This window comes from Sorangium sp. So ce367 (assembly GCF_051520455.1).
Classification (GTDB): Bacteria; Myxococcota_A; Polyangia; order Polyangiales; family Polyangiaceae; genus Sorangium; species Sorangium cellulosum_B.
Genome location: NZ_CP150334.1, coordinates 6,173,872 through 7,096,617 on the forward strand (window position 1 = coordinate 6,173,872; position 922,746 = coordinate 7,096,617).

The following is a 922,746-nucleotide window of genomic DNA, read 5'->3' on the forward strand; positions in this document are numbered from 1 at the left end:
GGGCTTGGCGGCCAGCCTCGCCAGCGCCGCGCAGCCGGCCCCGCTCGCGATCTCGAGCTTCACCGTGAGCGCGCACAGGCGCGACGCCCGCCCGAGCGCCGCCGGATCGCCCGATACGATGGCCCGCTTGGACTCGTATCCAGTCCGGACCCCCAGCATCGTCTGCGCGCGGGGGGGCAGCTCCGCGCGCCGCGCCACGAGCAAATCACCGAGCTTCGGGCCGGGATCGGCGGCCGGCGCCCACGTCCAGACCGACGCGACCAGGGCGTCCGCGAAGGCCGCGCGCAGCTCGTCGCCGCCGCGCGCGCCCTCGCACGGCAGCGCCGGACCGGCCGGCCCGACGTCGGTGGCGAGGAGCCTCCGCCCCGCGATCCGCCGGAGCAGATCCTTCTCCACGCCGGCGATCTTGCCGTCGTCGTCCGAGAACGCCCCCGCCTTGAACCGCACGGCGAGCGCGGCGCACTTCTCGTCGCGCTCCGCGCGCAGCCGCTGCTCCTCGCGGGCCCTCTCCTCGGCACGCAGCCGCTCCTCGCGCTCGTGCGCCTCGCGGGCCTCCACCGCGGCGCACTGCTCGAGCCGCGCGGCCACGCGCCGCTGCTGCTCGCTCGCCGCGCGGCCGAGATCGTCCTCCGCGATGTCGCGGACCGCGCACACCTCCGGGCGCTCCAGGACCGCATCGACGCGCGCGCGGGCGGCGCGGAGCCGCACGATCACCGAGAGCGCCGCGACGATGACGAGCGCCGACACAACGATCGACGCGATCCTGCGGAGCCTCCGCCGGCGATACGCCTTGGCCAGCGCGCCGCCGCCGCTCTCGTCGAGCAGCTTGCGGCAGCGGCCGATCATCGCCTGCCATTGCGCGATGTCCTCGGCGAGCACCTGGAGCGGCTCCGCGAACGGGCGATCGCGCCGGACCTTGTTCGCCAGCCGCTCGAGCCACATGCCGGCGTCGGGGGCGCGACCGTGGTCGGTCACCTCGGCGACGCCCTCGAGCAGCCCGCCGATGCGCCCGGCGTAGACATCCCAGGCGACGAGCGCCTCGGACTGGCTGTCGCCGAGCCGCTCGATGGCCTCGCGCACGTCGGCCATCGGGAGGAGGCGCTCGACGTCCTCCCGGCGCACGCCCGCGAGCTTCGCGGCCTGATCGACGCCGCGCTGGAAGCCTCCGAGGAGCCCCTCCGGCGCCAGCTCGCGGAGCCCCTCCGGCACCCGCCTCGCCTGCATGCACGCGCCGGCGTGGTGCAGCGGCCCCATCGCGCAGGTCAGGAAGGTGCCGCCGAGCTTCACGTCCATCGAACCGTGGCTCTCCTCTCCACGACTCTCCACGAGATACCCTGGACAGCCCGGCGCGGAAAGGCTCGCCGCGCTGCCCAGGGTGATCACCGGCCGCCGCGTGAGACCTCGAGGTCCCAGAGCGCGTAGAGCACGTCGACGTCGTACTCGGTGTGTCGCCAGCCGGGGTGGAGCCGGTAGCTGCGCGGGAGGAGGCCAGAACCCAGGATGGCGTCCGTCTGCTCGGCGAAGGTGTAAAGATACATCTTCACGCCGGTCAGCTCGGCGTCGGAGAGCGGGCGCGCGTGGCGCTCGTGGAGCCGGACGTTCGGCCTGCGCTCGACGATGCTCACCAGCAGGCGGCCGCCGGGGCGCATCGCGCCGGCGAGGTTCTTGAGCACGAGCGAGAGATCGTCGCAGAACTCGAGGGTGCCGAGCGCGAGGGCGACGTCGAACCGCCCCCAGGAGCGGGGGATCGGGAGGTGGTAGTCGTGCCGGTGATAGGCGCCTTGGGGCCGCTTCTTGCGCGCGATCTCGAGCATCCCCTCGGCGATGTCGAAGCCCACGACCTCGACGGACGGCGGGAGATCGCGCGTGAGGTGGCCCGGGCCGCAGCCCGCGTCGAGCACGCGTGCGCCGTCGGCGACCACCTCGCGCAGGAACGCGCGCACGGGCTTCTCGTAGTGCTGGATGTCTTTCCAGGTGGAGACGTAGTCGGGCGCGAAGTCCTCGTAGTAGTCGACGAGCCGCTCGATCCGGGTCGCTCGCTTCATGACGCCTTTCAGGTGATGTCGTCGACCGCCTGGACGGTCTCCTGGATGTCGTGCTCGTGCGTGTAGCCGAGGATGTCGCGCGCCCGCCGGTCGTCGACCATGCACACGTAGCGGATGTGATCGAGCTCGGGGGCCGGGAACGAGGTCGCCCTGAACCGCCAGAGCCGCGGGATGATCGTTTGCATGACGAAGTGGGGGATCGCCGCGCGCGCCCGGCCGGTCATCTCGATGACGCGCGAGAGCGGCAGCGGCGCGGGCCCGGCGAGGTTGAAGATCCCGCGCACGCCGGGGCGGAGCGCCGCGAGGATCGCGGAGACCACGTCGTCCTGGTGAATGACCTGCACCATCGGGTCGAAGCCGAGGAGGGTCGGGATCACGTTGAGCCGGAGGTAGTTCGACGGCGCGTTCCGCACGGAGCCGAGGATGTGGACCGGCCTGAGGATGACCGTCTCGGTCTGGGGGTGCTTCCAGAAGAACGACTGCGCCAGCATGTCGACCTCGATGAGGTCGCGGATCTCGCTGAACGACGCGCCGCCGAGCAGCGGGGCGTCCTCGGTGATGAACTGCGGGTTGTCGGGGCGCGGCCCGTAGGCGTTCGCGCTCGACAGCACGATGAGCTTGGGCACGTCGTACTGCGCGACGAACTCGAGCAGCCGCTGGAACCCGGCGAGGTTCCAGCTGTGGTGCTCCATCTGGCTGACCCGCGGATCGTGCATGACCCCGAGGTGGACCACCGCGGCGAGCTGCTCCTGGCGGAAGATGTCCTGGGTCTTCTTGCGGCGGATGTCGATCTGGTGATGCTCGATGTCCTTGGGGCGCCCCTCGAAGCTGCGGCGGTCGACGCCGATCACGCGCCGCTCGCGGTGGAGGCGCCGCGCCAGGCGCCGCCCGAGGCGACCACAGATGCCGGTGATGAGGATGGACCGGAGGGACGGATCGGTGTCCGCGGCGGGACGGCGGCCTCGACCGAGCATTCGTTCGCTCATCGGAGCGACGGTCGCTTCGAGGAGGCCGATGGTCAAGCCCTTCGTGCCGGTGCAGGCCCACGCGAGTTTTGCTATCGTCCGCCGCTCATGGCCAGCAGAACGACGCTCGCCAGGCTGAGCCACTTCGTCACCCACAGCGCGCTGCCGCTGGCGCGCGTCGGAGTCGACAGCCTGCGCGGCACGATCGACGACGCGACCATCCGGCTGCTCGGTCAGGACTTCGAGGACCGTCTGCGCCGGGTCGCGCTGCCTCACGCGGCGGACGGGGTCGACCCGTTCGGGCTCGACCGGGAGTGGGCGAAGTACGCGGTCGGGGTCGCCGCGTTCTTTCATCGCTTCTATTTCCGGACCGAGGTGTTCGGCATCGAGCGTGTCCCGCCCGGCCGTGTGCTCCTCATCGCGAACCACTCGGGCCAGCTCCCGTTCGACGGCATGCTCATCGCGGCCTCGCTGTTCCTGGACGCGGAGCCGCCGCGCGTGATGCGGAGCATGGTCGAGAAGTGGACGCAGACGCTGCCGTTCGTGGCGACCTTCTTCTCGCGCGTGGGCCAGGTGGTCGGCGTCCCCGAGAACGCGCGCCGGCTGCTCGACATGGGCGCGGCGATCCTGGTGTTCCCGGAGGGGACGAAGGGGATCTCGAAGGGGTTCTCCAGCCGCTATCAGCTGCTCGACTTCGGGCTCGGGTTCATGCGGCTCGCGCTCGAGACCGACACGCCGATCGTGCCCATCGCGGTCATCGGGGGCGAGGAACAGTACATCTCGCTCGGCAACCTCGAGTCGGTCTCGAAGGCGCTCGGCATGCCGACGTTCCCGATCATCCCACAGCTCCTGCTCCCCGGCGGCCAGATGCCGCTGCCGACCCGATACCGGATCTACTTCGGCGAGCCGATGACGTTCCACGGCGACCCCGACGACGACGACGCGGTGATCCAGGAGAAGGTGGCGCTCGTGAAGGGTCGGATCCAGTCGATGCTGAACCGCGGCCTGAAGGAGCGGAAGAGCGTCTTCTGGTGATCGCGTGATCGCGTGATCGCGTGACCGCGCGGGCGCTCAGGCGCCCGCCAGCGTGACCGCGGCGTCGGGGCCGTGCGCGAGGACGCGCGCGAGGCCGCCGAGGATGGCGGGCTCGTTGCGATGGCCGTGGCCGATCGGCAGCCCGGCGACGACGGGGATGCCCAGCGGGAGCAGCCTGTCGCGGAGGACCTCGTCCACCGTGATGCCGTCGGGGCCTGGTGCGCATTGATCGAAGTCGCCGAGGACCACCGCCGCGGCCGGGGCGAGGTGGCCGCCGACCTCGAGCGTCGCGAGCATGCGATCGATGCGGTAGGGCCGCTCGGTGACGTCCTCGAGCAGGAGGACGCACCCCTCCGGGACCCGGAGCCGCCCCGCGGCGGCGCAGGCGTGGAGCAGGGCCAGGTTGCCGCCGAAGAGCGGCCCCTCGGCCACCCCGGCGCGCAGCGTGGTGAGGCCGTCGAAGCGGCGCTCACCCAGCGGATCTTCGAGGGCGCGGATCAGCGCGGCGCGGGCGCGGGCGTCGCCGCGCCCGAGCGCGGTGACATGGATGCCATGGAGCGACGCCACGCCCGCGCGCGCTGCCTCGACGTGGAGGGCCGTGACGTCGGAGAAGCCGACGATCCAGCGGGGGTGCGCAGCGAGGGCGCTCCAGTCGAGCCGGTGGACGAACCGGTTGGCGCCGTAGCCGCCGCGGGCCGCGAAGATGGCCCTGACGTCGGGGTGCGAGAGCGCGCGGGCGAGCTCGTCGCTGCGCCGGGCGTCGCTGCCGGCCAGGTACCCGGCCCGCGCGAACAGCCCGTGATGGGAGGGCGCCGACAGCGATGGCGGGGCGCCGCGCCGGCCATCGCCGTCGCCGTCGCCGTCGAACGGAGGCGGAGGCCCCTCGCCCGCGTCGAAGAGGACGCGGTAGCGCTGGGCGAGCCAGCCGATGCCGACCCGCGCGAGGACGTGCTCGAACGGGCTGGAAGGGGCGATCACCGCGACGGTATCGCCCGGCCGGAGCGCCGGGGGCAGGATCGGCGGGGGAGAGCTAGCGAGCACCAGGGTCGTCGTCGATCAACTCCACGTCTTCCGCATCCGTGTCGACGTCGATCGCGTCGGAGCCAGGCAAGGGCGGCACGACTGGCGCCATGGGGGCAGCGGGCGCGACGGGCAGCGCAGGGGCCGAGAGGGGCGCCTCATCGTGCGCTCGATGGGCCTCGCCGTTGTCGATGTCGCCGAGCGTCGGGGGCCCTGCGTGCGCGTCGAGCTCCGACCACTGCGCGGGAGCGGCTGGCGCATCGGAATACGCAGCCGGAGCAACGTGGAGGACCTGGGTGGCGCTATCCAGAGGGAGCCTCTGCCCCTCGCGCAGAACCACATCGCCATGGGCAGCGCCGCTGCCCGCGTCGGCGTGCGCAGCGACGCCGTAGGCCCAGACCTGCTGCTCCGGCTCGACCGGCAGCGCTTGCGAGGCGGCGGCGTCCGCCGGCTGCGCCTGGGGAGCCGACAGCGCCTCCGCCGCGGGGTACGCCTCCGCCGCGGGGTACGCCTCCGCCGCCGGGTACGCCTCCGCCGCCGGGTACGCCTCCGCCGCGGGGTACGCCTCCGCCGCCGGGTACGCCTCCGCCGCGGGGTACGCCTCCGCCGCCGGATACGCCTCCACGGCCGGGTACGCCTCAACCGGCTGCGCCTCCGCCGCCGGCTGCGCCTCCGCAACCGGCTGCGCCTCCGCAACCGGCTGCGCCTCCGCAACCGGCTGCGCCTCGGAGCCCTCGTGCGCCTCGGAGGCCGCGTAGCCGTTGCTCGCCGCCGCCACCGCGCCGGCCTCGAGGCCGAGCGTCTCGAGCGCCGGCGCCCGGGGCGCGAGCGGCGGCTCGGTCAGCGGCGGGCCCGGCGCGCGCATCGGCAGCGAAGGAGGCGGCGGGGTGCGCTTGAGCTTGCCGGTCTTGGCCCGCTCGAGGCCCGCGGTCGCGTCCGGATCGCCCGCCTTCATGCGGAGGACGCGGCGCCACGCGTCCGCCGCCTCGCGCGCCTCGCCGAGCTCCTCCTCCCAGAGGCGCGCCACCTTGCGCGCGAGCTCCGCCCGCTGCGCCGGATCGCGGCCGCGGAGGATCTGGTCCTCGTAGAGCTGGATCATGCCGCGGTGATCGCCGAGCTCCAGCAGGAGACCCGACAGGTCGTTCATCACGTCCTGATCCGAGGGCGACAGATCGTGAAGCTTCTTCAGATCCGCCGCGGCGCCCTGCCGGTCGCCGAGCACGTCGCGCCGCAGCCTGGCGCGACGCTGCAGGAGCTTGCGCACGAGCGGGCCGTCAAAGACCTCGTCCAGCGCGCGGTCCAGCGTCGCGCCGACGCGGGGCAGGTCGCCCACATCACGCCCGAGGGCCTCGAGCGCGTCGAGCGAAGCGTCGTCGACCTGCGTGAGCACCGCGCCGCCCAGCCAGCCGAAGGCGCGGTCGACGTCGCCGAGATCCTTGTAGGCGATCGTGGCCGCGCGCCGCAGGAGCGCCGCCCGGGTGCGACCGCCGTCACGCGAGCCCTGGCCGCCGGCCGCGAGCGCCTCGGCGAGGATCGCGCGCAGCGCCGTCGACCGCGACCGCTCGTCGTCGTCCCGCGCCACCTGCTCGAGCGTGGCGATCGTCTCTTCCTGGACGCCGCCGCCGAGGGCCAGCTCGAAGAAGCTCCTCGCCCGGTCGGTGGCGCCGCGCTCGCAGGCGATCTGGGCGGCGCGGACGAGCGCCGCGAGGCGATCGGCCGGCGTGCGGCACCGGCTCACCTGGCGCTCGAAGAGGTCGATGATGAGGCCCGGGGCCTCGGCCAGCGCCGCGAGCCGCTGGAGCAGCGGCTCGACCTCGGCGGTCGGCACGCTCGCGAGCGCGCCCTCGCCGTGGTGGATCGACTCCAGCGGATCGGCGCCGACGGAGACCCGGACCTCGGCCTGCCGCACGAGCTCGGCCGCCCGGGCCGCGCCGGAGAGATCTCTGGCGAGGAGCTCGTGCGCGACGGTGAGGGCCTCGCGATCCTGGAGCTCCACCGCGATCGCCTCGAGCTTCTCCGCGAGACCGGCGTCGGCGGTGCGGGAGCGCGCGAGCTCCATCGCCACGCGCGCGGCGTCCTTCTGGCGACCGACCTCCACGAAGCGCTCGAAGGCGCCGCGCAGGGCGACCTCGCGCCCCGCGCGCGCGACCGACTCGTTCCAGGCGACCAGCTTGGTCGCGACGATCCCCTTCCACCCGTGCCGATCGCCGAGCGCGACGTACGCCTCTCGGCACGGCTCGTCGCCCTGATCGGCGAGCCGCTCCAGGAGCGCCAGCGCCTCGTCGCTCTTGCCCAGCTGCTGGTCGAGGATCTCGGCGAGGCGCCGGGTCATCTGCGACGCCTCGTCGTCGTCGCCCTCCATCTCGATCAGGATCGCCATCAGGCGCGCGACCTTCGGCCAGTCGTTCAGCCGCTCGGCGAGCCGCAGGAGCCGGGCGACCGCGTCGAGGTCGTCCGGCTCGACGGCGTGGACGATCTCGAGCGCCCGGACGGCGCCGCGCGGATCGTCGAGCGGGCCCTCGTACAGCGCCGCGAGCCGCTGCGCGATGTCGACCTGGTCGTGGCCGTACACGAGCACGAGCTCACGCTCGAGCGCGCCCGCGACCCCCCTCGGGTTGCCGCGCCGCTCCTCCAGGTCGGCGATCCCCTGCAGCGCGATCCGGTTCTGCGGATCGAGCGTCGCCACGACCGCCTCGTAGCGCGCGATCGCGGCCTCGAGGTCGCCGGGGCCCTCCGCGAGCATGCGCGCCTCGCGCAGGGCGAGCGAGATCTTGCCGGGCTCGCTGTCCGTCAGATCGCCGAGCTTGCGGAGGAGCTCCGCGCCCTGCTGGTGATCGCCACGCTCGCCTGCGTCCTGCGCCAGCCGCTCGATGGCCTCGGCGTCATCGCCGTCGGCGAGCAGGAGCGTGAGCGTCGCGCGCTCCCCGTCGCGATCGCCGAGCTCGCGCTGCAGGGCCGCCGCGGCTCGCCGCGCCGCGACGCGCTCCGCCCTGTCGCCGAGCACCTCGGCCCGGCTCAGGAGGAACCGCACGAGCTCGGGCCACCGATGGGCGCGCCGGTAGAGATCCTCGATCGCGGGGGCGGCGTCGGTCGCCGGATCGATCTCGACGGCGCGCTCGACGCGGTCGAGCGCGCCGTCGACGTCCCCGGCGCTGAGGAGCAGCTCGGCGGCCTGGACGAGGAGCGCCGGGCGCGCCTTGCGGTCCGCGAGCAGCGCGCGCTCGCAGAGCGCCCTCGCCGCCTCGGCGAGCCGCCCCGCCGCGACGTAGGCCTTCTGCGCTAGCTCCCACAGCCTCGGTTGGCGCAGCAGCTCGGCGGCCTGGCCGTAGGCGTCGCCCGCGGCGCCCGGCTCATCGAGCCGCATCCGGAGCTCGCCGAGCTTCTGAAGGAGCGGCCCGTGGTTCAGCTTCCCCTTGAACCAGGACGTCGCGTCGGCGAGGACCCGCGCCGCGAGATCGAAGCGCTCGCCGCGCTCGAAGAGCTTGACGGCGGACAGGAGCGCCGCGCCGTCGTCGGGCGTGAGGCCCGCGATCCGCACCCACGCCTCCGCGGCCGCGATGGGGTCGCGGCGCTTCTGCTCGTGGAGCACGACGAGCGCCTTCTCGATCTCGACCCTCTGCGCGACGTCGGGCGTCGCGGCGGCGTCGTGCTCGAGCAGCGCGGCGAGGTCATCCCACCGCGCGCTCTGCTCGAGCAGCCGCCTCAGCTCGGCCTGGGCCTGCGCGTCCCCGGGATCGAGCTCGGAGAGCAGCTTCCAGGCCTGGACCGCCGAGTCGACGTCGCGCAGCTGCGCCTCGCACAGCCCGGCGACGTCGCGCAGCTGCGCCTTCCTGCGCTCGATGGGCGCCTCGGGGACGCGCGCCGCCGCGAGCAGGACGTCCCGCAGCTCGACGAACATCCGCTTCTGGCGCAGCTGCTCCTCGACCTGCGCGAGCACGTCCGGGTTGGCCGGCTCGCCCTTGAGCACCTCGCGGAGCTTGGCGAGCGTCAGCGGCTTGCGGAGCTCGGCCGGCTCCTCCCTCGGCGGCAGCTGCGCCTCCGAGGGGGCCGAGCCGCCGAAGGCATCGGGCGCCGGCGCGGCGCCGGCCAGGCCGTACGCCCCCCCGGAGGCCGGCGCCGCGGCATCCACGGGCGAAGCCAGCGTGTCCGGCGCCGTCGACCCCGGCGCGGGAGCGAACGAAGACGCCGGCGCGAACGCGGCCACCCCCGGCTCGACCAGCCCGGCGGCAGCCGGCAACGAGAGGACGCCCAAGGGTGGCACGGACGCGTGCGCATGGGCGGCTCCCGCGCTGGGCGGCACCGACGACCGGTGCGCAGGCGCGGCAGCCACGCCCAGGGGCGGCGGCGGCGCCGACGGCAGCCGCGGGGGGGGCGGCACGGACGCCCGCTTGCGCGCCTCGGGGGCCATGAACCCGTTCGGGTTGACCTGGAGGTAGGCGAGGTAGCGCGGGCGGAGCTCCGCGATGCGGCCCAGCTGCTTCCCGTAGTGGTCGGCGAGCTGCATCGCGCGATCGTGCCCCGGCGCCGCGCGGAGGGCGTACACCGAGTACGAGTAGCCGTACTCCCCGTCGTACGTCTCCGCGAGCGCCACGAAGAGCTCCGCGGCCTCGTCGCGCTCTGGCTGCGGCACCGGCTCGCCCGCCTCGATGCGGTCGACGATGGCGACGCCGAGCGCCTGGATGAGCCCCATGTCGTGCGGCACGAACGCGCGCGCGTTCCGCAGCGCCACGGTGGAGCCCGCGAGATCGCCGGCGCGGCGCCGGATGTCGGCCTCGTCGCGCAGCAGGGCGAGCCGCCGATCCGGATCGTCGACGAGCGCCTGCTCCATCGCGAAGTACGGGATCGCCTCGGCGTACTGCTGCTGGGCCTTCAGCATCTCGCGGGCCGCGTAGATGGCGTAGACGTTGTGCGGATCGAGCTCCGCCAGGCGGCGCCAGTTCTCGAGGGCGCGCTCCGGCCGCGAGAGCGGCGGCTCGCTCCACAGCCGGCCGAGCTCCTCGTGCAGGGTCGAGACCTGCGCGCGCACCTCGGGCCGCTCGAAGAGCAGCGGCGTGAGCGCCTTGACGAGCCGCTCCAGGAGCGCGACGAGCGCCTTCTGATCGCCCTTGTCGCGGTAGAGCTGCGCCAGCCGCTCCGCCGCGGTCCGCTGCGTCGGATCCTTGTCGATGGCGATCATGAGCGTCCGCGCGGCGTGGTGCGCGTCGCCGATGGTGGTCGACCACACGTTCGCGGCCTCGCTCAGCCAGTGCGCCGCGTACGATGGATCTGCGGTGGAGCTGCCGACGCGCTCGAGCAGCATGGCGTACGAGCGTGGGTCCTGCTCCCCGGCTCGGTGAGCATACGCCAGGGCTTCCCCGTCATGCGGATTCGTGACGAGCCGCTGGACGAGCGTTTCCATCTCACGGGGATCCATCGGTGCGCGGCGAAGTTACACGTTAGCCTCCGGCTCGTACAGCGACTCTCGGCGTCCTTCGCGATCGGACGCCGCTGTCTCTCGCGCGACGGGACTCCATGGAAGAGCGGGCCTTCGGGGGCCCACGTCGGCATTGCGCAGCGGTGCCGCGCGCGTGCCGTCATCAGTCGAATTTCACATACGGCTTGCGCTGCTGCGCTGGCTTTCGCCTCGGTGTCGACGCCGATGGTACGCCCGTGGGCGCGGGCGCCGCGCTGGTAACACCCGCGGGCGGCGCGGCGGGCGGCAGCGCCGGCGGCGCGGCGGGCGGCGGCGCCATCGGCGCGTCGGCGGGCGGCGGCGCCGTCGGCTCGGCGGGCGGCGGCGGCGCCGTCGGCTCGGCGGGCGGCGGCGGCGCCGTCGGCTCGGCGGGCGGCGGGTCGGCGCGCGAGACCGCGCTCGCGAGTGCCCTCGCTTCCAGCGCTACCCCTTTCTGAAGGCTGCGCGCGCTGCCGTCCGCAGCAGGCCGGCGGAGCTCGCGCACGGCGAGCGCCATCACGATCAGGGACAGGGCGCCGGCGCCGACGGCCACGCGCGACGTGCGCCTCCGCGGCGCGCGACGCAGCGTGCTCGGCGCCTGCGCGGCGCCTTCGCCGTCGCCCACGACCGCGAGCAGCTCGCTCGTGGCGCCGACCTCGGCGGGCTGAGCCGGGCCGAGGCGCTCGCGGTCGAGGCTCGGCCTGGCCTCGTCCATCGCGCGATCGAGCTCGGCGATGAACGCCTGGGCGCTCCGCGGTCGCTCCTCGGGCCGTTTGGCCAGGGCGCGCTGCAGGAGCTGCGAGAGCGACGGCGGGATCCTGGCGTCCGGCGCGGCCTCGCTCGCCGGCACGGGCGACGACGTGATGTGCCTCGCCATCACGACGACCGCATCGTCGTCGATGAACGGCGGCCTCCCGACCAGCATCTGATAGAGCAGGACGCCGAGCGAGTAGAGGTCGCTCCGCGCGTCGAGCGGCCTGCCCTGCGCCTGTTCCGGCGACATGTACCGCGGCGTCCCGAAGACGGTGCCTGCCTGGGTCTCGAGGGCGTCGACCGGCCGCTCTGTCCCGGTCATCACCTTCGCGATGCCGAAATCGAGCACCTTGCAGATCTCCTCGTGCTCGCCCGCGGGGGGCCTCGCCAGGAACAGGTTGTCCGGCTTGAGGTCCCTGTGGATGATCCCCTTGTCGTGCGCCTCGGCCAGCGACAGGAGCGCGTGCCGCGCGAAGCGGGCGGCGTCGCCCACGCGCAGCCGCCGCAGGCGCTTGAGCCGCTGACCGAGCGACTCGCCCTCGAGCAGCTCCATCGCGAGGTAGAGGGAGCCGCTGCTCGACGTCGTCCCCTCCCCGGGCGAGCTCTGCTCCGCGGAGCGACCGCGGCCGAAGGCCGCGTCCGTCGCGTCGTCCACGACCTCGCCGAAATCGAACACGGTGACCGTGTACGGCGACCTGAGGAGGCTCATCGCGCGCGCTTCGCGGGTGAAGCGCGCCTTCGCCTGCGCGTCGAAGGCCCTGTCCGACCGCAGTATCTTGATGGCCACGTCGCGGCCCATCGCCTCCTGGCGCGCGCGGTACACCGTGCCCATCGAGCCGGCGCCGAGCTTGCCCACGATCACGAACCGATCCGCGATCGTGATCCCCAGGAACGGATCTCCGTCGGCCTCGCCGAGCACCTCGCGGCTCACGAGGGCCAGCCCGTCGTGGGGGCAACGAGGTAGCCTCGCGCTCTGGCCGTCCTGGGAGCCGCGCTCGCCAGTGGGAGACGGAAGCTGGCTGGACGAGCTCCTCCCCTCCAGCGCGACGGCCCCGAGGTGGTGGCAGCGCGGGCAAATCAGCGCCATGGCCCTGCTGGGCTCGCCGGGCGACCCGGGGGCGCTGGCTGGGAACTGGCCGTCAGCTGCACGAACTACCACCGCGATGGGGGGGATCGTCCGTTACTTGGGCTCGCATCGCAAGGCCCACGACTCGCCTGTCGCTCGCGGGTGGCAGCCGAAGAACGCGGCGTCGCCGCAGGACGCATCGCTGCAGCAGACGTCGCTACAGAATCGCTGCGTTTGTTCAGGATCCTTGATGCACATACCACTCCGACAGTCCTCGGGCGTGGTGCACGGAACGCCGACGGCCGCGAGGCTGTCCCCGGACAGCAGCGTGATGCACGCGCGGACGGTCGAGCGTCCGTCGATCGCGAGCTCGGCGCAGCCGACGCGCTGCCTCACCTCGCCGGGCGTGTCCGGGCACATCTCCGAGCCACAGCACGGGATGGTGCAGCGGCCCCTCCCTTCAACCTCGGCGCAGAGCCCGGACGCGCAGTCCTCGTCCCCAGCACACGGCTCGAAGTAGCCTCCATCCCCCAAGGCGGCGGCCTGGCACGCCCAGGCCGGACCGGACGAGACGAGGCCTGTCGTGAGCCGGCACGCCGCCCCGTTCGTCGCGCAGCCGGTGTCGGAGCAGCAGGCGTCGACGCAGGCGCCGTCGTCGCAGATGCCCGAGCGGCAGTCGCCGGGCGCGGCGCAAGGCGCGCCGGAGAGCCCCGCGCCCACGTCGGGCCGGCCGACCTCCCGGCCGACGCGACAGAGGCCGCTCCCCCCGCCGTCGGGGATCCAGCAGACCGCATCCCGGCCAGGACCGCAGTCGCTCGAGCTGCAGCAGGCGCGCGAGCAGACGCGCGGCCCCTCGACGTCGAACAGCGCGGGATCGAGGCAGAAATCGAGCGTGCCGCAGTCCTCGTCCCGCGCGCAGCGCGCGCCCAGCGCGCGCTCCAGCTGCTGCTCGGCGCAGGCGCCGTCCCTGCAAACGACGCCCTCGGGGCACGCCGGCGGCCCGAGCGCGCCCTCGTCCGTGCAGTGCACCGGGCCCAGCGTGCCGTCGACGAGGACCTCGCACCCGGCGCCGAGCGACACGAGCGCGGCGAGCCCGCGGAGCAGCCTGCGCCGCGCGGCGCTGGGGCGCATCAGAACTGCACCCGGAGCCGGGCCCCCTCGGCGCCCAGCGACAGGCGGATCCCCTGCGCCCCTGCACCGGCGCCGCGCGGGAGACGGCGATCCTGCCCCGGCGTTAGCGCGCGCGAACCGACGGCCGAGGCCCCGCGAGCGGCCGGGCTCGCCGCGGGAGCCCCCGGAGCCAGGTACAGGTAGAGCGCCGCTGCACCGGAGAGCCCGGCGACCAGCAAGGCGACGTCCGCGGCGACGGCGCACCGGTGGGCGGCGCTCGCGTCGGCCTGCAGGTCGGCGATGGAGACGCCGGCCCCGGTGCGCTCGCCGGCGCCGGGATCCCGCGCCACGGCGAGCGCGGCGAAGACGCCGCCGACCACGAGCGACCCCGCGGCGATGCCCCCGCTGACGCCGAGCCAGGTCGCGCGCGGCGTCGCGATGCCGACCGCGACGGGATGGCGCGGCAAGCGCGGCAAATACGGCAGCGCCGTGGAGACCGAGGCGGCCTTCGCGGGCGCGGACGGCGGCGGCTTCGCGCTGGCGAGCTCTCGCTTCGCGCCCTTGAGCCGCTTGAGGACCGCATGCACCTCCTCACGCGCCTTCGGGAGCGCCTCCATGTCGAGGTAGCGGCGGTAGTAGCGCTCGGCCTCGTCGATCTCGCCAAGCCGCTCGTGGATCATCGCCAGGTTGTAGATGAGCTCTTTGCCCTCGGGATCGAGCGCCACGGCGGCCTCCAGCTTCGCGATGGCCGCGCGGTACTCGCCGCGCTGGTAGCGCCGCTGCGCCTCGTCGTGCAGCGCCGTCGCTCGCTCGATGCGGAGCCGCTTCTCCTCCTCGTCTCGCGAGAGCGGCGGCGGGGCCGGAGGGCTCGGCCCGACGCCCTGCGGCGGCGGGGCAAGAGAGCTCGGCCCGACGTCCTGCGGCGGCTGCGCGGGCGGGGCGGCGGGCGCGACCGCAGGCGCGCTGAGCGGCTCCGGCGCGGGCACCTGCGCCGCCAGCGCCGGCGGCGCGCCGTGGGAGACCGCCGCGGCGGCTGCGACCGCGGAGGCGAAGCACACGACGATGCGCCCGGCCTCGGGGCGGATCGAGCGAGGCAAGCGCGCTGTGGGGCTCGTCACGGCCGCCCACCATAGCGTAACTTCCACGCGGATAACGGCGTCTTGCGGCGGGCGGGGTGAAGGCCGCCGCCCCGGCGATCACCTGAGCTTGCAGCTGTACTCGCCGACGAACACGAGCGCCCGCTCGCACCTGACGCCCACGGCGCGCTTCGCCGTGGTGAACTCGAAGGTCTGGCCGAACGGCGTCCGCTCCAGCCGCGTCATCTGCGCTCTGCAGCCCTCGCTCGCGCGGCGCCGCTCCGGCGCGCTCGCGGCGCCGTCCTCGCCGCACGCGACGAGCGCCGCCCTCCGTTCGACGTCGGCGTTGTCGGAGACGACGTTGTAGACCGCCGAGACGCTGAACGCCACGCAGAGGGCGAAGAGGGCGAGCTGGCCAAAGCGCTTCACAGCCGGAGCTTACCCTGTCCGGCGCGCGAGGGGCTCGTCGCCGCGCGACCCGGCTCAGAGCCGCATGCCCGAGCCGGGCAGCGGGTTCCACGGCTGCCGGCGGGTCGTGTACTGGCCCCGCACGAACGCCCCCAGCACGGGCGCGATATTGCGCGCGATGTCGTCGTCCCACTCGCCGCCGTTGATCCCGTCCTGCGGGGAAAGATCCGGCGAGAGCAGGAAGAAGCCCGGATAGAGCCGCCGCGGCACCTTGATCTGATCGAGATCTTCCTTGAAGAGATCGATGTCCACGCGCACGAGCCGCACGCTCCGGAGGGCCGTTTGCATCAGCGGATCGCCGAGCGAGCGGTCGACCCCGCGGCACGGCTCGCAGGGATCGCTCGTCGTCATCACGAGGACCTTCTCGCCCTGGGCGTATGCCTCCGCGCGCTGCTTGGCGAGCTCCTCGCTGAGCACGGACACGTCGACGCCGATATCGACGATGGAGACCCCGCCGATGCGCCGGTGGGTCGTGTGCTGAGGGACGCTGCCGCTCGGCTGCACCGCCGGAGGAGGCGCCTCCGGCAGCGGCATCGACGGCGACGCCGTGCTCGCCGGCTCCGGCGAGGCCTCCCCCTCCGGGAGGGCGGAGGCCGTCTCTCCGCTGTGATGGGTGCTCCACATCCACACGCCGAAGCCGATCGCGGAGCTCCAGCAAAGGGTGAGCAGGACGCCGAGCGCGAGCCCGACGCTGGCGAGCGCGTACCCCCTGCGCACGGCCGGGGCCTGCTCGATCTCGCGGCGAGCCGCCCATCCGAAGGCGATCGCGGCGATCGCCCCGAGCGGCCCGAACAGCGCCGCGACGAGCGAGCTCACGGCCAGCGTGGAGAGCTGCCGTCGCTCCGGCGGAGGCGGCGGCGTGAGGTAGGGATCCTGGATGATCAGCCGCGCCGCCCGCGCGCGGCTCGGCTGCGCTGCATCCGGCGCGAGCGCGACGCGCCCGCGGGCCGCGACCGTGTCGCAGGGCGGCACTCTGGCAGGCGGCTCGCTCTCGCACGGCAGGGCGCCCGCCTGCGCGTCCCTGAGCGCTGCAGGCGGCTCGTTCGCATCGCGGTTCGGCGGTGGCTGAGTCGGGCCGAATGCGTGGCTCACGCTCTTCATCCTAGCGCCGGAGGCCGCGCTACGCCCGCCGCACGGGCCCTCTCGTCGCGTGAGCGCTCAGGGGATGCAGGTGCGATCGAGCACACGCAAGACTGCGCGCTTCGTGCTCACACCGGTGCTCATGGGCTCCGTCCATGCGACGCCCACCCGCTCACCGGCGAGCGCCACGCTGGGAGAATCCTTTACGGGAAACACCCCATCCGACACCCGGATCCCTCGAGCAGAGGGCGCTCCGTCGGCGGCCAGCTTCGCGAGGAGGGCTTGCCCCTCCACCTTGCCGTCGTGGCCGACCCACGCCACGAGGGCCCCGTCGCCGCTCGGCGCGAGCGCGCGCCACTTGCCCTTGCCAACGACCCAGGGCGCCCCGCGCGGCCGCGCCTCGGCGTCCAGCGCGCGGGCGATCAAGGTGGCTCCCTCGCTCCAGACCAGCAGCGCGCCTGCGCTGCCCGTGGCCACAAGGCCGAGCCGCTGATCCCTGTCCGGTGTCTCCTGAGCAGCGCCAGCCGGTCGGTCGCCGCCCTGTCGCTGCGCAACGACGTGAGCATTCCCTTCCCTGCCCGCGGCGTCGAACCGCGAGGCCCGGATGCTCCCGTCCTCCTCGTCCTGCCAGGCGACGAGATAGCCACCGGACGCGTCGGCAGCGACCGTCGGCCAGCGCGGCTTCTTGGCGCTTCGCGTGACCCCGACCGCCTTGAGCTGCGGCTGCGCAGGATCCACCGGCGCGAACTGGAACACCCCGAGGCGCTGGCGGTCCGGTCCGAAGGGCGCCGCTGCGACCAGGGCGCCACCTGGAGCGGGCGCGAGGGCCACATGGTCGCTGACCTCCCTCCCGATCGCGCCGACGCGCTGGATCTCGACCGGCGGGTTCGTCTCCCAGCGGGGCCGCGCGTACGCCAGCCCCTCCGCGTCGAACCAGGTGACCACCCATTGGTCTCCCGAGGAGAAGATCCGGAGCCCTGCGTCTCGCGTGCTCGAGATCGCCCTCGCGCGAGCGACCTGCCGGGCCTCGCTATCGAAGCCGGCGAACGCGATCTGCGCGTCCCCTCCCTTGAGGTCCACGAGCCACACGGCCCCGAACGAGCCGTCGGCGCGCCCGGCGATCCCCATCCCCTCGCGCAGGATGTAGGTCGCGATATCACCCGACTTCGCCTTGCACCCTTCGAGGGAGCCGACGGGCACGAACTCCTGAACGCCGGTCCCGCGCGGCAGCTCGGGCTCGGCCGGCGCAGTGGCCACGGCGGGCTCGGTCGGTGCGCTCGACGCAGCGGCGGCAGCGAGGACCGCCCCCGAGGCGCTCGGACCAGGGGCTGCAGTCGCGGCTCCTCCCGCCGATGGGGAGGAGCGGCGATCACAGGAACTGCTGGAGACGGCGAGCAGGGACAGAGCCACGACCTTGGCAAGAGTCGTGGCTAGGGAAGCAGGATAAGAAGAGCGCTTGGTGCGAAGCAGAGGACTTGAACCTCCACGGGAGTTACCCCACTGGAACCTGAATCCAGCGCGTCTGCCAATTCCGCCAGCTTCGCGAGCGGGGACGGCATCACTACCTCACCCCCTCGCGTTCCGTCAAGCGCTGTATCACGCCCCGAGCGTTTTTCTTCCGTCGATGGTTCCGTCCGTTCCGTCCGTTACCTCCGTCGCGCCCGTTGCACCCGTCGCGTTCCCGTCGTTCGCCTTGCCCTGGCCTCCTGGGTTCCTCCAGCTCGCCCGGGCGTCCTGGGTTCCACCAACTGCCAGCTGACCCTGGCCGCGCGGTCTCCTTGCCGGGTTGGTTGCCCCGCTGACGCCGCACCGGTGCACGGCGAGGAGCGCCTGTGCTAGGGGAGCGCGCTCCCATGGCGGCCATCGGCTCACCTCCTCCCCTCCTTCTCTTCGTCGGCGTGCGCGCCGTCGACCCGGCACAACAGCTCGACGACGTGATCGACGTCGTCGTGGAAGACGGCGTCATCACCCGGGCCGGACGCGGCGCAGCGACCGACGAGCTGCGCCGCGCCGACCGGGCCGAGATCATCCAGGGCGATGGGCTCCTGCTCCTCCCCGCGTTCGTCGACCTCCACGCCCACCTCCGCGAGCCCGGGCAGGAGTACAAGGAAGACATCGCCTCCGGGCTGGCCGCCGCGGCGGCCGGCGGCTTCGCCCACGTGTGCGCGATGCCGAACACGCGGCCGGTCAACGACACCCGCTCCATCACCGAGGCCATGATCGCGCGAGCCCGCGCGATCGGGGGGCCCGCGCTCCACCCCATCGGCGCGATCACGATGGGCCAGAAGGGCACGGAGCTCACGGAGATGGCCGATCTCAAGGACGCCGGCGCCGTGGCGGTCTCCGACGACGGCCGCTGCGTGACGTCGAGCTCCGTCATGCGCCGCGCGCTCGAGTACGCGAAGACCTTCGATCTCACGATCATCCAGCACGCCGAGGACCACGCGCTCACCGACGGGGCGCAGATGCACGAGGGGGCGATCTCGACGCGGCTCGGCCTCCGGGGCTGGCCGCGCGTGGCCGAGGACATCATCGTCGCGCGGGACGTGCTGCTCGCCGAGGCCACCGGCGCGCGCTACCACGTCGCGCACATCTCGTCGCTCGGGGCGGTCCGCATCCTCCGCGAGGCGAAGGCCCGCGGCATCGCCGTGACCGCCGAGGTGACGCCGCACCACCTGACGCTCACCGACGCCGCCGTGCTCGGCTACGACACGGCGTGCAAGGTCAACCCGCCCCTGCGCGAGCAGGCGGACGTCGACGCGCTCCGCGAGGCGCTCGCGGACGGCACCATCGACGCGGTCGCGACCGACCACGCGCCCCACTCGACGCTCGAGAAGGACTGCGAGTTCGCCGAGGCGTCGCCCGGCCTCATCGGCCTCGAGCTCGTCGTCCCGGTCCTGCTCGACCTCGTCCGGCAGGGCGCCCTCCCCCTCGGGCGGCTCGTCGACGCCCTCACCCGCGCCCCCGCCCGCATCGCGCGGCTCGAGGCGCCCACGATCAAGGCCGGCGCCCGCGCCGAGCTCTGCCTCGTGGATCCGAACCTGAGCTTCGTGCTCGACCCGGCGCGCCTCCGCTCGAAGAGCAAGAACACGCCGTTCCTCGGCCGGCAGCTCACGGGCCGCGTCAAGATGACGCTCGCCTCGGGGCGGGTCGTCTTCGTCGACGGCGAGGGAGCGGCGACATGAGCTCGCGCAAGGTCCATTTCGTCAGCCTCGGCTGCCCCAAGAACCGCGTCGACTCCGAGGTGATGCTCGGCGTCGCCCGCGCGGCCGGCTACGCGCACGTCGACGACGCCTCCGAGGCCGAGGTGATCGTCGTCAACACCTGCGGCTTCATCGGCGAGGCGAAGAAGGAGTCGATCGACGCCATCTTCGAGATGGCGCAGCACAAGGAGCACGGCAGCTGCAAGCGCCTGGTCGTGGCCGGCTGCCTGTCGCAGCGCCACCCCGAGGAGCTCGCCAGCGAGATGCCCGAGGTCGATCACTTCCTCGGGTCGAGCGACATGCTCAAGCTCGGCCGGGTGCTCGCGGGCGACGCGGAGCGGATGCTCGTCGGCAACCCGGCGGAGTGGCTGATCCAGGCCGGTGATCCGCGCACCCTCTCGACCCCCGGCGGCAGCGCTTACGTCAAGATCGCCGAGGGCTGCAACCGCACCTGCTCGTTCTGCGTGATCCCGGACCTGCGCGGCGCGCAGCGCTCCCGGCCCATCCCGGACGTGGTGCGCGAGGTGGAGCAGCTCGCTGCGGCGGGCGTCCGCGAGATCAACCTCATCTCGCAGGACACGATCGCCTACGGCCGCGACGCGGCGGGCCGCGCCGAGGACGGCGCGCGCGCGACGCTCGCGCAGCTCGTCGAGCGGGTCGCCGACGTGCCCGGCGTGCGCTGGGTGCGGCTGTTCTACCTGTACCCCGAGACGATGACCGACGACCTCGTCGAGCTGCTCGCCGGCCACCCGCGGGTCGTGCCCTACGTCGACATGCCGCTCCAGCACGCCGCCGACGCGATGCTGCGGCGGATGCGGCGCGGCCACGGCGGCGATCGCCTCCGCCGGGTCGTCTCCACGCTGCGCGAGCGCGTCCCCGACCTCACGTTCCGCACCGCGTTCATCGTCGGCCACCCCGGCGAGACCGACGCCGAGTTCGAGGAGCTCTGCGACTTCGTGCGCTGGGCCGAGTTCGAGCGCGTCGGCGTGTTCCGCTACTCCGACGAGGAGGCGAGCCGCAGCTACGAGCTCGAGGGCAAGGTCCCCGCGCGCACGGCCGCGAGCCGCTACCGCCGCCTCATGACGCTGCAGCGCCGCATCGCGCACAAGAAGAGCGCCGCCATGATCGGCCGCGAGCTCGAGGTGCTCGTCGAGGGGACGAGCGACGAGCACGAGTACGTGCTCATGGGCCGCCACGCCGGTCAGGCGCCCGAGATCGACGGACAGGTCTACCTCTCCGGCGGCGAGGTCCGCCCCGGCGAGATGTGCCGCGTCCGGATCACGCAGGCGAGCGACTACGATCTCGTCGGCGAGCTGCTCGACGACGAGGAGAGCGGGCGCGGCGCCGGGCTCCCCCCGGGCGCGGATCTCGGCGCCGTCACGGCGAAGCGGCGCGTCGCCCTGCGCGTGCTGCAAACCGATGGACGCGAGCGCCAACAGAATTGACGGTCCGGCGATCGGGGCGCGGCGCGATCGCTGAAAATCCCGCTGCATCAGGGCGCTCCGCGGCGGAGGGGGCGCGGCACACGGTGTGCTATGACGCCGAGCCGTGCCGATGCTCCGCCGCGCTGCGCTTCACCTCGCCGTAGCCCTCGCGATCTCGCTGCTCGCCGGTGCGGCGTGCCTGAGCCCGACGCTGCCGCTCCCCCCGCCCGAGCCAGCCGACACGATGCGGCCCGCCGCAGATCGCGAGGGGGTATGGCAGATCTCGGGCAACTGCAGCCCTGGCGCGCGCGTCAGCCTCTTCAACGAGCGGACGCAGCGGGGCGTGATCGAGGACGACACCGACGGGAACGGCCGTTACTTCCTCGAGATCGACGCCCAGGTCTGCGACACCTTGCTCGTATGGCAGGAGCTGGAGGGCAACGGAGGTGAGGAGAGCGAGGCGCAATCGTTTGTCGTCGAGGAGCGCACACCGCTCGGCGTCGTGAACGACGTCTGCCCCTGAGCGCGCGACGAAGCTTCATGCGCCGAAGTGGGATAGGGACGACGCGACAACGTGACGACGCGGTGACGTGACGACGCGGCGCGCCGCGCCCGCTGGCCGCTCTCGACGCGTGAGCGGAGCATCGTGATAGGGTGTTGGCGTGATGGCGTCGATCCCGCCGAGCATCCCGCAGAACGCCACCCGGGTGCTGGTCGTCGATGACGAGCCGGGCCTCCGCCAGGTGCTCCACATTGCCTTCCACCGCCAGGGCTACGAGGTCGTTGTCGCGCCCGGAGCGCGCGCCGCCATCGAGGCCATCCGCCAGAACCCGCAGCCGTTCCCGCTCGTCCTCACCGACCTCGTGATGCCCGACGGCTCGGGGATCGAGGTGCTCACGGCCGCGAAGGCGCGGAGCAATGCGACCGAGGTGATCGTGATGACCGCGCACTCCACGGTGGAGAGCGCGCTCGACGCGATGCGCCACGGCGCGTACGACTTCGTGACCAAGCCGTTCTCGCCGGCGGAGCTCACCGCGCTCGCCGCGAAGGCGCTCGAGAAGAGCTCGATCGTCGCGGAGAACCAGCGCCTGCGCGCGCAGCTCGAGCGGCTCGATCTCCCGTCGCGCGAGCCGCTCGGCACGAGCGCCGCGATGCAGCGGATCTCCGAGCTGATCGCCAAGATCGCGCCGACGCGCACCACCGTGCTGCTCACGGGCGAGAGCGGGACCGGCAAGGAGCGGGTCGCCCGCGCGATCCACGATCAGAGCGATCGCGCCGCGAGGCCGTTCATGGTCGTCAACTGCGGGGCGCTCCCGGAGGCGCTCATGGAGAGCGAGCTGTTCGGCCACGAGAAGGGCTCGTTCACGGGCGCAGGCGCGCGCTCGATGGGCCTGTTCCGGGAGGCGGACGGCGGGACGCTGCTCCTCGACGAGATCGGGGAGCTGCCGGCCGCGCTTCAGGTGAAGCTCCTCCGCGTGCTCCAGGAGCGGAAGGTCCGCCCGGTCGGCGCCGCCGCGGAGATCTCGGTGGACGTCCGGGTCCTGGCCGCGACCAACCGCGACGTGGAGGCCGAGGTCCGCCAGGGCCGGTTCCGGCAGGATCTCTATTATCGGCTGAACGTCATCCGCATCGAGCTGCCGCCGCTGCGCGAGCGCCCCGGGGACATCTCGCGGCTCGCCGAGCGCTTCCTCCGCCGCTTCGCCGCCGAGCTCGGCAAGGACGTGCGCGGCCTGACGACGGACGCGGTGCGCGCGCTCGACGCCTACAGCTTCCCCGGCAACGTGCGCGAGCTCGAGAACATGATGGAGCGCGCGGTGGCGCTCGCCGGGGGGCCCACGATCGGCCTCGGCGACCTCCCGAGCGCCGTCGCCGGCCTCAGCGCGAGCCCGGCGCCGCTGCTCGCGCAGCTCCCGCCCGAGGGGTGCGCGCTCGACGAGGTGATCGGCGAGGTCGAGCGCCGGCTCATCCTGCAGGCGCTCGAGCGCACCGGCGGCGTCCGCAAGGCGGCCGCGAAGCTGCTCGGCGTCTCGTTCCGGTCGCTGCGCTACCGCCTCGCCAAGCACGCCCTTGCCGCCGATGGGGAGGGCGATGACGACCCGGAGGGAGGATCCCGACGAGAATCGTCACCGCCGGGCGCCCTGCAGTGACGGTTTTCGTCACCGCCGCAAAAGAACACAACCCCACACCTCCGGCACCCTGCCCTCCTCACCTCAAGGAAAACCGAGGCAACTCATGAGCTTCTCGCGCAACTCGAAGACGACGCCGCGCCGCGCGCTCCTTGGCACGTCACCTGCTGGAGCGTCAGGGCGCATGCGGAGCAGGCGGCGACAGCGAAGCGCAGCGAGCCGAGCGTTCACGCTCGTCGAGCTCCTCGTCGTCGTCGCGATGGTGGGTGTCCTCGCGGCGCTCGCCATGGTCGGATACCGCAGGTACATGAACGCGGCGGGCATCGCCGAGCCGAAGGCGGTCATTCAAGGCATCCGCGGTGCGCAGGAGTCCTACAAGGCCGAGATGCTCGTGTACCTCGACGTCTCGACCACGCTCGAATCATGGTATCCTGCGGGGACTCTCGGCGATCGGAAGCGCGCGTGGGGCGGCGCGGGTGACGGCCAGGCCAACTGGCGTCTGCTCAACGTCTCGACGGACGGCGCGGTCCGCTTCGGGTATGCGACGAAGGCCGGCGTCGGCAACGCCTTCACGGTGACGCCGAACGGCGGCTTCAGCTGGGCGGGAATCCCCGGGAACCCGCTGGTGAATCCGAGTTATCTGCCCAACGGGCCCTGGTATGTCGTCCAGGCGGCTGGCGACAGGGACGCGGATGGAACGCTGGCATTGCTCCTGACGGCATCCACGATGGCCGAAATCTACTGGGAGAACGACGCGGAGTAGAGGAGTGTTCGCCCCGGCGCGGCGCCGAGAGCGCCTGTCCGTGGGAGAGATTTTCGCGCTGCGGGCCCGCCGAGCTCGCATCAGGCGACATCATGGTCAGTCTCGGCAAAGCATCCAATTAAAGAAAGCATCACGGAGGATCGACACTCATGCGTGCAATCAAGCGATACGACAGGAGAGGCTTCACGCTCGTCGAGCTGATGATCGTCGTCGCCATCATCGGCGTCCTCGCCGCGCTGGCGATCTACGGCGTGCGCCGGTACCTCGCGAGCGCGAAGACCTCCGAGGCCAAGAACACCGTGGGCGCGATCTCCCGCGCGGCCGCCGCCGCGTACGAGCGGGAGAACGCCGCCTCGCAGATCCTGCTCTCCGGTACGTCGGCGGCCGCGAGCCACGACCTCTGCGATGACGCGGTACAGATTCCGGCGACGGTTCCTCCGGGCAGGAAGTACCAGCCGAATCCGACGGCTGACTTCGCCGCCGGCGCCGACAGCGGCACGCCGACCGCGGGTTGGCAGTGCCTCAAGTTCACGATGTCGCAGCCGATCTACTATCAGTACGACTATCACCGCGGCGAGAACGATGCCGACGTCCCGGGCTCACCCGGAGTCGGTGCCACCGGCTTCGATGCGAGCGCCGTGGGCGATATCGACGGCGACGGCACGTTTAGCGGCTTCTCGCGCGGCGGCACCATCAACAGCGGAGAGCTGGCGCTGGCCACGCAGGTCTACATCACTCAAGAGTTCGAGTGAGCCCCTCGCTGCCCGGCTCGCGTGAGCCGGGCAGCCCTGGTTCACCGGCGTCGTCTGCGAGCGGAAGGGGCGTGTTATGTCGAGCACGACATCGGTCCGTGGACGAGGCTTCACCCTCATCGAGGTCATGATCGTTGTCGCGATCGCCGGCGTGCTCGCCGTGCTGGCGATCGTCGGCGTCCGCAACTACCTCGTCACGGCGAAGACGGCTGAAGCGAAGCAGACCGTCGGCGCCATCACCCGCACCGCGATCACCCAGTACGAGCGCGAGCGCGACATCTCGGAGATCCTGTCCGGCGCGGGCCTCCTCGCGGCGAACACCCACCTCCTCTGCACCTCGGCGACGCCGGTCCCGCTCGCCTTCTCCTCCGTCGAGGGGAAGAAGTACCAGCCCAGCAACGCGCCCGGCCTCGACTTCAACTCGGGCTCGACGCTCGAGGGCTGGCAGTGCCTCGGCTTCTCGATCAGCCAGCCCATCTACTTCCAGTACTCGTACCAGGTCGGCGGGAGCTACGTCAGCCAGGGCCTGCCTGGCGCCCCCCTCCCCAGCGGGGAGGGGTTCGAGGTGGGCGCGGTCGGCGACCTGAGGGGCGACGGGCAGACGTACACGATCGCCCGCACCGGCGAGGTGCACGACGGCGAGATCGTGACCAGCACCGCGATCTACACGAACATCGACTCCGACTGACGCGAACCGTGCCTCCCTCGCGCTTGTTCGATCGTGGAGGGGTGAGGTAGAGAGAGCCCATGACCTGGCGCTCCTGGAGCGCGCTGGAGCTCAGCGCGGCCTTCGCGGTCGGCGGCAGCGTCCTCGCCGTCGCCGTCCCCGCGTTCTTCCGAAACCTCAGCGCGTCCAAGCTGAGCGAGCCCATCGAGGGGCTCGACCGGCTGGTGACGAGCGCGGTCGCCTACGCCGAGTCGCGGCCGCAGGAGATCAGCTTCCCCCCGTCCGCCCCGCTGACCCCGGCCCAGGTGCCGCGCGGCGTGCGCGCGGTCGATCCGCCGGAGTCGTGGGAGCACCTCACGTGGCGCTCGCTCGACTTCCGCTTCGAGGGGCCCCACGCGTTCTCCTTCCAGTTCACGAGCGAGCTCGACGCGTCGAAGGCCATGCGCTTCACGGCAACCGCGCACGGCGACCTCGACGGCGACGGTGTGCTGTCCACGTTCGAGGTGCGCGGCGAGCGGATCCCCGGGGAGCCGGCCCGCGTGCTGCCGGGCATGTTCGTGGACCGCGAGGTGGAATGATGGGCGACCCCCCGGTGCCCGGGCCAGGGGCCCCTCCGGCGGCCCCCTCGCTCCTTGCCCGCCTCGCTGGCGCGCGCGACGCGCTCGTCACGGTCGCGCTTTCGGCCGCCGCCGCCGTCGCCATCGGGAGCGTGCGCGCGCCGGCCGCGGACCTGGAGCGGCGGGTCGCCGAGACCTCCGACGTGTACGTCCTGCCGCCTCCGGACGAGGTGGTCACCCTGTCGCTCGGCTACCGCGCTGCGCTGGCCGATCTGCTCTGGTCGCACGTGCTCGTCTCGCAGGGCATGCACACCATGGAGCGGCGCCGGTTCGAGAACCTCACCCTGCTGCTCGACGCCATCAACGCGCTCGACCCGACCTTCCGCGAGCCCTACCTGTTCGCGGACGCGCTCATCACGTTCCAGATGAGCACGACGCCGCGCCACGAGATCATCAAGGCGCGTGAGATCATGGAGCGCGGGGTCCAGAACCGCCCCCTCGACGGCGAGATCTGGCTCGCGCTCGGCCAGTTCGTCGGCTTCATCGCGCCGGCCACGTACCTGACCGATCCCGAGGAGAAGGCGCAGTGGCGCCTCGATGGGGCCAGGATGCTCGCGCGCGCCGCGGAGCTCGGCGGCGGCGACGCGAACATCAGCTGGCAGGCGCTCGGCGGCGCGGGCATCCTGGGCCGCGCCGGCGAGCGGGAGGCGCAGATCCGGTTCCTCCAGCGCACGCTCGCCGTCACCGACGACGAGGAGCTCAAGCAGAAGATCCGGGCGCAGCTCGACAAGCTCCTCGACGCGCGCGACGCAGAGAAGTACCGCCGGCGCCTCGACGGGTTCCGCGAGCTCTGGCGGCGCGATCTGCCGTTCGTCAGCAACACCGCGATCCTCGTGCTGGGCCCCCCGCGCGACCCGGCGTACTGCGCCGGCGGTGCGCACGCGGACGAGCCGCGCTGCGCGACCACCTGGCGGGCCTGGGCGGAGCGGGTCGAGGGCGAGCGGTGAGCTGCCTCGGGCCCTGAAGCGGCGCGCGCCGGACGCCGGTACGACGCCAGGGCGTCCCCGGAGCGAGCCGAACGAACCGCCAGAGCAGCAGGGCCAGCGTCCGGCAGCGCCTGGACTCGCTGGCAGCTCGTCCAGGCGTCCCTGGCGGCTCTCCAGGCGTCCCTGGCGGCTCTCCAGGCGTCCCTGGCGGGTCCTCAGGCGTTCCTGGCGGCTCGGTTGTTCATTCGAACTTGACGGCCGCGGTCTTGGTCTCGCCTGCCTTCACCGTGACGGTGACCGACTTCTTCCCGAGATCCGGATGGATGAACATCACCGTGTGCGACCCCGCAGGGACGCTGACGCCCACCTTGGGCGTGCTCCCCAGCGGCCGCCCGTCGAGGACCACCTTCGAGACCGGGATCGAGTTGATGTTCAGCGTCGCACCGCCAGCGGCGGCCGCGGGCTCCGGCGCTTCCGCCGGCGCTTCCGCCTTCGGCGCGGCGGCCACGGGCTCCGACCTCGGTGCGGCCGGCTCCGGAGCAGGCGCGGGCGCTGGCGCTGGCGCGGCGGCGGCCGGCTCGGACTTGCGCGCCTCCTCGAGCGCGATCCGGATCGTCTTCTCGGCCTGCCCGTCCTCGAACGAGATCGCCTGAGAGAAGTCCTGGTGCCCCCTCTTCGTCGCCACGATCTTCCAGCGCTCGGACGCGGTGACATCCACCTTGACCGGCGGCTTCTTCCAGGCCGAATCGGGGAGCTTCTTCTCCGTGCCCTTGGCGCTCACCAGCTTGACCGAGGCGCCCGACGTGGCGAGCTCCAGCGTCACCTGCCCCTTCAGCACCTTGAGCGCGACCGCGCCGAGGTCCTTCATCTGGCCCTGACCGACCTCCACCGTCTGCTCCAGGGGCTCGAAGCGCTCGCCGCCGTCGAAGCGGAGCTTGTGCTCCCCCGGCGGCACGCTGACCTCGACGGGGAGCACGCCCTTCTCCTCGCCGTCGATGAAGACCTTCACGCCGGGCGCGCCCGACGCCTTCACGCCGGTCGTGGTCGACGCGCTGGTGGAAGACCGCTCGGCGCCGGCCGCGTCGAGCGTGATCACGACGACCTTGTCCTTGCCGCCCTCGACGATCTCGACGCCGTCGCGCGGCGGGAAGTCGGGGGCGAGGATCTTGACCACCTTCGAGCCGGGCTCGAGATCGCGCACGACGCAAGGCACGGTGTCGCAGCGCTTCTGGCCGTCGAGGAAGATCTCGGCCCGGTCGACGGCGCCGCCGCTCGGGGTCTTCAGGTCGATCGTCAGCGCGCCCTTCTTCGGGACCAGCATGACCACCGCCAGGATGAGCACGGCGACCAGCGCGAGCCCGCCGAGGAGCACGCCCGCCTTGCCGGCGCCCTGCTGCACCACGTGGCGCGGGCGGATCTCCGTCGGCTCGTCCTTGCGCGACAGCGCGCGGAGCCCGAGGTCCGGCGGCATCGCCGGCGCGGGCGGGGCGCTCGGGATCGGCGGCGGCGCCGGGACGGGGGTGCGCACCCGCGAGGCCGACGCCGCGCCGCCAGAGCTCGCGACCAGCGCCGCGGCCGCCTTCGGGATCGACGGCGAGCCCGCCGCCGGCAGCGCGCTCGAGCGCCCAGGATTGTAGTCGTTCCCCTGCTTGTCGTAGACGTGGGTCGACTCCTCGTCGTCGTCCCAGTTCATGTCGACCGCGGTGCCCTTGGCCGAGCGAGGCTTCGCGTCGTCGCCCGCCTTCGGCGGCGGCTTCACCGACGGCAGGCGCACCGGCGGAGGGACCACCGGAGGCAGCGAGCCCGAGGCCCCGCTGACCGGCGCCGGCGGCAGCGGGCTCTTCGACGGCAGGGCCGGGGCGCTGATCGCGGGCAGGGACGGCTGGCGCGACCGAGGCGGCACCACGGGCGGCAGGGAGCCCGTCTTGACCGAAGGAGGCATCGGCGGCGGAAGCGACCCCGGGCTCGTCCCCTTCGCCAACAGGGGCGGCGGAAGCGACGCCGGACCGGTCCCCTTCTGCGTCACGGCCGGCGGCGGGAGCGACGGCGGCGGGAGCGACGGCGGCGGGAGCGACGGCGGTGGGAGCGACACCGGACCGGTCCCCTTCGGCGGCACCGGCGGCGGAAGCGACCCCGGGCTCGTCCCCTTCGACGGCACGGGCGGCGGGAGCGACGACGGGCCGGCCCCCTTCTGCGTCACGGGCGGCGGAAGCGGAGACGGCACGCCGCTGGGGAGCGTCGCCGCGTGGTTCGGCGGCGGCGGCACCGCCGCGCCGACGAGGGTGCGCGACCGCGCAGGCGGCGAGGGAGGTACGAGGGCGGTGCTCGTGGCGGGCGACTTCTTCTTCGCGAGCCCCTCGAATACGTCCAGATCGCTGCCGCCCTTGTTGTCCGCCATGGTCGAGAACTCCTCAGGATATGCGGCGCCGTTCGCCGCGGCGTCCCGGAAACGGAAACGATCGCGCAGGGTCCGCGCGACGAGCGTGAGCTCGATGTACAAGCGCTCGTCGCGGGCGAGCTCGGAGCGCGCTAGAATCCCCTGATCCGCTGCAGCGTACCGCTGGTCCGGTGACTTCGCGAGCGCCATCGGGAGGATCTCGGCGGCAGCGAGGCGCCGCGCGCGCCGCGATCTCGCGCGGATCCAGCGCTCCACCGCCGGCGATGCGACGCGCGACGCGCGCGACGGCCGCTGCGCGCGCGACGTCCGCCGCGCTCCGCAATGCGACGCTGCGCGCGTTCCACCACCCGCACATCGCGCGCGCGCCCCCGCCCGGCGAGCCCACGCAGATCCGCGCCGAGATGTCGCAAGCTCCGAAGGATCGCAATCGATGCACCGGCCGACGTGTATTAGTCCGTCGGGCCGCCAGCGCACAAGCGCCTACTGCACGTCAGGGAAGGGCCAAGGCGCCGTGACGCTCAGTGATCGCCGCCTGCCGTTTCCTCTTTCTTCGGCTTTTTGAAGTACCGAACGCGCTTCTGCTGCAGCGGGTACCAGACGCTGTGCGGAACGATCGGTGTGGATTCGAACATCCGGCCAGCGCCAGGCGCCTCGGCGCGCGTGAGCCGGACGGCGCGCGGGCCTGACGGCGGATGGACGGCGGCGCCGGAGAGATCGGTATCGCCGCCGAGGGCCACCGAGAGCGGCCGAGAGAGGTAGATCCGCGAGGAGCAGCCGAGCCCCGCCAGGAAATCCTGGAGCAGCTTGGCGTCGCGCGGGTGCGGGTCGACGAGCGCCGGAGGCGGCGCCGATGCGTCCGGCGCCAGCGCGGCGTCCGGGGCGCTGGACGGCCCGGCCGCGGCCCGTTCGACGTAGATCAGCATCCCATCCTCGTCGTTGACGCCCAGCGCGGCCACGGCCCTCGCGCTGCCGAGCGCCCCCGTCGCGATCCGGACCGCGCCGCGCACCGGGGAGGCCGGCGAGGCGGAGAAGGACCCGGCCGAGTGCCAGATGCTCGACCCCTCGCCCTGCCCCGCGCCGGGCGTCGCGGCGCCGTCGCTGAAGACCGCCACGGTTGCTCCCGCCCCGGCCGGCGGGGACGCCCCGGGCTCCCCGAGCGGCGCGGCCGTGACGGTCCGCGGGTCCACCTTGAGCACCCGCAGCCGGACATCGGGCCGCGCGGGATCGGGGCGGATCTCGGTGATCGCGAGCGCGTAGGGGAAGCCGTGCTGCGGGAGCCCCTGGGTGCGCCAGGCGCCCTCCCCCGCCTCGGCCGGCGCCGCGCGGGGCGCCAAGGCCGGCCCCGGCAACAGGTGCCGCAGCGTCATGTAGAAAAAGTCGCGCGCCTCCCGCCGGATATAGCGGGGGAAGTTCATCAGGCCCATGCCGCGGATGAGCCGGCGGCCGCGGAACCGGTAGCCCGAGAGCCCCGAGACGTCGCCCTCGGTCTCCCATTCCCCCTGGAGCGGGCGCCCGAGCGGCGGCAGCTCGCCGCTCGGCGCCACACGATAGAACTCGAGCCCGCTGTGGCCCGCGTTCATGTCGAGCGCGATCCCGTAGGAGCAGCGGGCCTGGATCATCGCCTGGGCCAGGGCCTCGGGGCTCACGTCGGCGCCATAGAAATAAGCGACGAAGCGCTCCCGGGTCAGGCAGATGCCGGTCCTGACCGTGTGCGTCTTGTCGGCCCACCCGGGCGGCGTGCCTCCCCACCACGTCCGGCCGAAGGGATTCCATTTCTCGTCCTCGACCATGACCGTCATGTTCTGGCGGAACGACAGCATCCATTCGGGGACGGTCTCGTCCTCCGACCAGCTCCCGAAGACGGTGCTGCCGTCGCGCCGGACGGCCACCGTCGCGGCGTAGGGCTTCGGCGGCAGGTACATCACCCCGTCGGCCATCATGCCGAACTCGCCGTGCATCGCCTGGAAGCCGGCGTTCGACGCGGCGACCACGCGCTTCATGACCTCGGGCGTGCGCGGGATGAGCCCCGGCCCGGCCTCGCCCGTCGCGCCCTTGGGCTCCACCGTGCCCGCCATCATGTGGAGCTCCACCTGGCGCGGGTCCCAGAGCGCAATGTAGACGCGCGTCGCCTTGCGCGAGCGATCCGTCCGGAGGAACGTGGTCATGAACGCCGGCGGGAGCCCGTCGAGCTGGCGCACGAAGGCGTCGCCCCCCTGAGGGTTCCACTGCCCCTCGCCCGGCAGCGGCGGCGTCACCCAGGGATCGAGCGGCGCCGGCGGCCAGCCGATCTCGGGATCGATCGGGGTCTGGCGGACGGGCGGATCGAGCGCGCTCTTGCCGAGGTCCGAGGCGATGTCCTCCGCGCCGGTGTCGCCCGTCACCGCCTCCTTGTTACGGAGCACGAAATCCAGCGCCGTGAACGCCACGGCCTTGACCGTCTGCATCGCGGCGTCGCCGATCACGAGGCGCACGCGGTCGACCGCCCAGGTGACGAGGTTCCCTGGCCGCGCGACCTCGGACGCCTCGGCGCGGATCCACGCGGGCAGCGCCGCGTCGTCCACGCCGCGCACCGGCAGGCGGGCCTCGCGGCCGCCTGCGCGGACGACGACCGCGCTGTCGTCCTCCAGCGCGACGGCGACGTCGCCCGCGTCCGGGCCGCGGCGGCTCCGCGGCTCCTCGGCGCGCGGCTCTTCGGCGCCCTGCTCCTCGGGGTGCGGCTCCTCGGCGCCGTTCTCCTCGCTTTGGGCGAGGTCGATCGCGAAGGTGCGCCGGCCGATCCCGCGCAGCCGGCCTGTCGCCTGCCAGCTCGTGACGGCCTGCTGGAGCCGCTCGACGAGGGACCAGTCCGCTCCGCCCGAGAGCGCTTGCCCGTCCAGATCGAGCACGTGCACCGTGGGCGACGCGGCCTCGATCAGCGGGCGCGAGACGTAGGCGAGGGCCTCGCCGCGGAGCACGGGCCTCGACTCGTCCGCGCCGCTCGTCTCGGTGAGGTTGTGGATCGCCGAGACGTCGAGCAGGACGCCCTCCGGCGAGAGCCTCGCGTCGACGAGGTACAGGTCGGTGGGCTCCCCGCGCTCGCCGCCGGCGCGCATGCCGCGCGCGACCGCGCGCGAGTCGACGCCGAACGGGCGGAGGCCCCCGCGCGGCGGATCCACCCACACCACGTCGCCGGCCGCCGCGGCGACGCCCCGCTCCGCGAGCTCCGCGGCGAGCGCGGTCGAGCGGTCGCGAGCGCCTCCGCCGACGGCGGGCGACATCGCCACGGCCGCGGACGCGCAGAGGACGAGGAGGCCGATGCGCTCGCGGCGCAGGGAGGGCGTTTTCGGGGACTGCATTCGCGGACAACGCGCGGAGGGGCGGGGCTCCTGCCCGGGCGGTCGAGGACGACCGGACGCGCGCGCGGCAGCCGTTATCACCGTTTTTGTACCGCGGCCAGGTTCGGGGGCGCGCGGCGCTAGCGTCCGCCGAACCGGCGGTGCTACATCGGGCGCGCCCATGTCGAACGCTGACTCGCCCCCTCTCCGCCGCGACGAGGCGCTGACGATAGCGCGCCTCGCTCACCTCGACCTCTCCGCCGAGGAAATCGAGCGCCTCACCGGTGATCTCGGCAACATCCTCAGCTACGTCCGGCAGCTCGAGGAGCTCGACGTCTCGGCGGTGCCGCCGACCGCGCACGTGCAGATCGAGCGGCTGCCGCTCCGCGCCGACGAGGAGGCGCCGAGCCTGCCGCGCGAGGTGGCCCTGCGGGAGGCGCCGCGGGTCGAGGACGACGGGTTCGCCGTTCCGGCGTTCGTGGACGAGGGGTGACGCCGATGGACACAGCGATCCTCGATCGATCCATCCCGGAGCTCGCGGCGCTCGTGCAGCGCGGCGAGGTGAGCGCAGAGGAGGTGGCCAGGGCCGCGCTCTCGCGCATCGAGCAGCGCGACGGCGCGCTCGGCGCCTTCCTCACCGTGCAGGGGGAGCAGGCCGTCGCGGCGGCGCGCGCGCTCGACGCGCGGCGCGCGCGGGGCGAGGCGCTCGGCCCGCTCGCCGGCGTGCCGATCGGCCTCAAGGACGCGCTCTGCACCGAGGGCGCCCCGACGACCGCCGGCTCGAAGATCCTCACGCGGGCGGCGGCGGGCGGGGACGGCGCGTCCAGGGCGCCCGACCCGGCGCGCGGCTTCCGCCCGCAGTTCGACGCGACGGTCGTCGCCCGCCTGCGCGAGGCCGGCGCGATCCTGCCGGGCAAGTGCAACATGGACGAGTTCGCGATGGGCTCGTCGAACGAGAACAGCGCATTCGGCCCGGTGAAGAACCCGTGGGACCCGTCGCGCATCCCCGGCGGCTCGTCCGGCGGAAGCGCGGTCGCCGTGGCGGCGGGGATGACGCCCGGCTCGCTCGGGTCGGACACGGGGGGCTCCATCCGCCAGCCGGCGAGCCTCACCGGCGTCGTCGGCATCAAGCCGACGTACGGCCGCGTCTCTCGCTATGGCCTCATCGCGTTCGCCTCGAGCCTCGACCAGATCGGGCCGTTCGCGCAGGACGTGAAGGGCGCGGCGCGCCTGCTCGAGGTGATCTCGGGCCGCGATCCGCGCGACGCGACGAGCCTCGACGCCCCGGTGGGCGCCTGCGAGGCCGCGTGCGGCCGCGACGTCGCGGGGCTGCGCATCGGGGTGCCCGAGGAGTACTTCGCGAAGGGCATCGACGCGCGGGTCGAGGCGAAGGTGCGGGAGGCCATCGAGGGCCTGCGCGGGCTCGGCTGCGAGATCAAGCCCGTGCGCCTGCCGCACACGCGGTACGCCGTGGCGGCCTACTACATCGTCGCGACGGCCGAGGCGTCGTCCAACCTGGCGCGCTTCGACGGGGTGCGCTTCGGGCTGCGCGTGGAGGGCGACCGCGGCGGGAAGGCGGACCTCCAGGCCCTCTACGGCCGGACGCGCGGCGAGGGGTTCGGCCGGGAGGTGAAGCGCCGGATCCTGCTCGGCACGTACGTGCTGTCCGCGGGCTACTACGACGCGTATTACCTGCGCGCGCAGAAGGTCAGGACGCTGATCCGGCGCGATTTCGACGAGGCCTTCCGCGAGGTGGACCTCATCGCGGCGCCGGTCTCGCCGACGGTCGCGTTCCGGCTGGGGGAGCGGGTGGACGATCCGCTGTCGATGTACCTGGCCGACGTCTACACGCTGCCCGCCAGCATGGCGGGGCTGCCCGCGATCAGCGTCCCGTGCGCGACCGCGCAGGCGCCGGACGGCGGGCCTCCGCTGCCGGTCGGCCTGCAGCTCATCGGCCCTGCGCTGGAGGAGGCGCGGCTCTGCCAGGCGGCCTACGCGTGGGAGCAGATCTCCCCGGTGCGCGGGCTGCGCGCGTCGATCGCATGACGAGCGGAGCGCGCCGATGAGCTCCGCGATCACCGTGGCGGCGGCCGGCCCCGAGCACCTCCCGGGGCTCGAGGCGCTCTTCGAGGCCGCCGGCACGCCCTGCTACTGCCGGTACTACCACTTCGGCGGCACCAACAACGAGTGGCTCGCGCGGTGCTCGGACGGCCAGGGCGAGAACCGCCGGGAGTTCGCCGAGGCGCTCGCCTCGGGCAGCGACGAGGCGCGCGGCGTCGTGGCGCTCGCGCCGGAGGCGCCGCACGTCGTCGGGTGGCTCAAGGTCGCGCCCGCGGCGGCCGTGGCGAAGGCGTACGAGCGCCGCCTGTACCGCGGGCTGCCGTGCTTCGCGGGCGATCGCGCCGGCGTCTTCCTGATCGGCTGCGCCGTCGTGCACCCGGGCCACCGGCGGCGAGGCGTCGCGACAGCGCTCGTCGCGGGCGCGGTGGAGCTCGCGCCCTCCTGGGGCGCGCGCGCCCTCGAGGCCCTGCCGCGCCGCCCGAAGGAGCCGGTGAGCGACGAGGAGCTGTGGACCGGCCCGGTCTCCGCGTTCACGAGGAACGGATTCGCCGAGGTGCACACGTTCGAGCCGTATCCGGTCCTGCGCCGGGTGTTGTGACAGCGCCGCGGCGAGCCCCGGCTGGGTCGCGCTTCGCTTGCGCGCGCCGGCCGACCAGGTAGTGTCGCGCCCGGCGCATGGCTCCCACCTCCGAGCACCCTGAAGCCGCGGCCCACGACGTCGCCGAGCGGAGCTCCGCCGCCGGCGCAGATCACGCCGCGCCAGCGTCCTCCGCGGGCGCGGCCACGGCCGGCGCGAGCGAGCCCCCGGCGTCCGCAGAGGCGGAGGCCTCGCCGACCAGCCGGCGCGCGTCGTCCAGCCCGAGGGGCCGGGTCATCGCGCTCACCGGCGCAGCGTCCTTCCTCGGGCGCAACCTGATCGGGATCCTCGAGGAAGACCCGCGCATCGCGCGCGTTGTGGCCATCGACATCAAGCGGCCGGACACGGGCGGCTCCAAGCTGCGCATGCACACGGTCGACCTGACGGAGCCCGCGTCCGAGGAGCGCGTCGCCGAGGTGCTCGCGGCGGAGCAGGTGGACACGCTCGTCCACCTCTGCTTCCTGTCGTCGCCCACCCCGGCGACCGCCTGGGCCCACGAGCTCGAGTCGGTCGGCACGATGCACCTGCTCCACGGGGCGCGCCAGGCGAGCCTGCGCAAGCTGATCCTCTGGAGCCAGACGATCCTCTACGGCGCGCACCCCACCAACCCCAATTTCCTCACGGAGAAGCACCCGCTCCGGGCGGACCCGGACGAGCGCTTCTTCGCGGACAAGATGGCCGCCGAGCGGGAGCTCAACGCCTTCGGCGCGAAGGCCAAGGGCACGACCGTCACCATCCTGCGGACCGCGCCGATCCTCGGCCCGACCGTCCAGAACTACGTCACCCGGTTCCTGGCGCGGCGCCTGGTCATGACGATGCTCGGCTTCGATCCGCTGTGGCAGTTCATCCACGAGGTCGACGCCATCGCCGCCTTCAAGCTGGCCATCGACAGCGATTTCCCCGGGACCTTCAACATCGTGGGCGACGGCGTGCTGCCGCTCTCCACGATCGTGCGCCTCGCGGGCCGGACGGCGGTCCCGGTGCTGCACAGCGCCGCCGGGCCGCTCGCCTCTGCGCTCTGGGCTGCGCATGCGGCGATCGCCCCGCCCAGCTTCCTGCGGTACCTGCGCTATCTCTGCGTGGCGGACGGCGAGAAGGCGGCGCAGGTGATGGGGTTCCGGCCGGTCTACACGACGCGCGAGGCGTTGCTCGATTACACGAGCGCGCAGCGGCTGCGGGACGTGCGCCTGCTGCAAGAGACGCCTGCGTGATGCGGTTCGGGGGGTGAGCGATGGGCACGGAGCACGATCGAGAGCTCGAGGAAGCAGGGGCAGGGAATGGATCGCCGCCGTCGACGCGCGGGCGCCCCGATCGGACGGGGCCCAGGCAGGTCGTGCCGAGCGCCGACATCGAGGACGAGGAGGCCCGGTACCTGGCGCCGATCGGCCCGACGGAGCCCTCGGACGGGCGGAAGACGCAGTCGTCCGAGGTGCACGCCCCGGTCGTGCCTGTGACGGCCGAGGAGCTCCAGCGCCAGATCAGGGAGCTCGAGGCGCGGCTCAAGCGGATGCTCGCCGGGGGGCCATCGCCCGACGCGAGCGGCGCGGCGGGAGGCATGCCCGAGACCGAGCGGAGCCCGCGCCTGGGCGGAGCGCCCGCCGCGTCGGCCGGCTTCGCCAGCGAGCCGCCGCTGTCCGAGCCCGGGACGGCGCGCGACGTCCTGTCGACCGACTTCTACCTGCGGCAGTGGGGCCGCGCCGGCCTGCGCCGCCGCTCGGAGGAGGTCGACGAGTTCGGCTTCGATCCCAAGTACGAGGCCCGGTACAGGTCGCTCTTCGACTTCCTGCACAGGGTTTATTTCAGGATAGATATCGAGGGCATCGAGCGCATTCCCGCCGAGGGGCGGTGCCTCGTGGTGTCCAACCATTCGGGCGGGCCCATCCCCTACGACGGGCTCATGCTGCGGGCCGCGGTGCGGCGGGAGCACCCGGCGCGGCGGGAGCTCCGCTGGCTGGCCGACGATTTCGTGTACTACCTGCCGTTCGCCGGCACGATCCTGAACCGGCTCGGGGCCGTGCGGGCCTGCCAGGAGAACGCCGAGCGGCTGCTCGCGGGCGAGCGGCTCATCGCGGTCTTCCCGGAGGGCGTCAAGGGCAGCGGGAAGCTCTACAAGGACCGCTACCAGCTCCAGCGGTTCGGTCGCGGCGGCTTCATCCGGCTCTGCCTGCGCACGCGCACGCCGCTCGTCCCGTGTGCCATCGTGGGGGCCGAGGAGACGAACCCGCTGTTCTATCGGGTCGAGCACCTCACGCGCGCGCTCGGCATCCCGTACCTGCCCATCACGCCGACCTTCCCCGCGCTCGGGCCGCTGGGCCTCGTTCCGGCGCCCACCAAGTGGAAGATCCGCCTGGCCGATCCGGTGCGGTTCGACGCGTACGGCCCGGAGGCGGCGGACGATCAGATCCTGGTGCGGCGCCTTGCGGAGCGCGTGCGCGCGACGATCCAGGGCCTCATCGACGAGACCCTGGCCACCCGGAAGTCGATCTGGTTCGGATGAAGCGATCTGCCGAGGCGAATCCTCACTCCATGTCTGAAATTAGAAACGAAGGGGATCCGCCCGCCGAGCCCGGGCGAGCGACGAGCAGGGGCGCGCGGCCGGAGGGCGTGCTGGTGATCGACAAGCCGCGCGGGCCGACGAGCCACGACGTCGTGGCCCGCCTGCGCCGCGCCCTGGGCGTGAAGCGCATCGGGCACGCGGGGACGCTCGACCCGATGGCGTCCGGCGTCCTCGTGGTGCTCGTCGGCGAGGCCACCAAGCTCGCCCCGTACCTGACCGCGCAGGACAAGCGCTACACGGCGCGCGTCGTCCTCGGTGCGGGGACGGACACCCTCGACGCGGACGGGGAGGTCACCGCGACGCAGCCCCTGCCGCCGTGGCTCGACGCGGAGCTCGGCGCGCTCGCCGGGCCCGGCGGGCCTCCCGGCGCCGAGGCGCTCGCGTGCGCGGCGCCGCGCATCGCCGCCGCGATCGACGCGGAGCGGGCGCGGCGGGAGCAGGCGCCGCCGGCCTACTCGGCCATCAAGGTCGCCGGGCAGCGCAGCTACGCCCTGGCGCGCGCCGGCCAGGCGGTGGAGCTGTCGGCGCGGGCCGTCGAGGTCCGGTCGCTCGAGGTGACCGGCGCCTCGCGCGGCGAGCCTGGTGCACCTGCCGCGGGCGCTGCGCCGGCCACGGGCGCCGCGCCGGCCACCCTCGATCTCGAGCTCGGGGTGAGCAAGGGCTATTACGTGCGCTCGCTGGCGCGCGACCTGGGCGCGCACCTCGACGTCCCCGCGCACCTGTCCGCGCTCCGCCGCACGGCGAGCGGCAGCTTCACCGTGGAGCAGGCCGTGTCCCTCGACGCCGGCGCCGAGGCGCTGCGCGCATCGCTGCGCCCGCTCGCCGACGCAGCCGCCGCGAGCCTCCCGGTCGCCCGCCTGACCGAGCACGGCGCCCGGCGCGCGCGCATGGGACAAGCGCTCACCGAGTCCGACTTCTCCATGGCTCCTGCGCACCCTGGCGCCGCTGTATGGCTCGATCCGGACGGGGTTGTCGTGGCGCTCGGCGCCTCGGAGGTCGCCGATGTGGACGCCGGTGAGGGCCATCCAGCACCGTCGCCGATGCGGTTTTCCGTCCTACGCGGTTTTTCCGAAGCGCCAGACACGCGTGGGAATGCTGCTAGATAAGAGAAACCCACAGCACACGGCAATTCCCTGGACTTCGGCAGATCTACGGCGCATGTCCTTGGCAACGCTCGGCAGGATCGGTCGAGCTGGGGAGTCCGCCTTCGGGCGAGAGCGGCAAGAACGCGTGGTTCCGTCATCTCCTGAGATTTCGCGTCCCGGTCCGGTTGCGCTCCCCTCGCCTGTTCCGTTACGATTCGTCCGTTAGGAGCCTCTGTTTGAGTCCCGATTTCGTTCCATTGCCAGCGCTCGGCGCTGCAGTTCTCTCCGCTGTACTTGGCTCGCTGTTCGTCGGCGCCGACACCGCACTGACGACGTTGAGCGCGACGAGGCTCGGCGCGCTGATAGAGCAGGCGACGGGCCCCACGAAGGCCGCCTACGAGCGGATTCGTCAGGAAGACGCCAAGCTCCGTTCCCGCTACCTGCTCGGCTGGGTCGTATCGACCAGCCTGACGGCCGCCTGCTTCGACCTCTTCTTCCGGCGGATTGCCCCAGGCGCTGCGCTCTATCTCGGGCTGGCGACCACCATCGTCCTCAGCGGAGCCCTTTACGAGGTCAGCTCCACGCTGGGCCGCAAGCACGCCGATCGGGCCGCATCGTTGGCGGTCCGCTTCTTGCGCCCTCTCGAAATCGCGATGCTGCCGCTCGCCGTACCGCTCGGCTGGATCGGCTCCAAGCTGGGGCCGCGGGATGGTGAGCAGCCGTCGGACCCGAGGGTTGCCGAGGCGGAGGTCGAGATCCTGGTCGATGAGGTCGAGCGTTCTGGTCTCTTCGGGCGAGAGCCGGCGGAGATGATCCGCAATGTGCTCGAGTTCGCCGATCTCACGGCGCGGGACGTGATGGTGCCGCGATCCAAGGTCGAGGCCATCGAGATCTCCACTCCGCTCGAGAAGGTGCTGGAGATCGTCACCGAGAGCGGGCACTCGCGTTATCCGGTCTACAAGGATCAGACCGACAACATCGCTGGTCTCCTCTACGCGAAGGACCTGTTCAAGGTCCTCGAGGAGCGTCGGCTCAAGAACACGACGCTCCGGGAGATCACGCGGAGCCCTGCCAATTTCGTCGCCGAGTCGCAGCCTCTCTCTTCGCTGCTCCGGGAGATGAAGAGCCGGAGACAGCACCTCGCCATCGTGGTCGACGAGTTTGGCGGGATGTCGGGGATTGTCACCTTGGAGGACGTGCTCGAGGAGATCGTCGGAGACATCCGGGACGAGCACGACGAGACGGACGACGGTGCCGCCATCCAGGATCTGGGCGACGGCCGTCTGGTCGCCGACGCGGCCGTATCGATGAGTGATCTCTCGGCCTATCTTGGCGCCGAGCTCGACCGTGAGGGGAAGTACGAATCTCTCGGCGGGATGCTCACGCAGCACGTGGGCAAGGTGCCCGAGGTCGGCACGGCCGTGAGCAAGTTCGGCCTCCGCTTCATCGTGCGCGACAGCGACGAGCGCCACATCGGCAAGGTCGAGATCGTCCGCCCCCGCGCCATGGGCGCCGGCGGCGCCGCCTAAATCGCCCCGCGCCAACCCAGCCCGCCGGAGGGCGGCCATCGCCGCCCCCTCCCCCTCGGCTCCCCCAATAGACAGTGAACCCAGGCACGCCTCCCGCAGCGCCGGCGATGCCTCAGATCTGCGCCGGCCGAGCGGCGCGCGCCCGCACAGGAGACGGGCCCAGATCGGCGTTTTCGGCGCGCAAGCGCACTCCGGTGCGCTGAGCACCGAAAACGCCGAGGTGGGCCCGTATCCGAAGCGGGCGCGTGCCGCTCAGCGGGCGAGGGAGAGTTTGCGGAGCTCGTTCGCGAGATCGTCGCCCTCTTTGATGAGGCCGGGCGTCTCTTCGACGGGGTTGTCCTTGTTGCCCTCGAGCAGCTTGCGGATGTCCGCCATCGCGCTGGCGAGCCTGAAGACCATCTGCTCGCTCGTGAGGCCAGCGACGGACTGAGGATCGACCGGGAGGGCCTGCAGATCGCCGCCGGCGATGTCGCCCTTCGTCCAGCGGGTGGCCTCCTTCTCGGCAGCCTTCATGCCCTGCTGCGTGCGCTCGAGGCGGTTCACCGTGTACTTCGCCGGCCAGTCCTTGCCGAACGGGAACGGCGCCTTGTTGGGAACGAGCTCGGCCAGCGTCTTGTCGCCGTCCCGGCGGAAGACCACCGAGAAGTTCACGACCGGCTCCTCCTGCTCCTTCCACGATTTCTCGACGGGCGCCTGCGCGGCCGAGAGGACGTTCTTGAGGCTGTCCTTGGTCTTGTTGAGATCCTGGACCGCCGTGGTGTAGGCGAGGACCTGGCGCATCACCCGCCCCGGGAGGCCGCCGATCTGCTTGCCCTCCAGGTTGGTGGCATCGAACGGGACGTTGATGCCGCCCAGCTCGGCCACGAGCTGCGCGGGGAACTTCTTCCCCTCGAGCGCCGTCCGGCCCGCATCGAGCTTCTCCTTCAGCTCGACCATCTTCTCGTTCGCGGCCTTCACGTCCTTCGCGAGCGCCGCGGCGCCTTCGACCGCGAGCTTGCCGCGATCGCCGCGCTCCTTCGCGCCGCCGATGGCGAAGCCCACGCCGATGCCGACGATCGCCGCGAGGCCGGCGTAGAGCGCCGTCTTCTTCGAGGCCTTCCGCCGCTCCTGCTCGACCTCCTCGCCGACCTCGACCTTGATGGTCTGCGCGGCGGCCGTCGGCTTGGGCGGAGGCGTCTGGATCACAGGACGCGGCGCCGGCGCGAACGGAGGCAGCGGGATGCCTGGCGAGATCCCGGGCGGGGGCGCGATGCCCCCCACGGAGGGCATCGGCGGCCGCGCGCTCGGATGCGGCGAGGGCATGCCGATCGGGCCCGCGTTCATGTCGGGAGGCGGCCCCGATCCGGGCTGCGAACCAGGCACGGGAAGGGGGACGGCCGCTCCTGGCGCCCCGCCTATCGCCGTTTTGCCAAGCCGAGCCTTCAGATCGATTTTGCTCTTCTTCTTTTCTTCAGCCATCGGCTCCTCGAGGACGGGATCGCTGCACCACTTCGCGCTGAAAACTCCAGCTCGCCCGAGGGAATCGACCCACCACGGCCCGAACCGGAGCTGCCCCTGCGCGAGCGGCAACAGAAGACGACACGGGCCGGCCTCCAACAGACCGACATGGGAGCGGGGAGGGAAAGATCAGCAACACGACGGGAGCGCCGGGCGAGCGGACAACCCGCCGGGCACGTTAGCGGCGCGCCGCCTGGAATGTCAACGCGATGGCGATCGCAGCGCAGGATGTGTTTCGACAGGCGATCGCCAGGCCACACGGGCCACCCGGCCCCACGGCAGCCCCCGCCGGCCCGCAGCTGAGCCCTCGCCGGGTCTGCGCCGGCGTCCCGCGCCCATCCCGCGGGCGACCGCCGGCAGCCTGGCCCTCGGCGAAGGGACCGGGTAGGAAGCAGGGGGTTCATGGTCTCGTTCAAGTTCGGCGGGGGTCGGCCGCCGCGGCTCCGCTCTCCTTCCGGCAAAGGACCTTCCGGCAAAGGACCGCAGGCGCCGCCAGCTTCATCCACCGGCAACAGACCGCAGGCGCCGCCCGCGGCTTCCTCTGGCGACGGGCGGCAGGCGTCCCCCCCGCCTTCCAGCGGCGGGCGGCATGCGCCGCCCCCTCCTGCCTCCAGCGGGGGCCGGCGCGGGTCGCCCCCGCGGCGGCCATCGCTCCGGATGGAGGCCCGGCGGGTCACGAGCTTCGATGGAACCGACATCACTTACCGCGTGACGCCGCCCCCGTTCGAGGGGGCGAAGACGGTTGTCCTGGTCAACGGGCTGGGCGGGCCGTACCTCGCCTGGCGGGCGCAGGTCGAGTACCTCTCCGACCAGTACCGGTTCATCACGTGGGATTACCGCGGGATGTACGCGTCGAAGCGCCCGTCACCGGACGTTCCGGGCGCCTATGCGGTCGCGAACCATGTCCGCGACCTGGAGGCGATCCTCGCCGTCGAAGGGATCCGGCACGGCGCGCTGATGGGATGGAGCATGGGCGTCCAGGTGGCGCTGGAGGCGTTCCGCAGGCTCCCGGGGTTCGCCGCGAACCTGGTCCTGCTGAACGGCACCTACCGCCGGCCGCTGGCGACGATGGGGCCGCTGCCGGGGCTCGGGCGGCTGTTTCCGCCGTTCGTGGCGTTCGCGGCGCGCGCTCACACGCTGGCGGCCCGGATGACGGGCAGCACCATCGGCCCGCCGGACGCGGTGCTCTGGCTGAAGCGAATGGGGCTGCTCGGCAAGACGCTCGACAGCGAGGCGTTCGCCGAGCTCGTGCAGCCGTTCGGCCAGCTCGACATGCACGCGCTCTTCAGCAACCTTTGCGCGCTGAACGCCCACGACGCCGAGCACGTGCTCGAGCAGATCGACGTCCCGACGCTGCTCATCACCGGCGACCGCGATGCGTTCACCCCGCGGGCGCTGGCGCAGTCGATGGCGCGCCGCATCCCGATGGCGGAGATCCTCGTGGTCCGCGGCGGGACCCACACCACCGCGGTCGAGTTCCCCGAGCTCGTGTCGCTCCGGATCGAGCGCTTCTTCGCCGACCACGGGTTCTAGCGCGGCCCGCCTGGCCCGGGGCCAGGCGGGCACCCACCGCTCACTTCCTCAGGAGGTCCGCGAACGGGTTGTTGCGGAAGCCGCCCGACGAGCTCCCCTGCCCCTTCCCTTGCTGCCCCTGGGCCGGCCGGCGGCCGTCGCCGCGATCGTTGCGGTCGCGCGCGGCGTGCGCGCCGGCGGACGGGCCGCCCGCCTGGGGACGCGCGCCGGCGGGAGCGCCGCCCTTCTTCGCGGTGAGCGAGATGCGCTTGCGCACGAGGTCGACCTCGAGGACACGCACCTTGATCTTCTCGCCCACCTTCGCGACCTCGTTCGGGTCCTTCACGAACCTGTCCGCCAGCTGCGAGACGTGCACGAGGCCGTCCTGGTGGACGCCGATGTCGACGAAGGCGCCGAACGCCGTGACGTTGGTCACCACGCCCTCGAGCTCCATGCCCTCCTTGAGATCCTCCATGGTCCGCACGTCGTCGCGGAACTTCGGCGGCTCGAACGTGGCGCGCGGGTCGCGGCCCGGCTTCTTCAGCTCGCTCAGGATGTCGTTCAGCGTGAACGAGCCGACGTCGCCGGCCTCGTACTTCTTCGCATTGATCCGCGCGATCGCCGCCGTGTCGCCGATGAGCGACCCGACCGGCACGCCGAGATCCGCCGCGATGCGCTCGACGAGGCCGTAGCGCTCCGGGTGCACGGCGCTCGCGTCGAGCGGGTGCTCCCCGCCCCGGACCCGCACGAAGCCCGCCGCCTGCTCGAACGTCCGCGGGCCGACGCCGGGCACGTCGAGCAGCGCCTTGCGGCTCTTGAACGCGCCGTTCAGGTCGCGGTGGGCGACGATCTTCTTCGCGAGGCTCGGGCCGATGCCGGCGACGCGGGCGAGCAGCGGGGCGCTCGCGGTGTTGAGCTCGACGCCGACCAGGTTGACGCAGCTCTCGATCACCTCGTCGAGCTTCCTCGCGAGCAGGCCCTGGTAGACGTCGTGCTGGTACTGGCCGACGCCGATGCTCTTCGGGTCGACCTTCACGAGCTCCGCGAGCGGGTCCTGCAGCCTGCGGGCGATGCTGATCGCGCCGCGCACCGTGAGGTCGAGGTCCGGGAACTCCTCGCGCGCGACCTCGCTCGCCGAGTACACGCTCGCGCCCGCCTCGCTCACCGGAACGCAGAACAGCTCCTTCAGGCCCTCCGACGCGAGCACGTCCTTCACGAACGCCTCGGTCTCGCGGCCGTGCGTGCCGTTGCCCACGGCGACGGCGCGGAGCGGGTACTTGCGGCAGATGCGGCGCAGGTCCTGGCGCGCGCGCTCGAGCGAGTCGCTGCTCCCGACCAGGTAGATCGTCGTGTGCTCGAGGAGCTTGCCCGTCTCGTCGACGACGGCGCACTTGCAGCCGGTGCGCTGGCCCGGGTCGATGCCGAGCACCGCCTGCGTGCCGAAGGGCGCCGCGAGGAGGAGCTCGCGGAGGTTCTGGGCGAAGACCTCGACCGCGGCGCGATCGGCCTGCATCTTGAGGTCGACGCGCACGTCGCTCTGGACCGCGGGGAGCAGGAGCCGCTTCACGGCGTCGTCCGCGGCCTTCGTGAGCTCGCCGGCCCACGGCGATTTCGGCTTCAGCCCCACCGCGGCGTGGATCGGCGGGACGAGCGGCTCGGGCGCGAGCTCGATCGAGGCGCGGAGCACGCCCTCGGCCTCGCCGCGGCGGATCGCGAGGTAGCGGTGCGACGGGATGTTCGCGACGGGCTCCTCGAAGCTCCCGTACATGTCGAACTTCGTCTGCTTGGCCGCGTGCTCCTCGTTCTTCTGGACCTTGATGACGCCTTCCTTGGCGTAGGCCTCGCGGACGAGCTTGCGCACGTCGGCGTGCTCGGCGATGCGCTCGGCGCAGATGTCGCGCGCGCCGGCGAGGGCGGCCGCCGCGTCGGGGACCTCCTTCTCGGCGCTGACGAACGCGCGGGCCTCCTCCTCGGGGCTGCCGTCGCCCGGCTGCGACCACATGCGATCCGCGAGCGGCTCGAGGCCCCGCTCCTTCGCGATGATGGCGCGCGTGCGGCGCTTCGGCTTGAAGGGGAGGTAGAGGTCCTCGAGCTCGGCCTTGGTGCTGCAGGCGCGGATCTTCGAGGCGAGCGCGTCGGTGAGCTTGCCCTGCTTCTGGATCTCCGTGAGCACCGTGGCGCGGCGCTCCTCGAGCTCGATGAGGTAGGCGCGGCGCTCCTCGATGGCGCGGATCTGCACCTCGTCGAGCCCGCCGGTCGCTTCCTTGCGGTAACGGGCGATGAACGGCACCGTCGCCCCCTCGGCGAGCAGCTTGGCCACCGCCGAGACCCCCTGGCGCGGGAGGCTCAGCTCCTCGGCCAGGAGCGGGACCGGATCGAACGAGCTGTCCGCGCGGCTCGGGACAGCGACAGGGCTCTGCGTCTCAGTCATGGGCGCGGCATACGCGCAGGGTGCACGCGCGTCCAGGCTTGACTTGCTGTCTGCCTCAGCCCGCCGCCGCGATGACCTCGCCGTCGCGCAGCACGGCCCGCGCGCGCGGCGCGCCCCAGGGCTGCACGATCGCGTTCTCGTGGGGCAGGTCCCACACGGCGAGATCGGCGCGCAGCCCCGGACGGACGGCGCCGCACACGCCGCCGAGGCCGAGCGCGGCCGCCGCCTCGCGCGTCGCGCCCAGGATGGCCTCGGCGACCGTGAGCCCGTAGAGCCGCACCGCGAGCGCGAGCGCGAGCGGAAGGCTCTCGGTCGGCGCCGTTCCGGGGTTCGCGTCGCTGCCCACGATCAGCGGGACGCCTGCGGCCCGGAGCGCGGCGACGGGCGGCGGCTCCTGCCGCAGCGTGAAGCTCGCCACGGGCAGCAGCGCGGCGGCCACGCCCGCCTGGGCGAGCGCCGCGATGCCCCCCGGCGCGACGTGCTCGAGGTGGTCGGCCGACGCGGCGCCGAGCGCGGCCGCGAGCTCGGCGCCGCCAACGTCCGCGAACTGCCCGACGTGCACGCGCACGCCGAGCCCCAGCGCGCGCGCCCGCTCGAGCACCGGCCGCGCCTCGTCCACCGAGAACGCGCTCCGGTCGATGTACGCGTCGACGTAGCGCGCGAGGCCGGCCGCGGCGATCGCGGGCAGCCAGGAGCGCGCGACGGTCCCTGCGTAGGCCGCGCGGTCGCCCCCGGCCTCCGGGGGCAACGCGTGCAGCGCGAGGTACGTCGGAACGACGCGGGGCAGGCGCGCGTCCCTCCCCGCCTCGGCGACCGCCTCGAGCTGCTTGCGCTCCGTCGCCTCGTCGAGGCCGTAGCCGCTCTTGGCCTCGACGGCGGTCACGCCGAGCGCGGCCATCCGGCGGAGGCGGGCGCGGAGCGTGTCCGCGAGGTCGCCGGCGGTCGCGGCGCGCGTCGCGCGCATGCTCGCGACGATGCCGCCGCCGGCCGCGGCGATCGCCTCGTAGTCGCCGCCGGCCATGCGGATCGCGTACTCGGCGTCCCGCGAGCCGATCCAGGGCGCGTGCGTGTGGCAGTCGACGAGCCCCGGCGTGACGACCCCCGCGGCCTCGAGCGCGATCGGCACGCCGGCCTCGGGCCGCAGGACCTCGCGCCGCGGGCCGACCGCGTCGATCGCGCCGCCTCGCACAACGATCGCGGCGTCCTCGATGACGCCGAGGGGATCGCCGGCCGAGGCGCGCGACGCGTCGCAGGTGACCAGCCGGCGCGCGGTGATAGCGAACGGGCGCTCAGGGTGCTGCGCGGCCTCCGCTCGCGCGGCCCCCGGCGGCGCCGTCACGTCGCCGCCCCCGCGGCGCGCGCCCGCTCGATGTCCTCGATCACCGCCCGGGACGCGGGCCCGCCGACGATCTCGGCGAACGCCGCGGGCGAGGAGACCGGCCGCGGCGGGCACCGGCGGCGCAGGCCCAGGCACCGCGCGGCCGCCTCGACGCAGCGCTCGCGGAAGCGGGGCTCGCGCTCGGCCTTGCGCACGAGCGCCTCGTGCACGCGGTCCTGCAGGTCCTCGCTGTGGCAGACGAGCAGCGCGTCGCAGCCCGCCCAGACGGCCGCGGCGGCGGCCTCCTCGACGGCGTGGTGCGCCGCGATCGCGGCCATCTCGAGATCGTCCGAGAAGAGCACGCCCTCGAAGCCGATCTCGCCGCGCAGGAGGTCGGTGCAGATGGCGCGCGACAGCGTCGCCGGGACGCCGGGATCCAGCGCCTCGACGACGATGTGCGCCGTCATGAGCGACGCGACCCCGGCCCGGCAGGCGGCGCGGAACGGCGGCAGCTCGATCTCGTCGAGGCGGCCGCGCGCGTGCGAGAGGGTCGGGAGCGCGAGGTGGCTGTCGAGCGCCGTGTCGCCGTGCCCCGGGAAGTGCTTGCCGCAGGCGAGCACGCCCTCCTCCTGGAGCCCCTCCAGGAACGCGACTGCGCCCCGCGCGACCGCGCCGGGGTCGCGGCCGAACGCGCGATCGCCGATGATCGGGTTCGCCGGGTTCGAGTCGACGTCGAGCACCGGGGCGAAGTTCAGGTTGATGCCGACGGCCCGGAGCTCGGACGCGACGGCGCGCGCCGCGCGGCGCAACAGCGGGAGGTCTGCGAGCTCGCCGAGCGAGCGCATCGACGGCAGCGTCAGGAACGGCGCGGGCAAGCGGGTGACGCGGCCCCCCTCCTGATCGATGCCGATGAAGGGAGGCCGATCGGGGCCGCCCGCCGCGGCGAGCGCCTGGCAGAGCCGCGCCGTGGCGGCCACATCAGGGACGTTGCGCCGGAACAGGATCGCGCCGCCCCGCCGCCCCTCGGCGAGGGCCTTCAGGTACCGGGCCGGCGGCTCCGCGCCGTCGAAGCCGCCCACGATGAGCTGACCACACAGGACCTCGAGCTCCAGATCGAGCCGCATCGTCCACCACCTCTCGCGCGGCGCAGGCGGGTGGCCGGCCGCGGAATCCGTTCGTAGACGACTCGTAAACGACTTGGGCCGACGAGGCCACTTCCGAGGGATGCCGGTGCGCCGGAGGGGAGGCCGCGGCGCCGGAGGGACGCGACGCGCCGCGGCCGGCTCCCTCAGAACCGGATCGCGATCTTCCCGAAGTGTGCGCCGCTCGCCATGGACTCGATCGCCTGGCGCACCTCGGCGAAGGGGACCACGCGGTCGACGACAGGCCGGAGCCCGCTCGCCGCGATCGCGCGGTTCATGTCCTCGAACATCGCCCGCGACCCGACGAAGATGCCCTGCGCGGTGATCTGCTTCATCAGGATGGGGAACAGGCCGACATCCCCCAGCGCGCCGCCTGTGAGCACGCCGATGAGGCTCACGCGGCCGCCGAACCGGACCGCGCGGAGCGAACGGGCGAGCGTGCCCGCGCCGCCCACCTCGATCACGTGATCCACCCCCGCGCCGCGGGTGAACGAGCGCGCGGGCGCGTCCCAGTCGGGGTTCGCGCGGTAGTTGATGGTCTCCGACGCCCCGAGCGACCTCGCGCGCTCGAGCTTCTCGTCGCTGCTCGAGGTGACGATGACGCGGGCGCCCGCGAGCCGGGCGAACTGCAGCGCGAAGATCGAGACGCCGCCCGTGCCCTGCACGAGGACCGTGTCGCCCGCCTTGAGGTGGCTCGCCACGAAGAGCGCGTTCCAGGCGGTCACGGCGGCGCACGGCAGCGACGCGGCCTCTTCGTCCGTGAGGTGCTGCGGGACCGCGACGACCCCCTCCTCATCGAGCAGCACCCGCTCCGCGGCCACGCCCGGCAGCTCCCCGCCGAGCGCCCCCCGCGCCTTGTCCGCGGAGAGCTCCCCGTCGATCCATCGCTGGTGGAAGATCGGGCTCACGCGATCGCCGACCTTCACCCGCGTCACCCCGTCCCCCACGGCAACGACCTCCCCTACCCCGTCGGAGAGCGGGATGAGAGGCAGCGAGAACTTCGGGTTGTAGAGCCCCTTCGCCACGAGCAGGTCGCGGAAGTTGAGCGACGCCGCCTTCATCTGGAGGACGATCTGCCCAGGCCCCGGCTCAGGATCCGGAAGATCGATCGGGCGGAGCGCGTCGAGACCGAACGAACCCTGGATGGCGAACGCTTTCATGCAGATCCTCCTTCAGCGGAGACCCGCTATCCCACGCGGGGTGGAGGCCGGTCAACGCGCTGGCCGCCGCGCGTCGCGCAGCGCCTGGGCAGCGAGCCACAGGCCGGCCGCCGTCACGAGCGCCGCCCCGAGCAGCTGGTCCGCCGACGGGCTCTCGCCGAGCCAGGCGGCAGCGAGCACGTGCGACAGGACGACCCCGACGTAACCGATCGCGCCGATGCGCGCCGCGCTGTCGAGCGCGTAGGCGCGCGTCATCGCGAGCTGCGCGAGGCCGCCGGCGAGCCCCGTCCCGATCAGGAGGAGAGCGCCGAAGGCGTCGGGCGTCCGCCAGACCGGGATGGAGAGCGCGACCATCGCGGCGCTCGCCACGAGCGAGAAGTGCAGCGCGACCGCCTCGGGGCTCGCGCGCTCGCCGCCTGCGCCGATCCTGCGCAGCCAGATCATCGCGAACGCCGAGAAGACGGCGCCGAGCGTGGCGATGAGCGCGATCTCGCCCGCGATCGCGAGCCTCGGCGCGGCGACCAGCCCGACGCCCGCGAAGGCGAGCAGGGTCGCGAGCCAGAGGCGCGGGCTCGTGCGCTCGCCGAGCAGCCGCGGCGCGAGGAGCGCGACGAAGATCGGGCTCGTCGCGCCGAGCGTGACCGCGTCGCCGAGCGCGATCTGCGGCGTGCCGAGCGTGTAGAAGCCGCAGAGCATCGCCCCGGTGCCACAGAGCGAGCGCGCCCACGCGAGCCGCCGGTCGCCCCGACCCACGGAGAGCGGCGCACGGCGGACGAGCGCGACGCCGAGCGCGGTGGCCGCGCCCACCAGCGTGCGCGACGCCGCCACCTCGGGCCACGGGGCGTGCTCCGAAGAGAGCCGCGCGAGGACGTTCATCACGGCGAAGAGCGATTGGGCCAGGAGCATCCACAGGACACCCGCTGTCGGGTGCGCCGCGCGCCCCTCGCGCTCCGCGGCGAGGACGATCGCGGAGGCCCCGGGCGGGTGCGCGGCGACCGCGCCCTGCGACGATGACGACGTGCTCACGTAGCGCATCGATTACCACCTCGACCTCGCCGCCGTACACGCCGCCGTGCGCCCGGAGGCGTCGGCGCTCCCGGGTGCGCGCGCGACATCGAAGCGCTACGGTCGCAACGATGCGCGCGATCATCGGAGCCACGAGGAGAAGCAGGACAGGAGCGATGGATGGTCAGCGGGAGCGCCGGTCCGGGGCGCTCTGGCTCGGGCTCGTCGCCGCGGGCGCCCACGCGCTCGGGTGCGGCGCGAGCGCCGCGAACGAGCCGGCGGAGGGGCCGTCCGGGGGCACGGCCAGAGAGGGAGCGGCGGAGGAGAGCGCGCGCCCCTCGGAGGGCAAGGCCGCCGGCGTGGAGGCCGGCGGCGAGGCCCAGGGCACCCAGGCCCCGCCCGCGCCGGGCCAGCAGATGACCCGCGCTGAGGCAGCGCGGTACGTGCTCGGCCTCGTGAACCGCGATCGCGCGGCGCACAAGCTGCCTCCCGTCCGGTGGGACGAGACCGCGGCGCGCGCAGGGCGGCGGCACGCCGAGGACATGGTCCGGATCGGCTTCACCGGCCACTGGGGCAGCGACGGCTCGGTCCCGGAGGAGCGCTACACGGCCGCGGGCGGCGACGGGTTCCCGATGGAGAACGCCGGCTGCTTCGCCGACGCGACCCCCCGCGAGCTCGATCCGGCTCCACGCTTCTCCGCGGAGAGCCTCGAGCGCGTGCACCAGGCCTTCATGAACGAGAAGCCCCCGGCCGACGGGCACCGGCGCAACGTGCTCACAGCGTCGCACACGTCGCTCGGGGTCGGGCTGGCCAAGGCGAAGGGGTTCGATATCGCCTGCATGGCGCAGGAGTTCGTCGACGACTACGGGACGTACCAGCCGCTGCCCAGGCGGGCGAAGATCGGCGAGCGGATCCGGGTGAGCGGCGAGCTCGCCGCGCCGGCGAAGATCGCGGGCGTCGGGATCTCGCGGGTCGAGCCGGGGAAGCCGATCAAGCCGGAGAAGCTGCTCAAGATGGGCGGATACCCGATCCCGCCCCCCTACGCGACGTTCTTCCCGAAGGGCTTCAAGACGCCTATTCCTCTCCAGGTGACCGGCAATCGATTCGACATCCAGGTCCCGCTGGACGACCGCGGGCGGCCCGGGCTCTACGGCGTCAGCGTCTGGGCGACGTTCCCCCCCTCGGACGAGCTGAAGATGGTCTCGCTCCGCACGATCGACGTCGTCGGCAAGGGAGGCGCGCGATGAGCCAGAGCCGCCCCCCCACGGCGTCCGAGGACCTCGACGCGGTCAAGGTGCTCGATCACCTGGTCCGCCGCGCGGTCTCGATGGGCGCGAGCGACATCCACGTCGAGCCGAAGCGCGACGGCATCCGCGTGCGCTACCGCGTCGACGGCGTGATGGTGGCGCAAGGGCAGATCCCGATCGAGATCGCGCCGTCGCTCACCTCGCGCGTGAAGGTGCTCGCGCGGATGGACATGACCGAGCGGCGCCTGCCGCAGGACGGCCAGTTCAGCCTGGAGCTCCACGGCCACCCGCTCATCCACCTGCGCGCCTCGACGTTCCCCGCGATCCACGGCGAGACGCTCGTGCTGCGCGTGCTGCTGAGCCACCAGCTGATCCCGCTCGACAAGCTCGGGCTCGCCGAGGGGGACCTGCCGCGGCTCGAGCGGCTCGCCGACCGGCCCTCGGGGCTGATCGTCGTGTGCGGGCCGACCGGATCCGGCAAGACCTCGACGCTCTACTCGCTGATCAAGGTCATGAAGACGAGCGAGCTGAGCATCGTCACGCTGGAAGATCCGATCGAGGTCGAGTTCGCCGACATCACGCAGGGGCAGACCAACCCGAGGCAGGGCTTCACGTTCGCGACGGGCCTGCGCGCGATCCTGCGGCAGGACCCGGACGTGATCATGGTGGGCGAGATGCGCGATCCCGAGACGGCGCAGATCGCGCTGCAGGCGAGCCTCACGGGGCACCTCGTGCTGTCGACGCTGCACACCTCCGACGCGGTGGACACGGTCGCGCGCCTCGTGGACCTCGGCGCGGAGTCGTGGATCGTCGCGAACGCCCTGCTCGCCGTGGTCGCGCAGCGGCTCGTCCGCAAGCTCTGCGAGGAGTGCGCGGAGACGTACGAGCTCGAGACCGCCGTGACGGGCGAGGAGGACAAGGTCCTCATCGAGAAGGGCGCCGAGCTGAAGCGCAGCGTCGGGTGCCAGACATGCCACTTGACGGGCTACCGGGGTCGCATGGGCCTGTTCGAGATGCTGGAGCTCGACGACGACCTGCGGGATCTCGTGAAGGCCCGGGCGGGAAAGCGCGCGTACCGGGACGCCGCACGCAAGGTAGGGCTCGTACCGCTCCGCGAGGCCGGGCTCGCCAAGGTGAAGGAGGGGCTCACCTCCCTGGACGAGGTGCTCCGCGTGACGTGACGCTCCCCGCTCTGGAGGAGGTCTTGCCGAGCGTCTCTGCCAGACGCGCCGCGGTTCGCCCTGCGATCCGCGGCGCGCCGCCGGTCAGGTCGCCGGCGAGGAGCCGTCGTCGACCGCGTTGGCGGCGATGACGCCCTTGTACCAGAGCGCGCTGTCCTTCGGGATGCGCCGCTGCGTCTCGTAGTCCACCCAGACGATGCCGAACCGCTGCGAATAGCCGCGATCCCACTCGTAGTTGTCCATCAGCGACCACACGAAGTACCCCGCGAGCGGCGCCCCCGCGTCCATCGCGCGCCGCGCGGCGACGAAGTGATCGCGCAGGAACTCGAGCCGCCGCGTGTCCGGGATGCGGCCGTCCTTGTCGGGCTCGGTCGAGTAGGCCGCGCCGTTCTCCGTCACGTAGAGCTTCGGCACGCCGTACTCCACGTGCAGCCGGAGGAGCAGCCGCCGCAGCCCTTCCGGGTAGACCTCCCAGTTCATCTCCGTCTGCTCGGAGAGGGGGGCGACGTGCACCGTCCTCGGCAGGTTCTGCTCCTCGGGCACCTTGCTGCTCCGCAGGACCGCCCGCGAGTAGTAGTTGAGGCCGAGGAAGTCGCACTGCGTGGCGATGATCTCGAGATCGCCCGGCTTGCACACGGTCAGCCCCTCCGGCGGGAGGTAGCCCAGCGCGATGTAGTCCTCGATCATGTCCGCCGGATAACGCCGGCCGTACAGCGGATCGAGGAACCAGCGGTTGAAATACCCGTCGTAGTGGCGGCACGCGTCGTAGTCGGCGGCGCTGGGGGACGCGGGCATCGCGTAGTTCATGTTCAGCGTGATGCCCACCTCGGCGCCGGGGCAGTTCTGGCGCACCACGGGCACCGCGAGGCCGTGCGAGAGCAAGAGGTGGTGGCTCACTGCCAGCGCCTTCTTGAAATCGCGCCCGCCCGGCGCGTGGATTCCCTTCTCGTAGCTGAGGAACGCCGTGCACCACGGCTCGTTGTGCGTGATCCACTTCTTCACGCGATCGCCGAGCTTCCGCGAGATGGCGTCGGTGAACTCCACGAACGCGTCCGCCGTCGAGCGGTGCTGCCAGCCCCCGACCTGGTCCTGGAGCACCTGCGGCAGGTCCCAGTGGAAGAGGGTCGCGTACGGCTCGATCCCGGCCGCGAGGAGGCCGTCCACGAGCCGGCTGTAGAAGTCGAGCCCCTTCTGGTTCACCGCGCCCCGGCCGTTCGGGAGGATGCGCGGCCACGCGATCGAGAACCTGTAGGCCATCATGCCCAGGCTCTTCATCAGCGCGATGTCCTCGGGCCACCGGTGGTAGTGGTCACACGCGACGTCGCCGTTGGTCCCGTCGACGATCTGACCGGGCGTCTTCGCGAAGCGATCCCAGATGGACTCGCTGCGGCCGTCCTCGTTCGTAGCCCCCTCGATCTGATAGGAGGACGTCGCGGTCCCCCAGACGAAATTGTCGGGAAATCTCAGAGACGGCATGTCGACTTGTGGTTCTCCTCAGAGCGGTTTTCAGCTGAGCCTGGTACGAACGTCACAGAGCGGAGGTCACCTGCACAGGAGACGGGTCCAGATCGGCGTTTTCGGCGCGGAAGCGCACTCCGGAGCGCTGAGCACCGAAAACGTCGAGATGGGCCCGTATCCGAAGCGGGTGACCTCCGCTCTAGAGAGGTCCGGCCTCGACGGAGGCGGGCACCTTGCGATCGTAGAGCGCGGAGGGCGCGATGACGGAGCCGGGCGCGTAGAGGTGGCAGCGGACCCAGTGCCCCGACCCGACGTCGACAGGCCCCGGCGTCTGCTCCCGGCACGTGTTCATCACGCTCGGGCAGCGGTCCGCGAAGGGGCAGCCCGGCGGCGGGTCGATGAGCTTCGGCGCCCCGGAGCGGGCGGGGAGATCGCCGCGGATCGAGCCGTTCGGATCCGGGACCGCCGAGAGCAGGAGCTTCGTGTACGGGTGCGCCGGCTGCTGCATCAGCTCCTCGCTCGGCGCGCCCTCCACGATGTGGCCTGCGTACATCACCATCGTGCGATCCGCGACGTAGCGCGCGCTCGCGATGTCGTGCGTGATGTAGAGGTAGGAGATGCCGCGCTCCTCCTTGAGCTTCTCCATCAGGTTCAGGACGCCCATGCGGATCGAGACGTCGAGCATCGAGATCGGCTCGTCCGCGAGGATCACGCTGGGATCGACCGCGAGGGCGCGGGCGATCGCCACGCGCTGCCGCTGACCGCCCGACAGCTGGTACGGGTACTTGAGCGCGACCTCCGCGGGCGGGTTCAGATCGACCGTCTTGAGGAGCGCGTGCACCTTCTCCCGGAGGATCGCCGCGGTGGGCGCCTTGTTGTGGAGCAGGAGCGGCCGCTCGAGGTGGTAGCCGATGGTGTGCACCGGGTTGAGCGAGCCGAACGGATCCTGGAAGATCATCTGCACCTGCCCGCGGTAAGCGAGCGAGGCGCGGGTCGGCTCCTCCTTCAGCACGTCGCGACCCTTGAACACGATCTGCCCGCTGCTCGGCGGCATCAGCCGCGCGAGGAGCCGTGCGATCGTGCTCTTGCCGCTGCCCGACTCGCCGACCAGCGCGATGACCTCACGCTCTGCCAGCGAGAACGATGCGTCGTGCAGCGCCCGGAGCTGCTGCGATCGCAGCCCGCCGCCGACGGGGAAGTACTTCCCCAGGCGCACCACGTCGAGGACAGGCGAGACAGAAGGTTGCGTCATCGTCATCGTCAGTAGAGGTGGCAAGCGCCGCGGTGCTCGGGCGCGATTTCACGAAGGACGGGCAGCTCGTTCTGGCAGGTCGCGAAGGCCTGCGGACACCGGGGGTGGAAGCGGCAGCCGGACGGCGGGTTGCGCATGTCGGGCGGCGAGCCCGGGATGCCCTGCAGCTTGCGGCGCGGCCCACGGACCGAGGGGAACGACCCGAGGAGCCCCTGCGTGTACGGGTGCTTCGGATCGCTGAAGAGGTCCTTGGCGCGGGCGGTCTCCGCGAGCTTGCCCGCGTAGAGGATGGCGATGCGCGTCGAGAACTCGGCGATGAGCGAGAGGTCGTGCGTGATGAAGAGGATCGAGAAGCCGAGGCGCTCCTTGAGCTCGGCGATCTGCTGCAGGATCTCCCGCTGCACGACCACGTCGAGCGCCGTCGTCGGCTCATCCATGATGAGGAACGGCGGCTTGAGCGCCATCGCGATCGCGATCACCACGCGCTGCCGCATGCCGCCCGACAGCTGGTGCGGGTAGCTGTTCAGGCGCGACGAGTCGATGTTCACGAGCTTGAGCAGCGCGGACGCGCGCTCCATCGCCTGAGCGGGCGTCACGCCGTCGTGCGCGATGATCGGATCCGCGATCTGCTCGCCGATCGTCAGCACCGGGTTGAGCGCGGTCATCGCGCTCTGGAACACCAGCGCCATCTTCCGCCAGCGGAAGGCGCGGAGCTGCTCGTCGTTCATCGCCAGCACGTCCTGCCCGGCGAAGTACACGTGCCCGCCCGTGATGACCGCCGGCGGGCGGAGAAGCCGCATGATGGCCATCGCCACCGTCGACTTGCCGCTCCCCGACTCGCCCGCGAGGCCGAGCACCTCGCCCGGGGCGATGTCGAAGGAGACGTTGTCGACCGCACACACCGGACCCGTCGGGGTGATGAACTCGACCCGGAGATCCTGAACCGAGAGAAGCGGACTAGGCGCCATGAGTCCTCACCACCGGCGTTGACGAACCCGCCGTGACCTTGCGGCTCCTGAGGAGACGCGACCAGGCTCCCTCCGAGCGGAGCCGCGGATTCGAGATCTCGTCGATCGCGTAATTGATGAGCGTGAGCGCGAACCCGACCAGCGCGACGCACACGCCGGTGGGGACAATGGTCCACCAGGCGCCCGTGAGGAGCGCGGCGTTGTTGCTCGCCCAGTAGAGGTTCGTGCCCCAGGTGATGGCGCTCAGGTCGCCGAGCCCGAGGAACTCGAGGCCGACCTGGGCGCCGATGGCGTAAACCGTCGCGCCGATGAAGCCGGACATGAGGAGCGACGTCATGTTCGGCAGGATCTCCACGAAGATGATGCGCGCGCTGCTCTCGCCGCTCACGAGGGCCGCGGACACGAAGTCCTTGTCGCGCAGCGCGAGCACCTGCGAGCGGAGCACACGCGCGTTCCACGCCCAGCCCGTGAGGACGAGGACGAACAGGATCGTCATCGGCCCGGCCGGCAGGTAGGCCGCGATGACGACGGCCATCGGCAGGCCAGGGATGATCAGGAACACGTTCGTGAGCAGCGAGAGGACGCTGTCGATCCAGCCGCCGAAGTAGCCCCCGGCCATGCCGATCGCCGCGCCGATCGCGATCACCGCGAAGCCCGTGGCGAAGCCGACGGCCAGCGAGGTCCGCGCGCCGACGATCGTCTGCGCGAGCACGTCCTGCCCCTGGCCGTTCGTGCCGAACAGGTGCTCGGCGGAGGGAGCCTCGTGCGGCATGCCCACGAACGCGTGCGGATCTTGCCCCACGATCGAGGGGCCCAGCAGCGAGAGGAGCAGGAAGAAGAGCACGATGAGCGTGCCCACCATCGCCTTGCGATTCGAGAGGAGCAGGCGGAGCCACCCCGCCGCACGGGAGCCGCCGCCCCCGCTGTTGCCTTGTTGCGCAGCCATCGCTTCTCCTGGACCCAGCCGTCAGCGCCCGCGGGCGCGGGGATCAAGAAACACGTAGATCACGTCGACCAGGAAGTTCGCCCCCAGCACGGCGAACGTGATGGTAAGGAAGATCCCCTGCATGAGCGGGTAATCCTGGTTTCGAACCGCCTGGATGAGCAGATAGCCTTGCCCCGGATACGAGAAGACAATCTCGGTGAGCAGCGAGCCGGCGAGGACGAAGCCGAGCGCCATGCCGAAGCCGGTGACATTGGGCAGGAGCGCGTTCCTCGCGGCGTAGGTGAACATGACCCGCCACTGCGAGAGCCCCTTGGCCTGGGCCATCGTGATGTACTCCTCGGACAGCACGGTGACCATCGCGCTGCGCATGCCGAGCATCCAGCCGCCGATGGTGGCGATGACGATCGACAGGGCGGGCAGGATCATGTGCGAGAGCACGCTCCCGATGAACTCCAGGCTCCAATCGGGCGAGAGCGTGTCGCTGTAGGCGTGCCGCAGCGGGAAGGCCCCGAGCACGAACCCGAGGAGGTAGAGCGACACCATCGCGAGCCAGAAGTAAGGGAACGCGCCGAGGAACATCAGGACCGGCGGCATGATCGAGTCGAGCCAGCCGCCCCGCTTCCACGTCGCGACGATCCCGAGCAGCGTCCCCAGGCCGAAGCTGACGATCACGGCGGCGCCCGACAGGAGCAACGTCCAGCCGAGCCCCGTCGCGATGACCTCCGTCACCTTCGCCGGGAAGTGCGCGATCGATGTGCCGAAATCGCCGACCAGGATGTGGCTCAGGTAGGTGAAGTACTGCTTGTAGAGCGGCTCATCCGTGAACCCGAACGCCTTCCGCAGCGCCTCGATCGCCTCCGGCTGCAGCTGCCCCCGGAAGCGCACGAACATGGCCGAGGCTGGATCGCCCGGCATGGCGCGCGGAATGAGGAAGTTGAGGGTGAGCGAGGCCCACGCCGCGATGAAGTACAAGCCCAGCTGTCGCAGAAGGTAACGCACAGAAGCTCTCTCTTTTAACCTGCGCTCCGGATCAGGTCACGCCCAACTTCACTTCGGCTTGAGCTCGGTGAGGACCAGGAGGTACTCGGGCGGGTTGTTGGGCGACAGCTTCGCGTACGGGTTCTCCTTGCTGGGGAACCCGGTGAAGCGGCGTGTGTTGTACTCGCCCCAGGACGGCCCGGGGAACAGCGGGATCGAGGGGGCCGCCTCGGAGAAGATCTCCTGGAGCTGCTCGATGATCTTCTTCTGCTCCGCCGGCTCGGTCGCGGCCTCGAACGCCTCGAAGAGGCTGTCGGCCTGCTTGGCGCCGAAGCGGTGCCAGTTGCGCGCCGACGTCTCGCCGACCGGCTTCGCGGTCGCGGTGCCGAGGAGGTCTCGGTAGAAATTGTAGGGGGTCGGCTCCTCGTTCGACCAGCCCATCGACAGGTCGAACGTACCCTTCTGGAGCGCCTCGAAGAACGCGCTGAAGTCGTACGTCTTCAGCGTGGCCTCGACGCCGATCTGCTTCACCTGCTGCGTGACGATCTGCGCCGCGCGCACCCAGTCGGACCAGCCCGTGACGACGTTGAGATCGAAGCGCAGCGGCTTCCCGTCCTTCACGCGGATGCCGTCGGCCCCCTTGGCATAACCCGCCTCGTCGAGGATCTGGTTCGCCTTGGCCACGTTGAACTTGACCCAGTCGCCCGCCTCGACCGTCTTCTGGCTGCGCCAGCGCTCGTGCGCGTCGCTCAGCGCCGTCGCGTCCGCCGGCCGCGTGTAGTTGTTCATGGCGACCTTGACGATCTGCTCGCGGTCGAGCGACATGCTGATCGCCTTGCGCACCCGCGCGTCGTCGAGGGGCTTCTTCGTCGTGTTCGTGTAGACGAACACCGTGCTGCCGACGAGCGGGAACCAGTAGTGGTGATTCGCCGGGTCCTTGCCGACGTAGACCTTCTCGATCTCCGGGACGAAGTTGCCGGCCCAGTCGACCTCGCCGTTCAGGAGCGCCAGGTTCGCCTGGTCGTTGCCCGGGTACGCCGGGAAGCGGAGCCCCTTGATCGCCGGCTTGCCCGGCTGCCAGTAGTTCGGGTTCCGGCCGAGCTCGTAGATCTGGTTCTGGAAGGTCTTCACCTCGGTGAAGGGCCCCGTTGCGACCGGGTTCTCGTTCGTGTACGTGACCGGATCCGCCACGTCCTTCCACTTGTGCTCCGGCACGATCGGCTGGTGGCCGAGGAAGACGAGCCCGGGGACGTACGGCCGCGTGAGCGTGAACTCGACCGTGGAGTCGCTCTTGGCCTCGACCGAGGTCAGCCACTTCCAGACGCCTTGCAGGTCGAGGGCGACGTGCTTCTTCAGGAGCCCGAAGGTGAAGGCCACGTCCTTCGCCGTGAACGGCTGGCCATCGGACCACTTGACGCCGGACCGCGTCGTGACGGTGAGCGTCTTGTTCCCGTTACCCCACTCGTACTTGGATGCGAGCCAGGGGGTGAACTCGCCCTTCATCGTGTTGTAGACGAGGAGCGGCTCGTAGATGCCAGCGACGGTTGGCCAGCGAACGTTGCCTGATGCGAGCAGAGGATTGAAGTTCCGCACCCATGACGCTTGCTGCTCGATCGAGACGGTCAGAAAGGTGTCGGCGGCCGGAGAGGGCTTGCCCGCACCCGGCGCGGTGCTCGCGCCGCCCGCGGACTCCTTGGTCGGTTCGGTCTTCCCGCACCCCGCTGTGACACCGACCGAAAGCAGCAACGTCGACAACACGAACGTCCGACGCGGCAACAACCAGTTCCTCATGAGAATGCTCCTCGCGGGGCCCTCGTGGATACGCCCGAGCGCCCACCGTCCCTCTCCCACTCCTCAATCTCCCTGGAAGCCACCACGCAGCAGAGCGGCTCGCCGGAATTCGACACCGCGACGCAGTGCGCCATACCAGCATCCAGGCGTCGGCACTGTAGCCGTTTTCGCACAGCAGTGTCAACGGGGATTCGAGGTCGCTGTCAAGTTCTCGCGCCGCTTACTCAGGCGCGTTTTCAAGGGAGATGTCGTGGTGCGTCATGTCTCGCAGCAGCAACTCCGTCTCATGTGGTGCTCATGGTGTCATCACGCGTCATGAGGAATGATGGCTTAAGCACTTGCACTGTTATTTTCTTTGGCCGCAGGAAGAAAGTAAGCAGTCACAGACTGCGTCGGTTCGGGCACCTGAGGTGCGCCGCCGTCCACGCGCGTCCGGGGCAGGTCTATACAGACGTCCGCGGGCGATTACAAGACCAGAAATTTCCAACTTCGCGCCGGTGGACAGGGGGGTGCGATCCCAGGGCGAGCGCGGACACCCCCCCTGGGCGGGCAGAGTAAGGAAGGCCGCATCAGGGGCGGACGCGGGCGGAGCGCCGGGTGCGCTCAGCGTTGGTGTGCGGGCCGCTATTCGACGCCTGATGGGCTGGTCCTCTCCGCCGTGGCCGTGAGTACCACGTATCAGGAAAGGCTCCCTTCGATGTCATCAATGTTTCGCGCACAGGCGCGGGCGCGGTCCAGACGAGCGGCCGCGAGCGCGTTTCATGGAAGCGGGGGAGCGGACGCTGGCACGCGGAGCTCGCTGCCGAAGAGCTCGTCGGCGGTGCAGCTGTCGAGGAACGCGCTCTCCTTACCCAGCTTCAGCTGAGGCTCGGGCGAGCCCTGCACGACCAGCCCGAAGCGGTTGTCCAGGGCACGAACGCGGGAGAGGCGACCCGTGCTCCGGTCGTACAGGATGCCGGCGCGCGCACAGCCTTCCACCCGCACGTCATCGAGCGCGACGGTGGAGCCGGCGAGCGCGAGGACGCCGTCGGCGACGAGCTCGTCGCGCCGCCTGCCCTGTGCGGCGCGGGGATCACCCGTCACCCCGTCGACGACCGTCTGCGAGATCTCCGCCTCCGAGCCGAACAGCACAACGCCGGCCGTGCGGCTCCCGCGAACGATGGACGAAGCGAGCCGGATCTCGTACCCCGCCGCAGCGACGCCGATGCCCGTGCTGTCGTCGTCGCCGTCGTCGTCGTCATCGTCGTCATCGTCGTCTGATTCGCCGCCCGAGGTGCCGTCGATCAGGTTCCCGATGATCTCGACCTTGCTGCCGAGGACCTCGGTGCCGGCGAAGACGCCGACGGAGCGGTTGCCGCTCACGACATTGCCCGCGAGCACGGCGGTGGCGCCTCTGTGGATGACGATCCCCTGCCCCACCGGCGCGCGGCGGTCCGGCGCGACGTGCCCCTCGACGAGGTTGCCTGTCACGGTCGCCTCGGACCCGTCATATCCCACGAGCAGGCCGGTGCCCTCGTTGTTGCGAATGGCGTTCGACACGAGCGTCACCCGGCCCTCCGCCACGGTCAGCCCGGCGCCGTCCCCCCAGCCGCCTTCGGCGATGGTGCCTTCGATGAGGTTGCCGCCGGCGATCAGCTCGGCGGAAGAGTCGCCGACGTGAACCCCGGTGCCGCGGTTCCGGACGACCGCGCTGTCGTGGAGGCGCATCGCCGCGCCGCGGGCGACGGCGACCCCGAATCCGCCGAGCAACGACCCGGTCGGGGCCGCCACCGTGCCCTGCACCAGGCTCCGCGTCATCGTCGCCGCGCTGCCCTCGCCGATGACGGCGACGCCGATCTCCGTGTTGCCGAGGACCACGCTCGAGTCGATGGCGACGCGCGCTTGCCTCGCCGCATACACGCCGACGCCGTAAGGCGGGTCGGAGGTCCCGGGGCCCGTCCCCTCGACGAGCACGCCGGACAGGGTCGCGGACGCGCTGGCCGCCACGAGGATCCCGGACAGCTGGTTTCCAACGACAGCCGTGCTCTCGATCGACGCCTCGGCGCCGTCCTGCACGACGATCCCCTGGCCGTCCGCCGGGTAGCGCCCAGAAGACACGGTTCCCTCGACGAGGCTGCCCACCACAGACGCCGTGGCGCCCGCCTGGAGCGCCGCCACGCCCGCCGCGCGGTTGCCCGTCACGGCGCTCTCCTTCACGAGGAGCGCGCCGCCGGCATCCGCAAAGGCGCCGATGCCGGTTCCTGCGCTGCCGTCGCGCGTCCCCTCGATCCAGCTCTGCGCGACCGAGAGGCGGGCGCCATCGCCCGACAGGACGCCGGCATGCATGGCGTCCTTGATGTGAACGCGCTCGAGCGTCACGGCGCTCGCGCCGTTCGCCACGACGCCGGCGCCGTCTCCGCCGATCTCGATCCCCCGGAGCGTCACCTCCCCTGCGTCGAGCACGGCCACGATCGCGGGAGGACGCACGGCCGAGCTGACCCCGCGGATCCGCACGCGCGAGGCGCACGGGCCGGCGATCTCGAGCGGCTTCGTGATGACGACCGGCTCGTCGTAGGTCCCCGCCGCGAGCGCGATCGTCCCGCCGTCGTCGACGAGCCCCAGCGCCGCCTCGATCGTCGTGACCGGCCTCGCCTCGGATCCGTCGCCGTCCGCGCCGGAGTAGCTCGGATCCACATAGACGTTCCCGGACACGCGCGGGACGCTCCCCCACGGCCCGCGCCCGCAGCCGACGGGGCCGTCGACCGGCACACACCCCGCTTCCGGCGTCGCGAACGTGCCTGTCGGGCACCTCGCCATGGCCGGCCTGCAGAGCCCGTCGTCGCCCGCGAGCTCCGGAGCGCAGCGGGGGATGCCAGCGGGAATACAGCCCTCATCGAACTTCGGGATCGTCCCCGCAGGGCACTTCTCCATCGATGGATGGCAGAGCCCGTCGTCCTCCACGAAGAGCTCGGCGCACCCCTGGATGCCCACCGGCATGCACGCGTCCGCGGGGCCGAGGACGTGCCCAGGCGCGCAGCTCGGCGCGCGCGGCGCGACGCCCTCGCATACGAGCGGGGCGCCGGAGCTCCCCGAGGCGTCGCTGCACGCCGCGACGAGCGGCAAGAGGGCCGCGATGCAGGCGGCCAGGCAAGATGAACCCGCGCGCGTCGCGCAGAAGCGCATGCAATCCCCTCCTTGGAAAGCGCTGCCTCGCGCGCCGCGGGCTCCCGCTCCTCGGGCGAACAGCTCTCCAGAGCTCCCGCAGCAGCGCGGAGACCGCGCGTAGCCTCCATGAACAGGCGCTCCGAGCGCCCGAGATCGTCGAGGAGCCCGCGCCAGGGTGACGAGGACGCCGCCTGTGCGCCTGTGCGCCTGTGCGGCGCTGCGCGAGCTCCTTTAGCGTAATGAATCCTACAACGGGAGATGCGCTCCTGCCAGGCAAAGGAGCCGTGATCGCGCCGACTTTCCCTTCGCTGCAGCGCCACGGACGGCTGCGCCGCGCCGGGTCTCCCGGGCGTGGGCGCGCGAACCTCGCTGACACCGAGGCTCGCGCGCGGCCGAGCGTGTGGGTCAGACGTCTTCTGTCAACCACGTTGAACCGGGCGAACGCGGCGCGGGGACGCCCCGCGCAGGCGGCCGCTCCCGCTGCATCGCGGGCCCGCCGTCCGCGGCTGAAGCCGGCGGCCGCGCCGTCGTTCCGGACGACGGGGTGACGCGCGGCGCGGCGCAGAGCGCGGCACACTCACGCGACGACGGCGAGGTTGCCGCAGGAGGAGCGCCGCACAGGGCCCTTGTCGGCCCTAGTGGGCTGCGCACGGCGTGACCAGATGGCCGCAAGCGATGAGAACATCGCCGCCGACGAGCGCAGATGTCGAGTCGCTGCAGCCCCTGATTGCAGGGATCCACCAGGTCTTCGGAAATGCGGCTTGCCGAGCGCGATAAAGCCGCAAGTCGGGTCGTCCTCCCCCGTCTCATGCCGTCCCGCCGCGCGCGACGCGCGGGGGGCGCCCTGCGATGGACGTCGACATTTGCCTTTCTCCAGCGCTCGAAAGGCTCCCACATCGGCGCTGCGAGGCGGCGCCGGCGCGCGCCGGCGCGGCGGCTCCCCGGCGCGATGAAACGGGGCAGAACGCTCACCCGGCGCGGATTCAGACAATGCACTTTCGCCGTCGCCGACGCGGCAGGCTCTGCACACGAGGAGTCAGGCACGCAGCCTGCTCTCCACGCCGTTCAACATGCCGGCGCGGGCCCGAGGGCCGTAGCAGGGCATGGAAGGAGGACGGATGGTTCGCTCAATCGATATGAAGATGGCGCACGCGGCGATGCTCTTTTCTGTGTTGATGACCGGGTGCGCAGTCGACGCGGCGGCTCCGCAAGAGGCCGAGTTGGACCAGGCTGACGTCGACGTGGCGTCGAGTGAGCAGGCGTTGGAGGACGAGGAAGCGACGGACGAGGAGACGCGGGGCGGCGGCCTGATCGGCGCGCCCGGGGCGCCGGGCAAGACCGATATCGGCCAGGGCCCCATCAAGGGCGGCCTCGGCGGCCCCGGTGGCCCGCTCCAGGGCCCCGGCGGCGTCGGACAGGGCCCCATCAAGGGCGGCCTCGGCGGCCCCGGTGGCCCGCTCCAGGGCCCCGGCGACATCGGACAGGGCCCCTTCAAGGGCGGCCTCGGCGGCCCCGGTGGCCCGCTCCAGGGCCCCGGCGACATCGGACAGGGCCCCATCAAGGGCGGCCTCGGCGGCCCCGGTGGCCCGCTCCAGGGCCCCGGCGGCGTCGGACAGGGCCCCATCAAGGGCGGCCTCGGCGGCCCCGGTGGCCCGCTCCAGGGCCCCGGCGACATCGGACAGGGCCCCATCAAGGGCGGCGGCCCGCTCCAGGGCCCCGGCGGCGTCGGACAGGGTCCCATCAAGGGCGGCATCGGCGGCCCCGGTGGCCCGCTCCAGGGCCCCGGTGGCCCGCTCCAGGGCCCCGGCGACATCGGACAGGGCCCCATCAAGGGCGGCGGCCCGCTCCAGGGCCCCGGCGGCCCCGTCGGCCAGGTCGGGCAGATGCCCGGCGGCCCGGTCGGGCAGATGGGCGGGATCCCCGGCCTCGGCGGCTTGCCGGGCATGGGCGGCTTCGGGTGGCCGCTCGGCATGGGCGGCTATCCGTACGGCGGCTTCGGCTTCCCCGGCGGGTTCGGCGTGCCGCTCGGCGGCTTCGGCGGCGCGGGGTGCTGCGGCGGCGGTCTCCCTGGATCGCTCTTTCCCTGACGTCGTTCCCCGGGCGCGACGGCCACGCTGCCGCCGCGCGCCGTGGTGAATCGGTACGAGGGTCCGCCCGAACCTGCAGGGAGAGTCACCCGAGCTCTCCGCGAGGCGGGCGGCCCGTCCGTCGACCGGCCTCTGGAAAGCGGCCGCCCTCGTCGAGCGCGGGGCCCGCGAAACGTTGGACCCCCGCCGCGCGGTCGAGGCAGCATACGGCGATGGAAGACGCCCCCCTCCTAGAGCGCGAGCCGGAGACCAACATCTTCGGCGAATCCATGGTGGTGTTTCACACCGCCGCGGACCTCATCGGCCTGGCTCCCCGCATCCGGCTGGAGCTCGAGCAGCCCGACTACGAGCACATCTTCTACATCACCACGCAGCTCCAGGACCGCCTCGTCCCCTTCCGCGGAGAGGCGGCCGCGGCCTACGAGCGGCTCCCTGCGTCGGTGATCCCGAACCGGGCCGCGATCACCCCGCTCTTCAACGGCAAGCTCATCCTCCGCCCCGAGGCGCTCCGGAGCGGCTCGATCCACGTGCAGGACGGGACGATCCGCCTCGCCGATCAGGGCCTTTACCGCATCCAGCCCGGCGCGTTCGTGCGCTTCAAGGCCTATCGGGTCCAGCACAACCAGGCGCGAGGGCCTTACAAGGGCGGGCTGCGCTTCCACAAGGCCGTGTCGCTCGACCTGTTCAACGCGCTCGCCGCCGAGATGACCTGGAAGACGGCCATCGCCGATGTCCCGTTCGGCGGCGGCAAGGGGGGTATTCGCATGGACCCGCGCGAGCACAGCAAGGAGGAGCTCGAGGCGATCTCGCTCCGGTACATGTACCGGCTGAAGCAGCTCATCGGGCCCAACGTGGACATCCCCGCGCCGGACGTGGGCACGAACGCCGAGGTGATGGCGTGGCTCCTGCGCCAGTACAGCGACGGCGAGCGCGAGCGGGTGAACCACCGCGGCGTCGTCACGGGCAAGGACGTGCGCATCGGCGGCTCCGAGGGGCGCGTCAAGGCGACCGGGCAGGGGCTCGCGTACTGCATCGAGGAGTGGTACGCGCAGCGCGGCGCCGCCCTCGCGGGGGCGCGCTTCATCGTGCAGGGCTTCGGCAACGTCGGCTCCGCCGCCGCCGAGATCCTGTGCCGGATGGGCGCGCGGTGCGTGGCCGTGCAGGACGCCGACGGCGCGATCTACGACCCGAACGGCGTGGACGTGCGCGCGCTGATGGCGCACGTCAACGAGAACCCGCAGAACCTCCGGCGGTCGGTCGCCGGCTACAGCGGCGCCCAGGCGATCGCGCGGGACGATTTCTGGAGCGTGGACGCGGACATCTGCATCCCGGCCGCGCTCGGCGACGCCATCACCGGCGAGGTGGCCGAGCGGCTGAAGGCGAAGCTCGTGGCCGAGGGCGCCAACCGCCCGACCACGACCGAGGGCGACAAGGTGCTCGCGGAGCGCGGCATCAGCGTCATCCCCGACATCATCGGCAACGCGGGCGGCGTGACCGTCTCCTATTACGAGTGGATCCAGAACAAGCGCATGGAGCACTGGACCGAGGGCGAGGTGAACGCGCGGCTGGAGCGCGCCATCAAGAGCAACTACCGCCTGATCTGCGACATCGCGGAGGACCGACCGCGCCGCTCGGAAGATCACGACTCGACCGGGCTCGCCGTGGGCAAGCGCCTGCCGATGCGGCTCGCCGCGATGGTGCTCGCGCTCAAGCGGATCGAGGCGCACTACATGCTGGAAGGGTTCTCTCAGTGATCTCGGCAAAACGACGAGCGCGGCGCCGGAGTCCGGCCGTCCCTCTGGCCGGGTTCCGGCCGGGCGGCGGCGGACCTAGCGAGCGACGCCGTACCCGAGCTTCTTGATGCCGTAGACCTTGATCTTGTGCTGGAGCGTTCGCAGCGGCAGCTCGAGGCGACGCGCCGCCTCCGTCTGGTTCCAGTCGGACGCGCGCAGCGCCTCGAGCAGGAGCTCGGCCTCGATCTGCTCCAGGCGCGTCTTGAGGCCGACCGCGGGGGCCGCCCCCTGCCCCGGATCGGACGCGCGCGGGGGGAGCGGCTCGGACGGGCGCGAGGGCAGCGGCTCGGACGCGCGCAGGGAGAGGGCCGGCGCGACGCCGGGCTCGGACGAGCGCGAGACGTCGACGGCGCGAGAGGGCGTGGGCGGCGAGCTGGGAGAGGTCACCGCCAGGCGGATGCGCTCCGGGAGATCGCGCGCCATGATCGCGTCGCCCTCCGCGATCACCACGGCCCGCTCGATCGCGTTCCGGAGCTCACGCACGTTGCCGGGCCACGAGTAGCACTTCAGGAGGGCCAGCGCCTCGGGCGCGAGCGACTGGACCCTGCTGAGGTTCGCCGAGTTCGCCTGCGCCAGGAAGCCCGCCGCGAGCGTCGCGATGTCGTCGCGGCGCGCGCGGAGCGGCGGGATGTTCAGCGTCATCGCGTTCAGCCGGTAGAGCAGATCGAGCCGGAACGTGCCCGCGTCGCACATGGCGTCGAGGTCGCGGTGCGTCGCCGCGATCACGCGGACGTCGACCTCCAGCTCCTTGGTCGCACCGACGCGCGTCACCCGCTTGGTCTCGAGCACGCGCAGGAGCGCGGCCTGCGCTGCCGCGGGCAGCTCGCCGATCTCGTCGAGCAGGACCGTGCCGCCGGCGGCCGCCTCGAACACGCCCTTGTGCTGCTGGCTCGCCCCGGTGAAGGCGCCGCGCTCGTGGCCGAAGAGGGTGCTCTCGACCAGCAGCGCCGGGATCGCCCCGCAATTCACGCAGATGAGCGGCTCGCCGCGGCGCGGGCTGCCGTCGTGGATGAACCTCGCGAGCACCTCTTTGCCCGTCCCGGTCTCGCCGCGCAGGAGCACGGGGATGGACGAGCGCGCGGCCCGCAGCGCCACCTCGACGAGCGATCGCATGAGCGGGCTCTTGGTCGCGAGGAGATGGCCGTCGGCCTCCCACTGGCTCTCTGGCGGCGCGCCCGGCGGGCCCGCCTCGTCGGGCGGCCGGGTGCTGTCGACCTTCGGCGTGACGTAGACCAGCGCGCCCTCCGGGGACGCGAGGCGCACGGGCTCGGCGGGGGTGGCGCTCCGCGACGCCTCGTGGCTGACCTCGATGAGCTTGTCGATGGACGTCGCGGCGTCGGGGGACACGGCGACCCCCGCGACCAGCAAGGGCTCGCCCTCGCGGCGCGCGACGATCGCCTTCGCGAGCTCCTCGGCGAGCTCGGGGGTGACCTCGGGGAGCAGGATCTCGAGGGTGTCGGCGCTGTAGAAGGCGACGCGATCGACGGGCCTCAGCGCCTCGCGCACGCGGAGCCCCCAGTGGCGGAGGTGGCTCGCCTGCGCGCCGAGCGAGCGGACCACGACGAGCGCGAACTTGCGGCCGAAGAACCTGGACCGCACGATCTCGGCCTGGAGCGCGAAGCGGAGCGCGTCGGAGCCCTCCAGGCCGAACGGGGGCATCTCGCCCCCGGAGAGCACATGGACCGACGCGACGATGCCGCCGAGCAGCACCTCGTCCCCGGCCTTGACCACGCCGCTCTCGACCCGCTGCCCTGAAATGCGGGTCCCGTTGCGCGAGCCGAGGTCCTCCACCACGACCTCGCCGCCCACGAGCGTGAAGCGCGCGTGCCGCCGCGAGATGCTCCTGTCCCGGATCACCACGTCGGCCGGGGCCTCCCTGCCGACGACGACGCCGACGCCGGGGCTCATCGGGGCCATCTCGACGCCGTCATGATGATAGACGAGCAGGAGCACACGCCGCTTCTCCGAGCCCGCACCCTGGAGGAGCTCCCCTGTCTTGATGGACAGCGGCGCGGTCGTCGCCATGGGGCCGGTCCTGTAACCGCTCACACTGCCCAACTACGCCTCATTCCTCCCAACGGCAACCGGGAAGCGGCGGCGCCCCCGGTCTTCGACGAAAGCGCGCGCGGGGCGTCCGCATGGTAAGGAGGTCGGATGCTGCGTCTCAACGCCGAATGGACACAGGTGCTCCGCCGGTACAAGGAAGACCACCAGGATCCACGCAACCAGGCGTGTCACCAGGTCGGCATACCGCTCATCGTCGCGAGCTTCCCCGTGGGCGCGACGCTCATCGGCCTCCCGCTCGCGGCCGCGATGTTCGCGACCGGCTGGGGCTTCCAGTTCGCGGGCCACTGCTTCGAGGGGAAGAAGCCGTCGTTCGTGGACGACAAGCGGAGCCTGATCATCGGCGTGCTCTGGTGTCTCGAGAAGTACGGCCTGCGCGTCTTCGAGGAGACGCCCGCCCCCTGACGCTCCTCGCCAGGCGCTTCCCGGGCGCCGTCCACGGGCACGGCTGTGACGCGGACAGATCGGCTTCGTGCATCAGAAAACCTGGAACATGGTTTTCTTTGCCACTGTGCTGCATTGCGCAAAGCTTTCTTGACGTGATGCACGCACGGTCGTACCTGTGTCGCGGGCGGGGGCGATGACTCTTCCTATTCCGGGTCCTCGGCAGGCACCGCGCCCGCCGGCGCATCGACGTCCGTCCGCCGTGCCTCTGTCCCGACGAGCTCCCGGAGCTTCGGGACCGGCCCGCCGCAGGCGATGAGATGGACGAGGACGAGGAGACGGGGGATGGGGAGTGCGGGGAGCATGAGGGGGAAAGTCGCCGTGATCACGGGGGGCACCTCGGGGATCGGGCTCGCGACGGCATCCGCGCTGGCGCGGCAGGGCGCCCGGGTGACCGTGCTCTGTCGCCGGACCGGCTCCGACGGCGCGAGGAAGCTCGCCGCGCTGAAGGTGCTCGGCGAGGTCAACCTCGTCGAGTGTGACCTCGGCCGGCTCGCGTCCGTGCGCGCGGCGGCCCGCCAGGTGGCCGACCGGTGCGGGGTCGTTCACCTGCTCGTGAACAACGCGGGCGTGTTCCTGCGCGAACGCGCGGAGTCGGCCGACGGCCTCGAGATGACGTTCCAGGTGAACTACCTGTCGCATTTCCTGCTGTCGAACCTGCTGCTCGACCGGCTCAAGGCCGCGCGCGACGCGCGCGTGGTCAACATGGTCGCGCCGGTGGACAGCATCCGGCTCGACTTCGATGATCTCATGTCGAAGCGCTCGTATTCGTTCCTCTCCGCCTCCGCGCGGTCGAAGCTCGCGCTCGTGCTCGCGGCGCGCCGCCTCGCGGAGAGGCTCTCGGGCACAGGAGCCCAGGTGCTCTGCTACTACCCTGGCCTCGTGCGCTCAGGGCTGTTCGAGGGGACCTCGCGCGTCCTCAAGGCGCTGATCGACGTCGTGGGCGCGACACCGGCGCAGGCGGCCGCGAACCTCCTCGCGATCCTTGCCGAGACGGCGCCCGCCGGGAGCCCCGCCTTCTTCGAGCGGACCAGGGCGAGGCCTCTCAAGGGAATGGCGACCGACGCAGAGGCGGCCTCGCGGCTCTGGGAGATGAGCTCGAGGCTCGTCGGCTTCACCTGAACGGAAGGGCCCCCCGGCTCACCGGAACCCCCGCTTCTTGAGCTCCGCGGCGAGCGACGACTGCACGCGCTCGACCTCCCTGCCGATGGCTCGCACCGCCTCCGTCGCGCTCTCGAGCGTCCCCGCGCGCGCCTCGCGATCGAGCCGGGCGCAGAGCTCCTTCAAGCTGGAGGCCGCGAGCGCGTCGGCGCTCTCGTAGAGCGCCCAGGCGAGCCGCTCGAGCTCGCCGAGCGCGCCCTGCGCCGCGGCCTCGCGCATCGAGGCCACCCGGGTCGGGGCCTCCGTGAGGAAGAGCTCGATCACCTCGGTGACGACGTCGGGCTCGACGGCGCGCAGCCCGCCCCGAGGCCGCGAGGAGGCGGGCTGGCCGCGCCTCGACGTCGACGGGGGCGAGGGCGTGACCAGGGTCGGCGGAGCGAGCTCCACGCTCGGCGGCGCGCCGTCGGGGTTGGCGGCCTCGTACGCGCCGGACCGCGACGCCGCGCCGGGAGGCCGCCGCCCGCGGTCCGCCTCGTCCTGCCTCGGCGGCTTCGATGAGGCCGTCGCTCGCGCCGACTTCGGCGGGTGCGCGCGCGCCCCGGCGGACATGTGCTCCGGCGGCAGCCCTGCGAGCAGCCGCAGGCTCGAGTGCAGCTGCGCGCGCCGGATCGGCTTGATGAGCACGGAGTCGACCTCGGCGCGGCTGGGCGCCTCCCGGCCGGCGTAGGTCATGAGGCCGACGCGAACGGGCGCGATCGCCGGGTCCGCCTTGATGCGCTGGAGCAGCATCAGGCCGTCGAGATCGGCCAGCTCGAGGTCGATCAGCACCATGTCGTAGGCGGCGCCGGCGTCCGCCGCCTCGCGCAGCGCGGCCAGGGCGGCGGCGCCGCTGCCCGAGGTGCGGCACGCGAGCCCGAGCTCCTCGCTCAGCTTTCGCACCACCTGACGCACCGAGCCGCTGTCGTCGACAACGAGCACCCGCTTCCCGGGCAGGTCGATGCGCGGGATGAGCGCGCGCTCCGCGCCGCGCGCGCGCCGCTCGAACGGCAGCGCGAACGAGATCCCATGCCGGCGCGCGTCGATGTCCGCGGGCTCGCAGAGCTCGCCGCCCATCGCGACGACCAGGCGCTTCGCGACGGCCATGCCGGACGCCACGCCGAGGTCTCGCCCGGACGCGAGCCGCGCTCCCCCGCCCGGCGCGCCCGCTGCCCCCGGCGCCGCCGCGCCGTCCGCCCGCCCTGCGCCCGCCAGGCGCACATCGAAGCGCACCCGCGCGCGCGCTCGCTCGGGCGCACCGTCGAGCCTGCCTTTCGCCTCGTCGTTGCGGGCCGCGTCCAGCGCGGCGCGCACCAGCACCTCGCCTCGGGGCGCCGCGCCGATCGCGGTCGCCACGACGTTCATCAGGATCTGCCGCAGCCGCGCGGCGTCGCCGCGCACCGCCGCCGGCACGTCCGGCTCGACGTCGAGCACGAGCTCGGTCCCCTCGTCATGAGCGCGATCGCCGAGCAGCTCCGCGGCGTCCTCGATCGCCCGGCGCAGATCGAAGTCGGCGTGATCGACGGGCAGCCCGCGGCCGTCCGGCTGGCCGAGCGAGATGAGATCGTCGACCATCGAGAGCACCGCGTCGCCGCTGCTCCGGATGCGCCGCGCCCAGGCGCGCTGCTCGGGGTCGAGCTCGCTGTCGAGCAAGAGGCTGCTGAACCCGACGATCCCGCCGAGCAACGTCCGGATCTCGTGCCGCATCTGCGCGACCGCGCTCGCCTCCCCCTCCTCATGGGCGAGCGCCCATGGCCGCGCGGCCGGCTCCTGCGGCGCGAGCGCGCGCTCCGCGGACTCGCTGCTCCTCGTGCCGGGGCTGCTCTCTGGACCGCTCCGGCGCTGCTCTTTGCCTGCCATCGACGCCCCGCCACGCCTCGGTCGCCCGCCCCACGCGGGCCCCACGACGCCGGAGCTTCAAGTGTACTGCTTACAATGCCCCGGAGAGAAGCTCGCCGTGCGCGCCGCGACGACCGCGCCGCGCCGTGCGCGCGCCATTTTGCGCGTGCTTTACACGCCTTTTAGGCGGCTTCTACATGCCTTTTACGCGATATCAGCGTCCGTCAGCTCCCGCGCCCCGCGCCGCGGCAAGGGCGCTCGGCGGCGTCTCCCACGGTTCGCGAGGCCCATGGGGGCGACGCGCGTCCCCGAGCGCCGTCACGACGACGCGCTCGCGATCGACCGCCGCTTCTGCCGAGAGCACGCTGACGGCCGACGGGTCCTCGGACGACGCGAGCGCGCGCCGGCTGTGCCCGAACAGGCGCAGGAGCAGCTCCGGCGGGGCGAAGTCGAGATCGCTCTCGTGGACGAAGAGCCGCCCGAGGTGCTCGGCGTAGGCGCTGGCGAGCACCTGGAAAGGGATCCTGTCGAAGGCGAGCGCGCGCCGGCGGCTCGCGGCCGCCGACCCGAGCAGCGCCGCGAAGAGGGTCGTATAGATGGCGCGGAGCCTGATCCGCATCGAGGCCGGGCTGCGCTTCAGGGCCTCGCGCAGGAAGTGGACGTTGAGCGGGACGTGGAACGACTCGTCGCGCGTCAGGATCGTCAGCATCTGGCGCACCGCCGGGTACCGGGCTTCCCGCAGCGCGAGGCGGTAGGTCGTCGAGCCGATGGTCTCGAACATGAGGTTCGTGAGCACGATCGTCTCCACCCGCTTCGCGCGGCCGTACAGGCGATAAAAGGTGCCGGTGACGCGGCCCATGGGCCGGACCTCGCCGCCGATGTACGCGAGGAACTTCGTGAGCAGCTCGCGGTGCCACCCCTCCTCGTCGCCGTAGAGCCGCAGGCACTCGCCGAGCTCGGGGTCCCAGACGCTCACCTCGTCGGCCAGCGCATGCGCCTGCATGAGGCCGGACTCCTCGGCGCGGAACGCGGCGTTGAAGAAGGCGATCGCTGCCTGGCGCTCTCCCTCGCTCTCCCACGGGATCGGCCGGGAGAGGTCGAGCTCTTCCTCGTACATCCGCTCCGCGCGGCGGCGCAGCATGCTGAGCCACCACGAGGTGGCGCGCTGGACGGGGGGCTTGCGGGAGATCGGCTGGGACGCTGCAAGAAGCATCGGGCAAGGACCCCGTCGATGACGGATGAGGAGCCGTCTCCTCGATCGCGCACGACGGGACGGGCGGCACCATAGCGCAGTTGTTCGGCGCGGCGCAGCCGGGAGCGCGCCGCGCCCGGGCGCGCGCCGCGGGCGGAAGGCTGCTCGGGCGCGACGGATCCCTGCGCGGTCGATCGACGGGCCGATGGATGGCGCCGGGCGGCGCCGGGCGGACGACCCGGGGGGCAGGGGCATGGCGCTCGGGGGTCACACGCACGCCGTGCGACCGTACGCGACGCTACGCAGCGCCGCGCGAGACCCCCGCGCAGGCCGAGGCGCGCGTTCGTCGCCGTGGCGCGCTTTGTACGCCCCTCCGGGTGGGATACCATAGTCGACCCACTGTGTTCTTCGAGCAGCTCGAGCTCCCCCTCGGAGGGCTCTATCCCCAGACCGAGCCCACGCGCATCCCACGGACCCGGCGCGTCTTCGTCAACCGCAACCTCAAGCTGGCGGGGATCGACTGGGTCGGCTTCGACATGGACTACACCCTGGCGATCTACAACCAGACCGAGATGGACAACCTCTCGATCCAGGGGACCGTCACGAAGCTCGCCGCGCGAGGCTACCCCGAGGAGCTCCTGCGGCGCCTCCGCTATCCGATCCACTTCCCGATCCGCGGCTTGCTGATCGACAAGCGCTTCGGCCACGTGCTCAAGATGGACCGGTTCAAGGTGGTCCAGCGCGGGTACCACGGCCTCCGGGAGCTCACGAAGGACGAGCTCCGGTCGCTCTACCAGCACCGCAAGATCCGGCCGAACACCGCCCGCTACCACTGGATCGACACGCTCTACGCGCTGAGCGAGGCCACGCTCTACGCCGGCATCGTCGACGCCCTCGAGGAGCGCGGCGTCGCGCTCGACTACGCGCGGCTGTTCACCGACATCCGCGAGTGCATCGACGAGGCGCACCGGGACGGCACCATCCTCGACGTCGTCCTGTCCGACCTGCCGCGCTTCGTCGAGCGCGACCCGAACCTGGCGCAGACGCTCCACAAGTTCCGCTCGGCGGGCAAGAAGCTCTTCTTGCTCACGAACTCGCGCTGGCCGTTCACCGAGAAGATGATGACGTACCTGCTCGGGGACGCGATGCCGGAGTACCCGAGCTTCCGGCACTACTTCGACGTCATCGTCGTCGCCGCGCAGAAGCCGGCGTTCTTCCAGGAGCGCCGCCCGCTCCTCATCCGCGACGGCGCCGAGCCCCGCCCCGCCACGGCCCCGCTCGAGCGCGGCGCCATCTACGAGGGCGGCAACCTCAACGACTTCGAGAAGTTCCTGAACATCTCCGGCGACCGGGTCCTCTATGTCGGCGATCACATCTACGGCGACATCCTCCGCTCCAAGAAGGAGAGCGCGTGGCGCACGGCGATGATCATCCAGGAGATGGAGGCGGAGGTCGCCGCCCACGAGTCGTGCCGCCGCGAGCACATGGAGAGCGCCCTGCTCGAGGGGCGCCGCGAGGAGCTCGAGGACCAGCTGCGCTTCTACCAGCAGCGCTACAAGGACCTCACCCGCAAGATCGAAGAGGAGCAGCAGAAGAAGAACGGCGCGACCAACGGGGGCGGAGCGACGCTGCTCGCGGAGGCGAACGGCGAGCACGTCCAGATCGACTACGCGACGTCGTTCTACGAGGCGGAGCGGGGCCGCACCAAGCGCGCGGTCGAGCGCATCCGCGGCCAGCTCCGGGCCGTCGACGCGGAGGTCGGCAAGCTGGAGCGCGAGATCGCCCGCCGCTTCCACCCCTACTGGGGCTCGCTGCTCAAGGAGGCGAACGAGACGTCCAGCTTCGGCGATCAGGTCGAGGAGTACGCCTGCATCTACACGTCGCGCGTCTCGAACCTGCTCGCCTACTCGCCGCTGCAGTACTACCGGAGCCCGCGCGACCTGATGCCGCACGAGCTCTGATCGCCGAGGCCTCCGCGCCGGTGCGCGGGCGCCGCATGAGGAGATCGCCATGAGCATCGCCCGCCCCCGCCCGCTGTTCGTCGCGCTCGTCGCCCCCGCCCTCTTCGTCGCCGGCTCCGCCGGCTGCGGCAAGCGGGCCTGCTTTCACTGGACCGAGCTCGAAGGGGCGTGCCCGTCGAGCGGCGAGGCGCGCGTGTTCTTCGAGAACCCAGGCTGCGTGAGCTCCATCGAGTCCATCGACAGCGAGGGGGATTTCGACGGCGAGCTCTGCTGTTACGACGTCACCACGGTCGACACCGGCGACGAGGAGTGCACGACGGTGCAGGGGCCCATGTCCGGCAGCGCCGGCGGCGGACGCCCCCCCATCCCCAAGTAGCCTCGGGGCGCGGCGCGCGGCCTGCGCCGCGTCACTTGCAGCAGCGGAAGCCGGTCGAGTAGTCGTGGTACCCGCGCGAGTGCGCGGTGGTCTTGTACTCGCAGCCGTCGCCGTGCTTGGCGCTGTCGAGGTAGTAGCCGCCGCGGAAGGTGCCGCGCGGCGCGCTCGTCCACTCGTGCAGGTTGCCCACCATGTCGTGGACGCCGAAGCTGCTCTTGCAGCGGCGGAACGCGCCCGAGGACGCCAGCGTGCCCGGGAGCTGGTTCAGGCGGGCGTCGTTCATGTTGGCCCACGTGAACGCCGATTGCGGGGCCTCGCCCCCCTGGCCGAAGTAGCGGTTGAACGACGAGACGCCGCTGTCGTTGCAGGCGCCGCGCTCCCGCTCGCGCCCGTAAGGGAACACCGTGGCGCGCTTGCCCCTGCACGCGGTGACCCACTCGTCGTCCGTGCAGAGCCGCTTGCCGGCGCTCTGGCAGGCCGCCTCGGCCTGATCCCGGCTGATGTACGCCTGCGGCTTCACGCCGCGCCGGCTCACCGCCTTCACCTTCAGCTTGCCGACCGGCTCGAACGGCGAGTGCCGGCGCTTCCCTCCGCCGGAGAGCAGCTCGACGGTGCTCGCCTCGAAGCGATCGATGCAGAACGTCCCACGCACCGAGGCCATCCCCGCGGGGCACGCGGCGCGCGCGGCGGCGGCCGTCCGGGGGCTCGGTAGCCCGAGGGCCGCGAGGCCGAGCGCCGCGACGCCCGCGGCGAAGACCGGCGAGCGCGCGAGGGACAGGGCGGGCCGGCGCGCGAGGGGGTGAGACGGGAAAGGGGGTCGCATCTCGGAGAGGCCCATGCCCGGGGCGAGCTCCTGGCCATAGCCGATCCCCGGCGCGGCGGGCAAATCGCCGCAGCTGGCGGAGACGGGCCCGGACGCGCGCGCTGCTGGCGCTGGACGAGCGGGCGATTTCGGTCACGCTGGCGCTCCCATGACAGCCACCGTCCCGCCCGCCGCCGGCGCCACGGCCGCGGGCTCGCGCGGCGACCTCCCCGCGCCCGCGGGCTCGCCCGGCGATCTTCCCGCGGCCCTGCTCCGGAGCTCCCCCGCCGACTTCATCGTCGAGGAGCTCCCCGCCTACGCGCCGAGCGGCCGCGGTGAGCACGTGTTCGTGACCTTCCGCAAGACGGGGCGCACCACGCTCGACGCGGTCCGGACCATCGCGCTCGCGCTCGGGGCCGACCCGGGCGGCGCCGGCTTCGCCGGCATGAAGGACCGGCACGCGATCACCACGCAGACCGCATCGTTCCAGCTCCCCCTCGCGCAGGATCCGGCGCCCCTGCTCGAGAAGGCCGAGCTGCCCGGGATCGAGGTCCTCACGGTCGCCCGGCACGACAACAAGCTCAAGCCGGGGCACCTCCTCGGCAACCGGTTCCGGATCGCGCTCCGGGGCATCGCTCCCGCGGCGCTCCCGCTCGCCGAGCGCCGCCTCGCCGAGATCGGCCGCGCCGGCGTGCCGAACGCGTTCGGGCCCCAGCGGTTCGGAAGGAACGGCGACAACCCCGAGCGCGCGCTCGCGTGGATCGCCGGCCGGGAGCGCGGGCCCCGCGACAAGCGCGAGCAGCGGCTGCTCTTCTCGGCGCTCCAGTCGCTCTGGTTCAACGAGGTGCTCGCGCGCCGCGAGGCGGACGGCACCTGGAGCGCCGTGCTCCCCGGCGATCTCGCCAAGAAGCGCGACAGCGGCGGGCTGTTCCTCGTGCCGCTCGAGGGCCCGGAGCTCGCGGACGCCGAGGCGCGCGCCGCCGCGCTCGCGATCTCGGCGACGGGCCCGATGTTCGGCCGGAAGATGCGCTGGCCCGAGGGCGCCCCGGGCGCGCTGGAGCGCGAGGTGCTCACCGCGGCGATCGGCGACCCTCGCAGGCTCGACGCGTTCGCCCACGCCGGAGAAGGCACGCGGCGCCCGCTGCGCCTGGAGGTGGACGGCCTCGAGGTATCCACCTTGGAGGCGGCCGCCGGGGAGGCGGCGGTGAGCGCCGCCACGCCAGGAGCCGCGGACGATCCGGATGTACGGCACGGAATCGTCGTCTCGTTTGTGCTACCGAAGGGCGGCTACGCGACGACCGTCCTTGGGCGAGTCTTCCAGCTCGTCGACGCCTCCGCCCCCCGGCCCTCCATCGGCAGGCCGGGGGCGGGCAGCGCCCCTCCTCCGGAGGGGGACGAAGTCGAGGAAGGGCAGCCCGCCGTCGACCCGTAGAGGCTCTTCGAAGCGCGGCTCCCCCCCCACCCCCATCGGAAAGGCACCAAGGAACAAGATGAACCTCGTCGAGTGGCTGCAGCGCATCATGGTCGGATTCGGGGCCGCCTGGGTCATGTGGTTGATGATCGCCCTCAGCGTCGTCTCGGTCGCCATCATCCTGGAGCGCGCCTGGTTCTTCTGGTCGCTCCGCGACGATCTCACCGTCCTCGCGCGGGACCTCAAGACGTCCCTCGACGACTCGATCGAGGCGGCGCGGCGGCGGATGGACGCCTCGCCCTCGGCCGAGGCGGCGGTCGTCGCGGCCGGCCTCGCGGTGGCGCACCAGGGGCCCGAGGCGGCCGAGGAGGCCATGGCCGGCGCCGCGGCGCTCCAGCGCATGAAGCTCGAGCGGCGCCTCGCCTACCTGGGCACGCTCGGCAACAACGCGCCGTTCATCGGGCTGTTCGGCACCGTCATCGGCGTCGTCGGCGCCTTCGACGCGCTCGGCCAGGCGGCGAAGACGCCGGTGGCGCAGGCCACGTCGCAGGCCATGGCGCCGCAGGCGGTCATGTCGAGCATCGCCGAGGCGCTCGTCGCGACCGCGGTCGGCCTCGCGGTCGCCATCCCGGCGGTCGCCGCGAACAACTTCTTCCAGCGCATGATCAAGTCGACGCTCGCCAACACCGAGGCGCTGACGCGCGTCCTGCTCGCGCACCTCAAGATCGATCCGGCGTTCGCCGGGGCCGCGCCCGCCGCCGCCGTCGAGCAGCCGCGCGGCAAGGCCGCGAGGGCGTCGCGGCAGGACGAGCACAAGAAGGGCGGCGCGGGCGAGGAGGAGCGCTGATGGCCGCCACGAGCCGCAACGACGATGACGAGATGATCAGCGGCATCAACGTCACGCCGCTCGTCGACATCACCCTCGTCCTCCTCATCATCTTCATGGTGACGGCGAAGATCATCGTCTCGCAGTCGCTCCCCCTCGACCTGCCGAAGGCCGCGCAGGGGCAGGAGGTGCAGCTCATCTTCGGGCTCGAGCTGCACGCGAACGGCGACACGCTCGCCGACGGCAAGAAGCTCGCGGGCGAGGACGCCATCCTGCCGATCGCGCGCGAGGCCCAGGCGAAGAACCCGGAGCTCCGCGCCGTGATCCGCGCCGACACGACGGTCCCGCACGGCCGGGTGATCCGCGCGCTCGATCTGCTGAAGCAGGCCGGCGTCTCCAAGATCGCGTTCGGCGTGACGCCGATCGCGCCCGAGGCCGGCGCGGTCCCGGGCGCGGCGCCGGGTTCCCCCGCCGCGCCTCCCCCGGCAGCCCCCGCGCCCGCAACCCCGAGCCCCGCGCCGTGAGCGCGCCGAGCGAGACCTTATGAGCCAGGTCACGAGCGATCGCGCCGCGGGGGCGGTCCACGACGGGCGCCGCCGAGGCAAGCGCAGCGGCGCCGAGCCCGGGGGCGCCCTCGAGCCCTCGGCCCCCCTCGCCTCGCCGGCGCCTGCCCGCGCCGGCGATCGCCGGCGCGGCGCGGATCCGCTCGCCGCGGTGCTCGCCCTCGGCGACCGCGCGTCGCGCGTGGGCGCCGTTCTCGGGGTCACGCTGGCGGTCACGAGCCACGGCGCGGCCTCGGCCCGGGCCATCGTCTCGGGGTCGCTGCGCGACATGCGGCACGTGGTCGAGGAGATGCGCACAGGCATCCACGACTACCTCTGGGCGATCTACGAGGTCGACATCCCGCCGCCGAAGGTCGAGGCGCCCAAGCCCCCGGAGCCCGAGCCGCCGCCGCCGGCGCCTGAGCCCGAGCCCGTCCCCAAGGTCGCGCCGCCTCCGCAGGCGAACACCCCGCCGCCCAAGGACGACCCGTACGATCCACCCCCGGCCGCCGCCGAGGCCTCGAAGGTCCTGACGAAAGAGCCGGATCCGGACGAGGTCCTCGACATGACCGATCAGGGGATCGCGAGCGGCGAGGGGCAGGGCGTCGGCTACGGCCAGGTGGCCGGCGCGGGCACGGCGAAGACCCCCACGTTCAACCCGAACGCGAAGGTCGGAGGCGTCGTCGGCGGCAAGGGCACGGGCGACCCCGTCCCGCCCCCGCCCCCCGCAGGGCCGGACCGCTCCGCGCCGCCCGGGCTGATCGGCAGCAGCAACTGGAACTGTCCTTTCCCTCCGGAGGCCGACGTCGACCAGATCGACCAGGCGAAGGTCGTCCTCATGGTCACGGTGCGCCCCGACGGCAGCCCGCTCTCGGTCAAGGTCGTCAGTGATCCTGGACACGGCTTCGGTCGCTCCGCGCGCATGTGCGCGCTCGGCCGTCGCTACAACCCCGGCAAAGATCGCTCGGGCGCTTCGATCGCCGCCACGACGCCGCCCATCACGGTGACGTTCACGCGCTAGCTCCTCGCCGCGAGCTCCCTTTAAATTCGCTCCGCGCCCTTCGCCTCGGTTATCCTCGTCGGCGGCTTGTGATCGTCCCCGAACGGATCGAGCAGCTCTCGAAGGTCCCTCTCTTCAAGGGCCTCACCCCGGCCGCGCTGGAGCTCATCTCGCGCGTCGCGAGCGAAGAGACGCACGCCCTCGGCACCAAGATCTTTCAGCACGGGGATCCGGGCGACAAGCTCTACATCCTGCTCGAAGGCAAGGTGCGGATCAGCCGAGAGATCGCCGGGATCGGCGAGGAGGCGCTCGCGGTGCTCGGCCCGGGCGCCGTGTTCGGCGAGATGGCGCTGCTCGACGAGGCCCCCCGCTCCGCCGACGCGCGCGTCCACGAGCGCTGCCGGTTGCTCACCGTGTCGAAGGACGCGTTCGAGGACCTGCTCTTCCTGCACAAGGAGCTCGCGTACGAGGTCCTCTGGAACGTCGTCCGGATGCTCGTCCAGCGGCTCCGCGAGACGAACAACAAGCTCACGTTCCTCTCCGTCTCAGGCAAATTCGAGTAGAGTGCCGGCCAGATCGCCCGGTGACCGTGGGCGCGCGCCAGCGCGGCGCTGCCTGCCGCACGGGGGGCGGCGTTCGGCTCGAACTCAACGTTCCTTGGAGGACTATGGCAGCCAGAATGAAGCACGCAGCGCTCGCCCTCGCGCTCTGGATGGGCGCCTTCGCAGGAGCCTGCGGCTCCAGCACGCCGCCGCCCGAGACGGCGGCCGACAAGAACGACTTCGACGGCGAGTCGAGCCCGGACGAGGGCAAGGCGACCGCCGACGCCGAGGGGGCGAAGCCGGCGAAGCCCGAGAAGGCCGCGGAGGCGCACGAGGAGGAGCACGAGGCTCCCGCCAAGTCGACGCCGCTCCAGGCGACCAAGTTCGAGGCGGATCTGAAGAAGATCGGGATCAACCTCAAGAAGATCCCGGAGCTCGAGAAGCTCCCGGCGGGGCAGAAGAAGAAGGTGATGCCGCTGCTCCAGAAGGCGCTCGGCTACGACACCTGCGAGGGCTGCCACGTCGAGGGCGACTTCAAGAAAGAGACGCGGGACATGAAGATCGCCCGCGAGATGTGGCGCAACTTCGTGGTTCCGCTCCGCAGCGAGAGCGGCGGAACCCTCTTCTGCGACAGCTGCCACGCCGGGAACGAGCACGTCCTGAACCGCAAGGACAAGAAGGCCCTGCAGGCGTTCATGGAGGAGGAGTACCAAAACAAGGTCGCCCGGGCGAACAAGGAGGACATGGAGTGCGGCACATGTCACGGCGACGCCATGGAGACCAAGATCATCGAGAAACTCTGGAACATCCCGAAATGACGGGAGCCCCCTGGACGACGCGCGAGGCGCTCGTCCAGCAGCGGGGCACGACGGAATCCGGCGAAGCCTCCTCGCCGTCCCCGTCGGACGTTCGTTAGAGGCCTTACCTTTCAGCAGAAGCGGCCTCGAGGCCTGCCTTCGCTCCGATCTCGCACCAGCGTCCACTTCCAGCCTGCGCCGGCGCTCGGCCGCCTCATCATCGACGACAGATCGCCATGACGGTGGGTCATGCACCGTTTTCGTACTAGATAGGCGGCATGTGCGGTGTGTTCGGAATCTTTGGCCACCCCGAGGCGGCCAACATGGCCTACCTCGGATTGCACGCGCTCCAGCATCGAGGGCAGGAATCCGCGGGGATCGTCAGCAGCGACGGGGAGCGCCTCTTCGGTCACCGCGCCATGGGGCGGGTGCAGTCCGGCTTCTCTCCGACCGATCTCGCGACGCTGCCCGGCGATCGCGCCATCGGCCACGTCCGCTACTCCACCGCGGGCGGCTCGCACCTGAAGAACGCGCAGCCGCTCGGGGTCGACTACGCGCGCGGCTCGCTGGCGGTCGCGCACAACGGCAACCTCACGAACCATGAGGCACTGCGCGATCGCCTCGAGGCGCGCGGCTCGATCTACCAGACCGCGAGCGACACCGAGTCGATCGTCCACCTCATCGCGATGAGCAGGAAGGAAGAGCTGCGCGACCGCATCGCGGAGGCGCTCACGCAGGTGGAGGGCGCGTACTCCCTGCTCTTCCTGACCGAGCGCGAGCTCATCGCCGTGCGCGATCCGCGCGCGATCCGGCCGCTCTGCCTGGGCGAGATGGCGAGCGGCAGCGGCGTCACCCACGTGGTCGCGAGCGAGTCGACGGCGTTCGACCTCATCGGCGCGCGCAAGGTGCGCGACATCGCGCCGGGCGAGATGCTGATCATCAGCGCCGACGGCGTGCGCTCCGAGTTCCCCTTCGCGCAGGAGCAGCGCAAGCTCTGCATCTTCGAGCACGTCTACTTCGCCCGGCCCGACTCGACCATCCAGGGCGTGAGCGTCTACGAGGTCCGCAAGGCGTTCGGCCGGCGCCTCGCCGCCGAGCAGCCCGTCGAGCCCGGCGACGATCTCGTCGTGATCCCCGTGCCCGACTCGGGCGTGCCGGCGGCGATCGGCTTCGCCGACCGCGCGCGCGCCCCCTTCGAGATGGGGCTCATCCGCAGCCACTACGTCGGCCGCACGTTCATCGAGCCGCAGCAGTCGATCCGGCACTTCGGCGTCCGGCTCAAGCTCAACCCGAACCGGGCGGTGATCGAGGGCAAGCGGGTCGTCGTCATCGACGACTCGATCGTCCGCGGGACGACGAGCCGGAAGATCGTCAAGATGATCCGCGACGCCGGCGCGCGCGAGGTGCACGTCCGCATCTCGAGCCCGCCCACGCGATGGCCCTGCTACTACGGGATCGACACGCCCACGCGGTCGGAGCTCATCGCCTCGAGCCACTCGGTGGACGAGATCTCCAGCTACCTGACGGCCGACAGCGTCGGGTACCTCTCGCTGGAGGGCCTGGTCGAGAGCGTGCGGTCCCTCGAGGCGCGCGCCGGGGACGCCTCGGGCGCGCGGCCGTCGGCGGAGAGCTACTGCCACGCGTGCTTCTCCGGGACCTACCCGATCGCCTTCACGCCGGCCGCGCCGAACCGGCAGCTACGGATGGTGAGCGGTTGACGCTGCCCCGCTCCGGCGCCGAGGGTCCTCCGATGGCCGAGGGGACCGCCGATCACGAGAGCGCGGATCGCGCCGCCGCCTCGGCGCCGCTCTTCGCCCGCGTCGCCGACGAGGTCTCGATCTACGAGGTGAGCCCGCGGGACGGGCTCCAGAACGAGGCGGCGATGATCCCGATCGAGGGCAAGCGGCGGCTCATCGCGGCGCTCGTCGGCGCCGGTCTGCGCAGGATCGAGATCACGAGCTTCGTCTCGCCGAAGTGGGTGCCGCAGCTCGCCGACGCCGAGGAGCTCGCGCGGACGCTCCCGGCGGAGCGGGGCGTGACCTTCAGCGCGCTGTGCCCGAACGCGCGCGGCCTCGAGCGCGCGCTGGCGGTGGGCCTGCGCGAGATCGCCGTCTTCCTGAGCGCGAGCGAGGCGCACAACCGCGCCAACATCAACAAGTCGATCGACGACACGCTCTCGGTGTTCTCGGAGATCGTCCCTCCGGCGCGCGAGGCGGGCCTCGCCGTGCGCGCCTACGTCTCGACCGTGTGGGGCTGCCCGTACGAGGGCGACGTCGACCCTGCCCGGGTCGTGCGCATCGCGGAGCGGCTCATCGACCTCGGCTGCTACCAGGTCTCCCTCGGCGACACGATCGGCGTGGGCACCCCGCGGCAGACGCACGACATCGTCCGCCGCTTCCTCGACGCCATGCCGCCCGAGCGGTTCGCGCTGCACCTGCACGACACGCGCGGCACGGCGCTCGCGAACATCCTGGTCGGCCTGGAGCTCGGGGTGCGCGACTTCGACGCGTCGGTGGCGGGCGTCGGCGGCTGCCCCTACGCGCCGGGCGCGGCAGGCAACATGGCGACGGAGGACCTCGTGTTCATGCTCCACGGGATGGGCGTCCGGACCGGCGTCGATCTCGACAAGGTGATCGAGGCGGGGAACGTCGCCGAGCAGGTCATCGGCCGCCCGCTCCCGGGCAAGGTCCACCGCGCCGGCCCGTTCCGGCTGCGCCGCCAGCCGACCCGGGACTGAGCGCGGCCCAGCGCCGCGCCCGGACCGCGAGGCCGCCGTCAGTCGCCCGCGATGCACCCGAGGCGCGTGAAGAAGACGTGGTGCTCGCCGCCCTCGCGATCGTCGCGGAAGAGGATGCCCACGTCGCCCTCCGGCCCGAACGTCGCGACCGGGCTGATGCTGTCCCGGGGCGCGAAGGTGAGCCGCTGCTCCGCGCTGATCGGCGCGAGATCCGCGTTGACCGTGACCGCGTAGAGCTCGTAGCCGTCGTTCTGATCGCGGTCGTCCGAGTAGATCGCGAGCAGCCGATCGCCGAGCGGGCGCAGGAACGGGTACCTGGAGCGGAAGGGCCCAGGGTCCGAGATGGGCGTGGGCGGCGTGAGGATCTCGCCGTCCTCCGAGACCGCCGCCGCGTAGATGGCCTTGAGGCTCGCCGACTTGTCGAACCACGCGATGACGTAGCGATCGCGGTTCCAGACCACCGTCGGATAGACCGCGTCGGTCTCGCCGGTCGTCAGCGTGACGACCTCCGAGCGCGGATCGAGCTCGGCGGTGAACGTCCGGAACTGGATGAAGTGCGTGGCCGCGTCGCCCGTGGACCACGCGACCCCGATGCCGCCCTGGCCGGCCGCCGCGGAGGGCGCCTCGTTGCCGAAGCCGTTCGACGCCTCCGTGAGCTGGACGTTGTCGCCGATCAGGTTGCCGTCGATGTCGATGCGCTGCGCGAACAGATCGAAGAGGCCGTTGCGCTCGTCCTGCCAGACGGGGATGAACTCCGTGTCGTTCCAGGTGAGCGTCACGTTGACGGAGAAGCCGGGCGCCTTCGAGAGCCGCCGATCGCCGCCCTCCACCTTCTGGCCGTCCTCGTCGAGGAGGGAGAAGTACACCTCGTAGTCGCCGTCGCGCCGGTCCTGCCAGGCGGCGCCGTACCGATCGCCGACCCACACGATCGGCCCGCCGGAGGCGTCGCCGTTCTTCGGCGTGATGATCTCCTCGCCCGGCGCGAGCGGCTGCCCGTCGACGCTGATCATCGAGCGGTACAGGTTGAAGCCCTGCGTGGTCCCGGTGTAGAGCGACGCGTACGACGCCCCGCTCCAGGCGAGCCCGCCAGAGCCGGCCGGCGCGATGTCGCCCGAGATGCGGGTCGCGTCGGTGTCGAGCGGCACGAAGCGCGCCCCGTTGTCGACCGTGCCGTCGCAGTCGTTGTCGACGCCGTCGCAGATCTCGATCCCCCCAGGGAAGGCCGCGGCGCTCGCGTCGTCGCAGTCGTCGCCGCACGCGAGCGGCTCGCCAGGGATCGTGCCGGGCAGCGCCGCGCGGAAGCCGTCGCCGTCGATGTCGAGCGTCGACGGCCCGTAGACGCACGCTCCCGTCGCGCTCTCGCACGTGTCCTTGGTGCAGGGATCGCTGTCGTCACACTCCACCGGCTCCAGCGCGACGCACTCCCCGCCGCGCCGCGGGGCCGCGCCCTCGGGCGAGGGCGCCGCGCCGCCGTCGGGCTGCCCCGCCTCGAAGAGCTGGCAGAACACAGGCTTGCAGAGATCCTCGATGCCGGGACAGTCGGCGTCCACCTCGCACTCCGGCGCGGGCGGCGGAATGTTCAGCCCCGTCCGCGCCCCGCACCCTCCCGAGAGCGACCCGCCGCCAAGAACCGTCCCGAGGAGGGCCGCCGCCAGCGCCGCCTTCCGGCGCGCGCGCCGACCCAGGGCGTACGTCGTCACAGACATCCGCCCATCCCCGCGACGTCGATCGGCTCGCACACGAACCCCGGATCGCAGTTGTCGTCGCCGCTGAGCGCGCAGAGCTCGACGCACTGGGTGCCCGAGCCGGTCACCACGCAGGCGAACCCGGCGCCGCACTGGCTGCCGCCGCTGCACGGATCGCCCTGTCGGCCTGGACCGGCCGGCGCGCAGTACGCGCCGTAGATCTCCTGCCCGCACGGCTCGTCCGGATACTGCACATAGATGAAGCACCCCTCTCCCGGGGCGCAAAAGTCGCTCGACTGATCGTACGGATCGCACGCGAAATCGGTGATCGGCGGCCCGGTGTCGGGACAGCCGGGGTCTTCGTACTCTTCGAGCGGATCCCTCCCCGGGTCCGAGCCGCCTCCCCCCCCGGTCGGGACGGGCGGAGCGCCGGCTTCGCCGCCGCCTCCGCCGTCTGCGGACGGATCGTCCACGATGACTGTCTGGCCGCAACCGACAGCGAGAGCGAGCCCAGGGAGCGGTACGCAGAGGAGTGTCAGGAGGAGCGAGGAGCACCGTCGCATGTCGCCATGCTATCGATTCCTCGCGCGCCCGCCATGCATTTGGCAGCGATGGCAGTGTCCTGACGCCACGACGAGCGGTGGATCGTTTCCCCCAGGCTGCAATCCCACTTGCCTGTTGGCCGGCGCTCTGATGTATCTCTCAACAATGCACACGCGCACCCTGCTCACCATCGCACTCCTCGCAGCTCCCCCTCTGGCGCTCGCCCCCCTCATGGCGTGCGGCGGCGATGACGAGACGGGAGGAGGTGGAGCGAGCTCCTCCAGCACCACCTCGAGCAGCTCCGGCGAAGGCGGCGGCGGCGGTGAGGCCGGCGGCGGCGGTGAAGGCGGCGCTGGCGGCGCGGGCGGCGCTGGCGGTGGAGACGGCGGCGGCGGCGGCGTGGTCCCCGGTGAGCCCGCCGGCCACCTGCTGATCTCGGAGGTGGCCGTCAAACCTGGAGCGGGCGAGTTCATCGAGATCTGGAACCCGACCGAGGCCGAGATCGACCTCACCAACTACTACCTTTCGGACAACAGCGTTTATTATGCCATCACCACGGGTACCGCCTTCGCGCCGACAGGCAGCGCAGGGACGGACTTCCTCGTCCAGTTCCCCCCCGGGACCATGATCGCGGCCGGCGCGCGCCTCGTGCTGGCGAGCGATGACGGCTTCGAGCTCCAGTACCAGCGGTGCGCCGACTTCGCCCTGGACGAGACGCCCATCCCCTGCGAGGGGGCGGACGTGCCGCCCATGATCGCGCCCACGAACGGCGCCCTCGGGGCGCAATCCGGCGCGCTGCTCACCGACGGCGCAGAGATGGTGATCCTCTTCGAGTGGGACGGCACGGAGCGCAGCCCGCTCAAGGACGTCGATTACGTCATCTGGGGCGAGGAGCTGGGGAACTCGGCGATGGTGTACAAGACAGGCAAGACCGGTTATGCCGATGACACCGCGCGCGGCAGCCAGCGGCCAGCCGCGGCCGCCGCCAGCGGGTCGAGCATGGTCCGCTGTAGCGATCTCGAGGTCGGCGAGCTCTTGACCGAAGGCAACGGCATCAGCGGGCACGACGAGACGAGCGAGTGGCTCGACATCAGCTTCACCGTGGCGTCCACGCCGACGCCCGGCGAAGAGAACGACTGCCCGTGAGCGCGCCCGCTGCGAGCTCGGCTCCTCGCCGCGGGGCGGCGGGAGCCCGGGCTCGGCGCGGGGCGCCTCGGACCGATCACTGCCGGGTGATCGTGACCTTCTTGATGACCGGCGGGGTGACCGGGCGCTCGCCCTTCACCTCGACGCCGGCCAGCTTGTGGACGAGCTCCTCGGGCCCGCACTCACCGAAGATGGTGTAGCCGTTGTCGAGGTGGAACGCCGCCGCGTCGGTGATGAAGAACTGCGCGGAGTTCGTGTTCTTGCCGCGGTTCGCCATGCACAGGAGCCCTGCGCGATCGTGGCTGCCGTCCTCCCAGACCTCGTCGGGGATGACGTAACCGGCCTCGCCGGTGCCGTTCTTCTTCGCGTCCCCGCCCTGGATCATGAATCCCTTGATGATGCGGTGGAAGATGGTCCCGTCGTAAGCGGGCTTCTTCTCCCACGTCCCCTCTGGCGTCTTCCAGGGCCTGATCCCTCGCGCCAGGCCGACGAAATTGGCGACGGTGATGGGCGCCTTGTCGTCCAGCAGCTTGCAGGACAGCGTGCCGAGATCGGTCTCGATCGACGCCGTCAACGTCTTGCCCGGCGGGAGCCCCTTGGTGGCGTCGTCGAGCGTCCACTTGCCCTTGACCGGGTCGTCCTCGCTGGGCTTGACCTCGGCGACCGGCTTCGCTGTGACCTTGCGCTTCTGCGGCTGAGGGCGATCCTTCTCTGCCGTCTCCGCCTTGCCTCCGACCAGCCCCGTCGACGCGGGCGTGGTCTTCGGCTTCGGCGCTTCTTCGGCCGTGGGCTCCGGGGTCTTCGAACATCCCGCGAGGGCCGAGAGCGTGGCGAGGGTGGCGAGGGACTGAATGGCGAGGGTTCGAGCGTTCATCGTGCGACGATTTCCCGCGTCGCGGTCCAGCGGTCAAGGACGAGCGTCGCCGTGGTAGGAAGCGGCATGAGCTCGCGCTGCGCCCTCGCGACCCGTCCGTTCACGTCCGCCACGTCCGCCACGTCCGCCTCGCTGGCCATTCCCGCCGCGCTCGCCTCGCTCGTTCCCGCCCTGGGCGCGCTGCTGCTCGCGATCGCCCTTGGCGCGTGCGAGCGCCGCGTCGACGAGCCGCTCCCGCTCACGCCCAGCAGCAACGTGGGCGACGTTGCGCCGCCCGCCTCGACCGGGACGCCGCCCGCCTCGACCGTGGAGCGGGACGCCGGCCGCTGCATCCAGCCGACGCCGTCGACGCCCGAGCGGCCGTCTCCGAAGCTCACCGGCCCGGATCCGGCGTGCCCCGAGGACCCGACCGGCCCGTTCCAGCTCGCGACCGGCAAGGTGACCTTCCTCGAGGCCAAGGCCCCAGATGTCACCGTCGAGATCGCCAGGAGAGAGCAGGAGCGCGCCCGCGGCCTCATGTACAGGACGAGCATGGCGGAGAACCGCGGGATGATCTTCGTCTTCCAGCAGCGGAACAATCACTCGTTCTGGATGCACAACACGTGCATCCCGCTCGACATGCTGTTCATCGACAGCGACGGTACGATCGTCGGTATCGAGGAGAACACCCCGACGCTCACCGACTCGACCTTCGACGTCGGATGTCCGTCGACGTACGTCCTCGAGCTGAACGCCGGCTGGGCGCGGCGCCACGGCGTCGTCGCGGGCCAGAAGGTGCGGCTCGAGGGGATCTGACGCGCGCCCGAGCGGCGGCTCCTCGGCCGGAGCGTCGTTTCATATCCCCGTGAACAGACCGAGCTGGCGCGGGGGAGCCGGCGGCCCGAGCGACGAGCGCGCCGCGCCGGGCGGAGGGGCCGGCGGCGCCGCCGCGTCGAGGACGAGCGGCCCCCGAGGCGGCGCGGCGACGAGGCGCGTGCGCCGGCCGACGAGCGCCTCACGGGCGGCGTCGAGCGCGAGCTCCGGGCGGTTGTTGACCTCGGAGAGGTGCATCAGCGCGACCGTGTGTGTGCCGCCGGGCAGCGCCGCGAGCAGCTCGCACGCCTGCGCGTTCGACAGGTGGCCCCGCGCCGAGCGGATCCTGCGCTTGAGGTGCTGCGGGTACGGGCCGGCCTCGAGCAACCCCGCGTCGTAGTTCGACTCGAGCATCACCACATCGCAGCCGGCGACGTGCTCCAGGAGCCCCGGAGGGACCTCGCCGAGATCCGTCACGAGCGCGGCCCGCCGCGCGCCGTCGTCGACGACGAGCGCGACCTGCGCCGCGTCGTGCGGCAGCGGCCTCGGCGAGAAGGTGAGCGCGCCCACCGCGAACGGCTCGCGCGACGAGAAGCCCCGGACGCGCTCTGGATCGCCGAGCTCCGCCGCGCGCACGGTCGCCTCCGAGGCGTAGATCGGGATCTTGTGCTTCTTGTTGTACCTGGCGGCCACGCCGACGTGGTCGGCGTGCGCGTGCGTGATGACGATCGCGTCGGGCAGGAGCCTGCCGTCCGCGCCGCCCGCGGCCGCCGCCGAGAGGCACTGCTCGAGCACCCGCGGCCCGACGCCCGCGTCCACGAGGACCCGCGTGCCGCGGGAAGCGAACAGCGTGGCGTTGCCTCCGCTCCCGCTCGCGATGATGGTGATCTTCATACCGGGCTCCGGGACCGGACTACAGGCGGCTCTGTGACCCGTAGCGCAGGCGAGGGCTCGGCTGCAAGCGCGCCGAGCCGCGCGAAGCGCTCGCGACGGCGCTCGAACGACGCTACAGGGATCTCACTTCGTGGCGCCCTCCCCTCGCCCCGCTTCCGCCTCTTCCCCCGACACCGACGCCGAGGTGCCGCTCGCCGCGCCGCGCGCCACCGGCGAGAGCGGCGGCGCGCCGCTCGCCCCTGGCGAGGACGGCGCGCCGCGCGCCCCTGGCGAGAGCGGCGGAGCGCCGCGAGGCGCGCGCGGCAAGCGGCGCCGCCGCGCCCTGATCGCGGCGCTCGTGGTCGTCACCGTCGTCGCGGCCGCCATAGCCGCGCTCGTCGTGCTCGGTCCTCCCGCGCTCCGCCGGCGCATCATCGCCGAGGCCCGCGCGCGCGGCGTCGCGCTCGATCCCGGGAAGATCGACGTCGATCTCCGCTCGATCCGCCTGCGCGACGGCCGCTTCTCCCTCCTCGGGGTGCGCGGGATCTCGGGCACGGTCGCGCGCGCCACCATCGAGCTGCGCGGCCTCTCGCCCGCGCGGATCGCGACGGAAGGCGTCGAGCTCACCCTCGTGGGGACCGACGCCCTGGAGGATCTGCCGGTGTGGGTCGCGCAGTACGGCCCGCGCGCGGCGGCGCTGCCGCTCACCACGGGCCGCGTCCGCCTGGGTCTCCGGGATCACGAAGGCGGACCGGAGGTGCTCGCGCTGGCCGACGGCGCCCTCGAGCGGCGCGCGGCCGCTCCGGTCGAGGGCGCCGCCGCGCCGCCCGGCGCGCCGCGGCCGGAGCTCGGCGTCCTGAAGCAGGCTCGCGTGCTCGTCGCCGGCAAGGAGATCGCGCGGACCGACATCGCCTGGTCCATCGGCGCAGCGTCGATCTCCCTGGGCCTCGGCGGCGAGGACGTCGTCTCCGCGCCGCTCAGGGCCGAGCTCCGGCCGCGCCCCTCGCCGAGCGCCTCGATCGAGCTCGCGCCGACGCCGCTCTCCGCCGTGGGCGCGCTCCTCGGCGTCGACGTCGGCGCCTCGACGATGGTCGTCGCCGGAACGCTCGAGCTGCGGCTCGCGGATGGGGCGGACCGGACCGCCCTGTCCAAGGCGCCGCTCGAAGGGCCGATCGCGCTCACGGTGAAGGGCTTCACCCTGCCCCACCCCAGGGAGCTCGACGGGCTCCTCTTCGGCAACACCACGACCGTCAAGGCGGACGCGCGCCTCTCCGCGGACCGCCAGCGCGTCGCGCTGAGCGGCGTGGAGGTCGCCGCCGGCGCGCTGAAGCTCAAAGGAACGGGCACCGTCGAGCGCAACGGCGCGGACGCCGCGATCGCGATGGATCTATCTGGATCCATCCCATGCTCGCTCCTGGCTGGCTCTGCCGCGATGTCGCACCTGACCGGCACCGTAGGGCTGCTCGCGCGTGACCTGGTGAGCCGCACGCTCGCGGGCTCGGTGGCGGTCCAGGTCCGCGTCGACGCGCGCGCGAGCCGGCTGACCGCCGCGCGTGTCGCGCCGAGCGCGATCCTCCGCTGTAAGCTCCGCTTCTAGCGGATCGCTCTGCCGCGCCGGGTCACGCAACCCGGAACCGAGAACCCGAATCCCGGGAGGAGAGATCGGTACGGCACCAACGAAGCGAATACTACGTGGAAGTTTCTCTTCCTGGCATTCAAGGTACCCCGGTCGCGGTTCAACGGTTGAGCTGCTTTTTCTCGGCGCTGTCGCGTCCGAGCGCCGCTGTCGCGCGCTGCCGCCCTTTGCGGGTGGACTCCGTCCGAGCGCCACGAGGATCGATGAGAGAGGAAGGCGGAGGACGAAGGTCGATGTCGAGGACGCTCTGACGCGATGAACCACGGCGCGGAGCACGGGAAGCGCGGCGCGCCCTCGACGCGCGACGGTCGCTCTGACACGTTGTTCGATGAGGAGCTTGCAATGCGCTCTGGAGCTCTCCCCCTCGCCGCTCGGCTCACCTCGCTGCTAGGGCTCGTGGCGATCTTCAGCGCTGCCTGCGACGGCGGTCTCGGCACCGGCATGGACGACACCCCGGGCGGCGGGGGCGCGGCATCGTCCTCGTCGGCCTCGTCGGCCTCCGTGACATCGGGCGGAGGCAGCGGCGCGGGAGACGGCGGGGGCCCTGGAGAAGGCGGCGTCGGGGGAGGCAGCGGCGGTACCGACGAGCAGGACTTCCCCCTCGACACGACGCCCCCGGCGCCCTGCCCGCCCGACATGGTGGAGGTCCAGGGATACTGCATCGATCGCTTCGAGGCGCCGAACGTGGAAGGCGCCCTGCCGCTCGTCATGGAGAGCGCCGTCTCGGCGCGCGCCTGGTGCGAGGAGCGCGGAAAGCGCCTCTGCACCGAGGACGAGTGGGACGCGGCGTGCCAGGGCCCCGAGGCGTCCGTCTATCCGTACGGGAACACCCACGAAGCGGAGCGCTGCAACGACAACAAGACGTGGAGAGCGCCCGACGAGGGCGCGCTCGGCTCCTGGCCTTCCGACGAGGCGCTGGCCGAGGTCCAGTCGCTGTACCAGGCCGAGCCGAGCGGCGCGCGGCCCGGGTGCGCGAGCGCGTTCGGCGTCCACGACATGACGGGGAACGTCGAGGAGTGGGTGGTGCGCACCCGATACCACGTCAACGAGTATCCTCACGTCCTCAAGGGCTGTTACTGGTCCGGCTGCTTCGGCGGCGCGAAGCCGCGGTGCAGCTCCACGAACCCGGCGCACGGGGACGGGTTCCGCTACTACGAGACCGGCTTCCGGTGCTGCCGGGACGTCGAGTGAACGAGCCGGCGGCGACGCTCCGGCCTCCACCGGAGCGGATCGAGGGCGCGGCGCGCAGCGGGTGACGGACGCGATCCCGCGCCGAGGCCGCGCGACAGGCGTCCTGAACGAACCGCTTCCCCTCGGTTCGGCCGCACGCTAGGGCACCGTGAACGGTGCTGACCTTACCGAGAGAGCCTCGCCCCAGCCTTGACCTCGTGAAGGACGCGATCGCGGCGTTCGCGCTCAAGGGCCGCGGGCGCGCCCGCCCGGACGATCTCGACGCGCGCGACCCGGCGTTCATCGCCCGGGTGCTCCCGCTGCTCGGCCTCCTCTACGACGACTACTTCCGCTGCGAGACAGAGCTCGAAGAGCAGCTGCCCGACGGCCCCTTCCTCGCCGTGAGCAACCACAACGCGATGACGGGAATGCCCGATATGTACTGCCACATGACGGCGTTCTGGCGCCTTTATGGGCCCTCGCGGCTGTCCTACGGGCTGATGCACGATCTCCCGTTCAACGTCCCGAAGGCCGGCGCCTGGCTCAACGCCTGCGGCGCCATCGCCGCGAGCCCGGAGAACGGGCGGCGAGCGCTCGCCCGCGGCGCGGCGGTCCTGGTCTTCCCCGGCGGCGATCTCGACGCGTGCAAGCCCACCTCGGCGCAGTACACGATCCGCTTCGGCCGGCGCCGCGGCTTCGTCCGGCTCGCCATCCGCGAGGGCGTGCCGATCGTGCCGATCGTGAGCGTGGGGGCGCACCAATCGCTCTACATCGCCACGGACGGGAGCAGGCTGGCCAGGTGGCTCCGCCTCCCCGAGCTCGCGCGCTCGAACGTCGCGCCGCTCGGCCTCGCCTTGCCGTGGGGGCTCATCGTCGGCATCCCGATCCCCCATGTGCCCCTGCCGGTGAAGATCCACACGAGGGTGCTCCGCCCGCTGCACCTCGGGCTCCCGAGAGAGGCCGCGAGCGACCCGGACGAGGTCGAGCGCGCATTCGCGCGGATCGTCGCGCGCATGGAGGCCGGGCTGGACGAGCTCCGCGCGGCGGGCAGGCACGGTCTCTTCCCCCGGGGTTGATGGGCCGCGTGGTTGATGGATCGCGCGGTTGACGAGAGAACCGCAGGAGAATGGCGGCGCCGTGGCGTGCGGTGACGTCCGGCGCGCGCCCATGGCCCGAGCGGGCGGCGCGCGGCGCTCCAAAACCAGCGGGCGCGCGACAAAGGGCGCTGGGCCTCGCGCGGCGCTCGGAAAACCGAGTCCGTTCATGTAGGCTTGAACGCCAGCCGTGACCCCCGACCGCACCGCGCAGCTCCTCGCACCGCTGGCCCAGCCGGGAGAGCTCATCGCAGCCAAGTACCGCATCGAGCGGGTCGTGGCCATCGGCGGAATGGGCGTCGTGCTGGCGGCGCGCAACGAGGATCTCGACCAGAAGGTCGCCATCAAGATCCTGCGCCAGGACGCCCTCGCGAACCAGGAGGCCGTCACCCGCTTCCTGCGGGAGGCGCGGACGGCGGCGCGCCTGTCGGGCGAGCACGTCGCGCGGGTGTTCGACGTCGGCACCACCGAGACCGGCGTGCCCTTCATGGTGATGGAGTTCTTGACCGGGCTCGATCTCCAGCAGGTCATCGATACCCACGGTCCGCTGTCCATCCAGGACGCTGTCGACTACGTACTGCAGGCGCTCGAGGCCGTGGCCGAGGCCCACGCGGCGGGCGTCGTCCACCGGGACATCAAGCCTTCGAATCTGTTCCTCGCCGAGCACGCGGACGGCACACGGCACATCAAGGTCCTCGATTTCGGCATCTCGAAGGGGCAAGGCCTCGACTCGCCCGCGGAGCCGGGGCTCACGTCGACGAAGCAGGTGATGGGCTCGCCCGGGTACATGTCGCCCGAGCAGATGATGGCGCCGAGGACCGTCGACGGGCGCGCCGACGTCTGGTCGTTCGGTGTGCTGCTCTACACGCTGGTGACGGGCGAGCCGCCCTTCCAGGGCGAGACGGTCGCCGCGGTGATGGCGAACATCCTGCACCAGCCGGTGCCGCGGCTCCGCGACAAGCGCAGCGACGCGCCGGCCACGCTGGAGCGGATCGTCTCGCGCTGCCTGGAGCGCGACGTGAGCGAGCGGTACGCCAACGTCGGCAAGCTCGCGCAGGCCCTCGAGCCGCTCGGGTCGAGCTTCGCGAAGCTCTCGACCTCGCGCATCCAGAGCGCGATCGGCGCGGCGTCGCCGGCCGGACAGACGCTCCTCAACTCGAGGGCGGCCGAGGACAGCGACAGGCTGTCCGGCGCGTCATGGTCGCACACGAGCAACCGGCGCCGCTCGCGGCGCAGGCTGCTGGTCGCCGCCGGCGTGGCCGCGTTGCTGACCGGCGCGGCCGGGGCGGGCGTGTGGCTGGTCGCGAGCGTGCGCGTGGCGTCGCAGGCGCCGGGCGCCGCCGTGTCCCACCAGCCCGAGCGCGCCGCGGTCGACGCGCCCGGGCCCGAGTCCCCCGCTGCAGCGCCGGGCGCTCCGGCCGCGACTGCCAGCGCCACGACCGAGGCGTCGAGCCCGGCGGCGCCGCCGGTCCCTGCGCCGAGCGCGGCTCCCACGGGCAGCGCGGCGGCCGACGCGCGCCCGAAGGCGGCCGCCTCCGGAGCGCCGCTCAAGCCGGGCCACCCGCCGAGACCGCCGAGGTCGACAAGCGAGGACGAGATGCTGAGGAGCCGCCATTGAGATCGTTACGAGCGCGACACGCGGGCGCATGGCTCGCGCTGCTCTGCGGGACCAGCCTGACCTCACCGCTCCTGGCGCAGCCGACCGCGGCGGACAAGGCGCTCGCCGAGGGGCTGTTCCAGGACGGCAAGAAGCTCATGGACGAGGGCAAGCTCCAGGAGGCCTGCCCGAAGCTCGCAGAGAGCCAGCGCGTGGACCCCACGGTCGGGACGCTGCTGAACCTGGCGGTCTGCCACGAGAAGGAGGGCAAGACGGCCAGCGCATGGGCCGAGTTCACGGAGGCGTCCTCGCTCGCGGCGAGCGCCGGGCAGCAGGATCGCGCCCAGTTCGCGGCCAAGCGCGCGTCCGAGCTGGAGGCCAAGCTGACGCGTCTCGTCCTGGACGCGGCGCAGGCGACGCAGGCGGCTCCTGCGATGACGATCACGCTGAACGGCAAGGAGCTGAGCGCCGCCGCGGCCACGGGCTCGGGCATCCCCGTGGATCCGGGCACGGCGACGATCGAGGCCAAGGCGCCGGGCAAGCAGCCCTGGTCGCAGCGGGTGACGCTCGACCCCGGGCCCAGCACGACGCGGGTGACCATCCCGCCGCTCGCGGACGTCGCCGTTCAGGAGGCGAAGGCGGCTCCCCCTGCCCCGCCGCGCCCGCCGCCTGCCCGCCCGGAGGCCGCGAAGCCCGAGGCGACCGGCAACCCGATGCGCGCGCTCGGCTTCGTCGCCGGCGGCGTCGGGATCGCCGGGATCGGCGTGGGGGCGGTGTTCGGGGTGCTGACGATACAGAAAGCGGGGGATGTCGAGGAGGGGTGCAGCGGCAGCTTCCGCTGCAGCCGCGCGGACGTCGAGGCGAACGAGAGCGCCCGGACGACCGCGATGGTCTCCAACATCGCGCTCGGCGCCGGGCTGGTGTGCCTCGGGGCCGGCGTCGCGATGGTCCTGATGTCGCCTCGCTCGCCGGAGCAGGCTGCCACGGGCGAGCGCGTGTGGGTCGCGCCCAGCGTCGCCTCGGACGGGGGGCGCGTGGTGCTCGGAGGCCACTGGTGATGCGAAGCTCGAAGTGCTCTGCCGTGACGCTGGCGCTCGCCGCGCTCGCGCCGGGCCTCAACGGCTGCGCGGAGATCGCGGGGCTCGAGGATCGCCAGGTGATCCCGCTGCTCGTGATCGCCGAGAACCAGGCAGAACCTCGCGCCATCGCGCTCGACGGCGAGGCGATCTACTGGACCAACGGGCGGAGTGACGGGGCGCAGGACAGCTCCACGGGCGGCGCGCTCCGGAGGCAGATCAAGGATGACTGGGAGGTCGTCAATCTGCTCGAGCCTTCCAGCGAGGCGCCCGAGGCCATCGCGGTGGACGCGACGCACATCTATTGGTCGAGCACCGACACCACGTATCCCGCCAACCAGAGCTGCATGGGTACGGAGAGCACGCGCGACAAGCTGCTGAGGCTGCCGAAGGACGCGAAGTTCCCCGCAGCTCCGGTGACCGCCGAGACAACGCTCTGGGAAGGCTGCGGCAAGATAAGCACCCTCGCGATCGGGAACTCCCGGGTCTATGGGGTGCGGACCTCGGGCCATCGCGTCACGTGGGCCGAGAAGAATGAGAGCGACGACGGCAGCTACCCGACGGGGGTCTCCGAGCCGAACGGGGCCCCCATCGGCGTCGCAGCGGACGGGAACATCGTCTATTTCACAGACAAGGCATCGGGGACGATCTTCGTCGACGACGTGGGCAACGACGAAAAGGAGAAGGCCGTCCTCGAAGGTCTCGTGGATCTGGGTCTGCTCGTCATCGACGACACCAACCTCTACTGGGTGGCCGGGAACAGCGTATGGCGGTATCCGCGGAGCCAGACGCCTGGCGAGCAGCCGGTGCCCCTCCTGGAGGGGCTGTCGAGCCCGCCCATGGGGCTCGCCGCCTACGGGGACTACCTCTATGTCACCGTCGAGGCGACGGGGACAGTCTACCGGTTCCGCAAGGACACGGCCGGCGCTCAGGAAGAGATCGCGACGGGTCAGGAGGGGCCGAAGGGCATCGCCGCGGACGGGACGGGCGTCTACTGGACGAACTCCGGTTCGGGACAGATCGTCCGCTTCAACGACGAGTGACGCGCAGCCGCCAGCCTGGCGGCCGCCTCGCGCGGACCGCCGGGCCCTCCTGGGCTCAATCGATCTGCAGGTGATAGTGGGGCGGCCGCGACTCCTCGAGCGCGAACACGCCCCCGACCTCGTCGACGCCCTCGAGGAAGGCGCGCTTCTCGGCGGGTGTCATGTCCCGGTTCCGGATGTCGACGGCGCCCTCCCGGAGGTGCGCCGAGATGAACACGCCGCGATCGATCTGGGCGCGGATCACCCGCTCGAGGGCGGCGATCATGGCCTCCGGCGGGTGCTCGGCCGAGCGCCCCTCCTCGTAGGCGCTCTTGATCTCGCGCGCCGCCGTCTTGTCCTTGTAGAGGCCGAGGACATCGGCGCCGTGCCGGAAGAGCTCGTGCATCGCCTCGGCCTGTCGCGCGGGATCCCGCGTGCCGCTCGTGACCACGAGCTCCTTTCCGGTTCGCCGGAAGTAGGCGGACGCGATCTCCGCGACCTTCTGCTCCACGGCGGGCGCGAGCTCGACGCCAGGCAGGACCACGTAGCGGCGCTCCTCGTCGGACTCCGCCGGCGTCGCGCCGGGCGCCGGAGCGCGCGCGGGCGGCTCGGCGTCGGGCGGCTCGACCTCGTCGCTCTCCTGGACGTGCAGCGAGAGCACCCGGGCCGCGGGACCGTCGGGGACCCAGAAGCCGAACCACCCTACCTGCGCGCCGAGGGCGGGGGCGGTCGCAGGCGGGCGTGGCGTCCCGACAGGCTCGGGCGCCGGCGCGGCCCGGGAGACGCAGCCTCCCGCGGCGAGCGCGAGGGCCATGAGGGCGGCGCGGCGAGCGCCCAGGAGAGCGGAGGAGCGCGAGCACAACATGCGAGCCACGAGCGCCTCCTACTTCGTGATCGTGAACGAGGCGCGCGCGAGCTCCTTGCCCGCCGCGTCGCTGACCGTCACCGACCAGAGCCCCGCCGCGCGCGCCTTCCGCGTGGCAGCCCACGTACGGAAGCGCCGCTGCGCGCCGACCGCGAGGGGGATGCGCAGCGGCGGGCCGCCATCGGGGGGCGTGAAGGCGACGCTGATCTCCGAGGTGGCCTGGTCCTTGTTCGAGAGCTCGACGAAGGCGTAGAGGCGGTCGATCTCCGCGCTCGCGAACGAGGTCGCCGGCTCGATCGGCTCGCGGCCGGCGATGCCCTTCGAGACGACGAGCCGTATCACCTGGAGCTCGGGCGCCCGAGCGGCGCCCTCTCCCACGCCGCCCTGCGACGCGCCCGCGGCGGTGCGCGCCTCCTGAGCCGACCCCGACCTGCGGCGACGCTCCCGACCCGGGCCGCGGGCGGGCGACGCGTCCGCCGCGTCGAGGCGGTCTGCGTCGCTGCGGCCCTCGCCCGCGGCAGCGCCGCCCGCGGCGGCCCGGACCGGCGCCGCCGCGTCCGGTCGCGCCTCGCTCGCCTGCCCCTCGGACCCGCCGCCTGGCCTCCCCTCCGCCGCGCGGCTCAGCGCGGGGAGCTCCTCCCGGGAGATCCGCGCGATCGCCTCGCTCGGATCGCTGCAACCGAGCCCCGCCCCGCCGAGAACGGCGGCGGCGAGCGCCAGGACCATGGTTTTCCGTGTCGTTCCCCGGGTGTCCACACCGACGAGGTGCCACGATTCAGCGGAGGGGGCGAAAAAACGGCAACCCGACGGCCAGCGACCCAGCGGCTCGCGCCCGGCTCACGAGGGCTCGTCGCCGCGCGCTGGACGTGGGGTCCGGGGCGCAGCCATCCCGAGGTCCCGAGATCTCATCAGGGATCCCTGAGGTGCGGCAGCACCGCGTCGCGATGTGCCGGCGCTCCGGCAGGAGCGCACGTCCGCAAGGCGCCCCGCGGCGCTCCGGGTCAGTGCTTCGGGCGGGACCGGCGCGGACCGCTGGTCGACTCGCCCTCTGGCGTCGTGGCGAAGCTGGTGATCGCGCTGTCTTCGATCATCAGGATGAGCAGGCCCCCGCTCGCGCCTCGTGCCGTCTTCGCCCGGGATCCCTGGCTTGTCTCCCGCGACGGATGGTCCGAGCTCTCCGCTGAGATCCGCTTCATCTCCAACTCCTTCAAGACTTCAGTCCTGCTGTTCACGCCCCGACCGGCTGACCTGCGTGGACTTCCGTGCACCGCGTCTGGGGCGAAAACTGAACCGGGCGCGAGAACGCCAATGTTCGCAGAATAGTCACGAATCCTACTGAAAATCACCTGGAAAGCGCCACGCCCGGTGGGTTCTTTCCGGCAGAGGCTCAAGCGTCGGTTTTCGTTTCAACGCGGATCTACTGGGATTTCATCGGGATTTCCGCGGGAGGTCGCGCGGCGGCGCGACAGGGATTCAGCGGCGGCCGAAGCCGGACAGCTGGCGGGTTGCGGCCACCACCTCGTCGCAATCGATACAGCGCATGAGCCCGTCGACGAGCTCCATGCTACCGAGGCTGCCGCACTCCGGGCAGCGGTTGGCGAGCTGGTGCTTGCTCTCCTCGCAGAGCCGGCTCTGCTCCGCCTCGGCCTCCGCCTCGACACGGAAGATCTCGGCCGGCGTGCGCGCCTCTCGCTTTCGGTCGTCCATGGCGCGCAACGTATCATGTGCTCGGCGCGCGCTGCGAGCGCCGCGCTCGCGGCCGCTCGGCCTCTCGCTCGCTCACCGCGCGGACTCGATCATGCTCCGGAACGCCGACCGCGCCGACCGCACGGTCTCGTCAGGCCCGACGATCCTGAAGAACCAGTTTCCGCGATCCGGCGTCCTCACCGCCGCGCCGACGAGCCGGTAGTCGTCCTTCACCATCTCCACGGGCGATCGCTTGCGGGCGCCGGACTGCGGCGCGAGCGCGATCTTGTAGGTGCCGGCCACCTCGACCAGCTCGACCGGCATGCCGCGCACCTCGAACGACGCGCGCCTGGCCTTCGCCCCGACGTCGCCATCGAACTGCGCGAACCACTCGTCGAAGCGCGCGTCGACGTCTCCCTTGCTCCCCAGGCCGAACGAGAGGACCTGCACCTCGGCGTCCTCCTTGTCGTTCGCCGCCCTCGGCACCTTGTAGAGGGCCTTGCTCGGGCCAGCGCGCGGCACGTCGAGCGCAGCCCAGCTCCCCGGAACGTCCCACGCGAGCCGCGCGGCGGACGGCGCGCTGGAGACGGCCGGCGGCGGCTCCGGTTCCGCCGGGGTCCTCGAGCAGGCCGAGAGCGCGAGCGCCATCATCGCCGCTCGAGCGATCGACACCCGGCGTGGGAGCATGGGGGCGGTTCTACCACCGCACCCTCCATCGAGGCGCAGGATTTCGATACCCCGCGCGGCAGAGAACCGCGATCCTCTCCTCGGGCGACGAGCCGCCCGAGCGGGGGACGTCGCGCTCGCTGGAGGGGCCCGGCCGCGATCCGCGCGCGGGCTCGGGTGTAAGCCATCGGCCCTGCTCGCACGTAGAAGAGACGCCCCGGCGAGGGAGAGGGAGAGGAGACGGCGCGCATGGATCAGATCGGCGAGTACCTCGTTCGACGCCTCGTCGGCGAGGGCGGGATGGGCAAGGTCTACGAGGGCGAGGAGCGCCTGTCGCGCCGGCGCGTCGCGCTGAAGGTGCTCCGCCCCGAGCTCGCCCGGAGCGAGCAGGGACGCCGGCTCTTCCTGAACGAGATGCAGATCCTCGCGCACCTCGAGCACCCGAACATCGTCCGGAGCCTCGCCAGCGTCGAGGCCTCCGGCGAGCTCGTGATGGTGCTCGAGTACCTGGACGGCCAGACGCTGCGCTCGGTCCTTGGCGCCGCCGGCCGCCTTCCCTGGCCGGAAGCGGTGCGGATCGCGGCCAGCGTGGCGAGCGCCCTCGCGGCGGCCCACGGGCAGCAGCCGCCCGTGATCCACCGCGATCTCAAGCCCGAGAACATCATGGTGCAGCGGGATGGCGGCGTGAAGGTGATGGACTTCGGCATCGCCAAGGTCGTGGAGGCGATGAACCAGACCAACACGCAGAGCGTCGGCACCCTGCAGTACATGAGCCCGGAGCAGATCGACGCGCGATCCATCGATCACCGCTCGGATCTCTACTGCCTGGGGCTCATCCTGTACGAGGCGCTGTCCGGCAGCCCGCCGTTCCAGTCGGCGTCGCCGCGGGAGCTGCTCAACCTGCAATGCACGGCAGAGCCGCCGCCGCTCGGCGACGACGTGCGGAGCGGGTTGCCCCGCGGCGTCGAGCAGCTGCTCTTCCAGCTGCTCGAGAAGGCGCCCGAGGATCGGCCGTACCTCGCTCAGGACATCGTGGATCGGCTGGAGCCGTTCCAGACCGCGGTGAGCGCGCCGCTCCGCGCCGGTGACCGCGTCCGCGCGAGCGCGCCGCAGCGCGCCAGCGATCACGACCGCGAGAGCGCGCCGCTCCGCGCTGGCGAACGAGACCGCGAGAGCGCGCCGCTCCGCACCAGTGACCGAGGCCGAGCGAGCTCGCCGCAGCGCACCGGCGATCGCGACCGCGCGAGCGTGCCGCACCGCGCCGACGACCACGACCGCGCGAGCTCGCCGGGCGCCGCGCGCGTCACCGGCGGAGCGGATGCGCCTCGCGCCGACACGATCGCGCTCGTCGAGCAGATCGACCGGCCGCGCGACATCCCGCCCAGGCTCGCGATCGCGATCATCGCGACGCTGTCGGCGCTCGCGGGCCTCGGGACCTGCGCGCTGCGCTCGACGAGCGGCGCGCCGGAGCCGCCCGCCAGCACCGCGGCGCCGGCCGCCCCGGAGGGGGCGCGGTGAGGCGAGCGCCGCCGGAGCAGGCAGGCTACACGGAAGGCGCGCCCCTCCCGGCCGTGGGCTGCGCCGCGCGATGGCGCTGCGGCGCGGGCTCCGGAGAAGAGCTGTGGCGGCTCGGCGCGGCGGACCAGGACGCTCCGGCAGGGCCCGAGCACCAGGCCGTGGCGACGCGCCTCCTGTCGCTCGGGAGCGCCGGCGTCGGCGGCTTCATCGACGGCGGCGTCGCCTCGCCGGCCGAGGGCGAGCGCGCCGCCGCGGCGAGCCCGGACGGCGCGCGCGTCTGGCTCGTGCGGCGGCTCGCGGGCGCGCCCCTCTCGGACTGGATGCGCGCGCGGCGCGGGCCCGTCCCCTTCCAGGAGGCGCTCGGGCTCGCCATCCAGGTCGCCCGCGCGCTCGCCGCGTGCGAGCGCGCCAGCCTGTTCCCCGGTCCGCTCTCGCCCGACGCGGTCCTCGTGGACGACGCGGGCCGCGTGACGCTGCCCGCGAGCGCGCTCGTCGCCGCCCTCGTCGGCGCGTCGGCGAGCCGCGGCGCCGCCACGGCGCCCCGCGGCGAGGGCGCGCGGGTGTCCTCGGAGATCCCGCCGCTCTGGACGCCGCCCGCGCAGGCCGACGGCGCGATCTGGGACAGCGCCGCGAACCGGTACGCGCTCGGGCTCGTGCTCTACCGCCTGCTCGCGGGAGAGCACCCGTTCGCGGGCGCTGGCCTGCGGCACGCGCTCGGCGAGGCCGCCCGCGCGGAGCCGCCGCCGTTCATCGAGGGCATCGCGACCTCGCTCCCCGCGGGCCTGCAGGGCTACGTGCTGCGGCTGCTCCATCCGGACCCGTCGGAGCGGCCGCCGCGCGCCGAGCAGATCGCCGATGCGCTGAGCGGGTACCTCGACGAGCGCCCGCCGGCGCCTCCGGTGCCCGCCGCCCGGACCTCCCGTCGCGCTGGCGCGGCCACCTCGGCGAGGACCGGCCCCGCGCCGCGCGCGAGCGCGCGCCCGGGCGACGCGGGCGACGCGAGCGACGACCGCCCGCCGCGCGGCCCAGCCGGCGCCGCGGCGCGGCTATGGCGGATCGCGCCGCTCGGCGCCGGGGCGCTGATCGCTTCGGCCGCGCTCGCGCTCTCGCGGGGCGAGCCCGATCCGGCGGCGCCGCGCGCGGTCGCCGTCGCGCCGGTCGCGCCGCTCGCGCAGGCGCGGACGGCCGCGGAGGACTGCGCGGCGTGCCACGGCCGCCAGGCCGCGGAGTGGCGCCGCTCGGTGATGGCGCACTCGGTGAAGAGCCCGCTCTTCAACGCGCTGGAGAGCCTCATCGAGGAGCAGGTCGGGCGCACCGCCGACTGCCCGAACGGCGCGGGCATCCTGCGCAAGGCCGATCCCGCGCGCGCCTGCCGCGACGGGCGGAGCGGCGTCGCCGTCACCGGCTCGGGCGGCGAGCACTGGTGCGTGAACTGCCACAGCCCGGCGGAGAACCTCGACGCCGCGATGCCCGCGTGGGACGGCCGCGCCGGCGGCGATCCCCGCGCGCGCCTCCCCGTGCGCGACCTGCTCACCCGGCGCGGCCTGGAGGGGATCTCCTGCAGCTTCTGCCATCAGGTGCACGGCCCGGTCGGCCCGCGCGGGCGCGCCGGGTACCAGGGCAACCCGACATGGACATCCTTCGTGACGGGCGCCGTCTTCGCTGCGCGTCCCGAGGACGGCCGCGGCCTGTTCGGGATCGCGAACAGCGGCTACGACCTCCGCCCCGAGGAGCTGCTGCTCCCCTCGGGTCAGGGCGCGGCCGCGCGCGCCGGGCTCCAGCCGGCGGGAGCGGCGGGCGCTGTCGAGCCCGTGGTGCACGGTCGCCCGTCGGCGAGCGCGAGGGCGTACCTGCGCTCCAGCGAGTTCTGCGGGGCTTGCCACGACGTGCGCCTCTTCGGCAGCGACAGCCTCGCCGCGGCGCGGGGCGAGCACTTCAAGCGGCTGCGCAACGCCTACACCGAGTGGTCGGACTGGGCGAGGTCCGAGGAGCGCGCGGGCCGCCCGGCGGCGACCTGCCAGGACTGCCACATGAGCACCTATCCGGGCGTCTGCGAGGCGGCCCCGGCGGCGGGCGCCGCGCAGGCGTCGCCGGGAGATCCCGAGTGCCCGCCCGGCACGCGCTTCGCCCCGCGGAGGCCCGGCGCGCGCCCGCGGGGCCGGATCGCGGATCACTCCGCCGCTCCGGCGGACGTCGCGACCCATTACTTCTCCGGCGTGGATGTGCCGCTGTCGGACGAGTTCCCCGACGCGCTCATCGATGAGCCGTCGCTCGACGTGCACGGCATTCCGGCGGGCGCGCGCCGCCGCCGCGATCTCTTGCTCCGCCACACGTTCCGCTTCGAGCTCGGCGCCGCGCGCCGCGCAGGCGCGGCAGGGGATCGCGTCGAGATCCCGGTCGAGATCGAGAACACCGGCGCCGGGCACAAGGTGCCAGCCGGCTTCAGCCAGGAGCGCGAGTTCTGGGTTCACCTCGTGGTGAGGGATGGAGAGGGGCGGGTGATCTACGAGGTCGGCCGGATCGACCGCGCCGACGAGGATCTGAGAGACAAGGTGTTCACCCGGGTGACCACCGATCCAGACGCGAACAGCCCCTTCGCGCCCGCGGGCGCTCAAGGCGGGCTGTTCGGCGCGGACGTGCGCGACGGGCCTGATGTCCCCCTCTGGACCCCACCCCCACGGCTCGGCGGCACCTCGTTCCGGGGCCGCGGGCTCATCAACTTTCAGAACGGCTTTCTGCGCTGTGTCCGATGCATCGGCGTCGTGGCCGCAGACGGCACCTGCGAGGCCGGGCCCGGCCAGGGGCTGCACCACGCCGATCGGTTCACGGACGGCGATTACGACCTGGACACCGGCGCTTGCGGCTCGAACCTGTCGGGGCAGAACGCCTTTCTCGAGATCTACTTTCCGGTCGGCGCGCTGGACGCGAGCCGGGGCGTCGTCAAAGGGCCGGACGCGATCATCGATACGCGCTCCGTGCCGCCCGGCGTGCCGATCCGGTACGTCTACGATCTTCGCACCGGCCAGCGGCGCGGCCCGCTCCGGGCCGAGGCGAGGCTGCTCTTCCGGGCGTTTCCCCCGTTCCTGATCCGCGCCTTCGCCGCGTACGAGCGGGAGCAGGCGCGGCGCGGCCTGCGGCCGACCGGCCCGCTGGTCACCGACGCGATGCTCGAACGCCTCGAGATCGTCGAGCTCGCGCGGGTCGATGTCGAGATCCCCTGAACCGAGGTCGCCGCGATGGAGCAACGGAAGCAACAGACGCAACTGACGCAACTGACGCAACTGACGCCAACCACGCGACGGACGAGGCAGGCCCCTCGACGCGCCGGCCGACAAAAAGGGGCGAGCCCCTACCCCGGCCTGCGGGGTAAGGGCTTCGCTGGTCAGGCGCTGACGAGCTCAGCGCGCCGTGGTCATGAAGAGCGTCGCCGTCGATCAGGGAGGGGGCGGGGGCGGCTCGGTCGGGAGCGGATCGGGCAGCTTGAACAGCCTGCCGATCCGGTAGGGGCGCGTGGAGGGCGAGTAGTAGCTCGTCTGCGACGACGTGACGCTCCACGTGAAGCCGAGCAGGATGCCCGTGAGCGAGTCGGTGTACACACGCACGTAGCCCGTCCCGGCGCCCGGCGTCATGTAGCCGCCGGTGCACTGCCCGCTCCACCGGCTGTCCTTGTACTTGCCCTCGGCGCACCCGTGCGACGAGCTTGTCGAGTCCGCGATCGGGACCGCGAACTGCTCCGTCCCCGAGTAGCGGGGGTTGATCTGCGGGAGGATCCTCTCCGGCGCGCCGGTGATGATCATCGTGTGGCCGGCGAAGGTGGCCGTGGCGCCGATGGTGAAGACATCACCCTTCTGGATGTCGACCGCCCGTTCGACACGGCGGAAGTACGTCTCGAACCCGGGAGGGGTCGCGCCGACCTTCGGGCTCGCGTTGACGATATCGAAATAATAATCGGACGTCGGGCTGTTCTTGCCCCACATCGCATAGATGTCCTGCTGCGCGTACCCCATCGACTTCTGCAGCGCCAGCGTGAAGAAGCACGCGGCCTTGGTCATCCCGGTCCACGCCTTCGACTGGTCAGCGTCGTCCCAGTTCATGAAGCACTCGGGTTCAGTGCCCCACTCGTTGCTGACGGAGTTGTCGATGAACTCGAGCGCCCAATCCTCGGGGCCCTTCGCGCTCGCGGAAGCCGAAGCGAGCGTGATGAAAGACGCGGCAGCCAGGGAAGCAACAGCCAAACTCGTCGTGCGCCTACTCATACTTCTACCTCGTTGATTTGGAATGACATTGCATGTGCACTCAAGAACAGATGCTAGTCATTTCATGCCGAACCCTCAAACGAACCCTGGCGCCGAAGATGCCGAGTCTAGCAGGATGGATATTCACTGTAATCGGCTTGGGTGTCAAGGTATTTTCGGGGCGCTCGTCCTTTTTCTGCACCTTCGTGAACGTGAAGTAAGACCATGTCGTCCCTTAAGACAGCGGATGCGCGACGGTGTGGAGCGACGGTATCCGACGCCATGACACGCCGGCCTCGTCTGCTCAGCGTCCACGTCTGCGTCCACGTCCGCGTTCTTCGCGCCGACTGTGCGCCTTGCGCGTCTTGCGCCGCGCTTTCCCCAGCTTGCCCCGCTCCTGTCGACCTCGCTCCGGGGGGCGGCTCGGGCCGTGTTCGCGCGGCGAGGGCGGGTCGGGAGGAGCGGCGGCCTGCGTCCTTCGACCAGGAGACCTGCTGATGCGCTCATCGGACCACACCCACGGCGGCGCGCGCGACGCAGGGTCTGACCGCCCCAAGGCGTGGCCGCCGGCGGTGTTCGACGCCCCCTTGCTGCGAGGGCTCGACGAGCGCGCCCGGCGCGAGATCGCCGGGGCGGGGCGGCTCCGCTCCCTGTCGCCGGACGAGGTCGCCTATCGCGCGGGCGACGCCGGCGATGCCTTCTTCGTGGTCGCGTCCGGCCGCATCGCCCTCCGCGCGACGCGCCGTGGAGACGATCGCGATACCGAGGTGCGCACAGCCGCCGCGGGCGACGTCATCGGCGAGGAGGCGGTCGTGGGGATGTCGCGCAGGACCACCGCAGTCGCGCTCGCCCCCAGCGTGCTCGCCGAGATCCCGGTCCACCTGTTCCGGCGCGCCGCCGGTCGCTCCGGCAAGGCCGAGATCGCCGAGAAGCTCGAGCGCGCGCTGCGGAGGAGCGCGACACGCGACCTCCTCAGCACGCTCGCCTTCACGCGTGACCTGGACTCGGACGACGTCGAAATTCTACTTGACGCAGTGAGTCATCGGCGCTTCGAGCGCGGTCAGGCCATCTATCGCACAGGCGATCCGGCCGCCGAGCTCTGGCTCATCGCTGAAGGGATGGTGCAAATTCAGACCGAGGACGGAGATCGGATTCATGTGCGCGCGTACCTCACCCGGGGTGATTTCTTTGGAGACGTCGAGCTCGACGAAAGCCGCTGCCGGGCGGCGAGCGCCGTGGCCAGCGGCGCCACGGCGCTCCTGGCCGTACCGTCGAAGACCTTCGCCGCGCTCGCGCGGAAGCACCCTGATCTGATCCCCCGACTCCGGCGCATCACCGGCGAGCACCACGAAAGGCAGGAGGCGGTCATCGCCGGCCATGCGCGCAATCACACAGCGCACATCTTCAGGGACCTCTATCGCCTTCAGGTCGCGCGGTCGCTCCTGGTCATCGATCTCGAGACGTGCGCCCGCTGCGGACACTGCGCGTGGTCGTGCGCCGACGTGCACGGGGTCTCACGGCTCGTGCGCCGCGGAGACAAGGTGCGCGCGCGGGTCGACGACGCGGAGCAGGGCGCGCAGAAGGAGGCGCCGCGCAGCCTGCTCTTGCCGAACTCCTGCCAGCACTGCGAGAGCCCCGCCTGCATGATCGAGTGCCCCACCGGCGCCATCGGCAAGGACACCGGGGGAGAGGTGTTCATCCGGGACGCGCTCTGCACCGGCTGCGGCGCCTGCGCGAAGGCGTGCCCGTGGGAGAACATCGCGATGGCGCCGCGCCCCGCGGCCGCGCCGCGCCCGGGAGGCGCGGGCTTCGCGGACATCGCCGTGAAGTGCGATCTCTGCCGCGATCACGACGGCCCCGCGTGCGTGAAGGCCTGCCCCACGGGCTCGATCTTCCGCGTCAACCCGGCGGAGGAGATCGCCGACGTGCGCGACCTGCTCGGCGGGGCGCGGCGCGAGCAGGAGCGCGCCGCCGCGCCACGGAGCGGCGCTGCGGTCGTCGCAGGCAGCGCGCTCGCGGCGGCCGGGCTCGGCGCGGCGGGGCTGTCGGCGCACGCGCGCGGCGGCGCGCGCCCGGGCGAGGGCGCCGCCTTCTCGGCGGGCGTCGCCGCCGCGGTCGGCATGGCGCTGCTCCTGCTCTACGCGGTCCCCAAGCGCGCCGGGCGATGGGCGTGGATGCGGCCCAGGCGGCGCGGCGACACGGCCGTGGAGGGCGGCGATGCCGCGCCCGTGAAGAGCCGGCTCCGCCCGCACCTGACCGGGCACCTCGCGATCGGCCTCGTCACGGCCGGCCTCGCGCTCGCGCACGCGCCGTGGCCGCGGTCCGGCCGCCCGACGCTGGGCGCGGCGCTTCACCTCGTGTTCTGGGCCACCGCGGCGGCCGGCGCCTTCACCGCGATCGCGTACCGGCTCGCGCCCCGGCGCCTCGCCCGGATCGAGCGCACCGCCGCGCTGCCTGAGGATTTCAGCGCCGCCCGGCGCGAGCTGCTCGACCGCTTCTACCGCGAGGTGAGCGGGCGCAGCGACCTGGTCAAGAAGATCGTCGAGAAGATCCTCGTGCCCTACCTGCAGAGCCCCCTCGGCCCGCTCGCGCTGCTCGCCTCGGGGCGCGGCCTGCGCGAGGAGGAGCGCGCGCTGCGCGCCCGCATCGACGCGGTCCTCGAAGGGCGCGGGGCCGAGCGGCTCGCCGGCCTGGCGGAGCTCATCCGCCTCGCCGTGGAGCTGCGCGCGCTCCCGGCCCAGCGCGCGCTCCTCGCCGCGCTCCGCGGAGGGCTGCCGGCGCACATCATCACCTTCGGCGTCGCCGCGGCGCTGCTCGTGCTCCACGCGATGACGGCGGCGAGCGTGCCTCGATGAGCGCGCGCCGGACCGGGAGCGCGCGCACGCCGCCCCACACGGCCGCTGCCGCGGCGCGGGACAGCGCACCGGGACGCCCCGGACTCGCTATGAAATGGTTGCGAGGCACGGCATTTCTTTGTGCGCCGCGCGCGCCTCCGCCGGCGCGGCGACGCGGGCATCGACGCGCGCACGTGAGCGCCGCGTCGGCGAAGACGCGCGGCAGGCGGCGCGCAGGCGAGAGGCCTGGACTTTGCCTTCTGCGCCCAGGTACAATTTTCCCGACAGCACCCTAGTGGAAGGTAGAGAAGCCGATGGCTGGTCCTTCGACCAAGTGGATGGGAGCGCTCTCCCGATCAGGCTCCCCCAGCGCGTGGGCGCCGAGAGCGCTGCTGCTCGTGACGCTGCTCACCGCGTCGGCCCTCATCGCCGGATCGTGCCGTGGAGGCAACAACGCCGGTGAGCCGCCGAAGCCGGGGACGGACTGGCCTGACGCTGGGCCGGGAACGGGCGACCCGTGCGTCGACGGCGAAGAGGTGGAGTGTCACGTCACCGTCGGCGAGCACGAAGGTGTGCTGACCTGCCTCGACGGGATCCGGCGCTGCGAGGACGGGCGTTACGGCAGCTGCGACGGGACGATGACGATGCGGAGGTCGCCGTTCGGCTCGGCGCCGCCGGGGAGCGGTGAGGGCGGGTATCCGCGCCCGCTCGCCAACTCCGATGCCTCCGACGGCGGCCTGTGCGCGACCAACCCGTGCGACCCGACGTGCCAGTCGTTCGAGGAGACGCCGGACGGGGGGCCCATCAGCCTCGCGGGGACCGGCCCGACGTACACGTGGTCGGTCGGCGACATCAACGAGCTGCCCGAGGCCGTCGCGCGGGAGGGCACGCACCAGCCGTGCACGACCAGCGAGGACTGCCAGTTCGACCAGTACTGCGACGACCCCGCGAGGGGCGCGTGCGATCACGACCCGTGCGCGACAGGCGTGTCGCTGCTGGCGAACTGCAGCGGCTGCGCCACGAAGGTCTGCAACGCGAACCCGAGCTGCTGCACCTTCACGACCATACCGGCCGACTGCGGTCACGACGCCTGCGTGGCGGCTCCCGGCGCCGCGACCAACATGACCACGACGTGCGGCGACGCGTGCATCCATACCATCTGCGCGAACCATCCGCGCTGCTGTGATATCACGTGCAGCACGACGGCGCAGTGCACTGCGATCATCGGCACGGGCAGCACCTGCGTCTTCCCAGGCCGCTGCACCACGCCCAGCAGCAGCATATGTCCCCCGGGAACCGTGCTGTCGGGCGGCCGCTGCACCGGGACCTGGAGCTCGACCTGCGCGGGTTATGTCGCCACGGAATGCGCCCCCAAGACGTGCAGCTCGGTCACCCCACGATGGGACGCGAGCTGCGTCACCCTGGCCGAGTCGCTGTGCGGCTCCACCTGCGACACCGATCCCGGCTGCGCGCACGACAAGTGTTACACCGGCGAACGGCTCAATGCATCGTGCAACTCCTGCGTGTCGCAGATCTGCGATGTGTCGCCGAACTGCTGCGCGCCGGGAGGCGAGTGGTCACAGAGCTGCGTCGACCTCGTGGAGAGCGTCTGCGGCGAGACCTGCCCGCAAAAAGGCCTCTGCAAGTCGTACCAGCCGAACCAGACAGACGCCACGTGCACCCAGCCGGACCTCACGATCGGCGTGCCCTGCGGCGGGACGATCCCGGTCTGCAACCGCGGCACCACCCCGGCCCCGGCGGGAATCGCCATCCACCGGTATGCTTCCACCGCCAACCAGCTGCCGTCCTCCGCCCCGAGCAAGGTCCTCAACTCCTCCTGCAGCAGCCCGAAAAGCGGCGGCACTCTCGCGTGCATGACGGCGCAGCCCATCGCCCCGGGCGAGTGCATCAGCGTGGCCGGCTGCACCGGCGTCACCGACGGGATGGAGCTCATCGTCAATCCCCCTGGCGCCATGCAGATCCCCGAGTGCCGGTGCGGCAACAACGGGAGCATCTATCAATCGGCCATGTGCGAGTCGCCCGCCTGCATCGCCACGGCGAGCGTGTCGCTGGTCAGGCCGGTCACCCTGTTCGTGGCGCTCGATCGATCCACCTCGATGCGGCGAACACTGAGCTCATCGTTTGACGACACGATCAACGATCGATGGATTCCGGCGACGAACGCGCTCAAGTCCTTCTTCCAGGATCCCGCGTCTGCGGGGCTCGGCGTCGCGTTCCGGTTCTGGCCGCTCGACAACCCGGGCCCGTGCAACGAGACCCCTTCCTGTCCGCCTGCCGGCGGCGGCGGCTGCGCGCTGCCGCTCGTCCCGTTCAACGGCGCCGCGGCCGACAGGTTGACCGAGGAGTCTGCGGCGATGGGAGACCAGCAAGAGATCAAGCTCATGCAGGCCTTCATCAACTTCCCGACGCCCAACGGCGAAACGCCCATGCACCCGGCGCTGGACGGCGCCGCGACCTGGGCGATCGACTACAAGACCGCCCATCCCGAGGAGGAGGTCGCGGTCGTGTTCGTCACCGACGGCATCCCGTCGAGCTGCGGCACCGTCCCCAACGCGATCGGAAACCTGGCACGAAACGCCTTCGTGAACCACGGCGTCCGCGTGCACGCGGTGGGCTTCGGCAACTCGAACGCGGAGGTCATCAACCTCATCGCGGACCAGGGCGGAGGACAGGCGTTCAACCTCAGCGCTGGCTCGACGCTGGAAGGGAACCTCCTCAATGCGCTCGTCTCGATCCGCGGAGAGGCGCTGCCCTGCGACGTCACCGTCCCCATCGCGGGCGTCTCGGATCCCGCGTCGGTGTCCGTCGTCTACGAGAACGCCGCCGGCGTGGAGACGACGCTCACGCCGCGGGCCGGGGTCGGCAGCTGCGGCGCGGGAGGGTGGTACTTCGATTCCGGGAACACGAACGTGAAGCTCTGCCCGGCGACCTGCTCCACCATCCGCGAGAACCCGGGCGGGAAGGTCCGGGCCGTCGTGCCCTGCACGACGACGAGCGTCACGCCGATGACCACGGCGTGGGAGCAGTACCACGGCGTCTGCCCGCCGGGGACCAAGACCCAGTGGGGATACCTCAGGTACAGGACGACGACCCCTGGCGACTCGAGCGTCGAGTTCTTCGTGAGAGCGGCGGATGATCCCGCCGACCTCGCCTCGGCGACGGTCAGGCTCGCCGCGACCGCCCACGCCACGCCGACCGACACCCGGATCTGCGATGAGGGCTCGATGCCGCCGTGCGCGATCGATCTCTTCGACGTGCTGCAAGAGCTGCCGGACGCTCGAACAGAGTACCTGGAGGTCCGGATGAGGCTCAATCCGACGAGCAGCGGAGGGGGCGGCGTTCAGGTGCAGGACTGGGAGATCACGTATTCATGTCCAGATACCGAGTGAGCCGAAGCACCATGGTGACCGCGCTCCTCTGCGCTGCAGGGGTGGTCGCGGCGTGCAGCGGAGATGACGACGCGTCGCGGCCCAGGGCCCCGTCGGCCTCGAGCGGCGCCGGCGCGGCCGGAGGCGGCGACGGGGGCGCGGGCAGCGGGGGCGGCCCCCCGGGCGACTGCGGGAACGACGTCGCCGAGCAGGACGAGGCGTGCGACGGACCCGATCTCAGGGGCGCGACCTGCCAGAGCGTCGGGTTCGATAGCGGCGAGGTCCGGTGCAGCCCCGAGTGCACCCTCGACGCGTCGAGCTGCTCGGGCGTCGAGGCGTGCCAGGACGGGCGGGACAACGACGGAGACGACAGCATCGACTGCGGCGATCCGGAGTGTGAGGCGGCCTGCGCGGACATGTGCGCCGCGCCCGTGGCGCTCCCGGATCCCGGGACCGCGACCGGCGATACCTTCGGGCACGCGGCTGTCGAGGGCGAATGCTGGCCGGGGAGCCCTGGCGTCGCCTACACGTTCACGGCGACGATCACCGGGTTCCTCGACGTGGTGGTGACCCCACGCACGGACGCGCAGCTCGTCGCCGAGCTGCGCAGCGCCTGCGGCGACCCCTCGACGATCGTGGGCGACTGCGGCAGGCCCAGCTTCGGCGCGGGGATCGAGAACCGGCTGACCGTGCCCGTCCGCGAGGGCGATGCGTTTTACGTGATCATCACGGGAGCCGACGCGAGCCAGGCAGGGGCGTTCGACCTCCGCGTGGGAAGCCGACAGACCGTCTGCGGGGACAACATCCAGGATCCGACGGAGCAGTGCGACAACGCCCTCGATCAGCCGGGCGACGGCTGCAGCGATAGCTGCGAGCTCGAGCCGACCGAGGTGGAGCCCAACGAGGACATCGCCTCCGCCAACACCTATGAGATTCCGTTCTTCGCCGCGATCGGCGCCCCGATCGATGATGTCCCGGACGTCGATGTCGTGCGCGTCACCGTGCCGAGCGGGCCGACGGTCCTCACCGCAGAGACCGCGGCTGTCACGAGCTCCGACTGCCTGACCGGCCGGCTCGACAGCGTCATCGAGATCCTCGATGGAAGCGGGAACTTGATCGTGCGACGCGACCGTGGGGACAACGGCCTTTGCGCCCGCGCCGTCGCGCCGGGGCTCGCCGCGGGCGACTACTATGTTCGCGTCACGTCCGTGCTCGGCTCCGTGGCGGAGACGTTCCCGTACCGCCTCGACGTGACGCTCGTCCCCGAGGTCTGCGGGGACGGCACGATGAGCGCCGGCGAGCAGTGCGACGACGGAAACACGGATCCCCTCGATGGATGCAGCGCCACCTGCCGCTTCGAGCTCGACGAGGCGGAGCCCAACGGCACCCCAGCGCAGGCCAATGCATATGCGAACCCGTGGCTCGCGGAGATCGCGCCGGCAGGCGACGTCGACGTGATCGCCGTGACCGTGCCAGGGCCGCGCTCGACGCTGTACGCGAACGTCGTCGACAACGGCACCAACGCTTGCCAGCAGGGGCAGATCGACAGCTACATCGAGATCCTCGGGGAGGACGGGACCACCGTGCTCGCATCCGACGACGATTCAGGGGTCGGCAATTGCTCCTACGCCTCGCTGACCGACCTCGCCGCGGGCACGTACTATGTGAGGGTCCGCGCCGCGTCGCTCGTCCCCGACGCGACCTTCTTCTATCGATTGAATGTCACGCTCCTCTAGCCCGAGCGGCGGAGGCCGCCGTCCGTCCGCGCCGACGGACGGCGGCGCCGACGACGCGGCGGGCCTGCCCGATCCCACGAGGACCCTCTACCGCGCCGATCTCTCCGATCCGCGCCAGCGCGCCGCCCAGCCGCGGGAAGTCGTGCGGGGGCGCGGCGCGCGCCGCGCCGAGGCGACCTCCGACGTCACGCGCTTCCGGGGCGTGCTGCCGGCCACACTCGCGGGCGCCGTCGCGACGGGCGCGGCGGCGCTGCTCTTCCCGCCGCCGGGGGGGCACGCGGCGCCGGGGCCGCTCTCGCTGCCCCACGCGCGCGCGCAGCTCGCATGCGCGTCGTGCCACGCCGAGCAGGCGCCCGCCGCGCCGCGGGAGGCCGCCGCGGCCCGGGAAGCCGCGCCCTCGCGCGGAGCCGCAGCAGGCGCGCGCATCGATCAGGCCTGCGTGGGGTGCCACGGCGCCCACGGCTCCACCCGCAGGAGCCACGGGCAGCTGCTCGCGAGCGGCGCGCTGAGCTGCGCCACCTGCCACCCCATCCACCGCGGCGATCAGGGCGTCGTGTTCGATCCAGCGAGGCCGCCTGTGCGCTTCGCGCCGGGCGCCGAGGTCGAGCTCCCGAGGTCGGCCTTCCGCCCGGGCCAGCCGGCCACCGTGGCGATCGTCACGGCCGGGAGCTGCGCGCCGTGCCACGATCTCGCCGCGCCGCGAGATCCCATCGCGCGCTGCCTCGTCGCGGCGCAGGCGCCGCTCGGCGAGGCCCGTCCGATCACCTGCTTCGACGAGCACCGCCCTGCCCTCCCCGAGGACGCCGCGACCGGCCGCGCAGGCGGCGACCCACGCCCCGCAGGCCGCAACGCCGGTCGCGCAGGCGGCGATACGAGCCCCGCCGGCGTCTGCAGCGGGCAGCACACCGAGGACCGCGCCCTCGCCTGGGACGCGGCGCGCGACGCCGCGGCGGCCTTGCCCGTCGTGAAGGCCGGCGCCACGCCCGGCGCGCCCGCCCTGCTCTGGATGGGCGCAGGCCTCGCCGCCGCCGCCCTCGCGTTCGCGGGCGCCCGCGGCGGCCAGGCGCTGCGCGCGCGCCGCGCGCGGCGAGCGGCGAGCGACGCCGGGGGCGAGGACGCGATGCTCCGCCCCGCGGCGCGCGTGCGCCTGCCCCGGATCGACACGACCACCTGCCTCGGCTGCTACGCGTGCGTCGACGCGTGCCCGTACGACGTGCTCGCCATCGAGAAGTACGTCGCGGTCGTGGCCCGCCCCGAGGCGTGCTGCGGCCTCACCCTGTGCGAGCAGCGCTGCCCCAACGGGTCGCTCACCATCGAGGGCGGCGCGCCGATCGCCGATCGCCCGCGCCTCGGCGACGACCTCGGCAGCCTCGACGTGCCGGGCCTGCACCTCGCCGGCGACGTCACAGGGCTCCCGCTCATCAAGAACGCCATCCACCAGGGCGCGCACGCCGCGACGCGCATCGCGGAGGACCTGCGGCAGGCCGGCCCGCGCGGCGCGGGCGGTCAGGAGCTCGATCTGATCATCGTGGGCGCGGGGCCCGCCGGGATCAGCGCCGCGCTGCGCGCCAAGGAGCTCGGCCTCTCGTTCGAGGTGATCGAGCAGGGCAGCGTGGCGCAGAGCATCCAGAGCTTCCCGCGCGGCAAGCTGGTCTTCGATCAGCCGCTCGACCTGCCGATGACCGGGAAGCTGTGGCTGAAGGAGTCGACCAAGGAGGAGCTGCTCTCCCACTGGCTCCGCATCGTGCGCAAGGAGCGGCTGCCGATCCTGCAGGACACCCGCATGGTGTCGGTCGCCCGCGCGGCTTCTTCCGGCGCGCCCGCCGTCGGCGCGGCGGCCGGCAGAGGCGCGCGCGCTGTCGACGCGGTCGACGCGACGGCCGGCTTCGTCGTCGTCACCGAGCCGCGCGAGGGCGGACAGCGCACCGAGCGCCGGGCGCGGCGCGTGCTGCTCGCCATCGGCCAGCGCGGCTCGCCGCGCCGGCTTCCGTTCGAGCTATCCGCCGAGGTGGAAGGTCGGGTGTACTACCACCTCGCCGACGCCCGGAGCCTCGCCGGCAGCCGCGTGCTGATCGTCGGCCTCGGCGATGTCGCCATGGAAGCCGCGATCGCGCTGTCCCGCCAGCCGGCCACCGACGTCACCGTCGTCTACCGGGGCGCCGGGTTCCGCCGCGGGAAGACCCGAAACATCGAGGAGTTGCGCAGGCTTGCGGCGGCGTCTCGCCTCTCGCTCCTGTTCGAGACCGACGTCTCCGCCCTCGCCGCAGATCCGCGCGGCGCGCTCGTGGCGACCCTCGCGTCGCCTTCGGGGGCCCGGGCGCACCCCTGCGACGCCGTGCTCGTCCTGATCGGGAGCATCCCGCCGTGGAGCGCCCTCCGCGCCGCCGGTGTCCGGCCGACCGCGGAGCCGTCAGATCGTTCCGAGCTCGGCGACGTACAAGGGACCACGCCCGCGGTCCCCACGCCGTGAGTCCATCGTAAGCTCGGGGGGCCCAGGCCGTTCTCTGGAGGAGCCATGAAGCCGACCCACGTCGCCCTGTTCTCCGCCCTCGGCATGATGTTCACGAGCCTCTCCGTCTACTCCCTGGCCCCGTCCGGGGGCGGGAGCTCCGTCACGGCGGTCCCGGAGGTGATCACCGAGCCGCCCCGCCAGGTCCCCGAGGTGACGGGCGGCGCCGTGGCGGCGCTCGATCCGAGCCGCTTCACCACCGGATCGAGGCTGATGCTGGAGGGGCGCGTCGGTCACGCGCGCCTGCCTCGCTCGGCGCAGGAGACGTTCCTGATGTTCGAGGTCCGCGGCGACGGGGCGCCCGCGAGGTCGCAGGCGCAGGCGAACCTCTCGCTGGTCATCGATCGCTCCGGCTCGATGAAGGGCACCCGCCTCACGAACGCCGTGCAGGCGGCGACGACGGCCGTGAGCCGCCTGAACGACGGCGACGTCGTGTCGGTGGTCACCTTCGACACGAGGACCAGCGTGGTCGTGCCGCCCACCACCGTCGGGCCGGAGACGCGCGGCCGCATCCTCGCGAGCGTCCGCGGCATCTCGCTCGGCGGCGACACGTGCATCTCGTGCGGCATCGAGGAGGGCCTCTCGCTGCTCGGTCAGACGAGCGCCGGCGTGAGCCGGATGCTCGTCCTCAGCGACGGCGACGCCAACCACGGGGTCCGCGACGTCCCCGGCTTCCGCGCGATGGCGCAGCGGGCGCGCGATCGCGGCGTCGCCATCACGACCATCGGGGTCGACGTCGACTACAACGAGAAGATCCTGTCGGCGATCGCGCTCGACTCGAACGGCCGGCACTACTTCGTCGAGAACGACGCCGCGCTCGCGCGCATCTTCGAGGCGGAGGCCGAGCAGCTCACGGCGTCGGTCGCGAGCGGCGCGGAGCTCGCGATCGACCTGGCGCCCGGCGTGGAGCTCGACCGGGTCTTCGATCGCTCGTTCCGGCGGGCCGGCGATCAGGTCATCGTGCCGCTCGGCGCGTTCGCGGCGGGGGAGGTGAAGACGGTCCTGCTCAAGGTGCGCCTCGGCGGCCTCGGCGGCCCCGGCGGCGACGCGCGCGGCGAGTCCCCCGTCGCCGACGTGGGCCTCACCTACCGGGACCTCGTCGCCAGGACCGACGCCCGGTGCGTGGGCAAGCTCGGCGTCGCAATCGCGGACAGCGACGCCGACGCGAGCGAGCTCGACGCGCTCGTCGCGGGGCGCGTGCAGCGCAGCGAGACGGCGGCGACGCTGAAGCAGGCCAACTTCCTGTTCGAGCAGGGGCGGCTCGACGAGGCGCGCAGCAAGCTCGACGCGCAGCAGGCGTCGCTCAAGAAGGCGGCCGACAAGGCGAAGGCCAGCGCCCCGGCGAACCGCGCGAAGGACGTGGCGTCCGATTTCGAGGGCCAGCTCGCCGCGCTGGAGCGCGCGGGCACGGACTTCGCCACACCGCCGGCGTTCGCCACGCCGCCGCCGGCCGCCGCCGCGGGGCCGGGCGGCTTCGCGCAGGCCCCGGCGGCGGCGCCGCCGCGGCCCGCCCCGGCGCAGTCCCGCCAGGGCAAGAGCGCCGTCCGCCGCAACGAGGCGGAGGCCTTCGATCTGGCGCGCTGACGCGCGGCGCCCGGCGCTGGCGGCGCGGACGGCGCGCTCCGGCCCCTGCCCCGCGGCCACGCGGGGCGTTGACACGCGTCGGGCTTTCGGGTTTTGACTCCCGGCGGTGGGCGTTCGACCTAGGGCGAGCCGGCCGGGAAACCGCCGGACGGGTGGCGACGGCGCGCAGGGCTCGCCGCCGCGCGAGCCGCCGTCGACCCGGAAGGCGACCCCCGCGCGGCGCTCGCGCGGCGCGGGGCAGCGCTCGCCGGCGTCGCGGCGCCCTGCCCAGCCCCGGGCCGGGCGCGGGCGCGCGCTGCTCCTCGGGCTCGCGGGCGTGGTCATGGCGGCGTGCGCCGCGCTCCTCGCGCTGGTGTTCGGCTTCGGGCGCGCGAGGGCGCCGGACCGGGGGCGCGTCGTGGAGATCAACTGGCCGGGCGGGCTCGACGCGGGCGAGGCGGCCGCGCTGCTCGCGGCCGAGGGGCTCGTCGAGAGCGAGCGCGCCATGGCGCTCTACCTCGGCGCGACGGGCGGCACCGAGGCGTTCGTGCCGGGCCCTCACCTGCTCTTCGAGGGCGCGACGCCGCGGGAGCTGCGGCAGCTGCTCACGCGCGCGGAGGGGCGCCCCACGGCGAAGCTCACGATCCCCGAGGGCTTCAGCCGCTTCGACATCGCCGCCCGGCTGGAGAAGCTGCGCATCGCCGGCCGGAAGACGTTCCTCGCGGCCACCGCCGACGGCGCGTTCCTCGACGCGCTCGGCATCGAGCGCGGCGGCGCCGTGGGCGCGGAGAGCGCGGAGGGGTACCTCTTCCCGGCGACGTACGAGCTCGCGCTGGACTCCGACGCGCGCGACGTGGCGCGGCGCCTCGTCGCCGAGTCCGACCGGCGGTGGAGCGCGCTCGCGGCGCAGGGCAAGGATGGGCTCGCGGCGCTCCAGGCGACGCTCGGCTGGGGTCGCCGCGAGGTGCTCACGCTGGCCTCCATCATCGAGAAGGAGGCGGTCGTCGAGGAGGAGCGGCCGCTCATCGCGAGCGTGTTCCTGAACCGGCTCCTCGATCCGAGCTTCCGCTCTCGCAAGCTGCAGTCCGACGCGACGGCGCTCTACGGCTGCGTCGCCTCGCCCGAGGAGGCGCCGTCATGCGCCGAGTGGGGCGGCAAGGCCACGCCCGCCGTGGTGCGGGATCCGAAGAACCGCTACAGCACCTACGCGCACCCGGGGCTGCCGCCCGGGCCGATCGCCAACCCTGGGGCGCCGTCGATCGCGGCCGTGCTGGCGCCCGCGGCGACGAAGTACCTCTATTTCGTGGCCGCGGGCGGCGGCCGCCACCGGTTCAGCGAGAGCCTGGACGACCACAACGACGCCGTGCAGAAGCGCCGGGACGCGACGGCGCCCTAGGCGCGGGACACGAACGCAATCCAGCACACAAACTGCGCCTTCGGGCGCGCGACGGACCCCTTCCCTCCGTCACGGCGTCCCTCACGCGCATCACGGCGGCTCTCCGCGCGCAGCGATCGGATCGTCATTCCTCGCGTTGCCTCGGCCGCGCTCGCGCCGCCCCCGCTTCCTGGATCTGCGCGCGCCGCGGTGTAGATTCGCGCGCCATCATGCGCCGTCCCGCTCCGTTCCTCCTCGCGCTCTCCGCTCCCCTCGCCTTCGCTGCCGCTGTCGCCAGCTGCTCGCCGCGCACCGCGCCCCCGGCCGAAGTGACGCAGGCCGCTTCCGCGACCGCCGCTCCGTCCGCTCCCCCCGACTCGGCCTCGAGCGCTGCTCCCATCGCCAGCGCTGCGCCAGCCACCAGCGCGGCCCCCGCCGCCAGCGCTGCGCCCGCCGCCGAGACGACGGTCGCCGCCGCTAGCGCCGCGCCCGCCGCCAGCGCCGCGCCCGATGCGGCGGCGCCAGCCGACGCCGGGCCGCTCCCGAAGGTCAAGGTCGCCAACATCGGCATGCACATCGGCGGCGGCCCGCACGACGACTTCACCAAGGAGCCGATCAAGCGCTCGGTCGCGCCCCACTTCGACGAGTTCCGCCGCTGCTTCGCGCTCGCCGAGGACCCGACCAAGGGCGGCGACTTCGGCATCGATCTCCGCATCGAGAAGGACGGCGGCAAGGCCGAGGTGCGCAAGCCGCGGACGGCGCTCAAGGGCCAGGCGTTCACGAAGTGCGTGGTCGGCGTCTTCGAGAAGATCGACTTCCTCAAGCCTAGGAAAGGCCCCACCGTGGTGAGCTACTCGCTCCGGTTCACCCCGTGACAGGGCCCCGGCTCACCCGTGGCGCCCGAGGTTCGGCAGCGAGCCGCGCGAGGCCTCGACCGCCGTCTCGCCGGCGCGGTCGAGCGCGTACTTGAAGAGGATCGGGCCGAACACCTCGTTCAGCGCCACGCAGCCGACGACGAGCGCGCGGAAGCCGGCGCCGAGGCTCGGGAACGCGCGCTCGATGGTCAGGCTGATCCCGAGCGTCAGCCCGGCCTGCGAGACCAGCCCGCACCACGACCACCGCCGCAAGAGCGGCGGATCGTCCGCCAGCCGGTTGCCGATGCGGTTCGCGACCCACGTCACCAGGGCGCGCGAGACGCCGAAGAGCAGCGCGACAGGCCACATCTGCCGCAAGAGGGGCAGGTCGAGGTGCGCGCCGGCCGTCGCGAAGAACAGCACGAACACCACGCTCGCGGCGTCCTCGACCGCGTGCACCAGCTTCTCGCCCTGCTTCGACAGGTTCGCGACGACGAAGCCGGCCACCACGAACACGAGCAGCGCGTCGAAGCGGAGGTACCGCAGCACCTCCGTCGCGCCGAAGCCGAGCGCCACGAACACGAGGATGAGCTGGCGGCCGATCAGCCGCATGTAGGCCGCGAGCGCGAGGCCGAGCGTCGTGCCGATCGAGATGCTCCCCAGGATCTCGCGGCCGAGCAGCTCGATCTCGTGCATCGACATCGTCGCGCCCGGCTCGAGGAGCGGCCGCACCGTGGAGAGCGCGACCGCCGTCACGATGATGACGATGATGTCCGACGTCATCACGAACGCGAGCGTGTGCATCGCGACGGGGCCGGTCGCGCGCGTCTGGGAGAGGATCCCGAGCACGGCCGAGGGGCTGCGGGTGACCGCGATGACGCCCCACAGGACGGCCACGCCGAGCGCCGCCGTGGTCGAGAGCTCGGCCGCGAACGGCACCAGCGAGCGCGCCGCGTAGAAGACGCCCGTCATCGCCACGAAGACGAGCACCGTCTGGACGAGGTTGTGCAGGAGGATGCTCTTCAGGCTCTTCTTGACGACGTCGATCCGCAGCTCGGCGCCGCCCGCGAGCGCGATGAGCGCCAGCGCCAGCGCGTTGACCCGCGAGATCTCCTCCACGGCGTGGTGGTCGACGAGCTTCAAGACGTGCGGGCCGGCGACGATGCCCGCGAAGATGTAGCCCGAGATGTGCGGCAGGCGGAGCGGCTCGACGAGCTCGCTCGCGAGCGTGCCCGCGAGCAGGAGGAAGCCGATCGAAGCGACCGCCCCCGCGGGCCCGTGCTCGTGAGGGACCGCGCGCGTCGTGGCGTAGAGCAGCCCGAACAGGATCACGAGCGCGACGGCGTGCGTGAGGTGGTTCAGCGGCCCCTTCGGGGCCGACCCGTGGTGGCGCGCGGAGGGCGCGCCCTGCTGCTCGGCCGGCGCGCCCGGATCGGCCGGCGCGGCCGAGCCGGCGGGCGAGGCAGGCGAGGCGGCCTCGACGTCGGGGAGTGCTGCGGCGCTCACGGTGACACCTCTTCGTTCCTCATCCCTCCCCCGCGCTGCGCCGCGGGCGACGGCGGGCCGCCCCTCTCGCCTCCGTCGCCGGGCGCGGCGCCGCGCCCGCCGCGGGCCAGGCCGCGGCCGAAGTAGAGCGACTCCCGCTCGGGCGCGGCGAGCTCGCCGGCCTTGCGGAGCGTGGCGCGAAGCGCCTGCGGCCCGACGAGCTCGCCGAACACGGCCGCGGCCGTCGCGGCGAAGAGGACGGTGTGCCCGACCGGGCCCGGAAAGCGCAGCGCGAAGGCGAGGCCGACGCTCATCGCCACCGCGCCGGACGAGAGCAGCCCGAGGCCGAGCCACGGCGACGTCTCGCGCGCGTCGGGCGACACGACGCGGAAGACGAGCCCGGTCGCGAGCTTGCCCACGAGCCTCGCCCCGAGCGCGATCGCCACGATCCAGGGCAGGAACGGCGCCGCCTTCGGGTTCACGTGCGCGCCCGCGAGCAGGAGCGCCGGCAGGATGACCGGCCGCTCGGTCGGCGCGACCATGGCGACGATCTCGTCGCGGTGCCGCGACAAGGCTGCGATCGTCACGCCCATCGCGAACGCCGCGAACAGCGGCGACAGGCCGACCCGGGCGCTCGTGCCCATCGTCAGCAGCGAGGCCCCGAGCAGCACGCCCCAGCTCTGGATCAGGCGGAAATCGCTCCCGAGGAGCACGACCGCGATGAGCCCGAGCACCACGCCGATGAGCGCCGTCACGACCGTCCACCCCCAGAACGGGATCGGCCACTGGGCCGTCGCCTGCGGGACGAGCGCGAACGCGCCGCCCATCATGAGCAGCGGGCCGAGATCGTCGCAGTCGGCGATGTCGGCGATGAGATCCGAGAGCTTGCCGCTCGCGCTGTAGCGCTGCGTGACCCACAGCACGGCGTGCCGCGTCGTCTCGGCGGAGACGGCGCCCACGCCCGCAGCGAGCAGCGCGCGGTCGCCGCGATCGAGCGAGGGAGCGCCGTGGGCCGCCGCGAACCAGACGGCGGCAGCCACCGCGCCGCCGGTCAGGAGGCTCATGAGCACGCAGAGCGCCATCCGGGACGGGCGCACGCGGCGGCTGCCGACGAAGCCGAAGTCGAGGCCGACGACCAGCGCGAGCCAGCCGAGCGCGACGCCCGCCACGGGCTCGAACGCGGCGAGCGACGAGGGCTCGAGCAGCCCGAGCGCCGAGGGCCCGAGCACGAAGCCGAGCACGACGTACTCGGCGCCGGAAGGGAGGCCGATGCCCCGGAGCACGCGGCCGCTGACGAGCGAGCTGCCCAGGTACGACAGCACGAGGAGCCCCATCAGGAGCCAGACGGCGTTCACGAGGCGGCGCTCCGGTCGGCCGGCGCGGGCGCGGGCGCGGCGCGCCGCGCGCCGCCGGAGGACGCCGGCGCGCGCCCGAGCGGGATGTCCGCGGCGACGAGGGCCTGCGCGACCGCGGTGAGCCAGCGGCTGCGCACGTCGTCGCCGTCGCAGGCCATCGTGGCCCGGAAATGAGCGCCCCCCTCGTCGATCGCGACGAGCGCGGCGCGGGCGCGGCTGCCGAGGCCCGAGCCCGTCTTCAGGAGCAGCTCGCGCACCCGATCGAGATCGGCGGCGGGGTCGACGCTGATCTCGACGGACACGACCGGAGGGCGGCCGCGGATGCGCGTCGGGTGGAACAGGCTGAGCAGGTGCGGCACGCGCACGACGCAGCCGTCCTCGTCCTCGAGGCGCGCCTCGAACAGCGTCAGCTCGCGGACCCGCCCGGCGCGGCCGCCCACGTCGGCGATGTCGCCGACGCGCAGGCGCCGCCCGTAGATGACCGAGAGGCCGACGGCCGCCGACGCGATGAGCGGCGTGCTGGCGAGCCCGGCCGCCGCGAGCACGACGAAGCCGATCCGCGTGAACGCCCCCTCGTCGGTGCCGGTGATGAGCGGGGCTGCGAGGAGCAGCGCGGCCACGAGGATGCCGAAGCGGACAAGGACGCCGGTGGCGACCGCGAGATCGGACGGGAGCCACCCCAGCGACGTCTCACCCCGGCTCACGCTCCCGAAGAACAGCCCCACGAAGCGGATGAGGACGATGACCGCGAGCGTCGCGAGGATCGCGAGCACGAGCACCGGGACGCTCCGCGCGATGCGCCCCATGAGCTCCGACATGGGCGCGAGCACGAAGCCGGTGAGCTTCTCGCTGGTGCCGCGCGTGGAGGCGAACAGGGAGAGGGCGAAGAGGATCCAGATGTAGGCGATGCCCAGCCGGACGAGGACGCCGGCGGCGCCGAGCGCGACCGAGAGCGCGCCCTGCGACGCGGCGGGCCGGAGCATCTCGATGCCGCGGACGTGCAGCGCCGGGAGCCGCTCCGGGTGCTCGGCGACCCAGGCGCGCCCTCGCTCGACGAGCTCGCCGACCTTGCGGAGCAGGAGCAGCGCGATCAGCCCGGAGAAGACGAGCAGCGAGAACGAGAAGACGCTCGTCGCGAGGCGGCTCCGGCTCTGCTCCTTGGCGAGGACGTCGCGCACCGTGCCGGCGACCGCGGCGGCGTGGCCCGCGACCGTTGTGTGGCCCGCCGCCGCCGCGTCCTCGGGGCCGAGGTGGACGAGCGGGCGGTCGCCGACGTAGACGACCGCCACGCCGTCCTGCTCGTCGACGCGGACCTCGGGGACCGCCTTCTCCTGAGCGGCGCGCTCCAGCACGCGCGCCGCCTCACGGGCGCGCTCCGGGGGAGAGAGGCTGCCCCGGTGCACGCGGAGGGCGAAGACCGTCCTGCCGAGCAGCTCGACGCGCGCCTCGGGCTGCTCGACCACGGGAGGTGAAGGCTGGGGGTCGGGAGCCACCGGCTCGCCCTGGTCAACGGCCGGGGTCGGCGGCGCCACCGGCGCGGACGCCGGCGCGACCGGCGCAGGCGGCGGCGCCGGAGGCCGCGCGACCGGGGCGGGCGCCAGCACGACCTGCGCGGACGCCGACGGGGCCTCCGCGGGCGGTGGCAAGACCTGCACGAGCGGCGGCTGGACCGAAGAATCCGGCGGGGGCGCGAGCTGCGTGGGCTCGAACGAGGCCAACGGGGGCGCGAGCTGCGAGGGAGAGGGCGCAGCCTGCGAGGGGGCACGCGCAGCCTGCGAGGGGGCGGGCGCGGCCTGCGAGGGCGCGGGCACAGCCTGCAAGGGCGCAGATGCGGCCTGCAAGGGCGCGGACGCGGTCTGCGAGGGGGCGGGCGCGACCTGCGAGGGGGCACGCGCAGACTGCGAGGGGGCGGGCGCGGCCTGCGACGGCGCAGACGCGGCCTGCGCCGGCCCGGCGAACGCAGCGCCGGCGGGAGCAAGGAGGCCGGCAAGCGCGACCAGGAGCGCGGGGAACAGCCGCTGCACGCAGGCACTCTCGGCCGGAGGCAGGCCGCCGGTCAAGCGGCGCAGGACATGAAACGGCCTCGGCAGGCAGCCCGCGAGCCAGGCGCCGTCGCCTCCCGGCGATCAGGCGCGCTCGAGTTCGCCCGGAATCCTCGATCCCCGGGCTCGCTCGATGATCGATCGCCTTGCCGCCGAGGCACGGCGCTGGCAGGGCGCCCGCGTGGCAAGGACCAACAGATCGGTCGCCCCGTCGCTGCTCGTCGGCGACATCGGAGGCACCAACACCCGGCTCGCGCTCTACGGTGGCTCCGGCGGCCGCCCCCTCTCCGAGGCCGTCTTCCGCAGCCGCGACCACGCGAGCTTCGAGGAGATCGCCCTCCCGTTCCTCGTGCGCAGCGACGCCCCTCACCCGGCCGTCGCCGTGCTCGGCGTCGCGGGCCCCATCAAGGACCAGGTCGCCACCGTCACGAACCTGCCCTGGCGCCTCGCGGAGCGCGAGCTGTCGCGCCGGCTCAAGATCGCGCGCGTGCTCCTGGTGAACGACCTCGTCGTCGGCGCCACGGGCTGCCTGCACGTCGCCCGCGCGTCCATCGAGCCGCTCACGGAGCGCAGGCCGCGGCCGAAGGGGAACAACGTGGCCGTCATCGCCGCCGGCACGGGGCTCGGCGAGGCCCGGCTCCTCTGGAATGGCGCCCGCCACGTCACGCTCCCGACCGAGGGAGGGCACGCCGACTTTGCCCCGCGCTCCGCGGTCGAGGTCGAGCTGTGGCAGTTCCTCGCCGAGCGCCACCCGGACCACGTGAGCTACGAGCGGGTCCTCTCGGGCGACGGGCTCGGCGCCCTCTTCGACTTCTTCGCCCGCGCCGCCCGCGTGCCGCGCGCGATCGAGCGCCGCCTCGCCGAGGGCGACCGCAACGCGGCGATCGCCGAGCTCGGGCTCGCCCGCGCGTTCCGGCCCGCCGCGCGCGCGGTCGACCTGTTCGTCGAGATCTACGGCGCCGAGGCCGGCAACCTCGCCCTGCGCGAGCTCGCGCTCGGCGGGGTCTTCGTCCTCGGGAACATCGCGAGGAACCTCGTCCCCCAGCGGCGCGAGCTGTTCATGAAGTCCTTCGTGAAGAAGGGGCGCCTCAGGCCGCTCCTCGAAGAGGTGCCCGTCGCGGTGGTCACCGATCCCCTGGTCGGCGTGCGGGGCGCGCTCGCCGTCGCCAGAGAGCTCGCCGCCGCGGAGCCGCCCCGGGCCCGCGCGGCCGCCCGGAGGCCCTGACGCCCCGTGTCCTCGTGCCCACGACGGAGGCATGGAGTCGCGCGCGCAACTCCATGCCTCCGAATCGAGCAGCGCTGTCGGTCCGAGGCGGATGAGCGCGAGTTCGCCCCGGGGTGCCGAGAGGCCATATCGCGCGGCGCCGCCTCGCGCCGGGCACGATCCGAGCAGGAGCGGACGAGCTCCTCGCGCGCGGCCGCACGCTCCCCCTCACGTTCAAATCGAGCGGCCGCGCGCGGCCTCGCGGCGTTGACACGCTGGTGGCACGGTGCTTTAAGACCGACACACCTGACGCTCGTACAGTCGGGGGAAAGAGAAAAGAAGGTCACGTCATGGCAACTTCGGTCGTTCTACCTGATGGGAAGGTCCTCGCGCTCGAGGATGGCGGCACGGCGTTCGACGCCGCCCGGGCCATCTCGCCGAGGCTCGCCGAGGCCGTCGTCGTCGCGCGCGTCGACGGGGTGGTCCAGGACCTCCGCGTGCCCCTCCGGGACGGCGCGAAGCTGGAGTTGCTGAAGGCGGACACGGCCGAGGGCAGGGACACGATCAACCACTCCGCCGAGCACCTCATGGCGACGGCCGTGCTCCGGTTGTTCCCGGGCGCCAAGGTCACGATGGGCCCGAAGAGCCATGGTGACGAGTTCTATTACGACTTCGACGTTGCCGGTCGGACCTTCACCCCTTCCGACCTCGAGATGATCGAGGCCGAGGTGAAGAAGCTCATCGAGCAGAAGATCAAGTTCGAGCTGCATTCCGTCCACAAGAAGAACGCGCTGACCTACTTCGAGAGTTTCGGGCAGAAGAACGAATACAAGGAGGAGATCCTCTCCTGGATCCCCGAGGACAGCATATCGATCTATCGCTGCGGCGAGTTCATGGATATCTGCCGCGGCCCGCACCTGCCCCACGCGGGGTTCATCAAGGGGTTCAAGATCACCTCGTCCTCGGCGGCCTACTGGCGCGCCGACGCCACGAAGCAGTCGCTCCAGCGCGTGCGCGGCGTGGCGTTCCCCAACAAGGACGACCTCGACAAGTACGTGCGCCGCCTGGAGGAGGCGAAGAAGCGCGACCACAGGACGCTCGGGCGGGATCTCGAGCTCTACCTCGTCTCCGAGCGCTACGACTCCCACGCTTACTCCGAGAAGGACGAGATCGACCTCTACGTCGGCGTGGACGCGGAGGCGCCCCTCGACCGCGCGCTCGTGGAGCACGCCCTCGGCGCCGCGGCCTCGGCGTTCCCCGGGCGGCCCCTCCGGCGAACGGTGAAGTTCGGCGAGGCGCCGAAGGCGCCTCCGGGCGGCGGCGACGAGGCGCGCCCGCGCCTGCACGTCCGGCTCCGCGGCGCGGCGGCGCAGGAGTCGAAGAGCGCCTTCAGGGCCGCGGTGAGCGCCCGGAAGGACGCCGACGTCGAGGTGCACTTCGAGCCGCACTTCGTCGAGGAGATCGGGGCCGGCCTCGTCATGTGGCTCCCGAAGGGCGGGCTCCTGCGCACCATCATCGAGGACCAGTGGCGCAAGATGCACCTCGAGGAGGGCTACGACATCGTCTACTCGCCGCACATCGCCAAGGCGGACCTGTGGAAGACCTCGGGTCACTGGGACTTCTACCGGGAGGGGATGTTCTCCCCCATGTCGGTGGACGGCCACGACTACTGCTGCAAGCCGATGAATTGCCCGTTTCACATCCTCATGGTCAAGAGCCGGACGCGGAGCTACCGCGAGTTCCCGATGCGCCTCGCGGAGCTCGGGACCGTGTACCGGTACGAGGCCGCGGGCGTCATGCACGGCCTGATGCGCGTGCGCGGGTTCACCCAGGACGACGCGCACCTGTTCTGCCGCGCTGACCAGGTCGAGCAGGAGATCCACCGCGTGCTTCGCTTCATCCTCAAGATGCTCCGCACGTTCGGGTTCGAGCAGTTCGACATCAACCTCTCGACGCGGCCGGAGAAGTACGTCGGCGGCCTTGATGACTGGGCCAAGGCCGAAAGCACCCTCGCGGGGGCCCTCAAGGCCCTCGACCTCGAGTACACGGTGGACCCGGGCGGCGGAGCGTTCTACGGGCCGAAGATCGATATCAAGCTGGTCGATGCGCTCGAGCGTAGGTGGCAGTGCTCGACGCTCCAGTACGACTTCAACAACCCCGAGCGCTTCACGCTCGGGTTCGTGAACGCCAAGGGAGAGCTCGAGCAGCCGATCATGCTCCACCGGGCGCTCCTCGGCTCGATCGAGCGGTTCATCGGCGTGCTCCTGGAGCACCACGCGGGCGCCCTGCCGGCGTGGCTCTCACCGGAGCAGGCGCGCGTCGTCACGGTGTCGGACAAACACAACGACCACGCCGAGCAGGTCACCCAGGCGCTGCGCGCTCACGGCATCCGGGCGAGCTTCGTCCGGAGCTCGGAGAAGCTCGGCGCGAAGATCCGCGAAGCGCAGGTCGAGAAGATCCCGCATATGCTCGTCATCGGCGACAAGGAGGTGGAGGCGAAGGGCGCCACCGTCCGGCTGCGTGACGGGAGCGACCGCGGCTTCATGAAGACCGAGGCGCTCGCCGAGTTCTTGCGCGAGCAGTGCGCGATCCCCGTCGTGACGTGACGTTACCCGGCCTGCGCGGCGGCGGCGTCGAGCAGCCAGACGAGCCGCCCGGGCCCGCCGCGCACGACCCGCGCCGGCACCTCGTCGGCCGGGCCGGGCCGCTTCGCCTGCGCCACGACCCCGCGCTTGCCCGCCCCGCGGGCCAGGAGCAGCTTCAGCCGCGCCTCCTGGATCACCGGCGCCGTCAGCGTGAGCCGCGGCTCCAGCCCCTTGTCCGGCTGCGCCGGGATCGCGGCGACCAGGCGGTCCTCGATGCCCGCCGCCCCCGTCCCGGGGAACAGCGAGGCCGTGTGCGCGTCGTCGCCGATCCCGAGCGTCATCACGTCGAAGGAGACCGCCGATGCGACCCCGAACCGCGCCCGCAGGAGCCGCTCGTACCGCGCCGCCGCCCCGGGGAGGTCCGGCGACTCGCCCTCCATGCGGAAGAAGCGCTCCTCCGGGATGGGGGCCGCCGCCAGATCCCGGCGCGCGGCGCCGTAGTTCGAGCGGGGGTGATCGGGCGCGACCGCGCGCTCGTCCACCCAGAACCACTCGGTCTGCGCCCACGGGAGCGAGAGCGCCGCGAGCCGCTGGTACGCATCCGACGGCGTGCTCCCGCCCGACAGCGCGACGCGCGCGACGCCGCGCGCGTCGACCGCCGCCACGATGGCGCGCGCGATGAGCTCCGCCCCGAGCCGCGAGAGCTCCGCCGCGTCCGCCGCGACGAGGGTCTCCTCACCACCGTTCATCTCGGTCCTCCTGTCGGCCCTCGTCAAAGGGCGCTCCACTTCGCCGCGGCGAGCACCGCCTCGCGCAGCAGCCGATCGCCCTCCAGCGAGTCGATCGTCTTCGCCAGCACCCACGTCTCGTCCCGGTAGCCGAGCGGGTGCAGGTGCTCTGCCGACCGCGCCCCCTCCATCGTCCACCGCACCGTGCCGGGCGCCTTGTCGAGCCGCACGCAGCCGAGCGCCAGCGGCTCGCCGCGCAGCGACGTCCACAGGCGCACGCCGTCGAGCCGCCGCCACGCCTGCGCGTCCGCCGGCGCCGGCGGCCCGTCGATCAGCGCGATCTCGATCGGCGCCCCGTCCGCGCCGCGGGCCTGGCCGACCACGCCGCCGGACGGCGCGGGCCCCCGCGACTCGAACGTCCAGCCGAGCCGCGAGCCCATCCAGCCGAGGAACAGCGCCGCCGGATCCGGCTTCGCCCCCGCGCTGCGCGCGATCTCCACCCGCCGGATCGCCCGGCACGCCTCCGGCATGTCGTCGAAGAACCGGGCCACGAGCTCGCGGAACGAGAACGTCCGCACGAACGCCCGGTCCGCGAGCGGCGCCCTCGTCCCGCGCGCGACCTCCGCGATGCGCTCGATGCACGTCTCGGCCGAGTCGAACACCAGCCGATCGCAGATCGGCGCGAGCGCGTCGCCGAGCACGTTCGGCGCGCCAGGCGCGAGCTCGACGATCACGGCCACGTCGGAGATCGTGAGCGCGCTCACGACCGAAGCCACGCGCTCGGCCGCGGCCACCCCGAACGTGAGCTCCACGCGGTCGTAGCAGATCGGCACCTCGCCGGCGCGGCGGCACGTGGCCGACCAGTCGGCCTGGACGCTCAGCGGGTCGAGCCCGTCGTCGAGCGTGATGAGCAGGGTGCGGCCCGCGTGCGTCTCGGCGAGGTCCTCGGCCTGCTCCTTCAGGCGCTCCACCTCGGCGCGGCTCCCCACCGCCACGAAATTGAGGGTCGACGCGCGGGTCTTCGGGGCCGGCTCCGCCCGCGACTCGTCGGGCGCCGACCAGAACTCGGCGAGCTCCGACTCGACCCGCTTGATGACGTCGGCGACGCGGCTCACGGCCGCCTCCACGCCCGCTCCGGGGCCTTCCCCCCGTCGCCGGCCCCGCACACGGCGCGTACGTCGTCCGACGAGGGCTCGACGAGGGCGTCGGCCTCCGGCGGGCCCCAGCTGCCCGCGGCGTAGCGCGCGATCGGCGCGCTCTGCGTCCGCCACCCCTCGAAGATCGGATCGACGAAGCCCCACTGCGCCTCGACCTCGTCGGCGCGCGTGAACAGCGTGGCGTCGCCGCGCAACGCGTCGAGCAGGAGCCGCTCGTACGCCTCGGGCGTGCTGGAGCCGAACGCGGCGCCGTACCGGAAATCCATCGTGACGCCGCGGATCGCGATGCCGCCGCCCGGGATCTTCGCCGCGAAGCGGAGCGAGATGCCCTCGTCGGGCTGGAGGCGCATCACGAGCGCGTTCGGCTCCTCGGTGGCGCCGGGGGCGCCCTTGAACAGGCCGTGCGGGAGCGGCTTGAAGTGCAGCACCACCTCGGCCACCCGCTTCGCCAGCCGCTTGCCGGCCCGCAGGTAGAACGGCACGCCGCCCCAGCGCCAGCTGTCCAGGTGGAGCTTCATCGCGACGTAGGTCTCCGTCGTCGAGTCCTTCGCGACGTCCGGCTCCTCCGTGTAGCCGGGCACCTTCTCGCCGCGCACCATGCCGGGCGCATACTGCCCGCGCACCGTCGACGACAGCGCGTCCGGGCCCGCGATCGGCCGGAGCGTGCGGAGCACCTTCACCTTCTCGTCGCGCACCGCGTCCGCGTCCCACGACGACGGCGGCTCCATCGCGACCAGCGTGAGCAGCTGGAGCGCGTGGTTCTGCACGATGTCCCGCGTGATGCCGACCTTCTCGTAGAACTTGCCGCGCCCCTCGACGCCGATCTCCTCGGCCACGGTGATCTGCACGTGATCGACGTGCTGGCGCGACCAGAGCGGCTCGAAGATCGTGTTGCCGAACCGCAGGACGAGGAGGTTCTGGACGGTCTCCTTCCCGAGGTAGTGGTCGATCCGGTAGATCTGCGACTCCGCGAGGTGGGCGAGCAGGTCGCGGTTGAGGGCGCGGGCGCTCTCCAGATCCTCGCCGAACGGCTTCTCGACGACGACGTGCTGGAACGGCGCGTCCTTCTCGTGCGACGGCGGCGCGACGAGGTTCGCCGCGCGCAGGCCGCGCACGATGGGCGCGAACTGATCGGGGGCGACGGCCAGGTAGAAGACCCGGTTCTTGCGGGTGCCGCGCTCGGCGTCGAGCCGCTCGAGCTCCGCGGCGAGCCGGGTGTACGTCTCGGCCTCGTCGAACGCCCCCTGGACGTAGCTGATGCCCTTCTCGAGCTCGCTCCAGGTCGCCTCCTCGAGCGGGCGGCGCGAGTACTTCCCGACGGCCTCGCGCATCTCCTTCGCGAAGTCCGGCTTCGGGCGCCGCGCCACGCCGACGACGGCGAAGCCGCCGGTGAGGAGCCGGCTGAGCGTCAGGTTGTAGACCGCGGGCAGCAGCTTGCGCCGCGTCAGGTCGCCCGAGGCGCCAAAGATGACGAGCGCGGCCGGCGAGGCGGTGCGCTCCTCGGGCATCCCTTCGCGAAGCGGGTTCTTCTCGGCTTGGGTCATGGTGGATGAGCTCCGGTCGGTGACGACGACGGGCACGATGCTCGCGCGCCTCCGCGGCGTAGGGTAGTCCGGATCGCACGCGCGGGCGCGGAACGAAGCGAGAACGATGCCGGAGGTCGCGCGACGAGCGCGACGACGACCTCGCGCGGGCGTGCCGGCGGAGCGCGCCCGCCGAGCGTGCCCGCGCAGCCCGGCGCCCGCGCAGCCCGGCGCCCGCGCCGAGCGTGCCCGCCGGCTCGCGGCGCCCTTCCATCCGATCGCGACCGGTACTAGGCTGCTCCGAGCGATGGCCGCGCCGGTGCTCCCGCGAATCCGCGTCCCCCACCCCCACGTGCGAAGCGATAGCCAGGTGCTCGCCGGGAGCCCCCACGTCCTCGGGTCGCGCGTCCCGGTCCGGCGGCTCTGGGCGTGGCACCGCGGCGGCGCGTCGGTGGAGACGCTGCTCAAGCGGTACCCGAACCTCGGGCCCGCGCGCGTGCTCGACGCGCTCGCGTTCGCGTACGACAACCAGGACCTCATCGAGGCCGACATCGCGCGCGAGCAGCTGCTCTTCAAGAAGCAGGGCGGGCCCACGGTCGGCGCGCGCCCGCTTTCTCAGCTGAACCTCCCCTTCGACGAGGACGACGAGTGAGCGGCGCCCGAGAGGGCGCGGCGGGCAAGGGACGGGGCGCGCCCCGCGCGTGAGGCGCCGCGGGCCAGACGCCGTGCGCGCCGCGCGAGCTCCCTCGGGCCATATATATATGTGAAACGCCTCGCGCCACCTGCGATGCAGACCGCCGTCCCCGCGGGATGAGCTCAGCTTGATTCTTTACAGCCATCCTGACTTGGGGCAATGAGGGCCGTCCGTCGCTGGAGCCCGCGGTGCGGGGCTGCTCGGCATGACGAGTGACCGTCGCGCAGGATCGCGGCTGTCCCAGCTTTCAAGTTCGCGGCTGCTGGTATAGGGTCCGCGCTCCATGGGGTACCGATCGAGGTGCCGGAGGGATTCTGAGATGAGCGTCAATCGATGGAAGTTGTTTGCGATGCCCGTGGCCCTTCTCGGCCTGGCTTCGCCTCTCCTCGTGAACTGCGGCGGCAAGGGGATCCCGGGTGCGGACAGCCTTCCTGGCCCCGCCGGTGACCTGGCGTCGGCCGCGAGCGGCTGCGACGAGATGAAGAACGGCGGCATCGCGAACCTGAAGTTCGACGGCGGCGCCGAGGTCGAGGGCAAGATCAAGGGCTTCCTCGAGGCGGCCGCGTCGCTCGACAAGCTCACCGTCGCCATGGAGGCGGACCTCATCGCCTCGTGCGCCAAGCTCGGCAAGGACCTCGGCATGAGCGAGGCGGAGCTGAAGGCCGATCCGAGCGGCGGCAAGGGCGCCGAGAAGGTCTGCGGCGCGGTCTCGGCCAAGGTGAACGCCGCCGTCAAGGCGAACGCCGAGGCGAAGATCACCGTCCAGATCGATCCGCCGAAGTGCTACGCCGACATCACCGCCATGCAGAAGTGCCTCGGCGACTGCGGCTCGCCGGTGCAGCCCGGCAAGCTCGAGGCGAGCTGTGAGGGCGGCGAGATCAGCGGCAAGTGCGACGCCGAGTGCAAGGGCAAGTGCAGCGTCGAGGCCGGCGCGGCGTGCACCGGCACCTGCAACGCGAGCTGCTCGGGCAAGTGCGACGTCGGCTTCAAGGGCACCTGCGGCGGCAAGTGCGACGGCAAGTGCGACGGCAAGGACTCGAAGGGCGCGGCGTGCGCCGGCACCTGCGAGGGCAAGTGCGACGCCAAGGCCGAGGGGTCCTGCTCGGGCACCTGCGAGGGCAGCTGCTCCGGCTCCTGCGAGGTCAAGGCCGCGGCGAAGTGCTCCGGCTCGTGCTCCGGCGGCTGCAGCGCCGAGATCAAGGAGCCGAAGTGCTCGGGCGAGTTCAAGCCCCCGAGCGTCGACCCGAGCTGCCAGATGCAGTGCACGGCGAAGACCGCCGGCGAGGCGAAGTGCGATGCGCCGAACGTCCGCATCGTGGCGACCGGCAAGGTGAACGCCGACGCGCAGAAGCTCGTCGCCGCGCTCCGCACGTCGCTCCCGGCGATCGCGAAGGTGCAGCTCGGCTCCGGCAAGAAGCTGGCGGCGGCGGTGTCCGGCGTCGGCAAGGCGGGCGTCGAGGTGAAGGACGTGGCGCTCAAGGCCGGCGGCAAGGCGGTCGCCTGCGTCGCGGCCGCGGTCGACGCGTCGGCCAGCGCGACGGCCTCGATCGACGTCAACATCAAGGCGAGCGCGAGCGTCAGCGGCTCGGCGAGCGGTTCGGCCAGCGGCGGGACCTGATCCCCGGCGCGGCCTGAGCGCGGACGCGGCGGCGGTCCCCTCCCGGGGGCTGCCGCCGTCGTCATTTCAGGCGCCGAATCCGGGCTCGCGGCCCAGATCTGGATGCGAGCTCACTTTTCCGGTGCGCGGTGCGCGGTGCGCGGTGCGCGGCGCGCGATGGCCGAGATCGGCGCCGGATGCGCCGCCCAACGTTGCACGCAGGTTTCTTGGCCAGACAGCCGCGATGCGGCAAGCCGTCGAGGCGGCGTGCCTCCGGCAGGCTGCCAGGCCATTGCGCGCTGTCGCGGCGCTCGTCCGGGGTATCATGGTGCGTCGGCGAACGATGACGGGGTACTCGGAAGGGCAGGAGCGATGGTCGGCGATCCCTTGATCGAGCGCGGCGCCAGGATCGGCGAGTACACGATCGCCGATCGCCTCGGCGAGGGCGGCTTCGGCGCCGTGTTCAGCGGCCGTGACGGGGCCGGAAACGACGCCGCGATCAAGATCTTCAAGGACGTGAGCGCCCAGAACGCCGGGCAGCTCTTCGCCCAGCAGAACGAGATCGAGGCGCTGCTCCGCCTGCGCCACCCCTCGCTCGTCAAGCTCTCCTCGTACGGCGTCCTGGACGGCGTGGGCCTCTACCTGGCGATGGAGCTCGTGCAGGGCGAGACGCTCGACCGGTACCTCGCACGGATGGGCTCGCTCGACACGATCGAGGCCCTGCGCATCGCGCGCCGCGTGGCCGAGGCGCTCGCGCACTGCCACGCGCTCAACGTCCTCCACCTCGACCTCAAGCCGAGCAACATCGTCCTCACCGATCCGTACGAGCCCCGGCTCAAGATCCTCGATTTCGGCCTGGCGACGCTCACCGTGAGCTTCCAGCCCGAGCACACGCGCGTCAACGCGGGCACCATCGCGTACCTGGCACCCGAGTGCCTGAAGCGGGGCGCGCTCGGGCGCCCGAGCCCCCGGATGGACCTCTACGCGGTCGGCGTCATGCTCTACGAGCTGCTCGCCGGCCGGCTCCCGTTCTCGGACGGCACCGTCAACAGCGTCATCAACCAGAAGGTCTACGGCACGCTCGTGCCGCTCGCCCACGCGGCGCCCGAGACGCCGGCGCCCGTCGTCGCGCTCGTCGAGGAGCTCCTGGAGCGCGACCCGGCGCGGCGCTTCTCCAGCGCGGCCCGGCTCTGCGCGCGGCTCAAGGAGCTCTATTACGTCACGCTCCACGGCACCTCGCAGCCCCCGGCCGGGGCCGAGGCGCAAGCGCACGAGCGCGACGCCGCCGGGCCGGAGACCTTCGACGACGCGCACGACGCGCCCTTCGTCGGCCGCGAGCAGGAGCTCGGGCGGCTCATCGAGCTCGTCCAGGGCGCTGTGCGCGGCGAGCCGCGGCCGGCCGTGGTGGTCGGCGACACGGGCGTCGGTAAGAGCCGCCTCGTCGCCGAGCTGCTCCGGAGCGCCGAGCAGGCGGGCACGGCGATCGTCGCGTACGGCCGCTGCAGGGAGCTCTCCGGGCTCGTGCCCTACTCCGCGATCCGCGAGGCGCTGACGCAGATCGCGCTCTGGCTGGAGCGGCACGGCGACAGCCGGGCGGCGCGCATCCGCCGGCTGGTGAGCCTCGTGATCGCCGACGACGCCGCCCTCCTCCGGGGGCTCGTGCCGGAGCTGACGCGCGCGGTCGGGCTCGCCGATGAGGGCGGCGCCATCGGCCCGGGCGGAACGCGCTGGGTCGCCGAGCTGATCCTGCGGCTGCTCGGCGCGATCTCCGAGGAGATCCCGGTCGTGCTCGCGATCGAGGACGTGCACTGGGCCGACGAGGCGACGCAGGAGGTGCTGCTGCGCCTCTCGGATCAGCTCGGCGAGATGCCGGTGCTGCTGCTCGGCACGGCGCGGCCGCCCTTCGCTCGCGGCTCGTCGCTGCCTCCGCCCGGGTCATCGCTGCCCCCGCCCGGCTCGTCGGCGCTGCGCGGCCCGCCGGGCTCGTCGCCGATGACGCCGCGCTCGGCGGGGTGGCTCGCGTGGAAGGACGTCGAGCGCCTCGACCTCGGCCCGCTCCGGCCCGAGGAGAACCGGGCGCTCCTCTCCGCGCTCGGCCGCGGCGCGGGGGACGACCTCGTCCAGGAGCTCGTGCGCCGCGTCCCGCTGCTCGCCGCGGGCAACCCGCTCTTCAACATCCAGGTCGTCCGCAACATGGAGACCGAGGGCTTCCTGCAGCGCAGCCGGAGCGGCGCGCTCGAGATCTCCCGCGCCGACGCGCATTACCTCGCGCCCGCGTCGGTCTCGGACGTCCTCTCGCGCAGCATCGACGCGCTCGATCCCACGACGGTCCAGGTCCTCGGCGTCGCCGCGCTCATCGGCCGCCAGTTCCTGCGCGACGATCTGGTCGAGCTCGGGCTCTTCGACCCGGCGGAGGTCGACAGCGCCCTGCGCGACGCCGCGGCGCACTACGTCTGCCTCGGCGAGGACGGAGGCCTCGCGTCGTTCTCGCACGACGCGGCGCGCGAGCAGCTCGCCGCCCGCGTGCCGCCCGAGGAGCGCCCCGACTACCACGGGCGCATCGCGCGGCGCATCGAGCTGCGCGGCGGCGATCCGGGGACGCTCGCGCACCACGTCGAGCGCGCCGGCGAGCTCGACCGCGCCGCGTCGACGTACCTGCTCGCGGCGGGCGAGGCCGATCGGCTCCAGGATCCGCACGGCGCCAGCCGCCGGCTGAAGCAGGCGCTCGCGCTGCTCGAGCGGCTGCCGCTCGACCCGGGGCGGATCGAGCTGAGGGCCCGCTGCGCGCACGAGCTCGCGCGCGTGGCGTGCCTGCTCGGCAGCACGGCGGAGCCGCTCGATCTGCTCCGCCGCACGCAGGGGGCGCTGCCGGAGACGCCGCTCGTCACGGCGGCCCTCTCCAGCGCGCTGTCGCGCGTGCACTACGTGCGGGGCGAGTTTGCCGACGCGGTGGCCCACAGCCGCAAGGCGCTCGAGGCGATCGGATCGAGCCCGGAGCTGCGCCCGTACCAGTGCCTGCCGGCGAACATCCTCGGGCGCGCGCTGTGCGCGGCCGGCAAGGTGGGCCCGGCGACCGAGCCGCTCCGCCGCGGCTGCGAGCTCGCGGAGGCGGCGGGCGAGTACGTCGAGCTCTGCCACTCGCGCGGCATCCTGTGCGTCGCGCTGAGCCAGTCCGGCTTCTACGCCGAGGCCGAGCAGAACGCCGCGGACGCCGCGCGCCTCGCCGAGCGCCTGCGCGACCCGGTGCGGCTGCTCGGCACGTGGTTCTACCACGCGGTGCTCGCGGAGGGCCGGTTCGACTGGGATCTCGGGGTCCGGTCGACAGCGCAGCTGCTCTCGTACGCCGAGGAGCACGGCCTGAGCGGGCTCTATCTGTACATGGGGACGATGTACGCGGGCCGGCACCAGTTCCACATGGGCCAGCTCACGCGGGCCCGCGTGCTGATCGCGAACGCCGTCAACCTGAGCGGCGTGCTGGGCATCGGCATGGGGCGCGGCTGGGCGGAGGGGTACCTGGGCGACGTGTACTTCGTGCAGGGCCTGCATCGCGAGGCGCTCGCCGCCTACGAGCGGGCGATCGAGATCGGCTCGGCGGGGACGGGCGACGCGTACGCCGTGAGCCTCGGCCGGGTCGGCCGGATGCACGCGCGGGCGCTGCTCGCCGACGACGCCGGCGACGCCGGCCAGGCCGGCGATCTCGCCGCGTACGGCCGGGAGACGCTCGATCTCATCCGCGCGTCGGGCAACCGGACGCTGCTGGTGACGGCGCTCGAGCGTCACGCCGAGGCGCTCGACACGCTGGGCGACGGGGGGGCTGCGCGCGGCGTCCGCGCCGAGCGCGCGGCGCTCGTCGAGGAGCTCGGCCTGACGGATCCGACGTTCTGGCCCCGCGTCCCGGCCGAGGCGGCGTTCCAGGGCCCCCCGCGGGCGTACTGGGCCGATCTGCCGCGCGAGGTCCGGAGCGCGGGCCCGAGCAACGTCGGCACGACGCAGATCGTGGGCGCGACGGTGGCGGAGCTCGCGGCGGCGGCGACGATCGCGGTCCCGGAAGAGGAGCTCGGCGGGCCGACGATCGTGGCGATCCCGCGCCTCCGCCACGTCACGCTGCTGGAGACGCTGGCCTCGGTGGAGGGCTTCGTCCCCCGCTTCGACGGGCCGGAGGCCCCGCCGGTCGCCAAGTGACGGCGGAGGACGGCGGCGCCACGCGGGCGGGGCTGCGCGAGCAGGGATCCGCGGCCGCTGCGAAGGTCGCCTCGACGGCGGGCGGTGAGCGTGATGCGCGCTGCGCGGGCGCTGCCACGGCGCCGGCCGGCGCGGTCGAGGTCGTGCGCACGGCGCTCGCCCACGCCTGGGCGATGCTGTTCCTCGTCGTGCTGCTCCCCGTCGGGCTGCTCTGTTTTCCCTTCGATCCCCGGCAGAAGATGCACGACCGGCTCTCGGTCGTCTGGGCGCGCGGGGCGCTCTGGCTGGTCGGCGTGCGCGTCGAGGCCGAGGGCGTCCAGCACGCGCGGCCTGGGGAGCGGTACGTGATCGCGGCGAACCACCAGAGCACGCTCGACATCCTCGCGTTGCTCGTGGTGCTCCAGGGCCGCACGCCGCTCCGGTTCCTGGCGAAGCGCGCGCTGTTCCGCGTGCCGGTGCTCGGCTGGGGCATGCGCCTCTACGGCCACACGCCTGTCGACCGGCGGCGCGCCCGCGGCGCGCTTGCGGATCTCGGCGAGGCGCAGCGCAACCTGATGCAGCGGTGGTCGACGATGTTCTTCCCCGAGGGCACGCGGAGCGCGACGGGCCGACTCCTGCCCTTCCGGCTGGGCGCGTTCCGGACCGCCTCGGCCGCGGGCGCGCGCGTCCTGCCGGTGACCATCGACGGCGCGGGCGCGCTGCAGCCAAAGGGACGTTATGCCGCCGCGCCGGGCGTCGTGCGGGTCGTTGTGCACCCGCCGCTCGACCCGCCGGGGGCGTCGATCGAGGCGCTGCACGCCTCGATGGAGGCGTGCAGGTCCGCCGTGGCGTCGGCGTTGCCGGAGGCGCTCCGGGAGGGGGGCGAGGCGGCCGCTCGCCCGGAGCGCTCCGAACCGCGTCGCTGAGACGGGCACCACGGCAGTCCGAAGCCGCCGGGTCGAGCTTCAGCTCTCCCGGGCGGCTCCCGGCAGCCTCGGACCAGAGCTAGCCGCCGCCGGGCAGCTTGCCGAACCGCTGTTCGTACTCGGCCAGCCGCGCAGCGAGGAGCGTCGCCTCGTGCTGCGCCGCGCGGGCCCGCTCTTCGGCGGCCCGCGCCTGCTCCTCGCCCGTGGGCACCACGCGCCCTTCGGGGCCGAGCCAGCGCAGCCAGTCGGCCTCGAGGCCGTGGTAGGTGCCGCGGCGGACGCCGAGCCCGAGGTGCAGCCGCGGACTCGCCACGTCGCCACCGGGGCCAGGCGCCACGGGCGCGTAGGTCATCGTGGCGAGATCGAGCGCGTAGGCCTCGAGGACGCCGGCGAACGGATCGAACAGGTAGTACTCGGGCACGCGCAGGAGCTTCGCGTAGATCCGCATCTTGTCGGTGCGATCGACGTTCTCGGTGCTCCCCGAGAGCAGCTCGATCACCACGTCGGGCGTCCTTCCGTCCTCTTGCCAGACGACCCAGGACTTGCGCTCGCGCCTCACCGTGTCGAGCACAACGAAGACGTCCGGCCCGCGGAAATCGTTCTTCTTTGCCTGGAGCTCGCTGAAGTAGACGGCCATGTTGCCGCCGACGTACACGTCGTCGCGCTCCTTCCACAGCAGATCCAGCGCCTCGATGAGGAGGTCCATCTGCTTGCGATGCCGCTCGGACTCCATCGGCTCCCCGTCGTCGTACGGCAGCTCGTCCTCGCCGGGCGGCGGGATCGGGACGAACGAGGTGTCGCTCTGAAAGGCCATGCGTCGCTCCTCCAGGGAGAGTACCGCTCGTCGCCCTCGCCGTCGAACGCGTCGCGGAGGCCCCCCGTACCACGGCCCCCCACCGGCCGCGACGGAGCTCCGTGACGATGCCAGGGCACCGACGGCGCGCCGCTCCCGGCTCGGCCTGCCGCCCTGCGCCGCATCGACAAGCGCACTTCAGAAGAACTCTGCATGACAAACTTCGAGACGAGCGCGCAATGACGCACAAGCGCGGCCCGAGTCCGCGAGCTCTTGGAGCGAATCACGCGCTCTTCGCGCGAATCGCGAGCTCTTCACTCCATCCTCTCGCGGCTGTCAGTGAATTTTCCTACTTCGTCGAGCCCCTCCGGAGGCGCGACGCCGCCGCGCCCGCCGGACACACGCCTGACCAAGCGCTGCACCAGGCTCAGGAGCGCCCTTATTTTTCGACCCTATTTTGACCATAACCGCCCCGTCGCACCTCATCCGTCCTGAGGTTCTCGTATATAAGAGCTCATTACAGGCTCATGGTAGACCCCCGCATCAAACCTCAGCTCGTGGTGATCGGCTGCTCGGCGGGTGGGATCCAGGCCCTCAGCGCGCTCGTCTCCACGTTCAGGCCTCCATTCCCGGCGCCGATCGTGATCGCGCAGCACCTCGACCCCCGGCGGCCCAGCCACCTCGTCGACGTGCTGGCCCGCCGCAGCGCGCTGCCCGTCCGCACTGTCGCCACGGTCTCCCCGCTCGAGGACGGCGTCGTTTATGTCGTGCCCTCGGGGCGCGACGTGGAGATCACGGACCACGAGCTCCGGCTCCGGCCCGACAGCACCGAGCGACCCAAGCCGTCCGTCGACATGCTGTTCCGCACCGCGGCGGAGGTCTTCGGCGAGGGCCTCATCGCCGTCGTCCTGACCGGCAACGGCTCCGACGGCAGCGCCGGCGCCCTCCACGTCAAGAAGAGCGGTGGCACCGTCATCATCGAGAACCCCCAGACGGCGAGCTTCCCGGGCATGCCCGAGTCGCTGGCCCCGAGCACCGTCGACATCGTGGCCGATCTCGATCGGATCGGGCCCATCCTCAACGATCTGCTCACGGGCTCGTACGTCGAGCCCCCTGCGGACGACGACAAGCGGCTCCAGGAGCTCCTCGATCTCGTGCGCGAGCGGGGTGGGATCGATTTCAGGAAGTACAAGCAGGCGACCATCCTGCGCCGGCTCCGGCGCAGGATGGCGGCCACCAACACGGAGTCCATCGAGGCCTACCGGCAGCACCTCGCCGAGCACCCCGACGAGCTCCAGCGGCTCATCAACAGCTTCCTTATCAAGGTCACCGAGTTCATGCGCGACCCCGATCTCTTCGCGCACCTCCGGGACGTGGTCCTGCCCGGGCTCATCGCGCACGCCCGGAGCGACAACAAGGCGCTGCGGATCTGGTCGGCCGGGTGCGCCACGGGCGAGGAGGCGTACTCGCTCGCGATCCTGGTCAGCGAGCTGCTCCGGGACGATCTCGACGCCTTCAGCGTCCGCATTTTCTCGACCGACGTCGACAGCGAGGCGATCGCGTTCGCCCGCCGCGGCATCTATGCGGCGAGCGCCGTCGAGGACCTGCCCCCTGACCTCGTCGAGCGCTACTTCGTCGCGGTCGACGGCCAGTACCAGGTCAAGAAGCGCATCCGCAGCCTCACCGTCTTCGGCGAGCACGACCTCGGCCAGCGCGCGCCCTTCCCGCACCTCGATCTGGTGGTGTGCCGCAACGTGCTCATCTACTTCACGAGCGACCTCCAGCGCCGCACGCTGCACCTCTTCGCCTTCTCCCTGCGAGAAGGCGGCTACCTCGTGCTCGGCAAGGCCGAGACGACGAGCCCGCTCAGCGAGTACTTCGTCCCCAACGACATCCACTACAAGATCTACGTCCGCCGCGGTGAGCGCATCCTCATCCCCCCCGGGCCGTCCGTCCCTCCCCTGCCGCCCAAGCGAGCGCCCCGCGGCAAGAGCCAGCCCATGACCATGCGGCCCCTCAGGGAGCAGCCGCGCGCCCGCTTTTCCATCGACCTCCTGCTCTCGGGCCTCCGCCAGGGCATCGTGGTCATCGACAGCCGCTATGACATCCTGGAGATCAACTTCGCGGCGCGGCGCCTGCTCGGCATCCACGGCACGGCGCTCGGGCAGGACTTCGTGCACCTGGCGCAGGTCATCCCCCACCGGCCGCTGCTCGAGGCCATCGACGCCGCCTTCCGGGGCGAGGCGCGGGATCCGATCGAGATCGCCCTCGACCCGACGCCGCAAGGCGAGCGGACCACCATCCAGCTCTCCTGCGTCGCGCCCCGCATCGAGCTCGACCCGAGCAAGCCCGGCGTCGCGCTGCTGGTGATCGAGGACGTCACCGCGGCCGTGCGGCGCCGGGAGGCCAGCGACGACGCGATCGCCCAGGGGGCGCAGCTCCGGGCGGAGCTCGAGCGGGCGGTGGCCGAGCGCGATCGCCTGCGGTCCGAGCTCGACGCGCAGACCGCCGCGCGCTCGCAGGTGGAGCGCGCCGGCGAGGCGGACAGGCTGATGATCCGCCGCCTCTCGGAGCAGAACCGTCAGCTGCTCCGGGCCAACGAGGAGCTCACCTCGGCGCACGAGCAGCTCCGCGCCCTCAACGAGGAGCTGATGGTCTCCACCGAGGAGGCGCAGGCCGCCATGGAGGAGGTCGAGACGCTGAACGAGGAGTTCCAGGCGACCAACGAGGAGCTGGAGACCGTCAACGAGGAGCTCCAGGCGACGATCGAGGAGCTGAACACCACGAACGCCGATCTCGAGGCGAGGAGCCGCGAGATTCAGGAGCTCTCCGCGCCGATCGAGAACGAGCGGGCGCGGCTCTCCGCGATCCTGCACAGCATGGGCGACGCGCTCCTCGTGGTCGACGGCGCCGGGCGTCCGGTGCTCACGAACGACGCGTATTTCACGATGTTCGGTGAGGGCCGGGCCGCCGCGATGGACGAGAAGGGCCGGCTGCTGTCCGCCTACGACGCGCCGGAGCAGCGGGCCGCGCGAGGCGAGAAGTTCCAGATCGAGTTCTCCATCCCCGGCCCGGGCGGCGCGAGCCGGCACTTCGAGGCCACCGGCCAGCCCATCGCCACCGCCAGCCCGCGCCCCGCAGAGACCGCGGAGCGCGGCGTGATCGTCATCCGCGACATCACGGACCGGAGCCTCCGCAAGCTGCAGGATCGCTTCATCGCGATCGCGAGCCACGAGCTCCGCACGCCGCTCGTGCCCCTCCACGGCTACCTCGACATGCTGCTCAGCCTGCTCCCCACGGACGGCGACCCACGCCTCCACCGCTTCGCCTCGCTCGCCCGCACCCAGAGCGACCGCCTCGCGCGCCTGGTCGACGATCTCGTGAGCGCTAGCCGCATCCAGACCGGGAAGTTCGAGCTCCACCTCGAGGACGTGGACCTCGTCCCTCTGGTCGCGAGCGCCGCCGAGAACGCCCAGTCGCTCGCTGCGACGCCGAAGATCCACGTCGCGCTGCCCCCCGGCACGGCGGAGCCGCTCGTGGTGAAGGGCGACGCCGCGCGCCTGGAGCAGGTCCTCATGAACCTGATCATCAACGCCTTCAAGCACGCGAGCGGCACCCCCCAGATCGAGGTGCGATTGCGGCGCGCTGGCGGGGGCGCCGAGCTCGACGTGGAGGACTACGGCCCAGGGATCCCCGCGGCCAGCCTGCCTCACCTGTTCTCGAGCTTTTACCAGGTGGAGAGAGGTGGCCCCCCCTCCGGCGGAGGCATGGGCCTCGGGCTCTTCATTTGCAGGGAGATCATCAGGGCGCACGGCGGCCAGATCTTTGTGCGCAGCACGGAAGGCAAGGGGGCGACCTTCACGGTCAGGCTGCCCCTGATCGAGGATCGACAAGCACACGACTGATGCGCTGAATCGACGCCGTTCTCCTGCGCTCGCACGCGGCCGGCCGGGCGGCGCTGCGGGGAGGGACCAGGCTCATGAAGGGCACGATCTTGGTGGTGGAAGACGACCTGGACTCGAGCAACATGCTCCGGGAGCTGCTGGGGATGGCCGACTATGCTGTCGAGTCGGCCGAGACCGCCGACCAGGCGATCGCGGCGATGACGGAGCGGCGCTACGACGCCGCGCTGCTCGATCTGACCGTGTCCGGCGCGACGACAGAGGAGCTGATCCAGCGGCTCCGGGGCGTGTCGGATCGGCCGCCCATCGTGCTCTTCTCGGCGCGGACGCCCGATGATCTCCGGGCAGCGGCCGAGCAGCTCTCGGCGGCGGCGGTGATCCAGAAGCCGGCGAGCATGGGCGTGCTCCTCTCCACCATGGCGCGGGTGGTCCGCCCGCCTTCGTAGGCGGCGCCTGCGCGCGGGGCCGCGTCTCTCCTCTTCTCGTCTTCTCGTCTTCTCGTCTTCTCGCCTGCTTCGCTTCTCCCCCTCTCCTCAGCGAGGCGCACTGTGCCGGAACCGGACATCATCACGATCGGGGCGTCGGCAGGAGGCGTGGAGGCGCTGATCGTGCTCCTCGGGGGGTTGCCTGCCGATCTGCCAGCGTCTCTGTTCGTGGTCCTCCACCTTCCGCCGATGGCGCGGAGCATGCTCCCCGAGATCCTCGGGCGGTCGACCCGGCTGCGGGTGGGGGCGGCGGTCGACGGCGAGCCGATCGAGCGAGGGCGGGTCTACGTCGCGCCGGTGGACAACCATCTCCTGCTCGGAGATGGCGTGGTGCGCGTGGTGCACAGCGCGCGCGAGAACGGGCACAGGCCAGCCGTGGACCCGCTGTTCAGGACCGCGGCGGCGGCGTACGGCGACCGCGTGATCGGCGTGGTCCTCTCAGGCATGCGCGACTGCGGCACCGCCGGGCTCTTGGACGTGAAGCGCGGCGGCGGCATCGCGGTCGTCCAGGATCCGAAGGACGCCCTGTTCTCGGAGATGCCGCAGAGCGCGCTCGACAACGTCCCGGTGGACCACTGTGTCCCCATGGCACGACTGGCGCCGCTCCTCATGGATCTGGTGCGGCAGGAGGTCGGTTATGCCCCGGCAAAGGGGCGAGCGGCGACGGGGGGAGCGACGGTGGATGCGGTCGAGAGCGATTTCACCTGTCCGGGGTGCGGAGGGAACCTGATCCGGAGCGACGACGGCGCGATGCTCCATTTCAGGTGCAAGGTCGGCCATCGCTACTCTCCGGAGGGCCTGGAGGATGAGCAGGCTTCGGCGCTCGACGCGGCGCTGTGGATCGCGCTCCGCACGATCGAGGACAGCGCGGCGCTGGCGCGGCGGATGGCGGCGCGCGCGGCGGAGCGGAACCAGCCGCTGTTGCTGGCCCTTTACGAGGAGCGAGTCCGGGTGGCCGAGGAGCGGGGCACCCTGGTGCGCCGGGCGCTGCTGGGCACCGGCGGGGGCAACGGATCGACGGGGAGCGCCCACCCGACGCGGGGGCGGCTGCCGCCGACGGGGTGAGCGGCCGCGCGAGCGCGCCATGGCGCACGATGGCCAGAAGGGCTAGGTGTGGCCCATGGATTTCGCCAAGGTGATGGGCGAGCTGGAGCGGCTCGGCACCGAGCAGAACCGCAAGGTGTACCGGCGCCACGGGATGACCGATCCGCTCTTCGGCGTGAGCTTCGCCCACATGAACGCGCTGGAGAAGCGGATCAAGCGCGACCACGAGCTCGCCGAGGCGCTCTGGGCGACGGGCAACGGCGACGCGAGGACTCTGGCGGTGGCGATCGCCGATCCGGGGCGCTTCACCTGGGACAAGCTCGAGGCGTGGCTCGACGGCCTGCGCTCTCCGCTGCTCATCGACCTGCTCATGAAGCGCGTGGCGCTGAAGACGCCGTTCGCCCGGGACGCGATGGCGCGCTGGACCGCGTCGAACGACGAGTGGATTGGCCGCGCGGGCTGGACGCTCCTCGGCCTGCTCGCGACCGAGGACCCGTCGCTTCCCGACAGCGTGTTCGAGGAGCGGCTCTCGGTGCTCGAGGCGTCCATCCACCGGGCAAAGAACCGCGCCCGCGAGGGGATGAACAATGCGCTCATCAGCATCGGCGGGCGGAACGAGCCGCTCCGCGGCATGGCGCTCACGGCCGCGCGGCGCATCGGCAAGGTCGAGATCGACCACGGCGAGACGAGCTGCAAGACGCCCGACGCGACCGCCTACATCGAGAGCATCTGGGCCAGGAAGCCGGCGAAGCCGGCCGCCGCTGCGAAGCCCGCCAAGGCTGCTGCGAAGCCCGCCAAGGCTGCTGCGAAGCCCGCCAAAGCCGCTGCGAAGCCCGCCAAGGCCGCTGCGAAGCCCGCCAAGGCCGCTGCCGCGAAGCGGGCCCGCTAGTTCCACCCGCCACGGGATCGGGGGAGAGATTTCAACGCAAAGACGCAAAGACGCAAAGGCGCAAAAAAGAGAACAGATTCTCATGCATTTTTGCGTCTTTGCGACTTTGCGTCTTTGCGTTAAAAATTCTCTTCACTCGTGAGACAGGTCCCTGGCGGCCTGTATGACACGCGGAACCAGGGCGCGCGCCCGCAGCGCGAGGCCGCCCCCGCCACGCGACGCCCCGCGACGCCGCCGCTCAAGGACACGCGCCGTCCGGCGCTGGATCACGGGTGCGCCGTCGTGAACAGCTCGCCTGGCAACCCGAGCAGCTCCTTGCGCGTGAGCCGCTCGACGACCCTGCGCGTGAAGATCAGGTGATCTTCCTCCTCGTGCAGGCGGCGCCGGAACGCCTGCCTCGCCTCGCTGTCGTCCGCCTCGTCGGCGAGCTCGAGCAGCAGCTGCCAGCCGGCGTTGTCGACGAGCTCCGCGGTGAGCAGCGCGTGGAAGAGGTGGGTCGGGTTCATGTCTCCGTCGAGCACGATCTGCTCGATGCCCCGCGACTCGACCGTGACGAGCCGCGACATGTCCGTCTCGGCGTGCGCGTCCCCGCCCAGCGCGCGGATCTGGGCCTCGAGCCACTCCTCGTGCTCCTTCTCCTGGTCCCGGTGCTCCTTGAGCTCGCCGAGCCGGGCCATCAGGAGGGGATCGGCCGCGCGACCGATCTTCTCCACGATGGAGTCGTACAGCTTGACGCCTGCGCGCTCGAAGGTCAGCCGCTCGCTGAGCAGGTCGATGGCCTTGTCCCTGTTCGTCTGTGCAAGCTTCTTCATGGATGCCTCCGACCGGGGCGCATGCGATTCACAGGCCGCCGCACCTGCGAGGCGGCGAGGCGGGCAGAGCGCCGGCCGGGCGCGGCGCGCGGCGATCAGAGGTGCTCTGTCATGTACTCGACGATGGCGCGGTTCGCGTAATGGCTCGCGGCCGGCGACCGGTAGCCGTGCCGCTCGCCCGGGAACACGAGGGTGTCGAACCGCTTGTCCGCGGCCATGAGCGCCTCGATCATCTTCGCCGTGTGCGCAAAGTGCACGTTCTCATCCATGAGCCCATGCATGAGGAGCAGCTTGCCGCGCAGGTTGCCCGCGCGCTTCGTGAGATCGGTCGCCTCGTACCGCGCGGCCTCCTTGTCGAGGAGACCCATGTACCGCTCCGTGTAGCCCGTGTCGTACAGCCGATCGTCGCTCACCGGTGATCCCGCGACGCCCACGTGGAAGCGGTCCGGCGCCGTGAGGAGCGCCTCCAGCGCCATCCTGCCGCCGTAGCTGTGGCCGTAGATCCCGACGCGGCCCGCGTCGACGTAAGGCAGCGTCTTCAGGAAATCGAGGCCCGCGATCTGGTCGGCGAGCTCGACCTCGCCGAGGCGCCCGTAAATGGCGGACTCGAACGCGCGCCCGCGGTTCGCCGAGCCGCGGTTGTCGAGCTGAAAGACCACCACCCCGCGGTCCGCGAGGTGATTCCAGAGGAGCCACGGAGACCACGAGTTGAAGACCGTCTGGACGCCGGGCCCGCCGTACACGCTCACCACGACCGGATAGCGGCGGCCGGGCTCGATCCTCCGCGGCGCGAGCAGCGCGCCGTAGAGCGTGTCGCCGCTCGCGGCGCGCACCTCGACGATCTCGGGGGCGCGCAGCTCGAGCTCCGCGAGCTCGCGGTCGACGGGCGCCGGCAGCGCGCCGATCTCGGCGTTGTCCGCGCCCCTCACCGCCCCTCTCCACGGGCGATCCAGGGCCGCGTGGAGCTCGACGTACCCCGGCCCCCTCGGATCCACGGTGATCTGGTGCATCCCCGGGTCGGACGTGAGCCGCTTCACCTCGCCGCCCGCGAGCGGCACGGTGTAGAGGTGGCGCTCGGTCGGGCCGTCCTTCGTCGCCACGAAGCGCGCGAGGCCGCGCTCCTCGTCCGGCGGAAGGAGCGAGGTGATATCCCAGTCGCCCGCGGTGAGCCTCGCGAGCTCGGCGCCCGAGCCGGCGTCCCGCAGCGCGAGGTGGCGGTGGCCGCCCTCGGCGGTCGACCAGAGGAACCTCGGCGAGCGCTCGAGGAGCCACATGTCGGCGAAGTCCACCCACGTCGGCGAGGTCTCGACGACGACCTCGGCGGCCTCGCCCGAGCGCGGCCTCGCGCGGAGGAGCGAGAGGCGCTTCTGGTCGCGCGAGAGGGTCTGGAACCAGAGCGCCTTGCCGTCTTCCGCCCAGGCGAACCGGCCGAGGTAGCGCTCGCCTTCGCCATCGCCGCCCTTCCACGCGAGCCATGTCGTCTTCCTGGTGGCGAGATCGAGGATGCCCGCCCTGACGCGGGGGTTCTTGCCGCCGACGCGCGGGTAACGCGCCATCATGAGATCTTCCTTGCCGTCGCGGAAGCCGAGGACTGGCACCTTCTCGACCTCTCGCTCGTCGACCTCCAGGTAAGCCACCCGGTCGCAGCCGGGGGAGATCCAGAAGCCGCTCGGCTCATCGAACTCCTCCTGACCGTTGAAGTCGCTCAGGCCGCGCGAGACCCCCTCGGGCGCCCCCCGGGTCAGCGCCGTCTCGCGGCGCGAGGCGACGTCGATCATGAAGAGCTCGCGCCCGCGGACGAACACCACCCGCTCGCCGCCGTCGCACACCTTCGGATCGATCTCCGGCTCGGGCGTGTCGGTGAGCCGCGCGATCGCCCCTCTCGGGTCGCGCGCGTCGCGCAAGTCGCGCAAGAAGAGGTCGCCGCCGAAGGGGATGAGCAGGACCTCTGCCCGCTTCGCCCACGAATAGGCCGTGATCCCCCTGGAGAACATGCGCTGTCGCTCGCGGCGGAGCTCCTCCTCGCGGGACAGCGGCTTCGCGTCCTTCAGCAGGTCGCCCGAGGCGACGAGCTGTCGTGTCTCGCGCGATGTGGTGTCGAAGGCGAAGAGAGACTGCTCCGGCCGGTCCGCCTGCCGCTGGAGGTAGGTGATCAGCTTGCCGCCGGGCGCGTACTGGATCGCCCTGGGCAACCGCGCTCCGAGCGGCGGTTGCCGGCCGAGGTGGGCGTACGTGATCCGGCTCGCCTCCGGCCCGGCGATGCGCGTCTTCTCCGGCGAGGCGGCCGGCTTCACCGCCGACGCGGCGCCGGCCGGGGCGGCCTTGGCGGGCGTGGCGGCCCTCGGCGGGGACGAGCCGGTGGGCGGGGCGCAGGCGGCCAGGAGGAGGGGGAGCAACCCCCAGAGTGCGGGGCGCGGCGGAGTTCGCATGGCCGCGATTTCGCTCGACGCGGCGGGGAATGTCAAACGCCGGCCACCCTCTCGCGCGCTCAGCGCCTCAGCACGCGATCTCCATCGCACGCCATGGAGGCCGGTCAGCTCGCGATGCGCCGGAGCACGATGACCGGCCGCCCCGCCTCGCGCGAACGATCGATGTCCACCTTGCAGTCGAGCATCCAGTCGTTGTGGTCCTCCGGATCGGCGATGATCTGCTGGACAACCCAGGAGCCGCCGTCCTCTGCGGGATGGATGATCGTGTTGCTCGGGCTCCGGGCCGCCGGATCGGTGCGAATCGCCGCGTGCTCCGCGTAATAGCCTCGGAGCGCCTCGTCCAGCCGATCCGCCGTCCAGGGCGCCTCCTCCCCCTCCACCATCTCGGCGGCGACCTCGTAGTCGCGGCGGGCCAGCGCGCGCAGGAAGAAGAAGAGCTCGTTCCTCACGAGCACCGTGAACTCCTTGACGTTCCGCGTGACGTCGAACACGGCCGGCTCCACGGCGCCGCCCGGGGCCGCCGCGCGCGGCTGGAACGACGGGTCGCGCAGCCGCTCCCACTCGTCGAGCAGGCTCGAGTCCACACCGCGGATGAGCGCCCGGAAATAGGCGATCATCTCGCCGGTGTCGCTGTCCTTCGCGTACTCGGGCACCGTCTGGACGAGCGCCTTGTACACCTCGGAGACGTACCTGAGGAGCAGCCCCTCCGCCCGCTCCAGGTTGTACTCCCGGATGTACTCGCTGAACGACAGGTATTGCTCGTACATCTCGCGCGCGACGCCCTTCGGGCGGATGTTCTCCTGCCCCACCCAGGGGTGCCGCCGCGCGAAGTCGTTGAAGGTCCCGTAGATGAACTCGCGGTTCGGCCTCGGATAATCGAGCTTCTCGAGCTCCTCCATCCGCTGCTCGTACTCCACGCCCGCCGCCTTCAGCTCGGCGAGCTTCTCGGTCTTCAGCCGATCGAGCTGCTTCTGCAGGATGAGGTCGGGGTTCTCGAGGATCGACTCGACGAGCGTCAAGAGATCGAGCGGATAGGTGCCGCTGTCGGGATCCAGCTTGCCCACCGTCTCGAGGACGTAGAGCGAGAGGGCGTGGTTCAGCGAGAAGTCTTCCTGGAGATCCGCGTTGATGCGGAGGCGCTTGCCCGGCCCGTCTTCCCTGGGGACGAACTCGATGATGCGCGCCTCCACGAGCGAGCGGAAGAGGAGCATCGCCGTCCTGCCGTGCTGGCGCCGGACCGCCGGCCGATCGTGGGTGCCGCGGATGAGCCGCTTCAGCGCCAGACAGCCGCCCTCCTCGCGCCCGAGCACGTTGACGAGCATGCCGTGCGTGACCTGGAACCGGGACACGAGCGGCTCGGGCGGCGACTGGATGAGCTTCTCGAACGTCTGCCGGTCCCAGTGCACATAGCCCTTCTCCGGCGGCTTCTTCCTGACGATCTTCCGCCGCTTGGCCGGGTCGTTCCCCGCCTTCGCGTCGAGCCTCATGTTCTCGATGACGTGCTCCGGCGCCTGGGCGACGACGCTCCCCTGGTTGTCGAACCCCTTCCGGCCGGCCCGGCCGCTGATCTGCTGGAAGTCACGCACGCTCAGGATGGCCGTCTTCTCGCCGTCGAACTTGCAGAGCTTCGTGAACAGCACCGTGCGGATCGGGATGTTGACGCCGACACCGAGCGTGTCCGTGCCGCAGATGATCTTGAGGTGCCCCTGCTGGGCCAGCTTCTCGACGAGCAGCCGGTATTTCGGCAGGAGCCCCGCGTGGTGGAGCCCGATCCCGTGCCTGACGAAGCGCTGCACCTCGCGGCCGTAGGGGCTCGAGAACTTGAAGGGGCCCCCGAACGCGGACCCCGGCCCCGCGCCCGCGAGGGCGGCGGTGATCGCCCGCTTCTCCTCCTTGGTGCAGTAGTCCTGGCTCATCAGGTTCTGCGCCTCCTCGGCGCAGCCCCGCTGCGTGAAGCTCACGATGTAGATCGGCGCCTTGCCGCCCTTCACGAGCGTCGCGACGGTCTCGTGGAGCGGCGTCTCGCGGTACTCGAAGTCGAGCGGCACCGGGCGCACGGTCGACTTGATCACGGCGGTCTGCTCGCCCGTCAGACGCGTGAGCTCCTCCTGGAAGAACTCGGTGCCTCCGAGCGTGGCGCTCATGAGCAAGAACCTCGCCTGCGGCAGCGTGAGCAGCGGGATCTGCCAGGCCGCGCCGCGATCGCGATCCGAGTAGTAGTGGAACTCGTCCATGATCACGTAGTCGCAGAGCGCCTTCTCGCCCTCGCGGAGCGCGATGTTCGCGAGGATCTCCGCGGTGCAGCAGATGATGGGCGCGTCGCGGTTCACGGCCGCGTCGCCCGTCAACATGCCCACGTTCTCGGGGCCGAAGTCGTTGCAGAGCGAGAAGAACTTCTCGCTGACGAGCGCCTTGATCGGGCACGTGTAGTACGACTTCATCCCCTCGGCGAGCGCCTTGAAGTGCATGGCGGCCGCGACGAGCGACTTGCCCGAGCCGGTCGGCGTGTTGAGGATCACGTTCTTGCCGCCGAAGATCTCGAGGATGGCCTCCTCCTGCGCCGGGTAGAGCTCGAGCCCCCGCTCGGCGACGTAGTCGAGGAAGCCGTTGAGGAGGTCGTCGGCCGTGAAGTCGTGAGGCGACGGCGGGAGGCGAGCGAGGAGCGGAGCGGCGGCTTGATCCATGGCGGCTGTCGGGCGCGCGCCCATGGGCGCGGGCCCACCATGCAGAAGCCTGGTTTCAGCGAGAATGCAAGCAAACTCCTCCATGTCCAGGTCGGATCGCCTGCGACGCGCGATCGGAGCGGGACCGGCGCAGCAGACGCAACCGACACCGCTGTCGCGCTGGCGCGACCGACACAGCAGACAGCAGACGGAAGAGGAGGAGCGGACGCGGCAAGCTCCGCCCAGGCAAGCCGGACGAGCAGAGGACGGTGGCGATCGGAGCACCATGCCGCCCGCAGCGTCACGCGATCGTGATAGCGTGGCCGGACGAAACAGTAGGGGGAGCGCCATGCACACACGGCCGAGCGGGCGGGTGCATGGAGGATCAGGGCGAGCGGCGGATGGGGGAAACGGCCGGACAGCCAGCCTGGGCGATGCGAGCGCCAAGCAGGGGGACCGCGCGGATCGACGCGTCGAGCGGGAGGATCCTGCGCGTCAGCAGCTCGCTTTGCCTGCTGCTGGGCTACTCGGAGGGCGAGCTGCTCCAGAAGAAGCTGTCGGATCTCGCGCTGCCGGAAGACCGCGCGGGCTCGCTGGCCGCGTGGCGCTCGCTCCTCGAAGCCGACGAGGAGGAGCTCACCTTCGAGATGAGCTGCCGCTGCAAGGACGGCGGCGTCCGCTCGCTCCACGTGACCGGCGTCTTCGTCCGTGACGTCCGGCAGAGGCCGTATCGCGCGGTGGTGTTCGTCGAGGACATCACCGAGCCGAGGAACGCGGAGGAGCGGGCGCTCGCCGCGGAGCAGGCGCTGGCGGAGAGCGATGCCCAGCTGCGGAGCATCTTCCACAGCAACATGGCCCCGATGGCCTTCTGGACGCATGACGGGCGCATCATCGAGGCGAACGACGCCTATCTGAAGCTCGTGGGCCACACGCGGGAAGAGGTCACGGCCGGCCTGGTCCGCTGGGATGCCGACATGTCGCCGGAGGATCGCGCCGCCGGCGACCGCGCCCTGGCGGAGCTGCGGGCGAGCCGGTGGACGTTCACGCCCTTCGAGAGGACCTATGTGCTGCGCGACGGCACGCGCCTCAAGATGCTGGTGAGCGGCTGTCTGCTGCCCGGTGAGCGGTACGAGGAGGCCGGCTTCGCGATCGTGCTCGACATGACGGCGCTCCGGCAGACGGAGGCGGCGGTCCAGCGGTGCGAGCAGGTCTTCCGCGCCATCGGGGAGTCCATCGACTATGGCCTCTGGGTCAGCGACGCGGCAGGACAGAACATCTACAGCAGCCACGCGTTCCTCCAGATGGCCGGGATAAGGCAGGAGGAGTGCTCGGGCCACGGGTGGATCGAGACGCTGCACCCGGACGACCGGCAGAAGGTCGCGATCTTCGAGGAGTGCGTGCGGCGGGGTGAGCCGTTCGAGGAGGAGCTCCGTTACGTCAGCCCTGACGGCGCCGTCCACCCCGTCCTCAACCGGGGCGTCCCGGTCCGCGACGAGCGAGGCGAGATCACCGCCTGGGTCGGCATCTGTCTCGACGTCAGCCGGCTCAAGCGCACGGAGGAGGCGCTGCGCGAGAGCGAGGGCCGGCTCCGCGCGGCGCTCGACGAGGCGCAGCGGGTCATCGCCGAGCGCGGGCGCCTGGAGGACGAGCTCCGCGCGCGCGAGCGGGAGCTCGCGTCGCTGATGGCGAACTCGCCCGACGTGATCTACCGCCTGGACCTCGGCCTGCGCTGCACCTTCATGTCGCCCACATCGGGGACGGTGATGGGGTTCCCGCCGGAGCATTACATCGGCAGGACGCCCCGCGAGAACGGGCTCCCGGCCGAGGTGATCGAGGTGAGCGAGGCCGCGTGCCGCGAGGCGCTCGCGACGGCCAGACCGCAGCGGATGGAGTTCAGCCTCGGCGGGCGGCGGTTCCGCGCCCGGATCATCCCCGAGCTCGGGCCCGAGGGCACCGTGGACTCGTTCATGGGGATCACCGAGGACGTCACCGCGGAGCGGCTGGCCGAGGAAGAGCGCCAGAAGCTGCTCGAGAGCGAGCGCGCCGCGCGCGACGAGGCGGAGCGGGTGAGCCGGGTCAAGGACGACTTCGTCGCGACGCTCTCGCACGAGCTGCGCTCGCCCATCAACGCCATCCTCGGCTGGGCGCGCATCCTGCGGGGCCGGGCGCCCGAGGCGCAGACGCTCGCGCGGGGGCTCGAGGTCATCGAGCGCAACGCGCGGCTCCAGGCCGACATGGTGTCCGAGCTGCTCGACATGAGCCGGATCGTCTCGGGGAAGCTGCGGCTCGACGTGCAGCCGGTCGACCTGCCGACGGTCATCCGCAGCGCGCTCGAGGCGATCCAGCTCGCGGCCGAGACCAAGGGGATCGCGGTCGCCTCGAGCATCGACCCCGAGGCGAGCTCCCTGAGGGGGGATCCCGCGCGGATCCACCAGGTCGTCTGGAACCTCCTGTCGAACGCCGTGAAGTTCACGCCCCCGGGCGGGCGGATCGACGTCGCGCTGCGGCGCGCGGGCGCGCACGCCGCGCTGTCGGTGACCGACACCGGGATGGGCATCGCCCCGCAGTTCCTCCCCCACCTGTTCGAGCGCTTCCGGCAGGCGGACGCCTCCTCGACGAGGAAGCACGGCGGGCTCGGCATCGGGCTGTCGATCGTCAAGCACCTGGTCGAGCTGCACGGCGGCACCGTGGAGGTCGCGAGCCAGGGCGAGCATCTGGGCGCGACCTTCACCGTGACGCTTCCGCTCGCCGGCGTCTCGCAGCAGGCGCCCGACGCGGCGGAGCGCCCCAGCGAGGCGTGCGCCGAGGCCCCGGCCGACTACCCGGGCGCGTCGCTCGCCGGCATGCGGGTGCTGGTGGTCGACGATCAGCCCGACGCGCGCGAGGTCGCCCAGCGCGTGCTGGAGGAGTGCGAGGCGACGGTCACGACCGCGGGTTCCGCCGCCGAGGCGCTGGCCATCCTTTCGCAGGATCGGCCCGACGTCATCGTCAGCGACCTCGGGATGCCGGGCGAGGACGGCTTCCAGCTCATCCGCAGGGTGCGGGGCCTCGGCGAGGCGCGCGGCGGGGCGACGCCGGCCGTCGCGCTCAGCGCGCTGGCGCGGGCCGAGGACAAGGCGCGGGCGCTCGGCGCCGGGTACCAGGCGCACGTCGCCAAGCCCCTGGATCCGGCGGAGCTCGTCGGGGTGATCGCGGCGCTGGCCAAGGATCGGGCGAACCAGCCGAATCTGACGAATCTGACGAACGAGACGGCTCCGACGGATCGGACGAGCCGATGAGCGGCGGTTGCTCCGGGGGAGCTCCTTGGATTAGGTAGAAGCCTTTACGGCGCCGTCCGCGGCGGGATGGCGAGCACGGTCATGGTCCAACAGATTTCCGTGAAAGAGCTCTTTCTGAAGCTGAAGGCGGGCGAGCCCGTGTACCTCCTCGACGTGCGCACGCCCGGCGAGCACGAGATCGCCGCGCTGCCGGGCAGCACGCTGATCCCGCTGAACGAGCTCGTCGAGCGGGCCGACGAGGTCGCGCCCGGCGAGGGCGCGCTGGTCGTCGCCTACTGCCACCATGGCGTCCGGAGCCTCTCGGCCGCCGCCCTCCTCGAGAAGCTCGGCCACGAGCGCGTCGCCTCGCTCCAGGGCGGCATCGACGCGTGGTCGATCCACATCGACGAGAGCGTCCCGAGGTACTGATCCCCCTCGACGAGCTCAGTTGAGCGAGGCGGCGCCGAGCCGGAAGTAGAGCGATCGGCCTGCGCCGCACGCGCTGCAGGCGACCTTCGCGACGCGGAGGCGGACGCCGTCGAGCGTCTCGGCCGTGTGGTCTTCCACGCGGAAGGCGCCGCGGCAGCGCGGGCACGGGATCGACCGGGCGGCCACCTCGACCTGCGAGGCCGCGTCCAGGGGGATGGCGCGCCCGGGGGTGTGGCCCGGCTCGAGCAGCGCGAGCCGCTCGATATCGCGGGTGAGCTTCGCCGACGTGCGATCGCTTTCGCGTCGGGCGGCGCGGGCCGAGAGCTTCTTCTTCGCCATGATGCCTGTCCCTGCGGCCCGCCGGTGTGGAGACGCCGCCCGCGCGGCGAGCGCGAAGCCGGGTCTACCGCCTGTCGCGGATTATCTCCAGGCCCTCGTACACGTCCTCGGCGCCTCCGCCGTGCACGTCGCGCTCTGGCGAGACGTTGTCCGAGCGCGAGGGCGCGAGGGTGCGGGGCCGCCGTACCCTGGGAGGCCGGGCCACCGGCCGGTGGTGCTCGGGGACCACTTCGGGGTCGGGCGTCGCGGTGGCGGCGTCGACCGCGGAGGGCGAGTCGGCCATGGCCGGATCCGCGGGGTGCGAGGGCGCTTCCAGGGCCGGCGTGACGCCGGAGGGCGCGGGCGTGCCGAACGGAGCCGGGACGGCCGTGCTCGGGAGGGTCATCGGCGCGTCCTGGTCCGCCGGCGACCTGGCGGCCACCGGCGCGTTCGAGTTCGCCGTCCAGCGCGCCGCGCCGAACGCTACCGCGGCGAGGAGGGTCGCGGTCGCCGCGATCCACGCGCCCGCGTTGCGGCGCCAGAGGAACGCGCGGGAGCGCCACCGATCGCGGCGCCGTTCGGTCCCTTCACGCGGGCTCCAGGCGATCACCTTCCCGTCCGGCTGGGTCAGCGGTACCGCCCGCTGGCCCGCGCCGAGCTGCCGCGGCGGCGCCCCGCGCTTGCGCGCCATCGTCAGCGTGGGGCCTTCTTCGCGCGCCATCGTCAGCGTGGGGCCTTCTTCGCGCGCCATCGTCAGCGTGGGGCCTTCTTCGCGCGCCATCGTCAGCGTGGGGCCTTCTTCGCGCGCCATCGTCAGCGTGGGGCCTTCCTCGCGCGCCATCGTCAGCGTGGGGCCTTCCTCGCGCGCCATCGTCAGCGTGGGGCCTTCCTCGCGCGCCGTCGTCGGCGCCGGCGTTGGCTCCTCCTCGCGCGCCATCGTCAGCGTGGGGCCTTCTTCGGGAGCCGACTTCAGCGCGATGCCGCTGTCCTGCGCCGTCTTCAGCGCGGCACCGCTGTCCTGCGCCGTCGCCGGCGCGATGCCGCAGTCCTCCGCCATCTTCAGCGCGGCGCCGCTGCCCTGCGCCGTCGCCAGCACGGAACCGCTGCCTTGCGCCATCTTCAGCGCGAGGCCGTCGCTCCGGGGCATCGTCAGCGTGGGGCCGTCCTCGGAGCTCCCCCCGTGCGAGGACCGGTCGTTCCGCACCATCTTCAGCGTGGGCCTGCTGTCCTGCGCCGGGGTCGTGGGGCCGCTGCTCCGCGCCAGCGCCAGCGTGGGCCGCTCCGCGACGGCCACGAGAGGGAGCGTGCGGCGCTCGCTGGACGGGGCGTCGGCGCTGGACGCGGTCGCCGCCGCAGCGCCCTCGCTTGGCAGGGTGGTCACGTGGTCGCCGCCGGGCGCGAGCGCCGTCGAGCAGGGACCTGCCCCGGCTCCCACCCCCTTGCCCGCGTCAGGCAGGGTCGACGACGCGCCCGGGCCGTCGTTGGCCGCGGCGCGGAGCGTGCTCGCGACGCCGTCGCCCGAGAGCCCGAGGGGCCGAGACGAGGGGAAGGCCTTGCCCCGGGCGATCGCCTCGATCTGCGCCAGGGCGCGGGCGGAGTGCTCCGTGCCGAACGGCGCGAGCTCGCGCGCCAGGTCCGCCACGGTCTGGACGCGCACCTCCGGCTCTTTCTCGAGGCAGCGCAGGATGATGTCCTCGAGCCGGGCCGGCAGATCCATCCGGTGCACCCGCGGCGGCGTGGGCGCCTGCATGGCGATGGCGACGAAGAGCGCAGAGATCCTGGACACCTCGAAGGGGAACCGCGCCGTCAGGAGCTGGTAGAGGATGACGCCGAGCGACCAGATGTCGGTGCGCGCGTCGACGTCTTTCGAGCACCGCACCTGCTCGGGCGACATGTAGCAGGGGGAGCCGAGCATCATCTCCGACGCCGTGAGCTTGCCGTCGTCCTCGGCGGCGGCCGATTTGGACAGGCCGAAATCGAGCACCTTGACGATGGGCGCGCCGGTCCCGCCGGTCGTGAGGAAGAGATTCCCCGGCTTGAGGTCCCGGTGGACGATGCCGCGCGCGTGCGCCTCCGCGATGGCCTCGCAGCCCTGGATCACGTAATCGACCGCCTCGGACACGGGCAAGGGGCCGCGCGCCTCGATCTCCCGCTGGAGATCGCGGCCGCGCAGGTACTCCATGACGAGGTAGGGGATGCCGAGATCGGCCGTGCCGACGTCGATGACGCGGGCGACGTGCTCGCTGCGGATCGCCGCCGCGGCGCGCGCCTCGCGCAGGAAGCGGGCGCTCGCGCCGGGCAGCGTCATCGCCCGGGGGAGGAGGAACTTGACGGCGACGCGCTGGCGCAGCGAGACATGCTCGGCGGCGAAGATGACGCCCATGGCGCCCCGGCCGAGGCTGCGCTCGAGGCGGTATTTCTGCGCGAAGACCTCGCCTATCGCTGGGATGCCCGCCGTTGACGCGGGGGCCTCCGGTTCCGATGGCCCGACCTCCATGGGCACACTATAGCCGCGCTCGCCCATTTTTTGACGCGAAGATGCGGGGCGCCGGGGGTGGGGGCGGCCGGATGCGGGGGCAGCGGAACGCGGTCGCGAGGGTCGCCGTAGGCGGGCCGCGCACCTTCCATCACTCCCATGGTGGGCGCCGTCGGCCACGCGCGGCTCGCGAGGCCCAGACGTCCTCACGCGCCCCCGCCTCGCCCCTGGCAGCTACCGCGGCCCTGGGAGCAGCCCTGTCGCGACCAACAACCGTCGCTCCGCGCGCCGGCGCGGGTGGTTGAGCTGGAGCAGCCGCACCGTCACCCGTACCACGGCGGACTTCGGGACGAGCTCCTCCCCATGCACCTCGAAATGATCACTCCAGGCGTCCCGCCGCGGGTTGAACAAGGCTGTGAGCTCCCCGGTCTCCACATCGATGGAAGCGAGATCAGTCCCTTTGTGCTTGTTGCACAGGACGCAAGAGAGGGCGAGATTCTCCGGCGCGCTCGCGCCACCATGCTTCAGCGCAACGATGCGATCGACCTCGTGCGCCGCCAGCGTCATCTGCTCCGGGATGAGGCAGTACTCGCAGCGACCCCCGGCTCGCTCGCCGACAAGCCGCCGCAACGCGGCCGGGATTTGCGTGGGGCTCATCTGTCCTTGAGCTTCATCGCCGCCTTCGCCTTGGCGATCCGGACCAGATGCTCGATGTAGTCGATCCGTTCCCACTCGAGCTGCTCTTCGGAGCTGAGCCCTGAGCGGCGGCTCTTCTCCAGGAGCTCCTGGATCCGATGCTGCAGCGTCGGGGCTGCCCGGAGGCCCAGCACTTCTTCGGCCGTCGGCAAGGTCGCCAGGAGCTCCAGGATATCCGCGACCCCCTCGTATTCCGAGGAGGCTTCGGCGCTCAGCGCACGCAGCCCGAGGTCGAGAATCCGAGGCAATCGATCCGCCAGAGCGTGCAGCTTCTCGGCAACCTCGTCAGGGACGTCCAGGGTGATCGACGACATGGCATCTCGCGCAGCGTTGGCTCGGGTGAGCCTAGCGCGTCCGGCGTCATCGCCGTCGCGCGAACTTCATGGTGACTCCCTCACGAGGCGTGGCAAACGGAAGAACGGCGTACCGCACGAGGCGCCCTGCTCGAGGGGGTCCCGCCGCGCGTCACGGTTCGCCGCGCATCACGAGAACGCGCGACGCGACGACGCCGCCCTCGCCAGGCTTGCCCGCACCCCCTCGCCCGCGACGCCTCCCCCGCCCCCACCAGCATTGCGACAGCCCTCTCGCCATGGCACGAGCCCGCCCTCATGCCGACCCGCCCCTTCACCCTGGGCCGCTCCCGCCCGCTCTCGGGCGATCCCGGCGCCGCCGGCGCGCGCCCGTTCGAGCTCCCGGCGCACCACCTCGTGACCCACGGCGTGGTCGTCGGCATGACCGGCAGCGGCAAGACCGGGCTCGTCATGGTCCTCGTCGAGGAGGCGCTGCGCTCGGGCGTCCCGGTGCTCATGGTCGACGTGAAGGGCGACCTGCCCAACCTGCTCTTCACGTTCCCGGAGCTCTCCGCGGCCGAGTTCGAGCCGTGGATCGACCCCTCCGCCGCCGCGCGCGACGGCCGCTCGACGACCGACGTCGCCGAGGGGCTCGCGGCGCGCTGGCGCGACGGCCTCGCCTCCTCGGGGCTCGAGCCAGCCGACGTCGCCGCGCTCCGCGCCCGCATGGCCCCGCGCCTGCTGACGCCGGGCACCACGGCGGGCGAGCCGGTCCACGTGCTGTCGGCGCTCGAGACCCCTTCCCCGCTCTGGGACGAGGACGAGGAGGCCGCCCGCGAGGCGCTCTCGGCCTCGCTGTCGCTCCTGCTCCGGCTCGTCGGCCGCGACCCGGATCCGGCCCGGAGCCGCGAGCACGTGCTGCTCGCGCACCTCGCCGAGCGGCGGCTGCGCGCGCGGCGGGCCGCGGGGCTCGAGGAGCTGCTCGCGGACCTGGCCGATCCGCCGATCGCCGCCGTCGGCGCCCTCGGCGTCGACGAGTTCTTCGCCCCCAAGGAGCGCCAGGCGCTCGCCCGCGAGCTCAACACCCTGCTCGCCTCGCCCACGTTCGCCACGTGGCGCAAGGGCGCGCCGCTCGACGTCGCGGCGTGGCTCGCGCCGCAGGCCGGCGGCAGCGGCGGCGGCGGCAAGACCCCGGCGGTGATCGTCAGCGTCGCGCACCTCGACGACGACGAGCGGCTCCTCGTCCTCGGGCTGCTGTTCGATCAGCTGCTCTCGTGGGTGCGCGGCCTCTCGGGCACGAGCGACCTGCGCGCCCTCGTGGTCTTCGACGAGGTGTTCGGCTTCTTGCCCCCGCACCCGGCGAACCCGCCCACGAAGCGGCCGCTGCTCGCGCTGCTGAAGCAGGCGCGCGCCTTCGGGGTCGGCGTCGTCCTCGCCACGCAGAACCCGATGGACCTCGACTACAAGGCGCTCTCGAACGCCGGCGCGTGGTTCGTGGGCCGGCTCCAGACCGACGCCGATCGCGAGCGCGTCGTCGAGGGGCTCTCGGGCGCGGACGGCGGCGCCGGCGGCGTCGAGGCCGCGGCCCTCTCGGCCACGCTGAAGGCGCTCCCCCCGCGCACGTTCTTCGTGCGCGACGTCCACATGCAGCCGCCGTCGTTCCTCGCCGAGACGCGCTTCAGCCTGTCGTGGCTGCGTGGCCCGGTCACCCGGCGCGAGATCGGCCGCCTCGTCCGGAGCATCTCCCCTCCCCCGCCCGCGCCGGCGCGCGCTTCTCTCGATTCCAGGCCTGTACAGCCAGATTCCAGAGTCGATTCTCTCGATTCCAGGCCTGCATCTCCCGATGCGAGGCGCGCTTCGCCCGCTCCGTCGAGCCCCGACCAGCGCGCGCCCGTGGGCCCGGGCGGGACGGTCGTGCTCGACCCGCGCCACACGCCCGCCGCCCCGCAGCCCGCGCGGCGCAGCGCGGCGGCTCGTGCGGACGCCGGGGCGCCGGCGCCGCCGCCCCCGGCAGCGACAGCGCCCCCGCCAGCGCCCGAGGGATGGCGGAGCCTCTACGCGCACGCCCCTGCCGCCGCGCCGGAGGGCTTCCGTTACGTCCCCTGGGTTGCTGTCTCCGTGATTGCCCACCTGCGCGACACGAAGCTCGGCGTCGCCCTCAACCGGAGCCAGCTCCTCGCCGCCCCGCTCCTGCCCGACGGCAAGCCGGATCTCTCGCGCGTCGCCCGGCTCGACGCCTCGCTGCTCGCCACATCGCCCGCCGCGGGCGCCCGCTTCGCCGAGCTGCCTGCCCCGCTCGCGAAGCGCGCCACCGCGCAGGCCGCGGCGCGCGCGCTCCGGGAGCACGCCTACCGCACGACCGAGGCCGCCGTGGCCGTCCACAAGGAGCTCGGGCTCGCGCAGGACGACGGCGAGCCCCTCGAGGCGTTCGCCGCCCGCTGCCGCGCCGCCGCGGCCCGGCTCGCCGCCGCCGAGCAGCAGCAGATCGTCGGCCGGTTCGCGCCCAAGATCGCGCGCCTCGGCGAGCGCATCGCCGCCGCGAAGGCGCGGTACGGCCAGGCCGAGGCCGAGGTGGCGGCGCTCCCCGGCGCGGTGGGCGCCGCGCTCCTCGGGCTCGTCGCCGGCCGGGACACCGCCCGGCGCGCCGGGACCCAGCGCGACAAGGCCGCCGCGAAGCTCGAGCGCGCGCGGCAGGAGTGGACCGAGGCGGACGCCGCGCTCCGCGACCTCCACGCCGCGCAGGCCGCCGAGCTCGCGGCGCTGGAGCAGCTCCCCCTCCGCGCCGGCGAGGGCATCGAGACGAAGCGCCTCGTCCCCAAGAAGAACGACGTCGAGGTCGCGTTCGTGGCGCTCGCCTGGGCCGCGACGCTCGCCGGCCCCGCGTGAGCCCGCGGCGCTTGAACCGCGACGCGACGCCCGCACCTCCTCCGCCCGCGACGTCGCGGTATCCCTCCCTCCATCGAGGCGCTAGGCTCCCCTGCATGCAGCCGATCGGCGCCCCTGAGCGACGCCTCGACGGGGAGCCCGCGCGGCTCTGCCCCAGGTAACGCCATGCCGTCCTCCCGCTTCCGCGCCGGGCTCGGCCGTCCGAGCTCGGCGCCCGCCGAGATCGCGTGGTTCGCGTTCCACGGCGACGATCTCCTCGTCCGCGCGCCGAGCGACGGCGGCGATCGCTTCGACATCCCGATCGCGGCCGATCTCGCCGACCTCGGCGTCTCCGTCACGCGCGCGCAGCCGCTCGGCGAGCTGGACGGGCGCGCCTGCCGCTCGGCCGAGCTCGCGCAGGGCGCGCCGGCGCCGGCGGGGTACGCCTACGTCTCGCTGCGGCGCCTCCACGGGCGCATCGATCCGGAGCTGTTCGAGATCGCGGGCACGGCGTACCAGGTGCAGCACTGGGACAGGGCGCACCAGTACTGCGCTGCGTGCGGCACCGCGCTCGAGGCCGGGCAGGACGAGCGCGTGAAGCGCTGCGTCCGCTGCGCGAGCAACTACTTCCCCCGGATCACGCCGGCGACGATCGTGCTCGTCGAGGACGGCCCGCGCGTCCTGATGACGCGCCAGGCGCGGTTCCCTGCGGGCATGTACGGCCTCGTCGCCGGGTTCGTCGAGCCGGGCGAGACGCTGGAGACCTGCGTCGCGCGCGAGGTCCACGAGGAGACGGGCGTCGACGTCGCCGACATTGTCTATTTCGGCAGCCAGCCGTGGCCCTTCCCCCACCAGATCATGGTCGGCTTCACCGCGCGCTACGCCGGCGGCGAGCTGCGCGTCGACACGCGCGAGCTCGAGGACGCGCGCTGGTTCCACCGCGACGCGCTGCCGCTCCTCCCGCCGCCGCTCAGCATCGCCCGGAAGCTCATCGAGGCCTGGCTCGCGCGGCCGGCGCGGTAGCGGCGCCTCAGACGCGCCGCAGCTTCCACGCGCCGCGGCGGAACACGAGCCCGCCCGCGAATGCGAGCGTCGAGAACGCCACCGCGATCGCGACGAACACGCCCGCCGGGCCGAGCCCCGCGGCGCGCGCGAGGCCCCAGGCGAGCGGGATCTCCCAGAGCCAGAAGCAGGCGAAGTTCAGCAGCGTGGGCGTCCAGGTGTCGCCGGCGCCGTTGAACGCCTGCGTGAACACCAGGCCGAAGCCGTAGAACAGGAACCCGCACGAGAGGATCCGCAGCGTCTGCGTGCCGAACCGGAGCACCTCGGCGTCGTCCGAGAACGCGCCGACGATGGCGCGCGCGCCCACCGCGAAGACGACGCCCACCGCGCCGAGCATGACGGTGGTCCAGATGCCCGCGCGGTACACGGCGGCCTCGGCCCGGTCGGGGCGCCCCGCGCCAAGGTTCTGCCCGACCAGGGTCGCGGCGGCGTTCGAGAGCCCGAGCGCCGGCAGGATCGCGAACACGATGACGCGCATCCCGATCGTGTAACCGGCGAGCGCCGCGCTCCCGAAGGGCGCGATGATGCGCACCACGCCGCTCCAGCTCGCCATGCCGATGACGTTTTGCAGCGCGCCGTTCGCGAAGAGCCGGAGCAGCGCCGCGAGCGCCCCCGGGTCGGGGACGAGGTGCCGCGCTCGCACCTTCACCCGGCCGCTGCCGCGCGCGAGGAAGAAGACCTGCAGCGCGACGCCGGTCCCGCGGCCAAGGGTCGTCCCGACCGCCGCGCCGGCCACCCCGAGCTCCGGGAACGGGCCGAGGCCGAAGATGAGGCACGGGCCGAGCGCCATGTTCAGCGCGTTCGAGAGCCAGAGCACCCGCATCGACAGCGCCGCGTCGCCCGCCCCGCGGAAGATCGCGTTGATGACGAACAGCATCAGGATCGTCGCGTTGCCGAGCAGCATGATCGAGGCGAACGGCGCGCCGATCGCGATCACCCCGGGCGTCGCCCCCATCGCCGCGAGCAGCCGCGATCCGAGCAGCGCGCCGACCGCCGAGATCGGCAGCGAGATGAGCAGACCGAGCACGATCGCCTGCCCCGCCATGGCGGCCGCCTCCTCGTGGCGCCCCTCGCCGACCCGCCGCGCGACCGTCGCGGACGCGGCGACCGCGAGGCCCATCGCGATGGCGTAGACGAGCGCGAGGAGCGACTCCGTGAGCCCGACGGCGGCGACGGCGTCGGCGCCGAGCCGCGAGACCCAGAAGACGTCGACCACGACGAAGAGCGACTCCATGAGCATCTCCATGACCATCGGGATCGCGAGCAACGCGATGGCCCGGTCGATGGAGCCGGTGGTGAAGTCGTGCTCGCCGCCGCGGACCGCGTCGCGGAGCGTCGACCAGACGCCCGCGCCGGGCGAGGGCGGCGAGGGAGCAAGAGCGTCCGCGCGCAGGTCGGGGGCGGGTGGCGTGCCGTGGTCGCGCATGAGGGCCGGCAAGCTGATCGCCGCAAGCCGCTTCGTCCAGCGGCTTCGCTGGCCGCGCGCGGTTCACCTCACGGCCCGACGGGGTTCACCGGCCCATAGAGCTCGATTTCCGAGACGGAGTACGACGCGTCTCCGGAGGTCGCCCGGATCCTCGCGTAGCGAGCCTCGACCCTCTCCGGGAGAGCATGGGCCGGCCGCGTGCGCGTCCCGCCCCCCCCGAACGTGGGCACGGCCGCCAGCGGGACCCATGTCGCCCCATCCGTCGACGACTCGACGAGGTACTCGTCGTTGTTGTCGGCCTGCACGACGACGCGAGCGAGGGAGTAGATCGCTCCCAGGTCCACCGTGAGCGACGTGCCCTCGGGGGTGACCACGGAATACATCGGATCATCCCAGGGCTGACCTTCCGGCGCAAACATCGTATCGGTGACGAACTGCAGATCTCCTCGAGGCGCTCCGTCCCCCGTGACGGGCCTCGCGGCTGCGAGGTTGACGAGCACCTCGAAGGTCGAGCTCGGAGGCTGGGCCGCCGCGACGCTGGCGGCATAGCTTGGATCACCGCTCAGCGCGACGTCGAGGGTGCACCACTCCAGGAGCGTGGGGTCCGTGACGCCCCGGTCGCTGCAGACCTGCCTCGCCGACGCGCGCTGGTCGTCCGGCACATCGCGGAGCAAGGCGGGCCGCTCGGGGAGCGTCCGATCCGTGAAGGTGTCGGTGCTCTCTCCCTCGGCATAATCGAACAGAGACTCCTCCCGGGCGACCCTCCAGCTCTCGGCGAAGGAGGCATAGAGCTCCTGGAACGTCGGCGAGATCAGGACCGCGCCGGTGCGCGTGGCGACGTCGTCGGAGCCATCGTCGTTGAAGTTGCCGAACACCCCGCGAACCTGCCCTCTCCGTGATGGCGGAAGCAGGACCCGAAGATCGAGGTGATCCTCGGCCACCGTGATCTCGGCTCGCTCGCCGTCGGCCGAAGGCCAGAGGAGCGTGTACTTGGTGCTCTCGAGGACCACCTGGCCTCCACCGGCCAGGGTGATGGCGGCGCCGTCCGCGAGGGCCGTCGCGGTTCCATTCACATAGAGCGGAGGCGATCTCCCCGCATAGAGCGCGACGCGGTCGGCGCCCAGCGTGGTTGCCACGGCCGTGTTGACGGAGACGCGACGCGATGCGCCCAGAGATCCCTGGCGGGCTTGAACGACGAGCGGTGCTCCCCAGGTGGATTCGAGGACGACGAACTCGCCGACCGCCTGGAAATCGTAGGCCAATCCATCGAACGTGACGATGTGGGGGTCACCCACGGCGGACGCGCCCGGCATCCCTCCGCTCGATCCTCCTGCCCCGCTGCCCGAGCCCGATCCGCTGCCGGCGCCACCTGCCCCGCTGCTGGCGCCTGCACCGCTGCCGCCTCCACCGTCGCCGCCGGCACCCCCTGCTCCACCGGCGGCACCTGCTCCGCCGCTGCCGCCTGCCCCGTCGCCGCCGGCGCCCCCTGCCCCGCCGCTGCCGCCTGCACCGTTGCCGCCATCTCCCCCTGCCCCGCCGCTGCCGCCTGCACCGTTGCCGCCGGCGCCCCCTGCCCCGTCGCCCCCACCTCCATCTCCCCCAGGGCACCAGCCCGCCTTGCGCTTCAGCTCGTCGAGCGCGACCGACTCCGTCCCATCCGGCTTGTAGAGATAGAACCCCCGGCCTTCGTTGTCGTAGAGCTGCCAGTAGAACGCTGCAGCCAGCCGCCCACCCCGGGCGACGTTCAGCACATTGTTGATGCGACGTCGCACCTCGGCCTCTGGATATTCCAGCTCCGGCAGGCCGAACTCGGAGAGGATGATCCGCCCGTTGCCGAGGGCCATCGGATCCGTCGGAAAGGTCGGCAAATCGGCCAGCTCCGGCACGAGTCGAATGAACGCGTTACGTTGCGCCACGTCGGCATAGAGAAAGTCGAGCGCCTGGGTCAAGGCCATCTGCGTCTGGGCGTCGTTCACCCCCTGCAGCATGGAGTCGTACGACGAGTAACTCACCATGTCCGGCCCGATGAACGGCAGGAGATGCGACAGGCGCAGCTGCTCGCCATTGCACTCGAGTCCCAGCGCCTCGCGCACGCGGTTGACCTCCACCGCGAAGTAGACCTTGACGTCCGAAGCCACCGCGGCACGAGCCTGCGCGACCCCCTCCTGCTTCGCGCGAAACCACTCAATCGCCTTCTTCACGTCTGCCGGTGGCGGCTGGGGCAAGCAGCTCGCCTGAGCGCGGAGGAACAGCCAGTCGCCCTCCCAGTTCTTGATGATGAACGTCTTTTTCGTTCCGTTGTACTCTTCGAGGAGGTAGCGAGCGAGCTCGTAATGCTGTCGCTTCTCGAGCTGCAGCACCGTCTCCGGCGTACCGGTGCTGCCTCCGTGGTACATGTTCTCGATATACCTCCCCGGCCCGGTCATGGCGGAGACGCTCATCGCAACCAGACTGAGGTTGGGGTCGCCGAGCGCGCGGGTGACGAAGGGCCGCTGCGCCGCCTCCAAGGGACTGCTGACCGAGAGCCACCTTTCGGAGTCGCCGGTCCCTTCGTGGGTCGACTTGTCGGGACGGAGCGAGACGTGAATTGCCCGCGCGCCGAGCTGGCGAGCACGGTCCACCCCCTCGGTGAAGACGTTGACAGACTCATCGTGTCGGTACAGTGCTCCCTGGTTGGCGAACCCGATGAGAGGCGCATCCGTGCATGAGCCGGGCTCGGGGCGAGACGACCCAGAACAAGCAGCGGGAGCGATCCCGGCGACAGCAAGCAGGAGTTTAAACACCGTACGCATATGCAGAGTCCGCCTTCTTCACTCTGTCGGGTAACGATCCGACCAAAATCAAGGTAGCCGCGCCTCAGCGGATCGAGAACGGATCCCGGTCGCGCGCGCTGAGGGCGACGCGCAGCGACGGCACCGCGGCGCGCAGGCGCTCTGCGAGGCGCTTCAGCGCGGCGCGCTCGCTGTTCGAGTGCAGCGCGCACACCACGGTGACACCCGCGCTCGCCGCGCGGAGGGCGTCGTGGTGGCGCAGCTCGCCGGTCAGGTACAGCTCGGCGCCCTGTGCGATGGCGTCTTCGAGGAGCGCGCCGCCCGCGCCGGCGCACGTGGCCGCACGGGAGACGGCGCGCTGCTCGGGGCCGGCCACGAGCAAGGCGTCGACCCCGAGGCCCTCCTTGATGCGGCCGAGCAGCTCGGAGACCGGCGTCGCGCCGGCGAGCGGCCCGATCCGACCGATGCCGGCCCTGAGCGGCTCGGCGGCGAGTTCGACGAGGTCGAACGCCACCTCCTCGTAGGGGTGCGCTGCGCGCATCGCCTGCACGACCGCGGCGGTCCGGTCGCGGGGGAAGACCATCTCCAGCCGCACCTCGGGGACGCGCTCGAGCCGGCCCTTCTCGCCGACCGTGGGGTTCGCGCCCTCCTCCCCGAAGAACGTGCCCGTCCCCAGCGTGCGGAAGCTGCAGCGCGAATACCGGCCGATCTGGCCCGCGCCCGCCTCGGCGAGGGCGTCGGCCACCGCGTCGGCGTGATCCTCCGGGACGAAGACGACGAGCTTGTGCTGCCACGCCTTGGAGGGCGCCCTCCTGAGCGGCGCGCGGTCCGGCGAGATCCCGAGCGCGTCGGCGAGGACATCGTTGGTGCCCCCCTCGGCGACGTCGAGCGCGGTGTGGGGCGAGTACAGCGCGATGCCGTCGCGGATGGCCGCGAAGATGGGGCTCGGCGCGACCACGCGCTTCACGGCCTCGAAGAGGGGTGGATGGTAGGCGACGACGAGATCGCAGCCGAGATCGCGCGCCTCCCGGGCGACCTCGGGGGTGTAATCGATGGCGAGGAGCGCCGACGACGAGGGCCGCGCCGGGTCGCCCGCAAGCAGGCCGACGTTGTCCCAGGGCTCCGCGAACCGGAGCGGCGCGATCGACTCGAGCGCTGAGAGGACGTCTCGGAGGAGGGTCATGAGCGCCTCTATACCAGCGGCGACCGCGGTTGGCGCAGCGGCGACGCGGCGACGCGGCGACGCGGCAACCGCGGAGCCGAGCTCCGCGCGACGGCGGCGCCGAGCGCAGCCGGAGACGCCGCGTCGCGCCGGGACCCGGGCGGCCGGCTCGACGCCGGGCGGACGCAGCGCAGCGCGACGTCGACGCGCGCGGGTCACGCCGCTCGCGAGGGCTCGCCGCGGCAGCGGCGCAATCGATGCAGACCAGGCCTGTGCCATGCTGTGCCGGGCCTCCCCGCGCTGAAAGGCTGCGCCCGAGGATCCTGCGCTGGTATGGATGCTGCTGTTCTCTGGCACCATGGCCAGTGCACCCTCTTCTCCGGCTCAATTCCGGATCGCGCTCGCTCACCAGCTGACACGCGCGATCCTCGCCACCGCGGCGCTCAACGTGGCAGCTGGAGGCGCCGCCTGCGGCGGCGACGTCACCCTGGAGCGCGCGTCGGGCGGAGGTGGTGGCCCCACGTCGGGCGACGAGAGCTCGGGGGCGCGCGGAGGGATGGGCGGGAATGGCGGGCCAGGCGGCGATGCCGTCACGTCAATCCAGGCAGGCGGCGTCCAGTGGACCGAGGAAGGAACGGTCTGTGTCGCCCTGGGGCCCTCGGGACAGGGAGGACAGGGCGGTGTCGGGGGAGCTGCAGGCGAAGGAGGGACTGCCGGCGAGGGCGGCATCGGCGGCTCACCCGCGGTCACGTGCCCGACCTTCGACCCCTACGGCTCCTCCGTCCCGGGGTCGCCGCCCGGTGCGCCCGCGGGGTGCTGGTACACAAGCCTCGGTGAAGGCGTCCTCCAAGGTAGCGAGTGCTGCTACGAGTTCGTCGCGACCTGCGGCGGCACAGGCCGCCCGTTCCTCGTGGGGGAGCGCGCGCGCACGGCGCGGGCAGAGCGGCGAGCGGCGAGCGGGTGGTGCGCCGCGGCGCCCCCGGACGTGGCGGCGCTGACGCAGTCGACCCGCGCCGCGCTGGCCGAGGCATGGCTCCGCGACGCCTTGCTCGAGCACGCGTCGGTCGCCTCCTTCGCTCGGTTCTCGCTGGAGCTGATGGCGGTCGGGGCCCCCCCGGACATGCTCGCGGCCGCGCACGAGGCCGCGGGCGACGAGGTGCGCCACGCGGCGCTCTGCTTCGGCCTGGCGAGCGCGTACGCCGGCGCGGCGCTCGCGCCGGCGCCGTTCGCGTTCGGCGGGCGGGTCGAGGTCGCCTCGGGCCTGCCCGAGCTCGCGGCGCGCGCCGTCCGCGAGGGCTGCGTCGGCGAGACGCTCGCCGCCGTGCAAGCCAGCGAGCAGCGCTCGCGCGCCGCCGACGCCGCGGTCCGGAGCGCCCTTGCCACGATCGCCGAGGACGAGGCCCGGCACGCCGAGCTCGCGTGGCGCTTCGTGGCCTGGGCGCTCCAGACGGGCGGCGAGCCGGTGCGCCGGGCGGTCTCCGAGGCCTTCGAGGCGGCCCTCGCCTCGCCTCCTCCGGCCGCCACGGCGCCGGACGCCGAGGCCGAGGCCCTCGCCGCGCATGGGCGCCCTGACGGCGCGGCGCTGGCCGCCTCCCACCGCCGCGCGGTCGCGGAGGTCATCGCGCCTGCGATGCGCGCGCTGCTGGGCGCGTGGTCCTAGCGAGGACGCGATCCGACGTGTACCGGAAGGTGGAACGTGGAAGATGGACGACGCGCAGGCGCAGCTCGCTCCACACACGCCGCACGCAGATCGAGTGGAAAAACATCCAGAAGACGGTCAGTAGATCGAGACGATGCGCCGAACGATCACAGGCTACCATCAGGACGATGTGAACGATTGGGTGGCCGAGCTGAGCTGTGGACATGGCCAGCACGTCCGGCACAAGCCGCCGCTCTTCTTGCGCCCCTGGGTCGTCACGTCCGAGGGCCGCGCATCGATGCTCGGCACCGAGCTCGACTGCGTGCGCTGCGATCGGCTCGAGATGCCCGACGGGCTGGTCGCGTACAAGCGCACGGCCGAGTTCGATGAGGTCACGATCCCTTCCGGCCTGCGAAAGAACCATTCCACCAAGCCCGGCGTATGGGGGGTGATCCACGTGATCTCGGGGCGGCTGCGCTACCGGATCGATGGGCTCGGCGGTCGAGAGCTCTCTCTCGATCCAGAGAGCCCAGGGATCGTCGTCCCCGAGGTGCTGCACCACGTCGATCCCGACGGCCCGGTGCGGTTCTTCGTGGAGTTTCGACGCAAGGGCGGGTAACCCGGCCCGCTGAATGGGACGGTCACACCGAGCGTTCTGGGTCCTCATGAGCCGATCCTCCATCGCCCTGCTGGTCGCCGCCGTCGTCGGGTGTAGCCCGCCTTCTCCCACCCCGTCGGCGAGCGTCTCCGCGGCTCCTGCAGAGCCAGGCCGAGCTCCGGCGCCCGGCGCGACCACGCCCCCGGCCGGCACCTCCGCCGTGGAAAGCCCGGCGCCCGCGGCAGCACCCCAGGCCGCCACCGACACCGCCGACGGCTCCAAGGCGAGCCTCGACGATCCGCGGATCCAGAAGATCAGGGCCCGGTATCAGGACATCCAGGCCCGCAAGGACCTCACGCGAAGCGAGCTCCGCTTCGAGTGCGCCGGCGCCGAGGGACGCGGCGAGCTCCGGCTGTACCAGGCGGACGGCGCGATCCAGAAGGCGGAGATCGCGTCCGCCGACGCGGGGCACGGCGAGTCGACGTACCAGTTCTACTACGACCAGGGCCAGCTGGTCTTCGCGCTGCACGACGACGGATCCTGGGCCTTTGACGGGACGAGGGGTACGCCGGACAAGCCGGCGACGACGAGCAGCGTCACGCAGCGCCGGTACTATGTGCACGAAGGCGAGCCCGTGCTCTGCATCAAGAAGCACGCGAAAGGTCCCACGGAGAAGCTCGGCCCCTTGCTGGAGCAGGCGCCCAACCAGCCTGACGATTGCTCCAGGGCCAAGAAGACGCAGCAGATCGCCTCCGCCGCCCTGGCGGGCGCGAAGCCCACGACCATGGATGCGCTCAAGAAGCTGCTCTGCAACTGAGCCCAGCGGCGCGACCGGGCGGTCGATCTTCTCGAGATATCTCGGACATCGGACCGGAAGACATGCGGCGCGCAGGCTCTTCCTCCAGGTCTTGCCGCCGCTGGCCGAGCTGCTCGTGGAGCCGGCATGCTCGGGCGAGACGGTCTCACCAGGCGAAGCTCAGGACACCTCGCGTGGCTCCTGGCGCGCGCGCCGGAACATCGCGATCCCGAGCAGGATCCCGCCCGCCACGATGGCGATGTCAGCGACGTTGAACACCGGCCAGCGGTGAAGGTGGATGAAGTCGATGACGTAGCCGCGGACGCCGCGGTCAATCGCGTTCCCGACCGCGCCGGCGACGATGAGCGCGTACCCGGCCTGCTCGGTGACCGACGCGCGGCGGCTGCTCCACCAGCCCAGGAGCACCACGCCGAGGACGACCATCGAGCACACCAGGAGGACCGCCACCTTCGCCGGCGACTGGATGCCCCGGAGCAGGCTGAAGGCCATGTCGTGGTTCTCGGCGTAACGGAGATCGAGCACCCCCGGCACGATCGACAGGGGACCTCGCCGCTCGAGCGCGGCCTGCGCGACCGCCTTGGTCGCATGATCGCACCCCACCAGGGCCAGCGTGAACAGAATCAGGACCCAGCCCATCACACGTCGCGCCATGGCCGACGGAACACGGCGCCCTGGCGGTTTGTTCCCGGTCTCTCGCTCGAGAGAGGACGGTGTGGAGCCAGCGCCGCCCCCGAGCGGGCTTCAGGCGAGAAAGCCCGGCAGCGGCCCGCAGTTCGGCTCGATGCCGATGCCCGTCGCGGCGTGGCCGAGCGCGTTCATCACCGACGTGAGCAGCTTGTTCGAGCTCTGCGCGGTGGTGTTGTTGATGTACTGGCCCACGTTCACGCCCAGGTTCTTCCCGCCGATGACCAGGTACTGCATGTCCCGCGGGTTGTGGCTGTGGTTCGTGCCGCTCTCCACGCCCCAGAGCAGGATCGTGTTGTCGAGCATCGTGCCGCTGCCCTCGCGGATGCCCGCGAGCCGCTTCGCCAGGTAGGCGATATGGCTCGCCCAGAAACGATCGAACAGCATGAAGGCCTGGCGCGTGGTCATCGACTCACCACCGACGCTGACGCTGTCGTTCGTGCGGCTGACGTGCGCCACCACGTCGTGCCAGCTCTGGCCGAAGCCGAGGAGGCCCTCGTGGTGGCCGCCGGAGAAGCTGAAGTGGTAGTCCGCGACCCGCGTGCGATCGCACGTGAACGCGCTCACGATGATGTCGGCCTGGATCTGCGCCCAGCGCGTGATCGTCGTCGCGTTGTTGGTGCTGCCGTTGTAGCCGGAGGTGTCCGCGCGCTCGCACGCCGCGCCGGCCGGTACCGACGTGCCGCCGCCCATGCCCGCGATGCGCTTCTCGAGCTCGAACAGCGCTTCCACATGGAGCTCGAGCTTCTGGCGCTCGGCCTGGCCGAGGAAGCCCTGGATGGTCTTGAGCTCACGCGTGTTGATCTGGAGGATCCGCTGGTCGGCCTTGCGCTTCGCGGCCGCGACGGCATCCGGCATGCCGCCGGGCGTGGGCGTCGGCGTGGCGCCGTCGAAGGTGACGCCGCTGAAGATCGTGCTGAACGCGCGCGCGGGGTCGGCCGTGTGGGTCATGGGCTGGCCGGGGCCGCTGTACGAGATGATATGGCGCTTGTCGGCGCCGCCGCGATCGGCGACGCACAGGTGGATGCTCGCGATCGGCGTGCCGCCGCGCAGGTCGGAGCTCTTGAGCAGGATCTGATCGAGCGAGGGGCCGTTCGCGTGGTGTGAGCTCTCGTCGATGAAGCGCGCGCCCGTGAACAGCTGCGCCATGCCCGCCTCGTGGTGATTCCCGACCGTCCAGGCATGGTCGAGCCGTCGCAAGAACAACATGTTGCTCTCGAGGCCGCGGAAATCGGCGAGCGGCTCCTGGAGCTGGAACGTCGACCCGCTGCCGGTCGGCCACCACTCGGGCGGGTGCGAGTCGGGCGTGAAGATCAGCACCAGCCGCTTGGGCACGAGGGTCTGCGCCTCGACCTCGCGGTGGCGCAGCAGCGGCGCCAGGAAGATCGCGCCGGCCGCGGTCTTCAGGATGTCTCGTCTGGATACGTCGAAGGGCCTGGGCATGTTCGATCCTCGATGGCGGTAGCTATTCGCGCACGCGCTCCACCGTGCTCGGCGAAGACAGGAGCGCCACGAGCAGGTCGCGCAGGAGACCGGTGCGATCCAGCGCCGCCGTGCCCTGCACGACGGGCGGAATACCGCGCGCAGACTCGACCTGACCGAAATAGAAGCGGAAGGCCTGCCGCGCCACGCACTCGCGGACCCAGGTGCTGCGCGACAGCGCTTCTCCCAGCCCCGCGGCGCTGTCGTACTCGCCGTCGACGTCGGTGTTGAGCAGCCGGCCCGCCGCGTCGATCGGCTGCGGCGCGGCCATGGGCGCGGTGAGCGACGGGCTCCTGTACTGCTCGAGCGTCCGATAGCGGCCCGCGCCGTCGAAATTCTCGAGCATGAAGCCGACGTTGTCGATCAGCGCGTGGCAGCTCTTGCAGACCGCCTGCGCGTTGTGCGTCTCGTACAGCTCGCGCGTGGTCTTCGGGGTCATGCGCAGCTCGCTCTCTTCGATCGGCGGCGGGGTGAAGTTCTCGGGCAACGTGATGTGCTGGCACAGCAGCTGATCGCGGATGAACAGGCCGCGGAGCGTCGGAGACGTGAGGTACTGCTTGGCTGTCTTGGAGAGCACGGAGCCGAGGGAGAGCAGGCCGCTCCGCGCGGTGTCCGTCGCGCCCGAGGCGTCGCTGCGGTAAAACGCGGAGAGCGCTGGATCGGCCTCGGGTACAGGCGCCGTGAACAGGCTCGCGATCGAGCCCTCCATGCCTCCGTTCGCGCGGAGAAAGCGCTGCGTCTCGGCGGACATCGCCCCCTTCACATCGGCGAAGCCGGGGAACACGTCCTCGAATTTCTCCACCTCGGCCTCGAACGTGTGCAACCGCAACCACTGGACGAGGAAATGACCGAGCTGGTCGGCGGCGCCCGGCGTCGAGAGCAGCTGGTCGATGTGCCCGGAAAGCAGCGCGGGATCGGCCAGCTCGCCGCGATCGGCGGCGGCGGCCAGCGTCGCAGAGGGCGGCTCGCCGAGCACGCTGTACGAAAGGAAGGTCGCGATCTCGTGGTCAGTCAGCCGAAAGGCCGCTTTCGCCTCGTCGCTCGGCGCGCCGATCTCGGTCCGGTACAAGAAATAGGGCGAGTTCAGCACGCCCTTCAACACCCAGCGGAACGGCAGCGCCGGATCCCCGGACTCGGCGGCGAGATCGAACACTTCGCCATAATGGGTCAGGTCCTCCGCCGTCGCGGGCCGCCGGAACGCCTTGCTGACCGCCGCGCGCACGAAGTCCGCCTTGCACGTCGCGTCGACCTTGCCGCACGGAATCAATGTGCTGAGCTGCCGGTCGCCGAGCGCGAGCACCGCGGCCTCGGCCTTCGCCGCGTACTGCTCGGCCAGGGTCACGCGGACGAGCCCGCTGGTGGACATGTTCGGATAGATGCCGTTGTCCGGCACGGGCTCCATGTCCGAAATGTCGATCGACACGCCGAGCAAGCCCTGGACGGAGCGACCGTACTCCTCCGGGGTGAGCAGCCATGTGCGGGCGCGCAGCGCCGCGGAGGCGGGCTTGGGCGCCGCGTACGGCAAGCTCCCGTCGGCCTGCGGCGGGGGAACGTCGCTGCCAATCTCGCCGCCAGCCGCGCCCGAGGACGGATCGCCGAGCTGCCCGGTGCAGGCGGGCGCCAGAGAACCCAGAACGAAGATCCAGCCAAACGATCGAAGATGCATATCGGATCTCCACATGGGTACGCGGCGCCGATCGAAACCGCTCCCGTCGAGGAGGCTGGAAGTCCAAACGCTGTCCGTGAGTCAAACCGCCCGAAGCCGCCCATACAGCGTTATTGTTGCGCTGCAGTGGATGGCGAAGGTCCCGCTGCGGCCCCGCTCCCCTCGCCCGCGGCACCTTCTTTGACTTTGCTCTCGGCGGGGCCGCCGTGCCCCGGGCGGGCGACTCGCGGCGCCCGGTGTCGTCGCATTCTCGAACCGCCTCTCCTGGGGGCATCGTATCGACGCAGAAATCTGCGCGCACCTTGCGCGCCTTCACATTCCCGAAGGTTTCGGTTTTGATCATCGCCGCGCGCAGCGGCCCAGTGGTTTCCGGTCGGCGCGGTGCCACTCACGCTGTAAGTTTGTCTCGAACCCCCTGGCCCGCTGCAGCCGGCAGGTCGAACCCAGGGTGAATCAGACCGCCTTTCGCGGCTTCTTCACCGCGCGGAGCCTGCCTGTCGCCGGGTCGCCGCACCACAGGCGGCCGCTCGCGTCCGCCTCGACGCCGGAGAGGCGCACGCTCTCCGGCAGCGCGAGCCGGTCCAGGACCTCGCCGCTCCGGGGATCGACGCGGCGGAGCTCCGACGGCGCGCCCTCCTCCTCGCACATCACGCCGTGCCAGAGATCGCCGTCGGTCCACGTGACGCCAGTGACGAGCCGATCGGAGACGAGCGTGCGGAGGACGGCCCCGCGCTCGGGATCGATCTTGAGGATCTTCCGCTCGCGGTAGATGCCCGCATAAAGCGCGCCGTCGGCCCACGCGAGCCCGCTCACGGGCGTCGCGTCGAAGCCCGGCACCTCGCCGACCGCGGCCCCGCTCGCGGGATCGATCTTCCGGATCCTGCCGCCCCCGACGACCCACAGGTGGCGCCCGTCGAACGCCACCCCGGCGCTCGCGGGCGCCTTCAGGCGACGCAGCACGCGGCCGCTCTCGGGCTCGGTGGACACGAGGTCTCCGCGATCGCCGTGCGCGAACCACACCGCCTGTCCGTCGAACGCGACCCCGTGGATCGACTCCACCCCTTCGAACGTGCGCTCCGCGATGATCTCGGCCTGTCGGGCTTTCACGGTCCACTCCTTCCTCGCCCCGCGCACTCAACCAGGGAGCGCGAGCCCGAGGAGCAACATTTGTGACGCGATCGACAGCGCCGCTCTGGGCCTCGCGTAGCGCCGCGAGGGGCCGCTGCCGGTGACCTCGACCGCGCGCGCGAGCGAGAGCTCCGCGAGCGCGCGCTGCACCGTGCGCGCGCTCTTGCCGAGCGCGGCGCCGATGGCCGAGGCGCTCCACGCGGCGCCGTCCGAGAGGAGCGCGCGGATGGCGCCCGCGTCGCCCGGATCGAGCGGCGCGAGGACGACCACCTCCACGCCCGCGCCGAGCTCCCAGCGGTACGCGTTCCCGAGCGCGCGCACGACCCCGACGCCGCCGAGCTCGGCGCGCAGGCGCCCCACCTCGACGCGCAGCCGCCGCCGGTGGGACTCGTTGACCGCGCGGACGCCGAACGCGGCGCGCGCGAGGTCGTCGCTCGCGATCGCCGCAGGGTGAGCCCGGGCGAGCGCCTCGAGCAGGGCGAACAGGACCGGTCGACGCGCGAGGTCGGCCCGCACCTCGCCGCCGTCGAGGACGCGGCGGCGGAGCGCGTCCACGACGACCCGCCCCGCGGGCGCGGCGACAAGGGCCTCGACGTCGGCGAGGCGCACGGGCTCGTCGCGGCCGCCCTGGACGAGGCGCGCCACGGGCTCGTCGTGCGCGCGGAGGAAGCGCTCGGCCTCGGCGATGAGCAGCGGATGTCCGCTCGCCCGCGCCCACGCCGCGGCCTGCTCGGCCGCGAGCCGCGCCGAGGACGCGCGCACGAGCCGCGCGTGCACCTCGGCGCGCACGAGGGCCAGCGCGGCCCTGGTGAACACGGGCGCGTCGCTCGTGACCGTGGCCTCGGCGGCCGCGAGCGCCCGCTCCGCCTCCGCGACGCGGCCTTCGAGGAGCGCGGCCCGCGCCGCGCCCAGGCGAGCCCACGCCGCGTTCGTGGGATCGCCGGCGCGCTCGAGCGCGTCACCCGCCTCGACGAGCCCCTGCCATGCCTCGCCGATCTCCCGCTGCGCGAGCGCGATCTCCGCGAGGGCCGCGCTCGCGCGCGCCCGGGCGCGCTCGGCGCCCGCAGCAGCGAACGCCCGCGCGGCGCGGCCGAGCGCGGCCTTCGCCTCCGGATAGGCGCCCATCTGCGCGAGCGCGATCCCGCGGAGCGCGAGCGCGTGTGGACCTCCGAAGGGGCCGACCACCTTCAGCGCGTCGAGCGCGTCGCCCGCGGCGAGCGAGCGGGCCGCCAGCGCGCCGAGCTCGGCGGGGACCTCGGCCGTCGCATCCATCGCGGCAGCGTCGCACGCCCGGCGGCGCGCGCCAACGGATCGCGACATCGATGTTGCTGTCGCGGCCAGAGGCGCCGTGGTCATTTCCACGGGTCAGCGGCCGGCGCGGCGAGGCGCCGCGCGCGCCGCCCACAGGAGGAGATCCCCATGTGCCCTGCGTGCCTCGCGTCCATCGGATGGGTCCTCGCCCAGGCGGCCTCCGCCGGCGCCGTGACCGCCATCGCCGTCAAGAAGCTCCGGAACCGGAACCAGAGCAGGAGCGCCGCCGGCGCCCCCGCGTCGAAGGGAGAGCGCCGATGAGCCGCGCCCAGATCGCTTCGAGGGAAGAGTGGCTGGCGGCCCGCCTGGCGCTGCTGGAGAGAGAGAAAGAGCACGATCGGCGGCGCGACGCGCTGAGCGCCGCGCGCCGAGAGCTGCCGTGGGTGAGGGTCGACAAGGCCTATGTGTTCGACGCCCCTTCAGGCAAGCTGACGCTGCGCGAGCTCTTCGGCGAGCGCCGGCAGCTCCTCGTCTACCATTTCATGTTCGCGCCGAGCTGGGATGAAGGCTGCAAGAGCTGCTCGTACGTGGCCGACAACATCCAGGGTGGCCACGTCCACCTGGCCGCCCGCGACACGGCGTATTGCGCCGTCTCCCGCGCGCCGCTCGCCAGGATCGAGGCGTTCAAGACGCGAATGGGCTGGACGTTCCCGTGGGTCTCCTCGGGTGAGACGGACTTCAACTATGACTATCACGTCTCGTTCCGTGAGGAGGAGCGCGCTCGAGGAGATATGGAGTACAACTTCAAGAAGGCGAGCTCCCCCTTCCCCGAGGCCCCTGGGCTGAGCGTCTTCGCCCGCGACGGTGACGAGGTCTTCCACACCTACTCGACCTATGCGCGCGGGCTCGACGTCCTGATCGGCACCTACAACTACCTGGATCTCACGCCCCTCGGCCGGGACGAGGCCGCGCTCCCTTACACGATGGCGTGGGTCCGCCATCACGACAGGTACCCCACGACGTCAGGCACCTCGCGAAGCGAAGCCGCTGGGGAAAGCGGCTCGTGTGGGTGCGCCGCCTCGGCGCGCGGGCCCGGGTGACCCGGACTCCTCGCGGATTCCGCGCGGCTCACGCCCACGGGCCGCGGGCCGCGCTGCGCGGGGCCGCCCCCCGGTTTCTTGGCCGGTCCGGCCGCCTCGACGGACACTGGCGAGACGGTCGCGATGAAGAAGTGGAGCTTCCTGGCCCTGGGGCGCAGCTACGAGATCACGGATTATGGCCCCAGGTTCGGGATCGAGGTCACACGGGACGGCTACACCGTGTGGACCGGCTACCGTGACGGAGCGCGGCTCGTGACGGACACGAGCACCCTGCCGTCGCGCGAGCTCGTGGCGCTCCGCGAGGAGCTCGTCCTGCGGGCGAGCTCCTGGAGCGCCGCCCCGGGGACGGGCGCGGGTCTGCGTGCGCGCCGGCCGCAGCGCGCGGTCGAGCAGCTCGATCTGCTCGGGGCGCCGCTGCTCGGCGGCTGCCCGCGCTGAGACGACGCGAGCGCGCCCGACTCCACCGCCGGACCGGGTCGACGCACCTGGCCGCCGCCCGCGTCAGCGATCGTGAGCCCGCCGCTGCTCACGCCGCCGCGCCCCGCCAGCCGTCGGCCATCCCACCGCTCTCCCGCGGCACCGGTTGACCGCGCTCGCCCCCACCAGGTCGCCGGGCTGGATTCCGCTCTCACCGCACTTTGGCCCGGGGACCATCGGCAACCCCCGCCCACACGGAACCTCATCCGAGCACGTCGCGCAGCCAACCAGCGCGGGCCAGATCCGTCTAAAGTGCGCCGCCATGGCCAACCCGATCGACGCCGACCCCAACCGTCAGAGAGAAACCCCCGCCCAGCGAGACAACACCACCCAGCAGCGCGACACCCCCGCCGCATTTTTCCGCGGCAACTCGGCGCCGGACGCCCGCACCGGCATGCACCCGGCCGCGCTGCGCCGCGCCTTCGCCGATCACCTGCACTACTCGCGCGCCCGGGAATCGCTGTCCGCCACGCCGTTCGACCGGTACGTCGCCATCGCCCTCTCGGCGCGCGACCGCCTCGTCGACCGGTGGACGAAGACGCAGCACACCTACTACGAGCAGGACGTCAAGCGCGGCTACTACCTCTCCGCAGAGTTCCTCCTCGGCCGGGCGCTCGTCGCCAACCTGCAGGCGCTCGACATCTACGACAGCTTCAAGACCGTGCTCGGCGAGCTCGGCCTCGACCTCGATGAGCTCGTCGAGCAGGAGCCCGACGCCGGGCTCGGCAACGGCGGCCTCGGGCGGCTCGCCGCCTGCTTCCTCGACTCCATGGCCACGATCGGCCTGCCCACCTACGGGTACGGCATCCGGTACGAGTTCGGCATCTTCGAGCAGGTCATCCGCGACGGCTACCAGGTCGAGCGCGCCGACGAGTGGCTCCGCTTCGGCAACCCCTGGGAGGTCGAGCGCCCCGAGCACGCCGTCCCGGTCTCGTTCGGCGGCTACACCGAGCGCGTCCCCGACAAGCGCGGCGGCTTCCGCGTGGTCTGGCGCCCGTCCGAGCAGGTCATCGGCGTCCCGTTCGACACGCCCATCGCGGGCTACCAGTCGAACACCGTCAACACCCTCCGCCTCTGGTCGGCCCGCGCGGGCGAGGAGTTCGACTTCGAGCTCTTCAACGCCGGCGACTACGTGCACGCCGTCCACGAGAAGAACCAGTCGGAGGTCATCTCCAAGGTCCTCTACCCGAACGACAACTTCGACAAGGGCAAGGAGCTGCGCCTCCGGCAGGAGTACTTCTTCGTCGCCTGCTCCATCGCCGACATCGTGAACCGCTACAACCGCGTCCACCCGGACTTCTCGCGCTTCGCCGAGAAGAACGCGATCCAGCTGAACGACACGCACCCCGCCATCGCGATCGCCGAGCTGATGCGCGTCCTCATCGACGACCACCTGCTCACCTGGGAGGACGCGTGGAAGCAGACGGTCGGGGCCTTCGGGTACACGAACCACACCCTGCTGCCCGAGGCGCTCGAGCGCTGGCCCGTCGCGCTCTTCGAGCGGCTCCTGCCGCGGCACCTCGAGATCATCTACGAGATCAACCGGCGGTTCTTGCGCGAGGTCATGGACGCCCACCCGCAGGACCAGGACCGCGTGGCGAGGATGTCCCTCATCGAGGAAGGCCACGAGCGCCACGTGCGCATGGCCCACCTCGCGGTCGTCGGCTCGCACTCGGTGAACGGCGTGGCCAAGCTCCACTCCGAGCTCGTCAAGCGCGACCTGCTCCGCGACTTCTACGACCTCTGGCCCGAGCGGTTCAACAACAAGACGAACGGCGTCACGTTCAGGCGGTGGCTGCTCGCCTGCAACCCCGCGCTCGCCGCGCTCGTCACCGAGAAGGTCGGCCCGAAGTGGGTGACGGAGTTCGAGCGGCTGCGCGAGCTCGAGCGCCACCTCGACGACCCGGAGTTCATCGAGCGGATCGCCGCGGTGAAGCGCGCGAACAAGGTGGCGCTCGCGAAGGTCATCGCGCAGGAGCTCGACATCCACGTCGACCCCTCCTCGATCTTCGACGTCCAGATCAAGCGCCTCCACGAGTACAAGCGCCAGCTGCTCAACGCGCTCCACATCGTCGCGCTCTACCTGCGCCAGAAGCGCGGCGAGCCGGTGGTGCCGCGGACCTTCATCTTCGGCGCCAAGGCGGCGCCCGGCTACCGGCAGGCGAAGCTCATCATCAAGTTCATCCACGCCGTCGCCTACGTCGTGAACGGCGACCGGCGCCACACCGGGCTCCGGGTCGCGTTCATGCCGAACTACCGCGTCTCGCTGGCCGAGCGCATCATCCCCGCCGCCGACGTCTCCGAGCAGATCTCGACCGCGGGCATGGAGGCGTCGGGCACCGGGAACATGAAGCTCGCGCTGAACGGCGCGCTCACCGTCGGCACGCTCGACGGCGCGAACATCGAGATCCGCGACGCGGTGGGCCCGGAGAACTTCTTCCTGTTCGGGCTGACCGCCGACGAGGTGATCGCCCGCCGCGGCGAGCACTTCGAGGGGCGCACCGCGGTGGCCGCCGACCCGGAGCTCCGCGAGGTGATCGAGCTCATCTCGTCGGGCTTCTTCTCCCCGGAGTACCGCGAGCTCTTCCAGCCCCTGCTCGACCGGCTCCTCGGCCGGGACGAGTACATGATGCTCGCCGACTTCAAGGCCTACTCCGCCTGTCAGCGCGAGGTGGAGGCGGCCTACGCCGACCGGCAGAGCTGGCTGCGCAAGTCCGCGCTCAACATCGCGCGCGTGGGCGAGTTCTCCTCGGACCGCACGGTGCGCGAGTACGCGCGCGACATCTGGGGCCTCACGCCCGTCGAGATCGACCTCGGCGCGGCCATGTCGCTCGTGTGACGGCGCCGGCGCGCCCTCCGCCGCGGGCCGCTCGCGCGCCTGTGGCGGGGCGGCCGCGCCCCGCCGGACGGAGCCAGCCGGACAAGGCCGGCGCCCGCGAACGAACCCAGCAGCACCCTCGGCCCGGTTCCATGAGCCGGGCGCCACGGCGGACGGAAAATCCAGGCCCGCGCGTGGCGAAGGGCGCCGCGGCGGAGCATGCTTCCGGGGCGTGAGCCCTCTTCGTCGGCCGCTCGCCGGGGCGGGGCTCTTGCTATCCTTCCCGACGGATTTATGCCGAACGATCCTGAGGAAAGAGAAGACAAACAGGGCGACCTCGCGACCGAGCGGGAACGGAAGGTCGAGAAGGCCCGCCGCTACAAGGTCGTGTTCCACAACGACGACTACACGACGATGGAGTTCGTCGTGCTCGTCCTCATGAAGTTCTTCCACCGCACCGAGACGGAGGCCACGCACATCATGCTGAGCGTGCACCATCGCGGCCACGGGGTCGCCGGCGTGTACACGAAGGATGTCGCCGAGACCAAGGTCGCCCAAGTCCAGGACTTCGCCAAGGAGCACGCGATGCCCCTTCGGTTGACCGCCGAGCCGGAATGACCATGCGCATCAGCCCCGAAGTTGAGATCGCCTTTTCGCTCGCCACCCGGGAGGCCTCGCGCCGCCGGCACGAGTTCGTGACCATCGAGCACCTGCTCTACGCGTTGCTCTTCGACGAGGAGACGGCCGAGGTCCTCCGGCACGCGGGGGGCGACACCCCGCTGCTCAAGAAGAAGCTCGAGCGCTTCCTCGACGAGGAGATCGAGGTGTTGCCGGAGGACGCGGACACGAGCCCGACGCTCTCGCTCGGGTTCCAGCGCGTGGTCGGCCGCGCCGCGATGCACGTGCAGTCCTCGGGCAAGAAGGAGCTCAAGGGGGCGAACGTGCTGGTGGCGATGTTCGCCGAGCGCGACTGCCCGGCCGTGACGCTCCTCGGCGAGCAGGGCATCAGCCGCTTCGACGTCGTGAACTACATCTCGCACGGCATCTCGAAGACGGGCCAGGACGACGGCCTCCGGGAGGAGCCGCCGGAGGAGGGCGGCGAGCCCGGCGCCGCGCAGCCGATCAAGGATCCGCTCGCGGCGTTCACGATGAACCTCAACAAGGAGGCGGCCGAGGGCCGCATCGACCCGCTGGTCGGCCGCGAGAACGAGGTCGCCCGCACGATCCAGGTGCTCGCGCGGCGGCGCAAGAACAACCCCCTGCTCATCGGCGACGCCGGGGTCGGCAAGACGGCGATCGTGGAGGGGCTCGCGCAGCGGATCGAGAAGAAGGACGTGCCCGCGCCGCTCAAGGACGCGACCGTCTACGCGCTCGACATGGGCGCGCTCCTCGCCGGCACGAAGTACCGAGGCGACTTCGAGAACCGCCTCAAGGCGGTGCTGCGCGCGCTCGAGAAGCAGCCGGGATCCGTCCTCTTCATCGACGAGATCCACACGATCATCGGCGCCGGCGCCGCGAGCGGCGGGACGATGGACGCGTCGAACCTGCTCAAGCCCGCGCTGGCCTCGGGCCGCCTGCGCTGCATCGGCGCGACGACGTTCCAGGAGTACCGCGGCCACCTCGAGCGCGACAGCGCGCTCGCGCGGCGCTTCCAGCGCATCGAGGTGTCGGAGCCCTCGGTCGACGAGACGGCGCAGATCCTGAAGGGCCTGCAGAAGCGCTACGAGGAGTTCCACAAGATCACGTACACGGCCGAGGCGATCGACGCCGCAGCCAAGCTGTCGGCGCGGTACCTGCAAGATCGCCGGCTGCCCGACAAGGCGATCGATCTGCTCGACGAGGCGGGCGCGGCGGCGCGCCTTCGCCACGGCGACGGGTACACTGTCGACGCGGCGGACATCGAGCTCGTCGTCGCGAAGATGGCGCAGATCCCGCCGCGCCAGGTGTCGACGTCGGATAAGGCGCAGCTCAAGGATCTCGAGCAGTCGCTGCGCTCGGTGATCTTCGGGCAGGACGAGGCGGTGAAGCAGCTCGCGTCGGCGATCAAGCTGTCGCGCGCGGGGCTGCGCGCGCCGGAGAAGCCGATCGGCTCGTTCCTCTTCTCGGGGCCGACCGGCGTCGGCAAGACCGAGCTCGCGAAGCAGCTCGCCAAGGCGCTCGGCATCGGGTTCCTGCGGTTCGACATGAGCGAGTACCAGGAGCGCCACACCGTCTCGCGGCTCATCGGCGCGCCGCCCGGCTACGTCGGCTTCGACCGCGGCGGCCTGCTCACGGAGGCGGCGGCGAAGACGCCGCACGCGGTGCTGCTGCTCGACGAGATCGAGAAGGCCCACCCGGACGTGTTCCAGGTCCTGCTCCAGGTGATGGACCACGGCACGCTGACCGACAACAACGGCAAGAAGAGCGACTTCCGCCACATGGTGCTGATCATGACGAGCAACGTGGGCGCGCGGGAGCTCGCGCAGGCGCGCGTCGGCTTCGGCGAGCGAGGGACGGCGGGCGACGACGACAAGGCCTACAAGAACACGTTCAGCCCGGAGTTCAGGAACCGGCTGGACGCGCGCATCATGTTCCGGGCGCTGGATCCGTCGGTCATGGGCAGCATCGTGGACAAGTTCGTCGGCGAGCTCGCGGCGATGCTGGCGGATCGATCGGTGACGGTCGAGGTGACGGACCGGGCGCGGGCGGAGCTCGCGACGCGAGGGTACGATCCGGCGAACGGGGCGCGGCCGCTCGGGCGCGTCATCGAGAACGACATCAAGCGGCGGCTCGGGGACGAGCTGCTCTTCGGGGCCCTCGAGAACGGGGGGAACGTCGCGGTCGACTTCGAAGGCGGGGAGTTCACGTTCAAGTTCTCGGCGGCGAACGGGGGGGGCGCGGAGAAGGCGAAGGCGAACGGGGCGGCGGTCGAGCCGGAGGCCGTCGGCTAGGACGGAAGCGACGGAGCCAGCAGGGAGGGGGTGCCCGTGCGCGCGGGCGGCGGGGGCCCCTCCCACGAACTCGCGCCTTTTGGGGGGCGATTGCCGTGGGTACGGGAGAGGTGGGTCGAGAGCGATAGGCTGCGATGCGGGCCGGCGCTCGGGTTCGTGGGGCCCTACCCCGCCGCCCGCACGCACGGGCACCCCCTCCCTGCTGGCTCTTCCAAGGGGGGTTGGGGGGTAACGGGGGTGGGGTCAGTTCAGGGAGTGCGGCATCGCCAGGGTGAACGACGCGATCTCGGCGTCGAAGACGCGGCCGTCAGGGCGGTGCATCTGGTAGGTGCCGCGCATCGTGCCGCGCGGGGTCTCGAGCACACAGCCGCTCGTGTACTCGAAATGCTCGCCTGGCTTGAGCGAGGGCTGCTGGCCGACGACGCCAGGGCCGCGCACCTCCTCCACCTTCCCGCTGCCGTGCGTGATGATCCAGTGCCGCGTCCTCAGCTGGGCAGGCTCGGTGCCTTCGTTCGCGATCCGCACGGTGTAAGCAAAGACGTAGCGGTGCTCCGTCGGGGATGACTGCGTGGGGACGTAGACCGTCGAGACGGTGACCCGGATGCCCTGCGTGATGGCCGTCGACACAACCACGCACTGCCACCGCTGCGGCGCGCGCACAAGGGCCCGGCCGCGCAGCGCGCACAAGGGCCCGGCCGCGCAGCGCGCGCACATGAGGCGGCAACCGGCTCGGAGCGCCGCGGCTCGGTGTGACGACGAGACGGCCGGGCTCCCGGCGACCCGGCGTTGACAGCTTCCGGCCTCATCCGCACGTTTCGGTGAACCTTGGGTCGACGAACCGTGGAGGACCCGCCGTGGGCGAACAGAACCGTATCTGTGTTCGAGATGCAGTTGGCGAGCCGTTCGTCCCGATCGCGATCCTGCCGCCGAGGCGCGGCGAGAGGGCGGCGATGATCCAGAACGGCGATCCCACCTCCGGAGAGGCGGAAAATCACGGCCTCGGGCTCACGGCCATCGGCCCCGTCATGCCGGAGCGCAAGATCCGCGAGTGGGCCCTCGTCCTCCAGTCGAGCGAGCTTTGGCACGCCGTGCGGTACACGCCGGCAGGCTGGGTGCTCCTCGTGCGCGACGAGGACTACGCCCTCGCCGCAGGCTCGATCGATCGGTACGAAGCGGAGAACCGCAACTGGCCCCCGCTCCGCCCGCGCGAGCGGCTGCGCCACCCTCCGTCCATGGTCGCCGGCGTCGCGTTCGCCGCGCTCGCCCTCTTCTTCTTCCTCGTCACCGGGCCCGCGAGCGGCGGCGGACGCTGGTTCCAGCGCGGCGCCTCCGTCGCCGACCTTGTCGTGGGACCAGAGCCGTGGCGCGCCATCACCGCGCTCACGCTGCATGCCGACTCGGCCCACGTGCTCGGCAACGTCATCTCCGGGACGGTCTTCGCGTCCGCCGTGCAGCGCCGCCTCGGGCCGGGCGGCGCAGCGCTCGCCGTGGTCGCGTCGGGCGCGATCGGGAACTTCGCGAACGCGCTCTGGCACCAGAGCATGGGCCAGTACCACGCCTCGATCGGCGCCTCCACGGCGGTGTTCGGCGCGATCGGGCTGCTCGCCGCCACGCAGCTGATGCTCGACCGCGCGCACGACAAGGAGAGCGGCGAGAAGCGCCACCTCCTCCACCTCGTCGCGCCGCTCGTGGGAGGCCTCGCCCTCCTCGGCGCCCTCGGCGCGAGCCCACGCTCCGACCTCGGCGCGCACGCCTTCGGGTTGCTCAGCGGCGCCGCGATCGGGGTCGTCGCCGGCCTGTCGCTGCGCAACCGGCCCGCGCCGCGGCGCCCCGTCGTCCAGGTCGCGCTGGGCGCGACCGCGGCGGCGCTCGTCCTCGGCGCGTGGCAGATCGCACTCATCACCTGAGCGCACGACCGCGGCGGCGCTCGTCCTCGGCGCGTCGCGCGCGCTCATCGCCTGAGCGCGACCTCAGTCGACAGGCCAGATCCCCACGGTGCCGCCGACCCAGGTCAGGTCGCGGTTATGATCGACGCCGAGCATCCTCCCGCGCGAGAGCCGCACCAGGTTGAGGACGAGCGAGAGCTCGGGCTCGTCCGGCGCGCGCAGGAACATCATCCGCACCTCGGCCTTCACCCCGTTCCCGTCGGGCATCGCGAGCGCCGGCTCGTACGCGACCTTCTCCTGGAGCAGCCAGCCCGAGCGCTCCCCCTCCGGGATCGCGGCGATGTCCTCGGGCGTGACATCCACCTTCACCCCGGAGCCCGCGAAGGAGAACAGCGGCTTGAGCACGTAACGCTCGAGATCCAGCGGCGCGCCCTCCAGCGCGCTCAGCGTCCGCGCCCGCGGGAGCGCGGGGTGATCGATGTAGGGCAGCGTGTACTTCGACCAGGTCCAGTACCAGTTCGGGTGCGAGCACCACGTGACGTCGAGCGGATCGCCGTACCGGAACGGGAGCTCGACCCGCTTCGACTGGAGCTCGTCGAACACGACGCGGTTGTACAGCCGGCGGACCTGGACGAGCCGCCCGCCCACGCGGCGGAACAGCCGGTCCCCCTCCCGGACGAGCGCCGTCGGACAGACGGCGTCGACGCCGACGAGGAGCTTCGTGGCCACGAAGTCGGGGTAGGTCTTCTGCTTCTCCGGCGCGAGGTCGAGCAGGACCACCGACTCTTCGGGCTCTCCCGCGAGGATCGCGCGGCGGAGCTGCGCGAGGACGTCGGCGGTGCTCCGGCCCCCGAAGCAGCACGACCAGCGCCGGTCGAGGCCCGGCATCCCGGCGAGCACCTCGGCCATGATCTCGACCTGGACGAGCATGAGCGCGTAGAGCGACGGGAACGCCTGCAGCTCGACCACCTTGCCCGTGAGCTCGCCGTCTGGGCCGCGCACGATCGCGAAGTCGACCTGCACGCAGTTGGGGAGCGGATCCATGCCCGGGACGTCGAGGTGCGCAGGGATGGCGCGCTTCATCTGCGCGATGAGCGCGGGGCTCGAGATCTGTCGCACGATCTCCGTCGCGGAGCGCTCGAGGTCGTCGCGCAGCCCGTGGGGCAGGAACAGCGGCGTCTCGGCGACGCGGAACGGGATCGCGCACCCGAGCCGCCGCTCGAGCCGGCCGAGGTAGTCCGCGTAGGTCGACGGCCCGAAGGCAGCGTTGAACGCGCGCCGGAAGGTGGGGTCCATGTATTTGTATTTTGGTGGTATCACGGCAACGGGCGCGGCTGAACGACCCGCCGGACGCCTCCAGCAAGAGCGCGCCGGGGGCTCCCCGCGGTCCGATCCGGCTTGAGGCCGCGAACACGGCGACTACAGTCGCCGCGAACCCCGCCGAGGCCTCCACGATGATCAAGCTCCGCTCCGCCATGGTTTTGCCGCTCGTCGCCGCGCTCGCCGCGGCGTGCTCGAAGACGCCCGAGCCGACAGCCACATCCGCGCCCGAGGCGCCGGCGACCAGCAAGCCCGCCGCGCCCGCCGAGGCGGCGCCCGCTCCGAAGCCGGCGCCGGCCAGCGGCCAGCAGGCGGGCGGCGCGCTCGCGTGGGACGCCCCGGCGAGCTTCGAGAGCGCGCCGAACCCCAACTCGATGCGCAAGGCCACGTACAAGATCAAGCGCGCCGCCGGTGACGCCGAGGACGCCGAGCTCAGCGTCAGCCAGGCGGGCGGCAGCGTGGACGCGAACATCACGCGCTGGGCCGGCCAGTTCTCCCAGAAGAGCGACGATTCGCCCAAGCGCACCGACCTCAAGGCCGGCGATCTCAAGGTCACCATCGTCGAGGTGAAGGGGACGTTCGCCGGCTCCGGGATGCCCGGCATGCCCGCCTCGGATCCGAAGCCGAACTACGCCCTCCTCGGCGCGATCGTCGAGACGCCCTCCGGCGATCCCTGGTTCTTCAAGATGACCGGCCCCGAGAAGACGGTCACCGGGGCGCGCGCCGACTTCGACAAGCTCGTGAACAGCCTGCGCGTGAAGTGACGCCGCAGCGCGGCGCGTCGACCGCGCGCCGCGCCCTCAGTACGCGATCTCCCCGTCGAAGAACCGCGCGAACGCCGGCGGGAGCGCCGCCGCGCCGCCCTCCGCGAGCGGCGGTCGCGCGCTCGAGAGCGTCTGCCAGAGCAGGATCGTCTCCCGCGGGCGCTCCTGCGCGATCCCGCGCAGCGCGGCGAGCGCCTTGGCGCTGTACGTCACCTCCCCCGGGACGCCGATCAGCCGCTCGACCTCGGGGATCGCGGCGATGGACGCGGGGGTCGGCATGCCGTAGCCGGGGCCGATCGCGCGGTGATCGATCTCGAAGCGGACCGGCGGGAGCCGACGCCGGGTGAAGCGCGGCGCGCGCCGGGCGAGCAGGCGCTTCATGCTGCCGATCTCGTACCGGACGACGGCGCGGTTCGACGCGATGCGCTCGGTGATGCGAACGCCGACGATCGTGGTCGGCCAGCCGAGCACCGCGGCCCCCAGCGTGAGCCCCGCCAGCGTGCCGCCGGTCCCCGAGGGGACGACGATGCGATCGGGTCGGGGGGCCTCGCCGCGCTGGACCTGCTCCGCAAGCTCGAGCATCGCGTCGACGTAGCCGAGGCACGGGAGCGCGGACGAGGCGCCTGGCAGGATGAAATACGGCCGGTCGGCCCGCCGCAGCGCCCGGATCGCCCGGACCGCGGTGGTCGCGTACCCGCCGCCATGGACGAGCTCGGCGCCGCTGGCCGCGTCGGCGAGGAGCGCGCCGCGGCCGAACCGGGTGATCGGCTGATCGAACAGAACCGTGGTGACGGCGAAGCCGAGCGCGCGGCCGAAGAGGGCCGTGGCGGTGACCTGCGTCGACGCCAGCCCGCCGACGGTGACGAGCGTCCTCGCCCCGCGCCGCTCCGCGTCGGCGAGCAGGAACTCGAAGCGACGCACCTTGTTGCCGCCGTAGAGCGGCGAGATCAGATCGTCGCGCTTCACCCACACGCCGCCGCGCCCGAGGTACCCCTCGATCGCGGCGCACGGGACGACCGGCGTCGGCGCGTGCGCGAGGGGGCGCCACGGGATCCGCCCCGAGAGCTCGGGCAGCTCGGCGAAGAGCGGAAGCTCCCGCGACGCGGGCAACGCGGGCAACGCGGGCGAGGCGGCAGGGCGCCCCCCGGGAGGCCCCGCCGCGCCCGCCGCCCCGGCGCGGGAGGCTCGCTCCTCGTCCTCGCCGTCAGCCACGCTCCACCTCACGTTCAGGCGCGCGCCGCCGCGCCGTGCCCCGCCTGCCTGCCGCCCGGGCCCGCCTGCTCACCGGCGTCGCCGGGGTCGTCTTCCGTGCCGGCTTCCGCGCCAGCGCCGAGGCGGCCGCCGCGCGCGACCAGGGGATCGCTCAGGTAGGTGTCCGTCAGCCGCTTCGGCCCCGCGAGGCCGAGCAGCCGGAGCGGGAAGAGCAGCACCGAGAGCACCCACGACGCGAGGCCGAGCGCGAGCTTGCCCCCGTACGCCTCCGCCACCAGCGCGAGCTTGCGGCCGGCCGACATCGACGAGATCGGCGCCTCGGTCAGGCCGATCCGCATGAGCCGGAGCTCCGCGATCCGCACCGTGTGGCGCACCAGATCGGGCAGGCGCTTGAGCGCCGGGTGATCCATCGGCAGGCGCTTCTTCATGAATGCCTCGAGCCGCGACACGCCCCAGAGCGACACCAGCGCGAGGCCGAGGAGCCGCCTCCGGAGCGCCGGCCTGCCCGCGATGGCCTTCCTCGTCTGCTGCTCGCCGAAGTCGACGTGCCGCTCTTCCTGCCGCACGCCGCGCTTCAGGATGGCGACGATCTCCGGCTCATCCACGGTCTCGATCATCGCGTAGAAGGCCTGGAGGACGAGGCCCTCGCCCAGGGCCATCTCGAGGGCGACGTGCTCGGCCCAGTCCCCGCCCATCAGCCCGGTCGCGAGGAAGCGCACGCTCCAGGCGGCCTTGTCCGGCGGCGCGCCCAGGATCTCGAGGATGCGGAGGAAGTTGCCGACGTGCTGGAACTCCTCGACGGCCTGGCGCGCGAGGAAGCGCGCGGACTCCAGGTCGGGGGCGTTGTACAGCCAGTGCCCTATCTGGACGCCGGTGATCTCCCCGTAGAGGAACTGCTGCACGGCCCAGACGATCACGTCCTTGTCCTTGACGGGATCGAGCTTGGCGCCCTGGAAATCGAACGCCATCTCTTCGCGGGTCACCAGCATCACTCGCCCTCCGGAGCGGTGAATTTAGCCCAGATCGCGGCCGCCGGCAGGTCCGAGGCGAAGGGCCCGGCGCGGCGCGATCCGCCGCGGCGGCGCTCCTGCTCGGCCCGTCCGGCGGAGGCGGCGCCCCCCGTGGTATACGGCCGACACGGCGGCATCAGGAACCGCCGACTTGAACCTCAGGAGAAGCACCATGGCGCGTGTCCACAACTTCAACGCCGGCCCTGCCGGGCTCCCCCTCCCCGCCCTCGAGCGCGCGCAGCGCGAGCTCCTCGATTTCGAGGGGACGGGCATGTCGATCATGGAGCACAGCCACCGCGGCAAGGCGTTCGAGGCGGTGCACAACGAGGCGATCTCGCTGCTCCGGCAGCTGCTCGGCCTGTCGGACGACTACCACGTGCTGTTCATGCAGGGCGGCGCGGCCATGCAGTTCGCGGTCGTGCCGATGAACCTCCTGCCGCCCGGCAGGAGCGCCGACTACATCCTGACCGGCGGCTGGTCGGAGAAGGCCCTGGAGGAGGCGAAGCGCGTGGGGACGGTGCGCGTGGCCGGGAGCACCGCCGTCGACAAGCGGTACACCCGCATCCCCCACCAGGGAGAGCTCTCGCTCGATCCGAACGCCGCCTACGTCCACATGACGACGAACAACACGCTGTTCGGCACGCAGTGGCACTGGCTGCCCGATACGGGCGATGTGCCGCTCGTCGCGGATATGTCGTCCGACATCCTGTGGCGGAAGATGGATATCTCCAGGTTTGCCCTGGTTTACGCCGGTGCCCAGAAGAACATCGGTCCGAGCGGGATCACGGTCGTGCTCGTTCGCAAGGATCTCGTTGACAGCGCGCGAAAAGACATTCCCGTCATTTTCCGTTATGCCACTTACGCTGCCAACAACTCGCTCTACAACACACCTCCGACATTCGCAATCTACCTCATGCGCAACGTGCTCGCGTATACGCTTGAGATCGGTGGGCTCGAGGAGGTCGAGCGACGGAATCGCAAGAAGGGTGAGCTGCTGTACGAAACCATCGACGCGCACCCGGACGTGTTCCGGGCGCCTGTCGAGAAGGAGAGCCGCTCGTTCATGAACGTGGTGTTCCGGCTGGCCAGCGAGGAGATGGAAAAACGCTTCGTCGCCGAGGCCGCAAAGGAGGGTATGGTGGGGCTCGCCGGACACAGGTCGACCGGGGGTATCCGGGTTTCGATCTACAACGCAGTACCCGTTGCATCGGTAGAGCGCCTCACGGCGTTCATGCGGGATTTCGCCAAGAGGGGTTGACTCGCGGCGGGAGCACGACGTTCTCGGTATTTCCAGGTTCGCCGCTGTTTCCAAAACACGCTCGGTGAACCTCCCCCTAATTCGTCGCGTCCCAACCTTCAGCCCGCTTGACGTTGTTCCGCCCGGCACAACAGGCCTTCGCGGAAAGGGTCTGTCGGCCTTTCCGCAGCTGGGAGGGAGGCGGTGAACGCCGCTCCCCGACCAGCACCGGGAGGGGACGGCGAACGCCGTTCCCCGACCAGCGCTGGAAGAGGACGGCGAACGCCGCTCCCCGACCAACGCCGGAAGGGGACGGCGAACGCCGCTCCCTGACCAGCACCGGGAGAGAGCGGCCATCGCCGGTCTCGACCGGCCCGGGAGGGGACGGGGGGAACGCCGTCCTTTACCGGCTCGCAGGCCCCGTTCGGAGACCTGAATCGAGCGAGCCAACCGTAAGGAGAGGATGATGGCGAGCATGGATGATCGTATGATTTCCAGGAGTGAGGAGGGCCAGGAGGAGAGAGGGGCCTCGCCGAGCGAACCCCCGCCTTCGTCAGCGTCGCAGCGGGCTGCCAACGAGCGGCAGCAGCGTGGCTTCGCCGCCATGGACGAGGACCGTCAGCGCAAGATCGCCAGCAAGGGCGGGAAGGCAGCCCACGAGAAGGGCACGGCGCACGAGTTCACGCGCGACGAGGCGCGCGCCGCCGGCAAGAAGGGCGGCGAGGTCGTCAGTCAGAACCGCAAGCACATGGCCGAGATCGGGCGCCGTGGCGGCGAGCGCGTGAGCCAGGACCGGGCCCACATGGCCGAGATCGGCCGCAAAGGCGGCGAGGCCGTGAGCGGCGATCGCCAGCACATGGCCGAGATTGGCCGTCGTGGCGGCGAGTCGCGGGGAGACCAGCCGCGGGAGAATCAGCCGCGCTGACCGGGGGACGCGCAGGGCCCGGCGCCCCCGGCGCCGGGCCAGCCCCCTACCCCACGCGACGGCGACGACCCTGGCCTCCCGGTCGTCGCCGCGAGGTGCCTCTCGGGAGGTCTCCAGGCGCCACAGGACCGCGCGCGCCACGCCGGCGTGGCCGCCCCCGCACATCTCGGTCAGACGCTCGGCGCGCCGCCCCAGGAGGGCGGCGCCGAGCCTCCAGCGCGGGGCAGGAGCTGGCGGGTCAGCCGGGCGCGATCGCGCCCAGGGAGACGTCGCTGGGCGTCTCCTTCGGGCCAGGGATCCATTCCTCGTCGGGCTGCTCCGGCGGGAGCACGACCGGGGCGCCGTCGTAGCGCAGGCGCTTGCCAGGCCAGACGAAGCTGCGGAAGAGGTAGGCGAGGAGCGAAGGCTGGTCGAGGCCCGGGTGGATGAAGGGCGCCACGCGCCTCGCGTGCGCGGCCGGCAGGAGGCTCCAGTGGAGGCCGGGCTCCATGTGATGGATGGAGTGGAAGCCGTTGTTGTACGTCCACCAGTTGACCAGCCGGCCGACGAAGTTGCGCGAGTGGTTGTACTCGCTGTCCTCGTCGCAGCCGTCGTGCTGGAGGTAGTTCATGGTCACGATCCCCCACGCGGCGTACTGGTGCGGGATCAGGACGTAGAGGAGGAACTTCTGCCAGTCGAGCGCGAGCAGGGCCCCCATCGCGCCGAGGAACACCGCCGACTCGAGGAGCATCTGACGGAACCACGGCGGGTTCCGCCGGTACATCGCCTTGAAGTAGCGCATGTCGGCGGGCAGGATGTCCCGGACCACGCGGCTCATGAAGAAGAGGCCGTTCAGCAGGTTCCACCGATAGCGCACCTTCGTCGTCCGCATCACGTCACGCCGGGACTGCGTGTACTTGTGATGGCTGAGGTTGTGGCCCGGGACGTAGGCGCTGACGGGGTGCCCGTAGGTGAGCGTCAGCACGACCTGGAACGCGCGGTTCATCCATCGCCGCCGGAACACGGGGCAATGGACCGCGTTGTGGGTCGCGACCGCTCCGAGGAACGAGAACACGCACGTCGTGGCGAGGAGCGGAATCGCGAGCCATAGCGCGCGCGGCGCGTAGACCCATTGCACCGCCACGAGCACGAAGTACGTCGCGACGAAGAGGAGTGTCTTGATATCGGCGCGGTACCGGAGCATGGCTGTTCTTCGCTGCTACTACCAGGACCACGCGCCGAACCGACCGGCAGCGCCGAGCAGCGCTGGCCGGCCCGGACGGGCGCAGCGGCCCATCTTCTCGGCGCTCTTCCTAGCGCATTTCGTCGCAGCTGGAAGCTCGAAGTTGCATTCCGACGAGCGCTCCGCGCCATCCCCACCCGACATCCGTGTTTCACGCCGATGTCTCGCGCTCGGTGCGATCGTCTCTACGCACCTCGCGCCGGTATTCAGGCGTGGGAGCCGCTGCGCCGGTGTGCCGGCGAGGAAGCCGCTCCGCCGGTGTGCCGGTGAGGGAGCCGCTGCGCCGGTGTGCCGGTGAGGAAGCCGCTCCGCCGGTGCTCGGCGGCGCGTGCGGCGGAGCACTCCGGCGCGCTCCGGCGTGCGCTGGCGCGCTCCGGCGTGCGCTGGGCCGGAGGCGGCTCGCGCTTGACGACCTGGTCGCGAACCGCCAACGTGGCCGCGTGAGCTCATCCCCTCTCGGCTTCGATCCGAACGGTCCCGCCATCGGAAACGGGATTTACGGGCTGCCACACACTGCTGAGGACGCCCGGGTGGTCCTCATCCCGGTGCCGTGGGAGCCGACGGTGTCCTACCGCCGCGGCGCCGCCAAGGGCCCGGGGGCGATCCTGCGGGCCAGCCGGCAGGTCGACCTCTTCGACCTGCACACGGGCAGACCGTACGAGCAGGGCATCGCGATGCTCGACGTCGATCCGGACATCGTGCGCTGGAACGCGGAGGCGTGCGCCGCGGCTGAGCCGGTGATCGCGGCGCACGGGGAGGTCGCTGGCGACCGGGACCTGGAGGCGCGCCTCGCGGCGGTCAACGCGCTCTCCCGGCGGCTGAACGAGCGCGTCACGGAGATCGCCATGCGATGGATGGAGCGGGGCAAGCTCGTCGGCGTCATCGGCGGAGATCACTCCGCCCCCTACGGCGCGATCGCGGCGCACGCCGCGCGTTACCCGGGAATGGGGATCCTGCACATCGACGCGCACGCCGATCTCCGCAACGCGTACGAGGGATTCACCGACTCCCACGCTTCGATCATGCACAACGTCGCGACGAACCACCCGAAGATCCCGCGGATCGTCCAGGTCGGGCTGCGCGACATGAGCGAAGACGAGCTCCGGTTCATCCGGGAGTCGAACGGGCGCATCGTCGCCCACATCGACGCGTCGATCGCCGATCGGCTCTTCGAGGGGGAGCCGTTCCACCTGATCGCCGACTCGATCGTGGAGGATCTCCCCGACGACGTCTATGTGAGCTTCGATATTGACGGCCTCGATCCGACGCTGTGTCCGAGCACCGGCACGCCTGTCCCCGGCGGGCTGACGTTCCAGCAAGCCGTCGCCCTGATCGGCCGCATCCAGAAGAGCGGCCGGCGCATCGTCGGCTTCGACCTGAACGAGGTCGCGCCCAAGGACGACGCCGACGACTGGGACGGCAACGTCGGCGCCCGCCTCCTGTACAAGCTCATCGGCTTCACCCTCCTCTCCCACGACACCCGCAGTCGCTAGCGCAGCGAGCGCGTCGCGCGCACTCTCCCCCAACGAGGCGATCGCGGCGGGCACCCGCACAGGAGACGGGCCCAGATCGGCGTTTTCGGCGCGGAAGCGTACTCTCGTACGCTGAGCACCGAAAACGCCGAGGTGGGCCCGTATCCGCCGCGGGTGCCCGCCTCAAGAAAGCGCGCGGCGGTAGGTCTCGATCGAGAGGTGGACGTCGAGCGTGCCGGCCATCTCGCGGCAGGAGTGCATGCTGAGCATCGGCGCGCCGACGTCGACCGTGGCGATGCCGAGCGAGGCCGCCGTGATCGGGCCGATCGTGCTGCCGCAGGGGAGATCGCTGCGCACGACGAAGCGCTGGGGGGCGTAGCCCACGTCGTGACAGAGCGCCTCGAGCGCGGCGGCCGTCGCGCCGTCGGTCGCATAGGACTGGTTCACGTTCGACTTGATCACGAGCCCGCGGTTGATCTGCGGGGCGTGGCGCGGCTCGTGCTGATCGGCATAGTTCGGGTGCACCGCGTGGGCCATGTCCGCCGAGACGAGCAGCGACCCGGCCATCGCGCGGGCGAACGCCTGCGGCTCGCGCCCCGGGAAGACGTCGACGATCCGCGCGAGCACGTCGCGGAGCACGCTCCCCGCCGCCCCCACGGCGCTCCGGCTGCCGCACTCCTCGTGGTCGTAGAGCGCGATGACCCGCGTCGCCGCGGAGGGAGCGGCGCCGATCAGCGCGGCCGTCGCGGCGTGACAGCTCGCGAGGTTGTCCAGGCGGGACGCGAAGATGAACTCGTCGGAGAGGCCGCCGAGCGACGCCTTGAGCGTGTCGTACAGGCAGAGATCGAAGCCGAGGATGGCGTCGCGCGGCGCGTCGACCGCGCGCGCGAGCAGGGCGTTGAGATCGGCCTCCTTGCCGAGGCCAATCACGGGGACGAGGTGCTTCTGCGCGTTCAGCACGAGCCCCTCCGAGTTGACCCCGCGGCTCAGATGGATCGCGAGGTTCGGGACGCGGGCGACCGGGCGGCCCAGGTCGACGAGGAGGCGCTCGATCCGCCCGTCCCTGCGCACGTGGACGCGGCCAGCCACGCTGAGATCGCGGTCGAGCCAGGTCGAGTACAGGACGCCGCCGTAGACCTCGACCCCGAGCTGCTGGTAGCCGCTCCGCGAGAGCTCGGCGCTCGGCTTCACCCGGAGGTTCGGCGAGTCGGTGTGCGCGCCGAGGACGCGAAAGCCGCCGAGCGCCGGGTGCTCGGCCCCGGCCACGAACGCGACGATCGTCGACCCGCCCCGGATGACGAAGCGGCGATCGCCCGGCGCGACAGCCCACGCGTCGCGCTCCCCGAGCTCCGAGAAGCCGGCCGCCACGAGCCGCGAGGCGACCTCGCGCACGGCGTGGTACGGCGTCGGCGAGCGATCGATGAAGGCGCAGAGGTCGCGGGCGGCCGCGACGCCGCGCTCGCGCAGCGCCGCCATCTCGTCCGCGCTCCTCGCGAAGCGCTCGCCAAGGTCGGTCAGTGGCCTGAGATCGCCTGCGCGATCGAGGATCTCGGGGGGCGTCATGGAGGGCGCGGAGTCTAGCAGAGCCGCCGAGCCTCGCCCGGCGCGCCGGCGCGCGCCTCCATGCGCGCGGAGGCGCGCGCTCGCCAACGCCGAGATGGCGGCCCACGCGGCCGGTGCGCCATGGTATCCGCCACCACCGCGCCGCTCGCAGGACCTCCTCCGACGCCGCGCGCCGCAACCCGCAACGGAGACGCGCCCCGATGTACCGCCTCGTCCGACCGCTCCTCTTCGCGCTGCCGCCCAGCCTTGCGCACGAGCTCGGCATGCTCGCGCTCGCCCCGCTCGAGCACGCAGCGCCGCTCCGCGCCCTCGTGCACGCCCGCCTCGCGCCCCGGGATGGGCGCATCGCGGTGCGCACCATGGGGCTCGACTTCCCTTCCCCGCTCGGCGTGGCGGGCGGCTTCGACAAGGACGCCCGCCGGGCCCGCGCGCTCGCCGCCCTCGGGTTCGGCTTCGTCGAGCTCGGCACCGTCACAGCGCAGCCCCAGGCCGCGAACCCGTCGCCGAACCTCTTCCGGCTGCCGGCCGACCGGGCGCTCATCAACCGGCTCGGGTTCCCGAACCAGGGCGCGGCCCGCGTCACGGAGCGCCTGCTCGGCCGCGGCGGCGCGGCGGCCGTGGGCGTGCCGGTGGGCATCTCGATCGGCAAGTCCAGGGTCGCGCCGCTCGATCCCATCGAGCCCGCGATCGACGACTACCTCGCGAGCTTCCGGGAGGCGCGGCGCGCGGCCGACTTCGTCGTGATCAACGTGTCGTCGCCGAACACGAAGGACCTCCGCGCGATGCAGGGCCCGGCGATCGCGCGGGCGCTGCTCTCCGCGATCGCGCGGGAGAACCGCGCCGCCGGGGCGCCGCTGCCGCTGCTCATCAAGGTCGCCCCGGACCTCGGCGACGAGGAGCTCGAGGCGCTGCTCGCCGTGGTCGAGGAGGTCGGCCTCGCCGGCGTCATCGCGACCAACACGACCGTGCGGCGCGACGGGCTCGCGACGAGCCCGGAGGCCGTCGAGGCGATGGGCGCGGGCGGGCTGAGCGGGCCGCCCCTCCGGCAGCGCTCGCTCGCGATGGTGCGGCGCATCCGCGCGCGCCTCGGGAGCAACGTCACGGTGATCGGCGCCGGGGGCATCGAGTCGGCGGAGCACGCGATGGACCAGCTCCAGGCGGGCGCCGACCTCGTGCAGATCTATACCGGCTTCATCTACGGCGGCCCGCTGCTCCCCGCCGCGATCGCGCGCGGGCTCTCGGACCTCGTGGCCCGCTCCGGCGCGCGGTCGATCCAGGACCTCGTGAGCCGACCAGGCGGCGCGACGCGCGCTGCTATGATCGGCCATGGAGCTTGAAGCGCACGTCCACGACACGATCCGCGACATCCCGGAGAGCGAGTGGAACGCGCTCGACGGGGTGAGTGAGGCGCCGTTCCTCACCTGGGCGTGGTTCGACGCGCTCGAGCGGACGGGGTGCGTGGGCGAGGCGGCGGGCTGGCTGCCCCACCACATCACGCTCCGGGCCGAGGGGGCGCTGCTCGCCGCGGCGCCCGCCTACCTCAAGGACAACAGCGAGGGAGAGTTCGTCTTCGACCACGGCTGGGCCTCTGCGTCCCACCAGATCGGCGCGCCGTACTACCCGAAGCTCGTCGTCGCGGTGCCGTTCACGCCCGCGACGACGCCGCGGCTGCTCGTGCGGCGGCCGGAGGACCGCCCGGCGCTGCTGCCCGTCCTCGCCGAGACGCTCCGCAAGCTGGTGGCGCGGAGCCGCATCTCGAGCGCCCACGTCCTGTTCCCGACCGAGGACGAGGCCGCCGCCCTCTCCGACGCCGCCATGGCGCACCGCTGCGGCGTCCAGTTCCAGTTCGAGAACGAGGGGTATCAAACGCTCGACGACTTCCTCGCGCGCTTCAACGCGAAGCGGCGGCACCAGATCCGGCGCGAAATGCGCGAGTCCACGAGGCAGGGGCTGTCGATCGACACGCTGCGCGGCGCGGAGATCACGCCGGAGATCGTCGATGCCATGTTCGGCTTCTACGTCTCCACCGTGGAGAAGTTCGCCTGGGGCCGGCAGTACCTGAACCGCGCCTTCTTCGAGGAGATCGCGGCCCGGCTGCGCGGCGGCGGGGCGCAGGGAGGCGTCGAGATCGTCCTGGCGCGGGAAGGCAAACGCCCCATCGCGGGCGCGCTCAATCTGGCCGGGCCCACGACGCTCTACGGCCGTTACTGGGGCGCGTCGGAGGAGCGCCCGTTCCTGCATTTCAACGTCTGCTATTATCACCCGGTCGAGGACTGCATCGCCCGGGGACTGCGCCGCTTCGAGCCGGGCGCAGGAGGGTCGCACAAGCTCGTTCGCGGCTTCGCACCGAGCGTCACCCACAGCGCGCACCACATCGCGCATCCACGCCTGGACGCCGCGGTGCGCGAGTTCCTCGCGCGCGAGCGCGCGGCCGTCCGCGCGAAGACGGCGGACAGGAGCGTGGCATTCCGCTGAGCGCCTTCCTGGCGCAGCGCGACGTGCGGTGTTGACGTGACGCGCGCTGGAGAGGGATGCTGCCAGACATGCGCGCCTTTCTTGCACTCCTCGCCTCCTCCATCGTCTTCGGGCTCGCCGCGAGCGGCGGCTGCTCGAGCAATGAAGCGACCGACACGACCTCGACCACGGCGGCAGCCACGGTCGCCGGCGCCGGCGGCTCGCTCGGCTTCGGCTGCTTCGGCGGCAGCCCGGATGGGCGGTGTACGATCCTCGCCCAGGTCCCCGAGAGCTGCAGCTGCCCCGACTGCTCCGACACGGCGAGCTGCCTCGGCCGCTGCAACGACGACGGCGCCTGCGACATGCGGCCAGACGCCCCCGACGGCGAGGATTGCACCTGCCAGGACTGCGCGGGCACCGTCGCGGAGTGCAGCCCGAGGCGCGGGTGCAACGACAACGAGGGGTGCAACGCCAACGAGGATTGCACCTGCCCCGACTGCACGAGCACCCCGCGGTGCACGGATCACTGCACGGACAACGGCTCGTGCGCGGAGTACTTCGAGGGGTGCTCCTGCGCGGATTGCAGCGGCGTGGAGCGCTGCGGCGGGAACCCGGCCACGACCACGGCAGCGGCCACGACGAGCAGCGGCGCGGGCGGCGACCCGACCGGCGGCGGCGGCGCGGGCGGCGACCCGAGCGGCAACGGCGGCGCGGGCGGCGACCCGACCGGCAGCGGCGGCGCGGGCGGCGGCGGCGGCGCAGGCGGCGCCTAGGACACGCTCGGCGCCCTCGCCGATCCGCGCCCTCGCCGCTCGGGGCCCTCACTGCTTCGCGGTGAGCCCGTGCTTCCTCAAGAACATCCGCACGTGGTGGCGCTCCATGCCCGCGCGGCGCGCCATCTCGCTGACGTTGCCGCCCGTCGCCCGGATCAGCTCGCTGAAGTAACGCTGCTCGAACGCCGCGACGGCGCTCCGCTTCGCCTCGCCGAACGCCGACGTCGGGACGACCACGTCGCCGCCGCCCTCCAGCGGCAGGATCGAGGCGATCGCCTCGGCCCCGGGCGGCAGGCTCGCGGCCACGCTGGTGACGTTCATGAGCTCCCGGACGTTGCCAGGGAAATCGTGCTGGCCGAGCGTCGTGGTGATGAGATTGACCATCTCCACGGCGCGCTCGGGGCACCCCAGGCGCTCGCAGACGCGCTCGACGAGCAGCGGGATGTCCTCCCGCCGCTCGCGGAGCGGCGGCAGCTCGATGCGCATCTGGGCGATCCGGAAGAAGAGATCGCTCCGGAAGCGCCCGGTGTTCATGCTGCGGCCGAGGTCGCGGCGCGTCGCCGCGATGATCCGCACGTCGACGGGCTCGTAGATCCGTGACCCGACGCGCTTCACCTTCTGCTCGGTGAGCGCGCGCAGCAGCTTCGGCTGGAGATCGGGCGGCAGCTCGCCCAGCTCGTCGAGGAAGATCGTCCCGCCGTTCGCCTCGTGGAAGGCGCCGCTCCTCCGCTCGTTCGCCCCGGGGAAGGCGCCGCGCTCGTGCCCGAAGAGGAAGCTCTCGGCGAGCGCGCCCGGCAGCGAGGCGCAGTCGACGACGACGAACGGGCCGCCGCGCCGGCTCGAGACGTCATGGATGGCCTGCGCCGCGAGCTCCTTGCCCGTGCCCGTCTCCCCGGTGATCAGCAGCGAGAGCTCCGTCGAGGCCACCTCGCGCAGCAGGCGGAACAGGTGGCGCATCCGCGGCGAGGCGCCGATCAGCGGGCCGAAGCTCTCGTCGAAGCCGACGTCGACGCGCTCCTTGTCGAGCGGCTCGAAGCTCAGCACCGAGCCGCCGACCTGGATGGCGCACGCGGCCGTCAAGATCGCCTCGCGGATGCGGACCGTCGACACGAACGTCCCATTCTTGCTGCCGAGATCGCGGACGAGCACGCCCGGCCCCTCCGCGCGAAGATCGCAATGCGTCGAGCTGACCTCCGGATCGTCGACCACCACACCGCAGCTCGGATCGCGCCCCACCACGATCGGCGCGATGCCGATCTTGACGGGATCCCGGCCCGCCGAGCGCAGCGTGCCGCCGCGAACAAACCACTGAACCGCGCGAGCGCGGGTCGCATCCCTCGTCGAGCTCATATCCAACGGTTATTCGATTTCCCTGGTCTTGACCACATCCACGCACGCCCCGCGCGCCCACGGGCGGGAGCGCCCACCTGGGCGCACCGGGTACGTGGCTTCCGGAGGAGCCACAGCCTCCCGTCGAAAAACTTCACGACCACTAGAGGAACTGACGTGATCGAAGAGAAATTCTGATCAAGCAATGTGCTGAGCGCATAGCGGGCGAGGCCCTCGAGAGGGTAGAGTACGTGGTCTACGCAAGCGATGAAGCGGGCGTTCGTCCAGCTCGCCTCATCGGGTGTCGATGGTCGATGAACGAGGACCCGGCCATCGCGGGGTGGATGCGCCCTGCGATAGGGGCTGTCGGTGTGTGTTCTTTCAACGCGATTCGGGGCTCCGCTCTCCCGGTCCCCTCAACGTGGGAGTCGCGCGAGCGCTCCCGGCGAGGATGCTTATGCCGAGAATAGGATGGTTACTCCGGAAGCGCGCCGCGACGGCCCTGGGGCTCCTGGGGCTCTCCGCGGGCGCGAGCGCGCTCGCGTCCGTGTCCGCCGGTTGCAGCAGCGAGGCCGACGGCCCGTGCATCTCCGACGAGCAATTCTTCGCCGAGAAGGTGTGGGTCCCCATCCTCTCGACGAAGTGCATCGGCTGCCATAACCCGCAGGGGCAGGCGGCGGAGTCCAAGCTGATCCTCGCCGGGAGCAGCGAGGCGGGGTTCCTCGACAAGAACCTCGCGACGTTCAAGTCGCTCGCCGGGCTCGAGCTCGGCGGCGAGTCGTACGTCCTCCTCAAGCCGACGAAGGCCATCGAGCACGGCGGCGGCCAGGTCCTCGCCTCGGACAGCGCCGAGGTCGAGGCGCTCCGGGCGATGGTGGAGCGGACGAAGGAGCCGTCGTCCTGCGAGACGGACGTCAACGCCTCCTTCGCCGGCGTGGTGATGAGCGGGCCCGAGGAGACGCTCCGCACGGCGAGCCTCGAGCTCGCCGGGCGCCTGCCGACCGAGGCCGAGGAGGAGGCCGTCGCAGAGAGCGGCATGGCCGCGCTGGATCCGATCCTGGACCAGTTGCTCACGGAGGAGACGTTCTATGTGCGGCTGAAGGAGATCTACAACGATCTCTTCCTCACCGACCGTTACCTGAACGGCGAGGAGGCCGTCGATCTGCTGCGGAGCGACGCGTACGATCCGAAGTGGTACAACAGCCTCCCGCAGGATCCGGCGCTGGTCGCGAGGTACGGCGCGCGGGACCTGGAGGACGTCGCCAACAAGCTGAAGAGCTGGACGAACCGGGCCGTCGGGAGGGAGCCGCTCGAGCTCATCGCTTACATCGTGCGGAACGACAGGTCCTTCAAGGAGGTCCTCACCGCCGACTACACGGTCGTGAACCCCTTCTCCGCCAAGGCGTACGGCGTGACGGCCGAGTTCAAGAACGACGCGGATCCGGACGAGTTCGTCCCGGCGAAGCGCGATCCGATCCCGCTCGCCGGCGTGCTCACCTCCCCCGTCTTCCTGTCCAGGCACCCGACGACGAACACCAACAGGAACCGCCACCGCGCGAGGATGGTCTATCAGTTCTTTCTCGGCACCGACATCCTGAAGACGGCCGAGCAGCCGCTCGATCAGACGAAGATCACCGACTTCAACCCGACGATGAACAACGCGGCGTGCACCGTCTGCCACGCCGCCCTGGACCCGCTGTCAGGCGGGTTCCACAGCTTCGACTCCGCGGGCCGGTACAGGGAGGACGACACCTGGTACGAGGACATGCGGCCGCCGGGCTTCGGCGCCGAGTCGGTGCCTTTCAGCGAGTTCCCGACCGCGCTCTCGTGGGTGGCGAAGCGCGTCGCCGACGACCCCCGCTTCGCGCTCTCGGCCGTCTATACGATGTACACCGGCCTCACCGGGCAACAGCCGCTCGCCGCCCCGAGCAACGACGATCCGGAGTTCAACGCCAAGTTCCGGGCGTACCTCGCCCAGTACCACGCGTTCAACACGATGGCGCACGACTTCGCCGACGGCGGCTACAACCTGAAGACGGTCGTCAAGGCCATCGTCAAGAGCCCCTATTTCCGGGCGCGCAACGTGGCGCAGGCGTCTCGGGGCGAGGCGCTCACGCAGCTCGGCGGCACGCGGTTCCTCGGGCCCGAGCAGCTGCACCGGAAGATCTGGGCGGTGACGGGGTATCCGTGGCGCCCGCGGGCGTTCGAGGACGACGGCAGTCGCTACGACTTCCTGCTCCGGCGCGACGCCTACCGCATGCTGTACGGCGGCATCGACTCGCAGGACGTGATCCAGCGGATCACGGAGCCGAACGGGATCATGGCCAACATCGCCGACCGGATGGCGAACGAGATGGCGTGCGTCGCGGTGCCGCGCGACCTCTACCTCCCGCAGGAGGAGCGGCTCCTCTTCCCGTACGTCGAGACGACGTTCGAGCCGCGCGACACGAACGATTTCGACGTGCTGCCGGCCGTCGAGGGGATCAAGCAGAACATCCAGTACCTGCACAAGCGGGTGCTCGGCGAGTCGCTCGAGCTCGGCGATCCCGAGATCGAGCGGACATACAAGGTCTTCCTCGAGACGTGGGAGGAGGGCAAGGCGGGCATGGCGAAGCCGGAGGGCGAGGAGGGCAGGCTCTCGAGGTCGCTGCCCGGCCCCTGCCAGGTGCACAACGACTACTGGACTCGAGAGGGGCTCCCCGACGAAGAGAAGCTCACGCGCGACGAGAACTACACGGTCCGCGCCTGGATGAGCGTCATGACCTATCTCCTTTCGGACTTCAGGTTTCTTTACCAGTAGGAGCAGCCATGGAACGTCGAGATTTCCTCAAACTGGCATCTATGGCGGGCCTCGGCGTCGTCGCAGCGGGCGTGCTGTCGAGGGACGCCGCCGCGGCCGGCCCCTACGCGGGCCCGCTCTGGGTCCACATCCACGCGAGCGGCGGCTGGGACCCGACGAGCCTCTGCGATCCCAAGGGCGCGCGGGACGAAGAGGAGCAGAAGACGCGGGAAGCGATGAACCGCAGCTACCTGAGCGCGGCGATCGGGACCGCCGGCAATCTCAAGTACGCGCCGGTCGGCGGCAACGACGCGTTCTTCAAGAAGCATTACAGCAAGCTGCTCGTCATCAACGGCATCGACACAGGGACGAACAGCCACGACGCCGGCGTCCGCAACACGTGGTGCGGCACGCTCCGCGAGGGCAAACCCGCCTTCGCGGCGCTCGTGGCCGGCGTCCACGGCGGCGCGCTGCCGATGGGGTTCATCAGCAACGGCGGCTACGACACGACGGCGAACGTCGTGGCCGTCACCCGCATACCCGACACCGGCCTCCTGCAGCGGCTCGCCTATCCGAACAGGATCGATCCGGGGAACGAAGAGAACCGCGAGCAGTACCACACCGACGCCACGATGACGCGGCTCCTGGAGGCGCGGCAGGCGCGGCACGCGGCGAAGCTCGATCAGCAGCGGTTGCCCCACGTCAAGCAGGCGATGAGCACGCTCTTCACGTCGCGCGTCGGGCAGAACGAGCTCAAGCAGCTCATCCAGTACCTGCCCGCGGAGTTCGAGAGCGCCTCGCTGCGGCGGCAGGCGCAGGTCGCGCTCGCGGCCTACCGCGCCGGCATCTGCGTGAGCGCCAACCTGTCGGTGGGCGGGTTCGACACGCACGGGAACCACGACGACAACCACATCCCGCGGCTCGACCAGATCTGCGACGGGATCGACTTCCTCCTGACCGCCGCGGAGGAGCAGGGCATCGCGGACCGGATCGTCCTCGTCGTGGGCTCGGACTTCGGGCGGACTCCGGGCTACAACGAGGGCAACGGCAAGGACCACTGGAACATCACCAGCATGATCCTGGCCGGCGCGGGCATCGCGGGGAACCGGGTGATCGGCGCGACGGACGACCGGCACAACCCGCTCGACGTCGATCCGGTCACGCTCGCGCCCAAGGAGGGCGGCGTCCGGCTCAAGCCGGGGCACATCCACAAGGCGCTGCGCAAGCTGGCGGGGATCGCGGACGATCCGCTCGTGGAGCGATTCCCGCTCTCCGAGGAAGAAGACCTGCCCATCTTGGGGTGATGTGGCCTGCGGGCGGCGCGCCGCCCCGCCATCGACTGCAGCGCGGGTGACGTCATCGGAGCCGGCGGGCGAGGAGACGGGATGTCGCCTCGCCCGCCGCTCACTCCACCGAGAACGCGATCTCCTCGCTGGCGGTCGCTCCGTCCGCGTCGATGCGGAGCCGGTGCGCGCCGGCGACGAGCGGCCAGTCGAGCGCGAACGGAGGGCCGACCTCGATGGGGCGCCCGTCGAGCACGAAGCGCACGCGGGGCACGCCCGGAGGGACGTCGGCGCGCAGCCGGATCGCCTGCAGCGAGTTGATCGACGGGTCGAGGACGAACCGGGCGCCGTCGGGCGGGTACGCGACGCGGACGCGCGCGCCGGCGCCGGCGCCGGCAGGAGGAGCGCCGGGTGCCCCGGGGAGCGCGCCGCAGAGGGGCGACGCCGCATCGGGCGCGAGGGGGCGGCCGGCGGCGCGCGCCCATGCGGTGAGCTCCGCGTCGTAGCGCTCGAAGACGCGCTCCTCGACCGCCGCGTCGGGGCAGGCGCCGGCGCGCAGGCCGTTGCGGCGATCGATGCGCACGGTCTCGTGCATGTCGCACGGCGAGAGCGCCGCGGCGTCGCCGCGCGGGAGGAGCTCGCGGCGGTGGTGCGGGCACGCGGCGGTCGGCCTCATGCCGGACAGGGCGCAGACCTCGACCTCGGCGAGCTGCTCGGGATCGGGCGGATCGAAGGGGCGCGGCGGCCGGACGCGCGCAGCGGCGAGCATGGCGTCGCGGAACAGCGGGCCCGCGCCGGTGATGCCGCTGACGCCGCCCATGGGCGAGCCGTCGAAGTTGCCGACCCAGACGGCGACGGTGACGTCGGGCGTGAAGCCGACCGCGATGTTGTCGCGGAAGCCCTTGGACGTGCCCGTCTTCGCGGCCACAGGGAACGGGAGATCGAGCGCGTTGCCCTCGCCGAACGACGCGAGCCGCGCCCGGTCGTCGGCGAGGATGTCGACGACCACCCGGGCGCGCGCGGCGTCGAGGACGCGCGCGCCGCGCTCGGGAAGCACCGCGGGCGGCTCGGCGGGCGTGCCGCTACCGCTGGACGCGGGCGACACGGAAGAGGCCGCTTGTGATGAGGGGCGCGGAGGCGACGAGGGGGCGAACGAGCGCACCGCGCGCACCGGCAGGTACGAGCCTCCCCGCGCGAGCGTGGCGTAAGCGTTCGCGAGGTCGACAAGGCGGACCTCGCCGTCGCCGAGCGCGATGGCGACGCCGTAGCGCGACGGCTCGCGATCGAGCGAGCGGAGGCCGAGCTCCCGGAGCCGCGCGAGGACGCGCTCGGGGCCGAGCGCGGCCGCCGCCCAGACCGCAGGGACGTTGTACGAGTTGGCGAGCGCGTCCCGCAGGCGGACGGGGCCGTGGAAGCGGCCGTCGTAGTTCCGCGGCGCGTAGTTGCCGTCCGCCGTCGGGAACGAGAGCTCGACGTCGGGAAGGACGGTCGCGGCGGTGAACCCGAGCTTCTCCATGGCGAGCTCGTAGACGAACGGCTTCAGCGCAGAGCCGGGCTGGCGCAGCGCGAGGACGCCGTCGTTGTGGCCGAGCCCGGCGGCGTCGTCGATGTCGTGCGAGCCGACGTACGCGAGGATCTCGCCGGTCGCGTTCTCGATCACCACCACCGCCGCCGCGCCGACGTCGCGATCCGAGAGGCCGCGGACGGTCTGCTGCGCGAGGACCTCGATCTCGCGCTGGAGGCCGCGGTCGATCGTCAGCGTGATCGAGGTCGCCCGGCCGCGGGGCGACGCGGCGCCGGCGCCCTCGGCGGGGAGGCCCGCGCCCGGGCCGAGCGCGCCGCCGAGCACGGCGCGGACGAGGTGCGGCGCGCCGAGGCCGCCCCCCTTGGGGGCGAGCGCGATGGGCTCCGCGCGGGCGCGGGCCACCTCGGCCTCGCCGGCGAGGCCGGCCGCGAGCATGCGATCGAGGACGCGGTTCCTGCGGCGCTCGAGCGGCCCGGTGCCGCGACGCGGATCGTACAGCGCCGGGCCGCGCGGCATGCTGGCGAGCGCGGCGGCCTCGGCGAGCGACAGGTCGCGCGTGGGCTTGTCGAAGTAGAAGCGGCTCGCCGCCTCGACCCCGCGCAGGCCCGGGCCGAACGCGACGCGGTTCAGGTACTGCTCGAGGATCTCGCGCTTCGAGAGCGACGCCTCGATGCGCAGCGCGAGCGCCGCCTCGCCGAGCTTGCCGCGCGCGGTGCGCGGGCGCGGGACGAGCGTGCGCGCGAGCTGCTGCGTGATCGTGGACCCGCCCGAGACGACGCGCCGCTCCGCCGCGAGCTGGCCGAGGGCGCGCGCGATGGCGATCGGATCGACGCCGGGGTGGCGCGCGAACCGCCTGTCCTCCGCGGCGAGGAGCGCGCGCTGGATGCGATCGCCGGCCTCGGAGAGCGGCAGCCAGCGCGCGCGCGCGCCGTCTCCAGCGCGGAGCTCGCGGAGCACCGTGCCGTGACGGTCGAGCAGGACCGTGGACACGGCGTGATCCTCCGGCGCTCCGAGCTCCGGCGGGAGCGGCGTGAGCGCCGCGAGGGCGGCCAGCAGGAGCCACGGCGCGACGGCGAGGGCGACCGCGATCTGCGCCGCGCGGCGCAGGATCCGCCGCGCGCGCGGGCCGAGGCGCGCGAGCCACCGCCCTGCGCGGCCGGGTCCTTCCGGGGAGGGCGCGCGCACGGCTCAGCGCGGACGCGGCGCCGCGTCCGGCCCTCGGCTCCCGACCTGGACCGTGACGGCGCCCGTCCGGCCGAAGACCTCGGGGCTGTACATCTCCTCCGCGCGCGCGGGCGGGACCACGAACGAGCCGAGCGTCGTGGCGCGCGCGAGGTACCGGTACCGGTACATCCCGGCGGCCATGTGGTCGACGAAGAAGAGGACGCGATCGTCGCGGATCTCTCGGACGAAGCGGCTCGGGTCGTAGACGCGGCCGGTCGCGCGCAGGTCGTCCTGATCGGCGTCGGCGTCGTCCGCCTCGGCCTGGGCCTCCGCCGCGTCGACGTCGAGCGAGCGCGCGGACGTCGCGAGCCGCGCGTCGACCGCCTCGAGGCCCGCCGGCAGCGGATCGTCGATGACCACGAAGTCGCGCGGAGACGGCGTCACCACGACGATCTCGCCGAGCACGAGGTCGCCACCGGCGAACGCGACCGACGGCGGGGCCGCGCCGGCCGCGCCGCCGACGACGGCGGAGAGGTCCTCGGGCGCGAGCGCGCGGAGCGACTTCTCGATGAAGAAGCCGCGGTCGAGCGCCTCCGTCGGGAGCTGCTTGCGCGCGTAGCGGAGCCGCGCCTCGTAGAACAGGCGGCCGCGCCCGTCGACCGCGAACGCGAGCGGCGCGCCGGCGGCGCTCGCGAGCCTCGCCGCGGGGATCGACGTCTTGACCTGCTCCGTCGTGGGGCCGTGGAACGGCGCGGAGAACAGCTCCGCCTGCCCCAGGAACACCCGCGCGTCGAAGTCCGGCGCCGTCTTCTCCTGCGCCTTCCGGTACTGATCGAGCGCGAGCAACGCCCAGGCCGTCTCCTGCGTGCTGCGCCACGTACCGCCGCGGCGATCCGCGAGCAGCCCCGCCGCGAGCCGCGGCGCGAGCGGGTGCGCCGGCCGCGCCGCGAGCAGCGCGCGCAGCACGAGCGCCGAGGTGCGGGCCTCGGAGTCCATGAGGACCGCGTAGGCGTCGCCGTGGTTGTGGACGGCCCGCGCGACCGGCCCGTCGAGGCGCAGCGCGCCCTCGAGCTCGCGGACGAGCTGATCCACGGACGCCCTGTCGCTCTTGCCGATCACCATCGCGTGCGCGAGGAGCGCCTTCGAGAAGAGCGGCAGCTTGTCGCGCTCGTCGAACAGCTGGCTCGCGCGCCCGGGGTCGGGGGCGCCGCTCGCCGCGAGGACGTCGACGAGGAACGGCGCCGTCGCCCGGAGGAGCGGGTCGGCGCCGATCCGGTTGAGCTCCTGGCGCAGGTACGACGTCGCGCGCTCCGCCGCGTCGGGCGGCACCGCGACCCCGTAGCGCCTGGCCTCGGTGAGGCCCCACAGCGCGTACGCCGTGGTCCACAGGTCCGCGCGGTCCGACTCGGCGAAGAAGCCGAAGCCCCCGTCCCCGCGCTGGTGCGAGAGGATCTCCCGGACCGTCTTGCCGATGACGGCCGTGAGGTCCTTCGGCAGCGCGATCCCGTACGCCTTCGCGAGGTCGCGCAGCGACAGGAGCGGGACCATCCGGCTCGTCAGCTGCTCGGTGCAGCCGTACGGGTACTCGAGGAGCTGCTCCACGCCGCCGCCGAGGCCCACGAGCGCTGTCGGCGCGAGGCTCACCGTGAGCCCGCCTGTGTCGTCGCGGATCGCCGACAGGTCCCCGAGCCGCTCCGCGCTCGCCGTGGTGGTGTCGCCGTAGAGCGCGACGGCCTCCGGCGCCATGGGCGCCTTGATCTCGCGGTTCACCTCGACAACGTCCGACGCGCCGCCGCCGGTGGCGCGGAAGCGCAGCGTCGCGGGGCCGGCCCGCGGCGCCGAGAGCGCGAAGCGGACCTCGGCCGACCCGCCCGGCGCGAGCTCGACCGAGCGCTTGGCGCCGCCCGCGAGCGTCAGCCCCGAGGCGGTGACCTCCACCTCGACCGTCGCCGGCTTCGCGAGCCCCTTCGAGGTCACGACCACCCCCGCGTCGATCGCGTCGCCCGCGCGGAGGAAGCGCGGCAGCGCGGGCCGGGCCATGAGCGGGCGGCTCGTCGTCACCCGGGACTCGCCGTAGCCGAAGCGATCGTCCTCGGCGGCCACGACCGCCATGACCCGGTACGTCGTGAGCGAGTCCGGCAGCTTGAAGCTCGCGTGCACCTGCCCGGAGGCGTCGGTCACGAGCGCGGGGTTGTAGTAGGCGCTCTGGCGAAAATCGCGGCGCACGCCCGTGCCGCCCTCGGCGCCGCCGCCGCCCGCGCGCCCCTTGTCGGCGCCGAGGTCGGCGAACGGGTTGCGCACGCGGGCGAGCGCCTCGCGCGTCTCGATCGTCGCCACCTTCAACGGGCGCGGCGCGCCGAACACGGGGATCGGATCCGGCGTCGTGTACCCCGTCAGCGACAGCACGCCCTCGTCCACGGCGTAGAGCGTGACCTCCGCGCGGGCGGGCTGGCCGGCGCGGTCGCGGACGTCGACGTCCACGCGGATCGGATCGCCGGGGCGCGCGTCCGCCTTGTCGGCGCGGACGCGCACCGCGAGCCGCTGCGCCTCCGGGTTCACGCGGAGCGGCGCGTAGCCGAGGCGGAACGCCGGCGCCCCGACGTCGGGCCCAGGCGCCCCGCCCTTCCCCGGCGCGGGCTGCGGCTTCGTCCGCCCGCGCAGGAGCAGCACCGAGACGAAGGCGTTCGGCCGGAGGTCCTCCGTGATCGGGACGTCGATCACGGGCATGGCGCCCGACAGCGTCACCTTCCGGTGCGTCGAGATCCCGGCGCGCTCGACCGTGACCAGCGCGTCGGCGGAGGCGAACGGCGACTTCACGATGATGCGCGCCGTCTGGCCGATCTCGTAGCTGTCGCGGTCGGGAACGAGGTCGACCTTGAGCTCGTCGCTGTCGCCGAAGCCCCCGCCGCCCTCGCCGAGCGCGTAGACGCCGGCGGCGGCGCCGACGGGGTTGCCGCGGCGGTCCCTGGCCGTCGCGTGCAGGAGGTAATAGCCCCCCGACGGGACCGTGAGCTCGCAGCTCCGCGGCGCCGCCGCCGTCGTGACGCCGCACCGCGCGACGACCTTGTCGACCGGCGCGCTCACGCTGCGGTACGCGCTGCCGCTCTCCTCCCGCGCGAGCGTCCACGTCCGGTGCACGAGCTCGACCCGGACCGCGACCTGCGCGACGCGCGCCCCCTTCGGATCGACCGCGAGGATCTCCGGCCGCAGCACGTCGCCCGCCTTCGCGAAGAGCTCGGGCTCCTTGAGGGCGACGTAGAACTCGGCCGGGTGCACGAGCGCCGTCGAGCTCCCGGCGATCGTCTGCCGCGACACGTCGGTCACCGACGCCTCGCACGTGACGAGCTCCGTGCCGCGCTGCCCCGGCATCGAGAGCGCCGCGCCGATCGCCGCCTGCCCGGCCGCGTCGAGCTTCTCGCGCGCGCTCTGCACCTCGAACCCGCGCGGCGCCTGGTCCCGCAGCGCGTCGGTGAGCTCGTCCTCGCGGACCGTGAACCCCTCGATCCCCGGCGGCGAGAACGACGCCGACGCGCGCGTCACGGAGAGCGTTGCCTCCGCGTTCGTCATCGGCGCCCCGAACAGGTAATCGCCGCGCGCGGTCCAGCGCGCCTTGTCGCCGCGGACGTAGCTCGGCCTGTCGCTCTCGACGCCGACCTTGAACTCGGCGGGTCGGTACTCGGCGACCTCGACGCTGCCCATCACGTCCGGCCACCCCGCCTCGCCGCCCTGGACCGTGGCGGCGAGGCTGTACGTGCCGAGCCGCGCGCTCTCGGGGATCTTCACGTCGGCCGAGAACGTGCCGAAGGCGCCGAGCGTCGGGGAGAGCGAGACGAGCGCCTCGCCGTCCGGCCCCTCGACCTTGAGCGCGACGCTCTTGCCGGCCGGCGTCTTCGCCCCGCGCGCGCCCTCCTCGCGGAAGATCCCCTTCACGCGCACCGTGTCGCCCGGCCGGTAGATGCCGCGATCGGAGAACATCATCCCGAACGGGCGCGCCTCGCTGAAGTCCGACGCCGCGCCGAAGCGCCACCCGTTGAGCGAGTCGGCGACCGTGCGGTACGTCCAGTCGTCGCCCGCGCGCGCGAAGACCACGCTGCGCCCGAGCGTCGTCGTGGCCTCCGGACCGTGCGCCGTCGCGGGGACCACCGCGAACCCCTCGGCGTCGGTCGACACCGCCGCGGGCGCGGGCGCGCCCGGTGCCCGGATCCACACGCGCGCCCCGGGCACCGGCGCCCCCGTCGATAGGCGCGTCACCCACACGAGCGAGCCGCTCGGCGAGACCTTCGCGCTGATCCCGAGGTCGGTCACCTGCGCGATCACCGCCTCGGAGGTGGTGCGCGCGTGCCGCGTCCCGGGCCGGGCGGTGTAGCTGATCCCGATCGCGAGCGGCCCGCGCTTGCCCTCGCCCCCCAGCACCTCGGCGGCGCGCACGAGGTGCGTCGCCGGCGTGTTGGTCGCGGCGGCCGGGCGCAGGACCGTCTGCTTGCCGGAGGGCAGCGCCGCGATCTCGCCCATCTTCGGGCTGCGCCCCGGGCTGTGCGGATCACCCTGGAGCGCGAGGATCATCTCCTCGGTCATCGCGCCGACCGCGAGCGAGAGCTCGCGCACGTTCACGGACACGACCGGGATCTCGCGCCGCTGGGCCGGCTCGAACACGCTCCCGACGAGGCCGATCTGCGCCTCGGGCCAGCGATCGTCGAACGCGATCTCCTCGGTGACGACGCCGGCGAGCGCCTGCCCGTGCACGTCGCGCAGCCCGGCGGCCACGCGCACCCGGTAGCTGCGGCCCGGGGCGAAGGCGCCGCCGAGGGGGATGTGGCTCGTGGGCTCGTCGTCCTCGATCCACGACGGCCACAGCAGCTTGACGGCGGGCTCCACCGAGATCGCCCGCTTCGCGTCCGCGAACTTGATGGGGTTCGAGAAGGCGAGCGTGAACCCGCCGTCGGCCGCGCAGCGCCCCTGCGGCGAGTCGCGATCGCACTGGGGGCGCAGCGCCCGGAGCGGCCCGTAGGTGCGGTACGTGAACCGCTGCTCCTCGCCGGCCGGCAGCGGCCCTTCGCGGCCGCGGAGGCCCTCGGCCACGGCGATCTCGATCTCGCTGTCGCGCGGCAGCGGCGCGCGGGGGACGAGCTCGGCGAGCATCTCGTTCTTCGCGTCGGGGCGCCGCACCTCGAACGCCACCTTGTCTTTTCGATCGCCCACCGTGAGGGACGCGCGTCGCGCGATCTCGGCGGTGTCGACCGGCTGGTTGAACCGCAGCTCGAACCTCGCCTCCGGCTTGAGGTCGTCCTTGCCCGACCAGGGCTCGACGCGCGCGACCGCGGGCAGCTCGGTTCGGAAGGTGAAGGAGTACGGCTCGGCGAGCGCGCTGCCGTCGAGCGCGCGGGTGCCCGCCGGGACCTCGACGGTGAACTCCGTGCCGCGCGGCAGGCGGCCTTCGGGGACGAACGTGAGGCCGCTCGTGCCGACCCAGCGCCAGCGTCCAGGCGCGGACGGCTTCAGGACCGCGGGCGCCGCGGCCTCGCTGCCCGCGAGATCGAGCGATCGCATCGGCCGGTTGAAGACGAGGCTGATCTCGGCGGGGCTCGTGGTCTGCCCGCGGGGCGCGCCGAAGACCACCGCGAACGGCCCTGCCGCGGCCTTTCCGCCCGGTTCGAGCGCGCCGGGCGCGAGCGTCCCTCGAGGCGGGACGTTGGGGGCGCGCGCGCCCTGAACGCACGCCAGGCTGAGGGCGATGACCGCGAGAACGGCGGGCGCAGATCGGAGGCGCGGAGCGACGGACATGGCCGCGACTCAGCAATGGGGATGCCGCGGGCGCAAGAGGCGAGTCCACGGCGGAATCCGGGCGGGTGATGTGGCAGGCGAGACACACCCGACGAGCGCCGGTGACGCGCGGCGCCCGGGGTCTGGCCGCGCCCGCCGCGGCTGTGTGGGCGGCGGCGAGTCGGGGGGCAACGCCCGGTTCGCGAGGGCGATATCGCGGGTCTACGGCGCGATATCGTACGCGTGCTTCGCCGCCCACAGCGTGGTGGCGCGCATGTAGTAGGGCGCGCGGATGCTGCCGTTGCCCTCCCAGGCCTCCGGCGTGCGGAACCACAGGCCGTCGGTCTTCCAGATCGTGTCGACAAGGCTCACGCCGATCTCGCCTGCCTGCGCGGCGAGCCCCTCCTGGATCATGCCGGCCACCACGCCCCAGGACGTGCCCACCCAGCACTCGCGCGTCTGGTTGCTCGTCCCGTCGACCGAGCCATTGGCGGTCATGACGTTGACGACGCCGCGGGTCCCGCCGTCGAACCGCTTGAAGTTGTTCTCGTAGATCTTCGTGAACGCCGACACGGCGTGGCTCGGGTCGACGATCGGCGGCAGCCCGAGGGCGCGCGCGTACCACTGGCCAGCGAGCTGGTCCGACATGATCCGGTTCGTGTCCCGGCTCCCCGTGTCGATCTTGTAATACGCCCCCGTCCAGAGCTTCGACTCGAAGCCGCCCTTGGCCTGATCGAACCACGTCTGGTAGGTGCCCGCGAGCGAGGCGTCACCGACCGCGGTCGCCAGCTCCTTCGCGGCCTCGCTTGCGGCGAGGAAGAGGCTTCCGCAGTACGCGGTGTTGCCGTGCAGATCCATGTCGTCGTAGGTCTGATCGATGCCGTTGCTCTCCGGCAGCCCGTCCCCGTCGCCGTCCTGGCCCTTCACCTTCTGCATCGCCATCTTCACGGCGGGCCAGCAGTAATCGAGGAACTCCTTGTCGGTCTTCCCGGTGAGCGCCCAGTCGCGATAGACCATCAGGACCAGCTTGGAGTTGAGATCCTTCCAGTTGGTCGAGTCGCGGTACGTGTACGCGTTCCACTTTCGGAAGACGCTCTCGTTATCCCCGAAATCGTGCGCGGTCGTCCCGAGCGCGCGCGGCCTGTCGGAGCGGGTGGTCGTCACGCTGTCGCAGAACTGCCGTATCTCCTGCTTGTCGATGTCCGGCCAGAGCGAGAACAGGGCCCATGAGCCGTAAAAGCGCACGTCCGACGTCCCGTAGAACGGGTAGATGTACGACTCCAGGCTGGTGAACATGTCCTCGTCCGGGTCGTCCGGCTGGCCGGACGCAGCGCCGGCCTCCCAGTACGTGCCCGCGATGGCGTAGTAATAGAGCTCGTTGAACAGAGCGCCCTTGAGCCACTCCGGGTACTTCGGATCGTCGAGCACGCTCGCCTGCCAGTCCTGGATCGCCCAGAGCCACGGCTCGTGCTCGGCGAGCGCCTCCGCCGCGATCGTCCATGAGGCGTTCCCCGTCCGTCCGAAGTGGCGCGTGTACGCGCGGTACCACCTGTCGCCCGAGCCCGCCTGCGTGACCGGGATATCCCACGCGAGCACGATCGGCACAATGACGCTCTTCCCCGGCTCCACCGTCGCCTTGAACGCGATCGCCCCGAGCGAGTGCCCGCCCGTCGTGTTGGCGAGCGCGCCGTCGTTGGCGAGCTCGCTCTGCAGGGCGGCGACGCTGTCGGCCGACTGGTACGAGACGACCACGCCCGGCGCGTTCCGGCTGGCGAGCGTGAACTCCCCCTGTCCCTCGGAGTTCGGCGCCCCTCCGCCGCGCGTGAGGACCAGGCCGACGTCGTCCCCGGAGGTCTGCACCGTGGCGCCATTGCCGCCGTGATCGTTCTTCCAGGTCAGCATCACGGCGACGTCGCAAGGCGCTCCGGTCGGATTCGTGATCTCCCACCGATAGACGCCGACCGGATAGCTGGATTTCTTGTAGTCGCCCGGGATGATGGGGCTGTATTGTTCGACCTTCGCTTTGCAGGGGAATGCCGCGCCGTGGTAATCGACCCACGAGCGCGGAAAGAGCGAGGAGTACGTCGCCTGCCCCTGGCCCAGGCCGTCCTTGTCGAGGCGCTTCGTCTGCGCGTCGCCCCCTTCGGCCTTCTGGTACATGAAGAAGCCCGCGTTGTTGTCGACGTTCTGGTCATTGCTCCCGATATCGAGGCGACCCTTGTAGAACCTGCCGTCGAACCGCCAGGTGATCGTCCCGGCCCCGAAGCCGCCGATGGGCGCGCCGTCCTCGTAGACGCCGTCCGTGATACCCCTGCTCCACGCCTGAGCCGGGATGGAGATCGGCTCGCCCGGCACGTGCGCCGGCGGGCCGCCGCCTTCGCTGCCGCCGGAGCCGACCGCGGGTGGAGCGCCGCCGGTGCCCGCCCCTGACGACGAGCTGCTCGCAGGGCCCTGGCTTGTTCCGGCGCCGACTCCTGTTCCTGCTCCGGCACCGGCGCCGCCAGGCCCCGATCCGCCATCCGACGAGGACGAGCTCGAGCCACCTCCACCGCACGACGAGGCTGTCGCCACGACGAGGACGGCACCGGCGGCGACGACACCCAGAGAGCGTAGTGGGACAAGGGGCAATGTCATGACGGCGAGCATATGCAGATCGTACGCACACGTCACCGTACCAATGGCAATGCATTCACTTCGTTACCGCTGAAACATTCCGTCGTTTCCGAGGCAAACCTGAATTCGCGCGTCGCTGTTCACCCGGGCGGCCTTTAGCGCGACGCGAAATCTCCAGGGCGCCTTCCACGACGCGCACGACTCGAGCGCGCGAGCGAGACCCCTACGATCCTTCTTTTCATCGCCAGGCTTGCTCCGCAGCGCGCGGCCGAGGAGCGGCCCTCATGGCCAGGTGGCCTTGACCGCATTGGTCCAGTAGTCCGCGAGGCGAAAGGCCGGATCTTGCTCGATGTGAACGAAGCGCCCGCTGTAGCTCGTGGCGGAGCGACCACAGACCTGGCTCGCCGAAACGAAGTTGAGGAGCCTGCCTTGAACGTTGGTCGTCGCGTTCAGCGAACAATCGCTGCTGCCGGGAACGCCGACCCGCCAGGTGGGCTTCTCGGCCAGCAAGTTGCGCTTGAGCTCCAGTATCTTGTCACCCGAGACAGGGGCGACATCCATGCCGTGCGAGGCGAACACGTCCTCCGCGCAGGTATCTCGCGCCATGCCATGCCACTGAATGCCCCACCAGGGCCTCGATCCATAAAAGGCCGCGAGCTCCAGGTAGGTCGCGTGAAACGCGTTCGTCACGTTGTGGGCCACGTCCGAGACCATGGTCGAGCTCTGGCAAACGCTGTCGGTGAAGCTCGCATCGCGGTGAGCGCCCGCCATCAGGAAGCTTCGGGATCTCGTCGCCTTGAAGACGCTGACGGCCTGGATCTCCGTCTCCAGGTCCGCGGTCGCATGCGGCGCCGAATGAGCGAGCTCTCGCTCCGCGGCCGCGTCCACGATGAACGTGCCCAGCCCGAGATCGACGGTCCCGTCGCTGTTCCGATCACCGACCTCCATGAGCACACAGTACCTTCGTCCATTGTTGACGTCGCGGAGGAGCCGGATCCGCGCGGACGACGACAGGCTGGACGGCAGCACGGTATTGCAGCTGCCGCCCATCATGGTGCGAACGACGCTCCGCCACGCGGTCAGCTGCGTCGCGCTCGGGGTGACGAAGATGCCTGAGTCCCTGCCGGGCATCTGATCGCGAATGCACGTCACGAGCGCCTCCAGGGTTGCGCTCGACGAGCAGGTCAGGTCCGCCGACACCGCCGGGCGAGACGCCATGAGGACACCGGCGCCTAGCAGGAACAGAATCGTTCGTTCGAACCGCATGACAACGTTACCTCCAGTCAGGGGTTTGCGGGTGGGATCGATCGGCGGTCCTCTACGCGGCGCGCGGCGCGCGGCGCACGTGGGCACAGGAACGAGGCTCGCCGGGGCCGCACGGCGCGGACCTCGGCATTCCCAGATCTTTCAGGCGCGCGAGCGCTCGCCGCTCTCTTCGCCGTCCACGCAATGAACGCCAAGCAAACTCACCGGCACGCGACGGCGGGTGCAAGGCGGAGACCGCCGCGCTGTGCGAACCGTTCGCGGTCGCCGCGGCGACCACATCGCAGCGTTACCGCCACATCGCAGCGCGGCCACCCCACCACAGCGTCGCTCGACCCGGTGAGCCCCCGGGGTGTCGCACGTCATGACAACGGCGCGTCGCTCGCCGGCCGGAGCGGGTTGTCCCGGCGCGAGGCGCCCGTCCTGTCCGTCCTGTCACGACAAGCAAGCTCCCCGAAAACGTGTGGAAATAATGGAGGCCTTATCCTCGGCAGCGTGAAAGTCATCTCGCACGGGCTGCTCGGGCGTGAGACGACCGAAGCGATCGCCATCCCCCTCGGGGCCCTCGCGGCCTCGCTCCTCGTGTTCGGCGCGTTCGTGGCCGCCCAGGGGGTGAACCCCTTGGGCGTCTATCACGACATGGTCCGCGGCGCCTTCGGCACGTGGTTCTCGCTCCAGAACACCCTCCTTCGGGCCGCGCCGCTCATGCTGACCGCGCTCTGCACGGCGCTGCCGGCGCGCCTCGGCCTGATCGTCATCGGCGGCGAGGGCGCGCTCGCCATGGGCGGGCTCTCGGCCGCGTCGGCGGCGCTGGCGGCACGGGCGTGGGGCGCGCCGCCCGCCGCCGTGCTCGCCGCGATGCTCGTCTCCGGGCTCGCCGCCGGGGCGCTCTGGATCGGCCTCGCCGGCGCGCTGCGCGTCTACCGCGGCGTGAGCGAGACGATCAGCAGCCTCCTCCTCAACTACATCGGGATCGCGATCCTGAACCACCTCGTCGAGGGCGCGCTGCGCGACCCGGCGAGCCTCAACAAGCCCTCGACCGCCTCCATCGGCGCCGAGAACGCCCTGGGGAGCCTGCCGGGCCTCGAGGTCCACTGGGGCCTCGCCTACGGGGTGCTCGCGTGCGCGCTCTGTTATGTGCTGATGCACCGGACGACGTTCGGCTTCGGCGCGGCGATGAGCGGCGGCAACGTCCGCGCGGCGCTCCTCGCCGGACTGCCGGTCAAGCGCCTCGTCGTGCTCACCTGCACGCTCGCCGGAGCGTGCGCCGGGCTCGCCGGCATGGTGGAGGTCGCGGCGGTCCACGGCCGGGCCAACGGGTCGCTGGTCAGCGGCTATGGCTACACCGGCATCCTCGTCGCGTTCATCGCGCGCCACAACCCGCTCGCGATCATGCCGGTCGCCCTCCTGCTCGGCGGCATCGGCGCGAGCGGCGGCCTGCTGCAGCGGACGGCGCGGCTCCCCGACGCGACGGTGAGCGTGCTCCAGGGGATCCTGTTCATCGCGATCCTCGCCAGCGAGACGCTTTATGGCCGTTCCCTCTCTGCCCGCGAGCCCAAGGTCCGTCAGCCGGCTCCGGCGCCTTCGGTGGCATGATGAGCGACGCAGCTGCGCTCGGTCTCTGGGGCATCCCCCTCGCGGTCGCCGCCGGGGCCATCCGCATCAGCACGCCATTCCTCTTCGTGAGCCTCGGCGAGTGCCTCACCGAGAAGAGCGGCCGCGTGAACCTCGGCCTGGAGGGCACGCTCGTCATGGGCGCGATGGGAGGTTATGGCGTCTCTTACCTCACCGGCTCTGCCTGGCTCGGCGTGCTCGCCGCCGGCGCCATCGGCGCCGCGCTCGGGGCGCTGCACGCGTGGCTGTGCTCGAAGCCGCGTGTCAACGACATCGCCGTCGGCATCGCGCTCATGCTTTTCGGCGTCGGCCTCGCCTTCTTCCTCGGCAAACCGCTCATCCAGCCGACGGCGCCCCGCCTGCCCGCGATATCGCTCGGCTTCTTCAGCGATCTCCCCCAGGTCCGCTCCGCGCTCCAGGTGAACGCGCTCTTCCTCATCGGGGCCGCGCTCGCCCCGCTCCTGCTCTGGGCGCTGAACCGCACCCGCTTCGGGCTCGTGCTCCGGACGGTGGGCGAGAGCGCCGACAGCGCCCGCGCGATGGGGGTCGACGTGAACCTGGTCCGGCGGCGCGCGACCATGGCCGGCGGCTTCCTCGCCGGCGTCGGCGGCTCGTTCCTCTCGCTCTTCTACCCTGGCAGCTGGAACGAGGGGCTCTCGAGCGGACAGGGGCTCATGGCCGTCGCCCTCGTCATCTTCGCGCGCTGGAACCCGGTGCGCTGCCTCTTCGCTTCGCTGCTCTTCGGCGGCGCGAGCGCCCTCGGGCCGGCGCTCCAGTCCGTGGGGATCACCTGGGGATACCACCTCTTCAACGCCGCGCCGTACATCGTGACGCTGGCCATCATGGTCGCCTCGAGCTCCGCGACCCAGACCCTGCGCGATCAGCCCGCCGAGCTGACGCTCGCGCGTTGATCGCGCGACGCGACGCGCGCCGGACGAACCGAGTGAACCGTACGAAACGAACGAGACGAACGAAAGGAGCGAGCCCCGCGAGACGAGCGAACCGTACGAGACGAGCGAAACGCTGAATGACAGGAGGACTCGACCGATGCCCTACGTGGCCGCTGATCCCTACGCCTGGCCTTACAACGGCGCGCTCCGCCCCGAGACGACGGCCCTGATCGTCATCGACATGCAGACCGACTTCTGCGGGAAGGGAGGGTACATCGACCTGCTCGGCTATGACATCTCCCTGACGCGGGCCTGCATCGCGCCGATCCAGCGCGCGCTCGCGGAGCTGCGCCGCCGCGGCTATCACGTCCTGCACACGCGCGAGGGGCACCGGCCGGACCTCTCCGATCTCCCGGCGAACAAGCGGTGGCGCTCCCGCCGGACGGACGGCGGTCGCGGCACGGGCGTGGGCATCGGCGATCCCGGGCCGTGCGGGCGCGTGCTCGTCCGCGGAGAGCCCGGGTGGGAGATCATCCCGGAGCTCGCGCCCCTGCCCGGCGAGCCGATCATCGACAAGCCGGGCAAGGGCTCGTTCTGCGCGACGGATCTCGATCTCATCCTCCGCCAGCGCCGCATCGAGAACCTGATCCTCACGGGGATCACGACGGACGTCTGCGTGCACACCACCATGCGCGAGGCGAACGACCGCGGGTACGAGTGCCTGCTGCTCTCCGACTGCTGCGCGGCCACGGATCCTGGCAACCACGCCGCCGCGCTGAAGATGATCAAGATGCAGAACGGCGTGTTCGGCGCGGTCTCGACCTCCGCCGCGCTGCTGGAGGCGCTCCCGTGACCATGGACCCGCGCGTCTCCTCGAGCCCCGCGGCGAGGCCGCCCCGCGCCGCCGCCCGGGAGCCCGGCCCCCCCGCGCCGCCGCCGGCGCTCTCCGCCGCGGGGATCACGAAGCGGTTCGGGCCGCTGCTCGCGCTCGACGACGTCTCGCTGCGCCTCGCGCCCGGGAGCTTCCACGCGCTCCTCGGCGAGAACGGCGCCGGCAAGAGCACGCTGGTCAAGTGCATCATGGGCTATCACCAGGCCGACGCCGGCGAGGTGAGGGTCGGCGACGCGGCCCTGTCCATCAGGAGCCCGCGTGACGCGCAGGCGCTGGGGATCGGCATGGTCTACCAGCACTTCACCCTCGTGATGAACATGACGGTCGCCGAGAACCTCGTGCTCGCGCGCGCGTCGCTCCCCCTCGTGATCGACTGGCGCAAGGAGCGCGAGGCGATCCGCGCGTTCATGGAGCGCATGCCCTTCCGGCTCGATCCGGAGCGGACCGTCCGCGCGCTCGCCGCGGGTGAGAAGCAGAAGCTCGAGATCCTGAAGCAGCTCTACCTCGGCAGCAGGATCGTCATCCTCGACGAGCCGACCTCGGTCCTCACGCCCGGTGAGGCCGACGAAGTGCTCGGGATGCTCCGGTGCATGGCCGATGAGCACCGGATCAGCGTGCTCATGATCTCGCACAAGTTCCGCGAGGTGACGGCGTTCGCCGACGAGGTCACGGTGCTGCGGCGCGGCCGGGTCGCCGGCCGGGGCAAGGTCAAGGACCTCACGCCGGCGGCCATGGCCGAGATGATGGTCGGCGCGCAGCCGGCGCAGGTCTCCGCGGCGCGCGGCGACGCGCCCGCCGGGGAGCCGATCCTGCGCATCGAGGGGCTCGCCGCGAGCGACGATCGCGGGCGGCCGGCGCTCGACGGCGTGACGCTCACGGTCCATCGCGGCGAGATCGTCGGGATTGCCGGTGTCTCCGGCAACGGGCAGGAGGAGCTCGTCGAGGTCCTCGCCGGGCAGCGCGCCGCGCGGCGTGGCAGCGTGCTCGTCCATGGCGAGCCGTACGGCGCCGCGCGCGCGCAGATCCATCAGCACCGGGTGCGTTGCCTGCCCGAGGAGCCGCTGCGCAACGCCTGCGTCCCCGCGATGTCGGTCGCCGAGAACATCGGGTTCCGCGTCTTCGACAGGCCGCCCTTCACGAGGCTCCGCTGGGGCGTGAGCCGGGCGGCGCTCAGGCGGTCGGCCGAGCGCCTCGCCGCGGAGTACGCCATCAAGGCGCCCTCGGTCGACGCCCCGATAGGCAAGCTCTCCGGCGGCAACGTGCAGCGCGCCGTCCTCGCGCGCGAGCTCGGCATGGACGAGGACATCGAGCTCCTCGTCGCCGCAAACCCCTGCTTCGGGCTCGATTTCGCGGCCGTGGCCGAGATCCGCTCCCGCATCCTGAAGGCGCGCAACCGCGGGACCGCCGTCCTCCTCGTGAGCGCGGATCTCGACGAGATCTTCGCCATGGCCGACCGTGTCCTCGTGATGAGCGAAGGCCGCATCGTCCACGAGTCGCCGATCGCTTCGGCCGACGTCGCGGAGATCGGCCGCGCGATGGCGGGGCACCGATGACGGTGCGGCCCCTCGAGATCGCGGCGAGGCCGTACCCCTTCCGCGTCGCCGATCGGGACGCCGTGGCGCTGCTCGTCATCGACATGCAGCGCGACTTCCTCGAGCCCGGCGGCTTCGGCGCGGCGCTCGGCAACGACGTCAAGCGGCTCCAGCGCATCGTGCCGACGGTCCGGCGCGTCCTCGACGCGTTTCGCGACCACGGCCTGCCCATCATCCACACGAAGGAGGGTCACAGGCTGGATCTCTCGGACTGCCCCCCTGCGAAGCGGAGCCGGGGTGCTCCTGGGATGCGGATCGGCGATGTCGGGCCGATGGGGCGCATCCTGGTCCTCGGCGAGCCGGGCAACGACTTCGTGCCCGAGCTCGCGCCGGCGCCCGGGGAGCTCGTCGTACCGAAGCCCGGAAAAGGCGCATTCTACCGGACGGGCCTCGACGCCAGGCTGGCGGCGCTCGGCGTCTCCCACCTGCTCATCGCCGGCGTGACGACCGAGGTCTGCGTCCAGACCACGATGCGTGAGGCGAACGATCGCGGCTATGAATGCCTGTTGATCGAGGACGCCACCGAGAGTTATTTCCCCGAGTTCAAGGCGGCGACCCTGGAGATGGTCCGTGCCCAGGGCGCGATCATCGGCTGGACCGCCCCCGCCGCCGCCGTCCTAGAAGCGCTCTGATCGACGCCCCTTCCAGAGCGGCTGCTCGATACCGCTTCCAGAGCGGCTGCTCGATACCGCTTCCAGAGCGGTGGTCACCCGCACAGGAGACGGGCCCAGATCGGCGTTTTCGGCGCGGAAGCGCACTCCCGTGCGCTGAGCACCGAAAACGTCGAGATGGGCCCGTATCCGAAGCGGGTGGCCACCGCTCTAGTGGGTGGAGCCGAGAGCGCCGGCTACGAGGTAGTCCATGCTCTCGAGCGCGATGTCGGTCTGCTGCTGCGCGACGGAATCGGCGATCACCACCTTGCCCTCATTGTTCATGATGGGCCCCTGGAAGATGGTGAGCGTGCCCTCCGTGAGCTTCGCCTTCGCCTCATCGGCCTTCTTCTTCGCCTCATCGGAGACGGCGGGGCCATACGGTGACATCTTGATGTACCCCTCCTTGAAGCCGCCGCGCAGGAGGTGCGGATAGGGCTTCCCCTCACGGATGAACGTCATGTAGTCGGTGTAGACCTTGGACCAGTTCCACTCGGCGCCGGTCAGGTACCCCTTCGGGGCGAGCGTCGCCTGGTTCGTGTGGTAGCCGGTGCTGAACGCGCCGCGCCGCTCCGCGAGCTCGATGATCACCTTGGGCGAGTCCACGTGGGCGGTCAGGACGTCGACGCCTTGATCGATGAGGCTGTTGGCCGCCTCCGCCTCCTTGACGGGCATCGACCAGTCGCCGGTGAAGATCACGGCCGTCGTCACGCTCGGGTTCACGCTCCGGGCGCCCAGCGTGAAGGCGTTGATGTTGCGGAGCACCTGTGGAATCGGCTTCGCCGCGATGAACCCGAGCTTGCCGCTCTTCGTCGTCATCCCCGCGACGACGCCGGACACGTACTCGGCTTCGTCGATGTAACCGAAATAGCTGCCGACATTGCTCGGGTGCTTCGACCCGTCGTAGAGGCCGCCACAATGGAGGAAGGTCTTGTCCGGAAACTTCTCCGCCACCTTGAGGATGTGCGGCTCGAAGTAGCCGAAGGACGTCGGGAAGATCACCGTCGCGCCATCGAGGTTGATCATGCTCTCGAGCGTCTTCTGCACGGCGACCGTCTCGGGGACGTTCTCCTCCTCACGGGTCTTCACGCCGGCCAGCTTGGCGAGCGCGGCCGCCCCCTCGGCGTGCGCCTGGTTGTAACCGTAGTCGTCCCTGGGGCCGACGTAGATGAAGCCCACCGTGAGCGGCTGATCGCTCGACCCCTCCTTGCTGCAGCCGGCCGACGGCAGGAGCGAGAGCGAGAGGAGCAGTGGACGGAGGATGGCGAGGAAGCGCTGTCCCCGCGCCACGCCGGCCGCGGGGAACACGGCGAACAGAGGAGTTCTCGGTGTGCTCTTCACGCCATGGATGTGTAACCGACTCCTCATTTCTGGAACTTTTCCCACGCATGAATTTTGCGCGTTTCGCGTGATTGCCGTTGAGCGCGCACCGCGCGCTGTGGCATGGTTCCATCAAGACTGGAGATTCGCGATGACAGCTACACTTCCAGCAGCGACGCGGGATTTCGTGCCTGTGCAGTTGCCATTCATCATTGCGAATGTGGCAACGATGGCCGCTCATCCGGAGTCGGTCCCCTGGCGGCGCCTCCGGGAAGGCGTCGAGATTCACCGCCTTTACGGCAGCAGCGACGCAGGCGCCTCCGCCGCGCTCCTGCGCTACGCGCCGGGGGCATCCGTGCCGCAGCACGTCCATCGCGGCCATGAACACATCTTCGTGCTCACAGGCTCGCAGTCGGACGAGCGCGGGCACCACCGCGCCGGCACGCTCGTGATGAACGCCCCGGGCAGCCGCCACAGCGTCTCGAGCGCCGAGGGCTGCATCGTCCTCGCGATCTGGGAGCAGCCCGTCGTCTTCATCTGATTCCTCTTCCTATCTGATGTAAGCGCGCCGCCCGAGACCACGCCGGCCTGACCTGGGTCCGGGGTACGATATCGCCGCAGGCACGTCCTCACCCGACCGTGAGCGTGCCCCCGGCGCTCGCTTTCTCGGGGCACAGAGGTTCAGGTACGCTGCGCTTTGCCGTAGGCTGGACGCTCATGGATTCACGCGGGAAATCGCTCCCTCCGGGGCCGCTCGTCACGGACGAGGACATCCGGGAAGAGCTCCGGCGGCTGTTCGACGCCGGTCCCGACTCGGGGCTCGTCATCCGGGTCTACGGCGAGCCGGGCGAGGGGGCGGCCGCGGCGGACGCGTTCCGCGAGATGTTCGCGTCGCTGCGGATGTACGAGGGGAAGCCGCAGGACCAGCCGCTGGAGATCCTCGTCGACGCGCCGAGCAAGGCGCACATCGCGCGCGCGCTGTCCGTGCTGGGCCACAAGCAGCACCAGAAGCGGATCCTCGATCACATCCTCACCACCTTCGGGCGCCGGCTGATCGACCCGCTCGCCGAGATCCTCGACACGACCCCGACCGGCTCGGTGACGGCGCGGCTGACCATGCTGCGGGACATCTTCCTCGCGCACGTCGCGGATCTGCGGATGACGCCGGAGTCGCAGCAGATCCTCTCGAGCGACCTGCGCAAGCTCCTGAGCGACGACTACCTGGTGATGGTGGCGGAGAACGAGGAGCGCGTGCAGCGCCCGCGCGTGGCGATGCTCGCGCAGCAGATCCTCCGGCTCGTCGGCTCCACGTTCCACAACGCGCTCAAGCGGTGGCCGGCGCACGCCGAGCAGATCGCCTCGTCGATCGCGCGGCGGAGCCCGAAGAAGGTCCGGCTGAGCGAGGTGCCGAAGCTCATCCGCGGCCAGATCACCGACGGCATCGAAGAGTTCCTGTGGATCGAGACGAGCGCGGACATCGAGGGCGCGCTGCGCCCGATGCTCGCCGAGCACCAGGACGTGATGCCCGTGACGCAGGCGACGCTCGACCGATCGACGTACCGCGAGTTCGCGGACGCCTGCTGGGCGATCATCGCCGAGCACTGCTGACGGCGGGGCGAGCGCTGCCGGATCACCGACCCCGCCGCGCTGCAGGCTGAGATCCATCACGTCCTGGTCGCTTCGCTCACCGCTTTACCGCGTGTCCCGCTCGATTCGTCTGGAGGGAGAGAGACCCCCGCCGGAGCAGGCCCCCGAGCGCGCCGCGTCGGGAATGATTTCCGCCTCCCGCTGTTGTAAGGGGCCGCTGGCGCCTGGGCCGCCGCGCTCTGCGGCGTCCGAATCGCCGGCGCGGAGAGCTTCTTCCCTTCGCGGAGGGGTGCACGGCCGTGATCGAAATCAGCGACCTATACAAATACTACGGCGACCGGAAGGCCATCGGGCCCCTGTCGTTCTCGATCGAGGCGGGAGAGATCGTCGGTCTGCTCGGCCTGAACGGCGCGGGCAAGACGACGACGCTCAGGATCCTCGCCTGCGATCTGCTCCCGTCCGCGGGCCGTGTGCTCGTGGACGGACTGGATGTCGTCGACCACCCCCACGAGGTGCGGTCCCGCATCGGATACCTCCCCGACAGGCCGCCGCTCTACGACGAGATGAGCGTGCGCGCCTTCCTCCACTTCGCCGCGCGCCTGCGCGGCGTCGACGCCGGCGCGGCTGACGCGCGGGTGGCCGAGGCGCTCGCGGTGACGCAGCTCGACGACGTGGCCGCGGATCCCATCAGCTCGCTGTCCCACGGCTTCAAGCAGCGCGTCGGCATCGCGCAGGCGATCGTGCACAAGCCGCGGCTGCTCGTCCTGGACGAGCCGATCAGCGGGCTGGATCCCGTGCAGATCGTCGAGATGCGCGCCCTGCTCCGGAGCCTGCGCGGCAAGCACACCATCGTGCTCTCCAGCCACATCCTCTCCGAGATCAGCGAGACGTGCGATCGCATCCTCGTGATCCGGGACGGCGAGATCGGCGCGCAGGGGACCGAGCAGGAGCTCTCGGCCAAGCTGCTCCACGGCGTCCGGGTCGAGCTCACGGTGCGCGGCCCCGAGGGCGCGGACCGCGGCGAGGCGGCGCGCGCGCTCGAACTCGCGCGCGCGGTGGAGGGCGTCACGTCCGTCGAGCAGCTCACCACGACCGAGCCGGGGGGCGACGTCGTGAGCTTCGCGGTCGAGGCCAACCGCGACGTGCGCGCGGCGCTGTGCGCCGAGCTCGTGCAGGCGGGCATCGGCATCCTCGAGGTGAAGCGGAGCGAGCGCGAGCTCGAGTCGGTGTTCCTGCGGCTCGCCTCGCGTGGGGCGCCCGGGGCGAAGGACAGGTCCGCCGCGGCCGGCAGGGCGAGGGCCGGCGGCGACGCAAGGAAGGCCCCTGCGGAGGAGCAGGCGGAGGAAGGCGAGGGCGAGACATGAGAGGGACATTGCTCGTCGCGCGGCGGGAGCTGTCCGCGTACCTGAGATCACCGCTCGGGTACGTCGTCGCTGCCGCTGCGCTGCTCATCGACGGCATCTACTTCCATGTCGCGGCGCTCGGCTCGGGCGCGCGGCTGTCGGCGGAGGTGCTGCTCAAGTTCTTCGACGGCACGGCGTTCATCACGATGGTCGCGGCGCTCATCCTCTCGATGCGGCTCATCGCCGGCGAGCGCGAGAGCGGGACGCTCATCCTGCTCAAGACCGCGCCCGTGCGCGACGGCGAGATCATCGTCGGCAAGTTCCTCGCCGCGCTCGCGCTGGTCTCGTTGATGACGGCGATCACGATCTACATGCCGCTGCTCATCTTCGTGAACGGCAAGGTGTCCGTCGGGCACATCCTTGTCGGCTACTCCGGGGTGCTGCTGCTCGGCGCCGCGTCGCTCGCGATCGGGCTCTTCGCCTCGACGCTCGCGGCGAGCCAGGTCATCGCGGTCATCCTCGGGGCGGCGATCATCGGGACGCTCGGCTTCCTGTTCCTCGTCGCCCGCGTGACGGAGCCGCCGCTCAACGACTTCGTGAGCGCGCTGAACCTCTACCCGCTCAACCAGAAGCCGTTCCTGAACGGCGTGCTCCGGCTGGAGAACGTCGTGTACTACGTCGCGGTCGCGTACTTCTTCCTGCTCGCCGCGACCCACACCCTGAAGGCGCGGAGGTGGCGGTGAAGGACAAGCAAGCTCAGGCCGACGAGGCCGAGATCCGCGGCGAGGGAGCGGGCTCCGCGCCCCTGCCGGACGCAGGGCGAGAGGCCCCGCCGGCCGGCGAGCCGGCGCCCGCCGCGCCGCGCGAGGCGCCCGCGCTCCGCGCCGGGGGCTGGATGGTCCCGGCGTACGCGGGCGCGCTCCTCGCCCTCTTCCTCGGCGAGCGCGTGGTGCCCACGATCGAGTGGCTCCGCTATGCCCTGTCGGGGCTCGGGTTCTTGACCCTGGTCCTCGTCACCGCGCTGCGCTTCGCGACCGCGGTGCGCGAGTCGGGCGAGCGCCGCGCGGTCGAGCGCGCGCTCGCGATCCTGTCGGCGCTCGGCGTCGTCGCGGTGGCGGCCTACTTCACCACGACCGACGCGGGGCAGGCCATGGTCGGCGTCTCGCGCGCCGCGCCCGAGCTGCGCGGGCGCATCGACGCGGCCACGACGGTCGCCTGGGTCGCGCTGCTCGTCATGGCGACGGTGCCGCTGTTCTTCGGCGAGGCGGCGCTCGCGCCGATGCGGCGCGCCGAGCGCATCGAGGGCCGGCGGGTGCGCGCCGCGACGCTCTCGGGCCTGACGCTCGGGTTCGCCGCGGTCTACTCCGCGCTCTTCGTGTTCGCCGCGAGCAAGCTCGATCTCAAGGCGGACTTCTCGTACTACCGCACCGCCCGCCCGGGCGAGTCCACGAAGCGCGTCGCCGAGAGCCTGACCGCGCCGCTCAAGATCACGGCCTTCTACCCGCAGCAGAACGAGGTCGGCGCCGAGGTGGAGGGCTACCTGCGCGAGGTGAAGGCGGCGTCGCCGCAGATCACCGTGGAGGTGCAGGATCGCCTGCTCGTCCCCGCGCTCGCCAAGGAGGCGAAGGTCACGCAAGACGGTGTCATCGTGCTCTCGCGCGACGGCTCGCGCGAGACGCTCACCGTCGGCTCCGACATCAAGAGCGCGGGCGCCAAGCTGAAGAGCCTCGACGCCGACTTCCAGAAGGTGCTGCTCAAGGTGATCCGGCCGCAGCGCACCGCCTACCTGACGGTCGGCCACGGCGAGCTGAACGAGTCGGCCAGCGCCCCCGAGGGGCGGACGACCAAGAACCTCCGCAAGCTGCTCGAGTCCCAGAACTACGTCATCAAGGACCTCGGGCTCGCCCAGGGGCTCGGCAGCGAGATCCCGAAGGACGCGAGCGTCGTCATCGTGCTCGGCCCGCAGAAGGCGTTCCTCCCGGAGGAGGTCGCGGCGCTCAAGCGGCACGCCGATGAGGGCGGGCACCTCCTGCTCGCGCTCGATCCGGACGCCAAGGTCGATCTGGATCCGCTCGCCGGCGCCGTGGGGCTCACGTGGAAGCCCGAGGTCCTGGCGAACGATCGGGTCTACGTGCGGCGGCGCTACAACGACTCGGACCAGGCGATGCTGGTCACGACGCGGTACTCCTCGCACGCCTCGGTGTCGACGCTGAGCCGCCACTCGCAGCAGGCGCCGACGATCTTCCCGGGAGCGTCGTCGCTCGACAAGCGCGAGGACGGCGGCCTCAAGATCGACTTCGTCGTCCGCTCGCTGGGCGAGACGTTCGCCGACGCGAACGGCAACTTCAAGTTCGACGAAGGCGGCGAGAAGCGCAGCGTCTACAACCTCGCGGCGGCGGTCTCGAAGGAGCTCGCGCCTGGCGGGGACGACAAGGAGAAGAAGGAGCTGCGCGCGTTCGTGGTCGCCGACGCCGACGTGTTCAGCGACGCGGCGTTCAGGAACGAGCCCAACATCGTGCTCGCGCTGGACGCGCTCCGGTGGCTCGGCGGCGAGGAGAGCTACGCCGGGGAGATCACGACGAGCGAGGACGTCCGGATCGAGCACACGAAGGAGAAGGACCAGGTGTGGTTCTGGGCCACGATCCTCGTGGCGCCGGCCATGGTGCTGGGTCTCGGGCTCTTCATCACGCGCCGCGGGCGGCGCGCGAGCGGGAGGCGCGCATGAGGTTGGAACGCAGCTTTTTCGTGCACCTCGGCCTTCTTGTGGTCGCGGCCTTGTCCGCGGTCCTCGTCTGGACGCGCGACGAGAAGGCGGCCGCCCTCTCGGTCGCGGACGTGACCGTCTGGACCGGCCGGGCCGACGACGTCGAGCGCATCGCCTTCGAGGGGAAATCGAAGACGGTCGTCCTCGAGGCGAAGAAGGACAAGGAGGGCCGCTACTTCGTCGGCACGGCGGAGCGCAAGACGACGCCCCCGGCCGAGAAGCCGAAGGACCCGCACAACCCCGACGACGGGGCGCAGGACGACGAGCCGCCCGCGGAGGCTGAGCCGACGGTCAAGACGACGACGTTCGTCTCGGTGGCCGCCGGCAACAAGCTCGCCGAGGCGATCGCGCCGCTGAAGGCGCTGCGCTCGATCGGCCGCATCGCGGACGACCGCGCGGCCGAGTTCGGGCTGGCCGAGCCCGAGGGCACGCTCACCGTCAAGCTGCGCGGCGCCGAGCGAAAGCTGGTCCTCGGCGGCGCGACGCCCGGCGGCGCGGACCGGTACGCGCGCGACGAGGCCACGGGCGAGGTGTACGCCATCAAGGGCGACATCTACCGCGATCTCGACACCGCGGAGTCACGCCTCCTGGAGCGGGATCTGCACGAGTGGAAGGACGTCGATCTCGCCAGGGCGCGCGTCATCGCCGGGGACAAGCGCCGCGAGGTCGTGCGCAGCGGCGACGAGGGCAAGAAGTTCTGGGCCGATCCGGCGAGCCCCGAGCAGAACGACGAGACGGTAGGCAACTGGATGAGCAAGCTCGACCGTCTCCGTCCGACCGAGTACGTGGCCGTTGCCCCGGAGCAGAAGGAGGTCGTGGTGCGGATCGAGTACACAGGCCGCTCTGGCGACATCGGCTTCGCCGAGCTCGTGAAGGGCCCCCCCGGGGCGAGCGGCAAGCCCGACTATTTCCTGGTCACGGAGCGCACCCGCCTCTACGGCAAGGTGCCGGTAGGCGTCGCTGAGCAGGTCGAACAGGACGTCGGCGCCGTCGTCAAGTAGCCCTTGCGCCTCGCGACCGCGCCGGAGCAGCCGCCCGGCGCGGTCGGCGCGGTCAGCCTTCCGCGAGGCGCCGGCCGCGTCCTGCGGCGCAAGCTGTCTCCCCCCGGTCGCTCTTTACTTGCCGTACCGGGTCCGGTCCTGCAACGCTCGGGCGCAATGTTCTTCCGACGATTGCCTACCCTAGCGCTGAGCGCTGCGGCGGCGCTCGCGACGGCGTGCGGTTCGCCGCCTCCACCGCAACCCGTAGCGCCGCCGCCGGCCGTGATCGAGGCGCCTCCGCCTCCGCCTCCCCCTGCTCCGAAGCCCTGCAAGGCGCTCGACGAGCAGTGCCAGGCAGAGGCATCGACCCGGGCGAAGATCGCCCAGAGCTCACTCGTGTTCACGCCCGCGAAGGGCTGGACCTATGCCCAGGCGGAGAGCGCCACGATCGCGCAGGCCGCGGACGAGGGCCCGGCTTTCGCGACGGCGCAGATCGACGCGGGCGAAGGCAAGCAGGCCATCGAGAAGCGCGACGCCGCGCTCGAGGCGCTGGCGCGCGAGATCAACGTGACCTTGCCGAAGAAGAAGGTGAACTGGAAGAAGCCCGACGACATCAAGGACGTCGCCGGGCGGAAGATCGGCCTGTGGCAGAAAGAGGGCGCGACCCGCGGGGCCAGGAAGGGCCCGCTGCTGATCTTCGGCGACGCCGGGAAGGACGGGGAGATCGTGCTGGGGCTCGGCTTCGTCCCCGAAGACGACAACTCCGGCGCCGACGAGACCATCCTGCAATCGATCGAGTCGATCTCGGTCGCGGCGGAGTGATCGCGTGACGGCACCGAACGTCGCGCCGGGCAGCGTCATCGCGGGGAGGTTCTCGGTCCGCTCGCTCCTCGGCTACGGGGGCGCGACGGCCACCTTCCGCGCGGTGACGGCGCAAGCGCGCGACGTCGCCATCAAGCTGTACTCGCCCGTCGTCGGTCAGCGCGCGGACGCGATGCAGCACCTCCAGCGGTACGTGGCCGAGACGAACAGGCTGCCGCCAGAGCTCGCCGCGCACATCCTCGAGGCCGGCTACGACCCGGCGACGGCCGCGCCCTTCACGGTGACGGACATGATCCCGTTTCCGTCGCTCGCCGAGCTCGCGCGTCGCCGGCCGATGGGCTTCGAGGAAGTCGGCTCGATGCTCCGCTCTCTCGCGGCGGTGCTCGACGCTGCCCACGCCCGCGAGGTCCCCCACCACGGCCTCAAGCCGACGAACCTCTTCATCGACCCGAGCGCTCCGGGCAGCGTGAAGCTCACCGACTTCGGGCCGTCCCTCGCGCGGAGCATGGTGCCGACGCAGGAGGGGTACCTCCTCTCCGCGCCGTGGCTGGCGCCCGAGCAGCTTCAGCCGGGCGGCCAGGCGGGACCAGCCGCCGACATCTTCTCCGCGGCGCTGGTCTCTTTCTTCGCGCTCACGGGCCGCTCGTACTGGCGTTCCTGCCAGGGTCAGGTCGACGTCCAGGGCTGGCAGCGCGAGCTCATGGCGCCGCGCCTCGCCGCGTCCGTGCGGGCCGCGGAGCTCGGCGTCCCGCTGAGCCCTGTGCTCGACGGCGCCTTCGCGCGCGCGCTGGCGCACGATCCGCGCGAGCGCTTCCGCTCGGCGAGCGAGCTCGCGGCCATGCTCAGCGGCTTCTCGGCGGCCGCGATCGAGGTGGGCTCGACGCTCGCTCTGTCTCCTTCGGTGAACGAGGCGGTCGCGCCCGCGCCGCCGGCCGTCGCGGTCACCGCGGCGAGCGCGCCCGCGCCCTTGCCGCCCGCCGACGCCACGCAGCTGGTGCCCTCGCCGTTTTCACCCTCGCCGCAGCCGTCGCACGCGCCGTTTTCGCCCTCGCCGCCGCTGGCGCCCTCGCCGCAGCCTTCTGCCGACGCGCCCGCCGGACAGGCGCCGTCGCCTTCGGCCCAGAGCCAGACCGCATCCCGTCGAAGCGGCGTTCCCGCGCTGACGGCGGTCAGCACCGCGCCCCGGTCGCCGTGGGGCAAGGCGGCCTCCCTGATGGTGGGCATCGTTGGTGTGCTGCTCGTCGGGGGCACGGCCGCCGCGTGGTACGTCCTGGACCGCAAGGACAAGGCGCAGCCGAGCCCCAGCGCCTCGACCAGCGCTTCCGCGGCGGCTCCCCCCGCGCCATCGGCCGAGCCCGCTCCGCCGGAGCCAGCCCACAGCGCGCCGGCCGCTGACGCCGGGACCCCGACCGCCGAGCCCCCGATCGACGCCGGCGCCTCGACCGACGCCGGCGTGGCGACCGACGCGACGGTGAAGATCTCCTGCAAGCCCGTCGCCTGCGAGGAGATCACCATCGACGGCAAGGTGACGCAGGCCCCGGAGGTCGAGCTCGGGCTCACCCCTGGGGTTCACAAGGTGAGCGTCAAGCGAACCGGCTACTTCCCGCGGAGCCTGAGCGTGGTCGTCAAGGCCGGGACGCCGCTCGTGCAAGAGTTCCAGCTCACCGAGATCCCCCCGGCTCAGCCAGCGGGGCAGCCGGCGAGCAAGCCTTGCGGCAAATTCCTCAAGCGCTGCAAATAGCCGTCTTGCGCGCGCTCACGCGCGAGGGTGCGCCCGACGGTACGCGGCGCGCACGTGGTCGTCGGCGAGGTGCGTGTAGATCTCGGTCGTCACGACGTTCGCATGACCGAGGAGCGCCTGGACGCTCCGGAGATCCGCGCCCCCCTCGAGCAGGTGCGTCGCGAACGAGTGGCGGAGCTTGTGCGGCGAGCTCGGCTTGGCGATGCCCACGGCGCGCGCGTATCCGCCGAGGAGCTTCCACACCGCCTGCCTGGTGAGCGGCCCGCCGCGCGGCGAGAGGAACAGCACCTGGCTCGCCGCGCTGCGCGGGTGCGTCGCGCGCAGCTCCAGGTAGGCGTCGATGGCCGCGAGCGCCGGCTCGCCGAGCGGCACGAGCCGCCGCTTCCCCCCCTTGCCGAGCGCCATCACGATCCCTTTGCGCCGGTCGATGTCCGCGAGCTTGAGGCGCACCACCTCGCTGACGCGCAAGCCAGCCGCGTACATCACGTGGAGCATCGCGCGATCGCGCAGCCCCTTGAACGTCCCTTGCTCGGGCGCCTCGATGAGGAGCGCGATCTCGTCGAACGAGAGCACCTTGGGCAGCCGCCGCCCGACCCTGGGTCGCTCGACCAGCGCGCACGGATCCCGCTCGATGCGGCGCTCGCGGAGCAGGAAGCGGATGAACCCGCGGACCGCGGAGAGGTGGCGCGCCGCCGAGCTGGCGCTGATGCCCGCCTGGCCGAGCGCGACCAGGTAGGTGCCGATCAGCGCCTGGTCGAGCCCGTCGACGGTCGTGACGCCGCTCGCCTCGGCATGGGCGACGAGCTTGGCGAGATCATGGCCGTAGGCCTCGAGCGTCAGGGACGCCAGAGCCCGCTCGACGCGAAGGTGATCCAGGTAGGCGTCCACCCAGGTCGCAAGGTCCACGGCCAACGGTACGTCGAAAGCGGCGAAGCGCGCCAGAAAGCCGGGCCGGAGCGGATCGACCCAGAACGCCCCGAACGGCAATACGTCTTCCTCCCTTCCGGCGTTTCACCTCCCCGTCCTGGTTCCAGCCGGACGCGGAATGCGTCACAGTGGGCCCCGTGGTGTCAGCCTTCGAGGTCATCGAGCCCCGCGGAGCGGAAAGCCCGGTCCTCGTCGAGGTACCGCACGCGGGCGTCCACGTGGACCCAGAGTCGCTGTCCTGGACCATCGCGCCGGCGCGCAGCATCGGGCGCGACGCGGACCTGTACGTCGACGCGCTCTTCCAGGACGCTCCGGCCGAGGGGGCGACGCTCCTCTTCTCCAGGATGAGCCGGCTGGTCGTCGATCTCAACCGGAGCGAGACCGACTGCGACGGCGACGCGGTCGAGGGCGGCGGCCGGGCGCCCTACCCGCGGGGGCTCATCTGGCGCATGACCACGGACGGCGAGCCCATCCTTGCCGCTCGGCTGCCCCGGAAGGAGGTAGAGCGCCGGCTCGACCGCTTTTATCGCCCCTACCACGGCGCCCTCAGCGCGCTCCTCGCCCGCAAGCGCGAGCGCTTCGGCTTCGCGATCCTCCTCTGCGCGCACTCGATGCCGAGCCAGGGCCGCCGCGGCCACGCGGAGGGCGCGATCGCTCGGGCCGACATCGTCCCCGGCACGCGCGGGCGGACGACCGCCGCGAGCGCGGTGATCGACGTGGTCGATCAGCACGCGCGCGCCTGCGGCTTCTCCGTGCGCCATGATGACCCCTATAAAGGGGGCTTCAGCACCGCGCACTACGGCCAACCGCACCGTGCCGTCCACGCCGTGCAAATCGAGATTGCACGCCGGCTGTACATGGACGAGCAATCCCTTGCCATGGATGGGCAAGGATTCCCTGCCGTGCGAGACTTCGGGCGCACCCTGGTCGCGCGGCTCACCTCAGCCGAGCTGCTCGGTCAGCTCCGCAGCAGCCCTCCCTTCGACGCCCGTGAGATCTGATCCAGCTCCATCAATGGAAAAGCCTTTCGGAGAGGCGAGCCGCGACCGCCCGCCAGCGAGCCGTCGCGCGATCGCCGACCGGGAAAAGGCCGCGCCAGCCCAGCCGGAGGGCGCCCCAGCCGGCGACAGCCCGGCCGACCCCGCCCAGGAGGGACCGGCTGCGGCGTCGATCAGCGTCGCGCCGGTCGATCGGCGCCCAGAGTCGAACCCGGCCATCCCGATCGAGGTGGCGCCCCCGAGCACGCGCGAGCACGTCACCAAGCCGCTCCTCGCGTCCGAAGCGCTCATGGAGGACCTGGCGCCGATGCGTCCAGCGCAGGACGCGGCGCGGATCTGGTGTGCTGCGGTGGGCGCCGGCTTCCTTCTGCTCGGCGGCCTGTCGATCGCTGGGCTCCGCCCGGACGGCGTTGTCGCGGGGCCACCGGCGTTCGTCCTGGGCATCGTCGCGCTGTTCACCGCGCTCACGTCGGTGAGCTACCGGCAGCGCGCCGTCGCCATGGTGGTGCTCGGGGCGATCGCGACCGTCCTCGGCCTCCAGAGCTCGGGGACCGCGGTTGGCTGGGGAACCGCCCGGGCCATCGCGGCGATAGCGCTCCCGGCGGCGCTCGTCTTCCGGTCTCGCTACAGGGCCTACAGCGGCGCGCGGTGGCTGCTCGTCGCCGCCTTCCTCGTCACGCTCCCATCCTTCGGGCATGCGATCGGACAGCTGGCTCTGCACGACCCGCACCTGGGCCATCTCGGCGCCTTGCTGGTGATCCTGGCGGTCCTGTCCAGCCTTACCGGGTTCATGGGTGCGGAGACGACGGGCGCCGGGTCGATCCTTGCCGTCGCTGTGGTGCTTGCCTTCACGGCCGACCTGGTCGTTGGCAGGCTCGCGCATCTCGACACCTTCTCGCCCCGGGACATCGTCATCGTGCTCTCCGCGGGCCTTGCGTTCGCGGCGACGTCCGCCATCACGAGCCTCGGCCTCTTCCAGATCCTGGCCTGGCGCCTGGCAGCCGACGCCCGGCGTATCGATCTGCACTCCCGCCGCCCCGAGAACGAGAAGGACGGGCGGGATCGGCGTCCGCCCTCGGGCGGCGAGTGGCTGACCTAGGCCGCGCGTCAGCAGGCGCGTAAGGCGTCGGGGACACCGAGGGGAGGGGCTCGTCCGGGCCGGCTTGCGACCCGCGCTTCCCCATCCCGTTCTGCGTCCGGCCGGCGTCAGCGCGCGCTCAACCCCTCCGACAGAGATTTCCAGCCAGCGGCCGCGATGAACCCCCCGGAGGACGCTTGACATGTCCCCCGGCTTCCTTCACTTTCCCGCGCTCCCGAGCCCCCCTGCTCCCCCGCGCAGGGCGTGCGCCCGGCCAGCTGGTTCGATTTACGGTCGGGGCACCGACGCAGGGCCCCTTCCAACCGAGGACGTCATGGCGAAGAGCGACATCACTGGGAAGCGGAAGCTTCTGGCGCAGAATGTCTCCCACTCCAACATCAAGACGAAGCGCTGGCAGCTCGTGAACATCCAGACCCGGCGCGTCTGGGTCCCCGAGCTCAACCGCTTCGTGAAGCTCAACCTCACGACGCGCGACATCCGCACGATCGACAAGATCGGCGTTGTCGCCTACGCGAAGCGCTACGGCGTCGCGCTCTAGGCCCAGCGTCAGCGCGCCGGCCGGCCTGAATGTCGGCCGCCGCTTCGCGGCTGGATGCGCGCCGCGCTCTGTTCTCCCCCTCTCGGGGTTCACCTCCATCCATCTCCGGCCCTGGAAGTGCCGCGTGCGTGACGGCACGCGGCGCATGCAGCCAGTGCGAGCTGGCAGGCGTCGGCCGCGGCCGTAGCACACGTTGCGCAGCGGCTCGCTGTACCTCGCTGCCGCCTCGGCGCGCCTCCACGGCGCCCTCGATGGCCCGCGTCGCGTCGGCTGACGGAAGCCGCATGGCCGGCCGATCTCCGCTTCGGCCGACCGACGTCCGTTGCGCTCACCCCTCCGCTGGCTGCGTCCCTGCCCCCGCCATGAAGCCGGCTGCGAGGTTGGCCGTGCGCGCGTCGCGCTCGTCGCGCAGGACGGCGATGGCGGCGCTGGCGCCCTGCTGCGTGCGGACATCATGAAGGGCAGCTTCGAGCGCGTTGCCGCCGAGGAGCGCGGTGAGGACGCTCACCTCGATCGTGGGCTTGCCTGCGAGCGCGATCGCAGCCCCGAAGGCGCCGCGCTGGAGGATCCCGATCGGAGCGGCCGCGGGCAGTGGCGTGCCGGGGGCGAGGCGCGTGATCCCGCGGCGCACCGGGACGGCGTCGCGGCCGAGCACGATCTCGAGCTCGGGGACGGTGATGCCATCGTCGGTGCGCGTGTAGGCGAGCGCTGCGACCGTGCCCCAGCCGTCGCAGGCGACGATGGCGTCCGTGGGTCGCGCCACATCCCCTACCGGCCACGGCGCCTGGAGCGCGGTCGCCCCCTCCGCGATCGTGGTCGACGCGGCTTCCACCTCGGCGGGCACCGCTTCGGCGATGTCTTCGGCGGTCAGCGTCCCCCCTGCGACCGCCCCGCCGACGGCCAGCAGCGCCCGCTCCACGTCGCGCGCCCGGAGCGCCACCGCGCCGAGCGAGCCGACCTCGCGGAGCAGCGCGGCGCGCCCGGTCGCGCCGGCGCGCTCCGCCGCGACCACACCGGAGCGAACCAGCTCACGGAGCCGCGCCCGTCCGAGATAGCCATGCAGCAGGACCAGCATGCCGAGCGAGCGCGGAACAGCGACGTGCGCGGCCTCCGGGACGCTCTGCCCATCGACGAACCCGCGCGGCCGCGGCGCGCCGCGCCCAGGCTGGATCGCCCGTCCATCGAACGCCCTCGCGCCGACGCCGACGCCGGCCGCCAGCGCGACGGCGGGCGCGAGCAGCACGTCGGGCTGCGCGCCAGCTGCAGCGAAGAAGCCGGCGACGATCGCGTCGATCGCGCTGCCGGAGGACTCGAGCGCGGCCCGCGCGGCCGAAGCCGCAAAAGCGTCGCTCGCGGTGGCTGCCGCGCCGCGGATCACTGCTCCTCGTCCTCGGCGACGAGGGTGCTGGGCATGGGCATGGTCGGCCTTACCACAGCCGACGCCGTCGAGCGATCGGGCGTGCGCGCGAGCGCCGCCGCGAGCAGCGACTTGATCTGCGGCGCGCGGTCTCCCTCGACGACCAGGAACACCTCACGCCGTCCGCGCAGGCGCTCGGCGACCCGCTCGAGCGCGGCCGCTCCCATCGACGAGGACCGCCCGAGCGCGCGCAGCCGTGTATAGACGATCGGCCCGGGCGGCGGCGCGTCGCGCGCCACGTCGAGCACCGGGATGACCTTCGCGGCGCGCGCGGTCGCGACGATGTCGTCGCGCTCCCAGATGCCGGAGGGCTCCCAGCAGCGCACGACCCCTTCGGCGGGCAGGCGCTCGAAGAGCGCCGCGAGCTTCTTGCGGTTGCTCGCCGTCGGCCGGAGCGACGCCGGCGTCTGGAGCAGGACGCACCGCGCCTCCAGCACGGCCGCCACCTCGAGCGAGGCCGAGAGCGCCTCGTCGAGGTCGCGCCCGCCGGCGAGCTCGCCGACAACGCGCGGCAGCACCACGCTGAAGACGAAGCCCGGCGGCACCGCCTTGCGCCATTTGCGCAGCGTCGTCGCGCGAGGCAGCGACGTATCGAGCGGGCGGAGCTCGACCAGATCGAAGCGATCTTTGTACTTCTGGATATCGCCCTTGAGCGAGGGCAGTCCGACGAGGAGGCGGGCCATCAGCGCGGACTCTTAACCCACCTTGCGCGCCGATGCAGCGCGTGCCCGACGGCGGCGCGATTTCTCATTTGAGGAGCAAAATCCTTGATTTATTCGAAGTGGAACCACTGCGTCGGGTTGTCCCGGAGGAAACGCTCCATCTCCGCCGTGATCTGCCGCGCTGCCACGTCGAGCTCGGACGATCCTGGCTTGCGGGGGAGCGAGATGGGCGGCGCGATGCAGATCTCGTACTCCATGAAGCCGGTCCGCCGCGTGAACACAGGGACGATCGGCGCGCCGCTGACCGCCGCCAGCTGAAGCGGGCCCTCCGGGACGCGCCAGGGTCGCCCGAAGAGCTCGACGTCGCGCCCGCGCATCCCGGACGGAAGGCGATCGATCTGGATGGCCACGACGCCCTGCCGCCTGAGGTGCGCGAGCAGCGGGAGCACCGCGAGCGGATCGTCGGCAACGTGCTGCATCCGTACGCCGACCCGATCTCGCGTGCCGTCCTGGATGGCCTGCGCTCGCTCGTCGCGCTCGCGCTGCATCACGATGAGCACGTCGGCCGCGTGCACCGATCGCAGCAGCGGCGCGGCGGCCTGCCAGCCGCCGGTATGCGCCGTGACGACGATCACGCCGAGGCCCCGCCGGAACGCGTTCGTGAAGTGCTCGTCGTTCACGCACAGGCCGGTGAGCCGATCGGGCCGGCTGCTGCCCGCGATGAACGCGTCCGTGAGACAGCTGGCGAAGTTGATGAACACCCGGGCGACGTCGCGGTACTCGTCGAGCGTCCCCCGCTCGCCCAGCGCCAGCTGCAGGTTCCTGCGCACGGCCCTCCGCTGCTCCGGCAACACCGCCCCGACGACGAGCCCGAACAACGCAGGGCTGTGCCGGACGAGGAGGTCCGGGCCGTAGGTCACCCCAGCGTCGACCGCCCGCCGCCAGAGGACGGAATCGTGCCGGCGTAGATCGTCGAGGAGCGCTCGGAGCCTGGAGGGGAGATCCACGTTGGTGCTCGTGCGCGCGGCGCCTTGCCGGCGCACACCGTAGCGGATCATCGGGCCCCCGCGAAGAGCGCCCGAGCACCGCAGCGCTCCCGCGCCGCGTTCGATCGCGGCGGGCGGCGCGCCTCAACCTGCACCGGGATCCTCGTTCGGCCCGTCGGGCCTCGGCGCGCCCGGGCTCGCCGGCTCGCCGCCCGCTGCGTGGCTCATCCCCCACGCCGCGACGGCGCGCACCGAGGCGTCGTCATGGGCGAGCGCCGCGACGAGCGCGCGCTTCGCGCTCGCTGCCGCCGCGCCCTCTGCGCCGCTCGCCAGCCGGTTCGCAGCGACGATCGTCGCGTTTCGGGCGAGCCCGCCGCGTCGCGCGCGCCGGACCGGCGTCCCGACGGTCAGCGCGTCGAACGCTTGCTCGTCGAGCGCCACGAGGTCGTCGACGTCCCGCGCTTCCCATCGGGCCAGAGGATGGAACGGCGCGGTGCGCTCGAGGGCCGGGGGCGCGGTCCTGTTGAAGGGGCAGACCTCCTGGCAGACGTCGCAGCCGAAGAGGTGCTCACCCATGCCGGACCGCAGCGCCTCGGCCGGCGCGTTCCTCTGTTCGATCGTCAGGTACGCGATGCAGCGCCGCGGATCGAGCACGAACGGCGCGTCGAACGCCTGCGTCGGGCACGCGTCGAGGCAGCGCGTGCACGATCCGCAGCGCTCCGCGATGGGCACGTCGGCGACGAGATCCAGCGTGGTGACCACCTCGCCGAGCAGCTGGTAGCTCCCCTGCCCCGGCGTGATGATCAGCCCGTTCTTGCCGACGAAACCGATGCCAGAGCGCGCCGCCCAGACGCGCTCCATGATCGGCTCGACATCGCAGAGCGGCCGCGCGAGCACGGATGGCGCGAGCGAGCGGATGAACGCCGCGAGCCGCCGGAGCCGCCGCTTCAGGTGGTTGTGATAGTCCTGCCCGCGCGCGTACCGCGCGACGCTCTGCGCGAGCGGCGGGTCGCGCCGCTCGCTCTCCGTGGGCCGCGCATACCTGCGGCCCACGCACACGACCGAGCGTGCTCCTTCGAGGATCGCGCTGGTGTCCAGCCGGCGCCGCTGCTCCGCGTATTCCGCGAGGTAGCCCATCTCCCCGTGCATGCCGCGCGCGACGAACTCCAGGTACCGTGCGTGCTCGACCCCGAGCGGCTCGTCGGCGCGCGCGACGCCCACGACGTCGAAGCCGAGCGCGAACGCCTGCTCGCGCACCAGCCGGTCGGGCGTCGTTCGCGCCGCGCTCGCCTCCCCGGCGGTACGATCGGCATCGCGCTCGCTCATCGCAGGAGGATGGACCGGAAAGCCTCGCGGCGGTGCTGGCGCCACGCTCGACGACCGCGCGCCACGCGAGATCACCCGACGTTCCGGTCGCCGAGCAGCCGATCGAGCGTGATCGCGCACGCCGCGCGCACGCTCAGGTGGTTGTAGCCGGTGCTCGCCTCCGCCCTGATCGGCTCGATCCGCACGTCGGCATCGGCGATGACCTCTGGCGCGAGGCCCCAGCCTGTGCCGAACAGGATCACCACCGGGTCGCTCGCTTGCGCGAGGCGCGCGCGGGTCGCGGCGTAGCTCGTCACGGGGAGCCCTCGCGAGGCCGCCGCGGTCGTCCAGACCTCGACGCCGCGCCGACCTGCGCCGCTCAGCGCGGAGTACACGTCGTCCAGGCTGGGGACCACGCTCAGCACATCGAGCGCGACCGCGCGATCCGGGATCCGGCGCTTGCCGGAGCCGAGCACCCAGTGTTCCTTGATCCGCTCTGCCAACGCGCGCTGAGCGGCGACCGGATGAACGACGAAGAGCCGCTCGGCGCCGTACGTGCGCGCGCTCCGCGCCATGTCGTGCAGATCGAGGTTCGTGATCGCTGTGGTCACCGTCTCCCCGGACCGGTCGAGCACGGGGTAGTGAACGAGCGCGAGCGCGAGCCTCATCGCCGCGCCTCGCCGCTCTCGTCCGCGGGCGGCTCTCCCCCCCGCGCCTTGCGCCAGAGGTCGGGCCTGCGCTGGGCCGTCCGCAGCTCGGCCTCCGCTCGTCGCCAGCGCGCGATGGCCGCGTGGTTTCCTTGCTGCAGCACGTCGGGCACCTTGTGCCCACGGAACTCCACGGGACGGGTGTACTGCGGGTACTCCAGGAGCCCTGCCAGCGCGGGGCTGTGCGACTCGTGCTCCGCCGACACAGCGTTCCCGAGCACCCCTGGGAGCAGGCGCACGCACGCATCGATCACCGCCATCGCCGCAACCTCGCCGCCGGTCATCACGAAGTCGCCGAGCGAGATCTCCTCGTCGACGAAAGCGCGCACCCGCTCGTCGAACCCCTCGTAGCGACCGCAAACGAGCGCAACGGCAGGGCGCGCCGCCAGCTCGATGGCCTTCTCCTGACGGAAAGGCTGCCCCTGCGGCGTGAGCAGCACCCGGTGCGCGCGCGGCAGAGGCCCCGAGGACGCCGTCGCCTCGGCCCCGGGAGGCGCGCTCGACGCGTCGCCTTCGGCGGCGGCTTCGTCGAGCGCCTCCAGGCAGCGGACGATGCAGTCGACGCGCATCACCATGCCGGAGCCGCCGCCGTAAGGCGTGTCATCCACGCTCCGGTGTCGGCCGAGGCCAAACTCACGCGGGCTGCGCGTCCGCACGGCGAGCGCACCCGACGCGAGCGCGCGCCCGACCATGCCGATCGCCAGGAACCCCTCGAACAGCTCCGGAAACAGGGTGACTACGTCGATGCGCATCGAACTTGCCGAGGAGGGCTCCCTTGCGTGGAACGGCGGCTCAGACGAGGCCTTCCAGCGTCGCCAGCTGGACGACCTGCCGCTCCGCGTCCACGCTGCTGACGAAGCTCTCGGTCAGCGGGATCTCGATGGAATCTGCGCCCTGCCTCTCCACGACGAGCACATCGCAGGTCGGGTACGACTGGAGCGACCTCACGTGCCCGAGCAGATCGCCATCGGGCGTCATCACGCGCGCCCCCTCCACGTCGCAGGCGTAGAACTCGCCCTCGGAGAGCGGCGCGAACACGTCCCGAGGGACGCACACCGTCGCTCCGCGCAGGGCCTCGGCCGCGTCCCGATCGTCGATCCCGGCGATCCGCACGAGCAGCGCCTTGTCGACGGGCCGCGTCGCGACGATCTTCGCGTCCCGCGCAGAGCCGTCGGGAAGGCGCAGCCTGATCGGAGGGCGCGTGAGGAGCAGGTCGGACGCCTCGTTGTAGAGGCGCAACCGCAGCTCCCCCTGAACGCCGTGCGGACGGGCGACATCCGCGACGGGAACGTAGCGTCGCTCCACGTCGGGCTCTTCTCAGTCGAGGATGTCGAGGTGCGCGCGGCGCCCCGACTTGCTCGCGGCGGCGCTCAGCAACGTCCTGATCGACTGCGCTGTGCGCCCGTCCTTGCCGATCACCTTGCCGATATCCTCGCGCGCGACCGTCAGCTCGATCCGGGGGAAGCGGTCTCCCGCGACCTCGCGCACGACGACCCGGTCCGGCTGATCGACGAGCGCGCGGGCAACGAGCGCGACGAGATCGACCAGCGGAGACGTCGACGAGGCCATGCTACTTCGCGGCGTCCGCGGGAGCGGCCGCCTGGGCCAGGCCAGGGTGCTTCAGGAGCAGCGCCACCGTGTGCGTCGGCTGGGCGCCGTTCGAGATCCAGTGCCTCACGCGGGGAACATCGAGGCGGATCTCGGTCCTGCGCGGGTCGTACGTGCCCAGCCGCTCGATGAACCTGCCGCCGCGCGGGCTGCGCTGGTCGGCGACGACGATGCGGTAGAAGGGCGTCTTCTTGGTGCCCGCGCGGGCGAGGCGAATATGAACGGCCATCTGTAGAACCTCGATCGATATGGAAGAGCCCGTGCCCACGTTGTGCACGGCCTGCTCTGGAGGCGCCGGAGCGTAGCTCGTTCAGTGCTCGGCGCCAGAAGTGGGGGCGCAACCTAGGCGAAGATCCTGCCGAGGGTCAACCCCGCACGAGCAGGGCACGTCTGCGGAGGACAACTTTCGGGCCCCCGCGGCCTGCTCGAAGCCCCTTGCGCTCAGTCGCCAACCGTCCTCGCCGGACGAGCCCGGTGCGAGCGCGGAGCCGAGGTCCGCGTGCATGCACGGTCGCCAACTTCGTGGAATTTGCGAGGAAAACGGGGAATGTCTCGGAGGTACGTCGTCCAGGACACGTTGCTGGAGCAGCGCTTCCAGGGGGTTCACGGGGGAGCGCGTGCTACACGTGGCGTCAGCCCAGATCGAGGATGATGACGCCCCGGTTGGGATCGTCCTCTTCCGAGTCCGGAAGACGACGAGGTGCGGGGTAGCGTTCGATCGGCAGCTCGAGGCGCGGTCGAATTTCTTCTCTTCTGGACCGATCCTTCTCTTCTTCGCGCTGCCGTATTTGCTCGATGATGAACGGAGGAAGCATCGACTAACCCCTCCACCTCGTAGAGTGCTCGGCTGAATTGGTGGAACGAGGTCTGCGAGAAAGCACCCCGCTCTTAGAAGCGAATCTAGCAATGTGGGATGGCGGGTCAAGGTTATCGGTCGGGCCGACAGTGGTATGTTCGCAGCGCTCATGACGCGGCACGGCGCGTGGTTTGCGCACGCATGCTCCTCAGGATCCGGTCCCGGGTCGGGTTCTGGTTCCAGTTCCAGTTCTGGTTCCGGTTCCCGCTCCGCTTCCGAACTTGTTCGGGAAGATCGGCGTTGGCCGGTGCGCTCGCAGGTCACGTCCTGCTCCTTCCTGGCGGCGCTCGTCGCACTGATGGCGCTGCTCGCGCCCGCCCGAGCAGCAGGCGCCGCCTTCGACGTGAACGACCCGAGCTGGGAGGGTTGCTCGGAGCTTCTCGAGATCGCGCGCGCGGAGCTGGGGGCCGCGAGGGTCCACCCCGTCGCCGTGCTCGACTGGAGCCAGGTCGGCCCCGAGGACGGCATCCTGGTCCTCCACCCGCTGCAAACTCTCGACGCCGACGAGACGACCTCCTTCATGAAGGCCGGCGGGCGGCTCGCCATCATCGACGACTTCGGCCGCGGCGACGACACGCTCCGACGATTCCAGATCGAGCGCATCCCGACGCCAGCCCGGCCGCTCGCCGCGCTCCGGAACCGACCCTCCCTCGCGATCGCGGAGCCGGTCGCCGACACCGTCGGGGGCCACTCCGTCGGCCGGCACCCCGTCGTCAGCCACGTCGAGCGGCTCGTCACGAACCACGCGACCGGCCTCCGGCATCCGAACCTCTCGCCCGTGCTGCGGATCCGCGCTGTCAGCGAGCCGGACGTGATCCTCGCCGTCGCCGGGCAGGTCGGCAAGGGCCGGCTCTTCGCGATGGGCGACCCGTCCGCGCTGATGAACATGATGCTCAGGTACCCGGGCAACCGCGCCTTCGCCTCGGGCCTGACGCGCTACCTGGTCGACGAGGATGGGGCTCAGCCGCGCCGAGGGCGGCTCCACATTGTCGCGAACCGGTTCGACGAAGAGAGCTCGTTCGGCGGCGAGACGTCGCTCCGAAAGGACTTCGACGCGCAGCTCAAGGCGCTCGCGAGCGCCGTCGAGGACGCCCGCCGCGACGGGCTTCCGGGCGGCGCCCTCCTCGCGCTCGCGGCGCTCGCCGGCCTCGGCCTCGCGATCTGGACCGCGCGCGCCTCCGCACGGCCGTACCGGAGCCCGCTCCCCCGGTACGCCCGTCCGACGCCGCTCGTCGCGCAGGGAGGCGCAGCTGGGCGCTTCGCCGTCCTCGCCGCCCCCTCTTCCCCGCGGGGCCTCGCGTTCCTCGAGCTGAAGAGCGCCCTGTTCGAGGCGCTGTCCTTGCGGTTCGGCCTGGAGGCGAATCCGGCGCAAGAGACGGTCGCGCGGCTCGTCGCGCGAGAGGGATCTCTTGACGAGCGAGCTCTCTCGGCCTTCAAGGATGTTCTGGGCACCATGTACCGAGTCGAAGCGTCCGTCGTCGCCGGCAAACCGGCGAACGTGTCCAGGCCCGCGCTCTCGCACGCCGCCGACGTCGTGCGGCATGTCCTCGCCGCCTGCGGCGCCGACGGCCGGACGCCACCGCGCGGACGTCACCCCGGCGCCCCCCCCGATCCCGCGACGGCGTCCCCGTCGCCAACAGACGCGAAGCTCGCACCACCCTACTCAGACAAAGGCGCTCGATGAACCAGGTTCAGGCCGTCGCCGTCGACGAAATCTCCGCGGCCAAGGAGCGGATCGAGGCGGTCCGGCGAGAGATCACGCGCGTTTACATCGGTTCTTCACGCGCCCTCGATCTGATGCTCACCGCCCTGCTCGCGCAGGGGCACGTGCTGCTGGAGGGCGTCCCCGGCGTCGCGAAGACCACGCTGGTCAAGGCGTTCGCGGCCGCGCTGGGCGCGACGGTCCGGCGGATCCAGTTCACGCCCGACCTCCTGCCCGCCGACATCACGGGGACCTATGTCCTGTCGCCCAAGGAGGGGACCTTCACGCTGCGCCCCGGTCCGATCTTCGCGAACCTCGTGCTCGCCGACGAGATCAACCGCGCCCCGGCGAAGACCCAGTCGGCCCTCCTCGAGGCCATGCAGGAGCGACAGGTGACGATCGAGGGCGATCGCTTCGAGCTGCCGTCGCCCTTCATGGTGCTCGCGACGCAGAACCCGATCGATCTCGAGGGGACCTACCCGCTGCCCGAGGCGCAGATCGACAGGTTCCTCATCCGCGTGAGCCTCGGCTACCCGCAGCACAAGGACGAGGTGGCGATGCTCCGCGCGCACAACGTCGAGGCGCCGCGGGCGCGGGCGACGCTCTCCGTCCAGGACCTCCTCATGCTGCAGGGCGTCGCGCGAAGGATCCACGTCGAGGACGATCTGTACGAGTACGCGGTGAACCTCACCGGGTTCACGCGCACGCACCCTCGCGTGCTGCTCGGCGCATCGCCCCGGGCCACGCTCGCGCTGGTCCAGGCGGCCAAGGCGGCGGCGGTGATCGGCGGGCGCCCGTTCGTCACGCCGGACGACGTGCGCGGCATGGCACAAGCGACGCTGGCCCATCGCCTGGTGCTGGTGCCCGAGGCCGACGTAGATCCCAAGGCGCGCGACACCATCATCGACGAGGCGGTTCAGCGCGTAGGGTACCGGCGCGCGGCGCGGCCGGCGTAAACCCGCATGCAGCTCTACCCCACGCGCACCGCCGCCCACCTGGCCATCGCCGGCGTCGCGGTCATGGGCGCCGGGCTCATCGCGCGCGAGCCGGCGATCGTCGGCTGGGGCGGGGCGATCCTGGTCGCGATCGCGCTCGCCCGCGGCGTGACGCTGGTGTCGGTGGCGCGCATCCGCGCGGCTGGGTTCGAGATGCTCTGGGGCGGCTCGCGGCGGATCCTCCGTTCCGCGCGCGGAGGCACCGTGGAGATCGAGGCCGAGGTCCGGAACCGCGACACCCTCGCGGCTCGCTACGTCAAGCTGCGCACCATCGCCTCGTCGCAGCTCGACGTGCGCATCGAGCCGAACCGCGGCGAAGTCTCCGCCTCGGGTCGGCTCAAGGTGAAGGTCATCGTGCGAACGCCGCGCGTCGGCCAGCACGGGCTCCACGGGCTCGCGCTCGAGGTGCACGGCGCCCCGGGCCTCTTCGAGGTACCCCTGACCTTCGCGAACCCGTACGGCATCGAAGTGCTCCCGCGGCCCTTCATGCCGTACCTGACGCAGCCGCGCGGAGGACGCAGTCACCTCCTCGCTGCCTCTGGCAAGCCCGGGCGCATACGCGGCGAAGGAGACGATCTGCGCGAGCTGCGAGAGCACCAGCCGGGGGACCCGTTCCGGAAGATCGCGTGGAAGGCGAGCGCGCGCCGGGGCACACTGCTCGTGCGGGAGTTCGAGCGCGAGGAGCGGGATGTGGTCTGGGTCCTCGTCGATGCGGCCGTGGAGCTCTGGGCGGGCCCGCTCGGCCGCGCTCCGCTCGATCTCATGATCGACGAGGCCGCGGCCATCGCGACGAGGCACCTCGGGCGCGGCGATCGCGTCGGGCTCATCGTGCTGGCCCCCGGCCCGCGCGTGACGATCGCGCCCGATCACGGCCCAGGACATGGTCACAAGATCGCGCAGGCGCTCACCGTCGGGTGTGGCACGTACGACGCGGATCGGAGCGAGCTCGACGAGTCGGACGTCGCGGCGCGCGTCATCGAGCACCTCAGGCCGCTCGACGCGCGCGGGCTCGACGATCTGCGCCGCGGCGACCTCGACCGGCTGGCGGCCCGCGCGGAGTCGATGCGCGCGCGTGCGCCGTTCTCGGCGCCGGCGCCGCTCGGGCGCTCGCAGCGCGAACGGACGCTGCGCCGTTACCTCGCGAGCTACGGCATCGAGTCGCCCGCGCGCGCCGAGCCGGATCGGCGCGATCCCGCCGTGGCGGTCGCCGAGTCGCTCACGCACATCGCGCGCGTCAAGCCGCGCGCGAGCATGGTCTATGTCCTCGCGTCGCCTCCGGCCGACGCACAGCTGGGCCAGCTCTCGGAGGCCGTGCGTCGGCTCTCGCGAAAGGCTGTTCACGTGGTGTGGACGCTCCCGGATCTCGAGCCAGGGCTCGGGCCTCCCTGGGAGGCGCCGCGACCGCAGGAGAGCGACGGAGACGAGGGGCAGAGCGGCCCCACGCCGTCCAACAAGGCGTTCCAGGAGCTCGCGCCGATCGCGGCCGAGGCGGTGCTCATCCGCGCGCGGGTGGCTCAGACCCGCCGCGAAGCCGTGCTCCGCAAGGTCGGCGTGCGCGTGGTGCGGCTGCGCGCGGCGGCCGCGCCGAGCAGAGCCGCAGACGTAGCCCACGACGGGGCGCACCCACCGCAGATCTGAGGACGGGCGATGGCCATCGCAGAGCTCTTGCGCACACGCGGTCTCTCCCCGAAGAAGGGGTTCGGGCAGAATTTCCTCGTCGACGTCGATGCGGCGCGCCGGATCGCCGAGGCGGCCACGACGACGGAGGGCGGCGCGGTGATCGAGATCGGAGCAGGGCTCGGCGCGCTCACGCGGCCGCTCCTCGATCGCGCCACGCACGTCGTCGCGATCGAGCGCGATCGCGACCTCGTCCCGATCTTGCGCGAGCAGCTCGCTGGACCGATCGAGGAAGGCCGCTTGACGCTGCTCGAGGCCGACGCAGCGCAGGTCGACTGGGTCGGCGCGCTCTCCGGCCACGCGCGGCCGCACGCGGTGGCGGGCAACCTCCCGTACCACATCACGGGCCGGCTCCTCGAGCAGGCGACCACCGTCGCGCATCAGATCGATCGCGCGGTCTTCATGGTGCAGCTCGAGGTCGCGGATCGCCTGGTGGCCGCCCCGGGAAGCGCCGACTACGGCGCGCTCTCGGTTTTCGTGCAGGCCGCGTTCGACGTGCGCCGCCTCCTGATCGCGCGCGCCGGCGCGTTCTACCCGAGGCCCGAGGTCGACTCGGCGGTCGTCGTGCTGACGCCGTGGCGCCCGCGGCGCGCCGAGGAGACGGACGCCTTCCGAGCGGCCGTGCGCGCCGCGTTCTCGGCGCGCCGCAAGACGCTCCGGAACGCCTGGAAGAACCTCTATGGCTGGTCCTCCCAGGAGCTCGATCGGCACGCGAAGGACGCCGGCATCTCGCTCGACGCTCGCGGCGAGACGCTCAGCGTGGAGGCGTTTGCGCGGATCGCCGCCTCCAGAGGACGCTGAGCGCCCGCCGCGCGCGGGCGCCCCCTCGCCAGGGCCGGTGAGCGAGCGCGGATGAACGTTGCGCCCCGACGTCGCGTACGGAGCCTGGCGACCGAAAAACACGCCCAATGCCGCGCGTCCGCAGCGACGCGGCTGTCAAAAATCCCGCAGAATTTCTGGCAGACGGCACTAGTCGGACGCGCAGGTCCGTGCTAGTGGGCCCCGCGACTCGTCAAAGCACGTACGAGGAGGGCTCCCGCTCCATGGTTGTTGGAAAGATCACCCAGGTCATCGGACCGGTCGTCGATGTCGATTTCCCGGCTGGCCAGCTGCCCAAGATTTTGAACGCGCTCAAGCTGAGCAACCCGAGCATCTCGGCTGAGCCAGACAACCTCGTGCTCGAGGTCGCCCAGCACCTCGGCGAGTCGTCGGTGCGCACGATCGCGATGGACTCCACCGACGGCCTCGTGCGCGGGATGGAAGTCCGCGACACGGGCAAGCCCATCATGGTGCCGGTCGGCAACGAGTGCCTCGGCCGGATCCTGAACGTCGTCGGTGTGCCGATCGATGAAGCCGGGCCCGTTCACGCCAAGAAGGTGGCGCCGATCCACCGGGAGCCGCCCCCGTTCATCGAGCAGTCGACCAAGGTCGAGGTCTTCGAGACGGGCATCAAGGTCATCGACCTGATCGCCCCCTACCGCAAGGGCGGCAAGATCGGCCTCTTCGGCGGCGCCGGCGTCGGCAAGACGGTGCTCATCCTGGAGCTCATCAACAACGTCGCGAAGGCGCACGGCGGCGTGTCGGTCTTCGCCGGCGTCGGCGAGCGGACGCGCGAGGGCAACGACCTCTTCCTCGAGATGAGCGAGTCGAAGCTCGCCGACGGCAGCCCCGTCATCTCGAAGGCCGCGCTGATCTACGGCCAGATGAACGAGCCCCCGGGCGCTCGCTCCCGCGTCGCGCTCTCGGCGCTCGCCGTGGCCGAGCACTTCCGCGACGAGGAGGGGCAGGACGTCCTCCTGTTCGTGGACAACATCTTCCGGTTCACCCAGGCCGGCTCCGAGGTGAGCGCGCTCCTCGGACGCATCCCGAGCGCCGTCGGTTACCAGCCGACCCTCTCGACGGAGATGGGCGCCTTCCAGGAGCGCATCACGTCGACGACCAAGGGCTCCGTCACCAGCGTCCAGGCGATCTACGTCCCCGCGGACGACCTGACCGACCCCGCGCCGGCCACGGCCTTCGCCCACCTCGATGCGACCACCGTGCTGTCGCGCGCGATCTCGGAGCTCGGCATCTACCCCGCCGTCGATCCGCTCGACTCGAACTCGACGATGCTCGACCCCCAGATCGTCGGTGAGAAGCACTACTCCGTCGCGCGGCGCGTCCAGCAGACGCTGCAGCGCTACAAGGACCTCCAGGACATCATCGCCATCCTCGGCATGGACGAGCTCAGCGAGGACGACAAGCTCGTCGTGGCGCGCGCCCGCAAGATCCAGAAGTTCCTGTCGCAGCCGTTCTTCGTGGCCGCCCAGTTCACCGGGCTCGAGGGCAAGCTCGTGCCGCTCAAGGACACGATCGCGGGCTTCGAGGAGATCCTCGACGGCAAGCTCGACCATGTCGCGGAGCAGGACTTCTACCTGGTGGGCGGCATCGAGGACGTGAAGGCCAAGGCGTCGCAGAGGGCGTCCTGACGCAGCCATGGCCGACACAATCCTCCTCGAGATCGTGACGCCGACCGGCGTCGCGCTGCGCGAGCAGGTCACGGACGTGACCGCGCCGAGCGTCGCCGGCGAGTTCGGTGTGCTCCCGGGTCACCTCCCGCTGCTCGCCGCGCTCCGGACCGGCCTCGTGACCTACCACCAGAACGGTCAGGAGCACCGCCTGGCCGTCCATCACGGCTTCGTCGAGGTCGCCGGCGACACCGCGCTGCTCCTCACCGAGCGCTTCGCGGTGAAGGACGACGTCGACGTCGTGAGGGTACGCCGCCGGCTCAAGGAGGTCGATACCGAGCTCGACCACTGGCAAGGCGACCTGACTGATCCGCGCCGTCGGGCGCTCATCGAAGAGGAGCAGTGGCTCGCCACCGAGCTCGAGCTCATCGGCGATCCGCCCCCTCCGATGGTCCGCGAAGACACGCGCTTCCTGGCCGAGCACGCCGAGGCGCCGCCGGTCGACGAGATGGTCGAGGCTTCCCAGCCCGACGAGAGCCTGACGGACCACAAGAAGCCCGGCTCTCCGTTCCCCGATCCTAAGTGACGTCTCTGGCGGCTACCGCCTTGCACGTGCGGCCGCCGCACAGGACACTTGTCTCCACACAGGCCGCGAGGGACTGGGGGGTCTCCCGCTTCGCGAGCCGCCCGTACCGCCGAGGCGCTGGCGCGGACGCCGCCACGCCGTCTGAGTCCACCCGTGATGATCTGCGGGCCCCGCACGCACGGAGCCCCCAAGGCAGCCCATGATCTCTCCGGAGACGATCGCGCTCGTGAAAGAGCGCACGGATCTCGTAGCGCTCATCGGCGAAAGCGTGCGCCTCGCCCGCCGAGGGCACTCCTTCACCGGGCTCTGCCCCTTTCACAAGGAGAAGACGCCCAGCTTCCACGTGAGCCCGAACCGCGGGTTCTACCACTGCTTCGGCTGCAAGGAGACCGGCAGCGCCATCGACTTCGTGATGAAGCTCGAAGGCCGGACGTTCGCCGAGGCGGTCCGCGCGCTCGCCGAGCGCGCCGGCATCGAGGTGGCGGAGTCGCTGACCGAGGCCGAGCGGCGCGAGGCCCAGGCGGCGCGCAGGTCGAAGGACGACCTCTACGCCGTCAACCACCTCGCCGCGACGTTCTTCGAGCACAGCCTCCGCGGGGGGCCGGGCGGCGCTCCTCACCCGCTCGCGCGCCACGCTCACGAGGAGCTCGAGCGGCGCGGCCTCCCCCTCCGCGACGGCGATGGAGCCACCGATCCGATCGCCGACGCGCTCCAGGCGTTCCGGATCGGCTACGCCCCGTTCGGCTGGGACGGGCTCTCCACGTACCTGCGACAGCAGGGCGTCTCCCCGGTACTCGCGGAGCGCGTCGGGCTCCTCGTGCCGCGCTCGTCGGGGAGCGGACACTACGACCGCTTCCGGCACCGGCTCATGTTCGCCGTCACCGACGTGATGGGCCGGGTGATCGCGTTCAGCGGACGCGCGTTGCCCGATCCCAGCCCTTCCGAGCTCTCGTCGCTCGGCCTCACCGGCCCTGCGCCGCAGGCCGACGGCGCGCCGGCGAAGTACATCAACAGCCCCGAGTCGCCGATCTACACGAAGGGCGAGCACCTCTTCGGGCTGCACCAGGCGCGCCAGGCGATCCGTCAGCGCGGCGAGGCGATCCTGGTAGAAGGCAACTTCGACGTCGTCGCGCTCCACGCGCGCGGCATCGGCCAGGCGATCGCTCCGCTCGGGACCGCCTTCACGCCCGGACAGGCGAAGCTCATCAAGCGCTTCGCGCCCGCGGTCATCCTGCTGTTCGACGGCGACGCGGCCGGCAAGAAGGCCACGCGCGCGGCGCGCGCCCCGTGCCGTGAGGCGGGGCTCAGCGCGCGCGTCGCCGTGCTGCCTTCGGGCGTCGATCCGGACGACCTCGCGCGCAAGCACGGCCCGGAGGCGATCGCGCGCATCGTCAAGGCGGCGCGCGGCCTGCTCGAGCACCTGATCGACGAGGCGCTCGACGGCGACAGCTTCGGAGGCTCGTCGCTGCCCGAGCAGCTCGCCCGCGTGCGCGCCGTGACGACGCTGCTCGCCGAAGAGGACGACCCGAACCTCAGGATGATGGCGAAGCTCTACGCCGATCGCCTCTCCTCGAAGCTCGTGATCGGCGGCCGCTCACCGGACGACCTCCGGCAGCTGGAGCGCGTCGTCGAGGAGTCCCTCTCCCGCCCGCGGAGCCAGCCCACCCGCGAGGTGATCCCCTCCGGACAGACGACCGAGACGTGGGAGCGCGCTCGCTCACGCGCGCAAATCCAGGAAGTAAGCCTGGAGATCCTGGGCGCGATCCTCGATTTTCCCGAGCTGCTGGCCGACGACGATCTCCAGACGGCGCTGGAGTGCCTCGAAGGCGACGTCGCCCTGGCGATTGTTGCGGCGCGTCACAATTTCACTTTTGAAATGGGTCTTGCCGCCAGCGAATTTCTTGCGCAAGTCCCGGCTCCGATCCATTCATTCGCGGCTGGACGGCTGGTCTCGCCTGTCTTCGAAGCGGCCTCAACGGCCAAGGCGACGCTCTTGGAGAATTCACAAAAGTTGAGCAGACAAGCCCTGGCGCGACAAAAAGCAGCCGTCGTGAGCCAGCTCCAGAAGAGCGCCGTCGACGCTGATGCTGAAAACGCTTTGCTGCGTGAGCTATTCCAGCGAAGAGCGGGGGGTCTCGGTCTTCCTTGATGCGTTCCGGGTCGCCTCGCCGTGGCGACCCGACGTGCGTGATCCCTAGAGTTTATCGGAGTCATTGGGTGTCTTGTCGGTCGCGGCGAGCTGATCGCCGTAAGTGGAGCATGAGGTAATGGCGAGCAAGGCCAAGCAATCTTCCGGTCGGGCAGGCGGGGTCGCGAGGGCGGCGGGGGGCGGCGCGCTGAACGGCGCGCGGCACGCATCGACACGCGGGCACGCCGAGGGGGGGGCGCGCCCTAGCAACAAAGGAGACGCGGGCATCCGGGCCGAGCGGTCAGAGAAGGACCGGAAGACGCTCGAAAAGCTCGTTGAAACCGGCAAGAGCAAAGGCTTTCTCACCTATGACGAGGTGAACGACGCGCTCCCCGCGGACGTCGCGCCCGATCAGCTCGACGACGTGGTGGGCGCCCTCGGCGACGAGGACATCGAGATCGTCGACGGCGCGACCCAGGTGAAGATCGCGCCGAAGCGCATCGCGGACGAGGAGGCGGGCGAGAAGAAGCTCGTCGTCACGCCCGACCGCGAGGAAGAGGACGTCGACTACTACTCGAAGTCGAACGACCCCGTCCGGATGTATCTCCGGAAGATGGGCAGCGTCTCGCTGCTCACCCGCGAGGGCGAGGTCGAGATCGCGAAGCGGATCGAGATCGGCGAGCAGAAGGTCAACGCCGCCATCCTCGACTCCCCCATCGCCGTCCGCGAGATCATCGATCTCGGCGAGAAGCTCCGGAAGCACAAGATCCGGGTGAAGGAGCTCATCAAGGACGCCGAGAACGACGACCAGGAGTTCGACGAGGAGGAGGCCGACCGGCGCATCATCCGCCTCATCGACAAGGTGAAGCGCGTCGACAAGAAGAAGGCGGAGCTCCTGGAGGAGCGCAAAGAGGTGAAGACGGAGGTCCGCCGCAAGCAGATCGACGTCGAGGTGACGCAGGCGACAGCCGAGCTCGTGACGACGCTCGAGGAGATGCGCCTCAACAAGCGGACGATCGACAAGATCGTCCAGAAGCTGAAGAGCCTCATCTCGAAGGTCGAGAAGGCCGAGGCGGGCGCGACGGAGCTGGAGCGGCGCACAGGGCTCTCGAAGGGCGAGCTCAAGCGCGAGCTCATCAAGGTGAAGGGCAACCGCGCCCTCGAGGGGCGGCTCGCCAAGAAGCTCAACGTCAACCGCGAGGAGCTCAACGACTTCGAATCGACCATCAAGAACGCCCAGAAGGGCCTGAAGAAGGTCGAGGAAGAGCTCAACATCGACGTCGCCGCGATCCGCGATACCTACGAGAACATCCGCGAGGGCGAGCGGATGGCGGAGCGCGCCAAGGCGGAGCTGGTCGAGGCGAACCTCCGCCTCGTGGTCTCCATCGCGAAGAAGTACACGAACCGCGGCCTCCAGTTCCTGGACCTCATCCAGGAAGGGAACATCGGCCTCATGAAGGCCGTCGACAAGTTCGAGTACAAGCGCGGCTACAAGTTCTCGACGTACGCGACGTGGTGGATCCGGCAGGCGATCACCCGCGCGATCGCGGACCAGGCGCGGACGATCCGCATCCCGGTCCACATGATCGAGACGATCAACAAGCTGATCCGCACCTCGCGCTACCTCGTGCAGGAGTACGGCCGCGAGCCGACCCCCGAGGAGATCGCCGAGAAGATGGAGCTCCCGCTCGACAAGGTGCGCAAGGTCCTGAAGATCGCGAAGGAGCCGATCTCGCTCGAGACCCCCATCGGCGAGGAAGAGGACTCGCACCTTGGCGACTTCATCGAGGACAAGAGCGTGATCTCGCCCGCGGAGGCCGTGATCAACATGAACCTCGCGGAGCAGACCCGTAAGGTCCTGAAGACGCTGACGCCGCGCGAGGAGAAGGTGCTCCGGATGCGCTTCGGCATCGGCGAGAAGAGCGACCATACGCTCGAAGAGGTCGGTCAGGACTTCGAGGTCACGCGCGAGCGCATCCGGCAGATCGAGGCGAAGGCGCTCCGCAAGCTCCGGCACCCCAGCCGCTCGAAGCAGCTCAAGAGCTTCATCGACAGCTAGTCCGTGGGCTGGCCTGCTCGCCCAATGAAGGCAGCTCTCCCGCGCAGGCCGCGCTGCTGGCCTCTCGCCGGCCAAGCACGCGCTCGCGTGGGCAGCCGTTCGCTCGGCGAGCAGCGCGCCGCCGTGGCCCTCCTCGTGCTCGCGAGCGCGGTCCTCGGCGGCTGCACCAAGACGATGTCCGAAGAAGACTGCCGCACGATCGGCGAGGGCATGCGCGCCGCGTGGGCAGCGGAGGCAAAGCGGGTGGGGTCCACCGCGAAAGGGGGCCCGGGGAAAGCCTCCGTGGTGATCGACAGCGAGGGCGAGAGGCTCTCGTCGGAGTGGACATCCGACTGCAAGCGGGAGCTCGCCGGGAGCAAGGTGGACCCCGGCGAGCTCGGCTGCCTGACGCGCGCGAAGACGCTCGAGGAGCTCCGTCGGTGCGCCGCGCCGTGAACGCGTGCGCCCGCGCCTGAGGGGCATGACGGGCGCGCCGCAGCGATGTCAGTTCAGGAAGCGCTTGTCCTTCGGCGGGTCTTTCTGGCCGCCGGGGATGACCCGGAGCGGGACGCCACCGGAGCGGCCGCGCGCCGCGGGGACGCGACGGAGCGCCGCGGATTGCGCCTGCAGCTGGCGGAAGCGCATCCGTAGATAGAAGCGACGCAGCGGAGAGAAGTCACCGAAGAGGTAGCCCGCGAGCATTGCGCCGAACGGCGTGATCTGCCCCTCCGGGGGCGGCGCAGTCTTGGAGATCACGTAGAACACCGATATCGCGAAGATGAAGACGAGCAGCATCGTGCCCGTCACCGGGATGACGAAGAAGAGGCGGACCGTGGCGTGACGGTGCGCGAGCGCCCACGCAACGGAGACCGCCCCGACCATCCCGAACCCGCCGTAGAACACGGGCTGCTCCACCTGCGGCAAGATGGCGCCGACGGCCACCTGAAGCGCGAACGCGAAGGCCGCGGAGCCGAAGAGGAACGCAACCATGCGACCGGCGCCCCAGCGCTCCTCGAGCGAGGTGCCGAAGAAGTACAGGCCGAGCAGCGTCCAGATGAAGTGCCAGGGATTGCTCGGGCTGTGGACGAGCGGCGCCGTAAGCAGCCGCCACACCTGACCGTGGAGCACCTTCTCGCTGATCCCGAGGAACGGACGGAGCACGTCTTCGCCGGCGCCCCCCCAGTTCAGGCCCAGGGTGAACATCACCCAGATACAGCCGATCGCTATCATCATCCCCAGCAGGGCCTTGCCTGGCTTGGGGAACCCCATCGAGCTGTGCTCCGGGCGCATGGATCTCCACCTAACAGCGGCGCCCCCGACGAGCAACCGCTGCCCCCGGACTCCACGGCGATCCGCCCGGCGCCGCCCCCCATCCAGCGGCCGCGACGCCCGCTGCGCGCCATCCAGGACGCTCCGGGGCAGGGCCCGCCCGGCCGCGCACAGTCACCCCGGCAGCCCCCCGGGAGCGCGCACGTCCCTGCTGCGTCCGCTGGCTAGCGGCTCAGAAGAAGTTGCCGATGTTGAACTCGAACTTGTACGTCTCTTCGTAGGGCAGCCGCTTGAACGGGAAGCCCCACTCGAAGCGCAGCGGTCCGAGCGGGGAGAACCACCGGAGCCCGAATCCCCACGAGGTGCGGACGTCGAGGAGGCGCTCGGCCGAGAAGCACGGGTTCGTGACGTCGTGCGGCGATGCGGGGGCGGCGTTGCAGTAGAGCTTCTCGAGGTTCCAGGCGTTGCCCAGATCCGTGAAGACGACGCCCTTGATCTGCACGGCCTCGAGGATCGGGAACTCCAGCTCGAGGTTCTGGTAGTACATCAGGTTGCCGCCGATGTTCGCGCCGTTCGCGATGGGCAGCGAGTTCGGATCGAGCGACTCGCGGAGCGGGAGGCGCGGGCCGATGTCCCGGATCTCGAAGCCGCGCACGTCGAGGATCCCGCCCAGGAAGAAGCGGGCGAAGATCGGCACGCCCTGCGGGTTGGGGCTCGTCACCATGCCGGCCTCGGTGTTCAGCTTGAGGACCAGGCTGTCCGTGATCGGGTAGTAGAACCTCCCCGTGGCGCGGTACCGCAGGAACTCGTTCTCGCTGCCGAACGCGCTGTGGGCGAGCTCCACCGAGCCCTGCAGGTAAATGCCCGAGGTCGGGAAGAGCTGGTTGTTGCGCGTGTCGAAGGTGAGCGCAGGGCGGATGCTCGACGTGAGCCCGGCGTTGAAGAGGTTGTAGAGCGGGAGCCGCTGGAACGAGGCGCGCTCCTCTGCCGTGCCGAGGCCGGTGTTCGTGGCCGACGAGATCTCGTCGTTCTCCAGCGTGTAGGTCAGCTGCGCGCGCAGCTCCGGCTCGATGAGCGGGTAGCCGAGCGTGAGCGAGCCGCCGGTGGAGGTCTGCGAGAACTCCGTGTAGGTCCGCAGCTGGTTGTAGACGCTCACCGCCGCGGAGAACGGGCTGTCGAACAGGTACGGCTCGAAGAAGCGGACGTCGATGAGGCGCCGCGATCCGGAGATCTGCGCCTGGAGCGACAGCGACTGGCCGCTCCCGAGCAGGTTCGCCTGCTGGACCTGCGCCGTCGCGATGAAGTTCTCGACGCTCGAGAAGCCCGCGCCGATCTGGAAGGTGCCCGTCGGCTTCTCGCCGATGTCGACGTTGACGTTGATGTGCTGAGGGTCGTCGCCCTGCTCGGTGGAGATGTCGACCCGCTCGAAGTAGCCGAGCGCCGTGATCCGCTGCTTCGATCGCTCCAGCTTCGTCTCGCTGAACAGCCGCCGCTCCTCCACCTCCATCTCGCGGCGGATCACCTTGTCCCGCGTCTTCGTGTTGCCGCGGATCTCGATGCGCCCGAAGTAGACGAGCTGGTTTCTGCGGATGCCGACGGTGATGTCGACCTCGCGCCTGTCCGGGTCGAGCTGGGTGTCAGGCGACGCCTCGACGTTGGCGTACCCGGCGTCCCGGTAGAGCGTCTGGATCGCGCCGAGATCCTTCGCGAGCTCGGCGCGGTTGAACCAGTCGCCCGGCTTGGCCCGCACCATCTCGCGCAGCGCGCGGCGCCCGCCGAGCGGCTCGATCTCGCGGCCGTCGGCGTCGCGCTCGTAGACGCGGAGCGAGCGGATGCGGAAGCGCGGCCCCTCGTTGATCGTGATCGTGACCTCGATGCCCGTACGGTCGGGCGTGAGCATCACCCTGGGCGTCGCGACCTGCGCCGCGAGGAAGCCACGATCGTAGTAGAGCGCGTTGATCACGAGGACGTCGCGCTCGAACGCGTCCTGGCGGAACGGACCGCCGGTGCCGAAGGCGAAGAAGCCCCCCTGCCCCGTGATCATGACCTCCCGGAGCTCCTCGTCCGAGATGTTCTGGTTGCCGATGAACGTGATGCGCCGGACGGTGACCGGCGAGTGCTCCTTGATCGTGAACTTGACGGTGACCTGGTTCTCCCGCTCCGGCTTGACCTCGTAGCTGACCTCGGCGAGGAAGAAGCCCTCCTCGGCGTACTTGTCGCGGAGCTTCTGCACGCCACGCCGGATCGCCGCGTAGCTCAGGATCGTGCCGGTCTTGATCTCGACCGAGAGCGCCTCGGTGAGGTCCTCGCCGTCGATCTCCTTGTTGCCGGAGAACTCGATGGCCTTGATGCTCGGGCGCTCGCGGACCAGCACCCTCAGGCTCACGCCATCGTCGCGGCGCGTGAGGTCGACCTCGACGTCGTCGAACAGGCCGGAGTCCCAGAGCTCGCGCACGTCGCGCGCCAGCCCCTCGGGGGTGAACGGCCTGCCGACCCGCGTCTGCCCGAGGTAGACGAGCACGTCCTCGGTCGAGACCCGCCGGTTGCCGGCGATGGCGACCTGAACGACCGGCTGCCCCCGAGCGAGCTCGGCCTCCGTGGGCGCCAGATGGATCGTCGGCTCGACGGCGTCGGCGGCGACCTGCGCAGGTGTACCGGCGCCAGGCTGGGCTCCTGCGGTCGCGTCGGCCGGCGCGGGCGGCTGCGCAGCGCTGGCCGGGGCGGGAGGCGGCGCGGCGCCGCCCCGGGGGGGCTGCGCGCCCGGAGCACCTCCGGGCACCTGAGCTGCCGCGAGCCGGGGCCGTATCGCCGCTACTGCAACGAACACCAGGAAGAGGCCGAGCCAGACGAGCCGCAGCCAGCGGCCGAGAAGGCGAAGCATGGGTCGGGTGCCTGTCGCGTACAAGGCGCCACCCCGTAGCCCAGCGCGCCGTGAGTCTCAAGGGCGGACGCCGAAATCAAGGCGTCGCCGTCAGGTCGCGCTGCGCTGCCCGCGTTCGGGTCGATCTCGCGGCCATCTGACGCTATGCCAGGGTCCGCACGAGCGCAGGCGAGCACGCGCTGCGAGAAATTCCCGCGAGGCAGCCTTGACCGAGCGCGAGCCCCTGGGTAATTGCCGAGGCTCGCCAGCGTTCACCTGAACATCGGAGCACCTGTTCGTCCGGTGCCCGCGCACTCCCTGGAGCATCGCGTGTCTCGAACCCCCTCCCTTCCGTCCGACGGTGACGCGTCCCGCAAGGGCCGCCGTGGCGGCCGGCCCGGTGACAGCGAGCCGCCGCCGCCCCCGGCGCCCGACACCTCGCTCGCCGACGAGGCGCAGCGCCGGTACCTGAACTATGCGCTCAGCGTCATCACGTCGCGCGCGCTGCCCGACGTCCGCGACGGGTTGAAGCCGGTGCAGCGCCGCATCCTCTACGCGATGCTGCACGACCTGCACCTCGGGCCGGACGCGAAGTACCGGAAGAGCGCCGCGGTCGTCGGTGACGTGATGGGCAAGTACCACCCGCACGGCGACGTCGCGATCTACGACGCGATGGTCCGGCTCGCGCAGGACTTCGTGATGCGGGCGCCGCTCATCGCCGGCCACGGGAACTTCGGCTCCGTGGACGGCGATGCGCCCGCCGCGATGCGTTACACCGAGGCGAAGCTCCGGCCCCTGGCGCTGGAGCTGCTCAGCGAGCTCGGCCAGCGCACCGTGGACTTTCGTCCCAACTACGACGGGACCCGCTTCGAGCCGATCGTCCTTCCGTCGCGCTTCCCCAACCTCCTCGTGAATGGCTCGCAGGGGATCGCGGTCGGGATGGCGACGAGCATCCCGCCGCACAACCTGGGCGAGGTGATCGACGCGTGCGTCGCGCTGATCGAGAGCCGCGAGCTCACCACGCACCGGCTGCTCTCGTACGTGAAGGGGCCGGATTTCCCGACCGGAGGTCAGCTGCACGCGACGAAGAAGGAGCTCGAGGCCGTCTACACGGCAGGCCAGGGCTCGCTGAAGCTCCGCGGCGAGTGGCAGCTGGAAGAGGGCGACGGCAAGCGCGGCGCCGCTCCGCAGATCGTGATCACCTCGATCCCGTACGGCGTCGAGCGGAAGGCGATCGTCGAGAAGATCGCCGAGGTGATCCTCTCCAAGAAGCTGCCGACGCTCGTGGACGTACGCGACGAGTCGACCGGCGAGGTGCGCATCGTGATGGAGCTCAAGCGCGGCGCCGACGCGCAGCTCGTGATGGCGTACCTCTACAAACAGACGCCGCTCGCGATCAACGTGCAGGTGAACCTCACCTGCCTCGTGCCCACCGACAACGCGGAGATCGCCGCGCCGCGGCGGCTCGGCCTGCACGAGATCCTGACGAAGTTCCTCGACTTCCGCTACGCGACGGTGACGCGGCGGCTCGAGTTCGAGCTCGGCGAGCTGAGGCGGCGGATCACGATCCTCGAGGGGTTCGAGAAGATCTTCGACGCGCTCGACGAGGTGATCCGGATCATCCGCAAGAGCGAGGGCAAGGCCGACGCTGCCGAGAAGCTGATGAAGCGCTTCACCCTCAACGAGGAGCAGACGGACGCGATCCTCGAGCTCAAGCTCTACAGGCTGGCGCGGCTCGAGATCCTGCTCGTGCAGAAGGATCTCGGCGAGAAGCGCGCGGAGGCCAAGCGGATCGAAGGGCTGCTCCGGAGCGACGCGAAGCGCTGGGGGATCGTCCGCGACGAGCTCGTCGAGATCAAGGGATCCTACGGCGAGAAGCGCCGCACGAAGGTGGTCGGCTCGATCGACGAGCCCGAGTACCAGGCGGAGGACTTCATCGTGGCCGAGGACGCGAACGTGATCCTCTCGGCGCAGGGCTGGGTGAAGCGGGTCCGCGAGGTGAAGGATCTCGCCTCGACGCGCATCCGCGAGGGAGACAGCGTCCTCGCGGCCGTCGCCGGCTCGACGCGGTCGACGGTCGCGTTCTTCTCGAACCTCGGCGCGTGCTACGTGTGCCGCATCCACGACGTGCCGCAGTCGACCGGCTACGGCGATCCCGTGCAGAAGCTGTTCAAGCTGGCCGACGGCGAGCGGCTGATCGCGCTGATGTCCTTCGATCCGAGGGCGCTCGACGTCCCGGCGCAGACCCCGGACTCCGCCGAGCCGGAGCCGCCCTTCGCGCTGGCGATCACCCGAGGAGGCCTCGGCTTCAGGTTCTCGCTGCGGCCGCACCGCGATCCATCGACGCGCTCCGGGCGCCGCTTCGCCAAGCTGAACGAGGGCGACGAGGTGCTCTTCGTCCACGCGGTGGACGGCGCCGACCGGGTGCTCTGCGCCTCGAGCGACGCCTGGGCGCTCAGCGTGGCCGTGGAGGAGCTCGCCCTGCTCTCCGGCCCGGGCAAGGGCTCCGTCGTCATGCGGGTCGCCGAAGGTGAGCGCCTGATCGGCGCCGCGCTCGCCCTCAGGCCGAGCGACGCGATCACGGTCGAGACGGAGAAGGGCAAGACGCTCGAGATCGCCGCGAGCAAAATCGCCGGCCAGCGCGGCACCCAGGGCGAGCCTGTCGCACGACGCGACCGCTTCGCCCGCGTGGTGCCGCCGGCCGTCGTCGTACCGACGCTGGAGGTGAGCTGAACATGGCCGCCACGAATCCCCCGGTCCGCGCCGCTTCCGGCGCACGTTACACGGCCGCTGACATCGAGGTGCTCGAGGGGCTCGAGCCCGTCCGCAAGCGCCCCGCCATGTACATCGGCGGCACCGACGCCAGGGGCTACCACCACCTGCTCTGGGAGATCGTCGACAACGCCGTCGACGAGGCCATCAACGGGCACGCGAAGCGGATCGAGGTGACGCTCGACGCCGATCTCCAGGGCGCCACCGTGATCGACGACGGGCGCGGGATCCCGGTGGACGTCCATCCCAGGTACAAGCGCCCCGCGCTCGAGCTCATCTTCTGCACGCTGCACGCAGGCGGGAAGTTCGCGAGCGACAACTACAAGGTCTCAGGCGGGCTCCACGGCGTCGGATCGAGCGTCGTCAACGCGCTCTCCGAGCTCGTGGAGGTCCGGGTGCTGCGCGACGGGTTCGAGCACCAGCAGACGTTCTCGCGCGGCGCGCCGACCAGCAAGCTCAAGAAGGGCGCGCCCACCCGCAAGCACGGCACGAGCATCCATTTCCGGCCCGATCCGGAGATCTTCGGGCAGGGCCGGCGCTTCGATTCCGAGACCATCCGCGAGCGCCTCGAGGCCAAGGCGTACCTCCACGGAGGGCTCGAGATCGCGTTCCGCGATCTCTCGTCCGGAGAGTCGATCGAGCTCCTCCACCCGAACGGCATCGCGGACTTCTTGCCGAAGCTGGTCGCCCAGCGCGGCAAGGCGGTCACGCATCCGACCATCTTCTACGTCGCGCGGGAGGGCGAGATCCGCCTGGAGGCCGCGCTCCAGTGGACCGAGTCGACCGACGAGTACGTGAAGTCGTACGTCAACGGCATCCCCACGCACGCGGGCGGCGCGCACGAGTCCGGCTTCAGCGCCGCGATCGTGAAGGCGGTCCGCGCGTTCATGGACGCGAAGAAGGTCCAGCCGAAAGGGGTGACGCTGACGGCCGACGACATCCGCGAAGGGATCGTGGGTGTCCTGTCCATCTACATCCAGGACCCGCAGTTCCAGGGGCAGACGAAGGATCGACTCAACAACGCGGAGGCAGGGCCGGCGGTCGAGGGCCTGGTCCGGCCGGCGCTCGAGCAGTGGATGCTCCACAACGGCACGGCCGGCGAGTCGATCGTGGCCCGCGCGATCCTGGCGGCGCGCGCCAGGGAGGCGCGGCGTGAGGCGACCCAGCAGGTCCTGCGCAAGACGCCGGTGTCGCACCGGCTCAACCTGCCGGGGAAGCTCGCCGATTGCGCCTCGACCGATCCGAGCGAGAGCGAGCTCTTCATCGTCGAGGGCGACAGCGCAGGTGGCTCGGCCAAGCAGGGCCGGGACCGCCGGACCCAGGCGATCCTCCCGCTCCGCGGCAAGGTGCTCAACGCGGAGCAGGCCTCGACCTCGAAGGTGCTCGGCAACAAGGAGCTCCAGGACATCGTGAGCGCGCTGGGCTGCGGCTTTGGAAAGGACTTCGATGCCTCCAAGTTGCGCTACGGAAGGATTTTTCTGCTCATGGACGCCGACAGCGACGGCCAGCACATCGCGACGCTGCTGCTGACGTTCTTCTACCGGCACCTGCCCGGCCTGCTCCGCGGCGGGCACGTGTTCCTCGCGCAGCCGCCCCTCTACAGGATCGACGTCGGCAAGGAGACGCACTGGGCGCTCGACGACGCGGAGCGCGACCGGGTCCTCGCGAAGCTCCCCAAGACGGCCAAGGCGGATATCTCGCGGTTCAAGGGGCTCGGCGAGATGCCCGCGGAGGACCTCAAGGCGACCACGCTCGACATCCGACGCCGGCGCGCGCTGCGCATCGTGATCGAGGGAGAGATCGAGACCGATCGCATCCTCAACGAGCTGATGGGCAAGGACGCCCAGGCGCGCTTCCGCTTCATCATGGAGCGCGCGCCGAACGCCGAGATCGACGTCTGACATCGATCCCTCGTTCGAGAGGTCGCGGCGACTTCGCGCCTCGCGCGGACCTCGTTGGATGCGGCGCCGCGCTCCCGCATTCATCCTCCCTGACCCCCATGAGCTCGCCGCGAGGATGTCGCGATGCAGGCGACCGCCATGGCGTGCACGTCGCGAAGACACAATGTGCCAACCGCGGGTGATCTCTGGCGCCTGTGCCACGTGAACGGCAGGCCACACCCCGTCGGACGTCGCGAGCAGGTGGCCGGGCAATCGCGGGATTTTGTGCTGCTGAACGCCGAACCGCGTGAGCCGAGAGCGCTGCATCAGCTTGCGGCCTGCTGGTTGCAATACGTCGCGCCGGTGGCCGCGATGACCGCGAGACACCGCCCTTTCACCGCTGGAGAGGTACTCGTGACGACTGCGCTTCCTATCTCGACTCCGATCGCACCCTCCTCGTCCCACAGCATGCCGGCCGCATGTTCCCTGTCGGTTCCGAGCGGCGCGCCTGCCGCACGGCCGGCGTCGCTCCCCACGCCTGGCGTCGCTGCGCCGAGCCACAGCGCGCAGCCGCCGCGCGAGCGCTCTGCAGCGACCGGCGCCTCCCGATCCACGCCACCACCGCGCTCGGCAGCCCCGCTCCCGCGCAGTACCTCGGAGCGGATCCTGCTCGGCCGCGACCGCATCCGCAGCGCCGCGGAAGCAGGCCAGAGGATCCGTTCTTACGAGGTCGCGCTGGACCTCGATCTGTCCGAGTTTCATTTCGCGCGGCTCTTCCGCGCCGCCTTCGGGTCATCGCCCCACGTCTATTACGATGAGGTGCGTGCGGAGCGCGCGCGAACGCTCCTTCATGAGGGGCTAACCGAGGGAGAGGTCGCCCGCCGCATCGGCTTCCGCAGGCCTGCGGAGCTCCGAGCCCTCCTGTCCAAGCGCGGCAGCACGCCGCCCCCGGCCGGAGAGACGGAGCCGAGCGACGCCTCTGCCGAGTGAGCTGACGGCAGAGATCGGCCATATGAAGCGCCGGCACCGCCGCCTCCGGTGCGAGGACAAAGTGCTTACCCCCATGACACGACGATCAGAGCCTCCGGTGCGTGAGCGACGGTAGGTTCGCCCTGACCCGATCGAGGTAGGAGGGGTCGAGCATCGCCATCGCGATCCCCTCCCCTTCCGAGGCCTGCGCGATCACCTCACCCCACGGATCGATGACGCACGATTTCCCGAACGTCGCCCGCCCGCCAGGATGCTTGCCCCACTGCGCCGCGGCCACGACGTACGCCTGGGCCTCGATGGCCCGGGCGCGGAGCAGGACCAGCCAGTGGTCCTTGCCGGTGAGCAGGGTGAACGCCGCAGGGACGACGATGACCTCTGCACCCGCGGACGACAGCGCACGGTAGAGCTCCGGAAACCGGACGTCGTAGCAGATCGAGAGTCCGAGCTTCACGCCGTCGATCTCGGTGACGACGGGGCGCTCCCCGGCGGTCGTCGACGCCGACTCGCGGTACTTCGTTCCGTCGGCGATCTCGACGTCGAAGAGGTGAATCTTCCGGTAGCGCGCGGTGAGCCGGCCGTCGGCCCCGAAGACCGCGCAGGTGTTGTACGGCCGCGCCGGATCGTGCGCGCGTTCAACGAAGCCGCCGGCCACGATCGTCACCCGGGCGGAGCGCGCCGCGTCGGCGAGACGACGCGCGATCGGACCGCCGCCAGCGTCGAGGTCCTCCGCGATGTTGCGCTTCCCCTCCTCGTTACCCATGTACGCGAAGTTCTCGGGCAGCACGACCGTCGTCGCCCCACGGCGCGCCGCCTCCACGACGAGCACCTCGACCCGCGCCAGGTTCTCGCCCACGTTCTCCTGGCTGGAGAGCTGAAGGGCCGCCCAGATCACCGGTTTCTCCATGCGGCAAGCCTACCGCACGGGGACCCGGCGTGGACCACGCGCCGACGGGAGCGCAGGGCTCGTCAGATTCCTCGATCTCCGGACGCTCCCGCAGCGCCACTGGCACCAGCGCCACCTGCCCCGCCGGCGCCCACAGCGCCACTGGCACCAGCGCCACCTGCCCCGGCAGCGCCACCTGCCCCACCGGCACCAGCGCCACCTGCCCCACCGGCACCAGCGCCACCTGCCCCGCTGGCGCCCGCGGCTCCACCGCTTCCGTCCACCTCGGTGGGCGCGGCGCACTCGAGCGGCGCGCCGGAGTAGGTGCACCTGGCGCTGCACGCGGCGCATACACAGGCGAGCACCCGCTGGAAGATCCGGTGAGCAGCGCCCGCATCGTCCGGGAACACGCACGCCGTCTGGCAGGCTTTGTTGTGGCCGCACCCCTTGAGGCACAGGCTGATCGGCCTGCACTCAGGCTCCCCGTCGCACGCCGCGAGCTCCGCCTCGCAGCGCCCACCGCGGGACGCATGCTCGTTGAAGCAATCGCCGCAGCGCCCGGCTTCGCCGCCATAGGCCGCGAGGCACTCGCAAAGGTTCGCCGGCCCCTCGTCGGCGCCTGCATCGGGCAGCGCCCCCCCCGAGGCGCCCGCGCTGGCGGAGACGCCTGCCTGAGGGCGAGGCGACGCGAGCCGCTCGTCGGTGCAGCTTGGGAGCGACGCAAGCGCAAGCGCCGCGCCCCAGGCCATCACGCCGCTGAGGACAGCCCAGCCGTACAACCCGACAGGAGCGCGCATCGCCCTCCGCACGATCGCCATGATGAGGACGAGCGTAGCCTGCCTCTCTCCCGCGACCGAGCCTGAGCCGCACGGCTCATGGATGTCCGCAGGATCCGCCGAGGCCGCACGGAACCCTCTCCCGGCGGCGCCCGATCGCTCCTATGCTTTGCCCGCACGCCACAAAAATTCTCATGGAAATCGCTCCCCTGTCACTGTTGCCGCGCTCCGTGCTCGCCCTCGCCAAGGAGGTCGCCCGCGCGCTGCTCCGGCGACCTGTCGTCGGGATCGCCGCCGCCGCTCAGACCGCCGACGGCCGGTGGCTGCTCATTCGCCGCAGCGACACCGGAACATGGGCGCTCCCGGGAGGCACCCTGGAATGGGGAGAGACGCTCCGCGACAGCATCGTGCGGGAGCTCGCCGAGGAGGCCGGCGTCACCGAGGTCGAGCTCGGGCGGGTCGTGGGCGTGTACTCGCGGCCTGATCGCGACATCCGCTTCCACGCCGTGACGGTCGTCGTCACCGCCCGGATCGCCGCGCCGACGCGCCCTCCGCAAAATCCGCTCGAGATCCGCGAGGTCAGGCTGTTCCGGGAAGACGAGCTCCCGTCCGAGCTCGCGATGGGCATGGGGGATCTCTTCGCCGCCGCCCGGCGCGCCGGCGACACGGAGCTCGAGTGAGCCGAGGCAAGCGATGACGCAGGCACACCACGACGACGCCGAAGCGCGCAACCCGCTGCAGGGCGGGCTCGCGACGGATCCGAAGCACAAGGCGAGGATCGAGGAGCTCGCCGAGCGCATCGAGAAATACAGGGCGAGCTACTACGCAGGGCACCCCGAGATCTCGGACGCGGCGTTCGATGCCCTCGAGGACGAGCTCCGCGCCCTCGATCCGGCGCATCCGGTGCTCGCCCGGGTCGGCTCGGCCTCCCTGATCACCGAGTGGGAGAAGGCGCGGCACGAGATCCCGATGGGCTCGCTCAACAAGGTCGTCTCCGAGGACGAGCTCCTGGGCTGGGTCGCCCGGTGCGACGAGATCCTCGTGAAGGACGGGCACGGCGACGGCGGCACGGGCGCCGCGCCGCCGGCACCGGGCTCCACCTCGAGCGTCGCGGGTGACCTCTTCGTGGCGGAGAAGCTCGACGGCATCTCCATCGAGGTCATCTACAAGGGCGGCAAGCTCGTCGACGCCATCACGCGCGGCGACGGCGAGTGGGGCGAGCGGATCACCGCGAACGTCGCGCGGATGAAGGGGATCCCCTCGCGGATCCGGGAGAAGGGCCGGCTGTCCGTGCGCGGAGAGATCATCCTTCGCCTCTCGGACATGAAGCGCCACTTCCCCGGCGTCACCAGCCCGCGCAACATGGCCGCAGGCGCGGCCAAGCGGTTCGACGGCCAGGGGGCAGAGCACTGCACCGTGCTCTTCTACGACGTCGCCGAGCACCTCGAGATCCCGACGTGCCGGGCGCGCTTCGCCTGGCTGCGCGAGCTCGGCTTCGCGACGCCGCAGACCGCGCACGGCAGCGTCGAGGACGTCGTGAAGCTCTACCGGCGCTACTCGAGCGAGCTCCGCGCGAGCCTCGACTACGAGATCGACGGGCTCGTCGTCTACGTGGACTCGCTCCACCTCCAGGGCCTGCTCGGCGACGTCAACCGCCGGCCGCGCGGCGCGGTCGCCTTCAAGTTCGCGTCGCCCGCCAAGGTGACGACGGTCGTGGCGATCCAGTGGGACACCGGGCCGAGCGGCCGCGTCACCCCGGTGGCGATCGTCGAGCCGGTCGAGCTCGCCGGCGCCAACGTCCGGCGCGCTTCCCTGCACAACTCGGCCAACGTGCGGAGCCTCGGCATCGGCGTGGGCGACGAGGTGCTGGTCTCGCGCCGCAACGACGTGATCCCGTACGTCGAGGAGGTCGTCGAGAAGCGCGGCCCCGCCGCCGTCCCTCCATCGGTCTGTCCGGTCTGCAGCGCGCCGCTCGTCGTCGAGGGAGAGTACCTCCTCTGCCGGAACGCCGCGTGCCGCGCGCTCATCGAGGGGCGCATCCACAACTGGATCGACGCCATCGGCGCGCTGGAGTGGGGCGACAAGCTGATCGAGCAGGTGGTGGCCGCAAGCCTCGTGCGAGAGCCGCTCGACCTCTACAAGCTCACGATCAAGAGCATCGCCGACCTCGATCGGCGCGGCGAGAAGAGCGCGACGAAGTGCCTGGAGCAGCTGAAGAGCCGCCTCCCGCTCGCGCTGCCGGTGTTCCTCGCGGCGCTCGGCATCGAGGGGTTCGCGATCCAGACCGCGCGGCTGCTCGTGTCGGCGGGGTACACGACGATCGAGAAGCTGCTCGCCGCCGGCGAGGACGAGCTCGCTGGCATCCCGGGCCTCGGCGCGATCAAGGCCGCGAGCATCGTTCGAGGGCTGCGCGCCCGCAGCGACGAGATCGGGCGGCTGCTCGCTGCCGGCATCGTCCCGGTCGCGCCCGAGGCCGAAGGCCCGCTCGCCGGTCTGACGTTCTGCTTCACCGGCGCGGGCGCGCGTCCCCGCGGCGAGCTCACCCACCTCGTCGAGTCGAACGGCGGCCGGGTGCTGAACAGCGTCACGAAGGAGCTCAACTACCTCGTCATCGCCGACGTGGCCTCCACGTCGAGCAAGGCGGTGAAGGCGCGCAAGTACGGAACGAAGCTCATCACCGAGGACGATCTGGACAAGCTCATCGCCGAGCGCCGCGGCGGCTGACCGAGGCGAGCCGCGGCCTCGACCCGTCGACCCCTACCAGGTGATGTCCTGGTCCTCCGTGACGCCGAGGACGTCCCGCAGCTCGAGGAGCCGCCCGTCCGGGAGGCGGATCGTGCCGGAGTAGAGGCCGATCGGCTGCATGAACTCCGACGCGAGCAAGCCGAGGTTCGTGTGGTTCGAGTGCGCCGCGCCGGGGACGAAGCGTAGATCCACGGCGCCGTCCGCGGTCCGGACGCGCCATGGGTCGAGCGGACGGGCCGCGTCGAAGGTGAACCGGCCTTCGGCGAGCGGGATGAGCTCGCCGTCGATCCAGATCGCGCACTCGGCGTCGCCGACGAAGCCTTCGCCGAGGTTCAGGCCGACGCGCTCGCCGCTCTGCGCGCGCCCCAGCGCGAGGGCCCAGCGCCAGGTCGTGCGGCGCCGCAGGAGGCCGCTCGTGTAGTCGTAGCTGGCGATCGCTCCGTCGAGGGAGATGCGGCGACCGAGCACCGACGCCTCGCCTTCGACGCCGAGGAGCAGGCGCTTCTCGGTGGTGATCAGGAAGCCGTCCGAGGCCTGCGCGATCGCCGAGAGCGCCGGCGGGGCCGCGCGGCTGTCGAGCCGCGCCTCGAGCTCGACGCCACGGAGCGCGGCGGTCACCGCGGTCGTCGCGTCCGTGCGCGGCCGCTCGATCCGGACGCGCGCGCGGGGGAGCCACGCCCGCGCGGAGCGGTCTTCGCCGCTCGCGTCGCCCACGCTCACCGCGAAGGGCGGCCCGAACGTCGCGCGGTCCACGAGCAATCGACGGCCTGCCTTGTCGAAGACGACGCTGAACGCGATCGACAGGTAGCCGAGGTGCACGACCGAGACAGCGACGAAGACCTCGTCGGACGCGATCGCCACGTAGACCCATCGCTTGTGCTTGAGCAGCCGATCGAGCCTGCGCGGCGCGAGGAGCGCCGGGTCGACGCGCGGCAGATCGCCCCGGTAGGACCCGACGCGCGCCGCTCCCGTGCTCGGGTCGAGGATCGTATCGGGCGGCGTGATGAGCTCGCGCATCGGACGAGAGTAGCGGCGACGTGGTCGCCGCCCAAGGCGAGCGACGCCGGAAACCTGACATCGTTAGAATCGTACGAATCGCGTGATTGCGCCGAGCGCTCTCCTCCGCGGCCATCTGGCTCACGCTGCGGCGGAGAGCAGCGGCGCCGGAGCCTGCGCGCCCTCGGCTCCGCCGCTAGACTCGCGTGATGATCGACGCCATCGCCACGCCCCCGAGCCCCTTGAACGAGCCCGTCCTCACGTACGCGCCTGGCAGCCCGGAGCGCGCGGCCCTCAAGGCGGAGCTCGACCGCCGGGCGCGGGAGACGATCGAGATCCCGATGGTCATCGACGGGGAGGCGCTCCGGACCGGCGCGCTCGACGAGGTCCGCGCGCCGCACCGGCGCGACCTCCTCCTCGCCCGCGCCCATCAAGGTGGCGCCGAGCACGTCGCGCGCGCGATCGAGGCCGCCCGGCGGGCGCACCCGGCCTGGTCGAGGACGCCGTGGACCGAGCGCGCCGCCGTGTTCCTCAAGGCGGCCGAGCTGCTCGCGACCCGGTACCGCCCCGCGCTGAACGCGGCGACGATGCTCGGGCAGAGCAAGACGGCGTACCAGGCGGAGATCGACTCGGCGTGCGAGCTCATCGACTTCTTCCGCTACAACGTCCACTTCGCGCACCGGATCGCCGCGGAGCAGCCGGCGAGCGCGCCCGGCATCTGGAACCTCGCGGAGCCTCGCCCGCTGGAGGGCTTCGTGTTCGCGGCGACGCCGTTCAACTTCACCGCGATCGCGGGCAACCTGTGCGCGGCCCCGGCGCTGATGGGCAACACGGTGGTCTGGAAGCCGTCCGCGAACGCGCTGTACTCGGCGCACTTCGTGATGGAGCTGTTGATCGAGGCGGGCCTCCCGCGCGGCGTCATCAACCTCGTCATGGGCCCGCCCGAGCTCGTCTCGAACGCGTGCCTCGATCATCCGGACTTCGCCGGCATCCACTTCACCGGCTCGACCGCGGTCTTCCAGTCGATCTGGCGCCGCATCGGGGAGAACATCGGGCGCTACCGCAGCTACCCGAGGATCGTGGGCGAGACCGGCGGGAAGGACTTCGTCTTCGCGCACGCGAGCGCCGACGTCGACGCGCTCGCCGTGGCGCTCGTCCGGGGCGCCTACGAGTTCCAGGGGCAGAAGTGCTCGGCCGCGTCGCGCGCGTACATCCCCCGCTCGCTCTGGCCGGCCCTCAAGGACCGGCTCGTGGGCCACATCCGGGCGATCCGCGTGGGGGACGTCGCCGACTTCCGCAACTTCATGGGCGCGGTGATCGACGAGCGCGCGCACGCCCGGCTCACGGGGCGGATCGCCGCGGCGAAGTCGGACGCGGCGTGCTCGATCGTGTGCGGCGGCGGCGCGCGCGCGCACGACGGGAGCGACGGCTGGTTCGTCGAGCCGACGCTGATCGAGACCACGGATCCGCGCCACCCGCTGATGGCGGAGGAGCTGTTCGGGCCGGTGCTCACGGTCTGGGTCTACCCCGACGGCGAGGAGCACAGGGCGCTCGCGCTCTGCGACGAGACGTCGCCGTACGGCCTGACCGGCGCCGTGTTCGCGCGGGATCGGGCGTTCATCGAGGCGGCGAGCGACGCGCTCCGCTTCGCCGCGGGCAATTTCTACATCAACGACAAGCCGACCGGCGCCGTCGTCGGGCAGCAGCCGTTCGGCGGCGCGCGCGCCTCCGGCACGAACGACAAGGCGGGCAGCCTGTTCAACCTGCTCCGCTGGGTCTCCCCGCGGGTCGTGAAGGAGACGTTCGCCCCGCCGCGCGCGGTCGCCTATCCGTTCATGGCGGCCGAGTAGGAAGCGCGCCCCGCGCCGGAGAGGCGGCGGGCCTCGTCGCTCAATCCTCCGGCGAGTAGTCGCAGACGCCACCCGCGAGATCCGCGCAGGACCGGTCCTCTTCCTCGTAACACTCGGCCGTGCGCTCGATGGCCGTGGCATAGGACGCGCGGTCGGACAGCTCGAGGCACAGCGCGACGCACGTGTCCTTTCCAGGGCTGTCGGTCTGGCACTCGGCGTTCTTGGTGCAGACCACCTCGCACGCGTCGATGTCCGACGAGCATCCAGGGGTGGGAGCGAAGAGCAGCAGGGCCAGGACGAGCGCGGGACGGGGCATGGCGAAAGTTCCAGCGGCCATCGGAGCACGCGGCCGAGCCGGCGGCGAGAGGCGAGCAGGGGGCGGCCGCGCGGCGCCGGCTCGCCCCTGCCCCGGATCCCTGCTGGAAGCGCACGCCGCCGGAGGCGCATCGAGCCGGTGAGCCCACCGGCGAACTCCGTGTTCCGCCCGAGTCGTCAATCGCACCAACGAAGACGGAGGCTCTTCTCAGGGAGTCATGCCCGGAGCCATTGCCATCCGACGCGCCAACCACCGAGCTCTACAGGGCGATCCGAACTCGGCCATTCGGCTGTGGAGCAGCACCCGGCCATTACGTATGCTCCAGATCTCCGCCCGTCGAAAGCGTGCGCTCCCATGGCGCGCAGGACGAGCAGAAGCGTAGGTGTATATTTCCCACGCCGCTACACCTGGAGTCGCTGTGGGATAGAAAACGTTGGAGGTGCCATGAAGTCGATGCATTTTCTGGGTTTCTTCGTGCTCAGCACGATCGCGGCGACCGCCGCTGGCTGCGGCGGAGACGACGAGGGCAACGGAGGCGGCGGCGGCGAGGGAGGAGCCGGGGGCACCACGACGTCCTCCGCGACCACCGGCCCCACCGCCGGCAGCACCTCCACGGGCTCAGGCGAGGTGGACGACGGGAACGACAGCCCCGAAGAAGCGGAGCCGATCCAACCGGAGGACGGTTGGCTCGAGGGGACGCTCGAGCCGCTGGACGAGGACGCTGACTACTACAGCTTCACCGGAGCCAAGGGGCAGCCGGTGTACATCCTGAGCGACGCGAGGCCTTCGGATGACGAGCGGGATCCGACATACCCGGATACCGTCATCACGCTGCTCGACGCCGACGGGAACCAGCTCGCGCAGAACGACGACCCGGCCCAGGGCTTCACCAATGACAGCGAGCTGCTCACCGTCCTGCCAGCAGACGGCGAGTACGTCATCGTCGTCCAGGATTGCAACGCCGCCTTCCCGCAGTCCGCCTTCCCGAACGGCTGCTTCGACCCCGCCGAGGTCGTGAGCTTCGACTACGGGGTGGCGATCCTCCCGCTCGATGTGGCGGAGAGCGATACCGACAGCCTCATCGGCGACACCGAGCCCAACAATGACGCCGAGCAGGCCGTGCAGCTGCACTATGAGCTGAACAACGACGAGTCGGGCTACTTCACCACCTTCGCGTTCGGCAATTTCGAGAGCGCGACCGACGTCGACGTGTATTCGTTCACCCCGCCGGAGACCCCTGCGGTCGACAATGCCATCCTCGCCCAGCTGATCGCCGACCAGCCGACAGGGATCGAGGGCAACGGCTCGACGGTGAATGTCAGCGAGATCGCCGTGTTCGCTTCGACCGATCTGACCAACGCGTACGCGAAGGTGGACCCGTCGACGGGCGGCGATATCGCCCTCCCGGTGGAAGCCGGGCAAGAGTACTTCGTCTTCGTCAAGCGCCCTGCGGGAGAGGTAGGAAAGAACGACTTCTACATCGTGCTGCACAACCGCACGAGCTCCGATCCCCTCGAGGCGGAGGAGGAGACCAACGGTGTCGTGGAGACGCCGGAAGGCGGCCTTGTCTCCTTCGCCAACGGGGGAGGCGGCGTCAGCTACGCGATCGAGGGCCAGCTCGCCGACGGAGAGACCGCCGACGTCGACATCTATGCCGTCCCCCTCGACGACGTGGAAGAGGGCTGGACGTTCTCGGTCGTGTGCGAAGCGCAGCGCAACGGGTCCGGGGTCCGCGAGCTCAGCGCCGAGGTGCTGAACGGAGACGGCACATCGATCGACGCCGCCACCTACTCGGCCAAAGAGACCGAGGACGAAAACCTCTACGTCGAGCGGGTCGCGATCCCGGAGGCCCCAGCGGACAACCGGCTGCTCGTCAGGGTATCGGCCGGGACGCCCGCCGCCGACGTGACGAGCCGAGGATACAATTGCCTCTTCGCCTACCTGCCGCCGGAGACCGAGTGACGGTCTGAAGCACCTCGCTCCCCGTGGTATAGCCCGACCGACATGAAGGTCGGCACCACCCCCGCGCGCTCCGGGCTCCTCTCACTTCTCCTGCTCGTCGCCTGCAACGCTGGCACCCAGACCGGCGGGGTCTCCTCGCCGGCCACGGCCGGCAGCGCCGCGCCGCAGGCGGCGACGTCGACCCCGGCGACGACCGCGCCGTCCGAGACGCCGACGCGCGCCGAGTTCGATCCCGTGGCGCAGGGGCTCACCGTGGAGGGCGTGAAGCAGCTCTGCGACGAGCACCTGCGCGCCGCGGAGGGGCACCTCGCCGCGATCAGAACGCTCCGAGGCGCGCCGCCGGAGAAGCTCACCTACGCCGCGACGCTCGGGCGGTTCGACGACGCCGCGCTCGAGGTGAACAGCGCGGGCGAGTTCCCGTACCTGATGGGGGTCGCGCACCCGGACGCGGCGGTGCGAGAGGCCGCGAGGCTCTGCGAGCCGAAGGTCGACAGGTTCACGACCGCGATGTGGCTGGACGCCGATCTCGCCGCCGTCATCTCGGCGTACGCCGAGAAAGGCGACGCGCGCGAGACGTTGAGCGGTGAGCGCGCCCGGCTGCTCTCCGATGTCCTGCGCGACTTCCGCCGCAACGGCCTGTCGCTGCCGGTCGACCGACAGCAGCGCCTCCGCGACGTGAACGAGCAGATCACCCGCATCGGGCAGGAGTTCATGTCGAACCTGTCCGCGTCGACCGCATCGATCGAGATCGCGCCCGCGTCCCTCCAGGGGCTGCCCAAGGAGTACGTGGCGAAGCACGCGCCCAAGGCGAACGGCAAGGTCGAGATCACCACCGATTACCCCGACTTCTTCCCGTTCGTCACCTACGCCAAGGACCGCAAGGCAGCGCTCGCTCTCTACGTCCTGTTCACCAACCGCGGCGGCGAGAAGAACGTGAAGCTCGTCGATCGCCTCCTCGCGCTCCGCTCCGAGAAGGCCAAGATGCTCGGCTACAAGAGCTGGGCGGACTACGCCATCGAGCCGCGGATGGCCAAGACGAGCGGCGCCGTGCGCGGCTTCCTCGACCAGGTCAGGACCGCGCTGAAAGAGCCCGCCAAGGCCGAGTTCGCCGCGCTGATGAAGGAGCACGTGCGGCTCGGAGGCAAGCCGACCGACAAGCTCCCCCCCTCCGATCGCTACTTCCTCGAGGATCGGGTCCGCGCGTCCACGTACCAGTTCGACTCGCAGGCGCTCTCGGATTACCTCGAGCTCGGCGCGGTGAAGCAGGGGCTCATGGACATCACCGCGAAGATGTACGCCCTCGAGTACAAGGAGGTCCCCGCGAAGGCGTGGCACCCCGACGTGACCGCGTACGAGGTGCGCTCCGAGGGCAAGCTGATCGGCAAGTTCTACCTCGACCTCTACAGCAGGCCCGACAAGTACAAACACGCGGCGATGTTCACCGTGCGGACCGCGAAGCTGCTCGACGACGGGTCGTGGCAGAGCCCCGTCGCGGCGCTCGAGTGCAACTTCCCGAAGCCGGGGGCGCAGCCGGCGCTGATGTCCCACGAGGACGTGGTGACGTTCTTCCACGAGTTCGGGCACGTGCTGCACCACCTCCTGACGCGCTCGGAGCTGGCCTCCTATTCAGGGACCGCGACGGTGCGCGACTTCGTCGAGGCGCCGAGCCAGATGTTCGAGGAGTGGGCGTGGTCGCGCGAGGTGCTCGATCTGTTCGCGAAGCACCACGCGACCGGCGAGAAGATCCCGGACGCCCTCTTCCAGGCGATGACCCGCGCGCGAGGCTTCGGTCGAGCGCTCGCGACGCAGCGGCAGCTCACCCTCGCGTCGATCGATCTGGAGCTCCACACCCGCGATCCGGGCTTCGACGCGACCGTGGTCGTGGAGCAGGCGCAGCGCGCGAACGAGTCCTTCGCCTTCGTGAAGGGGACGCACCTGCAGTCGAGCTTCGGGCACCTCATCACCTACGACGCGGGCTACTACGGCTACCAGTGGGCGCTGTCGCTCTCGCGCGACGTGCTCACCCGCTTCAAGCAGGAAGGCCTGCTGAACCCCGCCGTCGCGCGCGCGTTCCGCGACGAGGTGCTCGCGAAGGGCGGCGGCGTCGAGGCAGGAGCGCTCGTCACCCGCTTCCTCGGCCGCCCGCCGAGCCACGACGCGTACCTCGCTTACCTCCGGGGCAAGGAGTGAACGGGCAGCTTCAGGGCTCGATCGCGACGCCGAGCTCCTCGCGCAAGGCGTGGTAGGCGTCCGAGACCGTGAACGAGAGGAGATCGCCGATCTTCTCCTCGGCCGTCAGCACGCCCGGCGCGTCCCCCCGCGAGAGCGACGACGCCGCCACCGAGAGATCGCTGGTCAGCAGATAGCCGACCCGGGCAGCGCACCGCTCGACCGATCCCACCCAGTGCGCGAGATCGAGCGGCGCGCGGATCTCGTAGAGCTCGAACACCGCGGCCTCCAGGGCGTCACGCTCGCTCTCCGTCAGGTGCTCGTCGAGGAGGGGCACCAGCCCGAGCACCGCGCCCTCGAGGTCGGCGGGGACGAGCTCCGACGGCCGCGCCACCTTGACGGCCGCCGCGAGGCAGACGCCGAGCTCCTCGAGCGACGGGAAATGGAGCAGCAGCCGGTGCGGGCCGACGTGGTACGCGACGTGGCTGCCCACCAGGAAGGCGAGCTCGGCCGCCGTCCTCCCGCGGAGCGCCTCGCCGCCGACGAGGATGCTCGGCTCCTCGACCGGCACCGCGGCGACCGCGATCGGCGCGTCCTTGCGGAGGTAGACCGCCGGCGCGGCGATCCCGAGACACCGGCTCGCCCACGAGAACAGGCGAACCACGCCCGCCGCGTTCCGCTCCGCGTCGGAGCGCGCTGCCGGATCGAGCTGGGGAACCCGCTTCTCCCGGACGCGCTGGGCGAAGCGCGCGCGGATCGCCGCGCCGGCGACCGACGCGAGGACCTCCTCGAGCGCGCGATCGCGATCGCCCGCGCGCAGGAGGTCCCACGTCGCGACGCTCAGCCCGCGCGCAGGCTGGACGAGGCCCGCCGGGCGGTGCTCCTCGAAGATGAAGCGCTCCCGCGCCTCGGCCGCGCCGAGGTAGACAGCCACGCTCGCGGCGGACCACGCCTGGTCGACCCGCCTCAGCTTCTGGAACGTGTCGAACAGGTCGTGAAACACCTGGACGTTGCCGGGATCGAGCACCGCGGCGGCCTGGAGGTGCGCGGCGGCGCGCTCGATCCGGCCGGCGGTCCGCGCGAGCGACGCCGCGCTGAGCCGCCCCGGGACGTCGTCCGGTCGCTCGTCCACCGCGCCCTCGAACGCCTCCAGCGCGGAGCTGGGATCCTCTAGGTGATCGCGGAAGAGCATGCCGAGGCGGCGGCAGAGCTCCCAGGTGACGTCGCTCCGGACGCGCAGGTCGGCGATGCGCTGCGCCCGCTCGAGCATCCGCCGGTACGCGAGCTCGAGCTCGCCCCATTCCTGCCGCGCCGAGAGGAGGATCGCGATGAGGGAGAGCGGATCGAGGAACGTGGGATCTGCGTCCAGCGCGCGCTCGAGCAGCTCGATCCCGTCCCGCTCCCGCGTGACCTCGGTCAAGGTCGCGCGGGCCTCGCCCTGCATCGCGGTGCGCGCGAGCTCCAGGAGCGCGACCGCCCGCTCCCTGGGCTCCTCCATCAGGTCGATGAGGCAGCGGCGCGCCACGATCGACGCATCGACGTCGCCCGCTGCCTGGTAGAGCCGGCCCAGGCCGCGCAAGACCGCGGGGTCGTCGGGGCGGAGCTCCCGCGCCCGCTCGAGGAGCTCCAGCGCGCGCGCCGGCTCCCCGGCGATGCTCTCCCAGCGCTCTGCGAACTGGACGAGGAGCCCGAAGCGATCGCCGTCCCCCTCGACGCGCGTGAGCAGCCGCTCCTCCGCGATGCGCAGCCGGACGAAATCGCGCCCGGTGAGGTGGAGCTCGACCAGCGCCTCGAGCGCGGGCCGGTGCTCCGGCGCGAGCGCGAGCGCCTTGTCGAAGCTCTCGATCGCCTCGCGGTGCCGCTCCTGGCGCCACCTGGTCTGGGCGATGCGCAGATGCACCTCCGCGCGGGCGTCCCGGTGCGCGACGCCGACGAGCGCGAGCGCCTTCTTGTACGCGGTGAGCGCGCCCTCCAGGTCCGCGGCGGTGGCGAGCATGTCGCCAGCCGCGAGGTACTGCGCGACCGGATCGTCCGGCGCCGGCGCCGGCGTGGTGGCGGCGTCCCGCTCGTCCGCGACGACCAGCTGCGCTGCCTCGGGCCTCTCCGCCGGGGGCGCGCCCGGGGCGCCGCCGCGCGGGACGAGCACCGAGAAGGAGCCCCGCCCGCCCGTCCGCGCGAAGCACGGGATGGCGCTGGCGAGCTCGGCGTTCCCCTCCACGCGGCGGAAGATCGCCTCCGCGGTGAGGCCGCGCTCCGGCTCGGCCTCGTCGAGGTGCTCGACGAAGGCGCGGGTGAGCACCGACGGCAGATCCGCGTCGAGCGAGCCGATCGGGTGGGCCGCGACGAGGAGCTCGACCCCCGTCACGGAAGACGCCACCGCCTGCTCCGCGGCGGCGACGACGGCGCGCGAGGTCGCCCCGGGGCCGTGATGGCACTCGAGGACGAAGAGCACCTCGCCGCGCGCGCGATCGCGGAACACCGACGCGATGTCGCCCAGCGCGTCGCCCACGCCGGGGTTCTCGGGGTCGAGGCAGAGGAAGAGCTCCCCGTCCGGCGACAGCGCGACCGCGCTGGAGGCGTAGAAGAGGAACAGGGTGGATGCGTCGTCGCGCGCGGCGTCCTCCGCGTCGACCAGGGTCCTCCGCGTCGCAACGACCTCGTCGAACAGCGCATCGAGCTGCTCCGCGAGATCCCGGGCGGGATCGACGTCGATCACCCGGAAGCCCGCGTCGTCCAGCGAGAGGCGGGCCCGGATGAGATCTCCGTCGAGCGAGCCGGGCGCCGGCCGCTGATCGCGGTGCAGGCTGGGCGTGGCGACGACGGCCAAGCGCATCAGGGCGCCCTCTTCTCGTTGCGTACGCGCATGCAGGCGAGCAATCTACCCAGGGCCGCGCCCGAAGCGAAGCGGGTTGCCACGCTGCGCCGCACCACGCCGCAGCGTGAGGTCCCCCGCACGAGAGATCAGCCGGCAGAGAACAGGCATGAGCGAAGGCAGGCGTCGTTGGTGGACGGAAGTACCCCGCAGCGCACGAGCAGCTCGCGCCGCGTCAGCCGCGTCAGCCGCGTCAATTGCGCTCGCGGTCGCCCTCGTGTCCAGCTGCGGGAGCGTGTGCGACGAGGCGACAGAGCACACCGAGGAGTGCGGCTTCCACGGCAGCGGCATTTCCGCCGAGGCGTCGTGCGACGGCCGCGTCCGGTGCGCGTCGGCGTGCGCGGCGGAGGCTCCCTGCGGCGCGTTCGATGGCACCGACGCGGCCGCGTTCGATCGGTACCAGCGCTGCCTCGAAGCTTGCTGAGCCCGCCGCGTCGCTCAGCGGGCGGCCCGGACGAGCGCGGCGCCGTCCGGCGGCCTGTCGTCGTCCGGGCCGAGGCACAGCAGCGACAGGTCCTTCCAGGGAGCGAGGCCCTCGCCGCCGAGCGGCTCGAGGTGGACGAGGACATCCTCGAGCACGCGGCCAAAGCCGTAGATGTCATCGCGCGGATCGCTCGCCCGCCCGGCGAGCCGCTCCGGTGAGACGTACCCTGGGCTGCCGCCGGCGGACGGCGCGCCACGCGGCCTGGCCAGCCCGAAGTCGGTGAGCACGGGCTCGCCGAGGTTGCGCAGGAGCACGTTGGCCGGCTTCACGTCCGCGTGGACGTAGCCGCGCTCATGGATTCGGGCGAGCGCGCGCGCGAGCGGACGCGCCCACCGCGCGATCGGCGCGAGCGCCGCCGCGTCGCCGGCGCGGAGCACGTCCCTCACCGACCCCCGCGCGATCCACTCGAGCGCGATCCACCCCTCCTCGGGGTCCGCGTCGAAGACCCGCACGACGCCGGGGCCCCCGAGCGCCACGGCGAGCCGCACCTCGCGGGTGAGGTGCGCCCTGTCGCCGCCCCGCCCGTGGTAGACCTTGAACCCGATGCGCCGGCCGAGCACCTCGTCCTCGGCCTCGTAAACCGCGCCGGCGCCGCCGCGCGCCACCTCCCGGAGCAGGCGGAACGGGCTCTTGCCCGCCGAGGGCGCGACCACGGTCACATCCTCCAGCCGGGCGACCGCGGCGGGCCGATCCGCGCCGAGCGCCGCCCGCCAGCGCTGGTGGCGCTCGCGCGCGCCTGGCGCGCCGATCTCCCGGACGAGCACCCGCTCGATCGCGCCGACCGCGCGCGGGAGCTGCCCCAGCGAGGCGTAGAGATCGGCCGCGAGGACGAGGCCTTCGGTCGAGGACACCGGCTGGGCGCGCGACGCGCCCCCGCGCTCGCGCGACGCGGCGCCCTCCAGCACGGCGAGCGCGCCCTGCTCGTCGCCGCGGGCCGCGAGCAGATCCGCGCAGGCCACGCGGATCGGATCGGGCAGCACCCGCTCCTCCATCGCCGCGACGAGGTGCGCCACGGCCTCGGCTTCCTGGAGCGTCCCGCGCGCCCGCCGGAGCACGGCGATGACCTCGTCCGTCGAGGGCCCCTCCCGCGTGCCGGAGCTCCGCAGGCGCGCGATGTCGTCGCCTCCGCCTTCACGCGACGCGCGCGCGTGCGCCTGCGGCCGCTCCGCTCGCGCAGGATGCGCGCTGCCCCCGACGTCCGCCCCGCCCGGCCCGGCGCTGCCGCGCGCGTCCGCCGGCGCACCGCCGTCCGCCGCGGCGCCGCCGAGGCGCTCCTTGAGCCGCCGCCACAGGCTCACGCCGCGCCGCCCTCGGCGCCGCCACGCCGGATCGACGGAGCCTCGCCCGCGGGGGGTAGCCGGAAGACCGCCGTCCCCCCGCGCGCCGAGGCGATCGCGTCGCCCGCGCACAGCTCGACCGACGGCGCGAGCTGGTAGTCGCCGAGGAACGGCGGCGGCGCCCCCGGCGGCGTCTTCAGCGCGACGAACGCCGAGGCCCCAGCCCGATCGACGCGGATCCGCCAGGGGCCGACCGGCAGATCGCCGAGCGGCGCCGTGAAGCGATCGCCCGCGATCTCCACCACGCACCCCTCCCCCGTCCCCGGCGTGATCGCGCACGGCACCTCCCCGCCCAGCAGGAGCTGCACGCCGCGGCCGACGGGCAGCGGCCCCGTGAGCCGCGCGCCCGCGAGCGTCGTGCCGTTGCGCGTCCCGAGGTCCTCGACCTCGACGCCGGACGGGCCGCGCCGGATCCGCACGTGCGTCCTGCTGACGGCGCGGGACGCGACGACGATGGTCGCCTCGCCGCGGCCGATCGTGACCTCGTCGCCGAGCGCGCACCGCAGGAGCGCGCCGCCGAGCTCGAGCGAGAGGATCGGCCCCGAGAGGAGCCGCGCGCGGATCGCGCGCAGGGCGTCGGCCACCTGCTCGCCGCCGCGGTTCCCCGCGATCCAGGCCTCGGCCACCGCGATCGCCTCGCGGCGCTCCGCCATCCGGTCGAGATCCGCGATCGACCGCAGGACGGCGGCGAGCTCTCGCTGGTCCCTCTCGACGGTCATCGAGGAGCGGAGCCGCTCCTCGAGCCGCTCGATCGCGCCCGCCGCGGCCAGCACCCGCGTCTCCGACTCGGTGTCGCCCACCAGGGCGTACGCGTCGGCCGCGCGCTCGAGCTCGCCCGCCTCCTCGAGCTCGCGCGCGACGGCCAGCGCCTCGCTCCGCATCACGCTCGCGCCCCGCGCGCGCACCAGATCGAACGCGAGCAGCGCCTTGCGCCCGAGGGCCGAGCGCTTGAGCTCCGGGCTCTCCGCCATGCGGGACGCCGACGCGCAGAAGGCGATCCGCTTCTCGACGCTCCGCTCGGCGTCCGCCCGGAGGAGGAGGACCCGGGCCGCGTCGTCCGGCATCCCGGCGTCGAGGTACAGCTCGACCGCCCCCGCGAGATCGCCGGCGAGCTCCTTGGCCTCGGCCGCCCTGCGTCGGCTGTCCCCCCGCCTGAGCCCGAACCACTCAAAGAGACTCACGCAGCGCCATCCTCGCCCCCATCCGACATCCTACCCTTGATGCGCGCCGGCCCCAACCGCCAGCGTTGACTCCCTCCCTCGTCACCCGCAGGATTTGCGGCCTCGATGTCGACAACGAACCGCCTCGGCGAACTGCTCGTCCGCGAAAAGCTCATCAGCCTCCAGCAGCTCAGGCAAGCCCAAGAGGAGCAGCGCAAGACAGGTCAGAACCTCGGGTACGCGCTCGCCAAGCTCGGGTACATCTCCGACGGAGAGATCACGAGCTTCCTCTCGACGCAGTACCGCGTCCCGGCCGTCGCCCTCGACGAGTACGAGATCGACGCGGAGGTCTCGCGCCTCGTCTCGCGGGACGTCTGCGAGAAGCACAAGATCATCCCCATCTCCAGGTCGGGGACGGCGCTCGTCGTGGCGATGGCCGATCCGACGAACCTCCACGCGATCGACGACATCAAGTTCCTCACGGGCTTCAACGTGGAGCCCGTCGTCGCGTCCGAGACCGGCATCACGGAGGCGATCGAGCGCGCCTACAACGTCGGGCCCTCCTACGACGAGGTGCTGAGCGAGTTCGGGGAAGAGGAGGTCGGCTTCCAGGTCGAGGCCGACGACGTGAACGTCCTCGAGCTGGAGAAGGCCGCCGAGGGCGCGCCCGTGGTCCGGCTCGTCAACGCCATCCTCCTGAACGCCATCAAGAAGGGCGCGAGCGACATCCACGTCGAGCCGTACGAGAAGAAGCTCCGCGTGCGCTACCGCATCGACGGCGTGCTGATGGAGGAGATGCAGCCGCCGATCAAGCTGAAGAACGCGATCTCGAGCCGCCTCAAGATCATGAGCTCGCTCGACATCGCCGAGCGGCGGCTCCCGCAGGACGGCCGCATCAAGCTGAAGATGGGCAGGGGCCGGGAGATGGACTTCCGCGTCTCGGTGCTGCCGACGATCTGGGGCGAGAAGATCGTCCTCCGCCTCCTCGACAAGTCGAACCTGCAGCTCGACATGGCGAAGCTCGGCTTCGATCCGAAGCCGCTCGCCGACTTCAAGTGGGCGATCGGCCAGCCGTGGGGCATGGTCCTCGTCACCGGCCCGACCGGCTCCGGCAAGACGACGACGCTCTACTCGGCGCTGTCGGAGCTCAACCAGATCGGCTCGAACATCAGCACCGCCGAGGACCCTGTCGAGTACAACCTGCACGGCATCAACCAGGTGCAGATGCACGACGACATCGGGCTGAACTTCGCGATGTCGCTGCGGTCGTTCCTCCGGCAGGACCCGGACATCATCATGGTCGGCGAGATCCGCGACTTCGAGACGGCCGAGATCGCCGTCAAGGCCGCGCTCACCGGCCACCTCGTGCTCTCGACGCTGCACACGAACGACGCGCCGTCGACGATCTCGCGCCTCCTCAACATGGGCGTGGAGCCGTTCCTCATCACCGCCAGCGTGAACCTCGTGCTGGCCCAGCGCCTCGCGCGCAAGATCTGCCCGGACTGCCGCGTCCCGCTGAAGGTCGACGCGAGGGTGCTCCTCGACTTCGGCTTCACCGAGCAGCAGGTGGCGCGCGCGGAGCTCATCCGCGGCGCGGGCTGCAAGACCTGCAACGGCTCCGGCTACAAGGGCCGCGTCGCGCTCTACGAGGTCATGCGCTTCACCGACGCGCTGAAGGAGATGGTCCTCCAGGGCGCGTCCACGGCCGAGCTCAAGGCCGCCGCGATCAAGGGCGGGATGCTGACCCTCCGGATGAGCGGGATCGAGAAGGTGCTCGCGGGCGTCACCACGACCGAGGAGGTCGGCCGCGTGACGATGGGGGACTGAGCGCATGACCACCGAGCTCGTCGGACAGCAGGAAGGCCTCCGGTACACGCTCCAGCAGCTCCTCCGCGCGATGGTGGAGAAGGGCGCGAGCGACATGCACATCACGAGCGGCACGCCGCCGCTCCTGCGCATCGACGGCACGGTGGTGCCGCTGAAGCTCCCGCCGCTCATGCCGAGCGACACGAAGCAGCTCTGCTACTCGGTGCTGAGCGAGGAGCAGGTGGCGGCGTTCGAGCAGCGCAACGAGCTCGATCTCTCGTTCGGCATGAAGGGGCTCGCCCGCTTCCGCGCCAACATCTACATGCAGCGCGGCGCCGTCGCCGCCGCGTTCCGGCAGATCCCCTTCCGGATCATGAACTTCGACGAGCTGGGCCTGCCGCCGGTGGTGCTCGACATCACCGCCAAGCCCCGCGGCCTCGTGCTCGTGACGGGCCCGACGGGCTCGGGCAAGACGACCACGCTCGCGAGCATCATCGACAAGATCAACTCGGAGCAGCGGCTGCACATCCTCACGATCGAGGATCCGATCGAGTACCTGCACCCGCACAAGCTGTCGCTCGTGAACCAGCGCGAGATCGGCTCCGACACCGCGTCGTTCAAGGACGCCCTGCGGTACGCCCTGCGCCAGGATCCGGACGTCGTGCTCGTCGGTGAGATGCGCGACCTCGAGACCGTCGAGTCGGCGCTGACGATCGCCGAGACCGGCCACCTCGTGTTCGCCACGCTCCACACGAACTCGGCGATCTCGACGATCAACCGCATCATCGACGTCTTCCCGCCGCACCAGCAGTCACAGGTGCGCCAGCAGCTCTCGTTCACGCTCGTCGCCGTGATGACGCAGCTCCTCCTGCCGCGCGCGAACGGCCCGGGGCGCGTCATGGCGATGGAGGTCATGATCCCGAACGCGGCGATCAGGAACCTCATCCGCGAGGACAAGCTCCACCAGATCTACTCGCAGATGCAGGTGGGCCAGTCCGGCAGCGGCATGCAGACGATGGCCCAGTCGCTCGTGTCCCTCTACCAGCGCCGGATGATCACGCTGGAGGAGGCGTTCGCGGCGGCCGCCGACGGCGAAGAGATCCGGGCGATGCTGGAGCCCCGTCAGGCGGTGAGCTCGCGGAACAACGGCCCGAAGCAGCCCTGACCACAGCGGCGCCCTGCCCTTCGGTTCACCCTGCACGCTCGACCCGCCTTACGGCTCACGGCGCGGCGCGGCGGGAGGCGGGGCGGACGGTCGGACGAGCGCCGCTGGCATCCAGAAAATCGCAGTAAAATCGAGGCCTTGGAGAGGGGGCTCCACACTTTTTTGACATCTACCCAACCGTTCAGTAGGTTCCGCCCGATGCAGGGGCTCACCGAGCGACAACAGCAGGTGCTTCACTATATCCGGCAGTCGATCAGCGAGCGCGGCTACCCGCCGACGCTGCGCGAGATCGGCGCGCATATGGGGATTCGCTCGACGAACGGGGTGAACGATCACCTCCGGGCGCTCGAACGCAAGGGCTACCTCACGCGCGAGGACATGAAGTCGCGCGCGCTCCGCCCGCGCGATCTGGACGGCGCGGGCGCCGGCGGCGGCGCCGATCTCCGCGGCGCGCTCGTGAACGGTGGGAACGACGCCCCTGCGAACGACCAGGAGGACGACCTCGTCGAGATCGCGGTCGTCGGCCGGATCGCCGCGGGCCTGCCGATCCTCGCCGAGGAGCACGTCCTCGATACGGTCCGGATCGAGCGCACGCTCGTGCGCGGCGGGCGCGAGGTGTTCGGCCTGCGCGTCACCGGCGACTCGATGATCGAGGCGGGCATCTTCAGCGGCGACTACATCTTCGTGCGCCGGCAGCTCACCGCGCAGCGCGGCGACATCGTGGTGGCGCTGATCGGCGACGAGGCGACGGTAAAATACTTCTTCCCCGAGAAGGACTACGTGCGCTTCCAGCCGGCGAACGCGGCGATGGCGCCGATCCTGGTCCGGGCGAGCGACTTCAAGCCCGCGATGCTCCTCGGCGTGGTCGTCGGCGTCTACCGGAAGCTCTGACCTCACCCTTCCCTTCCCCGAGCCGGTTGACGCGCGCCGAGCGGCCTTGATAGCGTCGCGACGGCCGGGCAGACGGTCTTAGGTGCCCGCTCCAGAAAGAACGCGATCGTGACGACGCACGGGCGGCGATTCGGGACTTTGATTTCAGGCGCGGGCATGGTGCTCGCGGCGGCTCTCACGGGCGGCTGCGGCGGTACCCTCTACGCGTTCACCGCGAACTCGGCCTCGAGCAAGCTCGAGACGGCCGAGGCGCTCGGCGCAGAGAAGTATGCGCCGTACGAGTACTACACCGCGCGCGAGCACCTCTGGAAGGCTCGGGAGGAGGCCGCGGCCGCCGACTACGGCGACGCGATCGACTTCGCCGACGTCGCAGAGGAGTACGCGGACAAGGCGATCACCCTAGCGAAACAGGCGCACGAGGGCGCGGGTCGATGAGCATTGGAATGACGCGCCGCAGTTCCCGCCGCGCCCGTCGCGCAGGCGCCGTCGCTGTCGTGGCGATCGCCGGGGCCGCCTTCTCGTGCACGCAGGTGCCGGTCATGCGCGGCGACATCGAGGCGCTGACCACCATCGCGAAGCAGGCGGAGCGCAACGGCGCGCTCCGCTGCGCGCCGCGCGAGCTGGCGATGGCGAAGTCGCACCTGTCGTTCGCCTCGGTCGAGCTCGATCAGGGCTTCTTCGTCCGGGCCAAGGAGCACCTCGACATCGCGAAGGCGAACACGCACGCCGCGTACGACCTCTCGCCGCCGCAGAAGTGCGCCGAGCGCGGGTTCGTCGAGGAGGCGCCGCCGCCCAAGCCCGGAGACTGCGACGGCGACGGGCTGCTCGATCCGCAGGACAAGAAGTGCCCGTGCGACGCCGAGACCTGGAACGGCTTCCAGGACGATGACGGCTGCCCGGACGATCCCGACACGGACGGCGACGGCCTGACGGACGGCAAGGACAGCTGCGTGCTCCTGCCCGAGGACAAGGACGGCTACCTCGACGAGGACGGCTGCCCCGAGCTCGACAACGACCTCGATACGGTCCTCGACGCGAACGACAAGGACAGCACGGGCAAGAACTGCGCGAACGACCCGGAGGATCCGGACGGCTACGAGGACGCCGACGGCTGCCCCGAGCCGGACAACGACCAGGACACCGTGGTCGATCTCGAGGACCAGTGCCCGAACGAGCCGGGCGTGGTCGGCGGCGACAAGCCGGGCTGCCCGAAGAAGCCCAGCCTGGTCATCGTCACCGAGAAGGAGATCAAGATCACGCAGCAGATCCACTTCGAGTTCGACAAGGACAAGATCCGGCCCGAGAGCTTCCCGATCCTCGACGCCGTGGTGGAGGTCCTCCAGCAGAACCCGAAGATCAAGATCGAGATCCAGGGGCACACGGACAACAAGGGCGCCGCGGCCTACAACAAGAAGCTGTCGGATCGGCGCGCGGCCTCGGTGAAGAAGTACCTGGTCGCCAAGGGCATCGACGAGGCCCGGCTGACATCGAAGGGGTACGGCATGGAGCAGCCGATCGTGCCGAACACGTCCGACCAGAACCGTGCCCTGAACCGACGCGTGCAGTTCGTCCGCACGGAGGGCGCGCAGTAGTCCAGCCGTCGCGGGAGCACCGCCTGGCGTGTCGGGGTACGGTCGCTCTCGACCGCGCAGTCCAGGGGGCCGGACCCGGCCCCCTCCTCCTGAAAGCAAGAGCCCCTCCCCAGCACACCCTGGAGGTCTGAACCCGTGTTTTTCCGTCGTTCACGCCGCGCTCGTCTCGCGTCTGCACTGACTTCGCTGTGGGTCCTCGGCGCGCCGGCGGTCGCCGGCGCCGCCGGCGAAAAGGACGCGGAGGCGATGAAGCTGCACAACCAGGCGATGGACGATGACTACCTCTCTGTCGAGTTCGACAAGGCGGAGAAGAAGCTCAAAGACGCCCTGAAGAAGTGCGACAAGAACGCCTGCTCGAAGCCGGTGGTCGGCAAGCTGCACATCGCGCTCGGCACGGTGTATGGCGGCGGCAACAAGCTCCAGCAGGCCAAGGCCGAGTTCGTGCTGGCGCTCCAGGCCGATCCGAAGGCGGCGCTCATCGACGCGCTGACGACGACCGAGCTGGCCCAGGCGTTCAAGGAGGCCCAGAAGGAGGCGCAGGCCGCCGGGAAGGCGCCTCGCGACGGCGGCAAGGCCACGAAGGCCGCGGCGGGCGACGTTCCCCACACGCCGGTGGCGGAGCAGGCGGTGAACACGCCGGTGCCCGTGTACGTCGAGATCCCGGAGGAGATCGACGCGTCCAAGGCGACGGTCCGCTACAAGCCGTTCGGCTCGCCCAAGTGGAAGTCGCTCGAGATGAGGCGTATCGAGAGCGGCTTCGGGGTGGAGATCCCCTGCGAGGATGTCACGACGACCGGCGATATCCGGTATTTCGTCATCCTGAGGGACGAGGCGGGCGATCCGGTGGGCACCGCCGGTTCGATGCAGGCGCCTCACCGGGTGCCGATCAAGAACGAGATCGAGCAGGAGCCGTCGCTGCCTGGCCAGGAGCCGCCGAAGCGCTGCGCCGCGAAGGAGGATTGCCCGCCGGGCCTGCCTGGCTGCCCCGAGGCCGACGGCAAGCGCGGGGACAAGACCTGGGGTTCGGCCTGCGAGGCGACCGAGGAGTGCCAGTCGGGGCTCGCCTGCGTGAAGGGGACCTGCGAGCAGGGGAGCGACGAGGGCGGCGGGGCGTCGAAGGGCAAAAGCAAGGGCAACCGCAACGTGCTCGGCGTCTCCGGCCAGCTCGACCTGCTCCTGGTGCGCGGTACGGATTACGTCTGCTCGGGCAGCGACGCCGCCTACGCCTGCTTCTATTCGGGCGGCGAGGGCCGGCAGTTCTACGGCGAGCCCGCGGATCTGGAGGGAACGAACGGGGTCAAGGGCGGCCTGAGCCTCGCTGGGTGGCGGGTGATGCTGTCGTACGATCGGCAGCTGTTCTCGGACCTGTCGCTGCTCCTCGGCGTACGGGTCGGATTCGCGTTCGGCGGCTCGCCGTCTTCCAAGAACGGGCCGAACCCGTGGACGGACGAGGCGGGCAATGACCTGCAGAACCCGCACCTCCAGGCGCTCAGCTTCCTGCCGCTCGATGCGGAGCTCCGCGCCACCTACTTCCTCCTGGGGGATCGGATCGTCGAGAAGGGCGGGTTCCGCCCCTATGCCTTCGCCTCGCCCATCGGGCTGGCCCAGGTGAACGCCTCGGTGCCTGTGGATGTGTGCGATCGCCGCACCGAGGAAGGGGATCTGGTGCGCACCAGCAGCAGCAACAGGTGTCCGGCGAACACCCGCTACGTCGAGAATCTCGATGCCTTCCAGATCACCGGGCGGAACTTCTCGGCGCTAGGCGCCGGTGTGGTCTATGGCATCACCCAGAACTTCGGAGTGTCTGCCGAGATGAAGGTGATGCTGATGTGGCCAACGCTCGGCCTCGTCCTGGCCCCCACCGTCAGCCCCGTGTTCGCCTTCTAGCCCCGTCTCCCGCACCCAGAGCGACGTTCCCGACGCGCAGACGTGCTCCAGCGCAGCGCGTCGGGGCAGCCGAGCCCCTCTTCCCTCCCCCGTCCCAGCCGCAGCGCGGGGGGTGCCCGCACAGGAGACGGGCCCAGATCGGCGTGCTCGGCGCGCAGGCGTACTCACGTACGCCGAGCACCGAAAGCGCCGAGATGGGCCCGTCTCCGAAGCGGGCGCCCCCCGCGCTAAAGGTCGAAGTGTTCGGTGCCGAGCAGCTGGTAGAGGCCGTAGAGCGACCCGGCGTCGTGGTGCTCGAAGCGAACGCCCGCGCGCGCCGGCCGCCCCGCCGCACCGCGGCGGATCCAGGCGATACGACCGCGGAGGCTCAGCGGATCCCACAGGTTCGGGGCGGTGACCTCGAGCGTCACCGACGCCTCGGGATCCAGGAGCTCCGACGCGAGCTGGGCCTCGGACAGCTCGATGCCGGCGCCGCCCAGCCCCAGATCGCGGATGCGAACGCCGTGCTCCTCGATCGACTGGCGATCGCGCAGCGTCGCCCCAAGATCGACGCGTCGCCTCGCGTGAACGCGAAAGTGGTCCCGGACAGCCATCCTGGCGCATTCTCCAGTCGACGCGAACATATCACGAGAGACGCGCGCACACGCTCGGTTCGCCAAGCCGTGCGGCGCAGGGGCGCAGGCGCGACCACGCGCGCCGCGCGAACAGCATGCTCGCCCGGTCGCCCATGGCTGCGTTCGGTAAAGCGACCGTCACGTGTTAGCCTTTGGGCTTCGCGGCGAACCTTGGGTAACATGCGGACCACATCCGCTGGAGCGAGTCGCGAGCGAGTCGCGAAGTAGACGGGAGTTCTACCCTGATGGCCCAGGACACACGCAAAGATCCGCGAGCGAGAGTGCTGCAGATGACCGTCCGCTACAAGAGCGCCACGGTCGACGAGTTCATCGAGCACCACTCGCATGACGTGAGCCGTGGCGGCATCTTCATCAAGACGCCGTCGCCCTTCCCCGCCGGCACGCTGCTCAAGTTCGAGATCCGTCTGCAGGACGAGCAAGCCGTGATCGCCGGCGTCGGCCGCGTCGTGTGGAAGCGCGAGCCCGCGCAGGGGAGCGACGCGCACCCGGCGGGCATGGGCGTGAAGTTCATCAAGATCGATGAGAAATCCAAGGCCGTGATCACCCGGCTCGTCGACGCGCAAGCGGGCGCCGGGTCGGCGTTCGAGGCCGGCATCACCGACCGCGCGGATCTGGGCGACGACGTGCAGGAGATCACGGCCCCGTCGGCGACCGCGAGCGCGCCGCAGGCCGAGCCCGCGGCCGCGGCCTCCAAGGCAGCGCAGGCGCAGGTGAAGCGGGCGTCGACGATGCTGGGGCTCGGCTCGATCGGGGCGAAGGGCGACGCGGGCAAGGGCGAGGCGAAGAAGGCCGGCGTCGCGGAGGGCGGCGGCTTCTTCCCTCAGACGAACCCCGAGAAGGAGATGCCGCCGCCCGACGAGCGGACGATGATGAAGCAGGCGGCCGAGCTGCTGAAGCAAGCGCTCGCCGACGCCGGCGGCTCGCTGGACGAGATCGGCCCGTCCAAGGAGCCGCTCATGGCCGCCCCGCCGAAGAAGGCCGAGCCCGCTCCGGCGCCGAAAGAGGAGCACGTCAGGCCGCTGGCCGAGCCGGCGGCGATCCCGGTCCCGGCGGTCGCCCAGCTGGCGAACGAGCGGGAAGCGCGGGACGAGGCGCCCGCGGCCGAGGCGAGACCAGCGAAGGCGGCCGCGGCGAGGAGACCGGCCGAGGTCGCGGACCGGGCGCCGGCGGACGATCTGCACGGCAAGCCTGCGCGCCAGGACGTGAAGGCGTCCGACGATCAGGCGAAGGCGAAGCCAGCGGCCGCCAAGCTGAAGGAAGACAAGGCGGCCACGGCCAAGGCCGCACCCGCGGCCCAGGCTCCGCTCGCGCAGGAAGAGGAGAGCAGCGGCACCGGGCGGCTGCTCACGATCCTGCTGGTCGCGGCAGCGCTCTGCGGCGCGCTCTGGCTCGTCTTCGGGCAGAGCGACAAGCCCTCGGCGACCCCGCCGGCCGCACCCGAGCAGCCCGCGGCGAAGCCTGCGGCTCCGGCCGACAAGCCTGCGGCTCCGGCGGAGAAGCCTCAGCCGACGGAGGTCGTGCCCGCGGCGACGGACAAGGCTGCGCCCGCCGCGACGGCGGCGCCCACGACGACCGCCGAAGCGCCCGCGGCGCCGACGGCGAGCGCCACCGCGCCTCTCGGGGCGACCGGAGCGACCGCGGAGCCTGCGGCGCCCAAGGCGACGGCCGAGCCGGCGGCCCCGGCGACGGCGGAGCCCGCGGCCCCCAAGCCGACGGCGGAGCCTGCAGCGACCACCCCAGCGCCAGAGCCCGCGGCCCCCACGGCGACGGCGGCGCCCGCGGCGCCCAAGCCGGCGGCCCCTAGGCCCAGGCCGGCCGCGCCGAAGCCGCCGAAGAACGACGATCCCTACGGTTGATGACCAGGCCGCGGGTCCTCCGCGGGAGAGGCAGCTGCGATGAGCGGCTCGGTGAGTCACGTCGGTGAATCAGGGCTGGGCCGCTCGAAGGCGGCCGCCACGCTGGCCGCGCTGGGCCTGCTGGCCGCGACCGGGCTCGTCTGCGGCGCGGTCGCGCTGCGCGATCCGACGGCCGTGACGGCGCTCGAGGGGGGCGCCAGCGCCTTGCCGAGCCCTTCGCCGGCCGCCGCGCCCAGCAGCAGCGGCCGCGAGAGCAGCAGCGCGCCGGCCCCCGAGCCGGCGCCGGCGCTCGCGCCCGCGGAGCCCGAGGCCCCGGCGAAGGCGCCGCCTGCCCGCGCTCAGCCCGCGGAGCTCGAGAGCGCCCAGGCCGCGGGGAGCGCGGCGCTCGGCTCGCTCGCGCAGCGGTATCCGGAAGACCCCGCGGTCCTCCGGGCCCTCGCGGTCGCGCAGGGGCGCGAGAAGGCGATGGCGGCCGCGCTGCTCACGGCGCAGCGGCTGTTCGAGGTCGCTCCCGAGGAGGCCGGGAACGACGAGCTCAAGCAGATCATCCTGAGGGCAGCGAACGGCACCCCGGACCTCGCCCTCACGGCGTTCGATCTGATGGCCAAGCACATGGGAAGCCGCGGTCCCGACCTGCTCTACGAGGTGGTGACCGCGCCGAAGTTCGGCGATTGGCCCAGGGATCACGCGAGCACACGGCTGATGGAGAGCAGCGTGCGGCAGCTCGCGTCGCCGGCGCTGCTCGTCGCCGACGATCTGCGCCGCCTCACGGAGTGCCCCACCAAGGCGATGCTCGCCAGGGTGCGCGAGGAGGGCGATGTCCGCGCGCTCCATTACATCAAGGCGCTGGGCACCCCCCAGCCATGCCGGGGCCATCGGACGCGCAGGTGCCTCAGGTGCGGCCCCCTCCAGAAGGAGCTCCGCGCGACGGCCAGCGTCATCGAGAAGCGCAAGAACGACAAGGCGGCGGCAGCGCCGCCCGCCGCGAGCGCTGCTCGCTGAACGCCTTCGTCTCGCCAACCCCGAAGCGGCCTGCGCCCCCTCGCTTCGCCGCTTTCACGCCCCGACGTGACGGCGCCGAGCGGCTTCTCTCCCCGCCACCCCCGCAAAGCTGCAGGCACGGAGGGAGCGCATCGGCACGCGCCGCGCGGGCGATTCGATGCTCCGAAGTAACCGCTCAACACCTGCTGGGAGCGGCACGGCCACGCAGACAGCTCGACGCGTGGAACCAGCTCACCAGGGGAGCGAATCGGGGTGGGCGCAGCAGGACTTGAACCTGCGACTTCGTCCGTGTGAAGGACGCACTCTACCGCTGAGTTATGCGCCCGATGCCAGCCGGTTGTCACCCGGCCGTTTCGGAAAGACGTGGCGCTTTTAACCCAAACATCGGCGTTCGACAAGAAGAACTCGCTGGCGATGTCGAACTTCTTCGCGGAGCTCCTTCAGGCCCGAGCCAGGCCCGAACCGGCGGGTCGCCGGCGAAGGCGCGCCTGCGGCCGCGGCCAGCGCGCCGGCCGCGGGGCTCGCGCGCGCCGGCTGCGCGCCGCCCGTGAGCGACCGGGGCACGGGAGCCAGACGGGCCGCCGCGTCCGCGCCACGTCGCGGTCGGGCGAGCGGGGACAGGCGCCGCTGCTCTTCGAGCGCGCGCGTGGGCACCGGCGCAGAGCGACGCGCGCGGTCAATCGAGCGTCGCGACGGCGCGCCGGAGCGCGGCGAGGCCTGCTTCGATGTGGTCCTCATCGCAGGCATACGAGAAGCGAAGGTACCCAGGCGCGCCGAAGGGGGTGCCGGCGACCGCGGCGACGTGCGCCTGCTCGAGCATCCACGTCGCCACGTCCTCGTCGCTCGCGAGCGTCGTCCCCTGGAAAGCGCGCCCGCAGAGCCCGCGCACGTCGGCGAACGCGTAGAACGCGCCTTCCGGCGTCCTGCAGCGCACCCCCGGTACCGCGTTGAGCCCCTCGACCATCAGCGCGCGCCGCCGGGCGAACGCCGCGCGCATCGCGAACACCGCGTCGCGGGGCCCGTTCAGGGCGGCGACAGCGGCCGCCTGGGAGACGGCCGCCGCGTTCGTGGTGCTCTGACCCTGGACCACGTCGAGCGCCCTCGCGACCTCGGCCGGCGCGATGCTCCAGCCGATCCGCCAGCCCGTCATGGCGAACGTCTTGCTGACCCCATCGACGACGATCACCCGCGGCGCGAGGTCCTCCGCGAGCGCGGGGAGCGACACGTGCCGGAACCCGTCGTAGGTGAGATCGGCATAGATCTCGTCGACGACGATCCAGCAGTCATGCCGCCGCAGCACGCCCAAGAGCGGGAGCAGGTGCTCTTCCGCATACGCCGAGCCGGTCGGATTGGAGGGCGTGCACAGGATGATCGCCTTCACCCGCGGAGAAAGCGCGCCCTGGAGCGCGTCCGCCGAGAGGCGGAACCCCATCTCCTCGGTCGTGTTGACGACGACCGGCGTGGCGCCGACGAGGCGCACCTGCTCCGGGTAGCTCACCCAGTAGGGCGCGGGGATGACGACCTCGTCTCCCGGCTCGAAGAGCGCGGTCGCGAGGTTGAACAACGCGTGCTTCGCGCCGCAGCTCACGGTGACCTGGCTCGGCAGCGGCCGCCAGCCGCGGTGCTGCTCGGTCGCCGCGCAGATCGCCGACTTCAGCTCGGAGATGCCGGACACGGCCGTGTAGTGGGTGGCGCCGGCGTCCAGCGCCGCCTTCGCCGCGGTACGAATGTGCTCCGGCGTGTCGAAGTCAGGCTCGCCCACGCCGAAGGAGAAGACCTTGTGCCCGTCGGCGCGGAGGCGCGCGGCCCTCGCCGCCATGGCGAGCGTTGCACTGGGCGCGACGGCCGACAGACGGTCAGCGAGCTTCCTGGGCATCGAGACACTGAGGAATAAAGGGCGGCCTGAGATAACGCAAGGCGCTACCGCTCCGGCGCTTGCGCGGGCGGCTCGGATGTGCCGCTAGGGCGACGGCGTGGCGCCGCCGACCTGGACCGCGGGCTTCTGCTCGTCCTGCTTGATCGAGTAGCGCACGAGCGCGCGGAGCACGTCGTTGCGCTGCACGTTGCCGAGGAGGCTCTTCATGTCCTCGTAGATCGACGGATCGACAAGCAGGGCGCCGAGGGTCCCCTTGCCCGCCCTCATGTCGTGCACGATCGCCCGCAGATCGCCGGTCATCGCCGTCACGTTGGCGAGCGCCTCGGCGCCGTCGCCCTTGCCGCCATAGAGCGCGTCGTGCGCGAGGCTGTCGCTCTCGCGGATGCCCCGCAGCGTCATGGCGACCTCGTCCGCCGCGCTCCCGAACTGCTGAATCTGCTTCTGCGGGCCGTCGCCGTAGATGACGTCGTGCGCGAACCCCGGCCCCTCCTTGACCCGCGAGACGACCCCCCGCACCTCGCGCACCGCGCTCGCGAGCTCCGTGCTGAGGCGGTCGAGGCTCTGCACGGTGCGCGAGATGCGCTCGGCCTCCTGGGGATCGGTCAGGAAGCGGTGCGGGTAGCCTTCCCCCTCGGTCACCTGCTTCATCAGCGTGTTCGCCGACGCGACCGTCTCGCGGAGATCCCTGTGCAGCTTCTCGTCGGCGATGCTCTCCGAGACCTTCTGGATGTTGTCGAGCGTCGCCTCGGCCTTCTCGGCCATGCCGGTCACCTTCCCCATCACGTCGGTCGGCACCTCGCCGGGGATGTGGCCGCCGGGCGGCACCGAGTCCGGGCTCTGCCCCTTCGTGAGCTCCAGCATCTTGTCGCCGAGCAGGCCCTTGTTCGCGATCTGGGCGACGCTGTCCGTCTTGATCCGGCTCGCCTCGCTCTCGACGATCTCGAGCTTCACATAGATCTTGGTGTCCTTCGGATCAGGGCCGTAACCGACCTCGGCGACGTGACCGATGTCGATGCCTCCCATGCGGATGGGCGCGCCCGGCTTCAGCCCCTGGACGTCGCCGAAGTTCGTCGTGAAGCTGACGGAAGAGTCGAAGAGCCGCCGCTCGTCGCCTATCAGGAAAATGACTACGGCGGAGAGCACAAGGCCCGCCAGCACAAAGAGTCCGACCTTCAGATCGCGCGCTCTGCCCATGCAGAAGGGCATCTTGCGCGATCTCGGGGGGATCGTCACGCGCCGAGAAGCGTCTGGACGTCCTCATTCACCGGAGCGGTCCCGGTAATGAAATCGGCGACATGCGGATCGGTCGACTTGCGGAACTCGTCCGGGGTGCCGGTCGCGATGACCTCGCCGCGGAAGATCATCGCCATCCGATCCGAGATCGAGAACGCGCTCTTCATGTCGTGCGTCACCACGATACTCGTCACGTTGAGCGCCTGTTTCAGCCCCTTGATGAGGTGGTTGATGCGCTCGGTGTTGATCGGATCGAGGCCGGTCGTCGGCTCGTCGTAGAGCAGCACCTCGGGCTGCACCGCGATGGCGCGCGCGAGGCCGACGCGCTTCTTCATGCCGCCGGACAGGTCCCCCGGGCGCATCTGCTCGATGCCCGGCAGGCCGACCAGCGACAGCGCCCAGTTGACCCGATCCGCGATCTGCGCCTCGGTCATCTCCTTGCGGTAGTGCTCGTGCAGGCCGTAAGCGACGTTCTCACCAACCGAGATCGAGTCGAACAGGGCGCCGCCCTGGAAGAGCATCGCGATGCGCTGGCGTACCCCGGCGATGCGCGACTCGCTCAGGCGCGTGATCTCCTCACCGTGAAACTGGATAGATCCACCATCAGCGTCGAGCAGACGGATGAGCAGCTTGAGCATGACGCTCTTGCCGACGCCCGAGCCGCCCATGATGGTGATCGTCTCGCCCGGGTACACTTCGAGGTTCAGGTCGCGGTAGATGACCTTCGGACCGAAGGCCTTGCGCACACGCGAGAACCGGATCAGCGGCTCAGCCACGCGTTCACGCTAGCACGCCGCGGAGGCCCGCCGCGAACGCTCAGTCGGACGCGGCGACGTGCTCGATCCTGATCTCGACGGCGTCCCCGCCGCGCCAGGCGTCGCGCCGGAGGCGGCCCACCACGTCGACGCGCTTGCCGGTGAACCGCGGCGCGAGCTCGCCCAGCTCGAACCCGAAGCACGAGATCTCGCGGCGGGCGAACGTGAGCTCCAGCTTGAGGTGGCCCTTCAGGTTCCTCGCGGAGCGCACGGCCGCGCCCGCCACGAGGACGTACGACGGGCGGTTGCCCTCGCCGCACGGCTCGAGCCGCTCGAGATCGCGCGCCACGGCCGCCGGATCGTCGCGATCGTCGAGCCGGACGTGGGCGGCCGCGAACGCCGCGGCGGCCGGGAGGTCCTGCTCGCGGAAGGCGTCGCACCACGCCGCCCGGAGCGCCTCGACGCGATCGGCGCGCACCTCGACGCCGGCCGCCGCCTGGTGGCCGCCGAAGCCGACGAGCTCGGCCCGGCACCGGGTGAGCGCGTCGTGGAGCCGCGCGCCCGCTGGACCGCGCACCGAGCCGCGCCCCTTCGCGCCCTCAAGCGCGATCACGATCGCCGGCTTGCCGTAGCGACCCGTGATCCTGCCAGCGACGATGCCGACCACGCCGGGGTGGAAGCCCTGCCGCGCGATGACGATCGCAGGATCCCGATCGAACCCGGCGCGCTCGATCTCGGCGAGCGCGGAGGTCAGCATCTCGTCCTGGATCGCGCGCCGCTTCATCTGCGCCTGCTCGACCGTGGCGGCGAGCGCGGAGGCGGTCACGCCGTCGTGCGCGAGCAGGAGCTCCAGGGAGATGTCTGGATCGCCGAGCCGACCGGGCGCGTTGAGGCGGGGCGCGATCCGGAAGGCGACGTCCTCGGCGGACGCGCCGCGCCCGAGATCGAGGTTGGCGAGCGCCGCGAGCGCGCGGAGCCCAGGACGGGGCCCGGTCTGGAGCACGCCAAGGCCGGCCCGCACGAGCGCGCGGTTGTCGCCGGTCAGCGGAGCGACGTCGGCGACCGTGCCGATCGCCACGAGGTCGAGGTAGGGGCGGAGATCGAGCGACGAGCCGAGCTTCTTGCGCACGGCGGCCAGGAGCGAGAGCGCGAGCCCGCAGGAGGCGAGCCCCTTGTACGGAAAGCCGCAATCGGCGCGGTGCGGGTTCAGGAACGCGATCGCGGGGAGCGGCTCGGCCGGCACGAGGTGGTGATCGATGACGACGCAGTCGATGCCGGCCGCGCGGGCCGCGGCCAGCCGCTCGTGATCGCTGGATCCGCAGTCGCACGTGATGAGCAGCGCGGGACCGGCGCGCATCACGCGCTCCAGCGCGGGCGCCGAGAGGCCGTAGCTGCCTTCGGCGCGCGTCGCGAGGAGCGGCACCACCTGTCCCGTGAGGGCGCGCAGCCCGCCGGTCATGATGGCGGTCGCGGTGATCCCGTCGCAGTCGTAGTCGCCGAAGACGGCGATCCGCTCGCCGGCGCGCACGGCGCGCGCGATCCGCTCCGCGCTCGCCTCGCGATCGGCCATCGCGTCGGGCGACGTGAGGTGCGAGAGCCGCGGGTCGAGGAAGCGCCGGGTCGCCTCGTCAGGCGCCCAGCCGGCCCGGTGCAGGATGTCCGCGACCGTGATCGACAGCCCCAGCTGGCGCGCCATCACGAGCGCCTCGGCGGACGCCTCGCCCGGATCCGCGACGGGCGAGGCGCCCCCCGCGCCGTGCGAAGCCGAGGCGGGCGCCTCGCGCTCGGGGAGCTCCCTCCAGGCCTCCGTGGCGGTGCTCATCACAGAAGCGGGTACACCGACGAGAGGGGTGCGTCCATGGCCTGGGGCGGTTCAGGCCGCGCGGCCCCGCGCGGCCACGGCGAGGCGCTCAGACGACCGCGTCGGCGCGCTTCTGCGTGCGGACGCGGCTGACCTTCTTGCGCTTGCTCCCGTTCGCGCCGAAGAACCGGCGGTCGATCCACTCGGTGAGCGGCGCCGCGACGTAGATCGACGAGTACGTGCCGACGACGATCCCGACGACGAGCGTGAACGCGAAGTCCCGGATGACCCCCGTGCCGTAGAAGAGGAACATGACGAGCGACAGCAGCGTCGTCATGGACACGAGGATCGTGCGCCCGAGCATCTCGGAGAGCGAGAAGTTGATGACGGCCGCGAAGCTCATGTCCCGGTGCTTCCCCAGGTTCTCGCGGATCCGGTCGTAGACGACGACCGTGTCCGTGATCGAGTAGCCGACGATCGTGAGGAGCGCGGCGACCGTGGACAGGGTGATCTCCCGCTGCGTGATCACCATCGCGCCGAGCGCGATGCCGACGTCGTGCACGAGCGCGACGATGCCGCCGGGCGCGAACCGGATGTCGAACCGGAACGCGATGTACGCCATGATGAAGAAGATCGTGATGGCGATGCTCTTGATGGCCGCGTCGCGCAGCTGCGCGCCGGCCTTCGGGCCGATCCACTCGACCCGGAGCGCCTGCTCGGGCACCTTGTCCGCGCCGAGGTGCTGCCGGAGGCCGTCCATCAGCTGGTCGCCCTTCGACTTGAGGTGGAGCTCGACCTTGTGGTCGCGCTCGCTCACGACGAGCGGGTTGTTGGCGCCGGCCCTGAGCTCGACCCCCTCGATGCCCTCGAGCTGCTTCTTGATCCCCTCCAGGTCGGGCGCTGTGTCGTAGCGCGTGGAGATCTTGTCGCCGCCGGGGCTGAACTTCACCTCGGTGGCGCGCAGCGCAGGCGGGCAGCGGTCCTCGGGGACGGAGCCGTTCTCCGGCGGCAGGCACAGCCGATCGCGCACCGCGCCCTTCTGCTGCTCCGACAGGGCCGAGACCTCGTGGACCCGGATGAGGTAGCGGTTCGGGTTGGCCTGATCCGCGACGGACACGATGTCCGGGGAGTCGAAGCCCGCCTTGGTGACGGCCTCGCGGACCTCGGCGCTCGAGACCGGAGCCCGGAAGGCGACCTCAACCTCGGTGCCTCCCTTGAAATCGGTCCCGAGCTTCGGCCCCGGCACGATGAACGAGATGATCGACAGGATGAGCAGCACCCCGCTGAGCCCGATGAAGAGCCAGCGCTTGCTCATGAAGTCGAACTGACGGCCAGGTTTGATGAGTTCCATCGTCGTGTCTCAATCGGAGATCCGCTCGCGCGTTCTCCCTCAAAGGTCGGAGATCCGCTCGCGCGCCCCCGTACTCAGCCGAGCGAGAGCGTCTTGATCTTTCGGCCGCGGACCGCCCAGTCGAACATCAGGCGGGTGCAGACGACCCCGGTGAACAGGCTGATCGCGATGCCGACGATCAGCGTGATCGCGAAGCCCTTGATGGGGCCGGTTCCGTACTGCGCCAGGATGAGGCCCGAGATCAGCGTCGTCACGTGGCCGTCGAGGATCGCGCTGAACGCCTTATCATAGCCGACGTCGACCGCGGCGCGCGGGCTCTTGCCGTTCCTGAGCTCCTCCCGGATGCGCTCGTTGATCAGCACGTTGGCGTCGACCGCGATGCCCATGGTGAGCACCAGGCCGGCGATGCCGGGAAGCGTCATCGACGCCCCGAACATCGCGAGGACGGCGATCTGCAGGATGAGGTTGAAGATGACGGCGATGTCCGCGATCAGCCCGGCGCGGCTGTAGATCACCACCATGAACACGACGACGAGCACGCCGCTCGCGATGGCCCCCTTCATGCTCTGCTGGATCGCGTCCTTGCCTAGCGACGGGCCGATGCGCTGCTCGTTCGAGGGGGAGATCGGGGCAGGCAGCGCGCCCGATCGGAGCACCAGCTCGAGCTTGCGCGCGTCCTGGAGCTGCTGATCGGGGTTCTGCGAGCCCATCGTGATCTGCGCGCGGCCGCCGCCGATCTTCGTCTGGATGACCGGCGCGCTCTCGACCTTCTCGTCGAGGATGATGGCGAACCGCCGCTTGACGTTCCTGCCGGTGATGTCCTCGAACCGATCGGCGCCGGTCGGGGTGAAATCCATCGACACGTACCAGCCGCCGAGGCCGCCCTCGCTCTGATCCGGGAGCGCCTGCGCGTCGCGCACCATGTCGCCCGTGATCTCGGCCTTGCTGAAGAGGAAGTACGTCCGCCAGCCGATCTCCTCGATGGCGTCCTTCTCCTCGTCGAACTCGTACAGCTTGCCGAAGCCGATCTCGTTGTCCGCCGGGACCTGGAGCGTCCCGACCCACTCGCGCAGCCGCTTCAGCGTGTCGCGCATCTCCTCGTGCTCCGCGCGCACCATCCGGGCGAAGTGGACCGGCTTCGTCTTCCCGGGGCCCACCGGCGCGTTCTCGATCGAGAACGTCAGCCCCTTCGGGAGGTCCTCCTCCTTGGCGCTCCTCGCGATCGGCTCGAAGAAGTCCTGGTCGTCGTCGACCATCTTGAACTCGAGTCGCGCGGTCTGGCTGATGATCTCGCGGATCGTGGTGAACGCGGCCTCGTCGTCGCCGGGGACCTCGATGATGACGTCCTCGTCGCGCGTGGAGACGCTCGCCTCCTTGAGGCCGAGCCCGTCGACGCGGCGGAGCACCGTCTCCTTGGCCTGCGACACCGCCCGCTCACGGATGCTGCTCGAGACCTCGTCGCGGATCCGGAACTTCGCGACGCGGCGATCCGCCGAGCGCTGGAGCTGCAGCTCGTGCAGGAACTTCGCCAGGAACTCGTCGTTGATCTTCTCGGAGTCCGCCGGGTCGTTGAACGTGATCGCGATCGTGTCCGCCTGCTCGCGCGACTTCTCGATGCGGAGCTTCGTCTGGAGCTTCTGCATCTCCTCGATCGTCGGCGGCTTGTCGCCCTCGTGGAACCCGAACGACTTGGCGAGCGCCGCGCGAAGATCGTCGTAGTACCGATCGCGCTTGTCGCTGATCGCCTCGTCGACGTCGACCGTGTAGACGAGGCGGAGGCCGCCCTTCAGATCGAGCCCGCGCACCAGGCGGAACGGGATGTTCGACGTCAGGAAGCGGCTGAACCCGAGCTCGCCGGCCCTCGCCCGCGTCTCCTGCTCCGCGACCTCCTCCGACGAGAGGCCGGTGTGGACGGGGCGGCCGTACCGCTCGTCGTGGTAGGTCGGGTAGATGGCGAGCGCCGAGCCGAGCGCCAGGAACAGGACGAAGCCCGTCTTTGCCCGCCACGCGAAATCGATCCACGGCCCGACGCAGAGCAGCGCCCACGGCACCATCAGGCCGAACGTCGCGAGGGCCCAGAACACGTGGTAGTGGGCCGCGATCGCGGCGGCGCCGGCGGAGAGCGCCGCCCAGGCGAAGACGCCGCGCTTCGCTCGGCTGAGCCACGCGCCGAGGAGGCACAGGCCGGCGACGCCGGCGAACCCGTACTGGAAGATGTTTAGGAGCATGGAGTGTCGCGCCGCGGGGGCGGTAAAAAAGCTTCCTGTTGGGCCGAGCGCCGGCCTACGACTTCTTTTCCTTCGCCGCGTCGGCGACCTTGGCGTCCGCCGCGGCGACCTCGCCCGGATCGGGGCCCTGGATCGCGCTCTTCAGGACCTGCACGTTCACGCCGGGGGCGATCTCCAGCTTGACCCTGGGGGAGTTCGGGCTGATGTCGATGATCTTGCCGAGGAGCCCGGACTGCGTGACGACCCGGTCGCCCGCCTTGAGGCTCGACTCGAGCTGCTTCTGCTTCTTGCTCTGGCTCCGCGTCATCACGAAGATGAGCAGCAGCGGCAGCGCCAGGATGAGGAACTGGAAGGCCCCTCCGCCGAACGGCGAAGAAGGCGGCGCCTCCTGCCCTCCGGACGGCGGCGATTGACCTTCGACCGGCGTCGCGGGCGCGTTGCCCGCTCGCCCGGGGGCGGCGTTCGGCTGGAACCAGTTTGAGCTTGCCAAGGTGACGCGTGTCTCCGGGCCCCGACGGGCTCGCCCGCAAATTGCGGGCCTCTCCCAACCCCCCGGGGCCCGCCTCCATACCCAGGATCCAAGGGTCGCGCAAGGAGCTAGGCGGGCAGGCTCACCCGGGCGTCCGGGGAATGCGTCCTGGCGGCCCTTTCCGCGCTTCCGTCCCCTGCCGCGCTTCCGCTGCCGCGCGGCGTCAGCCGTCGCTGCCGAACACGATGTGCCGGCGAGCGCGCTCCCCGCTCGCGATCTCGGCGAGCGAGAGGCGCACGTCGCGTTCGGTGATGGTGCCGTCGATCGTCGCGAACGTCGCGGAGAGGATCGGCGGGATGCGCCCGACGCTGGGGAAGCCCGGGGCCCAGGTGAGCGCGTCCGCGAACGCCGCCTTCACCGCGGCGGCGACGGGCCCGTACGGCGCGAGCGGCACGTCGAGCGGCTCCAGGACCACGATGGCCTTGGCCCGCGCGAGCGTCTTCACCACGTCGGCGCCGAAGAACGGGCGGAGCGCGCGCACGCCCACGAGGCCGACGCGGCGGCCCTGCGCGCGCAGGCTGCGCACGACCTCGCGGGCCGCGGGGAACGCGCAGCCCACGACCACCAAGATCTCCTCCGCGTCCGCGGTGTCGACGCGCTCGATCGCGCCGAGCGGCCTGCCGGTCAGCTCGCAGAGCTCCCGCATCGCGCTGGCGAGCGCGAACGGAACGCGCGCGCAGAAGCCTCGCTCGGCCCGCTTCCGGACGACGCCGCGGCCCTGCGGGCGGGGCCCCCCGTCGCCGTCGCTCTCGCCCGGCGCCGCGTCGGTGAAGGTCGGCGCGCTCCGCTCGGAGCCGAGGAAGCGCGCCGCGAGCTCGCGCGCCCCGCCGAGGGCCGACACGTCCGACGGCAGCGCGTCGACGAGGTGCAGGAACGGCGTCTCGCTGTCCTCGGCGGCGCGCCGCGCCACCAGCGTCATGTCGGCCGCCTCCTGGCTGCTCCAGGTCACGAGCACCCCCGCGCCGACGTCGAGCGCAGGCGCGAGCTCGTCCCGCCCGACGGCGAGCCCGCCGCGGCGCTCGATGACGTGCACGGTGACCGGCGTCCGCACCGCCGCCGCCTCGCCGAGCGCGGCGAGCGCCCCGACGAGCTCGTGGGCGCCCAGCACGACGCTCGCACGCTGCCCGGCGCGCGTGCGCGCAGCGGCGCCGCGGATCGCCTCGGTGGCGCACGCGGCGCGCTCGATCGGCAGATTGCCGGGCACGGCCGCGTGCGCGGCGAACAGCGCGCTCCCCGCGGCCACCTCGACATGTGCGATCACCGCCGCCGGATCCGGCGGCGAGCCTAGACCGTCAGGCCCTGCCATCCCATCGTTCGTCGCCCGAGCCGCACGCGAGGTCAAGCGCGAGCGCGATCGGCCTCCGCGCAGCGGCCGGCCTCGAGTAGCGCGGCGATCGCGATCGTCAGTGTTCGTCCGTGTCCGGACGTAACTCCGAGAATTCACGCTCCCACCGCGCAATGAGCGTCCGCCGCGCACGGCTCCCGGCCGGTTGCTCCCCCGGCGCGTCGAGCGCGCCATGGCGGCCTGCCGCGCCTGGCCTGTGGCTGCCGCCGGGCCTCGTCGACCGATCGACGGCATCGACGGTTCGGCGAACCGTCTGCTCGACCAAGGCGGCGGGGCGAGGACAGCCGCCGCCCGAGCCTTCACCAGGAACACCAGAAACCGATCACCAGGCACCGGGCCGCCACGACAAAAGCGACCCCAGGAAACATATCGCTTGACGGACTCCCCCCCCCTTGATAGGAGGCGCTCTCCGTTTCGTCGGCCTCGGGCCGAGCGGGCGGGACATAGGCGCGTAGCTCAGTGGTAGAGCACTACCTTGACACGGTAGGGGTCGCCGGTTCGAAACCGGCCGCGCCTACAAATCAGCAGGAGACCTAGCCTGCGAGGTTTCATGGCCCTCGATCAGACAGCCCTGGCCGCCCCGGCGGCCCGCACCACGGTGCGCAAGGCTCTCGCGGACGACATCGCCAAGAACCGCCCCATCCTCGGCGCCCACGTCAACGGGCGCCTCATCGAGCTTCACACCCCCTTCCACTTCGACGACTCGGCCCGGATCGGGCTGGTCCGGACGAGCGCTCCGGATGGCCCTTCGGCGAACGCCGTGGCCGCCCCCCGGTCGCGCGACCTCGACGAGGCCCTCGGGGCGATTCCGCTCGCGGAGCTCGCCGACCGGCGAGCCGCAGAGCGGAAGCTCCCCCGGCTCGCCGTGAGCGCATCGGGTTCGTGACCTGCCGCTCCGGCCGGCCTCTCTCGCCCGGCAGTCCCTTCCCCACCCCCGTCGAGCCCGGCGCGCCATGGCCCGGAGCGCCGATGCGCCGCGGCGCTCGTCCTGCTTGCTGCCGTTGCCTGCGGCGCAGAGTCAGGCGACATTGTCGTGGTGATGGACGCCACGACCGGGCTCGGTCGCGGAGCGGCGGACCGTCGCTTTCAAGAGCACAGCACACAAGGAGGCAGCGAAATATCACATGGCGATGAGACGCTTCGACCCTCGGCAGGCCCAGCGGGGGCCGCAGATCCGCATCAACCAGCGCATCCGCGTCCCGGAGATCCGCGTCATCGGTGATGATGGCGAGATGCTCGGCATCATGCAGACCCACGAGGCGCTGCGCCGAGCACAGGAGAAGGGGCTCGACCTCGTCGAGGTCAACCCGAAGGCGGATCCCCCGGTTTGCAAGATCCTCGACTTCGGCAAGTACAAGTACGACGAGAAGAAGAAGGCCCGCGAGGCGAAGCGCAAGCAGAGTGTGGTGGAGATCAAGGAGATCAAGCTCCGTCCCAAGACGGACGACCACGATCTCGAGTTCAAGACCAGGGCTGCTCACCGGTTCCTCGGCGCAGGCCACAAGGTGAAGTTCACGGTGCGCTTCCGCGGCCGAGAGATCACCCACCCGGAGAAGGCGCAGGAGCAGCTCGACTGGATCGTCCAGCACTGCGAGGAGATCGCGAACGTCGAGGTGCGCCCCATGATGGAGCAGCGCACGATGACGCTGATGATGGCGCCCAAGCCGGCGATCCTGCAGAAGGTGGCCCAGGCCCGCGCCGCCGCGGAGAAGGCGCGTCAGAAGGCGATCCAGGAAGGACGCGCCGCTCCTGCCCTGGACGACACGGAGGAAGAGGAGATCGAGAAGCTCGAGAGGGAGCTCGAGGAGCAGGACGACGAGGAGGACGACGAGGCGGAGGGGACCGAGTAACGCATCCGGCGAGAGAGCGCGCCACGACACCGATCACGGTGCGGCGCGCCTCGCAAGGGCGGCGTGTTGACGCGTGCTGACATGCGCTGAGCGCTCGTGGCGCTGGCCACCTCGCCGCCGCGCAGCACGCAGCGCCCATGGCTCGGCCATGGGCGCCGCAAGGAGCACGCTCCCTTCGCCGTGTCAGTGCGGGATCAGGCCGCCGAACCACGCGCCTGCGGCGAGCGCGGCGAGCGCGGCGACGAGCAGCACGGCCTTCACCGCGCCGCCCCCGGTCCTGGCTGGAGGGGCCAGATCCGGCTCCAGGTCGAGCGGCGCGGCCGGGACGAGCGGCGCGATAGGCGCCGGCGTGGGCGGCGCAGGGCGCTGCATCTCGGGTACGGGCCGCGGGGAGGCCAGGGTCGGTACGGCTCGCCTCTCGAACGGCGGATGCGCCGGCACAGGCGGCGCGAGCAGCGGACCCGCCGGCCTGGACGAGGGGATGCCGGAGGAGGGGGCGAGCGGAAGGCCGAACCCCGTCTCCTCCAGCGCGGCGAGGTTGCCCTCCTCGACCGACACGGTGGCGAGGGACCGCCGCATGACGTCCTCGCCCGGCGCCGAGAGCTTGTCCCCCGGCGCCGAGAGCTTGATCTCGTCGGCCCACTTGCCGATGTCCTCGAAGGCCGAGATCTTGAGCGGCTCGTTCAAGCGCGTGGTGCTCGGCGCCGCCTTGTCGTCCGGCAGCGACGTGAACTCGAGCAGCGTCTCCTCGATGAGCCGGTCGATGAACGACGCCTTGTCCGACGTGGGAGCCCGCTTCCGGAGCGCCATGGCGCTGCGGACGTGCTCGGCGATGTCGTAGGCGCTGACGGGCCTGCCGAACCTGTACAGGAAGGTCGTGAGATCCCGGCCGAGCTCGCGCGCCGAGCCATAACGCTCCGCGGGATCGCGGGCCAGCGAGCGGGCGATGATGCGATCGAGCTCGGGGGGGACCGCCTTGTTGCTCTCGGAGAGCGGCGGGATCTGCGCCTGCTGCACGAGCTTGACCGTCTGGTAGTCGGTGTCGCCGAGGAAGAGCCGCTTCCCGGAGAGCATCTCCCAGAGGATCGCGCCGAGCGCGAAGATGTCGGTGCGGTGATCGACCTCCTGGCCCTGCGCGGCCTCGGGCGAGAGGTAGCTGAACTTGCCCTTGATGATCCCGGCCTCGCTCTTCTCGAGCTGGCTCGTCGCCTTGGCGAGGCCGAAGTCGACGATCTTCACCTCGCCGTACTTCGTGATGAGCACGTTCGGAGGCGACATGTCCCGGTGGACGATCTGGAGCGGATGCCCGTCGGCCGACTTGAGCTCGTGGGCGTACGTGAGCCCCTCGCAGAGCTTCGCCGTGATGAACACGGCGGACTCGACCGGGAGGGTGCGGCCGGCCTTGCGCATCGACTCGAGGACGGCCTTCAGGTCGGCGCCGTCCACGTACTCCATCACGATGAAGTACGCGTTGTCGCCGACGCCGATGTCGAACACCTGCGCGACGTTGGAGTGGGAGAGGTGCGCAGACAGCCGCGCTTCGTCGAGGAACATCGCGATGAAGCGCTTCTTCTCGCTGAGGTGCGGGAGCACGCGCTTGATCGCGACCTGCTTCTTGAACCCCTCGATCCCGGCGCTCTCCGCCAGGAAGACCTCGGCCATGCCGCCCGAAGCTAGCCGCTCGATGACCCGGTAGCGCTGCTGCTGGTGGGCATCCGTCATGGTCCACCTAGTACACCACGTCCCACGCTGCGCGCGGAAACAACCGGCTCGTCTTCATCGGAGCCCGCGAGCGAGACGCGCAAAGAATGCGGTCTGTAACGATCGCGCACGCTCGCGCACGAGCGCGCGCCCTGTCCCCTGGACGCAGCCTTACGCGGGCATCGCAGCGGCCAGGCTCGGGAGGCGAGGCTCGCTCAGCCCGTGAGCGCGCTCCGCATGAACGGGCGAGGTGCAGGTGTGAGCGGCACCGCCACCGCGCGCACGCGGCTCCTCGACGCGACCGCGCCGCGCGCGAGCGCCGCGGGCTCGATCTGCGCGACCTGCGCGGCGGCGCGCTTCCGGCGATCGTCGAGCTCCGCGGCGAGCATGTCCTTCACCATGTCGAGGAGCTCCGGGAAGCCCGACAGGCGCAGCCCGACGTCGTTCGTCCAGAGGATGATCTCAAGCTCTCCGTCAGGCGCCCTCGCCTCGGGATCCCACGCGAAGACCGTCTCGGCGGCCGCGTCGATGCCAAACGGGACGAGCGCGCTCCGCGCACCATAGCGGCCGCGCACGGTCGCGGGCGCGCCGTCGCGGTCGCCCGCGCCACGCGCCTCCTCGCCCTCGCAGTGCTCGAGCACCATCCGCCCGACGTCCATGTACGAGCCGCGCGCGAGCGCGCGCACCCCGAGCAGGCTGGCGCCGGCGAACAGCTGCGGCCAGCCGTCGTGCCGCGAGAGCAGCTCCCGATAGCTCGTCGGCAACGCCATTCCGAGGCGCCGCTCGACGCCGGCGATCGCCTCCTCGGGAGCCCCGGCCGGCGGCGCGATCGGCATTCCCTGCCGCGGATCCATCCGCGCGAGCTCCAGCTTGAGCGCGCGGATGCGGTGCATCGACTCGACCCACTCCATGCGCGCGACCCTACGCGCGCGGCGCCGGAAGGAGCAAAAAACGAGCGACGCTCCGCCCCGCCGCGCAGGCGCAACCCGGGGGACACACGCGCTTGACAGTCATTTGGGTCAGCGGCACGGTGCTTGCGTGACTGGCTTGGGCTCCTGGGCATCGCTTCGCACCGCGTTCGTCGTGGCGGGCGCCACGTTCGTCGTCGCGTCGCTCGCGACCGCGTGCCTCGACTACGCGGGCGAGGAGCTGTTCGACCAGTGCGACACGCCGGCGGCGCCGCTCCCGGGCTCGGGGTCGGGCTCGGGCGCCACCACGAGCGCCGGGGCGGCCAGCGTGGATCAGCCGGACTGCGGCGCGCCGACGCACGCGCCCGGCTCGGGATCCGGCTCGGGCTCGTGAGGGAAGAGCGGCGCGATCTCCTCGCGCTCGCCGCGCTCGCCGCCGCCGCGCTCGCCTCGCGCCTGCTCTTCCGCATCGATCACGACGAGGACATCGACGCGCTCCGGTTCGCGCTCGGCGTGGAGCGGTTCGACGTGGCCGCGCTCCGCCCGCACGCGCCGTACTACCCCGTGTTCGTCGCGGCGGCGAAGGGGCTCGCGCTGCTCGGCGCGACGCCGCGCGCGGCGCTCGCCCTCGTCAGCGCCGCGTCGGGCGCGGCCGCCGTCGCCTTCACCGCCCTGCTCGCGCGCGACGTCGCCGGGCGGCGCGCCGCGGTGTTCGCCGGGGTCCTCGCGCTCGCCTCGCCGTTCCTGTGGCTGTCGTCCGAGAAGCTCCTCAGCGACATGGCCGGCACCGCGGCGGTGACCGCGGCGCTCTGGCTGTGCGCCCGCGCGCGGCGCCTCCGCGGCGCGCGGGCGGCCGCTCCGGGCGCGCCGCCGGATACCGCCGCCGCGGCGGCGCGCGCGCGCACCTGGGCGCTCGTGCTGCTCGGCGTCGGGCTCGGCGTGCGGCTCTCGTACTTCCCGTTCGCGCTCGCCTGCCTCGCGGTCATCGCCCGCGACGAGGGCGGCCGCCTCGCGTGGCTCGCGCGCGGCCGTGACCTCGCGGCCGGCGCGCTCGCGTGGCTCGTGCCGCTCTTGCTGATCGCGACGCCGCGCGACCTCGTCGCGACGACGTGGGTCCAGGGGCTCGGGCACTTCACCCGCTGGGGAGGGACGGCGCTCACCGTGTCGTCGCCGCTCGATCGCCTCCGCGGCGTGATCTGGGGGATCTGGGCCAACGGGCTCGGCGGAGCGTGGCCCGACGCGCCGGCGGCGCGCTGGCTCGGCGCGCCGCTCCTGATCGCGCTCCTCGCCGCGGGCGCGCTCCGGGTCGCGTCGCGGGAGCGGGCCGCGCGCGCGCTGCGCGAGCAACCCGAGCTCTGGGTCTCCGCGTTCGCTTACTTCCTCTGGGCGCTCCTCGGGCAAAACATCGCCTTCAAGCCGCGGCACTGGCTCCCTCTCGTCCCGCTCCTCCTCGTCGCCATGGCCGCCGGCGCAGCGGCCCTCTCGGCCGCGCGCCCCGCGGCGGAGGGCGCTCCGCGCCGCCGCGCGCTCCGCGCCACCGCGCCCTTCGCCCTCGTCGCGGCCCTCGCGGCGCAATGGCTCGCCGACGCGATCTCGCTCGCTCGCCAGCACGAGGCGCCCTCGCCGGCGGCCGCGATCGTGCGCTTCCTCCGCGACGCTGGCGCTGAGCAGCGCCCGGTGCTCACGCGCGACCTCGACCGGATGATCCAGGAGGGCGCGCCGGGCCGGCTGCCCGTGCGCGTCCGCGACGACGCCGCGCTCGTCCGCTACGTCGAGCAGGCCGGGCCGAGCGGCGCGCTCATCACCAGCGAGGCGCTGTCGCAAGAGGCGCGCGACGCGCTCGCAGGCCGCGGCTACACGATCGCGATCCGCTTCTCGCGCCCGCGCTCGCGTTACATCGACGCGCTCTGGAGCGATCTCGCGCTGCTCGAGGCGCTGCCCGCCGGACCTCCAGCAGGCGGCGCGCTCTCGCGCGCGCCGCGCGGCGCGCCCCCTCGCTGAAAACGAGGTTGACCTCCGTTTTCAAGGGCGCGAAGACTCCCGCCCCTCCGGGCTCCCGGTCCTCGTCATGAAAGCGATCACGTCCTTGTGGCCTCGCTCCGCGGGCGTCGTCCTCGGCGCGCTGCTGCCCTTCTCCGCTGCCGCGCAGCCGGCGCCTGCCACGCAACCCGCGCCCGCCACGCAGCCCGCGCTTACCGCCCAGCCAGCGCCTGCCGCCCAGCCATCGCCTGGCGCCCAGGCAACGCCGGACGGCCCGGTCCTCGACCTGCCGCCCGAGGACGCCGCGCCGCCGCCAGAGCCCCGGAAGCCCGCCGTCGGTCTCGGCGCCGGAGAGGCGCCCGAGCACGAGCTCGTCCGCGGCCTGACCGAGCAGCGGTTCCGCAGCGCCGGGGCGAGCGCCAGCAGCACGTCCGTCGGCGGCTACGGCGAGGTGCATGTCCGCGGCACGACGACCGGCCGCGAGGGCGAGCGCGCGTGGGTCGCCGACATCCCCCGGCTCGTGCTCTTCGTGGCGCACGAGTTCACGGCCGACATCCGGTCCTACGTCGAGCTCGAGGTGGAACACTCGATCTCCTGCGCGAGCTGCCCGGGCGCCGCGGAGCTGGAGCAGGCCTACATCGAGTGGAACGCGGCAGGCCGCGCCCTCGGGCTGCGCGCGGGCCTCGTGCTCGTCCCGATGGGGATCATCAACCAGTGGCACGAGCCGCCGGTGTTCCACGGCGTGGTCAGGCCCAAGGTCGACACCCTCGTCATCCCCTCGACGTGGCGCGAGATCGGGATCGGCGCGTTCGGGCAGCCGCTCGACTGGCTGCGCTTCGAAGCCTACGCCATGACCGGCCTCGATCCGCTCGGCTTCCGCGCGGGCGGCCTCGCCGGCGGGCGGCAGAGCGGCGGGCTCGCCCGCGCCAACGCATGGGCGGCCGTCGCGCGCGTCGAGGCCGAGCCGCTGCTCGGGGTCGTCGCGGGCGCGTCGGTGTACGCGAGCGACGCTGGCCCGAACGGCGAGGGCAAATTCTTCCTTCGCGATGGCACCCCGGTGGATCTGTCGGTCCCGGTCCTCGGCTGGTCGCTCGACGCGCGCTGGCGCAGGAGCGGCCTGGAGACGCGGGTCCTGTTCGCCGAGTGGCACCTCCCCGAGGCGCGCGCGCTGATGGTCTCGTTCAACGAGAGCGGCGCGCCGAACTTCATCGATCCCACGAGCCCCGTGGCCTCCCGGATCCGCGGCGGCTATGTCGAGGCCGCGTTCGACGTGCTCCGCCCGCTCGGCGTGGGCCACGAGCTCCTGCCGTTCGCGCGCGTCGAGGCGTACGACACGCAGTCCGCGGTGCCCGAGGGCTACAAGGCCAACGCCTCGTACGGCGTCCGCGAGCTCACGCTCGGCGCCTCGTACCGGCCGACCCAGGGGGTCGTCGTGAAGGCCGACTACCAGCTGCGCGACCGCACCCTCGGGTTCGACCAGACGCAGCTCAATCTCGGCCTCGGGTTCATGTACTGAGCGCGCCGGACGCGGGCACACCATGTCACTCCGCCCAGACGACGCCGGGCCCGAGCACCTCGTGGTCGGCGCCGGCATCTCCGGCCTCTACGCCGCGCTGCTGCTCGCGCGGGCCGGCCGGCGCGTGCGCCTCCTCGAGCGCGCGGCGCGGGCCGGCGGGCTCGCGGGCGCCGAGACGTTCCGCGGCCTGCCGTGCGATCTCGGCTCGCACCGGCTCCACCCGGCCGCCCTCGATCAGCCGCTCTTCCGCGAGGTGCACGCGCGCTCCCCGTTCCTCTCGCGCCCGCGCCGCGGGGTGCTCGTGCTCGGCGAGCGCCACGTCCCCTACCCGCCGAGCGCGCCCTCGATGCTCCGCGCGCTCGGCCTGCGCGCCGGCGCCGCCATGGGCCTCGGGTTCGTCGCGCAGCGCGGCCGCCGCGCGGCCTTCGCCCGCTGGGAGCACGACCGCGCCCTCGCCGACGAGGACGTCGGCTTCGAGCGGTTCGTGCGCGACCGCGTCGGCGCGGCGGCCTACGTGTCGTTCTACCGGCCCTACGCCGAGAAGGTCTGGGGCCTCCCGCCGTCCGAGCTCTCCCAGACCGTCGCGAAGAAGCGGATCAGCACGACGAGCCCGCTCGCGCTGTTCAAGGGGCTCGCCCGCGGCCGCGGCGGCGCCTCGGCGGATCTCGCGCGGTTCATCTACCCGCCGGCGGGCATCTCGTCGCTCGTCACGTACCTCGAGGCGCGCCTCGCGGAGGCCGGCGTCAAGGCCGAGTGCGGCTCCGCCCTCGGTCTGGCCGGGGCGGGCGCGCGCGCCGGCGCGGCGCCGATCCTGTTCGCCGGCGATCTCGCGGATCTCGTGCCCGACGCGCCGCTCGAGCACCGCGGGCTCTACCTGGTCTACCTGGCGTACCCGCGCGCGCGGCTCGGCGCCCCGGAGACGTACTACTGCCCCGACCCGCGCTTCTGGTTCGGCCGCGTCTCCGAGCTGCAGAACTACGCGCCCGATCTCCGCCGCCCGGGCGAGACGGTGCTGTGCGTCGAGATCCCCGAGGGGGCCTGGGGGAACGGGCGCGACTTCGCCTCGGGCCCGCCGCTCGAGGCGCTGCTCGACCAGCTCGTGCGCGCGGGCATCGCCCCGCGCGGTGTGGCGCCGCTCGAGGCCCGGCAGCGCTTCGTGCCCCGCGTGTACCCGCTCTACCGGCGCGGCTGGCTGCGGGACTGGCGGGCCGCGATGCGCCGCGCCGCCGCGCTCGGCGTGATCCCCTTCGGGCGGCAGGCGCTCTTCCTGCACTGCAACCTCGATCACTGCGCCGCGATCGCGGCCGACGCGGTGGCGCACGTCGAGGCCGGCCGCAGCCCGGAAGCGTGGGCGCTGAACGCCGAGCGCTACCTGGATGTGCAGGTGCGCGACTGACGCAACTCACGCCCGCGCCGCAAATCCGCGGCCCAAACACCGTTGACTTTGACTTTCACGAATGACAGCTTCGTCGGAGCTTTGATGCGTCCTTCTCGTGACCTCCGCACCGCCCACTTGGCTGCAGCAGCGGCGCTCACGTTCATCCTGGCGGCGCTGCCCGCCCACGGCGCGACGTACTGGACGGTCCCTGCTGTCCTGAAGAGCTTCTTCGCGAGCTCGAAGAAGGTCGGTTATCGCAAAGTCGTCCTCGGCGACGCGGAGGCGCAGGAGCTCGGCAAGAAGCTGGGGGCGCCGGTCAAGCGCGAGTGGGTGGTGTACGTCGCGGAGTCCGACGGCAAGATCGACGGCTACGCGATCAAGGACGAAGAGAAGGGGATGCACGAGCCGATCGACTTCGCCGTGCAGTTCTCGACGGCCGGCGCGGTGGAGCGCATCGAGATCCTCGAGTACCGCGAGGCGTACGGCGACGAGGTCCGCGGCGATCGCTTCCGCGCCCAGTTCCGCGGCAAGACGGCGGGCGACCCGATCACCGCGGGCAAGGACATCGACATCGTGTCGGGCGCATCCATCTCGTCCCGCTCCGTGGCGCTCGGCGTCAAGCGCGACGCGCTCGTCCTCCAGCTCGCGCTGAAGCGCGGCGCTCTGTGAGGGATTTCACAGCTTCAGCCGGTCGGCTGAGGTCGCTCTCGCTCGGCGCGAAGCTCCTCTACTCGGCGTTCGCGCTCGCGTCGGTCATCGGGCTGCTCGTGTCGTGGCGCCTCTACGGCGCGATGGTCCAGGACGCGGGGGCCGCCGCGTACTACGCGGGCGCGCCGGTCGCCGCGCCGCCGCCTGCCCCGACCCAGGCGCCCGCGGCGGCCGAGGGGCCCGCGCTCGATCTGGGCCCGGAGATCGAGCTCCCCGGAACGCCGGAGGCGCCGCGCGTCCTCGTCGAGCAGATCTCCGAGCGGAAGCTGCTCGAGGTGACGCATTTCCACCTCTTCTCGGTGCCGGTCTACGTGCTGATCCTCGCGCACCTCTGGCTGCTCGCGCGCCTGCCGTCGTGGCTCCACACCGCGGGCGTCGCGGCGGCCGTCGTCACGAGCGGGCTGCACATCGCGGCGCCATGGCTCATCCGGAGCGCGCCCGGCGCCGCTGCGCTGATGCCCATCTCCGGCGTGGCGATGCTGCTGTCGCTCGGCGCCATGGCGGTCGTCTCGACGGTGGACATGTGGCTGCCGAGGCGCTCGCGGCGAGGCGAGGCAGCGCCGGCCGACGAGGCCCAGGCCCAGTAAACCGCCGCGCGCGCCCCGCGCGGAGCGCGCTCGCCCCGACGAGCGAAGGCGCCCTGGGGACCTGGTCACCAGCGCGCCCGACGAGGCCTCAGCCCGGCGCGTCCTGCTCGGGGACGAGCCAGAGCACCCCCAGCGGCGGGAGCGAGAGCACGATGGATTGCGGGAACCCGTGGCTCGGGACGTCCTCGACCTCGACGCGACCCAGGTTGCCCACACCGCTGCCGCCGTACTGGACCGCGTCGGTGTTGAGCACCTCCAGGTAGGCGCCGCGCCGCGGGACGCCGATCCGGTAGTGATGGCGCGGGACCGGCGTGAAATTGCCGATGAACACGACGTGCGTGCCCGAGGGCGACATCTGATCTCCCGCGCCGTCGCCGTAGCGGATGAACGAGATCACGGTCTGCATGTGGTCCGTGCAGTCGATCCACCGGAAGCCGTGGTGCTCGTCGTCGAGCTCGTACATCGCCGGATACTTCTTGTAGAGCGCGTTGAGCTCCGTCACGAGCCGCTTGAGCCCCGCGTGCTCGGGCACCGAGAGCAGGCCCCAGTCGAGCTCCGTCTTCTCGCTCCACTCGGCGAACTGGCCGATCTCACCGCCCATGAAGAGCAGCTTCTTGCCCGGGTGCGCCCACATGTAGCCGTAGAGCGCGCGCAGGTTCGCCAGCATCTGCCAGTAGTCGCCGGGCATCTTCGAGAGCAGCGCCCGCTTGAGGTGCACGACCTCGTCGTGGCTCAGCGGCAGGAGGAACTTCTCGGAGAAGGCATAGATCAGCCCGAACGTGAGCTGGTGGTAGTGGAAGGCACGGTGGATGGGCTCGTGCTTGAAGAAGTCGAGCGTGTCGTGCATCCACCCCATGTTCCACTTGAAGTCGAAGCCGAGCCCGCCGACGTACGTCGCGTGGGTCACCGACGGCCAGGCGGTGGACTCCTCCGCGCAGAGGATCGCGCCCGGACAGCGCTCGTGCACCCGGTTCGACAGCTCGCGGATGAAGTCGATGGCCTCGATGTTCTCGCGGCCGCCATACCGGTTCGGCACCCAGTCGCCGCCCTGCGCGGCGTAGTCGAGGTAGAGCATCGAGGCGACCGCGTCGACCCGCAGCCCGTCGATGTGGAACTCGTCGAGCCAGTAGAGCGCGTTGGCCACAAGGAAGTTCCGCACCTCGTGGCGGCCGTAGTTGAAGATGTACGTGTTCCACTCGCGGTGCTCGCCGAGGCGCGGGTCGAGGTGCTCGTAGAGCGCCGTGCCGTCGAACCGCCCGAGCGCCCACGCGTCCTTGGGGAAGTGCGCGGGGGTCCAGTCGAGGATCACGCCGATCCCCCGCTGGTGGCAGCGGTCGATGAAGTAGCGGAGGTCGTCGGGATCGCCGAAGCGGCTGGTCGGGGCGAAGTAGCCCGCCACCTGGTAACCCCATGACCCGTCGAAGGGGTGCTCCATGACCGGCATGAGCTCGATGTGCGTGAAGCCGAGCTCGGCCACGTACTCGACGAGGTGGTCGGCGAGCTCGCGGTACGTCATCCAGCGCATCCCGCCCTCGTACGGCGGGCCCTCGCCCTGCACGCGCCGCCAGGAGCCGGCGTGGACCTCGTAGATCGTGAGCGGCTTCTTGCGGGCGTCGATCCTGCCGCGCTCCTGCATCCAGTCGCCGTCCTGGAACGCGTAGCGGCTCGTGTAGACGCGCGAGGCGGTGGCCGGCCGGAGCTCCATCGCCTGGGCTACGGGATCGGTCTTCACCGTGAGGTGCCCCTCCGGCGTCTTGATCTCGTACTTGTAGAGCGCGCCCTCGCCGAGGCCCGGGATGAAGAGCTCCCAGAAGCCCTCGCCCATCCGGCGCATCGCGTGGCGGCGGCCGTCCCAGTGGTTGAAGTCGCCGAGGACGCTCACCCGCCGCGCGTTTGGGGCCCAGACCGCGAACGACGTCCCGGAGACCCCGTCCACCTCGCGCACGTGCGCGCCCAGGACGCGGTAGAGCTCCCAGTGCCGCCCCTCGGCCAGGAGGTGGCGATCGATGTCCCCGAGCGTCGGCGGCATCGCGTACGGGTCGAGCTCCACCGAGGAGTTGCCGTCCGCGAAGCGCAGCTCGAGCTGGTACGGGAAGCGTCCGTCCGCGGGGTATGAGACGCCGGGGAAGCGCGCCTCGAAGAGGCCCGCGGGGTGGACGCGCTCCATCGGCTGCCTCCGGAGCCTGGGGTCGCCCGGGACCACCGAGATCTCGGTGGCGTCCGGCCGAAAGACGCGGACAACCAGGTCGTCCTCGTCTTCGTGCGCGCCGAGCACGTGGTGCGGATCCGGATGCTCGACTGCCGCGATGAGATCGAGTTCTCGTTGTTCCAACATGTCGGGGTCCGCCTATAGCGGCTCCACTCGCCGACGTCATGCCGAGAGTCCGCCCGAGACGCCGACCAGGCTCACCCGGGCGCACCGGCGCGGCCTGCGGCGCCGGTCCCCCCTGGCGCAACCACGGTGTGCTCACCATTTGTCCGCAGCGCAACAGCGGATGTCGGGGGGCCGGATCGACCGCGAGCACGCCGAGAATCGTCGGGATTCATCGGGAAACAGCGCAAATGCTCATTTGCTGTACCTTCTCGGGAAGGGTAGGGTCCCGGCGTCGAGCAGCGAGCCACGGAGGCCATCCGGCAAGCGATGCGGGCTCGACAGGCGGAGGGATCGAACATGGGTCAGGTGGTGAGCGAACGCCCGATCGGGGGCAACGGCAGCGGTCCTGGCATGAACGGGCACGGAGGCGCGGCGATCCGCAGCTACGCGCCCGCGACCGGGGAGCTCCTTGGAGAGGCCCCGAACACCAGCGCCGAGGAGGTGCGTGCCGCGGTCGCCCGGGCGCGGCGCGCGCAGGAGGCGTGGGGCGCGCTGCCCGTCGAGGAGCGCTGCCAGCGCGTCCTGCGCTTCCGCGACGCCATCGTCGATCGCACGGACGAGATCGTCGATCTGCTCTCGCGCGAGTGCGGCAAGCCGCGCCACGAGGCGCTGCTGCACGAGGTCCTGGTCGCGGCCGACATGGCGACGTACTTCGCGCAGGTCGCCCCGAAGGCGCTCGAGCCGCACGAGATCAAGCTCCACCTGTTCAAGCACCGGCGCAGCTGGGTCCACTACGTCCCTCGCGGCGTGGTCGGCGTGATCTCGCCGTGGAACTTCCCGTTCCAGCTCGCGCTGCGCGACGTGCTCGCGGCGATCGTCGCCGGCAACGCCGCCGTGCTCAAGCCGAGCGAGGTGACGCCGCTCATCGCGCTCAAGCAGAAGGAGATCTGGGACGGCGCGGGCATGCCCGAGGATCTGTTCCAGGTCGTCACCGGCTACGGGCCGACCGGCGCGGCGCTCATCGACAGCGGCATCCAGATGCTCCTGTTCACCGGCAGCGTCGGCACCGGGAGGAAGGTCGCCGCCGCCTGCGGCGAGCGCCTCATCCCGTGCGTGATGGAGCTCGGCGGCAAGGCGCCGCTCATCGCCTGCGCGGACGCGGACATCGAGCGCACGGCGCAGGCGATCGTCTTCGGCGGCTTCGCGAACGCGGGGCAGGTGTGCGTCGCGGTGGAGCGGGTCTATGCGCACCGCGAGATCCACGATCGCCTGCTCGAGCGCACCGTCGAGATCACGAAGGGGCTGAACCAGGGTGATCCGGGCAAGGAGTTCGTCGACGTGGGGGCGATCATCTTCCCGCCGCAGATCGACGTCGCCGAGCGGCACATCAAGGACGCTGTCGACAAGGGGGCGACCGTGAAGGCCGGCGGCAAGCGCGCGCCGGGGCAGGGCCAGTTCTTCGAGCCGACGATCATCGCCGGCTGCGATCATGCGATGACGGTGATGACCGAGGAGATCTTCGGGCCGGTCGTGCCGTTCATGCAGGTCGCGACCGAGGAGGAGGCGATCCGCCTCTCGAACGAGTCGCACCTCGGCCTCAACGCGTATGTCTTCTCGGAGGACACCGATCACGCCCGCCGGCTCGCCGAGCGCCTGCAGGCCGGCAGCGTGCTGGTGAACGACGTGCTCATGAACGGCGCCCTCCCCGACGCGCCGTTCGGCGGCGTCAAGCAGAGCGGCTTCGGCCGGGTGATGGGCGAGGACGGGCTCCGGCAGATGTGCGACGTCAAGCACATCAACGCGGACCGCATCGCGCTGGGGTCGAAGGACCCGACCTGGTTCCCCTACACCGCGTCGTCGTACAGCTGGTTCAAGCGAGGCATGCGCGCGCTCTTCTCGAGCGGCGGCTTCCTGCGGCGCATCGGCGAGCTCTTCTAGGGCGGCGCGCTGTCGACGGCGCGGCGGGAAGCCTCGAGAACGTCGGCTGGCCAGACGCCGGATGGACGGCCGCCGGGCGGGCACAGATCCTGCGCTTCGTGCCAGAGGCGCGCGCTCTTGCATCCCTGCCCCCTTCTGATCGACGCTGAACCCATGTCTACCCGGCCCGGTTCCTTGCCGAGCGACCCCATCGTCGCGGCCATCGATCGCGCGGCGCGTGTGCAGAGGCTCACGCCGGAGCAGCGCGCCGAGCTCGATCGGGACCTCACCGACATCGCGGCAGGCCGTGCGCGCCTCGTCGCTCACGAGGATCTGCCGCGGGCCCTGGAGGAGCTGGCCCGCGAGCAAGGCGGATGAGCTTCCGCGTCGTCTGGAACTTCCCTGCTCTGGTCACGTTCTACAGGCACTCGGCCTTCACGATCGACCGGGCGGTCGTTCGCTTCGCGGAGACATCAAGGATCCGCCCGCGTCACGGCCCGTCCGCAAGGACAGCAGACTGGCGGACCGCCGCCGGCTCCCGCGCGTATTCCTTGAGAGCAATCGAGTCGTGCAGCCGGACCCCGTGGCTGCTCAGCTTGGCCAGCGCGCGCGACACCCCGCGCGGCACAACGCTGACCAGGCGGCCTATCTGCGCCAGCGCCCACAGCTCGAACTGGCTGCCCGGGACCAGGCGCCTGGCGGCGTTCAGCGCGAACACCCGGCTGCGGCGCACGTAGTCGGCCAGCTTGCGCTCGCAGGCCTGGAACGCGCGCGCGTGGTCGCCGCCGGCCGCGGCCAGCTCGCCGGCGAGGATATAGGCGCCGACCACGGCGAGGCTGGTGCTGCCGCCGACCGCCGGCCCGGGCGAATAGCCGGCGTCCCCGGTCAGGGTGACGCGCCCGCGTGACCACGAGTCCATGCGCAGCTGCGTGATCGAGTCGAAGTAGAACGCCGGGGTCCGATCGAGCTCGGCCATCAGCCGCGGCACCTCCCAGCCGGCCCCGGCAAACGCCTCGCGCAGCAATTGCTTCTGCCGCGCGACGTCTCGGTGGTGGATATCGAGCTCGCGCGGGCTGCTGAACAGGAACACCGCACGCGCGTCGTCGATCGTGTGCGAGCCGTAGATCGCCGCCATCCGCCCTTCTCATCGGCCCGCGCCCCTCCCTCGCCGCCCGCGCCCGCGCCGTGGTCGCCATCGGCGGCCTCTCCGACTGCGTCATCGAGTTCACCGACGTACCGATGGAGAAGGTCAAGTCGCTCGCCGTCGAGGCCGCCCTCGCCGCGCTCGCGCCGACGTCATGAATCGCGTACGCGTGCCTTACTGCCCTGCAGCGCCCTTCGACCGGCGCCCCCGAGACAACGGGAGCGCCGGCGGGGGGCTGTGCGCGGCGGCGCGCGGGTGGGCGCGGCGAGCACCGAACGAGGTGCCATAAGCTCTCAGGAGGCTCCACGTCCCAGGCGCGCCTTGTGTGGCGCGCGACGAGACGTCTCAGAAGGCATGGCCCGAAGTGAGACATGCCGGGCGGTGGCTCATGCGCAAGCTCTCCCGCCCCGGTCTTGGCGGATGGCCGAGCGCCCACCCGCGCGCCGCCGCGCACAGCCCCCCGCCGGCGCGGCGGCTCGACTCAGCCCCTCTCTCCCTCTCCGCTACGCAGCGGCAGCCGGCTCCCCCGCCGCCGCCCCGGTCACGCCGCCCGTGCCCGCCGCCTCGATGGGCGCCTCCTCCAGCGCCGCCGCGATCACCTGGCTCATGTCCTCGACGAAGATGAGCTCCAGCTCGGCCCGCACCTCCTTCGGGATCTCCTCGGCGTCACGCGCGTTCTTCTGCGGCAGGACGACCCGCTTGATCCCCGCGCGGTGCGCCGCGAGCACCTTGGACTTGATCCCGCCGACCGGCAGCACCCGCCCACGCAGCGTGCACTCGCCCGTCATCGCCGTATCCGAGCGCACCCGCCGCGCGGAGAGGAGCGACGTCAGCGCCGTGAACATCGTCACGCCCGCGGACGGCCCGTCCTTGGGCACGCCGCCCGCAGGGACGTGGATGTGCAGGTCCTCCGCCTCGAGCTTCGCCGTGTCGACGCCGAGCTCGATGGCGTGGCTGCGCACGTAGGTGAGCGCCGCCTTCGCCGACTCCTTCATCACGTCGCCGAGCTGACCCGTGATCTCGACCCTCCCCTTCCCCGGCATCCGCGACGTCTCGATGAACAGGATGTCCCCACCCACCGGCGTCCAGGCGAGCCCGGTCGCGACGCCGGCGACGCTCGTCCGCTCCGCCACGTCGCTGAAGAACCGGACCTTGCCAAGGTACGTCCCGAGATCGCTCGCCTCGACCACCACGCGCGGCGCCTTGCCGTCCGCCGCGCGCGCGATCTCCAGCGCGACCGCCCGGCAGAGCTTCTTGATCTCGCGGCCGAGCTGCCGCACCCCGGCCTCGCGCGTGTAGTCGCGCACGATCGCCGCGAGCGCCTCGTCCGTGATCGACAGCGACCCCGGGTCGATCGCGTGCTCCTTGAGCTGCTTCGGGACGAGGTGCGACCGCGCGATCGCGATCTTCTCGTCCGGCGTGTAGCCGGCCAGCTCGATGACCTCGAGCCGGTCCCGGAGCGGCGCCGAGAGCGCGCCGAGATCGTTCACCGTGCAGAGGAAGACGACCTCCGACAGATCGAACGGGAGCTCCAGGTAGTGGTCGACGAACGTCCGGTTCTGCTCCGGATCGAGCACCTCCAGCAGCGCCGCCTCGGGCGAGCCCCGCCACCCGGCGCCGAGCTTGTCGACCTCGTCGAGGAGCACGATCGGGTTCTTCACCTTGGCCTTCTTCAGCGCGTGCACGATCCGGCCGGGCAGCGCGCCGACGTACGTCCTCCGGTGGCCGCGCAGCTCCGCCTCGTCGTGCACGCCGCCGAGCGAGATGCGCACGAACGGGCGGCCCGTGGCGTCGGCGATCGACTGGCCGAGCGAGGTCTTGCCCACGCCGGGCGGGCCCGCGAAGCACAGGATCGTCGCGCGCGCCTTCCCGGTCAGCTTGAGCACCGCCATGTGCTCCAGGATGCGGCGCTTCACGTCGTCGAGGCCGCGGTGATCCTCGTCGAGCTTCGCCTTCACCGCGTCGAGGTCGTCCTTCACCTCCGCCCTCGCGCTCCACGGCAGGTCCGCGATCCACTCCAGATAGGTGCGGATCACGTTGTGCTCCGCGCTCTGCGGGCCGACCGACTCGAGCCGGCGGAGCTCCCGATCGGCGACGGCGCGCGCCTCCTCGGGGAGCCCGGCCTCGTCGAGGCGCCGCCGGAGGGCCGACAGCTCGTCCTCGCCCTCCTCGCCGCCCGCGAGCTCCTTCTGGATGGCCCGGAGCTGCTCGCGGAGGATCACCTCGCGCTGGCCCTTGCCGAGCTCGCGGCGCACGTCGCCGTCGATCTTCTTCTTGAGGTCCGCCAGCGCGGACGCCTCGGCGAGCAGGCCGGCGACCCGCTGGAGCCGCGGCACCACGCGGAGCTCGGAGAGCACCTCCATCTCCTTCTCGGTGGGCAGGCCGAGCGCGCCGGCGACCTGATCCGCGAAGACGCCCGGCTCCGCCCGGCTCGTGGCGGCGATCTCGGCGAGGTTGGTCCCCGTCTTCGGGCCGACCTCGCGGGCGCGCTCGCGCAGCGACGCCGCGAGCAGGCGCGCCTCCTCGGCCTCGCCGAGGAACTCGGGCGCGAGGGTGCCCTCGGCCCGCCACGTCGGCTCGGTCTCGACCAGGGCCGAGAGCGCGAAGCGATCGAGCCCCTCGATCACCAGCCGGTAGCCGTTCGAGACGCGCGAGATGTCGACGACCCGCGCGAACGTGCCGATGTCGTGGAGGTCCTCGCGCCGCGGATCCTCGCGCTTCGGATCGCGCTGCGCGATGACGCCGATCACGTCGCCGGCGTGGACGGCGTTGAGCAGCGCCACCGAGCGGGGGCGCCCCACCGGGAGCGTCAGCACGGTGCCGGGAAAGAGGACGCCGGTGCGGAGCGGGAGCAGGGGAAAGGGAGAACGAGGCGCGCTGGCGCCGCTGCGAAGCTGGCTCATGCGAACTCCTGTGGCAGCGGTCGGCTCGCGCCATCCCTGCCGGATCGGTCGAAGGTCAGGTGGACTGCGTGGACAGCGCGCTGCGCCTCCGCCCGTCAGGGCAGCGCAGCGCGCGGATGGGCTCACGTAGACCGCCGCGAGCAACCGCTCGGGCGAGCTCCATGAATCGATGAACGAAAAGTAAATTCGTTCACGCATCCGTCAACCCGCCCCGCTGGCGAGCGCGACGGCCGGATCAGAACGCCTGTACGCCGAGCACGAGGCCGGGCCAGGCGCGCTTGGTGCTGGTGGCGTCGGAGCCGAGGGGGGTGCTGCCGTAGGGGCTCAGGCGGGCGTCCGCCGGGGTGTCGCCGAACGAGACGTTGAAGCTGGGGCCCCCGAAGATCGCGAGCTCCGGGAAGAGGCGGAAGCCGAGGAGCGCGCGCGCCTGCGCGATCGTGGCCGCGGACTCGAGCGTCGAGGGCTCGTGGAGCGTGTACCCGAGCACGTCGACGTCGACGTAGGCGCGCTGGTGGATGGAGAAGCGGCCGCCCAGGCCGAGCGCGGAGACCAGGAGAGGGCGATTGCCGATCGTGCGAAGGCCGATCCCGTAGATGTTGTGGAAGTGGTCGCTCCCGTGCTTGACGCCGGCCACCACGATGCCTGACTCGAGCCCCCAGACGTCCACGTGGAGGCGGCCCTTGCGGATGAAGTTGAACAACCCGAGCGAGAACGGCGAGTCGTCGGCGTAGTTCACGAGGCCGATCTGCGCGCCCCCCACCTTGCCGGTGGCGATGTTGAGGAGCCCGATCTGCACGTCCGCCGACTCGCCCGCGGCCACGTTGGTCAGGCCGGCCTGCAGGTCGGCCGACCCACCGGCGGCGACGTTGACCAGGCTGAGCTGCACGTCCGTCGCCTCGCCCACGGCGACGTTGGCCAGGCCGATCTGGACGTCGGTCGCCTTGCTCACCGCGACGTTGGCCACGCCGATCTGAAGATCCATCGACGCTCCCACGGCGAGGTTGGCCATGCCCACCTGGGCTCCGTCGACCTGGCCGGCGGCGTTGAGCACGCCGACCTGCGCGCCCGCGACCTGGCCGGCGGCGGCGTTGATCGCGCCGATCTGCGCGCCCCGGAGCGAGCCGACGACGTTGACGCCGCTCGTGACCTGCACGCCGCGCGCCGGACCGAACACGAGGTTGGCCACGGTCGAGAGCTGCGCCCCGCACAGGAACGACGAGGAGATGCTGGCGCCCGCGCTGAGCTCGATGCCCGTGGTGCCCGCCGTGTACCCGGCGACGAGGTTCAGCGAGTAGCGGCGGACCACGTTCGTGCCGGTGGAGGTCGAGGAGCCGACGAGGGGGAGGACGTCGGCGCCGAAGAGGACGCTCGTCGCGCCGGGGGACGCGCACGGAGGCGGCTCCGGTGGCGCGGGGGCGGGGCGCGCGGCCTTCGCGGAGCGCGCGGCGCGGGGAGGTGGCCTGCCGGCGGCGGGCGGCGCGGGGGGCGCCGCGGGCGCTGGCTGCGCCGCGGCCGGGCGCTTGCCGAGCGCCGCGGCGAGCTCCGCGGCCTCGTCCCGGACGAGGTTGCCCGCGAGCAAGGCGATCGCCTCGGCGGCGCGATCGGGATCCTCGGGGACGTCGATGGTGCGCTCGATGCGGCGGCCGTCCGAGGCGCGGTACGTCAGCGTGACGCGGCCGTCGGGCTCGCCGCGCAGGACCAGCGTGGAGCGCCCGGCGATCGCCGCGGGGGCCAGCGTCACGCCGCCGCCGAGCTCGCGGCCGATGGCCGCGCTCACCGCATCGGGATCGAGCGTCCACGGCGCGCCGTCGATGACGAGATCGACGCCGGCGGCGCTCGGCTCCTCGGCGAAGACACCCGCGGGAGGCGCGGAGATCGCGGCGAACGCGACCGCCGCCGCGAGGGCGCGCAGCAGGACGCCCGCGCGGAGGCGCGCGCCGAGCCCCGGGGAACGGCGCGGCGAGCCCCTCGGAGCCGCGGGGAGAGGAGCGGTGTCGGGTGTGTTCATCGACCGTGCTGTGCCCGCTCGCCGCGCGTTCGTTCACGCGCCGCCACGCTCACTCGTCCGCGCCGCTGAGCGCCTCGAGCAGCGAGCGCGACTCGTCCTTCCGGTAGCCGCCGAAGGCGCCCTGCGCGAACGGATCGAGCGCCCGCCGCGCCTCGTCCTTGCGGCCGAGGCGAACGAGGCAGAGAGCGCGGTTGTACTGGGCCTCCACCGCGAAGCGGCCGCGCGGAGCGGCGGTCAGGTACGCGTTCCACGCGTCGAGCGCGGCCGCCGGGTTGCGCTCGGCGAAGTGCGCGCGGTGCGCCGCCTGATAGAGCGCGTCCGCGTCGGGGCCGGCCGGCGGACGCTCGATGGCCTGCGGATCGCCCGCAGCCGGCCGCGGCGCGGTCGGCAGGCGCGCGGCGCGCGGCGCGACGGCCGCGATCGGGCGTGAGGCCGACCGGACCGGCGCGACCGCAAGCACCGGCGCGCGCGGCGGCGCAGGGGCGATCGGGGGCTCCGCGATCGGCGCAGGCAGCGGCGGCGGCTCCGGCGCGACCGCCTCCGCGCTCGCCTCGGCCTCGGGCGGCGCGGGCGCCTCGGCCGCAGGCGGCGCGGGCGCCTCGGCTGCGTGCCGCGGCCCGGACAGCGCGCGCTGCGGCGGCGGCGCGGGCGGCATGGTGGGCGCCTCGGAGACGCGCAGCCCGAGCCGCGACGCGAGGTCGTCCCAGCCGCCGGGGAACCAGCGCGCGGCCGAGGCCCACGCGACCGATCCGACGAGCACGGCGGCCAGCGGGACCACCACGCGGACCATCGCGAGGCGGCGGGCGCGCTGGGCCTTCAGGCTCCTCATCACGCGGGCGCGCGTCTCGTCGCGGCGGTTGCGCGACGCGTCTGCCTCCGAGCGCAGCGCGCGCGCGGCCTCGCGGAGCACGTCGTCCTTCTCCTTCACGGCGCCCTCTCTTCCAGCAGCGTCCGGAGCTTCTGCTTGGCGTGGAACAGCCGCGTGCGCACTGTGGCCTCGGGCACGCCCATGATCTCGGACGCCTCGCGCGCGCTGCGCTCCTCGACCTCGCAGAGCACGAACGCCACGCGCTGGGCCGTCGGCAGCGCGTCGAGGGCGCGGTTCAGGGCCTGGGCGAGCGCGGCGCGGCCGGCTTCCCGCTCGGGGCTCGACGCGTGCTCCTCGTCCGGCTCCAGGGCGAGCCGCTCCATGGCCGCGCGGCGCCGCGCCGCCGCGCGGAGGTGGTGGCGGGCGTGGTTGACCGCGATCGCGATGAGGAACGTCTTGAGCGACGAGCCGCCGCGGAACCGCTGTGCGGCCTGCGGCAGGCTGATGAAGACGTCGTGGGCCAGGTCCTCGGCGGACGCGTCGTCGCCGGTGAGGCGGCGGGCGAACCCGCGCACCGCGCCGTAGTGCCTGTCGTACGCCTCGCCGACCGCCGCGGCGTCCCCGCGCCGCAGCCGCTCGACGAGCTCCTCCTCCGCGTCCTGCGCGCGCTCGGCGCCGCGGGAGAAGAAGAACGGCATGAGGAGCGCCATGGTCTTCATTGGGCGCCACCTCTCCCCGGCGCGCGGGGGCTCGACGTCGCCGGACGGCTGTGCCCCCGGAAAACCCGCTGCTCGATCCGTCCCATCTCCGTCCATCCCTGCGCCATCATCGTTACACCCGAACGCGCTCGGCGGCGTTGCCCGTTTGCCATCAACAAGCGTCGGCGAGCCCGGGTCGACATGAGGCACACCCCGTCGTGCCCGGCGTGGAGAAGAGCGTTCATGGTCGGCGCGTCGGTTTCGTGCCCGGAGGGGTCGGGAACGTTCAACCCCGGTGGTCGAAATCGATCGCCAGGGGTCCGGACGGCTCAAATCGACGGCCAGGGCGCGTGATCGACCGCCGCGGTCCACCCCGCCGCCCGGGAGCTCCGGACCGGCGCCGTCGAGATCGTGCGCAGGCGCACGACCCGTTGAACGGAGCGCGTGGCAGCGGGCACGCAGCTCCGAGTGGGCAGAGGGCGCCGCGCCGACGAGCCGCGCCGCTGCCCTGGATCCATCGCTGATCAGGAGTGAGGATATATGAACATGCGCACGGCCTTCGAGTGGGGTCTCGGTCTCTCTTTGTCCGTCTTCTCGATGACGACGGTCGGTTGTTACATCGAGACCGGCGAGGACTGCGACTGGGACGATGACTGTATCGACGCGCCCGACGCTCCCGACTTCGAGCGCCCGGATCCGGACGAGGACACCGACGAAGCCGACGGTGAGGACGGTGCGAGCAGCAGCGGTGGCGAGAGCAGCGCGAGCAGCGGCGGCGAGAGCAGCGCGAGCGGCGGCGGCGAGAGCTCACCAGGAACCCCCGGCGCCTGCGAGGCGTCTTGCGACTGCCCGAGCGGCGACGTATGCGTCGAGGGGACCTGCAAGACGCCGTGCGCGGCCTCGTGCGAGTGCGCCGAGGGCGAGTCGTGCGAGGGTGGCTATTGCGCGCCCCCGCCGGAGCCGGCCATCTCCTGCGAGGTGGACTGCGATTGCCCGAGCGGCAGCGAGTGCGTCGAGGGCGCCTGCACCTGAGTCGCGGGGCGCTCCCCGGGCGCGCGGAGCCCTGATCTCGAAGCGCGCCCCATCGTGCGTCTCGTGGAGTTCCGCGCTCTCATCCCCACAGCCCGACTCCTGACCGCCGAACTGGTGAATTCCGCGAAGCGGGGCAATCAGCGCGGCGGGGAGCCCAGGCTCACCGCGACGGGATGAGCCGCTCGAGCCGGGACATGTACCCCGGCAGCTCCGCCGCCAGCGCTCCGGGCAGCGCCCGGTCCGCTTCGAACAACATCGCCAGGTTGCCGTAAAGCGCCGCGTCCGCGAGGCTCGGGGCCTCGCCGAACACGAACGGCGATCGCTTCAGCGTCCGGACGGTCGGCGCGAGCAGGGTCTTCGCGCGCTCGAGCAGCGCCGGGGTGTCGCGCTCCCACTGCTCGATACAGCCAGCGCCGAACTTGCGCTCCTTGATCAGCGTGTACAGGGCGCGCTGACCCGGCCGCTCCCAGGCGTCGCGGATGCGCGGCGACGCGATTCGAAAGAGCACGTCCTCCAGCGGTCCGTCGCAGAAGTCCGCGTACGCCCAGACCGGGCCCTCGAGGACGTCCAGCGTCAAGCGCCGGGCGGCAGGGTCCTCGAGCAGGAGCTCGCAGATCCGCCGCGACTCGACCGTCACCCGGCCGTCGTCGCCGACCAGCACCGGAACGTAGATGTAGCCGCCGGTCACGCGGGCCAGCTCGTCGCGATCATCGTACGGCACCTCGACCAGCTCGTACGGGCGGCCCAGGAGGTCGAGCAGCATCTGAACTTTGCGGGCGAAGGGGCTATATCGGAGTCGGTAGAGCTTCATGGCTCCCGGGATACCCCGGCGCGCCTGGACGAGCGAACGAATGTTTTCCATGGTACATGAGAAATTCTCATGACCAGCCCCGCCCCGGGGGATCCCCCTCCGCCGCTGCCATCGCTCACCGCCCTTCAGGCGTTCGAGGCCGCGGCGCGCCATTCGAGCGTCACCCGCGCGGCGCGCGAGCTGGGCGTGACCCAGGCCGCCGTCAGCCACCAGATCCGCGCCCTCGAGGACACCCTGGAGACGGCGCTGTTTCGGCGCTCGCCGCACGGCATCAGCCTGACGGAGGACGGCGAGCGCTGGGCCGCGGAGCTGGGCGTCGTGTTCGCCAGGCTGCGCGAGGCGAACGCCCGCCTGCGGCGGCCCGCCGCGGACGCGCGGCCCGCCGTGTCGGTCAGCGTCACGCCGTCGTTCGGGGCGCGCTGGCTCGTGCCGCGGCTCGGGCAGTTCCTTGTGAGCCACCCGGAGGTCGACGTGCGCATCTCCGCCACCGAGCGCCTCATCGATCTCGCGAGAGAGCCGGTGGACATCGGCATCCGTTATGGACTCGGCAGCTACCCGGGCCTCTTGACCGTCAAGCTGGCGGACGACGCCCTGATCGTGGCCGCCGCGCCGAGCGTCGCGAGCAAGCGCGCGCGCTGGCGCGTCGAGGACCTGAGCCACGAGGTGTTGCTCGGGGACGACCACCCCGACGCCTGGGGCCGCTGGTTTCGCGAGCGCTCGCGCCGCCTGCCGGCCCGGGTGCGCCAGAGCCAGCTCACCGACTCGTCGATGCTGGTGGACGCGGCGGTGCGCGGTCAGGGGGTGGCGCTCGCGCGCTGGTCGCTCGCGGCCGCAGAGCTCGAGCTCGGCCGCCTGGTGCTGCTCTTTCCCAGGCTCCCGGCGCTGCCGACGGGCCTCGCTTACTACCTCGTGAGCACGCGCGCGAGCCTGCGGCGCAAGCCGGTGGCCGCCTTCAGGGACTGGGTCGTCTCCGAGGCCGCGAGCCTGCGCAGGCCCGGCGGCTGACGGCGCGCGGCGTCAGCCCCCCGGCTCGCCGGCGGGCCCGCGGCCGACCAGGCCGTAAAGGACGATCCGGTGGACCGCGGACAGCATCGCCTCGACCTCTTCGCGGGAGCCCTGGAACAGCCACGGAGGAGCGAAGCTCGCATAGGCGCGCAGGAGGGCGCGCGCGGTGAGCTCGGGGTCGGCGGCGTCGAGCTCGCCAGCGCCGGCGCCGCGCGCGACGAGATCGCGGAGGAGCGCGCGCTCCTCGTCGAGGAAGCGGGCGTGGGCGGCCTTCACGGCGCGGCTCTGGCAATGCACGAGATCGCATGCGTGCGCGCCCGAGCCGGCGAGCTCCAGGAAGGCGCGCGCTCGGGCGTCGAACACCGCCCGGAGCCGGTCGCAAAAGGGCACGTCGTCCCCGGCCGCGGCGGCGCGCATCGCGGCCATGACGGCGCGGTGCTCGCCCTGGGAGAGCTCCTCGACGATGGCGTCCTTCGAGGCGAACTCGAGGTACACGGCTCCGACCGCGATCTCGGCCTCGCGCGCGATATCGGCGACGGTTGTCTTGGCAGGCCCGTACCGGCGGAGGAGCCGCTCTGTCGCCTCGAGGATCCGCTGGCGCCGCTCAGTGGCGCCGCCGGGGTAACCGTGCTCCATGAGGTGAGCGATGTTCTCCCGGATTCACGGCCGGGGGAAGCGTCCTGGCGGGCGGCCGGCAGGGACCACGGGGACGCCACGGCGCGCGGGCACGGGCGCGGCGCGCTGGCGCGGGTGTGGCGGCGCGCTGGCACGGGCGTAGCGGCGCGCTGGCATGGGCGCGGCGGCGCGCTGGCGATGGCACGAACCCGACGGCGCGCGGGCCGCGCCGGCGCGACGGGGCCCAGCCCCGAGATTGATCGCCGTACGCCCGGCGGCTATCGTGGGCTGGCTTTGCACCGGATTTTCCGCGAAGATCGCGCTGTTCACGGGATCCGCGGTCCGGCGTGCGAGGGGACCGAGCCATGACGAGCACCGCGCCGACACACGACGAAGCCGAAGGGCTGGTGCGACCGGGGCAGGTCATCGCCGAGAAGTACCGCGTCGAGCGGGTGATCGGCGCCGGCGGGATGGGCGTCGTCGTCGCCGCGACCCACCTCCAGCTGGAGGAGCGGGTCGCGATCAAGCTGCTCCTGCCCGAGGCGGCGAAGTCGCGCACGCTCGCCGAGCGCTTCGTGCGCGAGGCGCGCGCCGCGGTGAAGGTCAAGAGCGAGCACGTGGCGCGCGTGACCGACGTCGGGACGCTCGACTCCGGCACGCCGTACATGGTGATGGAGTACCTGTCGGGCAGCGACCTCGCCGACGCGCTCCGCGCGGGCGGGCCGATGACCCCGCAGGCCGCCGTCGAGTACGTCCTCCAGGCCTGCGAGGCGCTCGCCGAGGCGCACGCCGCGGGCATCATCCACCGCGACCTCAAGCCGGCGAACCTGTTCCTCACGCGGCGCGCGGACAGCTCCCCGTGCGTGAAGGTGCTCGACTTCGGGATCTCGAAGGTGGCGACCGGCGGCTCCGACCCGCGGATCACCGACACGAAGGCCATCATGGGGTCGCCGCTCTACATGTCGCCCGAGCAGCTCAAGTCCTCGCGCGACGTCGACGCGCGCACCGACATCTGGTCGCTCGGCGTCATCCTGTTCGAGCTGCTCACCGGCGCGCCGCCGTTCGACGGCGCGACGATGCCGCAGCTCTGCGTGGCGATCATGCAGGGGATCCCGAGCCCCCTCGCCGCGTTCCGCTCCGACGTGCCCCCGGCGCTCGAGGCGGTGATCCGCAGGTGCCTGGAGAAGCTGCCGGAGCAGCGGTTCCGCCACGTCGGGGAGCTGGCCGAGGCGCTCGCGCCGTTCGCGACCGGGCGGGCCCGGCTCTCGGTCGACCGGATCAGCGGGATCTCGCGGAGCTCGGGGCCCCCGCGGCCGGAGCTCCCTTCGGCGAACGGGGTGACCACCTCGCCGACCGTGGTGAACACGTCGCTGAACACCTCGCCGACGTGGAGCGGGACGGTCGTGCCGCGGAAGCGGCCGGTGGGGCTCGCCGTCGCGGCCGGCGCCTTCGTGTCGCTGATCGCCGCGCTCGCGGTCTTCGCGTTCCTGACGTCCCGCTCGCGCGGCGACGGCGCGGCGACCGAGCCGGCCGCCAGCGCCTCGGCCGCGCGGTCGCCAGCGGACGCCGCGGCACAGCCGCCGACCGCGCCCGCGTCGCTCTCGCCGACCGTCACGCCCGGCGGCGCCGAAGCCCCCGCGCCGGTGGACGACCGCACGGCGGCGCCGGGCCCGGCCGAGATCCCCCCTGCGCCCCCCGCGGCGCCGGCCAGCGGCAAGCCCGCGGCGCCGCGCCGGCCGAGCGCCGCACCGCGACCCCCGGCCGCCACGCAGCCCACGCAGGCTCCGGCCACCCGGCCGCCCGCCGCCCCGGCCGCCGCGCCGCCCGGCGGCAACCTGTTCGACGATCGCAAGTGAGGACACCACCATGACGAGCCTGCCCGTGAAGCACCTCGGGCGCCTGCTGGCGCTCGCGATGTTCCTTGCCGCCCTCCTCTCGGGCGGCCGCGACGCGAGGGCCGACACGGCGGCCGCGCAGGCCCTGTTCGACGCGGCCAAGCAGCTGATGGCCCAGGGCAAATACGCCGACGCGTGCCCCAAGCTCGAGGAGAGCCAGCGGCTCGACCCGGGGATCGGCACGCAGTTCAACCTCGCGGCCTGCTACGAGCAGCTCGGCCGGACGGCGAGCGCCTGGTCGATGTTCCTCGAGGTGGCCGGCGCGTCGAGGGCCGCCGGCCAGCTGGAGCGCGAGAAGGTCGCGCGGCAGCGCGCCGCCGCGCTCGAGCCGCGGCTCATCCGGCTGACGATCACGGCGCCGGCCGACTCCCCGGCCGACCTCCAGGTGAAGCGCGACGGCGCCCTCGTGGGGCGCGCGCAGTGGGGCACGCCGGTGCCCGTGGATCCCGGGAAGCACACGGTCGAGGCCTCCGCCGCCGGCCGAGCGCCGTTCGCGAGATCCATGGAGCTCACCCGGGCGGGCGCCTCGGAGACGCTGGCCATCCCGCCGCTGCCCGCGGGCGCGCCGGCGCGCGACGCCGCGCTCCCGCCGAGCGGCCCCGCCGCGCCTGCGGGCGCCGCCGCGCCCCCGCCGAGCGGCCCCGCCGCGCCGCGAGCGAGCGGCGCCCCGTTCGCGCCGGTCGCCGCGCACGCGCCGGCGCCCCCGGCTGCGCCGCTGACCAAGCGCCGCAGCAAGGGGATGATGGTCACCGGCATCGTCCTGACGAGCCTCGGCACCATCGCCCTCCTCGGAGGGGGCCTGGTGATCGCCTCCACCCCCTCGTGCTCCGGCGACGGCTGCGAGTACGACTCCAGCGACCCGTTCGCCGACGACGCGGGCTACGAGGAGGACGGCTCGGAAGGTGCCGGGGTCGGGCTCGTCGTCGGCGGGCTCGTCCTTGCCGGCGTCGGCATCCCGCTCGCCATCATCGGCGGCCGCAAGGTGCCGGTGCAGCCCGAGAAGCAGGCTGCCTCCACGCCGGCGCCGCCGCCCGAGCTCGTCATCGGCCCGCGCTACGCCGGGCTCCGCTGGTCCATGTGAGCGCCGGCGCGGCGCTGCGCCGGCCCGGCGCGCGCGGCGGTGCGCCGCCGCGGCGCGCGGCGAGCGGCGCCGTGAGCGCTCATTCCGGATCGATCCGGTACACGGTGCCGCCGAGATCGACGACGTAGACCCTGCCGGCGCCGTCCTGCCCGAAGCTGGCGATGCTGAAGCCGAACGATCCGAGGTCGTCCGTTCGGTCGACGGGCGCGGAGGCCACCCCGGCCTCGTAGGTGAGCGTCCAGACCCTGCCGCTGCAGTAATCGCCGTAGAAGTAGCTCCCCCGGAGCCACGGGATCTCGCTGCCCCGGTAGACGTAGCCGCCGGTGACCGAGCAATCCTCGATGACCCGCCCGGCGTGGCCGTACTCGACGGCAGGGAGCGTGATGGTCCCCTCGAGATCGCAGCTCTCCGCGGGGATGAAGCAGTGCGCGCCCTCCATCCGGCGCCAGCCGTAGTTCTTCCGTCCCTGCCCGGCCGGCTCGATGTTGATCTCTTCCCAGAGGCGGTTACCGACGTCCGCGATGTAGAGATCGCCCGTGCACGCGTCGAAGCTGAAGCGGTACGGGTTCCGCAAGCCATAGTCCCAGATCTCGGGCAGGACGCCTTCGCCCGTCATGTTCCCTTCCGGGATGCTGTACGGGTGTGTCGAGACGTCGAGGCGAAGGATCTTCCCGAGCAGGGTCGTGAGCGCCTGGCCGTTGCCGATGTCCGCATGGTTGGGGCCCGCGTCGTTGTTGTCCCCGCCATCGCCGAGCCCGAGATAGAGGAAGCCGTCGATCGGGCTGAACTCGAGCGAACCGCCGTTGTGGTTTCGATGCAGATCCACGACCTCGAGGTACATGGCCACCGGGTCTGGACTGGCCACGTCCGGTCGCTCTCCCCGCGCGAACTCGACCACACGCGCGTTGCCGCCCGTCGCCTCGTCCGTGTGGTGGACGAAGAAGCGACCGGTGTCCTCGTAATCGGGGTGGAAGGCGAGCCCGAGGAGGCCGCGCTCGTTGTTGTCATTGAACAGGACGCGATCCCGGATATCGAGAAACACCTTGGGCTCCGCCGCTCCATCGTCGAGGACGAGGATCTGGCCAGGCTGCGTCAGGATGAAGAGCCGCGTGGGGTCGCCCGGCGCGGATTTCACGAGGAGCGGGTGATCGAGGCCGGAGACGAGCGTTGTGAGCTTCAGCGCGCCCTCGTCCTCGCTCGGCGGCGCGCAGCTGAATCCCGCCGCGGGCTCACCACCGCCGCTCCCGCCAGCCCCGCCGCCGCCAGCGGCGCTGCCGCCCACCCCGCTGCCGCCAGCGCCGCTCGCGCCAGCCCCGCCGCCGCCAGCGGCGCTGCCGCCCACCCCGCTGCCGCCAGCCCCGCTCGCGCCAGCCCCGCTGCCGCCACCCCCACTCGCGCCCGCTCCGCCGGCTGTGGCCGACGAGGCCCCGCCGGTCGTGCCGGGCGGCAGCGGAGAGATCGACGCCTCGCGCGAGCAGGCAATGAACGCGAGCTCGGCCGCCAGAGAAAGCGCGATGAGCGGAAGGGGCGACAGGGCTGAGCTCGACGGCCTCATGGCTTGACGGTATCGTAGATCGAAGCTCAGGGCGGCGAAGATCCGGTGTTGGAGGCGCCCGCACGCCCCGCGCGCGATCGAGGGCGCCCGCCGCGCGCGCACGCCGGACGGCGCCGCTGCGGGCCCCCCTGACGCGCCTGCGCCGGCGTTCGGGGCGTGGCGAGATCGCGAAACGAGCCCCGCGATCCACGCATCGATATCGATGGAGCTGGCCCCATCGCCGCACTTCGAGCGAGGCCGAGCACACGAGAGCATGGCATCCGTTTTTCCGCGCTGGAGCAACACCGCTTTCCGACTCGCCATCGCCGCCGTCTTCCTCGGCGGCGCGGCGGCCGTGTCAGCGCCGATGATCTACGTGCGCTCGGACTGGAACACCGGGCGGCACCTGCCCGTGCAGCAGCCGGTGCAGTTCGACCACAGGCACCATGTGCAGGACGACGCCATCGATTGCCGGTTCTGCCATCACACGGTCGAGCGGACGGCCACGGCGGGCATGCCGTCGACGGCGCTGTGCATGGGCTGTCACAGCCAGGTCTGGAATCAGAGCCCCAAGCTCGAGCTCGTCCGGAACAGCTATTTCTCGGGCACGCCGATCGTCTGGAACCGCGTCACCGACGTGCCCGACTTCGTCTATTTCAACCACGCGATCCACGTGAACAAGGGCGTCGGCTGCGTGACGTGCCACGGCCGCGTGGACCAGATGCCCGACGTCCGCCAGGCGACGCCGATGACGATGGGCTGGTGCCTCGACTGCCACAGGGCGCCGGAGCGGCACCTCCGCCCGCTCTCCACGATCGTGGACATGGACTGGGACCCCGGCCCCGACGCGGAGCGGATCGGCCGGCAGATCGCGCAGGAGGTCGGCGCGCGGAGCCTCGTCCACTGCTCGACCTGCCACAGGTGAGCGCGCAGGCGCAACGCGAGAGGCCAACGAGGGATCCACGCGAGACACAAAGGGAGCCTGCGAGAGCACGCGAGACAGAAGGCCAACAGGCGGCGAGCAGCGGAGCGCCGCCACGGCGGCGGCGCCGATCCACCGATGACCTGAAGAGGGACGATGGCTGATCAGAGACAGACCCCGTGGAGCCCCGCGCTCGACGGCAAGACCGGTAAGGCGTACTGGCGCAGCCTGGCGGAGCTCCTCGAGTCACCGGAGCTCCGCGAGGCCGCGGCGCGGGAGCTCCCGGGCGGAGGCGGCGAGCCCGTCGCGGTGAGCCGGCGGAGCTGGCTCAAGCTCCTCGGCGCGAGCATGGCGCTCGCCGGCGTGTCCGGGTGCAGATCGAGGGCAGCGGACAAGATCGTCCCTTACGTGACGACGCCGCCCGAGGTGACGCCGGGCGTCCTCCGGTATTACGCCACCAGCCTCGATCTCGACGGGTTCGCCACGGGCGTCCTCGTCGAGAGCCACGAAGGGCGGCCGACGAAGATCGAGGGCAACCCGGAGCACCCGGCGAGCCTCGGCTCCACCGGCGCCTATGAGCAGGCGTCGGTGCTCGGCCTGTACGATCAGCACCGCGCGCGCGCGGCGCGGCGCGGCCACGACCCGGCGACATGGCAGGCGTTCGTCCAGCAGTTCGGGGGCGCGCGGAGCGACGGTGGCGCCGGGCTCCGGTTCGTCCTTCGTCCCACCGGCTCTCCGCTCGTCCTCGACCTCATCGGCCGCGTCCAGGCGCGCTATCCGGCCGCCCGGTTCACGTTCCACGCGCCCGCGAGGTCGGCGCACCCGGCGCGCGGGGCCGAGCTCGCCTTCGGCGCCCCGCTCCAGGCGCAGTACGACTTCCGGACGGCGGACGTGATCCTCGCGCTCGACGCCGACTTCCTCGCGTCGATGCCTTTCCACGCGCGGTATGCGCGCCAGTTCGCCGAGCGAAGGCGCCTCGGCTCGCCGACGGGCACAATGAACCGTCTCTATGTGATCGAGCCCGGGCTGACCCCGACGGGGAGCATCGCCGATCACCGCCTGCGCAAGCGGCCGAGCGACGTGCCGGCGATCGCCGCGGCGATCGCCGCCGAGCTGCTCCTCACCGAGGGCGCGCGGCCGGGGTTCATCCCTCCCCAGGCGCTCGGCGCGCTCGAGCCGCTCCGGGCGCGGGTCAGCGAGGCGGAGAGGCGCTTCGTCCGGGCGCTCGCGCGCGACCTCGCGCGCGGCGGCCTGGCGAGCGTCGTCGTCGCGGGGGAGCGGCAGCCTCCCGGGGTGCACGCGCTCGCGCACCTCATGAACACGGCGCTCCGCAACGACCGCGCGGCGTGGACCACCGCGGGGACCTTGATCACGGCCGGCGCCGCCGAGCAGGACCTCACGGCGCTCGCCGAGGAGATCCGCCGCGGCGCCGTCGATACGCTCGTGCTCCTCGAGAACAACGTGGTGTACACGGCGCCCGCGGATCTCGAGCTCGCGGGGCTGCTCCGCTCCGTCCCGAGCCGCGTCTACCTCGGCCTCTACGAGGACGAGACCGCCGCCGGCTGCGACTGGTTCGTGCCCGCCGCGCACGATCTCGAGGCCTGGGGGGACGCGCGCGCGTACGACGGCACGACCTCGCTGGTCCAGCCGCTCATCGAGCCGCTCTTCCAGGGCAAGACGGCCTCCGAGGTGCTCGCGGTGTTCGCGGGCGAGCCGCCGAGGAGCGCGCGAGAGCTCCTGCGCGACGCGTGGGCCGCGCGCCGCGGCGGCGCCGATTTCGACGCGTTCTGGGAGGACGCGCTCCGGCGCGGGCTCGTCGAGGGCACCGCGGCCCCGCGCGAGAGCGCCTCGCTGCGGCTCGACGGCGTGATCGCGGCGCTCGCGCAGCTCGCGGCGGCGGCCCCGCCGCCGGAGGCCATCGAGGTCGCCTTCTCGGTCGACGCGAGCGTCTATGACGGCCGGTTCGCCAACAACCCGTGGTTGCTCGAGCTGCCGGATCCCGTCACCAAGCTCACCTGGGACAACGCCGCGCTGATCAGCCCGGAGACGGCGAAGGCGCTCGGCGTCGAGAGCGAGGATGTCGTCGATCTCGAGCTCGGGGGGCGGAAGATATCGATACCTGTCCTCGTCGCGCCGGGGCACGCCGACAGGACGGTATCGCTCACGCTCGGTTACGGGCGGAGCGGCGCCGAGTCGATCGCCGCCGGGGTCGGGTCCGACGCATACCGGCTCCGCGCCGCGGCCACGCCGTTCTTCGCGGCGGGCGTCTCGGTGACGAAGCGGCCCGACCAGAAGCACAAGCTCGCAAGGACACAGACGCACTTTCGCCTCGAGGGGCGCCCTGTCGCGCTCTCGGTCCCCCTTACCGTCTACCGCGAGCACCCCGGCTTCACGGAAGCGCTGAAGGGGCCGCAGCCGTCCCTCATGCCCGCGGTGGCCCCCGGGCCGCTGAAGGAGCAATGGGCCATGACGATCGATCTCACGATCTGCACCGGCTGCAGCGCGTGCGTCGTCGCGTGCCAGGCCGAGAACAACGTCCCCGTGGTGGGCAAGGAGGAGGTCCTGAACAGCCGTGAGATGCACTGGCTCCGCATCGACTCGTACGTATCGAGCGACCCGCGCGACACGGCCGTCGTCCATCAGCCCATGATGTGCCAGCACTGCGAGAAGGCGCCGTGCGAGTACGTGTGCCCCGTGAACGCGACGACGCACAGCCCCGACGGGCTCAACGAGATGACCTACAACCGCTGCGTCGGGACGCGGTTCTGCTCGAACAACTGCCCGTACAAGGTCCGCCGCTTCAACTGGTTCGATTACGGCGAGCTCCGCGCGTTCAACACCGGGCTCTCGAGGCTCCAGCGCAACCCCGACGTGACCGTGCGGGAGCGCGGCGTCATGGAGAAGTGCACGTACTGCGTCCAGCGGATCCGCCGCGCGGAGATCGCCTCGCGGGTCGAAGACCGCCCGATCCGCCCGGGAGAGGTCGTCACCGCCTGCCAGCAGGCCTGTCCGACGCAGGCGATCCAGTTCGGCTCCCTCACGCACGAAGAGACGGCGATGGTGGCGTGGCGGGGCGAGCCGCGGAGCTACGCGGTGCTGCACGACCAGGGCACCCGGCCGAGGACCATGTACCTCGCGCGCGTCAACAACAAGAACCCGGAGATCGAAGAGCCGTGACGGAGCCTCTCCTCCTCGGGCGACCCACCGACGAGGCGCTCTCCGAAGAGCTCCTGTCGGTCGTCTGGAAGCCGCGATCCAGGCTGTGGTGGGCGGCGTTCACCCTCACCGGCGCCGGGACGGTCCTGCTCGCGATCTCCGTCCTCTACACCATCACCACCGGCATCGGGGTCTGGGGCAACAACATCCCGGTGGGCTGGGCGTTCGGGATCATCAACTTCGTGTTCTGGGTCGGCATCGGCCACGCGGGGACGTTCATCTCCGCGATCCTGCTCCTCCTGGAGCAGCGCTGGCGCACGAGCATCAACCGGTTCGCCGAGGCGATGACGCTCTTCGCGGTCATGCAGGCGGGCCTCTACCCGCTCCTGCACCTCGGACGGCCATGGTTCGCCTACTGGCTCGTCCCCTACCCCTCCACGCTGGGGACCTGGCCCCAGTTCAAGAGCGCGCTGCCGTGGGACGCGGCGGCCATCTTCACGTACTTCACGGTCTCTCTCGTGTTCTGGTACGTCGGGCTCGTCCCCGACTTCGCGTCGCTCCGCGACCGGGCCCCCGACCGCCGCCGCCGGATCATCTACGGTGTCCTGTCGCTCGGCTGGCGCGGCTCCGCGTCCGCGCACCGCCACTACCGGCTCCTCTACGGGCTGCTCGCCGGGCTCGCGACGCCGCTCGTGCTCTCGGTGCACTCGATCGTGAGCAGCGATTTCGCCATGGCGCTCGTCCCGGGCTGGCACGCGACGATCTTCCCCCCGTTCTTCGTCGCCGGGGCCATCTTCTCCGGCTTCGCGATGGTGCTGACGCTGCTCATCCCGGCGCGTCGGATCTTCCACCTCGGGAACGTCGTCACCCAGAGGCACATCGACAACCTGAGCAAGATGACGCTCGTCACCGCCTGGATCGTCATCTACTCGTACATCATCGAGTTCTTCGCCGCCTGGTACAGCGCGTCGGAGGTCGAGATCTACCAGTTCTTCGTCGCGCGCCCCACGGGGCCGAACGCCGCGGTCTTCTGGGCGCAGATGATCTGCAACGTGCTCGTGCCCCAGCTCCTGTGGTTCCCGAAGGTCCGGAGGAACATGATCCTTCTCTGGATCATCTCGATCCTCGTGAACGTCGGGATGTGGTCCGAGCGGTTCGTGATCATCGTCCTGTCGCTGCAGCGCGAGTTCCTCCCGTCGGCGTGGCACGCCTACCACCCGACGTGGGTCGATATCTCGATGTTCGCCGGGACGATCAGCTTCTTCCTGCTGCTCTTCCTGATCTTCCTCCGCCTCTTCCCCTTCGTGCCGGTGGCCGAGGTCAAGGAGCTGAACCACGAGCTCCGCCACAAGGAGAAGCACTGAGATGAGGAGAGGTCTGCTCGCCGAGTTCGAGACGCCCGAGGCGCTGCTCCAGGCGATCGCGGAGCTCAGGAGCCGCGGGTACCGGCGCCTCGACGCGTTCACGCCGTACCCGATCCACGGCCTCGAGCAGGCGCTCGGGTTCCGCCGCTCGCCGCTCACCTGGCTCGTCCTGCCCTTCGCGCTCGCGGGCACAGCGGGAGGCTACCTCGTCCAGTGGTATTGCAACGCGTTCGACTACCCGCTCAACGTGGGCGGGCGGCCGGCGCACGCGGCCCCTGCGTTCATCCCGATCACCTTCGAGATGATGGTGCTCTCGGCCGCCCTCTCGGGGTTCGTCATCCTGCTCGTCCTCTCGCGGCTGCCCGAGCTCTCGCACCCGGTGTTCGACGTGCCCGGGTTCGAGCGCGCCTCCATCGATCGGTTCTGGATCGGCATCGACGCCCGCGACCCGGCGCTCATCAGCCCCATCACCGAGCGCGATCTCACCGATCTCGGCGCCCTCACCGTGGCCTGGGCCGGGAAGGAGCGATCATGACGCGCGGACTGCCCCTCTCGCTCTCCTGCCTGGCCGCGGCGCTGTGCCTCTCCTGCACGCCGGTGACCTCGGCCGACGCCGAGCCCGGCGAGGCGGACCTGCTGGATCTCGAGCGCATGCTCCGCCAGCGGCGGTACACGGCCTACCAGGAGACAGAGCTCTTCGACGACGGCTCGGCCATGCGCCGCCCGCCCGAGGGCACCGTACCGACCGATCGCGTGCTCGGCGATCCCGGGCTCACCCGCGGGATCGCGGACGGAGCGTACGTGGCGCGCGTCCCGGTCACGGTGACGATCGAGCTGCTCCGGCGCGGGAAGGATCGCTACGAGATCTTCTGCGCCGCCTGCCACGGGGTCGCCGGAGATGGCGAGTCGGAGGTCGCGCGCAACATGACGCTGCGGCGCCCGCCGTCGCTCGTCGACCCGCGCGTCCAGGCGTTCCCGCCCGGGCGCATCTACCAGGTCATCGTCGAGGGCTACGGGCTCATGCGCTCGTACGAGCCGCACGTCCCGCTCAGGGAGCGCTGGGCGATCGTGGCCTATGTGAAGGCACTCGGGAAGAGCCGCGCCACCGCGCTCGACGCGCTCCCCCCACCCCTCCGCGAGCGCGCCCGGAAGGAGCTCCCGTGAACCGGCGATTCCCCGTCTTCCGAGGCGGCCGCGCGATCGTGACGCGGTCCCTCGGCCTCGCGCTCCTCGGCGCCCTCCTCCTCGTCGTCGGGGCGTTCGTGGACCGGGAGCGGCTCTTCTACGCGTACCTCGCGGCCTACGCCTTCGCCGTGACCACGGCGGTCGGCGCGCTCCTCTTTCTCATGATCTGCCACGCCATGGCCGCGACATGGCCAGTGGCCGTCCGCCGCCTCGCGGAGGCGATCGTCGGGGCGCTGCCGCTGCTCTGCGCGCTGTTCGTCCCGCTCCTGTTCGGCCTCGGCGCGCTCTACGGGGAGTGGCTCCACCCCGAGTCGATCGGCGACGAGCACGTTCGAGCCATCGTGCTCCACAAGACGCCTTACCTGAACCTCCCCTTCTTCCTCGTGAGGACGGGGATCTACTTCACGGTGTGGATCGTCTTCGGCGCCCTGCTCCGGCGCGGCTCGATCCTGGGCGACGCGACCCCGGCGCTCGCGGACAGCCGGCGCCTCCGCGTGATCAGCGTCGCCGGCCTCCCGCTCGTCGGGCTCACGCTCTCGTTCGCGGCCTTCGACTGGCTCATGTCCCTCGCGCCGACGTGGGTGTCGACGATGTTCCCCGTCTATGTGTTCGCCGGCGGCTTCGTCGCCGCGATAGCGCTGCTCACGGTGCTGGCGTTCGCCGCCGAGCGCGCCGGGCTCCTGCCCGGGCTGAGCGCGTCGCACTACTACGCGCTCGGCCGGCTGCTCCTCGCGTTCACCATCTTCTGGGCCTACGCCGCGTTCTTCCAGTTCATGCTGATCTGGATCGCGGACAAGCCCGAAGAGGCGGAGTTCTACGTGCTCCGCGCCCACGGCCCGTGGGCGATCGCGTCCCTCGTGCTCGTGCTCGCGCGGTTCGTGATCCCCTTCGCGATCCTGCTCAACTACGGGATCAAGCGGCGCCCAGCCTGGCTGTCGGCCGTCGCCGCCTGGATCTTCGTCGCGCATTACATCGACATGCACTGGCTCGTCGCGCCCGAGGTCCCGGGCGCTCGCGCGCCGTTCCACTGGCTCGACGTGGCGGCGCTGCTCGCCGTGATCGGCCCGTGCGTCGCGTTCGCCGCGCTGCGGGTGCGCGGCAGGCCGCTCGTCCCCGTCAACGACCCGGCGCTGCCGGCCGCCCTCCGCTACGAGAGCATATGACGTCCCACTACCGCCGTCCCGACGTGCGCCAGGAAGAGGATGTCGTCCCCTGGAAGACGATCCTCGCCGTCGCGTTCGCCGTCGTCGTGATCTTCGTCGTCCTGGGCCTCTGGTCCTGGATGCTCCTGCACGGGCGCGAGGCGGAGCTCCGCCCCTCGGGGAGGAGCGCCGAGCGCTCCCAGGAGCTCTCCCTGCCGCGCGGCGAGGTGGCCGGGGTGGATCAGCGGATCTTCCGGCGCGAGGCCACGGGCGAGGAGGGCTTTGGCGCGGCGCTGAACCACCGGAAGCGCGAGGAGCTCGGGCGCTTCGGCTGGGCAGACCGCGGCCGCGGGCTCGTGCAGATCCCGATCGAGGACGCGATGAATCTCGTCGTGGAGGAGAGCCGCTGATGAGGATGCAACACCTGTCCACCACGGCGCTCCTCGCGCTCGTGTTCACGGGCGCGCCGCTCACGGCCGCCGCGGATCGGCCATTGCTCCCGCCCGCTGCGCGCGAGGCCGACATCGACGAGCGCCTCGGGAACGCCATCGACACGACGCTCCCCTTCACCGACATGGACGGGCGGCGCGCGCCGCTCGCCGAGCACTTCGACGGGCGCCGGCCGGTCGTCCTCGTCCTCGCCTATTACCGCTGCCCGACGCTCTGCGGCCTCGTGCTGCGCGGCCTGGTCGCCGGCATGGCGAAGCTCGATTACCGGCTGGGAGAGCACTACCGCGCGCTCACGGTGAGCTTCGATCCGCGGGACACCCCGGCGTCCGCGGCGCGGAAGAGGACCTCCGCGCTGTCGGCCCTGGGCATGGCCGGCGCGCCGACGCGGGAGACCTGGCCCTTCCTGACCGGCGCGCTGCCCGACATCCGCGCGCTCGCGGGCGATCTCGGCTTCCGGTTCGGGTACGACCCGCAGACGGAGCAATACGCGCACCCCGCCGCCATCTTCGTCCTCACGCCGGACGGCCGCATCTCACGGGTCCTCTATGGCATCGAGTTCTCCTCCCTCGATCTCCGCCTCGCGCTCCTCGAGGCGAGCCGCGGGCAGATCGGCACCCCCCTCGAGCGCGTCCTCATGACGTGTTATCGCTACGACCCCGCGAGCCGCCGCTACGGCCCGTATGTGGCCGGCTTCCTGCGGCTCGGCGGGGCCGCCATCCTGGCGTGGGCCGCCGCGGTGATCGCCTTCTTCGGCTGGCAAGGGCGGCGGCGCAGGGGAGAGGGGCGCGCGCGATGAACGAGCTCCTGCGCCAGCTGCTCTTCCTGCCCGAGCAGCGCTCCTCGCTCGCCCGCGAGATCGACGGGCTGCACTACTTCGTCATCTCCGTGACGATGGGCGGCGCCGCCCTCATCACGCTCATCGGCGGGTATTTCCTGATTCGCTATCGCCGCCGGCTGGAGGACACGCCTCGGCCGCACCCCGGGGTCTTCGCGCGGCCCGCGCTCTTCCTGGAGACGGTGTCGCTCTTCGGCCTGGGCTTCGTGTTCCTCACGTTCTGGACCATCGGCACGCGCCAGTTCGTCGACCTGCGCACGCCGCCGGAGGACGCGCTCGACGTCTATGTCACGGCCAAGCAGTGGATGTGGAAGTTCGCCTATCCGGGGGGAGACAGCGAGATCTCGGTGCTCTATGTCCCCGCGCGGAGGCCGGTCCGGCTCATCATGACGTCGCGCGACGTCATCCACAGCTTCTACGTGCCCGCGTTCCGCATCAAGCAGGACGTCCTCCCGGGCCGGTACACGACGGCCTGGTTCGAGGCGACCGAGCCCGGCGCGTACCCCATCCTCTGCACGGAGTTCTGCGGCACGAGCCACTCGGAGATGCGCGGCCAGGTGATCGCGCTCGACCCGGCCGACTACGAGCGCTGGCTCGCCGGCGGGGTGGCGAGCGCCCCGGCGTTCGCGCAGGAGGCCGCCGCCGAGGCGGAGAACGAGCTCGCCGAGACCGAGCCGACGATGCCGAGCCGCGGCGAGCACGCCGCCGCGAAGCACGGCTGCCTCCGCTGCCACACCCTCGATGGAACACAGCACGTCGGCCCGACCTGGGCCGGGCTCTACCGCTCGGTCGTGCCGCTCGACGGCGGCGGCGAGCGCGTCGCCGACGAGGCCTACATCACGGAGTCCATCATGGATCCGCTCGCCGCGGTGCACCGCGGCTTCACGCCGGTCATGCCGTCTTTCCGGGGACAGATCACGCCGCCCGACGTCGCGGCGATCATCGAGCTCATGAAATCGATCCGCGACGTGCCGCGCGGCGCTGTCGTGCCGTGGGACGGCGGGGTCAGCGACACGGGCGCCGCGGCGCCGGAGGGGGTGACGCCATGACAGCCCACGAGATCGAGGGGACCGCGCCCATCCACGGCGCGCACGACGCCGATTATCTGCGCGCCCGCGCGGGCGTGCGCTCGTGGCTGCTCACGACCGATCACAAGCGCATCGGGCTCATGTTCTACGCGCTGATCGTGCCGATGCTCATGCTCGGCGGCGCCTTCGCGCTGGTCCTCCGGACCGAGCTCCTGACCCCCGGGCCCACCGTGATCAGCGCGGCGACCTACAACCGCATGTTCACGCTCCACGGCGTGGTCATGGTGTGGCTCTTCATGATCCCGTCGATCCCGAACATCTTCGGGAACTTCGCCCTCCCGCTCATGATCGGCGCCAAGGATCTCGCCTTCCCGCGCCTCAACCTGGCGAGCCTCTACGTCTACGCGATCGGCGCCGTCATCACGCTGGGGGCGACGATCGCCGGGGGCGCCGACACCGGCTGGACGTTCTACCCGCCGTACAGCACGACGACGCCCGCGGGCGTCCTGCCGGTCGTGATCGGCATCTTCATCCTCGGCGCCTCGTCGATCATGACGGCGGTGAACTTCATCGCCACGACGCACACGATGCGCGCCCGCGGGATCGGCTGGGGGCGCGTGCCGCTGTTCGTGTGGGCCATCTACAGCACGAGCATCATCATGCTGCTCGCGACGCCCGTCCTCGGCCTGACGATCCTGCTCGTCGGGATAGACCACATCTACCATTTCGGCATCTTCGACCCGACGCTGGGCGGAGACCCCGTGCTGTTCCAGCACCTGTTCTGGTTCTACTCCCACCCGGCGGTTTACATCATGGTGCTCCCGGCGCTCGGGGTCATCAGCGAGGTGGTCTGCACCTTCGCGCAGCGCCAGCCGGCGTCCTACTGGGCGATCGCCCTCTCGTCGCTCGGCATCGCGTTCATCGGGTTCACGGGGTGGGGGCACCACATGTTCGTGGCCGGGATCAGCGAGCTCGACGCCGGGATCTTCGGCGCGCTCTCGATGTTCGTCGCGATCTTCTCCGCCATCAAGGTGTTCACGTGGGTGGCGACGCTGCACAAGGGGGCCATCCAGTTCAACACCCCGATGCTCTATTTCTTCTGGTTTCTGTTCCTCTTCGTCTTCGGCGGCATGACGGGCGTCGCCGTGGCCACGCAGTCGCTCGACGTCCACTGGCACGACACGTACTTCGTCGTCGCCCACTTCCATTTCATCATGGTGGGCGGCACGCTCACCGCGTTCCTCGCGGCGGCGCACTACTGGTTCCCCAAGATGTTCGGCCGGACCTACTCCGAGTCGATGGGGTTGCTCACGTCGTTCGGGGTGTTCCTTGGGTTCATCCTGACGTTCCTCCCCCAGTTCCTGGCGGGCAACGCCGGGATGCCGCGCCGCTATTACAGCTACCCGGAGCAGTACCAGTGGCTCAACGTGCTCTCGACCGGCGGGGCCTTCCTGCTCTCGGGCGCGCTCCTGCTCGCGCTGGTGAACCTCCTTGTCGCCCTGCGCTGGGGGGCGCGCGCCACCGCCAATCCATGGAGGTCCCGGAGCTACGAGTGGATGACGCCGCCCATCCCGCCGGAGCACAACTTCCCCGTGACGCCGGTCGTCGATCGCGGCCCGTACGATTACCACCTGACCGACGAGGAGGCCCATGCCCGAGTCTCACCCGCCCGCTGAGCCGCTCGCCCCGGCGCGGCTGGCCATGCAGTTCGAGGACCTCGAGAAGCAGACCCACGCCGCGCACTTCGGCATGTGGATCTTCCTCGCCAGCGAGGTCCTGCTCTTCGGCGGGCTCTTCGGCCTGTACGCCGCCTACCGCGCGGTCTTCGGCCCCGAGTTCACCGCCGGGATCGCGCACAACAACGCCGTCATCGGGACGGCCAACACAGGGATCCTCCTGACGAGCAGCCTGCTCGTCGCGCTGAGCGTCTACGCCGTGCGCCTCGACCGGCCGGCGAGGGCCGGCCGCCTCCTGCTGGGCGCGATCGCGCTCGGCCTCGCCTTCCTCGTGCTGAAGGGCGTCGAGTACGCGGCGCACTTCCACGAGGGGATCTTCCCCGGCGCCGGCTACCGCTTCGAGGAGCTGCCGTATGCCGGCGCGAAGATGTTCTTCACGCTCTATTACCTGACGACCGGGCTCCACGCGATCCACGTGACCGCGGGGCTCGTGGTCCTCGGCTGGCTCGCGTGGGGGTGCTTCCGGCGCCGGTACGGCGCGGGCAACGAGACGCACGTCGAGCTCGGCGGGCTCTACTGGCACCTCGTCGACGTGATCTGGATATTCCTCTGGCCGATGCTCTACCTGATGCACCGCTAACGGGACGTTGCGCCCATGACCGTCAAGCACCTCTCCTCGCGGACCTACGTGATCGTCTGGCTCCTCCTGATGGGGCTCACGCTGGCCTCGTACCTCCTCTCGCTGGCCCACCTCGGCCAGGCCGATGTCGTCGCGGCGCTGCTCATCGCCACGGTGAAGACGGTGCTCGTGCTGCTCTTCTTCATGCACCTCATCGAGCAGCGCTTCGCGAACGCGCTCCCGATGATCGTGGCGGCGCTCCTGCTCGGCCTGCTGCTCACGCTGATGCTCAGCGACGTGACGAGCCGCGAGACGATCACGCGCAGGCCGGCCCCGCCTGCCCCGCCGCCCGGGGCCACGGCCGCGCCCCGATGACGGCTGCATCCCGATGATCCGTCCATCGCGCGAGCGCGCCCGCCGGCGCGGGCCGTAGGCGCGGGAGCCGCGCTGTCGTCGGAGGGCGCGACGCCGATCTCACCGCATCTGCCGCCGCTCACGCGGGCTATCCGCCGCCCCGGTTCGGGCCTACAAATACGTGCTCTCGATGCCGCGCGACGGCCCTGCGGAAGGGTGTCTGCGCCTCCGGCATTGAACGTTCGTAGGAGCGACCATGAAGAGGTGGATCGGGCGGACCGCTGTCCTGTGCGGCCTCGCCGCGGGGGCGTGCACGCCGGGCCCGGCGGACGCGCCATGGCTCGCGGAGGGGGACGGGTCTCTGGCGCTGGACTGGGCGGCGGCCTCTCCGACGGCGTTCCGCGGCGCCCCCGGGAACGTCGACCCGAGCGCGCCGTGCTCCGCGCGGGTCCTCTTCACGGAGGCCTTCGCGGACAAGGCGACCCGGTGGAGCCTCGCGGCGGGGTGGGAGATCGGGCCTGCGAGGGCGTCGAGCGACCAGCGCGCGGGGTTCCCCGATCCGGCCAGCGATCACACCGAGGCCGGCGACGACGGCGTGGCGGGCGTGGTCCTCGGCGGCAGCCCGAGCGTCACCGCGCCGCACCCGCAGCGCTATCTGACCAGCCCCGCCGTCGACGCGCTCGTGAGCGGGCGAGTCACGCTGTCGTTCTGGCGATGGCTGAACACGACCTACCGCAACAAGGCCCGCGTCGAGGTCTTCGACGGATCGCGCTGGCGGATCGTCTACGAGTCTCCGCACGACGATGTCACCGAGTCCGGATGGAAGCGCGTCACCTACGATCTGACGCCCTACAAGAGCTCGAACCTGCGGGTGCGGTTCGGCTACAGCGCCGTCATCGCCTTCGGCGGCGCGCCCATGTCGGGCTGGAACATCGACGACGTGCAGATCAGCGCCTGCCGCTGAATCGGCTCATGGCCCGAGCGGGAGAGCGCTCGCGGGCTCCCGCGAGCGCTGTAGAAAGACACACCCAGGGCGTTATTTTCCTATAATGCCGACAAATTTCGCTCCCGGGTCCGCCATGGCTCGCCCTGGCACCTCGCTTGCTCAACCCAGCCCTGGAGCGCGCGAGGACGTAACCCTGCGCCAACCTGTGCCAAAGAAAGGACCCGTCGAACCATGTCCACGCAGAAGAAGCGAAAGGTGCTGAAGGCGCCGTTCATCGTGACCGTCGCCGCGGCGGCCTCGCTCGCGGGCGCGGTGGCCCTGCCGGGGTGCGATCCCACGGTGACGAGCGGCAGCTGCCCCGAGTCGGCGCCGGAGGTCGGATCGAGCTGTGAGGAGGACGGTCTTACATGCAACTACGGTAAGGAGTCGTGCGGCCTCCCGATCGACAGCACGTGTGTGAGCGGGGAGTGGCTTGAGGGGCCCACGGTGGCCTGCAACCCGCCGCCGCCGGAGTGCCCCGCGGAGGTGCCGAAGGCTGGCAGCGCCTGCGAGGAGCGCGGGAAGACCTGCAACTATGACACGACCGGTTGCCCCTCGGTGGTGACGTGCGGTGACGACGGCACGTGGTCCGAGCCGATCTCGCCGGCCTGCAACCCGCCGCCGCCGGAGTGCCCCGTGGAGATGCCGAAGGCCGGCAGCGCCTGCGCGGAGCCCGGGAAGACCTGTAACTATGACGCCACCAGTTGCCCTGCGCTGGTGAGCTGCGGTGACGACGGCACGTGGTCCGAGCCGATCTCACCGGCCTGCAACCCGCCGGCGCCGGTGTGTCCCGAGGTGATGCCGACCGACGGGGATCCCTGCGTGGCGGCGAGCGGGCCCTGCCCCTACGAGATGATGACCGGCTGCGGCCCGATGCCGACCGAGGCCGCGTGCGTTCAGCAAAAGGACACCTGGAGCTGGCAGGTAGCCGAGATCTTCTGCAACCCGCCGCCCCCCGACGTCTGTCTCAACGCCGCCACCGAGGACGCGTGCGAAAACCTCGGGCCAGCGTGTCGCTGGCTCACGCCAGGCTGCGGCGACGCCTCGACGACCCCCGTGCTGGCCAAGGCGGGCTGCTTCCCGAGCCAGGGTTGCGAGGTCAACGAGGCGTGTCCGGGCGGGACGCTCTGCCAGGAGCTCGTCATCAACCCCTGTTACAAGCAGGCCTGTGACGCCTGCGGCTCGACAGTGAAGGTGTGCGCGCCGCCAGGCGGGCGCCCGAGCACGTCGCCGTGAGCTCCTCCGGGGGCGGCGAGCGCCCGTCTCCCGTCTTGCCGCCCCCGGACTCCCCGCCTAGCGTGATCCCATGACGGACGCCCCCGACGCAGAGCAGGACAGCGACGCTGACGCGGAGGCGCCGCGCGGGCAGCGCGCCCCCCTCCCTCCCGCGAGCGACGCGGTGCGCGCCGAGTGGGGGCGGCGCGTCGAGGCCGAGTACCGCTCGGCGGCGATCACGCAGCACCTCACGCTCTGGCTGATCCAGATGGGCGCGTCGCCGGATCTCATCGACGACGGCCTCCGCATCGTCAAGGACGAGCTCGCGCACGCTCGCCTCAGCCATCGCGTCCACGCCCGCGCGGGCGGCGGCGCCTTGCCGGCGCTCCGCCGCGAGACGCTCGGGCTCAGGAGCACCGGAGACGAGCCGCTCGAGATGGCCGTCGCCCGGGCAGGCGTGGAGGTGTTCTGCCTGGGGGAGACGGTCGCGGTCCCGCTCTTCAAGGTGCTCCGCGAGGGGTGCACCGTGCCGGTTGCGCGCCGGGCGCTCGACCGCATCCTGCGCGACGAGGTGCGGCACCGCGACTTCGGCTGGACGCTGCTCCGTTACCTGCTCGAGCAGCCGTGCGCGCCGGCCGTGCGGCAGCTGGTCGAGCGCGAGTTCCACGCCATGTTCACGCGGCTTCGCAGGAGCTACATGCCCCCTGGCGGCGCGAGGCGCGCGGCGATCTCCGACGACGACCGCGCCTGGGGCCTGATGCCGCCCGCGCGGTACGGCGAGATCCTCGAGCGCGCCGTGGAGCGGGACTACGCGCCTCGCTTCGGCGAGCACGGCCTCGACGCGACCGCCGCGTGGCGCGCGGCGACAGCGCCCGACAGGTCCGCCGCGCCCCCCTGAGCCGGACCTCCAGCCGCCGCGCGGCGCCGCGAGGCGGCCGCGCCCCCTGAGCCGGACCCCGCCAGCCCTCGCGCACAGCGCCGCCGGCCTGGAGCCTGCGCGGACGCGCCGTCACGCCATCACGCGGATCACCCGCCGTTCCGGCAGGCTCTCCCGCCGCTGCGCCCATTCGCCGCGCGCCGCCGACTCGAGGATGCGGCGCAGGAGCAGCGCTGGCGCGTCCGCCTCGACGTGGTGCTCGCGGAGGGCCCCCTGCTCCGCGCAGGCGAGCTCCGCGCTCTCCAGGAGGAGCCGGTCCTGCCGGAGGATCGCCGGCTCTTCCTGGCGAAAGCGCACGCGCGCCCCGAAGGGCAGCGCCCTCGCGCTCATCCACTCCAGGCGGCACCGATCGGGCGCGGTCGGGACGAAGTGCAGGACGATCCTGCGCGAGGGCCCTCCCAGCGAGCGCACCTCGACGCGGTCGGGGAGCTTGAACGAGAGCAGCGTCTGCACCGACCGCTGCCCTGGCGCGCCGCCGTCCTCGCGGACCGGCCCGCGCAGCGTCATCCCGTCGAGCGTCGGCCGCAGCTCGAGGAGCTCCTCGCGCAGGCCGCGGAAGAGCGCCGTGTAGAACTGCCAGTGGGTCCACGGGTGCGCAAACGCTGGATGACACCAGTCGAGGTTGTTCTCCAGGCCTTTGATGGACGAGCACCCGAGCTCCACCGAGCCCTGATCCCAGCGGTGCGCCGCAAAGCCGTCGATGCTCGGCGCGGGCGGCGGCGCTCCGCCGTGGCCCTCGCCGAGCCAGACCCACACATACCCGTCCTGCTCCGCGCACGGGAACGCGGGGACACCGCACCTCTCGGGGATGCGCCTGTCCCCCGCGAGCGACGGGATGTGCACGCACTCGCCGCCGCCGCCGTACCTCCAGCCGTGGTATCCGCACGCCAGCTCTCCCCGGGTCACGCGCCCGAGAGACAGCTTGACGCCGCGGTGACAGCAGCGATCCGCGAGCGCGCGGGGACGGCGGCCGTCTCCGCGAAATACAACGATGTCCCGATCGAGGACCCGGATCGCGCGGGGGGCATCCCCGAGCTGCGAGGACGCACAGGCAACATACCAGTACTCCCTGAGGAACATGACCTCACCTCCAGCAAACATTCATGAATGTATGTAAATTGACCTAAAAAAACGCCCTCAGCGCCGGAGCCCGCGCAGGAACGTCGCGACCATGCGGCGCACGACGGCCCTGGACTCCAGCGCCGTCGGGTCCATGAGGTGCAGCGCGGTCGCTCCATGCACGAGGCTGACGGCCGCGAGGGCCGCGGCCCTCGGATCGGTGGCGCGGTCGATCTGGCCGGCCGCGATGCCCTTTCGCACGAGGTCGGCGACCATGTCGACGAGGCGGCGCGCGTTCGCGATCTTCTGCTGGAATCCCGGCTCCAGCTCGGGCGTGAGCTCGGTCTTGAACAGCGTGATGGAGAGGACCGCGCGGTACTCTGGATCTTCCTCGAGGTACTCGAGCGATCGCGTGAGCAGGCGCTCGATCGATTCAAGCGGCGCGTACCGGGGCGAGAGCGCCTCCGCGAAGACCTCGTTCGCCTTGGCGAAGCGCTCGCCGATCAGCGCCGAGTAGAGCTCGACCTTGCCCTTGAAGTGCCAGTAGACCGCGCCCCGCGTCAGCCCGGCTTCCGCCGCGACGTCCTGCAGCGTCGCCGCCGAGTATCCCTTGCGGCTGAAGACGCGCAGCGCCGCGTCCAGGATCTGCTCGCGGGTCGCCGCTGCTTCCTCCTTCGTCCGTCGCACCCACCCCATATACATTCTCGAATGTATGTTAGCAAGCCCGATCGTCACCTGGCCGGCGCCGAGCGCGCGGGGTGGGGCCGCCGTTGGGACGGGCAGGGCGATATGGCGGAGAGGACGCGAGACCAGGTCGTGAAGACGCCGGGCTCGGGCTCAGGTCGTGAAGACGCCGAACTCGGGGCTGTAGATGACCACGCCTCGGGCGCGCTCCAGCGCCCCCTGCGCGAGCTCGATCGCCATGAACGCCTCGTCCGCCGCGTACTCGTTGCCGAGTCCGTACAGGCTGGCCTTCTTGAACCCGAACCGAGCGTAGTACTCCGGCGATCCGAGGACGACAGCGAACGCGAATCCGGCGTCCGTGCACGCCGCGATCCCCTGTCGCGCCAGCGCAGAGCCGATGCCGCGGCCCTCAAGCCCAGGCGAGACCGCGAGCGGCGCGAGGCCGACGCCTTTGCCGGGGACGCCGTCGCCGGCGATCGTCACGGGGCTGAACAGGACATGTCCGACGATGCCCGTGTCCGTCACCGCGACCAGCGAGACGGCCGCGCGCCCCGCGTCCCGCAGCCTGTCCACGAGATCCGCCTCGAGCGCCGAGGGAAACGCCGCGAGGTGAACGGCGCGGATCCCCGCTTCATCGCCCGCGCGCTCCGGCCTGACGTCCATCATCGACGCACCCCGCCGGGCCGACGCCCCTCCGCCGATCGGCCTGCGCGAGGGGCAGCGTCCGGCGCTATCCCCCGCCCGCGAGCCGCGTCAAGCGCCAGAGAGGACGCGGCTATGACAGACCATGTCCCACCGGGTCGACGCCTCGATAACGCCCCTTCCTCTCCGGTTCTCCACAGGTCTTCTCCACAGGACATCCCCTGGACAACAGCTGGATTCTGTCGATTACCTTCGCCGCGCGCGCCTCTTCTCGTCATGGCCATTCGCACAGCCTAGCGGAACGCCGCGCGCGGCAGGGTGAACCGAGTGAACCGGCGCCCGATGACACACGCAACCATTCGTAATCACAACGATTTCTACGGCAACAGGCACCGCCGTCCGCCCCTGACGGGTTGGGACAATGTCCGTCCGATCGATCCCTTTCCCGACGGGTCGAAGATGACTATCCATGGTAGACATCAAGAACGCGGCGCGACGGCGTGTCTCTCGCACGAGCGTGTAAATGGCGCGCCGGAATGCTTCGTTTTGGAGGAGACTTCATGGAAAAGATCTCGCTCACGTACTTTGTCGACTTCGTTCTCAAGGCCGGGACGCCCAAGCTGACGGGCGTCAGGGAGTTCAAGGAGCGGAAGGACGAGCTCTACACGGACTTTTACAGGCAGGTGCGAGAGGCGATCGTCGACATGCACAGGAGCGGAAAGCCCACCAGCGTGCTCGACGGCTTCCTCGCCGCGCAGCACGACGAGCGGCGCCGCCGCATTTACCCGTCGGTGGTGAACGGATATCGCAAGTTCCTCGCCTCGACGAGGATGACGTGGTTCGAGCCGCCGGCGTCCACGTACCGCCTCGGCGATCTCGAGATCAACGTCAACCCGGAGCTCGGGCTCGTCATCGATGGGACGCCGCATGTCATCAAGATGTATTTCCGCGGGGAGCCCCTGTCGTCCAAGCGCGTCTCGGTCGTGCTGAACCTGCTCATGAACGGGCTCGCGGAGAGCACGCCGGGCGGCGCCTTCGCGGTGCTCGACGTGCGGAACGCCAAGATTCACACCTTCAAGGTGCCGAACCCGCGGCTCAGCCTGCTTCTCCGCGGCGAGGCGGCCTCCTTCGCCACCATCTATACCGGGCTGTGATCGCGGCGCCGCGGGGCGAGGCGGCGCCGCGCAGACGTCACACCACGTCGTCTCCCGGCCTCCACCGAGCCCGCGACGCCCACCGCGACACCGGCGTTGCCACGCCGCGCGCCCTCCGCCGCTCATCCCGGCGGGGGGCGCGCGGCGCGCACGCCCAGCCCGGAGCAGGACGCGCGCCGGGTGGACGCGGGAGCCGAAAGGTCGATGTCACGACGACGCCGTGACGCCATGACGCGACGTCGCGACGACGTGATGACGCGACGCCGCAATGACTGGCGCACACGCAATCGAGCTGTAGGAGATCGACGCCACTGGCCTCATCGCAGAACGCACAAGCAGAGTAAAAATGACCGATTCAGAGAAAGAGAACTACGAACGCTCGGGCAGTTTCGTTTATCCTCGGGCTGCCATGGACCGCCGCGCGCAGATCACCGCAACCCCGCTTCATGTGCCCAGCATTCTTGTGGTCCTTGATCCCGCGTGGCCGGCGCTCTTCAGCCTGTGCCTCGCGGTGGCGCCGGGCTGCGGGGTGCTCCTGCACCGCTGCGACGCGGCCACCGCCGCGACGATCGCCGCCGAGCGGCGGCCGCTCGCGATCCTCCTGTCCAACAGCATCTACGCGAGGGATCCCGCCGATTTCGAGGCGCTCGCCCGGGACGTCCACTCGACGCTGCTGCGGCTCGATGAGGAGGTCAGCGAGCGAGAGCTCGAGGCGATGCTGAACGGCGCGCTGCGCGAGACGCGCGAGACGAACGCGCAGCGCGACGCGGGTCGGCGCGACGAGGGCGGCGGGCGCTACACGATGATCGGGGCGCAGCGCAGCGAGACCTTCGGCCACAAGGCGGCCTCGAGCGCGGACTCCCGCGCACCGCAGCGGGCGGGCGCGAGCGCGGATTCCCGCCTCGCGCCGCAGGTCCGCGAGAGGTCGACGAGCCAGAGCACGCTGCCGCCGCCATCGGCGCGCTCCGCCGCCCCGCCGTCGGCCCGGGCGCCCCTCGCGAGCCACGCGCTCACGCCGGTGCCTCCGTCGAGCGCGCCGCCTTCGTTCCGCTCGCCCCCCTCGATGCCCTCCGCGCCGCCGCTGGCGCGCACGCAGCCGAGCGCGTACGTGCCGGGCGGATCGCCATCGGCACCGCCGCCCTCCGCCCGCTCGCTCTCGGGCCCCGCGCATGCGTATGCGGAGACCGCCGGGAGCGGCCGCCTGTCGAGCCTGCCTCCGTCGTCGCGCCCCGAGCCCCTGTCGAGCCCGCCTCCGTCGATGCGCTCACAGCTCCTGTCGGGTCCACCTCCGTCGACGCGCGCGCAGCCGAGCGTGCCGCCGGTCCCCTCGTCGCGCCCTCTGCCAGGGGGCCCTGCGGCGCGTCGACCCACACCGACGCCGTCGAGCGCGCAAGCAGGGCCGCCCTCCTCCAGGCGCAGCCTGCCGAGCCCGCCGTCCTTGCGCACGATGGCGAGCTCGCCCCCCTCCGTGCGCTCCGTCCCGCCCGGCACGCCCTCGAGCGCCGAGCCCCCGCCGTCGATCAAGACGATGGGGCCCCTGTCGGCGCGGATGGCTCCGGCGTCCTCGGTGCGCCCCGAGCTGTCGCCGCGCTCCGGCGTGCGAGAGCGGGGCAGCGAGGAGCTAGACGCCGTGTTCGAGGATCAGAAGCTGCCGCTCGACGCGCTCGCGCGGGGCAACCGCGGCACCACGACCACGCGCTGAAGCGCAGGCCAGAGCGGTTCCTGCCCCCCTCTGCACCATCCAGAGCAGAGCGGCCCATCCAGAGCGGAGCGGCACCAGAGCGGCACCAGAGCGGCGGTCTCCCGCACAGGAGACGGGCCCATCTCGGCGTTTTCGGCGCGCAAGCGCACTCCGGTGCGCTGAGCACCGAAAACGTCGAGATGGGCCCGTATCCGAAGCGGGTGACCGTCGCTCTAGCGGCGCGTGAGCCACGAGGCGGTGGAGCCGGCGGCGCGGCCGAGCAGATCGCCGGCGATGTCGATCAGCGCGGGCGGGGCGGGCGCGCCGAGATCGCGGCCGAGATCGAGGAGGATGCGGTCGACGCACTCCATCGCGCTCGAGGCGGCGAGATCCATCCCCGCGCCGCGCCCGCCGGCCGCGCGCCCTGCGAGGTACAGCCCCCGCACGGGCGTGTACACCGCCGGCCGCGCGCGGCCGACCTGGCCAGGCGTCTGCGCCGTCCCCGACGCGAGCTCGCCGCCAGGAGCGCCCGCCTCTCCGTCCGCGGATGATCCGTCGACGAAGATCGCCTGGGAGAGCACGCCGGGCACCGCCGCCGACAGCGCGCGCAAGAGCTCGTCGACCGTCGCGCCGGGTCCGCCGCGCGAGGCGCCGCCGCTCCCACCCGGTACGGCGCACGCGCAGAGGAGCTCATGTCCAGGCGGCGCGAGCGACGGGTCGAAGCGCGTCGGCGCGAGGCAGTAGAACGGAAACGCCGGCGCGCCGGCGCCGCCCGCGAGACCGGCGAGCGCGCCCGCCGGGACGAGCCGCTTGCGCAGCCCGATCTTGACCTCGACAAGCCTCGGCTGGGGCGCGATCGCACGGACGCGCGCCACGTAGGCGTCGGGGAAGTGCGGCTCGCCAACGAGGCCCGACACCGTGCGCAGGAGCCCGGCCGCGCTCACCACGATGCGCGCAGGGAGCGCCGTTCCGTCCTCGAGCTCGACGCCCTGCACGCGACGATCGCGCACCAGCACGCGGCGCACGGTCGCGCCCGTCCACACGGCAGCGCCGAGCTCCCGGGCCAGGCGGCAGAAGACCTCGGGGATCCGCGACGCGCCGCCCTCGGGATAACGCTGCCGGCCGGCGCGGGCGAGCCGGCGCAAGGAGAACAGCGCCTCGCCCGCGGACGCCTCGGCTCCTGGCAGCAGCAGCGGCAGGCCAAGCAGGCCGCCGAGCCGAGCAGCGGCGGCGGCGCGCGGGATGAAGCGGGCCACGTACGCCTCGGCCGTCACGTCGTCGCACGCGGCCAGATCGACGTCGCGCATCGCCGCCGCGTGCGCGAAGAGACGCGCGGCGCCCGCGGCCTCCAGCGGCGTGAGATCGAGGCCGCGCGCGAGATCCAGGGCGGTCCCGGCGAGCCGGAGGAGATCTGCCTGCAGGACGACGCGGCGAGCGCGCGCGGCCCCGGCGCGGGCGCCCGTGAAGCAGAGCGCCGCCGGCTCGTCGCTCTGCTGGAACGTGATGGCGTCGCCCTGGCCCACGCGGCGGAGCACGTCGCCGAGCGGGCCTTGCTCGCCACAGCCGAGCATGTGCGTGACTGTGTCGACACGGAAGCCGTCCCTCTCGTAAGCGGCAGAGGAGCCGCCCAGGCGGCGCTCCTTCTCGACGAGCAGGGTCGGGATGCCGGCGTGCGCAAGGAGGAGCGCCGCGGCAGCGCCGCCGACGCCAGAGCCGATCACCACCGCGCGCAAGGGAGCCTCGTCCATGACGTCACGAGAACATATCGCGGAGAGCCCGCGCGGCGCGCGCCGTGCCGCCGGCAATCTCGCGGAAACCGCGCTGGAATCACGCTAGCAGGCGCTAACAGACGCGAGACCACGCGAGACCACGCGAGGGGTGGCCGCGGGATGCGAGGAGGCGCGTGGACCACGTGGGAGGACGCGGGGCCGCGCGAGGAGACATCGGGCTACGCGGAATCACGCAGGGCAAGGCAGCGCAGCACACCACGATTCGACAAAGCGCCGAGGCGCGCGCCGAGCGTTGACCCTCGAGAGCGGCCCCCCGTAGAGTGTAGCCTTGCAGCCGACGTGCCCGCTATGAAGACCTGCCCGCAGTGCCATCAGCGTTACCCGGCCGACAGCGCCTTCTGCTTCATCGACGGCTCATCGCTCGTCTCCGAGAAGGATCCCCGCATCGGGACGTCGATCGCGGGTCGCTACGTCATCGAGCTCGGCCTCGGGATCGGCGGGATGGCCACGGTCTACAGGGCATACAACAAGCTGATCGGCACCCCGTGCGCCATCAAGATCCTGAACCGCGAGTTCGCGCAGGACACGACGACGCGGGAGCGCTTCCGGCGCGAGGCACGGCACGCGCAGCGGCTCGCGCACCCGAACATCATCGAGATCTTCGATCAGGGCGACACCGACGACGGGCTGCCGTTCCTCGTGATGGAGCTGCTCCAGGGGACGAGCCTCGCCGACGTCGTGGAGCGCAGCCGGGTGCCGCTCGCGCGGGCCCTGCCCATCTGGGTGCAGATGGCGCGCGCCCTCGGCCGAGCGCACGACTTCGACGTCGTGCACCGCGATCTCAAGCCGGAGAACGTGTTCCTGATGAAGGGCGACTGGGTGAAGCTCCTCGACTTCGGCATCGCCCGCTGCGCGCAGGACGCGCGCCTCACGAACCTCGGCGAGATCTTCGGCACACCGCAGTACATGGCGCCGGAGCGCAGCACGACGATCGACGCTGGCCCCCCGGCGGACCTCTACTCGCTCGGGGTCATCATGTTCGAGATGATCACGCAGCGGCTGCCGTTCGACGCCCCGGATCCGGCGAGCTGGATCCTGAAGCACATGAACGAGCAGCCGCCGCACCTCAAGGAGCTCGCTCCGGAGATGCCGGACGCGCTCGACCGCCTCGTCAGCGCCCTGATGGCGAAGGAGCCCTCCGAGCGCCCCGTCGACGCGTACCGCGTGCTCGCGGAGCTCGAGGAGATCGCGACCGCGAGCCGGATCGCGCTCCCCCCGCCGCCGGAGGCGATGCCGCGCGACTCGGCGGTGCGCTCGAGGGGCGCCGGGCGCGATCCCTGGGTCAGCCGGCTCGAGCTGTTCGAGCGGATGACGGCCCGCGCGTTCGGCGCGTCGGCGCCGGGGGAGATCCAGCGGCAGCTCGAGGCGCTGCGCGGCGTCGTGCGGGAGCACGCCGACCTCCGCTCGAGGGCCCTCGACGAGCAGCGGCGCCTCGAGGGCGTCGCCGAGGAGTGGCGCGACGGCCGGATGCAGATCGGGCGGGCGATGGACGCGCTCACGGTCGACGCCTCGCTCACGCGCGAGGAGGCCCGGTCGTTCCGCGCCAGGGTGGCGCCGCTCAGCGCGGCGACGCAGGCGTTCGTCCCCGAGGTGCTGATCGCGCACAAGGAGGCCGTGCGCTGGGAGGGCCGGTGCGGGTTCGCCGAGCCCTACCTCGAGCTCGCCGCCAGCTACCGCAGGCTGGCCGAGCTCGTCGAGGGCTGGTATGCGTCGCGCAAGGCGGACTACGAGGCGGAGAGCGAGGCGATCGCCCGCGAGCACGAGGTGGCCGAGGTGGACGCGCAGATCAAGAAGCTGCGCGAGCGCCTCGAAGAGCTCGACCGGCAGCTCGAGGCGCGGCGACGGGAGTCCCAGGAGCGCATCGCCGAGATCGGGCGGAGGGTCGATCAGCTCGACGCCGAGCTGCTCCACCTGGCCAGCCGCTTCTGCGCGCCGCTCCGGTCGAAGCCGGAGCTCGGCACGCTCTTCGTGGAGCTCGAGCGGCTCGCCGGCTGACCGCTCCGCTCCGGCGCGCCTCGGGCGCACATCGTGGCCGCGTGTCGCAGGTCGTGGCGCTCCGGCGAGGACTTCCCTTCGGCGCGCGTGGATCGGGCTCGGATGCGCCCCCGCGGAGCTCGACCCGGCGGCGCGGCGTTCCTCCGCCGCCCGCCGTCGCGCCGCGCGCCAGCACGGTCGCCGCGCCCCGTGCGTACTAAGCTACCCGCCGTGACGCCCGATCCCGCACCCGAGGCGCGGCGCTCCTCGGCACCGCGCCCGCCGCGCGCGCCGGGACGCGCGCGCCGCGCTGCGTCCGCCGTCGCGGCGGTGCTCGGGCTCACGCTGACGTTCGCGGGCGCCGCGGCCGTGGGCGTCGCGCTCCACCTCGACACGCCCGCCGCGCGCCGCGTGGCCCGCGACGCCACGAACCGGCTCCTCGGCTCGCTGTTCCAGGGGCGGATCGTGGCTGACGAGATCGACGCGCTCGGCCTGGGCGGCGTGCGGATCCGATCGGCGGTCGCGCTCGATCCACGGGGGAACAAGGTGATCCGCGCGAGCGGCCTCGAGGCGCGCGCCGACGTGCTCGCGATGCTCCGCGGCGCGCTCTTCGGCGCGGGCGCGCTCCACATCGAGGTCCCGTACATCCGGGTCGAGCAGGCCGACGTGCTGGTCCAGGACAACGGCGCGGGGGGCGTCACCCTCGGCGACACGTTCACGCCGCTGCCGCCGCGAAGCCCGCCCTCGTCCAAGCCCGAGGGGCCTCCGCGCGACGTCGTCGTCGCCCTCTCGCACGTCGAGATCGGGCGCGGGTGGGTCCACGGGCAGGTCGCTCCGCCGCGCGCGCTGGACGCCGATGTCAGCCGGCTCTTCGGGTCGGTGCACATCGGCCCGGAGGGCGTCGCGGTCGACGTCGATCAGACGGGCCTCGTGGATCGCGCGTTCCTGCCGGCCAGGACGGCGGGCACGGCGAACTACCACCTCCGCGCCGGGGACAAGGTCCGGATGTGGAGCAGCTTCGCCGGTCGGCTCGCCGACGTCGAGATCACCGCGCGGGCCGTGCTCGACGAGGAGCACCTCGAGGCGCAGGCGAGCGTCCCGCGCGCCACGCCGGAGCAGCTGCGGAGCCTCCTCCCGGATCACCCCCTCACCGAGCCGATCTCCGCGCGCGTGGCCGTGGACGGGCACCTCCCTCAGCTCGACGTGGTGGCCTCGGCCTCGGCGGATCCTGCGGGCCCGGCGGGCGGCGGCCTCGCCCTGACCGGGCGGCTCGACGTGGCGGGGCCCGTGCGGCTCGACGCGGAGGTGCAGGCGCGCGACGTCGATCTGCGGCTCTTCGGCGTGCGCCTCTCGCCCGATATGGCGAGCGGCGCGGCGCCCGTACCGGCCGGAACGGCGCCCGCCCCGGCCGGCGCGGCGCCCACCCCGGCCGGTACGGGCGCCGCGCCCGCCCGGCCCCGCGCCGTACCCACCCTGACCCACGCCGCGCCCGCCCTACCCCGCGTTGCGCCCGCCCGGCTCCGCGCCGAGGCGACGAAGCCCGCACCGGATCGCGGCTCCGAGCCGGCGCCCTTGATCACCGCGGACGGCCGGGTGCACGTCGAGCTCGGCGACCTGCTCCGGCTCTCCGTCGAGGCGCGGACCGAGCCCACCGCGCTGCTCGGGCAGCGCGTGCCGGCGGCGGACGTCCACCTCGTGCTCGACCGCGGAGAGCTCCACGCGCGCGTGCACCTCCACGAGCCGGGCGCGCCGATCGACGCCGCCGTCTCCCTCCTGCCGGGCGGGCAGGGCCTCCACTTCGCGGCGACGGCCGACATCCCGGCGTTCGCCGCGGCGCCGCGCCTCGCCGGGCCCGTCGACGGCGCCGGCCGCGTGCGCGTCGAGGGGAGCCTGCGCAAGGGAGCGCTCGACGCGCGCGTCGAAGGCGCGTTCGCCGGGCTCCGGGTCGGCCAGGACGTCGCGCTCGCCAGCGCGCGCGTCGCGGGGCGGGTCTCCGGGCCGATCGACGCGCTCGCGATCGACGCCTCGCTCTCCGGGAAGGAGGCGCTCGCCGGCGGCCACACGGTCGACGAGGTCACCGCGCAGATCTCCGGCCCGCTCGCCTCGCCGAAGCTCCGCGCGACGCTCACCGACGGCGACGACTCCCTGAGCGCCTCCGCGCGGCTGGCCACCACTCCCCTCGCCCTCCGCGACCTCGAGCTCCAGCTGAAGCGCGACGGCGCCGCGGTCGCGGGGAAGATCACGGCGATCACCTCCTCGGCCGGCGGGCTCGCCGTCGAGGGGCTCGATCTCTCCTCGGCCGAGCTCGGCTCGCTGAAGGGCCGGCTCGCGGTGCGGGGCGATGACGTGACCGGACGCCTCCGAGGCGACGGCATCGACGTCGGCCGCGTGGCCCGGCTCCTCGGGCTCCCGATCCGCGTGCGCGGGCGCGCGGAGGTCGACGTCGCGCTCGATCGGGACCGCGAGGCCGGTCGCTCGGGCCACGTACGGCTCGGCCTAACGGGGGGCGAGATCGCGTTCCTGTCCGGCATCTCGGCGCAGCTCACGGCGACCTTCGAGCGCGACCAGATCAAGGCCGACGGGTCCGTGCGCATCGACGCGAAATCGCCGCAACCGAACGGGAACGGCGGGCAGCCGCCGAACCGCGCGTGGAACGACGCCCTGCCGCGGTGCGCCGGCACCCTCGCGAGCGTGCGTGTGTCCGGCGCCGAGGGCACGCTGGAAGGGCCCCTCCTGCGCGCGAAGACCTGGACGACCCTGGTCGGGAAGGCCGAGGTCGCCGCGAACGACTGGGACCTCGGCTGCCTCGCGCAGCTCACGCCGATCGGGCACATCGTGAGCGAGGTGCGCGGCAAGCTCACGACCAGCTTCGGGGTGTCGCGCGCGGCCGGCGAGCCGTTGCCTTCGCTGCACGACGTGCTCGTGCGGACGCACGGCCTCGCGCTCGCCGGTCCTCATCGGCTGGGCGCCGAGCGCCCGGCCTGGGAGTCGCGCTTCGTCGACGCGCAGCTCAAGGGCTCGTTCAGCGGCGCGACCGGCAAGGCGGACGCCGCGCTGACCCTGTACGACGGCGGGCTGCTCGCCGACGTCTCCGGCGCGATCGAGCTCGACCTCGAGGCGCTCACGGGGCCGCCCGCGGACCGGTGGTCGTCGCTCCTGCGCTCGCCCATCGCCGCGCACGCCTCCATCCCGCGGCGCGGGATGGACCAGCTCACCACGCTGCCCTCGTTCGTGCGCGAGGCGCTCCCGCCGCTCGCCGGCGAGGTGCGGATCGACGCGTACGCAAGCGGCACGATCGAGCGTCCGTTCCTGACGGCGCGCACCCTCTGGTGGGGCTTGACCTATGCGCCGCCGGGCGCCTCGAGCGCGACGGATCTCCTGTTCCCCACCGATCTCGACGCGTGGCTCACGTACGACAGCGAGAAGGCCACGCTGGACGCGCACGTCACGCGCGGCGCGGCCGAGATCGCGACCGTGAGCGCCCAGGTGCTCGCGCCGCTCGAGCGCCTGCTCGCGGACGTCCCGGCGCGCGCGCTCAAAGGCGCGCCTCCGCCCCCGGCGTGGACGGGCTCCTTCCGCGCGACGCTGCGCGAGGTCCCGCTCGGCGAGATCCCCCTGCTCGCCGACAGCGGCATCGCCGGGCGCGTGAGCGGCGAGATCGAGATGCGCGGCCTCAACATCGCGCCGTCGCTCAAGGCGCGCCTCACGGTGCCGGGCGTCACGCTCGGGAGCGACCTCGCCTTCGAGCGCGGCGTGCTCGCGCTGCGGATCGACCAGATGCGCGAGGCCGGGCGCGGGAACCTCCGCGTCACCGAGCTCGCCCTCGAGGGCCAGCGCGGCGGCAAGCTCCGCGCGAACGCCTTCGCGAGCGTGCGCTTCCGCGGCGGGTTCATCCCGGTCCTCGACGGCGAGCGCACGGACCTCGCCATCTCCGCGGAGCGCTTCCGGCTCGCGGCGCTCCAGCCGCTGGTCGGCGGCCTGCTGAGCAAGGTCGACGGGACGCTGGACGGCAACCTCCGCATCGAGCTCGGCGGCCCGTCCGACGCCGATGGCAACCTCCGCGCCCAGCTGGAGGTCAGGGACGGCGTCGTGCACATCCCGGAGCTCGGGCAGGAGCTGCGCGACGTGGCCGCCCGCGTCACGGCCGAGGGCGGCGTCGTCCGGATCGAGGGCTTCCGCGCGGCGGGCACGACCGGGATGGCGCAGGGCTGGGCCCTGTTCCGCCTCGCCGGGCTTTCGCTGCGCGACGGCGCCGGGGCGCTGACCATCGCCGAGGACCAGGCCCTCCCGCTCACGCTCGAGGGGGTGCCGCTCGGGACCGCCTCCGGGGCGCTGTCGTTCATCGCGGAGAAGAAGCCGGGCGAGCTCGCCCTGTACGCGACGGTCCCCACGCTCCGCGTCTCGCTGCCGGCGACGAGCAGCCGCGACGTCCAGCCGCTCGGCGACAACCCCGACATCTCCGTCTCGCAGCCGCTCGGGCCGGCGAAGCAGCGGCGCGCGGCGGACGCGCTGCGCTACTCCGTGGCGTTCGACGTGCGCGACGCCTTCGTCAGCGGCGCGGGGCTAAGGCTGCGCCTGCAGAGCGCCGAGGACGCGCCGCCGCGCGTCGTGATCGGAGAGGACACGCGGGTGTCGGGCGGCATCGTGGTCACGCGGGGCGAGCTCGAGATCTACGGCAAGGCGTTCGAGATCGAGGGCGGGCGCGTGCGCCTGCGCGAGGAGGAGGCGTCGAACCCGCACCTGAACGTCACGGCGCACTGGGACGCCCCCGACGGCACGCGCATCCACGTCGCCTTCAACGGCAACCTCCGGCCCATCACCGACAGGTCGCTGCGCTTCACCTCGAGCCCGCCGAGCTCGCAGCAGGACATCCTCGCGCGGCTCCTGTTCGGCGCCGATTTCTCGGAGGGCGCGCAGGCCGCGGGCTCCCAGACGCCCGCGGGCCTCGCGGCCGGCGGCGTCGCGGCGTCGGTCGGCAGCGAGATCGCGTCGGCGCAGTTCAACGCGCTGCTGAGCGGCATCGCGCCGCTGCGCGGGCTGACGACGCGGTTCGGGACTACGTCCGAGGGCGCGCTGCGGACGAGCCTGGTCTACCGGCTGAGCGACAACCTGACGGCGCAGGCGACCTTCCAGGAAGGCGCGCAGCAGAGCGCCGCGACGGTCTCGAGCGGGCCGACCCCTGGCGGGACGGCGAGCGAGCGCGGCACGCAGACCGAGGTCACCATCGACTGGCGCTTCAGCGAGCACTGGACGCTCCGCGGCACGGTGGGCGTCGACGCGCGCCAGGCGACCTCGGGCATGCTCGACCTGCTCTGGCAGTACCGGTACTGAGCCGAGCGCGGCCGCATCGGCCCCGCGCGACAGCGACCCCCTCGGGAGCTCCGGCGCGCGGGGCTAGCGCGCGGCCCGCGGGGGCAGCGTGACCTCGCGCCCGCCGACGCAGAGCGTGGGCGGCTCGGCCTCGACGAGCAACGGGGCGAGCTGCGTCTGCGCGTGGCGCGAGAAGCGCGCCTCGAGCGCGCCGCTCCGGGCGCGCGCGTACACGACGCCGTCCTCGCCGAGGGAGAGCGTCGCCGGATCGAGCGGCTCCTCCGTGCCGTCGAACAGGAGCAGCGAGACCGCGCCGCCCTCGCCGATCCGGAGCGCGTCGACGAAGAGCGGCGCGTCGTCGACCTGGAAGTAACACCAGTCGTAGCCGTTCGTGAGGATCGGCCGGCCGTCGTCCGGGTGCCGCCCGATCCAGGACCGGAGCCCGCGCTCGATCGCCGGATGGTCAACCCGGGCGCCGTCGTGCCAGAAACGGCCCTCGCGATCGAGCCGGATCGAGCTCTCGCGGGAGGTCCCTGGGGGCGGCGCGAAGCGGAAGAAATCGGGATGGTCGCCGGGTTTCATGGGTCACCTCGCAGGAGAGATGCGGCCCGGCGCGGTGAATCGCAAGGAGCGCAAGGAGCGCGGGCAGCCCGCGGCGCGGAGTACTATAGCGGGCCCATGGGAGCCCAGACGGTAGAGGTCGGCACGGACGAGCACCTGCGCGAGACGCGGGCGTACTACGACGAGTTCTCGGCGCGCTACGAGGCCCGGCGCGGAGGGCGCGATCCCGGGGGCTACCACGACCTCGTCGACGCGCTCGAGGTCGACTTCGTGCGCCGCTTCGGCGAGGGCCGCGACGTGCTCGAGGTGGGGTGCGGGACCGGGCTCCTGCTCGCGCGGATCGGCGCGTTCGCGCGCGCCGCGCGCGGGGTCGATCTCTCGCCCGGCATGCTCGAGCGCGCCAGGGAGCGCGGGCTCGACGTCGTGGAGGGGAGCGCGACCGACCTGCCGTTCGCCGACGAGAGCTTCGACGTCGCGTGCTCGTTCAAGGTGCTCGCCCACGTGGAGGACGTCCGTCGCGCGCTGTCGGAGATGGCGCGCGTGGTGCGGCCCGGCGGGCACGTGATCGCCGAGTTCTACAACCCCTACAGCCTGCGCGGGCTCGTGAAGCGGCTCGGCCCGGCGGGCGCCATCAGCGACAGGACCCGGGAGAGCGCCGTCTTCACGCGCTTCGACGCGCCGAGCGCCGCCGCCGCCCTGATGCCGGACGGCGTGCGCGTCGTCGCCTCGCGCGGGGTGCGCATCGTGACGCCGTTCGCGGCCGCGATGCGCGTGCCGGGCCTCGGGCGCCTCCTGCACAGGGCGGAGTGGGCGCTGTGCGACACGCCGCTCGCGCAGCTCGGCGGGTTCTGGATCGCCGCCGCGCGGAAGGCGTGAGCCGCGCGGCGCCCCCGGTCAGAACCGTCCGGTGAGCCCCGCGACGATGCCGCCGGGGACCACGGAGATCGTCGGCGCGGCGGTGAAGCTCGGCGGCGGCGGCACGGGGCGCGTCCGGAAGGAGACCCGCTCCGGGACGAACGTGATCTGCGCGTGGGCGATCCCGGCCGCGACGAGCGTCGCGAACGCCCCGAAGGCCACGCGGTTGACGGCGGCAGCGGTCCCGATACGGCTGTTCAGCGCGTCGATGTCGACGCTCTGCCCCGAGGGCCTCTGCGAGACGTCGACGTTCTCGTAGCTGGCCAGCGCGAACGCCGAGACGATCGAGGTCCCGCCGGCGACGGCCTGGCTCACCAGGAAGAACCACCCGAGCCCATCGTCGCCGTTCTGGAACTGCCCCACCCCGAAGGGCAGCATCGCGGTCCAGCGGGAGTTCTGCGCCACGACCCGCTCGCGCCCGGCGAGGCGATGGATCTCGGCGACCCAGCGGCGCTCGTCCTCGCGGCCCCGCTCGACCCGCAGCCGCGCCGCGCGCTGCGCCTCGGCCTTCTGCCGCGTCACCTCCTCGATGCGCGCCCGGATGCGCGCCCGGACCGCGGTGAACCGATCGATGACCTCGGGCTGGAACACCGCCGGGTTCGGCGAGTACACCGGGTTGTCGAGGAGGATCTTCTCGATGTACGCCTCGGCCTCGCTCGTGCGCCGCAGCGCCACGAGCGCCGCGGCGGCGAGGCCGCGCGCCCGCTCGACCAGGCCGGGCTCGGAGATCCTGCACGGCTTGCCCTCCGCCTCGATCGGGCCGCGCTCGCAGGGCGCGTTCGCGGGATCGAGCATCGCCGCGAAGCGGCTCACGGCCTCCTCGTAGTGCCCGGCGTCGAAGCGCGTCTTGGCGAGCTCGAACTGCTGCACGTCGTCGGCGCGCGCCGGCGCCGCGAAGCAGAGCGCGAGGGCGGCGGCGGCCACCGCCGCGAGGCGCCGCGGCGCGCGCAGGGCGCGGCAGCCCCCGACCGATGGGAAGCGAGCGCCGGGAGATCTCCTGCCTGGAGTTCGCGCAGCCATGCGGAAGGGGTGCGCCGTGATGTAGCGGAGTTTGGACGGGGATGCTGAGAATTCCGGAGCGGACGCCACAATGACGGCAATGCCGTCAGCCGGACGGCCAGGAAACCGTGTTCGGCTCGCCGGCCACCAGCGTCACGTTGCCGACGCGCGGCGCGGCCTCCGGCGTCGCGGGCGTGAAGAGGCAGCTCCCGCTCCAGGAGACGTCGTTCAAGGTCACGGCCTGCGGGGTGCCGGCGTAGCCGATCAGGCCGATCTGCGGGCACGCGACCTGCGCGCTCGGCGGCGCGCCGCTCAGGACGACGGTGCTGGGCAGGATCTCCAGCTTGTGGATGATCCGCTGCGGCGCGGAGACGCCGGGCTTCGGCGCCACGACCGAGATGACGCCCGCGTACGGCTTGCAGCACCGCGAGGTCGGCACGCTGATGTGAACGGTGTGTGTGCCGATCTTGAGGGGCGTGACCTTGTTCGCGCCGAACCAGCTGATCTCGACGCCGTCGAGCACCAGCCTGGCGCCGCTCGGGACGATCTGGAAGACGACGTCGCGCACCGCCGGAACGTCCCCCGTCGGCGCGGCCGAGGGCGGGATGTGCGGCGACGGTGGCCGCGCGCGGGGCCGCGGCGCGCTCGCGACCTCCCTGGCGCTCGGCGCGACCGCGCGCACGTTCGGCGACGGGATGAGGGCGTCGATGGGCGTCGCCGACGTCGGCGGCGTCGGCGGCTCGGCCGCCGCGAGCGCGTCCCCGTCCACCGGCGGCGGGTCGCGGAGCGCGCGGGCGATCGTGAACGCAGCGAGGCCGAGCGCCACCGACCCCAGCGCGACGAGCAGCGCGCGCAGCGCGAGCTTCTGCCGGTTGCGGCTCGCGTTCAGCTTCGTGAGCCGCTTGAGGATGGTGAGGTCGTTCGGCGCGAGGGCCAGCGCCCGGTTGTAGTCGGCGGCCGCGCCGGGCACGTCGCCGCGCTTGCGGCCGGCCTCGGCGCGCGCCACGAGGCGCGGGACGAGCCGCGCGACGTGCCGCTCGGCGTAGCCTGCCGGGTCGGCGAAGTAGGCGGCGAGCTCGGCGCGCGGCTCCGCGATCTCGAGCGCCGTGAGCTCGGCCCTGATCTGATCCGCGAGCGCGCGAGGGGTCGCCGGGCGGGCGGCGATGTCGTGCGCGAGGGCGCCCGCGACGATCCGGCTCCAGCGCGCGCCCACGGTGGCTCGCTCGCGCTCGGCCTCCGGGTACATCCCCTCGAGCACCTTGCGGAGCACCTGCGCCGGGTTCTTGCCTTCGAACGGCAGGTGCCCGACGAGACACTCGTAGAAGAGCACCCCGAGCGCGAACACGTCGGTGCGCGCGTCGACCTCGCCGCCCTCGATCTGCTCCGGCGCCATGTGCGCCGGAGAGCCGAGCACCTGCCCCGTCGACGTGACGCCCTGAGCGTCGAGGATCTTGGCGATGCCGAAGTCGGTGAGCTTGATCACCACGCTCGCGCCGTCCCGGCTCTCGCCGGCACGGTCGGAGGGCAGCTCGACGAGCACGTTCTCCGGCTTCACGTCGCGGTGGATGATCCCCGACGCGTGCGCGTGCTCCAGCGCGTCGCAGAGCTCGAGCACCACCGCGGCGCCGATCTCGGCCGGCATCTCGCGGTGGGCGCCCAGGATCTTGCGCAGCGTGGCGCCGCGGAGCAGCTCGACGACGAGGTAGCGCTCGCGGTCCTGCTCGCTGGAGACGTCGTACACCTCGACGATGCCGGGGTGGCGCAGCTTCGCCGCCGCGCGCGCCTCGGCGACGAAGCGGGTGCCGACCTCCGCGTTCTCCCGGAGGTGCTTGTGGATGATCTTGACGGCGACCTCGCGGCGGAGCCGCGGGTCGCGGGCGCGGTAGACCGTGGCCATCCCGCCGTGGCCTAGCTCCTCGATCAGCTCGTATTTCTCGAGCTTCGGGAGGACTTCTGCGCCCGCGTTTCTGGAGAGGGATTCCTGCTCGCCCGACGAGCCCCTATCGCGGGCGGGCAGGCTCATTCAACGACCTTCACCCGAATCGTGTTGGTCGACCCCGAGACGCCGACGGGAGCGCCGAAGATGGTGACGAGCTTGTCGCCCGGCGAGACGAGGCCGTTCGCAAGCAGGTACCCGGTGGCGCGCTCGATCATCTCGTCCGAGTTCCGGAGCGCGTCGACGGGGAACGGCACCACGCCCCAGAGCAACGCGAGCCGCCGGCGCGTCGTGTCGTTCGGCGAGAAGGCGACGATCGGCACCACGGGGCGCGCCTTCGACGCGTACCGCGCGGTGAGGCCGCTCTCGGTGAACGCGATGATGAGCTTCGCGCCGATGTCCTTCGCGATGTCGCACGCGGCGCGCGCGGTCGCCTCCGGGACGTTGGCGCGCTGGCCGGGCTGCTCGCTCGAGAGATACCGGTAGAACGAGCTCTGCTCGGCCTCGGTGACGATGCGGGCCATCATCCGCACGACGAGCGGCGGGTGCGCGCCGGTCGCGGTCTCCTGCGAGAGCATGACCGCGTCGGTGCCGTCGAAGACGGCCGTCGCCACGTCGCTCGCCTCGGCGCGCGTCGGGCGCGTCGCGGTGACCATCGACTGGAGCATCTCGGTCGCGACGATGACCGGCTTCTGGTGCACGCGCGCGAGGCCGAGGATCTCGCGCTGGATGATCGGCACTCGCTCCGGGTTGAACTCCACGCCGAGGTCGCCGCGCGCCACCATGACCCCGTCCGAGGCGAGGATGATCGACTCGAGGTTGTCGATGGCGCCTGGCGTCTCGATCTTCGAGACGATCGGCGTCGGGCGACCCCAGGCCTCGCAGATGTCGCGCACGTGCCGGACCTCGTCCGCGTTGCGCACGAACGAGAGGGCGACGTAATCGACCCCCTGCGCGAGACCGAAGCTCAGGTCGGCCTTGTCCTTCTCGGTGAGGGCCGAGATGCGCACGCGCCTCGCGGGCAGGTGCACGCCGACGCGATCGCGCAGGCGTCCGCCCTGCGTCACGCCGGCGTGGACGCGCTCCCCTTCGACCTTGGTCACGGTGACGACGACGCGGCCGTCGTCGAGCAGGATGACGTCGCCGGCCTGCAGATCGGACGCGAGCCCCTCGTAGAGGATCGGGATCTCGCCGGGCGTCGCGACAGGGCTGTCCCTGTTCGCCTCGATCAGGGTGACCGAAGCCCCGTCAGCCACCTCGAAGGTGTTGCCGGGGAAGCGACCGGCTCGGATCTTCGGGCCGCAGAGGTCCTGCAGGATAGCCACAGGCTTCCCGCATGCCTCCGCAGCCGCACGGACCGTGGCGATTGCTTTGCCATGATCCTCATGCGAGCCGTGAGAGAAGTTGAGTCGAGCGACATCCATACCGGCGCGGATAAGCTGCTCCAGCGTCGTTTGAGAGTCACACGAAGGGCCAATGGTACAGACGATTTTCGCTCTGCGTACGAGCACGGGCGGAGCATGCCACGAGCAGGGGTCGCGACACTACCCTGATTGTGAACGGGCCATGCGGACTTCACCGGATTCCAACAAAGCAGCTGGGAAATGAGCCGCTGCGCGGCGCGGCGCCCGCGCGCGTCAACGCAGCAGCGGAGCGCGGCGTCCGGCCGTGCGCAGCAGCGATCGGCGCGCAGGGCCGCGGATCGCTGCGAATCGGAGATCTCTCGGAGGGGGAGTGAGCGGCGGGATGGATCGGGCGCGCGCCGCAGCGCGGCATGAGGTCCCGCCTTGAGGTCTTGTGACTAGGAGCGGCGCTCTCGGCGCTCGCGCGGCGGCCCGCCACGATCGCGCTCCATGCCGGGCCGCGATCCGCGATCGCCGCCGCGATCGCCGCCTCGCCCGCCCGGCCCATCGCGCCGCGGCGGCGGGCCGGCGTCGCGCGCCTGCGCCATGCGCTCGCGCGCCCGATCGCCCTCTTCGCCTTCCGGGAGCGGGAGGAGCTCGCGCCGGCTCAGCCGGATCTTCCCCTCACGATCGACGCTCAACACCTTCACGTCGAGCGAATCTCCCTCCTTGAGGACGTCCTCGACGCGCTCGACGCGCGTGTGCGCCATCTCCGAGATGTGCAGCAGGCCGTCGGTGTTCGGGAGGATCTCGACGAAGGCGCCGAAGTCGGTGATGCGCTTGACCGTCCCCTTGTAGGTCGCGCCGACCTCGGGCTCGGCCGTCAGGCCCTTGATGATGTCGAGCGCCCTCTTCACCGCGTCGGAGTCGGCCGACGCGACGTTCACCGTGCCGTCGTCCTCGACGTCGATCGCGACGCCGGTCTGGTCGACGATGCCCTTGATGGTCTTGCCGCCGGGGCCGATGATCAGCCGGATCTGGTCGGGCTTGACGCGCACCGTGGTGATCCGCGGCGCGTACTGGCTGAGCTCGGGCCGCGTGGTCGGCAGCGTCTCGAGCATCTTGCCCAGGATGTGGAGCCGCCCCTCGCGCGCCTGATCCAGCGCCTGCGCCAGGATCTGCCGGCTCAGGCCCGCGATCTTGATGTCCATCTGGATCGCGGTCACGCCGCGCGCGGTGCCGCAGACCTTGAAGTCCATGTCACCGAGGTGATCCTCGTCGCCGAGGATGTCCGAGAGCACCGCGTAGCGCTGGCCCTCCATGATGAGGCCCATCGCGATGCCCGCGACGGGCGACTTGATCGGCACGCCCGCGTCCATGAGCGAGAGGCACCCGCCGCAGACGGCCGCCATCGACGACGAGCCGTTCGACTCGAGCGTCTCCGACACGATGCGGATCGTGTACGGGAACTGATCCGGCGCCGGGATCATCCGGGAGAGCGCGCGCTCGGCGAGCGCGCCATGGCCGATCTCGCGCCGGCCGGGGCCGCGGAGCGGCTTCGTCTCGCCCGTCGAGAAGGGGGGGAAGTTGTAGTGGAGGTAGAAGCGCTTCCACGTCTCCCCCATCAGGCCGTCAATCTTCTGCTCGTCGGTCGAGGTGCCGAGCGTCGTCGTGACGATCGCCTGCGTCTCGCCGCGCTGGAACAGGGCGCTGCCGTGCACGCGCGGGAGCAGGCCGACCTCGCACATGATCGGCCGGATGCTCCTGCCGTCGCGGCCGTCGATGCGCCTGCCCTCCTCGGTCACGTAGGTGCGGACGACGTGCGCCTTGCGCTCCTCGAACTCCGCCTTCACGAGCCCCTGGAGGGGCAGGAGCTTCTCGGCGCCGAGCTCGGCGCTCAGCGTCTCGGTCAGCTTCTTCTTGAGCGAGCTGTAGCCGTCGTAGCGCGCCTTCTTGTCGGTCACCTTCGTCGCGGCCTTCAGGTCCTCGTCGACGATCTGGGCGACGCGCCGCTTGATCTCGTCCGGCAGCGCCGGCGCGACGAACTCGCGCTTCGGCTTGCCCACCGCGGCGCGCATCTTCTCGATCAGATCGATGACCGGCTGCGCGGTCTCGTGCGCGAACATCAGCGCGTCGATGATCTCCGCCTCGGTCGCCTCCGCGGCGCCGCCCTCGACCATCACGATCGCGTCGCGCGAGCAGGCGACGACGAGATCGATGTCGCAGCGCTCGATGTCGGCGACCGTGGGGTACGCCACGAACTCGCCGTCGAGCCGGCCGACGCGCACGCCCACGACCGGCCCGTGCCAGGGGATGTCCGAGATGTGCAGCGCGGCGCTCGCCCCCGTCAGGGCGAGGACGTCCGCCTTGTTCTGCTTGTCGCTGGAGAGGACGGTCGCGATGATCTGCGTGTCCCGCTTGAAGCCCTCCGGGAAGAGGGGGCGGAGCGGGCGATCCATGAGGCGGCTCGAGAGGATCTCCTCCTCGCGCTGGCGCGCCTCGCGTTTGAAGAAGCCGCCGGGGATCTTGCCGGCGGCGTACGTCTTCTCGACGAACTCACAGGTGAGGGGGAAGAAGTCGAGGCCCGGCCGCTCGTCTTGCGAGACGGCGGTCACGAGCACCATCGTATCGCCGTAGGTGACGAGCACGGCCCCGTGAGCCTGCTTGGCCAGGCGGCCGGTCTCGAGGGTGAGGGCACGGCCGCCCACCATGACGGATTCACGAACGAACATTGGGATTTCAGCTCTCTCTCGCGCGATCGCGAGGGCCGCTGCGTGCGGCGCTACGCCGAGCGCGAGGGGCTGCTCTTCTTCCTCGGTTCCTGCGCAGGAGCCGACCTGCTGCGCACGAAGCGAAGACGAAGACGCGCGGAGCCCGCGCTCGGGAACGGCGAGGCCCGATCGCCCCGCCGGTCCGTGGTCAATGAGTGACCTCCTTAGAGCGTCCGCTCCACTCTCGCCAGCGCAAAACGCAGGCGTTCAGGGGTGCGTCCCGCAAAACCTCCCGAACGGAAGGGACCGGAACGGCCGCGCGCGCAGGGGTGCTTGTGCAGAAAGGCGCGCGCGGAGCCGCGGATGAGGCGGACCGCGCGCGTGCGGGCTGCGAGCAGGACCGATCACACGCGGACGAGCCGCTGGGGGAAACCGCCGGTTGTGGGGTGAAGCAGCAGGTGGGACAGACAGGCCCAGCGGGCCGACGGCAGGCGAGGTCGCCTGCTCTCGCGCGGCGCGGGCGTGCGGCGCACGCCTCGCGCCGGGACCTCGGGCCTGATCGGCCCGAGGATCGCGCTACTTGCGGAGGTTGAGGCGGCTGATGAGGCCGCGGTAGCGCTCGATGTCGACGCGCTTCAGGTAGTCGAGCTGCCGGCGGCGCTGGCTCACCAGCTTCAGCAGGCCGCGGCGGGAGTGGTGGTCCTTCTGGTGCGTGCGGAAGTGCTCCTGCAGCTGGTTGATCCGCTCGCTGAGGAGGGCGATCTGGACCTCCGGCGACCCGGTGTCGCCGTCGTGGATCGCGTACTTCTGGATGATGTCCGTCTTCTGAACCGAGTGCAGCATGGCTGGCTCTCCATGGCCCTGCCGGTGCGCTACCGAGCGTCCGGGCCGGCTCGTCCTCTCCGGAGAAAACGGAAGAACGGGACCGGCGGCTGGCCAAGTGACGCCTGAATGTGAGCCCCACGCCCGTAGCGGCGGGAGCCCGCGAAGTTCAGGCCAGTGAGCTGAGGAGCGCGCGAGTATACGCAGGTGCCTCGGTCCGTCAACGCGGTCGACACGGCCGCGCGATTTGTCACCCCCAGAACGGCCGATTGGTTACCCTCGGTCGGCGATGCCCGGCACCATCCGGCCCCCCGACGAAGCCTCCCGAGCGCAGTCGGACGCGCGCGGCTCGCAGTCGGACCTTCATATCGCGAACGCGATGACGAGCCTCTCCTCTTCCGCTTCCGCCACGGCGCTCCCGACCACCGGGAGCGACAACTCGACCCCCAAGGTCTGCCCCACCTGCGGGGTCCGGTACCCGGCCGAGTTCAGGGTTTGCCCGCGCGACGCCGCGACGCTCGACGAGTCGGAGGACGACGCGGTCCGCGACGACCTCGTCGGCAAGACGCTCAACGAGACGTACACGGTCGTGCGCGTCGTCGGCGAGGGCGGCATGGGGCGCGTCTACGAGGCGCGCCACACGCGGATCTCCAGCAAGCGGTTCGCCATCAAGATGCTGCACCCGGAGTTCGCGCGGCAGCCCCAGGTGATCTCGCGCTTCCAGCGCGAGGCCGAGGCCGCGGCCGCGGTGCAGAGCCCGTACGTCGTCACCGTCTTCGACGTCCACCGCACCGCGGAGGGCCGTCCGTTCCTCGTGAACGAGTTCCTCGAAGGCAAGGAGCTCGCCGACTACCTCAACGAGGCCGGCAAGATGAAGACCGGCCCCGCCGTGCGGATCGTCCGGCAGATCTGCAAGGCGCTCGCCGCGGCCCACGCGAAGGGCGTGGTGCACCGCGACATGAAGCCGGAGAACGTGTTCCTCACCGGCGACCTCGCGATGCCGACGGCCAAGGTGATCGACTTCGGCATCTCCAAGGTCGACGACGCGCCGGGCGCCGCGCTCACGCAGACCGGCATGATCATGGGCACGCCCTCGTACATGGCGCCGGAGCAGGCCCGCGGCGAGCGCGTCGATCACCGGGCGGACATCTACGCCGTCGGCGCGATCCTCTACTGCGCCCTCACCGGCAGCCGCCCGTTCGACCGCAACGATCCGACCGCGACGCTCACCGCGGTCCTCACCGAGGACCCGCCCCGCCCGCGCTCGCTCGAGCCGAGCATCCCCGAGCCGCTCGAGATGATCATCCAGCGGGCCATGGCGAAGGAGCCCAGCCATCGGTACCAGACGATGGAGGAGCTCGACGCGGAGCTCGCGCTCTACGACACAAGCGAGGCCGAGCCCAAGGAGCTCGACGCCCCCGGGTCGCCCGGGCCGCGCGTGTCGATGCCGTCGGCGCCGCGCGTGGCGCCGACGATGCAGCTCCGCCAGGCGCAGCAGGTGAGCATGGCGAGGCCGCTCATCCTGCTGCTCTTCGCGCTCGGCCTCTTCTGGGTCGCCGGCAGCCTGGTCACGCTGGTCACCGCGATCATCCGCCTGTCACGCGGCGGCCAGGTGACCGACAACCTGACGGGCCTCGAGGCCGTCCTGCTCGCGTCCGGGATCGGCTTCGCGCTGATCACCCCCGCGCTGATCAGCGCGAGCCACGTGCGCAAGACCGTCTGGAACAACAGCATGAAGGCGGTCGATCTGGCCGACAACCTGCGCCGTCCGATCGTGGTCGGCCTGTGCGCGTACGGCTTCGCGTCGCTGCTCGTGCGGGTGGTGGAGGCCGTCGTCCTCCGGCGCGCGGCCGGCGTCGCGTGGCCCATGTGGGACGTCGTGCTGTTCGCGGTCGGCGCGGTCGGCGCGGCCGGCGCGTACCTCTTGCTCCGCAGCGAGAGCCGGTAGCTCCGCCCTAGCGCCGGTCCAGCCACGCCTGGAGCAGCAGCGCGGCCGCCGCCCCGTCGACGCGCTCCTTGCTCTTCCGCCCCGAGACGCCCCCGTCGCGCAGCCGCCGTGCCGCCTCGACCGTCGTCAGCCGCTCGTCGACGAGCTCCACCTCGACGCCGGCCGCGTCCGCCAGCGCCTGCGCGAAGGCCACCGCCCGCCGCGCGGCAGGCCCCTCGTCCCCGTTCATCTCGAGCGGCAGCCCCACGACGAACCGGGTGATGCCTTCGTCCCGAGCGAGCGCCGCAAGGGCCTCCAGGAGCGCCTTCCGGTTTCGCCCGTCGAGCAGCGGCCGCGGGTGCGCGTAGAGCCCGAGCTCGTCGGTCACCGCCACGCCCACGCGGGCCTTCCCAAGATCGATCGCCGCAGCGCGTGCCTTCGCCTTCGCCATGCCTCTGGAAAGACCCCATAGTCCTCGGGCGACGCGCCGGCGAGACCCGAGCGTAACCGGGAAGCATCCGACCGGCTTGACCCGCTCGCCAGCACCGACCATAAGCGCCGCGCGATGGAACTGCGCGCGGTACGGGGGATGAACGACATCCTCCCCGAAGAGGTGGAGCGCTGGCACAAGCTCGAGGGGGCCTTCCGCCTCCACGCGGAGCTCCACGGCTATGCCGAGGTGCGCACGCCGCTGCTCGAGCCGACGGAGCTCTTCCGGCACCAGATGGGCGAGACGACGGACGTGGTCGAGAAGGAGATGTACTCCTTCGAACGCCACGGCGATCACCTCACCGTCCGCCCCGAGGGCACCGCGGGCGCCGCGCGCGCCTACGTCGAGCACGCGGTCCACGCGAAGGAGCCGGTCACCCGCTGGTACTACCTCGGCCCGATGTTCCGCGGCGAGCGGCCGGCGAAGGGGCGCTACCGCCAGTTCTACCAGGCCGGCTGCGAGCTCTTCGGCGATCCCGGGCCGCTCTGCGACGCCGAGACGATCGACCTCGTCGCCGGCTTCCTGCAGCACATCGGGGTCGGCGAGTTCGTGGTCCACGTGAACTCGCTCGGCAGCGCGGGCACGCGCGAGCGCTACCGCGAGGCGCTGCTCGCCCACTACACGCCGCGCAAGGCCGAGCTCAGCGAGGACTCGCAGCGCCGCCTGGAGAAGAACCCCCTGCGCATCCTCGACTCGAAGGACCAGCGCGATCACGAGGTGTCGCGCAACGCGCCGTCGATCCTCGACCTGCTCGACGACGCGGACCGGGCGCACTGGGAAGGCGTGCGCCGCTGCCTCGACGTGCTCGGCGTGAACTACGTCGTCGATCGGTCGCTCGTGCGGGGGCTCGACTACTACACGCGCACGCTCTTCGAGGTGAAGGCGACCGCGGGCGATCTCGGCGCCCAGAGCACGCTCGCGGGCGGCGGCCGCTACGACGCCATGGTCGCGGGGCTCGGCGGGCCGAGCGTGCCCGCGATCGGCTTCGCGATGGGGATGGAGCGGCTGCTCACGATGATGCCCGGCGCCTCGCCCCGCCGGAGGCCTGGCTGCTTCCTCGCCCCGCTCGGCCAGAGCGGCGCGGATCAGGCGCTCGTGCTGGCGAAGCAGCTGCGCGCGCTCGGCGTCCCGGTCGAGCTCGACGGGCGCGGCGGGCGGCTCAAGGCGATGCTCCGGCGCGCCGACTCCCTCGGCGCGCGGCTCTGCGTGATCCTGGGTGACGCGGAGATCGAGCGCGGCGTGCTCCAGATCAAGGATCTGGTGGCGCACGTGCAGGAGGAGATCCCGCTGGAGGGTGCGGCGCGCGTGCTCGCGGATCGGGCCCTCGAGGCGTCGCCCGGCGGCCAGCGGGGAGCGCGTTGACCTCCGAGGCGATGGGAGCGCAGGGCTGCTCGGGAGGCGCGCGCGGCGCGCCGGCGGGCGAGGGGCGGGGCCGCGCTCGGCGCGCGGGATCGGCGCTGTCGCTCGCCGCGGCGCTGGCCGCGCTCGCCGCGCCGTCCGTGGCGGCGGCGCAGCTCGGCTTCGGCCAGCCCGGCATGACGCAGCCGCCGCCCGCGAGCGCGCCGCCGAAGCCGCCGCCCGGCACGCCGGAGACGCACGCGGCGCCGACGTCCGAGGAGAGCCCGATCCAGACCCAGGAGCCGACCCTGCCAGAGGACCCGCTGGCGGTGCCGCCCGCGGTCAAGAAGCAGATCGGCACGAACGACGTCGGCGAGTGGGAGCGCGGGCGCGCCGAGGAGATCCAGCGCGACTGGTACGGCCCCTATTACAGCGAGCGGAGCGGCAGCTACCAGTTCAGGACGGTCTTCCCCCTGTGGGCGGAGCGCCGGATGCCCGGCGACCGCGCCACGATGGTGACGCCGCTCTACTACAACCGCCGGAGCAAGGACGTCGACGCCGACGTGCTCTTCCCCTTCTTCTGGAAGCTCCGCGACGAGAACACGTACACGACGATCGTCGGCCCGTTCATGCACCGCGAGTCCGAGGGTCGCCCCGCGAGCCCGGGGCGGAAGGCAGAGCCGGGCCGGCACGACAACTGGCTCGCGCCGCTCTTCTTCGAGGGCAAGCGCGACGACGGGAGCGGCTACTTCCACATCCCTCCCCTGCTGACCTTCACGCACCACACGGCGCGGAGCGGCTTCAACCTGATCGGCCCCCTCTTCTGCAGCTGGAAGGGCGGCCCCGCGTGCGACACGCGCTCTGCCGACAAGATCGATCTCGGCCTGGCCCCCCTCTACTTCTACGGCCACGACGAGAGCAGCGAGTACGAGGTCATCCCGCCGCTCCTGCACTACTACCACTACAGCGACGTCGGAGACCGCTCCACGAACGTGTGGGGCCCGCTGATGTGGCAGCACTCCCGCAAGGGCGACGTGTTCAACATCATGCCCTTCTACTGGCACAGCTGGGGCAAGAACCACGATCGCACGACGCTGTTCCCGTTCTTCCACTACGGGTACGAGGGCAACAAGAGCCTGCTCATCACGCCGCTCTTCCTGAAGGCGCGCGGCGAGGAGGGCGAGAGCACCTTCGCGACCTGGGGCTACGCTCGCTACCGAGGGCGGACGGAGCTCGACATGATCACGCCGCTCTTCTGGCAATACCGTGATCCGTCCATCGATCTCGAGCGGACGTTCCTGCTCCCGTTCTATTACCGGAACACCTCGCCGCGCAGCGATGATCTCGTGCTCTTCCCGTTCTATGGCCGCTTCAAGCGCCACGGGTTGAGCGACACCACCTGGCTCACGCCGCTCGTGCGGCACACGCGGGATCTCACAGGCTGGGAGACGGACATCTATCCGTTCTTCTACTCGGGGAGGAACCGCGACTCGACGCACCTCGTCGTCGCGCCGTTCCTCTGGGACTTCGCGTCGCCGACGTCGCGCACCACGGTGGCCCTGCCGTTCTTCTTCCGGTTCGCGGATCCAAACTCGGTGACGCAGGTCGCGCTCAACACCGTGTACCGGGAGCACCGGGTGCGGAACGGCAAGGAGTGGGAGTTCCACCTCGTCCCCCTGTTCTCGTACGGCGAGACCCCGGAAGGTCACTGGTGGAACGTCCTGTTCGGCCTCGCCGGGTACACGCGCGCGGGCACGGCGGCGACGATGCGGGCGCTCTACGTCCCGATCCAGCTGAGCAAGTGAGCCCGCGCGGTGCCGAGCTCCGCTGCCTCGGCGGTGCGCCGCCGCCCCCGGAGCTCGCCGCCGACCTGCGCCGGCTCCTGGAGCTGCCCGAGGGCGCGCGGCAGCGCCTCTGGGAGGCGCTCGGGCCCAGCCTTGGCGAGCCGGTGCCCGCCGCCGTGGAGCGGCTCCTCGACGCGTTCTGCCGCCGCCACGAGGTCGGCTCCGAGGCGCTCGCGCGCGTGCTCAAGGCGTGCCGATTCCTCGTCCGCGAGGCGAGCAAGCGTGACCTCGACCGCGCCGCGCTCGCGGCCGACCTCGCGGCGCTCGCGCCGGGCGAGGGCGCCGAGGAGCTCCAGGCGATCCTGCTCGCCGGCTACGACCAGGCCCGAGCGGTCGTGCGGCGGGAGATCGTGCGCGGCGCGCTGCTCGACCACGGCAAGCTGCTCACCGGCGTCGACTGGCGCGTCGACACGATCGCGGCCGCGAGCCGCGGGGCGAAGATCGCGGCGCCCGTCGTCGTGCTCACGCTGAGCTACCAGGAGGGCGAGCACCGCTCCCGGATCACCTTGCAAGCCACCCCGGACGTGCTGCGGGAGCTCCAGCAGATCTGCGCGCAGCTCCTCGGCTGATCGCGCGCCGCGTGGACGGCGACAGCGCGGGCGCCTCTTACCTGCTGCTGTCGCGCGACTCCGGGCGGGGCGCGGAGTTCGCGGAGACGACCTCGGCGATCGCGGAGAGCGCGTCCTCGGCGGAGAACGGCTTCTCCAGGAGCGGGCGGCCCGACGAGGCGAGGAACCGCTCGACATCGGCGCCGAAGCCCACGCCGGTCATGAAGATGAACCCCTGGGCCAGCACGGGATCGCTCTCGCGGATCCGGGTGTAGAAGACGTCGCCCGACATGCCGGGCATGCGCAGATCGCAGAGCACCACGTCGAAGCGCTGCCCGCCCGCGAGCATCCCCATCGCGGCGTCGGCGCTCGGCGCGAGCGCCACCTCGTGCACGCGGCCCAGCTGCTCGGACAGCGCGCGGGCGAGCGACGCCTCGTCCTCCACCACGAGCACGCGCACCCGCTTCGAGACGAGCCGCGGCACAGGGGAGACGCTCGGCGTCGCCTCGTCCGTCCGCCCCGCCGCGGGCAGCGAGATGATGAAGCGCGCGCCGCCCGGCGGGACGCTCCCCGGGACGGGGCTCTCCGCCGTGATCTGCCCGCCCGCGCGCTCGATGATCTCGCGGCTGATCGACAGCCCGAGCCCCGTGCCGACCTCCGGGCCTTTCGTCGTGAAGAAGGGCGCCCAGATGCGCGGCAGGTTCTCCTCCGCGATGCCGGCGCCGGTGTCGCTCACCACGATCTCGACCGTCTCCCCGTCGCTCCGCGTCTCGACCGTCACCGTCTGATCGCGGGCCTCGTGCTTCGAGCCCGGCTTCGGGATCGCCTGGGCCGCGTTGACGAGGAGGTTCACGATGACCTGGCCGAGCCGGCCGTCATCCATGAGGATCGGCGGCACTTCGGACAGGTTCTTCACGATCTGCGCCCGCTCGATGATCTGGCCGCGCGTGAGGCTCAGCGCGGAATCGACCGTGCGGTTCGCGTCCGTCAGCGTGCGGCGCGAGCCCTCGGGCTGCGGCGGGCTCGCGAACAGCTTGAGATCGCGGACGATGTCGACGATGCGCTTGATCGAGTCGCGCAGCTCCTTCACGAGCTCCGACGCGCTGGAGGCGGCGCTGCCCTCCATGCGCACGTTCGGGCCGCGCAGGAGGCGATCGAGCATGTCCAGGCCGAGCAGGATGAACGCCGCGGGGTTGTTGATCTCGTGCGCCACGCCGGCCGCGAGCGTGCCGAGCGTCGAGAGGCGATCGACCTGGATGAGCCGCGTGCGCGCCGCGTGCTCGGTGCTCACGTCCGCGAGGACGCCCTCGATCGCCACCACGCGGCCGCGATCCGAGACGAGCGGGTACACCGTGCCGCGCGCGGTGATCGCGTCGCCGCCCCGCCGCCGCAGGCGCGCCTCGTAGGAGGCCGACGGGGCCCCGAGCTTGGCCCGCGCGACCGCGTCCTCGAAGCACATCACGCCCTCCGGGTCGGCGTGGGCCTCCCCGAGGAAGCCCGGCGTCCTGAGCGCCTCGGCCACCGGCACGCCCAGGAGCCGCTCGGCGTGCCGGTTCAGGAACGAGAGCTCGCCGGACTCGGGATCGAGCCGGAAGATGATGAGCGGCGCGTTGTCGAGGAGGTTCCGGTGCTGCTCCTCGAGCTCGCGGATCCTGAGCAGCCGCTCGGCGGCCTCACGCTCCCCGGCGACGACGCGCAGCGAGCGATCCAGGCCGGCGCCGAGCGCGTCGGCGATCTCCTCGAGGAGCGGGATCGGCGCCGAGGCCGCCGCGCCGGCGTCCCCGTAGCCGACGACGAGCGCCGCGATGATCGGGCAGCCGAAGCCGCCGGCGCCGGCGCCGGCCGGCGCGGAGCGCGCGGCGGGGTGGCCGGGCTCGGCGCCTGGAGGCGCGGCCCGCACCGGGAGCGCGACGTACGAGAGGCACCCCTCGCTGGCGCCCATCTGGGCGAGGGCGTTCCCCGCACGGGCGTCGTCGCAGGAGAACGGCTCGCCCTCGGCGAACACCCGCCGGAAGAGCGCCGCGGGCGCCGGCAGGCGCGCGCCGAACGGCGCGGCGGCGAGCGCGTCGCCGCGGAAGACCGAGTACGCGCGGAGCCCGCCCTCCGGCTCCGGGAACACCACCGCGAAGAGCTGGAACGCGGCGAACCGGCCGACGGCCCCGGCGAGCTCCTCGAACGGCCTCGGCAGGAGCAGGTTCGAGTGGCGGGCCACGACGGTGAGGACGGCGTTCAACGCGACGAGGCGGCCAACCCTCTCGCTCGCAGGCTCTGCGTGCATTTCCACGACATCTCACCACGTCGGCGCGCAGGGACGAGAGGCATTCTTCACTTTTCTCCGGCCGGCGGGTCGCCTGCGGTCGCCGGGGACGTAGGCCGGGCCGCCGCGCCGGCGCAGCGCTCGAGCAGGCGGAGGGCGGCGTCCCGGCGCTCCTCGCTCACGGCCGGCCCCGTGCCGGCGGCCCCGTCGTGCGCTGCGTACTGGGCGAACATCCTGCGGGCGGTCTCGACGTCCTCGACGCCGCACGCGACAACGAGCCGCAGCCGCTCGGCCTCGATCCAGACCCGCTGGACGGGCAGGTGGGCCGCGAGCGCCCGATCCAGGCGATCGGCGGCCTCATCGAAGCGGCCGTCGCTCAGGTAATGGCGGCCTAGCAGGTAGCTCGGCAGGCCGTCGCCGGGGGATTGCGCGGCCCATGCGCCGAGGAGCTCCGCCGCACGGATCCTGTCGGGCGCGCCGCCGCGCGTGCCGATCAGCAGCTCGACGATGGCCGCGCGGGCGCGTTCGTCGTTCGCGGCGGCGATCTTCACGTCGAGCGTCCTGAGCCGGTCCTCGTCGACGAGCCGGCCGGCGACCTCGCCGTACCACGACGCGGCGCGCTCCCGGTCGCCCGCGGCGAGCGCGACGTCGCCGAGCCGCTCCGCCGCGCGGTCGCGCAGGTGGCGCGGGATCGACCCGTCCCCGGCGATGCGCTCGAGCTCGCGGATCCCCTCGCTCCGCTCGCCGGGCGCGTCGCTGGCGAGCCGCGTCTCGGCGATGGCGATGCGCGGCGCGGGGCTCCGGTCGAGCGACAGCACGCGCCGGTACGCGGCGATCGCGCCCTCGTGGTCGCCGCGCGCGCGCAGCGCCTCCGCCTCGTGGGTGCACGCGTCGACCACGTGCGGGCAGCGCCGCTCGAAGAGCGCCGGCCGATCGAAGCGGGCCTTCGCCTGCGCCTTCGCCGCGTCGGGGAGCGTGAGCGCGTCGAGATCGGCGTGCCACGCGCGCTCCATCACCTCCCACGAGGCGCCGGTGATCTCCGGCAGCGCCTTGCCGCCGTACCAGGCGCGCACCGCGTCCGCGCCGTACGTCGCGCGCACGTGGCCGACGAACGCGCCGCTCACGGTGTAGGCGGTCGACGAGTTCTCGGCGAGGAAGCCCAGCGCGAACAGGCGCGCGAGCGGCGGCAAGATCCCGAGATCTTTCATCGCCTTGGCCCACGCGCGCGGGCTCAGGTCCTCGCCCTCCCTTGGCGAGCCGGCGACGGCGATCCCCTCGATGAGCCCCGGGTCGGGGAGCCACCCGCCGAGCCGCCCGGCGACCTTGAACGGGCCGCGGGCGAAGGCGCCGGCGAGCACGTGCATGATCTCGTGCCCGAGCGTCGGGTGCGGGTAGCCGGCGGCCTGCAGGTACACCTCGCGGCGCCACGGCTTCGCGACGTACGTGCGCGACGCGCCCATGAGCGCGCCCTTCTGCGCCGCGCTCTCGAACAGGTAGGCGCGGACCCGGAGCGGCGCGCCGTCGACCACCGCGGGCGCCCCGAGCCAGCGCTCGCCGGCCTCGATGTGGGCGTCGCACTCGCGCACGAAGCGCTGGACGTCGGCCTCGCGCAGGCCGCGCGGGTGGACGACCTCGCAGCGCTGGCCCTTCGAGAGCGCGCCGAGCTCGGCCGCGATGCTCTCGGAGGTCTGGAAGTGGCCGAGGCGCGCGCCCTCCAGGACGGTCGCGGCGCTCAGCGCGGCGCTCGCGACGCCGAGCAGGAGCAGCCCGGGCCGGCCCTGCGGCTGGAACGACACCCGCCCGCCCGCGTCGTGCACGAGGTGCTGCGCGAGCGCCGACGCGGCGAACAGGGTGGCCAGCGTCCCCGCGCGGTACGTCAGCAGCCCGGACGCGTCGACGACCGTGTCGTAGAGGGTGCCGCTGAAGAAGCCGGCGAAGGGGTCGTAGGCGAAGACGATCGGGCTCGTGTAGAAGCGGACGGCGCTCACGCCGATCGCGCCGAGGGGGGCGGCGAGCGCCGCGAGGACGGCGATGAGCCGGCGCCGCCACGCCGGGCGGGGAGGCGCGGCGTCGTCGCGGCGGATGCCGGCGGCGAGCTCGCCCGCGACGGCGCCCCAGGCGCCGCCGAGCGCCGCGCCGAGCCCGGGTCCGAGGGCGAAGTGCGCCGAGCCGCCGAGCACATCGCAGAAGCCGGCGCGCAGGCCGTGCGCCAGCGTGGTGGCGTACGCGACGACCGCGAGCAGGGCGCCGCTCGCGACGCCGCGGCGGAACGCCTCGACAGGCGGCGGCCGATGCGCGGCGACGTCGAGGGCGGTCACGATCGCCGCGGCGCCCGGGACGATCAGGCCGGCGGCGAGCGCGCTCTCGTAGCCGGGGCCGTCGAAGAGGGGCAGGAAGCCGACGAGCGCCATCGCGATCGCGACGAGCGCGGCGCCGAGCCTGGTGGCCGGTGAACGCAGCAGCGTGGGCATGGTCGCGTGGGACTCCAGGGCTGCCTTCGTAGCCGCGCCTGCCCGGAGAGGCGAGCGGGATGCGGGCGCCCCGGCGCAATCCAGCGAGCAGCGTTCTCGATGGACGGTCCGGGGAGGACGGCGGTGTCTTCCGAGGACCCGACGACACCGTGAGCGGTGATCGCATGGCCGCCGATCAGCCGCGTTCGATAGTGCGCGCTTCTCGTTCCCTCCTCTTTTCTGCTCTGCTCACGCCCCAGACGATGTCCCCTCCGTCCCCTCCCCCCGCCGGCCTCTCACATCATCCCGATTTCCTGCGCCTCTGGGCGGCGCAGGCGGTGAGCGCGGTCGGCAGTCGCGTCAGCCGCACGGCGCTGCCCGTGATCGCCATCGTGAGCCTCGGGGCCGACGCGTCGGGCGTGGCGGTCCTCTCCGCCGTGTCCACCGCGCCGGCCGTCCTCGTGGGGCTCTTCGCGGGCGGGCTCGTCGATCGCTCGCGCAAGCGGCCGCTCCTCGTCGGCGCGGATCTCGCGCGCGCGGCGCTGATCCTCTCGGTCCCGATCGCGGCCTGGACCGGCACGCTCACCCTGCTCCAGCTCTCCGTGGTGGCCGCGCTGGTGGGCATGGCCACTTCCCTGTTCCAGATCGCCGACAACGCCTACGTGCCGGCGCTGGTGGGGCAGGACCACCTGGTCAAGGCAAACGCCAGGCTGGAGGGGACCGAGGCCGCCGCGGAGATCGCCGGCCCCGGCGCCGCGGGCATCCTGATCCAGGCGCTGACGGCGCCGGTGACGATGGTGGTGGACGCGCTGTCGTATCTCGTGTCGGCGGCGCTCCTCGGGCGCATCCGGGCGGCGGAGGCGCCGGCCGTCCCCGCGGGCGGCGGAGGCGATGGGGGCGCCTCGCTGGTCGAGGATCTCCGGGTCGGGCTGCGCCACGGCCTGGGCCACCCCGTGGTCGGGGCGACGTTCCTGGCGATGGCCGCCCACGCCCTCCTGCTCGGCGGGGTCTTCTCCGCGCTGTACATGCTCTATCTCCTGGAGCACCTGCGGCTGGACACGACAACGGTCGGGCTGATCATCAGCGTGGGCGGCATCGGCGCGCTGGGCGGCAGCTTCCTCGCGGGCTGGCTGGGCCGACGCCTCGGCGCCGGGCCGGCGATGATCCTCAGCCTGTTCATGAGTCAAGCCAGCTGCGCGCTCATCCCGCTGGCCACGCAGCTCGGGCGGCTCGCGGTGCCTGCCCTCGTGGTGCACCAGCTCATCGGGGACGCGTTCCTCATGGCGTTCATGATCCACGCGGTGAGCGCCCGGCAATCCATCCTGCCATTGCACGTGCTCGGCCGGGTCGATGCAACGCTCCATGTGCTCACCGGGGCGCTCCTGCCGGCGGGCACCCTGGCGGCGGGCTGGCTCGCGGGGCGGCTCGGCGTGGAGGCGACGGTCTGGGCGTTCGTCATCGCGGGCTTCGCAGCGCCGCTCCTGCTGCTGCGGCCCGCGGTGTGGCGGCTGCGGGCGGCTTGAGGGCGCGCTGATCCGCGGGCATGAGCATGCGCTCGATGGAGGGGTGCTCGTCATTGGCCGGCGGCGCCGCTCGGTAGTTCAGCCGCGTCCGGCGGTGATCCCGAGCCGGCGGCACGAGCCGCCTCGACGCGGCGCAGGCAGGCCTGCTGGTGAGCTAGAGCCGTGGCTTCGGGCACGCGGAGAAGCTCTATCCGCCGCTCGATGGGCATGCAGTAGGTCGTCGCGGTCCACAGCTTCGGGTCATCGACGCCGTGGAGCGGCTCGAGATCGGTCCACAGCCGCACGGCCTTGTCGTCGGACCCGGTGACGATGCGCTGGCCATCGGGGCTGAATGCCACGGTATTGACCGGGGAATCGGAGCAGTGCAGGACCAGCGGCTCGCCGGTGCCATCGGAATTCCATACCCGCACCGTCTCATCCTGGGACGCGGTGGCAATGCGCTTGCCATCGGGGCTCCACGCCGCTCCCAGGACCCAGTGCTCGTGCCCCCGGAGGATCAGCGGCTCGCCTGTGCCGTCGGCATTCCATACCCGCACCGTCTTGTCACGCGACACCGTGACGATGCGCTTGCCGTCGGGGCTGAACGCCGCGGAACAGATCAGAGCCTCGTGCCCCCGGAGGACCAGGGACTCGCCCGCGCCGTCGGCATTCCATACCCGCACCGTCTTGTCGCGCGACACAGTAACGATGCGCTTGCCGTCGGGGCTGAACGCCGCCGAATAGACCCGATCCTCATGACCACGGAGCACAATGGGTTCTCCTGAACCGTCGGCGTTCCACACCCGCGCCGTCTTGTCCCATGACGCAGTGACAATGCGCTTGCCGTCGGGGCTGAATGCCGCAGAGTGGACCTGCGCCTCGTGACCCCGAAGGACCAGGGGCTCGCCCGTGCCATCGGCGTTCCACACCCGCGCTGTCTTGTCATACGACGCGGTGGCGATGCGCTTGCCGTTGGGGCTGAACGCCGCAGTGACGACCTCGTGCTCGTGACCCCGAAGGACCAGGGGCTCGCCCGTGCCGTCGGCGTTCCATACCCGCGCTGTCTTGTCCAAGGACGCGGCGACGATGCGCTTGCCATCGGGGCTGAATGCCGCCGAAACGACCATATTCTCATGCCCACGAAAGACCAGGGGTTCGCCCGCACTATCAGCATTCCACACCCGCGCGGTCATATCATACGACGCGGTGACAATGCGCTTGCCGTCAGGGCTGAATGCCGCCGAACAGAGCACATCCTGGTGACCGCGGCGGACCAGAGGCTCGCCCGTGCCATCGGCGTTCCACACCCGCGCCGTCTTGTCCCACGACGCAGTGACGATGCGCTTGCCGTCGGGGCTGAACACCGCAGAGTAGACCACGTCCTCATGACCCAGAAGGATCAGCGGCTCGCCCGTGCCATCAGCGTTCCACACCCGCGCTGTCTTGTCATACGACGCGGTGGCGATGCGCTTGCCGTCGGGGCTGAACGCCGCGGAGGAAACCACGTCCTCATGACCCCGAAGGACCAGGGGCTCGCCCGTGCCATCGATATTCCACACCCGCGCTGTCTTGTCAGAGGACGCGGTGACGATGCGCTTGCCGTCGGGGCTGAACGCCGCGGAGTAAACCACGTCCTCATGACCCCGAAGGACCAGAGGCTCACCCGAGCCATCGATATTCCACACCCGCGCTGTCTTGTCATCCGACGCGGTGGCGATGCGCTTGCCGTCGGGGCTGAACGCCGCGGAGTAAACCACGTCCTCATGACCCCGAAGGACCAGAGGCTCACCCGAGCCATCGATATTCCACACCCGCGCTGTCTTGTCAGAGGACGCGGTGACGATGCGCTTGCCGTCGGGGCTGAACGCCGCGGAGTAAACCACGTCCTCATGACCCCGAAGGACCAGAGGCTCACCCGAGCCATCGATATTCCACACCCGCACAGTCTTGTCAGAGGACGCGGTGACGATGCGCCTGCCGTCGGGGCTGAACGCTGCACACTTGACAACGTCCGGATGAGTGAACACCGCACGAGCGACCCAGCTGTGCAGCGCCCAGCGCGCGAGCATGGCCCACCCGCGCGGAACATCCGGCGGCTCGACCTCGCGCAAGATCGCGAGCACCATCGTGGGATCGGATTGCAGCTCGCGCGCTGCGGCCATGCGGGTGGCGTTGCGCGCTCGCAGGGCGTCTGCATACGCACGAGCCGCCTCCTGGGTGGCACGCGTAGCTTGCTCAGCGCGAATCGCCAGATACGACACGACGAGCACAATCACGCCGAGCGTAGCGATCGCGCCCATGGCCAGCCGCCAGCGCAGGCGCCGCGCGCGCTCGGCGAGGGTCATGACGGCCAGGAGATAGCGCTCTTCGCGCCTGCCGAGCCCGACGCGCCACTCGGCGCCCAGCTCGGCGCGGCGGCGCTCGTGCCACGCTCGGGCGCCCTCCGCCGCGCGATCGCGCCAGAGCAGCCCCTCGGCGTGTCCGCTCGCCTCCCACTGCTGGGCCGAGGCGCGGAGCCGGCCCAGGAACTGCGCGTCTTGCTCGCTCTCGGCGAGCCACTGCCCGAGCTTGGGCCACCTTTCGATCAAGGACTCGTGGACCAGCTCCACGCTCGTCCCCTCGCGCGCGCCGCCGGTCTCGATGAGCAGGAGCCGCGCGCCGGCCAGGTGCTGGACCACCTGCGCGATCGCCTCGCCAGTGCCCCCGTCGCCGTCGGTCTCTAGCTCGCAGAGCTCGTCCAGGCTCACCACCGCGCGCGTGCGCTCGGGTGTGACCAGGCGCAAAAGCACCGCCCGGGCCAGCCGCTGCTCGCGCATCGGCAGCGCCGAGAGCACCGCATCCGCGTGGGCGGACAGGGCACCGGCCACGCCGCCGAGCTGCTCATAGCTGTCCCGGGTCAAGAGCCGGCGCTCCCGATCCCGCCCCTCCCACAGCTTCGCGGCCGTGAATTGCAGGAGCGGCAAGGGGCTTCGTGTGCTCTCGAGCGTGTCCAGCATGTGCTCGACCATCTCCGCGGTCTCAAAGCGATGACCGGCCACATCGAGCGGCCTCGTCAAGGCATCGCGCAGCCCCTCGCGCCCCATGGGCGGCAGGAACGAGAGCCCGCAGGCCAGGTCGGTCATGAGCGGGTGGTCCTCGGCCATGCGATCGAGGAAATCCGAGCGAATGGCGAGCAGGACGCGCAGGGGCGACGACGCGTCGTCGGCCACGCCTTCCAGGCAGGCGACGAACGCCGCCCGCTCCTCGGGCGCGGCGCCGAGCGTGTAGAGCTCTTCGAACTGATCGACGAAGAGCAGGATATGGTGCCCTGTCCTCTCACGGCGACAGCGCGCTCGCAGCCGAGCACCCAGATAGCCAGGCTGGGCGCGCAAGGTCGCCACGAGCCCGTCGTGCTCGCAGAGCTCGGACTCGGCCACCTGCGCGAGCACATCGACGAACGCCCACACCGGCCGGCGCCCCGGGCGCAGGATGAACGTCTCCCACACGTCGCTCGAGCGCTTCAAGGTCGGGATCACCCCCGCCCGCACGAACGACGACTTGCCCGCTCCGGAGGGGCCGGCGACCGTGACGAGCGGCTGATGGCGCAGCCGAGCCACCATGGCGGCGACGTCGCGATCGCGGCCGAAGAAGCGCGCGACGTCCGACTCCTGGAACGCCGACAGCCCCGCGAACGGGCTCTCTCCTTCGCCCAGCTCGGGCGCCTTTCGACCGGGCAGCAGCGCCTCCAGTTCGGCGAGCAGCTCCTTGGCCGAGCCGATGCGCTCTTCCTTCCGCTTCTTCAAGCACCGGTCGACGAGGGCGCCGAGCGCCCCCACGTTCGGGCGCCGCGCGCTGACGCGGGGCATGGGGACGTCGAGCTTCACGATGTCCGCGAGCCGCCCGCTCGAGAACGGGTCGAGCGGATGCGCCCCCGTGAGCAACGTATACAAGAGGATGCCCACGGCCCAGAGGTCGCTGCGACGATCGATGTACCCGCCCAGCAATTGCTCGGGCGACATGTAGGCCGGCGTGCCGATGATCGCGCTCCGATGGCTCTGGCCATCGCCTCCGGCGAGCGCCGCCCGCGCGCCCGTGATCGTCGACATCATCTGGACATCGAGCTGCTTGGCAATCCCGAAGTCGAGCACCTTGATACATCCTGCCTCATCGATGAGGACGTTCTCCGGCTTGAGATCGCGGTGAACAATCCCGAGCTCGTGCGCGCAGACCAGCGCACGAACCACCGGAATCATCAGCTCCACCACCAGGCCGGCCGCCATCGGGTTGCCCGGCCTGACGGCGGCGAGCGGCCCGGGTGCGCTGGGGTGCTCGCGCTCAGCCAGCCATTGGCTTAGCGTGCGACCCTTGACGTACTCGAGCACGAGGTAGGGGTGTCCAAGGATCTCGTCCACCTCGTGGATGACGACGATGTTATCGTGCCTGCAGCGCGCTGTGGCCCGCGCCTCGGCCAGAAAGCGTTCGATCCCGGGCCCGCTGTACTCGAGCAGGAGCTTGATCGCCACGAGGCGCCCGAGCTTCGTGTCGCGGGCCAGGTACACGATACCCATGCCCCCCTGCCCCAGCTTGCGGATGATCTCGTAGTGCTTGATCGTGCCACCGATGTCCGCGAGCGTGGATCCCGGCGCGCGCTCCGCCAGCGTCGCTCCCGCCCGCGTATTCGAATCCTGCGCCGGCAGGAGCGCGTTCTCCCGCGCTTGCGCCTCAGGCATCCGGTAGGTCGGGGCCTCCGCGGGCGCGACGCCGGCGAGCGCGAGTGTGCGCGCGATCCCTCCGCCAGGAGCGCTGCTCGAGATCGGGCAGTCCGGCTGTCGCCGCGCCGGAGCCCCGGCGTCGCCGCTCGCCTGCTCTCTCGGCTCCCGGCTCTCCTGCCCGCTCCCCTCCACGCCGATCGGTGCGTCCAGATCGACGAAGACGGCATAGATCTGCCCCTCGCCGGCGCGCCCCCAGTCGATGGGCCGGACGATGCGGGGGTGATGGGGCTGCACGCAACAACGCATCTCTCGCAGGAATCGCGCCGCGCAACGCCGCGCGAGGAGCGCGCCCTCTCCTTCGCGAGCCAGGCGGATGATCTGAAGGACGACCGGCTGACCGCTCTCGCTCAGCCGCCCTTTGTAGACGACCGCTCGGCTGCTCGCCCGGAAGCACGACAAGATCTCGTAGCGGCCCTGGAACACCGTCCCTGGCGCGAGGATCCCCCGGTTCATCATGTCCCCCCGATCGCTGCCGCCTCGTGCGCCGGCTGTGGCATCTTGTTACCACAGTTGCACTCATCGCAACCGAGCGCCGTTGGGTTGGACAGTCGAGTCCGGCGGAGCTCCCGGGGCGACCGCCCGGGCCTCCTCGACGCTACGCAGACAGGCCTGCTGGTGGGCTCGCGCCGTAGTTTCCGGCACGCGGAGGAGCTCGATCCTCCGCTCGATGGGCATGCAGTAGGTCGTCGCAGTCCATAGCTTCGGGTCATCGACGCCGTGGAGCGGCTCGAGGTCGGTCCACAGCCGCACGGTCTTCTCGTCGGCCGCAGCGACGATGCGCTTGCCATCGGGGCTGAATGCCGCGACATTGACCGGCGAATCGGAGCCGCGAAGAACCAAGGGCTCGCCCGTACCATCGGCAGTCCATACCCGCACGGTCCCGTCCTGAGACGCGGTGACAACGCGCCTGCCGTCGGGGCTGAATGCCGCAGAATTGACCCAGTGCGTATGACCCCGGAGGACCACGGGCTCACCCGTGCCGTCGGAATTCCACACACGAGCCGTCTTGTCCCACGACGCCGTGACGATGCGCTTGCCGTCGGGGCTGAACGCCGCCGTAGCAATCGAGTGCTCGTGACCCCGGAGGACCACGGGCTCACCCGTACCGTCGGCATTCCACACTCGCGCCGTCCTGTCATAGGACGCGGTGACGATGCGCTTGCCATCGGGGCCGAACGCCGCCGAACGGAGCCTGTTCTCGTGACCGCGGAGCACCAGGGGCTCTCCTGAGCCGTCGGCGCTCCACACCCGCGCCGTCCTGTCCCAGGATGCCGTGACGATGCGCTTGCCGTCGGGGCTGAACGCCGCCGCACGGATCCTGTTCTCGTGACCACGGAGCACCAGGGGCTCTCCTGAGCCGTCGGCGTTCCACACCCGCGCGGTCTTATCATCAGATGCAGTGACGATACGCCTGCCATCAGGACTGAACGCCGCCCAGTAGACGACCCCCTCGTGACCACGCAGGGCCAGCGATTCGCCCGTACCATCGGCGTTCCACACCCGCGCGGTGCCATCGAAGGACGCGGGGACGATGCGTCGACCATCGGGGCTGAACGCCGCAGAGTTGACCCAATGCCGGTGACCATGAAGGGGCAGCGGCTCATTCGCCCCCTCGGCGTCCCACACCCGCGCGGTCCTGTCATAGGATGCAGTGACGATGCGGCTGGCGTCAGGGTTGAACGCCGCCGAGAGGACCCCATCCTCGTGACCGCGCAGGACCAGGGGCTCGCCGGGACCATCCGCGTTCCACACCCGCGCAGTCTTGTCATAGGATGTAGTAACGATGCGCTTGCCGTCAGGGCTGAACGTCGCCGAGAGGACCCCGTGCTCGTGCCCTCGGAGGACCACGGGCGCACCCGTGCCGTCGGCGTTCCACACCCGCGCAGTCTTGTCCCACGACGCGGTGACGATGCGCCTGCAGTCGGGGCTGAACTCCGCCGAATCGACGACATCCTCATGACCACGCAGGACCAAGGGCCCGCCCGTGCCATCCGCGTTCCATACCCGTGCGGTCCTGTCGAAGGACGCGGTGACGATGCGCTCGCCGCCACGGCTGAACGCCGCTGAATAGACCCGATCCTCATGGCCACGCAGGACCAGGGGTTCACCCGTGCCATCCGCGTTCCACACCCGCACGGTGCTGTCCAGAGATGCAGTGACGATTCGCTTCCCATCGGCGCTGAACGCCGCCCAGAGCACCCCATCCTCGTGTCCCCGAAGGACAACGGGCTCGCCCGTGCCATCCGCGTTCCACACCCGCGTGGTCCTGTCATCCGACGCGGTGACAATGCGCCTGCCCTCGGCGCTGAACGCCACCGAGTTGACCGGCGCCTCATGGCCACGAAAGACCAGGGGCTCGCCCGTGCCATCCGCGTTCCACACCCGTACGATCTTGTCCGCGCAGGCCGTGGCGATGTGCTTGCCGTCGGGGCTATAGGCCGCGCGCAGGACGAAATCCGGATGGGTGAACACCACGCGAGCGACCCAGCTGTGCAGCGCCCAGCGCGCGAGAAAATCCCATCCTCGCGGCACATTGGGCGGCTCGACCTCCCGCAAGATCGCGAGCACCGTCGTGGGATCCAATTGCAGCTCGCGCGCCGCGGCCATGCGGGTGGCGTTGCGCGCTTCACGGGCTTCGGCTTGCGCCCGGGCCGTTTGCTGGTCGGCGCGCGCGGCTTGCTGCTCGGCGCGCGTCGCATGCCGGTCGGCGCGAACCGCGAGGAACGACACCATCAGAGCAATCGCGCCGAGCGTCGCGATCACCCCCATGGCGAGCCGCCGCCGCAGACGCCGCGCGCGCTCGGACAGGGCCACGACGGCCAACAGATAGCGCTCTTCGCGCTTGCCGAGCCCAACGCGCCAGTCGTCGCCCTGCGCAGCGCGACGGCGCTCGCGCCACGCTCGAGCCTCCTTCGCCGCACGATCACGCCAGAGCAGCCCCTCCGCGTGGCCGCTCGCCTCCCATTGCTGGGCCGCGGCGCGCAGCCGGGCCAGGAACTGCGCGTCTTGCTCGCTCTCAGCCAGCCACTGCCCCAGCCTTGCCCACCTTTCGATCAACGACTCGTGGACCAGCTCCACCGTCGTCCCCTCGCGCTCGCCGCCGGTCTCGATGAGCAGCAGCCGCGCGCCAGCCAGGTGCTGGACCACCTGCGCGATCGCGCCTCCAGCGCGGCCCCCGTCGGCGTCCTGAGCGAGCTCGCTGAGCTCATCCACGCTCACCACGGCGCGCGTGCGCTCGGGCGTGACCAGGCGCACGAGCACCGCCCGGGCCAGCCGCTGCTCGCGCACCGGCAGCGCCGAGAGTACCGCATCCGCGTGCGCAGACAGGGCGCCGGCCACGCCGCCCAGCTTCTCGTAGCTGTCTCGCGTCAGAGTCCGACGCTCGCGATCCCGCGCCTCCCACAGCTTCGCGGCCGTGAACTGCAGCAGCGGCAAGGGGCTGCGCGTGCTCTCCAGCGTGTCCAGCATGTCGTCGACCATCTCCGCGGTCTCGAAGCGATGACCGGCCGCGTCGATCGGCCTCGTCAAGGCGTCGCGCAGCCCCTCGCGCCCTATAGGCGGCAGGACCGAGAGCCCGCGGGCCACGTGGGTCAGCTGGGGGTGGTCCCCGGCCATGCGATCGAGGAAATCCGAGCGGATGGCGAGCAGCACGCGCAGGGGTGAAGAGGCGTCGTCGGCCACGCCTTCCAGACAGGCCACGAACGCGGCCCGCTCCTCGCGGCTCGCGCCGAGCGTGTACAGCTCCTCGAACTGATCGACGAAGAGCAGGACATGGTGCCTTGGCCCCTCACGGCGGCAACACGCGCGCAGCCGAGCGCCCAGATAACCCGGCTGCGCGCGCAGCGTGGCGACGAGCCCGTCGTGGTCCGCAAGCTCGGCCGGGCCCGCCGGCGCGCCCGCGTCCTCGCACTCGGCCACTTGCACGAGCACATCGACCAGGGCCGACAGCGGGTGGCGCCCTGGCCGCACGATGAACATCTCCCACCGCGCGGTCGAGCGCTTCAAGGCCGGGATCACCCCCGCGCGCACGAACGACGACTTGCCCGCCCCGGAGGGGCCGGCGACCGTGATCAGCGGCTGGTAGCGGAGCCGCGCCGTCATGGCGACGACGTCGCGCTCGCGGCCGAAGAACCGCGCGGAATCCGACTCCTGGAACGCAGACAACCCCGCGAACGGGCTCTCTCGTTCGCCCAGCTCGGGCGCCTCGCGACCGGGCAGCAGCGCCTCCAGCTCGGCAAGCAGCTCCTTGGCCGAGCCGATCCGCTCGTCCTTCCGCTTCTTCAGACACCGGTCGACGAGGTCGCCGAGCGTGCCCGCGTCCGGGCGTCTCGCGCTGACGCGGGGCATGGGGACGTCGACGTTCACGATGTCCGCGAGCCGCGCGACCGAGAATGGGTCGAGCGGGTGCACCCCGATGAGCAGCCTGTACAGCAGAATGCCCATGGCCCAGAGATCGCTGCGAGGATCGATGTCCTCGCCCAGCAATTGCTCGGGCGACATGTAGCGCGGCGTTCCAGCGAGCCCACTCTGATGCCCCTGACCATCGCCTCCGGCGAGCGCCGCCCGCGCCCCCGAGATCGTCGATAGCGCCTGGACATCGAGCTGCTTGGCAATCCCGAAGTCGAGCACCTTGATACATCCTGCGTCATCGATGAGGATGTTCTCCGGCTTCAGATCGCGGTGGACGATCCCCAGACCGTGCGCGCAAACCAGCGCGCGAACCACCGGGATCATCAGCTCCACCACCTGGCCGGGCGACATCGGGCTGGACGGCCCTGGCGCGCCGGGGAGCTCGCGCTGCTCTAGCCGCTGGGCCAGCGTGCAGCCCTTGATGTACTCGAGCACCATGTACGGGGATCCGTGAAGCTCGTCCACCTCGTGAATGACAACGATGTTCTCGTGACGGCAGCGCGCCGTGGCCCGCGCCTCGGCCAGAAAGCGCTCGATCCCCTGCCCGCTGTACGCGAGCATGAGCTTGATCGCCACGAGCCGCCCTAGCTTCGTGTCCCGAGCCAGGTACACGATCCCCATCCCCCCCTGCCCCAGCTTGCGGATGATCTCGTAGTGCTTGATCGTGCCGCCAACATCCGCGAGCGCGGAGCCCGGCGCGCGCTCGGTCGGCAGCGCTCCCGCCTGCGTCTCCCTACCCTGCCCCGGCAGCAGAGCGTGCTCCGGCGCTTGCGCCACGGACATCGGGCGGGTCGGGGCGTCCGCGGACGCGAGAGGCGCGACGCCGGCAAGCACGAGCGTGCTCGCGACCGCTTCGCCAGGAGCGCCGCTCGCGATCGGGCAGTCCGGCGGCCGCCGCGCCAGGGCCACGGCGTCGCCGCTCGCCTGCTGCTGCCCCTCCTGGCCGCTCCCCGCCAGGCCGATCGGCGCCTCCGAATCGACGAACACGGCGCAGATCTGCCCCTCGCCAGCGCGCCCCCAGTCGGTGGGCCGGACGATACGGGAGGGATGGAGCGGCACGCGACAACGCATCTCCCGCAGGAACCGCGCCGCGCCACGCGGCACGAGGTGCGCCCTGTCTCCGTCCCGAACCACGCGGGTGCTCTGAAGGACGACCGGCTGACCGCCCTCGATCAGCCGCCCCTTGTAGACGACCGATCGGCAGCTCGCCCGGAAGCACGACAAGATCTCGTAGCGGCCCTGAAATACGCTCCCTGGCGCGAGGATCCCCCGGTTCATCACAGCCTCCGCTCTCTTTCCTACGATTTCAGGCCACTCGACGCTCCAGTGGTCTCCATGCAGAGACCTTGTTCATCGTGGCATCTTGTTACCAGATCTGTACTCATGGTGACCAAGCGCCGCTCGGGTGGCCAGCCGAGCCTGGCTGGGACCCAGGGCCGACCACGCGGGCCGCCTCAACGCGGCGCAGGCAGTCTTCCTGATGAGCCCTGGCCATGGCCTCGGGAACGCGGAGGAGCTCAATTCGCCGCTCGATCGGCATGCAGTAGGTGGTCGCGGTCCACAGCTTCGGGTCATCGACGCCGTGCAGCGGTTCGAGATCGGTCCACAGCCGCACGACCTTGTCGTCCGACCCGCTCACGATGCGCTTGCCGTCGGGGCTGAACGCTACGCTGTTGACCGGAGACTCCGAATCGCGGAGGACCAGCGCCTCGCCCGTACCATCGGCATTCCATACCCGTAGCGTCCCGTCTTCGGACGACGTGACGACGCGCTTGCCATCGGGGCTGAACGCCGCAGCGCTGACCCAGTGCTCGTGGCCCCGGAGGACCAGGGGCTTGCCGCCGCCGTCGGCGTTCCACACCCGCGCTGTCTTGTCCCATGACGCCGAGACGATGCGCTTGCCGTCTGGGCTGAACGACGCCTTGCTGACATGAGCCTCGTGACCACGAAGGACCAGCGGCTCGCCCGTGCCATCGGCATTCCATACCCGCACCGTCTCGTCGCGGGACGCCGTGACGATGCGCCTGCCGTCAGGGCTGAACGCCGCAGATTGGACCCAATCCTCGTGACCACGGAGCACCGTCGGTTCTCCGGAGCCGTCGGCGTTCCACACCCGCGCTGTCTTGTCATACGAGCCGGTGACGATGTGCTCGCCGTCGGGGCTGAACGCCACAGCGCAGACCCGGTCCTCATGACCACGAAACACGATGGGCTCACCGGAGCCGTCGGCGTTCCACACCCGCGCTGTCTTGTCATACGAGCCGGTGACGATGCGCTTGCCATCAGGGCTGAACGCCGCCGAATAGATCGGAGCCTCACCACGGAGAATCAAAGGCTGACCCGACCCGTCGGCGTTCCACACCCGCGCTGTCTTGTCATACGACGTCGTGACGATGCGCTTGCCATCAGGGCTGAACGCCGCCGAATAGACCGCATTCTCATGTCCCCGAAAGACGAATGGCTCCGCCGTACCGGCGACATTCCACACTCGCACCGTCCTGTCATTGGAGGCGGTGACGATGCGCTTGCCGTCGGGGTTGAAAGCCGCCGAATACACCCCATCCTCGTGACCGCGAAGGATCATGGGTTCGCCCGTGCCCTCGGCGTTCCACACGCGCACTCTCTTGTCCCAGCGGGACACGGTGACGATGCGCTTGCCGTCGGGGCTGAAGGCCACATGGGATACCTCCTGCTCGTGCCCCCGGAGGACCAAGGGCTTGCCGGTGCCGTCGGCGCTCCACATCCGCACCGTCTTGTCCGACGACGCGGTGGCGATGCGCCTGCCGTCAGGGCTGAACTCCGCAGCGTTGAGCACGTCCTCGTGACCAAGAAGGACCAGCGGCTCGCCCGTGCCATCGGCGTTCCACACACGCGCCGTCTTGTCCCACGACGCCGTGACGATGCGCTTGCCATCGGGGCTGAACGCCACGGAACGAACCAGATTCTCATGGCCCCGAAGGATCAGGGGACTTCCGGTGCCGTCGGCGTTCCATATCCGCACCGTCTTGTCCTGGGACACCGTGACGATGCGCCTGCCATCGGGGCTGAACGCCGCGCCCGCGACACGCTCCTCGTGGCCACGAAGGACCAGCGGCTCGCCCGTGCCGTCGGCGTTCCACACACGCGCCGTCTTGTCCCACGACGCCGTGACGATGCGCTTGCCGTCAGGGCTGAACGCCGCGGACCAGATCGCCTTGCTGTGCCCCCGCAGGATCACGGGCTCGCCCGCGCCATCGGCGTTCCACACCCGCGCCGTCTTGTCCCACGACGCCGTGACGATGCGCTTGCCGTCTGGGCTGAACGCCGCAGAATTGAGCCCATCCGGATGGGTGAACACCGCACGAGCGAGCCAGCTGTGCAGCGCCCAGCGCGCGAGAAAGTCCCACCCTCGCGGCACATCGGACGGCTCGACCTCTCGCAATATCGCGAGCACTGTCGTGGGGTCGGCCTGCAGCTCGCGCGCCGCGGCCATGCGGGTGGCGTTGCGCGCTTGCAGGGCTTCGGCCTGGGCACGGGCCGTTTCCTGGTCGGCGCGCGCGGCCTGCTGCTCGGCGCGCCTGGCTTGCCGATCGGCGCTGATCGCGAGATAGGACACCATGAGCGCGATCGCGGTGAGCGTCGCGATCACGCCCATGGCGATCTGCCGCCGCAGCCGCCGCGCGCGATCCATGAGGGCCACGACGGCAAGGAGATAGCGCTCCTCGCGCTGGCCGAGCCCGACGCGCCACTCGGCGCCCTGCTCGGCGCGGCGGCGCTCACGCCACGCTCGGGCCTCATGCGCCGCGCGATCGCGCCAGAGCAGCCCCTCGGCGTGACCGCTCGCCTCCCACTGCTGGGCCGCGGCGCGCAGCCGGGCAAGGAACTGCGCGTCTTGCTCGCTCTCGGCCAGCCACTGCCCGAGCTTTGCCCACCTCTCGATCAACGACTCGTGGACCAGCTCCACGGTCGTGCCCTCGCGCTCTCCACCGGCCTCGGTGAGCAGCAGCCGCGCCCCGGCCAGGTGCTGGACCACCTGCGCGATCGCCTCACCGGCGTGGCCTTCGCTGTCCTGTGCGAGCTCACACAGCTCGTCCAGGCTGACCACCGCGCGCGTGCGCTCGGGCGTGACAAGGCGCACCAGCACCGCCCGAGCCAGCCGCTGCTCGCGCACCGGCAGCGCCGAGAGCACCGCGTCCGCATGCGCGGAGAGCGCCCCGGCGACGCCGCCGAGCTGCTCATAGCTGTCCCGCGTCAGCAGCCGGCGCGCGCGGTCCCGCGCCTCCCACAGCTTCGCGGCCGTGAATTGCAGCAGCGGCAAGGGGCTGCGCGTGCTCTCCAGCGTGTCCAGCATGTGCTCGACCATCTCGGCGGTCTCGAAGCGAAGACCGGCGGCGTCCAGCGGCCTCGTCAAGGCGTCATGCAAGCCCTCCCGCCCCATGGGCGGCAGCAAGGAGAGACCGCGTGTCACGTGGGTCATGAACTCGTAGTCATCGGCGACGCGATCGAGGAAGTCCGAGCGGATGGCGAGCAGGACCCGCAGAGGCGACGAGGCGTCGTCGGCCGCGCCCTCCAGACAGGCCACGAACGCCGCACGTTCCTCGCGGCTCGCGCCGAGCGTGTACAGCTCCTCGAACTGATCGACGAAGAGCAGGACGTGGTGCCTTGTCCCCTGACGGCGGCAGCGCGCTCGCAGCCGGGCGCCCAGGTAGCCCGGCTGCGCGCCCAAGGTGGCGATGATCCCGCCGTTCCCGGTGAGCTCGACCGGGCCCGCCGGCGCGCCCGCGCGCTCGGACTCGGCCACCTGCGCGAGCACATCGACGAGCGCCGCCATCGGGTGGCGCCCAGGGCGCAGGGTGAACGTCTCCCAGCGGTCGCTGGAGCGCTTCAACGCCGGGATCACCCCCGCGCGCACGAACGACGACTTGCCCGCCCCGGAGGGGCCGGCGACCGTGACGAGCGGCTGGTAGCGCAGCCGCGCCGTCATGGCGGTCACGTCCCGATCGCGGCCGAAGAAGCGCGCGGCGTCGGACTCCTGGAACGCGGAGAGCCCCGCGAACGGGCAGTCGTCCTCGCCGAGCCCGGGCGCCTTGTGACCGGGCAGCAGCGCCTCCAGCTCGGCGAGCAGCTCCCTGGCCGAGCCGATGCGCTCGTCCTTCCGCTTCTTCAGGCACCGGTCGACGAGGGCGCCCAGCGCGCCCGCATCAGGGCGCCGCGCGCTGACGCGCGGCATGGGAACATCGAAGTTCACGATGTCCGCGAGCCGCTCGATCGGCGATGGGTCGAGCGGGTGCGCCCCCGCGAGCAGCGTGTACAGGAGGATGCCCACGGCCCAGAGGTCGCTGCGCGCGTCCACGTCCTCACCCAGCAATTGCTCGGGCGACATGTAGGACGGCGTTCCGACTAGCGCGCTCCGAAAGCTCTGTTCATCATCTCCCGGGAGCTCCCCCCGCGCCTCCGTGAGCGTCGATAGCAGCTTGGCATCGAGTTGCTTGGCGATCCCGAAGTCGACCACCTTGATGCACCCTGCGTCGTCGATGAGGATGTTCTCCGGCTTGAGATCGCGGTGGACGATCCCGAGCTCATGCGCGCAGACCAGCGCGCGGACCACCGGGATCATCAGCTCGACCACCAGCTCGACCGCCATCGGGCCCGGCGCGCCGGAGCGCTCGCGCTCGGCTCGCCACTGGCTCAGCGTCCGACCTTTGATGTACTCGAGCACGAGGTACGGGTGTCCACGGAGCTCGTCCACCTCGTGGATCACCACGATGTTCTCGTGCCGGCAGCTCGCCGTGGCACGCGCCTCGGCCAGGAAGCGCTCGATCCCCTGCCCGCTGTACTCGATCAGCAGCTTGATCGCGACGAGGCGCCCGAGCTTCGTGTCCCGGGCCAGGTACACGATGCTCATGCCGCCTTGCCCGAGCTCGCGGATGATCTCGTAGTGCTTGATCGTCCCGCCGACCTCCACGAGCGATGAGCCCTGAGCGCGGTACGCCATCGTCGCGCCCGCCAGCGTCGTCGACGCCGGTGACGGGCGGACCGCGGTCTCTTGCGCTCGCCCCTCGGGCACTCGGCCGACCACGTCCTCCGCGCGCGCGAGCTCGGGAAGCACGAGCGTGCGCACCGCCTCTTCACCAGGAGCGCGGCGCGAGACGAGAGAGCTCAACGGCGCATCCGGCTCGACGCTCAGGCAGCCTTGCTGCCTCTCCTTGCTCGATGGCATCGTCCCCCTGCCCGTCCGGTATCGCCGCTCTGGATGCCCGGACGGCTCCCTTCCCCACAATCTCAGTTCACTCGACGTTCCAGCGATTTCCGCGCAATGGTCTTGTTGTTCGTGGCACCCTGTTATTGCAGTCGCACCTCGGGTGAGCAACCTGGCCGACGGGCAGACCGCGGCCCCGCGCAGCGCGCCGGCCCGCACTGGCAGCATGTAAAACGCGGGGCAGCGACGCTCGTCATCGGTCGGCCGTGCCGCGTGGTCCAACGGCCGAGTTCAAGGAGCAGCCGCGCGGGCCGCGTTGACGCGGCGCAGGCAGGTCTGCTGGTGGGCCCGAGCGGTGGCCTCGGGCACGCGGAAGAGCTCAATCCTCCGCTCGATGGGCATGCAGTAGGTCGTCGCAGTCCACAGCTTCGGGTCATCGACGCCGTGGAGAGGATCGAGGTCGGTCCACACCCGCGCGATCTTGTCGTCAGACGCCGTGACGATGCGCTTGCCATCGGGGCTGAACGCCACGCTGTTGACCGGGGAATCGGAGCTGCGAAGGACCAAGGGCTCGCCCGTGCCATCCGCATTCCATATCCGCACCGTGTGGTCCCGGGACGTGGTGACGATGCGCTCGCCGTCGGGGCTGAACGCCGCCGAACTGACCCAGTGCTCGTGACCACGCAGGACCAGGGGCTCGCCCGTACCGTCGGCGTTCCACACGCGAGCGGTCTTGTCCCATGCCCCAGTCACGATGCGCTTGCCATCGGGGCTGAACGCCGCCGAAAAGACCGGACCCTCGTGACCGCGCAGGACCAGGAGTTCGCCTGTGCCATCCGCGCTCCACACACGTACGCTCTTGTCCCATGAGGCCGTGACGATGCGCTCGCCGTCGGGGCTGAACGCCGCCGAAACGACCGGATCCTCGTGACCGCGAAGCACCAAGGGATCGCCCACGCCATCCGCGCTCCACACACGTACGGTCTTGTCCCATGAGGCCGTGACGATGCGCTCGCCGTCGGGGCTGAACGCCGCCGAAAAGACCGGATCCCCGTGACCGTGAAGCACCAAGGGATCACCCACGCCATCCGCGCTCCACACACGTACGGTCTTGTCCCCTGACGCCGTGACGATGCGCTTGCCGTCGGGGCTGAACGCCGTCGAAAAGACCGGGGCCTTGTGACCGCGCAGCGCCAAAGGATCGCCCACGCCATCCGCGCGCCACACGCGTACGGTCCTGTCCAACGACGCGGTGACGATGCGCTTGCCGTCGGGGCTGAATTCCGCCGAAACGACCGGATCCTTGTGACCGCGAAGCTCGACGGGATCGCCCACGCCACCGGCGCTCCACACGCGCGCGGTCCTGTCCAAGGACGCGGTGACGATGCTCTTGCCGTCAGGGCTAAACACCGCCGAGTAGACGACATCGTCGTGGCCACGAAGGACCAAGGGCTCGCCGATTCCATCCGCGTTCCACACGCGCGCGGTCCTGTCCAGGGACGCGGTGACGATGCGCTTGCCGTCGGGGCTGAACGCCGCCCAAGAGACCTGCTCCTCATTGCCGTGGAGGACAAGGGGCTCGCCGATTCCATCCGCGTTCCACACGCGCGCGGTCCTGTCCAGGGACGCGGTGACGATGCGCTTGCCGTCGGGGCTGAACGCCGCCGAATAGAGCCCCTCCTCATGACCACGGAGGACCAAGGGCTCGCCCGTGCCATCCGCATTCCACACCCGAGCGGTCCCGTCCATGGACGCGGTGACGATGCGCTTGCCGTCGGGGCTGAACGCCGCCGAATGGACCGGGCCTTCATGACCCCGGAAGACCTGGGGTTCGCCCGTACCATCCGCGTTCCATACACGCACGGTTTTATCCCAGGACGCGGTGACGATGCGCTTGCTGTCGGGGCTGAACGCCACCGAATGGACCGGGGCTTCATGACCCCGGAAGACCTGGGGTTCGCCCGTACCATCCGCGTTCCACACACGCGCCGTCTTGTCGTGCGACGCCGTCGCGATGCGCTGGCCGTCAGGGCTGAACACCGCCGAACGAACGACGCTGTCGTGACCTCGAAAGACCAGGGGCTCGCCCGCACCATCCGCGTTCCACACACGCACGGTCTTATCCCAGGATGCGGTGACGATGCGCTCGCCGTCAGGACTGTAGCTCGCACACACGACGCCGTCCGGATGGGTGAGCATCGCGCGAGCGACCCAGCTGTGCAGCGCCCAGCCCGCGAGAGCGGCCCAGCCTCGCGGCACATCAGGCGCCTCGACCTCGCGCAAGATCGCGAGCACCGTCGTGGGATCGGCCTGTAGCTCGCGCGCAGCGGCCATTCGGGTGGCATTGCGCGCCTGAAGGGCTTCGGTCTGCGCATGCTCCGCTTCCTTGTCGGCGCGGAGCGCCAGGTAAGACACGAGGAGCGCGATCACCACGAGCGCGGCGATCACGCCCATCGCGAGCCGCCGCCGCAAGCGCTGCGCGCGCTCGGCGAGGGTCACGACGGCCAGCAGATAGCGCTCCTCCCCCTTGCCTAGCCCTACGCGCCACTCGGCGCCCTGCGCAGCGCTGCGACGCTCGTACCATGCTCGGGCCTCCTGGGCCGCGCGGTCGCGCCAGAGCAGCCCCTCGGCGCGCCCGCCCGCCTCCCACTGCTGGGCCGCGGCCCTTAGCCGGGCCAGGAGCTGCGCGTCTTGCTCGCTCTCCGCAAGCCACTGCCTGAGCCGCGCCCACGTTTCGATCAAGGACTCATGGACCAGCTCCACGGTCGTGCCCTGGCGCTCGCCGCTGGTCTCGATGAGCAGCAGCCGCGCACCGGCCAGGTGCTGGACCACCTGGGGGATCGCCAGAAGCGCCCCCTCCTCGCCGCCCGCCGCGCTGCCGTAAAGCTCGTCCAGGCTCACCACCGCGCGCGTGCGCTCGGGGGTGACCAGGCGCACGAGCACCGCACGGGCCAGCCGCTGCTCGCGTGCCGGCAGCGCCGAGAGCACCGCGTCCGCGTGCGCGGACAGGGCGCCAGCCACGCCGCCCAGCCTCTCGTAGCTGTCTCGGGTCAAGAGCCGGCGCTCGCGATCCCGCGCCTCCCACAGCTTCGCGGCCGTGAACTGAAGGAGTGGCAACGGGCTGCGCGTGCTCTCGAGCGTGCCCAGCATGTCCTCGACCATCTCCGCGGTCTCGAAGCGATGACCAGCCGCCTCCAGCGGCCTCGTCAACGCGTTTCGCAGGCCCTCGCGCCCGATCGGCGGCAACAGGCTGAGGCCGCGTGTCACATCGCCCATGAAATCGTGTTCATCGGCGATTCGATCGAGAAAATCTGAGCGAATGGCGAGCAGGACGCGCAGGGGCGACGACGCGTCGTCAGCCACGCCTTCCAGACAGGCGACGAACGCAGCCCTCTCCTCGGGCGCGACGCCAAGAGTATAGAGCTCTTCGAATTGATCGACGAAGAGCAGGAGTTGATGCCTCGCCCCCTCACGGCGGCAGCGCGCTCGCAACCGAACGCCCAGGTGCCCCGGCTGCGCGCGCAAGGTGGCGACGATCCCGTCGTGCTCGGCGACCTCGAGCTCGGCCACCTGCACGAGCACATCGACGAGCGCCGACAGCGGCCGGCGCCCTGGTCGCACGATGAACGTCTCCCACCGCTCGCTGGAGCGCTTCAACGCAGGGATCACCCCCGCGCGCACGAGCGACGATTTGCCCGCCCCGGAGGGACCGGCGACGGTGACCAGCGGCTGGTAGCGCAGCCGCGCTGTCATGGCGGCGACATCGCGATCGCGACCGAAGAAGCGCGCGGTATCCGACTCCTGGAACGCCGATAGCCCTGCGAACGGGCTCTCTCCTTCACCGAGCTCGGGCCCCTTTCGGCCGGGCAGCAGCGCCTCCAGCTCGACGAGCAGCTCCTTGGCAGAGCCGATCCGCTCTTGCTTCCGCTTCTTGAGGCACCGGACGACCAGGTCGCCGAGCGCGCCCACGTCCGGACGCCGAGCGCTGACGCCAGGCATTGGAACATCCAAATTCACGATATCCGCGAGCCGCGCGACCGAGAACGGGTCGAGCGGGTGCGCCCCCACGAGCAGCGTGTACAGGAGGATGCCCACGGCCCAGAGGTCGCTGCGAGGATCGATGTTCCCGCCCAGCAGTTGCTCGGGCGACATGTAGGCCGGCGTGCCCATGATCGCGCTCCGATGGCCCAGGTCACCGCCTCCCGCGAGCGCCGCCCGCGCCCCCGTGTTCGTCGACATCCTCTGGACATCGAGCTGCTTGGCAATGCCGAAGTCGAGCACCTTGATACATCCTGCGTCATCGATCAGGATGTTGTCCGGCTTCAGATCGCGATGCACGATCCCGAGCTCGTGCGCGCAGACCAGCGCGCGGACGACCGGGATCATCAGCTCGACCACCTGGCCGGGCGGCATCGGGCCGGACGGCCCTATCGCAGCGAGCAGCCCTGGCGCGCTCGGGTGCTCGCGCTGGGTCAGCCATTCGCTCAGCGTGCGGCCCTTGATGTACTCGAGCACCAGGTACGGGTGTCCGCGGATCTCGTCCACCTCGTGAATCACCACGATGTTCTCGTGACGGCAGCGCGCCGTGGCCCGCGCCTCAGCCAGAAGGCGCTCGCTCCCTTGCCCGCTGTGCTCGCTCAGGAGCTTGATCGCGACGAGGCGCCCGAGCTTGGTGTCCCGCGCCAGGTACACGCTCCCCATGCCGCCCCGGCCCAGCTTGCGGATGATCTCGTAATGCTTGATCGTGCCGCCTGCGTCCGGTAGCACGGAATCCAGAGCGCGCTCGCCTAGCGTCGCTCCCACCAGCGTCTTCCCATCCTGCGTCGGCGGGAGCGCTGCCTTCTGCGCCTGCTCCTCGGGCACCAGGTCGGCCGCGGCCTCCGTGGGCGCCATCCCGGCGAGCGCGAGCGTGCGCACCGCCTCTTCGCCAGGAGCTCCGCTCGCGATCGGGTGGTCCGGCCGTCGCCGCACAAGAATCTCGGAATCTCCGCTCGCCCCTTCTCCTCTCGGCTCCAGCCCCTCCCGCCCGCTGCCCTCCACGCCGGCCGCACGTCCGGGCACGAGCTCGAAGACCGCATAGAGCCGCCCCTCGCCAGCGTGCCCCCAGTCGATGGGCCAGCCGATGCGGGGGTGGTGGAGCCGCGTGCAACATCGCATCTCCCGCAGGAATCGCGCCAGGCCACGCCGCACCAGATGCGCGCCAGCTCCGTTCCGCGCCAGGCGTAGGATCTGAAGGAGGATCGGCTGACCGCTCTCGATCAGCCGCCCCTTGTAGACGGCCGCTCGGCTGCTCGCCCGAAAACATGACAAGATCTCGTAGCGGCCCTGGAACACCATCCCGGGCGCCAGGATCCGCCGGTTCATCCCGGCTCCTCGACTCGCCGCCGCCTCGTGCGCCAGCTTCAGGCGAAACATCCTCACCCCGCATCGATAAGGCCCGTCATCGGCCGGCCGTGCCGCGCAGCCGGCCCCCCGAGTCCGCCTGCCCCCCCGGCGCGGCCGCGCGGACCGCGGCGACCTGCCGCAGACAGGCCTCCTGGCTCGCCCGGGCGGCCGACTCGGGCACACGAAGGAGCTCGATCCTGCGCTCGACGGGCATGCAGTAGGTCGTCGCCGTCCACAGCTTCGGGTCATCGACGCCGCGGAGCGGATCGAGATCGGTCCACACCCGCGCAACCTTGTCGTCGGACCCGGTGACGATGCGCTTGCCATCGGGGCTGTACGCCACCGCGTTGACGGACGCATCGGACCCGCGCAGCACCAGGGGCTCGCCCGTGCCGTCGGCATTCCATATCCGCGTCGTCTTGTCGTCGGACGCGGTCACGACATACTTGCCATCAGGGCTGAACACCGCAGCATTGACCAGGTGCTCATGACCACGCAGGACCACGGGCTTGCCTGTGCCGTCGGCGTTCCACACCCGCACCGTCTTGTCCCACGACGCCGTGACGACGCGCTTGCCGTCAGGGCTGAACGCCGCCGATACGACCCAACGATCGTGCCCTCGCAGGACCACGGGCTCGCCCGTGCCATCGGCGTTCCACACACGCGCCGTGTTGTCATAGGCGGCGGTGACGATGCGCTCGCCGTCGGGGCTGAACGCCGCCGAACGCACCCTGTCCGCGTGACCATGGAGCACCACGAGCTCTCCAGACCCGTCGGCGCTCCACACGCGCGCCGTCTTGTCGAAGGACGCCGTGACGATGCGCTTGCCGTCGGGGCTGAACGCCGCAGAGCGAACCCTGTCCGCATGACCACGGATCACCAGCGGTTCCCCCGAGCCGTCGGCGTTCCACACACGCGCCGTCTTGTCGTCGGACGCGGTGACGATGCGCTTGCCGTCAGGGCTGAACGCAGCCGAGAACACCTCCCCGTCGTGGCCACGGAAGATCACGGGCGCCCCCGCGACCTCGGCGTTCCACACACGCGCTGTCCTGTCCCATGACGCCGTGACGATGCGCTTGCCATCCGGGCTGAACGCAGCCGAGTAGACGGCATCCTCGTGACCACGGAGGCTGAGGGGCTCACCCGTGCTCTCGGCGTTCCACACCCGCGCCGTCTTGTCATACGACGCCGTGACGATGCGCCCGCCGTCGGCGCTGAACACCGCGGAGTAGACCCGATCCTGGTGGCCGCGCAGGATCCGAGGCTCCCCCGACCCATCGGCGTTCCACACACGCGCCGTCTTGTCCCACGACGCCGTGACGATGCGCTCGCCATCCGGGCTGAACGCCGCCGAGTAGACGACATCCTCGTGGCCGCGCAGGATCCGAGGCTCGCCCGACCCATCGGCGTTCCACACACGCGCCGTCTTGTCCCACGACGCCGTGACGACGCGCTTGCCATCCGGGCTGAACGCAGCCGAGTAGACGGCATCCTCGTGACCGGGCAGGATAACCGGCTCGCCCGTGCCGTCCGCCTTCCACACCCGCGCGGTCCGGTCGAACGACGCCGTCACGATGCGCCCGCCGTCGAGGCTGAACGCCGCGAAATAGACCGGCTCCGCGTGACCCCGGAGGACGAGGAGCTCGCCCGTGCCATCCGCCTTCCACACCCGCGCGGTCCGGTCGAACGACGCCGTCACGATGCGCCCGCCATCGGGGCTGAACGCCGCCGAGTAGACCCCGTCCTCGTGACCGCGGAGGACGAGCGGCTCGCCCGCACCCTCCGTGCGCCACACCCGCGCCGTCCTGTCGTCCGACGCCGTCACGATGCGCTCGCCGCCGGGGCTGAACGCCACCGAGTTGATCGGCGCGTCGTGGCCACGAAGGACCAGCGGCTCGCCCGTGCCATCCGCGTTCCACACCCGCACGGCCCTGTCCGCGCAGATCGTCGCGATGTGCTTGCCGTCGGGGCTGAACGCCGCGCGGATGACGAAATCCGGATGGGTGAGCACCACGCGCGCGACCCAGCTGTGCAGCGCCCAGCGCGCGAGGGTGGCCCACCCGCGCGGCACCTCGGGCGGCTCGACCTCCCGCAAGAGCGCCAGCACCGTCGTGGGATCGGATTGCAGCTCGCGCGCCGCGGCCATGCGGGTGGCGTTGCGCGCCAGGAGCGCGTCCGCCTGCGCGCGGATCGCCAGGTACGACACCATGACCGCGAACGCGCTGAGCGTCGCGATCAGGCCGACAGCAAACTGCCGTCGCAAGCGCCGCGCGCGCTCGGCGAGCTCCACGACGGCCAGGAGATAGCGCTCCTCGCGCTTGCTCAGCCCCGCTCGCCCATCGGCGCCCTGCGCGGCGCGCCGGCGCTCGTACCATGCCCTCGCGTCCTGGGCCGCGCGGTCGCGCCAGAGCAGCCCCTCGGCCCAGCCGCTCGCCTCCCACTGCTGCGCCGAGGCGCGCAGCCGGGCCAGGAACTGCGCGTCTTGCTCGCCCTCGGCGAGCCACTGCCGGAGCTTGGGCCACCGCTCGATCAGCGACTCATGCACCAGCTCCACCGTCGTGCCCTCGCGCTCGCCCCCGGTCTCGATCAGCAGCAGCCGCGCAGCGGCCAGGTGCTGGACCACCTGATCGATCGCCTCGCCCGCAGGAGCCCCGCCGTTCTGCGCCACCCCATGGAGCTCCTCCAGGCTGACCACCGCGCGCGTGCGCTCCGGCGTGACAAGGCGCACGAGCACCGCGCGGGCCAGCCGCTGCTCGCGCACCGGCAGCGCCGAGAGCACCGCGTCCGCGTGCGCGGACAGGGCCCCGGCCACGCCGCCCAGCCGCTCGTAGCTGTCTCGCGTCAGCAGCCGGTGCTCGCGATCCCGCGCCTCCCACAGCTTCGCAGCCGTGAACTGCAAGAGCGGCAGCGGGCTCCGCGTGCTCTCCAGCGTGCCCAGCATGTCCTCGATCATCTCGGGCGTCTCGAAGCGATGACCGGCCGCCTCCAGCGGCCTCGTCAGCGCGTCGCGCAGGCCGTCGCGCCCCATCGGCGGCAGCAGCGACAGGCCGCGCGTCACGTCGATCACGAAATCGTGATCATCGGCCATGTGATCGAGGAAATCCGAGCGGACGGCGAGCAGCACGCGCAGGGGCGATGACGCGTCGTCGGCCACGCCTTCCAGGCAGGCCACGAACGCGGCCCGCTCCTCGCGGCTGGCGCCGAGCGTGTACAGCTCCTCGAACTGATCGACGAAGAGCAGGACATGGTGCCTCGTCCCCTCGCGGCGGCAGCGCGCGCGCAGCCGAGCGCCCAGGTGCCCCGGCTGCGCGCGCAGCGTGGCGACGATCCCGTCGTGGTCGGGGAGCTCGGCCGACCCGGACCCCGTGCTGGCCACCTCGGACTCGGCCACCTGCGCGAGCACATCGACGAGCGCCGACAGCGGCCGGCGCCCCGGCCGCACGATGAACGTCTCCCACCGCTCGCTACCGCGCTTCAACGCGGGGATCACCCCCGCGCGCACGAACGACGATTTGCCCGCCCCCGACGGCCCGACGACCGTGAGGAGCGGCTGGTAGCGCAGCCGCGTCGTCGTGGCGGCGATCTGGCGATCGCGGCCGAAGAAGCGCGCCGCGTCCGACTCCTGGAACGCGGACAGCCCGGCGAACGGGCTCTCGTCGTCGCCCAGCTCGAGCGCCTTTCGACCGGGCAGCAGCGCCTCCAGCTCCGCGAGCAGCTCCTTGGCCGAGCCGATGCGCTCGTGCTGGCGCTTCTTCAGGCACCGGTCGACAAGGTCGCCGAGCGCGCCCACGTCCGGGCGCCGCGCGCTCACGCGCGGCATGGGGAGATCGAGCTTCACGATGTCCGCGAGCCGCGCGACCGAGAACGGGTCGAGCGGGTGCGCCCCCACGAGCAGCGTGTACAGGAGGATGCCCACGGCCCAGAGGTCGCTGCGAGGATCGACGTCCCCGCCCAGCAATTGCTCGGGCGACATGTAGGCCGGCGTGCCGATGAGCCCGCTCCGGTGGCCATCGCCGTGGCCTCGCGCGAGCGTCGCCTGCGTGCCCGTGAGCGTCGACATCACCCTGGCGTCGAGCTGCTTCGCGATCCCGAAGTCGAGCACCTTGATGCTCCCTGCGTCGTCGATGAGGATGTTCTCCGGCTTCAGATCGCGGTGCACGATCCCGAGCTCGTGCGCGCAGACCAGCGCGCGGACGACCGGGATCATCACCTCCACCACCTGGCCGGGCGACATCGGGCCCGACGGCCCTATCGCGGCGAGCGGCCCCGGCGCGCTCGGGTGCTCGCGCTGGGTCAGCCATTCGCTCAGCGTGCGGCCCTTGATGTACTCCAGCACCAGGTACGGGTGTCCGCGGATCTCGTCGACCTCGTGGATCACCACGATGTTCTCGTGACGGCAGCGCGCCGTGGCCCGCGCCTCGTCCAGGAAGCGCTCGTTTCCTTGTCCGCTGAACTCGAGCAGCAGCTTGATCGCCACGAGGCGCCCGAGCTTCGTGTCGCGGGCCAGGTACACGATCCCCATGCCGCCCCGGCCCAGCTTGCGGATGATCTCGTAATGCTTGATCGTGCCGCCGACGTCGGGCAGCGCGGAGCCCGGACCGCGCCCCGTCGGCGTCGCTCCCCCCACCGTGGTTGCGCCGTGCGCGTCGTGCGCGTCGTGTACGGACGGCGCTGCGGCCTCGCGCGCGCGCTCCTCGGGCGTCACGCCGGCCGACGCCTCCGTGGGTGCCAGGCCGGCGAGCGCGAGCGTGGTCTCGACCGGTTCGCCGCGCTCGCCGCGCATTCCGCTCGATCCCGGCCGGTCCGGCTGTCTCTGCTCCTGGGCCTCGGCGTCGCGGCGCGGGGTCTCCTTGAGCTCGAGCGTCGCCTGCGGAAGGGTCGCGCCGAGCGCGTGCTGCTGCAGGTCGTCCTCCGAAGGCATCACCTCCCGCAGGGTGTGTCCCGGCATGAGCTCGAAGACGGTATAGAGCCGCCCCTCGCCGGCGTGCCCCCAGTCGACGGGCCGGACGATCGGAGCGTGGTGGAGCCGCGTCCCAGAGCGCATCTCCCGCAGGAACCGCGAGACGGAGCGCCGCGCAGGGTGCCTGCCCTCTCCATCGCGAGGCAGACGGAGAATCTGGAGCACGATCGGCCCACCGCCCCTGATGCGCCGGCCCCTGTAGACGACCGTTCGGCCGCTCGCTCGGCAGCAGGACAGGATCTCATAGCGACCCTGGAACACCGTCCCTGGCGCGAGGGTCTCGCGGCTCATCCTGGCCCCTCCGATCGCTGCCACGCCCGCGCGGCGGCCCTGGGCGAAACGTCCCCACCCCCTGTCGACACGCAACGCTCCCGAATCTCGAGCTCGTCGCGCCGCTCTGGCGAGAGAACCCGACGGCGTACCCGGACCGATGCTCAAGCAGCCAACCGTCGCTGCCTGTTGGGAGGTTCTATAGCATACGCCCCCACATCGTCCGGTGTCGGCGCCTCGGATGCGTCAGCCCCTCTCCTTCACACCAGGGCTTCCGTCGTTCTCCTCCTATTCTTCTGTCATTTCAGGGCGCTCGGCATTGCGGCAATTCCCAGGCGCCGAGCCGTGGCACACGCGAGGAGCCGGGCTGTGGCTCAGGCGACGAGTCCAGTCATCGCGCAGGTGAAGAGCCCAGTCATCGCTCAGACTCAGGCGAGGAGCCGGGCTGTGGCTCAGGCGAGGAGCCGGGCTGTGGCTCAGGCGAGGAGCCGGGCTGTGGCTCAGGCGACGGGCACAGGGATGGCCCAGGCGACGAGCCCGAATCGTCGTTCAGGCGAAGAACCGAGTCGTGGCTCGGACGACGAGCCCAGTCGACGGGGCGAGTCTCCCTTGCAGCGCGGCCGCCCGCACGCAGCCGTGCTCGTGCCGTGCGGGACGTTCTGCCGGGGCCCTCGGAGCGCAACCTTTTGCTGGATGCCGCAAACCATTGCGGAAGAGAGCAAGCGGTTGCGTAGCCGCCTCCGCGGCCTGGCGCCGCGCGGGCTCCCATTCCCCGCCACCTGTGCGGCCTGCGCGCGGGATCTGCGCTGGCAGCGCGGGCGCCGCGGGTGCCGGTCCGGCACCGCGGCGGCCGAAGAGCGTCAGCCGACCCGCGGCTCCGCGCCGGTGACCTCGCCGTCGGCGCCCTCGTCCTCGTCGAGCGACACGTCCTCCTCGATCACCACTCCGGCGGCCGCCGTGCGCCTCACGGCCGTGAGGCCGAGCTGGATCTGCGCATTCACCGGGAAGACCTGCCGCAGCGTCGTCGCCCAGTCGTTGAACCAGTCCCGCAGGCCCTCGATCCCCTCCCGTTGCTCCCGCCAGGCCCTCGTCAGCTCGGCCGCCGGCACCCGGGGCGGCTGCGCCTGAGCCCCGGCGCCGGCCTCGAGCTTCGCCAGCAGATCGCGCACCTGCTGCACCTTCGCCTCGGTCAGCCCGCGCGCCGCGAGCGTCTTGTGGACCTTCTTCGCGTCGCCATCGCTGTTCCTGGCGAGCCCCTCGAGGCGGCGGAGGTACGTCCCGACCGACATGACCACCGTCGACCCGAGCGGCTGCGGCTCCAGGTGCTTGAAGAACGCGGCCTCGAAGCCGTCGCGCCGTTCGCGCTGCACCACGCGGCGGATGATCGCGCGCGTTCGCGGGAACCACGTGTTCTCGAAGACCTCGACCTCCCGGAGCAGCTGCATCCGCTCGGCGCCCTCGACGCCTCCGCCGCTCGCGGCCTCCACCGCGGCCTCCGCGAAGAGGTGCTCGAGCGGGCGCTGCTCGCCCGCGGCGAGCTTGAATAGCCGCCACCCCTCGCGGTGCTCGTTCGCCGCGTAGCCCTCGCGACGCGCCCGCGCGATGAACGGCGCGGCCTGGACGTTGACGAGGAACCGGAGAGCGCGACCCAGGAGATCCTGCTCGGCGGCGGTGAGCGCCAGCGGCACGGACGCCTCGGAAGGCTCGGACGGCCCGGGCCGCGCTCCCGGGGTCCGGGATGCGCTCGCGGACTTCGCTTTCGGCATGTCGTTTCTCCTCGCTGACGCTCGTCGACAGGCCTGGAGCGTTCAGCGGCGTCGGCCGATTGCAAGCTGCGCGCCAGCGGGGTGGGTGGTGGACGGTCGCCGCGCGTTCCCTACGTTACGCCGCGATTGAACAGCCCACCACGAGGCCGCTCTCCACCCGCTCCCAGGCGAGGAACCTGATGCAATCGAAGTTTGGAACCGATCTGACGACAGGCAGCATCCCGAGACATATCGTGACGTTCTCGCTCCCGATGCTGATCGGGGGCTTCCTTCAGACGACCTACAGCTTCATCAACGCCATCTGGGTCGGTCAGTACCTGGGCACGGCGGCGCTGGCGGCCGTCACCGTGAGCTTCCCGATCGTCTTCACCATCTTCGGCGTCGGGATGGGGATGACCCTCGCGACGAACATCCTCGTCTCGCAGAGCTTCGGCGCCAGGCGGTTCGATGAGCTGCGGCGCGTGGTCGACGGCTCCACCGTGCTGATCTACGGCCTGGGCCTCCTGCTGACCGCCCTCGGGGAGCTCTTTACGCCCCAGATCCTCCGCGCGATGGACACGCCGGCCGACGTCTTCGCGCCGTCGGTCAGCTATCTCCGCATCTACCTGCTCTCGCTGCCGTTCAGCTTCGGCATGCTCGCGCTCCGGAGCATGCTGCAAGGCACCGGTGACTCCAGGACGCCGCTCTATTTCCTGCTCGGCTCCGTCGTGCTGACGACCGTCCTCGACCCGCTCCTCATCTTCGGGCGGCTGGGGCTGCCGGAGCTCGGCCTGAACGGGACGGCGTGGGCCACGCTCGTCTCTCAGGCCATCGCGCTCGTGGCGCTCAACCTGTACCTCCACGCCCGCAGGTCGCCGATCGCGCCGAGCTGGCCGCGCTTCGGCCAGCTCGGGCCGACGATGCGAAAGACGCTCCGAATCGGCGTGCCGGCGGCCGTCCAGCAGTCGGTGGTGGCGCTGGGCATGGTCGTCGTGACGGGGATCGTGAACGGGTTCGGGGAGATCGCGACCGCCGCGTTCGGCGCGGCCTCGCGCATCGACCAGATCGCCTTCCTGCCGGCGATCAACATGGGGATGGCGATATCGACGCTCGCCGGGCAGAACCTGGGGGCGGGGCACCACGGCCGCGTGCGCGAGATCTTCGCGTGGGGGTGCGTGTTCAGCGGCGGCATGACGCTCCTCATCTCGGCGGTGGCGGTCGCGTTCCCCGAGGCGCTCCTCAGGGTGTTCATCACCGATCCGGCCGTCATCGAGCTCGGCGTGTCGTACCTGCACACGGTCGGCGCGTGCTACGTGTTCTTCGGCCTCACCTTCGTGAGCAACGGCATCATCAACGGCGCCGGCGCGACCATGATCACGACCGCGACGACGCTGCTCAGCCTCTGGGTCGTCCGCGCCCCGCTCGCGTACTGGCTCTCGCGCGAGATGCGCAGCGTGAAGGGCGTCTGGTACGCCATCGCGGCGAGCTTCGTCGTGTCGATGATCGCCGGCACGGCCTACTACGCCTCGGGGCGATGGAAGCGGCCCCTCGTCCAGAAGGCGCCTCCGGGCGACGCGGCGAGGCAGGCCGACCCCGCGCAGGCGTTTGCGAGCGAGGTCGGAGAGGCGTGAGGGCGGCGAAGCGCCTGCAGACCGGCCGCCCTGCGCGGAGGCCTGGGGCTTGCACCTTGCTTCGCCGCCCCCCTCAGGGCACGCTGGACCCATGGGCCATCCCGCCGAGAAGCGTCGACGCGCGACGTACGCCGACCTCGAGGCGGCGCCGCCGAACAAGGTGGCAGAGCTCATCGGCGGCGAGCTTCACCTCTTCCCCCGGCCAGCGCCGCGGCACGCGCGCGCCGCGTCGAGCCTGGGCATCGAGCTCGGCGGTCCCTTCGATCACGGCAAGAACGGCCCGGGTGGCTGGTGGATCCTGGACGAGCCCGAGATCCACTTCCCCGATCCGGCCTCGCCAGGCGACGTGGATGTCGTCGTGCCGGACCTCGCCGGGTGGCGTCGGGAGCGCATGGCCGAGCTCCCCGACACGCCCTACTTCTCGCTCGCTCCGGACTGGATCTGCGAGGTCCTGAGCCCCTCGACCGAGCAGCACGATCGCAAGGAGAAGATGCCCATCTATGCGCGCGAGGGCGTGCGGCACGTCTGGCTGATCGCGCCCCTCCAGCGGACCCTTGAGATCTTCACGCTCGCCGCGGACCGCAGCTGGGCGCCGATCGCCACTCACCGTGACACCGCGAGCGTCCGCGCTACGCCCTTCCAGGCCATCGAGCTCGATCTCGCCGTGCTCTGGGCGACCGGATAAACTCCCTCATTTTGCAGCCCTTTTCAGCGGAGAAATTGAACAGGGAGGCGGGGAGACGGGGAGTATTTTGAAGATTTCCCTCCCCGTCTCCTCGCCTCCCTGTTCAATTTTCTCGGAGGTACGGCACGAGTCAGAGATCCCGAGTCAGAGTTCCCGACTCGGAGGGCCTGAGTCCGAGAGCTCGCCGTCCCCGCCCTCGCCGCCGTCCGGCCCCCGGAGCTGCGCCGAGAGCAAGCCGACGAGCTCCTGCGTCGAGAGCTTGCCGGCGGTGTCCTTGCCGCCGAGCACCTGCGCCACGAGCGAGCGCTTCTCCGCGTGCAGCGACAGCATCTTCTCCTCGATCGTGCCGAGCGCCACCAGGCGATAGATGGTGACCGGCCGCCGCTGGCCCAGGCGGTGCGCCCGGTCCGAGGCCTGATCCTCGACCGCGGGGTTCCACCAGGGGTCGAGGTGGATCACGTTGGTGGCCGCCGTGAGGTTGATGCCGAACCCCCCCGCCTTCAGCGAGATCAGAAAGAGCGGCGACGACCCTTCCTGGAACTCGCGCACCCGCTCGGCCCGGGCCTTCCGGGGCGTCGCGCCGTCGAGGTAGACGTACGCGACGCCGCGCGCCTCGAGCGCCTCGCGCACCAGCGCGAGGTGCGACGTGAACTGGCTGAACACGAGCGCGCGCTGCCCCTCCGCGCACAGCTCCTCGACGAGCCCGAGGAAGCGCGCGAGCTTGGACGAGTCGAGCGTCGAGCGCGCGTCGTAGAGGCGCGGGTGCGACGCGAGCAGCCTGAGGCGCGTGAGCGCCGCCAGCACCTCGACGCGCCGCTCCTGCTCGCGCCGGACCGCCCGGGGCGTCTCGAGGTCGGACAGCGCCGCGAGGCGCGCGTCTTCGTAGAGCTGCCACTCGGCGCCCGAGAGCACGACCGGCACGCGCACCTCGGTGCGCGCCGGCAGCTCGGCCTCCACCTGCGCCTTGGTCCGCCGGAGGAGGAACGGGGCGAGCACGCGCGCGAGCGCGGGCCCCGCGGCAGGGTCGATGTGCCGCTCGATCGGCATGGCGTAGCGGTCGCGGAACGCGTCCCAGCCGCCCAGGAGGCCGGGGAAGACGAGCGCGAAGAGGCTCCAGAGCTCGCCGAGGTGGTTCTCGATCGGCGTGCCCGAGAGCGCGAACCTGAAGTCCGCCTGGAGCGCCCTCGCGGCGCGGAAGCGCTGGGTGGTCGCGTTCTTCAGGCTCTGCGCCTCGTCGAAGACGACGGTGGCGAAGCGCCGCGCCGCGAGGCGCGCGGCGTCGCGCACGAGCAGGCCGTAGCTGAGCACCAGCACGTCGCCCGGGCCGAGCCGCGCGAGCGCGCCGTCGCGATCGGCCTCGTCCGCGTAGAGCGTGAGGCGGAGGGAGGGCGCGAAGCGCCGCGCCTCGTCCTGCCAGTTGAAGGCCACCGAGGTGGGCGCGACGACGAGCGCCGGCCCGCGCTCGCCGCGCTCGATCAGGACGGCGAGCGCCTGCACCGTCTTGCCGAGGCCCATGTCGTCGGCGAGCACGCCCCCCGCGCCCCAGGCCGCGAGGCGCACGAGCCAGCGGTACCCGTCGAGCTGGTAAGGGCGGAGCTCGCCGGCGAGCGACGCCGGCACGGCGGGGCAGAGCTCGCCGGCGGCCACGACCCGCTCGACGAGCCCCCGGAACGCGCCGTCCGCCTCGATCGCGGCGCCGGCCCGCTCGAGCTCCCACAGCACCGCGGCGGCCGAGGGGCCCACCGAGAGGCCGTGCGGGGAGTCGTGGACATGATCGGCCAGGCGCTCGAGGTGGGCGCGCAGGGCCTCGCCCAGCTCCACGTAGGTGGTGGCCTCGACCTGCACGTAGCGCTCGTGGCGGCGCGCCGAGTCGAGCAGCCGGGCCAGCTCCACGCGCTCTCCCGCGACGCTCAGGCCGCCGAGGGCGCCGAACCACTCGCGCCGCTTCTCGAGGACGACCTTGAGCGCGCGGGGGCCCCCGTCGCCCACGACGCGCAGGGGCTCGCTGACCCACTCGAGCTCCGGGGGCGGCTCGCGCCGCGCGCAGGCCGCGAGCAGATCGAGCGCGCCCTGCGCGCTGGCGAAGCGGTAGTGGAACGGGCGATCCTCGAACGGCTCGGCCCCGGCGAGCGGGAGCGCAGCGGCGAGCGCGGCGGCGAAGTCCTGTTCCCGGCGCAGGTCGCGCACCGCGTGCAGGGCCCGGTCGCCGCGCCGCACGTGGACGTCGCGCGCGCCCGCGCCCGGCACGAGCGGCGGGGCGTCCGCGAGCGGCCGCACGCGCAGCTCGACCTCCACGGCGCCGCGGGGCTGGGCCGTGAGCCGCAGCACCGGGAGCAGCTCCGGCGGGACCGACTCGCCCATCACGCTGCGCGGCATGGCCACGGGCACGCGCAGCGCCCACCGCGAGAGCGCGGCGAGCAGCGCGCCGTGGCTCTCGGGCGGGAAGACGTCGCCCTCGCGCGCGAGCACGTCGAGCAGCGCCCGGATCTCGGCCTTGACGTCGAGCAGCGTGAGCCGCCGCGCGCCCTTGTCCCAGTCCCAGAGGAACAGCACCTCCTCGGGCCGGGCCCGGCGCGCGCGATCGAGCAGCGCAGGGGGCAGCGCCGTACCCTCGACGCCGGCGCTCACCCGCACGGCGCCGTGGCGCTCCTCGGCCACGACGCCCACCGGCGCGCGCTCGATGCGGACGGCGACGTCGGGCGCCTCGTCGAGGAAGAGGCGCGAGTGGCCGATGAGCGCTTCGAGCAGCGCCCGCGAGGCGAAGGCGTTGCCCTCGGGCAGGAGGGACGCGATGCGGGCGTCCTCGGGGGAGAGCTTTCCGCCGTGCTCCAGCAGGAGGCGCTTCTTGCCGAGCCGCGCCCCGGCGCCGCGCTGCGCCTTCTTGCCCAGCCGGTGGATCCAGGGCGCGACAACGACGCCGGCCGCCTCGACGACGTCCAGCCGGAAGGAGAGCTCGACGCCGCCGCGCGCCCCCGGGCCCTCGTCGAGGGCCCTGTCGAGCGCCAGCAAGGCGCGCTCCCAGGCGGGGCGGCCCAGCTCGTCGAGCGCCTGGAAGAACGCCTCGCTCGGGGGCTGGCGAAGCCAGAGCAGCGCGGCGTCGATGGCCGCGAGCACGTGGACGCAGCCGGCCGCGCCGCAGTCGCACTCGGCGCGGAGGGCCCCGGGCGCGAGGGTCAGCCGCGCCTCCGGCCTGACGAAGCCGGCGCCCGCGCGGTGCGCCTCGAACGGCCGCGGGTCGTCGAGGCGAAAGCCGGGGAGCGCGGCGTCGAACCGCAGCGCGGCGGCCCGGAGCGCCCGCTCGGGGCGCGGGGCCGCCGCCTCCGGCACGCGCGCGCGCAGCTCGCAGAGCCGCTCGTGCGCCGAGAGGGCCCGCGGCTCCTCGGGCGCCCGCAGGAGCGACGCGACGGCGGAGCGCGCGAGCGCGGCGTCGTCGCGCTCGTCCTCCAGGAAGCGAGCCACGAGGGGCGGCAGGACGTCGCGGAGGCGCGAGGGCGCGAGCCACGCGAGCGCGCCCGCGAGCGAGTCGGCGCTCGCGAGGTCGATGAGGCGCCGCCGCGCGCCGAGGAGCTGCAGCTCGGGCCAGAGCGTGGGGTCGACGCGCGGCGCCACCGCCTCGAGGCTCAGCCGGGCCAGGTGCGCGACGCCGTGCTGCGCGAGCCAGGCGAGGAGGGCCGCGCGGGTCTCGAAGGGCGCCGCAGGGGCTACGGGGGGGACGGCCTGGGTGTCGCCGGGCATGACGGGCGGCGTAACGTCGTCGGTGCGAGGGCCCGGTTCAAGGGGTTCCGGCGCGCTGCCCCCTGGGAGCGAGCGCGCTGTACGGTGCGGCGCCGCGCGGCTCGGGTTCGCGTCGCTCGACGAAGGCGAGCTGCGCGAGGCGACGCGCCGGCTCTGCGCCGCGCTGCGCGCCCGGCCCGACATCCAGCGTGGCCGTACGACGTTGTGAGCGCGTATCGGTGATTGGCGCTCTGCTGGAGGAGCGCAGTCCGCGATTCCCAGGGTCGCATGTTCGCGATACGCTCTGCGCATGCCCCGGTCCCTGGCCCCAGCGCGTCGCCCGAGAGGCACACCGGCGCGTCTGGGACACAGAGGCGGCACGGAGGTGCTCGATCGTGTTCCATCCTTCCTCGTTCGACTCACAACCTGACTCCCAGAGGAGAGACAGCGCGCGCAGCGTGGTCGCGCTCGCTGATCGACCGGCAGACTCCCGCCCAGCCTCTTCGCGCCGCTCTGTGCGGCTGCGAGGCCGCCTCATCGACGGGCGTTACCAGGTCGATCAGCTGCTCGGGCGCGGCGCGATGGGCGAGGTCTGGCGCGCGCACGACGGCGTCCGGCGCGCCGACGTCGCGCTGAAGTTCCTCACGGTGGCGCGGGGCGGGCGGAACGTCGATGCGATCGAGCGGTTCCGCCTGGAGGCGCGGGTCGCCGCGCAGCTCGGACAGAAGACCCGCGGCGTCGTCGCCGTGCTCGACGCCGGCGAGGACCTGGCGGCGGGCCCGTACATCGTGATGGAGCATGTGCGCGGCAGGTCGCTGCGTCAGCTGCTGGAGGAGCGAGGGACGATCCCTGCCGTCGAGCTCGCGTCGCTGCTCCGCCAGCTGGGAGAGGCGCTGTCGGTGGCGCACGGCCTTGGCGTCGTGCACCGGGACATCAAGCCGTCCAACATCCTTCTTGTCGAGGGGAGCGACGGCCATCTATGCGCCAAGATCACCGACTTCGGGATCGCCAAGTGGGTCGGCCAGGATCGGCCGGCCGATTTCCGCCGCCGCACCGCGGACGGCGTGGTGCTGGGCACGCCGGCGTACCTGAGCCCGGAGCACACGTGTGACGGCCTGGGCGGCCCGCAGCTCGACATGTGGTCGCTCGCGGTCGTCGCGCACGAGGCGCTGACCGGGCGGCAGCCGTTCCCGGGCCGCAACCTGGCCGCGGTGCTCGCGGCCATCCTGGTCAGCGGGCGCCCCCCGCTGGCCACGTTGTGCCCGGGAGCGCCGCCCGCCCTGGAGGCGTGGTTCGCGCGCGCCTTCGCCATCAGCCCGTCGGAGCGGTTCCCCGGCGTCCAGGCGATGATCTCTGCCTTCGAGGCCGCGGCAGGGGTGCCGGTGGCGCCGCCGGCGGCGCCGAGGAGGCGGCGCTGGCGCGTCGCTGCGGCCGGGGCGGCGCTGGCGCTCGGGATCGCGCTGCCCGCGGCGCTGCTCTGGGGGCCGGCGGGGAGCGACGGCGCGCACCGCGTGGACGGGGTGGTCCGCGACGCGGCGCGCGCCGCCGCCCGGGTCGCCGACGCTGCACAGGCGATGACCGCACGCCTCCTGGAACGCCAGGGCACAGCGCCCCGATAGCGGATCTCGCGCCGCGTCCGCCTCGTCGGGACGCGGGCGGGGCCAACCAGGAATTCGGGCGCGCCGTCCAGGAACCCAGGCGCGCGGTCTGCTGCATCCGCCCAGGGGACACGTCTTCAAGACACCATCTGCGCTCGTCGTGCCACAGCGCTGCGTTGTCGATCCATCGTGTCGCTCGAAGCCGCGGCGAGCGACACGCGCGTCAGGGCGAGGCGCCCTCCTGACAGCGGCCCTCGGCGCACTCGAGCGGGCCCGGCACGGCGCAGTCGTACGCGCAGTACTTCCCCCAGCGCTCGTTGTCCTCGATGAGCGCGCGCGCCTCCTCTTCCACATACGCTTTCTTGGCGCTGTTCACGGGCACGAAACACCCGAGCGGGCAGCCGGGCGATGCATAGACGCACTCCGAGGGGTCATTGCACGCGTTCGACTCGGCGACGATCACCTCGAACTCTTGCTGCATCTCCTCCTCGCTCTTGGCGCAGCTCGCGCAACCGAGGGCGATGATGAAAAGCACCATTCCTTTTGCGCGCATCGAAATGTTTCACCCCCGGCAGAAGGCCGCGAGTCCCGCGCCTTCAGGGGGCGTTCGCCGCAGCGCCTCGTTCCGGTATACATCACCCCTCCCAGCCCGGGCCTCGCCAGCACGAAAGCGGCACAGGACAGCCCGCGCCCCGAACGGCCCCTGTCGCCAGCGCCGCGACAGCTGGCCTGGCCGGCCCTGCAGCGCGCGCCTGTGGCACGGGCGGAGGAGGCCAGTCCGGCTGGGCAGGACCCATGGGGAAACCCTCGATGTCTTACGCTATCTGCGCCAGCCGACGCCGCGCATCGCGCTCGTCAAGGCAGGAGCACACTCCTCGCGCTTTCATCAAAACCGCCGCCTTCACTCCACAACCTTCGGGGCCATGCTAGGCTGCGTCTCTCACGGATGCTTATCTACGTCGGCCGCATGAGCTGACAAGAAGGTTACGATGCTAGCATATCAGACGAAACACGGGTCGCAACAGGGCAAATTCTGGCACTCCCGGAGGTGGACGGGCGCGGCGGTCGGCGCTGCTGTGTTGTTGATGCCAGCGCTGGCAACCGCCACGGAGGGCTACTGGAGCTCCGACACAGACGTCTCTCTTCACGAAGACCATTATGGTCAAATTCAGCTCAACGAGCGGGCAAATCTACACTGCAACGGTCATTCCATCTACCCGCCGACAACAGCCCCGACATTCACCAACTGCAAGGACGAGACGGGAGCCGACCGAACCTGCGCAGTCGTGGCGAACGCCAACCCGATAAACAAGGAGCTCGACCGACAAGTTCAGATTCACAACTGCACCATTCACAGCCAAGGGAACTTTGACTATGGCCTCTCAATCGCGGACTCTTGGCAGTTCCAGCTCTTTGGCGTCGCAGCATTCGGTGCCAACCGCGCGAACGTACACCTACGGGACAGCGACACATTTTCGATTGAATACGGGGCCTACTCGGACGGCTACCGCGGGGTGGAGATGATCCGCGCGAGCGGGAGCGTCATGGGCACCTATGTCTCCGGAAACACAGACGCTGGCATCTATCAGCATGACAGCAATGGCAATCAGTACGAACAAAACTCGTTCATAGACAACGGCGGCCCCGGTCTATACATCAGCCACAGCACAAACATCTCGATCGTAGACGCGTGGGCAGACTTCAACTGGGGTGGCATTCAAGTTTCAAACTCAGATCATTTTAGCATTGAGTGGAGCAGCTTCGCCAGAAATGATCTGGGCATTCGGGTCGTAGCCAGCGGCCACGGGACCATCGCTCACAACTCCTCATCCACCAGCAGCGTCTACGATGCGTGGCAGAGCGTGAACAAGATCTCCGCCACCAACCATTGGTCGACCACCAACAGGCTCGAGACGCTCCGCAACATAACTCTCCGTTGAAGCGTAATACCGCAGCGCAATTCGCAAGCGGCACGAAGTGGCCAAGCGGGAGCTGGACGATTCGTTCCGGCGGCGGAGCCGATCAGGAGTGATGGATATCAAACATCGCGACCGCCGGTCTCGATCCGGGTGGCGCATCCGGCGTCGAGATCGAGGACGCCGGGCACCTGCAGCGCAGGGAGAGGACGAGCCCCGCGATCCCCGTCGAGGTGAAGGCGCCTTGACCGCTCTCGCAGACACAGGCCGCGACGCGCCCTGAACGGCTGAAGAGTCATGGAGTCGTGGCGTCAGGAGGGCTGGGGAGAGCGTAGGGGTCGCGGCCGGCGTCCTTGAGGCGCTGAGCGGCTGCAGCGATGGCCGCCCGGCGGAGGGCTTCGGCGTGTTGCTGGAGGTCTGCCCACGCCTCGGCGGGCAGCGTGCGCGCGGCCTGTTCTAGGAGGGCAGCGTAGCGCTGGGCGCGATCGACCTCGCGGAGGGAGGTGCAGAGATCGCGGAGTAGAAGGGCGGTGGCGAGGAACGCCCGGTCGTCCTGCAGGCTGGAGAAGATCAGGAGCTGGAGCTCCAGTGTGATGCTCTGACCAATGCGATCCTGTATCCGCCCGCCGATGTCCAGGGAGAGCTCTGCGAGGATCAATGCCTGGTCCGGAGCGCCGACAGCCGCGGCTGTGCGTGCGAGGTAGCCGTGAACAGCCTGCTCGCCAACTTGATTCCGGATCTCGCGATGGCGGGCGAGCACATCCAGGAAGCGCTGAAAGGCTTCCTTGGGCTCGCCGGCTGTTAGCGCCAGCAAACCAAGGCTCTGAAGGCAGTTGGCCTCGCCGAGGCGCTCGTGAATCTCGCGAAAGATGCCCAGAGCGAGGGTGTAGGAGGTCCGAGCGGCATCGAGGTCGTCGACACGCATGTCGAGGTCGCCCAGGCTCTGAAGACAGTTGGCCTCACCGGAGCGATTGCGAATCTCGCGAAAGATGCCCAGAGCGAGGGTGTAGGAGGCGCGAGCGGCATCGAGGTCGTCGACACGCATGTCGAGGTCGCCGAGGCTCTGAAGGCAGTTGGCCTCACCGGAGCGATCGCGAATCTTGCGAAAGATGCCCAGAGCGAGCGTGTAGGAGGCGCGAGCGGCATCGAGGTCGTCGACGCGCCTGTCGAGGTCGCCGAGGCTCCAAAGACAGTTGGCCTCGCCGAGGGGATTATGAATCTCGCGAAAGATGCCCAGAGCGAGCGTGTAGGAGGCGCGAGCGGCATCGAGGTCGTCAACGCGTCTGTCGAGATCGCCGAGGCTCTTCAGGCAGTTGGCCTCGCCGAGGCGATCGCGAATCTCGCGAAAGGCAGGCAAAGCGAGCGTGTAGGAGGCGCGAGCGGCATCGAGGTTGAAAACGCGCAGGTCGAGGTCGCCGAGGCTCTTCAGGCAGTTGGCCTCGCCGACGCGATCGCGAATCTCGCGAAAGATGCCCAGAGCGAGCGTGTAGGAGGCGCGAGCGGCATCGAGGTCGTCGACGCGCCTGTCGAGGTCGCCGAGGCTCCAAAGACCGTTCGCCTCGCCGAGGCGATCGCGAATCTCGCGAAAGATGCCCAGAGCGAGCGTGTAGGAGGCGCGAGCGGCATCGAGGTCGTCGACGCGCCTGTCGAGGTCGCCGAGGCTCTTCAGGCAGTTGGCTTCGCCGAGGCGAGCGCGAATCTCGCGAAAGATGCTCAGAGCGAGCGTGTAGGAAGCGCGAGCGGCATCGAGGTTGGAAACGCGCCTGTCGAGGTCGCCGAGGCTCTGAAGGCAGTTGGCCTCGCCGAGGCGATCGCGAATCTCGCGAAAGACGGGCAAAGCGAGGGTGTAGGAGGCGCGAGCGGCATCGAGGTTGGAAACGCGCATATCGAGGTCGCCGAGGCTTTTCAGGCAGTTGGCCTCGCCGAGGCGATCCTGGGCCGTTTGAGAGATCTCCAGGCCATGCTCGAGTGCCTTCCTAGAGCGTTCGAGATCGCCACGGTACATCGCCACGTTGCCTTCAAGGACCAAGGCAGCCGAAACTGCGCCATGATAGCCGATCCCCTCCGCCAGGCGCCTCGCCTCTCTTGAGCTAGCCAGCGCCTCGTCGAGGGCATAGTGACGAACTAATAGCTTCTGCCCGAGATTCAGCCATGCATCGGCCAGCGCGGCCGGCGGCGGTGCCTCCGACGAAGGCATCGTTTCGCGAAGTCGGGCTGCTGTCGCCCTCAACTCGTTCAGTTCATCAATGAATCTTGCCGGGCGTCGCGCTTCTTCGGGCGGCGATGCGAGCCTCGCTGCGTCGCCCAGCGTGGCACCTGGGAGCGCCTCCACCTCGCATGTCCCAGATCGTACGTCGAACAGGTCAGGGGCCACACGAGGCAGATCGGCGGCACGGTCCGGCGAAAGCACCAGCACGAGCGGTCCCACGATCACGCGCGCCAAAGTATCGCGCGCGATGTTGAGCGCCTGGATTGCGCGGCCTTCCGCAGTGTCAAGCAACGACGCTGTATCAGAAACGACGATGCCCCGGCGAGGCTGGGCAGGACCCGCGGTCTCCAGGAGTTCTTCGACGGCGCGCACACCCTGCGCTCCATCCGGCAGGAACTGGAACGTAGGGAGCCCCTCCTGTCCGCTCCAGCCTCGCATTCGCCGCAACACCTCAGTCCGCGCTGCGCCAGACGCCAGCACCACGAACAACGCGAACCGGTCCGCGCGCCGCAGTCCCCGCCGGAGCGCCCTGAGCCGCTCCTCGGACTCGTCAGTCAGGTTGGCAATGGACTCGGCAGCCGACCCCGGCAGGTACGAACTCCCACCGGCAGGCTCACCCGTGCTCACGGTACTTCCGGCACCGCTCCACGAGCGGGTGAACCGCGTGCCACGGGTCCGGACCGCCGTTCTGATATTCGAGGACGAACAGGTTGAGCAGCAGGTCGCGCTTCACCCCTACGTCGCACTGGTCCGGAAATCGATTCGTCTCTGCGATCTGGCGCAGAATCGGCACATATCCCTCAGGCAGCGCCCGCTCGAAATCGGCCTGCAAGATGGAGGCGGCCCGCTCGACCGAGGCCGCGGTCACCGGAGGGTCATCGTGCTCATTGCTGGCTGCCCGCACCATGTGGAGCGCGTGCCGGATGCAGCCGCCGCTGAGGCGCGCGATTCGCTCCGCCGCCCTGTCGCCTTCCTCGAACAGACGATCGAACTGCACTCGCTTCTTGAGCAAGTCCACCAGCGCGGTCACGCCGCCCTGGTTGTCCCCACCGCCCTCCGCGGCGCGCCGGCGGACCTCGATCATCGGCACGACGACGATCTCGCCGCCGTAGAGCCCGCTCAGCCCCGCGCCGGCCGGCGCGTAACAGAGATACAGCGGAACCGTGATGACGAGGTGCGCGTCGAGGCTCTTCAGGGCGCCCATCCGCTCCCGGTAGAGCCGCTCCACCCCCTCGTGGTGTGCCTGGCTCAGCTTCTCCATGTTGTCGATGAGCACCACCAGCGGACCCGCGCCGTCGTCCGGCGCCTCCCTGGTCGCGGCGAAGGCCTTGTTCAGCCCCTCGATCAGCACGGCCGTCGTGGAGCGCAGGGCGGTGCGGATGTCCTTCCGGCGCTCCGCGCTGGGTAGGCGGACCTCGCCGAGGATGCGGGTGAGCGCCTCCGAGATGTCGCCGGGAAGGTTGGTGATCGTCTTGCTCAGCGCCTCCTTGATCTGGTCCTTCCACAGCGGCATGAGCACCTTCACGGCCGCCGCCTTCCGCTGCTCATAAACGAGCTTCCACAGCGCGAGGAGGATATCCTCGAGGTCGATGTCGGTCCGGTTCAGCATCACGTCAGCGTCGAGGAACAGGACCGTCGCGAGCGGCGCGCCGTGAGCGGCCGTCTCCAGCTGGACCTTCATCCGGAGGAGCTCGGTGGTCTTCCCGCTCCCGAGGTGACCGCTGACGAAGTGGAGGGTGGGGATCCCACCGGACCGACGGATGTTGCGGACGATCCGGCCGAGGCGATCGCTGCCGCGGATGGCCGTCAGGTTGGCGAACAGGCTGGAATCTTCCCTGGGGTCCAGCGGCGAGTAGGGGTCGCAGAGGCGGACGGCATCGTCCAGGTTCTGCGCGGGCGGCGGGGTCAGCACGCGGCTGGAGACCGCATGGCCGCGGAGGGTGGCGATCGGGGCGTTGCTCATGGCGGAGGAGCTCCGGGGCGGACGCTACCACAAGCCTGGCCGCACGGCAGCGTCACCACCGCCCGCGTCCCCCCGCCGGGCCGGCGCGATGGCGACGGCTTCCTCCCTTCGCCGCGGCGAGCACCCGAGCCGCACGAACCACCCTCCATGCATCGCTGCCTCGGCCCAAGCATCCTTCAACGGAATCACGAGTCCGTTCATCCCGCAAACCGACGTCCCGCCGATCTGGAATCCCGCGTTCTTCGGCAACACGAGGTGACGCGCATCCGGGCGCGGTTCCTCACCGCCGGCCAGCACGTGTGGCACTGCCACATCCTCGAGCACGAAGACAACGAGATGATGCGGCCGTACCGCATCGGGCCCGTCCAGCCGGGACAACCGACCTAAGGGGTGCGACGAGGGGCGATGCCTTCCGCGCGCTGCCGCGGCATCGCAGAACGAAGAGCGCCGCGGCTCATCGCGAGGACCATCGTTCGCTCAATTTTTTTCCTTCGTCCGGGAACAAGGTGAGCACGTTCCTCAGGGCGGGCTCTTCTCCTTGACCCGCCTGGCGGCCAGGAGGTTCGCACGGGGCCGTCTCCGGGCACGGGGGCGCTCAGCGCGGCAGGCTCCGCTCGTCCGGCGGCGCGGGGCCGCTCCTGGCTCCACGGGCCTCCGGCTTGACGTGCCAGGGGCCGGGCCGCAGAGCCAGCAGACCGAAGGTCATGGGGAGCCGGCTTTTCGTCCGTAAACCGCTGTCGGTCATGAGAGAAGAGCTGCAGGGGGAGCACCGCCTCCGGCGGGTCCTCGGGCCGCTGCAGCTCACGAGCCTCGGGATCGGCGCCATCATCGGGACAGGCATCTTCGTGCTCACCGGCCAGGCCGCGCACGACAAGGCAGGTCCTTCCCTGATGCTCTCCTTCGTGGTGGCGGGCATGGCCTGCGTGTTCGCGGCCCTCTGTTATGCGGAGTTCGCGGCGATGGTGCCGGTCGCGGGCTCGGCCTACGCGTACTCGTACGCGACGCTCGGCGAGCTGCCGGCGTGGATCATCGGGTGGGATCTCGTCCTCGAGTACGCCGTCGGCGCCGCCACCGTGGCGCACGGGTGGTCCCATTATTTCCAGGACTTCATCGGCATCTTCGGGATAGAGCTGCCGAGAGAGCTCAGGAGCGCGCCGTTCGACTACCAACCGGCGCTCGGCGAGCTCGTGTCCACGGGGGCGATCATCGATCTCCCCGCCGCTCTCGTGACGATCGCGGTCACGGTGTTCCTGCTCAAGGGCATCCGCGAGAGCGCGACGCTCAACGCCGTGATGGTCGCGCTCAAGCTCGCGGTCGTGCTCTTCGTGATCGCGGTGGGCGCGTTTTACGTCGACCCGGACAACTGGCGGCCGTTCGCGCCGTTCGGGTTCGCGGGGCTCAGCTTCTTCGGTCACACGGTCTTCGGCGAGACCGGTAAAGGGGGAGAGCCGCTCGGGATGCTCGCCGGCGCCGCGACCATCTTCTTCGCCTACATCGGGTTCGATTCGGTGTCGACCCACGCCGAGGAGGCGAAGAACCCGCAGCGCGATCTGCCCACGGGTATCGTGGCCTCGCTCGTGATCTGCACCCTCCTCTACGTCTCCGTCGCGGCGGTCCTGACGGGCATGGTGCCCTACACCGAGCTGAGCATCGACGCGCCTGTCTCCGACGCCTTTGCGCGCGTCGGCCTCCCGTGGGCGCAGTTCATCATCTCCCTCGGGGCGGTCGCCGGGATCACCTCCGTGTTGCTCGTGCTCATGCTCAGCCAGCCGCGCGTGCTGCTCGCCATGGCGCGTGACGGGCTCCTGCCCAGGCGCTTCTTCGGATCGGTGCACCCGGTCTTCAGGACACCGTGGAAGTCGACCTTGCTCACCGGGTTCGTGGTCGCCACCCTCTCGGCGCTCCTCCCGCTGCGCATCCTTGCGGAGCTCGTCAATATCGGGACGCTCCTTGCGTTCCTGTTCGTCTGCGCGGCGGTCCTGATCATGCGCCGGACGGCGCCGGACGCGCCGCGCCCGTTCCGGGTGCCGCTCTACCCGCTCACCCCGATCTTCGGGATCGTGATCTGTCTCCTCCTCATGTTCTCGCTGCCCACCGAGAACTGGCTGCGCCTCGCCGCCTGGCTCCTGCTCGGGTTCGCGATCTACTTCGGCTACAGCCGCAAGCACAGCGCGTTGACGGCGAGCCCGCAACGCTGATCGCTGAGTCCCCGCGCTGCCGCGTGGCAAGGGGGCTCGGGCCAGAGCGCTCGAGGTGAACTTGGTGGATCCGCGGGAGCCTTGCCGCTCACCGGTGCTCGCAGGCTCTGCCGAGATCGCCCACGCTCGGCAGGTGCGTGCCGAAGCGCCCCTGAGGCCTCTGGAAAGCGGGGACATCGCTGATCGGGCCCAACTGGACTTCTCGTCCTCCGTGCGGTAAGGCTGTGTGAAGGACGCTGGAGTGTAACCGGATGCTTGAAATGAAAAGGCCCCCCCACACGCGACCGAACTTCTGCTCCTTTCTCGTCATCGCCGCCACCCTCGCTGCGGGGGCGGGATGCACCGCTCCCGAGCGGCGCTTCTCGGACAGCGGCGCGGGTGGCGGAACGGGCGGCGGTCCGATCGATGGGCAGGGCGGCGGGGGGGGGCGAAGGCGGCGGGGGCGCGTCCGGCGGTGGGGGCGAAGGCGGCGGGGGCGCGTCCGGCGGCGGGGCTTCCGGCGGTGGGGGCGAGGGCGGCGGGGGTGATCCTGGATGCCAGATCCCGCCGGACAGCCCCACGCTCGCCGACGCCATCATGGTGGCCGCCGGCGGCAGCCATACCTGCGCGATCCGGCATGACGGCTCTCTCGCCTGCTGGGGGGACAACTCGTTCGGCCAGCTGGGTGTTCCGCAGGCGATGGCGGTCTCCTCGAGCACGCCGGTGAGAGTGCGTTTTCCCGCGTCGCTCGGCGCGGCGACGATCACGCAGATCGCGCTGACCGAGCAGGCGACCTTCGCCATCGACAGCCAGCTCAGACTCTGGGCCTGGGGAAACAACGAGACCGGCATCCTCGGGAATGGCTCCAAGGACGCGATGGCCCACGACGTGCCGGCGATCGTCAATGACGGCGGGGCCCCGCTGCTCGTGCGCAAGATCGCGCCGGAGTGGTACTCGGCGTGCGCGCTCACCTCGACCAGCAGCATCTACTGCTGGGGGTCCAACCTGTTCTCGAGCCTCGGGCCGGAGGCGACCGGCGAGGAGAGCCTCGTCCCGGTGAAAGCGTTCAACTTCACCCCGACGGCCGGTCCGAGGGCCATCCTCGCGGGCGGCATCGGCTCGATAGGCACGTGCTTCTCGACCGGGGCCGCGGAAGACGGGCTGCGTTGCTGGGGCGCGATGGGCGGCGGATATATCCTCACGAACACCGCCGCCAGCTCCGAGGGCGGCGCGAACTACAGCGCGCACATGCCGCTCATCGCGGCGGGAGCGAAGCTCCCCTTCTCCGAGATCTCCTATGGCACGAACTTCGGCTGTGCGCGCGATGACGTGGGAGGCCTCTTCTGCTGGGGGACGAACAACAGCTCAGGTCAGCACGGCACCGAGGCTCCCCCGGCCGGGACGGCGGCCGCGATCCCGGGTGTCTGGGGGCCGATGTCCACCGGCTACGTCTTCGTCTGCGCGATCGACGACCAGAGGCAGCTCCGCTGCCGTGGCAGCAACGAGCAAGGGCAGCTCGGTCGCAGCACGCCGACCAGGGCCGATCCCATGCGAATGGAGCCCGTCGTCCTCGGCGACGGCACCGCGCTCGCCAAGGTCGTCGCGGTGAGCGCCGGCTTCTTCCACACGTGCGCGATCGTCGAGGGGGCGTGCGGCCCCACGGGCCCTGGCCAGGTCCTGTGCTGGGGCAGAGGCACCCTGGGTCAGCTCGGCGACGGCGCCGGGGCGAGCTCCACGGTCCCCGTCGAGGTGAAGGCGCCCTGACGCCCCCTGTCCGTGCCGCTACCCAAGGAGCGGCCGGAACACGTCGGGCAGGACACCTCGATCCGCGGCGCGCCGGAGCGCGTCGCGGCACGCGGCGCACGCCGGCGCGTGCTCGCGGTAGCTCGGCGTGAGGCCGTCCGTGCGGAAGACGCCGGCAGCCGCGGCCTCCGTGTCCGGGTGCACGTGGAGCTGGACCGGCACGCCGAGCGCAACCAGCGGCGCGCCGTCGCTCCGCAGCACGTAAAGCGAGTAGGGCGTGTCATCGCCCGTGCGCCACCCGTCGATGGAGAAGAGATACGGCGCCTCGCCCGCGGCGTCGGCGTGCCGGCGAAGAAAGCACACGTCGCCCGCATACGAGGCGAGCTCGTCGAGGTCCGTCGCCACCGAGACGGGGATAGGGTGCTCCAGCCATCGCTCGAGCGCGAGCCACACGGCCCCGAGGACCGCCGGATCGGCCGCGGCGTGCTCGTCCACCACGAACGCGCGGTCCACGGCGCTCGCCTCCGAGGGACCGCGCACGCCGTAGACCGAGGCCAGCGCCGAGAGCGCGATCTCGGCGTCGAGCGGCGCGCCGCCTCGCTCCTTGTCGCACGCCGCCGCGAAGGCCGCGGCGTCGATCTGGGTCGCGAGGCCCGCGCGGCGCAGGCTCGCGAGCGCTTCCTCGGGGCGGAGGGGAATCGTCATGCGCTCATGTCCTCCGTCCAACGACGCCGCGAGACCGCGGCGCATCCGCAGGGCACCATCGTCCGATGATGCACGATCCCGCCGTGGAAAGATAGGCCCGGGAGCGCACGCGATGAGCACGTCCTTCTCATCACCTTACCCTGGCTCGCCCTGCGAGCGTGTCGACCGAGCGCCGGATCCCCGTCACGACATCGGTCCAATCCTCATGTCGATCGTCTCATGGGGTAACCGGGCTTCCGTCCCCCGGGGGCGCCTGAAGCTCGGCGAGCGGCGTCGCCGTCCAGTCGAACGGCGTGAGGCGGATTGTATGGATATCGCGAAGCTCGCGGGTGACACCGCAGCCAGGTTCGGACGGATGGCGCGCCGTGAATCGACGGATCGTCCACGTCACCATGCCCCCTGGCTGGGCCCGTGTTCAGACCGCGAGGAGCGATTCGAAGGATATCTAGATCGGCGATCGCGTGATGCTATCCTTCTTGATGCGCTCGATCCGCCCGCTTCTCCTGCCCGTTTTGCTCCTGCTCGGCGGGGTTCTCCTCGCCTTGCTTCTGCTCGGCAGCTATCCACGGAGCGCGATCACCGGTGCCAGCGAGGATGTCGCGCCCACGCGCGGGCTCGAGGAGATCCGCTATCTGGCGCTCGGCGACTCGTTCACGGCGGGGACCGGGAACCCGCCGTCCGACGCGTTCCCCTCGCGCCTCGCTGACCTTTGGCGCGCGCAGGGCCGCCGGGTGACCCTCAAGAACGTGGCGGTCAACGGCTACACAACCGAAGACGTGCAAGAGCGGGAGATCCCGGAGGTGGCGCCATTTCGCCCCACGTTGGTGACGCTCGCGGTGGGCGCCAACGACTACGTGCGTCGCTGGAGCGCGGACGTCTACCGTTCGCGCGTGCGCGCGCTCCTCAGAGCGATCATCGACGCTGGCGTCGGGCCGGATCGGATCGTGGCGCTCCCGCAGCCCGATTGGTCGCTCTCTCCGGCCGCCGCTTCGTTCGGAGATCCGCGGCAGATCGGCGCGGACATCGTCGCCTTCAACACCATTCTGCGCGACGAGGCAGGAGCCGCCGGCGTGCGCTACGTGGACCTCTATCCGCTCATGCACAAGCAGGCGGAGGCGAAGATGCTCGCCAGCGACGGCCTGCACCCCTCGGCGCGGGCGCACGCCGAGTGGGCGGCGGCGCTCTACGAGCAAGTAGAACCTTGAGGTTTCCGGCCGCTACTTCTCCTCGTTCTTCTCGTGGTTCACCATGTCGAGGAGCTGCCCGGCGACGGTCTCCTCCACCCGGATCGGCATGACCCCGAAGCCCTCTGCCACCGCGTCCTGCTCGAACAAGAAGCGCCGCAGCACCTCGGTCGGATACTCCTCGAGCGGCAGCGCGTACGCCCCGTACGGCGTGCCGTCGAGCGCCAGCGCGTGGTGCGCCCGTGCGTTGACGCCGCGGAAGCTGTGGCACTTGACGCACCCTTGTTCGCCGATCAGCGCCTCGCGCAGCCCGCCGGAGAGCGAGCGGAGCGGCGCGAGCGGATCGCTCTCTACCCAGTGAAAGCTCGCCGCATCGAGCCCGAATGCCGCGTAGGTCTTGTTCCCCAGGTCCGCGGGCAGCGGCGTCCGGAAGTGCAGGAACGCGCCGAGCGGCCGGATCATCATCGGCATCGGCTCCTCGCCCTTGATCCACGAGTAGGCGCGCTTCAGCCGGTAGAAGTCGACGATGCGGTAGAGATTGTCCTCGTCGTCGAGCCCGACCACGATGACCGCCTGCGCCTTCTTCAGCACCTCGCGAGAGAAGTACTGTTGCTCGCCCCGAAGGTTCGAGACCACCAGCCAGTCCCCCTCGCCCACCTCGGACTTCGGCCGCTCGGCCAGGTAGGCGAGCAGATCGATGGCCTGATACGTCTTGCCGGGCAGGGGGTAGCGCTCGAGCCCCCCCTTGCCGAGGAGGCCGCTGATCGTCTCCCGCAGCGCGGCGTCGACCGGGTAGGTGGCGATGGCCCGGGGATCCTTGCGGAGCTCCGCCATGTCGCGCGGCGGCCGTGAACCCCAGCGGCGGAGCACGCCGAAGGGGTTGTCGATGGGGAGGTCCTTGAGGCCCGAGGCGACGAAGGGGAACACAAGATCGCCGACCATGTCTCCCCTTCCGCCCCAGTGCACGATGCTGTGCGCATCGCGCCTGGGGACGACAAAGTAGTCGATGTCGGGCGCGCCCGCGTTCTGGAGCGCGCGCGCGAAGGGGCGAGCGAGGCGCGCCCAGCCGATGTCGTCCTCCGCGCCGAACAGCATCAGGAACGGCGGCGCATCGGACCGCGCGTACGTGATGGGCGAGGACTCCCCGCGATCTTCGACCGAGGCCGCGAAGAACGCCGCGTCGGGGTGCCCCTCGAGCGCCGCCTCGCCGAGGTCGTAGGTGCCACGCAACAGGATGACCCCATCGACGCGCCCGGGATCCATGCCGGCCCCCTCGAGGAGCCGCCGATCGAGCGCAAGGAGCGACGCCATCCACGCGCCGAGGCCGCGGCCGGCGAGGACCACGCGCGTCGGGTTGCGCGCGTTCGTGATCTCTTGCAAGACCCGGGCGACGTCCGCCGCGCACGCGCGCAGCGTGTAGCCGGCGTGGATGTTGAACGAGAGGGCGGCGGCAGCGACCCCGTTTCGCTGCAGGGAGTCGCCTACGTTCGCGGCGAACGCGAGTCGCTCGTCGGGCTGCGAGGGCTCGTTCCCCTGCAAGAGGACGACCAGCGGGCCGCGCTTGCTCGCGCGCGGCGGCGCGTAGAGATCGACGCTGACGTTCAACCCATCAGGCCCCTTCCGCTGCATCCAGGCGTATGTCACCGTCGCTGCGGAGCGAGCTCCAGCGCCTGCGCGCCGCTTGAGGAGCTGTGTGCCGAGGACGATGAGCGCCGCGAGGAGGCCGACGCCCACCCATTGCCGCGTTCGACCTAGCCATTGCCACGTTCGACCCAGCCATTGTCGCGCTCGAATACCCAACATCGGTCCGCTCTGGTGCCCGACGTCGAGCGCGTCAAGCGGCAGCGTCGCCGGTCGCCTCCCAGCGACACAGAGATGATATCCAAGCACCTCGATGGCACGCGGCGCGCGCAATCCTCATGAATGCGGCCGACGGAAGTGCGGTATCGTGGATTACGACGACACGTCGGTCAAGGTGTCGATCGTGAATGTCGCCGGCTGCGCCGCCTTCGACGGAACCCCGGGGCCCTCGTGGAATACCTTGGTGATGAAGGCTGCGTCGATCGCGCCACGTCGTCGTCAGCGTGTGTTCGCTCGGCCTCGTGGAACGCCGCGGGCGGAAGAACGGGCAGCTGCCATGTGCGGCAAGCTCTCTTTTTCTTTTTTTCAGAACGAAAGCGCGCTGCCCCTCGCTGGCCCCCTCAGGGCTGCAGCGCTCTGCAGTGGATCTCCAGGACCCGGATCTTCCCCTCGACGGTATCGTACCTGAGGTCCAGCCCCGTCAGCACCTGCTGGGCCGGGCAGTTCAGGGTCACGTTGTTCCCGGCGTAGCCGATCGCATAGCTCGTGTGGGAAGACGAGGCGAGGTTGAGGGCCGTATTGGCCGCGTTCCTGGGAGCGTAGTTGATGCGCACGTCCTTCACATAGGTGTTGGCGCCGTCTACCTTGAGCCGCAGACCCGTGGGGTAGTTGGCGCCCGTGACGGCGGCGCTGAGCGCGCCGGAGCGGAAGCCGCCCGGCGACGAGAAGATGGTCTTCGCGTCGATCGCGCCGGTCCGCGGGAGATCGGGCAGCAGGAGGTCGAACTCCCGGCACACGCCGGACAGCCTGGCGATGAACTCGTCAGGTTCGGTGAGGGGCTCCTGGAACGCGTTGAGGTCGGTCAACATGAATCCAGCGCCATTATCGATGTGGCAGTGGATATACTCCCAGGCCGAGAGGTTGGCGTTCAGGCCCGAGTCCCAGCGCTCGTTGTCCGCGGCGTTGCTGACGGTCCAGGTCTCCGAGAGGGACGGGGCGTCCTCCATGAGCTCGGGGTCGGCCGCCTCGACGGCGCAGCCGGCGGCGAACAGGGCGGCGAGGGGGAACGCAGAGCGAATGATGCGCATGACGAGATCTCCTCAGCTCTCTCGAGCTTTCTGGTTGTCGAAGCGGAGGCAGCCCGCCGCGCAGCGCGCCGGGAGCGGCGCGGCCGCGGCGGCGCCTCGCGGCGGAGCCTCATCGCAAGCGCCTTGCCAGCGCGCGGCGCTGGCGACCTCGCGTTGCCCCCGAGGGCGATTCCCACCGATCACCCGAAAGCGACGCGCCGCCGACGCGCCCCTCGCGGCCGTCGCCGTGCTCGCAGCAGGACGGCTCCGCGCCGCAGAGGCGCCCCGCCTGCCACATCCCGGCTGTCCCCTGTCACACCGCCCCTGTGACACCCTGTGGCAGCGGCCGTGTCAGCGCGCCGCCCGCGTCAGGCCGCGACGCTCACGACACCACCCGGCGCAGCGCGCCGCCCTCTCCCCGGAGCGGCGCGCGGTCGATCTCCCCCGCCTCCCCGTCCCCGGCGAGCCCCTCCGCGAACGCGTCGGTCACGAACACGCCCGCCCCGGTCGCGGCGGGCGCCCAGCCGCGCAGCGCCTCGGGCTCGGCCGCGTGCAGCGCGAGGCGCGGGAGGACCTCGGGGCTCGCGCCGGCCCGCGCGCCGAGCTCCGCCCAGAGCTCCAGGGCCCAGCCGAGCGCCCGCTCCGGCGCGCGATCGTACGGCGCGGGCAGCGCCGCCAGCAGCGCGTCGGCGCTCTCGACGACGAGCGTCGCCCCGAGCCCGACGAGCGCCGCGCGCGCCGCCTGGACCAGGCGCTCCACGTCGGCGAGCGCCTCGTCGCCGGCGTCGTCCGGCGCCGAGAGCCGGGCCTCGACGAGCAGCGCGGCGCGCGGCTCCCCCGGCGCGCACCGCCCCTGCGCGCAGGCGCCCGCGAGGCGAGCGTCGGCCGGCGAGCGCGCCGCGGGCGCCACGGTCTGGCGGCCCGGCGCGGCGACCGCCTGGCGGAGCGCGGCGAGCAGCTCGGGCACGCCCGCGTACCGGTCCGCCGGCTCCTTGGCGAGGCAGCGGCGCACCACCGCGCCGAACGCGGCCGACACGGGCGCGCGGTCGCTCGGGCAGGGCGGCGGCGCGCGCAGGTGCATCTCCTCGGTCTCGACCGCATCGGCGCCCTGGAACGGCAGCTCGCCCGTCACGAGCTGGTAGGCGAGCAGGCCCACCGCGTAGATGTCCGTGCGCGCGTCCACCGCGCCGCCGAGGATCTGCTCCGGGGCCATCGTGAGCGGCGTGCCGAGGATCAGGCTGCTGCTCTTGGCGCCGCGCGCGGCGCCAAGAGGGCGGAGGAGCTTGGCGATGCCGAAGTCGACGAGCTTCACGCCCGGCGCCCCGATCCCGCCCGCGCCAGGGCAGACCATGACGTTCTGGGCCTTCACGTCGCGGTGCACGACGCCGATCGCGTGCGCGGCGGCGAGCGCGCCGCCGACCTCCTCGAGCAGGGCGACCGCCTCGGGCGGCGAGAAGGCGCCCCGCGCGCTCAGCTCCGCCGCGAGGCTCCGGCCCTCGATCCACTCCATCGCGATGTACGGCCGGCCGTCGTCCAGGGCGCCCACGCCGCGGACCTCGACGATCGCCGGGTGCTTCAGCCGCGCGAGCACCTCCGCCTCCCGCTGGAAGCGCCGGAGGATCGCCGGCAGGAGCGACAGGCCGCGGCGGAGGACCTTCAGGGCGACCGGCGCGCCTCCCCCGACCGGGACGGCCCGGTGAACGACGCCGAAGCCGCCTCCGAGCCGCACGTCGTCGAGCACGTAACCCCCGACCACCGCCCCTGCAGGGAGCGCGTCGCCGGCGGCGCTCGCCTCGAGCTCCAGCGGTCGGCCCGAGATGACGGCTGTCTCGTCCTGGTTGGGCTCGGCAGGCGTCCGCATGGCACCTACCCCAGTATACTCGCGCCCAATGCGCTGCTCCGAGTGCCATCGCCGCCTCCCAGCGCGGGCTGGCGCCGCGTGCCCGGCGCACCCTCTGGCTCCATCGCCGGTGACGAGCGCCGAAGAGCGCGAGCACGAGGCGCTCGAGCAGGATCCGTCGCCGCTGGTCCCCGGGCTCCGCGTCGAAGGGTTCCGTATCGAGCGGCTGCTCGGGCAAGGGGGGTTCGCGCGTGTCTACGCGGCGACGCGCGAGGGCGACGGCCACGCCGTGGCGCTCAAGGTGGCGCGCCGGCGAGACGACGGCCGGATCGAGCGGGAGGCTGCGGCGCTCGCCCGCCTCGCGCCGCCGCTGGTCCCCGCGCTGCTCGGCCGCGGGCGCTCGGGAGAGCTCGGCCCGTTCCTCGTGCTGGAGCGGCTCGAGGGCAGCTCGCTCGCGCGCTGCCTCGCGGACCTGCCGGGCACCGGCGCGATGCCGATCGAGCAGGCGTCGGCGATCGCGCGCGCGCTCTCGGTCGCGCTGGACGCGGCGCACGACGCCGGGCTGGTGCACCGCGATCTCAAGCCCGAGAACGTGTGGCTGCGGCCGGGCGGGGAGGTCGCGCTGATCGACTTCGGCCTGGCCGCGCAGGCGCGCGCCGGCGGCGATGCGCGCGCGGCGCTCGGCCCCGACCTGACGCAGACCGGGGCGATCCTTGGGACGGCGGTGTACATGGCGCCGGAGCAGTGCCTCGGCGCGCGCGCCGTCGACGCGCGCGCCGACATCTACGCGCTCGGCGCGATGATCTTCGAGCTGCTCACCGGCCGGCCGCCGTTCGTCGGCGAGGCGGCCGAGGTGCGGCAGGCCCACGTGGCGCGCCGCCCCGACCCGCCCTCCTCGCTCGCGCCGCTGCCGGAGGGCGCCGACGAGGCGGTCCTCCGCTGCCTCGCGAAGGATCCCGAGGCCCGCCCGCCCCGCGCCAGCGATGTGGCGCGCGCGCTCGCGGCGTCGCTGGAAGCGCGCATCGCCCCGCCCCGGGGGCGCGCGGCTTCCTCCGGCGCGCCCGCCCCCGCCCCCGGCCCACGCCGCGCGGTGGCGCTGCTTGCCGTGCGCACGCGCGAGCGCGCGGACGCGCTCGTCGACATCGCCCGCGCCGGAGGCGGCATCCTGGCGCGCTTTCGCGGGGAGCGCATGGTGCTCGCCTTCCCCGCCGCCGACGCGCCGGGCGACGGCGTGCGCGCGGCGGTGCGGGTGGCCCAGCGCGTCGCCGCGGCCGGCGCAGCGGAGCCGCCCCTCGTGGTCCACCTGGCTCCGCTCCGGGTGCGCGAGGGCGCGCACGGCGTCACGCTCGCGGGCGCTGCGCTCGAGGACGCGGAGACCTGGGGGGCCGGCCCGGGCGACGCGGACGCCATGCCGCCGGCGATCCTCACGGCCGAAGCGCGGCGCGCGCTCGCGGACGGCCCGCACGATACCCCGCCCTCTCCGCGCGGTGTGGCCCCCGATCCGCGCAACGCGCCCCCCGACGAGCCCGGCGAGACCGCCCTGCGCGGCCGCGACGCGGCGCTCTGCGCGGCCCTCGCCGCGGCTCAGGAGGCGCTCGCCGGCGGCGGGCCGGCGCTCGTCACCGCGCTCGGCGCGGAAGGGCACGGAAAGAGCCGGTTCCTCGGGGCGCTCGCGGCGGCGCTCCGCGCCGGCGGCGCGGCCGTGCACGCCGCGGCGGCCCTCCGGCCGGAGGCGGCCGAGCACGGCGCGACGCTCGTCGCGCTCCTGCGCGCGGCCCTGGATCTCCCGGCCAGCGGCGAGCGCGACAAGAGCGCCCGGGAGGTGCTCGTCCAGCGGCTCGGCGCGGCGGAGGCCGCGCGCGCCTGGCCGGCCGTCGGGCTCGCCCTTGGGCGGCTCGCCCCGGAAGACCCGGCCGCTGCGCCGCTGCTCGGGGCGCCGGGCGCGCGCCGCCACGCCGAGGCCCGCGCGCTCGCGGCCGCCCTCGCGGCCGCCGCGCCGCTCGCGCTGCTGCTCGACGACGCCGACCTCGCCGACGCGTCCGCGCTCGACGCCATCGAGCTCGCCACGGCCGAGGGCAGCGCGGCGCGCCTCGCGATCGTGCTCGCCGCGCGGCCCTCGATCGCGTCGCTCCGTCCGGGGCTCGGGGAGCGCGCCGCCCGCCGCGTGGCGCTCGACCTCGGCCCGCTCGACGCCGAGGCCGCGGGCGCGCTGCTCCAGGACCGCCTCCGCCCCGTCGAGTTCGTCCCCCGCGCCGTGCTCGATCGCCTCCACGCGCTGGCGCGCGGCGTCCCGCGCGACCTCGTCGAGGTGGCGTACGCGCTGCGCGTCGGCGGCGCGATCCAGCGCGCCCGGGGCGGCGAGGGCTGGACGCTCGCGCCGGACGAGCTGCTCTCCCTGTCGGCCGCGCCGCTCGGCGAGCGCCTCGCCGAGCGCGCGCTCGCGGCCCTGCCGCCGCCGCTCGTCGACCTGCTCGAGCGCGCGGCGATCCTCGGCGACGACCTCTCCCCGGCCGAGCTCGAGGCCGCCCTGCGCGCGCTGGATCGCGCCGCCGACGCGCCGCCGACGGCCGGCGCGCTGGACCCGGGCGTCGGCCTCGCGCGCCTCGCCCGGGCCGGCGTGCTCGTCGCGCGCTCGGCCTCGCCGCCGCGCTACGCCTTCCGGCACCCGCTCCTGCGCGAGGCCATCGAGGCGCGCATCCCGCCCGCCCGCCGCCGCGCGCTGCACGCCGCCGTCCTCCAGGGCCTCCTTGGCGCGCCGCGCGCCGCGGGGGCGCGCGCCCGGATCGCCCGGCACGCGGCCGCCGCGGGAGACCTGGCCGCCGCGGCGGCGGCGCACGCCGAGCTCGCGGACGAGGCGCTCGCCCGGCACGACGTCGTCGAGGCCGAGCAGCGCTTCACCGCGGCCCTGCGCCTCGCCGATCTCCTCGAGCGCGACGACGCCTCGACCCGCGCCCGCGCCCGCGCGCTCGCCGGCCGAGGCAGCGCGCGTTACCGCCTGCAGCGCTTCGAGGAGTCGCTCGCCGATCTGCGCGCCGCCCGGGCGCTGGCCGAGGCCGCGGGCGACCGGGCCCGCGCGGCCGAGCTCCTGCTCGAGGAGGCGACCGCGCTCGACTGGCTCGAGGACTTCCCCGCCTCCGCGGCGATCGCGGCGCGCGCCGCCGAGCTCTGCGCCGGCCTCGGCGACACCCGCCTCGACGCGCGCTGCCTGCTCGCGGGCGGCCGCTCGGACTGCCGCGACCAGCGGGTCGACGAGGGGATCCCCAAGCTGGAGCGGGCCGCCCGCGGCGCGCTCGCCGTCGGCGACCACGAGGCGCACGTCATCGCCCGGCTGGTGCTCGTCGCGTCGCTCTCGATGGCCCGCCGGCTCGACGAGGCCGAGCGCCACGCCGAGGCCGTCGTCGAGGCCTGCCTGCGCGCCGGCGACGTCTTCCACCTGTGCACCGCGTACATCAACCGCGTCTTCATGTGGGTGAAGCGACGGGAGGAAGGGCGCGCGGTCGCGGACCAGCGGGAGGCCGTCCGCCTCGCCCGCGAGCTCGGGCATGCCCAGCTCGAGCGCTGGGCCACGCTGAACCTGGCGGAGCTGCGGTACTGGCTGGGCGCGCCGGACGAGGCTCTCCCGCTCGCGCGCCGCAGCCTCGACCTCCAGCGGCGTTATTTCAACAAGCGCCCTTCGCCGGACGACGTCCTCCTCCTCGCCCGCATCCACCTCGCCCGGGGCGAGCACGACGACGCGGCCCGCCACCTGGCCGAGGCCCGCGCGAGCCTCCCCGAACCCGACCTCACCCCTTGCGCCCGGACGCTGGCACGCCTGGTGCAACAGGCTCTAGACGACCGGGCAGCCGGTCGGTTCGACGCTGCGGCATGGCGCGCGCTCGTGGACGAGGCGCGGCATACCGCGATCCTTCACGAGCACGCCGAGGCGCTCCACAGCGCGGCCCTCTCGGCGCTCCGCGCGGGCGACGGCGGCGAAGCGCGCCTGTTCCTCGCCGAAGCGAGGGCGATGTCGGCGGGCTTCTGGCAGCAGCGGTTCGACGAGATCGAGCGCGCCCTGCTCACGCCCGGAGCGACCGGCGCCGCGTGAACCGACCGGTCGGATCGCCCGGACCAGAGACAAGAAAGGAATCTGACCGCGTGAAGATCTACCGGACACGAGGGTTGATTGCGCTGTGTTTCGGGCTCTCGCTCGTGGGCGCGGGCTGCGCCGTAGCCGGCGGCGACGCCTCCCCGCTCGAGGGGCCGCCGCGGGCGGCGCCGGCGGGGAGCGGCTCGTCGACCGGGTCGGTCGTCGGGCCGGCCAGCGGCTGGTCGGCCAGCGGCGGGTCGGCCAGCGGGCTGGTGGCGGACATCGCGGACGCGGTGCAGGGCGTCTGGGGCAACGGACTCTCCGCCGAGGCGCTCACCCGCAACGCGCTGATCACGAACCCGCGTGCCAACCCCGTCATGGTGTCCGTCCCGCTCGCGACCGAGAGCTACGCCGACGACAGCAAGTACCCGGAGCTCCGCTATCAGCTCCGCCACGAGCCCACGCGCGAGGTGATGGACTACCTCGTCGCCTGCGCCCTCGAGCAGGACCAGAGCGTCTCGTACACCGACACGTCGACAGGCGAGAAATTCACATTCGACGGCAAGATCGGGGTCTGCCCTATCTGGGCCGTCGACAAGGCGGGGCCGAAGTGCCAGCAGCTCGTCTCGGCGTGCATGCTCTCGCTCGTGAACGCCATGGGCCGCTCGATCACCGTCTCGCTGCGAGGCCAGGCGTTCCCGGAGCACCGGCCGGGGCTCCTCACGCCGGCGCCCTCCGTCCGCGTGGTGAGGAACACGGAGGACGGCGACACCATTCCGAGCTTCAGGCGGTGCGCGATCGAGTCCCAGGGAGCGTCGCGCAACTGTGGATGGACGGCCCAGGACGTCGGCTCGTGCACCCCGGGCTCGACCGTGTTCATCGCGACCGGCGACGCGCCCCTGACCGACTGCTCCGACGACCCGGCGAGCGCCGCCGGGCTGCCCGTCAGCGATACGGTGCTTCGCGTCTGCAGCGGTATCCGGGGCTGCGACGCCGACTCACCCGATCACATCGATCCGAGCGAGGTGCGCTGCGACAGCCGCGCCGAGCCCGCGCTCCGCTTCGTCTGCCCTCAAAGCGCCTACTTCAGCCTCATGAGCGGCCCGCGGACGAGCGGCCGCGCCGGCCTCCTGACGCCGGGCGGAGGAGGCCTCACCGCGGTGGTGGAGAGGAACCGCCGCTTCAGCGTCGCGAGCCACCCGCGGCCGGGCCCCACGCCGCCGCCCGGCGTCATCTCCATCAACGAGGCGACGTTCCGCCCTGCGGTGTATCCGGCGGCGGAGGTCGATGTCTTCGGCTGGCGCGAGGGCGCGTTCTTCGGGAACCTGTGGGGCAATGAGCCCCTCCACCCCCGGCTCCAGGTGGGGATGAATGAAATGGACGAGAATGGCAAATTCCACCCTGCTCCGACCCCCGGGGAGGACTCCGGGCAGGCCATCTATCAGCACGCCTTCGCCTGCACGGGTGAATACTGGACCGATCACGCCGCGTACGTGGGGGAACGCCTCTGCGCCGGCGCCGAGGGCGAGGTCGACTGCGTCGCGACCCCGGTCGGCGCCTGCGACGAATCGCTCCTCGTCGCGGAGTGTCCGACGCTCCACCAGTGCGCCGTCGACGACGGGGTGCTCGTGGAGGGCGACAGGGACTTCCAGCAGTGCAAGGGCGGCGAGCGCACATGGCGCCATCCGATCACCGTGTTTCTCAACCACCCGTCGGATGTCGTCCGGGACTTCCCGTTCTCCCCGTTCGCGCCGATGTTGCCCGGCAGCGTGCTGCCCGTCGGCGCGCTGTACTGTCCCTGACCGGCGGCCGCGCGGTCACCCAATCGCGCGCTCACCCGTCCCTGTAGTCGCCTGGCTCGATGCCATAACGCGCGATCCACCGGTGGATCTGCGTTCTCCCCTTCCCCATCGCCCGCGCCACCGCGCTGACGTTCCCGCGGTGCTCGCGGAAGAGGCGGATGAGCGCCTCGCGCCGCTGCTGGTCCTCCTCGGCGGGCCGCTGGCGCTCGGCGGGCTGGGCGTCGGGCTTCGAGGCCTCGGGCGGGTGGCTGCTCCGCGGCACGACGACGGGCGGCGGCAGGTGTTCGAGCTCCACCCGGCCGCCGCCGGCGAGCACGATCGCGGTCGCAAGGCACTTCTCCAGCTCGCGGACGTTGAGCCGCCACTCGCGCAGGAGGAGCGCGCGCGCCGCCTCGCAGCCGAGCGCGATCGACGCGGCCCGGTCCGGGGCGGCGCGGCGGAGCAGCGCGGCGATGACCAGCCCGAGATCCTCCCGGCGCCTGCGCAGGGGCGGCAGCTCGAGCACGAAGCCCGAGAGGCGCGCGAAGAGATCGCCCCGGAAGTCGCCGCGCTCGACCATCGCGGGGAGGTCGCGGTGCGTGGCCACGACCACGCGGAGGTCGACCTTCACGGGGCGCGTCGCGCCCACCGCGACGACCTCCGACTCCTGCAGCACGCGCAGGAACGCGGTCTGCGACGCCGCGGGCAGATCGCCGATCTCGTCGAGGAAGAGCGTGCCGCGGTCGGCCGCGCGGATGAGACCGGGCCGGTCCTCGGCGGCGCCGGAGAAGGCGCCCTTCTTGTGGCCGAACAGCTCGGACTCGATGAGGCTCTCGGGCAGCGCGCCGCAGTTGATGGCGACGAACGGGCCGGGCCGCCCCGACAGCGCGTGGACGGCGCGCGCGACGACCTCCTTGCCGGTGCCGCTCTCGCCCTGGAGGACGACGGGGATGGGCGCGGGCGCGACGGCCCGGAGGGAGGCGAAGCGCTCGGCCAGCTCGGGCGAGAAGGTGGCGAGGCCGAACGGCGGATCCGCCGCCTGGGCCGCGTCGCTCGCCGCCTCGTCGGGCACCGCGACCTGGCGGAACAGGAAGAACGTGTGCCCGAGCTCGATCAGGTCCCCCTCGGCGAGCGTCGCGCTCCGCCGTGGCACGCCGTTCACGAAGGTGCCGTTCGTCGAGCCGAGGTCCTCCAGGCAGAGCTGGCCGCCGTCGCGCGTGATCCGCGCGTGGCGGGACGACACCCAGCCGTCCTCGAGGCGCACGTCGAGCAGCGCCCGGTCCGCCTCGGTCCGCCGGTCGATCGAGCGCACCGGGCCTCGCCCGAACCGCACCTCGTCGACCCCGTCGAGCGCCAGCCGCGCGGGCGGATCCATCGGCCGCTGGCACTGCAAGACGAGGAAGAGGAACGGCCGCGGCTCGGCGGCGGAGCCGGCGCGCCGCCGGGTGCGGACCAGCGTCGACGGCTCGTCCCGACCCGCGCTCATCCTGCCCCTCTCCGCCCCTGGCAGGCCGCGCACGGAGGAGGCGCCAGGGAATCGACCCGAGGCTGCATGCCGCAGGCCACGATCTATCACGCCCCGCCAGCCAGTGGAGCAAGCTCAGGCGCGCGAAGCTCACGCGCTGGTCGTCCTGTCGCGGCGCCCCGAGCCGGCGGGGCGGCTCGCCGCGCCGTCAGCGGTAGGGCCCCTGCGGCGCGGGCGCCGCGAGGGACGAGACGATCGCGATCGCGCGCTCGATCCGGTCGCGCCCCGTCTCGATGCGGCCGAACACAAGCTTGACCGCGGCCTCATCGCCCACGACGGCCGCCGGGCGGAGCGCGGCGATCTCGCGCCCCACCTCGTCGGTGAGGCGCCACGCCACCCGGTCCGGCGCTTCGGCCTGCACCTCGTACGCCCGCGACAGGCCGCCGTCGTCGGGCTGCCCCGAGCTCGCCCGGTCCGGCCCGCGCCTCTGCCGGCGCCTCACGATGAACCGCTCCGACGGGGACGCGGCGCGGGCGACGCGCACCTGCGTGCCGAACGCCCCCCGCCTTCCATCCCGGCCGAACGTCACGGCGAGGCGCCGGCCGCGGTGCTCGAGCTCGATGGTCATGCCTCCGGGCGAGGTGGTCCCGGCGCCGGACAGGAGGCGCCCGCCGAGCTGTTGCGAGAGCGCGCGCAGCTCCTTCGCGAGCCCCCGGCCGCGGCCGGCGACGAGCGCCGCAGCGCGGATGGCGCTCGCGAGCTTCTCGGCGTCGTCCTCCAGCCCGGCGCGGATCGCGGTCAGCCGGTGCGCCTCGAGCGTGAGCTGGTATTCGGCCGCCGCGCGGAGCGCCTCGCGCAGCTCCCGCGTGAGCCACCAGCGCGCGAGCGCCGGGCTGCTCGCCTGCACGACGAAGGCGCCGTCGTCCGCCGGGTCGCCGGCGTCCACCCGCCGCGCCCGGAAGCCCCCGCCGCTCGGCCGGCCGAGCTGCTGCTCGTTGACCCGGAGCCTGAGGCCCGACGGGTTGCTCACCGTGCCCGTGATGCGGGTGCTGTAGCGCACGACGGCCGCGCCGCCGCGATCGACGTCGTGGTCGACGAGGAGCGCGACGCCGTCGAGCACCACGGAGATCTGCATCCGCGGGTCTCCCGATGGGCCCGGACCCGACCGGAACTCCCCCCCGACGAGGGCCGCCGCGCGCTGCCACAGGGGCCGTGCGAGCCGCCAGCGGGCCTCGGCCGCCCGCCGCGCGTCGTTGCGCGCGTACGCGAAAAAGCGCGCGAGCCCCGCGATCCCCGAGATGATCATCAGGACGAAGATGGGCTCCATCCTCGCCCAGGGTATCGTCCCCGCGAGGGTGCGCCCAGGCGAGACCGGCCCGAGGGCGGCCGAGCTCGCCTGGGCGGCTCGCCGCGGACGAGGAGAAGAGCGCGGCAGGCCGCCGCCTACCGATCGCCGTGGATCGCACCTGGTGCCGTTGACCGTGACCGCGCGGCGGACGGTGCTGTTGGTCCAGCAAAGATCGGAATCAACGCTGCTCGGGCTGCAATAACTCGCCACGATTCGCTGCAGGACATGGCGAGAGCGGGGCCAGCACCGATGACGAGCCGAGATATCGCGGGACACGCGGCCGTGTCAGGTGAATCTCGCGCTCTGTCCCCTACCGCCCAGAGGACACCCTCGGGACGAGCGGCGTCTGCGCGCGGCGCAGCTCGCGCTTGCTGGGGGGGAGAAGGAACCCCAATGTAGGAAACGAGGGAGACCCGATGTGGGAGAAGGGAGCCCAATGTGGAGAGGCGGAGAGGGAAGTCCAAACCCTCCGGAGACGTCAAGTCCCAACTGCGGAAGCTGCCCTGGACCGACAGAACATTCTTCCACGCAATCCAGCCTCCCTGAAAAAGAGACAGCATATCAACAACTTACCCATGAATCGAAGGAGCCGCCTTCCCTCAACAGCCTTCCGCGATTGACATCGGAGATGTGAGCGCTCACATTGGCACTCGTCGGTATTCTTTTGCTTCGCATCGGAAGGGTGGCCATGCGCACTGAGATCTCTACGAGAACGGGCCACGCGGGCCAGTGGGCTGATCCATGAGACGTCGATCTCCACCGAGCTCTTCGGCACGCTGAGCCCCGGCGCCGGCGACGACGCCGCCCCGAGGGGGGTCGGCACGTCCGACGACGACCCGCGCGCGGAGCTCGACTCGGCCGACACCGGCTCGACCAGGCCCACCTGGACCGGCGCGTCGGGGGAGAAGGAGATCCAAACGCTTCGGAGACGTCAAGCCCCACCTTTGGGAGCTGCCCTGCGTTGACAGAACATATTTCCATGTGATCCGGCTCCACGGGAGAGCGACGCCAACTCAACAACTTATCTACGCGTCGCAGGGGCCGGTTTCACGCCACTACGAAATTCCCGCTTAAGCACAGGAGAACCTTATGAGAATGCGATTTGAACGCTGGACCCTGCTGACGACGATCGCGCTCAGCGCGTGCATCTCCGCCGAGCAGCTCGATGAAGACGGCTACGAGTTCGAAGAGCTCGCCGAGAGCGTCACCATCGACACCGCGGCGACCTACACGATCACCGGCGTCCAGAGTGGAAAATGCGTCGAGGTGGCTGGAGGCAGCACCGCGGACGCAGCGGCCTTGCAGATCGCCGGCTGCAATGGCTCGACGCGGCAACAGTTCCGCATGGAATCGGCCGGCGGCGGCTACTATCGCATCCGCAACGTCAACAGCAACCGTTGCATGGACGTCGCCGGCGCCTCCACCAGCGACGGCGCCCGCATCCAGCAATACTCCTGCTGGACCGGGGAGAACCAGCAGTGGTCCTTCACGGACGTCGCCAACGGCGTCGTGCGCCTCACCGCACGCAACAGCGGCAAGTCCCTGGACGTCTACGCCCGCGGCACCGCGGACGGCACCGCCCTGGTTCAATGGGCATCGAACGGCGGCACCAACCAGCAGTTCCGGATCACCCCCGTGAGCTCGGGCACCGGCACCGGCGGCACCGGCACCGGCGGCACCGGAGGCACCGGCGGCACCGGAGGAACAGGCGGCAGCGGCGGTGCCGGCGGCAGCGGCGGCGGCAGCAGCAGCGGCGGCAAGTTCGTCGGCAACATCACGACCGGCGGGCAGGTGCGAGCGGATCTGTCCCGGTACTGGAACCAGCTCAGCCCGGAGAACGAGGGCAAGTGGGGCTCCGTCGAGCCCACGCGGGACGTCATGAACTGGGCCGGCATGGACCGAGTCCGGGATTACGCTCGCCAGAAGGGCATTCCCTACAAGGGCCACACCCTGATCTGGGGTGCCCAGCAGCCGGGCTGGATCGCCAATCTGTCGCAGAGCGAGCAGCGCGCAGAGGTAGAAGAGTGGATCCAGGCGTTCTGCCAGCGCTACCCGGACGTCGCCGTCATCGACGTCGTGAACGAGCCGCCCCCGCACACCACCCCGTCGTACATGAACGCCCTCGGCGGCGCGGGATCGAGCGGCTACGACTGGATCGTGCAAGCGTTCAAGTGGGCGCGGCAGTACTGCCCGAACGCCAAGCTGCTGCTCAACGATTACAACAACATCGAGTACAACAGCGACAATCAGAACACGCTCAACATCGTCAATCGGATCCGGGCGGCGGGGGCTCCCATCGACGGCATCGGCGCTCAGGCTCACGACGCGTACAAGCTCAACACCAGCACCGTCAAGGGCTTCCTCGATAAACTCGCCGGCACCGGCCTGCCGGTCTACATCACCGAGTACGACATCAACCTGGCGAACGACACGCAGCAGCTCAACGTGATGCAGAGCCAGTTCCCCATGTTCTACGAGCATCCGAGCGTGAAGGGCATCACGCTGTGGGGGTACATCAGCGGCCAGACGTGGGTGACCAACTCAGGGCTCATGAGCAGCAGCGGCCAGATGCGGCCCGCCATGTCCTGGTTGATGAGCTACCTGGGGCGCTGACGCCGGACGCGCTGACGCGCGGTTCACGGAGAACCACGCGCCCGGAGATCGCTGCGCAGGCTCGTCGGCTCGATCGCAGGTCGACGGAGTCGGCCCGCCAGGCCAGCGCTTGCGCAGCCGATCCCGGGCGCGTTTCCGTGTGTCTTACTTCCCGCTTCCTATGCCTTTGAACAGAGGGGATCATGATGAGAATCCGATTCAGACGATGGGCGCTGCTCGCGACGCTGGCCGCCACGGCCGCGTGCGTCTCCGCCGAGCAGCTCGATGAAGACGGCCCCGAGCTCGACGAGCTCGCCGAGAGCGTCACCATCGACACCGCGGCGACCTACACGATCACCGGTGTCCAGAGCGGAAAGTGCGTCGAGGTGGCTGGAGGCAGCACCGCTGACGCGGCGGCCATGCAGATCGCCAGCTGCAATGGCTCGACGCGGCAACAGTTCCGCATGGAATCGGCGGGCGGCGGCTACTATCGCATCCGCAACGTCAACAGCAACCGTTGCATGGACGTCGCCGGCGCCTCCACCAGCGACGGCGCCCGCATCCAGCAATACTCCTGCTGGACCGGGGAGAACCAGCAGTGGTCCTTCACGGACGTCGCCAACGGCGTCGTGCGCCTCACCGCACGCAACAGCGGCAAGTCCCTGGACGTCTACGGCCGCGGCACCGCGGACGGCACCGCCGTGATTCAATGGGCATCGAACGGCGGCACCAACCAGCAGTTCCGGATCACCCCCGTGAGCTCGGGCACCGGCACCGGCACCGGCGGCACCGGCGGCAGCGGGGGCACCGGCGGCACCGGCGGCAGCGGGGGCGCCGGCGGCAGCGGGGGCGGCGAAGGTTGCGGCTTGCCCACCACCTTCCGCTGGCAGTCGAGCAGCGCGCTGGTGAGCCCGAAGTCCGACGCGACTCACAACATCGTGTCCATCAAGGATCCGACGGTCTCCTTCTTCAACGATCGCTGGCACATCTACGCCACCACGGCGAACACCGCCGGGAACTGGCAGATGACGTACCTGAACTTCACCGACTGGTCCCAGGCCGCGTCCGCATCGCATTACTACATGGATCGCACGCCTGGCTTCAGCGGCTATCGGTGCGCGCCGCAGATGTTCTTCTTCAGGCCTCAGAACAAGTGGTACCTCATCTATCAATCGCAGCCGCCGCAGTTCTCCACGACCAGCGACCCGAGCCGCCCGGACACCTGGACCAGGCCCCAGAACTTCTTCGCGTCCACGCCCGCCGGCATGCCCAGCCTGCCCATCGATTACTGGGTGATCTGCGACAGCGCCAACTGTTACCTCTTCTTCACCGGCGACGACGGCCGGATGTACCGCAGCCAGACCACTGTGCAGAACTTCCCGAACGGGTTCGGCCCGGTCTCGATCGCCCTTCAGGACTCGAATCGTAACAATCTGTTCGAGGGGAGCTCCACGTACAAGATCAAGGGCATGAACAAGTATCTGACGCTGATCGAAGCCATCGGCCCGACGGGCGCCAGGTTCTATCGCTCGTTCACCGCGGATCGCCTCGACGGCGCGTGGACCCCGCTCGCGCATACCTGGAACGCGCCCTTCGCAGGTCAAAACAACGTCACTTACGCGTCAGGCGTGGCTGACTGGAGCGACGACGTGAGCCATGGCGAGCTGGTGCGCGATGGCAACGACGAGACCGCGACGATCGACACCTGCAATCTGCAGTTCCTGTATCAAGGACGCAACCCGAGCTCGGGCGGCGAATACTCGCAGCTCCCGTACCGCCTCGGCCTGTTGAAGGCGGTCCGCTAGAGCGGCGGGCACCCGCTTCGGATACGGGCCCATCTCGACGTTTTCGGTGCTCAGCGCACCGGAGTGCGCTTCCGCGCCGAAAACGCCGATCTGGACCCGTCTCCTGTGCGGGTGACCGCCGCTCTGCGACCCTTCACTCCGCAGCCACAGCTGCGAGGCGACCCTCGCTGGGATCCTTCGCGCGTGTTAAGATGGCCCGCATGATGCGAGTGGTCCTCCTGGGTGCGCTCCTCTTCGCAAGCGCCTGTGACAGCACCGTCGTCGTTCGCGAGGACGGCCATGGCACGAGCGGCGGCGGCGGCGGCGGCGACGCCGGCGGCGGCGGCGACGGCGACGGCGACGGCGGAACGTCTGCTCCAGGGGCCGGAGGCAGCGACACAAGCAGTTCGTCCTCCTCACCCGGTTGGACGGTGCCGCCCGATCGGGTCTACAGCCACATCGATTGCGAGCCCGCCGGCTCGACGCTCCTCGTGGAGCTCTCGCCGAGGAGTTCCGGCTGTGTGCCCGCGGCGGACGTCTTGGACGATGTGCTCGTGTTCGGGATCGTGAGGTGGGACGGGCAGCCGGGAACGTTCACGCTCGGTGTCGAGACGCCGCACGGCGTGGCGCTGGCCGCCAGGGGCTTGCAGCCCGATCTCGTCACCGGCACGCTCACGATCGAGCCCTACGTCGGGACGCCTTCGGCGATCGCGTGGGATCTATCCGTGGGCGCTGGCCGCACCGACCTGTCCGTTTGCGGCCGCTTCGACGACTTCCCGTGCCGGTGAGCCTCACTCGCCTTTGACGAACGGCACGTCCAGCGAGCCCTCCGGCACGCTCGCGAGGTGGGTTGTCTTGGAGCCGGGGACGATGGGGCGGCGCCGGCAGGCGGCGAGCGCCTGCCGAGCGCCTCTTCCAGACGCGGCGGCGCCGCGCTCAGACCTGGATGCCCGCGAGCGGCGACGTGACCCGCCCCGCGTCGATACCGAACTCCGTCACGTTCACGCCCATGACCTGGGCGACCGTCAGGAGCGCCTTGCTCAGGTTGTCGCCGGGGAAGTTGCGGTGCTCGTCGCCGCGCAGCCGCCCTCCGGCTTTCCCGGCGAAGAGCACCGGCCATTCCGTCCTCGTGTGCACCTTGCCCCACGCGGTGTCGGACGTGACGTACACGAGCGAGCTGTCGAGCAGGTTCGAGCTGCCGTGCGGCGTGTTCTTGAGCTTCGTCAAGAACTCGTTCAGGCAGCGCATCGTGTAGATCACGCCCTTGTCGACGCGAGGCTGGCTCGATTGATCCCCGGCATCTCCGTGGCAGATGGTGTCGTGGAAGTCGTCGTTCATGTCCTGCGCGAGGTGCCGATAGTAGACGTGCGCGGCGGGCAGCGAGAACATGAACGAGAGCACGCGGGTCCTCTCGCAGGCGAGCGCGAGCGCCGAGAGCTCGACCATGGCGGAGTTCACCGCAGGGGGCGCCTCGCTCTGCGAGTCCTTGCCAACGGCGGGCGCCGTCGGGCTCTTGCACGCTGCTGTCGCACCGCCGCCGGACGACATGGTATCGAGGCGCTGCTCGATGGCCCGGATCGACTCGAGGTGCTCCTCGATACGATGCCTGTCGGCCGCCCCGAGCCGCTGCTTCAGGCTCGCGCCGTCCTGCTGGACGGAATCGAGCACGCTCTTCCGCACGTTCGCGAGCTTCCTGGCCTGCTCCGCGCCGTCGTCGCTGGGCTCGGGCAAGCCGCTCATGAACAATCGATTGAACACGGCCTTCGGATCGAACTCCGGGTTGTTGCGCGCGTTCGGCCCCCTGTGCGAGACCGTGTGCAGCGAGTCCTGAGGGCCGCCCGGCGTCGCCGGCGTCAATCCCACCTCGAGAGAGCGGTAAGGCGCCCCCTCCGAGATGGCGTTCGCGACGACCTGATCGATGGACGGGGCCCGCACGGCGTTCCCGCTGAGCGGCGCGCCCGTCGTGGCCCCCGCCGACCCGGTGGGGTGCTCGACGCCGGAGACCACGAGCTTGTTCTCGAGGCCGCTGATCACCGTGAGGTACGACTTGAGGTCCGCGAGCGGCTGGAGCTCCGGGCTGAGCTCCCAGGCCTGACCGGAGCCCGTGCGCGTCGGCTTCCAGCGACCGGGCAGCGTGCCGTTCCCGAAGAACCACGTGACGTAGAGCGGCGACACCGGCGTCTTCGTCTGAGCGTGCGCCGTGCCGCTCTCGTTCAGCATGATCTCCAGCAAGGGGAGCGGGATGGTGACGGCGGCGCCCGTCGCCAGCATGCCCCGGAGAACGGTTCGTCGGCTCAAAGCTTTGTTCGTCATTGGGGGTACCTGCGATCAGGGTTGGGGGGCGACGGACGAGAAAGCATCGTTGGTCACGACGTCGAGGACCAGCTCGCGCAGCCTGTACCCCGACCCTTCGAACGAGGCGGTCAGCGCGTTCAGCACGCGCTTGTCCACCTTTCTCTCCTCGTGACCCGCTGCATACGTGTAGTACTTGCGGACGAGGCACTCCGCGACCGAGGCGTCCGAGCTGAGGGTCATGCCGAGCGCGCGCGCGTCGGCGACCGGCACCCCGTCGAACTCGCCGCTCGGGTCGATCGGCAGGCCGTGGTCGGTCGTGCGGAAGCGGCCGATCGCGTCGAACGTCTCGAGCGGCAGGCCCAGCGGGTCCATGTACGAGTGGCAGCCGGCGCAGGCGGGCTCGGTCCGGTGGATCTCGAGCCGCTGACGCTTCGTCAGGGGCTTGTCTGCGGGCGGCTCCGGGAGCTCGAGGGCGACGTCGCCGGGGGGCGGCGGGATGGGCGTGCACATGAGGGCGTCACGCATGAACTTGCCGCGCAACGTGGGAGAGCCCTCCTTCTGGTTCGCGAACTGCGAGAGGAAGCCCGCCTTGCTGAGGATCCCGACGCGCGGGCCGTCCGCGGGCAGCGAGCGGACCTCGAAGGCGCCCGAGCCGAGGCCGGCCGAGTCGATACCGTAGAGCTGGGCGAGCTCGGTGTTGACGACGACCTTCGTTGTCGAGAACAGGTCGAGCGCGCTCGTTCGATCGTCGAACGCGAGGACCTCCCAGGTGCCTCGCATGTCGCGGACCATCGCCTCCTGCAGCGCGGGGCTATACTCCGGAAAGAGCCCCGTGTCTTTTGCCTGCGTGCTGAGCCGATCGAGCCGCATGTACTCCTCGGCGAAGGCGCCGACCGCCTCGCGCCCGGCAGGCGCCTCGAGCAGCCGCGTCGCCGCAGCGCGGATCCCCTCCACCGTTCCGAGCGCCCCGCTCGCGGCCTGGTCGAGCAGTTCCTCGTCTGGCAGGCTGTTCCACACAAGGAACGCGAGCCGGGACGCCATCTCGTAGCCCGTCAAGCGAAGCGAGCCGTCGGCGCTCGGAGCGCCGAGCTCCGGGCGATACAGGAAGTTCGGAGACGTGAAGAGGGCCACTGTCGCCCAGCGGGCCCCCTCGACGGCGCTCTCGAGCTCGGTCGCGGCCTTCGTCGCGACGGCCGCGAGCCGGTCGACCTCGGCGGCCTCGAGCGGGCGGCGCCACGCACGACGCCCCAGCGCCTCGATGAAGCCGCGCACGCAAGCGTCGTTCTCCGCGCCGCTGGGCGTGCAGCCGATGAACTCGCCTCGCCTCGCGGGATCCGCGAACACCGCGTCGACGGCGCCCTCGATGGCCGCGTGGTACTGCTCGACGCCTCGCTCCGAGGTCACGACGGTCGCGGCGCCGATGACCGCAAAGTTCCCGTTCCAGCTGTCGGCGTCGAGCTGATGGATATCGACCTCGACGCCCAGCATGTCGCGCACGGCGTTGCGGAACTGCGTCCTCGTCAGACGGCGCAGCATCCCGGCCGCGGGTTGGAACTGCGGCGGGTCCGAGCCCGTCGGCGGCTCATCTCCCCCGGAAGAGGATGCCCCAGGGCCCTCGGTCGGGTCACCCAGCGCGCCCGTGCACGCGGCCGCGAACGCGAGCGCGCAAAGGGCGGCGACTTCTCTCGAGAAACGGAGCTCGTGCCATGACGGCTTCTTCATCTTGCTCTCCGATAATGCAAGGGGGGTGACGACGCGCGGGAACCCACATCTCGCGACCATGCCTCAGAGCAGGCGCTCGCATCACGGAGCCCATTTCGCCCGGCGTGATGGAGCCTGGAGCACCAGATACCGGACCGGGCCGGTGTGATGACACTGCTGCGTCCGAGGAGGGGCTGAGCAGAGCCCGCCGCAACATAGGTCACGCCGCACCCGAAGCCGCCATCCGGCCGCTTCGCCGGACACCCAAGAAAATTCCAGTGAACAGCACCTAGGGGTTCACGACAGCCGTCGAATCAGCAACGCTTGTCGTGGCCTCTGGTGAATCACCTCTGGCGAGACACCAAGCACCGTCAAACGGCAATCGCTTCAGCGACGGCCGAGCGAACCGAATCAGCACCGGGACCGATCAAGAAGACGAGATCTCGGCGCGCAGGATACGCCGCCGAGGGCAAAGCAAAAGGAGGCCCCTGAGCGCAATGTGAACGATCACATCCCAGGAGTCAACGCCAATCGACCGGCACGCGGGCCCCCCCCCTCGAGCCCGGGGGAGGACGACGCTGGTGGGGTCCTCCAGAGCCGCGCGCGTCCTGGTCGAGGGCAAGCCGGAACAGCGCAAGAGCACCGTCCGGGCTCCCCGGAACCTACGATCTCGCACAAGCCAAGCTCGTGTGACAGCTCACGCGGGCGCCGCGGCCGGCCGCCGCCACGCGTCGCCGGCCGCCGCCACGCATCGATTGCGGCCGGAGGATGGCCGCGCACCGGTCATTTTTGATTGACCCTCATCATGTGAACGATCACAATTCGTCTCGGAGCTGCGATCATGCGGCTGAGCTTGCCCCTTCCCTGATCAGGAGACATCGGATGTGGATGAGCGTGAAGCTGATGGGTGCCGTGATGATGAGCGTCGGCACTGGCTTTGCCTTCGGGTTTGCGGGCGGCTTTGCGGGCGCAGCATGGGCCGCTGGCGGGACGGCGGACGTCCCCGCATCGGTCGCCGAAGGGAAGGATTTCAGCTGCGGCGACAAAGGACAGAGAGCCTGTCCGATACAGGGGCTGGATCAAGACGGTTCTGTACAAGGCGGAGCACGAGGCGAAGCGCCGTGACGACGCCTTCTGAGGCACCGCGCCCGGCTCTCGCCCTCTCCGCTCCTCGCGCAGGGCGGGCGCTCTCGCTCCAGCGCCTGGCCTGACCCGTCGGGTCGATTCACGTCGAGCGTTCTCAGGCGCGCCGTCGGCCACCAGCGTCGCGCGTTGCAAGGTGTCCATGTCCACATCCGCGCAAGATCCGAAGGCGAGCGAATCCATCACCCCTGTGCGCTGGGGCGTCCTCGGGGCGAGCAACTTCGCGCTGAAGGTCAGCCTGCCCAGCATGAGGCGGGGGCCCCTGACCCAGGTCGCCGCGCTGGCGTCGCGCGACATCGACAAGGCGCGCGCCGCCGCGGAGTCGCTCGGGATCCCGAAGGCGTACGGAAGCTACGATGAGCTGCTCGACGATCCGGAGATCGAGGCCGTCTACATCCCGCTGCCCAACCACCTGCACGTGAAGTGGTCGGCGCGCGCGGCCCGCGCCGGCAAGCACGTCCTGTGCGAGAAGCCGATCGCGCTCAGCGCCAAGGACGCCGCGGCGCTTGCCGACGTCCAGCACGAGACGGGCAAGCTGATCGCCGAAGCGTTCATGGTCCGCTATCACCCGCAGTGGCAGCAGGCCAGGGACTGGGTGCGAAGCGGCCGGATCGGCGAGCTGGTCAGCGTCCAGGCCGCGTTCTCGTATTTCAACCGCGACGCGACCAACATCCGCAACAGGGAACAGGTCGGGGGCGGCGCGCTCTACGACATCGGCTGTTACGCCGTGAACACGTCGCGCTTGCTGTTCGGACGCGAGCCCGTGCGGGCGATGGTGCTCGTCGAGCGCGATCCCGAGTTCGGCACCGATCGATTGACCTCGGGCTTGCTCGATTACGGCGGCGCGCACCTGACGTTCACGTGCAGCACGCAGGCGGTGGCCTACCAGCGCGTGAACGCGCTCGGCACCAAGGGCCGCATCGAGATCGAGATCCCGTTCAACGCCCCCGCCGACCAGCCGTGCAAGATCTTCCTCGATGACGGCTCGACGCTGAACTGCAGCTCGGCCAAGGTCACCTCGTTCCCCGTCGTCGACCAGTACCACCTGCAGAGCGAGGCGTTCTCGCGCGCCATCCGCACGGGCAGCCCGGTCGAGAACTCGATCGAGGTCGCGGTCGGCAACATGCGGGTCATCGACGCGCTGTTCCGTTCCGCCGAGAGCAGGCGCTGGGAGAAGGTCTAGCGGCGCCCGCCCTCGTCACGGCCGCGGCGGCGGGGGCATCCTCCCCCGCCCCGCGGCGCCTTCGAGCATCCTGATCAGGTCAGCCGCGGGGCCGGCGCCGCCGCATCGCCAGGGCGGAGAGCCCCAGGGCGAGCGCCGCGGCCCACGAGCTCGCCGTGGAGCTGGCTCCGGCGGCGGCGCACCCGCCACCTGCGTCGGAGGACTCGCCGTCCGGCGTGGTTCCGCCGACCCCACCTCCCTCGCCCGATGCGTCGCCGCTGCCGGACGAGCTGGCCGCCGTCCCTGCCGCGCCCACGCCGTTGCCGGACGAGCTGGCCACCGTCGCCGCCCCGCCCTCGCCGCTGCCGGAGGAGCTGGCCGCCGTCGCCGCCCCGCCCGCGCCGCTGCCAGACGAGCTGGCCGCCGTCTCCGCCCCGCCCGCGCCGGTGGCGGAGGTGCTGGCCGCGGTCGTCGCCCCGCCCGCGCCCGACCCGGTGTCCTCATCGCGGGGCACATTCCCGTTGAACCCGGTCTGGCCCTCCCGGGTCAGCGACAGCACAAGCGTGCCGTCCTTCACCGTCACGTTCTGCGGGTCGAAGTCCACGCGGTTCCCGTCGAACGTCCAGTCCGCTTTGCTCCATCGCGCGCTGTCCAGGGAGTTGAAGTCGTCCTGCCACGCGAGCTCGAAGTTCCCGTTGTTGTAGCGATAATACTTGATCCAGTTGACGAACTGGTGCGCCGGGAGGACGGAATCGTCGAACGGTCCGACCCATTCCGTGGCCTCCGAGGACCACGTGTTGAAGCGGAAAGACTGGGCATTCTTCAGGGCGGTCACCTGCGCCCCCGTCGACCTCTTGATCTCTCGCCCGTCGATGCTCCAGGACACGTAGTCCGGCGTCCACTCCAGCGTGTAGGTGTGATAGCCGTCCGCGAGGGAGACGCCCGCGTCGTGCACCCCCTCCGACGTCACCCTCGTGCCCATCCCGGTGATGATGTTGGACTGCCAGCTACGGGCGTTGTTCTTCCCGAAGACCTCGATGTCGATCTCCTCCCAGAACGCGCCGGACATCTCTGAGCCGTTCTTGTAGGTGAAGAAGGTCGACAGGATGCCGCTCCCGCGCACCATGCGCATGCGCATCTCCATGCGGCCATGAAGATAGCTCTGGGCCGAGTAAAGCTCTGCGCCCTTGTAAGGCTTCGCTGCCGCGGTCGAGCTGACCGCGAGCGCCAGCGAGGCAGCGGCGAGCATCAGACCTGCGCGGACTCTCGTGAACATGATCAAACCTCCAATGATTGCATCAGACCGTCAATTCGCGGCGGATCCGCTCCGCCCGGCTCCTCGGGCGCGCCGCCGCCGAGCGGCGACCGCGCCCAGCGCGATCATGGCGGCGAGCGGGCCGGCGGGGGAGCTGGGCCCCGGTTGGACCCGGAAGGCGCACCCGCCCTCGTCGCCGCTTTCGCCGTCAGCGGGGGCACCGCCAGCGCCGCCCGTGCCGCTCCCCGCGGTCGCTCCGCTGCCCACCGTGGCTCCGCTGCCGGTCGTCGCTGCGCTGCTGCTGCTCGCCCCCTCGCCCGACCCGCCGCTGCCCGCCGCTCCCCCTTCACCCACGTCCGGAGCGCCCCCCGCGCCAGCGCCCCCCGCGCCGGTCGGATCCGGGGCGTCGAGCGGAGTGAACTTCCACCAGTTGACATTGAAGAGGAAACCGCTCCCACCGGTGAACTTCAGGTACAGATCGTGGCTCCCTGTCGCACCGTCGACCGCACAGGACGTGGTGGCCCAGGTCTGCCAGCCGCCGGTCCCCTGAACCATGCAGGTCCCCACCAGCGTGCCCGTCGCGCTGTCGAGGCGCAGCTCGATGCTGCCGCCGCTGGTCGCCGAGGCCACCCTCGCGTCGAAGGACACCGCGCCGGTGCCAAAATCGACGCCCTTCACCTTGATGTAGTCCCCGTTCTCGATCGACCCGACATTCATTCCCCCCTCGCCGCATACCTCGGTCTCGACCCCGGATCCCCAGGCGATGGTCTCAGCCTCCGTCATGACATACGGATTCAGGCTGCCGACGCCGGGCGGGCCCTCCTTGGTCATCTTGATCGTCGGGAATGTGCCGTCGGCGTTGAACGTGAACCGCTCGACGGCCGCCGAACGGTGATAACCTCCACCGCCCGGCAAGGCGCCGTTATGATAGAAGAAGTAGGAGCTCCCCTTGAAGTCGATGACTCCTGCGTGGTTGGTGAAGCTGCTGCCCTCCGTGGGCATGATGACCCCCCGGTACGTCCATGGGCCGGTGGGTTTGGTGCTCGTCGAGTAGGCGATGTATTCGGAGATAGGGCCCGCCGCGTACACCAGGTAGTACAGCCCATCGCGCTTGTAGAGCCACGGGCCTTCTTCGTACTTGGTCTTGTGGCGACCATCGTCCTTCCCGGTGCGCTGTCCGAAGCTCTCCGCCGTCATGGGCACGCGCACGACGTCTCCCTGGTAGGAGATCATGTCCTGGTTCAGCTTCACGTAGCACACGCTCGGGTTTCCCCAGTACAGATACGCCTGGCCGTCGTCGTCGATGAACGGCGTCGGATCGATGTCTCCGCAATCGGCCGTGATCAACGGCTTTCCCAGGGCGTCTTTGAACGGACCGGTGGGGCTGTCCGACACGGCCACGCCGATGGTCATCCTGTTCAGCGAGCGGCTCGTGACAGGAACGTAATAGTAGAACTTCCCGTTCCTGTGGATGGCCTGGCCTGCCCACGCGTCTCCCTTTGCCCAGCTGAAATCGCTGAATTTCAGCGGCGACCCGTGATCCGTCCAGTTCACCATGTCCTTGGAGGAGTACACCCTCCATTCGTTCATCGTGAACCAGTCCGTGGCGCTGTCCTCGTCATGCCCGGTATAGAGGTATACCGTGTCATCGTGGACCATGGGAGCAGGATCGGGTGTATAGATGGTCTGTACGACGGGATTGTCTGCCAGGGAGACCGACGGAAACGCGGTCACGCCACAGAGCAACAACGCCGCCCCGAGGAGCTCACGTTGGAGGGAGTTCGTGCTCGTCGCCATTCTTGCTTCCTTATTGCTCTACTGAAACTCGGTCAGGCATTGTCCATGTCGTGGGTCGCTCGGCTCGCCGCGCTCCGGCGCATCCCGCCGGGGTGGTTCGCCGTGAAGACAGCCCGCTGGGCGCGCTGGGGGTGATCGTCCTCCGCGGAACGTGAACATCGGCGGCAGACGACGCTCGAGCTCCCCGGCCCTGCGACTCTCCGACGAAGCGCGCCGAGCGCCGCCGCGCAACCCTCAGCTCAGAGCTGCGTAAGGAAATCCCAGACCTCGCGAGGATCCTAGATCGACGGCTGGCCGTTGTCCTTCGGCGAGGGGGTGTGATCCCCGTCGAACGCACACCAGCGCGTGGGGTGCCCGATAGAACAGCCCGCATACGAAGCGCAGCTGTGCGCGCCGCTGCCCTTGGCCGGCTCGGGCGGCACTCGCGCCGCCCGACGGTTGTTCTTCAGCGCGACATCGATCACTGGCGAGCCAGGAAGTCCATCAGCCACTGCATGGCCGGCCGCATCCTGTTGTCATCATACTGGATGCCGGTGTTCTCCCGCCAGGTGGTGCCGACGATGTAGCCCCACAGGGTGATGCCCTGGACCGAGGGGTGGTTCCAGTACATCGTGAACTGCTCCTCCATGATCTGCTTCTGCCTGTTGTCGTTCGCCTCGCCGATGTCGTACTCGGTGATGTACACAGGCTTGCCCAGCGAGGCGAGCTGGTCGACGAAGCCCTTGACCGTGTTGGTGTTGATCTTGTACGCGTCGTGCGCCTGCGCGCCGATGGCGTCGACCGGGGCGCCCGCTGCGATCACCGCCCGCGCGATCTTCATGAAGTTGTTGTGGTCGTTCTGATACTCGATGTTGTTGTAGTCATTGAGGATCAGGACCGCGTTCGGGCAGAACTCGCGGGCCCATTTGAAGGAGTTGACGATCCAGTCCCAGCCGCTGGCGCCGTCACCGCCGATGCCGTTCTTGTACGAGGGCGTGGTGTGGGGCGGCGGCTCGTTGACCACGTCGATGTACTTCGTCTTGGGGTAGCGCTCGCAGAACGACTTCATCCAGTCCCGCACGGCCGCCTGCTGCTCGTTGCCGGGGAGGTTCCGTATCCATTCGGGTTGCTGGGAGCCCCACACGAAGACGTGGTGCTTGAAGATGATGTTGTTGTCCTGCGCGTACTTGTAGATCCTGTCGAGCTTGCTCCAGTCCTTGTTCCCGCGGCTCTTCTCGACCTCGCCCCACTTCCCCTCGTTCTCGGGCGTGATCTGGTTCCAGTAATTCGCGAAGCCGTCGCGCACGGCGCCGCGCGTCGTGATGTTGCCGACGAACTTCCCCGTGGGCTCGGAGCCGCCGGCTCCGGCGGACGTGCTCGTGCTGCTCGAGGCGTCCGAACCGCCGCCGCCCTCGTTCGAGCCGCCGCTGCTGGAGCTGGTCGCGCCGGGGCCCGTCGTGCCGGCGCTGGTCGAGCCGGGGCCCGTCGTGCCGGCGCTGGTCGAGCCGGGGCCCGTCGTGCCGGCGCTGGTCGAGCCGGGGCCCGTCGTGCCGGCGCTCGTGGTGGTGCTGTCGGCTCCCCCCGAGCCGCCCGAGCCACCGCCGTCGCCCCCATCGCCGCACGCAGAGAGAGTCGCGAGCCCGAGCGCGATCAACGTCGTACCGCGCAGCCATCGAGTAGAACGGTTCTTGTTCATGTTGAATTTCCGCAAAGTGAGCGATTGAAGATGGCGATGCTTTGAGCGGCGAGCCTATAGCCAGCGGCTCGATCTCCGAAACGTCCGGATTCTTTGATTCTTCAGGCGATGTCTTCAGGCGATGATCGAGTCGACGAGCCCGCCTTCGAGGCTCTCGTCGCCGAAGTCGTCGAGCGGCCCTCCCTGGCTGTTGGTGCATCCGACGGCCGCGCCGATCGTGTTGAGCAGCTTGTTGTTGGTGATCTTGACGTCGACGAACTGGCCGGTCTTCAGGTAGTCCGCGGCGCCGCCGGCGAGGATGTAGGGGACCTTCCGGAACCCGTGGTACTTGTCGGCGTTGTCGTTGAGCCACACCGCCACGCCGTGATCGAGGAGCGTCCCCGAGCCGAGCTCGTACGACGAGAGCCTGTCGAGCAGGTGCTTGAAGAGCCGCGCGTGGATGCGGTCGATCTGGTGGTGCAGCTCCTGAGCGCCCTCGATCGGCGGGCCCGAGGTGCCGTCGCTGTCGATGCGGTGGGAGATCTTGTGATAGCTCTTCTGCCGGACGCCGTTGAGCGTGTACTCGGTCCCGTCGTTGCCGTCGCCCACCTGGAGCGTCGCCGCGCGCGTGACGCCGCACGCCATCGCGAGCGCGATGATATCCATCTGCATTCGCGTGACGGCCTCGATGTTCTCGGATTTGCCGACGTTCGGCGAGATCGCCTCCATCTCGGCGACCTGCATCTCCGGGAGCTTGCACGCGAGCGCGACCTCGAGATCGCGGATGCTGTCGAAGTGGAGCTGCAGCCGCTCGCGATCGCTCTTGCTGATGTCCTTCCGGCTCATGAGCGCCTTCATCTCCCCGCGCACCAGGTCGTTGACGCTGGTGCGGCGCTCGACGAGCGACTGCTGGACCTCGGTGTCCACGTCGGCGAGCCCGAAGAGCTTCTTGTACGCGTTGGCCGGGTTGCGCTCGGCTGCGCGCAGCTGCTTCGGCCCGCGGTACGAGAGCACCTCGTTGATGTAGCCGGACATCCTGCCCGCGTAGAGCGTCAGGGGCTCGACGCCCGCCGGGTTGAGCTCGGTCGCGATGCGGTTGTCGATCGACTCGCCCATCGCGAGCGACTCGTTGCCCGCCGGCTGGTCGGACACGCGCGCGGCCGTGAGGCACTGGTTGCCGCCGCCGGAGTGGCCGCATCCGTTGGCCTTGAACGCGAAATCCACGCCGCGCAGCATGATGAGCTTGCTCGCGTAGTCCTTGAGCTCGCTGACCGCGCGGTCGCTGTCCCGCTCCATCGACGCGGCGGTCAGCGCGCCTGTCTCGCTGGGCCAGAACATGTCGGGCTCGTCGCCGGCCGCCTGCGCCACGCCGTTCGCCTGGCGCATGAAGATCGCGAAGGGCGGCACGTCGCCCGTGCCGGCCGAGGCGCGCCGCGGGGCGAATGTCTCCAGGAACGGGAGCGCGACCGTGACGCCAAACAGGCCTCGAAGCACACGTCGTCGGGTGATCATGGCGCCTCCGCGGGGACTCGAGCGAGGAACGGAGTGGACGAGACGATCTCGAGGAGGAGCTCCTTGGTCGAGGAGCCGCCGCGCGACGCCTCGCCGAGCTGCTTGACGAACGCCCTGTCCTTCACGTCCGCGTCGCGGCCGTGGGCGAACTCGATCCACCGCTCCGCGTAGCACGCGTGCGCCTCGCTGCTCTCGGCGAGCAGCCGGCTGAACTCGATGGCATCCGCGTACTCCCGCGACTGGCCGCCGAGCGTGTAGGCGTCGGCGGAGTTGACCGGCATCCCGTTGTCGGTCGTGCGGTACTTGCCGATCGCGTCGTAATGCTCGAAGGCGAACCCGGCGGGGTTGATGAGCGCCCCGTGGCACGACGCGCCGCACGTCCCCTTGCCCGTGTGCGCCTCGACGCGCTCGCGGTTGGTCGCCTGCTCGCCCGGCGGCAGCGAGGTCGCGTCGTCGGGCGGCGGCGGCAGCGCGGCGCAGAGGATCCTGAGGTTCACGAAGACGCCGCGGTGGATCGAGTCGGGCTGCCGCGCCGTCGCCTTCGCCGCGAGGAAGCCGAGGCGCGTGAGCAGCCCCGAGCGCTCGGCCTCGTCGAGCTCCACCTGCGCGAACTCGTCCGAGAAGTCGCCCTCGACGCCGTAGACCGCCGCGAGGTGGTCGTTCACGAACGCGGTGCGCGAGGTGAGCAGCTCGGTGAGGCCCCCCTCCCTTTCGAAGACGACATGATCCACGAAGAGCTCGGCCTCGCGCTGCATGTCGTCGCCCATCTCGGGGACGAACTCGGGGTAGAGCGCCTGGTCCTTGTTGAGGTCGTGGTACTGCTCGTAATCGTAGAGCTGCCGGTGGAACGCGCGGACGATCTCGCGGGCGCGCGGATCCTCGAGCATCCCCTCCGTGTAGGCCCGGACGGCCTCGGGGGTCGAGAGCTCGCCCGCCTTCGCCGCCTCGAGGAGCGCGTCGGAGGGCATCGAGTTCCAGAAGAGGTACGAGAGCTTGGCCGCGATCTCGTGGCCGCTCAGCGGGATGAGCCCGCCCTTCGCCGGACCGGCGCCGCGCTCGACCCGGTAGACGAAATGGGGCGACTGCAGAAATGCCTCGAGCGCCGCGCGCACGCCGGCCGCGAACGGCTCCTCGCCCTCGAAGAGCGCCTCGCCGCGACGGAACAGCGCGACATACGTGTCCCGCTCCTCGACCGTGAGCGGGCGCCGGAACGCCCGCTCGCCGAACCGCTCGATGAACGCCTGCGCACGTGCCTCCGGCTCGACCGGCAGGTCGGCGGGCACGAGCCGGCCGAGCTTGTCCTCGTCGGCGGTCACCATCGCCGCGAGCTCCTCGGCGGCGCGCTGGTAATCGCTCCAGAGGCCCGGCGTCACCAGGAGCGCGGCTTCGTTGTTGTCGAACACCCCGCCGAGCGGATCGCTCGTGAAGGACGCCGAGAGGCCGGGCCTGTCGTCGAGGCGCAGGAGATCGCGCACCGTGTTCTCCCACTGCGCGTGGCTCAGCCGCGGGAACATGCTGCGCTCGGCGACCTGCGGCGCCGCCGCGCCGCCCGGCAAGGGGCCGTCGCCCTCGTCGTGGTCGTGGGCGCCCAGAGAGCCCGTGCACCCCGCGAGCAGGAGCGCCGCAGCGCAGAGCGGCGCGCCCAGCGCGCGCCTCCAGCGTGGCAGGAGGATCATCGAAATAGACGGTGGGGTCATCGTCTCTCTCTCCTGGTGAAGCGCTGGCGACCGGGCGGCCAGTTCAGCGTGGCTCTCAACGCGACGACCATCCAACAGAGGCCGTTGTGTTCACTCCGTCATCGAGCTCGGCGTCGATCTTGCCTGTTGCATGGGACCCGCAGCCGTTCAACACTGGACGATTCAAACACGATCGGAACTCGTGAGCTCGCAAACGAACACGATCACGAGAGAGCGCGCGGTCTCGAGAGGTCGGCCCGACGGCCTGCGGGGGGCCGACCCGCCGCCCGCGGCGCGCACCGCCGAGCGAGCGGTGCCGGCGCCGACATCCATCGAAGGACGAAGGTCTCGGTCCGCGTGACGACCCACCCAAGACGAAGCAAGAGGATACCGCTCCGAAGCAATGTGAACGATCACAAGATCGATGTCAAACCCAATCGACCCACCCACATGGTCCCTCCGGCCCGAGCTGAGGACGCTGGCATGGCCGTGGGACCGTGAGGACTGGAACTTTCCGCCGGCAACACGCATGCTGAGAGCGCCGTTGCGTACGCTGAGCGACGTGAAGGCGCGCGACGCGCGCGGAGGCAGCTAGCGGTCGAAGAAGTCGAAGACGTCGGGCAGCACGAGCGGAACCATGCCTGCATGGTCCGCATTGACTTCCTTGTATGTGATCGTGTAGCCGCCAGCCATCATCCAGTCGCGCAGCGCCCGGCTGCCCGTCAGGGAAGGCGTGGCGCCGGTCCCTTCCGTCACGAAGATGGGCACGTCGAGCAGCCGGTCCCATGGATAGCCCGACTCCTGGACGAAGGGGCCGGACATGGGCGCAAGAGCCGTCCAGTAGTCGGCGTACTTCGCGCCGATGTACCAGGTGCCGCCGCTCCCCATCGAGTGTCCGGTGAGGAACATCGCGCTGCGATCGATCGGGTACTCGTGCAGCACCAGCTCCAGGACGTTGATGACGTCCTTCTCGCTGAGCTCCTGGGCGCGTTCTCGCTCGGGCGTACGCATGGCCAGGAGCTTCTCGGCCTCCTCGGGTTGCCCGAACACGGCCGGCAGCCGCAGGAAGGTGCCGTAGGCGCCCTGGTAGCCGAGCGGCGAGACCAGGAGAACGCCATGCTGGTCGGCCAGATTCACCATCTGCTTGTTGTTCTGATCCAGGTACGAGCTCTCGTCGTTCCCTGCGCCGTGCAAGAACATCACGAGGGGCAGCTTCGACGAGCCGTCCCAGCCATTCGGGACGCAGACGCGGTAAGGAACGTCGGCGCCCGCTTCTGGAAAGCGATACGTCCTGCGCTGGTCCCCTTTGGTCCGCCACTGCGGAGAGCCGGGATCGGCGACGGACTCGGCGAGCGCCCGCGCCTCGAGCACCTGGGTGCGCGGATCGAGCGTTGTCCCGAACGAGATGGTCACCGGCTCGAATTCGTCTGAACCGCCCGCCCCGCCTGCCCCGCCCACCCCTGAGGCGCCGCCTTCGCCGCCGGCCGCCGTCGTTCCACCGCTGGGCGCTTCGCCGCCCGTGCCGGCGCCCGCTTGACCTCCCGCGCTCGCCGAGGCGCTTCCAGGAGAGCCCCCGCCGGGGCCACTGGAGGCGGCGTCCGGCGCGCCGGCGCCGCCCCCACCTTGGCCGGTGGAGGCCGCGCCGCTGCCGGCATCATCGCTCCCGCAAGCGGCGAGCGACAGCGCGCAGCCGATGCAGGCCAGTGACGAAAGGAATCGACGTGTCGTCATGCTCACTCCGGGGACGAGATCAGCCCGTTCTGGACGCGCTGCCGAGCGATCGTGGCTTTCCGAGGCCTCGTGGCGCGACTCGATGGCTTGTTCACGTATCGCAGAAAAATGCACTGACACCAATCAGGCTCGCGTCAATAGCAAGCTGCTGGCGCCCGCAGAGTCCGGCGGCCCCCGGCGCGAGGCCTTGAGCCGTTCCACTGGACCACCGATTCGCGCATCGCGGCTCGTGTGCCTGCGCAAATACGATGTCAGCAGCAGGACCCCCGAGGGCGCACCGTGAACGATCACATTCAGGGCGTCAAACAAAATTGACCGGCCCGCGGGTCTCCTTGATCCCGAGTGTGCTGGTCGGCTTCGAGCCAGTTGCGCGACGTGGTGAGGTGCCCCACCGTCCGATGGCCCCGATCGGGGAGATGGCGGCTCACGGCCGCCTCACCGCCGTGCGGGTCGACGGCGACCACCGCGCTCGAATCGACCGGCCTTCTCTCGACACAGCGCCCACAGGCCGGTCGGAGATGAGGTGGCGGAGCACGTCCGCCGCCGACGCCTCTGTTGCGCTGCGGGGCGACTGTTACGATGCCATTGGCACCCTCGTCGTACAGGCCATCTAGTGACGCGCGGCCCGGTGCCCCGCTTGACGCGCCGCTTCGTCGGAGGAGCCACGCCGGCCCGGTCCTCCCTCAGGCTCGAGGAACTCCGCGGTCCCGTCGACAGGAGTTGACATCGATCTTGTGAACGATCACAATGAACACCTTGCCGCAAGCGCGGCGAGCGAAAATCCAGCGAGACGGCTTGTTTACATCAAAGTCGCGAACTCTCGCTGAATCCCAGCTCGGCCGTCGGACTCGGATCCTTCAATCAACTGAAAACGGCCTCACGCTGCGGACGCGCCTCCTCGTGGAACGCCGCTGGTGAGGGAAAAATCGCGCCTGGGTATTCGGATGACGAACCAATCTACACTCGTTCGAGCCACATTGTTCGCGGCGCTGGCCGGCTCTTGCGCTCTCTCGGCTTGCGCAGGTGGCGCCGATGACGGCGCGAGCTCGTCAGGCGACGACCCTCACGCCGGGACGGGCGGGGCCGCCGTCTCAGGCAGCACCAGCAGCAGCACCACCACCACGACGGGCGGCGCCACGACCAGCGGCGGCACCACGACCGGCAACGGCGGCGCGACCGCCGGTGGAACGGGCGGTGAGGGAGGCACGAGCGGAAGCGGCGGTTCGCCGGGAGCGGGCGGTGAGGGCGGATCGATGGGAGGCAAGGCCCCCCCGGAGCCGAGCACGGGTTGCGGCAAGGCCAACCCGCAGACGGGCAGCGCGCAGAGCCCGCTCACCGTATCGGGTCACCAGTACTACGTGAAGCTGCCGACCAACTACGACGCCAGCAAGCCGTATCCGGTGATGATCATGTTCAACCCGACCGGCAACCCGATCAGCTGGGCAGAGCAGAACGCGGGCTTCGAGGTGACCGGCCCCAAGGAAGCCTGGATCCGCGTCTACCCGCACCCGGCCAACTCCAGCTCGGGCTGGGGGGCGAACGACGTCTCCTTCTTTCAGCCGTTCTACGATCAGATCACCAGCAACTTGTGCATCGACAAGGCTCGCGTGTTCGCGGCGGGCGAGAGCTCGGGCGGCGACTTCTCAAGCATCCTCGGCTGCGAGCACGCGGACAAGCTGCGCGCCGTGGGCCCGTGCGCCACCAAGAACGTACAGCAGTACCCGCTCAACGCCGACACCCGGAAGTGTACCGGGCAGGTCACGGCGGTCGTCATCCACGGAAAGCGCGACTCTGTGGTCGGGACGGACAACGGCCCGAAGACGCGCGACTTCTATACCAAGCTGAACCACTGCGAGGCGAGCACGACGCCGGTCGATGGGTACACGGACGATCGCTCGAACTGCGTCCTGGCTCAGGGCTGTGACGAGGACTATCCGGTCTACTGGTGCCAGCACGGAGACCCGAACTACAACAACACCAATCATGGCTGGCCCGCGTTCGCGCCCAAGTTCCTCTACAGCCTGTTCTCGACCTACTGAGAATCATGATTGGCCCGGCGGCGCCCGGTGCATGACGCGTGCATCAACCAGCCGGGGGGCGCGGCGGACGACCCGCCATCGCCCGAGCCCCCGGCGAGCAGAAGCCAGCGAGATGGTGTCCTTATGAGTCGATCTGTGTTCGGACTGAACGTTCTTTTCACCGTGGGCCTGGCGGCGGGGCTGGCCGCATGCGGCTCGGAGGCGGATCCCGTCGACCCCGGCGCTAGCGGCTCCTCTGGCGCATCCACGAGCGGCGGTTCCACCTCGGGAGCGACGTCGGGCGCAACGTCCAGCGGCGGCGCGGGCACGGCCGCGAGCACGGTCGCGAGCACGAGCAGCTCGGCCGGCACGGGCGGCGACTCGGCCGGCGCCGGCGGTTCGACGGGCGCCGGCGACGGCGGCTCGACGGGCGCTGGCGACGGCGGTTCGACGGGCTCCGGCGACGGCGGCTCGACGGGCTCCGGCGACGGCGGAACGATGGACCCTGGCAATGGCGGCTCGATGGGCTGCGGCAAGGCCGTGACGCGCCCCAACCCTCGCACGCAGCAGACGCTGATGATCGGTGGGGTGACGCGCTACTACCTGATTCACGTGCCGGAGAACTACGACCCGAGCAAGCCGCTGCCGCTGGTCTTCGGTATCCACGGCCTGAACATGAACAACGTGTGGGCCGCGCACGACAACAGCGGATTCCAGCTCATCCAGGAGACCAACAACCAGGCGCTGCTCATCTACCCGCAGGGCTTGCCGGCGAACGGGCAATCCAGGCCTCCGAGCACCGAGTCGCAGTGGGGCACTGCAGACTCCAACTGGGGCGGTCCGCCGCCGAACGCCAATCAGGCGCGCATGACGGCCGACCTGGCGTTCTTCGATGCCATGGTGGAGCATGCCAAGACGAACTACTGCGTGGATACGAAGCGCGTCTTCGCGGTCGGGTTCAGCCAAGGTGGTTTCATGACGAACACGCTCGGCTGCGAGCGCGCCTCCGTGTTCCGCGGCCTCGCCCCGGTCGCTGGATGGGGCCCCAACGGCTCCCAGCCCACGTGCAGCGACGCCAGCGCCGCGCACGCGCTGATTCAAACGCAAGGCGACACCGACACGACCGTGACCCCCCAGCTGGGACAGGCGACCCGAGACTTCTGGCGCGGCCGGAACGGCTGCCAGGCGACCACGATGCGGTCGAGCTTCGGCGACGCGTGCGTCGAGTACCAGGGCTGCAAGGAGGGCCAGCCGGTCGTGTACTGCACGCACTCCGGCGGTCACAACGTACCGTCCGGCGCGGGCGGGCGAGCCTGGCGCTTCTTCCAGTCGCTCAAGTGAGCCGCGCGGGCCGTGAGTGAACGCGGCCTCCGCAGGCGGTGGACTGAACGAGATCTCTTCGATGCATGGATTCTCGATTTTCAGATGAACAAGACAGTCACTGGTTGATGTTTGCATTGTAACTGCGCTGGAATAGCTGATTCGTCACCCGAGCTTGGTCAGGAGGCTATGATGACCCCACCGTCTTTTTTAATGACCGGCTTGCCACGCGGCATGCGGGCGCTGGGCGCGGGGCTCTGCGTCACCGCGCTCCTGCTGGCGGGATGCACGGGCGCCTTGGGCGATCCGGATCCGGAGGGGGGCGGCGGCCCTCCTCCGGACGTCGGCGGCGACCCACCCACCGGCGGGGTGGCGCGCGGCATCGACATGCCGGGTGGGCCGAAGTACCACCGGTTCGTGCGCCTAACGAACTCGCAGTGGGCGCGCAGCGTGCAGGTGGTCCTGAACCTCGCCGCGCCGCCGTCGCTGTCCGACGGGTTCGAGAAGCCCGTCGCCGGCACGACGGACTTCACGAACAACGAGCACCTGCTGAGCGTGAACCAGCGCTCGTGGAGCGACTACCAATCGGCGGCGGAGGCGCTCGCCGACGAGGTGACGGATTCGGAGGAGGCGCTCGCCGATGTTTACCCGGGCACGGACGCGGCCGGCTTCATCGAAGCCGTGGGGCGCCGCGCGTATCGCCGTCCGTTGACGGACGACGAGACCGCCAGGTACACGGATCTCTTCGAGGCCGGATCGGCGATGTCCGGCGCGAAGAGCACGTTCGCCAAGGGCGCGCAGCTCGTGATCCGGACGATGCTCCAGTCGCCGCACTTCCTCTACCGGACGGAGCTCGGCGAGGATCGCAAGCCGCTCGATGGTTACGAGATCGCGGCCAAGCTCTCGCTCTGGCTGCGCGACGCCGCGCCGAGCGACGAGCTGCTCGACAAGGCGCCCACGCTCACGACACCGGAGGCGATCGCCGCGGTCGCGAAGACCATGCTGGAGGAGCCCACCGCGGCCGAGGGCATGCGGTACTTCCATCGCGAGCTGCTCCACTTCGATCGCTACGCCACGATCAGCAAGCTCGGCGTGCCGAGCTACAAAGAATCGTTGAACGCGGAGTACGAGGAGAGCGCGTACCTGTTCTTCGACAAGATCTTCGCCGAGGGTCTCGGCGTCAAGGAGATCCTCACGTCCACCAAGGGCTTCGTGGGGCCGGGGATGGCGAGCCTCTACGGCCTTTCGCCGAGCGGGAGCGGCGTCGTGGAGCGAGACCTCGGTCCCGATCGCGTCGGCTTCTTCTCGCAGCTCCCTTACCTGACGCTGAACGCCCTGAACGATGAGTCGGACTCGATCCACCGCGGCGTCAGCATCAACCTCGACGTGCTGTGCGCGCCGCTCGGCGCGCCAGCCCCTGACATACCGCCGGTCCCGCCCCTCGAGCCCGGGCAGACGAACCGTCAACGCATCACGCGGCTCACCTCCGGCTGCGGCGGCGCGTGCCACAACCAGCTCATCAATCCCGTCGGCTTCGCCTTCGAGCACTTCGACGGCATGGGGCAGTATCGGGACGAGGAGAACGGAGGCTTGCCGATCGACAGCAGCGGTGTCTACACGTTCTCCGAAGGGGACAAGTCGTTCGCGGACGCCGGCGAGCTGATGCACCACATGGCGGAGGGCGAGCAGGCTCACCTCTGCTACGCCAAGAAGCTCGCGAGCTTCGCGCTCCAGCGCGACGTCGTCCCGTCGGATTTGCCGCTCGTCCAGACGCTCGCCGAGGTGAGCCGCGGCGCCAGCGGCTCGGTGAAAGAGATGATGCTCGAGCTCGTGAAGAAGGAAGCATTCCGGACTCGCATGGGAGGTACGCTGTGAACCCCAAGATCGCAATGAACCTCGCTCCTCCGAACGCAGCGCACCGGCGCGGCATGAATCGGCGCGCGTTCCTGCGCGCGGGCGGCGTCGCCATCGCCCTTCCCTTCCTCGAGGGTCTGCCGTCGCGCTCCGCCTGGGCCGCAGACAGCACGCCCGTGTTCAGCCTCTACATCGTGGCGGCGTGCGGCGTGGTGGGCAAGAAGTTCTTCCCGGACAAGACTGGCCAGCTCACGACCGACGGGCTCGCCGCCATGACGGACAAGGCGACGCACGTGCTCGCGCCCCACGCCCCGAACCTGCTGTTCATCCGCGGGATCAACTTCCCGATGAATGGGCCCAGCAACTGCGGCCATGCGCAGGGTCTGTGTCAGTCGCTCACCGCGCGCCCGGCGCAGGGCGGCGGCAAGACAGCATCCTCGGGCGGCGTGTCCGCGGACGTCGTCGTCGCCAAGCTGGTGAACGAGGGCGGCGCCGAGCCGCTCACGCTCTACGCCGGCAACCGCAAGAACGGTTACATCGCCGAGCGCATCTCTTTCAAGGGCGCCGGCTCCGGGCAGGTGCGTTCTGCGGACGACAACCCGTACACGCTCTACTCCAAGCTCGTCGGCCTGGCGGAAAGCGGCGGCGGCAGCAGCGGTGGCAGCGGCGGGCAGGTCGCCGATGAGCTCATCCTCAGCCGCAAGAGCGCGAACGACTTCGTGCGCGAGGAGCTGAACAGCCTGATGCGCATGTCGGCGCTGAGCTCCGCCGACAAGCAGCGCCTCCAGCAGCATTTCGAGGCCATCCGCGACGCCGAGGTCACGATGGGCGAGATGGCCAGCACCTGCAGCCAGGCGGGCCTCTCGACGTCGGAGCTCGATGCGCTCAAGAGCGGCTTCGCGTTCAAGACGAACGGCATGATCGAGGACGTCGCGAAGCTCCACCTCGAGCTCGTGGCGCTGGCGTTCGCCTGCAACTTCAACCGCGTGGCGACGCTGCAGCACGGCGACGGCACGGATGGGACGAAGTATGCGGTACCGGCGAACGAGAAGCTCGGGTGGCCCTTCCACCACATCAGCCATCGTGTGCAATCGGACGCCGCTACGGGCAGCAACCCGACGGCCGAGCAAGCGCACGCCGAGATCGACGTGCTCCGCATGAAGACGCTGCTCCACGGCCTCGATCAGTTCAAGGCGCGCGGCCTGTTCGACAAGTCCATCCTCATGTGGACGAACCACGTGTCGGACGGCCCGTCGCACAGCTTCCAGAACGTTCCGACGATCATCGCCGGGGACGGCGGCGGCTACCTGAAGCAGGGTGCTTACATCGACGCCGGAGGCGTCACGAACAACCGGCTCTTCAACGGCCTCATCGCCGCCGCCGTTCGGGACAAGACCCAGTGGACGGAGAACTTCGGCGAGGGCAAGGGCTCCGGGCCCATCGACGACATGCTCGCCTGAACGGCACCGCCCGCGGCGTGCCTCCTCAAGTTGTCACACAGAATTGTGCACGCCCCCATGGGCTCCGGGAGACACCCGTGAGCAGACGACGACGCACGTCGTGAGCGTGGCGATCGCACGAGAGGAGATCTTGATGCAAGCAATGACGCGAGGAATGGCAGCGGCCATCGCCGTCATCCTGTTCGGCTGCGGTGCTGACGACGCGCTGCCCTCGGGGACCAGCGGCACCCCGGCGGGATCGAGCGGAGCTGCCGGCTCCACCGGCTCCGCCAGCGCTGCGACCACAGGCGCCGCGGGCAGCGGCGGCGGCGATGTGAGCGCGACCAGTGGCACGGCGGGTGGGGGCGCCTCCGACGGAGCGACGGGCGGCTCCAGCGGAGCGGCGGGCCTCGGTGGCGCGGGGGGCGCCGGTGGCGCGGGCGGCGCGGGGGCGGGCGCGGGTGGCGCGGCGACGTGTGACCCCGCGGACGTGACCCCCGCTCCGACGCCGGTCAACGTGAGAGCCATGGGAGCCGCGTTCACCGGCTCACACGAGGTCGTGGTCGAGAAGGACCCTGGTCTGTCTGGCCGCACGATTTACAGGCCAAAGGACCTGGGCGGCGCCGAGAGGTACCCGATCGTTGCCTGGGGAGAGGGCGCCTGTTCCTTGAACGGCACCACCAACCCAGATTTTCTGGGCGAGCTCGCGTCGCACGGGTACCTGGTGATCTCCGACGGCGAACCGAACGGCTCCGGATCGAGGCCCATGGTCGAGGACTACAAGGCCATGGGAAAGCCCCTGATCGAGTCCCTGGATTGGGCCATCAAGGAGAACGGGCGAGCGTGCAGCCAGTACTACCGGAGCCTGGCTGCCGACAAGACCGCGGTCATGGGTTGGTCCTGCGGCGGACTGATGGCCGAGGGTGCCGCCGGCGACCCGCGCGTGACGACCGCGGTGATCTGGAGCAGCGGGATGATCAACCCCGATCAGAAGATCCTCGACGCGCTCCACGCGCCGATCGCGTTCATCCTCGGCGGCCCCGATGACGTCGCTTACCCGAACGGGACCCGAGACTACCGGAACACCCGCGACGTGCCCGCCGTCCTTGCGAGCACCAACGTGGGCCACGGCGGCACCTACGGCCAGGACAACGGCGGAGTCTTCGGCAAGGTCGGCGTCGCCTGGCTGGGCTGGCAGCTGAAGGGTGACATGGGCGCGACCGGCAAGGGCATGTTCGTCGGCGCGAATTGCGGCCTGTGCACCGACCGGGCATGGACCATCGAGTCGAAGAACATGGACTGACGTGCGGCGCGCGACCGGCGCTCCCAGACTCGGGCGGCGGGCTCGTGGATCAGCGCGCGGAGGAGCGAACATGGGTCGCGACAGGGGCGAGCGGACCTCCGGACCGTTCGGACGCGCGGACGGGGATGGGATGTCGGGAGGGGACCACGACTCGGACGCAGGGAGCACGGCGGGCGGGCCCTGCCAGCTCGACGGGGGCCCCGCTCCCGGCGGGGTGTCCGCGCGCATCGATGGCGAGATTGACTACAAGGCAGCGTGCTGGGCGCTGCGCGCGCGCGTCGAGGAGCTGGAGAATGAGCTGGCCAGTCGGCGCGGCGAGCTCGGGCGCGAGAGAGGGTTGGCCAGCGCGGCGGCGGCGTACCTCGACGCTCCGTTCGCTCTGGGCGCCACGCAGGTGCCGGCGCTGATCCACTGGCGCCAGGATGGCACCGTGACGCGCTGGAACGACGCCGCGGCGTACCTCTTCGGCTGGAGCGAGGGCGAGGCCGTGGGCCGCCGGCTCTCCGAGCTCGTGGCCGAGGATCCGGTGTCGCCAGAGGAGGTGGAGGCGTTCAACCACGATCCCGGCGAGAGCCTCTTCGCGACGACCACGAGCGCGGGCAGGACGAGAGAGGGAAACGAGATCACCTGCCGGTGGACCTACGCCGTGCTGCGCGACGAGCGAGGCGACGTCCGAGAGATCGCGGCCATCGTGGATGAAGGCGACGATCCGCGGCAGAGGGAGCGCCTGCTGCACGAACGCTATCAGATGCTCCTTCAGCTCGTGGACAACTCGCCGAACGTCATGTTCATCAAGGACGCGGAGGGGCGCTACGTGTTCGTCAACCGCCATTATGCGCGGGCCATCGGGCGGCACGCCATCGAGTTCCTCGGCAAGGACGAGCATGAGTTCGGCGCCACGCCGCCCGGCGTGGCCGACCGGATCGTGGCGAAGGAACGGGAGGTGTTCGAGAGCGGCCAGGCCATGCGGTACCAGGAGGTCCTGGACTACGGCAGCGAGAATTTCTATTTCTCCACGGTCAAGTTCCCGGTTCGCAACGAGCGCGGCGAGCTGGTCGGCGTCGGCGGCGTCGTGAGAGAGGACACCGACCTGAGGCGCGCGGAGGCGGAGCGGGCCGCGCTGCAGGAGCAGATCATCGCCGCGCAGCAGGACGCGCTGCGGGAGCTGTCGACGCCGCTCATCCCGCTCGCCGACGGCGTCCTGGCCATGCCGCTCATCGGGACGGTGGACGGCGCGCGCGCGGGGCAGATCATGGAGACGCTGCTCACCGGCATCAGCAGCCAGCGCGCCCACACCGCGATCCTGGACATCACCGGCGTTCGCGCCGTCGACACGCTCGTCGCCGATGCGCTGACGCGGACCGCGCGCGCCGCCCAGATGCTCGGCGCGCGCGTGGTGCTCACGGGCATCCGCCCCGAGGTGGCGCGCGCCCTGATCGAGCTCGGCGCGGACCTCACTGGCATCGTCACGACGGGCACCTTGCAGAGCGGCATCGCCTACGCGCTCCGGCCCACGGAGCGCCCGCGCGTCGCCCGGTGAAGCGCGCCATGGCTGCATCCTAAAGAGACCGAGACCCCTCCCCCGCGCGGGGACTAAAGCGCGCGACCCGGCTACGAGCTCGCCCCGACGCTCGCGAACGCGCCGGGCGTGACCGCCGTGCTCGAAGGCCGCGCGCCGGTCCATTTTCTTTGACACCAGCAGTGTGAACGCTCACTGTGCGCCTCGGGGTTTCCTTTCGCGTTGCCCTGAACAGGCCGTCGTTCGCGCCGGCCCTTCGTCCCTGGGCCCGGGCTCGCCCTCTGCGCCGATTCCATTCGCCTGGTCGTCGCGGACGCGAGCAACGGCGAGGTCGCGAGGGCGTCGCGTGTCGTTTCGGCGGCTCTCGGTCGATCATCCCGACGGCGCAGCGGAGCTCGCATCCTGCGGCTCTCCGCTTCGGCGTGCGTGGGACGGAGGAATGCGATGCGTATGGTTCAAGAGAATGGTTCGCTGTGTGGGTCGCGCGAGCGGAACGATGCGGAGATCCGGAGACCGCGCCGCTCGACGTGGGCCACGCTGGTGGGGACTGCCGCGCTGGTGGCGATGTTCAGCGGGTGTTCCGATGATACGGAAGGAGCGACGTCGACCAGCTCCGGAGCCGGCGCAAGCACTACGACGGGCGCGACCAGCGGGGGGGCGACGAGCGGCGGCGTGACCAGCGGGAGCGCTGGAGGGGGAGACGCCACGAGCGGCTCGGCAGGCTCGGGCGGCGCCGGGGGCGCCGGCGGAGCGGGCTCGGGTGGCATGGGCGGCGCATCCGACGGTGTCGGAGGTACCGCGGGCGACGGAGGTGCAGGGGGCAGCGATGGCGCGGGCGGCGGCCCGGCATTCCAGCCCTGCCCGGCGAGCGGCCCCTGCAAGATCATGCCCTTCGGCGATTCAATCACGCAGGGTTTCAACGTCGCCGGCGGCTACCGCGCCCCGCTGTTCCACCTCGCGCTCGAAGCGAGCCGCGACATCACCTTCGTCGGTTCCGCCAATGATTACAGCGTGCCCACGGTGGACGGAGTGACGTTCCCGAGGAACCACGAGGGTCACGGCGGCTGGACGATCGAGGGCAACAACGGCATCGCGAAGCTCGTAGACACCAGCATTCCGAATTACAAGCCCAACATCATTACGTTGATGATCGGAACGAACGACATCAACGGTAACATCAACGTTGCGGACGCACCGAATCGCCTGGGCAAGCTGCTCGACTCGATTTTCACGCGTGATCCGAACATCCTCGTGGTGCTCGCGCAGATCGTGCCGTCGAGAACGGACGGCACGAACAACGCCATCAGGGCCTACAACGCGGCCATGCCCGACCTGGTTTCGACGCGCGTCAGCAAGGGGCAGCACATCGTGCTGGTGGACATGTACACAGCGTTCACCAACGACACGAACTACAAGCAGTCCCTCTTCGCCGACAATCTCCACCCGAACCAGGCAGGGTATAACCGCATGGCCGATGTTTGGTTCCAGGCGTTGAGTCCGTACCTCCGCTGAAATCGAAAGGGGAACGCACACCGGATTTCCGACAGCGGAGCTCCCGGACAGGATACGCCCGAACGAGGCCGGCTGCGTGCGTATGGCGAACGTCTGGTACGGGGCGATCGGCGACCTCTTGCGGTGAGACGACGTCGCGGTCGCGCCTTCCCCCCGCGACCCTGTTGCTCGCGCCGCGTCGCGTGACGGCGCCGGCCAGTACCTCGAGGAGCGCCGGCCGGCGTCGTTGAGCTCGCGCCGGCCGGCGTTCCGCCCTTATGACGGCTACGTCAGGTTCGTGAGCGGCCCGGTGCAGAATTTCGGGTCGCCGAACGTGTTCCGGTTGTCGCCGAACAGGTTCAAGATCGAGACGAGCAGATCGTTGTGCGGGCGATTGTTGTACCGGAGCCAGCGTCCAGCGCGCAGGCCTCCGCCGCCGCCGGCCAGCAAGAACGGCATGTTCGACTTGTTGTGGCTCGGCGGATCCTGGAGCTCGGACCCGAAGAAGACGACGCTCTCGTCGAGCAGCGAGTGTCCCCCCATGTCGATCTTCGCCATCTCCTGAAGGAGGTAGAGGTGCTGCTGCGAATACCAGTTGCAGATGCGCTCGCACTCGGCCGCCCTGAAGCCGCCGTCGTGCTGGTAGAAATGGTGGTGCTCGCTCAGGTTGAGCCAGGGGAAGGTGTGCTTCGCCTCGGTGTCGCTCCACTGCAGCGTGCCGACCGCGGTGATGTCGCAGGCGAGCGACATCACCATCATGTCCATCATCAGCTTGCCGACCTTCGGGATCGCCGCGTCGGTCGAGGTGTCCTTGACCTTGCCGTCGTTGTCCGCGTTGAGCCCCGTGCGCGGGTTGTAGTCGGACGTGTCGACCCTCGTCGGCGCCTTGCACGCGCTCGTCTCGACCGGCACGCTGTCGAGGCTCTTCTCGATCTCGCGGATCTTCGTCAGGTGCTGGTCGATCTTCTGCGCGTCGGCGGCGCCGAGCCGCGAGGACAGGGCGGAGTAGCGCCCGTCGAGGAAATCGAGGATCGATTTCTTTCGCGCGAGCCGGCGGGCGGCGTCGTTGCCGGCGCTGGGATCCAGCGTCCCGAAGAGCTCGGTGAAGATCTCCGTCGGATCGAGGCGCGGCGGGATCGGCCTGAACGGCGCGGCGCTCTCGAAATTCGCGGAGTTCATCGGTGACAGCAGGCCGTGGGACTTGCCCGTCGCCCAGCGCACCGCGATCTCGATGCTCGCCTTCGCCTTCTTACCGGCGGAGATCCGGGAGGCGATCACCTGATCGACGGACGGTCCGCCCCCGTAGCCGCCGTTCGGGGCCTGGGTCGTGCCCGAGAGCCAGGCGATGATCCCGGCCTGGTGCTGCTCACCGATCGCGCTCTTCATGTCGAGGCCGTCGACGACGATCAGCTTGTCCTGCACCGGCGCGAGCGGCGACAGGATGGGCCCCAGGGTGAAGTTCGTCTCGTTGCCGGTCGGCCGCCAGCGGTTGAGCACGGTCCCGCCCGGCGTGTAGACGCTGAGGAAACGCTTGGCGGGGGTGGCTTGCGCGCTCGCCGTGCGTTCGGGGCCCATGATCTCCAGCCAGGGGAGCGCGATGGCGATGGCGCCAGCGCCGCGCAGCACGGCACGTCGGCTCATACGAAAGTTCGACATAACCATCACTCCTCCTGGGCAGCCATGTAGTGGAAGGCATCCGTCTGCGTGAGCTCGATCAGGAGCTGCTTTACATTGTATCCGGACGCCTTGAAGGCGTCCGTGACAGCCTTCTTGGTGCAAGCGTCCCCGGCGCGAAGCGTGAGACCATAGCCGTACTCGGCCCAGTGCGTCGCGAAGCAGTTCTGCACCGCCTCGGTCTGGGCGAGCCCCTGCACCAGCTCGACCGGCCCGTTCACCTTGATGTCCGTGCCCGGGACCGCGCCGCTCGCGTCGATCGGGACGTCGTTCTCCGTCGTGCGGAACAGCCCGACCGCGTCGTAGTTCTCGAGCGGGAACCCGACCGGATCCAAGAACTGGTGGCACGTCGCGCAGACCGGATCCTTGCTGTGCTGGCTGAAGCGATCCCGCGCCGTCGCGCCGGTGTACGGATCCGGCGGCTTCACCCTCTCCAGGATGTCGCCGGTGGGGAGCGGGATCTTCTGGCACATCAGCTTGTCGAGCACGAACCCGCCGCGGACCACGGGGTTCGTGTTGTTCGAGTGCGTCGTCCCGGCCATCACGCCCGCCTGGGTGAGGAGCCCGAGGCGCTGGGTCGTGTCGAGCTGCACCCGCTGGAACTCGTCGCCCGTCACGCCGGAGACGCCGTAGAACGCCGCGAGAGGTCCGTTCATGAACGAGTACGGGGCCGTCAAGACGGACGCCCAGGTGCCGTTCTCCTCGAAGATCTCGTGCTCGATCAATCGCTGCGTCTCTTCGTGCAGGAGCGAGCCGATCGTCCGCGAGAAGGTCGGGAACAACTCCGCCTTTCGCTCGAGATCCGCGAGGCTGCTGATGGGGAGCAGGTTGTCGAAGAAGTACCGGACGGTGGCCCGCGACCGGGGATCCTCGAGCATGCGCTCGGCATGAGCGCGCACGCCCTCCTTGGTCGAGAGCTCACCCGCCTGCGCCGCCGTGCGCAGCTTCTCGTCGGGCATCGTGCCCCAGAGCAGGTACGATAGGCGCGTCGCCATCTCGTCGCCGGTGGGCCGGCGGAGGTCGGGGCGCTCCGCGTCGGGCGCGCCAAACTCGATGCGGTAGAGGAAATCCGGCGATTGAAGCAGCCCCTCGATCACCGTCGCGATGCCGACGTCGAACGTGGCGTCCGTCCGGCCGGCGCTGTACAGCCCGAGGAGCTCGTTCGCCTCGCCGTCGGCGAGCGGCCTTCGGTACGCGAGCGGCGCGAGTCGCTCGATGATCGTGCGCGCGCACGCTTCCTCGCCCTCCGCCGTCACGCCGCGCGCGCAAGGGTCGAGCTTCGCGAGCGCCTCCGGGGTGGCGGTCGCGCGCTTGGCGACGCCCTCCGCGACGGTGCCCAGCTGCTCGGCGAGCAGGCCCGAGACCGACAGCGTGTCCGCGTCATTGCCGAAGCCGTTCCCGACCTCCTCGCTCGGAAGCGAAATGGCTGGATCGGTCGTGTCGCCCAGGAGGTCGCGGACGGTCTTGTTGTATTCGTAGCGCGTCAGCCGCCGCAGCGGCGCTCGCCCGGGGTACACCGTGCCGTCCTCGCAAGCGGCCGGGTCCGTCGGGCCCGTGCCCGTCCCCGTCCCCGTCGAGGTACTCGGCGGGTCGTTCGGGTCGTTCGGTGTGGAATCCTTGGAGCCAAACCCGCCCAGGTCTCCCGTGCAGCCGCTGGCCACGATCAACGCGATCGAGACAGCTAACCGAGAGCCCAGGAGAGGAAGCGCCTTCTCATGATCTGAGGGCCTAACCATGTTCTCTCTCCTCGCCCGCTGTGGGCACGCTAAAGTGGAGCGCAGGCGGGATCTGGTGTTTACCCTCGCCCGTATCGCGACAGCTCGTGGCCAGTTCGGCCTGAAGAAATTTCTACTACCTGCCGAGAAAATCCATCGACCACTGCATGGCGGGGCGCGGCTGGCCGCCCCTGATGAGGCCCGACTCCCTCACCCATGTCGTGCCATGGATGTGGCCCCAGAGCGTGATGCCCTTGGCGTTCTCGTGGTCCCAGAACATCGTGAACTGCTCCTCCATCACCCGCCTCTGCCTCTCGTCATCAAAGCCATGTGGGCTCCTGTCGGGACGGTAAGGAAACGACTCACAATGCAGGCATCAGCGACGACGATGACGAGATGTATGTGGATTGCGGTGACACGACCATCGAGGTAGCCGCGCTCGCGCGGACCACCCCCTGCGCACCGACGCTACCGGTGAGCAGCGTCCATGATTTTTCACGACAATCGTGGAACAACCGAGGTCTGTCGCGTTCTCCGGTGGCTCACTCCTGGCGAAGCGCCGACCGCCGTCGTTCGGCAATCCTCTGCGCAACGATCGAACGTAACCGGCACCAGGATCGACCCGATACTCGACCACGAAACTCGCGATACGCATGGCGACCCACCCAGAGCAAAGCGAAAGGATACCTCTGCAATGTGAACGCTCACATCCCGGATGTCAACGCCTATCGACCGTTCCGCGCGAGTCCGCCAACCCGAGGAAGGACAAGGCCGGCAGCGGTCCTCCGGAGCGCCGCGTCAACAGCAGACGCCGAACCGTGGTCGTCAATGTCAGCGTCAACGTAAACGTAAACGAGGTCGTGGTCGTGGTCGTGGTCGTCGACGGCTCGGTCGTGAACGTCTCGCTCCGTCGTTCCGCTACCCTCCGTCGACCAAGCATTGCGACGGAACGTTCACGTTTACGACCGTGTCGTAAACGACCACGACCACGACCACGACCACGACCACGTTCACGACCAACGACCACGTTGCACGGAGGGTGTGATCCTCCGGGTCGTGGTATTGAGCGTATACCCAGGTTCCGGGCTCCCCCGCGGACGCCGGAACCGCAGCAGCGGGCTCAGCCGCGCGAGGGCTGCCGCTGTTCCAGGAGCCCGCCCGATTCCCCCTCGCCCACCGGTCCCGCCGCGCGCATCGACTGCAAGGCAGCGATGATCTCCTCCGTGACGCACAACCCGCCCGAGACGTAAGACGGCGCGAGCGGCTTCAGCGGCGGCGGGAGCACCTCGGCGACGCGCGCGCCGATGGCGTCGCGCGACGCCGCGTGCCCCTCCTCCTCGGCCGCGGCCCGGAGCGCCTGCGCGAAATCGGCCGCCGTGGGCCAGCGCGCGTCGCGATCGCGCTCGATCGCCCGCGCGACGGCGGCCGTGACGGGCTGGCCCACGCCCTCGCGCTCGGTCGAGAGCGGCGGCACCTCGCGCTCCAGGACGGCGTGGAGGGTCGAGACCATGTTGCCGCCGGCGAACAGCCGCCTGCCCGCCAGCACCTCCCACGCCACGACCCCGAGCGAGAACACGTCCGAGCGCCGATCCAGCGGCCTCGCGTTCGCCTGCTCCGGCGAGAAATAGCTCAGCTTCCCCTTCACCATCCCGGTCTTCGTCCGCGTCGTGCGGCGCAGGGCATAGGCGAGCCCGAGATCGCAGATGGACGCCCGGCCGTCGACGCCGACAAGGATGTTGGATGGCGAGATGTCCCGGTGGATCACCTGGAGCAGCTCCCCCGAGCTGTCGCGCGCCTCGTGCGCCGCGTGCAGCCCCTCGGCGGCCTGCGCGATGAGCTCGATCGCGTCGCCGACCCCGAGCGCCCCGGGCGCCCGGGTGAGGTGCTTGAGGGTGACCCCCACGACGAGCTCCATGACGATGTACGGCGCGCCCTCGTCGAGACCGTAACCGAGGACAGGAACGAAATGGGGGCTCTCGACGCGCGACGCGATGCCCGCCTCGTCGAAGAGCATGCACGCATAGCTCGACTCGAACCGCAGATCGGCCCGGATCCGCTTCACCGCCACGAGCGACCCGCGCTCCGGACCCGCGTCCCCTCCGCCTGCAGCGCAGGCGCGACGCGCGATGAAGACCTCGGCCGAGCCGCCCCTGGCCAGCTGCAACAGCAGCTCGTAAGGACCGACGGCGCCCAGGTCAGAAGAATCCATGCTCACTGCTCCGGGCGGCGGGTTATCACGTCAATGGTTGTTCATCAACCTTGGCCCCCTCGCGCTTCGTTCCGTTCACGCTCTGATTTGCGCTCCGGGGGGCGCCCCTGTGCTCCCCCTCCTCCGCCGCCGCGATCCTGCGCGGGGCCGCGGGCGACGAGGCCCTCGGCGTCCGTGGGGGCGTCGCCGCCGCGCTCGGCGTGCTCGGCCAGCACCCGCTCGTCGGTCTCGCCCACCGAGCGCAGCCAGCGCGCCGCAGCCCGGTGGCCGGCGGTGCGATCGCCGTCCGTGAGCATCCCGTAGGCGGCGTCGCGCACGAGGGCGTGACGGAACGTGAGCTCGTCGTGCCCGGGGTAGCGCGACACGCCGCGCCGGGCGACGAGCTCCTCCGAGAGCAGGCTCTTGAGCCAGCGGTCGAGCGACTCGGCCGAGGTGCCGGCGCCGAGCAGCTGCCGCACGCCGTCCGGCCAGAAGCTGCCGCCGAACAGGCTCGCCGCCCGCAGCGTGCGCCGCGCCTCGGCCGGCAGCGCCTCGATGCGCGCGTGCATCAGCGCCACGACCGTGGGCGGCATGTCGCTCCGGCCCTCCGCGCGCGCGCGCATCAGCTCCTCGAGGAAGAAGGGGTGGCCGTCGGCGTGCTCGACGAGCCGCGCCACCTCGGGCAGCGAGAGCTCCTCGCCGAACACGCTGCGGACGAGCCGCTCGGCCGCGCGCTGGCTGAGCGCGCCGAGCTTGATGTGCTGCACGCCGCGCGAGCCCCAGAGGCCGGGGAACGTCTCCATCACGCTGTGGCGCGCGAAGCCGAGCACGAGGAGCGGGCGATCCGAGAGCGCCTGGAGCGCCTCGTCCAGCACCGCGACCGAGGCGTGATCGCTCCAGTGCATGTCCTCGAGCACCACCACGACCGGCCCCTCGCCGCAGCGCGCGGCGAGCCACTCGAGCACGGCGCGGCGGGCCTGATCGCCCATGGCGACCGCGTCCCCGCGGGCGGCGCGCGGCTCGGCGTCGGGGTCGTCGAACGGCGTGCCCGCGATCTCGCCGAGGTACCAGGCGACGCGCGGGGCGTCGTCGGCCGGCGCGGGAAGGGCCCGCGCGACGTGCTCGCGGATCTTGGCGCGGCGCGCCTCGAGCGCCTCGCCGGGCAGGCAGCCGGCGGCCGCGAGGACGATCTCGCCCAGCATGCCGAACGGCGCGCCCGCGCCGAGGGGGTCGCCCCGCGCCACGTAGACCGAAGCGCGCGCGTCGCGCTCGCGCACGGCCCGGATGAGCTCGCAGCGGAGGCGCGTCTTGCCGATGCCGGCCTCGCCGAGGACGAGCGCGGCGCGCGCCACGGGCTCGTCGGCGCTCTGCTCGAAGAGGCCGCGCAGCGTCGCGAGCTCGCGGTCGCGCCCGACGAACGAGGTGACGCGGCCGAAGAGCGTGCGCTCGGGCTCGGTGCCGTCGCGCTCGCCCATCAGCAGGAACGAGGGACCGTCGCCGATCACCTCGAAGCGCGGCGCCGCGAGCCCCGCGGTGACCTCGTCGATGCGCACGTCGCCCTCGGCCTCGCGGAGGCGGGCGACCGCGCGGTCGATCACGTCGCCCGCGGGCAGGCGCTCGCCCACCTGCGCGCGGCCCGTGGCGAGCGCGACCGGGCGCCCGGGCAGGCGCGCCTTCAGCGCGAGCGCGCACTGCGCGGCGCGCGCCGCGAGGTCGAAGGCGGCCATCGTGCCGGCGCCGCCGCGGCCGGAGAACACCTCGTCGGTCTGCGAGGACAGGAGCACCATGCGCGTGCCGCCCGGGAGCCGCACGCGCTCGCCGCCGAACGCCTCGGCGAGGTCCCCGACGATGCGCTCGACGCCGCGATCGCTCGCCGGCTCCGGGTCGGCGGCGCCCAGATCGACGAGGACGACGCTGACGAGCCGCCGCTCGTCGTCCGTGACCGACGCCGGCGCGCCGTCCGCGCCCGCGCTGGACGCGCGCGCGAGCAGGGCGCGCGCCTCCGCGAGCGCGGACGCCGCCGCGCGGCCGTCCGCGGGGCGCGCCGCCGGGTCCTTCGCCAGGAGGCGCGCGGCGAGCTCGTCGAGGAAGGGCGGCACGTCCGGGCGCCGCTCGACGAGGCGCGGCGCCTCCTCGAGGAGGATGCGGCACACCTCGGCGAGCGGGTCGTCGGCCGCGAAGGGGCGCTGCCCGGCGAGGCACTCGAAGAGCAGGACGCCGAGCCCGAAGACGTCGGCGCGCGCGTCGACCTCGACGTCGCCGCGCGCCTGCTCGGGCGCGACGTAGCCGAGCGAGCCGACGAGCGAGCTGGCCTCCGTGACGAGCGAGGTCGACGCCGCCGCCCGGGCGACGCCGAAGTCGAGCAGGACGACGCCGTCGACCCTGCCGTCGCGCAGGAGCACGTTGCTCGGCTTGAGATCGCGGTGCGTGATCCCGATCGCGTGGATGGCGGCGAGCGCCTCCGCGATCTGGTGCGCGACGAGCAGCGCGTCGGCCACGGGGAGCGCCCCGTCCTGGAGGCGCGCGTCGAGCGTGACGCCCTCGAGCCACTCCATCGCGAGCCACAGGGCGCCGTCGTCGCCCGTGCCGTGCGCGATGTGCTGCACGATGAGCGGGTGCTGCACGGCCTCGAGCATGCGCGCCTCGCGCCGGAAGCGGGCGGCGAGCTCCGGGGGCGCGACCTTGAGCGCGACGGGGCGCCCGGTCAGCTGATCGATCGCCCGGTAGACCGTGCCCATCCCGCCGGCGCCGGCAAGGCGGTGCACCTCGAACCGGCCGGAAACCAGCGTGCCCTCGCGCATGGTGCCAGCTTATCCGAGAGCTCCCGTCAGGTGCGCGGCGCGAGCGCTCGGTGGTGACGGTCCAGGGTGTTTGTTGTACGCTGTGCGCGCCGACACGCACCGACACGCGCCAACACGCGCCAACACCGAGAGCGCCGCGCCGCCCGCACAGGACGCCCCCCCAGGGTCGCCGGCTCGGCCGATCGAAGAGGGACCCCCGATGAACCCCGGACAGCAGGTGACGAGCACGCTCAGGCTGGCGCGCGAGCTCGGGAAGGGGGCGATGGGGAGCGTGTGGGTGGCCGATCACCTCGCGCTCGGGACGCAGGTGGCGGTGAAGTTCATGGCGCCGGCCTACGCGGACCAGACCGGCTTCGTGGAGCGCTTCCGGCGGGAGGCGATGGCGGCCGCGCAGATCAAGAGCCCGCACGTCGCGCAGGTCTTCGACCACGGCGTCACGCCGGACGGGGTGCCGTTCATCGTGATGGAGCTGCTCGAGGGCGAGGACCTCAAGAGCCGCATGCAGCGGCTGGGCGCGCTGCCGCCCGTCGAGGTCACCACGATCGTGTCGCAGACGGCCAAGGCGCTCGGCCGGGCCCACCAGGTCGGGATCGTCCACCGCGACATCAAGCCGGACAACATCTTCCTGCTCGACGTCGAGGGCGAGCTGTTCGTGAAGGTGCTCGATTTCGGGGTGGCCAAGCGGGTCCAGGGCGAGCTCGGCATGACGTCGACCGGGAGCGTGCTGGGCACGCCGCTCTACATGAGCCCCGAGCAGCTGCTCAGCGCGAAGCACGTCGACTTCCGCGCGGATCTCTGGGGGCTCGCGGTGGTCGCCTACCACGCGCTCACCGAGCACGTCCCGTTCCGGGGCGAGACGCTCGGCGCGCTGTCGGTGGTGCTCCACACCGGGATCTTCACGCCGCCGAGCGAGGTGAGGCCGGAGCTCTCTCCGGCGATCGACGCCTGGATGAAGAAGGCGCTGGCGCACGATCCGGCGGCGCGCTTCTCGTCGGCGCGGCAGATGGCGGAGGCGCTGGAGCGCGCGGTCCTCGGGATCGCGCGCACGGCGTTCACGACCGAGCCCTCGTCCGCGGGGGAGCGACCCCTCCACGGGAGCGCGTCGCAGCCGGTGCTGTTCGGGGAGCCGACGCCGCTGCCGCCGGCGCCGGGCGCGCGGCTCTCGACGACCGGCACGCCGCCGTCGTCGGCGCCGGGCGCGCGGCTCTCGACGGATGGCGCGCCGGGGCGGACGCTCGCCGGCATGGCGACCTCGGGGACGGACGGGGCCCGGCGGTGGGCGCCGGCCATCCTGGCGGCCGCGCTCGCGTTCGGGGCGCTGGTGGCGGCGGTCGTCTTCCTGGCAACGAAGCAATCGCCCACGGCCGAGGTGACCCCCTCGTCGGAGGCGCCGGCCCGGCAGGCCGCGCCCGTCCCGGCGCAGCCGGTGGTGCCGGCGCCGGCGAGCGCCGCCGCGCCGGTGCCGGCCGAGCCGGCGAGCGCGACGCCCGCGGCCGAGACCGCGCAGCCAGCGGCCACGGCGGCGACCGCGCAGCCGGTGGCCACGGCGGCGACCGCGCAGCCGGCGGGCGCTGCCCGCACCGGCGCGGCAGTAAGGCCGGGTGCGACGGCGGCGCCGCGCGGCACCTCGGAGGGGCGCGGCCGCCCCACGCCGCGGGAGGCGTCGACGGGCCGCCCGACGGGGACGAAGCCGCCCGCGCCGGTCGAGGACACGATCGGCTTCTGACGCGGCTCCGGCCTCATCGCGCACCGGCCGCCCCGGGCGCCCATGTGCGCGGCCTTCGGACGACCTGGTCAGACGGAGCCCGTTGAAATGGGGCGCTCGCGCCGCTCGACGGCAAAAGATGGAATCAACCGCGCTGGCACGGGCGATGTCGACATCGGAAGGTGAGGCCCACGGGGCGCACTGCGACATCCCGCCTCGCTCCTCCAGCGGAAGGGGCACAGAAATCGGCGCGAACGCATCGAGGCGTGAGAATTCCGGATTGGCACAGAGCGTGCGGTATCCGTCGCCGGGGCCCAGAGCGGGACGCGCTCAACGCGAAGGAGGTCTCTTCCATGGAGAAGCTCGTAATTGGCCTGGTGCAGACGCACGACGAGGCGGAAGCCGCGGCGGAACGCATCATCGACTGCGGCTACACACGACAGGAGGTCAGCCTGCTGATGACCGAGGCGACACGCGACAGGTGCTTTCCGAGCCCGGACGTGGCGCCGCCGTCGAACACGTTCGGCGCCGCGGTCGCGATGAGCGTCGTGGTCCCCGACCTCGGGTTCGTGGTCGCCGGGCCGCTGGCCGCGGTCGTGGCCAGCGCGGTCGGCGCCGGGATCACGGGCGGCCTGCGCGAGATCCTCATCACCGCGGGCGTCCCGAGGCACTGGGCGGAACGCTACCAGGCCGGCGTCCGGCAGGGCGGGATCCTGGTGAGCGTCTTCGCGCGCAGCGAGCGAGACGTCGGCCTGCTCCATCTGGTCCTGGACGACCCGCACATGACGTCGTTCCACACGGAAGCCCACCGGCACCACGTGTACGACACGTCGTTTTGAGCCGAGGCGCGCGTCGCGAGGCAAAGCGCCTCACCCCGGCACGCGGATCCCACGCCGGAGCGCGGGCTCAACCCCCGAGCGACCTGAGCCGCGCGCGCAGCATGAGCGCCCCGATGAGGTCTTCCTCCGCGTCGCTCCGGCGCGACCAGCCCAGCGAGAGGTAGCGCAGCAGCTCGCCGAACGTCGGTCCGGCCGGCGCCGCGCTCGTGCCGCCGCGGACGACCCAGAGCTGCTCGCCGTCGGCCCCGAGCGCGACGACCGACCGATGGGCCGCGCCGCCGCCGAGCGCCGAGCCCGAGATCCGCGCGATCGGGTAGAGCTGCCGCGCCGCCGCCGCCTCCCAGCCGGGCTCGCGGTCGTGGCCGAGGAGCTCGCCCTCGCGGAGGAAGCGCAGCGTGCCCTCGATGGAGCCGATCGCGAGCTCGCGGTAGAGGTCCTCCGGATCCGCAGGATCGGCCCAGTCGTACGCGCGCACGAACGCCGCATACGTCGCCGGCGGGGCGACGCCGCGGACGGGCGGCGGGGACGCGGGCGCGCCGCGGCCGTCTTCGCGGCGGAGCACCCGGTTGAGCCGCGCGACCTCGTCGGCGATCGACCCCGGCCCCGGCGCGACGAGGTGCACCTGGAGGCGGCGCTCGGGCGCGAAGAAGCCGCCCATGAGCGCGCCCAGCACCGGGGCGCCCAGCTCGGCCGCGAGGAACGTCGAGCCGCGGTGCGGTCGGATCGCCCGGTCCATGGCTTCGCGCTCCTCCGCCGCGGTCGCGCCCTCCGGCAGGTCGACGTCGACCTCGACGATGTCGCTCCGGTCGGGCGCCTCCACGCCGGCCTCGACGCCCTCGTCCCCTTCCCTCACGAAATGGCGGACGAACCCGCTCGCCTCGAAGCGCCAGCCGTCGTCGTGGACGACGTCCTCCGAGAACACGAGCGCGAAGACCGTGGCGCCGGGGTGGCCGAGCTCGGCGGCCGCGTCGAGCACGGCGACGGGCGGAGAGAGCTCGTCCTCGAAGAGCTCGGCGAGGTGGTCGAGCTCGTCGTCCCCGCCGCCGGCGGGCTCGCCGCTCGAGTAAAATGCGGCGGCGTGCCCGGGCACGCCGGGGAGCGGCGCGATGAACAGGCGCGGCGAGGCGACGTCCCAGCCACCGAGCGCCACGGCAAAGCCCTGGGACAGCGCGCGGTCCGGGATGTCGGCGGGTCGAAAGATCAACGCAGCGAACGTGGTGGCCATGGGGCGCACAGGGTAACCCGATCTCCCGCCCGCGGCCGGCGTCCGTCGCGCCCAGCGGGCGTTCATGACCGCTTCCTCAAGTTCTTCGTGATCCGGGGCGCAGGAGGCCGTCACGGCAGGCGGCCCGCGGCGGCTCGCCGGCGAGCCGCCGCGCTCCGCGGGGGCCTTGGACGCGGCGCGGCGCATCGGGTAGAGGAGACACCATGCTCGGAAAATCCACCCTGTCCGTCGGTGAGACAGCCCCTGATTTCAGCCTGCAATCGCAGAAGCGGGAGACGGTCAAGCTCTCCGACTTCCGGGGCAAGAAGACCGTTGTCCTGTTCTTCTATCCCAAGGACGACACCCCTGGATGCACGGCGGAGTCGTGCGCGTTCCGCGACCATTACGATGCGTTCGCGGAGGCGGGCGCCGAGGTCCTCGGGGTGAGCGCCGACTCGGCGGGGTCTCACCAGCAATTCGCCGACAAATACCGCCTGCCCATGACGCTGCTCAGCGACCCTGGCGGGGAGACCGCCGCGCGCTACGGCGTCAAGTCGCTCTTTGGCCTCCTCCCGGGCCGCGTGACGTTCGTCATCGATCGCGACGGCATCGTTCGACATGCCTTCTCCTCCCAGCTCCGCGCGACCCGCCACGTCGACGAGGCGCTCGCGGTCGTGAAGCAGCTCGAGGCCTCGCGCGGCTGACGCGCGGCGCCGCGCCCGATCTCCCGGCCAGCCACCGTCGTTGACGCCCCCCGGAGGGGCATTATGGACACCCCCAGGGCGGGGCCATCGCACGCCTCCGCCGGGGGAGGCGACGATGAACCATGGATTGAGGACCACAGCGACGCTGCGGACCGCCGCGATGGATCCGGCCCGAGCGGGGGCCGCGTCGGACACGCTGCTGCTAAGGCGGGTGGTGCTCTCGACGGGCGGAGTCGGATATTTCGAGCACGAGGCGCGCGTGCGCGGCGACGCCGAGCTCCGGCTCGAGGTGCGGCTCGATCAGGTCGACGATGTGTTGAAGAGCATCGTTGTCTATGACGATCGCGGCGTGACGGGGAATATCACGCTTCCCGGGAGGGAGCCGCTGCGCGATCTGTTCCGCGAGCTCCCGTTCGACGAGGGCGCGCTCGAGTCCGAGGCCGCCCTGCTGAACGCGCTCCGCGGCGCCGAGGTGCGGACGCGAGGGGCGCAAGGGGCCATCGCCGGGCGGATCGTCGCGGTCACCACGGCGCAGGCGGCGCTGCCGCACGGCGGCTCGGAGGACCGACACCGGCTCTCGCTGATGTCGGAGGGCGCGCTGAGGCAGGTCGTCCTGGAGGAGCTCGAGAGCGTGGAGCTCGTCGAGGAGCGGCTGCGGCAGCAGGTCGGCGCGGCGCTGGTCGGGCTCTCGAGCCGGCGGGAGCGCAACCGCCGCGAGCTCGTCGTGCGCACGGCCGGCGAGGGCGAGCGGGTGGTCCGCGTGGCCTACGTCATCGAGGTGCCGCTCTGGAAGACGACGTATCGGCTCACGGTGCCGGAAGACGCGCAGACGAAGACCGGGGCGCTCGCCGGGTGGGCCGTCGTCGAGAACCAGAGCGGCAGCGACTGGCAGAACGTGGACTTCACCCTGGTGTCGGGAGACCCGGTGACGTTCCGCCAGGCGCTCTACGAGATCTATTACGTGGCCCGGCCGGAGGTGCCCGTCGACGTCGCCGAGCGCGTGCTGCCGCGGCTCGACGAGGGCGCCGCGGGGCTCGCGGCCAGGGCGGCGCGGCGCATGGGCTACCGCGCCGGCGGGGGCGCCGACGAGGCCCGCGCGCCCGCCCCGGCGGTCACCGTGCCCTCCGAGAAGGTCGAGCCGGAGCCCGCGGAGGCGGCGACGCAGGTCGTGTTCCACTTCCCGGCGCCGCTCACGATCGCGAGCGGGCAGACGGCGCTCCTCCCGATCGTCCAGCGCGAGATCCCGGCAGAGCGGCTGTGGCTCTATCAGCCGGAGGCGAGCGCGCGCAGCCCGCTCGCCTCGGTGCGCCTGAGGAACGACGGCGACACGACCCTCCCGGCCGGCGCGATCACGGTCTACGAGCGCTCGAGCCGGGGAATCGTCACCTACGTCGGCGACGCGCGCCTCTCGCCGCTGCCCCCGGGCGAATCGCGGATCGTGAGCTTCGCCGTGGACCGGAAGGTGAGAATCGACCGCGAGGAGCGGGGCGAGGAGGTGTTCTCGCGCGCCACGATCCAGGGCGGCATGCTCGAGATCGTCAGGACCGCCCGCAAGGTGACGGTCTACACGATCGTGGGCGCGGCGCGCGAGCCGCGCGCCCTGCTCATCGAGCACCCGCGCATCGCCGGCTGGGACCTCGCCGAGCCCAGGGAAGGCGTCGAGGCGACGCGCGACCGCTACCGCGTCCGGCGCGAGGTCGCCGCGGGCGAGACGGCGCGCGTGACCGTGGCGCTGGAGCAGCCCATCTCGCACACGGTGGCGCTCACGGGCCTCTCCGGCGAGCAGCTCGAGGTGGTCCTGTCGTCGCGCGAGATCCCCGAGGCGCTGCGCGCGGCGCTCGCGCGGCTCGCGGAGCTCAGGGCCGCGCTCGCCGAGAGGCAGCGCGCGCTCTCGGCCCTCAAGTCCGAGATCGAGGCGCTGCGCGCCGAGCAGGCGCGCGTGCGCGACAACCTCAAGGTCGTGCCTCCGGGGAGCGCGCTCCACGAGCGCTACCTCAAGACGCTGGGCGAGCAGGAAGACCGGATCGCGGCGGTGTCGGCGAAGCTCCCGGGCGCGCGGGAGGCGGTGGCCAGCGCCGAGCGGGCGCTCGCCGAGTACGTGCGCGGCCTGTCGCTCACGACGTAGCGAAAAGCGGAGGCGGCGCTCTCCCGCGCGGCCTCCGCCCCCCTCCTGCGCGGTTGAATGCCACCCACCTCGAGCAGGCGCGACAAGTCGAAGGTTCCGGCGAACGCCGCAACATTCCGTCGCGAACCTCTGAATTTTTGCGATGCGAGCTGCACCCCACGGAGCGCCGGGCGCGCTGCGCGACAGGCCGATGGGTTCGCAGGAGGCTCGCTCGCGAGAATCGAGGAGGGTATGGGCTCAAGCAAGGTTCCCTGGGCTGGGTGGCGCTCCGCGCGATGCGTGGCGCTGCTCTGGATCGTCTATCTGATATGCGCGCTCGGCTGCGCGGCGCCCCCGAGCGAGGCGCTCGACGTCGAGGCGCTGGAGGCGCAGTTCGCGGAGCGCGCCCGCGCCGCGCTCCGCGGCGACGACGCGCTCGTGCCCACCCCAGCGGGCTTCGAGCTCGCGGCGAGCCCGTCGCGCGGCGGCCTGACGCTCGCGTTCCCCGCGGACGGGAGCGGCGCCATGCGGTTCGACCTGCCGGGTGGCCTCGGCATCGAGGTGCGCGAGCGCGGCGCGCTCGGTGAGGTCCAGAAGATCGGCGCTGCCCTCGCGTACCCGCGCGCGGGCGGCTTCGCGCTCTGGACGGCGCAGCGGCACGGCGCGGAAGAGTGGCTCTGGTTCCCCGACGGTGCGCCCGCCGCGGGACCTGTTGCGTCATGGCAAGTCGAGGGGGCGCGCCTCCGCCGCCGCGGCGCGAACGTGGAGGTCCTCGACGCGGCAGGAGAGCCGCGGATCATCGTGGCGGCTCCCGAGGCCTATGCGTCGCCGCTCCAGCGCATCCCGACGCGCCTGGAGGTAGAAGGCGATGAGATCTCGCTCTGGGTCGAGGAGACGGGCTCGCCGCTCCTCGTGGACCCGTCATGGACCGTCACGGCCGCCTCCGAGGCGACGCTCCGCCACGAGCACACCGCGACCTCGCTGCCCGACGGCAGGGTGCTCATCACGGGCGGGCGGCGATGGCTCAGCTCGTCAGACCAGTACCACCTCGCCAGCGCGGCCATCTACGATCCCGCGCTCGATGCGTGGTTGCCCGCTGCTCCGATGAGCCAGCCGCGGTCGGCTCACACGGCGACCCTGCTCGCCGACGGCAGGGTGCTGGTCACGGGCGGCGCCATGACCGGCGCCGCGTGGGTCGCCACCGCGGAGCTCTACGATCCGACGACCGACTCGTGGACCCCCGCCGCGACCATGACCTCGGAGCGCTCCGGACACACAGCGACCGAGCTCGCGGACGGGCGGGTGCTCGTCGCCGGGGGCGCTCCGGCTGGCGCCGCACCAGCTGCCGCCGCCGAGCTCTACGATCCCGTGTCGGACGCCTGGACGCCGACGCCCGCGGCGCTGGTCGTGCGCAGGGAGCACGCGGCGAGGCGCTTGCAAGACGGCCGCGTGCTGGTCGCCGGAGGCAGGATCATAGGAGCCAGCGTGGTGTCGAGCGTCGAGATCTACGATCCCGCGACGGGCGCGTGGACCCCGGGGCCCAACATGCTCCGCGCCAGGTGGATGCTCACGGCGACCTTGCTGGAGGACGGTCACGTGCTGGTGACCGGCTATGACTGGGATTCCGAGGCCGAGACCTACGATCCGGAAGCCAACACATGGACGCTCGCGAAGAACAAGATGAGCTTTCGGCGCGGCTGGCACACGGCGACGCGGCTGTGCGACGGGCGGGTCTTCGTCTCTGGCAATCAGCCGCCCGATCTTTACGATCCGAGCACGCGGACCTTCTCGACAGCGCCCAGGAGCGAAGTGAGCCGCGGCAGCGCCACGGCGACGCTGCTCTCGGATGGACGGGTCCTCCTGGTCGGCGGGACTTCGACCGCGCCGGGCGCCGAGATCTATGACCCGTCGGTCGCGCCCTCGGGGACGCAGCTCGGCCCCCTGAACGCCTTGCGGAATTACGCGAAGACCGTGGAGCTGGAGGACGGGAAGATCCTTGTCGCGGGCGGCAACGCCGGTACGAAGACAACCGAGCTCTACGATCCGTCGAGCATGACGTTTTCCCTGGCGGCGCCTCTGAGCTTCGAGCGGGCTCTCCCCGACCTGACACGCCTCGCCGACGGCAGGGTGTTGATCAGCGGGGGCCGCTTCGATGATTCCGAGACGGATCTGTACAACGAAATCTACGACCCGGCGGCGGATGCCTGGACGCTGGCCGCGCCCGACGAGGAGCGTCGATCCAACCACACGGCGACGTTGCTCGGAAGCGGCGACGTGCTCATCGCGGGAGGCGCGGTGATGGATTACCCGATGGAGCCGTTCCGCGTCCGCAGGACCGGATCGGCCGCGCTGTATCGTCCAGCCGACGACACCTGGGTCACCGTCGAGCCGATGAAAGCAAGCCGGGCGGAGCACGCGGCGACGCTGCTGAACGACGGCAGGGTGCTGGTCGTCGGCGGGATACAGGGATTCGACGATTTCGACATCTCGACCGCGGAGCCGATCGCCAGCGCCGAGATCTACGATCCCGCGACCCGGCGCTGGTCTCTCGTGGCGCCCATGACGGTGCCTCGGGGCAAGCCCACGGCGACGCGGCTCCTGGACGGTCGCGTGCTCGTCGTCGGGGGAGCCGCAGAGACCTACGACCCGGTGACGAACGTCTGGACTCCCACAGGGTCCATGAGCCAGCTGTCGGGTGTCAGTCATGTTGCCACGCTGCTGACGACAGGCGAGGTGCTCGTCATCTCAGGGACGACGGCGCAGATTTACAGCCCCGCGACGAACTCCTGGACAGCTGCGCCGTCGACCTTGCTCTCGCACGGCTTTTCCACGTCCGCGCTCCTGCCGAGCGGCCATGTCCTCATCGTCGGCCCCAACAGGGACGCGGAGCTGTACGATCCTCGATGGCACGGCCCCGGGGACAACGGCTGCAGCACGGGCGCTGGCGGAGAGGGCGGCGCTGGCGGCGGTGTTCCCGGTGCTGGCGGCGCTGGCGGCGCTGGCGGCGCTGGCGGGAGTGAGCCTGGAACTGGCAGCGCTGGCGGCGGTGATTCCGGTGCTGGCGGCGCGGGCGGCGCCGGCGGCGGTGAGCCAGGAACTGGCGGCGCTGGCGGCGGTGATTCCGGTGCTGGCGGCGCGGGCGGCGCTGGCGGGGGCGAGCCGGCAACTGGCGGCGTCGGCGGCGGTGATTCCGGCGCTGGCGGGGGTGAGCCAGGAACTGGCGGCGTCGGCGGCGGTGATTCCGGTGCTGGCGGCGCTGGCAACGCTGGCGGGGGTGAGCCGGGAACTGGCGGCGTTGGCGGCGCTGGCAGCGGAACGTCCACGACTGGCGGCGCTGGCAGCGGTGGATCCGGGACCAGCGGCTCCGGCGGCGCCGGCGGCGGTGAGTCCGGTTCTGGCGGCATGGGCGGCGCTGGCGGCGATGTCGCTGGTGCAGGCGGCAGGGGCGGCGATGCTGGCGCCGGAGGCGAGGGCGGCGGCTCGGCGAGCGGAAGCTCGACGAGCACCACCGCCGGCGCTGGCGGCGATGGCGGCTCGGGGACGGCGACCGCATCCAGCAGCGCTGCCGGCGCCGGCGGCGATGAAACCCCGGGTCCGACGAGCACTTCGAGCGGCCCCGGAGTGGACGAGCCGGCAGACACTGGCTGCACCATGGGGCAAGGGGCGTCCGGCAACGGCGCGAGCGCCTTCTACCTCGCTGTGATGGGGGCCGCTCTCCGGCGGAGGCTCCGCCGCTCCAGGGCGGCAATCCCGCGGTGAACTCCGATCGCCGGCTGCTCCCGCTGAACTGAACAGCGCGGCCCGCGCCCCGCGCGTTCCCTGCCGCGACCGCGGCGCCCGTGGAGCTGAAGCTCCGCGTCCACCTCGGCTTTGGGTCGATCCCGGCGGTGCAGGCGCTGCGGGATGTGGAGCGGCTGATCTGCGAGTCGCGCCAGGAGATCGCGGCGCGCGAGCCGTAGCGCCGAGGCCCGAACGGGCCAGGGAGATCCCATGGCCCTCGCTCCGCCGAGCAGGCCTATCGGTGGCCCTCGCGGGCATCCTCGGCGCAGCGGGCGCCGCGCCGGTAGTCGGCCAGGGCCTCCAGGTACAGCGCGCTGAACCGATCGGTGGAGAAGGGATTCTGGCTGGTCACGAGGTTGCAATCCCGCTGCGCGTAGGCGCTCCCGGGGAATGCGGCCTCGTGCTCGTAACCGTGATCCTCGAGCTGCTCGCCGATGCCCCGGACCTGGGCGTCGGCCCCCATCACGAAGGTCTCGATATAAAACTCTTCTAGCGACGAGACCGACGTCACCGTCCGACCGCTGAGCGGATGCGGCTCCCGCATGCGCGTGAGCACCGCCGGCGCGTGGCAGATGAGCCCCACGGGCTGGTGTTTCGCGCCAAAGTGAGCGAGCAGCGCGTGCAGATCCGCGTTGTCGAGCAGGTCGACCATCACGCCCTGTCCGCCGGGAACGACGATGCCGTCGAACGAGTCGGCCGCGGCGCGCGCCGCCTTCAGGCTGAGCGGCGCGCGGACCTCCGGGGCGCGCTCGACGAAGCGCTGCGCTCGCGCGCGCCGCGCTCCGTCTCCCCAGTACCGCTCGTCGAGGCTCTCCGGGTCGATCGCCGGGGCGGCGCCGCCGTCGGTCGCGAACACGACCTCGTGCCCCGCGCCGGTGACGGCCAGGTACGGCTCGTAGAACTCGCCGAGGAAGGTGCCGGTCGCGCGCTTCGAGCTGTCGGCGAGCGTCTGCTCTCGCGCGGCGCTGAGGACGAACAGGATCTTCCCTCTGGGTCTCTCGGCCGCCGGGCGCTCGGGGAACACGGGGTGGAGCTTCGGCGCCGCCGCGCCGCACGCGACGAGCGCCGAGCCGGCGAGCACGACCGCGAGGCCCGCGATCAGCGCCGTCCTTCGGGCCGCGCCGCGCCGCGCTCCGCGGCGCTCCGGGCCGCGCGTGGGTTCCGTCGCTGTGCGCTCGCCGTCTCGCTTGGTTCGTTCCGTCGTCATGCGGGAGACCATGACCAGCGGAGCGAGATCGCACCTTGACCTAGGTCAAGAAGCAGCGGACCTGGTCGCCGCGCGCTTCAGGCGGCTCAGGGCCTCGGGTGTGATGCCGAGATAGGCGGCGATGTGGTAGTCGGGCACGCGCCGCGCCACGGCCCCGTGCTCTGCGAGGAACCCGCGATAGCGCTCGGCGGCCGGATCCATCAGCAGCGACGCCTCGCGGCGCACCTTCTTCAGGTACACCCGCTCGACGATCCGGCGGCTCACCCGCTCCCAGTAGATGTCGCGCTCACAGAGCTCGCTCAGCCGCGAGTAGGGCGCGACGAAGAGCTGCATCGGCGTCAGCGCCTGGATCGTCAGCCGGGCGGGCTCCCTTGTGATCAGCGCCTCCAGCACCGACATGAAGTCCGGCGCGGAGATGAACCCCTTGTTGAACTCCTTCCCATCGCTCCGCGTGTAAAACATCCTCGCGATGCCGGAGTTGACGAGCGCCACCGAGTCGCTCGCCTCGCCCGCCCGCACGAACGCCTCGCCCTTCCTGAGGCTCTTCCCGTGAAAGAGGGCGGCGAAGGCGTCGAAGTGCGGCGCCGGCCGGGCGTCGAGCGCGGAGATCATGCGCGCGAGCGCCGCGACCTGCTCCGCGCGCGAGAGCTGCACCATGGCAGGGGAGCCTAGCACGGCGCTCCCGGAGCGCGTCTTCCGCTCGCCTGCGCCCGCATCGTGACGGGCCGAGTCGCATGGGCTAGATCACGGATGCATGAACCAGTCGTCGGTCACGGCGGTCCTTGTCGGCGCTTGCCTTCTCGTTGGCTCCGCATCGGCGCAGGCGGACGGCGTGCCCCCCGCAACGAGCCCTCCCCCCGTGGTGTATCCCGCGGAAGGTTGGCCCAATGTGGGGCGCCCTGGCGACCCGGTCGTGAGCGTGGGGGGCCTCTTCAGCTATACTGGCCGCGAGAACGCCGATGACGCCGTGGGCGCCGGCGTCGAGGGTAGCCTCGCGTGGTACGGACAGCGCTCGTTCGCCTGGATAGGCGCCGTCGTGCAGGCGCAGCTCGTCGCCGACCGACCGGTCCACGAGAGGTTGGCGCTCGGTTTCCAGGGTGGGTTCGGCCCTGTCGGCGCGGAGCTCTCGATGTACACAGAGGGCTCGGGCCGGTCGAACGCCCGGACGTATGGGGCGCAGATCGTCCCCTTCATCGCGATCCCCATCGCCTACGCGGGCTTTCGACTCGCCCTTCCGTTCGACTGGGGAGCTGGCGCGACGATACCTTCCTACGGCACGGAGTACGGGTTGGTCATTGGCTTGAAATTCCCGATCAACCCGAGAGCCTTTGGACATAGTCTTCATTGAGCCGGTTCACAGCCCCGTACGCCGGCCACGCCGTTCTCTGCCAACGCCGCTGGCCCGCGGCCGCTCTCCGCTCGTCGAGCATCACCTCGGCGGCGACGAAGATCGCCTCGGCCTGCTCCTTGGCTGGACACGCCCGCCTGGTGCGCGGCCCCGCCGCCCGTTGCTCCTTCGCTACAACGAGGTATCCGCTCCGCGGCCACCTGATGTCTGAAGGCCGCAGCGCTGAGGCTCGAAAATCTCGCTCACGCCCCTCGCGGAGCGGCCCGCCGGTGTGATAAGGCTGGCCGCCGGGGGGCAGATCCAGCAAGGCGTGTCGCGCATGCGCCTTGCACGGACGCCCCCGCGAGCGGCGCATACGTCGTCAGGAGGCTTGAGATGGACGAGAGGGTTCAGCGGTACGTGGACATGGGGGTAGCGCTCGGGGTGAGCGTCGGCGGGAAGATCGTGGGCGCGATCCTGGTCTGGGTCATCGGCCGCATGATCATCCGGGGGATCCTGTCGATGATGCAGCGCAGCTCCGCGCTGAAGAAGCTCGACACGACGCTGGCTCATTACCTGGAGTCGGCGGCGTCCGTGCTGCTGAATATCCTGCTCGTCATCGCCGTGCTCAGCGTCTTCGGCGTCGAGACGACCACCTTCGCCAGCCTGCTCGCCGCGATCGGCATCGCCGTCGGCATGGCATGGTCCGGCCTCCTGTCGAACCTCGCGGCCGGCATCTTCATGATCCTCCTGCGCCCCTTCAAGACCGGGGATTACGTGACCGCCGGCGGCGTGACGGGCACCGTTCACTCGATCGGCCTGTTCGCGACCACCCTCGACACGCCCGACAACGTCCGCACCATCGTGGGCAACAACAAGATCTTCAGCGACACGATCCAGAACTTCAGCACGAACCCGGTCCGCCGCGTCGACTGCACCGCGCAGCTCGCCCACGGCGCGGATCACGAGGCGGCGATCACGCGGCTCAAGGCGCACCTGGCGCTCATCCCCAACGTCGCGAAGACCCCTGCGCCCAGCGTCGAGATCCTGGATTTCACGCTCGCCGGGCCCGTGCTGGCCGTCCGGCCCTTCTGCCACACCGATCATTACTGGGACGTCTACTTCGCCACGACCAAGATCATCCGCGAGGAGCTCGGCAAGCTGGGGCTCCCCGTGCCGAGCCAGCACGTGCACATCAACCAGCTCGCGGCGGCGCCTCCCCACCGCGCCGCGGGCTCGGAGATTCACCCGACGGCCTGACGCGCTGTCGACCGCGCGTCGGCCGCGCGCGCGGCGGCGCGCTGCTCGGCAGCCCTTGAGGCCGGCGGGCAGATCCTCTACGCCCGGGCGGCGCGCACGCCGCTGGCGCGCCACCGCACCATGCACCCCGAGGAATTCGTACCTTCCGCCGCCACGCTCAGGGCGATCGCCACCGCCATCATCATCCTCGCCGCGGGCGGTCTCGCGAGCAAATGGGCGTACCGGTTCGCCGTCACGGCCCTGACCAGGACGCACCTGGATCAGGCGCTCGCGCGGTTCCTTTCGTCGATGCTCCGCTACACCGTGCTCGCGGCGACGTTCATCGCGTCGATGGAGACGGTGGGCATCCACACGACGAGCCTCGTGGCCGTGGTCGCCTCGGCGGGGCTGGCGGTGGGGCTGGCGCTGCAAGGGAGCCTGAGCAACTTCGCGAGCGGCGTCCTCATCCTCTTCTTCAAGCACTTCCAGCTCGGGGACAAGGTCGCTATCGGGAGCCACAAGGGCATCGTCGAGGACATCGGGCTCTTCAACACCACGCTGGTGTCGACGGACAACGAGAAGATCGTGATCCCGAACGCCGCGGTGACCAACGGCCCGATCGTGAACTACTCGGATCGAGGGCTGCTGCGCGGCGCCGTCACGCTCACCGTGGAGGGCCGGCTGCGCGATCTCGAGCCGGCGATGGAGGCCCTGGTGCGCGCCGGCAAGCGGGCCAGCGGCGTGGCGCGAGACCCGGCCCCCACCGTCTTCCTGACCGACATGGAGGACGGCTCGCTCGACCTCACGCTGACGGCCTGGTACAGCGCCGTGGAAGAGGACGGGAGCATGCACAACCTCCGCGTCGCGGCGCTCGAGGAGCTCGACGCGGCCGGCGTCAAGCTGATGAACCGGACACAGCTCGTCCTCCATCAGCGGAGCAAGGGCCCGTCCTAGTCAGCCCGGGCGTGGGGTCGAGCGGGCGAGGCGCCGAGACGACGCCGTCGAGGCCCTTGCGCCCGCGCTGGCCGGAGAGCATGGTCGCTGCATGAGCGTCGAGGAGCGCGTCGCGGCGGAACGGCTTGTCCTGGCGGCAAACGAGGCCTTTTACGAGGCGTTCCGCGCCGGGGATTACCAGGCGATGTGCCGGGTGTGGGCCGAGCGGGCGCCCCTGGCCTGCGCCCATCCCGGCATGGAGGCGCTCTCGGGGCGCGCCAGCGTGCTCGAGAGCTGGAGCCAGCTCTTGCGCCAGACCTCGCCCCTGCGCATGCGCTGCCAGGGCGCCTCGGCGCACCTCTTCGGGGACTTCGCCTTCGTCACGTGCTACGAGGCGAGCGGCGACGAGCCTGCACACCTGTGCGCAACCAACGTGTTCGTCCTCGAAGACGGGCAATGGAAGATGGTCCACCACCACGCGGGTCCGCTCTCCGCGCCGCGGCCCGAGCGGTGGGCCCCCGCTCGCTCCCGGCTCATGAACTGAGCGGCTGGCCGGGGCCGGGCGGCTGAACGGTTCATTCACGCTCCTTGGTTCGAGTCCTCAAGAATGGCCATCAAACACGATGGCCCTCGATCGTCGACTGGATGGGGGGCCATCCAGCGACGAGAGGCGTGCATCAACAACCTCGGCGAGCACGAAGCCCGTATCTACCCGCGCGACACCGGCCACCGCACGCAGGCGAGCACGGCCTCAGGGGGCATGTGGGCCGTGCGCCATCGATCGCTGGTCACTGCTCGGCGGGAGCTCTCTCTCTGCAATCGCCCGGAATCGAGCACACACCCCGTGTACCGGACGTCGATCTTCGTTCTGGTCACTCGCCAGGATGTCGTGTGTTGTATCAAACCTAAGCTATCAGGCAGAGCCGATGCGCGCAACCATGCGACACCGCGACTCCCGGGCTCCGCTGGGTCGAACCGTGGTGGGCACAGCGCCGGAGCCTGACGGATGTCCGTCCGTTTCGGCCGAACTTCATGGTCGGTCGCCGAGGAGCGGTCGCCACGCGCACTCCTCCGGCAAGAGCGTCCAGATGACGTCGGCGCTCGGACGAAACGCGATCTCCCGCAGGACGCGCGGGGTCGAGATGCGATCCATCCTGAACATTCGCGGCTCGTTCTTTCCCGTGTCCAGGGCGAGCACGTACCAGACAGGGCTCTGGATCAGGAGGCCGTGCGGCTCGACGCGTCGCCTCGACGTCCTCCCCTCGCGGTCCTGGTAGTCGAACCCGAGGCCGACGCCGGCGGAGAACGACTCCTCGAAGAGCCTCACCAGCTCTGCAGGGGGCGCCCCGGCTCCGGCGCGCACTGGCCCGCTCGCCGGATCGCCGACGATGACCCTGCGGCAGAGGGCGCGCAGCTCTCGCGCTCGTTCAGGAGGAAGGCTGCTGAGCAGCTTGGCCAGCGCGGAGCTGGCGGCGTCGCTCCACGGAAGGTCGCTCGCGGCCTGAGAGAGGCGCGCGGAGAGCCAGAGCGTCACGATCTCGGCGACCGAGAGGTGCACGGCGGTCACGCCCCGGCCGGCGTCGAGCCGGATCCCCCCGCCGGGGCCGGACTCGCCCTCGATGTTGAGGCCGCGCTCCCTCAGCGTCGCGAGGTCCCTGCGCACGGTCCGGGCGCTGACCCCGAGCGCGGCGGCCAGCTCGCCGACGGTCGTCGCTCCCCGCGCGCGAAGCAGGTCGGAGAGCTCCATGACGCGGACGGCGCGCGACATATGGTGACAGAATCTGTCAGGGTCTCACGCTAGTCAACGCCCATGTCCAACCTGACGAGAACCTGGCCAATCGGCCTCGTCGTCCTCGCACCGACCGATGCCCATGGCTGACCGGCTGAAGGACCTCTTCGACGAGCGGTGCGTCCGCTCGATCGCCCGCAACCTCCGCTCGGCGCACCCTGGCCTCGACGAGCGCGGCTTCACCCGCGACTGCCTGGCCGGCCTCTCCGATCTCGAGCTGACGGGCCGCGCCTCCCACATCGCGGACGTGATGCACCACCATCTTCCGCAGCCCTTTCCGGAGGCAGCTCGGGTGATCGTCGCCTCCCTCGGGCCCGAGCTCGATCGGAGCGACGTGTTCGGCCTCGCGCCGCTGCAGTACATGCCGCACGTGTTCTATGTGGCGAAGCGCGGCCTCGATCACTTCGAGGACGCGATGACCGCGCAAGTCGAGCTGACGAAGCGGTTCTCCGCCGAGTTCAGCATCCGCGCGTTCCTGACGAGGTACCCCGACGCGACGCTCCGCCGGCTCCGCACGTGGGCCGTGGACCCGAACGTCCATGTGCGCCGGCTCGTCTCCGAGGGGACGCGCCCGCGGCTGCCGTGGGCCCCGCGGCTCCGCGCTTTCCAGCAGGATCCGGGGCCGGTCATCGAGCTGCTCGAGATCCTGAAGGACGATCCGGAGCGCTACGTGCAGCGCTCCGTCGCCAACAACATCAATGACATCGGCAAGGACCACCCGGACATCGCGGCGAGCCTCTGCCGGCGCTGGCTCGACGGCGCGCCGCCCGGGCGGCAATGGATCGTGCGCCACGCGCTGCGCTCGCTCGTCAAGAAGGGTGATCGCGGCGCGCTCGACGCGCTCGGCTTCGGCGCGGCGCCGAGCGTCGCGATCGCCTCGGCGGCGCTGTCCCCGCGCTCGGTGAAGCTCGGCGGCGAGCTACGCTTCTCGTTCGAGCTCGCGTCGACGGCCCCGCGCGACCAGGAGCTGATCGTCGACTGCGCCGTGCACTTCGTGAAGGCGAACGGCGCGACGCGGCCAAAGGTCTTCAAGCTGCGGAAGCTCGTCTTGCCGCCGTCGGGTCGAGCCGAGATCACCGGCAAGGTCTCCTTCGAGGAGATGACGACCCGCCGTCACTATCCTGGTCGCCACAGCATCGATGTGATGGTCAACGGCGTGGCGCACCCCCTCGGGCAATTCGAGGTGTGCCGGTGACTCGGGCGCCGCGCAGAGCCGTTGCGCGGGTCGGGGTCCGCGTCTATGAGGCGGGAGATGAAGGACTGGGAAGCGCTCTTCGCAAAGAAGCTCGAGGAGACCGACCTCGGCAAGGATCCGGCCCATGATCTGGCGCACTTCGCGAGGGTGGTCGCCACGGCCAAGGCGCTCGCGGCGGACGAAGGGGCAAGGCTCGAGATCGTCGTCCCCGCGGCGTGGCTGCACGATCTCGTCAACGTCCCCAAGAACGACCCCAGACGCTCCCAGGCGTCGCGGCTCTCCGCGGAGGAGGCGCTGCGGTTCCTGCGGAGCGTGGAGTACCCCGAGGCGTTCCTCCCCGACATCGCCCACGCCATCGAGAGCCACAGCTACAGCGCGGGGATCGAGCCGACGACCCTCGAGGCCAGGGTGGTCCAGGACGCCGACCGCCTCGACGGCCTGGGGGCGATCGGGATCGCCCGCTGCTTCGCCGTGGGCGGCCTGCTCGGCGTGCGGTTCTACGATCCCGGGGATCCGTTCGCCGAGCGGAGGCCGTGGGACGACCGGGTGAACGCGATCGACCACTTCCACGTGAAGCTGTTCAAGACCGCCGAGAGCCTCACGACGGCCGCAGGGCGCCGCGAGGGCGCGCGACGCGCGGAGTTCATGAGACAGTACCTCGCTCGCCTCGCGCTGGAGATCGGCGGCGAGATGGGGCCTGACGTGAGCTGACGTCAGTTGACGCCAACTGACGTCAGTTGACGTCAGACCGCGCCGGCGACCGTCACCGCGGCCGCCACGGCGACCGGGATCGTGAAGTTGTCGTCCATCCGCGTGGAGAACAGCTCGGTCGCCGCCCCGGCCAGGCCCGCGACGGCGGCCAGGAGGAGCCGCGAGGAGAGCGACGCCGGGCCGAGCGCCCACATCACGGCGAGGGCGCTCAGCGCGCCCGCCGCGAAGAAGGCGAGCGTGCCCTCCAGCGAGCGGCCGTCGCGCAGCCGCGTGCGGCCGAAGCGGCGGCCGATGAGGGCCGCCGCCGGGTCGGCCACCGCCAGCACCACCACGGCGAGCGACTGGCTCAGCCGCGTCCCGAACAGCGCCAGCAAGAAGAGCGCTGTCACGTACCAGGTCGACGAGTTCACCCGGTAGCGCTCATGCGGGTGCGCCACGAGCCGGAAGACCCCCATCAGCCGCTCATTGACCCGCTCGCTGACCCGGCGGGCGATCTCCATCGACCACACCGCCACCACGAACGCGCCGCTCGCGGCCACGAGCCAGACGCGCTCCGGCAGGAGCTGGATCAGCCCGAGCACCAGGAGCCCCATGCCCACGTGCCACAGGCTGCGCACATGGTTCGTCGGCCTGACGCTCGGCGGCGCGGCGACCACGCCGCGCAGCGTCAGCAGCAGCGACTCGTAGGCAGGCTGCACCTCTCGCTGGAACGCAATCCACGCCGCCTTGGGCGAGGGTGTTCCGGTCGGGGTCGCCCGCTCGACCGCCGCGAGCAGCACGCGGAGCCGCTCGCGGAGCCGCTCGATCCTGCCCCCGGCATCGTCGCGCTCGGCCGCCACGACGAGCTCGCGGAGCCGCGACGCTACCCGCTCGACCCGGGCGCGAACCTCGGGTTCGTCATGGAAGACGAAGACCGCGGGATCGACCTGACGCAACAGTACGCAGAGCTCTTCGGAGACGAGCTTGGTCTCGATGTGCAAGGCGTGAATCACGTTGGGTTTTGCGAAGATAATCCCCGGGGGTCGGGCGCCATGTCAGCGCTTCGTCATACCGGCACCCCGCGCGTGAGCTGGCTCGCGGCGCCAGCCCTGCATGAGTCCGCACCACACGAGCTCGCACCCCACGAGCCGGCGCTGCACGACGCACCGCGCGAGTCCGCACCCCACGAGCCGGCGCCGCACGACGCACTGCGCGAGTCCACACCCCACGAGCCGGCCCTGCACGACGCGCCGCGCGAGCCGACCCGACGCCGTCCAGGTCCTGGAGCCGATCGCGGGCGCGACAACCACCCTCCTGCCCACCCCGCGGCGACCGAGGGAACCGCTCGGCTCGCCTCGCGAGGACGCATGACACGGCAATTCATGGATTCATGCAATGCGCCAGCAAGGATTGCTTCTCTATTCCATTCTGGTGTCGGCGCCGCGTGACTCGCGCTCTGCGGAGCGCCCGGACGAAATCGCATGAGAGGCGCCTTACGACGCCGGACAGGGCGAGAGCCGTCGCGCTTTCCCTGCGCGCACGCTGGGGCTAGGTTGCCTCGCGCCGCGGATTCGACGGGTGGGCGCGAGGCGCCCGGGGAGGCAGCGCGCGACCTACCCGCACGCAGCCGGTCATGCGTCGTCCCCTCGGAGTCGGAGAATCGATGAATATGAAGGTCTCAGTTCGGTACACCGCGCTATCGCTCGCGCTGCTCGCAGGCCCCATCGCCCATGCGCGGGAGCGCCCGAACTACGACGCATACTTCAAGGCCCCACCCGCGCCGCCCGTCCGCGCGCGCGTCATCGACGTCGACGAGCGCGCGTCGACGACGCGCGCCGTCGTGGCGTCGACCGATCCGCAGCGCGGGGTGCCCACCTTCGTGTGGGCGACGTCCCCGGGCCACCGCCCGCCGGCCGCGACCCACCCGACGCCCGAGGCCGCGGCCCGGTGGTACGTGCAGCGGTACGCGCGCCTCTACGGTCTTCCGCAGGCCGCGCTCGATACGGCCGTGGTGCGCCACGTCCACGACACCGGGCGCGGCGGCATCGTCGTGACGCTGGGCCAGGACGTCGACGGGATCCCGGTCTTCCGGAGCGGGCTCAAGGTGCTCATGAAGCGCGACCTCGGGCTCGTCGCCCTCGCGGGCAACCTCCACGCGTCGGCCGTCCCCCTGCCGCCCGGCGCCGCCTCGCCGGCGGCCGGCGCGCTCCGCGGCCGGGCGTTCTCCGGCTCGCCGGCGCAGGCGGTCGTCCGCGCCCTGCGCGACGCGCACCGCATCGACATCAAGACGGCCGACCTCCGCGAGCTCGGCGAGGCGAAGGGCGGGTATCGGCTCTTCGACATCGCGGACACCGATCACGCGCGCCAGCGCGCCGGGAGCCTGCGCTTCACGCAGCCGGCGCGGGTCAGGAAGGTGCTCTTTCCCCTGCCCGACCGGCTCGTCGCCGGCTACTTCGTCGAGCTCGTCTCGGGCGACGCCGGCGGCACGAGCTCCGCGGCGTACGCCTGGGTGTTCGGGGCCAGCGACGGGCAGATGCTCTCCCGGGAGAACCTCTCCCACGCCGCGTTCGACTACCGGGTCTGGGCGGAGGAAGGGGGCGATCACACGCCGCTCGACGGCCCCCTCGCGGATCTCTCGCCGCACCCGACCGGGCGGCCCGACGGCCAGGTCCCTCGGTTCGTCGCGCCGAGCCTCATCTCCATCGATGGCTTCAACACGAACCTCGACGGCGGGGCCGATCCGTGGCTGCCGGCCGACGCGACCTCGACCCGCGGCAACAACGTCGACGCCTACGCGGACCACAACGCGCCCGACGGGTTCTCCAGCGGCGATATCCGCGCGGCGCTCTCGGGGCCGGGCTCGTTCGATCACCTCTATGACCCGCTCGCCGATCCGCTCGCCACGCCCGGGCAGACCATGGCGGCCGTCACCCAGATCTTCTACGTCACGAACTGGCTCCATGACTGGTACTACGACTCCGGCTTCACCGAGGCCGCGGGCAACGCCCAGCGCGACAACCTCGGCCGGGGCGGCCTCGACGGCGATCCGCTCCTCGCGGAGGCGCAGGACGACGCGACCGGCGGCAGCCGCGACAACGCGAACATGGACGCGACGTACGACGGCGCGTCGCCCCGGATGCAGATGTACCTGTGGTCCGGGCCGGATCAGCGCTCGCTGAGCGTCACGCCGCAGAACGCCAGCTACGCGTCGAACACCGCCCTGTTCGGGCCCCGGCGCTACGAGGTCACCGGCGAGCTCGCCCTCGCCCAGGACGGCGCCGAGCCCCGCGGCGACGGGTGCGGGCCGATCACGAGCGACGTGGCCGGCAAGATCGCCCTCGTCGACCGGGGCGGGTGCACCTTCGCCGAGAAGGCGCAGAGCGCGCAGGCGGCGGGCGCCATCGGCGTGATCATCGCCAACAACCGGGAGAGCGACGGGGCCCCGCGGCTGTCCGGCGAGGCCCCCGAGGTGACGACCCCCGCCCAGAGCGTCTCGCAGGAGGACGGCAGCGCGCTCAAGGCGGCGCTCGCCGCCGCGGACGCGCCGCTCACGGTCACCATGACTCGCGAGCCCGGCGTCGAGCGCGACGGCACGATCGACAACACCATCGTGGCGCACGAGTGGGGCCATTACATCCACCTCCGTCAGGTCGCGTGCGGCACGAAGATGTGCGGCGCGCAGAGCGAGGGGTGGGGCGACTTCATCGCCCTGCACATGGCGCTGCGCGACGGCGACGACCTCGACGGCGTCTTCCCGCTCTCGAGCTACGGGAGCGCGGCGCTCGGCGACAGCTACTTCGGCATCCGCCGCGCCCCCTACTCCGTCGACTTCACAAGGAACGGGCTGACGTTCAAGCACATCTCGGAGGGCGCCCGCCTCCCCGACCACCCGCTCAGCTCCTCGTTCTCCGACAACTCCGAGGAGCACAACGCGGGAGAGGTCTGGGCGAGCATGCTGTTCGAGGCCTACGTCGGGCTGATCCGGCACGGCAGCGGCCTGACCCCGCCGCGCGCGTTCGAGCAGACCCGGCGGCGGATGAGCGATTACGTGGTGGCCGGCATGCAGCTCGCGCCGGTGAGCCCGACGTACACCGAGCAGCGCGACGCCCTCCTCGCCGCCGCGCTCGCCAGCGATCAGGGCGACTTCCTCGCGCTGGCGGAGGCGTTCGCCCGGCGCGGCGCCGGCACGTGCGCCGTGTCCCCGCGCGCGGACTCGCACGATTTCTCCGGCGTCGTGGAGAGCTTCGGCGTCCAGCCCGAGATCTCGCTGGTCCGGGCGGAGATCGATGACAGCGCCGGCTCCTGCGACCGCGACGGGCTGCTCGACGCGGAGGAGTCCGGCACGATCGCGATCGAGATCGTCAATCGCGGCGCGGCGCCCCTGACCGGGGCGGTGGCGTCCATCGAGGCGCCCTCCGCCGGGGTGACGTTCCCGGACGGCGCGCGCGCGTCGTTCGGTGACATCGCGCCGTTCGCGACCGGGATCGCGACCGTGGCGGTGAAGCTCGACCGGACCGTGGCGCCCGCCGAGGACCTCGAGCTCAGCCTGACGCTGAAAAGCGCCGCGGCGTGCACGCCGGTGCGGGTCGAGGCCCTGGTGCGCCGCGTGAACTTCGACGAGCTGCCGGCGTCCTCGGCGGTCGACGACGTGGAGGCGCAGCGCACGACCTGGCGCGTCGAGGGGCTCTCCAGCGAGCTCGTCTGGTCGCGCGCCGAGGGGACCGCGCCGAACCGCGTGTGGCGCGGCGTCAACCTCGGGAGCGTGTCCGACACGGCGCTTGTGTCGCCGGCCCTGGAGGTCAGCGAGTCCGAGCGCTTCGTGCTGACGTTCGCGCACCGGCACCGGTTCGAGACGAGCGACGAGACGTTCTGGGATGGCGCGGTGGTCGAGATCAGCGCCGACGGCGGCGCGACATGGCGGGACATCGGGAGTCGCGCGCAGCCCGGCTACACCGGGAGGGTCACCGTCGAGTCGGGCAATCCGCTGGGCAGGCGGAGGGCCTTCGTCGGCCAGAGCCCCTCGTGGCCCGAGGTCGACCACGTGGCGATCGACCTGGGGACCGCGTTCGCCGGGAAGACGGTGCAGGTGCGGTTCCGCGTCGGCACGGACGCGGCCGCGGGCGACGCCGGCTGGGAGCTCGATGACATCGGGTTTGCGGGCCTGAAGAACAAGCCGTTCGCGACGGTGGTCGAGGACACCGCCTCCTGCCAGGGCGGGCCCGTGGCCGACGCGGGGGCGGACCAGGCGGTCGCGATCGGCGAGCTCGTGACGCTCGACGCCTCGGGGAGCTCGGACCCCGAGGAGGACACGCTGACGTTCTCCTGGGTGCAGACGGCGGGGCCCGCGGTCGAGCTGACCGGCGAGGGCGCGCGGGCGACCTTCGTGGCGCCCGAGGTCGCCGCGACGACGGCCCTGGCGTTCGAGGTGACGGTCAGCGACGGCATCCTGGAGGCGACCGACCAGGTCAGCGTGGTGGTCGATCTGGCGAAGGAGCCGGAAGCTGAAGGCGAAGGCTGCGGGTGCGCGATCCCGGGGGGCGCGCCGCCCGGGCCGCTGGCCGCGCTCGGGGCCGCCGCGGCGCTCGCGGCGTTTGCGAGGCGGCGGCGCGGCGGTGGCGCCGCGTGAGCGATGAGCCATGAGCCCGGCGGCTAACATGTGAGGCGGAAGTTTCACCCATTGACGCCCGCGGCCCGGTCCCCCACGGTGGCCGATCAGCATGGGACTCAGCAACGCTCCGCCCGCCTCTCCCGTCGTGACGGCCGATCAGGCGCTGGAACGCCTGATCGAGGGCAACCGGCGCTTCGTGGACAACGTCCGCGGCGAGCACGTCATGATGGGACAGCGGGCGCGGGCCGCCCTCGTGGAGGGGCAGCAGCCCTTCGCCATCATCCTCAGCTGCTCGGACTCGCGGGCGCCGTCGGAGCTCATCTTCGACCAGGGGCTCGGGGACCTGTTCGTCATCCGGGTCGCGGGCAACGTGGTGGCGCCCTCGCTCGTGGGCAGCGTGGAGTTCGCCGCCGCCGCCTTCGGGACCCGCCTTGCCGTGGTGATGGGCCACTCGCGTTGCGGCGCCATCGACGCCACGCTGAGCGAGCTGCTCCACGAGGACAACGGCGGCCCCCTCACCGACAACATCCGCGATATCGTCGAGCGCTGCCGAGCTCCCGTCGAGACGGTGGTGAGCGCCGCCGGCCGCCACGCCGACAGGAGCTTTCTCCTGCGCGAGGCGGTCCGCGCCAACGTGCGCAACTCGTGCGATCACCTCCGGCACGGCAGCCGGCTTCTCGAGCGGCTGTGCACCGAGGAAGGCATGCTGATCGTGGGCGCCGAGTACGCCCTCGAGACCGGCAAGGTGACGTTCCTCCCGCGCCCGTGACGAGCCGGCGCGCCTCGTCGCTGCACGCCAGTCGGCGACTCGACGCATGAGACGAGATCACCTGATAAGGCCGCTGCGGAGCAAGCGATCCGAGATCAGGGTTTGGCGCGGCTCCGGCGCAAGACGAGCGGGAGCGACTCGAACCCGAGCGGCATGATCGCCCGCGTCTGCCGCAGCGGAGGCGCCTCGCCGGGCGTGATGGACTCATAGCAGTCGAGGAGCGCGTTCAGGGCGATCCGCGCCTCCATCCGCGCCAGCGCCGCGCCCATGCAGAAATGGGTCCCCTGCCCGAACGCGATGTGCTCCACCGGAGGCCGGTCGAGCCGGAACGCGTCCGGCGCCTCGAAGACGGCCGGATCCCGGTTCGCCGCGCCGAACACGACGTCGACAAGGTGTCCGGCCGGTATCGTCACGCCGCTCACGTCCACCGGCCGCGTGGCGACGCGCAGGAGGCGCTGCACCGGGCTCGAGTGGCGCAGCGTCTCCTCGATGATCGGCTCCACGAGACGCCGGTCCTGCTGCGCGCGCCGGTAGAGCTCGGGCCGCTCGGACAGGAGGTGCGCCATGTTGCCGATGAGGTTCGTCGTCGTGTCGTTGCCGGCGACGAGCAGGCCGACGCAGAAGCCGACCGCCTCGGGCGTGTCGAGGCGCGCGCCGTCGATCTCGGCCTCCACGAGCGCCGAGATGAGATCGCCTGACGGCGCGCGCCGTCGCACCTCGAGCTCCGCCGCGAAGAAGTCGACCATCGCCTTACCGCGGCTCGCGCGCTCCTCCGCCGGTATACCGCTGTAGGACATCACGGACTCGGACCAGCTCCGAAATTGCACATAGCGCTCCGCCGGGATACCGAGCAGGGTGGCGATCACCATCATCGGCAGGGGCATCGCGTAGGTGCCCATGAGGTCTGACGGCCCGTCGCCCGTCGCTTCGAGCAGCGAGGCGGCGAGGCGGCCAATCCACGGCTCGAGCTCAGCGATGCGCCGCGGCGTGAACGATCGGCTGACGAGCCTGCGGAGGTGGGTGTGCCGGGGCGGATCGTCGTGCAGCAGCGTGATCCGCGGCAGGACACGGATCTTGTCCGTGACGTTCGACGAGAACGTCTGGGGATCCCGCAGCGCGGCGAGCACCTCCGCGTGGCGCAGGAGCGCGTAGGCATGGATTGGCTCGTCGAGGCCCGCCGCGCCGCCCGCGGGCACGCGCGCATAGAGCACCGGAGATCGCCCGCGCAGCGCGTGGTACGCGGGGTAAGGATCGGCTATCACCGAAGGCGCGGAGAGATCGATCGGCTCGGGCGAGGGGCTCGGGGCGGTCTCGGTTTCCATGTCAAGCTCACAGCGGCGGAGCCGCACTTCCGGACAGCACATCCAAGCGGTTCGTGGAAGTCAAGTCCTTTCCCCTGGCGAAACGACAGCATAGGTGATCCCATGAAACTCCGGGCGGCGTCCGCTCGATCATCGACGTGAGGCACCGTCGTGAGGCACCGTCGTGAGGCACCGTCGTGAGGCACCGTCATGATCTCGTCTGAATCCCCCTCGCCTCGCGAGCGCTTCCGGGCCGAACGGATTGAACAGCATCCTGGACGCCGATCACGAACACACATCGGGAATGGCCTTAGCGCGAGTTCCGGATCTACCCGGCCTCAGCCGGAGATGTGCGGCTTGTAATCTCCCAATGCAAGCTGGAACCCTCGCTGGGATCGAAGCGTTTGCACATCTCCGAGCGCTCGTCATCGCGCTCGCGGGTCCTGAGAGGGGTGAGTCTGCTGACGCCGATTCTTGGTCAAAATCATGCGCGATCCACGGCCCCTACGAACGAGGTGAGCACAGGTAGGAGGCCTGAATCGGGCTTGGGGGAGGGCAACATTCGTCATGACACAGCATTACACGAGTACACGCGACACGTGGGAGGCAGCCTATCTCTACTCCCCCGAGGCGCTGTTCGTAGCGAATGTCGACGGCACGCTGTCGCACTGGAGCGAGTCCTTCGGCCACACGGTCGGGCACGCGGCCACGCCGGGGACGGCGTTCTTCCAGCTCTTCCACGACGACGACCGGGAGGCGGCCCGGGCGAAGTGGTCCGGGCTTCTGGAGGCGACCGGGTCCGTGGAGCTCCGCGGGCGGGTGATGACGGCGGGGAACGTGTATGCGTCCTTCTCCTGCGTGCTGCGCAGAGCGCCGCACGGCCAGGCGGTCTACGGCTCGCTGCACGCGACGTCCGGCGCCGACGATCACCCCGCAGCCGAGCCCGGGAAGGGAGAGGACGCGGACATGCTCCGCGCCCTCTCCGACAACCTCCCTGTCATCGTCTGGTCATGCGACGCGGCGGGCGTCATCACCCGCCACGACGGGAAGGGCCTGGCGGGGCTCGGCCTCAAGCGGGGGCAGCTCGTCGGGACGAACCTCTTCGACGTCTTTGCCAACGCTCCCGAAGGCACGGAGAACGTGAGGAGGGCGCTCCGCGGGTCTCCCTCCCATTCCATGAGCCACGTCCCCGGCAACAACTCGTTCTGGGAGAACTGGATGGTGCCGATCCAGAGTCCGCTCGGAAACGTCGAGTCCGTGATCGGGCTCTCGCTCGATGTCTCGGAGGCGAAGAGAGCCGAAGAGGAGCTCCGACTACGGCTGTTGCAGATCCAGAAGCAGCAGGAGGTCATCGGCAAGCTCTCGACGCCCATCATCCAGGTCTGGGACGGGGTGGTCGCGCTGCCCATGGTCGGCGTCGTCGACAGCGCGAGGACCGCCGACGTCATGCAGAACTTGCTCGACGAGATCGTCCGCACCAGCGCGCGGTATGCCATCCTGGATCTCACGGGCGTCGAGATGGTGGACACGCAGGTGGCGAATCACCTGCTCAAGCTCGTGAACGCCATCCGGCTCCTCGGCGCGGACGGGATCATCTGCGGCATCAGGCCGTCGGTCGCGCAGACGATCGTCGAGCTGGGCCTCGATCTGAACAGCATGGTCACGCGGTCGAACCTGCGGGCTGGAATCATGTTCTGCATCAACCAGATGCGCCAGCTCGCGTCCGCGTCGGCGACGAACGGCGCTGCGGGCCGCTGAGCCGCGGCCCCTCCCCTCCTGCTTGCGCGCCATGCTCTCCCTGGGTCGAACCGACCGAGACAGCTTCCCCACCGCGGCCGGAGAGCTGCCGGTGATCGGTCACCTGCCCGTCCTCCACCGGGACGCCGTCGGCCTGCTGCGCCGCAGCAGGAGCGCGCTGGGTCCGCTCTTCTGGGTCAACCTCGGGTTCGCGCAACGCCGGCTCTTCTATGTCGGCGCCGACGCCATCGATCTCCTGCGCGCGCCCGAGGTGGTCATGGACCATCCGGAGCACCTGAAGGGGATCGTGGGCCGCTCGATGGCTGGGCAGGACGGGCCGCCGCACCGGCACATGCGCTCGGCCATCAACCCCTCGTTCTCCCCGCAGGGGTTCGCCAAGGAGGCCTCCGCCACCATCGCCTCCACGTTCGCCGCGAAGATCGATGCCTGGCTCCAGCAAGAGAGCTTCGCGGTCCATCCCGCCATGCGGGATCTGACCCTCGAGATCATCTTTCGAATCTGCGGGGTCCCGACAGAGGATGTGCGCGCCTGGAGCCGGGCCTATCGCGAGCTGTTCCTGGGTGTTTACCCGATCCCGGGTCGTCTGCCAGGCATGCCCGCGTACCGCTCGGATCGTGCGCGCGCCTGGATAGACGACCGCCTGCGGAAGCTCCTTGCGCTCGCTCGCGGGGGCGGCGCCGCGGGTTCCCTCGTCGAGAGGCTCTCGAAGGCTCGCGACGACGAGGGCGTGCCCCTGTCGGACCAAGACATCGTCGACAACCTTCGCGCGATATTGCTCGCCGGGCACGAGACCAGCGCCTCCATCCTGGCCTGGATCGTCATCGTCCTGTCGCGCCGGAGCGAGGTGTGGAGCGCGCTCTGCGACGAGCACGCGGCCGCGCCGGACGCGTCCGTGCCCATGTCCGCGAGAGCGGCGGACCGGCTCCCCGTCGCCAACGCCATCTTCCGGGAAGTCCTGCGGATGTACACGCCGGTCTGGTCCATCTTCCGGACGGTCACCGAGACGATCACGCTGAACGGTAAGCGCATCCCTCGAAATACGCCGCTGGCCCTCAGCCCCGCGCAATTCGGTTATGATTCATCGCTGTTCCCGGACCCCGATCGCTTCGATCTGAACCGCTGGAGAGATCGCTCGAGCCCGCCGGGTCCGCTGGAGCTGGCCTCGTTCGGCGGGGGGCCGCACTTCTGTCTTGGATACAACGTGGCTTGCATCGAGGCGCTCCAGCTTCAGTTCCTCCTCGTCCGGGCGTTGCGCCGCGCCGGGCTCGTTCCACACTTGGAGGGCGCTTCACCGAAGCACGTGTACTTCCCGACCGGGCATCCGACGGCCGCGACACGGGTCGCCTTTCGTCGGTGCTGAACGGGCAAAGATCGAGCGCCCATTGCATCCAGCCATTGGCCGCGATCTCCGACGGGATGACGCTGCTCACCATCAACACCGTCGCCGGCGGCAGCCGGCCCTCACCGGGTGGATCAGCACATGAACACCTCGCCGCATTCGAGTCCTTCCGATCGCGCTCTGGCCGTTCTTCGCGAGCTCGTGGCGAAGCTCGGGCGTGGCGGAGGTCTCGTCAGCCCGTCGGTGTACGACACCGCCACCGTGCTGATGTTCGATGTCTTTCCCGATGCCAGGGCGAGCCTCATCCCATGGCTCCTGGATCAGCAGCGGTCGGATGGGGGCTGGGGGCTGTCATCGGTGCCGCGCGCGCGCGATCTCCCGACGCTGGCGTCGCTCGTGGCCCTCCATCCCTGCCGCGAGCTCATGCCGCAGGTGCGCCGCGCCTGCGAGGGGGGCCTTGCGTTCCTGCGCAACCAGGCAGCGCATTGGGGGACGTCCTTGCCGGACGACATCCCTGTCGGGCTGGAGCTGCTCATGCCCAGGCTCCTCGACCGGGCCTCCTCGCTCGGCCTCGGCGTCGATTGGGGCCCGTACAGGGCGCTCATTGCGCTCGGCGAGCGGCGCCGGGCCCTGATCGGCAAGGCCCGGCCCGCGGCCGGCAGCGCGGCTTCGCACTCGTGGGAGGGCTGGGGGAGCGGCCCCTCGCCCGACCTCCTCGACGTGAGCGGCGGCGTCGGGCACAGCCCCGCGGCCACGGCCGCCTGGCTTCACGCATCCCGGGACAAGGCCGGCCTCGCGGGCGCACGAGCGGCGGCGCGCGAGTACCTGCTTCGAGCGAGCGACGCGACCGAGGTCGGGATCCCCGGCGTCGTCCCGACGGTGTGGCCCATCCGCCGATTCGAGCAGACCTGGGTCCTGTATGCGCTGCGGGCCTTCGATCTCCTCGACCATCCCCGGCTCGGCGACGTGGCGCGGCCGCAGCTGCTCGACCTCGGCGCCGCGCTTCGCCCCGAGGGCATCGGCATGAGCGACGCGTTCACGCAGGACGGCGACATCACCTCGACGGTCATCGCCACCTTGGGAGAGCTCGCCGCGCCCCGCGCCATCGAGACGCTGCGGCGCTTCGAGCGAGGCGGGATGTTCATCACGTACGCGAACGAGCTGCAACCCTCGCTCACGACCAATGCCCACGCGATGCACGCCCTCGCGTCCCGCGGGGAGAAGGCGTCGGAGCCGGCGCGGTACCTCCTCGAGCGTCAGCAGCCGGACGGGCGGTGGGTCGGCGACAAGTGGCACAGCTCGTGGCTTTACACGACAAGCCAGGTCATCCTGGCCCTCTCGCACGAGGGGCAGCTGCCCGCCGTGAAGCGCGGCGTGGAGGCGCTGCTGCGCGCCCAGCGCGGCGACGGCGGCTGGGGAGCCGGCGGCGCGCCCACCGCGGCAGAGACGGCCTACGCCGTGCTCGCGCTCCGCGCCGCCCGAAGGAACCGCGAGCTCGAATCGATGGCGCGGGGCGCCTGGCGACGGGGGCGCGACTGGCTGATGTCGAACCATGACGTCGGCGCCGGCCAGGAAGATCTCCGCTGGATCGGCAAGGAGCTGTATTGCCCTGCGCGGGTGGACCGCGCGTGGGTCCTCGGCGCGCTGCTCGTGTCGCAACCGTCATGGGAAAGCTAGACGATCTGATGGAAAGGACGTGGCAGAGCCACGTCTTCGGCGATTCCTACCCGACCGCCGTCGGCCGTCGCGCGCTCTCCGAGAGGATGCGCGCCGTCCACGCGAGGTTTCTCGAGAGGTTCCGCCCGATCGTCCAGGGCGCCTTACCCGACCTCGATCCGGAGCACGTCGAGCGCGTCGTGCGCCAGATCGGCCCCAAGGCGACCGCGTTCTGCGCCGCCATCGCGATCGAAATCGAGGAGGTCGAGCGCCTCGCCGAGGTCTCCATCGTATTTGGGCTCCTGTTCCTGTTCGATGGCCTGATGGATGACGGGGACCTGGCGATGGTGGCCGCGACGCACCGGTTCATCGAGGTTCACGCGCCGCGCCTGCACGTTCCCGCGGCGAACGACGCGGAGCAGCTGGCGTCCGCCGTCCTCCGGAGCGAGCTCGACGCGGCCAGGGCGCCGCGCCCCGATCCTGCCCTCGTCGCGGCGCGCGCTCGACCTCTCGCGGAGGTGGCGCGCCTGCTGCGTCGCCTGAGCTCTCCCGAGGACGCGGGCGCGCTCATCGAGTCGCCTGTCGCCGGCTTCCTGAGCCATGGTTCCGCCATGCGGCAGCTCAGCCTGCGTTATCTCGAGCGCGAAGAGGGTGCGTTCTGGGACGACCACGCCGACGATTTCGTCGCGCATGCGATCGGGAGCATTCAGACGGCCGGGACGGTCGCCGTCGTCTACAGCCTCTACCGGAGCGCGAGCCCCGAGCTCCCCACGATAGGACAGGTGCTGGCCGCCCCGGCGATCAGGCGCCTGTGCGAGCGGTTCGCCGACGCGGCTTCGCGCATCTTCGACGACGTGGGAGATCAGGACGTCGATCGGCGCTCGGGCCCCCGGGGCCGGTTCGATCTCAACCTCTTCAACCATCCGAACCGGAGGCTCGTCGAGGCCACCCTGCGGTTCGTCGGCGTCGATGACGAGGACGTCGTCGCGGCGACGCTGCGCGACCTCGCCGCCGACGACAGCGCCGGGGATGGCCGCGTCGTCGAGCGATTCGTCGACGTCGTGCGCGGCGGCGTGGCGAGCTTGCCGGCGGAGTGCTGGCGCGACGCGGGCGTGTTCCTGATGCTCCTCAAGAGGATCATCGAGTCGGGCTACGTGAACACGCTGGGCGACGCTGCGCTCGCGGAGTGACGCCGCGGCGCCTGGCGCGCCGCCCGGCGGAGCGTCGCTGCCCAGGGGGCGCTCAGGAGAGCGCCCTCGCCATGGCGGCGATGCGCTCGGCGCCGGCGGGGCTGAGCTCGCCGAGCGCGCGGACGAAGTTCGGGTGGGTCATGCCCGAGCCGAGGAACGTCCAGCGGTAGGAGCGCTGCTGCGCCTCGAAGATCTCGGCCTTCTCGGCCTCGGCGAGCGTGCGGCCGGCGGCGCGCTCCAGGGCCTCGATGTCGAGCCTGGCCTGCGCGGCGAGGCCGCCGTCGAGCATCGTGCCGATGGATACGTAGTCGTCGAAGGCCCGGGCGATGCCCTCCGGCCCGGCCTCGCGGGCGAGCTTGGCGACGAGCAGCGTGTCGACTTTGGCGTGCTGGGCCTCCTCCATCCAGTGGTGGCGGAGCAGGCTCGAGAACTGCGGGTCGAGGCCCTCGGCGTCACCCTCCTTGACGCTGTCGAGGTAGTGGCGCTGCGTCATCCACTCGAGGTGCAGGGTCACCATCGCGACGCCGAGCGCGCCGTGCTTCAGGATCGCCGCCGCGACGTCCTTCGCGGGGCCGATGGCCCCGCACTCCGCGCCGAAGCCGCGCGCGAACTCCGCGGAGAACCGGCGGAAGAGGTGGATGTGCTTCGCCTCCTCGTCGGCGAACGTGACGAGCGCACGCACCTCGACCGCGTCGGCGCCGTGGACCGCGGTGCGCGCCTGATCGAGCACGAACGGCAGGATGAACTCCTCCACGAAGCCAAAGAGGTAAAGATAGCTGTTGCCGCGGATCTGGTTGAGCAGGAGCTTCTCTCGCGCGCTCAGACAGCGGATCGACGCCGTGCCCGCGAGCGACTCCGGCAGGAAGGGCCTCGAGAAGTCGAGCTGCTTGTCGCCGCCGATGATGTCCTCGACGCGCCAGGTGATCTTGTGTGAATCCGCCAGGGCCGCCTCGTAGGTGTAGCTGTGCGTGAGCATGATTCCTCCCTTTCCTGGTCGAGCCGCTCGGCGTCGCGCGAAGAGCAGCAGAACGAGAGCACACGAGCGCTCGCCAGACGTCAAGGCGCGCCGGCGTCCGCCTACCCGCGCGCGGCCGCCAACCGCATCTCGTGCCATGTGGTCAATCCGCTCCTCCCTCATGCGCTCACCGCCCCCTGGCGCGCGCTCGCCGGATCGCCGATCCTCCCTGCCCCATGCCAGCCTCCACGATCGCCCTCCTGACCGGCGGCGCCGACAGCTCGTGAGCGCCTCCCCCACGTCCGCCCCTCGCGCGGCGCGGCCGGCGCGGGGACAGGCCGCTGCGGGCGCCCGCGCCCTCCGCGAGCGCGCCCTCCTCCATCTCTCCATGGGCATGCTCGGCGAGGCCCGCTCGGATGCGGGCGAGGCGCTCGCGCTCGTCGAGCGGGAGCTCGGGCCCGCCGACCCGGAGGCAGCCGGCGCGCTGCTCGTGCACTGGCGGATCGCGGCGGCGTCCGGCGACCCTCGCGCCGCCGAGGCGCACGCGCGCCGCGCCGTCCTCGTGCTCGCGCGGGCGCGGCGGGGCGGCGAGGTCAAGCGGCTCCGCGTCCACGCATGGCTCGCCCTGGCCGCGACCGCGCGGCTCCAGGGGCGCTACGCAGACGCGGCGGCGCGCGCCCGCCACGCGCTCCGGCTGGCCGAGGCCGCCTTCGGCGCCCGCGACCTCGAGGTCGCCGCCTGCCTCAACGAGCTGGCGATGAGCTGCAAGTACCGCGCGCGCTTCGCCGAGGGGGCGCGGCTGTACCGCCGGGCGATCCGCGTCCTCGAGCGGGTGCACGGGCCGGATCACCCCGATCTCGCACCCCTGCTCCACAACCTCGGCGGGCTCGAGCACGCCCGCGGCCGGGCGGCCCGCGGAGAGCCGTTCGCGCGCCGCTCCGTGGCGCTGCGGGAGGCGGCGCTCGGGCCCGAGCACCCGCTCGTCGCCGAGGACGCGGCCGCGCTCGCGGCCATCCTCGACGCGCAGGGCAAGCGCGGCGAGGCGGCGGCGCTTTACCGGCGAGCGCTCGCCATCTTCGAGCGCGCGTACGGCCCCGCGCACCACGAGGTCGCGTTCACCACGAGCAACCTCGCCGCCCTCCTCTACGCCGAGGGCGAGCTCGACGCCGCAGCGCGCCTGTTCCGCAAGGCGATCGGGACGATGGAGGGGCTCCTGGGCCCGACCCACCCCGACCTGGCGATGGCGCTCAACAACCTCGGTGTGCTGCGCCTCCGGCAGGGCAAGCGGGCGTCGGCGCGCCGGCTGCTGGAGCGGGCGCTATCCATCTACATGGCGACGCTCGGCCCGGGCCACCCGACGATCGCGGCCTGCCGGGAGAACCTGGCGGAGGCGGGTCATGCCGGCTCGATCGTGGCCTGACGAGCACCACGCCGCGCGGTCGCGGCGGATCGAAGCGCGGCGCGTCGCTGGCTCTGGCCCTCGGCGCCGCGCGACGGCTCACCGCGAGCGTCGCCTCGACGGCGCCGAGCCCGTGGTCCGCGCCTGCCGCGCGGCCTTGCGCACGGCCCTCGGCTTCGCGCCGCCGGCCCGGAGGAGCGTGCCGTTGTGGTTGACGCCGATGGGGGCGACGGCGCTCAGATTGCTGCTGGCAAAGGGCGAGGACGGCCCTCCGCATGTGATGCTGAACGTCGCGGTATAGGTCCCCGGCGACCCTGGCGCAGTGAAGGACACGTCGACGTTCCGCTGGCCTTTGAAGGAGACCGGGCAGTTCGAGACGCCGAAGTGCTGGCTCGAGACGCTGCACTGGCAACCTGCGAGGGTCACCCCTTGGCTGTCCACGGTGACCGTGCGCCAGGCCGTCGTCTGCGGCTGAACTTGCCCGAAGTCACGGAGCGCCGGGCTGGACGCCAGCGCCTGCTCCGCCTCGCCGAGGGCGTCTTCGCCTCCCTCGTTCTCGACGCTCTCCACCACGCAGCCCGCGGTTCCCAGGCTCGCGAGCAGCAGCGTCCCGACCATCACACATGAATGTTTCATAAAACCTCCGTCGATGGACTCCACACAAGACGTGCGGGGCCCCAACGACCAAGGCGACGATCGCCGCCGGGCCTGGCGCAGAGCCCCTCTCGGAGCCGCCCCAGCAACCGGTGCGCCAGCGACCGGTAACGCACGGCCCCGCCGCTGCAGCCGCTCGACGTGGATCTCCGTGGCCCGAGCGGCCGGCCGATCCTGCCGAATCGGGCCCATTCGTCTGACGCAGCGGAGCGCGGAGCCCAACCCCATCTCCGATGGGCGACCGTGACATGTCACGCCGCGACCGTGACATGTCACGCCGCGATCGTGACATGTCACACCGCGATCGTGACATCGCAGACAGACGCGGCGCGACGCGCGACGAGGCGCCCTGCTGGCATGGAGCGACGACGCGAGTCGCCCGTCCTCGGCCGCCCGGCAACGGGAGGCCCTTGGATCTAAGGAGGAGGCGGAGGCGGCGGATCCTGCTCCGGGCGCGCCTGCCGCGGGGCCCACAGCGGGTAGTCGACGCCGGCGAGGCGATTGATGACGATGGCCTGGAGCGTGAGCAGGACGACCCCGCCGAGGAGCACGAGGAGCATCGGGGGCCGGGACAGGATGCCCAGCGAGACGATGAGCGTGGTCGCGCCCGCGGGAGGGTGTGGCGCGCGGGCGAGCACCATGAGGCCGGCCGTGAGCCCCAGCGAGAGCGCCGCGGCGATGGCGCGCGGCAGGGTCACCCCGGTCGCTGTCGCCGGACCTGCGTGCGTGAGCCCGGTAACGAGCAGGCTCATGTACGCGACCGCAATGCCGATGCTGTGCCCAACGATGGTGGTGCGCGGCGCGGCCGACGCCGCCGTGGGAGTGTAAAAGAACAGGAAGGCCGTTGGCCCGAGCGACGGAAAGACGAAGGGCGACTTCGTCACCACGGCGAGGGCCGCCATCAGACCGATGCTCACGAACCCGTTCACGCAGCTGAAGACCGCGAGCACCGGTATCTTGGCGTAGCGCTGGAGGAGCCACGGGAGCCTGAGGCGCGTGAAGATGCCGCGCACCACGTCCGTCATCTCGCCGCCGAGCGGGTGCCGCGGCGAGATCGGGCCGTAACCGCGCCCGTTTCCCCACAGCTCCGCCGCCGCGGGGGTCGATTGCCTGTCTCTCTCTGTCATCCTTCGTTCCTTGCGGGCGGGCCGCGCGTCCACGCGGCGCGCGCGCGCTTCCGCGTCTACACGCTCGCCGACGGGCGCCACGGCCAGCGCACCACGATTCTACCCCGGGCTCCGCGAGATGGATCGGGGATCTCGCCCGGCGCGCTCGGGCCCGCCGCCCAGGGCAGCGTCAGAACTTTTCCACCGACGGGCGCACGTCGATCTCGTGGGTCCAGGCGCTCGGCGCCTGGGCGTGGAGCTGGAAGTAGGTCTCCGCCAGCGCCTCCGGCGATAGCAGGGTGTCGGCCTTCCTCCCGGGCACCATCGCGCGCACCCGCGGGGTGTCGATCAGCCCGTCGATGACGACGTGCGCCACGTGGATGCCGCGCGGGCCGAGCTCGCGCGCGAGCGACTGCGCGACGGCGCGCAGGCCGAACTTGCCGACGGCGAGGGACGCGAAGCGGGCACCGCCGCGGAGCGAGGCGGTGGCGCCCGTGAAGAGGATCGTCCCCCGGCCGCGCTCGAGCATGCCGGGCAGCGCCGCCTGCGCGCTCACGAAGCCGCCGAGGCAGCTGATCTTCCAGTCGTCCTCGAGCTCTCGCGGCGTGAGCTCCAGCGCGCCCGCCACGCGGAAGGCGCCGGCGTTGTAAATCAGCACCTCGACCGGCCCGAGCGACGCCTCCACGCGCGCGAAGGCCGCCGCGACGGAGGCCGCGTCGGTGGCGTCCCCCGGGACGCTCAAGGCGCGCCCTCCGGCTCCCTCGATCTCCCGCTGCACGGCCTCGCACGCGGCGGCCGTCCGGGCCATGAGGCCGACGGAGAACCCCTCGCGCGCGAAGCGCCTCGACACAGCGGCCCCGAGTCCGGGGCCGACGCCGACGACGACCGCTGCCTTGTTCGAGCTCATGAACGCACACCCTCCCGCCGGCCCTCGCGCCGGCGAACCGCGGCAGCGTATAGCCTGCCCTGGCCCGCGCGAACGACAGATGCCGGCCGAGCTCGTCCCCGGCTCGGTCCGGAGGTCAGCCCCCCGGAGGAGCTACGGGCTCCCCGGCGCATCCCTCCACTGCCGCACGAAGAACGGCCATGCGTCGTGGAGGTACAGGCCGAAGGGGATCCACCAGACGAGATCGTTCGTCAAGCAGAGGACGGCGGACCGAGGCGGCCACTGCCCGGTGGCGAGCAGCGCCGCGAGGCCGATCGGCCCGAGCACCTTGCCGAGCAGGCCGACGCCCGCAAGGAGGAACCCGCGCTCGGGCGCGCGCGCGACCTCCGCGTAGAGGATGGCGTACACCCCGACGACCATCCCCAGACAGGCGAAGATCTGCGGGTGATTGAGGGGTTCCATGCCCGCGAAGCGAAAGAGCCATTGCGGGTCGGCGGCGGCGTAGAGCCCCCAGCAGGCGTTGTAGAGGGCAGCCAGCGCGAAGACGGCGCGGTGCAGGCGGCGGCGGGGGATCATCGCGGGGCGACCTCGGCGGAAGGCCGGCGCTCATACACCGCGCCGGCGCCGGGCACGAGCCGGATCTCGCCCGCGCCGAGCGCGCCGTGACGGCGCGCTCGGACCCGTCAGATGCCGCCGCCGTCCTCGAAGACGTCGCTCCGCACCTGGGCCTGGCTGATACGGCTGTTCGCCGGGACGCTGCGCGTGAGCCACACGTTGCCGCCGATGCTCGATCCGCGGCCGATGGTGATGCGCCCGAGGATCGTCGCGCCGGCATACACGACCACCTGGTCCTCGACGATGGGGTGGCGGTCGATCCCCTTGATGGGGTTGCCGCTCGCGTCGCGCGGGAAGCTCTTCGCGCCGAGCGTGACGCCCTGGTAGAGGCGCACGCGCTCGCCGATACGGCACGTCTCCCCGATCACGACGCCCGTCCCGTGATCGATGAAGAAGCTCGCCCCGATCTCGGCGCCGGGGTGGATGTCGATGCCGGTGTCGGCGTGCGCGATCTCGGAGAGGATGCGCGGGATGAGCGGGACGCCGAGCGTGTAGAGCAGGTGCGCGATCCGGTGGTGCATGATCGCCGTGATGCCCGGATAGCAGAACACCGCCTCGTCGATGCTGGTCGCCGCCGGGTCGCCCTCGAACGCCGCGCGCACGTCGGTCTCGAGCAGCTCCTGCACCGCGGGGAGGCCCGCGGCGAAGTCGCGCACGATCTCGGCGGCGCGGCCCTCGCGGCGGGCGGCCTCGCGGGCGTCGAGCTCCCTCGGGAAGCCAAGGCCCCTCCGGACCTGCTCGTGGAGCGCGAGCAGCGCCGCGTCGAGCGTGTGCCCGACGAAGTAGTCGGTCCCCTCCTCGGTGAGATCCGCGGGCCCGAAGTGCGCCGGGAAGAACACCGCGCGCAGATCGCGCGCGATGCCGACGAGCACCTCGCGCGACGGCAGCGCCTGCCGCCCGAGCTTCTGGCGCGCGCCGTCGATCCCCCGGCCGGCGGCGCGCAGCTCCGCGACCACCGAGCCGAGCGCCCAGGACGCGCCGGACACGGCGGGCGCGGCGGGCGCGGCGGGCACGTGGAACCCCCCGTGATCGGCCTCGCTCATGTCGCGAGCCCCTTCTCGTCGAAGAGCCCCTCGAAGAGGGCCGTGCTCAGGTAGCGCTCGCCCGAGTCGGGGAGGATGACCACGATCGTCTTGCCCTCGCTCTCCTTGCGCTTCGCGATCCGCGCCGCGACCGCCACCGCCGCGCCGGACGAGATCCCCGAGAGGATGCCCTCCTCGCGCGTCAACCGCCGCGCATAGGCGATCGCCTCCTCGTTGGTCACCTGCTCGATCTGATCGACGATCGACAGATCGAGCACGTCGGGCACGAAGCCCGCGCCGATCCCCTGGATCTTGTGCGGCCCCGGCCTGAGCGGCTCCCCGGCGCGCGTCTGCGTGAGCACCGGGCTGTGCGCGGGCTCGACCGCGACGGAGGTGATCGCCTTGCCCTTCTGGTGCTTGATGAAGCGCGAAACGCCGGTGATCGTGCCGCCGGTCCCGACGCCGGACACGAGGATATCGACCTTCCCGGCCGTGTCCTCCCAGATCTCCGGGCCCGTCGTCCGCTCGTGGATCGCGGCGTTCGCCGGGTTCTTGAACTGCTGCAGGAGCACGTACCGGCCCGGGTTCGAGGCGACGATCTCCTCCGCCTTCGCGATGGCGCCGCTCATCCCCCGGGGCCCCTCGGTGAGCACCAGCTTCGCGCCGTAGCCCACGAGGAGCTTGCGGCGCTCGATGCTCATCGTCTCGGGCATGGTCAGCGTGAGCGGATACCCACGCGCCGCCGCGACGAAGGCCAGCGCGATGCCCGTGTTGCCGCTCGTCGGCTCGACGATCTCCTTCCCCGGACCGAGGAGCCCCCGCTTCTCGGCGTCCCACACGAGCGCCGCGCCGAGGCGGCACTTGACGGAGTACGCCGGGTTGCGACCCTCGATCTTCGCGAGCACGAGCGCGCCCGCGCCCTCGACGACGCGACGGAGGCGCACGAGCGGCGTGCGGCCGATGGATTCTGCGTTGTCTTCGAACCAGCCGCGTGTGACGTTCGACATGGGCCCTCTGGGGTGCGACGGCATGCCTCCGCGTCCTCGAGGTCGGAGGACGTCGAGCGGGCAGCGCACGCCGCGCTTGATTATCAACGGATGTTCATCTAACATAACGGATGAAGCCCGCCAAGCGCTTTGTGCGCTGCCGGAGACGGTGGCCGCTCAGGGGTCGGTTGCTCGGGGCCGGCGCTCCATCGCCTGACTCCTATCTTTCATGTCGGACGCTATCGCAACAACGCCGCAACGACACCGCAACAACGCCGTAACCCCCGTGAGCCTCGACCTCGGCTGACGTCCGCCGGTGTCGCCATCCGCCGCGGCGCGTGCTGCTGCGCTCCACCATTACGGAAAAAGCTCCGCTTTACAGGAGTCCAGCATGCTGGAAAGCACGTCTGCTTTACAGGAGGAAAGCGCCCAGGGCGTCACGAGCGCCATTGCGGCAACGTAGGAAGAAGCTGTAGTAATGGCTCAGCTTTGGCGTAGCTCTCCCCCCACTCGTCAAAGCTCGAGGAAAAGCCCTGCCATGACAAACCACGAAAGCCATTTGCTTGGCGAGCGCGCCGCAAGGCAACACGCCAACACGAGCAAGACGCCGCCCCAGTGGGCCGGTTCCACCCCGCGTTGGCTCGTGCAGCTGCTCCCCTGGACGCCCGTCGAAGCAGGCGTGTACCGCCTCAACCGGGTCTGCAGCAACGATTTCGCGGTCGATTGCAGCCCGGATGACGCGGCCGAGCTGCCCGTGGCGCGCATCCACTATGAAGAGCAGCCGCGCGAGTACGTGCTCAACACGGTGACAACGACGATCCAGGTGCACACCCGGATCTCCGACCTGTTCCGCAGCCCGATGGATCAGGTGAAAGAGCAGCTCACCGTCCTCGTCGAGAAGCTCAAGGAGAAGCAAGAGGACGAGCTGATCAACAACGGCAACTACGGCCTGCTGAACAGCGTGCATGAGAGCATGCGGATCAAGCCGCGCGGCGCCGGCCCCACGCCGGACGATCTCGACGAGCTGATCACGAAGGTGTGGAAGGAGCCCGCCTTTTTCCTGGCGCACCCGCGGGCCATCGCGGCGTTCGGTCGCGAATGCACGAAGCGCGGTGTTCCGCCGCCGACGGTGACGCTGTTCGGCTCGCCGTTCCTCACGTGGCGCGGCCTCCCGCTCATCCCCACCGACAAGCTGCACCTCGCGGGCAACAAGACCGATATCCTCCTGGTCCGCACCGGCGAGAAGAAGCGCGGTGTCGTGGGCCTGTTCCAGCCCGGGATCCCCGGCGAGGTGAGCCCGAGCCTGTCGATTCGCTTCATGGGCATCAACCAGCTCGGGGCTGCCTCGTACCTTGCGTCCCTGTACTGCTCGGCGGCGGTTCTGACCGAAGATGCGCTCGGCGTGCTCGAGGGCGTCCAGGTGGACAGCTACTATGAGTACAAGTGAGATCCAGACAGCGGATCTCCAGGGTGCTCTGCCGCAGGTGACCCGCGCCGTAGGGAGCTCTGGGATCGCGCCCTTGAACGTGCCTCTCTCGGCCCCGGGCGGCGCGCCCGCGCCCGCCGTCGCCAGCTTCGACCCCGCCTCCCTGGCCGCGGTGATCGCGCAGCTCGCGAACGAGATGCTTGGCGCGCCGTTGAATCAGGGGGCGGCTGCGCAGCCGGCGCCGCTGCCTGGCGCAGCGCCGTCGCAGTCGCCCGTCCCGCACCTGGCGGCGGCTGGCGCGGCGCCGTCACCTGTACCGGGGCCGTCCGCGGCGGCGGCCCCCGCCTACTCCGGCTCTGTCCCCGCCTACTCCGGCTCTGTTCCCCCCTATTCCGGCGCGGCGCAGCCGGCTCCCGGCTCGGTCCCCGCTCGTTCCGGCGCGACGCCCGCCTTCCCCGGCGAGGTGTCGCTGCCGGACTCGACGGTGCGCGCCGGGTTCGTCCGCGTCCCGCTCGTGGGCTCCGATCCGCTGAGCCTGGGAGCGGCCGACGAGGTGCTCCGCATCCCGGTGCTGGGCGATCTCGCGGGCCGCGACGCCGACCCGTACTTCATGCCCGGCGCGCCCGCGCTGGGCATCGAGTCGCCGGTCGGCCCTCCCCAGGTCGAAGCGCACGAGATCCGCGCCGTGGATCCGGCGCTGGTCCGCGGCGTGAGCGGCTCCGCCGGCATCCTGGACCCCCACGCGATCCGCCGCGACTTCCCCATCCTCGAGGAGCGGGTCCACAACAAGCGGCTCGTCTGGCTCGACAACGCGGCGACGACCCAGAAGCCCCGGGCCGTCATCGATCGGCTCTCGTACTTCTACGAGCACGAGAACTCGAACATCCACCGCGCGGCGCACGCGCTCGCGGCCCGCGCGACGGACGCGTACGAGGCGGCGCGCGAGGCGACGCGCCGCTTCATCAACGCCCCGTCCACGCGCGAGATCGTGTTCGTGCGCGGCACCACCGAGGGGATCAACCTGATCGCCCAGAGCTGGGGCCGGAGGAACGTGGGCCCGGGCGACGAGATCGTCATCACGTGGCTCGAGCACCACGCCAACATCGTGCCGTGGCAGCAGCTCTGCTCCGAGAAGGGCGCAAGGCTCCGCGTCGCTCCGGTGGACGATCGAGGCCAGGTGATCCTCGAGGAGTACGAGAAGCTGCTCGGCCCGCGGACGCGCATCGTCTCGATCACGCAGGTCTCGAACGCGCTCGGCACCATCACGCCCGCCCGCGAGATGGTGGCGATGGCCCACCGGCACGGCGCGCGCGTGGTCGTGGACGGCGCGCAAGCGGTGTCCCACATGCGCGCGGACGTGCAGCTCCTCGACTGCGACTTCTACGTGTTCTCGGGCCACAAGGTGTTCGGTCCCACGGGCATCGGCGCCGTCTTCGGCAAGAGCGAGGTGCTCGACGCGATGCCGCCCTGGCAGGGCGGCGGCAACATGATCGCGGACGTCACCTTCGAGCGGACGATCTACCATCCGCCGCCCGCGCGCTTCGAGGCCGGCACCGGCAACATCGCGGACGCGGTCGGCCTCGGGGCCGCGCTCGACTACGTGACGCGGATCGGGATCGAGAACATCGGCCGCTACGAGCACGAGCTGCTCCACTACGCCACCCACGCCCTCGCGACCGTCCCCGGGCTGCGGCTCATCGGCACCGCGGCCGACAAGGCGGGCGTGCTCTCCTTCGTCCTCGATGGGCAGCGCACCGAGGACGTGGGCGGAGCGCTCGACCGGGAGGGCATCGCGGTGCGCTCGGGCCACCACTGCGCGCAGCCCATCCTGCGCCGCTTCGGCCTGGAGAGCACCGTGCGCGCGTCGCTCGCCCCCTACAACACCTGCGAGGACATCGACGCGCTGGTTGACGCGCTGCATAGGATCCAGATCGGGAGATCGCGCTGACTGGCCGCCCGGCGGCTGTCCGCTGATGCGGACGTCGCCGGGCTCCCTGCCAGCCGCCCTCACCGCCCAACCCCCCGGCTGGATCCTCGAAACAGGCTGAACACACGGGATTTCGCAGGTTTTCGTCTCGACGGCGAACTTGTGTCCCCCGGGTTGCCACTGTCGGACGCGTCCGTTATAATGGACGCATGATCCAGACGATATCGCCCAGGGACGCGGACGAGCTCATCAAGAGCGGCGAGGTGGACGTTGTGGATGTGCGTGAGCCACGCGAGTGGTCGGTCGGACACGTGCCGCACGCGCGGCTGGTGCCCCTCGATCAACTGAGAGCGGATCCGCAGCGGGCCCTGCCGCGCGATCGGGTGGTGTTCGTTTGCGCGAAGGGCGCCCGCAGCCTGACGGCGGCGAAGCTCGCCGAGCGGCTCGGGTTGAACCAGCTCTACAACCTGGATGGCGGCACGAGCGGCTGGGTGAAGGCGGGGCTCCCGCTCGAGCACAGCTGAGCTGGGCTCGCGCCGGCCGCATTTGCCCCGCGTTGCGGCTGGCGCGCGGCGGCGCCGTCGCAAGATGTGCGGCATGGCCCTGCGCGCACTTCGCACCTTCGTCCTCGTCCCCCTGTTCGCCGCTGCGTGCGCCCGAGGCGCCCCGCCTCCTGCCGCCGCGCCGGCTCCCCTGCCCTCGCCGGCGCCCTCGGAGGCCGCGAGCACCGCGCCCGCCGCGCGCTCGGCACCTGCAGCGGCCCGGCGACTCCCCGCCTGGGTCGAGCGCAGCAACGAGCACGCAAAGGTCCTCCTCGACGTGCTCGTCCGGTTCTCGCCGGAGCGCGCCGGAGCTCTGGGGATCGAGCGCGCGGACCGGGAGATCGCGGATCTCTCGCCCGGGGTCGAGGCGCAGAGACGCGCGGCCTTCCGCGCGGCCATCGTGGAGCTCCAGAAACGGCGAGAGACCGAGAAGGACCCGGCGGTCGCCGAAGATCTGCAGATCTTGCTGGACGCCGCGGACCGGGCCGTTCGCGGCTCGGAGCTCGCGGAGAAATACAGCGTCACCTACGTGCACGTCACAGGGCTCGTGTTCGACGGCATCTCGAACCTCCTGGACGACCGGGTATCCCCGGCGCGGCGGGCTGCGGCCCGGACGCGCCTCCGGCGTTATGCCGGCATGGAGGCGGGTTACGTGCCCATCGCCGAGCAGGCCATGGCCAGGCTCCTCCAGGACCTCGAGAAGCCCGGATTGCTCGCCCCGCCCAGGATGGAGATCGAGCGGCACCTCGCCACGAATGCCCGCGTGCGGGAGGGCATCGGTGAGCTGTTCAGGAAATACGGCATCAGCGGCCATGACGAGCCGCTCGCGGCGCTGAATCGCCAGCTCGAGGCGTACGACGCGGCGCTGCGCAGCGACGTGCTCCCCCGGGCGCGGACCGACTTCGCGTTGCCGCGGCCGCTCTATGCGTTCGCGCTCGAGTCGTACGGCGTCGATCTGCCGCCTGCCGAGCTGGCGCCCCTGGCCCACGCCGCCTTCGAGGATCTGACGGCGCAGATGCAGGAGCTCTCGAGCTCGGTCGCCAGGACGCGCAAGCTGCCAGGCGCGGATTACCGCGACGTGCTCCGCGCCCTGAAGAAAGAGCAGCTGGTGGGCGAGGCCATCTTGCCGCATTACAAGGCGCGGCTGGCCCAGATAGAGGACATCATCAGGAAAGAGCGCCTCGTCACGCTGCCCGAGCGGCCCGCGCGCATCCGTCTCGGCACCGCCGCCGAGAGCGCCGAGACGCCGGCGCCGCACATGCGGCCGCCGCGGCTGCTCGGCAACCAGGGGGAAGTGGGGGAGTTCGTGTTGCCGCTCAGCCTCCCGGGCGCTCCCGGCGCCGCGGACGAGCTGCAGAAGGTCGACGACTTCACCTATGCAGCGGCGTCGTGGACGCTCACCGCCCACGAGGCGCGCCCCGGACACGAGCTCCAGTTCGCCTCGCTCGTCGAGCGCGGCGTCTCGATCGCCCGGGCGGTCTTCGCGATGAACAGCGCCAACGTCGAGGGGTGGGGGCTGTACTCCGAGGCCCTCGTGTTCCCGTTCATGCCGCCCGAAGGTCAGCTCGTCTCGCTGCAATACCGCCTGCTGCGGGCCGCGCGCGCCTTCCTGGACCCGGAGCTCCAGACCGGCAAGATCACGCCTGAGGCCGCGCGCGCCTTCCTGGAGCAGGAAGTGGTGCTGTCGGCGCCGTTCGCTCGGTCCGAGGTGGAGCGCTACACGTTCCGCTCGCCGGGACAGGCGACATCGTATTTCTACGGGTTCATCCGGCTGATGGAGCTCCGGGCAGAGGTCGAGTCCATGATGGGCCCTCGCCTCGATGCGCAGCGATTTCACGATTTCGTGCTCGCCCAGGGGATCCTGCCGCCGGAGCTGCTGCGCAAGGCCGTGTTCGAGCGATTCGTCGGGGATCAGCCGGCGCGCTGAGCGAGGAAGAGCGAGCGAGAGCGGCCTCGATCCAGCGCGGCGTCCCCTTGCGGCGCGCCTCGCCGGCTCCACCTGTCGTGTCGGGCACGGGAGCGCCGGAGGGTGGTGACATGGGAACGAACGAGAAGAAGGCGGCAGAGCGACAGCCGGAATCGCCTGAAGGCGCCGCGGCCGGCCCCGAGGCGACGAGGGCGAAGACGCGCAAGGAGCGGAGCCCGCAGACTCCGCTCGATCGCGGCGGGGCGCCCTCGCAGCGCGAGGCGTGGGAGCCGGTGGACGAGGCGTCGGACGAGTCGTTCCCGGCGAGCGACCCGCCGGCCTGGACGCCTGTCCACCCGGGCTGAGCGCTGCGGCATGGCGGCGGCGGGGCCCCTCGCCGGCCGCGCGCCCGTCACGGCTCGGGAACGCCCTCTTCGAGCCACGCCCGCGCGCTCTCGGCGGTGAGCTTGAAGTTCGGGGGCACCCTCGACCGCCTCACGGTCTCCCCTGCCGCGTCTCGCCCCGTGAGGATGGCGTGAGGATCGTCCTCGTCGGGCACGATGTCGAGGTCCACCCGCATCCGGGCGCCGCCCCCGACCACCGTCGTCACGCTCCGGTGCAGCTGCGCCCGGCGTTGCTGGTCGTGCCGCGAAAGGATCTCGTTCGCCGTCTTCACCAGGGTGGCGAAGGCGCTCGCGTCGAGCGGCTTCGGGTTCTTCTTGTCACGCCCCATCGTCCACGGCCCCACCAGCGAGGGCTCGCTCTGGCCGTCGCACGTCATCTCGACGGCCCAGCCATCGTCGTCCTCGTTCTTGATGACCCGCGCCGTCCACCCGTTCCCCTTCCACAGCTTCGGGTCCTGATCTTCAGGGCGGATCGAGCGTGTCTGCTCCACCTCGTCGTGCGTCGCGTCCGTCGCATCGTGCGTCGTGTCCATGGACGCATCGGTGTACCCGCCGCGCGCCCGGCGCGTCCACCCCCTCCCGCGCGTCTCGGGCATTTCCTGTCAGCCCCTCACGGCGCTGGGCCGCCTCCCTTCTCACGTCCGAGCGAGGCATGGCAACGGCGTCATTCAAGCGCCGCTGAAGGTCAGGATCGCCCCCGACCTCCGCCGCGGGCTGGCTGACGGCCGCGGAGCTGCGACACTCCGCGCATGCTCCTTCACCGGCGCCCCTTCCTGGCCCTGTGCGCCGCCGCCCTCGCCCCGAGCACCGCCCTCGCCGACCCCGCCGGCGCCGCGCCGCCACCCGCCGGCGCCGCGCCGACCTCGCCGCCGCCCCCCGCTTCCCCGCCCGCCTTCGACATCCGCGACCTCCAGGTCCCCGGCGAGCGCGCCCTCGGCAGGCGGTTCACGCTGCTCGTCCCGAAGCACCTCGCCCCGGGCGAGCGCGTGCCGCTGCTCGTGCTCCTCCACGGCCTCGGCGAGACCGGCGACGAGCGCCTCGGCGCCTTCGCGTGGCTGGAGCGGTACGGCCTCGGGCCGGCCTACGAGCGGCTGCGCCGCCCGCCGCTCGGCCGCACCTCACGCCGGAAGGACTGGACCGACGCGCGGCTCTCCGAGGTGAACGCCGCGCTCGCGGCGCGGCCGTTCCGCGGCCTCGCGATCGCGTGCCCCTTCACGCCCAACGTCCACAAGGCCCCGAACCCCGCCGCGGCGCTCGACGGCTACGCGCGCTGGCTCGCGGAGGTGGTCCTGCCGCGCGCCCGCGCCGAGGCGCCCGTGTTCGACGACGCGGCCCGCACCTCGCTCGACGGCTGCTCCCTCGGCGGCTTCATCGGGATCGAGGTGTTCCTCCGCCGGCCCGAGCTCTTCGGCGCCTGGGGCGGCGTGCAGTCCGCCATCAGCGCCCACCGCGCCCCTGCCTACGCCGACCGGCTCGCCAGGGCCATCGCCGCGGCCGGCCCGCGCGATCTCCACCTGCTCAGCAGCGAGGGAGACCCGTTCCGCGACGCGAACGCCGCCCTCGCCGCGCAGCTCGCGAAGCGGTCCATCCCCCACACCCTCCGCGTCCTGCCGGGCCCGCACGACCAGCCCTGGCTCCGCGAGGCCGGCACGATCGAGATGCTCCTCTTCCACGACCGCCGCCCGCGCTGAGCCGGTGCCACGCGCTCGGCCGCCTACCCGAGCGGCGCCTACCCGAGCAGCCCCGCCTCCCGCAGGAACGCCCCCTCGACCGCGGCGTAATCGGCCTCCACGTCGAGCCGCGCGAGGACCGAGTAGAACCCGAACTGGAGCCGGTTGAGGAACAGCATGCCCGGCGGCAGCTGCACGAACCCGCTGTCCTTCACCAGGATCTGCTCCTTGATCGCCTTCACGCCCTCCACGAGCCCCGTCACGTAGGCCCGCGTGACGCGGAACGGCGCGCTGAACAGCGGCTCGAAGCACCGGCGCGTGTACGCCAGCGAGAGCTCCTCGAACCGCCCGCCGCGCGTCCCGAGGATGAGCGCCGCGTGGCGCGCGAACGCCGCCTCGTCCTTGCGGAGCGCCGCGAGGTGCATCGCTCGCCCGTGCTCGATCCGCGCGCCGTCGAGCGGCTCCACGCAGCCGAAATCGAGGAAGGTGACCCGGCCGTCCTCGTGAAAGAGGTAGTTGCCCGGGTGCGGATCCGCGTTGAACATCCCGCCGACGAGGTTGCCCTTGAAGACGAAGCGCCACAGCGTCTCGGCGTAGGCGCGCCGGGTGCGCTCGTCCCGCGTCGCGGCCTCCTCCAGGGTCGCGCCGCGCGCGAGCTCGGCGGTGAGCACGCGGCGCGACGAGCGGGCCGCGATGACCTCGGGGATATGGATGGTCGGATCCCCCCGGTGGACGCCCGCGAAATAGCGCTGTCGCTCCGCCTCCAGGACGTAGTCGAGCTCCTCGAGGAAGCGCGCCCTGACCTCCTCGAGCACCCGCTTCGAGTCGAGCGCCCTGGGCCCGACCGCGCCGACGATCGCCTGGAGCACGCCGGCGTTCTCGAGGTCGCTCGCGAGCGCCCGGTCGATCCCCGGGTGTTGCACCTTCACCGCGACCGCGCGCCCATCCGCGAGCGCAGCGCGGTGCACCTGGCCGATGGAGGCGCTCGCGAACGGCGCGTCGTCCCAGGCCGCGAAGAGCTCGCCGATGTCCGCCCCGAGGTCCTCCTCGACGACCGCCCGGATGGCCGCGGGCGACGATGTCGGCGCGGCGGCGCGGAGCGAGCGCAGCGCGGCCTCGTAGGCCGCTCGCTCCGGCTCGGGGACGAAGCCGTCGACGTAGCTCGCCATCTGGCCGACCTTCGCGGCGAGCCCCCGCATCGTGCCCAGCACCTCGGCCACGTGCGCCGCGGCGTCCGCGGCGGCGTCGCCCCGCCGCCCGAGCAGGTGGGCCGCCCCCGCGCGCGCCCCGAGGCCCGCGAGGCGGACGAAGCGGTTCAGCCGGCCCTCGGGGAGCTTCTTCTCGATCGTCATCGGCGCAGCCGGCGCGTATAGCATGGCCCGGCCCACCCCCATGAAGACCAACGCCGCGCGCATCCTCGACAGCCTCGGCATCCCGTACGAGCTGCGCACCTACGAGGTCGACCCGAGCGACCTGACCGCGGGCACCGTGGCCAGGAAGATCGGCCTGCCGCCGGAGCAGGTGTGGAAGACGCTTGTGGCGCGCGGCGATCGCCACGGCGTTTGCTTCGCGGTGGTGCCGGGCAACGCCCAGCTCGATCTGAAGGCGATGGCCAGGCTCACCGGCGACCGGAAGGTCGACACGGTATCGCTGAAGGAGGTCCAGCCGCTCACCGGTTACGTGCGCGGCGGGGTCACGGCGCTGGGCGCGAAGAAGGCCTATCCCGTCTACGCGGACGAGACGATCGAGCTCTTCGAGGTCGTATCCATCTCGGCCGGCGTGCGCGGCACGCAGATCCTCGTCGCTCCCGGCGATTATCTGCGCGCGACGAGGGCGAAGGTGGGCGCCATCGCGTCGCCGGGCGGCGACGCGGATTGAGCGCGCGCGCCGCCGGATCCGCGGTATGATGGCAGAGCTCGCCTCCGGTCCGGCGCCGGGCGGCGACGAGGGATATGACCAGAGCGGCATGCGACCTGCGCGATCCGAGCGAGCTGAGCACCGCCGAGCTGCGGCAGCGGTGCCGGGGCTGCAAGCCGTGGGAGCTCGGGCTCGGCGCGGTCCAGCTGGCCGCCTCGGCGGCGGCCGGAGGCGCCGTGCTCGCGGCGGCCGGCGCCTGCATTCCGGGGCTGGTCCAGTGCATCAGCGTGGGTCCGGCGCTCGCGGCCGGGCTCGCGGTCTGGGAGTCGATCGGCGTGGCCAGGGGGTGGCTCCCGGGCGCGGCGTACCGCGATGAGCTCGCGTTCCGCGCGTGGCACGCGGGGCTCTCGCCGTGGGTCGGGCCAGCAGCGCAGCGCCGCTGGGCGAGGCGCGCGCTGGCGCGCCGGCCCGCGGCCCCCGACTGGCTGCTCGTCCTCGAGGGCATCGCGCCGGCCGGCGGAGGGCGCCGCTGGGTCAAGGTCGAGCTCTCGCTGTCCCCCTCCTCGGACGGCCCGTTCCGCTCGCAGGCCAGCGGGCACGCGCTGCTGCGCGCGGGCGGCGACGGCGCAGAAGCGCCGCACGAGCGGCGCCTCGCGCTCGAGGAGCTCGACGACCTGAGGCGGGCCGTCGCAGAGCTCCCGGCGGGGCTCTCGCTGGCTCCCCCCGCCTCGCCCCGGGATCCCGCGGTGTTCAACGGCCGCTGCGAGCTGCTCATCGCCAGGAGGACGCCGTTCGCCGCGGCCCAGCTGACGAGCGCGTTCCCGTCGCTCGAGGCGGGCCCTCAGGCGCCCTCGCTGTCGCTGTTGCACCGCCTGGTCCAGCTGGCCTGGTGCGGGGGCGAGTCAGGTCCGAGCCGGCGCGGCGGCTGACGCGGGCGCCTCACGCATCAGGCGCCGGCCGACCAGCACCAGCAGGACACCGGACGCGAGGAAGGCCAGGTCCCAGCCGAGCTGCCCCGGACCTGGACGGACATGGTGGATCTGCAGGAGGTGATGGTCGATCACTCCCTCGACCAGGTTGAACAGCCCCCAGCCCATGGCGGCAGCGCCCGGGAGCATCCGTCCCGGGAGCTCGACTCCGCCCATGCGCAGGGCGCCCCAGAGCTTGAACACACCTGCCACAGTGAGGCCCAATGCGACAACGCCGAACAGACCGTCGGCGAAGATGTTCCGCCTCACATCGTCGATGGTCGCGCCTGGATGGCAGCTGAAGCAGATCAGGTGATGCCACTGCAGGAGCTGATGAAACAAGATGCCGTCGATCAGGCCACCTGCGCCCATACCGAAGAGCACTCCCGCCGTCTTCACGGCGCGTGATGTCCTCGTGGCGGTGGTGATCTCGAGCGGGCGGGCTGTGCTCATGAAATCCTCCTGAGCGCGCCCCCATGCGAGCGGCAAACCACAGCCCTCGGGCGGCGGAGGACGGATCCAGCGGGCGGGCGGGGCGACCGGTTCGCCGCCGCGGCGCCTCGCCGGCCGGCCGCGATCTGGCAGCCCCCGACTCCGTGAGCTGGCCACGTCGGGCCTGGCATGGAGTTGGCACATGCGAGGATCCCACGTAGCCGCAGAAATCGCTGAAAGGTGCCAGATGGACAATCGAATGAACCCGGAACGCGCCGCAGGAACGGCGGAGCCGGAGCACCAGGGTCCCAGGCCGGTCCCCTACACGTACCATGACGGTCGCGAGGACTACCTCCATGTCGGCCGCCGGGAAGGCGCGGAGTCGGATCAGCCCGAGGCGCTGGTCCCGCCTTCGGAGCGGGTGACGTCACCTGTCCAGGCGGCGTCCCTGCCGCCCGAAGCCGCGTCCATGACCCCCGAGGCGACGGCGCTGCCGCCCGAGGCGACCGCCCTGCCGCCCGAGGCCGCGTCCGTGGCCCCCGAGGCGACGGCGCTGCCGCCCGAGGCGACCGCCCTGCCGCCCGCGGCGGCGCCCGGGTCTCCCTGGGAGGCGCCTCGCGCAGCGGCGCAGCGCCCTCAGCAGGCGCTCCGGATGAGCGAGATCGTCACGCGCGGGCTGCGGACCGGCGCCGTGCTGACGGCAGCGACGATGTGCACGATGATGGCAGCGTCCACCCTCAAGCGCGGATCGCCCTGGGCCGCCATGAACGCCATGGCGGCGGCGGTCGGCCTCGGGGGTCGCCGCGCGAAGCGCCGGTTCGACCCGGTCGCCACGCCCGCAGGGATGGCGGCGCTCGCCGGGGGCCTGCTCGTGTGGGGCATCGGCTACGAGAAGGCGCTCGACGCGGCGGGGCGGCGCGGCGGCGCGCTCACGGGCGCGCTGTCGGCGCTCGGCGGCTTCCTGCTCGACGACCTGGTCTTGCCCAGCCGGCTCATGAAGGGCTTCCGCGACACGATGGGCGTGGCCGGCACCGTCGGCAAATACGTCGCCCTCGGCGTCGCGAGCGCCGTCGCCCCGCGGTGAGCGCGCGAGGCGCCGGCGCGAGCGCCGCCGCGCCCCGCTATCTCTGCCCGGCGGCCTTGCGGTCCTTCTCGCCCGGCTCCTCGTGCTGGGGCAACGCGCCTCTCGGCTGCACCTGTTCGGTCGCGCCGCTCTCCGGCGGCGGCTCCTCTTCGGGCGGGGCCGCCGCGCCCGCGGCCGTGGCCTCCGCGCCGGTCTCTCGCAGCTCGAGCGAGCCCGCGGGGCCGCCGCGGCCCGACTCCTCGTACGGCCCGCCGCCGAGCGAGCCCGGCGCGCGGAGCTCGGCGTCCTTGGGGTGCGGCCCGTCGAGCCGGAAGATCCCCTTCGATTGATCGACCTCGTCGAACCGCCTGTTCTCCTGCGCCTGCGCCTGCGCCTCGGACCGCTGCTTGGCCTTTTGCCCCATGATCCCCTCCCTCGCCCGGCGCGCAGTGCGTCGACCGCACACACGCCCGCCTCGACCCGCGGCGTGCATGCGAGGTGCCGGACCGCGCCGGCCCCGCCCGGTCACGCCGGCCGCGCCGCGCCCTGCTCCTCCGAGGCGGCCCCCACCGCGACCGGCTGGGTGAGCTGCTCCGAGGGCGTCCCGGCGGCCATCTGCTGGGCGATGATCAGCTCCCGCGCCTGCTGCCGCAGCCCGGGGAGCCTCGCGGCGAACACCGCCGCCGCGACGACGCAGCACGCGCCGCCCGAGGCGACGGTCGCGGGCGCGCCGATCTTGCCCGCGAGCCAGCCGGCGAGCAGCGCGCCGAGCGGGGCCATCCCCATGAACATCATCGCGTAGACCGCCATGACGCGCCCGCGGAGCGCGTCCGGCACCATCGCCTGCACGAGCGTGTTCGACCCCGCCATCTGCACCATCATCGAGAAGCCGACGGGCACGAGCAGGAGCGCCGAGAGCCAGAACGACCGCGACAGCGCGAACAGCCCGAGCGCCACCCCGAACCCCGCGCAGGCCGCGGCGACCCAGCGGCCGAGGCCCCGGAGCCGCCTCCGGCTGGCGAGGACGAGCGCGCCAAGCAGCGCCCCGACGCCCGACGCGCCCATCAGGATGCCGAGCCCCTGCGCCCCCCCGCGCAGGATCCGATCGGCGAAGATCGGCATCAGCACCGCGTACGGCATCGCGGTGACGCTCACGACCCCGAGCAGGACGAGGAGCGCGCGGATGGCCCTGGTGCGCGCGACGAACCGGAAGCCCTCGACCGTATGGGCGAACGCGGAGCCGCGCCCGGCGGCGGCCGGACGGGGCGCGACGCGCATCGCCAGGAGGCTCCCGAGCACGGCAAGGAAGCTCACCCCGTTCGCGACGAAGCACCACCCCTCGCCGATCGCGCCGACGAGGATGCCCGCCACCGCCGGGCCGAGGATCCGCGCGCCGTTGAACATCGAGGAGTTGAGCGCGATGGCGTTGGCGAGGTCCTCCCTGCCCACCATCTCGACGACGAACGCCTGCCGCGTCGGAATGTCGAACGCGTTGACGACGCCGAGAAGCACGCTGAACCCGAGGATGTGCGGGACCTGGACGTGCCCGCTCAGGGTGAGCGCGCCGAGCCCGAAGGCGAGCGCCATCGCGGCGGACTGCGTGGCGAGCAGGATGCGGTGGCGGCTCCGCCGGTCGGCCACCGTGCCGCCGATCGGGGCGAGCAGGAAGACGGGGATCTGCGTCGCGAACCCGACGGCGCCGAGCAGCAGCGACGAGCCCGTCAGCCGGTAGACGAGCCACGACTGGGCGACCGACTGCATCCAGGTGCCGACCAGCGAGACGAGCTGGCCGGCGAAGAAGAGCTGGTAGTTGCGGTGGCGGAGCGCGCGCAACAGCGACGGGGCGGAGGCCGCCGGGCGCTCACCACGACCCGCCGCGGGCGGCGGCTCCGCTTCAGGCTGACCCATGGCCGAAGTATGGGGCGCGGAAGGCCCGGGAAACCCGGGGTTCGGAGGATCCGAGCGCGGCGGGGTGAGGCGCGTGGCCTCCGGCCGGGCTCCGCCGCGGCGCGCTCCCCCGGGCGCCGCCGCGGCGCGCGCATCAGCCCCCGCCCGCGTAGTTGGCGGGCCACGCCGCCGAGAGGAGGCCCCCGTCGACGGCGACGTCCTGGCCGGTGATGAACGAGGCCTTGTCGCTGAAGAGGAAGGCGACGAGCGCGGCTACCTCGTCGGGCCCGCCGACGCGGTTCATGGCGTGGAGCGACGCGGCGAAGGCGCGTCCCTGGGGATCGTCGAGGCGCCAGCGTCGAGGCGCCCGTAGGTGGACACCGCGGCCTTCACGAGCGCCTCGACGTCGCCCTCGACCCGCATGTCGGCGGTGACCCAGGTGATCTCCCCGCCGCGATCCTTGACGGCCGCGACGAGCTCGCGCCCTTGCGCCTCGCGCCGCGCGCTCGCGACCACCTCGGCGGCCAGCGCGACGGCCGTCGACCTGCCGATGCCCGAGCTCGCGCCCGTGACGATGACGACCTTGTCTTTCAGAGCTCCCATGCCTCACATCCCTCGCGAAGGTGGCCGGCGCCTCCGTGACAGGCGCCGGCGCTTGTGAAATGCAGAGTTAAGGAACAACCGTCTTCGACCGTCTGGAGCGCAAGTTGAGCGCGCAGAGCGGGCCCATGACGATGCCAAGGGCGGGTACGAAAGGGCAGCGATTCCGGCGTTTTACGCGCCTCAACACGACACGCACACGACACGCACACGACGCGCAACATGGCTCCTTGTGCCGTGGTGTCGCGCGTGCGTCGCCCTGGTCGCGCCGGGCTGCGTGGATGTGGGTCACGTCACCCTCGACCGAGGTGGCGTCGGCGCGGAGCGCGCGGCCACGGCGGAGATGGGCTATAGGCCAGCGTCCATGAACCGACCGTACCTTATCGCCGGCGCGCTCTTCCTGGCCGGCCACCTCTTCGCGCTCGGCTGCAGCGCCCCCAAGCCGGAGCCCGAGATCGCGTCCTCGGCCTCGCAGAGCGGCTACGCGGAGCGCTACCCGGCCGAGCTCCAGGCGACGGCCACGTCGTTCGGCGAGCGCGTCGACCTCGCGAAGCGCGCCACCGAGCAGTTCGCGGGCTATCCCGACCAGCTCAAGAAGCCGGACTGGAAGCAGGTCCTCGACGTCATCGAGCAGGCGGACGCGGCGGGCCGGAGCTACGACTACGTGGAGCGCGTGCGCGCCGTCGACGGCGCGGTGGCGTTCTTCAACGACAACAAGGAGGACCTCACCCGCAAGGTGAGCGGCGCCGCGCAGTACGTCGTCAAGCAGAAGGGGTGCGACGTCGACGTCACCGGGGCCACGGCGCACGCGCTCGAGGAGGGCGTCGAGCGCCAGCTGGAGAAGTACGTCCGCGAGCGCAGCGAGGCGCACCGCCGCCTCGAGCGCTACCGCGCCTCGCTCGGCAAGGAGAACGCCGCGACGCTCGAGAAGCAGGCCGACGCCGTGAGCTTCGTGAGCTACGTCGTCCACATCGACATGGTCGAGCACAAGCTCCGGCTCCGCCGGATGCTCGAGGAGATCGAGACCATCAAGAAGTCGATCGACGAGGCGGTCGAGGCGGAGCGAGCATTCCAGTCCTCTGGCAGCCGCACCGACGAGGAGAAGAAGGCGTCGGAGGCGCGCATCGAGGAGCTCGGGCGCAGCAAGGCGATGCTCGACTCGTCCGCGACCCAGGCGAAGCAGATCGACGAGACGATGGAGGAGCGCATCGTCGCGGCCCAGAAGACCTACCGCGAGGCGATGGACCGCCTGATCGCCACCCTGCGCAAGAACGCCGGCCTTCCGGCGGAGCCCCGCGAGGGCTGAGCCCGGTCCCGTAGGCGCCAACCAAGCTTCGCGCCGCGTTCTCCTACATCCGAACGTTTACGTTCACGTTCACGTTGGTGACCGATGGTGGAAGGGGGCGGGCTTCTTCTCCCTATCCCGCCCACCGCTCGGCCATCTCCAGCGTCCGCTGGTTCTCCGGTATCGTGAGGAACCGCTCCCGCCACACCGGATCGCTGATCTTCCCCGCCCTCTCCATCAACCTCTCCCTCGCCGCCGCGATCGCCGCCGCGCAGTCCGCCTCCATCCCGTTCGCCGCCAGCGCCTCCGCGTAGACGTTCCTCACCGCGGACTCCCCCTCCTCGATCGCCCCGATCGCCTTCAGCATCGAGAACGCCTCCCCCGCCGCCGACAGCGCCTCGTCGAACCTCCCCAGCCCGAGCAGCGCCCTCGCCCTCGCCGCCACCGCCGCCGCGCGCAGCGGCGGCGCGCTCTGCAGGAGCTCCGCCGCCGCCCTCGCCTCCTGCTCCGCCCCCTCGAAGTCCCGCGCGAGCAGCGCGATCCGCGCGAGGTACGTCCGCGCGCTCCCCTCCGTGCGCGGATCCCCGAGCCGCTGCGACAGCGCGATCGCCTCGCGCTCGGTCCGCTCCGCCTCCTCGATCCGCCCCCGGTAGCCGAGGACGTGCCCCAGGTTGCTGAGCGTCGCCACCGCGAGATCGTGCAACCCCATCCGCTCCGCGCCCGAGAGCGCGCTGCGCAGCACCTCCTCCGCGCCCGCGAAATCCCCGAGCTCCGCGTGCATGTACCCGACGTTCATGCGGAACGCGCACGCGTTGCCGCGGTCGCCCGCGCGCTCGAACGCCGCGAGCGCCGCGGACAGCCCCGCGAGGCACGCGCTGGGATCGCCGCTCACGAGCGCCCGGGCCGACCGCGCCGCGTGCAGCCGCGCCACCACCTCGACCTCCCGCTCCGCGAGATCCGTCCCGTCGCCCTCGATCGCGTCGATCAGCGCGTCCGCGAACGCGTAGCGCCCCCCGAACACGAGCAGCAGCGCCCCCTCGCCGAGGCACATGTGCTTCGCCACGAGCGCGCCCTCCGCCTCCGCCTCGGCGGCCTGCGCCGCGCTCATCCAGCGCTCCACCCGCTCGAAGCCGCCCAGCTTGCCCGCGGCCATGGCGACGTGCTTGATCGCCGAGAACCACGCCGCGGAGCCGGCGGGCAGCCGGTCCACCGCCTCGGTCCCGCGCTGCTCCGCGAGCGCGAGCTCCCCACGCCAGACGTGCGCCTCGGCCTCCACGAGGCGCAGCGCGCCGAGCGCCTGCGCGTTCGGGCCGCACGCGACGCCGCGCTCGGCGCGCTCGATCGCCGCGGCGAGGTCCTGCGCCCGCAGCGCCTGCTCCGCCGCGCGGCAGTACGCGGCCGCGGCCCGCGACAGCTCGCCGCCGCGCTCGAAGTGCTCGCCGAGCGCCATCGCGTCCACCCCGCCCGCGCCCGCGCGCGACAGCCACTCGCCGGCGAGCCGGTGCCCGAGCCGCCGGTCGCCGTCCGTCAGCATGCCGTAGGCCGCCTCCCGCACGATCGCGTGCTGGAAGCTGTACTCCACCTCGCCGGGGAGGCTGCCCTCGCCGCGCCGGGAGATCACCTCGCGCTGCTCCAGCTCGACCAGCTTCGGCGCGACCTGCGCCCCACCCACGAGCGCCGACACCCCGCCCTGCCAGAACGTCTGCCCGAAGACGCTCGCCGCCCGCAGCGCCCGCCGCGCCTCGATGTCGAGCGCCTCGATGCGCGCCTGCACCATCGCCACCACCGTCTCGGGCAGGTCGGCGCCCTTGCCGTCGGCCACCGCGCGGAGCTGCTCCTCCAGGTAGAACGCGTTGCCGTCGGCGCGGTCGACGATCATCGCGAGGAGCTCCGGCGCGACGTCCTCGCCGAGCACCTGGCGCACCAGCCGCTCGCTCGCGCGCCGCGGCAGCCCCGACAGCTGCACCTCGTGGACGCCGCGCCCCGCCCAGAGCTTCGGGAAGAGCTCCCGCACCTCTGGCCGGCCGAGCGCGAGCACCATCAGCCGCTGATCGCCGAGGTTGCGGAGCGCCGAGTCGACGAGCAGCACGCTCGGCAGATCGCCCCAGTGCAGGTCCTCGAGCACGAGCAGCACGGGCCTCGCCGAGCACTCGGCCCTGAGGAGCTCCTCCCAGGCGACGCGGATCTGGTCGCTCATCAGCACGGGGCTGCGCCGCGCCGCCATCAGCTGCACGCTGTCGCCGTCGGGGAACGGCACGCCGACGAGCTCCCCGAGGAACGCCGCGGTGCGCGCCGACTCGGCGTGGCCGTACCGCGCGACGCGCGCGCGGAGCTTGCGCTGCCGCGCCTCGATGGGCTCGCCCTCGAAGAGGCCGATGGCGCGCCGCAGCGCCGGCGCGAGCAGCGCGAAGGCCGAGCCGGCGCTCATCGGGTCGCCGCGCCCGATCCACACCTCCAGGTCCTCGCCGCGGTCGCGGAGCCGCCGGATCAGCTCGGAGCGCAGGCGGGATTTCCCTGCGCCCGCGGGTGCGGTCACGAGCACGGCGCTCGGCGTCGACTCCTCGACGCAGTGCGAGAACGCCGCCTCCAGCAGCGCGAGCTCGCGGTCGCGCCCGACGCACGGCGTCGGCTTGCCGAGCAGGGGCGGCGTGGAGGCGAGCTCCTCGCGCTCGCCGTGCAGGCGGAGGCCGCCCGCGTCGCGGGTCACGTCGAACCGGGCGCCGAGCAGCCCTGCGGTCACCTCGTCCATGCAGACGGCGTGCGCGCCAACGGGCGCGGGCGCGTGCGCGGGCGGCAGCAGGTGGACCGCGCGGTCGATGAGCTCGCCGACCGGCAGCCGCGCGGACATCTCCGCGCGGCCCGTGACGAGCGCGACCGGCACGCTGCCGAGCAGCGCGTTCAGCGCGAGCGCGCAGCGGGCGGACTGCGCCGCGAGGTCGGTCGGGGCGCCGCCGGCGGTGAGCACGATGAGCGGCGAGCGGGACTCCAGGATCTCGAGCTCGCCCTGGTAGCGCTCGGCGACGGCGATGAGCGCCTTGCTGCGCTCCAGGTCCTCCTCCTGCGAGCGCGTCGCCTCGGCGTCGCCGCTCGCGTCGCGCGCGAGCACGAGGCACATCATCTTGCGCTCGTTCGTGGTGATCTCGCCTCCGCGCAGGGTGTTCGACGGGCGGCTGCTCGCGGCGCCGACGCTCGCGTCGTCGAGCGCGAGCAGCTCCGCCGCGACCGCGTCGCCGTCGCGGGGCCGGTCCTTCTGCGCCTTCGCGAGCATGCGCGCGACGAGGTCGTCGAGCGCCTCGGGGATGTCGCCGCGCAGCTCCCGGAGCCGCGGCGGATCCTCGAGGATGACCTTGATGAGCACCGAGAGCCCGTCGGCGCCCTGGAAGGCCGAGCGCCCGGTGAGGCACTTGAAGAGCACGCAGCCGAGCGAGAAGACGTCGGCGCGGGGGTCGATGTTCGGCTCGCTGCGGGCCTGCTCCGGCGCCATGTAGCCCGGGGTGCCGAGCATCGTCCCGGGCATGGTGAGGTGCCTGTCCATGGCGCCGAGGCGCACCACGCCGAAGTCGATGAGCGTGACCCCCTCGATCGCGCTGCCCACGAGGAGCAGGTTGCTCGGCTTGAGGTCGCGGTGGACGATGCCGGCGCGGTGCACGACGCCGAGCGTCGACGCGATGCGCGACGCGAGCGCGATGCTCTCGGCGATCGTGAGCGAGCTGCGGGTGAGCCGCTCGGTCAGCGTCTCGCCGGCGAGCCACTCCATCGCGAGGTAGGGCTGCCCCGCGTCGGTCGCGCCGTGCGCGATGTAGCGCACGATGCCCGGGTGCCGCAGCGCGGTGAGCGCCTCGAGCGCCTCGACCTCGCGCGCGAACCGGATCGCCTCCTGGAGCCCTCGCCGCTGCAAGACCTTCAGCGCCACCGGCTCGTTCGTGACCAGATCGCAGGCGCGGTAGACGTCCCCCATCCCGCCCGAGCTGGCGAGGCGCTCGATCAGGAAGCGACGGTCGATGACGTCTCCCACGCGCATCTCGTCCCCGCCTTACCTGAGACCTCGCATGAGCCTGCTTACAACGGAGTAAACGAACTCGGCCCCGATCGCCAGCGACTCCGCCCCCAGCGGCCGGACGAGGCTGCCCGCCGGCGGCTGCGAGCCCGATCGAAGTGTGAGCTGCCAAACATCGCTCATCAGCGCCAGCGTGGGGAGGGACATTTTCTCCCCACCGAGGCAAAACGTCCTGTCTGCGGGGCGCGTGTCACAGGGGCGCATTGCGCTCGTCACCCCGCTTGGGCCTCGATCGCCATGGCACGACCCCTGCTGAGCTGATGGGATCATGAAGGCGAAGCTCTCGAAGAAGCAAAAGAGGAAGCTCAACAAGCTCGCCCGGAGGGCCCTCCGGCCGGTGGCCGCGGCGGCGAGCCTCGCAGCGGTGTTCGCCGCCGGCCTGTACAGCGGTGAGGCGAGAAACTATCTGAGCAGCGCGAAGACCGCCGTGAGCCGGAAGGTGAGGGCGTGGGCGGGCGCGCTGTGCGGTTTGAAGCTGGCCAATGGCGTATCGGGGAGAGCTCACCCCGACGTCGAGCTGGCGCAGCCGTCATGAGGCGCGCCGCCGCGGGCCTGCACGACCGCCTCGCGCCTCGGGCGGTCCTGGGGTAGGTTCGGCCGCCGATGGACACCCGAACTTATTTCCAGGGCAAGAGCGTTCTCATCACCGGCGGTTCGAGCGGCATCGGGCTGTCGTTCGCGAGGCTCGTCGCGGGATACGGCGCCGCGGTCACGCTGGTGGCGCGCCGCCGCGCGCTCCTCGACGAGGCCGCCGTGGGCATCCGGCGCGAGCACCCGTCCGCGCGGGTCGACGTCCTGGAGCTCGACATCAGCCGGGCGGACGACGTGGCGCGGGCGATGGAGTCGCGGCTCGCCGAGCGGCCGATCGATCACCTCGTGAACAACGCCGGGGTGGTGATGCCGGGGCGCTTCCTCGAGCTGCCGGTGGATCAGTTCCGCGGCATGATGGACGTGAACTTCTTTGGCGCCGTGCACCTGTGCAAGGCGGTGCTCCCGGCGATGGCGGCGCGCGGCAGCGGCCATGTGCTCAACGTCTCGTCGCTCGCGGGCGTGATCGGCATCTACGGTTACACGCCGTACGCGGCGAGCAAGTTCGCGCTGATCGGCTTCTCGCAGGCGCTGCGCGCGGAGATGTGGCCTCACGGCGTGCGGGTGAGCGTGTGCATGCCGCCCGACACCGACACTCCGCAGCTGGCGTTCGAGAACCAGTACAAGCCGGCGGAGACGAAGGCCATCGCGGGCAACGTGAAGACGCTCGAGCCGGACGCCGTGGCGCGCAGCATGGCCGACGGCATGGCGCGCGGGCGGTTCGAGATCTACCCCGACGTCGGCTCGCGGGTGAGCGCGATCGCGCAGGGGGTCATTCCTGGGGTGGTCCGGTGGGTCTGCGACAGCGCGCAGCGGAAGGCCGGGCCTGCGGTGGGGTGAGCGCGGGAGGGCGATAGAAGGGCGGGACTCGTCGCCTGAGGTCCTCCCCGCGCCGCGAGAGATCTCGCCGGATCGCCCGCACGCTCGCTGCGGCGGAGATCGAGGCGCGCGCGGCCACCGAGCTCTTCTCGATCGCCCCCCATTGCGCGGGGCGGCAGCGGCGACGCTCGCAATGGTCCTCCTCCACCAAGGACGCGCGGACGAGGCGCAGCGCGTCGTTGTGGACGCGGCAGCGCTGCGCGACGCGAGCGGCCTGAGCGGTCCTTTCAAGTTCGCCGTGCGCCTCGCCCCACGCCGAGGTGCTGCACGCGATGGATGACGGCGTCCGAGCGCAGGCCATGTTGATTGAGGCCCGCGACCTCTTGCTCTCACGTGCGACAAAGATCGAGGCCCCCGAGCTCTGTCGGAGCTACCTCGAGAATGTGCCCGAGAGCGCGCGCATCCTCGCTCTGGCCGCTGCCTGGGAGCAAGCCGCGTCTTGAGGTCGCACGAGCGTGGTCGGCTCGCGCAGGCAGGTGGCAGCCCCATCAACACGCGGCCTGCTTTCGTCACGTCGAGCGCTGAAGGATGAGTTCGTCAAGCATCGAGCTCAACAACACCTGATGCGCTCCACGCCGGGAGGCCGCCGGCATCGCGTGGCCGATTGTCTCGCTGTCACAGCCTGGTGAGGCGCGCTTGTCACCTGGGCCACATAAATCAACAACACAGCTGAATTTACCGACAATTCCAGACACTACCATTGAACTCAAAACTGGCATCACCCGTGAATAAGCAGCGACACGGGGACGAAATGGTCTTCAGCAGAGCGCGTGCGCTCTGAGCAAAATAACAGCAAACCGAAAACCCAATTTTCGAGGACATACAAGATGAAGCCTCTCAAGTCTCGCGTTCTCTCGGGCGTTGGCGCTGCTCTCGTCGCTCTCAGCGTGTCGACCACCGCGCTGGCGAGCTATGACGTCCCGTCTGCCGCCGACTTTCCGGACTACAGCAATTTGACCGCCGCGCTCGTGGCCATCCCCGTCCTGATCACGGACGTCCTGGATCTGAATGACGAGGTCGTCGACATCGATAGCGTCAAGATCGTATATCTCGATGACATCCTCACGGGCGACCAGCTCGTGAACGTGAACAAGACGCTGAACAACCTCATCGTGAACCTCCAGATCCTCAACCTGCAGAACGTGCTGAAAGATGTCGACGTCGCCAACGGGATCAAGGTCGGCGACGTCCTCAGCAACAACGACGTCGACGTCAGCGATGTCGTCGCGGTCAAGGTGTTCGACGTCGAAGGCATCAAGAAGCTGCTGGTGTTCGTCAAGTAGGGCTGCCCGCTCGCCCCACCTCGCGCCAGGCGTCGAGACGGACATCGTAAAGCATCGCCGGTGATCAGCCCTCGAGCGCGGCTGGAGATCTGGCACGCACCGCCACAGCGCGCGAGATCGCGCCTGGTCAACCTCCATCGCCTGGCCCCCCGACAACCTGGCGGCTTCCGGGGCTTCCACCGACAGCCTCCTTCTGGTACGTGGGGCCGTCGCCCGGGGCCCTGGCTCCGGAGCGGCCCTTCAGACCGAGGCTCGGCCAAGGAGATCCGCACCCGTGCTAAGGAACACACGCCGCGTCGCCGCGCTCCCGCTGTGCATCGCCCTGCTGGCCGGCGCGGCGGAGGGTCGCGCCGAGGGCCCGCCGGAGGCGGTCGCCCGGCTCATGGCGCAGGCGAACGCGGCCGCTCGAGAAGATCGGCTCGCCGACTCGCGCGACCTGTGGATGGCGGTCTGGCGGCTGGAGCGCGCCCAGGTCGCCGCGTGCAACATCGGGGCGCTGTCGCTCCGGCTCGGCGACGCGCCGGCCGCCGTGCGCTGGCTGTCGCTCTGCAAGGAGATCATGCGCGCGCCCAGGACGCCCGCGGAGCGCGCGCTCGTCGCGTCGCGGCTCAGCGACCTGGCCCGCGCGCGGCAGCTCGCCGGCGAGCTCCACGTGGTCGCCCCCGCGGGATCGAAGATCACGATCGACGGCGCGCCCGCCGAGCTCGAGGGCGACAAGCCCATCCCCGTCGCCCCCGGCCACCACGTGGTGCGCGCCGTGCTGGACGGCAACGTCGCGACGGCCGAGATCGACGTGCCGCGCGGCGAGGCGCGGGAAGTCGTGCTCACGTTCTCTGCCCGGCCCGCCGGCGTCCCTGCGCCGCTCCCAGGCCTCCCGGCCGCGCCCGCAGGCGCGCCGGCGCCGCGCCCCGGCCCCCGCGCCTCCCCCCTTCCCCCCTCGCCTCCCCGGCCCGGGCCGCGGCCGGAGCTCGTCGCCGGCGGCTTCGGGCTCTCCGCCACCCTGGCGGCGATCGGCGGCGTGATGCTCGTCGGCGCGGAGAAGAAGGACGACGCGGGCGACACCGCCGCGCTCTCCGCAGGGCCGAACCGTTGCTTCCGGCTGACCCGGCCGATTTGCCAGCAGTCGGCGTCGGCCTACGACGACGCGATCGCCTACCGGGGCGTGGGCCTCGCCGGCCTCATCGCGGGAGGGGCCGTGCTGGCCGCCACGCTCGGTTACACATTCTATCCGCGCGGGCCAGCGGAGATCACGGTGTCGGCCAACGGACTTACGTTGACGAGCTCGTTTTGATGTGCGCTTCGACCATGCGCCTGCTCTGATCGACGGACGCTTCGCACGCTGCGCGATCTTGCGAAAACTTGCGTGACGGCGGCGGCCTGACCGCGGCATACTGCGCCCCGAGACGACCTGGCAAACGACACCCCGGCGGATTGGGGCCGCCTGGGTGCCGGCGCCACAGCCTCGTGCCGGAGGACTGGACGCATGGGTAGACCCATCGCGCGTTGTGCTGCTGCTCTGCTCTTTCTCATCACCTCGGCGACCTTCTTTGCGTGCGGCGACGGGCCCTACGTGGGTGGAAGGTGCGCGACCACGGACCACTGCCAGTCGGACCAGCAGAATGTGCCGGGCACGATCTGCATCGATGAGCACTGCGAGTGTGGCGAGCCGGGGAAGGTCATCTGCTGCGCGCGCGGCGACGACACGCCGAACTGCTTCGAGGAGTGCCGGACCTGCGACGAGTGCGCCGAGGGCACGGAGGAATGCTCGGGGGTGCCGGTCCCGCCCGGGAGCTGCGAGGGCGACGCGGAGTGCCCCGGCCCACCGGACCCGCGGTGCGGGGTCGGGAGGTGCGCGGACGGCGCGTGCGTCGTCGAGATCGAGCGAGGCCCGATCGCCTCGCAGATCCGCGGCGATTGCAAGGTCGAGGAGTGCACGGCCGAGGGCCGCGTGGTCAGCGTGGCGGCCGTCGACCCCTACGACGACGGCAACCAGTGCACCCTCGACGCCTGCGAGATCGACGAGCCGCGACATCTCGTGTTGGATGGTGTCGCATGTCCCGCCTCGGGCGCCGGACGATGCCATGAGGGCGCGTGCGTGCAGTGCGTGGACACAGACCCGACGCCGCTGTGCCCTGGCGGACTCGCGTGTGATGGTGTCTGGTGCGTGCCGGAGCACTGCGTGAACGGCGCGCGAGATGAGGGGCCGCGCGAAACAGGATTGGACTGCGGCGGTTCATGCCGTCCCTGCCCATCGAGCGAGCGCTGCGAGGCCGCCACGGACTGCGAGAGCGGCGTGTGCACGAACGGAAGCTGCATGATCCCGACGTGCAGCGACGGGATAAAGAACGGCCTCGAGGCCGGCGTCGACTGCGGCAAGCTATGGTGCCCGCGCTGCCCGGTGGGCGGGGGCTGCGAGACCGGCGCAGACTGCCTGAGCGGCGTGTGCTGGAGCGGCGTCTGCCAGGCGCCGACCTGCACCGACGGCGTGCAGAACGGCGACGAGGCCGGCGTCGACTGCGGCGGCGCGGCTTGCGCCGCGGCGTGCCCCGAGTGATCGCGCCGCGGGCAGGAGGCCGACGGCGACCATGAGCTTCCAGGACCGTCGTTGATCCCTGAGTCCCCCGCGGATCAAACGCCGCGCTGCACCCCCACATCATGAGCTCATGTCGCCCCGGCTCCCTGGAGCAGGTGAATTCGCACACGACCCGCCCCCTGAGGTGCTCGCAACTCGGACACGTTGTCCCGACATTTCCCTTTGGGTCGTTCACGCGAGGCGCGACATCGACGGGGTGCGTCCGCTAACCTCGCGTCGGGGGATTCCTGTGTCGCGGCTCGGCGACACCGACATCGACGCGCTTTTCGCAGGCGAGGAGGGGAGAGCTGCCGTGAAAGACAAGAATCGTTTCTGGAAGCTAGCGTTTGCAGCGTTCGCGGTGCTGTCCATGACATGGATCGCCGGCTGCGCTCAGGGGGGCGGAGACGAGGCGGCCAAGGGCCACGACGGCGACGGCAAGAGCGCCCCGACGACAGCCAAGGTCGTCAAGCTCGCCTTCGTGACGAGCGGGACGAGCGAGTTCTGGCGCATCGCGGGGGCCGGAGTCCACAAGTACGAGCAAGAGGCGAAGATTCAAGTGGACATCAAGGCGCCGCCGAACGGCACGCCCGAGGAGCAGAACCAGATCCTGGAGAGCCTCGCCAGCCAGGGATACGACGCCGTCGCCGTGACCGTCCTGGCGCCGAACGATCAGGTGACCGTGCTCAACAGGGTCGCCGAGAAGGTCAAGCTGATCACGTTCGACTCCGACGCCCCGAAGTCGAACCGGCTGCTCTACATCGGCACGAACAACTACGAGGCCGGCAAGGCGCTCGGCAACGAGATCGTGAAGATCCTGCCGAACGGCGGGAAGATGGCCGTCTTCGTCGGCATGTTCGCGGTCGACAACGCGACCCAGCGCCTCAAGGGCATCCAGGACGTGGTCACCGCCCACAACATCCAGATCGTCGACAAGCGCGAGGACAACGCCGATCGCGCCAAGGCGCGCGCGAACGTCGAAGACATCATCAACGCCCACCCGGACCTCAACGTCGCGACCGGCCTCTGGTCGTACAACGGGCCGGCCATCATCGCGGCCGTCGAGGCGCTCGGGAAGAAGGGCAAGGTCATCCCGGCCGTGTTCGACGAGGAGGACGTGACGCTCAGCGGCATCGAGAACGGCACGGTGGCGTGCACCGTCGTGCAGAAGCCGTTCCAGTTCGGCTACCTGTCGAGCAAGTGGATGCACGAGCTCGCGACGAAGGGCGACGCGGCCATGGCCGCCATCCCCAAGGACAAGATGGTCGACACCGGCGTCGACGTGATCCGCAAGGAGAACGTGGCGGAGTTCAAGGCCAAGCTCGTGGAGCTGAAGAAATAGCCTTTCTCGGGGGCCGCGCTCGCCGCGGAAGGGATCACGCTCTTGATGGTCAGCTCGGACATGGAGGAGGTGCTCGGCATGAGCGATCGCGTGGTCGTCATGCACGAGCGCCGGATCACGGGCGTGCTCCCGCGCGAAGGGCTGACGCAGCAGCGCGTCGCCGCGCTGATGACGGGGAGCGCGAGGGGCGCGGAAGGGGACGTGGAAAGCGCGGTGACCGCATGAGACGTGAGCTGGGCATGAGCGTCGTGCTCTTCCTGATGTGCGCGGGGCTCTGGATCTCCAACCCCGACTTCCTCGGGCAATCGAACGTCGTCAACACGACGCGGCAGATCGCGATGCTCGGCATCTTCGCGATGGGCATGGGGTTCGTCATCATCACCGGCGGCATCGACCTGTCGATCGGCTCGGTGATCGGCTTCACCGGCGTCCTGCTCGCCAAGATCTCGTCCTCGGGGATGGGGTGCCTGGGCTACCCGCTCTGGGTCGGCATCCCGGCCGCGCTCGCCGCCGCGATGCTGGTGGGGCTCGCGCAGGGGCTGCTCATCACGCGGCTCAAGCTGCAGCCGTTCGTCGTCACGCTCGGCGGCATGCTCCTCGTGCGCGGCGTCTCGCAGACGGTGGCCGAGGGCGGCACGCTGAGCTTCGGCGACTCGCCGTTCCTCGGCCTCGCCAACGGCGGGCTGCTGCGCGTGGGAAGCGACGCGCTCATCCCCTACCCGCTCGTCATCTTCCTCGTGGTCCTCGCCGCCGGCGCGTACGTGCTGCACTTCACCGTGCTCGGGCGCTACATGTTCGCGATCGGGGGCAACCGCGAGGCCGCCGAGTACTCGGGCATCGACGTGCGCCGGGTGGAGGTCTCGACGTACGTCATCTCGTCGGCCACCGGCGGGATCGCGGGCGTCTGCTACGCGTCCTACATCGGCCAGATGTCGCAGCAGGTCGGGATGGGCTACGAGCTCTACGCGATCGCAGCCGCCGTGCTCGGAGGCTGCTCGCTGCGCGGCGGCGAGGGCGGCGCGCTCGGGATCCTCATCGGCTCTGCCCTCATGCGGGTCATCGACAACGGCATCAACATGTTCCAGATCCGCCACAGCGACGCCGGCGTGCCGCGCATCTGGCGCCTCGACCCGAACTGGACGTTCATCATCATCGGCGCCGTCATCCTCGTGGCCGTCGTCTTCGACCAGGTGGTGCACGTCGCCCAGGCGCAGCGGCGCGCCCGGCGCGCCGGCGAGGCGAAGGCCGCCGAGCCGCACCCCATCGAGGCGCCGCCCGCCGGGGCGGAGTAGCCGCCGCGCGGTCAGCGGCGCTTCGCCGCGCGGCGGCGCACCCTCGAGAGCGCATGGCGGAAGCCGCTCGCCAGGTTGGCGTGCGTCACCATCGAGCCGACGTCCAGGCCTTGCCGGACCATCATCTGCGCGGCCTCCGGCCGGATGCCGACGAGCACCGCCTCGGCGCCGAGCAGCGCGGCCGCCTGCGCCGCCTCGACGAGCCGCGACGCCGCCGTCGCGTCGATGAACGCCATGCCGGTGACGTCGATCAGCACGACGTGCGCGCGCTTCGCGTCGATCTCGCGGAGCATCGACGCGATGAAGTCGCCGGAGCGCCGGGCATCCATGACGCCCACGACGGGCATCACGAGGATGCCGTCCGCGATGGGCACCACGGGGCTCGAGAGCTCGCGGATCGTCTGGAGCATCGCCGCTTGCTGCAGGTTGGCGCGCTCGAGCTCCTCGCTCCGCGCGGAGATGCGGCGGAGCAGCCGGGCGTTCTCGACGCCGATCGCCACCGTGCCGGCGACGCGGACCAGGAACGCCACGTCGCCCGCGCCGCACGCCTCCCTGCGAGCGCTGCTCAGGACGAGGGCGCCGAGGACGTTGCCGCGGCCTTGCAGCGGCACCGCGATGGCCGTGCGCGCGCCGTCGTGCGCGGCAGGCAGGTCGGCGTCCGCGCCCCCCTCGGCGGGGTCGATCACGACCGGGCGGCCCGACGCGATCGCGCGGCGCACGAGCGAGCGCGCCGGGATCGAGACCTGGTCCTCGACGACGGAGCTCGTGGGGGGCGCGACCCCGATCATCATGACCTCGATCGCAGGGGCGACGGGCGCGATCCGCCCGCCGTTCCCGGCCGCGGCCCGGCGGGCGGCCTCGAGAGAGAGGTAGTCGCTCAGCGTCGTGGACCACGGCGTCTGCTCGAGGGTGACGCAATCGACGCGGGTGTGGAGGACACGGGAAGGCGGCAGCTCGGCGAGGGTCGGCCCGACGCCGCGCGTGATCATCCGGTGGATCGTCTCGATGGCGCGGAAGCCCATGTCGTCCTCGCGCTGGACGATCGTCGCGTGGATCGCCCCCTGCCGGAGCAGGGCGACCGTGCGGGCGACGAGATCGAAGCCGACGATCTTGAGATCTCCGGCCCTGCCGAGGGCTCGCGCCGCGCGGCCCCAGGACGGCCCGTTGTCCGCCGCGGCGCCGAAGGCGCCCGCGACGTCGGGCCGCCCCTCCAGCGCCGCCGTGGCGAGCCTCGTCCCGGCCTCCTGATCCCAGTCGCACGGGATCGTCGGCAGCACCGTGAGGTTCGACCCGAGCGCCGCGACGCGGAAGCCCTCGACGCGCTCGCGGATGTTCAGCGCGAGCCCCACGGCGCCCAGGGACGCGACGACGCCGCCGCCCGGGAGCAGCCGCTTCATCACCTCGGCCGCCCACCTGCCCGACGCCACGTTGTCCGTCCCGATGTAGAGCGGCGCCCGGCTGCCCGGGATCGGAGGGGTGTCGATCACGACGACCGGGATGTCCCTCTCGGCCGCCCGCCGGAACGCCTCCTCCGCGCTCTCGGGGTTGCTGGGCGCGACGACGATGCCGGACATGCGCCGGCCGATCGCCTCGTCGAGCAGGGCGCGCTGAGAGCCGTCGCCGTCTCCGCCATGGCCGGTCCGCCAGTCGATGGAGACGCCGAGGGGCCGCGCTGCGCAGTCCGCGCCGGCGCGGATGTTCTGGAAGTAGGTCGTCGGCTCCGACGCCGGGGCCCGGTAGACGCGGGCGCACAGGTCGCCCCGCGCGAGCTCGGGGCCGTCCCCGACGCGGTCCTCCTCGAGCAGCCAGATCTCCACCGTGTCCCAGCTCGGATCGAGCTGCACGCTCTTGATGCCGTGAGCGATGGTCTCGATGAGGTCGTGCAGCGCGAGCGTCGTGCCCACCGCGTGGAGCAGCCGCTCGAACAGGCGGATCTCCTGCGCCGCGCTCGCCTTGTCGTCATAGAGCCTGTGCCGCTCCAGCGCATCTCCGGCCGTGCCCGCGAGGACCTCGATCATGGCGCGGCGCTCCTCGCCCGGAGACTCCATGGTGGCCTGCTCGATGGCGAGATAGCCAGCCGGCTCGCCGCACAGCTGGATGGGCGCGACAAGCACCCCGGCGCCTTCGGGGACGCCGCAGCCCGCCTCGATCGCGAAAGGCAGGTACGTCCCGTACCAGGCCCGCGCATCGACGATGCGGCTCCCGTGCGCGCCGTCGGGAGGCGCCGCCGTGCCGAGCGCGCCCCCCTCGACCTCCGCGCCGACCGGAACGCGCGAGGAGACCCCAGGCGCCGCGTCGAACCCGACAAGCGCTCGGGCCACGAAGCGGTCGCCCTCGCGGAGCAGCAGGCTCCCGCGCGGCGCGTGCGGGAGGACGCCCATGGCCCGCCGCACGATCTGCTGGAGGACGGCGAGGAGGTCGGGTACCTGACGCATGCGTATCGTTCCACGATCTCGCCTGGATCCAGGCGGCCTTCAACAACTTCGCGCGCGATCGATCGATCGATCGATCGGGCCAATCAGGGATCGGAAGAGGCTGCGCGGCCGAGCGGCGGCGCGCCTCGCGAGGAGCCGCTCACGACATCGACTCATGACGACGCGATCATGAGCTGGGCGCTCGTGGCACAAACAGGCAGCGACCTCCGCCCCAGGCGCGGGAGCGCGCCGGCCCGCGTCACCCCGGCAGCCGAAGGCCCGCCCCGCTGGCGCCGGCCCCGAGCCCCTGTCCGCCCACCGCAAGGAGCCACCGCAAGGAGCAGCGCCCGCGCTGGCCCCGAGCCGCGCCGGGCGCTCCCCCAGCAGCGCTGCCGCAGGCGCGCGGGTTGCAGGGAAAGCACAAAGATCTCGCGGAGCGGCCATGGATTCCGCTTGCGGACGCCGGCGAAATTTGTGTCATTATTGCGCGGTTACCGTAACAACCTTGCGACGCGCAGCAGCGCGGCGCGCTTGCCCTTGACGACCGAGGAGGCGAGAGTCCTGGACGTCATCGAACGATACGAGTTCAAATACCTGGTGCCGGAGCGTCTGGTCCCGTCGATCCGGGCCACCGCCTGCGCGATCGGCCGGCTGGACCGGTACGCCGGCCCGGGCGGCGTGTACCGCATCCGGTCGCTCTACCTCGACACCCGCGGGTTCGACCTCTACTGGGCCAACGCCCGCGAGCAGCGCGACCGCTTCAAGCTGCGGGTGCGCACCTATCCCGGGAAGACCAGCCCGGCCTTCCTGGAGGTGAAGCGGCGCGTCCAGGATGTGATCATCAAGTCGCGCGCGGCGGTGCCAGCGAGCGAGTGGCGCGATCTGCTCGCGCACGGCCGCCCCGTCTCGCTCGATCACCTCTCGCCGGGCGCGCGGAAGGGCGCGGAGAAGTTCATCGGCGCGTTCCACCGCCACGACCTCAGGCCGACGCTCCTTGTCGACTACGAGCGCGAGGCGTACGAGAGCACCCTCGACACCTACGCGCGCCTGACGTTTGACCGGAAGATCGTCTGTCAGCGCAGGGAAACGCTGGATCTCGACGCCTCCGAGGGGGGGTGGCGCCCGGTCGACCACCCCGTCCAGACGCAGACGCCGGAGCCCGTCTGTGTCCTCGAGCTCAAGTTCGAGCGCAGGCCGCCTGCGTGGATGGTGGCGCTCGTGCGGCGCCTCGACCTCGTCCGGCACTCGTTCTCCAAGTACTGCTACAGCGTCACCGCGCAGCTGATGCTCCCGGAAGCGCGGGCGACCCGGGTCGCAGGGTGGCAATGATGGACTGGCTGGCGGCGCTCTCGCACGGCGAGGCCGTCGAGTGGCGCGACGCGCTCCTCGCCCTGCTCGTCGCCTTCGGGCTCACGCAGGGCATCGCCGGCGTCTACATGCTCACGTTCCGCGGCCTCTCGTACTCCCGGACGGTCGTCCAGAGCATGGCGCTGGGCAGCATCATCACGTGCACGCTCATGCTCGCCGTCGGCAACAACATCGCGGCCGGCATCGGGATCGCGGGGGGCGTCTCCGCGATCCGGTTCCGCACCACGATGCGCGACCCGCGCGACGTCGTGTTCGTCTTCGCGTCGCTCACCATCGGCATGGCGAGCGGCGCGCGGGCCTACGGCGCGGCGATCGCGGGGGCGGCGATGTTCGGCGTCGCGACGCTCCTGCTCCACGTCACCGGCTACGGGTCGCGCCGGCAGCCGGACGGGCTGCTCCGGTTCGTGGCGCCGGCCGGCCAGGCCGGCGCGGAGATCGCCGGCCCGATCGCGGGCATCCTCCGCGAGCACTGCGGCACCTTCTCGCTCGTGACCCTGCGCGAGGCAGCGCAGGGCACCGTCATGGAGCACGCCTACCAGATCCGCGTTCGCCACCCCGACATGCGGGCCGGCCTCGTGACGAGCCTGCAGGCGTTGCCCGGCGTGGCGGACGTGAGCCTGATGCTCCAGGAGCCGACGCTGGACCTCTGACCACGGCGACGCACCACATCAGCTGGTGCGTGGGCAGCAATCTCACCTAAGCGCCCCGCGTCGCCGCCGCACCGTGGTGGCCGTGCTAACAGATCGCATGCACAAGAGTCGCCTGGCTGGGTTCATCATCGACTGCCGAACCGACGATCTCGATGGCGCCGCCCGCTTCTGGAGCGCGGCGCTCGGGATGCGATCGCGCGGCCAAGACGGCGAGGCCTACGTCCGCCTGGACGCGTCTGCGCGCGATCTCTCGGTCGAAGTGCAGAGCGTGAAGCACGGGAGCCGCGTTCATCTCGACATCGAGACCGACAACGTCGAAGCCGAGGTGCGCCGCCTCGAGCGGCTCGGCGCCAAGCGGGTCACGCAGGCCTCGACGTGGTGGGTGCTCGAGGCGCCGACCGGCCAGCGCTTCTGCGTGGTGAAGACCCATCATCCGGACGCGCACGGCTTCTCCACGTGGGACGACGAGGGGAACCCCGTATAGAAGCGGCGGCTCCGGCCTCGACGCCCGCAATGGGCAACTCATTATTTCGTGCAATTCACCATAACGTAACACAACCCTACCCATTCTTGCGCTCACGCCCGCTCCGCTGCAAAACTCGATAGAGCGGCCCTGGCGAACTGGTTCCGAGCCCGATCCATCCAGGCATCCCCGTCGAGCGCCTTGGCGCCGCGGCGCCCGTTCGCATCGCTCGGCCGTCGGCGCCGAGGCCAGCGCCCGCGGCGCACGCCGAGGCTTCCAGACCTGCAAGGGTCGTGCAGTTCCGCGGATACTGGACGCGCTTTGACCTCCTGAGATGCCCGGCCTGCGGCGTGCCGGCGTGACAGGAGAGAGAGGCCCAGATCCCCGCCTGAGCCCTCCGGTCGACGCGACATGACGGCGGCGACCAACCCACGGCGCAAGAGGACGCAGGGCGCGCAGTTCGCGCGCTGGCCGATGTGCCGGGGTGGCCGCGCTGGCCGGCCATCCTGGACCACCGGGCGGCCACGCCACGGGACAAAGCCACGGCAAACAGCCCCGTAGACCGGTTTTCCGGGGTGCGGAGGCAGGCCGAGATTTTGCAGTGCCTCCGGACGGCTCCCGACGCTCGCGAGAAATCGAGGCGAGCCCGGGTCAGCATCAATTTTGGCCCTCGCCTGTAGGCTGATGTAGCCAAACGTGGGAAGAGGTTAACGTGCGTATCCTGGGTTTCACGGTACTGACACTGCTTGGCGTTGCGACCTCGAGCTGCACCGGTCCCTCGGACAGCGGCGGGAGCGGGGGCGGAGCTGGAGGCGACGCCCGGCACGTCGAGATTCCCGAGCAGTCGAAGGAGATGTCCGACCCGCTGCCGGTCGAGACGCCGGCGACGGAGGCGGAGATATCGGACCCGCTGCCGGTCGAGCTTCCGGCCGCGGAGAACGACGAGCCGCTGGACCAGCCGGCGATGATCGAGGTGCCGATCGCGCTGCCCGGCTCGACCCAGGGCTGCCCCGACGGGATGGTGCGGGTGGAGGGCGAGTATTGCAGCGCCGTGGTGCAGGAATGCCTCGAGTACCATCCCGAATGGACAAAGCGCCACGGCGAGCCGGGGGTCGCCGCCCGATGCTTGCGATTCCGCGAGCCGTCGCGGTGCGTCGCCGAGAAGACCGAGCACCTCTCGTTCTGCATGGACCGGTACGAGTACCCGAATGTCCCCGGCGCGCTGCCGCGCACGCTGACCTCGTGGGAGCAAGCCGCCGGGCTCTGCGCGGCGGAGGGCAAGCGGCTCTGCACCGAGGCCGAGTTCAATTTCGCCTGCGAAGGCCCTGAATCGCAGCCTTACGTCTACGGCTACGAGCGGAATGCCGAGACGTGCAATCAGGACCGAGACTACCGCTTTCCGGACCACTCGCAGCGTCTGCTCCACTACGAAGCGTGCCAGCAGAACGCGCGATGCGCCGCCGAGCTCGCGCGCCTGGACGGCCGCGAGCCGTCCGGCGGGCGCGCGGAGTGCGCCTCGTGGGCGGGCGTCTTCGACCTGAACGGCAACGTCAACGAGTGGGTGGTGCGCACCGATCAGAAGGCCCCTTACCGCAGCGGGCTCAAGGGCGGATGGTGGGGTCCGATCCGGAGCCAGTGCCGCCCGATGACGACCTTTCACAAGGAAGACGACTACGGCTACGAGGTCGGCTTCCGCTGCTGCGCGGACGCCGAGACACACCCCGCGGGGTGAGCGCGGCCCGCGGGCCACACGTCGGCCCGGCCTTCTGACCTCGCGCCCGCAGGCCGCGGGAGCGACAGTATCCCCCTGAGCGCACAGCTCGGCCATCGAACCATCGTTGCAGCTCCAGGACGGCGGACGGCACGCACGCCGTTCCGTCGCGGGCCAGTGAATGCGACGTGACTGTATCAGGAGACCGATCGCGCGAAGCGCTTGACATCGGTTCCCAGTTGCATGCTTAAGTCACATGGCATGCTCGGCATCGTCTCGCGCCGCGCATGGCACGTGTAAACCTTGCTTCGACAGTCACGGTGTGATCGTGCAACGGCCGTTGTCGATCGCGTATCGCTTCGGTCGCAATCTTACAAATTCGACCCGATGGGCTGCAGGGCTCGCTGACGCAATTCTGTTTTACTTATTTGCTTTGAGCACAACCCTGCGGCTCGGCCGGCCGGATCATGGAGGACCTTATGCGTATCAATCGCTTACTTGGCACTGTCTCCTTTTCGTTCGCGTGCTGCCTGGTCGCCTGCGCCATGGAGCCTGCTGACCTGGAGGACAGCGACGCCCTCGAGTCGGGGTTAAGCAGCCCGGACAACACGATGAAGGCCGAGCTCACGTTCCAGTCGCAATGGACCGGCGGGTACTGCGCGAACGTGACCGTGACGAACACGAGCACCGGCCCGGCCACGTCCTGGGGTCTGGTCGTCGGGCTCAACGGCGCCACGGTGACCAGCCTGTGGAACGCGCGCTACACGCCGTCCGGCGGGCAGCTGAACGTCACCAACGAGAGCTACAATGGCTCGATCGCCGCGGGCCGCTCGGCGTCATGGGGGTTCTGCGCGAGCGGCACCGGGAGCCCCACGATCGTCTCGGTCAAGGGCAATGGAGGCTCGAGCACCAGCACGAGCTCTTCTTCATCGAGCAGCAGCAGCTCGAGCTCCTCATCGAGCAGCAGCAGCTCGAGCTCGTCCTCGAGCTCCTCGGCGAGCAGCGGCGGGGGCGGTGCAGGCGGCTCCGGTGGCGGGGGCGGCTCTGGCGGCTCTGGCGGCTCCGGCGGCGGCACCCCGACCGGCGCGAAGTTCGTGGGCAACATCACGACGAATGGCGCCGTCCGCGCCGGCTTCGCGAACTACTGGAACCAGATCACGCCCGAGAACGAGGGCAAGTGGGGCTCCGTCGAGAGGACGCGCGGCCAGAAAGACTGGAGCAAGCTCGACACGATCTACAAGTACGCGAAGGACAACAACATCCCGTTCAAGCAGCACACCTTCGTGTGGGGCAGCCAGCAGCCAGAGTGGCTCGCGGGCCTCTCCGGGTCGGAGCAGCAGGCGGCCGTTAGGGACTGGATGCGGTCGTTCTGCGCGCGCTACCCCGACACCAAGTACATCGACGTCGTCAACGAGCCGCCGCCCCACACGACGCCCTCTTACAAGAACGGCATCGGCGGCGACGGCGCCAGCGGCTATGACTGGATCGTCAACTCCTTCAAGTGGGCTCGCGAGTTCTGCCCGAACGCGAAGCTGATCCTCAACGACTACAACAACATCGAGTACGAGGGTGAGCACCAGAACTTCATGCGGATCGCGAGGGCGGTGATCAACGCAGGCGCCCCGGTCGACGCGCTCGGCGCGCAGGCCCACGACGCATACAGGCTCAACACGAACACGGTGAAAGGGTACATCGACAAGCTCGCGTCGCTGGGCAAGCCCGTGTACATCACCGAGTACGATATCGGCATCGCGAACGACGAGGAGCAGCGCCGGGTGATGCAGGAGCAGTTCACGATGTTCTGGAATCACCCTTCCGTTCCAGGCGTCACGCTGTGGGGTTACATCGTCGGCTCCACCTGGAGGGCCAACACGGGGCTCCAGCAGTCGAACGGCACCATGCGGCCGGCCATGACGTGGCTGATGGACTTCCTCGACCGCTGACGACCGGAAGCGCGCGCGGCGCGCGTCGAGCCGTGCTATGCGAGCCGAATGTCCAGAGACGTCGAGCTCCAGTGCCGCTGCGGAAAGGTCCATGGATGGCTGCGCGGTGCATCGCCGGAAGCGGTGAACCGCGCCGTCTGCTACTGCGACGACTGTCAGGCGTTCCTGCACCATCTCGGCCGCGCCGACCTGCTCGATGAGCAGGGCGGCACGGACATCGTGCAGGTGGCTCCTTCGGCGGTCTCCTTCGACCGCGGCAGCGAGCTCGTCACCGCGGTGCGCCTGACGCCCAAGGGCCTCTATCGCTGGTACGCGAGCTGCTGCAAGACGCCGCTCGGCAACACGTTGACGCCGCGACTGCCGTTCGTCGGCATCGTCACCGAGCTGTTCCAGCAAGCGCCGAGCGCGCGCCCGTGCGACGAGGTCTTCGGCGCGCCGCGCGGCGCGATCCTGGGCAAGTTCGCCATCGGCGAGCCGCCGCCCGGGTCGCTGAGGCCGAGCGTGCGATTCCTCGCGCACGTGGCCCGGAAGCTGCTTGGCTGGAAGCTCCGCGGCAAGGCGTGGCCGCATCCGTTCTTCGATCGCGCGAGCGGCGATCCGAAGTACCCCATCACGGTGCTGTCCGCGGCCGAGCGAGAGGCGCTGCGCCCGCTGTGCGGCCCGCGCCCCGCGCGCGCATGACGGGCCGGCTCGAACCTCCCCCGCTCGTCCTCGCGGCGTCGCCGCGCTAGCGCTCCGCGCGCCCTTCGCGCGGGGTGCCGCTCCAGCGCAGGTCAGCGACGATGGGGAGGTGATCCGAGCCGAGATCCGGGCCGATCCATGCGCGCTCGGTCGTCCAGCCAGGCCCGGCGAGCACGTGGTCGATGCGGACGCCAAACCAGCGCGTGCGCTTCGTCGCGCCGAACCCCAGGCCGGCGCGCGAGAACGCGTTCTCGAAGCCCGCCCAGAAGCGCCGGTAGATGGCGCTGTCGACCGGCATGTTGAAGTCGCCGGCGATGACGACCGGATAGGGCGCCTGGTCGACCCACTGCCGCGCGAGCTCGGACTCCCAGGCACGCAATGCGATGACGCGATCGTGCTCCGCTGCCTGCTTCCACAGGCCGTGGATCAGCGCCTCGATCGCCTCCCGGGGCGTCTCCAGATGCAGGTTGAGCAGGCTGAAGGCGCGCATACCGGGCGGCTCCTCTGAGCTCGGCCGTGGCGCGTCCGGCAGCGCGATCTCGTAGCGCAGGATCGCGCCGTGGCCGCCTTGATCCCAGACGTCACGGCGATCCCTGGACTCGGCCTTGAGGAGAGGGTGCCGGCTCACAAGGCACATCCCGGTATCGACGTGGACGGACCATCCTGGAAATGCTGCGTTCAGCTCCGGCTCCGACGCCGAGCACTCCTGCATCGCGATCACGTCGGGCCGTGTCTCGGCCACGAAGCCCTTGAGTCGATCGATGTCCATCGCGCGGCTGCCCGTGTTGAAGGAGGCGACGCGCAGATCGTGGCTGTCGGCGCCTCCGGTAAGGGCCCGGAGAGAGAACGTGAAACCGAGGATCGGCCCGGCCACGATGGCGGATGCCAGCGCCGCCGGGAGGACAGCGCGGCGCTGCACGAGGAGCGCGGCGGGCACGATCACGAGGAGAGGGAGAGCGACGATCCGGCGCGGGCCGAAGAGAAAGAGCGTCCCTGGCCACCACCGGTCGCCCAGGATGGGCAGGGCGAGCCAGATCGACGCGACCGCGACGAGGTAGAGCACGGCGACGGCGAGCACGACGAACCGGAGCCGGCGCCAGCGTGGTGGGGACGAAGGACGCCTGGCGGGTTGCGGTTGCGAAGCTGACGACATTTCCTTGGATTGCTCGCTCTGGTACATCGGTGCTCTTCCGTGGGTGTGTTGCATCTGCCTCGAGCCAGGTCCTGGGTTGCGGCGCCTCGCTCCTCCTCGGAGGTTAGCCCTCGCCGGCGATCAAGCCTTCCAGCCGCCGGTCTGCAGCATGCGATGCGCGGCCTACCGTGTGCGTACGGAAGAGGCGCGCCACGGCGACCTTCCGCAGCGGTTCTGTTTGGCACGAAATGGCTCGGCCTGCCGTACCGTCGCGTGTGGACGCTTGCCGCCGCGCCGTGCTCGCACCTAGAATCCCCACTCCGGACGGCGCGATCTCTAGCGCGTCCGTGGCCGAGGACCCCGTGCCCAAGCTGGTGATCAACGGAGCGAAGCTCGAGTGCAGCGAGGGACTGTCCCCCTCCGCGCTCACCGTGCTTCCCGCGAACGGGACCGACGCTGACGAGGCGCCAGCGGCGACGGTGATGGACTTCCAGCCGATGGCCAACATCGCGCCGTTCGGCATGTGCAAGACGCTGGCAAACCCGCAGGTCGCGTCCGCAACCACCGCTGCTAAGGGCGTGCTCACCCCGATGCCCTGCATCCCGGTGATCGCCGCACCGTGGTCGCCCGGCGCCTCCCTCGTGACGATCGCCGAGCACAACGCGCTCACCGGCGACTCGACCTGCCGCTGCGCCTGGACCGGGAGCATCCGGATCACCGATCCAGGGACGGACGTCGACGTGGATTGAAGATCCGCCGAAGAGCGCGTCACGAGCCTCCATCGCGGGCTCAGACGTGTCGGCGGTGGGAGGGTTCTAGCGGCCGTCGGTGGCGGAGGCGACGCCAGATCCAGCGCTCGGAGCAGCCCAGCGAGCTCGCCGCAGCACGCTCGCGCGGCGATGCCGGCCCGCTCAGTCGTCATCCGGCGGCGGCGAGGGCGGCTTCAGCGCTCGCTGAAGCGCCTCGACGTCGCGCTCGCTCGCGCCGGCCGCACGCAGCTTCGCCAGCAGCGCCTCCGGTGAGCCAGACGCGGGAGGCGGGACCACCGGCGGAGGCGGCGGTGCCGCAGGTGCAGGACGACGCACCTGAGCGACCACGGCAGGGGAAACAGCGCGCGGCGAGGCGATGGATGGCGGCACATGCGCACCGGGCGGCGGCCCGACAATAGACGACGGGGAGGCCATTAACGGCGGTACGGGCGGTGGCGCAGCCATGGGCGGCGGCAAGGGCGGCGGCGCGGCCATCGGCGGCGGCACCACGGGCGGCGGAGCCGCAATCGAGGGTAGTACGGGCGGCGGCGCGCGCTCGCCGAGCCACAGCGTTCCCTCGCCCGCGACCGGCGTCTCCAACGGCGTTGTGAGCGGCCCCCACGGCGCACCGGGGACCGGCGCGACCGGACCGGACGCTCCGGCCGGCAAGATCGGGAACGGCGCCTCCTCTCGAGGCCTCACGGCCGCATGCTGCCCGAGCCATAGCGTCATCGTCCCCTCGTCCGCCTCCTCTCGCTTCGCGGTCACCGGTCCCAGCGTCATCTCGCCTGCCGGCGCGGGCGGAGGCAAGAGCGGCGCACCACCCCACGGCGTCGCGTCGACCCTCCACGGGACGGTCGCGTCGCCCGCCTCCGCGACCGGGAACGGCACGACCGCCTTCGCCGCCGCAGTCACCTGCTGCTCGGGCCGCAGCGCCACCGTCCCCTGGCTCTCCACGTCGCTCGTCGTGGCCGGCGCCGATGACGACACGGACAGCGCTGAGGCTTGGGGCCACAGTCGAGCCCAGTCCACGTCGCGGCCCGGCACCACGAGCGCCGCCGCCACTACGAGCGACGGCAGCGCCGCCTCACCGCCGGGCACCTCGACACGGCCGCGCCACACGAGCGCCAATTCCTGGCGATCCCCGTCGATCGCCAGCGTGTCACAGACCATCTCGACCTGCCGTTCGACCGGCGGCGCGCCCGCGGATTGCTCGATCACGCGGGCCACGCCCCGCGCCGACGGCAGGCGGGTCTGCACGCGGGGCAAGGTGGGGTGCAGACCGTCAAGGACCAGCCACTCGTCGCCTCGCAGGTGGTCGACCAGCTGGTCCGGCGGCGCCGCCTGGAAATAGCCCCACGGCACCGCGTCGGGGATGTCGGCGATCGGTGCTTCCAGAGCACGAGGATCGGCGCTCCCGAGCAGCCGCCTGCGCGCAAGCCACAGCCGCGAGATCGGCGCAAAGCCAGTGGGCCGCCGGGGGTCGGCCGGATCGACGAGGTTGGGCGTCGCCTTCCCGACCGGGTTCGGCTCGCCTGGGCCACCGAAGGCGCGCTCATAGACCAGCGGCATGCGCTCGAACGGCTTCGGACCGGCGGGGCCGCGGTCGCCGAAGACGTGGACCACCTTGTCGAGCACCGGCCGGCCGTCGCGGGCGAGGCCGAGCCGCGCCGACATCGCAGGCGCGGGGCTGCCGCCGGGCGGGTACGCGTGCCCGACGAATGTCACGTCGCAGCGCGGGAGATAGGGCGCGAGATCGCTCGCCCTCTCGATGCTGCGCGAGGGGTGGCCATCGAACTGCCGCTCCTCCGACCGGATCTCGGCCGCCCCGGAGTGCGTTGCCATTCCGCCTGGGACGAACGCAAAGCGTGCCTTGACGACGACGGTGGTCCAGAGCCGCCTCTGGTACCGGAACGGCACCACCGCGCAGGAGACGTCGCCAGAGGCGATCGAAAGAGGAGCCATGCTGATGTCCGCTAGACTACCATCGTTCGCGATGGTCGCCGCGTTCACGTCGACAGGTGCTCCCGCGGGCATCGCACCGTTCACGCTCACGGCCGATCGCTGGTCCCCGGCCGATCTCCCCGTCGTCAGCATCCGCGGCACGGAGCAGATCTCGCGGCTCTACCGCTTCGAGATCCTCCTTGCCCGCGTCGAGCACGCGCCTGCCACGCTCGAGCGCGATCTCCTCGGGCAACCGGCGCGCCTCGCGCTCCTCTCTGGGCCGGGCGAGGGACGCACGGTGCACGGGATCGTGCGCCGCATCGAGGCGGAGGGCGCGCTCGGCGATCAAGGCGGCCGGCACGGCTACCGGCTGTGGCTGGCGCCGCGGCTGTGGCTCGCGGGGCGCGGCAAAAACAGCCGGATCTTCCAGGACCTCACCGTGCCCGGGATCGTCGACCGGATCCTCGACGACTGGGGCTTGCCCCGCCGGTGGCACCTCGCGCAGGAGCACGCGCCGCGGGCGTACTGCGTGCAGTATCAGGAGAGCGATCTCGATTTCCTGCAGCGCATCCTCGCGGACGAGGGCATCTTCTTCCACTTCGAGCACCCGGACGACGCGGGTGAGGGTGAGCGCGAGGTGATCGTCTTCGCGGACGACCCTCACCTGGTGAAGCCGATCGACGGCGAGCCGGCGCTCGAGGTCCGCGAGGGCGACGGCCTGTCCACGCGCGAGGGCGACGTGCGCCGCTTTCGCGTGCGGCAGGAGGTGCGGCCGGGCGCGGTGCTCCTCAAGGATTTCGACTTCGTCCGACCGGCGTTCGATCTGCGCGCGGAGGCCCGCGTCGCCGCGAAAGAAGACGCGTTCGATCCGGCGCAGGTCCGGGTGTACGACCACCGCGGCGAGAGGGAGCGATCCCGGCTCGATAACGCGGTCGCGCGGCTCCACCTGGAGCAGCACCGAACAGCCGCATCCGTCGGCGAGGGCGAGAGCCGATGCCGCCGGATCTTGCCGGGGCGCTGGTTCGAGCTGCGCGGCTGCCCGGCGGACGGGCACGACGGGCGCTACACGATCTTCCGTGTCGACCATGAAGGCTGCGTGCCGGAGCGGCAGAGCGGTGAGGACGAGGCGCGGGAGACCTACCGGAATACGTTCCGATGCGTACCGCTTGAGACCGCCTTTCGCCCGCGCCGGCCGCGGCGCGAGCTCCGGCAGGTGGTGGAGACCGCGACCGTCGTGGGACCTGCGGGACAGGAGATCCACACTGACGAGCTCGGGCGGATCAAAGTTCACTTCCACTGGGACCGCGAGGGGGAGAACAGCCCGAGCAGTTCGTGCTGGATCCGCGTCGCGCAGGCGTGGGCCGGCGCGGGCTGGGGGTTCCAGTTCATCCCGCGCGTGGGGATGGAGGTTCTCGTGACCTTCGTCGGCGGCGATGTCGACCGGCCCATGGTTACGGGGTGCGTCTACAACGCCCAGCACCCGCACCCGTTTGCGCTGCCCGCGAGCAAGACGAAGAGCGGGATCGTGACGCAGACGACCCGCGGGGGCGGCGGGCACAACGAGCTGAGCTTCGAGGACCGGCGAGACTACGAGCGAATCTTCCTCCATGCACAGAGGGACCTCGACTTCATTGTACGCAGCAACCAGACGACTCGTGTTGACGCGAATCAGACTGACGTGGTGGCCGGCAACTGCTACGAAATCGTGGGACAGAGCCGCATCAGCAATGTCTCGGGCGATGTCGTCCTCGCGGTTGAGGGGGCCGAGAAAACAACCGTCCATGGTGACAGCACACGTATGGTTCGCGGCAGCTCGAGCGACACGGTGAGCGGCGATGCCGTGCATCACATCGACGGCAGCCGACGCGTGTTCGTGAGCAAGGCGCACGCGGTCTCCATCGGGGGAAGTGCACGCGAGCATGTGAGCGGCGACCGCTCCACTCATGTGCAGGGGGCCGACGATTTAGTCATCTCTGGGAACGCCATCACTACGGTGCGCGGGACTGCCGCGTTCAACGTGCAGAAGGATGTGCTGGTCGTTGTTGGCAGCGAGGCCGCACCCGCCCGTGCCTCGACTCGACTCGCGGGCGATCTGGAGGTCATCTCGTCGGGCGCGGCAGAGATCGATGCAGCCGATGAGATCCGCCTCACGGTGGGCGATAGCGCGCTCGAGATCAGATCCGACAGTGTGCGCATTGTGTCCAAGTCCATCATCCTAGCCGCTGACGCGATCCAGGTCACATCCTCAAAAGCTTCGCTCATGATGGGCGACGGCGTCGACCTCTACGGCGAGGTCGTGAAAGTCTCCTCCGAGGCGAATGCAGTCCTCAATCTCGGTCAAGAGGCCAAGCTCGACGGCGCCATGGTGAAACTCAACTCCGGCGTCGGCGCGGAAAGGGCGAAACGTGAGCAGCGATCGAGGGAGGCGCCCAACCTCCCCAAAGAGCGGGTGCGGCTCTTCGATCAGCAGGGCGAGATCATCCTCAATGCCCGCTACGAGGTGAGCTTGCCCGGGTACTTCGATTGTGGCACCGCACCAAGTGGCGAGGTTGAGATCCCCAAATTCCCCGACGTGGAGGTATGCCGCCTCCGCTGGGGCCGTCCCATCAGCGCACGCGAGGAGGGCGCGCTGGACTCCGAACTCGAATTCGAAACGGATCTCTATCTCAATGACGAGCACCCGGACGCCGCCGAGAGCCTCCGGCGCAAACTGCACAACCTCGGCATCGTCGCCGATGATCCGACCGACGCAGCTTATGCCTTCCAGGCTGCGCGCGGTGCGCCGCGCACCGGCCTCACCGACGACGTCCGCGACGATGTAGACCGGCAGCACGGGAGCGCGCGCGCCATCCAGGGTCGTCCCGGGAGTTCGCGTTCATGACCAGACCCGCCGTCCCGCCCACGTATCACCTCCGCCTGCGGCTCCGCACCGCTGATGGTAAGGTAGGCCCTTTCGCAAACCGCCCTTACTTGATCACCTGGCATCAACGCGAAATCGCTGGAACCACAGACGCAGACGGTATCATAACTGCCGCGCTTGACGCCCGCGCCCATAGGGGCGTCCTGGATCTCGGCGATCTTGACGAACACGGCGTCTTCGCGGCACGCATCAGTGTTCCGCTCAACCGCATGCCGCCGCCGCCGGGCCCTCCGAGGCCGGCCGACGCGGGGGGCGTAGGGAGGGGCGTAGGGAACCGAGCACCGCCGTCGCCACCGACACCGCCACCTATGCTGCTGAACCACGACTTGACACCGTCCGAGTACGAGCAGTACCAGCGCCAATTGATGGACTATGAGCGGCAGCGGAGGGAGTATGAGGAGGCTTTGCGCCGCCGCGCGACAGAGAGCAACGGATGGCAGGCCACCCGCCGACCCGAGCAGCCCAGATCGCGCGGGATGAGTCGGGCACAGCGCGCGCGACTTCAACAAGACCAGGACAGATATTTCCGGCGTACGCGGGAAATCTACGACCTTGCATTCCGTCTCGCGAATCTTGGATATTTCACAGGAACACCGGATCATCATCGTAGCACCTATAGCGGGATGTCGGGCCCAGATCTGTGGAGACTCACCGACGCGATACGGCGCTACATGTTCAAGCATGCGCTTGACTCTGGGGTTGACCCCGAGTTTATAGAAAACGGTTATCTGACCCTGACGGGCGACTTGACGACCGTCTTGGAGCACGTGATCCGGGCACACGACGACCGCGATCCCTGAGGGGTTCGAACGCACAGGACGGGACATGCCGATTCGGAACTACACGCGAACTATCCGCGATCTCGCCTCTGGCCTAATGGGCGGGCCAACGAGGCGCGATGACCAGTCACGCCCCGATACGCAGTGGGTACGGACCGCGCACTTCGAGAGCGACACGCTCGCGACCTTCGTGGTCCCCGGTGATTGGCCCGAGAGCACCGATGATTGGTTCCTCCCGCAGACGAGGACCTATCCGCAACGCGATCGGAGTTCGTTTGAGTACTACATTGATGGTACCGAAACCTATGACGCGATGCTTGAGGCGATCGAGACCGCCCACGGCCCCGAGCACTTCATCATCCTCGTCGGCTGGACGATGCACCTCGATTTCGCACTGCTGAGGGACCGCGGAGCGAGGACTTCGCTGCACGGGCAAACGGGCGAGGCAATCCTCCGCGCCAAGGTGGAGCAAGGCGTGAAGCTCCGCGTACTCATCTACAACAACCCCACGCCCACGGATTGGTTCGCAGTCGGCAGCTCGAAGCGAGCCGTGGACAGCTTCAACGCTGGCGCGACAGCGTCACCGCCCGGGGCGATCTGTATCGTCGACGAAAACGTTCGCCTATTGGGTTCGCACCACCAGAAGATCCTCGTCGTGTACGGTCGCGAGGGCCTGGTCGCGTTCTACGGCGGCGTGGACCTTAGCCCGGACCGGGTCGGCGTGACCCGGGTGGTTGGAGTTTACGACCCTGGGACGCCGATGCACGATGTGCATGCGCGCGTCACGGGCGACGCAGCGCTCGATCTGCTTCGGCTCGTCGTCCTCCGATGGAACCATGCTCGCTGGGACGACTTCGGGCCGCTAATGATGGTACCTTTACCAGGGACGGTGCCAATTCCAGTGCCGTTGGGAAAGCGGGAGGTGTATGGGCGCGAACTGGAAGACTTGTCCCAGTGGCTGCGTCAGGCGGAGTCGCTCCCCGTCACATCTTCGGCGGTGTGTTATCCCACACGAATCGGTCAAACCATTGGCAATCCGGACATCGCGCAGCTCCCGGACCAGCACAGCGATGCCTGGGAGTACATCCGTCACGCCATCCGTCGTGCGCAAAGGTTTATCTACATCGAAGACCAGTACTTCTGGAGCCTTGCCGCTGTGGACGTGCTAGTCGAGGCCCTCGGGCATATTGACCAGCTCACTATTTTGTTGCCTAGAGTGGACACCATCAACGAGAACCTTCGACACCAGGCGATGCATCGGCTCCTCACGCGCGCGGCTGAGGCGCGGACGAAGATCGGGATCTACACGCGACTGGGAACGTATCACAGCTATATCCATGCGAAGCTATTTATTGTTGACGACCAGGTTGCCATCATCGGCTCTGCCAATTGTAACAACCGAGGGTATGAGTACGATAGCGAGGTTGTCGGGATCACGTGCGATCCGACATGGCAGACCGCGAGCGGACCGCGGCATGGCGCCTGGCACGTCCTCGAACTCGACGCCGCCCACAAGCTGCGGATGGAGCTATGGTCCGAGCACCTCAATATGCCATATACTGAGCGCTTGTACGATGGCGTGGCGAGCACTGTGTACTGGCGTCGGCCTGCGAGGACGGCAAACATCCAAGTCTACCACATCGACGGTCGCCCGTGGTATGAGGCCCTCGAGAACTGGAACCCCTTGGCCACATCGGCCGCGGATTTTGCTATCGATCCAGCGCTACCGCGTGCCGCGGGCGGCACCTCAGGGGCGCACGCCGCGGGCGACGCCGCCGCAGGCGACACCTCAGGGGCGCCATAGGTCACGCGGCTCCGCCGTGACCTCCGGTGTCTGCCTCCAGCGAGGCCACGTTCGCGACCTTCGCGGCGGGGGAGATAGGACATGTAGAGTGTTGGTAGCATTTTCTCGATCGTGCGACGATCGGTGGTTCGGGTGTCCAGTGGTGTATGACATCCAGATCCTCAAAATGGTTCTTGAACCGTGTGTTGAGCTGTTCGCGAGCAAGCCCACCTCCGTTCCCGCTGTTGAGTGAGGGGCGAAGAGCCTGCTGTTCTGGTAAGATGACGCCGATGACGGCGAGCAAGCGCGACTGGGTAGGCGGCCGCGTGGGGAGCCACGCCGAGCTTGACGCGGCCGACCAGGCATTCTGGGATCAGGCAGGGCCGGCGGCGCGCTTCGAGGCCTCGATCGAGCTTTCGCTGACGGCGTGGAGCTTGCGACATCCCGATGAACCTGCCCCCCGATTTGGTCGAGATGCTTTCGGCATTCGCAGACGCCGGGGTGCGGTACCTGGTGATCGGCGGCCACGCGGTGTCGCTGCACGCACGCCCCAGGACGACGAAGGACCTGGACCTGTGGCTCGACGCCGCGCCTGAGAATATCGGACGCGTGCGCGGCGCTGCTGCGCTTCGGCGTGCCGGACGAGATCGTGACGAGCCTCCGGACCGCGCAGCCAGACGAGATCGTCTGGATGGGGCGGGTCCCCGCCCGCATCGACTTCTTACAAACGGTCGCTGGGATCGCGTTCGAGCCCTCCTCGGAGCGGCGGGTCACCGCCGACGTTGCAGAGGCGTACCGGTGCACTTCATCGGCCGCGACGACCTCCTCGTGAACAAGCACGCGATAGGGCGGCCGCAAGATCTGCGCGACGTGCGCGCGATCGACCGCGCCGCCGGGGCGGAACCGGGGAAACGCCCAAGGGCGTGCAGAAAGCCCTGAGAGACCTCCGCTGGTCCCCCTCTCGCTTGCACGCGGCCTCAGGCGCTTGCCCGGCCGCCATGGGATCTTCTACGATGGCGCTCGCCGCGCGTAGCGCCCTCGCCAGGGGCACGGCGGCGGCCCCGCATCGAGTGACGCAGCACCTGGGACCACTGGAACGAGGCGCATGCCATGACTCAGCTCGCTCGACCGGGAGATCTCCTCGCCGGGAAGTACCGCGTGGAGAAGGTGCTCGGCGAGGGAGGCATGGGCGTCGTCCTCGCCGCGAGGCACCTTCGCCTCGACGAGCTGGTCGCGATCAAGCTCATGCGGGTCGAGATGGCGCAGGACGCCGGTCTCGTCGAGCGCTTCCTTCGTGAGGCGCGCGCGGCGTCGAAGATCAAGAGCGAGCACGTCGTGCGGATCAGCGACGCCGACACCCTGGCGTCGGGCGCGCCGTACATCGTGATGGAGCACCTCTCGGGGCAGGACCTCGCGTCCAAGCTTCGGGACGAGGGCAAGCTGGGCATCGCGGAGACCGCCGGCTTCGTCCTCGAAGCGTGCGACGTTCTCGCCGAGGCGCACTCCCTCGGGATCATCCACCGCGACCTGAAGCCCGCCAATCTGTTCCTCGCTACGACCCGGGACGGCGGCACGCGTCTCAAGGTCCTCGACTTCGGCATCTCGAAGCTCGTGAGCGCCGGGGGTGGCCAGGACATGACCCGGACGGCGTCGATGCTCGGCTCACCCATGTACATGTCGCCGGAACAGATGCTCTCGACCCGCAACGTGGACGCGCGCACGGACATCTGGTCGCTTGGCATTGTCCTCTATCAGCTCCTCGCAGGCGAGGCGCCCTTCCGGGCCGAGACGATACCGCAGGTGTGCGCGCTCGTGCTGCAGACCGACCCGCGCCCTCTGCGCGATCTCCGGCCCGATGTGCCCGCCGGGCTCGAAGCGGTGGTCGACCGCTGCCTTCAGAAGGATCGCGAGAGGCGCTTCCCGGCGGTGGCAGACCTGGCAGCAGCGCTGGCGCCGTTCGGCCCCTCCGGCTCGGGGCTCCTTGCCGATCGAATCTCGCGCCTCCCCCGCATCGGTCCCGACGGCAGGGCATCGCTCAGTTCCGACGCAGACCATCGCGCCCCCGGCCCCGCGCTGCCGACGTCCGGGACCGTCGCGCTCACGCCGGCACCTCGCCCTTCCGAAGAGTGGGCAGGGACCACGGTGACCGCCACACCGCCCCCTCGCGAGTCGCCGCCGCAAGCAACCAGGGAACCGAGCGTGCCGGCGGTGCACGCGGCCGCAGCACCCCCTGCACCGGAAATGCCGCCGGCAGGAGCCCCAAATGACACGAGCAGGGGAAGACCGGCCGTCGGCTCAGGCGTCAGCACGACACTGCCCTTGGAGGCGGGCGCCGCACCCAAGAGATCCGGCGCTCCGGCGGCGCTCGTCATTTTCGCGGCCGTCGCCGCGGTGCTCGGGCTCGGCGCCATGGCGGGCTTCAGGCTGCTGCGGAACGACAGCCCTACCGGAGAGGGCGCGACGTTGATGGTTTCGCCTCCGGCTCCGGCAGCGCTGTCGGGGCAGCCAAGCTCCGAAGTGCCGCCGCCGTCCGCTCAGCCCTCCATGGCCGACGCTGTGCCAACACACGACCACCGGGTTGGCCAGCCAGAGCCCGTGTCGACCAGCTCCGCGACGCCGGCGACGCCCACCTCCGCAGCGCCGGCAACGAATCTCCCCGGCGACCGCACGGGTGCGCCCCAGACCCCCAGCGCCCGGCCGCCAGAGGCGCCTCGCGCCGCCTCGGCAGACCCGAAGCGGGCACCGCCTCCCGCACGGTCTGCTCGGGCTCCGGCCCCGGACGACCCCTTCAAAGGACAGTCCAATTGAGCAGAAGGACTGGACATCGCTCCTACGCTCGCGCGGCAACGCTCGCTGCGTGCATCGTGACGGCGGTCACCCGCGCGCCGGACGCGCGCGCCGATGCGGACGACGCAAAGAAGAGAAAGGCGGACGCCCTCGCGCTCTTCCAGGAGGCACGCAAGCTCACGGCACAGGGCAAGTACGCGGAGGCGTGCCCGAAGCTGGAGGCGAGCCTGCAGCTCAACCCGGGCACAGGCACGCGGTTCTACCTCGCCGACTGTCTGGAACACGTCGGCCAGCTGGCCAGTGCCTGGATCCATTACGTGGACGTCGTCGACGCCACGGCCGCGGCCGGCCAGAAAGCAAAGGAAAAGTACGCACGCGCGCGAGTGGACGCGCTGGAGCCTAGGCTCACGCGGCTCGCCGTGGTCGTGTCCGACGGCGCTCGGAGCACGCCGGGGCTCGAGGTGATGCGCGACGACGCCGTGCTGGTCGAGGCCCAGTGGGGCGTGGCAGTCCCGGTGGATCCCGGGCCGCACAAGGTCTCCGCCACCGCCATCGGCGCGAAGCGCTGGGAGACAACAGCAAAGGTCGATCAAGAAGGACAGACGGTCACCGTCACCATCCCACCGCTCGAGCGCGCGGAGTCTGCGCCTCCGTCGGCGACTGCGCACCCCGCAGCGACCACGCCGCTCCCCGGCACCGCGCCGCTCCCGGACCCGGCGTCGCCGTTCCCGGCCGACTCGACGGCCCCGGGGCACAGGAAGCCCATGAGCGATCCGGGCTCGCCGCTGCGCACCGCCGGGCTCGTCGCCGGCGGCGTCGGCCTGGTAGGGCTCGCCATCGGCGCGGGGTTCGGCATGAACGCGCTGTCGAAGAACCGGGAGGGCACCGAGCATTGCTATGTTTCGAAGGGCGGCGCTTCGAAGGCGTGTACTCCCCAAGGCGGCGCGCTTCTCGACGACAGCGCGGCCGCCGCTGCGGCCTCCACGGTGAGCTTCATCGCCGGCGGCGTCGCCCTCGCGACCGGTGCCGCCCTCGTGCTGTTCGCGCCGCCCGCAAAGGCGCGCTCGCGCGGAACGGGCGCGACGACCGGCGTGCTCCTGGGCCCGGACGGCATTTCGCTCGTGGGGAGATGGTGAGAGGATCGACCGAGCAGATGAGGAGATCTCCGCGACGCTTACGATGGTACGCAGCAGCGGCGGCCGCGTCCTGCGCCGCGCTGACGGGCTGCCTGTTCCTGGACAACGAGTGGCACCCCTGCGACACGACCTGCACCGGCACGTGCATGGCATGCGAGGAGACGAAGACCGGAGAGCCCGACGGTACGTGCGCCCCTGTGACGGCGAACACGGATCCTGACGACGAGTGCGAGGTCGGCGACTGCGGCGGAGACGGCGCGTGCGAGGCGCCAAGCGACAGCCCTTGAACGGAGCCCCCGTTCGCCCTTCCGCGTCCAGCGCTCGCGCCCGTGTCCGGCTCTCGCTCACTTCCAACGGGCGCTGTCCCGCGCCGGAGGCGCGTCGAGCGGTGTCTGGCCTTCAAAACGCCACGGACCCCTGCAAGCCCACGCCCACGCCGCCTCTGTCCGATTTGCGCGCCTGATAGCCGCCGCGAAGCGTGGCGGAGATCACGTCCGAGAGCTTCAACGTCCCCTCGCCCACGAGCCGCACCCCCCATTCGCCAGCGCTCGGCATGTCCGTCACCTCGATCATCGGCGCCAGTGACAGCGAGTCCCCCGCAGGGAAGTCCACGCGGCTGTAGCACCGGCTCCCGAAGTAGGTCCCCTCCCACAGCCCTATCGTCTCGCACCCCAGCGTGATCTTCGAACTGTACGGATCGCCGATGAGGAATGCGCCTCCAGTACCCATGGTGAAACCTTTGCCGGTCATCCCAGTGAGCAGCCCCATCTCCACATGCCACGAGTCCGCGAGCCGGAACCGAACGCCCGGCGCGGCGTAGACCAGCTCCGCCTTGTAGTCATTTGCCTCGGGCGCTCCCGGTGACTTTCCCCTGATGTAACCGGCGCGCATGGAAAATTCGGCGACCGCCCGGAGCAGTCGATACGTGTACGAGAGCTCTGCGTTCCAATAATGCTCGCCCACCTTATGATCGTTCGGCTCGGTGACAGGGCACTCCTGAGTGTTCGACGCCTGACACGCGGTCTCGTCGGGGGGGCGCGCGCCGAAGTCGACGTAGTCGAACCTGGCCGACGCGGTGCTTCGCCGCCCGCCGAGCCGCTTCAGCAGCGTGCGCTCCACGGAGTCGATGGGAGCCTCGACCACCTGCACGTGGTGCATGCGCGCGCGCGAGGCGAAGACGCTCGCGCGTACGCCGTCGATCCGCTCCGTTTCGATCGTATAGTCCAGACCCGGCGGCCCCACTACCTCCGGTGCGATCATCGCAACATAGGCGAGCGAGGCGCTGCCCGACCGCTGAAACACCGTAGACCGCAGGGTTCCATCTCGCAGCCTGTAGACGACGAATGCCTGTCGAAGCAGGTGGGCATTGGTGAAGTTGGCCTCGATGGCGAGCGCCTCTCCGGATTTGCCCACCGAGACCGGCGCGTGGACCATGCCCACCTCCGGCGCGACGGCCGGTGCGCCGCTCGGACTGGCGGAGGCAGCCTGCGACGCCTGTTCTCCGGCCGCCGCCGGCGCCTCCGCCGGAGCGTCCCCGGCCAATGCCACGGCTGGGCGCCCGGCCGCCAAGGCCGCCGCGCAGAGAAGGCAAAGCCCGCGACCGAACGAGCGCGCCGATGCGGTCACGTCACGTGCCCGGCCGAGCATCACCATTGGTAGCTCACCGCGGCGCCGATGCCTGGACCCGCGTGCTCAATGTTCCGTCCCTGATACGAAGCGCGCACGCTGAGCACCAGGGTGTCCAGCGCCCTCCACCCCAGCTGGAACACGCCGCGCGCGCCGACGTCACCCGATCCCGTGGACTTCCCCTTGCCTTCCTCCGTGTCTTCCTGAGTGGACTCAACGTCCGGCCTGCCATCCGCTCCTGCGGGCTGGTTCGTCACCTCAACCCGGAACAGCATCGGGAACGTCCAAAAGGAGGCGAGCTCCACCTGCGCGATGCCACGCGCACCGATGCCACCCAGGAGCTCGCCGCCCAGGATCAGGTTCGTGTGCTTATCGTTGCCGATGCGGAGCATGGCGTGCCCGCCGCCGGACATGCCGCCCTCGCCGAGCCCCACGAGGGCGCGACCGATGAGCGACGCTCCGTAGCTGAAGCCGACCTCCGTTTCGAGATACCCGTACGTGAGCCCCACCGGCCGTGGATCGAACCCACCATCGAGCTCGTCCGCGTTGCCTCCGAGGCCGCTGTACACGCCGAACCCCGTCCGGAGCGCCCGGATGCCGGTGTCTCCATACCTGAGGCTCACCATCCCCTCCACCTGCAGCATATAATCGTTGCCAATCAGTCGGTTGTAGTCCGCGAAGTCGGTCGAAACGGCCACCGTCTTCTCGACCGGCGCCGGCTCGTGATCGGAGAGCCCCGGCTCGAACCGCAGCTCTGCCGGCGCCGTGCTGGTGCCCACGACGGCGACCGTCTCACCGGCTCTCGTCGCGGCCTCTGCGAAGAACTCCATGCGTTGGCCCATGAGCGCGCTGGCCGGGATCACCGTCGAGAAGTACCCGCGGCCCATCGGCGTCATCGGGAACGCTCGGTAGTTGGGCTGCTTGGGCACTCGCAGGTGAACGACCGCGCCCGCGGCGTCATCGCGCAGCTGCATCCCGAGCCCGAGGGGTACGCCAGAGACAGCCCCGACCGGCGTGGTGAAGGCGAGCAGAAGATCTCCCTTGCCGCTGGCTTCCCCCGTGGCCTTCTGGTCGGAGGCCTTGCTCTCGGCGACCGTTATGCGGCGCAGCGCCTGCGCCTCCTCGTTGAGCACCGACACGAACCGGCTGGACGGCGACGCGCGCACGTACTTCTCGTAAGCGTCGATGCGCGCCGCCGGATCCGCCCCTTTCAACCCCTCGAACATCGCCGCAAGGGCGGCGGCGTCGGGATCCCCCGCCCGCGGCGCATTGCCCGCCGGGATATCATACGTGGAATCGCTCGCCGCCTTCGCCGGCTTGTCAGGCTTCTTCGCGGGCGCCGGAGGGATCCCCGAGGCGATCACGACGTCGCCTGCCGCGGGTGTCCTGGTGACTGTCCCGACCACCTGGGCGAGAGAAATGGTCGGGCGAAGCTGCACGATCTGCAGCGTGCCGATGAGGAACCGATCGGTGATGGTCCTGCCGGTGACGGGGTGTTTGAGCCGGACGGGACGCCAGAGCTGCACCCGGGCCCCTTCGGAGACGCCTGTGGTCTGCCCCAGATCGAGAAGGAGATCCTCGCCCTGGATCTCGAGCACAGTCCCCATGGCTTCGTCGGCGCGGGCCTCCCGCTCACCGAGGAGGGGCAACGCGCTCGCAGCAAGGAAGCGCACGAGGAACAGAAGCCTGTTTCGAGAGAGCGCGCGCATTCACGGCACCTTCTGCGGGCGGATCCTGGACGTCACCGCTTCCCCACTTCAGCAACGGCGCTCACATCATTTACATGAATTTCGTATTCTGGGAAGAGGTAAACAGCGCGTCTTCCCGCCGAGCTGGCACTCGGCGGATCCAAGCTGGCGCGTCTGCCTCGACGCGGGGCCGGACGCCGGCCCATGCGGTAGGTCAGGCGTGAAAGGAAGCGCTCGCGCTACTTGCGGGTGCGCTGCTCTCGCTGCGCCGGCGCCGCGTCGCCCCCGGCGCTACGGGCTTCCCTTAAGCCCTTTCTTCGCCGCCGCCTTCTTGGCCGGAGGTCCCTTCGCCGCTGCCACCGTCTTGACGGGAGATCCCTTCTTCGCCGCCGCCTTCTTCTCCGGAGCTCCCTTCTCCGCTGCCACCTTCTTGGCGGGAGACCCCTGCTTCGCCGCCGCCTTCCCCGCTGCAGCGGCCGTCGCGTGCGCCTCTCGCTCGCTCGCCTCGTTTCGCTCCCCGGGAGCCCTCTTCGTCCCAGTCTTCACCGGCTTCCCCGGCGCCGCGCCACCCAGCGACTGCAACGCTCGCTTCGGCGCCACCGCGCGGTAGCTCTCCTCGATCCACTCGAGCAGCATCGCCTCGGGCACGCGATCCTTCGGGCCGAAGCGCGCCGTCACCCAGCCGCTCTTGCCGAGGTTGTACCCCGTGGGCTCCGCGAACGGCAGCATGAGCGCGGCCTCGCCCGACTGCGGGAGCTTCGCCGTGACAAGGAGCTTCCCTTCGTGGGTGTTGAGGAAGACGAAGATCTTCCCGCGCACCTTGGCGACACGGTCGCCCCAGGGGAACTCCTCCACGGCCTCTGGATAGGCCAGCGCGGCGTCGCGCAGCCTCGCAAGGATGGGCGTGACCCTCGCGTCGTCCTGGCGCATCGTCATCCGGCGAGCGTAGAGCGCTCGCACGACCTCGTAAAGCCGGAACGGCGCCCGCGCACAGCCCGCTCAAGGGCTGATTTCTCCGGTGCCATGAGGTAGGGTGGCGCCTTGCAGGAGCACGTTATCCCAATGTTTTCGCTCGAGAACCGTGTTCAGGAGTACGCCTGGGGCTCCCGGGACGCCATCGCGACGTTGCTCGGACAGCGCCCCTCCGACAAGCCGCAGGCCGAGCTCTGGATGGGAGCCCACCCGGCGGCCTCCTCGTGCATCGAGCTCGACGGGGGACGAGAGCGCCTGATCGACGCCATCTCCAAGCACGCAGACGCCTTCCTCGGAGGACCGACGCGCGAACGCTTCGGCGCTCGGCTCCCCTTTCTGCTCAAGGTGCTCGCGGCCGACCAGCCGCTGTCGCTGCAGGCACACCCGGACGAAGCGCACGCGCGGCGCGGGTTCGACGCGGAGAACGCCGCCGGCGTCCCGGTCGACGCCCCCGAGCGCACCTACCGCGACCCGCACCACAAACCCGAGCTCATCTGCGCGCTCACCCCGTTCGACGCCCTCTGCGGTTTCCGGCCGGCCACGGCCCTGCCGGAGGTCTTCGAGCTCCTCGCCGGAGGCCCGGGGGACGCGCTCGTCCCGCGCAGCGCCGATGTGATCGACGCGGCCGCTGTCGCGCGGCTCGTCCAGGGCCTGCTCGCGCTCGAACCGGCCGCCGGGCGCGAGCTCGTGTCCTCGGTGGTCGAGGCGTGCCGGGAGCGCGCCCAGGCGGGCGGATGTCTCGCGCGGGCCGCTGGCTGGGCGCTCCGCTTGAACGAGCTCTACCCGGGCGACGTCGGCGTCGTGATCGCGCTCCTGCTCAACGACGTGCACCTCGAGCCGGGCGAGGCGCTGTACCTGCCGCCGCGCCGGCTGCACGCCTATGTGCAAGGGGTCGGGATCGAGATCATGGCGAGCTCCGACAACGTGCTGCGCGGCGGGCTCACGCCGAAGCGCGTCAACGTCGACGAGCTCGTTCGCGTCCTCGATTTCGCGCCGTGGCGTGTCGAGCCCATCGTCCCACGCCAGGTGGGCGTGGAGTTCTTCTATGACACCCCAGCGCCGGAGTTCCGGCTCTCCCGCATCGACCTCGACGCCGCGGCCCCCTGGAGGACCGATGACCGCCGCGGCCCCGAGATCGTCCTCTGCACCAGGGGACAGGCCTCGCTGGTCGACGCGCGCGGCGCTGCCCGCGAGCTCCGCCAGGGTGGCTCGATCTTCGTCCCGTTCTCGTCGGGGAGCTACGCCATCGAGGGACACGGCCAGCTCTTCCGGGCTACCGTCGGCCTCTGAGGCCACCTCGCGAGACGCACAGCGACGCCGGGCAGCGTCCGATTCCGGCCCCCGGCCTCTGCCCGCAGAAGAGGAACAGAGGGCCACTGAGCACGGGACGGGAGCCTAGGATTTCTGTTCTTGGCGAACAGCTCGCTCCGAGGCGGCTCGCTCACGCGCTTCCCGCGGGGGGATGGTGGGATCTCCCTGGGCGACTGCAGGCTCGCCGCGCGGGGTCTCCTGGCCATCCGCGGGCCCGCGCGCGAGCGAGCCGGCGGCGGCGCGCCACGTCGCGAGGACGCGCCGCTTGAGCGCGCGGAGCTCGTGCGCGGCGAGCTCCGCGGCGCGGCGGGCGCTGTCGTTCACCGAGGGGCGCGCGGCCCGGAGCTCGATGAGCGGCCGCGCCGATAGCGAGAGCGCCAGCTTGTACTGGCAAGGGCTGTCCAGAAAATCGTACTCGTGCCGCCCCTCCGCGATCGCAGCGCGGATGGCAAAGGCGTGGATCACGGTCCCCGGCCGGAGCCCCTTCGGCAGGTCGACCCTGCGCCCGCACTGGTAGAAGTAGATCTTGTTGTTCCACACAAGGTTATAGAGCGCCGCGATGGGCTCGCCGCGCGCCGAGAGCCACGCGAGATCGAGGGCGCCGCGCTCGAACATCGCGGGCATCACCTCGTCGTGGAACTCGCGGAAGCGCTGCGAGGCGAACACGCCGGCGCGCCCATCGGCCGACCAGCGCTCGGCGTGCAGGCGGAGCAGGATCTCACGCGCGCGCTCGAGCTCCGCGCGCGTCCTCGCCCGCTCGAACGTCAGCGTGCCGCCCGCCCACGCCTCGAGATCGCGCGTCGAGCGGCGCACGAGGTAGCGGCGCGAGGCGGAGAGCGCGCTCAGGTACTTCTCCCAGCTGGACGGCAGCGGGATGTAGGGCGAGGCGTCCGTGACCTCGATCCGCGCGTCGATGCCGTGCTGCCGGAGCTCGCGCGAGAGGATCACGGCGAGCGCGCCCTCGGGGCGCATGGCCGGCATCACCAGCTCGTCCCAGGCCCCGAGCGCCGCGCCCGTGAGCGCGCCGGCGAGCGCGTGCGCGACGTCGGCCTCGGCGCCCCGCTCGGCGATGACACCGAGGTTGCAAGAGCAGACCTCGTCGGCCTGATCCTCCCCCGAGGCGATGAGCTCCAGCCGGCGGAACACGATGCCGCTCCGGTGCCGGCAGCGGCGCTCCAGCAGCGGCGCGAGGCCGACAAGGCGAGACCCATCGAAGAAGAGCGCGACGCGCAGCGAGCGGCCCTGCGCCCCGAACACGCGCCACCAGGCGAGCATCCAGTCCGGCGTGAGCATCGGCTCGTTCATGCCGCTCCGCCCCATCAGTTCTTCCCACGCCCCACGCATCGCGCCGAGCTCGGCGACATCAGTGACCAGGTGAAACCGCAGCATCTCCCCCTCCCTTCCGCACAAACCCGCACGCCTCCGCCGCCGCTCTGCCGGGCCTCTCAGCGGCGCGGCGGCAGCGTCGCTCCCCTCAGCGCCATCGTGGCCGCAGCTGGGCAAGCGCCGTCCGCGCCGCGGCGAACCGCTTGTCCAGCCATGTCATTCGATACCCCTCCTCGGCGGCGCGCCGCTCGGCGCGCTCGTGTTCATAAGGGACCCGATGAAACGAGATCTCCTGTCGCGACGAGTCGAAGAGGGCGAACTCGGCGAGCTTCTCGCGCCTCCGGGCCGCGTCGACCGAGCCGGGGTTGATGAAGAAGCACCGGCGCCCGTGGCCGAGCGAGATCCGCTCGCCCGTCGGCCGCGGCGTCGCGACCCCCGCCTCGACCTCGTACAGCGCCTGGACGTGGGTGTGCCCGAAGAAGCAGATGCGCCCGCTCGGCTCGCGCTCCCTGAGGAGCAGCGCGTTCGCCTCGATGTGCGCGGGGCTCACCATGTACTGACAGGGGTCGACAACGCCGCCGTGGATAAGGACGATCTCGCCCTCGATAAGGCGCCGCCTGGGCAGCAGGGCGAGGGCCCGCTTGCTGTCTGCGGACAGCGCGACGCGCGTGCGCTGGAGCGCGAACGTCGCCTTGGTTCCGCAACGCTCGACGCCGATCCGATCGATCGCGATGAGGTCGTGGTTGCCCGCGATCGCGAGGGTCGGCGGCCGCGCGAGCAGGCGCACGCACACGTCGGAGTCCGCGTTGTACCCGACGATATCCCCGAGGCAGAGCAGGCGCTCCACCCCCCGCTCCGCAAGGAACGCCTGCACGGCCGAGAGGGCCTCGAGGTTACCGTGAATGTCCGCGATGATCCCGTAGAGCATGGCCTGCCACCTTTCGTGTGAGGAATGAGCTGGCCCATCGCGCGAAGGGCTTCGGGTCGTCCCAGGCGAACGCGTCGTAGACGGTGCGCGGCGGCGCAGGCGGGCGCCGGCCCTCAACCAGGTAGTCGTACGCGACGCGCGGCAGCTGCGGGTCGGCGCCGTAGACCAGCGGGATCCTGCGTCCGAGGGCGGCGTGGAGCCGCGCCCCGAGGCGCAGCAGGGTCGCCGCGGACGCGGCCCGGCTCGCCTCGTCGAAGCCGGGCAACACGAGCGCGCGGGGGCGCTCGGGGGAGAAGCGGGCAACGTCGATGTCCTGTCCGTCCCTGATCACCACGTTTGACATGAGTCCTCCCCCCTTCGAGAGCCTTTGACCACAGCGAAGATCGGTGGCGGCAGCGCTCCGGCGTCCGCTCAGCTCACGAGCGCCGGCGACGAGCGCGCCGTCCAGGGCATCGCCGGAACGGACCTGGGACGGTCGGAGCCTCGATCCGGCGGATCGACACGAGCGCTGCGACACGCCTCAGGACGACATGGCGGACGGCAGGAGCGCGACTCACAATCAGTATACGGGGGATTTGCTGGCTGACAAGAGAATCACGCAACGAATGGAAAGCCAAGGCACTGGACTGTCCGACCAGGATAAGGACATGGGCCGCCGCTCCGAACCGAGCTGTTCTACACCGTGTCCGGGCGGCTGCGCGCCTCGCGAGCGGCGCTCGCCGCGCGCGGATTGGCCGAGGGTGCCTGTTGGGTCGGCGTGTTCATTCGTCCACGACGTGGACGGCTTCGGCCAGTTACGAAAGGTGAGCCGTCGGCAGATCGCGCGGGCACTGTAGAGGGCATGCGGTCGCCCGGGTGACGGGCTGGTCTCCAGGCAAGCGTGGGTGGTCTCCGTTCAACGTTTGATGAGCCATGCGGAAGAGCGCTGAGCCGCGCCGGCGGCGTCCGCTCAGCGACTTCGGATCATCATGTCGTCAAGGAGCATGAGGACGAATGACGGCGCCACCCGTGCGCGACGCGCTATCGCAGGGCGTCCTCGATCCGGACGCGCACGAGGCGCACGCCGGAGGGCACCCGGAGCAGCGTGTCCCACCACTCCGAGCCCGCGAAGCGATAACGGATCTGCACCCCGAGCGCGGTCCCGTCGCCGAGCGCGCGGCGGGCGAGGGCGAGCTCGCCGCCCGCGCTGCCGGCCCGCTGGAGATCGCCGGCGCGGGCAGTCGCACCGACCTTGAGCGACACCGAGACGAGCTCCGCGGCCTCGGCGAGGTCGAAGAAGAGCTGATCGAGGGTCGCCTCGTCGAGCACCGCCTCCTGCAACGGAGGCAGCGGGATCTCGGGACCGACATCCGTCTCACCCGTGGAGGGGAGCTTCATGGCCTGTCCGCTCCCATGCTCGGCGGCGGCCACGCGGAGAGAGGCGTGGGCGCGCGCTGATCCAGCTCGGCCGAAGGGGCGTGGCACTGGGTGCAGCTCTGCCGGTAAGGGTGGGTCGAGCGAATGCCCAGGGCGCCATGGACGCCATGGCAGCTCGCGCACTCGGAGCGCATCAGCGTCGGGTGCGGGATCGTGGGCGGCGCGCCCGCGTAGGCGCGGGCGCCTCGCCGCGGCGACGGCATGCCAGCAAAGGTGTTGTCGGGCGGAGGCGGCGTCTCCGCGAGCGGCCTCGGGTCGTCGCCGACGACATGGCACTGCGTGCAGCTCTCGTAGCGACGGTGGCTCATCCTGGGCGCGGTGAGGTTCGCGACGCGCAGCCCGCGCTCGTGGCACGACAGGCAATCCGGGACGCCGAGCTGCTCGATGCGATGCGGGATCGTGGGCGGCGCGCCGTCATAGGCGCGGCGGGAAGCGCGCCGCTCGAGCGCCGCCTCTCGATCGGCCTCCGACTGCTCGACAGGCGCGTAGAGATCGGCGTCCGCCGCCTCGAGCCGGGCGAATGCGCCCTCGTACATGCCGGCGTTCGGGCCGTGCGCGCGCTCGCGCATGTCGGCGTAGCTGCGCGCCTCGACGCTCGCCGAGGGCGGAGGGGGATCGCCGTGCAGCTCGGCGACCCCCTGCTCCGTGCCGCGGACTCCCGAGAAGTAGCCCGCCGCCGCGACAGCGACGATCGCGGCGAGGCCGACGTGCAGGCCGCGAGCGTCCTTCATCGCGCCTCTCCTCGCTTGCCCTGCGGTTTGCGGCGGATCCTGACCGCGCACTTCTTGTAGTCCGGCTGCTTCGAGAGCGGATCGTACGCCTCGAGCGTCGCGCGGTTGACCATCACGGTCTCATCGAAGAAGGGCACGAACACCGTGCCAGGCGGCGGCGCGCCACGGCCCTCGATCCAGACAGGCAGCTCGAGCGCGCCGCGCCGGCTCTCCAGGATCACGACCTCGCCGTCGCCGACACCGAGCTTCCGCGCGTCCTCGCGGTTCATCTCCAGGTACGACTGCGGCATCGCCCGCTGGAGCTGGGGTATCCTCATGGTGAGCGACCCCGTGTGCCAGTGCTCGAGGACGCGGCCCGTGCACAGCCAGAAGGGATACTCCGCGTCGGGCGACTCGGGCGGCGGCTCGTAAGGGTGAAACCAGATGAGCGCCCGGTCGTCCTTGGTCACCGAGTGGTAGAACTGGATCTCCTCCTTCGTGGCATAAGGGTCGTCGAACCTCGCGAAGCGGAACCGCGTCTCCCGCCACGAGCCGTCGGGCTGCTCGACGACGGGCCAGCGCAGGCCCCGCGCCTTGACGTACTCGCGGTACGGCGCCAGGTCCTTGTGCTTGAACCGGCTGAACTCGCGGTACTCCTCGAAGAGGTGCTCGTCGACGTTGACGTCGTGGTAACGCTTGTAGTCCCAGACCGGCACCTCCTTGCCGTCCTTCCGGATGTCGAACAGGAAACGGCCGTCCTTGTCCTTCATCCCGGCGAGCCCCATGTCGTGGAGCTTGCGCGCCACGGCGATGATCTGCCATGCATCGTCCCGCGCCTCGCCGGGCGGCTCGACCATCTTGAACCACTGCTGCGTACGGCGCTCGGAGTTGCCGAACATCCCGTTCTTCTCGACCCACATGGCCGAGGGCAGGACGAGGTCCGCGGCGCGCACCGTGGCCGTCGGATAGACGTCGGACACGATCAGGAACTTGCCCGGGATCTTGCGGCTCGCGTCGAAGAGCTCGTTCGTGTTCGGCAACGACTGGCCTGGATTGGTCACCATCACCCAGATGGTGTCGATATCGCCCCCCTGCTCCTTCGGGGTCGAGAAGCGCTTCCAGAGCTCGACCGTGTGGTAGCCGGGCTTCGGGTTGATCCGCCCCTCGGGCAGCTTCCAGAGGTGCTCGGCCTCCTTCCGGTGCTCTGCGTTCGTGACGACGAGTCCGCCGGGGAGCCCGTGGGCAAGAGTGCCGACCTCGCGCACCGTGCCGCAGGCCGACGGCTGGCCCGTCAGGCTGGTCGGGGCGTCGCCGGGCTTGCCGAAATGGCCGCTGAGCAGGTGCACGCCGTGCACCAGATCGTTGATCGCCGTGCCGCGGGTGTGCTGGTTCATCCCCATGCACCAGACGCTCGTGATCCGCAGATCGCGGCGCCCGAAGAGATCCGCCAGCATCCGGATGTCCTTCGCGGCGACGCCCGAGATCGCCTCCACCCGCTCCGGGGTGTACTCGGCGAGCGCCATCTTGTACTCCTCGAAGCTCATCGGCTGCCCCTCGAGGGTGGGGTGCTCCGTCCGCTTGCGGAAGTTGCAGAACCTGTCGACGAACGCCCGGTCGAACGTCCCGCGCTCGACGAGCAGGTGCGCGATGCCATTCGCGATCGCAAGATCGGTGTTCGGCTTGAAATACAGCGTGTGCTGGCAGAAGGCCGAGGTGCGGGTGCGCCGCGTCGTGAGATCGATGAGGAGCACCTGCTCGCCCCGCGATCGCCGGTCGACGACGCGCGAGAAGAGCACGGGGTGCATCTCGGCCGGGTTGTTCCCCCACATGAGGAGGACATCGCACTTGTCGAGATCCTCGTAGCAACCGGCCGGCTCGTCCACGCCGTAGGTGGAGAGGAAGCCTGTCACCGCAGACGCCATGCAGAGGCGCGCGTTCGGGTCGATCTGGTTGTTCCCGAGGCCGGCCTTCACGAGCTTGTTCGCCGCGTACCCCTCGGGGATCGTCCACTGGCCGCTGCCGTAGAGCGCGAACCCCGCCGGGTTCTGCATCGCGCGCCGCGCGACGATCGCGATGGCCTCATCCCAGCCGATGGGCTCGAGCTTGCCGTTTTTGCGGAGCAGCGGCTTCGTGAGCCGGTCTCTGCCGTAGAGGGCGAGGCCGACGTGATACCCCTTCACGCAGAGCAGGCCCTTGTTGACGTCCGCGCTCTGGTCGCCCGCGACCGCGACCACGCGGCCCCCCTTCACGCCCACCTGCACGTGGCAGCCGGTGCCGCAGAACCTGCACGGCGCCTTGTTCCAGATCACATCCGAGGCGGTCCCCGCCCCGGGCGCCGCCTGGGCGGCGGCGACGCCGTCCTTGCCCAGCGCGAGCCGATTGGCGGCCACGGTCGCCGCGCCCATCGCGGAGCACCTCAGAAAATCGCGGCGATCCATCATGGCTCCAGATCCGAGAAGTCGACCGAGACCACATCGACGAAGTCCACCCCGTCGGTGCAGAGCATCCGCTCCACGAGCTCTTCCCCCGCGAGCAGGGTCGCTGTCTCGGCGATCGCGGGCAGCCTCGAACCACACGGCGGTCCGAGCGAGAGCGCCGCCTCCGCGGCGAGAGAGCGACACGCCCGCGCTCGCGCGCTGGGCTCATCGGAGAGCGTGATGACAAGAGCACTGAGGGGCATCGGAACGCCTGTTTGGGGTTGATCGGGTGGATGTGATCAAGCGGGTCGAGCGTCGGATCACGACATCGCAAGGTCCACGCCACGCGAGATCGTCGCCGGGACGCCCGCCCATCGCGGCCTGCGCCCTGCGCCTCACCGGAGTTCCCTGGCGCGCGCGGACCGCGGGGCAGCGCAAACGGTGCGTCCGGACGCGCGCCCTGCACCGCGCGGAGCCGCGGGCCGCGGCGCCGCCCCGGACGCGCGCGATGGCACGTGGCGTGCGATGCGAAACGCGCCGTGCACTCCTCTCTTCATCTTCCCGGGGCCGTCGCGCTCCTGGGGCTCCTGTGCGTGACGCACGCGGCAGGCTGCCAGGATCGCGACCAGCCGCTCGGGCTGCGCCCCACGCTCGACGCGACGCCGATCGCCTCCGCGAGCATCCACCGCCCTGACAAGCTCTCCGGTGTCGCCACGGACAAGCGGGACTCGCTGGGCCGGCCGATCCGCGCGGCGTGCGTGACATGCCATTCGCTCCGTAGACCCGATGCGCTGCCGACCTCGACGGCGGAGCTCGACGAGTTCCACGTCGGGCTGAGGTTCGAGCACGGCGGCCTGAGCTGCGCGTCGTGCCACGTGATCGGCGAGCAGGACACGCTGCGCAAGGCCGATGGCGCGCTCCTCCCGATGCGCGACGCCATGCAGCTCTGCGCCCAGTGCCATGGCCCCCAGCTCCGCGACTACGCGAACGGGGCTCATGGAGGGATGAACGGCAGTTACGCGGGCGGCGCGCGGGTGCGCAACCACTGCGTCGACTGCCACGATCCGCACGTGCCGGCGTTCCAGCCGTCGATGCCTGTCCTGCCCCCGCGCGACCGCTTCGTGGAGGCGCACGGCGCAGGAGAAGGAGCCCACAAATGACCCAGACATCCAGGCGCGTCGCGCTCAAGGTGCTCGGAGCCACGCTCGGCGCCTCCGCGTTCGCCCACGCGATGGAGCCGCTCCGCGCGTGGAGCAAGGACCTCTCGCTCGATCAGTTCCTGCAGCGCCACTACAAGGAGCTCACGAGGGACGAGCTCGCCGAGGTCATCGGCCGCCTCGAGCGCGAGACGCGCGAGGAGTACGGCCGCGAGGTCACGATCCGCGACGTCCGCCCGCAGGAAGGGGTGCAGTTCGGCTACGCGCTCAGCCTGAGCGTGTGCATCGGCTGCCGCAAGTGCGTGGAGGCGTGCCACGTGGAGAACAACCACGATCGGCGCACGAACAACTCCTACATCCGCGTGCTCGAGATGGACCAGGGCAGCTTCGACATGGAGAAGGGCGACGCGACGTACGAGCACGCCGTGCCCGCGAAGGGCAAGTACTACCTGCCAGTGCAGTGCCAGCAGTGCGACAACGCGCCTTGCGTGAAGGTCTGCCCCGTCCAGGCGACCTGGAAGGAGCCCGACGGCATCGTCGCCGTCGATTACAACTGGTGCATCGGCTGCCGCTACTGCGAGGCCGCCTGCCCCTACCACGCGCGGCGCTTCAACTGGACGAAGCCCGAGGTGCCCGCGGACGAGATCAACCCGGACCAGGGTTACCTGTCGAACCGCATCCGGCCCCAGGGCGTCGTGGAGAAATGCACCTTCTGCCTGCATCGAACGCGCGAGGGCCGGATGCCGGCCTGCCTCGAGGCCTGCCCCACGGGCGCGCGCGTCTTCGGCAACCTGCTGGATCCGAAGAGCGAGATCCGCTGGGTGCTCGAGAACAAGCGGATCTTCATCCTCAAGGAGGAGCTCGGCACGCGGCCGCGCTTCTTCTACTTCTTCGACGTCTGAGCGAGCGGAGCCACGATGGGCAACGACACGCACGCCATCACCTACCCGCGCTTCCTGCTCCGGGTCATCGGCCAGAGCTTCGAGGGCTCGTGGCGCTTCTATCTCTGGATGACCGTGCTCACGGCGATCGCCCTCGTCGGCGCGAACGCCTGGGCCCACCAGCTCGCCGAGGGCATGCGGGTCACCGGCATGAGCGACCACGTCTCGTGGGGCCTTTACATCGCGAACTTCACCTTCGGCGTGGGGCTCGCGGCGGGCGCCGTGATGATGGTGATCCCGGCGTATCTCTACGACGACCACGAGATGCACGACGTCGTGATCCTCGGCGAGCTGCTCGCGATCGCCGCCATCGTCGTGTGCCTCCTGTTCATCGTGGCGGACATGGGGCGACCGGACAGGTTCTGGCACATCTTGCCCGGGCTCGGGCGGTTCAACTGGCCGATCTCGATGCTGACATGGGACGTCATCGTCCTGAACGGCTACCTGTTCATCAACCTGCACATCTCGGGCTACCTCATCTACACGAGGTACCTGGGCAGGAAGCCGGACAGGAAGTGGTATCTGCCGTTCGTGTTCCTGTCCATCGGCTGGGCGGTGTCGATCCACACGGTGACGGCGTTCCTCTACTCGGGCCTCGGCGGCCGCCCCTTCTGGAACTCGGCGCTGCTCGCCCCCCGCTTCATCGCCTCTGCGTTCATCACCGGCCCGGCCTTCGTGATCCTGCTGCTCCAGCTCGTCGCCCGGCTGACCCGGTTTCGCGTGGGCGACGGGCCAATCCGCACGCTCACCTCCGTGCTCCGCGTGACCGTCCTGCTCAACCTGTTCATGCTGGGCTCGGAGCTCTTCACGTCGCTCTACACCGGCGGCACGCACAGCACCGCGGTGACCTACCTGTTCTTCGGCCTGCACGGCAAGAGCGCGCTCGTGCCGTGGATCTGGTCGGCCGTCGCGCTGAACGTGGCCTCCGCGGCGCTCCTGCACCTGCCGGCGAGCCGCGGGAGCCGCGCCTACCTGAACGCGGCCTGCGTCGCCGCCTTCGCCGGCGTCTGGATCGAGAAGGGCATGGGCCTCATCATCCCGGGCTTCGTGCCGAGCACCCTGCACGAGCTCGTCGAGTACGTGCCCTCGATGGCCGAGTGGAAGATCACGGCGGGCATCTGGGCTGTCGGGTTCATGGTGCTCACGATCGCCATCAAGGTCGCGCTGACGGTGCTCACCGGCGAGATGTCGGTCGAGCCGCGCTCCGGTGCCACCCGCACGGACGAGCACGCTCCGCCGCTCGCGCAATAGCGCTGCTGTGTGCCGCAGCGCGCCGCCGGACACACCTCTGGCGTCGCGCGAGCGCGCGTGTCGGCCTGCGTGGTCGCTGGCCCGGAAAGTGGCACTTCCTCGGACAATAGAAAAGCTGAGCCGTCCACGGATCGCCCGGGCACTGCAGGGGGCATGTGCTGGCCAGCTCGTTGGCCCAGGGCGAGAGTGGCAATCGCCTCACGTCATCCAGATTGCCCGGGCGAGTGAGCGCTGAGCCGCGCTGGCGACCGCGTCGCATTTCAACTTACAAGAGGGAGGACACTTCAATGAAAGTTGCCGAGTACGCTCGTCTGGCCGCGCAGGCCGCCGCCATCGCTCTCCCGCTCGTCGCGCTGGGCTGCGGGCCTGACCCGGAGAAGGTCGGCGATGAATGTGCTCCGGATGACGGCTGCCCGAACGGCCTCGTGTGCGCCGAGGGCGGCGAGGACCACATCTGTTATGCGCCGCCGGGCGCCGGCTGCGATGCGGGCGGCACCGACTATTGCCTGGGCGATGCCGTCTGTGGCGACGACGGCACATGCCGAGTTCCGCTCGGTGGCCCCTGCGCCGGGGACACGAAGGACTTCTGCGCAGAAGGCACGACGTGCGGCGCTGACGGAACCTGCCAGACCCCGCCCGGCGGCGCGTGCGATCCGGCGGGCCCCGATCTCTGCCTCGACGACGCGGTCTGCGGCAAGACGCGAGACGGCGGGGGAATCTGCGGCATCGCCGAAGGCGGCGCGTGCGATCCGGAGGCCCCGCTCTGCGCGGGCGGGCTCACCTGCGCCGAGCTCGTCGCAGGCGGCCATGCGTGTTATCCACCCGTGCTGGCGAGAGGGAGCGTCTTCGACTCCGAGAGCACCGCGGGCATCGAGGGCGCGCTCGTGCTCGCGCTCGACGATCAGGCGACCGCGATCACGGACGTGACGACCACCGACGCCGCAGGGAATTACGTGCTCGAGGTGCCGGTGCCCCGCACGGAGGACGGCGCGCCGATCGGGGACGTGATCTTCACGCTGCGGGCGAGCGCACAGGACCACCAGCCCTTCCCGGGCGGGCTCCGCACCGCGCTGCCGATCGCCTCCAGCGAGGCGACGTCGGGCGACGACGGGTGGAGCATCGAGACCGCGCTCACGGATATCGCGCTGATCCCGCTGCCCGAGGACCAGCGGGGGCTGCCGAGCATCTCGGGCGCGGTGCTCGCGGACGAGCAGTCCGGCGGCGTGCTCGTCGTGGCCGAGGACGAGGGCGGCGAGGGGTTCAGCGCGGTGACCGATCGCGGCGGCGCCTACACGATCTTCAACGTGCCGGCCGGCAGCTACTCGGTGAGCGGCTACGCGGCGGGGCTCGCGCTCGATCCGAAGGCCGCGGAGGTCGGGGACGCGGCGGTCACGGGCGTGGATCTGGCGCGCTCGGAAGCCGCCCTCGGCACCCTGACTGGCACGCTCAACATCGTCAATGCTCCTGGCGGCTCGACCACCAGCGTCGTGGTCGTCGTCGCGTCCACGTTCAACGACGCCTTCGTCCGAGGGGAGGTGCCGCGAGGGCTGCGCACGCCGCTCAGCGGGCCGCCCGACGTGAGCGGCGAGTTCAGCATCTCCGGCGTGCCCGCTGGCAAATACGTGGTGCTGGCCGCGTTCGAGAACGACAGCCTCGTCCGCGATCCCGATCCGAACATCGCCGGCACGCAGCTCGTCACCGTGGAGATGCCGAGCCCCGGCGAGGACGTCTCGCTGCCGACCTCGTTCAAGATCACCGAGTCGCTGCCGGTGATCGGCCCGGGCGCGACGGATCCCGAGCCGGTGACGGCCGCGCCCACGCTCCGGTGGGGAGACGACGCCAGCGAGGACTTCTATACCGTGGTCGTCTACAACGCCTATGGCGACCTCGTGTGGTGCCTCGGGGACGACCCGACGTGCGCTGGATCGAGCATCCCGGGATCGAGCGGCGTCGATGAGGTCTCCGTCGAGTACGGCGGGCCCCTCGATCCTGGCATGTACTATCAGTTCCGCGTGACCTCCTGGCGCTCCCCGGGCGGCGAGCCGGGCGCCATCTCCGCGACCGAGGATCTGCGGGGCGTGTTCTACGTCACAGGCCAGTAACGACCCCCCAGGCGTCCCGCGTGGACAGCTGAGCCCGCGGCGCTGCCCCGCTCACTCCGCGACGATCGCGATGGAGGCCGGGAGCGCCCCGATCACCGCCGTGACCACGCCGTCCTCGTACGAGAAGGGCACCACGCGATCTTCCTCGAAGTCGATCGACGCGACAGTGACCTGCGTCGGGCTCGCGTCCACGGGGAAGCTCGCCGTCACCCCCACCTGCTCCACCACACCTGCGCTGTACTCGTGGTTGATCACGTGGAGCACCGTGCGGCCGTCCGCGAGGCGCACGAGGTTGTGGCTCATCTTCTTCTCGCCCGCGCACGCCTCGGGCTGCTCGGCGGACGCGCACTCCTCGAAGGAGAGGGTCACGGGCCCTGTGACGTCGGTCGCTCCATGGACCAGGGCCTCGTGGGATTTGTAGAAGTCGCGGAAGCGCGCGAAGAACTCCATCATCTCGAGCGCGGTCGCGGTGCTCTCGTCCGTCGTCGTGTGCAGCGGCAGGGCGAAGTACAGGCCGTTCGCGTAGACCTCCGCGGCGAAGATGCGGAAATAGTCCTTCCGCTCCTCCAGCGGGAGCCCGTAGTAACGGTTCATCATGTCGTTCGGCCAGTCCAGGAACAGCATCAGCGGGACTTCCTTGCCGCCGACGAGCTCTTGAACGCGCTTCGAGCGCGCCTTGAGCCCCCGCAGAGCCGTCTGGAACGACACGGTCCCGTCGAGGTGTCCCTCCACGACAGGCACCCAGTTCATGCCGCGCGGGCCGTCGCCGTCGATGTTCCAGTCGTACAGGCCCACGCTCTGCATGTCGACGAACGGCACGATGCCGTTCGACGAGATGAAGATCTCGCGGCCGTGCTGCTCGCGCGCGTAGCGGCGGAGCGCGAGCACGACCTCCTGCCAGTAGACGAGCGCCGGATAGACCTCGACGAAGGTCCCGAGCTGCGGGTCAGGACGGTTTCCCACGGTCCGGCCCCACTCCTCGACGAGCAGCTCGTTCCCGCTGTCGAAGGGCTTCGCCGTGGCGTTCACGCGCTGGAGGTAACCGCGGAAATCGAAGCCTCTCCCCGCGGTCTCGGGCGCTCCTCCGCAGTCGAGCCCGTCCTCGGGGAGGAGATCGAACCCCCGCTGCCAGCCGTCCGGACGGCCGCCGTGCCTGCGACAGAGGTAGTTTCCGAAGTCCGCGACATGGTGATCGTCGAACCCCTCGTTGCCGTCGTACTCCGCGCCCCCGTAGCCCCCGTTGATCTCGTCGAAGTTCAGCCCGTCGACGCCGAGGTCGATCTGGAGCTTGCCCATCTCGACGAGCCGCGCGCGGTAGCTCGGAGACGCCATGCTCGATCGGTGCGCGCCTGGCACGATCTGGTCGTGGGCGACGAGCTCGCCCGCGGCGTTGCGCGTTGTCTGCTCCAGAAACTGCTCCTCGCTGTCGACCTCGTCCTCGAAGACGATGGATGCGGTGCTGCCCGCGACGAAGCGGATGCCGCGCTCGCGGCAGCTCGCCAGGTACTCGGCGTCGTAATCGTCGGCCTGGATCCCGGTGTCGCGCCAGCGCTGCCACGCTCTCGGGACCATGTCCGGGGCGAGCTCGATCACCTGGGGATCCGCCTCGTGCACCTCCACTTGGCTGAACGCGAACACCGTCAGCTCCGACGTGTCGAACGTGCCGAACACCTCGGGGTGGATATCGGGCATGACCGGCGTGATGTCGCCTCCACCCCCCTCTCCCCCCGCGCCGGTCGCCGTGGTCGCGCCCTCGCCGCCCGCGCTCCCGCTGGAAGCGGCCATGCCGCCGGTTCCCCCGGTCCCCCCGGGGTCCGGATCCGAGCTGCACGCGCTCCCGGCCAGGGCGCCGGCCATGGCCATGCACGTCAGCAGCCAGGACCAGCCTGATTTGCCGATGCGGGCCGCGCGGCCCTGGCACCCATGCGCCGAAGCCCCTCGACGCCCGGCGCCGCCCGCGATCCCGTATCTCCGATGAGTTGCCATGGGCACAGAAGGAGTTCGCGCCCTTCGCCATGTCAAGCTTGCCCCGCCCCACGGCACGAAGCCGTCAGCGTGGGAGCTTCTCAGACAACGACGTCAAATTCCAGCACCACCGCTCGCGCTTCATGGTTGAATTCCGCGTGCACAGAACGTCGCTCCGCCGACTGGCGGCCTTCATCGCCCCCTACGTCCTCGGCGCCGCGCTCTCCTCTTCCCACGATCCCGCATTCACGATTTGCTCTTGACGGAGACGATCATGCCCATTCGACCTTCATTGTTGCACACCATTCTTCTTGGCTTGCTCGCCGCCGCCTGCAGCTCGAGCGAACCGGCTCTGGAGGGCTCCGGCGGCGCGGGCGGCGCAGGCGGCGCGGGCGGCGCCGGCGGCTCCGGCGGCGCCGGTGGCTCGGGGGGCGGCGACGTGGCTGCGCCGCTCGTCGAGACGGAGGCGGGTCCGGTGGAGGGCGCGCTCGTCGGCGCGACGCGCACCTTCCTGGGCATCCCGTACGCGGCGCCGCCGGTCGGGGACCTGCGCTGGAGATCACCCGCGCCGCACGAGCCGTGGACCGAGCCGCGGGCTGCCGTCGAGGTGGGCATTCCCTGCTCGCAGCTGAACCTGCTCACCCCGGGCTTCAATGAGATCTCGGGAGAGGACTGCCTCACCCTGAACGTCTGGACGCCCGAGCGCCCGGCGTCCTCGTCCGTGCCCGTCCTCGTCTGGATTCATGGCGGCGGCTTCGAGCTCGGCAGCGGCGGGGAGGCCGATTACGACGGCCGGGCGCTCTCCGAGGCGACAGGATCGGTGGTGGTCACCTTCAACTACCGCCTTGGCCCGCTCGGGTTCCTGGCCCTCCCGGAGCTCAAGTCGGAGGATCCCGATCACCCCTCGACGGGCGCGTACGGCCTGGAGGACCAGCGCGCCGCGCTCCAGTGGGTCAAGGCCAACATCGCCGCGTTCGGCGGGGATCCCGGCAGGGTCACCCTGTTCGGCGAGTCCGCGGGCGGCATCAGCGTCTGCATGCACCTCGTGTCGCCCAGGAGCAAAGGCCTCTTCCAGACCGCCATCATCGAGAGCGGACCGTGCGACTCCGCCGCGGACGAGGCGACGGCCAGCGCGCAAGGGCAAGAGGTCGTCGAGGCGCTGGGCTGCACCGACGCGCCTTCCGTCCTCGAGTGCCTTCGCGACAAATCGGCCGAGGAGATCATGAGCGCGCTGCCGCGGGGCGCGGCCTTCCTGGAGGGCGCCGGCCCGACGTGGTTCCCGGTCGTCGACGGATGGAACCTCCCCGACACGCCGGGCAAGCTCCTCGAGGCCGGGAGCTTCGAGAAGATGCCGACGATCCTCGGCAGCAACGCGGACGAGGGCACGCTCTTCGTCACGCTCTGGGGCGAGTCCGCGGCGGTCGCCGACGACGCCGCGTTCGAGGCGTTCGCCGAGACGCTCGCCCCGGGCCACGGCGAGGAGGTGGTGGCGCTCTACCCGAGCGAGACCTACGGCTCGGCGCAGGCGGCGGCGATCGCGGCGCTGGGGGATTCGATGTTCGTGTGCCCGACGCGGCGGGCGGCGCGCGCGATCGCGGGCGCCGGCGCGGCGACGTATCTCTATCATTTCACCTATGCGCCCGAGAGCTCGCTGCTCGGCGATCTCGGCGCCTTCCATTCTGCCGAGATCAAGTTCGTGTTCGGCAACCCGACGATGGTGTTGCCGGAGCCGCTGACCGAGGGTGAGCTCGAGATGTCACAGCAGATCATGGGGTACTGGTCGCGCCACGCGGCGAGCGGGGACCCCAACGGCGAGGGCGCCGTCGCGTGGCCGAGGTACGAAGCGGAGGGGGACGAGAGCCTCACCCTCGATCGCGACATCGCGCCGCAGGCCGGCCTGAAGGGAGAGCTCTGCGACGCGTGGGACACCTTCGCCACGGCGGCCCCCTGACGGTGCTCGCACGGAGGGCCGCGGCGCGTCACGCGATGGCCGAGGCCCTGCGAGCGGCCTGCGCGGCTCGAGTGTTGAGTCCGGGCCCGCCGCGAGCGCGATCCCCGAGCGCCGCCGCCGCGCGCTAAATAGCGATAGATATTATGCTATCCTGACCACGGTGCTCTCCTCCTACGACCTCGCCGCCATCATGGCCCGCCTCGACGCGCGCGAGGCCGCGCTCGACCTGCTCACGCAGGAGCGCCAGGCCGCGGTCGCCGCGATCTTGCGGGCACCGGCGGGGTCTCCGGGCACGGCGCTCGATCCTGCAGGGGGCCGGGAGCCCGGGGAGGCCGAGCTCCTCCTGATCCGCCGGGCCGATCACCCGGCCGATCCCTGGTCGGGGCACATGGCGCTCCCGGGCGGGCGGCGCGAGCCGGCGGACGAGAGCCTGCTCGCCACCGCGATCCGCGAGACGCGGGAGGAGGTGGGGATCGACCTCGCGGCGCACGGGACCCTGCTCGCGCGCCTGCCCGAGGTCCCGGCGGTCGCGCGCGGGCGGCGCGCCGGGATGATCGTCGCCCCGTTCGTCTTCGCGCTGCGCTCCACGCCGGAGCTCACCCTGAGCGACGAGGTGGCCGAGGCGCTCTGGACGCCGCTCGGGCCGCTCGCGCGCGGCGAGCGCACCTCGCGTTATGCGTACACGCACGAGGGAAACGTCCTCCAGCTCCCGTGCCTGCTCGTGGACGAGCGGGTCGTCTGGGGGCTGACGTACCTCATGCTGAAGCAGCTCTTCGAGGTGCTTCACCGGTAGCTCCCGCAGCCGCCGGATCAGCCGGTCTGCCGCGGCGTCGCTGGCCGCGTTCCCCTCGGATTCCCCTCAGAACCCGCCTTCGATCGCGAGCCCCGGCATCGTGATAGGCCCGATCTTCCGCGGCGTGCACGCGCCGTCATCGCAGCTCACGTCGAACACCTCCTTCGCCAGCGTCGCGTTCTGCACGTCGAGCACGAGCCCGAGGTACCTCCGCGCGCCCAGCGCCCAGCGCTTCGACAGGCGCATGTCGAGCCGATAGAAAGGCGCGACGCGATCCGGGTGCTCGCTCGGGGGGCGCCCCGGGGCGGCCTCGTCGGCGGGAAAGCCGGTGTAGAAGACGTGGCGTATCCCGGCGCGCCAGCCCGCGCCGAGGTCGTAGAGCAGCGCGAGGTGCGCCACGTGCGTCCGGTCGTAGGCGGAGGGGATCGTCGACTTGCCCCGCGTGCGCGTGGATCGCGACAGCGTGTACGACGCCAGGAAGAACATGTCGCGGCGGAGCGCCCCGCGCGCCCCGAGCTCCAGACCGTACGTGTCGCCGAGGCTCCGCGTGAGGAAGCGCTCCGTGCTGAGGGTCGTACCGCGGCCCGTCCCGATCGGATCGCTCAGGCCGAAGGTCGCCTGTCGAAACACAGTGGCGCTGAAGTTGACAGGGCCCGCGTCGACCTCGACGCCGAAGCTCGACTGCAGGCTGCGCTGCAGCCCCCCCGGGATGCCGCCGATCTGGAGCGCCGGCAGCGGGGCGAGGCCGGGCAGCTGCGAGGCGAGGCCGAACGCCGGGATGAGCCGCACGTGGTCGCCGACGCCGAAGCGGCCGACGATCCTCGGGTCGACGGCGAGCGCGCTCTTGCCGAGCGAGGTGTAGTGGTCCACGCGCACGCCGGGCGTGATCGTCGACCGCTCGTCGAGCACGAGCAGCGCGTCGGCCCACGCGCCCAGCGCGAGGTCGAGGCGGCTGCGGAAGAGCTCCGGGAAGCTCTCGTCGAGCTGGGCAGTCCCCTCGGCGGGCGTGTCCTCCCCGGTGGACGCGCCGCCTCCGGGCTCGCCGTCCGACGCGCCGGGGCGCGGCGTCACCACGTAGCGGTCGACCGCGGCGTCGACGCCCACCCGCACGAGCGCGCGCCCCGCGAGGATGGGCCGTGCCAGGCTCATCCTCGCGTTGAGCTTCCAGGCCTCGGCGCTCTCCACGCCGACCCCGCGCGACCGGTCGAGCCCGAGGGTGAGCGCCGATCTGACGCGCGCGCCCGAGGCGGCGTCGTCGCGGTCGTAGCGCATGTCCAGGCGGTGGAAGTCGCTGTCGAGGAGGACGTCGGTCGCCTCGGCGCCGTCCTCCTCGCCGATGCTGGCGAGGTAGTCATACGCGCCGAAGGCGAAGACCGTGAAGCGCTCCTCCGGCCCGAGCCGGTGCGTCATCCGGCCCTGGTAGTCGGCGTAGCCGACATCGACGCTCGGGACGAGCGCCGAGGTGAGCGCCGCGCCGGCGGCGTAGCGCCCTCCCACGAGGACGTGGGTGTCGCTGTCCATCGGCCCCTCCACGACGCCGCCGAGGTCGACGAACCGGAGGCTCCCCTCCCCGCGCCAGACGTCGGACGGCGGCGCGCTCTCGGCCTCGATCGCCGCGCCCGCGAGCCGCCCGATGTCCGAGGGATAGGGGCCGAGGTGCATCTCGACGCGCTGGACCATCGCGGCCGGGATGACGCTGGGGCCGGCGCCCACGTGAAAGAGGAGCGGGACCTGGATGCCGTTGAAGAAGTAGCCGATGTTCCCCGGGGGCGCGCCGCGGATGTAGTAGTACGGCATGCCGCTCGCGATCGAGGTCACGCCGGGCTGGATCTCGATGGCGCGGTAGGGGTCGCCTAGCGCGCCGGGCAGCTCGCGGACGTCGCGCCGCGTGAGCGAGACCGAGCCCGGCGGAGCGCGGTTGCCCTCGACGGTGACCTCGATCCCGGCGGGCGCGACGGCCTGTCCGTCGGGGACCACGGGAGCCGGCGGCTCGGCCGGGGCCGCGCCGGGCGCCTGCGCCACCTCGGCTCCTGCCGGCTCGCCGGCCGGGCGGCCTGCAGGTTGAGGGCGCGCCTCGCCCGCATGCAAGGTGGCGGCGGCCGCGAGCGCGAGGGAGAAGAGTGCGCCTGGGGATCTCACGCGGATGTCGTAGCTACGCCGCCGGGCAGCCGGGAGAACCTCCCCCGTGGCGCCCCGGGATTAGCAAATCCAGCGGCTCGGCGGAAGCCGGGGAGTCCATGCACGCTCGGCCACCCACGCGCCCAGGACGCGCATCCCCGCGCTCGCGAGCGCGCCCGTCAGCCCCATCGACGGGCGGCGCGTCTGCTCGCCCGATCCGGGAGACAAAAAACAGAGCGCCCATTCGACGGCGGGGGGGGAAGCCGTCACGGGCGCTCTGACGTCCGTGTTTTGCAGGACATGGGCCAAGGCTACTCCCTTCTGTATTCCTGGGGTTACCCTTAAGGATGCCCCCGACACCTTTCGATTCTGAGATTTCTGCTTTCAAACCTGGCATGGGCTCCGCGCCTTGAAACATCCCGGCGGGCCTCCCTGCCACGCCGAGCTCCCGGAGATGCACGCCAGGCCGAGGACGTTGGCGCAGCCCCTGTTTGACAAGCAATTGTCAATGTGACAGGTTACTTCCAATGACGAGGCTCACCGCGGAGGCGACCGCGCTCAGCGAGCTGGTGATCGAGGTGTTCCGCTTGAATGGTCTGGCGCTCGAGGCCGGGGACGCCCTGGCCAGGCCGGCGGGGCTCACGAGCGCGCGCTGGCAGGTGCTCGGCGTCGTGGACCACGGCGCGGCGCCGGTCTCGAACGTCGCTCGGACGATGGGGCTGACCCGCCAGGGCGTGCAGCAGATAGCGGACGCCCTCGAGCGCGAGGGGTTCGTCGAGTATGTCGAGAACCCTCACCACCGCACGGCCAAGCTCATCGCGATGACGGCCGCAGGGCGCGAGGCCCTGCGGCAGGTAGAGGCGCGCCACGCCGCGTGGGCGGACCGGATCGGCAAGCGGCTCGACCTGTCGAGCCTGCACGCGACCCTCGATGCGCTGCGACAGGCTCGACGTGTGCTCGAAGAGGACGCGGCGTCGCCTGCGCGACCCGCTCGAAAGGCGTGATCCCATGAGCGAAGCGATGACGATTCCCGTGCTCCCGTGCGCGTCGCTGCCCGAGACCCTGGCGTTCTACGGCGCCCTGGGCTTCGAGGTCACCCACCAGCAGACAGCGCCGAACGTGTATGCGGCGACGCGCCGCGGGGAGGTCCACTTGCACTTCATGGGCCTCAAGGGGCTGGATCCCAGGCAGGCGTACAGCACGTGCCTTGTGATCGTCCCCGAGGTCGAGCGGCTCCACGAGACGTTCGCGGAGGGGCTGCGGCGGGCGTACGGCAAGCTGCCGATCTCCGGCCTGCCCAGGATCTCGCGCATGAAGAAGGGGCAGAGCCGCTTCACGGTGGTCGACGTCGCGGGCAACTCGGTGATCTTCATCCGGCGGGACGCGCCGGACGACGACGAGGAAGCCGCCGGGTCGCGCTCGGACTCGAGGCTCGGCAAGGCCCTGCGCGCGGCGGCGCGGCTGCGCGACTTCAAGAACGACGACGCGGCGGCCGCCAAGGTCCTCGACGTGGCGCTCGCCCGGAAGGAGCCGGACGACCCCCTCGAGCGCGCCCGCGCCCTCGCCGCCCGGCTGGAGCTCGCCGTCGCCCTGGGTGAACAGGCGCGCGCCCGCGCCCTGCGCGACGAGATCGACGAGGCGCCGCTCTCCGACGAGGAGCGCGCCCTGCTCCGGCCTCAGCTCGACGCCGTGGACGCGCTCGATCGGTCGCGGCGATAGGCGCGCCCGCGCCGCAAGCCCTCACGTCGCTCGCCGCCTCCGTGCCGCGCCCGGCGGACGCGCGACACGCTCGTCCTTGGCCAGGAGCTCGAGCGCGCGATCGAGCGCGAGCCCCAGCGAGCGCGCGCCCTCGGCCGAGAGGTCGGAGAAGAGCATCTGCGCGCCGACGAAGGCCGCGTACTCCAGCCGCGCGAGCAGCAAGGCGCCGCCGCGCGCGCGCCCCTCGGAGGCGTACAGGGACGCGAGGTACTCGACGCGGCGCGCGTCGACCCGCCGGAGCACGGCCGCGGCGCGCTCGTCTCGGAGCGCCCACGCCCGCACGGCGAGCTCGAGCCGGCCGTCGAGCGAGCGCACGACAGCGGAGAGCCGCTGCCGCTTCTGCTCGGGGCTCCCGCCCGCCTCGGCGTGGTGGATCGGCGCCGACGTCTGCCGCTCCTCCCAGCGAGCGAGGAGCGCCGCGAGGAACGCCGCGATGTCCTCGAAGTGGTGATAGAACGAGCCCTTCGTTCGCCCGAGCCTCGCGCAGAGCCCGTCGATCGTCAGCGCGCCCTCGCCGCCGTCGCGGAGCGCGTCGAGCCCCTTGTCGAGCCAGTCGTTCCTCGAGGTGCGCGCCATGCGGGTCAGTCGAGCGTGGCGCCCGCGACGGCGGCGGCGAGGGTGAGCGAGAGCGGCGAGTACACGAGGCGGTTCAGCCGGTGATACGGCAGCGCGCCCGTGTCGGGCCGCAGGCGAGCCTCGAAGTAGCCGCCGACGCCCCGCGCCCCGAGCGCCAGCGCGACGGCCCACGCGCCGAGCCGGAGCAGCGTCGGCGAACCGCCGCCGTACCGCTGGGCGAGCACCAGCGCGGCGGACGACGCGAGGAGACACGCCACGACGAGACATGCGCCGAGGGAAGGAAAGGGACTGCCCTTGGGCAAGCCGACCACCATCTCCACCTTCTCGTGCCGGGCATCCCCGGGCCACGCGCCTCCCAGGCCCCAGTAGACGTGGATCGCCGCGAGCACCCCGAGGGCGCCGCCCGACGCCAGGGCAAGCACGTCCCGCCGTGGGACCCCGGCGCCCAGCGCCCCGGCCGCGCACAGGATCGCGAGCAGGCCAAGCAGCGTCCATGGCGACACGCCGCGCGGCGCTCCGAGCCTGGACACGCCGGCGACCAGCACGAGGAGCGGGGCGACGACCGCCGCGCTCGAGAGAAGTGGATCCATCGTGGCCTCACCTTCAAACAATACCATACGGTATGGTATGACGCTGGACAAGCGTCTGCGCCTCACTGAACGCACGGCGCAGGGACCGTCGCTGTGGCGCTCCGCCACGGACGCTCCGGAGCCGCGCGAGGCCCTCGGCGCCGCGGTTGCTCTCGCCCGCCGCCGCGCACGCTGCCCCGCGCCTCCCTGCGCGCGCCGCCCGCCACGCCCGGCGCGGCCCGATTCCCGCCGGCAGCGCGGAAGCGCCACCGTGCCTTCCACCCTCCTCGGTGAGATTCTCACGAAAAGCGCACGACCAACAAATGCTGAGTTCTTCTCGGGGCCTATCGAAATACACTCGATATACACTCGATTCATCGCGCCTTCATGGCCGATTCGGCTTCCTTGTCCTCGCCTGCCCAAGTATGAAATAGGCGTGCGAGCTCTCCTTGGCTCCGAAGTGACAAGGGCGCCGCGCGCCCCCGGTAGGGTCGCCTCGCCGGCGTGAAGGAGCGGGAAGAGAGAGGCTTGGGGCAGCGCCGAGCGATCGTCGTGGTGCCCCTTGCCGAAGAGCCGAAACGCGACACGCGAGAGAAGGACCATCACGATGAGGAGAAGGAAGGACCCGTTCGGCATGGCGCTCGCGCTCGCCGGCGCCGGCAGCTTCGCGGGCTGCTGGGAAGGCGGCGCTGTCCAGATCTATTCGTGCAATGAGCCGTGCTTCAGCCTGGATGCTCACGAGTGCAATGATCCGTGCCCCGTGTGCGACGGCGCGTGCGTGCCGCCGCCGTCCCTCGGGTTCGACGATCCCATCCTGCTCTGGAGGGGCGACGCGACCGGCGGGACGTCCCCACCGGAGTGCCCGGTGGAGGCGCCGGATCTCCTGTTCGACGGCTACAGCGGATTCGCCGGCGAGCACAGGTGTCCGACGTGCCTTTGCACGAAGCCCTCCTGCGAGCTGCCTTCAGGCCTTCTGGGGAGCGCCTCGGCCACGTGCGACGGGACGGCGTCCACGCCGTTCGCCGCCCCCGAGGGGTGGAGCGGCGCGTGCACGGCGCCGGCCGCGGCGACCTCGGGCGAGCTCAGCTCGCTCCTCATCCCGGCGCCGACCGTGAGCGCGTGCGCCCCGGCGCTCGATCCCGGAGGAGCGCCGCCCGAGCTGGCCGCCCCCGCGAGCACCCGGGTGCGCGCGTGCACCGGCGCGGCCGACGAGAACAAGTGCAGAGATCCCTCGATGATGTGTGTCGCGGCCCCCAGGCAGCGATCCGGGGGCTTCACGATGTGCATCCGCCATCTGCTCCAGAACACGCCGGAGTGCCCCGAGCCATATCCCGATCTGCTGGCGATCGCCGAGGGCTTCGACGACACGCGCAGCTGCACGCCTTGCGCGTGCGAGGAGCTCGAGGACGCCACGTGCGCCGCGCTCGTCTCCGTCTACGAGGACGGCAGCTGTCGCGAGCTCCTCGGCGCAGAGACGGTGACGATGGCCGGGCCGAAGTGCGTCGCGGGGCCGGATCTGCGGCTCGAGAGCATGGTGGCGCGCTGGATCAGGGACGACCCAGGCCGGTGCGCCCCGACCGGAGGAGTCGCCATGGGCGAGGTGACACCGCAGAGCCCGGCTTACTATTGCTGCCAGTCAGACGAGGTCATCCCTATCTACTGATGACCCCGCCCGCCAAGGGCTGTTCGAGCTGTTCGACCCGGACGCCCCATTGAGCGAGGGTGCGACTTCGTGTACCCGTACGCGTGCTTCGCGGCTATAAGAGCGAATCACGCGAAAGGGAGAGCGGATATGCGAATCGCACGATGGTGCTTCTGGATCGCGCTCGCCGCGGCCGGTTGCAGCGCGTCCAACCGCGGCACGTCCGCGACGGAGGCCGACCCGTCCTCGGGCGCCGGAGAGAGCGGCGAAGGGAGCGGCGCGGGCGGCCAGGACGACCCGTTTGGCTCCGGCACCGATATCGGCGGGAACAGCGGAGACGTCGGGAATGGGGGCAACGGGAGTGGGGCCCCTGACAATGGGTGCATCGAGCGAGCCTCCCTCGTGTATGTGCTCTCACAGGACAACGAGCTCTACAGCTTCAGGCCCGATCGCAAGGAGTTCACGAAGATTGGTGTCCTGGGGTGCCGGACCGGCATGGATCCGAACTCGATGGCGATCGATCGCAACGCGGTGGCGTGGGTCAACTACGTGGAGCCCGACGACAGCGAGGGGACGTTGTTCAAGGTCAGCACCGAGGACGCGAGCTGCGAGCCCTCCGGGGCCACGCTCTCCGACGGGTGGTCCCGGCTCGGCATGGGCTTCTCGAGCGACCTCTCGCGCCCGGACACCGAGGAGCTGTTCGTGGCGGGCGCCACGGGCACGCCGGGCATCGGGCTGGGGAGGATCGACGGCGCGTCCGTGACGCCGGTCGGCGAGTTCAGTGGCTCGATGCGCGACATCTCGGCGGAGCTCACCGGCACCGGGGATGGACGCCTCTTCGGCTTCTTCACGACCACCCCGGTTCAGCTCGCCGAGATTGACAAGGAGACCGGCGAGATCATCGAGGCCACGGACCTGCCGGGCATCGAGACCCCCAGCGCCTGGGCGTTCTCGTTCTGGGGTGGCGACTTCTATTTCTACACCGCCCCGAGCGAGTTCGGGTCGTCGCGCACCACCAACGTGAGCCGCTATCGCCCGTCGGACGGCTCGATCGACACGGACTACATGACGAACATCGGCTTCCGCATCGTCGGCGCAGGCGTCTCGACCTGCGCCCCCCTAGAGCTGCCGCTTTAATAGAGCAACGGTCGCCCGCTTCGGATACGGGCCCACCTCGACGTTTTCGGTGCTCAGCGCACCGGAGTGCGCTTGCGCGCCGAAAACGCCGATCTGGGCCCGTCTCCTGTGCGGGAGACCGCCGCTCTGATCGGCAGGGGGCTGAGGTGGGCGGAATGGGGGGAGGCGTCGGGACGGATTTGCCAGGGGCGTTCCTGATGGCATCGGGAACGGATCCGGGAAGCGCGCTCCCGGCGGTGCAGGCGTCTACCGGTCGGGCGTCGACGGCATCACGTTGCGCATGGCCGATCGGGCACACCCGATCGGATGGCGAGGTGTTGCGATGCGGATGAACCTTCTTCCCGGGCGCGCTCTCTGGCTACTCGCGCTCGCGCTGTCGCTCACCGCAGCGTGCGGGACGGCGCCGGGCGCCGAATCCCCGGCGCGCGACGACATCTTCCGCGCGGCGGGGCCGAACGAGTTCATCCTGCTGACCGCCCAGGGCGAGCTCGTCAGCGCCGACATCGAACCGGGGCGCGTCGTCGGGCCGGACGTGAACCTCGGCGTGTACGCCGCCGACAGAGGGCGAGACGGGCAGACAGTCCGAGGCGTGGCGTTCAACCGGACCGTGAACGTCACGGCGACGGGCCAGCGCGCGGCCGGGATCGTCGGCGCCATGCCGCTGGAGCTCTCGGTGACCCGGGCGGAGGCAGGGCTCCGCGCGCAAGGCCTCCTGGCCGGCGCCCTCTCCGACTACCGGCTGGACGAGCGACAGCTCACGGGCACGATCGGGCGCTGCAGCTACGAGCTCACGCGAGCAGGGCGCACCTACGAGGGGTCGCGGCGCTGCGAAGGCCAGCCTCATCGCGCGACCGTGCTCCTGCCCCGCGGGCTGTCCTCGTGGAGCGACGCCGCGCTCGCGGCCGCCCTCGGGCTGCTCCTTGGCGCCTGAGCGCGCCGCGGCCCGCCCCGTCGCGTGGGCGGTGGCGAATGACAGGTCGCGCAGCGGCTGCTAGAGCTCGGGGCGACCCGGCAAGAAAGACGATGCGCGCCGGAAGCCCGTCGGGTACGGAAGGGCCGAGCCTCCTGGGCCCCGGCGGTCCTTTCTTCGCGCCCTCGCGCGGCACCCCCTCTCCTCCGTGACGAAGCCCAGATCCGATGGCAATGCGCCGGGCAGGCCGACCCCGGCCACTTCACCGAACCTCCTCGAGGGACGCTCCGCGCCCATCCCGCTCGGGCCGCGCCTCGAGGCCGTGCTCGAGCTCGCCTACCGCGCGCGCCGCGCGGTGCTGCTCGAGGGACCCACGGGGATCGGCAAGAGCGAGCTCGTCCGGCAGCTCGCCGAGCGGCTCGGCATCGCGACCGTCGTGCTCGATCTGAGCCTCCTCGAGCCGCCCGACCTCGTGGGCCTGCCGGTCATCCGGGACGGCCGGACCAGCTACGCGGCGCCGTCGGTGCTGCCCCAGGACGGCGCCGGCATCCTGATGCTCGAAGAGCTCAACCGGGCGGAGCGGTACATCCAGCAGCCGGCGCTGCAGCTGCTCAGCGCCCGGCGGCTGCATGAATACGAGCTGCCCGCGGGGTGGGTGTGCTTCGCCGCCGTCAACCCCGAGTCGGCCGACTACCAGGTGACCCCCCTCGATCGCGCGCTCCGCGCGCGGTTCCTCCACCTGAACGTCCGCGCGGACCGCGCGTCCTGGCTCGCCTGGGCGCAGGTGAACGGGCTCCACCCGGGCGTGATCGCCCTCGCGCAGGGGCACGAGCGCGTCCTGGACGACGTGCCCCCGCGCACCTGGACCTATGCGTCGCACGTGCTGAGCGCGCTTCGCCCCGAGGAGCTCGCGGACGGCGTGCTCCTGCGCGACGCCCTGGGCGGGTACCTGCCCCCGAGCTGGGTCGAGCTCCTGCTCGCGTCGAAGGACACCTGGTCGACGCGGCTGCCGTTCGATCTGCGCGCGCTGCTCGCCGATTACGGGCCGAGCTCGCCGGCGGGCAAGGTGCTGCGCGGGGCGCGCGAGCGCGGGGAGACCGACCGGTTCGACGAGGTGACGACGCGGCTCGCGCCGCTGCTCGAGGGGCCGGAGGTCGGCGTGCTCGCGGCGCAGCGCAAGCTGTCGCTGGGGGCGTTCGAGGCGCTGCTCGCCGACCTGCCGGGCGACCACCGCGAGCGGCTCCAGGACGCGCTCGGCGGCAACGCGACGGCCACGCAGCTCATCGACGTCCGCCCCGAGGAGCTGCTCCAGAACTACGCTGGCAGCGCCGCCGAGCAGAAGGTGCTGGCGTGGCGCGCCGATCCGCTGCGGCAGCACCGCGTGGGGCTCGTCGTGACCGCGCTGTCGGCGCACCTCGCCCAGCAGGCGAAGCTCGTCGACGTGCGGCGGAGCAACGTCGCGCGCGTGTGCCTGGGCCAGCTGCTCGCGCAGCTGCCGGAGCGCTGGGCCCTCCGGCTCGCGGCGACGCTGAAGAAGCACGGCGTCACGCCGGTCCGGCCGCAATGAGCCAGGCCGCGGGGCGCGGCGAGGTGCCCGAGGACGCGGTCGCCGCGTGGCTCGACGCCTTCGTGCGCGATCCCGGCTTCCTGGAGCGGTACCCCTGCTACGCGGCGATCCTCGCGCGGCTCGCGCCGGTCGCGGACCCCTCGGTCAAGCGCATGGCCGTCTCGCTGTTCGACGGCCGCTTCTTCCTCCACGTCAACGTGGAGTCGTTCATGAACGAGCCCGTGTTCCTGCGGGGCGTGCTCCTCCACGAGGTGCACCACGTCGCGCTCGGGCACCTGTGCCACCCCAAGTTCGCGGGCGCGGACGAGCCGGAGCTCATGGACCTCGCCCTGGAGATGTCGGCCAACGAGTACATCGAGGAGCCGCTGCCCGATCCGATCCGCTGGCAGCCCTACGCCCCGATCGGCCTGCGGGGAGGCCAGAGCACGCTCGAGCGCTACGAGCTGCTCGTGAGCGCGGCGCGCGAGGGCAAGCTCCCCCAGCGCGGCGGCGAGGCCGTCGACGATCACCGCGTGCTCCGGCGCCCCTCGCGGGAGCCGGGCGCGGTGGAGCAGACGCGGCAGCTCCTGCTGCGCGCCGCCGAGGAGGCGGACGCGCTCGCGAACGACGGCGATCCGGCGGACGTGCCCGGCCTCTTGCTCGCGGGCAAGACGCCGGGGCGGCTCATCGAGGAGCTGACGGACGCGCTGGGCCCGCCCGCGCACCCGCTCGACTGGAAGACCGCGCTCAGGATGTTCGTGGCGAGGGAGCGCGCGCCTGTGCACACGTACGCGCGGCCGAACCGGCGCTTCCCGGGCCGCGTCGGCGAGGTCCCGGGCAGGACGTACGCGCCCCGCGCGATCTCGAAGCCGTCGGTGCTCGTGGCGATCGACACGTCGATGAGCATGCGGCGCGAGGAGCTCTCGGAGATCGCCCGGCAGCTGCAGGTGATGAGCGAGTCGGCGCGCATCACCGTCGTCGAGTGCGACGTGGAGATCGGGCGCGTGTACGCGTTCGACGGGCGGCTCGACGAGGTCGGCGGCCGCGGCGGGACCGATCTGCGGCCGGTGTTCGCCCCGGAGTTCCTGGCGGCGCGGAAGGTCTCCGGCGTGATCTATTTCACGGACGGCGCGGGGCCCACGCCCCCGGCGCCGCCGCCGCTGCCGGTGCTCTGGATCCTGACGAAGCCGCTCGATTTCACGTGCCCCTGGGGAGACCGGGCGTGGCTCGCGAGGAAGCCTCGGCCACGGTGAGCTGCGCGGTCATCGGGCGTGGATGACCGCGCGGGAGGCGGCGCGCCGCAGGCGGAGCCTCAGGGCACGCTCGCCGGATCGGCCGGGTCGGTCAACGCGTCCGCCTCGTCGCCGTCGAGCGCCCCATCGCTGTCGCGGTCGAGCGCCATCCGCACCCCCGATCCCGGCGGCGCGCAGGTGAAGGTCAGCGCCTTGCCCGACGCCGCGATCGCGCGCAGCGCCGTCGCGCTGATCGCCGGGCTCGCCGCCCTGTCCCGCAGGAATGTGCCAGCGCCCTGTTGATAGAGGAAGCCCTCCTCGTCCCCGTGCCTGCGGACCTTCGCCACCAGATCGCACTCCCCCGCGTCCGCGCGCGCGATCAGGAGATCCACCCGCAGCTCGGCGGCCGTGTCGCCCACGCCGGAGAGCGTCGCTTGCTGGCCCACGATCGGCGCCAGGTTGCTGTCGAAGGCGTGAAGGAAGGCGGTCACCTGCCCGCGCAGCACGTCGCCCGCCGCGCCCGGCGGGAAGCCGTTGACCCCCGGCACCTCGTTGAAGCCGTTCTGATCGTGGAAGCGGAAGATCGTATCCATCGTCCCGTTGTGGCCAATGCCGAACCCGCGGATCTGATCGCCCTGGAACTCGAAATTCCGGTCGTTGAAGCGGGGGTTCTCCACCATGCCGAACATACCGACCTTCTGATAGACGTTACGGAGCTGGGCGACCTTGAAGCTCTGCGTGATGAACGCGAACGTGTAGCGCCCGTCGGTCCCGAAGAAGCCAGGGAACGGGACCCCGTGCTCGGCGTTGCCCGCGGGATCGAGCACGTGGCACGAAGCGCACGGCCCGCCCTCGCTGGCCGGCAGCGTGAAGAATGCCTTGCCCGCCGCCTGATCGGCGGTGAGGCTGTTGTCCAGCGCGCGGATGGGGTTGGGCGGATACATCACCTGGAGGACGAAGTCGGTGAACGCCTGCATGTCCGCCGCGGGGATGGGCGCGTCCCGCCCGAGCAGGCCGACGAAGGAGACGCTGAACTTCTTGAACGCCGCCTCCTCGTCGAAGGTGCCGCTGTCCGGCTGCGCGCTCGGCGCGTCGTTCCCGCCGGTGCGGTCTCCGCGCCAGTGCATCGGCCCGTGGTTGGCCATCCCGCGCAGGCTCTGCGTCGTCATCGGCCCCTTGAGCGCGGCGAACTCGGCGGGCGCGCCGAAGAGCGTCGGATCGAGGATGAACGGGCCTGGCATCGGCGTGTTCGCCGCGTCGGGGTCGCCAAGGTCCCACGACAGGCTGTCGAGATCGCCGAAGACATGGCAGGTCGCGCAGGCCGAGTCGCCGTGGCTCGACGTGAACGAGGCGTCGTAGAGGAAGCGGCGGCCGCGGACCACGCTCTCCGGCTCGGGGCTGTACATGGGCACGTGCGCGATCTCGGCCCTGGCATCGACGTCGATGATCGAGATGGAGTTGTCGAAGCGCGTGAGGGCGTAGAGCTGCCCGCGCGCCTCGTCCAGCACCACGCCGGTCGGCCCGCCGCCGGAGACGGGGATCTGGCGCGCGCGCCTCGGCACGAAGGTGTCGGCCTCGAGCGCCGCGGTGTTGAAGACGCCGATCTTGTCCGAGCCGAGCGCGGCGACGTAGAGCCTCTTTCCGTTGCTGGAGACGGCCATGCCCGTGGGCAGCGCGAGGCTCTTCCGGCTCTCGGCGTTCGGGACCGGGGCGCAGCACGCGCTGTAGTCGATGTGTTTGTTCAGGTGCCGCGGGGCGACGCCGCCCGTCGCGGGGTCGATCACCGTGATGTTGTTGTGGTTGAACCGGCCGCGCACGCTGTGGCCGGCGAAGACGCCGGCGCCCTCGAAGCGATTCTCGTTGAACGCGTCCGTGTTGGCCACGTAGACGCGCCCGCTCACCGGGTTGACGGCCATGTTGTAGAGGACCGTGCCGACTCCCTGGAACACGCCCCCGGGCCCCTCGACGGGCGCGGGCGGGTTGGCCAGGGCGTCGATGACGAAGACGTCCTTGTCGGGCAGCGAGAAGTTCACCTTGTCGTCCCAGGATCGGTTCAGCTCGTCCACCCAGTGCGTCCCGTTGAATTTGACGATGAGGGGTATCGGGGGCTGCGGGGCCCCGGCGGCGTTGGTGGTCGGCGGGGGCAGCCCGAGGCCCTGGTTCACCAGGTTGATCTCGATCGCGGTGGTGCGGTTTCCGGAGTGGAAGGCCGCCGCGTAGACGCGTGAGCCGTCGGGCGTGGCGGCGAGCGCGCGCGGCGTGTCGCTGAAGAGGGTGATGATGTTGAGCGGCGCTGGGCTCGAGCTCGCCGCCGAGAAGACCCAGACGTCGGCGCGGCCCACGCCCGGCGTGGTGAGCGCCGGATCCACGGGGCTGTTCTGTCCGCGGTGCGCCGTGGTGATGAAGGCGCGGCCCTTGCCGGCGCCGGCGAAGACGATGTCGCGGGGCTCGTCGCCGACGAGCAGGGTGCGCACGACGCGGGGCTTCCTCGGCCTCGAGACGTCGACAACGCTCACGCTGTCGGAGAGGTGGTTGACGACCCAGACCTCGTCGTCGCTGCGCGCCGCGACGGCGACCGGCTCCAGACCCACGGCGACGGAGCCGCGGTGCTCGAGCCCGCCGCTCTGGACCTTGAAGATCTCGAGGCGGTTGTCAGGCGTGTTGACGGCGAAGAGCATCGAGCCGTCGGGCGAGAGAGCGAGAGGGCGGACCTGGCCGCTCTCGAAGAGGGAGTAGGGCCGGGCGGCGGCGACCGTGATCGGAGCCCCCGCGACGGCCGGGGTTTCGTCGACAGGCGTGCCGCTGTCAGCGCATGCGGCCAGGGCGAGAGCCGGGAGCGACCAGAGGACGAGCTTGTTCATGGGCACCTCGAAGGCGGGAGAAGAGCGACATTTTATGATCCATCGAAAGGCGCCCACGGAGCAATAGACAGACGGATGGAATCAACCCACGTTGTTTGGCAAGACACTTTTAAAGCGCGGAGCGCCTCGGCGGCGGGAGCGCTCCACAACACGCCACAGGTCTCCCACGGTGGGGCGCCGCCCCACAACAACGTTGTTGCCATCAGCGAGCCTCGTCGTTGATCACGAGATGAACGCCCGCATACACAAAAAAAACGACCTGTCGGGGCGGCGCGCGCAGGCGAGGAGCCGGCGGCGCTCCCGAGGCAGAGGGCCTCCTCGGCCTCGGGCGCGCGCGCCGCACGAGCGACGCGGCGTTCGCCGTGGACCCGCGCTGATACGGAGTTGGAGGGGCGGCGGGACCGCGCGCCTCGCCGCGAGGCGACGCGGATCAGGCCGCGGCGAGCTTGGCCGGGCGGCGAATCAGCGAGAGGGCGACGTAGACGACGAACGAGATGGCGAAGCCCGTGAACCAGGCGTAGCTGTAGAGATCCATCCATGCCTTGGGGACCGTCGCGACCTTGATGGTGCCGAGGAAGCCAGGCAAGTTGGGCAAGACGCCGGCGACGAGGGCGACGATCGCGACCGGGTTCCACCCGCCCGCGTACCAGTAGATCCCTTCCCGCTTGTAGAGCTGGGTGAGATCGAGGTTGGTCCTGCGGACGACGTAGTACTCCGCGATCAGGATCGCGCCGAGGGGGCCGAGCAGCGCGGAGTAGCCGACGAGCCAGGTGAAGATATACCCGGTCGGGTCGCTGACGAGCCGCCACGGCTGCATCAGGATGCCGATGATGCCGGTGATGAGGCCGCCGGTGCGGAAGGAGATCCGCGACGGCCAGAGGTTCGAGAAATCATTGGCCGGGCTCACGACGTTCGCGGCGATGTTGGTCGCCAGGTTGGCGATGCAGAGGGCCGCGAGCGAGATGATCAAGACGACCGGGTTCTCGAAGCGGGTGATGACGACGACCGGATCCCAGAGCGTCTCGCCGTAGATGACGACCGTGGCGGAGGTGACGGCGACGCCGATGAACGAGAAGAACGCCATCGTGGGCGGCAGGCCGATCGCCTGCCCGATGACCTGATCGCGCTGCGAATGCGCGTAGCGCGTGAAGTCCGGGATGTTGAGGGCCAGGGTGGCCCAGAAGCCGACCATCGCCGTGAGCGCCGGGAAGAAGAAGACCCAGAACTGGCCCTCCTTGGGCTGCCCCACCCCGAAGGACGAGGGCTTCTCGAGCATCGGGCCGAACCCGCCGGCGCGGCTGTAGGCCCAGAGGAGCAGCGCCAGGCCGAGCCCGATCAGGAGAGGCGCCTTGATGTTCAGCAGGATCCGGATCGACTCGATGCCCATGCGGATGATCCAGATGTTGACGCCCCAGAAGAGCAGGAAGCAGGCGAGCTGCGCGACGTTGATGCCCAGCGGCGTCGGCGGCATCTGCTCTATCGACGGGACGAAGACCGCCACGATCTTGTAGATGGCCCACCCGCCAAGCCACGTCCCGATCCCGAACCAGCCGCAGGCCACGAGGGCGCGCAGCACCGCGGGCACGTTCGCCCCCCGGATGCCGAAGGCGCTCCGGCAGTAGACGGGGAACGGGATGCCGTACTTCGTGCCCGCGTGCGCGTTGAGGATCATGGGCATGAGCACGATGACGTTGCCGAGGAGGATCGTGAGGACGGCCTGCCCCCAGCTCATCCCCTCGGCGATCAAGCCCGAGGCGAGCATGTACGTCGGGGTGCATGCGCACATGGAGACCCACAGCGCAGCGATGTCCTTCATCCCCCATTTGCGCTGGTCCAGGCGCACGGGCGCGATATCTTCGTTGATGTAGCGCGAGTCGATGTCCCCTCCTATCTGCTGAAAGCCCTCGCTGGCCTTCGCGCCGTGAGCAGCCGAATGCACGTCGGGTTGAGCAGTCGTTTGCGTGTGCGCCATCGTCGATGAGGCTACACGATCGCACGTGAGACGGGATAGTGGACAGACGCACCGTCGCCGGAGCACGCCGGCTGTCCGGTGAGCCCGAACGAGCAGGCGCAGCGCGCGCGGCGCTCGCTTTGTTTCCTTTGTTTCCTCGATGTTGCGCGCCGGGCCTCGGCGTCCGCTCCGCGGTTGTTCTGGTGCCGTGGTGCGGTGATCCCTGGCGGGATCTCCGAGGCTCGGAGCTAGCTGCCCTGGCGGGCCGAAGGTCGAGGGGCGGTGAGCCCGCGCCGCAGGGCGAACGCGATACCCTCTTTCAGGGTCCGGAGCGTCACGACGCCACCCACACCGACGCCCTGCGCGACGAGCGTCTGCGCGATCCGCGGCTGGATGCCGGTGAGCACCACCTGGGAGCCGAGGAGGTTCACCGCCTTGGCCAGCCGGATGAGCGAGTCGGCTACCTGGGAGTCGATGACCCCGACGCCGGTGATGTCGAGGACCACCGTCCTGGCGCTGTGCGTGATGACCCCGTTGAGCACGGTCTCGAGCGTCGCCGCGGCGCGGTCGCTGTCGAGGAAGCCGATCAGCGGCACCGCGATGACCTGATCCGCCACCGGCATGAGCGGGGTCGACAGCTCGCGGACCATCTGCTCGAGCCGCTTCGTCTTGTCCGCCACGCGCAGCTCGAGCTCGGCGTTGAGGCGCCTCACCTCGTCCTCGGCGTGCCGGCGCTCGGTGACGTCGACGCCGATCGCCTGGAACTCGGCGAGCGGCCCGCCCTCGCCGAGCGGTGCGCGGTTGGTCCAGTGCATCCAGCGCACCGCGCCGTTCGGGAGGATGACGCGGTGCTCTGTGTGGACGATCGGGTTCTCGGGGCCGAGCTTCGCGAACTGCCGGGCGAGGAGCAGCCCGTCCTCTTCGGGGACCATCGGCATGAAGCGGTGGCCGACCAGCTCCTCGCGCGTCTTCTCGAAGTACCGGCAGTAGATGTCGTTGACGAAGGTCAGCGTGCCATCCATCCGAAAGCGGCAAATGAGCTCGGTCTGGTCCTCGACGATGCCCCGGTAGCGCGCCTCGCTCTCCCGCAGATCCTTCTCGACGCGCTGCTTCTCGGCGAGCTCCCGCTCGAGCTCGGCGTTGCGCCAGCGGAGCAGCTCCAATTCCGCTCGCATCGTAGCGAGAACATTCGCTTCGCCGTCGTTCATGATCCGGTGATTCCTTGGCGCGCCGTGTGGACAGTTACGTCCGTCCTAGCTATCTTATCAAAGGACGACCCCGCCGGGTGAACTTCGAGCGTGCCGAGGGCGCGCGCAGCGCTTCCTACAGCGCATGCGCTGTCGTCCCATCGACGCACCGCAGCGCACCAGATCACGCATGCATGAGCGTGCGTCTCCTCGTCTCATCAAGAGAGCATGGCAGGCGCATTCGCCGCGGATCTGCTCCCGCTTCGGCGCTCGCCTGCGTCGACGCGAGAGGACAGGCCGCTCGCTACTGCGCCCGCCGGAGCGTGGCGACGCCCTTCCAGGGCGGCGTCTGCGCGTGCACGACGAGCTCTCCCTGGTCCGAGAACTCGCACAGCGCCTCGTAGGCGACCCCCGCCTCGTCGTAGGAGACCAGCTTGAACCGATCCCACGCGGGATCGCGGATCTCGTAGGCGCGGTCCACGTGGAGGCCGGGTGAGTCCGCGAGGATGCGCTTTCCGTCGAAGCGGACGACCAGGTGCGCGTACTGGAACTCGAGCATCGACGCGAGCATCGGCTCGAGCGGGACCTCGGGCTCGAACCGGACGAGCCGGAAGCTGCCGCGCAGGCGCGCGTCGATCGACGTGATCTCGGCGCCCGCGTCGGGCCCCCGGGCGGCGCTCGAGCCGCAGCCGGCGGCCAGCGCGGCCAGGAGAGCGGCGCAGACGACGAGGAGGGAGCGAGAAGAGGGGGATGGACGGCTCGCCGAGGGCGACATGGGGCGGAGCTTAGGGCGAGCGGACGGACAGCGCAAAGCGGCGCAGGAGCGCGCGGCCGTGGGCACACCGCAGGCGAGAGCGCAAAACCTCTTCCTGCCGCGTCCGCTTCCGCTCACGCTTCCACCTGGAGCGCCGCCGTCGCGCTCGCGGGAGGGGGGAGCATGACAGACGTCCTGAGAGGCACCGATTTCGTCGCAGGCCTTCCAGAGCACGCGTGCGCCGCGCGCGAGGAGGCCATCCTCGGAGCGGTGCAGGCCGGCCACCTGGCGCCGATCTCGTGGGTCCCGGTGTACAGCCAGCTCGACGAGCGCCGCGCGACGTTCCTCGTGAGCGCCGACGCGCTCCGCATCGGCGACGCGGAGGACTCCGTCCGCGTCAACGCCTCGGCCCGGACGACCCAGCGAATCGCGGATCTGCTCGAGTGCGCGATGCTGACGACGCGCCTCTGCGACCTCGTGTGGGAGCAGGCCACCGTGCGGATCCCGCCGTGCATCGGCGCCCCGGACGCCTCGATGGCGAACACCTCCCGCATGCTGGAGCACCACCGCCGCCTCGAGGAGCAGGTCGCGGGGAGGACCGGGCTCATCGAGAACGTGGGCAAGCACTGGGTACTGACCAACCGACTCGCGGACCGCCCCGACCGGGCCGCCAACTACGGCTGGTTCGATCCGGGCGCGGCCCACAGGCACGGCCAGCACACTTTGTGGCAACCGCTCGGGCTCACGCACGACCCGGATCACGTGGACTACTCCCAGGTCGTCCGCCTCGTGCGGCGGCGCTGCACGGTCGACGAAGCGGAGCGCGATCTCCACGAGGTGATGACCGATCCGGCGCTCGCCGGTCTGCTCTCGTCCGAGGGTCCCCTGTGCGTCCTCCGGCTGCCCGGGGTGCCCGAAGAGGTGTGATCGCCGCGCGCCCCTCGGGGCGTCCAGCCCGCATCCCAATCAGTCGCGGGCTGGCGCCCAGTGCAACGCGCCTTCGTGCCGCGCGGATGTCCCCGCCGCTGTGGCCCGCGCGCTTGGCCATTCCTGCGCGACCCCGCCCTGATTGCGCGAGTCCCTGCTCAAGTTGAGCAAACCAGCGCAGGCCACCCCGCGCTCCCGCCGCGCGGCGTCGGGTCCCGGAGCGCCTGGCCAGGTCGTGGGCCCTCGACGCGAGGCGTGGCACGGAGCGTGATTGGACGCCGGCCGTGGGGAACGAGGACACCCGCGGGAGACGTCTCTCGGCGACCTCCAGGTGCCCGACACCGCTTCAACCCACATCGCCCCGCGCCGGGACACGCCGGGAGCTCAACGTCGAGCCGATGTTTCCTCAGACACCCAAGGCCACAAAGGATCGCGCCATGACCGACAGAACTCACAGGCTTCTCGCCAACACGCCTCGTCGAACGTACCGAGCCGCGCCTCTGCTCGCCGCGGCGTTCATGATGGGCTGCACCGCCGCGTCGACCGAGGCGGACGACGCGGCCCCTCTCGCCCAGCCCTCGGCTGGCGGCGGGCTGCGCTTCGCGAGCGAGCACGACGCGCTCGGGTGGGTCGCCAGGCGGGCCGAAGAGCTCGAGATGGGCCCAGTGGCGGTCGAACGAGACGAGGGCGGCCAGCTCATCAAGGTGGCCGGCGTGTCGATCGGCTCGCCCGACGAGATCGCCGCGGCGAAGGCGGGCTTGATCGGCGAGCTGGGTGGTGAAGACCATGCGGTCGAGATCGCGGGGGAGCGCTATCTCCTGGAAGGCCAGGAGTCCGGGGTGTTCGCCGCGGTCGCCCACTGCAACGGCGGCCTCTGCACGAATGACGAGTCGTTCAAGAACGACTACGTGTTGTATCGAGAGCTCGGCAGCCGAACCTCGGTGACGTCAGGGGGGTTCGAGACCCGGCGCCAGACGATCCAGGGCCGCGGAGAGTACGAGTGCGTGGACCTGCCGGGGCCCCTGCCCGTCAAATGCACCGGCTACTGCACGTATACGTCCAGCTGCCCTTCCGGTTTCACTGTGGAGAGCACCGCCGGCTACCCCACGTGCAGGACGACCTGCGTCGGCCAGGTGCGCAACGTGACGCTCTCGATCTCGATCGAGGGCTTCGAGTTCTTCGAGTCGAGCGGCATCCTCGTCCCCTCCATCCCGGCGCGAAGCGGCACGACCCACGACTCGAGCCTCGAGGTCAAATACTGGGAGTACGGCATCGGCATCGACTCCGTGATCTCCGACGCCGATGGGCTGTGCGGCTCACACTCGACGTCCGGCCCGGACGGCTTCGTCGTCGCCAAGAGCCACTGGGGCAGCGTGCCCACGGCGTGCCAGTAGGGTGCTGCAAGCACGGTCGCTGCTCGCTCACAGAACGCCGGTCCCTCGATCGCGAGCGACGCGCGCGGCCGCCCGGCGAGCGCGGTCGAGCCGCGCTCTTCAGGCCGCGTCGCTCACCGGTTCACGGACTGCATGCCGGGCTCCGGATAGCGGAGGCCGGCGGCCGCGCCCTTCGGCGCCACCGCCTCGAGGCGCCGCAGATCGGCCTCGCCGAGCGTGATCGCCTCCGCGGCGACGTTCTCCTCGAGGTAGGTGCGGCGCTTCGTGCCGGGGATCGGGACGATGAAGTCCCCTTGCGCGAGCACCCACGCGAGCGCGAGCTGCGACGCCTTCACGCCCTTCTCCCGCGCGACGCCCTCGACCTTCGCGACGAGATCGAGGTTCCGCTGGAAGTTCTCGCCCTGGAATCGCGGCGAGATGCGGCGGTAGTCGTCCGGCGCGAGATCCTCGAAGCGCCGGATCTGCCCCGTGAGGAAGCCGCGGCCGAGGGGGCTGTACGCGAGGAAGCCGATGCCTAGCTCGCGGCACGTGGCGAGCACGTCGTCCTCGGGATCGCGCGTCCAGAGCGAGTACTCCGTCTGCACCGACGCGAGCGGGTGCACGGCGTGGGCGCGCCGGAGCGTCGACGAGCTCGCCTCCGAGAGGCCGATCGCGCGCACCTTGCCGGCCTTCACGAGGTCCGCCATCGCGCCGACGCTGTCCTCGATGGGCGTCTTCGGATCCACGCGGTGCAGCTGGTAGAGATCGATCACATCGACGCGCAGGCGCCGCAGGCTCGCGTCGCACGCCGAGCGGATGTACTCCGGCGCGCCGTTGATGCCGCGGACCGTGACGTCGTTCGGGTCGCGGACAATGCCGCACTTGGTCGCGAGCACGACGCGATCGCGCCGGCCCGCGATGGCCCGGCCGACGAGCTCCTCGTTCGTGAAGGGACCATACATGTCCGCTGTGTCGAGCAGCGTGACGCCGAGCTCGATGGCACGGTGGATCGTTGCGATCGACTCGGCCTCATCGCGCTCGCCGTAGAAATCGCTCATGCCCATGCAGCCGAGGCCGAGGGCGGAGACCTGGAGAGTTCCGAGCTTGCGTGTGTGCATGGTTGGGCTCCTTGGCGCCGCGGAGAGGCGGCGGCGGACGCCACCGTAAGAGGTAGCGGGCGGCCGGAGTCAAGAGGCAGCCGGCGCGGCGGCGAACCGCCATGGCGGTTTTCTGCCTGTCCGGGGCAACTTCCCGCAGCAGCGCTAGAAGCCGTCCCTCGCCAGCAGCGCGCCCGTGCCCGTCGCAGCGAAGAGCCTCCCCTGCGCGCCCGCGAGCGCGCGCACGTCCTTCGCCTCTCCGATCGAGACCCATGGGCTCTCGTGGCGCACCGGCGCACGCCATGAGAGGCGCCCCTCCCCCGTGACCGAGTACACTTTCCCGTTGATCGCCGCCATGGCGACCACGCCCGCCGCGCGCCCGATGGGCTTCCAGGGGACATCGCCGCCCCGCGTGGGGCGCGTGAGCAAGAGGCCGCCGCTCGTCGCCGCGAACAGATCGAAATGGGTCGTGGCCATCGCCACGATACCGGGCCCAGCGCCGACCGGCCGCCAGACGACCTCCTCGCGCAAGGGCTCGCGGAAGAAGAGGCGCCCCTCGGCGGTCACAAGGAAGATCCCGATCGGCTGCTCCGCCTCGGCCTCGATCGGGCACGCCATGGCGACGACGCCGCGGGCCACCCCCGCGGACCTCCAGGGGAGGTTCTGGCTCGACGGCTCCCGCCACAGCAGCGCGCCGTCCTCGGTGGCCGCGAAGAGGAGGCCCTCGGCGCCCGTCATCGCCGCGATGCGCGGCGCGCTGCCCACCCGCTGCCAGCCGTGCTCGGGGTACCGGCGCGAGAGCTTCTCGAGCACATTGCGCGTGATGCGCTCGATCTCCGGAGCGGTCCCCCTGTCGAACGGGGCCGCCCAGTCGACGCTCGCGGCGGTGAACACCGTGCCTCCGCGGCGGTAGATGCCCATGGTCGCGAGCCCGCCTTGCCCCTGCGCCCGCCATTGCCGGAGATCGGCGACGGCCAGCACCACGAACGTCGGCGGCGTGCCTCCCAGCCCGGTCGCGCGCGCGATCCCGCCGACATCGACGATATCGGCCGCGTCCGTCTCGTAGCCGACCGAGCCTCTCCCGAAGGCATCTCCGAGCGCGAGCCCCGTGCCGTCGAAGACCCAGTGCTCGGGGAAATTCACCCGGTAGACCGCTTTCTTCTGCGCCTCCGGGTCGAGCCAGTTGCCGGCGCCGTACCGGTAGCCCACGCCCGTCATGTGATTCTCCGGGCGATCCACGGGGGCGTTGGCCCATTGCACGGTCACACGATCGTTGTCGATCCCCGCCAGCGGATCCTCGACGGCGTCGCGGTAGCAGACCATCGTGCGGCCCTGATCCTCGATGCGGACCTGCCAGTAGCACGTATTGCCGCTCAGGAACGCCACATTGCCGCCTGAGCGCACGAATGCCTCGACCGTATCACGCATCTCTCTGGACCAGTACTCGTCGTGGCCCGTGCTGACGAGGAGCTGAACACCTCGCAAGAGGTCGGGCTCCGCGTGCAGGTCCATGCTGGAGCAATAGTCGACCGCGATCTGCTCCCTCTCCAGCCAGCGCACGAGCGGCAGCGCGCTCTTCGCTTCCGTGCCGCCGGGGCGCTCGAAGGACACCCTCCTGGAGCGGTCCGGCGAGGCCCATGGATAGAGCCGGTTGCCACCCCAGCCATTGTAGGCCTCGTCGGTGAAGAACGGGATGCAAACGAGGATGCTCGCGCCAGGGGCGCGGGCTCTCACCACGAAGCGCAGCGACGCCTCCTCGCCATCCGTGTTCTTCAGGGTGGCCAGATAGACCCCGCTCGGCCAATCGGGAGGGACGAGCCATTCATGGGCGCATGGCCAGCCGCAGCCCACCGCGTAGGCGTCCGGCGGCGTCGCGTGGGCGCCTGCGGAAAACCTGACAGAAGCGCCGAGCGACGCGCGCGCCCCGATCCGCTCGATGGCCATCTGCACCGCGGGATCTGCCGCGGTGTTGCTCACGTGAAACCCGATCGCCTCTCCCTGCATGACCGATTTCCGCGCGGTATACGCGTCGATAGCCATGAGCCTCCTGCCCTTCCGCTTCCCCCGGGAGCAACGGGCGGGCCGCGGTCAGGCGTGCGGGGGGGTGACGGCTACGCCCGGAATCACCGCGCCAGGAATCACGGCTGTTCCGTGGAACGGAGTCCAAGCATTTCGGAAACGTCAAGCCCCGATCGCGGAACCTGCACCGGCACCTGCGCTGCCGCGCTCGCGGGCGACAGACCACGCTCGGATTCATCGGTCGCGCGATCATTTCTCTACCCCCGCTACTTCCGGAGCGGGAGCAGCGCGCGCAGCCGCTCGTCGCGCAGGAGCAGCCCGCCCCAGATCATCGCGGCGACGTACACAGGGAACAGGACGTGGCTGAACAGCGGGTTGTCGACGCGCACGTGCGTGGCGACGGCGCCGCCCAGGAAGCCCGTCAGCAGGATCGCGCCGAGCACGGAGGTGCGCGGGATCATGTAGGTGACGACGCTCGCCAGCAGGACGAGCCCGATGCCGCGGACCGAGCTCACGGGATAGCCGAGCTGCTCCGACCCCTCCAGCACCTGGGGCACCATCATCAGCTTCCCGATGCTGTCGAAGAGCAGGAACGCCACCGAGAGGCCGCTGAGGATCCGCCCGGCCCAGACCTTCTTGTTCGACACAACCACCGGCTCCACGTGCCGCTCCGACATCGAGGCGCTCGTCTCCATCGTCTCCTCCTGGCTCGCTCTGGACAGATCGGTCCTCCCGCCCCGGCGTCATGGCGGCGCGGCGCGGCCGATTCGATCCCTAGGACGCCGCGGCGGCGCCCGACTCATCGGTCGTCCGGAAGTTTTTTTCCTGGGCCGCGCTCGGCGGCGGCGCACGAGCGCCCGGAGCTCGGAGCGCTTGACTCACCAAGCACGCCGCCAGAGGCTCTGCGCCATGAGGGGCAGGAACAGGGCTGCAGCAGCGGCGATCTGGCTCTGGGCCGTTGCCACGGTTGCGCCTGGCGGCTGCGCGCAGAATATCCGCGCGGAGCAGGGCAACGGTGGGCAGAGCCCAGGGGCGGGCGGTGCAGGGGGCATGGCGGAGCCAGGACCGGCGACGTTGCACCCCGAGCGGCTGGTGCAGGGCTCGGTCGACAAGATCGACCTCCTCCTGGCGATCGACAACTCGGGCTCGATGGCCGACAAGCAGGACGTCCTCGCCACCGCGATCCCCGACCTCGTCCACGGTCTCGTCAACCCGCGCTGCATCCACGAGACCGGCGCGATGCCCCCGACCACGGTCGGCTCGCCGAACGACCCCTGTCCGCAGGACTACAAGCGTGAGTTCGCGCCGGTCAAGGACCTCCACATCGGCATCATCAGCTCGAGCCTCGGCGGCCACGGGTCGGGCGCCTGCCAGGGGACGACGAGCGTCTCGAACGTGGACATGGCGCACCTCCTCGCGCGCAGCAGCGAGGACCTCGCAGAAAACGACATCCCGACCTACCTCGACCGGGGCTTCCTGGCCTGGGATCCGGATCAGAAGCTCGATGGCGAGCCGGAGAGGCCGGGTCCGAACGACGGCGAGGCGGACATCAGCGTCGATTCGAACGCCGACCTCAACGACACGTCGCTGGTCGGGCAGCTCACCGCCATGGTCAGGGGCACGGGGCAGACCGGCTGCGGCTTCGAGGCGCAGCTCGAGAGCGTGTACCGCTTCCTCGTCGACCCGGAGCCCTACGAGACGATCAGCGTCGACCCGGCCACCGAGTACATCGTCGTCACCGGCGAGGATGCCGTCGTCAAGAAGCAGCGCGCCGACTTCCTGCGGCCGAGCTCCCTCCTCGCGATCCTCATGCTCACCGACGAGAACGACTGCTCGATCCGCGAGGAGGGCATGGACTACCTCGTCGCAGAGACCGCGCCGGGCTTCCGGATGTGGCGGCCGCGCGCCGAGTGCGCCCAGGACCCGGGCAACACGTGCTGCAGGTCGTGCCGCCAGGATCAGACGGGCTGCACCGAGGACCCGGCGTGCACAGGCCCGGACGGCGACGCGGCCAGGCTGACCGCCGCGGAGGACCCGGTCAACTCTCGCTGCTGGGACCAGAAGCGCCGGTTCGGCTTCAACTTCCTCTATCCGATCGACCGCTACCGGCGCGCCTTCACCGAGGCGGAGATCCCGAACCGCAGGGGCGAGCTGGTCCCGAACCCGATCTTCAGCGATCTGAACCCGGACGACCTCGACCACGGCATCCGCGATCCCGGGCTCGTCTTCTTCGCCGGCATCGTCGGCGTGCCATGGCAGGACATCGCGCGCCAGAACGCGCAAGGCCAGCCCGACCTGCTGAACGGCCTCAACCAGGACGGCGAGCCGGTCGGTGGGCTCAAGAACGCCGACGAGCTCAGCGCTCCGCTGCTCGACGGCGCCTACAGCAGCACCTGGGAGCTCATCCTCGGCGATCCCGCGAAGTACCAGCGGCCGAAGGATCCCTTCATGGTCGAGTCGATGAAGCCTCGCTCGGGCACGAACCCGATCACCGGCGACACGATCGTCCCGCCGCAGGAGACCGGCTGGAACGCCATCAACGGCCGCGAGTACACGATCCCGGCGGAGAGCACGGGGGACCTCCAGTACGCTTGCATCTTCGATCTCCCCAGGGACGCGGTGAAGAGCTGCGATGGGCAGGCTCAGAGCTGCGACTGCAGAGCGGTGGGGGGTCAGCCGACCGACAACCCGCTGTGCGAGCCGGAAGCGGGGAACGACCAGGAGGATCCGGGGCCCAGGTCGACGACGCAGATCAAGGTGAAGGCCTATCCGAGCCTCCGCGAGCTGCAGCTCATCCGGGAGCTCGGCCCCCAGGGCATCGTCGGCTCGGTGTGCCCGCGCCAGCTCACGGACGCCAACGCGGCCGACTTCGGCTACCGGCCGGCGATCGGCGCTGTCATCGAGCGTCTGAAGACGGGGCTCGACAGCCGGTGCCTGCGGCGCACGCTGACGCCCGAGGCTGGAGGGGAGGTCGCCTGTCTGATCCTCGAGGCGCGCAACTCGCAGGGCGCGTGCAGCTGCGCAGACATCCCGGCGCGCGCCGACGTCACGGAGGAGCACGCGGCGGCGAAGGAAGAGGTGCTCGCCGATCCGATCGCAGCGGCCGCCGGCTGGGATTGCGTGTGCGAGATCGAGCAGCTCGCAGGCGCAGAGGGCGAGGCGTGCAGGCATGACGCGAGCGACGATGTCGAGACGGGCGGCGAGCCGGTACACGGGTGGTGCTACGTCGACCCGGCGAACGGCCGCGGCGACCCGGCCATCGTCGCCAGCTGCCCGGCAGACGAGCGCCGCAAGATCCGGTTCGTCGGCAGGGGTGAAGCCCAGCAGGGGGCCACGCTGTTCATCGCCTGCCCCGGCGAGTAGGCCGTCCGCGTCCACCGGGAACAGGACGCGGCTGGTCGTTCGAGCTACGTCTCGGGCCGCAAGGGCAGGCCCGAAGAGCGGGCGTCGTCCGCGTCGAACGCGGAGCCGAGCATCCGGTAACAGTGGCCTGTCAGCTCCTGCCGGTGCTGCTCCAGGCGCAACTCCATCTCGCCGGGAGGGAGGTTGGCTGCGGGCGTGGAGAGCTCCATGGCCTCAGCTGACCTTCGTGGGCGGGTTGCGGAGCCAGCCGAGGGGGAGGCGGGTCGCAGGATCGATGTCTCCCTGAAACTTCGGCCCGCAATAGACCTCGGTGACCTCGATGGTCCCGACGAGATGCCGGTTGAACTCCTCCAGCTCCTCGGCGGGCACCCAGAGCTCCTCGTGGGAGCGTCCGCCCGCGATCTGCACAGGATACCTGCGGGCAAAATCGTCCTCGACCTCGAACCGCGTCACCCACCCCGCGAACCCGGAGGTCTCATCGGCGGTGTTCCAGTCGCGGGCGATCTTGCGCGCGTACTCCTCCGTCAGCACCGGATAGAAGATCGGCTGATGCGACAGGCGCGGCGGGAACGCTCGATAGCCGGCCTCTGCGATGAGCCGGAGCTCGGCGAGGCCCACGGGTCGGTACAAGATCATCGTCGTCTCTGCTTCCTTTATACCCCCGCTGGACGTGGATCTCAGCGTCCGTCGACCGGAGCCGACGCTGCGACCTCGATGCGATGCGCGGAGGCTCACACCAGCGGCCGCGCGCGGCCCCTGCCCACGGGCGGGTGGTGGCGGGCCGGCGCCGAGCGAGGTGCCGTGGGCCACGGCCGCGCCCGCTGAAAAAAGATCGAGGGGCGCGTAGGGAGGGCGGCCCGGGGCTCGTCTCACGAACAGAAGCCGGCAAGAACACGCTGGCCCTTGCACCAAGGAGCACGACCCAATGACCCTCGCCCTCTTCTCCCACAAGACCCACACCGCGCTCCGTCGCCTCGTCCTCGGCAGCTTCCTTGCCGCGGCCGTCCTCGCCGGCGGCGGAGCGGCCTACGCGGCGAACGACGCGGGTGGCACGGGGAGCAAGCCGGCGCCGCACCAGGGCCAGGGCAAGGACGCCCGCCGCCAGCACGGCCCCAAGGACCCGGCTCGCCTCATCAAGCGCTTCGACAAGAACGGCGACGGCAAGCTGACCGTCGCTGAGCTCCCCGAGAAGGCGCAGAAGCGGCTCGGCAAGGCCGACACCAACAACGACGGCTCCCTGTCGGCCGAGGAGCTCAAGGCGCACGCCGAGCTGCGCATGAAGGACCGGGCGGCGAAGCACAAGGCGCGCTTCGCCAAGAAGGACAAGAACGGCGACGGCTTCCTCACCAGGGACGAGGTGGGTGACAAGCGCTGGGAGCGGGTCAAGGCGGCGGATGCGAACCGCGACGGCAAGGTCAGCGCCGACGAGCTGCGCGCGGCGCGCCCCGCGCACAAGCCGCCCGCAGCGCGGTAGCTCCAAGGAGAGCGCGCGACGCGGACAGCGGTGGCCGGCCTGCTCCGTTCATGGCTCCGGCGCGGACCGGAGCAGCTCATCGCCGAGCGCTCGCAGCGCGCTCTCCAGCGCCGGCAGGTCGCTCCCCTCGATCTCCCAGTCCTTCCGGCTGTAGTACTTCGCCGCGCCCCGCGGAGCGCCGCTCAGATCGAGGCAGTAGTCGAAGCCCTTCACGTCGCACGGCCGCGCATCGAAGGCGACCTCGTGCCTCGATTTGTCCTGCGGGAAGAGCAGCTGCACCTTGTCGTTGCCGCGGAGCTCGTAACGAAACAGGGCAAACGAGCCCTCGTACTGAGACGAACGCCGGAAGATGCCGATCGGCTCGTCGGCGAGCAGCACGACGAGCTCGACAAGGTCCGTGTCGCCTTTCGGAAGCCGCTCGATCCAGACGCGGCCTACCAGCGTCTTCGGGTCGGAAACGCGCGAGCTCAGGAGCCCGTAGCCGGCTGCGACCGCCGCGAGGGCGATCGCCGTGACCGTCATCATCCTGGAAACGCGGTTCATGGGCGGCATCCTACCCCTTGCAGGGCCGCGCGGGGCCCGAGATCGAGGCCCGCGGTCCGCCTGCCGCGGCGCCGCGATCCGCGGCACGCCGGCGAGCGCCGGCGATCAAGAGCCGAGCGGCGCGCCGCAGCGATCGCAACCCTTCGATCGGTACGAGTGCTTCGCCTCGCAGTTCAGGCAGTGCTTCGGCAGGAAGTAGAGCAGCGCCAGGCCGATGCAGGTGCCCAGCCCGACGATCCCCCACGCGCCGCTCCGGCCGCGCATCTTCGCGTAATACACGAGGGCGGTGATGAACAGGGCGACGCCGAGGAGCGAGATGGCAGCGTTGTCCGTCGCGCGACCTACCGATTGCAGCACGATCCCCGGCAACCCGAAGAGGAAGCTCAAGGTGCTGAAGCGACTCAGCTTCTTCTGGATCTCGAGGCGCCGCTCCGGGCTGATCTGCTCGACGCTCGCGGCGTGAGGCTCGATGGATGCGGTCGGAGGTGCATAAGGGTTCATGCGTTCGTCCTTCTCGGCGCGGTTTCGCAGGGCGCCGCGCGACGGGACTCCGAGGTTATGCGCCTTCGCCGACCCGGAACAGCAGGATCCTCCTGCCGGGCTGCCTCTCCTGGAAAAGATCGCGGGGCGCGTAGGGAGGGCGGAACGGGGGGCAAGCCGGCGCCGCACCAGGGCCAGGGCAAGGACGCCCGCCACCCGCTGAGCGCCGACGCGCTGCGGGCGGCGCGCCCCGCGCGCAAGCCGCCGGCGGCGGTAGCTCCGAGGCGAACGACGAAGCTTCGAGGTACCCCCACCGCGCCAGGCGCCCGTCAGCGGCGCGGCGCGGAATCCTCGCTCGGCCCCGTCTCCTCGCCCGGCGCTGTCTCCTCGCCAGCGCTCGCTGCGGCCGCGGCGCCGCGCTTCCTCGGGCGCTTCGGAAAGAGCGGGAGCTGCCGCTCCAGCACCTGGCTCCGCCAGGCGAGCAGGGTCTGCGCGCGCCGGCGCGCCGTCTCCTTCCCAATGCCCGCGGTGAAGCGGAAGATGCGCCGCGCGAGCGCCTCCCGCGTCGGCGCCGCGGGCTCGAAGAGATCCGGCGCGACCTCCTTCACGACCTCGCACGCGAAGATCGCGCGCCGCAGGTGCGTCCGCTCGTCGGCAGAGCCGGACGAGGTGGCGAGAAGCTCGCGTGCCGTGGGCGTGATCGAGGCGCCGTCGTCGCCGAGCCAGCCGAGGACGCGGGCAGCGGCGAGCGCATAGCCGACGTGGCGCAAGGAGATGCCCGTTTGCTCGGAGATCCGCTCCTTCTCGGTCACCCCTCCCGAGAGCGCCTCCAGCACGCGCCGCACGTTCGCGAGGTTGTCGGCCTGGGGGATCTCGGCGCTGTGCAACAGGCGGGTCGTCGGCATGGGCAGCAAGGAACCCCCGGCGCCCGGCCGGGAGACAACACCATAGCGCGCCGAGGCACGGCGTGGGTCTCGAAGACGCCCGCCGGGGCCGGGCGCGCCGTCGCCGCACCTCTCCAGCGCGCACGCCGCGCCGGCCGGGCCGTGGGCGCCTGGTCCCTGTGCCAGAGCTGTCTGCGCCTGGCACACGTGGCGCAGCGCGCTGGCGAGCACGCTCGGGAAAGCGCCCGGATTGCGCGGAGCGGCGATGGAACGGTTGCTGCCACGTCTGCCAGGGCCGACGCTCGCGTCGAGCCCGCCGCGGCCCTCCGGGACATCGCGCCTGAAGGAGGCAGCGCTCCGGCTCTCCCCTTTGCAGCGCCCTCGCGTGCTCCAGGTGCTCCCCATGAGATCTTTCCTTCGCGCATTGACCCGCTGGCAAGCGACTCCCGTGCTCACCCTTGCGCTGCTGTGTCTCCACTGCGGCTCGAGCGTCGAGGCGGACGCGATGGGCGGCGGCGGCTCCACCGGCGAGGGCGGCGGCGGTAGCTCCACCAGCGAGGGGAGCGTCGACAGCACCTCGACCGGCGAGGGCGGCGGCGGAAGCTCGAATGGATCGGGCGCTGGCGGCTCCACAGGGGAAGGCGGCGGAACCTCCGCTGGAGAAGGCGGCAGCTCCACGGGGGAAGGCGGCGGCGGCGGCTCCACGGGGGCGGGCGGCGGCGGCGGGTGCCGCCTGCCGACCGACCCCGCGGTGTTCGAGATAGGGACCGGCGAGACCTGCTTCGAGAGCATCGAGGAGGGCGCCACGCTCCCGGTGATCACCGGGCCCCAGGGGGGATATCACCTCTGGTTCGCCGTCGGCTGCAGCGATTGCGGCACGAGGGTCCGTGTGCGGTACAGCGTCAAGGACCCTGCGACCGGGGACCTGTTCCCGCCGGGCGTGCCGCAGGAGGGGATGGTCGAGCTCCTCCCCGGGGAGTTCCCGCACGCGTTCGGGCTCATCGCGTTCCTCCCCGGAAGGCAGTGGCAGCCGGACACGGTGCTCAAGGAGGGGACCCACGTGATCCTCGCGGCGGAGGCGCGCAACGACGACGGCTCGACGAAGCATACGGCGCAGGTGGAGGTCGTCCTCGGCGCCACCGTGGCCTGGGGGCTGCCGTGCAGCGACGATCCGGCGACCTGCGACGCGCCCGGCGGGGCGCCGTGCTGCACCGATTGAGCGATGCGTCCGGACAGCACGAAGGCGACCGTCCACCACGGGGTCAAGCGGCGGCGGACAGCGGAGCCCGTGTTCGGTGCGCCCGATGCGGGTTCTCCCGACTTGTCGGACACCCTTCGTGTGCCATTCCATCGCCATGTCTGCACCTGGTACGGCTGCTCCGAAGACGACGAAGAAGCGCGATGGCAAGCCCAACGTGCTCATCCTCTGGGGAGACGACATCGGCATCTGGAATATCAGCTTCCATAGCCGCGGGATGATGGGGTATCGCACGCCGAACATCGATCGCATCGCGGAGGAGGGGCTCGCCTTCACCGACTACTACGGTCAGCAGAGCTGCACCGCTGGCCGAGCCGCGTTCATCACCGGCCAGAACCCGATGCGCACCGGGCTCACCAAGGTGGGGATGCCCGGCGCCGAGGTCGGCCTCCGGCCCGAGGACCCGACGATCGCCGAGCTCTTGAAGCCGCTCGGCTACGTGACCGGGCAGTTCGGCAAGAACCACCTCGGCGACCGGGACGAGCACCTGCCCACGCACCACGGCTTCGACGAGTTCTACGGCAACCTCTACCACCTGAACGCCGAGGAAGAGCCGGAGCACCCCGACTACCCCAAGGATCCAGCGTTCCGCAAGCGGTTCGGGCCGCGGGGAGTGCTCCACTGCTTCGCCGACGGCCGCATCGAGGACACCGGCCCGCTCACGCGGAAGCGGATGGAGACCATCGACGACGAGATCACGGACCGGTGCCTCGAGTTCCTCGAGCGCGCCCACCGCGACGGAAACCCCTTCTTTGTCTGGTACAACACCACTCACATGCACTTCCGCACGCACCCGAAGCAGAATGTCCGCGGGAAGAGCGGCCAGGGCGACTACAACGATGTGATGGTCGAGCATGACGAGTACATCGGCAAGATCCTCTCCAAGCTCGACGAGCTCGGGATCGCCGACGACACCATCGTCCTGTACTCGACGGACAATGGGCCCCACTTCAACACCTGGCCGGACGCCAGCATCACCTGCTTCCGCAGCGAGAAGAACACGAACTGGGAGGGCGCGTTCCGCGTGCCGGCGTTCGTGAGGTGGCCCGGGAAGATCCCGGCCGGGACGGTGCTCAACGGGATCGTCTCCCACCAGGACTGGCTGCCGACGCTGCTCGCCGCCGCGGGCGTCCCCGATATCAAGGAGAAGCTCCTCCGCGGCCACGAGGCCGGCGGCAAGAAGTTCGAGGTGCACATCGACGGCTACGACATGCTCCCCTACTTCACCGGGAATGTGGCGGAGAGCCCGCGAAAGGAGTTCTTCTACGTGGGCGACGACGGCGATCTGCTGGCCATTCGTTATGACGACTGGAAGCTCGTCTTCATGGAGCAGCGCGCCACGCGCTTGCAGCTCTGGGCCGAGCCCTTCGTCCAGCTGCGGATTCCGAAGATCTTCAACCTCCGTCGCGACCCGTTCGAGCGGGCCGACGAGGGCTCGAACACGTACTGGGACTGGGTCCTCGACCACGTGTTCCTCGTCGTGCCCTGCCAGGCGTACGTCGCGAAGCTCCTCGAGTCGTTCGAGCGGTTTCCTCCCCGGCAGAAGCCGGCGGCGTTCAACCTCGACCGCGTGATGGAAAAGCTCGTTCAGAACCGCATCCATGGAGACTGATGGCGGGGCGACCCCGCCCTTCCCGCCGCCGCCGCGCGTCTCGCGGCGAAGCCCCGCGAGTTCGAGCGAGACCCCCACGACCTCTTGACGCCGGCTCGCTCGGCATGGCGCGCCGAGCGGCGGCGGCATGGATCAGAAGACGACGGCGCCGGGCGAGCAATACTGGTCGAGGAGGGGCGAAGGCGTCGCCGACACGTTGGCGTCGTCCACGTAGTACACGGCCGGCCCGCCGATCGTGTAGATATAGACCTCGTTGTTGAACGACGTGCCGCAGGTCTGGAGGTACTCCCACTTTCCGGTCTGCGTCGAGGTCCTGGTGGTATAACCCGTCCCGCCGCTGCCGAGCCCTATCGTCACCTGCCCCGTCACGGTATAGACCCAGACGCTGAACCGCAGGTAGGCGTTGTTCGGCGGCGGGCTGGCGGATGTCCAGTACTGCTGGGCGATGCCGCCGTTGGTCGTCGTCGCCGACACGAGGAGGCTGCGCTTGTTGGCGGTGTGCACGACGTCGGTCTTGAGCCATGTCGCGATGGCGCCGTAGTTCAGGTCATTGCTCGTGGCAGGCCAGGAGTCCGCCGCGGTGCCCCAGCCGGCGAACCATGACGCGTTGGCGTTGCCATGATCGATGAAGCCCGACGGAATGCCGGCCTGCGCGTTCTCGAAGCCGGGGTTAATAAGCAGGTTGACGATCGGGAGCTGGAGGAGGACGAGGGACTGTGCGCCGCCGGAGCCGACAACGATCTCCGCGGAAGACTTCCCGGCGGGGCTCAGCGCCTGCTGGGCGAGGGCGTCCGCGTCCGGCGCGGTGTTCTGCGCGCCGATGCCTTCGGACGGCTGCACCTCCGCCGGGGCGCGGGCTGCCTCGGGGAAGGCGGCGGCCTCCTCGACGTCCATGTGCCCCTCGTCGTGAGGTTCGGAGTCCGAGACGCAACCGACGAGGGCGAAGGGAACAACAAGGCTGCTGAGGATGAATGCGGTAGATTTCATGACGGGTTCTCTCCGTTCGGGGATTGATGGATCGACGGACTGTCCTTCCTCCTGAGCACGCAGCGTGCCGGCTCGACGGGCATGGATTTGCGGTGATCTTGAGCGGGCGCTCGTGGAGCGAGCGCCGGAACGGGAGCACGCCGACAGCCCTGCTAAAATGCTCCAGGCGCCGGTGTGGAGGCTGTGGCCTGGAGGCCAGGACCTCCAGGCGCAGAGGCGTGCCCCTCCAGAGGCCGCGCCGACGGTGCTGCCTGCAAGCGAACTCCGCGTAGATGGCGGGCGCGCTGCGCTGGAACGTGCTGTGGCGCCGTCGGGCGTCAGCTCGGCGGGAGCAGGGGGTCAGCCCGGCGGGAGCAGGGCGAGCAGCGCTCTGGCGGCGACCTTCTTGTCGAGGACAAGCACGCTCCGGATCAGCCTTGCGCTCCCCGTGAGCTTCTCGCCCAGCGCCTCGCCGGCGATCTCGAGCCGGCAGGCCAGGAGGCGCTGGGGGTAGCGGGAGAGGAGCGCGTCGCAGTCGCGATAGAAGCGGGTGCTGCCGTCGCTCGCGAGAAAGAGGATGCGGGACGCGCGGGCGTTCCGCGGGCTCTCCGGGGCCCGCCTGGCCGCGGCGTCCAGCCCCTTCTGCTCCCTGGCGAGCTTGTCGGCGATGAGCTCGAGGCCGTGGCAGGCGTGCTCGGCCGCGAGCGCGCCGCGGAGCTCCGCCGCCAGGGCGTCGGTCATCGGGAGCGTCGCCACCTGGTTCCGGCCGCTCTCCCACAAGAGACCCGCATGCTTGGTGAGGAGCTCGGACACCGCGTCATGGCGCGGATCGGCGACGAGATCTTTCGGCAGCTTGAGCACAGGCACCTCTGCGCGCACCCTACCAGACCCGGCGCTCGGCGACGACCGCCGCGCCTCCCGCGCGCGGGCCCGTCGGACCGGGCCAGCCCTTCCGTGGGCTCGCGCGCTCGGCATTCCAGAGCTTTCAGCGGAAGCCCGGACCGCTCGAGGATTTCCCTCGCCATCGCTGCCTCAGCCACAGCACCTGAAGGACGCATCCTGCCACCACAGGCAGTACAGGAGAACACGTCGACCTGATAGGCAGCTCGCTTGCCCCAGGTGTGGGACGACGCTCGACGGCTGGCAAGGAGAGGACGGTCCCTGCAGCCTCTTCGAATGGGTGCAGGGGGTGCCTTCGTCGCCGCGGCAGCGCGTCGACGAGGAGTGCGCGTTGTCGGCGTCCGACCGCGAGCGCTTCCGGCTGCCCGAGCACTTCGAGATTTATACCGAGTGCGCGCAGTGCCGTGCCTGGATCGAGGCCGAGGGCTCCTGCGAGGGCGACGTGTGGAGCCGCGTCGAGATCGTCGCCCCTCTCGAGAGCCTGGCCCTGGGCAGGAGGTGATCCGCTGCCGACATGGTCAACAACGCAATCGTGACCTCGGGCGAGCTCAACGGTGCGCTGGCGCGGCTCCGGCAGCACCGTCTAGTCTGGGATACCGATGTGTTCGTGCTCACCGAATCGGCCCAAAATCTGCCGCAATCGGGCGGCCACCTGAAGAGAGTGCAGCGTCTCTGCGAGGCGCTCAAGGTCAAGAGCGGGAGTTCCGGTGCGCCATATCGCTTCCCACCAGATGTCGAGCCGTTCGTCTCCGAGGCTGACCACAGGTGTGCGTTGGATTCGTGCTTGAAGAGGACGCGTGGGCTCGCATGATAGTAGTTGGGCGGATGAGCATGTCTACTGGAGCGAACCATGAGCGCCGAGAAGGAACGCGGTTGACCAGTCGACCGCTTGTTAGGCATCATATGGGCAGGGAGGGTTCGCATGTCTTCTACTGACACTCCTAAGTATTGGTTTCCCGCCAAGCGCTACGGTTGGGGGTGGGGCCTGCCCTCTGCATGGCAAGGCTGGGTCGTCCTCCTCATCTATTTCGCGTTAGTCCTTGGCGGCATTCCGTTCATTCGCGCTACAAGGGGGATCGTTGTCTACATCATCTACGTATCTGTCCTCACAGCGGCCTTGATCGCCATCTGCTGGCTCAAGGGTGAACCTCCCCGCTGGCGGTGGGGAAACGATGATGCCTAAGCCGTCGCCGTGGACCCGGCGCGCCGGCCCCCCTTGGCTCCTTGATCGATAGGCTTTAACCAGGACCTTTTTCATGGCGCCGATCATTCCCAATCCAGACAAGATCAAGAGCTTCCCCACCGAGGCGGCATTCGAAGGCTGGATGGCCGCGAACCACGCCCGCGAGACCGAGCTGTGGCTGAAGATTCACAAGAAGGACTCGGGCGTGCCGACGGTGACCTACGCGCAGGCGCTGGACGTGGCCCTGTGCTGGGGGTGGATTGACGGCATCCGGAAATCCTTCGACGAGGTCTCGTTTCTGCAGCGGTACACCCCTCGCAAGGCGAGGAGCGTCTGGAGCCAGATCAACAGGGATCACATCGCTCGGCTCACAGCGGCCGGCCGGATGACCCCGCACGGCCAGCGGCAGGTCGACGCCGCGAGGGCAGATGGCCGCTGGGAGGCCGCCTACGCCCCCATCCGCCGCGCGACCGAAGCCACCCTTCCCGACGACCTTCGCGCGGCCATCGAGGCGAACCCACGGGCACGCAAGACGTTCCAGACCCTCGGACGCCAGAACATCTTCGCGCTGGCGTTTCGCATGAGCAACGTGAAGACGCCCGCCGGGCGCGCGAAGAAGATCGAGACGCTGGTGGCGATGCTGGCGCGCGGTGAGACCATCGTGCCGGAAGGGCGGCGCTGACCTCGGTCAGCGCGCGCGGCTCCCCTCCAATGAGCGTGCAACGTGTTGCCTACGTGGTTCTCCGGTGCGCGGACCTCGAGCGCTCGCGGCGGTTCTACGAAGGCCTTGGCCTGCGCTTGTCACCGGAGCAACACGGCAACGGACCGAAGCACTACTCGTGCGACGTGGGTGGGATGATCCTCGAGCTCTATCCGCTCTCGGACAGGCCGACGTCCGGTCTCCGCCTGGGGCTCGTCGTCTCCGACCTCGATCGGATCCTGGAGTCGCTCCGAGCGCTGGGCGCGGTGGTCGGCGCCGTCGGCTCCGATGGCAGCTCGCCGGTGACGGTCATCGATCCCGATGGCCATCGGATCGCCCTGGAACAAGAACGCTGAGCCGCTCCAGGGCAAAGCCGGGGAGCGGGCGCGGCACCTCACGAGCCGCCCCCGCCCCTCCTCGCTGGGCGACGAGCCACCCGTCGCGACCAGCGCGCGGAACTTGGCCCTCCCGCGCGCCCCCTGGCATCTCCGCGGGGTGCGATCGCGTCTCTTCCTCGCGCTCGCCGCCGCGATCGCCGTCGGGATCGCGCCGGCGACGGCATCTTCGGCCCCGCCGGGCGTCCGAAAGCTCCACGTCGAGGCCGGCGCGGTCCACGCGACGGTCGGCGCGTCGGGCAAGCAGGTGCGCCTCACGCTCGATCCCGAGCTCCAGCGCGCCGCCGAGCGCCTCCTCGCCCGCTCCGGCGCCCCCGAGGGCGCCATCGTCGCCTCCGACGTCCGCACCGGCCGCATCCTCGTGTGGGCGAGCCGCGGAGACCGGGACTACGTCGCCACCCCGCTCGCCCCGAGCGCGAGCCTCTTCAAGATCGTCACCGCGGCGGCGCTGCTCGAGGGCCGCAAGGTGAACATCGCGACGCCCGTCTGCTACACGGGCGGCATGAGCGCGATCACCGCGGCCGATCTGGAGGGCCGCGGCGCCACCTGCACCGTCTTCGGCGAGGCGCTCGGCCGCAGCATCAACGGCGTCTTCGCCCGCCTCGCAGGCCAGCACCTCACGGCCGACGACCTGCGCAACAAGGCCCGCGACCTCGGCTTCGACGGCGAGGTGCCCATCGACATCCCCGTCGCGCCGAGCACCGCCCACGTCCCGGCCGACGGGCTCGGCCTCGCCCGCGCCGCCGCGGGCTTCTGGAGTGGGCGGCTCAGCCCGCTCGGCGCGCTGTTCGCCATGCAGACGATCGCCAACGACGGCGAGCGCGTCCGCCTCTCGCTGCTCGCGCCGCCGGGCACGCACGACGCGCAGGACCGCCGAGACGCGGGCGCCCTCGCGCCGCGGAGCTCCGACGGCCGCGGCCTCCGGGCCGACGTCGCGCGCACCCTCCGGTCGATGCTCGAGGTCACGACGCGGCGGGGCACCTGCGCCAAGGCGTTCCGCAAGCCCGACGGCACCCGCGCCCTCGGCGCCATGCCCGTCGCCGCCAAGACCGGCACGCTGGTCGGCGGCAGCCCGTCGCGGATGTTCTCGTGGTTCGCCTCGTTCGCGCCGTCGGATCGCCCCGAGATCGCGGTCTCCGTGATGCTGGCCAACGACATCGCGTGGCGCACCAAGGCGAACCTCGTGGGGCGCGAGCTGCTCGAGATCTACTTCGGCCGGAGACGCCCGGGGCCCGTCGCCCGGCGTCGCTGAGGCGCCGAGCCCCGCTGACGGGCGGCCCGGGGCTGGGTTACGCTGCAACGACCCCCCATGAACGCCCGAGACCGCATCCCCCTCCTCCTCGAGCAACTACGCCAGGAGTACCCCGACGCGCGTTACGAGCTCGACTGGAAGACGCCGCTCGATCTGCTCGTCGCGACCATCCTGGCCGCGCAGTGCACGGACGAGCGCGTCAACCGGGTGACCGCCACGCTCTTCCCGAAGTACCCGACGGCGCAGGCGTACGCCGACGCGCCCACGGCGGAGCTCGAGGAAGAGCTCAAGCCGACCGGCTTCTACCGCCAGAAGACGAAGACGGTGCAGGCCGCGTGCAAGGAGCTCGTCGCGCGCTTCGGCGGCGAGGTGCCCGCGACCATGGCCGGGCTCACCTCGCTGCCGGGCGTGGCCAGGAAGACGGCGAACGTCGTGCTCAACACGGCGTTCGACATCCCCTCGGGGATCATCGTCGACACCCACGTCGCTCGCCTCAGCGGGCGCATCGGCCTCTCGAAGCGCGAGAAGCCCGAGCAGATCGAGGAGGATCTGATGAAGATCGTGCCGAAGGACCAATGGACGTTCTTCGGCCCTGCCCTGGTGCTGCACGGCCGCTACACCTGCGTCGCCAGGAAGCCGAAGTGCGGGGAGTGCCGGATGAGCGAGTTCTGTCCGAAGGAAGGGGTCTGAACGAGAGATGAAGATCGATCTACCTGCCTCGTGGGAGCGCGTGCTCGCCGGAGAGCTCGAGCAGCCGTACTTCAAGAAGCTGGCGCGCTTCGTCGAGGACGAGCGGAAGGCGCACCAGGTGTTTCCGGCGGAGGAGGACGTCTTCGCCGCGTTCAAGCTCACGCCGTACGAGAACGTCCGCGTGCTGCTCCTCGGCCAGGATCCGTACCACGACGACGGGCAGGCCCACGGGCTGTGCTTCTCCGTGCGCTCGGGCATCACGCCGCCGCCGTCGCTGGCCAACATGTACAAGGAGGCGGTCTCGGATCTGCCGGGCTTCACGATCCCGAGGCACGGCTGCCTCACCACGTGGGCGACCCAGGGGGTGCTGCTGCTGAACACCGTGCTCACCGTCCGGGCGCATACGCCCAACTCCCACAAGAACCAGGGCTGGGAGTCGTTCACCGACGCGGTCATCAAGAAGGTCAACGACAGGCCCGACGGGGTGGTGTTCGTGCTCTGGGGCGGCTACGCACAGAAGAAGGCGAAGCTCATCGACGCGAAGCGCCACACGGTCATCAAGACGGCGCATCCCTCGCCGCTGTCGGCGAGGAACGGCTTCTTCGGCAGCAAGCCGTTCTCGACCATCAACAGCGCCCTCCGCGCCCGCGGCACCGACGAGATCGACTGGCGGCTCCCGGAGTCGGCGTAGCGCCGCGATGACGCGGCGGAAGCGCTCCCTGCCGCTCGCCCCCGGGACGCGGTACACCCCCGCCGTCCTCGAGGGGATCGCCGACGGGGAGCGCGCCGCGCTCGCGCTGTCGCTCGCCGCGCGCACCGAGGCCGGCGCGGTGTCGGCCGCGGCCTCGGCGCTCGCGCGGGCCGAGGCGCTGCAGGGGGCGTCGGTCGCCGCCGAGCCGCCCGATCGGCCCATCGCCTGCAAGGCCGGCTGCGCGACCTGCTGCGTCAGCAAGGTGCTCGTGCTGGCGCCGGAGGTGCTCCGCATCGCGGCCCACCTGCGCGCCACGCGGAGCCAGGCGGAGCTCGCCGCGCTGGAGGAGCGCGTCCGCGCCGCCGACGCGGCGACGCGCGGGCTCTCCCGCCTGGAACGCGCCGAGGCCGGCGTCCCCTGCCCGCTGCTCGACGAGCGCGGCGCCTGCTCGATCCACGCCGTCCGCCCGATCGTGTGCGCGGCCTGGGGCTCCCTCGACGCCGCCGCGTGCGAGCGCCACTTCGCCGCGCCCGCGTCCGTGCCCACGGCGCCGATGCACCGCCCGGGATACGAGGTCGCCAACGCCGTCCTCGCCGGGCTGGGATGGGCTGCGAAGGAGCAGGGCCTCGACGCCGCGCCGCTCGAGCTGATCGCGGCCCTGCGCATCGCGCTCGAGCGCCCGAACGCCGGCGAGCGGTGGCTCGCGCGCCTCCCTGTCTTCGCCGCGGCCCGCGACGCCGAGTGGCAGGAGGATCGGCGGCGCGAGGGCTGATCGCGCGCCGCGGTCGGCCCGCGTCATCTGGGCGCTCGCGGTCCGAGAAATCCGTTTAGGCTAGCGTGCCGTGGGGGCCGCCGCCGGTCGGCGCCTCGCGACGGAACACATGTCTAAGGAGACGCGATGAAGATCTACGGACATCCCATGAGCACGTGTACGCGCAAGGTCCTGACGGTGCTCGCCGAGAAGGGCCAGGAGGCGCAGTTCGTGCTCGTCGACCTGATGAAGGGCGCGCACAAGCAGCCCGAGCACCTCGCGCGCCACCCCTTCGGCGTGATCCCGGTGCTCGAGGACGAGGACTTCACGCTCTACGAGTCGAGGGCGATCATGCGTTACCTCGATCACAAGCTTCCGGGAGCTTCGCTGACGCCGACCGAGCTCAGGGCCAGGGCGCTCATGGATCAGTGGCTCAGCGTGGAGCAGTCGTACTTCGGCACGCCGGCGGTCAAGATCTGCTTCCAGCGGGTCTTCCTGCCGATGCAGGGCAAGCCGGGCGACGAGGCGATCGTCGATGCGTCCAAGGCCGAGGTCTCGAAGGCGCTCGACGCGGTCGAGAAGGCGCTGGCCGGCCACGAGTACCTCGCGGGATCGAGCTACTCGCTGGCCGACATCTCGTGGATGCCGTACCTCCAGTGTCTCGTTGTGTCGAAGCTCGGGGAGCTCATCACCGATCGGCCGAACGTCGCGGCGTGGTGGAAGCGGATCAGCGAGCGGCCTGCCTGGGTGAAGGTGTCGTCCTGACGCCTGCCGGCCTGCCCTGAGCGGGCGTCTTCCACGATAGAGCGGAAGATCCGCCGCGAGCACATTTACGCGTGGAGCTCCGCGCTCATCACGAAAACGACGCTCCAGGCTGCGGCGCCCGCCACGCCCGCCAAGAAGCACTGTCGAGCCATGTCGGGTTCGACATCTTCAAGCCACCTCAGCGCTCGCTTCCCCCTGTGGTCTGAAGGATGCGGCCACGGACATCGATCGCCCGGCGCGTCTCTGGCGCCACCCCGTCGAGGAGCCCCACCAGGTTGAACAGATCGAACGCCGCGGCCCAGCGCTCGAACCCCTCGGGAAGCGGCGCGCTCTCGCGGTAAGCGCCCGCGAACGCCGCGACGAACTCGGGCCCCGGGCTCCAGCGCAGGAGCTGGCCGACGTCCATCAGGCTCGGTCCCGCGTACGCGAACTCCCAGTCGAGCACGAGGAGCTCGCCCGACGACAGCCAGTGCAGGTTCGACGCCTTGAAATCGCCGTGGAGGAGCACGGGCGCCGACGCCAGCGCGCGAAGCGCCTCCGTGTTCGCGTCGAGGAACGCGCGCACGCGCTCGCTCAGCTCGCCGCGCAGGGCAGGAGCCAGCCTGTCGAGGACCGCGTCCACATGACCCCGCAGCGCGCCGATGCAGTCGGCGAACGGCACGGAGACGGCGAGCTCTGGCCCCAGGAAACCCGCGCTGTCGTAGCCGACGCCGTGAATCTCCGCGAGCGCGCGCCCGACCGCAGCGCCGCACGTCGCGGTGTCCTGGAGCGGAACGTGCGGGACGTGCTCGAGGACGAGGAAATCGTCACCCGCCGACAGGACCGCCGGGACGCGGAACGACCTCCAGCCCCGCGCGAGCAGGCTGGCCTCCTTCGGCGCCGCCGCCGCGTCTCGGCGGTACACCCGCAGCACGCGCTCGGCGCCGAGGCGCACGTTCACGTTGGCGTGCCCGCCGGAGAGCACCTCCGCTTCGCCCGTGAACGGCGGGATCCGCCGCTCGATCTCGGCGCGCGCGAGGGTCTGGACGTGCGCGGCGCGCTCCCACGCGCGCTCGGGGTTGGGAAGCAGCCTCATGCGGTCTCTCTTCATTTCAGGCACGAGGCGCGCCGCGCGTCGAGCGCCCTCCCTCGGGCAGCGCCCCCGCGGTACGATGCGCGCATGCCCGTGTACCGCAAGTCCCCCGTCGAACACGCCGCGGCGATCGCCGTGGCGGCCCGGACCGACGTGGGCCTCAGCCGCGAGCACAACGAGGACACCTTCCTGATCAGCGATCTCGCGCGCGGGCTCGCCCACGGGCCCGCGGCCGCCCAGGCGTCCGTCGCGCCGCCGCTCGCCCTGTCGCTCGGCGTCTACGACGGCTCCGGCGGCGCGTCGTCCCCCGACGCGGCGAGCCGGCTCGCGGCGCGCATCGTCCACGCCATCCTCACCCGCTCCGCGCCCCGATCGAGCGACGCCCTCGAGCAGAGCCTCCTCGAGGCGATCGGCGAGGCCGGGCGCGCCGTCCGCGACAACGCCCGCCGGAGCTCACAGCACCGGAACAGCGGCACCACGGTGACCGTGGCCGCGCTCTGCGATGAGCGCCTCCTGCTCGCGCAGGTCGGCGACAGCCGCGCCTACCTCCTCCGCAGCGGCGTCCTCACCCAGCTCACCCGCGACCAGACCCTCCTCCAGTCGCTGCTCGACAGCGGCAAGCTGCGGCCCGAAGAGGCCGCCACCTTCGAGCACAGGGGCGTGATGCTCCAGGCGCTCGGGCTCCGCGAACACCTCAGGATCGCGCTCTCCGCCGTCGAGCTCCGCCGCGAGGACACCCTGCTGCTCTGCACCGACGGGCTGAGCGACCTCGTCGACGATCGGCACATCGCCGCCGCGCTCGACGCCCACCCCGACCCCGCGGCGGCCGCCAGCGCCCTGATCGACGCCGCGCTCGCCGCCGGAGGCCGCGACAACGTGACCGCGCTGGTCACGCGGTTCGACGGCCCCTGGCTCGCTCCGCCGGCCAGCGACCGCGCCGCGGAGATCATCGAGATCGCCAGGTTCTCGGAAGGGCCGACGCGCCGCTCCTGACGGCGCGCCGGCCCCGCGATCACGAGCGCCGCGACCCGCGACAGGCAACGTCCTGCCGCGGCGCCAGCCGGCCTCGCCTCCGCCCGCGCGCCGCGAGCGCAAGGGCGGCGAGCGCGCCGAGCCCCGCCGAGATCGGAGCCCCGCCCGCCGCGCCGCCGAAGCTGCACCCGCCGTCGTCCTCCGCCGCGCCAGAGCCCTCGTCAACGCCAGCGCCCGTCGTTGCGCCCCCGCCCGTGCCCGCGCCCGCCCCTGTCGTCGCGCCCCCGCCCGTGCCCGCGGCCGTCGTCGCGTCTCCGCCTGCGCCCGCCGCGGCGCTGCTGCTCGCGCTCGTCGCCGCGTCCCCGCCCGCGCCCGTCGCGCCGCCGCCCGTGCCGGCGCCAGAGCTCGCGGCGCTCGTCGCGGCGCCAGGGTCGGAGGACTTGAGCACCAGATCCGCACAACGGTAGTACAGGGTGGCTGGCCTCCTGTCCGTCATGACCTGGATGAGCTGAAGCGTGCAGTTGTCACACTCCACGTCCGGGAGCGTGACCTCCGCCGAATACGCCCCTCCTTTCTTGTCGGCGATGCCGTCGAGCAGGCAGCCCTTGTCCACCCCCGGCTCGCAGAGATCGTTCTCGTTCGCCGGCTCCGGGAAATCATCGAAGCCGTCGTCGTCGAACATGATCCGGAAATGCCCGGGGTGATCGATCGTCTCGTTCCACGTCACCGTGATGGTCTCCCCCGGCTCGAACACGGTGACTGTCTCGCCCCGCGCATCGCCGCGAGCACCGCAAGGCGACACCTTCTGCTGGTCGTCCGCGTGCCTCGGCGCGGGGGACGTGAGGTCGATGTGCGCGCGGCTCACGCCAGCGAACGACATCACGGCGGCCAGCACGAACGATCCCATCAGCTTGCAACGCATCGATCCACCTCCTCGGAGCCCGCGGGCAGCGCAATCTACACAGCGGCTCATCGTCTGTCTGCGACGTCCTCAAGCAAGGAATTTTCTATGGACAAGGCGCCAGCGACCGACGTCGCGAACCGCCGGGCTCAGCCCAGTGAAGGCGCTCGAGCTTGCTTTTCGTGGTGAATTCAGCGATCCCACCCGGGGCGGAGGGGCGCCTCTGGAACGCCGATCAGGTAGAAAACTCTGTGTCCATGCGGCTCTCCGTGAAGGGAGGCCAGCACGGACCGCGTGGGGGTGGGGCCCCGCCCGGCTCTGCCGGCGGGGCGGGGGCGGCGCGTGCCGCCCCGGTGACAAAAGCGGAGGTTCATCATCATGGAGCAACGCGCACTCGGTTCTACTGGCGTCGAGATCCCGGTCGTCGGACAGGGCACCTGGCAGATGGAGATGGACGATGAGGCGGCCTGCATCGACGCCATCCGGCGGGGGATCGACGCGGGCATGACGCACATCGACACGGCGGAGATGTACGGCTCGGGCGCTGTCGAGGCGCTCGTCGGCAAGGCGATCACCGGCCGCCGCGACGAGGTGTTCCTTGTCTCCAAGGTGCTGCCCAGCAACGCGAGCTACGCCGGCACGATCGCGGCGTGCGAGCGCAGCCTGGAGCAGCTCCGCACCGACCGGCTCGACCTCTACCTCCTCCACTGGCCCGGGCCGCACCCCCTCGAGGAGACGTTCCGCGCCTTCAAGGACCTGAGGGACCGGGGCAAGATCCGGTATTTCGGCGTCAGCAACTTCGACCAGGCGGAGCTGTCGAAGGCGATCGCCATCGCCGGAGCGCGCGAGATCGCCTGCAACCAGGTGCTCTATCACCTGCTCGAGCGGTCGATCGAGCACCGGGTGCTGCCGCTCTGCGAGCGGCACGGCATCGCGGTCGTCGCCTACAGCCCGTTCGGCTCGGGCCGGTTCCCGGCGCCGGACAGCGCGGCGGGCAGGGTGCTCGCGTCCATCGCCGCCGCCCACCGCGCGACGCCGTGGCAGGTCGCGCTGCGCTTCCTGCTCCGCCGCCAGCCGATCTTCGTGATCCCCAAGGCCGCGAGCGCCGCGCACGCGCTCGACAACGCGGCAGCGGGCGATCTGCGCCTCAGCAGCGAGGACATCGCCCGCCTCGAGACGGCCTTCCCGCTCGGCCGGGATCGCGGCGTGCTGCCGACGCTGTGAAGCGGACGGTAAGTCGATGAAACCGTGAGAACGCCAGAAGACACCAAGGTTGGAATTCTACCTTGGCGTCTTCTGGAATCTTGGCCGCGTTCTCCTTCAGGAGCTTGGCGGGCCACGCTCGGCTCCGGCGAACGGCATGGCTGCTCTTGGCGGGCCGGCGCGCATGCCATACTGCGCGTATGAGCCACGCGCGCCTATCCTCACTTCTCTTCGGGCTTCTTCTCGCCGCCTGCGATGGCGCGGTCGATATACCGTCCATCAGCGGCAGCACCGGCAACGGCGGCAGCACCGGCGACAGCGGCAGCGGCAGCACCGGCAACGGCGGCAGCACCGGCGACAGCGGCAGCGGCAGCACCGGCAACGGCGGTAGCACCGGAGACAGCGGCAGCACCGGCAACGGCGGTAGCACCGGCAGTGCTGGGGGCTCCGTCAGCTCGACGTCGAGCGGCGCGACACCGCTCGCATGCGGCGGGCGAAGCGGCGGGATCTGCGGCAAGGAGGACTTCTGCGACTTCCCCGACGACTCGTGCGGAACGTTCGACACCACAGGCCGGTGCACCCCCCGACCCGGGGGGTGCCCGGAGGACTGCCCGGGCGTCTGCGGGTGCGACAACCAGTTCTACTGCAATGCGTGCGCTGCGCAGCAGGCCGGGGTGGATGTCTCGGCGAATGCCTCCTGCATCGAGCCCGAGGTCGGCCGCTACACCGCCTCTTACTGGCCTGGCGGGCTCGATCACCTCACCGTCTACAGGGCCCGGCCAGAGGCGGACCTCTGCGTGGTGCTCTACGCCGAGGCGCCGAGCAGGCAGTCGCCTGTGGGGTTCGACGTCGTCACGGTCCCGGAGGAGTGGCGTGTGTCGCGCATCCTGATGCGCAAGGGGGCGGCCAGCTGCGCGCCGGACGCCCAGGGCTCAGCTGACGCCGCCGTGAGCGCGACCAGCGCGACCGGGAGCCTGACGGTGCGAACCTTGGGGAGCACCTCCATGCCCTCCACCATCGACATGGACATCACCGTGATCTTCCCGGAGGAGCACGCGAGCGACCGCCTCCGCGTGACGGGCCTTGTCGTAGGCACCGAGACGTAGCGGGCGCCGGAAGCCACGGGCGGCGCTCCTCCGCGCCGTGCTGGGCCTTCTCCGCCTCGGCGCGCCGCCGTCAGCGCTTGCCGCGCTGGGCCTTCTCCGCCTCGGCGAGCCGCCGCCGCGCGTCGTCCAGGGCCGTCTGGCTGGCGTGGCCCTTCGGGAGCGCCTCGTAGCCGGCCACCTCCTCGCGCAGCGTGGCGATCTGCTCCGCGCCCCGCCCGAGCCGCTGCTGGATCTCGGCGCGGAGCTTCAGGTAGCGCAGCCGGCGCGGGCCATAGGCGCGCCCGATGGCGCGCTCGACCGCGGCGAGCGCCTCCGCCTCGCGGCCCATCGCGTGGAGCACCTGCGCGAGCCGCGCGGGCGGCTCGTACGAGGCGGGCATCTGCGCCTCGCGCTCCGAGAGCATCGCGACCGCCTCCTCGCCGCGGCCGAGCGCGATATACGCCATGGCGCGCCCGTAGTCGTACGCGGCGGCCGCCTCGGGCGTCTTCGCCTCCTTCGCGGCCCGCTCCAGCACGGCGAGCTTCGACTCGCTCGCAGCGCGGGCCCCGCCCGCGTCGCCGAGCGCCTCGAGCCCCTCGGCGAGCAGGCCCCACGCGTCGGCCCTGTCGTCCGCGCTCGCGTCCGCGGGCGGGCTCGCGACGATCGACCGCAGCCGGGCGACCGCCGCCTCGCGCGCGGCCCGCTGGGCCTTGCCGCCAGGGAGCGCCGCCGCGCAGGAGAGCAGGACGCTCGCGAAATCGGCGGGCAGCGCCGCGCCCTTCACCTCGCCGACGTGCGCGCTGCCGAGCTCCGCGCACGCCGCGGCGTCCTTCTTGCGGTAGAGCGCCGCCAGGAGGCCGAGCAGCGCCTCGCTGCGCCGCGGCCAGGCCTCTCCGCCCCGGGCCAGGGCGCGCCGGTAGGCGGACGCCGCCGCGGCGTGGTCCCCGGCGCTGTGGGCCCGCTTCGCCTCGACAAGCAGGCGGTGCGGATCGTCCGCGGGCAGCGCCGACGCAGCCTGCGAATCCATCGCGAGCAGCGCCTCGCGGATCAGCTCGCGCAGCTCCTCGACCGAGGCGGCGCCCCGCCAGAGCCCGATCACCTCGCCGCCCGCCGGCTCGAGGACGAAGAACGTCGGCCACACCGTCACCTCGTGCCGCTCCAGGAACGGCGCGCTCTCCGGTCGATCCGTGTCGACGTCCGCGAACACCACCCGATCGGCGAACGGGCGCAGCGACGGATCGGTCAGCACGTAGTGCTTCATGCTCAGGCAGGTGTGGCACCACGGCGCCCACGCATCGACGAACAGCGCCTTGCCCTCGGCCCGGGCCTTCTCGCGCGCCCGAGGCACGTCGTCGTGGATGAACTCGAGCGGCGGCTGCGCGGCCGCCGGCGCCGGCCCGGCAGCGGGCGAGGGCGCCGCGGCGGGCGGCGGCGGCGCGGCGGCCGGAGGCGCCGGCGCGCGTGGCGGCGGCTCGGCGGCGCAGGCAGCGAGGGCGGCGGCGGAGACGAGGGCGGGGAGCAGGGCCGGGGCACGCACGGCCAGACATGGTAGCCGAACCGCGGCGGGCTCGCCCTCGCTGCGACAGACGAGCGCGGCACCGGGACCGAGCGTGGCACCGGGACCGGATCGCGGCGTCGCTGGCAGGCGCCTCGGCGCGTCGACAAGGCGCTCCCCGACAGCCGCAAAGCTGGTACAGTCCCGCCGCAGTGAACGATTACGCGGGTCGGTGCGGCAGCTGCGCGGCATTCACCCGGGCGCACGACGATCCAGCGCGCGGCCGCGTCGGCGAGTGCGCCCTCGAGGTGTACCCGCCGCCGATCAAGGCGACAGCGACGTGCGCCCGTTACCGTGCCAAGGGCGCGCCTCCGCCGCCACCGCCACCCCGGGCGGCGGGCCAGCCGCGCGGCACTGGCGTCAGGCCGCGGGCGCCCGAGCGCGCCCCGTCGCCGGAGCGCCGGCCGAGCGCGGCGCCGCAGCCCTCCCGTTCGACGCTGCCAAGGGAGATCGACATCGACATGGATATCGACGAGTTCCGCCGTGTGCTGCGCGAGGTGCTGTCCGAGGAGCTCGGCGTCGGCCGCGCGGAGATCGGCGGCCGCTGGGAAGGCGGGGAGATCGTGCTCCGGCCCGGGAAGGAGGGCACGGCCGAGAAGCGCATCCCGCTCGACGTGTTCTTCCACAAGATCGTGATGCTCCGCGACAAGCTGCGCGTGCTGGAGCAGAAGATCAACGGGCACGAGGGGCTGAGCGACGCGGAGAAGGTCCAGCTCCAGGCGTACATCACGGGCTGTTACGGGACGCTCACGACGTTCAACGTCCTCTTCGCGCGCCGGGAAGACGGATTCACAGGCAGCGGCCGAGACGGCGACTGATACTTCATCTGACCTGCGCCGGGAGCGCCACGGCTCTCCATCTCGTGCGCGCCATGGGGGCGTGAACGCTCGCTCGGCCCTCCGCTTCGGCCTGCTGGGCCCGGGCGCGGCGCTATACTTGCCCCGTGTTCCGTTCCGATCGAGACGCGCTCGCGGGCAAGCTCGACGACGTTCAGGCCGAGAACGAGCGCCTGCGCCGACAGAACGAGGCCATGCGTCACGCCCTGCTGGCGCAGCGCGTCGGCCGGCAGCCCGTTGCCTCCAACACGTATCGCGGCGGCGTGGCCGGGCTTGGCGCCGGCGAGCGGGTCGCGCTCGCGCGGCATCAGCTCGAGGCGTTTCCGGTGTGGGCCACGGCGCTGCTGCACATCGTGACGTTCGGAATCGTGTCGTTCATCCGCTTCAACGCGATGCACGCCCAGCTGCCGCAGGCAGAGCGCGACGATCCCTCCGTGGGGAAGGCCATCGGCCTGCACTTCGCCCCGTACTTCAACTACTACTGGATCTTCTGGAACGGCCTCCGGCTCTGTGATCGCGTGAACCTGCAGTGCCGCCTGCGGGGCATGCCCGACGGCGTGCCGCGGGGCCTGGTCATCGCGGCGTGTGTGGCGAGCGTCATCCCGTACATCCAGCTCCTGACTGGCCCGATCACCTGGCTGTTCGTCGCCATCGCCATGCAGCGCACGGTGAACCGGATCGTCGAGCTCGACGCGCGGACCACGAGCGAGCGCGTGGCGCCGGTCGCCGCGGGCGCGGGCGTGTTCGGCGTGCGGTTCCCTGCGGTTCAGGCGCTGCCGGACGACGTCGCCGTGCAGGCGGAGGCGGAGGCGGAGGCCGCAGCGGCGATCGCCGAGCAGCGGCAGCGCCGCTAGAACCTGTGCGGTGGAACGGTCGGGCCGCGGGACCGAAGCGCGCTTAACCGCGGCCGGCCGGCTTCCTCGTGGCGTGGGTGACGGCGAAGCTCCAGACCAGGGTGAGCAACGCTTCGGGATTCTCGATCTGCGGGAGGTGGCCAGTGTCGGCGAGGAGCTCGAAGCGGGCGCCGGGGATGGCCGCCGCGTAAGCGCGGCCATAGTCGGGCGTGCTGATGCGGTCACTGTCGCCCCACACAATGAGGGTGGGAAGGGTGATGGCGGACAGCCGGGAGCGCAGGGTCGGGTCCGTCATGCTGCCGCCATAGATGCGCAGCGCGGCGAAGTTGCTGGCGATCGAAGCCTCCATTGCGGCGCGCTGCGCCTCGCTCAGCCGGGACACGTCGATGCGGAAGGGCGCGGGGTCGTGGTAGCTACGCTCGGCGAGCTGGCCCTTGGGCAAGCCGAACACGTCGGCGACGGGCTGATCGGCGACGTGGATGCCGACGGCATCGACGAGGACGATGCCGTGGATTCGGGGGCTGCCAAGCAGCGCGAGCTCGGCGGCGATCCAGCCGCCGATGGAGTTGCCGACGACGGTGACCTCGGTGAGGTCGAGCTGATCGAGCAGGGCGCGGTAGAGCCGGGCGAGGGCGGGGACGCTGTCCAACCATTCCGGTCGGGGGGTGCCGCGGAAGCCGGGGTGGGTGGGCGCGATCACCCGGGCGCGTTCGCGCTTGGCGAGGGTCTGGGCGAAGCGGTCCACCGACTGAGGCCCGGCGCCGCCGTGCAGCAGCAGGATCGGCCGCCCCTCGCCGCGGGCAGCGACGGTCACATCGGCAAGCCCGCAGTCGGGGACGGTGACGGCGTACGTCGTGGTGGTCACGAAGAGGTCCTCTCGGATCGGATGACAGGCGCCGACTCGAGCCGAGGTTAACACAGCCCGATCCCGGTTCGCGCGGGCGGCTCGGCTCGGATTGGCGTAGGCGATGGTGAAGCGGCAGGCCGCGCTCGTGCCCTCACTTCACGCGCGCCGCCTCGCGCTCGATGACGAACGCCTTGAGCGCGCGGGCGGCGGGCGACAGGACGGTGCCTTTCGGGTGAATCAGCGAGAACGGCCGGCTCGCGCCGCGGAACGGCACGAGCACTTGCACCAGCGTGCCGCGCGCGACGTCGTCCTCGACAAGGAAGTCGTACGTCTGCACGAGCCCGACGCCGGCGCGCGCGAGGCCGATGATGCCGAGCACGTCCTCCGAGCATCGGTAGTGGGCGTCGGGGACGAGCGTGGTCGGGCCGGGGTGGAAGACCCACGGGAGCGCCCGACCCGAGCGCGGCATCTGGAACGCGATGCACGTGTGCTTCTCGAGATCGGGGGGAGAGCGCGGCGCGCCGTGGCGGGCCAGGTAGCCGCTGCTCGCGTAAACGCCGAGCGCGAAGTCGCCGAGCTTGCGGGCGACGAGCGTCCTGTCGGCGATCGCTCCCATGCGGATCGCGAGGTGGTGCCCCTCCCGAACGAAGTCGACGTTCTGGTTCGACACGTGGATGTCGACGCGTATGCCGGGGTAGCGCTCGCGAAACACGCCGAGCGCCGGGAGCAAACGGTGGTGGCCATACGTCGTCGGGACGCTGATGCGCACGAGCCCTTCGGGGGAGGCGCGCTCGCTCGCGAGCTCGCGCTCCCCCGCGGACAGGAGGGCGAGCGCCTGGGTGCACAGCTCGTAATAGCGGCGCGCCTCGTCGGTGGGCGCGAGGCTCCGGGTGGTGCGCCGGAAGAGCGTCACGCCGAGCCTGCGCTCGAGCCGCGCGACGCTCCGGCTCGTCGCCTGCGGCGTGACGGCGAGCATCCGCGCCGCGCGGGTGAAGCTCCCCGTCTCGTAGGTGCGGCAGAACGCCTCGACGTTCGGGAGCGTGCCGGCGAGCGAAGGCGCGACCATTCTCAACACCCTAGTACAAATGCTTCGCCCTGTCGTCGTCTACCGGGCTCGCGCCGGAGAGCCTAGGTGTTGGGTATGACCGTTCCGGATCGTCACACCGGGCGCCGCGCGGCGTTGACCACGCTGCTCGCCGCCCTGTTCGCCGTCTCATCCGGGTGCGCGGGCGGCACAACGCCCGACAGCGCTCACCCGACCCAAACGCAAGCCAAGGAGAACGAGATGAACCAGCGAGTGCTCATCGCCATGACCAGCCATGACAAGAAGGGCGCCACCGGGGAGAGCACCGGCGCCTACCTGCCCGAGATCGCGCACCCGTACGCGGAGTTCACGAAGGCGGGGATCGCCGTCGACTTCGCCTCGACGCGCGGCGGCCGCGTGCCGCTCGACGGCATCGACAAGCCCGAACCGGCCAGCGCTCCGTTCCTCGACGGCGGCGCGCTCGCGGGGCGCCTCCACGACAGCATGCCGGCGGCCAGCGTCGACCCGTCTCGCTACGCCGCGATCTTCTTCGCCGGCGGGCACGGCACGATGTGGGACTTCCCCGACAACGAGGCGTTCGCGCGTATCGCCGCGAGCATTTACGAGCGCGGCGGCGTCGTTGGCGCCGTGTGCCACGGGCCCGCGGCGCTCGTGAACGTGCGCCTCTCGTCCGGACAGTACCTCGTGGCCGGCAAGCCGGTGAGCGCGTTCACGAACGAAGAGGAACGCGCGGTGAAGCTCGACGCCGTGGTGCCGTTCCTTCTCCAGGATCGGCTCGTCGAGCGCGGCGCGCTCTTCCAGCCTGCAGCGCCGTGGCAGGAGCAGGTCGTCGTCGCCGAGCGCCTGGTGACGGGGCAAAACCCCGCGTCGGCCGCGGGCGTCGCCGAGGCGATGGTCCGCCTGCTCCACCCCGAGGCGCGTTGACGGGTCGTGCCCCCGACGCGCTCACTTGCGCGGCGAGGTCCGAGAGCAGGTATCGGAGGCCGGTGCGACGTTGAGGAAGACAGGAGCGCTCCGCGGAGGCGAGACAGCCTCAGGCCGGGCCCGCGAGCGGCGCCGACAGGCGCGAGCCTCGTGACACGGGGCCAGCAATTCCGTCGCAGCATGGGTTCGCCGGGATCGGCGGCGGGGCGCGGGGGCGATGGCGCGAACGGGAAATCGGCGAGATCTGCGCCGTAGGCGCTCGCCGAAGAGATGCACGGCGCGTCGCCCACCATGGTACAAGGTGCGAGGAGGTCGCCGCGCAATGGCCATCAAACAGCTCACGCCAGAGCAGGTTCACACCATGTCGCTCGAAGAGAAGGACGCATGGTGGCTGAAGAACGTCTACCGCGGCGACATGCCCCAGCTGACGTGGCGCTCGGCGATCACGGGCATGCTCCTCGGCGCCTTCCTGTCGCTCACGAACCTGTACATCGGCGCGCGCACCGGCTGGTCGCTCGGCGTCGGGATCACGAGCGTGATCCTGGCCTTCGGGCTCTTCAAGGTGCTGTCCAGGCTCGGCCTCGGCAGCGACATGACCGTGCTCGAGAACAACGCGATGCAGTCCATCGCGACGTCGGCCGGATACATGAACGCGCCGCTCTTCACGAGCCTCGCGGCCTACTCGATGGTCACGACGACGATCATCCCCATGGGCCAGGCGATGATCTGGATGTTCGTCCTCGCCATCCTGGGCGTGCTCTTCGCCTTCCCGATGAAGAAGCGCTTCATCAACGACGAGCAGCAGCCCTTCCCCGAGGGGATGGCCGCCGGCGTCGTGATGGACGCGCTGCACGAGAGCGACGAGAAGGAGGGCCTCTTCAAGGCGAAGCTCCTCCTCGGCGGCGGCCTCCTGAGCGCCGCGCTCGAGCTCCTCCGCGACGACAAGGTGATGCGCGCGCTCTTCGCGCTCAAGAACATCCCGCATTACTACGACGAGTTCCTCTATGGCGGGGGCTTCGCCGATCTGCTCAAGCGCTGGGGCCTCTCGCCGGCCATCCGCGGCACCCCCCTGAACGAGCTCACCATCCGGTTCGACACGAGCATCATCTTCGTCGCCACGGGCGGCCTGATGGGCATCCGGACCGGCGTGTCGCTCCTCCTCGGCGGCATCCTCAACTACTGGATCCTTGCCCCGCTGCTGATCGAGCGCGGGATCATCCTGCCGAAGAACGGGCATTTCGGGTTCGGGGCGATCACCCTCTGGGCGCTGTGGGGCGGCGTCGCGTGCATGACGACGTCCTCTCTCTACGCCTTCTTCTCCAAGCCCAAGGTGATCATCGACGCGTTCAAGGGCCTCACCAAGAAGGGCGGAGCGACGGACGTGCTCGCGGACATCGAGCTTCCGGTGAAGCTGTCGATCATCGGCATACCCGTCGTCGGCGCGGTGATCGTGGTGCTCGGGCAGCTCTGGTTCGGGATCTCCTGGTGGCTCGGGGCGCTCGCGATCCCGCTCGTCTTCATCTTCTCGCTCATCGCGGTCAACTCGACGGGCATCACGGCGATCACCCCGACCGGGGCGCTCGGCAAGCTGACGCAGCTCACCTACGGCGCGCTCGCGCCGAAGAACATCACGACGAACCTGATGACGGCCGGGATCACCGCCGAGGTCGCGAGCAACACGGCGAACCTGCTGATGGATATCAAGCCGGGCTACATGCTCGGCGGCAAGCCGCGCCACCAGGCGATGGGGCACGTGCTCGGGACGGTCGCGGGGCTCGTGCTCTCGGTGCCCGTCTGGTACTTCGTGCTCATCCAGGGCGACATCGGCCGCTACGGGACGGAGCGGCTGCCGGTCCCGAGCGCGCTCACGTGGAAGGCCGTCGCCGAGGTGCTGATGAAGGGGCTCGATTTCCTCCACCCGACGGCCAAGTCCGCGGTGGTGGTCGGGGCGATCGTCGGGATCCTCGTCGAGATCACGAGGCAGGTCACGAAGAACCGATTCCCCCTCTCCGCGGTCGCCCTGGGGCTCGCGTTCATCCTCAACTTCACCGATATCTGGTCGATGTTCCTCGGCTCGTTCCTCTTCTGGCTGCTCGAGCGGCGCGCCGCGCTCTGGCGCAAGAAGCGCGAGCAGGAGACACGGCTCAGCGAGACGGCGCCGGGCGGGCGCTCGGACGCGCCGCCCGCGCGGCCCTGGTACGCGCTCGCCGCGGAGAACACCGAGGCCATCTGCGCGGGCGTGATCGCCGGAGGCTCGCTGATGGGCATCGGCCTCAGCGTGCTCGGCGTGCTTGTGCTGCCCGACGTGCTGGAAGCCGAGAGCCTCACCAAGGCGCTCGGACAGATCCTTCAGTTCCTCCCGAAGTGAAGCGCTGGCGGTCGACGGGCGGGCCCATCCGGCTCGCTCGCGGCCGCCTGCTCAGCCCGATCCGGCGCGCGGGCGTGCTGGGGACGGCGCCTCGCCGTGCGAGCGCACGCGGAGGTGGAGGTGCGTGGGCGGCTCGCCGCGCCGGCCCCAGCCATGCAGCCGCGCCTCACTGTGACAGGAATGCGCGCCGTGGAGGGCCGCGGCGAGCGTGTATCAGGACCGCGCGGGCGCAGCGCGTCGCGCTGTCGAGCCGCTCCGCTCGGAGGCGCTCGTGGCGCGGTTCATGCAGCCTTGTTTGCACCGCGTCAACACGAGGTCAGCCAAGGACGCGCGAGGAAAGAACCGTCCATGCCGGTGAATGCGCCCCCCTCCCGAGGAACGCCCAACCCCGAGCCCGTCGGCGATCCCGGACGGGGTCCGCCGGTGCAGGATCCGGCGCCGAGCGAGCCCCCGCGGCACGATCCCGATCCTGGCGAGCCGGCGCGTCGGGACCCCCCGCCCCCTCCACCAGCGCCCGGAGAACCCTCTCCGGAGATCGAAGACCCGCCGGCGCCGGGACAGCCACCCAAGGAGCCCGGGGTGATCGCGAGGGCCGACCGCGCTCGGCGCGCGGCGCAACGTCATCCCCTAACCGTCGAGAGGTTTGCATGAACACGTGTGACTGCTGCGGCAACAGCTACGACAAGGCATTTCAAATCATGGTGAGCGGCACGAGCTACACCTTCGATTGCTTCGAGTGCGCGATTCACAAGCTCGCGCCCGTGTGCGCCCACTGCGCCTGCCGCATCGTGGGGCACGGCATCGAGGCCGGCGGGGCGTTCTACTGCTGTGCGCACTGCTCCAAGCAGGAGGGCGTGGAGGGGGCCATCGATCGCGTGGCCTGAGCCCCCGCCGGGGCGCCGGCGGCGCTCGGTCCGCCGTTCGCGCGCCCCCGCGGGTCGATCTGCGCGAGGTCGTACCGCGCGCTCGGCGGGGTCGACCCGCCCTGCGCCGGGGGCGTCGCCGCGAGCCGATCTGCGACCAGGGTGGCGGCCAGGATGAAGAGCAGCAGCGCGACGCCCGTGTGCCCGCGAGCCTGCGTGAGCATGGATGCCTCCTTCGCGGCGAGGCGATCGCCTCGCGCTCCAGGAAACTAGATCTTGGACGCGCGTATGATAATGCTGGCCCGCCGACGAGGATTGCGTCGCGGAAGGAACGAATGGGATGGAGCCGGCGGGCGGTCACCTCGGTGAGATGAGGGCGTTCCTGGAGGTGGCGCGGCGGCAGAGCTTCTCGGCGGCGGCGAGGGCGCTCGGGCTCACGTCGTCGTCGGTCAGCAAGCAGGTCGCGCGGCTGGAGGAGCGCCTCGGCGCGCAGCTCCTCCGGCGCACCACGCGCCGCGTGAGCCTCACGGAGGCAGGGAATCTGTACGCAGAGCGCGCGGACCGGATCCTCTCCGACATCGAGGAGGCGCAGCGGGCGGTCGCGGATCTCGACGGGACGCCGCGCGGGACGCTGCGCATCTCGGCGCCCACCGTCCTCGGCTCGATCCGCGTCGCGCCCGCGGTGCTGGCCTGTCGCGCGAGGTACCCGGAGCTCCGCATCGATCTCGACCTCACCGACCGCATCGTCGATCTGGTGGCCGAGCGCATCGACGTGGCGGTGCGCCTGGCCGCCGAGATCTCCCCGGCTTCCCTCGTCGCGCGGCGGCTCGCCGACGACCTGCGCGTGCTCTGCGCGAGCCCGCGGTACCTGCGGCGCCACGGGACGCCGCGCTGCCTCGAGGACCTCGCCGACCACGACTGCATCACGCTCAACCTCGAGCCTGTCGCCCGGTGGACGCTCGTGGGCCCCGAGGGCGAGCGCGTCGTCCCGGTGAGCGGCACGTTCCGCTCCAGCGACACGATCACGCTGCGCGACGCCGCGGTCGCCGGCGTCGGCCTGGCGAACCTCCCCGATTACGTCGTCCAGGATCAGCTCGAGAGCGGCGAGCTGCGGCGCGTGCTGCCGGAGTACGGCGCCTCGAAGCGCGCCAGCTTCGCGGTCTACGCCGCGCCCGCGCGCGCCGCGGTCCGCGTCGTCGTCGACGCGCTGGCCAGGGCGATGGGGGCCGCGGAGACGGCGAAGCCGACGGCGCGGAAGCCGTGAGCCAGCGCGGCGGTCGTGAGGGATCGCAGGGGAGCCGAGGAAGCGCCGCGCCGGAGCGGTCGTCCGCGCGGCGCTGTCACTGGGGCCGCGGAGCGGCGCCGTGGAGCGAAGCGTGCGCCGCGCCGGCCGCGCGCTCCTTGCCCATCTGACGGATGCAGTACTGGAGCGCCGCCCGGAGGTTCCCGAGGGTGGTGATGTTGGCCAGATCGAGCCCGAGGCTGACGATGGTCTGGGCGACGTTCGAGCGGATGCCCGCGACGATGCCCTCGGCGCCGAGCAGCCTGATCGCGGCGACGAGATCGAGGAGGTAGCTCGCGGTCTTCGTGTCGACCAGCTCGACGCCGGTGAGATCGAGGATGGCGAAGCGCGAGCCCGTGCGGACGATCGCGTCGAGCAGGGTATCCATCACCTCCGCTGTCCTGGCGCTGTCGAGCACGCCGATCATCGGCAGGGTCAGCACGCCGTCCCACACCTGGATGATGGGAGTCGACAGGTCGCGGATGACCCGCTGTTGCCGCTCGATGAGGTCCAGCCTGGCCCGGAGCTCCTGCTCGGTGTTCTTTGGCTTGCTGATATCGAGGGTGAAGCCGACGACCGAGAACACCTCGCCCTGCTCGTCGCGCATGGGGACCTCCCAGTTGTCCCAGAACACCCCGTGCGTCAGGGACTCCGAATGGCTCGCTTCGCCCGCGAGCGCCCGCCGCAGCACCTCGCACCCGTGCGGGTTGCTCGCGTAGAGGTCGAACACGTTCTTGCCGATGTGCGCGCCCTGCTGGAGCCCGATGCCCTCGAGCGCCTTTCCCTCGTGGCACGTGAAGATCCCCTCGCGGTCGATGGCCCAGACGATGATCGGGAGCGACTGCGTGATGGCCTGCAGGATCACCTCTCTCTGATGGTGGCGGCGAGCCTGCTCGGTCCGCTCCGTCACGTCCTGCCCAAACACGCCGACGCCGATGCTCTCTCCATGCTCGTCGAGGATGCGCTCGTGGCGCCACTCGACGCTCACCACGGCGCCGTCCTTCCTGACGTGGCTCCACACCCGGGGGGCCGCCCCGTCCTCCGCGAGGAGCTGCCGCCACGCGCCGGGGCTGCCGGACGCCGGCAGGAGCTCGTCCACGCGCTGGCCGAGCGCCTCCTTCCGCGCGTGGCCGAGCAGGCGCTCGGCCGCGCCGTTCCAGTCCTCGATCGTGAGCTCCTTGCCGTACTGGACGATCGCGACCGGCGCTCGCTCGAAGAGGCGTGCGCGCTTGCCCGCGAGTTTCTCGGTGTCGACTTCTCCCCATGACGTGGTGGCGGCGGTCATGGGGTGAAATTTACCCGGGGCGTTCGCGCACGTCGAAATAACTGCCATTCGTCTTCGACGGACAGTCTGCAGAGCGCCCTGGGTTCGTAAGGACGGATCCACTGTTGCTGTAGCAACACTCCGTGAGCAAGCGCCTGCTGCTCCAGCAGCAGGCCGCCATCTGTTATAGCGGATTTGCGTCCAGAGAGCCGGCTCACGCTTGGTACGGGGCGTGCTCAACGGCGGTCCGTGAAGGGGCGCCCTCGTCGAGGTTCGGGAGCAGGAGAAGCCATGAGCAACAAGATCCAGTTCCACAATGTGAGCAAGACATTCGCCGTCAAAGGGCCGGCGGGGGCCAAGGAGGGCGCGCGGTTCACGGCCATCGAGGACCTCAACCTCGACGTGAGGGCCGGCGAGCTGATGGTCCTCGTCGGGCCGAGCGGGTGCGGCAAGTCGACGCTCATCGATCTGCTCGGCGGGCTGTCGAAGCCGAGCAGCGGCAAGCTCCTGCTCGACGGCAAGCCGATCACGGGCCCGGCCCTCGATCGAGGGATCGTGTTCCAGCAGTATGCGCTCTTCCCGTGGCGGACGGCGCGCGAGAACGTCGAGTTCGGGCTCGAGGCCAAGGGCGTCCCGGAGAGCCGGCGCAGGGAGATCGCCCAGGATTACCTGGATCTGGTCAGCCTCTCCGGCTTCGAGGATCGGTATCCGCACGAGCTGTCGGGCGGCATGAAGCAGCGGGTGGCCATCGCGAGGAGCCTCGCCTACGACCCGGAGGTGCTGATGATGGACGAGCCGTTCGCGGCGCTGGACGCGCAGACGCGCGAGTCGCTGCAGGCGGAGCTGCTCCGGATCTGGGAGAGGTCGCGCAAGACGATCCTGTTCATCACGCACAGCATCGACGAGGCGGTGTTCCTCGGGCAGCGGGTCGCGATCATGACGTCCCGGCCCGGCCGGGTGAAGCGGGTCATCGATATCCCGGAGGAGATCCGGGGCTATGAGGACGCGCGGTCGACGCCGGAGTTCGGCAGGCTGCGGCACGAGATCTGGACGCTGCTGCGGGAGGAGGTGCTGAAGTCCGAGGAGCTGGAGCGGAGCAAGCGGCAGAAGCGCGCGGCGGAGAGCCGCCCCGTGGCGGGCGTGGTGGCGGTCAATGGCTAGTTTGGAGCAATCGATTGCGCTGCCCGAGGAGTCGCAGCAAGGGCAGCTCGTGGGCGACGCGGCGCGGTGGCTCGGCCGCGCCCTCGCGCGCTCGGGGATCCTCCTCGCGGTCGCCGCCCTGTGGGAGACGGCGCCGCGGGTGGGCCTCGTGGAGGGGGCGTTCCTTCCGCCGCTCTCCGAGGTGCTGGGGACAGGGTGGCAGCTGCTCCAGAACGGGCAGCTCCTGAGCCACATCAAGGCGAGCCTGTCGCGCTCTCTCGTCGGCTTCACGCTGGCGATCTCGGTGGGCGTGCCGCTCGGGCTCGCGATCGGGTGGTACAAGGGCGTGGCGGACGCGCTCAATCCGCTGCTCGAGGTGCTGCGCAACACGGCGGCGCTCGCGCTCCTGCCCGTGTTCCTGCTGCTGCTCGGGATCGGGGAGTCCTCGAAGATCGCGCTCGTCATCTACTCGTGCACCTGGCCGATCCTGCTCAACACGATCAGCGGGGTGCGCGGGGTCGATCCGCTGCTCGTCAAGTCGGCGCGCACGATGGGGCTGTCGCCGCTCCAGCTGTTCCGCAAGGTCATCCTGCCGGCCGCGGTCCCGACGATCTTCGTGGGTATCCGCCTGGCGGGCGCGTACTCGCTGCTCGTCCTCGTCGCGGCGGAGATGATCGGGGCCAAGGCGGGGCTCGGATACCTGATCATCTACGCGCAATACAATTTCCAGATCCCGAGCATGTATGTCGGCATCTTGACCATCACGGCGCTCGGGCTGACGTTCAATCACCTGCTCATGCGCGTCGAGCGGCGGTTCACGTCGTGGAAGGTCGCCCCGAAGGAGTGAGCCCGCGCCCGGCGCGGGCGCCGTGACGATCACCGTTCATCGAGGGAGAGGACGATCGTGAATCGAATCATCCTGGGCCGGACCGGCCTCGAGGTCAGCGTGCTCGGCCTGGGCGCGGGCGGCGACAGCCGGCTCGGGTCCGGGCGCATCGCGGAGGCCGAGTCGCTCCGGCTCGTCCGTGCGGCCATCGAGCGCGGCGTGAACTTCATCGACACGGCGGAGGCGTACGGGACCGAGGGGCTCATCGGCAAGGCGCTCCGCGAGGTGCCGCGCGACCGCGTGGTGCTCTCGACGAAGAAGACGACGCGCATCGAGGCGCCGCTCCGGCCGGAAGACGTTGTGTCGTCGCTGCATGCGAGCCTCGAGCGGCTCGGCACGGATCACGTCGACGTCTACCATCTGCATGGCGTGCTGCCGGATCAGTACGCCGATCTGCGCGAGCGGATCGTCCCCGTGCTGCTGCGCCTGCGCGAGCAGGGCAAGATCCGCTTCCTCGGCATCACGGAGGCGTTCGCCGCCGATCCGGCGCACGCGACGCTCGAGCAGGCGCTCCGCGACGACGTGTGGGACGTCGTGATGGTCGGGTTCAACCTTCTGAACCAGTCGGCGCGGGCGCGGGTGTTCCCGCTGACGCGGGCGAAGGACATCGGGACGCTGATCATGTTCGCGGTCCGGCGCGCGCTGAGCCGGCCCGATCGGCTGCGGGAGCTGCTCGCGGACCTTTCGGCGCGCGGCAAGGTGTCGCCTGAGCTCGGCGACGAGGGGCTGGACCGGCTCCTGGAAGGAGAGGGCGCCTCGTCGCTCCCGGACGCGGCGTACCGCTTCTGCAGGGACGAGCCGGGGGCGCACGTGATCCTGTCGGGGACGAGCAGCGTGGAGCACCTCCTGGAGAACGTGCGCTCGATCGAGGCGCCGCCGCTGTCGGCGCGGGCGCGCGAGCGGCTCATCCAGGCGTTCGCGCAGGTCGACGACGTGTCGGGGCACTGAGGGGCGCTCGCAGGCGGGAGCGCGGCGGAGGGTCACGCGACCGGCGCGGCGATCCCGGGCGGCGCGGGGGGCGACGCGACGTCGGCGGCGTCACGCGCGGCGTCGCTCCCGAGGAAGCGCGAGATCCGCTCGCAGAGCCGCGCGCGGAAGGCGTCGTCCGTGGGGGGCGAGTGGCGGCACCCCTCGAGCAGCTCGGTCTCGGCGCGCGGCAGGAGCTCCTTCGCGCGCGCGAGCAGCTTCGCGCCGGGGAAGCTCACGTCGTCGTCGGCGCCGAACACGAGCGCGGGCCGCGTGAACCCGGCGAGGGACGCGGGCGTTGCGAGCGGGGGCGGGCGGAAATCGAGCCGGTAGCTGCGGACGGCGTCGCCGAAGTAGGAGCACCACATGTCGTCGTGCGTGGAGAACAGCCCGGAGACGAGGCGCGCGAGGCGCTCCTCCGAGGGGAAGGCGCGGTAGAGGGCCATCGGGATCGCGATGCGGGTGAGGCCTTGCCACGCGGAGCCCGACACCAGGGCCGCCGGCACGATCAGGATGAGCCGGTCGATGCGGGCGGGCGCGACCTGGGCCATGCGCAGGGCCGCGAAGCCGCCCCAGCTGACGCCGAGGAGGTGGGTGCGGGCGAGGCCGAGCGCGTCGAGGACGTCGGTGAGCCACTCGGCGTAGGCGGGCCCGTCGATCGGCAGGCGGACGTCGGCGCTCTTGACGGACTGGCCGATGACGTCGACGACGTGGACGCGGAAGCGCGCGAGGAGCGGGCCGAGCTCGGGCATGAGGTGCGCGGAGCTGGCGAGCGCGCCGTGCAGGCAGACGAGCGGCGGGGCGTTCTCGGGGCCGGCGCTGAGGACGTGCGTGGCGCCGAAGCGGGTGGAGACCTCGCGCGATCGGGTCGGGACCGGGAGCTTCTCGTGGAACCTGTCGAACCACGCCGCGATGCGCGCGCGCGCCTCTGGACTGCGGAACATGATGGATGACGTCATCGAGCCCTCCTGACGTTGGCTGCGGGGCGGAGGCCGCAGAGGTGCTGAGCGACGAGCCGATCGAGCAGGGCGATAGGCGACGGGTGCGCGCCCTGGGCCCAGGCGATCAGCGCGAAGTAGTAGAAGGAGAAGAAGGCGACGCCGAAGAGCGCGGGGTCGGCGTCGTCGGCGACCTCCCCCTGCGCGCGGGCGGCGTTGAAGAGCTCGACGACGCGGCCGTGCACGGCGGCGACCTGCTCGGTGAAGCGGGCCTGCCAGGGCGGGTCGGCGAACAGGGCGTCGCGGAGCAGCGTCTTCGAGAGGGCGGGCCGGCGGGCGTAGTACGCGAAGAAGGCGGCCCCGAGCCGGTGGAGCCGCTGCTCGAGGGAGCCGGGCTCCTCGTCGCTGACGGCCTCGGCCGCGGTGGCGGCGAGGTCGTCGAACAGCGCGGCGTGGAGCAGGTCGCGCTTGTCGACGAAGTGGAGGAGGACCGTGCCGGCGGCCACGCCCGCGTCCGCGGCGATGGCACGGACGTTGGCGGCCTCGAAGCCGTGGCGCTCGAAGTGGTCGCGCGCGGCCTCGAGGATCCGGGCGCGCGTCGCGTCTTTCTGAGCGTCGCGCCGGCCGGGTCTTTGAGTGAACGCGTTCACTGAACGAGTTCATTACATGGGACAGAGCGGTGCACAAGGGGAATCAGCGAGCCCGGCACGACGGTGGGCGTCCGACCGAGGTTGAGGATGCCCTTGCCCTGGGCGCCCGACCGAGGTTGAGGACGTCCCCCAGCACGACGGTGGGCGCCCGACCGAGGTTGAGGACGCCCTGGGCGCCCGACCGAGGTTGAGGACGTCCCCCAACGGGGTTGAGGGCGTCCCGTCCAACCGACCGAGGTTGGGCGTTCGACCCGACCCGGGTTGAGGGTGTCCCGGGTTGAGGGCGACGGTGGACATCCGACCGAGGTTGGGACCGACCGGGGTTGAGGTCGGGGCCCCCGACTCGTTCATGATGCCTCTCCTTCGCGGGTACTTCGCGCCTACGACGTTCGAGCGGCGCCGCGCCGGACATCTTTTTGCGTATCCCCCCGCGCAGGCGGTGATCGCCGGGACGGCTCAGCCCGCCGCCGGGGCCTGCTGCGCCTGGGCGCGCGCCCGGAGGCGCTGCTTGGCGGAGGGGCCGCCGGCGTGGCGCACCGAGGCGACGGCGCGATCCATCACGTCCCGCCAGTAGCGCGCGACGTCCTCGCGCTCGGTGAGGAGGGCGTCGATGGGCCCGTGGTCGGTCTCGATCTCGACCGCGAACCGGTCGCCGCGCGGGAGCACGCGGATGTCGCGGACCTCTCCGGCGGAGATGGCCGCCCCCAGCCGGCCCTCGGGGCGCAGGTCGATGGCGCCGGTGCGGCTCACCCAGGGGGCGACGACGAAGCGGCCCGGGCCGAACGACACGACCGGGGCGGAGCGCGCCGCGTAACGGGACGAGAACCTGGCGACGCCCAGGAAGGCGTAGCCCGCGAGCGAGAGCAGCGCGGCGGCGCTGCCTACGCCGATGGCGATGCCGCTCTCCCCCGCGGAGACGCTCCGCATGACCTGGATCCAGAACGCGAGCGCGGCGAGCAGCAGCGCGGCCCCGATGAGCGCGTTGCGGGCCGCGGAGCCGCGCGGGCCGTGGCTCGCGTAATCCCGCAAGACGAGGAGCTCACCCTCGCTCCGGATCGCGAACCGCGACAGCGCGGCGGCCGGCAGCGCTGGAGGCGGAGTCGGGGCAGGCTCCGGGAGGGGCCGCGGCGCGATGGCGCCGGGCGGCTCGGTCCCCCGCGCCGTCTCCAGCGGGACGCTCAGCGCGGCCGCGAGCGGCGCCGCCACCGCCTCGACGAGCGCCTCCGCCGGCGCGGCCTCGAGATCCTGCGCCTCGGCGACGAGCAGGCGCCGCGCCGCCGTGGCGCGCGCAGGCACGGGCGCGGCGAGCGCGAGCCAGGCGGCGACGTAGGTCCGCTCGCGCGTGCACGTGGGGGCGCCGCAGCATGGGCGCCGCTCCGAGATCACCTGGACGCCCACCGCGTCGCGAGGCTCGGCCGTGCCCTCCCCGGCCCCGCCTGCCTCGGGCCGCGCGTGGCGGGCGCCCGCGAGCCTCAGCGGCGCCAGCCGGAGGACGCTCGCGCCGCGCTCGATCCGGAGCCATACGGGGTCCCGCGGCGCCGGGCCGAAGCCTGTATCCTGCTCCCGCCGCAGCGCGCCAAGCTCGGGCGCCGCCCGGAGGATCAGCGGCGCGCCGCCGCCCTCCGCCGAGAGGGCGCGCGCCGCGCCGGCCGGATCGCCGAGCGGATCGAGGGCGGAAACGGAGCTATCGGCCTCAAGGGAGCGGAGGGCACGCGCGACCTCCGCCTCGAACGCTGCGGTGCTCGGCTCGGGCATGGCGGGACGTTTGCCCCGGCTGCGCTGGGTTGTAAAGCGCACCCGTCCGCGCGACAACGCGGGGGGCGCGCTCTCCTACCCCGCCCGATCGCTGCCGCTCGCGCAGGGTCCGGCGCGGCCGCCGGCGCCAGAAGGCCAGCAGCGCGCCGAGCGCCGTCATTGGCAAAGCGCCGGGAGCGATCGGCGGCTGACCAGCGCCCGAGCAGGAGCAACCGGCGTCGCCCGAGGCCTCGTCCACATGGCCGCTCTTCGGCCTGTCCTCGCCCCCCGACGCCGCGCCGCCCGATCCGCCCGAGGCCGCCGTCGCGCCCGCGCCGGAGCCGCCGCCCGAGCTCGCGGCGCTCGCCCCGGCGATCGGGTAAAGGGCGCAGACCCCTTCGATGTCGTCTTCCTCGAGCGTGCGCGCCGACGTGCCGCCCGGGTAGAACCCCAGCATCGTCGCGCCGCGCACGTTCGTGTGACCCAGGCCGAGGAAGTGCCCTTCTTCGTGCGTGGCGATCGATCGCACATCGATGCAGCCTCCATCACCCGTGTCGTTCCAGCAGAAGCCGACGTCGTTGAAGATCATGTCGGCCTCGCCGATGACGCCATCGGCATCCCAGACCGGCATCGTGACGGCGATCACCGAGTCGGCTTGCCCGAGCTCGCCAGGCCAGCCGTCGCTGATCCAGAGGAACACGCTCTTGCCGTCGTCGAAGTCGTAGCCGTCGCCCGTGTCGCCGAGGAGCTCGACCTCCCACGCCGTGCATCCGGGGCTCGACCAGGCCGCGAAGCCGGCCTCGATGCTGGCGGCGGCGAAGCTGGAGAGCGGCCCCGGGATCGTCCCCCCGTTGATGTGGTAGCGGGCCGGCAGCTCGCGCCAGCGGGGAACGACCTCGAGATCGAGCGGCGCCCACGCGGCGGCCTCGCGAGCCCCCGCGAGCTGCGCCAGCGCGGCGGCGAGCGGGGCGACCAGGGCGAGCGCGGCCCTGAAGCCTCTCTTCATCCCCCCATCATCGGCTCATCGCTCCTGCGGGACCACCTCGAGCTCCTCGGGCGCCGCGCTCCCCTCGAGGGGCAGCGTCACCTCCACCCCCTCGTGCACCGGCAGGGTCGCCGCGACGGGCCAGGAGCGCGGCGCGCCGCCCTCGCCCGCAGCGACCTCGCGCAGCGTCACGCCGCGCACCGGATTCACGCCGCCGTTGAAGAGGCACGCGCGCAGCCGCCCCTCGACGACCGCGGCCGAGCACGGGATGACATCGGCCGTCGCGCGCCGGATCCGGCCGAGCATCGCCTCCTCCGCGGGCGCGGCGGGCATGAGCGCCACGAGCGCGTCGCGGGCGCGCGGGTCGCGGAGCCAGGCGAGCATCATCGCCGCGTGGATGCGCACAACGCGGTAGCGCGCGCGCGTCAGCTGGAAGAAGGCGTCGGGCGACGCCACCCCGGTCTCGCCGTCGAGCATGCCCGTCACGCCCGGCTCGATCTTCACCTCCGTCCCGGGCGCCTCGACGTGCCACTTCACCGCGCGCCCCGGCCCGAGCGCGCCTTCCCAGAACAGCCCGCGCTCGGTGATGCCGGCGCGCTCGCCGCGGCGATCGCGCCGCGCGAACGTGAGCAGCACGCGGAAGTCGCTGACGGGCGCGCCGCTGTTGTTCACGACCGCGAGCTCGAAGTCGTAGCGGCCGCGCGCCGGCCGCGCCGCGCCGCCGTCCCGGCCCGCGTCGCCCGGCTCCGCACCGGCGTCGCCCTGCTCCCCGGCGGCGTCGCCCTGCCCCGCGCCAGCCTCGCTCTCCGCGTCGTCGTCCGCGCGGTCCCGCCGCAGAATCGGCGCGATCACCCCGGCGCCGTCGTCCGGCCCGGTCGATCCGAGCAGGCTGAGGATCGGCACCCCCGCCCGCCAGAGCGGCGAGTCGGCGCGATCGCAGAGGCAGTGCGGGAACGACGGCTCGGCGCGCTCCCGGACCTCGCCCGCGAGGAGCGCGGCGGTGGCTCCGCGGGTCGCCTGCCCGACGCCGCGCGCCGCCTGCCGCTCGGCCGGCGGCTGATCGCGGGGGGCCGCGAACCGCTGCACGAACGCCATCGTCGCCACGATGCCGATCACCGCGAGCGCCGCGGGCACGAGCACGCGGGCCCGGAGCGGGAGCGCGTCGATCCCCTCCTCGACGCCGCGCCTTGGTTCGCGCCCCGGCCGCTCGCCGAGCGGCGTCGGGCGGGGCGCGAACACGGGCGCGGCCGGCGAGCCGGGGGACGAGGCCGCGAGCCGCTCCGACGCGAAGCCCATGCGGCTCGACATCTCCGCCACGAGCGCGTCGCGCAGGCGGTCCGAGGGCGGCCCTCCCCAGGTCGCGAGCCGCGCGACGAAGCGCAGCGCGAGCCAGGTCGCGAGCGCGACGAGGCACGCGAGCGACGCGGTCCCGAGCGGGCCGCTCGCGAGATAGTCGGGGGACAGGGCGGCCGCGAGCACGCCGAGCGGCGCCGGCGCGATCCAGCTCGCCATGCGGGCGTTGAGGCGCGCGCGGTAGGCGCTCTCCATCGCCTCCATCGCCGCCGGCGAGGTCACGCCGGGCACGCCGGGCAGATCGCCCTCGAAGCGCGCGAGGACGAAGCAGTTGTGCGGCGAGCACGCGGACGGATCGAGCGCCACGCAGAGCGCCTTGCCGCGCCGGAAAAGGCCGCGGATCGCGGTGTAGGGCACCCCGAAGCGGACCGGCGCCGCCACGGCGCCCAGGGCGAACCCCTCGGCGTAGCCGGCGACCCGGACCAGCTCGACCTCGAGCTCCGCCTCGGCGCAGGTGAAGCGCACCGCGCCAACGGCATTGGCGCCCCCCTCGGCGATCGCCAGGGCAGCGACGGAGAACGCGCGAGGCAAGGTGGCCGCACCCTAACCGCGCGGGCCGGAGCGCTGCAACGGAAACCCGGACGGCCGGGAAGCCCCCGGGCGCGTCGGGTGACCGTTGATCGCCCAGCGCCGGGTGCGTAAGACGTGGCGCCATGAAGCCCCTCCACATCGTCATCGCCATCTCCTGCGCTGTCCTCCTCGGCCCGGTCGCGGGCTGCGAGGAGAAGGTCCCCGAGCCGGATCTGCCGCCGGGCAGCGCCGTGCCGGTGGTGAAGCCCGCCGAGCCGGAGCCCGCCGATCTCATCAAGGAAGACACCGTCGTGGGCACCGGCCCGGAGGCGAAGGACGGCGACAAAGTCCGCGTCCACTACACGGGGCGCCTGCTGAAGAACAACGCCGAGTTCGACTCCTCCGTCGGCCGCGAGCCGTTCGAGTTCACGCTCGGCGCGTCGGAGGTCATCAAGGGCTGGGACCAGGGCGTTGCCGGGATGAAGGTGGGCGGCAAGCGCAAGCTCACGATCCCCTCCCGCCTCGGCTACGGCGACGCGGGCAGCCCGCCGAAGATCCCGGCCAAGGCGACGCTGGTCTTCGACATCGAGCTGCTCGGCGTCGGCGACGCGGCGAAGGACGCGGCCGGGGACGACAAGGCCGGGAAGACCACGGCCGACAAGGCGGCCAAGCCCGCGGGCGACAAGGCGGCCAAGGGCGACAAGCCCGCCGCGCCGGCCGAGAAGAAGGAGGCACCCAAGGAGGCGAAGTGAGCCGCAGGCGGCCGCGCGGAGTGAGCCGCGAGCCCAGCGCTCAGACGACGCGCGCGAGCGCCTTGAGGAAGATCTCGTAGGCCTCGAGCGGGTACTCACCCATGTGGAAGATCCGGAACAGCCGGTCCGAAAGCTTCCCCTGGGCGGCGTAGATCTCGAACACGTGCCCATCGACCGGCTCGCTGGCGAGCCGGCTCGCCATCTCGTCGTAGGTCCTCCCGACCGGGATGTGCAGCGCCGTCCCGATCGACTGGAGCGGCATGTTCTCCCAGCGCGCGATCGTCAGCCCGAGGCGCTCGTAGCCGGGGCGCAGGATCGCGCAGCGCGCCTGGTACACGGCGTGACGCCCGGCGACGCCGCCGGTGGCGGCGAGGTGATCAAGCGCCGCGATCACCTGGCAGAGGCTCATCGGATCGATCGTGTAGGGGTGCGCGCCGCCCTGCTGGGCGCGCCAGATCTTGTGGAGCTCCAGGCTCGGGACGCGGGCGGGGATCCGCTCCATCTCGGCGAGCAGGTCCTTCCGGACCAGCGCCACCGTCAGGTTCGGGTGGCTGTGCAGGCCCTTGTTGCACGAGCCCATGACGGCGGCGATGCCCGAGCCCTCGAGGGCCAGCGGCTCGACGAAGAGCGCGCTGATGCCGTCGACGAGGAGCTTCTTGCCATACTTCCGGGCAAGCGCGCCGACCTCGGGCAAGGGGTTCAACGTGCACGTCGACGTGCCCCCGTACACCATGGCCACCGCGTCGACCTCGTCCGCCGCCAGGATGGCCTCGATCTTCGCGAGGTCCGGCCTCTCGCCGTAGGGCAGGCACATGTCGACGACCGGCTGGCCGAGCGTGGCGGCGTACTCGAAGATCCGGTCGCCGTAGGCGCCGTTCCGGACGACGAGGAGCCGCTCGTCGCGCCGCAAGCAGGAGCCGAGCACGGCGGCCATGGAGGTCGATCCCGAGCCCGTGAGGAGGATGGCCTCGTAGCTGGGCGCGCCGAGGGCCTCGACGATGCCGTGCCGTGCCCGGTCGAGCAGCGGCCGGAGCCGGGGGCCACGCGGGACGATCGGGCTCTCCCCGTACGTGCGCGAGACCTGGTTCACCGCGTCCGGCAGGTGGAAGACCGCGGGCGTGAGCGAGACGACGCGTGGCGTTGCGGCGGCGATCATGCCGCGAGATCTAGCCCGGAACGCGCGCGGGACGCAGCGGAGATTGCGCTACGCCCAGCGGAGCTGGCGCAGATCGTCCCAGACATCGCGCGCGCAGTGGTAGCGGTAGGCGTCGCGGCGGCGCAGCAGCTTGGCGATCACCTGGCTCAGCGGCGTGCCGAGCGCCTCGGCCTTCTGCCGGGGGGTGCCCTCGGCGATCTGCCGCGTGATCTCCTCGTAGGCGACGTTCACGTCGATGGCCGGCTGCCCGGTGTGCATCTGGTACATGAGCAGCCCGAGCTGGTAGAGGTCGCTCTGCGTCGTCGTGTAGCCCGCCGTCACGAGCTCCGGCACGAGGATCTTCGGGTTCGCGACCTGCGGGCGGAACCAGCGGGTGACGCCGTCGAGCTGGTGCGCCACGCCGAAGTCGGTGAGCTTGACGAGCGGCCTGTGGTCGAGCTGGGAGATGAGCACGTTGCCGGCGTGCAGGTCGGCGTGCACGACGCCGTTGTCGTGCAGGTACTGCAGCGTCATCAGCAGCTGACGCGCGAGCTCCAGGAGCAGCGGCGGCTGGAACGGGGCGCCGAGCAGCGCCCGGAGGCTCGTGTCGCACCGCTCGAGCGCCAGGTAGAACAGGTAGTTCACCTCGAACGCGTCGTGGATGTAGACGATGTTCGGGTGGCGGAAGCTCTCCAGGCGGAGCATCTCGCGCGACCACTCTTCCTTGACGACCTGGTAGGGCTTGTTCGCCGGCCGCAGCATCTTCAGGGCGTACACCTGATCGAACGGCCCGCTGCACTCGTACACCGAGCCATACTGCCCGTCGCCGATGAGCGCCCCGATCACGTACGTCCCCCGGGTGGAGGTCAGCGCTGAGCCCGGCACCGGAAACGGGATCAGGAAACTGCCAGTGGAGGACCAGGTCACGGCGAGCCCATCGTAACCGAAAACGCGGGCGCCCGTTCACCCCGCCGCGCGCGGCCCGCGTTCGCGACGCAGGGGGCGCCCCTGTCCCCCCGCACGCGGCGCGCCGAGGGCGGCCGGCCGCTCATGAAGCGGCGAGCTTCCGCACGATCTCCGCGGCCTCGGCCTGATCGAGCTCGAGCGCCGCGGCGACGTCGAGCAAGAGCTCGCGCTCGCTGCTCCTGACGATCCCGTCGGCGACCACGACCTGAGCGGCCAGGAAGAAGGCGACCTTCCGGGCCTGCGGGCTGGCGAGCCGTTCCTTGAGCGACGCGAGCCGGGCCGCGCGGCCCTCCTTGTGGAGCTGCTCCACCACGGTCTGGAGGAGCGTGTCCATCGTGCTCTGCGGGATCCGTCGATCCGTGAGCGACTCTACGCTCCGGGCGAAATGGATCTTCTCCTCCGGGCTGAACTCGCCGTCGGCGAACGCCGCGAGGAACATCAGCTCGACGAGCGCCTCGAGGTTCGGCTCATCAAGCGTTTGCAGCGGAGGAGGGCTCATCTGGGGCATCGTCTCCGTGTACACCGAGGCCCGGCGCGGGACCAGCCCTGGAGCGTCCCCTGTACCCAGCGCGCCCGGGGCAAACGCGCGCACCCGGGGCAAACGCGCCGGGGTTGAATGCGCCCGAGGGGCGGCATTGGGAGAGCGCTCCCTGTGTGTCATGAGTTCGAGCATGCACGTGCGCGAACTCGCCCAGTCGCTCCTCGGCGCGCTCTTCCTCTGCGGCTGCAGCAGCGCGACCGCGGCGCGGCGCCCTGCCGATCCGGGCCGACCTGCGCCCGAGGGGCGCGCGGCGACGCCGCGAGCCACGGCGAGCGCCGAGGCGGCCCCGCCGCCGCTGCGGCTGCCCTGCGAGGCGGACGACCTCGTCGGCTGTACGAACGGCTGCGCCGACCACCAGATCGAGGACTGCGTGACGCTGGGATCGATGTACCTGGGCGGAACGATCGTCTCGATCGACGTGGAGCGAGCGATGACGCTGTTCGAGAAGGCGTGCGCGGAGGGGAGCGCGCGCGGCTGCTTGCGGCTCGGCGACGCCTACCACGATCGGCTCGCGCGCACGGACGGCGCCGTCGGGGCGAGCGAGGCGGACGAGGCGGCGCTCTACTGGCACGCGCGCGCATGCCACGCGGGCGCGAACCTCGGATGCCTCGCGGCAGGCAGGGCCTACCTCCACGGCCAGGGCGCGAGCGCCGATCCCGGGCGCGCGGCCGCGCTGTTCCAGCGCGTCTGCGAGCGCGGGAACGCCCCCGCCTGCGTCGAGCTCGGACATCTCCACGCGGAGGGCGAGGGCGTGAAGCGCGACGACCGGAAGGCAGTCGAGCTGTTCACGAAGGCGTGCAAGCTGGGCCTCGACGAGGGGTGCCTGCGGGCGAGCCGGTCCGGCGACGTCCTCCCGCCGCGCGACTGACGCGCCCTCGACCGCCGCTCTTCGCCGTCAGTCGGTCCGGCGGCGCTGGGCGATGTCCAGCGCCGCCGTGATCATGGCGGTGAGCTGTGTGTCCGACACGTTCTCGGAGGGGAGCACGACGAGCTCGGCGCCGATGCGCCGCGACAGCTCGATGAACCCTTCCGGATCGAACGCCCGCACGTCCTGGGTCATCACGATGGCCAGCGGGTTCAGCCATGCCGCGCTGCCCCGCAGCGACACGAGATCGCACGCGAGCAGGTCGGCGCCTTCGACGAAGACCAGCCGCCGGCAACGCTCCGCGAGCTGCTCGCTGGCGCTCACGATGAGCACCACCGAGGCCGATGCCGTCCGCTTGCTGCGCCCCGCTGGTCGTGTCGGTAGCTCTCGCGTGCTCATGAAGCCCAGGTCAGCGAGCGAGCAACGGGCGTCCGTACGGGACGGGCCCGGCGCCCGGCGCCCGAGCCCGCGCCTCGTCGGCGAGGGCGAGATCCATGACGAAGGAGCCGAACGGCAACCGGAAATCCCGGTCGTTCGGCTGGGTCGCGTAGAGGGCGAGCAGCGAGAGCACGCTCCCGATCTGCGCCGCGGCCGGATCGTCCTCGCTCGCGTTGAAGCGGTCGGCGAGCGTGCACAGCTGCCGGAAGAGCGGACCGCCCGGGTGCGGGCCGGCGCTGCACATGGCGAAGGTGCCGCTGCCTCGATATCCGAGCTTCCGGCGCTTCCTGGCGGGGGTACGGGACGGAGGTACCATCGTCATGATTGCTGCCCAAGTCGCCTGTGAGGGGTGAATCGCCCCACGCCGGGGCTGACCTGCCGCGGGACGCTCTCCAACCAGTAATAGAGCAGCCCGAAGAGAGTCAATCGGAGAGGACGCCGCGGGCCGGGCGAGGGTGAAATTCTGCGGAATGGTCACCCGTCCGGGCAGCGCGTGGGTATACGTCATCGCATGAAGGCAGTCGTGCTTGCCGGCGGCAAAGGCTCCCGGCTCCGCCCCTACACCGCCCTTATCCCGAAGCCGCTCATGCCGATCGGGGATCACACGATCGTCGAGATCCTCCTCCGGCAGCTGGCGCGGGCGGGGGTCACCGACGTCGTGATGTGCGTCGGCCACCAGGCCGCGCTCATCGAGGCGGTCGTCGGCGAGGGGAGCCGATACGGGCTGCGCATCGCCTACCAGCGCGAGGACACGCCGCTCGGGACCGTGGGTCCGCTCCGGGTCATCGAGCGGGATCTGCCGGAGCGCTTCCTCGTGATGAACGGCGACATCCTCAGCGATCTCGACTTCACGGCGCTCCACCGGACGGCCGAGTCGACCGGATCGCCGCTCACCGTCGCCGTCTGCGAGCGCGCCTCGAAGATCGACCTGGGGGTGCTCGACCTCGGCCCCGAGGGGCGCGTCGTCAGCTTCCGCGAGAAGCCGACCTACACGTTCTGGGTCAGCATGGGCATCTACGCGATGAGCCGCGGCGTGCTGCCCTTCATCCCCGAGGGCCGGCCGTTCGGGTTCGACGACCTGATGCACGCGCTGCTCGGCGCCGGCGAGCCGGTGGCCACCTTCCCCTTCCGGGGCCACTGGCTCGACATCGGAAGGAGCGACGACTTCGCCGAGGCGCAGGACGAGTTCGAGAAGAACCGGCAGCGGTACCTACCGGACTGACGCGGCGAGCGCCTCGCACACGGCGTCGACGTCGGCGTCGGCCATGCGCGGGTGGAGCGGCAGCGTGAGCTGGCGGCCCGCGATCGCGTCCGTCCGCGCGAGCCCGTCCTTGCGCACCCGGTCGGAGGCGCCGTGGTGCGAGAAGCGGTGGATCGGCGTGTAGTGCACGCTCGTCTGGACCCCGCGCGCCTTCATGGCCTCCATCACGGCCTCGCGCGAGGTGCCCTCGGGCAGGAGCACCGGCATGAGGTGGTGCGCGCTCTCCCCCAGCCCGCGCGCGTAGAAGTCGCTGTACGGCAGCCCGAGGCCCCGCACCCCGGCGAGGCGCTCGTGGTAGCGCGCCACGAGCGCGCGCCGACGCGCGTTGCCCGCCGCGAGCCGGCCGAGCTGCACGAGGCCGATGGCGCTGCGGATCTCGTCGATGCGGTAGTTCATGCCCGCGTCCACGACGTCATAGGTGAACGCGTGCCCCTTGTGCCGATCGAGGGTGAGCGTCGTCATCCCGTGCGCGCGGAGGAGCCGCATGCGCGCGTGGAGCGCGTCGTCCCTCGCGATCACGGCGCCCCCCTCGCCGACCGCGAGGTTCTTGTTCGAGAAGAAGCTCAGGCAGCCGACGTCCCCCAGCGTCCCGAGCGCCCTGCCCCGGTAGCTCGCGAGCGGCGCGTGCGCCGCGTCCTCGACCACCGCGAGCCCCCGCTCGGCCGCGATCGCGCAGATCGCGTCCATGTCGCAAGGGTAGCCGGCGTAATGGACGACCGTGATCGCCCGCGTCCTCGGGGTGATCTTGCGGACGATGTCGGCGGGATCGATGCCGAGGTCGTCGTCGCCGACGATGTCGGCGAGCACCACGTTGGCCCCGCACAGGAGCGCGGCGTTGGCGGTCGCCACGAACGTGAGGCTCGGGCAGATCACCTCGTCGCCGGGGCCCACGGAGAGCGCGGTGTACGCGAGGTGCAGCGCGGCGGTGCAGTTCGTCACGGCGAGCACCCTCGGGGTGCCGAGCGCCTCGCCGAGCTCCCGCTCGAACTGCGCCGTCCGCTCCCCCATCGTCAACCAGCCCGACGCGACGACCTGCCGCGCGGCCTCGGCTTCTTCAGGCCCGAACGAGAGATCGCTGAGAGGTATCTTCCACATGGTCTTCCATCCATCCAGCCGGCGCCTCGCGGAGAGGGCGCGCGAGGCGCTGGCCCCCGGCCGCGCGGCGGCGTGCGTCAGATCGCATACTCGCGCGGCCGGTAATCGGTGAGGTGACGCTCGACGTAGGCGTACGTCCGCGCGAGCCCCTCCTCGAGCGGCACGCGGGGCGCGTAGCCGACGAGCTCCGCGGCGCGACGGAAGTCGGCGAGCAGCACCAGGACCTCGCTCGCGTCGGGGCGCACCCGAGCCTCGTCCGTCACGAGCTCCGCCCGCTTGCCCGTCACCTCGAAGATGAGCCGGACCAGATCGCCGATGGAGATGGCGCGCCCGCTCCCGACGTTGAGCGTCTGCCCCACGGCCCGCGCGCTCGATCCGACGAGGAGGAAGCCGGCGACGGTGTCGGTCACGAAGTTGAGGTCCCGCACCGGCGTGGTGCTGCCGATGCGGAGCGAGGCGCTGCCGGCGGCGAGCTGCTGCATCACGCTCGGGATGATCGCGCGCGACGACTGCCGCGGGCCGTAGGTGTTGAACGGCCGGATGGTCGCCACCTCGAGGCCGAACGAGAGGTGATAGCTCTCGGCGAGCTTGTCGGCGCCGATCTTCGTGGCCGAGTACGGGGACTGGCCGGTCAGGGGGTGCGCCTCGTCGATCGGCGTGTAGCGCGCGGTGCCGTAGGTCTCGCTCGTCGACGTGTGGACCACGCGCGCGCCGTGCTCGCGCGCCGCCTCGAGGATGTTCAGCGTGCCCTGCACGTTGGTCGCCACGTACTGCTGCGGGGCCACGTACGAGTACGGGATCCCGATCAGGGCCGCGAGGTGGAACACGACGTCGGCGCCGCGCACGAGCGACCGGACCGCGCCCGCGTCCTCCACGTTGCCGGGGACGACCTCGACCTGCGCGAGGACGTCCTCGGGGAGCCGGTCGAGGTGCCCGCGCCGCGAGCCCGAGGTGTACCGGACGAGCGCCCTCACGCGCGCGCCCTCCCGGACCAGCGCCTCGACGAGGTGGCTGCCGATGAACCCGCCGGCGCCGGTCACCACGACGCGCTTGCCGCGATAGAAGCCTTCGCTCACGGCCGCGTCCGTGGCCCCTGCGGGTTCGCGCGTCAAGCGCGTACCGAGGCGGCGCGCCCGTTTGCGCCCGGCAGCGCAGTCCCGAGCGCGGCGCTGGCCGGCGGGCGCCGCGCGCGGCCAGCGCCGCCGCGCAGCGGCCCGCAGGGCTCGCTGGCGGGCGGCGTGGCGGGGATCACTGGATCTGGATCTGGTCGGTGGGCGTGTTGCCCGCCCCCTCCGGCGTGCCGATCTCGCGGTGCACGCAGAGCCCCTGCTTGCAGTAGGAGTCCGGCGGGGCCTTGCAGTCCACCTTGGGCTCCTCGCACTTGCCCGTCTTGTAGCTCTCCGAGAGGGGCTTGATCTTGTCGAAGGTCGCGTTGCTGATGGGCTTCGCACAGCCCGGCCACTCGCTCTGACGGCAGTCGGGGTCCGTGTTGCAGTGCTGCGCCTTGTTCACCATCTCGAAGGCGTCGCCGCGGACCTTGTCGCACTCCTTGGGATCCATCTTGCTCTCGCAACCGGCGACCAGCGCGAGCAGGAGGAAGCTGGCGGTCATGCGGAGCGAGGTCCGAGGTCGGAAGGAGGCCGATCCAGGCCGCCCGCGTCGACGAGCACACGTGATCATTCAGGTTCTCCCGGTCAAGGCCGCCCTTCCGCGCCGGAGGGGCAGCGGCCTGCGCCGGGCCCTTCGTATCACGGCTGGATCCGGGCGCGCAGCTGGCGTAGCCCGTCGACATGGAACGTCCTCGAGAAGGCTCCGGGATCAGCGGCTCCCCGCACGGCGGATCCGGCATCCGTGTTCGCAGCTCCCTCCGGGTGCTCAGCCTGAACATCTGGAACCGCCACGACCCGTGGGAGGCGCGCCTCGAGGTCATCCGGGAGGGCCTCCGCGAGCTCGATCCCGACGTGGTCGGCCTCCAGGAGGTGCTGTCGTACGAGGGCCGCTCGCTGGCCGACGGCATCGCGGACGGGCTCGGCTACGAGGTCGCGTTCGGCGCCGCGCACGACCTCGGCGGCGGCGTGCTCTTCGGCAACGCCGTGCTGTCGCGCTGGCCGATCGCGCGGAGCCAGGCGTTCCCCCTGCCCACGGGCGAGACCGACGAGAAGCGCTCGATCCTGCTCGCCGAGCTCGGGTCGCCCCACGGCGCGATCCCGTTCTTCGTCACCCACCTCAACTGGAAGTTCCACCACGGCGCCGTGCGCGAGGCGCAGGTCGCGGCCGTGGCCGACATCGTCATGCGCGAGGCGCCCATGGAGGGCCTGCCGCCCATCGTCGTCGGCGACTTCAACGCGCAGCCCGAGGCCACGGAGATCCGGTTCATGAAGGGGCTGCACGCCCTGAACCAGAAGAGCGTGTACTTCGCCGACACCTTCGACCAGACGGGCAAGGGCCCCGGATTCACCTTCGATCCCGTGCGGAACCCGTTCGCGGCCATCACGAACGAGTACCCGCGCCGCATCGATTACGTCTTCGTCCGCGGCCCGGACGCGCAGGGGCGAGGCAAGCCGCTCTCGTCGAGGGTCGTCTTCGAGGAGATCCGCAACGGCGTCGCCGCTTCGGATCATTACGGGGTTCTCTCGGAGATCGCGATGTAAAGCGGGGCCGGCGCCCCTCACGGGGCGTGCGCTTCGGCACGTTGCCCGGGGATGCCCTGTTCACGTGTACACTGGCGGCATGTCGTCCCCTCGAGCACCGGGCGACGGACCGCCGAGTCCGCCCGACGTGCCTGGTGAGAGCTCGGCTCCTCCGCCTGCCGGCGCGGTCCGCGTCGGTCCGGTCGTGCCGGACGCCCTGTCGCTCATCGGCGGCACGCCGCTCGTCCGCCTTGCCCGGGTCTCGCCCGAGGGCGGAGGCGTCGTCTACGGCAAGCTCGAGTCGATGAACCCGGGCGGCAGCGTCAAGGACAGGGCGGCGCTCGGCATGGTGCTCTGCGCCGAGCGCGAAGGGATCCTCAGGAGAGGCTCGACGATCGTCGAGGCCACGAGCGGCAACACGGGGATCAGCCTCGCGATGATCGCCGCCGTGCGCGGCTACCGCTGCGTGGTGGTCATGCCCGAGGACATGAGCGTCGAGCGCCGGCACGTCCTCCGCGCGTACGGCGCCGAGATCGTCCTCACGCCCGAGGGCCAGGGCATGGCCGGCGCGGTCGCCCGCGCGATCGAGATCTGCGAGGCGACCCCCGGCGGGTGGATGAGCCAGCAGTTCCAGAACCCGGCGAACCCCGGCGCCCACGCGCGCGCCACCGGCCTCGAGATCCTCGCGCAGACCGGCGGCGACATCGCGGCCTTCGTCGTCGGCGTGGGCACCGGCGGCACGCTGACCGGCTGCGGGCGCGTGCTCCGGGATCAGCTCGGCGGCGCTGTCCGCATCTGCGCCGTCGAGCCGACGAAGAGCGCCGTGCTCTCGGGGCGAGGCCCCGGCCCCCACGGCATCCAGGGCCTCGGCCCCGGCTTCGTCCCGGCGATCCTCGAGCGGTCGCTCATCGACGAGATCCTGACGGTGACCGAGGCGGGCGCCTCGCGCATGGCGCGGCGGCTCGCCCGCGAGGAGGGGCTCCTCGTCGGGCCGAGCTCCGGCGCCAACGTCCACGCGGCCGTGGAGATCGCGCGCAGGGTGCGCGGGACGATCGTGACCGTGCTGCCCGACTCGGGAGAGCGCTACCTGCTCTGAGCCACATCCGGTGGCGGTGAGCGCGGCGCGCGCCATCCGCCGGACGCGGCTCAGGGCGACGGTCGTCCGTCACGAAGGGGCGCTCGGCCGTCCGCGTCGATGGAGCAGCGGTTCGCCGCTGCCGCGAGGCGCGCCTGCGCGCCGTGCGCCACGTCGTGGAGTACCTGCTCGACCACCGGCGCATGGATCGCGATCAGCCGCGCCGGGGCCACCCCCAGGACGACGGTGAGCGCGACCAGCGCGAGCAGGAACGCTCGCTCGCGGAGCACGAGCGCCTCCACCGCGGCGCCCTTCAGGTGGCGCCGGAGCGGCCCCAGGAAGGTCCGCTGGAACGCCCGGAACAGCGTGATCCCGTTGAGCGCCGCCGCCGTCAGCGCCAGCACCGCGAGCACGGGATGGACGTGCAAGATCCCATGCAGGAGCAGGTCCTCGCTCACGAACGAGAGCGCCCCCGGCATCCCGATCATGGCGCACGCGAGCAGGAAGAAGAAGGCGGCCATGCGGGGCGTCCGGGCGACGAGGCCGCCGAGCTCCCGCGTGTCTGCCGTGCCGGCGCGCGCCTCGATCGCGCCGACGACCATCGCGAGCCCCGTGATCGCGATCGACAGGGCGACGCTCTGCAGGAGCGCGCCCCTCACGCTCTGCGGGCTCAGCGAGGCGACCCCCAGGAGCACGAGCCCCTTCTGGCTCGCCACGAGGTAGCCGAGCAGCCGGCGTAGATCGGTCTGGACCAGCGCGAGCACCGCGCCGTGGAGCGCGCTGATCAGGCCGAGCACGGCGAGGATCGGCATGCCGTCGGCGGAGCCCACGGGCAGGAGCGTCACCCCCACGCGAACGAGCACGCAGACGCCGACCTGCATCTGGGCGAGCAGGATGGTCACGCCGAGCGGCCCCCGCTCGAGCAGCACCGGCAGCCAGCCGTGGAACGGCACGGCGGCCATGCGCATCAGCACGGCGATGCCGACGAGCGCGAACAGCGGCGACTGCCATGCTTCGGGGACGCCGACGCGGGCGATCTCCTCGACGTCGAACGGCAGGGCGGCCCCCCGGCGCGCGGCGAGCACGGCGATGGCGCCGATCGCCACGACGAGCGGCGCCGTGCCCCCCAGCAGGAAGATGCGGCAGGTGCGCCGGAGGAGCGGGTCCTGGGCGCCCTTCCTGGCGACCAGGCGATCCACCGGCACGAGCGCGGCGACCCACGCGGCCGCGAGCACCGCGAGATCGACCGCGCAGAACACGCCGAGGATGGCGCTGCCGGTGGCGAGCAGCGCGGCGGCGCCGGGCGGATCGATCGCGGCGCGCGGGCTCGCGGCGAGAAGGGCGAGCAGGACGAGGCCGAGCAGCGGGAGCAACGTGATGGTGAAGCCGTCGAGGCCGAGGCGGAGGCGCGCTCCGAGGAGCGGCAAGGCGGGCCCCCCGGCGGTGAGCGCGACGCCGGCGTACGAGAGCGCGAGCGGCAGCAGCGAGAGGATCAGGGTGAGCGCCGCGCCGATGAGGGCGACGCGGCGGGCGCGCTCGTCGCTGCGCGCCCGGGCGGCGAACAGCGCCGCGATCGCGGGCGTGAGGATGAGCGTCCCGAGGAGCGGAAAGGCGTTCACGTGCGAGCCCTCTTCGTATCGCGCACGCGGGGCTGGAAGGCCGCCGCGCTCTCTGTCGCTCCGCGGACGTCCTCGTCGCCGGGCGCCGCGGTGGCGCGCTCAGGCCAGCCGCTCAGCGCCGCCACCCAGCGGCGCCCGGCGACGAGGACGTCCGCGGCGCACGCATCGACGTGCGCCAGCGCCCGCGCGGCGTCGCCCTCGCGCGGCGCCGACGCGAACCTCCGGCAGCGCTCGTGCGCGTGCTGCTGGCGCGCGGCGTCGAGCGCTCCGACCAGCGCCGAGAGCTCGCCGCGGTGGGACGCCGGCACGAGGTGCTGGTCGTAGAGGACGATCTCATCCGTCGTCGTGTTGTTCATGCCGCCGAGGAAGAAGGTCCCGCCCGGGATGTCGATCCCGCGCGCGGCGAGCAGCACGCGGACCTCGGGATCGTTCGCCATGGCCGCGAACAGCCGCGCGTTCGGGCCGCCGTGGCGGCCGCCGCACGCGCCGCAGTCGTACGCAGACTGGTGCGGGTTGTTCACGCTGGCCGCCCCGTGGCCGAGCACGACCACGATCGGCGCGAAGCCGCGCGTGAGCCCCATGTTCTCCAGCGTGGCTGCCACGCGGGCCGCCTTGGCCGCGGCGGTGAACGGCTGCCATGCCCTCGTCGAGGTAGGCGCCGAGGAACCGGATCATGAGCGGGTCGATGAGCTCGGCCGGATCCTCGCCAGCCAGCTCGACCAGCAGATCGCGGTGCGACCGGCCTTCGCCCACGCGCTCGACGAGCGGCGGATCCATGGGCGGGGCGGGCGGCAGCGGCACGGCGCGGCACGCGTCCCAGAGCGCGAGGGCGGCGCGCGACTCCGGATCGCGGCCCCCCCGATCGCGGAGGCGCGCCGCAATCTCCGGGCGCGCCTCGAGCCAGCGCTCCGAGCTCTGGGCGATGCGCCGGCGTCGCTCGTCGGGGACGTCGGCCCGGAGCCTGCGCGTCTCCCCGGCCTCGGAGATACGCCACAGGAGGCCCGCTGTGCTCGACCACGTCGCGCAGGTGCTTCTGCCGGGCGGCGCTCGCGCGAAGATCTTGAGAGAGCTCGCTGTTCATGGGGTTCCCGATTGGCGGTTGTTCCTGGGGGGGCTCCACGCGCGCTTCCCCCTCTCGCGCCATGGTGTCTCGACTCGATTCAGCGCTCGGCGACGGGGCTGATGACAGGCCGCTTCCTCACCGAGAGCGGGTGGGATGACATCTGGGAATGATCGCCAAGGCCGGCGAGGGTCAACTTCCGCCCATTTCGTTCCATCACGCCCTGGAGCTCATGCAGGTTGGACATGACCGTGTGATCGACCAGGCGGGCATTCGCGAAGTCGATCTCGATGTTCGAGACGTGCGCGTGGTTCTCGATCTTCCGCTGGATGCTGAGGTAATTGCTAAAGATGGCGGCGTGCTTGACGGGCAGCACGACCCGCCCCTCCTCGACGCGCTCGTCCACCTCGGAGCGGAAGAGGACGCGCAGGGGCGCGCCGTTCGTCAGGTGGATGAGCAGCTTCACGGCGACGCCGACGAGCAGATCGGAGACGATGCACGTTGCAGCCGTGGTGACGAAGATGACGAGCTGCTCCCTGCCGATGCGGAGCGTCTTCGCGAACCCCTTGGGCGACGCGAGGCGGGTGCCCGTGAAGGTGAGCATAGCGGCGAGCGCGGCGAGGGGGATCCAGTGGATGAGGCCCGGCGCGAAGGCCACGAAGAGGAGGAGGAAGGTCCCATGAAAGAAGTTGGACAACCGGCTCTTCGCGCCGTAGCCGATGTTCGCGGAGCTGCGAACGATCTCGGAGATCAGAGGAATTTCGCACCGTGGTGGTGCTATGCGACATCGAGGAAGTCGGGTATGACTGCGTGGCCGAGCTCCTCGGGATCCCCAAGGGGACGGTGAATAGCCGCCACGCCCGAGGGCGCGCGCGGCTGCGCGACGCCTACGAGCGTCTGTCGGCGCCGCGCGCCGTCGCGGAGCGGGAGGGTTCGACGTGAGCGAGCGCGACGACGATCTGCCTCCCATTCCGCAGGAGCTGGCGGCGAACATGCGGGCGCTGCGCTCGATGAGCCCCTCCGATGCGCTCGTCGAGCGCGCGCTGAGCAAGCTCCCCGAGCGACCGGAGCGCCCCGCGGCAGCCGGCGGCGCGCGCTCGCAGCGGGCGAGCGACCGCAGCGGGTGGAGGGTGTTCATCGCGGCCCCGGCGCTCGCCGCGCTGGCGGTCGCCGTCTTCGTGGCGGGCGACAGGGGCGCGTGCTCTCCGGCGATCGAGCGATCCGAGGAGCGCGCCGTCGCCTTGCCTGACGAAGGGCACGCGTGGACGCTCCTCGATCTGTGGACCCACCGCCACGCGGACGAGCCGGCTGTGGTCCAGCTCGAGGTGCCGGAGCACGTGCGCGTGCGGTTGCCCGACGGCGAAGGTGGATCGCTGGAGCAGCACTGCCGGCAGGAGCGCTGCTCGCACAGGCTGACGCGCTACCGCGGCGACGCGCCGCTCGGCGTGGCCGTGGCTCAGCCGGGCCGGTATGAGATCCACGTCCGTCACGAGTCGAACGAGGCGCGCGTGCGCGAGCGCTTCGTTCTGATAGCTGAACGCGAGTGAGCCCAGCGAGACATGTTTACCGCAACCTGGGTGGCTCCGGTCGTCACCGCGACATGCGGGCAGCCCCAACGCAGGTAGTCGGCCGGGCCGGCCCGGCTCATTTCTTCGCCGCCCTCTGCTCTCCACGGACTGGCCCGCTTGGCACCCGCACGCGCCCCGCTGCGACGTAGCGTTGCACCGTCCTCAGGCTGATCCGAAGTCGCGCCGCCGCCTTGACCTTGTCGCCCCCGTCGCGCTCCAGCGCCGCCTGGACGATCTGCTGGATGAGCGACTCCAATCCGTCGTCGAGGTCGAGCGCGGGCGAGGTGCTGGCGCACGACACGCCCGCGGCGGCTTCTTCGGGCACGACCAGCGAACGGACGCTCTCGGGCAGATCGGCCACGCGCACCTGCCGCCCATCCCGGAGCAAGCAGAGCGTCTCCACGACGTTCCGGAGCTCGCGCACGTTGCCAGGCCAGTCGTAACGGAGCAGCAGCGCCTTGGCCTGCCGGCTGAACCTCGGCGGGCGAACCCCGTGTCGCGCCGAGTGCTGCGCGGTGAACTGATTCAGCAGGGGCGCGATGTCAGCGCGTCGCTCACGCAAAGCGGGGACATTGAGCGTGATGCCCTGGATTCGATAGAACAGGTCGGCGCGAAAACGGCCCGCGCGCACCTCCTGATCGAGGGGTCGTAGCGTGGCAAACATCAACCGGACATCCGCCTCGATCTTCGTCGCGCCGCCGACGCGCATGTACCGGCGGTTCTCGAGGAATCGCAGGAGCTTCGCCTGCATCGGCATCGGCATATCACCGATCTCATCGAGCAAGAGCGTGCCCCGCTCGGCCGCTTCGACTTTGCCCTTCGCTCGCTCGCTCGCCCCGGTGAACGCGCCGCGCTCGTGACCGAAGAGCTCGCTTTCAAAGAGCGCGTCGGGGATGGCCGCGCAATTGATGGGCACGAACGGCCCCCGCCGGCGCTCCGAAAGCTCGTGCGCGCGCCTCGCCAGCACCTCCTTGCCGGAGCCGCTCTCGCCGATCAGCGTCAGGGTGACGTCCTTCGCGGCGACGGCGCGAAGGATCTGGTCCGCCTTCTTCATGGCGTGGGAGCGCATGATCGGCTCAAACACCACGTCAGGTCGTCGTTTTCGCTCTCCCACGCGAGAAATACTGAGCGATCTTGTCGCAACCTGCAAGCCCGACCACGAGATCGGCTCCGGCGATCCACATCGCCCCGCGACTGGCGAAATTCGTCGGCTGTTCGCCCTGAAAATGCCGAGAAAGCGCGCCGCTTCGAGCGCTCCTGGCGCGGTTCACGGCCAGCCCCTGCTCCGGCACGGATTCTGCTGTGACCAAGACCAAGACCATGAACGACGCTCCCACGACGAACCGCGCGCTCCGCGCCTGGGTCCAGGCGATCGCCGAACACACGCGACCCGCGCGCATCCGTTGGTGCGACGGCAGCGAGGCGGAGCGGACCACCCTCGAACGCGACATGGCGCTCTCAGGTTCGTTCATCGAGCTGGATCCACGGACCCACCCTCGTTCATTCCTGCATCGATCGGATCCAACGGACGTCGCGAGGACGGAGCACCTCACCTTCATCTCGACGCCACGACAGGAGGACGCGGGGCCCACGAACCACTGGATGAGCCGAGAGGAGGCGCAGACGCGCGTATGGTCGCTCTTCGCAGGCGCGATGAAGGACCGGACGATGTACGTGGTGCCGTACCTGATGGGCCCCGCGGGGTCGCCCTTCAGCCGCGTCGGGGTCGAGCTTACCGACAGCCCGTACGTCGCTCTCAACCTCCGGATCATGACGCGCATGGGCCGCGCGGCGCTCGGTCACCTCGGCGCTGCGGAGAGCTTCGTTCGTGGCATCCACAGTCTCGGGGACCTCTCGCCGGACAGGCGCTTCGTCGTCCATTTTCCCGAGACCCTCGAGATCTGGAGCATCGGCTCGGGGTATGGCGGCAACGCATTGCTCAGCAAGAAGTGCCATGCGCTGCGCATCGCGAGCGCGCAAGCGCGCGCGGAGGGCTGGCTCGCCGAGCACATGCTCATCCTCGGCTTGACGAGCCCCGAGGGGCGCACGCACTACGTCACGGCTGCCTTCCCGAGCGCGTGCGGCAAGACCAACCTGGCGATGCTCGTCCCCTCGCTCCCCGGGTGGAAGGTCGAGACGGTCGGTGACGATATTTGCTGGATGCACCCTGGCAGCGACGGACGGCTCTGGGCCATCAACCCGGAGAACGGCATGTTCGGCGTAGCGCCAGGGACCAGCCTCAAGACCAACCCGAACGCGATGCAGTCGCTCACGCACGATGTGATCTTCACGAACGTCGCGCTGCGCGCTGGCCGTCGCGTGTGGTGGGAGGGGATGTCCCCGCTCGACGAGCATGAGGTCATCGAAGACTGGCGCGGCGCGAAGTGGACGAAAGGCGCCGCGACGTCTTCTGCCGCGCATCCGAACTCGCGCTTCACCGTCCCGCTGCGGCAGTGTCCCAGCGCGGCAGGCGCCTTCGACCTCGCCACGGGGGTGCCGATCTCGGCCATCCTCTTCGGGGGGCGCCGATCGAAGCTCGCCCCTCTCGTCTACGAAGCGCGGAGCTTCCGTCACGGCGTCTACGTCGGTGCGACCATGGCGAGCGAGACGACCGCCGCGGCGACCGGCGCCGTCGGCGTCCTCAGAAACGATCCCATGGCGATGCTCCCCTTCTGCGGGTACAATATGGGCGATTACTTTGCGCACTGGACGGCCGTTGGGAAAGGGCTCAGTCGTCCGCCGAAGATCTTTCATGTCAACTGGTTCCGGACGGGGGACGACGGGCGCGTCCTGTGGCCCGGGTTCGGCGACAACATCCGCGTCCTCAAGTGGATCCTCGAGCGTGTCGAGGGCACGGCGGCCGCGCGCGAGTCCGCAATTGGCCTCCTTCCGCATGAACGGGGGATCGATCTGACCGGGATGGACCTCTCGAAAGACGCGCTCTTCCAGCTGCTCGCGGTCGACAGCGGCGCGTGGTTGAGGGAGGCCGACGGTGTCCTCGAGTTCCTTCGCAAGTTCGCGGATCGACTCCCCACGGCGCTGCTGGCCGAGCACCGATCGCTCGTCAAGCGGCTGCACGATTCGCTGCATTGAGCTGAGCAGGGAGGACTCGTGGAAGACCATACAAAATCTTCGGCAGCGAACGTCTGTCGTGACAGAAACCATTCCTCCGTGGATGGCCGCGCGGCCGGACCGCTGGCAGGTGCCGTCGCGGCGGCGCTGCGAGCGGGGCGCAGCCCTAGAAATCACGACTTCGACCGCTTCCTTCCTGACGAGCTACGCCGCGTCTCCGCTCAGTTCTGGACGCCGATCGAGGTCGCTGTTCGCGCGGCCCGGTGGCTGGACGAGCTCGACGCTCGCGCCGTCGTCGATGTCGGGTCGGGCGCCGGCAAGTTCTGCGTGGCGGCGGCGCTGGCGGGACGCAGCCACTTCACGGGGATCGAACAGCGACCTCGGCTCGTCATGGCGGCGCGCAGCCTCGCGCGGGTCTACGAGATCGAGGACCGCGTTCGCTTCGTCGAAGCCGCCCTGGGGAGCGCGGAAGTTCCTCGCGCGGACGCCTACTACTTCTTCAACCCGTTCGGCGAGAACCTCTTTGGACGAGAAGACCACCTCGATGAAGACGTCGAGCTGGGCGTCGATCGATACCAGCGCGACACTGCGGCGGCCGAAGAGCTCCTCAACGAGGCGCCACTCGGGACCTATCTCCTGACGTACAACGGGTTCGGCGGGCGGGTACCGGACAGCTATGACGAGGTCCGCGTCGATCGGGAGCTCCCAAACGTCCTGCGGATGTGGCGAAAGGCGCGCCTCGTGGCTGCCGGTCCGGGTCTACGCGCGGATGAGCTCTGATCACCACGACGGCGCGTGACGCACCGTTGCGCATCACGCGATCCCGAGCCGATCGAGGATCGCGTTCACGAAGGTGAGCGGGCGCGGTGGACATCGCGCCATCAGGAGGTGAGTCCCGGCGAATTATCGAAGCAGTCATCGGGGCTCCGAATGAGCGTGCGCACGAAGAGCGTCGAGGATGGTCCAGCCAAACGCCGGCTTCGGCAGCACCATGGGTGGCAAGGAGTGGCCGTCTGGTCCCAGCGCGGAGCGAAAGGACTGTGGTGTGCCCGTCACGAGGAGAATGAGGAGCTTCGGTCGCGCGCTCCGCAGCGACGTGATGAACGTCACGATGTCGCCGGGCTCGAAGTCGTCGGGAAACAGAACGAGGGCGGTCGCCGCGGGCGCTATCCTGGTCGCGTCGTTCAATGTCCTCTTGCCGTTCGACGCGACCCCGGCCTGGCTGAAGTAGGCATGAAGCGCGTCGATCGTCTCTGGATTGTCCGCGACGACGGCGACGTGGAGCAACCTGGCGGAAGAGCGGTTTGCCATGGCTGCCCGGGCGTCTAGCAAGCCGTGGGCCGCCTCGTGAAAGGCGCAAGAACCTTGAGGACGCGCCTATCGGGAGGGAAGAGCTGACGACCCTCTCGGAGAACAGCGGCTCAAAACGACAGATTGACGCGATAAATGGGAGAGGATTACATGAATTTCGTCTTGATCAGACCGCATTTTGACGCGACGGCGCCTACTTGACCGCTCCGATTGACCGCTCCGAAGGCCGGCCAGCGGAGGCAGCGTCGCGTCGGTCGCGACGCCGTCGGAGCGCAGCTCGCCCGGGGTTGGCCGCTCGCTGAGAGGCCGCGTACATGACGCCGGATGTTCCCCGGCGCGCATCTCGCCAAGACCGTGCGCGCGCCGCGGTCAGGTCTGCCGCTCCGCGCGCTTGGCCTCGTCCCAGTAGCCGTCGAGCTCCTCCAGCGTGAGCGTGTCGTGGGACGCCTTGACAGGCCAGCCCCCGTGCCGCTCCACGACCCGCCGTTCGACGTGATCGAAGCGCCGGGTGAACTTGTCGATCGTCCGACGCAGGGCCCCCTCTGCGTCGACGCCGGCGTGGCGCGCGAGGTTCCCGAGCGCGAAGAGCACGTCCCCGAGCTCCTCCTCGATCGCGGCGGAATCGCCGCTATCGAGGGCCCGATCGAGCTCCCCGAGCTCCTCGTCCACCTTCGCGCGCGAGCCCCGCGCGTCCGGCCAATCGAAACCCACGCGCGCGACCTTCTCGCCCACCCGCTGCGCCCGGGTCAGCGCCGGCAGGCTGCGGGGAACGCCGCCGAGCACGCCGCGGTCCTTCCCCTGCCTCGCCCGCTCGTCCGCCTTGATGCGCTCCCAGTTCTGAAGCACCTCGTCGGCGTTCTCGGCGCTCTCGTCCGCGAACACATGGGGGTGGCGCCGCACGAGCTTCTCGCAGATCGCAGCGATCACGTCGTCCGGCCCGAACGCCCCCTCGGCCCGGGCGAGCTCGGCCTGGAAGACGACCTGGAGCAAGAGATCGCCGAGCTCGGCGCACAGCTCCTTGCGGTCGCCGCCGTCGATGGCGTCGATGACCTCGCACGCCTCCTCGAGCACGTAGCGCCTGAGCGTCGCGAAGCTCTGCTCGCGATCCCAGGGACATCCGTCCGGTGCGAGGAGCCGCTGCATCAGCTCGACCATGCGCGGAAACGTACGACCGACCTGCTCGGGGAGCGGCGGTGCCTGCACGGGCTCGAAGGAACGAGGCATGCAGTGCTACTAGCGCAAACCGCCCCCGCTCCGGAAGCAGAGGCAGACGAAGAGGAGACGATGCAGGGCGCGCTATCGCAGAGCGTCATCCTGGCTTCCGAGGCCGTAGCATGAGAAAAGTACGGAGGGCATCGCGGCTCCGACGACGAGGACGACCATGAAGAGCGCAGGCTATGTGGTGCTGTTCGCGATCGCCGGCTGCTCGCAGGGGGTGTGTCGGAGCATCGGGAGCGCGCCGGGCGCGGCGCCGAACCCGGGAGCAGCGGCGGAGGAGCCCGTGACGGCGGCCCTGGTCAACAGCGGCGAGCAGGAGGTGCTGGACGAGGAGATCACCCCGCTGCGCAAGGGCGGGCGCCACCTCATCGCGGAGCCGCCGGACGACGCGGAGGAAGTGACGTACGCCGCATGGATCGCGGCGGCAGGGCTCGCCGCGCAGAACAGGCAGCCGCCGCCGGCCGCGCCACCGGGGTTCGCGCTGCGGGCGGTCCGCGGGCGCGACCTGTGGGTGTTGTCCGAGGACGGCACGCGCCGCCGCGGGGCAGCCGCGGTCGTGCTGCGCGTAGGAGCGGCCGTCCCGCTGATCGTCGAGGCGCCGCACACGTTCTTCGATCAGGGAACGCTGCCCGTCGCGCTGGCCATCTTCGAGGCGCAACGGGCGCGCGCGCTGATCGTGAATACGTCGCACCGGTACGGCGGGGGTCCCAACCCACGCAACGCCAGCGCGGACGAAGACGGCGCAGAAGGCGGACGCCCCAACCTGGGTGCCGCTGTCGGGGGCGGGCGCAACCCGGGTCACACCGCGGAGGGTGACGAGAGCAAGGAAGGCGCTGGTGGCGAGGACGGCGGTGATGAAGCCGTTGACGGCAACACCACGCAGGACGGCGCCCAGGGCACCGGCGGCAGCGCTCGTAGAGGTAACCGTGCTTCCCGAGAGCGGCTGATTGCGTCGCTCGCCTTCGCCGACGTCGCCCACGCCGAGCGTTCGTTCTTCCTGTCCGTGCACCGGGCGCTGCTCCAGAGCTTCCCCGGCACGCCCACCGTGCAGCTGCACGGCTTTCAAGACCGTTCGGCTCCGAATGCCGCCATTATCGCCAGCGCGGTGGGGCACGGCGCCGCGCTGGACCGGCTGCTCGCCCCTCTACGGGCGTTCATCAACGATGGAAAGGTCCTCGCCTACCCCACGGAGATCGATAGGTTGGGCGGTGCCACGAACGTGCAAGCACGCTGGTCGCGTCAGATGGGCGCACCGTTCTACCACGTTGAGATGTCCCGAACCCTGCGCGACAAGCTGATCGTGGATACGGATTTCCGGCGCCGCTTCGCGGCGGCCTTCTCGGGGCTCACAGTCGGAACAAGTCGGATGCGCGACCCAGGTTGACCGCGACAGTGTTGTCCGCAACGGCCCGGCTCAATGGATGCCATGCATGCCTTCTGCACGGCGAGCCGCTCCAGATCGTCCCAACAACCGGTGAACTATCGGCGTCCGCTGATCAAACGCAATCAGCGTCACCCGGGGCCGTTCCATCCGCGATCGACACCGCATCCCCCGTTCGTAGGCGTGCGCGCAGCGCCCTATGAACACTTCGCCCGCCCGCGTCAGCTCCTCCAAACGGATGTTCCCACGAGACGGCAACGACCCGTCGGAGTCGCCCCTTCCTGTTCTGCGCCGCTGTGAAGCTCGCCACCCGATATCTACACGGTAAGCCCGAAGTCGCTCGTGCTGGCGCCGTGGAACGTGCACATCCACCAGGTCCCCGCCGGAAATACCACACTGCGCACCCCGGCGCGCCACCGTTCGAGCGCCGCGCGGTACGACGCGCGAAACGCCCGCACAGCGGCGCCAGCGATTCGTCGTGCGTCCCCCTGCTCGCGGCCGACTGCAAAGGTCGGATTGCGTTCACCCAGCGCTTCAAAGCTCGTTACGCGCTCGTACGGAGAGATCTTGGTGACTCGCTCAGCGCCAAGAAAACGACGCCCCTGCTGCTGCAGCGCCGAATGGGCCTGCGCCTCTTGTACGTTGAGTTCGACGGCGACCTCGTGGCGAAAGTCATCGACGCTGTCCTGCTCTACCACCGGTGGCAACGCGAGAGGTAACGTCACTTCCTCGGGCCACTGTGGATTTTCCGGGTCAAGATACGCCACGGGACGCGCCGCGCGCAGCACGCCGCAGCCGAGCTCTCCCACATCGACTTTCGCCCCCGGCCACTCACGCGCATGCCGGACGAGGCCAGCGGCTACAGGGTTTGCGAGTACATAGGCTATTTTCTCCACCACGGCAGCGCGCGTCAGGAGTCGCACGACGCTCGTGGCCTCGTGGTCCCATACCGGTCCTTCCCACGCGCGAAGCACCTTGGTCCCGAGCGCCACAATACGATGAAAGAACTGCAAGAAGCGCGGCAGGACTCCATTCACGTCCGTCACGACCAGGTGCAGATGCGTCGACATTGCGCAGAACGCGTGAACCTCGATCCCGAAGCGCGGGGCCGAGACCGCGAGGGCGTAGACCAGGAGCTGGGTGATGGCTGCGTCGGGGCGAAAGAGCAGGTGCCGACGCAAGACGCGACGGGTGATCATATAGGTAGCGCCGGGCGCGATCTCGCGGGGGTGGCTCATGGCCCGCCCACATCAACAAACGCTGTGCCAGAGATCGCATTCAATCATTTCAAGAAATTGCCGTGCCCCGCAGGTGGCGGCTCCTACGCCAGGGGTGGCGGCCGCCATGCCACTCGGATCGCCCGACCCGGGTAGAGTTCGTAAAGTCCACAACGTGGGTCGGGTCGCCGCCGCCGCCGCCGGCCTCGCAACCTGGGTCGAATCGCGCGCGCGCGCGCAACCTGGGTCGGATCGCGCGCGCGGGTCGGCGTCAACCTGAGTCGGGCCGCCGTCAACCTGGGTCGGGTCGCCGCCGCCAACCTGGGTCGGGTCGCCCCAAGGTCGCGGGTCGCCGCCAACCTGGGTCGGGTCGCCAAGGTCGCGGGGCGCGAAAATTACACGAGCAGCGCCGGAATCTGGTCAGGTCCGAACGCGGCCGCGCCGCGCGGCGCCGTTGAGAACGTCGGTTGCACGGTCGGATCGGCCCGCAGCGCCGGAAAGCGCTCGAGCAGGAGCGACACGCCGATCCTCGCCTCCATCCGCGCAAGCGGCGCCCCGACACAGTAGTGCGGACCGCCGCCGAAGTTCAGCATCCCCACGGGTCGTCGATGGATGTCGAAGGTCTCCGGTCGCGGGTAGATCTCCTCGTCGTAATGGCGAGCGATCAGCGACAGGTAGAGGATCGTCCCCGCAGCCAGCGTCTCGCCGCCGATCGTCGCCTCACGCTCGACGAACCGCACGATGCCCGCCGCGCTGTTGCACCAGCGGGTCGACTCCTCGATGGCCTGCGGCAGGAGCGAAGGTTGCTGACGCAGCTGGTTCATCGCGTCGGGGTGGGCGAGCAGCGCCACGAGCAGGTTGGCCAGCATCCAGCTGGTCGTCTCGTAGCTGGCGAGGATCAACGTGAGCACGACCCCCTCGCACGCCTCCACTCCGCCCAGGCCCTCCGCGACGATCGCCCGCGCGATCTCGCCGAGCAGCGTATCGCTCGGGTGCGCCACCTCGCGCTCGGCGATCTCCCGGAGCTGCGCTTCCATCCCGGCGTGGGCGCTCCGCCCTTCGGCCACGACGACGGGATCCTGCGGCATCACGACGCTGCGGATCATCTTGCGAATCAGCACGTCATTCTCGGCGATCCGCTCCTCCGGGAGTCCGAAGAGGGCGCTCGTCACGCCCATGGGCATCGACATCGCAAAATCATCAAAAAGATCCGCCCGCTCCTTCCGCACGAGCCGTTCCACGACCCTGCGCGCCACCGGGGTCACGGTCGCCTCCTCGTAGCGGGAGATCACGCGTGGGGAGAGGACCGCGTTGAAGAGCCGCCGCATGCGCGTGTGCGACTCCCCGTTAAGCGTCACGAGCGTCCCTTTCATGATCCCGGTGTCGTAGGCCCGGGTGCTGAAGGTCTCGCTGTCGCGCAGCACCGCGGCCACATCGGCCCCACGGAGTACGACCGGCACGCCGAGTCCCTCGTCGAAATAGACGGAGTGCTCCCTCGCCGCAGCGGCGAGATGGATCCCGAACGCCGAAGGGTCTTTCGAGGTGAAAGAAAATAGATTCTTACGAGGCAGCATACATAAAACCTAGTATTCCATATCGAAACGCGGATCAAGCCGCTTTGCCATGACTTCGGCTGGGACGTAGGTGTGGAAGAGCGGTTATTGCGGACGCTTCTCCCACGTCGGCTTCGCGTGCGGGCCCTGTAGGTGCCCCCCGCCTGGTCTTGGGTCACGCCCGCACCGTGGTCACGTGGTCACGCCCGCACCGTGGTTGTGTCGCTGTCGCTGTTGGCCTTGAGAAAGGGCCGGAAACGGCCAGCAGGCGCGAGCGCATCCGCCATGGACGGTTGCCAGCTCCCGTGAGCCGAGCCAGAGACTCATCGTGCCCCGCACCGGCGCTATGGCAGGAGCACAAAACAACAGAGCGCCCATTCGACGGTGGGGGAAACCGTCACGGGCGCTCTGCTTGCGTCTCTTGCAGGAGGTGAGCCAAGGACGGTTTTCCTTATTTCAGATGCTTTCCCTACAGCGACAGACGTGCACCTGTCGGTTGTGGCGTCGTAGCTTGCAGCGCTGCCAGCGGAGCGTGGCGGCCTTCGGCCACCGGGTCGCCGGAACCGCGCCGATCAGCTGGAGCCGTTCCGCTCTCCCGGCGCCTCCCGTCCCCCGCCGACGCCCCACGACGGCCGGGCGTTGAGCTCCGCAACGTCGGTTCCAATCATCTCCGTGTAGCTGCGACCCATCGCCTCGAGCTCGTCGCTGCTCAGCACGTCCTCGATCCGGGCGAAGCCCGCCGGCGCTCGCTGCTCCACCATCGAGAGGACCCGGTCGGCGCCCATCGCTCGGTTCGCGAGGACGAGGGAGCTCGTCGGCGGACGGCGCGCAGCTTCATAGGCGGCGAGCGCCTCTTCGGGGGCGCTCGTCTGGGCGAGGTGCCAGGCCAGCACGCGAGCATCGAGGATCGCCTGGGAGGCCCCGTTGGAACCGACAGGGTACATGGGATGTGCAGCGTCGCCGAGCAGGGTGACCCGACCAGCGCCCCACCACGGCAGCGGATCGCGATCGATCATGGGATACTCGAAGATGACGGGCGCCGCGGCGATGAGCGCCGGAATGTCGAGCCAGGAGAAGCGCCACGCCGCGAAGTGGGGCAGCACGTCCTCCAGGCGTCCTTGCCGGTTCCAGCTCCCCGGCGCGACCGCCGCCCCCTCGTGCAGGCGCACCTCCGCCACCCAGTTGATCGCGGCCCGGCCGCGGAGCTCCGCGCGGCGGGAGATGGGATAAGCGACGAACTTGGCGGCCATGTTGCTGCCGGCCATGATCATGCTGCGCCCCCCCAGGAACGGCTCGCCCTCGGTCACGCCGCGCCACATGTGAACGCCGTTCCACCTGGGCGGCCCCTCCGCCGGGTGGAGCTGCGCGCGAACCACGGAGTGGATGCCGTCGGCCCCGACAAGCACGTCCGCAGGGACCACGTCGCGCTCACCGGTCCGCCGATCCCTCACCGTGACCTGCACCTCGGACGTCGTCTGCTCGAACCCCTCCACCGCCAGCCCGACGCGCACGCTGGAGGCCCCCAGGCGCCGCTGCACCGCCGCGAGCAACATCAACTGGAGCTCACCACGGTGGATCGACACCTGTGGCCAGCGATACCCGGCGGAGATACCCCGCGGATGGCCCCAGATCCGACCCCCGAACCGATCGTGGTGCACGAGCTCGGCGGTCGGGATCCCTGTCTCCACCAGCGCATCGGCGAGGCCAAGCTCCGTCAGCTCTCGCACGGCGTGAGGGAGGAGGTTGATGCCAACACCGAGCGGCCTGATCTCTCGCGCGGCCTCCACGACACACGCATCGATGCCGGCCGCGTGCAGGCTCAGGGCCGCCGTCAGCCCGCCGATCCCCCCGCCCGCGATCAACGCCCGCATCACGCGACGCTCGCACGGCGCGCCGGACGCGGCAACGAGGCTCGCGGCGCCCGCGACCGCGGCGCCGAACCCGGGTAAGATCCTCGAACGAGGGACATACCATGCGATTGCTCGTCTCGATGGACTCTTGGGGTGCGAGGCTGCTCTCGGTGCTGGCGATCGCGCCTGCGCTGAGCTGCGGTGGAAACATCACGTCCGGTGAAGGCTCGGGCGGCGGCACAGGCGAAGGCGCCTCCAGCAGCACAGGCGAAGGCGCCTCCAGCAGCACAGGCGAAGGCGCCTCCAGCAGCACAGGTGAAGGCGCCTCCAGCAGCACAGGTGAAGGCACCTCCAGCAGCACAGGAGGCCTGCCGCCCGAAGGGTTTCCGTTCGCTTGCGACGATCCGGAGCCCATCGTCGTCGCGGACCAGGACACCGGGTACGTGCGCTGCGCCGACGGCTGGATCCACCGCGCGGAGGTCGTCACCTGTCCCAGCCCGCTCCCGCGTGCCAAGGCCTGCGCGGACCCGAGCGGCGCGATGGGGAACTGCAAATCTGACGCCGACTGCACCGAGCAGCCACACGGCTACTGCGACGTCTTCACCGGAGGCGAGGTGGCTCCAGGGTGCTTCTGCCAGTACGGGTGCACGACCGACGCCGACTGCGGCGAGGGGCAGATCTGCCTGTGCGGCGATCCGGTCGGACAGTGCGTGCCCTCGCGGTGCACCAGCGACCAGGACTGTGGAAGGCTGCTCTGCTCCAGCTATGTCCTGCACCCGGGATGCGGCGGGACCGCCTTCGCGTGCCAGACGGCCGCCGACGAGTGCGCCAGCGACCAGGACTGCTCAGGGGACGAGCAATGCTCGCTCGAGGCCCTGCGGCACACCTGCACGGCGGAGATCTGCGCGATCGGCCGGCCGTTCCTCGTGGAAGGCGTCGTGCGCACCGCGCAGCCCGCCGCGCGCGACGACTGGCGGACCGCCGCTCCGGACGTGCCGCCTCGCCTGGAAGAGCTGTCCGTCGAGCAACGGGCGGCCCTCGCCGAGCACTGGACCCGCGCCGCCCTCCTCGAGCACGCGTCGATCGCCGCGTTCGCGCGGTTCGCGCTGCAGCTCCTGTCGCTCGGCGCGCCGCCGGAGCTCGTCGGTGCCGCGCAGGCGGCCATGGGCGACGAGGCCGACCACGCGCGCACGTGCTTCGAGCTGGCCAGCGCGTTCGCCGGCCGCGGCGTCGGCCCAGGGCCGCTCGCCATCGACGGCGCCCTCGGCGGCGAAGGCGCCCGCGAGATCCTCGTGACGACCCTCCGCGAGGGGTGCATCGGCGAGACCATCGCCGCGATCGAGGCGGCAGAGGCCGCCCTCCACGCGACCGATCCCGCGGTACGGCGCGCGCTCGAGAAGATCGCCGAGGACGAGACGCGGCACGCCGAGCTCGCCTTCCGGTTCGCGGCCTGGGCCCTCGACCGCGATCCATCCCTCGCGAGCGCCGTCGTCGACGAGCTCGCCGCGGCCTCCTCGGAGCTCCCCGCCCCGAGCGAGCCGAGCCATGGCGGCCCGCTGCTCGGCTTCGGCGTGCTCTCCCCGCAGCACCGGCGCGCGATCCGGGAGCGCGCGCTCGCTCAGGTCATCGCGCCCTGCGCGCGGGCGCTGCTCTCGCGCGGCGGCGGCAGCATCGAGCGCAGCCGCCCGCGCCCGGCGGACGGCCGTCAGCGCGAGGAGACCGACAGCTTGGCGACGAACAGCTGACCGTCCTCGGCCTCGACAGGGCAGTTCAGGAGCGCGAAGTCGGCGCCGGACATGCCTGCGAGGAACACGTCCGTTCCGGAGACGGCGAGCGCCAGGATCCGCTGGAGCGCAGGGCCGCCGAGCGCGCCCAGCCACTCGACCTCGCCGTCCGTGGCCCGGAGCCGCGCGAGGAAGGCGTCCCCCTCGCCCGCCTCCCCGCCGATCTCGACGTCATCAATCTTCAGCTGCTGATCGAAATGCCCCGCCACGACGATCTTTCCAAGCTCGTCGACGCCGACGACCTGCGCCGATTGAGCCCCGCTGCCCCCGAGCTGCTTGGCCCACGTGGCGGCGCCGCTCCGGTCGAGGTGCGCGGCGAAGCCGTCCTCTCCGGTGGAGATGCTCTCTCCGGCGAGATCGATCTGCCCCTCGAACGAGCCCGTCAGGACGACGCCCGCCTCGAGCATCGCCACGGCGCTGGTGCGCTGATCGCCGCGGAGAGCGGAGTAGTGTCGATACCAGACGTCCGCCCCCTCGGCGCTCCATCCATCGCAGATCCACGACGCCGGAAACGACGCCAGGAGCGCGTCGATCCCGTCCGAGGCCGCGCCGCCGGGCGGCAGCGCGCTCTCGGAGCCGGGGAAGCCCACGTTCACCCGGCCCTCGAAATCGGCGATCACGAAGGCGTCGCCGGAGGCCACACGGAGATCGCGAGGCCAGAAACGCGCGCCCTCACGGCCCGCAAAGACGCCGCTGCACGGATTCAGGAGGGTCTGTGCATCGTAGCTGGAGAACCCGATGTCCAGCCCGCCCTGGAGCGACGTCAGGACGAAGACGCGGTCGCCCTCCGCCGCGACCGCCGTCGCCTCGTCAAGACCGCTGGACCCGTGCGTCACGCACGCCGCGACCCCGCCGGGATCGCTCTTGTCGAGCCGCGCCACGAACGCGTCGCCGCCGCCCTCGGGCGGCCCGCAGTCCGCGCCGAACGACAGGCTGCCCGTGAAGTCGCCCGCCACGTAGACGCTGCCGCCGTCCAGCGCGATCGCGGTCGCCTGATGGACATGCGTCGCGGTGTCGTTCTCCGCGTTCCCGAAGCGCTCGCTCCACACGTGGTTCCCGTCCGGCTCGAGGTGCGCCACGAAGACGTCCTTGCCGGCGCCGCCCGCCGTGAGCGGGGCGCCGCCGGCAACGGTGAGGTCCCCCTTGAAGCCGCCCGCCAGCCACAGGGTGCCGTCCTCGTCGGCCGCGATCCCGCCGAGCGTGGTCTCGGCGTCACCGAAAGACATCACCCACTGGCACGTATAGCCGGGCTCGCTGAACGAGCCTCCGCCGACGCCCTGCTCGTCGATGAGCTGAATGCCAACGATCTCCGCGCAGCCCGCGCTGCTCGCCGCGACGAGAGAGCTCGCAAGCCACAGCCGAGCGCGCCTTTCGACCCTCATCGTCATCATCGTCATCAGAACGCCCCGACGACGGAGCCACCGACGACGCCCGGAGCGAGCTGGACGCGGGCGGTCGCGCGCGGCCCGTCCGAGGGCAGCGTCAGCCAGAGGACGGCCGTGCCGGCGAGCGCCACGCTCGCGGCGATGAAGGAGAAATCGGACACGGTGGCATACGACATCGCCTTGCTGGACAGATCGGGCACCGGCTGCGCGCAGTCCCGGTAACGCCTCGGATTCGCGCACGCCGTCTTCGCCGCGTCGTCGCCCTTGTCCCACGTGGAGATCGCCAGGCCACCGAACGTGCTTCCGAGCGCGATGCCCGCCAGCGTGAGCCCGCCCGTCACCCACATCAGGCTCCGGTGGATCGGATCCGGCCTTGCGCCGTAAGGAGTCGGCCTGCGCGGCTCGATGTCGCCCGTGGAAGGCGCGGGACCCTGCGCTGACGCGCTGGGCGCGACCGCCTTCACGGGGACCTCGACGACCTCTCCCGGCGGCGTCACCTCGACGTCGCGCGCGAGGGCGTACCTCGCGGGCGCAGCCGCGATGACCTGGCGCTTCCCCGGCTCGACAGGGCGCGCCGCGCCGGCGCCTTTCGCGGCCACGCCGTCGAGCGTCACCGCGAGCCCCGGGAGCGCCTTCACCTCCTCGGCGCTCGGCTCGGCCTGGGCCGCGCCCGCCTGCGCCCAGGCGGCCAGCATCACGATGAGACCGAGCGCGGGCCGACCAAGCCCCCTTCGCCCCGCGCGCCCCACACCCTTTGCGGAGCGCCGGGAGCCTCTGCTGATCGCTTCAGGCATCGAGTCCCCTGGAAGGTCGGCGAGCGACACCTGCTTCAGGTCCCCGCGCTGGACCACGACGACCGATAACAGGGCACCGCGACGAGCGCCAGACGAAAGACCCCCGCGCCAGCCGCCACGCCGCGCGCCTTACGCGCCCCGTGCGCGCGCCAGGCGCCCGTTACGCGCCCCTTGCACCGTTTGCGCCGTGTTCCCGCTTCGACGCACGCGGCCTTTGCGCTAGCGTTCCGCTCTCGGTTCCTCTCGTTCCTCGCGGTTCCTCTGGTCCTCGAGGTTCCTCTCGTTCCTCTCGGTTCCTCTCGGTTCCGGTCTCGCCCCTCGCTCCCAGGTCGTCGAGCGTACCGGCTGGAGCGTCCTCGCGAACAGGTGCCCTGATGTCCTCCGTGCCAGCCCCCAAGAAGAAGCGGTCCAAGAAGAGCGCGCGCTCGCTGCCTCGCAGGGACGAGGAGTGGATCGGCGGCTTCTTCTCCCTGCGCGCGTTCGTGCACGAGGGCGACGATGCGTACCGCCCCGAGGCGGTCGTCTGGATGACCGAGCGCGGCTTCGTCCTGAGCTGCGCCGCGCTGCGCCCCGGCGACGTCGTGACGGGCGCGGTCGACAGCTTCGAGGCCGCCGCCAGAGGTCCCCTGGAGGGCAAGCCGCGGCTGCCCCAGCGCGTGCGCGTGGCCTCGCCGGCGCTCGCGGAGGCCCTGCGGGCGCGGCTCGGCCCGGAGGTCGAGGTCCGCGTCGCGCCCACGCCGGAGATCGACGTCGTGGCCGAGGACCTGGAGGCCCACCTCGGCGCGCGGGACGGCCACCTGACGCCGAGCTTCCTCGGGGGCGGCATCGAGGCGCCGGCGATGGCCTCGTTCTTCCGCGCGGCGGCCGCGCTCTACCGCGCTACGCCCTGGAAGGCGGTGCCCAGCGACGCTGACATCATGGCGCTGTCGATCCCGTCGCTCGGCGCGCGCGATCTCGCGCTGTGCGTCGTCGGGCAGGCTGGCCAGAGCCACGGCGTCCTCCTGTTCGAGAGCGCGCACGGGTTCGAGCTCTACCTCACCGAGACCGCCAAGCTCCCGGACGCGCCGCCCGCGTCGCTGCCGGCGAGCTTCTTCTCGCTGAGCTTCGATCGCGCGAGCGACCTGCACCCCGCGCTGCGCGCCGAGGTCGCCGAGCAGCGCTGGGAGCTGGCCGACCCGGACGCCTACCCCACGCTCGCGATGGTCGACGAGGACCTCATCGGCCGCAAGCCGACGCCGAAGGAGCTCACGGCCTCCGAGGCGCTCGCGCTCGGCCTTGTCGAGCTGATGAAGCGGCGCAAGGAAATCACGAAGGCGTTCCGCGACGGCGCCCCCCCGGTGGAGGCGAGCTACGTCGTGGAGACGCACGCGGGCCCGGTGGAGGTGCTCTTCCGCGCGCCCCACCCGGAGCGGAGCTGATCCCGGCGGCAGCGCCGGCGAATCGGTCATCAGGGCTCGGGCGATCCGACGGGCGAGCGCAGCAGCGGGGAGGCCCCGCCCTCAGCGAGCGACGAGCCGGTAGAGATCGGCGTTCACGATGAACTCGCAGAGGACGTTGCCGAGCTGGAGCATGTCGCCGCTGCGGAGGGGCACGCCGTCCCCGGACGGCGCCATGAGCCGGTCGTTCAGGAAGGTCCCGTTGGTGCTCTTTCTCGCGTGGAGCATCGGGGTGTCCGCGACCAGCACCGAGATGTGGGCGTGGACCTTGGAGACGGACGCGTCGCGGAGCACGATGTCGCTGTTCAGCGCCCGCCCGATGAGGATGCGATCCTGCCAGGGGCTCTCGGGGCGCTTCGCCACCGGCAGGAGCTCGCAGCCGTGCGACGTGGCGATCATCCCCGACGAGATCCGGTGACGGGACGAGGTCGGCTGGCCGCTCATGCCAGGCGAGGTCCCGGCGACGAGGGTCTTGAACGACGGAGGAGGCTGGTCATCGGGGCCGAGCTCCCGGAGCAGCCAGGCGTGCGGGTACTTCCGATCGAACGCCATCCGTGAAATCGCCCGGCTCTGAGCACAAAGCGCCGCGAAGGTCAACATGACGAGATCTTCCCCCAGGTTCCGGGCCGTTCGAGAGAGCCGAGCTCCCCGAGCGGCGCATCGCCCAATTCAGCGGGGCCCGATAGGCCCTTATACATCAGGAGACGACGGAATCACTGGACGCCACGAGACACCATCGAGACGACCTCCGGCGCTGAACGGACTACATCGTCGGCGCTCGCCACACTCGGCTCCCGCGCGGGCAGCTCGCCGTGCGACGCGCCGCTCCCCCATGCCGACGTGACCTCCCGGAACCCCTCCGGATCGGGAAGCGTCAGGCAGCGCACCTCGCCCCTCCCCTGAGCTCACAGTTCGTCCGGCGACGATCCCCTATTGTATATCGTCCCTCGTGAGCCAGAGTCCGCCCAGCGCACGCGGGAGCCCGCCGGCACCGCCCGCGCCCGGGCCCAAGGCGGGCCCCTCCGACGCGGAGCTCGTCCTGGCCGCGCGCGCGGGGGAGCGCTGGGCGCAGGAGGCGCTCTTCCTGCGGCACGTGCCGTACGTCTCGGGGATCCTCTGGCGCCTGATCCCGAACCGCGCGGACCTCGACGACGTGGTGCAGGACGTGTTCTTCACGGCGTTCGTCTCCCTCCACAAGCTCGAGAACCCCCAGGCCTTCGCCTCGTGGATCGCCTCGATGGCGGTGCGGCTCACGCACAAGCAGCTGCGGCGCCAGCGCATCGCCGAGCGGCTCGGGCTCGCGCGCCGCGGGGAGGTGTCGTTCGACGACGTCGTCGGCGCGGACTGCCCGCAGGACGTCGCCGTCGAGGTGCGGCAGCTCTACGCGCAGGTCGAGGCGCTCCCGGTCGCCGAGCGGGTCGCGCTCCTGCTCCGGCGCGTCGAGGGCATGTCGCTGGAAGAGGTCGCCGAGGCGACGGGCGCGTCGCTCGCGACCGTCAAGCGGCGCATCGCGGCCGCCGAAGAGCGCCTCTCGGCGCAGGCCGGGCGCCCGCGCAAGCCGGGCGCGTGACGACAGCTCACGGCGCGCCCGCGACCGGCGTGAAGACGAGGCGCCGCTCGAGGTCCCCGGCGCCGAGCTGGCCGCGATCGTTGAGCCCGGCGCACAGGACCGCGCCGTCGCGCTTCCGCGCGCAGGTGTGGTGCCGCCCGGCCGCGACCGACGCCCAGTCGGAGGCGTCGCCGACGCGCACCGGCGTCGTGTGATCGCTCATGTCGCCCAGGCCGAGCTGGCCCTCCAGGTTGTAGCCCCAGCAGTAGAGCTCGCCGTTCGCGCGCACGCCGCACGTATGGAAGGTGTCGATCGAGAAGCTCACCCAGTCGTCGAGCGCGCCGACGCGCGCCGGCGCCCGGAGGATCTCCTCGTGCCCGACGCCCGCCTCGCCGAACGAGTTCTCGCCCCAGCAGTACAGCGCGCCCTCGTGGCCTCCGCGGCCTGCGTCGCGCAGCCCGCAGGCCCCGTTCTGGCCGGTGCGGACGTCGATCCAGTCCGCGGCGTCGCCGACGCGGCGCGGATCGCGCAGCTGCTGCCCGGCGTCGTCGCCGAGGCCGAGCTCGCCCCGGGTGTTGCGCCCCCAGCAGTAGAGGTGGCCCGGCGCGCGGATACCGCAGCTGTGGCCCTGGCCGCCGTCGACGAGCGTCCAGTCGTTCGCCGCCCCGACGCGCGTGGGCTGGTCGCGGTCGACGCCATCCTCCGGGAAGGGATCGTCGAGGCCGAGCTGGCCCTCCTCGTTGTCGCCCCAGCACCAGAGCGCCGCATCGACGTCCACCCCGCACGTGTGCAGGTACGTGCTCCCGAGCTGCGCCATCCGCGCCGCGCTGCTGACCAACGCCGGCGTGACCTCGGAGGCAGCGGACCCGATCCCGAGCTGCCCCTCGCCGTTCGCGCCCCAGCACCACAGGCTGCCGTCGAGCCGCCTCGCGCAGCTGTGCAGCTCGCCGAGGGCGCTCTCGGCCCAGCCGTCGCCCTCGACCGCAGCCGGGGTGGTCCGGTCCTCCGTGTCGCCGACGCCGAGCTGCCCCTCGTCGTTGGCCCCCCAGCAGGAGAGCCGCCCGCCCTGGATGACGCACGTGTGGTACGGGCCCGCGGCGAGGCCGTCGACGCGCAGGACAGTGTCCTCGGCAGCGCCGCCCGCGCCGGCGCCCCCTGCACCGGCGCCGCCCGCACCCGCTGTTCCAGCGCCACCTGCGCCGGCTCCGCCCGCGCCGGCGCCGCCCGGCCCCGCCTCGAGGACGACGCCGCGCTGGGTGCACGCCCCCACGGCGACGGCGGCGGCGATCGCGCGCCACGCCTGCGGCCGCGTCGAGCGCCGTGTCAGAACACCACCCCCGCGCCCAGCGCGGCGAGCACGCCTGGGCCGCCCATGCTCGTGACGACCGCGTCGCCCGCGAGCGCCTCCACCATCATGAAGGGCGCGAGCGCGCCGACGCTCGCGCCGAAGCGCACGGGCCGCACGTCGACGTCCGCGGTCACGCCGAGCGCGCCGAACGCGGTCGGCCCTCCGAAGCGCGACGCCGACGCGCCCTCCTCGGCGCGCCCCTCGAACAGCACGTAGCCCGCCTCGACGGCCGCCTCGACGCCGAGCCGGGCGCGCCCCGTCCGCGCGACGTACGCCGACAGCGAGGCGCCGCCGCCCGCGGCGTGCCCGAGCACCGTCCCGAGCGCGGCGGACACGGGCAGCGCCTCGCGCGCGTACACGAACATCGAGCCAGCAAGCCAGGGCAGCACGTCCCGCCGGACGAGGAGCGCGCCCCCGAGCTGCACCTGGCCGCCCCCGTACGCGGCCACGGTCGCGCGCACGCCGATCTCGGTCGCGCGCCGATCCGCTCCGCCGCCCGCGCCCGGCGCCTCGCGGACCCCGCCCGCGGGCGTCCGCGCCGCCGTCGGCGCCGGCGCGGCGCTCGCCATCGCGGCCCGTCGCCTCAGCGTGGGCTCGACCCAGCTCGCCCGGAGGAGCTCGTCGGCGGCGATCGCGAGCGCGAGCGCGCGGCCGTCGTCCTTCAGCCCAGCCACGTCCACCGTGCGCTCGAGGCGCTTCTGGGTCATGGCGTCGTCGATGCGGACCGCGGCGACGCCCTCCGGCGAGATGCGGATGGTCACGCGCGCGATCGCCTGCTCGCGCCCCGCGCCGCGCGCGTCGGGCGAGGCGCCCGCCTCGAGCCGCGCGCAGAGGTCGGCGCGGGCGAGCTCGGCGGCCAGGTCCACGAAGATCGCGCGCTCGAGCTCCGGCGTCGCGCCCTCGACGAGCACGGCGATCGGCGGCGCATCGCCGCCGCACGCGTCTCCCTCGGCGCGCGCGACCCCGGCGGTGGCGGCGAGGAGGGCCGGGACCACAAGCCCGCGCCCCGCCGCCATCACCGCGGCGCGCAGGCGACCTTCACCGCGGCGACGTGGACGCCGCTCGGGTAGGTCGTGAGGTAGCGACGTCGGGCCTCTTCGCACGCGGCTCGTTTCCCCTGGCCATCGTAGAGCCGGACGAGGCGGGCGAGCGCGTCTTCGTGGACCGACGAGCCTGCCGCCGACGAGGCGGCGGTCTTGAGCGCGTCCTCGGCGTTCGTGCCCTGGCCTCGCTCCATCTCGATGCGGCCGAGCTCGAGCGCCGCGATCTGCGCGCGCGCGTCGCCGGGGTGCCTCGCAACGAGCTGCCGGTACAGCGTCGCGGCGCGCGCGAGATCCCCTGCCCGCCGCGCCTGGTTGGCCGCCTCGAAGAGCTTCTGCGCGGCGTCGGCGCTCGGCGCGGAGGGCCCGGCCGCTGCGCTCCCCTGCGCCGGCGGCGCGGTAGGGGCGCCCGTGGCGAGCGGCTGGGCGGGCGGGGGCTGGGCAGGCACCGCGTCCGCGGGCGGCTCCACCTTCGCGGGCTCGGGCCTCGCCGACCACGACTCGCCCGCGTGCAGCCGCTTCACGTCGTCAGGCCGCGCGGGGTGACGGACCTCGACGATCCCCTTCGTCACCGAGACGGTGACCTCCTCCGTCGCCCCGTCGACGGCCACGCGGAACTCGGTGCCGACGACGCGGACCTCCACGCCGCGCGCCACGACGGTGAACGACCGCGCGGCGTCGGGGACGACCTCGAAGCGGGCGGCGCCCGTGCGCAGCGCGGTCGCGACGTGGCGCGGCTCGTCGCGCTGCACCTCGAGCTCCGCGCCCTGGTCGAGCGAGATCGTCGAGCCGTCCGACAGGAACAGCACCGAGCCCGTCGCCGCGACCGCGGCCGGCGGCGCGCTGGACGAGCCGCCGCGCGCCCCCACCCACAGGGCGGCCGCCCCCAGGGCGAGCGCTCCTGCGAGGGAGCCGGCCCAGAGCCACCGGCGGCCAGGGTGAGCGCCCCGGGCCTCGAGCCGCTCCTCGATGCGCTGCCACTGGCGCGCCACGCTCCCCTGGGTGAGGGGCGGTCGCACCCAGGCGCGGAGGGGCGGCTCGGGGTTCATGCTCACTATGTACCCCGGCGGGCCGGGAATGGCTCAGCCGGCGGACGCGAGCTCGGGCGCGCTCCCACGTGGAGCCGCCCGGACGAGGAGCGCGGCGGCGGCGCTCAGGGCAGGTTCGCCAGCGGGTCCGTCTTGCCGACGCCCGCGTGCTCCAGGACGAGCGCCTTGACGGCGGCCGCGCGGTCGAGCGGGTACTCGTACGGCGCGGTCCAGGAGCAGTCTTGACCCGACTCCTGCGTCCCGGTGGTCTGCTCGAACACGTTGTCGATGCGGTGCGTACCGCCGGCCGGGCTGTCCAGGGTGGTGATGGGGTTCTTCACCTTGTAGAAGTGATTGCCCTCCACCCTCAGGCAGGCGCCGACCCGCGAGTTCACCCCCGACGCGGGGACGTCCTCGAAGTAGTTGTTGAAGACGTGCCCGTTGCCGCCGCGATAGCTCGGGACGCGGGAGTTCACGTTGCGGAAGCGGTTGTGATGGAAGGTGATGCGGCGGTCGCTGTTGTCCTTGTCCGACGAGCCGACCAGCATGCCCTTCCAGTGGTCGTGCAGGTAGCTCCACGAGATCGTGATGTTCGAGGACTCGTGGGTCGCGTCGATGAGCCCATCGTACTTGTCCTTGTCGGAGTTCACGGCGGGAGACTCGGCCCACAGCTCGCAGTGGTCGATCCAGACGTTGTGGCTCTCGTCCATGTGGATGCCGTCGCCGTTGCCGCTGCTGGCCAGCACGTGATGGATCTTCAGGTTGCGGACGATGATGTTGGAGGCCCTCCTCAGATTGAGCCCGATCCCCTCCAGCTCTCCGCTCGACCCGACGCCCACGATGGTCTTGTCGGAGGTGACGTCCACGTCGTCGCCGCTGCCGCTGATCTTGCCGGTGATCTGGATGATGACGGCGCCGTCCCTCGCGGCCTCCCTCCTCAGGGCGTCGAGCGAGCTCACCGAGACGACCTGTCCGCCCTTGCCGCCGGTGGTGCCGTCGCCGGTCGTGGCGTAGCCGTAGAGCCTGAAGTCGACAGCGCCGGGGTCGCCGCCGCCGGCGCCGCTGCCCGAGCCGCCCGCGCCGCTGCTGGAGCCGCCGGCGCCTACGTCCGAGCCGCCCGCGCCGCTGCTGGAGCCGCCGGTGCCTTCGTCCGAGCCGCCCTCGCCGCTGCCGGAGCCGCCCTCGCCGCTGCCGGAGCCCCCGGTCCCGCCGCTGGAGCTGCCAGTGCCGCTGCCCGCGCCGGTCCCACCGGTCCCGGCGGCGCCGACGCTCGCCGTGGAGCCTGCGCTCCCGCTGCTCGTCGGCTGCCCCGCGTCGTCTTCCGGCTCTGACGTCTCCGAGCCGCACCCGACCACCGAAACGCCGAGGATGCCGAGCGCGATCAGCGCAGCCCAAGCGACTCGAGATTCGCACTTCATGAGCAAGTCACCTTTCCGTGATGAGCCAAGGCCAAGCAGCTCGCGCGACGCGGGCGGAGACGCCGGACAGCACACAAGCCGTTCGCTGGAGCTCCACAGCAACGCACATGCCATCAGTTCAGGGCGGACCGGCCCTGTCTGGATCGCACCGTTCGACCGCATTTCCCGCAGGGATCTCTGCAGCGCCGCTCGTCTCCCCCGGAGCTCCCGGGCAGGCGCCGCGACCGAGGCTGTCAACCACCGGTTGACACGGTGGACACGTGCAACACCGCGTCATCGGCCCTGGCGCTGTACGATGCCCGCGATATCGAGCGCCGCGGCGTGGTCCCGTGCTCGGCTCCGCGGCGCCTCCCGGGGATCAGGGGCCGATTCGAACGAGCTCGACCCAGTCGAGCCTCGCCGCGTCCTCGCGGCACCCGAACGAGACGATGTGCATCCCGGGATCGAGCGCGAACTTGAGCAGCAGCCCTGTCGCGTCCTTCGAGTCGTGAACGTAATCCTCGTGGAACTCGGTCCCGTTGAAGTCGTACCTGGTTCCGAGCTCCGGCTCATGGTCCACGCGGACCAGGAACGAGTTGTCCGTGCTCTCGTCGGGCCCCGTGGCGACCCTGGCCCTGATCTGGAACGTGCCGGCCTCACCGACCTCGAACGAGCAGTCGACCCGGTCGCTCTCGCAATTCGCCTCCTCGGGGACCGCCACGTACGTCCCGCCGCTCGCCAGCGGGTCGTCCACGCGCTCGAAGCGGCCGGAGAGCTCGCAGTCCTCGGCCTCGATCCTGATCCTGAACGAGCTGCTCCCCCCTCCCGCGGCCGCCGGCGAGGCGTCCCACGCGGCGGACAACCCCTCCAGCGAGCACGCGCAGGCCAGCACCGGCAGGAGCGCCCCCCAGCGCCCCCATCGCGCTGCACGCGCGACGGCCGCCGTCGCGAGCGCCGTGGGCGCCTCCCCCGCGCCGCAGCCCGCGCGAGGTCCCGTGTCCGCCCCAGGTCCCGAGCTCTCGTTCATCTCCCACGACGCTAGCAAGGCGCGCACCGGCGGCGCGGCACAACTTGTCGAGCCGGCGCGATTCACGCGGGGCGCGGGGCGTGCTCCTGACGACCGCGCGCCCCGCGCGTGTCAGCGCGCGGCGGGACGCGCGTAGTCCTGCGCGCGGAAGAGCACCCCGTGGACCTCGCCGTCGACAAGCGCCGGGACGAGCGCCCCGGGCAGCACCGACTCGACGTCGTTCGGCGCCTTCGGCCCGCCGAGATCGGTCCGCAGCCACCCCGGGTCGAGGAGGTTCATCAGCACGCCCGTGCCGCGGAGCGAAGGCGCCATGTCGCGCACGAACTTGTCGAGCGCGGCCTTCGACGCCGCGTAGGCCATCAGCTCGGGCTGATCCTGGATCCCGGAGGTCACCTGCACGATTCGCCCGAACCGCCGCTCCAGCATCGTCGGCAGCAGCCGGTACGTGATCCGTATCGGGCTGATGACGTTCACCTCGAAGCTGAGCCGGTAATCGTCCGCCGGCGTCTGCAGGTGCGAGGCGCGGAACGGCGTCATGATGGCGGCGTTGTTGAACAGGAGGTCGATCCCGCCCGACGCCGCGATGGCGTCGTCCAGCATGCGGTCGACCGCTGCCTGATCCGACAGCTCGCCCGAGACCGCGCTCACCCGGATCCCCTTGCCGGCGAGCTCCCCTTCGAGCTCGCGCGTGTGCGCCGCGTCGCGGCTGTGCAGGACGACGTTGCAGCCGAGGTCCGCGAGGCCGCGCGCGATCCGCTTTCCGATACCCCGGCTCGCGCCGGTGACAAGCGCCCACTTTCCGTTAATTTCAAGCGTCATGGCGGCCGTTATGGCAGAGGCCGTCCGGCCCGGCAGCTCGAAAAGCGCTGCGGCGGGCGCAGGCGCCGCGGGGACGCCGCTCCGGGCGGCGCCGCGCGCGCCGGCGCCTACGCCCGGCGCCGCGCCGCAGCGCGCTTCCGGCTGACCTCCAGGCCGCGGCCGAGGCTGCGCAGGACGAGCAGCTCCTCGCCGAGGTCGACGTCGACGAGCGCGCGCGCGACCTCCGGGCGGACGCCGGTGAGGATCGGCCTGGAGCCGAGCAGCTGGATCGCGTGTGCCAGCCGCTCCAGGGCCGCGGCGCCGTCCGGATCGAGCGCCTCCGCGCCGGTGACGTCGAGGACCACGTGGGACGCCCGCTGCGCCACGATCGCCGGGAGGAGCCGCTCTCCGAGCTCGCCGCCGCGCTCCGCGTCGAGCCGCCCGATGAGCGGCACCGCGAGCGTGCCCCGGCCGACGTCGAGGATCGGCGCGGAGAGGTTGAGGATCTGCCGCCGCTGCTCCTCGACGAGGGCGAGCGAGCGGTTCAGCCGGTCGATGAGCCGGCCCTGCTCCTCGACCTGCCCCTCGGCGCGCCGCTGCGCCGTGACGTCGAGCTGCTGCACGAGCACCGCGCGCGCGCCGGTCACGGGATCGGTCGTGGGGCGCGCCTCCACCTGGTGCCACCGCTCGCCGTCGGTCGTGACGACCCGCACTTCCCCTGCCCACGCCGCCTCGGCGTCGATCGCGCCGCGGACGGCCGCGCTCACGCCCTCGTCCGGGAACGCCGCGTCGATCGTCGGCGCGTCGCCGAGGGCGCGCAGCGCCGCGGGGTTGTGGAAGAGCACCGCCCCCTCCCGGTCGACGAGGCTGACCAGCACCGACGAGTGGCGGACCGCCTCCACGCCGCGCACCATCGAGGCGCCGACGCTGGCGGCCTGGGGGAGCGCCTGGAACAGGATCGCGAGCCGCCCGTCATCGAGGTCGATCGGCTGCCCGTGGAGCGTCACGGTCGCGGGCGTCCCGCGCGGGTAGAGCGTCCAGTCCTCCAGCACCGTCCCCCCTTCCGCGAGGACGCGGAGGTAGCCGTCGAGCCGCGCGCGGACGGCCGGTGACAGGTCCGAGAGGTCGCGGGAGAGCAGCTCGGCGCGATCCGTCGCGTGCCAGAACTCGATGGCCTTCGCGTTCACCCAGGGGAACCGGTGCCGGCCGTGGTCGTAGACCCAGGTCGGCAGGACGGACAGATCGAGCGCCGACAGGCGCTGGTCGAGGGACGTCATGTCGTGGCGGCACGTCATACGACGCCCCCGTCCGTCCTGCACGCTCCTTAACGTCTCTTCACGGGCGCGGCCGGCCCGCGCGGACGCTCAGCGGGTGATCTGCCATAAGAGCTCGAGCAGCTCCTGCACGGCGGCCCGCCGGCCGTTCCAGCGGGATTCCCAGGACGAGGCAGCCACGACGGCGCTCGCCCGACGCGCCGCCTCCCTGGCGATCTCGGCCTCCCGGCGCGACCGCGCCTCTTCGTCGATCTGCTGCTGCCGCGCCCTCGCGGTGCCGCCCGACGCGGCGAAGGCGAGGAGCTGCGGGAGCTCGCCCCGGTCGAACCAGGTGCCGTGTTCCCTGCAGATATCGACGATGATGCCGCTCTTGCCGGCGAAGTTCTTGCGGTTCATCGGCTGGCCGCACGCCGGGCACCGGACGTAGCGCACGCGGACGTCGACGTGCTCCGGCCGCCGCGGCGGCCTCGGCGCGCTCGTCCCATAGCTCTCCCGGCGCTCCAGGAGGTCCCGCAAGAGCGCGTTGTCGACGAGCTGGCCGCCGCACCGGCCGCAGTCGCGCAGGAGGCCGGCCGCGGCGCGGAACGCCGAGAAGGGCACGCCGCAATCGGAGCAGAGGAGCGCGTCGGGCTCGGGGATGGGCTCCAGACCGAGCTCGTGCCCGCACCCGTCGCAGCGCTCCGCGTCGGGGAGGTTCAGCAGGTAGCAGCCGCCGCAGCGCACGGTGGCGAGCGGCCCCTGACACCCGGGGTAACAGCGCCCCTCGGCGTTGATCAGGAGGCCGCATCGGGGGCATGTGCTGCGATCGGCGCGCACCCCGGGAGTCTAGAGGCCCGGAGCGCTCACGAAAAGCGCGATGACAGGCGCCCTCGCTCCTGGCGCCGGCGCCACCTTCAAAGCGCCGGACGGATGATCGGGCTCAGCGCTGCCTGGCGGGGCGCATCCAGGGATGGGGATGGGAGCTCCGGGGGCGGCTGTGCGGCGGCGCGCTGGACCGGCGCACCTGCTTTCCGAGCTCCTCGAGCAGAACTCCCACGGCGGTGTCGTCGTCCTGAAGCACGACGACATGGTCGTTGTTCTCCTCACGCAGGAGCCGGTTCACCTGGAGGGCGCCGACCGCCGTCCGCACGACGATGGCGACGCAGGCGAACTCGCTGACGAGCATGCTGCGCGTGCGCATCGTCGCGGCCTCGAACGCCGGATCGTTGTTCATCGGAGCCCGGCGGAGGTCGAGCAGGTGGCCGAGGCTCCAGCGATCGAGCGACTCGTAGACCTTGAGCGCTTCGGAGTGGACCCGGATGAAATCGTCGGGAGACGGATAGGGGACCTCGGAGCGGGTGCTGCGGACGATCGACATCTCCTGATCGAGGGTGACCGTCAGGTGGTCGTTCTGCAGCAGGACATCCATCCCACCACAGGATAGCGAGCCGGCGGCGCGCCGGCACTGAAAAGCAATGGCGAGCTCAGCGCTGCGCCGGCGAATGCTGCGTGATCGGCCAGAACGGACCGCCGCACCGGGGCGTGGGTTCGAGTGTGCGTTCCGGGAGGAGCGATCCCGAGCGTGCGGGCGCCGTGATGGGCGGATGGCCGCGGCCGGGGCGTTCTCGTTGCCCGCCGGAGGCGTAGGGGGCTAGGCTGCGACACCGTGGTCAAGCTGAAGCGCCTCACGATCCACCGCTACCGCAACGTGGAGCCCTGCGAGCTCATCTTCAGCGACCGCCGCAACGTCCTGCTCGGTCCGAACGGCGCGGGGAAGACGACGCTGCTCTCGCTGATCTCGAAGATCCTCCGGACGGGCCTGAATGACCCGGGCGACCCGTTCTCGATCGAACTTGAGCTGACGTTCCCGCAGGGATCGCTGAGCGGGACGATCGCGAGCCGGGAGCCCAAGGTCGAGCGAGCGGAGCTATTGAACCTGCCGTCGATGGCCGGAGTGGGGCCGGAGGGGGTGTATGCGGCCCACGAGGTACCGGACTTTCAGCTTGCTCTAAGCCTATCCGAGCCCCGTGCAGCCGCGTCGATCCGACGGTTGACGGACAGGGTCGTCGTCGAGGGCACAGCGCTCGAGCGCCAATGGCCACTGGTCAATTTTCAGCACTCTCGCCGCTTTCTCTCTGGGCTCCTCCTCCTCGCGACGCTTCCGCTCGAAGGCAATCTAAGGGCTGATCTTAGCCTCGATCTGAAGAACGCCTGCCGGTTCGATGAGTCACTCGACACATTCCGCGCCATCATAGCAAGGCAGGACGACGACGGCTCATGGAAGGACGATTTGCGGCCGCTCATCGTTCGCACCAAGTTCACTGATCACGGGCCCCTCCACGGAGAGATCTTGACTATTCTCATCGAGGGGCTCGTGCCCAAAACGATTGTCGATGCGCTGGAGGTCGACGCTCCCGAGATCACGACCAGCTACTCGATGAATCACGAGCAGCTCAATTTCCTTTCCGAATCGGTTCGTCTGCTCGGCCTGCGCTCCGCCATGGCAAAGATGGATTTGATCGACAAGAGAGTGCGGGAAGACACGCGCTCCGAGCATTTCGAGCTCGGCAATCTCAAGTTCTGGTTCACCCGCCGCGACGGCTCGATCTTCCAGGACCAGCACCTGAGCTACGGCCAGAAGCGCCTGCTTGCGTTCCTCTACTACCTCGACGCGAACCCGAGCTTCGTCATCGCCGACGAGCTGGTGAACGGCCTCCACCACGCGTGGATCGAGGAGTGCATGACCGCCATCGGCGACCGGCAGGCGTTCCTCACCAGCCAGAACCCGCTCCTGCTCGACTACATGTCCTTCGACTCAGCCGAGCAGGTCAAGGAGAGCTTCATCCTTTGCCGCACCCAGGCGGATGGCGATCGCGAGCGGATGATCTGGCGCAACATGACCGACGACGAGGCGGACATGTTCTACCGCGCCTACCAGGTCGGCATCGAGCACGTCGGCGAGATCCTCCGGACGCGAGGGCTCTGGTGAGCGTCGCTCGCTGCTCGATCCTGGTGCTCAGCGAGGATTCTGCCGAAGGCGCGCACGACACGCTCGTCGCGCTCGCGAAGAAGATCTTCCGCCTGGTCGACAGCAGCTACGACTGGCAGCACGTCCGTTTCGAGCCCCCTGAAAGTCAGGGCGTACGTAAAGCCCTCCGCGGCAACCTATGGAAGAGCCGGGAGCCGCGGGACTACCGAGCTCGCCTCGACCTGATCGGGTACATCGCCACGAAGCTCCTCGAGGGCGACCGCGCCTTCGTGCTCTACCACATCGATGGCGACCGCCCCTGGACGGAGCGCGAGGCGAGCGAGAACGTCGCGAAGTTCCGCAGCTTCATCGAGACCGACGTGCGCCAGTTCGTCGAGCACCGGCGTGCTCGGAGCGGCCGCCCTCCGGCCGGCGACCTTGCGCTGTCGCAGCTCCTCCTCGTCGTGCCGTACTACAGCATCGAGGCCTGGCTCTTCCAGCACACGCGCGCCGGTGTCCGTTTCTGTGAGGAGAACCCGGCGTGCCGCGGGAAGCACGTCCCGGTCTTCCAGGCATGGGCGAACGACCGCGGCGCGCTCGACGAGGTCCTGAAACCCAAGAACCAGGTGTGCTTCGAGGACCGCCACAACCGCCAGCTCGCCGAAGGCCTCGACGTGGACGCCGTTTACTACGCAGGAAAATCCCTCCACCACACCGTCGAGGCGCTCCTCCAGAACGCCTCGCTGCTCGCCGCCCTCGCCGCCACCCGTCCCGCCTGATCCGGCCGCTCCGTCCCCCCGCAGCCCCGCTCACTCGAACCGAAGCGCCTCCACCGGATCGAGCTTCGACGCGCGCCTCGCCGGCCCCACGCCGAACGTGATCCCGATGAGGATCGACACCCCGAGCGCCAGCCCGACCGCGTACGTCGGCACGATGGTGGCCCACTCCCCGAACCGCGACAGCAGCACCGCCGCTCCGTACCCGAGGCCCACCCCGGCCACGCCGCCCGCGAGCGACACGACGACCGCCTCGACAAGGAACTGCCGCAGGATGTCCCCGCGCCGCGCCCCGACCGCCATCCGCACGCCGATCTCGCGCGTCCGCTCCCGCACCGAGACAAGCATGATGTTCATGATCCCGATGCCACCCACGATCAGCGACACCGCCGCCACGCTGCCGAGCAGCATCGTGAACGTGCCCGTGATCTGCCCCATCGTCGCCAGCATCTCGGCCTGCGACCGCACCTCGAAATCGCTCGGCTGATCCGCGCGCAACCGGTGGCGCAGGCGCAGCAGCTGCTCCAGCTGCGCGATCACCATGTCGGACCGATCCTCGCTCGCCAGCTGCAGCGAGATCGTCGACAGGTGATCCTGCCCGAACAGCACCGAACGGTGCGTCGACAGCGGCACGAACACCCCGTCGTCCGGCGACCCCATGCCCGACCCCTTCTCCGCCAGCACCCCGACCACCCGGAACGCATTCCCGTTGATCTGGAGCCGCGTCCCGAGCGGCGAGGCCCCCGGATAGAGCTGCCGCGCGACATTTGCCCCGAGCACGACGACGCGCGCCCGCTGCTGCTCGTCCAGGTCGGAGAACGAGACGCCGCTCGCCACCGAGAGCGAGCGGACCTCGAGGTACGCCGGCGTGATCCCCGTCACGGACGCGTTCAGGTTGCTCGCCATGTACCGCAGCTGCGCGCTGCCGCTCCGCTCCGGCGCGACCGCCGCCACGCCGTCGAGCCCCTTGAGCGCCTCGGCGTCGCCCTCGGTCAGCGTCTTCACCGTGCCCGACCGGACCCCGCTCGCCGACGCCGACCCCGGGCGCACCATCAGCAGGTTCGCGCCGAGCGACCGGATCCGCCCCTCGACGCTGCTGCGCGCGCCCTCCCCGATCCCGAGCACCGCCACGACCGCCGCGGTCCCGATGATCATGCCGAGCATCGTCAGCAGCGTGCGCAGGCGGTTCGAGGCGAGCGAGCGCCACGCGCTCTTCGCCGTCTCCTTGATCAGCATGCCGCCTCCATCTCGCCCGCGTGGAACGCCGACACCACGTCGGCCGAAGGCCCGTCGGCGACGATGTGCCCGTCCCTCATGTGGATGGCGCGCGAGAGCGACCGCGCCACGCCGAGGTCGTGGGTCACCATGATCAGCGTCGTCCCGTCCGCGTTCAGCGACAGGAGCAGCTCCAGCACGTCGCGCCCCGTCTTGCTGTCGAGCGCGCCCGTCGGCTCGTCGCACAGCAGGATCGACGGCCGCGTCACGATCGCCCGCGCGATCGCCACGCGCTGCCGCTGCCCGCCGGAGAGCTCCGACGGCAGGTGCCGCGCGCGCGCCGCGAGCCCCACGCGATCGAGCGCGCCCTCCGCGAGCGCGCGGCTGTTCTTCACCGCCCCGTAGAGCAGCGGCAGCTCGACGTTCTCCGCCGCCGTCATCCGCGGCAACAGGTTGAAGCTCTGGAACACGAACCCGATGTGGCGGTTCCTGAGCGCCGCGAGCTCGTCGTCGTCGAGCTCCGCCACGTCGCGCCCCCCGAGCCGGTACGTGCCCTCCGACGGCCGATCCAGGCACCCGAGGATGTTCAGCAGGCTCGACTTCCCGCAGCCGGAGGGCCCGATGATCGCCACCGACTCGCCCCGGCGCACCTCGAAGCCGATCCGGTCGACCGCCCGCACCGCGAGGTCCTCGCGATCGGCGTGGTACACCTTCGAGAGCCCGCTCACGAGGACGGGGACGTCCATCTCAGCGCCCTCCTCGGCCGGCGCCCATCCCCATGCCCATCCCCCGCATCGGGTTCTGGCCGCCGCCCTGCCGCTGCCCCTGTCCCTGCGGCCCCGCCGCGCTCGCGGCGGGCGCGCTCGCGAGCACGTCGTCGCCCTCGCTCAGCCCCGCGGTCACGACCATCTGCGAGCCGTCCGTCGCCCCGGTCTGGATCGGCCGCTCCTCGCCGCTCGCGAGCCGGACGAACCGCCGCTTGCCCTGCGACTGCACGGCCAGGAGCGGCACGAGCAGCACGTCCTTCTGCTCCGCGGTCACGATCTCCACGTCCGCGCTCATCCCCGACCGGAGCAGCGACGCCTCCTTGTCGTTGACGACGATCTCGACGTCGAACGTCACGACGCTCGACACCTCCTTGCCGAGCGGGCTCACCCGGTCGACGACGCCCTGGAACACCCGGTCCCCGTAGGCGTCGACGCGGATGTCGACCCGCTGGCCCGGCGCGACGCGCCCGATCTGCGCCTCGTCGATCGCGCCGACGATGCGCAGGTTCGACAGATCGGCGAGCGTCATCACGGCGCTGCCGCCGCTCACGTTGGTGAGCGCCGACGAGACGAGCGTCCCCTTCTCCACGGCCACGTCGAGCACCGTCCCGGCGATCGGCGCGTAGATCTGCGTCTCCTTCAGCCGCGTCTCGGCGTCCTGCACCGCCAGCTCGGCCGCCTTGAGCTGCGCCTGGGTCGAGCTCAGCTGCGCCCGCCGCAGCGTGATGTTGGCGCCCGCGACCTTCGTCGAGTGCGCCGCCGTGCGGGCCGCGTCGGTCGGCCCGAGGCCCATCTCGGCGCTCTTCTCGGCGACCTCCTGGCTCGTCTGGCTGTTCTTGCGCTCGAGCTCGGCGACCGCGACCGACGCGTTCGCCGCGGCGAGATCGGCCTTCACGCGGTCGCGCGCCACGCGCGCCGCGGCGAGGTCGCGCTCCGCGTCCGTCGGGTCCAGGCGCACGAGGAGCTGCCCCGCCTCGACCGTATCGCCCTCCTTCACGAGGACCTCGATGACCTGGCCCGGGGCGCGCGACTTCACCTCGACCTGGACGTCGGGCTCGATCTTCCCGGACGCGGCCGCGGTCTCGGTCAGGCTCCCGCGGCGGATCTCGACGGTGGGGCCGGCGGGGGTCTTCTCGGGCTGCTTGTACCAGGCGTACCCGCCGATCGCGAAGCTCGCCACGGCCAACGCGGCCACGCCGGACATCAGGTAGCGCTTCTTGTTCCTGTTCATGACGACCTCCTGGGCAGCACCGACGCGAAGCGGACGAGCAGCGCGCCCGTCTCGTGATCGAGCTGGAGGCGCGACGCCAGCTCCGTCACCGCCGCCCGCAGCCTGCGGAGCTCCGCCTCCCTCCGCGTCTGCTCCGCCTGCACCACGTCCGCCGACGTCGCGGTCCCGAGCGAGAGCCGCTGGCGCTCGGCCTCGGCCAGCTCGCCCGCCATGCGCGCCGTCTCGGTGGCCAGCGCGACCTGCTCGGCCGCGGCCTCGAGGCTCGCGCGCAGCGAGCTCACGTCGGCCGCGATCGCCTCGGCGCGCGCCTGGTACCGCGCCTCCGCGGCCGCGAGCTGCGTGCGCGCGCGGGCCGCGTCCGCGGACGCACGCCCGCCGCCGAGCGGCAGCTCGACCTCGATCCCGCCCAGCACCCCGAACGCGGGCCGGCCGCCCGGCAGCGAGAGCCCCGGCAGGCCGTCGCGCACCCACTGCCCGTCCATCGAGGCCGTCGCGAACAGGTCGAGGCGGATCTGGTCCGCGTCCTCCGCCGCGCCCACCCGCGCGCGCTGCGCGTCGAGGTCGGCGCGCAGGGCCGCGAGCTCCAGGGACCGCTCGCTCGCAGCGCGCACGAGCGCGTCGGCCGGCGGCAGGGCCCCGAGCGACGGCGGCGCGCCCGTCGGGGCGAGCGACGCCGCGCTCGCCGGGGCCATGCCGAGCGCGCGCCCGAGCGCGATGGCCCGCGCCGCGCGCGTCGCCCGCGCCTGCGACAGCGCGTCCGCGATCGACGCGGCCGAGGTCGAGAAGCGCAGGACGTCCACCTTCGTGCCGGTGCCGAGGGTCTCGGCGCGCGCCTTCGCGTCCGCTCGCAGCCGCTCTGCGGCCGCGAGCGCCTGCTCCTGCACGAGGATCGCCTGCTCCGCGTACCAGAGCTCCCAGTACGCCCCGAGCACGTCGAGCGCGGTCTGGCTCGCGGCGAGCTCGCGCTCCTGCTCCGCGGCGACGGCCGACGCCTGCGCCTGCGCGTACGGCGCGAGGACCGCGTCGGTCCCGGCCCCCCGCAGGAGCGGCTGCCGCGCCGAGACGTAGGCCTGCGCGCCGTAGTTCGGCCCCGGGGTCCCGTCCGCGGGCGAGCGCGCCGACGCGCCCACCTCGAGGCTCGTCCCGACGTCGGTCGTGTACCGCAGCGCCGCGTTCGACGCGACGGACGCGCCGCCAGAGCGCTGGAGCGCGCCGGCGCCGTTGCCCGGCGCGCCTCCGTTGGCGTCGGCGACCCTGCCGTAGGACTCCTGGTACTGTCCGGTCACCGAGGCCGAGAGCGTGGGCCTGCGGGCGCCCTCCTCGGCGGCGACGGCCTGCCGCGCCGCGGTGGCCTCGAGCAGCGCCGCGCGGAGGGACGGGTTCTGGGAGGCCGCGCGGCGTACCGCCTCCTCGGCGGTGAGCGTCTCGGCGCGCGCCGCGACGCTCAGCGAGCACGTGGCGGCGAGGGCGAGAGCCGCCAGCCACGGCAAGGGAACGGAGCGAGTGAACGTCATGCACCGCAACCTAGAGGGCAGTGTCTCAAGAGGTGTCCTGGTCGTGTAAAGATTCGTCAAGACGCCTCTTGACCAGGCCTTACACGGCGGTGCGACAGCCGCGCTACAGTCGCGACATGACGGATCCGCCCCAGATCCTGGTCATCGACGACGACGCCGAGCTCTGCGAGCTCCTGGCCGAGCTGCTCGGTCAGGAGGGTTACGCCGTGGAGAGCGCGCGCGACGCGATCTCCGGCCTCGCGCGCGCGCAGGAGGAGAGGGAGAGGCCGTTCACGCTCGTGGTGCTCGACGTGATGCTGCCCGGGCTCAACGGGTTCGAGGTCCTCACGCGGCTGCGGCAGAGCTCGCGGGTCCCTGTCCTGATGCTCACCGCGCGGGGCGAGGACGTCGACCGCATCGTCGGCCTCGAGATGGGCGCCGACGACTACCTGCCCAAGCCGTTCAACCCGCGCGAGCTGGTCGCCCGCGTGCGGGCGCTCCACCGGCGCGCCTCTCACGCCGGCGCGGCGGCTGGGCCGGGCGCGGCGGCCGGTCCTTCGGCCGCGGAGGCGCAGGGCGCGCTGATGGTCGACGATCTCGAGGTGCTCCCCGCCGCGCGGCGCGTCCGTGTCCGCAGCGAGGAGGTCCGGCTCACCACGGCCGAGTTCGACCTGCTCGAGGTCCTGGCGCGGCAGGCGGGGACGGTGGTCTCGCGCGAGGATCTCGCGCGGCGCGTCCTCGGACGCCGGCTCGCGGCGTACGACCGCGGCATCGACATGCACGTCTCGAACCTCCGCCGCAAGCTCGGGCCTGGGCCGGGCGGCGGCGAGCGCATCAAGACGGTCCGCAACGCGGGCTACATCCTCGCGCGGGAGCGCGGGTGAAGCGCTTCCTCCCCGGAGGGCGGCCATGAAGAGCCTCTTTTTGCGCCTCCTCGTCTCGCTGTGGCTCGCCATGGCGCTGCTCGTCGGCCTGCTCGCGGTGATCCACGGCTGGGCGTTCTCCGCCGAGCCGAGCGGGCTGCGCCGCCGCATGAACACGCGCAGCGTCGAGCTCCGGGCGGAGGGCGCGCTCGCCTGCGCGCGGGACGGGCTCCCCGGCTGCGAGCAGCGCCTTGCGCCGCTCGATCCGCGGGATCAGCGCGTCGCGGTCTACCGGGCCGGCGCGCTCGTGATGGGCGAGCCCATCGACGGCGCGCCGCTCGCCGAGGACAGGGCGAGGCGCTCGGCCGACGGCATCGCCATCGAGGTCGGCGAGGAGCGGGAGCTCGTCGCGGTCGTCCTGCGCCGCGACCCTGCCCTCGCCGCGGTCGCGGCCGGCCCTGTCCGGTCGCCGTGGATGTTCTTCATCGTGCCGGAGACGTTGCCGCAGCGGCTCCTCGCCATCGTCGCCGTCACCGGGCTCGTCGCGGTGCTCCTCGCGCGGTACCTGTCCCGTCCGATCCGCATCCTGCGCGGCGCCACGCAGCGGATGGCCGCGGGGGATCTCTCGGTGCGCGTCGCGCAGAAGCTCGCGGGCGCGGACGGCGAGACGCTGGCGCTCGGGCGCGACATGGACCGGATGGCCGAGCGCATCGACGAGCTCCTGGAGACGCAGCGCCGGCTCCTGCGCGACGTCTCTCACGAGCTCCGGTCGCCGCTCGCGCGGCTCAACATCGCGCTCGAGCTCGTCCGCCGGCGCTCGCCGCCGGACGTGGAGCCGGCGTTCGACCGGATCGAGCGGGAGACGGAGCGGCTCAACGGGATGATCGGCGAGCTGCTCACGCTGAGCCGCCTGGAGTCGGGCCGGGGCATGGAGCGCACCGAGCGGGTCGATCTCGCGGCGCTCCTGGAGCAGCTGGTCGAGGACGCCGCGTTCGAGGCCGAGCAGCGGGGTTGCTCGGTCGAGCTCGGGGCGCGCGACGCGTGCTCGCTGGACGGGAACGAGGAGCTGCTCCGGCGCGCCATCGAGAACGTCGTCCGCAACGCGGTGCGCTTCACCGAGCCGGGCACCGCGGTCCGCGTCGATCTCGAGCGCTCCGGCGGGACGGCCGAGGTGCGCGTCCGCGATCGCGGCCCGGGCGTCCCGGAGGGCGCGCTCGGGGACATCTGGAGGCCGTTCTACCGGGTCGACGACCACAGAGCGCGCGGCGCGGGCGGCACGGGGATCGGGCTGGCCATCACGCAGCGGGCGGTGCGGATCCACGGCGGCGAGGTCGAGGCGAGGAACGCGGACGGCGGCGGACTCGAGGTCGCGCTGCGGCTGCCGGTCGGCGCGGAGGGCTGAGCGGGGGGCTCGATCGACCCGCCCCCTCCGAGGCCGTACTTTTCGATCCCAGGTCGATCGGCCCCCTCCCGAGCCGGCCCCGCCACGTCGCGACCTCTCCGCGCCGCCTTCCGAGGCCGCCCACCTCGGTCGTGCACCGACTACGGCGCCCCCGAGCCGGCCCCGTCACGTCGCGACCTCTCCGCGCCGCCTTCCGAGGCCTCCTCTCTCCGTCCGGCACCAACCCGCCCCCCTGCCGAGGCGACGCCGCCACGTCGCGACCCATCCGCGTCGCCATCCGAGGCCGCCCACCTCGGTCCCGCACCGACCCGCCCGCCTTCCAATGCGATGTCCCGCACGAGACGCCCCCTCCAGGCCCACTCCCCCCATCCCGGACGATTCAAACCGCATGCAAGAGCCCAGCTTCCGCGCGAACACCGCACGAAACCAGCGCAGCACCGCCCTTGACGGACGACACGACAGGACTTCCTTTGCCTGTTCCTCAGCAATGCGCCCTCAGGCATTGCCTTTATCACCCCATCAGGAGGTGTCTCTCATGCTGAAGCATCTGAATATCGACGAGATGGTCGCGCTCCTTTCCCCGTGGGTGGAGGACCCGGAGCAACGCCGGCTGTTCCTGGCGATCCCCGAGATCGCGGCGCTCCACCCGCGGGTCGTGGAGGTCCACGAGGCAGTGCTCGCGGTCCAGCCGAGCAGCGGCGGAGGCCGCATGTCGTCGAAGCTGCGCGCCATCGTCGACGAGACCAGCGAGGTCGACCGGCGCCACGACCACCTCGCGCGGGCCGTATCCTACGGTATCGACGCGCACCGCGAGCTCTGCCTCGCCGAAGCGCCCTCGGACGCCGCCCGCGCCGCGCAGTGCGATGCCGTCCAGAAGCAGCTCTTCCCGGGCGGCCTGTCCATCGTCAACGCCTCCACGCTCGCCGAGGCGGGCAACACCACGCGCATCGCCCGCCTCCTCGAGGACGAGGCAGCCGTCGGCAACTTCCTCAGGTCCGTTCCGGCCCACGGCAAGGCGTCGCTGCTCGATGTCGTGAAGCGCTGGCTCGCCAAGGGCCGGGAGCTCCAGACGCTCGAGCGCGCACGCGCGGAGATCGAGGCCGCCGAGACCACCGCCCCCGCCAGCAAGACCACGATCCAGGCCGCGCGCAGCCAGTGGTTCAAGATCGTGGCGCTCGTGCTCTCCAACCTCGAGCTCTCCCGCGCTCCGGCGCGCGATATCGAGATCATCCGTGGGCCCGTGCTCCGGGCCTCGAGCCGCGCGGGCAAGCGCTACACGAACAGCAAGCCGCAGGTTCCGCAGGAGGAGGACGAGGCGGACATCCCCGCCACCGAGCCGAGCGGAGCCCCGCCCGGGGCGTCCGATGAAGGCAAGCGCAGCGAAGCGAGCGCGCTGCCCGGATAGCCCTGCAACAGCGGCGCTGCCGCGGGTGGGACTCGGCCTCTTACTCCTGCTCCATCGACGCGAAAGGTCGCTTGCTCGTCCGACCGCGGCGGCCCCCAGGTCTCCCTGGAATCATGCGAAGCTCTGACAGGCTGACCGTTTCCACCTCTCTCGTGAACACCAGACTCGCTCGGGGCGCACGCCTCGCGAGGAGACCGATGCAACCCATCCAGGAGGGCGATCTCCGCCCCGTCAAGACCCTCACCAAGTCGTTCTTCCGGGCGGTGAACCCGCACCTCGATGCCGACGAGTTCGAGGAGAAGTGGCGGGCGGCCATGAAGTCGCCCCTCCGCTTCATGCGGAGCTTTCCCCAGGCGTGGCACGTCGATCTCCTCGACGTCCCGCGGAGCAAGGTGCCCGGCGGCCGCTGCCTCTGCTTCGGCGACGCGCACCCCGAGAACTTCGGCTTCGTCACATTCGAGGAAGGTCCGCGCTACGTCTTCAACGATCTCGACGACGCGGGCCCCGGCCTCGCCGCGCTGGACGCGCTCCGGTACTTCACGACGCTCCGGCTCCTCCTCGACGGCGCCAAGGTCACCGAAGGCCTCCTCGAGCTCTACGAGGACATCGCCCGGGGGAGCGAGCCGCCGCGCGAGATCCCCGCGGCGATGATCCCCGACATCGCGGCCAGCGACGCGCGCGAGCTCGCGAAATGGACGGACGGCGAGGCGTTCCGGTTCGACGAGCCCGGGCTCAAGCTCTCCCGCGTGCACGGGGGCACCGGCCAGGGGCTTATCGAGGCCGTCGGCGGGCTCGCGTCGAGCGCCCATCTCCAGGTGATCGAGGTCGCCCGCCGGGTGCGGGAGGGCGGCGGTTCGGGCGGCCTCGACCGTTACTTCGTCCTCGCGCGCAAGGAGCGGAGCGAGGGGCTGCGCCTGCTCGAGCTGAAGGAGACCACCCACGCCGCCACGAGCTGGAGCAACTTCCTGCACGAGGAAGAGGGGCGCCTCGATCACGCCAAGGCGTCGATATGGCGGGGGCTCACGGCCCCCTACCACGTCGAGGTGCAGGTGGGCCGGACCGTGTACCTGCTCCGGGACCGCCTCGGCCGGGCCTCGTTCGACCTCGAACACCTCGGCAAGCGCGACCTCCGGGCGGTGCTCGAGGTGCAGGTGAGCATCCTCGCCCGGCAGCACGCCGCGTCATTCGCGGACCTCGACCTGCGCGCGCTCGACGACTGGCTCAAGGCGAGCCTCGATGTCACCGCCGAGCGCTGGTCGAAGGCCCATGAGGGCGCGCGCGGCTGACCGCCGCGGATCCGCTCGCCGGGCAAGGAAGCACGGGAGCACGGAAGCACGGAAGGAGACGCCGAGCACGCCTGTCGCGCCCTGTGGCGAGCACGCCTGTCCGGGCTGGTCTCTCGCGGCGGGACGCGGTAGGAGGGCGCCATGCTCAAGCACAACAGCTACTTCAACGGTAACGTCCAGAGCGTCGGCTTCGAGCGCCATGGGCGCCGTCAGACGGTGGGTGTCATCGACACCGGCGAGTTCCACTTCTCGACCGAGGCGCCGGAGCGGATGACGGTCGTCGCGGGCGAGCTCGCGATCCGCATCGACGGCTCCACGGAGTGGCGCGCCTATCCGGCAGGGACGTCGTTCGAGGTGGCAGGCAAGAGCGGCTTCGACGTCAGGGCCACCCAGCCCACCGGCTACCTCTGCGAGTTCCTCTGAGCGCGCCGGGGGCGTAGAGCGGCCTAGTCCTCCAGCCAGCGCCGCTCCAGCTCCAGCGTGGCCACGTTGTCCGGCACATTGCCGAGGAACTTCGCGCGCCACACCGGATCGCCGATCTTCCGCGCCCGCTCGAGCAGGCGCTCCCGCGCCGAGGCGATCGCCATCATCGCCTCCCGCCCGTGTCCGCAGGCCGAGAGCGCCTCGGCGTGCGAGAGGCGCACAAGCGACTCGCCCACCTCGGCCCCCATCGACTCCAGCAGGCAGAGCGCCTCGGTCGTCGCCGCGAGCGCGTCCACCGCCTGCCCCGCGTCGAGCAGCGCCCGCCCGAGCACCGCGTACGCGAAGGCCCGCAAGGGCGGCGCGCCGTACAGGATCGCGACAGCGGCGCGCGCCTCGCGCTCGGCCCCCCCGAGATCGCCCGCCTGGAGCACGATCCTCGCGAGGCACGCCCGCCCGGCGCCCTCCCCGCGCGCGTCGCCGAGGCGCTGGGACGTCGCGATCGCCTCCTCCGCCGTCCGCCGCGCCTCCTCGACGAGGCCCCGCTGCGCGAGCACCGGACCGAGGTTGAGGAGCGCGCCGAGCCGGACGTCCGACAGGCCCATCCGCTCCGCGTCCGCGAGCGACGCGCTGAGCGCCGCCTCGGCGCCCTCGAAATCGCCGAGCTCCGCGTAGCAGGAGCCCAGGTTGTTCCTCGCCCAGCAGGCGTTGCGGCGATCGCCCGCGTGCTCGAACGCCGCGAGCGCCGCCTCGAAGCCCGCGAGGCACGCGCCGGGATCGCCGACCGCCATCGCCCGGTACGCGCGCGCCTCGTGGAGCCGCGCCAGCACCTCGACCTCCTGCTCGGTCTCCTCGGCGTCCTGCTCGATCCCGTCGAGCAGCTCGTCCGCGAGCTGGTACCGCCCTCCGAACACGAGCCGCCCGGCGCCCGCGCACAGGCACACGCTGCGCGCGGGGCGCGCCGACCGCCGCGCCTCGGTGCCCTGCGCCAGGCGCAGCAGGCCCTCGACCTGGTCGTGGTTGCCGCGCTTCGAGGCCGCGAGGATCACCTGCGTGAGCGCCGAGAACCACGGCGCCGACCCGGGCGCGAGCCGCTCCAGGGCCTCGGTCCCCCGCCGCTCCGCCAGCGCGAACTCGCCCCGCCAGAGGTGCGCCTCCGCCTGGCAGAGCCGCAGCGCCCCGGCCGTCGCCTTCGAGGCGCCGCGCGCGATGCCGCGCTCGACGCGCTCGATCGCCGCGCCCAGGTCGCTCCCCAGCAGCGCCTGCTCGGCCGCGCGCAGGGTCGCCGCCGCCGCCCGCGCCGGCTCGCCGCCGCGCTCGAAATGCTCGGCCAGGGCCATCGGATCCGCCACGCCCGTCCGCTCGAGCCACTCGCCGGCGAGCCGGTGGCCGAGGCGGCGATCGTGATCGGTCAGCATCCCGTACGCCGCCTCGCGCACGAGCGCGTGCCGGAACCGGTACTCGGCCGCCTCCGGCGCGCCTTCCACGGAACGCCGGACGATGAGCTCCCGCACCTCGAGCTCGGCGAGCAGCGGCTCGACCTCCGCCCGGCCGACCAGCGCGGCGACCCCGCTCCGCGAGAAGGTCTCGCCGAAGATCGCCCCGGCCCGCAGCGCCCGCCGCGCGCCCACGTCGAGCGCGTCGAGCTCCGCCTGCACCATCGCCAGCACCGTCTCGGGCAGGTCCACGCCCTTGCCCGCCGCCGCCGCGCGGATCTGCTCCTCGAGGTAGAAGGCGTTGCCGTCCGCGCGCTCGACGAGCGTCGCCACGAGCGCCGGGCTCTCGCGCTCGCCGAGCACCTGGCGCACGAGCCGCTCGCTCGATCGGCGCGAGATCCCCGCGAGGCGGAGCTTGTGCCCGCGCCGCTCGTCCCACAGCTTCGGGAAGAGCTCGTGCACCTCGGGCCGGCCGAGCGCCATGACCATGAACGGCCGATCCTTCAGGTTCCGGAGCGCGGCGTCGACCATCGTGACCGTGGGCAGGTCGCCCCAGTGCAGGTCCTCGAGCACGAGGAGGACCGGCTGCACCGCGCACTCGGCGCGCAGGAAGTCCTCCCAGGCGAGGCGCAGCTGATCGCCCATGAGCATCGGGTTGCGCCGCGCCGCCCGGAGCTGCACGTCGTCGTCCGGGAACGGCGCGCCGACGAGCTCGCCGAGGAACGTCGCGACCCGCGCGGCGTCGAGCGCCGCGTGCCGCTCGACCCGCGCCCGCACCTTGCGCCGCCGCTCCTCGACGGGATCCGCGTCCGTGAGGCCGATCGCCCGGCGGAGCGCGTGCGCGAGCAGGCCGAAGGCCGACCCGGCGCTCATCGGATCCACCTGGCCGAGCCACACCTCGACCGGCTCGCCGTCCTCCCGGATCGCGCGGACGAGCTCGTGGCGGAGCCGCGACTTGCCGATGCCCGCCGGCCCCGTGACGAGCACGACGCTCGGGGTCGACTCCTCGATGCAGCGGGCGAGCTCGTCCCGGATCAGCGCGAGCTCCCGCTCGCGCCCGACGCACGACGTCGCCTTGCCGAGCACGTGGGGCGGCGCCTCCGGCTCCTCGCGCGCGCCGTGGAGCCAGGGGCCGCCCCCGTCGGACGTGATCTCGAACCGCGCGCCGAGCAGGCCCGCCGTCACCTCGTCGATGCGGATCGCCGGCGCGCGGGACGTCGCGCGGCCCTCGGGGAGCAGCTGGACCACGCGATCGATGAGGTCGCCGATCGGCATGCGCGAGGCGATCTCCGCCCTGCCCGTGACGACCGCGACCGGCGCGCCGCCGAGGAGCGCCTGGACGGCGAGCGCGCAGCGGGCGGCCCGGGCCGCGAGGTCGGTCGTCGCGCCGGCCCCGGACAGCACGACGAGCGGCAGCCGCGCGTCGACGAGCTCGAGCTGGCCCTTGTAGCGCGCCGCCGTGGTCGAGAGCGCCTGCGCACGCGCCTGCTCGTCGACCTCGGGGAGCGACGGTTCGGCGGTGGAGAGGCCGTCGCGCGCGAGGACGAGGCACATCACCTTGCGCTCGCCGGTCGTAAGCTCCGGCGGGCGGACGGACATCGAGGGGGGGCGGACGGAGATCGCCGCGGGATCCATGAGCCCGGCGAGCTCGATCGCGACCGCGTTGCCGTCGCTCGGCCGCCCCTCGGGCGACTTCGAGAGCATCCGCTGGACCAGCGCGTCGAGCGCCTCGGGCACGTCGTCGCGGAGCCACCGGAGCGACGGCGGCTCCTCGATCAGCACCTTGACGAGCACGGCGAGCCCGCGCGCGCCGCGGAACGGGGCGCGCCCCGAGATGCACTTGTAGAGCAGGCAGCCGAGCGCGAAGACGTCGGCGCGCGCGTCGACGTGCGCCTCGCCGCGCGCCTGCTCCGGCGCCATGTAGCCGGGGGTGCCGAGGATGGCGCCGGGCATGGTGAGCTGCTGGTCGATGCCGGACATCCGGACGACGCCGAAATCGATGAGCGTGATGCGGTCGATGGTGCCGCCGACGAGGAGCAGGTTGCTCGGCTTGAGATCGCGGTGGACGACGCCGAGCCGGTGCACGGAGCCGAGGGTGGTCGCGACGCGCCGGCCGAGCTTGAGGCTCTCCTCCAGGGTGAACGCCTGCCGGGCAAGGCGCTGGGAGAGCGTCTCGCCGGTGAGCCACTCCATGGCGAGGTAGGGGTGGCCGTGCTCCGTGCGACCGTGCGAGATGTACCGCACCACCCCCGGCACCCGCAGCGTGGCGAGCGCCTGCGCCTCGCGCGCGAGGCGGTTCGAGTCCTGGGAGGCGGCGTTCTGGAGGACCTTGAGGGCGATGGTCTCGCCGGTCTTGAGGTCGCGCGAGCGGAAGACGTGGCCCATGCCGCCGGCGCCCGCGAGCTCCATGATCTCGAACCGGCCGTCGATGACGTCTCCCGCTCGCATTGCCTGCCGTCGCTCCGGATCGTCCGCCCTGTGTGGGAGCTACGCGAAGTTCACCTGAATGGCCAGCGGTTCAGGGTGACGGGCGTGTCCCCGGAAGCGGGCGCCGAGAGGCGCCGCCGCTGTCATGCAATCACCACCGATTGCCGCGCTCCGGTGCGCATCGTCACCAGAGAGCGCGGCCAGGGGCAACTCTGCAGCGTCGAAGCGCCGGCGGCCCCGCTGAGACCGGCGCGGCCGTGGTGGCCCAGGCGCTGGCCGCTCCCGCCGCCGCCACGCGCGTTGGCTGGCCACCCGCGCTCCGGCTCCCCGGACCGCATTCGCCCCGTTGTCCCGCGGGCCGCGCCCCATTTTTCCCCGTCCCATGCCCCCGCGGCTTTTTCGTCCAGGCGACCTCGGGTGCGACGGGCGGCCGATGTGAAGCGGCGCGCCCCGGAAAACGAGGCGCGGGGGCCCTTCGTCGTGTGACGCTGCGCGCGGCGCTTCCTCTGTCGCGTCTGCGTGATAAATGAGCTTGTCTGGGGAGAGGGGGGAGGCGACCGGAACGCGCTGGACCCCCTTTGTCAAGCGAAGGAGGCCGCTCTTGTCAATCGTGCCCGGAACCGTTCTGCTCCAGCGCTACCGCGTGGTACGTCATCTCCGCCGCGAAGGCCTCGGTGAGGTGTTCAGCGCCGAGGACGCGAGCGCCGGCCGGCGCGTCGCGGTCAAGGTGCTCGGGGAGCCCCCGGTACGCCAGGAGCCGGGAGGCGTGCTCAACACGCCAGAGCGTATGCCCCAGCAGGAGGCCGAGGCGCGCTTCCGGCGAGAGGCGGTGGCGTGCGAGCGGCTGCGGGGCCCGCACACACTGCCCTCGCTCGACGGCGGCAAGGACCCGGCGCACGGTCCTCTCCTCGTCTTCGAGCTGCGCGAGGGGGAGCTCCTCAGCGAGCGCATCTCCCGGCAGGGGCCGCTCCCGTTCAGCGCCGTTCACCCGCTGGGCGGGCAGCTCTGGTCGGCGATCGCCGAGCTGCACGAGATTGGCATCATCCACCGCGACATCAGCTCCGCGAACGTGCTCCTCGACCAGGGTCCTGACGGCGAGCGGCTGACGCTCCTGGATCTCGGCTCGTGCAAGCTCCCTCCCGGGCTCTCCGACGCGGCGCCGACGTTACCGAGCCGGTGTCTTGGCGATTTCAGGTTCGCGCCGCCCGAGCAGCTCACGAAGGGGAAGACGGTGGATCACCGGGCCGACCTCTATGCGGCCATGACGGTGATCTTTCACGCGCTCACCGGCGAGCTCCCCTACGCCGCGCGCAATCTCATGATGCTCGCCGATCTCAAGACGAGGACGCCGCCGCGCCGCCTGGGCAGCCTGATGCCTCCGCCGGTCGACCGGGAGATCGAGGTGTTCGTGAACAGGGGTCTGGCGCACAGCCCGGACCGCCGCTTCGCGAGCATCGCCGAGGTGATCCAGGGCTGGCAGGCGCTGAGCCCCGCCGCCTGAACGTCTCGACGGCTCTCGCGCGGCCCCAGCGCCGCTGAAGGCTGGACACCCGGCCTGCCGATTCCACCGCAGCATCCCCGCGCCGACAGGAAGGCACCCGGACAGCGCCGCGCGCTTGCTGCCTTCCTGCTCCCCCGCCCGATTTCTCCGCGAGCCCAGGCGCCCCTGCCCGGCCGAGGCCGCCGGTTCGCCGGCGAGCTCAGCTGGACGGCGGAATCCCCTGCCGCCGGCCGCGCCCAGAGGCCCCGTCGCTCCGCGGCGTACGCGTCCGACAGCGCGCGCCGGCCTGGGCGGCGCCTCGCCAGCGCTGCCCCGGCGTTCCGGAGCAGGGCTCCCCCGTCGACGCTCCGTTCGACCAGCAGCCGTCGCAGACCATTGCGACAACGTCCCTCTTTTTCTCACCATCATCGCTTCCGAACAGCGTTTACCGCACAGGCCGGTTCCTCTGCGATGCGAGGACGGTTGCCTCGGGTGCTTTACCCGAACGAGCCGCGTTATCCCGGAGCAAGCGGCGATTTCGCGCGCTTCGTCGTCACGGGAAAAGGGCGGACCTTACCGCCTGGCGTCTGACGAGGAATACGCACCTTCGTTCAAGAAACTGCATCTCACAGCATTGCAGAGGGTGAGCACGCATGTTAATCCCGGGTGCGCTCGTCGCCGCGCCCTCTCGCGCGGCGCCAGGGCAACTGGATCGGCGTGCCGCTCGTTTTGCGCGCGTTACGCACGTTACGCACGTTACGCACGTTGCGCAGGTGTCCGCGAGGCGTCTTTCGCCTCTCCGGGGCCGCCGCGGTGTACCTCTCGGGACCGGCGCACTCCGGGCCGGCACGCCGTCTGGGATCTCTCAACCCTTGCCGCCACCACGCTATGACGACAACTACCTACCGCTATGTCTTCCTGGGGCTCTCCATCACGTCTTCGTGGGGCAACGGCCACGCCACGACGTACAGAGCGCTCCTCCGGGCGCTCGCGTCGCGCGGCCACCGGATGCTCTTTCTGGAGCGGAACCTCCCCATCTACGATCAGCACCGCGACCTGCCCAACCCGCCTTACGGCACGACCGAGCAGTACTCGAGCATTACCGAGCTCCGCGATAGATTCTCACGCGCCGTGCGCGAAGCCGATCTCGTGATCGTCGGCTCCTTCGTACCGGAAGGGGCGACGGTCGGGGCATGGATCACGGAAGAGGCCCGCGGAAAGGCCGCGTTCTACGATCTGGACACCCCCGTCACGCTGGGCCGGCTGGCGCACGGGGATCACGCGTACCTGACGCCGGCGCTGATCCCGCGGTATGATCTCTATCTGTCGGCGACGGGGGGCCCGACGCTGGAGCGGCTGGAGCGCAGCCACGGCGCGGTGCGCGCGCGGGCGCTCTACTGCTCGGCGGACACGGACGTGTACCATCCCCAGCCGGCGCCGATGCGCTGGGATCTCGGCTACCTCGGGACCTACAGCGACGACCGGCAGGCGGCCGTCGAGCGGCTCCTCCTCGAGCCGGCGCGGCGCATGCGCCGCGGGCGCTTCGCGGTGGCGGGCGCGCAGTACCCGACGTCGCTCGCGTGGCCGGAGAACGTCTCCCGGACGGAGCACCTCCCGCCGGACGAGCACCGCATCTTCTACAACTCGCAGCGCTTCACGCTGAACCTGACCCGCCGTGCGATGGTGGAGTCCGGGTGGTCGCCGAGCGCGCGCCTGTTCGAGGCGGCCGCGTGCGGGACCCCTGTCCTGAGCGACACCTGGCCAGGTATCGAGACGTTCTTCCAGCCCGGCGAGGAGATCCTGCTCGTGCGCTCGCCGGAGGACGTGCTCCGGAAGCTCAGGGAGATGAAGGAGGACAAGCGCCTCACGGTGGGCCAGCGGGCGAGGCAGCGCGTCTTCGCCGAGCACACAGCGATGCACCGGGCCGAGGCGTTCGAGCGCTACACCCGCGAGGTGCTCGAGGCCGCCAGCCGGACGCGCGCGCGCCGCGAGCGCGACGGGCAGCTCACGACGTCACAGGTGGAGAGCCAGAGCGGCTGACGCTTTGGCCTGGCCGCCCGCCTGCTCCCCTTGCCGCTGGGGGCGGCGCGCAGTAGGCCAGGCAGGTGCGCTCCACGCCGCTCCACCCCGTCGCCCGGCTGCCTGAAGAGTGGTCGGCCTCGCTGGCTGCCCGCGGAGAGCGGTCGTTCACGGCGAAGCAGGTATTCCAGTGGATCCATCGCCGCGGCGTCCTCGATCCGGCCGCGATGACGAACCTCCCGGCGCGGCTGCGCGAGCACCTCGCCGCGGAGGGGCTGGGCGAGGTGCTGGCGCCCGAGCGGGTTCATCGCTCCGAGGACGGCACGCGCAAGCTGCTCCTGCGCCTCCGCGACGGCGCGACCATCGAGTCCGTCCTGCTCCCGTCGGTGTCGGGCCCCGGCTCGCAGGCGCAGCTCGACGCCGACGCGGCGGCGGCTGACGACGAGGACGACGATGCGGCCGCGGAGGCGGGCGCCGCGCCGCGCGTCCGCGTCACCCAGTGCATCTCGACGCAGGTCGGCTGCGCCATGGGGTGCGGCTTCTGCGCGAGCGGCGTGGCGGGGCTCAAGCGCCACCTCGGGGCCGAGGAGATCGCGGGCCAGGTGCTCCTCGGGCGGGCGATGCTCGAGGAGGGCGAGGAGCTCCGCAACGTCGTGTACATGGGCATGGGCGAGCCGCTCCACAACTACGAAGCGACCGCTCGCTCGCTGCGCCTGCTCACGCACCCGGAAGGGATCAACCTCTCCACGCGGCGGGTCACGGTGTCCACGTCGGGCCTCGTGCCCGAGATCGCGCGGCTCGGAGCGGATTTTGGCGGGCAGATCGCGCTGGCGATCTCGCTGCACGCCGCGGACGACGAGACGCGCTCGGCGCTGATGCCCATCAACCGCAAGCACCCGCTCGACGAGCTGCTCGCGGCGCTGCGCGCTTACCCGCTGCCGCGGCGCCGGCGCATCACCATCGAATACACGCTCGTCGCCGGGCAGAACGACGATCCCGCCGAGGCGCGGCGGCTGGCGAAGCTCCTTCGCGGGCTCTCCGTGAAGATCAACCTCATCCCGATGAACCCGATCGAGGCCTCCTCGCTGGGGCCGCCGGCCCAGGAGCGCGTGGCGGCGTTCCAGGAGGTGCTCACCCAGGCGGGATACTCCTGCTTCGTTCGCCGCCGGCGCGGCGATGACGTCTCGGCGGCCTGCGGGCAGCTCGTGCTGCTCGGGGCCAAGCCGAAGGTGCGGCGGGCGCTCGGCTGAGCACGCCCGCTCGCCTCCCGGGAGCGCGCGGGCGAGCGCCGCCTGCAGCGGGCGTCTTGACGCGCCGCCGCGCGGGGGCGTAGCTGTCGGCCGTGTTGAAGAAGATCCTCGTCGCCAACCGTGGAGAGATCGCCTGCCGCGTCCTCCGGACCTGCAAACGGCTCGGGATCGCTACAGTCGCCGTGTATTCCGACGCGGACGCGAGCGCGCCGCACGTCGCGATGGCCGACGAGGCGGTGCGCATCGGGCCGCCGCCGGTCCGGGACAGCTACCTGGTCATCCATGCGATCGTCGAGGCGGCCCGCGCGACGGGCGCCGACGGCATCCACCCCGGGTACGGGCTGCTCAGCGAGAACCAGGCCTTCGCCGAGGCCGTCATCGAGGCCGGCGTCACGTTCATCGGCCCGCCGCCCGCGGTGCTCCACGCCTTCGGCGACAAGATCCTCGCGCGGGATCACGCGCGTGGGGCCGGCGTGTTCCCGCCGCCGGGCACGGGCGGTCCGGTCGACCCCGCCGACGTCGAGGCCGCCCAGCGCGCCGCCGAGAGCATCGGCTTCCCGCTGCTCGTCAAGGCCGCGGGCGGCGGCGGCGGCATCGGCATGCAGGTCGTCACCGATCCAGGCAAGCTGTCGCGCGCCCTCACCGCGTGCTCCGACCGCGGCCGCGCGGCGTTCGGGGATCCGCGCGTGTACATGGAGCGGTACATCGAGCGCCCGCGCCACATCGAGGTGCAGGTGCTCTGCGACGGGCAGGGCGGCGCCGTCGCGCTCGGCGAGCGCGAGTGCAGCGCGCAGCGCCGGCACCAGAAGATCGTCGAGGAGACCCCGTCGCCGGCCGCGTTCTTCCAGGGAGCGGCGGGCGAGCTCCGCCGGAAGGAGCTCCACGACAGCGCCCTCCGGGTCGTGACGGCCGCCGGCTACGTCGGCGCGGGCACCGTCGAGTTCGTCGCGGCGGAGAGCGGCGAGCTCTTCTTCCTGGAGGTCAACGCGCGGCTCCAGGTCGAGCACTGCGTCACGGAGATGTGCACCGGGCTCGACCTTGTCGAGCACCAGATCCGCATCGCGTCGGGCGAGCCGCTCGCGCCGGAGGTCCGGGGCCACACCTGCCGCGGCCACGCCGTCGAGGCGCGCCTCTACGCGGAGGATCCGGCGAAGAAGTTCGCCCCCCAGCCCGGCCGCATCACCGCGCTCCGCTGGCCGGCCGCCGGCGACGACCTGCGGATCGAGACCGGCGTCGCCGAGGGGCTCGAGGTGACGCCGTTCTACGACCCGCTGCTCGCCAAGATCGTCGCCCACGGCCCGACCCGCGACGAGGCGATCGCTCGCCTGGACCGGGCGCTCGCCGAGACGACGATCGAGCTCACCGGTCCGGCTGGGCCCGCCGCGACCAACCTCGCGTTCCTCCGCCAGATCCTGCAGGACGGCGATTTCCGCGGCGGGCAGTACGACACGCGCTTCGCCGAGGCGCTCGCCGCCGGCAAGAAGGCGGGCTGACGCTCGGCCGAGCGGGCTGAGCGGGCCGCGAGCTGGCCGGGAGCCGCCGGCTACATCGGCGCCGGGCCGGCGGGCCGGCGCGCGGCGGTCGCCGCCCGCACTGCCGCCGCGCTGAATCGCGCGCTCGTGGTGCAAACCACGGCCGGCATGAACTAAATATCAGGCGTGAGCCACGACTTCGTCCTCGAGCCCGCCGAACGCTGGCTTGCCCACGACCCCGATCCGGAGACCCAGAGCGAGCTGCGCCGGCTCATCGACGCGGCCAGGGCGGGCGAGGACGGCGTCCGCGCCGAGCTCGCCGAGCGCTTCGCCGGCCCGCTGGAGTTCGGCACCGCGGGCATCCGCGGCGTCCTCGGCGCCGGCGAGAGCCGGATGAACCGCGCCGTCATCCTCCGCACGACCGCGGGGCTCGCCCGTCACCTCCTCGAAGCGATCGGCGACAAGGCGCGGAGCGCCGGCGTCGTCATCGGCTACGACGGCCGCCGGATGAGCCGAGAGTTCGCGGAGGACACCGCCTGCGCCCTCGCCGCCGCGGGCATCCCGAGCCACCTCTCGCCCGTCCCCTGCCCCACGCCCGTCGCGGCGTTCGCGGTCGGCCACCTCGGCGCGGCCGCGGGCGTGATGGTGACGGCGAGCCACAACCCGCCCGAGTACAACGGCTTCAAGGTGTACTGGGACAACGGCGCGCAGATCATCCCACCCCACGACACCAGCATCGCGACGGCGATCGACGCCTCGCCGCCCGCGGATGAGGTCCCCCGCATGCCCCTCGACGAGGCGAGGAGGCTCGGGCTGGTGCGCGACTTCCCCGAGGAGCTGGAGCGGAGCTACCTCGGCGCGATCCGCGGCCTCGCGGTGCGGAGCGACGGGGATCGCGACCTCTGCATCGTCTACACGCCGCTTCACGGCGTCGGCAATCGCCTGGTCCGCCAGGCGCTCGGCGAGGCCGGCTTCACGCGCGTGGCGAGCGTGCCCGAGCAGGCCGAGCCGGACGGCGCGTTCCCCACGGTCGCGTTCCCGAACCCCGAGGAGAAGGGCGCCATGGACCTGGCGTTCGCCCTCGCGAAGCGGGAGGGCGCCGACCTCGTCCTCGCCAACGATCCCGACGTCGACCGGCTCGCCGTGGCGGTGAGGCGCCCTGACGGCGAGTACGTGCAGCTCACGGGCAACCAGGTCGGCGTGCTCCTCGGCCATTACCTGCTCACCGAGGGGCGCGCGCAGGGCGCGGACGAGCGCCGGCTCGTGCTGGCCTCCTGCGTCTCGACCCCGATGCTCGGCGTCATCGCCGCGGCGCTCGGGGTTCACTACGAGGAGACCCTGACCGGGTTCAAGTGGATCGCCAACCGGGCGATGGACATCGAGCGCTCGACCGGGGCCCGCTTCGTGTTCGGCTTCGAGGAGGCGCTCGGCTACACCGTCGGCCCGGTCGTGCGCGACAAGGACGGCATCAGCGCCGCGGCGCTGGTCGCCGAGCTCGCGGCGGTGCGCAAGGCCGAGGGCAGGACCCTGCTCGACGAGCTCCAGGCGATCACCCGCAAGTACGGCCTCTACATGAGCGGGCAGCGCTCTTACACCCTGCGCGGCGTCGACGGCCTCGAGAAGATCGCGGCGATCATGGACGCGCTGAGGAAGAGGCCGCCGGCCGCGATCGGCGGCGTCCCCGTGGTGGCGTGGCGCGATTTCGAGGCGCGCACGCGCACCACGAGCGACGGCCTCGTCGAGCCGCTCGTGCTGCCTCCGAGCAACGTGCTCGTGTACGAGCTCGACGACGGGAGCCGGCTCATCGCCCGCCCGAGCGGGACGGAGCCGAAGATCAAGTTTTACTTCGACGTGCGCGAGGAGGTCGCCGCGGACGAGCCGCTGGGCGACGCCGAGGCCCGCGCCGCGGTGCGGCTCGACGCCCTGGCCCTGGCGTTCTCGGGCCTCGCCGGCATCGGCTGAGGGGGAGCGGCCCCGTCAGCCGCCCGGGCTGCGGAAGGCGGCGCGGCCCACGAAGAACGGGCCCATCTGGCTGATGAACTCCGAGGTCTGGCGGGTCTTCCGCATCGTCTGCACGATGTGGGAGAGCGGGTGGAGCTCCTTGCCGACGAGCCCGATCACGAACTCGTTGTCGCGGGCGTCGAGGCCGTGGCACGCGAGGCGGATGTCGTGGGCGAGGTCCTGGGCGCCGTAGGCCCTGCCGATGGTGCCGTGCTCGCGCAGGATGCTCCCTTGCTCGCGCCCCTCGAGCTTTGAGAACGCGCCGCTGCGGCGCAGCGGATACCACACCGCCCACGGCCAGGCGGGGTTCAAGACGGTCTCCGCCGGGCGCCGGAGCAGCCAGAAGTCGAGATCCTGCTCGTAGCCGGTCGAGTACGTGCGCCCCAGCATGGTGAAATCGGGACGAAGCTCCAGGGCCCGGAGCTCGCTGCGGTTGAGCGCCGGGCGGACGGTCTGGACGAAGACGGCGGGGTCCTCCGCCCACGTGAGCACGGCGATCCCGCGCGGATCGTTGATGTCCTCGTAGACGACCGCGCCGACGCGCTGCGACGCGAGCGCCTGGCCGGCTGCGCGGGTCAGCTCCGCCGGATCGGCGTCGCCGGGGCAACGGAACACGAGCAGCTGCATGAACAGCCGGCCGTTGATGACCTGCGGCCGGCCGTCGCGCGGTGCCCCCCGCTCGGCGACGTCGATGTGCGGCAGCTCGGGCTCCGCGTGGCCGGCGGCGGGCCGGCCCGTGGTGGGTTCGCTCATGGGCGTAGGGGTACCGAGGTTCGCGGGGGACGGCAACTGCCAGGCGCACCACCTCCGCGGGCGACGCGCAGCCCCCGCCGCGAGCGCCCGTCGCCGCTGCGAGCCCCCGTCACCGCGACGAGCGCCCGTCGACGGCCACGACGACCGACGAGCGCCGCACGAAATCACGTAATGCGCATCACACCATTGCGCGCGCTGACGTCTGCGGCGGTCGCCGGGGGTCTGGCGTCTCGGGTCGAAAGGAGAGCTGGACAACCGGCGTGATCTTGCGCAGGGCCACGTCGGCTCGTGTCGTACGGCTGCTCCCACGTAATCATCTCTTGCCATCGAGCCCGACTCACGCTCCCCTGCAAGGTACAACCACGACTCCTGGAGTTGCCCCGACGATGTGCTCCCGGGCAGGGTTTCCCGCCCGAGGGTACGTGCGCCGCCCCCCCGATCGGGCTCAGCTTCGCCGGGGCCTTCCCGCCGTAGGTTCGCCGCGATGAAGACGCACGAGACGAAGACCAAGACCTCGATCCCCGCCGGTAGATGCAAAGGAACGTTGCTGGTCAACCTCCGGTCGTTCGTCACGACGACCCGCGACGCCGGTTCATGGGAGCGCCTGGTGACGTCGCTGCCCAAGTCAGACCGGGACGTACTCTCTCAGCCGCTGCTCGCGAGCAGCTGGTATCCGATCGGCGTCTGGAACCGCGCCTTGCGAACGCACGCGCGCACTGCGAGCGACCAAACCGCTGAGCTCAAGCGGTTTGCCCGCTACGTCGCGGATCGCGACCTCAATACGGTGTTGAAGTTCGCGCTCTCGATCGCCATGCCCGACACGATCGTCGCCCGGACTGGAATGTTCTGGTCGCGCTACTTCGACGCCGGGAAGGTCTTCCCGCGCATGGTGAAGCCGCGGGAGTGGGTGCTGACCATCACAGGCCCGACGGGGGACGACGAGGGGCCCTCCGCGATGAACTGCGGAGAAGGCGTCTGCGGCTGGGTCGAGCAGGCGCTCCTCCTGTGCGGTGCATCCACCCCCAAAGTAACCCACCAGCGGTGCCGGTTCCGCGGCGCGACGGAGTGCCTCTCCGAGGTCGTATGGTGAGCGACCTGAGCGAGATCGGCCCTCTTGTCGTTGCGGCGGCGCCCTCGTTTGTCTATTGACTTGCTCCTTCACCTTGATCCAGACTGGATGCAGGCAGGACACATGTACACGAAGCCTCCCATGGTGAGGTCCTCGCGCTGCCCCTCTCGTCCTTCGTGCTCGGGGTCAGCATCGTGCCTGCTGTGCGGATTGTCTCCTGACGGCCGCTGACCGGTCAGCCTGCGGGGGTTCGGTGGGGTAGAGGCCGGCGGGCAGCCACGAGGCGGATTGACCCAGCAACCCAACAGGTAATTTCATGCTGTCACCTCGCTCGCAGCGGCATAAGGAAGTCAAGGACAGCCTACAGGCGACGCCGCACCCGGTCTGGGTCGAGGACATGCTCGAATCTCTGGCCGACCAGTGGAAGGCCGCGGTCTACACGCCGCCGATCGCGCAGACGATGACGGCGCCGGTCGATCAGGAGATGTGGAAGGGGCTCCTCCGGGAGTTCTTCTGCGTGGTCGAGGCGTTCCCGAAGTACATGGGGCTCAGCCTCGCCAAGACGACCTATGGCCAGACGCCGCGCGACTCCCTGGTGCGAGACTGGCTCATCGGCAACATCCGGGTCGAGGCGCTGCACGTGCGCTGGTACCTCGACTGGGCGGCGTGGCACGGGCACAGCACCTCGGACATCACGAGCCACCGCCCGAGCCCGGAGATCGCGTCGCTCTTCGAGTGGCTCTGGTCGGTGTCCTACCGCGGCTCCCTCGCGGAGGCGGTCGGCGCGGTGAACTATGCGATCGAGGGGGTCATCGGCGAGTGTTCTCGCGTGGTGCTGCCGGGCTTTACGAAGCTCTATGGCGAGGGGAGCAAGTCGCTGACGTGGCTCGCCGCGCATGCGAACTACGATGATGCCCACCCGCGCGAGGCGCTCGAGATCGTGAAGCTCGCGACCACCTCCGCCGAGGAGATCCGCCGGGTGCATTCCAGCATCTCCCGCTCGCTCGAGCTGTTCGAGAAGGCGTTCAGGGCCTGCAGCGTCCCGCACCGCGGCGGCAGCTGACGCGGCCACCTCCTGCCAGCGCCGCGCACGACCGGCAGCGCCGCGCACGACCGGCGCCGAGCCCCAGCGGAGATACCGGCTCTCCGAAGACCCCTCAAAGAACACAAGGCGAGCGCCCCGCGGTGCCGGCGCGTGACGGCGTCAGAAACCGCCGCAATTCCTGCCCTGCCGCACCAAGCAGCACGCGAGAAACGGACCTGCTCGAGGCGAGAGACCTCGGAGATGCCAAGATCGCCAGTCGGCCTTCTCCCCTTCTCTTAACCTCTTCGCCGTTCGACTCATTGACCAGCGCGGCCCCCACCGCGAACCGCCAGCCAGTCCCGCCCCCTGCTGCCGTTTCCCCCGGCCCCGCTGTCCGCCGGGGCAGAGCGGCGGTCTCTCGCACAGGAGACGGGCCCAGATCGACGTTTTCGGCGCGCAAGCGCACTCCTGTGCGCTGAGCACCGAAAACGTCGAGGTGGGCCCGTATCCGAAGCGAGTGACCGCCGCTCTAGCGGCCGTAGACGGCTTTGCGGACCTTTTTCTTGAGATCGTCGAGCACGAAGGGCTTCGTGATGTAATGGCGTGCGCCCGCCTGGATGCCGGCGATGACGTCCATCGGATCCGACTTGGCGGTCAGGAAGATGATGGGCACCCGGCGCATCGGCTCGTGCTCGCGGAGCCGCTTCGTCATGCTCACGCCGTCGAGCTTCGGCATCATGATGTCCACGATCACCAGATCGGGCAGCGGCTCTTGCTGGGCCAGCGCGAGCCCATCGACCCCGTTCGTCGCGACCACGGTGTCGAACTCGTCGCCGAGGAACCGGGCGATCATCGCCGCCGTGTCCTGCTCGTCTTCCACCACCAGGATTCTCTTCTTCGTCGCGGTCACCATCGGCGCCGGGAAAGATAGCGCGGAGCGGACGATGCGGGCGGTGTGCCGGAATTTTTTTCCGAAGAACGTTGGCAACACATCGATTTTATTCACCGACAGCGCAAGCGCCGTCTGCGCCGGAGGCGCTCAGCGAGGAGGGCGTGCGGTGCCGACGCAGGGGTTTCGCCCGGAGCAGGGCTGTCTCAGGCGCACCGCGCGGCGTCCGAGGATCAGGTCGCGCCGGCGGCCGCGCGCTCGAGGAGCGAGGCGAGGCGATCGAGCGGCATCGGCTCCACGAACGTGCTGCCGATGTCCCGCATCAGCACCGTCCGGACCGACGAGCCCCGGCGCTTCTTGTCGAGCGACAGGAAGCGCAGCGCGGCGGAGACCGGCTCGTCCTCGATCCGGGTGGGCAGACCGAGCCGCGCGAGCAGGCGGGTCGCCCGGTCGGCCGCCGCGCGGTCGGTCACGCCGAGCGCGCATCCGACGCGGAATATGGCCACCATTCCGAGCGCCACCGCCTCGCCGTGCGCAAGCCGGACGAACCCCCCCTCGGCCTCGAGGGCGTGCCCCAGCGTGTGGCCGAGGTTCAGGAGGGCGCGGTCGCCCGACTCGCGCTCATCGCGGGCGACGATGGCCGCCTTCACGGCGATCGAGCGGCGGATGATCTCGGCGAGCAGGCCGGGGTCGCGCGCGAGGACGCGGTCGGCCTCGCGCTCGAGCAGCGTGAGCAGCTCCGGATCGCCGATGCAGGCCGATTTCACCACCTCCGCGAGCCCGCTCCGGTAAGCGCGGTCGGTCTCGGTGGCGAGCGCCGCCGGGCTCGCGACGACCGCGGACGGCTGGTGGAACGTTCCGACGGCGTTCTTCGCGGGCCCGAGGTCGACCCCGGTCTTGCCGCCGACCGAGGCGTCGACCATCGAGAGGAGCGTGGTCGGCGCCGCGACCCAGCGGACGCCCCGCAGCAGCGTGGACGCGGCGAAGCCGCCGATGTCGGTCACCACACCCCCGCCGTGCGCGAGCACCACCGCGCCGCGGTCGGCGCCGCCGTCGATCATCGCCGTCAGCGCCGCCTCGACGGCCGCGAGCCGCTTGTGCTCCTCGCCGGGCTTGAGCACCGTGACGGCCGCGGCCGGCGTCCCCTGCGCCGCGAGCGCGGCGAGCAGCGGCGCACCCCAGAGGCGGCTCACGTTCTCGTCCGTGACGACGAAGACGGACGTCGGCGCCAGCGCGGCGATGGCGTCCGCGGTGGACGCCGCCCCGTCGGAGGCGATGCGCACCGCGTAGCTCTTGTCGCCGAGCGGCACGAAGAGCGGGCGATCCGCGTAGGCGCGGAGGACCCGCCCCGCGACGTCCGCGGGGGAGACGCCGTCGGTCACGACGCGCGCGTGGGCCTCGGCATAGACGGGGGCGCGCGCGGCCAGGAGCTCCCGGATGCGCGCCTCGCGATCCGGCGCGCCGTCGAGGAGCGGGCGGTTGCCGTTCGGCGTGCGCGCGGCGATCGTGCGCGGGGTGGCGGTGAGCGCGACGACGCAGCCGCGCTCGAGCGCCTCGGCGCGGAGCGCGGGATCGACCAGGGCGCCGCCGCCGAGGGCGATGATGCGCGGGCCGCGCGCCGCCAGGAGCCGGCGCAGGGTCGCCGCCTCCAGCGCGCGGAAGCCAGCCTCGCCGCGCTTCGCGAAGAGCGACGGGACGCTCTCGCCGGCCTCCTCGACGATGGCGTCGTCGAGATCGAGGAACGGGAGCCCCGTGCGCGCGGCGGCGATGCGGCCCACGGTGGACTTGCCTGCCCCCATGAAGCCGGTGAGCAGGAGCGGAGGTGCGTCGGAAAGGAATTCCATGGCCTTCAGTAAGAGCGGACCTGCTGGAGGTAGCTGTCGACGTTGCGCGAGAGCTCCGTGAGGCTGTCGCCGCCGAATTTCTCGAGCAGGGCGGCGGCGAGCGTGATCGCCACCATCGCCTCGCCGACGACCGAGGCGGCCGCGACGGCGCAGACGTCGCTGCGCTCGAAGGCGGCGTCGAACTGCTCCTTGGTGCGCACGTCGACCGACGGGAGCGCGCGCTTGAGCGTCGCGATCGGCTTCATGGCGGCGCGGCAGATGAGCGGCATGCCGTTGGTGATGCCGCCCTCGAGGCCGCCGGCGCGGTTCGACGGGCGGGTGAAGGCGTGCGCCCCCTGATCGTAGGCGATGGGGTCGTGCACCTCGGAGCCCGAGATGCGCGCGGCCTCGAAGCCGATGCCGATCTCGACGCCCTTGATCGCCTGGATGCTCATCAGCGCCTGCGCGAGCCGTCCGTCGAGCTTGCGGTCCCACTGCACGTGGCTCCCGAGCCCGGGCGGCAGGCCCGTGGCGATCACCTCGAAGACGCCGCCGAGCGTGTCGCCCCGGTGCGCGGCCTCGCGAATGGCGTCGCGCATCGCCTGCGCGGCAACGGCGTCGACGCACGCGAGATCCGAGGCGCGGGCGCGCTCCCGGAGCTCGGTGAGCGGGAGCTCACCCCCGCCCGAGGCGGCGGAGGTCGGCGACGCCACCGGGCCGATCGACAGGACATGGGCGAAGACCTCGACGCCGACGGACCGGAGGAGCTTGCGGCAAACGCCGCCCACCGCGACCCGCGCCGCGGTCTCGCGCGCGCTCGCCCGCTCGAGCACGTCGCGCAGGTCCCGCCGGGCGTACTTCAGGCCGCCGGCCAGATCCGCGTGGCCAGGGCGCGGGCGGGTCAGCGCCTCGGGCGGCTCGGGGAACGGCTCGGGGCCCATCCGCCCGGCCCAGCTCGCGTGATCGCGGTTCTCGATCACCATGGCGATGGGGCCGCCGAGCGTCTCGCCGCCGCGCACACCGGCGACGAGGCGGACGCGATCGGTCTCGATCTTCATCCGGCCGCCGCGCCCATAACCGCGCTGGCGACGCGCCAGATCCTCGTCGATGTCCTCCGCGAGGAGCGGCATGCCCGCCGGAATACCCTCGACGGTCGCCACGAGCTCCGGCCCGTGCGACTCGCCGGCCGAAAGCCACCTGAGCTGCGTCATCGTGTGGAAAACCTCCTCCGCGCCCGGAGCCCCGGGCGAAGCTTGCTGCGTATTACAGGTCGATCTGCTCCACGTCGACGCCTTGGGCGGAAAAAGGGGAAGAATGGCCAGCGGCGTCTTCGCCAACCTGGGTCGGAGAGCGGACAGCGGCGCCAGCCTGGGTCGAGGAGCGGACGGCGCCGTCCGCGACGACCGGCTCCCCGAGGAACCTGGCCGCCACGGTGGCGAAGCTCTTCGGTAGATCCGTGACGAGGAGCGAGAGGCCGCCCGGCGTGCTCCGGGAGGTCGCGAGCCCCCGCTCCGCGAGGAACGAGGCCACTTCCTCGGCGGTCGCGGAGGCGCTGTCCACGATCGGGAGGGGGCCGCCGGCGAGCGACGCCGTCTCGGCCTCGATCGCGGCGCGGAGGAGCGGGAAGTGCGTGCACCCGAGCACGATCGAGCGGGCGCCCGCGCCGATGAGCGGCTCCAGGTACCGCCGCGCGACGAGCCGCGGGACCTCGCCCTCGAGCCATCCCTCCTCCGCCAGCGAGACGAGCAGCGGGGCCGCCTGGCCGGCGACCTCGGTGCGGGTGCTGAGCGACGCCACGGCGCGGGGATAGGCGCCGGACGCGATGGTCCCGGCCGTCCCGAGCACGCCGATCGTCGCGCCGCGCGACGCGGCGACGGCGGCGCGGGCGCCGGGCAGGATGACCCCGAGGACGGGCAGATCCAGCTCGACCCGGAGCATGTCGATCGCGACGGCGCTCACCGTGTTGCACGCGACCACGATCGCCTTGACGCCGCGGCCGATGAGCACGCGCGCGCAGCCGAGCGCGTAGCGGACCACCGTCTCCGGCGACCGCGTGCCGTACGGGACCCGCGCCGTGTCGCCCAGGTAGACGATGTCCTCCGCCGGGCAGCGCCTGCGCAGCGCGCGCACGACCGTGAGGCCGCCGAGGCCCGAGTCGAACACGCCGAGCGGCGCGTCGCTGTGGGACGTCACGGCTCCTCGATGCGGAACAGGTGCACCGGCTCGCGGAGGAACTGCTCGCGCGCGATCGCGTCGAGCGCGTTCCGCACGAGCCCCTCCCGCGCGTCGTGCGTGATGAGCACGACGTCCACCGCGGGCTGACGAGCGGCCGCCCCGCCCGCGGGCGCCGCGCCCGAGCCCGGGTTCGTCGGCCCCTGCTGCACGATCTGCTCGATGCTGACGCCCGCGTCGCCGAGCGCGCCGGCGAGGCGACCCATGACGCCGGGCCGGTCCTCGACCGCGAAGCGCAGGTAGTACCGGGAGACGATCTCGCCGAGCGGGCGCACCGCGCGGGGCTTGATCGACATGCCTCGGCCCTGCATGCCCGCGACGCCCGACGCGATCGAGCGCGCGACGTCGAGGATGTCGGAGACGACGCTGACCGCGGTCGGCAGGTCGCCGGCGCCGCGGCCGTAGACGAGCGACGGGCCGACGGCGCGCCCCTCGAGCAGCACGGCGTTGAGCACGCCGGACACGTTGGCGAGCACGCTCTGCTTCGGGATCAGCGTGGGGTGCACGCGCAGCTCGATGGAATCGCCGAGATCGCGGCCGATCGCCAGGTGCTTGATGGTGTAACCGAACCGATCGGCGTAGCGGTGATCGGCCTCCTCGATGCTCCGGATCCCGGAGGTGTGCACGTCGGCGCTGTCGACCTGCGCCCCGAAGGCGAGCATCGCCAGGACGATCAGCTTGTGCGCTGCGTCGTGGCCGTCGACGTCGAGCGACGGGTCGGCCTCGGCGTAGCCGAGCGCCTGCGCCTCGCGCAGCGCGGCGTCGAACGACGCGCCCGTGTCGCGCATGCGCGTGAGGATGTAGTTGCAGGTCCCGTTCAGGATCGCGGTGACGCGCTCGACCCAGTCGCTCGCGAACGCGTCCCGGAGCGTCCGGATGATCGGGATGCCGCCGCCGACTGCCCCCTCGAACGCGAGGTCGACCTGGCGCGCCGAGGCCCGCGCGAGGAGCGCGGGGCCGTGGGCGGCGAGCAGCAGCTTGTTCGCGGTGACCACGCCCTTGCCGCGGTCGATGGCGCGCTCGATCAGCGCGCGCGCTGGCGTCTCGCCGCCCATCACCTCGACGACGACGTCGATCGCGGGGTCGTCGACGACCTCCTCGGGGTTCGTGGTGAGCAGGCCGCGATCCAGGGCGCCGACGCGCTCCTTCTCGAGGTCGCGCACGACCACGCGTTTCACGACGAGGGGGACGCCCGCGCGCTCCGCCAGGTAACCGGAGTTCTCGGCCAGGAGGCGCAGGACGCCGCCGCCGACCGTCCCGCAGCCGAGGAGCCCGATCTGGATCGGGGCGCCCCCGCGGAGGCGCCTGCGATCGCTGGCGGCGTGAGGTTCAGGGTTCAAGTTCAAGGGCGGACCGCCTTCCGTCTTCATGCGCGCGGAGCTTAGCGCTTCTCGCGCCGATAGGTGACGCCTATGCTGCGCTGGCCATGACGGAAAAGGGCGTTCTGGGCGACGAGTTCAGGTTCCACGTGGGCGAGGACGGGGACGCCGTGGAGCGGGGGCCGCTGCTCCCGCTGCGCGTGCTCGTCGTCGCCGATCTCACCCCGCGCGATCCGCACAACGCCGGCGCGAGCCCGCCCGCGGGCGCGATCCGCGTCGACGGGGGCCGCTTCGATAACCTCTTCACGATGCTCCGGCCACGGCTCGCGATCGAGGTGCCGAGCGTGCTCGCGGCGGGCCGGGCGGTGCGCGTCGATCTGGCGCCCGCCGGGCTGAAGAGCTTCCGGCCCGACGCGCTGTGCGCCGAGGTGCCGCTGCTGCGCTCGCTGCTCGATGGCCGCCGGGTCCTGGATCGGCTGCGCGACGGCTCGGCCACGCTCGACCAGGCGCGCGCCGAGCTCGATCGGCTCTGGGGCGGCTCCCCGCTGGTGCGCGACATCCTGGGCCTCCTCCCGGAGCGCCGGGACGCCTCGCCCGATCGCTCCGCGCCCGCCGCGGAGCGGCCCGCGGCGCCGGCGCCCGCGCCCGGCTCGGACGTGGACGCGCTGCTCTCGATGGTCGACCTCGGCGGGAGCGACGGCGCCGAGGCAGCGCCCCCACCCGCGACGCCGGGCAGCCTCGATCAGAAGCCGGCGGAGGCAGGGCGGTTCTCGGAGCTCATCGCGACCGTGGCGGCGAGCGCCCGCCCGCGCGCGGGCCAGCCCGCTCGGCCAGCGGAGGCGATCGCGCAGATCGAGCGCGCGATCGGCGCGCAGCTCGGCGCGATCCTGCAGCACCCCGAGGTGCGGCGCCTCGAGGAGGCGTGGCGCGGGCTGAGCCTGCTCGTGGAGCGCGCGAAGGCGGCGGAGGGCGTCCGGTTCGACGTCGTCAGCGCGCGCCCGGACGAGGCGGCCGGCGCGCTCGCGCGGGTGCTCGCGCAGACGGCGAGCTCCGAGCCGCCGGCGTCGGTCGCCATCGTGGACGTCGCGATCGACGGCAGCGCCGCGTCGCTCGCGCGGCTCGAGGAGATCGCGCGCGTCGCCGAGGCGCACGCGCTCCCCGCCGTGGTGAACGGCGACGCGCGCCTGCTCGGGGTCGACGATCTCGGCGGCGTCGAGCGGCTCGACAACAAGGCCGCGCTGTTCCGGGCGCCGCACCGCGCGCCGTGGCGCTCCGCTGCAGCGCGGCATGGCGCGCGGTGGGTCGCGATCGCGATGAACCGCGTGCTCGGCCGGATGCCGTACGACCGGACGACCTCCCGGATCCGGGAAGCCGCGATCGCCGAGCAGCCCGGCGATGAGGGCGGCCGCGTCTGGATCTCGCCGGCGTACGTCGTCGGCGCGCTGATCGCGGGGAGCTTCCGCGAGACGGCGTGGCCCTGCCGCGTCACGGGCGCGAAGGGCGGCGGCACGCTCGGGGACCTGCCGGTGCACGAGGTGAAGGGCGCGTACGAGGGCGACGAGGGCGTCGCGATCCCGACCGAGGCGTTCGTGTCCACGGACACCCAGCGCGAGCTCTCCAAGAGCGGCGTGCTGCTGCTCGCGTCGGCCCCGAACAGCGACGCGGTGTACGTCCTCGCCGCGCCGACGGCCTACGTCCCGCCGGAGAAGCTCACGTACGACAGCCCGACGGCCGAGCCGGACGAGCGCCTCGAGCGCGTCTCGCTCGTCGATCAGCTCTTCGTCGCGCGCGTCGTCCAGTTCCTGCGCGCGCTCTGCTCGAAGCTGCCCCCGGACAGCGACCCGGCGGAGGTCCAGCCGGTCGTCGAGGGTGCCCTCTGGGCGCTGTTCGAGAGCGCGCCGCCCGCCAGCATCGAGCTCACCGTCAAGGCGGGCCGCGGCGAGGGCGGCGCGCAGATAGCGGTCACGGTGCGCCCGCGCCGCTTCCTCGGCGTCGGTCTCGACGAGGTGTCGCTCGAGATGCCGCTCGGCTGAGCGCCCCGGATTGACGCCGCCCGGCGCGCGGGGGAGGATCGCCGGCATGCGGCTCCGCGTCGCGATCCTCCTCGCTGTCCTGAGCACCCTCGTGACCACGTGCCAGCGGCCTGCGGCGCCGCAAGCGCCGACGTCCGACTGCGGCTGCCGCAAGAAGTAGCCCGGCGCCCATCGCGGGACGACGGGTCACGTCGCGCGGTTCCGGGCGCGCGGCATTGCAATGCACGTCGAGCGTCTCTCACGAAGACGCGAGGACCGGATCGTGAGCGGTGCTCTTTCTCACACCCGCCCCGGAGCGGCCACCCGCCGGCGGGCGGCGGCGCCTCGATACGGCCTCTCCGCGCCTGTCGTGCCGGAGGTCGATCTTCGATGGCGACGAAGAGCGCGGGAGTGATCGTCGCTTTCATCTCGACGGAGCGCGTGGAGTTGCGTAGTTGCGCAGCTGCTCAGTCGGGCCTCGGCGGGTCGCGCGCGATGTGCGCAGCGCGCGCAACCCGGGTTGAGCGCCTCATCACGAAGCGAGCATTGCGCCGGCCTTGCAGTCCTCAGGGGCGGCCCGAGGATTGCAATCCTGGCGCCTTCATGAAGCCCTGCACCCAGGAGGACATCCGCTCCAATCGCCCGTTCGCCGGCCGCAGGGCGGTGGTGATCGGTGGGAGCATCGCGGGCCTGGTCGCAGCCCGCGTGCTCGCCGACCATTTCGGCGAGGTGGCCGTCGTCGAGCGCGACGCCATCCCGGATGACCTCCGCGAGGCCCGCAAGGGCGTGCCCCAGGCTCGCCAGCTCCACGGGCTGCTCGCCCAGGGAGAGCGGATCCTGAACGACCTGTTCCCCGGCTTCACCGGGGATTTACTCCAGGACGGAGCCATCGCGTACGACTTCGGGCTCGGCCTGGCGTGGCACCACCACGGCGCCTGGAAGCCGCGCTTCGAGACGGGGGTGCGGACCGTGTGCATGACCCGTCCGCTGCTCGAGGCGCACGTGCGCCGCCGCGCGTTCGCGCTGCCGAGAGTGCGGCGCCTGGACCAGCGCGAGGTGGTGGAGCTCTCGGCGTCTCGCGATCGCTCCCGGATCACGGGCGTCGTGCTCCGGCAACGCGACGAGGGCGGCCAGATCGAGCGGCTGCCGGCGGAGCTCGTTGTGGACGCCAGCGGGCGCGGCTCGCGCGCGCCGGCGTGGCTCGAGGCGCTCGGCTACCGGCGGCCTGACGAGTCGACAATCCAGGTCCGGGTGGGGTATGCCAGCCGGCAGTACCGGCCGCGGGATCCGGCAGAGCTCCCGTGGAAATCGCTGTACGTCCTCGGCTCGCCGTCCGACAGCCGGCGGTTCGGCTGCATCGCGCCGATCGAGGGCGGGCGCTGGATCGTGGTGCTGGCGGGCCTGTTCGGCGATCACCCGCCCGCCGATCCCGAGGGCTTCCTGGAGTTCGCCCGGGGCCTGCCCAACGACGCGCTCTACCGGGCGCTGCTCGGGGCCGAGCCGGTGACGGACGTCGCGGTCTCCAAGTTCCCGGCGCACCTCCGGCGGCACTACGAGCGGATGGCGCGGATGCCCGAGGGGCTCGCCGTGCTGGGCGACGCGCTCGCCAGCTTCAACCCCGTTTACGGCCAGGGGATGACGTCGGCCTGCCTCCAGGCGCTGGCGCTCGACGCCGCGCTCAAGGAGCAGCGCGGCCGCGCGGGGCGCGGCGCGATCGCGGGCCTCACCCGCCGCTACCACGCGGCCGCGGCGAGGGCGGTCGACCTGCCGTGGCGGATGTCCACGGGGGAAGACCTCGCTTACCCCGAGACCAGGGGCCGGCGGCCGTTCCTCCAGCCGATCATGCGCTGGTACACCGGGATGCTGCACCGGGCCGCGCAGGTCGATCGCGAGGTCTACGTGCGCTTCGTGCGCGCGTTGCACATGCTCGACGGGCCGGAGGCGCTCCTGGATCCTCGCTTGATCCTGCGCGTGCTTCGCGCGGGGCGGTCAGGGTCGCTGCCGGAGGTGGCCGCGGCCGGCGCAGCCCACCGAGGGCAGCCCGAATGACGCCTGAATAGCTGAGCCCGCCGCCTCGCTCCAGACGTGTGATGACGGCGACGGCTCCGCGCCGCGCGAGGCCCGTGTCGGCGGGACGAACGCGCCGTGGTGCCGTGTCGACAGGCATGCTCCGGCGGGGGGCCGCCCCGCGCGGCTGCAGAGCGTTGCCTGGCCGTCGTGTTCTGGTAAGACGTGCGCGCCTTTACCCACGACGGATCGGCTCGCGAGGCGGCTCCTCGCGGAGGCAGGACATGACCGACTCGATGAATGCGCTCCTGGAGCTCGTCGCCCGCGATCGAGCGCACGACTGCGATGGGGTTGGCCACGTGAACGTCTGCGTGCGGGTGGTCGGCGTCGCCGAGCTGCCGACGCGCGCCGGCCACTTCCGCATCGTGGCGTTCTGGAACAACCGAGACGCCAAGGAGCACATCGCGATGGTGCACGGCGACGTCATCGGCGCCTCGAACGTACCGACGCGGCTGCACTCCGAGTGCGTGACAGGCGACGTCATGGGCTCGCTGCGCTGCGACTGCCGCGATCAGCTCCTCGAAGGGTTGAAGAAGATCCAGAGCATGGATCGGGGCATCCTGCTCTATCTGCGCCAGGAGGGCCGAGGGATCGGGCTCATCAACAAGATCCGGGCCTACGCGCTGCAGGACCAGGGGCTCGACACGGTCGAGGCCAACCTGGCGCTCGGCTTCAGGGACGATGAGCGCGACTACGCCGTCGCGGCGCACATGCTGCGCAGCCTGAACGTGAGTTCGATCGAGCTCATCACGAACAACCCCAACAAGGTCCAGCAGCTGACGCAATACGGAGTCTCCGTGGCCGGGCGCATCCCGCACGTGATACCGCCGAACGATCACAACCGCTTCTACCTGGAGACCAAGGCGAAGCGATCGGGGCATTTCATCGACACGTGGGGCAAGCCGCACCTGGTCGAGCAGAGCGATCCGGTCGTGGTCGACGGGATGGCCCCCCCGGAATCCGAGCCGGCGCCCGCGGGCTGAGGCCCCCGCTGGCGCGGGGGCCCAGGCTCAGCGACCATTGCGGCCGCGAGCCTCCATCGATGCCCGTCCGGCGCTACGGCGGCGCCGTGCGGCGGTGTCGAGATCGTCTCATGGCGCGGCGCCGGTCAGGCGGCGAACCCGGTCCGCGTGGGGGCTCGCCGGGAAATGCGAGAGGAAATCCCCGGCGCGGGCGCGCGCCTGGTCGGCGCGCCCGCTGCGCAAGAGCGCGTCGATCGCGACGATCTCCCGGTCGGCCGCGAGGCGCCCCTCCGGGAACTCGGCCCGGTGCTCGTCGAGCAGGGCGAGCGGCGCCTCCGGCGATCGCGCGAGCACCGCCCTGATCTCCGCGAGCCGCCCGGCCTCCCGGAGCAGCTCGTCGCGCTCCAGCAGCGCGGCCGCCGTCGCGGCGGGCCGAAGCGTGGGCTCGCCCTGACCGGCGCTCCCCTGGGATAGCTCTCGGCCCACGCCGGGCGCGGACCGAGGCTGCAGCTCGGCGCCGGGCGCCGGCACGGGCGCCCCGAGCGCTTGATCGCTGCAACCTGCGAGGAGGGCGAAGAGCGGGGCGGCGAGGCCTCCCGCGATCCACCGGGTGTGTGACGCATGGTGAACGACATGCATGTCGTCGACTCCTTCATGGGGCCGAGCTGGCGGCACCCCGCCGAAACGGGCCCGCGAAAACGCGCGTGCCCATTGCGGGACCGCAGCTCGCCGTCGCCATGTCCGCCAGGGCGGCACGGCGTATTCGACGTAATGAGCTAGCGCTCCAGCAACGACGGCCCGAGCACCAGCATTCCTAGCTGACAGGCGTATTGTAAAAATGAACACCCGGTTTGTCAACACTGCTTACTTACGCCATCCGAAAGCAGCGCTGCCGCTTGCCGATGGCTGAAATCGCGCTATCCGGCTCAGAAGGCGCCGGCGATGCCCACGCCCGCGCCGCCGCCCACCGGCGCGAGCGAGAGGCGAAAACTCCGGGTGCCAGAGCTGGCAACGCCCGGGCGCGGGGCATGAAACAAAGCCGGGATCAGCACGCCGGAGGCGGCGCCGAATACGGCGCCCGTGAGCACATCGGTGAAATAATGGCGATCGCCGGCGATGCGCAGGTAGCCGGAGAGCGCGGCGATCGCCATTCCGTTCGCCCATACCCACGGCGCCGCGCGATAGCCGCGCATCGACGCCACGGTGCCGCTCGCGGCGGCGAGAGAGAAGACGGCCGTCGAGTGGCCGGAGAAGAACGAGAGATCGTCGTCGTGCGGGAGGGCGCCCGAGGTGCCCTCGCCCGCGCGGAGCACATCCAGGTTGTCGTGATGGGCATACGGCCGCTGGCGGCCGGCGATGTACTTGGTGATCTGGTTCATGTTCATCGCCACCACCATCGCTTCGGTGACGATCACGAGATCGGCGGCGATGTTGTCGGATCGGCCGTCGTACCACGCAGCGAGCGCCGTGAGGCCCAGCGCTGCGGCGGGCGCGACGCCGAGGACCGTCACGTTGCTGAGATCATGAGCGGTGTTGGGGTTGCCTCTCCAGACCAGCGCGTCGCGGATCGACGTGTCGAGGGCGTTGGCCGCGCACCAGCGGCACGATTCGGGGGCGAGGCCCTTCTTCGCGAGCTCGGACGCGATCCACGCGGCGCCGCCGACGACGGTGATGGGCAGATCGATCTCCGGCCGGTACGTGAGCTCGGGGGACGGGTCGGCGGCAGCGGCCGGCGAGCACGAGACGGCGACGAGGAAGGCGGACAGCGCGAGCGCGGCGATAGCACGCATGAGGGGCGCGAGCGTAGCCGGGGCGGAGGGGCACGGAAATCCGTCGCGGGCGTCAGGCGCGCGACGGCCCCGGCGTGGCAAGGAGCAGCCCGTCGAGCAGGCGCGCGTGGGCGTCGTCGACCAGGTTCCGGAGCGCCGCCGGCCCGGCCTTGGAGAGGGCCCCCGACGCCGCGAGGGTCGCGAGGCCGTGGTGCATCGCCCAGATCGGGACCGCGAGCGCCCACGGATCGCCGGGCGGGAACGCGCCGGCGCGCTGCGCCTCCTCGATGAACCCGAGGAGCACCCCCAGGTTCTGCGAGGTGGCCGCCGCGACCCGCGGGTCGTCCACGTCCACCTCGCCGGAGTACATCACGTGGAAGGGCGCGGGGTGCTCCAGCGCGAAGGCGACGTAGGCGAAGCCGGCGGCCAGGAACCGCGCCCGCAGGTCGCCCCCGGCGTCCTCGAGGGCGGCCGAGATCCGCGCGCCGAGCGCCGCGCTCGCCTGGACGGCGAGCTCGGTCATCAAGGCGCGCTTGTCCGCGAAGTGGCGGTAAGGCGCGGCGTGCGAGACGCCGATGCGCCGCGCGACCTCGCGCAGCGTGAAGCTCGCGTTCCCTTGCTCCTCGATCAGCGAGAGCGCCTCCTCCAGCACGGCGCGCCGGAGGTCGCCGTGGTGGTAGGGCCGGTCGACGGGGCGCGACGCGGGCGCGGGTGAAGGGCGCGACGAGGGCGCAGGTGAAGGGCGCGGCGCGGGCGCAGGTGAAGGGCGCGGCGCGGGCGCAGGTGAAGGGCGCGGCGCGGTTGCGGGTGAGGTGCGCGCGCTCGGACGGCGGCGCCTTGCGGGGGAAGCCACAGCGCAGGCGCACGATACCACGAAGGCCGCGGTCCCACCGAGCCGCGGGGCCCGGGATCGCGGATGCACAGGGCCGCGAGCTCAGGAGCTGCCGGCCGTCGCGAAGAAAATGTAGGCAGTGGAAACTTTCCCATGTTGCCAGTGTCATCATCGGGCGCGCGGGCGGCCGGTGGCCGGCGCGCTGCACCTGATCCAGGAAAGGAGCCCCGTATGTCCGAGCCCCGTCGATCCCCCGAGCGCGAACGCCTCCTTGCCGCCGTGGAGCGCGTCCGCGGCGTCGCCACCGCCCACGCCGAGGCGTCCGAGCGGCTGCGCACGCTCGCGCCCGCGGTCGTCGACGCCCTGCAATCGAGCGGCCTGCTCGCGATGGCCGCGCCGCGCGCGCTCGGCGGCGTCGAGAGCGACCCGCTGACGCAGGTCGAGGTCTTCGAGGCAATGGCGCGCGCGGACACGTCGGCGGGGTGGTCGCTGATGATCAGCGCGCTGCTCGCCGCGCTCGCCGGGGGCACCCTGCCGGACGAGGGGGCCCGCCAGGTGTTCGCAGGGCCATTCCCGACGTTCGCAGGGCTCCAGATCCCGACCGGCCTCGCGCGGCGCGTCTCCGGGGGGTACGTGCTCGAGGGCCGCTGGGCCTTCGGCAGCGGCGTGCGGCACGCGTCGTGGGTGTTCACCTGCGCCATCGTGGCCCCGGAGGGCGGGGCCCCTCCGGCGGGGCCGCCCGAGATGATCAGCCTCGCGGTCCCGCGCGAGCAGGTGGTGATCGAGGACACGTGGGACGTGGCCGGCCTGCGCGGCACGGGGAGCGACCACTACCGGATCGAGGGCGCGCTCGTGCCCGAGGCGCGGACGTGCCCCTTCCCGGCGGCGCCTCAGCGGCGCGGCGGCGCGCTGCATTCGCTGCCGTTGCTTGCCCTGCTCGCGGCCGGTCACGTCGGCTTCGCGCTCGGCGTCGGGCGGCGCGCGCTCGACGAGATCGCCGCGGTCGCCCCGCGCCGCGTGAAGGCCTGGCCGCAGCTCGCGCTGGGCAGCCACGCGGCCTTCCACATGGACCTCGGGCGCGCGGAGGCGAAGCTCGCGGCGGCGCGGGCCTATGCGTTCGACGTGCTCGGGCGGATGTGGGACCAGGCGCGCGCTGGAGAGGCGCTCTCGATCGAGGACTGGGCGGCGATCCGGCTCGTCCAGACGTATGTGACCGACGTCGCCGCAGAGGTCACGGGCTTCGCCTACCGGGCCGGCGGCGGGGGCGCGCTCTACGCGGCGAGCCCGCTGCAGCGGTGCTTCCGGGACATCCACGCGGCGACGCAGCACATCGCCGCGACCGACGACGCCTACGAGTTCGCGGGGCGCGCGCGGCTCGGGATCGCCGAGCTGCACCCGATGCTCGCGCCGCGGCCGCCCTCGGGTGGTGGGTTAGCTCGACAGGGCGGCTGAGCGACCTGCCCTCAACCAGGCACCGGCCACGCCGGCTGATCGCCGAGGATGCGCGGCTTGTGGCGCTCCAGATAAGCGCGACACCAGGCGTCCGGCGCCTCGCGCCGGCTGACCCGGCGGATCGCCGTGTACAGGACGACCTCGCGCAGCTTCATGAACCGGTCCATCTCCGCGAGCCACCGCGCGGAGAGCGCGTTCTCCCGGGCGTAGCCGTCCAGGAACCTGTCGCGGAACATCCGGAGGAGCTCTGGCGGCCGCCCGGGGCCGAGCGGGTCGATCGCGACATAGAAGAGGACGATCCCGAGATCGCTCGCGAACCACTCGTAGGCGCAATCGTCGAAATCGATCAACGTGAGCGCGCCGCGGTCCTTGAGCACATTCCCGAAATGGGCGTCCGTGTGCACCAGGCCGAAGGCGTCGCGGTCCGCCGGCAAGGCCCGGAGCTCCGCGACGAGACGCTCTAGCCGGCCGCCGATCGGGTCGCGCTCGTCCTCCGGCAAGAGCTCCCGCGCCCTGGTGAAGTCGCCGTCCTCATGCCACGCATGACGCCGCCTCGCCGACGGCGGAACATACACCTTGGTCGCGGCGTGAAGGCGCCCCAGGAGCCGCCCCCAGGCGGTCGCCACGTCCCGCGTCAGATCGTCGGCACAGAGCGGAGCCCCGGGCGCCTTCGCGTACGCGCGCACGCAGACGGCCCGGCCGGGCCCGCCGAGCAACGCCGCGTAGCTGCCGTCAGCCGCCCGGATCGCCGGGGCGGCGCGGACGCCATTCGCCGTCAGGTACTCCAGCCATTCACACTCCGCCTCGACCGCGTCCAGGGACCTGCGCCCGGGATCCCCGAGCTTCAGGACGAAGGTACCGTCGCGCCGCCGCGCCTCGAACACCTGGCTCTCGAAGCCGCCGATGTGCCGGCAGGTCGCCGGATCGAAACCGTAGAGCGCAAGAGCGCGATCGAGGAGGGCGGGATCTACGGGAGTCGTATCGTCCGCTCCAGAGGGCGGCCCCGCGGTCAGGGCTGCCTGCCTTCCGGCGGGCACGCGACCCTCTGGGGCGGCGGCGGGTTGCACATGACGACGACGGGAGGGCCTCCGTCGCGAGAGGGCTGAGGCGGCGGGCAGGTGTTCGGGAAAAACTGCCTGCACGTGCCGTCCGGGCCCCGGATCACCTTCCCTCCCTGCGCGGGCTGCGGAAGCGGCTCCTCCTCGCCCTGCGCCGCCGTCGCCCCCGCGCCGTGGGATGCACCGGACGCGGCCGGCGCCGACGTCGTCCCGGCCTCCTGCGCCGGCTCCGGAGGCGCCGCGTCCTGCGTCTCCGTCGTCCCGGCGTCGCTGGGCGCGACCGCATCCCCCACGCCCGACGAATACGTCGGCGAGAGATCCAGGCGCGGCGGGTTATCGGACGGCGGCTGAGCCGTGCCACAAGCCGCAGCGCCGCCGGCCACCGTGACGACGAACGAGGACGCGAGCACGCGGCGGCGCCTGCGTGACGAGAGCATCATGGCGACCATCCTAGACCGATGGCCCAATCCACGTCACCCGAACGGCGCTCCAGAACGCAACGATGGGTTCTACAGCGGAGCGCAGATCTGTGTGCTACGGACTCAGCCGCTAGCCAGGCGAGTGAGCCGTGCGCCTGAGCTGCACGGACAGGAGCCGCGGCGGGTCGCTCCTGACGGCCTCCGCGTCGCGCCACTCGCCCAGGTGAACGAGCTCGAACCCGGCCTTCAGGCCGCCGTTCACGTACTGTGACACGTCATGCAGGAACGCGGTCACACGCTCGGGCTGGCCCGTCTCCGGGTTGACGAAATTGGCCTGGCCCCCGCGCATCTGTCGCACGGGGTGCAGCTCGCACAGGAAGAGCTCCCCTCCCGCGCGCAAGGCGCGGGCAGCCTCGGCGAAGACCGCGTCGATGTCCTCGATATGCTCCAGCACGAGCATGGCAATCACGACGTCGGACGAGCCCGCCTCGAGGGGCCAGGAAGCGCGAATGTCGTGCTGCACGAACCGGACGCGGGGAGAAGACACGCGGGCCCTCGCGCGACGCAACATCCCCTCGGAGAAATCCAGCGCGAGGACGCTCCTCGCCTGCTCGTCGAGCCACTGCGTGTTGCGCCCGGTGCCGCAGCCGATCTCGAGAACGTCCCTGCCGGCCAGCGCCAGGCCGCGTTGCCGGAGGACCTCCGCCGCCAGCTCGCGGGTCCGGTTGAAATCGTCATCGTACGTCGCGGCCCAGCGATCATAGGCCGTGGCGATCTCGGGTTTGTCTGGAGAGCTGGACATGAGCTCGCTCGGCATCACAAGCTGAGCTCGCTCAGCCCAGGATGCTCGTCGGGTCGCCGCCCGAGCGGCCAGTGGAACCTCCGCTCCTCCGCCGCGATCCGCACGTCATTGATGCTCGCCTCGCGCCGCCGCATCAGCCCCTGCGCATCGAACTCCCACTGCTCGTTGCCATGGGACCGGTACCAGTTGCCGCTGTCGTCGTGCCATTCATAGGCGAAGCGCACCGCGATCCGGTCCCCGGTGAACGCCCAGACCTCCTTGATCAGGCGGTATTCCAGCTCCCGCTGCCATTTGCGCTGCAGAAACGCCTCGATCGCCGCCCGCCCCTGGAAGAACTCCGCCCGGTTCCGCCAGCGGCTATCGACCGTGTAGGCCTGAGCCACGCGCGCGGGATCCCGGCTGTTCCAGGCGTCCTCCGCCAGCCGCGCTTTCCGGGCGGCGGTCTCGGCGGTGAAGGGCGGCAGCGGCGGGCGCGACACGACAGGATCTTCGCTCAAGGTGCACCTGAACGAACCTTCCTCGAATCTCCCATCCCCGGCAACCCCTTTTCACGCGAAGCTCCCCAGGGCCGTACCGCGGACCGGCCGCTCCCGTCCTGCCATCGGCGCGCGTCCGTCGCTCGAGCGCGCCGCCCCGCGGGACCGCCTTGCCCGCCCCGGCGCAGGCGCCGTGGGAGCGGCCACGACGCTTGGCGCTCGCGCCGGCGGCGGGAGCTCGTTAGAGTCGCTCCGCGCTTCGAGGAGCCTGTGCGCTCGAGAGGGATCCGATGACCATTCCGTTGACGTGCGTCTTCATCTCACTTCTCTTGATCTACGTGGCCCGCCTGTTCGTCGCCAGGGCGCAGTCACAGCAGCCCGAGGGCCTGGACAACCGCAACCCGCGCGACCAGCAGGCCAAGCTCACCGGCGTCGGGCGCCGCGCCCTCGCCGCCCACCAGAACGGCTTCGAGGCGTTTGCGCCCTTCGCCGCCGCCGTCTTCACGGCCCACCTCGCGGGCGCCGACGCTCGCTGGAGCGCCATCCTCGCCGTCACCCACGTCGCCGCGCGCGTTCTCTATCTGGTCATGTACATCGGCGACAAGGCCTCTGCCCGGACCGCTGTCTGGATCATCGGCTTCGCCGCCACCGTGGGCCTCTTCCTCCTGAAGTGGCTGGTCTGAACGCCGCAGCGCCGGCGCGGCGGGGGCGCCGTGGCAGGCTCAGCGCGGCAGGGGCATCCACGCGCCGTCCGTCGGGACGTGGACCTGCGCAGGCAGGTTCTTCGAGGCGGCGCGCTGGGTGAACGCCGTCACGGGCTCGCGGTAATGGGCGAACGTTGTGTGGTGGATAGGAATCACGTGGCGGGCGCGGAGCAGCGCGGCGGCGGCGACCGCCTCCTCCGCGTCCATCGTGCGGAGGCCGCGCGCGCCGTCGACGCCGACCGCGCCGAGGTGCGGGAGCCAGAGATCGATGGGCGCGAAGCGAGCCGCCACCGCGCGCATCGGCTCGGTGAAGACCGAGTCGCCGGTCCAGTAGACCGAATAGGGCGTCGCGCCCTCCCAGCGGAGCACATAGCCGTTCCCCTTGCCGAGCGTCGCGTCGAGCGCCGCATCGTGGGAGTGGTTCGCCGGGACGGCGAGGATCCGCAGGCGGCCGGCGCGGGTCGGGAGCACGGCCTCGTTGTCCCAATCGAGCGGCGTCAGCTTCGTGAATCCCGCGGCGCGCGCCGCGCCGACCGCGTCGGGAGGGAGGATGAAGGTGACGTCCTTCGGGAGCGTCTCCTTCGCGACGGCGTCGAAATGGTCAGCATGGTTGTGGCTGAGGAGGATGACGTCGAGGTGCCCGAGCGGCTCCGCCGGAGGATCGGTATAGCGGGCGACCGGCGCGTTCTCGACGCCGGTCGACGGGTGCTTTGGGAGCGCAAACGCCGCCGGGCCGCGCGGGCCAAGGACAGGATCGGTGAGCAGCCGGAGGCCGTCGCGCTCGAGGATCGCCGTCGGGCCGCCGCGCCACTGGAGGCGCCCGCTCGAGGCCTCGGCTGCGGCGGCTTCGCCGGCCGGCGGCGCGGTCGCGGCGGCCGCGGCGGCCGCGGCGGCCGGCGGCGCGCTGGCTCCGCCGCGGTCCGGCGATGCACAGGCCGTCAGGGAGAGCGCGAGCAGCGCGGCGACCACCGAGCTCACGGGCGCCCGTGGCCTGCGCGGGCGACCCATCGAGGGCGCGCCTGCGCCGGGCTCCGCCCCGGCGGGCTGCGGGAGCTGCTCGGCACGTCCATTCCACCTGCTCGGGACACCCGTGATGCGGTTCATCGTCGTCGCCTTCCTGGCCGCGCTGTTGCGATGAGGTTCTCGGCGAGGGACCGCGCGCGCGCGGCGGCGCCCGGTCCCCCCTCGCGGACGGCGGTCACGATCGCGCCGTCGATCAGCAGCAGGATCTGCGGCGCCAGCGCGCTGGCCGACGGCACGCCGGCCTCGCGCAAGAGCCGCTCGAAATAGTCGATGAGCCGCTGCTTGTGGCGCTGCGCGGCCTGGTGCGCCGGGTGGCTCCGGCTCGCGACCTCGACCATCGTGTTGAGGAACGCGCAGCCGCGAAAGTCGTCGGCGGCGAACAGCTCGGCGAGCGCGTCGAAGACCGCGAGCGGCCGGTCCCGCGGATCGTCCGCGACCGCCTCGACTCGCCCGGCCAGCCACTCGCGAAAGCGCGCGTCGCGCGCGTCCAGCACCGCCACGAGCAGGTCGTCCTTCGTCGGAAAGTGGCGGTAGAAGGTGGCCTTGGCGACGTCCGCCTCGGCGATCAAGCGATCGACGCCGACGGCGCGATACCCCTCGGCGTAGAAGAGGCGCTCCGCGACCTCGAGGATGTGGCGCCTGGCGTCCCGCACGCCGCTGTTCTAGACAGACAGGTCTGTCTTGTCAAGCGCGCGGAGATGCGCCTGCGGACCGCCGCCCGCAGGCGCTCCGATCGGAACGCCGCGCCGGAGCGGCCCGTCAGGGGACGTTCATCTCGAACGCCACGCTGTAGTTCGGCTGGGCCTTGCCCGTCGTCGAGCCGACGAACGGATCGGAGTCGCGCAGCTGGCCCCAGCGGATCGTGCCGCCCGTCATCGACGTCCCGTCGGTCGTCATCGCATAGCCGACCATCACGCCGGACGCGGGGAGGTTCCGCGCGGTGATCTGCACCGAATCGCCGGAGATCTCCACGCCGCTGATCGGGATCCGGGTGTTGCCGCTCCAGAGCTCGAAGCCGCGGCCCTGCGCCCACTCCGTGAACGCGGTCTGGTGAGGAGACGGCAGCGCGCTGTCCCAGGCGAGCGGCGGCACCGGGACATGGAAGTGCACGGTGACGACGTTGCCGCTGCGCTCGACGCGCGTCGGCTGGAGCGGCTGCCAGTCCTTCCCGAGGACGACCTTCTCGAAGTAGATCTGGCCGAATTTCTCGCCGAGCTGCTGGTAGCCGTTCGCGTTCAGGTGGATGTGATCGTTCGCATACGGATACTGGTACTTCGGACCCGAGCAGACGATATCGCCCGGGTGATCGACGCCCACGCGCCACTGCGCCTGCGTCGACGTCGACCGCGTGCCAGCGTCGGTGTGCACCGAGTTCTGCTGGGACACGAGCAGGGGGATGCTCCGCGACTGGCCGGTGATCCGGAGGAGATCCTGGTTGTAGTCGGACCACAGCTTTACCAGTTCATCCCCGTAGGTCGCGCTGCCGGCGTCCGACTCGCCGTGCGTGATCACGATGGCGCCGACGCCGTACGTCTTGCCGGCCCCCCTGGCGAGGCGCGCGATGGCCTCCGCCTCGAACAGCGTCGCCGCGTAGGCGCGGCCCATCGACGTGTCGCCCGTGGCCGTCTGGGTGGCGCCCTTCCGGAGGACGCTCATCGGCTGCCCGCTCTCGCCGACGACGGTGTGCACCGTGACGTGATCGCCGCCGGCGGCTGCCTCCGCGAGGGACGAGATCTGGTCGGCCATGGCCGTGTGCGGCGTCTCGCCATAGATGTTCTTCGGGTAAGCGCTGGGGTAGGTCGTCGCGAACCCGCGGATCGGCTCGACGAGCGGCACCAGGGTGAGGGCCGTGCTGGCCGCATCGAAGGGGGGCACGCTCGCGTTCCCGAGGGACAGCTTCAGGTTGTGAAAGCGCTGCGTCGTGGTGCGGGGCGGCGTGCCCTCCGCGCCGACCGAGAGGCTCTGTCCCGTGCCGACGATGCCGCTCCAGTCCCAGAGCGGCGCCGGCGGCGCGCCGCCGCCCCCTTCTCCAGCGCCGCCAGCGCCGCCAGTGCCTGCCGCGCCGCCGCCCCCTTCGCCGGCGCCGCCGGTGCCCGCCGCGCCGCCGGAGCCGCTCGCGCTGCCCGTCGCGCCCTGACCGCCGGAGCCGCCGGAGCCGCTCGCGCTGCTCGTCGCGTCCTGACCGCCGGCGCCGTGACCGCCGGCGCCAGAGGACGTCCCGTCCGACGAGTCGCATCCGAACGCCGCGAGGAGGAGAGCGAGAGTGCCTGACGAACCGAGGCTCAAGAACGAAGATTGTCGCATGTTGGCTCCTTGCCGCTGCACGAGCGGGCCGGGTGATCGCGCGGCCCGGAGCGTCGATCGTCAGGCCGCGTGGTGGAAACCACGACCGGCCATAGCACGGAGGCGCAGAAAAACTGAACCGATTCAGTTGATGGGGACCTCTACCTCGGTCGGGAGCTCCGCCTGGGCGTCGAGCGCGGGGGGGCAATCTCGGTCGGGTCTCACGGGCCTCATCACGCCGGAGCCTCGAAACCTCGAGCAGGGTCGGTCTCACCTGAGCCCCTCCATCGGCGCCCCGCCCGCGTACCCATCGCCGAGCACGTGGTACGGTCGCTCCCGATGCAGGCCAATGCAGCGTTGCACGATGCCCTCGCGGAGCTCTTCGCGCTCTTTTCATCGAATTTCTTCGAAGGAACGCGCGAAGTCCCCCCGTTCACTGCGAGGCTCGTCGGAGCGTCGATCGAAGTGACCCTCCAGGCAGGCGAAGGCGGGACGACCCTCATCCGCCAGCGGGGCTCCGCCCTCTACCTCCTCGCCGGGCGGCTCTGGGCCGAGGCCCGCGCGAGCGAGGGGCACGGCCTCCGCTGCCTGCTGCCGACGCTCACCCCTTATCCCCTCAGCTTCTCGACGCAATGGAACAACTGGCAGAACCTCCAGCAGGCGGCGCTGCCCGCGGTGGGCCGGATCGCCCTCGGGCTCGATGACGATGCGCACGAAGAGGCGGTCCTCCTCCTCCGGCACGTCCTTGACGTCGACTCCGGCTATTGGCTGGAGCTCGAGCGCGCCGTGCCAAACGGGCTCCGGGAGGAGGTGCTCGCGAAGCTGCCGGAGCTCGAGCAGCGGACCAGCTCGACCTCCTCGCTCGGCGGCCACCTGAAGGCGCTCGCGTCTCACGCCGGGAGCAGCGATCCTCGCGAGCGCCTCTTCGTGGCCAAGCATTATCGAGCCACCACGAAGCACCTCTCGAATGACAATCACCTCACGTTCATGAAGAACATCCAGCCTGCGCTCGAGGGGTGGCTGAAGGAGGGGGACGGCGCCGTCTTCGAGGCGGCGGTGGGGATCGCCGAGATGCTCGGGTACAAGCTGTTCGAGCGCAGCGCCCACGCCGAGGCCGAGCCGTGGCTGTCGGCGGCGCTCGACGCGGGGATCGCCAGCGCAGAGCTGCTCCGCGCCCGCTGGGAATGCCGGCTCTACCGCGGCGACGAGCGCGCCGCCGCGGAGGACTGGCGCGCGGCCGGGCCGATCGACGATCCGGCGCAAGGACTCTCGCTCGGCTTCTTTCATCGGGGCGACCGGCAGGATCGAAAGGCGATGGGGCTCGCGCGGGTGGCGCGAGCCCTCGGGAAGCTCGCGGGCGGGGAAGACCCCTGCCGCGACCGCCCGAAGACCAAGAAAGCAAAGGCCATCTCCGAGACCGAGCGTTCGTCGCTCCTCGCGAGGGCGCGCGTGCTCGCCGAGGAGGCGGTCGCCCTCGTCGACGAGCGCGCTCGAGGTGACGAGGCGCGCGCCCGGGCCGGCCAAGGGGTCACGGATCGCGGCTTCGAGGCGCGCATCTTCGCCGCGCGGGCCTTGGTCCGCGAGGGATCCGGAGATACCGCCGGCGCGCTCGACGATTATCGCCGGGCGCGGACGCTCGCTACCGCCGCCGGGCTCTCCTGGCAAGGCGACCTCCATGGGGAGGACATCCGACGCCTCGAGCGTGCAGGCAAGGAGAATGGCGGCGCGATCCCGGAGCACTTCGACCCCGAGTGGTTCCTCGCGAGCGAGCGTGGCGACGACGAACGCAGCCGAGCGGCCGCCGTCTGGTGCGCACAGCCCTGGCGGGTGGTCCCCGACGCACGCGAGCGAGGCACGTCGATTCCTATCGCCTTCGCCTTGGTCAAGGCCATCGTCGATCACTCGGCGGCCCTGTGGAAGCTCGGCGAGGAGGACGGCGTGACGCTGCCCGATCGGCTCGAGCTGGCGCAGCGCGCCCGACCGCTCCTCGATCGCTTCGCCGACCGGCGCGACGCCGACCGTCTGGAGAGCGTCCTCGACGACGCGCACGAGATCGCATTCGATATCTTGCCCCGCCATGAAAAGGCCGAGCGCGCGGCATTCTTCGCTTTCCTGCAGGCGCTCGGCGGCGCCGAGGCGATCGACGAGGAGCAGGTCCTCTCCGCGCTCGGCGACGACGCGTGGAGCCGCTTGAGGCGGCGTCTCGAGGCCAAGCTCGACGAGCTCGACCCGCTGCGCGACGTCTTCGACGCGATGGTCCACGCCGGCGCGCCGATGGAGGCGGTGGTCGCGGCGCTCGCCGCTTACCAGCAGCTCGTCCGGAACGATTGGGCATCCTTCGCCACTCCGCGGCCGGCCTGGGTGAAGCTCGCCAGACCGATCGAGCGGGCGGACGGCGGGAAGCTGGCCCCGGCGCTGATCGAGCTCATCCGCCGCGAGCAATCCGTGCCAGGTCATTATGGCCTGGCGCGCCTGCCGGCGAAGTCCCTCTGGCCGCTCTTCTACGCATGGCACCCCTCGACCGAGGCATTCTTGATCGATGTGCTCGCGGGAAAGCTCGACAATGGAAAGAGCCTTTCCGCGACGCAACGCAAGACGCGCCACGAATGCCTCTCCTGGTTTGCCGAGGAGAAGAAGCTCGCCAAGCTCGGCGCGGCGCTGGCGAGGAGAGGCCGGTAGCAGTTCGTCTGGGTCCCCTCGAACCCGAACGCAGCCGCGAGCGCCGCCTCGGAGGCCATCCCGCGACGCGAGGCGTGCTGTCGGTCGCGAAGTTCGTCAATCTGTAGTAGCCGGCCCGAACACGTGGAGCGAGGCCGAGCGGGCCTCGCCCCCGCTCCCTCCGCTGTGCTTGACGCCGCAGCGTCCCCATCGAAGGCTGAGCCGGCCGGGCGAGGTCGAGGCGCGCCCCGGAAACCGGCTGTTCCTGTCGAGGGGGAGTCATGGATCCAGTGAAGATCGCTGGCGCCGACGCGAGCGAGCTCGCTCCTCGCGTGCGCTGGCTGAAGACAGCGGCCGGTGGCGTGCGGACGCTGGCCTGGTCAATTGCCTTGGACGGCATTGCCGTCCCGCTGCTGTGGCGCGCCCTGTCCTTCGGTGCAGAAAGATCCGGGGGTGGGCTCCTCGGAGCGGCGCTCGGGGAGGTGCTCACGAGCCGTCTCCCAGGATTTGTCCTCGGGCTGCTCGCAACGGCGCTGGCTTTGCTCGGGCTGTTTCGGCTCACGGTTGCCCCGCCCGAGCCGGCGAGCCGGCTCGCTGAGCGACACCGCATCGGTGTCCGGCTCGGCGCCGTCCTCTGGGGCGCGCTGGCGCTCCTGTCCTTGGTGCGCGAGGATCTCCTGCTCTCGCCCTTGGTGATGTTCTCTCGCGCGATCGTCCTGGCGCTCGGCTTTGCGTACCTCGCGCACCCTTTCCGGCTCCTGGGCCGAGGCGGCTCCGCGACCTCCAGCCTTGCGCTCGGAGCTCTCTGGGTCGTCTACGGCGGCGTGGATCTCGTTATCCGTTACTACGCCTATTCTCATGACGAGCTCGCGCGAGCCGCGCGCTCGTCCTGGTACGACGCATCTCCCATCTTGATGGCAGCGACGCTCCTCTGGGTCCGCTCCCTGATCTCTCGTCTTCGCCTCCTTGTGGAGCCGGCTCCTCGGCCCGAGCCTGCGCCTCGAGCGGAGCAGCAGGCGCTCGACGTGCCTGACGAGCCGAGCGGCGACGCAGAGATCTCGGCCCGGCGCGCCGTAACGTGGGCCGTGATACCGTTCGCCGCGCGCGGCGTCTGGTTCCTGGTCGTCGGGGGCGGTGCGAGCTTCCTTTATCTACTCGTCTATTACTCGCCTCTGCCCGCGCTGCTGATGGCGTGCCTCCTCTTCGCCAAGGTACGACGAAAGGGATCGCTCGACTCTGGGCGCTGGATCGGCGCCGTATCTGTCGTGCTCTCCCTGCTCAGCCCCGCGGGCCTGTTCGCGTGGATAGCGATCCTGTCGCTCTACGCACCGGGCGAGCGGGCGGCCGCCCGCTCGATGGACTCGGCGGGCTACGTCGACCTGGCCGCGCTCGCGCTGAGCGTCGCGCACCTCGCTGCGCTCGCTGGGGGCGCTGTCGCGCTGGTGATGGGGGTTCGCCGTCGTGGATGGCGCATGTGGCTGTTCCTGTGTGCAGCGCACGCGTCGATCAACGCCCCTGAGCTATACTGGTTCAGCAACGCCGTGTCCCACCCATGGCGCTCGACTTTCTACCTGTCCACGGTGGCGCTGATCGCGCTCGTCGTCTGGGGGTTCCTGCCGTCGCTCCGCGCGGCGGTTAGGTCTGCTCGAGAGCGTGCGGCAAGAGTCACCCAAATGGCGCTCAAGCCGCGAGCCGGAACGGCGCGGGGAAACGCGTCCGTTCGGCCGAGGGGGAAAAATGCCGCACGCGTTCGGCGACAACGAACGCGTAGCAGCTGACGGCGACGTTCGGTGAGCTACGATGTCGCCGGGGATCCCGACCCTGCCGCCCGTCTCTGCTCGAGGGCGATCGCCTCGATGAGAAAGGACCGAAGCGGCGGAATGCCCTCGGAATCTCGGGAGCTCCCTGCCTCGATCACTGCGCGTCCGGGCGGCCGTTCGCCGTCAAGCGTCGGCGCGCACCGCGGGGAGCGGGCGGCGCCGGCAGCTCACCTCGATGAGGATGTCGCCGGGCGCCTTGAAATAGAACATCACGCCGCGGCCGTTCTCGCTCACGGGGCCGCTGTCGATGCCCGCCGCGACGATCGCCGCGTGCTTGTCGTACACGGTGGCCACGTCGCCGACGATGAAGCCGACGTGGAAGCCCTCCGGATAAGGGCCATCCTCCTCGCGCCGGCGCTGGAGGACGAGCGTGAAGTCGCCGGGCCCCGTGAGGATGGCGATCGCCGGCGAGTGCCGGTTGCCGTGGACCTCGAACTGAAAGTGCCGCTCGAAGAACGCGGCCGTTTCGAGGACGTCGGGGACCTGGAGATCGATGTGATTGAGATGCATGGGAGCCTCCACGGAGGACGCACGTGCGTCCAGGTGCCGTGGGACCTCACTCCGTGGTGGAGGGGACATGGGCTCCCGTCATGGGAGTGGCCGGGGCTCGCCTGAACCGGCCTACCTCTTTCGGCGAGCAAGAAGATAGCGAAGCGATCGCGACCTGGCAACGTCCGGCGAGACGTCGACGCGCCGGCGTGGCGGTCGAGGAGGGCGCCGCGCGCGCTCGGCGAGGCGACGAGGTGGGCAAGCCGGCTCGGCGCGCGAGCGTTGCCGCGCGGGCGGCGCCGCTCGGCAAGCCGGGCGCGGCGCCGGGCTCTTGCCATAGGATCGCTCGTCGACCGCTCGGTTGATGCCCCCCCGGAGGGGCGTTCCGCTACCAACGTACGCACCGACACTCGGCATCCGTGGTGTTTCCAAGGAGCATCAGCGGCACACCTCGGCTGGCGCAAATGTCGCAAGCGGGAGCAGCCATGTGCGGCAAGCATTTGATCGCCAGTTTTGCCCTGCTCTCACTCTCATCCTGCGTAGGTGATCTGAGTGAGAACCCGGCCGACGAGACGAGCGAGGAGCCGAGCGTTGCTACTGCAAGCGAGGGAGCGGACGAGGCCAAACCGCGAGATACCTTCGAGCTTACCCTGTGCGTTGCCATCACCGCGGACAGGGTGGCGGTCAAGGAGGCATTCTGTCGCTCGCTCACGGAAGATGACCAACGGGGACGTTGCTGGTCGCATCGCTTCGACAGGCCCATCAAGTGGATCAACTGGTGCATCTACGAATTTTAGCTATCCTGCGCGCGTGCCTCGACAAAAATACAAGATCATAGCCGTTCGCCGGTATAGCGTCGAAGGTGAACCAGGTCGCGAGATCGTCCTGAAGATCGGCGAACCAATACAACCGACCTCGCCCAGCGGCTCGTGGACGTGCCCTGTTCTTCTTGATGGGCTGGAGCCAGACATCCAGTATGTCGAAGGGCTCGACGCCGTCCAGGCAATCCAATGTGCCATGCGGTATGCGCGACACGCGCTCGAGAAATGCGGGCTGCCGATCACATGGCTGGGCCAAGAGCCCGGAGACATCGGGCTGCCGCTTCCTATAGATGGTCCGTTTGGGCTCTGGTTTCAGCGCAGACTAGAAAAGCTCGTAGATGATGAAACGGAGCGCGTGGGCGAGATCGTGGCTGCGGCTCTCAAGGAGCGCGCACGGAGGAAGCGCGGGCCTTGAGGCTCGCTCGGTCTGGTGCTCCCCCGCTTCCGCGGGCCCCCCCGACGGCACCAAGAGGTAGGGCTGGGACGGAGAAAGCGGAGGGCAGTCACGCCCGAGTTCAAGGCGGAGGCGGTACGGCCGTCGAAGGCGGGCGACCAGAGCATCGGACAGGTGCGAAGGACCTCGACCTGACCGAGACGGCGGTGAGCTACCCGAGGCTGAAGCCATGCCGGCTCGCCAGCCGAACCTGGTGAAGCTCGCCGTACCCGGCGCGCTAGCTCAGGGCGGCGACGCCGGCTTGGTTCGCTGCTCCGGGACGACTGGAAACCGGGCAGGGCGACCCCAAGCAGGGTGCCCGCAGCTTGCCGGCCCCCGGATGCTAGGCTCCGAGCATGCCCGAGCCTCTGGACCTTCCCGCCGAGGACTGGGACGACAACCCCTACGACGAGAACGGCGTGGACCGCTCCCTCGTCCGCTGGATGCTCAGCCTGTCCCCTACGGAGCGGCTGGCGCAGGTGCAGAGCTCGATCGATCTGATCATGAGCGTGCGTGAACCACCCGCGCCCTGACCTGACCTCCGGCTCGGGGGCATCAAGCAGCGGACTCGTGTTGAAGGCCGACGAGCATGCGCACAAAGTCGCAGAGCGCCGAGGAGCCGCCGAGCCGGAGGATGAGCTGGAGGACGGCCTCCGCGTGGAGGTAGTGCTCCGACGGCAAGTAGGCGAACAGGGCAGGCTCGCTGATGTCGATGGTCCGTTGCCACGCATCGGCGCGCGCGTGCACCGACCAGATCGCCCGGAGCGCGGCGTCGGGGAAGCTTGCCAGGGTGTTGCAGAGCACGCCGTCCTCCACGTCCACCAGCGCCAGGAACGCTCGTGCAGCGGCTTCGATCTCCGACGCGCTGGCCACGCGCTCGGCCTCGGACAGCGACGCCGCCACGCGAGCCCAGCCGCGGAACCGCTCCTCGGGCGACAGGTCCCCGTCTCCTCCTCCGTCCGCCGGGGCGTCGCTCGGACACGCCGCAGGGTCGTCCGCGCCCGCGGACGGAGCCGCCTCGACCTGCGTTTCGAGCATAACGCACACCTCGCGCGGCAACGTCTTCTGCATCCAGGATGTCCACTCGAAGAACTCCGCCCCGTTCTCCAGCGCCCAGCGCAATCCCGGCTCCCACCGGGACGCGGGCAGCATGGCCCACACGGGGTCGGGAATGGCCATCAGCCGATCGCCCGCCTGTGTCCTGCCGATTTGGCCTTCCGCAACCGCGTCGAGCACCCTCCCAGCGAGCGGCACGGCGCGCTCCGCCGGCCCCAGCGGCAACACCGCCGCGATCGCCTCGACACGATCCTCTTCGTCGAGGTCGTCGCCCCCTTCCACCGCTGCCAGCGTCTCTTCGATGAGCGCCGCGCGCTGGTCGCCCTCGGCGAGCATCGCAGCGGTGAAGATCCCCCTCAGCCGCACACGCCCGGCGCGCGCACGCACCTCGTCGAGGTAGAGTGAGAGGAGAACGCCGCGCGGCGCGCCGTCGGCGAGCTGTACGGCGCGCTCGAGCGTGTAAAGAATCTCCACGCTGACCGGCCGCTCGTAGCGCGCGAGCACCGCCCGCAGATGGTCCCGTTGCTCCTCGGGGGAGAACAGCTCGGCGAATCCGGGCAGGTCGTGAAGATCTTCCCCGCTGCGCAACAGCACCCCTGCGAGCCGGAAGCGCCGCTCACCCGCGAGCCCACGGGCGACCTCCATCACCAGCGCCAGCTCGTCGCCGGCGGCATGGTGCTCGGCGAAGTCGAGTACTCCATGAAACCCGCTTTCCGTGAGGATCGTCGCCACGTGCTTCTGGCCGAACAGAAGGCGCCCGAGCCGCGACTCCGCCGCTTCGACAGGGGATGTCGACCCGCGCTCCTCAGCCTCTGTCTCCGCCCGCGCCGCGCGCTCGCCCAGCGCTCCGTCGAGCCCCTCGCACTCGGCCTCCTGCCGCGTCTCGGCGCGGCGCGCGCCCAGAGCGCAGATCGCGTCGAGCGCAGCGTCGTGCTGTCCGGCGCGCGCGAGGCGCACCGCGATCGCAGTTACCGCCGCCTCGTCGATGAACCACCCCGATCCATCGCCGGGCTGAGGCTGAAGCGAGAGCGCGAGCAGGGCGCGAAGCGAGGTGTCGGGGAACACCCCGAGGTGCTGGAAGACGTACGCATGACGGCTCACGAAATCGACGCGGCGAAGCCGCTCAATCGTCTCCTCCGTGCTCCACAGCCCGGACTCCAGCGCTCTCGTCCGCAAGCTGAAGGGGATCCCCCTCTCGGCCCAGCAGGTCCGCTCCGCGATCTCCCTCGCCCGGAGCTGCCGGAGCATCGCCTCGACGCGCGCCGGCTCGGACTCGGCCTCTCCGAACGACCGATCCGCGAGACGCCACTCGTGGAGCGAGCGCGCCAGCGCATCTTTCCCGGGCGAGGTCTCCATCAGCGACTCCATCCCGCGCGGATAACTCCTCACTGCCGCACCGGCAGCTCCACCACGAAGCTCGCCCCCTCCCCCGGCGCGCTCTCCACGGTCACTACCCCGCCGTGCGCCTCGACGACGCTCTTCACGATCGCCAACCCCAGCCCCGTCCCGTCGCGGCCTTCGTCGGTCGTGAAGAACCTGTCGAAGATCCTCGGCAGGTGCTGCGGAGGCACCCCCGGCCCGCGGTCACGCACCGCGATCCTCGCCGTCCTCTCCCCTTCCCTCCCCTCCCCGCCCTCGACGGTCACCACCACCGGCTCTCCCGGCGGCGAGAACTTCACCGCGTTGTCGACGAGGTTCAAGAGCGCCGTCTCCAGGTCCGTCTGCCGCGCCCTTAGCAGCCGCGTCCGCATCTCGTACCGCAGCTCCACCGGCTGCCCCGGGCTCGCGCGTCGCTCCACCACGCGCGCCACCAGCGCCTCCAGATCGAGCACCGTCATCGCCTCGATCGAGGCCTCGATCCGGCTCAGCTCCAGCAGCCTCGACACGAGCCGGTCGAGCCGCGCCACGTCGAGCTCGATGTTCCGCAGGAAGCGCCGACGCGCCTCGAGATCGTCCGCCGCCCCCTCGTCGAGCAGCTCGGCGGCGCCCCGGATCGACGTCAGCGGCGACTTGAACTCGTGCGCCACATCGGCCGCAAAATCCGAGATGTACCGCAGCCGCGCCCCCAGCCGCTCGTTCATCGCGGCAAACGACGCGCCGAGCTCGCGGATCTCGCCGGTCCCGGAGACGGGCACCACGACGTCGCGCTCGCCGGCCGCGATGCGCTTCGCCGCGCGCGACAGCTTGCCGAGCGGCCTCGATATCGACCACGCGAGCGCCAGCGTGACGAGGCCCGTGAACAGGCTCGCGACCACGAGGACCTTGATGAGCCCCGAGCGGATCCGGTGCAGCTCGACAAGCACCGGCTGCGTCGAGCGGACAACGTACACCGCGCCGAGCACCTCGCCGCCCCGCCGGATCGGCTCGGCCAGGAACAGGAAGACCGCCAGCTCCTGCTGCCGGACACGCGTCCGCGCCGCGCGGCGCCCGGCGAGCGCCTCGCGCACCTCGGGACGATCCGGGACCTCGGACCAGCCCTCGCGCGCGCCCTTTCCGATCGGCCGCACGTTGTCGGCGAGCTCCCGGAAGTCCGCCGAGCTCGGGCGATGGCCGCGCGTCGACATGAGCGCGGGGGCCACCGGCTCGGGCCCCTCGGGTGGACCGTTCTCGTGCGAGTCGGCGACGACCGCGCCCGCCATGTCGAGGATCCGGACGCGCGTGCGCGTGAGCCTCGCGGCCTGGGTCAAGATGTCGCCGTGCTCGGGCGCGTCGAGCTCGAGCCCTCGATCGAGATCCGACGCGAGCATCGCCGCGACAAGGACCGCCTGGTTCGCCATGTCGCGCTCCAGCGAGCCGAGCAGCTGCCGCTCGTAGAGGCGCGCGAACTCGAGCCCGGCCACCGGCACGAGCAGCACCACCAGGTTCACGACAAGCAGCCGGACGCGGATCCGGCCGAGCTCCCAGCGCAGGCGCTCGATCATCGTGCGCATCGTGGGACCAGGCATCGCGGCCCGGCTACGCCCCCTGCAGCTTGTAGCCGACGCCGTGCACGGTCGCGATCGGATCGCCGCCAACCACACGGAACTTCGCGCGGATCCGGCGAACGTGCGTGTCGATGGTGCGCTCCGTGATCAGGTTGTCGTAGCGGTAGGCGCGCTGCATGAGCTGCCCGCGCGAGAGCACCACGCCGGGCCGCTCCAGCAGCGCGCCGAGCACGCCGAGCTCCGTCGCCGTGAGCGACACCGGCTGGCCGAGGTACCGCGCCTCGTGACGCTCGGTGTCGACCTCGATCGGGCCGTGGCGGAGGACCGCGGTGCGCGCGCCGGTGGGCGCCGGCCCGGGCGGCGGAGGCGCCTCGGTCCGCCGGAGCAGCGCGCGCACCCGCGCCACGAGCTCCCGCGGCGAGAACGGCTTCGTGAGGTAGTCGTCGCCGCCGAGCTCCAGGCCGACGATCCGGTCGACCTCGTCGGCGCGCGCCGACAGGAACAGGATCGGCGTCCTGCTCCCGGCGCGCAGCCGCCGGCACACCTCGAGGCCGTCGAGCTCGGGGAGCATCACGTCCAGCACCACGAGGTCCACCGTGCCCGCCCCCGCCGCCTCGACGGCGGCGCGACCGTCGGCCACCGCCGTCACGGCGTACCCCTCTTTTTGCAGGGCGTAGAGCAGCACCTCGCGGATGCGCGCCTCATCGTCGACGACCAGGATGTGCTTGCTCACGTCGCGATCGGTCCCTCTGTTCCGGCGCCGTGCGCGTCGATCGCCGCGCCGAGGCCCTCCACGCGCGCCCAGACCTCGGACACGATACCACCGACGCCCTCGACCGAGGATCCGGCGAAGCGCGCCAGCACGAGCTGCGTGCGCAGCGCCTGGACGAGATCCGCGAGCTCCTCGAGGGCGCGGGCGTCGCGGTCGCGCATCGCCCGCAGGCGTCGGATGTTCTCGAGGTGGAGGTGCGCCGTCGCCAGCGACCGCGCGCCCGCGCCGCCACCGCCCCGCTCGATCTCCGCGACGCGCGCCGCGGCGGCGCCCTCGTCGAAGCCGCTCTGGCGCAGCAGCGCGTCGAGCTCGGCGTGGCGGGCGGCGGCGCGCGCCACTTCGGCCTCGATCCGCGAGGCCGCCTCGCGCGACAGGAGCGCCTCGAACGAGGTGCCAGCGCAGGCGCTGACCCCCTCGCGCAGCGCGCCCTGGACGCGCGCGGCGGCCTCGCCCGCGGCGCCGACCGGACGGCCGCCGCCCTCCCCGCGGCCCGCCGTGAGCGCGACGGGCGCCCAGATGGGCCAGAGCGGGACGCATAGCGCCGCGGAGAGGGCGGCGCGGCGGCGCCCCTCGGGCGAGGCGCGATACACCGCCACAGCGCACGCGAGCCCGGCGATCAGGTACAGCACCGCGAGATCGCGGAGGCTCATGGCGCCTCCTTCACCCGGTCGCCACGCTCGGCGCCCCGATCGAAGCCGTCCAGGCCCGCGCCGTCCACCGGCGGGACCTCCCGTACGGTCGCGCCGTCCGCCGGCGGGACCTCCCGCTGGGTCGCGCCGTCCGCCGGCGGGTCATCGACCGGAGCCACGCCGTCGCGCCTGGGTCCCTCCCAGGGGCGCAGCCCGCCGCGCGAGCGCAGATCGTCGTCGTACATGAGCGAGGAGCGGAAGCTCGTGACGAGCGCGTCGGAGAAGCTCCCCTCGCGGGCGCGCAGGAACGGGACGTCCTTCTCGCTCGGCCGCCCGAGGTAGGGCCGGAGGATCCACGCGGCCTGACCGCCGACGGCGAAGAAGACGGCCATGAAGGCGACCGCGGTGAGCCAGCGGCCCCGGCCCGCGCCGATGCCCCGCACGAGCACGCCGAGCGCCGCGAGGCCCGCGACGGCGTAGGCGAGCCAGGCGGCGACCGACGACGCGTGGTAGCCGAGCCCCACGTCGATGGCCAGCCAGAGCACGGGCGCGAACGCGAGCAGCACCAGCGACGAGCGGCCCGCCGACGCGAGGGCGAGCGCGATGACGGACCGCATGGGCCACGGGCGCCCGAGCACCGCCGAGAACGCGTGGAGCGCCGGGACCGAGAGCGCGAGCGTGATCAGCATCGCCAGCGGCACCTTGACGGCCGCAAAGACGATCTGCTCGCTGCCGCGGAAGCTCCCGATCACGCCGCCGAACACGGCCGATCCGAGGGCAATCGCGCCGAGCGACGCGAGCGCGATGGCCCGGATGTCCCTGTCTTCACGGCAGCTCGCGGCCACCTCGGAGGGCGCCCGGAGGAGACGGCTCACGATGGAGGCGCTCACAGGGCACCTCCCTTCAGGATCGGCAGCATCCCCCACCACACGCGCAGCGCGAGCACCACGGCGAACGCCGCGAACACGACGAGCGCCGCCGTCGACCGGGACACGCCGGCGACACCGCCTTCGCGCTGGAGCACCGCGCCGAGGTCACGCAGCAGGACGCAGATGCCGACAGCGCCGCCCACCGCGAGGCCGAGCAGCCCCATGAGGGCCGCTGTCGCGTCCGCCCCGCTCGTCACGACGAAGAGCGCCGAGGCGGGCGCGAGGCCGCCGAGCACGAGGCCCGTCGCGGCGGCGGCGCGCGCCGTCGCCGAGATCGCGCGTGGCGGGTCGAGCGGCGCGTCGAAGAGCGTCAGCACGATCGTGAGCGCCGGCACGCCGACGCAAGCAACGGCGATCATGGCCGCAGGGACGCCGGCCGCGTGGCGGACGAACGACACGCCGCCCTGCCGCGCGCCGAGCGAGAGGCCGTACAGCGAGGCGAGGCCGAGGCCGACGCCGAACCGGGACAGCTCCTCGCGGAGCAAGACCGAGGGCCGCTCCGCAAGGAGGGCGGCCGTCCAGCTGCGGTGTCCGGCGGCGCCTGCGGTGAGCTCCGCGGCGGGACCGGGCACGGGGGCCGCGGGAGCGTCGTCTCGACGCTCCGCGGGCTCGTTCGCGCCGGCGTCCGTGCCGGCCTCGGGCGATGACGTTACGGGGAAACAAGGGGCTTGCGCCTGCACGAGGACCTCCATCGGGGTGAGCGCTGCGCGGCCTGGTCACGACCGCCGCAGACCTCCCTGGGCGTACCCCCCGGGTGAGGCGCGCCCGCGCGCCCGACGAGGAACAAACGCGGAGAGGTTGTGGCGAAGACGTGGCAGTCGCCCGCACCTTCAGGAGCGCCCCGGAGCCGGGACCGCCGGCACCCGAGAAGCCCTCCACCGGAGGTCTCCCGCGACGGGCCACACGCACATCACATCCTCTGAGCGCCCGACTCCGGCGATCCATCGACATGTAGATCGGTGTGCGCCAAACCACACATTGCCGTTTTGTACGCGACGGATCGATGCTTGGCGCGCAGCACTCGCGAGGGAGGAAGTAATGAAGATCGACCTGTTCACAGAGATGCAGAGTCCCCGTCCGTGGTCGGAGGACCACGAGCACAGGGTCATCATGAACACCCTCGAGCAGGCGAAGCTCGCCGATCGGCTCGGGTACGGCTGCTGGTGGCAGGTCGAGCACCATACGGCCGAGGAGTTCAGCTACTCGTCGGCGCCGGAGGTGATGCTCGCGGCGATCTCCCAGCACACGACGTCGATGCGGCTCGGGCACGCCTCGGTGCTGTCGCCGTTCCGGTTCAACCACCCCATCCGCGTCGCCGAGCGCGCCGCCATGCTCGATCACCTGAGCGGCGGGCGCCTTGAGCTCGGCCTGGCCCGCTCGACCATCCCGGAGTGGCGCACGTTCAACATCCCTCCGGACCGGACGCGCGATCAGATGCAGCAGGCGTTCGAGATGATCCCGAAGATGTGGACGCAGGAGCGGTTCTCCTGGAAGAGCGAGGACGCCGAGATCAACAACGTCCCCATCATCCCGAAGCCATACCAGAAGCCCCACCCGCCCCTCTGGCAGGCCTGCTCGAGCCTGGCCTCGTTCGAGCAGGCCGGGCGCAACGGGGTCGGCGCGCTCGGCGTCACGCTGTGGGCGCCGCCCGACCAGGTGAAGGAATGGATCGGCATCTACCGCGAGGCCATCCGCCGGTGTGAGCGGCCCGTCGGCGCGTTCATCAACAACCAGGTCGGGTTCTTCACGTTCGCTCACTGCGCCGAGACGGATCAGCAAGCCATGGAGAACGGCGCCGCCTCAGCGGCCGCGTGGTACACGAACGGGTCCTTCACGTTCTTCGAGGCGAAGGAGCACTTCCTCAGGACCCACGCCGAGGAGCAGGCGCTGGCCAAGGACCCGGCGGGCGGCGGCCTCGTGGGCCAGCTCCTGCGCGACCGCGCGGGGAAGACGCCGGCCGAGACCAAGGCCAACGCCGTCCTCGCCCGCATCATGCAGAACGAAGAGGTCCCGAACGAGGAGGTGTTCGACGCCCTGAAGGAGCAGAACTCGCTCATCGTCGGCAGCCCGGAGACGTGCCGGCAGAAGATAAAGTTCTACCAGGACCTCGGCATCGATCGCCTGCTGAGCTTCCAGCAGGTCGGGCGCCTGTCGCACGAGCAGGTCATGAGCAGCATCCGGCAGATCGGCAAGCTCATCCCCGAGTTCGACAACCCCTGATTCCGTGAGCCAGTGATCCCGCCTCGACGCTGCGGCCGCGCCGCAGCGCAGGAGCGGACGAGCTCGGCGTGGCCGCCGCAGGTCCTGATGATGTTCCGGCGCCTCGCCCGCTCAAAGCGATGGCGATGCGCGCCGACCATGGCAGCATGCGTCGCACATTACCTGTCGTACGGCTCCTGTGAACGCCATTCCCGCCTGCTCCGATCACGGGGCTTCGTCCCGTTACGCAATCATCGAGGTCCTCTACGAGGGTTCAGACACCCTTCTTTACCGAGCTGTACGCGAGGGCGACGGCCGTCACGTGGTGCTCAAGGTCCTCCGGCACGATCACGCGAGCCCCCGTGCCCGCGAGCGGCTGCGTCACGAGTACGAGGTCGCCCGGGCGCTCGAGACCACGGCCATCGTCAAGCCCTATGCGCTCGAGATGCTTGGCGATCAGCCGGCGCTGGTCCTGGAGGATTTCGGCGGCGTGTCGCTCGATCGGCTCCAGCAAGGGCCGATGCCGCTCGAGAGCTTTTTCCCGCTCGCCGTCCGCTCGGCGGAGGCGCTTGCCGAGGTGCACCGGCATGGCGTCGTCCACAAGGACATCAAGCCCCAGAACCTGATCCTCCAGCCCGCGACCGGCGAGGTGAAGATCACCGATCTGGGGATTGCATCCCGGATACCCCGCGAGCTCCAGCACCTCGAGCACATCGGGCTCATCGAGGGGACCCTGGCGTACATGGCCCCGGAGCAGACGGGCCGGATGAACCGCTGGATCGACGAGCGGACCGATCTTTATTCCCTTGGCGTCGTCTTCTATGAGCTGCTGACCGGCAGCCTGCCGTTCCGGGCCAGCGATCCCGTCGCGTGGGTCCATTGCCATATCGCCCAGAAGCCGCCGCCGCCGCACGCGCTCGTCCCCTCGATTCCCCCGCTCCTGTCGGAGGCCGTGCTCAAGCTGCTCTCCAAGGCCGCCGAGGAGCGTTATCAGAGCGCGGCCGGCCTGCGGCACGACCTGGACGAGTGCTTCGCGAGGTGGCGGGCGAGCGGCGCCATTCCGCCCTTTGCGCTCGGGCAGCGCGATCTCTCCGACCGGTTCCAGGTGCCGCAGCGGCTGTACGGGCGCGAGCGCGAGGTTACGGCGCTGCTCGCCGTGTTCGAGCGGGTGGTGACGCAGGGCCGGCCAGAGCTCGTGCTCGTGTCGGGCTACTCGGGCATCGGCAAGTCATCGCTCGTCGCCGAGCTGCACCGGCCGATCGTGAGGGAGCGGGGCTTCTTCCTCTCCGGCAAGTTCGATCAAACCGCGAGGGACATCCCCTACCGCGCTTTCCTTCAGGCGTTCCGGGCGCTCTTGCAGGAGATCCTGGGCGCGAGCGAGGAGCAGGTCGAGCGCTGGAGACGGCGTCTGCGGGAGGCCCTCGGCGAAAGCGGAAGGCTGCTCGCCGACGTGCTCCCCGAGCTCACGCTGCTCCTCGGTCCCCAGCCGCCCGTGCCCGAGCTTCCGCCCGCCGAGGCCCAGAGCCGGCTGCACGCGACGCTCCAGCGCTTCGTCGCGGCGTGCGCCCGGAAGGAGCACCCCGTGGCGCTCTTCCTCGACGATCTGCAGTGGGCCGACGCGGCCAGCCTCCAGCTGCTCGAGCAGCTCGCCACCTACGCCGGGGCCGAGCATCTCCTGCTGATCGGCGCGTACCGAGACAACGAGGTCGGCCCCGCGCACCCGCTGCGGCTCACGCTGGCCGAGGTGCGGAGGCGCGGCGCCGCCGTCTCCGAGCTCGTCCTCGAGCCGCTCTCCGCCGCCCACGTCGCGGCGCTCGTCGCCGAGGCGGTCCACGCGCCGCACGCGCCGCACACGCCCACAGAGCAGGTCGAGCCGCTCTCGCGGCTGGTCTACGAGAAGACCGGCGGCAACCCGTTCTTCGTGCTCCAGTTCCTGATCGCGCTGCACCAGGAGGCGCTCATCACCTTCGACGCGGACGAGGTGGCTTGGCGGTGGGACATCGCCGCGATCCGCGACAAGGGGTTCACCGACAACGTCGTCGAGCTGATGACGGGCAAGCTGAAGCGGCTGTCGGTCCCGGCGCGGGAAGCGCTCACGCTCGCCGCCTGCCTCGGCAGCAGCCTGGACCTCGACACGCTCGCGGTGGTCGCAGGCCATCCGGCGGAGCTCCGCGACGCGCTCGAGGAGGCCGTGCGGGAGGGGCTGCTCCTCCGCCGGGGCTCTGCCTATCGATTCCTCCATGACCGGGTACAGCAGGCCGCATACTCGCTCATTCCGGCGGGACAGCTCGCCGAGAGGCACCTGGGGATCGGGCGGCTGCTCCTCTCGGCACAACGCGCGGAGGAGCGCGACGACGCGCTCTTCGACGTCGTCGGCCACCTCAACCGCGGCGCCGCGCTCCTGCGTTCCCAGGCGGAGCGGGACGAGGTCGCCGCGCTGAACCTCCGCGCCGGCAGGAAGGCCAAGGCGGCCGCGGCCTTCCAGTCCGCCGCCGCGCTCTTCGCCGCGGGCCTTTCGCTGCTCGCGCCGGCCTCCTGGGAGGCGCGGCACGAGCTGACCTACGACCTGACCTTCGAGCGCGCGCACGCCGCGTACATCACCGGCGCCTTCGACGAGGCCGAGCGGCTGCTGGAAGAGCTCCGCGATCGCGCGAGGACCCGGCACGAGACGGCCGCCGCCGCCGCGCTCGTCGCCGCGCTGAACGTCACCCGCGGGCACTACGCCCGCGCGGTGGAGATCGGGCTCTCGTGCCTCCGCGCGTGCGACGTTGGTCTGCCGCTCCACCCCACCGACGCACAAGTTGAGAAGGAGACCGAGAGCGTCTGGCAGGCCCTGGGCGATCGGGCCATCGAGGACCTGATCCATCTGCCCCCCATGACGCACCCGGAGATCAAGATCACGATGGGCGTCCTGCAGAGCGTGTCTCTCCCTGCGTTCTTCGTGGACCTGAACCTGTACAACCTCGTCGTCATGCGCATGGTCAAGCTCAGCCTGCGCCACGGCAACGCCGAGCCCTCCGCTGTCGCGTACGCCGCCTTCGCGATGGTGATCAGCTCGAGATTCGGGCGATATCAGGAGGCTTACCTGTTCGGCAGGCTCGCCCAGGGCCTGGCGGACGGGAGCGGCCTCCTGACCACGAAATCGGTGGTTGTCGTCCTCTTCGGACACCATGTCGTCTTCTGGACACGCCACTACAGAGAGACGTACCCGTACACGCGTGACGGCTTCAGCGCCGCGGTCGAGTCCGGTGACCTGAACATGGCGTGCACCAACTGCATCTGGGCCGCGCTGTTCCCGCTGCTCTCTGGCGAGCCGCTGGAGGACGTGCTTCACGAGGTCAAGGAGCGCCTCGGTTTCGTGCACAGGGTCGGTTACACGTTTGCGCACAACGCCCTCCTCGGCGGACACGCCATGATCCAGACGCTGCGCGGGAGGCCGGTCCGCTTCTCGATGCTGGACGGGTCCGAGCTGGATCCGCCGGCCTTCGAGGCGCGGCTGGAGGAGGCTGGGAAGCTGGAGGCCGCTCGCGACTTCTATTACAGCTTGAAGGCGCAGGCGCTCTTCGTGCTCGGCTCTCCCCGAGAGGCGCTGGCGGCGGCGACCCGCGCGATCGCCGAGCACCCCCCGAGGGTCGTGCCGCACGCGGTCATCGCCGAGAGCTTCTATTATCTCGCGCTCGCGCTCGCGACCCTCTTCAACGCGCCGCACGGCGCGCACGAGGCGCAGCCGTCCCCGCTGGGGGCGCTCCCCGAGGCGCTCCTCGACTGCGAGCGGCAGCTCGGCGCGTGGGCCAGGAGCGGCCCGGACAACTTCCTCCACAAGCACGCGCTGGTCCGCGCCGAGATCGCCCGGCTCCGGGGGCACGAGCCGGAGGCCAGCCGGCTTTACGAGCAGGCCATCACATCGGCGCGGGAGGCCGGCTTCGTCCAGCACGAGGCGATCGCCTCCGAGCTCGCCGCGGAGTTCTACCGCGCGCGCGGCCTCACCACGCCCGCCGACAGCTACCTGCGAAAGGCACGCGCTGCCTACTTCACGTGGGGCGCTCACGCCAAGGTGGAGCAGCTCGATCAGCGTTATCCCCACCTCGCCCCGCGCAAGCCGATCGCCCCCACCATCACCTTCGCGGTGCGAGCCGAGCAGTTCGACGTCCTGTCGGTGGTGAAGGCCTCGCAGAGCATCTCCGGTGAGCTCAAGCTCCCGCGGCTGCTCGAGACGCTGCTGCGCACCATGGTCGAACACGCGGGCGCCGAGGAGGGGCATGTGCTCCTGCTCCGGGAGGACCGCCTGTCGACCGCGGCGGCGATCGAGGCGCCCGGGGGCGCGGTACGGCTGCTCGGTGCGGGCGAGGCGCAGTCGGCTGCGCTGCCAGAGGCCGTCCTCAACTACGTTCGCCGGAGCCACGAGCGCGTGCTGCTCGACGACGCCGCCGCCCGGCACCCCTTCATGGAGGACGAGTATTTCCGGCGCAAGCGCTCGAGATCGGTGCTGTGCCTCCCGATCATGCGCGAGGCCCGGCTCATCGGCCTGCTTTACCTGGAGAACAACCTCGTCACCGGCGCCTTCACCCCCGGGCGGCTCAGCGTCATCGAGCTGCTCGCCTCGCAGTCGGCCATCTCGCTCGAGAACGCCATGCTCTATGCGGATGTCGAGCACGAGAACGTTGAACGGCGGCGGGCGGAGCGGGAGCTCCGGGAAAGCCAGGCGACGCTGCAGGCCATCGTCGACAACTCGGCGGCGTCCATCTACCTCAAGGATCACGAAGGCCGGCACCTGCTCGTCAACCGGCACGTGAGCAACAACCTGCGCCTACCGATCGCGGAGATCCTCGGAAAGACGGTCGCCGATCTCTTCCCTGGTCCGGTCGGCCAGACCATCCACGATCACGACCAGAAGGTGCTCGAGGCAGGCGCGCCGATGGAGTGGGAGGAGACGGTGCCGCTGGAGGACGGGCTGCACACCTTCCTGTCGGTCAAGGTGCCTTTCGGCGAGGGGCCCACGCCTCGGACGCTCTGCGGCATCTCCACCGACATCACCGAGCGCAAGCGGGCCGAGCAGGCCGAGCGCTTCCTCGCCGAGGCGAGCCGCAAGCTCATGGCCCTCGGCTACGGCGCGACCCTCGAGACCGTGGCGCAGCTCGCCGTGCCCGAGCTGGCCGATCATTGCGTCATCGACGTGGGCCTCGCTCACGGCGCCCCGGGACACACGGTCACCGCGGGAATGCCGGCCGAGCTCGCTGACGCAGTGAGAGACGCGCTGCGGCCCCTGGCGGCGACCTCGCCGGACCGCGCCGAGGTGGGCGACGTCCGCGCCGCGCCCCTCCTCGAGCAGCTCGGCATTCACGCCTTCCTCCGGATTCCGCTCCTCGCGCGCGACCGGCGCTTCGGGGCCATGACCCTGCTGGCGACCGCGCCCCGGCGCCGTTACGGCCCCGCCGACCTGTGGCTCGCCGAGGAGCTGGCGAGCCGCGCCGCGCTCGCGCTCGACAACAGCCGTCTGTTCACCGAGGCCAAGGAGGCGATCGAGCACCGGGACGAGTTCCTCCTCGTCGCCTCGCATGAGCTCAACACCCCGCTGACCTCGCTGAAGATACAGGCTCACCTCCTCGCTCGGCTGCTGCCTCGCTACCGGCGCGCGGAGGTCGCCCCGGAGCGCATCGACGCCGCGCTCCAGCTCCTCGATCGCCAGATCGCGCGGCTCGGCCACCTGGTCAACGAGCTGCTCGACGTCACGCGGCTGAACGCCGGGCGGCTGGCGCTCGCGCCCGCGCCGGTCGATCTGGCGGCGCTGGCGAGCGAGGTCGTCGAGCGGATGAGCCAGCAGCTCGCCGACGCCCGCTGCCCGATCCAGCTCGACTTGGACGAGCGCGTGGTCGGGGACTGGGATGCTTCTCGCATGGAGCAGGTCCTCATCAACCTCCTGTCGAACGCGATGAAGTACGGCGCGGGCAGGCCTGTTCTCGTCGGCGTGCGGAGGCAGGCCCATCGCGCGCTGCTGGTCGTCCGGGATCAGGGGATCGGGATCGCGGAGGCCGATCAGGGCAGGATCTTCGAGCGCTTCGAGCGCGCGGTGTCGGTGCGCAATTTCGGCGGCCTGGGCCTGGGGCTCTACATCACACGCTCGATCGTGGCGTCGCACGGCGGAACCATCCGGGTGGAGAGCAAGCCGGGCGCGGGCGCGACGTTCGTGGTGGAGCTCCCGCTGAACCCGCCTGAGGCGGAGGAGCGCGGCGCCGCGCCGGCCTAGCGAGCTGTGCGGAGCCCGGTCGGGCTCCAGCGCTATCAGGCGGCGCTGGCGGCGGGTCGCCTGGCACGGCGCTGGACAGGCGAGCGAACGTTCGCTAGATTGCTCCCCTCGATGTCCGTCCCTCGCGCGCGCTCCCTACGCCCCTGCCCAGGCCTACGGCCCGGGGGCCTTTGCGCGCGCTGCTGACGACGTCGTTCCTCGCAGTACGGCCCCCTCGGTTCTCTTGGTCCCGGTGGGGGTCCTCCGCCTCGTCGTCGTGTCGTGACGACTCCCATCGCTAGCTTTCAGGGAGTCCTGTCATGTCCACGATGCCTGTCCACAAGTACAAGCCCTTTCAACCCATCCACCTGCCCGATCGCCGCTGGCCCAGCCGCGTGATCGAGAGGGCGCCGCGCTGGTGCAGCGTGGACCTGCGCGACGGCAACCAGGCCCTGGTCGAGCCCATGGGCCTCGAGCGCAAGCTCCGCATGTGGCACGAGCTCCTGCGCATGGGGTTCAAGGAGATCGAGGTGGGCTTCCCCAGCGCGTCGCAGCCCGACTTCGACTTCGTGCGCTGGATCATCGACCAGGGGCTCATCCCGGACGACGTGACGATCCAGGTGCTCACCCAGGCGCGCGCCGAGCTGATCGAGCGCACCTTCGAGGCCATCCGCGGGGCGCGCCGCGCCATCGTCCACCTCTACAACTCCACCTCCACGCTCCAGCGGCGCGTGGTGTTCGGCCTGGATCGCGCGGGCATCACCGAGATCGCCGTGCGGGGGGCGCTGCTGGTGAAGGAGCTCGCGGCGCGGTCGCCCGGGACCGAGGTCGCGCTGGAGTACTCCCCCGAGAGCTTCACGGGCACCGAGCTCGATTTCGCGAAGGAGATCTGCGAGGCCGTGATGGACGTCTGGGAGCCCACGCCATCACGGAAGATCATCCTGAACCTGCCCGCCACCGTCGAGATGTCGACGCCCAACGTGTACGCGGATCAGATCGAGTGGATGCACAGGAACCTGAAGCAGCGCGACAGCATCGTGCTGAGCGTGCACCCGCACAACGACCGCGGCACCGCCGTGGCCGCGGCGGAGCTGGCCGTGATGGCGGGCGCCGACCGCGTCGAGGGCACGCTGCTCGGGAACGGCGAGCGCACGGGCAACGTCGACGTCGTGACGCTGGCGCTCAACCTGATGTCCCAGGGCGTGGATCCCGAGCTCGAGATCCATGACGTCCAGTCGATCAAGGAGACGGTCGAGCACTGCAACCGCCTGCCGGTCCACCCGCGCCACCCGTACGTCGGCGAGCTCGTGTACACGGCCTTCTCCGGGTCGCACCAGGACGCGATCAAGAAGGGGTTCAAGGCGCTGCGCGAGGGCGGGAGCCCGCTCTGGGAGGTGCCGTACCTGCCCATCGATCCGCAGGACGTCGGGCGCAGCTACGAGGCGGTGATCCGCGTGAACAGCCAGTCGGGCAAGGGCGGCGTGGCCTACGTGCTCGAGCACGACCACGGCTACGCGCTGCCGAGGGGGCTCGCCGTCGAGGTGAGCCAGGCCGTGCAGCGCAGGGCGGAGCGGACCGAGGGCGAGGTGCAGAAGGCCGAGATCCTGGCGATCTTCGAGCGGGAGTACGTGAACCGCGCAGGGCCGCTCCGCGTCACCCGGCACAGGCGCGTCGGCCAGGGCGCGGACGACCGACACGAGTTCCACGTGCAGATCCGAGGCGTCGCCCACGTGCTGAGCGCCGCCGGCGGCAGCCCCGTCGAGGCGCTCGCGAGCGCGCTCTCGCGCCACACGGGGATCGCGATCGCGGTGGACGAGCACGCGGCGCACGCGCTCCCGAGGAGCGCCGGCGACGAGACGGCGGCTTATGTGGCCATCTCGGTCGGGCGCAAGCGCAGCTTCGGGGCGGGGACGCACGGGGACGCCGACATGGCGTCGCTCGCCGCCGTGGCGTCCGCGTGGAACCGCGCGCGGCCGGCGGATGCGGCGCAGCTCACGGCGGCGGCGGAGTGAGCGGGCGCGCGGTCGCCAGAGCTTGAAGGAGGCGCCCGCGCAGCGAGACGAAGCGCCTGGACGCGCGCGCGCGCGGTGCTACCCTCGCGCGCCGACGGCGGAGCTCCTCCGGCAGGTCCTGCCGCGCGGCCACAGACGGCAGATGCGGGAACCAGCAGGGGCGACGTTGCAGACGCCACGTTCCCCTATGATGCCTTCTCCCCCACGCCGCATCCCGAGCTCGCGCCGCGTCCCGAGCTGCCGCGGACACGCACCTCCGGCGCCTCGCTCCAGCGCGCGAGCGGTGGGACCTGGGCAGGGTGCGCCTGCGGTGCCGGGCGTATCCGTCGAGCTCTGGAAGCAGGACTGGCTGCCCTGGAACACAACGAGACAATCAAGGTGAGTGAATGAGCAAGGTGGAAAATCCGGCACTGAGAGGGTTCAACCCCGATCCGTCGATCGTTCGCGTGGGGGACGATTACTACATCGCGACCTCGACGTTCGAGTGGTACCCGGGCGTCCAGATCTCCCATTCGAAAGATCTCGTCAACTGGCGGGTGGTCGCGCGGCCGCTGGAGCGGTACTCGCAGCTGGACATGCGCGGCAACCCCAACTCCGGCGGGATCTGGGCGCCGTGCCTGACCTACGCGGACGGCTTGTTTCACCTCATCTACACGAATTCGCGACGCTGGGCGGGGGCGTTCAAGGACGTCCACAACTACCTGGTCACCGCGCCTTCCATCACCGGTCCGTGGTCGGAGCCCATCTACCTGAACAGCTCGGGGTTCGATCCTTCGCTGTTCCACGACGACGACGGCCGCAAGTGGCTCGTGAACATGGTGTGGGATCACCGGCCGGGCAACAACCCCTTCGGCGGGATCTTGCTCCAGGAGTACAGCCCGAAGGAGAAGAAGCTCGTCGGTCCGGTGGAGAACATCTTCCGAGGCACCGCGCTCGGGCTCGTGGAGGGGCCGCACCTCTACAAGCGGGATGGCTACTACTACCTGCTCACCGCGGAGGGCGGCACGTTCATCACGCACGCCGCGACGGTGGCCCGCTCTCGCTCGATTCACGGCCCTTACGAGGTCATGCCCAACAATCCGCTCATCTCCAGCGCGTCCCACCCCGAGCTGCTGCTCCAGAGCGCCGGTCACGGTAGCTTCGTGGAGAACAAGGACGGCTCGTGGGCGTTCGCGCACCTGTGCCGTCGCCCGCTGAAGAATGGCCGGTCGACGCTGGGACGCGAGACGGCGCTCCAGGGGATCACCTGGGTCGAGGGGTGGCCGCGGCTAGCTTCGGGCGGGCAGGTTCCGCTGGACGTCTACGAGGGGCCCAAGCTGGCTCGCCACGAATGGCCGAAGACACCCGAGCGCGACGACTTCGACACGCCCGCGCTGAGCATCGAGTGGCAGTCGCCGCGCGTGCTGCCGGCAGACGTGAGCAGCCTCGCCGCCCGGCCCGGGTACCTGCGCCTGATCGGGCGCGAGAGCATCACCTCGAACTTCGAGCAGAGCCTCGTCGCGCGGCGCCAGCAGGCCAAACACGTGCAAGCGACGACGTGCATGCAGTTCGCCCCTCAGCACTTCCAGCAAATGGCGGGCCTCGTTGCGTTCTACAGCACGGACTCGTTCTACTATCTCTACGTCTCCCGGGCGGACCACGCCGAGAAGGCCCTTTCGATCATGAAGTGCGAGCGCGGGAACCTGACGTTCCCGGTCGAGAAGGAGTACGTGCTGGACGGGGTGGAGAACATCTTCCTGCGGCTCGAGATCAAGGACGAGCGGATATCGTTCTTCTACTCCCGGGACGGCGTCACCTACCACGTGGTGGGGTGGGAGCACGACGCGTCGATCCTGTCGGACGAGCACGCGATCCCCTGCGGGTTCACGGGCAATTTCGTCGGGATGGCGTGCCAGGACCTGGCCGGCACACGCCTGCACGCGGACTTCGACTGGTTCGACTACCGCGAGATCGGGTAACGTCCGGACGGGGAGACAGCCCAAGAAGTCCCCTGAAATTCTTCGAGAAATTCACAGGGAGGCGGGGAGGCGGGGAGGGAAATCTTAAATACTCCCTGACTCCCCGCCTCCCTGTTCAATTTCTCCGCTGAAAAGGGCGGCTAATAGGCCTGCTCCGGCGCGCGCTCCTTGCCACGGAGGTGGATCTGGAGCGTCAGCATCCACGCAGTCGGCGCCGCGACGAGCACGTGCGGCGACGGCTGCGGGGGCGCGCTGTCCTTCACGAAGCTCGAGGCGTAGACGTACTGCGCGTCGTAATACTGCAGGCCCAGGAGGTTCGTGCCGTTCAGGGCGAGCTCCATGCCGCGCCAGCCGACCGCCGCGACGGCATCGAGGCTGACAGCGTCCTTGCCGTCCCGCCCGCCCGGGAGGGAGCGACCCGCCATGCCCTCGACGCCGGCGCCCACGCGGACCGTCACCTCCTTGCCGGAGAGCCGGCCGACGACCCCCGAGGCGAACACGTCGTCGCGCAGGACGAACGCCGGCGCATAGGGCACCGGGTCGCCGTCCGCGAAGCGCGCGTCGGAGCCGGTAAAGCGAGCGTGGGTGTACGTCCCGCTCAGGTGCGCGCCGAACGGGCCGGAGCGCGCGCTCATCACGACCTGCGCGCCAGCGCGCACCGACGGCGGGGCCTCGACGTGCTGCCGGGACGCCGCGTCGAACACGCGGTCATTGCCGAGCCACGAGCCGAACCCCACGGCCGAGCCCTGGAAGGTCTTGCCCTCCTTGAGCCGAACGCCCGCCTCGACGCTGCGCACCCTGGTGAACGGTACGCGCTCGCCCTCGTCGAGGTCGCGCGCCTGCGGGGAACGGAACCCCTCGCCGTAGCTCGCCACGAGGTGCACGCCGCCGCTGACCGCGATGTCGGCCATGGCCTTGCTCGACACGACGAAGCCCTGCGCGGTGCGCTCTAGCCCGGCGTTGCTCGTGCGATCCCGCACGCCGTACGAGAGCGAGTCGAGGCGCGCGCCGCCGCGGACGACCACTCGCTTGATCGGGTAGAGCGAGAGATCGGCATACGCGGCCACGTTCGTGGCGTCGATCGTCGCGTCGACGAGCGCGGCGTTCCTCGTGCCGTCCTCGAACAGGCGCGTGTCGGTCTGGTCGACCGTGTCCACGCGCGCGTAGGCGCCCATCTCGATGGAATCGCGCTTCGAGGTGATCTCGACGCCATGGCGGTAAAGCACCGTGAGGCCGAAGGTCGAGGCGTCGTTCACCATCTCGCTGTCGTCGCTCCGGACGATCGGCTCGCCGGCGAGCTGGTCGAGCGCGTACCCGGTGAGGTTCTGGTGAAACGTCGTCTTGGTCTTGCCCGCGAAGCCGCCGATGCCCATCGTGCCCTCGCCGAGGCTCCACAGGACATCGGAGCCGACGAGCGCCTGCAATGTCCTATCGCGGCCGAGCGGCCGCTGCGCCGCGTAGGGGGCGGCGCCCCGCTCGACGGGGCCCTGCGGCAGGTAGCCGGGAAAGTCGAAGCGCGCCGAGCCGATGGCCACCGTCGCGCGGAACTGGACCTGGTTGGTGCCCCCGCCGAGCTGCCCGACGAAGGAGCTGCGCTCGCCGCCGCGCACGCCGCCCGGCCCGTCCGTGGCGTCGGTCTCGAAGGCCGCGAACGTGTCCATCATCTCGTCGTGCTCGGGCGCAAACGCGATGAGGACACGCCTCGTCCCGAAGGAGCCGACTCCCCCCTTCAACCAGAAGCCCGGCGCCTCCAGGCCGAGATCCATGCGGAGCGAGCCGGCGACGCCGAAATCGCCTTGCCTGGGATCGTGAGGGCCGCTGGCGATCCGGACGGAACGGACCACCTCCGGCATGATGAGGCGCATGTCGGCATATCCAGGAGCACGGATGTGCGAGACCTGGTTCATCGGGATGTTGCCGGCGAAGATCTCGACGTCTTGACCCGAGGTGCCGTCGAAGCCGCGCAGCGACAGGTGCGGCGCGCGACCGGGCAGGCCGCGATCGCTCATGAAGACGCCCGGGAGGACCCGCAGCACGTCGGCGCCCGAGCCGTGCGGCGCCGCGGCGAGGACCTGCGCGTCCGCCTCGACGTCGGAGGCGCTCCGGGCCGGCGACTTCGCCCGCACCCTCACCTCGAGGGGCTCGTCCTTGGGGGCACAGGCGTCGATCTCTGCCTGGGTCGCCGCCTCACGGACGCACCGCTCGTAGCTGTCGGCGCGGGCCACCGACGGCCACAGCGAGGCATGGAGGAGCGGGACGGCGACGGCCAGCGCTCCTGTCGGCCCGAGCCGCCGTGATGGCCATCCCCTCGAGCCCCGTCCTTCGCGGTGCCTCATGAGGCGATGATACAGACAACGAGGCCGGAACTTGGGTGGGAAGCGTGGGAAGCGTGGGAAGCGCGCGTCATGACCTTGCGACCTCGTGCCTCGCCGACGTCGCCAGGGGAGCGTCCCGCGCCGGCGAAGCGTCCGAGGATCGATTGGATTTCGAGCTCGGCGAACGGCCCGCGCGGCGCAGACGTGGCTCGATTGACGGGCGTATCGCGCGCGTCTATCCGTGCGCCGATGGCCCCGAGCTCTCCCTTGCCCGCGCAGCCGCGGACGATCGCCGAGGACGCGCGGCGGGGATCCCCGGGCGCTGCTCCTCCGAGCCCGGAGGCCGCGCTCATCGCGCGGGCGGTGGCCGGAGAGCCGGCCGCGGTGAGGGCGCTCGTCGACCTGCTGACACCCACCATCCAGGAGCGGGTGATGCGGCCGCTGCTCCGCCGCCGGCGGGCCGCGGGGCACCGCGACGTCCGGCAGGAGGTCGAGGACCTGACCCAGAGCGTGTTCCTCTCGCTCTTCGCGGACGGCGGGCGCACGCTGCGCCAGTGGGACGCCGGCCGGGGGCTGCCGCTCACGAGCTTCGTGGGGCTCGTGGCCGAGCGCGAGGCGTGCTCGATCCTGCGCAGCCGCCGCAGGAATCCCTGGACCGAGCAGCCCACCGAGGACGACGCGCTCGAGCGCGTGGACGGCGCCTCCGTGTCGCCGGAGCCCGCGGCGATCTCGCGGGAGCTGCTCGCGGCGATCGCGCGACAGCTCCGCGATCGGCTGAGCGAGCGCGGGATGGAGCTCTTCTACCTGCTGCTCGTCGACGAGCGATCCACGGAGGAAGCGTGCGCCATCACCGGCATGACGGCGGACGCCGTGTATGCGTGGCGGAGCCGCATCGCCCGGCTCGTCCGGCAGATCGCCGCGGAGCTCGCGGCCGAGGCGGAGCCGAGAGGGCGCGGCGCGTCGCCGAGCGCGGCGAGCCCGGGAGGGGGACGATGAACGACGACGATCTGCTGAAGGCGCTGGCGCGCGCCGCGCGCGAGCACGACCGAGCGAGCGATCCGCGCTGGTCCGCGAGGGCGCTGGGGACGCTCGAGGCCGGCGAGCGCGACGCGCTGGAGGCCGAGGCGCAGCGCTCCCCGGAGGACCGCGAGGCGTGGGAGGCGTCACGCCCGCTGGACGGCGAAGCGCGGGCGAGGATCGCAGACCGGATCCTGGCCGGGCTGCAGGCGAGCGCGGGCGAGCGAGGCGCGGAGACGGGAGGCGCGGCGGCGGCGGCGGAGGCGGCAGGCGCCGCCGCGGCGGCCGTGGAGGTGGCAGGCGCCGCCGCGGCGGCAGGCGCGGAGGCGGCAGGCCCGCCACCTCCGGGACAGCGCGCGGCGGAAGCGCGCGGCGGCCAGGTGCTCCCGCTCCCGCGAAAGCCGGGCCGAGCGCCCTGGCGGACCGCGGCGACGGCCCTGGCGGCGGCCGCCGCGGCGGTCCTCGTCGTGCGGCTCTCGCTGGAGGGCGACAGGCACCATCCGCGCGGCCTGCTCGACGATCCGGGCGCGGTGGCCATGCTCCCGGTGCCCGCCTACGCCATGACGCTCGCCGGTGGCGAGGTCCGCGAGCGCTCCGCCTCCAGCGGCGCCGGCGCGACAGCGCGGCTCGGGCCCGGATCGCGGCTCGAGATCACCCTGCGGCCCGCAACCCGGGTCGACGGCCCCGTCGCGGTGCGCGCCTTCCTGATCCAGGGCGAAACGGCGCGCCCCTGGGACGTGCACGCCGACCTCTCGGAGCAGGGCGCTGCGCGCATCGAGGGCGAAACGGAGACGCTCTTCCCAGGAGTGCCCGAGGGCGAGTGGGAGATCGCGATCGCGATCGGACGGCCGGCGGCGCTGCCGGACAGCACGGCCGGGCTGGCGGACGCGCGGTCGTCAAAAGCGGAAAAAGATAATAAATTCCGCGTTTTACGCTTCAACGTGCTCCTCCTCCCGCGCGCAGCGCCGCCCCCCCTCCCCACCGCCCGACCCGACGCGCCCTCGAAGGACCCATGACGCGCTGGCGAGCGCTCCGGCCCGCGCTGGGCGCAGCGATCCTCGGCGCGGCGGCGCTGGCGCCGGGATGCGACGCGCGCTGCCCGACGGGGACCGCGGCCCCGGCGACCTCCGGGGCGTCCGCAGCCCCGGCGACCGCCGCGGCCCCTGCGCCGCCCCTCGAGGTGGAGTTCGCCGGCTGCAGCGCCGTGCACGCCGGGCCCGCCTGCGCGCTTCCAGACGACCGGACCCTCCGCATCTGGGTGAAGGCCCCCGCGGACGCCCGCGTCGCGATCGCCGTCGACGCGGCCGTCGCGGCGGACGCCCCGCTCGCCACGCTCGATGGGGCGCGCGTCCAGGGAGGCGTGCTGGCGCGCGTCCCCGTCCCGGAGGGCGCCCGCGCCCTCTCGGTGACCGCCGAGCGGGGCGGCGGGCGCGCGTCGTTCCGCCTGGAGCTCCGCCCGGCCATCGACGCGCCCCGGCTGAAGGAAGCCGAGGCGCTGCGCCGGAGCGGCGACCTCGACGCGGCGTCCTCGGCGCTCGACGCGCTGGCGTCCGGCGCGGACCCCGCCGTCCAGGCCCTGGCGATCGGCAAGCGCGCGCGCGTGGATCTCGCGCGCGGCAGGATCCCGGAGGCGATCGCGGGCTTCGAGGCGTCGATCCGGGCGCACCGGGCGGCGGGGCGGATCTCCGACGAGTTCCTCGACCGCTTCGCGCTCTCGTACACGCTCCTCTACAACGGGCGCAGGTTCGCGGAGGCGCGGGCGGCGCTCGACGCGCTCGGGCCGCTCGAGGCGAGCCACCCCGAGGGGCGCGCGGTGAAGCCGTACTACGCGGCGCTGCTCGCGTCCGAGGCGGGCGACCTGCGCGCGGCGCTCCGGCAGCTGGACGCGTCGGCGGCGGGCGCGGAGCGCCTCGGCCTGAGCGACCACCGGCTGCACGTGCTCCAGGAGCGCGCCGACGTGCTCCAGACCCTGGGCCGACCGCTGGAGGCGCGGGCGCTGCTGCGCGACGTGCAGGCGTCCTCCCCGGCCGGGAGGGCCCCGTGCGAGCGAGCCTCCCTGATGAACGACCTCGGCTGGAACGCTCTCCAGATCGCGTGGGCGAGCGGCGGGTCCAGCGGGCAGCCCGCGCGCGCCGAGCGGCCTCGATCCCTCGCGGACGCGGAGGCGCCGCTCACGGCCGCGCTCGATCTGTACGGGGCCGCGTGCCCGAGGCCGGCGCAGCGCGCGAACACGCTGACGAACCTGGCCCTCGCGAAGCTCGAGGCCGGTCAGACGGAGGCGGCGCGCGCCCGCCTCGACGAGGCCCGGCGGACGGACGCGCACCCCGACGCCGGCGTGGCGATGTACTGGCTCGAGATCGAGGGGCGCATCGCGCTGGGCAGCGGCGATCCCGCGAGGGCGCTGCAGGTCTACGGCCGGCTCGCGCGGCTCGCGGAGGCGAGCGACCTGGCGGAGGGCCGCTACCGCGCGGCCCTCGGCCGCGGGCGGGCGCTCGAGGCGATGGGGCGGCTCGACGCGGCCGCCGTGGCCTACGAGCAAGCGGAGGAGGTGCGGGGCGACCTCGGCGCGCTCGTGCCGCTCGGGCAGGGCCGGGGCGGTTACCTCGGCCGCCTCGAGGAGAGCGCGCGGCTGCTCGTCGACCTCCTGCTCCGGCGCGATCGGCGCCGCGCCCTGCGCGCCGCGCGGCGATCACGCGCGCGCGCTCTCGCGACGCTCCGCTGGATCGACCGCATCGAGGCGCTCGGCGGCGAGGAGCGGGCGCGCTGGGAGAGCGCCCTCGCGGCGTACCACGAGGCACGCGCGGCCTTCGACGAGGAGGGGCGCGACGACTGGCGGCTCTCGTCGGACGAGCTCGAGGCGGCCCGGGTCGCCCGTGCGTCGCGCGGGCAGTCAATCCGCGCGCTGGTCGACGAGGCGCTGCTCCTGGTGCGGCACGGGGAGCCGGCGGCGGCGGAGCTCGCGGCGGCGTCGGCGCTGGAAGAGGGCGAGCTGCTGCTCGTGGTCCATCCGATCCGCGAAGGGTGGGCCGGCTTCGCCGTCACCCGCGACGGCGTCGCGGCCAGGCGGCTGCCGGCGCTCGACGTCTCCGCCCCCGGCGCGGCGCTGGCCACGCGGCTGCTCGCGCCGTTCGATGCGCAGCTGCGCGCGGCCACGCGCCTCCGCGTCGCCGCCCATGGCGAGCTCGATCGCGTCGACGTCCACGCCCTGCCCTGGGACGGCGCGCCGCTCGTCGCGCGCATTCCGGTGACCTACGGCCTGGATCTCCCCCAGCGCGGCGCCCAGCCCGCGGAGGGAGCCGGCGCGGGCGAGGCGCTGGAGCGCGCGCTCGTCGTGGCGGATCCGCGGCGCGATCTGCCGGCCGCGCGGCGCGAGGCGGACGCGGTCGCGGCGGCGCTCACCGGGAAGGGGCTGCGCGTCGAGCGGCTGTCGGGGGGGCTCGCCACGCGCCGCGCGGTGGCCGGCGCGCTGGAGGAGCCCGGGCTCGCGCTCTTCCACTACGCGGGCCACGGCGTCTTCGGGGGCCTCGACGGCTGGGACAGCAGCCTCGCGCTCTCCGGCGGGAGCGAGCTCGCCGTGGGCGACATCCTGGCGCTGCGCCGAGCGCCCGCGCGGGCGGTCCTGTCCGGCTGCGACACGGCCCGCACGGAGGCCGCGTCCGGGGCGCGGGGGCTCGGGCTCGGCCTGGCCCAGGCGCTGCTCATCGCCGGCGCGCGCTCGGTGATCGCGGCGACGCGCCCGGTCGACGACGCGCTGGCAGAACGGGTGATGACCGCGCTCTACGCCGGCGAGCGAGGAGAGGCGGGCGCGCAGCTGCGCGAGGCGACCCTCGCGGCGCTGCGGGCGGATCCGTCGAGCGACTGGGCGAGCTTCCGGGTGCTGGTCCCCTGACGACCCCGAAGAACGCTCGAGATCTGTCAGACGCCGGGAGGCGACGGAGAAGAACAGATCGACCCCGGAAACGACACGGAGGATCCGAACCATGCGAAGCTCGATTTTCGGTCTGAGCACCCTTCTCCTCGCCGCGTGCGGTCCGTCGATGCACGCCACGCCCGTCGAGTCGGCCGCGGACACCGGCCAGGCGGCGCAAGCGCTGTCATCCCCTGTGCAGCCGCAGCCGCCACCCCCGGTCTGGGACAGACCTCGACGACCGCCGATCCCTCAGTGCGGTGCATGCGCGGCATACGTCCTGCGCACTCAAAAGCTGTACGTGGTCCTCGCTGACATGGACCCGATGCCCACGGTCTCGGTGAAGTTCCGATCTTTGAGGTCGGAAACTGAGCCGCTCGAGAGGTTCGAGCTCAGTCCGGTCCCCGACGGCACCGGGAGGGCCGTCTACGTCGTGCCCAAGGGGCCGATGGGCGGTGTGGCAGAGGTCATCGTGCAATGGACAGCCCAGGGCAAGGCGCAGGAACTCACGGCGCAGGAACTCACGGCGAAGGAACCCACGGCGAAGGAACCCACGGCGAAGGAACCCACGGCGAAGGAACCCACGGCGAAGAAACCCGCGGCGAAGGAGCTCAGAGCCGACGTGCTGGACTCGTGGGGCGGGTGGGGCTCCCTGGACAAGAAATGACGATCGGAGGCTGAAGAGAGGTCGCGCGCAGGGCCGTCGGAGCGAAGAGCGACGGCCCGCGCCGCAGCGGCGCTGCGCGAGAGACCACGACGGCGCCCGCCACGGTTGGCGGGCGCCGTCGCTCAAGCAAGGCGGACTCGGCAGGCTCCGCGCGGGGTCACGGGGCCAGGCACCTCACGTAGTTCGCAAGGCATGTCGTCTCTCGCGCCTGCCGGTTGCGGTCGCACTCCGCGTAGCAGGGGGAAACGCTGACAAGACACACTCCCGTGACGCGGTCGCAGTACTGCTGCTCGCATCGCGCGTGGCACGCGGCCCGGTACCCTTCATTCGCGGCCCGGCACACCGCGAGCGCGGCGTCGCACACCGCGCGGCTCCGGTTCGCGGCGGGCGCATCCTTGCCGAGCGGCTCGCCCGACCCGCCCAGGGTGTCCAGGGCGACGGCCTGCTCACCGAGAGCGCCCGCCTGGGTCCACTCCTCGTCGAGGGGGTCCGGCGCCAGGTCCGCCGGTGGCCCAGCGTCGACCATGCACCCGGCGAGCGTGGCCGCGAAGACGCCCGTGAGCGCAGCGGCGATAGCGCGAGTGTGCCTGTACGGATACGAGAGCATACGATCCTCCTGTGATCTGCCTGATTGCATGATGAACGAGCCTCTGGGTGCAGCGATGACGACCCTCGTCGGCGCCGCGGCGTCACCTCGAGAACCACCCGTTCATGGATGGAAGTTCACCGGCACCTTGTTGCTCGCGCCGCTCCCGTTGCGCACGCGGATGTACCCGGGGCCGACGCCGCTCGGGACCTGCACCGTGAGGCTCGTCGCGCCGATGCTGGTCGGGCTGGCGAGGGCGGTGTGCGTGGCGTCCACGAACTCGACCTGCGCGCCGGGCCCGAAGCCCGAGCCGGTCAGGCTCACCGTCGTGCCCCAGTGCATGACGTCGGCGTTGTTGAAGTCGAGCCAGAGCCCGCCGCGCACGAACACGCCGGACGAGAGCATCGGGCTCTCCTGGAGGATCAGCTGCTCGTGATCGAGGAAGTCGGTCGTCGGATAGTCGCCGTGCCACGCCATGATCGTCGTGCCCGAGGTGCCGTCCGGGTGGTGCAGGCCGAACGAGTGCCCGAGCTCGTGGGCGACGGTCCCCTTCGGCACGCCGCCGTTGCACTGCCACGTGGCGTATCCGCAGTGGATCGCGAGCGGCTCCCGCACGCCGGAGAGGGGCTCGAGCACCCAGTCGCCCACGAGGGCGAATCCGGTGTAATCGCCCTGGAGGTTGGCGCCCGCCCAGCCGCCGCCGCCCTGCGCGAAGACCAGCGTGGACTGCCGCGCAGGGAAGCCGCCGACGGCCTGCGACACCGCGTTGAGCCAGTTCGGGAGCTCCTGCGGGTTGTTCCGGCAGGCGCTCGTCGGCGTCGGGCCGCAGCGCATGGTCAGGTAGTTCTGGGACGAGCGCACCGGCTGGACGAAGCCCACCAGGTGGAACGAGCCGCCCGACTCCTCGCGGTACCAGCCGCGCAGCTCGTCGAGGTACGTGTTGATCGCGTCGACGTACTCCTGGTGATACGGCTGGTCGCTCGGATAGACATAATACGCCCTCACCGGGTAGATCTCGCCCCCCGCGAGCTGCGCCACCTGCGCGTCGCTCAGGGCCTGCTGGTAGAGGCGGACCTCGTCGATCAGGCCATTGTAGGCGTTCCAGCTGGGGTGTCCGCCGATGACGATCGGCCGCGTCGATTGCTGAAGCGCGCCCGACGCGGGCGTCGACGCGCGGAGCACGCCGTTGACGTAGAGCTTGAGCGCCGCGCCGTCGTACACGCCGGCGACGTGCGCCCACGCGTTGGCGACGGCCGGGGCCTGGACGATCGCGTGCCGGCCGAAGCCTCCGCCGGGGAAGGCCACGGAGAAGAAGTACTTGCCGTTGTCGATGCCGAGCAGGAACGAGTCCGCGGCGTACCACTGGTTGACGATGGTGCGGCTGCCCGTCACGCTCCGCGGGTTGACCCAGGCCGCCGCGGTGATCCGGTCCTGGAAGTGGAGGTAGCTCCTCCCCTCGCTGCTGATCTCCACGCGATCCCCTGCCCCGTCGAAATCACCGGCCGACAGGGACCATCCGGGGCTGCAAAGGCGGCGGCCGGACATCACGCCGAACGCCCCCCGGCCCGAGTCCTCGCGAACGCGCGTGATCGCGCCGGCCGCGCAGGTGTCGAAGCTCCAGTAGGCCGCCGGCGTCGGCAGGCTGGCCCGGTCCGCGACGAGCGGGGCAGAGGCCGCAGCTGTCGCCTCGTCTTCAGGCTCATCGGCAGCGCCGGCCGCGACGCAGCCCGCGAGGCTCGCCGCCAGGGTGAGGACGATCGTTCGAGATACCGTGAGCATGGGGGTCCGCATGGGAAGGGATGCCTTTCTCGCCTGGCGCGCGCGCGCTCCCGTCGGAGCGCGCGGCGCGCCGGCGGCGCCAGTGCCGTGAAAGAAGGCAGCGCTCAGGGGTTCATCCCGAGCCGTCCGCCTGCCTGCCTGTTACTTCGCCGCGGCTCCCCGGGGCCTGACATGGACCGAGAAAAAAATGATGGCGGGGGCTCCGCCCGGGAGGAGACGGGAGGAGAGGCCGGGCGGTCGCGCCGCCGGCCCGGTGCACCGAGCCCAGGCCCTCAGGCCCGGGCGCTGAACGGGCAGCCGTGAGACCTCATGGCGGCCGCCACGGGCTCCGTCACCTCAGGCTCCGCCGTCGCGGGCTCCTCCCGCCCTGCCGGCGCCGCCCGTACGGCGCTCGACGGCTCCCGCCGCTTCAGGATCATGCGCATCCCGTTCACCGGCTGCAGCGAGATGAACCCGCGGCAACGCGGGTCGAAGCCGGGGACCAGCCGGAGCCGATAACGCTGCAGCGCCATCGCGACCATGATCTTGCCCTCGAGCTGCCCCATGAACTCGCCCAGGCAGATCCGCTGGCCGGCGCCGAAGGGGATGAAGGCGAGCTTGTCGTCCGCGCTCCGGCGGTGGTTCGCGAAGCGCTCGGGCTTGAACTCCAGCGGATCGCTCCAGAACTCCGGGTGCCGGTGCGTGACCCACGGGACGATGGCCACCGTCGACCCCGCGGCGACCTGGTAGCCGCCGAGGACGTCGTCCTCCAGCGGGCTGCGGAGGATGAACGGCACGGAGGGCAGCAGCCGGAGGCACTCGTTGAAGACCATGGTGAGGTAAGGCATCGACTCGATGTCCCGGGCCGTCGGAGATCGGCCGCCGAGGACGCGATCGATCTCGTCGGTGAGGCGGGCGCACACCTCGGGGTGCTGCGCGATCTGGTACAGCGCCCACGAGGCGGTGACGCTCGAGGTCTCGTGCCCGACCATCAGGATGGTCTTGATCTCGTCCCGCAGCTGCGCGCGGTCCATCTTGGCGCCAGTCTCGGGGTCGACGGAGTTCATGAGGCGGACGAGCACGTTGTCCTCGCCGCCCGCGCCGCGCTGGTAGCCGTCGATGATGCCGTCGATCACGGTGTGCACGCGGCCCATGGCCCGGCGGAAGCGCAGGTGGCTGGGCAGCGGCCAGGACAGGGGCGGGTTGACCAGCGAGTACATCCGCTTGAGCGCGATCGAGAGCGCATATTTGAACGCCTCGCGGACGGTGTCCGTGTGGGCCTCCAGCGCGGCGCCGAAGAACGCCTCGCCCGCGATACCGAACGTCACGTCCATCATGTCGTCGTTGATGTCCCGCTCGAACTCGCCCGGCTGGGCGTCCCAGCGCCGCAGCACCGCCTCCATGTGGTCGACGATGATGGGGACGAACTTGAGCGTGTTGGCGTGGTTGAACTGGGGCTGCACGTGCCTGCGTTGACGCCGCCAGAGCTCACCCTCGCTGTTCACGAGGCCCCAGCCCAGCACGGGCGCGAGCTCGTGGTAGCGCTTGCCCTTGGGGTAGTTCCGGGCGTTCGTGCGAAGGACGTGCGCGATGTCGTTCGGGTGAAACGCCATGACGAAGTCCTCGGCCCCGGGCGCCCGCAAGCGCACGACGTCGCCATGACGCGCGAAGAGGTCCTCGTAATGACGCATGTCACCGGTCCTGAAATTCGCCAGGTACCGCAGGCTGGCGAGCGGGCCAGGGCCCGGGGGCTGCCGATCGAGAGTGGCACTCATGATTCCTCCTTCTTCGCGAGCTCCAAGGAAGCTGACGTGAGCTGCTCCGCGCGGACCTGCGCCGAGCGCACCCCGGCGCCGGTCATCGCCGCGGTCAGATGCACAGCGAGCCTCCGCCGTCGACGGTGAGCGTCGCGCCGTTGATCCTCCGCGCCCCGTCCGAGAGCAGCAGCAGGACGGCCTCGGCGACGTCGTCCTCGGTGCAGAGCCGGCCGCCCGGCGTGCGCGACTCCCAGTACGGGAGGATCCGCTCGTGATCCGGGTAGTTGCTCGTCACGTGGCCGTAGATCGGCCCGGCGGAGACGCAGTTGACCTGCACGTTGCGCGGGGCGAGCTCGACGGCGAGCGCGCGCGTGAGCGACTCCACCGCGGCCTTCACGGCGCCCATGGCGCCGAAGTGCTCGAGGTACCTCGACGAGCCGTTCGACGAGAGCGCGACGATCCGACCGCCGCCGTGGCGCTCCATCAGGCGCGCCGCGCGCATGGCGCACAGGTGGTAGCCGATGACGTTCGTGCGGAAGGCCAGCTCCCAGTGCTCCGGGGTCGTCTGCTCGAGGGGGCCGAAGCGGCCGTTCGACGCGTTGCTGACGAAGTGGTCCAGCTCGCCGACGTCGCGCGCGATCGCGTCGAAGAGCCTGTCGATGTGCGCGGGGTTGGCGACCGAGCCCCAGACGTGCACCGCGTCGCCGCCGGCGCCGCGAATCTCATCGGCGACCGCCTCGCCGTCGTCCCGCGAGTGGAAGCTGTTGACGACAACCCGCGCGCCGGCGCGACCGAGCTTCGCGGCGATGGCACGGCCCAGCCCGCGGCTCGATCCGGTCACGAGGACCGTCTTGCCCGCAAGCGCCACCCCGGGGGCAGGGAGCGCCCGCTGCGCCGCGGGGGCCGCAGGGGCGCGCGCCGCGGTGACCTGCGCGGGCGGCGCGGACTCGACGAGGCGCGCGAGATCGCCGACCGTGCGGGCCTCGTCGAGCGCCACCCCGAGCGCGCCCGGCTGGGCGCCGCGCTGCCAGAGGAGGGAGCGGAGCTCGTCGCGGCGGCGGAGGTCGACCCCGAGGTCCTCCTCGAGGCGCGCGTCGGGGACGAGCAGATCGACCGGGTGGCGGGTCGCGTCCGCGAGCGCCTGGACCACGACATGGAGCGCCTCGCCCGCGTGGCCATTGGCGTGCCTTCCGGCCTCATTATGGCCATTGGCGTACCTTCCGACCTCCATGTGGCCATTGGCGTGCCCTCCAGCTTCCATATGACCATTGGCGTGCTTCGCCGCCTCCACGTGGCCATTGGCGTGCGCTCCGGCCTCGACATGGCCATTGGCGCGCCCTCCGGCCTCGACATGGCCATTGGCGTGCGCTCCGACCTCGACATGGCCATTGGCGTGGTTTCCGGTCTCCACGTGGCCATCGGCGTGCTCTCCGGCCTCCGCGCTGGCCGCGATCGTTCGCGACAGGAACTCGCTGACGCGGGCCACCGTCCGCAGCTCGTCGGGCGCCGCCTTGAGGGCGTTCGCGAGACCGAAATCGGCGCGCAGCGTCGCGAGGATCTCGCCGCGCTTCACGGAGTCGATGCCGAGGTCCTGCTCCAGATCGGCGTCGGCGACGACGACCTCGTCGGGGTAACGGGTCATGCGCACGAAGACGGAGCGAACGTGGTCGAGGAGATCATGAGATTGCATCGTCGAAACCTCGTATTTGGTAAGTGCCATTCATCCGAGAGCGGCGACCGGCGGGACCGGGACGGCCGCGACGAGCGCGAACGCACCGGTCAGTACGGCCCGGCCGAAGAACTGCCCGCCCCGCGCGCCCAGCGCGAAGGAGCGGACCGAGGGCTGCGCGAGGCGCGCGCCCCCCGGCGGGAACGCGACGTCGATGTCCTGGAACGAGAACCGCGCCGGCAGCGCGAGCGCCCCCGTCTTGTAGAGCGCCTCCTTGGCGCTCCAGAGCAACGTCTCGAGGGCGGCGCGCGGGGTGCCCGCCGCGGCGCCCCGCGCGAGGCCCTCGCGCTCGCGCGGGGTGAAGTGCTCGTCGGCGAAGCTCGCCGCGCGCGCCTCGACCCGCTCGACGTCGACGCCGACCGCGCGCGCCGTGGTGACCGCGGCGGCCGCGAGCTCGCCCGCGTGCGAGAGCGACAGCGCGAACGCGCCGTCCTCGAAGCGCGGGCGACGGCCGGACGGCCCCGTCACCGCGCAGGCGAGGTAGGCGGCGCGCGGGTGCGCCTCGAGCGAGGCCGCGTCCAGCGCGACCAGCGGTGCGCCGCGGCCGGCGGCGAGCTCGAGGCGCAGCCACTTCGCCGCGACGCGCGCGCACGCGGACTGCGCCCGCCGGGCCGCGACGCGCTGCGCGGCGCACGCGCGGCGCTCGCCGGCCGTCAGGTAGGGCTCGAGGCGCGCCGCGGCCTCGGCGTCCGCCCGCGCGACCGCGATGGCGAGCGGCGGCGTCACGGCGCCCCCAGCGTCAGCGTCGCCTGCGCCGCCGGGCGGGCGTCCGCGGCCACGTGCCCCACGACGCGCCCCTCGAGCCCCTCGACCTCCAGAAGCACGCCGCCCGAGGGGTCGAGCGCCTGCGCCCACGCGCCGAGGACGCGGTCGCCCGCCGCGGTCGGGACCGTGGCGACGAGGCGGACAGGGACGCCCGCGTCGCGGAGCGCGAGGTCGTTGGCCGCCGTCCCGAAGCGGATCCGGTCGACGCCGCCCGCGGCGCACACCGGGAACGCGCCCGCCTCGTCGCGGCGCAGGGTGCCGAGCGACAGGAGCGCGTCGAGCAGGAGGAACGGCGTGGCGGCCCCGCGCTGCCCTGCGAGGGCGCCGTCGGTCGTGAGGCGGAACCGGGCCTCCTTGAGCGCGGCCCCGAGCACGAAGGTGCCGAGGTGATCGAACCAGCCCGCGTGCCGGACCGGCGAGCCAGGGCTCGCGTACGGGTCGCGGACCAGGGGCCCGTCGACCCGCCCGGCGTGCCGCGGAGCGAGGCCGCCGCGGTCGACGTGGATCGGGCCGAGCTCGACAACGCAGGTCGCGAAGACCACGCCGGCGCGGAGGATCACGCCCGACCGGTGGACGAAGTCGCCGCGCACCTCGACGGCGCACGCGACGCGGCCGCCGGCGAGGCGCTCGCGGCGGGTCGTCACCGCGCGCACGTCGCGCGGCGCGTCGTCGGCGAGGCGCAGGAACTCCAGGAAGCGCACGTCGCGCACCTCGCGGACGAGCGCCCCGCCGCCCGACGTCGCGAGCGCGTGCCGGACGGCCAGGTCGACGAGGAACGCCCCGGCCGCGACGGCGCTCGAGCGCGCCCGGTGGTCAGAGAGCCACGGATCGACGCGTGGATCGAGCGTCCACGCGCTCGCGGGCGCGCTCCCGGACGCACCGTCCGCGGCGGCGGCCGCGTCCTCCGCGACGATGCGCGGAGCGAAGCGCTCGATCTCGCCGTCGCTGAGCAGGACCTGGGCCGCGCCGGCGGGCGGCTCGGCGACGAGGTCGAGGAAGATCTGCCTCCCCTCCTCCGGCTCGACGCCCCGGAGCCCGCGCGCCGCGCCGAGCGCGCTGTACTCGGACCCGGCGGTCATGCCGACGCCGTTCCAGCCGAGCCACGCGATGCTCGACCACGGGCCCGCGCCGGCCTCGGCGGCGAAGTACGCCGCCGCGCGGTTCATCGCCTCGTTCGCCGCCCCGTAGTCCGGCTGCCCGTCGTTGCCGAGCACGCTGAACGCCGAGGTGACGAGGTGGACGTGCGGGCGCGCGTCGGGCAGGTGGCGCGCGAGGGCGCGGCGGAGGTGGGCGAGGCCGGCGAGCTTCGTGTCGACGATCCGCTCGAACAGATCGAGCGGCTTCGACGTGAGCCGGCTCGACACCTGGATGCCGGCGCCGTGCACGACCAGATCGACCCGGCCGTACGCCGCCGCGACCGCCGCGACGGCGCGGTCGACGTCCTCGCCGCGCGTCACGTCGACGGCGTGGTAGTCGACGACGCGGCGACCGGCGCCCCCGGCGCGCAGCTGGGCGAGGACCCGGTGCACCTCGCGCGCCGCGCGGAGGCGCGCGTAGCGATCGCGCAGGACGCCCATCCGCAGGCCCGGGCTCTCGCGCAGGGCCTCGCCGTAGAAGTCCCGCTCGTACGCGTCGAACGCCGCGTCGGTCATCGCGAGCGCGCGGGCCGGAGCGTCCTCCAGCCGCGAGCGGCCGAGGAGCACGGCGCGGCAGCCGAAGCGGTCGAGCAGGCCCTCGACGAGCTCCGCCGTGATGCCGCGCGCGCCGCCCGTCACGAGCACGACCGAGTCGGCGCCGAGCTGCGGCACGGCGCGCGCGCGCGGCCTCGCGGAGGCGCGGGCGAGCTGCACGGTGTGCCGCGCGCCGCCGAGATCGACCACCTCCTCGGGCACGGCGGGCCGGGCGTGGCGCCACTCCTCGGAGAGCGCGCCGAGCGCGGCCGCAACGTCGCGCGCGTCGGTGTGGACGACGCGCACGTCGCCGCCCGGGAGCTCGCGCGCCAGGGATTTCACGAAGCCGCCGACCGCGCCGCTCACGGGCGCGAGCCGCCCGTGGAGGTCCACAGCGGAGATGACGACGGCGGCGAAGGCCACCTCGCCGCGCGCGATGGCGCCGTAATAGCGGCGCGCCGCGCCGAACAGCGCGCGCAGCGCCGGCCTGTACGAGCCCGGCGCGCCGTCGACGAACGCGAGCGCGTCCGTGGCGCGGGTGAGCACGACGACCGCGTCGACGTCATCTGGGGCCAGGGCCGCGAACGACGCGCCGAGCCGCGCCTCGTCGCGGGCGTCGAGCGAGGGCGCACCGGCGGACGCCTCGGCCCAAGGCGCCGCGAGGTCGCGCGGGGTCCCGGCCTCCGCCGTGCCGGACGCCTCGTCGACGGCGAGCGCGAGGACGCGCGCGCGCTCCTCGTCGGAGCGGGCGGCGCGCCGCACCTCCGCGGCGAGCGCCGCGTCGGTGCAGACGTAGAGGACGCGGGACGGGACGCGCGCCGACGGCCCCGTCGCCGGCGCGGGGGCGATCTCGGGGACGAAGCCGTGGATCGGCGTGCCCGTCGCGAAGCCCGAGGCCGCTCGCGCCGGCGCGACCCGCGCGGCCTCGGGGGGCGTGACCTGGACGGCGCGGGGATCGGACGGCCAGCGCACCAGCGCGGCGCCGTGCGCGCCCGCGCCGCGGATCGCCGCGTGGAGCTCGACGGCGCCCTCGGCCCCGCGCAGCCGCGCGCTCGATCCGCCGACCGCGAGCTCGCGGGCCGAGGTGCCGCGCCCCGCCGCGCCGGCGGCGCCCTCCGCCGCGCCGGCGACGAGGTGCAGGCGAGCGAGCACCGGCCAGGCGTGGCGCGCGGCGGTGTCCTCGGTGCACAGCGCGACGAGCAGCGCCGCCTCGCCGACCGGCCTCGGGTCACGGGTAGCGGACGCGCCCCGCGCGACGTCGTCGCTGAAGGCGTTGACGGCCCCCGCGAGCACGACGTCGCAGTCCTCGTCGAGCACGAGATCGGCGGCCGCGAGCGCGTCGAGCAGCGAGGTCGCCGAGGTGTCGACGACGAAGTTCGGCCCGCGCAGGCCGAAGACGTTGGCGACGCGCCCGGAGATGACGTTGGGCATGTTGCCCGGCTGCGTGTACGGCCCCGTCGCGGGCGATCCCGCGCGGAGCGCGTCGGCCGTCGCGGAGGCCAGCGCGGGGCTGACGCCGCGCGCCCGGAGCGCCCGCGCCACGCGGTCGGCGAAGATGCGCTCGTTGGCGCGCGCGCCGCGGCGCGTCTTGCCCTCGTGGCCGACGACGACGCCGATGCGCTCGCAGAGCTCGCGCGCGGGCAGCGCCGAGAGCGCCTCCTCCGCGGCCATCGCCGCGAGCAGCTGCGTCGGGTCCATCGCCTCGAGGGCGTCCGGGAGGACCGGCGCGCGGGCCGGCAGCCGTAGCGCGCCCTCGTCGAACGAGAGGACGTCTGACGGGGCGCCCGCGGTCGCGCCTCCTGTGGCAGGGAACACGGACCCGAGCCCGACGACGCACAGCGCGCGGGCGCCGTCGCGCGGGCGCGGACGCGCGGGGTGGCGCTCGGGGCGGTGCTCCTCGACGACGAGGTGGGCGTTGGTGCCGCCGAAGCCGAAGCTGTCGAGCGCGGCGCGAAGCGGGGCTCCGCCCTCGGCGATCCAGGGGGCGGCCGCCGTCGGGATGGCGAACGGCGAGCGCGCCAGATCGATGCGCGCGCTCGGCGCCTGGAACCCGTGCTGCGGGAAGAGCGTGCGCTCGCGGATCGCGAGCACGACCTTGATGAGCGACGCGACGCCCGCGGTCCAGCCCGTGTGGCCGAGCAGCGACTTGACGCTGCCCAGGGCGATGCGCGGGGCGCCCGCGTCGCCGGCGTCGCTCGCGAACACCTCGGCGAGCGCCTGGAACTCGGTGGCGTCGCCGACGGGCGTCGCCGTGGCGTGCGCCTCGACGTACTGGACGCTCCGCGCCTCGACGCCGGCCCGCGCGTGGGCGCGCCGCATCGCCAGGGCCTGTCCGCGGCGCTGCGGCACCGTGACGGACGGGCTCGGGCCGTCGCTCGACAGGCCGCTCCCCAGGAGCACGGCGTCGACGCGATCGCCCCGCGATCGGGCGTCGTCGAGCCGCTCGAGCACGACGACGGCGGCGCCCTCGCCGAACACGACGCCGTCGGCGGACGCGTCGAAGGGGCGGCTGCCGGTCGCGGAGAGCCCGCCGAACTGCGAGAACTGGCACGCGTTCGTCGGGCCGGGCTGGTAGGCGCCGCCGGCGATCACGACGTCGGCGAGGCCGCGGCGAAGCATCGCGGCGCCCAGGTGCACCGCGTGCATCGACGACGCGCAGGCCGCGTCGACGAGGACGGTGCGCGCGCCCTCCCCCACCACGTCGCGCACGACGCGCGCGAGCGGCTCGAGGTGGCCGCGGCACGCCGCGCGCCGCCCGGCGTCGAGCCCGAGCTCGGCCGCCAGCGCGTCCACCACGGCGGCCCGGGCCGCCTCGTCCGCGGCGGCGCCGTCGAGCGCGCGCTCGACGCCGAGCAGCAGCGTGGCCTCGTCGTGCTCGATCGAGCCATCGGCCGTGGACCCGAGGAGGCACACGATCCGCAGGGGCGCGCCGCCGCGGAGCGCGGCCGCGTGCGATCGGGCCTCGGCGAGCGCGCACGCCAGCATGCGGGCCGTCTTGGGCAGCCGCTCGAGCGCGCGCGTGTCGTAACCGGTCTGCTCGGCGTACGGGCCGAGGGCGTCGACCGTGCCGACCAGCAGGCTGTAGGTCTTGTCGGCGGCGCGGCCGCGGTTCAGGAAGTCGGTCGCGAGCTCCGGGTGTCGCTCGCCGGTGTCGGCGATCCCGCACGTGCCCGCGAGCAGCTGCGCGAGGTAGGCGTCGACGCCGCCGGCCCCCGGCAGCACCGCGCCCATGCCCACGATCGCGATCGGCGTCGCACCCGGAGCGGAGGCGGCGTCGGGGCTCGCGGAGCTCGCGGCGGCTGCAGGGCTCGCGGCCTCGCGCGGGCGGCGGCCGTCCGGCTCCGCCTCCGGGAGCGGCGCGACCGCCGTGAGCGCGCGCCCCGCGGCGCGCAGCGCGTCGATCACGCGCCGGTGCTCGGCCACGACGTCTTCTCCCGCGCGGAACGTCGAAATCACGCGCAGATCGGGCCCGGTCGGCGCGCTCCGCCGCGTGAGCGCGGTCAGGGCGCCGCCGCCGCCGCACTCGACGAAGGTGCGGACCCCCGCCGCGTGGAGGTCGCGCACGGCCGCCTCGAAGTCGAGCGGCGTCACGAGGTGCATCGGGAGCAGGCGCGCGGGCGCGAGCGGGCCGTCGCCGTAGTGGACGCGATCGATCGGCGAGTACGTGGCCAGCGCGGGCCGCGCCGCGCCGGCGCGCACGAGGGCGCTCGCGAACGAACCGACCGCCGGCGCGAGCAGCGGCGAGTGGAAGGCGTAGCGGCTCGCGAGCACCGTCGCGCGAACGCCGGCGCCGGTGAGCCGCCGCTCGAGCGCCGCGATGCCGTCCGCCGTGCCCGACGCGACCGCCTGATCGGCCGCGTTCACCACCGCGACGAACACGTCGTCCCGGCCGAGCGCATGCACCTCGTCGCGCAGGCGCTCCGCGCCGGTGTGGGCGGCGAGCATGCGGCCGGGCGGCGCGCCGCGGAGGGCGAGCACCCGGCGGCACACGACCTCGGCGGCCGTCGCGAGGGGAAACGCGCCGCCCGCGGCCAGCGCGGCGATCTCCCCGAGGCTGTGCCCCGCCACGACCTCCGGCTCGAGCCCGGCGGACCGGAGCAGCGCGACGGCGACGTGGTCCTGGACGAGGATCCCGAGCTGATCGAGATCGACGCACGCCTCGAGGGCGGCCCGCGCCTCCGCCTCGCCCGCGGTCACGAGCGCCGCGAGCGAGGCGCCGAGCAGCTCGCGCGCCGCGGGCTCGGCCGCGGCCACGGCCTCGCGCGCGGCGTCAAAGCGCGCGTGGAGCGCTCGCAGGAGCCGGAGATCGAACGAGCCCTGGCCCGGCAGGAGCAGCGCGATCTTGCCGGCGACGCCGCCCTCCCGCGCGGCCTCCCCGGAGCGCCCCGGCGCGGCCTCCCCGCCCGCCGCGGCCTCCGCACCCCACCGCGCCCTGTGCGGGCGCGCCTCGTGGAGCGGCCCCCGCGCGACCTCGGCGGCGTGCCGGAGCAGGCGCTCGGGGAAGAGCTCGCGCAGCGCGGAGCCGCCGCGCAGGCAGAGCTCGACGAAGCGCTGGTGCGAAACGCGCTCGTCGAGGGCCCCGACGTGCGCCGTCACCGACCTGGGCAGCGGCGCGAGCTCGTCGCTCGCCGAGGCGACGGCGACGATGCGCTGGTAGCCGCACGCCACGGGCTCGCCGTCGAAGCGGACCGTGCGGAAGTAGCCGTACGCGCTCGAGCGCGTCACGGCGCCGAGGCTCATGAAGATCGCGACGCGCTCGCCCACGCGCACCGGCGCGAGGTTCCGGCTGTACCCCTCGGTGGTGAGCAGCCGGATCGCGGCGCGATCCTCCTCGTGCGGGAGCGTGCCGTCCGCGGCCTCGGCGAAGTAGAGCGTCTCGCGCGCGATGCACTGGAAGCGGAAGTTCGTGAGGTAGTGATGGCTGCCATAGGCCATGCTGTCCTCGAACTTCACGCAGTACGGAACGACGAAGAACTCGCCCATAGATCCTCTCCACGCAGCCCGCCCGCGGCCGGCGCCGACGCACGCCTGGCACCACGTGCCAGCCGCTGTTTCGTGCGCTCCTCACCGTTGCGCCGCTCGGGCTGTTCGAATAAGTGTACCTACACGTAAATGCTCGGAGCGCGCCGCGGGCCCATGGCCCCCGGCCGCGCGCGTGATGCCGCGATGCTCGCCTCGACGCCGCCGCGCCCCTTGGCGACAGATGACCGATCGATTCGAGGGATCGGCCAGCGCGCGCCGGGGCCGCCAGGACCGCCGACGCCGAGCAGGCGTCGTGCGGACGAGGCGGATCCACGTCGTCGAGGACGAGATAGGTGTAGCTACACCTGAACGGATGTCAAGCCGCCATCCAGGCCGTGATTTGACGGACCCGGTCGAAACGGTGTAGATACACTGGTGACCGATTTTGCCCGCGCCGCCCAGATCATCGCGAGCCAGTGCGCCCTCGTGCGCGTCCGCCGCGCGTCCCGCGCGCTGACGCGGCTCTACGACGACAGCCTGCGCGCGGCTGGGCTCCAGGCGACGCAGCTCACGATGCTCGCCGCGGTCGCGACGTGCGGCGACGAGGGCGTGCAGCTCAGCGCGCTCGCGGACGGGCTCGTCATGGATCGCACGACGCTCACGAGGAACCTCGTGCCGCTCGAGAAGGCGGGCCTGCTCCGCGTGGCGCGGGCGCCCGGCGACGCGCGCGTCCGCATCATCTCTCTCACGCGCCAGGGAGAGCGCGCGATCGAGGCGGCGTTCCCGCTGTGGGAGCGGACGCAGAAGCACGTCCGCGAGCAGCTCGGCGAGAGCAGGGCCGACGCGCTCCGCGAGGAGCTCGGCCGCGTCGTGGCCCTGGCCACGCGGCCCGAGAAGGCGGCGGAACCCCGGCGGACGAAGCAGAGGGCGCCGACGCAGCAGAAGGCGCGGTCGGGCAAGCGCAAGGCGACGTGAGATCGCCGCGCGCGGTCGGGCTCGTCGGCGCGGCCACTTGGTGTACGCTCCGGCCTGATCGAGGCGCACCCCATGAACGCGAGCGACCGACGCGCCCCCGGACCGAGCGCCGGTGAGGCCATCACGGGCCTCCTGCACGCCGCCCAGGAGGGCCAGAGGGACGCCGCGGACGCCCTCCTCCGCGCCGTCTATGCCGAGCTCAAGAGCATCGCCCTGGCCCGCGTCCGCCACCTCCGCGCCGGGCAGACCCTCGGCCCCACCGCGCTCGTCCACGAGGCGTACGAGAAGCTCTTCCGGGACGGCGAGGCCCGCTTCCAGAGCCGCGCCCATTTCTTCGGCGCCGCCTCCCAGGCGATGCGCGATCTCCTCGTCGATTACGCGCGCCACAAGGCCGCCCGGAAGCGGGGCGGCGATCAGGTGCGCGTCCCCGAGGAGGACATGCACGAGCTGCCCCTCGCGCTCGATCTCCCCGTCGAGGACCTCCTCGCCCTCGACGATGCCCTGCGCAAGATGAGCCAGGAGCACCCGCGCAAGGCCGAGATCGTGATGCTGCGCTACTTCGCGGGCCTGACCGAGGACGAGATCGCCGAGCTCTCGGGCGTGACGACGCGCACGGTCGAGCGCGACTGGCGCTTCGCGAAGGCGTGGCTCTACCGGGCGCTCCACGGCGGAGATGAGCCCGCCCCTTGATCCGCGCGAGGTAGAGGCGCTCTTCGAGGCGGCGCTCGATGAGCGCGACGAGCACCGCCGGGCGTTCCTCGAGGCGCGGTGCGCGGGCCGCCCGGAGCTCCTCGGGGAGGTGTGGAGCCTGCTCCAGAGCGACGGCGCCCAGCCGGACGGGTTCTTGAAGGGCGCCGCCGTCGCCCTCCCCGGCTGCGACGAATCGCTGAGCCCCGGCACGCGCATCGGGCGGTTCACGGTGCTCGCCAAGGCCGGCCAGGGCGGGATGGGCGTCGTCTATGCGGCCTACGACGCGGAGCTCGACCGACGCGTCGCCCTCAAGCTCATCGCGCCGGGGAGGTTCGATCCGGAGGACCGGGCCCGCCTCGTGCGCGAGGCGCAGGTGATGGCCAGGCTCTCGCACCCCAACGTCGTCCCCATCTACGAGATCGGCGAGCACGAGCGGGGCGTGTTCGTGGCGATGGAGTTCGTCGACGGCCGGACGCTGCGCGACCTGCGCGGCGAGCAGCCCCGCGCGTGGGAGGCCGCGCTCGCCGCCGGGATCCAGGCGGGCCGCGGCCTCGCGGCGGCGCACCAGGAGGGGCTCGTCCACCGCGACGTCAAGCCGGACAACATCCTGATCGGCAAGGACGGCCGGGCGCGCATCGCCGATTTCGGGCTCGCCCGCCTCCACGTCGAGGAGGAGCGGCCCCTCTCCAGCGGGGGCCCCGAAGCCGAGATCCCCGGGGAGGACGCGCTCCGAGCGCCGCTCACGGCCGGGAGCGCGTTCATGGGGACGCCGGCGTACATGGCCCCCGAGCAGGCCGAGCGGAGGCCGGCGACGGCGAGGAGCGATCAGTGGAGCTTCTGCGCCACGCTCTACGAGGCGCTCTACGGGGAGCCGCCGTTCGAGGGCGAGGACGTCCGAGCGCGGCTCGACGGGGCGCGGCGCGATCTCCTGAGGCCGGCGCCGGCCGGCTCGAAGGTGCCCGCGCGGGTCCGCGGCGCGCTCGCGCGCGGGCTCCGCGCTCGGCCCGAGGAGCGGTGGCCGAGGCTCGACGATCTGCTGAGCGTCCTCGCCGACGAGCTGGCGAGGAGCTCCGAGTTCGATCTCACGGTCTCCAGGCGCGAGCGCATCCGCTTCGGCCTCCTGATCGGCGCCCTCGGCGTCGTGATGGCGACGGTGGGTATCGGCCGCGTCGTCCCGGTGGTCCGCCCCGTGGACCTCTTCGCCATGGGCTGCGTCACGGCGCTCGCGGGGCTCACGCTGCTCCGGGTCTTCCGCCGCCCTCTCTCGAAGAGCGCTGTGAACCGGCGGATCGGCCACGTGGTGAAGGTGCTGCTCGTCGCGATGCTCCTTCACCGGGCGCTCGCCGTGATCACGGACGAGCCCGTGGAGCGCGCGCTCGCGACGAACCTGCTCCTCTTCGCGGCCGTCCACGCGACCGCCGCGCCGAGCCTGCCGAGGGCGAGCTGGCTAGCCGCCGCGCTCTGCGCGGCGTGCGCGGCGGCCGCCGCGGTCTTCCCGGAGCACGCCGCCGCGATCTACGTCACGGGCGTGCTGGGCTCGCTGACGATCGCCATCGTGGTGTGGCATCTCGAGTAGCGCGCTGTCGCCTGTCGCTGATCGATTCACGACGCACGGCGCGCGCTGGAATCCAACGAGAGGATCGTTGGCCGAGCGCCTGACCCCGATCATGGGCCCGCGATGAAGCTGTCCTGGTAGCCCGGGTCCTCCACCGCGAGCGCGGCGGCGGTGGCCGAGAGCGGGCGGATCGTGTCGAGCATGACCGCGAGCTCGCTCGTCTCGCGGGCCCCGAGGCTCGCCTCGTACGCGCCGGGGTGCGGCCCGTGCGGGACGCCGGCCGGATGGTGCGAGATGCTGCCGGGGCCGACGCCGCGGCGCGAGGTGAAGTTGCCGCGGCAGTAGAACAGGAACTCGTCACAATCGACCGACGCGTGGGGGTACGGGCAGGGGATCGCCTCCGGGTGGAAGTCGGTCGGGCGCGGCACGAAGCTGCAGACGAGGGCGCCGCGCGCGGCGAACGTCCCGTGCCAGTCCGGAGGCAGGTGGACGAGCCCGACGCGCGCCTGGAAGCGCTGGATCGGGAACGCGAACGGGTACACCGCCCCGTCCCAGCCGACGACGTCGAGCGGCGAGCGTTCGAGGGTGAAGCCGTGGAAGGCGCCGCCGCGCTTGACGACGAGCGCGCGGATGCCCTCGTCGAGGGGGCCGACGAACGTGGGCCGCCGGAAATCACGGTGCGAGTACGGCGCGTCCATCCGCAGCTGGCCGACCTCGTTGCGCCACTTGTACGGGAGGTGGATGTCCGCGGCCTCGATCGAGAGCCACCGCTGGGGCGCGGCGTCCGGGAGGAAGCGGTAGAAGAGCCCCTTCGGGATGACGACGTAGTCGTCCTGCTCGAAGCGGAGATCGCCGAGCATCGTGCGCACGACGCCGCCCCCGTGGAAGATGAAGAACAGCTCGTCGGCGTCCGCGTTCGCGAAGTACACAGGATCGGCCGCGTCCGGCTGGGCGAGCCCGATCACCACGTCGTCGTTGAAGAGCAGCGGCACGCGGCAGTCGACGGCGGGCCCGCCCCGCCGCGGCAGATCCTGCGACCGGTAGTGCCGCTTCGCCAGCGGGCGCGCCGGCGCGGCGACCGGCAGCGTGAAGCCGTGCGCGACCTCCGCGATCCGGTGCTCGTGCGGCCGCCGCTCGTGGTAGGCGATCGTGTAGGGGCCGTCGAAGCCCGCCCGCGTCAGGCACTCCTCGTAGCGGAGATCCCCCGCCTCGCTCCGGAGGGCGATGTGGTGCTTGGGCGGGACGATCCCGGCGACGACGCGATCGAGCATCAGCCGTGCCCCGCCTTCTGCTGCCGCTCGATGCTCTCGAACAGCGCCCGGAAATTGCCGGCGCCGAAGCCGCGGTCCCCCTTGCGCTGGATGAGCTCGAAGAAGAACGGCCCGGCGTCGGGATCGCGGTGCGTGCCCGACGACTCCTTGAGGAAGATCTGGAGGAGGTACGATCTCGCGCCGTCGCCGTCGACGAGCACCTCGAGCTCGCGCAGCGCCGCCACGTCCTCGTCGATCTGCCCGATACCGAGCCGCTGCAGGCGCTCGGGCAGCATGTCGTAATAGGCGGCCGGGGTCGGCATGAACTCCACGCCCCGGCCGCGCATCGCGCGCACGGCGGCGAGGATGTCCTCCACGGCGAGCGCCACGTGCTGCACGCCGTCGCCGCGGTGCTCCTCGTTGAAGACGTTGATCTGCGAGCTCTTGAAGTGCGGCCGGTAAGGCTCGTTGTTCGCGAACTTCACGCCCGAGGCCGGGTCCCACATCACGGCCGAGCGCAGGCCCGAGCCGTGATCGGCGTCCTTCGCGACGTCGTTCGTGTGGAACGCGATCTGCCAGAACGGCTCGAGCCCCAGCACGTGCTCCATCCAGAGCAGGGCGGGCGCCATCGTCTGGAAGTTCGAGGTGACGTGATCGAACCGGCCGATCCCGAAGCGGTTCTCGCCGCCGCGCGGCGCGTCGTAGGCCACGCAGCCGGGGAACAGCGCCCGGTAGCCGCGCCGCTCCACGAAGCGGAAGGTGGTGTCGCCGAACGGCGTCGTGATCGAGAACGACGCGAAGGTGCCGCCTGCCTCCGTCACCCGGTGGACCTCGCCGATCGGCGTGCCCCCGCGGCCGTCGAGCAGGCGGAAGGCGCGGTCGATGTCCTCCACCTCGAAGATGACCGTGCCCACCCCGTCGGGGTGCTTGCGCAGGTAGCGCCACGCCCGCCCGCCCTCGCCGATCGGCTGCGAGCAGACGACGACGCACTCGCCGGCCTGGAAGACGACCGAGCGCTGCGCCGCCGCCGCGGTGAGCTCCGGCGAGCTCGCGGCGATCTCCTGGAAATCGAGCTTCTCCGTGTAGAACCTGCGGCTCCGCTCCAGGTCGCGCACGTAGTAGTGCAGCGCCTCCACGCGCTTGATGCCGATCGACTCCACCTTGGCGCTCATCCGGATACCACCCGCTGCGCGATGCGCCCGAACAGGCTCTCTCCCGCGCGATTCAGCATCTCGATCATGATCGTGTCTCCTGGCTTCATGAAAGGCGTCGTGGCCGCCCCGTCCGAGAGGATCTCGAGCATGCGCTTCTCGGCCAGGCACGACACGCCGCGCGCCGGATCCCGGTTCGAGACGGTGCCGCTGCCGAGGAGCGTCCCCGCCGTGAAGCTGCGCGTCCTGGCGATGTGCTCGATGAGCTCGAAGAACGAGAAATGCATCTCCGGGCCGGCCTCGGGATCACCGATGAGCGCGCCGTTGTAGGTCGAGCGGAGCCGCAGGTGGACGCGCCCGTCGCGGAGCGCGTCCCCGAGCTCGTCGGGCGTGATCGCGAACGGCGAGAACGCTGTGGCGGGCTTGGAGCAGAAGAACCCGAACCCCTTCGCGAGCTCGGCGGGCACGAGGTTGCGCAGCGTCACGTCGTTGGCCAGCAGGAAGAGGCGGATGTGCCGGTGGGCCTCTTCGCGGCGCGTGCCCTGCGGGGTGTCGCCGAGGACGGCGCAGACCTCGGCCTCGAAATCGAGGCCCCAGGCCTCGTCGCGCAGGACGATGTCGTCGGTCGGGCCGAGGAGGACGCCGGAGCCGCCCTGGTACACAAGCGGATCGGTCGTCAGCGTCTCGGGGGGCTCGGCGCCGCGCGCCTTGCGCACGAGCATGATGTGGTGGATGTACGCCGAGCCGTCGACCCACTCGTACGCGCGGGGCAGCGGCGCGGCGAGATCTTCCACGGCGAGCGGGGTCACCGCCGCGTCGCCCCGCTCGATATCGTCGGCGATGCGGTGGAGCGCGGGCTCGGCGCGCTCCCAGTCGTCGAGCGCGGCCTGGAGCGTGGGGAAGGCCTCGCCTGCAGGCGCGTAGGCGAGGCCGTCGCGACGGACGACGACGAGCGTGCCATCGCGGCCGGGGCCGCGGAGAGAGGCGAGCTTCATGCGCGTGCGAGCTCCCCGTGGCGCCCCGGTAGTCGCTTCGTCTCGGCCGGACGAGCAGGAACCCCGTCGCGCCTGCCAGGGCTCGTCCTCGTTTGCGCGCTGTGCACCGGGTAACCGGTTGAACGGATCCGCATGAACACCGGATTGGGTGGTTTCACGACGCCCCACGATCTCGCGCGGCGCGCCATGGAGGTGATTGCAACGATCTCGTAGCCGATCCCTCTGGCTCGCGGCATAGGCATACGCGCCTATGCCGTCAATCGTGGGCGCGAGCCCCCATCGTCCCGGGGATCACTTCTGCAGCTGGACGCCCAGGAACAGGGCGTTCCCCTTCGCCCCCGACAGATCGCTTCTTTGATAGCCGAGCGCGACACGCGCGGCGTGCCCCTCGATGATGTAGCCCACCTGGGCATCGATGAGCAGATAGGAGTCGGCGTTCTTCGGCTTCGCCTGTTGCAGGCGGACCAGAGGCTGCAACTTCCCGACCCCGACGTTGCTCGGCGTGAGGTAGCTCGCGAGCGCAAAATAAGAGTAGTCGAACCTCTCGAAGTCGCCGAAGTACTTGTAGAATGCGCCCTCGAGCGTGATGGTGCCCGCCGCGCCGAGGTTCTTCTCGAACAGCAGGTCGGCGTTGACCTCGCCGTAGGTGTCCTTGCGCGGGATGCCCGGGGGCTCGCCCGCCGCAGGGGGCGGCAGCGATTCGACCGAACCTTCCTTCTGCACCTCACCCGCCACGCCGAGCGCGAGGATGCTCTTCTCCCCGAGGTACGTGGCCTTCTGGTAATAGGCTGGCTCCGGGTCGAGCACGCTCAGGTTGAGCCTCGCCGTGTAAAGCGGGCTCACCGAAGAGTCATGCAGGTTGAAGGCCCCCACATAATACTTGAACAGGCCGCCCGCCGCCTTGCCCCAGGCGGTCACCCCATCGTTGCGCCCGAAAGGCCCCTGTCTCGGCCCGATCGGCGGCGCATAGGGCTCGAAGAACCCGGGATAGTTCCACGGCCCCATCGACCACGGCCCGGAGAAGGCGGAGCGATCCGACGGCACGATCATTCGACCGATCCAGACGTTCAGCAGATCATGAAACTGGAACTTGGCGATGACGTCACGGATGGTCACGCTGCCCGTGATGTTGCCCCCGGTCGGGGTCGGCCCGAACTGAGCGACGACCGCGCCCTGCAGGCCGATGAATCGGTTGATTTCGCCTGAAAACGACAGATCCAGCTCTCCGTCCCCGAGCAGCCGGTCCATCTTCTCGCGCGCGCCGGGGTTCTGTAAGCGACCTCCGACGCGGGCCCAGGCCGCGACGCTGACCGGCTTCTTCCATGGCTCCTTCTCCGACGGCGGCGCCGTCGAAGCTGCACCAGGCCCGGCAGCGCTCTCGGGCGCCGGCGCGCCGGCGCGGGCTTCCGCAGGCGGCGCTGGCGCCGCGCTCGGGTCTGCAGCGGGGGCCGCGATCGTCGGAGCTTCGCCCGCGGGCGCCGGCGGCGCCTCGGGCGGCGGTTGTGCCCCTGCCGGGCGATGGAAGGAGGTGATGCCGAGGATGACGGCCAAGAACCCTGCGCCGACATCGCCCCGGCGTCTCGCCGCTCTCGTCTGTGTGCTCATGCGTTCTCCGTGTCAGGCCATCCGAGGCCTTGAAGCTCTCAGCCGCGCTCGCGCCCCCTAGCCGATCTCGTACACCGTGAGCCGCACCCGGTCGGCGAGCCGCTCGCCCACGGACAGGGCCAGCAGGGCGTTCAGCCGCAGGAGCCCTGGCGCCGAGGTGCGCATACGGATGGCGGTGCGGAAGTAGTAGAGCCCGGGGTCCACGGCCTCGCCGCGCCCGAGCGCCGCCAGCACCTCCGGCGGCCCGGCGCGGACGCCTTCGGAGAGGATCTCCACGGTTCCATGGCCGGCGATGTCGAGGATGTAGTGGGCGGAGATGTCCATCCGCCCGTCGGCCCAGATCGTCTGCCAGTCGCCGCCCGGCAGCACCCGCCCCTCGAGGCCGCCGGCCACCGTGCCGCCGACAATCGGGATGAAGCGCCGGCCGGGCGAGCTCGGATTGACGGTGACCGGCGGGGCCACCGCCACCTCGAGCGTCATCAGAGGGATGAGGGGAGGGCTCACGCGCGGGGCTCCGAGGCGCGCTTCAGCCCGGTCAGCACCTTGTAGCGGGCGGCGATGGCCTCCAGCTCGCCGGGGGCGAAGACGTCCTCGATACGGTCGAATCCGTCGGGCGCGCGGTCCTGGGCCATCTGCATGCACTGCTCCGGACCGTTGCCGCGGTTGGCCGCGACGATGGCGGCGGTGGCGGGCAGGCGCTGCGCCTCGTACGCGGCCAGCGCTTCCACGGGATCGGCGTGGGCGGCGAGCGCGCGGACCAGGGCGCGGGCGTCCAGGATGGCCTGGCTCGCCCCGTTGGAGCCGATGGGATACATCGGATGGGCGGCGTCCCCCAGCAGCGTCATGCGCCCATGGCTCCAGCGCGGCAGCGGATCGCGGTCGACCAGCGGAAACTCGTAGATCGCCTCGGCGTTCCGGATCAGGCCGGGCACATCCAGCCAGTCGAAGCGCCAGGCCTCGAACCTGGGCAGGAAGTCGGCGGGATCGCCCCGCCGGTTCCAGTCCTCCCGTCGCAGGCTCTCGGCGACGGTGAGCTCGGCGATCCAGTTGATCGTCTGGCGGCCGTCCGGCCCCGGTGGGGAGATGGGATAAGCGACGAACTTCTGGTCCTGGTGCCCGGCCATGATCATGCTGGCGCCGGTGAGGAAGGGCGCCGCCAGGCTGGTCGCCCGCCACAGGATGCGACCGCCGTAGACCGGCGGCCCCTCGTCCGGATAGAGGCCGGCGCGCGCCGCCGAATGGATGCCGTCGGCGCAGATCAGGAGATCGGCTGGAACCGTCCTGACCACGCCCTCGCGGTCGACGAAGCGCGCCACGATGCGGCCCTCGGCCTCTTCATGGGCCAGGAGGCGCCGGTCGCAGATCACCCGGTCTGCGCCCAGCCGCTCGACGGCGGCGTCGAACAGCACGCCTTGCAGGGCGCCGCGGTGCAGGGAGATCTGCGGCGCGGCGTGACCCGCGAAGCGGCCGCGCGGCTCGCCCCAGATGCGCTGGCCGAAGCGGTTGAAATAGACAAGCTCGCGGGTCGCCACCCCGTGGGCCATCAAGGCCTCGACGAGGCCCAGCTCGTCCAGCACCTCGGCGGCGTGGGGCAGGAGGTTGATGCCGACCCCGAGCGGCAGGATGGTGGGCACGGCCTCGAAGACCGTCACCTCATGACCCGAGGCGTGTAGCGCCAGAGCTGCGGCCAGGCCGCCGATCCCGGCGCCCGCGACGATTACCTGCATGAGTCCTCCCGCAGACATGCGGCTCGACGCCGCACCTCGTTGAAGCCGCCGCCAAGCGGGCGAAGCGCGCGACGAACAGCGCCGCCAGCGCCTGCAGCAGCCAGTCCTCTCGAACGATCCAGCGGGCGGCGACCCCCGGGACGGCGCAGGCCGAAGGCCCCGCCGCCCGGATGACGCCCGGCGCGCTGCCGGGCGCGGATCGCCTCCGCCCTTTGCTCAATCAGCGGCATGACGCCCACGAATGGTCATCACCGCCGCGGCCACGCCGGCCGACAGGACCACTGGCACCATGGCCATGGCCACGCCGGCGGGGCCCCAGCCCTGCCCCAGCAGGTGGCCCGCCACCAGCGGCCCGCCGATGGAACCCAGCCGGCCGGCGGCGATGGAGGCCCCTGTGGCCAGCCCGCGCGCCCGCGCCGGGTAATAGAGCGGGATGACGCCATAGAGCGAATATTGCGCGCCCAGCAGGAAGAAACCGGCCAGGCCTGCCAGCACCAGCACCGGAAGCAGGCTGCTCGCCCCCGCCAGCCCGAACAGCGACAGGGCCAGGGCGGGATAGGCCGCGATGATGGGGAGGCGCGGCCCGAGCCGGTCCACCAGCAATCCGATGACCCAGCAGCCGATGACGCTGCCGACATTGAACGCGAAGGCGGCGCCAGCGCCCCCCCTTCCGCCCAGACCCTTGGCGGCGACCAGCGACGGCAGCCAGTTCAGCAGCAGATACAGCACCAGCAGCGTCAGGCCGAAGGTGAACCAGGCCAGCAGCGTGACCAGCAGCCGGCCATCGCCGAACAGCGCATCCCCTCCGCCCGGCCGCTGGGCGCCGCTGGCCGCTGCGGTGCGGCTGTCGGGCATCAGCCGCGCCATGACCGGCAGCAGCAGCAGCGGCAGCACGCCGCCGGCCACGAAGATGCTCTGCCAGCCGAACCGCGCCAGGAAGCCGGCCGCGAACAGCGCCGCCAGCGCGCCGCCGGCCGGCATGCCGCTGAACATCAACGTGGTGGTGCGGGTCCGCCGGTCGGCCGGCGCGATCTCCAGGGCGATGGCCACCAGGGTGGGCATCGCCGCCCCCAGCCCTGTCCCGGCCAGGAGCCGGTAGAGGCCCAGCGACACCGGCCCTCCCGCCACCACGGTGGCCAGCGTGAACAGGCCGAAGACGCCGACGGCCAGCATCAGCAACGGCTTCCGGCCCATGCGGTCGGCCATCCAGCCGCCGGCCAGCGCGCCGCAGACGAGCCCGACCATGCCGGCCCCGAACACGACGCCCGCCTGCCCTGGCGTCAGGCCGAGGGCGGGGATCAGCAGGGGGGCGGCCACGCCGACGGCCTGGATGTCGAACCCTTCCAGCAGCGCGATCAAGAAGCACAGCGACAGCGTGACGGCGCCGCGCGGCGCGTTAGGGGGCGATGCGCCCATGGGGAAACCTCCCGTTTCGTTCCCGTTGCCCGGGATGGTTGCAGCCGGCGGCAGCCGAACCGATGCGGTGTTTGAACGTAGCTGGTGGAGCGTGACGGACCCGGTGATGCAACGACTTCGTACCCGAGCCCTCCGGCTCGAGGCATAGGCATACCCGCCTATGCCTCGAGGCGAGCCGTTCTCAGGCGACAGGATTTTTGCTGCCGCGATGGGGGTCGGGGCGGAGGCGGGCGCGGAGGCTGCCGGATCGTCGACACGCCCCCTCGTCGAGAGCGCGGAGCGGTGCTCTCTGGATCCGCTCTCGCGCTTGCGCCGACTCGCGGCCAACGTCCCGCTCTGGCCGACAGCCCTCCTGGTGAAGACAACAGCACAAGTGGCCTGACGAGCTCAGCGACGAGGAAAGGAATGGAGGGATGAATCACACAGTGTGAGGGTGCATGGGCGGGCAATGCCAGGAGGGCAACCCGGTGCGCCGCGGCGCGCGGTGGTCCAGGTGGCGCGGCGCCGGCAGCGGCCGTCGTCCGGCGGTTCACGGGACCGCGCCCGGGCTGAGCTCGACCAGCGGCTCCGCTGCCTGTCGATGCGTCATGAGGTCACCGAGGCTGACACCCTGAGGGGCTCTTGCTCTACGCTCCTCCCGATGCCAAGCGACGCTCCTGCTGATCTCTGCTCGCTCGCCTTCACCTGCAGCGTCGACCCGCTGCTCTTGCTCGATGGAAGCGGTCGGATCCTGGCGCTGAACCCCGCCGCCGAGCGCCTCTCCTCCACGCCCGGGGCGACGGCGCTGGGAAGGCCCGTCGATGAGGTCCTGCGGCCCGATGCGCCCCTCGGCGCGCTGCTCGAGCAGGTGCTCCGCGATCGCGCCCCGCGCGCCCTGCCGCCCGACTTCACCCTCCACCTCGCGAACGAGCGCGCCGTCCTCGCCGAAGGCAGCCTCAGCCCGCTCGTCGACCCTGCGGGCGCGTGCGCCGCCGTGCTCCTCGCGCTGCGCGACGTGACCGAGCAACGCCGGGCCGAGCGGGCGGCGTGCGAGGAAGGAGCGCGCCTGCGCGCGGCCATCGAGGCGCTCGACGTCGGCTTCGTCATCTACGATACCGAGGAGCGGCTCCGCTTCTTCAACGCGGCGTACAAATCGCTCTACCCCGAATGTGCCGCCGCCATTCAGCTGGGCAATACGTTCGAAGAGGTCGTCCGCGAGGGCTGCCGGAAGGGGATCCACCTCCACAGCGGCCTCGGCGAAGAGGAGTGGGTCGCCGCTCGCCTCGCGGAGCATCGCCGCCCCGGGGACGTCTTCGTGCGGCGGTTCGGGGACCGCTGGATCACCCTCAAGAGCGGGCGCCTCCCCGACGGCGGCTTCGTCGGCCTGCGGATCGACACCACCGCGCTCAAGGAGGCAGAGCTCGCCCTCGAGCGCGAGCGGCAGTTCATCCGCCTCGTGCTCGACACCATCCCGATCGTCGTGACCGTCAAGGATCGGGACGGCAAGATGAAGCTCGTCAGCAGGAGCTACGCCGAGCTGTACAACACCACGGTGGAGGGCGCGGTTGGGAAGACCGTTGACGATCTGCCGCGCTCCCACGCCGAGCTCGCCGTCGTCGGCGAGATGGACCGGGAGGTGCTCGCGCGCATGCAGCCGGTCTCGCGGGTTTACCCCGTCACGCGCCCGAACAGCAAGACGCGGTGGATGTCCGTCGTCAAGGTGCCTCTCGTCGAGCAGGACGGCACGGCGCACATCCTCGCCATTGGGACGGACATCACGGCGCAGCGGGAGCACGAGGAGCACATGACCGCCACCATCGCCGAGCTCGAGCGGCAGAAGCACGCCATCGCCGGTCAGCTCGCGGTCATCCAGCGCCAGCAGGCGCTCATCCGCGCGCTGTCCACGCCCATCCTCCAGGTCGCCGAGGGCGTGCTCGCCGTGCCCCTCATCGGCGCGCTCGACGACGCCCGCGCGGCCGACGTCACCGGAAAGCTCCTCGACGAGGTCGTGCGCACAGGCGCTCGCTTCGCCATCATCGACGTCACCGGCATCGAGAGCGTCGACGCCGCGACGGCCGACCACCTCGTCCGCATCGTCCGCGCGATCCGCCTGCTCGGCGCGAGCGGCGTCCTCACCGGCATCGGGCCCGCCGTCGCCCAATCCATGTGTGGCATCGGGGTCGACCTCTCGGGCGTCACCACACACGGCAACCTCCGCGCCGGCATCGAGGTCTGCCTCCGCGCGCTGTCAGGTCGGCGCTGAGCGATGCCGGCGTCTCCCGTCCTCCGCGAGGGCGACGAGGAAGGAGCGCGCAATGGAGATGGAAGACGTGCTGATTCGACTCAAGACCCTTGACGGCCGGCTCGATTCGATGCACCCTTCCGCCGTCGTTATGGTCGTCCTTGCCGCCTCCCCTTTCTCGCTCACGGCCCATCCCGCGAGCGAGCCCCGCTGACGGGCGACGGAGCGCACGACGCGTTCAAGAGGCCGCCCCGGGGATCCGGAGGCGGCCTCTCTCATTCTGGCGTCGTCAAACCGACCTGCGACTCGGCTGGAGGAGCTCGATGAAGAACACCCTCGTCCTCTGCGTGTGACGTTGTCACGCGGAGGCATCGTCACGCGCTAGCCCGGTACCCCGTATCCGGGCGTGCTCGGGGACGCCGCGCCCGGTTGAAATGAGCCGCGGGCGCCGTCCCCGGCCGCCTACTCCGCGAGATCCCTGAAGCGGCGTTGGGTGGTCCCATGAGTAAGAAGAAGAAGTCCGAGGCCAAGCGGCATCGGAGGGCGGCGAAGCGCGCGCGCAAGGCCGCCGAGAGAGCGAAGTACGAAGCATGGAAGGCGGCGGGGCAGAACACGAAGAGCCGGCGCGCGAAGCTCCGAGCGAAGCGGCTGCGAAAGGCGACCGTCCGCACCAGGCAACATGCGGCGGGTCCCTGCGGGAACATCGGGTGCAAGCGCTGTAACCCGATCACCGCGAACCTGGTCTCGGTTCGTCTCCTGCATCGCACGGCGCGATGAGACCGAAAGGGGCGCTCGGAGGCCGAGCGCCCCTTTCTCTTGGTGCGCCCGGCGCGGGCATCGACGGAGATCACGGCGCGCCCGGCGCGTTCCCGCTGAAGGGGATCACCCTGGGGAGCGCCCGCCGTTGCATCCTCTACTGCAAGAAGATGGTGACCGAACCGTCGTAGGCGATCGTGCCGCTCGGGAACTGACCGGACGCGCTTCGCGCGTGATCGCGGCAGTTCTCGAAGCTCCCATCGCTGCGCGGCTTGTCGCACGCGTCGCCGCAATTTCCGACGACCGTGACGACGCAGTCGTCCAGCGATGGCCCGCACACCCGCTGGATCGAGGTCTGCTCGGGTGACACGCAAGCAAAGTAAAGAGGCGGATTGGCGAAGATATTGCCATAATATGCCCCTTCGCGCGTCGCGTACGCGGTGCGCTCCGCCGAGTCGGAGGACAGCTCGCAGTGGTTCCCTCTCATCGAGATGGGGGTCGGGATGCCGAGGTAATTGACCCTGGATAGTACGCACGCGGACACCCATGCCTTGCACGCATTGTCGCAGGAGCCGCCCGTATCGCCCCAGTTCTTGTGAAGACCGATCCCGCCATCGAATCCATAGACCACGCCGTCGACATCGATATCGAAGTGCGCCCCCCTCGGCAGGGCGCAGCTCACCACGTACTCGAGCAGCTGGCGCGCGAGCGGATCCCGGAGCGCGCTCCTGGTGAGCGCGTTCGACGTCAGCGCGTTCGATGTCAGCGCGTTCGACGTCAGCGCGTTCGACGTCAGCGCGTTCGATGTCAGCGCGTTCAACGTCAGCGCGTTCGACGTCAGCGCGTTGTCGACGACAGCCGCCTGCTCCGCGGTGTCGACATCGTAGTCCTCCCCCTCCGGCAGGCCCACGCAGGCGGCCAGCGACGTCACCAGGGCAGGACACAGAACGAGCACGCTTCTATACATCATGAACAACACCCCCCTTGATCATCTTATGTCCTCATGAACCTCCATGGAATTGACTTGTTGGACTAACCACGTATCCGGGCAAAGTTGGAACGAACACCAGGGCGCGCCTGAGCAACCCATCGCGGACGGTTCACCGAGCCGTCCCAGACAGCGTGGGACTCCTCCTGCCCCTGAACGGCGCGGCGCTCGGTGAGCGCTGGTTCACGGCGGCACGAGCACCGCTGCCCCGGCCATGCGGCCATTCCGCAGATCGTCGAGCGCCTCGTTGGCCGCAGCCAGCGGATAGACGTTCACCTCCGTCCGCACCGGCACCCGCGGCGCGAGCGCGAGGAACTCCTCGCCGTCGCGGCGCGTCAGGTTCGCCACCGACCGCAGCACGAGGTTCTCCCGTCCTGCGCGGCAATACACGCACACACCCGCAGGTCCAGCCGAGCCAGGGCACGCCGACGCGTGCGCCCCTCGCGAACCGCGGCCCGTCGCCGGGCGCGGCCGCCTCCTCGACGACCTCGCCCACGATTTGGTGCCCGGGCACGAGCGGCAGCCTGGCGTCCGGCAGCTCGCCGTCGACCACGTGCAGATCGGTGCGGCAGACGGCGCAGGCGCGCACGCGGAGCAGCACCTCGCCAGGCCCAGGCCGCGGAGCGGGCCGATCCTCCAGCACGAGCGGGCTCTTCGGGGCTCTCAGGACGAGGGCGCGCATGGCTCCGCGCCGAGTGGTTTGCGGCCCGCGCCCCCCGTCCTGCACGTGAGCCCAGGAGATCGCCCCCCCCGGCGAAGAGGGTGTCGCCGTCCACGCCGGGACCGCTGTACGGGCCGGGATCTCCCACCCCTTCTCGCGGATGGCCCCGAGCATGTCCAGCCTGGCTGCCTCGTTTCGATAGCAATGCACGCCGAGCCTCGCCCCTCGGACCGGCAGCGGCGCTCCGGACGAGCCCCGCCAGCCGTGCCCTCCCTCGCGATCGAGGATACCCACGGTCCCGCCGATAGCAGTTGACACTGCGCGTGTGAGCGTTCACAATCTGCGCCAGCGGGTATCCTTTCGCTTCCCCGCTGAAGGGGTCGCCACGCGCGCCGAGACCTCGATGTCCCGATCGACGTCGGCATCGATTCGCTCGGTCGTCGCGGAAGCGAGTGACGGTGAGCTCAACCAAATTGTCCGCGGCTGGAATCGCAGTCCTGGCCAGTGGCAACCTTTGTACAGCAGCGATTACAGCTGCGGTTCATGTGTTGATATAGCATCGCTTTGTCAGAAATATCTCCCTCTCGCCGCCCCTGACGCGCGGCGCTGTCATGTTGAAGTCCGGGCCCGCTGAGAGGGCCATTTCATGCCGCACTCTCGAGAGGTTGAGCCAGGGACGGGGGAGATGTTCCATGCGGATTGCAACTCCTCGCGAAGGGAGCTCCGATGCTACCGGCGGCGAGGTGCAGCCCGTGACCGCGCGCGCGGCGGCCGCTCCGTCGACGCCTCCGCCCGCCGGCGCGGTCTCCGCGGCCGGCGTGCAGGCCGCGCCGCTCGACTTCGCCGAGGTGTACGAGGAGCTCTTTCCCTTGGTCTTTCGGACCGTGCGCCGCCTCGTCGCGGACGTCTCCGCGCACGAGGACGTATGTCAGGAGGTGTTCGCCGTCGTGCACCGGCGGCTCCCGGAGTTCCGGGGACGCTCGTCGCTGAAGACATGGGTTTTCGGGATCGTGGTCAACGTCGTGCAGGCGCACCGGAGGTCGCAGCGCCGCCAGAGCCCGGCCCACCGCGGGACAGGAGAGATCGTGGATCCCGAGCAGCTCGCGGGGCCGAGCGACCTCAGCCCCTACGAGGTCATGAAGAGGGCGGAGGCCGCGCGCGTGGTGCACGACCTCCTGGCGTCGCTCGACGAGGAGAAGCGCGTGGTGCTCCTCCTCGCCGAGCTGGAAGAGCTTCCGGCGTCGGAGATCGCGGAGGGGATCGGGGTGAACATCAACACCGTGTATGCGAGGCTGAGGGCCGCTCGACAGGCGTTCTCCGACGCGGTGCAGCGCCACCACGCCAAGATCCGAGGAGGTCGCCATGGATGAGCCGAGGGCTGGCGAGCGGGCGCTCGCCGCCAACCCTGGATTCATACGACCCACCGCGATCTTCACGGCCATGCCCGCACCCGGTCGATTTGATCACAAAAAACGTGCGCTCCGGTCACAAGACATAACTGCCGATTCCACACGCAGGAGCCGACGATGACATTCAGACTGGACCGAGTGTTCGCGAGTCCATGGATCGCTGCCGGGGGATGCCTCCTGAGCATCTCGTGCACCGGCGCCCTCGGGGACGAGGGCTCTTCGGAGGACACTCCAGGGCAGCCCCCGGACCAGGGTGCCGCCATCGCTGTAGACAGGATGCCTCTCCACCATATGACAGCGTCGGAGTATAACTCCACCGTCGCCCACCTGCTGGGAACGAGCCTGCGGCCCGCGGACGGATTCCCGGCCTTCGGCGCGAAGGGCTTCGACGCAAACGTGAATGCGCTCTCGAACCTCTCGCAGGTCCTGGTCCAGGGGTACTACGACGCCGCCAGGACGCTCGCCGAGGACGCGTTCTCGGACGAGGCGCAGCGCGCCAGGATCCTCGTGTGCGACCCGGCAGAGGGCACGGGCGACGGGTGTGCGCGCCAGATCATCGAGCGCTTCGGGCTGCGTGCCTTCCGGCGCCCGCTCGAGGCGGCGGAGGTCGACCGGTACGCGGCGCAGTACGACGACGCGCGGACCACCCTCGAGATGTCCCCCGTCGAGGCGGTGCAGCACGTCGTCCGGACGGTGCTCACGTCGCCGCATTTCATCCTCCGGATCGAGCTGGGCCCCGACTCGGCGAGATCGCCGGGCGCCCTCAACGGCTACGAGGTCGCGTCGCGCCTCTCGTACCTGCTCTGGAGCTCGCTCCCGGACGACGAGCTCTTCGACGCGGCGAAGGACGATGAGCTGGCCACCGAGGGCGAGCTCGAGCAGCAGGTGGACCGCATGCTGGCCGACCCGAAGAGCGCCGCCTTCTTCCAGAACTTCTACGGGCAGTGGCTCGGGACCCGCACGCTCCCCAGCCACAACGCCGACACGAGCCAGTTCCCGAACTGGGACGATGAGCTGAAGGGCGCGATGCTCGACCAGGTCAACGAGTACTTCGCCGGCTTCACGACCGGCGGGCGGCCTTGGTCCGAGTTCCTCACCGCGCCCCACCCGGAGAGCCGGCTGATCGAGCCGCTCTATGCGAACGACCCCGAGGGCGTGCGCGAGGGGTTCCTCACGCTCCCAGCGTTCCTGACGCTGTCGTCCCGCGCCGACCGGACCTCTCCCACGTCCCGCGCGAAGACGATCCTGGAGCAGCTCTTCTGCGCGCCCATGGTGCCGCCCGCCAACGTGGATATCCCGGAGCTCGGCGCCGCGGACGGGGAGGAGGGCGGCGTCACCAACGTGCGCAAGGAGCTCGAGAAACACCGCGCGTCGCCCGACTGCGCGGGCTGCCACGACGTGCTCGACCCGATCGGGCTGAGCCTGGAGAACTTCGACCCGATCGGCGCCTACCGGACCCAGTACCCGAACGGCGACCCGATCGACGCGACGGGGGTGTACGAGGGCGCGGCGTTCGAGGACATCTCCGGCCTCGTGCCGGCGCTCGTGGAGGCCGCCCGGTCGGGGACCTGCCCGTCCGAGCAGCTCTTCAGCTATGCCCTGCGCCGGCGCCCGAGCGCCGGGGACAGGACCAGGATCAAGGAGATCGCCGCGCGCTGGAGCGGCGGCACGATCGCGGATCTGGCGAAGCAGGTGGTGACCAGCGAGGCGTTCCGCCTTCGAGCGAAGGACTAGGCGCGGTGAGGCCGCACGCGTTGTTTCTGCACAGGACGAAGCACGAAGGAGCGATGCGCACATGAAACGCTTGATGACACGCAGAAATCTGTTGCGCGGCGCGGGCGTCTGCCTGGCGCTGCCGTTCCTCGAGAGCCTCGCGCCGCGCACCGCGCGCGGCGGGGAGCCCGGCACCCCGAAGCGCTTCGTGCTCTGCACCTTCCCGAACGGGGCGCCCCATCACTGGTGGGAGACGGCCCCGGCGTTCGGAAAGACGCTGAAGGGCGCCGATTTCAAGCTGCCGAGGGTGCTCGAGCACTTCGCGCCGGTGAAGTCGAAGATGCTCATGATCAGCCGCCTCGGCAACTACACGTGGAGCACGGAGAAGCACCCCTACATCGAGCCTTCCCACTCGCGCCTCGGCGCGGCGCTCTCGACCTGCGTGGACGCCGATCAGCTGGGGAGGGACGCGCGCCAGGACCTCGGCGAGTGGGTGGGCAACGGCGTCTCGGTCGACCAGCTCATCGTCCAGAAGGCAGGCCCGGAGCAGGCGACCCGCATCCCGTCGCTGCAGACGGGGCTCGGCGTCAAGCCCGGCTTCTTCGACCAGCGCAGCTACGCCTACAACCAGGTCCTCTCCTGGAAGAGCCAGCGCGAGCCGCTGAAGCGCTCGGTCAACCCGAAGGCGGTGTTCGACGCGCTCGTCGGCGCGGGCGCGGCGGGGTCCATGCCAGGGCAGAGCGACGAGGAGGCCAGGATCGAGGCGGAGCGCCGCGCGGCGCTGGAGAAGAGCGTCATCGACGGCGTGCTTGCGGACGCGAACTCGCTCATGAACCGGGTCGGCTCCGACGATCGCAAGATCGTCCAGCAGTACCTGGACTCGCTGCGCGAGATCGAGAAGAACGCGACCCGCGTCCAGTCGACGATGACCCCGCAGACGGGCCTGGGCTGCACCCCGATCAGCCAGCCCGGCGTGGTCCCCGAGCCGCCGGGCCAGGCGGAGGGGCTCAACGAGAACGACAACACGGGAGCCGGCCCGTACAAGCACGAAGATCACGCGAAGGTCATGATCGACCTCATCGTCATGGCCATTCAATGCGACGTGACGCGCGTGATCACCCACATGCACGACGACATGCGCTCCGAGTTCGAGTATCGGTGCATCCCGGAGGACGTCCGCGCCAAGGTGGGACTCGCGTACAGGAGAGAGGCCAGCCTGCACTACCACTCCTCCCAGCACGCCGCCGGCAACCTGGACCGCGCGACCCAGAACGGCCAGTACAAGATCCTCGCGCAGAGCAACCTCGACTACGCGGCGATCAACTGCTGGCTCAACCAGAAGAGCGCGCAGCTCGCGCAGCGGCTCGACGCGATCCCCGAGGGCGACGGCACGGTGCTCGATCACTGCGTCATGGTGCACATGAGCGAGATGCGGTCGCACGACCACGACGGGTACGACCTGCCCATCGTGCTCCTCGGCGGCGACGGCGTCTTCTTGAACGACGCGCACGTCGCCTACGACGCCCTCGGCAACGATCGCCAGCTCCGCGATCTGTGGTTCACCATCATGAACCAGTACTATGGCCTGGGCGTCTCGTCGTTCGGCGAGGATCGTCGCGGCGTGCAGAACGCGCTCCTCGAGGAGATCCTGCGGTAGCCGAGCCCGCAGGATCGCGCCGCTGACCGTCGAGCAGGCTAGAGCCGCGCTCCCCTCGCGAACATCGCGATGATCTCCGCCCCGTCCCCCGCCACCGTCACGTACGCCCCCTCGACGCCGAGCACGTCGCCCTTCTGCGCGAGCGCCTGCACGGCGCTCGCCGCCTTCTGGAGCTGCACGCCCACCGCGCCGCCTCCGATGCGCACCGGCATCCCGCGCTTGAGCTCGATCACGTAGGATCGCCGTCGCGCCGCCCAGGGGCTCGACATGTCGACGGCCAGGAAGTCGCCGCAGGAGGCGCGCTGGTTGGAGCGGAAGAGCCAGAGCTCGGTCCGGCGGCGCATGAGCTCGCGCGCGAACTCGTCCTCATCGGCCTTGAACGCGAACGCATGGAAGGCGAAGGCAGCGTCGGCCTGAGACGGCCGGACAGCCCTCTTCACCAGCTCGCAGAAGAGGTCTCGTCGCGCGACGGCGCGACGGGTGAGCTTGATGGAAAGCGGAAGACGGGGCGCCATGATGCACGCTCTCCGGGCGGCGCTCGGCTCGTACGAGCGTCGCCCGATGGCAGGAGGTCGAAGGTCGAACACACGCCGCCCCGCTAGCGCGAGGCGAGGCGACGGGAGCGGAGGGCGGACGGCGACGGGGCGCCGGAGCGCGAGCAACGCGGGCAGCGGGGAGAACCCGCCCGGCGGAAGCGACCGCGTTGCTACCGGAAGACCTTCATGGCGCTACCTCTGCGAGGTCGAAGATACACGATCGCCCGAGCCGCGCCAGGGCGATGGGGGCGCTCGCTCCTACGGCCCATAGCCAGGCAGCAGCTGAGCCCGCGCCGACGCAGCGACCCGCGCCTCGAGGAAGGCCGGAAAGAGCCCGGCGAGCCGCACGAGAAGCCGATAGACGGGGCTCCCCGCAAACTGCCGGGGCGCCCGATCGACGGCGCGGAGCAGCTCCTTCGCCGTGTACTCGACAGGCAAGCTCACCACGCCGTCGAAGCGGGTGCCCCGCCCGCACGCCGTGTCGGTGTGGGGCGCCACGAACACGACGACCTTGATGCCGAAGCGGCCCACCTCGCCTCGGAGCGCATGCGACCACGCGCCGAGCGCCGCCTTCGTCGCCGAATAATTGGCCGCCGTCGGCGAAGCGATGACCCCGAGCAACGACGAGACGTTCACGATGACGCCCGAGCGGCGCACCAGCATCGACGGCAGCAGCGCGCGCGTCACCCGCACCGCACCCCAGTAATTGAGATCCATCTCGGCGCGTCGCGTGCTCATGTCCTGCGCCATGAAATCCGTCTGGTCGCAGGAACCTGCGTTGTTGATCACGACGTCGCACGGCCCCGCCTCGAGGAGCCGCGCGATCCCCCGCTCGACGCTCCCGTCCTCCGTGACATCCATGGGGACGACCTCGGCCCGCCCGCCCGCGCCAGCGATCTCGCGGGCGAGCGACCTCAACGCGTGCTCGTCGCGCGCGGCGAGCACGACCGTGTGTCCCTGCTTGCCGAGCGCGAGCGCGGCCGCGCGTCCGATCCCGCGCGACGCGCCGGTGACCAGGATTCGTTTGGAAGTGCTCAGTGTGCCCATGGTGTCCCCTACCATCCTCTCCAAGGTGGACCGGGCCGTCCGGTCACCAAACACCGTACGGCGGACAGGACCTGCGCCGCATCTCCGGGGCTGCGGATGAGTTCTCCTGGCTTGCTGTGGGCTCATTGCGGAGGCTCAGCAAGGAGGACGACGGCGTTGTGTAGGCGAGCCGACGACCGCGACGAGGACGTCCTGCCTGGCTTTCCAGTAGATCGAGGACCGTTCTCTCGCTTATAGTTCATCGCGCCTCGGGGACACGACGGCTCGCAGGAACACGTCTTGTGATGCTGTGCGCCGCGCAGGGGCGAGCGTGCGAGAACGAGCCAGCATGAGGGAAGCGCCATGAGCATGGATGGCCGACTCGATCCGAGCGACGCCTCGGCGCTGCGGGAGCGCGTCGTCCGCCTGGAGCAGGAGCTGGCCCAGCGCGAGCGCGAGCTGGCCGAGCACAGGCGGGAGATCCAGGCGCTGCACGAGCGCGTGGCGCAGCTCCTCACGATCGAGGCGGCGCAGAAGCGGCTCGCCGCCGTGGCGGAGAACAGCTCGGATTTCATCGGCATCGCCTCGATGGACGGCGTCGCCCAGTACCTCAACGAGGCGGGGATGCAGCTCGTCGGCCTCGAGGCGAGCGAGCTGCCGCAGGTGACGATTGGCAGCTTCTTCTTCCCCGACGACCTCCCTTACATCGAGCAGCACATCATGCCCGCGACGATGGAGCACGGCCGCTGGGTCGGGGAGTTCAGGTTCCGGCACTTCAAGACCGGGGCTGCGGTTCCGGTCCTTTACAACTCCTTCCTGATCAGGGACCCGGCGACGGGGGAGCCCATGGCGCTGGCGACCGTGACGGCGGACCTCACCGAGCGCAAGCGGGCCGAGGAGGAGCGCATCCGCCTGAAGGACGAGGTGATCCGGGTCCAGGCCGCTACCCTCCGCGAGCTGTCGACCCCCCTGCTCCGCATCAGCGATCGAGCCGTCATCATGCCGCTCATCGGCGTGATGGACTCGACCCGCGCAGCGGCGGTCCTCGAGCGGCTGCTCCAGGGCGTCAGCGCCGAGCAGTCCAAGGTGGTGATCCTCGACATCACGGGCGTATCGAACGTGGACTCACAGGTCGCCGACGCGCTCATCCGGACGGCGAAGGCCGTACGCCTGCTCGGCGCGCAGATGGTCCTCACCGGCATCCGGCCGGAGGTCGCGCAGATCCTCGTGGCGCTCGGCGTCGATCTCGGCAGCATCGTCACGATGGGCTCGCTCCAGAGCGGTATCGCATTTGCGATGACGAATTCTGAAAGGTGAGCAGGGGCCGGATCAACTCCTGGCGCATGAAGACCTGGGCGCGATGCCCGCCAGGCCGGGCGAGCATCTCTTGGCTGTCACTTTTCGCTCTGGGCGCGGCCGCGTGGGCCTGTTCCGGGACACCGCACGACGGCTCCGGGAGCGGCGGAGCTCCCTCGACGGAGCCTGCTGGCACGGGCGGAGCGACGCCGGGCGGAGAGGCATCGGGCAGCGACGCCGCCTCCGGGGCGACGACGGGAGCTGGAGGGGCCGGCGGCGCGCCGAGCCCGGGCGCGGGCGGCGGCGCACCGAGCGCGGGTGTGGGCGGCGGCGCCGGGACGGGCGGGTCGGGCGCCGTCGCGTTCGGGGCCTTCCCCGGCGCCGAGGGATTCGGGCGGATGGCCACCGGCGCGCGCGGCGGCGACGTCTACCATGTCACCAACCTGAACGATGCCGGGCCCGGCTCCCTGCGGGATGCCATCAGCCAGCCGAATCGCACCGTGGTCTTCGACGTCGGCGGCGTCATCAAGCTCGACGCCCGCCTGGTGTTCAAGAACAACCAGACGATCGCCGGGCAAACCGCGCCGGGCGGCGGCATCACCGTCTACGGCAACGGCACCTCCTTCTCCGGCGCGTCGAACACGATCGTTCGCTACGTGCGGTTTCGCATGGGCAAGATCGGCGACTCGGGCAAGGACACCATCACCATGGCCAACGGACACGATGTGATCTGGGACCATTGCTCGCTGAGCTGGGGGCGCGACGGCACCTTCGATCTGAACCGGGAGAGCGGGGCGGAGCTCTACAACATCACGCTTCAAGATTCGATCGTCGCGCAGGGGCTCCAGACGCACAGCACGGGCGGCATCGTCAACACGACCGGCACGTCGATCATCCGGTCCTTGTACATCGACAACAATTCCCGTAACCCCAAGGCCCGCGGGACGCTGCAGTTCGTCAACAACGTCGTCTACAACTGGGTCACCTCGGGGTACATCCTGGGCGACACGAGCGGGCGCTCGGACGGGGTGATGGTCGGCAATACCCTGATCCCCGGCCCGGAGACGAACGGCGGCACCCTGGACAGCCCCACGCCAGAGTACCACCTCTATGCCGTCGACAACTGGTACGACAGCAACAAGGACGGTGTCCTGAACGGCCGCCCGCTCGGCCAGGGAGACTTCGGCTCGGTGACCTGGGAGGCGGCGCCGAGCGTCGAGGTTCCCGACGTGCCCGCGATGAGCGCGAAGGACGCCTTCGACCACGTGATGAAGCACGCCGGGGCGTCTCTCTGGCGTGACCCGGTCGACGACTTCTTGATGGGAGAGCTCGCGTCCCTCGGCACCGAGGGCGCCACGATCAGCGACGAGAAGAGCCTCGGCCTCCCCAACACCGTTGGAGACATCCCGGGGGGCTCTGCGCCCGCGGACACGGATCAGGACGGGATGTCCGATGCATGGGAGGTCTCCGCCTCGCTCGATCCTCACGACGCGGAGGATCGCAATGGCGACCGCAACGGCGACGGCTGGACGAACCTCGAGGAGTACATCAACTCCCTCGTCCCGTGACGCCTCGAGGACGCGCGCGCGCCTCGCCATCCTCTCTCAGAACGAGACCCCCAGGCTGAGCGTGCCCAGGGCTTGAGCGATGAGCGGAGCGGTGCGCTCGTCATCGACGGCGATGATGGGGCGCGGCAGGAGCGTGAGACAGGTGAGCTCGAGGCCGAGGCCCACGCTCGGATGAAAGAAGTACTGGACGCTCAGCCCCGCGTCCGCGGCGAAGCTGAAGAACTCCTCGCTGCGCCCCAGGAGCGGCGGCTCGACATGGCCGGTGGCCTGGAGGTGGTAGGCGCCGACGCCAAGGAGCGGCCCCCATTCCCAGTGAAGACCGGCAGCCGTCTGCCCCAGGTTCCAGCTGGCCCGGAGGAGCGCGAGCTCCTGACGCACCCGGGCGGCGCCGCCTGCTGCGCGGAACTCGGCGCCAAAGAGGGGACCGCCGAGGAGCAGGCCGAGACGGAAGCGCTCGTCGAGGCGGGTGTGCGCCCCGATCTGCGCGCCGACGCCGCCACCCACCGAGGGCGTGAAGAGGACGAGCCCTCCCGTGCGCACGTGAAAGCGGGGCGGCTCCCGGGAGAAGCGGAGCACCTCGGGGGCGGGCGGCTGGGCCTCGACGCCGAGCACATCCCGCGCGGGAGCCTGGCCCGGGCCCAGCTCGAGGAGGCTTGCGCGCAGCAGATCGACGGCGCGCACGGCGAGGAGCATCGGGCCATCGCTGGAAGGATCGATGAGGAGCTTTCGCGTGGTCGTCTTGCCGGTCACGCGATCCACGATGCACACCTCGGCGGCCGTGCCGCTTCCGTCGCGCCGCAGCGCAACAGCCGCAAAGGCCTCGCTCTCCTGCGCCTCTCGCTCGAGCTCCTCGGCCCCGGGCGATCGCGCGGCGCTCCCGAGCACGATGACCTCGAAGGACTGGAGCTCCAGCTCCGCAGAGAGCCGCCCGAAGGCCTCGAAGAGCGTGGCATCGCGCGGATCCGGGCGGACGACGAGCACGCGCTGCGCCCACGCCAGTCGAGGGCAGACGAGCAGCAGGAGCAGGACGAGGAGCGTTCGCGCCCGCCGGACCATGGATCAGGGCTGAACGGCGAGCTGTCGAGCCGTCTTGGCGTGGACCCCGCTCGGGTAGAGGCGCAGGTACTCTTGCGCCACCACGCGCGCGGCGGCCGGTCCTTCGAGGCTCTGGACCGCGCGCATCTTTCCCGCGAGCGCTTCGGCGGCAAAGGCGCCGCCCGGCGCCTCGCGAAGGGCCGTCTCGTACCAGGTCCTGGCGCGCGCGGCGGCGCCGCGGCTCTCGTGAAGGCGCCCGAGCAAGAAGGCCGCGCGGCTCCCCGCGGTCGACGCGTAGCGCGCGCGGAGGGCGAGCAGGGCCTGCTCGGCGAGCTCGTTCTGCCCCACGTAGCGAGCGGCGTCGGCCAGGGCGTTCAGATCGGCGGCATCACAGGAGGTGAGACAGCTCTGCGTGCCCCGCGCCGCGGCCTCCTGGACGACGCGCCGGAACTCGCCCTGGGAAACGAGCTTGCTCCAGGGCGGTCTGGCGCTCGGCGGGGCGACCAGGGGCGCCAGGGTTTCAGCGGAGCTCGGCGCCGGGGGAGCAGCGGGCTCCGGCGGCGGTGCAGCGACCTCGGCGAGCTGCCCCTGCGCCGCGGGAGGCGCGGGCTCGGCGCCTTGCACCGCCGTGTCGGCGCCTTGCACCGCCGTGTCGGGGCCTTGCGCCGCCGTGTCGGGGGCCTGAGCCGTCGAGTCGCTGACGTGCAGGGTCCTCGCCTGAGCGTCCCCCACGAAGCGCTGCCCTGCGCGCACGCTCACGGCGCCAGAGCCGGAGTAGCCCTCCACCTCGACCGCCCCCTCGCGCAGGATCACCTCGAGCCGCTCGCGGTCAGCGTCCCAGAGGAGCTCGAAGCGCGTGCCCACCACGCGGACCACGAAGGGACCCGCGACGAAGCGCCACTCGCTGTGCCCGGTGTGCGTGACCTCGGCTTCGACCCGGCCGCGTTCGACCGAGATGCGGGCGCCGCGCTCGTTCCTGGTCTCGTCGATACGGAGCCGCGCCCCCGCCGCGGCCCGGATCCGCGTCTGATCGGAGAAGGTGATGGCGGCCGGGTGATCGACGGGTACGCGCACATAGCCGCTCTCGTTCACCGCGCCCTCGACGACGTAATCGAGACCTCGCTCCGTTCGCCAGAAGAAGAAAACGGCCATCAGCACGCTCGCGGCGAGGGCGAGCGGAGCCACCCAGCGGACGACCACCCGCGCCTTGCTCGAGCGCGCCTGCGCCTCGTCGACGCGGCGCAGGAAGGCGGCGCGCGCCTCGCGGCGCTCCGGCTCGCTCAGCTGAGCGGCTCTCTGCAGGAGGGCCGCGACGGGATCGAGCTGTCGTTCGGGTTCGCTCATGGCCAAAGTCCTTCACACCGGGACAGGAACTCCTGGAGGGCTGGCTCGCGCGCCTTGAGCAAGAACGCGCGCGCGCTCTCGAGCTCACGGCGCACCGTCGACTCGGACACGCCGAGCGCCGCGGCCGTCTCGAGCATTTCGAGGCCTTGCACGTGGCGCAGCACGAAGGCCATGCGCCGGCGCGTGCTCAGCCTGTCGAGCACACGGTGGAGGGCGCTCAGCACCTCGCGATGCTCGAAGTCGACGCGATCGAGGGCGCGCTCGGGGAGCTCTCCGCTCGGGGAAAGGCCCACCCAGCGGCGTATCTTGCGCTTCCGGATCTCGAGCGCTGCCTGCCGCGCCGCCATGGACGCAAGATAGCCACGGAGGGCCCCCCCGTCCTGGATGCGCGCGGCCCCCTGCATCAGGCCCAGGAAGACCTCCTGGACCAGATCTTCAAGGCTGGTATCGGGACCGAGGGCCCCATACAGCACACCTCGCACGAGACCCGAGTACCTGTCCCAGATGACGGCGAGGGCCTCCCGCTCTCCAGCGGCGGCGCCAGCGACCAAGCTCGCGTCCGACCGCCTGTCGGCGGGGAAGCGGGCCAAGGTGGGTCCGGGCGGCGGGGCGGAGCGCGTGGGTTGAGCCACTCTCTCCTAGTTACTTGGGGGCATCCCGAGCCTCCAGAAAAATTCGCCCGCCGCCAGGACGCTGGATCGGAGCAGGCAACTCGGAGCATTTCGGTTGCGCTCCCGGGCGTCGCCCCGCAGCTTTGCCCTGTTCGTCATGCGCCTCTCCTGCCGCACCCGGCTCCTCCGAGTCGCCGCGCTCTCGGCCCTGGCCTGGGGGCTCTCCTGTGAGGATCAGCTCCTCCAGACGGCCACCCGACCTCCGGGCAACGCGGGTGTCGGCGGCAGCTCTCCTACCCTCTCGGAGCTCGCCTGCGACGTCGAGCCGCCGGCAGCGGAGCTCCCTCCGGGGGCCGCCTTCGGAGAGGGAGAGGAGCGCGCGAGTTCGCCGCTCGTCAGCGCGAGCTACGGGGCGCTCGAGGGCCCCGGTCTCTCGATCACGGCGCGCGATGCCTTCCGCGTCCAGGTCAACGGAGATCTCATCGCCGCGAGCGAGTCGGCGCGCGCTCCGATCTTCGTGCCCCTCTCCTTGTTGCCGGGAGAGAACGTGATCGCCGTGAGCGTTCACGCCGCAGCGGGGACCCCCGCGGCGCTCGTCCACCTCGACGAGCTCGAGCGCAGCCATGGGAGCGGCAGCGACTGGAAGATGAGCACCGCGCCGGAAGGAGACTGGACCGCGCCCGGCTACGACGACAGCGGCTGGACGGCGGCGCGCGAGCTGGGGAGCGCTGGAGATCTGCCGGGCTGCGATCCCGAGGCGGCCTTCCCCGCGAGCACGGAGGCTCGCTGGATCGGGCCCGCGCCGGGGACGCGGGGGCCCGTCGCCCTCCGCAAGGTGATACGGGTCGAGGCGATCGGCTTTGGCGAGGGCACGACGGGGGGCGCGGGGGCGACGCCCGTGCTTGTCTCGAGCTGGACCGAGCTCGAGACGCTCGCCCGCTCGGACGACCCGGCCGTGATCTTGCTCGCCGAAGGCCTCTACGACTTCCGCCGCACAGGCTCGGAGGTCCAGGACATCGAGGTCTGTCCCAGCACCTGCTCGGGGGAGCCCGAGAAGACGTTCTATCAGGTCCTCACCGGGGATGCGACCTGCGAGCGTCCGCTCGTCGGGGCGACGCGGAACCATCGCGTCCTCCAGTTCGGCTCCAACAAGACCCTCGTCGGGCTCGGGCGCGGCGCGGCGCTGCCTGGCGTGAACATGGATCTCAACGAGAGCGAGAACGTGATCATCCGCAACGTCGCCCTCTACGATCTGAACTCGAACGTGCACGAAGCGGGCGATGCGTTCACGCTGACGCAAGCCTCCAGGGTCTGGATCGATCACACGACCGTCCAGCGGATCAGCGACGCCTTCGCCGACGTCCACGCGGGCACGAGCGGGGTCACCTTCTCCTATGGCCACTTCGACGGCAGCAACGAGGCCGAGTGCGGCGGCCGCGAGCGCTGGGCCTGCACGATCACCGACGCCGAGGTGACGATGCACCACTGTCGCTTCGATGAAGTGAGGACGCGCGCCCCCCTCGCCACCGGATCCCGAGCGCGCGCCCACCTCTTCAACAATGTGTTCTCGAACATCTCGGACTGGGCGGTCGGCGCCGCCTGTGAGGGGCAGGTGCTGCTCGAGGCGAGCGTGTTCGAGAACGCCGACGCGGCGACGCGGCGCTCGGACTGCAGCGACGCGACGGGCCGGGGGCTCCTCCTCGCCGCCCCTGGCTCGAACCTCTACCGCGACGAGAGCGGCGTTCACCTGGGCGGAGACGGGGAGCCGGCGGATGACGTCTTCACGCCCCCCTACGACTACGCGCCCGAGCGGGCGAGCGACGCGTTGCTCCAGGTGATCTCTCGCGCCGGCGCCGGAGGGCCCTGGGCGCTGCCGCTCGCGCGCGAGTAGTCTTATTCGGGCGCCCAGGTCACGGTGGTGATGACCTGAAGATGGCCGAGGTCGCGGACGAAGGTATGCACGCGCCCGCTCGGCGACACGTCGACCGGATCGCCCCAATGCTCCATGTCGGTGGGGTCGACGCCGGCCAGGGCGGGCGGCGCCGCGCCGGCAGCGCCGACGGTCGTCATGCTATCGAGGTGCTTGTAGATGGCCTCGAGCTGCGTATAGTCATGCTGATCCGGGTGCTGGTTTTGCCCCGGATCGTTCGAGTAGTCCATGCACGTCCCGGTCGTCGTGCTGAAGTCCTCGTCGTTGTGCGCGAGCCCGAAGATATGCCCGATCTCCTGGCACGTCACGGAGGCTCTCCATGCCGGCGTGTTGTACCTGGCCGTGTCGAAGTAGGTGTCGTTCAGCCTCACCGTGCCCTGGGTGATGTGCTCCCCGTCGGCCCAGACCGTGGCCAGTCCGAGCCACCCGTTGGCGCCGTATCGCGCGTTGCAGACCTCGGCCCTCCCGCTGGTGGGCCGGCATCGCCTGCCGCCCCCGCCGGCAGCGACAGTGGCGTCGAGCACCGACGACCTGGACCAATCGCTGGCGGCGACCGAGAGGTGCTCGGCCCACGCGGAGGACACGTTGTTGCCGAGCTTGATGGTGAAGGGGTTGCTCGTTCGTGCCCAGTGGTATTTGCCCCAGGCGTGCGACGCCAGCGCGGCGCGCTGGACGTCCTCCACGTCGGCTGCGCAGCCGACGTGGAGGAGCGAGAGGACCGACACGGACAGGCCCAGGGCGAACCGCTTCTTGCTCATGTGCGAACCTTCCTGTCGAGGGTTCAATCCGGCCGAGCTGGGCGCCGGCGAGCACTCGCCATCGTGGCGTTTGCACGGATCCCGGACGTTATCGTGGGCCAGGCGCGACCGCGGCCTGACGCAGCGGCAACGGCGTTGTTCGTCAGGAACGACCCTCTGCGCAGCGCGATGAAAGCGCCATTTGATCTCGTGCGTCGCTCCCGAGAAACCGAATGAGCGACCGCGCACGATATCGTCTGTCGTCCCCCTGTCAAGGATGGCTTTCCCTGTTCGAGAGGCGCGATCACCTCCGCACACCGGCATCGCGGTGATACGGCCCAGCGCCGGTGTGGTCGCCTCGGACGTCCTGGGAGCGTCTCGGCGAGATCACGCATCCATCCAGGACCACGCCCCGGGGGCCCGTGTGGAGGGACATAGAACCCCGTGGAGAGGCCGACGAGCGTGAGCGTCGACGCAGGGGCCGCGGAGGACGCCAGCTCGGCACCGGCGCTGCCGAGAGCTGGTTCATGGTTGTTCCCAGGGCTTTCTTTCGGTTGCGAGCGCGGGCGAGCGGCGCCGGGGCGGCGAGACAGCGAAGCCGCCGGCTCGAAGGTGGACACCGGTGGGGTCGTGTCTCCTGGAGCGCGGAGCCGATGAAGCGCCCGCGGGGGCAGCTCGAGGGGCCGGGTTGCGGTAAGGTCGTGGGCCGGGCGCGGGCACGGCGGCGCTCGCGGTTGAGCCCGCCCTGTCGCCCCGGCAAGAACACCCCCATGGCCGATTTGAACGATCCCGCGCGCCTCGCCGAGCTGCACCACGTGCTGCTGCGCGACGACGCGGACGCCATCCTGGACGCCTGCGTCGAGCGGGCGGCCGAGCTCGCCCGGGCGCCGATGGCGCTCGTGAGCCTGGTGGTCCGACACATCCAGCTGTTCCGCGCGCACCGCGGCCTGCCGCCCGACCTGGGCGTCAGCTGCGCGACCTCACGGAGCAGCTCGTTCTGCCAGCTCGTCGTGCGCCACGAGGCGCCGCTCGTGGTCGAGGACGCCGTGCACGACGAGCGCGTACCCAAGGAGCTGGTGGAGCGTTATGGCATCCGCGCGTACGCGGGTGTGCCGGTGCGGGTGCGCCGGCATGTGGTCGGTTCGCTCTGCGTGATCGACCTCGTCCCGCGCACCTTCGAGCCGGGCGTCGTCGAGGGCCTCCATCGGCTCGCCGCCGAGGCCGGCGCGCGGCTCGAGGCGCTGGAGAGCGACACGCCGCCGCCGAGCCGCACCGCGAGGGAGCGCCTCGGCCGGTTCGGGCAGACCGCGCGTGCGCTGGAGCGCGCGCTCCTGGCCATCGCTCCGGTGCTCGCCGAGGCGCAGCGCGCGGCGGCGACGCTGCCGGAGGCGCCGCAGATCGCGCCGAGCCCGGACGATCTTCGCGCGGCGGTCGACTGCTACCGGGACATGTTCGCGATCGCGGCCGAGCTGGCCGACGACGCCATGGCCCTCTCGCGCTCCGCTCCGGCCGAGGCGGCGTCCGAGCTCGCCCAGGCGACGCGGTCCCTCACGCGGGACATGGTCGAGATCAGCCCGCTCGTCCGGCTCGCCGAGAGCGTGCTCGGGGGTACGCTCGACGAGGGCGCCGCCGCGAGGGCAGCGCACGTCGTGCGGGACGCGTTCGCGGCGCACGAGACCGCGATCGCCGCGGTGCGCCGGGTCATCACCACCGTCGAGCGCGCGCGGACAGCGGAGGCGCTGTGAAAGGCCGAGCGTACCAGCTGCTCCGCTCCTGTCTCGGCGACAAGGACCCTCCGAACGCGCGCGACGCGTTCATCTATGCGCGGGTCATCATGCGCGCGCGCGTCGTGCCCGAGGAGATCACGCCGGCGCTCGACGACCCCGCCGTCGAGCGCCGACTGGAGAGCGCGCTGCAAGACATCGTCCGCCGCGCGTAGGGAGGGGCCCTCGGCCCCTCGCTCCGTCAGGCTCCGAGAGAGACGCCCACGGGTGGAGTGAAGGGTGATCCCGCGCGGGATCGCGCGGATCGCCATTCGTGTGGATCGCGCGGATCGCGCGGATCGCGCGGATCACGCGTGCAAGCGTGCAGGGCTCGACGGTTCTCCCACTTTCACCTTCACCCGTCGCGCCGGGCCTGCTATGCAGTGGGTTGCCTTCTTTGCCGATGTCCTTGCTTGACGCCCGCGATAGAGGCCGGGTGCGCCGTGCAAGGCGCCTTCCTTGGAGAATTACGATGAGCCATGACTTGACCCCTGGACTGTTCACCGGGCCGAAGTGGACGCGCGGCCTTCTGCAGCTCGCCTTGCCGGCGATGGTGCTACTCGCGTGCGGAAGCCCGTCGGAAGACTCGGCATCAGGGGGCGGCGACGCATCGACCGTGGCGTCGGCGTCGATCTCCTCGAGCGGCGGTGTCGACACGACGGCGTCGGCCTCCTCGGGCGGCAATGGCGGATCGAGCGGCAATGGTGGTTCGGGCGGCAATGGCGGCTCGAATGGCAACGGCGGGTCAGGCGGCAATGGCGGCTCGGGCGGCAATGGCGGCTCGGGCGGCAATGGCGGGTCAGGCGGCAATGGCGGATCAGGCGGCACCGGCGGCTCGGGCGGCATCGGCGGTGACGATGCCTCGACGGTGGCCTCCTCGTCGGCGTCCTCGGGCGGCACGACCGGCGCCGGCGGCACAGGAGGCGACGACGCGTCGACCGTCGCCTCCTCGTCGGCGTCCTCGGGCGGGGCCGCCACGTCGACGTCGACCGTCGCCTCCTCGTCGGCCTCCTCGAGCAGCGCCGGTGGCACGGGCGGCGGCGATGCCTCGACATCGACGGTGGCCTCCTCGTCGGCCTCCTCGGGCGGCGGCGGCGGCGGCGCGGGCGGCGGCGATGCCTCGACGTCGGCCGTAGCGTCCTCGTCGGCCTCCTCGGGCGGCGGCGGCGGCATGGGTGGCGGCGATGCCTCGACGTCGAGCGTGACCACCACATCGAGCGGCACCAGCTCGACCACCTCGACCGGCACGGGCCCCCTCGCGAGGACGCCGGTGGAGCGGCACGGCCGCCTGAAGGTGATGGGCAACCGCGTCGTCGACGAGCACGGCGAAGAGCTCCAGCTCAAGGGCATGAGCATGTTCTGGAGCGTCTGGGAGGGCGAGAAGTTCTACAACGCGTCCGCCGTCAACACGCTCGTGAACGACTGGGATGCGACCGTCGTCCGCGCCGCGATGACCGCCAGCATATCGGGGCTCGGCTACGTCCACAACCCGGACGCGGAGAAGCGGAAGGTCAAGGCGATCGTCGACGCCGCCATCGCCAGAGGCATCTACGTGCTCATCGACTGGCACGATCACGACGCGGTCCAGCCCCGGAACAAGGAGGCCGCGAAGCGCTTCTTCCGGGAGATGGCGACGGAATACGGCGATGAGCCCGCCGTGATCTTCGAGGTGTTCAACGAGCCCGACACCGAGACCTGGGCGCAGGTGAAGGCGTATGCCGAGGAGGTGATCCGGGAGATCCGCGGCGCCGGCTCCGACAACCTCGTGATCGTCGGGTCGCCGAGCTGGTCGCAGGACGTGGACGTCGCCGCCAACAACCCGATCACGAGCTACGGCAACATCGCCTACACGCTCCACTTCTATGCGGCGACGCACAAGGATGAGCTGCGCGCCAAGGCGACGACCGCGATGGCCAAGGGCCTCGCGCTGTTCGTCACCGAGTGGGGCACCTGCGCCAGCACCGGGAACGGCGCGCTGGATCTCGCCGAGGCGCAGCGGTGGCTCGACTTCATGGCCAGCAACAGCATCAGCTGGCTCAACTGGTCCATCGTCGACAAGGACGAGTCCTGCGCCGCGCTCAGGCCCGGCGCGAGCGCCGGCGGCCCGTGGTCGAATGGCCAGCTGACCGAGTCGGGGCGGTGGGTGAAGCAGAAGATCCAGGCGCCTTGACGCGGGGAGCCCGCCGAGGGGCGCCGTCGAGGCCGGGGGCGCTCCGCCCGGGTCGGTCGCGCGGCGCCACGTCGCCTCGGGCGCGGACAGCGAAGCTCCCGCGGCGCGCTTTCCGTTCCTTCGAGGCCTCCTCGAAGACCAGAGTCTAGCTCTCTCGCCTTCGCCTCGTTCACCAGGCGATCCGCGCTCGATCGGCTCACTCCCGCGCTTCCTCATCGACGACATTGCCCGAACTCGGTGGATGAGTCAGGGTTTCGGCGACGCACACGGCCGCGCCTGCTCGGCGCGGTGACGGCAAGAGGAAGGGATGTGTCCTGTCCCTTCATCCCACTTCGTCCGGTCCTCGACAGAGGTCGTCTTCTCCCTCGAATCCCCCGCGCGAGCCGATGTGCTCGCGACGCTGGGGAGACGCCCGGCCGAGACGAGACAGGACGAGGCGTCGATGCGCGCCCTGGACACGCGCTGTCTTTCTGAAGTTCGGATGGCTTGAAGAGACTCGAACGATGCCGGGCGGAACCCCGTCGAGCGTCGGCGCTCGCGACATCCGCTCATCGCAGGACGGACGAACATGCCGGCGACCCGCGGTGTCCCGCGAGGACGCTGGCTCGCGCCGCCTGTCATTCACTCGCGCAGCAGCGAAGGAGGCTTCCTCGTGATGGTTAGAGCTCGTTCTGTAGACCCGCGCACGGGCGAGATCGGGGCGTGGATCCTCGTCGTCCTGATGGGTCTATCGTCAACCGCCGGATGCTGGCCCGAGGGACGCGAGCCTCCGTGCTCGGGATGCGGGAGGCCCGGACCGTCTTCGTCGCTCGGGGACGGCGGGGCTTCGTCGCTCGGGGACGGCGGGGCTTCGTCGCTCGGGAACGGCGGCTCATCGTCGCTCGGTGGCGGCGGGTCTTCGTCGCTCGCGGGCGGCGGGTCCTCGTCGCCGGTCACGCCCGGGAGCGGTGACCCGCCGGCGGATCCGCCGGACGACGGCGCGACGCCCGCGCCAGCCACTCCGCCGCCATCCCTCGGCTCGCTCCGAGGCGTCGCCGTCCCGGAGCCGCGCGACCTGTCCCGGTACGTCAAGAGCAGGGAGACGGCCGTGGCCCTCGGAAAGGCGCTGTTCTGGGACATGCAGGTCGGCAGCGACGGCGTGGCGTGCGCGACGTGCCACTTCCACGCCGGCGTCGACCACCGCAAGAGAAACCAGATCAACCCGGGTATCAACAACCAGGATCCCGAGCGGCGCACGCGGTTCGAAGCCACGCGGTCGGACGGGAAGGGCGGACCGAACTACGCGCTCGTGGCGAGCGACTGGACTTTCCGCCGCGACTTCCCCGCGGATGCCGACGACGTCATCTCTTCACAGGGGGTGTTCCACGCTCGATTCAACGGCATCGTGCCCGAGAGCGAGAAGGACGACTGCACGCTGCTGCCGGACGTCTTCCAGGTGCAAGGGGTGAACGTGCGGCGCGTCGAGCCGCGGCAGACGCCCACCGTCATCAACGCGGTGTTCAACTTCCGCAACTTCTGGGACGGACGCGCAAGCAACCATTTCAACGGAGTGAACCCGTTCGGCAGGCGAGATCCGGACGCCGCCGTCCACGCCGTGCGCGACGGCGTCCTGGTCCGCGAGAGGGTCGACCTGGAGAACTCGAGCCTCGCGTCTCAGGCCGTAGGCCCGCCGATCAACCCCTTCGAGATGTCGTGTGAGGGGAGGACGTACGCTGACGTCGCCGCGAAGCTCTTGCCGCGCAGGCCGCTCGCTGGCCAGATCGTTGACCCCACGGACAGCATCCTCGGCGAGCTGCGCGATTCGAGCGGAAAAGGGCTCGCTCCGTCCTATGGAGAGCTCGTCGAAGAGGCCTTCGTGGACGCGTACTGGCGGTCGGATCAGCGCGTCGGCGCTCGGCCGCTCGTGGAAGCGAACTTCTCGCTCTTCTTTGGCCTCGCCATCCAGCTCTACGAGGCGACGCTCGTGTCCGACAACAGCCGGTTCGATCGCTTCGCCGACGGGGACAGCGCCGCCCTGAGCGACGAGGAGCGCGCGGGGCTCGCGATCTTCCAGGGCAAGGGCAGGTGCATCAACTGCCACCATGGCCCCGAGTTCACCAGCGCCGCCACCCGCCTGCAGCGCGAGGAGCAGGTGGGCGGTTTGATCTCGCGAATGCCGGTCGGGGACGGCGGCGCCGCGCTGTACGACAGGGGTTACTACAACATTGGCGTTCGGCCGACCGAGGAGGACATCGGCGCCGGAGGGGTCGACCCCTTCGGTCATCCGTTCTCGTTCGCGCGGCAAGGGAAGCTGCTCGCCGCGGGCGAGGGCGCCCCGGACGTATTCGGCATCGACACGGCGTCGTTCGAGGTCGAACCAGGGGTGCCGATCGCGTCGGGCGAGCGCGATGCGGTCGACGGCGCCTTCAAGGTCCCGACGCTCCGGAACATCGAGCTGACGGGCCCCTATTTTCACAACGGAGGCGCGCTGACGCTGCGGCAAGTCGTCGAATTTTACAACCGTGGCGGCGGACGGCGAGAACGGGAGAGCGGAGACAGTACCGGGTTTGGGCCCAACGGGACGAACCTCGCTCCGAACATTCAGCCGCTCGGGCTGACGGAAGAGGAGAAGAAGGCGCTCGTGGCGTTCCTGGCGACGCTCACGGACGAGCGGGTCCGGTTCGAGGAGGCGCCGTTCGATCACCCGCAGCTGTTCGTCGTCGACGGTCACTTCTGGAATGAATGGACCGTGGTGGATGACGGCACGGGGCGTGCTCGCGAGAAGATCAAGGAGGTCCCGGCGGTCGGCGCCGCAGGGCGTAAGCCGAAGGACCTCCCTGGGCTTGCGCCTTTCAACCCGCTCTGAGCGCCACGGCGATCCCAACCTGCGGCGGCGATCCCAACCTGGGTCGGGTCGCCTCGGTCGCCTCAACCTGGTGGTGAGGGAATTTGAAGAAAACTGGGGGAGTTTGCCTTCAACCTCGCGCGGAAGGGCTAGGTTTCGGCCCGAAGTAAGTGCTGCCCGCGGGTGTTCCAGCACCCCGGGCAGCGTGGCCGCACCCCGCTCGCACGAGGTACGACATGCTCACCCTAGTACGTCCCGAGGACGTGGGCCAAGACGAAGCCCCGTCCAAGCCCCGCCGTCCACGTTCCACCGCCCTCACCGATGCCGAGGCCATGCGCCTCCGAGCCGCCCTCAGAAACCTGAAGGGGCTGTTTGGCTCGTGGGCCTGCCTCTCCGCTGTGATGGGCGTCCCAAAGACGACGATTACAAATTTCGTGTACGGCTCGCACCCGAGCACGACCCATGGGCTGGCCCTGCGCGCCGCAAAGGCCGCGGGAACGACGGTCGAGCAGCTCCTTGGCGGCCTCGCACCCGCTGATCGTTGCCCACATTGTGGAACAACCTTGGGGGCGCCATGACCGAGGTCACGAACGTCGACATCACGGCCGCAACCGAGGTCCAGCTCGTCGAACTCGTCCTGGGGGTGCCTGGGATCGGCGCGCAGCTCGTCACAGCGCACGGACTGCTTGGGGTTGCGCGGCTCAGTCCCCATGTACTGGCCGAGCGTGCAGAGATGGCCCTCCCGGACGCGACTCGGTTGGCTGCGGCCTTCGAGTTGGGTCGCCGTCTTCAAATGATCATGGGACAGCGCCGAAAACGGCTGAACACCCCCAAGGACATCGCCACGTTCTTTGCTCCGCGGTTCACCATGCAGGTACATGAAGAACTGTGGATCGGAGCTCTAGACGCCAGAAACGGTGTGCGTGGGGTTAGCCTCGTCTCTCGTGGGGGTCTCCACGGGACGTGGGTACGTCCTGCTGATGTTCTTCGGGTCGCTCTGGAGCTCGGCGCGGTCAATTTTGTAATGGTTCACAACCATCCGAGCGGAGATCCGAAGCCTACGGACGAGGACATCGTGCTGACGAACGAGATCGAGCACCGGGCGCACCTTATCGGCGTCGAGCTGGTCGATCACGTGATCGTCTGCCCGAGTGGGAAGTACGCCTCCGTTTTCAAGAGATAGACCTTCCCTCTGGTGTAGGGGAGGATCATGAGCGACATCAGCAATAACCGCGGGTCTTCCCCTGCCGCTCAAGATGAACCAGTCTTACCAACAGACCCAATCGTAGTCCGAGACGGTACACTCTTTGCCGTTGGCGTCAAACCCGAGGAAGTAGCCGCTGTTCAAGCCATGTTTGAACGGATTCAGGCCCATCGCCAAAGAACGGAGGCGATGGATGAGGAAACGGGACCAGAGGAATGATGTAAACCTCGTCTCCCTTCCTTATCATGCGCAGCACCTCCTCAGTGAATGTAAGGGCAGGCTCAGGCACCTCAACCGCATAGGCCGACTCGGAGAGGCGCCGGTGGCTGTACCGCTTGACAAATTCTTTGACCGCATCTCGCCTGGCTTCGGCGGCTTCGATTTCCTTGTTGGAGTCGTCGCGCGTGTGTATGTCGTAGGCAACGAGCAGGACGTGCATGGAAACGTCCTACTCCTGCATGGAGTAGGCGGGAAGCTCTATTTGTAACGGGAACCTCATCGAGGACAGCAGAAAACGGAGTCATTCGCGTTCCCTCGCCTCCGAAACAGGTGAGCGCAGCCGTCCGCCTCGGCAACCAGCTCGTCCTCATCAAAAGTGCCTCCCTCGTACGAGATCCGGTAGGGCGGTAGCCCCATCCCTGCGCACTCGGCATCAGGCTCACTTCCCCATGCCTTGCGTCGGATTTTGCCTCTGAGGGCAGCCGCTTTACTGGCTCGGGCACCGTCGTCAGTCGTATGACTGGCATCATACGCTTTGCGATCTGCTGCTCGTTGCGCGTCCAGCGCGGGCTGCATACTCTTAAGCTTTACTCCGGCTGCCTTCCCTGCTGTTGAGTTGGGGTCGGCTTTGACAGCCGCCTCGCACGCTCGCGTCGCTAAGACAAGCTCTCCCTTTTGTTCGAACTCTACACAGCGGGCGTACTCAGCCTCGGCTTTGTCGGTGCAGCCCCCGACAAACAGAACGACCGCCCCCAGAACGTGAACCCTCAGCATGTGTGCCTCCGTAGGACAAAAATCACATATGAGGGTTTTATCAGAAAGGCAACAGGGTCCGAACCACGGGCGTGCAGCCCGAGGACCCCGAGGATGTCATCGAGACCGTGGGGCGCCGGATCGCCGAGCTACGCGCTAGGTCCGGACGAACGCAGGCCGAGGTCGCTGAGGCCCTCGGAACGAGCGTCCCGAATTATCAACGCATCGAGCATGGGCAGCAAAATGTAACCATTCGCACAATGGTCAGGATCGCAAACGTGATCGGCGCCAGGGTGGCCGAGTTCTTTCAGGAGCCCGAGGCTCCGACGCCGGAGGCTCCTCAGAGGAGGCGGGGGCGACCGAGGAAGAGATCTGTGGCTGGATGATCGCCGCAGCTACTTTTTGGGCTTCCTGCCGCGCTTCGGAGGTTCCGTCTGCACGTCTCGGAGCGGCACGTCGAGGGGTACCTCATGTCCCGTCTCAACGAGATCCTTCACGGAGACGCCAAGCCGCCGGCCCAGCGAGAACAAAGTCTGGAGGGTCGGGTTTGCGGCGCCCCGTTCGATCTCGGCGAGAATGCGGAAGGCGACGACGCCGCTTGCAGCCTGCTCCTGGGTGAGACCGGCCTTCCATCGCGCCTTCCTTACATTCTCCCCTACCAGGCGCAGGTACTGCTCGTACTCCTCGTCCTCTTTTGTAGCCACAAATACAAATCCCACTCGTTGAGGCAGCGAGGGTACCTCGAAATTACTTGCGTCACACCGCCAATTGATTAAAGGCACCATCCGTTGGGTCGAACCCAACGACCAGACCTAGCGTGCATGCCCAAACGCAAAAGGGTCAGCCGCGGTAACGGCTGACCCTCGCGTCACCTTGGCACCGGGTCCTTAGCGACGCTCGACGAGATCCCTCTCGCCCATCCCGCGACTGGGACGCGCAGTACTACACCTGCACGGCCACAGGCGAAGGCTGATCTCGGCGCGCGTCCCAGCCGCCCCTCGGGGGCGCCGTGGAGGACCGCCGTGCACGTTTCACTCATACTGAAATTTAAGCCGAGGAGCCTCGTCCTCCTGGCGCTCCAGCTGGTACCCAAGGATGGCCTGCTGGCAGAGCAGACATTTCTTGTCCCAGCTCGTCCGGGGGGACCTGGATCGAATAAAAACCAACCACTATAGTGGAGCATATTCCGATGCCGAACGTGCTCCCTTCCGAAAAGCGACTGCGTGTTCTCGCCGGCTTGGTCGATGGGAACAGCGAACGTGCCGTTGAGAGAATGACCGGCGCGAGTTTGAAAACGATCCGATCACTCGCCCTTCGGCTAGGAGAAGGTGCACAACGGCTTCATGATCGAGTGGTTCGCGACTTACATATTAGTGCGATCCAAGTTGATGAAATATGGTCGTTCGTCCGGAAAAAGCAGGCTCGCGTCACTGAGAACGACCCGCCCGAAGTCGGAGAGGCTTATACGTTTGTGGCGCTTGACACAAATAGCCGCCTCGTCATTAGCTTCCTCGTCGGGCGGCGCGACGAAGCGAGCACCCAGGCGTTCATCAAAGACCTGCGTTCACGTCTTGTGGTGATGCCCGCAATGACATCTGACGGATTTGCTCCATACATTAGTGCGATCGGTTTCAATTTCGGTGCCTCGATAGACTACGCCCAATGTAAGAAAAATTACACGCGACAGGGGCGCCGGGACGACGACCATAGGTATGAGCCGCCGAGAGATCCGTTTATCAAGAAAACAGTGATCTCCGGTGCGCCAAGTTTAGATCGAGCGAGTACAGCTTACGTTGAGCGCCAAAATCTGACCATGCGTCATCAGATCGGTCGGATTCGGCGACTCTGCTTGGCGTTTTCAAAAAAGCTAGAGAATCACAAGGCAGCAGTGGCACTCGCCTACACTCACTATAATTTCTGTCATATTATAAAGACACTCCGAGTGACTCCGGCCATGCAGGCGGGCATCACCGATCACGTCTGGTCGCTTGAAGAATTTATGGACGTGATCCTTCAGGAACCCGAGGGCGGGAAGCCGACGCCGAAGCCGCTTGCGGTGCGGCTGCCCGAGGGGCCGGCCCGGGAGTTGCCGGGCGGACGTGGTTGGCTCAGGCTCGTATAGAGGACATACTCAAGCGGTGTCCATGTACCCATGGACACCAGATCTGACAGGTTCTTTGAACGCGCCTATTTTCATATTAGCAATAGTGGAATGACCCTGGCAATCGTCGAGGAAAAATCCCAGGGTGGAGGGTCGTTCCAGTTTCGGATGGATGTGACGTTCCGCTCGTTTGGTACCGGGGTAACTTTCTCCTTTCCACTCGGAAATCCGTCAATGGTGGATTGGATAATCAGTGCTCTTCAAAGGACAAGGGATCGGATGAAGGATCCCGCCTATGAGTCCGGTTACCCGTGGACGGACAATGGATGGATGAGGATTCTATATGAGAGTGGAAGACCGCTCGACACGAACGCAGATGGCCGCTTCGGCGGGGGTTGAGTAGCTACTCCGCTCTCCATAAATGCTCTTCAATCCAGCGCGTCACCGTACGTTCTGCACTTTCATCGACATCGCGTCCCTCAAAAGGAGGATTCAGCGTGAGCACGTAGTGTCTACCCTTCCCTTTGGGGATGATTTTGCCGATGGTGGCACTCACATCTTTTACGCTTTTATTGGTCGTGTAAATGGCATAGGCCGATTGAGTCACGAGAATACCGCCCAAGTCCTCTTTGATGGTCTTCCGCAACTCCGAACCAACTCGATCGTCGTCTACATCGTAGGTAATCAACAGGACAGGCACGCGGAACCTCCTGGAGATGAACCGACTCCGCGTACTCCTGGTTGGTTCGCGCCAAAAGAGAACGTGCGTTCAGTTGTATATGGAAACTGAACCAATGAGCCGGTGACGCCCTTGCAGTAGTCGAGCCCAAACCAGCTCGGAGTGACGGCGCGGGCGCGGCCTGCAACAGGAGCTAAATTGTTATACTGCTTACATATGGATGGTTCGGTCAAGGTTGAAACCAGGGCGTAGGTGCGCCTACCATCATCGGCGGCACCCCTCGCTCATCGTGTGCCCCAGCTCACTATGCACCCCCAAAGCAGCATCGCTATACAGTATTCCGCTCGGGCACCCGCAGATGCGGTGGACGAGCTGCACATCGGGCTGTTGGGGCTCACGCCGGACGTCCAAGTGATCAAGCGTGAAGGAGGGCCATTCGCAGCCTCCGAATGGGCCATTCCTGCCGCTGTGGCACTGTTCGTCAGTGCAAGTGTTCTTAACGGTTTTTTACACGAACTGGGCGCTGAGGGTGCAAGGGCCCTAAAGAAGACGCTCGCGAATCTTTTCGCACGAACCAAGGCAGTTCCAGTCGAAATAGTCGCATCCGACGGCGCGAAGGTCCCTAGCAGTCTTCCCATCGTCAGCATATTTCTACCGTTGGCGGAAGAGAGGAGATCCGGCGTCGAATTTATCTTCCCGGATACCTTGGACGACCGTGCCTTCTCTAAGGCCATTGAGGATCTTCGTGCTGAGTTTGGGCACGCGCAACAGAGCGAATACATGTCGACGGGCCCTGCGGAAGAAACGCTCGGCGGCGTAAGTGTAAGATATTCCTACGGTCCCCGTTTGAAGAGGTATGTCTACCTGGCGGAATCAGCGCAGTGGGTCGAGATATCGCGATTGGCACATCCCAGTCCATCGCGGTCCGCAACCACTGGGATTCCTGACATGCCTATCGACTTCGCCATCCTGACCGCCATCGAGGTCGAGCGCCGGGCTGTATGTGCAGCCTTCCGCTTGGGCGACAGCGATCGGGTCAGGAAGGGCTCCAGGGTCTACTGGCGAGGCCGTCTCCCGCTCAAGAACGGCGAATTCTACCAACTTGTGGTGTCCCAGGCTCCCGACATGGCCAACGTGGACGCTGCGCTCCTCGCCTCCGACACGCTTCATCACTGGATGCCGGGCGCCGCTCTGCTGGTCGGGATCGCCGCGTCCGCCCACAAGGACGTCCGTCTTGGTGATGTCGTTGCCGGAAGTGACGTCTACTACTACGAGCGGGGGAAGGTTACTCCTGAGGGAACCAAGCCCGAACCCAAGATCATCCCCGCAGATGCGACCCTCTGGAGCAACGTCTGTGCGGTACCTGATTGGGATGGCAGCGTGGCCGAGAGTCGCCCCGATGGAATCGACGATCGACCAAAGCTTCACTACGGGGTCATCGCTTCGGGGGAGAAGGTCATCGCCGATGCAGCGGTGCGGGACGAGATCGCGTCCGGGCACCGGAAGACCATGGCCATCGAGATGGAGGGCTACGGGTTCAGCCGGGCCGTCTGGCAGAGCTTCGAGCGGGTGCGTCACCTGGATATCCGGGCTATCTGCGATGATGCGAGCCGGAGTAAGGGTGATGGCTGGCACAAGTATGCCGCAGCGGCTGCGGCGGGATTCGCCAAGCACTTGCTGCTGGACAGACCACTTGAACCACGCCCTTAGAACGCCCGGAGCCGGACGCGGCAACTTCGGGCGGTAAGGACATCGCGCTACTGTCAAGACATGCGAATCCGCTTTCGCATGTCCTGAGTCAGTTTCCGCTGCTAATGCCCACGCTTCTGGTCCTGAGCCTCATCGCGTTTTTGATCCTGCTGAATATGAGAAGCCTGTGGGCTGGCGCCGCCGCGTTCGGTGTCTTCAACGTGGCGCTCATGCAATTCATGGCTTCGAGGAATGTCGAAACTTTATTCAGGATCGCTCGCTGGTGCGTGATGATTCTGATCGTGTCGCTTTCTATAGCATCAATGATGTACTACGGATGCTTGCCATCGTTCTGATCTCGATGGTGCGTCGCTCGCATTGACCTTCGCTTTCCGCTAACCAGGCTCAACGAGCGTGTCATTTAGAATGCCGTGAGGAATCAGCGAGGTTCGGTCAGGCGACGGTAGGGCCGGAACCTCGCGTTTCTGTCGGGCTGCGGGATCGTGCGTCTCCGTGATCTGACGCCGCACGGATGCGGTTTGCGATCCTGGAGACGGCACTCGCTGACCGACGGTGCTTCTCGGTCACCGTCGGTCCGGTTGTTAGAGCACGCCGAGAAGCTTGTCGGAGCCGATTGTGAAGCGACTCGCCATGGCAGCTAGAGATTGAGGCCATCCCTTCGCATGGCCCCAGTCGCCGTCCTGCACGTTCCAGTCCTTGAGGATCTGGTGCTGATACTGATGCGCAACCTCGTGCCACAGATCAGTGCGCCAAGCGGGCCATTCGTCACTATGGCGATCCCAGCAGGTCGGAGGGAACGGTGGCTGGACCGCCCTCCAGTAGTCGAGGTCGCCTTGCTCCTGCGGGAGCACAATGTGGGTAGGCGTGTAGCCCGGCGTGGCGTTGCGCCTGTCGGTCCCATACGCGCTCGTTCCTCCAGCCCCGCTGTCATCGACGACGTATACGTCGAGCGGGAGCGGGCGGAGCCCGAATAAAGCGACGAGATTGTCGTACTCGGCGTGGATGATCTTCCGGATCTCATCGACCATGACAGACATGCTAGCAGTGTACCACCGGAGCCCACAGCGGGAGCGTCACGTCGAGGTCAGCGGCAAGCGGATGTAGGCGTATGTCGGACAAATCGTCGATGGGGACCCCAGGCGGGGGTCCCCGCGGTGTAAACCCGAGGTTTGTGCGCGATGCCCAAAGTGAGGGAGTTTGAACCCCGGAAACTGAGGGAGTTCCAGCAAGACTGAGGTACCTCCCCCACTACCCTCAACCTGGGTCGGGTCGCCTCAACCTGGGTCGAGTGGGCAATCCGGCGATCCCAACCTGGGTCGGGCAATCTCAACTGGGTGGTCGCCTCAACCTGGGTCGGGTCGCCCAGCGGCCCCAACCTGGGTCGGGTCGACGGTTCCGCTCAACCTGGGTCGGGCAATCTCAACCTGGGTCGGGTCGCCAACCCGGGTTGGGTCGCTCCGGGTCGCTCTCTCAACCTGGGTCGGATCAGCTGGGATCAGCTGGGTCAACCCGGGTCGGGTCGCCTGCTCAACGTGGGTCGGGTCCGCTGGGTCAACCCGGGTCGGTCGCCTGGGTCCCCTCAACCTCGGTCGGGTCCCCTGCTCAACCTGGGTCGGATCGCCGGGTCGGGTCGGATCGCCTCGGTCGGCTCCCCCCTCAACCTCGGTCGGCTCCCCTTGCCTTCCTCCGGAGCGCCGCCAGCCTCGACGGCCGCACCAGCAGCCCGCCCACCGTCTGATCCGCCACGAGCTCCGCGATCTGCTCCGGCCCGTAGCCCAGCGCCGCGGGATCGCTGGCCGCGAGCGGATGCACGCGCCCTCCTCCCTCGGGACGGCACCAGTTCTGCACGCTCTCGTCCTGCGCCAGCACCGTCAGCGCGCACAGGTAGGCGTCCACCTCGCGGAACCTCCCCTCCCCCATCCCGCGCCCCACCATCGCGGCCACGGCCTCGGTCAGCGCGCGCCGCTCGGCCCAGTACGTCGCGAACGCCGCCGGATCCCGCTCGCTGAACCGGTGGATCTCCGTGATCTCCAGCGGAAACCCGCACACCGTCTGCACGTCGAAGCGCACGAAGCGCCATAGCTGCACGTCCGCCGTCTCGCCGGTCGCCTCGAGGCTCCGCGCGTACGACAGCGGCAGCCGGTTCACCTGCTGCAGGATCTCCGCGACGATCAGCTCCTTGCGCCGGAACCAGTAATACAGCGACGACTGCCGGAGCCCCGCCGCCTGCGCGACCTCCAGCATCGACACCTCGGCCACCCCCCGCTCGGCGAACAGCCGGCCCGCCACCTGCAGAATCTGCTCCCGCGGCGCGAGATCGCTCCGCTGCGGCGCCTTGCGCGGCCGGCCCATGCGGCGCGGGCTCCCCTCGGCCTTCTGCTGGCCTCCGGCGTTCTGCCCCCCTTCCGCCGGCTGCCTTCCCTCGGCGCTGTGCCTGCCGTCGGTCTTCGGAGGAGGAGCCATCTCTGTCTTCATCGTCATCGTCCGAGGTGGCCATCACGCAGCCGCGCGATCGCCGTCGCGCCCTCATGCCGCCTCGCCCTCCCGCGCGTCAATCGGCTCCGCGCTCGCCGCCCTGCGCCATCCGCTCTTCATCACCCAATCCACCACCCACACCGCCACCGAGAAAATTCACCACCTCCGGGAAAAAGCGCTCGCGCCCTGCATTTTACCCTCGCGAAACAGCCTGGAAACCCTGGCCCCGGATAGTCGGCCCGTAGTTTCGATTGTCTATCGAAAGTGAGGCGGGCAATGTCTGAAACGGCCACAACGTACGCCGCGCGCGAGCACGCGCGCGCTCAGGAAGGCAGCGTCGTCGAGACGCGACCCACCGTGCCGAGCACGTCGATCGGCGATCCGCCGGCGGGCGTCGAAGCGCGCGACGTCCTCTGGGAGGAGACCCTCGGCGCCGGCGGTTACGCGGCGCGCACGCTCCCCGTCGGCAGCCGGCTCCGGCTCGTCGACCTCGAGGGCGACACCTGCGTCGCCCTCGTGCTCCACCGCGCGGATCGCCCCATCGAGCGGCTCTGCCTCCCCGACACCGTGAAGCTCCAGTGGCAGGCCTATCCCGGCCCTGGCTACCTGCTCCTCTCGGACATGGGGCGTGTCCTCGCCTCCCTCCTCGAGGACACCGCGGGCCGCCACGACACCTTCTGCGGCACCTCGCTCCCTGCCGAGATCGAGTCCCGCCATGGCAGCGACGCCCACGGCGGCGCCCTCCGCGCCGGCCGCGAGCGGCTCCTCCTCGCCCTCGCCAAGCACGGCCTCGCCGAGCGGGATCTGCCCACGGCCATCAACCTCTTCAAGGGCGTCCGCATCGAGGCCGACGGCGCCATCACCTTCCTGCCCGACTCCTCCCGGCCGGGCGCCCACGTGCTGCTCCGCGCCGAGCAGGACGTCCTCGTCAGCGTCGCCGTCGTGCCGCACCGCCTCGACCCGCGCCCGACCTACCGCGCCGGCAAGGTCCGCCTGACCGCGTGGCGCGGCCGCCCCGCCGCCGACGACGACCCCGTGCGCAACGCCACGCCCGAGGCGCGCCGCGCCTTCGAGAACACCGCCGAGGAGCTCGCGCTCGGCCTTCGGGCAGGAGGCGCGCGATGAGCCCCGCCGCCACCCCCGGGAAGCCGGTCGCCGCCCTGCGCGACCCCGCCCTCGCCGGCCTGTCCGGCGCCCTCGTCTCCGACGAGATCGTCCCGGCCCGCGCGCCGTGGGCCAGGATCGTCCACGCTGGCGAGATCGTCCGTGTCATCGACCTCGAGGGCAACCAAGCCGTCGACTTCCTCGCCTACGTCCTCGCCGACACCGCCGAGCGCTACAGCGCCGCAGACACGATCGTCGCCCAGCGCAACATCTTCCTCACCACCGGCGCGCGGCTCCGCTCCAACCGCGGCCGCGTGATGATGACCGTCACCGACGACAGCTGTGGCCGCCACGACACCTCGGGCGGCGCCTGCTCGTGCGAGTCGAACACCGTCCGCTACGGCCACCACACCAAGCACCAGCACGCCTGCGTCGAGAACTTCCTCCTCGCCGCCGCGCCCTACGGCCTCGGGAAGCGCGACCTCGTCGGCAACATCAACTGGTTCATGAACGTGCCCGTCGAGGCCGACGGCACCCTCGGCATCGTCGACGGCCTCTCCGCGCCCGGCAAGCACGTCGATCTCCGGGCCGAGCTCGACCTGCTGCTGCTCGTCTCGAACTGCCCGCAGATCAACAACCCCTGCAACGCGTTCAACCCGACCCCGATCCGCGCGGTGGTGGTGCGGCCATGAGCGCCATGGCCCCGCCCTTCCGCCGCGTCCTCGTCGCCAACCGCGGCGAGATCGCGTGCCGGATCCTCCGCACCCTCAAGCGCCTCGGCGTCGCGTCGGTCGCCGTGTTCTCCGACGCCGACCGCGCCGCCCTCCACGTGCGGCTCGCCGACCACGCCGTCCGCCTCGGCGGCCAGACCCCCGCCGAGAGCTACCTCCGCATCGACGCCGTGCTCGACGCCGCCCGCAGCGCCGGCGCCGACGCGATCCACCCAGGTTACGGTTTCCTCAGCGAATCCGAGGGCTTTGCGCGCGCCGTCGAGGACGCGGGCATCGTCTTCATCGGCCCGACGCCGGGCCAGATGGAGGCCTTCGGGAGCAAGCACCGGGCACGGGAGATCGCCGTCGAGGCGGGCGTGCCGCTCCTGCCGGGCACCGGCGTGCTCCGGGACGCGGACCACGCCGCCGCCGAGGCCGCGGCCATCGGCTACCCCGTGCTGCTCAAGGCGAGCGCCGGGGGCGGCGGCATCGGCATGGCCCGCTGCGACGGGCCGGCGGAGCTCCCGGCCGCGTTCGAGCGGGTCCAGCGCCTCGCCCGCTCGAACTTCGGCTCGGGCGAGGTGTTCCTCGAGCGCTTCCTCGCCGCGCCCCGGCACGTCGAGGTCCAGATCGCCGGCGATGGCCGCGGGAACGTGCTCGTCCTCGGCGATCGCGACTGCTCGGTCCAGCGCCGCAACCAGAAGGTCCTCGAGGAGGCGCCCGCGCCCGACCTGCCGCCGCGGCTGCGCTCCGCCCTCGCGGAGTCGGCCCGCGCCCTCGCCGCGAAGGTCGCCTACCGCAACGTGGGTACGGTCGAGTTCCTCGTCGATCCGGCCCGCGCCGAGCACTACTTCCTCGAGGTCAACACGCGCCTCCAGGTCGAGCACGGCGTGACCGAGCTCTGCGCCGGCGTCGACCTCGTGGAGTGGATGCTGCGCATCGCCGCGGGCGACACCGCGTTCTTCGCCGGCGGCGACCCGGCGCTCCGCGGCCACGCGATCGAGGCCCGCCTCTACGCCGAGGACCCGGCGCGGGGCTTCCTGCCGAGCGCGGGCCTGCTCACCGAGGTTCGCACCCCCGAGGGAGGGGGCGTGCGGGTGCGCGTCGACGGATGGGTCGAGACCGGCACCGAGGTCTCCGCGCTCTACGATCCGCTGCTCGCCAAGCTCCTCGTGCACAGCGCGGACCGGGCCGCGGCCGTCGCGGCGCTGCGCGCCGCCGTCGAGGAGACCCGGATCGGCGGGATCGAGACCAACCGCGAGTGGGTCGCGGTCGCGCTCGATCACCCCGATTTCCGCGGCGTCCGGCACCACACGGGCACGTTCGCGTCGCTGCCGTTCCGCCCGCCGACGATCGAGGTGACCGCCTCGCCGGGCGCGGTGACCGTGCAGGACTGGCCCGGGCGCCTCGGCCTGTGGTCGGTCGGCGTCCCGCCGAGCGGGCCGATGGACGACCTGTCGTTCCGGCTCGGCAACCGCGTCGTGGGCAACCTGGGTGGCGCCGCGGGGCTCGAGTGCGAGGTGCACGGGCCCACGCTGGTCTTCCACCGGCGCGCCGTCGTTTGCGCCGCGGGCGCCGCGATGCGCGTGCTGGTCAACGGCACCGAGGTTGCGCCGTGGACGCCGGTCGAGGTCGCGCCTGGCGCCACCGTGGCCTGCGGGCCCGTGCGGGGGCCGGGCGCGCGCGCCTACCTGCTCATCCGCGGCGGCATCGACGTGCCGGCGCACCTCGGCAGCCGCGCCACGTTCACCCTCGGCGGCTTCGGCGGCCACGCCGGCAGGCCGCTCCGCCCCGGCGACGTGCTGCGCCTCGGCGAGGAGGTCGACCCCTCCCTCGACCCCGGCGCGCTGCCGCCCGAGGCCCGGCCGGAGATCGGCAGATCCTGGGAGCTCGCCGTGCTCGACGGCCCGCACGGCGCGCCGGACTTCCTCACGCGCGACGGGATCGAGCAATTCTACGAGACCGAGTGGGAGGTCCACTACCACTCGGCCCGCACCGGCGTCCGCCTCGTCGGGCCCGCGCCGAAATGGGCGCGCACCGACGGCGGCGAGGCCGGGCTGCACCCCTCGAACCTCCACGACAACGCCTACGGCATCGGCGCTGTCGATCTCACCGGCGACATGCCTGTCATCCTCGGCCCCGACGGCCCGAGCCTGGGCGGGTTCGTGTGTCCGCTCACCGTCGCCGCGGCCGAACGGTGGAAGCTCGGCCAGCTGAGCGCCGGGGACAAGGTGCGGTTCCGGTCGATCGTGCCCGCCGAGGCCGACGCGCTGGCGCAGCGGTGCGACGCCCTCGTGGCCCTGCGCGGCGGAGCCACGAAGGAGGCGCCCGCGACGCCGACCGCGCCGCGGCGACCGCGCGGCGAGCCCGTGCTGGGCCGCGTGCCGGCGCGCGACGACCGCCCCGCGGTGGTCTTCCGCCAGAGCGGCGACCGCTACGTGCTCGTCGAGTTCGGCCCGCCGGTGCTCGACATCGACCTGCGCGTGCGCGCGCACCTGCTCATGGCGCGGCTCGAGGAGCTCCGCCTCCCCGGCGTCGTCGACCTGACGCCCGGCATCCGCTCACTCCAGGTGCACGTCGACGGCGCGCGCCTCACCGTGGCCAAGGCCCTCGACCTGCTCCGCGAGGTCGAGGCCGACCTGCCCGCCCAGGCCGAGGTCCGGATCCCGAGCCGCATCGTCCACATGCCCCTCAGCTGGGACGACCCGGCGACGCGCGAGGCGATCGAGCGCTACATGCGCGCGGTCCGCGACGACGCGCCCTGGTGCCCGAGCAACCTGGAGTTCATCCGCCGGGTCAACGGGCTGCCCGACATCGCGGCGGTCCGGGAGCTCTTCCTCGCGGCGAGCTACCTCGTGCTCGGCCTCGGCGACGTGTACCTCGGCGCGCCGGTCGCGACGCCGCTCGATCCGCGCCACCGGATGGTCACCACCAAGTACAACCCGGCGCGCACCTGGACGCCCGAGAACGCCGTCGGCATCGGCGGCGCGTACCTGTGCATCTACGGCATGGAGGGGCCGGGCGGGTACCAGTTCCTCGGCCGCACGGTGCCGGTCTGGAGCCGCCACCGGCCGTTCCGGCAGACCACGCGCGAGCGGCCCTGGCTCCTGCGCTTCTTCGACCAGCTCCGCTTCCACCTCGTGTCGCCGGAGGAGCTGCTCGAGCTCCGCGCCGACATGGTGGCCGGGCGCGGCGAGGTGCGCATCGAGGAGACCACGTTCGACCTGGGCGAGCACCACCGCTTCCTGGCCGAGAACGCCGGGCCCATCCGCGCGGCGCAGGCGCGGCAGCGGGCGGCGTTCGACGCCGAGCGCGCCCGCTGGGAGGCGGACGGCGAGTTCGACCGCGTGCGCCGCGCGGGCGCCCGGCTCGAGGGCGCATCGTCTGCCGCCGACGACGCCATCCCCGCCGGGGTGCTGCCGGTGACGGCGCCGCTCACCGCGTGCGTGTGGAAGGTCGACGTGGCCGAAGGGCAGCGCGTCGAGGCGGGCCAGCGCCTGGCCGTGCTCGAGGCGATGAAGATGGAGTTCCCCGTGGTGGCCGACGTGGCCGGAGCGGTCGGCTGGATCGGCTGCCGCCCGGGCCAGATGGTCAGCGCGGGCCAGCCGCTCGTGGGGGTGTCGGCCGATGCGTGACCCCATCTCGACCGCCGCGCCCGCGCCGGCGCCCGTCGCGGAGGACCGCGGCGACGCCGAGGACCTCGCCCGCCTCGGCTACCGCCAGGAGCTCCGGCGGGACCTGGGAAGCCTGTCCGCCTTCGCTGCGGGCTTCTCGTACGTCTCGATCCTCACGACGGTCTTCCAGCTCTTCGTGATCGGGTACGCCTTCGGCGGGACGCGGTTCTTCTGGACGTGGCCGGTCGTCTTCCTCGGCCAGCTCGCCGTCGCGCTCAACCTCGCCGAGATGGGCTCGCGTTACCCGGTCGCCGGCTCGGTGTACCCGTGGGGCCGCCGCGTCTGGGGCGGCGCGCCGGGGTGGCTGGCGGGCTGGCTGAAGCTCGTCGGCGACGTCGTGAGCGTCGCCGCGGCGGCCATCGCGCTGCAAGCGATCTTGCCGAGCGTTTGGAGCGGATTCCAGCTCCTTGGAGGCGACCCGTCGCTCACGTCGCGCGACGGCGCCGCGAACGCCGTGCTGCTCGGCGCGGGGCTCATCGTGCTCACGACGGCGATCAACATGGCCGGGGTCAAGGTGATGGCCTGGGTCAACGACGTCGGCGTGATGGCGGAGCTCGGCGGCGTCGCGCTGCTGCTCGTGGCGCTGTTCCTGAGCGCGGTGCGCGGCCCCGGGGTGGTGCTGGAGCCCATCTACGGCCCGCCGTCGTCGCTGGGGACGGGGGTGGCGGGCCTGCTCGCGGCCGCGCTGATGCCGGCGTACGTGCTGTACGGCTTCGACTCGGCCGGCTCGCTGGCCGAGGAGACCCAGAACCCGCGGCGGATCGTCCCGCGGGCGATCCTGAAGGCCGTCGTGGCCTCCGGGGTTGGCGGCGCGCTGCTCCTCGTCGCGGCGCTGATGGCCGCGCCGAGCCTGACCGACGGCCGCCTCGCCACGGAGGGCCTCGCCTACGTGGTCGTCGGCGCGCTCGGCCCGGCGCTGGGCAAGGTCTTCCTCGTCGACGTGGCGTTGGCCGTGTGCGTCTGCACGCTGGCGATCCAGACCGGCGCCTCGCGCCTGACCTTCTCGATGGCGCGGGACGGCGCGCTGCCGTGCGCGCCGGCGCTGTCGCGCGTGTCGCCGCGCACGAAGACGCCCGTCGCCCCGGCGATCGTTGTCGGCGCGCTCGCGAGCGGCATGCTCGTCGTGAACTACGGCGAGGCGCAGCTGTTCGTGCTCATCACGGAGACGGCCGTGCTCCTCGTGAACCTCTCGTACCTGGTCGTGACGGCGGGGATGCTCCTCCGCCGGCTGCGCCGGTGGCCGGGCCTCGCCGGGGCGCCGGCCGGGGTGTTCTCCCTAGGCCGCGCCGGTCTCGCGCTGAACGCCGCGGCCGTGGCCTGGGGGGTCGCGCTCATCGCGAACATCGCCTGGCCGCGACCCGACGGCGCCGAGGCGACGTGGATGGAGTACTTCCCGGTGCTCGGGGTCGCCGCCACGCTCGTGGTCGGGCTCGGGGTGTTCGTCGCGACCCAGAGGCCGGGAGGAGAGCGGGTTGCCATCGGTCAGCCCGGAGAGCGCTCGGCCTCGCTGACCTCCTGAGGCGGGCTGTTCCGGCGGCGAGCTCGAGCGGACCTGAGCGGAGGCCGCCGGAAGCGCCGAAAGGGGCGAGAGCGCGATCAGGGAGCGGGCGTCACGCTGAGCGCGCCCGAGGCGCTGAGGGACGCCTTGTAGTTCCCGGGCGCAGGGTAGGTGATGCGGAACCCTGCGAGGTCGGGCGAGAGGGTCTTCGTCTCGCCCGACGCCTGCGTGCCGCCGGCCGGCACCCAGTACTGGGTGCACGGATCCCACTGCCCGGCGGTGTGCGTCTGGACGAGCGTGCAGACGTCTCCACCATTCTGGGTCGCGATGCTCTGGCTGACCTGGTACGTGAGCACGAGGGCGCCGTTGTCCTCCGTGAGCTTGGTCGCTGCGTTCATCGAGGTCGCGTCGGTCGCGCCGCACTTCAGGTACCAGTGGCTGGGCGCGTCGGCGCAGGCGGGGATCGGCGCGGCCGCCGTGCCGCGGGTCACCTTGACCGTCGCCTCGGACGGCGAGACCCCGAGCAACGAGATGGCCAGGTTCGCGTCGCGATCGACGAACGTATGACCCCAGGGGAGCGCCTCGCGCGAGACGTTCGCGGGATAATTAGCTACGTTGATCGGCACGGAGGGCGTCATGTTGACGATGCGCGTCGGGGTCCCCTCCAGCGTGCCCCGGTGCACGACGATTCCGCTCGCGACCGGCGAGCCCGCCGTGAACCGCTGGGAGTCGAAGAGGCCGAGCGGCTGGCGATACTCAACCTGGTACGTCTCGTCCCCGCCGGGGATGGGGACGACGAGCCGCTGCACGCCGTCCGAAGCCAGCTCGATCGGCTTGACGCTGACGATGGAGGTCCCGCTCGCGCTGACGGTCGCGGTGTTCTCAGGCTCGAACCAGCCGAGCCGCGCCTTCTCCGGAGCATTGTAGTGCAGGAACTGCCCCCCCATCGTGCTGAACGAGTCACCGTATTCCTGCCAGCAACTCGTGTTCCCTGGGTTGAGCTGGCCGCTGTTTGCGCACTTGGGCAGATTGGGCTGCGCGCAGCTCGGGCTCATCGACACCCAGTTCCCAGCAGCGTCGGCGCAATTCAGCAGGTCGGCGTGGTTCAGGCCCAGGTTGTGCCCCAGCTCGTGTGCCATGGTGCCAGAGTCCTCGGCGTGGTAAAAATACGTATTGGAGAACAGGGCTCCAGCTCCGTCGCCACACCCCGCCGGCACCTCGGCGAGAAAGAACATCGTGTGCTGGTAATTGGCCTCCACGTAGCCCCCCGCCTGCGCGGCCATCGCCCTGCCCAGCTCCACGTAGTTGGCGTGCTGGGCGCAGACCGGGGTCCCCACGTCGAGCTCGTACCAGCCGTAAAAGTCCCCGTCGGTGTGGTTGTGACCGGTCAGGTGCATCTTTCCGTAGGAGGCTTCACGGAAGAACTTGTCGGTCGAATCCGCGTTGCCAAAGAGGCGGTCATACACCTGTTCGATGGTGTAATCCGGACTCGCTCCGTTCTTGAACTGGATGAAGATCGCCGCGACCTTGCGGCCACCGATGACGGCGGGCTGCTGGACGGCCGAGATCGACTCGACCTCGTCCACCTCGCCCTCCATCGCAGTGCCGCAGGCGGAGACCGCGAGGAAGAGAGCAAGAAACCCGCTGCGATGGGTGAACGAGACGTTGCGCATTGTACCTCTGTGGTGTCGAAAAAAAGCGCGTGGCAGTGCCGGACGCGAGCGTGCATGGAGTCACGGACTCCAGACCTCGAACCCACGCGCAGGCTCGGAGCTCACGACGTGACGATCGGCCGGGCCGCCTTCGAGGGAGTCCTCGAAGGCAGCGGGCCCGGGGGAAGGTCCAGACGCTTCGGGGCCGTCAAGCCCCGGCCGCGGGACCTGCGTGGACCGGGTTCATCGAACCCTCTTCTGCTCACTGGATGCGGCCAGGCCCGGTCGCCCTTCACGAAATCGTGACGGCCCCGCCGATTCCCGGACGAAGCCACCGCACAGGGGCACCGCGGTCCCGTCCCGAACCGCCAGGCCGCGCAACGCGTTCATCGAGGGCCCCGACCCGGCCCTCCTCGATGCCTTTGCGGCGTGCATCGAGGAGGCGATGAGCGACCTCGATCTGCTGCGGCGCGCCCTCGACGACGCCGACCCCGAGGAGCTCGAATGACGTCTCGGGGCGGGGCCTTCCGCCTCAGCTCTGCGATCGGTGCGGGACGATGTCGTTGGCGATGATCTCGCCGAACGGCCCCGTGAGGTTCGGGCGGACGCCTGCGGCCCTCCGCTCGACGGGGAGCCGCGGGAAGAGCAGCTCGGCGACCCGATAGGCCTCTTCGAGGTGCGGGTATCCCGACAGGATGAACGTCTCGATCCCGAGCTCCGCGTACTCCTTCATGCGGCGCGCGACCGTCTCCGCGTCGCCCACGAGCGCCGTCCCGGCGCCGCCGCGCACGAGGCCGACACCGGCCCAGAGGTTCGGGCTCACCTCGAGGGCGTCGCGCCGCCCCTTGTGCAGCGCCGCCATGCGCCGTTGCCCCTCGGAGTCGAGGCGCCCGAAGGCCTGCTGCGCCGCGGCGATGGTGCTGTCGTCGAGGTGCCGGATCAGGTCGTTCGCGGCGGCCCACGCCGCCTCGGCCGTCTCGCGGACGATGACGTGCAGGCGGATCCCGAAGCGCACCGTGCGCTGCTCCGCGGCCGCGCGGCGGCGCATGTCCGCGATCTTCTCGGCCACGGCGGCCGGAGGCTCTCCCCAGGTCAGGTAGACGTCGACGTGGCGCGCCGCGAGCGCGTGCGCCGCGGGCGACGACCCCCCGAAGTAGAGCGGCGGGTGCGGCGCCTGGAGCGGCGGAAAGAGGATCTTCGCGCCCTTCACGCGCAGGTGCTGCCCCGTGAAGTCGACCGTCTCGCCCGCCATGACCCGCCGCCAGATGCCGAGGAACTCGTCGGTGACGACGTAGCGCTCGTCGTGCTTCAGGAAGACGCCATCCCCCTCGGACTCCGCCGGATCGCCGCCGGTCACGACGTTGACGAGCAGGCGGCCGTCGGACAGGCGATCGACCGTGGACGCCATGCGGGCGGCCCACGTGGGCGAGACGACGCCCGGCCGCACGGCGACGAGGAAGCGAAGCCGCTGCGTCAGCGGGATCATGGCCGACGCGACCGCCCAGGCGTCCTCGCACGATCGCCCGGTGGGGACCAGCACGCCGTGATAGCCGAGGTCGTCGGCGGCCTGCGCGATCTGACGAAGATAAGGGAGCGTGACGGGGCGCGCGCCCTCGGCGGTGCCAAGGTAGCGGCCGTCCCCGTGCGTCGGGAGAAACCAGAAGACGTTCATCGATGGAGAAGCTCCTCGCCCGTGCGTCGCCGGGTCAGGCGCGCGAGAGCACGATCCGCACCGCGCGCCGCCGCGCGCTGGAGCCCGCGGCGCCAAGGGACCTCGCCGGGCAGCCCGCCGCGACGCCGCTGCTCCCCCAGCAACATCAACTGCTGATCGATTGCTGCTGAAGCAGCAATCGACCGCTCCTCGACGGGTGCTCCCCGGCGGAGCGCCACGCCTCGACCTGGCACAGCGGCTGCTGGACCGAGGTTTACGCTGCGCATCCGTCATAGATGCAATTTTACATCATGAAGACAAATCCTTACGTGCTGACGTGGGTTGTAGAGGAGGCGAAAGAGCCCTCATGATCAGGTACATCTCGTTCACGACGGTCCGCTCCGCGCTGCTGGGCTGCGCAGCTCTCTCGAGCTTGTTGCTGCTCGGGTGCGGCCGCGACGGCGGCGAGGCGGGCGCCACGGGCGAGAAGGCGGCGAACGCCGGAGAGGCGGCCGAGGACACGCGGGCGGCAGTGGTGGTGCGGCTGGGGTACCAGAAGATCGGCACGCCGTTTCTCCTCAAGGAGCGCGCGGAGGCCCTGACGAAGGCGCTCGAGGCGAGGAACGCCCGCGCCGAGTGGGTCGAGTTTCAGGCCGGTCCTCCGCTGCTCGAGGCGATGCGCGCGGGCGCCGTGGACGTCGGCCACGTCGGCGAGACGCCGCCGGTGTTCGCGCAGGCGGGCGGCGTGCCCTTCGTCTATGCCGCCAGCGACGCGCCGGCGCCCAGGGCCGAGGCGATCGCCGTCAAGAAGGACTCTCCGATCCGCACGCTCGCGGCCTTGAAAGGCAAGCGCGTCGCCCTCAACCGCGGCTCCAACGTGCATTACCTGCTGGTTCGAGCCCTCGAGAGCGCCGGGCTGACGCTGGACGACATCCAGGTCGTCTTCCTGGCGCCCGCCGACGCGCGGACCGCGTTCGAGGGTGGCAATGTCGATGCCTGGGTGATCTGGGATCCTTTCCTGGCAGCGGCCGAGCTCGCCGGGGCCCGTGTCCTCCAGGACGGCGAGGGGCTCGTCGACAACCGCCTCTTCTATGTCGTCCGGCGAGAGTTCGCGGAAGAGCAGCCGGCGATCTTGCAGATCGTGTTCGACGAGTACCGCGCGCTGAGCGCCTGGGAGGACGGGCACCGCGAGGAAGCCTCGCAGATCCTCGCGAGGTCTTCGGGGATCTCGTACGAGGCGTTCCTGCGGTCCGAGCACCGGCGCGCGTTCCAGATCCTGCCGATCACGCCCGAGATCGTGCAAAGGCAGCAGGCCATCGCCGATACGTTCCACAAGCTCGCGATCATCCCGCGCGACATCCGCGTCGAGGAGGCGCTCCTGCCGGGCGCCGCGATCGGAGGCGCGCGATGACGGCCGGCGAAGGGCCGATTCGAGGCGGCGCGGTGCGCGGGCTCGGCGTGCGCATCGCTCCCTGGCTGGCCCCGCTGGCCCTCGTGATCCTCTGGGAGGTCCTGTCGCGGCTGCAGATCATCCCGAAGAGCCTGCTGCCGTCGCCCCTCGAGGTGCTCGTGGCCGCCTCGAACGCCACGAGGAGCGGCGATCTGCCCGCGCACCTCGGCGTGAGCGCGCTGCGGGCGGTGGGCGGGCTCGTCGTCGGCGCGGCCGTCGGGCTCGCGCTCGGCCTCGGCACGGGGCTGTCGCGCCCGCTGCAGCTGGTCATCGACGGGCCGCTTCAGATGCTCCGGGCGATCCCCGCGCTGGCGCTCGTGCCGCTCGTGATCCTGTGGTTCGGGCTCGGCGAGACCGCGAAGCTCTTCATCGTCGCGATCACGGTGCTGTTCCCCGTTTACCTGAACACGTTCCACGGGGTGCGCAGCGTGGATCCGCAGCTCATCGAGATGGCGCAGGTCTATGACGTGCGGGGGTTCGCGCTCTACCGCGAGGTCATCTTCCCGGGCGCGCTCCCCTCGATCCTCGTGGGTCTGCGCTTCGCGCTCGGGCTCTCGTGGCTCGTGCTCATCGTCGCGGAGACGCTCGGCGCGAGCCAGGGCCTCGGCTATGTCGCGATGAACGCCCGCGAGTTCATGCAGATGGATCTCCTGGTGCTCACGATCGTGCTCTGGGCCATCCTCGGCAAGCTGGCCGACTCGCTGGCGCGGTGGCTCGAGCGCCGGCTCCTGCCGTGGCAGCCGCCGCTGCAGCGGCTCGAGGCGAGGTGAGCGAATGAGCGGTTCGGGCGATCAGACCGCCGGCGCGCGCGTCGTGCTGGAGCAGGTCGACAAGCGGTACGGCGACCGGCTCGCGCTCTCGGGCATCGAGCTCGACATCCGCCCTGGCGAGCTCGTGACGATCGTCGGGCGGAGCGGCTCGGGCAAGAGCACGCTGCTCCGCGTCCTGTGCGGCCTCGAGCAGCCGACGCGCGGCGCGGCGCGCGTCCTGGCCTCGAGGGAGGTCGCGGCGCGCGAGGCGGTGCGCGTCGTCTTCCAGGAGCCCCGGCTGCTGCCCTGGCGCACGGTGCTGGAGAACACGTGCATCGGCGGGCCGAGAGGGCGCGACGCGCGCGCGCGCGACGTGCTCGACCGGGTCGGGCTCGGAGATCGGCTGAACGACTACCCGGGCGTGCTCTCGGGAGGTCAGCGGCAGCGGGTCGCCCTCGCGCGCGCGCTCGTCCACGACCCGAAGGTGCTGCTGCTCGACGAGCCGTTCGGCGCGCTCGACGCCCTGACGCGGATCGGGGCGCAACGCCTCGTCGAGTCGCTGTGGGCGCAGCGCCGCTTCACGGCCATCCTGGTGACGCACGACGTGGAGGAGGCGGTCCTGCTCGGAGATCGCGTGCTGGTGTTCGACGAGGGGCGCATCGTGGAGAGCGTCGCGGTGGATCTGCCGCGCCCACGGGCCAGGGAGGTCCCGGAGGTCGGCCGCCTCGCCGGCGTGCTCCTCGACGCGATCTTCAGGAGATCCCCGGAAGAAGCAGGGCTGTCACGGCGCGCCTCGCGCGTGGACGCCGCCCTGCATGCGACGACCCTCTTGGCTCCCACCGGCCTCGGGGTTGCTCGCCATTGACTGGATCCCTCGCTCCGACGCCACAGGCCCCGAAGGAGCGTTCGCACCTTCGAGCTATTTCCGGACGTCGGGCAATCGTACAGCCTAATATGCCTTCGGCCGGTTTCCCTTGGCCGTCCGGCGCACAAGCTTCATCCGCTCGATTCCCCGGGGCTCGAACACGAGCGTCTCGGTCCAGGCCCAGGACTTGCCGCCGGGCCCCGTCGTGCCGGCAGCCTCGTAGTCGACGGTCGTGCGCGTGCCGACGGTGGAGAAACTGAGCTCGACGAGGACCTCCTGTTGATATGCTGCATCCGGCTTCTGCGAACACCTGCTCGGCATGTCTTCCTGGAACCAGCGGCGCAGGAAATCCCGGTGTTTGCCCTCGCACTGATAGCCAAAGCCCAGGGCCGAGGTATACGGGCAGTCCAGGTGACCTCTCGCGTCGTCGGCCGGCAGCTCGGCCCACTCGCAGTGGCTCACGAGCTCGGCCGACACATACCCGACGGCGGCGCGCTCGGCCTCCGAGAGGCACGCGACAACGTCCTTGGCGACGACCGGCGTGCAACACCCCTCCGTCCAGTACAGCTTCGTGGGTCGGTCGTGCGGGGTGCACGACGGCGCATCGACGGTGGCGCTGGGTGCGGGCGCCGGCGGCGGCGTCGCGGAGGGTTGCGGGGCGGAGATCGACGCTTGGATGGGGAGCGATGTCTGGGCGGGCGCTCCGGACGAGCGCTCTCGCGTGCACGCCGCGACGCACACTGCCGTGACCAGGATGGCAAAGCGCCTTCGCTCCACGGTGGTCCGTGGGGCCCACGCGCCCGTCACGTCGCCTGCGCGCCCAACGTCGGTGAGCCGTGGCGAGGAGCGGGCGCCGCCTGCGGCTCGTCCGGCGCACGGGCTCGCGGGGCTCGGCGTTCGCGGTGTGCGCACGGGTCCAGCTCAGCAGATGGCCGAGGCGATGGCCAGCGGGGCGCATGGCGACCGCCCGCCTGGTGATCCCCGTCGGGGGGCCTGGTAAGGGTGGCCCAGGAGACCCTCCCTGCATGATGGCTTCGCGGCTCGCGCTCCTCCCCCTCCCGCTCCTCGTCGCTTCGTGTGGTCCCGCCGCCGGGTCGGCCCCCGCGGCGCTCGCGCCGGCCTGGGTCGCCATCCCCCCCGCCCCGCTGGAAGCGCCCGCGCGCGCCGCGAGCGCGCCGGCCGTGGAGCCCTCGGCTCCGATGGCGTTGCCGATCGCCGCGATCCCGCCGGCAACCTGGGTCGAGCCGCCCCTGGGAGAGCAGGAGCGGGCCAGGGCCGGTCGGGACCCGTTCCGCGAGCACACCGAGATCGCCCTCGGCGAGCACGTGGCGATCTTCGCCGCGAAGGGAGGCGGCGCCGACCCTGCGGGCGGAGCGTTCGCGGTCGACGAGAAGCTCGGCGTCGTCGGCCCACTGAAGCTGCCCGCAGGCTTCACCTGGGTTGGGGTCGGCGGCCCGCAGATCGACGCGCTCTATGCGGCCACGCCGGAGGGCGCTCTCCACCGTGCCGCCGGCGTCCGCGATGCGCTGAGGGCGGACGGCTTCGAGCCGCGCGGCAGCGTGCCTGGCGCGACGGCCTGGGACGCCGCTGGCGCCCTCATCGCGGCCGCGGCCGGAGAGCGCGTCAGCGTCTCCGCCGACGAGGGCCGCAGCTTCACCTCGGCCGTCGTCGCGCCTGGCAAGGCGGTGCGCGCGGTGCTCGTGCGACCCGACGGCGTGCTCGCGGCCGTGGTCCAGGCGCCGACGCGTGGTCAGCAGCCGGCGGCGCCCGACACGTTCCTCTCGCTGGATCGCGGGCAGACCTGGAAGCGATCTGCGTTCCAGCCGCGATCGATCGAGCGCGCAGGATCCTGGATCTGGAACGGCAATGCGAACTGCCCCGCCGTGCTGAGCCGCGACGGCCAAGCGTGGACCAGGACCGCTGCTGCGTCCTTATATACCGCGTCCTTGTACGCCCGACCCACGTTGGGCATCGCGCTGCACCTCTCCCCCACGATCCGCGCCATCGAGGCCGGCTCGTTCCGCTCATCCGTCGCCCCGCCAGCGCCCGAGCCGCCCGGGCGCGGCGACACCGCGGTCGGGCGGGAGCCGCGGTGCAAAAGCGACGACGGGGGCGTCGTGGGCGGTATCGGACTCATGGGCGCGGCTGGCGTCTCGTGCGGAGGCGCGCTCTGCCTGCTCGAAAGCGCCACGCCGCGGCCACAGCCGACACGCACACAAATCGCGACGTTCGGCGACGGGATCTGCGAACCGACGAGCGCGCGACCGCCCGGCAGCGCCTGCGTCGCGCACCTCAGGCGGCCACCGACGTTCGCGGTCGTCGACCACATCGCGAGCACCGTGATGCCGGTCGCGGCGCCCGAGGGGTGCCCGCAGCCGGTCGCGCTGCACAACGCGGCCGGCATCGGCGTGCTGATCTGCCGCGGAAGCAGCGGGGGCGCGACCCTCTTCGTGCGGGGCGCGCAAGGTGCATGGCACGCGGAAGGGAGCCAGGCGACCCCGGCCGAGGCGCTCAAGTGGATCGCCGCGGCGCCGGATGGCACGCTGCTCCTGCTCGAGCCGACGCCGCCCGCAAGCGCCAGGCAGCGCGAGCCGCTGCAGGCGCTCGTGCGAAGCCCGCTGCCGCTCGGCGCACCGCAGGCGTGGCGCCGGATCACGGCACCGGACGGCGTCGCGGCACTTCCCGTTCCCGGCGGCGCGGCGCTCCTCGCGAGCTCGCCCGCGGCCTCGGCCGGCAGACGCCTCGATGTGACGCTGGATCGCCCAGGGCAGCCGGCGCTCCCCCTGGCGCGCGACGTGGAGGTCTCCCAGGACCTGACGCTGATGGAGATGCGGGACGGGCAGATGCGGTTCCGCGTGCGTCCAAATCCTGCGCCGGACGTCAATGGAAGGGTGGGGCCCCCGCCCCCCGAACCGCGGGATCCGCGCTGGCACGTGCTGACCCACGGCGGCGAGCTCGTGCTGGAGACGCCCTCCAGGCCGAAGCCTCCGACCGAGGGCCGCCGGATCGGCCCCGCGGGGCGCTAGCGCCGCGTCCCGCGGTCCCTCCCGTCGCGGGACCAACCACGTCACGGCGATGGCGCGGGGCTCAACCACGTCGCGGGCGATGGCGCGGGGCTCAACCACGTCGCGGGCGATCGATGGCGATAGCCGTAGAAGCCCCCGCCGCCGTTTCTTGGGTCAGCGGTCCCCGAGAAGCCGGACCATCCGCCGACGAAGCTCCTCGCTGCTCTCGCGCCTCGCAGCCTCGTTCAGCAGCTCGATCGCCGGCTCGCGCAGGACGGCGGCGTGCTCGAGCCCTTCGATCGCCAACCTCCGGGCGATCTCACACGACAGGGACAGCGCCGCGCTCCACACCGCGCCGTCGTAGAGACAGCCGCGCAGGCCGCTCAGGAGCGGCCTTACGGCGGCCGCATCGTCCCTCGCGATCGCACCCCTGAGCCTCGCCGTCAGCCGCATCCTCGCCTGGTCCGAGCGCGTGGCCCCGCACGCGGCGATGGCCAGCGCCGCGATCTCCTCGTCGGGATCGGAGGTGAGAGGCCACACCGCATGGAAGAACGGGGTTCCGCCGGTCGCCACGGCCCCGAGGGCGCGGAGCAGCGCTTTTTTCCGGGCCAGGGACGCGGTCTGGAGGCGCGGGAGCAGGCGCGCCTGATCCAGGGTGAACTCCCGTCCAAGCCTGTCGAGGAACGCAGCGCAGTCCTCGTCGGGCATGCGGTCGAGCTCCTCGATCCGCGCCGCAGGAACCGGCGGAGGTCTGGCCTCCTCCCCGGACTCGAACGCTTCCCTGGCCCCGTCGAGCGCCCCGGCGAGCGCCCTCTGGACCGAATCCTTGTCCGAGGCCTCGGCCGCCCGCGCTTCCAGCTTCAGCGCGGCCAGCAACGCCTCGCCGGCGCGCCGGTGCTGCCCCGGATTCCTGACGACGAGAGCCGCCATCATGGGGGCGCGCCGCCACGGATCGGGAGCGGCGAGGGCACGCTGGAGCGCCGACTCGGCCTCGGGAACGCGGTACTCGCGGAGGACGAGCGACGCGGCGTGGATGTCCCGCAGCGACGTCGACCGCTCGATGAACCGCTCGATCGAGGCGATGACGTGGGGATCGTCGCGTTCGTAGCCCGAAATGACGTGCTGGAGCACCGGCAAGATGTCGCTATCCAGGCCGTCCGGGTCCTGCGCGGCCAGGAGCGACACGAGGAGCGGAACATCGCCCGGGCGACCGGCTACCCACAGGACGAGGAGCGCGCTCCTGTGATTCCTGCTGTGTTGCCCGGGCGGGCCCCTGAGCGCCTTGATCGCCTGGACGCGCATCGCCCCGGCGATCTCGTGCAGGGGGTTGTCTCTTCCCCACCGGGTCTCGGCCTGGCGTCGCTGGAAGTACTCGAAGATACGGTTGATCGCTTCGCGGGAGCCGGACCTGAGCACGAGGCGCGCGAGCCTCACCTGCTCGTCGTCGCTCATGGCCGACGAAAGGAGATCCTCGGCGATCGCGTGCGCCCGCCGCCGGAGCGGCCGCCTTTCGGGCGAGGTTGGGGGGCGCGGACGGCGCTTTCGGTCCGGGCTCATGCCAGATCCCATGGATCCTATCAGCATCCGTTCGACGCGACAGGGGTTCCCCGCGCGAGCAGCCAGCACGGCTCACGCTCCGACGTGCGACGCGGCCCGTGAAGGACGCGCGCTCCACCTCGCAGGATGGATCTCCTGGGACTGGAGCCGTTAGCATGGTGGACGCATGCCGCAGCAGCCACCGACCGAGCCACAGCAGTTACCGACCGGACCGCAGCAGTCACCGACCGGACCGCAGCAGCCACCGACCGGACCGCAGCAGCCACCGACCGGACCGCAGCAGCCACCGACCGAGCGGCCGTTCTCGCTGACAGACGGTGCCCTCGCCGCGTTGGTGGCCACCGGCTACGGCGTTCCGGCGCTCGCGGCGCTGCTCTTCGGCGTGGGGCAGCTGGTCCGACTCGATGCCGCGATCTTCGCCGCCGGAGCGCTCGGGCTGGCCTGTTGGATCGGCCTGACCGTATGGACATACCGCGCGATACGGCGCCGGGGGCGCGACCCCTTCCAGGTGGCGGCCGAGGTGCTCACGCTGCTCCTCCTGCCCGCCTGGGGCCTGGCGTACAGCCATGATGCCCCCGGGACGTGCACTGTCTCGGCATGCGACGCCGGCACCACGGCGTTCCGGCCGCTCGCCGAGCCGGAAGTCCACGGCCTGATCGCGCTGCACGCCCTCACCGCGCTCGCCTATGTCGTGTCACGGCGCCGGAAAGAAGCGCTGCCTGGCCCTGCAGAGCTCGTCGTCCATGCAGCGCTGCTCGTCGGAATTGCGCTCCACGTCCTGCTGGCGGTGCACTTCGGCCCCTGGGTCGCGGCCGGCCTGCTCGTGCCGCCGCTGCTCCTGCCGTGCATAGCGCCGGTGTTCACTGTCGTCTTCTATTCCGCCGAGCTGCGCGCTCGCCTCTTGAGGCGGGGCGTCGAGGCCAGCGCGCCCGCTCCGTTGGCCGCTGCCGATCCCGCCTATCGCGCGGGGCCGCCGCAAGTCCCGCTCCCGCCGCGGCCCGCGATTCACCGACCCACGTTGTGGCGCGCCCTCGCGGCTTCCACGCTGCTGCTCGGGGTTCACGCCGTCCTGCACGCTGCCTGGCTGGACCATCCGGCAGCCGCCCTCCAGGTCTTCACCCGCACATGCGGGTACACGCTGTCGCAGCTCCCGATCGTGAAGCTGCCCGGCGATTGCCACTACTTGTGCACCGTCGCTGCGCGCGGCCACGCCTGGCTTGTGCGCCCGATCCGGCTCGGACGGCGGGGCGGCACGCCGATCCTCGTCAATCGCCAGCTCGCCATCGCCAACGCCTTCGAGGATCTGCTGCACGAGCGCTGGCCACGCTTCGGCCGCGCGGCGCGCCAGCTCTACGACCGGATGGGGCTGCCCGTGAGCCGATACATCGGCGCCGCTTGGGCTGCGGATCTCGTCTATCTCGCGATGAAGCCGCTGGAGTGGGCGTTCTATCTAACGCTCCTGCTGCTCGACCCGCGCGCCCCCGAAGAGCGGATCGACCGTATGTACAGGTGAGAGCGGCCCAGCGGCCCGCCCCACCCGACCGACCCAGGTTGAGCCATCATCATCGCCCGACCCAGGTTGAGCCATCATCATCATCATCGACCCACCCGCAGCACGACCCACCCGGGTTGAGCCATCGGAGCCATCGAACGAAAGCGTACGCAAGAGGAAATTCGACCCGGGTTGTCGGTCACCGGATCTGCGCGGCCCCAATCCATAAATGACCCGGGTTGATTCAATCGCTTCGCCTCACCTATCGGCCCATAAGCGCCCGCCCTGTCAGTCAGAGCCTATCTAAAGTCACCGCTCCAATCGCCGCATACGCACTCGACCCGGCATACCCCACTCTTGGGCGTACGCGCAGCGCCAGACAAACGCTCTGCCCGCTCCGGCTTTTCCAGACGGACGTCATCCACGACACGACAACAACGCGTCGAACCCGTTCCCGCGCTTCTCGCATCGCGGAGAACGGCGCCATGCGGTATCTACACCACGAGTCTGAGGTCCGTCACGCTGGCGCCGTGGAACGTGCGCATCCACCAGGTTCCCGCCGGGAACACCACACCGCGTACCCCGGCGCGCCACCGTTCAAGCGCCGCGCGGTACGACGCACGAAACGCCCGCACCGCAGCACCAGCGATTCGCCGTGCATCACCCTGCTCGCGGCCAACGGCGAAGGTCGGATTGCGTTCGCCCAGCGCCTCGGAGCTCGTGACGCGCTCGTACGGGGAGATCTTGCTGACTCGCTCAGCACCAAGAAAGCGACGCCCTTGCCGCTGCAGCGCCGCATGGGCCTGCGCCTCCTGTTCCTTGAGCGCGGCGGCGACCAAGTGCCGAAAGTCATCGATGCCGTCCTGCTCGACCGCCGGTGGCAGCGCGAGAGGCAGCATCACTTCCTCGGGCCACTGTGGATTTTCCGGATCAAGATACGCCACAGGACGCGCCGCATGCAGCACGCCGCAGCCGAGCTCTCTCACATCGACTTTCGCCCCCGGCCACTCACGCGCATGCCGGACGAGGCCGGCGGCCACAGGGTTCGCGAGCACATAGGCGATCTTCTCCACGACTGCAGCGCGCGTCAGGAGGCGCACAACGCTCGTGGCTTCGTGGTCCCATACCGGTCCCTCCCACGCGCGAAGCACCTTGGTCCCGAGCGCCACAATGCGATGAAAGAACTGCAAGAAGCGCGGCAGGACGCCATTCACGTCCGTCACGACCAGGTGTAGATGGGTTGACATCGCGCAGAACGCGTGTACTTCGATCCGGAAGCGACGGGCCGAGACCGCGAGGGCGTAGACCAAGAGCTGGGTGATCGCTGCGTCGGGGCGCAAGAGCAGGTGCCGACGCAAGACGCGACGGGTGATCATATAGGTAGCGCCGGGCGAGATCTCGCGGGGGTGGCTCATGGCCCGTCCGTATCAACAAACGCTGTGCCAGAGATTGAAGTCAATCATTTCGAGCACTTGCCACGCCCCACACGTGGCGATCACTGCGCCAGAGGTGGCGGCCGCCATGCCGTCTTCCACCTCGGATGTTATTTTCACCACCTCCAGACATCGCAGCCCATCCACTTCCACCAACCTCTCCCCCCAATCCCAACCCAACCTAGGTTAAGATTTGGGAGCAAATCTAGGTCGGGTCTTGGAACGACCTGCGTCGAGTCTCCGATCTGGGTCGGGTCTTCGGGTCCAATCTGGATCATGTCTCAACCTGGGTCGGTCTGTGGTCTGTGGATGGACCCAACCTGGGTCAGGTCTGGGTCACATTCCGCGCCCCCGCGGGGGTTCGTCGCACGACTCGCCCATCGTTTCAGCAGCCTCTCGTGAACGGCTCCGCGCTCGTCGTCGCCGCGCTCCTCGCGGCGTGCGGTCAGGCTTCGGAGGAACCTGCTCCGGGATCAGGGTCCGGCGGCGGCACGACGGCGACCTCAGGGACGGCGACCTCAGGCGCAGCCAGCACCGGCAGCACCAGCAGCGCCAGCAGCGCCGGCGGCACCGGTGAATCGACGGCCGAGGCGGCGGGAACCGGCGGATCGACCGGGGCTGCAGGCGGCAACCCCGGTGCATGCGAGCAGGGCACGACGAGCACGGCGTGGGCGACGAGCTGCCAGACCACGGGGGCCAGCTGCACGGCAGGCACCTGGAGGGCGCCGCGCGACGGCGGCGAGACGCGCGCGCCGCTGCGCCATGAGTCGGCGCACTTCGCCTTCTACTGGCCCGAGGGGACGGACATCGACCTGAGCCAGGCGGAGGAGGCGGCGGACACGCTCGAGAGCATCTGGAGCGCGTACTTCGGCAGCCCCATCTTCTTCCCCGAGCCGTACTGCAGATCAGCGGACAAGTGGAAGGCCGCCGTCCATTTCGACAACAGCTTCCCGCTCTGGGGCGGCGGGTGGAGCCGCAACGGCGTCAATTATATGGGGATGTGGATCGGCCCCGACGCCGCCCGCGACCCGTGGGGGCTCGCCCATGAGTTCATGCACGGCGTGCAGTCGACGACGCAGGCGTTCCCCGATTGCGGCGGCGACGGCTGCTGGATCTTCGAGAGCCACGCGAACTGGATGCCGCATCAGATATGGCGGGACAACGTGCACTGCTCGGACATGCTGCCGAACATGCCGCACCTCTACTACGGCAACACCCGGAACCGCTATTGCAACTGGCAGTTCTTCGAGTTCCTGAAGGACAAGCACTGCTACAGCGCCGTCAACGACATGTGGGCCTACGAGGCGCCGCGCGGCCAAGGGGACCCATGGCAGAAGCTCATGCTGAGCCGTGGCTGGGACATCGAGCGGCTCAACGACGAGTTCGGCGAGTGGGCCATGCACAACATCACCTGGGACTACAAGGACCCTCCGCCCACGGACGGGGGCGATCCCTCCGGCGTGTATCGACGAAAATACGGCTCGATCGAGGCCGACATGACGTCGAACGGCCGCACCGATCGCCGGCTTCGTCTCACGCGCCTCGAGGCGCTCGACGCGGACTGGGCGCAGAATCGCCGCTTCGTCTCGCCGTATCACTGGGCGCCGCAGCGCTGGGGTTACAACGTCGTGCGCCTGCACCCGAAATCGGACGCGACCAGCGTGCGCGTTGTGTTCCGGGGCGTGACGCAGGCTGGCGCCGACTCCGGCTGGCGCTGGGGCCTCGTCGCGACGGACCCGGAGCTGACCACATCGCGCTACAGCCCCCTGCAGCGGGGGAGCGACGGCGAGATGGACTTCTGCGTCAGCCCCGACGAGCACGTCTACCTGGTCGTGGTCGCGACGCCGACCGAATACCAGAAGCTGGTCTGGACGAAGCCCTCGGACGGGCCAGCGTACCCGTCGATCTATCGCTATCCGTACATGGTGGAGCTCGACGGAGCGTGGCCCGCCGGCTTTCAGGACGGTCAGCTCGATGCGTGTCCGCGGGGCACGACGAGGCACGCGAACGGCGGCGGCTGCGCGCCCGCGGGCACGCCGTCGAGCGTCTACGTCGGTCCTTACGCGACCATCCTCGGCGGAGAGGTGAGCGGCGACGTCCGCGTCGAGGATCATGCGACCATCGTCAACGGCGTGATCTCCGGCGGCCGTGTCGGCGCGCTCAGCCTGGTCGGGCAACGCGGCTCGGGCATCCAGGCGCGCGGGTTCAACGTGAGCGGCTCGGCGAACGTGCAGACCACCTTCTACCCGCTCGGCTGGTTCGGCGATGGCCAGTCCGTCTCCGGAACAGCAACGCTGCTCGGGGATGTCGAGCTCGTCGCCACATCGAAATCGAGCAACACGTTCTACGGGTTCGTCCCCGCCGACTGGGCGGGCGTCTCGACGGTCACCGAGGTGACGGCCGCGCCGCCGTACACCTGGCGGCGCTGAGGCTACGATGCAGACGATGCTTCATGTTGGGCTCATCGGTGACCACGACGACGCCGTGACGGCCCACCGGGCCATCCCGGTGGCGCTGCGGCTGGCGGGAGAGGCGCTATCCGTGCCGCTCTCCTTTGAATGGGTGCCGACCGAGGAGGTGATCGACGCCTCGCGGGTGGCTCGTTACGACGCCCTGTGGTGCGTTCCGGCGAGCCCGTACCGAAGCATGGATGGCGCGCTGCGCGCGATCCGCTTCGCCCGCGAGCAGCGGCGCCCGTTCCTCGGCACCTGCGGGGGCTTCCAGCACGCGGTGGTCGAGTACGCGCGCCATGTGCTGGGCTGGTCCGACGCCGAGCACGCGGAGACCGCGCCAGAGGCGCAGCGCGCGGTGATCGCGCCGCTTGCGTGCTCGCTGGTGGAGGCCACCGGCACGATTCGCTTCGAGGCCGGAACCCGCATCGCGCGGGCGTACGGCCGCCCTGAGGCCACGGAAGGATATCGGTGCCGCTACGGCCTGAACCCGGAGTTCCGGGCCGCGCTGGTCTCGGGCCCGCTGCGCATCGGCGCCGAGGACGACGCCGGCGACGTGCGCGCCGTGGAGCTCGACGGCCATCCGTTCTTCGTCGCCACGCTGTTCCAGCCGGAGCGCGCTGCGCTCACCGGTCGGCTGCCGCCGCTCGTGGCCGAGCTCATCCGAGCCTGCTCGAGCGCCGCCGGCTGAACGCCGGCGCCGCTTCACGAGGTGTTCCTGCGAGGCGCTGCGCGTGCGGCGCCGGCGTTCAGCGCGATTGCAGGAAGTACCTGCGCGCGGCCTCGCAGAGCTCGGGCCAGCGCTGGGCAAGGGCGGGATCTGCTGCGAAGCGACCTGCCCAGAAGGCGTCGAGGGCGGCGCGCGCCGCGGGGGTCGGCACCCCGTAGCGTGCGTTCGTGCTCTCCACGTAGGCGGGGTACAGCTCGCACGCGACGACGAGCCCGGCGTACTGGTTGAGCGTGAGCGAGGGTGGCGGGCGCGCGCTGAGCGGGTCGCTCACGCTCGCGGGGGCCGGCGTGGAGGCGGGCGGGACACTCGGCGTGGCGGCCAGCAGCGCGCTCGGCGCGGAGACCGGCGGCGCACTCGGCGCGGCGACCAGCGGCGCGCTCGGCGTGGCGACCGGCGGCACGCTCGACGCGGCGACCGGCAGCGGGCTCGCCGTGGCAGCCGCCTGCGCACTCGACGCAGCGACCGGCAACGGGCTCGCCGTGGCAGCGGCCTGCGCGCTCGGCGTGGCCGCAACGGAATGACGCTCGTCGTGGAGCGGCACCGCCGCGGAGTGGTGCGCGGGCGCCGGACCAGGCTCGCGCGCCGGCTGTCCATCGGGGCTGGCGACGGGCTGAAACGGCAGCGCCGAGTCGAAACGAGCGACGGACGGCCGAGGGCGCTCTTCGGAGGCCACCGGGATGAAAGGCAGCGCGGAGTCGATGACCCGCGGCGAATCGGGGAGCGTCTTGCTCAGAGGCTTCGACTCCGCGCCGCTCGCCGGCGGGTCCGTCCGAGGAACCGACGCAGGCGCGGGAACAGGCACGATCGCGGGCTGGGTGACGGACTGGGGTGCAGGTGTGGACGCAGGCGCCGGAGGGGGCTCGGGCGCGGCCACAGGTGCGGGCGCGGCCACAGATGCGGGCGCGGCCACAGGTACTGCCATCGGTGCCAGCGCGGGTACTGCGATCGGCGCGGGCACACCGAGCGGCGCCGGCGCCGCCGCGGGCACACCGAGCGGCGCCGGCCCAGGCACCGCCGTTGACCCCAGCACCGCCATCGGCGCGGGCATCGGCGCCGGCGGCGCCGCCATCGGCGCCGCCGCCGGCACGAAGGGCAGCCCCCCGCCCAGGCGAGACAGCGGCCCCTGCGCCTCGACCAGCGCCGGCGCGCTCGTCGTCGCGGTGACCTCCTCCGCGTCATACTTCGCCGCGGTCGGCGGCACGAAGGGCAGCCCCCCGCCCAGGCGAGACAGCGGCCCCTGCGCCTCGACCAGCGCCGGCGCGCCCGTCGTCGCCGCGGCCTCCTCCGCCGCGCGCTTCGCCGCCGCCTCCTCCTCCGCGCGCTGCGCCGCGGCCCGCTTCGCCTCCGCCAGCCGCTCGTCGAGCGCCCCGTGCGCGTCCTTCAGCACGACAAGCGCCTCGGCGCTCTCGCCCTCCGGACCGAGGACGCGGCCGATCGCCAGGAGCATCTCTCGCGCGGCGCGCAGCGCCGCCTCGTCCGCCGCGCGGCCGGGCAGGTGCCGCCTGGCGAACGCCGTGAGCTCGTCGTCCTCGCATCGAGCGAGATCCGCGAGCCGGGCCGCCACGCGGCGCCGATCCGGATCGACGCTGCTGCCCGTCGGCCTGCGCATCGCCGCGTCGAGCTTCGCGAGCGCCTCGGTCAGCGTGCTCTTCTCCGGCGCCGTCCCTGACTCCGTGGCGGACCCCTTGCTCGCGACCCTCACGGCGCGAGCACGAGGACGGTGGTGACGCTCGGTACGATGGCCATGCCCGGCGCGTTCGTGCTGTTCTGGATCGAGATGCTCGTCAGGCGCGTCATGGGCGCGCAGCCGACGATCACCGTGAAGGCCGCGGTCACGTTGCGCGACGGGCCCATCACCATCCCGGACGCGACGCCGAGCGCGACGCCCGGGTTGTCCCCCATCGTGAGCGGCGCGACCGTCAGCATGTTGTGCGCCGGCGCGCAGGTGACGAGCACGTTCGGCACGAAGAGCACGCTCATCGGATGGAGCGAGATGTTCGGGTACGGGATCGGCACCGGGGCCGGCGTCGGGGTCAGGCACACGTCCGGGAACGCCAGGCACATCCCCCCTGCGGTCGTCTTCGCGAGCATCGCTTTACCCCTCGTCGTTGCTGGCGCCCGCGGCCTCGCGCGGCGCGCCCCTTCAGCCGATCTTGACCTGCTCGCCGTCGAGCTTCGCGAGCGTCCGCGCGGCGACGATCGTGTTCTCCCCACGCACCGCCGCGAGGCCCTCCGCGCGGAGATCGAAGACGCCCGCGCGCACCTGCTCGAGCGCCTCGACGAAGCGGAACGCCTGCTTCGCGCGCTGGACGAGCCGGTCGGCGCGCGTTTCCATGCGCTCGGCGACGACGACGGCCTTCTGGAAGTGCGCCTCGAGCAACCGGCCGACGAGCCCGATCTCCTCGATCGCCGCCGCCGCCGCCTGCGCGCGGATCTGGAGCTTGCCCGCGAACAGCCCGACCTCCCTGGCGGCGGCGATCTCGATCTGGTCGCCGGCGCCGAGCCCGAGCCGCCCCGTCGCCTGCACCTTCATATCGCCCTCGGCGACGATCCGCGTCGTCGCGCCCGCCTCGCCCTCCAGCACGGCGAGGACGAAGACCTGCTCGCCCTCCACCGCGCAGAGCACCCGATCCCCCGCGTCCGGCGCGACGAGGCAGCTCTTCGCGCGCCGCGCCGCGACAGGCCCGCCGCCGAGCTCGACAACGAGCCCCGACGCCGTGCCCCGGACGACGCCCGTCTCCAGCGACGGCACGCGTCGCGGCGAGGGCGAGGGCGAGGGCGAGCGCTCGATCGCCGGCAGATCCACCGCGGCCAGGAGGTCGTCCTGCGCGCTGTCGTCGTGTGCCACCGTCAGGGGCTCGCGGGCCGCCATGCTCTGCATCTCGGGTCTCCTCGGCCTGGATCCGCCCGGTCAGGACGTGCGCGCCGCAACGCTAGTTTCAACGATTTCAAGGCAAAAATCAATGAATTTCGTGGAACGCGGCCTCGCCCCAGGTCTCCCTCGTGTCTCGTGGTTCCGCACGGCTTCGTGGTTCCGCGCGGCGCGCGCAGCAGGCACGGTCACGCGCGCTGCCCATCGCGCTCGCCGCCGCGGCGCGGCTTCCAGTCCTCGATCGCGGCGAGCTTCTCGTCGTCGCCGAGCCAGCCCGCGCCCGCCGGCACCTTCGCCCCGTCGCGGCGAGCGCGGTGCAGCTTGGTGCGGAACATCGCTGCCTGCGTGAAGTCCGCGCCCGAGAGGTCGCAGTGCGAGAGGTCCGCGTACGCGAGCTTCGCGCCGACGAAGCGCGCGCCGGCGCACGACGCGAAGGCGAGGTACGCCTCGACGAGCTCCGCCCCCGAGAAGTCGGCCTCGGCGAGCGCGGCCCGCTCGAAGATGGAGTTCTGCAGCTTCGCCCGCGGAAACCGCGCCTTCGCCGCGCTCGCCTCGACGAAGAGCGCCTGCGTCAGGACCGCATCGGAGAAATCGCAGTCGGACACGTCGACCCCGGTGAAATTGCACTGCGTCGCGTCGCAGCCCGCGAAGCTCGATCCAGCGACGCTGCCGCGCATGAACTGCGTGCGGAACAGCTTTGTTCCCTGGAACGCCCGCGCGCCCAGCGCCGCCTCGACCAGCGTCGTGAGCGTCAGGTTCGCGCCGTCGAGCAGCGCGGTGCGCAGGTCGAGCTTGTACAACGTCGCCTTCTCGAGGTTCGCGCGAGAGAAGTTCGCGCCGCCGGCCTTGACCTCGACGAGGTTCGCCCGGTCGAGGTTCGCCCCCTCGAACGAGGCGCGCTCCAGCGAGCACGTCGTCCAGCTGGCGATGGGCGCCTCCGCGCCCGACAGCGCCGCGCCCTCGAAGCTCGACTCGACGAAGGTCGCGCCGATGAGCCTCGCCCCCGAGAGCGTCGCCCCGTCGAGGCGGCTCCGGAAGAACGTCGTCAGGTGCAGGTCCACGCCCGTCGCGTCCACGCCCGACAGATCGCACTCGGAGAACGTCGACTCCTTGACGAGCGCGCCCCGCATCACGCGCGGCATGCGGACCCGGTCGAACACCGCGCCCGAGAGATCCGCGCCCGTCAGGTCGAGCCCGGAGATGTCCACGGCCTGGATCGGGTCCCCGTGGCGGACCTTGTCGAGCACCTCGTCGCGGTTCATGTCGCGCCTCCAGGAGCCGGCGCCGCCTGCCGGTCGAACCGGGTGAACTCGACGCTCGCCTCGGCGAACGTCGTGCGGTTGTCGCCGCGCGCGCGGCTGAAATCGGCCCGGCAGAGCTGCGCGCCCGTGAAGTCGGCCCCCGCCAGGCGCGATTTCGAGAGGATCGCCTCCGTCAGGTTGCACCCGCGGAGCGACGCCCGGTCGAGGTTCGTCCGGATCAAGAGGGCGTTCTTCATGACGGCGCGGTCGAAGGTCGCGCCCGTCGCGTCCGCCTCGGAGAGATCGGTCATCGTCATCTGGGCTCGATCGAACCGCGCGCCGCGCAGGTCCGTCGTCCGGAAGCAGGTCTTGTCGAGCACGGCGTCGCGGAAGTCGGCCTCCGGCAGGCCGCTCTTGTGGACGGCGACCCCCTCGGAGAAGCGCGCCCCCGCGAAGCGGGCCTTCGCCCCGGTGCAGCTCATCAACGACGTCTTGTGCAGCCGAGCGCCCGAGAAGTCCGTGCCGTCGAGCGAGCACTCGAGCAGCATCGCCCGCTCGAGGTTCGCCCCGGCGAGGTTCGCCCCGGCGAAGCTCGTCTGGAGGAACGAGCAGAGCGAGAGATCCGCGCCCGAGAGATCCACGCCGCCCCAGCTCACCTGGAGGGCGTCGGCGCGCTCGAGCTTCGCCCGCTTCAGGCTCGCCCCGGCGAGCCTCGCGCCCATCAGGACAGCCTCGGTCAGATCGGCGTCGTCGAACACCGCGCCCTCGAGGTTCGCCTTGCCCAGGTTCGCGCCCCGGAGCCGCGCGCCCGTGAGGTTCGCGCCAGAGAGGTCGGCCTTCGCGAGCACCGCGCCCTCGAGCACCGCGCCCGAGAGGTCGCAGCCGCGCAGGTCGGCCCCCTCGAGGAACGCGCGCGCGAAGCGCATCCCCCGCAGGTCGACCCCGCGGAAGTCCACGCCGGTGAGATCGCGCTCGTCGAGCGGCTCGCCCGCCTCGCGCGCCGCGTCGACGACGACGCGCGCCATCTCCGAGGCCTCGGCGGTCATCGGCAGGGCCGCGGATCGCAGGTGCGCCGAGCCGCGGTAGCCCTCGCGCGCCGCCTGCTCGAGGCGGAGCAGCTGCTCGGGGAAGCCTGGATCCGCGAGCATCGCCTCCAGCTCGAGGTTCGGCACGCCGCCGAGGCGCGCCGCCTCGGCCAGCTCCGCGTACTGCTGGAGCTGCGCCTTGGCCGAGAAGCGCGGCGGGCCGCCCGGCGGCTCCTCCCCGGTCTGGCCGCGCCGGAGCGCCTCCTCGGACACGTCCATCTCCGCGGCCTGGGCCTTCAAGCGCTCCTCGGCCTCCTTCTTCAGCCGCTCGGCCCTCTCCTTCTCCTCCTCCATCTTCCGCGACGCCGCGTCGAGGTACGTCACCAGCGCGTCGAGATCGTCGACCGGCGGAGGCGCTTCTTCCTCCGGCAGCGGCGCGTCGAGGCCGAAGCGGGCCGGGTCGATGCCGTCCGCGAGCAGCTCCTCGCGGCGGCGCTCGCGCTCCCGCTCCGCGCCGCGCCGCAGGTTCTGCATGGCGAGGTTCTCGCTCTTGAGCCACTGCACCATCTCGATGCCGGCGACGTTCGCGGCGACGCCCGACTCGCGGGGCGGCATGAGATCGCTGTCGCTGAGGGACGCGATCGAGCCCCGGTCCTTGTCGATCCGCCGGGCGAGCGCCTCGCGGTAGTGCTCGATCGGCCGGGGGCGGCCGATCTCCTCGCAGGCGACGACGAGGTCGACGATCTCCCCGGCGTCGTCGTCGGCCACGGGCATCGAGCCGTGGAAGATCACGACGCCGAGGTTGGCCGAGGGGAAGAGCCACACCGTGTCGCAGCGGACAGGCAGCTCCAGGAACGCCTCCCCGCTCGCGTCGCGGCGGGTGACGAGCACGCGCGCGGCGAGGCCGGGGAGCGCGCCCTCGATGCGCGGGCGCGTCGGGTGCATGTTCTCCACGAGGAACGCCTCGTCGCCGCGGAGCGGCTCGGCCAGCCATTGATCGCTCGGCGCGACGTTGAAGAAGGCGGGATCGACGTCGGGCGGCAGGCCGGGCGCCCACTTCTCGACGTAGTCCGCGCCGTACGTCCCCGCGCGGGCGCGGCGCTGGCCGAACGTCACGTCCATCGCGAGGAAGGACGCCGGGCCTGGCCGGTCGCCGGGCGAGCGGATCAGCGCGCCGTAGTGCTCCACGTTCGGCAGCGGCCGGACGCGCTGCCCGCCGCGCTCGATCTCCTCGATCCCCTTCCCGTAGGGGTTCGCCGCGTCCTTCGGCCCGCCGAGCGCGCGCGCCCAGTCGATGGGCATTTCCGAGAACGGCTCCGGCTCCGTGAAGCCGTGGCCGCTCCAGTACCGGTCGCCCAGCACGGCCAGGCGCTTGTCGACGGAGCCGAGCCGCGCGCGGACGAACGACGCGCCGACGCGGCGGCCCTCCGGGGCGTAGCACCGGCCCGCGACGAGCAGCTCGCCGCGCGCCTTCGTGATGCCGTCGTCGAGCGGGATGCTCCCGAGCTGCGCCGTCGCGGCCTGCCAGAACGACATCTCATCGACGAGCGCGCGCGGCGCGTCGAGGGGGAACGCCATCATGGCGCCCACGTGGAACCTGAGGCGCCGCGCGACCTCGACGACGCGCGTGAGCGCGGGGACCTTGAGGGGTTTGACGACTCGCATCTGCGCTCAGATCTTCGTGAAGGCGCTGTTCCACGCGATGAGCCCCGCGAGGGTCAGGGCGACCGCCTGATGCTTCAGGTAGGTGCCGAACTGATCCATCTTGGCGCCGACGGCCTTCTTATCGAACGCGGCGAAGTCGAGCTTGATCAACGACGTCTCGAGCTTGAGCAAGTAGGCCTGCTGGGCGAGCGCGGCGTGGTCCGTCTTGATGACGCCGGTCGCCCCCTTGTAGAAGTAGAGCTCGTGCTTGTTCGGGGTGAGGTCGAACGTCAGCCCGAGCACCTCCCACTTCAGGTTGGTGGCCGTGATCTTCGCGTTGGGCGCCTTGATCAGGATGTTCGTGTCGGACTTCAGGTCGACGTCCCCGCCGAAGTGGCCCTTCCAGGTGGTGGCGACCTCCGTCTTCCAGCTCTTGTAGTCGTCGAAGTTCTCGGCCGTGACCTTGTGCATCCACGGCCCGGTCACCGTCGACGAGCCCTCCGGCTCGATCGTCTGCTCGAACTTGCCGTGGACGTCATGCTTCATCCCGCCGCTCGTGATGGTCAGCGTCATCCCGTCGGTGATGGTCTGCTTCATGCCGCCGGCTTCGACCGTGTCCTCGCGGCCCGTCTTGATCGTGGTCTTGCGCGTCGCGTAGTAGGTCTCCGTCGCCGCGGCGGTGACCTGGAGCGTGTACGTCCCGCCGATGCCCGCCCAGAGGTTGCAGACCACCATGCTGAACTTGTTGCCGCTGACGTTCTCCCAGGAGTCGCCGCCGATCCATGAGCCGCCGTCTCCCGAGGTCGTCTCGAGGTAGCTGAACGTGACGTCGACGAGGCTACTGCCGGCGATGGCCGGGTCGGCGTTCTCGGGGGACAGGAACGTGCCGGTCTGCGTGTCGCCGTCGCCCGTGTAGACCGCCCCGTGGTTGGCGCTCGGCGTCCCCATGTAGATGCCGGTGCGGTTGTTCGGCGTGCTGAGGAAGATGAACTCCTTGCCCTGCTCGTCCTCGAGCACGAGCTGGTTGCCGCTCCCGGTCCGGATGATGTTCTGGCTGAGGTTGCGCTCCGCGACGACGCTCGGCCGGTGCGCGTTGGGCACGACGCCGGCGATGAAGGGCCGGTCCGGGTCGCCGCCGAGGAAGGAGATCATCACCTCGGTGCCCTTGCGCAGCGGGAAATGGAAGCCCTCGGTCGTCCCGCCGTGCGGCTGCATCATGCGCACCCGCGTCGAGATGCGCGCGTCGGGCAGGCCGCTCGTGTCGAACTCGAAGCGCACGAGGTAGCGGCCGTCGGCGTCGATCTGCGCATACTGGCTGTCGGCGGGGCCGCAGACGATCGCGTTCTCGAACCCGTAGATGCGCGGCCACGGCGTCGCCTGCGGCGCGCGGAACTGCACGTCGGCCGGGATCGCGAGCAGCTTGATCGCGTAGATGTCCTTGGCCGAGAGCCCCGTCAGCCGCGCGACCTCGGGCGTGATCCCGGCGATCGACGCGCTGTGCTGCACCTCGAGCGCGAGCCACTGGTCGACGACGTCGGCGGGCTGATCGTCCAGCGAGAACCGGTACCCGGCCCGCGGCCCGAGCGCGTCGCCGCTCCCGCGCAGGGTCACCTCGCGGCAGCCGATCGACTGCGCGCGCACCTGCGCGAGGCGCTCGGCGTCGCTCTGCACGAAGACGCGGAAGCCGTACTCGCGGATCGCCCCCACCCCGTTCGCGGTGATGCTGCTCTCGCCCTTCACCGACGCGGACGGGTTCGAGTAGTTGTAGTCGGCGATGGTGACCGTCTTCGGCAGCCACTGCACGGTCTGCTCGATCTGGTGCAGGCCCGGCGGCGCGGTCACGTCGTCGCCGAAGAGCGGGACGTAGCGCACGACCCCGCCGCCCGGGAAGTCGTCGTGCAGCCCGCGATCGTCGACGATGACGAGCACCTCGCCGGGCCCGTCCTCCGGGTGCTCGAAGAAGTAGTAGAGGCCCTCGCGCTCGAGCCACCGGTGAAAGAACGCGAGGTGCGTCTCGCGGTACTGCGCGACGAACTCCTCGACCGAGTAGTCGCCGTCGTTGATCGAGAAGCGGAATTCGCCGCCCGCGAGCCCGCCGTTCTGGAGCGTCGCGGAGAGGAACTCCTTGACGGGCTGGTTCGTGAAGACGTGGCTGCGCCAGAAGTGGCGCAAAAACCAGAGCTTCGGCACGAGCAGCGCCTGGTACAGCGCCCGCTCCGCGCTCTGGTGCAAGAGGCGAACGCTCGCGATGACGCCGTGCACGACGAGCGGGTCCTTCCCGTCGCCGCGGCTCGCGCGCACCGTCGCCCGCTCGCCCACCGCCTTGCGCACGTCGGTGCTCGTCGGGACGGAGAAGAAGAGCTCGAACTCGTACGGCTGCGAGACGTGCTCGGTACCGCGGAAACCGATGAAAGCAACGCTGGCGAGTGCCGAGCACGAGAGCGAGAAACCGTCAGGGCGCATGGAGAGCCTCATCATCCCGGGCCTGGTGTTGAGGGCGGAATCTCCGTGCGTCGCGTCGCGGTGTCAACGTCTGCATGCGCCACGAGAGTGCTGTGGAACAGCGGATCCGATGGTGGGACGAGAGCGCACCTGTGCGACGTTTGCCGAGCAGCGCGGGCTCGACGGCGCGCGCTTGACGACGATCGGCCCTGCCGTGTCAGGCTCGTGGACGCCGAAGGGAGGCGGCGTGGCAGACATCGTTCCTCCGGAAGGCAGGCGCGCGCCGGGTTTTTCGCACGGGCGCGCCGGTTTGCGCTCTCATGGCCGGCCATGGAACCCCGGATCTGGCTGCTCGTGAGCCGATACCACCTCGACGCCGGGCTGTCGTCGCTCCTGGTGGACGGCGTCGCGACGGCCGGCTTGCTCGTCCTCGCGGCGCTCGCGCTCCGGCTCTCGCGCCGGCAGCGCCGCGCCGCCGCGCAGGCCGAGGCCTCGTTCATGCCCGGCGCCGCGCTCGCGCCCGGCGAGGCCGTCGTCATGGGCACCGTCGAGCGGGAGCAAGGCGCGGACGTGGCGGTGCGCGTCGAGATCGAGGAGGAAGGGTCCGAGTCCGAGACCTCCGGGGTCTGGACCTACCAGTGGGCCGAGACCGGCCGCAGGGTCCGAGTCCACCCCTTCTATCTTCGCCACGCGTCCGGCGCGCGCATCCGGGTCGAGCCGGGCGAGGACGTGCAGCTCGTCGACGCGCTCGACGGCATCATCCGGATCGATCTCACCCGGCGCGTCCGCGTGGCCGAGCTCCTTCCAGGCGAGAGGGTCTTCGCGATCGGCGAGCTCCGGCGCGCGCCCGATCCCGAGGCGCAGGCCCAGGGGTACCGCGAACAGGCGCAGGGATACCTGCTCGCGCCCCCCCGCGGGGGGCGCATGCTCCTCTCGTCCGAGCCGCTCGGCGAGCGGTTCGCGCGCAGGGCGGCGTTCCACATGCGGTGGGCCATCGCCGCGGCCGTCGCGTCGCTCGTGTTCAACATGGCGTTCGCGGCCTTCCACGCGCGCCGCTGGCTGGGCGAGACGGTGGACGTCCGCGTGACGCGGCTCCAGGAGAACGAGGACGGCGACCACACCCGCTTCGAGGTCACGATGCGGGGCCAAGGCGGCGCCGCCTTCTCCGACGAGGTGTCCCACGGCGCGTTCGCCCGCCTCAGCGAGGGCGAGACGGTGAAGGCGCGTTATGTCCCCTCGTGGAGCTCAGCCAGCGCGATCGGCCCCGACGTGACCGCCCACTCCGTGGCCTACGCCGCCTTGCCGCTCCTCGGCGTCCTCGCGCTCGCGTATCTCGCTCGCGCGCACGCCACACGGCCCTGGTACGAGAAGAAGCTGTTCGAACAGGGGAGCGGCAAGCTCGCGGAGACCCTGCCTTCCTCGCAGCAGGCCCCGAAGCGTCCGGAAGGCCGCCGCCGGGACCCCGCTTCTGGATGACGGACGGCTCGAGTCGGCAGGCGCTGCGCGTCCGCCGACGGTCACCGAGGCATCGCACCTGCGACCCCGGGGTCAAGCTGTAGAGCTGACAAGTCCCCTCATCTTATTGGCATTCCGGGGAAGAGGAGCTTGAACAGCGAGGCGAGGAGACAGGGAAATTCATAAATGGTACTCCCCGCCTCCCCGCCTCCCTGTGAATCTTCTCGAAACGCTCGAGAGGATGCTTCAGGACCGAGAAAGCAGCGACCGCTTCATCGACTCGAGAAGGCGTTGGACGTGCCGGTGAGCTTCGCGCTGCCCAGGTTCTTCTCCTCGAGCTTCTCCTCCGCGTCCCTCACTGCAGCCGTGCCGCTGCCCGCGATCGTGATCGACTCCTCGGCGAGCGCGTAGATCGTGAACTCGTAGGTGTCGGTCTTCGTGCCGGTGCTGGAGCCGAAATTGGGGCAAGGCCCGAGGTAGTTCGAGTTCTGCTTGGCGCCGAGCTGCGTCGCGTCCGCCTGCTTGAACCCCTCGGGCAGCGAGGTGGTGGTGGCAGGAATGTTGTACAGAACCCAGTGATAGCCGTTGGGCTGCGACGGCGTCGCGTGCGCCAGGGTGACATCGATGAAGGTGATGGCGTAGCTCTTCGTGCCCGCGGGCCCCGGGGTCCAGTGGAGCTCCGGCATGACGCTGTTCTGGAAGCCGGCGGTCTGGCAGGTGTACTTGTCGGCGAACTTGGCGCCTTCCGCGTGATTGGTGCTCGCGAGCGCGAACTCCTCGGAGGGCGCGCCGCCGCTCCCTCCGGAGCCGCCCTCTCCGCTCCCGCCCACTCCCGTCGCGCCACCCTCTCCGCTGCCTCCTGCCCCCGACGTCGTGGTGGTCGAGGCGTCGCCGCCGCTCGAGCTCGAGCTGTTGGCGCTGCTGCTGGTGCTGCTGCTGCTGGCGCTCGGTGAGCCGGAGCTCGCCGCGGTCCCGCCGCCGTCCCCCGACACATCGGGATCGCTGCTGGAGCAGTTCAGGATGGCGAATGGCATGGCCGCGAAGGCGAGGTATCGAGCGCTACGTGTGAGCCTATCCGTGATGGTACGCATTCGCGCATGATGCCACACCGGCGTTCCTATCGCGATGACAGTCGCTTCTCTCCTCGCGACAAAGATCCGCAATTTAGCGGTACATTTCCCGGAACAGTGAGTGATCGAAGAATGTGAACGTTGACATGAGCGCGCCTGACGCGACACACCGCTCCAGGCCTCTCGCCAGCCTCTCGCCAGCTCGCCAGAGAGGAAGAGGCGGAGCGGAGGGCCCTTGACCCTTGACACCGCGCGAGAGCGAGCAGGAGCGCCCGCGAGGACGCTCCTGCCCTGGCGGAAATGTGCAGAACCGCCGGGTCAATATTGCGTGTTGTTGGACGTCGTGATCTTCGAGGAGCTCACGCCCATGAAGAGCGCCTTGCCGATGCCGCTGTAGCGGGTGTTCGTCATCGTCACGCTGCTGCTGCCGCTGTCCGTCCTGAAGATGGACTCCTTCATCTTCGAGATGTCGCACCGGTCGATGAAGACGTCGACCTTGAAGTCGGTCCCCCCGTTCTGCCGGATGAACTTGCCGGCGTTCTGCGCCGTGAAGTTCGACACCTTGAACGTGCTGGCCGCGTTGATCTGGAACACCTTGTCGTCGCCGTTCTTCGCGGAGCCGCCGTTCAGCACCACGGTGCCGGACTTCTTGACCGTCAGGGCGTCTTCGCCGATGTCCTCCCAGACGATGTTCTCGAGCGTGACGTTGCCGTACGTGTGAATGCCGTCGGCCGCCGGCGCGCCGAGGACCACGTTCTTCAGCTTCGCGCCGTCCTCGAGCTTGAACACCGGCTTCTGGTCCTCGGCCTGGCTGCCGTCCCCGAGCGTGTTCTTGTCGGCGATGTACCGCTTGCCGCCGCCGTCGAACGTCTCGCCCGCCTTGACGATGATCGTCGAGCTGACGACGCCGCCGTTCCCCGCCGTCGTGGTGCCGCCGCCCGAGCTGCTGCCGCCCGAGCTCCCGCCAGAGTCGCCGCCGCCCACGGGCACGAGCTCGATGTAGTCGACCTTCAGGTCGTACCCCGACGACGAGGAGCTCTTGCCCTTGCACGTGAGCGCGAACTCGACGTTGCCAGAGAGCGATTTCTCCCCGAGCGTCGCGGTCGTCCAGCTGTCGCCGGTGGAGGAGCCATAAGCGTCGAAGGACTTCACCGACGATCCCTTCACGGCGAGCTCGTACTTGCCGTACACGTTCCGCGTGGCGTAACGAAGGACGATCTTGTACGTGCCGGACGCGACCGACGCGGAGAACTTGAAGGTGTCCCCGCTCTGGTTGGCGCGGAGCTTCACGTTGTCCGCGTTGTCTTCGATCCTGTCGCCCGACGAGATGGACCAGCTCTGGTTCTCGGCCTCGATCCTCACGGCGCTGAGCGCGTCGCTCGCCGAGTCCACGTCCACATCCAGGTCGGCGCCGTCCGCCGCGAGGCAGCCGGCGAGGCCGAACGACAACAGGGCACCGAAAGCATAGGTCAATTTCAAGCTCATGAGTTCATCCCTCAATCGTTGACGTTGCGCGCGACCGACGACCCCCACCCTTCACCCCCTCTGCGCACCCCTCCCCCCACGGGTCGTCATGTCCTCGCGATGTCCACGTGATGTCTTGTCCTGTCTTCACGTGGAGAGCAATGCCCAGGCCACGGCGCGCCATCACCACCGGCAGCACATCAGGGCACCATGATTGCATTTTTCCGCCGAAGGACGGCGTTTCACCGGCTCTGGCGAACAGGCACGCTCACCGCTGTCATGGGCCGCTGTCAACGACGTCAACCGGCGGTTGACACATGAGCCCGCAGGCGGCTCTCGACCGGCGTAGACAGTGCTGCTGGGCCGCGCAGCCAAGCTGGCCAGCGCGGCGCTCAGCGCTACCTAGGGATGGAGGGGAGATCGTGGACGCGCGGGGGGGCGACGAGGTAGGCCGGCGATGCCCGCCGGGGCGTTGCCGTGCGCGATCACTCTGCGTAGCAGACCTCGAGGCGCGGGCGGCGCGACGCCGTGCTGTCCTCGCTGGCCCGCCATGGCGTCGCCCCGGCCACGTCCTCTTCCATCACGAACCCGTAATTCGGGAGGACGCCGTTCACCCAGTCCTGCACCAGGTCGGTGAGGTTGGCGGTCCGATCGCCGGCGCCGTTGACGGTGACGATCGACGCGAAGCTGAGCGGCTCCCAGCTCTGGTTGTAGCTGTTCCAGCTCACGGTCGTCTCGCCCCAGGGCGCGAGGGCCTCGTGGAGATGAACGGTGGTGACCGACGACTTGTACACCTGATTCATCGTCAAAGTGGCCGAGTAGACGGGCGCGCCCGCGGGGATGAACGAGAGGTCGAACCAGACCAGCGCAGCCCGGAAGCCTCCGGTGCCGGCTCCGCCCGTATAGATCGACGGGAACGACCCATCCTTGTAGGTCGGCGAAGCCGACCAGAGCGTCGCGTCCCAGACCGTGCCGAAGACGCCGCGCTGCACGGTCCTGCACACGGGCGTGCCTCCGGAGCCCGCGCCGCCGGCCCCGCCCGAGCCGCTGCTGCCCACGCTCATCGCGCTGCCCATCATGACGCTGCCTGTGCTCGTGCTCGAGGCGCTCGAGCTGCTGCTGCTCGTACTGGATACGCTCGTGCTGCTGCTCGTGCTGCTGCTGCTCGTGCTGGATACGCTCGTGCTGCTGCTCGAGCTGGACGAGCTCGAGCTGCTGGACGAGCTCGAGCTGCTGCTGCTCCCGCTGCCGGGTGGCGCATAGGTGAGCGTCAGCTCCATGTCGAAGGACAGATCGGTCGAATTGGGGGCCGATTGCTTGACCATCACGGCGAGGATGTTGCTTCCGACCACGAAAGAGCTCGGGGAGAGCGTCACCGTGGTGAGCTCGTCGTCGCGCGACTCCGCGGACGCATAGTCACCGTAGGCCGTGTTGGTCACGCGCTTCGATGCCACCTGGGCGCCGTTGAGCCAGACGACGACGCCGTCGTCGTGGATGAGCTTCATGGTCGCCTGCGCGACCGGCCCGTCGATCGGGATGATCTTGCGGAAGTAGGCGGTGGGATACGACGGCGTGGCCCGGTAGAGGGCCGTGCTCTCCCCGCCGTCGCCGTAGCCGAGCTGCCCCCAGCCCCCCTTCCACGAGGAGTCGTCGAACGTGAGGTTCCGCCAGGCCGTACCCTGGTCGACGCCCAGGTCGTCGTAAACCCAGTAATCGCCGAAGTAGACCGCCGTGCGGGGGAGGCTCTGGATCGTGAAGCCGGCGTTGCTCTCGTCGGAGAGCAGCGGGTGCTCGGCGTCGGAGACGCGCACGAGCGCCGTCGTCGTGTCGGTGGAGGGAACCACCCAGTTGTAGCGGCCCGTGTTGGCGGCGCTGCTCGTGATCGTGGTCCAGGTCGCGCCGTTGTCGGTCGTGTACTCGATCCGAACGGTGGGGATGTTCCCCACGGTCGCCCAGCGGATCGGGAAGATGCCGCCCGGCGGCAGGCGCTCCCCGCCGTCGGGCGCCGCGACGTCGAGGGCCGTTCCCTTCACGATCGCGAAGCGATCGCTGATCACGCCGTCGTAGCGAACGTTGGACACCGTGAGCCGGTTGTCCTCGACGTCGAGGAGGCACGAGCCGCTCTGCGCCTCGTTGAAGTACATGAGCGGGTGGCCTCCGGAGCCGCCCACGTACGTGCCGTGGCCGGCGACGACATGGACCGCCCCTTCGTGGCTCCCCTTGCCAGAGAGCTTCACGTAGGGGCCGTCGCCGAGCGGCTTGCCGTCGTGCCCGTCGACGATGTGCCCGTCCGCCGTGGTCGGCGTATCGTAGGCGCCGTCCACGAGGAACGAGCGCTCGTAGTTGTGCGAATGGCCCGCGAGCACGAGGTCGACGCCGCCCGCGTCGAGGATGGGCGCGAGGTACTCCCGGTGCTCGATGATCAGCCAGTCCTCGTCCGAGTCGTGGGTGCCCTTCGTGTACATCGGAAAGTGCATGTACGCGATGATCCAGTCCTGTTCCGTCGCGGCGAGATCGGCGGCGAGCCAGGCCGCCATCGCGCCGGTCGAGTAACGCGAGGATCCATAGCCGTCGAGCACGACGAAATGGACGTTTGCATAGTCGTACGAGTAGTAAGCCTCCGTACCGGAGGGGACCCCGCCGGCCTCCCCGGCGGTGGGGAGCACGTAGGCGGTGTAATAAGGACCGGTTTGCGTCGCCGAGTCGGAGCTCAGGCCCTCGTGGTTGCCGAACGTCGGCCACACGACCGTGTTGCGGAGGATCGCCGCGTACTGATTGAAGAAGCCGTTGGTGAACTCCTCGGTGGTGCCGAAGTTGTACGCCATGTCCCCCATGTGCAGGAACAGGTTGGGGCGGTACGCGCCGACGGTGTTCAGCATCGCGTCTCGCGTCGCCCAGGGCGCCGTGCCGCCGTAGCCGGTGTCGCCGATGATCCACGCCCGGAACTTCTTCGGCGTGGACACGGGCGGCGCCGTCTCGAAGTAGAAGGAGGAGGAGCCGCCAGCCAGCACCGCGCTCGATGTACCGACGCTGTAGTAGTAGCGGGTGTTCGGCGTGAGCCCGCTGATGAGCACCTCGTGCTGGGTCGCGAGCGCGCCGAGATCCACCGTCTGCGTCAGATTCGCCGGATCGGTCCCGTAGCGCACGCGGCTGTCCGTGCCCACGTCGGTCGTCCACACCACGTAGACCGAGTTGGGCGTCAACGACTGCAGATAGGGCTGCCTCATCACCGACTGGGCGGCCGCCTCGCAGGCCCACGCCATCGTCACTGCCACCGACGCTGCGGCCAGATGTCCGGGGTTCAATTTCATTGCTTCACCCTCCGAGCTTCCTGATTCATCCCGCCTTGCCTCCAACAAACGCTCGCCATGCGGCGAGCCGGGCGCCTTCCCGGCACGGTCACGTCAGCGATCGCATCGCGCCGGATACCGTTTGCGATCAGCGCATCGGACGTGAACGCGCTGCTACCATCTTACCGAAACCACACATGAGAGATCATCTTAAATCGGAGAGCCTCGCGCCGACGGCAGACCACTCCGTTCTCTGTCTCTGAGCCGCGCCGGAGGACAGCGATTGCCGGGGCGCGCTCAAGCACAACAGAATTCCGTCGCGACTGTCGAGCGAGCGCCAACACTGGCCAACACTGGCCAACACTGGCCAACACTGAATACGTGTCCGGCGCCGACGGCGGGCGCTCGTCGTCCCAGCGCTCAGTCGCGTCCGTCGCGTCCGTCGCGTCCGTCGCGTCCGCTCGCTCTTGCACGGGCGCTCGCACGGAGGATGGACGCCGGGGCCTTCGCCCGTAGCCGCCTCGCGCGACAGCGGTAGGTCAGTCTTGCAAAACCTTTCTGCTCCCTGGCCAGCCGGTGCGGCGCCCCTGAGCGCCACGCTGCGGGATCATCATGAGGACCTCAAAGCATTGTCGTCGAGCAGCGGGTCGCTGCAGGATCGAGGGAAGCTAGCATGAACTCTTTTTCGATTGTATGAGGGATACGTGACATCGCGATTTCTGGTTGTTCTCCGCCTACCCGCGCGATCTGGGCGCATGATCGCGACGGGGGTGGGCGCTGGATCGCCGGCGCGGGCCGGCTCCACCCCGCGCCTTCCGCGCCTCCCGCGGCTTCCGCGACTCCCGCGTATCTCGCGAGCAACGACGGCCGGGCGCACCGCCATGGCGGCGGTCAGCGCGGCCGCCATGGCCGCCGTCCTGCTCCTGGGCGAGCGCCCTGCGCTGGCGGATCCGGGGGAGCCGGCCGAGGTCGAGGCGCGCCGCCTCGTCCATGTGCTCGGCTATGTCGCAATGGACTATGGCGGGAGCGTCGCGAACGGCGCTGTCACCAGCGTCATCGAGTATGACGAGCAGCTGGCGCTGCTCGGCGAGGCGATCCAGGTCGCCACCCGCATCCAGCCGTCTGCGCTCGAGAGCGGGGCGGGCGACCTCGCGCAGGGCATCGTCGGCGTGCGTGAGCTCGTCGAGGCGAAGGTCGCCGCGGATCGAGTCGCCATCGCGGCCAGGGGCGCGCGCGACCGGGTCGCGTCCGCCTTCCGGCTGGCGGAGGCGCCGCTCTCGCGGCCCGACGCGGCGCGCGGCGCGGCGCTCTACCAGGAGAACTGCGCCACCTGCCACGGCCCGACGGGGCACGCCGATACCCGGCGCGCGGCGAGCCTGGTCCCGCACCCGGCGAACTTCCACGACGCGATCATCGCCGAGCAGCTCGCGCCCATCGGTGTCGAGTCCGCGGTTCGATTCGGCGTCAGCGGCACGGCCATGGTGCCGTTCACCTTTCTCTCCGCCCGCGACCGCTGGGACCTCGCCTTCCACGTCGCCGGCCTCCACCACCCCGAGCCCGGCGAAAGCCCGAGGCCGCTCGATCTGCCGGACTACTCCATGGTCGAGCTCGCGGTCCGCTCCGACGCGGACCTGCGCGCCGAGCTCTCCGCGCGCGGGATCCCCGCCGAGCGGCACGCGGCGCTCCTCGCGGAGCTCCGGCGGCGCGTTGCCTATGGCGGCGAGGCCGCGTCACACCCCCTCTCCATCGCGCGCGCCGCGCTCGACAGGGGGCGCGTTGCGCTGCGCGAGGGCAGGCTCGTCGACGCGCGCGAGGCGCTCAGCACAGCCCAGCTCGACGGCATCGACGTGGCCGAGGCGAGCGTCCGCACCGTGAACGAGGCGCTCGCGAACGACCTCGGCGACGGCGCCTTCGCCCTTCGAGCGGCGCTCGCGGCAGGCGCGACGACTGACACGCTCGACGCGGGCATGGCCACGCTCCTGCGCGACGCGACCTACGCCGAGGTCGCGCTCGCGCGGTCCGGGGGCGCGCCAGGTCGGCTCGTGGCCCAGGTCTCGAGCCGCTTGGCGCTGCGCGAGCTCGCCCCTGCGGCGCTGTTCCTCGCCGCGCTCTCCGCCGTCGCTTCGTCGCGGAGCCGGCGTGTCGTCCACGTCGCGTCGGGCGCGGCGCTGCTGCTCACGCTCGCCGCCTGGGTCGCGGCGGCGCTCGGGCACATGACCGGCTTCTGGCGAACGCTCACGGCAGGCGCGACGTTCTCGCTCGCGCTCGCGGCGCTCGCCGGCGCGGCGGCGCTCGCCCGGCGGAGCGGCGCGCGGCAGGTGCGCTCGCAGGATCCATGGCATGGCGGCCTGTCGCGAGGCGGCCGAGCGGCCGTGTTCGCGGCCGCGCTGCTGGCCGGCTTCGGCGCGGCGTTCTCGGCGCTCGACGCCGCGCTCGGGGTGTCGCTCCCCGTCGCGCCGTCCGCCGTGGCCGGGGTGTCGATCACGCTCGCGCTGCTCGCGGCCGGCGCGGCGCTGGTCACCCGCGCGAGCCGGGCGGCCGCGCGCCGCTGGGCGAGCCCTCCCGCCTGGGTCGCCTGTCTGCTGTGCGTCCCGCTCGCCGGCCGCGCCGTGGCCGCCCTCCAGCTCTGCGGGTTGTTGCCGCTCCACCGGCTGCCGCTCCCTCGATTCACCGCGCTCGGCATCTACCCTGCGGTCGAGACATGCCTCGTCCAGGCAGCGCTGCTCGGGCTCGCGCTCGCCGGAGTGGCCCGCGGCCGCCGCGCTGAAGGAGCGTGTTGACTCGTGCTCATGGCGCGCCACGCCACCGTGAAGGGGGCCGTCGACGCCGTGAATCGCGGAGCCGCGGATTGCCTCTCGAAGCCGTTCTATCGCGCCGAGCTCGTCGCCCTGGTCGACCGCCACCTCGCCACCGCGCGATCGGGGAAGGGCGCTCCCGCAGCGCCGTGAGACGGTCGACGCGACAGGGCTGTCGCCTCGGAGCTCGCGAGAGCTACCGAGTCGCCAACAGGCGATGGCGGAGGCTTCCTCACGCCGACAGTTCATGTAGGGAACGGTCGCCCCGCGCACGCTCAGCCGAGCTGCCTTGATTCGACAGGCTGAGCAGCGCTGGGCCGGCGAGGGGCCGAAAACCGTTGTCTCGCGCCCGCGCCGCGGCGGCTCGCGTCGCGACCGACGCGCTTCCATTCTGGGACGCAGCGTCCTATCGTGATTGGCTGAAGCTTCTCGGAGATCCCTTCCATGACCATGAACAGCAAGCTGGCTTTTGCGCGGTGGACCAGCGGGTGCCTCATTGCGGTGCTCGGGGTTGGATGTGCCCAGATCTTCGGCTTCGATAAGTTGTACGAGGTCGCGCAGGGCAACACCGGAGGCGGGGGCGCTGGCGGCGAAGGCGGCGAAGGCGGGAACACGGGAGGCGGGGGCGCCGGCGGCGAGGGCGGTACGACCAGCAGCACCAGCGGCACGAGCGCGGGAGGCGGGGGCGCTGGCGGCGAAGGCGGCGCCGGCGGGGACGCGGGAGGTGGCGGAGAGGGGGCAGGATGCCCGGAGCCGCCGATGGGCGACCCCACCCTGGAACTGTCGATGATCGACGACATGGAAGATGACAACGACACCATCATCAAAGTGGTGGATGAAACGAACCCCCGGCAAGGGGCCTGGTACGTGGGGAACGATGGCGAGGGTACGCAAACGCCCGACGTGGGTGAGCCGTTCACGATGAGCCTCCTCGAGCCGCCGCGCGGCGACAGCACGTTGGCAGTGCACGTCGAGGGCGATGACCTGTTTGCGAAGTGGGGTGCCCTGTTCGGCTTCCAATTGAACAGCACTTCGGCGTCCAATCAGGGCCTCTACGACGCCTCCGCGTACAGCGGCATCACCTTCTTTGCCTATGCGGATGGCCCCGCCTCGACGAAGGTGACCGTTGACGTCGCCGACGTGCAGACCTGGAGCAAGGGCGGCATCTGCACCACCGAAGGGGGCGGGTGCGACGACCATTTCACCAGGGTCGTCACGCTGAAGAATTGCTGGAATCAGTTCAAGGTGCCCTTCTCCGCCCTCGCGCAGTCCAGCTGGGGCCAGCAGTTCGAGGCGATCGACCTGACGAAGATCTGGGCCATCCAGTTTCGCTTCTCGGCGAGCCGTGCATTCAGCGTGTGGATCGACGACGTGGCGTTCTACAAGGAGCCGGCGCCGGAGACGGAGCCTGAAGCGACGACCCCGTGAGCGCCGGAGCCGCCCGCGGGCTCGCGACGAGGGTCGAGCCCGCTCAGCGTCGAGACGCAGGTGCCGACGAGGTGCAGCCCGAGCACGGCGCCGATCCCCTCGCCCACCCCCAGGCCCAGGTCGAAGAGCGGATCGAGACCGAGCTCGGTGAGCGCGAGGGCCGCCGCCGGCTCGGCCGAGCGGTGCGCGGCGAGGAGCCATGGGCGGAGCGCCGGGGCCATCCTGACGGCGCAGAGGGCCGCGGTGCACGCCGTCAGCCCGTCGACGACGACGCCCATGCGCAGCCGCGCGGCCTCGAGCGCGAAGCCGGCCATCGCGGCGATCTCCAGCCCGCCGACCTTCGCCAGCACATCGAGAGGGTCGGTGGGATCGGGCACGTGAAGCGCGAGCGCGTCGGCGACGACGTTGGCCTTGCGCGCGACGCCCTCCGCGTCGAGGCCGGCGCCCGGTCCCGCGAGGCTCGCCGGCGGCGCGCCCGTGAGGGCGCACAGGACGGCTGTCGCCGCGGTCGTGTTGCCGACGCCGATGTCGCCGGCGCCCGCGAGCGTGACGCCCTCCGCGGCGAGCGCGCGGGCGGTCTCGGCGCCCGCCTCCATCGCGCACGCCGCCTCGTCGCGCGTCATCGCCGGCTCGCGCCGCAGGTTGCCGGTGCCACGCCGCACCACCCGCGGCGCCAGCGGGACGACAGGCGCGCAGGGCAGCGCCGAGAGATCGCCCGCCAGGCCGACGTCGACCGCGACCAGCCGCACGCCGTGGCGCGCCGCAAGCGCCGAGACCGCCGCGCCCCCGGCCATCACGTTCGCGAGCCTCGCCGTCGTCGCCGACGAGGGGTGAGCGCTCACGCCCTCCGCGACGACGCCGTGGTCCGCGCAGAACACGGCCAGCCCCGGCGCGGGCGGCGATAGCAGGAGATCGCTGCGCACGCCGGCCCACCACGCCGCGAGCTGCCCGAGCCGCCCCAGGCTGCCCGCCGGCAGGCCAAGCGTGGCCTGGTGCGCACGGGAGGCCTCCATGGCGGCGGCGTCGAGCGGTGAGATCGCCGTCGTGCGGAGCGATGAGCGCGGCGGCTCGCTCGACCGGCCCGCCGCGGGCGCGCTGGCGCCGTCGCGGTCTTGCCAGATGCCATGTTCGTGGACGACCTCATCGACCGCGCGCCGCTCTCGCCAGCCGCTCTCTTCCAGCATCGGTCGCCGCCGGAACGCGACGGGGTGGCCCAGACAGAGATACGCTATCGGCTCCACGCCCGGCGGGAGGCGCAGCTCGTCGCGGAGGACGGCGGGCTCCACGATGCTGACCCAGCCGACGCCGACGCCCTCGGCGCGCGCGGCGAGCCAGAGGTTCTGCACCGCGCAGCACGCGCTCGCGCGCACCGCCTGGGGCTGGACGATGGTGCCCAGGATCGCCTCCCCGCGCGGCCTCAGATCGACAGCGACGCACACGTTGAGCGACGCCTCGAGGATCCCCTCGAGGCGATAGGAGAGGTACTGCTCGCGCCGGCCCTCCGGAAAACGGGCAGCCTCCGCCTGACGGCAGCGAAGGAAGCTCTCGCGGATCCGCGCGCGCTGCGCCTCGTCACGCACCATGACGAAGCCCCAGGGCTGGGAGAATCCCACGCTGGGCGCCAGGTGGGCGGCCTCGAGGATGCGCCGCAGGACAGCCCGGTCGAGCGCGCGCCCCGGCTCGAAATGCCGCACGTCCCGCCGCAGAGCGATGACGTCGTAGACCGCCTGCCGCGCTCCCTCGTCGAAGGCGGCGACGGCCTCCGGGACCAGGTACGACGGTTCGTGTGTGGCGTTCACGGCGGTCAGCTACCACAGTTGCCAGGCGATGGGCAGCCGACGGCCGTGCGCTGCAGATGGCCCCCTCGCGCGTCTCCCTTCGAGCCAGCGAGCCGCGCCCATCGGGCGCTGGGCGAGCGGGGGCCGCCGTGCTCGGCCTCCGCGCCGATCGCGCCCATCACGAGGGCCCACCCCGGCTGGACGCGGCTACCCTGCTCTCGACAGGGAGAACCCCTCGTATCCCTGAGCCGCGACCGCCTCGCACCGCTTTCTGTAGGCGCCGACGCCCCCGGCATAGGGCATGAGGACGCGCGGCTTGCCAGGGATGTTCGCCCCGACGTACCAGGAGCTGGCCAGCGGATACAGCGTGCCGCCGGCCACCTCGCTGGCGTGCGCGACCCACGCGTCCTCCGCCTCGGCGGTGGCCTCGATGCACGCGAAGCCCCGCTCTCGCAGGTACGCGATGCAGTCCGCGATCCATTCCACGTGCTGCTCGATGGAGACGATCGCATTGCTGAACACGGACGGGCTCCCCGGCCCGGTGATCGTGAACAGGTTCGGGAAGCCCGCGATGGCGACGCCGAGGTAGGTGCGCGGGCCGTCGGCCCACCTCGCCGTGAGCGGCTCGCCGCCCCTCCCGCGGAGCTCGATCCTGGTCAAGGCGCCCGTCATGGCATCGAAGCCCGTGGCGAACACGAGGCTGTCGAGCGTGTACTCCGCGCTCCGCGTCCGGAGCCCCGTCTTCGTGATCTCCTCGATAGGCGACGCCCTGACGTCGACCAGCGTGACGTTCTCCCGGTTGAAGGTCTCGTAATAGCCTGTGTCGACGCAGAGCCGCCGGGTCCCCAGCGGATACCCCCTCGGCGACAGCGCCTCGGCGACGGCAGGGTCGCGGACCGTCGCGCGGATCCGGGATCGGACGAACTCGGCGGCGGTCTCGTTGGCTTCCCGGGACCGCATCACGTCCGAGAACGTGGCGAGGAAGCCGGTGCCGCCCTGCTCCCAGCGAGCCTGATACGCGCGCTCCCGCTCCTCGGGCGGCACCTCCAGCGCGGAGCGCGGGTCGACGTCCATGATGACCCCGGCGCGCGTCTCGCGGGCCCTCTGCCGGTGCTCCGCGTAGTTCGCCTTCATCCACGATTCATAGGCCGCCTCCAGGGGCGCGTTGCGCGCTGGCACGCTGAAGCACGGGGTCCGCTGGAAGACGAAGAGTCGCGCCGCCTGCTCGGCGATGGCGGGGATGACCTGGACGCCGGACGAGCCCGTGCCGATGACGCCGACGCGCTTGCCGGTGAAGTCGACGCCGCCGTGCGGCCAGTGGCTCGTGTGGTATCGCTCGCCACGGAACGCCTCGATCCCCTCGATGTCGGGCACCTTCGCGGCGGACAGGCAGCCTGTCGCCATGATCAAGAACCGGGCGGACACGCTGGCGCCGTCGTCGGTCCGGATCACCCACCGATCCGTCGCCTCGTCGAAGGCGGCCGCGGTCACCCGCGTCCGGAGCCGGATGTGCGCGCGGAGCTCGAACCTGTCCGCGACGTGCTCGAGATAACGCAGGATCTCCGGCTGCGTGGCGTATCGCTCGGTCCACGTCCATTCCTGCTGGAGCTCGGGAGAGAACGAATAGGAGTAGTCCATGCTCGCGATGTCGCAGCGCGCGCCGGGGTAGCGGTTCCAGTACCAGGTGCCGCCCACCCCTCCGCCCGCCTCGTAGACGCGGACCGAGAGGCCGAGCCGGCGCAGGCGGTAGAGCATGTACAGACCCGCGAACCCGGCGCCGACGACGACGGCGTCGACGCGGCCCTGCGGCGCGGGGCTGTCCCCTGAACGATTCGGCTGCACGTCAGACATGATGTTCGCCTCCCTCTCCGGACATGGGTGCGCGGGAGGCCGATCGAGGCCCCGCGCGATCGCTTCAGAGACGCGCGCCGCCCTGCGCCGGCGCCGGGCGTGGGGCGCGGTGGACGCGAAGGGCGAGCGCCATCAAGCTCAGGACCAGCCCCCCCCCGAGGTGCACGAGGCCGCTCCACCCCAGCGCCGACAGGAGCGCGCCGGACGCGAGCGACGCCGCGCCGCTGGCGGCGAACACGCACAGATCATTGACGCCCTGCGCCCGGAAACGCTCGGGGCCGGGCCGGCTGCGCGCGACAAGGGTCGTCGCGGTCACGAACACATAACACCACCCGACCCCGACCAGCGAGAGCCCGACCAGGTGCCCTTCGAACCCTGGAGCCAGGCTGATCACGAACCCCGCGAGCAAGAACAGCAGCCCGAGCCCCTGGAGCGCCGCGATCGACATCCGCTTCAGGAGAGCGCCGACCGAGAGCGAAGGCAGGTACATGCTCAGGAGGTGCACCTCGATCACCCAGCCCGCCTGCCGGATCGAGCTCTGCTCGACGCCGCACATCTGGAGCGGCGTCGGCACCATGATGAGGCTCATCACGAGGAATGCGCCGGCGCCCATCGCCACCATGGGCCAGTACAGCGCGCGAGCCCCCGCGTCGTGCGCGGCGGGGGCCTCCGCGACCCGCGCTTCGTGCGGCCGGTACGACACGAACGCGAGCGCCGCGACGACCTGGAGCGCCGAGAGGACGAGCAGGGCAGAGGGCAGCTCGCTCGACGTCCGTCCTTCGAGCAGGCCGAAGAGCGAGATGCCAGGGACGATGCCGAGCGCGCTGGCGAGCTGGATCATCGTCAAGAGGCGCGGCGCCCGGTGGCTCTCCTGCCCTTCGAGGATCGCGAAACGATATTGCTGCACGAAGGCGCCATGCAGGCCGACGCCGGAGACCGCCGCGCAGAACAGCGGGAGATCGGAGCGGTCCACCGCGCGCGCCGCGAGCGCGAGGCAGCCGGCGGACAGGAGCGCCGCGGCGATGAAGCAGGGCTTGCGCCCGAAACGGCGCATCAGCTGGCTGGCCGGCCAGGTGCCCAGGGCCGAGGACAGCACGAGCACGGCCACCGGGACCGTCGCGAGCCGCATGTCCCGCGCGAGCCGCTCACCCACCACGCTGCCGGCGAACTGGACCGACACCACGGAAGCGATCCCCAGGACCTGGCAAAGCAGCAGGACCAGCGTGTTGACGGACGTGGCGGGCGCGGGCGCGGGCACGGGCGCAGTGACGACAGCCTGACGGCTCAACGGTCGCGCTCCACGCCTGGCAGGGCGGCCCCGTTCCCCGCGTCGAGCGCGGCGATCGCCTCGAGGGAGAGGCCCAGGCGCTCGTGGAGGAAGCGCACCATCGTCCAGTGAGGCAGCGCGCCCTCGTCGAAGGGGCCGAACTCGTCGCGGTAGAGCGGCAGCCAGCGCAGCGCCTCCTCGATCGCCTGCTCCCGGCTGACCTGCCCCTCCTGATAATCCTCGTAGGGCAGGCTGCGGTGATGGATGAAGAAGCGGCCCGGGAGGCGCTCCTCGCACAGCTCGCGGTACTCCCGCGTCTGCAAGATCAGGTAATGCCAGACCTCGTCGATCGCCTGCTCCACGGGCAGGAACAGCCCCGCAAGCGGCTCCGGATAGCGCGATATCAGGTAGAGGTACCGCAGGCATTCGAGCACCTGACGCTCGACATAGGCGGGCTCCTCGCCGGTGGTCCGCACGAAATGGCGCACCACGCCGGAGAAGAATGCGCCGTCGAGCCGCGCCTTCAGCGCGGCGGCCGTCACCCTGGGTCGTTCCATCGTCACGAGCCACCTCGCTCCGCGGCCTCGCCGCCCTGCACCAGCCATGCGTACTTCCCGGACTTGCCGATCGCGAGTTGGGCGCGGTGCTCGAGGACGCAGTCGAGGCCGGCGCCCTCCCAGATCCGCTCTCGCAGCGCGCGCGCCGCGGCCGGGCCGACGGGCGCGTCGTCGAAGGTGGTATAGAGCAATCGGCCCCGCCGCCCCTCCGTGTGGAGCTGATAGACGAAGACGGACGGCGCGGAGACGGCGATCCAGTCATCGAGATCGGCCTGCGAGATCGGGCCCCGCTTCTCGGCCCAGAGGAGCTCCCGCTCGCGCCCGCAGAACCGGCGGATCCGCAGCGGATCGGGGGAGCCGTCGACCGTCTCGGCGCAGTCGCCCGAGCGATAGCGGATGAGCGGCATGCAGGGGTTGCGCACGCTCGAGACGATGAGGCTGTAGATCGCGCTGCCCTCCTCGACAGGGATCAGCTCCAGGTGCATCTGGTCCAGGTAAGGCCAGTAGCAGCCGTGACGATCGCTGTAATACAGATATCCGAGCTCGGTGCTGCCGAACAGGTCGACGATCGGGCACTCGACGTGCTCCGCCAGGAACCGCCGCACGTTCCTCGGCGTGAGCTCGTAGGCGTGAACGACGCTGGCCGGCCTCGGAAAGCGCGCCCACGCTCCGATGTCCATGGCCTTCTTCACCAGGTGAGCCAGGTGGTAGCCATCGCAGTCGAGGTGGTAAAGGCCTCGCGGATGCGCGTCTCGGACGGCGCTCATCTCGCCGAGCATGCGCTCGACGTCGCCGCGATCCCAGAGCGCCGGATCGAGCCGCAGGTTGATATAGAGCGTCCGCTCGTCGAGCCGGCGATCCTCGAGGCCGGGGAGCGCCGGCGCCTCGGCGCCACGCCGCCTCGCGGCGAGCCGCGCCACGTGCTCGGTCGCCAGCACCGTGGTGATCGAGACGCGCTGGCAGCCCTCATGCCAGGTGACCGCGATGTCGGGGTGCTCGCTCCACAGGCGGTAGTACGACTTCAGAAGGAAGAAAGGCGGGCGGATGATCTGCATCCGCGCGTGGTTGGTCCCGGTCGAGAGCACGAGCTCCGCCTCGCCGACCTTCAGCGCCTCGGCGAGCCTCGGGGTCATCCAGTTGTCCGGAAAGCCTCTTGCGATCTCCGGCTTGTCCAGGATCGGGAAAGAGCCCTTCTCGATCGACCGTCGGTAGATAGGGATGTCCCTGACCTGATCGATCATCGCCGCGAGCGTCGGTCCGTGGGCGTCCATCGGTCGACTCCAGGAAAAAGGTTGAACAGCCATCGAGAAGCGCGGCCCCCATCGGTCCGGGCGCGCGCGAGCGAGGCAGAAGACCACGGCAAGATGCACATGGTCCTGCCGCCTCGCTCGCGGCCCCGGCGGCTCCGTCAGCTGATGCAGCCGGCCTTCTTCGAGATACAACCGGCCTTCTTCGAGATACAGCCGGCCTTCTTCGAGATGCAGCCGGCCTTCCGCGAGATGCAGCCGGCCTTCTTCGAGATACAGCCCTCCTTCCGGGAGATGCAGCCGGCGTCGAGCGTCGGCGCGCTGGACGTGTTGGCCGCGATCCACTGCTTCCAGAGACGATCCTGGGCGATCTGCCGAATCAGGTGTTCCATTCGAACCTCCGATGATGTGATGGTGGACGATGCAACCACGGCGCACACGTCCGCGACCCGCGCGGGGCGGCGGTCGTGTGCTCGACGGTCCGGCAGACACGATTTGTGGGCAGCCCGACCGTCTGGCTGACTATACGGTTCAACCCAAAGGGGTCAAGGCAGGCAATCCGTCGGTGGATCGCGCCGCCCGGCCATCCGCCGAGTCGGCCGCTCCAGGACCGATGGAACTATCTCGGCGCGCGCACGCGCGAGCCTGCGATTCGACCGCTGCAATTCACGTTGAAATCGATCCTGTCGCGACGATACCCAGAGGAGGGCGTGGCAAATTGTCCCGCGCACCCCGACGATCGCCGTTCTCCGGTTCCACGGGGGGATCCAGCGGGATACGCTCCTTGCTCCCCCTTTCGAAAGCGAGCGAGAGAATGACCCGAGAGCTCCGTTCCCTCATCACAGGATCCAGCAGCGGCTTCGGCCGCGCGACCGCCGTCACCCTCGCCCGCGCGGGACACCGCGTCTTCGCCGGGATGCGCGCGATCGCGTCGAAGAACGCGGGGCCGGCGTCCGAGCTCGCGGAGCTCGCCGCGCGCGAGGGGCTCGCGCTCCGCGTGATCGAGCTCGACGTGACGAGCGACGCCTCGGTCGACGCGGGCGTGGCGCGCGCGCTCGACGAGGCGGGCGGCGTCGACGTGTTGATCAACAACGCGGGCGTCCTGTCGCAGGGGCCGATCGAGGCGTTCACCGTGGCGCAGGCCGAGGCGATGTTCCAGGTGAACTACCTCGGCGCCGTGCGCGTCAACCGCGCCGTGCTGCCCGCGATGCGGCGGCAGAAGAGCGGCCTCCTCGTCCACGTGAGCAGCGCCGTCGGGCGGGTCGCGACGCCGCTCTTCGGCCATTACAGCGCGAGCAAGTTCGCGCTGGAGGCGATGGCCGAGTGCGCAAGTTACGAGCTCGCGCCGCTCGGGATCGACGTCGCCATCGTCGAGCCGGGCGCGTTCCCGACGACCGGCGTGATGGCCAACGCGATGCAGGCCGACGAGGCCCGAGCGGCGGAGTATGGCGCCCTCTTCGCGCTCGCCGCGGAGCTGTGGAAGCCGGTGATCGAGACGATGAAGCGCCAGGGTCCGCCGGACCCGCAGCAGGTCGCGGACGCGATCCTGAAGCTCACGGAGCTGCCGGCCGGGGAGCGGCCGCTGCGCACCGTGCTCGACCCGCTGGGCAACGGCGCCGCGGAGGAGATCAACCGCAGGACCGAGGACGTGCAGCGGGCGTACATCGAGTGGATGGGCCTCGGCGGCGTGCTCAGGCGAGCCGGCGGATAGCGCGCGGCGGCCGGGATCCGCGGGGCGCGGAGGTCTCCGCGCCTCCTTGGGACACAAACCATCTCCGAGCTCCCGTCATAGCGCGATTGTCAAGACCGAACCGGGCTGCCAGCCTGGCTCGCGCGGCTGTGCACCGGCAGCTGAAATGAAACACCGTGTCCATCCGTCGCTGCGCCGCGCAACGCGCGTCATTCGTCAGCGATGCTCCGCGGACTCCGCTGCGAACGGGCGCTCCTGCGGGTGTGGCTGAGTGGCGCAGGATGAGGTGATTTTCGTCTAGGGGTGCGAAGGGCGGCCGGGCTACCCTTGGAGACGGGTCGTCGGCCTTTCTGCCCGAGCGCAGCCGCTCGTGTTCGTCCTGGTCCTGCCCGAGCGCAGCCGCTCGTGTTCGTCGAGGTGTGTCGTGAGGTTGAGAACGTCTTATCTGGCTTTGGCCGTGGGATTGCTGCAAATACTCGCCGCCTGTGGAGGGGGCGCGCCCTCCACCACGGGCGATCCTGGCGTGGGCGGCGCGGGGAGCGTGACCTCCAGCGGCTCCGGCGACGGCGGCGGTGGCAGTGACTTCGGCTCGGGCGTCGCCTCCGGCGGCGGCGGAAGCGGCGGCGGGCCCGATCCCTGCGCCGTCGACGACCCGCCCCCCGAGTGCCTCTTGCCCCAGGAGCCCGCCTGCGGCGACGGCGAGATCAACCAGGCCAGCGAGGCGTGCGACGACGGCAACAGCCTGCCCGGCGATTGCTGTTCCGGTCTGTGCGAGATCGAGCCTTACTGTGCATGTCCGACGCCCGGCGAGCCGTGCGTGCTGACCATCGCGTGCGGCGATGGCGTTGTCGATCCGGGCGAGTTCTGCGACGACGGCAACACCGCGGACGGCGACGGCTGCAGCGCAGACTGCATCTTCGTCGATCCCTCGTACGTCTGTCCGAGGCCGGGCGAGCCGTGCAAGCTGCTCTACGACTGCGGCGATGGCCGCGTGAACGGCTCCGAGGAGTGCGACGACCTCAACGAGACGCCCGGCGACGGCTGCGGCGCGGACTGCAAGCGGGAGGCGGGCTTCGTGTGCCCGAAGCCCGGGCAGGCGTGCGAGCGCCTGCCGGTCTGCGGCAACGGGGTCAAGGAGGCCGGCGAGCTCTGCGACGACGGCAACGCCGCGAGCGGCGACGGCTGCTCGAGCCTCTGCCGACAGGAGTCCTTCTACGTCTGCACGACGCCGGGGCAGCCCTGCGAGCTCCTGATCCGATGCGGCGACGGCGCCGTGGATCCGGGCGAGATCTGCGACGACGGCAACGCCCAGGGCGGCGACGGCTGCAGCGCCGACTGCAAGACGCTGGACCCGCTTTACGCGTGCTCCGAGCCGGGGAAGCCCTGCATCCTCCTCTATCGCTGCGGCGACGGGCGCGTGAACAACGGCGAGCAGTGCGAGGACGGCGACGACCCGCCCGCCTCCGGCGACGGCTGCAGCGCGACCTGCATGCGCGAGTCCGGCTTCGTGTGCTCGAAGCCCGGGCAGCCGTGCGAGCGCCTGCCGGTCTGCGGCAACGGCGCCCTGGAGAGCGGCGAGCAGTGCGATGACGGCAACACCGCGAGCGGCGACGGCTGCTCGAGCCTGTGCCGTCAGGAGTCCTTCTACACCTGCCCGACCCCGGGCCGGCCCTGCACGCTCCTCTACTGGTGCGGCGACGGCGCGATCAACCCGGGCGAGGTCTGCGACGACGGCAATACGGCGGGCGGCGACGGCTGCAGCGCCGACTGCAGCGCGGTGGACCCGATCTACACGTGCCCGAGGCCGGGTCAGCCCTGCACCCGCCTCTACTGGTGCGGTGACGGCCGCGTGAACGACGGCGAGCAGTGCGAGGACGGGAACACCCGGAGCGGCGACGGCTGCAGCGCCACCTGCATGCGCGAGGAGGGGTATCAGTGCAGCCGCCCCGGTCAGCCGTGCACCCGGCCGCCGGCCTGCGGCAACGGCCTCAAGGAGACCGGCGAGCAGTGCGATGACGGCAACACGGCGAGCGGCGACGGCTGCTCGAGCCTGTGCCGGCAGGAGGCCTTCTACAACTGCAGGACCCCGGGGCAGCCCTGCGAGTTCTTGATCCGGTGCGGCGACGGCGTGCTCAGCCCGGGCGAGGTCTGCGACGACGGCAACACCGTGGGCGGCGACGGCTGCAGCGCCGACTGCAGCGGGGTGGACCCGATCTACACGTGCACCACGCCAGGTCAGCCCTGCACCCTCAACTACTGGTGCGGCGACGGCCGCGTGAACGACGGCGAGCAGTGCGAGGACGGCGACTCCCCGCCTGCGTCCGGCGACGGCTGCAGCGCGGACTGCATGCGCGAGCCGGGGTATCAGTGCAACCTGCCGGGCCAGCCGTGCACGCGGCTGCCGGCCTGCGGCAACGGCCTCAAGGAGACCGGCGAGCAGTGCGATGACGGCAACGCCGCGGGCGGCGACGGCTGCTCGAGCCTGTGCCGGCAGGAGTCCTTCTACAGCTGCCCGACCCCGGGCCAGCCCTGCGTGCTCCTGTTCCGGTGCGGCGATGGCGCCGTGAACCCCGGCGAGCTCTGCGACGACGGCAACACCGCGGGCGGCGACGGCTGCAGCGCGGATTGCAAGACGGTGGACCCGGCGTACGTGTGCCCCGAGCCGGGCAGGGCCTGCGTCCTCGTCTTCCAGTGCGGCGATGGCCGGGTGAACAACGGCGAAGAGTGCGACGACGGCGGCAAACCGCCCGCGTCGGGCGACGGCTGCACGGCGGATTGCCGGCTCGAGCAGGGCTGGATCTGCAAGCCCGGCCAGCCCTGCACCGTGAGGACCTATTGCGGCGACGGCGCGGTGCAGCTCGGCGAGCAGTGCGACGACGGCGGCGGGGAAAACCCTGTCGGCGGCGACGGCTGCACCGCGCAGTGCAGGATCGAGGTCGGCTGGACGTGCCCGCCGGGCGGCGGGCGCTGCACCCCGCCGCCGCCGCCCGTGTGCGGCGACGGCAAGATCGGCGGCACCGAGGTGTGCGACGACGGGAAGCAGCCCCCGGCGAGCGGCGACGGCTGCAGCGCCGATTGCCAGACGATCGAGGACGGGTGGGACTGCTCGCGCGTCGGGTTCCCCTGCAAGACCGTCTGCGGCGACGGGTTCAAGAACGGCGCCGAGCAGTGCGACGACGGCAATCCCTTCTCGGACGACGGCTGCGACGAGACCTGCCGGATCGAGCCGGGGAGCGTCTGCGACAACGAAGAGCCCCAGGACTGCACGGGCTTCTCCGTCTGCGGCAACAACATCCGCGAGGGCACCGAGGCCTGCGACGACGGCAACGGCAACTGGCGCGACGGCTGCACGCCGGACTGCAAGGGCGAGCCGGACTGCAGCCGCGGCGCGTGCATCTCGAAGTGCGGCGACGGCATGCTCCTGCCCGGCGACGCCACCGAGGCGTGCGACGACGGCAACACCGTGAGCGGCGACGGATGCTCCGCGACGTGCACGATCGAGCCGGGCTACACCTGCACCGCTCAGCCAAGCGAGATGCGGCTGCCGATGGTCATCCGCGACTTCATCGGCTGGTGCCCGGGCGACTACAACCGCAACGTCAGCAACACCGCGTGCGACGCCAACCTGACGGACAACCTCGTCGGCCACTTCGATTTCGAGATCACCCCCAGCGGCAATCAGATCGACAGGATCGTCCAGCCGACGCTCGACACCGCCGGCAAGCCCGTGAGCAGGTTCGGCCCCGGCTTCGTCACGCCGAGCGACGCGAACGGCTGGACCACGGGGCAGGACAACTTCCAGTGGTGGTACCGGGACAACCCGACGTACAACAGGACGCTCGTCACCAGCATCGAGCTGACCGCGCAGGCCGGCAGGTACGTGTACCAGCGGAACCCGTTCTGGCCGGTGGACATCGACCCGCCGGGCGCCGATCCCGCGCTCAACAACCTGGTCTCCGCCGGGCTGGAGCGGGCGCAGCAGAGCAACCCCTCGCACAACTACTACTTCACGAGCGAGGTCCGGTACTGGTTCCAGTTCACGCCGAACGGCGCCGCGGCCGATCCGGTGCTCACCTTCTTCGGTGACGACGACGTCTGGGTGTTCATCAAGAACACGCTGACCGCGGACATCGGCAGCATTCACGCGCAGCTCCAGGAGAGCGTGACCATCCTGGACAACGGCGACGCCCGCGTGACCCCCTGCGCCGCCAACTCCGGCTGCACGGACCGCGGCGCCACCTACGATGTCGACCTGAACCTCGAGCCGGGCAAGGTCTACGAGATCGCGGTGTTCCAGGCCGAGCGCCACGTCACCGGGTCGAACTACCAGCTCACGCTGTCGGGCTTCAGCGCCGGCACGTCCGTGTGCACGCCGCAGTGCGGGGTCGACCCGCCGGTCGTGACGCCGGGCGAGGAGTGCGACGACGGCAGCAGGAACGGGACGGGCTACGGCCAGTGCAACAACTGCCAGCTCGGTCCGTACTGCGGCGACGGCGTCAGGAACGGCATGGAGACCTGCGACAACGGGGTCAACAACAGCACGTACGCCAACGCCTCGAACGCCTGCGCGCCCGGGTGCGTGGCCCCGCCCCGGTGCGGCGACGGCGCGGTCAACGCGCCGTACGAGGCGTGCGACCTCGGCTCCGGCAACACGGCGAGCGGCTACGGCGGCTGCACGCGCGAGTGCCAGATCGGGCCGTACTGCGGCGACGGCAGGAGGAACGGCACCGAGGGGTGCGATGACGGCGTCAACGACGGCTTCTACGGCACCTGCAACCCGAACTGCACGCCGGCGGCGATGTGCGGCGACAACCGCGTCGACGCCGACTGGGGCGAGGAGTGCGACAGCGCGACCGACCCGAACTGCGTGAGCTGCCAGCGCGGCGAGCACTGCGGCGACGGGGCCACGCAGCGGGACCTCGGCGAGGAGTGCGACGACGGCGTCAACGACGGCGGCTACGGCCAGTGCGGGCTCTCGTGCCTCTACGGGCCGCGCTGCGGCGACGGCATCGTCCAGCCCGAGGAAGAGCGCTGCGATCTCGGCAGCGGCCAGAACACCGGCGGGTACGGCGGGTGCACCGCGACCTGCAACTACGGTCCGTACTGCGGCGACGGCATCAGGAACGGCGCCGAGTCGTGCGACGACGGCAAGAACGACGGCGCTTACGGCACCTGCAACGCGAACTGCACGGCGGCCCCGAGGTGCGGCGACAACCGCGTCGACGCCGAGTGGGGCGAGGAGTGCGACAACGCGGCCGACCCGAACTGCCTGAACTGCCAGCTCCCCCCGCAATGCGGCAACGGGATCACGCAGCCGGCCCTCGGCGAGGAGTGCGACGACGGCGTCAACGACGGCGGGTACGGCCAGTGCGGCCCCGCGTGCCTCTACGGGCCGCGCTGCGGCGACGGCATCGTCCAGCCCGACGAAGAGCGCTGCGACCTCGGCAGCGCGCAGAACACCGGCGGGTACGGCGGGTGCACCGCCTCCTGCAACTACGGTCCGTACTGCGGCGATGGCATCAGGAACGGCGCCGAGGGGTGCGACGACGGCGTGAACGACGGCGCTTACGGCACCTGCAACCCGAGCTGCACGCCGGCGCCGAGGTGCGGTGACAACCGCGTCGACGCCGAGTGGGGCGAGGAGTGCGACAACGCGGCTGACCCGAGCTGCGTGAGCTGCCGGCTCCCCGCGCAGTGCGGCAACGGGGTCACGCAGCCGGCCCTCGGCGAGGAGTGCGACGACGGCGTCAACGACGGCGGGTACGGCCAGTGCGGCCCCGCGTGCCTCCACGGGCCGCGCTGCGGCGACGGCATCGTCCAGCCCACCGAGGAGGACTGCGACCTCGGCAGCGGGCAGAACACCGGCGGGTACGGCGGGTGCACCGCGACCTGCGACTACGGGCCGTACTGCGGCGACGGCATCAGGAACGGCGCCGAGGCGTGCGACGACGGCGTGAACGACGGCACCTACGGCACCTGCGCGCCGGCCTGCACGCCGGCGCCGAGGTGCGGCGACAACCGCGTCGACGCGGACTGGGGCGAGGAGTGCGACAGCGCGACCGACCCGAACTGCGTGAGCTGCCGGCTCGGCGCGCACTGCGGCGACGGGGTGATCCAGCCGCAGTTCGGCGAGGAGTGCGACGACGGGATCAACGACGGCGAGTACGGCAAGTGCGGGCCCTCGTGCATCTTCGGGCCGCGCTGCGGTGACGGCATCGTCCAGCCCGCGGAGGAGGATTGCGATCTCGGCGAGGGCGAGAACAGCGGCGAATACAACGGGTGCGATGCCCTCTGCCAGTACGGGCCGTACTGCGGCGACGGCCGCGTCAACGGCGCCGAGACCTGCGACGACGGCGTGAACGACGGCTTCTACGGGAGCTGCATGCCCGACTGCAGCCCGGCGGCGAAGTGCGGTGACCGCCGCGTCGACGAGGAGTGGGGCGAGCAGTGCGATCCCCCGAACGAGGCCACGGGCTGCAGCAACAACTGCCGCCTCGGCGGGCAGTGCGGCGACGGCGTGGTCCAGCCGGGCGAGCAGTGCGACGACGGCAAGAACGACGGCGGCTACGGCCAGTGCGGCCCGCGCTGCCAGCTCGGCCCGCGCTGCGGCGACGGCATCCGCAACGGCCCGGAGCAGTGCGACGACGGCGACGGCAACAACACCGGCGGCTACGGCAAGTGCGCGCCGGGCTGCGTCTACGGCCCGTACTGCGGCGACGGCAAGCTGCAGAGCGCCTACGAGGCGTGCGACGACGGCAACCGCACGGGCGGCGACGGCTGCAGCCTGACCTGCCAGTTCGACGGGTTCCCCAACTGATCGAGCGAAGGCGGGCGCGCGGGGCGAAGGCGTCGTTCGACGCCTCCCCCGCTCGCCCGCGACCCCGGCGCCGCACGGCGCGTGACTCGGGTCGACCTCCTCCCAGATACCGCCGCTAGCTCCCGATGGCCGCCCTCGGCGGCCCGGGGCGCTGCGGTGCCTTCACCAGAACCGGCCGACGAGCCCCGCCCCGCCGAGCCCCGGCCCGAGGATCGGCGCGGCCGAGAGCTCGAGCATCGGGCCGCCCGTGCGCGCGGGCGCGGGGTCCGTGCGCGCGGGCAGCGGCGGCGGGTTCGGCGTGTCGAACGCGTAGAACACGAAGCCGCCGAGGGCGAACGCCGCGGCCGTGCCGAACAGGCCGACGGTCGCGTTCGCGAGCTCGTCGCGCGTGTCGAGGTGAGCCCGGTAGTCGCCCAGCTCCTTCTCCGAGATCCCCTGCGCCGCGCGCTTCTCCGCGATCTCGCGCGCCTGGTCCTCTTCCTCGAGGCCCGTGGCCAGCGTCAGCACGCCCACGCCGGCGGACAGGACCCCCATCGCGACGAGGCCATAGGACATCTTCCGCTGGAAGGAGCTCGTGAGGCCCACGTCGATGACGAGGCGCTCGCCGCGGCGGAGCGACAGCTCGCGGGAGAACGGCCCGTGGCCGTTCTTCGTGGCGACGAAGAACCGCTTGCCCGGGGCGACCTGGAGGAGCGGCAGCGGCGTCGTGCCGACGAAGCGCCCGTCCAGCGTGACCTGCGCGCCGACGGGGCCCTTCACCTGGAGGAGCGCCGGCCGCTCGCGCAGCTCCCGGTCGATCCCGAGGATGTCCCCCTCGATCGCGACCACCTCGCGCTCCTCGTCGACGTGGCCGTCGGCCGTGATCTTGATCCGGTGCTTGCCCGGCTGCACCTCGGCCATCAGCGGCACGTCGGCCAGCGCGCCGCCGTCGATGGATACGCGGGCGCCCGCGGTCGGCGAGGTGACGTTGATGCGGGTCCGCGGCCTGACGTCGGGCGGCGCCGCCTCCGGCGCGGCGGGCGACGACGGAGCGCTCGCCTCGAGGCGCGCGGCGATCACCCCGAGCTCGCTCAGGGCCTCGGTCGCGTCCGCGCGGCGCCCGCCCTGCGGGACCTGCTCCAGGTAGCGCCGGTAGTTCGCGATGGCGGCCCGCAGCGCCTCGGGGCTCTGCTCGACCACGTACAGGCGCCGGTAGGCCTGGGCCAGCGAGAACAGGAGAGCAGGGCGCGGCGCCTTCCTGTACGCCGCCTCGAACGACTGCACCGCGTCGCGGTACCGTGTCGCCGCGTAGGCCTGGGCGCCGGCGTTGTAGAGCGCCTTCGCCTGCTCGATGTCCTCCTCCGCCGAGGCCGCGCTCGGCGCGAGCGCGGTCGCCGCGAAGGCCACGAGCACGACGCACAGCGAGGTCTTCATCGGCGGCTCGGGACTCCTTCGTGGACGCGGAGCGCGCCGTCGCTGAGCACCGCGAGATCGTCGACCCCATCGCCGAGGACGTCGCACGTCGCGATCGCGGAGCCGCCGGGGATGCCGTCCAGCTTGCGGAGCTGGTGCTGGCCGAGATCATGGCAGCCCGCCGCGCCGTCGCCGCACACATCGAGCGCGTAGGCCGCGCTGCGCGTGAGCACGACGAGCGACCTTCCCCTCCCGTCGTCGACGCGGGCGAAGTCGACGCTGGTGACGTCCTCGAGGCTGGGGTCGGGTACCTCGATCTCGATCGGCGCGTCGAGCGCGCCCTCGCCCGTGTTCCAGAAGAGGGCGAGTCGGCTCGCCGTGATCGTTCGCGTCCCTGGCGCCAGCTCGTACGCGATGCCCACGACGTCCGCGTGGCCGTCGCCGTCCATGTCGCCGGCGCGGAGCCCCCCGTACAGCGTGTGAGGCGCGGGCGAGAAGGCCGCCTCCGGCGCCTCGAAGGCGGCGCTCGCGCCGCGGCGCGCGAGGGTGACCGCGCCGGCCAGGGCCGGCGTCCCCGGCTCCGCTGCCGCGTCCTCCGCCGCGACCTCGATCGGCAGCGAGAGGACGAGCTCGTCGGTTCCATCGCCGTCGAGATCGACGGCGACCCCATCCAGCGCCCACGCGGGCTCCCGGGAGGGAACGAGCTCCGCGGGGAGCGAGACGCGGTGCTTGGCCTCGTCGACCATGGCGATGGCGCCCGAGTCGACCGCCGGCAAGAGCCAGAGCTCGGCCGAGCCCCGGGAGGAGCCAGGGCTCGGAGGAGCGATCGTCAGCGAGGCGACCTCCGCCCGATCGCCACCGAAGCGGCCGGCGACGCTCCTCACGGCGCGCAGCTCGCCTGCGTGCCGCACGTCGTCCGAGCGGACGAGCGGCAACGGCGGCAGCAGCGACCGCGAGCTGCTGCCCTCGATGAGGCTGAACGCGACGTCGCCGCCGTGCGAGAAGAGCACGCTGATGTCGTCCACGGCGTCGTCCGGCTCGGGGAGCCGCACCGCCGCGATGTCGAGGAGCCCCTCGAAGGCGCCGAGCCGCACCGGCGGCTCCGGCGCCTTCATGTACCGGCCGAAGCAGACGGCCAGCGTCGGGTGCTCCGCGCTCGACAGCGAGCTGCCGGCGCTCTCGGCGAACGAGAGGTCCGGCAGGAGATCGCCGTCGAAGTCGCCCACGACGAAGCTCGAGACGTTGCCCAGCGTCGGGATCTTGAGCTCATTGAGCTTGAAATCGGCGGCCTCCGCGCCGGGGACGCCGTTGAAGAACGTCAGATCCGTCGCGTCGGCGGAGCCGGCGACGACGTCGGGCGCGCCGTTGCCGGTCAGGTCCGCGATCACCGCGCTGGTCCAGCGCCGGCCGTTCGCCGGCGCGAGCCGGTCGAACTCGACCTGGTAGGGAGGAGACGGCCGGATCTTTCCGAGTCTCACGGCGTCGGGATCCACGATGTCGAGCACCCCGTCGCCGTTGAGATCGCCGATCGCGACGGGGGCCCCGAAGCCGGGCAAGCGCCCGGCGCTCATGCCGCCCGCCGGGTACGAGAGATCGCCGTACGGCGCCATGCCGCCGAACGCGCCGCCGCCTGCGCCCTCCGCGACGTCGAGCTCGTAGCAAGGCGCGCCCGCGGGCAAGCGAGGGTCAGGCTGCGCGCACGTGGCGCCCACGAGCAGGTCGAGGACCTCGTCGCCGTTCACGTCCCGGAGGAAGGCCGCGCCCGCGATCCGCGCCCCTGCCGGGAGCTCCACCGCGGTGTGCGCGCCGTCGTCCGGCGAGTAGATGTGCACGGCCGAGTCGTCCGCGAGGGCGACGACCACCTCGTGCAGCGGGCCGCCGCCGAGCTCCGCGCTCGCGAGCGGACCGGCGACGTCGCGCAGCCCGCGCTGCCGATCGATGAACAACAGCCGGCCCCTCTCCGACCCTTGCACGACGGCGATGACATCCTCCGGCGCCGCCCCGCGCGTGTCGGTCCCGGCGACCAGGGCGACCCACGTCTGTCCTTCCTCGCGCGTGCTGCCGACGGGCAAGAGCCGCGCGCCGCGGAGGGTCGTCGTCTCGGACGCCTCGCCCAGCAGCAAACCCAGGCGAAACACCGACGCGAGCACGGGGACCGGCGCGAACGTGCGGCCCGGCTCGCCGCTCAGGATCGCCACGCCAGGCCCCACGCTGAGCGCGATGTCCGTCGTCTCGTCGTCGGTGAGGCGCGCGAGCGCGGGCGTGTCCCCTGCCGAGGGGATCGACACCTGGGTCCCCACCGTGCTGTTCGCGTCGAAATAGAGCGCCTCGAGGCTCGTCGAGCCGACGCCCACGAGGTCGCCGCGGCCGTCGCCGTCGAGATCACCCGTGATCAGCCGCTGCGCGCCGAGCGGCAGCGCGGCGCCGAGCGGCTTGAAATTGCCCGTGGAGACGCGGCACACGCCGTCGACCCCGCAGCCCCACCCGCTCGGGCACGTGCGGTCCACGTCGGTGCACACGAAGCGGCACTCGTTCTCGCTTCCGCGCGGGTTGCACCAGGTCGTCGAGGTCGCGCCCAGCGCGTCCTGCGTCTTCACCTCGCAGGGCGCGCTGGCCTCGAAGCAGTCGCAGTCCTCGTTGCGCGACGGCTCGATGACGCCGTTGCCGCACACGCCCGGGGAGATCTCGCCGAGCTCCACGCACCCGGCGGAGCCGGCGGCCGCGACGAGCAGCGCCGCGGCCCCCCCGATCGCGCGCACGTATCGCCTGGAGCTGGGCCGCGCGCGCATGCTCACTGGAACGGGTTTTCCAGGTCGCCCTTCCTGACGGCGCCCCTCGCGGTCGGCGCCGCCCTCTTCAACGACACGGCGATCGCGCCGTCCGCTTCGACCGGGACCTCCTGCGCCTGCTCCTGGTACCCGGGCGCCTTGAAGGTGAGCTTCACGGCGCGCCCGCGCGGCAGGCGCAGCGGCCCCGGCGCCTTGCCGACGAGCTTGCCCTCGCTCCACACCTCGAGCTCCTTCGGGGTCGCCTGGATCCGGAGCTCGACGTCGGGCGGCGCCGCGTCGGCGATCGCCGCAGCTGCGGCGGTCGCCTCCGACGACGGAGACGGCGCGGCCGACTCCGGCGTGGCCTCGGCGGCGGCGGAAGCCGGCAGGACGGGCGCGACCAGCGCGGCCTCCGTCCTCGGCATCGCCGCGGCCGACGCAGGCGCGCGCGGGGCGTCGGCCGCCGGCTCGCTGTGCCCGAGGTGCAGCATGAGCGCCGCGGCCGCGCCGATGCCGAGGACGGCGACCGCCGTGAGCGCCGCCCTCCGCCGCGACGCCGTGGTCGACGTGCTCTCCGGCTTGCTCGGCAGCGATCCCTGCAGCAATGTCTCGTTCCCGTGCAGCCCCGAGCTCGCTTCCGCGGCGTGGCCGCGCTGCGTCGGCGCGAGCCCAGCGTCCAGCGCCTCCACGGCCGCGCGGCGCCGCGCGGCGGCGTCGCCGGCGCCTCGCCCGACGGCGGCGTCGCTCGCCCGCAGAAGGCCACCGGGCAGCTCGTACCCCGCGCCGCGCGCGGCCTCCACGAGCGCCGTGGTCGCCTCGAGCAGCGACGCCGGGCGGCTCACGGGGTCCTTCTCGAGCATCCGCAGGAGCGGCGCGTCGAGCGCCGGCGAGAGGTGCGTCGCCACCGTCGACACAGGGGGCGCCGCCTCCGACGTGTGCTTGATCAGGAGGTCGAACGCGTTCTCGCCGTCGAACGGCGGCGCGCCGGCGAGCAGCTCGTGCGCGAGGATCCCGAACGAGTAGATGTCCGTCCGGTGATCGACGTTCTTGCCGCGGCACTGCTCGGGGGACATGTAGAGCGGCGTCCCGATCAGGTGCCCCGTCCGCGTCTTGTGCACCGTGCTCGAGGACTCGCCGAGCAGCTTGGCGATGCCGAAGTCGAGCAGCTTCGGAAAGATCGCGCCGTCCTCGTCGAAGACCAGGAACACGTTCTCGGGCTTGAGGTCGCGGTGCGCGATGCCCGCCGCGTGCGCCGCGTCGAGCGCGCGCGCGATCTTGACGAGGATGGGCAGCGCCTCGGCGGGCGGGAGGCGCCCGCGCTTGCGGCGGTAGGCGTCGAGGGTCATCCCCTCGAGCAGCTCCATCACGTAGTAGTGCCGGCCGTCCTCGAGGGCGCCG

General features: G+C 71.4%; 685 protein-coding genes, 3 tRNA genes and 7 pseudogenes (2 of these 695 cut by a window edge). 364 read left to right on the forward strand and 331 right to left on the reverse strand.

Annotated elements, in window-relative coordinates; genetic code table 11:
- From WME97_RS23425 to WME97_RS23435, 3 genes are all read right to left on the reverse strand, one after another.
- Positions 1 to 1,293, reverse strand: partial view of a hypothetical protein gene (locus tag WME97_RS23425; RefSeq protein WP_437554967.1) — the 5' portion only. Its footprint begins 9 nt before the window's first position; only the first 1,293 of its 1,302 coding nucleotides appear in the window; the start codon lies at positions 1,291 to 1,293; its stop codon lies beyond the left edge, outside the window.
- An 86-nt stretch (positions 1,294 to 1,379) separates the two neighbouring features.
- On the reverse strand, positions 1,380 to 2,045 hold the full coding sequence (locus WME97_RS23430; protein ID WP_437554968.1) for a class I SAM-dependent DNA methyltransferase: 666 nt from the start codon (positions 2,043 to 2,045) through the stop codon (positions 1,380 to 1,382).
- A gap of 8 nt (positions 2,046 to 2,053) precedes the next feature.
- Positions 2,054 to 3,019, reverse strand: coding sequence for an NAD-dependent epimerase/dehydratase family protein (locus WME97_RS23435; RefSeq protein WP_012236892.1), 966 nt, complete (start codon positions 3,017 to 3,019; stop codon positions 2,054 to 2,056).
- Between the two features lie 99 nt (positions 3,020 to 3,118).
- Here WME97_RS23435 and WME97_RS23440 point away from each other — a divergent pair, with 99 nt between their 5' ends.
- Positions 3,119 to 4,045 (forward strand): lysophospholipid acyltransferase family protein, encoded by a 927-nt coding sequence (locus WME97_RS23440; RefSeq protein ID WP_437554969.1) that lies wholly within the window; start codon positions 3,119 to 3,121, stop codon positions 4,043 to 4,045.
- Between the two features lie 36 nt (positions 4,046 to 4,081).
- Here WME97_RS23440 and WME97_RS23445 read toward each other — a convergent pair whose 3' ends face one another.
- From WME97_RS23445 to WME97_RS23485, 9 genes are all read right to left on the reverse strand, one after another.
- A complete protein-coding gene (locus WME97_RS23445; protein WP_437554970.1) occupies positions 4,082 to 5,086 on the reverse strand; it encodes a S66 peptidase family protein in 1,005 nt (334 codons plus the stop codon).
- The gene (locus WME97_RS23450) at positions 5,076 to 10,463 is read right to left on the reverse strand and encodes a hypothetical protein (RefSeq protein WP_437554971.1); all 5,388 of its coding nucleotides are present in this window, start codon (positions 10,461 to 10,463) and stop codon (positions 5,076 to 5,078) included. The genes WME97_RS23445 and WME97_RS23450 overlap by 11 nt, the downstream gene beginning before the upstream one ends.
- Before the next feature lie 178 nt (positions 10,464 to 10,641).
- On the reverse strand, positions 10,642 to 12,336 hold the full coding sequence (locus WME97_RS23455; protein WP_437554972.1) for a serine/threonine-protein kinase: 1,695 nt from the start codon (positions 12,334 to 12,336) through the stop codon (positions 10,642 to 10,644).
- Between the two features lie 93 nt (positions 12,337 to 12,429).
- Positions 12,430 to 13,446 carry a hypothetical protein gene (locus WME97_RS23460; RefSeq protein ID WP_437554973.1) on the reverse strand — a complete coding sequence of 339 codons (1,017 nt, stop codon included), beginning with the start codon at positions 13,444 to 13,446 and terminating at the stop codon, positions 12,430 to 12,432.
- Entirely contained in the window at positions 13,446 to 14,543 is a 1,098-nt protein-coding gene (locus WME97_RS23465; protein ID WP_437554974.1) for a tetratricopeptide repeat protein, read from the reverse strand. Before WME97_RS23465 ends, WME97_RS23460 begins: the two co-directional genes overlap by 1 nt.
- 78 nt (positions 14,544 to 14,621) lie before the next feature.
- A complete protein-coding gene (locus tag WME97_RS23470; RefSeq protein WP_437554975.1) occupies positions 14,622 to 14,930 on the reverse strand; it encodes a hypothetical protein in 309 nt (102 codons plus the stop codon).
- Positions 14,931 to 14,984: 54 nt separating this feature from the next.
- A complete protein-coding gene (locus WME97_RS23475) occupies positions 14,985 to 16,061 on the reverse strand; it encodes a DUF4190 domain-containing protein (RefSeq protein WP_437554976.1) in 1,077 nt (358 codons plus the stop codon).
- Positions 16,062 to 16,127: 66 nt separating this feature from the next.
- A complete protein-coding gene (locus WME97_RS23480) occupies positions 16,128 to 17,306 on the reverse strand; it encodes a hypothetical protein (RefSeq protein WP_437554977.1) in 1,179 nt (392 codons plus the stop codon).
- A gap of 200 nt (positions 17,307 to 17,506) precedes the next feature.
- Positions 17,507 to 17,593: transfer RNA gene (locus WME97_RS23485), tRNA-Leu, on the reverse strand.
- A 309-nt stretch (positions 17,594 to 17,902) separates the two neighbouring features.
- On the opposite strand from WME97_RS23485, the gene WME97_RS23490 reads away from it, so the two are divergent.
- The 9 genes from WME97_RS23490 to WME97_RS23530 all read left to right on the forward strand — a co-directional run bounded on the left by WME97_RS23490 (position 17,903) and on the right by WME97_RS23530 (position 26,548).
- The gene (locus WME97_RS23490) at positions 17,903 to 19,234 is read left to right on the forward strand and encodes a dihydroorotase (protein ID WP_437554978.1); all 1,332 of its coding nucleotides are present in this window, start codon (positions 17,903 to 17,905) and stop codon (positions 19,232 to 19,234) included.
- The gene (gene rimO, locus WME97_RS23495) at positions 19,231 to 20,697 is read left to right on the forward strand and encodes a 30S ribosomal protein S12 methylthiotransferase RimO (protein WP_437554979.1); all 1,467 of its coding nucleotides are present in this window, start codon (positions 19,231 to 19,233) and stop codon (positions 20,695 to 20,697) included. Before WME97_RS23490 ends, rimO begins: the two co-directional genes overlap by 4 nt.
- Before the next feature lie 109 nt (positions 20,698 to 20,806).
- Entirely contained in the window at positions 20,807 to 21,199 is a 393-nt protein-coding gene (locus WME97_RS23500; RefSeq protein WP_437555477.1) for a hypothetical protein, read from the forward strand.
- Between the two features lie 142 nt (positions 21,200 to 21,341).
- Positions 21,342 to 22,823 carry a sigma-54-dependent transcriptional regulator gene (locus WME97_RS23505; RefSeq protein WP_437555478.1) on the forward strand — a complete coding sequence of 494 codons (1,482 nt, stop codon included), beginning with the start codon at positions 21,342 to 21,344 and terminating at the stop codon, positions 22,821 to 22,823.
- An 85-nt stretch (positions 22,824 to 22,908) separates the two neighbouring features.
- Positions 22,909 to 23,565, forward strand: coding sequence for a type IV pilin protein (locus WME97_RS23510; RefSeq protein ID WP_437554980.1), 657 nt, complete (start codon positions 22,909 to 22,911; stop codon positions 23,563 to 23,565).
- Positions 23,566 to 23,714: 149 nt separating this feature from the next.
- Positions 23,715 to 24,317, forward strand: coding sequence for a type IV pilin protein (locus WME97_RS23515; protein WP_437554981.1), 603 nt, complete (start codon positions 23,715 to 23,717; stop codon positions 24,315 to 24,317).
- A 76-nt stretch (positions 24,318 to 24,393) separates the two neighbouring features.
- On the forward strand, positions 24,394 to 25,005 hold the full coding sequence (locus WME97_RS23520) for a type IV pilin protein (protein ID WP_437554982.1): 612 nt from the start codon (positions 24,394 to 24,396) through the stop codon (positions 25,003 to 25,005).
- A 59-nt stretch (positions 25,006 to 25,064) separates the two neighbouring features.
- Positions 25,065 to 25,562, forward strand: a complete 498-nt coding sequence (locus tag WME97_RS23525) for a hypothetical protein (RefSeq protein ID WP_272093088.1) — start codon at positions 25,065 to 25,067, stop codon at positions 25,560 to 25,562.
- Complete coding sequence (locus WME97_RS23530; RefSeq protein WP_437554983.1) at positions 25,559 to 26,548, forward strand: hypothetical protein; 990 nt, start codon at positions 25,559 to 25,561, stop codon at positions 26,546 to 26,548. The genes WME97_RS23525 and WME97_RS23530 overlap by 4 nt, the downstream gene beginning before the upstream one ends.
- 220 nt (positions 26,549 to 26,768) lie before the next feature.
- Here WME97_RS23530 and WME97_RS23535 read toward each other — a convergent pair whose 3' ends face one another.
- Together WME97_RS23535 and WME97_RS23540 are read right to left on the reverse strand one after the other, a co-directional pair.
- Positions 26,769 to 29,114, reverse strand: a complete 2,346-nt coding sequence (locus tag WME97_RS23535) for a PEGA domain-containing protein (RefSeq protein WP_437554984.1) — start codon at positions 29,112 to 29,114, stop codon at positions 26,769 to 26,771.
- A gap of 329 nt (positions 29,115 to 29,443) precedes the next feature.
- On the reverse strand, positions 29,444 to 32,260 hold the full coding sequence (locus tag WME97_RS23540) for a hypothetical protein (protein WP_437554985.1): 2,817 nt from the start codon (positions 32,258 to 32,260) through the stop codon (positions 29,444 to 29,446).
- Between the two features lie 160 nt (positions 32,261 to 32,420).
- On the opposite strand from WME97_RS23540, the gene gatC reads away from it, so the two are divergent.
- From gatC to WME97_RS23575, 7 genes are all read left to right on the forward strand, one after another.
- On the forward strand, positions 32,421 to 32,732 hold the full coding sequence (gene gatC / locus WME97_RS23545; protein ID WP_012236913.1) for an Asp-tRNA(Asn)/Glu-tRNA(Gln) amidotransferase subunit GatC: 312 nt from the start codon (positions 32,421 to 32,423) through the stop codon (positions 32,730 to 32,732).
- A gap of 5 nt (positions 32,733 to 32,737) precedes the next feature.
- Positions 32,738 to 34,285 (forward strand): Asp-tRNA(Asn)/Glu-tRNA(Gln) amidotransferase subunit GatA, encoded by a 1,548-nt coding sequence (gene gatA / locus WME97_RS23550; RefSeq protein ID WP_437554986.1) that lies wholly within the window; start codon positions 32,738 to 32,740, stop codon positions 34,283 to 34,285.
- Between the two features lie 16 nt (positions 34,286 to 34,301).
- Complete coding sequence (locus WME97_RS23555; RefSeq protein WP_437554987.1) at positions 34,302 to 34,898, forward strand: GNAT family N-acetyltransferase; 597 nt, start codon at positions 34,302 to 34,304, stop codon at positions 34,896 to 34,898.
- A 77-nt stretch (positions 34,899 to 34,975) separates the two neighbouring features.
- The gene (locus WME97_RS23560; protein ID WP_437554988.1) at positions 34,976 to 36,148 is read left to right on the forward strand and encodes an NAD-dependent epimerase/dehydratase family protein; all 1,173 of its coding nucleotides are present in this window, start codon (positions 34,976 to 34,978) and stop codon (positions 36,146 to 36,148) included.
- 20 nt (positions 36,149 to 36,168) lie between these two features.
- A complete protein-coding gene (locus WME97_RS23565) occupies positions 36,169 to 37,434 on the forward strand; it encodes a lysophospholipid acyltransferase family protein (RefSeq protein ID WP_437554989.1) in 1,266 nt (421 codons plus the stop codon).
- A gap of 29 nt (positions 37,435 to 37,463) precedes the next feature.
- Positions 37,464 to 38,600, forward strand: coding sequence for a tRNA pseudouridine synthase B (locus tag WME97_RS23570; protein WP_437554990.1), 1,137 nt, complete (start codon positions 37,464 to 37,466; stop codon positions 38,598 to 38,600).
- 215 nt (positions 38,601 to 38,815) lie between these two features.
- Positions 38,816 to 40,108: a hemolysin family protein gene (locus WME97_RS23575; protein WP_437554991.1), complete on the forward strand. Its 1,293-nt coding sequence runs from the start codon at positions 38,816 to 38,818 to the stop codon at positions 40,106 to 40,108.
- 252 nt (positions 40,109 to 40,360) lie between these two features.
- Here the strand turns inward: WME97_RS23575 and WME97_RS23580 are convergent, their stop codons facing one another.
- Positions 40,361 to 41,431 (reverse strand): formin, encoded by a 1,071-nt coding sequence (locus tag WME97_RS23580; protein ID WP_437554992.1) that lies wholly within the window; start codon positions 41,429 to 41,431, stop codon positions 40,361 to 40,363.
- A gap of 831 nt (positions 41,432 to 42,262) precedes the next feature.
- Between WME97_RS23580 and WME97_RS23585 the strand changes: the two genes are divergently transcribed.
- Positions 42,263 to 43,138 (forward strand): alpha/beta fold hydrolase, encoded by an 876-nt coding sequence (locus tag WME97_RS23585; RefSeq protein ID WP_437554993.1) that lies wholly within the window; start codon positions 42,263 to 42,265, stop codon positions 43,136 to 43,138.
- A gap of 40 nt (positions 43,139 to 43,178) precedes the next feature.
- On the opposite strand, the gene WME97_RS23590 is transcribed toward WME97_RS23585, so the two are convergent.
- The 5 genes from WME97_RS23590 to WME97_RS23610 all read right to left on the reverse strand — a co-directional run bounded on the left by WME97_RS23590 (position 43,179) and on the right by WME97_RS23610 (position 50,203).
- Positions 43,179 to 45,548 (reverse strand): Tex family protein, encoded by a 2,370-nt coding sequence (locus tag WME97_RS23590; protein WP_437554994.1) that lies wholly within the window; start codon positions 45,546 to 45,548, stop codon positions 43,179 to 43,181.
- Between the two features lie 55 nt (positions 45,549 to 45,603).
- Positions 45,604 to 46,887: an imidazolonepropionase gene (hutI, locus tag WME97_RS23595; RefSeq protein ID WP_437554995.1), complete on the reverse strand. Its 1,284-nt coding sequence runs from the start codon at positions 46,885 to 46,887 to the stop codon at positions 45,604 to 45,606.
- Positions 46,884 to 47,990 (reverse strand): beta-N-acetylhexosaminidase, encoded by a 1,107-nt coding sequence (gene nagZ / locus WME97_RS23600; RefSeq protein ID WP_437554996.1) that lies wholly within the window; start codon positions 47,988 to 47,990, stop codon positions 46,884 to 46,886. Before nagZ ends, hutI begins: the two co-directional genes overlap by 4 nt.
- 164 nt (positions 47,991 to 48,154) lie before the next feature.
- The gene (locus WME97_RS23605; RefSeq protein WP_437554997.1) at positions 48,155 to 49,168 is read right to left on the reverse strand and encodes a zinc-dependent alcohol dehydrogenase family protein; all 1,014 of its coding nucleotides are present in this window, start codon (positions 49,166 to 49,168) and stop codon (positions 48,155 to 48,157) included.
- A 51-nt stretch (positions 49,169 to 49,219) separates the two neighbouring features.
- Positions 49,220 to 50,203 carry a DMT family transporter gene (locus tag WME97_RS23610; protein ID WP_437554998.1) on the reverse strand — a complete coding sequence of 328 codons (984 nt, stop codon included), beginning with the start codon at positions 50,201 to 50,203 and terminating at the stop codon, positions 49,220 to 49,222.
- A 146-nt stretch (positions 50,204 to 50,349) separates the two neighbouring features.
- Here WME97_RS23610 and WME97_RS23615 point away from each other — a divergent pair, with 146 nt between their 5' ends.
- Together WME97_RS23615 and WME97_RS23620 are read left to right on the forward strand one after the other, a co-directional pair.
- Complete coding sequence (locus WME97_RS23615; protein WP_437554999.1) at positions 50,350 to 51,420, forward strand: CAP domain-containing protein; 1,071 nt, start codon at positions 50,350 to 50,352, stop codon at positions 51,418 to 51,420.
- Positions 51,417 to 52,601, forward strand: a complete 1,185-nt coding sequence (locus tag WME97_RS23620; protein ID WP_437555000.1) for a GspE/PulE family protein — start codon at positions 51,417 to 51,419, stop codon at positions 52,599 to 52,601. The genes WME97_RS23615 and WME97_RS23620 overlap by 4 nt, the downstream gene beginning before the upstream one ends.
- 84 nt (positions 52,602 to 52,685) lie before the next feature.
- On the opposite strand, the gene WME97_RS23625 is transcribed toward WME97_RS23620, so the two are convergent.
- The 7 genes from WME97_RS23625 to WME97_RS23655 all read right to left on the reverse strand — a co-directional run bounded on the left by WME97_RS23625 (position 52,686) and on the right by WME97_RS23655 (position 63,156).
- On the reverse strand, positions 52,686 to 54,077 hold the full coding sequence (locus WME97_RS23625; protein WP_437555001.1) for a GH1 family beta-glucosidase: 1,392 nt from the start codon (positions 54,075 to 54,077) through the stop codon (positions 52,686 to 52,688).
- A gap of 181 nt (positions 54,078 to 54,258) precedes the next feature.
- Complete coding sequence (locus tag WME97_RS23630; RefSeq protein WP_437555002.1) at positions 54,259 to 55,317, reverse strand: ABC transporter ATP-binding protein; 1,059 nt, start codon at positions 55,315 to 55,317, stop codon at positions 54,259 to 54,261.
- Positions 55,318 to 55,319: 2 nt separating this feature from the next.
- Positions 55,320 to 56,279, reverse strand: a complete 960-nt coding sequence (locus WME97_RS23635) for an ABC transporter ATP-binding protein (protein ID WP_437555003.1) — start codon at positions 56,277 to 56,279, stop codon at positions 55,320 to 55,322.
- Positions 56,269 to 57,225: an ABC transporter permease gene (locus WME97_RS23640; RefSeq protein WP_437555004.1), complete on the reverse strand. Its 957-nt coding sequence runs from the start codon at positions 57,223 to 57,225 to the stop codon at positions 56,269 to 56,271. Before WME97_RS23640 ends, WME97_RS23635 begins: the two co-directional genes overlap by 11 nt.
- Before the next feature lie 21 nt (positions 57,226 to 57,246).
- Entirely contained in the window at positions 57,247 to 58,224 is a 978-nt protein-coding gene (locus WME97_RS23645; protein WP_437555005.1) for an ABC transporter permease, read from the reverse strand.
- A gap of 48 nt (positions 58,225 to 58,272) precedes the next feature.
- Complete coding sequence (locus WME97_RS23650; RefSeq protein ID WP_437555006.1) at positions 58,273 to 59,994, reverse strand: ABC transporter substrate-binding protein; 1,722 nt, start codon at positions 59,992 to 59,994, stop codon at positions 58,273 to 58,275.
- A 759-nt stretch (positions 59,995 to 60,753) separates the two neighbouring features.
- Positions 60,754 to 63,156: a right-handed parallel beta-helix repeat-containing protein gene (locus WME97_RS23655; RefSeq protein WP_437555007.1), complete on the reverse strand. Its 2,403-nt coding sequence runs from the start codon at positions 63,154 to 63,156 to the stop codon at positions 60,754 to 60,756.
- 1,100 nt (positions 63,157 to 64,256) lie between these two features.
- Between WME97_RS23655 and WME97_RS23660 the strand changes: the two genes are divergently transcribed.
- Together WME97_RS23660 and WME97_RS23665 are read left to right on the forward strand one after the other, a co-directional pair.
- Positions 64,257 to 65,225, forward strand: a complete 969-nt coding sequence (locus WME97_RS23660; protein WP_437555008.1) for a hypothetical protein — start codon at positions 64,257 to 64,259, stop codon at positions 65,223 to 65,225.
- A gap of 212 nt (positions 65,226 to 65,437) precedes the next feature.
- Positions 65,438 to 66,979 (forward strand): Glu/Leu/Phe/Val family dehydrogenase, encoded by a 1,542-nt coding sequence (locus WME97_RS23665; RefSeq protein ID WP_437555009.1) that lies wholly within the window; start codon positions 65,438 to 65,440, stop codon positions 66,977 to 66,979.
- Positions 66,980 to 67,054: 75 nt separating this feature from the next.
- Here the strand turns inward: WME97_RS23665 and WME97_RS23670 are convergent, their stop codons facing one another.
- Entirely contained in the window at positions 67,055 to 69,067 is a 2,013-nt protein-coding gene (locus WME97_RS23670; protein ID WP_437555010.1) for a sigma 54-interacting transcriptional regulator, read from the reverse strand.
- 105 nt (positions 69,068 to 69,172) lie between these two features.
- Between WME97_RS23670 and WME97_RS23675 the strand changes: the two genes are divergently transcribed.
- Positions 69,173 to 69,487, forward strand: coding sequence for an Mpo1-like protein (locus WME97_RS23675; protein ID WP_437555011.1), 315 nt, complete (start codon positions 69,173 to 69,175; stop codon positions 69,485 to 69,487).
- A gap of 185 nt (positions 69,488 to 69,672) precedes the next feature.
- Here WME97_RS23675 and WME97_RS23680 read toward each other — a convergent pair whose 3' ends face one another.
- Complete coding sequence (locus WME97_RS23680; RefSeq protein ID WP_437555012.1) at positions 69,673 to 69,831, reverse strand: hypothetical protein; 159 nt, start codon at positions 69,829 to 69,831, stop codon at positions 69,673 to 69,675.
- On the opposite strand from WME97_RS23680, the gene WME97_RS23685 reads away from it, so the two are divergent.
- Positions 69,830 to 70,648, forward strand: coding sequence for an SDR family NAD(P)-dependent oxidoreductase (locus WME97_RS23685; RefSeq protein ID WP_437555013.1), 819 nt, complete (start codon positions 69,830 to 69,832; stop codon positions 70,646 to 70,648). The genes WME97_RS23680 and WME97_RS23685 overlap by 2 nt on opposite strands.
- 18 nt (positions 70,649 to 70,666) lie before the next feature.
- Here WME97_RS23685 and WME97_RS23690 read toward each other — a convergent pair whose 3' ends face one another.
- On the reverse strand, positions 70,667 to 72,523 hold the full coding sequence (locus tag WME97_RS23690; RefSeq protein ID WP_437555014.1) for an ATP-binding response regulator: 1,857 nt from the start codon (positions 72,521 to 72,523) through the stop codon (positions 70,667 to 70,669).
- Positions 72,524 to 72,716: 193 nt separating this feature from the next.
- Entirely contained in the window at positions 72,717 to 73,715 is a 999-nt protein-coding gene (locus WME97_RS23695; RefSeq protein WP_437555015.1) for a ferritin-like domain-containing protein, read from the reverse strand.
- A 380-nt stretch (positions 73,716 to 74,095) separates the two neighbouring features.
- Here WME97_RS23695 and WME97_RS23700 point away from each other — a divergent pair, with 380 nt between their 5' ends.
- A complete protein-coding gene (locus tag WME97_RS23700; RefSeq protein WP_437555016.1) occupies positions 74,096 to 75,655 on the forward strand; it encodes an HAD-IG family 5'-nucleotidase in 1,560 nt (519 codons plus the stop codon).
- 49 nt (positions 75,656 to 75,704) lie between these two features.
- The gene (locus WME97_RS23705; protein WP_437555017.1) at positions 75,705 to 76,031 is read left to right on the forward strand and encodes a hypothetical protein; all 327 of its coding nucleotides are present in this window, start codon (positions 75,705 to 75,707) and stop codon (positions 76,029 to 76,031) included.
- A 31-nt stretch (positions 76,032 to 76,062) separates the two neighbouring features.
- Here the strand turns inward: WME97_RS23705 and WME97_RS23710 are convergent, their stop codons facing one another.
- Positions 76,063 to 76,854 carry a formylglycine-generating enzyme family protein gene (locus WME97_RS23710; protein ID WP_437555018.1) on the reverse strand — a complete coding sequence of 264 codons (792 nt, stop codon included), beginning with the start codon at positions 76,852 to 76,854 and terminating at the stop codon, positions 76,063 to 76,065.
- A 148-nt stretch (positions 76,855 to 77,002) separates the two neighbouring features.
- On the opposite strand from WME97_RS23710, the gene truD reads away from it, so the two are divergent.
- The 8 genes from truD to WME97_RS23750 all read left to right on the forward strand — a co-directional run bounded on the left by truD (position 77,003) and on the right by WME97_RS23750 (position 84,688).
- Complete coding sequence (gene truD, locus WME97_RS23715; RefSeq protein ID WP_437555019.1) at positions 77,003 to 78,265, forward strand: tRNA pseudouridine(13) synthase TruD; 1,263 nt, start codon at positions 77,003 to 77,005, stop codon at positions 78,263 to 78,265.
- 58 nt (positions 78,266 to 78,323) lie between these two features.
- Positions 78,324 to 79,091 (forward strand): MotA/TolQ/ExbB proton channel family protein, encoded by a 768-nt coding sequence (locus WME97_RS23720; protein ID WP_012236947.1) that lies wholly within the window; start codon positions 78,324 to 78,326, stop codon positions 79,089 to 79,091.
- Entirely contained in the window at positions 79,091 to 79,594 is a 504-nt protein-coding gene (locus WME97_RS23725; RefSeq protein ID WP_437555020.1) for an ExbD/TolR family protein, read from the forward strand. Before WME97_RS23720 ends, WME97_RS23725 begins: the two co-directional genes overlap by 1 nt.
- Before the next feature lie 19 nt (positions 79,595 to 79,613).
- Complete coding sequence (locus tag WME97_RS23730; protein ID WP_437555021.1) at positions 79,614 to 80,633, forward strand: energy transducer TonB; 1,020 nt, start codon at positions 79,614 to 79,616, stop codon at positions 80,631 to 80,633.
- A 68-nt stretch (positions 80,634 to 80,701) separates the two neighbouring features.
- Positions 80,702 to 81,175, forward strand: a complete 474-nt coding sequence (locus WME97_RS23735) for a cyclic nucleotide-binding domain-containing protein (RefSeq protein ID WP_012236950.1) — start codon at positions 80,702 to 80,704, stop codon at positions 81,173 to 81,175.
- Positions 81,176 to 81,291: 116 nt separating this feature from the next.
- On the forward strand, positions 81,292 to 81,972 hold the full coding sequence (locus WME97_RS23740) for a hypothetical protein (protein ID WP_437555022.1): 681 nt from the start codon (positions 81,292 to 81,294) through the stop codon (positions 81,970 to 81,972).
- A gap of 257 nt (positions 81,973 to 82,229) precedes the next feature.
- Positions 82,230 to 83,669: an amidophosphoribosyltransferase gene (gene purF / locus WME97_RS23745; RefSeq protein WP_437555023.1), complete on the forward strand. Its 1,440-nt coding sequence runs from the start codon at positions 82,230 to 82,232 to the stop codon at positions 83,667 to 83,669.
- A 32-nt stretch (positions 83,670 to 83,701) separates the two neighbouring features.
- Positions 83,702 to 84,688 (forward strand): hydroxymethylglutaryl-CoA lyase, encoded by a 987-nt coding sequence (locus WME97_RS23750; protein WP_437555024.1) that lies wholly within the window; start codon positions 83,702 to 83,704, stop codon positions 84,686 to 84,688.
- Between the two features lie 38 nt (positions 84,689 to 84,726).
- On the opposite strand, the gene WME97_RS23755 is transcribed toward WME97_RS23750, so the two are convergent.
- Together WME97_RS23755 and WME97_RS23760 are read right to left on the reverse strand one after the other, a co-directional pair.
- On the reverse strand, positions 84,727 to 86,394 hold the full coding sequence (locus WME97_RS23755; protein ID WP_437555025.1) for a putative metal-binding motif-containing protein: 1,668 nt from the start codon (positions 86,392 to 86,394) through the stop codon (positions 84,727 to 84,729).
- Entirely contained in the window at positions 86,385 to 86,846 is a 462-nt protein-coding gene (locus WME97_RS23760; protein WP_437555026.1) for a hypothetical protein, read from the reverse strand. Before WME97_RS23760 ends, WME97_RS23755 begins: the two co-directional genes overlap by 10 nt.
- Before the next feature lie 235 nt (positions 86,847 to 87,081).
- Here WME97_RS23760 and WME97_RS23765 point away from each other — a divergent pair, with 235 nt between their 5' ends.
- Positions 87,082 to 88,062 carry a lamin tail domain-containing protein gene (locus WME97_RS23765; RefSeq protein ID WP_437555027.1) on the forward strand — a complete coding sequence of 327 codons (981 nt, stop codon included), beginning with the start codon at positions 87,082 to 87,084 and terminating at the stop codon, positions 88,060 to 88,062.
- A 76-nt stretch (positions 88,063 to 88,138) separates the two neighbouring features.
- Here WME97_RS23765 and WME97_RS23770 read toward each other — a convergent pair whose 3' ends face one another.
- A complete protein-coding gene (locus WME97_RS23770; RefSeq protein WP_437555028.1) occupies positions 88,139 to 88,936 on the reverse strand; it encodes a peptidylprolyl isomerase in 798 nt (265 codons plus the stop codon).
- Positions 88,937 to 89,002: 66 nt separating this feature from the next.
- Here WME97_RS23770 and WME97_RS23775 point away from each other — a divergent pair, with 66 nt between their 5' ends.
- Positions 89,003 to 89,731: a DUF192 domain-containing protein gene (locus WME97_RS23775; RefSeq protein WP_437555029.1), complete on the forward strand. Its 729-nt coding sequence runs from the start codon at positions 89,003 to 89,005 to the stop codon at positions 89,729 to 89,731.
- Between the two features lie 39 nt (positions 89,732 to 89,770).
- Here the strand turns inward: WME97_RS23775 and WME97_RS23780 are convergent, their stop codons facing one another.
- Positions 89,771 to 90,622, reverse strand: a complete 852-nt coding sequence (locus tag WME97_RS23780) for an MBL fold metallo-hydrolase (RefSeq protein ID WP_437555030.1) — start codon at positions 90,620 to 90,622, stop codon at positions 89,771 to 89,773.
- Positions 90,623 to 90,752: 130 nt separating this feature from the next.
- On the opposite strand from WME97_RS23780, the gene WME97_RS23785 reads away from it, so the two are divergent.
- The 6 genes from WME97_RS23785 (at position 90,753) to WME97_RS23810 (ending at position 98,217) form a co-directional block, all read left to right on the forward strand.
- Complete coding sequence (locus tag WME97_RS23785) at positions 90,753 to 92,198, forward strand: hypothetical protein (RefSeq protein WP_437555031.1); 1,446 nt, start codon at positions 90,753 to 90,755, stop codon at positions 92,196 to 92,198.
- A gap of 381 nt (positions 92,199 to 92,579) precedes the next feature.
- Positions 92,580 to 93,428: a formylglycine-generating enzyme family protein gene (locus tag WME97_RS23790; RefSeq protein WP_437555032.1), complete on the forward strand. Its 849-nt coding sequence runs from the start codon at positions 92,580 to 92,582 to the stop codon at positions 93,426 to 93,428.
- A 197-nt stretch (positions 93,429 to 93,625) separates the two neighbouring features.
- Positions 93,626 to 94,483, forward strand: coding sequence for a 1-acyl-sn-glycerol-3-phosphate acyltransferase (locus WME97_RS23795; RefSeq protein ID WP_437555033.1), 858 nt, complete (start codon positions 93,626 to 93,628; stop codon positions 94,481 to 94,483).
- 208 nt (positions 94,484 to 94,691) lie between these two features.
- The gene (locus tag WME97_RS23800) at positions 94,692 to 96,119 is read left to right on the forward strand and encodes a serine/threonine-protein kinase (RefSeq protein WP_437555034.1); all 1,428 of its coding nucleotides are present in this window, start codon (positions 94,692 to 94,694) and stop codon (positions 96,117 to 96,119) included.
- Positions 96,116 to 97,156 carry a hypothetical protein gene (locus tag WME97_RS23805; RefSeq protein ID WP_437555035.1) on the forward strand — a complete coding sequence of 347 codons (1,041 nt, stop codon included), beginning with the start codon at positions 96,116 to 96,118 and terminating at the stop codon, positions 97,154 to 97,156. The genes WME97_RS23800 and WME97_RS23805 overlap by 4 nt, the downstream gene beginning before the upstream one ends.
- Entirely contained in the window at positions 97,156 to 98,217 is a 1,062-nt protein-coding gene (locus WME97_RS23810; RefSeq protein WP_437555480.1) for a YncE family protein, read from the forward strand. The genes WME97_RS23805 and WME97_RS23810 overlap by 1 nt, the downstream gene beginning before the upstream one ends.
- Positions 98,218 to 98,272: 55 nt before the next feature.
- Here WME97_RS23810 and WME97_RS23815 read toward each other — a convergent pair whose 3' ends face one another.
- From WME97_RS23815 to WME97_RS23835, 5 genes are all read right to left on the reverse strand, one after another.
- Positions 98,273 to 99,061 (reverse strand): hypothetical protein, encoded by a 789-nt coding sequence (locus WME97_RS23815; RefSeq protein ID WP_437555482.1) that lies wholly within the window; start codon positions 99,059 to 99,061, stop codon positions 98,273 to 98,275.
- A gap of 18 nt (positions 99,062 to 99,079) precedes the next feature.
- Positions 99,080 to 99,787: a DUF2914 domain-containing protein gene (locus WME97_RS23820; protein WP_437555036.1), complete on the reverse strand. Its 708-nt coding sequence runs from the start codon at positions 99,785 to 99,787 to the stop codon at positions 99,080 to 99,082.
- 275 nt (positions 99,788 to 100,062) lie between these two features.
- Positions 100,063 to 100,257 carry a hypothetical protein gene (locus WME97_RS23825; RefSeq protein WP_437555037.1) on the reverse strand — a complete coding sequence of 65 codons (195 nt, stop codon included), beginning with the start codon at positions 100,255 to 100,257 and terminating at the stop codon, positions 100,063 to 100,065.
- 277 nt (positions 100,258 to 100,534) lie between these two features.
- Positions 100,535 to 100,768 (reverse strand): hypothetical protein, encoded by a 234-nt coding sequence (locus tag WME97_RS23830; RefSeq protein WP_437555038.1) that lies wholly within the window; start codon positions 100,766 to 100,768, stop codon positions 100,535 to 100,537.
- 72 nt (positions 100,769 to 100,840) lie between these two features.
- Positions 100,841 to 101,434, reverse strand: coding sequence for a hypothetical protein (locus WME97_RS23835; protein WP_437555039.1), 594 nt, complete (start codon positions 101,432 to 101,434; stop codon positions 100,841 to 100,843).
- A gap of 228 nt (positions 101,435 to 101,662) precedes the next feature.
- Between WME97_RS23835 and WME97_RS23840 the strand changes: the two genes are divergently transcribed.
- On the forward strand, positions 101,663 to 102,931 hold the full coding sequence (locus WME97_RS23840) for a serine/threonine-protein kinase (protein ID WP_437555040.1): 1,269 nt from the start codon (positions 101,663 to 101,665) through the stop codon (positions 102,929 to 102,931).
- Positions 102,928 to 106,152 (forward strand): serine/threonine protein kinase, encoded by a 3,225-nt coding sequence (locus WME97_RS23845; protein WP_437555041.1) that lies wholly within the window; start codon positions 102,928 to 102,930, stop codon positions 106,150 to 106,152. The genes WME97_RS23840 and WME97_RS23845 overlap by 4 nt, the downstream gene beginning before the upstream one ends.
- A 213-nt stretch (positions 106,153 to 106,365) precedes the next feature.
- Here WME97_RS23845 and WME97_RS23850 read toward each other — a convergent pair whose 3' ends face one another.
- On the reverse strand, positions 106,366 to 107,166 hold the full coding sequence (locus tag WME97_RS23850; RefSeq protein ID WP_437555042.1) for a hypothetical protein: 801 nt from the start codon (positions 107,164 to 107,166) through the stop codon (positions 106,366 to 106,368).
- Positions 107,167 to 107,663: 497 nt separating this feature from the next.
- Between WME97_RS23850 and WME97_RS23855 the strand changes: the two genes are divergently transcribed.
- The 7 genes from WME97_RS23855 (at position 107,664) to WME97_RS23885 (ending at position 121,447) form a co-directional block, all read left to right on the forward strand.
- On the forward strand, positions 107,664 to 110,021 hold the full coding sequence (locus WME97_RS23855) for a cyclic nucleotide-binding domain-containing protein (protein ID WP_437555043.1): 2,358 nt from the start codon (positions 107,664 to 107,666) through the stop codon (positions 110,019 to 110,021).
- A gap of 293 nt (positions 110,022 to 110,314) precedes the next feature.
- Positions 110,315 to 113,410 carry a vWA domain-containing protein gene (locus WME97_RS23860; RefSeq protein WP_437555044.1) on the forward strand — a complete coding sequence of 1,032 codons (3,096 nt, stop codon included), beginning with the start codon at positions 110,315 to 110,317 and terminating at the stop codon, positions 113,408 to 113,410.
- Entirely contained in the window at positions 113,392 to 115,125 is a 1,734-nt protein-coding gene (locus tag WME97_RS23865; protein ID WP_437555045.1) for a DUF4215 domain-containing protein, read from the forward strand. The genes WME97_RS23860 and WME97_RS23865 overlap by 19 nt, the downstream gene beginning before the upstream one ends.
- The gene (locus WME97_RS23870) at positions 115,109 to 117,595 is read left to right on the forward strand and encodes an NAD(P)-binding domain-containing protein (protein WP_437555046.1); all 2,487 of its coding nucleotides are present in this window, start codon (positions 115,109 to 115,111) and stop codon (positions 117,593 to 117,595) included. The genes WME97_RS23865 and WME97_RS23870 overlap by 17 nt, the downstream gene beginning before the upstream one ends.
- 45 nt (positions 117,596 to 117,640) lie before the next feature.
- Entirely contained in the window at positions 117,641 to 119,218 is a 1,578-nt protein-coding gene (locus WME97_RS23875) for a vWA domain-containing protein (RefSeq protein ID WP_437555047.1), read from the forward strand.
- A gap of 106 nt (positions 119,219 to 119,324) precedes the next feature.
- The gene (gene mltG, locus WME97_RS23880; protein WP_437555048.1) at positions 119,325 to 120,593 is read left to right on the forward strand and encodes an endolytic transglycosylase MltG; all 1,269 of its coding nucleotides are present in this window, start codon (positions 119,325 to 119,327) and stop codon (positions 120,591 to 120,593) included.
- A gap of 209 nt (positions 120,594 to 120,802) precedes the next feature.
- The gene (locus tag WME97_RS23885) at positions 120,803 to 121,447 is read left to right on the forward strand and encodes a hypothetical protein (protein WP_437555049.1); all 645 of its coding nucleotides are present in this window, start codon (positions 120,803 to 120,805) and stop codon (positions 121,445 to 121,447) included.
- A gap of 12 nt (positions 121,448 to 121,459) precedes the next feature.
- Here the strand turns inward: WME97_RS23885 and WME97_RS23890 are convergent, their stop codons facing one another.
- Genes WME97_RS23890 through WME97_RS23900 form a run of 3 tightly spaced genes read right to left on the reverse strand, consistent with a single transcriptional unit; the run spans position 121,460 to position 125,984 of the window.
- Positions 121,460 to 122,932 carry a cation:proton antiporter gene (locus WME97_RS23890; protein ID WP_437555050.1) on the reverse strand — a complete coding sequence of 491 codons (1,473 nt, stop codon included), beginning with the start codon at positions 122,930 to 122,932 and terminating at the stop codon, positions 121,460 to 121,462.
- Positions 122,929 to 124,266, reverse strand: a complete 1,338-nt coding sequence (locus tag WME97_RS23895; protein ID WP_437555051.1) for a cation:proton antiporter — start codon at positions 124,264 to 124,266, stop codon at positions 122,929 to 122,931. The genes WME97_RS23890 and WME97_RS23895 overlap by 4 nt, the downstream gene beginning before the upstream one ends.
- The gene (locus WME97_RS23900) at positions 124,263 to 125,984 is read right to left on the reverse strand and encodes a mechanosensitive ion channel domain-containing protein (RefSeq protein WP_437555052.1); all 1,722 of its coding nucleotides are present in this window, start codon (positions 125,982 to 125,984) and stop codon (positions 124,263 to 124,265) included. Before WME97_RS23900 ends, WME97_RS23895 begins: the two co-directional genes overlap by 4 nt.
- A 457-nt stretch (positions 125,985 to 126,441) precedes the next feature.
- On the opposite strand from WME97_RS23900, the gene WME97_RS23905 reads away from it, so the two are divergent.
- Together WME97_RS23905 and thrS are read left to right on the forward strand one after the other, a co-directional pair.
- On the forward strand, positions 126,442 to 127,533 hold the full coding sequence (locus WME97_RS23905; protein ID WP_437555053.1) for a glucokinase: 1,092 nt from the start codon (positions 126,442 to 126,444) through the stop codon (positions 127,531 to 127,533).
- A 329-nt stretch (positions 127,534 to 127,862) separates the two neighbouring features.
- Positions 127,863 to 130,118: a threonine--tRNA ligase gene (gene thrS / locus WME97_RS23910; protein ID WP_437555054.1), complete on the forward strand. Its 2,256-nt coding sequence runs from the start codon at positions 127,863 to 127,865 to the stop codon at positions 130,116 to 130,118.
- A 2-nt stretch (positions 130,119 to 130,120) separates the two neighbouring features.
- On the opposite strand, the gene pgl is transcribed toward thrS, so the two are convergent.
- Genes pgl through zwf form a run of 3 tightly spaced genes read right to left on the reverse strand, consistent with a single transcriptional unit; the run spans position 130,121 to position 133,526 of the window.
- Positions 130,121 to 130,846: a 6-phosphogluconolactonase gene (pgl, locus tag WME97_RS23915; protein WP_437555055.1), complete on the reverse strand. Its 726-nt coding sequence runs from the start codon at positions 130,844 to 130,846 to the stop codon at positions 130,121 to 130,123.
- 23 nt (positions 130,847 to 130,869) lie between these two features.
- Positions 130,870 to 131,940, reverse strand: a complete 1,071-nt coding sequence (locus WME97_RS23920; protein ID WP_437555056.1) for a glucose-6-phosphate dehydrogenase assembly protein OpcA — start codon at positions 131,938 to 131,940, stop codon at positions 130,870 to 130,872.
- Complete coding sequence (zwf, locus tag WME97_RS23925) at positions 131,937 to 133,526, reverse strand: glucose-6-phosphate dehydrogenase (RefSeq protein WP_437555057.1); 1,590 nt, start codon at positions 133,524 to 133,526, stop codon at positions 131,937 to 131,939. Before zwf ends, WME97_RS23920 begins: the two co-directional genes overlap by 4 nt.
- A gap of 331 nt (positions 133,527 to 133,857) precedes the next feature.
- Here zwf and WME97_RS23930 point away from each other — a divergent pair, with 331 nt between their 5' ends.
- The 4 genes from WME97_RS23930 to WME97_RS23945 all read left to right on the forward strand — a co-directional run bounded on the left by WME97_RS23930 (position 133,858) and on the right by WME97_RS23945 (position 140,883).
- Positions 133,858 to 134,157 carry a DUF433 domain-containing protein gene (locus tag WME97_RS23930; protein ID WP_437555058.1) on the forward strand — a complete coding sequence of 100 codons (300 nt, stop codon included), beginning with the start codon at positions 133,858 to 133,860 and terminating at the stop codon, positions 134,155 to 134,157.
- Positions 134,158 to 134,548: 391 nt separating this feature from the next.
- Positions 134,549 to 135,817 carry a hypothetical protein gene (locus tag WME97_RS23935; RefSeq protein WP_437555059.1) on the forward strand — a complete coding sequence of 423 codons (1,269 nt, stop codon included), beginning with the start codon at positions 134,549 to 134,551 and terminating at the stop codon, positions 135,815 to 135,817.
- A gap of 351 nt (positions 135,818 to 136,168) precedes the next feature.
- Positions 136,169 to 139,978, forward strand: coding sequence for a serine/threonine-protein kinase (locus WME97_RS23940; protein WP_437555060.1), 3,810 nt, complete (start codon positions 136,169 to 136,171; stop codon positions 139,976 to 139,978).
- Positions 139,975 to 140,883 (forward strand): lysophospholipid acyltransferase family protein, encoded by a 909-nt coding sequence (locus WME97_RS23945; protein WP_437555061.1) that lies wholly within the window; start codon positions 139,975 to 139,977, stop codon positions 140,881 to 140,883. The genes WME97_RS23940 and WME97_RS23945 overlap by 4 nt, the downstream gene beginning before the upstream one ends.
- Positions 140,884 to 140,962: 79 nt before the next feature.
- Here WME97_RS23945 and WME97_RS23950 read toward each other — a convergent pair whose 3' ends face one another.
- A complete protein-coding gene (locus WME97_RS23950; RefSeq protein ID WP_437555062.1) occupies positions 140,963 to 141,697 on the reverse strand; it encodes a Uma2 family endonuclease in 735 nt (244 codons plus the stop codon).
- Between the two features lie 506 nt (positions 141,698 to 142,203).
- Between WME97_RS23950 and WME97_RS23955 the strand changes: the two genes are divergently transcribed.
- The 4 genes and pseudogenes from WME97_RS23955 to WME97_RS23970 all read left to right on the forward strand — a co-directional run.
- Positions 142,204 to 145,581, forward strand: coding sequence for a CheR family methyltransferase (locus tag WME97_RS23955; RefSeq protein ID WP_437555063.1), 3,378 nt, complete (start codon positions 142,204 to 142,206; stop codon positions 145,579 to 145,581).
- Between the two features lie 74 nt (positions 145,582 to 145,655).
- Complete coding sequence (locus WME97_RS23960; protein WP_437555064.1) at positions 145,656 to 146,024, forward strand: response regulator; 369 nt, start codon at positions 145,656 to 145,658, stop codon at positions 146,022 to 146,024.
- A 102-nt stretch (positions 146,025 to 146,126) separates the two neighbouring features.
- On the forward strand, positions 146,127 to 147,128 hold the full coding sequence (locus WME97_RS23965; RefSeq protein ID WP_437555065.1) for a chemotaxis protein CheB: 1,002 nt from the start codon (positions 146,127 to 146,129) through the stop codon (positions 147,126 to 147,128).
- A gap of 55 nt (positions 147,129 to 147,183) precedes the next feature.
- A pseudogene (locus tag WME97_RS23970) lies at positions 147,184 to 147,885 on the forward strand (DNA alkylation repair protein); the annotation flags it as partial.
- Between the two features lie 377 nt (positions 147,886 to 148,262).
- Here the strand turns inward: WME97_RS23970 and WME97_RS23975 are convergent.
- From WME97_RS23975 to WME97_RS23985, 3 genes are all read right to left on the reverse strand, one after another.
- Positions 148,263 to 148,808, reverse strand: coding sequence for a DUF892 family protein (locus tag WME97_RS23975; RefSeq protein WP_437555066.1), 546 nt, complete (start codon positions 148,806 to 148,808; stop codon positions 148,263 to 148,265).
- Positions 148,809 to 148,903: 95 nt separating this feature from the next.
- Positions 148,904 to 151,237, reverse strand: a complete 2,334-nt coding sequence (locus tag WME97_RS23980) for an alpha/beta fold hydrolase (RefSeq protein WP_437555067.1) — start codon at positions 151,235 to 151,237, stop codon at positions 148,904 to 148,906.
- Between the two features lie 104 nt (positions 151,238 to 151,341).
- Entirely contained in the window at positions 151,342 to 153,921 is a 2,580-nt protein-coding gene (locus WME97_RS23985) for a DEAD/DEAH box helicase (RefSeq protein WP_437555068.1), read from the reverse strand.
- Between the two features lie 413 nt (positions 153,922 to 154,334).
- Between WME97_RS23985 and WME97_RS23990 the strand changes: the two genes are divergently transcribed.
- Positions 154,335 to 157,178: a hybrid sensor histidine kinase/response regulator gene (locus tag WME97_RS23990; protein WP_437555069.1), complete on the forward strand. Its 2,844-nt coding sequence runs from the start codon at positions 154,335 to 154,337 to the stop codon at positions 157,176 to 157,178.
- A gap of 81 nt (positions 157,179 to 157,259) precedes the next feature.
- Positions 157,260 to 157,586 (forward strand): rhodanese-like domain-containing protein, encoded by a 327-nt coding sequence (locus tag WME97_RS23995; protein ID WP_437283245.1) that lies wholly within the window; start codon positions 157,260 to 157,262, stop codon positions 157,584 to 157,586.
- Positions 157,587 to 157,601: 15 nt separating this feature from the next.
- Here the strand turns inward: WME97_RS23995 and WME97_RS24000 are convergent, their stop codons facing one another.
- The 4 genes from WME97_RS24000 to WME97_RS24015 all read right to left on the reverse strand — a co-directional run bounded on the left by WME97_RS24000 (position 157,602) and on the right by WME97_RS24015 (position 161,390).
- A complete protein-coding gene (locus WME97_RS24000) occupies positions 157,602 to 157,925 on the reverse strand; it encodes a hypothetical protein (RefSeq protein WP_437555070.1) in 324 nt (107 codons plus the stop codon).
- 64 nt (positions 157,926 to 157,989) lie between these two features.
- Positions 157,990 to 160,401 (reverse strand): protein kinase domain-containing protein, encoded by a 2,412-nt coding sequence (locus tag WME97_RS24005; RefSeq protein WP_437555071.1) that lies wholly within the window; start codon positions 160,399 to 160,401, stop codon positions 157,990 to 157,992.
- 213 nt (positions 160,402 to 160,614) lie between these two features.
- Positions 160,615 to 161,037 carry an HNH endonuclease gene (locus WME97_RS24010; RefSeq protein ID WP_437555072.1) on the reverse strand — a complete coding sequence of 141 codons (423 nt, stop codon included), beginning with the start codon at positions 161,035 to 161,037 and terminating at the stop codon, positions 160,615 to 160,617.
- Complete coding sequence (locus tag WME97_RS24015; protein WP_437555073.1) at positions 161,034 to 161,390, reverse strand: hypothetical protein; 357 nt, start codon at positions 161,388 to 161,390, stop codon at positions 161,034 to 161,036. The genes WME97_RS24010 and WME97_RS24015 overlap by 4 nt, the downstream gene beginning before the upstream one ends.
- A 294-nt stretch (positions 161,391 to 161,684) precedes the next feature.
- Here WME97_RS24015 and WME97_RS24020 point away from each other — a divergent pair, with 294 nt between their 5' ends.
- Positions 161,685 to 164,252, forward strand: a complete 2,568-nt coding sequence (locus tag WME97_RS24020) for a helicase HerA-like domain-containing protein (protein WP_437555074.1) — start codon at positions 161,685 to 161,687, stop codon at positions 164,250 to 164,252.
- Positions 164,253 to 164,417: 165 nt separating this feature from the next.
- On the forward strand, positions 164,418 to 165,254 hold the full coding sequence (nudC, locus tag WME97_RS24025) for an NAD(+) diphosphatase (protein WP_437555075.1): 837 nt from the start codon (positions 164,418 to 164,420) through the stop codon (positions 165,252 to 165,254).
- 7 nt (positions 165,255 to 165,261) lie between these two features.
- Here the strand turns inward: nudC and WME97_RS24030 are convergent, their stop codons facing one another.
- From WME97_RS24030 to WME97_RS24040, 3 genes are all read right to left on the reverse strand, one after another.
- The gene (locus WME97_RS24030; protein WP_437555076.1) at positions 165,262 to 166,719 is read right to left on the reverse strand and encodes an MATE family efflux transporter; all 1,458 of its coding nucleotides are present in this window, start codon (positions 166,717 to 166,719) and stop codon (positions 165,262 to 165,264) included.
- A 68-nt stretch (positions 166,720 to 166,787) separates the two neighbouring features.
- A complete protein-coding gene (locus WME97_RS24035) occupies positions 166,788 to 169,160 on the reverse strand; it encodes a VWD domain-containing protein (protein WP_437555077.1) in 2,373 nt (790 codons plus the stop codon).
- Between the two features lie 415 nt (positions 169,161 to 169,575).
- On the reverse strand, positions 169,576 to 170,673 hold the full coding sequence (locus WME97_RS24040; protein WP_437555078.1) for a Nif3-like dinuclear metal center hexameric protein: 1,098 nt from the start codon (positions 170,671 to 170,673) through the stop codon (positions 169,576 to 169,578).
- 337 nt (positions 170,674 to 171,010) lie between these two features.
- Between WME97_RS24040 and WME97_RS24045 the strand changes: the two genes are divergently transcribed.
- The 3 genes from WME97_RS24045 (at position 171,011) to WME97_RS24055 (ending at position 173,706) form a co-directional block, all read left to right on the forward strand.
- On the forward strand, positions 171,011 to 172,312 hold the full coding sequence (locus WME97_RS24045; protein WP_437555079.1) for a ferritin-like domain-containing protein: 1,302 nt from the start codon (positions 171,011 to 171,013) through the stop codon (positions 172,310 to 172,312).
- Positions 172,313 to 172,445: 133 nt separating this feature from the next.
- Positions 172,446 to 172,910: a DUF3565 domain-containing protein gene (locus WME97_RS24050; protein WP_437555080.1), complete on the forward strand. Its 465-nt coding sequence runs from the start codon at positions 172,446 to 172,448 to the stop codon at positions 172,908 to 172,910.
- Positions 172,911 to 172,956: 46 nt separating this feature from the next.
- Positions 172,957 to 173,706, forward strand: coding sequence for a hypothetical protein (locus WME97_RS24055; RefSeq protein ID WP_437555081.1), 750 nt, complete (start codon positions 172,957 to 172,959; stop codon positions 173,704 to 173,706).
- Positions 173,707 to 173,865: 159 nt separating this feature from the next.
- Here the strand turns inward: WME97_RS24055 and lspA are convergent, their stop codons facing one another.
- The 5 genes from lspA to WME97_RS24080 form a co-directional block, all read right to left on the reverse strand.
- Entirely contained in the window at positions 173,866 to 174,342 is a 477-nt protein-coding gene (gene lspA, locus WME97_RS24060) for a signal peptidase II (protein WP_437555082.1), read from the reverse strand.
- Between the two features lie 105 nt (positions 174,343 to 174,447).
- The gene (locus tag WME97_RS24065) at positions 174,448 to 175,833 is read right to left on the reverse strand and encodes a DUF1552 domain-containing protein (protein ID WP_437555083.1); all 1,386 of its coding nucleotides are present in this window, start codon (positions 175,831 to 175,833) and stop codon (positions 174,448 to 174,450) included.
- A 22-nt stretch (positions 175,834 to 175,855) separates the two neighbouring features.
- On the reverse strand, positions 175,856 to 177,538 hold the full coding sequence (locus tag WME97_RS24070; protein ID WP_437555084.1) for a DUF1588 domain-containing protein: 1,683 nt from the start codon (positions 177,536 to 177,538) through the stop codon (positions 175,856 to 175,858).
- Between the two features lie 453 nt (positions 177,539 to 177,991).
- A complete protein-coding gene (locus WME97_RS24075; RefSeq protein ID WP_437555085.1) occupies positions 177,992 to 178,645 on the reverse strand; it encodes a Vgb family protein in 654 nt (217 codons plus the stop codon).
- 27 nt (positions 178,646 to 178,672) lie between these two features.
- The gene (locus tag WME97_RS24080) at positions 178,673 to 179,986 is read right to left on the reverse strand and encodes a helix-turn-helix domain-containing protein (RefSeq protein WP_437555086.1); all 1,314 of its coding nucleotides are present in this window, start codon (positions 179,984 to 179,986) and stop codon (positions 178,673 to 178,675) included.
- A gap of 99 nt (positions 179,987 to 180,085) precedes the next feature.
- On the opposite strand from WME97_RS24080, the gene WME97_RS24085 reads away from it, so the two are divergent.
- From WME97_RS24085 to clpA, 6 genes are all read left to right on the forward strand, one after another.
- Entirely contained in the window at positions 180,086 to 180,238 is a 153-nt protein-coding gene (locus WME97_RS24085) for a hypothetical protein (protein WP_437331036.1), read from the forward strand.
- Entirely contained in the window at positions 180,235 to 181,017 is a 783-nt protein-coding gene (locus tag WME97_RS24090) for a DUF899 domain-containing protein (RefSeq protein ID WP_437555087.1), read from the forward strand. Before WME97_RS24085 ends, WME97_RS24090 begins: the two co-directional genes overlap by 4 nt.
- Positions 181,018 to 181,140: 123 nt before the next feature.
- Complete coding sequence (locus WME97_RS24095) at positions 181,141 to 181,455, forward strand: hypothetical protein (protein WP_437555088.1); 315 nt, start codon at positions 181,141 to 181,143, stop codon at positions 181,453 to 181,455.
- 301 nt (positions 181,456 to 181,756) lie between these two features.
- Positions 181,757 to 184,333, forward strand: coding sequence for a glycogen/starch/alpha-glucan phosphorylase (locus tag WME97_RS24100; RefSeq protein ID WP_437555089.1), 2,577 nt, complete (start codon positions 181,757 to 181,759; stop codon positions 184,331 to 184,333).
- Positions 184,334 to 184,606: 273 nt separating this feature from the next.
- Entirely contained in the window at positions 184,607 to 184,930 is a 324-nt protein-coding gene (gene clpS, locus WME97_RS24105; protein WP_272093285.1) for an ATP-dependent Clp protease adapter ClpS, read from the forward strand.
- Positions 184,927 to 187,242, forward strand: coding sequence for an ATP-dependent Clp protease ATP-binding subunit ClpA (clpA, locus tag WME97_RS24110; protein WP_437555090.1), 2,316 nt, complete (start codon positions 184,927 to 184,929; stop codon positions 187,240 to 187,242). Before clpS ends, clpA begins: the two co-directional genes overlap by 4 nt.
- Positions 187,243 to 187,485: 243 nt before the next feature.
- Here the strand turns inward: clpA and apaG are convergent, their stop codons facing one another.
- Positions 187,486 to 187,869, reverse strand: coding sequence for a Co2+/Mg2+ efflux protein ApaG (apaG, locus tag WME97_RS24115; protein WP_044965505.1), 384 nt, complete (start codon positions 187,867 to 187,869; stop codon positions 187,486 to 187,488).
- A 227-nt stretch (positions 187,870 to 188,096) separates the two neighbouring features.
- Between apaG and WME97_RS24120 the strand changes: the two genes are divergently transcribed.
- Positions 188,097 to 189,149, forward strand: coding sequence for a rhomboid family intramembrane serine protease (locus WME97_RS24120; protein WP_437555091.1), 1,053 nt, complete (start codon positions 188,097 to 188,099; stop codon positions 189,147 to 189,149).
- Between the two features lie 63 nt (positions 189,150 to 189,212).
- Here the strand turns inward: WME97_RS24120 and WME97_RS24125 are convergent, their stop codons facing one another.
- Entirely contained in the window at positions 189,213 to 190,424 is a 1,212-nt protein-coding gene (locus WME97_RS24125) for a hypothetical protein (protein ID WP_437555092.1), read from the reverse strand.
- A 158-nt stretch (positions 190,425 to 190,582) separates the two neighbouring features.
- Between WME97_RS24125 and WME97_RS24130 the strand changes: the two genes are divergently transcribed.
- The gene (locus WME97_RS24130; RefSeq protein ID WP_437555093.1) at positions 190,583 to 191,212 is read left to right on the forward strand and encodes a hypothetical protein; all 630 of its coding nucleotides are present in this window, start codon (positions 190,583 to 190,585) and stop codon (positions 191,210 to 191,212) included.
- Between the two features lie 36 nt (positions 191,213 to 191,248).
- On the opposite strand, the gene WME97_RS24135 is transcribed toward WME97_RS24130, so the two are convergent.
- Both WME97_RS24135 and WME97_RS24140 read right to left on the reverse strand, forming a co-directional pair.
- Complete coding sequence (locus tag WME97_RS24135; protein ID WP_437555094.1) at positions 191,249 to 192,424, reverse strand: 1-aminocyclopropane-1-carboxylate deaminase/D-cysteine desulfhydrase; 1,176 nt, start codon at positions 192,422 to 192,424, stop codon at positions 191,249 to 191,251.
- Between the two features lie 14 nt (positions 192,425 to 192,438).
- Positions 192,439 to 193,413, reverse strand: coding sequence for a ferritin-like domain-containing protein (locus WME97_RS24140; RefSeq protein ID WP_437555095.1), 975 nt, complete (start codon positions 193,411 to 193,413; stop codon positions 192,439 to 192,441).
- 193 nt (positions 193,414 to 193,606) lie between these two features.
- Between WME97_RS24140 and serC the strand changes: the two genes are divergently transcribed.
- Positions 193,607 to 194,692 carry a 3-phosphoserine/phosphohydroxythreonine transaminase gene (gene serC / locus WME97_RS24145; protein ID WP_437555096.1) on the forward strand — a complete coding sequence of 362 codons (1,086 nt, stop codon included), beginning with the start codon at positions 193,607 to 193,609 and terminating at the stop codon, positions 194,690 to 194,692.
- A 583-nt stretch (positions 194,693 to 195,275) separates the two neighbouring features.
- Positions 195,276 to 195,596: a KGG domain-containing protein gene (locus WME97_RS24150; protein WP_044965509.1), complete on the forward strand. Its 321-nt coding sequence runs from the start codon at positions 195,276 to 195,278 to the stop codon at positions 195,594 to 195,596.
- 238 nt (positions 195,597 to 195,834) lie between these two features.
- On the opposite strand, the gene WME97_RS24155 is transcribed toward WME97_RS24150, so the two are convergent.
- Positions 195,835 to 196,779: a fatty acid desaturase family protein gene (locus WME97_RS24155; RefSeq protein WP_437555097.1), complete on the reverse strand. Its 945-nt coding sequence runs from the start codon at positions 196,777 to 196,779 to the stop codon at positions 195,835 to 195,837.
- Positions 196,780 to 197,258: 479 nt separating this feature from the next.
- On the opposite strand from WME97_RS24155, the gene WME97_RS24160 reads away from it, so the two are divergent.
- The gene (locus tag WME97_RS24160) at positions 197,259 to 198,311 is read left to right on the forward strand and encodes an agmatinase family protein (RefSeq protein ID WP_437555098.1); all 1,053 of its coding nucleotides are present in this window, start codon (positions 197,259 to 197,261) and stop codon (positions 198,309 to 198,311) included.
- A gap of 162 nt (positions 198,312 to 198,473) precedes the next feature.
- On the opposite strand, the gene WME97_RS24165 is transcribed toward WME97_RS24160, so the two are convergent.
- Positions 198,474 to 199,766 (reverse strand): M18 family aminopeptidase, encoded by a 1,293-nt coding sequence (locus WME97_RS24165; RefSeq protein WP_437555484.1) that lies wholly within the window; start codon positions 199,764 to 199,766, stop codon positions 198,474 to 198,476.
- 287 nt (positions 199,767 to 200,053) lie between these two features.
- Here WME97_RS24165 and WME97_RS24170 point away from each other — a divergent pair, with 287 nt between their 5' ends.
- The 3 genes from WME97_RS24170 (at position 200,054) to WME97_RS24180 (ending at position 203,080) form a co-directional block, all read left to right on the forward strand.
- Positions 200,054 to 201,190 (forward strand): quinone-dependent dihydroorotate dehydrogenase, encoded by a 1,137-nt coding sequence (locus WME97_RS24170; protein ID WP_437555099.1) that lies wholly within the window; start codon positions 200,054 to 200,056, stop codon positions 201,188 to 201,190.
- Positions 201,180 to 202,328 carry a GNAT family N-acetyltransferase gene (locus WME97_RS24175; protein ID WP_437555100.1) on the forward strand — a complete coding sequence of 383 codons (1,149 nt, stop codon included), beginning with the start codon at positions 201,180 to 201,182 and terminating at the stop codon, positions 202,326 to 202,328. Before WME97_RS24170 ends, WME97_RS24175 begins: the two co-directional genes overlap by 11 nt.
- A gap of 68 nt (positions 202,329 to 202,396) precedes the next feature.
- On the forward strand, positions 202,397 to 203,080 hold the full coding sequence (locus WME97_RS24180; RefSeq protein WP_437555101.1) for a hypothetical protein: 684 nt from the start codon (positions 202,397 to 202,399) through the stop codon (positions 203,078 to 203,080).
- Positions 203,081 to 203,128: 48 nt separating this feature from the next.
- On the opposite strand, the gene WME97_RS24185 is transcribed toward WME97_RS24180, so the two are convergent.
- A complete protein-coding gene (locus WME97_RS24185; RefSeq protein WP_012237037.1) occupies positions 203,129 to 204,430 on the reverse strand; it encodes a sigma 54-interacting transcriptional regulator in 1,302 nt (433 codons plus the stop codon).
- Positions 204,431 to 204,866: 436 nt separating this feature from the next.
- Between WME97_RS24185 and WME97_RS24190 the strand changes: the two genes are divergently transcribed.
- Together WME97_RS24190 and WME97_RS24195 are read left to right on the forward strand one after the other, a co-directional pair.
- Positions 204,867 to 207,209 (forward strand): DUF1588 domain-containing protein, encoded by a 2,343-nt coding sequence (locus tag WME97_RS24190; RefSeq protein WP_437555102.1) that lies wholly within the window; start codon positions 204,867 to 204,869, stop codon positions 207,207 to 207,209.
- Positions 207,210 to 207,217: 8 nt separating this feature from the next.
- Complete coding sequence (locus WME97_RS24195) at positions 207,218 to 208,492, forward strand: DUF1501 domain-containing protein (RefSeq protein WP_437555103.1); 1,275 nt, start codon at positions 207,218 to 207,220, stop codon at positions 208,490 to 208,492.
- Between the two features lie 100 nt (positions 208,493 to 208,592).
- Here the strand turns inward: WME97_RS24195 and pbpC are convergent, their stop codons facing one another.
- The 4 genes from pbpC to WME97_RS24215 all read right to left on the reverse strand — a co-directional run bounded on the left by pbpC (position 208,593) and on the right by WME97_RS24215 (position 220,751).
- Positions 208,593 to 211,181: a penicillin-binding protein 1C gene (gene pbpC, locus WME97_RS24200; protein ID WP_437555104.1), complete on the reverse strand. Its 2,589-nt coding sequence runs from the start codon at positions 211,179 to 211,181 to the stop codon at positions 208,593 to 208,595.
- Positions 211,182 to 211,184: 3 nt separating this feature from the next.
- Positions 211,185 to 216,941, reverse strand: coding sequence for an MG2 domain-containing protein (locus WME97_RS24205; RefSeq protein WP_437555105.1), 5,757 nt, complete (start codon positions 216,939 to 216,941; stop codon positions 211,185 to 211,187).
- Between the two features lie 201 nt (positions 216,942 to 217,142).
- Positions 217,143 to 219,554, reverse strand: coding sequence for a GH116 family glycosyl hydrolase (locus WME97_RS24210; protein ID WP_437555106.1), 2,412 nt, complete (start codon positions 219,552 to 219,554; stop codon positions 217,143 to 217,145).
- Positions 219,555 to 219,815: 261 nt separating this feature from the next.
- Entirely contained in the window at positions 219,816 to 220,751 is a 936-nt protein-coding gene (locus WME97_RS24215; RefSeq protein ID WP_437555107.1) for a hypothetical protein, read from the reverse strand.
- A gap of 540 nt (positions 220,752 to 221,291) precedes the next feature.
- Here WME97_RS24215 and WME97_RS24220 point away from each other — a divergent pair.
- The 5 genes from WME97_RS24220 to WME97_RS24240 all read left to right on the forward strand — a co-directional run bounded on the left by WME97_RS24220 (position 221,292) and on the right by WME97_RS24240 (position 226,416).
- Positions 221,292 to 222,392, forward strand: coding sequence for an ABC transporter permease (locus WME97_RS24220; RefSeq protein WP_437555108.1), 1,101 nt, complete (start codon positions 221,292 to 221,294; stop codon positions 222,390 to 222,392).
- On the forward strand, positions 222,392 to 223,321 hold the full coding sequence (locus tag WME97_RS24225; RefSeq protein WP_437555109.1) for an ABC transporter permease: 930 nt from the start codon (positions 222,392 to 222,394) through the stop codon (positions 223,319 to 223,321). The genes WME97_RS24220 and WME97_RS24225 overlap by 1 nt, the downstream gene beginning before the upstream one ends.
- 136 nt (positions 223,322 to 223,457) lie before the next feature.
- Positions 223,458 to 224,153: a biuret amidohydrolase gene (biuH, locus tag WME97_RS24230; protein ID WP_437301443.1), complete on the forward strand. Its 696-nt coding sequence runs from the start codon at positions 223,458 to 223,460 to the stop codon at positions 224,151 to 224,153.
- Positions 224,154 to 224,155: 2 nt separating this feature from the next.
- A complete protein-coding gene (locus tag WME97_RS24235) occupies positions 224,156 to 225,745 on the forward strand; it encodes an ABC transporter ATP-binding protein (protein ID WP_437555486.1) in 1,590 nt (529 codons plus the stop codon).
- A complete protein-coding gene (locus WME97_RS24240) occupies positions 225,742 to 226,416 on the forward strand; it encodes a cysteine hydrolase family protein (RefSeq protein WP_437555110.1) in 675 nt (224 codons plus the stop codon). Before WME97_RS24235 ends, WME97_RS24240 begins: the two co-directional genes overlap by 4 nt.
- A gap of 189 nt (positions 226,417 to 226,605) precedes the next feature.
- On the opposite strand, the gene WME97_RS24245 is transcribed toward WME97_RS24240, so the two are convergent.
- Complete coding sequence (locus tag WME97_RS24245; RefSeq protein WP_437555488.1) at positions 226,606 to 227,664, reverse strand: BMP family ABC transporter substrate-binding protein; 1,059 nt, start codon at positions 227,662 to 227,664, stop codon at positions 226,606 to 226,608.
- Positions 227,665 to 227,983: 319 nt separating this feature from the next.
- On the opposite strand from WME97_RS24245, the gene WME97_RS24250 reads away from it, so the two are divergent.
- From WME97_RS24250 to WME97_RS24285, 8 genes are all read left to right on the forward strand, one after another.
- Positions 227,984 to 228,295: a cupin domain-containing protein gene (locus WME97_RS24250; protein WP_231865009.1), complete on the forward strand. Its 312-nt coding sequence runs from the start codon at positions 227,984 to 227,986 to the stop codon at positions 228,293 to 228,295.
- 176 nt (positions 228,296 to 228,471) lie between these two features.
- Positions 228,472 to 229,362 carry a hypothetical protein gene (locus tag WME97_RS24255; protein ID WP_437555111.1) on the forward strand — a complete coding sequence of 297 codons (891 nt, stop codon included), beginning with the start codon at positions 228,472 to 228,474 and terminating at the stop codon, positions 229,360 to 229,362.
- A 278-nt stretch (positions 229,363 to 229,640) separates the two neighbouring features.
- Complete coding sequence (locus WME97_RS24260) at positions 229,641 to 230,705, forward strand: ABC transporter ATP-binding protein (RefSeq protein WP_437555112.1); 1,065 nt, start codon at positions 229,641 to 229,643, stop codon at positions 230,703 to 230,705.
- Positions 230,702 to 231,427: an ABC transporter permease gene (locus WME97_RS24265; protein ID WP_437555113.1), complete on the forward strand. Its 726-nt coding sequence runs from the start codon at positions 230,702 to 230,704 to the stop codon at positions 231,425 to 231,427. Before WME97_RS24260 ends, WME97_RS24265 begins: the two co-directional genes overlap by 4 nt.
- A complete protein-coding gene (locus tag WME97_RS24270; protein WP_437555114.1) occupies positions 231,424 to 233,409 on the forward strand; it encodes a Gldg family protein in 1,986 nt (661 codons plus the stop codon). Before WME97_RS24265 ends, WME97_RS24270 begins: the two co-directional genes overlap by 4 nt.
- Entirely contained in the window at positions 233,406 to 234,449 is a 1,044-nt protein-coding gene (locus tag WME97_RS24275) for a DUF4340 domain-containing protein (RefSeq protein ID WP_437555115.1), read from the forward strand. The genes WME97_RS24270 and WME97_RS24275 overlap by 4 nt, the downstream gene beginning before the upstream one ends.
- A gap of 261 nt (positions 234,450 to 234,710) precedes the next feature.
- On the forward strand, positions 234,711 to 235,250 hold the full coding sequence (locus tag WME97_RS24280; protein WP_437555116.1) for a hypothetical protein: 540 nt from the start codon (positions 234,711 to 234,713) through the stop codon (positions 235,248 to 235,250).
- A 4-nt stretch (positions 235,251 to 235,254) separates the two neighbouring features.
- Positions 235,255 to 236,991, forward strand: a complete 1,737-nt coding sequence (locus tag WME97_RS24285; RefSeq protein ID WP_437555117.1) for a serine/threonine protein kinase — start codon at positions 235,255 to 235,257, stop codon at positions 236,989 to 236,991.
- A gap of 15 nt (positions 236,992 to 237,006) precedes the next feature.
- On the opposite strand, the gene xerD is transcribed toward WME97_RS24285, so the two are convergent.
- On the reverse strand, positions 237,007 to 237,978 hold the full coding sequence (xerD, locus tag WME97_RS24290; RefSeq protein ID WP_437555118.1) for a site-specific tyrosine recombinase XerD: 972 nt from the start codon (positions 237,976 to 237,978) through the stop codon (positions 237,007 to 237,009).
- A 77-nt stretch (positions 237,979 to 238,055) separates the two neighbouring features.
- Here xerD and WME97_RS24295 point away from each other — a divergent pair, with 77 nt between their 5' ends.
- The 3 genes from WME97_RS24295 to rpmB all read left to right on the forward strand — a co-directional run bounded on the left by WME97_RS24295 (position 238,056) and on the right by rpmB (position 240,553).
- The gene (locus WME97_RS24295) at positions 238,056 to 238,919 is read left to right on the forward strand and encodes an N-formylglutamate amidohydrolase (RefSeq protein ID WP_437555119.1); all 864 of its coding nucleotides are present in this window, start codon (positions 238,056 to 238,058) and stop codon (positions 238,917 to 238,919) included.
- Between the two features lie 13 nt (positions 238,920 to 238,932).
- Positions 238,933 to 240,015, forward strand: coding sequence for a hypothetical protein (locus tag WME97_RS24300; RefSeq protein ID WP_437555120.1), 1,083 nt, complete (start codon positions 238,933 to 238,935; stop codon positions 240,013 to 240,015).
- A gap of 313 nt (positions 240,016 to 240,328) precedes the next feature.
- Positions 240,329 to 240,553 (forward strand): 50S ribosomal protein L28, encoded by a 225-nt coding sequence (rpmB, locus tag WME97_RS24305; RefSeq protein WP_012237062.1) that lies wholly within the window; start codon positions 240,329 to 240,331, stop codon positions 240,551 to 240,553.
- Positions 240,554 to 240,881: 328 nt separating this feature from the next.
- Here the strand turns inward: rpmB and WME97_RS24310 are convergent, their stop codons facing one another.
- From WME97_RS24310 to WME97_RS24355, 10 genes are all read right to left on the reverse strand, one after another.
- Positions 240,882 to 241,931: a hypothetical protein gene (locus tag WME97_RS24310; protein ID WP_437555121.1), complete on the reverse strand. Its 1,050-nt coding sequence runs from the start codon at positions 241,929 to 241,931 to the stop codon at positions 240,882 to 240,884.
- On the reverse strand, positions 241,928 to 242,653 hold the full coding sequence (locus WME97_RS24315) for a DUF72 domain-containing protein (RefSeq protein ID WP_437301456.1): 726 nt from the start codon (positions 242,651 to 242,653) through the stop codon (positions 241,928 to 241,930). Before WME97_RS24315 ends, WME97_RS24310 begins: the two co-directional genes overlap by 4 nt.
- An 89-nt stretch (positions 242,654 to 242,742) precedes the next feature.
- The gene (locus WME97_RS24320; RefSeq protein ID WP_437555122.1) at positions 242,743 to 243,690 is read right to left on the reverse strand and encodes a lysophospholipid acyltransferase family protein; all 948 of its coding nucleotides are present in this window, start codon (positions 243,688 to 243,690) and stop codon (positions 242,743 to 242,745) included.
- A gap of 72 nt (positions 243,691 to 243,762) precedes the next feature.
- Positions 243,763 to 244,944 (reverse strand): tRNA epoxyqueuosine(34) reductase QueG, encoded by a 1,182-nt coding sequence (gene queG / locus WME97_RS24325; RefSeq protein ID WP_437555123.1) that lies wholly within the window; start codon positions 244,942 to 244,944, stop codon positions 243,763 to 243,765.
- A gap of 71 nt (positions 244,945 to 245,015) precedes the next feature.
- Positions 245,016 to 245,591 carry an RNA methyltransferase gene (locus tag WME97_RS24330; protein WP_437555124.1) on the reverse strand — a complete coding sequence of 192 codons (576 nt, stop codon included), beginning with the start codon at positions 245,589 to 245,591 and terminating at the stop codon, positions 245,016 to 245,018.
- Positions 245,588 to 246,382, reverse strand: a complete 795-nt coding sequence (trmD, locus tag WME97_RS24335) for a tRNA (guanosine(37)-N1)-methyltransferase TrmD (protein ID WP_437555125.1) — start codon at positions 246,380 to 246,382, stop codon at positions 245,588 to 245,590. Before trmD ends, WME97_RS24330 begins: the two co-directional genes overlap by 4 nt.
- A gap of 40 nt (positions 246,383 to 246,422) precedes the next feature.
- On the reverse strand, positions 246,423 to 246,935 hold the full coding sequence (gene rimM, locus WME97_RS24340) for a ribosome maturation factor RimM (RefSeq protein ID WP_437555126.1): 513 nt from the start codon (positions 246,933 to 246,935) through the stop codon (positions 246,423 to 246,425).
- A gap of 12 nt (positions 246,936 to 246,947) precedes the next feature.
- Entirely contained in the window at positions 246,948 to 247,199 is a 252-nt protein-coding gene (locus WME97_RS24345; protein ID WP_012237070.1) for a KH domain-containing protein, read from the reverse strand.
- A gap of 1 nt (position 247,200) precedes the next feature.
- Complete coding sequence (rpsP, locus tag WME97_RS24350) at positions 247,201 to 247,467, reverse strand: 30S ribosomal protein S16 (protein WP_012237071.1); 267 nt, start codon at positions 247,465 to 247,467, stop codon at positions 247,201 to 247,203.
- Positions 247,468 to 247,870: 403 nt separating this feature from the next.
- On the reverse strand, positions 247,871 to 248,053 hold the full coding sequence (locus tag WME97_RS24355; protein ID WP_157906850.1) for a hypothetical protein: 183 nt from the start codon (positions 248,051 to 248,053) through the stop codon (positions 247,871 to 247,873).
- Between the two features lie 288 nt (positions 248,054 to 248,341).
- Between WME97_RS24355 and WME97_RS24360 the strand changes: the two genes are divergently transcribed.
- From WME97_RS24360 to WME97_RS24400, 9 genes are all read left to right on the forward strand, one after another.
- Entirely contained in the window at positions 248,342 to 249,778 is a 1,437-nt protein-coding gene (locus WME97_RS24360) for a DUF4350 domain-containing protein (protein WP_437555127.1), read from the forward strand.
- On the forward strand, positions 249,775 to 250,752 hold the full coding sequence (locus WME97_RS24365) for an AAA family ATPase (protein WP_437555128.1): 978 nt from the start codon (positions 249,775 to 249,777) through the stop codon (positions 250,750 to 250,752). Before WME97_RS24360 ends, WME97_RS24365 begins: the two co-directional genes overlap by 4 nt.
- Positions 250,753 to 250,758: 6 nt before the next feature.
- The gene (locus WME97_RS24370) at positions 250,759 to 252,429 is read left to right on the forward strand and encodes a DUF58 domain-containing protein (RefSeq protein ID WP_437555129.1); all 1,671 of its coding nucleotides are present in this window, start codon (positions 250,759 to 250,761) and stop codon (positions 252,427 to 252,429) included.
- Between the two features lie 9 nt (positions 252,430 to 252,438).
- Positions 252,439 to 253,269, forward strand: a complete 831-nt coding sequence (gene rsmA / locus WME97_RS24375) for a 16S rRNA (adenine(1518)-N(6)/adenine(1519)-N(6))-dimethyltransferase RsmA (RefSeq protein ID WP_437555130.1) — start codon at positions 252,439 to 252,441, stop codon at positions 253,267 to 253,269.
- 242 nt (positions 253,270 to 253,511) lie between these two features.
- Positions 253,512 to 254,936, forward strand: coding sequence for a F0F1 ATP synthase subunit beta (atpD, locus tag WME97_RS24380; RefSeq protein WP_012237076.1), 1,425 nt, complete (start codon positions 253,512 to 253,514; stop codon positions 254,934 to 254,936).
- Positions 254,937 to 254,943: 7 nt separating this feature from the next.
- Entirely contained in the window at positions 254,944 to 255,501 is a 558-nt protein-coding gene (gene atpC / locus WME97_RS24385) for an ATP synthase F1 subunit epsilon (protein WP_012237077.1), read from the forward strand.
- Positions 255,502 to 255,700: 199 nt separating this feature from the next.
- Positions 255,701 to 257,650, forward strand: a complete 1,950-nt coding sequence (gene dnaG, locus WME97_RS24390) for a DNA primase (protein WP_437555131.1) — start codon at positions 255,701 to 255,703, stop codon at positions 257,648 to 257,650.
- A 118-nt stretch (positions 257,651 to 257,768) separates the two neighbouring features.
- Positions 257,769 to 259,688, forward strand: coding sequence for an RNA polymerase sigma factor RpoD (gene rpoD, locus WME97_RS24395; RefSeq protein WP_437301468.1), 1,920 nt, complete (start codon positions 257,769 to 257,771; stop codon positions 259,686 to 259,688).
- An 87-nt stretch (positions 259,689 to 259,775) separates the two neighbouring features.
- Positions 259,776 to 260,123 carry a hypothetical protein gene (locus tag WME97_RS24400; protein WP_437555132.1) on the forward strand — a complete coding sequence of 116 codons (348 nt, stop codon included), beginning with the start codon at positions 259,776 to 259,778 and terminating at the stop codon, positions 260,121 to 260,123.
- Positions 260,124 to 260,171: 48 nt separating this feature from the next.
- Here WME97_RS24400 and WME97_RS24405 read toward each other — a convergent pair whose 3' ends face one another.
- A complete protein-coding gene (locus tag WME97_RS24405; protein ID WP_437555133.1) occupies positions 260,172 to 260,957 on the reverse strand; it encodes a rhomboid family intramembrane serine protease in 786 nt (261 codons plus the stop codon).
- Positions 260,958 to 261,168: 211 nt separating this feature from the next.
- A complete protein-coding gene (bamA, locus tag WME97_RS24410; RefSeq protein WP_437555134.1) occupies positions 261,169 to 263,817 on the reverse strand; it encodes an outer membrane protein assembly factor BamA in 2,649 nt (882 codons plus the stop codon).
- A 309-nt stretch (positions 263,818 to 264,126) separates the two neighbouring features.
- Between bamA and WME97_RS24415 the strand changes: the two genes are divergently transcribed.
- The 3 genes from WME97_RS24415 to WME97_RS24425 all read left to right on the forward strand — a co-directional run bounded on the left by WME97_RS24415 (position 264,127) and on the right by WME97_RS24425 (position 269,438).
- Positions 264,127 to 266,529, forward strand: coding sequence for a DNA gyrase/topoisomerase IV subunit A (locus WME97_RS24415; protein WP_437555135.1), 2,403 nt, complete (start codon positions 264,127 to 264,129; stop codon positions 266,527 to 266,529).
- Between the two features lie 2 nt (positions 266,530 to 266,531).
- Positions 266,532 to 268,469, forward strand: a complete 1,938-nt coding sequence (locus tag WME97_RS24420; protein WP_437555136.1) for a DNA gyrase/topoisomerase IV subunit B — start codon at positions 266,532 to 266,534, stop codon at positions 268,467 to 268,469.
- Positions 268,470 to 268,916: 447 nt separating this feature from the next.
- Positions 268,917 to 269,438, forward strand: coding sequence for a helix-turn-helix domain-containing protein (locus tag WME97_RS24425; RefSeq protein ID WP_437555137.1), 522 nt, complete (start codon positions 268,917 to 268,919; stop codon positions 269,436 to 269,438).
- A gap of 85 nt (positions 269,439 to 269,523) precedes the next feature.
- On the opposite strand, the gene WME97_RS24430 is transcribed toward WME97_RS24425, so the two are convergent.
- Complete coding sequence (locus tag WME97_RS24430; RefSeq protein WP_437555138.1) at positions 269,524 to 270,342, reverse strand: carbon-nitrogen hydrolase family protein; 819 nt, start codon at positions 270,340 to 270,342, stop codon at positions 269,524 to 269,526.
- A 949-nt stretch (positions 270,343 to 271,291) separates the two neighbouring features.
- Here WME97_RS24430 and WME97_RS24435 point away from each other — a divergent pair.
- Together WME97_RS24435 and ligA are read left to right on the forward strand one after the other, a co-directional pair.
- On the forward strand, positions 271,292 to 271,777 hold the full coding sequence (locus tag WME97_RS24435; RefSeq protein WP_437555139.1) for an NUDIX hydrolase: 486 nt from the start codon (positions 271,292 to 271,294) through the stop codon (positions 271,775 to 271,777).
- A gap of 13 nt (positions 271,778 to 271,790) precedes the next feature.
- Positions 271,791 to 273,821: an NAD-dependent DNA ligase LigA gene (gene ligA / locus WME97_RS24440; protein WP_437555141.1), complete on the forward strand. Its 2,031-nt coding sequence runs from the start codon at positions 271,791 to 271,793 to the stop codon at positions 273,819 to 273,821.
- A gap of 33 nt (positions 273,822 to 273,854) precedes the next feature.
- Here ligA and WME97_RS24445 read toward each other — a convergent pair whose 3' ends face one another.
- Complete coding sequence (locus WME97_RS24445) at positions 273,855 to 274,859, reverse strand: DUF2804 domain-containing protein (RefSeq protein WP_437555143.1); 1,005 nt, start codon at positions 274,857 to 274,859, stop codon at positions 273,855 to 273,857.
- 188 nt (positions 274,860 to 275,047) lie between these two features.
- Here WME97_RS24445 and pruA point away from each other — a divergent pair, with 188 nt between their 5' ends.
- Entirely contained in the window at positions 275,048 to 276,688 is a 1,641-nt protein-coding gene (gene pruA / locus WME97_RS24450) for an L-glutamate gamma-semialdehyde dehydrogenase (RefSeq protein WP_437555145.1), read from the forward strand.
- 40 nt (positions 276,689 to 276,728) lie between these two features.
- On the opposite strand, the gene WME97_RS24455 is transcribed toward pruA, so the two are convergent.
- Positions 276,729 to 277,004, reverse strand: a complete 276-nt coding sequence (locus WME97_RS24455) for a hypothetical protein (RefSeq protein ID WP_437555147.1) — start codon at positions 277,002 to 277,004, stop codon at positions 276,729 to 276,731.
- Positions 277,005 to 277,448: 444 nt separating this feature from the next.
- Here WME97_RS24455 and WME97_RS24460 point away from each other — a divergent pair, with 444 nt between their 5' ends.
- Together WME97_RS24460 and WME97_RS24465 are read left to right on the forward strand one after the other, a co-directional pair.
- A complete protein-coding gene (locus WME97_RS24460) occupies positions 277,449 to 278,966 on the forward strand; it encodes a hypothetical protein (RefSeq protein ID WP_437555149.1) in 1,518 nt (505 codons plus the stop codon).
- A gap of 42 nt (positions 278,967 to 279,008) precedes the next feature.
- Complete coding sequence (locus tag WME97_RS24465) at positions 279,009 to 281,156, forward strand: M3 family metallopeptidase (protein WP_437555151.1); 2,148 nt, start codon at positions 279,009 to 279,011, stop codon at positions 281,154 to 281,156.
- Between the two features lie 10 nt (positions 281,157 to 281,166).
- Here WME97_RS24465 and WME97_RS24470 read toward each other — a convergent pair whose 3' ends face one another.
- The gene (locus WME97_RS24470; protein ID WP_437555153.1) at positions 281,167 to 283,968 is read right to left on the reverse strand and encodes a tetratricopeptide repeat protein; all 2,802 of its coding nucleotides are present in this window, start codon (positions 283,966 to 283,968) and stop codon (positions 281,167 to 281,169) included.
- Between the two features lie 256 nt (positions 283,969 to 284,224).
- On the opposite strand from WME97_RS24470, the gene WME97_RS24475 reads away from it, so the two are divergent.
- Positions 284,225 to 284,431 carry a hypothetical protein gene (locus tag WME97_RS24475; RefSeq protein ID WP_437555155.1) on the forward strand — a complete coding sequence of 69 codons (207 nt, stop codon included), beginning with the start codon at positions 284,225 to 284,227 and terminating at the stop codon, positions 284,429 to 284,431.
- Positions 284,432 to 284,445: 14 nt separating this feature from the next.
- Here WME97_RS24475 and WME97_RS24480 read toward each other — a convergent pair whose 3' ends face one another.
- Positions 284,446 to 285,789, reverse strand: coding sequence for a serine/threonine-protein kinase (locus WME97_RS24480; RefSeq protein WP_437555156.1), 1,344 nt, complete (start codon positions 285,787 to 285,789; stop codon positions 284,446 to 284,448).
- Positions 285,786 to 287,009 (reverse strand): FHA domain-containing protein, encoded by a 1,224-nt coding sequence (locus tag WME97_RS24485; protein WP_437555158.1) that lies wholly within the window; start codon positions 287,007 to 287,009, stop codon positions 285,786 to 285,788. Before WME97_RS24485 ends, WME97_RS24480 begins: the two co-directional genes overlap by 4 nt.
- Before the next feature lie 105 nt (positions 287,010 to 287,114).
- On the opposite strand from WME97_RS24485, the gene pilB reads away from it, so the two are divergent.
- The 6 genes from pilB (at position 287,115) to WME97_RS24515 (ending at position 294,329) form a co-directional block, all read left to right on the forward strand.
- Positions 287,115 to 288,815: a type IV-A pilus assembly ATPase PilB gene (pilB, locus tag WME97_RS24490; RefSeq protein WP_437555160.1), complete on the forward strand. Its 1,701-nt coding sequence runs from the start codon at positions 287,115 to 287,117 to the stop codon at positions 288,813 to 288,815.
- Positions 288,816 to 288,819: 4 nt separating this feature from the next.
- On the forward strand, positions 288,820 to 289,959 hold the full coding sequence (locus tag WME97_RS24495) for a type IV pilus twitching motility protein PilT (RefSeq protein WP_437555162.1): 1,140 nt from the start codon (positions 288,820 to 288,822) through the stop codon (positions 289,957 to 289,959).
- Positions 289,960 to 290,157: 198 nt separating this feature from the next.
- Positions 290,158 to 290,850 (forward strand): transcriptional repressor LexA, encoded by a 693-nt coding sequence (lexA, locus tag WME97_RS24500; RefSeq protein WP_012237101.1) that lies wholly within the window; start codon positions 290,158 to 290,160, stop codon positions 290,848 to 290,850.
- Positions 290,851 to 291,006: 156 nt separating this feature from the next.
- Complete coding sequence (locus WME97_RS24505; protein ID WP_044965531.1) at positions 291,007 to 291,285, forward strand: DUF4398 domain-containing protein; 279 nt, start codon at positions 291,007 to 291,009, stop codon at positions 291,283 to 291,285.
- A gap of 8 nt (positions 291,286 to 291,293) precedes the next feature.
- On the forward strand, positions 291,294 to 292,442 hold the full coding sequence (locus tag WME97_RS24510) for an OmpA family protein (protein WP_437555164.1): 1,149 nt from the start codon (positions 291,294 to 291,296) through the stop codon (positions 292,440 to 292,442).
- Between the two features lie 246 nt (positions 292,443 to 292,688).
- Positions 292,689 to 294,329, forward strand: a complete 1,641-nt coding sequence (locus tag WME97_RS24515) for a hypothetical protein (RefSeq protein WP_437555166.1) — start codon at positions 292,689 to 292,691, stop codon at positions 294,327 to 294,329.
- Positions 294,330 to 294,556: 227 nt separating this feature from the next.
- On the opposite strand, the gene WME97_RS24520 is transcribed toward WME97_RS24515, so the two are convergent.
- On the reverse strand, positions 294,557 to 294,922 hold the full coding sequence (locus WME97_RS24520; RefSeq protein WP_012237106.1) for a PilZ domain-containing protein: 366 nt from the start codon (positions 294,920 to 294,922) through the stop codon (positions 294,557 to 294,559).
- Positions 294,923 to 295,188: 266 nt separating this feature from the next.
- Here WME97_RS24520 and WME97_RS24525 point away from each other — a divergent pair, with 266 nt between their 5' ends.
- On the forward strand, positions 295,189 to 296,820 hold the full coding sequence (locus WME97_RS24525; protein ID WP_437555168.1) for a TIGR02266 family protein: 1,632 nt from the start codon (positions 295,189 to 295,191) through the stop codon (positions 296,818 to 296,820).
- 39 nt (positions 296,821 to 296,859) lie between these two features.
- Positions 296,860 to 297,822, forward strand: coding sequence for a hypothetical protein (locus tag WME97_RS24530; RefSeq protein WP_437555170.1), 963 nt, complete (start codon positions 296,860 to 296,862; stop codon positions 297,820 to 297,822).
- 253 nt (positions 297,823 to 298,075) lie between these two features.
- Here the strand turns inward: WME97_RS24530 and WME97_RS24535 are convergent.
- From WME97_RS24535 to WME97_RS24575, 9 genes are all read right to left on the reverse strand, one after another.
- A tRNA-Val gene (locus tag WME97_RS24535) sits at positions 298,076 to 298,147 on the reverse strand.
- A gap of 351 nt (positions 298,148 to 298,498) precedes the next feature.
- On the reverse strand, positions 298,499 to 299,641 hold the full coding sequence (locus WME97_RS24540; protein WP_437555172.1) for a pyridoxal phosphate-dependent aminotransferase: 1,143 nt from the start codon (positions 299,639 to 299,641) through the stop codon (positions 298,499 to 298,501).
- Between the two features lie 141 nt (positions 299,642 to 299,782).
- Positions 299,783 to 300,892, reverse strand: a complete 1,110-nt coding sequence (locus WME97_RS24545) for an MlaD family protein (protein WP_437555174.1) — start codon at positions 300,890 to 300,892, stop codon at positions 299,783 to 299,785.
- A gap of 35 nt (positions 300,893 to 300,927) precedes the next feature.
- The gene (locus WME97_RS24550) at positions 300,928 to 301,707 is read right to left on the reverse strand and encodes an ABC transporter ATP-binding protein (protein WP_437555176.1); all 780 of its coding nucleotides are present in this window, start codon (positions 301,705 to 301,707) and stop codon (positions 300,928 to 300,930) included.
- Positions 301,708 to 301,747: 40 nt separating this feature from the next.
- Complete coding sequence (recJ, locus tag WME97_RS24555; RefSeq protein ID WP_437555178.1) at positions 301,748 to 303,508, reverse strand: single-stranded-DNA-specific exonuclease RecJ; 1,761 nt, start codon at positions 303,506 to 303,508, stop codon at positions 301,748 to 301,750.
- An 88-nt stretch (positions 303,509 to 303,596) separates the two neighbouring features.
- The gene (gene secF, locus WME97_RS24560) at positions 303,597 to 304,838 is read right to left on the reverse strand and encodes a protein translocase subunit SecF (RefSeq protein ID WP_437555180.1); all 1,242 of its coding nucleotides are present in this window, start codon (positions 304,836 to 304,838) and stop codon (positions 303,597 to 303,599) included.
- Between the two features lie 74 nt (positions 304,839 to 304,912).
- Positions 304,913 to 307,066 carry a protein translocase subunit SecD gene (gene secD, locus WME97_RS24565; protein WP_437555182.1) on the reverse strand — a complete coding sequence of 718 codons (2,154 nt, stop codon included), beginning with the start codon at positions 307,064 to 307,066 and terminating at the stop codon, positions 304,913 to 304,915.
- Between the two features lie 55 nt (positions 307,067 to 307,121).
- Complete coding sequence (gene yajC / locus WME97_RS24570) at positions 307,122 to 307,556, reverse strand: preprotein translocase subunit YajC (protein ID WP_437555184.1); 435 nt, start codon at positions 307,554 to 307,556, stop codon at positions 307,122 to 307,124.
- A 202-nt stretch (positions 307,557 to 307,758) separates the two neighbouring features.
- The gene (locus WME97_RS24575) at positions 307,759 to 308,901 is read right to left on the reverse strand and encodes a transketolase (protein WP_437555185.1); all 1,143 of its coding nucleotides are present in this window, start codon (positions 308,899 to 308,901) and stop codon (positions 307,759 to 307,761) included.
- Between the two features lie 484 nt (positions 308,902 to 309,385).
- Between WME97_RS24575 and WME97_RS24580 the strand changes: the two genes are divergently transcribed.
- The 3 genes from WME97_RS24580 (at position 309,386) to infC (ending at position 310,790) form a co-directional block, all read left to right on the forward strand.
- A tRNA-Val gene (locus WME97_RS24580) sits at positions 309,386 to 309,457 on the forward strand.
- Between the two features lie 33 nt (positions 309,458 to 309,490).
- Positions 309,491 to 309,826 carry a hypothetical protein gene (locus tag WME97_RS24585; protein WP_437555189.1) on the forward strand — a complete coding sequence of 112 codons (336 nt, stop codon included), beginning with the start codon at positions 309,491 to 309,493 and terminating at the stop codon, positions 309,824 to 309,826.
- A gap of 244 nt (positions 309,827 to 310,070) precedes the next feature.
- Entirely contained in the window at positions 310,071 to 310,790 is a 720-nt protein-coding gene (infC, locus tag WME97_RS24590) for a translation initiation factor IF-3 (RefSeq protein WP_437555191.1), read from the forward strand.
- 183 nt (positions 310,791 to 310,973) lie between these two features.
- Here the strand turns inward: infC and WME97_RS24595 are convergent, their stop codons facing one another.
- Entirely contained in the window at positions 310,974 to 312,512 is a 1,539-nt protein-coding gene (locus WME97_RS24595; RefSeq protein ID WP_437555193.1) for a serine/threonine protein kinase, read from the reverse strand.
- Between the two features lie 194 nt (positions 312,513 to 312,706).
- Complete coding sequence (locus WME97_RS24600; protein ID WP_437555196.1) at positions 312,707 to 313,402, reverse strand: SMI1/KNR4 family protein; 696 nt, start codon at positions 313,400 to 313,402, stop codon at positions 312,707 to 312,709.
- Between the two features lie 136 nt (positions 313,403 to 313,538).
- Here WME97_RS24600 and WME97_RS24605 point away from each other — a divergent pair, with 136 nt between their 5' ends.
- From WME97_RS24605 to WME97_RS24630, 6 genes are all read left to right on the forward strand, one after another.
- Entirely contained in the window at positions 313,539 to 313,793 is a 255-nt protein-coding gene (locus tag WME97_RS24605) for a hypothetical protein (protein WP_044965533.1), read from the forward strand.
- Positions 313,790 to 315,400 carry a hypothetical protein gene (locus tag WME97_RS24610; protein WP_437555198.1) on the forward strand — a complete coding sequence of 537 codons (1,611 nt, stop codon included), beginning with the start codon at positions 313,790 to 313,792 and terminating at the stop codon, positions 315,398 to 315,400. The genes WME97_RS24605 and WME97_RS24610 overlap by 4 nt, the downstream gene beginning before the upstream one ends.
- A gap of 67 nt (positions 315,401 to 315,467) precedes the next feature.
- Positions 315,468 to 316,895, forward strand: coding sequence for a hypothetical protein (locus tag WME97_RS24615; protein WP_437555200.1), 1,428 nt, complete (start codon positions 315,468 to 315,470; stop codon positions 316,893 to 316,895).
- A gap of 22 nt (positions 316,896 to 316,917) precedes the next feature.
- Positions 316,918 to 318,291, forward strand: coding sequence for an FAD-dependent oxidoreductase (locus WME97_RS24620; protein WP_437555201.1), 1,374 nt, complete (start codon positions 316,918 to 316,920; stop codon positions 318,289 to 318,291).
- Between the two features lie 84 nt (positions 318,292 to 318,375).
- Positions 318,376 to 318,942, forward strand: a complete 567-nt coding sequence (locus WME97_RS24625; RefSeq protein ID WP_437555203.1) for an FMN-binding protein — start codon at positions 318,376 to 318,378, stop codon at positions 318,940 to 318,942.
- Positions 318,939 to 319,568 carry a hypothetical protein gene (locus WME97_RS24630; protein WP_437555205.1) on the forward strand — a complete coding sequence of 210 codons (630 nt, stop codon included), beginning with the start codon at positions 318,939 to 318,941 and terminating at the stop codon, positions 319,566 to 319,568. The genes WME97_RS24625 and WME97_RS24630 overlap by 4 nt, the downstream gene beginning before the upstream one ends.
- Before the next feature lie 88 nt (positions 319,569 to 319,656).
- On the opposite strand, the gene glgB is transcribed toward WME97_RS24630, so the two are convergent.
- Entirely contained in the window at positions 319,657 to 321,903 is a 2,247-nt protein-coding gene (glgB, locus tag WME97_RS24635) for a 1,4-alpha-glucan branching protein GlgB (protein ID WP_437555207.1), read from the reverse strand.
- A 348-nt stretch (positions 321,904 to 322,251) separates the two neighbouring features.
- Here glgB and WME97_RS24640 point away from each other — a divergent pair, with 348 nt between their 5' ends.
- Together WME97_RS24640 and WME97_RS24645 are read left to right on the forward strand one after the other, a co-directional pair.
- Positions 322,252 to 323,820, forward strand: a complete 1,569-nt coding sequence (locus WME97_RS24640; RefSeq protein WP_437555209.1) for an aldehyde dehydrogenase family protein — start codon at positions 322,252 to 322,254, stop codon at positions 323,818 to 323,820.
- Between the two features lie 153 nt (positions 323,821 to 323,973).
- The gene (locus WME97_RS24645) at positions 323,974 to 324,177 is read left to right on the forward strand and encodes a hypothetical protein (RefSeq protein ID WP_437555211.1); all 204 of its coding nucleotides are present in this window, start codon (positions 323,974 to 323,976) and stop codon (positions 324,175 to 324,177) included.
- Positions 324,178 to 324,289: 112 nt separating this feature from the next.
- Here WME97_RS24645 and WME97_RS24650 read toward each other — a convergent pair.
- The 5 genes and pseudogenes from WME97_RS24650 to WME97_RS24670 all read right to left on the reverse strand — a co-directional run.
- A pseudogene (locus WME97_RS24650) lies at positions 324,290 to 324,940 on the reverse strand (FAD-dependent oxidoreductase); the annotation flags it as partial.
- A 506-nt stretch (positions 324,941 to 325,446) separates the two neighbouring features.
- Entirely contained in the window at positions 325,447 to 327,846 is a 2,400-nt protein-coding gene (gene lon, locus WME97_RS24655) for an endopeptidase La (RefSeq protein ID WP_437555213.1), read from the reverse strand.
- Between the two features lie 235 nt (positions 327,847 to 328,081).
- Positions 328,082 to 329,854, reverse strand: coding sequence for an LA_2272 family surface repeat-containing protein (locus WME97_RS24660; RefSeq protein ID WP_437555215.1), 1,773 nt, complete (start codon positions 329,852 to 329,854; stop codon positions 328,082 to 328,084).
- A gap of 49 nt (positions 329,855 to 329,903) precedes the next feature.
- The gene (locus WME97_RS24665; protein WP_437555217.1) at positions 329,904 to 330,782 is read right to left on the reverse strand and encodes a tetratricopeptide repeat protein; all 879 of its coding nucleotides are present in this window, start codon (positions 330,780 to 330,782) and stop codon (positions 329,904 to 329,906) included.
- On the reverse strand, positions 330,779 to 331,381 hold the full coding sequence (locus tag WME97_RS24670; RefSeq protein WP_012237139.1) for an RNA polymerase sigma factor: 603 nt from the start codon (positions 331,379 to 331,381) through the stop codon (positions 330,779 to 330,781). Before WME97_RS24670 ends, WME97_RS24665 begins: the two co-directional genes overlap by 4 nt.
- Positions 331,382 to 331,900: 519 nt before the next feature.
- Here WME97_RS24670 and WME97_RS24675 point away from each other — a divergent pair.
- A complete protein-coding gene (locus WME97_RS24675) occupies positions 331,901 to 332,392 on the forward strand; it encodes a hypothetical protein (protein WP_437555219.1) in 492 nt (163 codons plus the stop codon).
- 160 nt (positions 332,393 to 332,552) lie between these two features.
- Here the strand turns inward: WME97_RS24675 and WME97_RS24680 are convergent, their stop codons facing one another.
- Complete coding sequence (locus WME97_RS24680; protein ID WP_437555221.1) at positions 332,553 to 333,203, reverse strand: glutathione S-transferase family protein; 651 nt, start codon at positions 333,201 to 333,203, stop codon at positions 332,553 to 332,555.
- A 69-nt stretch (positions 333,204 to 333,272) separates the two neighbouring features.
- Here WME97_RS24680 and gcvA point away from each other — a divergent pair, with 69 nt between their 5' ends.
- Positions 333,273 to 334,208, forward strand: coding sequence for a transcriptional regulator GcvA (gcvA, locus tag WME97_RS24685; protein ID WP_437555223.1), 936 nt, complete (start codon positions 333,273 to 333,275; stop codon positions 334,206 to 334,208).
- A gap of 12 nt (positions 334,209 to 334,220) precedes the next feature.
- Here the strand turns inward: gcvA and WME97_RS24690 are convergent, their stop codons facing one another.
- A complete protein-coding gene (locus WME97_RS24690; RefSeq protein ID WP_437555225.1) occupies positions 334,221 to 334,844 on the reverse strand; it encodes a TetR/AcrR family transcriptional regulator in 624 nt (207 codons plus the stop codon).
- A gap of 344 nt (positions 334,845 to 335,188) precedes the next feature.
- Here WME97_RS24690 and WME97_RS24695 point away from each other — a divergent pair, with 344 nt between their 5' ends.
- Positions 335,189 to 336,679, forward strand: coding sequence for a serine/threonine-protein kinase (locus tag WME97_RS24695; RefSeq protein ID WP_437555227.1), 1,491 nt, complete (start codon positions 335,189 to 335,191; stop codon positions 336,677 to 336,679).
- Between the two features lie 10 nt (positions 336,680 to 336,689).
- Positions 336,690 to 337,799 (forward strand): hypothetical protein, encoded by a 1,110-nt coding sequence (locus WME97_RS24700; protein ID WP_437555229.1) that lies wholly within the window; start codon positions 336,690 to 336,692, stop codon positions 337,797 to 337,799.
- A gap of 79 nt (positions 337,800 to 337,878) precedes the next feature.
- On the opposite strand, the gene WME97_RS24705 is transcribed toward WME97_RS24700, so the two are convergent.
- A complete protein-coding gene (locus WME97_RS24705; RefSeq protein WP_437555231.1) occupies positions 337,879 to 339,354 on the reverse strand; it encodes a PQQ-dependent sugar dehydrogenase in 1,476 nt (491 codons plus the stop codon).
- Between the two features lie 253 nt (positions 339,355 to 339,607).
- Between WME97_RS24705 and WME97_RS24710 the strand changes: the two genes are divergently transcribed.
- The 15 genes from WME97_RS24710 to WME97_RS24780 all read left to right on the forward strand — a co-directional run bounded on the left by WME97_RS24710 (position 339,608) and on the right by WME97_RS24780 (position 355,162).
- On the forward strand, positions 339,608 to 340,258 hold the full coding sequence (locus tag WME97_RS24710) for a cytochrome c3 family protein (protein ID WP_437555233.1): 651 nt from the start codon (positions 339,608 to 339,610) through the stop codon (positions 340,256 to 340,258).
- 153 nt (positions 340,259 to 340,411) lie between these two features.
- Positions 340,412 to 343,432, forward strand: a complete 3,021-nt coding sequence (locus WME97_RS24715; RefSeq protein WP_437555235.1) for a TAT-variant-translocated molybdopterin oxidoreductase — start codon at positions 340,412 to 340,414, stop codon at positions 343,430 to 343,432.
- The gene (nrfD, locus tag WME97_RS24720) at positions 343,429 to 344,775 is read left to right on the forward strand and encodes an NrfD/PsrC family molybdoenzyme membrane anchor subunit (RefSeq protein WP_437555237.1); all 1,347 of its coding nucleotides are present in this window, start codon (positions 343,429 to 343,431) and stop codon (positions 344,773 to 344,775) included. The genes WME97_RS24715 and nrfD overlap by 4 nt, the downstream gene beginning before the upstream one ends.
- A 1-nt stretch (position 344,776) precedes the next feature.
- Positions 344,777 to 345,310, forward strand: a complete 534-nt coding sequence (locus WME97_RS24725; RefSeq protein WP_437555239.1) for a DUF3341 domain-containing protein — start codon at positions 344,777 to 344,779, stop codon at positions 345,308 to 345,310.
- Entirely contained in the window at positions 345,307 to 345,939 is a 633-nt protein-coding gene (locus WME97_RS24730; RefSeq protein WP_437555241.1) for a c-type cytochrome, read from the forward strand. Before WME97_RS24725 ends, WME97_RS24730 begins: the two co-directional genes overlap by 4 nt.
- The gene (locus WME97_RS24735; RefSeq protein ID WP_437555243.1) at positions 345,936 to 347,123 is read left to right on the forward strand and encodes a hypothetical protein; all 1,188 of its coding nucleotides are present in this window, start codon (positions 345,936 to 345,938) and stop codon (positions 347,121 to 347,123) included. Before WME97_RS24730 ends, WME97_RS24735 begins: the two co-directional genes overlap by 4 nt.
- Positions 347,120 to 347,512 (forward strand): hypothetical protein, encoded by a 393-nt coding sequence (locus WME97_RS24740; RefSeq protein WP_437555245.1) that lies wholly within the window; start codon positions 347,120 to 347,122, stop codon positions 347,510 to 347,512. The genes WME97_RS24735 and WME97_RS24740 overlap by 4 nt, the downstream gene beginning before the upstream one ends.
- Entirely contained in the window at positions 347,512 to 348,348 is an 837-nt protein-coding gene (locus WME97_RS24745; protein WP_437555247.1) for an SCO family protein, read from the forward strand. The genes WME97_RS24740 and WME97_RS24745 overlap by 1 nt, the downstream gene beginning before the upstream one ends.
- Complete coding sequence (coxB, locus tag WME97_RS24750) at positions 348,345 to 349,436, forward strand: cytochrome c oxidase subunit II (RefSeq protein ID WP_437555249.1); 1,092 nt, start codon at positions 348,345 to 348,347, stop codon at positions 349,434 to 349,436. The genes WME97_RS24745 and coxB overlap by 4 nt, the downstream gene beginning before the upstream one ends.
- Positions 349,433 to 351,091 carry a cytochrome c oxidase subunit I gene (locus tag WME97_RS24755; RefSeq protein WP_437555251.1) on the forward strand — a complete coding sequence of 553 codons (1,659 nt, stop codon included), beginning with the start codon at positions 349,433 to 349,435 and terminating at the stop codon, positions 351,089 to 351,091. The genes coxB and WME97_RS24755 overlap by 4 nt, the downstream gene beginning before the upstream one ends.
- Positions 351,066 to 351,731, forward strand: a complete 666-nt coding sequence (locus WME97_RS24760) for a cytochrome c oxidase subunit 3 (protein ID WP_437555253.1) — start codon at positions 351,066 to 351,068, stop codon at positions 351,729 to 351,731. Before WME97_RS24755 ends, WME97_RS24760 begins: the two co-directional genes overlap by 26 nt.
- A gap of 15 nt (positions 351,732 to 351,746) precedes the next feature.
- The gene (locus tag WME97_RS24765; protein ID WP_437555254.1) at positions 351,747 to 352,085 is read left to right on the forward strand and encodes a cytochrome C oxidase subunit IV family protein; all 339 of its coding nucleotides are present in this window, start codon (positions 351,747 to 351,749) and stop codon (positions 352,083 to 352,085) included.
- Between the two features lie 235 nt (positions 352,086 to 352,320).
- Positions 352,321 to 353,028, forward strand: coding sequence for a hypothetical protein (locus tag WME97_RS24770; RefSeq protein ID WP_437555256.1), 708 nt, complete (start codon positions 352,321 to 352,323; stop codon positions 353,026 to 353,028).
- A 213-nt stretch (positions 353,029 to 353,241) separates the two neighbouring features.
- Positions 353,242 to 354,285 carry a hypothetical protein gene (locus tag WME97_RS24775; protein WP_437555258.1) on the forward strand — a complete coding sequence of 348 codons (1,044 nt, stop codon included), beginning with the start codon at positions 353,242 to 353,244 and terminating at the stop codon, positions 354,283 to 354,285.
- A 70-nt stretch (positions 354,286 to 354,355) separates the two neighbouring features.
- On the forward strand, positions 354,356 to 355,162 hold the full coding sequence (locus WME97_RS24780) for a ferritin-like domain-containing protein (RefSeq protein WP_437555260.1): 807 nt from the start codon (positions 354,356 to 354,358) through the stop codon (positions 355,160 to 355,162).
- 111 nt (positions 355,163 to 355,273) lie between these two features.
- On the opposite strand, the gene WME97_RS24785 is transcribed toward WME97_RS24780, so the two are convergent.
- The 3 genes from WME97_RS24785 to WME97_RS24795 all read right to left on the reverse strand — a co-directional run bounded on the left by WME97_RS24785 (position 355,274) and on the right by WME97_RS24795 (position 357,610).
- Positions 355,274 to 356,281: a Rieske 2Fe-2S domain-containing protein gene (locus tag WME97_RS24785; RefSeq protein WP_437555262.1), complete on the reverse strand. Its 1,008-nt coding sequence runs from the start codon at positions 356,279 to 356,281 to the stop codon at positions 355,274 to 355,276.
- 57 nt (positions 356,282 to 356,338) lie between these two features.
- Complete coding sequence (locus WME97_RS24790; RefSeq protein ID WP_437555264.1) at positions 356,339 to 356,947, reverse strand: TetR family transcriptional regulator; 609 nt, start codon at positions 356,945 to 356,947, stop codon at positions 356,339 to 356,341.
- Between the two features lie 150 nt (positions 356,948 to 357,097).
- Positions 357,098 to 357,610, reverse strand: coding sequence for a GNAT family N-acetyltransferase (locus tag WME97_RS24795; protein WP_437555266.1), 513 nt, complete (start codon positions 357,608 to 357,610; stop codon positions 357,098 to 357,100).
- A gap of 536 nt (positions 357,611 to 358,146) precedes the next feature.
- Between WME97_RS24795 and WME97_RS24800 the strand changes: the two genes are divergently transcribed.
- Together WME97_RS24800 and WME97_RS24805 are read left to right on the forward strand one after the other, a co-directional pair.
- Complete coding sequence (locus WME97_RS24800; RefSeq protein ID WP_437555268.1) at positions 358,147 to 358,740, forward strand: hypothetical protein; 594 nt, start codon at positions 358,147 to 358,149, stop codon at positions 358,738 to 358,740.
- Positions 358,741 to 359,149: 409 nt separating this feature from the next.
- Complete coding sequence (locus WME97_RS24805) at positions 359,150 to 360,442, forward strand: hypothetical protein (protein ID WP_437555270.1); 1,293 nt, start codon at positions 359,150 to 359,152, stop codon at positions 360,440 to 360,442.
- A gap of 212 nt (positions 360,443 to 360,654) precedes the next feature.
- On the opposite strand, the gene WME97_RS24810 is transcribed toward WME97_RS24805, so the two are convergent.
- Entirely contained in the window at positions 360,655 to 362,169 is a 1,515-nt protein-coding gene (locus WME97_RS24810; RefSeq protein WP_437555272.1) for a phytoene desaturase family protein, read from the reverse strand.
- A 330-nt stretch (positions 362,170 to 362,499) separates the two neighbouring features.
- Here WME97_RS24810 and WME97_RS24815 point away from each other — a divergent pair, with 330 nt between their 5' ends.
- Both WME97_RS24815 and WME97_RS24820 read left to right on the forward strand, forming a co-directional pair.
- The gene (locus WME97_RS24815) at positions 362,500 to 364,206 is read left to right on the forward strand and encodes a protein kinase domain-containing protein (protein WP_437555274.1); all 1,707 of its coding nucleotides are present in this window, start codon (positions 362,500 to 362,502) and stop codon (positions 364,204 to 364,206) included.
- Positions 364,207 to 364,416: 210 nt separating this feature from the next.
- On the forward strand, positions 364,417 to 369,516 hold the full coding sequence (locus tag WME97_RS24820; protein WP_437555276.1) for a translocation/assembly module TamB domain-containing protein: 5,100 nt from the start codon (positions 364,417 to 364,419) through the stop codon (positions 369,514 to 369,516).
- Positions 369,517 to 369,579: 63 nt separating this feature from the next.
- On the opposite strand, the gene WME97_RS24825 is transcribed toward WME97_RS24820, so the two are convergent.
- Positions 369,580 to 370,077 carry a hypothetical protein gene (locus tag WME97_RS24825; protein WP_437555278.1) on the reverse strand — a complete coding sequence of 166 codons (498 nt, stop codon included), beginning with the start codon at positions 370,075 to 370,077 and terminating at the stop codon, positions 369,580 to 369,582.
- 96 nt (positions 370,078 to 370,173) lie between these two features.
- On the opposite strand from WME97_RS24825, the gene WME97_RS24830 reads away from it, so the two are divergent.
- A complete protein-coding gene (locus tag WME97_RS24830; protein WP_437555280.1) occupies positions 370,174 to 370,932 on the forward strand; it encodes a class I SAM-dependent methyltransferase in 759 nt (252 codons plus the stop codon).
- A gap of 18 nt (positions 370,933 to 370,950) precedes the next feature.
- Here the strand turns inward: WME97_RS24830 and WME97_RS24835 are convergent, their stop codons facing one another.
- The 5 genes from WME97_RS24835 to rpsO all read right to left on the reverse strand — a co-directional run bounded on the left by WME97_RS24835 (position 370,951) and on the right by rpsO (position 378,803).
- Entirely contained in the window at positions 370,951 to 371,991 is a 1,041-nt protein-coding gene (locus tag WME97_RS24835; protein WP_437555282.1) for a hypothetical protein, read from the reverse strand.
- Positions 371,992 to 372,076: 85 nt separating this feature from the next.
- Positions 372,077 to 373,993, reverse strand: coding sequence for a serine/threonine-protein kinase (locus WME97_RS24840; RefSeq protein WP_437555283.1), 1,917 nt, complete (start codon positions 373,991 to 373,993; stop codon positions 372,077 to 372,079).
- The gene (pyk, locus tag WME97_RS24845) at positions 373,990 to 375,417 is read right to left on the reverse strand and encodes a pyruvate kinase (RefSeq protein WP_437555285.1); all 1,428 of its coding nucleotides are present in this window, start codon (positions 375,415 to 375,417) and stop codon (positions 373,990 to 373,992) included. Before pyk ends, WME97_RS24840 begins: the two co-directional genes overlap by 4 nt.
- Positions 375,418 to 375,707: 290 nt before the next feature.
- Entirely contained in the window at positions 375,708 to 377,981 is a 2,274-nt protein-coding gene (pnp, locus tag WME97_RS24850) for a polyribonucleotide nucleotidyltransferase (protein WP_437555287.1), read from the reverse strand.
- A 555-nt stretch (positions 377,982 to 378,536) separates the two neighbouring features.
- On the reverse strand, positions 378,537 to 378,803 hold the full coding sequence (gene rpsO, locus WME97_RS24855; protein WP_272093461.1) for a 30S ribosomal protein S15: 267 nt from the start codon (positions 378,801 to 378,803) through the stop codon (positions 378,537 to 378,539).
- A 358-nt stretch (positions 378,804 to 379,161) separates the two neighbouring features.
- On the opposite strand from rpsO, the gene WME97_RS24860 reads away from it, so the two are divergent.
- Complete coding sequence (locus WME97_RS24860; protein WP_437540576.1) at positions 379,162 to 380,730, forward strand: serine/threonine-protein kinase; 1,569 nt, start codon at positions 379,162 to 379,164, stop codon at positions 380,728 to 380,730.
- Between the two features lie 7 nt (positions 380,731 to 380,737).
- On the opposite strand, the gene ruvX is transcribed toward WME97_RS24860, so the two are convergent.
- Positions 380,738 to 381,160, reverse strand: a complete 423-nt coding sequence (gene ruvX / locus WME97_RS24865) for a Holliday junction resolvase RuvX (RefSeq protein WP_437540578.1) — start codon at positions 381,158 to 381,160, stop codon at positions 380,738 to 380,740.
- A 114-nt stretch (positions 381,161 to 381,274) separates the two neighbouring features.
- On the opposite strand from ruvX, the gene hisS reads away from it, so the two are divergent.
- Genes hisS through WME97_RS24880 form a run of 3 tightly spaced genes read left to right on the forward strand, consistent with a single transcriptional unit; the run spans position 381,275 to position 384,950 of the window.
- A complete protein-coding gene (gene hisS / locus WME97_RS24870; protein WP_437540579.1) occupies positions 381,275 to 382,561 on the forward strand; it encodes a histidine--tRNA ligase in 1,287 nt (428 codons plus the stop codon).
- On the forward strand, positions 382,558 to 384,342 hold the full coding sequence (locus tag WME97_RS24875; RefSeq protein WP_437540581.1) for a hypothetical protein: 1,785 nt from the start codon (positions 382,558 to 382,560) through the stop codon (positions 384,340 to 384,342). Before hisS ends, WME97_RS24875 begins: the two co-directional genes overlap by 4 nt.
- Entirely contained in the window at positions 384,339 to 384,950 is a 612-nt protein-coding gene (locus WME97_RS24880; protein WP_437540583.1) for a COMM domain-containing protein, read from the forward strand. Before WME97_RS24875 ends, WME97_RS24880 begins: the two co-directional genes overlap by 4 nt.
- A gap of 37 nt (positions 384,951 to 384,987) precedes the next feature.
- On the opposite strand, the gene WME97_RS24885 is transcribed toward WME97_RS24880, so the two are convergent.
- Positions 384,988 to 387,207: a hybrid sensor histidine kinase/response regulator gene (locus WME97_RS24885; protein ID WP_437555490.1), complete on the reverse strand. Its 2,220-nt coding sequence runs from the start codon at positions 387,205 to 387,207 to the stop codon at positions 384,988 to 384,990.
- A 47-nt stretch (positions 387,208 to 387,254) separates the two neighbouring features.
- Entirely contained in the window at positions 387,255 to 389,657 is a 2,403-nt protein-coding gene (locus WME97_RS24890) for a hypothetical protein (RefSeq protein WP_437540585.1), read from the reverse strand.
- Positions 389,658 to 389,899: 242 nt separating this feature from the next.
- On the opposite strand from WME97_RS24890, the gene WME97_RS24895 reads away from it, so the two are divergent.
- A complete protein-coding gene (locus WME97_RS24895) occupies positions 389,900 to 391,159 on the forward strand; it encodes an MFS transporter (protein ID WP_437540587.1) in 1,260 nt (419 codons plus the stop codon).
- A gap of 50 nt (positions 391,160 to 391,209) precedes the next feature.
- On the opposite strand, the gene WME97_RS24900 is transcribed toward WME97_RS24895, so the two are convergent.
- The 6 genes from WME97_RS24900 to WME97_RS24925 form a co-directional block, all read right to left on the reverse strand.
- Positions 391,210 to 396,345: an nSTAND1 domain-containing NTPase gene (locus tag WME97_RS24900; protein ID WP_437540589.1), complete on the reverse strand. Its 5,136-nt coding sequence runs from the start codon at positions 396,343 to 396,345 to the stop codon at positions 391,210 to 391,212.
- Positions 396,346 to 396,405: 60 nt separating this feature from the next.
- Complete coding sequence (locus tag WME97_RS24905) at positions 396,406 to 401,577, reverse strand: nSTAND1 domain-containing NTPase (protein WP_437540591.1); 5,172 nt, start codon at positions 401,575 to 401,577, stop codon at positions 396,406 to 396,408.
- 103 nt (positions 401,578 to 401,680) lie between these two features.
- Positions 401,681 to 406,273: an nSTAND1 domain-containing NTPase gene (locus tag WME97_RS24910; RefSeq protein WP_437555492.1), complete on the reverse strand. Its 4,593-nt coding sequence runs from the start codon at positions 406,271 to 406,273 to the stop codon at positions 401,681 to 401,683.
- A gap of 495 nt (positions 406,274 to 406,768) precedes the next feature.
- The gene (locus tag WME97_RS24915) at positions 406,769 to 411,892 is read right to left on the reverse strand and encodes an nSTAND1 domain-containing NTPase (protein ID WP_437540593.1); all 5,124 of its coding nucleotides are present in this window, start codon (positions 411,890 to 411,892) and stop codon (positions 406,769 to 406,771) included.
- Positions 411,893 to 411,917: 25 nt separating this feature from the next.
- On the reverse strand, positions 411,918 to 417,113 hold the full coding sequence (locus tag WME97_RS24920; protein ID WP_437540595.1) for an nSTAND1 domain-containing NTPase: 5,196 nt from the start codon (positions 417,111 to 417,113) through the stop codon (positions 411,918 to 411,920).
- A gap of 839 nt (positions 417,114 to 417,952) precedes the next feature.
- Positions 417,953 to 418,858: a hypothetical protein gene (locus WME97_RS24925; protein WP_437540597.1), complete on the reverse strand. Its 906-nt coding sequence runs from the start codon at positions 418,856 to 418,858 to the stop codon at positions 417,953 to 417,955.
- 179 nt (positions 418,859 to 419,037) lie between these two features.
- Between WME97_RS24925 and WME97_RS24930 the strand changes: the two genes are divergently transcribed.
- Entirely contained in the window at positions 419,038 to 420,468 is a 1,431-nt protein-coding gene (locus WME97_RS24930) for an MATE family efflux transporter (RefSeq protein ID WP_437540599.1), read from the forward strand.
- Between the two features lie 91 nt (positions 420,469 to 420,559).
- Positions 420,560 to 421,153, forward strand: coding sequence for a Uma2 family endonuclease (locus WME97_RS24935; protein WP_437540601.1), 594 nt, complete (start codon positions 420,560 to 420,562; stop codon positions 421,151 to 421,153).
- A 144-nt stretch (positions 421,154 to 421,297) separates the two neighbouring features.
- On the opposite strand, the gene WME97_RS24940 is transcribed toward WME97_RS24935, so the two are convergent.
- Positions 421,298 to 424,888 carry an SNF2-related protein gene (locus tag WME97_RS24940; RefSeq protein ID WP_437540603.1) on the reverse strand — a complete coding sequence of 1,197 codons (3,591 nt, stop codon included), beginning with the start codon at positions 424,886 to 424,888 and terminating at the stop codon, positions 421,298 to 421,300.
- 494 nt (positions 424,889 to 425,382) lie between these two features.
- On the opposite strand from WME97_RS24940, the gene WME97_RS24945 reads away from it, so the two are divergent.
- Entirely contained in the window at positions 425,383 to 426,486 is a 1,104-nt protein-coding gene (locus WME97_RS24945; protein WP_437540605.1) for a serine/threonine-protein kinase, read from the forward strand.
- A gap of 202 nt (positions 426,487 to 426,688) precedes the next feature.
- On the opposite strand, the gene WME97_RS24950 is transcribed toward WME97_RS24945, so the two are convergent.
- Positions 426,689 to 427,003: a hypothetical protein gene (locus tag WME97_RS24950; RefSeq protein WP_437540607.1), complete on the reverse strand. Its 315-nt coding sequence runs from the start codon at positions 427,001 to 427,003 to the stop codon at positions 426,689 to 426,691.
- A gap of 451 nt (positions 427,004 to 427,454) precedes the next feature.
- Between WME97_RS24950 and WME97_RS24955 the strand changes: the two genes are divergently transcribed.
- Positions 427,455 to 428,405: a right-handed parallel beta-helix repeat-containing protein gene (locus WME97_RS24955; RefSeq protein WP_437540609.1), complete on the forward strand. Its 951-nt coding sequence runs from the start codon at positions 427,455 to 427,457 to the stop codon at positions 428,403 to 428,405.
- 271 nt (positions 428,406 to 428,676) lie between these two features.
- Here WME97_RS24955 and WME97_RS24960 read toward each other — a convergent pair whose 3' ends face one another.
- Positions 428,677 to 431,217 carry a tetratricopeptide repeat protein gene (locus tag WME97_RS24960; RefSeq protein ID WP_437540611.1) on the reverse strand — a complete coding sequence of 847 codons (2,541 nt, stop codon included), beginning with the start codon at positions 431,215 to 431,217 and terminating at the stop codon, positions 428,677 to 428,679.
- Entirely contained in the window at positions 431,204 to 432,553 is a 1,350-nt protein-coding gene (locus WME97_RS24965) for a hypothetical protein (RefSeq protein ID WP_437540613.1), read from the reverse strand. The genes WME97_RS24960 and WME97_RS24965 overlap by 14 nt, the downstream gene beginning before the upstream one ends.
- A 252-nt stretch (positions 432,554 to 432,805) precedes the next feature.
- Between WME97_RS24965 and WME97_RS24970 the strand changes: the two are divergent.
- From WME97_RS24970 to WME97_RS24980, 3 genes and pseudogenes are all read left to right on the forward strand, one after another.
- A pseudogene (locus WME97_RS24970) lies at positions 432,806 to 432,940 on the forward strand (multicopper oxidase domain-containing protein); the annotation flags it as partial.
- Positions 432,941 to 433,257: 317 nt separating this feature from the next.
- Positions 433,258 to 434,751 (forward strand): APC family permease, encoded by a 1,494-nt coding sequence (locus WME97_RS24975; protein WP_437540614.1) that lies wholly within the window; start codon positions 433,258 to 433,260, stop codon positions 434,749 to 434,751.
- A gap of 405 nt (positions 434,752 to 435,156) precedes the next feature.
- Complete coding sequence (locus WME97_RS24980) at positions 435,157 to 436,494, forward strand: RCC1 domain-containing protein (RefSeq protein ID WP_437540616.1); 1,338 nt, start codon at positions 435,157 to 435,159, stop codon at positions 436,492 to 436,494.
- Positions 436,495 to 436,512: 18 nt separating this feature from the next.
- Here the strand turns inward: WME97_RS24980 and WME97_RS24985 are convergent, their stop codons facing one another.
- Positions 436,513 to 437,178, reverse strand: coding sequence for a hypothetical protein (locus WME97_RS24985; protein ID WP_437540618.1), 666 nt, complete (start codon positions 437,176 to 437,178; stop codon positions 436,513 to 436,515).
- A gap of 464 nt (positions 437,179 to 437,642) precedes the next feature.
- On the opposite strand from WME97_RS24985, the gene WME97_RS24990 reads away from it, so the two are divergent.
- Positions 437,643 to 438,383, forward strand: coding sequence for an SGNH/GDSL hydrolase family protein (locus tag WME97_RS24990; RefSeq protein ID WP_437555494.1), 741 nt, complete (start codon positions 437,643 to 437,645; stop codon positions 438,381 to 438,383).
- A gap of 12 nt (positions 438,384 to 438,395) precedes the next feature.
- Here the strand turns inward: WME97_RS24990 and WME97_RS24995 are convergent, their stop codons facing one another.
- The 3 genes from WME97_RS24995 to WME97_RS25005 form a co-directional block, all read right to left on the reverse strand.
- Positions 438,396 to 440,096 (reverse strand): alpha/beta hydrolase family protein, encoded by a 1,701-nt coding sequence (locus WME97_RS24995; protein WP_437540620.1) that lies wholly within the window; start codon positions 440,094 to 440,096, stop codon positions 438,396 to 438,398.
- Between the two features lie 467 nt (positions 440,097 to 440,563).
- Positions 440,564 to 441,250, reverse strand: a complete 687-nt coding sequence (locus tag WME97_RS25000) for a hypothetical protein (RefSeq protein ID WP_437540622.1) — start codon at positions 441,248 to 441,250, stop codon at positions 440,564 to 440,566.
- A gap of 361 nt (positions 441,251 to 441,611) precedes the next feature.
- Entirely contained in the window at positions 441,612 to 443,090 is a 1,479-nt protein-coding gene (locus WME97_RS25005; RefSeq protein WP_437540624.1) for a serine/threonine-protein kinase, read from the reverse strand.
- Positions 443,091 to 443,199: 109 nt separating this feature from the next.
- Between WME97_RS25005 and WME97_RS25010 the strand changes: the two genes are divergently transcribed.
- Both WME97_RS25010 and WME97_RS25015 read left to right on the forward strand, forming a co-directional pair.
- Entirely contained in the window at positions 443,200 to 447,153 is a 3,954-nt protein-coding gene (locus tag WME97_RS25010; protein WP_437540626.1) for a protein kinase domain-containing protein, read from the forward strand.
- A gap of 50 nt (positions 447,154 to 447,203) precedes the next feature.
- The gene (locus tag WME97_RS25015; RefSeq protein ID WP_437540628.1) at positions 447,204 to 448,937 is read left to right on the forward strand and encodes a hypothetical protein; all 1,734 of its coding nucleotides are present in this window, start codon (positions 447,204 to 447,206) and stop codon (positions 448,935 to 448,937) included.
- A 31-nt stretch (positions 448,938 to 448,968) separates the two neighbouring features.
- Here WME97_RS25015 and WME97_RS25020 read toward each other — a convergent pair whose 3' ends face one another.
- Both WME97_RS25020 and WME97_RS25025 read right to left on the reverse strand, forming a co-directional pair.
- Entirely contained in the window at positions 448,969 to 450,402 is a 1,434-nt protein-coding gene (locus tag WME97_RS25020; RefSeq protein WP_437540630.1) for a sigma 54-interacting transcriptional regulator, read from the reverse strand.
- 187 nt (positions 450,403 to 450,589) lie between these two features.
- Entirely contained in the window at positions 450,590 to 451,708 is a 1,119-nt protein-coding gene (locus WME97_RS25025; protein WP_437540631.1) for a hypothetical protein, read from the reverse strand.
- 1,110 nt (positions 451,709 to 452,818) lie between these two features.
- Here WME97_RS25025 and WME97_RS25030 point away from each other — a divergent pair.
- From WME97_RS25030 to WME97_RS25040, 3 genes are all read left to right on the forward strand, one after another.
- The gene (locus WME97_RS25030; RefSeq protein WP_437540633.1) at positions 452,819 to 454,342 is read left to right on the forward strand and encodes an endo-1,4-beta-xylanase; all 1,524 of its coding nucleotides are present in this window, start codon (positions 452,819 to 452,821) and stop codon (positions 454,340 to 454,342) included.
- Between the two features lie 182 nt (positions 454,343 to 454,524).
- Complete coding sequence (locus WME97_RS25035; protein ID WP_437540635.1) at positions 454,525 to 456,126, forward strand: non-reducing end alpha-L-arabinofuranosidase family hydrolase; 1,602 nt, start codon at positions 454,525 to 454,527, stop codon at positions 456,124 to 456,126.
- Between the two features lie 200 nt (positions 456,127 to 456,326).
- Complete coding sequence (locus tag WME97_RS25040; RefSeq protein ID WP_437540637.1) at positions 456,327 to 456,893, forward strand: hypothetical protein; 567 nt, start codon at positions 456,327 to 456,329, stop codon at positions 456,891 to 456,893.
- Between the two features lie 148 nt (positions 456,894 to 457,041).
- On the opposite strand, the gene WME97_RS25045 is transcribed toward WME97_RS25040, so the two are convergent.
- The gene (locus tag WME97_RS25045) at positions 457,042 to 458,403 is read right to left on the reverse strand and encodes a DUF1552 domain-containing protein (RefSeq protein WP_437540639.1); all 1,362 of its coding nucleotides are present in this window, start codon (positions 458,401 to 458,403) and stop codon (positions 457,042 to 457,044) included.
- 30 nt (positions 458,404 to 458,433) lie between these two features.
- A complete protein-coding gene (locus tag WME97_RS25050) occupies positions 458,434 to 460,122 on the reverse strand; it encodes a DUF1592 domain-containing protein (protein ID WP_437540641.1) in 1,689 nt (562 codons plus the stop codon).
- Positions 460,123 to 460,989: 867 nt separating this feature from the next.
- Here WME97_RS25050 and WME97_RS25055 point away from each other — a divergent pair.
- Both WME97_RS25055 and WME97_RS25060 read left to right on the forward strand, forming a co-directional pair.
- Positions 460,990 to 461,226 carry a hypothetical protein gene (locus WME97_RS25055; protein ID WP_437540642.1) on the forward strand — a complete coding sequence of 79 codons (237 nt, stop codon included), beginning with the start codon at positions 460,990 to 460,992 and terminating at the stop codon, positions 461,224 to 461,226.
- Between the two features lie 160 nt (positions 461,227 to 461,386).
- Positions 461,387 to 462,427 carry a Gfo/Idh/MocA family protein gene (locus WME97_RS25060; RefSeq protein WP_437540644.1) on the forward strand — a complete coding sequence of 347 codons (1,041 nt, stop codon included), beginning with the start codon at positions 461,387 to 461,389 and terminating at the stop codon, positions 462,425 to 462,427.
- 79 nt (positions 462,428 to 462,506) lie between these two features.
- Here WME97_RS25060 and WME97_RS25065 read toward each other — a convergent pair whose 3' ends face one another.
- The 8 genes from WME97_RS25065 to WME97_RS25100 form a co-directional block, all read right to left on the reverse strand.
- Complete coding sequence (locus tag WME97_RS25065; RefSeq protein WP_437540646.1) at positions 462,507 to 463,682, reverse strand: family 16 glycosylhydrolase; 1,176 nt, start codon at positions 463,680 to 463,682, stop codon at positions 462,507 to 462,509.
- Positions 463,683 to 463,712: 30 nt separating this feature from the next.
- Entirely contained in the window at positions 463,713 to 465,458 is a 1,746-nt protein-coding gene (locus WME97_RS25070) for a glycoside hydrolase family 43 protein (protein ID WP_437540648.1), read from the reverse strand.
- Between the two features lie 278 nt (positions 465,459 to 465,736).
- Positions 465,737 to 465,922, reverse strand: coding sequence for a hypothetical protein (locus WME97_RS25075; protein ID WP_437540650.1), 186 nt, complete (start codon positions 465,920 to 465,922; stop codon positions 465,737 to 465,739).
- Positions 465,919 to 467,133, reverse strand: a complete 1,215-nt coding sequence (locus tag WME97_RS25080) for an endo-1,4-beta-xylanase (protein ID WP_437540652.1) — start codon at positions 467,131 to 467,133, stop codon at positions 465,919 to 465,921. The genes WME97_RS25075 and WME97_RS25080 overlap by 4 nt, the downstream gene beginning before the upstream one ends.
- Positions 467,134 to 467,247: 114 nt before the next feature.
- Positions 467,248 to 468,624: a DUF1552 domain-containing protein gene (locus WME97_RS25085; protein WP_437540654.1), complete on the reverse strand. Its 1,377-nt coding sequence runs from the start codon at positions 468,622 to 468,624 to the stop codon at positions 467,248 to 467,250.
- Positions 468,621 to 470,321: a DUF1592 domain-containing protein gene (locus WME97_RS25090; protein ID WP_437540656.1), complete on the reverse strand. Its 1,701-nt coding sequence runs from the start codon at positions 470,319 to 470,321 to the stop codon at positions 468,621 to 468,623. Before WME97_RS25090 ends, WME97_RS25085 begins: the two co-directional genes overlap by 4 nt.
- A gap of 570 nt (positions 470,322 to 470,891) precedes the next feature.
- Positions 470,892 to 472,031, reverse strand: coding sequence for a hypothetical protein (locus WME97_RS25095; RefSeq protein WP_437540658.1), 1,140 nt, complete (start codon positions 472,029 to 472,031; stop codon positions 470,892 to 470,894).
- A gap of 1,063 nt (positions 472,032 to 473,094) precedes the next feature.
- Positions 473,095 to 473,238: a hypothetical protein gene (locus WME97_RS25100; RefSeq protein WP_437540660.1), complete on the reverse strand. Its 144-nt coding sequence runs from the start codon at positions 473,236 to 473,238 to the stop codon at positions 473,095 to 473,097.
- Between the two features lie 46 nt (positions 473,239 to 473,284).
- Between WME97_RS25100 and WME97_RS25105 the strand changes: the two genes are divergently transcribed.
- The 7 genes from WME97_RS25105 to WME97_RS25135 all read left to right on the forward strand — a co-directional run bounded on the left by WME97_RS25105 (position 473,285) and on the right by WME97_RS25135 (position 482,996).
- On the forward strand, positions 473,285 to 474,070 hold the full coding sequence (locus tag WME97_RS25105; protein WP_437540662.1) for an alpha/beta hydrolase family esterase: 786 nt from the start codon (positions 473,285 to 473,287) through the stop codon (positions 474,068 to 474,070).
- Positions 474,071 to 474,193: 123 nt separating this feature from the next.
- Complete coding sequence (locus WME97_RS25110) at positions 474,194 to 475,390, forward strand: alpha/beta hydrolase family esterase (RefSeq protein ID WP_437540664.1); 1,197 nt, start codon at positions 474,194 to 474,196, stop codon at positions 475,388 to 475,390.
- A gap of 192 nt (positions 475,391 to 475,582) precedes the next feature.
- The gene (locus tag WME97_RS25115; RefSeq protein ID WP_437540666.1) at positions 475,583 to 477,244 is read left to right on the forward strand and encodes a DUF1592 domain-containing protein; all 1,662 of its coding nucleotides are present in this window, start codon (positions 475,583 to 475,585) and stop codon (positions 477,242 to 477,244) included.
- On the forward strand, positions 477,241 to 478,683 hold the full coding sequence (locus WME97_RS25120; protein WP_437540667.1) for a DUF1552 domain-containing protein: 1,443 nt from the start codon (positions 477,241 to 477,243) through the stop codon (positions 478,681 to 478,683). Before WME97_RS25115 ends, WME97_RS25120 begins: the two co-directional genes overlap by 4 nt.
- A gap of 133 nt (positions 478,684 to 478,816) precedes the next feature.
- Entirely contained in the window at positions 478,817 to 479,965 is a 1,149-nt protein-coding gene (locus WME97_RS25125) for a poly(ethylene terephthalate) hydrolase family protein (RefSeq protein ID WP_437540669.1), read from the forward strand.
- A gap of 70 nt (positions 479,966 to 480,035) precedes the next feature.
- Positions 480,036 to 481,505, forward strand: a complete 1,470-nt coding sequence (locus WME97_RS25130; protein ID WP_437540671.1) for a PAS domain-containing protein — start codon at positions 480,036 to 480,038, stop codon at positions 481,503 to 481,505.
- Between the two features lie 429 nt (positions 481,506 to 481,934).
- Complete coding sequence (locus WME97_RS25135; protein WP_437540673.1) at positions 481,935 to 482,996, forward strand: SGNH/GDSL hydrolase family protein; 1,062 nt, start codon at positions 481,935 to 481,937, stop codon at positions 482,994 to 482,996.
- A 264-nt stretch (positions 482,997 to 483,260) separates the two neighbouring features.
- Here the strand turns inward: WME97_RS25135 and WME97_RS25140 are convergent, their stop codons facing one another.
- The 5 genes from WME97_RS25140 to WME97_RS25160 all read right to left on the reverse strand — a co-directional run bounded on the left by WME97_RS25140 (position 483,261) and on the right by WME97_RS25160 (position 491,353).
- Positions 483,261 to 484,616 (reverse strand): DUF1552 domain-containing protein, encoded by a 1,356-nt coding sequence (locus WME97_RS25140; protein ID WP_437540675.1) that lies wholly within the window; start codon positions 484,614 to 484,616, stop codon positions 483,261 to 483,263.
- A gap of 20 nt (positions 484,617 to 484,636) precedes the next feature.
- Positions 484,637 to 486,310: a DUF1592 domain-containing protein gene (locus tag WME97_RS25145; protein WP_437555496.1), complete on the reverse strand. Its 1,674-nt coding sequence runs from the start codon at positions 486,308 to 486,310 to the stop codon at positions 484,637 to 484,639.
- A 190-nt stretch (positions 486,311 to 486,500) separates the two neighbouring features.
- The gene (locus tag WME97_RS25150; protein WP_437540677.1) at positions 486,501 to 486,662 is read right to left on the reverse strand and encodes a hypothetical protein; all 162 of its coding nucleotides are present in this window, start codon (positions 486,660 to 486,662) and stop codon (positions 486,501 to 486,503) included.
- 822 nt (positions 486,663 to 487,484) lie between these two features.
- Complete coding sequence (locus tag WME97_RS25155) at positions 487,485 to 488,573, reverse strand: serine/threonine-protein kinase (protein ID WP_437540679.1); 1,089 nt, start codon at positions 488,571 to 488,573, stop codon at positions 487,485 to 487,487.
- A gap of 44 nt (positions 488,574 to 488,617) precedes the next feature.
- The gene (locus WME97_RS25160) at positions 488,618 to 491,353 is read right to left on the reverse strand and encodes a protein kinase domain-containing protein (protein ID WP_437540681.1); all 2,736 of its coding nucleotides are present in this window, start codon (positions 491,351 to 491,353) and stop codon (positions 488,618 to 488,620) included.
- A 199-nt stretch (positions 491,354 to 491,552) separates the two neighbouring features.
- Here WME97_RS25160 and WME97_RS25165 point away from each other — a divergent pair, with 199 nt between their 5' ends.
- Both WME97_RS25165 and WME97_RS25170 read left to right on the forward strand, forming a co-directional pair.
- Positions 491,553 to 493,079: a serine/threonine-protein kinase gene (locus WME97_RS25165; protein WP_437540683.1), complete on the forward strand. Its 1,527-nt coding sequence runs from the start codon at positions 491,553 to 491,555 to the stop codon at positions 493,077 to 493,079.
- A 332-nt stretch (positions 493,080 to 493,411) separates the two neighbouring features.
- Positions 493,412 to 493,897, forward strand: a complete 486-nt coding sequence (locus WME97_RS25170; protein WP_437540685.1) for a hypothetical protein — start codon at positions 493,412 to 493,414, stop codon at positions 493,895 to 493,897.
- A 67-nt stretch (positions 493,898 to 493,964) separates the two neighbouring features.
- Here WME97_RS25170 and WME97_RS25175 read toward each other — a convergent pair whose 3' ends face one another.
- On the reverse strand, positions 493,965 to 495,122 hold the full coding sequence (locus WME97_RS25175; RefSeq protein WP_437540687.1) for a hypothetical protein: 1,158 nt from the start codon (positions 495,120 to 495,122) through the stop codon (positions 493,965 to 493,967).
- Between the two features lie 203 nt (positions 495,123 to 495,325).
- Here WME97_RS25175 and WME97_RS25180 point away from each other — a divergent pair, with 203 nt between their 5' ends.
- The 3 genes from WME97_RS25180 to WME97_RS25190 all read left to right on the forward strand — a co-directional run bounded on the left by WME97_RS25180 (position 495,326) and on the right by WME97_RS25190 (position 501,668).
- On the forward strand, positions 495,326 to 495,805 hold the full coding sequence (locus tag WME97_RS25180; protein WP_437540689.1) for a peroxiredoxin: 480 nt from the start codon (positions 495,326 to 495,328) through the stop codon (positions 495,803 to 495,805).
- Between the two features lie 115 nt (positions 495,806 to 495,920).
- On the forward strand, positions 495,921 to 497,930 hold the full coding sequence (locus WME97_RS25185; RefSeq protein WP_437540691.1) for a DUF4139 domain-containing protein: 2,010 nt from the start codon (positions 495,921 to 495,923) through the stop codon (positions 497,928 to 497,930).
- A 231-nt stretch (positions 497,931 to 498,161) separates the two neighbouring features.
- Complete coding sequence (locus tag WME97_RS25190) at positions 498,162 to 501,668, forward strand: kelch repeat-containing protein (protein WP_437540693.1); 3,507 nt, start codon at positions 498,162 to 498,164, stop codon at positions 501,666 to 501,668.
- A gap of 256 nt (positions 501,669 to 501,924) precedes the next feature.
- On the opposite strand, the gene WME97_RS25195 is transcribed toward WME97_RS25190, so the two are convergent.
- Together WME97_RS25195 and WME97_RS25200 are read right to left on the reverse strand one after the other, a co-directional pair.
- Positions 501,925 to 502,896, reverse strand: coding sequence for a DJ-1/PfpI family protein (locus WME97_RS25195; RefSeq protein WP_437540695.1), 972 nt, complete (start codon positions 502,894 to 502,896; stop codon positions 501,925 to 501,927).
- 45 nt (positions 502,897 to 502,941) lie between these two features.
- Positions 502,942 to 503,553: a Crp/Fnr family transcriptional regulator gene (locus tag WME97_RS25200; RefSeq protein ID WP_437540697.1), complete on the reverse strand. Its 612-nt coding sequence runs from the start codon at positions 503,551 to 503,553 to the stop codon at positions 502,942 to 502,944.
- Positions 503,554 to 503,815: 262 nt separating this feature from the next.
- Between WME97_RS25200 and WME97_RS25205 the strand changes: the two genes are divergently transcribed.
- The 4 genes from WME97_RS25205 (at position 503,816) to WME97_RS25220 (ending at position 506,939) form a co-directional block, all read left to right on the forward strand.
- The gene (locus WME97_RS25205; RefSeq protein WP_437540698.1) at positions 503,816 to 504,244 is read left to right on the forward strand and encodes a hypothetical protein; all 429 of its coding nucleotides are present in this window, start codon (positions 503,816 to 503,818) and stop codon (positions 504,242 to 504,244) included.
- 375 nt (positions 504,245 to 504,619) lie between these two features.
- On the forward strand, positions 504,620 to 505,483 hold the full coding sequence (locus WME97_RS25210) for a mechanosensitive ion channel family protein (protein ID WP_437540699.1): 864 nt from the start codon (positions 504,620 to 504,622) through the stop codon (positions 505,481 to 505,483).
- Between the two features lie 120 nt (positions 505,484 to 505,603).
- The gene (locus WME97_RS25215; protein ID WP_437540701.1) at positions 505,604 to 506,416 is read left to right on the forward strand and encodes a mechanosensitive ion channel family protein; all 813 of its coding nucleotides are present in this window, start codon (positions 505,604 to 505,606) and stop codon (positions 506,414 to 506,416) included.
- A gap of 91 nt (positions 506,417 to 506,507) precedes the next feature.
- Positions 506,508 to 506,939 carry a nuclear transport factor 2 family protein gene (locus WME97_RS25220; RefSeq protein WP_437540703.1) on the forward strand — a complete coding sequence of 144 codons (432 nt, stop codon included), beginning with the start codon at positions 506,508 to 506,510 and terminating at the stop codon, positions 506,937 to 506,939.
- A gap of 486 nt (positions 506,940 to 507,425) precedes the next feature.
- On the opposite strand, the gene WME97_RS25225 is transcribed toward WME97_RS25220, so the two are convergent.
- Positions 507,426 to 508,163 (reverse strand): helix-turn-helix transcriptional regulator, encoded by a 738-nt coding sequence (locus WME97_RS25225; RefSeq protein ID WP_437540705.1) that lies wholly within the window; start codon positions 508,161 to 508,163, stop codon positions 507,426 to 507,428.
- Positions 508,164 to 508,266: 103 nt separating this feature from the next.
- On the opposite strand from WME97_RS25225, the gene WME97_RS25230 reads away from it, so the two are divergent.
- Together WME97_RS25230 and WME97_RS25235 are read left to right on the forward strand one after the other, a co-directional pair.
- A complete protein-coding gene (locus WME97_RS25230) occupies positions 508,267 to 509,379 on the forward strand; it encodes a DNA alkylation repair protein (RefSeq protein ID WP_437540707.1) in 1,113 nt (370 codons plus the stop codon).
- A gap of 57 nt (positions 509,380 to 509,436) precedes the next feature.
- On the forward strand, positions 509,437 to 510,090 hold the full coding sequence (locus WME97_RS25235; RefSeq protein ID WP_437540709.1) for an HD domain-containing protein: 654 nt from the start codon (positions 509,437 to 509,439) through the stop codon (positions 510,088 to 510,090).
- 32 nt (positions 510,091 to 510,122) lie between these two features.
- Here WME97_RS25235 and WME97_RS25240 read toward each other — a convergent pair whose 3' ends face one another.
- Positions 510,123 to 511,070 (reverse strand): diacylglycerol/polyprenol kinase family protein, encoded by a 948-nt coding sequence (locus WME97_RS25240; RefSeq protein WP_437540711.1) that lies wholly within the window; start codon positions 511,068 to 511,070, stop codon positions 510,123 to 510,125.
- Between the two features lie 668 nt (positions 511,071 to 511,738).
- On the opposite strand from WME97_RS25240, the gene WME97_RS25245 reads away from it, so the two are divergent.
- Positions 511,739 to 515,695 carry a M36 family metallopeptidase gene (locus WME97_RS25245; protein WP_437540713.1) on the forward strand — a complete coding sequence of 1,319 codons (3,957 nt, stop codon included), beginning with the start codon at positions 511,739 to 511,741 and terminating at the stop codon, positions 515,693 to 515,695.
- A 91-nt stretch (positions 515,696 to 515,786) separates the two neighbouring features.
- The gene (locus WME97_RS25250; RefSeq protein ID WP_437540715.1) at positions 515,787 to 516,446 is read left to right on the forward strand and encodes a carbonic anhydrase; all 660 of its coding nucleotides are present in this window, start codon (positions 515,787 to 515,789) and stop codon (positions 516,444 to 516,446) included.
- Positions 516,447 to 516,541: 95 nt separating this feature from the next.
- Here WME97_RS25250 and WME97_RS25255 read toward each other — a convergent pair whose 3' ends face one another.
- Complete coding sequence (locus WME97_RS25255; RefSeq protein WP_437540717.1) at positions 516,542 to 517,768, reverse strand: cytochrome P450; 1,227 nt, start codon at positions 517,766 to 517,768, stop codon at positions 516,542 to 516,544.
- 546 nt (positions 517,769 to 518,314) lie between these two features.
- On the opposite strand from WME97_RS25255, the gene WME97_RS25260 reads away from it, so the two are divergent.
- The 4 genes from WME97_RS25260 (at position 518,315) to WME97_RS25275 (ending at position 523,690) form a co-directional block, all read left to right on the forward strand.
- The gene (locus WME97_RS25260) at positions 518,315 to 519,505 is read left to right on the forward strand and encodes an STAS domain-containing protein (protein WP_437540719.1); all 1,191 of its coding nucleotides are present in this window, start codon (positions 518,315 to 518,317) and stop codon (positions 519,503 to 519,505) included.
- Between the two features lie 31 nt (positions 519,506 to 519,536).
- Positions 519,537 to 520,865: a cytochrome P450 gene (locus WME97_RS25265; RefSeq protein ID WP_437540721.1), complete on the forward strand. Its 1,329-nt coding sequence runs from the start codon at positions 519,537 to 519,539 to the stop codon at positions 520,863 to 520,865.
- Between the two features lie 120 nt (positions 520,866 to 520,985).
- A complete protein-coding gene (locus tag WME97_RS25270; protein ID WP_437540723.1) occupies positions 520,986 to 522,521 on the forward strand; it encodes a hypothetical protein in 1,536 nt (511 codons plus the stop codon).
- Positions 522,509 to 523,690: a hypothetical protein gene (locus WME97_RS25275; RefSeq protein ID WP_437540725.1), complete on the forward strand. Its 1,182-nt coding sequence runs from the start codon at positions 522,509 to 522,511 to the stop codon at positions 523,688 to 523,690. The genes WME97_RS25270 and WME97_RS25275 overlap by 13 nt, the downstream gene beginning before the upstream one ends.
- 52 nt (positions 523,691 to 523,742) lie before the next feature.
- On the opposite strand, the gene WME97_RS25280 is transcribed toward WME97_RS25275, so the two are convergent.
- Positions 523,743 to 524,666 carry a hypothetical protein gene (locus WME97_RS25280; protein ID WP_437540726.1) on the reverse strand — a complete coding sequence of 308 codons (924 nt, stop codon included), beginning with the start codon at positions 524,664 to 524,666 and terminating at the stop codon, positions 523,743 to 523,745.
- A 367-nt stretch (positions 524,667 to 525,033) separates the two neighbouring features.
- Here WME97_RS25280 and WME97_RS25285 point away from each other — a divergent pair, with 367 nt between their 5' ends.
- Entirely contained in the window at positions 525,034 to 526,065 is a 1,032-nt protein-coding gene (locus tag WME97_RS25285) for a tetratricopeptide repeat protein (protein WP_437540728.1), read from the forward strand.
- A gap of 78 nt (positions 526,066 to 526,143) precedes the next feature.
- On the opposite strand, the gene WME97_RS25290 is transcribed toward WME97_RS25285, so the two are convergent.
- From WME97_RS25290 to cysK (WME97_RS25315), 6 genes are all read right to left on the reverse strand, one after another.
- Positions 526,144 to 526,680: a hypothetical protein gene (locus tag WME97_RS25290; RefSeq protein ID WP_437540730.1), complete on the reverse strand. Its 537-nt coding sequence runs from the start codon at positions 526,678 to 526,680 to the stop codon at positions 526,144 to 526,146.
- Between the two features lie 434 nt (positions 526,681 to 527,114).
- Positions 527,115 to 527,825 (reverse strand): HPP family protein, encoded by a 711-nt coding sequence (locus tag WME97_RS25295; RefSeq protein ID WP_437540732.1) that lies wholly within the window; start codon positions 527,823 to 527,825, stop codon positions 527,115 to 527,117.
- 169 nt (positions 527,826 to 527,994) lie between these two features.
- Positions 527,995 to 528,711 (reverse strand): SDR family NAD(P)-dependent oxidoreductase, encoded by a 717-nt coding sequence (locus tag WME97_RS25300; protein ID WP_437540733.1) that lies wholly within the window; start codon positions 528,709 to 528,711, stop codon positions 527,995 to 527,997.
- A gap of 132 nt (positions 528,712 to 528,843) precedes the next feature.
- Positions 528,844 to 529,266 carry a hypothetical protein gene (locus WME97_RS25305; protein ID WP_437540735.1) on the reverse strand — a complete coding sequence of 141 codons (423 nt, stop codon included), beginning with the start codon at positions 529,264 to 529,266 and terminating at the stop codon, positions 528,844 to 528,846.
- Positions 529,267 to 529,373: 107 nt separating this feature from the next.
- Positions 529,374 to 530,348, reverse strand: coding sequence for a serine O-acetyltransferase EpsC (epsC, locus tag WME97_RS25310; RefSeq protein ID WP_437540737.1), 975 nt, complete (start codon positions 530,346 to 530,348; stop codon positions 529,374 to 529,376).
- Positions 530,345 to 531,334 carry a cysteine synthase A gene (gene cysK / locus WME97_RS25315; RefSeq protein WP_437540739.1) on the reverse strand — a complete coding sequence of 330 codons (990 nt, stop codon included), beginning with the start codon at positions 531,332 to 531,334 and terminating at the stop codon, positions 530,345 to 530,347. The genes epsC and cysK (WME97_RS25315) overlap by 4 nt, the downstream gene beginning before the upstream one ends.
- Before the next feature lie 517 nt (positions 531,335 to 531,851).
- On the opposite strand from cysK (WME97_RS25315), the gene WME97_RS25320 reads away from it, so the two are divergent.
- The 5 genes from WME97_RS25320 (at position 531,852) to WME97_RS25340 (ending at position 537,479) form a co-directional block, all read left to right on the forward strand.
- A complete protein-coding gene (locus WME97_RS25320) occupies positions 531,852 to 532,760 on the forward strand; it encodes a family 2A encapsulin nanocompartment shell protein (RefSeq protein ID WP_437540741.1) in 909 nt (302 codons plus the stop codon).
- Entirely contained in the window at positions 532,747 to 534,687 is a 1,941-nt protein-coding gene (locus WME97_RS25325) for a family 2A encapsulin nanocompartment cargo protein cysteine desulfurase (RefSeq protein ID WP_437540743.1), read from the forward strand. The genes WME97_RS25320 and WME97_RS25325 overlap by 14 nt, the downstream gene beginning before the upstream one ends.
- A gap of 188 nt (positions 534,688 to 534,875) precedes the next feature.
- A complete protein-coding gene (locus WME97_RS25330) occupies positions 534,876 to 535,190 on the forward strand; it encodes a rhodanese-like domain-containing protein (protein ID WP_012237276.1) in 315 nt (104 codons plus the stop codon).
- Positions 535,191 to 535,254: 64 nt separating this feature from the next.
- Complete coding sequence (locus WME97_RS25335; RefSeq protein WP_437540745.1) at positions 535,255 to 537,135, forward strand: DUF885 domain-containing protein; 1,881 nt, start codon at positions 535,255 to 535,257, stop codon at positions 537,133 to 537,135.
- Between the two features lie 110 nt (positions 537,136 to 537,245).
- Positions 537,246 to 537,479, forward strand: a complete 234-nt coding sequence (locus tag WME97_RS25340) for a hypothetical protein (RefSeq protein ID WP_437540747.1) — start codon at positions 537,246 to 537,248, stop codon at positions 537,477 to 537,479.
- Between the two features lie 47 nt (positions 537,480 to 537,526).
- On the opposite strand, the gene WME97_RS25345 is transcribed toward WME97_RS25340, so the two are convergent.
- Positions 537,527 to 538,051 (reverse strand): hypothetical protein, encoded by a 525-nt coding sequence (locus tag WME97_RS25345; RefSeq protein ID WP_437540749.1) that lies wholly within the window; start codon positions 538,049 to 538,051, stop codon positions 537,527 to 537,529.
- A 216-nt stretch (positions 538,052 to 538,267) separates the two neighbouring features.
- Here WME97_RS25345 and WME97_RS25350 point away from each other — a divergent pair, with 216 nt between their 5' ends.
- A complete protein-coding gene (locus WME97_RS25350) occupies positions 538,268 to 539,209 on the forward strand; it encodes a hypothetical protein (protein WP_437540751.1) in 942 nt (313 codons plus the stop codon).
- 38 nt (positions 539,210 to 539,247) lie between these two features.
- Here WME97_RS25350 and WME97_RS25355 read toward each other — a convergent pair whose 3' ends face one another.
- Positions 539,248 to 540,540, reverse strand: a complete 1,293-nt coding sequence (locus WME97_RS25355; RefSeq protein ID WP_437540753.1) for an ABC1 kinase family protein — start codon at positions 540,538 to 540,540, stop codon at positions 539,248 to 539,250.
- A gap of 40 nt (positions 540,541 to 540,580) precedes the next feature.
- On the opposite strand from WME97_RS25355, the gene ybaK reads away from it, so the two are divergent.
- Positions 540,581 to 541,066: a Cys-tRNA(Pro) deacylase gene (gene ybaK / locus WME97_RS25360; protein WP_437540755.1), complete on the forward strand. Its 486-nt coding sequence runs from the start codon at positions 540,581 to 540,583 to the stop codon at positions 541,064 to 541,066.
- A gap of 74 nt (positions 541,067 to 541,140) precedes the next feature.
- A complete protein-coding gene (locus tag WME97_RS25365) occupies positions 541,141 to 541,974 on the forward strand; it encodes a hypothetical protein (protein ID WP_437540757.1) in 834 nt (277 codons plus the stop codon).
- Here the strand turns inward: WME97_RS25365 and WME97_RS25370 are convergent.
- Complete coding sequence (locus tag WME97_RS25370; protein WP_437540759.1) at positions 541,948 to 542,466, reverse strand: DUF2243 domain-containing protein; 519 nt, start codon at positions 542,464 to 542,466, stop codon at positions 541,948 to 541,950. The two genes, WME97_RS25365 and WME97_RS25370, sit on opposite strands and share 27 nt — an antisense overlap.
- Positions 542,467 to 542,692: 226 nt before the next feature.
- Here WME97_RS25370 and WME97_RS25375 point away from each other — a divergent pair, with 226 nt between their 5' ends.
- Positions 542,693 to 543,529, forward strand: coding sequence for a hypothetical protein (locus WME97_RS25375; RefSeq protein WP_437540761.1), 837 nt, complete (start codon positions 542,693 to 542,695; stop codon positions 543,527 to 543,529).
- 37 nt (positions 543,530 to 543,566) lie between these two features.
- Here the strand turns inward: WME97_RS25375 and WME97_RS25380 are convergent, their stop codons facing one another.
- The 4 genes from WME97_RS25380 to WME97_RS25395 form a co-directional block, all read right to left on the reverse strand.
- Positions 543,567 to 543,932 (reverse strand): hypothetical protein, encoded by a 366-nt coding sequence (locus WME97_RS25380; protein WP_437540763.1) that lies wholly within the window; start codon positions 543,930 to 543,932, stop codon positions 543,567 to 543,569.
- A gap of 101 nt (positions 543,933 to 544,033) precedes the next feature.
- On the reverse strand, positions 544,034 to 545,416 hold the full coding sequence (locus WME97_RS25385; RefSeq protein ID WP_437540764.1) for an MFS transporter: 1,383 nt from the start codon (positions 545,414 to 545,416) through the stop codon (positions 544,034 to 544,036).
- 133 nt (positions 545,417 to 545,549) lie between these two features.
- Complete coding sequence (locus WME97_RS25390) at positions 545,550 to 545,699, reverse strand: SDR family oxidoreductase (RefSeq protein ID WP_437540766.1); 150 nt, start codon at positions 545,697 to 545,699, stop codon at positions 545,550 to 545,552.
- Positions 545,696 to 545,998 (reverse strand): SDR family NAD(P)-dependent oxidoreductase, encoded by a 303-nt coding sequence (locus tag WME97_RS25395; RefSeq protein ID WP_437540768.1) that lies wholly within the window; start codon positions 545,996 to 545,998, stop codon positions 545,696 to 545,698. The genes WME97_RS25390 and WME97_RS25395 overlap by 4 nt, the downstream gene beginning before the upstream one ends.
- A gap of 361 nt (positions 545,999 to 546,359) precedes the next feature.
- Here WME97_RS25395 and WME97_RS25400 point away from each other — a divergent pair, with 361 nt between their 5' ends.
- Entirely contained in the window at positions 546,360 to 547,301 is a 942-nt protein-coding gene (locus WME97_RS25400) for a hypothetical protein (RefSeq protein ID WP_437540770.1), read from the forward strand.
- A gap of 112 nt (positions 547,302 to 547,413) precedes the next feature.
- On the opposite strand, the gene WME97_RS25405 is transcribed toward WME97_RS25400, so the two are convergent.
- Positions 547,414 to 551,301 (reverse strand): protein kinase domain-containing protein, encoded by a 3,888-nt coding sequence (locus WME97_RS25405; RefSeq protein ID WP_437540772.1) that lies wholly within the window; start codon positions 551,299 to 551,301, stop codon positions 547,414 to 547,416.
- 304 nt (positions 551,302 to 551,605) lie between these two features.
- On the opposite strand from WME97_RS25405, the gene WME97_RS25410 reads away from it, so the two are divergent.
- The 8 genes from WME97_RS25410 to WME97_RS25445 all read left to right on the forward strand — a co-directional run bounded on the left by WME97_RS25410 (position 551,606) and on the right by WME97_RS25445 (position 559,293).
- Complete coding sequence (locus WME97_RS25410) at positions 551,606 to 551,872, forward strand: hypothetical protein (RefSeq protein WP_437540773.1); 267 nt, start codon at positions 551,606 to 551,608, stop codon at positions 551,870 to 551,872.
- A 68-nt stretch (positions 551,873 to 551,940) separates the two neighbouring features.
- Positions 551,941 to 552,765 carry an SDR family oxidoreductase gene (locus tag WME97_RS25415; RefSeq protein ID WP_437540775.1) on the forward strand — a complete coding sequence of 275 codons (825 nt, stop codon included), beginning with the start codon at positions 551,941 to 551,943 and terminating at the stop codon, positions 552,763 to 552,765.
- Positions 552,766 to 553,691: 926 nt separating this feature from the next.
- Positions 553,692 to 554,087, forward strand: a complete 396-nt coding sequence (locus WME97_RS25420) for a hypothetical protein (RefSeq protein WP_437540777.1) — start codon at positions 553,692 to 553,694, stop codon at positions 554,085 to 554,087.
- 274 nt (positions 554,088 to 554,361) lie between these two features.
- Positions 554,362 to 555,378 carry a hypothetical protein gene (locus WME97_RS25425; protein ID WP_437540779.1) on the forward strand — a complete coding sequence of 339 codons (1,017 nt, stop codon included), beginning with the start codon at positions 554,362 to 554,364 and terminating at the stop codon, positions 555,376 to 555,378.
- Between the two features lie 192 nt (positions 555,379 to 555,570).
- On the forward strand, positions 555,571 to 556,641 hold the full coding sequence (locus WME97_RS25430; RefSeq protein ID WP_437540780.1) for a hypothetical protein: 1,071 nt from the start codon (positions 555,571 to 555,573) through the stop codon (positions 556,639 to 556,641).
- A 331-nt stretch (positions 556,642 to 556,972) separates the two neighbouring features.
- Positions 556,973 to 558,001, forward strand: coding sequence for a substrate-binding domain-containing protein (locus WME97_RS25435; protein ID WP_437540782.1), 1,029 nt, complete (start codon positions 556,973 to 556,975; stop codon positions 557,999 to 558,001).
- 45 nt (positions 558,002 to 558,046) lie between these two features.
- Positions 558,047 to 558,226, forward strand: coding sequence for a hypothetical protein (locus WME97_RS25440; RefSeq protein ID WP_437540784.1), 180 nt, complete (start codon positions 558,047 to 558,049; stop codon positions 558,224 to 558,226).
- Positions 558,223 to 559,293, forward strand: coding sequence for an ABC transporter permease (locus WME97_RS25445; protein WP_437540786.1), 1,071 nt, complete (start codon positions 558,223 to 558,225; stop codon positions 559,291 to 559,293). Before WME97_RS25440 ends, WME97_RS25445 begins: the two co-directional genes overlap by 4 nt.
- Before the next feature lie 11 nt (positions 559,294 to 559,304).
- Here the strand turns inward: WME97_RS25445 and WME97_RS25450 are convergent, their stop codons facing one another.
- Positions 559,305 to 561,728, reverse strand: coding sequence for a substrate-binding domain-containing protein (locus tag WME97_RS25450; RefSeq protein ID WP_437540788.1), 2,424 nt, complete (start codon positions 561,726 to 561,728; stop codon positions 559,305 to 559,307).
- A 510-nt stretch (positions 561,729 to 562,238) separates the two neighbouring features.
- Here WME97_RS25450 and WME97_RS25455 point away from each other — a divergent pair.
- The 6 genes from WME97_RS25455 (at position 562,239) to WME97_RS25480 (ending at position 568,523) form a co-directional block, all read left to right on the forward strand.
- Positions 562,239 to 563,036 carry a polyphosphate polymerase domain-containing protein gene (locus tag WME97_RS25455; protein ID WP_437540790.1) on the forward strand — a complete coding sequence of 266 codons (798 nt, stop codon included), beginning with the start codon at positions 562,239 to 562,241 and terminating at the stop codon, positions 563,034 to 563,036.
- Entirely contained in the window at positions 563,033 to 563,725 is a 693-nt protein-coding gene (locus tag WME97_RS25460; protein ID WP_437540792.1) for a DUF4956 domain-containing protein, read from the forward strand. The genes WME97_RS25455 and WME97_RS25460 overlap by 4 nt, the downstream gene beginning before the upstream one ends.
- 97 nt (positions 563,726 to 563,822) lie before the next feature.
- Entirely contained in the window at positions 563,823 to 564,209 is a 387-nt protein-coding gene (locus WME97_RS25465) for a VOC family protein (RefSeq protein ID WP_437540794.1), read from the forward strand.
- A 691-nt stretch (positions 564,210 to 564,900) separates the two neighbouring features.
- Positions 564,901 to 565,920 (forward strand): SUMF1/EgtB/PvdO family nonheme iron enzyme, encoded by a 1,020-nt coding sequence (locus WME97_RS25470; RefSeq protein ID WP_437540796.1) that lies wholly within the window; start codon positions 564,901 to 564,903, stop codon positions 565,918 to 565,920.
- Positions 565,921 to 566,510: 590 nt separating this feature from the next.
- A complete protein-coding gene (locus WME97_RS25475) occupies positions 566,511 to 567,842 on the forward strand; it encodes an endo-1,4-beta-xylanase (RefSeq protein WP_437540798.1) in 1,332 nt (443 codons plus the stop codon).
- A 48-nt stretch (positions 567,843 to 567,890) separates the two neighbouring features.
- Positions 567,891 to 568,523, forward strand: coding sequence for a DUF6151 family protein (locus WME97_RS25480; RefSeq protein WP_437540800.1), 633 nt, complete (start codon positions 567,891 to 567,893; stop codon positions 568,521 to 568,523).
- A gap of 46 nt (positions 568,524 to 568,569) precedes the next feature.
- Here the strand turns inward: WME97_RS25480 and WME97_RS25485 are convergent, their stop codons facing one another.
- Positions 568,570 to 569,601, reverse strand: a complete 1,032-nt coding sequence (locus WME97_RS25485; protein WP_437540802.1) for an endonuclease/exonuclease/phosphatase family protein — start codon at positions 569,599 to 569,601, stop codon at positions 568,570 to 568,572.
- A gap of 416 nt (positions 569,602 to 570,017) precedes the next feature.
- Here WME97_RS25485 and WME97_RS25490 point away from each other — a divergent pair, with 416 nt between their 5' ends.
- Positions 570,018 to 570,404: a DUF4280 domain-containing protein gene (locus WME97_RS25490; RefSeq protein ID WP_437540803.1), complete on the forward strand. Its 387-nt coding sequence runs from the start codon at positions 570,018 to 570,020 to the stop codon at positions 570,402 to 570,404.
- A 162-nt stretch (positions 570,405 to 570,566) separates the two neighbouring features.
- Here the strand turns inward: WME97_RS25490 and WME97_RS25495 are convergent, their stop codons facing one another.
- Positions 570,567 to 572,369, reverse strand: coding sequence for a DUF2169 family type VI secretion system accessory protein (locus WME97_RS25495; RefSeq protein ID WP_437540805.1), 1,803 nt, complete (start codon positions 572,367 to 572,369; stop codon positions 570,567 to 570,569).
- On the opposite strand from WME97_RS25495, the gene WME97_RS25500 reads away from it, so the two are divergent.
- The 7 genes from WME97_RS25500 to WME97_RS25530 all read left to right on the forward strand — a co-directional run bounded on the left by WME97_RS25500 (position 572,368) and on the right by WME97_RS25530 (position 582,040).
- Positions 572,368 to 575,229, forward strand: coding sequence for a type VI secretion system Vgr family protein (locus WME97_RS25500; protein WP_437540807.1), 2,862 nt, complete (start codon positions 572,368 to 572,370; stop codon positions 575,227 to 575,229). The two genes, WME97_RS25495 and WME97_RS25500, sit on opposite strands and share 2 nt — an antisense overlap.
- Before the next feature lie 347 nt (positions 575,230 to 575,576).
- A complete protein-coding gene (locus tag WME97_RS25505) occupies positions 575,577 to 576,068 on the forward strand; it encodes a hypothetical protein (RefSeq protein WP_437540809.1) in 492 nt (163 codons plus the stop codon).
- 25 nt (positions 576,069 to 576,093) lie between these two features.
- A complete protein-coding gene (locus tag WME97_RS25510) occupies positions 576,094 to 577,851 on the forward strand; it encodes a phospholipase D-like domain-containing protein (protein ID WP_437540811.1) in 1,758 nt (585 codons plus the stop codon).
- A 613-nt stretch (positions 577,852 to 578,464) separates the two neighbouring features.
- The gene (locus tag WME97_RS25515) at positions 578,465 to 578,662 is read left to right on the forward strand and encodes a hypothetical protein (protein WP_437540813.1); all 198 of its coding nucleotides are present in this window, start codon (positions 578,465 to 578,467) and stop codon (positions 578,660 to 578,662) included.
- A 278-nt stretch (positions 578,663 to 578,940) separates the two neighbouring features.
- A complete protein-coding gene (locus WME97_RS25520) occupies positions 578,941 to 580,638 on the forward strand; it encodes a protein kinase domain-containing protein (RefSeq protein WP_437540815.1) in 1,698 nt (565 codons plus the stop codon).
- Positions 580,639 to 580,694: 56 nt separating this feature from the next.
- Positions 580,695 to 581,753, forward strand: a complete 1,059-nt coding sequence (locus WME97_RS25525) for a hypothetical protein (RefSeq protein ID WP_437540817.1) — start codon at positions 580,695 to 580,697, stop codon at positions 581,751 to 581,753.
- 17 nt (positions 581,754 to 581,770) lie between these two features.
- Positions 581,771 to 582,040 carry a hypothetical protein gene (locus WME97_RS25530; RefSeq protein ID WP_437540819.1) on the forward strand — a complete coding sequence of 90 codons (270 nt, stop codon included), beginning with the start codon at positions 581,771 to 581,773 and terminating at the stop codon, positions 582,038 to 582,040.
- A 112-nt stretch (positions 582,041 to 582,152) separates the two neighbouring features.
- Here WME97_RS25530 and WME97_RS25535 read toward each other — a convergent pair whose 3' ends face one another.
- From WME97_RS25535 to WME97_RS25545, 3 genes are all read right to left on the reverse strand, one after another.
- The gene (locus WME97_RS25535) at positions 582,153 to 583,406 is read right to left on the reverse strand and encodes a hypothetical protein (RefSeq protein WP_437540821.1); all 1,254 of its coding nucleotides are present in this window, start codon (positions 583,404 to 583,406) and stop codon (positions 582,153 to 582,155) included.
- Entirely contained in the window at positions 583,400 to 585,088 is a 1,689-nt protein-coding gene (locus WME97_RS25540) for a hypothetical protein (RefSeq protein ID WP_437540823.1), read from the reverse strand. The genes WME97_RS25535 and WME97_RS25540 overlap by 7 nt, the downstream gene beginning before the upstream one ends.
- Positions 585,089 to 585,358: 270 nt before the next feature.
- Entirely contained in the window at positions 585,359 to 586,003 is a 645-nt protein-coding gene (locus tag WME97_RS25545; protein ID WP_437540824.1) for an MmcQ/YjbR family DNA-binding protein, read from the reverse strand.
- Between the two features lie 105 nt (positions 586,004 to 586,108).
- Here WME97_RS25545 and manA point away from each other — a divergent pair, with 105 nt between their 5' ends.
- Positions 586,109 to 587,329, forward strand: coding sequence for a mannose-6-phosphate isomerase, class I (gene manA, locus WME97_RS25550; protein ID WP_437540826.1), 1,221 nt, complete (start codon positions 586,109 to 586,111; stop codon positions 587,327 to 587,329).
- A 105-nt stretch (positions 587,330 to 587,434) separates the two neighbouring features.
- On the opposite strand, the gene WME97_RS25555 is transcribed toward manA, so the two are convergent.
- From WME97_RS25555 to WME97_RS25585, 7 genes are all read right to left on the reverse strand, one after another.
- Positions 587,435 to 588,739: a GNAT family N-acetyltransferase gene (locus WME97_RS25555; RefSeq protein ID WP_437540828.1), complete on the reverse strand. Its 1,305-nt coding sequence runs from the start codon at positions 588,737 to 588,739 to the stop codon at positions 587,435 to 587,437.
- 85 nt (positions 588,740 to 588,824) lie between these two features.
- Positions 588,825 to 589,604: a metallophosphoesterase family protein gene (locus tag WME97_RS25560; protein WP_437540830.1), complete on the reverse strand. Its 780-nt coding sequence runs from the start codon at positions 589,602 to 589,604 to the stop codon at positions 588,825 to 588,827.
- Positions 589,570 to 589,947 (reverse strand): hypothetical protein, encoded by a 378-nt coding sequence (locus tag WME97_RS25565; RefSeq protein WP_437540832.1) that lies wholly within the window; start codon positions 589,945 to 589,947, stop codon positions 589,570 to 589,572. Before WME97_RS25565 ends, WME97_RS25560 begins: the two co-directional genes overlap by 35 nt.
- A gap of 677 nt (positions 589,948 to 590,624) precedes the next feature.
- A complete protein-coding gene (locus WME97_RS25570; protein WP_437540834.1) occupies positions 590,625 to 590,981 on the reverse strand; it encodes a hypothetical protein in 357 nt (118 codons plus the stop codon).
- Complete coding sequence (locus WME97_RS25575) at positions 590,978 to 591,751, reverse strand: nitrate reductase cytochrome c-type subunit (protein WP_437540836.1); 774 nt, start codon at positions 591,749 to 591,751, stop codon at positions 590,978 to 590,980. Before WME97_RS25575 ends, WME97_RS25570 begins: the two co-directional genes overlap by 4 nt.
- Positions 591,748 to 594,171, reverse strand: a complete 2,424-nt coding sequence (locus WME97_RS25580) for a molybdopterin-dependent oxidoreductase (RefSeq protein ID WP_437540838.1) — start codon at positions 594,169 to 594,171, stop codon at positions 591,748 to 591,750. Before WME97_RS25580 ends, WME97_RS25575 begins: the two co-directional genes overlap by 4 nt.
- Positions 594,168 to 594,410 (reverse strand): hypothetical protein, encoded by a 243-nt coding sequence (locus WME97_RS25585; protein ID WP_012237335.1) that lies wholly within the window; start codon positions 594,408 to 594,410, stop codon positions 594,168 to 594,170. The genes WME97_RS25580 and WME97_RS25585 overlap by 4 nt, the downstream gene beginning before the upstream one ends.
- Positions 594,411 to 594,686: 276 nt before the next feature.
- Here WME97_RS25585 and WME97_RS25590 point away from each other — a divergent pair, with 276 nt between their 5' ends.
- The 4 genes from WME97_RS25590 (at position 594,687) to WME97_RS25605 (ending at position 599,598) form a co-directional block, all read left to right on the forward strand.
- A complete protein-coding gene (locus tag WME97_RS25590; RefSeq protein WP_437540840.1) occupies positions 594,687 to 595,307 on the forward strand; it encodes a hypothetical protein in 621 nt (206 codons plus the stop codon).
- A complete protein-coding gene (locus WME97_RS25595) occupies positions 595,304 to 596,206 on the forward strand; it encodes a 4Fe-4S dicluster domain-containing protein (protein ID WP_437540842.1) in 903 nt (300 codons plus the stop codon). The genes WME97_RS25590 and WME97_RS25595 overlap by 4 nt, the downstream gene beginning before the upstream one ends.
- Positions 596,207 to 596,221: 15 nt before the next feature.
- Positions 596,222 to 597,496 carry a sulfate reduction electron transfer complex DsrMKJOP subunit DsrP gene (gene dsrP / locus WME97_RS25600; RefSeq protein ID WP_437540844.1) on the forward strand — a complete coding sequence of 425 codons (1,275 nt, stop codon included), beginning with the start codon at positions 596,222 to 596,224 and terminating at the stop codon, positions 597,494 to 597,496.
- A gap of 287 nt (positions 597,497 to 597,783) precedes the next feature.
- Positions 597,784 to 599,598, forward strand: a complete 1,815-nt coding sequence (locus WME97_RS25605; protein ID WP_437540846.1) for a hypothetical protein — start codon at positions 597,784 to 597,786, stop codon at positions 599,596 to 599,598.
- 51 nt (positions 599,599 to 599,649) lie between these two features.
- Here WME97_RS25605 and WME97_RS25610 read toward each other — a convergent pair whose 3' ends face one another.
- A complete protein-coding gene (locus tag WME97_RS25610; protein ID WP_437540848.1) occupies positions 599,650 to 601,455 on the reverse strand; it encodes a hypothetical protein in 1,806 nt (601 codons plus the stop codon).
- Between the two features lie 382 nt (positions 601,456 to 601,837).
- Here WME97_RS25610 and WME97_RS25615 point away from each other — a divergent pair, with 382 nt between their 5' ends.
- Both WME97_RS25615 and WME97_RS25620 read left to right on the forward strand, forming a co-directional pair.
- Entirely contained in the window at positions 601,838 to 603,514 is a 1,677-nt protein-coding gene (locus tag WME97_RS25615; RefSeq protein WP_437540850.1) for a carboxylesterase/lipase family protein, read from the forward strand.
- A gap of 160 nt (positions 603,515 to 603,674) precedes the next feature.
- Entirely contained in the window at positions 603,675 to 604,307 is a 633-nt protein-coding gene (locus tag WME97_RS25620; protein ID WP_437540852.1) for an NUDIX hydrolase, read from the forward strand.
- 66 nt (positions 604,308 to 604,373) lie between these two features.
- Here the strand turns inward: WME97_RS25620 and WME97_RS25625 are convergent, their stop codons facing one another.
- Positions 604,374 to 606,446, reverse strand: a complete 2,073-nt coding sequence (locus WME97_RS25625) for a TonB-dependent receptor plug domain-containing protein (protein ID WP_437540854.1) — start codon at positions 606,444 to 606,446, stop codon at positions 604,374 to 604,376.
- 506 nt (positions 606,447 to 606,952) lie between these two features.
- On the opposite strand from WME97_RS25625, the gene WME97_RS25630 reads away from it, so the two are divergent.
- Positions 606,953 to 607,429, forward strand: a complete 477-nt coding sequence (locus tag WME97_RS25630; RefSeq protein WP_437540856.1) for a MarR family winged helix-turn-helix transcriptional regulator — start codon at positions 606,953 to 606,955, stop codon at positions 607,427 to 607,429.
- Positions 607,430 to 607,433: 4 nt separating this feature from the next.
- A complete protein-coding gene (locus WME97_RS25635; protein ID WP_437540858.1) occupies positions 607,434 to 608,144 on the forward strand; it encodes a hypothetical protein in 711 nt (236 codons plus the stop codon).
- A 21-nt stretch (positions 608,145 to 608,165) separates the two neighbouring features.
- Here the strand turns inward: WME97_RS25635 and WME97_RS25640 are convergent, their stop codons facing one another.
- Together WME97_RS25640 and WME97_RS25645 are read right to left on the reverse strand one after the other, a co-directional pair.
- Positions 608,166 to 608,759, reverse strand: coding sequence for a TetR/AcrR family transcriptional regulator (locus WME97_RS25640; protein ID WP_437540860.1), 594 nt, complete (start codon positions 608,757 to 608,759; stop codon positions 608,166 to 608,168).
- Between the two features lie 5 nt (positions 608,760 to 608,764).
- Entirely contained in the window at positions 608,765 to 609,349 is a 585-nt protein-coding gene (locus WME97_RS25645) for a DUF3995 domain-containing protein (RefSeq protein WP_437540862.1), read from the reverse strand.
- A gap of 586 nt (positions 609,350 to 609,935) precedes the next feature.
- Between WME97_RS25645 and WME97_RS25650 the strand changes: the two genes are divergently transcribed.
- The 5 genes from WME97_RS25650 (at position 609,936) to WME97_RS25670 (ending at position 615,816) form a co-directional block, all read left to right on the forward strand.
- Entirely contained in the window at positions 609,936 to 610,991 is a 1,056-nt protein-coding gene (locus WME97_RS25650) for a hypothetical protein (protein WP_437540864.1), read from the forward strand.
- Positions 610,992 to 611,120: 129 nt separating this feature from the next.
- Entirely contained in the window at positions 611,121 to 612,107 is a 987-nt protein-coding gene (locus WME97_RS25655) for a hypothetical protein (protein WP_437540865.1), read from the forward strand.
- A gap of 328 nt (positions 612,108 to 612,435) precedes the next feature.
- Positions 612,436 to 613,038 carry a hypothetical protein gene (locus tag WME97_RS25660; protein ID WP_437540867.1) on the forward strand — a complete coding sequence of 201 codons (603 nt, stop codon included), beginning with the start codon at positions 612,436 to 612,438 and terminating at the stop codon, positions 613,036 to 613,038.
- A gap of 187 nt (positions 613,039 to 613,225) precedes the next feature.
- Positions 613,226 to 614,584, forward strand: coding sequence for an AAA family ATPase (locus WME97_RS25665; protein WP_437540869.1), 1,359 nt, complete (start codon positions 613,226 to 613,228; stop codon positions 614,582 to 614,584).
- Positions 614,581 to 615,816 (forward strand): vWA domain-containing protein, encoded by a 1,236-nt coding sequence (locus tag WME97_RS25670; protein WP_437540871.1) that lies wholly within the window; start codon positions 614,581 to 614,583, stop codon positions 615,814 to 615,816. Before WME97_RS25665 ends, WME97_RS25670 begins: the two co-directional genes overlap by 4 nt.
- A gap of 59 nt (positions 615,817 to 615,875) precedes the next feature.
- Here the strand turns inward: WME97_RS25670 and WME97_RS25675 are convergent, their stop codons facing one another.
- The 4 genes from WME97_RS25675 to WME97_RS25690 form a co-directional block, all read right to left on the reverse strand.
- Positions 615,876 to 618,656, reverse strand: coding sequence for a hypothetical protein (locus WME97_RS25675; RefSeq protein ID WP_437540873.1), 2,781 nt, complete (start codon positions 618,654 to 618,656; stop codon positions 615,876 to 615,878).
- Positions 618,657 to 619,086: 430 nt separating this feature from the next.
- Complete coding sequence (locus WME97_RS25680) at positions 619,087 to 620,628, reverse strand: NCS1 family nucleobase:cation symporter-1 (RefSeq protein ID WP_437540875.1); 1,542 nt, start codon at positions 620,626 to 620,628, stop codon at positions 619,087 to 619,089.
- Between the two features lie 227 nt (positions 620,629 to 620,855).
- On the reverse strand, positions 620,856 to 621,782 hold the full coding sequence (locus tag WME97_RS25685) for a PAS domain S-box protein (protein ID WP_437540877.1): 927 nt from the start codon (positions 621,780 to 621,782) through the stop codon (positions 620,856 to 620,858).
- Positions 621,783 to 622,098: 316 nt separating this feature from the next.
- Positions 622,099 to 622,569, reverse strand: a complete 471-nt coding sequence (locus WME97_RS25690; protein WP_437540879.1) for a hypothetical protein — start codon at positions 622,567 to 622,569, stop codon at positions 622,099 to 622,101.
- Between the two features lie 162 nt (positions 622,570 to 622,731).
- On the opposite strand from WME97_RS25690, the gene WME97_RS25695 reads away from it, so the two are divergent.
- Together WME97_RS25695 and WME97_RS25700 are read left to right on the forward strand one after the other, a co-directional pair.
- Positions 622,732 to 623,475: a hypothetical protein gene (locus tag WME97_RS25695; protein ID WP_437540881.1), complete on the forward strand. Its 744-nt coding sequence runs from the start codon at positions 622,732 to 622,734 to the stop codon at positions 623,473 to 623,475.
- A 437-nt stretch (positions 623,476 to 623,912) separates the two neighbouring features.
- Entirely contained in the window at positions 623,913 to 624,869 is a 957-nt protein-coding gene (locus WME97_RS25700) for a hypothetical protein (protein WP_437540883.1), read from the forward strand.
- A gap of 113 nt (positions 624,870 to 624,982) precedes the next feature.
- On the opposite strand, the gene WME97_RS25705 is transcribed toward WME97_RS25700, so the two are convergent.
- The 3 genes from WME97_RS25705 to WME97_RS25715 all read right to left on the reverse strand — a co-directional run bounded on the left by WME97_RS25705 (position 624,983) and on the right by WME97_RS25715 (position 628,659).
- Positions 624,983 to 625,966 carry an aldo/keto reductase gene (locus WME97_RS25705; protein ID WP_437540885.1) on the reverse strand — a complete coding sequence of 328 codons (984 nt, stop codon included), beginning with the start codon at positions 625,964 to 625,966 and terminating at the stop codon, positions 624,983 to 624,985.
- A gap of 144 nt (positions 625,967 to 626,110) precedes the next feature.
- Positions 626,111 to 627,985: a N,N-dimethylformamidase beta subunit family domain-containing protein gene (locus WME97_RS25710; protein WP_437540887.1), complete on the reverse strand. Its 1,875-nt coding sequence runs from the start codon at positions 627,983 to 627,985 to the stop codon at positions 626,111 to 626,113.
- Positions 627,986 to 628,230: 245 nt separating this feature from the next.
- Positions 628,231 to 628,659: a DoxX family protein gene (locus WME97_RS25715; RefSeq protein WP_437540889.1), complete on the reverse strand. Its 429-nt coding sequence runs from the start codon at positions 628,657 to 628,659 to the stop codon at positions 628,231 to 628,233.
- Positions 628,660 to 628,873: 214 nt separating this feature from the next.
- On the opposite strand from WME97_RS25715, the gene WME97_RS25720 reads away from it, so the two are divergent.
- The gene (locus WME97_RS25720; RefSeq protein WP_437540891.1) at positions 628,874 to 631,327 is read left to right on the forward strand and encodes a hypothetical protein; all 2,454 of its coding nucleotides are present in this window, start codon (positions 628,874 to 628,876) and stop codon (positions 631,325 to 631,327) included.
- Between the two features lie 44 nt (positions 631,328 to 631,371).
- On the opposite strand, the gene WME97_RS25725 is transcribed toward WME97_RS25720, so the two are convergent.
- Both WME97_RS25725 and WME97_RS25730 read right to left on the reverse strand, forming a co-directional pair.
- Positions 631,372 to 631,536, reverse strand: coding sequence for a hypothetical protein (locus tag WME97_RS25725; protein ID WP_437540892.1), 165 nt, complete (start codon positions 631,534 to 631,536; stop codon positions 631,372 to 631,374).
- Positions 631,537 to 631,540: 4 nt separating this feature from the next.
- Positions 631,541 to 631,963, reverse strand: coding sequence for an ADP-ribosylation/crystallin J1 (locus WME97_RS25730; RefSeq protein WP_437540894.1), 423 nt, complete (start codon positions 631,961 to 631,963; stop codon positions 631,541 to 631,543).
- Between the two features lie 289 nt (positions 631,964 to 632,252).
- Between WME97_RS25730 and WME97_RS25735 the strand changes: the two genes are divergently transcribed.
- The gene (locus WME97_RS25735; RefSeq protein ID WP_437540896.1) at positions 632,253 to 632,801 is read left to right on the forward strand and encodes an EF-hand domain-containing protein; all 549 of its coding nucleotides are present in this window, start codon (positions 632,253 to 632,255) and stop codon (positions 632,799 to 632,801) included.
- Positions 632,802 to 632,849: 48 nt separating this feature from the next.
- On the opposite strand, the gene WME97_RS25740 is transcribed toward WME97_RS25735, so the two are convergent.
- From WME97_RS25740 to WME97_RS25750, 3 genes are all read right to left on the reverse strand, one after another.
- Positions 632,850 to 633,344 carry a hypothetical protein gene (locus WME97_RS25740; RefSeq protein ID WP_437540898.1) on the reverse strand — a complete coding sequence of 165 codons (495 nt, stop codon included), beginning with the start codon at positions 633,342 to 633,344 and terminating at the stop codon, positions 632,850 to 632,852.
- 105 nt (positions 633,345 to 633,449) lie between these two features.
- Positions 633,450 to 633,845: a hypothetical protein gene (locus tag WME97_RS25745; protein ID WP_437540900.1), complete on the reverse strand. Its 396-nt coding sequence runs from the start codon at positions 633,843 to 633,845 to the stop codon at positions 633,450 to 633,452.
- Positions 633,846 to 634,153: 308 nt separating this feature from the next.
- A complete protein-coding gene (locus WME97_RS25750; protein ID WP_437540902.1) occupies positions 634,154 to 634,729 on the reverse strand; it encodes a hypothetical protein in 576 nt (191 codons plus the stop codon).
- A gap of 382 nt (positions 634,730 to 635,111) precedes the next feature.
- Between WME97_RS25750 and WME97_RS25755 the strand changes: the two genes are divergently transcribed.
- Together WME97_RS25755 and WME97_RS25760 are read left to right on the forward strand one after the other, a co-directional pair.
- Complete coding sequence (locus tag WME97_RS25755) at positions 635,112 to 635,927, forward strand: hypothetical protein (protein ID WP_437540904.1); 816 nt, start codon at positions 635,112 to 635,114, stop codon at positions 635,925 to 635,927.
- A 136-nt stretch (positions 635,928 to 636,063) separates the two neighbouring features.
- Positions 636,064 to 637,578 carry an arylsulfatase gene (locus WME97_RS25760; protein ID WP_437540906.1) on the forward strand — a complete coding sequence of 505 codons (1,515 nt, stop codon included), beginning with the start codon at positions 636,064 to 636,066 and terminating at the stop codon, positions 637,576 to 637,578.
- 132 nt (positions 637,579 to 637,710) lie between these two features.
- Here the strand turns inward: WME97_RS25760 and WME97_RS25765 are convergent, their stop codons facing one another.
- Positions 637,711 to 638,565: a hypothetical protein gene (locus WME97_RS25765; protein ID WP_437540908.1), complete on the reverse strand. Its 855-nt coding sequence runs from the start codon at positions 638,563 to 638,565 to the stop codon at positions 637,711 to 637,713.
- A gap of 339 nt (positions 638,566 to 638,904) precedes the next feature.
- Entirely contained in the window at positions 638,905 to 639,411 is a 507-nt protein-coding gene (locus WME97_RS25770; protein ID WP_437540910.1) for a hypothetical protein, read from the reverse strand.
- A 364-nt stretch (positions 639,412 to 639,775) separates the two neighbouring features.
- Between WME97_RS25770 and WME97_RS25775 the strand changes: the two genes are divergently transcribed.
- The 10 genes from WME97_RS25775 to WME97_RS25820 all read left to right on the forward strand — a co-directional run bounded on the left by WME97_RS25775 (position 639,776) and on the right by WME97_RS25820 (position 645,871).
- Positions 639,776 to 639,946 carry a hypothetical protein gene (locus WME97_RS25775; RefSeq protein WP_437540912.1) on the forward strand — a complete coding sequence of 57 codons (171 nt, stop codon included), beginning with the start codon at positions 639,776 to 639,778 and terminating at the stop codon, positions 639,944 to 639,946.
- 12 nt (positions 639,947 to 639,958) lie between these two features.
- Complete coding sequence (locus WME97_RS25780) at positions 639,959 to 640,255, forward strand: hypothetical protein (protein ID WP_437540913.1); 297 nt, start codon at positions 639,959 to 639,961, stop codon at positions 640,253 to 640,255.
- A gap of 111 nt (positions 640,256 to 640,366) precedes the next feature.
- A complete protein-coding gene (locus tag WME97_RS25785) occupies positions 640,367 to 640,627 on the forward strand; it encodes a hypothetical protein (protein WP_437540915.1) in 261 nt (86 codons plus the stop codon).
- A gap of 73 nt (positions 640,628 to 640,700) precedes the next feature.
- On the forward strand, positions 640,701 to 641,309 hold the full coding sequence (locus tag WME97_RS25790) for a YdeI/OmpD-associated family protein (protein ID WP_437540917.1): 609 nt from the start codon (positions 640,701 to 640,703) through the stop codon (positions 641,307 to 641,309).
- 35 nt (positions 641,310 to 641,344) lie between these two features.
- Positions 641,345 to 641,683, forward strand: a complete 339-nt coding sequence (locus tag WME97_RS25795; RefSeq protein ID WP_437540919.1) for a VOC family protein — start codon at positions 641,345 to 641,347, stop codon at positions 641,681 to 641,683.
- Positions 641,684 to 641,822: 139 nt separating this feature from the next.
- Positions 641,823 to 642,974 carry a penicillin-binding transpeptidase domain-containing protein gene (locus tag WME97_RS25800; RefSeq protein ID WP_437540921.1) on the forward strand — a complete coding sequence of 384 codons (1,152 nt, stop codon included), beginning with the start codon at positions 641,823 to 641,825 and terminating at the stop codon, positions 642,972 to 642,974.
- Positions 642,975 to 643,031: 57 nt separating this feature from the next.
- Positions 643,032 to 643,664, forward strand: a complete 633-nt coding sequence (gene nth / locus WME97_RS25805; RefSeq protein WP_437540923.1) for an endonuclease III — start codon at positions 643,032 to 643,034, stop codon at positions 643,662 to 643,664.
- Between the two features lie 7 nt (positions 643,665 to 643,671).
- Positions 643,672 to 644,355 (forward strand): uracil-DNA glycosylase, encoded by a 684-nt coding sequence (gene ung, locus WME97_RS25810; protein ID WP_437540925.1) that lies wholly within the window; start codon positions 643,672 to 643,674, stop codon positions 644,353 to 644,355.
- A gap of 7 nt (positions 644,356 to 644,362) precedes the next feature.
- Positions 644,363 to 645,127 carry a YkgJ family cysteine cluster protein gene (locus tag WME97_RS25815; protein WP_437540927.1) on the forward strand — a complete coding sequence of 255 codons (765 nt, stop codon included), beginning with the start codon at positions 644,363 to 644,365 and terminating at the stop codon, positions 645,125 to 645,127.
- Positions 645,128 to 645,253: 126 nt separating this feature from the next.
- Complete coding sequence (locus tag WME97_RS25820) at positions 645,254 to 645,871, forward strand: glutathione S-transferase family protein (RefSeq protein ID WP_437540928.1); 618 nt, start codon at positions 645,254 to 645,256, stop codon at positions 645,869 to 645,871.
- A gap of 178 nt (positions 645,872 to 646,049) precedes the next feature.
- Here the strand turns inward: WME97_RS25820 and WME97_RS25825 are convergent, their stop codons facing one another.
- Positions 646,050 to 646,946, reverse strand: a complete 897-nt coding sequence (locus WME97_RS25825) for a phosphotransferase family protein (protein ID WP_437540930.1) — start codon at positions 646,944 to 646,946, stop codon at positions 646,050 to 646,052.
- Positions 646,947 to 647,030: 84 nt separating this feature from the next.
- On the opposite strand from WME97_RS25825, the gene WME97_RS25830 reads away from it, so the two are divergent.
- On the forward strand, positions 647,031 to 647,936 hold the full coding sequence (locus WME97_RS25830) for a PP2C family protein-serine/threonine phosphatase (RefSeq protein WP_437540932.1): 906 nt from the start codon (positions 647,031 to 647,033) through the stop codon (positions 647,934 to 647,936).
- 19 nt (positions 647,937 to 647,955) lie between these two features.
- On the opposite strand, the gene WME97_RS25835 is transcribed toward WME97_RS25830, so the two are convergent.
- Positions 647,956 to 648,837, reverse strand: a complete 882-nt coding sequence (locus tag WME97_RS25835; RefSeq protein WP_437540935.1) for an SCE4755 family polysaccharide monooxygenase-like protein — start codon at positions 648,835 to 648,837, stop codon at positions 647,956 to 647,958.
- Between the two features lie 357 nt (positions 648,838 to 649,194).
- Here WME97_RS25835 and WME97_RS25840 point away from each other — a divergent pair, with 357 nt between their 5' ends.
- Both WME97_RS25840 and WME97_RS25845 read left to right on the forward strand, forming a co-directional pair.
- Positions 649,195 to 650,040, forward strand: coding sequence for an aldo/keto reductase (locus tag WME97_RS25840; protein ID WP_437540936.1), 846 nt, complete (start codon positions 649,195 to 649,197; stop codon positions 650,038 to 650,040).
- A gap of 179 nt (positions 650,041 to 650,219) precedes the next feature.
- Positions 650,220 to 651,125, forward strand: a complete 906-nt coding sequence (locus WME97_RS25845; protein WP_437540938.1) for a hypothetical protein — start codon at positions 650,220 to 650,222, stop codon at positions 651,123 to 651,125.
- A 70-nt stretch (positions 651,126 to 651,195) separates the two neighbouring features.
- Here WME97_RS25845 and WME97_RS25850 read toward each other — a convergent pair whose 3' ends face one another.
- Complete coding sequence (locus WME97_RS25850; RefSeq protein WP_437540940.1) at positions 651,196 to 652,641, reverse strand: thioredoxin family protein; 1,446 nt, start codon at positions 652,639 to 652,641, stop codon at positions 651,196 to 651,198.
- 170 nt (positions 652,642 to 652,811) lie between these two features.
- Between WME97_RS25850 and WME97_RS25855 the strand changes: the two genes are divergently transcribed.
- Together WME97_RS25855 and WME97_RS25860 are read left to right on the forward strand one after the other, a co-directional pair.
- Complete coding sequence (locus tag WME97_RS25855; protein WP_437540942.1) at positions 652,812 to 653,477, forward strand: hypothetical protein; 666 nt, start codon at positions 652,812 to 652,814, stop codon at positions 653,475 to 653,477.
- 125 nt (positions 653,478 to 653,602) lie between these two features.
- Entirely contained in the window at positions 653,603 to 654,349 is a 747-nt protein-coding gene (locus WME97_RS25860) for a hypothetical protein (RefSeq protein WP_437540943.1), read from the forward strand.
- 43 nt (positions 654,350 to 654,392) lie between these two features.
- Here WME97_RS25860 and WME97_RS25865 read toward each other — a convergent pair whose 3' ends face one another.
- Complete coding sequence (locus WME97_RS25865; protein WP_437540946.1) at positions 654,393 to 655,214, reverse strand: alpha/beta fold hydrolase; 822 nt, start codon at positions 655,212 to 655,214, stop codon at positions 654,393 to 654,395.
- 133 nt (positions 655,215 to 655,347) lie between these two features.
- On the reverse strand, positions 655,348 to 656,262 hold the full coding sequence (locus WME97_RS25870) for a LysR substrate-binding domain-containing protein (protein ID WP_437540948.1): 915 nt from the start codon (positions 656,260 to 656,262) through the stop codon (positions 655,348 to 655,350).
- A 219-nt stretch (positions 656,263 to 656,481) separates the two neighbouring features.
- On the opposite strand from WME97_RS25870, the gene WME97_RS25875 reads away from it, so the two are divergent.
- The 4 genes from WME97_RS25875 to WME97_RS25890 all read left to right on the forward strand — a co-directional run bounded on the left by WME97_RS25875 (position 656,482) and on the right by WME97_RS25890 (position 661,660).
- Positions 656,482 to 657,165, forward strand: coding sequence for a type 1 glutamine amidotransferase domain-containing protein (locus WME97_RS25875; protein ID WP_437540951.1), 684 nt, complete (start codon positions 656,482 to 656,484; stop codon positions 657,163 to 657,165).
- A gap of 322 nt (positions 657,166 to 657,487) precedes the next feature.
- The gene (locus tag WME97_RS25880; protein ID WP_437540953.1) at positions 657,488 to 659,533 is read left to right on the forward strand and encodes an OPT family oligopeptide transporter; all 2,046 of its coding nucleotides are present in this window, start codon (positions 657,488 to 657,490) and stop codon (positions 659,531 to 659,533) included.
- A 647-nt stretch (positions 659,534 to 660,180) separates the two neighbouring features.
- Positions 660,181 to 660,417 (forward strand): hypothetical protein, encoded by a 237-nt coding sequence (locus WME97_RS25885; RefSeq protein ID WP_437292665.1) that lies wholly within the window; start codon positions 660,181 to 660,183, stop codon positions 660,415 to 660,417.
- Positions 660,418 to 660,766: 349 nt separating this feature from the next.
- Positions 660,767 to 661,660 (forward strand): LysR substrate-binding domain-containing protein, encoded by an 894-nt coding sequence (locus tag WME97_RS25890; RefSeq protein ID WP_437540956.1) that lies wholly within the window; start codon positions 660,767 to 660,769, stop codon positions 661,658 to 661,660.
- A gap of 76 nt (positions 661,661 to 661,736) precedes the next feature.
- On the opposite strand, the gene WME97_RS25895 is transcribed toward WME97_RS25890, so the two are convergent.
- Positions 661,737 to 662,963, reverse strand: a complete 1,227-nt coding sequence (locus WME97_RS25895) for a PAS domain S-box protein (RefSeq protein WP_437540958.1) — start codon at positions 662,961 to 662,963, stop codon at positions 661,737 to 661,739.
- Positions 662,964 to 663,233: 270 nt separating this feature from the next.
- Here WME97_RS25895 and WME97_RS25900 point away from each other — a divergent pair, with 270 nt between their 5' ends.
- From WME97_RS25900 to WME97_RS25910, 3 genes are read left to right on the forward strand one after another with little or no spacing between them, the layout of a single operon-like run.
- On the forward strand, positions 663,234 to 664,103 hold the full coding sequence (locus tag WME97_RS25900; RefSeq protein ID WP_437540960.1) for an ABC transporter ATP-binding protein: 870 nt from the start codon (positions 663,234 to 663,236) through the stop codon (positions 664,101 to 664,103).
- Positions 664,096 to 664,929 (forward strand): ABC transporter permease, encoded by an 834-nt coding sequence (locus WME97_RS25905; protein WP_437540962.1) that lies wholly within the window; start codon positions 664,096 to 664,098, stop codon positions 664,927 to 664,929. The genes WME97_RS25900 and WME97_RS25905 overlap by 8 nt, the downstream gene beginning before the upstream one ends.
- Positions 664,930 to 664,986: 57 nt before the next feature.
- Positions 664,987 to 665,916, forward strand: a complete 930-nt coding sequence (locus WME97_RS25910) for an aldo/keto reductase (RefSeq protein ID WP_437540964.1) — start codon at positions 664,987 to 664,989, stop codon at positions 665,914 to 665,916.
- A 32-nt stretch (positions 665,917 to 665,948) separates the two neighbouring features.
- On the opposite strand, the gene WME97_RS25915 is transcribed toward WME97_RS25910, so the two are convergent.
- The 5 genes from WME97_RS25915 to WME97_RS25935 form a co-directional block, all read right to left on the reverse strand.
- On the reverse strand, positions 665,949 to 666,893 hold the full coding sequence (locus WME97_RS25915; protein WP_437540966.1) for an alpha/beta fold hydrolase: 945 nt from the start codon (positions 666,891 to 666,893) through the stop codon (positions 665,949 to 665,951).
- A complete protein-coding gene (locus WME97_RS25920) occupies positions 666,890 to 667,522 on the reverse strand; it encodes a TetR/AcrR family transcriptional regulator (RefSeq protein WP_437540968.1) in 633 nt (210 codons plus the stop codon). Before WME97_RS25920 ends, WME97_RS25915 begins: the two co-directional genes overlap by 4 nt.
- 456 nt (positions 667,523 to 667,978) lie before the next feature.
- Positions 667,979 to 669,277 carry a hypothetical protein gene (locus tag WME97_RS25925; RefSeq protein WP_437540969.1) on the reverse strand — a complete coding sequence of 433 codons (1,299 nt, stop codon included), beginning with the start codon at positions 669,275 to 669,277 and terminating at the stop codon, positions 667,979 to 667,981.
- The gene (locus WME97_RS25930) at positions 669,216 to 670,262 is read right to left on the reverse strand and encodes a matrixin family metalloprotease (RefSeq protein WP_437540971.1); all 1,047 of its coding nucleotides are present in this window, start codon (positions 670,260 to 670,262) and stop codon (positions 669,216 to 669,218) included. Before WME97_RS25930 ends, WME97_RS25925 begins: the two co-directional genes overlap by 62 nt.
- 15 nt (positions 670,263 to 670,277) lie before the next feature.
- Positions 670,278 to 672,125 (reverse strand): hypothetical protein, encoded by a 1,848-nt coding sequence (locus WME97_RS25935; RefSeq protein WP_437540973.1) that lies wholly within the window; start codon positions 672,123 to 672,125, stop codon positions 670,278 to 670,280.
- 122 nt (positions 672,126 to 672,247) lie between these two features.
- Here WME97_RS25935 and WME97_RS25940 point away from each other — a divergent pair, with 122 nt between their 5' ends.
- Positions 672,248 to 672,856 (forward strand): FKBP-type peptidyl-prolyl cis-trans isomerase, encoded by a 609-nt coding sequence (locus WME97_RS25940; RefSeq protein ID WP_437540975.1) that lies wholly within the window; start codon positions 672,248 to 672,250, stop codon positions 672,854 to 672,856.
- 40 nt (positions 672,857 to 672,896) lie between these two features.
- Here WME97_RS25940 and WME97_RS25945 read toward each other — a convergent pair whose 3' ends face one another.
- From WME97_RS25945 to WME97_RS25955, 3 genes are all read right to left on the reverse strand, one after another.
- On the reverse strand, positions 672,897 to 674,012 hold the full coding sequence (locus tag WME97_RS25945) for a pyridoxal-phosphate-dependent aminotransferase family protein (protein WP_437540977.1): 1,116 nt from the start codon (positions 674,010 to 674,012) through the stop codon (positions 672,897 to 672,899).
- A gap of 48 nt (positions 674,013 to 674,060) precedes the next feature.
- On the reverse strand, positions 674,061 to 674,918 hold the full coding sequence (locus WME97_RS25950) for a serine/threonine protein kinase (RefSeq protein ID WP_437540980.1): 858 nt from the start codon (positions 674,916 to 674,918) through the stop codon (positions 674,061 to 674,063).
- A gap of 121 nt (positions 674,919 to 675,039) precedes the next feature.
- Positions 675,040 to 675,456, reverse strand: a complete 417-nt coding sequence (locus WME97_RS25955; RefSeq protein ID WP_437292677.1) for a tellurite resistance TerB family protein — start codon at positions 675,454 to 675,456, stop codon at positions 675,040 to 675,042.
- Positions 675,457 to 675,628: 172 nt separating this feature from the next.
- Between WME97_RS25955 and WME97_RS25960 the strand changes: the two genes are divergently transcribed.
- Positions 675,629 to 676,366, forward strand: coding sequence for a tetratricopeptide repeat protein (locus WME97_RS25960; protein WP_437540982.1), 738 nt, complete (start codon positions 675,629 to 675,631; stop codon positions 676,364 to 676,366).
- A 27-nt stretch (positions 676,367 to 676,393) separates the two neighbouring features.
- Here WME97_RS25960 and WME97_RS25965 read toward each other — a convergent pair whose 3' ends face one another.
- Entirely contained in the window at positions 676,394 to 676,762 is a 369-nt protein-coding gene (locus WME97_RS25965; RefSeq protein ID WP_437540984.1) for a hypothetical protein, read from the reverse strand.
- Between the two features lie 10 nt (positions 676,763 to 676,772).
- Positions 676,773 to 677,123, reverse strand: coding sequence for a hypothetical protein (locus WME97_RS25970; RefSeq protein WP_437540987.1), 351 nt, complete (start codon positions 677,121 to 677,123; stop codon positions 676,773 to 676,775).
- 189 nt (positions 677,124 to 677,312) lie between these two features.
- Between WME97_RS25970 and WME97_RS25975 the strand changes: the two genes are divergently transcribed.
- Positions 677,313 to 678,023 carry a nucleotidyltransferase family protein gene (locus WME97_RS25975; RefSeq protein ID WP_437540988.1) on the forward strand — a complete coding sequence of 237 codons (711 nt, stop codon included), beginning with the start codon at positions 677,313 to 677,315 and terminating at the stop codon, positions 678,021 to 678,023.
- On the opposite strand, the gene WME97_RS25980 is transcribed toward WME97_RS25975, so the two are convergent.
- The 3 genes from WME97_RS25980 to WME97_RS25990 all read right to left on the reverse strand — a co-directional run bounded on the left by WME97_RS25980 (position 678,012) and on the right by WME97_RS25990 (position 680,768).
- Entirely contained in the window at positions 678,012 to 679,157 is a 1,146-nt protein-coding gene (locus WME97_RS25980; RefSeq protein WP_437540990.1) for a DegT/DnrJ/EryC1/StrS family aminotransferase, read from the reverse strand. The two genes, WME97_RS25975 and WME97_RS25980, sit on opposite strands and share 12 nt — an antisense overlap.
- A 77-nt stretch (positions 679,158 to 679,234) precedes the next feature.
- Entirely contained in the window at positions 679,235 to 680,233 is a 999-nt protein-coding gene (locus WME97_RS25985) for an SDR family NAD(P)-dependent oxidoreductase (protein ID WP_437540991.1), read from the reverse strand.
- Positions 680,234 to 680,405: 172 nt separating this feature from the next.
- Complete coding sequence (locus WME97_RS25990; protein ID WP_437540993.1) at positions 680,406 to 680,768, reverse strand: hypothetical protein; 363 nt, start codon at positions 680,766 to 680,768, stop codon at positions 680,406 to 680,408.
- Between the two features lie 179 nt (positions 680,769 to 680,947).
- On the opposite strand from WME97_RS25990, the gene WME97_RS25995 reads away from it, so the two are divergent.
- Positions 680,948 to 681,808 (forward strand): endonuclease/exonuclease/phosphatase family protein, encoded by an 861-nt coding sequence (locus tag WME97_RS25995; protein ID WP_437540995.1) that lies wholly within the window; start codon positions 680,948 to 680,950, stop codon positions 681,806 to 681,808.
- A 184-nt stretch (positions 681,809 to 681,992) separates the two neighbouring features.
- Entirely contained in the window at positions 681,993 to 682,883 is an 891-nt protein-coding gene (gene cysK / locus WME97_RS26000; protein ID WP_437555498.1) for a cysteine synthase A, read from the forward strand.
- 50 nt (positions 682,884 to 682,933) lie between these two features.
- Here the strand turns inward: cysK (WME97_RS26000) and WME97_RS26005 are convergent, their stop codons facing one another.
- The 3 genes and pseudogenes from WME97_RS26005 to WME97_RS26015 all read right to left on the reverse strand — a co-directional run bounded on the left by WME97_RS26005 (position 682,934) and on the right by WME97_RS26015 (position 686,238).
- Positions 682,934 to 684,481: a complex I subunit 4 family protein gene (locus WME97_RS26005; protein WP_437540997.1), complete on the reverse strand. Its 1,548-nt coding sequence runs from the start codon at positions 684,479 to 684,481 to the stop codon at positions 682,934 to 682,936.
- Positions 684,478 to 685,104 (reverse strand): annotated as a pseudogene (locus WME97_RS26010) (putative inorganic carbon transporter subunit DabA); the annotation flags it as partial. The pseudogene WME97_RS26010 and the gene WME97_RS26005, both read right to left, overlap by 4 nt.
- Before the next feature lie 537 nt (positions 685,105 to 685,641).
- Complete coding sequence (locus WME97_RS26015; RefSeq protein WP_437540999.1) at positions 685,642 to 686,238, reverse strand: SulP family inorganic anion transporter; 597 nt, start codon at positions 686,236 to 686,238, stop codon at positions 685,642 to 685,644.
- A gap of 71 nt (positions 686,239 to 686,309) precedes the next feature.
- On the opposite strand from WME97_RS26015, the gene WME97_RS26020 reads away from it, so the two are divergent.
- Together WME97_RS26020 and WME97_RS26025 are read left to right on the forward strand one after the other, a co-directional pair.
- Complete coding sequence (locus WME97_RS26020; RefSeq protein WP_437541001.1) at positions 686,310 to 686,483, forward strand: sigma factor-like helix-turn-helix DNA-binding protein; 174 nt, start codon at positions 686,310 to 686,312, stop codon at positions 686,481 to 686,483.
- The gene (locus WME97_RS26025; RefSeq protein WP_437541003.1) at positions 686,480 to 687,088 is read left to right on the forward strand and encodes a hypothetical protein; all 609 of its coding nucleotides are present in this window, start codon (positions 686,480 to 686,482) and stop codon (positions 687,086 to 687,088) included. The genes WME97_RS26020 and WME97_RS26025 overlap by 4 nt, the downstream gene beginning before the upstream one ends.
- A 97-nt stretch (positions 687,089 to 687,185) precedes the next feature.
- Here WME97_RS26025 and WME97_RS26030 read toward each other — a convergent pair whose 3' ends face one another.
- Both WME97_RS26030 and WME97_RS26035 read right to left on the reverse strand, forming a co-directional pair.
- Positions 687,186 to 688,178 carry a sigma-54 interaction domain-containing protein gene (locus WME97_RS26030; protein ID WP_437541006.1) on the reverse strand — a complete coding sequence of 331 codons (993 nt, stop codon included), beginning with the start codon at positions 688,176 to 688,178 and terminating at the stop codon, positions 687,186 to 687,188.
- A 19-nt stretch (positions 688,179 to 688,197) separates the two neighbouring features.
- On the reverse strand, positions 688,198 to 688,431 hold the full coding sequence (locus WME97_RS26035; protein WP_437541008.1) for a hypothetical protein: 234 nt from the start codon (positions 688,429 to 688,431) through the stop codon (positions 688,198 to 688,200).
- Between WME97_RS26035 and WME97_RS26040 the strand changes: the two genes are divergently transcribed.
- Entirely contained in the window at positions 688,430 to 690,202 is a 1,773-nt protein-coding gene (locus WME97_RS26040) for a phosphoenolpyruvate carboxykinase (GTP) (RefSeq protein WP_437541011.1), read from the forward strand. The genes WME97_RS26035 and WME97_RS26040 overlap by 2 nt on opposite strands.
- A 78-nt stretch (positions 690,203 to 690,280) precedes the next feature.
- Positions 690,281 to 690,961, forward strand: coding sequence for a hypothetical protein (locus WME97_RS26045; protein WP_437541013.1), 681 nt, complete (start codon positions 690,281 to 690,283; stop codon positions 690,959 to 690,961).
- A gap of 135 nt (positions 690,962 to 691,096) precedes the next feature.
- Here WME97_RS26045 and WME97_RS26050 read toward each other — a convergent pair whose 3' ends face one another.
- Both WME97_RS26050 and mazG read right to left on the reverse strand, forming a co-directional pair.
- Positions 691,097 to 691,492, reverse strand: coding sequence for a hypothetical protein (locus WME97_RS26050; protein ID WP_437541015.1), 396 nt, complete (start codon positions 691,490 to 691,492; stop codon positions 691,097 to 691,099).
- A gap of 369 nt (positions 691,493 to 691,861) precedes the next feature.
- Positions 691,862 to 692,716 carry a nucleoside triphosphate pyrophosphohydrolase gene (gene mazG / locus WME97_RS26055; RefSeq protein WP_437541018.1) on the reverse strand — a complete coding sequence of 285 codons (855 nt, stop codon included), beginning with the start codon at positions 692,714 to 692,716 and terminating at the stop codon, positions 691,862 to 691,864.
- Positions 692,717 to 692,873: 157 nt separating this feature from the next.
- Here mazG and WME97_RS26060 point away from each other — a divergent pair, with 157 nt between their 5' ends.
- Positions 692,874 to 694,094 (forward strand): hypothetical protein, encoded by a 1,221-nt coding sequence (locus WME97_RS26060; RefSeq protein ID WP_437541020.1) that lies wholly within the window; start codon positions 692,874 to 692,876, stop codon positions 694,092 to 694,094.
- A gap of 314 nt (positions 694,095 to 694,408) precedes the next feature.
- Here WME97_RS26060 and WME97_RS26065 read toward each other — a convergent pair whose 3' ends face one another.
- The 3 genes from WME97_RS26065 to WME97_RS26075 all read right to left on the reverse strand — a co-directional run bounded on the left by WME97_RS26065 (position 694,409) and on the right by WME97_RS26075 (position 698,732).
- Positions 694,409 to 695,329, reverse strand: a complete 921-nt coding sequence (locus WME97_RS26065) for a transposase (RefSeq protein WP_437541021.1) — start codon at positions 695,327 to 695,329, stop codon at positions 694,409 to 694,411.
- Positions 695,330 to 695,703: 374 nt separating this feature from the next.
- Positions 695,704 to 696,882 (reverse strand): cytochrome P450, encoded by a 1,179-nt coding sequence (locus tag WME97_RS26070; RefSeq protein WP_437541023.1) that lies wholly within the window; start codon positions 696,880 to 696,882, stop codon positions 695,704 to 695,706.
- Positions 696,883 to 697,433: 551 nt separating this feature from the next.
- The gene (locus WME97_RS26075; RefSeq protein ID WP_437541025.1) at positions 697,434 to 698,732 is read right to left on the reverse strand and encodes a flavin-dependent oxidoreductase; all 1,299 of its coding nucleotides are present in this window, start codon (positions 698,730 to 698,732) and stop codon (positions 697,434 to 697,436) included.
- Positions 698,733 to 698,833: 101 nt separating this feature from the next.
- Here WME97_RS26075 and WME97_RS26080 point away from each other — a divergent pair, with 101 nt between their 5' ends.
- A complete protein-coding gene (locus tag WME97_RS26080) occupies positions 698,834 to 700,456 on the forward strand; it encodes a ferritin-like domain-containing protein (RefSeq protein WP_437541027.1) in 1,623 nt (540 codons plus the stop codon).
- Here the strand turns inward: WME97_RS26080 and WME97_RS26085 are convergent.
- Together WME97_RS26085 and WME97_RS26090 are read right to left on the reverse strand one after the other, a co-directional pair.
- Positions 700,417 to 701,877 (reverse strand): hypothetical protein, encoded by a 1,461-nt coding sequence (locus WME97_RS26085; protein ID WP_437541029.1) that lies wholly within the window; start codon positions 701,875 to 701,877, stop codon positions 700,417 to 700,419. The two genes, WME97_RS26080 and WME97_RS26085, sit on opposite strands and share 40 nt — an antisense overlap.
- A 14-nt stretch (positions 701,878 to 701,891) precedes the next feature.
- Positions 701,892 to 702,578: a hypothetical protein gene (locus WME97_RS26090; RefSeq protein ID WP_437541031.1), complete on the reverse strand. Its 687-nt coding sequence runs from the start codon at positions 702,576 to 702,578 to the stop codon at positions 701,892 to 701,894.
- Positions 702,579 to 703,048: 470 nt separating this feature from the next.
- On the opposite strand from WME97_RS26090, the gene WME97_RS26095 reads away from it, so the two are divergent.
- Positions 703,049 to 704,092 (forward strand): hypothetical protein, encoded by a 1,044-nt coding sequence (locus WME97_RS26095; RefSeq protein ID WP_437541033.1) that lies wholly within the window; start codon positions 703,049 to 703,051, stop codon positions 704,090 to 704,092.
- Between the two features lie 81 nt (positions 704,093 to 704,173).
- Here WME97_RS26095 and WME97_RS26100 read toward each other — a convergent pair whose 3' ends face one another.
- Entirely contained in the window at positions 704,174 to 704,662 is a 489-nt protein-coding gene (locus WME97_RS26100; RefSeq protein WP_437541035.1) for an FHA domain-containing protein, read from the reverse strand.
- A 397-nt stretch (positions 704,663 to 705,059) separates the two neighbouring features.
- Here WME97_RS26100 and WME97_RS26105 point away from each other — a divergent pair, with 397 nt between their 5' ends.
- A complete protein-coding gene (locus tag WME97_RS26105) occupies positions 705,060 to 705,680 on the forward strand; it encodes an RNA polymerase sigma factor (protein ID WP_437541037.1) in 621 nt (206 codons plus the stop codon).
- Positions 705,681 to 705,687: 7 nt separating this feature from the next.
- Here the strand turns inward: WME97_RS26105 and WME97_RS26110 are convergent, their stop codons facing one another.
- The 9 genes from WME97_RS26110 to WME97_RS26150 form a co-directional block, all read right to left on the reverse strand.
- Positions 705,688 to 706,929, reverse strand: coding sequence for an RCC1 domain-containing protein (locus WME97_RS26110; protein ID WP_437541039.1), 1,242 nt, complete (start codon positions 706,927 to 706,929; stop codon positions 705,688 to 705,690).
- A 53-nt stretch (positions 706,930 to 706,982) separates the two neighbouring features.
- On the reverse strand, positions 706,983 to 708,002 hold the full coding sequence (locus WME97_RS26115; RefSeq protein ID WP_437541041.1) for a hypothetical protein: 1,020 nt from the start codon (positions 708,000 to 708,002) through the stop codon (positions 706,983 to 706,985).
- 20 nt (positions 708,003 to 708,022) lie between these two features.
- A complete protein-coding gene (locus WME97_RS26120) occupies positions 708,023 to 709,096 on the reverse strand; it encodes a FecR domain-containing protein (protein WP_437541043.1) in 1,074 nt (357 codons plus the stop codon).
- A 104-nt stretch (positions 709,097 to 709,200) separates the two neighbouring features.
- Positions 709,201 to 710,493, reverse strand: coding sequence for a pectate lyase family protein (locus WME97_RS26125; RefSeq protein ID WP_437541045.1), 1,293 nt, complete (start codon positions 710,491 to 710,493; stop codon positions 709,201 to 709,203).
- Between the two features lie 358 nt (positions 710,494 to 710,851).
- Positions 710,852 to 711,499 carry a hypothetical protein gene (locus WME97_RS26130; RefSeq protein ID WP_437541047.1) on the reverse strand — a complete coding sequence of 216 codons (648 nt, stop codon included), beginning with the start codon at positions 711,497 to 711,499 and terminating at the stop codon, positions 710,852 to 710,854.
- A gap of 111 nt (positions 711,500 to 711,610) precedes the next feature.
- A complete protein-coding gene (locus WME97_RS26135; RefSeq protein WP_437541049.1) occupies positions 711,611 to 712,318 on the reverse strand; it encodes an SDR family NAD(P)-dependent oxidoreductase in 708 nt (235 codons plus the stop codon).
- Positions 712,319 to 712,425: 107 nt separating this feature from the next.
- Complete coding sequence (locus WME97_RS26140; protein ID WP_437541051.1) at positions 712,426 to 713,574, reverse strand: PAS domain-containing protein; 1,149 nt, start codon at positions 713,572 to 713,574, stop codon at positions 712,426 to 712,428.
- A gap of 87 nt (positions 713,575 to 713,661) precedes the next feature.
- Positions 713,662 to 714,387 carry a zf-TFIIB domain-containing protein gene (locus WME97_RS26145; protein WP_437541052.1) on the reverse strand — a complete coding sequence of 242 codons (726 nt, stop codon included), beginning with the start codon at positions 714,385 to 714,387 and terminating at the stop codon, positions 713,662 to 713,664.
- Between the two features lie 103 nt (positions 714,388 to 714,490).
- Positions 714,491 to 714,979 carry a hypothetical protein gene (locus WME97_RS26150; RefSeq protein ID WP_437541054.1) on the reverse strand — a complete coding sequence of 163 codons (489 nt, stop codon included), beginning with the start codon at positions 714,977 to 714,979 and terminating at the stop codon, positions 714,491 to 714,493.
- Positions 714,980 to 715,216: 237 nt separating this feature from the next.
- Between WME97_RS26150 and WME97_RS26155 the strand changes: the two genes are divergently transcribed.
- Positions 715,217 to 716,539: an AAA family ATPase gene (locus WME97_RS26155; protein ID WP_437541056.1), complete on the forward strand. Its 1,323-nt coding sequence runs from the start codon at positions 715,217 to 715,219 to the stop codon at positions 716,537 to 716,539.
- Entirely contained in the window at positions 716,536 to 717,297 is a 762-nt protein-coding gene (locus tag WME97_RS26160; RefSeq protein WP_437541057.1) for a hypothetical protein, read from the forward strand. Before WME97_RS26155 ends, WME97_RS26160 begins: the two co-directional genes overlap by 4 nt.
- Positions 717,298 to 717,327: 30 nt before the next feature.
- Here WME97_RS26160 and WME97_RS26165 read toward each other — a convergent pair whose 3' ends face one another.
- From WME97_RS26165 to WME97_RS26180, 4 genes are read right to left on the reverse strand one after another with little or no spacing between them, the layout of a single operon-like run.
- Positions 717,328 to 718,530, reverse strand: a complete 1,203-nt coding sequence (locus WME97_RS26165) for an ABC transporter permease (RefSeq protein WP_437541059.1) — start codon at positions 718,528 to 718,530, stop codon at positions 717,328 to 717,330.
- Positions 718,524 to 719,255: an ABC transporter ATP-binding protein gene (locus WME97_RS26170; protein WP_437541060.1), complete on the reverse strand. Its 732-nt coding sequence runs from the start codon at positions 719,253 to 719,255 to the stop codon at positions 718,524 to 718,526. Before WME97_RS26170 ends, WME97_RS26165 begins: the two co-directional genes overlap by 7 nt.
- 1 nt (position 719,256) lies before the next feature.
- Positions 719,257 to 720,507 (reverse strand): efflux RND transporter periplasmic adaptor subunit, encoded by a 1,251-nt coding sequence (locus WME97_RS26175; protein ID WP_437541062.1) that lies wholly within the window; start codon positions 720,505 to 720,507, stop codon positions 719,257 to 719,259.
- Positions 720,504 to 722,021, reverse strand: a complete 1,518-nt coding sequence (locus WME97_RS26180) for a TolC family protein (RefSeq protein WP_437541063.1) — start codon at positions 722,019 to 722,021, stop codon at positions 720,504 to 720,506. Before WME97_RS26180 ends, WME97_RS26175 begins: the two co-directional genes overlap by 4 nt.
- Positions 722,022 to 722,137: 116 nt before the next feature.
- On the opposite strand from WME97_RS26180, the gene WME97_RS26185 reads away from it, so the two are divergent.
- The 5 genes from WME97_RS26185 to WME97_RS26205 all read left to right on the forward strand — a co-directional run bounded on the left by WME97_RS26185 (position 722,138) and on the right by WME97_RS26205 (position 727,379).
- Positions 722,138 to 722,884, forward strand: coding sequence for a response regulator transcription factor (locus tag WME97_RS26185; RefSeq protein ID WP_437541064.1), 747 nt, complete (start codon positions 722,138 to 722,140; stop codon positions 722,882 to 722,884).
- Between the two features lie 25 nt (positions 722,885 to 722,909).
- Positions 722,910 to 724,265: an ATP-binding protein gene (locus tag WME97_RS26190; RefSeq protein ID WP_437541066.1), complete on the forward strand. Its 1,356-nt coding sequence runs from the start codon at positions 722,910 to 722,912 to the stop codon at positions 724,263 to 724,265.
- 535 nt (positions 724,266 to 724,800) lie between these two features.
- Positions 724,801 to 725,670, forward strand: a complete 870-nt coding sequence (locus WME97_RS26195; protein ID WP_437541068.1) for a hypothetical protein — start codon at positions 724,801 to 724,803, stop codon at positions 725,668 to 725,670.
- A 197-nt stretch (positions 725,671 to 725,867) separates the two neighbouring features.
- Positions 725,868 to 726,956 carry a DUF2252 family protein gene (locus WME97_RS26200; protein WP_437541071.1) on the forward strand — a complete coding sequence of 363 codons (1,089 nt, stop codon included), beginning with the start codon at positions 725,868 to 725,870 and terminating at the stop codon, positions 726,954 to 726,956.
- 141 nt (positions 726,957 to 727,097) lie between these two features.
- Positions 727,098 to 727,379, forward strand: a complete 282-nt coding sequence (locus WME97_RS26205) for a pyrimidine/purine nucleoside phosphorylase (protein WP_437541072.1) — start codon at positions 727,098 to 727,100, stop codon at positions 727,377 to 727,379.
- Positions 727,380 to 727,402: 23 nt separating this feature from the next.
- Here the strand turns inward: WME97_RS26205 and WME97_RS26210 are convergent, their stop codons facing one another.
- Positions 727,403 to 731,260, reverse strand: coding sequence for a serine/threonine-protein kinase (locus WME97_RS26210; protein ID WP_437541073.1), 3,858 nt, complete (start codon positions 731,258 to 731,260; stop codon positions 727,403 to 727,405).
- Positions 731,261 to 731,849: 589 nt separating this feature from the next.
- Between WME97_RS26210 and WME97_RS26215 the strand changes: the two genes are divergently transcribed.
- The 5 genes from WME97_RS26215 to WME97_RS26235 all read left to right on the forward strand — a co-directional run bounded on the left by WME97_RS26215 (position 731,850) and on the right by WME97_RS26235 (position 739,422).
- The gene (locus WME97_RS26215) at positions 731,850 to 732,740 is read left to right on the forward strand and encodes a serine/threonine-protein kinase (RefSeq protein ID WP_437555500.1); all 891 of its coding nucleotides are present in this window, start codon (positions 731,850 to 731,852) and stop codon (positions 732,738 to 732,740) included.
- An 867-nt stretch (positions 732,741 to 733,607) separates the two neighbouring features.
- The gene (locus WME97_RS26220; protein ID WP_437541075.1) at positions 733,608 to 734,759 is read left to right on the forward strand and encodes a CgeB family protein; all 1,152 of its coding nucleotides are present in this window, start codon (positions 733,608 to 733,610) and stop codon (positions 734,757 to 734,759) included.
- Positions 734,760 to 734,824: 65 nt separating this feature from the next.
- A complete protein-coding gene (rlmN, locus tag WME97_RS26225; protein WP_437541078.1) occupies positions 734,825 to 735,988 on the forward strand; it encodes a 23S rRNA (adenine(2503)-C(2))-methyltransferase RlmN in 1,164 nt (387 codons plus the stop codon).
- Between the two features lie 92 nt (positions 735,989 to 736,080).
- Positions 736,081 to 737,481 (forward strand): acetyl-CoA carboxylase biotin carboxylase subunit, encoded by a 1,401-nt coding sequence (locus WME97_RS26230; protein ID WP_437541081.1) that lies wholly within the window; start codon positions 736,081 to 736,083, stop codon positions 737,479 to 737,481.
- A gap of 165 nt (positions 737,482 to 737,646) precedes the next feature.
- The gene (locus tag WME97_RS26235) at positions 737,647 to 739,422 is read left to right on the forward strand and encodes a phospho-sugar mutase (protein ID WP_437541083.1); all 1,776 of its coding nucleotides are present in this window, start codon (positions 737,647 to 737,649) and stop codon (positions 739,420 to 739,422) included.
- A 15-nt stretch (positions 739,423 to 739,437) separates the two neighbouring features.
- Here the strand turns inward: WME97_RS26235 and WME97_RS26240 are convergent, their stop codons facing one another.
- Positions 739,438 to 740,214 carry a chlorite dismutase family protein gene (locus WME97_RS26240; RefSeq protein WP_437541085.1) on the reverse strand — a complete coding sequence of 259 codons (777 nt, stop codon included), beginning with the start codon at positions 740,212 to 740,214 and terminating at the stop codon, positions 739,438 to 739,440.
- Positions 740,215 to 740,698: 484 nt separating this feature from the next.
- Here WME97_RS26240 and WME97_RS26245 point away from each other — a divergent pair, with 484 nt between their 5' ends.
- Both WME97_RS26245 and WME97_RS26250 read left to right on the forward strand, forming a co-directional pair.
- Positions 740,699 to 741,304, forward strand: a complete 606-nt coding sequence (locus WME97_RS26245; RefSeq protein ID WP_437541087.1) for a hypothetical protein — start codon at positions 740,699 to 740,701, stop codon at positions 741,302 to 741,304.
- Between the two features lie 295 nt (positions 741,305 to 741,599).
- On the forward strand, positions 741,600 to 742,346 hold the full coding sequence (locus tag WME97_RS26250) for a TenA family transcriptional regulator (RefSeq protein WP_437541089.1): 747 nt from the start codon (positions 741,600 to 741,602) through the stop codon (positions 742,344 to 742,346).
- A 490-nt stretch (positions 742,347 to 742,836) separates the two neighbouring features.
- Here the strand turns inward: WME97_RS26250 and WME97_RS26255 are convergent, their stop codons facing one another.
- The 5 genes from WME97_RS26255 to WME97_RS26275 all read right to left on the reverse strand — a co-directional run bounded on the left by WME97_RS26255 (position 742,837) and on the right by WME97_RS26275 (position 748,597).
- Positions 742,837 to 743,313: a response regulator transcription factor gene (locus tag WME97_RS26255; protein WP_437541091.1), complete on the reverse strand. Its 477-nt coding sequence runs from the start codon at positions 743,311 to 743,313 to the stop codon at positions 742,837 to 742,839.
- 116 nt (positions 743,314 to 743,429) lie between these two features.
- Positions 743,430 to 745,040 (reverse strand): 3-dehydroquinate synthase, encoded by a 1,611-nt coding sequence (gene aroB / locus WME97_RS26260; RefSeq protein WP_437541093.1) that lies wholly within the window; start codon positions 745,038 to 745,040, stop codon positions 743,430 to 743,432.
- A gap of 5 nt (positions 745,041 to 745,045) precedes the next feature.
- Positions 745,046 to 746,230, reverse strand: coding sequence for a chorismate synthase (aroC, locus tag WME97_RS26265; RefSeq protein ID WP_012237475.1), 1,185 nt, complete (start codon positions 746,228 to 746,230; stop codon positions 745,046 to 745,048).
- 52 nt (positions 746,231 to 746,282) lie between these two features.
- Positions 746,283 to 747,212, reverse strand: coding sequence for a glutamate racemase (gene murI / locus WME97_RS26270; RefSeq protein ID WP_437541095.1), 930 nt, complete (start codon positions 747,210 to 747,212; stop codon positions 746,283 to 746,285).
- Complete coding sequence (locus tag WME97_RS26275; protein WP_437541097.1) at positions 747,209 to 748,597, reverse strand: homoserine dehydrogenase; 1,389 nt, start codon at positions 748,595 to 748,597, stop codon at positions 747,209 to 747,211. Before WME97_RS26275 ends, murI begins: the two co-directional genes overlap by 4 nt.
- Positions 748,598 to 748,677: 80 nt before the next feature.
- Here WME97_RS26275 and WME97_RS26280 point away from each other — a divergent pair, with 80 nt between their 5' ends.
- From WME97_RS26280 to ribA, 3 genes are all read left to right on the forward strand, one after another.
- Entirely contained in the window at positions 748,678 to 750,603 is a 1,926-nt protein-coding gene (locus tag WME97_RS26280; RefSeq protein ID WP_437541099.1) for a type VI secretion system contractile sheath domain-containing protein, read from the forward strand.
- Between the two features lie 582 nt (positions 750,604 to 751,185).
- Positions 751,186 to 752,631 carry an NAD(P)/FAD-dependent oxidoreductase gene (locus tag WME97_RS26285; RefSeq protein ID WP_437541102.1) on the forward strand — a complete coding sequence of 482 codons (1,446 nt, stop codon included), beginning with the start codon at positions 751,186 to 751,188 and terminating at the stop codon, positions 752,629 to 752,631.
- Positions 752,632 to 752,873: 242 nt separating this feature from the next.
- Positions 752,874 to 753,632, forward strand: a complete 759-nt coding sequence (gene ribA, locus WME97_RS26290) for a GTP cyclohydrolase II (RefSeq protein ID WP_437541104.1) — start codon at positions 752,874 to 752,876, stop codon at positions 753,630 to 753,632.
- A gap of 108 nt (positions 753,633 to 753,740) precedes the next feature.
- Here ribA and WME97_RS26295 read toward each other — a convergent pair whose 3' ends face one another.
- The 3 genes from WME97_RS26295 to WME97_RS26305 all read right to left on the reverse strand — a co-directional run bounded on the left by WME97_RS26295 (position 753,741) and on the right by WME97_RS26305 (position 756,032).
- Complete coding sequence (locus WME97_RS26295; RefSeq protein WP_437541105.1) at positions 753,741 to 754,250, reverse strand: hypothetical protein; 510 nt, start codon at positions 754,248 to 754,250, stop codon at positions 753,741 to 753,743.
- Positions 754,251 to 754,537: 287 nt separating this feature from the next.
- Positions 754,538 to 755,401: a phosphatase PAP2 family protein gene (locus WME97_RS26300; RefSeq protein ID WP_437541107.1), complete on the reverse strand. Its 864-nt coding sequence runs from the start codon at positions 755,399 to 755,401 to the stop codon at positions 754,538 to 754,540.
- Between the two features lie 52 nt (positions 755,402 to 755,453).
- Positions 755,454 to 756,032: a TetR/AcrR family transcriptional regulator gene (locus tag WME97_RS26305; RefSeq protein ID WP_437541109.1), complete on the reverse strand. Its 579-nt coding sequence runs from the start codon at positions 756,030 to 756,032 to the stop codon at positions 755,454 to 755,456.
- 411 nt (positions 756,033 to 756,443) lie between these two features.
- Between WME97_RS26305 and WME97_RS26310 the strand changes: the two genes are divergently transcribed.
- Entirely contained in the window at positions 756,444 to 757,664 is a 1,221-nt protein-coding gene (locus tag WME97_RS26310; protein ID WP_437541111.1) for an acyl-CoA dehydrogenase family protein, read from the forward strand.
- A gap of 11 nt (positions 757,665 to 757,675) precedes the next feature.
- Here the strand turns inward: WME97_RS26310 and WME97_RS26315 are convergent, their stop codons facing one another.
- From WME97_RS26315 to WME97_RS26330, 4 genes are all read right to left on the reverse strand, one after another.
- Positions 757,676 to 758,701 carry a phosphotransferase enzyme family protein gene (locus WME97_RS26315; protein ID WP_437541113.1) on the reverse strand — a complete coding sequence of 342 codons (1,026 nt, stop codon included), beginning with the start codon at positions 758,699 to 758,701 and terminating at the stop codon, positions 757,676 to 757,678.
- Positions 758,674 to 759,162 (reverse strand): hypothetical protein, encoded by a 489-nt coding sequence (locus WME97_RS26320; protein ID WP_437541114.1) that lies wholly within the window; start codon positions 759,160 to 759,162, stop codon positions 758,674 to 758,676. Before WME97_RS26320 ends, WME97_RS26315 begins: the two co-directional genes overlap by 28 nt.
- 109 nt (positions 759,163 to 759,271) lie before the next feature.
- Positions 759,272 to 759,943, reverse strand: a complete 672-nt coding sequence (locus tag WME97_RS26325; protein ID WP_437541116.1) for a class I SAM-dependent methyltransferase — start codon at positions 759,941 to 759,943, stop codon at positions 759,272 to 759,274.
- Between the two features lie 14 nt (positions 759,944 to 759,957).
- Positions 759,958 to 760,440, reverse strand: coding sequence for a DUF1348 family protein (locus tag WME97_RS26330; RefSeq protein ID WP_437541118.1), 483 nt, complete (start codon positions 760,438 to 760,440; stop codon positions 759,958 to 759,960).
- 269 nt (positions 760,441 to 760,709) lie between these two features.
- Between WME97_RS26330 and WME97_RS26335 the strand changes: the two genes are divergently transcribed.
- The gene (locus tag WME97_RS26335; RefSeq protein WP_437541121.1) at positions 760,710 to 761,102 is read left to right on the forward strand and encodes an MAPEG family protein; all 393 of its coding nucleotides are present in this window, start codon (positions 760,710 to 760,712) and stop codon (positions 761,100 to 761,102) included.
- A gap of 39 nt (positions 761,103 to 761,141) precedes the next feature.
- On the opposite strand, the gene WME97_RS26340 is transcribed toward WME97_RS26335, so the two are convergent.
- The 3 genes from WME97_RS26340 to WME97_RS26350 all read right to left on the reverse strand — a co-directional run bounded on the left by WME97_RS26340 (position 761,142) and on the right by WME97_RS26350 (position 764,450).
- Positions 761,142 to 762,227 carry an MBL fold metallo-hydrolase gene (locus WME97_RS26340; RefSeq protein ID WP_437541123.1) on the reverse strand — a complete coding sequence of 362 codons (1,086 nt, stop codon included), beginning with the start codon at positions 762,225 to 762,227 and terminating at the stop codon, positions 761,142 to 761,144.
- Entirely contained in the window at positions 762,224 to 762,799 is a 576-nt protein-coding gene (locus WME97_RS26345; RefSeq protein ID WP_437541126.1) for a TetR/AcrR family transcriptional regulator, read from the reverse strand. Before WME97_RS26345 ends, WME97_RS26340 begins: the two co-directional genes overlap by 4 nt.
- 106 nt (positions 762,800 to 762,905) lie before the next feature.
- Entirely contained in the window at positions 762,906 to 764,450 is a 1,545-nt protein-coding gene (locus WME97_RS26350; protein WP_437541128.1) for a dockerin, read from the reverse strand.
- A gap of 318 nt (positions 764,451 to 764,768) precedes the next feature.
- Here WME97_RS26350 and WME97_RS26355 point away from each other — a divergent pair, with 318 nt between their 5' ends.
- Together WME97_RS26355 and WME97_RS26360 are read left to right on the forward strand one after the other, a co-directional pair.
- A complete protein-coding gene (locus WME97_RS26355; protein ID WP_437541130.1) occupies positions 764,769 to 767,108 on the forward strand; it encodes a hypothetical protein in 2,340 nt (779 codons plus the stop codon).
- Positions 767,109 to 767,368: 260 nt separating this feature from the next.
- Positions 767,369 to 768,865 (forward strand): hypothetical protein, encoded by a 1,497-nt coding sequence (locus WME97_RS26360; protein WP_437541132.1) that lies wholly within the window; start codon positions 767,369 to 767,371, stop codon positions 768,863 to 768,865.
- A gap of 165 nt (positions 768,866 to 769,030) precedes the next feature.
- Here WME97_RS26360 and WME97_RS26365 read toward each other — a convergent pair whose 3' ends face one another.
- A complete protein-coding gene (locus WME97_RS26365; RefSeq protein ID WP_437541135.1) occupies positions 769,031 to 769,417 on the reverse strand; it encodes a VOC family protein in 387 nt (128 codons plus the stop codon).
- A 464-nt stretch (positions 769,418 to 769,881) separates the two neighbouring features.
- On the opposite strand from WME97_RS26365, the gene WME97_RS26370 reads away from it, so the two are divergent.
- The 4 genes and pseudogenes from WME97_RS26370 to WME97_RS26385 all read left to right on the forward strand — a co-directional run bounded on the left by WME97_RS26370 (position 769,882) and on the right by WME97_RS26385 (position 771,183).
- Complete coding sequence (locus WME97_RS26370; RefSeq protein ID WP_437555684.1) at positions 769,882 to 770,193, forward strand: hypothetical protein; 312 nt, start codon at positions 769,882 to 769,884, stop codon at positions 770,191 to 770,193.
- Positions 770,114 to 770,632 (forward strand): DUF6968 family protein, encoded by a 519-nt coding sequence (locus WME97_RS26375; protein ID WP_437541137.1) that lies wholly within the window; start codon positions 770,114 to 770,116, stop codon positions 770,630 to 770,632. Before WME97_RS26370 ends, WME97_RS26375 begins: the two co-directional genes overlap by 80 nt.
- A gap of 63 nt (positions 770,633 to 770,695) precedes the next feature.
- Positions 770,696 to 770,820, forward strand: a pseudogene (locus WME97_RS26380) (IS3 family transposase); the annotation flags it as partial.
- 186 nt (positions 770,821 to 771,006) lie between these two features.
- Positions 771,007 to 771,183 (forward strand): hypothetical protein, encoded by a 177-nt coding sequence (locus tag WME97_RS26385; RefSeq protein WP_437541139.1) that lies wholly within the window; start codon positions 771,007 to 771,009, stop codon positions 771,181 to 771,183.
- Positions 771,184 to 771,205: 22 nt separating this feature from the next.
- Here WME97_RS26385 and WME97_RS26390 read toward each other — a convergent pair whose 3' ends face one another.
- From WME97_RS26390 to WME97_RS26415, 6 genes are read right to left on the reverse strand one after another with little or no spacing between them, the layout of a single operon-like run.
- Positions 771,206 to 773,062, reverse strand: coding sequence for a hypothetical protein (locus WME97_RS26390; protein ID WP_437541141.1), 1,857 nt, complete (start codon positions 773,060 to 773,062; stop codon positions 771,206 to 771,208).
- Positions 773,063 to 773,091: 29 nt separating this feature from the next.
- Positions 773,092 to 774,636 (reverse strand): sensor histidine kinase, encoded by a 1,545-nt coding sequence (locus tag WME97_RS26395; RefSeq protein WP_437541142.1) that lies wholly within the window; start codon positions 774,634 to 774,636, stop codon positions 773,092 to 773,094.
- Between the two features lie 25 nt (positions 774,637 to 774,661).
- Positions 774,662 to 775,363, reverse strand: coding sequence for a response regulator (locus WME97_RS26400; RefSeq protein WP_437541144.1), 702 nt, complete (start codon positions 775,361 to 775,363; stop codon positions 774,662 to 774,664).
- The gene (locus WME97_RS26405) at positions 775,360 to 776,052 is read right to left on the reverse strand and encodes a hypothetical protein (RefSeq protein WP_437541146.1); all 693 of its coding nucleotides are present in this window, start codon (positions 776,050 to 776,052) and stop codon (positions 775,360 to 775,362) included. Before WME97_RS26405 ends, WME97_RS26400 begins: the two co-directional genes overlap by 4 nt.
- Positions 776,049 to 776,921: a hypothetical protein gene (locus WME97_RS26410; protein WP_437541149.1), complete on the reverse strand. Its 873-nt coding sequence runs from the start codon at positions 776,919 to 776,921 to the stop codon at positions 776,049 to 776,051. Before WME97_RS26410 ends, WME97_RS26405 begins: the two co-directional genes overlap by 4 nt.
- Complete coding sequence (locus WME97_RS26415) at positions 776,918 to 777,640, reverse strand: hypothetical protein (RefSeq protein ID WP_437541151.1); 723 nt, start codon at positions 777,638 to 777,640, stop codon at positions 776,918 to 776,920. The genes WME97_RS26410 and WME97_RS26415 overlap by 4 nt, the downstream gene beginning before the upstream one ends.
- Positions 777,641 to 777,998: 358 nt before the next feature.
- Here WME97_RS26415 and WME97_RS26420 point away from each other — a divergent pair, with 358 nt between their 5' ends.
- The 4 genes from WME97_RS26420 to WME97_RS26435 all read left to right on the forward strand — a co-directional run bounded on the left by WME97_RS26420 (position 777,999) and on the right by WME97_RS26435 (position 789,352).
- Complete coding sequence (locus WME97_RS26420) at positions 777,999 to 779,180, forward strand: LLM class flavin-dependent oxidoreductase (protein WP_437541153.1); 1,182 nt, start codon at positions 777,999 to 778,001, stop codon at positions 779,178 to 779,180.
- A gap of 178 nt (positions 779,181 to 779,358) precedes the next feature.
- Positions 779,359 to 785,403 (forward strand): AAA family ATPase, encoded by a 6,045-nt coding sequence (locus WME97_RS26425; protein WP_437541156.1) that lies wholly within the window; start codon positions 779,359 to 779,361, stop codon positions 785,401 to 785,403.
- Between the two features lie 299 nt (positions 785,404 to 785,702).
- Entirely contained in the window at positions 785,703 to 787,394 is a 1,692-nt protein-coding gene (gene leuA, locus WME97_RS26430) for a 2-isopropylmalate synthase (RefSeq protein WP_437541159.1), read from the forward strand.
- A 386-nt stretch (positions 787,395 to 787,780) separates the two neighbouring features.
- The gene (locus WME97_RS26435) at positions 787,781 to 789,352 is read left to right on the forward strand and encodes a glycoside hydrolase family 43 protein (RefSeq protein ID WP_437541162.1); all 1,572 of its coding nucleotides are present in this window, start codon (positions 787,781 to 787,783) and stop codon (positions 789,350 to 789,352) included.
- Positions 789,353 to 789,492: 140 nt separating this feature from the next.
- On the opposite strand, the gene WME97_RS26440 is transcribed toward WME97_RS26435, so the two are convergent.
- Positions 789,493 to 791,688: a TonB-dependent receptor gene (locus WME97_RS26440; protein ID WP_437541165.1), complete on the reverse strand. Its 2,196-nt coding sequence runs from the start codon at positions 791,686 to 791,688 to the stop codon at positions 789,493 to 789,495.
- A gap of 228 nt (positions 791,689 to 791,916) precedes the next feature.
- Between WME97_RS26440 and WME97_RS26445 the strand changes: the two genes are divergently transcribed.
- The 4 genes from WME97_RS26445 to WME97_RS26460 all read left to right on the forward strand — a co-directional run bounded on the left by WME97_RS26445 (position 791,917) and on the right by WME97_RS26460 (position 797,258).
- Positions 791,917 to 792,663, forward strand: coding sequence for an RNA polymerase sigma factor (locus tag WME97_RS26445; protein ID WP_437541168.1), 747 nt, complete (start codon positions 791,917 to 791,919; stop codon positions 792,661 to 792,663).
- Positions 792,660 to 793,700, forward strand: a complete 1,041-nt coding sequence (locus tag WME97_RS26450) for a hypothetical protein (protein ID WP_437541170.1) — start codon at positions 792,660 to 792,662, stop codon at positions 793,698 to 793,700. Before WME97_RS26445 ends, WME97_RS26450 begins: the two co-directional genes overlap by 4 nt.
- Entirely contained in the window at positions 793,697 to 796,573 is a 2,877-nt protein-coding gene (locus tag WME97_RS26455) for a CHAT domain-containing protein (protein WP_437541172.1), read from the forward strand. The genes WME97_RS26450 and WME97_RS26455 overlap by 4 nt, the downstream gene beginning before the upstream one ends.
- A gap of 91 nt (positions 796,574 to 796,664) precedes the next feature.
- The gene (locus WME97_RS26460) at positions 796,665 to 797,258 is read left to right on the forward strand and encodes a hypothetical protein (protein ID WP_437541174.1); all 594 of its coding nucleotides are present in this window, start codon (positions 796,665 to 796,667) and stop codon (positions 797,256 to 797,258) included.
- A 157-nt stretch (positions 797,259 to 797,415) separates the two neighbouring features.
- Here WME97_RS26460 and WME97_RS26465 read toward each other — a convergent pair whose 3' ends face one another.
- The 6 genes from WME97_RS26465 to WME97_RS26490 form a co-directional block, all read right to left on the reverse strand.
- Positions 797,416 to 797,865, reverse strand: a complete 450-nt coding sequence (locus tag WME97_RS26465) for a hypothetical protein (RefSeq protein ID WP_437541175.1) — start codon at positions 797,863 to 797,865, stop codon at positions 797,416 to 797,418.
- 102 nt (positions 797,866 to 797,967) lie between these two features.
- The gene (locus tag WME97_RS26470) at positions 797,968 to 799,635 is read right to left on the reverse strand and encodes a LamG-like jellyroll fold domain-containing protein (protein ID WP_437541177.1); all 1,668 of its coding nucleotides are present in this window, start codon (positions 799,633 to 799,635) and stop codon (positions 797,968 to 797,970) included.
- A gap of 260 nt (positions 799,636 to 799,895) precedes the next feature.
- Complete coding sequence (locus tag WME97_RS26475; protein WP_437541179.1) at positions 799,896 to 801,377, reverse strand: cytochrome P450; 1,482 nt, start codon at positions 801,375 to 801,377, stop codon at positions 799,896 to 799,898.
- Positions 801,378 to 801,471: 94 nt separating this feature from the next.
- On the reverse strand, positions 801,472 to 803,049 hold the full coding sequence (locus WME97_RS26480) for an SDR family oxidoreductase (protein ID WP_437541181.1): 1,578 nt from the start codon (positions 803,047 to 803,049) through the stop codon (positions 801,472 to 801,474).
- A gap of 30 nt (positions 803,050 to 803,079) precedes the next feature.
- Positions 803,080 to 803,814 carry a 4'-phosphopantetheinyl transferase family protein gene (locus WME97_RS26485; RefSeq protein ID WP_437541183.1) on the reverse strand — a complete coding sequence of 245 codons (735 nt, stop codon included), beginning with the start codon at positions 803,812 to 803,814 and terminating at the stop codon, positions 803,080 to 803,082.
- Positions 803,811 to 810,506: an SDR family NAD(P)-dependent oxidoreductase gene (locus WME97_RS26490; protein WP_437541185.1), complete on the reverse strand. Its 6,696-nt coding sequence runs from the start codon at positions 810,504 to 810,506 to the stop codon at positions 803,811 to 803,813. The genes WME97_RS26485 and WME97_RS26490 overlap by 4 nt, the downstream gene beginning before the upstream one ends.
- A gap of 414 nt (positions 810,507 to 810,920) precedes the next feature.
- On the opposite strand from WME97_RS26490, the gene WME97_RS26495 reads away from it, so the two are divergent.
- The 3 genes from WME97_RS26495 (at position 810,921) to WME97_RS26505 (ending at position 813,726) form a co-directional block, all read left to right on the forward strand.
- On the forward strand, positions 810,921 to 811,460 hold the full coding sequence (locus WME97_RS26495; RefSeq protein WP_437541187.1) for a MarR family winged helix-turn-helix transcriptional regulator: 540 nt from the start codon (positions 810,921 to 810,923) through the stop codon (positions 811,458 to 811,460).
- Between the two features lie 72 nt (positions 811,461 to 811,532).
- A complete protein-coding gene (locus WME97_RS26500) occupies positions 811,533 to 812,150 on the forward strand; it encodes an ECF-type sigma factor (protein ID WP_437541189.1) in 618 nt (205 codons plus the stop codon).
- Complete coding sequence (locus WME97_RS26505; RefSeq protein ID WP_437541191.1) at positions 812,134 to 813,726, forward strand: serine/threonine-protein kinase; 1,593 nt, start codon at positions 812,134 to 812,136, stop codon at positions 813,724 to 813,726. The genes WME97_RS26500 and WME97_RS26505 overlap by 17 nt, the downstream gene beginning before the upstream one ends.
- 89 nt (positions 813,727 to 813,815) lie before the next feature.
- Here the strand turns inward: WME97_RS26505 and WME97_RS26510 are convergent, their stop codons facing one another.
- The 7 genes from WME97_RS26510 to WME97_RS26540 all read right to left on the reverse strand — a co-directional run bounded on the left by WME97_RS26510 (position 813,816) and on the right by WME97_RS26540 (position 821,849).
- Positions 813,816 to 814,976 carry a homogentisate 1,2-dioxygenase gene (locus WME97_RS26510; protein ID WP_437541193.1) on the reverse strand — a complete coding sequence of 387 codons (1,161 nt, stop codon included), beginning with the start codon at positions 814,974 to 814,976 and terminating at the stop codon, positions 813,816 to 813,818.
- The gene (locus WME97_RS26515) at positions 814,976 to 816,127 is read right to left on the reverse strand and encodes a 4-hydroxyphenylpyruvate dioxygenase family protein (protein ID WP_437541195.1); all 1,152 of its coding nucleotides are present in this window, start codon (positions 816,125 to 816,127) and stop codon (positions 814,976 to 814,978) included. Before WME97_RS26515 ends, WME97_RS26510 begins: the two co-directional genes overlap by 1 nt.
- Positions 816,124 to 817,101 (reverse strand): fumarylacetoacetate hydrolase family protein, encoded by a 978-nt coding sequence (locus WME97_RS26520; protein WP_437541198.1) that lies wholly within the window; start codon positions 817,099 to 817,101, stop codon positions 816,124 to 816,126. The genes WME97_RS26515 and WME97_RS26520 overlap by 4 nt, the downstream gene beginning before the upstream one ends.
- 291 nt (positions 817,102 to 817,392) lie before the next feature.
- Positions 817,393 to 818,706 carry a hypothetical protein gene (locus WME97_RS26525; RefSeq protein WP_437541201.1) on the reverse strand — a complete coding sequence of 438 codons (1,314 nt, stop codon included), beginning with the start codon at positions 818,704 to 818,706 and terminating at the stop codon, positions 817,393 to 817,395.
- Positions 818,707 to 818,763: 57 nt separating this feature from the next.
- On the reverse strand, positions 818,764 to 819,210 hold the full coding sequence (locus tag WME97_RS26530; protein ID WP_437541203.1) for a DUF3237 family protein: 447 nt from the start codon (positions 819,208 to 819,210) through the stop codon (positions 818,764 to 818,766).
- Positions 819,207 to 820,433, reverse strand: coding sequence for a flavin-dependent oxidoreductase (locus tag WME97_RS26535; RefSeq protein WP_437541205.1), 1,227 nt, complete (start codon positions 820,431 to 820,433; stop codon positions 819,207 to 819,209). The genes WME97_RS26530 and WME97_RS26535 overlap by 4 nt, the downstream gene beginning before the upstream one ends.
- Before the next feature lie 216 nt (positions 820,434 to 820,649).
- Positions 820,650 to 821,849: an MFS transporter gene (locus tag WME97_RS26540; RefSeq protein WP_437541208.1), complete on the reverse strand. Its 1,200-nt coding sequence runs from the start codon at positions 821,847 to 821,849 to the stop codon at positions 820,650 to 820,652.
- A 640-nt stretch (positions 821,850 to 822,489) separates the two neighbouring features.
- Between WME97_RS26540 and WME97_RS26545 the strand changes: the two genes are divergently transcribed.
- The 3 genes from WME97_RS26545 (at position 822,490) to WME97_RS26555 (ending at position 824,847) form a co-directional block, all read left to right on the forward strand.
- Positions 822,490 to 824,091, forward strand: a complete 1,602-nt coding sequence (locus WME97_RS26545) for a PAS domain-containing protein (RefSeq protein WP_437541210.1) — start codon at positions 822,490 to 822,492, stop codon at positions 824,089 to 824,091.
- Between the two features lie 52 nt (positions 824,092 to 824,143).
- A complete protein-coding gene (locus WME97_RS26550) occupies positions 824,144 to 824,284 on the forward strand; it encodes a hypothetical protein (protein ID WP_437541213.1) in 141 nt (46 codons plus the stop codon).
- Between the two features lie 287 nt (positions 824,285 to 824,571).
- Positions 824,572 to 824,847, forward strand: coding sequence for a hypothetical protein (locus WME97_RS26555; protein ID WP_437541216.1), 276 nt, complete (start codon positions 824,572 to 824,574; stop codon positions 824,845 to 824,847).
- A gap of 136 nt (positions 824,848 to 824,983) precedes the next feature.
- Here the strand turns inward: WME97_RS26555 and WME97_RS26560 are convergent, their stop codons facing one another.
- Positions 824,984 to 825,796 carry a hypothetical protein gene (locus tag WME97_RS26560; protein ID WP_437541219.1) on the reverse strand — a complete coding sequence of 271 codons (813 nt, stop codon included), beginning with the start codon at positions 825,794 to 825,796 and terminating at the stop codon, positions 824,984 to 824,986.
- A 201-nt stretch (positions 825,797 to 825,997) separates the two neighbouring features.
- A pseudogene (locus WME97_RS26565) lies at positions 825,998 to 826,496 on the reverse strand (alcohol dehydrogenase catalytic domain-containing protein).
- A gap of 722 nt (positions 826,497 to 827,218) precedes the next feature.
- Between WME97_RS26565 and WME97_RS26570 the strand changes: the two are divergent.
- The 3 genes from WME97_RS26570 (at position 827,219) to WME97_RS26580 (ending at position 831,254) form a co-directional block, all read left to right on the forward strand.
- The gene (locus WME97_RS26570; protein ID WP_437541221.1) at positions 827,219 to 827,845 is read left to right on the forward strand and encodes an RNA polymerase sigma factor; all 627 of its coding nucleotides are present in this window, start codon (positions 827,219 to 827,221) and stop codon (positions 827,843 to 827,845) included.
- Positions 827,846 to 828,175: 330 nt separating this feature from the next.
- Positions 828,176 to 829,618: a DUF1592 domain-containing protein gene (locus WME97_RS26575; RefSeq protein ID WP_437541224.1), complete on the forward strand. Its 1,443-nt coding sequence runs from the start codon at positions 828,176 to 828,178 to the stop codon at positions 829,616 to 829,618.
- Between the two features lie 73 nt (positions 829,619 to 829,691).
- On the forward strand, positions 829,692 to 831,254 hold the full coding sequence (locus WME97_RS26580; RefSeq protein WP_437541226.1) for a DUF1552 domain-containing protein: 1,563 nt from the start codon (positions 829,692 to 829,694) through the stop codon (positions 831,252 to 831,254).
- 38 nt (positions 831,255 to 831,292) lie between these two features.
- On the opposite strand, the gene WME97_RS26585 is transcribed toward WME97_RS26580, so the two are convergent.
- Positions 831,293 to 831,769: a hypothetical protein gene (locus tag WME97_RS26585; RefSeq protein WP_437541228.1), complete on the reverse strand. Its 477-nt coding sequence runs from the start codon at positions 831,767 to 831,769 to the stop codon at positions 831,293 to 831,295.
- A 279-nt stretch (positions 831,770 to 832,048) separates the two neighbouring features.
- Positions 832,049 to 832,837 carry an SDR family NAD(P)-dependent oxidoreductase gene (locus tag WME97_RS26590; protein WP_437541230.1) on the reverse strand — a complete coding sequence of 263 codons (789 nt, stop codon included), beginning with the start codon at positions 832,835 to 832,837 and terminating at the stop codon, positions 832,049 to 832,051.
- A 342-nt stretch (positions 832,838 to 833,179) separates the two neighbouring features.
- Between WME97_RS26590 and WME97_RS26595 the strand changes: the two genes are divergently transcribed.
- Both WME97_RS26595 and WME97_RS26600 read left to right on the forward strand, forming a co-directional pair.
- A complete protein-coding gene (locus WME97_RS26595) occupies positions 833,180 to 834,133 on the forward strand; it encodes an STAS domain-containing protein (RefSeq protein WP_437541232.1) in 954 nt (317 codons plus the stop codon).
- Between the two features lie 299 nt (positions 834,134 to 834,432).
- Entirely contained in the window at positions 834,433 to 835,680 is a 1,248-nt protein-coding gene (locus WME97_RS26600; protein WP_437541234.1) for a pectate lyase, read from the forward strand.
- Between the two features lie 36 nt (positions 835,681 to 835,716).
- On the opposite strand, the gene WME97_RS26605 is transcribed toward WME97_RS26600, so the two are convergent.
- The 3 genes from WME97_RS26605 to WME97_RS26615 are packed head-to-tail and all read right to left on the reverse strand — an operon-like array spanning position 835,717 to position 838,691.
- The gene (locus WME97_RS26605; protein WP_437541236.1) at positions 835,717 to 836,736 is read right to left on the reverse strand and encodes a hypothetical protein; all 1,020 of its coding nucleotides are present in this window, start codon (positions 836,734 to 836,736) and stop codon (positions 835,717 to 835,719) included.
- Between the two features lie 3 nt (positions 836,737 to 836,739).
- A complete protein-coding gene (locus WME97_RS26610) occupies positions 836,740 to 838,059 on the reverse strand; it encodes a FecR domain-containing protein (protein WP_437541238.1) in 1,320 nt (439 codons plus the stop codon).
- Positions 838,056 to 838,691 (reverse strand): RNA polymerase sigma factor, encoded by a 636-nt coding sequence (locus WME97_RS26615; RefSeq protein ID WP_437541240.1) that lies wholly within the window; start codon positions 838,689 to 838,691, stop codon positions 838,056 to 838,058. The genes WME97_RS26610 and WME97_RS26615 overlap by 4 nt, the downstream gene beginning before the upstream one ends.
- 136 nt (positions 838,692 to 838,827) lie before the next feature.
- Between WME97_RS26615 and WME97_RS26620 the strand changes: the two genes are divergently transcribed.
- On the forward strand, positions 838,828 to 840,561 hold the full coding sequence (locus tag WME97_RS26620) for a pectate lyase family protein (protein WP_437541242.1): 1,734 nt from the start codon (positions 838,828 to 838,830) through the stop codon (positions 840,559 to 840,561).
- Between the two features lie 2 nt (positions 840,562 to 840,563).
- Here the strand turns inward: WME97_RS26620 and WME97_RS26625 are convergent, their stop codons facing one another.
- On the reverse strand, positions 840,564 to 841,358 hold the full coding sequence (locus WME97_RS26625; protein WP_437541244.1) for a hypothetical protein: 795 nt from the start codon (positions 841,356 to 841,358) through the stop codon (positions 840,564 to 840,566).
- Positions 841,359 to 842,107: 749 nt separating this feature from the next.
- On the opposite strand from WME97_RS26625, the gene WME97_RS26630 reads away from it, so the two are divergent.
- From WME97_RS26630 to WME97_RS26650, 5 genes are all read left to right on the forward strand, one after another.
- Positions 842,108 to 843,082, forward strand: a complete 975-nt coding sequence (locus WME97_RS26630; protein ID WP_437541245.1) for a GAF domain-containing protein — start codon at positions 842,108 to 842,110, stop codon at positions 843,080 to 843,082.
- Entirely contained in the window at positions 843,079 to 843,276 is a 198-nt protein-coding gene (locus WME97_RS26635) for a hypothetical protein (protein WP_437541247.1), read from the forward strand. Before WME97_RS26630 ends, WME97_RS26635 begins: the two co-directional genes overlap by 4 nt.
- A 296-nt stretch (positions 843,277 to 843,572) precedes the next feature.
- Entirely contained in the window at positions 843,573 to 845,270 is a 1,698-nt protein-coding gene (locus WME97_RS26640) for a glycoside hydrolase family 5 protein (RefSeq protein ID WP_437541249.1), read from the forward strand.
- A 1,087-nt stretch (positions 845,271 to 846,357) separates the two neighbouring features.
- Positions 846,358 to 848,115: a cytochrome-c peroxidase gene (locus WME97_RS26645; protein ID WP_437541252.1), complete on the forward strand. Its 1,758-nt coding sequence runs from the start codon at positions 846,358 to 846,360 to the stop codon at positions 848,113 to 848,115.
- A gap of 553 nt (positions 848,116 to 848,668) precedes the next feature.
- Positions 848,669 to 849,277 (forward strand): JAB domain-containing protein, encoded by a 609-nt coding sequence (locus WME97_RS26650; RefSeq protein WP_437541254.1) that lies wholly within the window; start codon positions 848,669 to 848,671, stop codon positions 849,275 to 849,277.
- 136 nt (positions 849,278 to 849,413) lie between these two features.
- On the opposite strand, the gene WME97_RS26655 is transcribed toward WME97_RS26650, so the two are convergent.
- Positions 849,414 to 849,737, reverse strand: coding sequence for a hypothetical protein (locus WME97_RS26655; protein WP_437541257.1), 324 nt, complete (start codon positions 849,735 to 849,737; stop codon positions 849,414 to 849,416).
- 661 nt (positions 849,738 to 850,398) lie between these two features.
- Between WME97_RS26655 and WME97_RS26660 the strand changes: the two genes are divergently transcribed.
- Positions 850,399 to 850,656 carry a helix-turn-helix domain-containing protein gene (locus WME97_RS26660; protein ID WP_437555502.1) on the forward strand — a complete coding sequence of 86 codons (258 nt, stop codon included), beginning with the start codon at positions 850,399 to 850,401 and terminating at the stop codon, positions 850,654 to 850,656.
- A 9-nt stretch (positions 850,657 to 850,665) separates the two neighbouring features.
- Here WME97_RS26660 and WME97_RS26665 read toward each other — a convergent pair whose 3' ends face one another.
- On the reverse strand, positions 850,666 to 850,974 hold the full coding sequence (locus tag WME97_RS26665) for a helix-turn-helix domain-containing protein (RefSeq protein ID WP_437541259.1): 309 nt from the start codon (positions 850,972 to 850,974) through the stop codon (positions 850,666 to 850,668).
- A 485-nt stretch (positions 850,975 to 851,459) separates the two neighbouring features.
- Here WME97_RS26665 and WME97_RS26670 point away from each other — a divergent pair.
- A pseudogene (locus WME97_RS26670) lies at positions 851,460 to 852,389 on the forward strand (IS1 family transposase); the annotation flags it as partial.
- 385 nt (positions 852,390 to 852,774) lie between these two features.
- Here the strand turns inward: WME97_RS26670 and WME97_RS26675 are convergent.
- Positions 852,775 to 853,071 (reverse strand): hypothetical protein, encoded by a 297-nt coding sequence (locus tag WME97_RS26675; RefSeq protein ID WP_437541261.1) that lies wholly within the window; start codon positions 853,069 to 853,071, stop codon positions 852,775 to 852,777.
- Between the two features lie 342 nt (positions 853,072 to 853,413).
- On the opposite strand from WME97_RS26675, the gene WME97_RS26680 reads away from it, so the two are divergent.
- Entirely contained in the window at positions 853,414 to 854,760 is a 1,347-nt protein-coding gene (locus tag WME97_RS26680; protein WP_437541263.1) for a phosphorylase family protein, read from the forward strand.
- 581 nt (positions 854,761 to 855,341) lie between these two features.
- On the opposite strand, the gene WME97_RS26685 is transcribed toward WME97_RS26680, so the two are convergent.
- Positions 855,342 to 855,797 (reverse strand): hypothetical protein, encoded by a 456-nt coding sequence (locus WME97_RS26685; protein ID WP_437541265.1) that lies wholly within the window; start codon positions 855,795 to 855,797, stop codon positions 855,342 to 855,344.
- Positions 855,798 to 856,416: 619 nt separating this feature from the next.
- A complete protein-coding gene (locus tag WME97_RS26690) occupies positions 856,417 to 857,235 on the reverse strand; it encodes a TetR/AcrR family transcriptional regulator (protein ID WP_437541267.1) in 819 nt (272 codons plus the stop codon).
- A gap of 276 nt (positions 857,236 to 857,511) precedes the next feature.
- Between WME97_RS26690 and WME97_RS26695 the strand changes: the two genes are divergently transcribed.
- From WME97_RS26695 to WME97_RS26710, 4 genes are read left to right on the forward strand one after another with little or no spacing between them, the layout of a single operon-like run.
- Positions 857,512 to 858,360, forward strand: a complete 849-nt coding sequence (locus WME97_RS26695) for an urea amidolyase associated protein UAAP1 (RefSeq protein ID WP_437541269.1) — start codon at positions 857,512 to 857,514, stop codon at positions 858,358 to 858,360.
- Entirely contained in the window at positions 858,357 to 859,031 is a 675-nt protein-coding gene (locus WME97_RS26700) for an urea amidolyase associated protein UAAP2 (protein ID WP_437541271.1), read from the forward strand. The genes WME97_RS26695 and WME97_RS26700 overlap by 4 nt, the downstream gene beginning before the upstream one ends.
- A complete protein-coding gene (gene uca / locus WME97_RS26705; RefSeq protein WP_437541272.1) occupies positions 859,028 to 862,684 on the forward strand; it encodes an urea carboxylase in 3,657 nt (1,218 codons plus the stop codon). Before WME97_RS26700 ends, uca begins: the two co-directional genes overlap by 4 nt.
- Complete coding sequence (locus tag WME97_RS26710; protein WP_437541274.1) at positions 862,677 to 864,242, forward strand: APC family permease; 1,566 nt, start codon at positions 862,677 to 862,679, stop codon at positions 864,240 to 864,242. The genes uca and WME97_RS26710 overlap by 8 nt, the downstream gene beginning before the upstream one ends.
- A 77-nt stretch (positions 864,243 to 864,319) precedes the next feature.
- Here WME97_RS26710 and WME97_RS26715 read toward each other — a convergent pair whose 3' ends face one another.
- Complete coding sequence (locus WME97_RS26715; RefSeq protein WP_437541276.1) at positions 864,320 to 865,894, reverse strand: hypothetical protein; 1,575 nt, start codon at positions 865,892 to 865,894, stop codon at positions 864,320 to 864,322.
- Between the two features lie 511 nt (positions 865,895 to 866,405).
- Complete coding sequence (gene ssuD / locus WME97_RS26720) at positions 866,406 to 867,545, reverse strand: FMNH2-dependent alkanesulfonate monooxygenase (RefSeq protein ID WP_437541278.1); 1,140 nt, start codon at positions 867,543 to 867,545, stop codon at positions 866,406 to 866,408.
- 2 nt (positions 867,546 to 867,547) lie between these two features.
- On the opposite strand from ssuD, the gene WME97_RS26725 reads away from it, so the two are divergent.
- From WME97_RS26725 to WME97_RS26740, 4 genes are all read left to right on the forward strand, one after another.
- A complete protein-coding gene (locus WME97_RS26725) occupies positions 867,548 to 867,715 on the forward strand; it encodes a hypothetical protein (RefSeq protein ID WP_437541279.1) in 168 nt (55 codons plus the stop codon).
- A gap of 176 nt (positions 867,716 to 867,891) precedes the next feature.
- Complete coding sequence (locus WME97_RS26730) at positions 867,892 to 868,935, forward strand: sulfonate ABC transporter substrate-binding protein (RefSeq protein WP_437541281.1); 1,044 nt, start codon at positions 867,892 to 867,894, stop codon at positions 868,933 to 868,935.
- A complete protein-coding gene (locus tag WME97_RS26735; RefSeq protein WP_437541282.1) occupies positions 868,932 to 869,744 on the forward strand; it encodes an ABC transporter permease subunit in 813 nt (270 codons plus the stop codon). The genes WME97_RS26730 and WME97_RS26735 overlap by 4 nt, the downstream gene beginning before the upstream one ends.
- A gap of 4 nt (positions 869,745 to 869,748) precedes the next feature.
- A complete protein-coding gene (locus tag WME97_RS26740; protein ID WP_437541284.1) occupies positions 869,749 to 870,588 on the forward strand; it encodes an ABC transporter ATP-binding protein in 840 nt (279 codons plus the stop codon).
- Positions 870,589 to 870,672: 84 nt separating this feature from the next.
- Here WME97_RS26740 and WME97_RS26745 read toward each other — a convergent pair whose 3' ends face one another.
- Entirely contained in the window at positions 870,673 to 871,365 is a 693-nt protein-coding gene (locus WME97_RS26745; protein ID WP_437541286.1) for a hypothetical protein, read from the reverse strand.
- A gap of 422 nt (positions 871,366 to 871,787) precedes the next feature.
- Here WME97_RS26745 and WME97_RS26750 point away from each other — a divergent pair, with 422 nt between their 5' ends.
- Complete coding sequence (locus tag WME97_RS26750; RefSeq protein WP_437541288.1) at positions 871,788 to 873,614, forward strand: hypothetical protein; 1,827 nt, start codon at positions 871,788 to 871,790, stop codon at positions 873,612 to 873,614.
- A 153-nt stretch (positions 873,615 to 873,767) separates the two neighbouring features.
- Here the strand turns inward: WME97_RS26750 and WME97_RS26755 are convergent, their stop codons facing one another.
- Positions 873,768 to 875,045, reverse strand: a complete 1,278-nt coding sequence (locus WME97_RS26755; protein ID WP_437541290.1) for a hypothetical protein — start codon at positions 875,043 to 875,045, stop codon at positions 873,768 to 873,770.
- A 271-nt stretch (positions 875,046 to 875,316) separates the two neighbouring features.
- On the opposite strand from WME97_RS26755, the gene WME97_RS26760 reads away from it, so the two are divergent.
- Positions 875,317 to 876,663 carry a DUF6688 family protein gene (locus WME97_RS26760; RefSeq protein ID WP_437541292.1) on the forward strand — a complete coding sequence of 449 codons (1,347 nt, stop codon included), beginning with the start codon at positions 875,317 to 875,319 and terminating at the stop codon, positions 876,661 to 876,663.
- A gap of 473 nt (positions 876,664 to 877,136) precedes the next feature.
- Here the strand turns inward: WME97_RS26760 and WME97_RS26765 are convergent, their stop codons facing one another.
- On the reverse strand, positions 877,137 to 878,057 hold the full coding sequence (locus WME97_RS26765; RefSeq protein ID WP_437541294.1) for a transposase: 921 nt from the start codon (positions 878,055 to 878,057) through the stop codon (positions 877,137 to 877,139).
- 416 nt (positions 878,058 to 878,473) lie between these two features.
- Between WME97_RS26765 and WME97_RS26770 the strand changes: the two genes are divergently transcribed.
- Both WME97_RS26770 and WME97_RS26775 read left to right on the forward strand, forming a co-directional pair.
- Complete coding sequence (locus tag WME97_RS26770) at positions 878,474 to 880,504, forward strand: DUF6055 domain-containing protein (RefSeq protein WP_437541296.1); 2,031 nt, start codon at positions 878,474 to 878,476, stop codon at positions 880,502 to 880,504.
- 7 nt (positions 880,505 to 880,511) lie between these two features.
- On the forward strand, positions 880,512 to 881,216 hold the full coding sequence (locus WME97_RS26775) for a CTP synthase C-terminal region-related (seleno)protein (RefSeq protein ID WP_437541298.1): 705 nt from the start codon (positions 880,512 to 880,514) through the stop codon (positions 881,214 to 881,216).
- Between the two features lie 58 nt (positions 881,217 to 881,274).
- Here the strand turns inward: WME97_RS26775 and WME97_RS26780 are convergent, their stop codons facing one another.
- From WME97_RS26780 to WME97_RS26805, 6 genes are all read right to left on the reverse strand, one after another.
- Complete coding sequence (locus WME97_RS26780; protein WP_437541300.1) at positions 881,275 to 882,957, reverse strand: hypothetical protein; 1,683 nt, start codon at positions 882,955 to 882,957, stop codon at positions 881,275 to 881,277.
- Entirely contained in the window at positions 882,954 to 883,346 is a 393-nt protein-coding gene (locus tag WME97_RS26785; RefSeq protein WP_012237562.1) for a DUF4150 domain-containing protein, read from the reverse strand. The genes WME97_RS26780 and WME97_RS26785 overlap by 4 nt, the downstream gene beginning before the upstream one ends.
- A gap of 52 nt (positions 883,347 to 883,398) precedes the next feature.
- Positions 883,399 to 884,136 carry a DUF3540 domain-containing protein gene (locus WME97_RS26790; protein ID WP_437541302.1) on the reverse strand — a complete coding sequence of 246 codons (738 nt, stop codon included), beginning with the start codon at positions 884,134 to 884,136 and terminating at the stop codon, positions 883,399 to 883,401.
- 179 nt (positions 884,137 to 884,315) lie between these two features.
- Entirely contained in the window at positions 884,316 to 885,389 is a 1,074-nt protein-coding gene (locus tag WME97_RS26795) for a pentapeptide repeat-containing protein (RefSeq protein WP_437541305.1), read from the reverse strand.
- The gene (locus WME97_RS26800) at positions 885,386 to 888,058 is read right to left on the reverse strand and encodes a DUF2169 domain-containing protein (RefSeq protein ID WP_437541307.1); all 2,673 of its coding nucleotides are present in this window, start codon (positions 888,056 to 888,058) and stop codon (positions 885,386 to 885,388) included. Before WME97_RS26800 ends, WME97_RS26795 begins: the two co-directional genes overlap by 4 nt.
- Before the next feature lie 6 nt (positions 888,059 to 888,064).
- Positions 888,065 to 890,500, reverse strand: a complete 2,436-nt coding sequence (locus WME97_RS26805) for a type VI secretion system Vgr family protein (protein WP_437541309.1) — start codon at positions 890,498 to 890,500, stop codon at positions 888,065 to 888,067.
- Positions 890,501 to 890,809: 309 nt separating this feature from the next.
- Here WME97_RS26805 and WME97_RS26810 point away from each other — a divergent pair, with 309 nt between their 5' ends.
- Positions 890,810 to 891,955, forward strand: coding sequence for a hypothetical protein (locus WME97_RS26810; RefSeq protein WP_437541311.1), 1,146 nt, complete (start codon positions 890,810 to 890,812; stop codon positions 891,953 to 891,955).
- 251 nt (positions 891,956 to 892,206) lie between these two features.
- Here WME97_RS26810 and WME97_RS26815 read toward each other — a convergent pair whose 3' ends face one another.
- The 3 genes from WME97_RS26815 to WME97_RS26825 all read right to left on the reverse strand — a co-directional run bounded on the left by WME97_RS26815 (position 892,207) and on the right by WME97_RS26825 (position 897,779).
- Positions 892,207 to 892,968 carry a YbhB/YbcL family Raf kinase inhibitor-like protein gene (locus WME97_RS26815; protein WP_437541314.1) on the reverse strand — a complete coding sequence of 254 codons (762 nt, stop codon included), beginning with the start codon at positions 892,966 to 892,968 and terminating at the stop codon, positions 892,207 to 892,209.
- Between the two features lie 354 nt (positions 892,969 to 893,322).
- Complete coding sequence (locus tag WME97_RS26820; protein ID WP_437555504.1) at positions 893,323 to 893,988, reverse strand: pectate lyase; 666 nt, start codon at positions 893,986 to 893,988, stop codon at positions 893,323 to 893,325.
- Positions 893,989 to 894,953: 965 nt separating this feature from the next.
- Positions 894,954 to 897,779, reverse strand: coding sequence for a DNRLRE domain-containing protein (locus WME97_RS26825; protein ID WP_437541316.1), 2,826 nt, complete (start codon positions 897,777 to 897,779; stop codon positions 894,954 to 894,956).
- 860 nt (positions 897,780 to 898,639) lie between these two features.
- Here WME97_RS26825 and WME97_RS26830 point away from each other — a divergent pair.
- The 3 genes from WME97_RS26830 (at position 898,640) to WME97_RS26840 (ending at position 901,981) form a co-directional block, all read left to right on the forward strand.
- Positions 898,640 to 900,538, forward strand: coding sequence for a c-type cytochrome (locus tag WME97_RS26830; protein ID WP_437541318.1), 1,899 nt, complete (start codon positions 898,640 to 898,642; stop codon positions 900,536 to 900,538).
- Between the two features lie 3 nt (positions 900,539 to 900,541).
- Entirely contained in the window at positions 900,542 to 900,706 is a 165-nt protein-coding gene (locus WME97_RS26835; RefSeq protein WP_437541320.1) for a hypothetical protein, read from the forward strand.
- 297 nt (positions 900,707 to 901,003) lie between these two features.
- Positions 901,004 to 901,981 carry a hypothetical protein gene (locus WME97_RS26840; RefSeq protein ID WP_437541323.1) on the forward strand — a complete coding sequence of 326 codons (978 nt, stop codon included), beginning with the start codon at positions 901,004 to 901,006 and terminating at the stop codon, positions 901,979 to 901,981.
- On the opposite strand, the gene cobT is transcribed toward WME97_RS26840, so the two are convergent.
- The 6 genes from cobT to WME97_RS26870 form a co-directional block, all read right to left on the reverse strand.
- On the reverse strand, positions 901,933 to 903,780 hold the full coding sequence (gene cobT, locus WME97_RS26845; RefSeq protein WP_437541325.1) for a nicotinate-nucleotide--dimethylbenzimidazole phosphoribosyltransferase: 1,848 nt from the start codon (positions 903,778 to 903,780) through the stop codon (positions 901,933 to 901,935). The genes WME97_RS26840 and cobT overlap by 49 nt on opposite strands.
- A gap of 186 nt (positions 903,781 to 903,966) precedes the next feature.
- Complete coding sequence (locus tag WME97_RS26850) at positions 903,967 to 905,610, reverse strand: flavin-containing monooxygenase (protein ID WP_437541327.1); 1,644 nt, start codon at positions 905,608 to 905,610, stop codon at positions 903,967 to 903,969.
- A 64-nt stretch (positions 905,611 to 905,674) separates the two neighbouring features.
- Positions 905,675 to 906,898 (reverse strand): MFS transporter, encoded by a 1,224-nt coding sequence (locus WME97_RS26855; protein WP_437541329.1) that lies wholly within the window; start codon positions 906,896 to 906,898, stop codon positions 905,675 to 905,677.
- Entirely contained in the window at positions 906,895 to 907,434 is a 540-nt protein-coding gene (locus WME97_RS26860; RefSeq protein WP_437541331.1) for a glycine-rich domain-containing protein, read from the reverse strand. The genes WME97_RS26855 and WME97_RS26860 overlap by 4 nt, the downstream gene beginning before the upstream one ends.
- Before the next feature lie 2 nt (positions 907,435 to 907,436).
- Complete coding sequence (locus WME97_RS26865) at positions 907,437 to 908,705, reverse strand: hypothetical protein (protein WP_437541333.1); 1,269 nt, start codon at positions 908,703 to 908,705, stop codon at positions 907,437 to 907,439.
- A 137-nt stretch (positions 908,706 to 908,842) separates the two neighbouring features.
- Positions 908,843 to 909,073, reverse strand: coding sequence for a hypothetical protein (locus WME97_RS26870; RefSeq protein ID WP_437541335.1), 231 nt, complete (start codon positions 909,071 to 909,073; stop codon positions 908,843 to 908,845).
- A gap of 422 nt (positions 909,074 to 909,495) precedes the next feature.
- On the opposite strand from WME97_RS26870, the gene WME97_RS26875 reads away from it, so the two are divergent.
- Complete coding sequence (locus tag WME97_RS26875; RefSeq protein WP_437541338.1) at positions 909,496 to 910,392, forward strand: SDR family oxidoreductase; 897 nt, start codon at positions 909,496 to 909,498, stop codon at positions 910,390 to 910,392.
- A gap of 442 nt (positions 910,393 to 910,834) precedes the next feature.
- Complete coding sequence (locus WME97_RS26880; protein WP_437555506.1) at positions 910,835 to 917,188, forward strand: DUF4215 domain-containing protein; 6,354 nt, start codon at positions 910,835 to 910,837, stop codon at positions 917,186 to 917,188.
- A gap of 162 nt (positions 917,189 to 917,350) precedes the next feature.
- Here the strand turns inward: WME97_RS26880 and WME97_RS26885 are convergent, their stop codons facing one another.
- The 3 genes in view from WME97_RS26885 to WME97_RS26895 are tightly spaced (at most 32 nt apart) and all read right to left on the reverse strand, a layout consistent with a single transcriptional unit that may run on beyond the window.
- Positions 917,351 to 918,601 carry a PEGA domain-containing protein gene (locus WME97_RS26885; RefSeq protein ID WP_437541340.1) on the reverse strand — a complete coding sequence of 417 codons (1,251 nt, stop codon included), beginning with the start codon at positions 918,599 to 918,601 and terminating at the stop codon, positions 917,351 to 917,353.
- The gene (locus WME97_RS26890) at positions 918,598 to 921,339 is read right to left on the reverse strand and encodes an FG-GAP repeat domain-containing protein (protein WP_437541342.1); all 2,742 of its coding nucleotides are present in this window, start codon (positions 921,337 to 921,339) and stop codon (positions 918,598 to 918,600) included. Before WME97_RS26890 ends, WME97_RS26885 begins: the two co-directional genes overlap by 4 nt.
- A gap of 32 nt (positions 921,340 to 921,371) precedes the next feature.
- Positions 921,372 to 922,746 carry the 3' portion of a serine/threonine-protein kinase gene (locus WME97_RS26895; RefSeq protein WP_437541345.1) on the reverse strand. It continues 338 nt past the right edge of the window, so the window shows 1,375 of its 1,713 coding nt (coding positions 339-1,713); its start codon lies off the right edge, out of view; it ends in the stop codon at positions 921,372 to 921,374.

Bases quoted from the DNA above. Each gene is read 5' to 3' on its own strand.
- WME97_RS23430 (WP_437554968.1), bottom strand. From the start codon at position 2,045: ATGAAGCGAGCGACCCGGATCGAGCGGCTCGTCGACTACTACGAGGAC.
- WME97_RS23435 (WP_012236892.1), bottom strand. From the start codon at position 3,019: ATGCTCGGTCGAGGCCGCCGTCCCGCCGCGGACACCGATCCGTCCCTC.
- WME97_RS23440 (WP_437554969.1), top strand. From the start codon at position 3,119: ATGGCCAGCAGAACGACGCTCGCCAGGCTGAGCCACTTCGTCACCCAC.
- WME97_RS23450 (WP_437554971.1), bottom strand. From the start codon at position 10,463: ATGGAAACGCTCGTCCAGCGGCTCGTCACGAATCCGCATGACGGGGAA.
- WME97_RS23455 (WP_437554972.1), bottom strand. From the start codon at position 12,336: ATGGCGCTGATTTGCCCGCGCTGCCACCACCTCGGGGCCGTCGCGCTG.
- WME97_RS23460 (WP_437554973.1), bottom strand. From the start codon at position 13,446: ATGCGCCCCAGCGCCGCGCGGCGCAGGCTGCTCCGCGGGCTCGCCGCG.
- WME97_RS23490 (WP_437554978.1), top strand. From the start codon at position 17,903: ATGGCGGCCATCGGCTCACCTCCTCCCCTCCTTCTCTTCGTCGGCGTG.
- rimO (WP_437554979.1), top strand. From the start codon at position 19,231: ATGAGCTCGCGCAAGGTCCATTTCGTCAGCCTCGGCTGCCCCAAGAAC.
- WME97_RS23500 (WP_437555477.1), top strand. From the start codon at position 20,807: ATGCTCCGCCGCGCTGCGCTTCACCTCGCCGTAGCCCTCGCGATCTCG.
- WME97_RS23505 (WP_437555478.1), top strand. From the start codon at position 21,342: ATGGCGTCGATCCCGCCGAGCATCCCGCAGAACGCCACCCGGGTGCTG.
- WME97_RS23510 (WP_437554980.1), top strand. From the start codon at position 22,909: ATGAGCTTCTCGCGCAACTCGAAGACGACGCCGCGCCGCGCGCTCCTT.
- WME97_RS23515 (WP_437554981.1), top strand. From the start codon at position 23,715: ATGCGTGCAATCAAGCGATACGACAGGAGAGGCTTCACGCTCGTCGAG.
- WME97_RS23520 (WP_437554982.1), top strand. From the start codon at position 24,394: ATGTCGAGCACGACATCGGTCCGTGGACGAGGCTTCACCCTCATCGAG.
- WME97_RS23525 (WP_272093088.1), top strand. From the start codon at position 25,065: ATGACCTGGCGCTCCTGGAGCGCGCTGGAGCTCAGCGCGGCCTTCGCG.
- WME97_RS23530 (WP_437554983.1), top strand. From the start codon at position 25,559: ATGATGGGCGACCCCCCGGTGCCCGGGCCAGGGGCCCCTCCGGCGGCC.
- WME97_RS23535 (WP_437554984.1), bottom strand. From the start codon at position 29,114: ATGGCGCTCGCGAAGTCACCGGACCAGCGGTACGCTGCAGCGGATCAG.
- WME97_RS23540 (WP_437554985.1), bottom strand. From the start codon at position 32,260: ATGCAGTCCCCGAAAACGCCCTCCCTGCGCCGCGAGCGCATCGGCCTC.
- gatC (WP_012236913.1), top strand. From the start codon at position 32,421: ATGTCGAACGCTGACTCGCCCCCTCTCCGCCGCGACGAGGCGCTGACG.
- gatA (WP_437554986.1), top strand. From the start codon at position 32,738: ATGGACACAGCGATCCTCGATCGATCCATCCCGGAGCTCGCGGCGCTC.
- WME97_RS23555 (WP_437554987.1), top strand. From the start codon at position 34,302: ATGAGCTCCGCGATCACCGTGGCGGCGGCCGGCCCCGAGCACCTCCCG.
- WME97_RS23560 (WP_437554988.1), top strand. From the start codon at position 34,976: ATGGCTCCCACCTCCGAGCACCCTGAAGCCGCGGCCCACGACGTCGCC.
- WME97_RS23565 (WP_437554989.1), top strand. From the start codon at position 36,169: ATGGGCACGGAGCACGATCGAGAGCTCGAGGAAGCAGGGGCAGGGAAT.
- WME97_RS23570 (WP_437554990.1), top strand. From the start codon at position 37,464: ATGTCTGAAATTAGAAACGAAGGGGATCCGCCCGCCGAGCCCGGGCGA.
- WME97_RS23580 (WP_437554992.1), bottom strand. From the start codon at position 41,431: ATGAACGCGGGCCCGATCGGCATGCCCTCGCCGCATCCGAGCGCGCGG.
- WME97_RS23585 (WP_437554993.1), top strand. From the start codon at position 42,263: ATGGAGGCCCGGCGGGTCACGAGCTTCGATGGAACCGACATCACTTAC.
- WME97_RS23590 (WP_437554994.1), bottom strand. From the start codon at position 45,548: ATGACTGAGACGCAGAGCCCTGTCGCTGTCCCGAGCCGCGCGGACAGC.
- nagZ (WP_437554996.1), bottom strand. From the start codon at position 47,990: ATGCGGCTCGATCTGGAGCTCGAGGTCCTGTGTGGTCAGCTCATCGTG.
- WME97_RS23605 (WP_437554997.1), bottom strand. From the start codon at position 49,168: ATGAAAGCGTTCGCCATCCAGGGTTCGTTCGGTCTCGACGCGCTCCGC.
- WME97_RS23610 (WP_437554998.1), bottom strand. From the start codon at position 50,203: ATGCGCTACGTGAGCACGTCGTCATCGTCGCAGGGCGCGGTCGCCGCG.
- WME97_RS23615 (WP_437554999.1), top strand. From the start codon at position 50,350: ATGGATGGTCAGCGGGAGCGCCGGTCCGGGGCGCTCTGGCTCGGGCTC.
- WME97_RS23620 (WP_437555000.1), top strand. From the start codon at position 51,417: ATGAGCCAGAGCCGCCCCCCCACGGCGTCCGAGGACCTCGACGCGGTC.
- WME97_RS23625 (WP_437555001.1), bottom strand. From the start codon at position 54,077: ATGCCGTCTCTGAGATTTCCCGACAATTTCGTCTGGGGGACCGCGACG.
- WME97_RS23630 (WP_437555002.1), bottom strand. From the start codon at position 55,317: ATGACGATGACGCAACCTTCTGTCTCGCCTGTCCTCGACGTGGTGCGC.
- WME97_RS23635 (WP_437555003.1), bottom strand. From the start codon at position 56,279: ATGGCGCCTAGTCCGCTTCTCTCGGTTCAGGATCTCCGGGTCGAGTTC.
- WME97_RS23640 (WP_437555004.1), bottom strand. From the start codon at position 57,225: ATGGCTGCGCAACAAGGCAACAGCGGGGGCGGCGGCTCCCGTGCGGCG.
- WME97_RS23650 (WP_437555006.1), bottom strand. From the start codon at position 59,994: ATGAGGAACTGGTTGTTGCCGCGTCGGACGTTCGTGTTGTCGACGTTG.
- WME97_RS23655 (WP_437555007.1), bottom strand. From the start codon at position 63,156: ATGCGCTTCTGCGCGACGCGCGCGGGTTCATCTTGCCTGGCCGCCTGC.
- WME97_RS23660 (WP_437555008.1), top strand. From the start codon at position 64,257: ATGGTTCGCTCAATCGATATGAAGATGGCGCACGCGGCGATGCTCTTT.
- WME97_RS23665 (WP_437555009.1), top strand. From the start codon at position 65,438: ATGGAAGACGCCCCCCTCCTAGAGCGCGAGCCGGAGACCAACATCTTC.
- WME97_RS23675 (WP_437555011.1), top strand. From the start codon at position 69,173: ATGCTGCGTCTCAACGCCGAATGGACACAGGTGCTCCGCCGGTACAAG.
- WME97_RS23685 (WP_437555013.1), top strand. From the start codon at position 69,830: ATGAGGGGGAAAGTCGCCGTGATCACGGGGGGCACCTCGGGGATCGGG.
- WME97_RS23680 (WP_437555012.1), bottom strand. From the start codon at position 69,831: ATGCTCCCCGCACTCCCCATCCCCCGTCTCCTCGTCCTCGTCCATCTC.
- WME97_RS23690 (WP_437555014.1), bottom strand. From the start codon at position 72,523: ATGGCAGGCAAAGAGCAGCGCCGGAGCGGTCCAGAGAGCAGCCCCGGC.
- WME97_RS23695 (WP_437555015.1), bottom strand. From the start codon at position 73,715: ATGCTTCTTGCAGCGTCCCAGCCGATCTCCCGCAAGCCCCCCGTCCAG.
- WME97_RS23705 (WP_437555017.1), top strand. From the start codon at position 75,705: ATGAGCATCGCCCGCCCCCGCCCGCTGTTCGTCGCGCTCGTCGCCCCC.
- WME97_RS23710 (WP_437555018.1), bottom strand. From the start codon at position 76,854: ATGCGACCCCCTTTCCCGTCTCACCCCCTCGCGCGCCGGCCCGCCCTG.
- truD (WP_437555019.1), top strand. From the start codon at position 77,003: ATGACAGCCACCGTCCCGCCCGCCGCCGGCGCCACGGCCGCGGGCTCG.
- WME97_RS23720 (WP_012236947.1), top strand. From the start codon at position 78,324: ATGAACCTCGTCGAGTGGCTGCAGCGCATCATGGTCGGATTCGGGGCC.
- WME97_RS23725 (WP_437555020.1), top strand. From the start codon at position 79,091: ATGGCCGCCACGAGCCGCAACGACGATGACGAGATGATCAGCGGCATC.
- WME97_RS23730 (WP_437555021.1), top strand. From the start codon at position 79,614: ATGAGCCAGGTCACGAGCGATCGCGCCGCGGGGGCGGTCCACGACGGG.
- WME97_RS23740 (WP_437555022.1), top strand. From the start codon at position 81,292: ATGAAGCACGCAGCGCTCGCCCTCGCGCTCTGGATGGGCGCCTTCGCA.
- purF (WP_437555023.1), top strand. From the start codon at position 82,230: ATGTGCGGTGTGTTCGGAATCTTTGGCCACCCCGAGGCGGCCAACATG.
- WME97_RS23750 (WP_437555024.1), top strand. From the start codon at position 83,702: ATGGCCGAGGGGACCGCCGATCACGAGAGCGCGGATCGCGCCGCCGCC.
- WME97_RS23755 (WP_437555025.1), bottom strand. From the start codon at position 86,394: ATGTCTGTGACGACGTACGCCCTGGGTCGGCGCGCGCGCCGGAAGGCG.
- WME97_RS23765 (WP_437555027.1), top strand. From the start codon at position 87,082: ATGCACACGCGCACCCTGCTCACCATCGCACTCCTCGCAGCTCCCCCT.
- WME97_RS23770 (WP_437555028.1), bottom strand. From the start codon at position 88,936: ATGAACGCTCGAACCCTCGCCATTCAGTCCCTCGCCACCCTCGCCACG.
- WME97_RS23775 (WP_437555029.1), top strand. From the start codon at position 89,003: ATGAGCTCGCGCTGCGCCCTCGCGACCCGTCCGTTCACGTCCGCCACG.
- WME97_RS23780 (WP_437555030.1), bottom strand. From the start codon at position 90,622: ATGAAGATCACCATCATCGCGAGCGGGAGCGGAGGCAACGCCACGCTG.
- WME97_RS23790 (WP_437555032.1), top strand. From the start codon at position 92,580: ATGCGCTCTGGAGCTCTCCCCCTCGCCGCTCGGCTCACCTCGCTGCTA.
- WME97_RS23810 (WP_437555480.1), top strand. From the start codon at position 97,156: ATGCGAAGCTCGAAGTGCTCTGCCGTGACGCTGGCGCTCGCCGCGCTC.
- WME97_RS23815 (WP_437555482.1), bottom strand. From the start codon at position 99,061: ATGTTGTGCTCGCGCTCCTCCGCTCTCCTGGGCGCTCGCCGCGCCGCC.
- WME97_RS23820 (WP_437555036.1), bottom strand. From the start codon at position 99,787: ATGGTCCTGGCGCTCGCCGCCGCCGTTCTCGGCGGGGCGGGGCTCGGT.
- WME97_RS23825 (WP_437555037.1), bottom strand. From the start codon at position 100,257: ATGAAGCGGATCTCAGCGGAGAGCTCGGACCATCCGTCGCGGGAGACA.
- WME97_RS23830 (WP_437555038.1), bottom strand. From the start codon at position 100,768: ATGGACGACCGAAAGCGAGAGGCGCGCACGCCGGCCGAGATCTTCCGT.
- WME97_RS23835 (WP_437555039.1), bottom strand. From the start codon at position 101,434: ATGCTCCCACGCCGGGTGTCGATCGCTCGAGCGGCGATGATGGCGCTC.
- WME97_RS23840 (WP_437555040.1), top strand. From the start codon at position 101,663: ATGGATCAGATCGGCGAGTACCTCGTTCGACGCCTCGTCGGCGAGGGC.
- WME97_RS23855 (WP_437555043.1), top strand. From the start codon at position 107,664: ATGCGCTCATCGGACCACACCCACGGCGGCGCGCGCGACGCAGGGTCT.
- WME97_RS23860 (WP_437555044.1), top strand. From the start codon at position 110,315: ATGGCTGGTCCTTCGACCAAGTGGATGGGAGCGCTCTCCCGATCAGGC.
- WME97_RS23865 (WP_437555045.1), top strand. From the start codon at position 113,392: ATGTCCAGATACCGAGTGAGCCGAAGCACCATGGTGACCGCGCTCCTC.
- WME97_RS23870 (WP_437555046.1), top strand. From the start codon at position 115,109: ATGTCACGCTCCTCTAGCCCGAGCGGCGGAGGCCGCCGTCCGTCCGCG.
- WME97_RS23875 (WP_437555047.1), top strand. From the start codon at position 117,641: ATGAAGCCGACCCACGTCGCCCTGTTCTCCGCCCTCGGCATGATGTTC.
- WME97_RS23885 (WP_437555049.1), top strand. From the start codon at position 120,803: ATGCGCCGTCCCGCTCCGTTCCTCCTCGCGCTCTCCGCTCCCCTCGCC.
- WME97_RS23905 (WP_437555053.1), top strand. From the start codon at position 126,442: ATGATCGATCGCCTTGCCGCCGAGGCACGGCGCTGGCAGGGCGCCCGC.
- thrS (WP_437555054.1), top strand. From the start codon at position 127,863: ATGGCAACTTCGGTCGTTCTACCTGATGGGAAGGTCCTCGCGCTCGAG.
- pgl (WP_437555055.1), bottom strand. From the start codon at position 130,846: ATGAACGGTGGTGAGGAGACCCTCGTCGCGGCGGACGCGGCGGAGCTC.
- zwf (WP_437555057.1), bottom strand. From the start codon at position 133,526: ATGACCCAAGCCGAGAAGAACCCGCTTCGCGAAGGGATGCCCGAGGAG.
- WME97_RS23935 (WP_437555059.1), top strand. From the start codon at position 134,549: ATGCCCGTGGCCCTTCTCGGCCTGGCTTCGCCTCTCCTCGTGAACTGC.
- WME97_RS23940 (WP_437555060.1), top strand. From the start codon at position 136,169: ATGGTCGGCGATCCCTTGATCGAGCGCGGCGCCAGGATCGGCGAGTAC.
- WME97_RS23950 (WP_437555062.1), bottom strand. From the start codon at position 141,697: ATGGCCTTTCAGAGCGACACCTCGTTCGTCCCGATCCCGCCGCCCGGC.
- WME97_RS23955 (WP_437555063.1), top strand. From the start codon at position 142,204: ATGGTAGACCCCCGCATCAAACCTCAGCTCGTGGTGATCGGCTGCTCG.
- WME97_RS23960 (WP_437555064.1), top strand. From the start codon at position 145,656: ATGAAGGGCACGATCTTGGTGGTGGAAGACGACCTGGACTCGAGCAAC.
- WME97_RS23975 (WP_437555066.1), bottom strand. From the start codon at position 148,808: ATGAAGAAGCTTGCACAGACGAACAGGGACAAGGCCATCGACCTGCTC.
- WME97_RS23980 (WP_437555067.1), bottom strand. From the start codon at position 151,237: ATGCGAACTCCGCCGCGCCCCGCACTCTGGGGGTTGCTCCCCCTCCTC.
- WME97_RS23985 (WP_437555068.1), bottom strand. From the start codon at position 153,921: ATGGATCAAGCCGCCGCTCCGCTCCTCGCTCGCCTCCCGCCGTCGCCT.
- WME97_RS23990 (WP_437555069.1), top strand. From the start codon at position 154,335: ATGCGAGCGCCAAGCAGGGGGACCGCGCGGATCGACGCGTCGAGCGGG.
- WME97_RS23995 (WP_437283245.1), top strand. From the start codon at position 157,260: ATGGTCCAACAGATTTCCGTGAAAGAGCTCTTTCTGAAGCTGAAGGCG.
- WME97_RS24000 (WP_437555070.1), bottom strand. From the start codon at position 157,925: ATGGCGAAGAAGAAGCTCTCGGCCCGCGCCGCCCGACGCGAAAGCGAT.
- WME97_RS24005 (WP_437555071.1), bottom strand. From the start codon at position 160,401: ATGGAGGTCGGGCCATCGGAACCGGAGGCCCCCGCGTCAACGGCGGGC.
- WME97_RS24010 (WP_437555072.1), bottom strand. From the start codon at position 161,037: ATGAGCCCCACGCAAATCCCGGCCGCGTTGCGGCGGCTTGTCGGCGAG.
- WME97_RS24015 (WP_437555073.1), bottom strand. From the start codon at position 161,390: ATGTCGTCGATCACCCTGGACGTCCCTGACGAGGTTGCCGAGAAGCTG.
- WME97_RS24020 (WP_437555074.1), top strand. From the start codon at position 161,685: ATGCCGACCCGCCCCTTCACCCTGGGCCGCTCCCGCCCGCTCTCGGGC.
- nudC (WP_437555075.1), top strand. From the start codon at position 164,418: ATGCCGTCCTCCCGCTTCCGCGCCGGGCTCGGCCGTCCGAGCTCGGCG.
- WME97_RS24030 (WP_437555076.1), bottom strand. From the start codon at position 166,719: ATGCGCGACCACGGCACGCCACCCGCCCCCGACCTGCGCGCGGACGCT.
- WME97_RS24035 (WP_437555077.1), bottom strand. From the start codon at position 169,160: ATGAGCGTCTCCGCCATGACCGGGCCGGGGAGGTATATCGAGAACATG.
- WME97_RS24040 (WP_437555078.1), bottom strand. From the start codon at position 170,673: ATGACCCTCCTCCGAGACGTCCTCTCAGCGCTCGAGTCGATCGCGCCG.
- WME97_RS24045 (WP_437555079.1), top strand. From the start codon at position 171,011: ATGGCCAGTGCACCCTCTTCTCCGGCTCAATTCCGGATCGCGCTCGCT.
- WME97_RS24050 (WP_437555080.1), top strand. From the start codon at position 172,446: ATGCGCCGAACGATCACAGGCTACCATCAGGACGATGTGAACGATTGG.
- WME97_RS24055 (WP_437555081.1), top strand. From the start codon at position 172,957: ATGAGCCGATCCTCCATCGCCCTGCTGGTCGCCGCCGTCGTCGGGTGT.
- lspA (WP_437555082.1), bottom strand. From the start codon at position 174,342: ATGGGCTGGGTCCTGATTCTGTTCACGCTGGCCCTGGTGGGGTGCGAT.
- WME97_RS24065 (WP_437555083.1), bottom strand. From the start codon at position 175,833: ATGCCCAGGCCCTTCGACGTATCCAGACGAGACATCCTGAAGACCGCG.
- WME97_RS24070 (WP_437555084.1), bottom strand. From the start codon at position 177,538: ATGCATCTTCGATCGTTTGGCTGGATCTTCGTTCTGGGTTCTCTGGCG.
- WME97_RS24080 (WP_437555086.1), bottom strand. From the start codon at position 179,986: ATGTCGCGATCCGTTGGCGCGCGCCGCCGGGCGTGCGACGCTGCCGCG.
- WME97_RS24085 (WP_437331036.1), top strand. From the start codon at position 180,086: ATGTGCCCTGCGTGCCTCGCGTCCATCGGATGGGTCCTCGCCCAGGCG.
- WME97_RS24090 (WP_437555087.1), top strand. From the start codon at position 180,235: ATGAGCCGCGCCCAGATCGCTTCGAGGGAAGAGTGGCTGGCGGCCCGC.
- WME97_RS24095 (WP_437555088.1), top strand. From the start codon at position 181,141: ATGAAGAAGTGGAGCTTCCTGGCCCTGGGGCGCAGCTACGAGATCACG.
- WME97_RS24100 (WP_437555089.1), top strand. From the start codon at position 181,757: ATGGCCAACCCGATCGACGCCGACCCCAACCGTCAGAGAGAAACCCCC.
- clpS (WP_272093285.1), top strand. From the start codon at position 184,607: ATGCCGAACGATCCTGAGGAAAGAGAAGACAAACAGGGCGACCTCGCG.
- clpA (WP_437555090.1), top strand. From the start codon at position 184,927: ATGACCATGCGCATCAGCCCCGAAGTTGAGATCGCCTTTTCGCTCGCC.
- WME97_RS24125 (WP_437555092.1), bottom strand. From the start codon at position 190,424: ATGGACCCCACCTTCCGGCGCGCGTTCAACGCTGCCTTCGGGCCGTCG.
- WME97_RS24130 (WP_437555093.1), top strand. From the start codon at position 190,583: ATGATCAAGCTCCGCTCCGCCATGGTTTTGCCGCTCGTCGCCGCGCTC.
- WME97_RS24140 (WP_437555095.1), bottom strand. From the start codon at position 193,413: ATGCTGGTGACCCGCGAAGAGATGGCGTTCGATTTCCAGGGCGCCAAG.
- serC (WP_437555096.1), top strand. From the start codon at position 193,607: ATGGCGCGTGTCCACAACTTCAACGCCGGCCCTGCCGGGCTCCCCCTC.
- WME97_RS24150 (WP_044965509.1), top strand. From the start codon at position 195,276: ATGGACGAGGACCGTCAGCGCAAGATCGCCAGCAAGGGCGGGAAGGCA.
- WME97_RS24155 (WP_437555097.1), bottom strand. From the start codon at position 196,779: ATGCTCCGGTACCGCGCCGATATCAAGACACTCCTCTTCGTCGCGACG.
- WME97_RS24165 (WP_437555484.1), bottom strand. From the start codon at position 199,766: ATGGCGGCGCTGCGCGAGCGCGGCGTCGCGGCCGCCCGCGACCTCTGC.
- WME97_RS24170 (WP_437555099.1), top strand. From the start codon at position 200,054: ATGTACCGCCTCGTCCGACCGCTCCTCTTCGCGCTGCCGCCCAGCCTT.
- WME97_RS24175 (WP_437555100.1), top strand. From the start codon at position 201,180: ATGGAGCTTGAAGCGCACGTCCACGACACGATCCGCGACATCCCGGAG.
- WME97_RS24180 (WP_437555101.1), top strand. From the start codon at position 202,397: ATGCGCGCCTTTCTTGCACTCCTCGCCTCCTCCATCGTCTTCGGGCTC.
- WME97_RS24185 (WP_012237037.1), bottom strand. From the start codon at position 204,430: ATGAGCTCGACGAGGGATGCGACCCGCGCTCGCGCGGTTCAGTGGTTT.
- WME97_RS24190 (WP_437555102.1), top strand. From the start codon at position 204,867: ATGCCGAGAATAGGATGGTTACTCCGGAAGCGCGCCGCGACGGCCCTG.
- WME97_RS24195 (WP_437555103.1), top strand. From the start codon at position 207,218: ATGGAACGTCGAGATTTCCTCAAACTGGCATCTATGGCGGGCCTCGGC.
- WME97_RS24205 (WP_437555105.1), bottom strand. From the start codon at position 216,941: ATGTCCGTCGCTCCGCGCCTCCGATCTGCGCCCGCCGTTCTCGCGGTC.
- WME97_RS24210 (WP_437555106.1), bottom strand. From the start codon at position 219,554: ATGACATTGCCCCTTGTCCCACTACGCTCTCTGGGTGTCGTCGCCGCC.
- WME97_RS24215 (WP_437555107.1), bottom strand. From the start codon at position 220,751: ATGGCGTCTCGCCCGGCGGTGTCGGCGGACCTGACCTGCTCGTCGAGC.
- WME97_RS24225 (WP_437555109.1), top strand. From the start codon at position 222,392: ATGAGCGACGCAGCTGCGCTCGGTCTCTGGGGCATCCCCCTCGCGGTC.
- biuH (WP_437301443.1), top strand. From the start codon at position 223,458: ATGCCCTACGTGGCCGCTGATCCCTACGCCTGGCCTTACAACGGCGCG.
- WME97_RS24235 (WP_437555486.1), top strand. From the start codon at position 224,156: ATGGACCCGCGCGTCTCCTCGAGCCCCGCGGCGAGGCCGCCCCGCGCC.
- WME97_RS24240 (WP_437555110.1), top strand. From the start codon at position 225,742: ATGACGGTGCGGCCCCTCGAGATCGCGGCGAGGCCGTACCCCTTCCGC.
- WME97_RS24250 (WP_231865009.1), top strand. From the start codon at position 227,984: ATGGCCGCTCATCCGGAGTCGGTCCCCTGGCGGCGCCTCCGGGAAGGC.
- WME97_RS24255 (WP_437555111.1), top strand. From the start codon at position 228,472: ATGGATTCACGCGGGAAATCGCTCCCTCCGGGGCCGCTCGTCACGGAC.
- WME97_RS24265 (WP_437555113.1), top strand. From the start codon at position 230,702: ATGAGAGGGACATTGCTCGTCGCGCGGCGGGAGCTGTCCGCGTACCTG.
- WME97_RS24275 (WP_437555115.1), top strand. From the start codon at position 233,406: ATGAGGTTGGAACGCAGCTTTTTCGTGCACCTCGGCCTTCTTGTGGTC.
- WME97_RS24300 (WP_437555120.1), top strand. From the start codon at position 238,933: ATGGAAAAGCCTTTCGGAGAGGCGAGCCGCGACCGCCCGCCAGCGAGC.
- rpmB (WP_012237062.1), top strand. From the start codon at position 240,329: ATGGCGAAGAGCGACATCACTGGGAAGCGGAAGCTTCTGGCGCAGAAT.
- WME97_RS24315 (WP_437301456.1), bottom strand. From the start codon at position 242,653: ATGGCCCGCCTCCTCGTCGGACTGCCCTCGCTCAAGGGCGATATCCAG.
- WME97_RS24320 (WP_437555122.1), bottom strand. From the start codon at position 243,690: ATGATCCGCTACGGTGTGCGCCGGCAAGGCGCCGCGCGCACGAGCACC.
- queG (WP_437555123.1), bottom strand. From the start codon at position 244,944: ATGAGCGAGCGCGATGCCGATCGTACCGCCGGGGAGGCGAGCGCGGCG.
- WME97_RS24330 (WP_437555124.1), bottom strand. From the start codon at position 245,591: ATGAGGCTCGCGCTCGCGCTCGTTCACTACCCCGTGCTCGACCGGTCC.
- trmD (WP_437555125.1), bottom strand. From the start codon at position 246,382: ATGCGCATCGACGTAGTCACCCTGTTTCCGGAGCTGTTCGAGGGGTTC.
- WME97_RS24345 (WP_012237070.1), bottom strand. From the start codon at position 247,199: ATGGCCTCGTCGACGTCTCCGCTGGTCGATCTCGTCGCGCTCGTTGCC.
- rpsP (WP_012237071.1), bottom strand. From the start codon at position 247,467: ATGGCCGTTCATATTCGCCTCGCCCGCGCGGGCACCAAGAAGACGCCC.
- WME97_RS24355 (WP_157906850.1), bottom strand. From the start codon at position 248,053: ATGCTTCCTCCGTTCATCATCGAGCAAATACGGCAGCGCGAAGAAGAG.
- WME97_RS24365 (WP_437555128.1), top strand. From the start codon at position 249,775: ATGAACCAGGTTCAGGCCGTCGCCGTCGACGAAATCTCCGCGGCCAAG.
- WME97_RS24370 (WP_437555129.1), top strand. From the start codon at position 250,759: ATGCAGCTCTACCCCACGCGCACCGCCGCCCACCTGGCCATCGCCGGC.
- rsmA (WP_437555130.1), top strand. From the start codon at position 252,439: ATGGCCATCGCAGAGCTCTTGCGCACACGCGGTCTCTCCCCGAAGAAG.
- atpD (WP_012237076.1), top strand. From the start codon at position 253,512: ATGGTTGTTGGAAAGATCACCCAGGTCATCGGACCGGTCGTCGATGTC.
- atpC (WP_012237077.1), top strand. From the start codon at position 254,944: ATGGCCGACACAATCCTCCTCGAGATCGTGACGCCGACCGGCGTCGCG.
- dnaG (WP_437555131.1), top strand. From the start codon at position 255,701: ATGATCTCTCCGGAGACGATCGCGCTCGTGAAAGAGCGCACGGATCTC.
- rpoD (WP_437301468.1), top strand. From the start codon at position 257,769: ATGGCGAGCAAGGCCAAGCAATCTTCCGGTCGGGCAGGCGGGGTCGCG.
- WME97_RS24405 (WP_437555133.1), bottom strand. From the start codon at position 260,957: ATGCGCCCGGAGCACAGCTCGATGGGGTTCCCCAAGCCAGGCAAGGCC.
- bamA (WP_437555134.1), bottom strand. From the start codon at position 263,817: ATGCTTCGCCTTCTCGGCCGCTGGCTGCGGCTCGTCTGGCTCGGCCTC.
- WME97_RS24420 (WP_437555136.1), top strand. From the start codon at position 266,532: ATGGCCGCCACGAATCCCCCGGTCCGCGCCGCTTCCGGCGCACGTTAC.
- WME97_RS24425 (WP_437555137.1), top strand. From the start codon at position 268,917: ATGCCGGCCGCATGTTCCCTGTCGGTTCCGAGCGGCGCGCCTGCCGCA.
- WME97_RS24430 (WP_437555138.1), bottom strand. From the start codon at position 270,342: ATGGAGAAACCGGTGATCTGGGCGGCCCTTCAGCTCTCCAGCCAGGAG.
- WME97_RS24435 (WP_437555139.1), top strand. From the start codon at position 271,292: ATGGAAATCGCTCCCCTGTCACTGTTGCCGCGCTCCGTGCTCGCCCTC.
- ligA (WP_437555141.1), top strand. From the start codon at position 271,791: ATGACGCAGGCACACCACGACGACGCCGAAGCGCGCAACCCGCTGCAG.
- WME97_RS24445 (WP_437555143.1), bottom strand. From the start codon at position 274,859: ATGCGCGAGCTCATCACGCCGCCCGATACGATCCTCGACCCGAGCACG.
- pruA (WP_437555145.1), top strand. From the start codon at position 275,048: ATGATCGACGCCATCGCCACGCCCCCGAGCCCCTTGAACGAGCCCGTC.
- WME97_RS24455 (WP_437555147.1), bottom strand. From the start codon at position 277,004: ATGCCCCGTCCCGCGCTCGTCCTGGCCCTGCTGCTCTTCGCTCCCACC.
- WME97_RS24460 (WP_437555149.1), top strand. From the start codon at position 277,449: ATGAAGTCGATGCATTTTCTGGGTTTCTTCGTGCTCAGCACGATCGCG.
- WME97_RS24465 (WP_437555151.1), top strand. From the start codon at position 279,009: ATGAAGGTCGGCACCACCCCCGCGCGCTCCGGGCTCCTCTCACTTCTC.
- WME97_RS24470 (WP_437555153.1), bottom strand. From the start codon at position 283,968: ATGCGCTTGGCCGTCGTCGCCACGCCCAGCCTGCACCGCGATCAGCGG.
- pilB (WP_437555160.1), top strand. From the start codon at position 287,115: ATGTCGACAACGAACCGCCTCGGCGAACTGCTCGTCCGCGAAAAGCTC.
- WME97_RS24495 (WP_437555162.1), top strand. From the start codon at position 288,820: ATGACCACCGAGCTCGTCGGACAGCAGGAAGGCCTCCGGTACACGCTC.
- lexA (WP_012237101.1), top strand. From the start codon at position 290,158: ATGCAGGGGCTCACCGAGCGACAACAGCAGGTGCTTCACTATATCCGG.
- WME97_RS24505 (WP_044965531.1), top strand. From the start codon at position 291,007: ATGGTGCTCGCGGCGGCTCTCACGGGCGGCTGCGGCGGTACCCTCTAC.
- WME97_RS24510 (WP_437555164.1), top strand. From the start codon at position 291,294: ATGACGCGCCGCAGTTCCCGCCGCGCCCGTCGCGCAGGCGCCGTCGCT.
- WME97_RS24515 (WP_437555166.1), top strand. From the start codon at position 292,689: ATGAAGCTGCACAACCAGGCGATGGACGATGACTACCTCTCTGTCGAG.
- WME97_RS24520 (WP_012237106.1), bottom strand. From the start codon at position 294,922: ATGGCTGTCCGGGACCACTTTCGCGTTCACGCGAGGCGACGCGTCGAT.
- WME97_RS24525 (WP_437555168.1), top strand. From the start codon at position 295,189: ATGGCCCAGGACACACGCAAAGATCCGCGAGCGAGAGTGCTGCAGATG.
- WME97_RS24530 (WP_437555170.1), top strand. From the start codon at position 296,860: ATGAGCGGCTCGGTGAGTCACGTCGGTGAATCAGGGCTGGGCCGCTCG.
- WME97_RS24540 (WP_437555172.1), bottom strand. From the start codon at position 299,641: ATGGCGGCGAGGGCCGCGCGCCTCCGCGCCGACGGGCACAAGGTCTTC.
- WME97_RS24545 (WP_437555174.1), bottom strand. From the start codon at position 300,892: ATGGGCAGAGCGCGCGATCTGAAGGTCGGACTCTTTGTGCTGGCGGGC.
- recJ (WP_437555178.1), bottom strand. From the start codon at position 303,508: ATGAGCACCGCCACGGAGGCCTGGAGGGAGCTCCCCGAGCGCGAGGCG.
- secF (WP_437555180.1), bottom strand. From the start codon at position 304,838: ATGGAACTCATCAAACCTGGCCGTCAGTTCGACTTCATGAGCAAGCGC.
- secD (WP_437555182.1), bottom strand. From the start codon at position 307,066: ATGCTCCTAAACATCTTCCAGTACGGGTTCGCCGGCGTCGCCGGCCTG.
- WME97_RS24575 (WP_437555185.1), bottom strand. From the start codon at position 308,901: ATGGCAGGGCCTGACGGTCTAGGCTCGCCGCCGGATCCGGCGGCGGTG.
- WME97_RS24585 (WP_437555189.1), top strand. From the start codon at position 309,491: ATGGCCCTCGATCAGACAGCCCTGGCCGCCCCGGCGGCCCGCACCACG.
- infC (WP_437555191.1), top strand. From the start codon at position 310,071: ATGAGACGCTTCGACCCTCGGCAGGCCCAGCGGGGGCCGCAGATCCGC.
- WME97_RS24595 (WP_437555193.1), bottom strand. From the start codon at position 312,512: ATGACGGATGCCCACCAGCAGCAGCGCTACCGGGTCATCGAGCGGCTA.
- WME97_RS24600 (WP_437555196.1), bottom strand. From the start codon at position 313,402: ATGGAGTGGGTCGAGTCGATGCACCGCATCCGCGCGCTCAAGCTGGAG.
- WME97_RS24615 (WP_437555200.1), top strand. From the start codon at position 315,468: ATGAAAGCGATCACGTCCTTGTGGCCTCGCTCCGCGGGCGTCGTCCTC.
- WME97_RS24620 (WP_437555201.1), top strand. From the start codon at position 316,918: ATGTCACTCCGCCCAGACGACGCCGGGCCCGAGCACCTCGTGGTCGGC.
- WME97_RS24625 (WP_437555203.1), top strand. From the start codon at position 318,376: ATGCGTCCTTCTCGTGACCTCCGCACCGCCCACTTGGCTGCAGCAGCG.
- glgB (WP_437555207.1), bottom strand. From the start codon at position 321,903: ATGTTGGAACAACGAGAACTCGATCTCATCGCGGCAGTCGAGCATCCG.
- WME97_RS24645 (WP_437555211.1), top strand. From the start codon at position 323,974: ATGTCTACCCGGCCCGGTTCCTTGCCGAGCGACCCCATCGTCGCGGCC.
- lon (WP_437555213.1), bottom strand. From the start codon at position 327,846: ATGAGCCAGCTTCGCAGCGGCGCCAGCGCGCCTCGTTCTCCCTTTCCC.
- WME97_RS24660 (WP_437555215.1), bottom strand. From the start codon at position 329,854: ATGAACACACCCGACACCGCTCCTCTCCCCGCGGCTCCGAGGGGCTCG.
- WME97_RS24670 (WP_012237139.1), bottom strand. From the start codon at position 331,381: ATGAAGACCATGGCGCTCCTCATGCCGTTCTTCTTCTCCCGCGGCGCC.
- WME97_RS24675 (WP_437555219.1), top strand. From the start codon at position 331,901: ATGAACATGCGCACGGCCTTCGAGTGGGGTCTCGGTCTCTCTTTGTCC.
- WME97_RS24680 (WP_437555221.1), bottom strand. From the start codon at position 333,203: ATGAAGCTCTACCGACTCCGATATAGCCCCTTCGCCCGCAAAGTTCAG.
- gcvA (WP_437555223.1), top strand. From the start codon at position 333,273: ATGACCAGCCCCGCCCCGGGGGATCCCCCTCCGCCGCTGCCATCGCTC.
- WME97_RS24690 (WP_437555225.1), bottom strand. From the start codon at position 334,844: ATGGAGCACGGTTACCCCGGCGGCGCCACTGAGCGGCGCCAGCGGATC.
- WME97_RS24695 (WP_437555227.1), top strand. From the start codon at position 335,189: ATGACGAGCACCGCGCCGACACACGACGAAGCCGAAGGGCTGGTGCGA.
- WME97_RS24700 (WP_437555229.1), top strand. From the start codon at position 336,690: ATGACGAGCCTGCCCGTGAAGCACCTCGGGCGCCTGCTGGCGCTCGCG.
- WME97_RS24705 (WP_437555231.1), bottom strand. From the start codon at position 339,354: ATGAGGCCGTCGAGCTCAGCCCTGTCGCCCCTTCCGCTCATCGCGCTT.
- WME97_RS24710 (WP_437555233.1), top strand. From the start codon at position 339,608: ATGGCATCCGTTTTTCCGCGCTGGAGCAACACCGCTTTCCGACTCGCC.
- WME97_RS24715 (WP_437555235.1), top strand. From the start codon at position 340,412: ATGGCTGATCAGAGACAGACCCCGTGGAGCCCCGCGCTCGACGGCAAG.
- WME97_RS24725 (WP_437555239.1), top strand. From the start codon at position 344,777: ATGAGGAGAGGTCTGCTCGCCGAGTTCGAGACGCCCGAGGCGCTGCTC.
- WME97_RS24730 (WP_437555241.1), top strand. From the start codon at position 345,307: ATGACGCGCGGACTGCCCCTCTCGCTCTCCTGCCTGGCCGCGGCGCTG.
- WME97_RS24740 (WP_437555245.1), top strand. From the start codon at position 347,120: ATGACGTCCCACTACCGCCGTCCCGACGTGCGCCAGGAAGAGGATGTC.
- WME97_RS24745 (WP_437555247.1), top strand. From the start codon at position 347,512: ATGAGGATGCAACACCTGTCCACCACGGCGCTCCTCGCGCTCGTGTTC.
- coxB (WP_437555249.1), top strand. From the start codon at position 348,345: ATGAACGAGCTCCTGCGCCAGCTGCTCTTCCTGCCCGAGCAGCGCTCC.
- WME97_RS24755 (WP_437555251.1), top strand. From the start codon at position 349,433: ATGACAGCCCACGAGATCGAGGGGACCGCGCCCATCCACGGCGCGCAC.
- WME97_RS24760 (WP_437555253.1), top strand. From the start codon at position 351,066: ATGCCCGAGTCTCACCCGCCCGCTGAGCCGCTCGCCCCGGCGCGGCTG.
- WME97_RS24765 (WP_437555254.1), top strand. From the start codon at position 351,747: ATGACCGTCAAGCACCTCTCCTCGCGGACCTACGTGATCGTCTGGCTC.
- WME97_RS24770 (WP_437555256.1), top strand. From the start codon at position 352,321: ATGAAGAGGTGGATCGGGCGGACCGCTGTCCTGTGCGGCCTCGCCGCG.
- WME97_RS24775 (WP_437555258.1), top strand. From the start codon at position 353,242: ATGTCCACGCAGAAGAAGCGAAAGGTGCTGAAGGCGCCGTTCATCGTG.
- WME97_RS24780 (WP_437555260.1), top strand. From the start codon at position 354,356: ATGACGGACGCCCCCGACGCAGAGCAGGACAGCGACGCTGACGCGGAG.
- WME97_RS24785 (WP_437555262.1), bottom strand. From the start codon at position 356,281: ATGTTCCTCAGGGAGTACTGGTATGTTGCCTGTGCGTCCTCGCAGCTC.
- WME97_RS24795 (WP_437555266.1), bottom strand. From the start codon at position 357,610: ATGATGGACGTCAGGCCGGAGCGCGCGGGCGATGAAGCGGGGATCCGC.
- WME97_RS24800 (WP_437555268.1), top strand. From the start codon at position 358,147: ATGGAAAAGATCTCGCTCACGTACTTTGTCGACTTCGTTCTCAAGGCC.
- WME97_RS24805 (WP_437555270.1), top strand. From the start codon at position 359,150: ATGGACCGCCGCGCGCAGATCACCGCAACCCCGCTTCATGTGCCCAGC.
- WME97_RS24810 (WP_437555272.1), bottom strand. From the start codon at position 362,169: ATGGACGAGGCTCCCTTGCGCGCGGTGGTGATCGGCTCTGGCGTCGGC.
- WME97_RS24815 (WP_437555274.1), top strand. From the start codon at position 362,500: ATGAAGACCTGCCCGCAGTGCCATCAGCGTTACCCGGCCGACAGCGCC.
- WME97_RS24825 (WP_437555278.1), bottom strand. From the start codon at position 370,077: ATGAAACCCGGCGACCATCCCGATTTCTTCCGCTTCGCGCCGCCCCCA.
- WME97_RS24830 (WP_437555280.1), top strand. From the start codon at position 370,174: ATGGGAGCCCAGACGGTAGAGGTCGGCACGGACGAGCACCTGCGCGAG.
- WME97_RS24835 (WP_437555282.1), bottom strand. From the start codon at position 371,991: ATGGCTGCGCGAACTCCAGGCAGGAGATCTCCCGGCGCTCGCTTCCCA.
- WME97_RS24840 (WP_437555283.1), bottom strand. From the start codon at position 373,993: ATGAGCCTGCCCGCCCGCGATAGGGGCTCGTCGGGCGAGCAGGAATCC.
- pnp (WP_437555287.1), bottom strand. From the start codon at position 377,981: ATGTTCGTTCGTGAATCCGTCATGGTGGGCGGCCGTGCCCTCACCCTC.
- rpsO (WP_272093461.1), bottom strand. From the start codon at position 378,803: ATGCTGCACTCGGTTCAGAAGACGGACATCATCCAGAAGTACGCGATC.
- WME97_RS24860 (WP_437540576.1), top strand. From the start codon at position 379,162: ATGACGAGCCTCTCCTCTTCCGCTTCCGCCACGGCGCTCCCGACCACC.
- ruvX (WP_437540578.1), bottom strand. From the start codon at position 381,160: ATGGCGAAGGCGAAGGCACGCGCTGCGGCGATCGATCTTGGGAAGGCC.
- hisS (WP_437540579.1), top strand. From the start codon at position 381,275: ATGGAACTGCGCGCGGTACGGGGGATGAACGACATCCTCCCCGAAGAG.
- WME97_RS24885 (WP_437555490.1), bottom strand. From the start codon at position 387,207: ATGCACGCAGAGCCTGCGAGCGAGAGGGTTGGCCGCCTCGTCGCGTTG.
- WME97_RS24890 (WP_437540585.1), bottom strand. From the start codon at position 389,657: ATGCCCACGCTGCTGCGTTCACCGGCCACCAGGCTCGGCGCCGCGCTC.
- WME97_RS24895 (WP_437540587.1), top strand. From the start codon at position 389,900: ATGTCCCCTCCGTCCCCTCCCCCCGCCGGCCTCTCACATCATCCCGAT.
- WME97_RS24900 (WP_437540589.1), bottom strand. From the start codon at position 396,345: ATGATGAACCGGGGGATCCTCGCGCCAGGGACGGTGTTCCAGGGCCGC.
- WME97_RS24905 (WP_437540591.1), bottom strand. From the start codon at position 401,577: ATGAACCGGGGGATCCTCGCGCCAGGGAGCGTATTTCAGGGCCGCTAC.
- WME97_RS24910 (WP_437555492.1), bottom strand. From the start codon at position 406,273: ATGGCGTACCGCGCTCAGGGCTCATCGCTCGTGGAGGTCGGCGGGACG.
- WME97_RS24915 (WP_437540593.1), bottom strand. From the start codon at position 411,892: ATGTTTCGCCTGAAGCTGGCGCACGAGGCGGCGGCGAGTCGAGGAGCC.
- WME97_RS24920 (WP_437540595.1), bottom strand. From the start codon at position 417,113: ATGAGCCGCGAGACCCTCGCGCCAGGGACGGTGTTCCAGGGTCGCTAT.
- WME97_RS24925 (WP_437540597.1), bottom strand. From the start codon at position 418,858: ATGCCGAAAGCGAAGTCCGCGAGCGCATCCCGGACCCCGGGAGCGCGG.
- WME97_RS24930 (WP_437540599.1), top strand. From the start codon at position 419,038: ATGCAATCGAAGTTTGGAACCGATCTGACGACAGGCAGCATCCCGAGA.
- WME97_RS24935 (WP_437540601.1), top strand. From the start codon at position 420,560: ATGGGCCATCCCGCCGAGAAGCGTCGACGCGCGACGTACGCCGACCTC.
- WME97_RS24940 (WP_437540603.1), bottom strand. From the start codon at position 424,888: ATGCCCGGCGACACCCAGGCCGTCCCCCCCGTAGCCCCTGCGGCGCCC.
- WME97_RS24950 (WP_437540607.1), bottom strand. From the start codon at position 427,003: ATGGTGCTTTTCATCATCGCCCTCGGTTGCGCGAGCTGCGCCAAGAGC.
- WME97_RS24955 (WP_437540609.1), top strand. From the start codon at position 427,455: ATGCTAGCATATCAGACGAAACACGGGTCGCAACAGGGCAAATTCTGG.
- WME97_RS24965 (WP_437540613.1), bottom strand. From the start codon at position 432,553: ATGAGCAACGCCCCGATCGCCACCCTCCGCGGCCATGCGGTCTCCAGC.
- WME97_RS24975 (WP_437540614.1), top strand. From the start codon at position 433,258: ATGGGGAGCCGGCTTTTCGTCCGTAAACCGCTGTCGGTCATGAGAGAA.
- WME97_RS24980 (WP_437540616.1), top strand. From the start codon at position 435,157: ATGGGCAGGGCGGCGGGGGGGGGCGAAGGCGGCGGGGGCGCGTCCGGC.
- WME97_RS24985 (WP_437540618.1), bottom strand. From the start codon at position 437,178: ATGACGATTCCCCTCCGCCCCGAGGAAGCGCTCGCGAGCCTGCGCCGC.
- WME97_RS24990 (WP_437555494.1), top strand. From the start codon at position 437,643: ATGCTATCCTTCTTGATGCGCTCGATCCGCCCGCTTCTCCTGCCCGTT.
- WME97_RS25000 (WP_437540622.1), bottom strand. From the start codon at position 441,250: ATGCGCATCATTCGCTCTGCGTTCCCCCTCGCCGCCCTGTTCGCCGCC.
- WME97_RS25005 (WP_437540624.1), bottom strand. From the start codon at position 443,090: ATGCGGACGCCTGCCGAGCCCAACCAGGACGAGACAGCCGTCATCTCG.
- WME97_RS25020 (WP_437540630.1), bottom strand. From the start codon at position 450,402: ATGAGCGCGGGTCGGGACGAGCCGTCGACGCTGGTCCGCACCCGGCGG.
- WME97_RS25025 (WP_437540631.1), bottom strand. From the start codon at position 451,708: ATGGAGCCCATCTTCGTCCTGATGATCATCTCGGGGATCGCGGGGCTC.
- WME97_RS25030 (WP_437540633.1), top strand. From the start codon at position 452,819: ATGAGAATGCGATTTGAACGCTGGACCCTGCTGACGACGATCGCGCTC.
- WME97_RS25035 (WP_437540635.1), top strand. From the start codon at position 454,525: ATGATGAGAATCCGATTCAGACGATGGGCGCTGCTCGCGACGCTGGCC.
- WME97_RS25040 (WP_437540637.1), top strand. From the start codon at position 456,327: ATGATGCGAGTGGTCCTCCTGGGTGCGCTCCTCTTCGCAAGCGCCTGT.
- WME97_RS25050 (WP_437540641.1), bottom strand. From the start codon at position 460,122: ATGAAGAAGCCGTCATGGCACGAGCTCCGTTTCTCGAGAGAAGTCGCC.
- WME97_RS25055 (WP_437540642.1), top strand. From the start codon at position 460,990: ATGAGCGTGAAGCTGATGGGTGCCGTGATGATGAGCGTCGGCACTGGC.
- WME97_RS25060 (WP_437540644.1), top strand. From the start codon at position 461,387: ATGTCCACATCCGCGCAAGATCCGAAGGCGAGCGAATCCATCACCCCT.
- WME97_RS25065 (WP_437540646.1), bottom strand. From the start codon at position 463,682: ATGTTCACGAGAGTCCGCGCAGGTCTGATGCTCGCCGCTGCCTCGCTG.
- WME97_RS25070 (WP_437540648.1), bottom strand. From the start codon at position 465,458: ATGGCGACGAGCACGAACTCCCTCCAACGTGAGCTCCTCGGGGCGGCG.
- WME97_RS25080 (WP_437540652.1), bottom strand. From the start codon at position 467,133: ATGAACAAGAACCGTTCTACTCGATGGCTGCGCGGTACGACGTTGATC.
- WME97_RS25085 (WP_437540654.1), bottom strand. From the start codon at position 468,624: ATGATCACCCGACGACGTGTGCTTCGAGGCCTGTTTGGCGTCACGGTC.
- WME97_RS25090 (WP_437540656.1), bottom strand. From the start codon at position 470,321: ATGACCCCACCGTCTATTTCGATGATCCTCCTGCCACGCTGGAGGCGC.
- WME97_RS25095 (WP_437540658.1), bottom strand. From the start codon at position 472,031: ATGACGACACGTCGATTCCTTTCGTCACTGGCCTGCATCGGCTGCGCG.
- WME97_RS25105 (WP_437540662.1), top strand. From the start codon at position 473,285: ATGGGAGGCAAGGCCCCCCCGGAGCCGAGCACGGGTTGCGGCAAGGCC.
- WME97_RS25110 (WP_437540664.1), top strand. From the start codon at position 474,194: ATGAGTCGATCTGTGTTCGGACTGAACGTTCTTTTCACCGTGGGCCTG.
- WME97_RS25115 (WP_437540666.1), top strand. From the start codon at position 475,583: ATGACCGGCTTGCCACGCGGCATGCGGGCGCTGGGCGCGGGGCTCTGC.
- WME97_RS25125 (WP_437540669.1), top strand. From the start codon at position 478,817: ATGCAAGCAATGACGCGAGGAATGGCAGCGGCCATCGCCGTCATCCTG.
- WME97_RS25130 (WP_437540671.1), top strand. From the start codon at position 480,036: ATGGGTCGCGACAGGGGCGAGCGGACCTCCGGACCGTTCGGACGCGCG.
- WME97_RS25135 (WP_437540673.1), top strand. From the start codon at position 481,935: ATGGTTCAAGAGAATGGTTCGCTGTGTGGGTCGCGCGAGCGGAACGAT.
- WME97_RS25140 (WP_437540675.1), bottom strand. From the start codon at position 484,616: ATGAGCCGACGTGCCGTGCTGCGCGGCGCTGGCGCCATCGCCATCGCG.
- WME97_RS25150 (WP_437540677.1), bottom strand. From the start codon at position 486,662: ATGGAGGAGCAGTTCACGATGTTCTGGGACCACGAGAACGCCAAGGGC.
- WME97_RS25155 (WP_437540679.1), bottom strand. From the start codon at position 488,573: ATGGATTCTTCTGACCTGGGCGCCGTCGGTCCTTACGAGCTGCTGTTG.
- WME97_RS25160 (WP_437540681.1), bottom strand. From the start codon at position 491,353: ATGCGCGAGGGCACGCTGGTTTCCGGCCGGTTCGAGGTGCACCGCCTT.
- WME97_RS25165 (WP_437540683.1), top strand. From the start codon at position 491,553: ATGAACCCCGGACAGCAGGTGACGAGCACGCTCAGGCTGGCGCGCGAG.
- WME97_RS25170 (WP_437540685.1), top strand. From the start codon at position 493,412: ATGGAGAAGCTCGTAATTGGCCTGGTGCAGACGCACGACGAGGCGGAA.
- WME97_RS25175 (WP_437540687.1), bottom strand. From the start codon at position 495,122: ATGGCCACCACGTTCGCTGCGTTGATCTTTCGACCCGCCGACATCCCG.
- WME97_RS25180 (WP_437540689.1), top strand. From the start codon at position 495,326: ATGCTCGGAAAATCCACCCTGTCCGTCGGTGAGACAGCCCCTGATTTC.
- WME97_RS25185 (WP_437540691.1), top strand. From the start codon at position 495,921: ATGAACCATGGATTGAGGACCACAGCGACGCTGCGGACCGCCGCGATG.
- WME97_RS25190 (WP_437540693.1), top strand. From the start codon at position 498,162: ATGGGCTCAAGCAAGGTTCCCTGGGCTGGGTGGCGCTCCGCGCGATGC.
- WME97_RS25195 (WP_437540695.1), bottom strand. From the start codon at position 502,896: ATGACGACGGAACGAACCAAGCGAGACGGCGAGCGCACAGCGACGGAA.
- WME97_RS25200 (WP_437540697.1), bottom strand. From the start codon at position 503,553: ATGGTGCAGCTCTCGCGCGCGGAGCAGGTCGCGGCGCTCGCGCGCATG.
- WME97_RS25210 (WP_437540699.1), top strand. From the start codon at position 504,620: ATGGACGAGAGGGTTCAGCGGTACGTGGACATGGGGGTAGCGCTCGGG.
- WME97_RS25215 (WP_437540701.1), top strand. From the start codon at position 505,604: ATGCACCCCGAGGAATTCGTACCTTCCGCCGCCACGCTCAGGGCGATC.
- WME97_RS25220 (WP_437540703.1), top strand. From the start codon at position 506,508: ATGAGCGTCGAGGAGCGCGTCGCGGCGGAACGGCTTGTCCTGGCGGCA.
- WME97_RS25225 (WP_437540705.1), bottom strand. From the start codon at position 508,163: ATGTCGCGCGCCGTCCGCGTCATGGAGCTCTCCGACCTGCTTCGCGCG.
- WME97_RS25230 (WP_437540707.1), top strand. From the start codon at position 508,267: ATGGCTGACCGGCTGAAGGACCTCTTCGACGAGCGGTGCGTCCGCTCG.
- WME97_RS25235 (WP_437540709.1), top strand. From the start codon at position 509,437: ATGAAGGACTGGGAAGCGCTCTTCGCAAAGAAGCTCGAGGAGACCGAC.
- WME97_RS25245 (WP_437540713.1), top strand. From the start codon at position 511,739: ATGAAGGTCTCAGTTCGGTACACCGCGCTATCGCTCGCGCTGCTCGCA.
- WME97_RS25250 (WP_437540715.1), top strand. From the start codon at position 515,787: ATGGGACTCAGCAACGCTCCGCCCGCCTCTCCCGTCGTGACGGCCGAT.
- WME97_RS25255 (WP_437540717.1), bottom strand. From the start codon at position 517,768: ATGGAAACCGAGACCGCCCCGAGCCCCTCGCCCGAGCCGATCGATCTC.
- WME97_RS25260 (WP_437540719.1), top strand. From the start codon at position 518,315: ATGACACAGCATTACACGAGTACACGCGACACGTGGGAGGCAGCCTAT.
- WME97_RS25265 (WP_437540721.1), top strand. From the start codon at position 519,537: ATGCTCTCCCTGGGTCGAACCGACCGAGACAGCTTCCCCACCGCGGCC.
- WME97_RS25270 (WP_437540723.1), top strand. From the start codon at position 520,986: ATGAACACCTCGCCGCATTCGAGTCCTTCCGATCGCGCTCTGGCCGTT.
- WME97_RS25275 (WP_437540725.1), top strand. From the start codon at position 522,509: ATGGGAAAGCTAGACGATCTGATGGAAAGGACGTGGCAGAGCCACGTC.
- WME97_RS25280 (WP_437540726.1), bottom strand. From the start codon at position 524,666: ATGCTCACGCACAGCTACACCTACGAGGCGGCCCTGGCGGATTCACAC.
- WME97_RS25285 (WP_437540728.1), top strand. From the start codon at position 525,034: ATGGGCATGCTCGGCGAGGCCCGCTCGGATGCGGGCGAGGCGCTCGCG.
- WME97_RS25290 (WP_437540730.1), bottom strand. From the start codon at position 526,680: ATGAAACATTCATGTGTGATGGTCGGGACGCTGCTGCTCGCGAGCCTG.
- WME97_RS25295 (WP_437540732.1), bottom strand. From the start codon at position 527,825: ATGACAGAGAGAGACAGGCAATCGACCCCCGCGGCGGCGGAGCTGTGG.
- WME97_RS25300 (WP_437540733.1), bottom strand. From the start codon at position 528,711: ATGAGCTCGAACAAGGCAGCGGTCGTCGTCGGCGTCGGCCCCGGACTC.
- WME97_RS25305 (WP_437540735.1), bottom strand. From the start codon at position 529,266: ATGATCCCCCGCCGCCGCCTGCACCGCGCCGTCTTCGCGCTGGCTGCC.
- epsC (WP_437540737.1), bottom strand. From the start codon at position 530,348: ATGAGCGAGGCCGATCACGGGGGGTTCCACGTGCCCGCCGCGCCCGCC.
- cysK (WP_437540739.1), bottom strand. From the start codon at position 531,334: ATGTCGAACGTCACACGCGGCTGGTTCGAAGACAACGCAGAATCCATC.
- WME97_RS25320 (WP_437540741.1), top strand. From the start codon at position 531,852: ATGACAAACCACGAAAGCCATTTGCTTGGCGAGCGCGCCGCAAGGCAA.
- WME97_RS25325 (WP_437540743.1), top strand. From the start codon at position 532,747: ATGAGTACAAGTGAGATCCAGACAGCGGATCTCCAGGGTGCTCTGCCG.
- WME97_RS25330 (WP_012237276.1), top strand. From the start codon at position 534,876: ATGATCCAGACGATATCGCCCAGGGACGCGGACGAGCTCATCAAGAGC.
- WME97_RS25335 (WP_437540745.1), top strand. From the start codon at position 535,255: ATGTGCGGCATGGCCCTGCGCGCACTTCGCACCTTCGTCCTCGTCCCC.
- WME97_RS25340 (WP_437540747.1), top strand. From the start codon at position 537,246: ATGGGAACGAACGAGAAGAAGGCGGCAGAGCGACAGCCGGAATCGCCT.
- WME97_RS25345 (WP_437540749.1), bottom strand. From the start codon at position 538,051: ATGGACACGACGCACGATGCGACGGACGCGACGCACGACGAGGTGGAG.
- WME97_RS25350 (WP_437540751.1), top strand. From the start codon at position 538,268: ATGCTCCTTCACCGGCGCCCCTTCCTGGCCCTGTGCGCCGCCGCCCTC.
- WME97_RS25355 (WP_437540753.1), bottom strand. From the start codon at position 540,540: ATGACGATCGAGAAGAAGCTCCCCGAGGGCCGGCTGAACCGCTTCGTC.
- ybaK (WP_437540755.1), top strand. From the start codon at position 540,581: ATGAAGACCAACGCCGCGCGCATCCTCGACAGCCTCGGCATCCCGTAC.
- WME97_RS25365 (WP_437540757.1), top strand. From the start codon at position 541,141: ATGACCAGAGCGGCATGCGACCTGCGCGATCCGAGCGAGCTGAGCACC.
- WME97_RS25370 (WP_437540759.1), bottom strand. From the start codon at position 542,466: ATGAGCACAGCCCGCCCGCTCGAGATCACCACCGCCACGAGGACATCA.
- WME97_RS25375 (WP_437540761.1), top strand. From the start codon at position 542,693: ATGGACAATCGAATGAACCCGGAACGCGCCGCAGGAACGGCGGAGCCG.
- WME97_RS25380 (WP_437540763.1), bottom strand. From the start codon at position 543,932: ATGGGGCAAAAGGCCAAGCAGCGGTCCGAGGCGCAGGCGCAGGCGCAG.
- WME97_RS25385 (WP_437540764.1), bottom strand. From the start codon at position 545,416: ATGGGTCAGCCTGAAGCGGAGCCGCCGCCCGCGGCGGGTCGTGGTGAG.
- WME97_RS25390 (WP_437540766.1), bottom strand. From the start codon at position 545,699: ATGAACCGCGTCGGCGGGCCCGACGAGGTAGCCGCGCTCGTCGCCTTC.
- WME97_RS25395 (WP_437540768.1), bottom strand. From the start codon at position 545,998: ATGGGAGCTCTGAAAGACAAGGTCGTCATCGTCACGGGCGCGAGCTCG.
- WME97_RS25400 (WP_437540770.1), top strand. From the start codon at position 546,360: ATGAACCGACCGTACCTTATCGCCGGCGCGCTCTTCCTGGCCGGCCAC.
- WME97_RS25405 (WP_437540772.1), bottom strand. From the start codon at position 551,301: ATGCGCGTGGGAGACGTCATCGACCGTCGCTTCCTGATCGAGCGCCTC.
- WME97_RS25410 (WP_437540773.1), top strand. From the start codon at position 551,606: ATGAAGGCGAAGCTCTCGAAGAAGCAAAAGAGGAAGCTCAACAAGCTC.
- WME97_RS25415 (WP_437540775.1), top strand. From the start codon at position 551,941: ATGGACACCCGAACTTATTTCCAGGGCAAGAGCGTTCTCATCACCGGC.
- WME97_RS25430 (WP_437540780.1), top strand. From the start codon at position 555,571: ATGGGTAGACCCATCGCGCGTTGTGCTGCTGCTCTGCTCTTTCTCATC.
- WME97_RS25440 (WP_437540784.1), top strand. From the start codon at position 558,047: ATGGTCAGCTCGGACATGGAGGAGGTGCTCGGCATGAGCGATCGCGTG.
- WME97_RS25445 (WP_437540786.1), top strand. From the start codon at position 558,223: ATGAGACGTGAGCTGGGCATGAGCGTCGTGCTCTTCCTGATGTGCGCG.
- WME97_RS25450 (WP_437540788.1), bottom strand. From the start codon at position 561,728: ATGCGTCAGGTACCCGACCTCCTCGCCGTCCTCCAGCAGATCGTGCGG.
- WME97_RS25460 (WP_437540792.1), top strand. From the start codon at position 563,033: ATGATGGACTGGCTGGCGGCGCTCTCGCACGGCGAGGCCGTCGAGTGG.
- WME97_RS25465 (WP_437540794.1), top strand. From the start codon at position 563,823: ATGCACAAGAGTCGCCTGGCTGGGTTCATCATCGACTGCCGAACCGAC.
- WME97_RS25475 (WP_437540798.1), top strand. From the start codon at position 566,511: ATGAAGGCCGAGCTCACGTTCCAGTCGCAATGGACCGGCGGGTACTGC.
- WME97_RS25480 (WP_437540800.1), top strand. From the start codon at position 567,891: ATGTCCAGAGACGTCGAGCTCCAGTGCCGCTGCGGAAAGGTCCATGGA.
- WME97_RS25500 (WP_437540807.1), top strand. From the start codon at position 572,368: ATGCTGATGTCCGCTAGACTACCATCGTTCGCGATGGTCGCCGCGTTC.
- WME97_RS25495 (WP_437540805.1), bottom strand. From the start codon at position 572,369: ATGGCTCCTCTTTCGATCGCCTCTGGCGACGTCTCCTGCGCGGTGGTG.
- WME97_RS25505 (WP_437540809.1), top strand. From the start codon at position 575,577: ATGCTGCTGAACCACGACTTGACACCGTCCGAGTACGAGCAGTACCAG.
- WME97_RS25510 (WP_437540811.1), top strand. From the start codon at position 576,094: ATGCCGATTCGGAACTACACGCGAACTATCCGCGATCTCGCCTCTGGC.
- WME97_RS25520 (WP_437540815.1), top strand. From the start codon at position 578,941: ATGACTCAGCTCGCTCGACCGGGAGATCTCCTCGCCGGGAAGTACCGC.
- WME97_RS25530 (WP_437540819.1), top strand. From the start codon at position 581,771: ATGAGGAGATCTCCGCGACGCTTACGATGGTACGCAGCAGCGGCGGCC.
- WME97_RS25535 (WP_437540821.1), bottom strand. From the start codon at position 583,406: ATGGTGATGCTCGGCCGGGCACGTGACGTGACCGCATCGGCGCGCTCG.
- WME97_RS25540 (WP_437540823.1), bottom strand. From the start codon at position 585,088: ATGCGCGCGCTCTCTCGAAACAGGCTTCTGTTCCTCGTGCGCTTCCTT.
- WME97_RS25545 (WP_437540824.1), bottom strand. From the start codon at position 586,003: ATGACGATGCGCCAGGACGACGCGAGGGTCACGCCCATCCTTGCGAGG.
- WME97_RS25555 (WP_437540828.1), bottom strand. From the start codon at position 588,739: ATGCTGCGGTTTCACCTGGTCACTGATGTCGCCGAGCTCGGCGCGATG.
- WME97_RS25560 (WP_437540830.1), bottom strand. From the start codon at position 589,604: ATGCTCTACGGGATCATCGCGGACATTCACGGTAACCTCGAGGCCCTC.
- WME97_RS25565 (WP_437540832.1), bottom strand. From the start codon at position 589,947: ATGTCAAACGTGGTGATCAGGGACGGACAGGACATCGACGTTGCCCGC.
- WME97_RS25570 (WP_437540834.1), bottom strand. From the start codon at position 590,981: ATGAAGCTCCCCTCCACGGGTGAGACGGATGTCGGTCCCGAGATCCCG.
- WME97_RS25575 (WP_437540836.1), bottom strand. From the start codon at position 591,751: ATGAAGGACGCTCGCGGCCTGCACGTCGGCCTCGCCGCGATCGTCGCT.
- WME97_RS25580 (WP_437540838.1), bottom strand. From the start codon at position 594,171: ATGATGGATCGCCGCGATTTTCTGAGGTGCTCCGCGATGGGCGCGGCG.
- WME97_RS25585 (WP_012237335.1), bottom strand. From the start codon at position 594,410: ATGCCCCTCAGTGCTCTTGTCATCACGCTCTCCGATGAGCCCAGCGCG.
- WME97_RS25595 (WP_437540842.1), top strand. From the start codon at position 595,304: ATGACCCAGACATCCAGGCGCGTCGCGCTCAAGGTGCTCGGAGCCACG.
- dsrP (WP_437540844.1), top strand. From the start codon at position 596,222: ATGGGCAACGACACGCACGCCATCACCTACCCGCGCTTCCTGCTCCGG.
- WME97_RS25605 (WP_437540846.1), top strand. From the start codon at position 597,784: ATGAAAGTTGCCGAGTACGCTCGTCTGGCCGCGCAGGCCGCCGCCATC.
- WME97_RS25610 (WP_437540848.1), bottom strand. From the start codon at position 601,455: ATGGCCGGCGCCCTGGCCGGGAGCGCGTGCAGCTCGGATCCGGACCCC.
- WME97_RS25615 (WP_437540850.1), top strand. From the start codon at position 601,838: ATGCCCATTCGACCTTCATTGTTGCACACCATTCTTCTTGGCTTGCTC.
- WME97_RS25630 (WP_437540856.1), top strand. From the start codon at position 606,953: ATGACGAGGCTCACCGCGGAGGCGACCGCGCTCAGCGAGCTGGTGATC.
- WME97_RS25635 (WP_437540858.1), top strand. From the start codon at position 607,434: ATGAGCGAAGCGATGACGATTCCCGTGCTCCCGTGCGCGTCGCTGCCC.
- WME97_RS25640 (WP_437540860.1), bottom strand. From the start codon at position 608,759: ATGGCGCGCACCTCGAGGAACGACTGGCTCGACAAGGGGCTCGACGCG.
- WME97_RS25645 (WP_437540862.1), bottom strand. From the start codon at position 609,349: ATGGATCCACTTCTCTCGAGCGCGGCGGTCGTCGCCCCGCTCCTCGTG.
- WME97_RS25650 (WP_437540864.1), top strand. From the start codon at position 609,936: ATGAGGAGAAGGAAGGACCCGTTCGGCATGGCGCTCGCGCTCGCCGGC.
- WME97_RS25655 (WP_437540865.1), top strand. From the start codon at position 611,121: ATGCGAATCGCACGATGGTGCTTCTGGATCGCGCTCGCCGCGGCCGGT.
- WME97_RS25660 (WP_437540867.1), top strand. From the start codon at position 612,436: ATGAACCTTCTTCCCGGGCGCGCTCTCTGGCTACTCGCGCTCGCGCTG.
- WME97_RS25670 (WP_437540871.1), top strand. From the start codon at position 614,581: ATGAGCCAGGCCGCGGGGCGCGGCGAGGTGCCCGAGGACGCGGTCGCC.
- WME97_RS25675 (WP_437540873.1), bottom strand. From the start codon at position 618,656: ATGAACAAGCTCGTCCTCTGGTCGCTCCCGGCTCTCGCCCTGGCCGCA.
- WME97_RS25680 (WP_437540875.1), bottom strand. From the start codon at position 620,628: ATGGCGCACACGCAAACGACTGCTCAACCCGACGTGCATTCGGCTGCT.
- WME97_RS25685 (WP_437540877.1), bottom strand. From the start codon at position 621,782: ATGCGAGCGGAATTGGAGCTGCTCCGCTGGCGCAACGCCGAGCTCGAG.
- WME97_RS25690 (WP_437540879.1), bottom strand. From the start codon at position 622,569: ATGTCGCCCTCGGCGAGCCGTCCATCCCCCTCTTCTCGCTCCCTCCTC.
- WME97_RS25695 (WP_437540881.1), top strand. From the start codon at position 622,732: ATGACAGACGTCCTGAGAGGCACCGATTTCGTCGCAGGCCTTCCAGAG.
- WME97_RS25700 (WP_437540883.1), top strand. From the start codon at position 623,913: ATGACCGACAGAACTCACAGGCTTCTCGCCAACACGCCTCGTCGAACG.
- WME97_RS25705 (WP_437540885.1), bottom strand. From the start codon at position 625,966: ATGCACACACGCAAGCTCGGAACTCTCCAGGTCTCCGCCCTCGGCCTC.
- WME97_RS25710 (WP_437540887.1), bottom strand. From the start codon at position 627,985: ATGGCTATCGACGCGTATACCGCGCGGAAATCGGTCATGCAGGGAGAG.
- WME97_RS25715 (WP_437540889.1), bottom strand. From the start codon at position 628,659: ATGGAGACGAGCGCCTCGATGTCGGAGCGGCACGTGGAGCCGGTGGTT.
- WME97_RS25720 (WP_437540891.1), top strand. From the start codon at position 628,874: ATGAGGGGCAGGAACAGGGCTGCAGCAGCGGCGATCTGGCTCTGGGCC.
- WME97_RS25725 (WP_437540892.1), bottom strand. From the start codon at position 631,536: ATGGAGCTCTCCACGCCCGCAGCCAACCTCCCTCCCGGCGAGATGGAG.
- WME97_RS25730 (WP_437540894.1), bottom strand. From the start codon at position 631,963: ATGATCTTGTACCGACCCGTGGGCCTCGCCGAGCTCCGGCTCATCGCA.
- WME97_RS25735 (WP_437540896.1), top strand. From the start codon at position 632,253: ATGACCCTCGCCCTCTTCTCCCACAAGACCCACACCGCGCTCCGTCGC.
- WME97_RS25740 (WP_437540898.1), bottom strand. From the start codon at position 633,344: ATGAACCGCGTTTCCAGGATGATGACGGTCACGGCGATCGCCCTCGCG.
- WME97_RS25745 (WP_437540900.1), bottom strand. From the start codon at position 633,845: ATGAACCCTTATGCACCTCCGACCGCATCCATCGAGCCTCACGCCGCG.
- WME97_RS25750 (WP_437540902.1), bottom strand. From the start codon at position 634,729: ATGCCGACGACCCGCCTGTTGCACAGCGCCGAGATCCCCCAGGCCGAC.
- WME97_RS25755 (WP_437540904.1), top strand. From the start codon at position 635,112: ATGAGATCTTTCCTTCGCGCATTGACCCGCTGGCAAGCGACTCCCGTG.
- WME97_RS25760 (WP_437540906.1), top strand. From the start codon at position 636,064: ATGTCTGCACCTGGTACGGCTGCTCCGAAGACGACGAAGAAGCGCGAT.
- WME97_RS25765 (WP_437540908.1), bottom strand. From the start codon at position 638,565: ATGAAATCTACCGCATTCATCCTCAGCAGCCTTGTTGTTCCCTTCGCC.
- WME97_RS25780 (WP_437540913.1), top strand. From the start codon at position 639,959: ATGGTCAACAACGCAATCGTGACCTCGGGCGAGCTCAACGGTGCGCTG.
- WME97_RS25785 (WP_437540915.1), top strand. From the start codon at position 640,367: ATGTCTTCTACTGACACTCCTAAGTATTGGTTTCCCGCCAAGCGCTAC.
- WME97_RS25790 (WP_437540917.1), top strand. From the start codon at position 640,701: ATGGCGCCGATCATTCCCAATCCAGACAAGATCAAGAGCTTCCCCACC.
- nth (WP_437540923.1), top strand. From the start codon at position 643,032: ATGAACGCCCGAGACCGCATCCCCCTCCTCCTCGAGCAACTACGCCAG.
- ung (WP_437540925.1), top strand. From the start codon at position 643,672: ATGAAGATCGATCTACCTGCCTCGTGGGAGCGCGTGCTCGCCGGAGAG.
- WME97_RS25815 (WP_437540927.1), top strand. From the start codon at position 644,363: ATGACGCGGCGGAAGCGCTCCCTGCCGCTCGCCCCCGGGACGCGGTAC.
- WME97_RS25820 (WP_437540928.1), top strand. From the start codon at position 645,254: ATGAAGATCTACGGACATCCCATGAGCACGTGTACGCGCAAGGTCCTG.
- WME97_RS25825 (WP_437540930.1), bottom strand. From the start codon at position 646,946: ATGAGGCTGCTTCCCAACCCCGAGCGCGCGTGGGAGCGCGCCGCGCAC.
- WME97_RS25830 (WP_437540932.1), top strand. From the start codon at position 647,031: ATGCCCGTGTACCGCAAGTCCCCCGTCGAACACGCCGCGGCGATCGCC.
- WME97_RS25835 (WP_437540935.1), bottom strand. From the start codon at position 648,837: ATGCGTTGCAAGCTGATGGGATCGTTCGTGCTGGCCGCCGTGATGTCG.
- WME97_RS25840 (WP_437540936.1), top strand. From the start codon at position 649,195: ATGGAGCAACGCGCACTCGGTTCTACTGGCGTCGAGATCCCGGTCGTC.
- WME97_RS25845 (WP_437540938.1), top strand. From the start codon at position 650,220: ATGAGCCACGCGCGCCTATCCTCACTTCTCTTCGGGCTTCTTCTCGCC.
- WME97_RS25870 (WP_437540948.1), bottom strand. From the start codon at position 656,262: ATGGTCGCGCCTTCGCTCGCCGGCACGCTCCCGAACGTCGAGGCGTTC.
- WME97_RS25875 (WP_437540951.1), top strand. From the start codon at position 656,482: ATGAACCAGCGAGTGCTCATCGCCATGACCAGCCATGACAAGAAGGGC.
- WME97_RS25880 (WP_437540953.1), top strand. From the start codon at position 657,488: ATGGCCATCAAACAGCTCACGCCAGAGCAGGTTCACACCATGTCGCTC.
- WME97_RS25885 (WP_437292665.1), top strand. From the start codon at position 660,181: ATGAACACGTGTGACTGCTGCGGCAACAGCTACGACAAGGCATTTCAA.
- WME97_RS25890 (WP_437540956.1), top strand. From the start codon at position 660,767: ATGAGGGCGTTCCTGGAGGTGGCGCGGCGGCAGAGCTTCTCGGCGGCG.
- WME97_RS25895 (WP_437540958.1), bottom strand. From the start codon at position 662,963: ATGACCGCCGCCACCACGTCATGGGGAGAAGTCGACACCGAGAAACTC.
- WME97_RS25900 (WP_437540960.1), top strand. From the start codon at position 663,234: ATGAGCAACAAGATCCAGTTCCACAATGTGAGCAAGACATTCGCCGTC.
- WME97_RS25905 (WP_437540962.1), top strand. From the start codon at position 664,096: ATGGCTAGTTTGGAGCAATCGATTGCGCTGCCCGAGGAGTCGCAGCAA.
- WME97_RS25915 (WP_437540966.1), bottom strand. From the start codon at position 666,893: ATGACGTCATCCATCATGTTCCGCAGTCCAGAGGCGCGCGCGCGCATC.
- WME97_RS25925 (WP_437540969.1), bottom strand. From the start codon at position 669,277: ATGCCCGAGCCGAGCACCGCAGCGTTCGAGGCGGAGGTCGCGCGTGCC.
- WME97_RS25930 (WP_437540971.1), bottom strand. From the start codon at position 670,262: ATGAAGAGAGGCTTCAGGGCCGCGCTCGCCCTGGTCGCCCCGCTCGCC.
- WME97_RS25940 (WP_437540975.1), top strand. From the start codon at position 672,248: ATGAAGCCCCTCCACATCGTCATCGCCATCTCCTGCGCTGTCCTCCTC.
- WME97_RS25945 (WP_437540977.1), bottom strand. From the start codon at position 674,012: ATGATCGCCGCCGCAACGCCACGCGTCGTCTCGCTCACGCCCGCGGTC.
- WME97_RS25955 (WP_437292677.1), bottom strand. From the start codon at position 675,456: ATGAGCCCTCCTCCGCTGCAAACGCTTGATGAGCCGAACCTCGAGGCG.
- WME97_RS25960 (WP_437540982.1), top strand. From the start codon at position 675,629: ATGCACGTGCGCGAACTCGCCCAGTCGCTCCTCGGCGCGCTCTTCCTC.
- WME97_RS25965 (WP_437540984.1), bottom strand. From the start codon at position 676,762: ATGAGCACGCGAGAGCTACCGACACGACCAGCGGGGCGCAGCAAGCGG.
- WME97_RS25970 (WP_437540987.1), bottom strand. From the start codon at position 677,123: ATGACGATGGTACCTCCGTCCCGTACCCCCGCCAGGAAGCGCCGGAAG.
- WME97_RS25975 (WP_437540988.1), top strand. From the start codon at position 677,313: ATGAAGGCAGTCGTGCTTGCCGGCGGCAAAGGCTCCCGGCTCCGCCCC.
- WME97_RS25980 (WP_437540990.1), bottom strand. From the start codon at position 679,157: ATGTGGAAGATACCTCTCAGCGATCTCTCGTTCGGGCCTGAAGAAGCC.
- WME97_RS25990 (WP_437540993.1), bottom strand. From the start codon at position 680,768: ATGACCGCCAGCTTCCTCCTGCTCGCGCTGGTCGCCGGTTGCGAGAGC.
- WME97_RS25995 (WP_437540995.1), top strand. From the start codon at position 680,948: ATGGAACGTCCTCGAGAAGGCTCCGGGATCAGCGGCTCCCCGCACGGC.
- WME97_RS26030 (WP_437541006.1), bottom strand. From the start codon at position 688,178: ATGCGCTCCCACGCCATGAAGAAGGCGGACCAGATCCTTCGCGCCGTC.
- WME97_RS26040 (WP_437541011.1), top strand. From the start codon at position 688,430: ATGAACGACGCTCCCACGACGAACCGCGCGCTCCGCGCCTGGGTCCAG.
- WME97_RS26035 (WP_437541008.1), bottom strand. From the start codon at position 688,431: ATGGTCTTGGTCTTGGTCACAGCAGAATCCGTGCCGGAGCAGGGGCTG.
- WME97_RS26050 (WP_437541015.1), bottom strand. From the start codon at position 691,492: ATGGCAAACCGCTCTTCCGCCAGGTTGCTCCACGTCGCCGTCGTCGCG.
- mazG (WP_437541018.1), bottom strand. From the start codon at position 692,716: ATGCCTCGTTCCTTCGAGCCCGTGCAGGCACCGCCGCTCCCCGAGCAG.
- WME97_RS26060 (WP_437541020.1), top strand. From the start codon at position 692,874: ATGAAGAGCGCAGGCTATGTGGTGCTGTTCGCGATCGCCGGCTGCTCG.
- WME97_RS26065 (WP_437541021.1), bottom strand. From the start codon at position 695,329: ATGAGCCACCCCCGCGAGATCGCGCCCGGCGCTACCTATATGATCACC.
- WME97_RS26070 (WP_437541023.1), bottom strand. From the start codon at position 696,882: ATGCTGCCTCGTAAGAATCTATTTTCTTTCACCTCGAAAGACCCTTCG.
- WME97_RS26075 (WP_437541025.1), bottom strand. From the start codon at position 698,732: ATGCGGGCGTTGATCGCGGGCGGGGGGATCGGCGGGCTGACGGCGGCC.
- WME97_RS26080 (WP_437541027.1), top strand. From the start codon at position 698,834: ATGCGATTGCTCGTCTCGATGGACTCTTGGGGTGCGAGGCTGCTCTCG.
- WME97_RS26085 (WP_437541029.1), bottom strand. From the start codon at position 701,877: ATGAGGGTCGAAAGGCGCGCTCGGCTGTGGCTTGCGAGCTCTCTCGTC.
- WME97_RS26095 (WP_437541033.1), top strand. From the start codon at position 703,049: ATGTCCTCCGTGCCAGCCCCCAAGAAGAAGCGGTCCAAGAAGAGCGCG.
- WME97_RS26100 (WP_437541035.1), bottom strand. From the start codon at position 704,662: ATGGCGTTCGATCGGAAGTACCCGCACGCCTGGCTGCTCCGGGAGCTC.
- WME97_RS26120 (WP_437541043.1), bottom strand. From the start codon at position 709,096: ATGAACCCCGAGCCGCCCCTCCGCGCCTGGGTGCGACCGCCCCTCACC.
- WME97_RS26125 (WP_437541045.1), bottom strand. From the start codon at position 710,493: ATGAAGTGCGAATCTCGAGTCGCTTGGGCTGCGCTGATCGCGCTCGGC.
- WME97_RS26130 (WP_437541047.1), bottom strand. From the start codon at position 711,499: ATGAACGAGAGCTCGGGACCTGGGGCGGACACGGGACCTCGCGCGGGC.
- WME97_RS26135 (WP_437541049.1), bottom strand. From the start codon at position 712,318: ATGACGCTTGAAATTAACGGAAAGTGGGCGCTTGTCACCGGCGCGAGC.
- WME97_RS26140 (WP_437541051.1), bottom strand. From the start codon at position 713,574: ATGACGTCCCTCGACCAGCGCCTGTCGGCGCTCGATCTGTCCGTCCTG.
- WME97_RS26150 (WP_437541054.1), bottom strand. From the start codon at position 714,979: ATGGATGTCCTGCTGCAGAACGACCACCTGACGGTCACCCTCGATCAG.
- WME97_RS26165 (WP_437541059.1), bottom strand. From the start codon at position 718,530: ATGCTGATCAAGGAGACGGCGAAGAGCGCGTGGCGCTCGCTCGCCTCG.
- WME97_RS26170 (WP_437541060.1), bottom strand. From the start codon at position 719,255: ATGGACGTCCCCGTCCTCGTGAGCGGGCTCTCGAAGGTGTACCACGCC.
- WME97_RS26175 (WP_437541062.1), bottom strand. From the start codon at position 720,507: ATGAACAGGAACAAGAAGCGCTACCTGATGTCCGGCGTGGCCGCGTTG.
- WME97_RS26180 (WP_437541063.1), bottom strand. From the start codon at position 722,021: ATGACGTTCACTCGCTCCGTTCCCTTGCCGTGGCTGGCGGCTCTCGCC.
- WME97_RS26185 (WP_437541064.1), top strand. From the start codon at position 722,138: ATGACGGATCCGCCCCAGATCCTGGTCATCGACGACGACGCCGAGCTC.
- WME97_RS26190 (WP_437541066.1), top strand. From the start codon at position 722,910: ATGAAGAGCCTCTTTTTGCGCCTCCTCGTCTCGCTGTGGCTCGCCATG.
- WME97_RS26195 (WP_437541068.1), top strand. From the start codon at position 724,801: ATGCTGAAGCATCTGAATATCGACGAGATGGTCGCGCTCCTTTCCCCG.
- WME97_RS26200 (WP_437541071.1), top strand. From the start codon at position 725,868: ATGCAACCCATCCAGGAGGGCGATCTCCGCCCCGTCAAGACCCTCACC.
- WME97_RS26205 (WP_437541072.1), top strand. From the start codon at position 727,098: ATGCTCAAGCACAACAGCTACTTCAACGGTAACGTCCAGAGCGTCGGC.
- WME97_RS26210 (WP_437541073.1), bottom strand. From the start codon at position 731,260: ATGCGAGCGGGAGACGTCATCGACGGCCGGTTCGAGATCATGGAGCTC.
- WME97_RS26220 (WP_437541075.1), top strand. From the start codon at position 733,608: ATGACGACAACTACCTACCGCTATGTCTTCCTGGGGCTCTCCATCACG.
- WME97_RS26240 (WP_437541085.1), bottom strand. From the start codon at position 740,214: ATGAGCGAACCCACCACGGGCCGGCCCGCCGCCGGCCACGCGGAGCCC.
- WME97_RS26245 (WP_437541087.1), top strand. From the start codon at position 740,699: ATGAAGACGCACGAGACGAAGACCAAGACCTCGATCCCCGCCGGTAGA.
- WME97_RS26250 (WP_437541089.1), top strand. From the start codon at position 741,600: ATGCTGTCACCTCGCTCGCAGCGGCATAAGGAAGTCAAGGACAGCCTA.
- aroB (WP_437541093.1), bottom strand. From the start codon at position 745,040: ATGGAATTCCTTTCCGACGCACCTCCGCTCCTGCTCACCGGCTTCATG.
- aroC (WP_012237475.1), bottom strand. From the start codon at position 746,230: ATGACGCAGCTCAGGTGGCTTTCGGCCGGCGAGTCGCACGGGCCGGAG.
- WME97_RS26280 (WP_437541099.1), top strand. From the start codon at position 748,678: ATGACGGAAAAGGGCGTTCTGGGCGACGAGTTCAGGTTCCACGTGGGC.
- WME97_RS26285 (WP_437541102.1), top strand. From the start codon at position 751,186: ATGAAGCCCTGCACCCAGGAGGACATCCGCTCCAATCGCCCGTTCGCC.
- ribA (WP_437541104.1), top strand. From the start codon at position 752,874: ATGACCGACTCGATGAATGCGCTCCTGGAGCTCGTCGCCCGCGATCGA.
- WME97_RS26295 (WP_437541105.1), bottom strand. From the start codon at position 754,250: ATGCATGTCGTTCACCATGCGTCACACACCCGGTGGATCGCGGGAGGC.
- WME97_RS26300 (WP_437541107.1), bottom strand. From the start codon at position 755,401: ATGCGTGCTATCGCCGCGCTCGCGCTGTCCGCCTTCCTCGTCGCCGTC.
- WME97_RS26310 (WP_437541111.1), top strand. From the start codon at position 756,444: ATGTCCGAGCCCCGTCGATCCCCCGAGCGCGAACGCCTCCTTGCCGCC.
- WME97_RS26320 (WP_437541114.1), bottom strand. From the start codon at position 759,162: ATGATGCTCTCGTCACGCAGGCGCCGCCGCGTGCTCGCGTCCTCGTTC.
- WME97_RS26325 (WP_437541116.1), bottom strand. From the start codon at position 759,943: ATGTCCAGCTCTCCAGACAAACCCGAGATCGCCACGGCCTATGATCGC.
- WME97_RS26335 (WP_437541121.1), top strand. From the start codon at position 760,710: ATGACCATTCCGTTGACGTGCGTCTTCATCTCACTTCTCTTGATCTAC.
- WME97_RS26340 (WP_437541123.1), bottom strand. From the start codon at position 762,227: ATGAACCGCATCACGGGTGTCCCGAGCAGGTGGAATGGACGTGCCGAG.
- WME97_RS26350 (WP_437541128.1), bottom strand. From the start codon at position 764,450: ATGCGACAATCTTCGTTCTTGAGCCTCGGTTCGTCAGGCACTCTCGCT.
- WME97_RS26355 (WP_437541130.1), top strand. From the start codon at position 764,769: ATGCAGGCCAATGCAGCGTTGCACGATGCCCTCGCGGAGCTCTTCGCG.
- WME97_RS26360 (WP_437541132.1), top strand. From the start codon at position 767,369: ATGGATCCAGTGAAGATCGCTGGCGCCGACGCGAGCGAGCTCGCTCCT.
- WME97_RS26365 (WP_437541135.1), bottom strand. From the start codon at position 769,417: ATGCATCTCAATCACATCGATCTCCAGGTCCCCGACGTCCTCGAAACG.
- WME97_RS26370 (WP_437555684.1), top strand. From the start codon at position 769,882: ATGTGCGGCAAGCATTTGATCGCCAGTTTTGCCCTGCTCTCACTCTCA.
- WME97_RS26375 (WP_437541137.1), top strand. From the start codon at position 770,114: ATGACCAACGGGGACGTTGCTGGTCGCATCGCTTCGACAGGCCCATCA.
- WME97_RS26385 (WP_437541139.1), top strand. From the start codon at position 771,007: ATGCCCGAGCCTCTGGACCTTCCCGCCGAGGACTGGGACGACAACCCC.
- WME97_RS26390 (WP_437541141.1), bottom strand. From the start codon at position 773,062: ATGGAGACCTCGCCCGGGAAAGATGCGCTGGCGCGCTCGCTCCACGAG.
- WME97_RS26395 (WP_437541142.1), bottom strand. From the start codon at position 774,636: ATGCGCACGATGATCGAGCGCCTGCGCTGGGAGCTCGGCCGGATCCGC.
- WME97_RS26405 (WP_437541146.1), bottom strand. From the start codon at position 776,052: ATGAGCCTCCGCGATCTCGCGGTGCTGTACCTGATCGCCGGGCTCGCG.
- WME97_RS26420 (WP_437541153.1), top strand. From the start codon at position 777,999: ATGAAGATCGACCTGTTCACAGAGATGCAGAGTCCCCGTCCGTGGTCG.
- leuA (WP_437541159.1), top strand. From the start codon at position 785,703: ATGTCCACGATGCCTGTCCACAAGTACAAGCCCTTTCAACCCATCCAC.
- WME97_RS26435 (WP_437541162.1), top strand. From the start codon at position 787,781: ATGAGCAAGGTGGAAAATCCGGCACTGAGAGGGTTCAACCCCGATCCG.
- WME97_RS26440 (WP_437541165.1), bottom strand. From the start codon at position 791,688: ATGAGGCACCGCGAAGGACGGGGCTCGAGGGGATGGCCATCACGGCGG.
- WME97_RS26445 (WP_437541168.1), top strand. From the start codon at position 791,917: ATGGCCCCGAGCTCTCCCTTGCCCGCGCAGCCGCGGACGATCGCCGAG.
- WME97_RS26450 (WP_437541170.1), top strand. From the start codon at position 792,660: ATGAACGACGACGATCTGCTGAAGGCGCTGGCGCGCGCCGCGCGCGAG.
- WME97_RS26455 (WP_437541172.1), top strand. From the start codon at position 793,697: ATGACGCGCTGGCGAGCGCTCCGGCCCGCGCTGGGCGCAGCGATCCTC.
- WME97_RS26460 (WP_437541174.1), top strand. From the start codon at position 796,665: ATGCGAAGCTCGATTTTCGGTCTGAGCACCCTTCTCCTCGCCGCGTGC.
- WME97_RS26465 (WP_437541175.1), bottom strand. From the start codon at position 797,865: ATGCTCTCGTATCCGTACAGGCACACTCGCGCTATCGCCGCTGCGCTC.
- WME97_RS26470 (WP_437541177.1), bottom strand. From the start codon at position 799,635: ATGCGGACCCCCATGCTCACGGTATCTCGAACGATCGTCCTCACCCTG.
- WME97_RS26475 (WP_437541179.1), bottom strand. From the start codon at position 801,377: ATGAGTGCCACTCTCGATCGGCAGCCCCCGGGCCCTGGCCCGCTCGCC.
- WME97_RS26480 (WP_437541181.1), bottom strand. From the start codon at position 803,049: ATGCAATCTCATGATCTCCTCGACCACGTTCGCTCCGTCTTCGTGCGC.
- WME97_RS26490 (WP_437541185.1), bottom strand. From the start codon at position 810,506: ATGGGCGAGTTCTTCGTCGTTCCGTACTGCGTGAAGTTCGAGGACAGC.
- WME97_RS26500 (WP_437541189.1), top strand. From the start codon at position 811,533: ATGAACGCGAGCGACCGACGCGCCCCCGGACCGAGCGCCGGTGAGGCC.
- WME97_RS26505 (WP_437541191.1), top strand. From the start codon at position 812,134: ATGAGCCCGCCCCTTGATCCGCGCGAGGTAGAGGCGCTCTTCGAGGCG.
- WME97_RS26510 (WP_437541193.1), bottom strand. From the start codon at position 814,976: ATGCTCGATCGCGTCGTCGCCGGGATCGTCCCGCCCAAGCACCACATC.
- WME97_RS26515 (WP_437541195.1), bottom strand. From the start codon at position 816,127: ATGAGCGCCAAGGTGGAGTCGATCGGCATCAAGCGCGTGGAGGCGCTG.
- WME97_RS26520 (WP_437541198.1), bottom strand. From the start codon at position 817,101: ATGAAGCTCGCCTCTCTCCGCGGCCCCGGCCGCGATGGCACGCTCGTC.
- WME97_RS26525 (WP_437541201.1), bottom strand. From the start codon at position 818,706: ATGAGCACACAGACGAGAGCGGCGAGACGCCGGGGCGATGTCGGCGCA.
- WME97_RS26535 (WP_437541205.1), bottom strand. From the start codon at position 820,433: ATGCAGGTAATCGTCGCGGGCGCCGGGATCGGCGGCCTGGCCGCAGCT.
- WME97_RS26540 (WP_437541208.1), bottom strand. From the start codon at position 821,849: ATGGGCGCATCGCCCCCTAACGCGCCGCGCGGCGCCGTCACGCTGTCG.
- WME97_RS26545 (WP_437541210.1), top strand. From the start codon at position 822,490: ATGCCAAGCGACGCTCCTGCTGATCTCTGCTCGCTCGCCTTCACCTGC.
- WME97_RS26550 (WP_437541213.1), top strand. From the start codon at position 824,144: ATGGAGATGGAAGACGTGCTGATTCGACTCAAGACCCTTGACGGCCGG.
- WME97_RS26555 (WP_437541216.1), top strand. From the start codon at position 824,572: ATGAGTAAGAAGAAGAAGTCCGAGGCCAAGCGGCATCGGAGGGCGGCG.
- WME97_RS26560 (WP_437541219.1), bottom strand. From the start codon at position 825,796: ATGATGTATAGAAGCGTGCTCGTTCTGTGTCCTGCCCTGGTGACGTCG.
- WME97_RS26575 (WP_437541224.1), top strand. From the start codon at position 828,176: ATGACAGCGTCGGAGTATAACTCCACCGTCGCCCACCTGCTGGGAACG.
- WME97_RS26580 (WP_437541226.1), top strand. From the start codon at position 829,692: ATGACACGCAGAAATCTGTTGCGCGGCGCGGGCGTCTGCCTGGCGCTG.
- WME97_RS26585 (WP_437541228.1), bottom strand. From the start codon at position 831,769: ATGGCGCCCCGTCTTCCGCTTTCCATCAAGCTCACCCGTCGCGCCGTC.
- WME97_RS26590 (WP_437541230.1), bottom strand. From the start codon at position 832,837: ATGGGCACACTGAGCACTTCCAAACGAATCCTGGTCACCGGCGCGTCG.
- WME97_RS26595 (WP_437541232.1), top strand. From the start codon at position 833,180: ATGAGCATGGATGGCCGACTCGATCCGAGCGACGCCTCGGCGCTGCGG.
- WME97_RS26605 (WP_437541236.1), bottom strand. From the start codon at position 836,736: ATGGTCCGGCGGGCGCGAACGCTCCTCGTCCTGCTCCTGCTGCTCGTC.
- WME97_RS26610 (WP_437541238.1), bottom strand. From the start codon at position 838,059: ATGAGCGAACCCGAACGACAGCTCGATCCCGTCGCGGCCCTCCTGCAG.
- WME97_RS26620 (WP_437541242.1), top strand. From the start codon at position 838,828: ATGCGCCTCTCCTGCCGCACCCGGCTCCTCCGAGTCGCCGCGCTCTCG.
- WME97_RS26625 (WP_437541244.1), bottom strand. From the start codon at position 841,358: ATGAGCAAGAAGCGGTTCGCCCTGGGCCTGTCCGTGTCGGTCCTCTCG.
- WME97_RS26630 (WP_437541245.1), top strand. From the start codon at position 842,108: ATGGCCGATTTGAACGATCCCGCGCGCCTCGCCGAGCTGCACCACGTG.
- WME97_RS26640 (WP_437541249.1), top strand. From the start codon at position 843,573: ATGAGCCATGACTTGACCCCTGGACTGTTCACCGGGCCGAAGTGGACG.
- WME97_RS26650 (WP_437541254.1), top strand. From the start codon at position 848,669: ATGACCGAGGTCACGAACGTCGACATCACGGCCGCAACCGAGGTCCAG.
- WME97_RS26655 (WP_437541257.1), bottom strand. From the start codon at position 849,737: ATGCACGTCCTGCTCGTTGCCTACGACATACACACGCGCGACGACTCC.
- WME97_RS26685 (WP_437541265.1), bottom strand. From the start codon at position 855,797: ATGTCTGTCATGGTCGATGAGATCCGGAAGATCATCCACGCCGAGTAC.
- WME97_RS26690 (WP_437541267.1), bottom strand. From the start codon at position 857,235: ATGAAGACAGAGATGGCTCCTCCTCCGAAGACCGACGGCAGGCACAGC.
- WME97_RS26695 (WP_437541269.1), top strand. From the start codon at position 857,512: ATGTCTGAAACGGCCACAACGTACGCCGCGCGCGAGCACGCGCGCGCT.
- WME97_RS26700 (WP_437541271.1), top strand. From the start codon at position 858,357: ATGAGCCCCGCCGCCACCCCCGGGAAGCCGGTCGCCGCCCTGCGCGAC.
- uca (WP_437541272.1), top strand. From the start codon at position 859,028: ATGAGCGCCATGGCCCCGCCCTTCCGCCGCGTCCTCGTCGCCAACCGC.
- WME97_RS26710 (WP_437541274.1), top strand. From the start codon at position 862,677: ATGCGTGACCCCATCTCGACCGCCGCGCCCGCGCCGGCGCCCGTCGCG.
- WME97_RS26715 (WP_437541276.1), bottom strand. From the start codon at position 865,894: ATGCGCAACGTCTCGTTCACCCATCGCAGCGGGTTTCTTGCTCTCTTC.
- ssuD (WP_437541278.1), bottom strand. From the start codon at position 867,545: ATGAACGTCTTCTGGTTTCTCCCGACGCACGGGGACGGCCGCTACCTT.
- WME97_RS26725 (WP_437541279.1), top strand. From the start codon at position 867,548: ATGGAGAAGCTCCTCGCCCGTGCGTCGCCGGGTCAGGCGCGCGAGAGC.
- WME97_RS26730 (WP_437541281.1), top strand. From the start codon at position 867,892: ATGATCAGGTACATCTCGTTCACGACGGTCCGCTCCGCGCTGCTGGGC.
- WME97_RS26735 (WP_437541282.1), top strand. From the start codon at position 868,932: ATGACGGCCGGCGAAGGGCCGATTCGAGGCGGCGCGGTGCGCGGGCTC.
- WME97_RS26740 (WP_437541284.1), top strand. From the start codon at position 869,749: ATGAGCGGTTCGGGCGATCAGACCGCCGGCGCGCGCGTCGTGCTGGAG.
- WME97_RS26750 (WP_437541288.1), top strand. From the start codon at position 871,788: ATGGCGTTGCCGATCGCCGCGATCCCGCCGGCAACCTGGGTCGAGCCG.
- WME97_RS26755 (WP_437541290.1), bottom strand. From the start codon at position 875,045: ATGAGCGACGACGAGCAGGTGAGGCTCGCGCGCCTCGTGCTCAGGTCC.
- WME97_RS26760 (WP_437541292.1), top strand. From the start codon at position 875,317: ATGCCGCAGCAGCCACCGACCGAGCCACAGCAGTTACCGACCGGACCG.
- WME97_RS26765 (WP_437541294.1), bottom strand. From the start codon at position 878,057: ATGAGCCACCCCCGCGAGATCTCGCCCGGCGCTACCTATATGATCACC.
- WME97_RS26775 (WP_437541298.1), top strand. From the start codon at position 880,512: ATGCAGACGATGCTTCATGTTGGGCTCATCGGTGACCACGACGACGCC.
- WME97_RS26785 (WP_012237562.1), bottom strand. From the start codon at position 883,346: ATGCTCGCGAAGACGACCGCAGGGGGGATGTGCCTGGCGTTCCCGGAC.
- WME97_RS26790 (WP_437541302.1), bottom strand. From the start codon at position 884,136: ATGCAGAGCATGGCGGCCCGCGAGCCCCTGACGGTGGCACACGACGAC.
- WME97_RS26795 (WP_437541305.1), bottom strand. From the start codon at position 885,389: ATGAACCGCGACGAGGTGCTCGACAAGGTCCGCCACGGGGACCCGATC.
- WME97_RS26800 (WP_437541307.1), bottom strand. From the start codon at position 888,058: ATGCGAGTCGTCAAACCCCTCAAGGTCCCCGCGCTCACGCGCGTCGTC.
- WME97_RS26805 (WP_437541309.1), bottom strand. From the start codon at position 890,500: ATGCGCCCTGACGGTTTCTCGCTCTCGTGCTCGGCACTCGCCAGCGTT.
- WME97_RS26810 (WP_437541311.1), top strand. From the start codon at position 890,810: ATGGAACCCCGGATCTGGCTGCTCGTGAGCCGATACCACCTCGACGCC.
- WME97_RS26815 (WP_437541314.1), bottom strand. From the start codon at position 892,968: ATGCCATTCGCCATCCTGAACTGCTCCAGCAGCGATCCCGATGTGTCG.
- WME97_RS26825 (WP_437541316.1), bottom strand. From the start codon at position 897,779: ATGAAATTGAACCCCGGACATCTGGCCGCAGCGTCGGTGGCAGTGACG.
- WME97_RS26830 (WP_437541318.1), top strand. From the start codon at position 898,640: ATGGCGGCGGTCAGCGCGGCCGCCATGGCCGCCGTCCTGCTCCTGGGC.
- WME97_RS26840 (WP_437541323.1), top strand. From the start codon at position 901,004: ATGAACAGCAAGCTGGCTTTTGCGCGGTGGACCAGCGGGTGCCTCATT.
- WME97_RS26850 (WP_437541327.1), bottom strand. From the start codon at position 905,610: ATGTCTGACGTGCAGCCGAATCGTTCAGGGGACAGCCCCGCGCCGCAG.
- WME97_RS26860 (WP_437541331.1), bottom strand. From the start codon at position 907,434: ATGGAACGACCCAGGGTGACGGCCGCCGCGCTGAAGGCGCGGCTCGAC.
- WME97_RS26865 (WP_437541333.1), bottom strand. From the start codon at position 908,705: ATGGACGCCCACGGACCGACGCTCGCGGCGATGATCGATCAGGTCAGG.
- WME97_RS26870 (WP_437541335.1), bottom strand. From the start codon at position 909,073: ATGGAACACCTGATTCGGCAGATCGCCCAGGATCGTCTCTGGAAGCAG.
- WME97_RS26875 (WP_437541338.1), top strand. From the start codon at position 909,496: ATGACCCGAGAGCTCCGTTCCCTCATCACAGGATCCAGCAGCGGCTTC.
- WME97_RS26885 (WP_437541340.1), bottom strand. From the start codon at position 918,601: ATGAAGACCTCGCTGTGCGTCGTGCTCGTGGCCTTCGCGGCGACCGCG.